Annotated in this window: 808 protein-coding genes, 9 tRNA genes, 3 rRNA genes, 1 other RNA gene, 10 pseudogenes and 4 riboswitches (2 of these 835 running past the window's edge); of the genes and pseudogenes, 389 read left to right on the top strand and 442 right to left on the bottom strand. The window is 70.9% G+C overall.

The features are described 5' to 3' along the window. The 4 genes from OG456_RS27970 to OG456_RS27955 form a co-directional block, all read left to right on the top strand. On the top strand, positions 1–688 hold the 3' portion of the coding sequence (locus OG456_RS27970) for a carbohydrate ABC transporter permease (protein WP_266565665.1). It extends 248 nt beyond the left edge of the window; 688 of the gene's 936 nt are visible here — the last part of the coding sequence; its start codon lies beyond the left edge, outside the window; the stop codon is at positions 686–688. Then, complete coding sequence (locus OG456_RS27965) at positions 685–1,515, top strand: carbohydrate ABC transporter permease (RefSeq protein WP_266565658.1); 831 nt, start codon at positions 685–687, stop codon at positions 1,513–1,515. The genes OG456_RS27970 and OG456_RS27965 overlap by 4 nt, the downstream gene beginning before the upstream one ends. Next, on the top strand, positions 1,512–2,501 hold the full coding sequence (locus tag OG456_RS27960; RefSeq protein ID WP_266565657.1) for a zinc-dependent alcohol dehydrogenase family protein: 990 nt from the start codon (positions 1,512–1,514) through the stop codon (positions 2,499–2,501). Before OG456_RS27965 ends, OG456_RS27960 begins: the two co-directional genes overlap by 4 nt. Positions 2,502–2,574: 73 nt before the next feature. Next, the gene (locus OG456_RS27955) at positions 2,575–3,798 is read left to right on the top strand and encodes a TerD family protein (RefSeq protein ID WP_266569459.1); all 1,224 of its coding nucleotides are present in this window, start codon (positions 2,575–2,577) and stop codon (positions 3,796–3,798) included. A 223-nt stretch (positions 3,799–4,021) separates the two neighbouring features. Here OG456_RS27955 and OG456_RS27950 read toward each other — a convergent pair whose 3' ends face one another. The 3 genes from OG456_RS27950 to OG456_RS27940 form a co-directional block, all read right to left on the bottom strand. Further along, positions 4,022–4,249 carry a CarD family transcriptional regulator gene (locus OG456_RS27950; RefSeq protein WP_266565655.1) on the bottom strand — a complete coding sequence of 76 codons (228 nt, stop codon included), beginning with the start codon at positions 4,247–4,249 and terminating at the stop codon, positions 4,022–4,024. 141 nt (positions 4,250–4,390) lie between these two features. After that, positions 4,391–5,410, bottom strand: a complete 1,020-nt coding sequence (locus OG456_RS27945) for a 1-aminocyclopropane-1-carboxylate deaminase (RefSeq protein WP_266565653.1) — start codon at positions 5,408–5,410, stop codon at positions 4,391–4,393. A gap of 77 nt (positions 5,411–5,487) precedes the next feature. After that, a complete protein-coding gene (locus OG456_RS27940; RefSeq protein ID WP_266565651.1) occupies positions 5,488–6,138 on the bottom strand; it encodes a GntR family transcriptional regulator in 651 nt (216 codons plus the stop codon). Between the two features lie 168 nt (positions 6,139–6,306). Between OG456_RS27940 and OG456_RS27935 the strand changes: the two genes are divergently transcribed. Further along, positions 6,307–7,203 (top strand): serine/threonine-protein kinase, encoded by an 897-nt coding sequence (locus OG456_RS27935; RefSeq protein WP_266565649.1) that lies wholly within the window; start codon positions 6,307–6,309, stop codon positions 7,201–7,203. A 66-nt stretch (positions 7,204–7,269) separates the two neighbouring features. Here the strand turns inward: OG456_RS27935 and OG456_RS27930 are convergent, their stop codons facing one another. Both OG456_RS27930 and OG456_RS27925 read right to left on the bottom strand, forming a co-directional pair. Then, a complete protein-coding gene (locus OG456_RS27930; RefSeq protein WP_266565647.1) occupies positions 7,270–8,742 on the bottom strand; it encodes an alkaline phosphatase PhoX in 1,473 nt (490 codons plus the stop codon). A gap of 231 nt (positions 8,743–8,973) precedes the next feature. Then, positions 8,974–10,416 carry a hypothetical protein gene (locus OG456_RS27925; RefSeq protein ID WP_266565645.1) on the bottom strand — a complete coding sequence of 481 codons (1,443 nt, stop codon included), beginning with the start codon at positions 10,414–10,416 and terminating at the stop codon, positions 8,974–8,976. A gap of 216 nt (positions 10,417–10,632) precedes the next feature. On the opposite strand from OG456_RS27925, the gene OG456_RS27920 reads away from it, so the two are divergent. Continuing rightward, positions 10,633–12,456: an endonuclease/exonuclease/phosphatase family protein gene (locus OG456_RS27920; protein ID WP_266565643.1), complete on the top strand. Its 1,824-nt coding sequence runs from the start codon at positions 10,633–10,635 to the stop codon at positions 12,454–12,456. A 52-nt stretch (positions 12,457–12,508) separates the two neighbouring features. Here OG456_RS27920 and OG456_RS27915 read toward each other — a convergent pair whose 3' ends face one another. Both OG456_RS27915 and OG456_RS27910 read right to left on the bottom strand, forming a co-directional pair. After that, positions 12,509–13,252: an SRPBCC domain-containing protein gene (locus OG456_RS27915; RefSeq protein WP_266565641.1), complete on the bottom strand. Its 744-nt coding sequence runs from the start codon at positions 13,250–13,252 to the stop codon at positions 12,509–12,511. Between the two features lie 21 nt (positions 13,253–13,273). Continuing rightward, positions 13,274–13,885, bottom strand: coding sequence for a winged helix-turn-helix domain-containing protein (locus OG456_RS27910; protein WP_266565639.1), 612 nt, complete (start codon positions 13,883–13,885; stop codon positions 13,274–13,276). A gap of 343 nt (positions 13,886–14,228) precedes the next feature. Here OG456_RS27910 and OG456_RS27905 point away from each other — a divergent pair, with 343 nt between their 5' ends. The 4 genes from OG456_RS27905 (at position 14,229) to OG456_RS27890 (ending at position 17,549) form a co-directional block, all read left to right on the top strand. Beyond that, positions 14,229–14,768 carry a hypothetical protein gene (locus OG456_RS27905; protein ID WP_266565637.1) on the top strand — a complete coding sequence of 180 codons (540 nt, stop codon included), beginning with the start codon at positions 14,229–14,231 and terminating at the stop codon, positions 14,766–14,768. 66 nt (positions 14,769–14,834) lie between these two features. Beyond that, positions 14,835–15,680 carry a DUF4097 family beta strand repeat-containing protein gene (locus tag OG456_RS27900; protein WP_266565635.1) on the top strand — a complete coding sequence of 282 codons (846 nt, stop codon included), beginning with the start codon at positions 14,835–14,837 and terminating at the stop codon, positions 15,678–15,680. 67 nt (positions 15,681–15,747) lie between these two features. Next, positions 15,748–16,758, top strand: a complete 1,011-nt coding sequence (locus OG456_RS27895) for an ATP-binding cassette domain-containing protein (protein ID WP_266565633.1) — start codon at positions 15,748–15,750, stop codon at positions 16,756–16,758. Further along, positions 16,755–17,549: an ABC transporter permease gene (locus OG456_RS27890; RefSeq protein WP_266565631.1), complete on the top strand. Its 795-nt coding sequence runs from the start codon at positions 16,755–16,757 to the stop codon at positions 17,547–17,549. The genes OG456_RS27895 and OG456_RS27890 overlap by 4 nt, the downstream gene beginning before the upstream one ends. A 77-nt stretch (positions 17,550–17,626) precedes the next feature. Here OG456_RS27890 and OG456_RS27885 read toward each other — a convergent pair whose 3' ends face one another. After that, positions 17,627–17,863 (bottom strand): hypothetical protein, encoded by a 237-nt coding sequence (locus OG456_RS27885; protein WP_266565629.1) that lies wholly within the window; start codon positions 17,861–17,863, stop codon positions 17,627–17,629. Positions 17,864–18,070: 207 nt separating this feature from the next. On the opposite strand from OG456_RS27885, the gene dapA reads away from it, so the two are divergent. Further along, on the top strand, positions 18,071–18,976 hold the full coding sequence (gene dapA, locus OG456_RS27880; RefSeq protein WP_266565627.1) for a 4-hydroxy-tetrahydrodipicolinate synthase: 906 nt from the start codon (positions 18,071–18,073) through the stop codon (positions 18,974–18,976). Here dapA and OG456_RS27875 read toward each other — a convergent pair. The 6 genes from OG456_RS27875 to OG456_RS27850 form a co-directional block, all read right to left on the bottom strand. Continuing rightward, on the bottom strand, positions 18,963–20,186 hold the full coding sequence (locus OG456_RS27875; RefSeq protein WP_266565625.1) for a WD40 repeat domain-containing protein: 1,224 nt from the start codon (positions 20,184–20,186) through the stop codon (positions 18,963–18,965). The two genes, dapA and OG456_RS27875, sit on opposite strands and share 14 nt — an antisense overlap. Next, a complete protein-coding gene (locus tag OG456_RS27870) occupies positions 20,183–20,794 on the bottom strand; it encodes a SigE family RNA polymerase sigma factor (RefSeq protein WP_266569458.1) in 612 nt (203 codons plus the stop codon). Before OG456_RS27870 ends, OG456_RS27875 begins: the two co-directional genes overlap by 4 nt. A 414-nt stretch (positions 20,795–21,208) precedes the next feature. Next, positions 21,209–21,499 (bottom strand): hypothetical protein, encoded by a 291-nt coding sequence (locus OG456_RS27865; protein WP_266565623.1) that lies wholly within the window; start codon positions 21,497–21,499, stop codon positions 21,209–21,211. A 594-nt stretch (positions 21,500–22,093) separates the two neighbouring features. Further along, positions 22,094–23,095, bottom strand: a complete 1,002-nt coding sequence (gene dapD, locus OG456_RS27860) for a 2,3,4,5-tetrahydropyridine-2,6-dicarboxylate N-succinyltransferase (RefSeq protein WP_266565621.1) — start codon at positions 23,093–23,095, stop codon at positions 22,094–22,096. A gap of 54 nt (positions 23,096–23,149) precedes the next feature. Beyond that, entirely contained in the window at positions 23,150–23,755 is a 606-nt protein-coding gene (locus OG456_RS27855; RefSeq protein ID WP_266565619.1) for a TetR/AcrR family transcriptional regulator, read from the bottom strand. Continuing rightward, positions 23,755–24,075, bottom strand: a complete 321-nt coding sequence (locus OG456_RS27850; protein WP_116502752.1) for a multidrug efflux SMR transporter — start codon at positions 24,073–24,075, stop codon at positions 23,755–23,757. Before OG456_RS27850 ends, OG456_RS27855 begins: the two co-directional genes overlap by 1 nt. 112 nt (positions 24,076–24,187) lie before the next feature. On the opposite strand from OG456_RS27850, the gene OG456_RS27845 reads away from it, so the two are divergent. Then, complete coding sequence (locus tag OG456_RS27845; RefSeq protein WP_266565616.1) at positions 24,188–25,267, top strand: oxidoreductase; 1,080 nt, start codon at positions 24,188–24,190, stop codon at positions 25,265–25,267. Between the two features lie 77 nt (positions 25,268–25,344). Here the strand turns inward: OG456_RS27845 and OG456_RS27840 are convergent, their stop codons facing one another. The 9 genes from OG456_RS27840 to OG456_RS27800 all read right to left on the bottom strand — a co-directional run bounded on the left by OG456_RS27840 (position 25,345) and on the right by OG456_RS27800 (position 33,487). Beyond that, positions 25,345–26,739, bottom strand: coding sequence for a hypothetical protein (locus tag OG456_RS27840; protein WP_266565614.1), 1,395 nt, complete (start codon positions 26,737–26,739; stop codon positions 25,345–25,347). A gap of 159 nt (positions 26,740–26,898) precedes the next feature. Beyond that, complete coding sequence (locus tag OG456_RS27835) at positions 26,899–27,231, bottom strand: metal-sulfur cluster assembly factor (RefSeq protein ID WP_100592412.1); 333 nt, start codon at positions 27,229–27,231, stop codon at positions 26,899–26,901. After that, on the bottom strand, positions 27,228–27,689 hold the full coding sequence (gene sufU, locus OG456_RS27830) for a Fe-S cluster assembly sulfur transfer protein SufU (protein ID WP_100592411.1): 462 nt from the start codon (positions 27,687–27,689) through the stop codon (positions 27,228–27,230). Before sufU ends, OG456_RS27835 begins: the two co-directional genes overlap by 4 nt. 16 nt (positions 27,690–27,705) lie before the next feature. Next, positions 27,706–28,962, bottom strand: coding sequence for a cysteine desulfurase (locus OG456_RS27825; protein ID WP_266565611.1), 1,257 nt, complete (start codon positions 28,960–28,962; stop codon positions 27,706–27,708). Next, complete coding sequence (gene sufC / locus OG456_RS27820; RefSeq protein WP_100592409.1) at positions 28,959–29,723, bottom strand: Fe-S cluster assembly ATPase SufC; 765 nt, start codon at positions 29,721–29,723, stop codon at positions 28,959–28,961. Before sufC ends, OG456_RS27825 begins: the two co-directional genes overlap by 4 nt. A 7-nt stretch (positions 29,724–29,730) precedes the next feature. Continuing rightward, positions 29,731–30,063 (bottom strand): non-heme iron oxygenase ferredoxin subunit, encoded by a 333-nt coding sequence (locus tag OG456_RS27815; RefSeq protein WP_266565609.1) that lies wholly within the window; start codon positions 30,061–30,063, stop codon positions 29,731–29,733. Then, positions 30,063–31,244 carry a Fe-S cluster assembly protein SufD gene (sufD, locus tag OG456_RS27810; RefSeq protein WP_266565607.1) on the bottom strand — a complete coding sequence of 394 codons (1,182 nt, stop codon included), beginning with the start codon at positions 31,242–31,244 and terminating at the stop codon, positions 30,063–30,065. Before sufD ends, OG456_RS27815 begins: the two co-directional genes overlap by 1 nt. A gap of 60 nt (positions 31,245–31,304) precedes the next feature. Beyond that, positions 31,305–32,729 carry a Fe-S cluster assembly protein SufB gene (sufB, locus tag OG456_RS27805; RefSeq protein ID WP_266565605.1) on the bottom strand — a complete coding sequence of 475 codons (1,425 nt, stop codon included), beginning with the start codon at positions 32,727–32,729 and terminating at the stop codon, positions 31,305–31,307. Beyond that, positions 32,726–33,487: a metalloregulator ArsR/SmtB family transcription factor gene (locus OG456_RS27800; protein ID WP_266565603.1), complete on the bottom strand. Its 762-nt coding sequence runs from the start codon at positions 33,485–33,487 to the stop codon at positions 32,726–32,728. The genes sufB and OG456_RS27800 overlap by 4 nt, the downstream gene beginning before the upstream one ends. Before the next feature lie 160 nt (positions 33,488–33,647). Between OG456_RS27800 and OG456_RS27795 the strand changes: the two genes are divergently transcribed. The 4 genes from OG456_RS27795 (at position 33,648) to OG456_RS27780 (ending at position 37,304) form a co-directional block, all read left to right on the top strand. Beyond that, a complete protein-coding gene (locus OG456_RS27795) occupies positions 33,648–34,448 on the top strand; it encodes an aminoglycoside N(3)-acetyltransferase (RefSeq protein ID WP_266565601.1) in 801 nt (266 codons plus the stop codon). Positions 34,449–34,503: 55 nt separating this feature from the next. Beyond that, positions 34,504–35,427: an ABC transporter ATP-binding protein gene (locus tag OG456_RS27790; RefSeq protein WP_266565599.1), complete on the top strand. Its 924-nt coding sequence runs from the start codon at positions 34,504–34,506 to the stop codon at positions 35,425–35,427. A 26-nt stretch (positions 35,428–35,453) separates the two neighbouring features. After that, the gene (locus OG456_RS27785) at positions 35,454–36,221 is read left to right on the top strand and encodes an ABC transporter permease (RefSeq protein ID WP_266565597.1); all 768 of its coding nucleotides are present in this window, start codon (positions 35,454–35,456) and stop codon (positions 36,219–36,221) included. 78 nt (positions 36,222–36,299) lie between these two features. Next, a complete protein-coding gene (locus OG456_RS27780; protein WP_266565595.1) occupies positions 36,300–37,304 on the top strand; it encodes a heme A synthase in 1,005 nt (334 codons plus the stop codon). 22 nt (positions 37,305–37,326) lie between these two features. On the opposite strand, the gene OG456_RS27775 is transcribed toward OG456_RS27780, so the two are convergent. From OG456_RS27775 to OG456_RS27765, 3 genes are all read right to left on the bottom strand, one after another. Beyond that, the gene (locus tag OG456_RS27775; RefSeq protein WP_266565593.1) at positions 37,327–38,457 is read right to left on the bottom strand and encodes an amidohydrolase family protein; all 1,131 of its coding nucleotides are present in this window, start codon (positions 38,455–38,457) and stop codon (positions 37,327–37,329) included. A 95-nt stretch (positions 38,458–38,552) separates the two neighbouring features. Further along, a complete protein-coding gene (locus OG456_RS27770; RefSeq protein WP_266565591.1) occupies positions 38,553–38,900 on the bottom strand; it encodes a hypothetical protein in 348 nt (115 codons plus the stop codon). Positions 38,901–38,995: 95 nt separating this feature from the next. After that, positions 38,996–39,949: a heme o synthase gene (locus OG456_RS27765; RefSeq protein WP_266565589.1), complete on the bottom strand. Its 954-nt coding sequence runs from the start codon at positions 39,947–39,949 to the stop codon at positions 38,996–38,998. 312 nt (positions 39,950–40,261) lie between these two features. Here OG456_RS27765 and tkt point away from each other — a divergent pair. The 5 genes and pseudogenes from tkt to pgl all read left to right on the top strand — a co-directional run bounded on the left by tkt (position 40,262) and on the right by pgl (position 46,884). Further along, positions 40,262–42,348: pseudogene (gene tkt / locus OG456_RS27760) on the top strand (transketolase). A 34-nt stretch (positions 42,349–42,382) separates the two neighbouring features. After that, positions 42,383–43,501, top strand: a complete 1,119-nt coding sequence (gene tal / locus OG456_RS27755; RefSeq protein WP_266565587.1) for a transaldolase — start codon at positions 42,383–42,385, stop codon at positions 43,499–43,501. 4 nt (positions 43,502–43,505) lie between these two features. Then, positions 43,506–45,038, top strand: a complete 1,533-nt coding sequence (gene zwf, locus OG456_RS27750; protein ID WP_266565585.1) for a glucose-6-phosphate dehydrogenase — start codon at positions 43,506–43,508, stop codon at positions 45,036–45,038. Beyond that, positions 45,035–46,105 carry a glucose-6-phosphate dehydrogenase assembly protein OpcA gene (gene opcA / locus OG456_RS27745; RefSeq protein ID WP_266565583.1) on the top strand — a complete coding sequence of 357 codons (1,071 nt, stop codon included), beginning with the start codon at positions 45,035–45,037 and terminating at the stop codon, positions 46,103–46,105. Before zwf ends, opcA begins: the two co-directional genes overlap by 4 nt. After that, the gene (gene pgl, locus OG456_RS27740; RefSeq protein WP_266565581.1) at positions 46,105–46,884 is read left to right on the top strand and encodes a 6-phosphogluconolactonase; all 780 of its coding nucleotides are present in this window, start codon (positions 46,105–46,107) and stop codon (positions 46,882–46,884) included. Before opcA ends, pgl begins: the two co-directional genes overlap by 1 nt. Positions 46,885–46,948: 64 nt before the next feature. On the opposite strand, the gene OG456_RS27735 is transcribed toward pgl, so the two are convergent. The 12 genes from OG456_RS27735 to uvrC all read right to left on the bottom strand — a co-directional run bounded on the left by OG456_RS27735 (position 46,949) and on the right by uvrC (position 61,914). Further along, positions 46,949–47,218, bottom strand: a complete 270-nt coding sequence (locus OG456_RS27735; protein WP_266569457.1) for a DUF2087 domain-containing protein — start codon at positions 47,216–47,218, stop codon at positions 46,949–46,951. Between the two features lie 297 nt (positions 47,219–47,515). Next, positions 47,516–49,168, bottom strand: a complete 1,653-nt coding sequence (gene pgi / locus OG456_RS27730; protein WP_266565579.1) for a glucose-6-phosphate isomerase — start codon at positions 49,166–49,168, stop codon at positions 47,516–47,518. A 156-nt stretch (positions 49,169–49,324) separates the two neighbouring features. After that, positions 49,325–49,660 (bottom strand): RNA polymerase-binding protein RbpA, encoded by a 336-nt coding sequence (locus OG456_RS27725; protein WP_003976875.1) that lies wholly within the window; start codon positions 49,658–49,660, stop codon positions 49,325–49,327. Between the two features lie 204 nt (positions 49,661–49,864). Then, complete coding sequence (gene secG / locus OG456_RS27720) at positions 49,865–50,095, bottom strand: preprotein translocase subunit SecG (protein WP_100592391.1); 231 nt, start codon at positions 50,093–50,095, stop codon at positions 49,865–49,867. A gap of 221 nt (positions 50,096–50,316) precedes the next feature. Beyond that, positions 50,317–51,093: a triose-phosphate isomerase gene (gene tpiA / locus OG456_RS27715; RefSeq protein WP_266565575.1), complete on the bottom strand. Its 777-nt coding sequence runs from the start codon at positions 51,091–51,093 to the stop codon at positions 50,317–50,319. Between the two features lie 5 nt (positions 51,094–51,098). Beyond that, positions 51,099–52,310: a phosphoglycerate kinase gene (gene pgk, locus OG456_RS27710; RefSeq protein WP_266565573.1), complete on the bottom strand. Its 1,212-nt coding sequence runs from the start codon at positions 52,308–52,310 to the stop codon at positions 51,099–51,101. Between the two features lie 107 nt (positions 52,311–52,417). After that, positions 52,418–53,428 (bottom strand): type I glyceraldehyde-3-phosphate dehydrogenase, encoded by a 1,011-nt coding sequence (gap, locus tag OG456_RS27705; protein WP_266565571.1) that lies wholly within the window; start codon positions 53,426–53,428, stop codon positions 52,418–52,420. A gap of 236 nt (positions 53,429–53,664) precedes the next feature. After that, on the bottom strand, positions 53,665–56,625 hold the full coding sequence (locus OG456_RS27700; RefSeq protein ID WP_266565569.1) for a M14 family metallopeptidase: 2,961 nt from the start codon (positions 56,623–56,625) through the stop codon (positions 53,665–53,667). 243 nt (positions 56,626–56,868) lie between these two features. Then, a complete protein-coding gene (gene whiA, locus OG456_RS27695) occupies positions 56,869–57,858 on the bottom strand; it encodes a DNA-binding protein WhiA (RefSeq protein WP_116502730.1) in 990 nt (329 codons plus the stop codon). After that, positions 57,849–58,886 (bottom strand): uridine diphosphate-N-acetylglucosamine-binding protein YvcK, encoded by a 1,038-nt coding sequence (gene yvcK, locus OG456_RS27690; RefSeq protein ID WP_266565566.1) that lies wholly within the window; start codon positions 58,884–58,886, stop codon positions 57,849–57,851. Before yvcK ends, whiA begins: the two co-directional genes overlap by 10 nt. Further along, complete coding sequence (gene rapZ, locus OG456_RS27685) at positions 58,883–59,878, bottom strand: RNase adapter RapZ (protein WP_266565564.1); 996 nt, start codon at positions 59,876–59,878, stop codon at positions 58,883–58,885. Before rapZ ends, yvcK begins: the two co-directional genes overlap by 4 nt. Beyond that, positions 59,875–61,914: an excinuclease ABC subunit UvrC gene (gene uvrC, locus OG456_RS27680; RefSeq protein WP_323136360.1), complete on the bottom strand. Its 2,040-nt coding sequence runs from the start codon at positions 61,912–61,914 to the stop codon at positions 59,875–59,877. The genes rapZ and uvrC overlap by 4 nt, the downstream gene beginning before the upstream one ends. A gap of 199 nt (positions 61,915–62,113) precedes the next feature. Here uvrC and OG456_RS27675 point away from each other — a divergent pair, with 199 nt between their 5' ends. After that, complete coding sequence (locus tag OG456_RS27675) at positions 62,114–63,064, top strand: hypothetical protein (RefSeq protein ID WP_266565562.1); 951 nt, start codon at positions 62,114–62,116, stop codon at positions 63,062–63,064. A 35-nt stretch (positions 63,065–63,099) separates the two neighbouring features. Here the strand turns inward: OG456_RS27675 and OG456_RS27670 are convergent, their stop codons facing one another. Further along, positions 63,100–63,525, bottom strand: coding sequence for a Rieske (2Fe-2S) protein (locus OG456_RS27670; RefSeq protein ID WP_266565560.1), 426 nt, complete (start codon positions 63,523–63,525; stop codon positions 63,100–63,102). A 307-nt stretch (positions 63,526–63,832) separates the two neighbouring features. Between OG456_RS27670 and OG456_RS27665 the strand changes: the two genes are divergently transcribed. Next, a complete protein-coding gene (locus OG456_RS27665; RefSeq protein WP_266565558.1) occupies positions 63,833–64,876 on the top strand; it encodes a LacI family DNA-binding transcriptional regulator in 1,044 nt (347 codons plus the stop codon). 72 nt (positions 64,877–64,948) lie between these two features. Here the strand turns inward: OG456_RS27665 and OG456_RS27660 are convergent, their stop codons facing one another. Continuing rightward, the gene (locus OG456_RS27660) at positions 64,949–66,340 is read right to left on the bottom strand and encodes a glycoside hydrolase family 32 protein (protein WP_266565556.1); all 1,392 of its coding nucleotides are present in this window, start codon (positions 66,338–66,340) and stop codon (positions 64,949–64,951) included. A 170-nt stretch (positions 66,341–66,510) separates the two neighbouring features. Here OG456_RS27660 and OG456_RS27655 point away from each other — a divergent pair, with 170 nt between their 5' ends. Together OG456_RS27655 and OG456_RS27650 are read left to right on the top strand one after the other, a co-directional pair. Beyond that, positions 66,511–68,184, top strand: coding sequence for an oligosaccharide MFS transporter (locus tag OG456_RS27655; protein ID WP_266565554.1), 1,674 nt, complete (start codon positions 66,511–66,513; stop codon positions 68,182–68,184). 82 nt (positions 68,185–68,266) lie between these two features. Beyond that, entirely contained in the window at positions 68,267–69,193 is a 927-nt protein-coding gene (locus OG456_RS27650) for a carbohydrate kinase (protein WP_266565552.1), read from the top strand. A gap of 220 nt (positions 69,194–69,413) precedes the next feature. Here the strand turns inward: OG456_RS27650 and uvrA are convergent, their stop codons facing one another. Then, positions 69,414–72,479 (bottom strand): excinuclease ABC subunit UvrA, encoded by a 3,066-nt coding sequence (uvrA, locus tag OG456_RS27645; protein WP_266565550.1) that lies wholly within the window; start codon positions 72,477–72,479, stop codon positions 69,414–69,416. A gap of 221 nt (positions 72,480–72,700) precedes the next feature. Between uvrA and OG456_RS27640 the strand changes: the two genes are divergently transcribed. After that, positions 72,701–73,390: a maleylpyruvate isomerase family mycothiol-dependent enzyme gene (locus tag OG456_RS27640; protein WP_266565548.1), complete on the top strand. Its 690-nt coding sequence runs from the start codon at positions 72,701–72,703 to the stop codon at positions 73,388–73,390. 9 nt (positions 73,391–73,399) lie between these two features. Further along, positions 73,400–74,056: an MBL fold metallo-hydrolase gene (locus OG456_RS27635; RefSeq protein ID WP_266565546.1), complete on the top strand. Its 657-nt coding sequence runs from the start codon at positions 73,400–73,402 to the stop codon at positions 74,054–74,056. A 57-nt stretch (positions 74,057–74,113) separates the two neighbouring features. On the opposite strand, the gene aroQ is transcribed toward OG456_RS27635, so the two are convergent. The 7 genes from aroQ to OG456_RS27600 all read right to left on the bottom strand — a co-directional run bounded on the left by aroQ (position 74,114) and on the right by OG456_RS27600 (position 83,025). Beyond that, on the bottom strand, positions 74,114–74,587 hold the full coding sequence (aroQ, locus tag OG456_RS27630; protein WP_266565544.1) for a type II 3-dehydroquinate dehydratase: 474 nt from the start codon (positions 74,585–74,587) through the stop codon (positions 74,114–74,116). An 85-nt stretch (positions 74,588–74,672) separates the two neighbouring features. After that, positions 74,673–75,773, bottom strand: coding sequence for a calcium:proton antiporter (locus tag OG456_RS27625; protein ID WP_266565543.1), 1,101 nt, complete (start codon positions 75,771–75,773; stop codon positions 74,673–74,675). A gap of 171 nt (positions 75,774–75,944) precedes the next feature. Then, positions 75,945–76,961: a TerC family protein gene (locus OG456_RS27620; protein ID WP_266565541.1), complete on the bottom strand. Its 1,017-nt coding sequence runs from the start codon at positions 76,959–76,961 to the stop codon at positions 75,945–75,947. A gap of 243 nt (positions 76,962–77,204) precedes the next feature. Then, on the bottom strand, positions 77,205–79,199 hold the full coding sequence (locus OG456_RS27615; RefSeq protein ID WP_266565539.1) for a TerD family protein: 1,995 nt from the start codon (positions 79,197–79,199) through the stop codon (positions 77,205–77,207). A gap of 48 nt (positions 79,200–79,247) precedes the next feature. Further along, positions 79,248–79,850: a TerD family protein gene (locus tag OG456_RS27610; RefSeq protein ID WP_227294093.1), complete on the bottom strand. Its 603-nt coding sequence runs from the start codon at positions 79,848–79,850 to the stop codon at positions 79,248–79,250. Between the two features lie 180 nt (positions 79,851–80,030). Next, positions 80,031–82,178 carry an excinuclease ABC subunit UvrB gene (gene uvrB, locus OG456_RS27605; protein ID WP_266565536.1) on the bottom strand — a complete coding sequence of 716 codons (2,148 nt, stop codon included), beginning with the start codon at positions 82,176–82,178 and terminating at the stop codon, positions 80,031–80,033. Between the two features lie 40 nt (positions 82,179–82,218). Then, the gene (locus OG456_RS27600) at positions 82,219–83,025 is read right to left on the bottom strand and encodes an MHYT domain-containing protein (RefSeq protein WP_266569456.1); all 807 of its coding nucleotides are present in this window, start codon (positions 83,023–83,025) and stop codon (positions 82,219–82,221) included. A gap of 267 nt (positions 83,026–83,292) precedes the next feature. Between OG456_RS27600 and OG456_RS27595 the strand changes: the two genes are divergently transcribed. The 3 genes from OG456_RS27595 (at position 83,293) to OG456_RS27585 (ending at position 86,484) form a co-directional block, all read left to right on the top strand. Continuing rightward, positions 83,293–84,168, top strand: a complete 876-nt coding sequence (locus OG456_RS27595; RefSeq protein WP_266565535.1) for a glycerophosphodiester phosphodiesterase family protein — start codon at positions 83,293–83,295, stop codon at positions 84,166–84,168. Positions 84,169–84,248: 80 nt separating this feature from the next. Continuing rightward, positions 84,249–84,848 carry a methylated-DNA--[protein]-cysteine S-methyltransferase gene (locus OG456_RS27590; RefSeq protein ID WP_266565534.1) on the top strand — a complete coding sequence of 200 codons (600 nt, stop codon included), beginning with the start codon at positions 84,249–84,251 and terminating at the stop codon, positions 84,846–84,848. Positions 84,849–85,272: 424 nt separating this feature from the next. Then, the gene (locus OG456_RS27585; RefSeq protein ID WP_266569455.1) at positions 85,273–86,484 is read left to right on the top strand and encodes an MFS transporter; all 1,212 of its coding nucleotides are present in this window, start codon (positions 85,273–85,275) and stop codon (positions 86,482–86,484) included. Positions 86,485–86,532: 48 nt separating this feature from the next. On the opposite strand, the gene OG456_RS27580 is transcribed toward OG456_RS27585, so the two are convergent. Further along, positions 86,533–86,898 carry a cupin domain-containing protein gene (locus OG456_RS27580; RefSeq protein WP_266565533.1) on the bottom strand — a complete coding sequence of 122 codons (366 nt, stop codon included), beginning with the start codon at positions 86,896–86,898 and terminating at the stop codon, positions 86,533–86,535. A 150-nt stretch (positions 86,899–87,048) separates the two neighbouring features. Between OG456_RS27580 and OG456_RS27575 the strand changes: the two genes are divergently transcribed. After that, positions 87,049–87,348, top strand: coding sequence for a GlsB/YeaQ/YmgE family stress response membrane protein (locus OG456_RS27575; protein WP_266565531.1), 300 nt, complete (start codon positions 87,049–87,051; stop codon positions 87,346–87,348). 45 nt (positions 87,349–87,393) lie between these two features. Here OG456_RS27575 and OG456_RS27570 read toward each other — a convergent pair whose 3' ends face one another. After that, positions 87,394–87,828 carry a VOC family protein gene (locus tag OG456_RS27570; RefSeq protein ID WP_266569454.1) on the bottom strand — a complete coding sequence of 145 codons (435 nt, stop codon included), beginning with the start codon at positions 87,826–87,828 and terminating at the stop codon, positions 87,394–87,396. A gap of 141 nt (positions 87,829–87,969) precedes the next feature. On the opposite strand from OG456_RS27570, the gene OG456_RS27565 reads away from it, so the two are divergent. Then, positions 87,970–88,875, top strand: a complete 906-nt coding sequence (locus OG456_RS27565; RefSeq protein WP_266565529.1) for a pseudouridine-5'-phosphate glycosidase — start codon at positions 87,970–87,972, stop codon at positions 88,873–88,875. Next, positions 88,872–89,843, top strand: coding sequence for a sugar kinase (locus tag OG456_RS27560; protein ID WP_323136359.1), 972 nt, complete (start codon positions 88,872–88,874; stop codon positions 89,841–89,843). The genes OG456_RS27565 and OG456_RS27560 overlap by 4 nt, the downstream gene beginning before the upstream one ends. 21 nt (positions 89,844–89,864) lie before the next feature. On the opposite strand, the gene OG456_RS27555 is transcribed toward OG456_RS27560, so the two are convergent. After that, a complete protein-coding gene (locus tag OG456_RS27555; RefSeq protein WP_266565528.1) occupies positions 89,865–90,662 on the bottom strand; it encodes a methyltransferase domain-containing protein in 798 nt (265 codons plus the stop codon). Positions 90,663–90,827: 165 nt separating this feature from the next. On the opposite strand from OG456_RS27555, the gene OG456_RS27550 reads away from it, so the two are divergent. Then, complete coding sequence (locus tag OG456_RS27550) at positions 90,828–91,973, top strand: magnesium and cobalt transport protein CorA (RefSeq protein ID WP_266565526.1); 1,146 nt, start codon at positions 90,828–90,830, stop codon at positions 91,971–91,973. Between the two features lie 206 nt (positions 91,974–92,179). Here the strand turns inward: OG456_RS27550 and OG456_RS27545 are convergent, their stop codons facing one another. Then, a complete protein-coding gene (locus OG456_RS27545) occupies positions 92,180–92,599 on the bottom strand; it encodes a CBS domain-containing protein (protein WP_266565524.1) in 420 nt (139 codons plus the stop codon). A gap of 129 nt (positions 92,600–92,728) precedes the next feature. Further along, a complete protein-coding gene (locus OG456_RS27540) occupies positions 92,729–93,379 on the bottom strand; it encodes a uridine kinase (RefSeq protein WP_266565522.1) in 651 nt (216 codons plus the stop codon). An 83-nt stretch (positions 93,380–93,462) separates the two neighbouring features. Between OG456_RS27540 and OG456_RS27535 the strand changes: the two genes are divergently transcribed. From OG456_RS27535 to OG456_RS27525, 3 genes are all read left to right on the top strand, one after another. Next, on the top strand, positions 93,463–94,185 hold the full coding sequence (locus tag OG456_RS27535; RefSeq protein ID WP_266565520.1) for a DUF2293 domain-containing protein: 723 nt from the start codon (positions 93,463–93,465) through the stop codon (positions 94,183–94,185). A gap of 97 nt (positions 94,186–94,282) precedes the next feature. After that, positions 94,283–94,762, top strand: a complete 480-nt coding sequence (locus OG456_RS27530; protein ID WP_266565519.1) for a DUF1772 domain-containing protein — start codon at positions 94,283–94,285, stop codon at positions 94,760–94,762. A gap of 92 nt (positions 94,763–94,854) precedes the next feature. Next, positions 94,855–96,345: a glutamate synthase subunit beta gene (locus OG456_RS27525; protein WP_266565517.1), complete on the top strand. Its 1,491-nt coding sequence runs from the start codon at positions 94,855–94,857 to the stop codon at positions 96,343–96,345. Positions 96,346–96,370: 25 nt separating this feature from the next. Here the strand turns inward: OG456_RS27525 and OG456_RS27520 are convergent, their stop codons facing one another. Continuing rightward, the gene (locus tag OG456_RS27520; protein WP_266565515.1) at positions 96,371–96,871 is read right to left on the bottom strand and encodes a carboxymuconolactone decarboxylase family protein; all 501 of its coding nucleotides are present in this window, start codon (positions 96,869–96,871) and stop codon (positions 96,371–96,373) included. 47 nt (positions 96,872–96,918) lie between these two features. On the opposite strand from OG456_RS27520, the gene OG456_RS27515 reads away from it, so the two are divergent. Continuing rightward, on the top strand, positions 96,919–98,340 hold the full coding sequence (locus OG456_RS27515; RefSeq protein WP_266565513.1) for a PLP-dependent aminotransferase family protein: 1,422 nt from the start codon (positions 96,919–96,921) through the stop codon (positions 98,338–98,340). Between the two features lie 64 nt (positions 98,341–98,404). On the opposite strand, the gene OG456_RS27510 is transcribed toward OG456_RS27515, so the two are convergent. After that, positions 98,405–98,677: a DUF397 domain-containing protein gene (locus OG456_RS27510; protein WP_227294109.1), complete on the bottom strand. Its 273-nt coding sequence runs from the start codon at positions 98,675–98,677 to the stop codon at positions 98,405–98,407. Beyond that, positions 98,678–99,547, bottom strand: coding sequence for a helix-turn-helix transcriptional regulator (locus OG456_RS27505; RefSeq protein WP_266565510.1), 870 nt, complete (start codon positions 99,545–99,547; stop codon positions 98,678–98,680). It lies immediately after the preceding gene. A 222-nt stretch (positions 99,548–99,769) separates the two neighbouring features. On the opposite strand from OG456_RS27505, the gene OG456_RS27500 reads away from it, so the two are divergent. Both OG456_RS27500 and OG456_RS27495 read left to right on the top strand, forming a co-directional pair. Beyond that, positions 99,770–100,537: an ATP-binding protein gene (locus OG456_RS27500; RefSeq protein WP_266569452.1), complete on the top strand. Its 768-nt coding sequence runs from the start codon at positions 99,770–99,772 to the stop codon at positions 100,535–100,537. Then, positions 100,525–100,977, top strand: coding sequence for a hypothetical protein (locus OG456_RS27495; RefSeq protein WP_266565508.1), 453 nt, complete (start codon positions 100,525–100,527; stop codon positions 100,975–100,977). The genes OG456_RS27500 and OG456_RS27495 overlap by 13 nt, the downstream gene beginning before the upstream one ends. Positions 100,978–100,996: 19 nt before the next feature. Here the strand turns inward: OG456_RS27495 and OG456_RS27490 are convergent, their stop codons facing one another. Together OG456_RS27490 and OG456_RS27485 are read right to left on the bottom strand one after the other, a co-directional pair. Beyond that, positions 100,997–101,176, bottom strand: a complete 180-nt coding sequence (locus tag OG456_RS27490; RefSeq protein ID WP_266565506.1) for a hypothetical protein — start codon at positions 101,174–101,176, stop codon at positions 100,997–100,999. A 172-nt stretch (positions 101,177–101,348) separates the two neighbouring features. After that, on the bottom strand, positions 101,349–102,032 hold the full coding sequence (locus tag OG456_RS27485) for a DUF899 domain-containing protein (protein WP_266565504.1): 684 nt from the start codon (positions 102,030–102,032) through the stop codon (positions 101,349–101,351). A gap of 212 nt (positions 102,033–102,244) precedes the next feature. On the opposite strand from OG456_RS27485, the gene OG456_RS27480 reads away from it, so the two are divergent. Both OG456_RS27480 and OG456_RS27475 read left to right on the top strand, forming a co-directional pair. Beyond that, entirely contained in the window at positions 102,245–103,447 is a 1,203-nt protein-coding gene (locus OG456_RS27480; protein WP_266565502.1) for an IS110 family transposase, read from the top strand. A gap of 221 nt (positions 103,448–103,668) precedes the next feature. Beyond that, positions 103,669–104,508 (top strand): serine protease, encoded by an 840-nt coding sequence (locus OG456_RS27475; RefSeq protein ID WP_266565500.1) that lies wholly within the window; start codon positions 103,669–103,671, stop codon positions 104,506–104,508. Positions 104,509–104,517: 9 nt separating this feature from the next. On the opposite strand, the gene OG456_RS27470 is transcribed toward OG456_RS27475, so the two are convergent. Further along, positions 104,518–106,383 (bottom strand): FUSC family protein, encoded by a 1,866-nt coding sequence (locus OG456_RS27470; RefSeq protein WP_266565498.1) that lies wholly within the window; start codon positions 106,381–106,383, stop codon positions 104,518–104,520. Between the two features lie 206 nt (positions 106,384–106,589). Here OG456_RS27470 and OG456_RS27465 point away from each other — a divergent pair, with 206 nt between their 5' ends. After that, on the top strand, positions 106,590–107,219 hold the full coding sequence (locus tag OG456_RS27465) for a 2'-5' RNA ligase family protein (RefSeq protein ID WP_266565496.1): 630 nt from the start codon (positions 106,590–106,592) through the stop codon (positions 107,217–107,219). On the opposite strand, the gene OG456_RS27460 is transcribed toward OG456_RS27465, so the two are convergent. Next, the gene (locus OG456_RS27460; protein WP_266565494.1) at positions 107,174–107,956 is read right to left on the bottom strand and encodes a nucleotidyltransferase family protein; all 783 of its coding nucleotides are present in this window, start codon (positions 107,954–107,956) and stop codon (positions 107,174–107,176) included. The two genes, OG456_RS27465 and OG456_RS27460, sit on opposite strands and share 46 nt — an antisense overlap. 141 nt (positions 107,957–108,097) lie before the next feature. Here OG456_RS27460 and OG456_RS27455 point away from each other — a divergent pair, with 141 nt between their 5' ends. Further along, entirely contained in the window at positions 108,098–108,529 is a 432-nt protein-coding gene (locus OG456_RS27455; RefSeq protein ID WP_266565492.1) for a (2Fe-2S) ferredoxin domain-containing protein, read from the top strand. Positions 108,530–108,559: 30 nt separating this feature from the next. On the opposite strand, the gene OG456_RS27450 is transcribed toward OG456_RS27455, so the two are convergent. The 3 genes from OG456_RS27450 to OG456_RS27445 form a co-directional block, all read right to left on the bottom strand. Beyond that, the gene (locus tag OG456_RS27450) at positions 108,560–110,092 is read right to left on the bottom strand and encodes a YfcC family protein (protein WP_266565490.1); all 1,533 of its coding nucleotides are present in this window, start codon (positions 110,090–110,092) and stop codon (positions 108,560–108,562) included. Further along, the gene (locus OG456_RS50540) at positions 110,089–110,223 is read right to left on the bottom strand and encodes a hypothetical protein (protein ID WP_323136358.1); all 135 of its coding nucleotides are present in this window, start codon (positions 110,221–110,223) and stop codon (positions 110,089–110,091) included. Before OG456_RS50540 ends, OG456_RS27450 begins: the two co-directional genes overlap by 4 nt. A gap of 93 nt (positions 110,224–110,316) precedes the next feature. After that, a complete protein-coding gene (locus OG456_RS27445; RefSeq protein WP_323136357.1) occupies positions 110,317–110,613 on the bottom strand; it encodes a hypothetical protein in 297 nt (98 codons plus the stop codon). A 131-nt stretch (positions 110,614–110,744) separates the two neighbouring features. On the opposite strand from OG456_RS27445, the gene OG456_RS27440 reads away from it, so the two are divergent. After that, positions 110,745–111,287: an RNA-binding S4 domain-containing protein gene (locus OG456_RS27440; RefSeq protein ID WP_266565488.1), complete on the top strand. Its 543-nt coding sequence runs from the start codon at positions 110,745–110,747 to the stop codon at positions 111,285–111,287. Positions 111,288–111,325: 38 nt separating this feature from the next. Here the strand turns inward: OG456_RS27440 and OG456_RS27435 are convergent, their stop codons facing one another. From OG456_RS27435 to OG456_RS27425, 3 genes are all read right to left on the bottom strand, one after another. Beyond that, positions 111,326–111,775: a DoxX family protein gene (locus OG456_RS27435; RefSeq protein ID WP_266565486.1), complete on the bottom strand. Its 450-nt coding sequence runs from the start codon at positions 111,773–111,775 to the stop codon at positions 111,326–111,328. Positions 111,776–111,872: 97 nt separating this feature from the next. Continuing rightward, a complete protein-coding gene (locus OG456_RS27430) occupies positions 111,873–112,550 on the bottom strand; it encodes a bifunctional 2-polyprenyl-6-hydroxyphenol methylase/3-demethylubiquinol 3-O-methyltransferase UbiG (protein WP_266565484.1) in 678 nt (225 codons plus the stop codon). Positions 112,551–112,558: 8 nt separating this feature from the next. Further along, the gene (locus tag OG456_RS27425) at positions 112,559–113,503 is read right to left on the bottom strand and encodes an acyltransferase domain-containing protein (RefSeq protein WP_266569451.1); all 945 of its coding nucleotides are present in this window, start codon (positions 113,501–113,503) and stop codon (positions 112,559–112,561) included. A gap of 248 nt (positions 113,504–113,751) precedes the next feature. Here OG456_RS27425 and OG456_RS27420 point away from each other — a divergent pair, with 248 nt between their 5' ends. Further along, on the top strand, positions 113,752–114,039 hold the full coding sequence (locus OG456_RS27420) for a DUF6343 family protein (protein WP_266565482.1): 288 nt from the start codon (positions 113,752–113,754) through the stop codon (positions 114,037–114,039). Between the two features lie 31 nt (positions 114,040–114,070). Here the strand turns inward: OG456_RS27420 and OG456_RS27415 are convergent, their stop codons facing one another. The 5 genes from OG456_RS27415 to OG456_RS27395 form a co-directional block, all read right to left on the bottom strand. Continuing rightward, on the bottom strand, positions 114,071–114,439 hold the full coding sequence (locus tag OG456_RS27415; protein ID WP_116502684.1) for a tetratricopeptide repeat protein: 369 nt from the start codon (positions 114,437–114,439) through the stop codon (positions 114,071–114,073). 102 nt (positions 114,440–114,541) lie between these two features. Further along, positions 114,542–114,925, bottom strand: coding sequence for a DUF3592 domain-containing protein (locus OG456_RS27410; protein ID WP_266565480.1), 384 nt, complete (start codon positions 114,923–114,925; stop codon positions 114,542–114,544). Positions 114,926–114,938: 13 nt separating this feature from the next. Next, a complete protein-coding gene (gene coaE / locus OG456_RS27405) occupies positions 114,939–115,541 on the bottom strand; it encodes a dephospho-CoA kinase (protein ID WP_266565478.1) in 603 nt (200 codons plus the stop codon). 41 nt (positions 115,542–115,582) lie between these two features. Then, positions 115,583–116,521 (bottom strand): PAC2 family protein, encoded by a 939-nt coding sequence (locus tag OG456_RS27400; RefSeq protein ID WP_266565476.1) that lies wholly within the window; start codon positions 116,519–116,521, stop codon positions 115,583–115,585. A gap of 99 nt (positions 116,522–116,620) precedes the next feature. Beyond that, positions 116,621–118,231 (bottom strand): FAD-dependent oxidoreductase, encoded by a 1,611-nt coding sequence (locus OG456_RS27395; RefSeq protein ID WP_266565474.1) that lies wholly within the window; start codon positions 118,229–118,231, stop codon positions 116,621–116,623. Between the two features lie 217 nt (positions 118,232–118,448). Between OG456_RS27395 and OG456_RS27390 the strand changes: the two genes are divergently transcribed. Further along, the gene (locus OG456_RS27390; RefSeq protein WP_266565472.1) at positions 118,449–119,414 is read left to right on the top strand and encodes a right-handed parallel beta-helix repeat-containing protein; all 966 of its coding nucleotides are present in this window, start codon (positions 118,449–118,451) and stop codon (positions 119,412–119,414) included. A 102-nt stretch (positions 119,415–119,516) separates the two neighbouring features. Here OG456_RS27390 and rpsA read toward each other — a convergent pair whose 3' ends face one another. After that, positions 119,517–121,025, bottom strand: a complete 1,509-nt coding sequence (rpsA, locus tag OG456_RS27385) for a 30S ribosomal protein S1 (protein ID WP_266565470.1) — start codon at positions 121,023–121,025, stop codon at positions 119,517–119,519. Positions 121,026–121,379: 354 nt separating this feature from the next. Here rpsA and OG456_RS27380 point away from each other — a divergent pair, with 354 nt between their 5' ends. After that, complete coding sequence (locus OG456_RS27380; RefSeq protein WP_266569450.1) at positions 121,380–122,192, top strand: class I SAM-dependent methyltransferase; 813 nt, start codon at positions 121,380–121,382, stop codon at positions 122,190–122,192. A gap of 67 nt (positions 122,193–122,259) precedes the next feature. Beyond that, the gene (hrpB, locus tag OG456_RS27375; protein ID WP_266565468.1) at positions 122,260–124,782 is read left to right on the top strand and encodes an ATP-dependent helicase HrpB; all 2,523 of its coding nucleotides are present in this window, start codon (positions 122,260–122,262) and stop codon (positions 124,780–124,782) included. Here the strand turns inward: hrpB and OG456_RS27370 are convergent. From OG456_RS27370 to OG456_RS27360, 3 genes are all read right to left on the bottom strand, one after another. Continuing rightward, positions 124,772–125,773 (bottom strand): DUF3068 domain-containing protein, encoded by a 1,002-nt coding sequence (locus OG456_RS27370; protein WP_266565466.1) that lies wholly within the window; start codon positions 125,771–125,773, stop codon positions 124,772–124,774. The genes hrpB and OG456_RS27370 overlap by 11 nt on opposite strands. Positions 125,774–125,794: 21 nt before the next feature. Beyond that, a complete protein-coding gene (locus OG456_RS27365) occupies positions 125,795–125,929 on the bottom strand; it encodes an SPW_0924 family protein (RefSeq protein ID WP_107489191.1) in 135 nt (44 codons plus the stop codon). A gap of 172 nt (positions 125,930–126,101) precedes the next feature. Next, on the bottom strand, positions 126,102–127,823 hold the full coding sequence (locus OG456_RS27360) for a lytic transglycosylase domain-containing protein (RefSeq protein WP_266565463.1): 1,722 nt from the start codon (positions 127,821–127,823) through the stop codon (positions 126,102–126,104). A gap of 215 nt (positions 127,824–128,038) precedes the next feature. Between OG456_RS27360 and OG456_RS27355 the strand changes: the two genes are divergently transcribed. Further along, entirely contained in the window at positions 128,039–128,914 is an 876-nt protein-coding gene (locus OG456_RS27355) for a DUF4184 family protein (RefSeq protein ID WP_266565461.1), read from the top strand. Between the two features lie 151 nt (positions 128,915–129,065). Here the strand turns inward: OG456_RS27355 and polA are convergent, their stop codons facing one another. Further along, positions 129,066–131,792: a DNA polymerase I gene (gene polA / locus OG456_RS27350; RefSeq protein ID WP_266565459.1), complete on the bottom strand. Its 2,727-nt coding sequence runs from the start codon at positions 131,790–131,792 to the stop codon at positions 129,066–129,068. A gap of 123 nt (positions 131,793–131,915) precedes the next feature. On the opposite strand from polA, the gene OG456_RS27345 reads away from it, so the two are divergent. The 7 genes from OG456_RS27345 (at position 131,916) to OG456_RS27315 (ending at position 141,912) form a co-directional block, all read left to right on the top strand. After that, on the top strand, positions 131,916–134,222 hold the full coding sequence (locus OG456_RS27345) for an FdhF/YdeP family oxidoreductase (protein ID WP_266565457.1): 2,307 nt from the start codon (positions 131,916–131,918) through the stop codon (positions 134,220–134,222). Between the two features lie 80 nt (positions 134,223–134,302). Then, positions 134,303–134,764, top strand: a complete 462-nt coding sequence (locus tag OG456_RS27340) for a PaaI family thioesterase (protein ID WP_266565455.1) — start codon at positions 134,303–134,305, stop codon at positions 134,762–134,764. Positions 134,765–136,239: 1,475 nt separating this feature from the next. Next, complete coding sequence (locus OG456_RS27335) at positions 136,240–137,436, top strand: branched-chain amino acid ABC transporter substrate-binding protein (protein ID WP_266565453.1); 1,197 nt, start codon at positions 136,240–136,242, stop codon at positions 137,434–137,436. A 192-nt stretch (positions 137,437–137,628) separates the two neighbouring features. Then, the gene (locus OG456_RS27330; protein WP_266565451.1) at positions 137,629–138,561 is read left to right on the top strand and encodes a branched-chain amino acid ABC transporter permease; all 933 of its coding nucleotides are present in this window, start codon (positions 137,629–137,631) and stop codon (positions 138,559–138,561) included. Between the two features lie 5 nt (positions 138,562–138,566). Next, complete coding sequence (locus tag OG456_RS27325; RefSeq protein WP_266569449.1) at positions 138,567–140,339, top strand: branched-chain amino acid ABC transporter permease; 1,773 nt, start codon at positions 138,567–138,569, stop codon at positions 140,337–140,339. 5 nt (positions 140,340–140,344) lie between these two features. Beyond that, the gene (locus OG456_RS27320; RefSeq protein WP_266565449.1) at positions 140,345–141,199 is read left to right on the top strand and encodes an ABC transporter ATP-binding protein; all 855 of its coding nucleotides are present in this window, start codon (positions 140,345–140,347) and stop codon (positions 141,197–141,199) included. Continuing rightward, positions 141,196–141,912 carry an ABC transporter ATP-binding protein gene (locus tag OG456_RS27315; RefSeq protein WP_266565447.1) on the top strand — a complete coding sequence of 239 codons (717 nt, stop codon included), beginning with the start codon at positions 141,196–141,198 and terminating at the stop codon, positions 141,910–141,912. The genes OG456_RS27320 and OG456_RS27315 overlap by 4 nt, the downstream gene beginning before the upstream one ends. A 77-nt stretch (positions 141,913–141,989) precedes the next feature. Here OG456_RS27315 and OG456_RS27310 read toward each other — a convergent pair whose 3' ends face one another. Beyond that, positions 141,990–142,646, bottom strand: coding sequence for an ANTAR domain-containing response regulator (locus OG456_RS27310; RefSeq protein WP_266565445.1), 657 nt, complete (start codon positions 142,644–142,646; stop codon positions 141,990–141,992). A gap of 101 nt (positions 142,647–142,747) precedes the next feature. On the opposite strand from OG456_RS27310, the gene OG456_RS27305 reads away from it, so the two are divergent. Beyond that, positions 142,748–142,820, top strand: a tRNA-Leu gene (locus OG456_RS27305). Positions 142,821–142,925: 105 nt separating this feature from the next. Further along, the gene (locus OG456_RS27300; RefSeq protein WP_266565443.1) at positions 142,926–143,687 is read left to right on the top strand and encodes a transcriptional regulator; all 762 of its coding nucleotides are present in this window, start codon (positions 142,926–142,928) and stop codon (positions 143,685–143,687) included. 3 nt (positions 143,688–143,690) lie between these two features. Here OG456_RS27300 and pyk read toward each other — a convergent pair whose 3' ends face one another. Beyond that, the gene (gene pyk, locus OG456_RS27295; protein WP_266565441.1) at positions 143,691–145,127 is read right to left on the bottom strand and encodes a pyruvate kinase; all 1,437 of its coding nucleotides are present in this window, start codon (positions 145,125–145,127) and stop codon (positions 143,691–143,693) included. 153 nt (positions 145,128–145,280) lie between these two features. Beyond that, positions 145,281–146,000, bottom strand: coding sequence for an SIMPL domain-containing protein (locus OG456_RS27290; protein ID WP_266565439.1), 720 nt, complete (start codon positions 145,998–146,000; stop codon positions 145,281–145,283). Positions 146,001–146,133: 133 nt separating this feature from the next. On the opposite strand from OG456_RS27290, the gene OG456_RS27285 reads away from it, so the two are divergent. Then, positions 146,134–147,933 carry a bifunctional UDP-sugar hydrolase/5'-nucleotidase gene (locus OG456_RS27285; protein WP_266569448.1) on the top strand — a complete coding sequence of 600 codons (1,800 nt, stop codon included), beginning with the start codon at positions 146,134–146,136 and terminating at the stop codon, positions 147,931–147,933. 17 nt (positions 147,934–147,950) lie between these two features. Here the strand turns inward: OG456_RS27285 and OG456_RS27280 are convergent, their stop codons facing one another. From OG456_RS27280 to OG456_RS27260, 5 genes are all read right to left on the bottom strand, one after another. Then, positions 147,951–149,387, bottom strand: coding sequence for a lysine N(6)-hydroxylase/L-ornithine N(5)-oxygenase family protein (locus OG456_RS27280; protein ID WP_266565437.1), 1,437 nt, complete (start codon positions 149,385–149,387; stop codon positions 147,951–147,953). Next, a complete protein-coding gene (locus tag OG456_RS27275) occupies positions 149,384–150,841 on the bottom strand; it encodes an aminotransferase class V-fold PLP-dependent enzyme (RefSeq protein WP_266565435.1) in 1,458 nt (485 codons plus the stop codon). Before OG456_RS27275 ends, OG456_RS27280 begins: the two co-directional genes overlap by 4 nt. 177 nt (positions 150,842–151,018) lie before the next feature. Further along, on the bottom strand, positions 151,019–153,538 hold the full coding sequence (gene pepN / locus OG456_RS27270; protein ID WP_266565433.1) for an aminopeptidase N: 2,520 nt from the start codon (positions 153,536–153,538) through the stop codon (positions 151,019–151,021). Positions 153,539–153,616: 78 nt separating this feature from the next. Beyond that, positions 153,617–153,961 carry a chorismate mutase gene (locus tag OG456_RS27265; protein WP_266565431.1) on the bottom strand — a complete coding sequence of 115 codons (345 nt, stop codon included), beginning with the start codon at positions 153,959–153,961 and terminating at the stop codon, positions 153,617–153,619. An 11-nt stretch (positions 153,962–153,972) separates the two neighbouring features. Continuing rightward, the gene (locus tag OG456_RS27260; RefSeq protein ID WP_266565429.1) at positions 153,973–154,884 is read right to left on the bottom strand and encodes an AraC family transcriptional regulator; all 912 of its coding nucleotides are present in this window, start codon (positions 154,882–154,884) and stop codon (positions 153,973–153,975) included. A 202-nt stretch (positions 154,885–155,086) separates the two neighbouring features. On the opposite strand from OG456_RS27260, the gene OG456_RS27255 reads away from it, so the two are divergent. The 3 genes from OG456_RS27255 to OG456_RS27245 all read left to right on the top strand — a co-directional run bounded on the left by OG456_RS27255 (position 155,087) and on the right by OG456_RS27245 (position 159,537). After that, positions 155,087–156,832, top strand: a complete 1,746-nt coding sequence (locus OG456_RS27255) for a beta-galactosidase (protein WP_266569447.1) — start codon at positions 155,087–155,089, stop codon at positions 156,830–156,832. A 285-nt stretch (positions 156,833–157,117) separates the two neighbouring features. Next, complete coding sequence (locus OG456_RS27250; protein ID WP_266565427.1) at positions 157,118–158,011, top strand: hypothetical protein; 894 nt, start codon at positions 157,118–157,120, stop codon at positions 158,009–158,011. A 47-nt stretch (positions 158,012–158,058) separates the two neighbouring features. Beyond that, complete coding sequence (locus tag OG456_RS27245) at positions 158,059–159,537, top strand: ankyrin repeat domain-containing protein (protein ID WP_266565425.1); 1,479 nt, start codon at positions 158,059–158,061, stop codon at positions 159,535–159,537. Here OG456_RS27245 and OG456_RS27240 read toward each other — a convergent pair. From OG456_RS27240 to hsaA, 5 genes are all read right to left on the bottom strand, one after another. Continuing rightward, positions 159,497–161,164, bottom strand: a complete 1,668-nt coding sequence (locus tag OG456_RS27240; RefSeq protein ID WP_266565423.1) for an FAD-dependent oxidoreductase — start codon at positions 161,162–161,164, stop codon at positions 159,497–159,499. The two genes, OG456_RS27245 and OG456_RS27240, sit on opposite strands and share 41 nt — an antisense overlap. Then, the gene (locus OG456_RS27235; protein WP_266565416.1) at positions 161,161–161,649 is read right to left on the bottom strand and encodes a flavin reductase family protein; all 489 of its coding nucleotides are present in this window, start codon (positions 161,647–161,649) and stop codon (positions 161,161–161,163) included. The genes OG456_RS27240 and OG456_RS27235 overlap by 4 nt, the downstream gene beginning before the upstream one ends. Further along, positions 161,637–162,533, bottom strand: a complete 897-nt coding sequence (locus OG456_RS27230; protein WP_266565414.1) for a VOC family protein — start codon at positions 162,531–162,533, stop codon at positions 161,637–161,639. Before OG456_RS27230 ends, OG456_RS27235 begins: the two co-directional genes overlap by 13 nt. A gap of 76 nt (positions 162,534–162,609) precedes the next feature. Further along, positions 162,610–163,491 (bottom strand): 4,5:9,10-diseco-3-hydroxy-5,9,17-trioxoandrosta-1(10),2-diene-4-oate hydrolase, encoded by an 882-nt coding sequence (gene hsaD / locus OG456_RS27225; protein WP_266565413.1) that lies wholly within the window; start codon positions 163,489–163,491, stop codon positions 162,610–162,612. After that, the gene (gene hsaA, locus OG456_RS27220) at positions 163,488–164,672 is read right to left on the bottom strand and encodes a 3-hydroxy-9,10-secoandrosta-1,3,5(10)-triene-9,17-dione monooxygenase oxygenase subunit (RefSeq protein WP_266565412.1); all 1,185 of its coding nucleotides are present in this window, start codon (positions 164,670–164,672) and stop codon (positions 163,488–163,490) included. The genes hsaD and hsaA overlap by 4 nt, the downstream gene beginning before the upstream one ends. A 214-nt stretch (positions 164,673–164,886) precedes the next feature. Between hsaA and OG456_RS27215 the strand changes: the two genes are divergently transcribed. Next, positions 164,887–165,594, top strand: a complete 708-nt coding sequence (locus OG456_RS27215) for an HAD family phosphatase (RefSeq protein WP_266565410.1) — start codon at positions 164,887–164,889, stop codon at positions 165,592–165,594. A 201-nt stretch (positions 165,595–165,795) separates the two neighbouring features. Then, complete coding sequence (locus tag OG456_RS27210; protein WP_266565408.1) at positions 165,796–166,665, top strand: IclR family transcriptional regulator; 870 nt, start codon at positions 165,796–165,798, stop codon at positions 166,663–166,665. Between the two features lie 88 nt (positions 166,666–166,753). Here the strand turns inward: OG456_RS27210 and OG456_RS27205 are convergent, their stop codons facing one another. The 8 genes from OG456_RS27205 to OG456_RS27170 all read right to left on the bottom strand — a co-directional run bounded on the left by OG456_RS27205 (position 166,754) and on the right by OG456_RS27170 (position 173,793). Next, positions 166,754–167,758 (bottom strand): ferredoxin--NADP reductase, encoded by a 1,005-nt coding sequence (locus OG456_RS27205; protein ID WP_266565406.1) that lies wholly within the window; start codon positions 167,756–167,758, stop codon positions 166,754–166,756. Then, positions 167,751–167,978, bottom strand: coding sequence for a hypothetical protein (locus tag OG456_RS27200; RefSeq protein WP_116502649.1), 228 nt, complete (start codon positions 167,976–167,978; stop codon positions 167,751–167,753). The genes OG456_RS27205 and OG456_RS27200 overlap by 8 nt, the downstream gene beginning before the upstream one ends. Beyond that, complete coding sequence (locus OG456_RS27195) at positions 167,978–169,123, bottom strand: Rieske 2Fe-2S domain-containing protein (protein ID WP_266565403.1); 1,146 nt, start codon at positions 169,121–169,123, stop codon at positions 167,978–167,980. Before OG456_RS27195 ends, OG456_RS27200 begins: the two co-directional genes overlap by 1 nt. 17 nt (positions 169,124–169,140) lie before the next feature. Next, positions 169,141–170,166 carry a 4-hydroxy-2-oxovalerate aldolase gene (gene dmpG / locus OG456_RS27190; RefSeq protein ID WP_266565401.1) on the bottom strand — a complete coding sequence of 342 codons (1,026 nt, stop codon included), beginning with the start codon at positions 170,164–170,166 and terminating at the stop codon, positions 169,141–169,143. Beyond that, the gene (locus tag OG456_RS27185) at positions 170,163–171,062 is read right to left on the bottom strand and encodes an acetaldehyde dehydrogenase (acetylating) (RefSeq protein ID WP_266565399.1); all 900 of its coding nucleotides are present in this window, start codon (positions 171,060–171,062) and stop codon (positions 170,163–170,165) included. Before OG456_RS27185 ends, dmpG begins: the two co-directional genes overlap by 4 nt. Positions 171,063–171,096: 34 nt before the next feature. Then, positions 171,097–171,879 (bottom strand): 2-keto-4-pentenoate hydratase, encoded by a 783-nt coding sequence (locus OG456_RS27180; RefSeq protein WP_266565393.1) that lies wholly within the window; start codon positions 171,877–171,879, stop codon positions 171,097–171,099. Between the two features lie 203 nt (positions 171,880–172,082). Next, positions 172,083–173,036 carry an SDR family oxidoreductase gene (locus OG456_RS27175; protein ID WP_266565391.1) on the bottom strand — a complete coding sequence of 318 codons (954 nt, stop codon included), beginning with the start codon at positions 173,034–173,036 and terminating at the stop codon, positions 172,083–172,085. 1 nt (position 173,037) lies between these two features. After that, a complete protein-coding gene (locus OG456_RS27170) occupies positions 173,038–173,793 on the bottom strand; it encodes an SDR family oxidoreductase (RefSeq protein WP_266565389.1) in 756 nt (251 codons plus the stop codon). A gap of 88 nt (positions 173,794–173,881) precedes the next feature. Here OG456_RS27170 and OG456_RS27165 point away from each other — a divergent pair, with 88 nt between their 5' ends. The 5 genes and pseudogenes from OG456_RS27165 to OG456_RS27145 all read left to right on the top strand — a co-directional run bounded on the left by OG456_RS27165 (position 173,882) and on the right by OG456_RS27145 (position 178,337). Next, positions 173,882–174,667 carry an enoyl-CoA hydratase family protein gene (locus OG456_RS27165; protein WP_266565387.1) on the top strand — a complete coding sequence of 262 codons (786 nt, stop codon included), beginning with the start codon at positions 173,882–173,884 and terminating at the stop codon, positions 174,665–174,667. After that, a pseudogene (locus OG456_RS27160) lies at positions 174,664–175,506 on the top strand (CoA transferase subunit A); the annotation flags it as partial. The gene OG456_RS27165 and the pseudogene OG456_RS27160, both read left to right, overlap by 4 nt. Positions 175,507–175,614: 108 nt before the next feature. Then, positions 175,615–176,328 (top strand): CoA-transferase subunit beta, encoded by a 714-nt coding sequence (locus OG456_RS27155; RefSeq protein ID WP_266569446.1) that lies wholly within the window; start codon positions 175,615–175,617, stop codon positions 176,326–176,328. Next, the gene (locus OG456_RS27150) at positions 176,325–177,389 is read left to right on the top strand and encodes a nitronate monooxygenase family protein (RefSeq protein ID WP_266565379.1); all 1,065 of its coding nucleotides are present in this window, start codon (positions 176,325–176,327) and stop codon (positions 177,387–177,389) included. Before OG456_RS27155 ends, OG456_RS27150 begins: the two co-directional genes overlap by 4 nt. Before the next feature lie 27 nt (positions 177,390–177,416). After that, positions 177,417–178,337 (top strand): tyrosine-protein phosphatase, encoded by a 921-nt coding sequence (locus OG456_RS27145; protein ID WP_266565377.1) that lies wholly within the window; start codon positions 177,417–177,419, stop codon positions 178,335–178,337. Between the two features lie 76 nt (positions 178,338–178,413). Here OG456_RS27145 and OG456_RS27140 read toward each other — a convergent pair whose 3' ends face one another. The 6 genes from OG456_RS27140 to OG456_RS27115 form a co-directional block, all read right to left on the bottom strand. Continuing rightward, positions 178,414–180,114: a DEAD/DEAH box helicase gene (locus OG456_RS27140; RefSeq protein WP_266565375.1), complete on the bottom strand. Its 1,701-nt coding sequence runs from the start codon at positions 180,112–180,114 to the stop codon at positions 178,414–178,416. A gap of 190 nt (positions 180,115–180,304) precedes the next feature. After that, entirely contained in the window at positions 180,305–180,508 is a 204-nt protein-coding gene (locus tag OG456_RS27135; RefSeq protein ID WP_042152846.1) for a cold-shock protein, read from the bottom strand. Between the two features lie 199 nt (positions 180,509–180,707). Further along, on the bottom strand, positions 180,708–181,865 hold the full coding sequence (locus OG456_RS27130; RefSeq protein ID WP_266565368.1) for an acetyl-CoA C-acetyltransferase: 1,158 nt from the start codon (positions 181,863–181,865) through the stop codon (positions 180,708–180,710). 13 nt (positions 181,866–181,878) lie between these two features. Further along, positions 181,879–182,499, bottom strand: a complete 621-nt coding sequence (locus OG456_RS27125; protein ID WP_266565366.1) for a TetR/AcrR family transcriptional regulator — start codon at positions 182,497–182,499, stop codon at positions 181,879–181,881. 36 nt (positions 182,500–182,535) lie between these two features. Next, positions 182,536–183,321, bottom strand: a complete 786-nt coding sequence (locus OG456_RS27120) for an SDR family oxidoreductase (RefSeq protein WP_266565364.1) — start codon at positions 183,319–183,321, stop codon at positions 182,536–182,538. Beyond that, positions 183,318–184,466 (bottom strand): acyl-CoA dehydrogenase family protein, encoded by a 1,149-nt coding sequence (locus OG456_RS27115; RefSeq protein WP_266565362.1) that lies wholly within the window; start codon positions 184,464–184,466, stop codon positions 183,318–183,320. Before OG456_RS27115 ends, OG456_RS27120 begins: the two co-directional genes overlap by 4 nt. 47 nt (positions 184,467–184,513) lie before the next feature. Between OG456_RS27115 and OG456_RS27110 the strand changes: the two genes are divergently transcribed. Genes OG456_RS27110 through OG456_RS27100 form a run of 3 tightly spaced genes read left to right on the top strand, consistent with a single transcriptional unit; the run spans position 184,514 to position 187,520 of the window. After that, on the top strand, positions 184,514–185,416 hold the full coding sequence (locus OG456_RS27110) for an enoyl-CoA hydratase (RefSeq protein ID WP_266565361.1): 903 nt from the start codon (positions 184,514–184,516) through the stop codon (positions 185,414–185,416). Next, a complete protein-coding gene (locus OG456_RS27105) occupies positions 185,416–186,558 on the top strand; it encodes an acyl-CoA dehydrogenase family protein (RefSeq protein WP_266565359.1) in 1,143 nt (380 codons plus the stop codon). Before OG456_RS27110 ends, OG456_RS27105 begins: the two co-directional genes overlap by 1 nt. Beyond that, positions 186,558–187,520, top strand: a complete 963-nt coding sequence (locus OG456_RS27100; RefSeq protein WP_266565357.1) for an acyl-CoA dehydrogenase family protein — start codon at positions 186,558–186,560, stop codon at positions 187,518–187,520. Before OG456_RS27105 ends, OG456_RS27100 begins: the two co-directional genes overlap by 1 nt. A gap of 416 nt (positions 187,521–187,936) precedes the next feature. On the opposite strand, the gene OG456_RS27095 is transcribed toward OG456_RS27100, so the two are convergent. The 3 genes from OG456_RS27095 to OG456_RS27085 are packed head-to-tail and all read right to left on the bottom strand — an operon-like array spanning position 187,937 to position 191,164. Beyond that, the gene (locus OG456_RS27095; protein WP_266565355.1) at positions 187,937–188,503 is read right to left on the bottom strand and encodes a HutD family protein; all 567 of its coding nucleotides are present in this window, start codon (positions 188,501–188,503) and stop codon (positions 187,937–187,939) included. A gap of 43 nt (positions 188,504–188,546) precedes the next feature. Further along, positions 188,547–189,584: an acyl-CoA dehydrogenase family protein gene (locus OG456_RS27090; RefSeq protein WP_266565353.1), complete on the bottom strand. Its 1,038-nt coding sequence runs from the start codon at positions 189,582–189,584 to the stop codon at positions 188,547–188,549. Next, the gene (locus OG456_RS27085) at positions 189,581–191,164 is read right to left on the bottom strand and encodes a FadD3 family acyl-CoA ligase (RefSeq protein WP_266565351.1); all 1,584 of its coding nucleotides are present in this window, start codon (positions 191,162–191,164) and stop codon (positions 189,581–189,583) included. The genes OG456_RS27090 and OG456_RS27085 overlap by 4 nt, the downstream gene beginning before the upstream one ends. Before the next feature lie 109 nt (positions 191,165–191,273). Between OG456_RS27085 and OG456_RS27080 the strand changes: the two genes are divergently transcribed. Continuing rightward, positions 191,274–191,825: a flavin reductase family protein gene (locus OG456_RS27080; protein WP_266565349.1), complete on the top strand. Its 552-nt coding sequence runs from the start codon at positions 191,274–191,276 to the stop codon at positions 191,823–191,825. Here the strand turns inward: OG456_RS27080 and OG456_RS27075 are convergent. After that, positions 191,750–192,355 carry a helix-turn-helix transcriptional regulator gene (locus OG456_RS27075; RefSeq protein ID WP_266565347.1) on the bottom strand — a complete coding sequence of 202 codons (606 nt, stop codon included), beginning with the start codon at positions 192,353–192,355 and terminating at the stop codon, positions 191,750–191,752. The two genes, OG456_RS27080 and OG456_RS27075, sit on opposite strands and share 76 nt — an antisense overlap. An 88-nt stretch (positions 192,356–192,443) precedes the next feature. Here OG456_RS27075 and OG456_RS27070 point away from each other — a divergent pair, with 88 nt between their 5' ends. From OG456_RS27070 to OG456_RS27045, 6 genes are all read left to right on the top strand, one after another. Then, positions 192,444–193,577, top strand: coding sequence for an LLM class flavin-dependent oxidoreductase (locus OG456_RS27070; protein ID WP_266565345.1), 1,134 nt, complete (start codon positions 192,444–192,446; stop codon positions 193,575–193,577). Beyond that, positions 193,574–194,302: a glucose 1-dehydrogenase gene (locus tag OG456_RS27065; protein ID WP_266565343.1), complete on the top strand. Its 729-nt coding sequence runs from the start codon at positions 193,574–193,576 to the stop codon at positions 194,300–194,302. The genes OG456_RS27070 and OG456_RS27065 overlap by 4 nt, the downstream gene beginning before the upstream one ends. Continuing rightward, on the top strand, positions 194,299–195,249 hold the full coding sequence (locus OG456_RS27060) for an alpha/beta hydrolase (RefSeq protein ID WP_266565341.1): 951 nt from the start codon (positions 194,299–194,301) through the stop codon (positions 195,247–195,249). Before OG456_RS27065 ends, OG456_RS27060 begins: the two co-directional genes overlap by 4 nt. A gap of 73 nt (positions 195,250–195,322) precedes the next feature. Further along, positions 195,323–196,237, top strand: a complete 915-nt coding sequence (locus OG456_RS27055) for a rhomboid family intramembrane serine protease (protein WP_266565340.1) — start codon at positions 195,323–195,325, stop codon at positions 196,235–196,237. A 69-nt stretch (positions 196,238–196,306) separates the two neighbouring features. After that, positions 196,307–197,212 carry a chitosanase gene (locus OG456_RS27050; RefSeq protein ID WP_266565338.1) on the top strand — a complete coding sequence of 302 codons (906 nt, stop codon included), beginning with the start codon at positions 196,307–196,309 and terminating at the stop codon, positions 197,210–197,212. Between the two features lie 63 nt (positions 197,213–197,275). Beyond that, on the top strand, positions 197,276–197,458 hold the full coding sequence (locus OG456_RS27045; protein ID WP_266565337.1) for a hypothetical protein: 183 nt from the start codon (positions 197,276–197,278) through the stop codon (positions 197,456–197,458). A 144-nt stretch (positions 197,459–197,602) separates the two neighbouring features. On the opposite strand, the gene OG456_RS27040 is transcribed toward OG456_RS27045, so the two are convergent. The 3 genes from OG456_RS27040 to OG456_RS27030 form a co-directional block, all read right to left on the bottom strand. Further along, complete coding sequence (locus OG456_RS27040) at positions 197,603–199,063, bottom strand: glutamate synthase subunit beta (protein WP_266565336.1); 1,461 nt, start codon at positions 199,061–199,063, stop codon at positions 197,603–197,605. Beyond that, positions 199,056–203,657 carry a glutamate synthase large subunit gene (gene gltB, locus OG456_RS27035; protein WP_266565334.1) on the bottom strand — a complete coding sequence of 1,534 codons (4,602 nt, stop codon included), beginning with the start codon at positions 203,655–203,657 and terminating at the stop codon, positions 199,056–199,058. The genes OG456_RS27040 and gltB overlap by 8 nt, the downstream gene beginning before the upstream one ends. 347 nt (positions 203,658–204,004) lie before the next feature. Beyond that, positions 204,005–204,736, bottom strand: a complete 732-nt coding sequence (locus tag OG456_RS27030; protein WP_266565332.1) for a VIT1/CCC1 transporter family protein — start codon at positions 204,734–204,736, stop codon at positions 204,005–204,007. A 272-nt stretch (positions 204,737–205,008) separates the two neighbouring features. Between OG456_RS27030 and OG456_RS27025 the strand changes: the two genes are divergently transcribed. The 7 genes from OG456_RS27025 to OG456_RS26995 all read left to right on the top strand — a co-directional run bounded on the left by OG456_RS27025 (position 205,009) and on the right by OG456_RS26995 (position 213,470). Next, the gene (locus OG456_RS27025) at positions 205,009–206,049 is read left to right on the top strand and encodes a LacI family DNA-binding transcriptional regulator (RefSeq protein ID WP_266565330.1); all 1,041 of its coding nucleotides are present in this window, start codon (positions 205,009–205,011) and stop codon (positions 206,047–206,049) included. Between the two features lie 34 nt (positions 206,050–206,083). Beyond that, positions 206,084–207,193 (top strand): ADP-ribosylglycohydrolase family protein, encoded by a 1,110-nt coding sequence (locus tag OG456_RS27020; protein WP_266565328.1) that lies wholly within the window; start codon positions 206,084–206,086, stop codon positions 207,191–207,193. 311 nt (positions 207,194–207,504) lie between these two features. Beyond that, entirely contained in the window at positions 207,505–208,710 is a 1,206-nt protein-coding gene (locus tag OG456_RS27015; protein ID WP_266565326.1) for an ADP-ribosylglycohydrolase family protein, read from the top strand. Beyond that, the gene (locus OG456_RS27010) at positions 208,710–209,939 is read left to right on the top strand and encodes an ADP-ribosylglycohydrolase family protein (protein WP_266565324.1); all 1,230 of its coding nucleotides are present in this window, start codon (positions 208,710–208,712) and stop codon (positions 209,937–209,939) included. The genes OG456_RS27015 and OG456_RS27010 overlap by 1 nt, the downstream gene beginning before the upstream one ends. Further along, on the top strand, positions 209,939–211,354 hold the full coding sequence (locus OG456_RS27005; protein ID WP_266565322.1) for an ADP-ribosylglycohydrolase family protein: 1,416 nt from the start codon (positions 209,939–209,941) through the stop codon (positions 211,352–211,354). Before OG456_RS27010 ends, OG456_RS27005 begins: the two co-directional genes overlap by 1 nt. After that, positions 211,351–212,637, top strand: coding sequence for a CaiB/BaiF CoA-transferase family protein (locus tag OG456_RS27000; protein WP_266565320.1), 1,287 nt, complete (start codon positions 211,351–211,353; stop codon positions 212,635–212,637). Before OG456_RS27005 ends, OG456_RS27000 begins: the two co-directional genes overlap by 4 nt. Further along, on the top strand, positions 212,634–213,470 hold the full coding sequence (locus OG456_RS26995) for a CoA ester lyase (protein WP_266565318.1): 837 nt from the start codon (positions 212,634–212,636) through the stop codon (positions 213,468–213,470). Before OG456_RS27000 ends, OG456_RS26995 begins: the two co-directional genes overlap by 4 nt. 74 nt (positions 213,471–213,544) lie before the next feature. Here the strand turns inward: OG456_RS26995 and lgt are convergent, their stop codons facing one another. The 11 genes from lgt to hisI form a co-directional block, all read right to left on the bottom strand. Next, on the bottom strand, positions 213,545–214,576 hold the full coding sequence (lgt, locus tag OG456_RS26990) for a prolipoprotein diacylglyceryl transferase (RefSeq protein WP_266565316.1): 1,032 nt from the start codon (positions 214,574–214,576) through the stop codon (positions 213,545–213,547). Positions 214,577–214,666: 90 nt separating this feature from the next. Beyond that, on the bottom strand, positions 214,667–215,446 hold the full coding sequence (locus OG456_RS26985; RefSeq protein WP_266565314.1) for a thioredoxin domain-containing protein: 780 nt from the start codon (positions 215,444–215,446) through the stop codon (positions 214,667–214,669). Between the two features lie 93 nt (positions 215,447–215,539). Further along, positions 215,540–216,355, bottom strand: coding sequence for a tryptophan synthase subunit alpha (gene trpA / locus OG456_RS26980; protein WP_266565312.1), 816 nt, complete (start codon positions 216,353–216,355; stop codon positions 215,540–215,542). Further along, the gene (gene trpB / locus OG456_RS26975) at positions 216,352–217,638 is read right to left on the bottom strand and encodes a tryptophan synthase subunit beta (protein ID WP_266565310.1); all 1,287 of its coding nucleotides are present in this window, start codon (positions 217,636–217,638) and stop codon (positions 216,352–216,354) included. The genes trpA and trpB overlap by 4 nt, the downstream gene beginning before the upstream one ends. A gap of 105 nt (positions 217,639–217,743) precedes the next feature. Beyond that, a complete protein-coding gene (trpM, locus tag OG456_RS51040) occupies positions 217,744–217,890 on the bottom strand; it encodes a tryptophan biosynthesis modulator TrpM (RefSeq protein WP_368082116.1) in 147 nt (48 codons plus the stop codon). An 8-nt stretch (positions 217,891–217,898) separates the two neighbouring features. Then, positions 217,899–218,708 carry an indole-3-glycerol phosphate synthase TrpC gene (gene trpC, locus OG456_RS26970; protein ID WP_266565308.1) on the bottom strand — a complete coding sequence of 270 codons (810 nt, stop codon included), beginning with the start codon at positions 218,706–218,708 and terminating at the stop codon, positions 217,899–217,901. 146 nt (positions 218,709–218,854) lie between these two features. Next, a complete protein-coding gene (locus tag OG456_RS26965; protein WP_266565306.1) occupies positions 218,855–219,301 on the bottom strand; it encodes a DUF2752 domain-containing protein in 447 nt (148 codons plus the stop codon). Positions 219,302–219,415: 114 nt separating this feature from the next. After that, entirely contained in the window at positions 219,416–219,658 is a 243-nt protein-coding gene (locus OG456_RS26960; protein ID WP_266565304.1) for an HGxxPAAW family protein, read from the bottom strand. Positions 219,659–219,798: 140 nt separating this feature from the next. Further along, positions 219,799–220,455 carry a TIGR02234 family membrane protein gene (locus OG456_RS26955; RefSeq protein ID WP_116502609.1) on the bottom strand — a complete coding sequence of 219 codons (657 nt, stop codon included), beginning with the start codon at positions 220,453–220,455 and terminating at the stop codon, positions 219,799–219,801. 22 nt (positions 220,456–220,477) lie between these two features. Next, the gene (locus OG456_RS26950; RefSeq protein WP_266565302.1) at positions 220,478–221,959 is read right to left on the bottom strand and encodes an anthranilate synthase component I; all 1,482 of its coding nucleotides are present in this window, start codon (positions 221,957–221,959) and stop codon (positions 220,478–220,480) included. A 75-nt stretch (positions 221,960–222,034) separates the two neighbouring features. Next, positions 222,035–222,409: a phosphoribosyl-AMP cyclohydrolase gene (gene hisI / locus OG456_RS26945; protein WP_266565300.1), complete on the bottom strand. Its 375-nt coding sequence runs from the start codon at positions 222,407–222,409 to the stop codon at positions 222,035–222,037. Between the two features lie 83 nt (positions 222,410–222,492). Here hisI and OG456_RS26940 point away from each other — a divergent pair, with 83 nt between their 5' ends. Continuing rightward, on the top strand, positions 222,493–223,128 hold the full coding sequence (locus OG456_RS26940) for a TIGR03085 family metal-binding protein (RefSeq protein ID WP_266565298.1): 636 nt from the start codon (positions 222,493–222,495) through the stop codon (positions 223,126–223,128). 7 nt (positions 223,129–223,135) lie between these two features. Here the strand turns inward: OG456_RS26940 and OG456_RS26935 are convergent, their stop codons facing one another. From OG456_RS26935 to hisD, 10 genes are all read right to left on the bottom strand, one after another. Further along, positions 223,136–224,383, bottom strand: a complete 1,248-nt coding sequence (locus OG456_RS26935; RefSeq protein WP_266565296.1) for an MFS transporter — start codon at positions 224,381–224,383, stop codon at positions 223,136–223,138. 14 nt (positions 224,384–224,397) lie between these two features. Then, positions 224,398–224,985 carry a transcriptional regulator gene (locus OG456_RS26930; RefSeq protein ID WP_266565294.1) on the bottom strand — a complete coding sequence of 196 codons (588 nt, stop codon included), beginning with the start codon at positions 224,983–224,985 and terminating at the stop codon, positions 224,398–224,400. 129 nt (positions 224,986–225,114) lie between these two features. Next, entirely contained in the window at positions 225,115–225,870 is a 756-nt protein-coding gene (gene hisF / locus OG456_RS26925) for an imidazole glycerol phosphate synthase subunit HisF (protein ID WP_100592253.1), read from the bottom strand. Next, a complete protein-coding gene (locus OG456_RS26920; RefSeq protein ID WP_266565290.1) occupies positions 225,867–226,268 on the bottom strand; it encodes a RidA family protein in 402 nt (133 codons plus the stop codon). The genes hisF and OG456_RS26920 overlap by 4 nt, the downstream gene beginning before the upstream one ends. After that, a complete protein-coding gene (gene priA / locus OG456_RS26915) occupies positions 226,265–226,996 on the bottom strand; it encodes a bifunctional 1-(5-phosphoribosyl)-5-((5-phosphoribosylamino)methylideneamino)imidazole-4-carboxamide isomerase/phosphoribosylanthranilate isomerase PriA (protein ID WP_266565288.1) in 732 nt (243 codons plus the stop codon). The genes OG456_RS26920 and priA overlap by 4 nt, the downstream gene beginning before the upstream one ends. After that, positions 226,996–227,658, bottom strand: a complete 663-nt coding sequence (hisH, locus tag OG456_RS26910; RefSeq protein ID WP_266565286.1) for an imidazole glycerol phosphate synthase subunit HisH — start codon at positions 227,656–227,658, stop codon at positions 226,996–226,998. Before hisH ends, priA begins: the two co-directional genes overlap by 1 nt. A gap of 20 nt (positions 227,659–227,678) precedes the next feature. Further along, a complete protein-coding gene (locus OG456_RS26905; protein ID WP_266565284.1) occupies positions 227,679–227,843 on the bottom strand; it encodes a hypothetical protein in 165 nt (54 codons plus the stop codon). Positions 227,844–227,846: 3 nt separating this feature from the next. After that, complete coding sequence (gene hisB, locus OG456_RS26900) at positions 227,847–228,440, bottom strand: imidazoleglycerol-phosphate dehydratase HisB (RefSeq protein WP_266565282.1); 594 nt, start codon at positions 228,438–228,440, stop codon at positions 227,847–227,849. After that, entirely contained in the window at positions 228,437–229,570 is a 1,134-nt protein-coding gene (locus OG456_RS26895; protein WP_266565280.1) for a histidinol-phosphate transaminase, read from the bottom strand. Before OG456_RS26895 ends, hisB begins: the two co-directional genes overlap by 4 nt. Next, complete coding sequence (gene hisD / locus OG456_RS26890; protein WP_266565278.1) at positions 229,549–230,868, bottom strand: histidinol dehydrogenase; 1,320 nt, start codon at positions 230,866–230,868, stop codon at positions 229,549–229,551. The genes OG456_RS26895 and hisD overlap by 22 nt, the downstream gene beginning before the upstream one ends. Positions 230,869–231,103: 235 nt before the next feature. Here hisD and OG456_RS26885 point away from each other — a divergent pair, with 235 nt between their 5' ends. The 4 genes from OG456_RS26885 to ybaK all read left to right on the top strand — a co-directional run bounded on the left by OG456_RS26885 (position 231,104) and on the right by ybaK (position 235,147). Next, positions 231,104–232,678 (top strand): oxidoreductase, encoded by a 1,575-nt coding sequence (locus tag OG456_RS26885; RefSeq protein ID WP_266565277.1) that lies wholly within the window; start codon positions 231,104–231,106, stop codon positions 232,676–232,678. Between the two features lie 142 nt (positions 232,679–232,820). Then, positions 232,821–233,816, top strand: coding sequence for a hypothetical protein (locus OG456_RS26880; protein WP_266569445.1), 996 nt, complete (start codon positions 232,821–232,823; stop codon positions 233,814–233,816). 11 nt (positions 233,817–233,827) lie between these two features. Then, the gene (locus OG456_RS26875; protein WP_266565275.1) at positions 233,828–234,610 is read left to right on the top strand and encodes an LON peptidase substrate-binding domain-containing protein; all 783 of its coding nucleotides are present in this window, start codon (positions 233,828–233,830) and stop codon (positions 234,608–234,610) included. A 36-nt stretch (positions 234,611–234,646) separates the two neighbouring features. Next, positions 234,647–235,147 (top strand): Cys-tRNA(Pro) deacylase, encoded by a 501-nt coding sequence (gene ybaK, locus OG456_RS26870; protein WP_266569444.1) that lies wholly within the window; start codon positions 234,647–234,649, stop codon positions 235,145–235,147. Between the two features lie 146 nt (positions 235,148–235,293). Here the strand turns inward: ybaK and OG456_RS26865 are convergent, their stop codons facing one another. From OG456_RS26865 to OG456_RS26850, 4 genes are all read right to left on the bottom strand, one after another. Continuing rightward, positions 235,294–235,944 (bottom strand): AAA family ATPase, encoded by a 651-nt coding sequence (locus OG456_RS26865; RefSeq protein WP_266565273.1) that lies wholly within the window; start codon positions 235,942–235,944, stop codon positions 235,294–235,296. Positions 235,945–235,978: 34 nt separating this feature from the next. Next, entirely contained in the window at positions 235,979–236,812 is an 834-nt protein-coding gene (locus tag OG456_RS26860) for an ABC transporter permease (RefSeq protein ID WP_266565271.1), read from the bottom strand. 51 nt (positions 236,813–236,863) lie between these two features. Then, positions 236,864–237,886 (bottom strand): ABC transporter ATP-binding protein, encoded by a 1,023-nt coding sequence (locus tag OG456_RS26855; RefSeq protein ID WP_266565269.1) that lies wholly within the window; start codon positions 237,884–237,886, stop codon positions 236,864–236,866. A 464-nt stretch (positions 237,887–238,350) separates the two neighbouring features. Further along, on the bottom strand, positions 238,351–239,673 hold the full coding sequence (locus tag OG456_RS26850) for an NYN domain-containing protein (protein WP_266565267.1): 1,323 nt from the start codon (positions 239,671–239,673) through the stop codon (positions 238,351–238,353). A 307-nt stretch (positions 239,674–239,980) separates the two neighbouring features. Here OG456_RS26850 and OG456_RS26845 point away from each other — a divergent pair, with 307 nt between their 5' ends. Continuing rightward, a complete protein-coding gene (locus OG456_RS26845; RefSeq protein ID WP_116502594.1) occupies positions 239,981–240,160 on the top strand; it encodes a hypothetical protein in 180 nt (59 codons plus the stop codon). Between the two features lie 115 nt (positions 240,161–240,275). Here OG456_RS26845 and dnaE read toward each other — a convergent pair whose 3' ends face one another. After that, complete coding sequence (gene dnaE, locus OG456_RS26840) at positions 240,276–243,815, bottom strand: DNA polymerase III subunit alpha (protein ID WP_266565264.1); 3,540 nt, start codon at positions 243,813–243,815, stop codon at positions 240,276–240,278. Positions 243,816–244,040: 225 nt separating this feature from the next. Here dnaE and OG456_RS26835 point away from each other — a divergent pair, with 225 nt between their 5' ends. The 5 genes from OG456_RS26835 (at position 244,041) to OG456_RS26815 (ending at position 250,149) form a co-directional block, all read left to right on the top strand. Beyond that, the gene (locus OG456_RS26835; protein WP_323136356.1) at positions 244,041–245,366 is read left to right on the top strand and encodes a DUF2252 domain-containing protein; all 1,326 of its coding nucleotides are present in this window, start codon (positions 244,041–244,043) and stop codon (positions 245,364–245,366) included. Positions 245,367–245,431: 65 nt separating this feature from the next. Further along, positions 245,432–246,139, top strand: a complete 708-nt coding sequence (locus OG456_RS26830; RefSeq protein ID WP_266565260.1) for a hypothetical protein — start codon at positions 245,432–245,434, stop codon at positions 246,137–246,139. Positions 246,140–246,201: 62 nt separating this feature from the next. Beyond that, on the top strand, positions 246,202–247,011 hold the full coding sequence (locus OG456_RS26825; protein WP_266565258.1) for a thioredoxin domain-containing protein: 810 nt from the start codon (positions 246,202–246,204) through the stop codon (positions 247,009–247,011). A 142-nt stretch (positions 247,012–247,153) separates the two neighbouring features. Continuing rightward, on the top strand, positions 247,154–248,833 hold the full coding sequence (locus OG456_RS26820) for an alkaline phosphatase (RefSeq protein ID WP_266569443.1): 1,680 nt from the start codon (positions 247,154–247,156) through the stop codon (positions 248,831–248,833). A gap of 317 nt (positions 248,834–249,150) precedes the next feature. Then, a complete protein-coding gene (locus tag OG456_RS26815; RefSeq protein ID WP_266565257.1) occupies positions 249,151–250,149 on the top strand; it encodes a zinc metalloprotease in 999 nt (332 codons plus the stop codon). 16 nt (positions 250,150–250,165) lie between these two features. Here the strand turns inward: OG456_RS26815 and OG456_RS26810 are convergent, their stop codons facing one another. The 6 genes from OG456_RS26810 to OG456_RS26785 all read right to left on the bottom strand — a co-directional run bounded on the left by OG456_RS26810 (position 250,166) and on the right by OG456_RS26785 (position 255,832). Beyond that, complete coding sequence (locus OG456_RS26810) at positions 250,166–250,735, bottom strand: dienelactone hydrolase family protein (protein WP_266565256.1); 570 nt, start codon at positions 250,733–250,735, stop codon at positions 250,166–250,168. Positions 250,736–250,787: 52 nt separating this feature from the next. Further along, on the bottom strand, positions 250,788–252,374 hold the full coding sequence (locus OG456_RS26805) for a Na+/H+ antiporter (protein WP_266565255.1): 1,587 nt from the start codon (positions 252,372–252,374) through the stop codon (positions 250,788–250,790). 277 nt (positions 252,375–252,651) lie between these two features. Then, positions 252,652–253,155: a GNAT family N-acetyltransferase gene (locus OG456_RS26800; protein ID WP_266565253.1), complete on the bottom strand. Its 504-nt coding sequence runs from the start codon at positions 253,153–253,155 to the stop codon at positions 252,652–252,654. Continuing rightward, positions 253,152–254,093, bottom strand: coding sequence for an RluA family pseudouridine synthase (locus tag OG456_RS26795; RefSeq protein WP_266565251.1), 942 nt, complete (start codon positions 254,091–254,093; stop codon positions 253,152–253,154). The genes OG456_RS26800 and OG456_RS26795 overlap by 4 nt, the downstream gene beginning before the upstream one ends. A 62-nt stretch (positions 254,094–254,155) precedes the next feature. Further along, on the bottom strand, positions 254,156–254,737 hold the full coding sequence (gene lspA / locus OG456_RS26790; RefSeq protein WP_266565249.1) for a signal peptidase II: 582 nt from the start codon (positions 254,735–254,737) through the stop codon (positions 254,156–254,158). 102 nt (positions 254,738–254,839) lie between these two features. Continuing rightward, the gene (locus OG456_RS26785; protein ID WP_266565247.1) at positions 254,840–255,832 is read right to left on the bottom strand and encodes a TraR/DksA C4-type zinc finger protein; all 993 of its coding nucleotides are present in this window, start codon (positions 255,830–255,832) and stop codon (positions 254,840–254,842) included. A 318-nt stretch (positions 255,833–256,150) separates the two neighbouring features. Between OG456_RS26785 and OG456_RS26780 the strand changes: the two genes are divergently transcribed. Beyond that, on the top strand, positions 256,151–256,342 hold the full coding sequence (locus OG456_RS26780; RefSeq protein WP_266565245.1) for a DUF1059 domain-containing protein: 192 nt from the start codon (positions 256,151–256,153) through the stop codon (positions 256,340–256,342). A gap of 382 nt (positions 256,343–256,724) precedes the next feature. Further along, the gene (gene ileS / locus OG456_RS26775) at positions 256,725–259,853 is read left to right on the top strand and encodes an isoleucine--tRNA ligase (RefSeq protein ID WP_266565243.1); all 3,129 of its coding nucleotides are present in this window, start codon (positions 256,725–256,727) and stop codon (positions 259,851–259,853) included. A gap of 291 nt (positions 259,854–260,144) precedes the next feature. Here ileS and OG456_RS26770 read toward each other — a convergent pair whose 3' ends face one another. The 16 genes from OG456_RS26770 to rsmH all read right to left on the bottom strand — a co-directional run bounded on the left by OG456_RS26770 (position 260,145) and on the right by rsmH (position 278,092). Next, positions 260,145–261,320, bottom strand: coding sequence for a DivIVA domain-containing protein (locus OG456_RS26770; protein WP_266565241.1), 1,176 nt, complete (start codon positions 261,318–261,320; stop codon positions 260,145–260,147). 46 nt (positions 261,321–261,366) lie between these two features. Continuing rightward, a complete protein-coding gene (locus OG456_RS26765) occupies positions 261,367–261,651 on the bottom strand; it encodes a YggT family protein (RefSeq protein ID WP_033318070.1) in 285 nt (94 codons plus the stop codon). A gap of 75 nt (positions 261,652–261,726) precedes the next feature. Then, positions 261,727–262,365 (bottom strand): cell division protein SepF, encoded by a 639-nt coding sequence (locus tag OG456_RS26760; RefSeq protein WP_227294226.1) that lies wholly within the window; start codon positions 262,363–262,365, stop codon positions 261,727–261,729. A gap of 127 nt (positions 262,366–262,492) precedes the next feature. Continuing rightward, positions 262,493–263,212, bottom strand: a complete 720-nt coding sequence (locus OG456_RS26755; RefSeq protein WP_266565234.1) for a YggS family pyridoxal phosphate-dependent enzyme — start codon at positions 263,210–263,212, stop codon at positions 262,493–262,495. 6 nt (positions 263,213–263,218) lie between these two features. After that, positions 263,219–263,950 (bottom strand): peptidoglycan editing factor PgeF, encoded by a 732-nt coding sequence (gene pgeF, locus OG456_RS26750; RefSeq protein ID WP_266565232.1) that lies wholly within the window; start codon positions 263,948–263,950, stop codon positions 263,219–263,221. A 35-nt stretch (positions 263,951–263,985) separates the two neighbouring features. Then, positions 263,986–265,197: a cell division protein FtsZ gene (gene ftsZ / locus OG456_RS26745; protein ID WP_266565230.1), complete on the bottom strand. Its 1,212-nt coding sequence runs from the start codon at positions 265,195–265,197 to the stop codon at positions 263,986–263,988. Positions 265,198–265,482: 285 nt separating this feature from the next. After that, positions 265,483–266,325: a cell division protein FtsQ/DivIB gene (locus OG456_RS26740; RefSeq protein WP_266565228.1), complete on the bottom strand. Its 843-nt coding sequence runs from the start codon at positions 266,323–266,325 to the stop codon at positions 265,483–265,485. 143 nt (positions 266,326–266,468) lie between these two features. Beyond that, on the bottom strand, positions 266,469–267,563 hold the full coding sequence (gene murG / locus OG456_RS26735; protein WP_266565226.1) for an undecaprenyldiphospho-muramoylpentapeptide beta-N-acetylglucosaminyltransferase: 1,095 nt from the start codon (positions 267,561–267,563) through the stop codon (positions 266,469–266,471). A gap of 6 nt (positions 267,564–267,569) precedes the next feature. Continuing rightward, positions 267,570–268,883 (bottom strand): putative lipid II flippase FtsW, encoded by a 1,314-nt coding sequence (gene ftsW, locus OG456_RS26730; protein ID WP_266565224.1) that lies wholly within the window; start codon positions 268,881–268,883, stop codon positions 267,570–267,572. 87 nt (positions 268,884–268,970) lie between these two features. Beyond that, a complete protein-coding gene (gene murD / locus OG456_RS26725) occupies positions 268,971–270,419 on the bottom strand; it encodes a UDP-N-acetylmuramoyl-L-alanine--D-glutamate ligase (RefSeq protein WP_266565222.1) in 1,449 nt (482 codons plus the stop codon). Further along, complete coding sequence (gene mraY / locus OG456_RS26720) at positions 270,401–271,474, bottom strand: phospho-N-acetylmuramoyl-pentapeptide-transferase (RefSeq protein WP_266565220.1); 1,074 nt, start codon at positions 271,472–271,474, stop codon at positions 270,401–270,403. Before mraY ends, murD begins: the two co-directional genes overlap by 19 nt. Beyond that, positions 271,471–272,898, bottom strand: coding sequence for a UDP-N-acetylmuramoyl-tripeptide--D-alanyl-D-alanine ligase (murF, locus tag OG456_RS26715; protein ID WP_266565218.1), 1,428 nt, complete (start codon positions 272,896–272,898; stop codon positions 271,471–271,473). The genes mraY and murF overlap by 4 nt, the downstream gene beginning before the upstream one ends. Before the next feature lie 4 nt (positions 272,899–272,902). Then, positions 272,903–274,567 carry a UDP-N-acetylmuramoyl-L-alanyl-D-glutamate--2,6-diaminopimelate ligase gene (locus OG456_RS26710; RefSeq protein WP_266565216.1) on the bottom strand — a complete coding sequence of 555 codons (1,665 nt, stop codon included), beginning with the start codon at positions 274,565–274,567 and terminating at the stop codon, positions 272,903–272,905. A 31-nt stretch (positions 274,568–274,598) separates the two neighbouring features. Beyond that, entirely contained in the window at positions 274,599–276,578 is a 1,980-nt protein-coding gene (locus tag OG456_RS26705) for a penicillin-binding protein 2 (protein WP_266565213.1), read from the bottom strand. 4 nt (positions 276,579–276,582) lie between these two features. Then, on the bottom strand, positions 276,583–277,107 hold the full coding sequence (locus tag OG456_RS26700) for a hypothetical protein (RefSeq protein WP_266565211.1): 525 nt from the start codon (positions 277,105–277,107) through the stop codon (positions 276,583–276,585). 25 nt (positions 277,108–277,132) lie between these two features. Then, a complete protein-coding gene (gene rsmH / locus OG456_RS26695; RefSeq protein WP_116502573.1) occupies positions 277,133–278,092 on the bottom strand; it encodes a 16S rRNA (cytosine(1402)-N(4))-methyltransferase RsmH in 960 nt (319 codons plus the stop codon). 254 nt (positions 278,093–278,346) lie between these two features. On the opposite strand from rsmH, the gene OG456_RS26690 reads away from it, so the two are divergent. From OG456_RS26690 to OG456_RS26675, 4 genes are all read left to right on the top strand, one after another. Beyond that, positions 278,347–278,958 (top strand): carbonic anhydrase, encoded by a 612-nt coding sequence (locus tag OG456_RS26690; RefSeq protein ID WP_266565209.1) that lies wholly within the window; start codon positions 278,347–278,349, stop codon positions 278,956–278,958. A gap of 218 nt (positions 278,959–279,176) precedes the next feature. After that, positions 279,177–280,196: a MoxR family ATPase gene (locus OG456_RS26685; protein ID WP_266565207.1), complete on the top strand. Its 1,020-nt coding sequence runs from the start codon at positions 279,177–279,179 to the stop codon at positions 280,194–280,196. Then, positions 280,196–281,545: a DUF58 domain-containing protein gene (locus OG456_RS26680; RefSeq protein ID WP_266565205.1), complete on the top strand. Its 1,350-nt coding sequence runs from the start codon at positions 280,196–280,198 to the stop codon at positions 281,543–281,545. The genes OG456_RS26685 and OG456_RS26680 overlap by 1 nt, the downstream gene beginning before the upstream one ends. A gap of 34 nt (positions 281,546–281,579) precedes the next feature. Beyond that, positions 281,580–283,988: a DUF3488 and transglutaminase-like domain-containing protein gene (locus OG456_RS26675; protein ID WP_266565203.1), complete on the top strand. Its 2,409-nt coding sequence runs from the start codon at positions 281,580–281,582 to the stop codon at positions 283,986–283,988. 206 nt (positions 283,989–284,194) lie between these two features. Here the strand turns inward: OG456_RS26675 and OG456_RS26670 are convergent, their stop codons facing one another. The 3 genes from OG456_RS26670 to OG456_RS26660 all read right to left on the bottom strand — a co-directional run bounded on the left by OG456_RS26670 (position 284,195) and on the right by OG456_RS26660 (position 286,342). Next, the gene (locus tag OG456_RS26670; protein WP_266565201.1) at positions 284,195–284,614 is read right to left on the bottom strand and encodes a DUF3040 domain-containing protein; all 420 of its coding nucleotides are present in this window, start codon (positions 284,612–284,614) and stop codon (positions 284,195–284,197) included. A 274-nt stretch (positions 284,615–284,888) separates the two neighbouring features. Continuing rightward, positions 284,889–285,659 carry a bifunctional 2-polyprenyl-6-hydroxyphenol methylase/3-demethylubiquinol 3-O-methyltransferase UbiG gene (locus OG456_RS26665; RefSeq protein ID WP_266565199.1) on the bottom strand — a complete coding sequence of 257 codons (771 nt, stop codon included), beginning with the start codon at positions 285,657–285,659 and terminating at the stop codon, positions 284,889–284,891. A gap of 128 nt (positions 285,660–285,787) precedes the next feature. After that, positions 285,788–286,342 carry an SAV_6107 family HEPN domain-containing protein gene (locus OG456_RS26660; protein WP_266565197.1) on the bottom strand — a complete coding sequence of 185 codons (555 nt, stop codon included), beginning with the start codon at positions 286,340–286,342 and terminating at the stop codon, positions 285,788–285,790. A gap of 159 nt (positions 286,343–286,501) precedes the next feature. Between OG456_RS26660 and OG456_RS26655 the strand changes: the two genes are divergently transcribed. The 5 genes from OG456_RS26655 to OG456_RS26635 all read left to right on the top strand — a co-directional run bounded on the left by OG456_RS26655 (position 286,502) and on the right by OG456_RS26635 (position 292,607). Next, positions 286,502–287,338: an ATP-binding cassette domain-containing protein gene (locus OG456_RS26655; RefSeq protein WP_266565195.1), complete on the top strand. Its 837-nt coding sequence runs from the start codon at positions 286,502–286,504 to the stop codon at positions 287,336–287,338. Next, entirely contained in the window at positions 287,310–289,394 is a 2,085-nt protein-coding gene (locus OG456_RS26650) for a YhgE/Pip domain-containing protein (RefSeq protein WP_266565193.1), read from the top strand. Before OG456_RS26655 ends, OG456_RS26650 begins: the two co-directional genes overlap by 29 nt. Before the next feature lie 35 nt (positions 289,395–289,429). Then, positions 289,430–290,038 carry a TetR/AcrR family transcriptional regulator gene (locus tag OG456_RS26645; protein WP_266565191.1) on the top strand — a complete coding sequence of 203 codons (609 nt, stop codon included), beginning with the start codon at positions 289,430–289,432 and terminating at the stop codon, positions 290,036–290,038. A gap of 394 nt (positions 290,039–290,432) precedes the next feature. Next, positions 290,433–291,047 carry a DUF4126 domain-containing protein gene (locus tag OG456_RS26640; protein ID WP_266565189.1) on the top strand — a complete coding sequence of 205 codons (615 nt, stop codon included), beginning with the start codon at positions 290,433–290,435 and terminating at the stop codon, positions 291,045–291,047. A gap of 60 nt (positions 291,048–291,107) precedes the next feature. Further along, the gene (locus OG456_RS26635; protein ID WP_266565187.1) at positions 291,108–292,607 is read left to right on the top strand and encodes an NAD(P)/FAD-dependent oxidoreductase; all 1,500 of its coding nucleotides are present in this window, start codon (positions 291,108–291,110) and stop codon (positions 292,605–292,607) included. A gap of 19 nt (positions 292,608–292,626) precedes the next feature. Here OG456_RS26635 and OG456_RS26630 read toward each other — a convergent pair whose 3' ends face one another. The 6 genes from OG456_RS26630 to OG456_RS26605 all read right to left on the bottom strand — a co-directional run bounded on the left by OG456_RS26630 (position 292,627) and on the right by OG456_RS26605 (position 297,386). Further along, positions 292,627–293,472 (bottom strand): hypothetical protein, encoded by an 846-nt coding sequence (locus OG456_RS26630; protein ID WP_266565185.1) that lies wholly within the window; start codon positions 293,470–293,472, stop codon positions 292,627–292,629. A 47-nt stretch (positions 293,473–293,519) separates the two neighbouring features. Beyond that, positions 293,520–294,440: a methylenetetrahydrofolate reductase [NAD(P)H] gene (metF, locus tag OG456_RS26625; RefSeq protein ID WP_266565183.1), complete on the bottom strand. Its 921-nt coding sequence runs from the start codon at positions 294,438–294,440 to the stop codon at positions 293,520–293,522. Positions 294,441–294,525: 85 nt separating this feature from the next. Then, the gene (gene thiE, locus OG456_RS26620; RefSeq protein WP_266569442.1) at positions 294,526–295,173 is read right to left on the bottom strand and encodes a thiamine phosphate synthase; all 648 of its coding nucleotides are present in this window, start codon (positions 295,171–295,173) and stop codon (positions 294,526–294,528) included. 78 nt (positions 295,174–295,251) lie between these two features. After that, entirely contained in the window at positions 295,252–295,617 is a 366-nt protein-coding gene (locus tag OG456_RS26615) for an Rv2175c family DNA-binding protein (protein WP_266565181.1), read from the bottom strand. 72 nt (positions 295,618–295,689) lie between these two features. Continuing rightward, a complete protein-coding gene (locus OG456_RS26610; RefSeq protein ID WP_266569441.1) occupies positions 295,690–296,853 on the bottom strand; it encodes an NAD(P)/FAD-dependent oxidoreductase in 1,164 nt (387 codons plus the stop codon). A 188-nt stretch (positions 296,854–297,041) separates the two neighbouring features. Next, a complete protein-coding gene (locus OG456_RS26605) occupies positions 297,042–297,386 on the bottom strand; it encodes a hypothetical protein (RefSeq protein ID WP_266565179.1) in 345 nt (114 codons plus the stop codon). A gap of 51 nt (positions 297,387–297,437) precedes the next feature. Then, positions 297,438–297,551: riboswitch (TPP riboswitch) on the top strand. On the opposite strand from OG456_RS26605, the gene thiO reads away from it, so the two are divergent. The 6 genes and pseudogenes from thiO to OG456_RS26575 all read left to right on the top strand — a co-directional run bounded on the left by thiO (position 297,549) and on the right by OG456_RS26575 (position 303,350). Beyond that, on the top strand, positions 297,549–298,733 hold the full coding sequence (gene thiO / locus OG456_RS26600) for a glycine oxidase ThiO (RefSeq protein ID WP_266565177.1): 1,185 nt from the start codon (positions 297,549–297,551) through the stop codon (positions 298,731–298,733). Its footprint overlaps the riboswitch before it by 3 nt. Further along, the gene (thiS, locus tag OG456_RS26595; protein WP_266565175.1) at positions 298,730–298,945 is read left to right on the top strand and encodes a sulfur carrier protein ThiS; all 216 of its coding nucleotides are present in this window, start codon (positions 298,730–298,732) and stop codon (positions 298,943–298,945) included. Before thiO ends, thiS begins: the two co-directional genes overlap by 4 nt. 4 nt (positions 298,946–298,949) lie before the next feature. Continuing rightward, positions 298,950–299,744, top strand: a complete 795-nt coding sequence (locus OG456_RS26590; RefSeq protein ID WP_116502554.1) for a thiazole synthase — start codon at positions 298,950–298,952, stop codon at positions 299,742–299,744. Positions 299,745–299,838: 94 nt separating this feature from the next. Next, the gene (pknB, locus tag OG456_RS26585) at positions 299,839–301,785 is read left to right on the top strand and encodes a Stk1 family PASTA domain-containing Ser/Thr kinase (RefSeq protein ID WP_266565171.1); all 1,947 of its coding nucleotides are present in this window, start codon (positions 299,839–299,841) and stop codon (positions 301,783–301,785) included. Between the two features lie 34 nt (positions 301,786–301,819). After that, a pseudogene (locus tag OG456_RS26580) lies at positions 301,820–302,694 on the top strand (deoxyribonuclease IV). A 98-nt stretch (positions 302,695–302,792) separates the two neighbouring features. After that, on the top strand, positions 302,793–303,350 hold the full coding sequence (locus tag OG456_RS26575) for a DUF4396 domain-containing protein (protein WP_266565169.1): 558 nt from the start codon (positions 302,793–302,795) through the stop codon (positions 303,348–303,350). Between the two features lie 31 nt (positions 303,351–303,381). Here OG456_RS26575 and OG456_RS26570 read toward each other — a convergent pair whose 3' ends face one another. After that, positions 303,382–304,014: a sulfite oxidase-like oxidoreductase gene (locus OG456_RS26570; RefSeq protein ID WP_227294259.1), complete on the bottom strand. Its 633-nt coding sequence runs from the start codon at positions 304,012–304,014 to the stop codon at positions 303,382–303,384. A gap of 163 nt (positions 304,015–304,177) precedes the next feature. On the opposite strand from OG456_RS26570, the gene bfr reads away from it, so the two are divergent. Then, positions 304,178–304,657 (top strand): bacterioferritin, encoded by a 480-nt coding sequence (gene bfr / locus OG456_RS26565; protein ID WP_116502549.1) that lies wholly within the window; start codon positions 304,178–304,180, stop codon positions 304,655–304,657. A 25-nt stretch (positions 304,658–304,682) separates the two neighbouring features. Here the strand turns inward: bfr and OG456_RS26560 are convergent, their stop codons facing one another. Then, positions 304,683–304,937: a bacterioferritin-associated ferredoxin gene (locus OG456_RS26560; RefSeq protein ID WP_266565163.1), complete on the bottom strand. Its 255-nt coding sequence runs from the start codon at positions 304,935–304,937 to the stop codon at positions 304,683–304,685. Positions 304,938–305,080: 143 nt separating this feature from the next. Then, complete coding sequence (locus tag OG456_RS26555; protein ID WP_266565162.1) at positions 305,081–306,433, bottom strand: class II 3-deoxy-7-phosphoheptulonate synthase; 1,353 nt, start codon at positions 306,431–306,433, stop codon at positions 305,081–305,083. Between the two features lie 70 nt (positions 306,434–306,503). On the opposite strand from OG456_RS26555, the gene OG456_RS50830 reads away from it, so the two are divergent. Continuing rightward, positions 306,504–306,590: a trp operon leader peptide gene (locus tag OG456_RS50830; protein WP_353963586.1), complete on the top strand. Its 87-nt coding sequence runs from the start codon at positions 306,504–306,506 to the stop codon at positions 306,588–306,590. 105 nt (positions 306,591–306,695) lie between these two features. Beyond that, positions 306,696–308,582 (top strand): anthranilate synthase family protein, encoded by a 1,887-nt coding sequence (locus OG456_RS26550; protein WP_266565160.1) that lies wholly within the window; start codon positions 306,696–306,698, stop codon positions 308,580–308,582. Here OG456_RS26550 and OG456_RS26545 read toward each other — a convergent pair. From OG456_RS26545 to OG456_RS26525, 5 genes are all read right to left on the bottom strand, one after another. After that, on the bottom strand, positions 308,528–309,532 hold the full coding sequence (locus tag OG456_RS26545; RefSeq protein ID WP_266565158.1) for a 2-hydroxyacid dehydrogenase: 1,005 nt from the start codon (positions 309,530–309,532) through the stop codon (positions 308,528–308,530). The two genes, OG456_RS26550 and OG456_RS26545, sit on opposite strands and share 55 nt — an antisense overlap. 134 nt (positions 309,533–309,666) lie before the next feature. Further along, the gene (locus OG456_RS26540) at positions 309,667–310,695 is read right to left on the bottom strand and encodes a 6-phosphofructokinase (protein WP_266565156.1); all 1,029 of its coding nucleotides are present in this window, start codon (positions 310,693–310,695) and stop codon (positions 309,667–309,669) included. 149 nt (positions 310,696–310,844) lie between these two features. Next, positions 310,845–311,540, bottom strand: coding sequence for a response regulator transcription factor (locus OG456_RS26535; RefSeq protein ID WP_266565154.1), 696 nt, complete (start codon positions 311,538–311,540; stop codon positions 310,845–310,847). Further along, a complete protein-coding gene (locus OG456_RS26530; RefSeq protein ID WP_266565152.1) occupies positions 311,537–312,766 on the bottom strand; it encodes a MacS family sensor histidine kinase in 1,230 nt (409 codons plus the stop codon). Before OG456_RS26530 ends, OG456_RS26535 begins: the two co-directional genes overlap by 4 nt. A gap of 57 nt (positions 312,767–312,823) precedes the next feature. Then, positions 312,824–313,603 (bottom strand): 1-acyl-sn-glycerol-3-phosphate acyltransferase, encoded by a 780-nt coding sequence (locus OG456_RS26525; RefSeq protein WP_266569440.1) that lies wholly within the window; start codon positions 313,601–313,603, stop codon positions 312,824–312,826. A gap of 165 nt (positions 313,604–313,768) precedes the next feature. On the opposite strand from OG456_RS26525, the gene OG456_RS26520 reads away from it, so the two are divergent. Continuing rightward, positions 313,769–314,548 (top strand): carboxylesterase, encoded by a 780-nt coding sequence (locus tag OG456_RS26520; RefSeq protein ID WP_266565150.1) that lies wholly within the window; start codon positions 313,769–313,771, stop codon positions 314,546–314,548. Beyond that, the gene (locus tag OG456_RS26515; RefSeq protein WP_266565148.1) at positions 314,541–315,233 is read left to right on the top strand and encodes a hypothetical protein; all 693 of its coding nucleotides are present in this window, start codon (positions 314,541–314,543) and stop codon (positions 315,231–315,233) included. The genes OG456_RS26520 and OG456_RS26515 overlap by 8 nt, the downstream gene beginning before the upstream one ends. A 6-nt stretch (positions 315,234–315,239) precedes the next feature. On the opposite strand, the gene OG456_RS26510 is transcribed toward OG456_RS26515, so the two are convergent. The 6 genes from OG456_RS26510 to OG456_RS26485 form a co-directional block, all read right to left on the bottom strand. Further along, complete coding sequence (locus OG456_RS26510; protein WP_266565146.1) at positions 315,240–315,998, bottom strand: endonuclease/exonuclease/phosphatase family protein; 759 nt, start codon at positions 315,996–315,998, stop codon at positions 315,240–315,242. Positions 315,999–316,073: 75 nt separating this feature from the next. Continuing rightward, a complete protein-coding gene (locus OG456_RS26505; RefSeq protein ID WP_100592179.1) occupies positions 316,074–317,027 on the bottom strand; it encodes an ROK family glucokinase in 954 nt (317 codons plus the stop codon). Positions 317,028–317,080: 53 nt separating this feature from the next. Further along, a complete protein-coding gene (locus OG456_RS26500) occupies positions 317,081–317,566 on the bottom strand; it encodes a DUF5304 domain-containing protein (RefSeq protein WP_266565143.1) in 486 nt (161 codons plus the stop codon). Positions 317,567–317,654: 88 nt separating this feature from the next. Next, complete coding sequence (locus tag OG456_RS26495; protein WP_266565141.1) at positions 317,655–318,821, bottom strand: ArsA family ATPase; 1,167 nt, start codon at positions 318,819–318,821, stop codon at positions 317,655–317,657. Between the two features lie 85 nt (positions 318,822–318,906). Beyond that, positions 318,907–319,341, bottom strand: coding sequence for an SRPBCC family protein (locus tag OG456_RS26490; RefSeq protein WP_266565140.1), 435 nt, complete (start codon positions 319,339–319,341; stop codon positions 318,907–318,909). A gap of 80 nt (positions 319,342–319,421) precedes the next feature. Beyond that, positions 319,422–320,183: a metallophosphoesterase gene (locus OG456_RS26485; protein ID WP_266565139.1), complete on the bottom strand. Its 762-nt coding sequence runs from the start codon at positions 320,181–320,183 to the stop codon at positions 319,422–319,424. A 309-nt stretch (positions 320,184–320,492) separates the two neighbouring features. On the opposite strand from OG456_RS26485, the gene OG456_RS26480 reads away from it, so the two are divergent. Beyond that, positions 320,493–322,289: a long-chain fatty acid--CoA ligase gene (locus OG456_RS26480; RefSeq protein ID WP_266565137.1), complete on the top strand. Its 1,797-nt coding sequence runs from the start codon at positions 320,493–320,495 to the stop codon at positions 322,287–322,289. 86 nt (positions 322,290–322,375) lie between these two features. Here OG456_RS26480 and OG456_RS26475 read toward each other — a convergent pair whose 3' ends face one another. Beyond that, complete coding sequence (locus OG456_RS26475) at positions 322,376–323,518, bottom strand: glycosyltransferase family 4 protein (protein WP_266565135.1); 1,143 nt, start codon at positions 323,516–323,518, stop codon at positions 322,376–322,378. Between the two features lie 78 nt (positions 323,519–323,596). Between OG456_RS26475 and OG456_RS26470 the strand changes: the two genes are divergently transcribed. Next, positions 323,597–324,835: a glycosyltransferase 87 family protein gene (locus OG456_RS26470; protein ID WP_266565133.1), complete on the top strand. Its 1,239-nt coding sequence runs from the start codon at positions 323,597–323,599 to the stop codon at positions 324,833–324,835. Positions 324,836–324,848: 13 nt separating this feature from the next. On the opposite strand, the gene OG456_RS26465 is transcribed toward OG456_RS26470, so the two are convergent. The 5 genes from OG456_RS26465 to OG456_RS26445 form a co-directional block, all read right to left on the bottom strand. Then, complete coding sequence (locus OG456_RS26465) at positions 324,849–326,057, bottom strand: hypothetical protein (protein ID WP_266565131.1); 1,209 nt, start codon at positions 326,055–326,057, stop codon at positions 324,849–324,851. A gap of 51 nt (positions 326,058–326,108) precedes the next feature. Further along, complete coding sequence (locus OG456_RS26460) at positions 326,109–327,167, bottom strand: NlpC/P60 family protein (protein WP_266565129.1); 1,059 nt, start codon at positions 327,165–327,167, stop codon at positions 326,109–326,111. Positions 327,168–327,383: 216 nt separating this feature from the next. After that, complete coding sequence (locus OG456_RS26455; RefSeq protein WP_266565127.1) at positions 327,384–328,415, bottom strand: C40 family peptidase; 1,032 nt, start codon at positions 328,413–328,415, stop codon at positions 327,384–327,386. A 316-nt stretch (positions 328,416–328,731) separates the two neighbouring features. Further along, positions 328,732–330,081 (bottom strand): NYN domain-containing protein, encoded by a 1,350-nt coding sequence (locus OG456_RS26450; RefSeq protein ID WP_266565125.1) that lies wholly within the window; start codon positions 330,079–330,081, stop codon positions 328,732–328,734. Positions 330,082–330,124: 43 nt separating this feature from the next. Further along, positions 330,125–330,364 carry a hypothetical protein gene (locus OG456_RS26445; RefSeq protein ID WP_100592168.1) on the bottom strand — a complete coding sequence of 80 codons (240 nt, stop codon included), beginning with the start codon at positions 330,362–330,364 and terminating at the stop codon, positions 330,125–330,127. Positions 330,365–330,508: 144 nt separating this feature from the next. On the opposite strand from OG456_RS26445, the gene OG456_RS26440 reads away from it, so the two are divergent. Both OG456_RS26440 and OG456_RS26435 read left to right on the top strand, forming a co-directional pair. Further along, positions 330,509–331,270 (top strand): rhomboid family intramembrane serine protease, encoded by a 762-nt coding sequence (locus tag OG456_RS26440; RefSeq protein ID WP_266565122.1) that lies wholly within the window; start codon positions 330,509–330,511, stop codon positions 331,268–331,270. Positions 331,271–331,315: 45 nt separating this feature from the next. Then, the gene (locus tag OG456_RS26435) at positions 331,316–331,597 is read left to right on the top strand and encodes an Lrp/AsnC family transcriptional regulator (RefSeq protein WP_100592167.1); all 282 of its coding nucleotides are present in this window, start codon (positions 331,316–331,318) and stop codon (positions 331,595–331,597) included. A gap of 69 nt (positions 331,598–331,666) precedes the next feature. Here OG456_RS26435 and OG456_RS26430 read toward each other — a convergent pair whose 3' ends face one another. The 6 genes from OG456_RS26430 to OG456_RS26405 all read right to left on the bottom strand — a co-directional run bounded on the left by OG456_RS26430 (position 331,667) and on the right by OG456_RS26405 (position 338,811). Next, positions 331,667–333,028, bottom strand: a complete 1,362-nt coding sequence (locus OG456_RS26430; protein ID WP_266565120.1) for an aminotransferase class V-fold PLP-dependent enzyme — start codon at positions 333,026–333,028, stop codon at positions 331,667–331,669. Positions 333,029–333,194: 166 nt separating this feature from the next. Beyond that, positions 333,195–333,311: riboswitch (SAM riboswitch) on the bottom strand. A 113-nt stretch (positions 333,312–333,424) separates the two neighbouring features. Beyond that, positions 333,425–334,489, bottom strand: coding sequence for an anthranilate phosphoribosyltransferase (gene trpD, locus OG456_RS26425; RefSeq protein ID WP_266565118.1), 1,065 nt, complete (start codon positions 334,487–334,489; stop codon positions 333,425–333,427). A gap of 128 nt (positions 334,490–334,617) precedes the next feature. Further along, complete coding sequence (locus OG456_RS26420; RefSeq protein WP_266565116.1) at positions 334,618–336,255, bottom strand: cytochrome bc complex cytochrome b subunit; 1,638 nt, start codon at positions 336,253–336,255, stop codon at positions 334,618–334,620. After that, complete coding sequence (locus OG456_RS26415; protein ID WP_266565114.1) at positions 336,252–337,310, bottom strand: Rieske 2Fe-2S domain-containing protein; 1,059 nt, start codon at positions 337,308–337,310, stop codon at positions 336,252–336,254. The genes OG456_RS26420 and OG456_RS26415 overlap by 4 nt, the downstream gene beginning before the upstream one ends. Then, entirely contained in the window at positions 337,307–338,116 is an 810-nt protein-coding gene (locus tag OG456_RS26410; RefSeq protein ID WP_266565112.1) for a c-type cytochrome, read from the bottom strand. The genes OG456_RS26415 and OG456_RS26410 overlap by 4 nt, the downstream gene beginning before the upstream one ends. A gap of 74 nt (positions 338,117–338,190) precedes the next feature. Further along, positions 338,191–338,811: a heme-copper oxidase subunit III gene (locus OG456_RS26405; protein ID WP_266565110.1), complete on the bottom strand. Its 621-nt coding sequence runs from the start codon at positions 338,809–338,811 to the stop codon at positions 338,191–338,193. A gap of 187 nt (positions 338,812–338,998) precedes the next feature. Here OG456_RS26405 and OG456_RS26400 point away from each other — a divergent pair, with 187 nt between their 5' ends. Then, positions 338,999–339,400 (top strand): hypothetical protein, encoded by a 402-nt coding sequence (locus OG456_RS26400; RefSeq protein ID WP_266565108.1) that lies wholly within the window; start codon positions 338,999–339,001, stop codon positions 339,398–339,400. Positions 339,401–339,480: 80 nt separating this feature from the next. On the opposite strand, the gene OG456_RS26395 is transcribed toward OG456_RS26400, so the two are convergent. From OG456_RS26395 to coxB, 4 genes are all read right to left on the bottom strand, one after another. Next, positions 339,481–340,740, bottom strand: a complete 1,260-nt coding sequence (locus OG456_RS26395; RefSeq protein ID WP_266565101.1) for an Ig-like domain-containing protein — start codon at positions 340,738–340,740, stop codon at positions 339,481–339,483. Positions 340,741–340,873: 133 nt separating this feature from the next. Beyond that, positions 340,874–341,272, bottom strand: a complete 399-nt coding sequence (locus OG456_RS26390) for a cytochrome c oxidase subunit 4 (protein WP_266565100.1) — start codon at positions 341,270–341,272, stop codon at positions 340,874–340,876. Then, positions 341,269–343,005 (bottom strand): cytochrome c oxidase subunit I, encoded by a 1,737-nt coding sequence (gene ctaD / locus OG456_RS26385; protein ID WP_266565098.1) that lies wholly within the window; start codon positions 343,003–343,005, stop codon positions 341,269–341,271. Before ctaD ends, OG456_RS26390 begins: the two co-directional genes overlap by 4 nt. After that, positions 343,002–343,961 (bottom strand): cytochrome c oxidase subunit II, encoded by a 960-nt coding sequence (coxB, locus tag OG456_RS26380; RefSeq protein WP_266565096.1) that lies wholly within the window; start codon positions 343,959–343,961, stop codon positions 343,002–343,004. Before coxB ends, ctaD begins: the two co-directional genes overlap by 4 nt. Before the next feature lie 340 nt (positions 343,962–344,301). Here coxB and OG456_RS26375 point away from each other — a divergent pair, with 340 nt between their 5' ends. Next, positions 344,302–345,690 (top strand): cysteine desulfurase/sulfurtransferase TusA family protein, encoded by a 1,389-nt coding sequence (locus OG456_RS26375; RefSeq protein ID WP_266565094.1) that lies wholly within the window; start codon positions 344,302–344,304, stop codon positions 345,688–345,690. A gap of 5 nt (positions 345,691–345,695) precedes the next feature. Here OG456_RS26375 and OG456_RS26370 read toward each other — a convergent pair whose 3' ends face one another. Further along, positions 345,696–346,670 (bottom strand): carbohydrate kinase family protein, encoded by a 975-nt coding sequence (locus OG456_RS26370; protein ID WP_266565092.1) that lies wholly within the window; start codon positions 346,668–346,670, stop codon positions 345,696–345,698. 133 nt (positions 346,671–346,803) lie between these two features. On the opposite strand from OG456_RS26370, the gene OG456_RS26365 reads away from it, so the two are divergent. Beyond that, on the top strand, positions 346,804–347,016 hold the full coding sequence (locus tag OG456_RS26365; RefSeq protein ID WP_266565090.1) for a hypothetical protein: 213 nt from the start codon (positions 346,804–346,806) through the stop codon (positions 347,014–347,016). 120 nt (positions 347,017–347,136) lie between these two features. Beyond that, positions 347,137–348,618, top strand: coding sequence for a hypothetical protein (locus tag OG456_RS26360; RefSeq protein ID WP_266565088.1), 1,482 nt, complete (start codon positions 347,137–347,139; stop codon positions 348,616–348,618). A gap of 75 nt (positions 348,619–348,693) precedes the next feature. On the opposite strand, the gene OG456_RS26355 is transcribed toward OG456_RS26360, so the two are convergent. After that, on the bottom strand, positions 348,694–349,050 hold the full coding sequence (locus tag OG456_RS26355; protein ID WP_100592151.1) for an iron-sulfur cluster assembly accessory protein: 357 nt from the start codon (positions 349,048–349,050) through the stop codon (positions 348,694–348,696). Positions 349,051–349,329: 279 nt separating this feature from the next. Here OG456_RS26355 and nadA point away from each other — a divergent pair, with 279 nt between their 5' ends. Further along, positions 349,330–350,532 (top strand): quinolinate synthase NadA, encoded by a 1,203-nt coding sequence (gene nadA, locus OG456_RS26350; protein WP_266565086.1) that lies wholly within the window; start codon positions 349,330–349,332, stop codon positions 350,530–350,532. A 79-nt stretch (positions 350,533–350,611) separates the two neighbouring features. On the opposite strand, the gene OG456_RS26345 is transcribed toward nadA, so the two are convergent. From OG456_RS26345 to OG456_RS26325, 5 genes are all read right to left on the bottom strand, one after another. Then, the gene (locus OG456_RS26345) at positions 350,612–353,767 is read right to left on the bottom strand and encodes an efflux RND transporter permease subunit (RefSeq protein ID WP_266569439.1); all 3,156 of its coding nucleotides are present in this window, start codon (positions 353,765–353,767) and stop codon (positions 350,612–350,614) included. Between the two features lie 186 nt (positions 353,768–353,953). Next, on the bottom strand, positions 353,954–354,652 hold the full coding sequence (locus OG456_RS26340) for a response regulator transcription factor (RefSeq protein ID WP_266565084.1): 699 nt from the start codon (positions 354,650–354,652) through the stop codon (positions 353,954–353,956). Further along, on the bottom strand, positions 354,649–355,839 hold the full coding sequence (locus OG456_RS26335; protein ID WP_266569438.1) for a sensor histidine kinase: 1,191 nt from the start codon (positions 355,837–355,839) through the stop codon (positions 354,649–354,651). Before OG456_RS26335 ends, OG456_RS26340 begins: the two co-directional genes overlap by 4 nt. Positions 355,840–355,969: 130 nt before the next feature. After that, the gene (locus tag OG456_RS26330; RefSeq protein WP_116502508.1) at positions 355,970–356,248 is read right to left on the bottom strand and encodes a hypothetical protein; all 279 of its coding nucleotides are present in this window, start codon (positions 356,246–356,248) and stop codon (positions 355,970–355,972) included. A 21-nt stretch (positions 356,249–356,269) separates the two neighbouring features. Beyond that, positions 356,270–357,064: a PspA/IM30 family protein gene (locus OG456_RS26325; protein ID WP_266565081.1), complete on the bottom strand. Its 795-nt coding sequence runs from the start codon at positions 357,062–357,064 to the stop codon at positions 356,270–356,272. A 272-nt stretch (positions 357,065–357,336) separates the two neighbouring features. Between OG456_RS26325 and OG456_RS26320 the strand changes: the two genes are divergently transcribed. The 3 genes from OG456_RS26320 (at position 357,337) to OG456_RS26310 (ending at position 359,978) form a co-directional block, all read left to right on the top strand. Next, complete coding sequence (locus tag OG456_RS26320) at positions 357,337–357,963, top strand: DUF3043 domain-containing protein (protein WP_266565079.1); 627 nt, start codon at positions 357,337–357,339, stop codon at positions 357,961–357,963. Positions 357,964–358,046: 83 nt separating this feature from the next. Beyond that, on the top strand, positions 358,047–358,754 hold the full coding sequence (locus OG456_RS26315) for a bifunctional 2-polyprenyl-6-hydroxyphenol methylase/3-demethylubiquinol 3-O-methyltransferase UbiG (RefSeq protein WP_266565077.1): 708 nt from the start codon (positions 358,047–358,049) through the stop codon (positions 358,752–358,754). A 180-nt stretch (positions 358,755–358,934) separates the two neighbouring features. Continuing rightward, positions 358,935–359,978 carry a S1C family serine protease gene (locus OG456_RS26310; protein ID WP_266569437.1) on the top strand — a complete coding sequence of 348 codons (1,044 nt, stop codon included), beginning with the start codon at positions 358,935–358,937 and terminating at the stop codon, positions 359,976–359,978. Positions 359,979–360,068: 90 nt separating this feature from the next. Here the strand turns inward: OG456_RS26310 and OG456_RS26305 are convergent, their stop codons facing one another. Next, on the bottom strand, positions 360,069–360,287 hold the full coding sequence (locus tag OG456_RS26305; protein ID WP_100592141.1) for a hypothetical protein: 219 nt from the start codon (positions 360,285–360,287) through the stop codon (positions 360,069–360,071). Between the two features lie 100 nt (positions 360,288–360,387). Between OG456_RS26305 and OG456_RS26300 the strand changes: the two genes are divergently transcribed. Continuing rightward, a complete protein-coding gene (locus tag OG456_RS26300) occupies positions 360,388–361,590 on the top strand; it encodes a bifunctional adenosylcobinamide kinase/adenosylcobinamide-phosphate guanylyltransferase (RefSeq protein ID WP_266565073.1) in 1,203 nt (400 codons plus the stop codon). 25 nt (positions 361,591–361,615) lie between these two features. Here OG456_RS26300 and OG456_RS26295 read toward each other — a convergent pair whose 3' ends face one another. Continuing rightward, positions 361,616–362,716, bottom strand: coding sequence for a class I SAM-dependent methyltransferase (locus tag OG456_RS26295; protein ID WP_266565071.1), 1,101 nt, complete (start codon positions 362,714–362,716; stop codon positions 361,616–361,618). Between the two features lie 183 nt (positions 362,717–362,899). On the opposite strand from OG456_RS26295, the gene cobT reads away from it, so the two are divergent. The 3 genes from cobT (at position 362,900) to OG456_RS26280 (ending at position 366,617) form a co-directional block, all read left to right on the top strand. Continuing rightward, a complete protein-coding gene (cobT, locus tag OG456_RS26290; RefSeq protein WP_266565069.1) occupies positions 362,900–364,021 on the top strand; it encodes a nicotinate-nucleotide--dimethylbenzimidazole phosphoribosyltransferase in 1,122 nt (373 codons plus the stop codon). A gap of 122 nt (positions 364,022–364,143) precedes the next feature. After that, positions 364,144–365,919 carry a phosphatidylglycerol lysyltransferase domain-containing protein gene (locus tag OG456_RS26285; RefSeq protein ID WP_266565067.1) on the top strand — a complete coding sequence of 592 codons (1,776 nt, stop codon included), beginning with the start codon at positions 364,144–364,146 and terminating at the stop codon, positions 365,917–365,919. Further along, positions 365,916–366,617 (top strand): hypothetical protein, encoded by a 702-nt coding sequence (locus OG456_RS26280; protein WP_266565065.1) that lies wholly within the window; start codon positions 365,916–365,918, stop codon positions 366,615–366,617. The genes OG456_RS26285 and OG456_RS26280 overlap by 4 nt, the downstream gene beginning before the upstream one ends. Here the strand turns inward: OG456_RS26280 and OG456_RS26275 are convergent. Continuing rightward, the gene (locus OG456_RS26275; protein ID WP_266565063.1) at positions 366,566–367,321 is read right to left on the bottom strand and encodes a hypothetical protein; all 756 of its coding nucleotides are present in this window, start codon (positions 367,319–367,321) and stop codon (positions 366,566–366,568) included. The two genes, OG456_RS26280 and OG456_RS26275, sit on opposite strands and share 52 nt — an antisense overlap. A 67-nt stretch (positions 367,322–367,388) precedes the next feature. On the opposite strand from OG456_RS26275, the gene OG456_RS26270 reads away from it, so the two are divergent. From OG456_RS26270 to OG456_RS26230, 9 genes are all read left to right on the top strand, one after another. After that, the gene (locus OG456_RS26270; protein WP_266565061.1) at positions 367,389–368,171 is read left to right on the top strand and encodes an adenosylcobinamide-GDP ribazoletransferase; all 783 of its coding nucleotides are present in this window, start codon (positions 367,389–367,391) and stop codon (positions 368,169–368,171) included. A 126-nt stretch (positions 368,172–368,297) separates the two neighbouring features. Beyond that, entirely contained in the window at positions 368,298–369,830 is a 1,533-nt protein-coding gene (locus OG456_RS26265; RefSeq protein WP_266565059.1) for a leucyl aminopeptidase, read from the top strand. Positions 369,831–370,113: 283 nt separating this feature from the next. Next, positions 370,114–371,502, top strand: coding sequence for a dihydrolipoyl dehydrogenase (lpdA, locus tag OG456_RS26260; protein WP_266565057.1), 1,389 nt, complete (start codon positions 370,114–370,116; stop codon positions 371,500–371,502). Positions 371,503–371,632: 130 nt separating this feature from the next. Then, positions 371,633–373,378 (top strand): 2-oxoglutarate dehydrogenase, E2 component, dihydrolipoamide succinyltransferase, encoded by a 1,746-nt coding sequence (gene sucB / locus OG456_RS26255; protein WP_266565055.1) that lies wholly within the window; start codon positions 371,633–371,635, stop codon positions 373,376–373,378. Between the two features lie 115 nt (positions 373,379–373,493). Next, positions 373,494–374,117 (top strand): GntR family transcriptional regulator, encoded by a 624-nt coding sequence (locus OG456_RS26250; protein ID WP_100592131.1) that lies wholly within the window; start codon positions 373,494–373,496, stop codon positions 374,115–374,117. A 282-nt stretch (positions 374,118–374,399) separates the two neighbouring features. Then, a complete protein-coding gene (aceE, locus tag OG456_RS26245; RefSeq protein ID WP_266565047.1) occupies positions 374,400–377,099 on the top strand; it encodes a pyruvate dehydrogenase (acetyl-transferring), homodimeric type in 2,700 nt (899 codons plus the stop codon). A gap of 100 nt (positions 377,100–377,199) precedes the next feature. Continuing rightward, positions 377,200–377,973: a VOC family protein gene (locus tag OG456_RS26240; RefSeq protein WP_266565045.1), complete on the top strand. Its 774-nt coding sequence runs from the start codon at positions 377,200–377,202 to the stop codon at positions 377,971–377,973. A gap of 19 nt (positions 377,974–377,992) precedes the next feature. After that, the gene (locus OG456_RS26235; protein ID WP_266565043.1) at positions 377,993–378,970 is read left to right on the top strand and encodes a YafY family protein; all 978 of its coding nucleotides are present in this window, start codon (positions 377,993–377,995) and stop codon (positions 378,968–378,970) included. Positions 378,971–379,073: 103 nt separating this feature from the next. Beyond that, positions 379,074–379,592, top strand: coding sequence for a DUF4240 domain-containing protein (locus OG456_RS26230; RefSeq protein ID WP_266569436.1), 519 nt, complete (start codon positions 379,074–379,076; stop codon positions 379,590–379,592). Between the two features lie 12 nt (positions 379,593–379,604). Here OG456_RS26230 and OG456_RS26225 read toward each other — a convergent pair whose 3' ends face one another. Then, positions 379,605–380,528 (bottom strand): TIGR01777 family oxidoreductase, encoded by a 924-nt coding sequence (locus OG456_RS26225; protein ID WP_266565041.1) that lies wholly within the window; start codon positions 380,526–380,528, stop codon positions 379,605–379,607. A gap of 63 nt (positions 380,529–380,591) precedes the next feature. Here OG456_RS26225 and OG456_RS26220 point away from each other — a divergent pair, with 63 nt between their 5' ends. Beyond that, positions 380,592–381,080, top strand: a complete 489-nt coding sequence (locus OG456_RS26220) for a GNAT family N-acetyltransferase (protein WP_266565039.1) — start codon at positions 380,592–380,594, stop codon at positions 381,078–381,080. 91 nt (positions 381,081–381,171) lie between these two features. After that, positions 381,172–382,278, top strand: a complete 1,107-nt coding sequence (locus OG456_RS26215) for a PP2C family protein-serine/threonine phosphatase (protein ID WP_266565037.1) — start codon at positions 381,172–381,174, stop codon at positions 382,276–382,278. A gap of 3 nt (positions 382,279–382,281) precedes the next feature. Here the strand turns inward: OG456_RS26215 and OG456_RS26210 are convergent, their stop codons facing one another. Further along, positions 382,282–382,953, bottom strand: coding sequence for a TetR/AcrR family transcriptional regulator (locus OG456_RS26210; protein WP_266565035.1), 672 nt, complete (start codon positions 382,951–382,953; stop codon positions 382,282–382,284). Positions 382,954–383,090: 137 nt separating this feature from the next. On the opposite strand from OG456_RS26210, the gene OG456_RS26205 reads away from it, so the two are divergent. The 4 genes from OG456_RS26205 (at position 383,091) to OG456_RS26190 (ending at position 388,871) form a co-directional block, all read left to right on the top strand. Further along, positions 383,091–383,894: an SDR family NAD(P)-dependent oxidoreductase gene (locus OG456_RS26205; RefSeq protein WP_266565033.1), complete on the top strand. Its 804-nt coding sequence runs from the start codon at positions 383,091–383,093 to the stop codon at positions 383,892–383,894. A gap of 100 nt (positions 383,895–383,994) precedes the next feature. After that, complete coding sequence (locus tag OG456_RS26200; protein ID WP_266565032.1) at positions 383,995–384,837, top strand: peptidoglycan recognition protein; 843 nt, start codon at positions 383,995–383,997, stop codon at positions 384,835–384,837. 260 nt (positions 384,838–385,097) lie between these two features. Then, the gene (locus tag OG456_RS26195; protein ID WP_266565031.1) at positions 385,098–386,444 is read left to right on the top strand and encodes an NAD(P)/FAD-dependent oxidoreductase; all 1,347 of its coding nucleotides are present in this window, start codon (positions 385,098–385,100) and stop codon (positions 386,442–386,444) included. A gap of 231 nt (positions 386,445–386,675) precedes the next feature. Continuing rightward, positions 386,676–388,871 (top strand): family 20 glycosylhydrolase, encoded by a 2,196-nt coding sequence (locus tag OG456_RS26190; protein ID WP_266565030.1) that lies wholly within the window; start codon positions 386,676–386,678, stop codon positions 388,869–388,871. Between the two features lie 24 nt (positions 388,872–388,895). Here OG456_RS26190 and OG456_RS26185 read toward each other — a convergent pair whose 3' ends face one another. Next, positions 388,896–390,383: a regulator gene (locus OG456_RS26185; protein WP_266565029.1), complete on the bottom strand. Its 1,488-nt coding sequence runs from the start codon at positions 390,381–390,383 to the stop codon at positions 388,896–388,898. 210 nt (positions 390,384–390,593) lie between these two features. On the opposite strand from OG456_RS26185, the gene lipB reads away from it, so the two are divergent. The 4 genes from lipB (at position 390,594) to OG456_RS26165 (ending at position 393,690) form a co-directional block, all read left to right on the top strand. Next, positions 390,594–391,424: a lipoyl(octanoyl) transferase LipB gene (lipB, locus tag OG456_RS26180; protein WP_266565027.1), complete on the top strand. Its 831-nt coding sequence runs from the start codon at positions 390,594–390,596 to the stop codon at positions 391,422–391,424. A gap of 106 nt (positions 391,425–391,530) precedes the next feature. After that, on the top strand, positions 391,531–392,496 hold the full coding sequence (locus tag OG456_RS26175; RefSeq protein ID WP_116502481.1) for a lipoyl synthase: 966 nt from the start codon (positions 391,531–391,533) through the stop codon (positions 392,494–392,496). Positions 392,497–392,754: 258 nt separating this feature from the next. Beyond that, a complete protein-coding gene (locus OG456_RS26170) occupies positions 392,755–392,958 on the top strand; it encodes a hypothetical protein (protein ID WP_266565025.1) in 204 nt (67 codons plus the stop codon). Positions 392,959–392,988: 30 nt separating this feature from the next. Beyond that, positions 392,989–393,690: a DUF4191 domain-containing protein gene (locus tag OG456_RS26165; RefSeq protein ID WP_266565023.1), complete on the top strand. Its 702-nt coding sequence runs from the start codon at positions 392,989–392,991 to the stop codon at positions 393,688–393,690. 118 nt (positions 393,691–393,808) lie between these two features. Here the strand turns inward: OG456_RS26165 and OG456_RS26160 are convergent, their stop codons facing one another. After that, on the bottom strand, positions 393,809–394,279 hold the full coding sequence (locus OG456_RS26160) for an RDD family protein (protein WP_266565021.1): 471 nt from the start codon (positions 394,277–394,279) through the stop codon (positions 393,809–393,811). 188 nt (positions 394,280–394,467) lie between these two features. Here OG456_RS26160 and glnA point away from each other — a divergent pair, with 188 nt between their 5' ends. Then, complete coding sequence (glnA, locus tag OG456_RS26155; protein ID WP_266565019.1) at positions 394,468–395,877, top strand: type I glutamate--ammonia ligase; 1,410 nt, start codon at positions 394,468–394,470, stop codon at positions 395,875–395,877. 660 nt (positions 395,878–396,537) lie between these two features. Here glnA and OG456_RS26150 read toward each other — a convergent pair. Together OG456_RS26150 and OG456_RS26145 are read right to left on the bottom strand one after the other, a co-directional pair. Beyond that, positions 396,538–396,741 carry a hypothetical protein gene (locus OG456_RS26150; RefSeq protein WP_266565017.1) on the bottom strand — a complete coding sequence of 68 codons (204 nt, stop codon included), beginning with the start codon at positions 396,739–396,741 and terminating at the stop codon, positions 396,538–396,540. 246 nt (positions 396,742–396,987) lie between these two features. After that, positions 396,988–398,103, bottom strand: a complete 1,116-nt coding sequence (locus OG456_RS26145; protein ID WP_266565015.1) for a PP2C family protein-serine/threonine phosphatase — start codon at positions 398,101–398,103, stop codon at positions 396,988–396,990. Positions 398,104–398,312: 209 nt separating this feature from the next. On the opposite strand from OG456_RS26145, the gene OG456_RS26140 reads away from it, so the two are divergent. The 4 genes and pseudogenes from OG456_RS26140 to OG456_RS26125 all read left to right on the top strand — a co-directional run bounded on the left by OG456_RS26140 (position 398,313) and on the right by OG456_RS26125 (position 401,280). Continuing rightward, positions 398,313–398,648: a DUF6233 domain-containing protein gene (locus OG456_RS26140; protein ID WP_266565013.1), complete on the top strand. Its 336-nt coding sequence runs from the start codon at positions 398,313–398,315 to the stop codon at positions 398,646–398,648. 115 nt (positions 398,649–398,763) lie between these two features. Continuing rightward, entirely contained in the window at positions 398,764–398,976 is a 213-nt protein-coding gene (locus OG456_RS26135; RefSeq protein ID WP_266565011.1) for a hypothetical protein, read from the top strand. A 194-nt stretch (positions 398,977–399,170) separates the two neighbouring features. Continuing rightward, positions 399,171–399,374, top strand: a pseudogene (locus tag OG456_RS26130) (transposase); the annotation flags it as partial. 1,381 nt (positions 399,375–400,755) lie between these two features. Next, a complete protein-coding gene (locus OG456_RS26125) occupies positions 400,756–401,280 on the top strand; it encodes a DUF1269 domain-containing protein (protein WP_266565009.1) in 525 nt (174 codons plus the stop codon). Positions 401,281–401,343: 63 nt separating this feature from the next. Here the strand turns inward: OG456_RS26125 and OG456_RS26120 are convergent, their stop codons facing one another. Both OG456_RS26120 and OG456_RS26115 read right to left on the bottom strand, forming a co-directional pair. Next, on the bottom strand, positions 401,344–402,684 hold the full coding sequence (locus tag OG456_RS26120; RefSeq protein WP_266565007.1) for a DUF2252 domain-containing protein: 1,341 nt from the start codon (positions 402,682–402,684) through the stop codon (positions 401,344–401,346). A gap of 37 nt (positions 402,685–402,721) precedes the next feature. Continuing rightward, the gene (locus OG456_RS26115; protein ID WP_323136355.1) at positions 402,722–403,207 is read right to left on the bottom strand and encodes a hypothetical protein; all 486 of its coding nucleotides are present in this window, start codon (positions 403,205–403,207) and stop codon (positions 402,722–402,724) included. 145 nt (positions 403,208–403,352) lie between these two features. Here OG456_RS26115 and OG456_RS26110 point away from each other — a divergent pair, with 145 nt between their 5' ends. After that, complete coding sequence (locus tag OG456_RS26110) at positions 403,353–404,549, top strand: winged helix DNA-binding domain-containing protein (RefSeq protein ID WP_266565005.1); 1,197 nt, start codon at positions 403,353–403,355, stop codon at positions 404,547–404,549. 59 nt (positions 404,550–404,608) lie between these two features. On the opposite strand, the gene OG456_RS26105 is transcribed toward OG456_RS26110, so the two are convergent. Beyond that, positions 404,609–404,863, bottom strand: a complete 255-nt coding sequence (locus tag OG456_RS26105) for a hypothetical protein (RefSeq protein WP_266569434.1) — start codon at positions 404,861–404,863, stop codon at positions 404,609–404,611. Between the two features lie 157 nt (positions 404,864–405,020). On the opposite strand from OG456_RS26105, the gene OG456_RS26100 reads away from it, so the two are divergent. The 8 genes from OG456_RS26100 to OG456_RS26065 all read left to right on the top strand — a co-directional run bounded on the left by OG456_RS26100 (position 405,021) and on the right by OG456_RS26065 (position 413,381). After that, the gene (locus OG456_RS26100) at positions 405,021–405,383 is read left to right on the top strand and encodes an arsenate reductase family protein (protein WP_266565003.1); all 363 of its coding nucleotides are present in this window, start codon (positions 405,021–405,023) and stop codon (positions 405,381–405,383) included. A gap of 144 nt (positions 405,384–405,527) precedes the next feature. Then, on the top strand, positions 405,528–406,256 hold the full coding sequence (locus tag OG456_RS26095) for a hypothetical protein (protein WP_266565001.1): 729 nt from the start codon (positions 405,528–405,530) through the stop codon (positions 406,254–406,256). Positions 406,257–406,482: 226 nt separating this feature from the next. Continuing rightward, positions 406,483–407,514, top strand: a complete 1,032-nt coding sequence (glnII, locus tag OG456_RS26090) for a glutamine synthetase (RefSeq protein WP_266564999.1) — start codon at positions 406,483–406,485, stop codon at positions 407,512–407,514. 387 nt (positions 407,515–407,901) lie between these two features. Then, positions 407,902–408,510, top strand: coding sequence for a winged helix-turn-helix domain-containing protein (locus OG456_RS26085; RefSeq protein ID WP_266564997.1), 609 nt, complete (start codon positions 407,902–407,904; stop codon positions 408,508–408,510). Between the two features lie 146 nt (positions 408,511–408,656). Then, positions 408,657–409,664 (top strand): NAD-dependent epimerase/dehydratase family protein, encoded by a 1,008-nt coding sequence (locus OG456_RS26080; RefSeq protein ID WP_266564995.1) that lies wholly within the window; start codon positions 408,657–408,659, stop codon positions 409,662–409,664. A 214-nt stretch (positions 409,665–409,878) separates the two neighbouring features. Beyond that, the gene (locus OG456_RS26075) at positions 409,879–411,168 is read left to right on the top strand and encodes a sensor domain-containing protein (RefSeq protein WP_266564993.1); all 1,290 of its coding nucleotides are present in this window, start codon (positions 409,879–409,881) and stop codon (positions 411,166–411,168) included. Then, a complete protein-coding gene (locus OG456_RS26070; protein ID WP_266564991.1) occupies positions 411,153–411,803 on the top strand; it encodes a response regulator transcription factor in 651 nt (216 codons plus the stop codon). Before OG456_RS26075 ends, OG456_RS26070 begins: the two co-directional genes overlap by 16 nt. A 66-nt stretch (positions 411,804–411,869) precedes the next feature. Beyond that, on the top strand, positions 411,870–413,381 hold the full coding sequence (locus tag OG456_RS26065) for a DUF1996 domain-containing protein (protein ID WP_266564989.1): 1,512 nt from the start codon (positions 411,870–411,872) through the stop codon (positions 413,379–413,381). 30 nt (positions 413,382–413,411) lie between these two features. Here OG456_RS26065 and OG456_RS26060 read toward each other — a convergent pair whose 3' ends face one another. Next, complete coding sequence (locus OG456_RS26060; RefSeq protein WP_266564988.1) at positions 413,412–413,873, bottom strand: hypothetical protein; 462 nt, start codon at positions 413,871–413,873, stop codon at positions 413,412–413,414. Positions 413,874–413,987: 114 nt separating this feature from the next. On the opposite strand from OG456_RS26060, the gene OG456_RS26055 reads away from it, so the two are divergent. From OG456_RS26055 to OG456_RS26020, 8 genes are all read left to right on the top strand, one after another. Then, complete coding sequence (locus OG456_RS26055) at positions 413,988–417,089, top strand: alpha-N-acetylglucosaminidase (RefSeq protein ID WP_266564987.1); 3,102 nt, start codon at positions 413,988–413,990, stop codon at positions 417,087–417,089. A gap of 76 nt (positions 417,090–417,165) precedes the next feature. Beyond that, on the top strand, positions 417,166–417,966 hold the full coding sequence (locus tag OG456_RS26050) for a tyrosine-protein phosphatase (protein WP_266564985.1): 801 nt from the start codon (positions 417,166–417,168) through the stop codon (positions 417,964–417,966). Between the two features lie 74 nt (positions 417,967–418,040). Further along, entirely contained in the window at positions 418,041–418,553 is a 513-nt protein-coding gene (locus OG456_RS26045) for a tetratricopeptide repeat protein (protein WP_266564983.1), read from the top strand. A gap of 55 nt (positions 418,554–418,608) precedes the next feature. Further along, positions 418,609–420,522: a hypothetical protein gene (locus OG456_RS26040; protein ID WP_266564981.1), complete on the top strand. Its 1,914-nt coding sequence runs from the start codon at positions 418,609–418,611 to the stop codon at positions 420,520–420,522. A 97-nt stretch (positions 420,523–420,619) separates the two neighbouring features. After that, positions 420,620–421,537, top strand: coding sequence for a metal-dependent hydrolase (locus OG456_RS26035; protein WP_266564979.1), 918 nt, complete (start codon positions 420,620–420,622; stop codon positions 421,535–421,537). Positions 421,538–421,539: 2 nt separating this feature from the next. After that, complete coding sequence (locus tag OG456_RS26030; protein ID WP_266564977.1) at positions 421,540–422,616, top strand: PDR/VanB family oxidoreductase; 1,077 nt, start codon at positions 421,540–421,542, stop codon at positions 422,614–422,616. A gap of 56 nt (positions 422,617–422,672) precedes the next feature. After that, complete coding sequence (locus OG456_RS26025) at positions 422,673–423,383, top strand: TetR/AcrR family transcriptional regulator (protein WP_266564975.1); 711 nt, start codon at positions 422,673–422,675, stop codon at positions 423,381–423,383. Between the two features lie 4 nt (positions 423,384–423,387). Next, complete coding sequence (locus OG456_RS26020; protein ID WP_266564973.1) at positions 423,388–423,906, top strand: GNAT family N-acetyltransferase; 519 nt, start codon at positions 423,388–423,390, stop codon at positions 423,904–423,906. 71 nt (positions 423,907–423,977) lie between these two features. Here OG456_RS26020 and pulA read toward each other — a convergent pair whose 3' ends face one another. The 6 genes from pulA to OG456_RS25990 form a co-directional block, all read right to left on the bottom strand. Further along, positions 423,978–429,311 carry a pullulanase-type alpha-1,6-glucosidase gene (gene pulA / locus OG456_RS26015; RefSeq protein ID WP_266564971.1) on the bottom strand — a complete coding sequence of 1,778 codons (5,334 nt, stop codon included), beginning with the start codon at positions 429,309–429,311 and terminating at the stop codon, positions 423,978–423,980. A 133-nt stretch (positions 429,312–429,444) separates the two neighbouring features. After that, on the bottom strand, positions 429,445–430,827 hold the full coding sequence (locus tag OG456_RS26010) for an alpha-amylase family protein (protein ID WP_266564969.1): 1,383 nt from the start codon (positions 430,825–430,827) through the stop codon (positions 429,445–429,447). Positions 430,828–430,937: 110 nt separating this feature from the next. Then, positions 430,938–432,641, bottom strand: coding sequence for a glycoside hydrolase family 13 protein (locus OG456_RS26005; RefSeq protein ID WP_266564967.1), 1,704 nt, complete (start codon positions 432,639–432,641; stop codon positions 430,938–430,940). A gap of 59 nt (positions 432,642–432,700) precedes the next feature. After that, on the bottom strand, positions 432,701–433,612 hold the full coding sequence (locus OG456_RS26000) for a sugar ABC transporter permease (protein ID WP_266564965.1): 912 nt from the start codon (positions 433,610–433,612) through the stop codon (positions 432,701–432,703). Between the two features lie 19 nt (positions 433,613–433,631). Continuing rightward, on the bottom strand, positions 433,632–434,630 hold the full coding sequence (locus OG456_RS25995; protein WP_266564963.1) for a carbohydrate ABC transporter permease: 999 nt from the start codon (positions 434,628–434,630) through the stop codon (positions 433,632–433,634). A 105-nt stretch (positions 434,631–434,735) separates the two neighbouring features. Further along, positions 434,736–436,010, bottom strand: a complete 1,275-nt coding sequence (locus OG456_RS25990; protein ID WP_266564961.1) for an extracellular solute-binding protein — start codon at positions 436,008–436,010, stop codon at positions 434,736–434,738. Positions 436,011–436,445: 435 nt separating this feature from the next. Between OG456_RS25990 and OG456_RS25985 the strand changes: the two genes are divergently transcribed. Both OG456_RS25985 and OG456_RS25980 read left to right on the top strand, forming a co-directional pair. Beyond that, the gene (locus OG456_RS25985) at positions 436,446–437,483 is read left to right on the top strand and encodes a LacI family DNA-binding transcriptional regulator (RefSeq protein WP_266564959.1); all 1,038 of its coding nucleotides are present in this window, start codon (positions 436,446–436,448) and stop codon (positions 437,481–437,483) included. 93 nt (positions 437,484–437,576) lie between these two features. Next, positions 437,577–438,440, top strand: coding sequence for a phosphatase PAP2 family protein (locus OG456_RS25980; protein WP_266564957.1), 864 nt, complete (start codon positions 437,577–437,579; stop codon positions 438,438–438,440). Here the strand turns inward: OG456_RS25980 and OG456_RS25975 are convergent. Beyond that, positions 438,421–439,998 carry an amidohydrolase gene (locus OG456_RS25975; protein WP_266564955.1) on the bottom strand — a complete coding sequence of 526 codons (1,578 nt, stop codon included), beginning with the start codon at positions 439,996–439,998 and terminating at the stop codon, positions 438,421–438,423. The genes OG456_RS25980 and OG456_RS25975 overlap by 20 nt on opposite strands. 55 nt (positions 439,999–440,053) lie before the next feature. After that, a complete protein-coding gene (locus tag OG456_RS25970) occupies positions 440,054–441,535 on the bottom strand; it encodes an APC family permease (RefSeq protein WP_266564953.1) in 1,482 nt (493 codons plus the stop codon). A gap of 147 nt (positions 441,536–441,682) precedes the next feature. Between OG456_RS25970 and OG456_RS25965 the strand changes: the two genes are divergently transcribed. Further along, on the top strand, positions 441,683–442,291 hold the full coding sequence (locus OG456_RS25965) for a TetR/AcrR family transcriptional regulator (protein ID WP_266564951.1): 609 nt from the start codon (positions 441,683–441,685) through the stop codon (positions 442,289–442,291). 10 nt (positions 442,292–442,301) lie between these two features. Here the strand turns inward: OG456_RS25965 and OG456_RS25960 are convergent, their stop codons facing one another. Beyond that, complete coding sequence (locus OG456_RS25960) at positions 442,302–445,295, bottom strand: bifunctional [glutamine synthetase] adenylyltransferase/[glutamine synthetase]-adenylyl-L-tyrosine phosphorylase (RefSeq protein ID WP_266564949.1); 2,994 nt, start codon at positions 445,293–445,295, stop codon at positions 442,302–442,304. A gap of 200 nt (positions 445,296–445,495) precedes the next feature. Here OG456_RS25960 and OG456_RS25955 point away from each other — a divergent pair, with 200 nt between their 5' ends. The 5 genes from OG456_RS25955 to OG456_RS25935 all read left to right on the top strand — a co-directional run bounded on the left by OG456_RS25955 (position 445,496) and on the right by OG456_RS25935 (position 449,845). Then, entirely contained in the window at positions 445,496–445,927 is a 432-nt protein-coding gene (locus tag OG456_RS25955; protein ID WP_266564947.1) for a VOC family protein, read from the top strand. Positions 445,928–446,027: 100 nt separating this feature from the next. After that, positions 446,028–446,915, top strand: coding sequence for an alkaline phosphatase family protein (locus OG456_RS25950; protein ID WP_266564945.1), 888 nt, complete (start codon positions 446,028–446,030; stop codon positions 446,913–446,915). 1 nt (position 446,916) lies between these two features. After that, on the top strand, positions 446,917–448,317 hold the full coding sequence (locus OG456_RS25945) for an MFS transporter (protein WP_266564943.1): 1,401 nt from the start codon (positions 446,917–446,919) through the stop codon (positions 448,315–448,317). Further along, on the top strand, positions 448,314–449,345 hold the full coding sequence (locus tag OG456_RS25940) for a TolB-like translocation protein (protein ID WP_266564941.1): 1,032 nt from the start codon (positions 448,314–448,316) through the stop codon (positions 449,343–449,345). The genes OG456_RS25945 and OG456_RS25940 overlap by 4 nt, the downstream gene beginning before the upstream one ends. 65 nt (positions 449,346–449,410) lie before the next feature. Then, positions 449,411–449,845, top strand: a complete 435-nt coding sequence (locus tag OG456_RS25935) for a VOC family protein (RefSeq protein WP_266564939.1) — start codon at positions 449,411–449,413, stop codon at positions 449,843–449,845. 6 nt (positions 449,846–449,851) lie between these two features. Here the strand turns inward: OG456_RS25935 and OG456_RS25930 are convergent, their stop codons facing one another. The 4 genes from OG456_RS25930 to OG456_RS25915 all read right to left on the bottom strand — a co-directional run bounded on the left by OG456_RS25930 (position 449,852) and on the right by OG456_RS25915 (position 453,901). Further along, a complete protein-coding gene (locus OG456_RS25930) occupies positions 449,852–450,043 on the bottom strand; it encodes a hypothetical protein (protein WP_100592578.1) in 192 nt (63 codons plus the stop codon). A gap of 65 nt (positions 450,044–450,108) precedes the next feature. After that, a complete protein-coding gene (locus OG456_RS25925) occupies positions 450,109–450,357 on the bottom strand; it encodes a hypothetical protein (protein WP_116502412.1) in 249 nt (82 codons plus the stop codon). A gap of 237 nt (positions 450,358–450,594) precedes the next feature. Next, positions 450,595–452,094 (bottom strand): glycosyltransferase family 39 protein, encoded by a 1,500-nt coding sequence (locus OG456_RS25920; RefSeq protein WP_266564936.1) that lies wholly within the window; start codon positions 452,092–452,094, stop codon positions 450,595–450,597. A gap of 445 nt (positions 452,095–452,539) precedes the next feature. Beyond that, positions 452,540–453,901 (bottom strand): glutamine synthetase family protein, encoded by a 1,362-nt coding sequence (locus OG456_RS25915; protein WP_116503685.1) that lies wholly within the window; start codon positions 453,899–453,901, stop codon positions 452,540–452,542. Between the two features lie 320 nt (positions 453,902–454,221). Between OG456_RS25915 and OG456_RS25910 the strand changes: the two genes are divergently transcribed. The 3 genes from OG456_RS25910 (at position 454,222) to OG456_RS25900 (ending at position 457,661) form a co-directional block, all read left to right on the top strand. Beyond that, a complete protein-coding gene (locus OG456_RS25910; RefSeq protein ID WP_266564933.1) occupies positions 454,222–454,884 on the top strand; it encodes a DUF3105 domain-containing protein in 663 nt (220 codons plus the stop codon). Further along, positions 454,881–455,498: a DUF305 domain-containing protein gene (locus OG456_RS25905; RefSeq protein WP_266564932.1), complete on the top strand. Its 618-nt coding sequence runs from the start codon at positions 454,881–454,883 to the stop codon at positions 455,496–455,498. The genes OG456_RS25910 and OG456_RS25905 overlap by 4 nt, the downstream gene beginning before the upstream one ends. Before the next feature lie 216 nt (positions 455,499–455,714). Beyond that, positions 455,715–457,661, top strand: a complete 1,947-nt coding sequence (locus OG456_RS25900; RefSeq protein ID WP_266564931.1) for a protease pro-enzyme activation domain-containing protein — start codon at positions 455,715–455,717, stop codon at positions 457,659–457,661. A 69-nt stretch (positions 457,662–457,730) separates the two neighbouring features. Here the strand turns inward: OG456_RS25900 and OG456_RS25895 are convergent, their stop codons facing one another. Together OG456_RS25895 and OG456_RS25890 are read right to left on the bottom strand one after the other, a co-directional pair. Next, entirely contained in the window at positions 457,731–459,728 is a 1,998-nt protein-coding gene (locus tag OG456_RS25895) for a carbohydrate binding domain-containing protein (RefSeq protein WP_266564930.1), read from the bottom strand. Positions 459,729–459,881: 153 nt separating this feature from the next. Continuing rightward, a complete protein-coding gene (locus tag OG456_RS25890) occupies positions 459,882–460,856 on the bottom strand; it encodes a hydroxyacid dehydrogenase (protein ID WP_266569433.1) in 975 nt (324 codons plus the stop codon). 345 nt (positions 460,857–461,201) lie between these two features. Between OG456_RS25890 and OG456_RS25885 the strand changes: the two genes are divergently transcribed. The 5 genes from OG456_RS25885 (at position 461,202) to OG456_RS25865 (ending at position 467,876) form a co-directional block, all read left to right on the top strand. After that, positions 461,202–462,056: a sugar ABC transporter permease gene (locus OG456_RS25885; RefSeq protein WP_266569432.1), complete on the top strand. Its 855-nt coding sequence runs from the start codon at positions 461,202–461,204 to the stop codon at positions 462,054–462,056. Then, positions 462,053–462,961, top strand: a complete 909-nt coding sequence (locus OG456_RS25880) for a carbohydrate ABC transporter permease (RefSeq protein WP_266564928.1) — start codon at positions 462,053–462,055, stop codon at positions 462,959–462,961. Before OG456_RS25885 ends, OG456_RS25880 begins: the two co-directional genes overlap by 4 nt. Positions 462,962–463,011: 50 nt before the next feature. After that, the gene (locus OG456_RS25875) at positions 463,012–464,649 is read left to right on the top strand and encodes a sugar ABC transporter substrate-binding protein (protein WP_266564927.1); all 1,638 of its coding nucleotides are present in this window, start codon (positions 463,012–463,014) and stop codon (positions 464,647–464,649) included. 73 nt (positions 464,650–464,722) lie between these two features. Continuing rightward, on the top strand, positions 464,723–465,769 hold the full coding sequence (locus OG456_RS25870) for a LacI family DNA-binding transcriptional regulator (RefSeq protein WP_116502401.1): 1,047 nt from the start codon (positions 464,723–464,725) through the stop codon (positions 465,767–465,769). Between the two features lie 349 nt (positions 465,770–466,118). Further along, positions 466,119–467,876: an NAD+ synthase gene (locus OG456_RS25865; RefSeq protein WP_266564926.1), complete on the top strand. Its 1,758-nt coding sequence runs from the start codon at positions 466,119–466,121 to the stop codon at positions 467,874–467,876. A gap of 60 nt (positions 467,877–467,936) precedes the next feature. On the opposite strand, the gene OG456_RS25860 is transcribed toward OG456_RS25865, so the two are convergent. The 4 genes from OG456_RS25860 to OG456_RS25845 form a co-directional block, all read right to left on the bottom strand. After that, entirely contained in the window at positions 467,937–469,193 is a 1,257-nt protein-coding gene (locus tag OG456_RS25860; RefSeq protein ID WP_266564925.1) for an MFS transporter, read from the bottom strand. 150 nt (positions 469,194–469,343) lie between these two features. Further along, positions 469,344–470,372, bottom strand: coding sequence for an endonuclease/exonuclease/phosphatase family protein (locus tag OG456_RS25855; RefSeq protein ID WP_266564924.1), 1,029 nt, complete (start codon positions 470,370–470,372; stop codon positions 469,344–469,346). Positions 470,373–470,548: 176 nt separating this feature from the next. Next, positions 470,549–471,151, bottom strand: coding sequence for a TetR/AcrR family transcriptional regulator (locus OG456_RS25850; RefSeq protein WP_323136354.1), 603 nt, complete (start codon positions 471,149–471,151; stop codon positions 470,549–470,551). Between the two features lie 84 nt (positions 471,152–471,235). Further along, positions 471,236–472,828 (bottom strand): MFS transporter, encoded by a 1,593-nt coding sequence (locus OG456_RS25845; RefSeq protein WP_266564921.1) that lies wholly within the window; start codon positions 472,826–472,828, stop codon positions 471,236–471,238. 206 nt (positions 472,829–473,034) lie between these two features. Between OG456_RS25845 and panB the strand changes: the two genes are divergently transcribed. The 3 genes from panB to OG456_RS25830 all read left to right on the top strand — a co-directional run bounded on the left by panB (position 473,035) and on the right by OG456_RS25830 (position 475,962). Continuing rightward, positions 473,035–473,901: a 3-methyl-2-oxobutanoate hydroxymethyltransferase gene (panB, locus tag OG456_RS25840; RefSeq protein ID WP_266564919.1), complete on the top strand. Its 867-nt coding sequence runs from the start codon at positions 473,035–473,037 to the stop codon at positions 473,899–473,901. Between the two features lie 199 nt (positions 473,902–474,100). Further along, positions 474,101–475,141 carry an ATP-binding cassette domain-containing protein gene (locus OG456_RS25835; protein WP_266564917.1) on the top strand — a complete coding sequence of 347 codons (1,041 nt, stop codon included), beginning with the start codon at positions 474,101–474,103 and terminating at the stop codon, positions 475,139–475,141. Beyond that, positions 475,138–475,962: an ABC transporter permease gene (locus OG456_RS25830; RefSeq protein ID WP_266564915.1), complete on the top strand. Its 825-nt coding sequence runs from the start codon at positions 475,138–475,140 to the stop codon at positions 475,960–475,962. Before OG456_RS25835 ends, OG456_RS25830 begins: the two co-directional genes overlap by 4 nt. Positions 475,963–475,982: 20 nt before the next feature. On the opposite strand, the gene OG456_RS25825 is transcribed toward OG456_RS25830, so the two are convergent. Further along, positions 475,983–479,339 carry a BTAD domain-containing putative transcriptional regulator gene (locus OG456_RS25825; protein WP_266564913.1) on the bottom strand — a complete coding sequence of 1,119 codons (3,357 nt, stop codon included), beginning with the start codon at positions 479,337–479,339 and terminating at the stop codon, positions 475,983–475,985. 248 nt (positions 479,340–479,587) lie between these two features. Here OG456_RS25825 and OG456_RS25820 point away from each other — a divergent pair, with 248 nt between their 5' ends. Continuing rightward, positions 479,588–480,388, top strand: coding sequence for a site-2 protease family protein (locus OG456_RS25820; RefSeq protein WP_266564911.1), 801 nt, complete (start codon positions 479,588–479,590; stop codon positions 480,386–480,388). On the opposite strand, the gene OG456_RS25815 is transcribed toward OG456_RS25820, so the two are convergent. The 3 genes from OG456_RS25815 to OG456_RS25805 form a co-directional block, all read right to left on the bottom strand. Further along, on the bottom strand, positions 480,378–480,575 hold the full coding sequence (locus tag OG456_RS25815) for a hypothetical protein (RefSeq protein WP_266564909.1): 198 nt from the start codon (positions 480,573–480,575) through the stop codon (positions 480,378–480,380). The genes OG456_RS25820 and OG456_RS25815 overlap by 11 nt on opposite strands. Positions 480,576–480,685: 110 nt before the next feature. After that, positions 480,686–481,390 (bottom strand): NADPH-dependent F420 reductase, encoded by a 705-nt coding sequence (gene npdG, locus OG456_RS25810; RefSeq protein WP_266564907.1) that lies wholly within the window; start codon positions 481,388–481,390, stop codon positions 480,686–480,688. A gap of 9 nt (positions 481,391–481,399) precedes the next feature. Further along, positions 481,400–482,482 carry an exo-alpha-sialidase gene (locus tag OG456_RS25805; RefSeq protein ID WP_266569431.1) on the bottom strand — a complete coding sequence of 361 codons (1,083 nt, stop codon included), beginning with the start codon at positions 482,480–482,482 and terminating at the stop codon, positions 481,400–481,402. 82 nt (positions 482,483–482,564) lie between these two features. Between OG456_RS25805 and OG456_RS25800 the strand changes: the two genes are divergently transcribed. After that, positions 482,565–483,167 (top strand): hypothetical protein, encoded by a 603-nt coding sequence (locus OG456_RS25800; protein WP_266564905.1) that lies wholly within the window; start codon positions 482,565–482,567, stop codon positions 483,165–483,167. A gap of 345 nt (positions 483,168–483,512) precedes the next feature. Here OG456_RS25800 and OG456_RS25795 read toward each other — a convergent pair whose 3' ends face one another. Then, positions 483,513–483,746, bottom strand: coding sequence for a hypothetical protein (locus OG456_RS25795; RefSeq protein ID WP_266564903.1), 234 nt, complete (start codon positions 483,744–483,746; stop codon positions 483,513–483,515). Between the two features lie 58 nt (positions 483,747–483,804). On the opposite strand from OG456_RS25795, the gene map reads away from it, so the two are divergent. Both map and OG456_RS25785 read left to right on the top strand, forming a co-directional pair. Further along, a complete protein-coding gene (map, locus tag OG456_RS25790) occupies positions 483,805–484,662 on the top strand; it encodes a type I methionyl aminopeptidase (protein WP_266564901.1) in 858 nt (285 codons plus the stop codon). A 146-nt stretch (positions 484,663–484,808) separates the two neighbouring features. Next, positions 484,809–485,459, top strand: a complete 651-nt coding sequence (locus tag OG456_RS25785; protein ID WP_266564899.1) for a heme oxygenase (biliverdin-producing) — start codon at positions 484,809–484,811, stop codon at positions 485,457–485,459. Here OG456_RS25785 and OG456_RS25780 read toward each other — a convergent pair whose 3' ends face one another. Then, the gene (locus OG456_RS25780; RefSeq protein WP_266564897.1) at positions 485,460–486,101 is read right to left on the bottom strand and encodes a PhzF family phenazine biosynthesis protein; all 642 of its coding nucleotides are present in this window, start codon (positions 486,099–486,101) and stop codon (positions 485,460–485,462) included. 205 nt (positions 486,102–486,306) lie between these two features. On the opposite strand from OG456_RS25780, the gene efeO reads away from it, so the two are divergent. The 4 genes from efeO to OG456_RS25760 all read left to right on the top strand — a co-directional run bounded on the left by efeO (position 486,307) and on the right by OG456_RS25760 (position 490,696). After that, entirely contained in the window at positions 486,307–487,461 is a 1,155-nt protein-coding gene (gene efeO / locus OG456_RS25775) for an iron uptake system protein EfeO (RefSeq protein WP_266564895.1), read from the top strand. A 30-nt stretch (positions 487,462–487,491) separates the two neighbouring features. Then, on the top strand, positions 487,492–488,775 hold the full coding sequence (gene efeB, locus OG456_RS25770) for an iron uptake transporter deferrochelatase/peroxidase subunit (RefSeq protein WP_266564894.1): 1,284 nt from the start codon (positions 487,492–487,494) through the stop codon (positions 488,773–488,775). A 7-nt stretch (positions 488,776–488,782) separates the two neighbouring features. Further along, on the top strand, positions 488,783–489,640 hold the full coding sequence (gene efeU / locus OG456_RS25765) for an iron uptake transporter permease EfeU (RefSeq protein ID WP_266564892.1): 858 nt from the start codon (positions 488,783–488,785) through the stop codon (positions 489,638–489,640). 69 nt (positions 489,641–489,709) lie between these two features. Then, positions 489,710–490,696: a hypothetical protein gene (locus OG456_RS25760; RefSeq protein ID WP_266564890.1), complete on the top strand. Its 987-nt coding sequence runs from the start codon at positions 489,710–489,712 to the stop codon at positions 490,694–490,696. 36 nt (positions 490,697–490,732) lie between these two features. Here OG456_RS25760 and OG456_RS25755 read toward each other — a convergent pair whose 3' ends face one another. Then, on the bottom strand, positions 490,733–491,458 hold the full coding sequence (locus OG456_RS25755) for a bifunctional DNA primase/polymerase (protein ID WP_266569430.1): 726 nt from the start codon (positions 491,456–491,458) through the stop codon (positions 490,733–490,735). A gap of 180 nt (positions 491,459–491,638) precedes the next feature. On the opposite strand from OG456_RS25755, the gene OG456_RS25750 reads away from it, so the two are divergent. Next, a complete protein-coding gene (locus OG456_RS25750) occupies positions 491,639–492,484 on the top strand; it encodes a glycerophosphodiester phosphodiesterase (RefSeq protein ID WP_266564888.1) in 846 nt (281 codons plus the stop codon). Here the strand turns inward: OG456_RS25750 and OG456_RS25745 are convergent. Further along, positions 492,471–493,097, bottom strand: a complete 627-nt coding sequence (locus OG456_RS25745) for a TetR/AcrR family transcriptional regulator (protein WP_266564886.1) — start codon at positions 493,095–493,097, stop codon at positions 492,471–492,473. The two genes, OG456_RS25750 and OG456_RS25745, sit on opposite strands and share 14 nt — an antisense overlap. A gap of 166 nt (positions 493,098–493,263) precedes the next feature. Between OG456_RS25745 and OG456_RS25740 the strand changes: the two genes are divergently transcribed. Both OG456_RS25740 and ddaH read left to right on the top strand, forming a co-directional pair. Then, a complete protein-coding gene (locus tag OG456_RS25740) occupies positions 493,264–493,446 on the top strand; it encodes a DUF6243 family protein (protein ID WP_116502378.1) in 183 nt (60 codons plus the stop codon). Positions 493,447–493,687: 241 nt separating this feature from the next. After that, complete coding sequence (gene ddaH / locus OG456_RS25735; protein ID WP_353963575.1) at positions 493,688–494,509, top strand: dimethylargininase; 822 nt, start codon at positions 493,688–493,690, stop codon at positions 494,507–494,509. A 114-nt stretch (positions 494,510–494,623) separates the two neighbouring features. Here the strand turns inward: ddaH and OG456_RS25730 are convergent, their stop codons facing one another. The 3 genes from OG456_RS25730 to OG456_RS25720 are packed head-to-tail and all read right to left on the bottom strand — an operon-like array spanning position 494,624 to position 498,109. Then, complete coding sequence (locus tag OG456_RS25730; RefSeq protein ID WP_266564881.1) at positions 494,624–495,640, bottom strand: small ribosomal subunit Rsm22 family protein; 1,017 nt, start codon at positions 495,638–495,640, stop codon at positions 494,624–494,626. Positions 495,641–495,671: 31 nt separating this feature from the next. After that, a complete protein-coding gene (locus OG456_RS25725) occupies positions 495,672–496,862 on the bottom strand; it encodes a serine hydrolase (protein WP_266564879.1) in 1,191 nt (396 codons plus the stop codon). Next, entirely contained in the window at positions 496,796–498,109 is a 1,314-nt protein-coding gene (locus OG456_RS25720; RefSeq protein ID WP_266564877.1) for a multidrug effflux MFS transporter, read from the bottom strand. Before OG456_RS25720 ends, OG456_RS25725 begins: the two co-directional genes overlap by 67 nt. A 124-nt stretch (positions 498,110–498,233) precedes the next feature. Here OG456_RS25720 and OG456_RS25715 point away from each other — a divergent pair, with 124 nt between their 5' ends. Then, positions 498,234–499,232, top strand: coding sequence for a Gfo/Idh/MocA family protein (locus tag OG456_RS25715; RefSeq protein ID WP_266569429.1), 999 nt, complete (start codon positions 498,234–498,236; stop codon positions 499,230–499,232). A gap of 201 nt (positions 499,233–499,433) precedes the next feature. On the opposite strand, the gene OG456_RS25710 is transcribed toward OG456_RS25715, so the two are convergent. After that, a complete protein-coding gene (locus tag OG456_RS25710; RefSeq protein WP_266564875.1) occupies positions 499,434–501,083 on the bottom strand; it encodes an alkaline phosphatase in 1,650 nt (549 codons plus the stop codon). A gap of 134 nt (positions 501,084–501,217) precedes the next feature. Here OG456_RS25710 and OG456_RS25705 point away from each other — a divergent pair, with 134 nt between their 5' ends. The 3 genes from OG456_RS25705 (at position 501,218) to OG456_RS25695 (ending at position 503,592) form a co-directional block, all read left to right on the top strand. Beyond that, a complete protein-coding gene (locus OG456_RS25705) occupies positions 501,218–502,009 on the top strand; it encodes an SDR family oxidoreductase (RefSeq protein WP_266564873.1) in 792 nt (263 codons plus the stop codon). Positions 502,010–502,114: 105 nt separating this feature from the next. Beyond that, complete coding sequence (locus OG456_RS25700; protein WP_266564871.1) at positions 502,115–502,576, top strand: lamin tail domain-containing protein; 462 nt, start codon at positions 502,115–502,117, stop codon at positions 502,574–502,576. Positions 502,577–502,695: 119 nt separating this feature from the next. Beyond that, on the top strand, positions 502,696–503,592 hold the full coding sequence (locus tag OG456_RS25695; protein ID WP_266564869.1) for a PhzF family phenazine biosynthesis protein: 897 nt from the start codon (positions 502,696–502,698) through the stop codon (positions 503,590–503,592). Between the two features lie 21 nt (positions 503,593–503,613). Here the strand turns inward: OG456_RS25695 and OG456_RS25690 are convergent, their stop codons facing one another. Further along, positions 503,614–503,937 (bottom strand): nuclear transport factor 2 family protein, encoded by a 324-nt coding sequence (locus tag OG456_RS25690; protein WP_266564867.1) that lies wholly within the window; start codon positions 503,935–503,937, stop codon positions 503,614–503,616. Positions 503,938–504,124: 187 nt separating this feature from the next. Between OG456_RS25690 and OG456_RS25685 the strand changes: the two genes are divergently transcribed. The 19 genes from OG456_RS25685 (at position 504,125) to OG456_RS25595 (ending at position 520,358) form a co-directional block, all read left to right on the top strand. Further along, positions 504,125–504,697 carry a DoxX family protein gene (locus OG456_RS25685; protein ID WP_266564865.1) on the top strand — a complete coding sequence of 191 codons (573 nt, stop codon included), beginning with the start codon at positions 504,125–504,127 and terminating at the stop codon, positions 504,695–504,697. A 23-nt stretch (positions 504,698–504,720) separates the two neighbouring features. Next, on the top strand, positions 504,721–505,086 hold the full coding sequence (locus tag OG456_RS25680) for a MazG-like family protein (protein ID WP_266564863.1): 366 nt from the start codon (positions 504,721–504,723) through the stop codon (positions 505,084–505,086). Continuing rightward, on the top strand, positions 505,083–505,256 hold the full coding sequence (locus OG456_RS25675; RefSeq protein ID WP_266564861.1) for a hypothetical protein: 174 nt from the start codon (positions 505,083–505,085) through the stop codon (positions 505,254–505,256). The genes OG456_RS25680 and OG456_RS25675 overlap by 4 nt, the downstream gene beginning before the upstream one ends. 112 nt (positions 505,257–505,368) lie before the next feature. Continuing rightward, positions 505,369–505,926, top strand: a complete 558-nt coding sequence (locus OG456_RS25670) for an MOSC domain-containing protein (RefSeq protein WP_266564859.1) — start codon at positions 505,369–505,371, stop codon at positions 505,924–505,926. Further along, entirely contained in the window at positions 505,926–506,516 is a 591-nt protein-coding gene (locus OG456_RS25665; protein ID WP_266564857.1) for a GrpB family protein, read from the top strand. Before OG456_RS25670 ends, OG456_RS25665 begins: the two co-directional genes overlap by 1 nt. 93 nt (positions 506,517–506,609) lie before the next feature. Beyond that, positions 506,610–507,503: a glycosyltransferase family 2 protein gene (locus tag OG456_RS25660; protein ID WP_266564855.1), complete on the top strand. Its 894-nt coding sequence runs from the start codon at positions 506,610–506,612 to the stop codon at positions 507,501–507,503. An 87-nt stretch (positions 507,504–507,590) separates the two neighbouring features. Next, complete coding sequence (locus tag OG456_RS25655; RefSeq protein WP_266564853.1) at positions 507,591–507,866, top strand: DUF1876 domain-containing protein; 276 nt, start codon at positions 507,591–507,593, stop codon at positions 507,864–507,866. 223 nt (positions 507,867–508,089) lie between these two features. Then, positions 508,090–509,103, top strand: a complete 1,014-nt coding sequence (locus OG456_RS25650; protein WP_266564851.1) for an RNA polymerase sigma factor — start codon at positions 508,090–508,092, stop codon at positions 509,101–509,103. A gap of 110 nt (positions 509,104–509,213) precedes the next feature. Beyond that, complete coding sequence (locus OG456_RS25645; protein ID WP_266564849.1) at positions 509,214–510,158, top strand: ABC transporter ATP-binding protein; 945 nt, start codon at positions 509,214–509,216, stop codon at positions 510,156–510,158. Next, positions 510,155–510,925, top strand: a complete 771-nt coding sequence (locus OG456_RS25640) for an ABC transporter permease (RefSeq protein WP_266564847.1) — start codon at positions 510,155–510,157, stop codon at positions 510,923–510,925. Before OG456_RS25645 ends, OG456_RS25640 begins: the two co-directional genes overlap by 4 nt. A gap of 3 nt (positions 510,926–510,928) precedes the next feature. Then, positions 510,929–511,732, top strand: a complete 804-nt coding sequence (locus tag OG456_RS25635) for an ABC transporter permease (RefSeq protein ID WP_266564845.1) — start codon at positions 510,929–510,931, stop codon at positions 511,730–511,732. Between the two features lie 5 nt (positions 511,733–511,737). Then, positions 511,738–512,973: an MCE family protein gene (locus tag OG456_RS25630; RefSeq protein ID WP_266564843.1), complete on the top strand. Its 1,236-nt coding sequence runs from the start codon at positions 511,738–511,740 to the stop codon at positions 512,971–512,973. Further along, the gene (locus tag OG456_RS25625; protein WP_266564841.1) at positions 512,970–514,007 is read left to right on the top strand and encodes an MCE family protein; all 1,038 of its coding nucleotides are present in this window, start codon (positions 512,970–512,972) and stop codon (positions 514,005–514,007) included. The genes OG456_RS25630 and OG456_RS25625 overlap by 4 nt, the downstream gene beginning before the upstream one ends. A 344-nt stretch (positions 514,008–514,351) precedes the next feature. Further along, positions 514,352–515,332: an MCE family protein gene (locus tag OG456_RS25620; RefSeq protein ID WP_266569428.1), complete on the top strand. Its 981-nt coding sequence runs from the start codon at positions 514,352–514,354 to the stop codon at positions 515,330–515,332. Beyond that, entirely contained in the window at positions 515,329–516,453 is a 1,125-nt protein-coding gene (locus OG456_RS25615; RefSeq protein WP_266564839.1) for an MCE family protein, read from the top strand. The genes OG456_RS25620 and OG456_RS25615 overlap by 4 nt, the downstream gene beginning before the upstream one ends. After that, a complete protein-coding gene (locus OG456_RS25610; RefSeq protein ID WP_266564837.1) occupies positions 516,450–517,730 on the top strand; it encodes an MCE family protein in 1,281 nt (426 codons plus the stop codon). The genes OG456_RS25615 and OG456_RS25610 overlap by 4 nt, the downstream gene beginning before the upstream one ends. Next, positions 517,727–519,004, top strand: a complete 1,278-nt coding sequence (locus OG456_RS25605) for an MCE family protein (protein WP_266564835.1) — start codon at positions 517,727–517,729, stop codon at positions 519,002–519,004. Before OG456_RS25610 ends, OG456_RS25605 begins: the two co-directional genes overlap by 4 nt. Beyond that, positions 519,001–519,504 (top strand): hypothetical protein, encoded by a 504-nt coding sequence (locus OG456_RS25600; RefSeq protein WP_266564833.1) that lies wholly within the window; start codon positions 519,001–519,003, stop codon positions 519,502–519,504. Before OG456_RS25605 ends, OG456_RS25600 begins: the two co-directional genes overlap by 4 nt. 59 nt (positions 519,505–519,563) lie before the next feature. Then, positions 519,564–520,358, top strand: coding sequence for a hypothetical protein (locus tag OG456_RS25595; protein ID WP_266564831.1), 795 nt, complete (start codon positions 519,564–519,566; stop codon positions 520,356–520,358). A 44-nt stretch (positions 520,359–520,402) separates the two neighbouring features. Here the strand turns inward: OG456_RS25595 and rnpB are convergent. Continuing rightward, an RNA gene (gene rnpB, locus OG456_RS25590) (RNase P RNA component class A) lies at positions 520,403–520,812 on the bottom strand. A 29-nt stretch (positions 520,813–520,841) separates the two neighbouring features. Next, positions 520,842–522,290: an RNB domain-containing ribonuclease gene (locus tag OG456_RS25585; RefSeq protein ID WP_266564829.1), complete on the bottom strand. Its 1,449-nt coding sequence runs from the start codon at positions 522,288–522,290 to the stop codon at positions 520,842–520,844. Positions 522,291–522,463: 173 nt separating this feature from the next. Between OG456_RS25585 and yaaA the strand changes: the two genes are divergently transcribed. Both yaaA and eda read left to right on the top strand, forming a co-directional pair. Next, positions 522,464–523,270, top strand: coding sequence for a peroxide stress protein YaaA (gene yaaA / locus OG456_RS25580; RefSeq protein WP_266569427.1), 807 nt, complete (start codon positions 522,464–522,466; stop codon positions 523,268–523,270). A gap of 75 nt (positions 523,271–523,345) precedes the next feature. Then, the gene (gene eda / locus OG456_RS25575) at positions 523,346–523,966 is read left to right on the top strand and encodes a bifunctional 4-hydroxy-2-oxoglutarate aldolase/2-dehydro-3-deoxy-phosphogluconate aldolase (protein ID WP_266564827.1); all 621 of its coding nucleotides are present in this window, start codon (positions 523,346–523,348) and stop codon (positions 523,964–523,966) included. Between the two features lie 24 nt (positions 523,967–523,990). Here the strand turns inward: eda and OG456_RS25570 are convergent, their stop codons facing one another. The 4 genes from OG456_RS25570 to OG456_RS25555 all read right to left on the bottom strand — a co-directional run bounded on the left by OG456_RS25570 (position 523,991) and on the right by OG456_RS25555 (position 528,005). Next, positions 523,991–525,232, bottom strand: coding sequence for a bifunctional RNase H/acid phosphatase (locus tag OG456_RS25570; protein ID WP_266564825.1), 1,242 nt, complete (start codon positions 525,230–525,232; stop codon positions 523,991–523,993). Positions 525,233–525,240: 8 nt separating this feature from the next. Further along, entirely contained in the window at positions 525,241–525,984 is a 744-nt protein-coding gene (locus OG456_RS25565; RefSeq protein ID WP_266569426.1) for a zinc ribbon domain-containing protein, read from the bottom strand. Next, the gene (locus OG456_RS25560; RefSeq protein ID WP_266564823.1) at positions 525,981–526,838 is read right to left on the bottom strand and encodes a Nif3-like dinuclear metal center hexameric protein; all 858 of its coding nucleotides are present in this window, start codon (positions 526,836–526,838) and stop codon (positions 525,981–525,983) included. Before OG456_RS25560 ends, OG456_RS25565 begins: the two co-directional genes overlap by 4 nt. Before the next feature lie 105 nt (positions 526,839–526,943). Continuing rightward, the gene (locus tag OG456_RS25555) at positions 526,944–528,005 is read right to left on the bottom strand and encodes an ABC transporter substrate-binding protein (protein WP_266564821.1); all 1,062 of its coding nucleotides are present in this window, start codon (positions 528,003–528,005) and stop codon (positions 526,944–526,946) included. Between the two features lie 693 nt (positions 528,006–528,698). Between OG456_RS25555 and OG456_RS25550 the strand changes: the two genes are divergently transcribed. After that, positions 528,699–529,865 (top strand): hypothetical protein, encoded by a 1,167-nt coding sequence (locus tag OG456_RS25550; RefSeq protein ID WP_266569425.1) that lies wholly within the window; start codon positions 528,699–528,701, stop codon positions 529,863–529,865. A gap of 45 nt (positions 529,866–529,910) precedes the next feature. After that, positions 529,911–530,069 carry a hypothetical protein gene (locus OG456_RS25545; protein WP_266564819.1) on the top strand — a complete coding sequence of 53 codons (159 nt, stop codon included), beginning with the start codon at positions 529,911–529,913 and terminating at the stop codon, positions 530,067–530,069. Positions 530,070–530,124: 55 nt separating this feature from the next. Here OG456_RS25545 and OG456_RS25540 read toward each other — a convergent pair whose 3' ends face one another. Genes OG456_RS25540 through OG456_RS25530 form a run of 3 tightly spaced genes read right to left on the bottom strand, consistent with a single transcriptional unit; the run spans position 530,125 to position 533,062 of the window. Beyond that, positions 530,125–531,075 (bottom strand): 3-oxoacyl-ACP reductase, encoded by a 951-nt coding sequence (locus OG456_RS25540; RefSeq protein ID WP_266564817.1) that lies wholly within the window; start codon positions 531,073–531,075, stop codon positions 530,125–530,127. A gap of 19 nt (positions 531,076–531,094) precedes the next feature. Then, the gene (locus tag OG456_RS25535) at positions 531,095–532,171 is read right to left on the bottom strand and encodes a Zn-dependent alcohol dehydrogenase (protein WP_266564815.1); all 1,077 of its coding nucleotides are present in this window, start codon (positions 532,169–532,171) and stop codon (positions 531,095–531,097) included. Between the two features lie 36 nt (positions 532,172–532,207). After that, on the bottom strand, positions 532,208–533,062 hold the full coding sequence (locus OG456_RS25530) for a MaoC/PaaZ C-terminal domain-containing protein (RefSeq protein WP_266564813.1): 855 nt from the start codon (positions 533,060–533,062) through the stop codon (positions 532,208–532,210). Positions 533,063–533,359: 297 nt separating this feature from the next. Here OG456_RS25530 and OG456_RS25525 point away from each other — a divergent pair, with 297 nt between their 5' ends. Genes OG456_RS25525 through OG456_RS25510 form a run of 4 tightly spaced genes read left to right on the top strand, consistent with a single transcriptional unit; the run spans position 533,360 to position 537,017 of the window. After that, complete coding sequence (locus OG456_RS25525; RefSeq protein ID WP_266564811.1) at positions 533,360–534,331, top strand: ABC transporter ATP-binding protein; 972 nt, start codon at positions 533,360–533,362, stop codon at positions 534,329–534,331. Beyond that, the gene (locus OG456_RS25520; protein WP_266564805.1) at positions 534,328–535,044 is read left to right on the top strand and encodes an ABC transporter permease; all 717 of its coding nucleotides are present in this window, start codon (positions 534,328–534,330) and stop codon (positions 535,042–535,044) included. The genes OG456_RS25525 and OG456_RS25520 overlap by 4 nt, the downstream gene beginning before the upstream one ends. A gap of 18 nt (positions 535,045–535,062) precedes the next feature. Next, complete coding sequence (locus tag OG456_RS25515) at positions 535,063–536,346, top strand: sensor histidine kinase (protein ID WP_266564803.1); 1,284 nt, start codon at positions 535,063–535,065, stop codon at positions 536,344–536,346. A 38-nt stretch (positions 536,347–536,384) separates the two neighbouring features. After that, entirely contained in the window at positions 536,385–537,017 is a 633-nt protein-coding gene (locus tag OG456_RS25510; protein WP_266569424.1) for a response regulator transcription factor, read from the top strand. A 15-nt stretch (positions 537,018–537,032) separates the two neighbouring features. Here OG456_RS25510 and OG456_RS25505 read toward each other — a convergent pair whose 3' ends face one another. The 8 genes from OG456_RS25505 to OG456_RS25470 all read right to left on the bottom strand — a co-directional run bounded on the left by OG456_RS25505 (position 537,033) and on the right by OG456_RS25470 (position 548,750). After that, the gene (locus OG456_RS25505) at positions 537,033–538,472 is read right to left on the bottom strand and encodes a DHA2 family efflux MFS transporter permease subunit (RefSeq protein ID WP_266564801.1); all 1,440 of its coding nucleotides are present in this window, start codon (positions 538,470–538,472) and stop codon (positions 537,033–537,035) included. 85 nt (positions 538,473–538,557) lie between these two features. Continuing rightward, complete coding sequence (locus OG456_RS25500) at positions 538,558–539,763, bottom strand: lipid-transfer protein (protein ID WP_266564799.1); 1,206 nt, start codon at positions 539,761–539,763, stop codon at positions 538,558–538,560. 95 nt (positions 539,764–539,858) lie between these two features. Continuing rightward, positions 539,859–541,040 carry an acyl-CoA dehydrogenase family protein gene (locus tag OG456_RS25495; RefSeq protein WP_266564797.1) on the bottom strand — a complete coding sequence of 394 codons (1,182 nt, stop codon included), beginning with the start codon at positions 541,038–541,040 and terminating at the stop codon, positions 539,859–539,861. 2 nt (positions 541,041–541,042) lie between these two features. After that, positions 541,043–542,251, bottom strand: a complete 1,209-nt coding sequence (locus OG456_RS25490) for a CaiB/BaiF CoA-transferase family protein (RefSeq protein ID WP_266564795.1) — start codon at positions 542,249–542,251, stop codon at positions 541,043–541,045. Then, positions 542,244–543,959, bottom strand: a complete 1,716-nt coding sequence (locus OG456_RS25485) for an acyl-CoA dehydrogenase family protein (protein WP_266564793.1) — start codon at positions 543,957–543,959, stop codon at positions 542,244–542,246. Before OG456_RS25485 ends, OG456_RS25490 begins: the two co-directional genes overlap by 8 nt. A 17-nt stretch (positions 543,960–543,976) precedes the next feature. After that, the gene (locus OG456_RS25480) at positions 543,977–545,317 is read right to left on the bottom strand and encodes an MFS transporter (RefSeq protein ID WP_266564791.1); all 1,341 of its coding nucleotides are present in this window, start codon (positions 545,315–545,317) and stop codon (positions 543,977–543,979) included. Between the two features lie 208 nt (positions 545,318–545,525). Continuing rightward, entirely contained in the window at positions 545,526–546,440 is a 915-nt protein-coding gene (locus OG456_RS25475; protein WP_266564789.1) for a LysR family transcriptional regulator, read from the bottom strand. A gap of 66 nt (positions 546,441–546,506) precedes the next feature. Next, positions 546,507–548,750, bottom strand: a complete 2,244-nt coding sequence (locus OG456_RS25470; RefSeq protein WP_266564787.1) for an acyl-CoA dehydrogenase — start codon at positions 548,748–548,750, stop codon at positions 546,507–546,509. 211 nt (positions 548,751–548,961) lie between these two features. Here OG456_RS25470 and OG456_RS25465 point away from each other — a divergent pair, with 211 nt between their 5' ends. Further along, complete coding sequence (locus tag OG456_RS25465; protein ID WP_266564785.1) at positions 548,962–550,719, top strand: MFS transporter; 1,758 nt, start codon at positions 548,962–548,964, stop codon at positions 550,717–550,719. On the opposite strand, the gene pepE is transcribed toward OG456_RS25465, so the two are convergent. Both pepE and OG456_RS25455 read right to left on the bottom strand, forming a co-directional pair. Further along, positions 550,682–551,410 carry a dipeptidase PepE gene (pepE, locus tag OG456_RS25460; RefSeq protein WP_116502342.1) on the bottom strand — a complete coding sequence of 243 codons (729 nt, stop codon included), beginning with the start codon at positions 551,408–551,410 and terminating at the stop codon, positions 550,682–550,684. The two genes, OG456_RS25465 and pepE, sit on opposite strands and share 38 nt — an antisense overlap. Positions 551,411–551,509: 99 nt before the next feature. Then, positions 551,510–552,331, bottom strand: a complete 822-nt coding sequence (locus tag OG456_RS25455) for an IclR family transcriptional regulator (protein WP_266564782.1) — start codon at positions 552,329–552,331, stop codon at positions 551,510–551,512. A gap of 149 nt (positions 552,332–552,480) precedes the next feature. On the opposite strand from OG456_RS25455, the gene OG456_RS25450 reads away from it, so the two are divergent. From OG456_RS25450 to OG456_RS25420, 7 genes are all read left to right on the top strand, one after another. Continuing rightward, a complete protein-coding gene (locus OG456_RS25450) occupies positions 552,481–553,446 on the top strand; it encodes a DUF1177 domain-containing protein (RefSeq protein ID WP_266564780.1) in 966 nt (321 codons plus the stop codon). Next, on the top strand, positions 553,443–554,816 hold the full coding sequence (locus OG456_RS25445) for a cytosine permease (protein WP_266564779.1): 1,374 nt from the start codon (positions 553,443–553,445) through the stop codon (positions 554,814–554,816). Before OG456_RS25450 ends, OG456_RS25445 begins: the two co-directional genes overlap by 4 nt. Then, complete coding sequence (locus tag OG456_RS25440) at positions 554,813–556,138, top strand: M20/M25/M40 family metallo-hydrolase (RefSeq protein ID WP_266564777.1); 1,326 nt, start codon at positions 554,813–554,815, stop codon at positions 556,136–556,138. The genes OG456_RS25445 and OG456_RS25440 overlap by 4 nt, the downstream gene beginning before the upstream one ends. Positions 556,139–556,260: 122 nt before the next feature. Next, on the top strand, positions 556,261–556,911 hold the full coding sequence (locus tag OG456_RS25435; RefSeq protein ID WP_266564775.1) for a class I SAM-dependent methyltransferase: 651 nt from the start codon (positions 556,261–556,263) through the stop codon (positions 556,909–556,911). Positions 556,912–556,935: 24 nt separating this feature from the next. Continuing rightward, on the top strand, positions 556,936–557,943 hold the full coding sequence (locus OG456_RS25430) for an N-acetylmuramoyl-L-alanine amidase (protein ID WP_266564773.1): 1,008 nt from the start codon (positions 556,936–556,938) through the stop codon (positions 557,941–557,943). A gap of 148 nt (positions 557,944–558,091) precedes the next feature. After that, a complete protein-coding gene (locus tag OG456_RS25425) occupies positions 558,092–558,934 on the top strand; it encodes a DUF5336 domain-containing protein (protein ID WP_266564771.1) in 843 nt (280 codons plus the stop codon). 112 nt (positions 558,935–559,046) lie between these two features. After that, positions 559,047–560,057, top strand: a complete 1,011-nt coding sequence (locus OG456_RS25420) for an LLM class F420-dependent oxidoreductase (RefSeq protein WP_266564769.1) — start codon at positions 559,047–559,049, stop codon at positions 560,055–560,057. A 51-nt stretch (positions 560,058–560,108) separates the two neighbouring features. On the opposite strand, the gene OG456_RS25415 is transcribed toward OG456_RS25420, so the two are convergent. After that, entirely contained in the window at positions 560,109–560,690 is a 582-nt protein-coding gene (locus OG456_RS25415) for a hypothetical protein (protein ID WP_266564767.1), read from the bottom strand. 119 nt (positions 560,691–560,809) lie between these two features. On the opposite strand from OG456_RS25415, the gene OG456_RS25410 reads away from it, so the two are divergent. Continuing rightward, entirely contained in the window at positions 560,810–561,106 is a 297-nt protein-coding gene (locus OG456_RS25410; protein WP_266564765.1) for a hypothetical protein, read from the top strand. On the opposite strand, the gene OG456_RS25405 is transcribed toward OG456_RS25410, so the two are convergent. The 3 genes from OG456_RS25405 to OG456_RS25395 are packed head-to-tail and all read right to left on the bottom strand — an operon-like array spanning position 561,100 to position 564,301. Continuing rightward, the gene (locus OG456_RS25405) at positions 561,100–562,185 is read right to left on the bottom strand and encodes a prenyltransferase (protein WP_266564763.1); all 1,086 of its coding nucleotides are present in this window, start codon (positions 562,183–562,185) and stop codon (positions 561,100–561,102) included. The genes OG456_RS25410 and OG456_RS25405 overlap by 7 nt on opposite strands. After that, positions 562,182–562,913, bottom strand: coding sequence for a class I SAM-dependent methyltransferase (locus OG456_RS25400; protein WP_266564762.1), 732 nt, complete (start codon positions 562,911–562,913; stop codon positions 562,182–562,184). The genes OG456_RS25405 and OG456_RS25400 overlap by 4 nt, the downstream gene beginning before the upstream one ends. Beyond that, on the bottom strand, positions 562,907–564,301 hold the full coding sequence (locus tag OG456_RS25395) for a glycosyltransferase family 4 protein (protein ID WP_266564761.1): 1,395 nt from the start codon (positions 564,299–564,301) through the stop codon (positions 562,907–562,909). The genes OG456_RS25400 and OG456_RS25395 overlap by 7 nt, the downstream gene beginning before the upstream one ends. Before the next feature lie 235 nt (positions 564,302–564,536). Here OG456_RS25395 and OG456_RS25390 point away from each other — a divergent pair, with 235 nt between their 5' ends. Next, positions 564,537–565,157 carry a TetR family transcriptional regulator gene (locus tag OG456_RS25390; protein WP_266564759.1) on the top strand — a complete coding sequence of 207 codons (621 nt, stop codon included), beginning with the start codon at positions 564,537–564,539 and terminating at the stop codon, positions 565,155–565,157. A 67-nt stretch (positions 565,158–565,224) separates the two neighbouring features. Beyond that, positions 565,225–565,401, bottom strand: a riboswitch (TPP riboswitch). A gap of 61 nt (positions 565,402–565,462) precedes the next feature. On the opposite strand, the gene OG456_RS25385 is transcribed toward OG456_RS25390, so the two are convergent. Next, positions 565,463–565,696: a ferredoxin gene (locus OG456_RS25385; protein WP_266564757.1), complete on the bottom strand. Its 234-nt coding sequence runs from the start codon at positions 565,694–565,696 to the stop codon at positions 565,463–565,465. Continuing rightward, a complete protein-coding gene (locus OG456_RS25380) occupies positions 565,696–567,177 on the bottom strand; it encodes an aldehyde dehydrogenase (protein ID WP_266564755.1) in 1,482 nt (493 codons plus the stop codon). Before OG456_RS25380 ends, OG456_RS25385 begins: the two co-directional genes overlap by 1 nt. 191 nt (positions 567,178–567,368) lie before the next feature. On the opposite strand from OG456_RS25380, the gene OG456_RS25375 reads away from it, so the two are divergent. From OG456_RS25375 to OG456_RS25335, 9 genes are all read left to right on the top strand, one after another. Then, the gene (locus tag OG456_RS25375) at positions 567,369–568,409 is read left to right on the top strand and encodes an MBL fold metallo-hydrolase (protein ID WP_266564753.1); all 1,041 of its coding nucleotides are present in this window, start codon (positions 567,369–567,371) and stop codon (positions 568,407–568,409) included. Positions 568,410–568,564: 155 nt separating this feature from the next. Then, on the top strand, positions 568,565–568,828 hold the full coding sequence (locus tag OG456_RS25370; RefSeq protein ID WP_227294445.1) for a hypothetical protein: 264 nt from the start codon (positions 568,565–568,567) through the stop codon (positions 568,826–568,828). 12 nt (positions 568,829–568,840) lie between these two features. Then, on the top strand, positions 568,841–570,037 hold the full coding sequence (locus OG456_RS25365; protein ID WP_266564749.1) for a flotillin family protein: 1,197 nt from the start codon (positions 568,841–568,843) through the stop codon (positions 570,035–570,037). A 135-nt stretch (positions 570,038–570,172) separates the two neighbouring features. Continuing rightward, positions 570,173–570,242, top strand: a riboswitch (cobalamin riboswitch). Between the two features lie 137 nt (positions 570,243–570,379). Further along, a complete protein-coding gene (locus tag OG456_RS25360; protein WP_266564747.1) occupies positions 570,380–571,585 on the top strand; it encodes a prenyltransferase/squalene oxidase repeat-containing protein in 1,206 nt (401 codons plus the stop codon). A 41-nt stretch (positions 571,586–571,626) separates the two neighbouring features. Then, complete coding sequence (locus tag OG456_RS25355; protein WP_266569423.1) at positions 571,627–572,268, top strand: SCO2322 family protein; 642 nt, start codon at positions 571,627–571,629, stop codon at positions 572,266–572,268. 22 nt (positions 572,269–572,290) lie between these two features. After that, positions 572,291–573,493 carry an energy-coupling factor transporter transmembrane component T gene (locus OG456_RS25350; protein WP_266564745.1) on the top strand — a complete coding sequence of 401 codons (1,203 nt, stop codon included), beginning with the start codon at positions 572,291–572,293 and terminating at the stop codon, positions 573,491–573,493. Further along, positions 573,490–575,178, top strand: coding sequence for an ABC transporter ATP-binding protein (locus OG456_RS25345; protein WP_266564743.1), 1,689 nt, complete (start codon positions 573,490–573,492; stop codon positions 575,176–575,178). The genes OG456_RS25350 and OG456_RS25345 overlap by 4 nt, the downstream gene beginning before the upstream one ends. Further along, entirely contained in the window at positions 575,175–576,020 is an 846-nt protein-coding gene (locus OG456_RS25340) for an ECF transporter S component (protein WP_266564741.1), read from the top strand. The genes OG456_RS25345 and OG456_RS25340 overlap by 4 nt, the downstream gene beginning before the upstream one ends. 340 nt (positions 576,021–576,360) lie before the next feature. Further along, positions 576,361–576,768: a transglycosylase SLT domain-containing protein gene (locus OG456_RS25335; RefSeq protein ID WP_266564739.1), complete on the top strand. Its 408-nt coding sequence runs from the start codon at positions 576,361–576,363 to the stop codon at positions 576,766–576,768. A 100-nt stretch (positions 576,769–576,868) separates the two neighbouring features. On the opposite strand, the gene OG456_RS25330 is transcribed toward OG456_RS25335, so the two are convergent. Continuing rightward, the gene (locus tag OG456_RS25330; protein ID WP_266564737.1) at positions 576,869–578,038 is read right to left on the bottom strand and encodes a steroid 3-ketoacyl-CoA thiolase; all 1,170 of its coding nucleotides are present in this window, start codon (positions 578,036–578,038) and stop codon (positions 576,869–576,871) included. A gap of 222 nt (positions 578,039–578,260) precedes the next feature. On the opposite strand from OG456_RS25330, the gene OG456_RS25325 reads away from it, so the two are divergent. Continuing rightward, complete coding sequence (locus OG456_RS25325) at positions 578,261–579,505, top strand: cytochrome P450 (protein ID WP_266564735.1); 1,245 nt, start codon at positions 578,261–578,263, stop codon at positions 579,503–579,505. A 241-nt stretch (positions 579,506–579,746) separates the two neighbouring features. Here the strand turns inward: OG456_RS25325 and OG456_RS25320 are convergent, their stop codons facing one another. Next, entirely contained in the window at positions 579,747–581,729 is a 1,983-nt protein-coding gene (locus tag OG456_RS25320) for a bifunctional glycosyltransferase 87/phosphatase PAP2 family protein (protein WP_266569422.1), read from the bottom strand. 435 nt (positions 581,730–582,164) lie between these two features. Between OG456_RS25320 and proP the strand changes: the two genes are divergently transcribed. The 3 genes from proP (at position 582,165) to OG456_RS25305 (ending at position 585,527) form a co-directional block, all read left to right on the top strand. Then, positions 582,165–583,586 (top strand): glycine betaine/L-proline transporter ProP, encoded by a 1,422-nt coding sequence (gene proP, locus OG456_RS25315; protein ID WP_266564733.1) that lies wholly within the window; start codon positions 582,165–582,167, stop codon positions 583,584–583,586. 109 nt (positions 583,587–583,695) lie between these two features. Beyond that, positions 583,696–584,805, top strand: a complete 1,110-nt coding sequence (locus OG456_RS25310) for a DUF2330 domain-containing protein (RefSeq protein WP_266564731.1) — start codon at positions 583,696–583,698, stop codon at positions 584,803–584,805. A gap of 41 nt (positions 584,806–584,846) precedes the next feature. Then, positions 584,847–585,527 (top strand): O-methyltransferase, encoded by a 681-nt coding sequence (locus OG456_RS25305; protein WP_266564729.1) that lies wholly within the window; start codon positions 584,847–584,849, stop codon positions 585,525–585,527. Positions 585,528–585,558: 31 nt separating this feature from the next. Here the strand turns inward: OG456_RS25305 and OG456_RS25300 are convergent, their stop codons facing one another. Then, positions 585,559–585,954, bottom strand: coding sequence for a hypothetical protein (locus tag OG456_RS25300; protein WP_266564727.1), 396 nt, complete (start codon positions 585,952–585,954; stop codon positions 585,559–585,561). A gap of 108 nt (positions 585,955–586,062) precedes the next feature. Here OG456_RS25300 and OG456_RS25295 point away from each other — a divergent pair, with 108 nt between their 5' ends. Both OG456_RS25295 and OG456_RS25290 read left to right on the top strand, forming a co-directional pair. Beyond that, the gene (locus tag OG456_RS25295; RefSeq protein ID WP_266564725.1) at positions 586,063–586,476 is read left to right on the top strand and encodes a DUF1992 domain-containing protein; all 414 of its coding nucleotides are present in this window, start codon (positions 586,063–586,065) and stop codon (positions 586,474–586,476) included. A 37-nt stretch (positions 586,477–586,513) separates the two neighbouring features. Further along, on the top strand, positions 586,514–586,828 hold the full coding sequence (locus OG456_RS25290) for an antibiotic biosynthesis monooxygenase (RefSeq protein ID WP_227294460.1): 315 nt from the start codon (positions 586,514–586,516) through the stop codon (positions 586,826–586,828). Positions 586,829–586,865: 37 nt separating this feature from the next. Here the strand turns inward: OG456_RS25290 and OG456_RS25285 are convergent, their stop codons facing one another. The 3 genes from OG456_RS25285 to OG456_RS25275 form a co-directional block, all read right to left on the bottom strand. Then, a complete protein-coding gene (locus tag OG456_RS25285; protein WP_266564700.1) occupies positions 586,866–587,648 on the bottom strand; it encodes an IS630 family transposase in 783 nt (260 codons plus the stop codon). Continuing rightward, positions 587,537–588,007, bottom strand: coding sequence for a helix-turn-helix domain-containing protein (locus OG456_RS25280; protein WP_266564698.1), 471 nt, complete (start codon positions 588,005–588,007; stop codon positions 587,537–587,539). Before OG456_RS25280 ends, OG456_RS25285 begins: the two co-directional genes overlap by 112 nt. Positions 588,008–588,098: 91 nt before the next feature. Next, entirely contained in the window at positions 588,099–588,605 is a 507-nt protein-coding gene (locus OG456_RS25275) for a DinB family protein (RefSeq protein ID WP_266569421.1), read from the bottom strand. A 173-nt stretch (positions 588,606–588,778) separates the two neighbouring features. Here OG456_RS25275 and OG456_RS25270 point away from each other — a divergent pair, with 173 nt between their 5' ends. After that, positions 588,779–589,285, top strand: a complete 507-nt coding sequence (locus tag OG456_RS25270) for a GNAT family N-acetyltransferase (protein WP_266564696.1) — start codon at positions 588,779–588,781, stop codon at positions 589,283–589,285. Positions 589,286–589,291: 6 nt separating this feature from the next. On the opposite strand, the gene OG456_RS25265 is transcribed toward OG456_RS25270, so the two are convergent. The 3 genes from OG456_RS25265 to OG456_RS25255 form a co-directional block, all read right to left on the bottom strand. After that, positions 589,292–591,262: an MDR family MFS transporter gene (locus OG456_RS25265; protein WP_266569420.1), complete on the bottom strand. Its 1,971-nt coding sequence runs from the start codon at positions 591,260–591,262 to the stop codon at positions 589,292–589,294. Between the two features lie 342 nt (positions 591,263–591,604). Then, on the bottom strand, positions 591,605–592,270 hold the full coding sequence (locus OG456_RS25260; RefSeq protein ID WP_266564694.1) for an HAD-IA family hydrolase: 666 nt from the start codon (positions 592,268–592,270) through the stop codon (positions 591,605–591,607). A gap of 140 nt (positions 592,271–592,410) precedes the next feature. After that, a complete protein-coding gene (locus tag OG456_RS25255) occupies positions 592,411–592,989 on the bottom strand; it encodes a TMEM165/GDT1 family protein (protein WP_266564692.1) in 579 nt (192 codons plus the stop codon). Positions 592,990–593,461: 472 nt separating this feature from the next. Here OG456_RS25255 and OG456_RS25250 point away from each other — a divergent pair, with 472 nt between their 5' ends. The 5 genes from OG456_RS25250 to OG456_RS25230 all read left to right on the top strand — a co-directional run bounded on the left by OG456_RS25250 (position 593,462) and on the right by OG456_RS25230 (position 599,538). Then, a complete protein-coding gene (locus tag OG456_RS25250) occupies positions 593,462–594,109 on the top strand; it encodes an HNH endonuclease family protein (protein ID WP_266564690.1) in 648 nt (215 codons plus the stop codon). A 96-nt stretch (positions 594,110–594,205) separates the two neighbouring features. Further along, positions 594,206–595,882, top strand: a complete 1,677-nt coding sequence (locus tag OG456_RS25245; RefSeq protein ID WP_266564688.1) for an alkaline phosphatase D family protein — start codon at positions 594,206–594,208, stop codon at positions 595,880–595,882. Between the two features lie 173 nt (positions 595,883–596,055). Next, positions 596,056–597,966, top strand: coding sequence for an FAD/NAD(P)-binding protein (locus OG456_RS25240; protein ID WP_266564686.1), 1,911 nt, complete (start codon positions 596,056–596,058; stop codon positions 597,964–597,966). Between the two features lie 58 nt (positions 597,967–598,024). Continuing rightward, positions 598,025–598,492, top strand: a complete 468-nt coding sequence (locus OG456_RS25235) for a DoxX family protein (RefSeq protein ID WP_266564684.1) — start codon at positions 598,025–598,027, stop codon at positions 598,490–598,492. 422 nt (positions 598,493–598,914) lie between these two features. Next, a complete protein-coding gene (locus tag OG456_RS25230; protein WP_266564683.1) occupies positions 598,915–599,538 on the top strand; it encodes a DedA family protein in 624 nt (207 codons plus the stop codon). 34 nt (positions 599,539–599,572) lie between these two features. Here OG456_RS25230 and OG456_RS25225 read toward each other — a convergent pair whose 3' ends face one another. Further along, the gene (locus OG456_RS25225; protein ID WP_266564681.1) at positions 599,573–599,815 is read right to left on the bottom strand and encodes a DUF2277 domain-containing protein; all 243 of its coding nucleotides are present in this window, start codon (positions 599,813–599,815) and stop codon (positions 599,573–599,575) included. Between the two features lie 130 nt (positions 599,816–599,945). On the opposite strand from OG456_RS25225, the gene OG456_RS25220 reads away from it, so the two are divergent. Further along, positions 599,946–600,290 (top strand): hypothetical protein, encoded by a 345-nt coding sequence (locus OG456_RS25220; RefSeq protein ID WP_266564679.1) that lies wholly within the window; start codon positions 599,946–599,948, stop codon positions 600,288–600,290. 83 nt (positions 600,291–600,373) lie between these two features. On the opposite strand, the gene OG456_RS25215 is transcribed toward OG456_RS25220, so the two are convergent. Further along, entirely contained in the window at positions 600,374–600,538 is a 165-nt protein-coding gene (locus OG456_RS25215) for a hypothetical protein (RefSeq protein WP_165914432.1), read from the bottom strand. Between the two features lie 217 nt (positions 600,539–600,755). Here OG456_RS25215 and OG456_RS25210 point away from each other — a divergent pair, with 217 nt between their 5' ends. Then, entirely contained in the window at positions 600,756–601,403 is a 648-nt protein-coding gene (locus OG456_RS25210; RefSeq protein ID WP_266564676.1) for a PASTA domain-containing protein, read from the top strand. A gap of 214 nt (positions 601,404–601,617) precedes the next feature. Beyond that, positions 601,618–601,947 carry an SCO4225 family membrane protein gene (locus OG456_RS25205; protein WP_266564674.1) on the top strand — a complete coding sequence of 110 codons (330 nt, stop codon included), beginning with the start codon at positions 601,618–601,620 and terminating at the stop codon, positions 601,945–601,947. Positions 601,948–602,694: 747 nt separating this feature from the next. Here OG456_RS25205 and OG456_RS25200 read toward each other — a convergent pair. From OG456_RS25200 to OG456_RS25190, 3 genes are all read right to left on the bottom strand, one after another. Further along, on the bottom strand, positions 602,695–602,970 hold the full coding sequence (locus OG456_RS25200) for a ribosomal protein L7/L12 (protein ID WP_266564672.1): 276 nt from the start codon (positions 602,968–602,970) through the stop codon (positions 602,695–602,697). 465 nt (positions 602,971–603,435) lie between these two features. Further along, the gene (locus OG456_RS25195) at positions 603,436–604,218 is read right to left on the bottom strand and encodes an IS630 family transposase (protein WP_266563810.1); all 783 of its coding nucleotides are present in this window, start codon (positions 604,216–604,218) and stop codon (positions 603,436–603,438) included. Continuing rightward, positions 604,107–604,577: a helix-turn-helix domain-containing protein gene (locus OG456_RS25190; protein WP_266563812.1), complete on the bottom strand. Its 471-nt coding sequence runs from the start codon at positions 604,575–604,577 to the stop codon at positions 604,107–604,109. The genes OG456_RS25195 and OG456_RS25190 overlap by 112 nt, the downstream gene beginning before the upstream one ends. Positions 604,578–604,760: 183 nt before the next feature. Here OG456_RS25190 and OG456_RS25185 point away from each other — a divergent pair, with 183 nt between their 5' ends. Together OG456_RS25185 and OG456_RS25180 are read left to right on the top strand one after the other, a co-directional pair. Further along, the gene (locus tag OG456_RS25185) at positions 604,761–605,894 is read left to right on the top strand and encodes an IS630 family transposase (RefSeq protein WP_266564670.1); all 1,134 of its coding nucleotides are present in this window, start codon (positions 604,761–604,763) and stop codon (positions 605,892–605,894) included. Between the two features lie 241 nt (positions 605,895–606,135). After that, positions 606,136–606,666: a tyrosine-type recombinase/integrase gene (locus OG456_RS25180; protein ID WP_266564668.1), complete on the top strand. Its 531-nt coding sequence runs from the start codon at positions 606,136–606,138 to the stop codon at positions 606,664–606,666. A 56-nt stretch (positions 606,667–606,722) separates the two neighbouring features. Here the strand turns inward: OG456_RS25180 and OG456_RS25175 are convergent. Continuing rightward, positions 606,723–606,797, bottom strand: a tRNA-Val gene (locus OG456_RS25175). A gap of 215 nt (positions 606,798–607,012) precedes the next feature. Here OG456_RS25175 and OG456_RS25170 point away from each other — a divergent pair. From OG456_RS25170 to OG456_RS25140, 7 genes are all read left to right on the top strand, one after another. Further along, entirely contained in the window at positions 607,013–608,353 is a 1,341-nt protein-coding gene (locus tag OG456_RS25170; RefSeq protein ID WP_266564666.1) for a hypothetical protein, read from the top strand. 182 nt (positions 608,354–608,535) lie between these two features. Continuing rightward, entirely contained in the window at positions 608,536–609,186 is a 651-nt protein-coding gene (locus OG456_RS25165) for a DUF4383 domain-containing protein (protein WP_266564664.1), read from the top strand. A 25-nt stretch (positions 609,187–609,211) separates the two neighbouring features. Then, positions 609,212–609,988: a FadR/GntR family transcriptional regulator gene (locus tag OG456_RS25160; RefSeq protein ID WP_266564662.1), complete on the top strand. Its 777-nt coding sequence runs from the start codon at positions 609,212–609,214 to the stop codon at positions 609,986–609,988. A 47-nt stretch (positions 609,989–610,035) separates the two neighbouring features. Further along, entirely contained in the window at positions 610,036–611,181 is a 1,146-nt protein-coding gene (gene dgoD / locus OG456_RS25155) for a galactonate dehydratase (RefSeq protein ID WP_266564660.1), read from the top strand. A gap of 78 nt (positions 611,182–611,259) precedes the next feature. Then, complete coding sequence (locus OG456_RS25150; protein WP_266564658.1) at positions 611,260–611,880, top strand: bifunctional 4-hydroxy-2-oxoglutarate aldolase/2-dehydro-3-deoxy-phosphogluconate aldolase; 621 nt, start codon at positions 611,260–611,262, stop codon at positions 611,878–611,880. Then, the gene (locus OG456_RS25145) at positions 611,877–612,905 is read left to right on the top strand and encodes a sugar kinase (protein WP_266564651.1); all 1,029 of its coding nucleotides are present in this window, start codon (positions 611,877–611,879) and stop codon (positions 612,903–612,905) included. Before OG456_RS25150 ends, OG456_RS25145 begins: the two co-directional genes overlap by 4 nt. A 32-nt stretch (positions 612,906–612,937) precedes the next feature. Continuing rightward, the gene (locus OG456_RS25140; protein WP_266564649.1) at positions 612,938–613,165 is read left to right on the top strand and encodes a zinc ribbon domain-containing protein; all 228 of its coding nucleotides are present in this window, start codon (positions 612,938–612,940) and stop codon (positions 613,163–613,165) included. Between the two features lie 77 nt (positions 613,166–613,242). Here the strand turns inward: OG456_RS25140 and OG456_RS25135 are convergent, their stop codons facing one another. The 3 genes from OG456_RS25135 to OG456_RS25125 all read right to left on the bottom strand — a co-directional run bounded on the left by OG456_RS25135 (position 613,243) and on the right by OG456_RS25125 (position 617,728). Then, positions 613,243–613,995: an HAD family hydrolase gene (locus OG456_RS25135; RefSeq protein ID WP_266569419.1), complete on the bottom strand. Its 753-nt coding sequence runs from the start codon at positions 613,993–613,995 to the stop codon at positions 613,243–613,245. Between the two features lie 77 nt (positions 613,996–614,072). Further along, positions 614,073–616,547 carry a phosphoribosyltransferase gene (locus OG456_RS25130; protein ID WP_266564647.1) on the bottom strand — a complete coding sequence of 825 codons (2,475 nt, stop codon included), beginning with the start codon at positions 616,545–616,547 and terminating at the stop codon, positions 614,073–614,075. A 14-nt stretch (positions 616,548–616,561) separates the two neighbouring features. Next, on the bottom strand, positions 616,562–617,728 hold the full coding sequence (locus tag OG456_RS25125) for an HpcH/HpaI aldolase/citrate lyase family protein (RefSeq protein WP_266564645.1): 1,167 nt from the start codon (positions 617,726–617,728) through the stop codon (positions 616,562–616,564). 187 nt (positions 617,729–617,915) lie between these two features. On the opposite strand from OG456_RS25125, the gene OG456_RS25120 reads away from it, so the two are divergent. Next, complete coding sequence (locus tag OG456_RS25120; RefSeq protein WP_266564643.1) at positions 617,916–618,848, top strand: TerD family protein; 933 nt, start codon at positions 617,916–617,918, stop codon at positions 618,846–618,848. Between the two features lie 98 nt (positions 618,849–618,946). Here OG456_RS25120 and OG456_RS25115 read toward each other — a convergent pair whose 3' ends face one another. The 6 genes from OG456_RS25115 to OG456_RS25090 all read right to left on the bottom strand — a co-directional run bounded on the left by OG456_RS25115 (position 618,947) and on the right by OG456_RS25090 (position 623,503). Then, positions 618,947–619,687, bottom strand: a complete 741-nt coding sequence (locus tag OG456_RS25115; protein ID WP_116502289.1) for a Tellurium resistance — start codon at positions 619,685–619,687, stop codon at positions 618,947–618,949. A 99-nt stretch (positions 619,688–619,786) separates the two neighbouring features. Then, complete coding sequence (locus OG456_RS25110; protein ID WP_266564640.1) at positions 619,787–620,935, bottom strand: DUF475 domain-containing protein; 1,149 nt, start codon at positions 620,933–620,935, stop codon at positions 619,787–619,789. Between the two features lie 73 nt (positions 620,936–621,008). Beyond that, on the bottom strand, positions 621,009–621,584 hold the full coding sequence (locus OG456_RS25105) for a TerD family protein (RefSeq protein WP_266564634.1): 576 nt from the start codon (positions 621,582–621,584) through the stop codon (positions 621,009–621,011). Positions 621,585–621,682: 98 nt separating this feature from the next. After that, positions 621,683–622,258, bottom strand: coding sequence for a TerD family protein (locus OG456_RS25100; RefSeq protein WP_100591939.1), 576 nt, complete (start codon positions 622,256–622,258; stop codon positions 621,683–621,685). Positions 622,259–622,438: 180 nt separating this feature from the next. Next, positions 622,439–622,897, bottom strand: coding sequence for a peroxiredoxin (locus OG456_RS25095; protein ID WP_100591938.1), 459 nt, complete (start codon positions 622,895–622,897; stop codon positions 622,439–622,441). A gap of 168 nt (positions 622,898–623,065) precedes the next feature. After that, the gene (locus OG456_RS25090; RefSeq protein ID WP_266564628.1) at positions 623,066–623,503 is read right to left on the bottom strand and encodes a DUF3052 domain-containing protein; all 438 of its coding nucleotides are present in this window, start codon (positions 623,501–623,503) and stop codon (positions 623,066–623,068) included. Between the two features lie 437 nt (positions 623,504–623,940). On the opposite strand from OG456_RS25090, the gene aceE (OG456_RS25085) reads away from it, so the two are divergent. Further along, on the top strand, positions 623,941–626,688 hold the full coding sequence (aceE, locus tag OG456_RS25085) for a pyruvate dehydrogenase (acetyl-transferring), homodimeric type (protein WP_266564626.1): 2,748 nt from the start codon (positions 623,941–623,943) through the stop codon (positions 626,686–626,688). 79 nt (positions 626,689–626,767) lie between these two features. On the opposite strand, the gene OG456_RS25080 is transcribed toward aceE (OG456_RS25085), so the two are convergent. The 3 genes and pseudogenes from OG456_RS25080 to OG456_RS25070 all read right to left on the bottom strand — a co-directional run bounded on the left by OG456_RS25080 (position 626,768) and on the right by OG456_RS25070 (position 630,338). After that, positions 626,768–627,163, bottom strand: a complete 396-nt coding sequence (locus tag OG456_RS25080; protein ID WP_266564624.1) for a peptidase inhibitor family I36 protein — start codon at positions 627,161–627,163, stop codon at positions 626,768–626,770. 147 nt (positions 627,164–627,310) lie between these two features. Continuing rightward, a pseudogene (locus tag OG456_RS25075) lies at positions 627,311–628,545 on the bottom strand (IS30 family transposase). Between the two features lie 182 nt (positions 628,546–628,727). Beyond that, positions 628,728–630,338 carry an MFS transporter gene (locus OG456_RS25070; RefSeq protein ID WP_266564622.1) on the bottom strand — a complete coding sequence of 537 codons (1,611 nt, stop codon included), beginning with the start codon at positions 630,336–630,338 and terminating at the stop codon, positions 628,728–628,730. A gap of 115 nt (positions 630,339–630,453) precedes the next feature. On the opposite strand from OG456_RS25070, the gene OG456_RS25065 reads away from it, so the two are divergent. The 7 genes from OG456_RS25065 (at position 630,454) to OG456_RS25035 (ending at position 638,170) form a co-directional block, all read left to right on the top strand. Beyond that, entirely contained in the window at positions 630,454–631,098 is a 645-nt protein-coding gene (locus tag OG456_RS25065) for a TetR family transcriptional regulator (RefSeq protein ID WP_266564620.1), read from the top strand. Between the two features lie 160 nt (positions 631,099–631,258). Next, entirely contained in the window at positions 631,259–632,476 is a 1,218-nt protein-coding gene (locus tag OG456_RS25060) for an alpha/beta hydrolase (protein WP_266564618.1), read from the top strand. 67 nt (positions 632,477–632,543) lie between these two features. Next, on the top strand, positions 632,544–633,401 hold the full coding sequence (locus OG456_RS25055) for a DUF4429 domain-containing protein (RefSeq protein ID WP_266564616.1): 858 nt from the start codon (positions 632,544–632,546) through the stop codon (positions 633,399–633,401). A 179-nt stretch (positions 633,402–633,580) separates the two neighbouring features. Next, positions 633,581–634,945, top strand: a complete 1,365-nt coding sequence (locus tag OG456_RS25050; protein ID WP_266564614.1) for a sensor histidine kinase — start codon at positions 633,581–633,583, stop codon at positions 634,943–634,945. Between the two features lie 16 nt (positions 634,946–634,961). After that, positions 634,962–635,639, top strand: coding sequence for a response regulator transcription factor (locus OG456_RS25045; protein ID WP_116502281.1), 678 nt, complete (start codon positions 634,962–634,964; stop codon positions 635,637–635,639). A gap of 186 nt (positions 635,640–635,825) precedes the next feature. Beyond that, positions 635,826–636,956, top strand: coding sequence for an alpha/beta hydrolase (locus tag OG456_RS25040; protein WP_266564612.1), 1,131 nt, complete (start codon positions 635,826–635,828; stop codon positions 636,954–636,956). Then, complete coding sequence (locus OG456_RS25035; protein ID WP_266564610.1) at positions 636,953–638,170, top strand: acyltransferase; 1,218 nt, start codon at positions 636,953–636,955, stop codon at positions 638,168–638,170. The genes OG456_RS25040 and OG456_RS25035 overlap by 4 nt, the downstream gene beginning before the upstream one ends. 69 nt (positions 638,171–638,239) lie before the next feature. Here OG456_RS25035 and OG456_RS25030 read toward each other — a convergent pair whose 3' ends face one another. Together OG456_RS25030 and OG456_RS25025 are read right to left on the bottom strand one after the other, a co-directional pair. After that, the gene (locus tag OG456_RS25030; RefSeq protein WP_266564608.1) at positions 638,240–639,286 is read right to left on the bottom strand and encodes an aldo/keto reductase; all 1,047 of its coding nucleotides are present in this window, start codon (positions 639,284–639,286) and stop codon (positions 638,240–638,242) included. Positions 639,287–639,291: 5 nt separating this feature from the next. Further along, complete coding sequence (locus tag OG456_RS25025) at positions 639,292–639,753, bottom strand: MerR family transcriptional regulator (protein WP_266564606.1); 462 nt, start codon at positions 639,751–639,753, stop codon at positions 639,292–639,294. 153 nt (positions 639,754–639,906) lie between these two features. Here OG456_RS25025 and OG456_RS25020 point away from each other — a divergent pair, with 153 nt between their 5' ends. After that, positions 639,907–640,716, top strand: coding sequence for a serine hydrolase (locus OG456_RS25020; protein WP_266564604.1), 810 nt, complete (start codon positions 639,907–639,909; stop codon positions 640,714–640,716). Positions 640,717–640,772: 56 nt separating this feature from the next. Here the strand turns inward: OG456_RS25020 and OG456_RS25015 are convergent, their stop codons facing one another. Further along, complete coding sequence (locus OG456_RS25015; protein ID WP_266569418.1) at positions 640,773–641,429, bottom strand: pirin family protein; 657 nt, start codon at positions 641,427–641,429, stop codon at positions 640,773–640,775. 97 nt (positions 641,430–641,526) lie between these two features. Here OG456_RS25015 and OG456_RS25010 point away from each other — a divergent pair, with 97 nt between their 5' ends. From OG456_RS25010 to OG456_RS24990, 5 genes are all read left to right on the top strand, one after another. After that, the gene (locus tag OG456_RS25010) at positions 641,527–642,741 is read left to right on the top strand and encodes a CdaR family transcriptional regulator (RefSeq protein ID WP_116502275.1); all 1,215 of its coding nucleotides are present in this window, start codon (positions 641,527–641,529) and stop codon (positions 642,739–642,741) included. Between the two features lie 89 nt (positions 642,742–642,830). Continuing rightward, positions 642,831–643,769: an ACP S-malonyltransferase gene (locus OG456_RS25005; protein WP_227300322.1), complete on the top strand. Its 939-nt coding sequence runs from the start codon at positions 642,831–642,833 to the stop codon at positions 643,767–643,769. A 17-nt stretch (positions 643,770–643,786) separates the two neighbouring features. Next, entirely contained in the window at positions 643,787–644,818 is a 1,032-nt protein-coding gene (locus OG456_RS25000; RefSeq protein WP_266564598.1) for a ketoacyl-ACP synthase III, read from the top strand. A 70-nt stretch (positions 644,819–644,888) separates the two neighbouring features. Beyond that, positions 644,889–645,137 carry an acyl carrier protein gene (locus OG456_RS24995; protein ID WP_100591921.1) on the top strand — a complete coding sequence of 83 codons (249 nt, stop codon included), beginning with the start codon at positions 644,889–644,891 and terminating at the stop codon, positions 645,135–645,137. A gap of 83 nt (positions 645,138–645,220) precedes the next feature. Beyond that, entirely contained in the window at positions 645,221–646,492 is a 1,272-nt protein-coding gene (locus OG456_RS24990) for a beta-ketoacyl synthase (protein WP_116502272.1), read from the top strand. 86 nt (positions 646,493–646,578) lie between these two features. On the opposite strand, the gene OG456_RS24985 is transcribed toward OG456_RS24990, so the two are convergent. Continuing rightward, positions 646,579–647,073 (bottom strand): DUF3145 domain-containing protein, encoded by a 495-nt coding sequence (locus OG456_RS24985; protein ID WP_227294500.1) that lies wholly within the window; start codon positions 647,071–647,073, stop codon positions 646,579–646,581. Between the two features lie 380 nt (positions 647,074–647,453). On the opposite strand from OG456_RS24985, the gene OG456_RS24980 reads away from it, so the two are divergent. After that, positions 647,454–648,374, top strand: a complete 921-nt coding sequence (locus OG456_RS24980) for an SGNH/GDSL hydrolase family protein (protein ID WP_266564593.1) — start codon at positions 647,454–647,456, stop codon at positions 648,372–648,374. Positions 648,375–648,404: 30 nt separating this feature from the next. Then, the gene (locus OG456_RS24975; RefSeq protein WP_266564591.1) at positions 648,405–649,397 is read left to right on the top strand and encodes an aldose epimerase family protein; all 993 of its coding nucleotides are present in this window, start codon (positions 648,405–648,407) and stop codon (positions 649,395–649,397) included. Between the two features lie 165 nt (positions 649,398–649,562). Here OG456_RS24975 and OG456_RS24970 read toward each other — a convergent pair whose 3' ends face one another. Then, positions 649,563–652,001: a glycoside hydrolase family 3 protein gene (locus tag OG456_RS24970; protein ID WP_266564589.1), complete on the bottom strand. Its 2,439-nt coding sequence runs from the start codon at positions 651,999–652,001 to the stop codon at positions 649,563–649,565. A gap of 94 nt (positions 652,002–652,095) precedes the next feature. Here OG456_RS24970 and OG456_RS24965 point away from each other — a divergent pair, with 94 nt between their 5' ends. Beyond that, complete coding sequence (locus tag OG456_RS24965; protein ID WP_266564587.1) at positions 652,096–652,722, top strand: TetR/AcrR family transcriptional regulator; 627 nt, start codon at positions 652,096–652,098, stop codon at positions 652,720–652,722. A gap of 19 nt (positions 652,723–652,741) precedes the next feature. Here the strand turns inward: OG456_RS24965 and OG456_RS24960 are convergent, their stop codons facing one another. From OG456_RS24960 to OG456_RS24940, 5 genes are all read right to left on the bottom strand, one after another. Then, positions 652,742–653,071 (bottom strand): YrdB family protein, encoded by a 330-nt coding sequence (locus OG456_RS24960; RefSeq protein ID WP_227294505.1) that lies wholly within the window; start codon positions 653,069–653,071, stop codon positions 652,742–652,744. Positions 653,072–653,090: 19 nt separating this feature from the next. After that, positions 653,091–653,900, bottom strand: a complete 810-nt coding sequence (locus OG456_RS24955) for an NAD(P)-dependent oxidoreductase (protein WP_266564583.1) — start codon at positions 653,898–653,900, stop codon at positions 653,091–653,093. A gap of 35 nt (positions 653,901–653,935) precedes the next feature. Then, positions 653,936–654,718 carry an EI24 domain-containing protein gene (locus tag OG456_RS24950; protein WP_266564581.1) on the bottom strand — a complete coding sequence of 261 codons (783 nt, stop codon included), beginning with the start codon at positions 654,716–654,718 and terminating at the stop codon, positions 653,936–653,938. A 68-nt stretch (positions 654,719–654,786) separates the two neighbouring features. After that, positions 654,787–655,209 (bottom strand): organic hydroperoxide resistance protein, encoded by a 423-nt coding sequence (locus OG456_RS24945; RefSeq protein ID WP_266564579.1) that lies wholly within the window; start codon positions 655,207–655,209, stop codon positions 654,787–654,789. Between the two features lie 73 nt (positions 655,210–655,282). Then, positions 655,283–656,314 carry an NADP-dependent oxidoreductase gene (locus OG456_RS24940; protein ID WP_266564577.1) on the bottom strand — a complete coding sequence of 344 codons (1,032 nt, stop codon included), beginning with the start codon at positions 656,312–656,314 and terminating at the stop codon, positions 655,283–655,285. 89 nt (positions 656,315–656,403) lie between these two features. Here OG456_RS24940 and OG456_RS24935 point away from each other — a divergent pair, with 89 nt between their 5' ends. After that, positions 656,404–656,892 carry a MarR family winged helix-turn-helix transcriptional regulator gene (locus OG456_RS24935; protein WP_266564575.1) on the top strand — a complete coding sequence of 163 codons (489 nt, stop codon included), beginning with the start codon at positions 656,404–656,406 and terminating at the stop codon, positions 656,890–656,892. An 82-nt stretch (positions 656,893–656,974) separates the two neighbouring features. Here the strand turns inward: OG456_RS24935 and OG456_RS24930 are convergent, their stop codons facing one another. After that, entirely contained in the window at positions 656,975–657,655 is a 681-nt protein-coding gene (locus tag OG456_RS24930) for a hypothetical protein (protein WP_266564573.1), read from the bottom strand. 226 nt (positions 657,656–657,881) lie between these two features. Between OG456_RS24930 and OG456_RS24925 the strand changes: the two genes are divergently transcribed. From OG456_RS24925 to OG456_RS24890, 8 genes are all read left to right on the top strand, one after another. Continuing rightward, a complete protein-coding gene (locus OG456_RS24925) occupies positions 657,882–659,048 on the top strand; it encodes a mandelate racemase/muconate lactonizing enzyme family protein (RefSeq protein ID WP_266569417.1) in 1,167 nt (388 codons plus the stop codon). Then, on the top strand, positions 659,045–660,049 hold the full coding sequence (locus OG456_RS24920) for a zinc-binding dehydrogenase (protein ID WP_266564571.1): 1,005 nt from the start codon (positions 659,045–659,047) through the stop codon (positions 660,047–660,049). The genes OG456_RS24925 and OG456_RS24920 overlap by 4 nt, the downstream gene beginning before the upstream one ends. A gap of 93 nt (positions 660,050–660,142) precedes the next feature. After that, positions 660,143–661,135 (top strand): hypothetical protein, encoded by a 993-nt coding sequence (locus OG456_RS24915; RefSeq protein ID WP_266564569.1) that lies wholly within the window; start codon positions 660,143–660,145, stop codon positions 661,133–661,135. 5 nt (positions 661,136–661,140) lie between these two features. After that, positions 661,141–662,250, top strand: coding sequence for a multiple monosaccharide ABC transporter substrate-binding protein (gene chvE, locus OG456_RS24910; RefSeq protein ID WP_266564568.1), 1,110 nt, complete (start codon positions 661,141–661,143; stop codon positions 662,248–662,250). A gap of 43 nt (positions 662,251–662,293) precedes the next feature. Further along, on the top strand, positions 662,294–663,835 hold the full coding sequence (mmsA, locus tag OG456_RS24905) for a multiple monosaccharide ABC transporter ATP-binding protein (protein WP_266564567.1): 1,542 nt from the start codon (positions 662,294–662,296) through the stop codon (positions 663,833–663,835). Between the two features lie 5 nt (positions 663,836–663,840). Further along, complete coding sequence (gene mmsB, locus OG456_RS24900) at positions 663,841–665,082, top strand: multiple monosaccharide ABC transporter permease (RefSeq protein ID WP_266564565.1); 1,242 nt, start codon at positions 663,841–663,843, stop codon at positions 665,080–665,082. A 58-nt stretch (positions 665,083–665,140) separates the two neighbouring features. Continuing rightward, a complete protein-coding gene (locus OG456_RS24895) occupies positions 665,141–666,301 on the top strand; it encodes an aldose epimerase family protein (RefSeq protein WP_266564563.1) in 1,161 nt (386 codons plus the stop codon). A gap of 108 nt (positions 666,302–666,409) precedes the next feature. Then, complete coding sequence (locus OG456_RS24890; RefSeq protein WP_266564561.1) at positions 666,410–669,355, top strand: beta-galactosidase; 2,946 nt, start codon at positions 666,410–666,412, stop codon at positions 669,353–669,355. Between the two features lie 73 nt (positions 669,356–669,428). Here the strand turns inward: OG456_RS24890 and OG456_RS24885 are convergent, their stop codons facing one another. From OG456_RS24885 to OG456_RS24875, 3 genes are all read right to left on the bottom strand, one after another. After that, entirely contained in the window at positions 669,429–670,937 is a 1,509-nt protein-coding gene (locus OG456_RS24885) for an alpha-N-arabinofuranosidase (RefSeq protein WP_266564559.1), read from the bottom strand. A 319-nt stretch (positions 670,938–671,256) separates the two neighbouring features. Beyond that, complete coding sequence (locus OG456_RS24880; RefSeq protein WP_266564557.1) at positions 671,257–672,105, bottom strand: SMP-30/gluconolactonase/LRE family protein; 849 nt, start codon at positions 672,103–672,105, stop codon at positions 671,257–671,259. Further along, positions 672,102–672,878, bottom strand: coding sequence for an IclR family transcriptional regulator (locus OG456_RS24875; protein WP_266564555.1), 777 nt, complete (start codon positions 672,876–672,878; stop codon positions 672,102–672,104). The genes OG456_RS24880 and OG456_RS24875 overlap by 4 nt, the downstream gene beginning before the upstream one ends. Positions 672,879–673,083: 205 nt before the next feature. Between OG456_RS24875 and OG456_RS24870 the strand changes: the two are divergent. Then, positions 673,084–673,191: pseudogene (locus OG456_RS24870) on the top strand (RNA polymerase subunit sigma-24); the annotation flags it as partial. Between the two features lie 8 nt (positions 673,192–673,199). Here the strand turns inward: OG456_RS24870 and OG456_RS24865 are convergent. Together OG456_RS24865 and OG456_RS24860 are read right to left on the bottom strand one after the other, a co-directional pair. Beyond that, complete coding sequence (locus OG456_RS24865) at positions 673,200–674,492, bottom strand: helix-turn-helix domain-containing protein (protein ID WP_266564553.1); 1,293 nt, start codon at positions 674,490–674,492, stop codon at positions 673,200–673,202. 3 nt (positions 674,493–674,495) lie between these two features. Continuing rightward, complete coding sequence (locus OG456_RS24860) at positions 674,496–674,648, bottom strand: hypothetical protein (RefSeq protein WP_165914430.1); 153 nt, start codon at positions 674,646–674,648, stop codon at positions 674,496–674,498. Between the two features lie 188 nt (positions 674,649–674,836). On the opposite strand from OG456_RS24860, the gene OG456_RS24855 reads away from it, so the two are divergent. The 9 genes from OG456_RS24855 (at position 674,837) to OG456_RS24815 (ending at position 685,956) form a co-directional block, all read left to right on the top strand. Then, positions 674,837–675,847: a DUF3068 domain-containing protein gene (locus OG456_RS24855; protein ID WP_266564550.1), complete on the top strand. Its 1,011-nt coding sequence runs from the start codon at positions 674,837–674,839 to the stop codon at positions 675,845–675,847. 271 nt (positions 675,848–676,118) lie between these two features. Then, positions 676,119–677,270: a glycosyltransferase family 4 protein gene (locus tag OG456_RS24850; RefSeq protein ID WP_266564548.1), complete on the top strand. Its 1,152-nt coding sequence runs from the start codon at positions 676,119–676,121 to the stop codon at positions 677,268–677,270. Beyond that, positions 677,267–678,016, top strand: a complete 750-nt coding sequence (locus tag OG456_RS24845) for a bifunctional 2-polyprenyl-6-hydroxyphenol methylase/3-demethylubiquinol 3-O-methyltransferase UbiG (RefSeq protein ID WP_266564546.1) — start codon at positions 677,267–677,269, stop codon at positions 678,014–678,016. Before OG456_RS24850 ends, OG456_RS24845 begins: the two co-directional genes overlap by 4 nt. Then, positions 678,013–682,140 (top strand): alpha-(1->3)-arabinofuranosyltransferase, encoded by a 4,128-nt coding sequence (locus OG456_RS24840; protein WP_266564544.1) that lies wholly within the window; start codon positions 678,013–678,015, stop codon positions 682,138–682,140. The genes OG456_RS24845 and OG456_RS24840 overlap by 4 nt, the downstream gene beginning before the upstream one ends. After that, positions 682,137–683,435, top strand: coding sequence for a condensation protein (locus OG456_RS24835; protein WP_266564542.1), 1,299 nt, complete (start codon positions 682,137–682,139; stop codon positions 683,433–683,435). The genes OG456_RS24840 and OG456_RS24835 overlap by 4 nt, the downstream gene beginning before the upstream one ends. After that, the gene (locus tag OG456_RS24830) at positions 683,432–684,163 is read left to right on the top strand and encodes a bifunctional 2-polyprenyl-6-hydroxyphenol methylase/3-demethylubiquinol 3-O-methyltransferase UbiG (protein WP_266564540.1); all 732 of its coding nucleotides are present in this window, start codon (positions 683,432–683,434) and stop codon (positions 684,161–684,163) included. Before OG456_RS24835 ends, OG456_RS24830 begins: the two co-directional genes overlap by 4 nt. A gap of 14 nt (positions 684,164–684,177) precedes the next feature. Further along, positions 684,178–685,107 carry a hypothetical protein gene (locus OG456_RS24825; RefSeq protein ID WP_266569416.1) on the top strand — a complete coding sequence of 310 codons (930 nt, stop codon included), beginning with the start codon at positions 684,178–684,180 and terminating at the stop codon, positions 685,105–685,107. After that, entirely contained in the window at positions 685,094–685,324 is a 231-nt protein-coding gene (locus OG456_RS24820; RefSeq protein ID WP_100591888.1) for a Trm112 family protein, read from the top strand. Before OG456_RS24825 ends, OG456_RS24820 begins: the two co-directional genes overlap by 14 nt. Before the next feature lie 32 nt (positions 685,325–685,356). Beyond that, a complete protein-coding gene (locus OG456_RS24815; protein ID WP_266564534.1) occupies positions 685,357–685,956 on the top strand; it encodes a hypothetical protein in 600 nt (199 codons plus the stop codon). Here the strand turns inward: OG456_RS24815 and OG456_RS24810 are convergent. Together OG456_RS24810 and OG456_RS24805 are read right to left on the bottom strand one after the other, a co-directional pair. After that, positions 685,946–686,848, bottom strand: a complete 903-nt coding sequence (locus tag OG456_RS24810; protein ID WP_266564532.1) for a RimK family alpha-L-glutamate ligase — start codon at positions 686,846–686,848, stop codon at positions 685,946–685,948. The two genes, OG456_RS24815 and OG456_RS24810, sit on opposite strands and share 11 nt — an antisense overlap. Before the next feature lie 72 nt (positions 686,849–686,920). After that, positions 686,921–687,631 (bottom strand): FadR/GntR family transcriptional regulator, encoded by a 711-nt coding sequence (locus tag OG456_RS24805; RefSeq protein ID WP_266564530.1) that lies wholly within the window; start codon positions 687,629–687,631, stop codon positions 686,921–686,923. A 168-nt stretch (positions 687,632–687,799) separates the two neighbouring features. On the opposite strand from OG456_RS24805, the gene OG456_RS24800 reads away from it, so the two are divergent. Further along, a complete protein-coding gene (locus tag OG456_RS24800; protein WP_266564528.1) occupies positions 687,800–689,257 on the top strand; it encodes an acyl-CoA synthetase in 1,458 nt (485 codons plus the stop codon). After that, positions 689,250–690,602: a carboxyl transferase domain-containing protein gene (locus OG456_RS24795; RefSeq protein ID WP_266564526.1), complete on the top strand. Its 1,353-nt coding sequence runs from the start codon at positions 689,250–689,252 to the stop codon at positions 690,600–690,602. Before OG456_RS24800 ends, OG456_RS24795 begins: the two co-directional genes overlap by 8 nt. A gap of 377 nt (positions 690,603–690,979) precedes the next feature. Here the strand turns inward: OG456_RS24795 and OG456_RS24790 are convergent, their stop codons facing one another. Both OG456_RS24790 and OG456_RS24785 read right to left on the bottom strand, forming a co-directional pair. After that, on the bottom strand, positions 690,980–691,852 hold the full coding sequence (locus tag OG456_RS24790; protein WP_266564524.1) for an LLM class flavin-dependent oxidoreductase: 873 nt from the start codon (positions 691,850–691,852) through the stop codon (positions 690,980–690,982). 473 nt (positions 691,853–692,325) lie between these two features. Next, positions 692,326–695,997 carry a S8 family serine peptidase gene (locus OG456_RS24785; RefSeq protein WP_266564522.1) on the bottom strand — a complete coding sequence of 1,224 codons (3,672 nt, stop codon included), beginning with the start codon at positions 695,995–695,997 and terminating at the stop codon, positions 692,326–692,328. A gap of 266 nt (positions 695,998–696,263) precedes the next feature. Here OG456_RS24785 and OG456_RS24780 point away from each other — a divergent pair, with 266 nt between their 5' ends. Further along, entirely contained in the window at positions 696,264–696,608 is a 345-nt protein-coding gene (locus tag OG456_RS24780; protein ID WP_266569415.1) for a CU044_2847 family protein, read from the top strand. A gap of 736 nt (positions 696,609–697,344) precedes the next feature. On the opposite strand, the gene OG456_RS24775 is transcribed toward OG456_RS24780, so the two are convergent. After that, complete coding sequence (locus tag OG456_RS24775; protein WP_266569414.1) at positions 697,345–698,622, bottom strand: MFS transporter; 1,278 nt, start codon at positions 698,620–698,622, stop codon at positions 697,345–697,347. Positions 698,623–698,828: 206 nt separating this feature from the next. Between OG456_RS24775 and OG456_RS24770 the strand changes: the two genes are divergently transcribed. After that, positions 698,829–699,866 carry a rod shape-determining protein gene (locus tag OG456_RS24770; RefSeq protein WP_266564520.1) on the top strand — a complete coding sequence of 346 codons (1,038 nt, stop codon included), beginning with the start codon at positions 698,829–698,831 and terminating at the stop codon, positions 699,864–699,866. On the opposite strand, the gene OG456_RS24765 is transcribed toward OG456_RS24770, so the two are convergent. From OG456_RS24765 to OG456_RS24750, 4 genes are all read right to left on the bottom strand, one after another. Further along, positions 699,847–700,173, bottom strand: a complete 327-nt coding sequence (locus OG456_RS24765; RefSeq protein ID WP_266564518.1) for a SpoIIE family protein phosphatase — start codon at positions 700,171–700,173, stop codon at positions 699,847–699,849. The two genes, OG456_RS24770 and OG456_RS24765, sit on opposite strands and share 20 nt — an antisense overlap. Before the next feature lie 82 nt (positions 700,174–700,255). After that, on the bottom strand, positions 700,256–700,468 hold the full coding sequence (locus tag OG456_RS24760) for a hypothetical protein (RefSeq protein ID WP_266564516.1): 213 nt from the start codon (positions 700,466–700,468) through the stop codon (positions 700,256–700,258). 667 nt (positions 700,469–701,135) lie between these two features. Next, complete coding sequence (locus OG456_RS24755) at positions 701,136–702,050, bottom strand: hypothetical protein (RefSeq protein ID WP_266564514.1); 915 nt, start codon at positions 702,048–702,050, stop codon at positions 701,136–701,138. Positions 702,051–702,668: 618 nt separating this feature from the next. Beyond that, on the bottom strand, positions 702,669–703,253 hold the full coding sequence (locus OG456_RS24750) for a hypothetical protein (RefSeq protein ID WP_266564512.1): 585 nt from the start codon (positions 703,251–703,253) through the stop codon (positions 702,669–702,671). Positions 703,254–704,699: 1,446 nt separating this feature from the next. Here OG456_RS24750 and OG456_RS24745 point away from each other — a divergent pair. Further along, positions 704,700–705,584, top strand: a pseudogene (locus OG456_RS24745) (IS5 family transposase). An 814-nt stretch (positions 705,585–706,398) separates the two neighbouring features. Here the strand turns inward: OG456_RS24745 and OG456_RS24740 are convergent. Continuing rightward, on the bottom strand, positions 706,399–706,944 hold the full coding sequence (locus OG456_RS24740; RefSeq protein ID WP_266564510.1) for a hypothetical protein: 546 nt from the start codon (positions 706,942–706,944) through the stop codon (positions 706,399–706,401). 133 nt (positions 706,945–707,077) lie between these two features. On the opposite strand from OG456_RS24740, the gene OG456_RS24735 reads away from it, so the two are divergent. Next, positions 707,078–707,350 (top strand): chaplin, encoded by a 273-nt coding sequence (locus OG456_RS24735; RefSeq protein WP_266564508.1) that lies wholly within the window; start codon positions 707,078–707,080, stop codon positions 707,348–707,350. Positions 707,351–707,649: 299 nt separating this feature from the next. On the opposite strand, the gene OG456_RS24730 is transcribed toward OG456_RS24735, so the two are convergent. The 5 genes from OG456_RS24730 to OG456_RS24710 form a co-directional block, all read right to left on the bottom strand. Then, positions 707,650–708,075, bottom strand: a complete 426-nt coding sequence (locus tag OG456_RS24730; RefSeq protein ID WP_266564506.1) for a tyrosine-type recombinase/integrase — start codon at positions 708,073–708,075, stop codon at positions 707,650–707,652. After that, positions 708,026–708,427: a hypothetical protein gene (locus OG456_RS24725; protein ID WP_266564504.1), complete on the bottom strand. Its 402-nt coding sequence runs from the start codon at positions 708,425–708,427 to the stop codon at positions 708,026–708,028. Before OG456_RS24725 ends, OG456_RS24730 begins: the two co-directional genes overlap by 50 nt. A 277-nt stretch (positions 708,428–708,704) precedes the next feature. Next, positions 708,705–708,778: transfer RNA gene (locus tag OG456_RS24720), tRNA-Ile, on the bottom strand. Between the two features lie 185 nt (positions 708,779–708,963). Next, positions 708,964–709,036: transfer RNA gene (locus tag OG456_RS24715), tRNA-Asn, on the bottom strand. A gap of 5 nt (positions 709,037–709,041) precedes the next feature. Then, a tRNA-Asn gene (locus tag OG456_RS24710) sits at positions 709,042–709,114 on the bottom strand. 136 nt (positions 709,115–709,250) lie between these two features. Between OG456_RS24710 and OG456_RS24705 the strand changes: the two genes are divergently transcribed. The 4 genes from OG456_RS24705 to OG456_RS24690 all read left to right on the top strand — a co-directional run bounded on the left by OG456_RS24705 (position 709,251) and on the right by OG456_RS24690 (position 714,881). Beyond that, on the top strand, positions 709,251–709,559 hold the full coding sequence (locus OG456_RS24705; protein WP_266564502.1) for a YtxH domain-containing protein: 309 nt from the start codon (positions 709,251–709,253) through the stop codon (positions 709,557–709,559). Positions 709,560–709,644: 85 nt separating this feature from the next. Then, positions 709,645–711,084: an FGGY family carbohydrate kinase gene (locus OG456_RS24700; RefSeq protein ID WP_266564500.1), complete on the top strand. Its 1,440-nt coding sequence runs from the start codon at positions 709,645–709,647 to the stop codon at positions 711,082–711,084. Positions 711,085–711,219: 135 nt separating this feature from the next. Further along, positions 711,220–712,953: an ABC transporter ATP-binding protein gene (locus OG456_RS24695; RefSeq protein ID WP_266564499.1), complete on the top strand. Its 1,734-nt coding sequence runs from the start codon at positions 711,220–711,222 to the stop codon at positions 712,951–712,953. After that, a complete protein-coding gene (locus OG456_RS24690) occupies positions 712,953–714,881 on the top strand; it encodes an ABC transporter ATP-binding protein (protein ID WP_266564497.1) in 1,929 nt (642 codons plus the stop codon). The genes OG456_RS24695 and OG456_RS24690 overlap by 1 nt, the downstream gene beginning before the upstream one ends. A gap of 145 nt (positions 714,882–715,026) precedes the next feature. On the opposite strand, the gene OG456_RS24685 is transcribed toward OG456_RS24690, so the two are convergent. From OG456_RS24685 to OG456_RS24665, 5 genes are all read right to left on the bottom strand, one after another. Beyond that, a complete protein-coding gene (locus tag OG456_RS24685) occupies positions 715,027–716,430 on the bottom strand; it encodes an RNA polymerase sigma factor (RefSeq protein WP_266564495.1) in 1,404 nt (467 codons plus the stop codon). Positions 716,431–716,594: 164 nt separating this feature from the next. Then, on the bottom strand, positions 716,595–718,493 hold the full coding sequence (gene dnaG, locus OG456_RS24680; protein ID WP_266564493.1) for a DNA primase: 1,899 nt from the start codon (positions 718,491–718,493) through the stop codon (positions 716,595–716,597). Positions 718,494–718,527: 34 nt separating this feature from the next. Further along, positions 718,528–719,802 carry an NAD(P)/FAD-dependent oxidoreductase gene (locus OG456_RS24675; RefSeq protein WP_266564491.1) on the bottom strand — a complete coding sequence of 425 codons (1,275 nt, stop codon included), beginning with the start codon at positions 719,800–719,802 and terminating at the stop codon, positions 718,528–718,530. 211 nt (positions 719,803–720,013) lie between these two features. Next, a complete protein-coding gene (locus OG456_RS24670; protein WP_266564489.1) occupies positions 720,014–721,402 on the bottom strand; it encodes a deoxyguanosinetriphosphate triphosphohydrolase in 1,389 nt (462 codons plus the stop codon). Positions 721,403–721,435: 33 nt separating this feature from the next. Next, the gene (locus tag OG456_RS24665; RefSeq protein ID WP_266564487.1) at positions 721,436–722,347 is read right to left on the bottom strand and encodes a sirohydrochlorin chelatase; all 912 of its coding nucleotides are present in this window, start codon (positions 722,345–722,347) and stop codon (positions 721,436–721,438) included. A gap of 240 nt (positions 722,348–722,587) precedes the next feature. Between OG456_RS24665 and OG456_RS24660 the strand changes: the two genes are divergently transcribed. The 3 genes from OG456_RS24660 (at position 722,588) to OG456_RS24650 (ending at position 726,345) form a co-directional block, all read left to right on the top strand. Further along, the gene (locus OG456_RS24660) at positions 722,588–723,202 is read left to right on the top strand and encodes a vancomycin high temperature exclusion protein (protein ID WP_266569413.1); all 615 of its coding nucleotides are present in this window, start codon (positions 722,588–722,590) and stop codon (positions 723,200–723,202) included. Between the two features lie 405 nt (positions 723,203–723,607). Continuing rightward, positions 723,608–725,713: a molybdopterin oxidoreductase family protein gene (locus OG456_RS24655; protein ID WP_266564485.1), complete on the top strand. Its 2,106-nt coding sequence runs from the start codon at positions 723,608–723,610 to the stop codon at positions 725,711–725,713. A 176-nt stretch (positions 725,714–725,889) separates the two neighbouring features. Continuing rightward, a complete protein-coding gene (locus tag OG456_RS24650) occupies positions 725,890–726,345 on the top strand; it encodes a DoxX family protein (protein WP_266569412.1) in 456 nt (151 codons plus the stop codon). A gap of 173 nt (positions 726,346–726,518) precedes the next feature. Here OG456_RS24650 and cutA read toward each other — a convergent pair whose 3' ends face one another. Beyond that, the gene (gene cutA / locus OG456_RS24645) at positions 726,519–726,845 is read right to left on the bottom strand and encodes a divalent-cation tolerance protein CutA (RefSeq protein ID WP_266564483.1); all 327 of its coding nucleotides are present in this window, start codon (positions 726,843–726,845) and stop codon (positions 726,519–726,521) included. Between the two features lie 165 nt (positions 726,846–727,010). On the opposite strand from cutA, the gene OG456_RS24640 reads away from it, so the two are divergent. Beyond that, entirely contained in the window at positions 727,011–728,651 is a 1,641-nt protein-coding gene (locus OG456_RS24640) for a M4 family metallopeptidase (protein WP_266564481.1), read from the top strand. Positions 728,652–728,716: 65 nt separating this feature from the next. Here the strand turns inward: OG456_RS24640 and OG456_RS24635 are convergent, their stop codons facing one another. After that, a complete protein-coding gene (locus OG456_RS24635) occupies positions 728,717–729,343 on the bottom strand; it encodes an NADPH-dependent FMN reductase (RefSeq protein WP_266564479.1) in 627 nt (208 codons plus the stop codon). 292 nt (positions 729,344–729,635) lie between these two features. On the opposite strand from OG456_RS24635, the gene OG456_RS24630 reads away from it, so the two are divergent. The 5 genes from OG456_RS24630 to nirD all read left to right on the top strand — a co-directional run bounded on the left by OG456_RS24630 (position 729,636) and on the right by nirD (position 735,158). Next, entirely contained in the window at positions 729,636–730,148 is a 513-nt protein-coding gene (locus OG456_RS24630) for a hypothetical protein (RefSeq protein ID WP_266564477.1), read from the top strand. Between the two features lie 136 nt (positions 730,149–730,284). After that, a complete protein-coding gene (locus OG456_RS24625) occupies positions 730,285–730,929 on the top strand; it encodes a class F sortase (protein WP_266564475.1) in 645 nt (214 codons plus the stop codon). Between the two features lie 98 nt (positions 730,930–731,027). Beyond that, positions 731,028–732,251 (top strand): NAD(P)/FAD-dependent oxidoreductase, encoded by a 1,224-nt coding sequence (locus OG456_RS24620; protein WP_266564473.1) that lies wholly within the window; start codon positions 731,028–731,030, stop codon positions 732,249–732,251. A gap of 10 nt (positions 732,252–732,261) precedes the next feature. After that, positions 732,262–734,799 carry a nitrite reductase large subunit NirB gene (nirB, locus tag OG456_RS24615; protein ID WP_266564471.1) on the top strand — a complete coding sequence of 846 codons (2,538 nt, stop codon included), beginning with the start codon at positions 732,262–732,264 and terminating at the stop codon, positions 734,797–734,799. Continuing rightward, positions 734,796–735,158 carry a nitrite reductase small subunit NirD gene (gene nirD / locus OG456_RS24610; protein WP_266564469.1) on the top strand — a complete coding sequence of 121 codons (363 nt, stop codon included), beginning with the start codon at positions 734,796–734,798 and terminating at the stop codon, positions 735,156–735,158. The genes nirB and nirD overlap by 4 nt, the downstream gene beginning before the upstream one ends. 91 nt (positions 735,159–735,249) lie before the next feature. On the opposite strand, the gene OG456_RS24605 is transcribed toward nirD, so the two are convergent. From OG456_RS24605 to OG456_RS24595, 3 genes are all read right to left on the bottom strand, one after another. After that, complete coding sequence (locus OG456_RS24605) at positions 735,250–736,089, bottom strand: carbohydrate ABC transporter permease (protein ID WP_266564467.1); 840 nt, start codon at positions 736,087–736,089, stop codon at positions 735,250–735,252. Continuing rightward, positions 736,086–736,955, bottom strand: coding sequence for a carbohydrate ABC transporter permease (locus OG456_RS24600; protein WP_266569411.1), 870 nt, complete (start codon positions 736,953–736,955; stop codon positions 736,086–736,088). Before OG456_RS24600 ends, OG456_RS24605 begins: the two co-directional genes overlap by 4 nt. 110 nt (positions 736,956–737,065) lie before the next feature. Then, complete coding sequence (locus OG456_RS24595) at positions 737,066–738,313, bottom strand: ABC transporter substrate-binding protein (protein WP_266564465.1); 1,248 nt, start codon at positions 738,311–738,313, stop codon at positions 737,066–737,068. Positions 738,314–738,533: 220 nt separating this feature from the next. On the opposite strand from OG456_RS24595, the gene OG456_RS24590 reads away from it, so the two are divergent. After that, entirely contained in the window at positions 738,534–739,091 is a 558-nt protein-coding gene (locus tag OG456_RS24590) for a hypothetical protein (RefSeq protein ID WP_266564463.1), read from the top strand. A gap of 45 nt (positions 739,092–739,136) precedes the next feature. On the opposite strand, the gene OG456_RS24585 is transcribed toward OG456_RS24590, so the two are convergent. From OG456_RS24585 to OG456_RS24570, 4 genes are all read right to left on the bottom strand, one after another. Continuing rightward, positions 739,137–740,051 carry an oxidoreductase gene (locus OG456_RS24585; protein WP_266564461.1) on the bottom strand — a complete coding sequence of 305 codons (915 nt, stop codon included), beginning with the start codon at positions 740,049–740,051 and terminating at the stop codon, positions 739,137–739,139. A gap of 108 nt (positions 740,052–740,159) precedes the next feature. Continuing rightward, positions 740,160–742,544: a discoidin domain-containing protein gene (locus tag OG456_RS24580; RefSeq protein ID WP_266564459.1), complete on the bottom strand. Its 2,385-nt coding sequence runs from the start codon at positions 742,542–742,544 to the stop codon at positions 740,160–740,162. Positions 742,545–742,745: 201 nt separating this feature from the next. Continuing rightward, positions 742,746–745,463, bottom strand: a complete 2,718-nt coding sequence (gene ppdK, locus OG456_RS24575) for a pyruvate, phosphate dikinase (RefSeq protein ID WP_266564457.1) — start codon at positions 745,461–745,463, stop codon at positions 742,746–742,748. Between the two features lie 394 nt (positions 745,464–745,857). Then, positions 745,858–747,102, bottom strand: a complete 1,245-nt coding sequence (locus OG456_RS24570) for an ROK family protein (protein WP_266564455.1) — start codon at positions 747,100–747,102, stop codon at positions 745,858–745,860. Positions 747,103–747,210: 108 nt separating this feature from the next. On the opposite strand from OG456_RS24570, the gene OG456_RS24565 reads away from it, so the two are divergent. Both OG456_RS24565 and OG456_RS24560 read left to right on the top strand, forming a co-directional pair. Then, positions 747,211–748,680, top strand: coding sequence for a hypothetical protein (locus OG456_RS24565; protein WP_266564453.1), 1,470 nt, complete (start codon positions 747,211–747,213; stop codon positions 748,678–748,680). Continuing rightward, on the top strand, positions 748,677–750,647 hold the full coding sequence (locus OG456_RS24560) for a glycogen debranching N-terminal domain-containing protein (RefSeq protein ID WP_266564451.1): 1,971 nt from the start codon (positions 748,677–748,679) through the stop codon (positions 750,645–750,647). The genes OG456_RS24565 and OG456_RS24560 overlap by 4 nt, the downstream gene beginning before the upstream one ends. Positions 750,648–750,706: 59 nt before the next feature. On the opposite strand, the gene dusB is transcribed toward OG456_RS24560, so the two are convergent. Next, a complete protein-coding gene (dusB, locus tag OG456_RS24555) occupies positions 750,707–751,837 on the bottom strand; it encodes a tRNA dihydrouridine synthase DusB (RefSeq protein ID WP_266564449.1) in 1,131 nt (376 codons plus the stop codon). A 102-nt stretch (positions 751,838–751,939) separates the two neighbouring features. On the opposite strand from dusB, the gene OG456_RS24550 reads away from it, so the two are divergent. Further along, the gene (locus tag OG456_RS24550; RefSeq protein ID WP_266564447.1) at positions 751,940–753,409 is read left to right on the top strand and encodes an MFS transporter; all 1,470 of its coding nucleotides are present in this window, start codon (positions 751,940–751,942) and stop codon (positions 753,407–753,409) included. A gap of 110 nt (positions 753,410–753,519) precedes the next feature. Here the strand turns inward: OG456_RS24550 and OG456_RS24545 are convergent, their stop codons facing one another. Then, positions 753,520–754,416 carry a helix-turn-helix transcriptional regulator gene (locus tag OG456_RS24545; RefSeq protein WP_266569410.1) on the bottom strand — a complete coding sequence of 299 codons (897 nt, stop codon included), beginning with the start codon at positions 754,414–754,416 and terminating at the stop codon, positions 753,520–753,522. 161 nt (positions 754,417–754,577) lie between these two features. Here OG456_RS24545 and OG456_RS24540 point away from each other — a divergent pair, with 161 nt between their 5' ends. The 3 genes from OG456_RS24540 (at position 754,578) to OG456_RS24530 (ending at position 757,825) form a co-directional block, all read left to right on the top strand. Continuing rightward, positions 754,578–756,020, top strand: coding sequence for an MFS transporter (locus tag OG456_RS24540; RefSeq protein ID WP_266564445.1), 1,443 nt, complete (start codon positions 754,578–754,580; stop codon positions 756,018–756,020). 155 nt (positions 756,021–756,175) lie between these two features. Next, a complete protein-coding gene (locus OG456_RS24535) occupies positions 756,176–757,210 on the top strand; it encodes an aldo/keto reductase (RefSeq protein ID WP_266564443.1) in 1,035 nt (344 codons plus the stop codon). 24 nt (positions 757,211–757,234) lie between these two features. Then, the gene (locus OG456_RS24530; protein ID WP_266564441.1) at positions 757,235–757,825 is read left to right on the top strand and encodes a TetR family transcriptional regulator; all 591 of its coding nucleotides are present in this window, start codon (positions 757,235–757,237) and stop codon (positions 757,823–757,825) included. 148 nt (positions 757,826–757,973) lie between these two features. On the opposite strand, the gene rrf is transcribed toward OG456_RS24530, so the two are convergent. From rrf to OG456_RS24505, 5 genes are all read right to left on the bottom strand, one after another. Beyond that, positions 757,974–758,090 (bottom strand): 5S ribosomal RNA (rrf, locus tag OG456_RS24525). A gap of 89 nt (positions 758,091–758,179) precedes the next feature. Further along, a 23S ribosomal RNA gene (locus OG456_RS24520) occupies positions 758,180–761,302 on the bottom strand. A gap of 312 nt (positions 761,303–761,614) precedes the next feature. Beyond that, positions 761,615–763,142 (bottom strand): 16S ribosomal RNA (locus OG456_RS24515). The 16S, 23S and 5S rRNA genes sit together here, the layout of an rRNA operon. Positions 763,143–763,802: 660 nt before the next feature. Then, positions 763,803–764,021, bottom strand: coding sequence for a hypothetical protein (locus tag OG456_RS24510; protein WP_100594289.1), 219 nt, complete (start codon positions 764,019–764,021; stop codon positions 763,803–763,805). 199 nt (positions 764,022–764,220) lie between these two features. After that, entirely contained in the window at positions 764,221–765,603 is a 1,383-nt protein-coding gene (locus tag OG456_RS24505; protein ID WP_266564439.1) for a glycine--tRNA ligase, read from the bottom strand. Positions 765,604–765,800: 197 nt separating this feature from the next. Between OG456_RS24505 and OG456_RS24500 the strand changes: the two genes are divergently transcribed. From OG456_RS24500 to OG456_RS24485, 4 genes are read left to right on the top strand one after another with little or no spacing between them, the layout of a single operon-like run. Next, a complete protein-coding gene (locus tag OG456_RS24500) occupies positions 765,801–766,757 on the top strand; it encodes a metal ABC transporter substrate-binding protein (RefSeq protein WP_266564437.1) in 957 nt (318 codons plus the stop codon). 17 nt (positions 766,758–766,774) lie between these two features. Then, positions 766,775–767,557, top strand: a complete 783-nt coding sequence (locus OG456_RS24495) for a metal ABC transporter ATP-binding protein (protein WP_266564435.1) — start codon at positions 766,775–766,777, stop codon at positions 767,555–767,557. A 1-nt stretch (position 767,558) separates the two neighbouring features. Beyond that, complete coding sequence (locus tag OG456_RS24490; RefSeq protein WP_266564433.1) at positions 767,559–768,455, top strand: metal ABC transporter permease; 897 nt, start codon at positions 767,559–767,561, stop codon at positions 768,453–768,455. A gap of 59 nt (positions 768,456–768,514) precedes the next feature. Further along, positions 768,515–768,916: a Fur family transcriptional regulator gene (locus tag OG456_RS24485; protein ID WP_266564431.1), complete on the top strand. Its 402-nt coding sequence runs from the start codon at positions 768,515–768,517 to the stop codon at positions 768,914–768,916. An 87-nt stretch (positions 768,917–769,003) separates the two neighbouring features. Here the strand turns inward: OG456_RS24485 and OG456_RS24480 are convergent, their stop codons facing one another. The 4 genes from OG456_RS24480 to OG456_RS24460 form a co-directional block, all read right to left on the bottom strand. After that, a complete protein-coding gene (locus OG456_RS24480) occupies positions 769,004–769,825 on the bottom strand; it encodes an isoprenyl transferase (RefSeq protein WP_266564429.1) in 822 nt (273 codons plus the stop codon). A 23-nt stretch (positions 769,826–769,848) separates the two neighbouring features. Next, complete coding sequence (gene recO / locus OG456_RS24475) at positions 769,849–770,598, bottom strand: DNA repair protein RecO (RefSeq protein WP_116513067.1); 750 nt, start codon at positions 770,596–770,598, stop codon at positions 769,849–769,851. 186 nt (positions 770,599–770,784) lie between these two features. Then, positions 770,785–771,000 carry a hypothetical protein gene (locus OG456_RS24465; protein WP_100594282.1) on the bottom strand — a complete coding sequence of 72 codons (216 nt, stop codon included), beginning with the start codon at positions 770,998–771,000 and terminating at the stop codon, positions 770,785–770,787. Positions 771,001–771,404: 404 nt separating this feature from the next. After that, complete coding sequence (locus OG456_RS24460) at positions 771,405–772,148, bottom strand: FadR/GntR family transcriptional regulator (RefSeq protein WP_266564424.1); 744 nt, start codon at positions 772,146–772,148, stop codon at positions 771,405–771,407. Between the two features lie 182 nt (positions 772,149–772,330). Between OG456_RS24460 and OG456_RS24455 the strand changes: the two genes are divergently transcribed. Genes OG456_RS24455 through OG456_RS24435 form a run of 5 tightly spaced genes read left to right on the top strand, consistent with a single transcriptional unit; the run spans position 772,331 to position 778,868 of the window. Then, entirely contained in the window at positions 772,331–773,953 is a 1,623-nt protein-coding gene (locus OG456_RS24455; RefSeq protein WP_266564422.1) for an ABC transporter substrate-binding protein, read from the top strand. Positions 773,954–773,983: 30 nt separating this feature from the next. Continuing rightward, positions 773,984–774,946 (top strand): ABC transporter permease, encoded by a 963-nt coding sequence (locus OG456_RS24450; protein ID WP_266564420.1) that lies wholly within the window; start codon positions 773,984–773,986, stop codon positions 774,944–774,946. Further along, positions 774,947–776,935 carry a dipeptide/oligopeptide/nickel ABC transporter permease/ATP-binding protein gene (locus OG456_RS24445; RefSeq protein ID WP_266564418.1) on the top strand — a complete coding sequence of 663 codons (1,989 nt, stop codon included), beginning with the start codon at positions 774,947–774,949 and terminating at the stop codon, positions 776,933–776,935. Then, on the top strand, positions 776,932–777,936 hold the full coding sequence (locus tag OG456_RS24440) for an ABC transporter ATP-binding protein (protein ID WP_266564416.1): 1,005 nt from the start codon (positions 776,932–776,934) through the stop codon (positions 777,934–777,936). Before OG456_RS24445 ends, OG456_RS24440 begins: the two co-directional genes overlap by 4 nt. Then, positions 777,933–778,868, top strand: a complete 936-nt coding sequence (locus tag OG456_RS24435) for a dihydrodipicolinate synthase family protein (RefSeq protein ID WP_266564414.1) — start codon at positions 777,933–777,935, stop codon at positions 778,866–778,868. Before OG456_RS24440 ends, OG456_RS24435 begins: the two co-directional genes overlap by 4 nt. A gap of 8 nt (positions 778,869–778,876) precedes the next feature. Here OG456_RS24435 and OG456_RS24430 read toward each other — a convergent pair whose 3' ends face one another. The 5 genes from OG456_RS24430 to leuA all read right to left on the bottom strand — a co-directional run bounded on the left by OG456_RS24430 (position 778,877) and on the right by leuA (position 785,729). Then, entirely contained in the window at positions 778,877–779,539 is a 663-nt protein-coding gene (locus tag OG456_RS24430) for a response regulator transcription factor (protein ID WP_266564412.1), read from the bottom strand. Positions 779,540–779,553: 14 nt separating this feature from the next. Next, the gene (locus tag OG456_RS24425) at positions 779,554–780,705 is read right to left on the bottom strand and encodes a sensor histidine kinase (protein ID WP_266569409.1); all 1,152 of its coding nucleotides are present in this window, start codon (positions 780,703–780,705) and stop codon (positions 779,554–779,556) included. 139 nt (positions 780,706–780,844) lie between these two features. Next, a complete protein-coding gene (locus OG456_RS24420) occupies positions 780,845–782,935 on the bottom strand; it encodes an MMPL family transporter (protein ID WP_266564410.1) in 2,091 nt (696 codons plus the stop codon). Positions 782,936–783,112: 177 nt separating this feature from the next. Further along, positions 783,113–783,772, bottom strand: a complete 660-nt coding sequence (locus tag OG456_RS24415) for a TerB family tellurite resistance protein (RefSeq protein ID WP_266569408.1) — start codon at positions 783,770–783,772, stop codon at positions 783,113–783,115. Between the two features lie 238 nt (positions 783,773–784,010). After that, a complete protein-coding gene (gene leuA, locus OG456_RS24410) occupies positions 784,011–785,729 on the bottom strand; it encodes a 2-isopropylmalate synthase (protein ID WP_266564408.1) in 1,719 nt (572 codons plus the stop codon). A 292-nt stretch (positions 785,730–786,021) separates the two neighbouring features. On the opposite strand from leuA, the gene OG456_RS24405 reads away from it, so the two are divergent. The 4 genes from OG456_RS24405 to OG456_RS24390 all read left to right on the top strand — a co-directional run bounded on the left by OG456_RS24405 (position 786,022) and on the right by OG456_RS24390 (position 790,083). Further along, a complete protein-coding gene (locus OG456_RS24405) occupies positions 786,022–787,095 on the top strand; it encodes a M4 family metallopeptidase (RefSeq protein WP_266564406.1) in 1,074 nt (357 codons plus the stop codon). A gap of 71 nt (positions 787,096–787,166) precedes the next feature. After that, a complete protein-coding gene (locus OG456_RS24400) occupies positions 787,167–787,433 on the top strand; it encodes a protealysin inhibitor emfourin (RefSeq protein ID WP_116513056.1) in 267 nt (88 codons plus the stop codon). Positions 787,434–787,498: 65 nt separating this feature from the next. After that, complete coding sequence (locus tag OG456_RS24395) at positions 787,499–788,839, top strand: GH1 family beta-glucosidase (protein ID WP_266564403.1); 1,341 nt, start codon at positions 787,499–787,501, stop codon at positions 788,837–788,839. Continuing rightward, the gene (locus OG456_RS24390) at positions 788,836–790,083 is read left to right on the top strand and encodes an MFS transporter (protein WP_266564401.1); all 1,248 of its coding nucleotides are present in this window, start codon (positions 788,836–788,838) and stop codon (positions 790,081–790,083) included. The genes OG456_RS24395 and OG456_RS24390 overlap by 4 nt, the downstream gene beginning before the upstream one ends. Positions 790,084–790,093: 10 nt before the next feature. Here the strand turns inward: OG456_RS24390 and OG456_RS24385 are convergent, their stop codons facing one another. Then, positions 790,094–790,948, bottom strand: a complete 855-nt coding sequence (locus OG456_RS24385; RefSeq protein ID WP_266564399.1) for an NAD(P)-dependent oxidoreductase — start codon at positions 790,946–790,948, stop codon at positions 790,094–790,096. A gap of 127 nt (positions 790,949–791,075) precedes the next feature. Here OG456_RS24385 and OG456_RS24380 point away from each other — a divergent pair, with 127 nt between their 5' ends. Beyond that, positions 791,076–791,915, top strand: a complete 840-nt coding sequence (locus OG456_RS24380; protein WP_266564397.1) for a helix-turn-helix transcriptional regulator — start codon at positions 791,076–791,078, stop codon at positions 791,913–791,915. A gap of 372 nt (positions 791,916–792,287) precedes the next feature. On the opposite strand, the gene era is transcribed toward OG456_RS24380, so the two are convergent. Then, positions 792,288–793,250: a GTPase Era gene (gene era / locus OG456_RS24375; RefSeq protein WP_199841793.1), complete on the bottom strand. Its 963-nt coding sequence runs from the start codon at positions 793,248–793,250 to the stop codon at positions 792,288–792,290. 168 nt (positions 793,251–793,418) lie between these two features. On the opposite strand from era, the gene OG456_RS24370 reads away from it, so the two are divergent. Both OG456_RS24370 and OG456_RS24365 read left to right on the top strand, forming a co-directional pair. Next, positions 793,419–794,741, top strand: a complete 1,323-nt coding sequence (locus OG456_RS24370) for an ammonium transporter (RefSeq protein ID WP_323136353.1) — start codon at positions 793,419–793,421, stop codon at positions 794,739–794,741. Further along, the gene (locus OG456_RS24365; RefSeq protein WP_266564392.1) at positions 794,738–795,076 is read left to right on the top strand and encodes a P-II family nitrogen regulator; all 339 of its coding nucleotides are present in this window, start codon (positions 794,738–794,740) and stop codon (positions 795,074–795,076) included. Before OG456_RS24370 ends, OG456_RS24365 begins: the two co-directional genes overlap by 4 nt. 25 nt (positions 795,077–795,101) lie before the next feature. Here the strand turns inward: OG456_RS24365 and OG456_RS24360 are convergent, their stop codons facing one another. The 7 genes and pseudogenes from OG456_RS24360 to OG456_RS24330 form a co-directional block, all read right to left on the bottom strand. Further along, complete coding sequence (locus OG456_RS24360) at positions 795,102–795,455, bottom strand: cytidine deaminase (RefSeq protein ID WP_266564390.1); 354 nt, start codon at positions 795,453–795,455, stop codon at positions 795,102–795,104. A gap of 28 nt (positions 795,456–795,483) precedes the next feature. After that, positions 795,484–795,588, bottom strand: a pseudogene (locus tag OG456_RS24355) (XRE family transcriptional regulator); the annotation flags it as partial. Beyond that, on the bottom strand, positions 795,588–795,941 hold the full coding sequence (locus OG456_RS24350; protein WP_266564388.1) for an MmcQ/YjbR family DNA-binding protein: 354 nt from the start codon (positions 795,939–795,941) through the stop codon (positions 795,588–795,590). The pseudogene OG456_RS24355 and the gene OG456_RS24350, both read right to left, overlap by 1 nt. Before the next feature lie 4 nt (positions 795,942–795,945). Further along, on the bottom strand, positions 795,946–797,229 hold the full coding sequence (locus tag OG456_RS24345; RefSeq protein WP_266564386.1) for a hemolysin family protein: 1,284 nt from the start codon (positions 797,227–797,229) through the stop codon (positions 795,946–795,948). Continuing rightward, on the bottom strand, positions 797,226–797,723 hold the full coding sequence (ybeY, locus tag OG456_RS24340) for an rRNA maturation RNase YbeY (RefSeq protein ID WP_266564384.1): 498 nt from the start codon (positions 797,721–797,723) through the stop codon (positions 797,226–797,228). Before ybeY ends, OG456_RS24345 begins: the two co-directional genes overlap by 4 nt. Positions 797,724–797,733: 10 nt before the next feature. Then, positions 797,734–798,771 carry a PhoH family protein gene (locus OG456_RS24335; protein WP_266564382.1) on the bottom strand — a complete coding sequence of 346 codons (1,038 nt, stop codon included), beginning with the start codon at positions 798,769–798,771 and terminating at the stop codon, positions 797,734–797,736. A gap of 118 nt (positions 798,772–798,889) precedes the next feature. Then, complete coding sequence (locus OG456_RS24330) at positions 798,890–799,981, bottom strand: carbohydrate kinase family protein (protein ID WP_266564380.1); 1,092 nt, start codon at positions 799,979–799,981, stop codon at positions 798,890–798,892. 351 nt (positions 799,982–800,332) lie between these two features. Between OG456_RS24330 and OG456_RS24325 the strand changes: the two genes are divergently transcribed. Next, the gene (locus OG456_RS24325) at positions 800,333–801,709 is read left to right on the top strand and encodes an MFS transporter (RefSeq protein ID WP_266564378.1); all 1,377 of its coding nucleotides are present in this window, start codon (positions 800,333–800,335) and stop codon (positions 801,707–801,709) included. On the opposite strand, the gene OG456_RS24320 is transcribed toward OG456_RS24325, so the two are convergent. From OG456_RS24320 to hrcA, 9 genes are all read right to left on the bottom strand, one after another. Then, positions 801,670–802,674 (bottom strand): adenosine deaminase, encoded by a 1,005-nt coding sequence (locus tag OG456_RS24320; RefSeq protein ID WP_266564376.1) that lies wholly within the window; start codon positions 802,672–802,674, stop codon positions 801,670–801,672. The two genes, OG456_RS24325 and OG456_RS24320, sit on opposite strands and share 40 nt — an antisense overlap. Before the next feature lie 21 nt (positions 802,675–802,695). Next, the gene (locus tag OG456_RS24315) at positions 802,696–803,604 is read right to left on the bottom strand and encodes a ribonuclease Z (protein ID WP_266564374.1); all 909 of its coding nucleotides are present in this window, start codon (positions 803,602–803,604) and stop codon (positions 802,696–802,698) included. Positions 803,605–803,624: 20 nt separating this feature from the next. Next, on the bottom strand, positions 803,625–803,978 hold the full coding sequence (locus OG456_RS24310) for a histidine triad nucleotide-binding protein (protein WP_266564372.1): 354 nt from the start codon (positions 803,976–803,978) through the stop codon (positions 803,625–803,627). Positions 803,979–804,055: 77 nt separating this feature from the next. Further along, a complete protein-coding gene (locus tag OG456_RS24305; protein ID WP_266564367.1) occupies positions 804,056–807,316 on the bottom strand; it encodes a S41 family peptidase in 3,261 nt (1,086 codons plus the stop codon). Positions 807,317–807,422: 106 nt separating this feature from the next. Beyond that, positions 807,423–807,815 carry a VOC family protein gene (locus OG456_RS24300; RefSeq protein WP_266564365.1) on the bottom strand — a complete coding sequence of 131 codons (393 nt, stop codon included), beginning with the start codon at positions 807,813–807,815 and terminating at the stop codon, positions 807,423–807,425. Between the two features lie 20 nt (positions 807,816–807,835). Continuing rightward, on the bottom strand, positions 807,836–808,579 hold the full coding sequence (locus OG456_RS24295; protein WP_266564363.1) for a 16S rRNA (uracil(1498)-N(3))-methyltransferase: 744 nt from the start codon (positions 808,577–808,579) through the stop codon (positions 807,836–807,838). After that, a complete protein-coding gene (locus OG456_RS24290; protein WP_266564356.1) occupies positions 808,576–809,649 on the bottom strand; it encodes a nitronate monooxygenase in 1,074 nt (357 codons plus the stop codon). Before OG456_RS24290 ends, OG456_RS24295 begins: the two co-directional genes overlap by 4 nt. 41 nt (positions 809,650–809,690) lie before the next feature. Further along, on the bottom strand, positions 809,691–810,827 hold the full coding sequence (gene dnaJ, locus OG456_RS24285) for a molecular chaperone DnaJ (protein ID WP_116513037.1): 1,137 nt from the start codon (positions 810,825–810,827) through the stop codon (positions 809,691–809,693). Further along, complete coding sequence (gene hrcA / locus OG456_RS24280; protein ID WP_266564353.1) at positions 810,828–811,844, bottom strand: heat-inducible transcriptional repressor HrcA; 1,017 nt, start codon at positions 811,842–811,844, stop codon at positions 810,828–810,830. 121 nt (positions 811,845–811,965) lie between these two features. Here hrcA and OG456_RS24275 point away from each other — a divergent pair, with 121 nt between their 5' ends. Together OG456_RS24275 and OG456_RS24270 are read left to right on the top strand one after the other, a co-directional pair. Then, positions 811,966–812,697 (top strand): MBL fold metallo-hydrolase, encoded by a 732-nt coding sequence (locus OG456_RS24275; RefSeq protein ID WP_266564351.1) that lies wholly within the window; start codon positions 811,966–811,968, stop codon positions 812,695–812,697. A 35-nt stretch (positions 812,698–812,732) separates the two neighbouring features. Further along, a complete protein-coding gene (locus OG456_RS24270; protein WP_266564349.1) occupies positions 812,733–813,548 on the top strand; it encodes a DUF3097 domain-containing protein in 816 nt (271 codons plus the stop codon). Positions 813,549–813,589: 41 nt separating this feature from the next. Here OG456_RS24270 and hemW read toward each other — a convergent pair whose 3' ends face one another. The 4 genes from hemW to lepA all read right to left on the bottom strand — a co-directional run bounded on the left by hemW (position 813,590) and on the right by lepA (position 821,555). Then, complete coding sequence (gene hemW, locus OG456_RS24265; RefSeq protein WP_266564347.1) at positions 813,590–814,822, bottom strand: radical SAM family heme chaperone HemW; 1,233 nt, start codon at positions 814,820–814,822, stop codon at positions 813,590–813,592. Between the two features lie 54 nt (positions 814,823–814,876). Next, positions 814,877–816,829, bottom strand: coding sequence for a SpoIIE family protein phosphatase (locus OG456_RS24260; protein WP_266564345.1), 1,953 nt, complete (start codon positions 816,827–816,829; stop codon positions 814,877–814,879). 715 nt (positions 816,830–817,544) lie between these two features. After that, positions 817,545–819,431 carry a long-chain fatty acid--CoA ligase gene (locus tag OG456_RS24250; protein ID WP_266564343.1) on the bottom strand — a complete coding sequence of 629 codons (1,887 nt, stop codon included), beginning with the start codon at positions 819,429–819,431 and terminating at the stop codon, positions 817,545–817,547. 264 nt (positions 819,432–819,695) lie between these two features. Beyond that, a complete protein-coding gene (gene lepA, locus OG456_RS24245) occupies positions 819,696–821,555 on the bottom strand; it encodes a translation elongation factor 4 (protein WP_266564341.1) in 1,860 nt (619 codons plus the stop codon). Positions 821,556–821,775: 220 nt separating this feature from the next. Here lepA and rpsT point away from each other — a divergent pair, with 220 nt between their 5' ends. Next, positions 821,776–822,042 carry a 30S ribosomal protein S20 gene (rpsT, locus tag OG456_RS24240; RefSeq protein WP_100594244.1) on the top strand — a complete coding sequence of 89 codons (267 nt, stop codon included), beginning with the start codon at positions 821,776–821,778 and terminating at the stop codon, positions 822,040–822,042. 240 nt (positions 822,043–822,282) lie between these two features. On the opposite strand, the gene holA is transcribed toward rpsT, so the two are convergent. Continuing rightward, positions 822,283–823,269: a DNA polymerase III subunit delta gene (gene holA, locus OG456_RS24235; RefSeq protein ID WP_266564339.1), complete on the bottom strand. Its 987-nt coding sequence runs from the start codon at positions 823,267–823,269 to the stop codon at positions 822,283–822,285. Positions 823,270–823,326: 57 nt separating this feature from the next. On the opposite strand from holA, the gene OG456_RS24230 reads away from it, so the two are divergent. Continuing rightward, positions 823,327–823,572: a hypothetical protein gene (locus OG456_RS24230; RefSeq protein ID WP_266564337.1), complete on the top strand. Its 246-nt coding sequence runs from the start codon at positions 823,327–823,329 to the stop codon at positions 823,570–823,572. A 70-nt stretch (positions 823,573–823,642) separates the two neighbouring features. On the opposite strand, the gene OG456_RS24225 is transcribed toward OG456_RS24230, so the two are convergent. From OG456_RS24225 to leuS, 6 genes are all read right to left on the bottom strand, one after another. Beyond that, positions 823,643–824,524, bottom strand: a complete 882-nt coding sequence (locus OG456_RS24225; protein ID WP_266564335.1) for a YceI family protein — start codon at positions 824,522–824,524, stop codon at positions 823,643–823,645. Between the two features lie 222 nt (positions 824,525–824,746). Then, positions 824,747–827,416 (bottom strand): ComEC/Rec2 family competence protein, encoded by a 2,670-nt coding sequence (locus OG456_RS24220; RefSeq protein ID WP_266564333.1) that lies wholly within the window; start codon positions 827,414–827,416, stop codon positions 824,747–824,749. After that, the gene (locus OG456_RS24215) at positions 827,413–828,573 is read right to left on the bottom strand and encodes a ComEA family DNA-binding protein (RefSeq protein ID WP_266564331.1); all 1,161 of its coding nucleotides are present in this window, start codon (positions 828,571–828,573) and stop codon (positions 827,413–827,415) included. Before OG456_RS24215 ends, OG456_RS24220 begins: the two co-directional genes overlap by 4 nt. 312 nt (positions 828,574–828,885) lie before the next feature. Then, a complete protein-coding gene (locus OG456_RS24210; protein WP_266564329.1) occupies positions 828,886–829,731 on the bottom strand; it encodes a DegV family protein in 846 nt (281 codons plus the stop codon). 63 nt (positions 829,732–829,794) lie between these two features. After that, the gene (locus tag OG456_RS24205) at positions 829,795–830,541 is read right to left on the bottom strand and encodes a hypothetical protein (protein WP_266564327.1); all 747 of its coding nucleotides are present in this window, start codon (positions 830,539–830,541) and stop codon (positions 829,795–829,797) included. A gap of 174 nt (positions 830,542–830,715) precedes the next feature. Beyond that, positions 830,716–833,610 carry a leucine--tRNA ligase gene (gene leuS / locus OG456_RS24200; RefSeq protein WP_266564325.1) on the bottom strand — a complete coding sequence of 965 codons (2,895 nt, stop codon included), beginning with the start codon at positions 833,608–833,610 and terminating at the stop codon, positions 830,716–830,718. 430 nt (positions 833,611–834,040) lie between these two features. On the opposite strand from leuS, the gene OG456_RS24195 reads away from it, so the two are divergent. Both OG456_RS24195 and OG456_RS24190 read left to right on the top strand, forming a co-directional pair. Then, positions 834,041–835,354, top strand: coding sequence for a cytochrome b/b6 domain-containing protein (locus tag OG456_RS24195; protein ID WP_266564323.1), 1,314 nt, complete (start codon positions 834,041–834,043; stop codon positions 835,352–835,354). After that, positions 835,351–836,940: an NADH-ubiquinone oxidoreductase-F iron-sulfur binding region domain-containing protein gene (locus OG456_RS24190; RefSeq protein WP_116513022.1), complete on the top strand. Its 1,590-nt coding sequence runs from the start codon at positions 835,351–835,353 to the stop codon at positions 836,938–836,940. The genes OG456_RS24195 and OG456_RS24190 overlap by 4 nt, the downstream gene beginning before the upstream one ends. A gap of 88 nt (positions 836,941–837,028) precedes the next feature. Here the strand turns inward: OG456_RS24190 and OG456_RS24185 are convergent. The 9 genes from OG456_RS24185 to OG456_RS24145 form a co-directional block, all read right to left on the bottom strand. After that, positions 837,029–837,101: transfer RNA gene (locus OG456_RS24185), tRNA-Ala, on the bottom strand. Between the two features lie 135 nt (positions 837,102–837,236). Continuing rightward, the gene (locus tag OG456_RS24180) at positions 837,237–837,470 is read right to left on the bottom strand and encodes a hypothetical protein (RefSeq protein ID WP_116513021.1); all 234 of its coding nucleotides are present in this window, start codon (positions 837,468–837,470) and stop codon (positions 837,237–837,239) included. 537 nt (positions 837,471–838,007) lie between these two features. Further along, positions 838,008–838,080 (bottom strand) — tRNA-Ala (locus OG456_RS24175). Between the two features lie 96 nt (positions 838,081–838,176). Next, positions 838,177–838,854, bottom strand: coding sequence for a histidine phosphatase family protein (locus tag OG456_RS24170; RefSeq protein WP_266564319.1), 678 nt, complete (start codon positions 838,852–838,854; stop codon positions 838,177–838,179). Then, positions 838,851–839,309 (bottom strand): ribosome silencing factor, encoded by a 459-nt coding sequence (gene rsfS / locus OG456_RS24165; protein WP_266564317.1) that lies wholly within the window; start codon positions 839,307–839,309, stop codon positions 838,851–838,853. The genes OG456_RS24170 and rsfS overlap by 4 nt, the downstream gene beginning before the upstream one ends. A 123-nt stretch (positions 839,310–839,432) precedes the next feature. Further along, complete coding sequence (locus OG456_RS24160; protein ID WP_266564315.1) at positions 839,433–841,115, bottom strand: LytR C-terminal domain-containing protein; 1,683 nt, start codon at positions 841,113–841,115, stop codon at positions 839,433–839,435. Positions 841,116–841,131: 16 nt separating this feature from the next. Then, the gene (gene nadD, locus OG456_RS24155; RefSeq protein ID WP_266564313.1) at positions 841,132–841,794 is read right to left on the bottom strand and encodes a nicotinate-nucleotide adenylyltransferase; all 663 of its coding nucleotides are present in this window, start codon (positions 841,792–841,794) and stop codon (positions 841,132–841,134) included. Between the two features lie 225 nt (positions 841,795–842,019). Continuing rightward, positions 842,020–842,184, bottom strand: coding sequence for a hypothetical protein (locus OG456_RS24150; protein ID WP_266564311.1), 165 nt, complete (start codon positions 842,182–842,184; stop codon positions 842,020–842,022). A 153-nt stretch (positions 842,185–842,337) separates the two neighbouring features. Continuing rightward, complete coding sequence (locus tag OG456_RS24145) at positions 842,338–842,502, bottom strand: hypothetical protein (protein ID WP_266564309.1); 165 nt, start codon at positions 842,500–842,502, stop codon at positions 842,338–842,340. Positions 842,503–842,609: 107 nt separating this feature from the next. Here OG456_RS24145 and OG456_RS24140 point away from each other — a divergent pair, with 107 nt between their 5' ends. Then, positions 842,610–843,698 (top strand): M48 family metallopeptidase, encoded by a 1,089-nt coding sequence (locus OG456_RS24140; RefSeq protein WP_266564307.1) that lies wholly within the window; start codon positions 842,610–842,612, stop codon positions 843,696–843,698. Between the two features lie 12 nt (positions 843,699–843,710). On the opposite strand, the gene OG456_RS24135 is transcribed toward OG456_RS24140, so the two are convergent. The 5 genes from OG456_RS24135 to proB form a co-directional block, all read right to left on the bottom strand. Beyond that, the gene (locus OG456_RS24135; protein ID WP_266564305.1) at positions 843,711–844,781 is read right to left on the bottom strand and encodes a hypothetical protein; all 1,071 of its coding nucleotides are present in this window, start codon (positions 844,779–844,781) and stop codon (positions 843,711–843,713) included. A 101-nt stretch (positions 844,782–844,882) separates the two neighbouring features. After that, on the bottom strand, positions 844,883–845,476 hold the full coding sequence (locus OG456_RS24130) for a hypothetical protein (protein WP_266564303.1): 594 nt from the start codon (positions 845,474–845,476) through the stop codon (positions 844,883–844,885). A gap of 78 nt (positions 845,477–845,554) precedes the next feature. Next, positions 845,555–846,838 carry a glutamate-5-semialdehyde dehydrogenase gene (locus OG456_RS24125; protein WP_227294634.1) on the bottom strand — a complete coding sequence of 428 codons (1,284 nt, stop codon included), beginning with the start codon at positions 846,836–846,838 and terminating at the stop codon, positions 845,555–845,557. Positions 846,839–846,900: 62 nt separating this feature from the next. Then, complete coding sequence (locus OG456_RS24120; RefSeq protein WP_266569406.1) at positions 846,901–847,338, bottom strand: hypothetical protein; 438 nt, start codon at positions 847,336–847,338, stop codon at positions 846,901–846,903. Positions 847,339–847,534: 196 nt separating this feature from the next. Continuing rightward, positions 847,535–848,641 (bottom strand): glutamate 5-kinase, encoded by a 1,107-nt coding sequence (proB, locus tag OG456_RS24115; RefSeq protein WP_266564299.1) that lies wholly within the window; start codon positions 848,639–848,641, stop codon positions 847,535–847,537. A 366-nt stretch (positions 848,642–849,007) separates the two neighbouring features. On the opposite strand from proB, the gene OG456_RS24110 reads away from it, so the two are divergent. Next, positions 849,008–851,092, top strand: a complete 2,085-nt coding sequence (locus OG456_RS24110) for a hypothetical protein (RefSeq protein ID WP_266564297.1) — start codon at positions 849,008–849,010, stop codon at positions 851,090–851,092. 117 nt (positions 851,093–851,209) lie between these two features. Here OG456_RS24110 and obgE read toward each other — a convergent pair whose 3' ends face one another. The 7 genes and pseudogenes from obgE to OG456_RS24075 all read right to left on the bottom strand — a co-directional run bounded on the left by obgE (position 851,210) and on the right by OG456_RS24075 (position 862,089). Then, positions 851,210–852,643, bottom strand: coding sequence for a GTPase ObgE (gene obgE / locus OG456_RS24105; protein ID WP_266564295.1), 1,434 nt, complete (start codon positions 852,641–852,643; stop codon positions 851,210–851,212). A 192-nt stretch (positions 852,644–852,835) separates the two neighbouring features. Then, positions 852,836–853,090 (bottom strand): 50S ribosomal protein L27, encoded by a 255-nt coding sequence (gene rpmA / locus OG456_RS24100; protein ID WP_266564293.1) that lies wholly within the window; start codon positions 853,088–853,090, stop codon positions 852,836–852,838. Positions 853,091–853,104: 14 nt separating this feature from the next. Beyond that, positions 853,105–853,425 carry a 50S ribosomal protein L21 gene (gene rplU, locus OG456_RS24095; RefSeq protein ID WP_116513007.1) on the bottom strand — a complete coding sequence of 107 codons (321 nt, stop codon included), beginning with the start codon at positions 853,423–853,425 and terminating at the stop codon, positions 853,105–853,107. 215 nt (positions 853,426–853,640) lie between these two features. Continuing rightward, positions 853,641–854,993 carry a phospholipase D-like domain-containing protein gene (locus OG456_RS24090; RefSeq protein WP_266564291.1) on the bottom strand — a complete coding sequence of 451 codons (1,353 nt, stop codon included), beginning with the start codon at positions 854,991–854,993 and terminating at the stop codon, positions 853,641–853,643. A 218-nt stretch (positions 854,994–855,211) separates the two neighbouring features. Continuing rightward, positions 855,212–859,124: pseudogene (locus tag OG456_RS24085) on the bottom strand (Rne/Rng family ribonuclease). A gap of 237 nt (positions 859,125–859,361) precedes the next feature. Next, complete coding sequence (locus OG456_RS24080) at positions 859,362–860,168, bottom strand: TIGR03936 family radical SAM-associated protein (RefSeq protein ID WP_266564289.1); 807 nt, start codon at positions 860,166–860,168, stop codon at positions 859,362–859,364. Between the two features lie 46 nt (positions 860,169–860,214). Then, a complete protein-coding gene (locus OG456_RS24075) occupies positions 860,215–862,089 on the bottom strand; it encodes a hypothetical protein (RefSeq protein WP_266564287.1) in 1,875 nt (624 codons plus the stop codon). 146 nt (positions 862,090–862,235) lie between these two features. Between OG456_RS24075 and OG456_RS24070 the strand changes: the two genes are divergently transcribed. Continuing rightward, entirely contained in the window at positions 862,236–865,367 is a 3,132-nt protein-coding gene (locus OG456_RS24070) for a phosphocholine-specific phospholipase C (RefSeq protein ID WP_266564285.1), read from the top strand. A gap of 62 nt (positions 865,368–865,429) precedes the next feature. Here the strand turns inward: OG456_RS24070 and OG456_RS24065 are convergent, their stop codons facing one another. The 10 genes from OG456_RS24065 to OG456_RS24020 all read right to left on the bottom strand — a co-directional run bounded on the left by OG456_RS24065 (position 865,430) and on the right by OG456_RS24020 (position 877,835). Beyond that, the gene (locus OG456_RS24065; RefSeq protein ID WP_266564283.1) at positions 865,430–867,361 is read right to left on the bottom strand and encodes a TIGR03960 family B12-binding radical SAM protein; all 1,932 of its coding nucleotides are present in this window, start codon (positions 867,359–867,361) and stop codon (positions 865,430–865,432) included. A 49-nt stretch (positions 867,362–867,410) separates the two neighbouring features. Further along, positions 867,411–868,907: a CYTH and CHAD domain-containing protein gene (locus OG456_RS24060; RefSeq protein ID WP_266564281.1), complete on the bottom strand. Its 1,497-nt coding sequence runs from the start codon at positions 868,905–868,907 to the stop codon at positions 867,411–867,413. 50 nt (positions 868,908–868,957) lie between these two features. Then, positions 868,958–870,154: a rod shape-determining protein RodA gene (gene rodA / locus OG456_RS24055; RefSeq protein WP_266564279.1), complete on the bottom strand. Its 1,197-nt coding sequence runs from the start codon at positions 870,152–870,154 to the stop codon at positions 868,958–868,960. Between the two features lie 4 nt (positions 870,155–870,158). Next, positions 870,159–872,339: a penicillin-binding protein 2 gene (mrdA, locus tag OG456_RS24050; RefSeq protein WP_266564277.1), complete on the bottom strand. Its 2,181-nt coding sequence runs from the start codon at positions 872,337–872,339 to the stop codon at positions 870,159–870,161. A 46-nt stretch (positions 872,340–872,385) separates the two neighbouring features. After that, positions 872,386–873,060: a rod shape-determining protein MreD gene (mreD, locus tag OG456_RS24045; RefSeq protein ID WP_266564275.1), complete on the bottom strand. Its 675-nt coding sequence runs from the start codon at positions 873,058–873,060 to the stop codon at positions 872,386–872,388. A gap of 12 nt (positions 873,061–873,072) precedes the next feature. Further along, positions 873,073–874,020, bottom strand: a complete 948-nt coding sequence (gene mreC, locus OG456_RS24040; protein WP_266564273.1) for a rod shape-determining protein MreC — start codon at positions 874,018–874,020, stop codon at positions 873,073–873,075. A 145-nt stretch (positions 874,021–874,165) separates the two neighbouring features. Next, a complete protein-coding gene (locus OG456_RS24035) occupies positions 874,166–875,185 on the bottom strand; it encodes a rod shape-determining protein (protein WP_059131610.1) in 1,020 nt (339 codons plus the stop codon). Between the two features lie 315 nt (positions 875,186–875,500). Then, the gene (gene ndk / locus OG456_RS24030; RefSeq protein ID WP_100594213.1) at positions 875,501–875,914 is read right to left on the bottom strand and encodes a nucleoside-diphosphate kinase; all 414 of its coding nucleotides are present in this window, start codon (positions 875,912–875,914) and stop codon (positions 875,501–875,503) included. A gap of 49 nt (positions 875,915–875,963) precedes the next feature. After that, entirely contained in the window at positions 875,964–876,317 is a 354-nt protein-coding gene (locus OG456_RS24025; RefSeq protein ID WP_116512996.1) for a DUF4233 domain-containing protein, read from the bottom strand. Between the two features lie 6 nt (positions 876,318–876,323). Beyond that, positions 876,324–877,835 carry a folylpolyglutamate synthase/dihydrofolate synthase family protein gene (locus OG456_RS24020; protein WP_266564265.1) on the bottom strand — a complete coding sequence of 504 codons (1,512 nt, stop codon included), beginning with the start codon at positions 877,833–877,835 and terminating at the stop codon, positions 876,324–876,326. Positions 877,836–877,968: 133 nt separating this feature from the next. On the opposite strand from OG456_RS24020, the gene OG456_RS24015 reads away from it, so the two are divergent. Together OG456_RS24015 and OG456_RS24010 are read left to right on the top strand one after the other, a co-directional pair. Continuing rightward, positions 877,969–878,967, top strand: coding sequence for a rod shape-determining protein (locus OG456_RS24015; protein ID WP_266569405.1), 999 nt, complete (start codon positions 877,969–877,971; stop codon positions 878,965–878,967). 117 nt (positions 878,968–879,084) lie between these two features. After that, positions 879,085–879,717, top strand: a complete 633-nt coding sequence (locus tag OG456_RS24010; protein WP_266564263.1) for a hypothetical protein — start codon at positions 879,085–879,087, stop codon at positions 879,715–879,717. Between the two features lie 131 nt (positions 879,718–879,848). Here OG456_RS24010 and OG456_RS24005 read toward each other — a convergent pair whose 3' ends face one another. Next, positions 879,849–882,479: a valine--tRNA ligase gene (locus OG456_RS24005; protein WP_266564261.1), complete on the bottom strand. Its 2,631-nt coding sequence runs from the start codon at positions 882,477–882,479 to the stop codon at positions 879,849–879,851. 185 nt (positions 882,480–882,664) lie between these two features. On the opposite strand from OG456_RS24005, the gene OG456_RS24000 reads away from it, so the two are divergent. Together OG456_RS24000 and OG456_RS23995 are read left to right on the top strand one after the other, a co-directional pair. Next, positions 882,665–883,636: a hypothetical protein gene (locus OG456_RS24000; RefSeq protein WP_266564259.1), complete on the top strand. Its 972-nt coding sequence runs from the start codon at positions 882,665–882,667 to the stop codon at positions 883,634–883,636. Positions 883,637–883,842: 206 nt separating this feature from the next. Continuing rightward, complete coding sequence (locus OG456_RS23995; RefSeq protein ID WP_266564257.1) at positions 883,843–884,295, top strand: hypothetical protein; 453 nt, start codon at positions 883,843–883,845, stop codon at positions 884,293–884,295. A 72-nt stretch (positions 884,296–884,367) separates the two neighbouring features. Here OG456_RS23995 and clpX read toward each other — a convergent pair whose 3' ends face one another. The 5 genes from clpX to OG456_RS23970 all read right to left on the bottom strand — a co-directional run bounded on the left by clpX (position 884,368) and on the right by OG456_RS23970 (position 889,031). After that, entirely contained in the window at positions 884,368–885,654 is a 1,287-nt protein-coding gene (gene clpX, locus OG456_RS23990) for an ATP-dependent Clp protease ATP-binding subunit ClpX (RefSeq protein WP_266564255.1), read from the bottom strand. Positions 885,655–885,809: 155 nt separating this feature from the next. Then, positions 885,810–886,469, bottom strand: a complete 660-nt coding sequence (locus OG456_RS23985; RefSeq protein ID WP_227294656.1) for an ATP-dependent Clp protease proteolytic subunit — start codon at positions 886,467–886,469, stop codon at positions 885,810–885,812. A gap of 53 nt (positions 886,470–886,522) precedes the next feature. After that, positions 886,523–887,131, bottom strand: a complete 609-nt coding sequence (locus tag OG456_RS23980; protein WP_266569404.1) for an ATP-dependent Clp protease proteolytic subunit — start codon at positions 887,129–887,131, stop codon at positions 886,523–886,525. Between the two features lie 284 nt (positions 887,132–887,415). Continuing rightward, positions 887,416–888,804: a trigger factor gene (tig, locus tag OG456_RS23975; RefSeq protein ID WP_266564251.1), complete on the bottom strand. Its 1,389-nt coding sequence runs from the start codon at positions 888,802–888,804 to the stop codon at positions 887,416–887,418. A 150-nt stretch (positions 888,805–888,954) separates the two neighbouring features. Further along, positions 888,955–889,031, bottom strand: a tRNA-Pro gene (locus OG456_RS23970). A gap of 141 nt (positions 889,032–889,172) precedes the next feature. Here OG456_RS23970 and OG456_RS23965 point away from each other — a divergent pair. Then, a tRNA-Gly gene (locus tag OG456_RS23965) sits at positions 889,173–889,243 on the top strand. Positions 889,244–889,321: 78 nt separating this feature from the next. Here the strand turns inward: OG456_RS23965 and OG456_RS23960 are convergent. Continuing rightward, on the bottom strand, positions 889,322–889,516 hold the full coding sequence (locus tag OG456_RS23960; protein ID WP_100594330.1) for a hypothetical protein: 195 nt from the start codon (positions 889,514–889,516) through the stop codon (positions 889,322–889,324). Between the two features lie 535 nt (positions 889,517–890,051). Between OG456_RS23960 and OG456_RS23955 the strand changes: the two genes are divergently transcribed. Then, positions 890,052–891,200: an acyltransferase family protein gene (locus OG456_RS23955; protein ID WP_266564248.1), complete on the top strand. Its 1,149-nt coding sequence runs from the start codon at positions 890,052–890,054 to the stop codon at positions 891,198–891,200. Here the strand turns inward: OG456_RS23955 and OG456_RS23950 are convergent. Further along, positions 891,190–891,657, bottom strand: a complete 468-nt coding sequence (locus tag OG456_RS23950) for an HD domain-containing protein (protein WP_266564246.1) — start codon at positions 891,655–891,657, stop codon at positions 891,190–891,192. The two genes, OG456_RS23955 and OG456_RS23950, sit on opposite strands and share 11 nt — an antisense overlap. Next, a complete protein-coding gene (locus OG456_RS50535) occupies positions 891,651–892,046 on the bottom strand; it encodes a hypothetical protein (RefSeq protein WP_323136352.1) in 396 nt (131 codons plus the stop codon). Before OG456_RS50535 ends, OG456_RS23950 begins: the two co-directional genes overlap by 7 nt. A gap of 511 nt (positions 892,047–892,557) precedes the next feature. Between OG456_RS50535 and OG456_RS23940 the strand changes: the two genes are divergently transcribed. Then, a complete protein-coding gene (locus OG456_RS23940) occupies positions 892,558–893,739 on the top strand; it encodes a cation:proton antiporter (protein WP_266564244.1) in 1,182 nt (393 codons plus the stop codon). Positions 893,740–893,971: 232 nt separating this feature from the next. Here the strand turns inward: OG456_RS23940 and OG456_RS23935 are convergent, their stop codons facing one another. Continuing rightward, entirely contained in the window at positions 893,972–895,120 is a 1,149-nt protein-coding gene (locus OG456_RS23935; RefSeq protein ID WP_266564238.1) for a PP2C family protein-serine/threonine phosphatase, read from the bottom strand. Between the two features lie 137 nt (positions 895,121–895,257). Here OG456_RS23935 and OG456_RS23930 point away from each other — a divergent pair, with 137 nt between their 5' ends. Next, positions 895,258–896,487 (top strand): GNAT family N-acetyltransferase, encoded by a 1,230-nt coding sequence (locus OG456_RS23930; protein ID WP_266564236.1) that lies wholly within the window; start codon positions 895,258–895,260, stop codon positions 896,485–896,487. Positions 896,488–896,509: 22 nt separating this feature from the next. Here the strand turns inward: OG456_RS23930 and OG456_RS23925 are convergent, their stop codons facing one another. Further along, positions 896,510–897,322 (bottom strand): Fpg/Nei family DNA glycosylase, encoded by an 813-nt coding sequence (locus OG456_RS23925; RefSeq protein ID WP_266564234.1) that lies wholly within the window; start codon positions 897,320–897,322, stop codon positions 896,510–896,512. A gap of 158 nt (positions 897,323–897,480) precedes the next feature. Beyond that, entirely contained in the window at positions 897,481–897,966 is a 486-nt protein-coding gene (locus tag OG456_RS23920) for a ribose-5-phosphate isomerase (protein ID WP_266564232.1), read from the bottom strand. A 174-nt stretch (positions 897,967–898,140) separates the two neighbouring features. Here OG456_RS23920 and OG456_RS23915 point away from each other — a divergent pair, with 174 nt between their 5' ends. Then, positions 898,141–899,604: an amino acid permease gene (locus OG456_RS23915; RefSeq protein WP_266564230.1), complete on the top strand. Its 1,464-nt coding sequence runs from the start codon at positions 898,141–898,143 to the stop codon at positions 899,602–899,604. Positions 899,605–899,682: 78 nt separating this feature from the next. Further along, the gene (locus OG456_RS23910; RefSeq protein ID WP_266564228.1) at positions 899,683–901,023 is read left to right on the top strand and encodes an FAD-binding oxidoreductase; all 1,341 of its coding nucleotides are present in this window, start codon (positions 899,683–899,685) and stop codon (positions 901,021–901,023) included. A gap of 18 nt (positions 901,024–901,041) precedes the next feature. Here the strand turns inward: OG456_RS23910 and OG456_RS23905 are convergent, their stop codons facing one another. Beyond that, positions 901,042–901,620, bottom strand: a complete 579-nt coding sequence (locus OG456_RS23905; protein WP_266564226.1) for a biotin transporter BioY — start codon at positions 901,618–901,620, stop codon at positions 901,042–901,044. A gap of 265 nt (positions 901,621–901,885) precedes the next feature. Between OG456_RS23905 and OG456_RS23900 the strand changes: the two genes are divergently transcribed. The 4 genes and pseudogenes from OG456_RS23900 (at position 901,886) to OG456_RS23885 (ending at position 905,902) form a co-directional block, all read left to right on the top strand. Beyond that, positions 901,886–903,274: an amino acid permease gene (locus tag OG456_RS23900; protein WP_266564224.1), complete on the top strand. Its 1,389-nt coding sequence runs from the start codon at positions 901,886–901,888 to the stop codon at positions 903,272–903,274. A 115-nt stretch (positions 903,275–903,389) separates the two neighbouring features. After that, complete coding sequence (locus tag OG456_RS23895) at positions 903,390–904,814, top strand: amino acid permease (protein WP_266564216.1); 1,425 nt, start codon at positions 903,390–903,392, stop codon at positions 904,812–904,814. Between the two features lie 367 nt (positions 904,815–905,181). Then, positions 905,182–905,560: pseudogene (locus tag OG456_RS23890) on the top strand (superoxide dismutase); the annotation flags it as partial. Positions 905,561–905,692: 132 nt separating this feature from the next. Beyond that, positions 905,693–905,902, top strand: a complete 210-nt coding sequence (locus OG456_RS23885; RefSeq protein WP_266564214.1) for a hypothetical protein — start codon at positions 905,693–905,695, stop codon at positions 905,900–905,902. Here the strand turns inward: OG456_RS23885 and OG456_RS23880 are convergent. Continuing rightward, complete coding sequence (locus OG456_RS23880) at positions 905,899–906,531, bottom strand: DsbA family protein (protein WP_266564212.1); 633 nt, start codon at positions 906,529–906,531, stop codon at positions 905,899–905,901. The genes OG456_RS23885 and OG456_RS23880 overlap by 4 nt on opposite strands. 153 nt (positions 906,532–906,684) lie before the next feature. Between OG456_RS23880 and pepN (OG456_RS23875) the strand changes: the two genes are divergently transcribed. Both pepN (OG456_RS23875) and OG456_RS23870 read left to right on the top strand, forming a co-directional pair. Continuing rightward, positions 906,685–909,267 (top strand): aminopeptidase N, encoded by a 2,583-nt coding sequence (pepN, locus tag OG456_RS23875; protein WP_266564210.1) that lies wholly within the window; start codon positions 906,685–906,687, stop codon positions 909,265–909,267. Positions 909,268–909,456: 189 nt separating this feature from the next. After that, entirely contained in the window at positions 909,457–910,548 is a 1,092-nt protein-coding gene (locus OG456_RS23870) for a hypothetical protein (protein ID WP_266564208.1), read from the top strand. 41 nt (positions 910,549–910,589) lie between these two features. Here OG456_RS23870 and OG456_RS23865 read toward each other — a convergent pair whose 3' ends face one another. The 3 genes from OG456_RS23865 to OG456_RS23855 all read right to left on the bottom strand — a co-directional run bounded on the left by OG456_RS23865 (position 910,590) and on the right by OG456_RS23855 (position 914,387). After that, positions 910,590–911,744, bottom strand: coding sequence for a serine hydrolase (locus OG456_RS23865; protein WP_266564207.1), 1,155 nt, complete (start codon positions 911,742–911,744; stop codon positions 910,590–910,592). A gap of 171 nt (positions 911,745–911,915) precedes the next feature. Continuing rightward, complete coding sequence (locus tag OG456_RS23860) at positions 911,916–913,718, bottom strand: TIGR03767 family metallophosphoesterase (protein WP_266564205.1); 1,803 nt, start codon at positions 913,716–913,718, stop codon at positions 911,916–911,918. A gap of 213 nt (positions 913,719–913,931) precedes the next feature. Further along, a complete protein-coding gene (locus OG456_RS23855) occupies positions 913,932–914,387 on the bottom strand; it encodes an NUDIX hydrolase (RefSeq protein WP_266564203.1) in 456 nt (151 codons plus the stop codon). A gap of 276 nt (positions 914,388–914,663) precedes the next feature. Here OG456_RS23855 and OG456_RS23850 point away from each other — a divergent pair, with 276 nt between their 5' ends. Beyond that, a complete protein-coding gene (locus OG456_RS23850) occupies positions 914,664–917,978 on the top strand; it encodes a S8 family serine peptidase (RefSeq protein ID WP_266564201.1) in 3,315 nt (1,104 codons plus the stop codon). A 105-nt stretch (positions 917,979–918,083) separates the two neighbouring features. On the opposite strand, the gene OG456_RS23845 is transcribed toward OG456_RS23850, so the two are convergent. Beyond that, positions 918,084–918,806: a hypothetical protein gene (locus OG456_RS23845; protein WP_266564199.1), complete on the bottom strand. Its 723-nt coding sequence runs from the start codon at positions 918,804–918,806 to the stop codon at positions 918,084–918,086. Between the two features lies 1 nt (position 918,807). Continuing rightward, a complete protein-coding gene (locus OG456_RS23840) occupies positions 918,808–919,329 on the bottom strand; it encodes a sigma-70 family RNA polymerase sigma factor (protein WP_266564197.1) in 522 nt (173 codons plus the stop codon). A 195-nt stretch (positions 919,330–919,524) separates the two neighbouring features. Between OG456_RS23840 and OG456_RS23835 the strand changes: the two genes are divergently transcribed. After that, a complete protein-coding gene (locus OG456_RS23835) occupies positions 919,525–920,541 on the top strand; it encodes an aspartate-semialdehyde dehydrogenase (protein ID WP_266564195.1) in 1,017 nt (338 codons plus the stop codon). 30 nt (positions 920,542–920,571) lie between these two features. On the opposite strand, the gene OG456_RS23830 is transcribed toward OG456_RS23835, so the two are convergent. Further along, a complete protein-coding gene (locus OG456_RS23830; RefSeq protein ID WP_266564193.1) occupies positions 920,572–921,087 on the bottom strand; it encodes a DUF1203 domain-containing protein in 516 nt (171 codons plus the stop codon). A gap of 124 nt (positions 921,088–921,211) precedes the next feature. Here OG456_RS23830 and pepN (OG456_RS23825) point away from each other — a divergent pair, with 124 nt between their 5' ends. Then, positions 921,212–922,746 carry the 5' portion of an aminopeptidase N gene (gene pepN, locus OG456_RS23825; RefSeq protein WP_266564191.1) on the top strand. The gene runs 1,045 nt beyond the window's last position, so the window shows 1,535 of its 2,580 coding nt (coding positions 1–1,535); the start codon lies at positions 921,212–921,214; its stop codon lies off the right edge, out of view.

The following is a 922,746-nucleotide window of genomic DNA, read 5'->3' as shown; positions in this document are numbered from 1 at the left end:
GCGCAAGTCCGTCCTGACGACGATCCTGCTGACCGCGACGGTCGTCATCGTGAGCCTGGTCGTCGGACTCGGCCTCGCACTGCTCCTCGACCGCAAGTTCCGCGGCCGCGGCCTCGTGCGCACGCTCCTCATCGCGCCGTTCCTGCTGGTTCCCGTCGCCGCCGCGCTGCTGTGGAAGCACGTCCTGTACAACCCCGAGTACGGGCTTCTCAACGGCCTGCTGCACTACGTCGGCGGCCCCCAGCCCGACTGGATCTCCAACACCCCGCTGCTCGCCGTCGAGACGGCCCTGGTGTGGCAGTGGACACCGTTCATGATGCTGATCCTGCTCGCGGGCCTCCAGTCGCGCTCCCCCGAACTCATCGAGGCGGCCCGGATGGACGGCGCGGGCAACTGGCAGGTCTTCCGGTATCTGACCCTGCCCCACCTGCGCCGCTACCTCGAACTGGGCGCCCTGCTCGGCTCGGTGTACATCGTGCAGAACTTCGACGCCGTCTTCACGATCACCTCGGGCGGCCTCGGCACCGCCAACCTGCCGTACACCGTCTACCAGAGCTTCTACCAGGCCCACGAGAACGGCCTCGCGTCGGCCGCCGGCGTCCTGGTCGTCATCGGCTCGATCATCATCGCGACGTTCGCGCTGCGCGTGGTGTCGTCGCTGTTCCGCGAGGAGGCGTCCCGCGCATGAATGTCCGTCCACCGCGTGTGAAAGGGCTCGGGCTCGTCGCCTGGCTCGCCGGCATCCTGTTCTTCCTGCCCATCGCCTGGATGGTGCTGACGTCCTTCCACTCGGAGGAGAGCGCCGCCACCAACCCGCCCTCGTTCGCGGCGTCCCTCACCCTCGACGGCTACCGCGACTTCTTCGGCACGGCGGGCGGCGCGAGCCCGTGGCCCGCGCTCGTCAACTCGACGGTGGCGTCGCTCGCCTCGACGCTGTTCGTACTGGTCCTGGCCCTGCCGGCCGCGTACGCGCTGTCGATCCGGCCCGTGAAGAAGTGGACCGACGTCCTGTTCTTCTTCCTGTCGACGAAGATGCTCCCCGTCGTGGCGGGCCTCCTGCCGATCTACCTGCTCGCCAAGAACACCGGGATGCTCGACAACATCTGGCTCCTGGTCATCCTCTACACGTCGATGAACCTGCCGATCGCGGTGTGGATGATGCAGTCGTTCCTCGCCGAGGTGCCGATCGCGGTCATCGAGGCCGCGCGGATCGACGGGGCGCGACTGCCGACCCTCCTCGCGCGCGTGGTGGCCCCCATCGCCATGCCGGGCATCGCCGCGACGGCGCTGATCTGCTTCATCTTCAGCTGGAACGAACTCCTCTTCGCGCGCGTGCTCAGCGGTGTCGTCGCGCAGACCGCGCCCGTCTTCCTGACCGGCTTCATCACGAGCCAGGGCCTGTTCCTGGCGAAGGTGTGCGCCGCGTCCCTCGTGATCTCCCTGCCGGTACTCGCCGCGGGATTCGCCGCCCAGGACAAACTGGTCCAGGGCCTGTCGTTGGGAGCTGTGAAATGAAGGCCGCCGTCATCGAGTCCGTCGGCAAGGCAGTGGTCACGGAGGTCCCCGACCCCACGCCAGGACCGCGCGACGTCGTCGTGGAGGTCGCGGCATGCGGGCTGTGCGGCACCGATCTGCACATCCTCCAGGGCGAGTTCGCGCCGACCCTGCCGGTGGTGCCCGGTCATGAGTTCGCGGGCGTGGTCGTCGGCCTCGGGCGTGACGTGCGCGAGGTGTCGGCCGGCGACCGCGTGGCCGTCGACCCTTCCCTCTACTGCTACGAGTGCCGCTACTGCCGTTCGGGCCACAACAACCTCTGCGAGCGGTGGGCCGCGATCGGCGTCACCACCGCGGGCGGCGCCGCCCGGTACGCCGTCGCGCCCGTGGCCAACTGCGTACGCCTCCCCGACCACGTCCGCACCGAGGACGCGGCCCTCATCGAGCCGCTGTCGTGCGCCGTACGCGGCTACGACGTGCTGAACTCGCGCCTCGGCTCCCATGTGCTGATCTACGGTTCCGGGACGATGGGCCTGATGATGCTGGAGCTCGCCAAGCGGACCGGCGCCGCGAGCGTCGACGTCGTGGACCTGAACGCGGACCGGCTCGCCACCGCCCGGAAGCTGGGCGTCTCGGGGTCCGGGGCGAACGCGGACGAGCTCGACCGTCCGCAGGGCTGGGACGTCGTCATCGACGCGACGGGCAACGCGGGCGCGATCCAGGACGGTCTTGAGCGGGTCGCGAAGGCGGGGACGTTCCTCCAGTTCGGCGTCGCGGACTACGCCGCGCGCGTGTCCATCGACCCGTACCGGATCTACAACCAGGAGATCACCATCACCGGCTCGATGGCCGTCCTGCACAGCTACGAGCGGGCCGCCGAGCTGTTCGCGGGCGGTGTCCTCGACCCGGACGTGTTCATCAGCGACCGGCTGCCCCTCGACGCGTATCCGCAGGCGCTCGACCAGTTCGCGTCCGGGGTGGGGCGCAAGATCGTGGTGGTGCCCTGAGCCATCGGTGGGAAGTCATCGGCAGGTAAGGGAACGGCAAAGCGGCACCGCTCGTTACCCCGGCATGACCGCTATGACCCCCGGCTCGAACATCCCGCTGTCCACCGCCCGCGTGGCGGTGGACGTCGCCGCCCCGGTGCGGCTCGACGTCTCGGGCCTGCTGCTCACCGCCGACGGCAAGGTGCGTTCCGACGACGACTTCATCTTCTACAACCAGCCCTCGGGCCCGGGCGTGACCTACCGCTCGGGCGGCGGCACGGCACCGGACGCGATCGTGGTGGACACGGCCGCCGTGCCGCCGGGCATCGAGAAGATCGTCGTCACCGCGAGCCCGGACGCGGCCGGCCAGACCTTCCAGGGCATCGAGCCCACGGCCACGATCAGGGGCGTCGACGACAGCTCCGTGCTCGCCACGTTCACGCCGCCGCAGCTCGGCACCGAGACGGCCCTCGTGATCGTCGAGATCTACCGGCGCAACGGCGCGTGGAAGGTGCGCGCGGTGGGCCAGGGCTATGCGAACGGCCTGGCGGGCATCGCCACGGACTTCGGCGTGAGCGTCGAGGAGCCCGCGGCCCCGGCCCCCGCGCCGGTGCAGCCCGCACAGCCCGTGCAGACCATGCCCGCGCCGACGACTCCCCCGATCGACCCGCGTGTGGCGCCGCCCGCGCCGGCCCCCGCGGTACCGGCCGCCGCGCCCGCGGCCCCCGCTCCGGGCGCCGGGAAGATCAATCTGGACAAGGGGCGCGTCAGCCTCCAGAAGAACCAGACAGTGTCCCTGGTCAAGGGCGGGCAGCCGCTGCTCTCGCAGGTCAAGATGGGTCTCGGCTGGGAGCCCGCGTTCCGCGGCAAGGACATCGACCTGGACGCGTCTGTCATCGCCTTCGGCCCCCAGCGCAACCACGTGGACAGCTGCTACTTCGGCAAGCTCTCGATCGTGAACGGCGCGATCAAGCACTCCGGCGACAACCTCACGGGCGAGGGCGGCGGGGACGACGAGGTGATCGTCGTCGACCTGGGCCGGCTCCCGCAGGACGTGACGGGCCTGGTGTTCACGGTGAACTCGTTCTCGGGCCAGAAGTTCACCGAGGTCGCCAAGGCGTACTGCCGCCTCATCGACGCGGCGACGGGCGAGGAGCTGGTCCGCTTCGACCTGACGAACGCGGAGGCGCAGACGGGCGTGATGATGGCGAAGCTGATCCGCCAGTTCTCCGGCGAGTGGGACATGACGGCCATGGGCGACTTCGTGAAGTCGCGGACGGTACGCGGCATGGTCAAGCCGGCGGCCCAGGCGCTCTGAGAAACGGCCTGCGGCACAGGCTCCCCGAGGACTGCAGTCCCTCGCTCATGCGAGCGAGGGGTTGCCGCCGGGATCCGGGGCGTCACGAGGGGTGACGGGCGGACACGGCAGAGGCGGTCGGCGGCACGGAAACCCATGCTGCCGACCGCCTCATGGCGTCAGCCTCCGAAGCCGTGGACACGACCCCCGAATCCAGGGCGCCGGTTCCGAAGCGTCGGATACGTCAGAGCTTGGACAGCTTGGAGAACGGGCTCAGGAAACGGCCCTGCTGCCCGGCGAAGTCGATGAGCACGGCTTCCTCTCCCTCGACTCCGATGATCCTGCCGAGGCCGTACTGATCATGGGAAACGCGGTCGCCCACGGCGAACTGCTCGACCGGCGGAGCGGGCTTTGCCGGAACGTTGAAGGGGCTGCCCGGAAGTTGGCGGCGCGTACTGGGGGGCCTTGTCATTCAACGAGTATGCGCCCCGCGCACCCGCGGACACCACGTCTACGTCCTCACACTTCGGTGACGATGTCCGTGAAACACCCCTCGCGACCTGCGCTCACCTGCGCATGAGCCCTCCGGAACGAGCTTTTGCAGCGACGCAGATCACTGGAACAAAGCGCTGTAGGCGTTCAGGGCCGGCTGGCCGCCGAGGTGGGCGTACAGGACGGTCGCGTCGGCGCCGATCTCGCCCCGGGCCACCAGGTCGATCATCCCGGCCATCGACTTTCCCTCGTACACGGGATCGGTCACCATGCCTTCGGTGCGGGCGGCCAGCCGCATCGCGTCGAGGGTGGCCTCGTCGGGGACCCCGTACGTCCCCGCGTGATAGCGCTCGTCGAGCTCGACGTCGTCCTCCGTCAGCTCCCTCCGTACGCCGATGAGCCGGGCCGTGCCCCGGGCGATCCGCAGGATCTGCTCGCGGGTGCGGTCCGGCTCGGCGGAGGCGTCGATACCGAGGATGCGGCGGGGTCGGCCGCCGGACTCGACGAGCGCCGCGCATCCCGCGATCATCCCCGCCTGGGTCGACCCGGTGACCGAGCAGACCACGACGGTGTCGAAGAAGACGCCCAACGCCTGTTCCTGTTCGGCGAGTTCGAAAGCCCACTGGGCGAACCCCAGGCCGCCGAGGCGGTGTTCGGAGCACCCGGCGGGGATCGCGTACGGGCGGCCGCCCGCCTCCTCCACCTCGCGGACCGCCTGCTCCCAGCTCTCCTTGACGCCGATGCCGAACCCGGCCCGCACCAGGCGCACCTCCGCGCCCGCGAGCCGGGAGATGAGAATGTTGCCGACCTTGTCGTAGACGGAGTCGGGCCACTCGACCCAACTCTCCTGCACGAGAACGCACTTGAGACCCGCGCGGGCCGCGACGGCGGCGACCTGGCGGGTGTGGTTGGACTGCACCCCGCCGATCGACACGAGCGTGTCGCAGCCCTGCGCGAGCGCGTCCGCGACCAGGTACTCCAGCTTGCGGGTCTTGTTCCCGCCGTACGCGATCCCTGAGTTGCAGTCCTCGCGCTTGGCCCAGAGGGCGGCCCCGCCGAGGTGCGCGGTGAGCCGGTCCAGCGGGTGCACGGGCGAGGGGCCGAAGAGCAGGGGGTAGCGCTCGTACGCGTCGATCGTCACGGGACCTCCCGGGGTCGGTTCGGGGTCGCGGGTGCGGGGACCCGCGTTGTCTACCGGCCGGCTTCTGTGCCGGCCGGCTACGCCTCCTCGTCGGCCAGTTCCTCCAGTACGCGCCAGATCTCCGTCGTGATCCGCACCGCGCCCGTCACGTCCCCCGCGGCACAGGCGTCGATGAGGCGGGCGTGCGGCTCGGCGGAGCCGCACGCGGCGCCCTGGCCGAAGCGGCGCCGTTCCAGACGACGGATGAGCGGCGTGTAACGGGCGACGGTGTCCGATGCGGCGCGGTTGCCCGAGACGCGGACCGGGACGCCGTGCAGCTCGTCGTCCGCGCGTAGGGCCGCGTCCACGTCACCGGCCGCGACGGCCGCGACGAACCGCCGGTTGGCCTCGCGCATCGCGTCGGTGTCGGCGCGGGTGAGGCGGGGCACGGCGGTGCGGACGGCGAGCTCGTGCATGGCGCGTACGACGGCGGCCGCGTCCCGGACGTCGGCCGCCACCAGGGGGGTGACCCTGGTGTGGCTCTGCGGCTTGGTCTCCAGGAGCCCCTCGTCCACGAGCCGTGAGAACGCCGCGCGGACGGGCGCTCGGGACAGGCCGAGGAGTTCGGCGAGATCCACGTCACGCACGACCGCGCCGGGCGCGAGGTCCCCGCCGACGATGGCGTCACGGATCGCGGTGCACGCCTGGTCTCTGAGGAGGGTGCGCTGCACCCGTCGGATGGCCGCCATGAACTGAAATGTTAGATACCAATGGCCTTCGCGGGAACCCCCCGGTGGCTGCCCGGCGTCGCAGTGATCGTCGGCGGCTCTCGGCGGCCCGGGTCTTCCGGGCGTCCCTGCCCGCCGGCGGCGAGCCGCGGTACCGCTGTTCGAAGCCGTACAGGAGGATGGCGTTCCATGGTGCGTCTCGCGGATTACCGCCTCGTCAGTCAGCTCGGCGACAGCGGCACAGGGGCCGCCCACCTGGCGCGCTCCCCCGCGGGCCAGGTCGTGGTGGTCAAGACGGTGCGGGAACCTCTCGCCGCCGAGCCGCTGTTCAGGGCGCGGTACCGGTGGGAGACGGAGGCGGCACGGGCCGTGCGGGGGCCCTTCACGGCGGCCGTGCTCGACGCCGATCCCGAGGCGGCGGTGCCCTGGCTCGCGGCCGAGTTCTGCGTGGGCCCCTCACTGTCCGAGGCGGTGGCGGCGCTCGGCCTCCCGGACCCGGGTGCTCTCGCCGCGATCGGCGCCTCGCTCGCCGGGGCGCTCACGGCGATCCACGCGACCGGGCTCGTGCACGGCGATCTCAAGCCGGCGAACGTCGTGGTGACGCCGGCCGGGCCCAAGGTCATCGACTTCGGTGTCGCGAAGGCGGCGGTGCCGGGCGGCGGGACGCCCGGCACCGGCGAACCGGCCGCCGAACCGGTCGGCTCCCCCGGCTTCATGGCGCCCGAGCAGATCACCCACGCCGTCCCGGCCGGCGCGTCCGCGGACGTGTTCGCGCTCGGCGCGCTGCTCGGCCTCTGCGCGACGGGCCGCAATCCGCACGGCGCGGGCAACGCCCCGCACGTCATCCACCGCACAGTGCACGAGCCGCCGGACCTCGTCGGCGTCCCGGACCAGGAGTGGGAGGCGTTCCTCGCCCGCTGCCTGGCCAAGTCCCCGTACGCCCGTCCGACGGTCCCCGAGGTCCTGGCGTGGTGCGTCGCGCGGGCGACCCCGTATCCCTGGTGGGAGCAGGAGGAGGTCGCGGCCCTCATCCACGTGCACGAGGAGTCGCTCGCGGAGCGGCTGTCGGCCCAGGAGCAGGACTGACCGGGGAACGACCGCGGCCGGCGCGCACCACAGGTGCGTGCGCGCCGGCCGGAGGGTGAGCCGCGCTCAGTTCGAGCGCTGGCGCTTCCAGGGTCCCGAGATGGCGAGCATGATGCCCGGGGTCTGGATGTTCGCGTAGAGGGTCCGGCCGTCGGGCGAGAACGTGACGCCGGTGAACTCGCTGTACTCCGGCTCCTGTTCGGTGCCGATGTTCAGCTCGTTGCGCGCGATCGGGTACGTGCGTCCGCTGTCGGTCGCGCCGAACAGGTGCTGGATGCCGTTGCCGTCCTCGGCGATGACGAGGCCGCCGTACGGGGAGACCGTGATGTTGTCCGGGCCGTCGAAGGCGCCGGCCCCCGACGCGTCAGCCGGGTCGGCGTTCACGCCGAGCAGGACCTTGAGCGTCAGGGTGCGGCGCTTGGGGTCGTAGAACCAGACCTGTCCGTCGTGCTGGACGGGGCTCTCCGCACGGGCGAACGAGGAGACGATGTACGTGCCGCCGTCGGCCCACCACATGCCTTCGAGCTTGCGGGCGCGGGTGACCTCGCCATCGGCGAACTGCTTGCGCACGGAGACCGTCTTGGCGTCGCGGTCGGACACGTCGATCCAGTCGACGCCGTAGACCGTGCCGATCTGCGTGGCGCGCGACAGGTCGTCGACGAAGCGGCCGCCGGAGTCGAAGCACTTGGTGGCCTGGAGGACGCCCGCGTCGTCGGCGAGCGTGCGCAGCTTGCCGCGGCCGTGCTGGAAGCCCTTCGGCGGGGTCCAGCGGTAGAGCAGGCCGTTGGGGCCGGACGCGTCCTCGGTGAGGTAGGCGTGGCCGCGCTTGGGGTCGATGACGACGGCCTCGTGCGCGTACCGGCCGAAGGCCTTGACCGGCTTGGGCTCGCGGTTCGCGCGGCGGTCCGCGGGGTCGACCTCGAAGACGTAGCCGTGGTCCTTGGTCATGCCGTTGGCGCCGGCCTTGTCCTCGGTCTCCTCGCAGGTCAGCCAGGTGTCCCAAGGGGTGCGCCCGCCCGCGCAGTTGGTGGCGGTGCCGGCGATGCCGACCCACTCGGCGACCTGTCCGTCGCGGCGGACCTCGACGACGGTGCAGCCACCGGCGGCGGCCGGGTCGTAGACGAGTCCCTCGGCGAGCGGCACCGGGTACTTCGCCTTGGTGCGGGCGCCGCCGATCTCGTGGTTGTTGACGAGCAGCGTGGCGCCGCGGGGACCGTCGAAGGTGGCGGTGCCGTCGTGGTTGGACGGGGTGGACTCCCCCGACTCCAGGGTCGTCTTCCCGGTGTACGTGATGACGCGGTACGAGAATCCGGCGGGCAGCGCGAGCAGGCCCTTCGGGTCGTCGACGAGCGGGCCGTAGCCGACACCGGGGTGGTGCGCGTCGTGGCCCTCGTGGCCCTCGGCCTGCGCGTCCTCGTAGTCCCCTTCGGCGGCCAGCGCACCGGGAGCGGTGGCGAGCGCGCCGACGGTGCCGGCCAGGGCGATGCCCGCGCCGGTGGCGGCGGAGCGTCTCGTGAAGTCCCTGCGGGTGAGCGACATGGTGTCTCCTGTGACCGGGTGGCTGTGGCGGTGGAGCGGGCGCTGATGCTGTTTCGGCCACACGGTCCCTGCCATGCCTGAACGGCGGCTGAACGCCGCACGACGCCGGCAGAGCGAACACGTTCACGGTCGTCGGCGGGCGGGACCGAGGGAGGGGTGGGACGGGGCGTACGCGAAAGGGGCGGGGCGCCCCCGCGCCCCGCCCCCTCCCTGTCCCGCCGTCGCTGTCCGCTACCCGCCCTGCGCGGAACGCGCCTTGAACGCCGCCTTACGGGCCTCCTTGGCCACCTTCTTGTCGGGGTGCAGACGTCCCATCGCCTCCAGGACGTCCGCCGTCGCCGGGTGGTCCACCTTCCACGCCGCCGCGAAGAACCCGCGGTGCTGCGCCGCGAGCCCCTCGACCAGGCCCTGGAGTTCGTCGGAGTTGCCCTCCAGGGCGAGCTGCGCGGCGATCGTGTCGACGGTGAGCCAGAAGATCAGGGACTCCGGCGGCGCGGGCACGTCGCCCGCCCCGTGCTCGGCGAGCCACACGCGCGCGAGGCCGCCCAGCTCCGCGTCGTCGAGCACCTCCCTGAGCGCCGGCTCCGCCTCGCCGCCCACGAGGGACAACGCCTGCTGGCAGCGCAGCCGCCGCAGCGGCGCCCCGGCGTCCGCGCCGCGCGCCGCGGCCAGCAACTCCCGTGCCGCGACGAGCGGTTGGCGTCGCGCGAGCCACTGCTCGATCTCGGCCTGCGCCGCGGCCTGCGGGAACGACGACGTGCCGTCGAACAGCGTGTCCGCGCCCTTGTCCGCGAGGTCGCCGACGACCGGCGCGTCGAGACCGGCGTCGATCATGCGCGCGCGGACGCCGTAGAGCCCGAGCGGGGTGAGCCGCACCATGCCGTACCGCGTGACGTCCGAGTCGTCGAAGGCGTCGGGCTCGGTGCCCCCCTCGCCCTCCTCGATCTCCGCCATCAGCGCCTCGTCGACCGGCTGGAACTCGACGAGCCCCACCGGGACGAGCAGCCGGAACTGGTCGTCCAGCTTCAGCATCGCGTCCGACACCTGCTCCAGGACGTCGTCCGTGGGCTCGTCCATGTCGTCGGGCACGATCATCGACGCGGCGAGGGCGGGCAGCGGGACCGGCTCGTCGCCCGCGCCGCCCTCGGTGACCGTCAGGAGGTAGAGGTTGCCGAGGACGCCCTCGAGGAACTCGGCCTCCGCCTCGGGGTCCCAGTCGAGCTGCGAGAAGTCGACCTCGCCGGTCTCCTCCAGGACGTCGACGAGGTCGTCGAGGTCCGGCACGCTCGCGTCGGCGAGCGCGGTGTCCAGGGCGCCGAGCCACAGGGCGAGGACGTCCTGCGGGCTGCCGGAGGCGACGACGGCGAGCTCCTCGCCCGCGGTGACGGTGCCCTCCTCCTCGTCCACGATCTCCACGAGCCCGGTGTCGACCGCGACCCGCCAGGCCTCGCTCGCGTCCGCGGCCCCGTCGGCGTCTGCGGCGAGCCCGAGTGCGAGCGCCGCGGCGGGCAGCTGTTCCTCGACGAGTTCGCCGCCCGCGCCGACCCGGGTCGTGGGTCCCGCCCAGCGGGCGAGCCGCACCGCGCGGGAGAGCAGCGGGGCGGCCAGGGCGGCGCGCGCGAGCTCCGCTTCGGAGTGCAGCCTCGCCGGCGGCAGGGGGGAGCTGTCTGACATCGCCTTGTTCTCCTCCGGACGTGTTGTGCGACCGCTCAGCCTAGACGGATTTGGCAGCATGCCGCCCGGTTCATGTACCCGTCAGGAACCGTACACCGCTGAAACCTTGACAACTCCCCTTGCTCCACAAGAGATTTACGCGCGTAGAAGAGCACGGAGCGACCCGCTCGCTCCGCCCTCGTCCCGGCGCATCACGCACGTCCCCGGAGGGACCCCTTGCCGAGCAAGAACTCGTCGCGCCTCGCCGCGCTGACCGTCGCCGCCGTCTGCTCCACCGTCTCCGCCGTCGTCCTCACCTCGCCCGCGCACGCGGCCGCGATACGCATCCATGACATCCAGGGCGCGACCCGGACGTCCCCGCTGGCCGGGAAACAGGTCACGGACGTGGCCGGTGTGGTCACGGGCGTCAGAACCTACGGCTCGTCAAAGGGCTTCTGGATCCAGGACACGGCGCCCGACGACGACCCCGCCACGAGCGAGGGCGTCTTCGTCTTCACCAGCTCGGCCCCGAAGGCCGCCGCCGGCGACGCGGTGACGGTCTCGGGCACGGTCTCGGAGTACGTCCCCGGCGGCGCCTCGTCGGGCAACCAGTCCGTCACGGAGATCACCAAGCCGACGGTCACGGTCGTCTCGTCGGGCAACGCGCTCCCGGCCGCCACGGTCATCGACGCGAAGTCCGTCCCCGCCGTGTACGCCCCGGCCGGCGACCCGGCGGCGAACGGCTCGGTCAACGCGCTGCCGCTGCGCCCCTCGGAGTACGCCCTGGACCTCTACGAGTCCCTGGAGGGCATGAACGTACGCGTCGGCTCCTCCCGTGTCGTGACCGCCTCCGACGCGTACGCCGAGCTGTGGGTGACGGTCAAGCCGCACGAGAACCCCACGCGCCGCGGCGGCACCGTCTACGGCTCGTACGAGTCCCAGAACACGGGCCGCCTCCAGATCCAGTCGCTCGGCACGGTCGCCGACTTCCCCGCGGCGAACGTCGGGGACACCCTGGCTGGACGGACCGAAGGCCCCCTGGACTACACCCAGTTCGGCGGCTACACGCTGGTCGCACGGGAGCTCGGCACCCTGGACAAGGGGGGCCTGGAGCGGGAGACGACGCGGCGGCAGAAGCGCGGCGAGCTGGCCGTGGCCACGTACAACGTCGAGAACCTGGACCCGGCCGACGGCACGTTCGCCGCGCACGCGGCCGCGATCGTCGACCACCTCCAGTCGCCCGACGTCGTGTCGCTGGAGGAGATCCAGGACAACAACGGCGCGAAGGACGACGGCACGGTCGCCGCGGACGTCACGGTGAACAAGCTGATCGACGCGATCGTCGCCGCCGGCGGCCCGAAGTACGACTGGCGCTCCGTCGACCCGGTCAACGACCAGGACGGCGGCGAGCCCGGCGGCAACATCCGCCAGGTGTTCCTCTTCAACCCCGAGCGCGTCTCGTTCACCGACCGCGCCGGCGGCGACTCCACGACCCCCGTGGGCGTCACCCGGACGCACGGCCGGGCGGCGCTGACCGCGTCCCCGGGCCGGATCGCCCCCGCCGACGAGGCGTGGAAGAACAGCCGCAAGCCGCTCGCGGGCGAGTTCGTCTTCCGCGGGAAGACCGTCTTCGTCATCGCCAACCACTTCGCGTCCAAGGGCGGCGACCAGGGCCTGACGGCGCAGTACCAACCGCCGGCGCGCAGCTCGGAGACCCAGCGCCACGCGCAGGCGGACGCGGTGAACGGCTTCGTGAAGGACATCCTCAAGGCGCAGAAGAACGCCGACGTCGTGACGCTCGGCGACATCAACGACTTCGAGTTCTCCGGCACGGCGCAGCGCCTGGAGGACGGCGGCGCCCTGTGGTCGGCGATCAAGTCCCTGCCGAGGAGCGAGCGTTACACGTACGACTACCAGGGCAACAGCCAGGTCCTCGACCAGATCCTGATCAGCCCGTCGATCCGGCACGACGACTTCGCGTACGACAGCGTGCACATCAACAGCGAGTTCAACGACCAGATCAGCGACCACGACCCGCAGGTGCTGCGATTCCGTCCGTAGCACCTGCGGGCCTGTCCGCAGCACCTGCGGGTTGTCCGGCGGGGCGGGGTCGTCAGGCGAAGACCCCGTCCAGCCAGCCGCGCCAGGCCGTCTCGTCCTGCGCGGCGTCGGCGTCCGGAGCGAAGTCGTGGACGACGATGCCGACGGGCGCGCCCCAGCGGCCGCGGCCGAAGAAGCGGTACATGGCGTCGTCGGTGCGCAGGCCGATGAAGTACGGGTTGCGGTAGTCGAGTACGGCTTCCAGGGTCTCGCCGCCGGGGCCCCGGACGCGCAGCTTGGCGCCCTCGGCGGCGTCGTCGGGCAGGCCGAGGGCGCGGCCGACGGCGGCGAGGGCCTCGGGGTTCGCGGACGCGGCGGGCCCGTCGAACATGGCGAAGGCGACGGGGCGGCCCGCGAAGTGCGTCAGGTACTGGCGCAGCGTGTGCAGGTAGAAGTCGGTGTGCTTGTCGGCGCCGTCGTAGTAGTCGTCCCAGTTGTCGACGAAGATCCCGCTGTGGACGTAGCGGACCCAGGCGCGGCTGCCTCCGTCGCGGGCCTCGATGACATGGTCCAGCTGGTTGAGGGTCTGGAACGGGGGCAGCGCTTCCGGGTTGTCCGAGCGGGCGGTGAGCCGGCGCTCCGGGTCCCAGGCGGTGATCGTGGCGCCATGGGGGCCGCGGCCGCCCTCCTTCGGCTCGTACTCCATCGGCCACAGCCAGCCGCCGGTGCCCGAGGTGAGCGCCTCCCAGACCTGTTCGGGGGTGGCGTCGACCTCGAACTCGCGGGCGATCTCGAATTCCCTGGGTTCGTTCGTCATGGCGGTAACTCCTTGGTGCGGTCAGTCTTCGAGGGGCGGTCGGGGCTGCGGATCCTTCACCGAGGGATGCACGGCGATCACCACGCGGTGGTCGCGGCCGCCCTCGGCGGATCCGTCGTGGTATTTGCGGACGAGCGCGCCGACCCCTTGGGTCAGTTCCTCGATGAAGGCGGCCCGGTCCGCGGCGGACGCGAACCTGACCTCGCCGTCGAGCGCGTAGGTGGCCAGGCGCTTCTTCGCCTTGGCGGCCCCGGTCAGCAGCGCCCCCACGTCCTGTACGAGACGTGCCGCGACGGCGAGCAGCCAGCGCGCGGAGAGCTGGTCGCGGGCCCTGTCCGGGTCGGGCCGCACGGCGCCGAGCGCGACCGGTGAGATCACGTACGAGGCGGCCGTGGCCCGCATCAGGCGCTCGGTGACATTGCCCTTGCGCCGCTCCCCCGCCAGCTCGACCAGGCCGTGCTTCTCCAGCGCCTTGAGGTGGTAGTTCACCTTCTGGCGCGGCAGGCCGACCTTGGGGGCGAGCATGGCGGCGGATGCGGGTCCGGCGGCCAGCTCCGCGAGCAGCCGGGCCCTGATCGGGTCGAGGGAGACCGCGGCTGCCGCCGGGTCCTCGATCACGGTGACGTCCAACATGACCCCACCGTCCCACCGAAAACTTTTTTTGTCCAGGCGACTCGATTGTTCGGCGAGTCGGGGAAACCAACCGAGGCAGGGGCCACTCGCCCGGACATGGACGGACCTCGACCCGATGGCACCACGTGGCGCCGCATGACACCTCGTGGTGCCACGTGGTGCCACATGGTGCCTCATGGTGCCATCAGAGGCGCCAGAGCGTGTGGGGCTCCACGTGGCACCTCTTTGACGCAACTCGGTGTCACCACGTTTTCGCAGGTCAGAGCCACTTGATCAACCCTGAAGCACATGAACGTCCCTTAGGCGCTTGCGCATGGCGCCAAAGTGGTGCCACTATGACGTCATGGACCTCACGCCGTATGTCGACAACCTCCGCCGCGAACTCGCGGTGGCCGCCGAAGCCGGCGGCGAAGAAGCCCGCGAGCTGGCCGAGCGGCTCACCGCTCCCCTGGAGTCGGCGACCCGCCTGACGATGCTCAACGTGCTCTCCGCCGCGATGGACGAGATCACCCGTGAACTCGCCCCCGGCTCGGTCGACGTACGGCTGCGCGGGCTCGACCCGGACTTCGTCGTCACGCGGCCGGCGGCCGACGAGGCGTACGAGGACAGGAGCGGGCCCGCCGAGCCGCTCAAGGCGCCGGCCCCGGCGCCCGCCGACGGAGACGAGGGCGGCACAGCCCGCGTCAATCTGCGCCTGCCCGCCCACCTCAAGACGCGCGCCGAGGAGGCCGCGAGCCGCGAGGGCCTGTCGGTCAACGCGTGGCTGGTACGAGCCGTGTCGGCCGCGGTCGACGGCGGCACCCCGTCACGTACACCGGGAAGCACCCAAGCCACCCGCACCACCCGCACCGTCGGACAGAGCTTCACGGGCTGGGTGCGCTGACCGCGCCTCCCGCCCGCCCGAATTCACCCGGAACTTCACCCTGAGACCCAAGAGGACGGGACAGCCATGCCTTCTTTCGACACGCCCCAGCCGATCTCGGTCATCGCCAACGTGGCCGCCGGTTCCATCCAGTTCTCCGCGAGCGACCGCCTCGACACGGTCGTCGAGATGCGGCCCCGCGACCCGAAGAAGGACAAGGACGTGCGGGTCGCCGAGCAGACCGAGGTCACCTACGCGAACGGCGTGCTGACCATCAGGACACCCAAGGGTCGCTATCTCGTCGGGCCCACCGGAAGTGTCGACGTGACGGTCGAGCTGCCCACCGGCTCCCGCATCGACACGACCGGTTCCTGGACCCAGGTGCTCGGCGAGGGCCGGCTAGGCGAGGTCCGCGTGAAGACGTCGTCGGGTGACGTCCGTCTGGACTCGACGGGCCCGCTCCAGCTGACCGCGTCGCACGGCTCGATCACCGTGGACCAGGTCGAGGGCCTGGCCGAGATCACCACCAGCTCCGGCAGCCTGCGCGTCGGTGTCGTGGACGGCCCGGCCGTCCTGAAGAACTCGCACGGCTCCACGAGCGTCGGCACCGCGATCGGCGATCTGCGGGTGAGCGGCGCCAACGGCGACATCGACATCCGCCGCGCCGAGAGCTCGGTCACCGCGACCACCGCCCACGGCACCCTGCGCGTGGGCGACGTGGCCCGTGGCACCGTCCAGCTCGAGACCTCCTACGGCGCCATCGACATCGGCATCCGTGAGGGCACGGCCGCCTGGCTCGACGCCGGCTCGGGCAACGGACAGGTGCGCAACACGCTCACCGCCTCCGACAGCCCGGAGGAGAGCGAGGAAACGGTCGAGGTCCGCGCCCGGACCAAGTTCGGCAACATCGACATCCGCCGCGCCCGGGCCTGACCCGCCCCAAGCCCCTTACGCCACCCGCCACTTCACCGCTCACCACGCCTTCGAACGGGAGGGCCCCATGCCTTCATCTGTCATGACCACGTCCAGGTCGGGCGACGGCCGGCAGCCGTCCGCCGCCGTCTCCACCGTCGGTCTGCGCAAGTCGTACGGCGACAAGACCGTCCTCGACGGGATCGACCTGCACATCCCGACCGGCACCGTGTTCGCCCTGCTCGGCCCGAACGGCGCCGGCAAGACCACGGCCGTGCAGATCCTGTCCACGCTCATCTCCGCCGACGGCGGTCAGGCCCAGGTCGCGGGCCACGACCTCGCCACGTCACCGGACGGCGTACGTGCCGCGATCGGGGTGACCGGCCAGTTCTCCGCCGTCGACGGCCTGATCACCGGCGAGGAGAACATGCTCCTCATGGCCGACCTGCACCACCTGCCCAAGCGCGAGGGGCGGCGCGTCGCCGCCGAGTTGCTGGAACGCTTCGATCTCACCGACGCCGCGAAGAAGCCCGCCTCCACCTACTCGGGCGGTATGAAGCGCCGCCTCGACATCGCCATGACGCTGGTCGGCAACCCCCGGATCATCTTCCTCGACGAGCCGACCACCGGTCTCGACCCCCGCGCCCGCCACAACATGTGGGGCATCATCCGCGAGCTGGTCTCCGACGGCGTCACCGTCTTCCTCACCACCCAGTACCTGGACGAGGCCGACGAGCTCGCCGACCGCATCGCCGTGCTCAACGACGGCAGGATCGCCGCCGAGGGCAGCGCCGAGGAACTCAAGCGGCTCATCCCCGGCGGACACATCCGGCTCCGGTTCACCGACCCGGACGTCTACCGGTCGGCCGCCCTCTCCCTGCGCGAGGCCCACCGGGACGACGAGGCCCTCGCGCTGCAGATCCCCAGCGACGGCAGCCAGCGCGAGCTGCGCTCCATCCTCGACTGGCTGGACTCGGTCGGCATCGAGGCGGACGAGTTGACCGTGCACACCCCCGACCTCGACGACGTGTTCTTCGCCCTGACCGGCGGCGCCGGCGTACCCACCCAGCCGAACCAGCCCAAGGAGGAAGCCCGATGAGCTCCCTGTCCCTCGCCGTGCGCGACTCGTCCACGATGCTGCGCCGCAACCTCCTGCACGCCCGGCGCTACCCCTCGATGACGCTGAATCTGCTGCTGACGCCCGTCGTGCTGCTGTTGCTCTTCGTCTACATCTTCGGCGACGTGATGAGCGCCGGCATCAGCGGTGGCGGCGCCGACCGCTCCGCGTACATCGCGTATCTCGTCCCGGGCATCCTGATGCTGACCATCGGCGGCACCACGATCGGCAGCGCGGTGTCCGTCTCCATGGACATGACCGAGGGCATCATCGCCCGCTTCCGCACCATGGCGATCCACCGCGGATCGGTGCTCATCGGGCACGTCGTCGGCAGTGTTCTGCAGTGCGTGATGAGCGTGGTGCTCGTCGGGGCCGTCGCCGTGGCGATCGGGTTCCGGTCCACGGATGCCACCGCCCTGGAGTGGATCCTGGCGGTCGGGCTGCTGGCGCTCGTCTCCCTGGCGCTCACCTGGATCGCGGTCGGCATGGGCCTGTCCAGCCCGAACGCCGAGGCGGCCAGCAACAACGCGATGCCGCTGATGGTTCTGCCGCTCCTGTCCAGCGCGTTCGTGCCGGTCCACGCGATGCCGGGCTGGTTCCAGCCGATCGCCGAGTACCAGCCGTTCACCCCGGCCATCGAGACCCTGCGCGGACTGCTGCTCGGCACCGAGATCGGCAACAACGGGTGGCTGGCCGTGGTCTGGTGCGTGGCACTGGCCGTGCTCGGCTACACCTGGTCGCGCTCGCTCTTCAACAACACCGGTAAGCACTGATCAACAGCACCACCGCTCATTGACACCGCACATGAGGGCGGGGCGTTCACTCACCGGCTGGGAGTGAGCGCCCCGCCCTACTGCTGTCCGCCGAGCCGCGCGGCACTGCGTTCCGCCTCGGCGAGGATCGCGTACCGGTCGGCCACGATCGCCTCCGCGTCGGCCACCGCCCGTTCGGCGGCGATGCGGCGCCCGGCCTGTGAGCTCGGGTCCGGCGCGGGGTGCTGGCGGCGCCGCCAGATGTCACACGCGGCGTAGATGCCACTCGCGCAGATCAGCAGCGGAGCGGCGAGGGCCAGGACGATGTCACGCACCACGGGATCCTTATACGTTTTATATGTCTACGCATACGTGCGACTTCTTCCTGATAACTCGGAATCCGGGCGCCCTTTCTGAAGGTCGCCCCTCGGCCAATATCCCGTCGAAACTCGGCCACGCACCCCGACCGATTAGCGAGGCTCGCCACTACCTCGTAGAAGAATTAAGTGGAGCTGCACGGTCGGGGCGCCGAGACTGCACATATGAGCCTCGCGAACTCCCCGCACCCGCCCTTCGGCCGCGCCCTGTGCGCCATGGTCACGCCGTTCGCCGACGACGGAGCCCTTGACCTGGACGGCGCGCAGCGCCTGGCGGCCCACCTGGTCGCCGAGGGCTGCGAGGGCCTCGTCCTGTCCGGCACCACCGGCGAGTCCCCCACGACGTCGGACGACGAGAAGGCCGCGCTCGTGCGCGCCGTGAAGGACGCGGTCGGGGAGCGGGTCCCCGTCGTCGCGGGCGTCGGCACCGCGGACACCCGGCACACCGTGGAGCTCGCGGCCGGGGCCGAAAAGGCGGGCGCGGACGGCCTGTTGGTCGTCAGCCCGTACTACAGCCGCCCGCCACAGGACGCCCTGGAGGCGCACTTCCGCGAGATCGCGGACGCGTCGGGACTGCCGGTGATGCTGTACGACATCCCGGGCCGCACCGGCACGCGCATCGAGCCGGCCACCCTGATCCGGCTCGCGTCCCACCCCCGGATCCTGGCCGTCAAGGACTGCGCGTACGACATGCTCGCCACGCAGAAGGTGCTCGGCGCGACCGGTCTCGCGTACTACGCGGGCTGCGAGGAGTTCGCGCTCCCGCTGTACGCGGTGGGCGGGGCGGGCTTCGTGTCGACGGTCGCGAACGTGGCGCCGCGTGCGCTGCGGGCCGTCCTGGACTCCTACGACGCGGGCGACACCCGGGAGGCGGCCCGGCGCCAGCAACTCGCCGCGCCACTCGTCGAGTTGATGATGGCGTCCGGGCTGCCGGGCACGGTCACCGCGAAGGCACTGCTCGGCGCGCTCGGCCTGCCCGGCGGCCCGGTCCGCGCACCACTGCGGCCCGCCGGCCACGAGGTGACCGACGGGCTGCTGACCGCGTACGAGAAGTTCGTCAGCGTGTCGTGAACTGCGGTGTCCAGCGGCCCGGGTAGTCGTCGGACGCCTTGCGGAAGTCGCTGAGCTGGACGACCTTGTCGCTGCCGATGGTGAGCAGGAGCAGCTGGTTGTGGAACTCGCCCTTGCCGCGGCACTTCTTGGGGTCGCAGCCCCAGGCGATGAGCCGCTTGTTGTCGGCCCAGGCGAGCAGCTGCTGCCCCGGCACCTTGGTGATCATCTTGCCGCTGAGCGGATCCGCGATCGCCGAGGCGATCTCGTCGCCCTGGCCGGCGAAGTCGCCCCCGACGAGCTTGCCGTCCGGCGAGAGGCCCGCCTCCGCCCACGTCACATGTTTCTCCACGGCGGGTGTGGCCACCTTGCGGCCGTTCAGGTCGTAGTAGATCCGGCCGGGGGCCGTCGGGATCTGCTCGTAGACGAGCTTGCCGTCGTGGCTGAACGCGAGGTCGGCGCGCGCGTTCGGCGACCAGCCCATCTCGTCCTTCCAGAAAGGCAGTTCGTGCCAGTCGGCCTTGCCGGAGTCGACGTCGACGACGGCGAACCCGGTCCGGCTGGCGACCGGCCCCGGCTGGTTCTTGCCGTTCACGTTCATCTTGTGCGACCAGTAGAGGTGGTCGGGGCTCTTGGAGTACGTCGTGGCGAGGAGCTTCCTGCCGTCCGGCGAGAACTTCACCCCGCCCACGCCCTTGTCGAGCTCGATCCACCGCTCCACCTTGCCGGTGATCAGGTCGAGCAGGCCGACGCGGTCCACGGGCAGCCGCTTCTCCAGGACGGCGGCCGTCCGCATGCCGGGCGCCACGTCGACCCACGACCACCGCGTGGTCCTGTCGTACTTGCCGGTCTTCTGGTTGAGCAGCCCGAAGGTGCGCCGCATCTCGGCGTCCCGGCCCGGCAGTTCGACCTTCTTGTACGTGGAGAACGCGGCCAGCGCCGTGTCCCCCGCCGCGATCAGGTCCCGCGGCGGCGACTGGTCGGGGTGCGCGATGATGTCGCTCTGGTTCATCCGGCTCGCGGGGCGCACGTCCTGGCCGCCCGAGTGCAGGACGGGCACGGCGACCGCCGTGGCCACGACCGCCGCCGTGGCTACCGCGGCTCCCGCGATGGTGCGGACCCGGCGCCGGTGCCGCACGGCGAGCACCCGGTCGGCGAAGCCGGACGGCACGGACGCGCTGTCGGCGGCCTGTTCGCGCAGTGCGTCGCGCAGCAGTTCATCGACGTTCACGGACGCACCTCCATGGGCGAGAAGTCACGGGACGGCAGCTCTTCGGCGTCGGCCCGACCGAGCGCGGCGAGTTCGGGCGCGAGGCTGCGCAGCTTGGCGAGCGAGCGATGCGTGGTCGAGCGCACGGTGCCCACCGAGCAGCCCAGGAGGCGGGCGACATCCGCCTCGGGCAGGTCCTCGAAGTAACGCAGGACGAGTACGGTGCGCTGCCGGGCGGTGAGCCTGGCGAGCGCGGTGCGCATCACGATGCGCAGGTCGGCGGCGTGGGAAGAGTCGACCCCTGTACGACTCTCCGGCGGCTCGGCGACGGTCAGTTCCCGTCCGCGCCACTTCAGGCGCCATCTGCTGATCTGCTGGCGGTAGAGGATCTTCCGTACGTAGGCCTCCGGTTCGTCGATCCGGTGCCAGCGTCCGGCCGCCTTGATCAGCGCGTTCTGGAGCAGGTCCTCGGCGGCGTGCCGGTCGCCCCCGCTGAGGAGCACCGCGGTCTTCAGGAGGGCGGACGACCTGCTCGCCACGAACTCGCGGAAGCTGTCCCAGCGATCCGCGCCTGTCTCACCCGCCGTCTGTCCGACATGCCCCGTTGGCGCTTCCCTGCCGGCATCCATCGTCACCTTCTCTTCCCCGTCGGGCGGCCCTGGTGCCCCCCGTGCTGTTCCTTGTGACGCGCGCGGCGGCCCCTCGCTATGCCTGCGTGCGCGAGAAATGCGCGGGAGTTGTGCGAGGCATGACGCGAGTGGCCCGCACCGGGAGCCGGTGCGGGCCACTTCGGTTGCGGGGTGCGTCAGTTGTGGCTGTTCTGACGTTGTAGCAGGTCAGAAACTCAGCCTTCCCCCTGGGCCGTCTCGGGGCCGTCGCGCGTCGCATCCTGGCCGCGGAACACGCGATCTACGGCGGCCCGGGTACGGGTCTCGCCCGACGGCATCAGGTGCGTGTGGGTACGGAGCGTGCAGGCCGGGTCATGGTGGCCGCAGGGCGAACGTTGTCTGATGCGGCACTGGTTCACCTCTCCCCGAGTTGGCTCAGTAGCCGCCGTAGCCGCCCACCACGATGATGGCTACGCCGCCGTAGCCGTACCCGTTGTCGTAGCCGTAGCCGTAGCCGCTGTCGTAGCCGTACCCGTAGCCGTACCCGTTGTCGTAGCCGTAGCAGTCATCCCACCAGCCGCACCGGTCGTAGGAGTGGCTGGCCGAGGAGGTCGCGTGGGCAGGGGCGGCCGCAGCCGCTCCCGCGGCACCAACAGCGGCGCCACCAGCCAGCATCACGCCGGCGGCGGCTACAGCGAAGGAACGCTTGACATGAGGTGCTCGCATGAGTCTCCACCTTTCCTTCCGCCACCGAAGATCGAAGGCGGGTGGCCACAGCGCATGGCAGGACATACGGTGCGGTTCGCAGAGGTCACAGCTCCGAGAGGGAGCACGTCTCGCGGCTCATCGGTTCCGGTCCTTCCGGAATCTCGCCGCCCGGGCGTGCCCCGGTTGCGACTCTCACAAGAATCACGTTAGTAGCACATACCCTCTCCAGCATCTTGAGTAGAAGTCTACTCAATTCCGCAGGTCAGCGGTCTGCTGTCAGGCCCCGAGCCATGACGCCCCCTGACGCCGCGTCCGCCTTCGACGGTGACGCCCCAGAGCCCGCACCACCCGCATGGAGTATGGGCAGAGAAGTGGAGAGACAAGGCGTTCAGCGGTCGCGAACGGCCCGAGTGTGCGCGGGTGGAGCGCGACAGGCAGTGGGTGGATCGAACTTACAAGGCAGGTGTCTTCGCAATGCACGAGCGCCCTCCCCGGCCGTCCTTGGGCCGTGGAAGGGCGCTCGTCGGTGACCGACGCCGACAACTGCCGACAGCTCGGCAGCAGGTCGGATCGTTGATCGATCAGGCGGCCGCAGATCACGGCCGCCGATGATCAGTTGTGGCTGTGCAGAACCTCGTTCAGGCCGCCCCACACCGCGTTGTTCGGGCGGGCCTCGACGGCGCCGGTGACCGAGTTGCGGCGGAAGAGGATGTTCGAGGCGCCGGACAGGTCACGGGCCTTGACGATCTCGCCGTCGGGCATCGTGACGCGCGTACCGGCGGTGACGTAGAGACCGGCCTCGACGACGCACTCGTCGCCGAGGGCGATGCCGACGCCCGCCTCCGCGCCGACGAGGCAGCGCTCGCCGATCGTGATGCGGACGTTGCCGCCGCCGGAGAGCGTGCCCATGGTGGAGGCGCCGCCGCCGATGTCGGAGCCGTTGCCGACGACGACACCAGCGGAGATGCGGCCCTCGACCATCGATGTGCCGAGCGTGCCGGCGTTGAAGTTGACGAAGCCCTCGTGCATGACGGTGGTGCCCTCGGCGAGGTGCGCGCCGAGGCGCACGCGGTCGGCGTCGGCGATGCGGACGCCCTTCGGCGCCACGTAGTCCGTCATGCGGGGGAACTTGTCGATGGACGTCACGGCGAGGTGCAGGCCCTCGGCGCGGGCGTTGAGGCGGACCTTCTCGACGTCGTCGACGGCGACCGGGCCGAGCGTGGTCCAGGCGACGTTGGCGAGGAGGCCGAAGACGCCGTCCAGGTTCTGCCCGTGCGGCTTGACCAGCCGGTGGGACAGCAGGTGGAGGCGCAGGTAGGCGTCGTGCGCGTCGAGCGGCTTGTCGTCGAGCGAGGCGATGACCGTGCGCACGGCGACGGTCTCCACACCGCGGCGGGCGTCGGTGCCGATGGCCTTCGCGGCGCCCTCGCCGAGCAGTTCGGCGGCGCGCTCGGCGGAGAGCCGCTCGGTGCCGGCCGGGCCGGGCTCGTCCTGGAGGGACGGGGCGGGGAACCAGGTGTCGAGGACGGTGCCGTCGGCGGTGAGCGTGGCGAGGCCTGCGGCGACGGCGCCGGTGGTGCGCTGAGCGGTGGTGCTGGCGGGAGAGTCAGACATGGGTGAAACCTAACCGGAGGTGCGCCGCGGGGGCGAACCGGTACGGCCGGTGTCTCAGGTGCCGGGCGCGTCGCCTTCGCCCGACCGGTCGGCCGCGGGACCCTCCGCCTGGCCACCCGGGGCTCCGTCGATGACCCGCGCGAGCATGTCGCGCGCGTACTCCTCCTCGTAGACAGCGTCCGTGAGCAGCACCTGGAGGCAGATTCCGTCCATCAGGGCGACCAGCGCGCGGGCCGTGACCGGGTCCGTGTGACGCGCGAGTTCTTCGGCGACGTCCTCGCCCCACTCGGCGGCGACGGGCCGCAGCGCGGGCCTGCGCAGGGCGGCGAGATACAGCTCGTACTCGAGCTCGACGCCGGTGCGCTCACCGGCGAGCCACTCGCCGAGGACCGCGGCGAGCCCGGCCGCGAGCCGGGCGCGCGGCGCCTCGAAGACGGCGCTGCCGGCCAGGGCCTTCGCGAACCCCTCATTGGCCTGGCGCAGCGCGGCGACCAGCAGTTCGTCGAGGGTCTTGAAGTGGTACGTCGTCGAGCCGAGCGGCACATCGGCCTCGGCGGCGACACTGCGGTGGCTGAGCCCGCCGATGCCCTTCTCGCCCACCACGCGGATCGCGGCGTCGATGATGCGCTGCCGCCGTTCGGGGTCGTAGCGCCGCGCCATCAGTGGGCGCCGCCCAGGTTGAGCAGCACCACGCCGCCGATGACCAGGGCGATGCCCGCGAGCCGGGCCGCGGTCATCGCCTCGCCGAGGAAGAGCATGCCTATCCCGGCGATGACGGCCGTGCCGACGCCGGCCCAGATCGCGTACGCGGTCCCGACCTGCACGGTCTTCAGTGTCTGGGCGAGCAGCGCGAACGCGATCAGATAGCCGGAGACGGTGATCAGGGAGGGCCAGAGCCTGCTGAATCCCTCGCTGTACTTCATGGCGGTGGTGGCGGCCACTTCCGCCGCGATGGCGCCGGAGAGCAGTACGTATCCCATGTGTACGAATGTACGCAACCTTGTGTACGGGCGTACATAGCGCGGTCGGGCTATCGTGTCGCGATCACTGTGGGGGGCCACAGGGACGAACTACTCCCGGGAGTGCGGCGAGATGACGGACATGTGGGGACAGGGGCCGGGTCAGGGACCCGGATACGGACCGGGCGGCTACGGCTGGGGCGGTGCGTGGACCCCGCCGCCGCCCCCGCCGCAGCCGGGCGTCATCCCGCTCGCCCCGCTCGGCGTCGACCGGATACTCGGCGGCGCCTTCACCACGATGCGCCGCCACGCGAAGCCGCTGTTCGGCACCGTCCTCATCGTGTACGCGGTGCTCGCCGCGCTCATGGCGGGCGCGCTGGCACTCGCCTACGCGGCCGTCTCCGACGACGTACAGGCGCTCCTGGACCGGCACACCGAGTTCGAGTGGAGCCACGCGCGGCCGGTGTTGACCGCGTTCGGCGTGGTGTGGGCCGTCGGCATGCTGGCGCTCACGGTCGGCACCGCGTTCATCCAGTCCGCGTGCACCGTGGTGCTGCGCGAGGCGGTGCTCGGCCGTCCCGCACGCTTCGGGGCGGTGTGGCGGCGCGCCTGGTCCCGCACCCCTTCGGTGCTCGGCGTGGGCCTCCTGATGGGCCTGATCGCGCTGATCCCGGCGGGCCTGGCTGTGGCGTTCTTCGTGTCGATCTTCGTCATGCTCATCACGCAGTCGGTCGCGCCGGTCGGCATGCTGTTCCTGCTCCTGGCGGTGACCGCGCCGCTCGTGGTCTGGGTCTACACCCTGTTCCTGTTCGGTCCGGCGGCCGCCACGCTCGAGGAGGCGGGACCGATCCAGGCGCTGCGCCGCTCGGCGCGCCTGGTGCGGGGCGCCTGGTGGCGCACGTTCGGCATCTCGCTGCTGGCCGGCGTGATCATGATGGTGGTGTCGCTCGCGGTGCGGGTGCCGCTCGAGGTCGCGATGCCCGACGCGACTCCGCAGGCGTACCGGCCGGGCCAGAGCGCGTCCGACGTGTTCGAGGCGATGCTGCCGAAGCTGGGCTTCCTCATGGCCCTGTCCATGATCGCCAACCTGCTTGTACAGCTGGTGAGTTCGGTGTTCCTGCCGCTGGTCACCGCGCTGCTCTACATCGACCAGCGCATCCGTAGGGAGGGCCTCGCCCACACGCTGGAGCTCGCGTCCCGGTCGGACGCCTAGCCTCGGGCGGCTTCGGACCCGCTGCCCTCGGGGCAGGGCGAGGACGGCCCACGTGCCGTCCTCGCCCTGCCCACCGACTAGTCGGTGACGCCGAACAAGGCGGCCCTGGACTTCTTCCACTCCGGGTGCGTGAGGTCCTTGGCCTCGGTGCCGTCGCCGTAGAGGTCGGCGGAGCCGTTGTCGGTCAGCAGCTGCGCGCGGGCGCCGGACTGGGTCAGGTCGGGCACGCTCACCACGGCCTCCCAGCCGCCGGCGTCGCTGGTCGGCAGGTCCATCCGCTTGACCGGCGCGTGCCCGGCCACGCCGTCCCACTGGTACAGGGCGTACGGGTCGGAGTTGTCGTCGGCGGCCCAGCTGCCGGCCACGATCAGGTACTGGTTCGCGGCGTTCTTACGGATGTCGCGCACGGAGAGCCCGCCCAGGTCCAGCTCGACGGGCGTCCCGAACTCGGGCTTCGTGCCGCTCGCCACGACCTTGTCGAAGTTGGTGACGGGCACGATGAGCGCCCGGCCCCCGTCCTTCGGCGGCACGAGCGGCGCGCGGAACCCGATGTACGCGGTACTGGTCGACCCGGGCGCGAATTCGAGGCCCTCGACGTTGAACCCGTCGATCTGCTTGGGCACCTGCCCGGCCTCGGTGCCGGCGGCGAACCCGTAGCGGTCCCCGTTCGCCTCGTCCCAGGCGACCAGGTCGTCCCGCAGCTTCTGGTACGCCTTGCCGTACGACAGCTGCGTCGCGGCCCCGCTGCCGCTCACGGTGGTCGTGAAGACCGTGTTCCGGGGCGACTTGTACTCGCCGTCCTTGTTGTTGCCGAGGGAGCCGGTCCAGTAGACGGTGTCGCCGACGCGCGTGGCGCCCTCGATGTCGACCTCCTTGGACACGCCGAGCTGTGAGCTGAAGTCCCAGGTCTTCACGGGCGCGCCGGAGACCGAACCGCTGTACAGGCGCAGGACGTTGGACTCGTCGTCGGCGACCAGGACGTAACCGCCGCCCGCGTCGACGGCGGCGGACGCGTCACTGGAACCGGTGAAGTAGCGGGTGTCGGGGCCCTGTTGCACGGCGGCCGAGGCGGCGTAGTGAAGCGTCTTGGTGGCGGTCTTGCCGTCCACGCCGGTCACCTTGAGAGTGAGGTCGGTGTAGCCCCGGCCCTGCGCGGCGACGGACACCTGCCGGGTGGCGCCCGACCCGGTGACGGTGACGTTCCCCGTGCCGGCGACGGACGACTTGGTGCTCGCGGACGCGGCCACGGTCAGCGCCGACGCGTCGGCACCGCTCTGGCCGACGGTGACGGTCACGACCGGGTCGCCCGTGGCGCCGACCGCCCCTGAGACGTACGCGGCGGAGAGTGCGATCGTCGGAGTCCCGTAACTCGCGGCGCCAGCCGGGCTGTTGAGGCCCGCGAGGGCCAGCGTGAGCACTCCGCCCGTGACGGCGACGGCTCTGCGGCGGAACGGGGAAAGGGAGTGCTGCATGAGGGCCTCTCATCGGGGCGGGTGTCGACGAGAACCTTCGGTCACCCGGGCCAACGACGGGCGTACGCCCCGCGTCCTGGGGGCGAACAGCACACAGCACGGCCCCCCGTGCCGGGAGCACAGGGGGCCGTACAGGTATGGCAGACCGGGGAGGACCGGTCAGACGTTGAAGCCGAGCGCGCGCAGCTGCTCGCGGCCCTCGTCGGTGATCTTGTCCGGACCCCACGGCGGCATCCAGACCCAGTTGATCCGGAGCTCGTTCACGATGCCGTCGGTGGCCGACTTCGCCTGGTCCTCGATGACGTCGGTCAGCGGGCAGGCCGCGGACGTCAGCGTCATGTCGATCGTGGCGATGTTCGCGTCGTCGATGTGGATGCCGTAGATCAGGCCGAGGTTGACGACGTCGATGCCCAGCTCGGGGTCGACGACGTCGTAGAGGGCCTCGCGGACCTCTTCCTCGGACGCCGGCTTGGTGGTCACAGTCTCGCTCATGCCGTCTTCCTCTCCGCGCCGTCCAGCGCCTGGGCCGTCGCGTCCTTCCACGCCATCCAGCTCAGGAGGGCGCACTTCACACGGGCCGGGTACTTGGAGACACCGGCGAACGCGACCGCGTCCTCCAGCACCTCCTCCATCGCGTCGTCGGGCTCGATCCTGCCCCGCGACTGCATCAGCTCCAGGAAGGTCTCCTGGATCTTCTGCGCCTCGGCCAGGTCCTTGCCGACGAGCAGCTCGTTCAGAACAGAGGCCGAAGCCTGGCTGATCGAGCAGCCCTGGCCCTCGTACGAGACGTCACTGATCGTCGAGCCGTCGTACTTCACGCGCAGCGTGATCTCGTCGCCGCACGTCGGATTGACGTGGTGCACCTCGGCGTCGCCATCTCGCAGACCGCGCCCGTGCGGGTGCTTGTAGTGGTCCAGGATGACGTCCTGGTACATCGAATCCAGCTTCACGTTCCCAGCCAGCCCCTCAGCCGAAGAAGTTCCGTACGTGCTCCAGGCCGTCGATCAGCGCGTCGATCTCGCCGGGCGTGGAGTACAGATAGAACGACGCTCGCGTGGTCGCAGGAATTCCGTAGCGCAGGCAGACGGGGCGGGCGCAGTGGTGACCCACGCGGACCGCGATGCCTTCCTCGTCCAGGACCTGACCCACGTCGTGCGGGTGGATGTCACCGAGCGTGAACGAGATCGCGGCGCCGCGGTCCTCGGCCGTGGTCGGACCGATGATCCGCAGGTCCGGGACCTCGAGCAGCCGCTTCACCGCGTACTCGGTGATCGCGTGCTCATGCTGGGCGATCTTGTCCATGCCGATCGAAGTCAGATAGTCCACGGCCGCGCCGAGGCCGACGGCCTGGGCGATCGGGGGGGTACCCGCCTCGAACTTGTGCGGCGCCGGCGCGTACGTCGACGAGTGCATGGAGACGGTCTCGATCATCTCGCCACCGCCCAGGAAGGGCGGCAGGTCCTCGAGGAGCTCCTGGCGTCCCCACAGGACGCCGATGCCCGTCGGGCCGCACATCTTGTGGCCGGTGAAGGCCACGAAGTCGGCCTGCAGCGCCTGCACGTCGAGCACCATGTGCGGGGCGGCCTGGGACGCGTCGATGAGGACGAGGGCGCCGACCTCCTGGGCGCGGCGCACTATGGCCTCGACCGGGTTGAGGGTGCCCAGGATGTTCGAGACGAGGACGAAGGAGACGATCTTCGTCTTCTCGGTGATGATCTCGTCGATGTTGGAGAGGTCGAGGCGGCCGTCGTCGGTCAGCCCGAACCACCGCAGCTTCGCGCCGGTGCGCTGCGAGAGCAGCTGCCACGGCACGATGTTGGAGTGGTGCTCCATCTCCGTGATGACGATCTCGGTCTCGTGGTCCACGCGGTAGGGCTCGTCGGCCCAGCCCAGCATGTTCGCCACGAGGTTGAGCGACTCGGAGGCGTTCTTGGTGAAGATGACCTCGTCGCGGCTCGGCGCGTTGATGAAGGCCGCGACCTTGTCACGCGCACCTTCGTACAGCGCCGTGGCCTCCTCGGCGAGCACGTGCACGCCCCGGTGGACGTTGGCGTTGTGCTGTTCGTAGTACTCACTGAGCGCGTCGATGACCTGGCGCGGCGTCTGCGAGGTCGCCGCGTTGTCCAGGTACACGAGCTTCTTGCCGTCGTGAAGTACCCGGTCGAGGATCGGGAAGTCCTTGCGGATCGCCTCGGTGTCGAGGAGGCCCGGCAGCTGTGTCACGCGGATGCGCCGCCCTTCGTGTATGCCTCGTAGCCCTCGGCCTCGAGCTTGTCGGCGAGCTCGGGGCCGCCGGACTCGACGATCCTGCCCTGCGAGAAGACGTGGACGAAGTCCGGCTTGATGTAGCGCAGGATGCGCGTGTAGTGCGTGATCAGCAGGGTGCCGACCTCGCCGGTCTCGCGGACGCGGTTGACGCCCTCGGAGACCTGGCGCAGCGCGTCGACGTCGAGGCCGGAGTCGGTCTCGTCGAGGATCGCGATCTTCGGCTTGAGGAGCTCCATCTGGAGGATCTCGTGGCGCTTCTTCTCACCGCCGGAGAAGCCCTCGTTCACGTTGCGCTCGGCGAAGGCAGGGTCCATCTGGAGCTGCTCCATCGCGGTCTTGACCTCCTTGACCCACGTGCGCAGCTTGGGGGCCTCGCCGCGGATCGCGGTGGCCGAGGTGCGCAGGAAGTTGGAGACCGAGACGCCGGGGACCTCGACCGGGTACTGCATGGCGAGGAACATGCCGGCGCGGGCGCGCTCGTCGACGGACATCTCGAGGACGTCCTCGCCGTCGAGGGTGACGGTGCCCTGGGTGATCGTGTACTTGGGGTGACCCGCGATGGAGTAGGCGAGGGTCGACTTGCCGGAGCCGTTCGGGCCCATGATGGCGTGCGTCTCGCCCTGCTTCACGGTCAGGTCGACGCCCTTGAGGATCTCCTTGGTGGAGTTGTCGGCCTCGACGGTGACGTGCAGGTCCTTGATTTCAAGCGTTGCCATGGGTGCCTCAGGACTCCTGGAAGAGGGAGACGAGCACGTCGTCCCCTTCGATCTTTACGGGGTAAACGGGGACGGGGCGCGTCGCGGGAAGGCCGGACGGCTTGCCGGTGCGGAGGTCGAACGCGGAGCCGTGCAGCCAGCACTCGATCTGGCAGTCCTCCACCTCGCCCTCGGAGAGCGACACGTTCGCGTGCGAGCAGATGTCGTTGATCGCGAACACCTCGCCCTCGGTGTAGACGACCGAGATCGGCGTGCCGTCGAGTTCCACCCGCTTCGGGGTGTCCTCCTCCAGCTCGCTCAATCCGCAGGCCCGGGTGAACCGGGCACGGTCGAAGGCCATCAGACGGAAGCCTCCAGCTCGGCCTCGATCTTGGCGAGCAGGCGCTCCTGGACGTCCGGCAGACCGATCTGCTGGACGAGCTCGGCGAAGAAGCCGCGGACCACGAGGCGGCGGGCATCGTCGGCCGAGATGCCGCGCGAGCGCAGGTAGAAGAGCTGCTCGTCGTCGAAGCGGCCGGTCGCCGAGGCGTGGCCCGCGCCGACGATCTCGCCGGTCTCGATCTCCAGGTTCGGGACCGAGTCCACGCGGGCGCCGTCGGTCAGTACGAGGTTGCGGTTCAGCTCGTACGTGTCCGTGCCCTCGGCGGTCGCCTCGATGAGGACGTCGCCGATCCATACGGCGTGCGCGTCCTGGCCCTGGAGCGCGCCCTTGTAGGCGACGTTCGACTTGCAGTGCGGGGCTGCGTGGTCGACGAGGAGGCGGTGCTCCTGGTGCTGGCCGGCGTCGGTGAAGTACAGGCCGAGCAGCTCGGCCTCGCCGCCGGGGCCCGCGTAGTTCACGCGCGGGTGCAGCCGGACCAGGTCACCGCCGAAGGTGACGACGACGGACTTGAAGGAGGCGTCGCGGCCGACGAGCGCGTTGTGCTGCGCGACGTGGACGGCCTTCTCGTCCCAGTCCTGGACGGAGACGACGGTCAGCTTGGCGCCGTCGCCCAGGATGTAGTCGACGTTGGCGGCGAGCACCGCGTCACCGGTGTGGTCGATGACCACGACGGCCTCGGCGAACGCGCCGAGCTCGATGACCTGGTGCGCGAAGGCGGTGCCGCCCTCGCCGTGCACGGCGATACGGATGGGCTCGGTGAGCACCGTCTCCTTGGGGACGGACACGACCGAGGCCTTCTCGAAGGACGAGAACGCCTGGGCGGCGACCCGGTCCACCGGCTTGCCGGCCTTGCCGACGCGGGCGTCGTCGCGCCCGACGGTCTCCTGGGTGACGCCCGCGGGGGCGGTCACCTCGACGCGCAGGCCACCCTGGGCGACCGCCGTCCCGTCGTGCAGGCCGCGCAGCCGCTCGAGCGGCGTGAACCGCCACTCCTCCTCACGGCCGTGCGGGACGGGGAAGTCCGCGACGTCGTAGGACGGGGGCGCGCTCATGCGCGTGGCGACGGTCGACTCTGCGGCCACCGCGATCGAGCCGGCGGTCGTGGACCCCGCCGCCGGGATGTTCTGAGCCTCAGCCATGGCTGTCGTAGTGCTCTCTTTCTCAGTTCAAGACGTGTGCTGACGGACGGGCTTGCGGCGTTAGCCGACGGCGCCTTCCATCTGCAGCTCGATCAGCCGGTTGAGCTCGAGGGCGTACTCCATCGGCAGCTCCTTCGCGATCGGCTCGACGAAGCCGCGCACGATCATCGCCATCGCCTCGAACTCCGTCATGCCGCGGCTCATCAGGTAGAAGAGCTGGTCGTCGGAGACCTTGGAGACCGTCGCCTCGTGGCCCATGGACACGTCGTCCTCGCGGACGTCGACGTACGGGTACGTGTCGGAGCGGGAGATGGTGTCGACGAGCAGCGCGTCGCACAGCACGTTCGACTTGGAGCCTGCGGCACCCTCACCGATCTCGACCAGACCGCGGTACGAGGTACGGCCGCCGCCACGGGCCACCGACTTCGACACGATGTTGGAGGAGGTGTTGGGCGCCATGTGGACCATCTTGGACCCGGCGTCCTGGTGCTGCCCCTCGCCGGCGAAGGCGATGGACAGGGTCTCGCCCTTGGCGTGCTCGCCCATCAGGTAGACGGCCGGGTACTTCATGGTGACCTTGGAGCCGATGTTGCCGTCGATCCACTCCATGGTCGCGCCCTCGTACGCCACGGCGCGCTTGGTGACCAGGTTGTAGACGTTGTTCGACCAGTTCTGGATGGTCGTGTAACGGCAGCGGGCGCCCTTCTTCACGATGATCTCGACCACCGCGGAGTGCAGGGAGTCCGACTGGTAGATCGGCGCCGTGCAGCCCTCGACGTAGTGGACGTAGGCGTCCTCGTCGACGATGATCAGCGTCCGCTCGAACTGGCCCATGTTCTCCGTGTTGATACGGAAGTAGGCCTGGAGCGGGATCTCGACGTGTACGCCCTTGGGGACGTAGATGAAGGATCCGCCGGACCACACGGCCGTGTTCAGCGACGCGAACTTGTTGTCGCCGACCGGGATGACCGTGCCGAAGTACTCCTTGAAGAGCTCCGGGTGCTCCTTCAGGGCCGTGTCGGTGTCCAGGAAGATGACGCCCTGCTCCTCCAGGTCCTCGCGGATCTGGTGGTAGACGACCTCGGACTCGTACTGGGCCGCGACACCGGCGACGAGGCGCTGCTTCTCCGCCTCGGGGATGCCGAGCTTGTCGTACGTGTTCTTGATGTCCTCGGGCAGGTCCTCCCAGGACTGGGCCTGCTTCTCGGTGGACCGCACGAAGTACTTGATGTTGTCGAAGTCGATGCCCGACAGGTCCGAGCCCCAGTTCGGCATGGGCTTCTTGCCGAAGAGGCGCAGGCCCTTGAGGCGGAGCTTGGTCATCCACTCCGGCTCGGACTTCTTGGCCGAGATGTCGCGGACGACGTCCTCGTTGATGCCGCGCTTGGCAGAGGCACCGGCGGCGTCCGAGTCGGCCCAGCCGTATTCGTACTTGCCCAGACCCTCGAGCTCGGGGTGGGCAGTCTCCTCGATGGGGAGCGTCATGCGGGGTTCCTCCCGGCGGTGCTTGCAGATGCGTTTGTGTCGTTTTTTGGGGCGGTGGTCTTGGGTGCGATCTTCGGAATGAAGGTCGTACACACCCCGTCGCCGTGGGCGATGGTGGCCAGCCGCTGCACATGTGTGCCGAGCAGCTGGGAGAAGATCTCGGTCTCCGCCTCGCACAGCTGCGGGAACTGCTCGGCGACGTGTGCGACCGGGCAGTGGTGCTGACACAGCTGCTCGCCGACCGGTGCGCTTCGCGCCGTAGCAGCGTACCCGTCGGCGCTCAGGGCCTTGGCTAGGGCTTCCGTGCGCTCCTCGGGGGCGGCGGACTCGACGGCCGCCCGGTACGCACCGGCCTGCTCGGCGATCCTGGCGCGGGCGAAGGCGATGACGGCCTCCTCCCCGCCCTCGCGCTGCGCGATCCAGCGCAGGGCGTCGGCGGCGAGCTTGTCGTAGGACTGGTCGAAGGCGTCCCGGCCGCAGTCCGTCAGGGCGAACACCTTGGCGGGACGGCCGCGCGTACGGGCTCCGTAGATCTTCTGTTCACGTGCTTCGACGACCTCGTCGGCGGCCAGCGCGTCCAGGTGGCGGCGAACGGCGGCCTGGGTGAGACCGAGGCGTCCGGCCAGATCGGCGACGGTGGACGGGCCGTGATCCAGGATGGAGCGGGCGACCCGGTTGCGCGTCGAGCGCTCACCGGTCGCGATCTCCTCCTGCGGGGCTCCCTGGGGAGCCTCCTGAGCCTCGCCAACGTATTTCACAACGCCATTGTTGCGTAATTCCTCAAGGCCTGACAAGCGGGGCCCGGAACGATCTCCGGTGCGCTGCATCACTTAGGCATACCTAAGGTGACCTGCGGAAACGATCTTTGATCGATCAATTCGGTGGCTCCGCCGCACCCCTGCGGGGAGACTGCGAGCCATGCCCGTACCCCCTCCCACCGGCCCACTTGTCACACGAAGCACCCTCATCGCCGACCTGCGCGCACTCGGCGTCCGGCCCGGCGATACCCTCCTCCTGCACTCCTCCCTCAGCGCGCTCGGCTGGGTCTGCGGAGGCGCCGTTTCCGTGGTCCAGGGACTGCTCCACACGCTCGGTCCGGACGGGACACTCACCGTCCCCACGCACACCGGCGGCAACTCCGACCCCGCCCAGTGGCGCAGGCCTCCGGTACCCCAGGAGTGGTGGGCCGGGATCCGCGCGTCGATGCCCGCGTACGACCCGGCCGTCACGCCCAGTGAGGGCATGGGCGTGATCGCGGAGACCGCGCGCCGCTGGCCCGGGGCCCTGCGCAGTGCGCACCCCCAGACGTCGTTCGCGGCAGTCGGCCCGCAGGCCGCCTCGATCACGCACGGTCACGCCACCGACTGTTCACTCGGCGAGGACAGTCCGCTGGCCCGCCTGGAGGAACGCGACGCGCGCGTGCTCCTCCTCGGCACGAGGTTCGCCACCTGTACGTCCTTCCATCTCGCCGAGTACCGGATCCCCTCCCCGAGGAGGACTGTGATGGGCCGCGCGGTCCTCACCCCCGACGGGGGCCGGCGCTGGGAGACGGTGACCGAGATCGACATCAGCGGGGACGGGTTCGACGAACTCGGCGCGGCGCTCGAACGCGACGGCGGGGTCGTACGAGGCCGGGTGGGCGCGGCCGACGCCCGGCTCTTCCCCGTGGCCGACGCGGTCGCGTACGCCCAGGGGTGGCTGGCGAGACACCGGTCCTGAACACCATGGGCCCCGCCCGCCGGGGACGCGCGACGCGTCCCTAGACTTGGCGCTCATGCGAAGCGAGCCCGTCGTCCGGATCCAGAGTCTGGTCAAGCGGTACGGAACCAAGACCGCGGTCGACGGCCTCGATCTGGAGGCCTCGGCCGGCATCACCGCCGTCCTCGGCCCCAACGGCGCCGGAAAGACCACCACGATCGAGACATGCGAGGGCTACCGCCGGCCCGACGCGGGAACGGTCCGGGTCCTCGGCCTCGACCCCGTCGCCCAGTCCGGCGAACTGCGCCCCCGCCTCGGCGTGATGCTCCAGTCCGGCGGCGTCTACTCCGGCGCCCGCGCGGACGAGATGCTGCGCCATGTGGCGAAACTGCACGCGCATCCCCTGGACGTGGACGCCCTCATCGAGCGCCTCGGCCTCGGCAGCTGCGGCCGCACCACCTACCGCAGGCTCTCCGGCGGTCAGCAGCAGCGCCTCGCGCTCGCCATGGCCGTCGTCGGCCGCCCCGAGCTCGTCTTCCTGGACGAGCCGACCGCCGGCCTCGACCCGCAGGCACGCCGCGCGACCTGGGATCTCGTACGGGATCTGCGGTCCGACGGCGTCTCCGTCATCCTCACCACGCACCACATGGACGAGGCGGAGGAACTCTCCGACGACGTCGCGATCATCGACGCGGGCCGGGTCATCGCGCAGGGCTCCCCGGAGCAGCTGTGCCGCGGCGGCGCGGAGAACACGCTCCGCTTCATCGGCCGCCCCGGCCTCGACGTGGCCTCCCTCCTCAAGGCCCTGCCCGCCGACTCCGCCGCGGCCGAGCTCACCTCGGGCTCGTACCGGGTGAGCGGCAAGATCGACCCGCAGCTCCTGGCGACGGTCACCTCCTGGTGCGCCCAGCACGGTGTGATGCCGGACCGAATCTCCGTCGAGCGCCACACCCTCGAAGACGTATTCCTGGAACTGACCGGACGGGAGCTGCGCGGATGAGCACGGCCCAGCAAGGAACCACGCGGGTGAGCGCCGGCACATACACACCGAACCCGGGGGCCGCCCCGCTCTCCCGCATGATCGCGGCGCAGGCGGCACTCGAGACGAAGATGCTGCTGCGCAACGGTGAGCAGCTGCTGCTCACCGTCATCATCCCCACCCTGCTGCTCGTCCTGTTCAGCGCGGTCGACATCGTCGACACGGGCGACGGGAAGGCCGTGGACTTCCTGGCCCCGGGCATCCTCGCGCTCGCCGTGATGTCGACCGCGTTCACCGGCCAGGCCATCGCGACGGGCTTCGAGCGCCGTTACGGCGTGCTCAAGCTGCTCGCGTCCTCGCCGCTGCCGCGCTGGGCCCTGATGACCGCGAAGACGCTGTCCGTGCTGGTCACCGAGGTCCTCCAGGTGATCCTCGTGACGGTGATCGCCTTCGCGCTCGGCTGGTCGCCGCACGGCAACCCGCTCGCGGTACTGCTCCTGCTCGTCCTCGGCACGGCCGCGTTCTCCGGGCTCGGTCTGCTGATGGCGGGCACGCTCAAGGCAGAGGCGACACTGGCCGCCGCGAACCTGGTCTTCCTGCTCCTGCTCGTCGGCGGCGGCGTCATCGTGCCGCTCGACAAGTTCCCGGACGCGGCCCAGTCCGTCCTCGGCCTGCTCCCGATCTCGGCGCTCTCCGACGGGCTGCGGGACGTCCTCCAGCACGGCGCGGCGATGCCGTGGGGCGACCTCGGGATCCTCGCGGTCTGGGCGGTCCTCGGCCTGGGCGCCGCGGCGCGCTTCTTCCGCTGGGAGTAACGCGTACGGCACGTGCGGCGCGTCACAATCGTCCCGGATCGGCCCCCTCGTGAAGGCATGCACAAGCGGCGTCCTACGATGGGCTCCGTGCCAAACGTGACCCCGGCCGACGCCGCCCAAGCCGTGCGCAACCCGCTCGCCTTCATCGCCGAACGCTGGACCCCCGCTCAGCGGACGGTCCGGCGCGCCGCGCTCTCCGCCGTCGTCATGACGGTGGTCATCGTGGTCACTGGCGGCGCGGTGCGCCTGACCGGCTCGGGCCTCGGCTGCCCGACGTGGCCCAAGTGCACCGACCAGTCCCTCACCGCGACGAGCGAGATGGGCTTCCACGGAGCCATCGAGTTCGGCAACCGCATGCTGACGTACGTCCTGTGCGCCGCGGTCGGCTGGGCGATCATCGCCGCCCGTTCACAGAAGCCGTGGCGGCGCGGCCTGACCCGGCTCGGCTGGACCCAGTTCTGGCTCGTCATGGGCAACGCCGTCCTCGGCGGCATCGTCGTCCTCGTCGGCCTCAACCCGTACACGGTCGCGGCCCACTTCCTGCTGTCCACCGCGCTGATCGCGGTCGCCACGGTGATGTGGCAGCGCACCCGTGAGGGTGACGCCGAGCCGCGTCCCCTCGTCGGCAAGGCGGTACAGCAGCTCGTCTGGATCCTGACGGCGGCCACGGTGGCGCTGATCATGGTCGGCACGGTGGTGACGGGCTCGGGCCCGCACGCCGGCGACTCCAGCGACGTGGCGCGCATGCCGCTCGACTGGGAGACGATCAGCAAGGCGCACGCGGTCCTGGCCTGGATCGTGGTGACGCTGGCGTTCGCCCTGTGGTTCGTCCTCAAGGCGGTCGATGCCCCGAAGGGCCCCCTGCACCGCACCCGCGACCTGTTCCTCGTGCTGCTCGCGCAGGGCGTCATCGGCTACGTCCAGTACTTCACCGACCTGCCCGAGGTCCTCGTCGGCCTGCACATGCTGGGCTCGGCCCTGGTGTGGATCGCGGTCCTGCGGGTCCTGCTGTCGCTGCGGGAGCGCCCGCTGGGCACGGCGGAGGTCCCGGCCCAGGCGGACCCGGCCCTCTCCCGCGTCTGAACCGAACAGCCCGTGGACCGGGTCAGCCGCCCCGCGCGGCGCCCGTGCCGCTGAGGCCGTAGACCCGGTCGGCCGTCACCGAGCCGATCATCCCGGCGACCCGCTGCGCGTCCGCGAGGGACCACGCGCCGTCCGCGACCCAGCCGCCGAGCACCCGCCCGAGCGCCTCGCGGAACAGCCGCGCCCCCACCACATGCAGCTCCGGCAGCCCGTGCGCGCCGCTGGAGAACAGCAGCTTGCCGAACGGCGCGAGTTCGAGGATCTCCGCGAGTACGGCCGCCGCACGCGCCCCGGTACGGGCGAGCGCCGGGCCGAGGTCCGCGTACACGTGCGGGAAGATTCCGGCGAGGTGCGCCGCATGGCGGTGGTACGGGTAGCCGTGCAGCAGGATCAGGTCCGTGCCGAGTCCCGCCGTGGCGCGGGCGAAGTCGGTGAGCAGGACCGGGTCGGTGCGGTCGAGGCGCAGGCCGGGTTCGCCGAGGCCCGCGTGGAGTTGCAGCGGCCGGCCCGAGGCCACCGCGATCCACAGAAGGTGGCGCAGGAGCACGGGGTCGGTGAGGGGTCCGCCGACGCGGCGGGCGGCGAGCCAGCGCCCCGCGGCTCCCCGTACTTCGCCGGGTCCCGGCGGCTGTGGCGCGAGCGCGAGGCCGTGCCGTACGCCCGCCACGGAGGTGAACGCGACGGCGTTCGCGGCGGCGGCGTGCACGGACTCGGCGAGGTTGGCGAGGAACGACTCGACGGTGCCCGAGGTGTCGGCGACCTGCTCGGCGAGGAGTTCGAGGCGGACGATCTCGTGCGCGTCCGCGTCGCCGGCCGAGGCCATCTCGCGGGGCCCGGTGAGGTCGCCCGGCAGTCCCGTGTCGACCAGGTACGTGGTGATGCCGCTGCCCCGCAGCAGTCTGCGACCCGACTCCATGACGCCCAGTTCGCGGCGGCGCGCGAGGTAGCGGGCGGGTGGGCAGTGCGGTTCGAGGCCGAGGAGCGGCGGACACCAGCGGCGTACGGCGAAGCCGGTCTGGGTGTCGAAGAAGGTGGTACCGGGGGCGGGCGGGCGGTCGCCCCGGCCGAGATGGGCCTCGAACGTGCCGAGGCCGAGTTCCGTGCGCAGTACCCCGTGGCAGTACTGGTCCACGAGGGATGGCGTGTCGATCATCCGGGCTCCCGTAGATGGACCGTGCTTCTACGGTCCTAACGGGTGAAACCTGCGTCAGGTGTTGGTCTCGTACACCTGACGCATTGGACGGCCGGCTACTTGTTGCTCGGGCCGCCGACCTGGATGCCCGCCATGCGGGTCCACTCGTACGGTCCGGTCTTCACCTTGGCGGCCATTTCGCCGTCGAAGTCCTCGCGGACGGTGATCCCGGCCTTCTCGACGGCCTTGCGGGCGATGGCGTCGGAAGGTGCCACGAGGTTGCCCCAGCCGCCGTCCTCGCCGACGAGCGCGATGCGCGTGCCGCGCTCCCCGAGGTACGCGAGCTGCCCCTCGGCGCCGCCGTGCTGCTTGGCGAACGTCCCGATCTCCCGGGCGAGCCGGGCGGCCCTGCGCTCGTCCTTCGCCGCCTGCTTCGGGTCGTCAACCGCTTGAGTGTCTGCCATGAACAGGATGCTACTGAGAGGTAGATCAACTGGCGACGGGCGGGGGGCGTGGCCTTGGCCACTCCCCCCGCCCGTCGGAAAGGTTCCTGGGTGGGTCAGCGCAGGAAGGGGTCCACCGCGACCGCCACGAAGAGGATCGAGACGTAGGTGATCGACCAGTGGAACAGGCGCATCTCCTTGAGCTTCGCGCCCGCCACCTCGGCCTTGGCGCGGTTCTGCAGCCCGTGCGCCTCCCACAGCCAGAACCCGCCGGCCAGCAGGGCGACCGCGGTGTAGAACCAGCCGGTGTAGCCGAGCGGCGTCAGGAGCAGGGAGACGGCGACCATCACCCAGCTGTAGATGACGATCTGCTTCGCGACCACCTTGTTGGAGGCGATGACGGGCAGCATCGGCACGCCGACGCGCGCGTAGTCGTCCTTGACCTTCATGGACAGCGGCCAGTAGTGCGGCGGCGTCCAGAAGAACATGACGAGGAAGAGGATGACCGGGGCCCACGACATCGAGTTCGTGACCGCGGACCAGCCGATGAGGACCGGCAGGCAGCCGGCGATGCCGCCCCAGACGATGTTCTGCGAGGTGCGGCGCTTCAGGATCATCGTGTAGACGACCACATAGAAGAGGAGCGCGCCGAGCGAGAGCCAGGCGGACAGCCAGTTGACGGTCAGCCCGAACAGCAGTGTGGAGATGACCGCGAGGGCGATGCCGAAGGCGAGACACTCCCGGGGGCTGACCATCCCGGTGACCAGTGGACGCTGCGATGTGCGCTCCATGAGCGCGTCGATGTCACGGTCGATGTACATGTTCAGCGCGTTGGCGCCACCCGCGGAGAGGTAGCCGCCGAGGCAGGTGAGGAACACCAGCTTCAGGTCGGGCACACCCTGCTGTGCGAGGAACATGACCGGAACCGTGGTGATCAGCAGCAGTTCGATGATCCGTGGCTTGGTCAGCGCCACGAATGCTTTGAACCGGGCCCCGAACGGCCGTTGGCTCGGGCTGATGCTCGTCCCGAGTTGCCCCGCAGGACGGGATTCGACGGCCGTCACGCACACCCCTGACAGAGACTCCCAGCAAGCCCCCGGATGTGAAGTCCCGGTAAAGGCTCGCGCGTACCACGCCACTGTAGACGTTGCCTATACCTCGCTCTTCGCGGGGGTGGGTTCGTGTTTCGGGGCACCCCAGATGAGCGGTCGCGCATTCACTTGTCGGGCGGCGCGGATGCCTGTCAGGAGGCGGATTCCGGCACGGCCCGGCAGTCTGGATTGAGTCGAAAAAATGCGCGTACTCGCAGGGGTAGGCTCGACAACAGCCGGTGAGCCCATCATCACCGGCATTCGACATGTGGAGAGGAGCCCTGACCCAGGGTGAGCACCAAGCCGACCACCACAGACCTCCAGTGGACCGAGTTGGACCAGCGGGCCGTTGACACCGCTCGTGTCCTGGCCGCGGACGCCGTACAGAAGGTCGGTAACGGCCATCCGGGTACGGCGATGAGCCTGGCACCGGCCGCGTACACCCTCTTTCAGAAGGTGATGCGGCACGACCCGGCGGACGCCGACTGGGTCGGGCGCGACCGGTTCGTGCTGTCCGCGGGACACTCGTCCCTGACCCTTTACATCCAGCTGTACCTGGCCGGTTTCGGTCTGCAGCTCGATGACCTGAAGGCGTTCCGTACCTGGGGCAGCAAGACCCCGGGTCACCCGGAGTACGGGCACACGACGGGCGTCGAGACGACGACCGGGCCGCTCGGCCAGGGTGTCGCCAACGCCGTGGGCATGGCGATGGCCGCCCGCTTCGAGCGCGGACTGTTCGACCCCGAGGCGGCCGCCGGCACCTCCCCGTTCGACCACCACATCTTCGCGATCGCCGGCGACGGCTGCCTCCAGGAGGGCATCTCCTCGGAGGCGTCCTCGATGGCCGGTCACCAGAAGCTCGGCAATCTCGTCCTGCTGTGGGACGACAACCACATCTCGATCGAGGGTGACACGGAGACCGCGGTCTCCGAGGACACCATGAAGCGGTACGAGGCCTACGGCTGGCACGTGCAGCGCGTGGAGCCGAAGGAGAACGGCGACCTCGACCCCGAGGCCCTGTTCGCCGCGATCGAGGCCGCGAAGGCCGAGACGGAGCGTCCGTCCTTCATCGCGATGCGCTCGATCATCGCCTGGCCCGCGCCGAACGCGCAGAACACCGAGGCCGCGCACGGCTCGGCGCTCGGCGACGACGAGGTCGCGGCCACCAAGCGCGTGCTCGGCTTCGACCCGGAGAAGTCGTTCGAGGTCGCCGACGAGGTCATCGCGCACACGCGTGAGGCCCTGGACCGCGGTCGCGAGGCGAAGGCCGAGTGGGAGAAGTCGTTCGCCGCCTGGCGCACGGCCAACCCGCAGCGTGCCGCCGAGTACGACCGCATCGAGGCGACCGACCTGCCCGAGGGCTGGGAGTCGCACCTGCCGACCTTCGAGACCGGCAAGGGTGTCGCGACCCGCGCCGCGTCCGGCAAGGTCCTCCAGGCGCTCGGCCCGGTCATCCCCGAGCTGTGGGGCGGCTCCGCCGACCTGGCGGGCTCGAACAACACGACGATCGACAAGACGTCGTCGTTCCTGCCGCGGACAACCCGCTGCCGGAGGCCGACCCGTACGGCCGCACGATCCACTTCGGCATCCGCGAGCACTCGATGGCCGCCGAGATGAACGGCATCGCGCTGCACGGCAACACCCGCATCTACGGCGGCACCTTCCTCGTGTTCTCCGACTACATGCGCAACTCGGTCCGCCTGTCGGCCCTGATGCACCTGCCGGTCACGTACGTGTGGACGCACGACTCGATCGGCCTGGGCGAGGACGGTCCGACGCACCAGCCGGTCGAGCACCTGGCGGCGCTGCGCGCGATCCCCGGTCTGAACGTCGTCCGCCCCGCGGACGCCAACGAGACCGTGATCGCCTGGCGCGAGATCCTCAAGCGGTACACGAAGGTGTTCGGCAAGGGCGCTCCGCACGGCCTCGTGCTGACCCGTCAGGGCGTGCCCACGTACGAGGCGAACGAGGACGCGGCCAAGGGTGGTTACGTCCTGCTCGACGCCGAGGGCGGCCGGCCGCAGGTGATCCTCATCGGTACCGGTTCCGAGGTGCAGCTCGCCGTCGAGGCGCGTGAGCAGCTTCAGGCCGCGGGGATCCCGACGCGGGTCGTGTCCATGCCGTCGGTGGAGTGGTTCGACGAGCAGGACCAGGGGTACAAGGACTCGGTCCTGCCGCCGTCGGTCAAGGCGCGCGTCGCGGTCGAGGCCGGTATCGGTCTGACGTGGCACCGCTTCGTCGGTGACGCCGGTCGGATTGTTTCGCTGGAGCACTTCGGTGCCTCCGCCGACGGCAAGGTCCTCTTCCGGGAGTTCGGCTTCACTGGTGACGCCGTGGCCGCGGCCGCCCGGGAATCCCTCGCCGCAGCCCAGCGCTGACGCTCATATACGACACGTAGGAGATGCATTTTCCATGACAGACGCACTGAAGCGCCTCTCCGAAGAGGGCGTCGCGATCTGGCTGGACGACCTGTCGCGCAAGCGGATCACCTCCGGCAACCTTGCCGAGCTGATCGACCAGCAGCACGTCGTGGGCGTCACGACCAACCCGTCGATCTTCCAGAAGGCGATCTCGCACGGTGACGGTTACGAGCAGCAGCTCGCCGACCTCGCCACCCGCAAGGTCACCGTCGACGAGGCCATCCGCATGATCACGACGGCGGACGTCCGTGACGCCGCCGATATCCTGCGTCCGGTCTTCGACGCGACCGAGGGCCAGGACGGCCGCGTGTCGATCGAGGTCGACCCGCGCCTGGCCCACAACACGGCGGCCACCGTCGCCGAGGCCAAGCAGCTGGCCTGGCTGGTGGACCGCCCCAACACGCTCATCAAGATCCCGGCGACGAAGGCGGGCCTGCCCGCGATCACCGAGGTCATCGGTAAGGGCATCAGCGTGAACGTGACGCTGATCTTCTCGCTGAAGCGCTACCGCGAGGTCATGGACGCGTACCTGGCGGGTCTGGAGAAGGCGAAGGCCGCGGGCCTGGACCTCTCCAAGATCTACTCGGTGGCGTCCTTCTTCGTCTCCCGCGTGGACTCGGAGATCGACAAGCGCCTGGACGCCCTCGGTACCGACGAGGCCAAGGCGCTCAAGGGCAAGGCCGCGCTGGCCAACGCCCGTCTCGCCTACGAGGCGTTCGAGGAGGTCTTCTCCTCCGACCGCTGGGCCGCGCTCGACAAGGCGCAGGCCAACAAGCAGCGCCCCCTGTGGGCGTCGACCGGCGTGAAGGACCCTGCGTACAAGGACACCCTGTACGTCGTGGACCTGGTCGCGCCCGGCACCGTCAACACCATGCCGGAGGCCACGCTCGACGCGACCGCCGACCATGGTGAGATCACCGGCAACACGATCGCCGGGACGTACGACCAGTCCCGCACGGTGATCGCGGCTATCGAGAAGCTCGGCATCTCGTACGACGACGTCGTGCAGGTGCTCGAGGACGAGGGCGTCGACAAGTTCGAGGCGTCCTGGAACGACCTGCTCAAGTCGACCGAGGCGGAGCTCCAGCGCCTCGCCCCTTCGGAGGGCTGAGATCTTGACCCCAGTTCATGGAGCGAACCCGCTCCGTGACGCCGCAGACCGACGGCTCCCGCGTATCGCGGGGCCGTCGGGTCTGGTCATCTTCGGTGTCACGGGCGATTTGTCCCGTAAAAAGCTGATGCCCGCCGTTTATGACCTCGCCAACCGGGGTCTGCTTCCGCCGGGCTTCTCACTGATCGGCTTCGCCCGACGCGAATGGGAGGACGAGGACTTCGCGCAGGAGGTGCACGACGCGGTCAAGGAACACGCGCGTACGCCCTTCCGCGAGGAGGTCTGGCAGCAGCTCGTCCAGGGCATGCGCTTCGTCCAGGGCAACTTCGACGACGACGACGCCTTCGAGCGCCTGAAGTCGACGATGCAGGAGCTCGACAAGGCGCAGGGGACGGGCGGCAACTTCGCCTTCTATCTCTCCGTTCCCCCCAAGTTCTTCCCGCAGGTCGTGCAGCAGCTGAAGAAGCACGGCCTCGCGGACGCGCCCGAGGGTTCGTGGCGCCGCGCGGTCATCGAGAAGCCGTTCGGCCACGACCTCGAGTCGGCCAAGGAACTGAACGCGATCGTGCACGAGGTGTTCGCCCCGGACCAGGTGTTCCGGATCGACCACTACCTCGGCAAGGAGACCGTCCAGAACATCCTGGCCCTGCGCTTCGCCAACACCCTCTTCGAGCCGATCTGGAACCGGTCGTACGTCGACCACGTGCAGATCACGATGGCCGAGGACATCGGCATCGGCGGCCGCGCCGGCTACTACGACGGCATCGGCGCCGCCCGCGACGTCATCCAGAACCACCTCCTCCAGCTCATGGCCCTCACCGCCATGGAGGAGCCCGCCTCCTTCGACGCGGACGCGCTCGTCGCCGAGAAGGCCAAGGTGCTCGGCGCGGTCCGGCTGCCCAAGGAGCTCGGCGAGCACACGGTCCGCGGCCAGTACGCGGCCGGGTGGCAGGGCGGCGAGAAGGCCGTCGGCTACCTCCAGGAAGACGGCATCGACCCCAAGTCGAAGACCGACACCTACGCGGCGATCAAGCTGGGGGTCGACAACCGCCGCTGGGCGGGCGTCCCCTTCTATCTGCGCACCGGCAAGCGCCTCGGCCGCCGCGTCACCGAGATCGCCGTCGTCTTCCAGCGCGCGCCCCACTCACCCTTCGACCACACGGCGACGGAGGAGCTCGGCCAGAACGCGATCGTCATCCGCGTCCAGCCGGACGAGGGCATCACGGTCCGCTTCGGCTCCAAGGTGCCCGGCACCTCCATGGAGATCCGGGACGTGTCGATGGACTTCGCGTACGGCGAGTCGTTCACGGAGTCGAGCCCGGAGGCGTACGAGCGGCTGATCCTGGACGTCCTGCTCGGCGACTCGAACCTCTTCCCGCGCACGGAGGAGGTCGAGCTGTCCTGGAACATCCTCGACCCGATCGAGAAGTACTGGGACAAGCACGGCAAGCCGGCCCAGTACCCCGCCGGCACGTGGGGGCCCGCCGAGGCGGACGAGATGCTCGCACGAGACGGACGGAGCTGGCGCCGGCCATGAAGATCGACCTCACGGACACCACGTCCAGCAAGATCAACAAGGCGCTCGTGCAGGGCCGCCGCTCCATCGGCACCCCCGCCGTCGGCATGGTGCTCACCCTCGTCATCGTGACCGACGAGGAGAACGCCTACGACGCGCTGAAGGCCGCCAACGAGGCGTCCCGCGAGCACCCCTCGCGGACCCTCGTGGTCATCAAGCGCGTCTCCCGTTCGCCGCGTGACCGCACGACGTCGAGGCTCGACGCCGAGGTGCGGGTCGGCGTGGAGGCGGGGACCGGGGAGACGGTCATCCTGCGGCTGTACGGCGAGGTCATCAACCACGCCCAGTCGGTCGTCCTGCCGCTGCTCCTGCCGGACGCCCCGGTCGTGGCCTGGTGGCCGGTGAACGCGCCGCTCGACCCGGCCAAGGACCCGCTGGGCGCGCTGGCCCAGCGCCGCGTGACGGACACGTACGCGGCGGAGCAGCCCAACGACGAGCTGGAGGCCCGCGCCGGCGCCTACACGCCCGGCGACACGGACCTGTCGTGGACCCGGATCACGCCGTGGCGCTCCATGCTCGCCGCCGCTCTCGACCAGGTGACCTGCAAGGTCAACTCGGTCGAGGTGGAGGGCGAGGAGTTCAACCCGAGCTGCGAACTGCTCGCCATGTGGCTCGCGGGCCGGCTCGACGTGCCGGTCAAGCGGTCGGTGTCGTCGGGCCCCGGCCTGACGGCCGTGCGTATGCAGACGGACTGCGGCGCCATCGTGCTCGATCGCCCGGACGGTTCGCTGGCCACACTGTCGATCGAGGGCCAGCCGGACCGCGCGGTGGCCCTCAAGCGCCGCGAGACGTCCGAGCTGATCGCGGAGGAGCTGCGCCGTCTCGACCCGGACGACACGTACGCGGCGGCGCTGAAGTTCGGCGTGGACCGGCTCGGCGACCGGGCGACGGCGACGGGTGGGCAGGAGCCCGCGGCCGACACGGCCGCACCGGCCACCGCTCCCGCTCCCGCGAAGAAGGCAGCGGCCAAGAAGGCGCCCGCCAAGTCCGCCGCCAAGAAGTCCGCCTCGAAGGCGGCCGCCAAGTGATGAGCACGGCACCCCAGTTGGTGGTGCACCGCGACAAGGAGCTGATGGCGCAGGCCGCCGCGGCCCGGCTCATCACGAAGATCGTGGACGCCCAGGCCGCCCGCGGCTACGCGTCCATCGTCCTGACGGGCGGGCGCAACGGCAACGGACTCCTGGCCGCCCTCTCGGCCGCCCCCGCCCGGGACGCGGTCGACTGGACGCGCCTCGATCTGTGGTGGGGCGACGAGCGGTTCCTGCCGGACGGCGACCCCGAGCGGAACTACACGCAGGCGCGCGAGGCGCTCCTCGACTCGGTGCCGCTGAACCCGGACCGGGTGCACCCGATGCCGGCTTCGGACGGCCCGTACGAGGTGGACGCCGCCGCGCAGGTGTACGCCGCCGAACTGGCCGCCGCGGCGGGGCCGGAGGACCACGGCCCGGTGCCGACGTTCGACGTCCTGATGCTGGGGGTCGGCCCGGACACGCATGTCGCGTCACTCTTCCCCGAGTTGCCGGCGGTCCGGGAGACCGAGCGCACCGTCGTCGGTGTGCACGGTGCGCCCAAGCCGCCGCCCACCCGCGTCTCGCTCACGCTCCCGGCGATCCGGGCCGCGCGCGAGGTGTGGCTGCTCGCGGCGGGCGAGGACAAGGCGGAGGCCGCGGCGATCGCGCTGTCCGGCGCGGGTGAGATCCAGGCGCCGGCCGCGGGCGCGTACGGCCGCTCGCGCACCCTGTGGCTGCTCGACTCGGCGGCTGCCTCGCAGCTTCCGCCCGAGCTGTATCCGCCGCACGTCGCCTGAGGCTCGCCACGCGAGACGACACGAACGCAGGGGCCCCGCACCGTAGTTGGCTGGTGTGGGGCCCCTACGCGTGCGCCCTGCGGTAGCTGCTGCCGTCGCGCTCACGTACGAGCAGCCCGTCACTCACGCAGTGCCTGCGCAGCGCCGAGGTGTCCTCGTGGACGGTGCGGAACGCGTCGTTGACCTCGCCCTCGGTGTAGGTGCGCTCGGTGTCGAAGAGCGTGTCCGTGAGGTGGACGAGGAGTTCGTGGCGCACGGTGGCACGGACCGGGATCGAGGTGAGGCGGCCGCGGGCGAAGAACCCCGTGAGGCGGCGCGGCACGGCGGGATGGATCTCCGCCGGGCGCTCGCGGCGGAACACGGAGGGGTCCGCCCGCAGCGTTCCGTCCGGCCGTCGCTCGACGAGCCCGGTGGAGACGAGTCGCCCCAGGTGCTTGCGGACGGCCGGGGAGTCCTCGTCACGCGGCTCCAGCTCGTCCAGCACGATCCGCGCGTAGAGCTTCAGTCGTTCGGGGTCGGCGAGCGCGGACATGAGCTGGTCCATGGGGTCCTCCCGGCAGGTGACGCGACCGGAGCAGTGTCACCCGCCGGGGGCGGCGGCGCACCCCAATTAGATGCGCCGCTCAGGCACTCAACGACCGCGCAGCTCGCGGTACTTGGCCACCAGCGCCTTGGTGGACGGGTCGAGTCCCGGCACGTCGGCGCCCTCGGTGAGGGCGGGCTCGATGCGCTTGGCGAGGACCTTGCCGAGTTCGACGCCCCACTGGTCGAAGGAGTCGATGTTCCAGACGGCGCCCTGGACGAACACCTTGTGCTCGTATAGGGCGATGAGCTGGCCGAGGACGAACGGCGTGAGCCGCTTCGCGAGGATCGTCGTCGTCGGGTGGTTGCCCTGGAACGTCTTGTGCGGCACGAGCTCCTCGGGCACGCCCTCGGCGCGGACCTCGGCCGGGGTCTTGCCGAAGGCGAGGGCCTGCGTCTGCGCGAAGAAGTTGGCCATCAACAGGTCGTGCTGTGCGACGAGTCCCGGCAGCAGGTCCGCCACGGGCTCGGCGAACCCGATGAAGTCCGCCGGGATCAACTTCGTTCCCTGGTGGATCAGTTGGTAGTAGGCGTGCTGCCCGTTGGTGCCGGGGGTGCCCCAGACGACGGGCCCCGTCTGCCAGTCGACCTCCGTGCCGTCCCGCGTGACGGACTTGCCGTTCGACTCCATGTCGAGCTGCTGGAGGTACGCCGTGAACTTGGACAGGTAGTGCGAGTACGGCAGGACCGCGTGCGACTGCGCGTCGTGGAAGTTGCCGTACCAGATACCCAACAGGCCCATCAGAAGAGGGACGTTGGACTCGGCGGGGGCGGTGCGGAAGTGCTCGTCGACGAGGTGGAACCCGTCGAGCATCTCCCGGAAGGCGTCCGGGCCGATCGCGATCATCAGCGAGAGGCCGATGGCCGAGTCGTACGAGTAGCGCCCGCCGACCCAGTCCCAGAACTCGAACATGTTGGCCGTGTCGATGCCGAAGTCGGACACCTTCTCGGCGTTCGTCGACAGGGCCACGAAGTGCTTGGCCACGGCATCCTGGCCGGCCCTCAGTCCGGTGAGGAGCCAATTGCGCGCGGAGGTCGCGTTGGTGATCGTCTCGATCGTCGTGAACGTCTTCGAGGCGATGATGAACAGCGTCTCGGCCGGATCGAGATCACGCACCGCCTCGTGCAGGTCCGCACCGTCCACGTTCGACACGAAACGGACCGTCAGGTCCCGGTCGGTGAAGGAGCGAAGCACCTCGTACGCCATCGCGGGGCCCAGATCCGAGCCGCCGATCCCGATGTTCACGACGTTCTTGATCCGCTGGCCGGTGTGGCCCGTCCACTCCCCCGAACGGACCTTGCCCGCGAAGACGGCCATCTTGTCCAGCACGGCATGCACCTGCGGGACGACATCGACACCGTCGACCTCGATCACCGCGTCACGCGGGGCCCGCAGCGCCGTGTGCAGCACGGCCCGGTCCTCCGTCGTATTGATCTTCTCGCCGCGGAACATGGCGTCCCGCAGCCCGAAGACGTCGGTCGCGGCGGCGAGCTCGCGCAGCAGGCGCAGCGTCTCGTCCGTGACGAGGTGCTTGGAGTAGTCGACGTGCAGGTCGCCGACCTGGAGCGCGTAGTCGGAGCCGCGCGCCGGATCGGCGGCGAACAGCTCTCGCAGCTGCACGTCTCCGAGTTCTTCCCGGTGCTTGGCGAGCGCCGTCCACTCGGGCATCTGATTGAGCCTGGTACGGCTTTCTGCGTTCATCTCGGACTTCAGCCTTCTCTCGTACCTGAGTACGTACCTTGCCCCGCTGCTTGACCAACCTAATTGATCAGGGCCCGGTATACGGCATCTGTCCGGACCGCTACGGCCGAACGAGTCCGGCCGGACACTTGTGTGTGTCCGGCCGGTGCTCAAGTCCTAGATCTCGCCCCGCAGTTTGGCGAGCGCCTCCGCGAGGATCGCCTCGCCGTCCGCGTCACTGCGCCGCTCGCGCACATACGCGAGATGCGTCTTGTAGGGCTCGGTGCGCGGCGGGTCCGGCGGGTTGTCCCGGTCCTGCCCGGCAGGGAAGCCGCAGCGCGGACAGTCCCAAGTCTCCGGCACCTGCGCGTCGGAGGCGAAGCTCGGCTGCGTCTCGTGCCCGTTGGAGCACCAGAAGGAGATGCGCAGACGCGGCGCGGACTCGCCGCGCTCGGCCTCGCCCATCGGCCCCGCCCCGACCCGACTTCCTCGGATCGCGTTGCCACTTGCCACGGTCGTAACTCCCTGCGTGATGGTGCCGCGGAGCTTGTCGGCGTCTCACTCCGCCGCGGGCGCCTCAGTCTACGTAAGGCCCAACGCGCGTCCAGTGATTGGAGTTACATCCCCGCCCCTAGACGCAAGCCCCATGATAGGCCGCGCCGGAGGGCGCGTACCGAACATGGGGCCTTATGTGCGCGATGTGCAGGTGTGACGGCGTCAGTTGTTGACCTTCATGAGCAGGCCGAGCACGACAATGCACGCGAACCACAGCAGACCGAGCACGATGGTGATGCGGTCCAGGTTGCGCTCGGCGACCGACGAGCCGCCGACGGACGACTGCATGCCGCCACCGAACATGTCGGAGAGACCGCCACCCTTTCCCTTGTGCATCAGCACAAGGAGCATCAGCAGCAGGCTGAAGACGATCAGGGCGATCGAGAACCCCATAACCACGGCTGGTCCCTACTTCCTGGCAATTCTCTCGGACTGAACTGATACGTACTGCGATGTATCCGTACTGCGACTTATACGTGCTGCGGGGGCCCGGTGGAAAGCCACCCGGCCCCCGCAAGGGTACGACGTAACGCCGCTACCGCATACTCACGGCCTGTTCGTTCGTCTCCGGGGCGCTCTGTGTCGGTGTCGAGACGCCGACGCGCCCCCGCGGCTCACTGGTCGCGGAACCGGATGATCTTGACGAACTCCTCGGCGTCGAGCGCCGCGCCGCCGACGAGGGCACCGTCGACGTCGGGCTTCGACATGATCTCCGCGACGTTCCCGGACTTCACCGAGCCGCCGTACTGGATGCGGACCTTGTCGGCCAGCTCCTGGGAGTACAGCTCGGCGAGCTTGCCGCGGATCGCCCCGCAGACCTCCTGGGCGTCGTCGGCGCCGCAGACCTTGCCGGTGCCGATCGCCCAGACCGGCTCGTACGCGATCACGACGGTCTCGGCCTGCTCGGCCGGGATGTCCTTGAGACCGCCCTCGACCTGCGACAGCGTGTGCCCGACGTGGTCGCCCGCCTCGCGGACGTGAAGCTCCTCGCCGACGCACAGGATCGGGGTCAGGCCGTGCCTGAAGGCGGCCTTCACCTTGGCGTTGCAGACCTCGTCGGTCTCGTCGTGGTACTGCCGGCGCTCGGAGTGGCCGACCGCCACGTACGTGCACTTGAGCTTGGCGAGCATCGGGCCCGAGATCTCACCGGTGTAGGCACCGGAGTCGTGGGCCGAGATGTCCTGGGCGCCGTACTTGATCTTGAGCTTGTCGCCGTCGACCAGGGTCTGTACGGAGCGCAGGTCGGTGAAGGGCGGCAGGACCGCGACCTCGACGGCGTCGTAGTCCTTGTCGGCCAGCGCGAAGGCGAGCTTCTGGACGTGGGCGATGGCCTCGAGGTGGTTGAGGTTCATCTTCCAGTTGCCCGCCATCAGCGGCGTGCGGGTGGTCATTGAGGTCAGTCCTCCAGTGCGGCAAGGCCGGGGAGCGTCTTGCCCTCAAGGTATTCGAGGGAGGCGCCGCCGCCGGTCGAGATGTGGCCGAATGCATTCTCGTCGAAGCCAAGGAGCCGGACGGCCGCGGCGGAGTCGCCACCGCCGACGACCGTGAAGGCCGGGGAGTCGAGGAGCGCCTGGGCGACCGCCTTGGTGCCCTCGGCGTAGTCGGGGTGCTCGAAGACGCCCATCGGGCCGTTCCAGAAGACGGTCCCTGCGTCGGCGAGCTTCGATGCGTACAGCTTGCGGGTCTCCGGACCGATGTCGAGACCCTCCTGGTCGGCCGGGATGGCGTCCGCGGCGACAGTGGTGGGGTTGGCCGGGGCCTTGGTCTTGAGGTCGGGGAAGTCCGGCGAGACCAGGACGTCCACGGGGAGCACCAGCTCGACGCCGTTGTCCTCGGCGCGCTTGATGTACTCCTTGACGGCCGGGATCTGGTCCTCCTGGAGGAGGGAGATACCGACCTCGTGGCCCTGGGCCTTGAGGAAGGTGTAGGCCATGCCGCCGCCGATGAGCAGGCGGTCGGCCTTGCCGAGCAGCTGGTCGATGACGGCGAGCTTGTCGGAGACCTTGGCCCCGCCGAGCGCGACGACGTACGGCCGCTTGACCTCGTCGGTGAGCTTCTTCAGGACGCCGACCTCGGTGGCGATGAGGTAGCCGGCGTAGTGCGGCAGGCGGGCCGGCAGGTCGTACACGGAGGCGTGCTTGCGGTGCACCGCGCCGAAGCCGTCGCCCACGTAGACATCGGCCAGGGCGGCCAGCCGGTCGGCGAACTCACCGCGCTCGGTGTCGTCCTTCGACGTCTCACCGGCGTTGAAGCGGAGGTTCTCGATGACGGCGACCTGGCCGGGCTCCAGACCGTCCACCGCGTCGTGGGCGGCGGGGCCGACGGTGTCCTGGGCGAACGCGACCGGCTTGCCGAGGAGCTCGGCGAGGCGCTCGGCGGCCGGCAGCAGCGAGAACGCCGGGTCCGGGGCTCCCTTGGGGCGGCCCAGGTGGGAGGCGACGATCACCTTGGCGCCCCCGTCGGCCAGGGCCTTGACGGTGGGCAGGACGGCGCGGATGCGGCCGTCGTCGGTGATCTTGCCGTCGGCGAGAGGCACGTTGAGGTCGGCGCGGACGAAGACCCGCTTGCCCTCGACCCCTTCGGCGAGAAGTTCGTCGATCGTCTTCATGGCTGGACTCCTGGACTTCTTGGGTGGGCTGACGCACAACAGGGCCCGGACGGCGCGGCGTTGCGCGGTCCGGACCCTGTGCTCACATCGAGATGCCGGCTCTGGATTTAGAGCTGGCCGCCGACGAAGACCGTGAGGTCGACGAGACGGTTGGAGTAGCCCCACTCGTTGTCGTACCAGCCGAGGATCTTCACCGAGTTACCTTCCTGAACCATGGTCAGGGAGGAGTCGAACGTGCAGGACGCCGGGTCGCCGACGATGTCGGAGGAGACGATCGGGTCCTCGGTGTAGGACAGGTAGCCCTTGAGGTCGCCGTCCTCGGACGCCTTCTTGAACGCGGCGTTGACCTCGTCCTTGGTGGTCTCGCGCGCCAGGGTGACGACCAGGTCGGTGGCGGAGCCGGTCGGGACCGGGACGCGCATCGCGATGCCGTCGAGCTTGCCCTTGAGCTGCGGGAGGACCAGGGCGGTCGCCTTGGCGGCACCGGTGGTGGTCGGAATGATGTTCTCGGCAGCGGCACGGGCGCGGCGCAGGTCCGAGTGCGGGAAGTCCAGGATGCGCTGGTCGTTCGTGTACGCGTGGACCGTGGTCATCAGGCCCTTGACGATGCCGAAGTTCTCGTCGAGAACCTTGGCCATCGGCGCCACGCAGTTCGTGGTGCAGGACGCGTTCGAGATGACGTGGTCCGTCGCCGGGTTGTACTGGTCCTGGTTGACGCCCATCACGATGGTGATGTCCTCGTCCTTGGCCGGAGCCGAGATGAGGACCTTCTTGGCGCCGCCGGCGATGTGCTTCTCGGCGTCGGCCTTCTTCGTGAAGATGCCGGTCGACTCGATGACGATGTCGACGCCCAGCTCGCCCCACGGGATGTCGGCGGGGTTGCGCTCGGAAAGGACCTTGATGGTGTGGCCGTCGACGGTGATCGTGTCGGCGGTGTGCGTCACCTCGGCCTTGAGGCGGCCGAGGATGGTGTCGTACTTCAGAAGGTGTGCGGTGGTCGCGGTGTCACCGAGGTCGTTGACAGCCACGATCTCGATGTCTGCACCCTGCTCAAGCAGCGCGCGGAAGTAGTTACGCCCGATGCGGCCAAAGCCGTTGATGCCTACGCGGATCGTCACGAACCGATCTCCTCGTTGGTACGCCGGTTTTAGACGCCGGCGAGTTGTATGGGATGTCCCCGACCGCCTCCGACCCTACCTCTCCGAAGCCCTCCGAGTGACATTGAGTGGACCCTTGTGCGGCCCGGCGGCCCGTACCGCCCAGTAGGGGCACGGACCGCCGGGATTCCCGCTCATCTGGCGCTTTTCGCGAAAAGTGAGCGGGCCGTTTTGTCCGGTTTTCGGCTTGGTGGTTTTCAGCTCTTCAGGGAGGCCAGCGCCTTCCCCACGAGCACGCTCCGCTCGGCCGCCGTGGCGACGTGTTCGAGACCGAATCCGAGGAGCACGGTGTCCTTGGTGCTGACGGCTCCGTATGTCTTGAACAGTTCACCCGCACGGGCCCAGTTCTTGGTGACGACGGGGCTGCCCGCGGGCGGGCCCGCGACCGTCCAGGCACCGAACGACGACTCGAAGCCCTCGGTCTCCTTCGCGGCGCCGCCGATGACGACGGACGCGTTGTCGGCGAGGACGCCGTGGCCGCCGCTGCCGGGGTCGGTGATGTAGCTGAGCGAGACCTCGACCGTCTTGCCCGCGTAGGCGCTCAGGTCGAAGGTGACCGGCTTCCAGCCGTCCGAGGCGCCCGTGAAGCTGTTCCAGGAGCCGGAGGTGCCGGTGGCCGTGCAGCCCGCGCTGCCGGGCGTCAGATAGCGCTTGAGCGCCGGGTGCTCCTTGATCAGGAATCCGGCCTCGCACTCGGCGGGGACGGCCTTCGTGGTGGCGCCGCCGGCCTCGGGCAGCGTCGTCCAGTCCTCGGCGCCCGCCGTGTGCGTCTCCAGCACCGCGTGGTCGTATCCGGGCTCGGTGTCCCACAGGAGCTGGAACTTCAGGGACGGCTTGTCGGCGGCGGAGACCCCGGTGAGGTCGATGGTGCGGGTCAGGCGCTTCCAGCCGTCGTCCGTGTGCACGGCGGCGGCCATGGAGCTGCCCTCGAACGGGCTGTACGGGTTGGGGGTGCCCGCGTACTCACCGGCGCCCGCGCTCGTGAATTGCGGGTAGTCGGCCTTGGACAGCACGTCGGAGGTGGCCTGGTAGGTCGCGGCGATGTTCAGCGGGTTGCCGGGAGCGTCGCCGAGGCCCGCGGCCGCGCCGGTGAGCACGCCGGATCCGGCGAACTTCGTGGCGCCGGGCGTCGACGTACGTGAGTACGCGCCCAGGTAGTACTGACTGAAGTCGTTCGTGGTCGTGTCGCCGATGGCGACGGAGCCGCCCGCCTGCTCACCGGCCTCGATCAGCTTGCCGCCCTCGTTGAGGTAGTCGCGCAGGGCGAGTTGGGTGGTGAGGCCGGGGCGGTCGGCGCCCGTGTAGTGGACGACGGTCCTGAAGTGGTCGAGTACCGCGAGTGCGTCCGGGGCGCCCTGGGTGGCGACGTTCCACACGAGCGGGGTTCGGCCGTTCGCCTTCAGCGCGTCCACGTAGGCCTTGGCCTGCTGGCCTGCGGCGTCGTTCTCGGCGACGACGAGGGTGTCGGCCCTGGGCCGCTCGGCCACGGTGTACGTGAAGTGCTCGCTGGAGGTGCGCTTCCCGGACTTGCCGCGTCCGGTGAACCAGACCTCGACCTTGTCGCCCGGGTCCGCGCCCTCGATCCTCGCGCGGTACGCGTCGAAGTGGAGGTTGTCGTCGCCGCCGTAGGTCTCGCCGCCCTTCCAGGCGTGCAGGTCCTCGTCGTGCGTACGGCCGCCGTCCACGCGGTAGTTGAGCTCCTTGTCGCGCACCGACTTGCGGGCGGTCACCGAGACCTCCTGATCGGCGCCGCGCGCGTACGAGGTGCTGAAGGCGGCAGGGGTGAAGTCGGGGGCGTCGAGGCCGACCGAGGAGGACGGCTGATCCGGGTGCGCCGCGGTCTCGGCCACGGAGAGCGCGAACGGAATGTTCTTGGCGAACTCCTGCTGGATCAGCTTCTCGTCGTCCGGGAAGGTGAAGACCGACTCGCAGTCCTCGGGGCGCCACTGGTCGTCCGGGTCCACGGCCGACGCGGTCTGGCACTCGCTCATCTCCGGCGTGAACATCCCGGTGCCGTTGACGTTGCCCGCGTGCCCGTCCGCCTCGCCGTTGGTGGTGTACAGCTCGGAGGAGACCTGCGGGTGGTAGCCGGGGATCGCGGAGTTCTCGGGGGTCCCGGCGAGCGCCTTGTAGAGCACGTCGTCCGGCGTCGGCGTGGCCACCTGCCAGCCCACTCCGTAGAGCAGCAGCTCGGCCGCGGAGTGGTAGTTGATGGCGTACCGGAAGCCGATGCGCTTCTCGAAGGCGTCGAGGGCCTTCGTCTCGGGCTCGGAGCCGGGGCTCGCGCCGCGGTAGGTCTCACTGGCGGGGCTCGGGGACGAACCCTCGTCGTCGTATCCCCACTTGTAGGCGAAGTTGCGGTTGAGGTCGACGCCGTCGCCCGTGGTGATCGCGCCGTCGCCGTTCACGTCCCGCATGTTCTTGCGCCACTGGCGGTCGCCGTCGGGGTTGAACGTCCAGTCGTACCCGTCGGGGTTCGCCGACAGGACGAACCACATCTCCGTGGAGTCGACGATCTTCTTGATGCGCTTGTCCTTGGAGTAGTTGTCCAAGTAGTAGTGCATCAGGCGGCGGGTCATCTCGGGGGTGATCCACTCGCGGGCGTGCTGGTTGGACATGTAGAGCACGGACGGCTTCGAGCCGTCCCTGGTCGTACGGGCGCCCTTGGTGAGCTTGACCGCGAGGATGTCCTTGCCCTGGACCGTCTTGCCGATGGAGACGACCTTGGTGAGGCCGGGGTGGGCCTGGCCCGTCCGGACGATCTCCTCCTGGAGATTGCCCTTGCCGCTGTAGGGGCGGAACACGCCGTCGCCCGCGGCCGCCACACGGGCGCGCGCCTTGGCGGAGAGCGTGTGCTCGGTGAGTTCGACGCCCTTCTTCTCCAGCTGCTTCGCCTGCTTGTCGGTGAGGTAGACCTCGACCTCGGCCTTCCCCTTCTCGGGGGCCTGTTCCCCGAGTTCGTGCCCGTCCTGCCCGGCCGCGAGGAGCAGGGGTACCTGCTCCTTCGTGACCTCGGCACGGAACACCTTGACCGGATCGGCGTCCGACCGGGGTGCACCGCCGCTCTGCGCCTGGGCGACGGGCGTCAGTCCCGCGCCTCCCAGTCCGCCCAGAATGAGTGCCGTGGTGGCGAGGATCGATCTCGCTCTTCGTCTCATGAGCCCCCCTTGCAGTTGTGTACCGCAGAAGCAGGTGAGTACCGCAGAAGCTGTGGTGTCCCGCAGAAGTCGCGGTGTACCGCAGAAGCGAACAGACGCCAGACTCATGACAGTTCATGGTCAAGTCAAGGGCGCGTCAAAGGGGTCCCTTCAGACCCCGGGTGGTCCCCATGCGCAGCGAAAACGCCGGTGCCCGTGCCCCGGCAGGGCACCGGCACCGGCGTGAGTCATTCCGCTCCGGGGTCAGCCGGCCAGATTGTCGGCCATCTCCTCGGTGATGTTCGACTCCGTGCCCGGGATGCCCATGTCCTGGGCCCGCTTGTCGGCCATCGCGAGCAGCCGGCGGATGCGGCCCGCGACGGCGTCCTTCGTCAGCGGCGGGTCGGCGAGCGCGCCCAGCTCCTCCAGGGAGGCCTGCTTGTGCTCCATGCGCAGCCGCCCGGCGGCCGCGAGGTGCTCCGGCACCTCGTCGGCGAGGATCTCCAGGGCGCGCTGCACGCGGGCCCCGGCGGCGACGGCGGCGCGCGCCGAGCGGCGCAGGTTCGCGTCGTCGAAGTTGGCCAGGCGGTTGGCGGTGGCGCGGACCTCGCGCCGCATCCGCCGCTCCTCCCAGGCGAGCACCGACTCGTGCGCCCCCATACGGGTGAGCAGGGCGCCGATGGCGTCCCCGTCCCGTACGACGACCCGGTCCACCCCGCGTACCTCACGGGCCTTGCCCGCGATCTGGAGCCGGCGTGCGGCGCCGACCAGGGCGAGCGCGGCCTCCGGGCCGGGGCAGGTCACCTCCAGGGAGGAGGAGCGGCCGGGCTCGGTGAGCGAGCCGTGCGCCAGGAACGCCCCGCGCCAGGCGGCCTCGGCATCGCAGGTGGCCCCCGAGACCACCTGCGGCGGGAGACCCCGGATCGGGCGGCCGCGGCCGTCGACAAGACCGGTCTGGCGGGCCAGCTGGTCACCGCCGGCCACGACCCGTACGACGAAGCGCGAGCCCCGGCGCAGCCCGCCGGGCGCCATCACGATCAGTTCCGAGCTGTGCCCGAAGATCTCGAGGATGTCCCGCTTCAGCCGTCGCGCCGCCATCGCGGTGTCCAGCTCCGCCTCGATCACGATGCGGCCGCTCACCAGGTGGAGCCCGCCCGCGAAGCGCAGGATGGCCGAGACCTCTGCCTTTCTGCAGCAGGTCCGGGTGACGGGAAGCCGGGAGATCTCATCCTTCACCGCTGCCGTCATCGCCATGGGCCGATCCTTCCATGCATCCGAAAAATACGGTCGTACGCGGCGGCCAACAGCTCCGGATCGTGCCTCGGAGTCCCGTCGGGCCTGGCCACAGGCGCCAGCTCGACCGCAGCGCCGAAGCCCTCCTTGGCGGCGTCGGTCAGGGACTCGCGATCGGGCACGGCGGCCTCGTCGGCCAGCACCACGTCCAGGGCGAGTTTAGGGGCGTGTCGTCCCAAAACCTCCAAATGACGCTGCGGTGAGAACCCCTCGGTTTCTCCGGGCTGCGGCGCGAGGTTCAGCGAGAGGACCCTGCGGGCCTTCGTCACCGTCAGCGCGTCGAGCAGCTCGGGCACCAGCAGGTGCGGGATGACGGAGGAGAACCAGGAGCCGGGGCCGAGCACCACCCAGTCGGCGTCGAGCACCGCGGCGACCGCCTCGGGGACGGCCGGCGGGTCGTGCGGCACGAGGTGCACGGACTGCACCTCGCCCGGGGTGAGGGCCACCGTGGCCTGGCCGCGCACCGTGTCGACGTCGTCGGGGCGGGCCGGGTCATGCCCCTTGACCAGGGCCTGGAGCTCCAGCGGGACCGCGGACATGGGCAGGACGCGCCCCTGCGCGCCGAGCAGCTTGCCGACCAGGTCGAGGGCCTGCACATGGTCGCCGAGCTGCTCCCACAGGGCGACGATCAGCAGATTGCCGACGGCGTGCTCGTGCAGGTCGCCCTGGGACTGGAAGCGGTGCTGGATGACGCGGGCCCAGGTCTGGCCCCAGTCGTCGTCGCCGCACAGGGCCGCGAGGGCCTTGCGCAGGTCGCCGGGCGGCAGGACGCCCAGCTCGTCACGGAGCCGGCCGCTGGAGCCGCCGTCGTCGGCGACGGTCACCACGGCGGTGAGATCGCCGGTGATGCGCCGCAGGGCCGCCAGGGACGCGGACAGGCCCATGCCGCCGCCGAGGGCGACGACCTTGGGCTGGGCGCCGCGCCGGCGGCCCGTGGGAGGAGTGACCCGGCGGAGCCTGCTGCCGAGCCGGAGTGTGCGACCGGTCATTCGCGGCCCATGTCCCGGTGGACGACCACGGTCTCCACGCCCTCGGCCGCGATGCGCGCGGCGAGCTTCTCCGACATGGCCACCGAGCGGTGCTTGCCTCCGGTGCAGCCGACCGCGATCGTCACGTACCGCTTGCCCTCGCGGCGGTATCCGGCCGCGATGAGCTGGAGCAGCTCGGTGTAGCGGTCGAGGAACTCCTTGGCACCGGGCTGGCCGAAGACGTAGCTCGCCACCTCTTCGTTCAGGCCGGTGAAGGGGCGCAGCTCGGGGACCCAGTGCGGGTTCGGCAGGAAGCGCATGTCGACGACCAGGTCGGCGTCGACGGGCAGGCCGTACTTGAAGCCGAACGACATGACCGTGGCCCGCAGCTCGGGCTCCTCGTCGCCGGCGAACTGGGCGTCCATCTTGGCGCGCAGTTCGTGCACGTTCAGGCTGGAGGTGTCGATGACCAGGTCGGCGTCGCCGCGCAGCTCGCGCAGGAGCTCGCGTTCGGCCGCGATGCCGTCGACGATGCGGCCGTCGCCCTGGAGGGGGTGCGGGCGGCGCACCGACTCGAAGCGGCGCACCAGGGCCTCGTCGGAGGACTCCAGGAACACGATGCGCCGGGTGACCTGTCGGGACTCCAGGTCGGCGAGGGACTGGTGGAGGTCGTCGAAGAACCGGCGGCCGCGTACGTCGACGACGACGGCGATCCGGGCGACGTTCCCCTGGGAGCGGGCGCCGAGCTCCACCATCGTGGGGATCAGCGCGGGCGGCAGGTTGTCGACGACGAACCAGCCGAGGTCCTCCAGACACTTGGCGGCCGTGGAACGCCCGGCGCCGGACATCCCGGAGATGATCACCAGCTCGGGGATGGCCGCATCGGACGCCCCGGCGGTCTCGCTCGTCGTACCCGTACTCACCTGTGCTCCGTCTGTCTCCGCGGCCTGGCCTGCCCGGTCATCGGGGGCCGGCTGTGGTGCTGCCTGTTCGCCCTGCTCGTTCTCGTTCATGGCTCCTGCCCCCGTCGTCCTTCCGAGGTGGCCGCGGCCGTGGCCGTGGGGTCCTCGTCTTCAATGATCTCTCCTGTGGCCGTGTTCACGGCCGGTGCGGCGGGCTCCGCGCGTGCGAAGGCCGCCACGATCGTCTCTGCCGTCTTGAGGCCTATGCCGGGAACCTCGCAGATCTGATCGATTGTGGCCGATCGCAGGCGCTTCACCGAACCGAAGTGCTTGATCAGGGCCTGCTTGCGCGCGTCCCCGAGGCCGGGCACCTCGTCGAGCGGCCCGGCCTTGAAGCGCTTGGCCCGCTTGGTGCGCTGGTACGTGATCGCGAAGCGGTGCGCCTCGTCACGTACGCGCTGCAGAAGGTAGAGCCCTTCGCTGGTGCGCGGCAGGATCACCGGGTCGTCCTCGTCGGGCACCCAGACCTCTTCGAGGCGCTTGGCCAGGCCGCACACCGCGATGTCGTCGATGCCCAGCTCGTCGAGCGCCCGCTTGGCCGCAGCCACCTGCGGCTGCCCGCCGTCGACGACGACCAGCTGGGGAGGGTACGCGAACCGCTTGGGGCGGCCGTCGTCCTCGGTGAGACGGGACTCGAGCGGACCGTCCTCGTCCGCCGGCTCGGCGTCGGACCACTCCCCCGACTTCTCCTGCGCCGCCAGATAGCGCTTGAACCGGCGCGTGAGCACCTCGTGCATGGAGCGGACGTCGTCCTGCCCCTCGAAGCCCTTGATCTGGAAGCGCCGGTACTCGCTCTTCCTGGCCAGGCCGTCCTCGAAGACGACCATGGAGGCCACGACGTCGTCGCCCTGGAGGTGGGAGATGTCGTAGCACTCGATGCGCAGCGGGGCGCTGTCCAGCTCGAGAGCCGCGGCGATCTCCTCGAGGGCGCGCGAGCGCGTGGTGAGGTCGGAGGCGCGCTTGGTCTTGTGGAGCGCGAGCGCCTGCTGCGCGTTCCTGTGGACCGTCTCCATGAGGGCCTTCTTGTCGCCGCGCTGCGGGATCCTCAGCGACACGTTCGACCCGCGGCGCGTGGTGAGCCACTCCTGTACGGGTTCCAGGGGCTCGGGCAGCGCGGGCACGAGGACCTCCTTGGGCACGGCGTCCCCGCGCTCCTCGCCGTACAGCTGCTGGAGCGCGTGCTCGACGAGGTCACCGCTGGTGACCGCCTCGACCTTGTCCGTGACCCAGCCACGCTGGCCGCGCACGCGCCCGCCCCGCACATGGAAGATCTGCACGGCGGCCTCCAGCTCGTCCTCGGCGAGGGCGATCAGGTCGGCGTCCGTGGCGTCGGCGAGGACGACGGCGCTCTTCTCCATCGCCTTGCGCAGGGCCTCTATGTCGTCACGCAGGCGCGCGGCGCGCTCGTACTCCATCTCCTCGGCGGCGTCCGTCATGTCCTTCTCGAGACGGCGGATGTACGTGCCGGTACGGCCGGCCATGAAGTCGCAGAAGTCCTCGGCCAGTTCGCGATGCTCCTCGGGCGAGACGCGGCCCACGCAGGGGGCCGAGCACTTGCCGATGTAGCCGAGGAGGCAGGGGCGGCCGGTGCGGGCGGCGTTCTTGAAGACGCCGGCGGAGCAGGTGCGGACCGGGAAGACGCGCAGCAGCAGGTCGACGGTGTCGCGGATGGCCCAGGCGTGCCCATAGGGACCGAAGTAGCGCACGCCCTTCTTCTTCTGGCCGCGCATGACCTGCACGCGCGGGAACTCCTCGTTCATCGTCACCGCGAGGTACGGATAGCTCTTGTCGTCGCGGTACTTGACGTTGAACCGGGGGTCGTACTCCTTGATCCAGGAGTACTCCAGCTGGAGTGCCTCGACCTCCGTGGACACCACGGTCCACTCCACGGACGCGGCCGTGGTGACCATCGTGCGGGTGCGGGGGTGCAGGTTCGCCAGGTCCTGGAAGTAGTTGGCCAGGCGGTGGCGCAGGCTTTTCGCCTTCCCGACGTAGATCACCCGGCGGTGCTCGTCACGGAACCTGTACACCCCTGGGGAGTCCGGGATCTGTCCCGGCTGGGGGCGGTAGCTGGAGGGGTCGGCCATGTCACACACCCTACTTGCGGCCACCGACAGTGAGGTTGCCCACGCGTTTCCCGGAGCGGTCCCGCCGCCCGCCGGACCAGACGGTTGCGCATCGAGTCTTGTCCGGTGCAGATCAACACGCTTCAATGCCGGGTGAATTGGGGGCCGCGCACGCCCCGGCCGCACGGCCAATGTGAGGATGCACGGGGGAGGGCCCTGGATGTCGTACGGCACACAGCACGCGGACACCGGCGCGCCCGCGCTGGAGACGGCCCTGCGTGCGGGGCCCTTCCATGTCGCCCTGCGGGCCGCGATCACCGCGCGCGGGCTGCCGCTGCACCGCGTGCAGCACCATCTGACCCGCCACGGTGTCACGGTCGGCGTCACCAGTCTGAGCTACTGGCAGCAGGGGGCCAGGCGCCCGCAGCGCACCGAGTCCCTCCGTGCCGTGCGCGCGCTGGAGGAGATCCTGGACCTGCCCGACGAGTCCCTGATCCGGCTCCTCGCCAAGGACGAGGAACACGCGGCCCGCCGGCGCCCCTCGACCCGCTCCTACCGCTCGCTCGTCGAGGCCTCGGGCGTCCTCGAACAGTTCCTCGCCGAGCTCGGTTCGTCCCCGGACGGCGGCCTGCACACGGTCGGCCATCACGAGCGGGTGCGGATCGGGGCGCGCCGCGAACTCCTCGGCCTCGACTCCCAGCACATCGTGCGCGCCCACCAGGACGGCGTGGACCGCTACGTGGCCGTCCACCGCGGAGACCCGGGATGCAGCACGGATCACGTCTCGGTGCGCGCCCTGGAGAACTGCCGCACGGGGCGGGTGCGGAGGCACCGGGGAACGGGCGTCGTCGTGGCGGAGCTGCTCTTCGACGCGCGGCTGCGGGCGGGCGACACGTTCCTCTTCCGCTACGGCTTCGAGGACGGCACGGCGGGCCCCGCGTCGGAGTACCTGCGCGGCTTCGGCTTCGCGGGCGGGCAGTACGCGCTCCAGGTCAGGTTCACCGAGGGCGTCCTGCCCGTGCGCTGTCACCGCTTCACCCAGCACTCGGCGGCGGCCCCGCGCGGCGGCCGTCAGGACCTGCCGCTCAGCGCGAGCCACCGCGCGGTCCACGTGGTGGAGCCACAGGTGCGGGCCGGGATCCTGGGGATCGGGTGGGACTGGGAGGGCTGATCTACGGGGTGGGGCCGATCGGGATCCAGGTCCGGTCAGGCCGCCGGGCCCGCGACGATCTTGCCGTTCTTCACCTCGACCGGCACCTTCGCCAGCGGCCGGGTCGCCGGGTCGTGCAGCACCTTGCCGTTCGTGGCGTCGAACTTGCTGCCGTGGCAGGAGCAGGTGAGCTCCGTGCCCTCCAGCATGCCGATGGGGCACCCCGCGTGCGTGCAGATGGTGCTGAACGCGGCGTACTTGTCGGCCGACAGACGGCTGACCACCACGTTCTCGTCCCGGTACAGCTTGACGCCGCCCACGGGCACCTCGTCGGCCTTGCCGAGGTCGACCGGTGCCGTCGCCGCCGACTCCGCGCGGCTCCCCGACCCGCCCGGCGAGCAGGCGGCGATCCCGAGCCCCGCGGTCCCGGCGAGGGCGGCACCCCGCAGCACGGTTCGGCGGGCGGGCGACGTGCCGGGCATGGGGACTCCAGGGGTCGGTCGGGGCGGGGCGCGGTGGACCGCTGCACGCCAAGGCGCACATCGGTGACAGATCCGACGATACCGGTGGGGCGGATGGCGCCTCGTGGGACCCTGGTGCCGGCCACACCCGTACGCTTCTGGGCCGCCCTTCTTCTGCACCACGACCCTCCTACTTCCGCGCCGTCCTGGCCGTCCTACTTCCGCGCCGTCCTGGCCGTCCTTCTTCCGCAGCATCCTGGCCGTCCCGCTTCTGCGGCATCCTGTACGGACGTCAGACGTCATCCGCCGCCCCGGGAGAGAGCACCGCGTGAACCGTCCCACCGCCCGCGACGTGGCCGAACTGGCCGGCGTCTCACGTGCCGCCGTGTCCTTCGTCTTCAGCGGCCGGGCGCAGGGCAACCTCTCCGCCGGGACCCAGGCGAGGATCAGGGCGGCGGCCGACGAGCTCGGCTACCGCCCGGACGAGGTCGCCCGTTCCCTGCGCACCCGCCGCAGCGCGGTCATCGGCATGCTCAGCGACGAGATCGCGACCAGCCCTTTCGCCGGGCGCATGGTGCTCGGCGCCATGGAGGCGGCACGCGCGCGTGGCCACCAGGTGCTGCTCCTGGAATCCCGCAAGGACCCCGCCCTGGAGGCCGAGGCCGTCGCCGAGCTGCGGGCCCGACGGGTCGACGGAATCGTCTACGCCGCGATGTCGATGCGCAGCACGAGCGTGCCGTCGACCCTGGCGCCCGAGCGGTGCGTGCTCGCCAACTGCGTGGCGCGCGAGCCCGGTTCGTACGCCTCGGTGGTCGCGGACGAGCGCGGGGGCGGCCGGTCGGCCGTCGACCTGCTGATCCGGGCGGGCCACCGCGACATCGCGCTGCTCGGTGGCGAGACGGACAACATCGCGGCGTCCGACCGGGCCCGCGGCTTCGGCGACGGGCTGCGCGCCGCCGGGCTGAAGGCCCGCCCCGAGTGGACGCTGCGGGTGGGCTGGCAGATCGACGAGGGCTACGCGGGCGCGCTGCGCGTCCTGGACACCGAGGATCCGGACGCGCGCCCCACGGGCATCGTCTGCGCCAACGACCGTGTGGCCACAGGCGTGTTGCTCGCCGCGGCGGGCCTCGGCATCTCCGTACCGGACGACCTGTCGGTGGTCGGCTACGACGACCAGGACCAGATGGCCGACCACCTCGTCCCGGCGCTCACGACGATCGCGCTGCCGCACCACGCGATGGGCGCGGCGGCGGTGGACCTGCTCCTGGACTCGGTGGCCGCGGACGAGGACGTCGACCCCGCGACCCAGCGCGTCCTGGAGTGCCCTGTGGTCGAGCGGGCGTCGGTGGTGGCGCCGGGGCGACGGGGGTGACGGAGGCCGTGGACAACTGAGCCCGCGGGATGACGGAGTCCTTTCGGGAACGGGTACGCAACCCCTCCGGGATCAGTCCGCGACCGCCCACGCTTCCACCGTCAACTCCCCTGCCCCCTGCGTGACTTCGGCTGACAGCAGCCCGGCCGGAGCCGGGTGGACCTTTTCCGTGAGCATCACCCGGTCGTCCCAGAACGCCTCGATCAGCGGTCCGTCCACGAACACCCGCAGCCGCCCGCCCGGCGACACCGCTCCCGTCGCCGCGGTCACCGTGTCCGAACGCCGGTACGGACGCGTGGCCGTCGCCGGAGCGCCGATCCTGTCGAGCGTGAGGGTGCCCCTGGTGGGGTTCACGCGCAGCGCCACGGCGGGACCGAGCCGCAGTTCGGCCTCGGTGTCCGGCTGCGTCACAGCGACATCGAGTACGACTTCGTACGCCTCCGGGAGCCCGTCGCCGACCTGGACCGGCGTGCCCCGCAGCGCCGCCAACTCCCGCGCGGGCGCCACCCGCAGCGAGCCGTCCGCGTGCAGCCCGAGCTCGCGCGGATACGACAGGCACCCGGCCCAGCCCGCCGCCACGGACTCGGCCTCCGTGCGCGACTCCCAGCTCCACCCCCACACGAGGGTGCGGTCTCCCTCGACCAGGGCGGTCGGGGCGTAGAAGTCGCGTCCGTGGTCGAGCACTCCCCCGGACCCCGCCTCCGCGACGAAGCGCAGGCCACCGTCCGCCGTGGGGCGCAGCTCGCCGGTCAGATAGCTGGTCGCGTACGTGATGTCGTCGATCCAGAGCGAGAGCAGAAGCACCCAGCGGCCGTCACCCGCGGGCAGCAGGGCCGGGCACTCCCAGGCGGCGGCCGGAGCGGCTCGGCGCGCGGCGACCGGGTCGGTCCCGTCGATCAGCGAGCCCGCGTACGTCCAGTCGGTCAGTGCGTCGACGCGGTAGAGCAGGACGTCGGGCAGACCCCCGCGGTGCCCCGCTCCCACGACGGCCCAGCGCTGCCCCTCGTGCGTGAAGACGTAGGGGTCGCGGAACGCGGTCAGGTCGAGGCCGGCCGGCGGGCCGGGGACGACGGGTTCGGGTTCCGCCTTGAACGTCGTGACGTCCGGGTCCGTGGCGCGGGCGAGCATGACGGAACCGATGCCGTCGTGGCGGTCCATGCCGGTGTAGACGGCGGTCGGCACCCCGTCGTCCACGACCGCGCAGCCCGACCAGACGCCCATCTCGTCCCGGGTTCCGGGGGTGGGCGTGAGCGCGATGCCGTGGTCGGTCCAGCGCACCAGGTCGGGGCTTGAGGCGTGGCCCCAGTGGATGTCGCCCCACACGGGCGCGCCGGGGTTGTGCTGGAAGAAGAGGTGGTAGCGGCCGTTGCTGAAGACCGGGCCGTTGGGGTCGTTGCACCACTGCCCCGCGGCGGGCCTGACGTGGTGGCGGGGCGCGTTGCGGTCAGCCATGTCGGCGGCCATGTCGTCGGCTCCCTGTTCGCTGAGTCCGGCTGATCGTCATGCCGCCGGAACCTTGATTTAACGAACCTAACACGTGATAGTTGCAGCCATCTAGCACGTGTTAGGTCTCTGCCGGAAGCTCGCGTTCCGGCATCATGAGTCAGCGCGACAGGCGCGAAGGAGCGCAGCAGATGACCGACCAGACGACGCCAGGACCCGGACCCGCCACGGCGGCCCACCCCGTATCCCCCGTCGCCCACACGGGAACCGGCGCCACGGTCCCCACGACCGCCACCATTGACGTCCCCGCCGCAGCTGTCCCCACAGCGGACGCCACTGACACCACGGTCCCCGGCACCACAGTCCCCACGGACGCCGCAGTCCCCTCGGACGCCGCAGTCCCCACGGACGCCGCATTTCTGGCGGGCACCGCCGCCACCCCGGGCGTCACCGGCGCCGCCGCCTCCGACGCAGCCGTTCCCGCGGCGGTCATCGCCACCCCGGGCGCACTGGGCACCCCGGGCGCCGCAGGCCCCGGCACCGGCCTCCCCACGGCCACCGCGCCCGCGTCGGCCTCCGCCCCCACCGCCGCAAGCCGCCGGCGTGTGAACTTCACGCTTGCCAGTGCCGCGCTCTTCATGTTCTTCGTGACCTGGTCACTGTCCTGGTCGCTGTTCTCGATCTGGCTCACCCAGGACATCGGCCTCTCGGCGGGCCGTAGTTCCCTCGTCATCAGTGCCAACGCCGTCGGCTGTCTGCTGACCATGCCCCTCTACGGCTACGTCCAGGACAAACTGGGTCTGCGCAAGAACCTTCTGTACTGGATCGGCGGCCTGATGCTGCTGGTCGGCCCCATGTACATCTATGTCTACGGGCCCCTGCTCAAGACCCACTTCGCGCTCGGCCTCGTCGCCGGCTCCGTCTATCTGGCCATGGCCTTCGCGGTCGCCGTCGCCACCCTGGAGAGCTACACCGAGCGGCTCGGTCGCTTTCACGGGTTCGAGTTCGGCCGGGCCCGCATGTTCGGCTCGCTGGGGTGGGCCGCCGCGACGTTCTTCGCCGGGCGACTGTTCAACATCGACCCCAAGCTCAACTTCTGGGCGGCGTCCGTCTCCGCCGCCGTCTTCGTCGCCCTCATCGCCGCGATCCGTGTCACGGACGGCCGCCGCACCGCCGCCGTGGACGCCGCCGCCTCATCGGTCTCGCTCGCCGACGCGCGTTCCCTGCTGCGCTATCCGGCGTTCTGGGGGCTGCTGCTCTTCGTGGTCGCGGTGACGGCGACGTACAACACGTACGACCAGATGTTCCCCTCGTACTTCTCGTCGCTCTTCAGCACCGAGGCCGAGGGCAACCAGATGTACAGCGACCTGAACTCCTTCCAGGTCTTCCTGGAGGCCGGTGGCATGGCCCTCGCGCCGTTCCTCGTCAACCGGCTCGGCCCGAAGCGGTCACTGCTCCTGTCCGGCTTCGTCATGGCCACCCGCATCGGCCTCTCCGGCCTGGTCACCGACCCCATGGCGATCTCGGCGGTCAAGCTGATGCACGCGGCCGAGCTGCCGATCATGCTGATCGCGATCTTCAAGTACATCAACCGGCACTTCGAGTCCCGCCTGTCGTCCTCGATCTACCTCGTCGGCTTCCAGCTCGCGGCGCAGCTCGGCGCGGCGATCATCTCCCCGTTGGCCGGCATCGGCTACGACAGTCTCGGCTTCGCGCCCACCTATCTGCTCATGGCGGCGATGGTCGCCGCGTTCACCGCCGTCTCCGTGGCCACGCTGCGTCCCGACGCGAAGGGTCTGCCCGAGTCGGTCCCGGACGTGCCCGCTTCCGGCCGGGGCACTGCGCCCGAGCCCGCGAGCCTCTAGCCTGTGCCTCGCCCCTGCACCTCCGATCCAGCGCACTGCCGCACTCCCGCACCGCTCCAGTTCAGCCCGAAAGGAACCACCCGTGATAGTCGTCGCCGGAGAGGCCCTGATCGACCTCGTGCCGCAGGGCGGGGCCGCCGATGACGGTGGCGACCTGCCCGCGCTCGCGCCCCGGCTCGGCGGCGGCCCCTTCAACACCGCGGTGGCCGTCGGCCGGCTCGGCTCCCCCGTGGCCTTCTGCTCACGGGTCTCCCGCGACGCGTTCGGCGAGGCACTGCTCGGCGGGCTCGCGCGGGCCGGCGTGGACGTGTCGTACGTCCAGCGGGGCGACGAACCGACGACGCTGGCCGTCGCGTCGATCGCCGCGGACGGCTCGGCCGGTTACTCGTTCTACGTCGAGGGCACGGCCGACCGGCTCTTCTCGGTGCCCGACCGGCTTCCGCCGGGCACGCGCGCGGTGTCGTTCGGCACGTGCTCGCTGGTCCTGGAGCCGGGTGCGAGCGCGTACGAGGAGCTGATGCGGTCGGCCTCGGCCCAGGGCGTGTTCACCGCGCTCGACCCGAACATCCGGGCCGGCCTCATCCCCGACCCGGACGCGTATCGGGCGCGCTTCAAGAGCTGGCTCCCCTCGACCGGCCTGCTCAAGCTGTCCGAGGAGGACGCGCTGTGGCTGGGCGGCACCCCGCAGGAGTGGCTCGCTTCGGGTCCCGCGGCCGTCGTGATCACGCGGGGCGGCGACGGCCTGACGGTCTTCACGCGGGGCGGCGCGCGGTACGACGTACCGGGTGAGCGCGTCGACCTCGTCGACACGATCGGCGCGGGCGACACCGTGAACGCGGCGCTGCTGCACGGTCTGGCCACGTGGGACGCGCTGTCCGTGGAGGCGGTGGCGGGCCTCGCCGAGGACGCGTGGCACCGGCTGCTGCGGTTCGCCGCGCGCGCCGCCGCGGTCACCTGCTCGCGGGCCGGCGCCGAGCCCCCGTACGCGTCCGAACTCCCGCCGCTGTAGCGACCGTTCACCTGCCCCGGTCAGCCGTGCACGCCCCCGCCGGTCACCCGTTGACCGCGCGCAGCGCCCCCGGTGTGCGGCCGTTGAGGCGGTCGAGGGCGGCCGCCGTGGCGCCGTCGGCAGGGAGCTGCGCTCGATCCTCGCGATGAACGCCCGGCGCCCCACAGGAACTCACCGTGGGGCGCCGGGCGTTTTTCGTGCGGTCGCGGACCGCCCGCGCTCAGTCCTTGCGGGCCCGCGTGGACTTGGTCGTGGTCTTCTTCGCCGCCGGCTTCTTCGCCGCGGCCTTCGTGACCGACTTCCGCGCCGCCGTGGTGCTGGCCGTGGCCACCTTCTTCGCCGGGGTCTTCGCCGTCGCCGAGACGGTCTTCTTCGCGGCTGTGGCCTTCTTCACCGCCGCCGTCTTCTTCGTACGCGCCGCGGGCACCGTCGCGTCGCTGAACCGGTCGGCGCCGAGGATGTCGCGCAGGAACTTGCCGGTGTGGCTGGACGGTTCGCCGGCAACCTCTTCGGGGGTGCCCTCGGCGACGACGAGACCACCGCCGTTACCGCCCTCGGGGCCCATGTCGACGACCCAGTCGGCGGTCTTGATGACGTCGAGGTTGTGCTCGATGACGATCACCGAGTTCCCCTTGTCGACAAGGCCCGACAGGACGGTGATGAGCTTGCTGATGTCCTCGAAGTGCAGACCGGTGGTCGGCTCGTCGAGGACGTAGACGGTGCGTCCCGTGGACCGCTTCTGCAGCTCGCTCGCCAGCTTCACGCGCTGGGCCTCGCCGCCGGAGAGGGTCGGCGCGGACTGGCCGAGCCGGACGTAACCGAGACCGACGTCGTTCAGCGTGCGCAGGTGGCGGGCGATGCCCGGGACCGCCTCGAAGAAGCCGAGCGCCTCCTCGATGGGCATGTCCAGGACCTCGGCGATGGACTTGCCCTTGTAGTGGACGTCCAGCGTCTCGCGGTTGTAGCGCGCTCCGTGGCAGACCTCGCACGGGACGTAGACGTCCGGCAGGAAGTTCATCTCGATCTTGATCGTGCCGTCGCCGGAGCAGTTCTCGCAGCGGCCGCCCTTGACGTTGAAGGAGAAGCGTCCCGGCAGGTAGCCGCGGACCTTCGCCTCGGTGGTCTCGGCGAACAGCTTGCGGACGTGGTCGAAGACTCCGGTGTACGTCGCCGGGTTCGAGCGCGGCGTGCGGCCGATCGGCGACTGGTCGACGTGCACGACCTTGTCGACGAGGTCGTCGCCCTCCACGCGCGTGTGCCGCCCGGGAACGTTCCGCGCCCCGTTCAGCTCGCGGGCGAGGTGCGTGTACAGGATGTCGTTGACCAGGGTCGACTTGCCGGAACCGGAGACACCGGTGACGGCGGTCAGGACGCCGAGCGGGAACGACACGTCGATGTCGCGCAGGTTGTTCTCACGGGCGCCGTGCACGGTCAGCCTGCGCGTCGGGTCCACGGGGCGCCGGATGTCCGGCAGCGGGATGGACCTCTTGCCCGAGAGGTACTGGCCGGTCATCGACTCGGCGTTGGCGAGCAGCTCCTTCAAGGGGCCGCTGTGGACGACGTTGCCGCCGTGCTCACCCGCGCCGGGGCCGATGTCGACGACCCAGTCGGCGACCTTGATGGTGTCCTCGTCGTGCTCGACGACGATGAGCGTGTTGCCCATGTCGCGCAGCCGTACGAGGGTCTCGATCAGGCGGTGGTTGTCGCGCTGGTGCAGGCCGATCGAGGGCTCGTCCAGGACGTAGAGCACGCCGACGAGGCCGGAGCCGATCTGCGTGGCGAGGCGGATGCGCTGGGCCTCGCCACCGGAGAGGGTGCCGGCCGCGCGGTTGAGCGAGAGATAGTCGAGGCCGACGTCGACGAGGAACCGCAGCCGCTCGTTGACCTCCTTGAGGACCCGCTCGGCGATCTTCTTGTCGCGTGCGTTGAGCTTCAGCTCGCCCAGGAAGTCCGCGCAGTCGCTGATGGACATCGCGGAGACCTCGGCGATCGACTTCTCCATCACCGTGACGGCGAGGACGATCGGCTTGAGGCGCGTGCCCTCACAGGTGGGGCAGGGCACCTCGCGCATGTAGCCCTCGAAGCGCTCGCGGCTGGAGTCGCTCTCGGCCTCGCTGTGGCGCCGCTTGACGAACGGGACGGCGCCTTCGAAGGGGGTCGTGTAGACCCGCTCGCGGCCGTACCGGTTGCGGTAGCGGACCTCGATCTGCGTCTTGTGGCCGTACAGGAGGGCCTTCTTGGCGCGCTGCGGCAGGCCCGCGAAGGGGATGTCGGTCCGGAATCCCAACGCGTCCGCGAGGGCGCCGATGAGGCGTCCGAAGTAGTCCTTGGTGTGCCCGTGCGACCAGGGGTGGATGGCGCCCTCGTCGAGGGACTTGTCCTCGTCCGGGATGATCAGCTCGGGGTCGACCTCCATGCGCGTGCCGATGCCGGTGCAGTCCGGGCAGGCGCCGAAGGGCGAGTTGAAGGAGAAGGAGCGGGGCTCCAGCTCTTCGAAGGACAGGTCGTCGTACGGACAGTACAGGTGCTCCGAGTACATGCGCTCGCGCTCGGGGTCGTCCTCGGGGAGGTCGACGAAGTCGAGCACGACCATGCCGCCGGAGAGGCCGAGCGCGGTCTCCACGGAGTCGGTCAGGCGGCGCTTGGCGGATTCCTTCACCGTGAGGCGGTCGACGACCACCTCGATGGTGTGCTTCTCCTGCTTCTTCAGGGTGGGCGGTTCCGACAGCTGGATCGTCTGCCCGTCGACCCGGGCGCGGCTGTACCCCTTGGTCTGGAGGTCGGCGAAGAGGTCGACGAACTCGCCCTTGCGCTCGCGCACGAGCGGCGAGAGCACCTGGAAGCGGCTGCCCTCGGGCAGGTCGAGGACCTTGTCGACGATGGCCTGCGGCGACTGGCGCGAGATGGGGCGGCCGCACTCGGGACAGTGCGGCTTGCCGATGCGCGCGAAGAGCAGGCGCAGGTAGTCGTAGACCTCGGTGATGGTGCCGACCGTGGAGCGCGGGTTGCGCGAGGTCGACTTCTGGTCGATCGAGACGGCCGGGGAGAGGCCCTCGATGAAGTCGACGTCCGGCTTGTCCATCTGGCCGAGGAACTGACGTGCGTACGAGGAGAGCGACTCGACGTACCGCCGCTGCCCCTCGGCGAAGATCGTGTCGAAGGCGAGCGACGACTTGCCGGACCCCGACAGACCCGTGAAGACGATGAGCGAGTCGCGCGGAAGGTCGAGCGAGACGTTACGGAGATTGTGCTCGCGCGCGCCACGGACGATGAGACGGTCGGCCACGCCGGTCCGCACCTTTCTTGAGAAGAGCAACAGGGGCGGGGCCCCTGTCTTTCGAGACTAGGGGGGCCACCGTCAGCGATGGACTGTTTTCCATGGTTGGTAACAAACCCGGACCACCAAGAATGCCCGATGCCGCTCCCGAGCTTATAGCACGTACATTCGATTTCCGGTCTCGGTCGGCCGCCTTCACCCGATCGAGTGGCGGCGCTATCGTCTGCGCCATGAGCGATCATGTGCGCGACCTGGCCTCTGTACGTGAAGCGACCGACCGGCTCCTCACCGCTGTCGGCACGCTGGACAACGCGGCTGTGGCCGAGTCGTCACGGCTTCCCGGCTGGACCCGGGGCCACGTCCTCGCCCACCTCGCCCGTAACGCGGACGCACTCGCGAACGTGCTCGCGGGCCGGCCCATGTACCCGAGCGCCGAGGCCCGCGACGCGGACATCGAGCGGGACGCGCCGCGCGACCTGCGCGAGCAGCTCGAGGACCTGCGGACCAGCGCCGCCGGATTCGAGGCCCGGGCCGAGGTCCCGGCCGACTGGGCGCGCACGGTCGAGCTGCGCAACGGCGTCAAGGACTCCGCCTCCCGGATCCCCTTCCGGCGCTGGGGCGAGGTCGACCTGCACCACGTCGACCTGGGGATCGGGTACGACCTGGAGGATCTGCCGGCGGAGTTCGTCGAGCGGGAGATCGACTTCCTGGCCGAGCGCTTCGCGGGGCACCCGGACATGCCGTCGACCGGCCTGAAGTCGGACGGTGGCCTGGTGTGGACGACGGGCGGCGGCGCCGGGACGGGTCCGGTCGGTGTCGCGGGCCCCGCGCCGGAGCTGCTCGGCTGGCTCTCCGGGCGGCGCGACGGCTCCGGGCTCACCGTCGAAGGCGGACGGCTGCCTGTCGTACCCCCGCTATAGGCTGAGTCCATGACGTACAGCGGAGCGGTGAAGGTCGGCGGCCCGGCGGATGTGCACGAGCTGCAGAACCTGATGATCTCCAAGGTCGCGGTCGGCGCGATGAACAACAACGCGTATCTGCTGCGCTGCCGCGCCACCGGCGAGCAGCTCCTCATCGACGCGGCCGCCGACGCGGAGACGCTGCTGACCCTGATCGGGGACGACGGCATCGCGTCCGTCGTCACGACGCATCAGCACGGGGACCACTGGCAGGCGCTCGCCAGGATCGTGGAGGTCACGAGCCCGCGTACGTACGCGGGCCGTTACGACGCGGAAGGCATCCCGGTCCCCACGGACGTGCTCGTCGAGGACGGGGACACGATCACCGTGGGTCGGGTCCCGCTGACCGCCCGGCACCTGGTCGGCCACACGCCCGGCTCGATCGCCCTCATCTACGACGACCCGCATGGCCACCCCCATGTCTTCACCGGGGACTGCCTCTTCCCGGGCGGCGTGGGGAACACGTGGAAGGACCCGAAGGCCTTCAGGAGCCTCATCGACGACGTCGAGTCGAAGATCTTCGGCCGGCTCCCCGACGAGACGTGGGTCTACCCCGGGCACGGGAACGACACGACGCTCGGCGCCGAGCGGCCGCATCTGCCGGAGTGGCGCGAGCGCGGCTGGTGAGTCAACGCCCGGCCGCGCCGGGCGTGTTCACTCCGCGGGCATGAGAGCCCGGCGGTACTAGACCGTGGCCACGCCGGGCTCGGCCAGGGCCGCCACCCGCTCCACCGCGAACGCGTATCCCTGGACCCCGCATCCGGCGATCACGCCGTCGGCCCTGAGGGACACGTAGGAGTGGTGCCTGAACTCCTCGCGCTGGTGGATGTTGGAGATGTGGACCTCGATGACGGGCAGGCCGTCGCACGCATTGAGGGCGTCCAGGATCGCCACCGACGTGTGCGAGTAGGCGGCCGGGTTGATCACGATGCCCACGTGGTTCTGGCGCGCCTCGTGGATCCAGTCCACCAGCTCGCCCTCGTGGTTGGACTGCCGGAAGTCGACGCTCCCGCCGTGCACGGCCGCGGCCTTGGCGCACAGGGCCTCGACGTCCGCGAGGGTGTCGGACCCGTAGATCTCCGGCTGCCGGCGGCCGAGGAGGTTCAGGTTCGGACCGTTCAGGACCATGATCGGGGCGTTGGCGAGGGTGCGGGGCACAGGGGACCTCCGTGCGTCGGGCGGCTGCTCTCCCACGGTCTATCACGAGGCGTCACGACGCTGCCCGGCCGTATCACCGTGACCGTCACGGCGTGACGGCAAGCTCCACGTACGCGGCGAACACCACGAGGTGAACTCCGCCCTGGAGCGGGGTGGCGCGGCCGGGGACGACGGTCAGCGTGCTCACCAGCATCGTCAGGACCAGCAGCACCATCTGCGTGGCACCGAGTCCGAGGACGAGGGGCCCCGACAGCCAGAACGACGCGATGGCGACGGCCGGGATGGTCAGTCCGATGCTGGCCATCGCGGAGCCGAGCGCGAGGTTGAGGCTCGTCTGGACGCGGTCACGGCGGGCCGCGCGCAGGGCCGCGATCGTCTCGGGCAGCAGGACGAGGAGCGCGATGATCACGCCGACGACGGATTGCGGCAGCCCGGCTGCTTCGACCCCCGACTCGATCGTCGGGGACACGCCTTTGGCGAGGCCGACGACGGCGACGAGGGCGAGTCCGAGGAAACCGAGGCTGATCAGGGCGGTGCGGGTGGTGGGCGCGCCCGCGTGGTCGTCGCCGTCGATGACGTTGCCCTGCTTGGTGATCGGCAGGAAGTAGTCGCGGTGCCGCACTGTCTGGGTCGCCACGAAGATCCCGTACAGGACGAGCGCGGCGGAGGACGCGAAGATCAGCTGCGACGTGGAGAACTCCGGGCCCGGCTTGCTCGTGGTGAACGTCGGCAGGACCAGGCAGAGCGTGGCCAGGGTGGCGACCGTGGCGAGCGCGCCGCCGGTGCCCTCGGACTGGAAGACGGCGACGCGGTGCCGGAACGCGGCGGCGAGCAGGCTCAGTCCGACGATGCCGTTGCAGGTGATCATGACAGCGGCGAAGACGGTGTCGCGGGCGAGCGTGGCGCCCTTCTCACCGCCGTCGACCATGAGGGTGACGATCAGCGCCACTTCGATGACGGTGACGGCGACGGCGAGTACGAGGGAGCCGAAGGGTTCGCCGACGCGGTGGGCCACCACCTCGGCGTGGTGGACGGCCGCGAGGACGGACGCGGCGAGCACGACGGAGACGACCGCCACGACGGCGCCCGGCAGCGAGCGGCCCCAGGTGAACACCAGCAGGACGACCGCGAGGACGGGGACGACGGCCGTCCATTGTGTGACCAGTCTCCGAGTCCCAGCGATCATGCCTTCGATGGTGCACCGACGGTGCGGGGGCCGCGACTTCGGGACGGGCGCGTGTGCGTGGGGCCGAACGGGAGAAGGAGCGCGCGGCCGGCGGCCGCGCGCTCCTTCTCTGTGCCGGGCTCCGAGCCGGGCCTCATGCCGGGCTCTCTGCCGATTTCCGTGCCGGACGGGTCAGGCCTTGATGCTGTCCTTGCGCGCGCCGTCGGTCGCGTCACCGTCCTGGTCGCCGTCGTCCCCGCCGTCGAGGCCCTGCTGCTGCGCCTGCTTCTTGGAGGCGATGAGGCTGGCGATGGTGGTGATCGCCAGGACGCCGCAGATGACGGCCAGGGAGACCGGGATGGAGATCTCCGGCACGTGCACCCCGGACTCGTGCAGCGCGTGCAGGACGAGCTTCACGCCGATGAAGCCGAGGATCACCGACAGGCCGTAGCTGAGGTAGACCAGCTTCCTGAGGAGTCCGCCGATGAGGAAGTACAGCTGGCGCAGACCCATCAGCGCGAACGCGTTGGCCGTGAAGACGATGTACGGGTCCTGGGTCAGGCCGAAGATCGCCGGGATCGAGTCCATCGCGAACAGCACGTCGGTCGTGCCGATCGCGAGCATGACGACCATGAGCGGCGTCAGGATCCGCTTGCCGTTGACCCGGATGAACAGCTTCGTGCCGTGGTACCGGTCGGCGACGCCGAACTTCTTCTCGATGGACTTGAGGAGGCGGTTCTCCTCGAACTCGTCTTCCTCGTCGTCCGACATCGCTTCCTGGATGAGCTTCCAGGCGGTGTAGATGAGGAACGCGCCGAAGATGTAGAAGACCCACGAGAAGTTGGCGATGACGGCGGCACCGGCCGCGATGAAGATGGCGCGCAGCACCAGGGCGATCAGCACACCGAACAGCAGGACGCGCTGCTGGAGCTGGGACGGCACCGAGAACTTCGCCATGATCAGGATGAAGACGAAGAGGTTGTCGACGCTCAGCGACTTCTCGGTGATGAAGCCGGCGAAGAACTCGCCCGAAGCCTGTGAGTTCCCCCAGATCAGCAGACCGACCCCGAAGAGGGCGGCCAGCACGATCCAGACGACCGTCCAGATTCCGGCTTCCTTGATCGATACGTCGTGGGGCTTGCGCCCGATGAAGAAGTCGACCGCGATCAGGGCGACCAGACCAAGAATGGTCAGCACCCAAAGGGTCATCGATACGTCCACTGCGCCTCCGGCGTCGTACGGCTACTGATCAGCGTCGTCGCTGCCGGAGGTCTCTTCCACCCGGGCGGCCTCAGCTCGCCTCGGGCCGGCGCCCCGGGACCGGTGTCGGTCCGTATTGACGGGAACGCCGCGTTCGGGAGTACTCCCCTCCGCTCGTCGGAGCCTACGGGAAACACCCATGAAACGTAAAGGGTTCGGTAAAGATAAGTTCAAAAGCAGTACTCAGGGGAGTCAGATGTCCTGCTCTCGTCGCGCTCTGGCGACCTCTTCGAGGACCTGCTCCAGGACCCGGCTGCCGGGCGGGACATTCGGCGGCTCGTACGTCCACGCATGCCCGACCCACGGGTCGGCGAGGTGGTCGTCGGGCACCGGAGTGAGCCTCAGCAGCGCCCTCCAGAGCGGGTCGAGGACCGGTCCGTACTCGGCGGCGTCCTCGCGGTCGGCGACCATCAGGAGGTGGACGCCGACGGCCGGGCCCTCGTCGGCGAGGTAGCGCAGCCGGGTCACCGCGCGGTCGTCGAAGCCGTGCGGGAAGTCGTTGACGATCAGCAGCTGCTCGGCGGTGTCCAGGTCGGGCGGCAGCGCGTCGGCCGCTCCACCGCGGACCGCCATCTGCACGAGGTCCACGCGCTGGGTGAGCCGGGCGAGCGCCTCGGAGACGCCGGACACCCCGGCGGCCGGCGGCGCGACGAGCACTCCGGCCCGCACGAGCGGGGCGAGCGCCCCCGCGGCCGAACCGGCCGGGTCGATGACATGCACGGCGAACTCGCCCGCCGGGTAGACCGCGAGGAGCCGCGCGGCGAGCTCGACGGCGCTCCGCAAGGCGCGGCGGCGCAGCTCGTCGGACTCGGTGAGCGCGTCCGCCCCGGAGCGGCCGCTGTCGATCCACATGCCGCGCTCCAGGGGCAGCCGCACGAGCATCGGGATGCGCAGGCCCACGCTGCGGGACTCGGGCAGCTGGAGGTCGCCCAGGCGCAGGGCCATCGGGATCTCCATGGGGCTGCGGTACGCGTGCCAGACCGGGTTGTCCCAGCCCGCGTAGGCCGGGGGCAGGGCGGGCTCGACGACGGCGGACTCGGCCGCCAGCTGGGCGAGGTCACGGTCGAGGACCTCCCTCGCCCGGTCGACGAGGTGTCCGTGCTTGGCCCGGGCGGCCTCGCGCGCGGCGTCCCCCTGGCCGCCGATCCGGCTGCGCGGGTCGGACAGTGCCTTGTCGAGCTCCTGCTCCATGCGGGAGTCCGCGAAGTCGACGGCGCTGCGGTACGCGGCGACGCAGCGGGCCAGGTCCTCGAACATGCCCCACACCTGGTTGTAGAGCCGCTCGTCCATGGACCAGCCGGTCGCGTCACCGGCGACAGGGACGGCGGGCTGCCCCGGCTCTCCGGGGGGCGCGGTGGGCGCGGGGGCGGGCGGTGCGGGGGCCTGTCGGCCGGGGTGCGTGTAGTTGACGGGGCCGGTCTGTCCTGAGGGACGGGCCGGCTGGGGCTCGTGCGCCGGACGGGGGTCCGGGGATGACTGGGGTTCGGCGGGTGACGGGGGCTGGGTGGAGCGGGGCGGACCGGCGGGCGGGTGCGTGCCCGGTGACGAGGCGTGGGAGGCCGCGCCCGTCGCGTCCGCCATGGCGCTCGACCCGGAGGCCGCCGTCCGGGGCGGAGGCGGCGCCACCGTACGCGCGAGCCCTCGCGCCACCGCTTCGCCGATCTCGCCCGCGAGAGCCCTCGCGTCGGGAAGCCCCTGGTCGCTCAGGAGTGCGCCGAGTCCGCCCGCGTACCCCTGACCCACCGCGCGTACCTTCCACGCGCCCTGGCGGCGGTACAGCTCCAGGGCTACGACGGCGGACTCGGCGTCGAGGTCGGTGATGGTGTAGCTGGCGACCTCGGAGCCGTCGAGTCCGGTGACGGCGACGAAGGGGGCCACGACGGCGCCGAAGCGGTCGGGGTCGCCGGGCCCGGTGGGCAGCGCGAGCAGCACGCTGACGCGGTGGGCGGCCTCGGGCACGGCGTCCAGATCGACGGCGAGGCGGTGGTCGGCCGCCGCCTGCCGGGGGACCTCGAGCCCCGGCAGCGCGGGGGCGCCGGGGTGCGCGACCCAGTCGCGGCCGAGGACCCTGCCCTCGTCGTCGCTGAGCGTCGCGCCCGCCACGACCGGCGCCCCCGCCGACACGCGGATCTCCAGACGGGTCTGGGTGAGGGGGTGGTTCTGCCCCCGGACCAGCTCGGCCGCCATCGCCTTCTCCCCCTCGTCCCGTCCGTCTTTTCCTGTGTTCCCGCTACCTCACAGGCCCGGCAGGATCGCCGGCATGAGGTCCTGGAACGTGCGGCCGTTGGCCGGCGAGCCCAGGGCGGTCATCTGCCAGCCGGCGCCCGCGCGATGCACCTTCGCCATGATCTGGGCGGTGTACTGGCCGCCGCCGTCGAGCGTGTAGCGGGCCAGCTCCTGGCCGTTGGTCTCGTCGACCAGGCGGCAGAACGCGTTCTGCACCTCCTGGAAGGTCTGGCCGGTGAAGGAGTTCACCGTGAAGACGATCTGGTCGATGTGGACCGGGACGCGCTGGAGGTCCACGAGGATCGCCTCGTCGTCGCCGCCCTGGCCGGCGCCCCCGACCAGGTTGTCACCGGTGTGGCGCACGGAGCCGTCGTCGCTGACGAGGTGGCGGAAGAAGACGACGTCCACCGGCTGCTTGTCCGCGAACAGGACCGCCGAGGCGTCGAGGTCGATCTCCCGCGTCCGGGACCCGAAGAGGCCGCGGCGGGGGGCGGCCTGCCAGCCGAGTCCCATCCGGACGGCCGTCAGGGTGCCCCCGTCCTGCTTCTGCAGGCTGATCGCCTGGCCCTTGCTCAGGTTGACACCAGGACCCTTGGAAAAGTTGGCCGTCACGCGTCCGTCCCCTCTCGAACTGTGCTCTTCACCGCCCGTCCGGGCGGTTGAGGGAAAACCCTACGCAGGGCCACGGACAACGCCGCACACAGGCAAGGACTTTGTGTCGGTGTTGCAACACACCGTGCGGCATGCCGGATCCGTCCGGCATGCCGTGGGGCGTGCGGTGCGCGGGGGGCGTCAGGCCAGCCCGGCCTCCTTCATCTGGCGCAGCTCCTTCTTCATCTCCGACACCTCGTCACGCAGCCGCGCGGCGATCTCGAACTGGAGATCCGCGGCGGCCGCCCGCATCCGGTCGGTCAACTCCTCGATCTGCTCGGCGAGTTCGGCCGCGGGACGATCGGTGGGGACCGTCTGTGCCGCCTTGCCCTTCGTGGCCTTGCCGCCGGTCTTCTTGGCGCCCGCCTTGGCGAGCGCGGGCACGGGCGCCTTGGCACCCTTGCCGTCCTTCGCGCCCTTGCGGTAGCCGGAGCCGAGGAGTTCCTCGGTGTCGACGTCCTCGCGCGCGATGGACGCGACGATGTCGTTGATCTTCTTGCGGAGCGGCTGGGGGTCGATCCCCTTTTCCTTGTTGTACGCGATCTGCTTCTCCCGGCGCCGATTGGTCTCGTCGATGGCCTTCTCCATCGCCGGGGTGATCTTGTCCGCGTACATATGGACCTGGCCCGACACGTTGCGCGCGGCGCGGCCGATGGTCTGGATCAGGGAGGTGCCGGAGCGCAGGAAACCCTCCTTGTCGGCGTCGAGGATCGCCACCAGGGAGACCTCGGGCAGGTCGAGGCCCTCACGGAGCAGGTTGATGCCGACGAGGACGTCGTACTCGCCCGCGCGCAGTTCGCGCAGCAGCTCGACGCGACGCAGCGTGTCGACGTCGCTGTGCAGGTAGCGCACCTGGATGCCGAGCTCCAGGAAGTACTCGGTGAGGTCCTCGGCCATCTTCTTGGTGAGCGTGGTGACGAGGACGCGCTCGTCCTTCTCGGTGCGCTTGCGGATCTCGTGCACCAGGTCGTCGATCTGGCCCTCGGTGGGCTTGACCACGACCTCGGGGTCGATGAGGCCCGTGGGGCGGATGATCTGCTCCACGAACCCGTCGCCCCGCGCGAGCTCGTACTTGCCCGGGGTGGCCGACAGGTACACGGTCTGGCCGATGCGCTCCTGAAACTCCTCCCACTTCAGGGGGCGGTTGTCCAGGGCGGACGGGAGCCGGAAGCCGTGGTCGACGAGGGTGCGCTTGCGGGAGGCGTCGCCCTCGTACATGGCTCCGATCTGCGGCACGGTGACATGCGACTCGTCGATGACGAGGAGGAAGTCGTCCGGGAAGTAGTCGAGCAGCGTGTTCGGCGGGGAGCCGGGCGAGCGGCCGTCGAAGTGCATCGAGTAGTTCTCCACGCCGGAGCAGGAGCCGATCTGACGGAGCATCTCGAGGTCGTACGTGGTGCGCATGCGCAGCCGCTGGGCCTCGAGCATCTTGCCCTGCTTCTCCAGCTCCGCGAGGCGCTCCCCGAGCTCCTTCTCGATGTCGTTCGCCGCGCGCTCCAGGCGCTCGGGGCCCGCCACGTAGTGCGTGGCCGGGAAGACGTACAGCGACTCGTCGTCGCTGATGACCTCGCCGGTGAGGGGGTGGAGGGTGGAGAGGGACTCGATCTCGTCGCCGAACATCTCGATGCGGACGGCGAGCTCCTCGTAGACCGGGAAGATCTCGATGGTGTCGCCGCGGACGCGGAACGTGCCACGGCTGAAGGCCACGTCGTTGCGCGTGTACTGGATGTCGACGAAGCGGCGCAGCAGATCGTCCCGGTCGATCTCGTCGCCGACCTTGAGCGACACCATGCGGTCGACGTACTCCTGCGGCGTGCCCAGGCCGTAGATGCACGAGACGGAGGCGACCACGACGACGTCACGCCGGGTGAGCAGCGAGTTCGTCGCGGAGTGGCGCAGGCGCTCCACCTCCTCGTTGATCGAGGAGTCCTTCTCGATGTAGGTGTCCGACTGCGGGACGTACGCCTCGGGCTGGTAGTAGTCGTAGTACGAGACGAAGTACTCGACCGCGTTGTTCGGCAGCAGCTCGCGGAACTCGTTGGCCAGCTGGGCGGCCAGCGTCTTGTTCGGCGCCATCACGAGGGTGGGGCGCTGGAGCTTCTCGATCATCCACGCGGTGGTGGCGGACTTACCTGTTCCGGTCGCACCGAGGAGGACGACATCCTTCTCACCTGCGGTGATGCGCCGCTCCAGGTCGGCGATGGCTGCCGGCTGGTCGCCGCTTGGCTGGTAGGGACTGACGACCTCGAAAGGCGCCACCGTGCGTTCGATCTTGGATACGGGCCGCATGGAATCCACCGTACGACCCCGCACTGACAACGGGGCCGGATCAGCCTGCCCGTCGCAGCGGGCGCACGGTCCGGCCCGCCCTGCTCGCGGCCTCGACGGCGTCCCGCCGGTCGGGCCTGCCCGTCATCATCATCGGGTCGAACACCACCACGACGCCGGCCAGGAGCAGGAAGCACAGGGGGCCGATCATCAGGGGCGCGAGGAGTTCGGCGGGGGTGTCACCGGCAGGGGTGCCGCCGCTTCCGTGCACGTGGACGCTGAGGGCGGCCATTCCGGTGTAGTGCATGCCGGTCACCGCGAGACCCATGACGAGGCTCGCGCCGACGCTCCAGGTGAATCCCCTGACCTGGACCGCGGCCCAGAGCGCGGCGGTGGCGGCGGCCATGGCGATCACTACAGAGACGCCGACGGTGAAGGTGTTGTACTGAAGCGTCCCATGTAGGCGCATACCGGCCATGCCGAGGTAGTGCATCGACGCGACGCCCAGACCGGTGACCGTGCCGCCGGTGAACAGGGCCGTTCCCGTCGCACCCCGGTAGCCGACGATGAAGATCCCGACCCCGACCATGACGATGGCGACGCCCAGGCTCGCGAACGTCGTCAGTTTGTCGTAGTGGATCGGGGTGCCCTGCACGCGGAAGCCCATCATCGCGATGAAGTGCATCGTCCAGATCCCGGACCCGATCGCCGCCGAGCCGAGCGCGAGCCAGCCGGGCCGCCAGGACTGGGTGACGAGCAGCGATCTGGTGGTGCAGCGCAGACCCAGCGCCCCGCCGAGGCAGGCCATGAAGAACGCCACCAGCGGCGTGACCAGTCCATAGCTGAATCCGTCGACCGTGCCCTGCATCCGCCACAGCCCTTCCGCCCTGATGTTCCTGATGCGTTCCGTATGCACCCCTGGCAGCGGCTGCCGGAGCGACCGCGATTGGAGCAGAGATTAAGGCTCCCGCAGGAACGTCTGACCGATTTTCCGGCAAAGCCTCACGACACCCGCCCGCGGGGTGCACGTCCTCCCACCACTCCGTTCAGTGTGTGGACATCCTTCACCTGTCTTCCGTTGGCAACCGACTGTCACCGTCGTCTCAGCCTTGACCCCTCGACGCGAGGAGTACACGTGTCCGCACGCGCAGCCACCGCGATCGCCACCCTGGTGGGATTCGTCGGCGTCCTGGCCCTCCCAACCGCCGCCGAGGCGGCCCCGCGGAACAACGCACCCGTGGTCGTCGCACACCGCGGCGCCTCCGGGTACGCACCCGAGAACACCCTGCAGGCCATCGACAAGGCGGACAAGCTCGGCTTCGACTGGGTCGAGAACGATGTCCAACGCACCAAGGACGGCCGGCTCGTCGTCATCCACGACACCAATCTGGCACGCACCACGAACGTGGAGCAGGTGTTCCCCGGCCGCGCTCCGTACAACGTCCGCGACTTCACCGCCGCGGAGATCGCCAAGCTCGACGCCGGCCGCTGGAAGGGCGCCAAGTTCAAGGGTGCCCGCGTCCCGACCCTCACCCAGTACCTGGACCGGGTCGACCACAACCACCAGAAACTCCTCATGGAGGTCAAGAACCCGGAACTCTACCCGGGCATCGAGAGGGACATCCTGCGCGTGCTCGGCAAGGAGGGCTGGCTCAACCGCGATCACGTCAGGAACCGCCTGGTGGTCCAGAGCTTCAGCGCCAACAGCGTACGGACCGTGCACGTGCTCCGCCCCGACATCACGACGGGCTTCCTCGGTACCCCCGCCGTGAGCGACCTGCCCCGGTACGCCCGGTTCGCCGACCGGATCCACCCCAGCTACGGGACGATCTCGAAGCGGTACGTCGCCTCGGCGCACGCCCTCAAGGGCCCGCACGGCAAGCGCCTCCAGCTCTTCACCTGGACCGTGAACGACGCGGCGACCGCGCGGCGCGTGGCCGGTCTCGGCGTGGACGGCATCATCAGCAACTTCCCGGATGTCGTGCGCAAGGCGGTGGGCGGCGGCCGGTAGAGCCGTCGGCGGGCCGGGGGGAGGCGAGGCCGGCGGACGGCGCGGGCCCGTTGTCAGTGGCTCCCCGTACGGTGGTCGGCATGAACGCCATTGGGCAGAAATCCACTGGGGACAGGGCCGCCGGGAGCAAGGCCGGGGACGGGGCCGGGCTCACGGTCGTCTGGGCCGTCGTCAGCACGGACATCGGCCCGCTGCTCCTCGCCGCGACGGACGCCGGCCTGGTGAATGTCGTCTTCCACGCCTCCCCCGCCGTGCGGGACCCGGCGGTCGAGCGGCTCGGTTCCCGCCTCGGGACCGAGCCGGTGGAGGCCCCGGACTCGCCGCTCCTGGCCGAGCCCATACGTCAGCTGAAGGCCTACTTCGCCGGTGAGCGGCGCGACTTCGAGCTCCCGCTCGACTGGTCGCTGATCTCCGGGTTCAACCGGCAGGTCCTTCGCGAGCTGGCGTCCGGCGTCCCGTTCGGCACGGTCGTCGGTTACGGCGATCTGGCGGGCCGCGTCGGGCAGCCGGGGGCGGCACAGGCGGTGGGCGTGGCCATGGGGGCCAATCCGCTGCCGGTCGTGGTGCCGTGCCACCGCGTCGTGGAGAGCGACGGCGGCATCGGCGGATTCGGCGGCGGCCTGGAGACGAAGCGGCAACTGCTCGCGCTGGAAGGGGTCCTTCCGCAGCCGCTGTTCTGAGACACGGGAGCGGCTGTTCCTAGGCGCGGGAGCGGCTGTTCCTAGGCGCGGGAGCGGCTGTTCCTAGGCGCGGGAGCGGCTGTTCCCGAGGCGCGGGAGCGGCTGTTCCCGAGGCGCAGGAGGGGCTGTTCCCGAGGCGAGGCACAGGAGGGGCTGTTCCGGAGGCACAGCAGCGGCTGTTCCTAGGCGCGGGAGCGGCCGTTCCCGAGGCACAGGAGCGGCTGTTCAGAGGCGCGGGCGCTGCTGTTCCCGTGGCACGGGAGCCACCGTTTTGAGCTCCGGGCGCCGGGCCGGCGCCGGGCCGCGCGGGGATGCCCGGTGTTCGCGGGTGGGTGCCGGCTGGCACACTGCGCCGGTGCTCATACCCGATTCCACCGCACGCCGCCGGCCTTCCGTCCCCGTGACGCCCGAGGACCTGGCCGGGCTGCGCCGCCGTGTCACCGCCGTGCTCGTCGCGAGCCAGATACTCGGCGGGCTCGGTGTCGCCACCGGCATCGCGCTCGCCGCCGTGCTCGCCAAGCAGGTCAGCGGGGACGAGGCACTGTCCGGGCTCGCACCGACCGCGACAGTCGCCGGGACTGCCCTCCTGTCCGTTCCGCTCGCCGCCCTGATGACGGCGCGAGGGCGGCGGCCCGGGCTCGTCCTCGCGTATCTGATCGGCGCCCTGGGAGCCGGGGTCGTCGTGCTGGCCGCCGCGGTGGGGAGCTTCCCGCTGCTGCTCGTCGGCATGGCCGGGTTCGGCGCCGCCTCGTCGGCCAATCTCCAGGCGCGGTTCGCCGCCGCCGATCTGGCCGAGCCGCAGCGCCGGGCGCGGGCGATCTCGAACGTCGTGTGGGCCACCACGATCGGCGCGGTGCTCGGGCCCAACATCGCGGCGCCCGCGGGCCGCAGCGTCTCCGGGCTCGGCATCCCCGCGGCGGCGGGGCCCTTCCTGTGGGCGGCCGGGGTCTTCCTCGTCTCGGCCGTCATGGTGCAGGTCCTGCTGCGTCCCGACCCGCTCCTGACCGCCCGCGCCCTGGCTCCCGAGGAGGAGAAGTCGGCCGGAGCGCGGTCGATCAGGGCGGGGTTCGCCGCGGTCGCCGCGTCGCCGCGTGCCCGGCTCGCCCTCGTGACCGTCGCCGTCTCGCACACCGCGATGGTGTCGATCATGTCGATGACGCCGGTCGACCTCGGCCGTCACGGTGCGAGCATCGACCTCATCGGCCTCGTCATCAGCGGACACATCGCGGGCATGTACGCGTTCTCGCCGGTGATGGGACGGCTGTCGGACCGGCTCGGGCGGCTCTCCGTGATCGGCCTCGCCGTGGGTCTGCTCGCCTGTGCGGCGCTGCTCGCGGGCACGGCGGGCGGCAGCCACGGGCAGACCGCCGCGGGCCTGTTCGTCCTGGGGCTCGGCTGGTCCGCGGGCCTCGTCTCCGGTTCGGCCCTGCTGACCGACTCGGTGCCGCAAGCCGCGCGCGCCGCCGCACAGGGCCTGTCCGACCTGACCATGAACACAGCGGCCGGCGTCGGCGGCGCGGCCGCGGGCCTGGTCGTCGCGACGGCGAGCTACGCCTGGCTCAACCTGGCCGCGGCCTGCCTCCTGCTGCCGCTCGCCGCGCTCACCCTCTTCGGCCGGCGGCCCACGACCAGGTGATCAGGGCGGGCGTGCCCCGGCCGGTGACCGCGGCCGACATGACGCCGGTCAGGGCAGCGTGATGTGGTACGCCTTCCGCAGGGTCTCGTGCACGGTCCACGTCGTACGGTCGCCCTCGCGCAGTACCGCCGCGTCGCCGGGGCCCACCTCCAGGGTCTGCCCGCCCTCGACCTCGACCGTGGCGCGGCCGGAGACGACCACGAACAGCTCGTTCGCCTCGGTGTCCGTGACCACGCCCGGCGTGATCTGCCAGATGCCCCGCAGTTGCTTGCCGTCGGCGGACTCCCAGAGCACCTTGCCCGTGACGACGGGGTCGCCCGAGACGATCTGCTCCGGATCGAGGGGCTCCGGTTCGAGTGCAACGTCCGGGATGTGTACGGCAAAAGAAGCAGTGGTCTGATCGTTCGTGGTCATGAACGGTCACTCTAGGCAGCGCGGACCTCTCTGTTCACTGGACGACCCGTACCTCGGTCGCGGCCCGGACTGGACGGCTCGTCAAGGGGAAGAGACCTGGAGACAACGTCCTGGGCGCCGCGTGCCCGGGTTCTAGGGAGTCGTGGGGACATGGAGATTTCCGGCGTCATCAGCGCGATCGTGATCGGCATCGTCATCGGTGTCCTGGGCCGGCTCGCTCTGCCGGGCCGTCAGCGCATCGGCATCCTGGCGACGGTCGTCGTCGGCATCGTGGCCGCGCTGCTCGGCTCGGCCATCGCCGCGGGCATCGGTGTCGCGGACACCAAGGGGATCGACTGGGTGGAGTGGCTGATCCAGATCGGCTTGGCCGCCCTGGGTGTGGCACTGCTCGACCGTGGCCGGACGGGCGGCCGGTCGCGGCGCCGCTCATGGGGCCGCGCACACCGCTGAACACCAACCCCCGCACGAGCAGGGCCCCGCACCAGTCATCGGGCCTCAGCCCTCTTCGTAATAGCGCGCTTCGAAGACGTTCCCGTCGGGGTCGCGGAAGTAGAAGCTGCGGACGGCCGGGCCGCGGGCGCCGTACGAGTGACGGCCGTGGTCCGAGACCGGCACCTCGCGCTCCTCGAGACGGGCACGCAGGCTGTCGTAGCCAGCTTCAGTGAGGGCGATGCACACATGGTTGACAGGGTGACCGGCGCTCTTGCCGCCGCCCGGCACCATGTTCATACGGGGCGCCGTCGTCAGCGGCGCGAGGTCGAGGATGGTCTCCTCGTTGACCCGCACCGAGGGGAACGAAACCGCGCCCTCCTTGAACTCGGCGACCCTGAGAGGTTCGAGGCCGACCGCCTGTTCGTAGAAGTGCGCCGCGGCCACCGGGTCGCTGACCCAGAGGACGACATGGTCGAGGCGTGCCGTGTTGTCCGTCATGCGCTCAGAGTTGTCCGTCATGCGCTCAGGCTGCTCGGCCTGCCGTCCCGCCGCAAGTGTTCACCGTCATACCGCGGGGGTTTGGGCGTGCGCGCCGCTCGCCATGGATGAGGGGAGACCCGACAGGCAGGAGGCAGGCGCGTGGTGCTGGTGTCCGATGAGGTGCGGGAAGCGGTGGCCGCGGGCAGGCCGGTCGTGGCCCTGGAGTCGACGATCATCGCGCACGGGCTGCCGCGCCCGCGCAATCTGCGGGTGGCGCTCGAACTCGAAGAGCTGGTGCGCGCCGAGGGCGCGGTGCCCGCGACGATCGCCGTTCTGGACGGACGGCCCCATGTCGGCCTGGACAAGGGCCAGTTGGAGCGGGTCGCGACGGAGGACGGCATCCGCAAGCTGAGCCACCGTGATCTGCCGCTCGCCGTGGCGACGGGGGCGAGCGGGGCGACGACCGTGTCGGCGACGGCGCTGCTCGCGGCGCGCGCGGGGGTGCGGGTGTTCGCGACGGGTGGGCTCGGCGGCGTGCACCGGCGGTGGACCGAGACGCAGGACGAGTCGGCGGACCTCGGGCTGCTCGCGCGGACGCGGATCACCGTGGTGTGCGCGGGCGTCAAGTCGATCCTGGACGTACCGGCGACCCTTCAGCGGCTGGAGACCCTGGGTGTGTCGGTGGCCGGGTACGGGACCGGCCGCTTCCCGGGCTTCTACCTCTCCGACTCGGGCCATCCGGTCGACTGGACGCTGGGCGATCCGGCCCAGGTGGCCGAGGTGATGCGGGCTCAGGACGCGCTGGGCGGGCCCGAGGCCGCGCTGATCGTGGCGAACCCGGTGCCCGAGGCGGAGCAGCTCGATCCCGCGCTCCACGCGCGCGTGCTCGACGATGCGCTGCGGGCGTGCGACGCGGAGGGCATCACGGGGCAGGCGGTCACGCCGTTCCTCCTGGACCACCTGGTTCGGCACACGGACGGCGCCTCGCTGGAGGCCAACCTCGCGGCGGTACGCGGCAACGTACGGCTCGCGGCGCGCATCGCGGCGGCCTGGGCGCGGGCGTGAGCGGAACCCTCCTGGTCGTCGGGGACGTCGTCACGGACATCGTGGCCCGGCACGACGCCCCGCTCGCGGCGGGCACGGACACGGCGGCGGAGATCCGTACGCTGCCGGGTGGCGCGGGGGCGAACGTGGCGTGCTGGGCGGCCTATTCGAGCTGTTCCGATGTGGCGTTGCTCGGGCGGGTCGGCGCCGACTCGGTGGCCTGGCACGAGGAGGCGCTCACGCGCGCGGGGGTGCGTCCCCTGCTCACCGTCGACCCCGAGGCGGCGACCGGCACGGTGATCTCACTGGTCGACACGGGAGCCGGCGCAGAGCGGACGTTCCTCACGGACAGCGGGGCCTCGCTGCGCCTCTCCCCCGCCGACTGGTCCACGGACCTGCTCGACGGGGTCGCGTGGCTGCATCTGTCCGGGTATCTCTTCTTCTCGGCCGAGGGGCGCGCCTTGGTCGCGGCGGCGCTGCGCTCGGCATGCGCGCGTGGGGTGCCGGTGAGTGTCGATCCCGCGTCGGCCGGCTTCCTCACAGGGCTGGGACCCGACCGGTTCCTGGCGCTCGCGGAGGGCGTGGAGGTCCTGCTGCCCAGCCGGGACGAGGCGGAGCTGCTGAGCGGTGCCGGGGGCGCGGAGGACGCGGCGGCGAAGCTCAGCGGACGGTTCCCGCTGGTCGTCGTCACGTCGGGGGCCGCGGGAGCGGTGGTGGCGCAGGGCGGGGCAGTACGCGCGCGCGTGCCGTCGGTGTCGGCGGTGGCGCGGGACTCCACCGGGGCGGGCGACGCGTTCACCGGCGCGTTCCTCGCCGCATGGCTGCGGGGCGTGGGGCCACCACAGGCGGCGACGGAGGGATGCCGCGCGGGGGCACTAGCGGTGGCGCGGGTGGGCGGCCGACCTCCGCCGCGCCGAGAGCTACCCGGCCCCGTAACCTCCGCGGGAGAAGACCCGGACCCCTCCTCCGAGAGCGACCCGGGCCCATGACCCCCGCCAAGGGCAGGAGCCTCAGGCCCGCTTCCGCCCCCACGCCGAGATCAGCGGTGCCGTCGCCAGGTCCATCGTGCCGGTCGCGACGTCGGCCAGGTGGCGGTCGATCTCCTCGTCCGTGGCGTGCCCCGCGCGGACCAGGGATTCGCGGATCTGCTGGAACGTGGCCGTCTCCAGGGCCCCGCACGCCTCGGACGCCAGCGGGAAGTACGCGTCGGCCTCCACCTGGTCCAGGCCGGCCTCCCGCAGCAGCCTCGGCAGCCTGCGGCCGTACGAGAGGTCGGCGCCGCGCTCCGCGAGCAGCTCGCGGAAGCCACGGCGCAGCCGGTTCGCCAGCTCCTCGGCGGGGCCGTGCTCGTCGGGGCAGGCCAGCGGCTGGAGTGCGGGGTCGGCGTCCTCGACGAGCAGCCGTCCGCCCGGCCGCAGCGCGCGCAGCATGGACTTCAACGCCCGCTCCCTGTCCGGCACATGGACCAGGACGAGCCGGGCGTGGACCAGGTCGAATCCCTCGGTGGGCGGCTCGTCGGCGGCCACGTCGTGACGGCGGACCTCGACGGGGGAACGGGCGGCGGACGTCTGCCACGTGGTGTCGATGTCGGTCGCGAGAACCTTCCCGGTGGTGCCGACCTTCTTGGCGAGCCAGGAGACCACGGAGGTGCCGCCCGCGCCGACCTCCCAGCAGCGCCAGCCGGGGCCGATGCCGAGCCGTTCGATGTGCCGGAACGTCGTGGGGTCGAAGAGGGTCGAGAAGGCGTCGAAGCGCCGGCCCGCCTCTTGCTGCCGGTTGTCCAGGAGATAGCCCTCGGGTCGCGTCATGCCGCGATCATCCCAGTTGTCCGGCCCGGTCCCGGGAAGCGGTTCCACGCGTTCCGAAGGGGAGCGTTCCGTTCCCCCAGGGGCCGTGGGCGTCGTCGCCATGAGCTGGCAGACTGGCCCGCCGAGTCACCGAAACACGACGTCAAGCCGCGCGAGGAGCCCCGCATGTCGATGGCAGGCAACCTGCGGAAGGTCGGAGATCTCCGGAAGGTGTCCGACCTGCGCAAGGTCGGAGGCCTGAGAAGAGTGGCGCGTCTGGCGCGGCGGCACCCCCGCGTCGACCTCAGCCACCCCTCCCGCTCGCCGCTGGGTTCGGCGGTCGTCAAGTGCGTGACGTACCGGGACGGGGTCCGCGAGCAGGCCGGGCGCGATCTGGTGGACGCGGTCGACCGGGTCCGCAAGTCCGACGACGGCTTCGTCTGGCTGGGGCTGCACGAGCCGACGGAGCTGGAGTTCGCGGACATCGCCGAGCTGTTCGACCTGCACCCGCTGGCCGTCGAGGACGCGGTGCACGCGCACCAGCGGCCGAAGGTCGAGCGGTACGGCCAGACGCTGTTCGCCGTGTTCAAGACCGTCTGTTACGTGGAGCACGCGGAGCTGACCGCGACCAGCGAGGTCGTCGACACCGGCGAGATCATGGTGTTCATCGGCAGGGACTTCGTGATCACCGTGCGGCACGGCAGGCACGGCTCGCTCGGCCCGGTGCGCGAGGGCCTGGAGGCGGACCCGGGGCAGCTCGCCAAGGGCCCGGCCGCCGTGCTGCACGCGATCGCCGACCACGTGGTGGACGACTATCTCACCGTGATCGACGCCGTCCAGTCGGACATCGACCAGGTCGAGACGGATGTGTTCACCGAGGACGGGGCGCGCGCCGACCCGGGCCGGATCTACCAGCTCAAGCGTGAGCTGCTCGAGCTGAAGCGGGCCGTGGTGCCGCTCGCCCGGCCGATAGAGGAGCTCGCGGGCCGCCCCTTCCAGGTGGTGGCGCCGGAGATACAGGCGTACTTCCGGGACGTCTCGGACCATCTGCTGAGGGCCGCCGAACAGATAGCGGCCTTCGACGAGTTGCTGAACTCGATCCTTCAGGCCCATCTCGCGCAGGTGACGGTCGCTCAGAACGAGGACATGCGCAAGATCACGGCCTGGGCCGCGGTCGTGGCCGTGCCGACGATGGGCTGCGGCGTGTACGGAATGAACTTCGACCACATGCCGGAGTTGCACTGGCAGTTCGGGTACCCGCTGTTCCTGGGCGTGATCGCGAGCATCTGTTTCGTCCTGCACCGCGCCTTCCGCCGCAACGGGTGGCTCTGAGCCCGCAGGACGGACGGCGGGCTGTTCTACGTGGCGGCAGGCCGTGCCCACGTGGTAGCAGGCCGTACCTACGTGGTGGCGAGCCGTACTACGTGGTGGCGGACCGTTCTACGTGGTAGCAGACCGTGCCTACCTGGCGGCAGGCCGCACCACGTGGTGGCGGGCCGCTCCTAGGGAAGCGGCCCGCCGGATCGTGCCCTCCAGGGTCAGCTCCTGGCGTAGACGCTCTCGACCCAGGCCGACATCTGGTCGTCGGACAGGTGCGCCGCGAGGTCGGCCTCGCTGATCATGCCGACGAGGCGCTTGTCCTCGATGACGGGGAGCCGGCGGATCTGGTGGCCCTGCATCTCCTGAAGGACCTCGTCGACGTCGGCGCCCGAGTCGATCCAGCGGGGCGTCCCCTGCGCGAGGTCACCCGCGGTGATCTTGGAGGGGTCGTGGCCCATCGCCACGCAGCCGACCACGATGTCGCGGTCCGTGAGAATCCCGCAGAGGCGTTCGTTCTCGTCGCTGATGGGCAGCGCGCCCACGTTCAGCTGCCGCATGAGCTGCGCTGCGCGGTCCAGGGTCTCGTGAGCGGGGATCCACTGCGCACCGCGGTGCATGATGTCTCCGGCGGTGGTCATGGGGTACCTCCCGGTGCCGGTGGCCGGCGCGGCACGGTGGCGCCGCAGGTCCCGGCGCCCTTCATTCTTCCTGCCCCGCCTTGGGCCCGCATCTGGGACCGGACCCGCACCGACAGGTGAGCGCGCCCGTCACGAGGGCAGCCCGCCCCAGGCCGGATGCCGGGGGTCGTCGGCCCGTACGACCACGTCCGCCGTGCCGGCCGGGTCCGTCTCGTTCTCGTAGCGCTCGAAGGCCGGCAGCGTCCACTGCTCGCCCTCGGGCGTACGCCGTCGCAGCGCGCCCGGCGACAGCTTCAGGTGCACGGTCAGGTCGAAGGGGAACCAGTGCCCCATGAGCAGCGGCCCGTGCAGCAACAGGACGCCGCCGGGCGGCAGTTCGACGTAGGCGCTGCGTGTCGCGCGGTCGGCCGACGGGTCCCACAGATCCGGCAGGACGCGTCCCGTGCCGCCGGGTTCAAGCGGCTCGAAGACCTCGCGACATAGCGCGGCCGTGTCGAACCAGCCGCTGTAGTACGCCTCCACGTCCTCGCGCCCGTACTCGAAGCGCAGCGAGGCGGGCCGCAAGAATCCGCCCGTGTCCACGGCGAGCGAGGGGCGTCCGCGCACCCGCAGCGCCTCCCCGACCAGCGCGGCGAGGTCACCGGGCCGGGCGGCCGGCGGGCCGTCGACGGCGATACGGGGCCACGGACTCCCGTCGCCCGGCTTGAGTTCGAGCAGCCGCTCGGCGAGGGCGTCGCCGAGCCGTTCCCAGGTGATCGCTTCGAGTCGCACGCGCCTCATGATGCCTCGCACGCCGGCCAGGATCCGAGGGGACCCGTACCCCCGCGACGCGTTCTCGCCCGCACGCGGGGAATGAACCGCGTATGACCGCCGAGGCCCGGCCCGACCGGGCTGCTCACCGCCGGACTCCCTCGCCGCACACCGGGCTCGGCGGGCCGGTCGTCGTGCAGCCGCTCAAGCGCCGGCAGTGCGCGGAGTGCCGCCGGGAACCGCTGGACCTGCTGACCCTGGAGGACGGGGCGCCGCGGTGCCTCGACTGCGCCGACCTCGGGCATCTCGTGTATCTGCCGCGTGGCGACTGGGCGCTCACCCGCCGTGCCAGGGAAGGCAGTTCACTGTCGGCGGTGGTCGTGCGCTTCCATCGGCGGCGCGGCCGTTACGAGCGCCAGGGCGTCCTCGTGGAGGAGGAGGCGCTGGCCCGCGCCGAGGAGCGGTGCCTTGCGGACGCGGACGCGCGGGCCAGGCGCCGGGCACGGGACGCGGCGCGCAGGGCGGCGCAGGACGCGACGTTCACGGCCGCGTTCGCGCGGGAGATCCTGCTGCTCTTCCCCGGCTGCCCGCCGGACCGGGCGGAGGCGATCGCGGCCCACGCGTCCCTGCGCGGCAGCGGCCGGGTGGGGCGCAGCGCGGCGGGCCGCGCCCTGTCGCGGGCCGCGGTGACGGCGGCGGTGCGGGCGGCGGTGCGGCACACGGAGACCGCGTACGACGCGTTGCTGATGAGCGGAGTCCGGCGGGGCGAGGCCAGGCGGAGAATCGAGGTACCGGTGGAGGCCGTCCTGGCTGCGTGGCGCGCGCGGGAATCGTGAGAAGGGTGTACGCCGCACGGTGGCGGCCGTCCCCTCCGTGCGGCAGGATCTTGACCGGACCGCGACGCCAACGGCATCGCCGGCAGGGGGAGTTGTGATGATCGAGGGACCGTACTTCGTGCTCACCGTCCTGGGCGCGCTCGCCTGCGGGGTGTCGGCGGGCGTCTTCATCGCGTTCTCGACCTTCGTGATGAAGGGGCTCGCGGCGCTGCCGCCCGCGCAGGGGATCGCGGCGATGCAGGCGATCAACGTGGCCGCGGTCGGTCCGGCGTTCATGGTGGTGTTCCTGGGAGCCGCGGCGCTGTGCGTGGTGCTCGCCGTCGTGACGTTCGTGCTCTGGCCGGAGCAGGGCACCGTGGCACTGCTGCTCGGCAGCGCGCTCCAGCTCGTCGGCGCGTTCGGGGTGACCGTCGCCGCGAACATCCCGCGCAACGACGCGCTCGCGAAGCTCGACCCCGAGGCGCCGGACAGCGCGGGACCGTGGCGTACGTACGTGTCCGGGTGGCTGATGTGGAACCACATCAGGGGTGGTGCGTCGCTGGCCGCAGCGATCTCGTTCATCCTCGCCCTGACCTGAGCCTTCGCGTCTGCCGCACCCCTGCCGGCGCCCCTGCACACCGAGGGAAACGGACGTATTGTGGCGAGAAGGACACGGCAAGGGAGACGGCCATGGCCGACCCCAAGGGCTTTCTCACCACCCCCCGGCAGGACTGGCCGCGCCGCCCTGTCCAGGAGCGGGTCCGTGACTGGGCCGAGGTGTACGTCCCCGGGGCGCTCCTGCCGATCATCGAGGCGCAGGCCGACCGCTGCATGGACTGTGGCGTCCCCTTCTGTCACGAAGCGTGTCCGCTCGGGAACCTGATCCCGGAGTGGAACGAACTCGTGTCGCGGGACGACTGGCGGGCGGCGAGCGACCGGCTGCACGCCACGAACAACTTTCCCGAGTTCACCGGGCGCCTGTGCCCCGCCCCGTGCGAGGCGGGCTGTGTCCTGGCGATCAACCAGCCGGCCGTGACCATCAAGAACGTGGAGGTCGCCATCGCCGACCGCGCCTGGCAGGACGGTCTCGCCCCGCCCAAGCCGCCCGACCGGCTGTCCGGTGCCACGGTCGCCGTGGTCGGCTCGGGCCCGGCGGGGCTCGCGGCCGCCCAGCAGCTCACCCGCGCGGGGCACACGGTCGCGGTCTTCGAGCGGGACGACCGCCCGGGCGGCCTGATGCGCTACGGCATCCCCGCTTTCAAGATGGAGAAGCGCCATCTGGACCGCAGGCTGGCGCAGTTGAGGGACGAGGGGGTGCGTTTTCGTACGTCGACGGAGGTCGGTCGCGACATCGGCGCGGCCGAGCTGCGGTCGCGCTATGACGCGGTGGTCCTCGCGGTCGGCGCCACAGCTTGGCGCGAACTGGACGTACCAGGGCGGGAGTTGACCGGGGTCGTGCAGGCGATGGAGTATCTGCCGCTGGCCAACCGCGTGTGCGAGGGCGACATCGACGCCTCCCCTCTGTCGGCCGCGGGCAAGCACGTCGTGATCGTCGGCGGCGGCGACACCGGCGCCGACTGCCTGGGCACGGCGGTGCGCGAGGGCGCCGCGTCCGTCACGCAGCTGGACATCTACGGGCAGCCGGGCGCCGAGCGCGACGAGCTGGCCGAGCCCTGGCCGACGTATCCGAAGATCTACCGGCTGTCCGCCGCCCACGAGGAGGCCGGCGAGCTGCGGACCGCGCCCGCGGCGGACGCCGACGCGCGCCTGTTCGCGGCGTCCACGCTGCGTTTCGAGGGGGACGAGTGGGGCCGGGTGAGGGCGCTGCATCTCGTCGAGGTCGACGAGGCGCGGCGGCCCCGGGAGGGCACGTCCCGGGAGCTGCCCGCCGATCTGGTGCTGCTCGCGCTCGGCTTCTCGGGGCCCGAGCGCGGCGCCGGCGGACCGGTCGGCCAGCTCGGTCTGGCCGTGGAGGGCCGCGGCACGCTCGCCCGCGACGCGCGGTTCACGACCTCGGTGCCCGGCGTGTTCGCGGCCGGGGACGCGGCCCGCGGCCAGTCGCTCATCGTGTGGGCGATCGCCGAGGGCCGCTCGGCCGCGGCCGCGGTCGACCACTGGCTGACCGGCTCCACGCGGCTGCCCGCGCCGATCGGGCCGTACGACCGTCCGATGATGGCCTGAGCCGCCGCCGGTCGGCGCTCGTCGTTCACTTGCGCTCGTCGGTACCCGCGACCTTGCCGGTCGACAGGGCGATCCGGTTCCAGGTGTTGATCGTGAGGATCAGGGACAGGACGTGCGCCAACTCCTGCTCGTCGAACTGGGCCGCGGCCTCCGCGTAGACGTCGTCGGACACGCCGCCGTCGGCGACGAGCGTGACGGCCTCGGTGAGTGCGAGTGCCGCGCACTCCCGGGCGCTGAAGAAGTGCCGAGCCTCGCGCCACACGGCCACCATGTGCAGCCGGTCCTCGCTCTCGCCGGCCCTGCGCGCGTCGTTGGTGTGCATGTGGAGGCAGTACGCGCAGCGGTTGAGGTGCGAGGCGCGGATCTGGATCAGCTCGACCAGGGCCGGGTCGAGGCCCTCGCGGGCGGCGGCGTCGAAGCCGATCAGGGAGCGGAAGACCTTCGGCGCGGCCTTCGCGAAGTCGATGCGGCCGGCCGGGTGGGCGTGGGAGTGGGTGTTCGCGGTGGTGATCGTGTTCGTCGTCATGACCATGAATCTACGGGCCGGATAGACCTCTTGTAGGGTGCATATCCATGGCAGATTCTTGGGTCAATTCCGCTGAGCGCATCGGCGCCGACCTGCATCTGGACCTGTCCGGTGCGGGCAGCCGCAGGGCCGCTCTCATGGGGGCGCTGCGTGACGCCGTGCGCTCGGGGCGGCTCGCTCCGGGCACCCGGCTGCCGCCCTACCGTTCGCTCGCCGCCGACCTGGGCGTCGCCCGCAACACGGTCGCCGACGCGTACGCGGAGCTCGTCGCCGAGGGCTGGCTGACCGCGCGCCAGGGCTCGGGAACGCGCGTCGCCGAGCGGGCGGGACCGCCCGCGCCCGGCCGCACCCCGAAGAAGGGCCCGGCCCGCACGCACGGGCCGCGCCACGACCTCCGCCAGGGCACAGCCGACGCGTCGTCCTTCCCCCGCGCGGAGTGGGCGGCCGCGTACCGGCGAGCGCTGCAGGCCGCCCCGAACGAGGCGTTCGGGCCGGGCGATCCGCAGGGCCGCGTCGAGCTGCGTGAGGCGCTCACGGAGTATCTGGCCCGCGCGCGCGGGGTACGGACGGAGCCGGACCGCATCGTGATCTGCTCCGGCTTCGCGCACGCCCTGCGTCTTCTGTTCGACGGCCGGGTGCTGCGCGGACCGCTCGCCGTGGAGTCGTACGGACTCGACTTCCACCGCGAGATCCTGACGGCCGCCGGCGTACGGACGTTGCCCCTGACGCTCGACGAACACGGCGCGCGCGTCGGGGAGTTGACGGCTGGAGCGAGCCGGGCGAGGGCCGCGCTGCTCACACCCGCGCACCAGTTCCCCACGGGTGGCCCCCTGCACGCCGAGCGGCGTACGGCGGTCGTCGACTGGGCACGCGCGCGTGGCGGGCTGATCGTGGAGGACGACTACGACGGCGAGTTCCGCTACGACCGCAGGCCCGTCGGCGCGGTGCAGGGCCTCGACCCCGAACGGGTGGTCTATGTCGGCTCGGTCAGCAAGAGCCTGTCCCCGGCGCTGCGGCTCGGCTGGATGGTGCTGCCGCAGGGGCTGGTGGGGGATGTCGTCGTGGCGAAGGGCGAGCGGGAGGCGTGGGCGAGCGTGCCGGACCAGCTGGCGCTCGCGGACTTCCTGGTCTCGGGGTCCTACGACCGGCATGTGCGGCGGATGCGGCAGCGGTACCGGGGGCGGCAGGACCGCCTGGTGGAGGCGCTCGCCGAGCGGGCGCCCGGGGTGGCGGTCACCGGGATCGCGGCGGGGCTGCACGCGGTGCTGCGACTGCCCCCGGGGACCGAGCGGTCCGTGGTCAAGGCCGCCGCGTGGGGCGGTGTCGCCCTCGACGGCCTCGCCGAGTTCCGCCACCCGGAGGCGACGATGCCGCACGCGGACGGCCTGGTGGTGGGCTACTCGACGCCGTCGGACCACGCCTACGGCGCCGCGCTGGACGCCCTGTGCGGGGTGCTGCCACCGGACTGAGACCCCGACAGCGGTTGCCGGGTCCGCCGGAAAGGCAGGTCCACGGCTCGCGCACCCCGTCCGCTCACGAGAGCAGGAAGTCCGCCGCCCCGGCCTTCGCGCCCTCGATGAACGCGGTGATCTCGCCCGGGGTGTAGATCAGGGCGGGGCCGTCCGGGTCGGCCGACTGGCGCATCGCGACCCGGCCGTCGGCCAGCTTCATCGCTTCCACGCAGTTGCCCCCGTTGCCGCCGCTCCAGGGCTTGTGCCAGCCCTCGGTGCCGAGGTCGCGGGCGGGCATCCCGTTGTAGATGACCTTCCCGTCGACACCTCGTATGCGGGCCTTGATCCGATCCATTCACAGCTCCTTGCGGAGATCCCGGAGGATGTCCTTTGTGCGATGTGCCGTCGCGGCGTGCGCCGCCATGCGGTCCATGACCTCGAGGTGGGTGGCCACCTCGGGGCGCGCGTCGAGATAGACCGCGCCGGTCAGGTACTCGCTGTAGACCATGTCCGGCAGTTCTGACATGGCAAATCGGAACAACACGAAGGGGCCGTACGTACCGGGGTGCGGGCCGGCGGCGAACTCGGCGATCTGCAGTGTCACGTTGGCCAGCTCCGTGGCCTCGAGGAGCCGGTCGATCTGGCCGCGCATCACGTCGGGGCCGCCGACCGGGCGCCGCAGCGCGGTCTCGTCCATGACCATCCACAGGCGCGGGGCGTCCTCGCGGGTGATCAGCTCCTGGCGCTGCATCCGGAGCGCGACATGCCGCTCGACGACGTCGGGGTCCTCCGCGAGGGCGCGGCCGACGGCTCCGGAGCGCAGCACGCCACGCGCGTAGTCCTCGGTCTGCAGGAGCCCGGGAACGAAGTGGGGCTCGTACGACCGGATGAGGCTGGCGGCGCCCTCCAGGCTCACGTACATCGAGAACCAGCCGGGCAGGATGTCGTGGAACCGCTGCCACCAGCCGGGCTTGTTGGCCTCTTCGGCGAGTATGACGAAGGCTTCCGCCTCTTCGTCGGTGACGCCGTAGGACTTCAGGAGGAGCTGGAGGTACGGGATCTTCAGGCCGACCTCGGCCATCTCCATGCGGCGGACCGTGGCGGGGGCGACGCGCAGGACTTTCGCGGCCTCCTCGCGCTTGAGCCCGGCGCGTTCGCGCAGGTCCTGGAGGCGCCGGCCGAGGACGACCTGGCCAACGGTGGGAGCGGACCGCGGTTCGCTCACGCCCCCTACCTCCCAGTCGTCCCTGTGGTCCTGTTGCGGTCGCGCGTGTGGTCGCGCTCCCAGAGGGAAGCCGGACTGCCCCGACGCCCGGTCAATCCGGGCAACTTCCCTGAAATCGTTGGCATTTTCGCCATGACGGGCGCCGTACGGCACATCGCCGTCAGCAGTGTGCCATGGCTCGGCACGCGAGCACACTGCACTCTGCACTTTTCAGAGTGGCTCTTGCCAAGTGTTCACGACGGGGAGATAGTGGCAAGCGTGATTCCGTCCGTGCCGTTAGGAACAGAAGTCGGCGAAGCTACGCTCGGTGACGAACCCGATGCGCGCTCCGGCGCCACGTCCGTGCGCCGCAGCAGCTTCGAACTGGCTCCCCACCCGGGTTCTGCCGCCCAGGCCCGGAAACTGACGCGCGCCCACCTCAGCGGCTGGGCAGTGTGCGACGACACCTGCGACGCGGCCGCCCTGGTGATCTCCGAACTGGTCACGAACGCGATCGTCCACACGGCGAGCAGCCGCATAGTGTGCGAGCTCCACGACATTGACGACCGGGTCCGGATAGCCGTGCGTGACGAGGGCTGGGCCCCCGGCGAGCCACATCCCGCCCGCCGTGTCGCGCCGGAGGAGGAGCACGGGCGCGGCCTGCTGCTCGTGGCGGCGGTGAGCACCGCGTGGGGCGCGCAGGAGACCGGCCCCGGACTTCTCGTGTGGGCCGAGCTCGCACGCGACGCGGACAGCGCGGAGGACTCGAACGCCACCCAGGGACACTCCCCCGTCGCGGGACCCCATGGGATACCCAGGCCGCACCACAGCGGTGAACCGCACACCGGCGGAGCACCTCACTCCCCCGACATGGGACCGGGCACCGAATCGGGCCCCGCCTTCGACACACAGCAGTTCGAGTCAGAGTTCGAGACGGGGAGCGGCACCGGCTTCGGCCCGTCCGCCGGCCCCGGTACGGGGACAGGGGCGGGAGCCGGATGGGTGTGGTGACGACGCGCACGAGGGATCTCGACTCGCTGGTCCGGTTCTCCCGGCAGCGGCAGATCCTGCGGACCGCCCCGCCCAGACTCACCGTCCCCGACGGCATGACCGCTCCGCTCGGCTGCGACGCCGTCGCGGTCCCCGAGGCCTGCGGGCGCGCCATGGTCGCGCGGCTGCCGCGCATGGGGTGCGTGTACGCCGACGGTGACCGCTGGTGGTGGATCGTTCCCTCGGACTCGGACGTCGCCCTGGACTGGCCAGCCCCGGCCAGTTACACGACCGGCGCGCTGGTGCCGGACGCGCGGCGCGCGCCCGGACTCATCCACCGGCCCGACGGCAGCGTCCCGTACACCCCGCCGATCCCGCTCTATCTCGCGCTGTGCCGGGTCACCGGCACGACGCCCGCCTGGTCCCGCCATATCGGCGCCGGCGCGGCCGACGCCGCCTGAACCGCGCGCTCCACCCGGATCAGCCCGCGACAGCCTTCGCGCGCGGCACGATCACCAGGAAGGCGTCCGTCGCGAGGTCCATGACGACCTCCGCGGGCTGACCCTCCAGACGCCGGTCGCGCGCGAACTCCTCGGCTGGCCATGACCCGCGCGGTCCCCCCGCGGGAAAGCGTTCAAGTACCACTCGTCCGTCGATCATCGTGCACCCCTGCCCCCGTCGTCGTACGTACGCTGCCGCGCGTTCTTACGGAGAAGAACGCCCGTGAGGCGCCCGAGGGCTCGCAACGTGACGACAATGACACCGAGTTGAGACGCGCGGCGCCGCTGCGGCGGACCGGAGGACCGTCTCGGCAGTCCGGCTTGCCGCCGCGTCAGTCCAGATACTCGTCGTGATAGCGGACGCGTGCGCCGCCCGCCGGGACCCCGAGCGCCGACGCCCGCCCCGCCGGCTCCTCCCACTCCTCCTGCCGGCCGAGCGCGGTCAGGTCGAGCAGGCTCGTGGTGGAGCCGATGCCGTCGAGGCCCCGGCCCGTCGTGGAGTACGTGTGGTAGACCCGGTCGCCGTCACGCAGGAAGCAGCTGAGGCCGGGCAGGTCACGGGGCCCTTCGTCCGCCACGAAGCCGAAGTCCTGGTTGAAGTCGCTCGTGGCCGACGAGTACCAGGGCACCGTCCAGCCCATGCGGGCCTTGAACGGCAGGAGTTTGGTGAACGGGGCGCGCGACACGGTCGCGAACTCCGTGCCCCTGGCGCGCAGATGGGAGAGGTGCCCGATCTGGTCGAGGAACGCGGAGCAGTTGGGGCAGCCCGCGTCCTGGTCCGGGCCGAACATGAAGTGGTAGACGATGAGCTGGGAGCGGCCCTCGAACAGGTCGAGGAGCTCCGCCTTGCCGTCGGGTCCCTCGAACACGTACAGCTTCTCGATCTCCACCATGGGCAGTTCGCGGCGCTGCGCGTTGAGCGCGTCGCGGGCGCGGGTCGCCGCCTTCTCCCTGGCGAGCAGCTCTTGGCGCGCGCCGAGCCACTCCTCGCGGGTGACGACGTTCGGCAGCCCCATGGATTCTCCGTAAGTTGTTAGGCGGCCCGGGAGGGCCGGGTGTGGCTTATGGGTTCTTGCCTTCAGTGGCTTCCAAGGAGTGGCCGCCCGGCTCTCCGGGGAGCCCTGGCTGCTGATTGAGATGTGCGCGCTTCGTGCGGTCGCTGATTACGGAGATGACAGCGGGGTGTTCCTCGGGCCGACGGCATGCCGAGCGGTGCGAGGAGGGGCAAGTGAACGAGCGGAAAGCCCGGGTCTGGGCTGGCGTCGACGCGGGCAAGGGCCACCACTGGGCAGCCGTGGTTGACGAGACCGGCGCCACGCTGTGGTCGAAGAAGATCGACAATGACGAGTCGGCGATCCTGACCGCGCTCGGCGAGATCCTCGCCCTGGCCGGCCAAGTGCACTGGGCAGTGGACATCTCCGGCACGTCCTCCGCGCTGCTGCTGGCTCTGCTGGCAGCCCACGACCAGCGGGCCGTCTACGTGCCCGGACGCACGGTCAACCGCATGTCCGGCGCCTACCGCGGTGAGGCGAAGACCGACGCCAGGGATGCCTACGTCATCGCCGAAACCGCCCGCCACCGAGGCGACTTCGCGGCGATCGACGTGCCCGCCCAGCTTGCCGCCGACCTCGCGCTGCTGACCGCGCACCGCACGGATCTGATGGCCGACCGGGTGCGGATGATCAACCGCCTGCGGGACGTGCTGACCGGCGTCTTCCCTGCTCTGGAGCGGGCGTTTGACTACTCCGCCCACAAGGGCGCCCTGGTGCTGCTGACCGGTTATCAGACCCCGGCGGCGATCCGCCGACGCGGCCGGGCAAGGCTGACGGCCTGGCTGGCCAACCGCAGTGTCCGCGGCGCCGACATGGTGGCCCGGGCCGCATTGGAAGCCGCGCAGGCCCAGCAGACCGTGCTGCCCGGCGAAGATGTCGCCGCGCAGATCGTCGCCGACCTGGCAGGGCAGATCCTGGCCCTGGACGACCGCGTGAAGCGGATCGACCGGCAGATCCGGGAGACGTTCCGCAGCCACCCGCACGCAGAGATCATCGAGTCCCTGCCCGGCATGGGCCCCATCCTCGGCGCCGAGTTCATCGTCGCCGCCGGTGACCTGTCGGCCTACGCCGACGCCGGCCATCTCGCCTCGGCGGCCGGGCTGGTGCCCGTCCCGCGTGACTCTGGCCGGCGCACCGGCAACCTGCACCGGCCCAAGCGCTACAGCCGCCGCCTGCGCAGAGTGTTCTACATGTCCGCGCAGTCCAGCATCGTCCGCGAAGGGCCGAACCGGGACTTCTACCTGAAGAAGCGCGGCGAGGGCTGCAAGCACGTTCAGGCCGTCATCGCCCTGGCCCGCCGACGAGCTGGCGTGCTCTGGGCATTGCTGCGTGACGGACGGATCTTCACCTCCGCCCCACCGGTCACACAGGCGGCTTGACTTCGTCATTGAGACTCCTCGGGTCGGTACTCCTCAGGTGGTTGACCGGGGGTCTTCGCGGAACTCATCGCTCGGCGGCGGAAAACTTTCGCACTCCTTCCGGGGGATCCGATGTGTTCGCTGAGCATGCACTGTTGTCCGCTGACGCCGACACCACCACAATGCACATGTCAAAACCGGTAGTTGTCGGTTTCAGCAATCAACGGGAGAGGACCCCCCACATGAACAAGCCTCTCGTCGGTGCGGTGTTCGGCCTGCTCCTCATAGGAGCAACAGCCGCGCCCGCCACGGCAGTCGGAGCCCAGCACGAGGTCAAGGCCAAGGCCAAGGCGGTCAGCTTCGCCGGGACGGTGGCGCTCAGCAACTGCTCCGGGTCGGTCGTCCGCGTGCCGGACTCACAGCCCACGGACCCGGCCCTGGTCATGTCCAACGGGCACTGCCTCGAGAGCGGTTTCCCCGGCCCGGGCGAGGTCGTCGTCGACCAGCCGTCGTCCCGCACCTTCAGCCTGCTCAACTCCGCGGGCAGCAAGGTCGCGACGCTGCGCGCGGACAAGATCGCGTACGGCACGATGACGGACACGGACGTCTCGCTCTACCAACTCACCAGCACCTACGAGCAGATCGAGAGCTCGTACGGCATCAAGGCCCTCGAACTGTCGGCCTCGCACCCCACGGCGGGCACGGCCATCACGGTCGTGTCCGGCTACTGGAAGAAGACCTACAGCTGCAACATCGACGGCTTCGCGTACCGCCTCAAGGAGGGCGAGTGGACCTGGAAGGACTCGGTCCGCTACACCTCGACGTGCAACACGATCGGCGGCACCTCGGGCTCCCCCGTCGTCGACCAGGCGTCCGGCAAGGTCGTCGCGGTCAACAACACGGGCAACGAGGACGGCGCCCGCTGCACGGACAACAACCCGTGCGAGGTCGACGAGAACGGCACCGTCACGGTCCGCAAGGGCATCAACTACGCGCAGGAGACGTACGGGATCGTGCCGTGCGTCGGGATCGGCAACAAGATCGACCTGAGCGCTGCGGGCTGCGAGCTCCCGAAGCCGTAACTCTCTTTCTCAGGCGGTGAGTTCCGCGAGCAGCGCGTCGATCCGTTCGGCGTGCTGCTCCGGGACGCGGCCCGTGTCGTCAAGGTGCACGGCGCAGGACGTGGTCGTGTCGACGAGGGCTTCGAGGGTGACGGCTACGTCCTCCGTGCCGGCCGTGTGCCGGGCGAGCGGGGGAAGTTCGGCGGCGGCGAGGTCGATCGCGGTGCGCGCCTCGGCGAGTGCGCGGTACGCCTCGCGGCGCAGCGTCCACCGTCCGGCGCGGTCGTCGGACCCGCTGAGCACATGGAGAACGTAGGCCTGCGCGGCCTCGCCGGCGGTGGTCAGGCGCATACGGACAGCACCGCCGCCACGGCCCGGCACAGGCAGCGGCAGGTGGCCCACGAAGAGCACGATCGCGCACGCGAGCAGCGTTTCCCCGATCCGGGCCAGGGCCATCTGTGGTTCTCCGCCCACCATCACGAGGGACAGCACGAAGACGGTCACGACGGCAGTCTGGGCGGCGAAGTGCCGTGTGCCCACGGGAATCAGCGCGCCGCCGAGCACCACGAGCGCGACGGGCCCGGCGGGGCCGGGCAGCAGTGCAGCGAGCCCCGCGAAGAGCGCCGCTCCGAACACCGTCCCGAACGCCCGGCACAGCACGCGCGAGGCGAGCGGCCCGAGGTCCGGCTTGACGAGGAAGACGGCGGTCGCGGGCAGCCAGTACCAGTGGGCGTTGTGGAGGAGCTGGGCGACGGCGGCACCGGCCCCGAAGCAGAGCGCCACCCGGATCCCGTACTCGCGCCCGGCGGGGCCGACGACTCTGCGCAGGGCGGTGACGGGGGTGCGGGGGCGGGTGTGCAGCGGCTGGTGCCCGGCGTCACGCGGCCGGCCGTCGAGGCCGGTGGCACTCACGGTGACAGGGACCTGGGCGCTACGGGTCCGGACACGTACGGGTCCGTCGAAGGCCACGGCCGCGTGCAGCAGTGCCTCGTCCAGCGCGCGCAGGGCCGCGTCGGAGCGGGCGGGTGCGGGCAGCGGGCCGCACGGCTGCGCGGTGCGGACGGCGTCGGCGAGGCGCCACAGGCCCTCCGACGCGCGGGCAGGGAGGGGGCTTCCCGCCCAGGCGAGGGCGGTGGCCGCCTCGCCGAGCGGCAGGGCGGCGGCGTACTGCGCATGGAGGCGGCGCTCTTCACGGGAGCCCGCGAACCGGCGCAGACGCGGTCCGGACAGGGCGTCCTGCGCGTGATCGAGCGCGGCGGTCAGAGCGGCGCGTTGTGCGGTGGCCCGGGGTGAGCCCGCCGCGTCGACGAGCCCGGCGACGGCCGCGTACACCTGGGCGACGGCTGCGCGTTCACCGTCGAAACGGTACGCACCTGCCGCACTCGGCGACGGCAGCACGCCGCGCAGCACGAGGAGCCAGCCTGCGCCCGCGAGGAACAGCAGGGCCCGCTGCCAGCCGGCCTCCGGCAGCGGCATGCCCGCACCGATCGCGACGGCGACGAGGAGTTGTGTTCCGCAGGCGGACGCGATCGGCCCGACGGCGCTGAGGGCGCCGCCCGCGAACCCGAGCAGCGCGAACACGCCGACCAGCGCGACGGAACCGGCATGCGCGCCGACCCACGTACCGAGGGCCAGTCCGCCCGCACCGACCAGGGCAGGGACCCCGATCCGGGGCACCGCGGCGCGACGGCTGCCGGGCCGGTCGTTGATTCCCGCGAACATGGCACCGAGCGCGGCGAGCACCCCGGCGGAGGGACGGCCTGCGAGCAGGGCCGCGACGAGGAGCGGCCCGGCGGCGAGTGCGCCGCGCACGACGGCGCTCCATGGGACGGGGCCGCGCTGGGCGCGCAATGCGTGGCCTAGCCAGGGCGGAAGGGGGTGGAGGATGGTGCGCACGGTGCTCCTGTCGGCGGGTCCGGGGCGGGGGTGTGCCGCGGGACGACGTCGGCCTGGGCTGATGCGTCAACGATAGGTGGCGTATCCGGAGGGAAAGGTACGTGCGCGTTTCCACGATGTGACGATGTGCGGGACTTCGTGCGGGAACTCCTCGGAACGGGCCCGGCGCAGGTCACCCGGGTGGCGCCATGGCAGGATTGCGCGCCGTGAGCAGCGAGGACGGCTGGCCGGACGTGCCCGGCGACACGGCCCTGACGATTCGGATCCCGGAGGCGGACGCCTTCGTGCGGGCGCCGTTCCCGGCCCACATCACGGTGCTGTACCCCTTTCTCCCCGCCGCGCGGATCATGCCGGAGGTCCACGCCGAGTTGTCGGCGCTGTTCGCGGACCGGGACCCGTTCGACCTGACGTTCGCGGAGTTCCGCCGCTACCCGGGTGTCCTCTATCTCCCGCCCGCCCCCGAGGACCCCGTCCACGCCCTCACGAAGTCCTTGCGGGAGCGCTGGCCGGAGGCGGTCCCCTACCGGGGCGTGTTCGGGCCGGAGGGTCTGGACCCCCACCTCACGCTCGCGAACGACGAGGGACCCGGGACGTACGAGGCGGCGTACGACGCGCTGGAGCGGGAACTGCGACCCATGCTGCCGGTGACGGCGCGCGTCGGGTCGGTGCACCTGATCGTGACGGACGGGCGGGTGTGGGAGGACAGGGCGGTGTACAAGTTGGGGCGCTCACCCGCGCAGCCTGCACCCCTGATCCCGCCCGCCCGGCCTGTACGGCCGGCGTCGCCCGCTCAGCTCCTGCGCGCGGAATCGACGGCGCTCTCCAGGAGGAGCTGAGTCCGGTCGACCACGTCGGCCAGGTCGCCCGATGCCCCTGCAAGCAGGCTGTGCACGCCCAGCAGCCCCGCGCGCTCCAGGAGCCGCTTCTCGTTGGTGACCCAGGCGCCGCGCGCGGCGAGTACGGCGTGGGCGGCCGACATTGCGGCCACGGCGACCGCTCCGTGCACCTCGGCCCTGCCGCCCCGGGGCGCGTTGTTGGCCTTGGCGTACTGGAGCGTGCCCAGGGCGCGTCCCCACCACATCTCGGGGGCCGCCTTCCGCAGCGCCGCGGGGTAGCCGTCAGGCCGGGGCGCCGAACCGCGCAGCACTTGGTTGACGGCGAGCTCGGCGACGACGAGGTAGGTCGGGATCCCGGCCAGATGGAACATCAGGGGCTCCCAGCGGACGCGCCCCCGCTCGGCCTCGGTCAACTCCCCTTCCACCACGTCGAGATCGCGGTAGTGGACGTCGACGCGCCGCCCGTCGACGGTCAGCCAGGCCCCGCCGTTGAAGACCCCGCCGCCCCACCCACCGATCGCGGAGACCTCCCCCTCCCACCCGACGCCCCGCAGGTCGTCCGGCTGGAAACCACCCCGGTAGTAGATCGCGAAGTCCCAGTCGCTGTCGGGGCGTTGAGTGCCCTGGGCCCGCGATCCGCCGAGCGCGACGGCGCGCACACCTGGTAGTGCGGCGAGCCGGTCGGCGACGTGGCCGAGGAAGACGCGATCGGTCATGACTTCGTGCGCGGCGGGCATGGGGCCACGCTATCGACGGTGCGCGAGGACAGGCGACTCCATTACGGGGCGCCCGGGGCACGTACTTGGGGGCGGACGCGTACATGACGGAGAATCGCTCGGTACGTAACGCGTTCTGTGCCCGCCCGGACAAGGAGTTCTGTGCCCGCTCGACCCGCCCGACCCACCCGTTCCGTGATCGGTGCCGCCCGCACCCGGCCCTGCACCCTCGTGGTGTGCAGGGGCTGCTGCTGCGGCAACACGGCGAAGTACCCCGGCTATGACCACGCGTGGCAGTTGGAGCGGCTGCGGGCCGCGGCCGCCGCGTCCGGTGGGGCGGTCGCGGTGCGGGTGACGGACTGTCTGGGCCCGTGCGACCAGGCGAACGTCATGGTGGTGCAGCCGTCGGGCGAGGGCCGGCGGCGGGGCGGACGCCCGGCGTGGGTGGGCTGGTCGATGGGCGACGACGCGACGGACGAGATCCTGCGCTGGGCCGAGGCGGGCGGCCCCGGGATCGCCGCGGCCCCGGCCGCCCTGGAGCTCCAGTTCATCGAGACCCCCGGTGAACGGACCCGCCGCCGCACGCGCCGCTGACGGCCGAAGGCCCGAAGGAACGCGTACCCGTCACGTCCACGCCGCCCCCGCCGCCACGAACCCGCAGATCAGCACGAACAGGATGGCCAGCAGCGGCCAGATGAAGCGCAGGTACTTGTCGTAGCCGACCTTGGCGAGAGCCACGCCGCCGATCGTCACGGCCGTGGTCGGCACCCACAGGTTCATCCAGCCGCTGGCGGCCTGCCACGCGGTGACGACGACCGCGCGCGAGACGCCCGCGAAGTCGGCGAGCGGCGCGAGGATCGGCATCGCGAGGGTGGCGTGGCCCGAGGTCGAGGGGATGAGGAAGGCGAGCGGCAGGTTCACGACGAAGACGATGATCGCGAAAATGCCGGACGAGGTGCCCTTCACGACGCCCTCGATGGAGTGCAGGACCGTGTCGGTGATCTTCGAGTTGTTCATGATCACGGTGACTCCGCGGGCGAGCAGGATGACGAGCGCGGGTGAGATGAAGTCGGCCGCGCCCTGGATGATCGTCGAGCCGAGTCTCTGCTCCCCCAGATGCGCCACGACGCCGACGAGCACGGCCGCGACGAGGAACAGTGCCGCCAACCGAGGGAATGACCAGCCGAGTTCGAAGCCGTACGGCGTCGCATCGGCCTTCCCGGTGAGGGCGCTCGACCACGGCACGACCGAGAAGATCATGAAGGCGAACACGAGGGCGGTGACGGTGAGGACCGCCTTGTGCAGGCCGGTCAGCTTCGGCACCTCGACCGCGTGGGCCTCGGCCTCCTCCTGGTCGCGGTCCCCGGGCAGGAACCCCGACAGGGACCGCTCGGGGTCCGTCTGTACGCGCTTCGCGTAGCGGATGACGTAGGTGACCGTGACGGCGGTCAGCACGATCCACATGAGGAAGCGCAGGATGATGCCGTCGCCGAGCGAGATGTCGGCGGCGGACGAGGCGACGCCGGTGGCGAACGGGTTGACCGTCGAGCACAGCACCCCGATCCCCGCGCCGAGGATGATCGCGCCGACGGCGGTCATGCGGTCGTAGCCGAGTGCGAGCATCAACGGCACGACCAGGCCGTAGAACCCGAGGGTCTCCTCGGCGAAGCCCTCGACGGTGCCGAGGACCGAGAAGACCACCATGACGCCCGCGATGAGCAGCGCGCCCCGGTCGCGCAGCCGGTGGGCGAGTCTTCCGATGCCGCGGTCGAGGGCCCCGGTCGCGAAGACGACGGTGATGAAGGCGCCGATGGCGAGCACGAAGAGGAAGACGCCCGCGCTGCCGTACAGGTCGCCGGTGTTGTCGGGGGCCACCAGGGACGTCTTGGTGTCCTGGATGCCGTAGAGGCCGTTGACCGGGGACAGGAACAGGTCGTCGAGGCGGTCGACCAAGGACTGCCCGGAGTCGACGCGGTGGTACGTGCCCTGGACGGGGGCGCCCGAGTCGTCGCGGTTGTACCGGCCCGAGGGGATGAGGAAGGCGAGCGCCCAGACGGCGATCGTGACGATCGCGAGGACGGTCAGGGCACTCGGGAAGGTGAACTTGCCTGTCGGCTGCGGCTGTTGGGGCGCCTCCGTGTCGGTGGGCGCACTCATGAGGCGGTTCCGGCGCGGAAGCCGGCGGCGTACTCGCGGACGAACGCGCACATCGCGACGACGGTACTGCGCAGCTCGGAGAAGACGGTCTCGACGCCGAGGGGCGGGCGGCCCTTGAAGGCCCGCAGCATGCTCAGGTGCGCGATGACGTTCGCCTTGTCGTCGGCGATGCCGCGCGCCCGCAGTCCGCCCTCGACGGGGGCCGGCTCGAAGGGCGGGGACGTTCAGAGCTTCTCGTCACCGGCGGGCCGGACGTCGTAGCGCGAGTGGAGCAGGACGGTCGGCGCGTCCGGCGTCGGCGGCGGGATCTCGCCGAAGACGACGGGGGCGGTGCCGGGCGGGTCGATCCGCTCGACGCGGTCGACACCGGCGTCCCCGAGCAGCCCGACCAGCAGGTCGTGCGCCTCCCGCACGGGTTCGGCCGGGAAGCCGGGGAAGGCGATGGACGGGATGGCGGCGAGCCGCTCCAGATCGGCGCGGAGTCCGTCCATCAGGCCGTCGACTTCGGCTTGCAGGTCCATGGCGTCCGCACCCCTCACTGTCCGTGACTGCCCTTGAAACACATGGCATTTTGTCCGGATTATCCGTCGGGGTGGCGTGTGGCGTCCGGGTGCCTCGCCGGATCGGGGCAATCCGGGACTAAGGTCGAGGCATGGCTTCGGATACTGCTTCGGACACCGCCTCGGATTCCGGTTCGGGTACTGGTTCGGGTACTGGTGCGGACACGGCTTCGAACGCGGCGGCTGCGGCGCGGGCGGCCGGTCCCGGCGCCGGTGAGAGCGTGCGGATCGACAGCTGGATCTGGTCCGTGCGGCTGGCCAAGACGCGCTCGGCGGGCGCGACGGCGTGCCGGGGCGGGCATGTGAAGGTCAACGGCGAGCGGGTGAAGGCCGCGTACAACCTGCGCGTGGGCGACGAGGTGCGGGTGCGGCAGGCCGGCGGGCACGAGCGGGTCGTGATCGTGAAGCGCCTGATCCGCAAGCGCGTGGGCGCCCCTGTCGCCGTCGAGTGCTACGTGGACAACAGCCCGCCGCCCCCGCCGCGCGCCGCCGTCGCCCCCGTGGCCATCCGCGACCGCGGCGCGGGCCGCCCGACGAAGCGGGACCGCAGGGACATGGACCGGCTGCGCGCGACGTTCGGCGCGGGCCCCGTACCCCCGGCGCAGGATCACGCGGACCGACGCGAAAAAGGCTGACCCCGTACGTCGACGGGGTCAGCCTCCGGCCGCGCGGATCACGCCCGGCGCTTGACGAGGCGGACCAGATCCGCGTTGCTCCGGCGCCGTGTCCACGCGAGAAGCGCCAGCGGGACGATCAGGATGAGCGGCGTCGCCGCGTTCTCCCCGTCGAAGTAGGACATCTGCACGACGAACGCCCCGGCCATCAGCGCACTCAGCGCGATCGGGGCGACCCCGGAGAGCACCGGCACCAACAGGGCGATTCCGCCCGCCAGTTCGAGGACGCCGATGATGTACATCGCCGCGCTCCCCCACCCCATCGTGTCGAACGACTCGACCGCCGACGGGTGCGCGATCAGCTTGGGCAGGGCGCTCGCGACGCCGTAGAACAGCGCGAGCAGCACCGTGAGCGTGCGCAGCGCGATGCGGGCGGCGCGGGCCCTGCCGACGGCCGGGGCGGCGGTGGCGGAAGCGGCGGTCGCGACGGGGGCGGTGGTCTCGGACATGGGGTGCTCCTCGGTGAGTCGGCGCCGGGCCTTGCTGTCCGGCTGTCACAGAGGTAGACGGCCGCACCCCAGGCAACTCATCGGTCGCCCGGCACCTTTATGCAGGCACTGCCCGCACCCACACCTGGTCGTCCGTGAGATACCGGTCGACCTTCAACCCGGCCTGGGCGAGGGCCTCTTCGAACTGCTCACGCGTCAGGGGCCGTGCCAGGAACGTGTGCGTCCAGGCCGCGTCGGGGAACTCGTACTCGGCACGCACCGAGTTCACCCCGTCCCCGACGGGCTCCGCGGACACGATGCGGACCGTGAAACCGCTCGGGTCCACACGCTCGCGCGGCAGGTTCGTGTGGTAGTCCGGGCCCTCGCGCTGGATCAGTACGCAGCCCCCGTCCGCCACATGGCGCCGGCACGTGTCGAGCATCCCCTGCCGCACCGCCACGTCCCCGGCGTGCACGAGGAACGACGCGAGCAGCACCACGTCGAACGTCCCTCCCGCGTCCAGCGCCTCGACCGGCGAGCAGATCGTCCGCGCCCCGCGCACGCGCTCCAGCATCTCGGCGGACTCGTCCACGGCCGTGACCGTGAAGCCGCGCTCGATGAGGGGGTGGGTCATCCGGCCGACGCCACTGCCCAGTTCGAGAATGCTCGCTCCCGCGGGCACGGCCGCGGCGATGATGTCGGGCTCTTCCCTTACGGGCAGGCGCGCGTACAGATCGACCGCGCAGCCGTCCGGCGTGATGGCGCCGGGTCCCGTCCCTCCGTATCCCTCACGCATCTCAAGGCTCATGCCCCTTCAACGAGCCGTCCCTGGGCGGCAGTTCCCGACCACGGCAACAGGAACCAGCCATGCCCTCCGTACCAGTGCCCGCCGCGCCGCAGATGGTCGCCGACGGCCCGCTCGACGCTCGTGCGGCGCGGCAGGTCCTCGACGGGGAGGGCGGGGTCGCCGAAGACGAACCCCACGGGGACTCCGTCGTCCGGCTCGGTGTTCTCCCACGCCGTGCGGAACCGCTCCTGGAAGCGCACCAGGTTGGAGTCCTTCGGCAGATGTTCCTTCAGCTGGGGGTCGAGGAGCCAGGAGTGGCACACGGCGATCTCGTAGCGCTCCTCGGGATAGTGCCGCGCGAAGAACTCCCCGGCCAGGGCCAGAGACCGGTCGCACGCCTGCGGGGACAGCGGGCCCCGGAAATCCGGGATATGGAGGCTGACGCACGGGTCGCCCGTCGTCAGCTGCAGACCGGCCGCGGCGACACCGTCGCCCGAGCGCCCGCCGAGCAGGGCCCGCTGGTACTGGAGCCGGCCCAGTTGGTAGAGCTCCCCATGGAAGTGCAGGCCGAGCCAGGAGACCGCGTGGATGCCGCAACTGCCGTACCGCCTGCGGTGGACGGCCATGTGTCGTCCGAGGTCGGCGAGGGTGCGCCGCGAGACGTCGTCCGGTACGCCGAGACCGCGGTGGTACGCGCGCGTGGCGGGCAGCGCGGCGACGTAGACGTACACGGAGAAGCAGCGTTCGAGGAGGTCCCCGCCGTCGGGCGGGGACGGGAAGTGGGGGCTTCCGCCGACCGTGCCCATGTCCCGGGTGACGGCGCCCACGGCCCGCTCCAGGAGATCGCGCACCCCGGGATCGTCGGCCGCCCGGGGGCGCAGCGCGACAAGTTCGTTGATGTCCTCGTGGGCGACCCCGAGGTCGAGGAGGACCTCGGGCAGGTCCTCCGCGTCGGGGATCAAGGCCTCCGCCCGCTCCTGCCCGTCGAGCGCCTCCACCCACCGTGCGAGCCGCTCACCGCTCTTCCGCCCGTCCAGCACGCGTCCTCCCCTCCGCCGGCCGAACGCCGGCGGCCGCACTCCACCGACCGGAAACCACCTCACCATTCCAGGGAACGGTGCGCCGCGCGAGAGTCCGGACGCACCCGACGCCTCCGCCCGTGAAGAGGCACCCTGGAAGGGGCACCTCTTCACGGGCGGAGGCGGTGAAGATGCGTACGGGCAGTGAACCGGTGACCGCGCGCAGTGCTCTGCGCGCCCGGCTGTGGCTCAGCATCTGGGGTCTGGCCTGGTCGATCTTCGGCACGGTCGCGTTCATCCTCACGGACCGCCCGTGGTGGGCGCTCGCGTGCGGGGTGCTGTGGCTGATCGTGACCGTCGACCTGTTCGTGATCACCCGCCACATCCGGCAGGGCCCGCACTACCAGCCGGGCCCCGACGTACCGCCCTATGATCCCCCGCACGTACCGCCCTACCATCCCCCGGACGACAAGCCCTAGACCGCCCTGAAACTCCCCAGGGGGCCTCGCCTCACGGAGCGTCGTCGAAAGCGGCCGCGGCCACGTAGTCCGGCTGCGGATCGAGCGCCGCGGCGAGCCGGAAGTGGCGCCTCGCCTGGTCCGGCCGCGCCGCACGCTGATAGGTGCGGGCGAGCGCGAAGTGTGCGAACGCGTTGTCCGGCTCGCGCTCCAGGACGATGGTGAACTCGAGCTCGGCCGCGCGCAGTTGGGCCGCGGCGAAGAACGCGCGGGCGCGCAGCAGCCGCGCCGCCGTGTTCTCGGGGTGGGCCGCGATGACCGGGTCGAGCAGTTTCACCGCACCTCGTGGGTCACGCGCCGCGAGCAGTTGCTCAGCGGCGCGGAAGTCGATGACGTGTGTCTCCGGGTTGGAGTGGGGCACAGCGGTCTCCCTCCTTCGTCATCCACGTCAACGGCGTGGACTGTCAGCCCTATTCCTCCCCCGTAACACCCTGACGTACGTACGTCCGACCGAGCCGAAGGCTCAGCGCCCCGTCACCGCGAGTACCGCGCCGAGCACGGCCAGCGCCACGCCCGCGGCCACGAACACCCAGTCGAGGGCGGGCCGCTCGCCGCCGATGAGCACGGTCTCGCGCGGGTCGTCGACGTCGTACGCGATACCGACCAGGCCGCCCGCCGGCAGCGGCAGGCGCCGGGTGGGCGGCGCGGGGGACGGCACCTCGACGACGCGGCCGTCGTGCGTCTCGAACTGCAGCAGGGGCCGCTCGGAACCCGCCTGCGGAGGTTTCACGAGTGCCTGGGTGACCCGTCCGGCCTCGCTGATCCGCCGGGTCCGCCGCAGCCCGTACGCCCCGGCGAGGATCGCCACCAGGCCGCCGAGGAAGGTGAACGCCGCCAGTACGACCACGCCCGTCCCCCTTCTAGGCCGCGGCCGCCCGCTGCGCGAGGTCCGCCCAGACGGCGCCGACCCGCCGGTGCAGCTCGTCGAGCGGTACGTCGTTGTCGATCACGATGTCGGCGATCTCCAGGCGCTTGTCGCGGGTGGCCTGGGCGGCCATGCGGGCGCGGGCGTCCTCCTCGCTCATGCGGCGCAGGCGCACGAGGCGGTCGAGCTGGGTCTCGGGGCTCGCGTCGACGACGACCACGACGTCGTACAGCGGCGCCAGGCCGTTCTCGGCGAGCAGCGGTACGTCGTGCACGACGACGGAGTCACCTGTGGCGGCGGCTTCGAGTTCGGCGGAGCGGGCGCCGACGAGCGGGTGCACGATCGAGTTGAGGACGGCGAGGCGGTCCGCGTCGGCGAAGACGATCGCGCCGAGCGCCGGCCGGTCCAGCGAGCCGTCCGGGGCGAGCACCTCGCTCCCGAACGCCTCGACGACCGCGGCGAGTCCGGGAGTTCCGGGCTCCACGACCTCTCGCGCGATGCGGTCGGCGTCGATCAATACGGCCCCGTGCTCCACGAGCAGCCGGGACACCTCGCTCTTGCCGGCGCCGATTCCGCCGGTCAGACCCACCTTCAGCATGCGGGCAGCTTAGGCGAGGGCCCCGTCGCTGACCACAGCCCCTATGCGTCGCCCTCGCGTTCGGCCAGGAACTTCTCGAACTCGAGGCCGATCTCGTCGGCGGACGGGATGTCGGTCGGTTCGGCCAGCATGTTCCCGCGGCTCTCGGCACCCGCCGCCGCGTCGTACTGGTGCTCAAGTCCCTGGACGAGCGAGACGAGTTCCTCGTCGCCCTCCTGGATCTGCCGGTCGATCTCCGTCTGCGTGCGGTGCGCCTCCGTGCGCAGCCCGTGCGCCACCGAGGGCAGCACCAGGCCGGTCGCCGCCGTGATGGCTTCGAGGACGGTCAACGCGGCGTCCGGGTACGGCGAGCGCGCGATGTAGTGCGGAACGTGCGCGGCGACACCGAGTACGTCGCGTCCGGCCTCCATGAGGCGGTACTCCACGAGGGACTCCGCGCTGCCGGGTACCTGCGCCTCGTCGAAGGGGCTGCGGTGGCCGGGGACGAGATCGGTCCGGTTGCCGTGCGGCGTGAGGCCGACGGGCCGTGTGTGCGGGACACCCATCGGGATTCCGTGGAAGTTGACCGCGAGGCGCACGCCGAGCCGCTCGACGATCTCCTTCACGGCGGCCGCGAAACGCTCCCACTCGACGTCGGGCTCGGGGCCCGAGAGCAGCAGGAAGGGCGCACCCGTGGCGTCCTGGACGAGCCGCACCTCAAGGGCGGGCACGTCGTAGTCCGTCCAGCGGTCGCGCCGGAAGGTGAGCAGCGGGCGGCGGGCCCGGTAGTCGACGAGCCGGTCGTGATCGAACCGCGCCACGACCTGGTGGGGCAGCGAGTCGAGGACCCGGTCCACGATCTGGTCGCCGGTCTCACCCGCGTCGATGTATCCGTCGAAGTGGTAGAGCATGACCAGTCCGGCCGACTCCTGGGCGAGCGCCATGTCCACCACGGCCAGGCCCTTCGGCTCCCATGCGTACAAACCCTGCGGATCAAGCACTGTGACCGCTCCTCCTCGTGTTCCTTAGGGGAACGCGCGGTAGGGCGCGGGCATTCCCTCCCGCGCCCCTCACAGACACCTCTTACCTGCCGTGTGTCCCTACGCGGCCAGCACGCGCGTGTGGAGCCTGGTGACTGCCCGGCGGGCTGAGGTGAACGCCCCGTGCTGCCATGCGTCGGTGTAGCTGAGCCAGTCCCCGGCGAAGTAGACGCGGCCTGTGGGTTCGTTGAGCGGCTTGTAGCGGGGGTCGTCGGGTCCGCCGGGGGTGTCGTGCCAGGCGGCTTCGAGGTGCGGGGTCTGGCGCCAGTGATGCGAGAAGGAGGAGGCGAGTTCGGTGCGGTACTTCTCGCCGTAGATCTTCACGCCGGCGGCCACGGCACGCTTCTCGCGCTCGCCCGGTGTGAGCTTCGCGTACGAGTCGGCGTCGCCGTCGTAGTTGTAGTAGCCGACGAGTACGCCGCGCTCGCCGTGGAAGCCGTAGGAGGGGTGCCAGATGTGGGTGACGTCGAGGTCGGTCTCGGTGATGCCGCCATAGATCTTGTGATCGAGCTCCCACCAGCGGGACCGGTACTCCAGGCCGATCTTGCCCGCGGACTGTGGGGTGATGGCCTCCAGTGCGGACTGCACGCCTGAGCCGAGGTTGTGCGGGATCTTCGCGAGGATGTTGGGCGGCAGCGCGCCGACGCAGTAGTCGGCCTCGACGGCCCTCGTCCTGCCACCCTGCGTGTAGGTGACGGTGACTCCGCCCGCCGTCTGAGTGATCCTGCTGACGACGGCTCCCGTACGCACCTTGTGCGCACCGATCGCGCGCGTCAGCGCCTTCGGTATCTGGTCCATGCCGCCCACGGGCTGGAACATCAGCATGGCCTGGTCGAAGCCGAACTCGAAGGAGAAGTACCGCCCGACGCCGCTGGCGAACACGTCCGACGCGGAGGGCACGTCGCCGAGCATCACTCCGGGTGTCCCGGTGGCGGCCGGGACGGTGCTGTAGCCGCGGCGCTCTCCGCCCTCGTAGGCGAGCTTGTCGCCGAGGTCCCCGAAATCCTTGAGGAACTCCATGAGGCGGTCCTGGTCCGAGGCGGTGAGTTCCTTGTCGAGGGCGCCCTTGTCGGTGGCCTTGGCGAGCAACTCCGATACGTAGCCGTACACATCGGCCTTGGCGGTGCGGTAGCGCACGGGCGCGGTCATGCCGGCGGACTCGTTGTAGAGATAGGCATCGGCGTTCGTGTTCGTGAACACCTCGACGGGGACACCGAGTTCGCGGCAGTAGTCGAGGGTGACCATCCACTGGGGCAGCCGCGCCGGCCCGGCGTTCAGGTACTGGCCCTGTGCGAAGCGCGCGGTCTGCCGGTTGCCGTACAGGTCGACGGTGCTGTCGCCGCCGCGCACCGTGAAGTTGCGGCCGCCGGTGCGCTCCCTTGCCTCCAGGACCGTACAGTCGTAGCCCGCCTTGCCGAGTTCGTACGCCGTCGCGAGTCCGGCGATGCCGCCGCCCACGACGACGACCTTGGCGGCGCCGCGGCCGGTGAGCGTGAAGTCGCCCGACTTCGGTGCGCTGTAGGCCTGTTCGCGGGAGGCGGCCTGCGCGGTGGGGGCGAGGCCGAGGGCTCCCATGGTGGCGAACATCGCGCCCGCACCACCGCTCACCCCGACGTTGCGCAGGAAGGCTCGGCGGCTCGAGCCCGCCTCCGGTCGCTGCTGTACTGCCATGCTGACGGCTCCCCTCACGATCTTGAGTGATCCGGGGATCCTTGCAACGGCCTGTTACGGCACAGGAGTTACTCGTGTATCTCCCACGTTTCCCTCCCCGCACACCCCCCTGGTCCAGACCTTGACGTAGCCACGTCAGACCCCTACGTTCATGTCTGCACCCAGAGTTCATGTACAAAAACATTCTTTGCACGAACCGACGGGAAGGCACCCCCCCATGGGCATCCGTTCCGCGCTCCTGCCCGCCCTCACCGCCTCCGCGGTCGTCGCCGGAGCCGCCACGGCCCTCGCGACGCCTGCCGCCGGAGCCGCTCAGGTCATCGAGGTCTCCACCACGGCCCAGCTCAAGTCGGCGCTCACGGCGGCCGCGCCCGGCGACACGATCCATCTCGCCGACGGCACGTACACGGGCAACTTCAAGACGTCGATCGCCGCGAGTTCCGGCTCGCGCATCACCCTGACCGGCTCCGCGAAGGCGGTCCTCAAGGCGGGCGGCGGTTACGGCCTGCATCTGAGCGGCGCCTCGTACTGGACGGTCCAGGGCATCACCGTCACCGGCGGCCAGAAGGGCATCATGATCGACTCGGCGAAGGGCGTCGTCGCCGACACGGTCACCGTCCACGGGCTGGACATGGAGGGTATCCACTTCCGCAACTCCAGCACGGACGGGACGATCAGGAACTCGCGGATCTACGACACCGGCAACGACGGCCGCGGCATGGGCGAGGGCGTCTACGTCGGCACGGCCGGCGGAACCTCCGACAAGAGCGACCGTATCCAGATCACCGGCAACACGATCGGCCCGGACGTCGGCGGCGAGAACGTCGACATCAAGGAGGGCACGACGGGCGCGCGGATCGTCGGCAACACGTTCGACGGCAGCGGCCTGACCGGGGCCAACTTCGACGACTCCTGGGTCGACGTGAAGGGCAATGACGTCCTGGTCGAGAACAACAAGGGCATCGCCACCACGAACAACGGCTACGAGACCCACACCCAGCAGTCCGGCTGGGGGTGCGGCACGGTCTTCCGCTCCAACACGTCGGATCTGCGCGGCGCGACCGGCGACAAGCAACTGGCGATCAACGTGACGAACGCCGGCGGAAGCTGCGGGACGACGGTGTACGCAAGCAACACGGTGACAGGCGGCAAGGGCCTGACGAACGTACCGGTCACCGAGTAGGAAACGTCGGCGGACGCGAACGTCGGCGGACACAGAGAAGCGGGCCCGCACCCAAAGGGTGCGAGCCCGCTCAACTACTTACCGAACCCCGGAGGGTTCAGATCAGCTCTGACCACCGGCCAGCTTCTCACGGAGCGCGGCGAGCGCCTCGTCCGAAGCAAGCGCGCCGGAGCTATCGTCCGACTCCGAGGAGTACGAACCGCCGCCGCCACCACCGGACGCAGCCGGGGCGCCGGCCGGAGCGGCAGCACCCTCGGCCTCGGCCTGGGCGTCGGCCTCGCGGGACTTGATGACCTGAGCCTGGTGCTGCTCGAAGCGCTGCTGCGCCTCGGCGTACTGGTTCTCCCACACCTCGCGCTGGCTCTCGAAGCCCTCGAGCCAGTCGTTGGTCTCGGGGTCGAAGCCCTCGGGGTAGATGTAGTTGCCCTGGTCGTCGTAAGACGCGGCCATGCCGTACAGGGTCGGGTCGAACTCGACCGTCGACGGGTCGGCACCGAAGGCCTCGTTGGCCTGCTTCAGCGAGAGGCTGATGCGGCGACGCTCGAGGTCGATGTCGATGACCTTGACGAAGATCTCGTCGTTGACCTGGACGACCTGCTCCGGGATCTCCACGTGGCGCTCGGCCAGCTCGGAGATGTGGACCAGACCCTCGATGCCCTCGTCCACGCGGACGAACGCACCGAACGGAACCAGCTTCGTGACCTTGCCGGGGACGACCTGGCCGATCTGGTGCGTACGGGCGAACTGCTGCCACGGGTCTTCCTGCGTCGCCTTCAGCGACAGGGAGACACGCTCGCGGTCCATGTCGACGTCGAGGACCTCGACGGTGACTTCCTGGCCGACCTCGACAACCTCGGACGGGTGGTCGATGTGCTTCCAGGACAGCTCGGAGACGTGCACGAGACCGTCGACGCCACCCAGGTCCACGAAGGCACCGAAGTTGACGATCGAGGAAACGACGCCGGAGCGGACCTGACCCTTCTGCAGGGTCGTGAGGAACGTCTGACGGACCTCGGACTGGGTCTGCTCGAGCCAGGCACGGCGGGACAGGACCACGTTGTTGCGGTTCTTGTCCAGCTCGATGATCTTGGCCTCGAGCTCCTTGCCCACGTAGGGCTGGAGGTCGCGGACGCGGCGCATCTCGACGAGGGAGGCCGGCAGGAAGCCACGGAGGCCGATGTCGAGGATGAGTCCACCCTTGACGACCTCGATGACGGTACCGGTGACGATGCCGTCTTCTTCCTTGATCTTCTCGATCGTGCCCCAGGCGCGCTCGTACTGCGCACGCTTCTTGGACAGGATGAGACGGCCTTCCTTGTCCTCCTTCTGGAGAACCAGGGCCTCGATCTCGTCGCCGACCTTGACGACCTCGTTCGGGTCGACATCGTGCTTGATCGAGAGCTCGCGGCTCGGGATCACGCCTTCGGTCTTGTAACCGATGTCGAGGAGAACCTCGTCCCGGTCTACCTTGACGATGACGCCATCGACGATGTCACCGTCGTTGAAGTACTTGATCGTCTCGTCGATCGCGGCGAGGAATGCGTCCTCGTCACCGATGTCGTTGACCGCAACCTGCGGAGTGGTGGCGGTGGTCTCGGTGCTGCTCGTCATGTGGGTAAGGGCTCCGGTACGGACATTGAAGTCGTAGGTACTGCTACGCCGGGAGCCCGTGATCGCACTGCAGAAGGCCGGACAGCTCAGGAAGCGCCACTCCCGAAGGGAGCGCCTCGATAACCGAGGGGACATACATACAGATGCGAGCGCAGCCTGCTATGTCTGAGGAGCGCAGGCTCGCAGCGCAACTTGTAGCATACGGGGGCAGCCGGACAGGGTCAATGCGCGAAGGCGCACACCCGGGGTGAAACGCCGCATACCCGGCACAAAACCTGTCGCACGAGGCCACATGGGCCGCTCGGCACTCCGCCGCGACGGGTTGAACGGAAGAGTACGACTAGGGAGCCCATCATCCAAGAGCCCGAACCGTCCGAGCCCGAAGCCACCCGGCGCGAAGCCGACGTCACGGAGAGTTCCCGTGCCAATCGTGGCTGGTGGGACCGGAACGCGGACGACTATCAGGTCGAGCACGGCACCTTCCTCGGGGACGACCGTTTCGTATGGGGGCCCGAGGGCCTCGACGAGGTGGAGGCCGAGTTGCTCGGCCCGCCGGAGGACCTGAAGGACAAGGTGATTCTGGAGATCGGCTCGGGCGCGGCGCAGTGCTCGCGCTGGCTCGCCGCGCAGGGCGCGCACCCCGTCGCCCTCGACCTCTCCCACCGGCAGCTCCAGCACGCCCTGCGTATCGACGGCGGCGCGGTGCCGCTCGTGGAGGCGGACGCGGGCGCGCTGCCGTTCGCGGACGGCTCGTTCGACCTGGCCTGCTCGGCGTACGGCGCGCTCCCCTTTGTCGCCGATCCCGTGCGGGTGCTCCGGGACGTGCACCGGGTGCTGCGGCCCGGCGGCCGGTTCGTGTTCTCGGTGACGCATCCGATCCGCTGGGCGTTCCCGGACGAGCCGGGTCCGGAGGGCCTGTCCGTAGCGGCCTCCTACTTCGACCGCACCCCTTACGTGGAGCAGGACGACGAGGGACGCGCCGTATACGTGGAGCACCACAGGACGGTGGGTGACCGGGTGCGTGACATCGTGGCCGGCGGTTTCCGCCTGGTGGATCTCGTCGAGCCGCAGTGGCCCGCGTGGAACACGCAGGAGTGGGGCGGCTGGTCCCCGCTGCGCGGAAACCTGATCCCCGGCACGGCGATCTTCGTCTGCGAGCGAAGCTAGAGGGGGACTCCCCCGGCCGAAGTCCCCCACCGTCCGGCCGGGGTGCACCCAGGGAGAGACTGAGCATGTGATCCGCAACGACGCTCTGGACCTGCCTGTACGCAGTGCGCTGCCCGGCCTGCGCGATGCCCTCGACGGGCCCGCGGCGCCGGGCAGCGCCGTTCTCGTGGCGCCACCGGGGACCGGCAAGACGACCTTGGTGCCGCTGGTGCTCGCCGGGCTCGTCGGTGACGGGCCCGCGCGGCGGGTCGTCGTCGCCGAGCCGCGGCGGATCGCGGCGCGGGCCGCGGCACGGCGGATGGCGTGGCTGCTGGGCGAGAAGGCCGGCGAGAGCGTCGGCTACACGGTGCGCGGGGAGCGGGTGATGGGGCGCCACGCGCGCGTGGAGGTCGTCACGACGGGTGTGCTCCTGCAACGGCTCCAGCGCGACCAGGAGCTGACCGGAGTGGATGTCGTGATGCTCGACGAGGTCCATGAGCGGCATCTGGACGCGGACACCGTAGCGGCGTTCCTGTGCGACGTGCGCGACGCGCTGCGGCCCGAGCTTCGGCTGGTGGCGGCGTCGGCGACGACGGACGCGCAGGGGTGGGCGCGGCTCCTCGGCGGGGCGCCCGTGGTCGAGGCCGAGGGAATCTCGTATCCCGTGGAGACGGCATGGGCGCCGCCCGCGCGTCCGGTGCGGCCGCCGCACGGGATGCGGGTGGACCCGGCGTTGCTCACGCACGTGGCGTCGGTGGTGCGGCGAGCGCTGCGCGAACACGGCGGGGATGTGCTGTGTTTCCTGCCGGGAGTCGGTGAGATCGCGCGCGTGGCCGGGCAGCTGGGCGGGCTGGGTGACGTGGACGTGCTTCAGGTCCACGGGCGGGCGCCCGCCGCGGTGCAGGACGCGGTGCTCTCGGCGGGCGCGCGGCGGAGGGTGGTGCTCGCCACGTCCGTCGCCGAGTCGTCGCTGACGGTGCCCGGTGTGCGGGTCGTCGTGGACTCGGGCCTTGCGCGGGAGCCCCGGGTGGACCACGCGCGCGGGCTGAGCGCCCTGACGACCGTACGGGCCTCGCAGGCGGCGGGGCGGCAGCGGGCGGGGCGTGCCGGTCGCGAGGCTCCCGGGGTGGTGTACCGGTGCTGGACGGAGGCGGAGGACGTGCGGCTGGCGCGGTTCCCGGCGCCGGAGATCAAGGTGGCGGATCTGACGGCGTTCGCGTTGCAGGCGGCGTGCTGGGGCGATCCGGACGCCTCGGGCCTCGCGCTCCTGGACGCGCCGCCGGCCGGGGCGATGGCGGCGGCCCGGTCCGTCCTGACGGCGATCGGGGCGGTCGAGGCGGACTCGGGCCGGGCCACGGAGCGCGGCGCCCGCCTCGCGGGCCTCGGCCTGCATCCGCGCCTGGCCCGCGCTCTCCTGGATGCGACCCCTGTGGTGGGTGCGCGCCGCGCGGCCGAGGTGGTCGCCCTCCTGAGCGAGGAGCCGCCCCGCGACTACGGCGACGACCTGGCCGCCGCGTGGCGCACCGCGCGCCGGGGCGCCGACGCGTACGCCGCGCGCTGGAAGACGGAGGTGCGGCGGCTCACGGGGGCGGCCGCCGGGCAGACCCCGGCGCGCGAGGACGCTCCCGGGGACCTGTCCGAGGACCGGGTCGCCGGAATCGTCGCCGCGCTCGCCTTTCCGGAGCGGGTGGGGCGTGGGAGCGACGGCGAGTATCTGATGGTGTCCGGGACGCGGGCCGCGCTCGCGGACGGGTCACGGCTGCGGGGCGCGCCGTGGATCGCCGTCGCGGTCGCCGACCGGCCCGTGGGCGCCGGGCACGCGCGCGTGCGGCTCGCCGCGGTCGTGGACGAGGAGGTCGCGCTGCGGGCCGCCGCTCCGCTGCGCACCGAGGGGGACGAAGTGGCGTGGGCCGACGGGGCGTTGGTGGCGCGGCACGTCGAGCGCCTCGGCGCGGTGGAACTCGCCGTGCGTCCCTTGAAGGAGGCCGCCCCCGCTCTCGTACGGGAGGCGCTGAAGGAGGGGCTGCGGCGGGAGGGGTTCGGGCTGCTGCGGTGGTCACGGGAGGCCGGGGAGCTGAGGGAGCGACTCGCGTTCCTGCACCGCACGCTGGGCGCGCCCTGGCCCGACGTGTCGGACGACGCGCTGCACGCGCGCGTGGACGAGTGGCTGGAGCCGGAGCTCGGCAAGGCGCGGCGCCGGTCCGATCTGGGCCGGATCGACGCGGGGCAGGCGCTGCGGCGGCTGCTTCCCTGGGCGAGCGGTGACGCGGCCCGCCTCGACGAGCTCGCCCCGGAGCGGCTGGAGGTGCCGAGCGGGTCCAGGATCCGGATCGACTACGCGAACCCCGAACAGCCCGTACTGGCCGTGAAGTTGCAGGAGATGTTCGGGCTGCACGAGTCGCCGCGTGTGGCCGGTGTGCCGGTCCTGGTGCATCTGCTGTCCCCCGCGGGGCGGCCCGCGGCCGTGACCGCGGATCTCGCCTCCTTCTGGCGCGAGGGGTACCGGGCGGTGCGCGCCGAGCTGCGCGGCCGGTACCCGAAGCATCCGTGGCCCGAGGATCCGGCGGGCGCGGTCCCGACGCGGCACACGAGCGCGCGGCTCAGGCGCTGACGGGTTGCGGCTCGTGCTCCGGGGCGGCCTCGGGCTCGCCCGGACGGCGGCTGCGGGCCTCCAGCCACAGGGAGAGCGCGAGCAGGAGCAGGCCGAGGATCAGGAAGCCCCACGGCAGGGTCGAGGTGAGCAGGACGACCAGGACGCGGTTGGACTTGACGAGGTCGACCGTCGACCTGATGTAGTCCTCGCGCATCTTCACGTGCCCGGCGAAGACCGTCACCTTGTCCCGGCCGCCCAGGAGCGTGCCGCCGCGGAGTTCGTTGTGCTGGATCTCCTCGCCGTAGACGGGAGCTCCGGTGACCGGCTCGACCCAGAACTTGCGGACCGTGGTGTACCAGCGGGTGGTGCCGGTCTTGGCGACGGACTCCGGTGTGATGCCCTTGACCGGCATCGTCTTGGGGAGGGGGACCTTCATCCACGGGATGGTCTGTTCGAAGTAGTAGACCTTCAGACCGCGGAACGTCCGGGTTCCCTTGTAGTGGATGGGCCGGGTGACTCGGGCCTGGGCGTCGTAGTACTCGTAGTCCCGCTTCTCGGTGAGGAAGGGCCACTTGAACTCGATGCCGTCGCGCCTGACCTTGTCGCCGTCGACGGTCTCGGCGTACTTGCCCGTGGGGTGGACGGGTGCCTGGCTGTGGGCGTCGAAGACGTAGCGCTCGGGGACCTGGGAGACCATCTTGCCGTCGGGTCCGACGATGTAGGAGAGGGAGTCCCAGACGACGACGTCGCGGCCCGCGCTCTTCTCGACCTGCTCGGAGGCCTCCACATTGCCCTTGAGCGTCTGGACGACGGTGACCTTGGGGACCTTCTTCGACTGCATCGAGCCGTAGTCGAGGAGGGTCGGGTTCTTGGCCTCCAGGACGGCGTTCTGGTACTGGCCGGCCGGGATCTTCGCGAGGCGCGGGAACGCGTACCAGCGCATCAGCGGGGACATCGCCGTGCAGAACACGGCGAGGGCGAGCAGGATCAGGCTGGCCTTGCGGCGCATCGCGGCGGCCTCCTCGGCGGGTCAGGGGTGCTTGGGGACGGTGGTCAGCAGCGGTTTGGGCGAGGTCTCGCCGGGCGGGGAGCCGATCGCCGAGATCGTGATGACGAGGGCGAGCGCCACGGCTAGACCGGTCGCGGCGGCGATCAGGGCACGCATGCAGCCTCCCGGCGGATCACCGGATCTGGAATCTGATAGGGCGTCAGGGCTGGGGCACCGTAGCAACGCGGGGCCGAGATGAGAACACGTTGCACAACAGCGCCGCCCCCTCGGCCGGTGAAGGCGAGGGGGCGGCGGGAGTGCTGCTGATACGGCTTGTGCCGTACGGGAGTTACGTCGCCGAGGGCGAGGCGGACGGGGTTGCCGTGGCGCCGGCCGCGGTGACCTTCAGCTCGATGGTGAGGGTCGCGCCGCCGGTGGTGTTGACGCGGAGCAGGAACGTGCCCGTGGCGTCGTCGGCGTAGATCCTCGGCAGCTGGAGGCGGCCGTCGCCGTCGGTCTTGAGTCCCTTGAGGGTGCGGATCGCCTTGCCGTCCGCGTCCTTGAAGTAGGGGCCCTTGTCGTTCTCGGTCGCGTCGTCCTTGGACTTGATCAGCGTGGCCGTGGTGGCGACCCCGTCGGCGGCGTCGCCCTTGTACGTGGCCCTGACCTGGACCGGGTCGGCGAACTGGCCGCCGGCCTCGCAGGTCAGTTCCGTGTCGCCGGTCCTGGTGAGGGCGTCGGCCTGGCGCGCGGAGACGGTCGCCGTGTAGTCGAGGCCGGGCAGCTTCCGGTCGACGACGGTGGCGCGGACGGTGAACTCGCCCGTGTCCTCGCCCGCACGCAGCGGCGGCGCGGTGGCCTTGCCGGTGCTGTCGGTGACGACGGTGACGCTCTTGAACCCGCCGCTGAAGGCCAGGTCCGTGTCGCCGACGACGGTGAGTTTCACCTTGACCGTACCGACGCCCTTGCCCGCGGCGTTCTCCGTGCGGACGGCGACCTGTTCGGCGAAGGCGTCACCGGCGGTCGCGTTGAGCGTGCCCGTACCGGCGTCCTCGATGTGCGCGACCGTCTCGGCGGGCGTGGGCGGTGTGGGGCTCGTGGAGCCACCGCCGCCCGGCTTCGACGGGTCGGTGCCCGGGGAGCCGCCGGGCTTGGTCGGCTTGGGCGGCTTGGAGGTGCTCGGGGACGGGCTGGTCGTGCCCGGGCTGCTCGGCGAGGGCGAGGGGCTGGGACTGGCGCCGCCGTCGCTGCGGTCGCCGGGCTGGACACCGGTGCCGTCCGGGACCTCGTGGGTGCCCTTGCGGTAGTACTCGAGCCACGTCAGGACCGTGTTGAGGTACTCCTGCGAGTGGTTGTAGCTCAGGATCGCCGCGTTCAGGCCGCCGCTCTGGGACAGGTCGCGGTCGCCGCGGCACAGGTAGTGGCCGGCGGCGAGGGCGGCGTCGTAGATGTTGTTGGGGTCCTTCTTGCCGTCGCCGTTACCGTCGCGGCCGGACCACTCCCAGGTCGACGGGATGAACTGCATGGGGCCGACGGCCCGGTCGTGCGTCGTGTCGCCGTCGTAGGCGCCGTTGTCCGTGTCGGTGATCCTCGCGAAGCCGTTGCCGTTGAGGACCGGGCCGAGGATCGGCTTGAGCGTGGTGCCGTTCGCGTCGACGTTGCCGCCGCGGGCCTGGCCCGACTCGACCTTGCCGATCGCGGCGAGGAGCTGCCAGGGGAGGTTGCAGCCCGGCTTGGTCGCGGCGAGCTCCGCCTCGGCCTTCTTGTACGCGTCGAGGACGGTGGCGGGGATACCTGCCTCGTGCGCGCCGGTACCCGTGCCGCCCGGGCTGCCGGGACCCGTACTGGGCGGCGCGGTGGGGCTGTTGAGGGGCGGCAGATCGGTGTAGTACGGGGAGTTGCCGGTCGCCGAGTCGCCGGGCGAGGGCGTCGCGTCGGCGGTGGACTGTCTGCCGTTCTGCGTGTCGGTGAGACCGGGCGCCTGCGACGCGGAGAGTGCCGCCACGGCGGCAGCCGCCACAGCGGTCGTCATCGCGGACCTGCGCAACCGCTTTCCGAATAGCGCCGCCATACCGTGAGCCCCTCCGATTGCCGACCGTTTCCGGGTCCGTCCACGCTCCCCGGCGTGGAGTGACCCAGGCGACACTACGACAACTTCCAGCACGCAGACACCCGTTCGTGCCCGATTTTTGCCGGTTGGCCATGTACGCGTTACCGCGGTGGCCACGGGCCATACTGAGCGACACCGCGTACGCACCGCATCAGGAACCCTCCGAGGGGGACCACTTGCCGTTCACGATCAGCCATGCCGCGGCCGTGCTGCCGGCCGTCCGCCGCGACGGCACCGGGCGCGGTGCGCTCGTGCCCTCGCTGCTGGTGGCTGGCTCGTTCTCGCCCGACGTGACGTACTTCGCGGCGAGTGCGGTGCCGGGGGCGATGGAGTTCGGGGACTTCACCCACTCCTTCCCGGGCGTCTTCACGATCGACGTGGCCGTCGCCGCGGTACTGGTCGGCCTGTGGCGCCTGCTGCGGGAACCGGTGATCGCGCTGCTGCCGGGGCGGGTGCGGGGGCGGGTCCTCGTGGTGGCGCGGGGTGCGGGCACCGGACGTCCCGCCGGCGCCTTCGCGTGGGAGCGGCGGCCGGTGGCCGCGGTGTGGTGGTGGTACGCGTCCGCCGTCCTGGGCGCGACGACGCACGTGGTGTGGGACGCGTTCACGCATCTCGACCGGTGGGGCATGCGCGTCTTCCCGGTCCTCGGCGAGAAGATCGCCGGCTCCCCGCTCTACTGGTACGCGCAGTACGGGGGTTCGGCGGTCGCGCTCGTCGTGATCGCGCTCTTCGTGGTATCGGCGGTGCGCCGTGTCCCCTCGGCGGCCGCCGCCGACGCCCGCGCCGCGCTGCCTCATCTCTCCGTGAGTGAGCGGTGGGTGGCGGTGCTCGTGATCGGCGGGTGCGTGGCGGTGGCCGCGGGGGTGCGGACGGTGCGCTGGTGGACGTACTGGGGCGCTGTCGCCAAGCCGTGGGAGATCATCCCGACCCTGTGCTTCGGCGGAGGTGCGGGCCTCGTACTCGGTCTGGTCGTGTACGCGCTTCTCGTGCGGGGGCGTCGAGGTCCGGCCAGTCGCGGGGTGGCGCCGACGCCGGTGAAACACCAACGGTGACACGACAACACTGAACGCGGTAAGGGGCGGAGCCCATTGGCTCCGCCCCTTACCTGAACTACGGCTTACCTGAACTACGGCCCGAACTGCGGCCTGAACTGCGGCCTGAACTGCGGCCCGAACTACGGCCCGAACTACGGCCCGTCGCAGGCTAGTGCGCCGCGGACTCCCAGTCCGGGCCCACGCCCACCGACACGTCCAGCGGCGCCCTCAGCTGCACGGCCCCTGCCATCTCGCGCCGGACCAGCTCCTCCGCCGCCGCGGCCTCGCCCGGGGCGATCTCCAGGACGATTTCGTCGTGGACCTGGAGCAGCAGCCGGGACTTGAGCTTCGCGTCCTTGAGCGCCTTGTCCACGTTCAGCATGGCGATCTTGACGATGTCGGCGGCCGTGCCCTGGATGGGCGCGTTGAGCGCCATACGCTCGGCCATCTCACGGCGCTGGCGGTTGTCGCTGTTGAGGTCCGGCAGATACCGGCGGCGGCCGAGCATCGTCTCGGTGTAGCCCGTGGCGCGCGCCTCGTCGACGACTCGGCGCAGATAGTCGCGCACGCCGCCGAACCGCTCGAAGTACGTGTCCATGAGGACCCGCGCCTCGCCGGGCTCGATGTTCAGCTGCCCGGACAGGCCGAACGCGGACAGGCCGTAGGCCAGCCCGTACGACATCGCCTTGATCTTGCGGCGCATCTCCGCGTCGACGGCGGACCGCTCGACGCCGAAGACCTGCGCGCCGACCGTGGTGTGCAGGTCCTCGCCGGAGGTGAACGCCTCGAGAAGGCCCTCGTCCTCGGAGAGGTGCGCCATGACGCGCAGCTCGATCTGGCTGTAGTCCGCGGTCATGAGCGACTCGAAGCCCTCACCGACGACGAAGCCGCGGCGGATGGCGCGGCCCTCGTCGGTGCGGACCGGGATGTTCTGCAGGTTCGGGTCGGTCGAGGAGAGCCGGCCCGTCGCGGCGACGGTCTGGTTGAACGTCGTGTGGATGCGGCCGTCCGCGGCGATCGTCTTGATGAGGCCCTCGACGGTGACGCGCAGCTTGGCCTGCTCGCGGTGGCGCAGCATGATCACGGGGAGTTCGTGGTCGGTCTGCGTGGCCAGCCAGGCGAGCGCGTCCGCGTCCGTCGTGTACCCGGTCTTCGTCTTCTTCGTCTTGGGGAGGTCGAGCTCGCCGAAGAAGACTTCCTGGAGCTGCTTGGGCGAGCCGAGGTTGAACTCGTGGCCCACGGAGGCGTGCGCCTCCTTCACGGCCTGCTGGACGGCGCCCGCGAACATCTGCTCCATGGCCTCCAGGTGGGCGCGGTCGGCGGCGATGCCGTGCCGCTCCATGCGCGCGAGGAGCGTGGACGTGGGCAGCTCGACGTCCTTGAGGAGATCGGCGGCGCCGACTTCCCGGAGCTTCCCGCCGAAGGCCTCGCCGAGGTCGAGGATCGCGCGGGCGTGCACCATGAGCGCGTCGGCCTCGGCCTGGTCGTCGTCCTCCGTACCGAAGGCGAGCTGTCCGTCGGCCGCCGCCGGGGCGAGCTCACGGCCCAGGTACTCCAGGGTCAGCGCGTCGAGCGCGAAGGAGCGGCGGCCGGGCTTGACCAGGTACGCGGCGAGCGCCGTGTCCATGGTGACGCCGTCCACGGTCCAGCCGTGCTCGGCGAAGACCCGCATGACGTTCTTCGCGTTGTGCAGGACCTTGGGCTTCGCGGGGTCGGCGAGCCATGTCGCGAACGCGTTCTCGTCGGCCTCGTCGAGCTGGGTGGGGTCGAACCAGGCGGCGGCTCCCCCGGCGCCGGCGAGCGCCACCTCGGTGACGGATCCCGCACCGAGCGCCCAGGTGTCGACCGTGGCGAGGCCCAGGGCGGCGTCGCCGTGCTCGGCGAGCCACGGGGCCACCTCGCCCGCGCCGAGCACCGAGCCGTCGACGTCGACGCCGGGCTCGGCGGGTGTCTGCTCGGCCTCCTCGGCGCCCGGGTCGACGGCGAGGAGCCGCTCGCGCAGCGACGGGTTACGGATCTCCAGGGTGTCCAGGACCATCGCGACGGCCGTGCGGTCGTACGCGGCGCGCTCCAGGTCTTCGACCGTCTTGGGGAGCTCGACGTCGCGCACCATCTCGGTGAGCCGGCGGTTCAGCTTGACGGCTTCGATGTGGTCGCGGAAATTCTGTCCGGCCTTGCCCTTGACCTCTTCGGCGCGCTCCACGAGCTCGGCGAACGAACCGAACTGGTTGATCCACTTCGCGGCGGTCTTCTCGCCGACGCCGGGGATGCCCGGCAGGTTGTCCGACGGGTCGCCGCGCAGGGCCGCGAAGTCGGGGTACTGGGCCGGCGTGAGCCCGTACTTCTCCTCGACCTTCTCCGGCGTGAACCGCGTCAGCTCGGAGACGCCCTTCGTCGGGTAGAGCACCGTGACGTGGTCGCTGACGAGCTGGAAGGAGTCCCGGTCTCCGGTGACGACCAGGACGTCGAACCCTGCGGCCTCGGCCTGGGTGGCGAGCGTGGCGATGATGTCGTCCGCCTCGAACCCGTCGACCGCGAAGCGCGGGGTGTGCATCGCGTCGAGGAGCTCGCCGATCAGCTCGACCTGCCCCTTGAACTCGTCCGGAGTCTTCGAACGATTCGCCTTGTACTCCGTGAACTCCTCGGAGCGCCACGTCTTGCGCGAGACGTCGAACGCCACCGCGAAGTGCGTGGGCGCCTCGTCGCGCAGCGTGTTCGCCAGCATCGAGGCGAAGCCGTAGATCGCGTTCGTCGGCTGTCCGGTCGCGGTCGTGAAGTTCTCCGCGGGCAGCGCGAAGAACGCGCGGTACGCCAGCGAATGCCCGTCCATGAGCATCAGCCGCGGCCGGCTGCCTGAGGTCTTCTTCTCGGTCTTCTTCGCTGCTGTCTCTGCCACGCCCCCGATCCTGCCACGCCCCACTGACAGTCCGGTCCGCCACGGGTCTCCGGCGAGGGCTGTCAGTCGTGCGTGCGAGGATCGGCGACGTACCTCACACGTGTCCTCGAAGGGGAACAGACGATGGCAACGAAGCCGCCCACGGGCGATCCGGTCCAGGACGCACCGCAGGTGGACGCGCCGCTGCGCGCCGCCGCCGGACTGCCCGCCGTCGCCCATTCCCTCAAGATCGCCCAGCAGCAGATGGGCGTGCGCCGCACCGCGCTCACCCTTCTCCGCGTCAATCAGAAAGACGGCTTCGACTGCCCGGGCTGCGCCTGGCCCGAGCCCGACCAGCGGCACAAGGCGGAGTTCTGCGAGAACGGCGCGAAGGCGGTCGCCGAGGAGGCCACCCTGCGCCGGGTCACGCCCGACTTCTTCGCCGCGCACCCGGTCGCCGACCTCGCGACCCGCTCCGGGTACTGGCTGGGCCAGCAGGGCCGCCTCACGCACCCCATGTATCTGGCGGACGGCGCCGAGCGCTACGAGCCGGTGTCCTGGGAGCGCGCCTTCGACATCATCGCCGAGGAGCTGACCGCCCTGGCCTCCCCCGACGAGGCCGTGTTCTACACCTCGGGCCGCACGAGCAACGAGGCGGCGTTCCTCTACCAGCTGTTCGCCCGCGAGTTCGGCACGAACAACCTGCCCGACTGCTCGAACATGTGCCATGAGTCGTCCGGTTCCGCGCTCACGGAGACCATCGGCATCGGCAAGGGCAGCGTCTCCCTGGAGGACCTCTACAAGTCCGACCTGATCATCGTGGCCGGGCAGAACCCGGGCACGAACCACCCGCGCATGCTCTCGGCCCTGGAGAAGGCGAAGGCGAACGGCGCGAGGATCATCACGATCAACCCGCTGCCCGAGGCCGGACTCGAACGCTTCAAGAATCCGCAGACCCCGCAGGGCATGTTCAAGGGCGCCACCCTGACCGACCTGTTCCTCCAGATCCGCCTCGGCGGGGACCAGGCCCTCTTCCGCCTCCTGAACAAGCTGATCCTGGAGACGGAAGGCGCCGTCGACGACGCCTTCATAGCGGAGCACACGCACGGCTACGAGGAGTTCACCGAGGCCGCCCGCGCCGCCGACTGGGACGCGACGCTGACGGCGACGGGCCTGCAGCGCGCCGAGATCGAGGAAGCCCTCGCCCTGGTGCTCGCCTCCGAGCGCACCGTCGTGTGCTGGGCGATGGGCCTCACCCAGCACAAGCATTCGGTGCCCACGATCCGCGAGGTCGTCAACTTCCTGCTCCTGCGCGGGAACATCGGCCGCCCCGGCGCGGGCGTGTGCCCGGTGCGCGGCCACTCCAACGTGCAGGGCGACCGCACCATGGGCGTCTTCGAACGCCCCGCGCCCGCCTTCCTGGACGCCCTGGAGAAGGAGTTCGGCTTCGCACCGCCCCGCGAGCACGGCTTCGACGTCGTACGGGCCATCGAGGCACTGCGCGACGGCGAGGCGAAGGTGTTCTTCGCGATGGGCGGCAACTTCGTGGCGGCCTCTCCCGACACTCACGTCACCGAGGCCGCGATGCGCCGCGCCGCCCTGACGGTGCACGTGTCGACGAAGCTCAACCGCTCCCACGCGGTCACCGGCGCGCGTGCCCTGATCCTGCCGACTCTCGGCCGCACCGAACGGGACCTCCAGGTCGGCCCCAACGGGAAAAGCACAGAGCAGTTCGTGACGGTCGAGGACTCCATGAGCATGGTCCACGCCTCCCGCGGCCGCCTCACGCCCGCGAGCAAGCACCTCCTGTCGGAGCCGGCCATCGTGGCCCGCCTCGCGCGCCGCGTCCTGGGCGAGGCGTCACGCACGCCCTGGGAGGAGTTCGAGCAGGACTACGCCACGGTCCGCGACCGCATCGCGAAAGTCATCCCGGGTTTCGAGGACTTCAACGCGCGCGTGACCGGTTCCGCCGGCCGCCCCGGCGGCTTCACGCTGCCGCACGGCCCACGCGACGAGCGGCGCTTCCCCACCACCACCGGCAAGGCGAACTTCACGGCGGCGCCCGTCGAGTACCCCAAGCTCCCCGAGGGCCGACTGCTGCTGCAGACCCTGCGCTCGCACGACCAGTACAACACCACGATCTACGGCCTCGACGACCGCTACCGCGGCATCAGGAACGGCCGCCGGGTCGTCCTCGTCAGCCCTCACGACGCTCAGGACCTGGGCCTCGCGGACGGCTCCTACGTCGACCTGGTCAGCGAGTGGACGGACGGTGTGGAGCGCCGCGCCCCCGGCTTCCGTGTCGTCCACTACCCGACGGCCCGGGGCTGCGCGGCCGCGTACTACCCGGAGACCAACGTCCTGATCCCGCTGGACGCCACCGCTGACACCAGCAACACCCCCACCAGCAAGTCCGTCGTCGTCCGCCTGGAACAATCGGCGACCGACTGAGCGTTCGCTCAGGCAGCCGACCAGGCAGAACAGCACCCCACAGCACGAACACCGACAGACGACGAACGGAGCCGGGCACCATGGGCGAGTACAGCAGCGTGAAGTTCCCGCAAGAGGTCATCGACGAGTACGCGGCGCTCGGCGTCGATCTGCCCGCCCTGTTCTCCGCAGGGGACCTCGGCACCCGCATGGGCGTCCAGATCAAGGAGGCGTCCCCCGAGCGCGTCGTCGGCACCATGCCCGTCGAGGGCAACACCCAGCCGTACGGCCTCCTGCACGGCGGCGCCTCCGCGGTCCTCGCCGAGACCCTCGGCTCCGTCGGCTCGATGCTCCACGGCGGCAGCTCCAAGATCGCCGTCGGCGTCGACCTGAACTGCACGCACCACCGCGGGGCCCGCTCCGGCCTCGTCACCGGCGTCGCCACCCCCGTACACCGCGGCCGCTCCACGGCCACGTACGAGATCGTGATCACCGACGAGCAGGACCGGCGGGTCTGCTCGGCCCGCCTGACCTGCCTCCTCAAGGACATGCCCAAGAGCTGAGGCCCCTCTCGTCCGCCGCAGGGCTCGTCCGTGACAGGGCTGGTCCGGTCCTGACCGGGGCTGGTCCGTCACAGGGCGCCACAACGATCACGACGCTTCACACCGCTGTTCCCGGCGCCGACGGCCACTGCCGCCCGCGCCGGGCAGCGCAGGCGTCACCCACGCGACGGAAGCGGAGCAGCTCGGCACACGGCCGCCGCCGACGCGAGTTCGGCCCACGCACCGACAGGCCTCACAATCCCACCGGACGCCACAGCGCGGACGTTCACCAAGGCACGGTCACCACTCAACTGCGCGATGACGAACGACAGTTGAGCCCGTCGCCCACATTGGCGGACCCTCCCCCTCCGCACTGGCGTGGAGCATGGCCGGTATCGGACCCGTCGAGCCGGAACCCCCTCCGGCGACGGCGCCCCGCACACCCACGCCCACACCCCCACCCACGCCGACATCCGGTGGGGCGGCTCCCCCAACTCCCTCCACCCTTACGAGCGTTGGGCGGCGCCTCCGTCACGCCTGCGCCGCACCCTGCAAGCCCTACTTGTCGCCGCGGCCATCGCGGGCGCCTAGGCGTACACCGCCCTCACCACGACCCCGGCGACGCCCGCCCCCACCCCCTGACCCTCAGGTCACCGTCCCGCTCTACGAGGGAAGCGGCCCGCCGGCCTCGCAGCACCCGCACACCGCCACCTTCCGCTTCACCATCTCCGTACGCGACCTCCACCCTGTGACCATCCGTCAAGTTCGGGCCGAACTACCGGGATTGTGTGCGCGCTTCATCCCCGCGCTGCCACTGACAGTGAAGGGCGGTGCCCCGAGACCCCTCACACTGTGCGCATCTCCGTATACAAGTGCGCCGCCCTGCCGCCCTGCTTCGCCCTGCCGCCGCTCGACCTCGACCTACCGAACCGTCAGGCACAGCAGCAGCACAGCTACCTCTTCGGCGGCGCCTATCCCCCGCGACCTCGCCGCCTCCCCGCACGACACCTGCGGACCGCGCAAAGGGCACTCCGGGCCGACCCCGGACCTCGAACCGATCTCACGCGGAAGTAACACTCGGTTACCTCTGTCGCAACAGAGCAATGCGGAGCGCGAGCCACCGCCCCCGAAGCGCCCGGCATCCGCCACCCCGGCGGCACACTCCCGCCCGTAAGGACCAAGATCACCCCAAGTTCCTTAGCGGAACAGCATGTTCTTCACATGTGAACATCTGCAGCCCACACCCAAAAGTCCCAATCGCCCCCACTGCACCCACCGACGAGCACCGCGTCATAACAAGAGCGTCACATCCTTCCCTCCTCAGCTCCCCACCCCACCCACCTGCGCTTATAGTCACGGCCAGTCACCGCGCCGCCGGGCGCGTCTGCTGCACGGCCCTGTACCACCCCAGTACGGCCCGGCGAGACACACGGCCCCCAACCACGGGAGCCGCGCCAGGGAGAGGATTGATCGTGCGACACCGTTCCTTGCTCATCATGACCAGCGTGCTCACCACCGGAGCACTCACGCTCACCGCCTGCGGATCGCGCGACGACAACAAGGGCAGCGACAGCAGCAAGAAGACCACCGTCATCATCGGCGTCGACGCCCCGCTCACCGGCCAGAACTCGGCCACCGGCCTCGGCATCCAGGGCGGCGTGCAGATCGCCGTGAACGACGCCAACAAGAACAACACCGTTCCCGGCGTGACCTTCAAGGTCCAGGCGCTCGACGACAAGGCGATCCCGGCCCAGGGCCAGTCCAACGCCACCCAGCTCGTCCAGAACGAGAAGGTCCTCGGCATCGTCGGCCCGCTGAACTCCGGTGTCGCCACCCAGATGCAGCAGGTCTTCGCCACCGCCAACCTGGTCGAGATCTCTCCGTCCAACACGGCCCCCGAGCTCACCCAGGGCAAGAACTGGCAGACCTCCAAGTCCCGCCCGTTCAAGACCTACTTCCGCACCGCCACCACCGACGCCCTGCAGGGCGGCTTCGCGGCCGACTACGCCTACAACACGCTGAAGAAGCGCAAGGTGTTCGTGGTCGACGACAAGCAGACCTACGGTGCCGGCCTCGCCAAGCTCTTCAAGGCCGGCTTCACCAAGGCCGGCGGCAAGGTCACGGGCCAGGACCACGTCAACACCGGCGACACGGACTTCTCCGCCCTCGTCACCAAGATCAAGAACTCCAAGGCCGACCTCGTCTACTACGGCGGCCAGTACGACGAGTCCGAGAAGCTCACCAAGCAGCTCAAGGACGGCGGAGCCAAGGTCCCGCTGTTCGGCGGTGACGGCATGTTCAGCGACACCTACATCCAGACCGCCGGCAAGACCTCCGAAGGCGACCTCGCCACCTCGGTCGGCCAGCCCGTCGACTCCCTGCCCTCCGCCGCCGACTTCATCAAGAAGTACAAGGCCTCCGGCCTCAAGGGCGACTACGGCACGTACGGCGGCTACTCCTACGACGCCGCCACCGCCATCATCAAGGCGATCGGCAACGTCGTGAAGGACGGCAAGGTCCCCTCCGACGCCCGCTCCAAGATCGTCGGCGAGGTCCAGAAGACCAAGTTCGACGGCATCGCGGGACCCGTCTCCTTCGACGAGTACGGCGACACCACCAACAAGCAGCTCACCGTGTACCAGGTCGTCGACGGCAAGTGGAAGGCCGTGAAGAGCGGCACGTTCAGCGGCTGATCAGCACCACCCCGGGCCACCAGGCGGTTCAGTCACCGAGGGTCACGGCCCGACCGAACCGCCGACCCGGTCGAAACCACCGGGACAGGCCCTCAGCACCACCTCTGGGCCGCGCGGCCATGACCACCCGTCACCGCGCGGCCCGCTTCATACGCCCTGCTCAACCTCTCCCCACCACATGGAGGCCATGCGGTGAACACCCTGCCGCAGCAGCTGGCCAACGGGCTGTTCCTCGGCTCGATGTACGGCCTGATCGCCATCGGCTACACGATGGTGTACGGCATCGTCCAGCTCATCAACTTCGCCCATGGCGAGATCTTCATGACCGGCGGCTTCGGCGCACTCACGGTCTACCTCTACGTTCTGCCCAACGGCACATCCATGTGGATAGCCCTCCCCGCGATGCTGATAGGCGGCGGAATCGTCTCCGTCCTCATCGCCGTCGGGGCCGAACGCTTCGCCTACCGACCACTGCGCGGAGCACCACGCCTCGCCCCGCTCATCACCGCCATCGGTCTGTCGCTCGCCCTCCAGCAGGTCGTCTTCAACTGGTACCCGGACGCCAAGAACGACCTCAAGTTCCCCCAGCTGCCCTTCGGACCCGTCCACATCGGCTCCGTCAGCATCCAGAGCGGCAGCGTCTTCGTCATCATCGCCGCCCCCCTCTGCATGGCGGCCCTCGCCCTGTTCGTCAGCCTCTCCCGCACCGGCCGCGCCATGCAGGCCACCGCGCAGGACCCTGACACCGCGCAGCTCATGGGCATCGACACCAACCGCATCATCGTCATCGCCTTCGCCATCGGCGGCTTCTTCGCCGCCGTCGCAGCCGTCTCCTACGGACTGCGCTACGGCACCGTCAAGTACGACATGGGCTTCCAGATGGGCCTCAAGGCCTTCACCGCGGCCGTCCTCGGCGGCATCGGCAACATCTACGGCGCCATGATCGGCGGCCTCGTCCTCGGCCTCGCCGAGACCATGGCCACCAGCTACATCGACGGCATCCCCGGCATGCAGCAGCTCGGTGGCGGCGGCTGGTCCGCAGTCTGGGCCTTCGTACTCCTCATCCTCGTACTGCTGTTCAGGCCACAAGGCCTCATCGGCGAACGCGTCGCGGACAGGGCGTGAGCACCATGGCAACCACCGACACCACCACCCCCCCGCGCGGCCTCGTCGCGCTCCCCGCGACCGCCGCACGCGCCCTCGTCGCCATCGGCGCCGTCGCCACCATCGCCAGCACCTTCATGTCCTGGACCTACACGTCCGACTTCCCCGGGGACCTCACCTACTACGGCTCCCCGGCCGGACTCCAGATCCTCGACCTCGTCGCCGGCGTCCTGACGCTGCTGTTCGCGCTCACCCTCTTCGGTGTCCGCGGCCTCGGCTGGCTCAACCCGGCGACGGCCATCCAGCCCGTCCTCCTCGCCGCCACGTCCGCGTTCGCCGTCAGCTGGTTCAGCGCCATCGCCATCGCCGTCGACCTCAAGGGCCTCGTCGCCCTCGACCCCGGCGCCTACATCGCCGCCGTCGGCTCCGCCATCGCCCTGGTCGGCGCCCTCGCGCTCCCCAAGCCCGGTGACACCTTCAAGGACTACGTCACCAAGCCCGACAACATCCCCCCGGCCGCGAAACTCCCCGCCTGGGGCCAACGCCTCGTCATCACCGCCGCCACCGCCCTCGCACTGATCGTCTTCGCCTACGGCGTCGGCGTCGACCCCGACGCGAGCGAAACGTTCCTGGGCTACATCCTCCTGGTCGTCTTCGGCACCTGGTCCCTGTTCACCGCAGGACTCTTCGACCGCTTCGCCCAGCTCAACGCCGGCCACAAGGGATTCGCCACCTCCATGGCCTTCCTCGCGGCAGCGCTCTTCCCCTTCGTCGAGAACAACGAGCACAACTCCAACCTCGGCGTGAACATCCTCGTCGTCGCCACCGTCGCCCTCGGCCTCAACATCGTCGTCGGCCTGACCGGACTCCTCGACCTCGGATACGTCGCCTTCCTCGGCGTCGGCGCCTACGCGGCCGCCCTCGTCTCCGGCTCCGAGTTCTCCCGCTTCTCCGGCGTCCAGTTCCCCTTCTGGGCCGCCATGCTCACCGGCATGCTCGCATCGCTGGTCTTCGGTGTCCTCATCGGCGCCCCCACCCTGCGCCTGCGCGGCGACTACCTCGCCATCGTGACCCTGGGCTTCGGAGAGATCTTCCGCATCACCGTCAACAACCTCGACGGCACCTCCGGCCCCAACCTCACCAACGGCCCCAACGGCATCTCCATGATCCCGGACCTCAACATCTTCGGGTTCAACTTCGGAAGCAACCACGACATCGGCGGATTCTCCCTCGGCCGCTTCGCGAACTACTTCCTGCTGATGCTGCTCATCACCGCGATCGTCGTCCTCGTCTTCACCCGCGCCGCGGACTCCCGCATCGGCCGCTCCTGGATCGCCATCCGCGAGGACGAGACCGCCGCCACCGCCATGGGCATCAACGGCTTCCGCGTCAAACTCATCGCCTTCGCACTCGGCGCCTCCCTCGCCGGCCTCGCCGGCACCGTCAGCGCCCACGTCGGCTACAGCGTCAACCCGGCCCCGTACCAGTTCGCCGGCTCCGTGCCCCCGAACTCCGCGTTCCTCCTCGCCGCCGTCGTCCTCGGCGGCATGGGCACCGTCAACGGACCCATCCTCGGCGCCACCCTGCTCTACATGCTCCCCGAGAAGCTCAGCTTCCTGAAGGAGTACCAGCTCCTCGCCTTCGGCGTCGCACTCGTCCTCCTCATGCGGTTCCGCCCCGAAGGCATCATCGCCAACCGCCGCCGCCAACTCGAGTTCCACGAGAGCGACGACACCGTCCACATCCCCGAACAAGGCCTACCCGACTCCACCGTCGGCGTCACCAAGGCAGGGGCGTAACCACCATGACCACCACCACAGCCCCCAGCCCCGTCCTCGAAGCCACCGGCGTCACCATGCGCTTCGGCGGCCTCACCGCCGTACGCAACGTCGACCTCACCGTCAACGCCGGAGAGATCGTCGGCCTCATCGGCCCCAACGGCGCGGGCAAGACCACCTTCTTCAACTGCCTCACCGGCCTCTACGTCCCCACCGAGGGCAAAGTCGCCTACAAAGGCACCGTGCTGCCCCCCAAGCCACACCTGGTCACCGACGCCGGCATCGCCCGCACCTTCCAGAACATCCGGCTCTTCGCCAACATGACCGTCCTGGAAAACGTCCTCGTCGGCCGCCACACCCGCACCAAGGAAGGCCTCTGGTCCGCCATCCTCCGCGGCCCCGGCTTCCGCAAGGCAGAAGCAGCTTCCCGCGAACGCGCCATGGAACTGCTGGAGTTCATCGGCCTCGCCCACAAGGCCGACCACCTCTCCCGCAACCTCCCCTACGGCGAACAGCGCAAGCTCGAAATCGCCCGCGCCATGGCCAGCGAACCCGGCCTGCTCCTCCTCGACGAACCCACCGCCGGCATGAACCCGCAGGAGACCCGCGCCACCGAAGACCTCGTCTTCGCCATCCGCGACCGCGGCATCGCCGTCCTCGTCATCGAGCACGACATGCGCTTCATCTTCAACCTCAGCGACCGCGTCGCCTGCCTCGTCCAGGGCGAAAAGCTCGTCGAAGGCACCTCCGAAGTCGTCCAGGGCGACGAACGCGTCATCGCCGCCTACCTCGGCGAACCCTTCGAAGGCGCCCCCGAAGACACCGCCGCAGCCGCAGTCGAAGCCGCGGAAGCACACGCCACGGAAGGAGACGACCAGTGAGCGCACTCCTCGAAGTAGAAGACCTCAGGGTCGCCTACGGCAAGATCGAAGCCGTCAAGGGAATCTCCTTCAGCGTCCAACAAGGCGAAGTCGTCACCCTCATCGGCACCAACGGCGCCGGCAAAACCACCACCCTGCGCACCCTGTCCGGGCTCCTCAAGCCCCTCAGCGGCAAAATCACCTTCGACGGGAAACCCCTCACCGGCGTCCCCGCACACAAGATCGTCGCGATGGGCCTCGCCCACTCCCCCGAAGGCCGACGCATCTTCCCCCGGCTCTCCATCGCCGAGAACCTCCAGCTCGGAGCGTTCCTCCGCAAGGACACCGCCGGCATCGAAAAAGACATCCAGCGTGCCTACGACCTCTTCCCCATCCTCGGGGAACGCCGCAAGCAAGCCGCGGGAACCCTCTCGGGCGGCGAGCAGCAAATGCTCGCCATGGGACGCGCCCTCATGTCCCAGCCCAAACTGCTCATGCTCGACGAACCCTCCATGGGCCTCTCCCCGATCATGATGCAGAAGATCATGGCCACGATCGTGGAACTCAAGTCCCAGGGCACGACCATCCTCCTGGTCGAGCAGAACGCCCAGGCCGCACTCTCCCTCGCGGACCACGGCCACGTCATGGAAGTCGGCACCGTCGTCCTCTCCGGAACCGGACAAGACCTCCTCCACGACGAATCCGTCCGCAAGGCCTACCTCGGCGAGGACTGAGCCCGCACGCAGTGATGGCTGAGGCCCGTACCCCTCCGGGGGCACGGGCCTCAGCCATACACGGCGCGGGGCGAACCTCAGCCCTTCGCCGACTTCTTCTCCTCGGCGTCCTGAATAACCGCCTCAGCAACCTGCTGCATCGACAGACGCCGATCCATCGACGTCTTCTGAATCCACCGGAACGCCGCCGGCTCCGACAGGCCGTACTCCGTCTGCAACACCGACTTCGCCCGGTCCACCAGCTTCCGCGTCTCCAGCCGCTGCGTCAGATCCGCGACCTCGTTCTCCAGCGTCCGCAGCTCCTGGAACCGCGACACCGCCATCTCGATGGCAGGAACGACATCACTCTTGCTGAACGGCTTCACCAGATACGCCATCGCACCCGCGTCCCGCGCCCGCTCCACCAGATCGCGCTGCGAGAACGCCGTCAGCATCAGCACCGGAGCGATCGACTCCTCCGCGATCTTCTCCGCCGCCGAGATGCCGTCCATCTTCGGCATCTTCACGTCGAGGATCACCAGATCGGGCTTGTGCTCACGAGCCAGCTCGACCGCCTGCTCACCGTCACCGGCCTCACCGACGACGGAGTAGCCCTCTTCCTCGAGCATCTCTTTGAGGTCGAGGCGGATCAGAGCCTCGTCCTCGGCGATGACGACACGGGTCGTCAGCGGCGGGACGTGCGACTTGTCGTCGTCGGACGCGTCTACGGGCTGGGGCGACTCGGGGGCGGTCACGATAGCTCCTAGTTCAGGGCAGGGGTACTGCTCCCAAGAGCGTACCTAGCTGCGGTAAGGTGGTGGCACAGCGGGTGACCGCTGACCTTCGTTTCGAAGGGGCCCCGGTAGCCCAGCGGTAGAGGCCATGGATTCAAAACCCATACAGCGTCGGTTCGAATCCGACTCGGGGCACTTTTCCTTGGATTGCAAGGTTGCCACATAAGGCGGATGCACACGTTCTCGTGAACATCCGCTTTTTGCTGCGTGGCGCAGCGGCGAGTCGCACAGAGTGGCCGCATGTACGGCATGAGTACACGCAAGCGAGCACTGGCTCTGGTCGCCCAGGGGCGCAGCCTGAACTCGGTGAGCAAGGAGACCGGGGTCTCCCGGGCCGCAATCCGCTCCTGGCAGGTCGACATCGAACCGCGCAAGCGCTCGGGTCTTCCCTGCCCCAGATGCGCCGACACCCCAGGACCGCCAGAAAACCAAGCGGCGTACTCCTACCTGTTGGGCCTCTATCTGGGCGATGGCTGCCTCAACGAACACCGGCGGGGCGTCCACTTCCTCCGCATCTTCATGGCCAATGCCTGGCCGGGTCTTATCGACGCCTGCGAAGCGGCCATGCGATCCGTCCGCCCGGACAACAGTGTGTGTCGCGTCAAGAAGCAGGGCTGCGTCGCAGTCACCACCTCCAGCAAACACTGGCCCTGCCTCTTCCCCCAGCACGGCCCCGGCAAGAAGCACGACCGGAAGATCGTGCTCGAACCCTGGCAGCAGGAGATAGTCGACGCTCATCCGTGGGAGTTCATCCGCGGGCTCATCCATTCCGATGGATGCCGGATCATCAATTGGACCGAGAAGGTCATCGCCGGCGAGCTCAAGCGCTACGAATATCCCCGGTACTTCTTCACCAACCTGTCGGGCGACATCATCACGCTCTTCACCGACACCCTGGACAGAGTGGGTGTTGATTGGCGGCAGGGGAACCATCGCAACATCTCCGTCGCCCGCAAAGCCTCAGTCGCCCTCATGGACACCCACATAGGCCCCAAATACTGACCCCTACTTCGGGCTGTCGTCCTCGCCGATGTGGTGGACGCGGACCAGGTTGGTGGAGCCGGAGACTCCGGGCGGGGAGCCGGCTGTGATGACGACGATGTCGCCCTTCCGGCAGCGGCCGTACTGGAGGAGGAGTTCGTCGACCTGGTCGACCATCGCGTCGGTGGAGTCGACGTGGGGGCCGAGGAAGGTCTCCACGCCCCAGGTGAGGTTGAGCTGGGAGCGGGTGGACGGGGTCGGGGTGAAGGCCAGGAGCGGGATGGGTGAGCGGTAGCGGGAGAGGCGGCGGACCGTGTCGCCGGACTGGGTGAAGGCCACCAGGAACTTCGCGCCGAGGAAGTCGCCCATTTCGGCTGCGGCGCGGGCGACGGCTCCGCCTTGGGTGCGGGGTTTGTTGCGGTCGGTGAGGGGCGGGAGCCCCTTGGCGAGGATGTCTTCCTCGGCCGCTTCGATGATGCGGCCCATGGTGCGGACCGTTTCGACGGGGTATTTGCCGACGCTGGTCTCGCCGGAGAGCATGACGGCGTCGGTGCCGTCGATGACGGCGTTGGCGACGTCGCTCGCCTCGGCGCGGGTGGGGCGCGAGTTGTCGATCATCGAGTCGAGCATCTGGGTCGCGACGATGACCGGCTTGGCGTTGCGCTTGGCGAGTTTGATGGCGCGCTTTTGGACGATGGGGACTTGTTCGAGTGGCATTTCGACGCCGAGGTCGCCGCGGGCGACCATGATTCCGTCGAAGGCGGCGACGATGTCGTCGATGTTGTCGACGGCCTGGGGCTTTTCGACCTTGGCGATGACGGGGAGGCGGCGGTCTTCCTCTTCCATGATGCGGTGGACGTCTTGGATGTCGCGTCCGCTGCGGACGAAGGAGAGGGCGATGACGTCGGCGCCGGTGCGCAGGGCCCAGCGGAGGTCTTCCTGGTCCTTGTCGCTGAGTGCGGGGACGGAGACGGCTACGCCGGGGAGGTTGAGGCCTTTGTGGTCGGAGACCATGCCGCCTTCGATGACGATGGTGTGGACGCGGGGGCCGTCGACACCGGTGACTTCGAGGGTGACTTTTCCGTCGTCGACGAGGATGCGTTCGCCGGTGGTGACGTCGGTGGCGAGGCCGTCGTAGGTGGTGCCGCAGGTGTGGCGGTCGCCTTGGATGTCGGGTTCGACGGTGATGGTGAATTCGTCGCCGCGTTCAAGGAGTACGGGGCCTTCGCGGAAGCGTCCGAGTCTGATCTTCGGGCCTTGAAGGTCGGCGAGGATTCCGACGCTGCGGCCGGTTTCGTCGGAGGCCTTTCGGACGTGGTGGTAGCGCTCCTCGTGTTCGGCGTAGGTGCCGTGGCTGAGGTTGAAGCGGGCTACGTCCATTCCGGCTTCGACGAGTGCCTTGATCTGCTCGTACGAGTCGGTGGCTGGGCCCAGGGTGCAGACGATCTTTGCTCGGCGCATGGTTCGAGCCTAGGGCTTACCGGTGGGTAGGGAATTGGTTGTGCGTGACTACCCAACCACCTTTGGATGAAGGGTTATTGACAAGTGTTGAATTGTGCATGGGGGTGCTCCGATGAGCATGTATTTCGGTTCCGTCGTTCGGGGGCGGGGCTTTTACAGCTCGGGCGGGTGCATGGTGAATCGGGCGTTGACGTTGGCGTAGACGGTTTGGCGCTGGGGTTCGAGGTCGAGGGGTGCGGGGGTGTCGTCGGGGCCGCCGGAGTAGGCGGCCATGCGCATGTGGGGGGCGCCGGGGACGGGTCCGTAGCGGTCGGGGTCCTCGGCTCCGGTGTCGGCGAGTTCGATGAGGGCGGCGAGGCGGGTGCCGAGGGCTTCGGCGTATTCGCGGGCGCGTTGGACTGCTTCGCGGACTGCTTGTTGGCGGGCGGTGCGGTGGACGGGTGAGTCGGGGCGCAGGGACCACCAGGGGCCGTCGATGCGGGTGAGGTCCTGGTCGGCGAGGCGAGTAGTGAGTTCGCCGAGTGCGGTGAAGTCGGTGAGTTCGGCGGTGATGAGGACCCGGCCGTGGTAAGCGCGGATGCGTTCGGTGCGGCCGTGGCGGGTGAGTTCGGGGGTGATGGAGAAGGCGCCGGTCTCGAGTTTTTCGATGGCTTCTCCGTAGCTTTTGATGAGGTCGAGGGTGGCGGTGTTGCGGCGGGTGAGGTCGGTGAGGGCTTCGCGGCGGTCGGTGCCGCGGGCGCTGACGGTGATGCCGATGCGGGCGAGGTCGGGGTCGGTTTCGATGCGGGCTTCGCCGCGGACGGCGATGCGGGGGGCTTGGGGGGTGCCGTAGGGGGTGGGTTGTCCGTCGGGGGTCGTTTCGTGGGGGGTCATGGGGGTCACTTTGGCAGCAGCGCGTCGGACAGTCATCGGATTGAAACCTCGTGGGTCTGTTGCGTGTTGGGTTGAGGGGCCAGAATCTACGCGCGTCGCAACTGTCGATGAGTGGTGCCGGAGGGGATCTGAGATGCCGTTGAATCGCCGGAAGTTTCTGGGCAAGTCCGCTGCTACGGGGGCGGCCGTGGCGTTGACCGGGGCGGTGTCGGCGCCGGCCGCGCAGGCGCACGGGGGGCGGTCGAGGGGGCAGAAGCGGTACTCGTTCACCGTCATGGGGACGACGGACCTGCATGGTCATGTCTTCAACTGGGACTACTTCAAGAACGCGGAGTACGCGGATCCGGCGGGTAACGCGATGGGGCTGTCGCGGATCTCGACGCTGGTGGAGGAGATCCGTGCGGAGCGGGGTCGGCACAACACGCTGCTGATCGACGCGGGTGACACGATCCAGGGGACGCCGCTGACGTACTACTTCGCGAAGGTGGATCCGATCACCGCGAAGGGTGGTCCGGTGCATCCGATGGCGCAGGCGATGAATTCGATCGGCTATGACGCGGTGGCGCTGGGGAACCACGAGTTCAACTACGGGATCGAGACGCTGCGTAAGTTCGAGTCGCAGTGTGACTTCCCGTTGCTGGGTGCGAATGCCGTGGACGCGAAGACGGAGAAGCCGGCGTTCCCCCCGTATTTCATGAAGCGGCTGCGCACGCCGCACGGCAGGGACGTGAAGGTGGCGGTGCTCGGGCTGACGAATCCGGGGATCGCGATCTGGGACAAGGCGTATGTGCAGGGGAAGTTGAAGTTCCCCGGTCTTGAGGAGCAGGCCGCGAAGTGGGTGCCGAAGCTGCGGTCGATGGGTGCGGACGTGGTGATCGTGTCGGCGCATTCGGGGGCTTCGGGTACGTCGTCGTACGGCGATCAGGTTCCGTATGTGGAGAACGCGGCGGCGAATGTGGCGCGGCTGGTGCCGGGGATCGACGCGATTCTCGTAGGGCATGCGCATGTGGAGATTCCGCAGCAGCTGGTGACGAACGAGAAGACGGGCAAGGCGGTCGTGCTGTCGGAGCCGCTGTGTTTCGCGGAGCGGCTGACGCTGTTCGACTTCGATCTGGTGTGGGAGAAGGGGCGTTGGTCGGTCGAGTCCGTCAAGGCGTCGCTGCGTGACTCCAGGACGGTGGCGGACGATCCGAAGATCACGAAGCTGCTGCAGGACGAGCATGCCGCGGTGGTGAAGTACGTGAATCAGGTGGTGGGCCGGGCGACGGTGGAGCTGACGACGGTCGACGCTCGGTACAAGGACGCGCCGATCATCGACCTGATCAACGCGGTGCAGGCGGATGTGGTGAAGAAGGCGCTGGCGTCGACGGAGTACGCGTCGCTGCCGGTCCTTTCGCAGGCTTCGCCATTCTCGCGTACGTCGTCGATTCCGGCGGGCGAGGTGACGATCCGGGATCTGTCGGGTCTGTACGTGTACGACAACACGCTGGTCGCGAAGCTGATGACGGGTGCGCAGGTGCGGGCGTACCTGGAGTTCTCGGCGGAGTATTTCGTGCAGACGGCGGCGGGCGCGGTCGTGGACGTGGACAAGCTGACGAACGCGAACAACCGTCCGGACTACAACTACGACTATGTGTCGGGGCTTTCTTACGACATCGACGTCGCGCAGGCGGCGGGTTCGCGGATCAAGAACCTGACGTATCAGGGTGCGGCGCTGGACGACGCGCAGAAGTTCGTGTTCGCGGTGAACAACTACCGGGCGAACGGTGGTGGGGCGTTCCCGCATGTGGCGTCGGCGCAGGAGCTGTGGTCGGAGTCGACGGAGATCCGTACGCGGATCGCCGAGTGGGTGACCGCGAAGGGCACCCTGGACCCGGCGGAGTTCGCTTCGGTGGACTGGCGGCTGACGCGGGACGGTACGCCTGTGTTCTAGGGCGTCTTGTTCGGACCCTAGTTCTTGAGCTCGACGAGATGTGATGTGCCGCGTTCTCCGGACCGGGTCCGGGGGGCGCGGTTTTCGTTGGGGGTGAGGCCGAAGGTGGTGAAGGCGGTGCGCTGCGGGAGGGGGTAGGGGTCTTTGCCCGTGAGGGTGTTGAGGATGGTGGCGCTGCGCCAGGCGGCGAGGCCGAGGTCGGGGGCGCCGACTCCGTGGCTGTGGCGTTCGGCGTTCTGTACGTAGATGTTGCTGCCGGTGTCGGTGACGGTGGGGTCGAGGACGAGGCGGAACTGTTCGTCGATGCGGGGGCGTTCGGCGTTGTCGCGGCTCAGGTGGGGGTCCATGCCGGTGAGGATCTGGTCGAGGGGGCGTTCGCGGTAGCCGGTGGCGAGGACGACGGCGTCGGTGGTGAGGCGGGAGCGGGTGTTCTGCCGGCGGTGTTCGAGGTGGAGTTCGACTTTGGTGGTGGCGACGCGGCCGGCGGTGCGGACGAAGACGCCGGGGGTGAGGGTGGCGTCGGGCCAGCCGCCGTGGAGGGTGCGCTGGTAGAGCTCGTCGTGGATGGCGGCGATGGTTTCGGCGTCGATGCCTTTGTGGAGCTGCCATTGGGCGGGGACGAGTCCGTCGCGTACGTCTTCGGGGAGGTGGTGGAAGTAGCGGGTGTAGTCGGGGGTGAAGTGTTCGAGGCCGAGCTTGGAGTACTCCATGGGGGCGAAGGCTTCGCTGCGGGCGAGCCAGTGGAGTTTTTCGCGGCCTTGGGGGCGGTTCTTGAGGAGGTCGAGGAAGATCTCGGCGCCGGACTGGCCTGATCCGATGACGGTGATGTGGTCGGCGGTGAGGAGTTCGGTGCGGTGGGTGAGGTAGTCGGCGGAGTGGATGACGGGGACGGTGGGGGCTTCGGCGAGGGGGCGCAGCGGTTCGGGGATGTAGGGGGCGGTGCCGATGCCGAGAACGACGTTCTTGGTGTAGGTGCGGCCGAGTGCTTCGGCTTCGCCTTCGGTGTCGAGTTGGGTGAAGTCGACTTCGAAGAGGCGGCGTTCGGGGTTCCAGCGGACGGTGTCGACCTGGTGGCCGAAGTGGAGTCCGGGGAGGTTTTCGCTGACCCAGCGGCAGTAGGCGTCGTATTCGGCGCGCTGGATGTGGAAGCGCTCGGCGAAGTAGAAGGGGAAGAGGCGTTCACGGGTTTTGAGGTAGTTGAGGAAGGTCCAGTGGCTTGCGGGGTCGGCGAGGGTGACGAGGTCGGCGAGGAAGGGGACTTGGAGGGTGGCGCCGTCGATGAGGAGGCCGGGGTGCCAGTGGAAGGCGGGGCGTTGTTCGTAGAAGGCGGTGTCGAGTTCGGTGAGGGGGTGGGCTAGGGCGGCGAGGGAGAGGTTGAAGGGGCCGATGCCGATGCCGACGAGGTCGCGGGGTGCTTCGGGGTGCGGGGGCCTGGGGGTGGGGGCGGTGGTCATCGGGCTGTGTTTCCTTCCACCAGTTTCAGCAGCTGGGCCAGGTCGCCCGGCTGGGTGTGCGGGTTGAGCAGGGTGGCTTTGAGCCAGAGCCGGCCGTCCATGCGGGCGCGGCCGAGTACGGCGCGGCCTTGGGTGAGGAGGGTGCGGCGGATGTGGGCGATGCGCTCGTCGGGGGCGCCGTGGGGGCGGAAGAGGACGGTGCTGAGGGTGGGGGTGTCATAGAGGTCGAAGCCGGGGTGGGCGTGGATGGTGGCGGCGAACTCCCGGGCCTGGTCGCAGACTTGGTCGACGAGGGTGCCGAGTCCGGTGCGGCCGAGGGCTTTGAGGGTGACGGCAATTTTGAGGATGTCGGGGCGTCGGGTGGTGCGCAGGGAGCGGCCGAGGAGGTCGGGCAGGCCGGCTTCGGTGTCGTCGTCGGCGTTGAGGTAGTCGGCGTGGTGGGTGAGGGGGGTGAGGTCGGCGGGGTCGCGTACGGCGAGGAGGCCGGCGGCGACGGGTTGCCAGCCGAGTTTGTGGAGGTCGAGGGTGACGGTGGCGGCGCGTTCGAGGCCGGTGAGCTGGGTGCGGCGGGTGGGGCTGAAGAGGAGCCCGGCGCCGTAGGAGGCGTCGATGTGGAGGCGGGCGCCGTGGTGTTCGCAGACGTCGGCGATCTCCGGGAGGGGGTCGATGAGGCCCGCGTCGGTGGTTCCGGCGGTGGCGGCGACGAGTTTGGGTCCGGGCAGGTCGGTGAGGGCTTCGTCGAGCGCTGCGGGGTCGAGGGTGCCGGTGGGGGCGGGCACGGTGACGGGGTCGGGGAGGCCGAGGAGCCAGGCGGCGCGGGGCAGGGAGTGGTGGGCGCCTGCGCCGGTGATGAGCTGGAGGGGGCCCTCTGAGGCGTGGCTTTCGCGGGCGAGGAGGAGGGCGAGCTGGTTGGCTTCGGTGCCGCCGGTGGTGACCAGTGCCTGCGGGTGGCCGGGCCGACCGGGCCTGTCCGACCGGCCGGACCGACCTGACTGACCGGACCGACCTGACTGACCGGGCTGACCTGTGTCGCCGTAGACCTCGTGGGCGAGTGCGTCGGTGACGAGGGTTTCGAGGGCGGACGCGGCGGGGGCCTGGTCCCAGGAGTCCATGGAGGGGTTGAGGGCGGACGCGGCGAGGTCGGCGGCGGCCGCGAGGGCGAGGGGTGGGCAGTGGAGGTGGGCCGCGCACAGGGGGTCGGCGGGGTCGGCGGCGCCTTCGGCGAGGGCCTGTACGAGGGTGCGCAGCGCGGTGTCGGGGCCGGTGCCGTGGTGGGGCAGGGGGTCGCCGGTGAGGTCGCGCAGGCGGGTGGTGACGGTGTGGGGGCCGCCGGCGGGGAGGGGGCCGCCTCGGGCGATGGCTCCGTCGTGGAGTGCGTCGAGGACGGTGTCGAGCAACGGCCGCAGGGCTTGTGAGCCTTGGGTGCCTCCGGCGAGGGGCGGCGGGTTGCTCATGGCGGTGTCCTTCGGGTGTGCGGGTGGGGCCTCCAGCCTGTCTGCGGTGGCGGTGGCGTGCCCGGTGATCACAACGATCGGAACCCGAAAGTGGTACTGCCGTACGGGGATTGGGTGGGGGCGGGGTGGTTGGTGGTACGGGGTCCGGTGCGGCCGGACCCCGTACCTGCCGGGCCCCTAGGACGCGGCGGTGGCTGTCCTGATCTTCAAGGCGCGGGCGAGGTCGTCGAGTTGGTCGGCGAGCCGGCGGCGCAGGGCGGGGATGGGGTCGTCGTCCGCGATGCAGCTTTCGCCGAGGGTGAGGGTGTGGGTGTCGATGGCGTGGGCGGGGAAGGCGTGGCGTCCTGCGGCGTCGGCGATGGCGGGGCCGCGGCGGTGGGCGACGGCCACGGCGTCGGGGAAGTAGCGGGCGACATAGGGGTGCAGGAGGTCGCTCTGTTCGGGCTGCCAGAAGCCCTGGGCGGTGGCGGTGAAGAGGTAGTTGGAGAGTTCGTCGGTGGTGAACATGGCGTCCCAGGCGGCGCGTTTGGCCTCGGGGTCGGGCAGGGCGGCGCGGCAGTGGGCGGCGCCCTGCCGGCCGGTGGCGCTGGGGTCCTGGGTGAGTTCGGCCTCGATGACCGCGTCGTCGACGGCGCCGAGTACGCAGAGGCGGCCGAGGATGCGCCAGCGCAGTTCGGGGTCGAGTTCGGGGCCGCCGGGGACGCTGCCGCTGTCGTACCAGTCGCGGATGGTGTCGGCGTGGGCGGCGCTGTCGATGAGGGTGCGCACGGCGGTGAGGCGCAGGCCCGGGTTGCTGCCGTCCTCGGTGCGGCGGATGAGGTCGGTGCACAGGTCGGTGAGGAGGGCGAGGGCGTCGGGGCGTTCGGTGGGGGTGGTGTAGCGGTCGGCGATCTGGGTGCGCGCGAAGGCGAGGACGCCCTGGACGTTGGCGAGTTCGCGTTCGCCGGGGAGGTGGGCGCGGGCGGCTTCGAGGTAGGTGAGGGGTTCGAGTTCGCCGTCGCGGACCATGTCGCGCAGGCAGTTCCACAGGACGGCGCGGGTGAGGGGGTCGGGGACGCGGGAGAGGGCGCGCAGGGCGGCTTCCTCGGAGTGGGGGTCGAGGCGGATCTTGGCGTAGGTGAGGTCCTGGTCGTTGGGCACGACGAGGGCGGGGCGGGGGCCGGGGAGGCTGTGTTCGCCGTCGGCAGGGATGGCTGGGATGGCTGGGATATCGATGTCCCTCAGTTCGCGGCGGACGAGGGTGGTGCCGTCGATGAGGTCGCGGTCGTAGACGCCGACGGTGACGCGGTGGGGGCGGCTGCCGTCGCGGGTGAGGGTGAGTGCCGTCTGTCCGGGGTGTTCGGTGACGGTGGCGGTGAGGGTGTCGACGCCGGTGGTGCGCAGCCAGGTGTCGGCCCAGGCGTGGACGTCGCGGTCGGTGTGGTGGGCGAGGGAGGCGATGAAGTCGGTGAGGGTGGCGTTGGCGAACTTGTGGCGCCGGAAGTGGGTGTTGATGCCGGCGAGGAAGTCCTTCTCGCCGAGCCAGGCGACGAGTTGGCGCAGTGCGGAGGCGCCCTTGGCGTAGGAGATGCCGTCGAAGTTGAGCAGGGCGGACGCGGTGTCGGGGACGGCCTCGGCGTCGGGGGCGACGGGGTGGGTGGAGGGGCGCTGGTCGGCGTCGTATCCCCAGGCCTTGCGGGCCACTCCGAAGTCGACCCAGGTGCCGGTGAAGCGGGTTGCTTCGGTGAGGGTCTGGTAGCCCATGTACTCGGCGAAGGACTCGTTGAGCCAGATGTCGTCCCACCATTGGAGGGTGACGAGGTCGCCGAACCACATGTGGGCCATCTCGTGGGCGATGACCATGGCGCGGGTCTGGCGTTCGGTGTCGGTGACGGCGGAGCGGTGGATGAACTCGTCGCGGAAGGTGACGAGTCCGGGGTTCTCCATGGCGCCGGCGTTGAATTCGGGGACGAACGCCTGGTCGTAGGAGTCGAAGGGGTAGGGCTCCTCGAACTTCTCGTGGTAGCGGTCGTAGCAGGCGCGGGTGATGTCGAGGATCTCCTCGGCGTCTGCGTCGAGGTAGGGGGCCAGGGAGCGGCGGCAGTGGATGCCGAAGGGCAGTCCGCGGTGTTCGGTGCGCACGGAGTGCCAGGGGCCCGCGGCGACGGCGACGAGGTAGGTGGACAGGAGGGGGGTGGTGGCCGCCCGCCATTTTCCGTCGCCGAGGTGTTCGGTGACGCCGTTGGCGAGGACGGTCCAGCCGTCGGGGGCGGTGACGGTGAGGTCGAAGACGGCCTTGAGGTCGGGCTGGTCGAAGGCGGCGAAGACGCGCTGGACGTCTTCCATGAACAGCTGCGTGTAGGCGTACGTCTCGCCGTCGGTGGGGTCGGTGAAGCGGTGCATGCCTTCGCCGGTGTGCGAGTAGGCCATGGCGGCTTCGACGCGCAGTTCGTGGGGGCCGGGGGTGAGGCCGGTGAGGGGGAGCCGGTTGTCGTCGAGTGCGGCGGGGTCCAGGGGGTGTCCGTCGAGGGTGACGGATCGCAGGTCGGCGGGCCTGACCTCGACGAAGGTGTCTCCGGCCGCGCGGGTGGTGAAGCCGATGACGGTGGTGGAGTCGAAGGTGTCGGCTCCGCGGGTGAGATCGAGGCCGATCGTGTACCGCTGGACGTCGATGAGCTGGGCTCGGGTCTGCGCTTCGTCGCGCGTCAGTACGGACATGGGGACATGCTGCCTGATGGGCGCGGGGCGGGACAGGGGCCGCCCGCCGCGCCGGGGGGTGGGGCTGTGGGCCTCGTATCAGGTGGTGGCTGTCCTCGTGACGCCCGCCTCGTCGGCGATCTGCTCGTGGTGGCGGATCACTTCGCTGATGATGAAGTTGAGGAGCTTCTCGGCGAAGGCGGGGTCGAGTTTGGCGCTCTCGGCGAGCTGGCGCAGGCGGGTGATCTGGTTGGCTTCGCGGGCGGGGTCGGCCGGGGGCAGGGCGTGTTCGGCCTTGAGGTGGCCGACCTGCTGGGTGCATTTGAAGCGTTCGGCGAGCATGTGGACGACGGCGGCGTCGATGTTGTCGATGCTGTCGCGCAGGCGGGCGAGTTCGGCGCGGACGGCGGGGTCCACGGCGTCGCGGGCGTTGCTGTTGGTCATGGGAGGAAACCCTACGTGGCGCGGGGGCGCTCGATCGTGGCGCCCGGGGAGCGCAGCATCGGGGGGTCGTCGGGGTCGGGGACGGTGTTCGACCAGCCGCCGGGGACGGTGCGGCCCTGTTGTTCGCGGAAGCGGACGGGTGCGGTGCCGACGCGGCGGGTGAACAGGCGGGAGAAGTAGGCGGGGTCGTCGTAGCCGACGCGGCGGGCGACGGCGGCGACGGGGAGTTCGGTGGCGGCGAGGAGTTCCTTGGCGCGGCCGAGGCGGATGCCGAGGAGGTAGTCCTTGGGGCTGCAGCCCGCGCCGCGGCGGACGGCGGTGCGCAGTTCGGCGGGGGTCATGCCGTGGCGGGCGGCGTGTTCGGCGACGGACAGGGGCTGGAAGGCGTCGCGGGCGAGGGACTGGAGGACGGGGTCGCCGTCGGGGGCCATGTCGGCGCGGGCGCGGCGCAGGGCGACGAGGAGTTCGTGGACGGCGGCGGCGGTCTCGACCTCGAGGAGGGGGTTGCCGCGGCGGGCGGCGCGGGCGATGCGGCCGACGGCTGTGCGGGCGTGGGCGGCGTCGGAGAGGGGGACGACGGGGCGCTCGGGTTCTATGTAGCCGAGTTCGGTGTAGGTGGTGGTGGCGGGGCCGGTGAAGTCGACGAAGCATTCGTCCCAGCCGGTGTCGAGGTCGGGCCCGTAGTGGTGGGGGATGCCGGGGGTGACCCAGATGAGGGCGGGTGCGGTGACGGTGGTGCGGCGGCCGTCGGGGGCCTGGTACCAGCCGCGTCCGGCGGTGATGACGACGGCGACGTGGTGGTCAAGGGTGCGGGGGCCGACGGTGGGCAGGGCGCCGTACTGGAGGCCGACGCCGAGGCAGACGAGGCCGAGGCGGTGGTGGGCCGGGCTGGGGGTGAAATACCGCATCCAGGTGTGGTACATCCGCTTGCGTCCCTTCCTGGGCGGGTGTGGTGCCGGTGGTGCGCGCGTTGCGTCCAAACAGGGCTGATCTTTGTCCATGGACCCTGCTGCCCGCCAGAGGTGATCGTGGCGGGCAGTAAGAGCCTGTCTTTGCACTGCGTGCCAGACGCCCCGCGCCCGCCCGGAGTGCGAAGACAGGCTCTCGGTGAACGAGAGGGACATGATGGCCGGGTTCAGAGTGGGCGAGGACGACTTCGAGGTCGACGGGCGGCCGGTGCGGCTCCTGTCGGGGGCGCTGCACTACTTCCGGGTGCACGAGGAGCAGTGGGGGCATCGTCTGGCCATGCTGCGGGCGATGGGCCTGAACTGTGTGGAGACGTACGTCCCGTGGAATCTGCACGAGCCGCGCCCCGGCGAGCTGCGTGACGTGGGGGCTCTGGGCCGGTTCCTGGACGCGGTGCGTGAGGCGGGGCTGTGGGCGATCGTGCGTCCGGGGCCCTATATCTGTGCCGAGTGGGAGAACGGCGGGCTGCCGCACTGGCTGACGGGTCCGCTGGGCTCGCGGGTGCGGACCAGGGACGGGGAGTTCCTGGCGGCGGTGGACCGCTGGTTCGCGGCGCTGCTCCCCCAGGTCGTGGAGCGGCAGTGCGACCGGGGCGGCCCGGTGATCATGGTGCAGGTGGAGAACGAGTACGGCTCGTACGGCTCGGACCAGGTGTATCTGGCCCATCTCGCGGACGGTCTGCGCGGGCTCGGGGTGACGGCGGCGCTGTTCACGTCGGACGGTCCGGACGACCACATGCTGACGGGCGGCTCGGTGCCGGGTGTCCTCGCGACGGCGAACTTCGGGTCGAACGCGCGGAAGGGTTTCGAGACGCTGCGCCGGCACCGGCCCAAGGGTCCGCTGATGTGCATGGAGTTCTGGTGCGGCTGGTTCGACCACTGGGGCGCGGACCATGTCGTGCGGGGCGCGGAGGAGGCGGCGGCGGCTCTGCGGGAGATCCTGGAGTGCGGGGCGTCGGTCAATCTGTACATGGCGCACGGCGGGACGAGTTTCGGGGGCTGGGCGGGGGCGAACCGGGCGGGTCAGTTGCACGAGGGGCGGCTTCAGCCCGATGTGACGTCGTACGACTACGACGCGCCGGTCGACGAACACGGGCGGCCGACGGAGAAGTTCTGGCGCTTCCGTGAGGTGTTCGCCAAGTACGCGGACGGGCCGCTGCCGGACGTGCCCGAGCAGCCGGCGGCGCTGGCCGACGCGGTGACTGCGGAGCTGACGTCGTACGTGCCGCTGGACGCGGTCCTGGACGGGCTCGGTGCGGCGGAGGGCGAGTACGCGGTGCCGCCGACCTTCGAGGAGCTCGATGTGGACCGGGGTCTGGTCCGCTACGGCGTGGACGTCCCGGGGCCGCGCAGGGCGTATCCGCTGCGGGCGGCGGGGCTGCGGGACCGTGCCGTGGTGTACGTGGACGGGGTGCGGGCCGGGGTGCTCACGGAGGACGAGCCGGTCCTTGCGGAGCCTGTCGCGGGGCCCGCCCGTGTCGAGCTGTGGGTGGAGTCGCTCGGCCGGGTCAACTACGGGCCGCGCACGGGTGAGTCGAAGGGCGTCACGGGCGGGGTGCTGCACGAGCGGCAGTATCTGCACGGGGTGCGGGCGCGGGCGCTGCGCCTGGACGCGTTCGACGACGCGGACGCGGTGCGTGGCCTTGCGCCGGTGGACGGCGGTGCGGGGGCCGCGGGCCTGTACCGCGGCGCGTTCGAGGTGAGCGGCGCGGGGGACGCGGAGCTCGAACTGCCGGGCTGGACACGGGGGTTCGTGTGGGTGAACGGCTTCAACCTGGGCCGTTACTGGTCGGTGGGGCCGCAGCACTCGCTGTACGTTCCGGGTCCCGTGCTGCGCGAGGGCCGTAACGAGGTGTGGGTGCTGGAGACGGAGGCGGCGGGTGAGCCGCGTGTGACGTTGTCGTAGGCGCCGCCGGGCAGACGTACGGGGCCGGTTCCGGATCACGGAACCGGCCCCTCTCTACGCGCGACGGGGTGCGGGCCGCTCTCCGTGGGAGCCGGCGGGCACGGTCCACGCTGCGCTCATGGTGGGGCGCGGTGATCACGATGCTGCGGGCGGGGCCTGCGGGCCCATGGACAAAAGGGGGAGAGGTCTTGGACTAATCGCGCCCGGTGGGCCTGTCGGATCCCGCCGTACAGTGGAGTTCCGGTGTCCGGGCGGTGGAGCCCGGCGGCCCCAGGGGGTGCGGGCGTGGCGAACGGCGGACCGGTGGAGCACGGCTTTCCGCATCTGGAGATGGTGCGGGCCGCGGTGACCGCGCTGTACAAGAGGCTCTCGTACGACACCGTGCACACGTTCGAGACGAGCGTCGCCCCGGTCGACGTGGCGTTCTGCGATCAGGACGACCTGTATCTGGGGGCGCAGCGGGTGGCGCGTGAGCTGGTGCGGCACTACCGGCTGCCGGATGCGCGGATGATCGTCAGTTTCCGCGAGATGACGCATGCGGCGAGTGTCGAGCTGGCGGCGGGTCCGGAGTACTTCATCGAGCTGAACGACCGGTTCCGTACGCACCGGCGGGACATCGGGGCGGCTCTCGCTCACGAGGTCATGCACGTCTATCTGCACCGGCTCGGTCTCGCGTTCCCGGGGACGCGGGACAACGAGATCCTCACGGACACGGCCACCACCTATCTGGGGGCGGGCTGGCTGCTGCTCGACGCGTACCGGGAGGACGCGGCGTCGTCGCAGAAGCTCGGCTATCTCACGCCGGAGGAGTTCGGCTACGTGCTGGCCAAGCGGTCGCTCGCGTTCGGTGAGGCGCCGGAGACGTGGTTCACCAGTGCGCAGGCCTACACCGCGTACACGAAGGGGCTGGCGCGGGCGCGGGCCGACGAGCAGCGGCCGCCGCTGACGGCGGCCGGGTGGGCGGGGCGGCGGCGGTACGCGAAGGACCGGCGTGAGGCGCGGGAGAGCGGGGTGGGCACGCCGGCGCCGGGCGGTGCGTACGCGTTCTCGACGGAGGGGTCCGCGCTGCGGGTGACGTTTCCGTGTCCGACGTGCCATCAGCGGATCAGGGTGCCGGTGCGGGGCCGGGTACGGGCGCGGTGCGCACTGTGCCACACCATGATGGACTGCGACACATAGCCTCAAAACGCTTTGCGTTCACCCCGGGTGAGGGGGATGGTCGACAAATGGACGAAGAGCAGAAGGCAGGCGCGAGTGGCCTGTTCGACGCGGTGTACGGCGGTGACGAGGACGCGGTGGTGCGGGCCCTGCGCGCGGGCGTCGCGGCGGACGAGCCGGACGACGAGGGCCGTACGGCGCTCTATCTGGCGTCGGTGAGCGACGAGCCGGGCATCGTACGGCTGCTGTTGTCGGCCGGGGCGGACCCGGACCGGCTGAGCAGTGGCACGGATCTGCCGTTGTGCGGGGCGGCGTGCGGCGGGCACACGGAGGTCGTGCGGGCGCTGCTCGCGGCGGACGCGCGGGTCGATCTGCGCGAGGAGTTCGGGTTCACGGCGATGGCGTGGGCGCTCCAGCGCGGGCACGAGCGGGTGGTGCGGGCGCTGCTCGACGGCGGCGCGGATCCGCAGTTGCCGGGTCCCGGTGGCGGTCTTCCGCTGGTCGCGGCGGCCCGGCGCGGGTCCACGGGGTGTGTGCGTGCGCTGCTCGAACACGGCGCGCAGGGGCGGACCGAGGCGCTTGCGGAGGCGCTGGCATGGTGCGGTGCGGATGTGGCGGCGGTGCTGCGTACGGGACTTGAGCAGCCGCAGAGCGAGGCGGTGACGCAGCGGTTCGTGGAGGACGGCGGGGTGACCGTGGTCGTGGAGCTGCTCGACGAGGAGGGGCGGCCGCGGTCGGGCAACGACATGCAGACGGGGCACGCGGCGATCGCCACGCTCCTGGAGGCGGACCTGGGTGTCGTCACACCGGCCGCCGAGCTGGCGGAGCGTGCGCTGCGCCGCGCCGACCCGGACGACGACGACTGGACCGAGGCGGTGGCCGTACTCCAAGCACGTGGCGACGAGGAGACGTTCCTCGCGGCGGCCGCGTGGTGTGCGAGCGGTGAGGCGCCGCGGCGGGCCTTCGGGGCGGACGTGCTCGGGCAGTTGGGGCCGCGGGGCCGGTACACGGCCAGGTCGCTCCCGCTGCTGCGTGCCCTGGCCCGCACGGCCCGCGACACCGCCGGTCCGCGCTCGGCCGTCGTCGCGCTCGGCCATCTCGGGGATCCGGCGGCGCTGCCGGAGATCCTGCTCCACGTGCGGCATCCGGAGCCGCGGGTGCGCCGCGCGGTGGCGCTCGCCCTGACGGGTCTCGTGCCGGCCGGTCACGGCGAGGGCGTCGCGGCGCTGGTCGCGCTGACCCGCGACGCGGACGGCGATGTGCGCAACTGGGCCGCGGCGGCGCTCGCCGCGGCCCCTGCGGACACGGCTCAGGTGCGCGACGCGCTGGCCGCGCTCCTCGAAGACCCGGTCCCGGACGCCGCGGCGGAGGCGGCCCGCGGCCTGGCGCTGCGCCACGATCCGCGGGCCGTCGAGGCGCTCGCGCGGATCCTCGCCTGCCAGGCGCCCGGCGGGTACGCGCACGACACGGCGCGGGACGCGATCCGCCATGTCTCCGACGCGCGGGTCAGGGCCCGTCTGGGCTGGACGGTCCCGCGATGTCGTTGACGGCTGCCCAGCTGAACGCCATGGCGGGCCCGATCGTGGCGCCGGGCCCTGGGTACGTCTCCCCCATGACGGCCGCCGAGCAGTTCCCGGAGGCGTAGAGCCCGGCGACGGGTGTGCCGTCCTCGCGCAGGACGCGGGCGTCCGCGTCCGTGACGAGGCCGCCCTTGGTGCCGATGTCGCCGGGGTGGACGGGGACAGCGTAGAAGGGGCCCTTGTCGAGGGGCGCGAGGTTGGGGTTCTGGAGGGTCGGGTCGCCGTAGTAGCGGTCGTAGACGCTGTCGCCGCGCGCGAAGTCCTCGTCTTTTCCGGTGGCGGCGAAGCCGTTGAACTTCCTTATGGTGGACGGGAGTTGGGGTGTCCCGATGATCCGGGCCAGTTCCTCCACGGTGGCGGCCTCCTTCAGGAAGCCGCTCTCGCGCCACCGCTTCGGGAAGGCCTGGCCGGGGAAGAGGCCCGCGAAGATGTAGCGGGCCTTGGAGCGGGCGTCGAGGATCAGCCAGGACGGGACGGTCGTCGCGTCGGGGCGGTCGGCGGCGTACATGCGGTCCACGAACTCGTGGTACGGCGCCGCCTCGTTGGCGTACCTCTCCCCCGCCTCGTTCACGATCACCATGCCGGGGATGCCCCGGTCGGCGACGAGGAAGAACGGCTTCTCGCCCGGCGGGCACAGGGAGGGGGCGCCCCACACCTTGTCGAGGAGGTCGGTGGCGGCGCCGAGTTCCTCGCCCAGGCGCAGGGCGTCGCCGACCTGCCCCTCGGAGGAGTGGGTCCACGCGGTGGACGTCGGCTGCGGCAGGTGCTTGTCGCGCAGGGCCTGGTCGTGGGAGAAGCCGCCGGAGGCGAGGACGACGCCGCCGCGGGCCCGTACGACGTGTTCGGTGCCGTCGCGCAGGACGCGGACGCCGGTGACGCGGTCGCCCTCCACGACGAGCCCGGTCAGCGGCGCCGACAGCCAAAGGTCTCCGCCGAGCCGCTCCAGGGAGAGCCGCATCCTCGCGATGAGCGCCTCACCGAGCGAGAGCAGCTTGCGCCCGCGCAGCGCCGCGCCCACGGCCCGCGCCCCCACCCGCAGCGACCTGCGCTTGCCGGCCCAGGTGCGGGCGACCATGTTGAGGAATCGGAAGTCGTACGACGTCATGGTCAGCCCGTATGTGGGCAGCCCCGCCCGGCGCAGGTCCCGGGCGAGCGGGCCGAGTTCCTTGAGGTCGACGACGCACGGCTCGGCCGAGCGGCCCTGCGCCATGCCGCCGAGCGCCTCCGGGAAGTAGTCGGAGTAGCCGGGCGTGTACATGAAGCGGACGGCGGTGCGGTCGTGGAACTCGCGCACCATGCGCGGCCCGTGCCGCAGATAGGCGTCCTTGCGGTCGCCCGGCACGCGGTCGCCGACGGTCGCGTCGAGGTAGGCGCGGGCCTTCTCGTACGTGTCGCCGAGGCCGGCCGCGTCGAGGTGGAAGTTGCCCGGTACCCAGATCGCGCCGCCGGACAGGGCGGTGGAGCCGCCGTAGTGGTCGGTCTTCTCGACGATCAGGGCGGTCAGGCCGCGCAGGCGGGCGGTGATCGCGGCGGCGAACCCGGCGGCGCCGGACCCGACGACCACCACGTCGTAGCCGATCTCGGCGTCACTCATGCGAACTCCCCGGTGGCGTAGGCGCTGCGGAAGTAGAGGAGGGGTCTGCCGCCGTCGCGTGCGGTCAGGCCGAGGACGCGGGCGGTGACGATCCAGTGGTCACCGGCCTCGTGGACGGCGTAGAGCTCGCAGTCGACGGTGGCGAGGGCGCCGGCCACGCGGACCGCGCCGCCTGGGGCCGGCTCCCACTGCACGTCGCGGAACTTGTCGGGGCCGCTGCGGCCGACGGCTGCGCACACGGCGCGCTGGTCGTCTGCGAGGATCGAGACGCCGAACCGGCCCGCGCGCCGCACCTTGGGCCAGCTCGTCGACGACTTGGCGACGCACAGCAGCACGAGCGGCGGTTCGAGGGAGAGCGAGGCGAAGGACTGGCAGGCGAGGCCCACCGGTTCGCCCGTGTCCTCGTCGAGGGCGGCGACGACCGTGACGCCGGACGCGAAGTGGCCCAGGACGTCGCGGAACGCTTCCGGGGTCAGCCGTTCCACCGGTGGCCCCAGAAGCTGTCGGAGGTGATCTCCTTCGTCACCCAGGTCGCTTTGTCGACGATGAGACCGTCCCAGCCGTACTCGACCTGGAAGCCGCCGGGGGCCTGCGCGTAGAACGACACCATGTGGTCGTTGGAGTGCCGGCCGAGGGTGGAGGCGATCGGGATGCCCGCCGCGTTCATGCGGTCCAGGCAGAAGCCGACGTCGTCGAGGCGCTCCAGCTCGACCATGAAGTGCACGATGCCGGGAGGCAGTTCACCCGGGTACAGGCCGAGGCTGTGGTGGCGGGCGTTGGGGCTGAGGAAGTTCATCCAGTAGAAGTCCTGGCCCGGCTTCCCCGTGGGCACGGCGACGGGCGGCAGCTTCATGCGGTCGCGGAGCTGGAAGCCGAGGAGGTTCTCGTAGAAGTCGAGGGTGGCTTCCATGTCGGGGGCCGGCATGACGACGTGGCCGAGGCCGAGGTGGTCGCCGGTGACGAAGCGGTTGCCGTAGGGCGCGGCGAGCGGCGTGTGGTCCTGGGCCTGGCCCCAGTAGATCTCCAGGGGGTTGCCGGCCGGGTCCTCGCAGTGGATGAGGCCCTGTACGCGGCGGTCGGCGAGGGTGGCGTCGTCGGCGTGCTTGACGGCGACTCCGGCCGCTTCGAGTTCGGCGGCGGCCTCGGCGAGCGCTCGCGCGTTCGCGACCTCGAAGCCGGCGGACAGAAGGCGGTCGTGTTCACCCGCCACGAAGGACAGGCGGCGGATTCGGTCGTCGATCCGGGCGTGCAGAACGGTGTCCGTCGAGTCGGCGCCCTCGGTCATCCCGAGGATGTCGATGACGTAGGTGCGCCACTCGGCGAGCTTCGCGGTCTCGATGCGGAGGAAGCCCAGAGAGCGGATGTCCATGGCTGCGGGCCTTTCGGTGGCTGGTGGGTGGTGCCTGGCGGCTGGTGACCAGTGGCTGGTGGCTGGTGGCTGGTGACTAGTGGCCGAAGAAGTCGATGGCGAGGCGGTTGAACTCGTCGAATCGCTCGGTCTGCGCCCAGTGGCCGCAGTGCGGGAAGACGTGCAGGCGCGCGTCCGGGATGGTCTTGAGGGCGACCAGGGCGCCGTCGAGCGGGTTGACGCGGTCCTCGCGGCCCCAGGTGAGGAGCGTGGGAGCGGTGATGCGGTGGGCCTCGCGCCACAGCATCGTGTCGGCGGGCCACTTGGCGAAGGACGCGGCCATGCGGTCGTTGCCGAGCTTGGCCTCGGGGTCGACGGCCTGCGCGTAGCGCTCCTCGACGAACGCGTCGGTGACGATCGAGGCGTCGTACGCGAGGGTGGTCAGGAAGTCGCGCATCATGGCGCGGGTCGGCTGGCCCGAGTCGTTGAACGCGAAGAGCTTCTTGATGCCTTCGGTCGGGTCGGGCGCGAACAGGTTGACGGAGATGCCGCCCGGCCCCATCAGGAGGAGCTTGCCGACCTTGTCCGGGTGGTCGAGGGCCATCCGGGTCGCGCTGCCGCCCCCCAGGGAGTTGCCGACGAAGTGCGCCTGAGGGATGGTCAGTTCGTCCATGAGGGCGGCGATGGCGTCGGCGGCGTAGGAGAAGAAGTCCTTGGTGAGCTCGGGCTTGTCGGAGGCGCCGTAGCAGGGCTGGTCGATCAGAAGGGTACGGAAGCGCCCCGCGAACACGGCCAGGTTGCGGCCGAAGTTGGACCAGCCGGAGGCGCCGGGGCCACCGCCGTGCAGCATGATCACGACGGGGGCGTCCGGGGCGTCGGGGCCCGCCTCGTGGTAGTGGAGGGTCAGGCCCGCGGCTTTGCCGGTCCGCGAAGTCCCCTCGTAGGTAAGGGAGTTCGCCGTATCGGTAGAGGTGCTCACAGCATCGTGTCCTGGATGTCGAGGCCGAGGGCGCTCTGGCCGGAGAGGAGGAGGGCGCGCTCGGGGTCGTTGGCGGCGTGGCCGCGGCCGGTGTGGACGTCGCGCCAGGCGCGCTGCACCGGGTTGGGGCCGGTGCGCATGGCGCCGCCGCCCGCGTTCTCCATGAGCAGGTCGACGGCGGCGACGGCGCGCTCGGTGGCGAGGACCTGGTCGCGGCGGGCGCGGGCGCGCAGCGGCATGGGGAGTTCCTCGCCGCGCTCCGCGCAGGCGTACAACTCGGCGATGTTGCGCTGGAGCTGAAGGCCCGCGGCGTCGATGTCGGAGGCGGCCCGGGCGATGCGGACCTGCGCGAAGGGGTCCTCGGCGACCTGCTCGCCGTAGGAGACGCGGAAGCGTTTGCGGGTTGCCTCGATGTACGCGTCGAGTGCGCCCTCGGCGATGCCGACGACGGGGGTGGAGATGGTGGTGGTGAAGACGGCGGCGTACGGGAGGCGGTAGAGCGGTTCCGGGTTGACCGCGTGGCCCGGCACGTTCAGGGCCGTGACGGGGCCGAAGCTGAGGGCGCGGTGCTCGGGCACGAACACGTCGTCGCACACGACGTTGTTGGAGCCGGTGCCGCGCAGGCCGACGGTGTCCCACACGTCGTCGATGCGGTACTCGGCGCGCGGCACGAGGAACGTCCGCATGTCGACGGGACGGCCGTCCGCGTCCATGACGAGGCCGCCGAGCAGCGCCCAGTCCGCGTGGTCGCAGCCGGAGGAGAAGCTCCAGGAGCCGCTGATGCGGAAGCCGCCGTCGACGGGTGTGACCTTGCCGGTCGGGGCGTACGAGGAGCAGATCCGGGTCGACGGGTCGGTGCCCCACACCTCTTCCTGGGCGCGCGGGTCGTAGAGCGCGACGTGCCAGGGGTGGACGCCGACGACGGACGCGACCCAGCCGGTGGAGCCGCAGGCTCGGGCGATCTCGCGGACGGCGGCGTAGAAGACGGCCGGGTCGGCGGCGAATCCGCCGTGGGCCCGGGGCTGGAGGAGCCGGAAGAAGCCGGTCTGCTCCAGGTCCTTGATCGACGTGTCGGGCACCTTGCGCAGCGCCTCCGCCTCGGCGGCGCGTTCGCGCAGCGCCGGCGCGAGGGCGCGGACCGCTTCGAGTACGGCGGCTGCGGTGGCCGGGGATTCGCTCATGCGAGGGCCCTCTCCTGGGTGCGGGTTCGAGTGGCTGGACCGTACGCCCGCCTCCCGCGGGCCGAGAACGGGTGGTTCCCGCTGAGCGGGAACCTCGGCGGGTTCCCCGGCTGTCGCCCGTGGGCTGTGTGGATGGCGTGCGCCGTTCACCGGCCTGTCATGCGGGGCGACCGTAATGAGAGGGTCGGCCTGTCCCTTCGGCTTCTGGAGCACTGTGAACACCCCTCGCGCCCACGTCGGCGCGCCCACCCGCGCGCTGCCCTTCGAACCCTCCGCCCTCCAGGCGGTGCTCTTCGACATGGACGGCACGCTCGTCGACACCGAGGACATGTGGCTCGAGGTCGTCGAGGCCGTGTCCGAGCGGCACGGCCGTCCCCTGGACGAGGAGGGCCGCGCCGCGGCGCTCGGACGCTCGGTCGAGGACACGGCGGACCTGCTGTACGAGTCCCTGGGCGCGACCCGCGAGGACCTCGCGGACGAACTGGGCCGGGGCTTCACCGCCCGGATCGCCGAGGGCGCGCCGCCACGGCCGGGCGCGCTCGGGCTGCTCGCCGCACTGCGCGCGGCCGGGGTCCCGACAGCCCTGGTGTCGGCGTCGCCGCGCGCGGTGGTGCGCCGGATCGCCGGGTCCCTCGACGGGCACGTCTTCGACGCGGTGTACGGGGCCGAGGACACGCCGCGCACGAAGCCGGCGCCGGACCCGTATCTCGCGGCGGCCGCGGCGCTCGGCGTGGAGCCCGCGCGGTGCGTCGCGGTGGAGGACACCCCGACGGGAGTGGCGTCGGCGGAGGCGGCGGGGTGCGCGGTCCTCGCGGTCCCGTCGGTGCGGCCGATCCCCGAGGCCCCGGGCCGCACGGTCGTCGCCGATCTCACGGGGGCGGATGTGGGGCTGCTGCGGTCCCTCGTGGCGGGGGCGGCGTGACGTCGACGGGCGTGCGGCAGCGGGCGGCGTGACGACGACAGGCATACCGAAGCGATCAACATGACGGCGAAAGGTATGCCGAACCGAAATACGTAGCTCCCGGCTCTTCCCCTGGGCCGAGGGCGCATGGCAAGGTCGGCGCGAGGTCGTCAACGCGCCCGCAATGTCGCGGATGCGCCCTGTTGTCCTGGGGGTTCAGCCATGCCCGAGCAGACCGGGATCGTCGGGGGCGCCGCGCCCTCGCTCCTGGAGAAGGCCGCGAAGGTGCTCGGCGCCTTCGACGGCGCACAGCCGCGTCTCTCCCTCACGGAGGTGATCCGGCGCTCCGGGATCCCCCGGTCCTCCGCCCACCGCATCCTCGACCAGCTGGTACGGCTCGGCTGGCTCGACCGGGAGGGCCGGGACTACCGGATGGGCATGGGGATGCTCGAACTGGGCGCGCTCGCCGCCCACCACAACCGGCTGCGCCGGACGGCGCTCCCCCGGCTGCACGCGCTGCACGAGTCGACCGGGCACCTGGTGCACCTGTACGTCCTCGACGGCGCCGAAGTGGTCTGCCTGGAACGGATCGGCGGCCTGCACGACACGTCGGTGCCCTCCCGCGTCGGCGGCCGCATGCCCGCGTACTGCACGGCCGCAGGCAAGGCGGTCCTCGCGTTCAGCGACCCGGCCACCGTCGAGGGCGTCCTCGCGCATGGGCTGCGCCCCCGCACGCCGCGCACCCTCACGCATCCGACCGCGCTGCGCTCCGCGCTCGCCGCGGCCCGCGACCGGGGCGTCGCCTTCGACCACGAGGAGAGCCACCGCGACGTCGTCTGCGTCGCGGCCCCGCTGCGCGGCGCGGGCCGGGCCGTCGCCGCGATCTCCCTGTCCGGCAAGGGGCTGACGGCCCAGCGCGACCTGGAACGCCTCGCGCCCGCCGTGCTCGCCTGCGCCCGCACGGTCTGGCTCGACCTGTACGGGCCCGGCCGCGCGACCCGCTCGGCGCCACCGCCGAGCTGCGCGCCGGGCGTCTCCGAGCAGGCGATGGACAACATGATGGGGTGGCTGCGGACGAGTGAGTGGATGTAGCGGGCGCGGGCGGGTCCGCTCCCGAGAGGGCCCGGCCCGCCTCATCCGCACGGGCCGGGCGCCTCAGGGGAGGCCCGGCCCGCGCGCCTCAGGAGTACGTGACCCCCACCGCGTCCGACACCGGCAGCGCCTGGCACGCGAGAACGTACCCCTCGTCGAGGTCCCGCTGGTCGAGGATCTCGTTGCGCGCCATCGTGACCTCCCCCTTGGTGACCCGGCAGCAGCACGCGCTGCACGCGCCCTCGCGGCACGAGAAGGGGGCGTCGACGCCGGCGGCGAGCAGGGCGTCGAGCATCGGCGTCCCGGCGGGCCACGCCACTTCCCGCTCCTCGCCGTCGAGTTCCACGTGCAGCCGGTGGTCGTCGCAGTCCGGCTCGGCCCCGTTCCGGCGCTCGGCCCGGTCCTCCCGCTCGGCGAACACGTCGTCGCCGAGCGAGAAGTACCGCTCCCTGCGCACGGACCGGCCGCCCACCGCCCGTAGCGCCTGCTCGGCCGCGTCCATCAGAGGCGCGGGCCCGCACAGATAGGCGTCGCGTCCCGCGTACGGGGCGAGGGGTGCGCGCAGGGCGGCGGCCGTGGGCAGGCCCTGGAGGGTTTCCAGCCAGTGCACGACGGCGAGCCGGCCCGCGAACTCGACTCCCAGGAGCCGGAGTTCCTCACGGAAGATGACCGACTCCTCGTCGCGGTTCGCATACAGGAGGGCGACCCGGCCGCGGCCCGCGACGAGCGCCGACTTGGCGATGGAGACGACCGGTGTGATGCCGCTGCCGCCCGCCACGAGCAGCACGTCCCCGTCGAGGTCGGATGGCGTGAACGTCCCCGCGGGCGGCAGGACCTCCAGCTCGTCGCCAGGTGCGACGCTCTCGCAGATCCAGCCCGACCCGACTCCCCCGGCGACTCTCTTCACGGTGACCTTCATGGGCTCGCCGGTGTGCGGGGAGCTGGCCAACGAATAGCAGCGGGCCCCGCCACCAGGCAGCCGTACGGTCATGAACTGACCGGACTTGTAAGGGAGTTGCGCGTCCAGGACGAGGGAGACCGCGTCGGCCGTCTCCCGTATCACCTGGGCGACCCGGACCCTCACGCTAGGCATCCGCGACCTCCAGGAGCCCGCTCGCGACCGCCACGTCGATGCTCGCTCGCAGCGGCGCGCAGCCCCGTACCCGAGCGCTCAGTTCACCGGCCGCGACGCGCTCCGCGATGATCGGGCAGACCGCGGCCGCCTCCTCGGTCCACTGGATCTGCGTGTGGGCGGCGCTGAACTTCTCGCACAGGACCTGGTTTCCGCAGACCCCGCACTGCACGGGCCGCATCAGTCGGCCTCCCGCCGGGCGAGGTTCTCCTCGACCTCCGCGCGCCAGGCGGCGGTCGCACGCTCGGTGTCGATCTCGAACTCGAAGCGCCGCACCATCTCGTCCTTGACGTCGCCGGTATCCACGTAGAACTGTTCGTACCAGCGGCGCAGTTGGTAGACGGGGCCGTCCTCCTCGGTGAGGAGCGGGTTGTCGATGCGGGTCTTGTTCCGCCAGATCTCGACGTCCTGCTCGAAGCCGACCGCGAGGCCCTCGGAGGTGAGCCGGGCGGCGTCGGCGGCCTGCTCGTCACTCATGCCGGGCAGCTTCCTGACGATCGCGCCGTACATGAGCATGAAGCTGTTCTCGTCGATCGGGTAATGGCAGTTGATGAGGACGGACTCCATCTCGACACCGCCCCCGACATCGCTCCACAGCTTGTCGATCATGTACGAGGGGCCGAAGTACGAGGCGTCGGAGCGCAGGCCGCCGCCGGTGGACAGCGTGCCGAGCTCGACGTCGCCGCGCGGCGTGGACTCCATGTACTGGGTGGCGACATGGCCGTCGAAGATGTTCTTGAAGTAGTTCGGGAACGCGTAGTGGACGTAGAAGAAGTGCGCCATGTCGACGACGTTGTCCACGATCTCTCGGCAGTTGGAGTTCTCGACGCGCAGCGCGCTCCAGGACCAGTCGGACCACTCGGGGCTGCCGATGCCCTCGATCTCCGGAATGGTGACGCCGGGCGGGGGCTCATTGCCCTCGGGGTCGTGCCACACGTAGAGCTGCCCGTTGCGTTCGAGGGTGGTCCAGGCGCGGGTCCTTGCGCGCGGCGGGACGCGGCGCGCGTACGGGATGCCGGCGCAGCGCCCGTCGCCCGCCCAGCGCCAGTCGTGGAACGGGCAGGCGACGGCGTCGCCCTTGACGGTGCCGTGGGCAAGATTGCCGCCCATGTGGGGGCAGTACGCGTTGAGGACGTGCAGGCGGCCGGGGCCTCCCGCCGCGGGCTCCCCGCGGAAGACTACGAGCTTCGTGCCGAACGCCTCGACCTCGTGCGGGCCGCCGTCGCGGAAGGCCGCGGCCAGGCCCAGGCAGTGCCAGCCGCGGGCGTAGCGGGCCGGCGGCGCGGCGGCCTCGATGACTCGGACCTCTTGGTGCTGTGCGGTCATGTCGCGTGTCCTGCCCTTCAGTCGCGTGCCGCGAGTTCGACGGCTATGTCGATGAGCTGGTCCTCCTGGCCGCCGACGAGGCGGCGTTCCCCGGCGCGCAGCAGGATCTCGGCACCGGAGACGCCGTAGCGCTCCGCCTGCCGGTAGGCGTGCTTGAGGAAGCTGGAGTAGACGCCGGCGTGCCCCATCAGGAGGGACATCCGGTCGAGCAGGCACTCGTCGTCCATGACGGGCCGCACGACGTCCTCGGCCGCGTCGATGATCTTCAGTACGTCGATGCCGGTGCGCAGGCCCATCTTGTGGCAGACGGCGGCGAACGCCTCGACCGGCGTGTTGCCCGCGCCCGCGCCGAGCCGCCGCGTCGAACCGTCGATCTGCAGCGCTCCGGCGCGCACGGCGGCCACGGAATTGCCGACGCCCAGGCCGAGGTTCTCGTGACCGTGGAAGCCGACCTGCGCGTCGTCGCCCAGTTCGGCGACGAGCGCGGACACCCGGTCGGTGACGTCGTCCATCACCAGGGCGCCGGCCGAGTCGACGACGTACACGCACTGGCAGCCGGCGTCGGCCATGATCCTGGCCTGGGCGGCGAGCCGCTCCGGCGTCGTGGAGTGCGCCATCATCAGGAATCCGACGGTTTCCAGGCCCATCTCCCGTGCCAGGCCGAAGTGCTGGACGGAGATGTCGGCCTCCGTGCAGTGCGTCGCGATGCGGCACACGCTCGCGCCGTTCGCGTGCGCGGCCCTGATGTCGTCCTTCACACCGAGACCGGGCAGCATCAGGAACGCGATGCGCGCCTGGCGCGCCGTGTCGACGGCGGCCCTGATGAGCTCCTGCTCGGGCGTCTTCGAGAACCCGTAGTTGAAGGACGAGCCGCCCAGGCCGTCGCCGTGCGTGACCTCGATGACGGGGACGCCCGCGCCGTCGAGGGCGCCGACGATGCGGCGCACGTCGTCGGCGGTGAACTGGTGCCGCTTCGCGTGCGAACCGTCGCGCAGCGAGGAGTCGGTGACGCGGATGTCGAGCGCCTCGGAGTACGGCTTCACTTGCGGATCCCCTTCGCGAGCTCCTCGCCGACCTTCGTCGCGGCGGCGGTCATGATGTCGAGGTTTCCTGCGTACGACGGCAGGAAGTCGCCCGCGCCCTCCACTTCCAGGAAGATCGCGACGCGCGCCATCCCGCCGTTCATGGGTGACGGGTCGTCGAACTGCGGTTCCGTGCGCAGCCGGTAGCCCGGCACGTAGGTCGCCACGCTCTCGGCGATCTCCTTCACGGAGAGGGTGATCGCGTCCCGGTCGGCGTCCTCGGGGATGGCGCAGAAGACGGTGTCGCGCATGATGACGGGCGGCTCGGCCGGGTTGAGGATGATGATCGCCTTGCCGCGCGCGGCGCCGCCGATCTCCTCGATGCCGCGGGACGTCGTCCGGGTGAACTCGTCGATGTTCGCGCGGGTGCCGGGCCCCGCGGACACCGAGGCGACGGAGGCCACGATCTCCGCGTACGCGACGGGCACGACGCGTGAGACCGCGTACACCATGGGGATGGTGGCCTGGCCGCCGCAGGTGATCATGTTGATGTTGGGCGCGTCGAGATGCGCGGTGAGGTTCGCGGGCGGGACCACGGCGGGGCCGACGGCGGCCGGGGTCAGGTCGATGGCCCTGATGCCGAGTTCGGCGTAGCGCGGGGCGTTGGCGCGGTGGACGTAGGCGCTCGTCGCCTCGAAGACGAGGTCGGGCAGCTCGTCCCGGGCGAGGAGGGGCTCGATGCCCTCGTGGCTCGCCTCGACCCCCAGCTTCCGCGCCCGCGCGAGGCCCGCGCTGTCGGGGTCCACACCGATCATCCAGCGCGGCTCGATGTACTGGGAGCGGTGGAGCTTGTGGAGGAGGTCGGTACCGATGTTCCCGGAGCCGACGATCGCGGCGGTGACCTTTTTCGCAGTCATATGTACCTCAGCAGAGTCAGCGGACCCGTCGGGGTCATCGGAACGAGAGCGATACGGCGCCGAGTCCGGTGAACTCGGCGGTGTAGGTGCGGCCCGCCTCGACGTCGACGGCGCGGGTGCAGGAGCCGGGCAGGATGACGTGCCCCTTGCGCAGGGGCACGCCGAAGCGGGCGACGGTGCGGGCCAGCCAGGCGACGGAGACCGCGGGATCGCCGAGGACGGCGTCACCGCGGCCCTGCGCGATCTCGTCGCCGTCGCGGGTGAGCCGGGCCTCGACGGCCTTCAGGTCGAGGCCGCGCGGGTCACGGCCCGCGCCGATGACATAACCGGCGGACGAGGCGTTGTCGGCGATCGTGTCGGCGATGGTGATGCGCCAGTCGGCGATCCGGCTGTCGATCAACTCCAGTGCGGGCACGACGCGTTCGGTCGCGGCGAGGACGTCGGCCGGCGTGCAGCCCTCGCCCGGCAGGTCGTCGCCGAGTACGAATCCGATCTCGACCTCGACGCGGGGCGCGCAGTAGCGGACGGTGTCCACGGGCTGGTCCTCGCGCAGCTCCATGTCGTCGAGGAGATGACCGTAGTCGGGCTCGTCGACGCCCATCATGCGCTGCATCACCGGCGACGACAGGCCCACCTTGTGCCCGGTGACCTGGGCCCCCAGGGCGGTCCTGTGCCGGATGTTGACCAGCTGGATCTCGTACGCGTCCTCGGTGCCGATGCCCTCGAACGCGCCGGCCAGGGGCGCCACGGGACTGCGGCCGAGCTCGGCGCGACGCAAGCGCGCGGCGGCCTCCTGCCGACTCCGGACGTCAAGCATCTCGGCTCCTTGGGGTGACGGTCTGACCCGCGGTGCGGTGCACCGCGGTGGGCCAGACGGTAGGTCGGAGCCGGGACGTGGAGGGAGGCCGGATTCCCGCTCAGCGGGAAGGTGACGGGGGTGACGGGGGGCGACGGGGCCGAGCGGGAAGGTGACGGGGCTGGTCCGTAGGGGCAGCCGGGGACACGCCCCTACGGGGGGCGTCACCCGCTCCCGTACACCGCCCCGGGCACCTCCGCCCTGCCGAGGAGTTCCCTCGCCGTCTCTCCCGCCTCGGCCGGGGTCCAGCGCGCCGCCTTGTCGGCGGTGGGGCCCGGGCGCCAGCCCTCCATGACCGTGATGCGGCCGGCCTCCGCCTCGAAGACGCGGCCGGTCACGCCGTCGCTCGCGGCGGAGCCGAGCCACACCACCACCGGCGACACGTTCTCCGGGGCCATCGCGTCGAAGCCGTCCTCGGGGGCGGCCATGGTGTCGGCGAACGTGCGCTCCGTCATGCGGGTGCGGGCCGCCGGCGCGACCGCGTTCACCTGTACCCCGTACCGCCCCATCTCCGCCGCGGCGACCAGGGTCAGGCCCACGATGCCGGCCTTCGCCGCGCTGTAGTTGCCCTGGCCCACCGAGCCGAGCAGACCCGCCCCCGACGACGTGTTCACGACCCGGGCCGAAGGTGTCCTGCCTGCCTTCGCCTCCGCGCGCCAGTGCGCCGCCGCGTGCTTCAGGGGCAGGAAGTGGCCCTTGAGATGCACCCGCATGACCGCGTCCCAGTCGTCCTCGTCGAGGTTGACCAGCATCCGGTCGCGCAGGAAGCCCGCGTTGTTGACCAGCGTGTCCAGGCGTCCGAACGTGTCGAGGGCCGTGGCGACGAGGGACGCCGCGCCGTCCGTGGTCGCGATGTCCCCGCCGTGGGCGACCGCCTCGCCGCCGAGGGCCCGTATCTCCTCCACCACTTGGGCCGCCGGACTGTCCGGCGCCGGGGCCCCGTCCAGGCCCACCCCCAGGTCGTTGACCACGACGCGCGCGCCCTCGGCGGCGAACGCCAGCGCGTGCGCGCGCCCCAGTCCGCGCCCGGCCCCCGTCACGATGACGACGCACCCCGCGCACAGCCCCGAACCAGTACCGGTATCCGCAGCCACAACCGCTCCCTTGTCGTTCGTCATGTCACGCCTCCTTGTTGACAGTCGCCGCGTCCAGGAACGCCGGACGCTCCCCGCCTCCGTGCACCAGGAGGCTCGCCCCCGTGATGTACGACGCGGCGCCCGAGGCGAGGAACACCGCCGCGTCCCCGATCTCCGACGGCTCTGCGAGGCGTCCGATCGGCACCGTGCGCCCCACCGCCGCCACGCCTTCCTCGTCCCCGTAGTGCAGATGGGACAACTCGGTGCGCACCATCCCGAGGACCAGCGTGTTCACCCGTATCTCGGGCGCCCACTCCACCGCCATCGAGCGCGCCAGGTTCTCCAGACCCGCCTTGGCCGCCCCGTACGCCGCCGTGCCCGGCGAGGGTCTCGCGCCGCTCACGCTGCCGATCATCACGACGGAGCCGCGCGTGCGCCGCAGTTGCTCGCGCGCGGCCAGCGACGCGGTCATCGGCGCCGTGAGATTGAGCTCGACCACGCGTGCGTGCCGCTCCGCGTCGGACTCCCCGAGCAGCCGGTACGGCGTACCTCCCGCGTTGTTCACCAGCACGTCCACCCGGTCGAGGCCCGCGAAGAAGCGCCGTACGGCCGGACCGTCCCGCAGGTCGACGGGTATGAACTCACAGCCGGGCAGCGGCTCTTCGGGCGGTCTGCGCGCGCACACCACCACGTCCGCCCCCGCCCGCACGAACGCCGCCGCGATCCCGGCCCCCACACCCCGGGTGCCCCCGGTGACGACCGCGACCTTCCCCCTCAGGGTCCTTGAGCTCAGATCCATGCCATCCACCCCAGGTCCATTCCGCTCGTCCCCATCGCCTGCTACCTTCCTACCAAACAAACGTTAGGTGGAAAGGTAGCTGAACGCCATGGGTGTCTCCACCTCCTCACCCGAAAAGGGGATCGCCGTCGTCACGGTGGACTTCCCTCCGGTCAACGCGCTGCCGGTGCGGGGCTGGTACGACCTGGCCGACGCCCTGCGCGCGGCGGGCCGCGACCCGGACGTGCGCTGTGTCGTCCTCGCCTCCGAGGGCCGGGGGTTCAACGCGGGCGTCGACATCAAGGAGATGCAGCGCGACACGGAGTCCGGCGGCCACGGCGCCCTCATCGGCGCGAACCGCGGCTGCTACGAGGCCTTCGCGGCCGTGTACGAGTGCGAGGTGCCGGTCGTCGCCGCGGTCAACGGCTTCTGCCTGGGCGGCGGCATCGGCCTCGTGGGCAACGCGGACGCGATCGTCGCCTCGGACGACGCCACGTTCGGCCTCCCCGAGCTCGACCGCGGAGCGCTCGGCGCCGCGACCCATCTCGCCAGACTCGTTCCGCAGCACCTGATGCGCGCCCTCTACTACACCTCGCGCACGGCGACGGCGCGGGAGCTGCACGCGCACGGTTCCGTCTGGAAGGTCGTGCCACGCGCCGAACTCCGGGCCGCCGCGCTGGACCTGGCTCGCGAGATCGCCCGCAAGGACGGCTCGCTCATCCGCCTCGCCAAGGCCGCGATCAACGGCATCGATCCCGTCGACGTACGCCGGAGCTACCGCTTCGAGCAGGGCTTCACCTTCGAGGCGAACCTGAGCGGCGTCGCGGACCGCATCCGCGACACGTTCGGCGCGGACACGGACACGGACACGGCAATCAAGGGGGAAGCCAAATGACGGACAAGACCATGACGCCCGAGGACGTCGTCGCCCGCCTCCGCAGCGGCATGACCATCGGCATCGGCGGCTGGGGCTCGCGCCGCAAGCCCATGGCCCTCGTACGAGCCCTGCTGCGCAGCGATGTCACGGACCTGACCGTCGTCGCGTACGGCGGCCCGGACGTCGGTCTGCTCGCCGCCGCCGGGAAGATCCGCAAGCTGGTCACCGCGTTCGTGACCCTCGACTCGATCCCGCTCGAACCGCACTTCCGCGAGGCCCGTCAGCGCGGCGCGTTCGAGCTGACGGAGGTCGACGAGGCGATGTTCATGTGGGGCCTGCACGCCGCGGCGAACCGGCTCCCCTTCATCCCGGTGCGGGCCGGCATCGGCTCGGACGTCATGCACGTCAACCCCGGTCTCAGGACGGTCGGTTCGCCGTACGAGGACGGGGAGACCCTGGTCGCGATGCCGGCGCTGCGGATGGACGCGGCACTCGTCCACATGAACCGCGCGGACCGGCACGGCAACGGCCAGTATCTGGGCCCCGACCCGTACTTCGACGACCTGTTCTGCGAGGCGGCCGACACGGCGTACGTGTCGTGCGAGGAGCTGGTGGAGGGGTTCGCGGACGCCGTTCCGCAGACCCTCCTCGTCAAGCGGCACGCGGTCACCGGCGTGGTAGAGACGCCGAACGGCGCGCACTTCACGTCGTGTGCCCCCGACTACGGCCGGGACGAGGCCTTCCAGAAGCTGTACGCGACCACGCCCTGGCCCGAGTTCGCCGAGCGCTTCCTGCCCGCGCGCGGCGACGAGAAGAGCTACCAGGAAGCCGTCCGGAGCTGGCACGCGGAGCAGGAGGAGCCCGCGGGGCCGGCCACAAGCGCGGCCACGCACACACCTGCACCCGCACCAGCGACGGCAACCACCCCAGGAACGACCGCCACGCCCACCCGCGCCGAATACTGCGTGATCGCCTGCGCCGACGCCTGGCGCGACAGCGGCGAGATCCTGGCCAGTCCGATGGGACTGATCCCGTCCGTCGGCGCCCGCCTCGCCAAGCGCACGTTCTCCCCCGATCTGCTCCTCACCGACGGCGAGGCGATGACCGTGGGTCTCGGCGGGGAGCCGGAGGGCTGGCTTCCGTACCGTCAGCACCTCACCATGGTCACCGGCGGCAGGCGTCACGTGATGATGGGCGCGAGCCAGATCGACCGGCACGGCAACCAGAACATCTCGTGCATCGGCGCCTGGGACCGCCCCGACCGCCAGCTCCTCGGCGTACGCGGGGCGCCGGTGAACACCCTCAACAATCCGGTGAGTTACTGGGTCCCGAAGCACTCCGCGCGCGTGTTCGTCGAGAAGGTCGACATGATCAGCGGGGTCGGGTACGACAGCGCCGCCGCGGCGGGACCGTCGGCGACGCGCTACCACCGCATCCCGCGCGTCGTGTCGAACCTCGGCGTCTTCGACTTCGAGACGCCGGACCGCTCGATGCGGCTCGCGTCCGTGCACCCCGGGGTCACCGTCGACGAGGTGATCGCGGCGACGGGCTTCCCGCTGGCCCTGCCGGACGGGGGCGAGGTGCCGCAGACGCGCCAGCCCACCCCTGAGGAGCTGCGGCTGATCCGCGAGGTCATCGACCCGAAGGGCCTGCGCGACCGCGAGGTCAGGGCCGTATGAGCGACGCGGCCCTCGAGACGGCGTTCACCAAGCTGGTCGGTGTCCGCCACCCGCTCATACAGACCGGCATGGGCTGGGTCGCGGGCCCGCGCCTCGTGTCGGCGTCGGCGAACGCCGGGGCGCTCGGCATCCTCGCCTCCGCCACCATGACCCTCGACCAGCTCAGGTCGGCGGTGCGCGAGGTGAAGTCCCGTACGGACGAACCCTTCGGGGTCAATCTGCGCGCGGACGCCGGTGACGCGCGGGACCGGGTGCGGGTGATCATCGACGAGGGGGTGCGGGTCGCCTCGTTCGCGCTCGCGCCGTCCCGTGACCTGATCGCCGAGCTGAAGGACGCGGGCGTCGTCGTCATCCCGTCCATCGGTGCCCGGCGGCACGCGGAGAAGGTCGCCGCGTGGGGCGCGGACGCCGTCATCGTGCAGGGCGGCGAGGGCGGCGGGCACACGGGGGACGTCGCGACGACGGTGCTGCTGCCGCAGGTCGTGGACGCCGTGGACATCCCCGTGATCGGCGCGGGCGGGTTCCACGACGGGCGCGGCCTGGTCGCCGCCCTCGCATACGGGGCGGCCGGCGTCGCCATGGGCACCCGCTTCCTGCTCACCTCCGACTCGACCGTCCCGGACGCGGTGAAGGCGAGATATCTGGCGGCCACGGTCAAGGACGTCACGGTGACGACCGCCGTGGACGGTCTGCCGCACCGCATGCTGCGGACGGATCTCGTCGACTCGCTGGAGCGGGCGGGGCGTACACGCGCGCTCGTGCAGGCCGTGCGGCGGGCCGCCGGGTTCAGGAAGCTGTCGGGCCTGAGCTGGCCGCAGATGGTCCGCGACGGACTGGCGATGAAACACGGCAAGGAACTGTCGTGGAGCCAGGTCCTGCTCGCCGCGAACACCCCCATGCTCCTCAGGGCGTCCATGGTCGAGGGCCGCACCGACCTCGGCGTCATGGCATCGGGCCAGGTCGCGGGGGTGATCGAGGACCTCCCGACCTGCGAGGAGCTCGTCGCCCGCGTGATGTCCGAGGCCCGGCACGTGCTCGGCACCCTGCCTACCCCAGGGTGATCCCGCTTCCCGCAAGGGAGTTCAGCGATGCCACGCACGCCACGCACCGTTTCGAGACGCGCCCTCGTCGGCGCCGCGCTCACCACCCTGACGGCCGCGGCCGTCGCGCCCGGTGCCGCCGCGGCCGGACGGCGTCCGTACCAGGACCCGCCGATCCGGCACATCCCGCTCCAGGGCGCGGTCAACGTCCGCGACGTGGGCGGCTACCGGGCCCTCGGCGGCGGTCGCGTCCGCCACGGACTCGTCTACCGCTCCGACGCCCTGGCCAAGCTCACCGACGCCGACGTCACCACGCTCGCGGGCCTCGGTCTGCGCCGCGTGGTCGACTACCGGGTGCCGGTGGAGATCCAGTACGACGGCGCGGACCGCCTCCCCGCCGGGCTCACCGCGGAGTCGCGGCCGGTCTCCGACAACGGTCTGTATGCGCAGATGATGGCCGCGATCGGTTCCAGGGACCCCGCGCGGCAGGAGGAGATGCTCGGTGGCGGCCGGGCGGCCGCGTTCATGCGGAGCGTGTATCCGCGGTTCGTGTCGGACGCCGACAACCGCGCGCGGTTCGCGGCCACCCTGCGCGACGCCGCGTACGGCACCGGGGGCCGGGGCGCGCTCCTGTACCACTGCACATCCGGGAAGGACCGCACGGGCTGGACGACGTACGTCCTCCTGCTGCTGCTCGGCGTCCCCGAACGGACCGCCGTGGACGACTACTTGGCGTCGAACGCGTTCCGTGCCGCATACGACGCGAAGGTGCGCGACGGGTTGAAGCAGTCCGGCATGATGCTCGACCCGGACCTGCTGATCCCGCTCCAGGAGGTTCGTACGGAGTATCTGTCGGCGGCCGTCGACCAGGCGCGGGCGGACTACGGCAGCCTGGGCCGGTACGTCTCGCGGGGGCTCGGCCTCGACGGGCACACGGTCACGGCCCTGCGTCACCGGCTCCTCGACTGACGCGAACGCGAAGCGGGGCGGTGGGGCGAGGCTGTTCACCTCGTCCCACCGCCCCGCCGTTCAGCTGGAGTACCGCTTACGCGGCCGCGCCGCGCCCGGCGTCACGCGGACCGCGTCGCGCCCGGCCGCCGCGCCCGCCGGCGCTCTGACCTGCGCCGCCCTGCCCGGGACCGCCCTGGGAGCGGCCACCCTGGCCCCGGCCACCTGCGCCCTGGGAGCGGCCGCCCTGGACGGCCTGGCCGCGCCCGCCGCCCTGGCCGCCGCCTTCGCCGCGCCCGGCCTGCGCGCGCCCGCCCTGGGCGCGCCCTGCCTGGCCGGCGCCCTGGCCGCGTCCGCTGCCGCCACGGCTGCGCCGCGGCTTGCGGGCACCGGAGGCCGCCGGAGCGGCCGGCTCCGGGACCTCGATGACGGCGGGGACGCCCGAGGGCTCGCGCGCGCCGGTGATGCGGACGAGCTCTTCGTCGGTGGACTTGACCTGGGTGGTCTGCGGGCGGATGCCCGCGTCCCGCATGAGGCGCGTGACGTCGCGCTTCTGCTCGGGCAGGACCAGCGTGACGACGCTGCCGGACTCGCCGGCGCGGGCGGTGCGGCCGCCGCGGTGCAGGTAGTCCTTGTGCTCGGTCGGCGGGTCGACGTTCACGACGAGGCCGAGGTCGTCGACGTGTATGCCGCGGGCGGCGACGTTCGTGGCGACGAGGGCCGTGACCCGGCCGTCCTTGAACTGCTCCAGGGTGCGGTTGCGCTGCGGCTGCGAGCGTCCGCCGTGCAGCGGCGCCGCGAGGACACCGCTGGCGAGGAGCCGCTTGGCGAGCCGGTCGGCGGACCGCTTGGTGTCGACGAAGAGGATCACGCGGCCTTCGCGGGCGGCGATGCGCGCGGTGACTGCCTTCTTGTCGGTCTCGTCGAGCACGTGGAGGACGTGGTGCTCCATCGTGGTGACGGCGCCCGCCGACGGGTCCACGGAGTGGACGACCGGGTCGGTGAGGAACTGCCGGACGAGCCGGTCGACGTTCCGGTCGAGCGTCGCCGAGAACAGCATGGTCTGGCCGCCCGGTGCGACCTGCTTGAGGAGCGCCGTGACCTGCGGCATGAAGCCCATGTCGGCCATCTGGTCGGCCTCGTCGAGGACGGTGATCCGCACCTCGGACAGGTCGCAGTCGCCGCGCTCGATGAGGTCCTTGAGGCGGCCGGGCGTCGCCACGACGACGTCCGCGCCGCGGCGCAGGGAGGACGCCTGACGGGAGATCGACATGCCGCCGACGACGGTGGTCAGACGGAGCCTGACAGCGCCCGCGTGCGGCGTGAGAGCGTCGGTGACCTGCTGGGCGAGCTCGCGGGTCGGCACCAGGACGAGGGCCAGCGGCATGCGCGGCTCCGCCTTGAGGCCGGCGGTGCGGGCGAGCATCGGCAGGCCGAACGCGAGGGTCTTGCCGGAGCCGGTGCGGCCGCGGCCGAGGAGGTCGCGTCCCGCGAGGGAGTTGGGGAGGGTGGCGCCCTGAATGGGGAACGGCTCGGTGACGCCCTGCTCGGTGAGCGTCTTCAGAAGGCCGGCCGGCATGTCGAGCTCGGCGAACGTCGCGGCCGCGGGCAGCGCGGGCGTCGTGTTCTCCGGCATCGTGAATTCCTGCGGCGGCGTGGGCCTGCGCTCGGGAACGCGGCCCTTTCCGCCGGGCCTTCCGCCTCGGGCGCTCCTTCCGGCGTTTCCGGTGCCCGCGTTTCCTGAAGCGGATGCGGACCGGTTGCGGGTCGGGCGGGGCGGACGTGCGGGGTTAGCCATGCGGGCATGCCTTCCTGGGCCTGGGCGGCCGGGAGCCGGTGGCCATCGACGCGTCTGCGAGCCGCCGGCCTGGTGTGGCCATCGACGCATCTGCGAGCCGCCGGCCTGGGGACAGCACGGGCCGGGGCCCGCACCTTCGCGGTGCGGACCCCGGCCGTGGGGTGCGTGATCCTTGGGATCAAGCGGTGTTTCAGGCGGGGAGGATGTTCTCCGCCTGGGGGCCCTTCTGGCCCTGCGTGACGTCGAACGTCACCTTCTGGCCCTCCTGGAGCTCACGGAAGCCCTGGGTGGCGATGTTCGAGTAGTGGGCGAAGACGTCGGCGCCGCCGCCGTCCTGCTCGATGAAGCCGAAGCCCTTTTCCGAGTTGAACCACTTCACGGTTCCGGTGGCCATAACAATCTCCTTTACTGGGGCGGTACGGAAATCCGAGTCCTTCGAATCTCCAGTCGCACCATTGAGCCCCATCCGGAGTTGGCCCGGAGGACCGGCCGGAAAACAATAATGCGCCTGAGGAACATTCCCGTCAGGCGCACATAAAGTCTATGGGTACCAAAACTGCAACGTCATCGACCTTAGCACGACCGTCACGGGACTAGAGACGCTCGATGATCGTGACGTTCGCCTGGCCTCCTCCCTCGCACATCGTCTGCAGTCCGTAGCGTCCGCCCGTGCGCTCCAGCTCGTGCAGCAGCGTCGTCATCAGTTTCACGCCGGTCGCGCCGAGGGGGTGCCCGAGGGCGATCGCTCCCCCGTTCACGTTCACCCTCTCCGGGTCCGTGCCCGTCTCCTTGAGCCAGGCGAGGACCACGGGGGCGAAGGCCTCGTTGATCTCGACGAGGTCGATGTCGTCCATGGACAGGCCGGTCTTCTTCAGCGCGTACGCCGTCGCGGGGATCGGCGCGGAGAGCATGCGGATGGGGTCCTCGCCGCGTACGGAGAGATGGTGGACGCGGGCGCGCGGGGTGAGGCCGTGCTCGCGTACGGCGCGCTCCGAGGCGAGGAGCATCGCGGCGGCTCCGTCGGAGACCTGCGAGGAGCAGGCCGCGGTGATCGTGCCGCCCTCGACGACGGGCTTGAGGCCCGCCATCTTCTCCAGGGTGGTGTCGCGGCGGGGGCCCTCGTCCACGGTGACATCTCCGTAGGCGGTGGTCTCGCGGGCGAAGCGGCCCTCGTCGATGGCCCGGATCGCCCGCTCGTGGGAGCGCAGGGCCCACTCCTCCTGGTCACGGCGGGTGATGCCCCACTTGCGGGCGATGAGCTCGGCGCCGTGGAACTGGTTCACCGGCTGGTCGCCGTAGCGGGCGCGCCAGCCCACGCTGCCCGCGTACGGGCCGTCCGTGAGGCCGAGGGGTTCGGCGGCCTGGCGGGAGGCGTAGGCGATGGGGATCTGCGTCATGTTCTGGGTGCCGCCGGCGACGACGAGGTCCTGGGTGCCGGACAGGACGCCCTGCGCCGCGAAGTGCACGGCCTGCTGTGACGAACCGCACTGGCGGTCGATGGTCACGCCGGGGACCTCCTCGGGGAGGCCGGCGGTGAGCCAGGCCGTCCGCGCGATGTCACCGGCCTGCGGGCCCACCGTGTCGAGGCAGCCGAAGACGACGTCCTCGACGGCGGCGGGGTCGATCCCGGAGCGGGCCACGAGCTCCTTGAGGACGTGCGCCCCGAGGTCGGCGGGGTGGGCGGCGGCGAGGCCTCCCTTGCGCCGTCCGACGGGGGTGCGGACCGCTTCGACTATGTAGGCCTCGGCCATGACGGGTTTCCCTTCAGGGTTGGGTGACGCGTACGGCGATGCCGTCCAGGACCATCGAGAGGTACTGGCGGGCGATCTCCTCGGGGCTGTGCTGTCCGCCGGGGCGGTACCAGGACGCGGCGACCCAGACGGTGTCGCGGACGAACCGGTAGGTGAGCCGGATGTCGAGGTCGGCGCGGAACACCTCGGCGGCGACGCCGCGCTCCAGGGTGGAGAGCCACGCCTTCTCGAACTTGCGCTGGGAGTCCGCGAGGAACTCGAAGCGCTCCTGGACGGCGAGGTGCTTGGACTCCTTCTGGTAGATGGCGACGGCGGCGCGGTGCCGGTCGATCTCGCGGAAGGACTCGGTGACGAGGGCCTCCAGGGTTTCCCTGGGGCCGAGCCGGGAGTCGAGGACGGAGTCGTATCCGTGCCACAGCTCGTCGAGGAAGGTCCGCAGGATCTCTTCGAGCATCGACTCCTTGGAGTCGAAGTGGTAGTAGAGGCTGCCCGCGAGCATGCCCGCGTGGTCGGCGATCTTGCGGACGGTGGTGGCGTTGTACCCCTGGGCGGCGAAGACCTCGGCCGCGGTGTCGAGGAGTTCGCGGCGGCGCTCGGGCGAGGCGGTCACCTGGGGCTTCTTCTTGGTAGGCACGCGTCCATTGTCGTCCTCACCGGCGCGGCGCCGGCGCTACGCATGCTGGCTGCTGACGGAGACGACCTCGCCCGTCATGTACGAGGAGTAGCCGGACGCCAGGAACACGATCACGTTGGCGATCTCCCAGGGCTCGGCGTACCGGCCGAAGGCCTCCTTCTCGGTGAGTTCGGTGAGGAGTTCGGCGGAGGTGACCTTCACGAGGTGGGGGTGCATGGCGAGGCTGGGCGAGACCGCGTTGACCCGGACTCCGTACTCGGCGGCCTCGATCGCGGCGCACCGGGTGAGGGCCATGACGCCCGCCTTGGCGGCGGCGTAGTGGGCCTGTCCGGCCTGGGCGCGCCAGCCGACGACGGACGCGTTGTTCACGACGACGCCGTGGCGGCCGGTGTCGCGGAAGGCGCGCAGGGCGGCCCTGGTGCACCGGAACGTGCCGTTCAGGGTGACGTCGAGGACGCGGGACCACTGATCGTCCGTCATGTCGACGAGGTCCGAAGTGCCGCCGAGACCGGCGTTGTTGACCACGATGTCGAGGCCGCCGTGTGCCTCGGCGGCCAGTGCGAACAGGGCCGCGACCTGTTCCTCGTCGGTGACGTCGCAGGGCAGTGAGGCGACGTTCGCCGCGCCGAACTCGTCGGCGAGCGCCTGTTCGCTCTCCTTGAGCCTGCGGGCGTGCGCGTCACTGATGAGGACGCGGGCGCCCTCTTCGAGGAACTTGCGTGCCGTCGCGCCGCCGATCCCGGCTCCGGCGGCTGCGGTGATGACGGCCGTGCGGCCCTTCAGCAGGCCGTGGCCGGGCACGTACTCGGGCTTCGCGCTCATACCCGCGCCTCCTTGGGCAGGCCGAGCAGGCGCTCGGCGACGATGTTCTTCTGGATCTCGTCGGATCCGGCGTAGATGGTGTCGGCGCGGGAGAAGAGGAACAGCCGCTGCCAGTCGTCGAGTTCGTAGGGTTCACCGGCGGCGATCGTGGACGCGGCGCCGCACACGTCCATGGCGAGCTCACCGAGACCGCGGTGCCAGGCCGCCCAGTGGAGCTTGCCGACGGAGGGGTCGACGCCGCGCCGGGCGGAGGCCGCCATGGCCTCCAGGTCGATCCAGGCCTGGACGAGGCGGTCGCGGATCAGAGGGTCGGCGATCGCGCCGTTCTTCCTGGCCAGCTCCGCGAGTGCGTCCCATTCGCGGCGGAATCCGACCTGCTGGCCGAGGGTGGAGACGCCGCGCTCGAAGCCGAGGGTGGCCATCGCGATCCGCCAGCCGTCGCCGGGCTCGCCGACTACGTGGGACGCGTCGGTGCGGGCGCCGTCGAAGAACACCTCGTTGAACTCGCTGGTGCCGGTGAGCTGCACGATGGGGCGTACGTCGACACGGCCGCCCGGCTGATCCAGGGGCACGAGGAGATAGGACAGGCCCGCGTGCCGCCGCGAGCCGGGTTCGGTGCGGGCGACGACGAAGCACCACTGCGCCTCATGGGCGAGCGAGGTCCAGATCTTCTGACCGTCGACGACCCACTGCGAACCGTCGGGTGACAGGGCGCCTCTCGTGCGGACGTTCGCCAGGTCCGAGCCCGCGTCCGGCTCGCTGTAGCCCTGACACCACAGCTCCTCGACGGCGACGATCGGCGGCAGGAAGCGCTTCTTCTGCTCCTGTGTGCCGAAGGCGATGAGCGTCGGCCCGAGGAGCTGCTCCCCGATGTGGTTGACCCGGGCGGGCGCGTCCGCGAGCGCGTACTCCTCGTGGAACGCGATCTGCTCGTCGAGGCTCGCGCCGCGGCCGCCGTGCTCGACGGGCCAGCCGACGCAGGTCCACCCGTGCGCCGCCATGTGCCGCTCCCAGGCGAGCCGTCCTTCGAACGCCTCGTGCTCACGGCCCGGCCCGCCGCGGCCCCTCAACTCGGCGAACTCCCCTACGAGATGGTCCGCGAGCCAGGCCCGGATCTCGGCGCGAAACTCCTCGACGCTGCTCATGGACGTACGTTAACCTACCAAACACTTGTTAGGGAAGGATGTTTCCGATGCCCGCAGCCCACGACAGTCCTGAACCCGCCCCGCACGAGGGTCCCGAGCCCGCCCCGCACAAGGGTCCTGCGCCTGTCCTGTACGAGCGCCGCGGCCCGGTCGCGTACGTGACGATGAACCGTCCGCGGTACCGCAACGCGCAGAACTCGGCGATGACCTACGCCCTGGACGCCGCCTTCTACCGCGCGGCCGACGACCCCGACGTCAAGGTCGTCGTCCTGGCCGGCGCGGGTGACCACTTCTCCGCGGGGCACGACATCGGCACCCCGGAGCGGGACGCGCATCTGCCCTTCGAGCGGCGGGCCGGGCTCTGGTGGGACCACTCGGACAAGCAGGGCGCCGAGTCGCGGTTCGCCCGCGAGTCGGAGGTGTATCTCGGCATGTGCCGGCGCTGGCGCGAGCTGCCGAAGCCGGTGATCGCCTCGGTCCACGGGGCGTGCGTCGCGGGCGGGCTGATGCTCGCATGGGTCTGCGACCTGATCGTGGCCTCCGACGACGCGTTCTTCGCGGATCCCGTCGTGCGCATGGGGATCCCCGGCGTCGAGTACTTCGCGCACCCCTGGGTGATGCCGCCGCGCGTCGCCAAGGAGTTCCTGTTCACCGGCGACCGGATGAGCGCCCGCCGGGCCTACGAGGTGGGGATGGTCAACCGCGTCGTACCGCGCGGCGAACTGGCCGCGACGACCGACGAGCTGGCGCTGCGCGTCGCCGAGATGCCGCGGCTCGGACTCGCCCTCACCAAGCGGGCGGTGAACCAGGCGGAGGACCTTCAGGGCCTGCACGCGGGCATGGACTCCGTGTTCGGCCTGCACCATCTCGCCCACGCGCACAACGCGGAGACGGCGAAGGACTCCCTCGGCGGCATGGACGTACGCGCGATGAAGGAGGCGAACGCCTGATGGACCTCGACTTCACGCCCGCCGAGGACGCGTTCCGCACCGAGGCACGTGAGTGGCTTGCCGCGCAGGTCCCGGGCGAGCCGCTGCCGTCCCTGGAGACCGAGGAGGGGTTTGCCGCGCACCGCGCGTGGGAGGCCGAGCTCCACGCCGGCCGCTGGTCGGTGGTGTCCTGGCCCGAGGAGTACGGGGGACGGGGAGCCGACATCTTTACGTGGCTGCTCTTCGAGGAGGAGTACTACGCCGCGGGCGCCCCGGGGCGTGTTTCGCAGAACGGCATCAACCTGCTCGCACCGACCCTCTTCGACCACGGCACCCCCGAGCAGCGGGCCCGGGTGCTGCCGTCCATGGCGAGCGGCGAGACGATCTGGGCGCAGGCCTGGTCCGAGCCCGAGGCCGGTTCCGACCTGGCGTCCCTCAAGTCCAAGGCCGCGCGCACCGAGGGGGGCTGGCTGCTCTCCGGGCAGAAGACCTGGTCTTCGCGGGCCGCGTTCGCCGACCGGGCCTTCGGGATCTTCCGTACGGACCCTGACGCGCCCAAGCCCCATCAGGGCCTGACCTACCTCATGTTCGACCTGCGGGCGCCCGGGGTGACCGTGCGGCCCATCGGGCGGCTCGACGGGAAGCCCGCGTTCGCCGAGCTGTTCCTCGACCGTGTCTTCGTGCCCGACGCGGACGTCATCGGTGAGCCGGGCAACGGGTGGCGGATCGCGATGTCCACCACGGGGAACGAGCGGGGGCTCACGCTGCGCTCCCCCGGGCGCTTCCTCGCTTCCGCCGACCGGCTCGTGCGGCTGTGGCGCGAGTGCGGGGAGGACCCGGGCACGCGCGATCGCGTCGCGGATGCGGTGATCGGGGCGCGTGCGTACCAGCTGTTCACGTACGCCAACGCGTCGCGGTTCGCGGCCGGCCAGACGATCGGCGCCGAGTCCAGCCTGAACAAGGTGTTCTGGTCGGAGTACGACATCGCTCTGCACGAGACCGCGCTCGACCTTCTCGGCGCGGGCGGGGAGTTGGTCGACGACGGGGGGTGGGGCGAGGGGTACGTCTTCTCGCTTGCCGGGCCCATTTATGCGGGGACCAACGAGATCCAGCGCGACATCATCGCCGAGCGGCTGCTCGGCCTGCCGAAGGGACGGCGCTGATGAGGTTCCTCCTCGACGCGGAGCAGGCCGAGTTCGGGCGCACGCTCGATCGGCTTCTGGGCGCCGCGGATACGCCCACGGTGATCCGGGCCTGGTCGTCCGGCGACCATGGGCCCGGGCGGGCTTTGTGGGAGCGGCTGGGCGAGACGGGGGTCTTCGCGCTCGGCGTTCCGGAGGCGTTCGACGGGGCCGGGTTCCTTCCGGTCGAACTGGCCCTCTCCTACGTGGAGTTGGGGCGGCACGGGGTGCCTGGGCCTGTGGTGGAGACTGCTGCCGTTGCTCGACTGTTGGGCTGCCTGCCTGAGGTCGCCAAGGAATGGCTTCCCCAGATCGCCTCCGGGGACGCGGTCGTTTCCTTGGGTGTGGACTCCTCGTACGTCCTTGACGCGGATTCCGCCGACGCCGTCTTCGTCGTCAGCGGTGACGAGCTACGGCTCGCCTCCGGCGGCCACGGGCCCCTGCTGCCGTCCGCCGATCCTGCGCGCCGGCTCTACGCGCCTGCGGAGGGCGGGACGCTGCTCGCGCGCGGGCCGGACGTGCGGGACGCGGCGGCGCGGGCCGTCGACCTGGCCTCGTTCCTCACCGCCGCGCAGTCGCTCGGCGTGGGGCTCTCCCTGCTGCACCGGACCGTCGAATACGTCACGCAGCGCACCCAGTTCGGCGTCCCCATCGGCTCCTTCCAGGCCGTGAAGCACCGGCTCGCGGACGCGCTCACGGGGCTGGAGTTCGCGCGGCCTCTGGTGTTCGGGGCGGCGCTCTCGCTTGCGCCCGGGGACATCGCGGCGGCGAAGGTGGCTACGGGCGAGGCGTCTTACGCGGCGGCGCGGGCTGCGCTCCAGCTCCATGGGGCGATCGGGTACACGCAGGAGCTGGACCTGTCGCTGTGGCTGCGCAAGGCCCGACCGCTGCGGGACGCTTGGGGGACGCCTGCGGCTTGCCGGGCTCGGGTGCTGGGGGGCTGACGCGCTCCGGTTCCGGGTTCGCCGTGGTTCGGCACGCCTCGCGGCCTTGGTCGTGGGGCGTCTCGCCGTTTGGAGTGCGGCGCCGCTCTTGGAGCGTCTCGCCGTTTGGGGGTGCGGCGCCGCTCTTGGAGCGTCTCGCCGTTTGGGGGTGCGGGGACGCGGCGGGATGTACGTGCTCGCCGTTCTATGGGTTCTGGGCACCAGAGGGTTGCGTCCCGAGCGCTCCCTGGGGTGGCTCCGCGCGCACATCCCGCCACGTCCCCTCCCGTCGGGGGCGGCTCCCGGCCGGTGGGGGTCTGGGGTTCATCTCGCGGCGGCCGTCTCGTACGCCGGGTGTGACGAAGTGGCTCCGCGCGCACATCCTGCCAGGGTGGGGGTCTGGGTTTCGTGTCGCGGTGGGCGTCTCGTATGCCGGGTCAGGGGAACGTGACTACTGCGGTACGGCCTCTGGCGTGCAGGGCGGCCGTACCGGTGGTGGAGTCCATCAGGGCTGCGTCGTAGTGGTCCAGCGTCACGTCGGCGATGTCGGCGCCCTGTTCGTCGAGGGCTACCACCAGGGCCTTGCCGGTGATGGTGAGGCGGCCTCGGACCACTGCCACCGACGGGGGCGTGCCCGCTCCCCTGCGCCACATGACGTTGAAGTTCACCACCGGGCCGTCGATGAGGCGGCAGTCGGTCGGGACGTCTCCGCGGAAGTCCTGTGGCACGTAGCGCTCGTCCACGGTTCTGCGTTCGCCGCCGAGCGTCAGTTCCATGCCGGCGCCCTCGACCATCGTCAGGGTCCGGTCGACTTCGGGGAACGCCGAGAACGGGCCGTCGTTCTCGACGTCCGCGAGGCTCACCCGCCACACGAAGTCGTCCGTCCCCGCGTCCGGTGGTGACGCCGCGATATTGCGGGTGACCCCGCCGCCGTTCTTCCAGGGCGCAGCCGTCCGTTCCGCCGCGGGCAGCAGCCGTACGCCGTTGTCAGTGATCCCGGGCATTGGGCGGCTCCGATCGTGCTGTCGTGTGGCGGGAGTTCCGAGGCTACGCCACTGAGGTCAGGCCCAGCCTGTCGGCGAGCCGTCGGCGGTGCGCCGACGGGGTGCCGAAAAGGTGGCCGCCCGAGTGGGCCCGCTTCAGATGGCGGTGGGCCTCGTGTTCCCAGGTGATGCCTATGCCTCCGTGCAGCTGGATCATCTCGCCGGCCACTTGCTTGTATGCCTGGGAACAGGCGGCTTCTGCCGCTGCCGCCAGGTGGGGTGCGGCGTCGGAGTGCGCGGCCGCCAGTGCCAGCGAGCGTGCCGCCTCCAGTTGGACGTGCAGGTCGGCTATCCGGTGCTTGACCGCCTGGAACGAGCCGATGGGCCGCCCGAACTGCACTCGGTCCTTGGCGTACTGGATGGTGTCCGCGAGTGCCCGGGTCGCGGCGCCTGTCTGTTCGGCCGCCAGCGCTGTGCAGGCGAGGTCCCGCACTCGGGACAGGACACGTTCGCCGTCGGCTGCGAGGATCTTGGCCGGGGACCCGTCGAAGATGACTCGGGCCTGGGGGCGGGTCTGGTCCATGGTGGGCAGGGGCGTGAACTCGGTTTCGGGAAGCTCGACTTGGAACAGGCCGAGTCCGTCTTCACCTCGGGCCAGGACCAGCAGGGTGTCCGGGCGCCCTGGGCCCGTCAGGACGTGCTCCTTCACTCCGGTCAGCCGGCCCGCTCGGACCCGGGCGTTCATCGCCTCCGGCTCCCAGCTTCCGTCCTCCGCCCAGGCCAGCGCTCCCACCGCGGTGCCGTCGGCGAGTTCGGGGAGCAGCTCCGCGCAGGCCCGCGTGTTACCGGACGCGAGTAGCGCCTGTGTGGCCAGGACTGTGGAGGCCAGGTACGGGACCGGGCTGAGCCTCCGGCCCAGTTCCTCCATGACCACGTACGTCTCCACCGTGCCGCCGCCGTACCCCCCGTACTCCTCCGGCACCCCGAGGCCCGCCGCGCCGACCGCCTCGGTGAGCGGGCCCCACGCGGCCGCACCCTCGTGCCGGGTCAGCACCGCCCGTACGGCCGAGCGCAGTTCGTCCTGCTCCCTGGTGAAATTCATCCCCGGTCTCCTCTTGCCTTGCTGCGCAGCGCGCCTTTCAGGAGCTTGCCGCCCGCGTTGCGCGGCAGCTCGCGGACGGTCACGAAGCGGCGCGGCACCTTGAAGTTGGCCAAGCGCTCGCGCGTCCATGCGGTGAGCTGCTGTGCGTCCACGGGTCCGGATACGACGATGAAGGCGACACCAACCTCGCCCAGCCGTTCGTCCGGGGCGCCGACCACGGCCGCGTCGACTATCAGTTCGTGGCCCAGGAGGGTGTTCTCGACCTCGGCCGGGTATGCGTTGAACCCGCCCACGACGTACATGTCCTTGAGCCGGTCCGTGATGGTGAGGAAGCCGCGGTCGTCGAGCGTGCCGATGTCGCCCGTGCGGAGCCAGCCGTCCTGGGGAACTGCCTCATGGGTTGCTGTTTCGTCGTCCAGATAGCCGCGCATCACGTGGTAGCCGCGCACCTGCACCTCGCCCGGTTCACCTGCGGGCAGTTCGTCGCCCAGCGGTGAGGCGATCCGGATCTCGATGCCGGGCAGCGCGCGGCCCACCGTGTGCGCGACCGTCCACGCGTCGGCGTCGGTGGGGCAGACGGAGACGACGCCGCCCGACTCGGTGAGTCCGTACGCCGTGAACACGTCGGGGGCGCCGAGTTCCGTGCGGATCAGTTCGACCAGTTCGGTCGGGACGGCGGCGGCGCCGGTTCCGGCGAGCCGCAGCGCTCCGAGGTCCGCTTCGCTCCGGTGGGGGTGGTGGATCAGGCCGTGGAACACCGTCGGCGGGCCCATCAGGCAGGAGACGCGTTCGGTGGCGATGCGCTCCAGGACGCGGTCGGCGTCGTAGACCTCCTCGGGCAGCATCGTGACGCCGCGCAGCAGGCAGGCGATGATGCCCGCCTTGTAGCCGAAGGTGTGGAAGAACGGGTTCAGCAGGAGGTAGCGGTCGCCGGTTCTCAGGGTGACCTGGTGCGACCACTCCTCGTAGAGGCGGACCGTCTGTCCGTGGGTCGTCATCACGCCCTTGGGGCGGCCCGTGGTGCCGGAGGTGTAGAGGATGTCGCTGAGGTCGTCGGGGCCCACGGCGGCGGCGCGGGCCAGGCGTTCGGTGTCGGTGACTCCTTCGCCCGCCTTCAGGTACGTCTCCCATGCGAGAGCGTCGTCGTGCGCGTCGCCGCGGAGGACGACCACGGAGCGCAGGGCGCCCAGGTCCTCGCCGCTCGCGCGGAGTGTGTGGACGTAGTCGGTGCCGAGGAAGCCGCGTTCCGTGAAGAGGAGTTCGGCGCCGCTGCGGCGGATGATGTCGGTGGCCTCGGCCGCCTTGTAGCGCGTGTTGACCGGGACGAGGACCGCCCCGGCGCCGACCGCGCCCAGTGCGGCGAGGATCCACTGACGGCTGTTGGCGGCCCAGATCGCGACGCGGGTGCCGGGGCGTATGCCGTGCGCGACGGCGGCGCGCGAGGCCGCGGCGATCTCGTCGCGCAGCCGGCTGAAGCTCCAGCGGACCTCGCCGTCGGCGAGTGCCTCCCGGTCGCCGTACGCGGCGGCGGCGTACTCGGGGAGCTGGGCGAGCGTACGCGGTGGGGTGGTGCTGGTCACGAACCCTCCCTGTGATCAGGGGTACTTGACGTGCGAGCGTGGCCGGTATCCAATCACAAGTGTTTCGGTTAGGCATATACCTAGTAGGCACATTCCTTGGAGGCCTCGCATGCCGATCCCCACCCACCCCGCCACCTCGGCCGAGGACCTGAAGTCCGCCCTCGCCGGTTTCTGTACGGGCGTCGCGGTCATCACCGCACTCGACGGAGACGGCCGGCCCACAGGCATGGCCGTGCAGTCGTTCTCGTCGGTCTCGCTCGACCCGCCCCTGGTCTGCTTCTGCCCGGCGCACACCTCGACGACCTGGCCACGGATCAGGACGGCCGGCCGGTTCGCCGTCAACGTCCTCGCCGAGGACCAGAGCGAGCTGTGCCGGCGCTTCGCGGTGACGGGCGGCGACAAGTTCGCCGGCACGCCCTGGCGGCCGGGCGGCAACGGCGCACCCCTGCTCGACGGAGCGCTCGCCACGATCGAGTGCGAACTCGCCGACGTGCTCGACGGCGGCGACCACGCCATCGCGCTCGGCCGGGTCACCTCACTGACCACGCACCGCGACGCGGGGCCGCTGCTCTACTTCCGGCGCACCTACGGGCGCTTGCCGCGCTCCAGCTCCTCGATGTCCGCGAGCATGGCGTCGGCGAGGTCGCGCTCGGACGCGTAGTACCGCTCGGCCCACTTGAGCGTGAGCGTGGGGTACGTCCAGGCCTCGTTGGCCTTCGCGCCCTCCACGTCCTCCTCCGCGCGCACCCGCATCGTCTCGGCGAACTCCCGGTGCCGCGCGAGCACTTCACGCATCTGCTCACCTTCGAGCAGGTGCCCGAGCCAGAGCCGCAGCATGGGCCCGTGCTTGAGGACGGGCGGGTCGACGGGCGCCTCGCGCGCCCAGGTCCGCACGGCCTCCATGCCCTCGTCGGTGATCCGGTAGACCCGCTTGTCGCGGGTGCCGGTCTCCTGCGCGACCATCCGCGAGGTCGCGTAACCGGCCTTCTCCAAGCGCTTGAGCTCGCTGTAGATCTGGCTGAACGACGGGCTCCAGTAGAAGAAGCGCAGGGACCAGTCGGACCACTTCTTCAGGTCGTAGCCGGACAGCTCCTCACCGAAGGAGAGCAGTCCGAGCACCGCCCAGCTGGTCGCCGGGAGTGCGGGGCGCTCCGCGCCGGCCGCGTCGTCTACCGCCTTCTTCTTCACCACGCACGCAGTCTACGTAGCCCCTTCCCTCGCCATGCGTATGCCTGCTAGAAGTATTCCTATTAGAAACACATCACTCGGGAGGATCCCCGTGAAGTTCTCCATGATCTTCGAGGCCCAGCTCGCCGACCCGACGCCGGAGAACGAGCGCCAGGTTTTCAAGGACTGCGTCGAACAGGCCGTGTTCGCCGAGGAGATGGGCTTCGACCGCATCTGGGCGGTCGAGCACCACTCCCTCACCCAGTACGCGCACATGAGCGCGTCCGAGATCTTCCTGACCTGGGTCGCGGCCAGGACGTCCCGGATCCGCATCGGGCACGGCGTCGTCACGATGCCCTTCGGCTACCAGCACCCCGTCCGCGTCGCCGAGCGGGCCGCGATGCTCGACTCACTGACCGGCGGCCGCGTCGACATCGGCGCGGGCCGCGGCGCGACGAAGCAGGAGATGCGGATGTACGGGGTCCGCCCCGAGGACACGTATCCGCAGATGGAGGAGGCCCTGCGGATCTTCTCCTCGGCCTGGCGCGAGGAGCAGTTCGAGTGGCACGGCTCGATCGACATCGGACCCGGCGCGATCCTGCCGCGCCCGGTGCAGAACCCGCACCCGCCGCTCTTCATGGCCTGCTCCAAGCACGACACGCTCAAGCTCGCGGCCGAACTCGGCATCGGGGCCCTGGTGATGGGCTTCGCCGGCGCCGACGACGTCCGCACGATGCGGAAGGTCTACGACGAGGCCATCGCGACCCGCACCGGCGAGCGCTTCGTGTCCACCGAGGTCAACGACCACCTCTCGGCGCTCTGCCCGACGATCGTCCTCGACGACGCGGACCTCGCCCTGCGCCTCGGCACGCGCGGCCAGCGCTTCTTCGCCGAGTCGATCGCGCACTGGTACGGGAACGCGCCCGCACCCACTTCCTACGCGGAGTCCGAGGACACGGCCGACCACGTGGCCGCGATGGCCAAGGACCGCGAGGAGCTCGTCGCCAAGCTGCACGAGGCGAACATCCCGGCCCGCCCGGTCGACACCGGCACCTACAACGCCGAACACGCCTACGGCTCCGCGGACACCGCGATCTCGTACGTCGAGCAACTGCGCGAGATCGGCGTGGACGAGGTGATGTGCCTGATCCAGATGGGCACGGTCCCGCAGGAGGCGTGCATGGAGACCATCCGCCAGTGGGGCGAGAAGGTCATCCCGCACTTCCGGGCACTGGAGGCGAAGTGACGGTCTCACTGGACGGCAAGGTCGTTGTCATCACGGGCGCGGGGCGCGGGCAGGGCGCGGCGGAGGCCGCTCTCGCCGCGGCGGCCGGCGCGCGGGTCGTCGTCACGGACGTGCGGGAGGAGGAGGGGATCGAGGTCGCCAAGTCGCTCGGTGAGCAAGGGCTGTTCGTGCGGCACGACGTGTCGGACCCGGACAGCTGGGGCGAGGTCGTCGATGCCACGCTCGGCGCCTTCGGACGCATCGACGCGCTGGTCAACAACGCGGCACTGTGGCGCACCGCCCCGGTCGAGCGGGAGACCCTGGAGAACTTCGAGCAGCTGATCCGGGTCAATCTCCTCGGCCCGTTCCTCGGCATCCAGGCCGTGGTGCCCGCGATGAGGGAGGCGGGCGGCGGATCGGTCGTCAACGTCTCCTCGACGGCGGGTCTCATCGGCATCCCGGGCCACGCCGCCTACGGCTCCACGAAGTTCGGCCTTCGCGGCCTGACCCGGTCATCGGCGCTCGACCTGGCGGGGTACGGGATCCGCGTCAACTCGGTGCACCCGGGCGCCATCGACACCCCGATGATCTCCGGGGTCTCCGGCAAGGACTGGTCGCATCTGCCGCTGGGCCGGATGGGCCGCCCCGAAGAGGTCGGTGAGCTGGTCCTGTTCCTGGCGTCGGACGCCTCCTCGTACATCACCGGCACGGAGTTCACGGTGGACGGGGGGTCGACGGCGGGATGACGGCGCACGACCCCCTCACCCCGCAGGCGCGCACCCTGTGCGACGCCATGTCGGCCACGTTCCCCGACCCGGCCGACGGACCCCTCGACGCGGGCGCCCTGCGGGCCGCCGCGCGGGCGGGGCTCGGGAAGCCGGCCGTGCCGATGCGGTCGGTGACCGAGCGCCGGGTGTCCGCGCCGGGTCTCGACGCCCCCGTGCCCGTACGGATCTACGAACCCGAGTCCGACGGCCCGCGCCCGCTCGTGGTGTTCCTGCACGGCGGCGGGTGGGTGCTCTGCGACCTCGACACACACGACGGGCTCTGCCGCCGACTCGCCGCGCTGTCCGGTGCGTCGGTGGTCTCCGTCGACTACCGGCGGGCCCCCGAGCACCCCTTCCCGGCCGCCTCCCTCGACGCGTACGCCGTGGCGCGGTGGGCCGCCGCGCACGCGCGGGAACTGGGGTGCGCCCCGGACCGGCTGTTCGTCGCCGGGGACTCCAGTGGCGGCAACCTGGCCGCCGCCGTCGCACAGCGGGCCCAGGGCGATCCCGAGGGGCCGGCGATCGCGGGCCAGTTGCTGCTGTACCCGGTGCTCGACCACCGGCTCGGCGGCGAGTCGCCGGTGGCGTTCGAACGGGGGTTCTTCCACACGACGGCTCATATGCGCTGGTACTGGGAGCAGTACCTCGGCGCCAACAGCGATCCCGCCGCCGCCTCGCCCGGGCTGGCACCCGACCTCGACGGGCTGCCGCCCGCCCTCGTGCTCCTCGCGGACTGCGACCCGCTGCGCGACGAGGGTCTCGCCTACGCACGGCGGCTCGCGCGGGCCGGGGTGCGGGCGGAGGTGGCGCTGTATCCGGGGGTGTTCCACGGGTTCCTGGGCGCGGCCGGGTTCCTGCCCGAGGCGGACGCGGCGCTCGCGCGGGCCACCGCCTGGCTGACCCGCACCCCGGGCACCGGCACCTGACGGCGTTCGCTATTTTGTTCGCCGCCGTCCCCACCGGCTCTGTCCCCCTCCCCGAACCTCAGAGGAGCCGGCCGTGGAAGCCGAGTCCCAGCCCGCCACGACCCCCGCGGTCACCACCTGCTACCGCCATCCCAAGGTGGAGACCTACGTCGGCTGCACCCGCTGCGAGCGGCCCATCTGCCCCGACTGCATGCGGTCGGCGGCCGTCGGCCACCACTGCCCCGACTGCGTGAAGGAGGGCGTCCGCTCGGTCCGCCAGGCCCGCACGGTCTTCGGCGGGCGGGTGTCGGCCGTCCCGCTCGTCACGTACGTCCTGATGGGCCTGAACATCGTGGCCTACCTCGCCGAGCTGGTGCGCCCGGCCGTCGTGGACCGGTTCGGGATGCTGGGCGCGGGGCTCGTCGGCCCTGACGGCGGGCATTACGTGTACCAGGACGGGTTCCCGGCCGACTTCCACGCGGAGGGGGTGGTGGCGGGCGAGTGGTACCGGATGATCACCGGCGCGTTCCTCCACATGCCGGCCACCGAGGGCGTCTTCGGGATCCTGCACATCCTGTTCAACATGTACTCGCTGTGGAACCTCGGCCGCGTCGTCGAGACACAGCTGGGACGCGTCCGCTACCTCGCCGTCTATCTCCTGTCCGCGTTCGGCAGCTCCGTGCTCGTCTACCTGATCGCCCCGGGCACCCTCACGGTCGGCGCGTCGGGCGCGATCTTCGGGCTCGGCGCCGCGTACTACGTGATGGCGCGGCGCCTGGGCGCGGACATGAGCGGCGTCAACCGATTCATGGCGTACTTCCTGCTGTGGATGCTGATCTCGGCCGGATTCGCCTCCTGGCAGGGCCACTTGGGCGGCCTGCTCACGGGCGGCGCGGCGACCCTCGCCCTCGCGTACGCGCCCCACGCCCGCCGCACCCTGGTACAGAGCTCGGCGTGCGCGGGATTGTTCGTACTCCTCATGGCGCTGACGTTCCTCAAGCGGCCCTAGAACGACGAGCTGTCACTTCGCCCACTCCCTCTCCCGCTCCCCCTGCGTCCGCCACGTAATCTGAGCCCCATGAAACGCGCAGGCTGCATACTCCTGGCCGCGGCTCCGGTCGCCACGGTCGCGGTGTTCCTCTTCACGCCGGGGCACGCCGACGGCAAGGGCGGCTCGCACGGCTCGTCCACGTCGCGCCCGTCCGCCGAGGACGCCGCGGCCGCCAAGGCCGCCGCGGAGAAGCAGGCCGACGACGACGCCATCGCCGACCTGCCGCCCGGCCTCGCCGCGCCCGCGAAGAAGGACCTCGCCCAGCAGATCGTGGCGAGTGCGGAGAACTCGACGCTCGACTGGCGCGGCCAGTACGGCTACATCGAGGACATCAAGGACGGGCAGGGCTACACGGCCGGGATCATCGGCTTCTGCACCGGCACGCACGACCTGCTCACCCTCGTCGAGCGGTACACGAAGGCCCACCCGGACAACGGCCTCGCCCACTATCTGCCCGCCCTGCGCAAGGTCGACGGCACGGACTCCCACGAGGGCCTCGACCCCGGCTTCACCGCCGCGTGGAAGAAGGAGGCGTCCGACCCGGCCTTCCGCGCCGCCCAGAACTCCGAGCGCGACCGCGTCTACTTCGACCCGGCCGTCCGCCTCGCCAAGCTCGACGGCCTGGGCACGCTCGGCCAGTTCATCTACTACGACGCGATGGTCCTGCACGGCCCCGGCACCGGGCCGAGCGGCTTCTACGGCCTGCGCGAGAAGGCCATGCGGGAGGCGGACACCCCGGCGCAGGGCGGCAAGGAGAAGGCGTACCTCGACATCTTCCTCGACGTGCGCCGCACGGCGATGAAGGCGAAGAAGCCGGACCGCGACACCACCCGCATCGACACGGCCCAGCGCCAGTTCCTCTACGACGGCAACCTGACCCTGAAGACACCGCTGGAGTGGAAGGTGTACGGGGAGACGTACCGGGTGCCGTAACCGCCGAAGCGGTAGGGCCACGGCACAGACGCATGTGACGCCCACTCAAGTCTCAGTCTCCACATGCCGGGAACTGGCACCACCTGCTCCAAGGACACCGCCTTCGACTACGCGTACGACGCCGGCGGCCGGGTCGTCGAGACCCGCGACGGCATCCTCAACTCCCGTATCCCGTACGGCGATGCGGAGCCGGACCGCACCAGCACGGTCACCTACACCGACCCCCTCGGGCACGCCACTCAGTGAGTGACCGGCGCGACCGAGGGCGGACGCACCGCGACGCCCGCCCAGGCGTCCGGTCGGGGACAGGTCGGGCGAGCGTCGCGCTCAGTTCCGTACGCCGTTGTACGGGACGTCTTTTGAGGGGCCGTCAGGCCGCCGTCGCGTCGGTCAGACGGTCAGGGAGCGGTCCGTCGGGCGGATCGGGGCCGGCAGTTCGCTGACTCCGGTCAGGAAGCGGTCGACCCCGCGGGCGGCCGAGCGGCCCTCCGCGATGGCCCACACGATGAGTGACTGGCCGCGGCCCGCGTCACCGGCGACGAAGACGCCGGGGACGTTGGTCTGGAACTCGTCGTCGCGTGCCACGTTGCCGCGCGCGTCGAGGTCCAGGGCGAACTGGGAGACGAGGCCGTTGTCCTGGTCCGTGCCCGTGAAGCCCATCGCGAGCGTGACCAGCTGGGCGGGGATCCTGCGCTCCGTGCCCGGCTTCTGCGTCAGCTTGCCGTCGATGAACTCCACCTCGACGAGGTGCAGGTACTGGACGTTGCCGTCCTCGTCGCCCTCGAAGTGGGTGGTCGACACGGAGTAGACCCGCTCGCCGCCCTCCTCGTGCGCGGACGTCACCTTGTAGAGCATGGGGAACGTCGGCCAGGGCTGGCCCGCGCTGCGGTCCTCGCCCGGACGCGGCATGATCTCCAGCTGCGTGACCGAGGCCGCGCCCTGGCGATGGGCGGTGCCCACGCAGTCCGCGCCGGTGTCGCCGCCGCCGATGACGACGACGTGCTTGCCCTCGGCGGAGACGGGCGTGGTGACGTAGTCGCCCTCCTGGACCTTGTTGGCCAGGGGCAGGTACTCCATCGCCTGGTAGACGCCCTTGAGCTCACGTCCCGGGACCGGCAGGTCACGGGCGGTCGTGGCGCCGGCGGCGATGACCACGGCGTCGTAGCGCTTGCGCAGCTTCGCGGCGTCTATGTCGCGGCCGATCTCCACGCCCGTACGGAACTTGGTGCCCTCCGCGCGCATCTGCTCGATGCGGCGGTTGATGTGGCGCTTCTCCATCTTGAACTCGGGGATGCCGTAGCGGAGCAGGCCGCCGATGCGGTCGGCGCGCTCGTAGACGGCGACCGTGTGGCCGGCCCGCGTCAGCTGCTGGGCGGCGGCGAGGCCCGCCGGGCCCGAGCCGATGACGGCGACGGTCTTGCCGGAGAGGCGCTCCGGGGCCTGGGGCGCGACGTCGCCGCGGTCCCACGCCTGGTCGATGATCGAGACCTCGACGTTCTTGATGGTGACGGCCGGCTGGTTGATGCCGAGCACGCACGCCGACTCACAGGGCGCCGGGCAGAGGCGGCCGGTGAACTCCGGGAAGTTGTTGGTGGCGTGCAGCCGCTCCTGCGCCGCCGACCAGTCCTCGCGGTACGCGTAGTCGTTCCACTCCGGGATCAGGTTCCCGAGCGGGCAGCCGTTGTGACAGAACGGGATGCCGCAGTCCATGCAGCGGCCGGCCTGCTTGCTGATGATGGGGAGCAGGGAGCCGGGAACGTAGACCTCGTTCCAGTCCCGCACACGCTCGCCGACCGGACGGGTCTTGGCGACCTCGCGGCCATGGTTGAGAAAGCCCTTGGGATCAGCCATTGGTCGCCGCCTCCATCATCTTCTCGGTGGTCTCGGACTCGGAGAGTCCGGCTCGCTCGGCGGCGTCCTTGGCGGCGAGCACTGCCTTGTACGTGCTGGGGATGATCTTGCTGAAGCGGTCCACCGCCACCGTCCACTCCGCGAGGAGCTTCTCGGCGACCGTCGAGCCGGTCTCCTCGGCATGGCGCCGCACGACGTCGTGCAGCCACTGCTTGTCACTGTCGTCCAGGGCCTCGACTGCCGTCTGGGACGAGGCATTCACGTTGTCGAGGTCCAGGTCGACGACGTACGCGATGCCACCGGACATGCCGGCCGCGAAGTTGCGTCCGGTCTCGCCGAGGACGACCGCGCGGCCACCGGTCATGTACTCGCAGCCGTGGTCGCCCACGCCCTCCGAGACGACCGTCGCGCCCGAGTTGCGGACGCAGAAGCGCTCGCCGGTGCGGCCGCGCAGGAACAGTTCGCCGCCCGTGGCGCCGTACGCGATCGTGTTGCCCGCGATCGTCGAGTACTCGGCGAGGTGGTCGGCGCCGCGGTCGGGGCGGACCACGATGCGGCCGCCGGACAGGCCCTTGCCGACGTAGTCGTTGGCGTCGCCCTCCAGTCGCAGGGTCACACCGCGCGGCACGAACGCGCCGAACGACTGGCCCGCGGAGCCGGTGAAGGTGATGTCGATGGTGTCGTCGGGCAGGCCCGCGCCACCGAACTTCTTCGTCACCTCGTGGCCGAGCATGGTGCCGACCGTGCGGTTGATGTTGCGGATCGCGACCTGGGCGCGGACCGGCTGGGCGTCGGCCTGCGCGTTCGCGGCGAGCGCGTCGGCGGCCAGCTTGATCAGCTCGTTGTCCAGGGCCTTCTCCAGGCCGTGGTCCTGAGTGATCACCTGGTGGCGCACGGCGCCCTCGGGCAGCTCGGGGACGTAGAAGAGGGGCTCGAGGTCGAGGCCCTGGGCCTTCCAGTGGTCCACGGCCCGCTCGGTGTCGAGGAGTTCGGCGTGGCCGACGGCCTCCTCGATGGTGCGGAAGCCGAGCTCGGCGAGGATCTCGCGGACCTCTTCGGCGATGAACTCGAAGAAGTTCACGACGAATTCGGCCTTGCCGGAGAACCGCTCGCGCAGGACGGGGTTCTGCGTGGCGATGCCGACCGGGCAGGTGTCCAGGTGGCAGACGCGCATCATGACGCAGCCGGAGACGACGAGCGGCGCGGTCGCGAAACCGAACTCCTCGGCGCCGAGCAGCGCGGCGATGACGACGTCGCGGCCGGTCTTGAGCTGGCCGTCGGTCTGGACGACGATGCGGTCGCGCAGACCGTTGAGCAGCAGGGTCTGCTGGGTCTCGGCGAGACCGAGCTCCCAGGGACCGCCGGCGTGCTTGAGGGACGTGAGCGGCGAGGCGCCCGTACCGCCGTCGTGGCCGGAGATGAGCACCACGTCGGCGTGCGCCTTGGAGACACCCGCGGCGACCGTGCCGACGCCGACCTCGGAGACCAGCTTCACGTGAATCCGCGCCTGCGGGTTCGCGTTCTTCAGGTCGTGGATCAGCTGCGCCAGGTCCTCGATGGAGTAGATGTCGTGGTGCGGCGGCGGCGAGATGAGCCCGACGCCCGGCGTCGAGTGACGCGTCTTGGCGACCCACGGGTAGACCTTGTGACCGGGCAGCTGGCCGCCCTCGCCGGGCTTGGCGCCCTGCGCCATCTTGATCTGGATGTCGTCCGCGTTGACCAGGTACTCGCTCGTGACACCGAAGCGGCCGGAGGCGACCTGCTTGATGCTGGAGCGGCGCGCCGGGTCGTACAGCCGGTCCGCGTCCTCGCCGCCCTCACCGGTGTTGGACTTGGCGCCCAGCTGGTTCATGGCGATGGCGAGGGTCTCGTGCGCCTCCTTGGAGATGGAGCCGTACGACATGGCGCCCGTGGAGAACCGCTTGACGATCTCGCTGACCGGCTCGACCTCGTCGATGGAGATCGCTTCACGGCCGCTCCTGAAGCCGAAGAGGCCGCGCAGCGTCATCAGACGCTCCGACTGCTCGTTCACGCGACCCGTGTACTTCTTGAAGATGTCGTAGCGGCGGCCCCGCGTCGCGTGCTGGAGGCGGAAGACCGTCTCCGGGTCGAACAGGTGCGGCTCGCCCTCGCGGCGCCACTGGTACTCGCCGCCGATGTCGAGGGCGCGGTGCGCGGGCGCGATGCCGCTCGCCGGGTACGCCTTCGCGTGGCGGGCGGCGACCTCCTTGGCGATGACGTCGAGACCGGCGCCGCCGATCTTCGTCGCCGTGCCGTTGAAGTACTTCTCGACGAAGGCCTCGTCGAGGCCGACGGCCTCGAAGACCTGGGCGCCGCGGTAGGAGGCGACGGTCGAGATGCCCATCTTGGACATGACCTTGAGGACGCCCTTGCCGAGCGCGTAGATCAGGTTGCGGATGGCCTGCTCGGCCCCACCCTCGTCGGCCTGCAGGAACGTGCCGGCGCGGACCAGGTCCTCGACGGACTCCATCGCCAGGTACGGGTTGACGGCCGCGGCGCCGAAGCCGATGAGGAGGGCCACGTGGTGGACCTCGCGCACGTCGCCCGCCTCGACGAGCAGGCCCACCTCGGTGCGCTGCTTCGTGCGGATGAGGTGGTGGTGGACGGCCGCGGTGAGCAGCAGCGACGGGATCGGCGCGTGCTCGGCGTCGGAGTGCCGGTCGGAGAGCACGATCAGGCGGGCGCCGGCCTCTATGGCGGCGTCGGCCTCGGCGCAGATCTCCTCGATGCGGGCGGCGAGCGCGTCGCCGCCGCCGGAGACCCGGTACAGGCCGGACAGGGTCGCGGCCTTCATGCCGGGCATGTCGCCGTCGGCGTTGATGTGGATGAGCTTGGCCAGCTCGTCGTTGTCGATCACCGGGAAGGGCAGGGTGACCGAACGGCAGGAGGCCGCGCTCGGCTCGAGCAGGTTGCCCTGCGGGCCGAGGGTGGAGCGCAGCGAGGTGACGAGCTCCTCGCGGATGGCGTCCAGCGGCGGGTTCGTGACCTGCGCGAACAGCTGGGTGAAGTAGTCGAAGATCAGCCGCGGGCGGGCGGAGAGCGCCGCGATCGGCGAGTCCGTGCCCATGGAGCCGAGCGGCTCGCCGCCGGTCTTGGCCATCGGTGTGAGGATGACGCGCAGCTCTTCCTCGGTGTAGCCGAAGGTCTGCTGGCGGCGGGTGACCGAGGCGTGGGTGTGGACGATGTGCTCGCGCTCGGGGAGGTCCTCGAGCTCGATCTCGCCGGCCTCGAGCCATTCGGCGTACGGCTTGTCGGCGGCCAGGCCGGCCTTGATCTCGTCGTCCTCGATGATGCGGTGCTCGGCGGTGTCGACGAGGAACATCTTGCCGGGCTGGAGGCGGCCCTTGCGGACGACCTTCGCGGGGTCGATGTCGAGGACGCCGACCTCGGAGCCGAGGACGACGAGGCCCTCGTCGGTGACCCAGTAACGGCCGGGGCGCAGACCGTTGCGGTCGAGAACCGCACCCACCTGCGTACCGTCGGTGAAGGTCACGCACGCCGGGCCGTCCCAGGGCTCCATCATCGCGGAGTGGAACTGGTAGAAGGCGCGGCGGTCGGCCGCCATGGAGGCGTGGTTCTCCCAGGCCTCCGGGATCATCATCAGGACGCTGTGCGGCAGGGAGCGGCCGCCGAGGTGCAGCAGTTCGAGCACCTCGTCGAAGGACGCGGAGTCCGAGGCGTCGGGCGTACAGACGGGGAAGATCCGCGACAGGTCCTCGGCGCCGAACAGGTCGGAGGCGAGCTGCGACTCGCGCGCCTTCATCCAGTTCCGGTTGCCCTTGACCGTGTTGATCTCACCGTTGTGCGCGACGAAGCGGTACGGGTGCGCGAGCGGCCAGCTCGGGAAGGTGTTCGTGGAGAACCGCGAGTGGACGAGCGCGATCGCAGATGCGAATCGGCGGTCCGACAGGTCGGGGAAGAAGGGCTCGAGCTGGCCGGTGGTCAGCATGCCCTTGTAGACGATGGTGCGGGCGGAGAGCGACGGGAAGTACACGCCGGCCTCGCGCTCGGCGCGCTTGCGCAGGACGAAGGCCTTGCGGTCGAGCGCGATGTCCTTGGCGGTGCCGTCGGCGTCCGAGACGAAGATCTGGCGGAAGGCCGGCATCGTCGAGCGGGCGGTGGCGCCGAGGAGCTGCGGGGCGACCGGCACCTCGCGCCAGCCGAGGACGGTGAGGCCCTCCGCGGCGGCGATCGTCTCGATCTGTGAGACGGCGGCGGCGTTGTCGGCCTCGTCGACGGGCAGGAAGGCGATGCCGACCGCGTACGCGCCGGCGTCGGGCAGATCGAAAGAGACCGCGGCACGCAGGAAGGCGTCCGGGACCTGGGACAGGATGCCCGCTCCGTCACCCGAGTCGGGCTCGGAACCGGTGGCACCTCGGTGCTCCAGGTTGCGCAGAACCGTGAGCGCCTGTTCGACCAGCGCATGGCTCGCCTCGCCGGTGAGGGTGGCCACGAAGCCGACGCCACAGGCGTCGTGCTCGTTGCGGGGGTCGTACATGCCCTGGGCGGCAGGGCGAGCATCCATGAACGGCTGGTTCATGGAGTGCTGGGACGGCTGGCGCGGCGTGCGCATCGGCTCTCCCGTCGTCGATTTTCGTGGCATATGACATCTGCCGAGGGACGACGTTGGCCCTCTGCTGGGGGTGCAAATTTCGTACAAGTTACATGATGGATCGGTTCTCGGGAACCGGACACTACGTTCCAACATGCGGACACCGCGGTGGCGGTGGCGGTGCCACTCCCGGTGACGGAACAGCGGCGTAATAGGGGACCTTCACGGGCAGATCGATGTCCGCGGGTCCATGAGCGAGGCGGGCGTCGTTGCCCGCAGCGCTTACGGCTCATGCCCCGCCGTTAAGCAATCGAAACCGCCGAGTAACGGCTACTTATGCAGAGATCCGTATAGCCATCACTGGGACGTCATCCTACGGCCGTACCGAACAGGTTGCCCAGGAGATACGTCACACCCGCCGCGGCGCCACCGAGAGCCAGCTGGCGCACGCCGCTGAACCACCAGGACCGCGCCGTCACCTTGGCCACGATCGCCCCACAGGCGAAGAGGCCGACGAGCGCGAGCAGGACCGCCGGCCACAGGGCGCTCGCACCGAGCAGATAGGGCAGCAACGGAAGCAGGGCGCCGAGCGCGAAGGACCCGAAGGAGGAGACGGCGGCGACGGTCGGCGACGGCAGGTCGCCGGGGTCGATACCCAGCTCCTCGCGCGCGTGGATCTCGAGGGCCTGCTCGGGGTCCTTCGACAGCTGGCGCGCGACTTCCCGGGCGAGGTCGGGCTCCACGCCACGCGACATGTAGAGGTCGGCGAGCTCCCGCTCCTCGTCCGCCGGGTGCTTCTTCAACTCCCGTCGCTCGACGTCGAGTTCGGCCTCGACCAGCTCACGCTGGGAGGCGACGGAGGTGTACTCGCCGGCGGCCATGGAGAAGGCGCCGGCGGCAAGGCCGGAGAGCCCGGTGATGATGATCGTCTGCTGCGACACGGCGCCGCCCGCGACACCGGTCATCAGGGCCAGGTTCGAGACGAGTCCGTCCATCGCGCCGAACACCGCGGGTCGCAGCCAGCCACCGTTGACGTCACGGTGCGTGTGGTTGTCGCGGTGCGCGTCGTGCAGCGTCGCCTCGGTCTCGATGATGGCCATGTCGCCCAGTGCTCCTCTCGTACGGAGCCCAGCCGCGCAGCGTTCCCGCGGGCCCGGACTCCCCCCTCAACAGAGTCGAAAGTACGCACGGATTCGGGCCCCCGCCAGCAAGGAAGGCCGTACTTACCAGGGCTTTCGACCGCTTTGCCCACCCGCTCGAACGGCCCTCACCGTCACCCGAGAGATGGATCACATGATCTGAGCGTTGACGGACGGGGGAAACATCGCCGCAACACCTGTAAACGTTTCCAACTGCGGTGAGGAGCTGTCCCATGTCTCCGGTGCCGGGCGGCGGCCAGCCGACGATCGTGTCGATCGCGCGGCAGGCCGGGGTCTCCATCGCCTCGGTCTCCCGTGTCCTCAACGGCCTGGGCGCGCGGCGGGAGACCGTCGAGCGGGTGGAGCGCGCCGCGTCGGAACTCGGCTACGTACCCAACGCCGTGGCCCGCTCCCTCAAGGACGGCAGGACCCGGCAGCTCACCTTCGCGCTGCCCGACATCGGCAACCCGGCCTACCTGGCGATGGTCCGCGCCGTCCAGGGCGTCACCAAAACGGCGGGCTACCGCCTGCTCCTGCACTCCACGGACGCGGTCGTCGACGACGAACTCGCCGTCCTGCGCAGCCTCGGCGACCGCACCAGCGACGGCCTGATCATCTGCCCCATCCGCATCACCGACGACCACATCGACGCGCTGACCTGCGCGGCGGGCCCCGTCGTGGTCATGGGATCCCTGCCGTCCGGGGTTCCCGTGGACAGTGTCCGCGCCGACTCGGTGACGGGCGCGGCCCTCGCCGTACGCCATCTGCACGACACCGGCTGCCGCCGCATCGCGTTCATCAACGGCCCCTCCGACACGGTCCCCGGCCGCAACCGCGAGGAGGGCTACCGCGCGGCTCTCGCCGAGTGCGGACTCGTGTACGACGACGCGCTGGTCGTCGAGACCGGCTTCGGCATCGAGGCGGGCGCCCGGGCCGCCGGAGAACTGCTCGGCCGGCGCCCCGACGCCGTGTTCTGCGCCAACGACCAGCTGGCGCTCGGCGCGGCCCGCGCACTGCACGCGCGGGGCCTGCGCATACCGCAGGACGTGGCGGTCGCGGGGATGGACGACAGCGTGCTCGCCCGATCCGTGTGGCCCCCGCTGACCAGCGTCGACCTGGGCTCGACAGAACGCGGGCGGCGCGCGGCCGAACTCCTGGTGGAACGCCTGGACGGCACGGCCCCGATCCCCCGCGGCACCACGGCCACGGCCCCACCGCGCCTGGTGGTCCGCGCATCCACAGCACCGCCGACCGAGAACACGAGGTCCACATGAGTGCCCACCGCACCTCGCAGAGCCCGAACACGCCATGAGCGTCGGCGTCGACCCCGACCCGTCGCCGGGCGCGGAAGGTCCCCGAAGGCTCGGCACGGTCCCGCACCCCCAGCCGCCGGCGGCGATCTCCCTGCGGGACCGTGCCCGGGGAGCCCTGCTCGGCCTCGCGGTGGGCGACGCGCTCGGCGCGCCCGCCGAGAACATGAAGCCGTCGCAGATCCGCGAACGATGGGGCCGTATCGAGGGGTTCGTCTCGCCGGACCCGGCGGGCACGGACGACACCGAGTACGCGATCTTCTCGGGCCTGCTGCTCGCGGACCACGGTTCGGCGCTCACCGTGGGACATGTCGAGGCGGCCTGGCACACATGGATCGCCGACCGCGACGAGGGCCCGTTCCGGGGCGCGGGCTTCAGCGAGAGAGGAACCCTGGAAAACCTGCGCCGGGGCCTTGCGGCACCCATCTCGGCGCAGCACCGCCATGCGTGGAGCGACGGACTCGCCATGCGGGCGGCCCCGTTCGGGGTGTACGCGGCGGGGCGCCCGGCGGAGGCGGCACGTCTCGTGGCGGTGGACGGCTCGGTGTCGCACGACGGGGAGGGCATCCTCGGAGGCAGGGCGGTGGCGGCCGGGGTCGCGGCGGCGATGGTGAGCCACAACCCGGACACGGTGGTCCAGGCAGCCCTGTCCGCGATCCCCGAGGACTCGTGGACAGCGCGCTCGCTGCACCGCGCGGTGGCGGCGGCCCGCAGTGCCCGCCGCGACCCCGACGGCACCCAGCTCTCCATGGAACGAGAGGTACGCCGGGCCGTGGTGATCGGCGGCTACCCCTGGCCGGACCTGGCCCCCGAGGCGGTGGGCCTGGCCTTCGGCGCGTTCGCCGCGGCCCGGGGCGAGTTCAGGGAGTCGGTCCTGATGGCCGTGAACATGGGCCGCGACGCGGACACGACGGCCGCGGTGGCGGGTGCCCTGGCCGGCGCACTACGCGGCGAACGAACGATCCCCGCCGACTGGGCGACGACGATCGGCCCGGTCCGGGGCAGCTGCCTCCCATCCATGACGGGCCGTCACATCCTGGACATCGCCGACACCTTGACCCCCACACCACCCCTCCCGTCCGACCCGCCAGTGGGGGCCACACCGTGACCCCCACCCCCCAACACACACCCACCCACCCCGCAGCCCACACAGAGCGGCCAACCCACCACCCCGCACCCACCCACGTACACGGGTCGAGGGCCCCGCCCCAAGGCAGCCGCACCCGCGACCGAACGGAAGGGGCCGGGCCGGTATGTCCGCCCGGAGCCGGCACACACAACTGACGCGTAAGAAGTCCGACGCCGAACCATCCAAGCGAGGACGGACATACCGGCCCGGCCCCGCACCCACGACGGACGCGAGCCTCCAGCCGAAAACAAGCCCGCGCCTGACAGCCCGCACCGGAGAGGCCCCACAACATGACGCCCCCCACGGTCACACCCGAAACGAAACCCCGGTCCACAGCAACCCCCACCACCCCCCGCCGGATCGAGGGCCTCCTACTCGGCATCGCCGCAGGCGACGCCGCAGGCTGGCCCTCAGGCCGACACCGCGCAGCCCGCCTCCCCGACTGGACCCGCCGACTGACCCGAGAACTGGACACGTTCGCGGAGCAGAACTCGACGACGACGCTCCCCGTGCCGATCGCGCTCAACCAGCCCCCGGAACCCCTGCGCCTGGGCCCGTCGGACGACGCGGAATGGGCGGCGTTCACGGCGGCCTCGGTCCTGAACGCCACCGAGGCGAGAGCCCGGAGCGCGAACACGAACCTCCCCCTGGACAGCCAGGTACGCAAGGCACTCACGCTCGCCTGGAACACCCTCGCCGCCGAGGTGGCCGAGGCAACGGCCCGCGCGGACGAGATCGAGTCGGCGCGCATGCCGATGCGGGCACGCATCTCCGTCAGAGCGGGCCTGGGCAACCTGGCGGCTGGCCTGAGCCCCCCGGCCACAGGACACGACAACCCGCACTACTTCGACGACGCGGCCTGCGTACGCGCGGCCGTCCTGGCCGTGGTCCACCCGGGCGCCCCCGAACCCGCTGCGGAACTGGCGGAGTTCGACGCCCGGTACACCCAGGACGGCGACGGGGTGCACGGCGCCAGAGCCATGGCGGCGGCCGTGGCGACAGCGCTGGGCGGCGCTCCGGTGGACGCCTGCGTGGACGCCGCGCTGGCCCAGCTCCCCGAGGGAACCGAGATCCGCCGCAACGCGCTGCACGCGGTGGACCTGGCGCGAAGGGCGGCCGCGGCCCGACCCGGCCTGCCGGGAAACGCGTTCGCGCTGGTCCCGGTTCTGGAGCACGAGATCGTCGACCACGTCTACAGCTACGGCATCGCGGCGGCGGAAACGGTCCCGGTGGCCCTGGCCGTGGCGACCGCGGCCGGCGGCGACGTGACGGAGGCGGTACCCACGGCGGCGTGCCTCTCGCGGGTGGCGGACTCGGCCCCGGCACTGGCGGGCGCGCTGACCGGAGCGATCGGCGGAGCCGACACGCTCCCGGCGAGCTGGCGGGACGCCTGCCGCAGGCTCGCGGGCTGCGCACTGCCGCGCCTGGCAGGAACGGACCTCGTGGACATCGCAGCAGACCTGACCAGGGCAGCAACCACACCGAAAGGCGCCTGATGACCAGCCCCACAACGGCCACCCCCACCCCCACCCCCACCCCGAAGCGAACCCCGCCCCCGAACTCACCCCCCACCCCCCGTTCCCTGGAGGACCGCACCACCGGAACTCTCTTGGGCGCCGCGGTGGGCGACGCGCTGGGCGGCCCGGTGGAGGGCTGGACGCCGGAGGCGATCGCGGAGCGCCACGGCGGCCGGGTGCGCGGCATCGTGGAGCCGTTCCACAAGGACGACTGGCGTACGGCGCGCCCGATCGCCCCGTACCACAAGGGCGACGGTCACGTCACCGACGACACCTTGATGACGCACGCGCTGATCAGGGTCTACGAGAACGTACGGGACCACCTGGACGCGTACGCGGTCGCAGACCACCTCGTCCCCGACCTGATCACCAACACCCGCTGGATCCCGGAGCTGGAGGCGGAGGCGCTCCCCCTCCAGCGGATCTTCCTGGCCGAGAAGTGGATCGTGGCGCGCATCCACTACGGCCATGTGGACCCGCGCGAGGCGGGCGTGGGCAACATCGTCAACTGCGGCGCGGCGATGTACATGGCTCCGGTCGGAGCGGTGAACGCGGGCAACCCCGGCAGGGCGTACGAGGAGGCCCTGGACGTCGCGGGCGCGCACCAGTCGTCGTACGGCAGGGAGGCGGCGGGCGTCTTCGCGGCCGCGGTCGCCGCGGCGTTCAGGCCGGATGCGACGCCGGAGTCGGTGGTCGAGGAGGCGCTGGCTCTCGCGAAGGACGGCACGAGGTCGGCGATCGAAGCGGTATGCGAAGTGGCGCGTGACCACACGGACTTCGAGGACGCGCTGGGACCGCTGCGGGAGGCGGTCACGCCGTTCGACACGGTCGGTCCGGAGTACCGCACGCCGTCACTCGGGGCGCGCCGCCCGTCCCGGCTGCACGCGATCGAGGAGCTGCCGATCGCACTCGGGATGCTCCTGGTCGGCCGAGGCGACTTCCGGCAGACGGTCCTCGGTTCGGTCAACTACGGCCGGGACTGCGACTCGATCGCGACGATGAGCGGTGCGATCGTGGGTGCGCTGTACGGGGAGTCGGCGGTGCCGCAGGAGTGGAGCGGGGAGGTGGCCCGCGCGAGCAGACTCGACCTGCACACGCCGGCGGCCTCACTGGCCCGGGTCACGCGCGAGGTCTTCGCCAAGGACATGACCCGCCGCCGGTCCCACGAGGCAGCGTTCGCCGAACTCACCGCGACGGCGGGGTCGTGATGCTGCGCCTCACCTGGGTCCAGCCCGAGGACCTGCTCGGCCACGAACTGCGCCAGGCGGCACAGGACGGCCGGGACGCAAGCGGCGTGGAGCGCCGCTGGCGCGAGGCGGGCGGGCTCCCGCCCCCCGAGCGCGCGGGAGCGTCACCGCCACCCCAGGACCCAAGGCTACGAGCGCTGGCGAACGCGCTCCTGGACGAACTGGCCTCAACACAGAGCCCCCTGAGGGCACTTGAACCGACCTCCTTGCCGGAGATCAAGCGGCTCACTCCCCGACCGGCCCGTCCGGGGCTTGAGGACAGGGAACGCGGGGGCCTGGGGGCGGCGCCCGCAGAAGTCCCGGGGACGAAGAGCCTGCACGCATCGTGGCTGGGCAGAGCGGTCGGCTGCCTCCTGGGCAAACCCGTGGAGAAACTCCCTCTGCACGGCATCCGGGCCCTCGCGAAGTCCACGTCCAACTGGCCCCTGAGCACCTGGTTCACGCGCCGGAACCTCCCGCAGGACGTGGCGGAGCGCTACCCCTGGAACCGCCGCTCCCGCTCCACCTCCCTCGCCGAGAACATCGACGGCATGCCGGAGGACGACGACCTCAACTACCCGCTCCTCGGCCTGCTCCTGCTCCGGCGCCACGGCACCGGTTTCACCACGGCGGACGTGGGACGGCTGTGGCTCGACGAGTTGCCGGCGGGGCGCACGTTCACCGCGGAGCGCATCGCGTACCGCAATCTCCTGGACGGCATCGAGCCCCCGGACACGGCCGTGCGTCACAACCCGTTCCGGGAGTGGATCGGCGCTCAGATCCGCGCGGACGTGTTCGGCTGGACGAACCCCGGCGACCCCGTCCGGGCGGCCGAACTGGCCCACACGGACGCGACGTTGACGCACACGGCGAACGGCGTCTACGGAGAGATGTTCGTAGCGGCGGCCATCGCCCACGCATCGGCGCCCTCAGGCACGGCCCCCACCATCCACACCACCCTCAGCGCCGGCCTCTCCGTGATCCCACCCGACTCGCGCTACGCCCGGGCAATCCGCTTCGGCATCGAGACGGCCCGCGCCGAACCCACCGGCACCCCCGCCGGCTTCGCGTGTGTGGTCGACACGCTCCACGCCCGCTACGCCCACGACCACCACTGGGTGCACGTCCTGCCCAACGCGGCGCTCCTCGCCGCAGCGCTCACCCACGCCGACGGCGACTTCACGGGGTCCATCTGCCGTGCGGTGTCGGGTGGCTGGGACACCGACTCGAACGGCGCGACGGCCGGTTCGATCGCCGGCCTCCTCGCCGGCTCCCCCGACGCGATCGACGACCGCTGGACCACCCCGCTCAAGAACCGTCTGGCGACCTCGGTCGCCGACTTCGACGGGATCGGCTTCGACGAACTGGCCAGGCTCACTCAGGAGGCCCGCACATGAATTCCGATCACGACCAGCACACCGCCACGCCCACGCCCGACACACCCACACCCACACTCACATCCACGCCCACACCGAACGCCCCCACCCCCCAGCACCCCGCCCCCCTGCAGGGCCTGCGCGTCCTCGACCTGGCCACCCTCTTCGCCGGCCCGCTCGCCGCGACCATGCTGGGTGACTTCGGCGCCGACGTGATCAAGGTCGAGCATCCCCGTAAACCGGACCCGTCCCGGGGCCACGGCCCGTCGAAGGACGGCGTCGGGCTGTGGTGGAAGCTCCTCGGCCGCAACAAGCGGAACATCACGCTCGATCTCTCCACACCGGGCGGGCGCGAGATCCTCCTCAAGCTGGTCGCGGACGCGGACGTACTGATCGAGAACTTCCGTCCCGGCACCCTGGAGAAGTGGAACCTCGGCTGGGAGGAGCTGAACGCCGCCAACCCGCGCCTGGTACTCACCCGCGTCACCGCCTTCGGCCAGTTCGGACCGTACTCGCGGCGCCCCGGATTCGGCACGCTCGCCGAGGCGATGAGCGGCTTCGCGGCGCTCACGGGCGAGCCCGACGGCCCCCCGACACTCCCGCCCTTCGGCCTCGCGGACTCGATCGCCGCCCTCTCCACGTCGTACGCGGTGATGGCCGCGCTCCAGGGCCGGGAGCGGACGGGGCGGGGCCAGGTCGTCGACATGGCGATCATCGAGCCGATGCTGACGGTCCTGGGCCCGCAGCCCATCTGGTACGACCAGCTCGGCTACGTACAGCCGCGCACCGGGAACCGGTCCACGAACAACGCCCCGCGCAACACGTACCGCACGAGCGACGACAAGTGGGTGGCGATCTCCACGTCCGCCCAGTCGATCGCCGAGCGCGTGATGCGCCTGGTCGGCCGCCCCGAGCTGATCGACGAGCCGTGGTTCGAGACGGGGTCGGGCCGCGCGGGCCACGCCGACGAACTCGACACCGCGGTCGGCTCCTGGATCGCGCGGCACTCGCGGGACGACGTCCTCGCGGCCTTCGAGAAGGCGGAGGCCGCCATCGCCCCCGTCTTCGACATCCGCGACGTGATGGAGGACGAGCAGTACCAGGCGCTCGGCTCGATCACCGAGGTACCCGACCCCGAGCTGGGCACGGTCAGGATGCAGAACGTGCTGTTCCGCCTCTCCGAGACCCCCGGCGCGATCAAGTGGGCCGGCCGCCCCCACGGCGCCGACACGGACGAGATCCTTACGGGCCTCGGTCTTTCCCCCTCGGAGATCACCACCCTCCGCGAGGCGGGCGCGCTGTGACCGCCCAGTCCTACGAGACGTTCCTGACCTGGCTCTACGCCCCGGGCGACCGGCCGGAGGTCGTGGCGAAGGCACTCGACTCGGGCGCCGACGTGGTCCTGATCGACCTGGAGGACGCGGTCGCACCCGACCGCAAGACGTACGCCCTCGACGCGACCGCCGAGCTGCTCGCCGAGAAGCACCCGGTGCCGGTGCATGTGAGGGTCAACGCACTGGACTCACCGCGCGCCGAGTCCGAGGTCAGACGGCTCACCCCGCTCCCGGGCCTCGGTGCCCTGCGCCTCCCGAAGGTCCACGGCCCCGCCGACCTGGACCGTGTCTCGGACTGGGCGGTCGAGGTGCCACCCCTGTACGCCCTGCTCGAGTCGGCGCTCGGCGTCGAGCACGCGTACGAGATCGCGCGGCATCCCGGCGTACGGGGCGTCGCGCTGGGCGAGGCGGATCTGCGGGCGGAGCTCGGCGTGACGAACGGCGAGGGTCTGGCGTGGCCACGCGGGCGGGCGGTCGTCGCCGCGCGCGCCGCGGCGCTGCCCCCGCCGCCACAGTCCGTCTACCCGGACGTCCGCGACACGGTGGGCCTGGCCCGCTCCTGCTCGCATGGCCGGGCGCTCGGCTTCTTCGGCCGTATGGCGATCCACCCCCGCCAGCTCCCCGTCATCGAGGCGGCGTTCCTGCCGACAGCGGCGGAGGTCGACGCGGCGACGGAGGTCGTCGGCGCCGCCGCCACGAAGGCGGGGGCCCTGGCACTGCCCGACGGCCGCTTCGTCGACGCGGCGATCGTGTCGGACGCGCGCCGGGTCCTTGCGCTGGCGTCACGCCGTCGCGGGGGCTGACCGGGACAGCGCGACGGGGGCGCCGGATCGATTCGATCCGGCGCCCCCGTCGACGTATGGGTGGTGAGGCTCAGCTAGCTCTTCCCGGCCTTCGTGGCCCCTGCCTCACCGTTGGCCTCGTCCTTGCCGGCGGCCTCGTCCTTGCCGGCAGGTTCGTCCTTGCCGGCAGGTTCGTCCTCGGCCGCCTCGGCATCGTCAGCCGCTGCCTTGTCCTCCGCCTTGGCCTCCGCCTTGTCGCGGGGATCGGCGTCGTCTCCCTCGGCCTTGGCCGTGTCCGTGTCCTCGTCACCGGCGCCCGGCTCCACGACCGCTTCGCGGCCGGGGCGGATCTTCGCCGAGATCACGATGTAGATCACCGCGAGCAGGAAGACACCCATCGCGGTCCAGTCGTTGAGCCGCAGGCCGAGGATGTGGTGGGCGTCGTCGACGCGCATGTACTCGATCCAGAAGCGGCCCACGCAGTACGCGGCGACGTAGAGCGCGAAGGCCCGCCCGTGGCCGAGCTTGAAACGGCGGTCCGCCCAGATCACGAGCAGCGCGACACCGATGCACCACAGGGACTCGTACAGGAAGGTCGGGTGGTACGTGCCCGGCACGCGCCCGTCCGCCGACGACGTGATCTTCAGGGCCCACGGCAGGTCGGTGGGCCTGCCGTACAGCTCCTGGTTGAACCAGTTGCCCCAGCGGCCGATGGCCTGCGCGATGGCGATGCCGGGCGCGATGGCGTCGGCGTAGGCGGGGAGCGGGATGCCGCGCCTGCGGCACCCGATCCACGCGCCCACGGCGCCGAGCGCGATGGCACCCCAGATCCCGAGGCCGCCCTCCCAGATCTTGAAGGCGTCCACCCAGTCACGGCCCTCGCTGAAGTACAGCTCGTAGTCCGTGATCACGTGGTAGAGCCGGCCGCCGACGAGGCCGAACGGCACGGCCCAGACCGCGATGTCGGCAACGGTGCCGGATCGCCCGCCGCGGGCGATCCAGCGCTTGTTGCCGAGCCAGACGGCCACGAAGACGCCGATGATGATGCAGAACGCGTAGCCGCGCAGCGGAATGGGTCCGAGATAGACCACTCCGTGAGCCGGGCTGGGGATGAAGGCAAGAGTCATGGCAATGTCGACGCTACCGTGCCAGGCCGTGGCGGCGGCAACCAGCCCGGCTACGGGTCCATAACGAGACCCTCGCGTCTGCGGCCCCTCCTACGGCTTGTCGGCCGCCTGCACCATCTGCTTCAGCTTCGCGGGGGTCAGCGGGTTGGCCTGGTCACCGAACACGTTCTTCCCGTTCAGGAGCACCGTCGGCGTGCCCTGGAAGCCGCCGTCCTGGAACGCCTGGTTCGACTTCTTGACCCAGCTGTCGTGGCTGCCGCCGTCGACACACTTCCTGAAGTCCGGCGTCACGAGGCCGCCGACCTTGCCGGCCAGCCCGATCAGCTTGCCGTTGTCGGCGAAGGCGTCGTCGGTCTCCGGGGGCTGGTTCTCGTAGAGGACGTCGTGGAACGGGGTGAACTTCCCGGCGTCCTGGGCACACGCCGCCGCGTTCGCCGCGCGCAGGGAGCCGCTGCCGCCCATGTTCTTGTCGATGAGCGTGGCCAGGTGGTACTCGACCTTGAGCTGTCCGGAGTTTGTCAGCTCATGGATCGTCGTGCGGTAGGCGTCCTCGAAGGCCTTGCACGCGGGACAGCGGAAGTCCTCCCACACCGTGAGTGTCGACTTCGCACTGTCCTTGCCGACCGGGATCGCGAGGCTGTCCTTGCCTACCGCGCCCTGCGGGGCGACGACGGTTCCCGAGGCGTCACTCTTGTCGTCACCGGAATTCGCCGCGATCACGCCGATCACGGCGGCCAGTGCGAGGACGCCCACGACGGCGCCCCCCACGATCACGCCCCTGCGGCGCCTGTCCTTGGCTCTCTGCTTCTCGCGCTCCTCCGCCAGCCGGTCTCGGGCGGTGCGCTTTCCCTCACGGTTCTTCTCGCTCACACCCGCCAAACGAACCGGGGAGGCACGAGCGTGCCTCCCCGGTCCCAGGTCCACCCATACGGGTTACGACACGATGGGTGACGACGTCCTGGGTCACGCCTTGACGCGCACCCCGTCCGCGAGGTCCGCCGCGAGAGCCCGCACGGCGGCGAGTCCGGCGGCTGTGTCGTTTGCGTCGAGCATCAGCTTCACGAACGCCGAGCCGACGATGACCCCGTCGGCGAACCCGGCGACCTCGGCCGCCTGCTTCGCGTTCGAGACGCCGAGGCCGACGCAGACCGGCAGGTCGGTGGTCGCCTTGGTGCGGCGCACGAGGTCCTGGGCCTGGTTGCCGACGGACTCGCGGGTGCCGGTGACGCCCATCAGGGAGGCGGCGTACACGAAGCCGGAGCCCGCGGCGGTGATCGTCGCGAGGCGCTCGTCCTTGCTGCTGGGGGCGACGACGAAGACGGTCCCGAGGCCGTGCTTGTCCGCGTGCTCCCTCCAGGTCGCCGACTCCTGGACGGGCAGGTCGGGCAGGATGCAGCCCGCGCCGCCCGCCTCCGCGAGCTCGGCGGTGAACCGCTCGATGCCGTAGCGGTCGATGGGGTTCCAGTACGTCATGACGAGGACCGGCTTGCCGGTCGCCGCGTGGGCCTCGCGGACCGTGCGCATGACGTCGGCGATCCGGACGCCGCCGCGCAGCGCGATGTCGTCCGCGGTCTGGATGACGGGTCCGTCGAGGACGGGGTCGCTGTGCGGCAGCCCGACCTCCACGACGTCGGCGCCGCCGTCGAAGACGGCCTTGATCGCCTCGATGCCGCCGTCCACGGTCGGGAACCCGGCCGGGAGGTAGGCGATGAGGGCGGAGCGGCCCTCGGCACGCGCGGCCGCGAGGGTGTCGTTCAACAGCTGGATGTTGCCGCTCACTTGGCGTCTCCCTGGATCTCCGCGCCGGTCCCGGCCGCGTCCGCCGCGACGGCGGCGTCGGTGTCGTACAGGCCGAAGTAGCGGGCGGCCGTGTCCATGTCCTTGTCGCCGCGCCCGGACAGGTTGACGATCATCAGCCCGTCCTTGCCGAGCTCCTTGCCGACCTCGATGGCTCCGGCGAGCGCGTGGGCGCTCTCGATGGCCGGGATGATGCCCTCGGTGCGCGACAGCAGGCGCAGGGCCTGCATGGCGGCGTCGTCGGTGACCGCGCGGTACTCGCCGCGGCCGCTGTCCTTGAGGAAGGCGTGCTCGGGGCCGATGCCCGGATAGTCGAGGCCCGCCGAGATCGAGTACGGCTCGGTGATCTGGCCCTCGTCGTCCTGAAGGACGTACGACCGTGAGCCGTGCAGGATGCCGGGCTCGCCCGCGGTCAGTGTCGCGGCGTGCTCGCCGGTCTCGAGGCCGTGGCCGGCCGGCTCGCAGCCGATGAGCCGCACGCCGGCGTCGGGGATGAAGGCGTGGAAGAGGCCGATGGCGTTCGAGCCGCCGCCGACGCAGGCCACGGCCGCGTCGGGCAGGCGTCCGGCGCGCTCCAGGATCTGGCGACGGGCCTCGACGCCGATGACGCGGTGGAAGTCGCGGACCATCGCCGGGAAGGGGTGGGGTCCCGCGACGGTCCCGAAGAGGTAGTGCGTGCGGTCGACGTTGGCGACCCAGTCGCGGAACGCCTCGTTGATGGCGTCCTTGAGGGTGCGGCTGCCGGACTTCACGGCGACGACCTCGGCGCCGAGCATCCGCATGCGCGCCACGTTGAGCGCCTGGCGCTCGGTGTCGATCTCGCCCATGTAGATGGTGCACTCGAGGCCGAAGAGGGCGCAGGCGGTGGCGGTGGCCACGCCGTGCTGGCCGGCGCCGGTCTCGGCGATGACGCGGGTCTTGCCCATGCGCTTGGTGAGGAGCGCCTGGCCGAGCACATTGTTGATCTTGTGCGAGCCGGTGTGGTTGAGGTCCTCGCGCTTGAGGAACATCCGGACGCCACCGGCGTGCTCGGCGAACCGGGGCACCTCGGTGAGGGAGCTGGGCCGTCCCGTGTAGTTGACGAGCAGGTCGTCGAGCTCGGCGGCGAAGGCCGGGTCGTTCTTGGCCTTGTCGTACTCGACGGCGACCTCGTCGACGGCGGCGACGAGCGCCTCCGGGATGAACTTGCCGCCGAAGGCGCCGAAGTACCCCTCGCTGGTGGGGACTTGACCCTCGGGGTCGGGAATGAAGAAGTTGCTGGGCATGCGAAACCTCATGGTGTGAGCGGTGTGGACACTACGCGCCGTGGAGGCAGGGTTACATGTCGGCAGCGGGCCGCATGCAGCCGCCCGCGCCGTTCCCCGCGCCCCTTATGAGGCGCAGCACCATCGCATCCCGTTGACCTGACCCGGCTCGTCACCGATGACGTAACGCACCCGGCGCCCGTGCACACGCCGCGCCGGCGCCCGGCAGCCGCGGGGGCGGCAGCCGGGTGCGAGGCGGGCGGCGATGGCCATCGGGGAGGTCAGCTCCTGCCGTGGCGCAGGGCGGGGTGGGCGCCCGCGGCGACCAGGTCGGAGACCGCGGTGCGCGGGTCGCGGCCGGTCACCAGGGACTCGCCCACGAGGACGGCGTCGGCGCCCGCGTTGGCGTACGCGATGAGGTCGTGCGGGCCGCGCACGCCCGACTCGGCGATCTTGACGATGTGGTCGGGGATCTCCGGGGCGACCTGCTGGAACGTGTCGCGGTCGACCTTGAGCGTCTTGAGGTTGCGCGCGTTCACGCCGATGATGCGGGCGCCCGCGTCCACGGCGCGCTCGACCTCGTCCTCGTCGTGCACCTCGACGATCGGCGTGAGCCCGATGGACTCCGCGCGCTCGATGAGCGACTCGAGGGCGGGCTGGTCCAGGGCGGCCACGATCAGCAGCGCGAGGTCGGCGCCGTACGCCCTGGCCTCCCACAGCTGGTACGAGGTGACGATGAAGTCCTTGCGCAGGATCGGGATGTCGACCTTGGCGCGCACGGCCTCCAGGTCGGCGAGCGAACCGCCGAACCGGCGCTGCTCGGTCAGTACGGAGATGACGGCGGCACCGCCCGCCTCGTAGTCGGCGGCGAGGGCGGCCGGGTCGGCGATCGCGGCGAGCGCGCCCTTGGACGGGCTGGAACGCTTGACCTCGCAGATCACCTTGACGCCGTCGCCGCGCAGGGCGGCCACCCCGTCCTTGGCGGCGCGTGCCTTGGCCGCGCGCTCCTTGAGCTCGTCGAGGCTGACGTGCGCCTGCCGCTCCGCGAGGTCGGCACGGACTCCGTCGATGATCTCGTCGAGCACACTCACGCGAGCGGCCCCCTTCCTGACGGTGGAGCGGTGGAAGCTGATTGCCCCGAAGAGCAATCCACTAGTCACAGCGATGATATCCGGAGGAGGGCGAAGGCTCCGCATCCGGTTGACGCCGGTCCCACTACCTGGACAAATACTGTTGATCAAGGATGGAGCCAGCCACCTGGAGGCAGGTTCCGGACAACCGTGAAGACAAGCACCACGGCGCCCACGGCCCACAGGTGGGGACGTCCGAGGTCGATCCGTACCGGCAGTCCCCGTGCCACCCGTACGGCCCATACGACCCACAGGACGGCGAAGAGGGCGTAGCCCGCCACGGCGAGCGCGTTGTCCCCCAGGGCGGCCGTGAGGTCGCCGTGGACGAGCGCGTGGGCGCTGCGCAGACCGCCGCAGCCGGGGCAGTAGATCCCCGTGTAATGGAGCAGCGGGCAGGCGGGGTAGTGGCCCGGCTCGTTCGGGTCGACGGACCCGACGTACGCGAAGCCCACCCCGACCGCGGCGAGGACGCCGGCGGGGACGGCCAGCCGCCGCAGCGAACCGGCGGCGCCGCTGGTCAGGGTGGCCGCGGAGGTGTCCGTTTCGGCGTTCACCCGTGAATTGTGCAACGGGCCCGCCGGGTCCGCCCGTCGGCGCGCAGCGCGCGGAAAACGTGAGAGGCGGCCCGGCACCTGGTGCCGGGCCGCCTCTCACGACGTGGGTGAGGCTCAGGCCTCCGCGGCGACGGCCTCGGGCGAGATCGCCGGCAGCGACTGCGGCTTCGGCTTGCCGAGACCCGCGGCGCTCATGGCGCCACCGACGACCGCGGCGATGGCGAGCAGGGCCATGCCCGCCCAGAAGCCGACGGGGTTGGCCATCACCATGAAGGCGCCCGCGACGCAGAAACCGATGAAGGCGATGATGACACCGGTCCAGGCGGCCGGGGTGTGTCCGTGGCTGCTGTCCGCCATGGTTGCTCCTCGTTGCTCAATGCGTGGCTGATGCGTGGCCCCGTGCCCCGCGCGTGGCACCGCGCTGGGTGGTGAGCCGGACGCTCGTGCCCATTGTCCCGCACTCGCGGGCATGGGCGGCACTCGGGGTCCGGGCCCCGCTATGCCTCGTGTGTGGGGTCCTCGCCCCGGTCGAGGGCCTTCCACAGCTCCTCGGGGCGCTCCGGGTCGACGGGACGGGCCGCCTTGCGGGGCCGCGGGGTGCCGTCACGCTCGTAGCGGCCGCCCATCGACGGCCAGGAGCGGCCGTAGCGCAGGGCGAGCAGGCCGGCCAGGAGGATGAGGGCGCCGCCCGCGGCACCGACGTACGGCCATACGGTGTGGCCGAGGGAGCCGATGGTGGCCGCGGTGTTGCCGGAGACCTCGGCGGCCTTCTCGTCCAGGGCCGCGCTGTCGCCGGCGCCGAGGACGGCGGCGACGACGGCGCCCGCGCCGCTGAGCGCGAGGAGCCCGGCGACGAGCGTGCGTCCGGCGCGGCGGACCGCGAAGACGGCGACGAGGGCCGCGAGCCCCACTATGGCGAGGGCCGCGGGCACTCCGGTGACGTCACTGCCCTTGGCGGCGAGCGGGAAGCTGCCGCCGGGCACGGTCGCGGACCCGGAGGCCCACTCCTGCCGCGAGGAGAGCAGGGCCACCGCCGCGCCGACGGCGCCGAACAGGAGCGCGGCGGCGAGGCTGCGGCGGCCGTTGCGCGCGGCGGCCGTCTCCGGGGAGGCGGTCCCGGCTTCGGTTCGGGGGGATGGCACTGCGGAAGTCACCTCACCACTATCCCCCACGTCGTCAGGCGTCGTGCATCCGGTTGGCCGTGTGCACGGCGCGCAGCACCGCCGCCGCCTTGTTGCGGCACTCGGTGTCTTCGGCGACGGGATCGGAGTCGGCGACGATACCGGCTCCGGCCTGCACATATGCGGTGTTGTCGCGCAGGAGCGCGGTGCGGATGGCGATGGCCGTGTCGGAGTCCCCGGCGAAGTCGAGATATCCGACACATCCGCCGTACAGACCGCGCCGGGAGGGTTCGAGCTCGTCGATGATCTGCATCGCGCGCGGCTTGGGCGCGCCCGAGAGGGTGCCCGCGGGGAAGCAGGCGGTGAGGACGTCGAAGGCGGTGGTGCCCGGGGCGACCCGGCCGGTGACGGTCGACACGATGTGCATGACGTGCGAGTAGCGCTCGACGGACATGAAGTCGACGACCTCGACGGAGCCCGGTTCGCAGACGCGGCCGAGGTCGTTGCGGCCGAGGTCGACGAGCATCAGGTGCTCGGCGCGCTCCTTGGGGTCGGCGAGGAGCTCGTCGGCGAGCGCCTGGTCCGCCTGGGGGGTATCGCCGCGATGCCTGGTCCCGGCGATGGGGTGCACCATGGCGCGCCCGTCCTCGACCTTGACGAGGGCCTCCGGCGACGAGCCGACCACGTCGAACCCGTCGAAGCGGAACAGGTACATGTACGGCGACGGGTTGGTGGCGCGCAGGACCCGGTAGACGTCGAGCGCGCTGGCCGTGCACGGCGTCTCGAAGCGCTGCGAGGGTACGACCTGGAAGGCCTCGCCCGCCCGGATGCGCTCCTTGATGTCCTCGACGGCCTCCTGGTAGTCCGTTCCGCCCCACAGAGCGGTGAACTCCGGGAGTTCGGAGGGCGGGAGCGCGGCGGGGGCCTGGACGACGGGCCGGGAGAGGTCGGCCTCCATCGCGTCGAGGCGGGCCACGGCGTCCGCGTAGGCCTCGTCGACGCCGGTGTCGAGGTCGTTGTGGTTGATCGCGTTGGCGATCAGCAGGACCGAGCCGTCCCAGTGGTCGAGGACGGCGAGGTCACTGGTGAGCAGCATCGTCAGCTCGGGGAGCTTCAGGTCGTCGCGCTCGCCGGGGCCGATCTTCTCCAGGCGGCGCACGATGTCGTAGCCGAGGTAGCCGACCATGCCACCGGTGAACGGGGGCAGGCCCTCGTAGCGGGGGGTGTGGAGGGTCTCGACGGTGGCGCGCAGGGCGGCGAGCGGGTCGCCGTGGGTGGGGACGCCGACGGGCGGGGTGCCGAGCCAGTGCGCCTGGCCGTCGCGGGTGGTGAGGGTGCCGGCCGAGCGGACGCCGACGAAGGAGTAGCGGGACCAGGAGCGGCCGTTCTCCGCGGATTCCAGGAGGAACGTGCCGGGGCGTTCACCGGCCAGCTTGCGGTACAGACCGACGGGGGTGTCGCCGTCCGCGAGGAGCTTGCGGCTGACGGGGATCACTCGGCGGTCGGTCGCGAGCTTGCGGAAGGTCTCGAGATCCATAGGAAGAGCTTAGGGCGTGTCCGGATACGTCCGGTGCGCCGCCCGGTCCGTGGAACGGGCGGCGCGGCGGTGGTCTCAGGCGCCGGTGCCGGTCACCGTCAGCTCGCCCGCGTCGAAGCAGGTGCGGTCGCCGGTGTGGCAGGCCGCGCCGACCTGGTCGACCTTCACCAGGAGGGTGTCCGCGTCGCAGTCGAGGGCGACCGACTTCACGTGCTGGAAGTGGCCGGAGGTGTCGCCCTTGACCCAGTACTCCTGGCGGCTGCGGGACCAGTACGTGCAGCGGCCCGTCGTCAGCGTGCGGTGCAGCGCCTCGTCGTTCATCCAGCCGAGCATGAGCACCTCGCCGGTGTCGTACTGCTGGGCGATCGCGGGGACCAGGCCGTCGGCGCTGCGCTTGAGGCGGGCGGCGACGGCGGGGTCGAGGCTGCTGGGCGGGGGCGTGCTGGTCATGGGGACCATTGTGCCGCGCCCCGCGCGCCGTTTCGGGCGGGCGTCCACTGGGCGGACCGGTCGGACGGTCGTACGCTGGCCATATGTCGACCCATGCAAAGCGTGAACGACTTCTCCTCGCCGACCTGTTGGAGGCCTCGGGCCCCGACGCCCCGACCCTGTGCGAGGGCTGGACCGCCCGTGATCTCGCGGCCCATGTGGTGGTGCGCGAGCGCCGCGCGGACGCCGCGGGCGGGATCCTGATCAAGCAGCTGGCGCAGCGTCTGGAGCGGGTGCAGGCCGAGTTCGCCGAGAAGCCCTACGGCGAGCTGATCCAGCTGATCAGGACGGGCCCGCCGCGCTTCTCGCCGTTCTCCCTCAAGCAGATCGACGAGGCGTCGAACGCGGTCGAGTTCTACGTCCACACGGAGGACGTGCGCCGCGCGCAGCCGGACTGGACGCCGCGCGAGCTCGACCCGGTCTTCGCGGACGTGCTGTGGTCGCGCCTCGAGCGGATGGCCCGCGTGATCGGCCGCAAGTCGCCGGTCGGCCTGGTCCTGCGCCGCCCGGACGGCCGGACGGCGGTGGCGCACAAGGGCACGCCCGTGGTGACGGTGACCGGTGAGCCCGCCGAGCTGCTGATGTTCGCGTTCGGCCGGCAGGACGCGGCGCGGGTGGAGAAGGAAGGCGAGAAGGACGCGATCGGGAAGCTGCACGAGGCGAAGCAGCTCGGAATCTGATGCGGGTTCAGGCCGGGAGTTCGGCGCGGCGCAGAGGCGTGCGGCACAGGCCGTAGACGCCGGCGAGGGCGCAGATGGCGGCGCTGGCCACGAAGACGGGTCCGGTGCCCCACAGGCCGACGGCCGCGCCGGTCAGCGGCATGGTGAGCGGGACGAGGCCGAGGCTGGACAGGCTCGTGACGGCGGTGACCCGGCCGATGTAGGCCGGGTCCGCGTGGGTCTGCGTGAGCGCTCCGCACAGGGTGCCGCTGAGACCGGCGAGCAGCCCGATGACCAGCGCGACGGCGACCGCGGCGACGAGGTGCGGTACGAAGGCGAGCGCGCCGATGGCGACGGAGCCGCCGCCCATGGTCGCGGCGAGGACCAAGCCCGCGCGCGGCACCCGGCCGCGGACTGCGAGGAGCAGCGAGGCGGCGCCCGCGCCGACGCCGAACCCGGCGAGCACCGAGCCCATCCCTGAGGCGCCCCAGCCGCGCTGGTCGGCGAGGAGGGTCAGGCCGACGTTCAGGGGGCCGACGAAGCCGAGGTCGCTGAGGGCGATGACGACAATCAGCGGGGCGAGGACGCTGTGGCGGCGGATGTAGCGCAGGCCGTCCGCGAGGCCGTTCCTCGCCGGGGCGCCGCTCTTGCCGTTGACGTCGGGCAGGTCCCGGATGCGCAGGGACATCAGGAGCGGCAGCGAGATCGCGAACAGCAGTCCGGCCGCGCCGAACGCCGCCGCGGGGCCGCCGAGTGCGACGCCGAGACCGCCTAGGGGTGCGCCCACGACGTTGGCGAGGCGGACCGCGAGTCCGCGCATGCCCTGGACCCGGGCGAGCTGGTCGCGTCCGGTGACGCGGGCGGGCAGTGCGCCGACGGCCGGCAGGAAGAGGGCGTCGACGATGCCGAAGACCAGGCCGAGGAAGGTGAGCGGCCACAGGCCCGGTTGGGTCGCGAGGAAGAGCCCGGCGACGCCGAGGACCGCGGCGCTGCGCACGGCGTCGCCGGCTATGACGATGCGGCGCGGCCCGAGCCGGTCGGCGATCACTCCCCCGCCGAGCATCAGCAGGGCCCGGGGTGCCGCGCTCACCGCCATGACGAGCCCGGCCTGCGAGGGGCTGCCCGACTGGACGGCCGCCCAGGACAGGGCGACGTAGTAGATGTTGTCGCCGATCATCGAGGCGCCGTAGGCGCCGAGCCAGCGCAGCACGTTGCCGTCGCGGTGGGCGGGCTTCTCGGGGGCGGGGGTGCCGGTGAGGGGCGCGGTCACGGTCATGGGAGGTGGTCCTCTCAGGCGCGGAACGGGAAGCCGTACATGTGCAGCGCGACGCTCTCGCGCCCTTCGGTGTCACCCGCGGCCTGTGCGGCGCGGCCCTGCTCGTCGTACTTCCTGATGACGGCGAGCAACTCGCCTGTCAGCTCGGTCAGTTCGGCCGCCGTCAGTGGCATCAGGGCTTCGGAGTCCGAGGACGCGGCGCGCCACTCGGGGGCCCAGGTGGAGCGCTCGTCGAGGTAGCGGCGGTAGAGCTCGCTGCGCTGTTCGTAGAAGAGCCGGGTGGCCGCCCGGTGCGCCGCGGCCTTCTCGGGGGCGTCGCCGAAGTCCGCCTCGTGGATGCTGACGCCGTCGGACGCGGGCTGCCACCAGCGCTCGCGGCCGTCGCGCTGCGCCCCGGGCGCCTCTTCGATGAGCCCGGCGTCCGCGAGCTTGCGCAGGTGGTAGCTGACCAGCGAGACAGCGCCGTCGACCCGCTCGGCCAGCTGCGACGCGGTCGCGGTGCGGGCGACGACCAGGGCGCGGTACAGCTGCGAGCGCAGCGGGTGGGCGAGCGCCTTGAGGGTGCCGAGGTCGGTGATGCGGCGGGTCCGTTCGTCGGTCATGGCATGAGCCTAGATACGAAAGAAATATTGCGCAATAGAAATTGCGCAACTGATCCTGTGCATCGGGCCGAGAAAAAGGCCCCGGCCACCCTGAGGGCGACCGGGGCCTGAGAGCGTGCGCTCCCGGCGTCAGCGGACGGGGTGACCCGCCTCGCGCAGCGTCTCCTTGACCTCGCCGATCCGCAGATCACCGAAGTGGAAGACGGACGCGGCCAGCACCGCGTCGGCGCCCGCCGCGATCGCGGGCGGGAAGTGCTCCAGGCGTCCCGCGCCGCCGGACGCGATCACGGGCACCGTGACGTGCTTGCGGACGGCCGCGATCATCTCGATGTCGTAGCCGTCCTTCGTCCCGTCGGCGTCCATCGAGTTGAGCAGGATCTCGCCCGCGCCGAGCTCGGCGGCCTCGTGCGCCCACTCGACGGCGTCGATCCCGGCGGACTTGCGGCCACCGTGCGTCGTCACCTCGAACGTGCCGGACGGCGTGCGGCGCGCGTCGACCGACAGGACGAGCACCTGGCGGCCGAACCGCTCGGCGATCTCGCGGATCAGCTCCGGGCGGGCGATGGCGGCCGTGTTCACGCCCACCTTGTCCGCGCCGGCCCGCAGCAGCTTGTCCACGTCGTCCGCCGTGCGGACGCCGCCGCCGACGGTGAGCGGGATGAAGACCTGTTCGGCGGTGCGGCGCACCACGTCGTAGGTCGTCTCGCGGTTGCCGGAGGACGCCGTGATGTCGAGGAACGTCAGCTCGTCGGCGCCCTCGGCGTCGTACACCTTCGCCATCTCGACGGGGTCGCCCGCGTCGCGCAGGTTCTGGAAGTTGACGCCCTTGACGACCCGGCCGTTGTCCACGTCCAGGCAGGGGATGACCCGTACGGCCAGCGTCATGACGGTGTGTCTCCTCGGTACGCCTCCACCTCGACCTCGACGACCAGGCTCGGGTCGATGAAGCCGGAGACGATGATCATGGATGCGGCGGGGCGGACGGCGTCGAACAGCTCCTTGTGGGCCCGGCCCACGTCGTCCACATCCCGCGCATGGGTGATGTACATACGGGTGCGCACCACATGCTCGCTCCCGAGCCCGAGGGTCTTGAGAGCGTCGAACGCGGCCTGGAACGCGTTGAGCGTCTGCTCGTACGGCGTTCCCGCGTCGATGACGCCGTTGACCACGGACGTACAACCGGACACCAGGACAAGGCCGTTGGGCAGTTCGACCGCGCGCGAGTAGCCCACGGCCTCCTCCCACGGCCCGTCCGACTTGACCCTGCGTACGCCGTCGCTCATGACGACGCCACCGCGGCGAGGGCCTCTTCCAGGGTGAAGGCCTTCGCGTACAGCGCCTTGCCGACGATCGAGCCCTCGACGCCCAGCGGGACGAGCTCGGAGATGGCGCGCAGGTCGTCGAGCGACGAGACGCCGCCGGAGGCGACGACGGGCCGGTCGGTCACGGCGCACACGTTGCGCAGGAGCTCCAGGTTCGGGCCCTGCAGCGTGCCGTCCTTGGCGATGTCGGTGACGACGTAGCGGGCGCAACCCTCGGAGTCGAGGCGCGCGAGCGTCTCGTAGAGGTCGCCGCCGTCGCGGGTCCAGCCGCGGCCGCGCAGCGTGGTGCCGCGCACGTCGAGGCCCACCGCGATCTTGTCGCCGTGCTCGGCGATGACCTTGGCGACCCACTCGGGGGTCTCCAGGGCGGCGGTGCCGAGGTTGACGCGGGTGCAGCCGGTGGCGAGCGCGGCGGCGAGCGTGTCGTCGTCGCGGATGCCGCCGGACAGCTCCACCTTGATGTCCATGGCTCGCGCGACCTCGGCGATCAGGGCGCGGTTGTCGCCCGTGCCGAACGCGGCGTCCAGGTCCACGAGGTGCAGCCACTCGGCGCCCGAGCGCTGCCACGCGAGGGCGGCCTCGAGCGGGGAACCGTAGGAGGTCTCGGTGCCGGACTCGCCGTGCACGAGACGTACGGCCTGGCCGTCGCGGACGTCGACGGCGGGGAGGAGTTCGAGCGTGCGGGACATCAGAGGGTTCCGATCCAATTCGTGAGGAGCTGGGCGCCGGCGTCGCCGGACTTCTCGGGGTGGAACTGTGTCGCCCACAGTGCGCCGTTCTCGACGGCGGCGATGAACGGCTCGCCGTGCGTGGACCAGGTGACCTTCGGCGGGCGCATGTGGACGTTGCCGACCTCGAAGTCCCACTGCTGCACGGCGTAGGAGTGCACGAAGTAGAAGCGGGCGTCGCTGTCGAGACCGGCGAAGAGCTCGGTGTCCTGCGGCGGGCGGACCGTGTTCCAGCCCATGTGCGGGACGATCTCGGCCTTGAGGGGCTCCACCGTGCCCGGCCACTCGTCGAGGCCCTCGGCCTCGACGCCGTGCTCGATGCCGCGCGCGAAGAGGATCTGCATGCCGACACAGATGCCCATCACGGGGCGGCCGCCGGCCAGGCGGCGGTCGATGATCCAGTCGCCTCGCGCTTCCTTGAGCCCCTTCATGCAGGCGGCGAAGGCGCCGACACCGGGGACGAGGAGACCGTCGGCGTTGAGTGCGGTGTCGAAGTCGCGGGTGATCTCGACGTCCGCGCCCGCGCGGGCCAGGGCACGCTCGGCGGATCGGACGTTGCCGAACCCGTAGTCGAAGACGACGACCTTCTTGCCGGCTGTGCCGGCGGGCTTGGCTGAAGTCATGGCTGGCTGCTCCCTGCCCCTCAGTTCCAGTAGTCGAGCCGCAGGACACCGGCGACCAGACACATGGCCGCGGCGACGGACAGCAGCGCGATCAGGCTCTTGGGCAAGCCCTGCTTGACGAAGGAGATGACGCCGCCGATCAGGAAGAGACCGACGAGGATGAGGACGGTGTTGAGGCCGTTCATGGGTTAGAGGGCGCCCTTCGTGGACGGAAGGATGCCCGCGGCACGCGGGTCGTGCTCGGACGCGTAACGCAGCGCGCGGGCCAGCGCCTTGAACTGGCACTCCACGATGTGGTGCGCGTTGCGCCCGTACGGGACGTGGACGTGCAGCGCGATCTGGGCCTGCGCGACGAACGACTCCAGGATGTGCCGGGTCATCGTCGTGTCGTAGGAGCCGATCATGGGGGCCATGTTCTCGGGCTCGGTGTGCACCAGGTAGGGGCGGCCGGAGAGGTCGACCGTGACCTGGGCGAGCGACTCGTCCAGCGGGACGGTGCAGTTGCCGAAGCGGTAGATGCCGACCTTGTCGCCGAGCGCCTGCTTGAAGGCGGCGCCGAGCGCGAGGGCGGTGTCCTCGATGGTGTGGTGCGTGTCGATGTGCAGGTCGCCCTCGGTCTTGACCGTGAGGTCGAAGAGGCCGTGGCGGCCGAGCTGGTCGAGCATGTGGTCGTAGAAGCCCACGCCCGTGGAGACTTCGACCTTGCCGGTGCCGTCGAGGTCGATCTCGACCAGGACCGAGGTCTCCTTGGTGGTGCGCTCCACCCTGCCTACGCGACTCATGCGTTCCGCTCCTTCTTGATTGCGCGTACCGCATCGAGGAACGCGTCGTTCTCGTCAGGGGTGCCCGTGGAGACACGCAGCCACCCGGGTACGCCGTTGTCCCGGACCAGGACGCCCCGGTCGAGGATCTTCTGCCACACCGCGTGCGCGGCGCCTTCGCCTTCGAATCGGCCGAACTGCACGAAGTTGGCGTCCGAGTCGGTCACTTCGTAGCCGGCCGCCCGCAACTCGGTCACCAGGCGGTCACGTTCGTCCTTCAGCTGTTCGACGTAGCCGAGGAGCGTGTCGGTGTGCTCCAGGGCGGCGAGGGCCGTGGCCTGGGTGACGGCCGACAGGTGGTACGGCAGGCGCACCAGCTGGACGGCGTCGACGACGGCGGAGGCGGCGGCCAGGTAGCCGAGGCGCAGGCCCGCCGCGCCGAACGCCTTCGACATCGTGCGCGAGATGACGAGGTTTTGCCGTCCTTCGAGCAGCGGGAGAAGGGACTTCCCGTGGCTGAACTCGATGTAGGCCTCGTCGACGACGACCATGGACGGCTTGGCGGCCTGCGCGGCCTCGTACAGGGCGAGGACCGTCTCGGGCGGGACCGCGCTGCCCGTGGGGTTGTTGGGCGTCGTGATGAAGACGACGTCCGGGCGGTTCTCGGCGATGGCCTTCACGGACGCTTCCACGTCGATGGTGAAGTCCGCGCTGCGCGGTCCGGAGATCCAGCCGGTGCCGGTGCCGCGCGCGATGAGGGCGTGCATCGAGTACGAGGGCTCGAAGCCGATGGCGCTGCGGCCGGGGCCGCCGAAGGTCTGCAGGAGCTGCTGGATGACCTCGTTCGAGCCGTTGGCGGCCCAGACGTTCTCGATGCCGACGTGGTGGCCGCCGGTGCGCGTGAGATAGCCGGCGAGCTCGGTGCGCAGCTGGACCGCGTCCCGGTCGGGGTAGCGGTTGAGGTCGCGGGCGGCCTCGCGTACGCGCTCCGCGATCCGCTCGACGAGCGGATCGGGCAGCGGGTAGGGGTTCTCGTTCGTGTTCAGGCGTACGGGTACGTCGAGCTGGGGGGCACCGTACGGGGACTTGCCGCGCAGCTCGTCCCGCACGGGCAGATCGTCGATACCGGTCACTGGCCGGGAACCTTCCATTCGAACCTTGCCTTGATCGCCGCGCCGTGCGCGGGCAGGTCCTCCGCCTCGGCGAGCGTGACCACGTGGTGGGCTACGTCGGCGAGGGCGTCGCGCGTGTAGTCAACGATGTGGATGCCGCGCAGGAAGGACTGGACGGACAGACCGGACGAGTGGCAGGCGCAGCCGCCGGTGGGCAGCACGTGGTTGGAGCCCGCGGCGTAGTCGCCGAGGGAGACCGGCGCCCAGGGGCCGACGAAGATCGCGCCGGCGTTCTTCACGCGCTGGGCGACCGCGGCGGCGTCGGCGGTCTGGATCTCCAGGTGCTCGGCGCCGTACGCGTCGACGACGCGCAGGCCCTCCTCTACCCCGTCGACCAGGACGATCGCGGACTGCCGGCCGCGAAGGGCGGGGACGATCCGGTCGTCGATGTGCTTGGTGGCCGCGACCTGCGGCTCCAGCTCCTTCTCGACGGCGTCCGCGAGCTCCGCCGAGTCGGTGACGAGGACGGCGGCGGCGAGCGGGTCGTGCTCGGCCTGGCTGATCAGGTCGGACGCGACGTGCGCCGGGTCGGCGGTGGCGTCCGCGAGGACCGCGATCTCGGTCGGGCCCGCCTCGGCGTCGATGCCGATGAGGCCGGTGAAGTAGCGCTTGGCCGCGGCGACCCAGATGTTTCCGGGGCCGGTGACCATGTTCGCCGGGGCGCAGGACTCGGTGCCGTACGCGAACATCGCGACGGCCGTGGCGCCGCCCGCGGCGTACACCTCGTCGACGCCGAGCAGCGCGCACGCGGCCAGGATCGTCGGGTGCGGGAGGCCACCGAACTCGGCCTGGGCCGGCGAGGCGAGGGCGATCGACTCGACCCCGGCCTCCTGCGCGGGCACCACGTTCATGATCACGGAGGACGGGTAGACCGAGCGGCCGCCCGGCGCGTACAGGCCGACGCGCTCGACGGGCACCCACTTCTCGGTGACCGAGCCGCCGGGGACGACCTGCGTGGTGTGGGTGGTGCGGCGCTGCTCGCGGTGGACGATGCGGGCCCGGCGGATCGACTCCTCCAGGGCCGCGCGGACGGCGGGGTCCAGTTGCTCCAGGGCTTCCTGGAGGGCCTTGGCGGGAACCCGTACGGATTCCAGCTTCACCCCGTCGAACTGCTCCGCGTAGTCGATCAGTGCCGCGTCGCCACGATGATGCACGGCCTCGCAGATCGGGCGCACCTTCTCGAGGGCGGCCTGAACGTCGAAGTCGGCTCGGGGCAGCAGGTCGCGCAGTGCGGGGCCCTTCGGGAGGGCGTCGCCGCGCAGATCGATTCGGGCCATCGGCAGAAATTGCAGCACGTGCTCAATTCTCGCAGACGCCGCATCAGCGCCCGACGTCCGTATCAATGGCTGATACGGATCTCCGTGCAAGACCGGACGAAGACCTTCACCAGTAGCGTTCAGGCCGTCACTCAGCGGGCATGAACAGTTGTACTAAACCCGCGAGTAGCGGAGCCGTACCGGGACGTACGGGGCTCCGTGGGGATCCGGGGGCTTACGGGGAGGAAGGCAAGTCGTGGTCGACGGTACGGGCATCGGTGACCCGCCGGACGGTCTCACGGGTACCGAGATCGGCATGTGGCAGGCCTTCCGCAACGGCAGTGTCTACGACCTGAGCTCGGGCGATCCGGACGTGGACGACCCGCACGGCGGACAGGCCTGGGGGCCCGGCCGCAGCGTGCGGGCGCGCATCGTGGCCTGGCTGCTGCTCGACGGGCCGCCCGCGCTGTCCGGGCGTGTCGCGTCGCTCAAGCTCAAGGGCGTACAGATCACCGACGCGCTCGACGTCTCGGGCGGCGGCGTCGTGCCGTACGTCGAGCTGACGCGGTGCCGCTTCGAGAAGGAGATCCTGGTTCCCGAGGCCCGGTTCACCACCCTGCGCCTGGTCGACTGCTCGATCCCCCGCCTGGAGGGCGCCCGCGTCCACACGGAGGGCGATCTGCATCTGCCGCGCTGCCGCTTCCACAGCGGTGTACGCCTCACCGACGCGCACATCGGCACGGACCTGCTGCTCAACCAGGCCGTCGTGTACCGCGACCGGCGCGGCAAGTCGATCATGGCGGACGGCATGTCCGTCGGACAGGACCTCCAGGCCGAGATGCTGGAGACGCACGGGGAGCTCAGCCTGCGCGGTGCCCAGATCGGCGTCTCACTCAGCCTGCGCGGCAGCCGGCTCTCCAACGCGTACGGGAGCCGCGCGCTCAACGCGCCGCAGCTCACGGTCGAGCGCTCCCTCTACCTGACCCCCGCCGGCGTCGGCAATCCGCTCCAGACCAGCGGCACGACACCGGCCCGCGGCACCCGTGTGCAGCGCTTCGAGTGCCAGGGCGGGGTGCGGCTCGACGACGGCCGGTTCGGCGACGCCGTCGACCTCGACCAGGCGCGCTTCCACCTGGAGAACGACCAGGAGGTGTCGCTGCGCCGCATCCAGACGCCCGAGCTGCGCTTCCTGTGCGAGCGGCCGCAGCGCGGGCGGATCGTCCTGTCCGGCGCGAAGGTCGTCAACCTGATCGACAGGGCGGCGAGCTGGCCGGGCCCCGGCGGTCTGCGCGTGGGCGGCTTCACGTACGAGAACCTCATCCCCTCCGGCCCGTTCCCGCTGTCGCGGCGCCTCGAGTGGCTGTCGGCCGCGACACCGGAGTACAGCCCGGAGCCGTACGAGAAGCTCGCGACCGTGCTGCGCAACAGCGGCGAGGACGCCGACGCGCGGGAGGTGCTGCTCGCCAAGCAGCGCCGCCGCCGCGAGACGCTGCCGCCGGCCGCGAAGATCTGGGGGTACATCCAGGACTGGACGGTCGCCTACGGGTACCGGCCCGGGCGGGCCGCGGTGTGGATGGCCGTGCTGTGGGCGGCGAGCACGCTGGCCTTCTCCCACGCGTCACATCCGGCCATCAAACCGGGTGAGGCACCGCACTGGAGTCCGGCCCTGTTCTCGCTCGATCTCATCCTGCCGGTCATCGACCTGGGTCAGGACGGCTACTGGCAGCTCCAGGGCGGCTGGCAGTGGGCCGCGACCGCGCTGATCCTGCTCGGCTGGATCCTCGCCACGACGGTCGCCGCGGGGGCCACCCGGCTGCTCCGCAGAAACTGACCGGGCACCCTCGCATTTTTTGCCGGACCGCGGGCAACCATGGGTGCATTTCAGCCGTCATCCCAGCGCAACCATCAACCGAGCGACGGGGAGCGGGGTCCACACCTTGGCACTGCTGCGCGCCCTCATCCGCACCGCGCGGATGGTCCGCCACACCTCGGGTCTCGCGGCCGGGCTGCCCGCCGACGACGACGTCCTCCTGGACGTCCCCGATGAACGCCTCGCGCCCGCGCTCGTCGCCGCGGGCCGGGGCGAGTACGAGGCGGCCGCCAAGCTGCTCGCCGCCACCCGCGAGGCCGGCGAGTGGGAGAACCGGGACCGCTACGTCACCCGGCTCGCCGCCTTCGCCAGATCCCGCGGCGAATGGTTCGACGACTGGCGCTTCGCGGCGCCCCACGACCCGGACGCCCTCCTCGTCAAGGCCGAGCTCGAGGTCGCGCGCGGCTGGGAGTCCCCCGCCCGCGCCGAGCTGCTGCGCGAGGTGACGCCGCTGATCACCGCCGCCGCCGAGGGCGACCCCGGCGACCCGGTGCCCTGGCGGGTCGCCCTCGACCACGCGCGCGGCACGAACGCCTCGCACACCGTCTTCGAGAGGCTCTGGGCCGAGGCCATAAGGCGCTCCCCTCACCACTACGGCTGCCATGTGTCGGCGCTCCAGTACCTGTCGGCCGCCTGGTACGGCTCGCATCGCGAGTGTTTCGACTTCGCCGAGCGCGCGGCCCAGGACGCCCTGCCGGGGTCCCTGGTGCAGGCGCTGCCGGTGCGGGCCGCGTTCGCGTACCTGACGAGCGCGGAGGGCCCGGGACCGGCCGCGAAGGTGCCCCGCGAGCGCCTGGACGAGGCCGCCGACCTGGCGATCGCCCTGTCCCACGAGTACGCCGCCGACGACCCCTGGCCCGCCGAGGTCCGCAACCTCCTCATCTACGTCCTGGTCCGCCTGGAACGCTGGTCCGACGCCCTGGAGCAACTGCGCCTGACCGGCCCGTACGCGTCGTCGTTCCCCTGGGACCGGATCTCGGACGACCCGCTCGGGCAGTTCCTGGAACTGCGTGACGGCGTACGGATCGAGGTGGCCGCGGCCCGTCCGCTCGGCGGTCGCGGGACCGGTCGCGGATCCCGCACCTCCGGCTCCCATTAGGCTTGACCGTCGTGACCACCGTCCGGCTTCCGCTCTTTCCGCTCAACTCGGTGCTGTTCCCGGGACTCGTGCTCCCGCTGAACGTGTTCGAGGAGCGCTATCGCGCCATGATGCGCGACCTGCTGAAGACCTCCTCCGGGGGTTCCGAGGCCTCCGGCGACCCCGGCGGCTCCGACGAGCCGCGCCGGTTCGCCGTCGTGGCGATCCGCGACGGCCACGAGGTCGCGCCCAGCGCCCCCGGCATGCCGGACCAGGCGGCGAAGACCGCCGCCGAGGCGGGCCCCGCGGCCGGCTTCGGCGACGACCCGATCAAGGCCCTGCACGGCGTGGGCTGCATCGCGGACGCCGCGACGATCCGGGAGCGCGCCGACGGCAGCTTCGAGGTGCTCGCCACCGGCACGACCCGCGTGAAGGTCCACTCGGTCGACGCGTCGGGTGCCTATCTGACCGCCGAGGTCGAGGAGCTGCCCGAGGAGTCCGGCGACGAGGCGGGCGCCCTCGCCGAAGGGGTGCTGCGCGCCTTCCGCTCCTACCAGAAGCGGCTCGCGGGCGCCCGTGAGCGCTCCCTGGCGACAGGCGCCGACCTGCCGGACGACCCGTCCGTCGTGTCGTACCTGGTGGCCGCGGCGGCCGTCCTCGACGTGCCGACCAAGCAGCGCCTCCTCCAGGCCCCGGACACGGCGTCGCGCCTGCGCGACGAACTGAAACTCCTTCGCGCCGAGACGGCGATCATCCGTAATCTGCCGTCCTTGCCGGCCGGCGACCTGACCCGGCAGGCGACCAGCCTCAACTGACGCGGCCGGTCCCGACTGACGTAAGGCATGAGGACGTTGGCGAAGAAGTCCAAGAAGCAGCAGTCCGGGGGAACGCCCGCGACCGTGGCGCTCACCGCCGCGGGTACGCCCTTCACGACGCACGCGTACGAGCACGACCCCGCCCATCCCTCGTACGGGGACGAGGCGGCGGCGGCGATGGGCGTCTCCCCCGACCGGGTGTTCAAGACGCTCGTCGCCGACGTGGACGGCGAGCTGACCGTCGCCGTCGTGCCCGTGGCGGGCCAGCTCGACCTGAAGGCCCTGGCGACGGCCGTCGGCGGAAAACGGGCCGCGATGGCCGATCCGGCGGCGGCGGAGCGCACCACGGGCTATGTGCGGGGCGGCATATCCCCGCTGGGCCAGCGCAAGAAGCTGCGTACGGTCCTGGACGACTCGGCGCGGGCGCACGACACGATCTGCGTCTCGGCGGGCCGCCGCGGCCTGGAGGTGGAGCTGGCCCCCACGGACCTGGCGACGCTCACGTCAGCGGTGCTGGCTCCCATCGGCCGCACCTGACCCCGACCGGAATCGCCGCCACCTCTCGACGCACGACATGTCCTCGGCTAAGTACCGAGGACATGTCGAAGAGGACGCGCAAGCGGAAGTGGCGGATCAGGAAGCACAAGGCCAATCACGGGCGCAGGCCCGCCTGAGAGCTGCCTTCAGGGCGCCGGAGGGGTGTCCTGCGGGTAGTGGGTGTCGAAGTACGGGTCGGGATCGCGGGGCCCGAACAGGCCGGTCAGGCCGAGGTGGACGATCATCGCGGCGAGCGGCCAGGCGAGGAGCGCGCCCTTCGCCTTGAGTTCGAGCGGCGCGTCGAACGTGACGCCCTTGCCGACCTCCTTGGCGTGGGCCGCCACGTCCTGCGTGGGGCCGAGCCAGATCCCGAACCGCCAGGCGAGGAGCCCGCCGAGAAGTCCGCCGACGGCCAGGGCGACGACGAGCGGTACGCCGCCTCGCTTGCGCCAGAGGAACACGGCGACGGCGCTGACGACGCCGAACGCGAGGCCCAGCAGCGTGAACGTTCCGTCGACGCCGACGGCCTGCTCACCCTCGGTGTCCTTGAGGTAGACGGCCTGGGCGTCCGCGATGAGCGGCACCTGCGGCGCGAGCCACATCCACAGCGCGCCCAGAAGCAGCCCGCACACGGCCAGCGCGACCGTGACGACGGCGGCCTCCCGCAACTCGGTCCTCATCCCTGGCCCGTCCTCCTGGTGCTCGTGAGCGTGAGACGGCACAGCACCCGCGGGCCCGGAGGCCTGCCAGGGGTCGTGCGGGGGTTGCTGGGGTCGTGGCGTCAGCGGTGCGGTCACACTGCCATCGTGCCAGGCCTCTGCGACACGCGCGTCACCGGACGGCCGCCCGGCGGTACGCCCAGGTGGCGAGGGCCAGCGAGGCGACGCCGACACCCGCGCAGACACCCAGATCGAGGAGCACGACGCCCCAGTCCGGATGCGCCCCGAAGGTGCGGGCGAAGGCCTCGACGCCGTACGTCGACGGCAGCAGATCGCGCGCGTACTGGATGACGTCCGGCATGCGGTCGGCCGGCAGGACGCCGAGCAGGAGCGCCGCGGACATGCCCAACTGGCCGAGCAGTGTGGCCAGTTCGGGCCGCGGGGCGAGCAGCCCGAGCGCGGCGCCGAGCCCGGAGAGCGCGGCACCGGCGAGCGGGATGACGGCGGCGAGCACCCACAGGTGCGCGAGCGGAAGCTGGAACATGACACAGCCGACGACGGCGGTGACCACGGTCCCGGGCACGGTGAAGGAGGCGTACGCGCCGGCGGCGCCCAGCACCACGGCGGCGGGCGGCACGGGCAGCGTCGCATAGTGATCGAGCCCGCCGGCGGCCCGCAACTGCCCGAAATACTGCGCGAGCAGATTAAGAGCAACAAACGCGACAACCAGAACACTCGCCCCGGCGACAACAGCCTGCGCCTCCCGGCCTCCGTCCACCACGCCCCGCATCAGAATCATGATGCCGACGGACTGGAAGGTGGCGACGAAGAGCAGCGGGATCCTGGCGACACGCGCCCGCGAGAGCTGCGCGCGGTACACGGCGGCGAGGGACGGCAGCAGCCGCGCCCTCGGGGCGAGCTCGCCGACGGCGTCACCCTCGGCGCTCAGCCCGCTCGCGCCCGCCCGGGCGCCGCCCTGAAGGACCTCAGCGGGTACGACACTCACGGTGCGCGACTCCTGTCGTGACTGTTCCGTCGGGTACGGGGGCCGCCGCGTTCACGACTTCACCAACCCCTTGGCCTCGCCGCCGAGCGCCAGGTACACATCTTCCAGGCTCGGCGTGGTCAGGGAGAAATCGTCTAGGGCGGCGAACGCCGGGCCGCCGGTGACGGCGGCGACGGCGGCCCGCGCCTCGTCCGGCCCGAGCCGCAGCGACCAGCGGCGCCCCGACTCGACGGCGGAGGCGCGCAGCGCGGCGACGGCGGGCACGTCCAGGGGCGCCCGCTCCCGCCACACGAGCTCGACGCGCACCTCGCCGGCGACCTTCTCCTTCAGGCCGGCCGGGGTGTCGCAGGCGATCACGCGCCCGCGGTCGAGCACGGCGACGCGATCGAGCACGGTCTCGGCCTCGATGACGTTATGGGTGACCAGCACAACGGTGGCGCCGCTCTCGGCCCGCCGCCGGTCGACAGCGGCCCAGACGGCACGACGGGCGACAGGATCCATCCCCGTGGTCGGCTCATCAAGCACCAACAACGGCCGCTCCCCCACGAGAGCAGCGGCAAAGCAGGCAAGCCGCCGCTGCCCGCCGGAAAGCTTCTTCAGGGGCCGCGACGCAATCGCCCCGAGCCCCAGCTCCTCCACCACGGCGTCCCGCTCGGCCCGGGCCGTACGCAGATCGAGCCCCCGCAGCCGCCCGGTGGTCTCGGCGGCGAGCGACACGGTCAACTCGTCCAGAGCGCTCGACTCCTGCCCCAGATAGGCCAGAATCCGCGAGGCCCGCTCCGGATAGCGCACGATGTCGTGCCCAAGAATCCCGACGCTCCCGCTGTCGGGCCGCATCAGCCCGGTCAGCTGCCGTACGAGGGTGGACTTACCGGCGCCGTTGGGCCCGAGCAGCCCGAAGATCTCCCCGCGCCGGATCTCGAGGGACACCCCGTCGGTGGCCCGGATCGCAGCGCTCCCGGGCGCTCCGCGACGCCCGCGGGTGGCGGGATACGTCCGCACGAGATCCCGCACGACGCACACCACATCCCCCCGTCGCCCCGTGGGGGCCGCCTGTGCCGTGCGCGTACTCACGAAGGACGAGAGTACGGGGTCGAACCCTCCGGACGACGCCCGGGTAGGGACATGCCACCGAAAACGGGCCGCGCCCACCCCACCCACGTAAACGAGCTGAGGCCCCCACCCCCAAACGAGCCGCACCCACGACCAAACGAAAGGGGCCGACCGGCATGTCCGCCCGGAGCCAGCACGCTGCCGCACACACGACCAAACAGAAGGGGCCGGGCCGGTATGTCCGCCCGGAGCCGGCACACACAACTGACGCGCACGAAATCCAACGCCGAACCATCCAAGCGAGGACGGACATACCGGACCGGCCCCGCACCCGCGACGGACGCGAGCCACAAGCCGAAATCAAGCCCGCACCCGCCAAGGGACACCCGGCACCCGCACCCGCACCCGCACCCGCACCCGCACCCGCCAAGACCACCACCCCGGAGTAAGACCACCACCCCGGAGCAAGACCATCCCGCCCCCGACTACTCCGCGGTCACCCGCTCCGCAGCGCTCCGCACATCGACCTCGCGCCAGAACCCGGCCCGAATCGCATACCGATCGTGCTCGTCGATCTGATCGTCCTTGTGGGCGAGCAGCCCGAACCGCGCGGCATACCGCAGCAGCTCCCCGTCGATACGATGCGGCACCCGCGGATACATGGTGGACAGCTTCTGCAGCTGAACCTGGTCCCCCAGCCGCTCCATCCACCGCCGGGCGAACACCTGCCCCACCTCGAAGGGGTCACCCCCGACGGTGGTGATGTCCTCCTCGCGGTCGGCCCACCGCTGCTCCGCGGTGGTCAGCTGGGCCAGCGTCGGCAGGGACGCCGCATCCGCCGACTCCCCCACGACCCCGGGCCGCTCCACCCACCCCTTGTCGGACGACCACCGCAAGGTGGCGTTGGCGGGGTGCTGCCCGGGATGAACATGAGGATGCACCCCAAGCCCAGGAGCGGCGCCGGGCCCGCGCAGGGCGGCAAGGTCCTTGGGCGTGGGGACGCCCTTCCCCGCGCCACCCCGCTCGTCCTCGGTCCCCCCACCGTCACCCTCGCGCGCGGCCACCCCGTGATCGACACCGTCACCGACCGGGGCACCCCCCTGCCCGGCGCCGCCGGGGGCGCCACCGCCCCCCGGCACATCGGAGAGATCCGCGGAGTGCCCCGCAGCGGAGGCAAGCGCCGACTCAGGGAGCGGCGCGGACAGAATCGCCGCGATCTCCGGCCGCGGAACGGGCTGCGGCGCACAGATCCCGCCGACTTCCTTGGCCCGCACGGCCTTGGTGATCCAGGCCCGGTCGAGCACGCGCCGCTCATCCGCCTCGGCGACGAGGTCCTCGGACTGGTTGTAGTCGCCGTCGGCGGCCTGCACGGCCCACAGGTGCACGGCGACCCCGTGCTCCTTCGCCGCCATCATGCCGGGCAGCAGATCGCCGTCACCGGTGACGAGCACGATGTCGGAGCAGGCGCGGTTACGGGCGAGTTCGGTCAGCTCGGCGTGCATCGCCGCGTCGACCCCCTTCTGCGCCCAGCGCCCGTCGCTACGGGTGAGCGCACCGAGTCGCACGGTCACGCGGGGCATCACGCGGAGCCGGCGGTGCTCGGGCTGGGGCACCCTGTCCGGCGCCCCGTCGAACCAGTAGATCCGCAGAAGTGGCCGCTCGGTGTCGGATTCGGCGCGCTCACGCAGCCCTTGGATGAGGGCGACATGATCGACGGTGATCCGGGACCGGGACGGCTCTCCCGCGAGGAGACTCGCGGCGGCCCCGAGCAGGTAACCGGCGTCCACCAGGACGATGCAACGGTCCACTCGATCCACCCTCTTTCGCTGAATTACCGGCGTCCGGAGGTCCCACGGTGTCGACGATCGCGGGTTCGCCTCGGGTTTCCTTCGAGTCTGCCCGACCACACGGGGGTTAACGGCCCGAACTCGATCTTCGGCGTGGCGGATCGGACGAATTCCCGAAACGGCCCGCTCACAGAACTCCCGTCGCGCTCCGAACAACGCTCTGACAGCGCTTATTACGCACGGTAATTCTCTGAAATGCGTGCCTCGTCAGCATATGTGAATCTGAATCCGGCCCTGGCCCCTAGACCCCCCGCAGGAGGCAGTCACCATGGCCAAGAACAAGAACCGCAAGCAGGGCGACCAGCGCAGCCGCGCCTCCGCCTCCGAGCAGGCTTCCGAGCAGGCCAAGTCGGCCGGTATGGAAGCGCAGTCGGAGATGCAGTCGCAGGCTCAGGGCACGCCCGCGGATGTTGCCCGTAAGCACCAGCGCCGCTTCGGCCACAACTGACGCCTTCCGTAAGGCAAGTGGCCCTTTGGTCACACAGTGAGGGGCTCTCCCGGAGGAATCCGGGAGCGCCCCTCACTCACGTAATGACCAGAGCCTCAGGGCCTCTCGGCCCGTGTCAGCCCGCCAGGCAGGACGGCCCGAGCAGCACCTTCAGGTCGCCGAAGAGCGCGGGGTCGGGCTGCACTCGGTGCCGGTCGAGCCGCAGCACCGTTGTCTTACGGGCGCCTTGAAGCTTGATCCGCACCTCGCTGTTGCCCTTGTGGTGGCTGAGGATCTCGCCGAGCCTGCTGACCATCGGCGGGGTCACCTTCATCGTGGGGATGGTGATCGTCACGGGCGCGTTGGTCCCGGCGTTCGACAGGTCGGGGACCATGAGTTCCATCGCGACGAGGCGCGGCACGTCCTCACGCTTGTCGAGGCGGCCCTTGACGAACACGACGGCGTCCTCGACGAGTTGGGTCGACACCAGCTGATACGTCGCCGGGAAGAACATGCACTCGATGGAGCCGGCCAGGTCCTCGACGGTCGCGATGGCCCAGGCGTTGCCCTGCTTGGTCATCTTGCGCTGGAGGCCCGAGATGATGCCGCCGATGGTGACGATCGAGCCGTCCGAGTAGTCGCCGCCGGTGAGCTGCCCGATGCCGGCGTCGGCCTTGTCGGACAGCACGTGTTCGAGGCCGAACAGCGGGTGGTCGGAGACGTAGAGACCGAGCATCTCGCGCTCCTGGGCGAGGAGATAGGTCTTCTCCCACTCGTCCTCGGAGAATTCGACGTCGAGCCCGAAGCCCGGCTCGCTGCTGTCCTCCTCGCCCATGCCGCCGAAGAGGTCGAACTGGCCCTCGGCCTCCTTGCGCTTGACCTGCACGACGTTGTCGATCATCGGCTCGTACTGTGCGGTGAGGCCCTTGCGGGTGTGCCCCATCGTGTCGAACGCGCCTGCCTTGATCAGCGATTCCGTGGTGCGCTTGTTGCAGGCGGCGGCCTCGACCTTGTCGAGATAGTCGGGGAAGGAGGCGTATTTCCCCTTCGCCTTGCGGCTGCGGATGATCGACTCGACCACGTTCGTACCGACGTTACGGACGGCGGAGAGGCCGAAGAGAATCACGTCGTCGCCCTGGGCGGCGAAGTTGTGTTCCGACTCGTTCACATTCGGCGGGAGAACCTTGATGCCCATGCGCCGGCATTCGTTCAGATAGACCGCGGACTTGTCCTTGTCGTCCTTCACCGACGTGAGCAGCGCGGCCATGTACTCGGCCGGGTAGTTCGCCTTGAGGTAGGCGGTCCAGTAGGTGACGAGGCCGTACGCGGAGGAGTGCGCCTTGTTGAACGCGTAGCCGGCGAACGGCACCAGGACGTCCCACAGGGCCTGGATCGCCGCGTCGGAGAAGCCCTTCTTCTTGGCTCCTCCCTGGAAGAGGACGAAGTTCTTCTCCAGCTCCTCGGGCTTCTTCTTGCCCATCACGCGGCGCAGGATGTCGGCCTCGCCGAGCGAGTAGCCGGCGATGATCTGGGCGGCCTTCTGCACCTGCTCCTGGTACACGATGAGGCCGTAGGTGAGACCCAGGGTCTCCTTCAGCGGCTCTTCGAGCTCCGGGTGGATCGGGGTGATCTCCTGGCGCCCGTTCTTGCGCTCCGCGTAGTTCGTGTGCGAGTTCATTCCCATCGGGCCCGGCCGGTACAGGGCCGAGACGGCGGAAATGTCCTCGAAGTTGTCGGGCTGCATCTGGCGCAGCAGCGAACGCATCGGGCCGCCGTCGAACTGGAACACCCCGAGCGTGTCGCCGCGGCAGAGCATCTCGTACGTCTTGGGGTCGTCCAGCGGCAGGGAGAGCATCTCCAGGTCGATGCCCTTGTTGGCCTTCACCATCTTGACGGCGTCGTCCATGATCGTGAGGTTGCGCAGGCCGAGGAAGTCCATCTTCAGCAGGCCGAGCGACTCGCACTGCGGGTAGTCCCACTGCGTGATGGTCACGCCGTCCGAGTGCCGGACCCAGATCGGGGCGTGGTCGACGATGGGCTCGCTGGACATGATGACGCCGGCGGCGTGCACGCCCATCTGACGGACCAGGCCCTCGACGCCCTTGGCGGTGTCGATGACCTTCTTGACGTCCGGCTCGTTCTCGTACATCCCCCGGATCTCGCCCGCCTCGCTGTAGCGCGGGTGGGCGGGGTCGGTGATGCCCGACAGGTCGATGCCCTTGCCGAGGACGTCGGCGGGCATCGCCTTGGTGAGGCGGTCGCCCATCGCGTACGGGTAGCCGAGGACGCGCGCGGAGTCCTTGATCGCGTTCTTGGCCTTGATCTTTCCGTAGGTGCCGATCATGGCGACCTTGTCGGCGCCGTACTTCTCGGTCACGTACCTGATCACTTCGACGCGCCTGCGCTCGTCGAAGTCGATGTCGACATCGGGCATGGAGACGCGCTCGGGGTTCAGGAACCGCTCGAAGATCAGGCCGTGCGTGATCGGGTCGAGGTCGGTGATGCCCATGGCGTACGCGACGATCGAACCGGCCGCGGAGCCTCGGCCGGGGCCGACCGCGATGCCGTTGTTCTTCGCCCACATGATGAAGTCGGCGACGACCAGGAAGTACCCCGGGAACCCCATCTGGATGATGATGTCCATCTCGTACTCGGCCTGCTTCTGCCGGTCCTCGGGGACACCGCCCGGGTAGCGGCGCTCCATGCCGACCCGGACCTCCTCCTGGAACCAGGTGACCTCGGTGAAGCCCTCCGGGATGTCGAACTTCGGCATGAGGTCGCGCTTCTCGAACATGCCCGTGGTGTCGATCTGCTCGGCGACCAGGAGCGTGTTGGCGCAGCCCTCCTGCCAGGCGTCCGAGGAGTCGACGGCGTACATCTCGTCGGTCGTCTTGAGGTAGTAGCCCGTGCCGTCGAAGCGGAAGCGGTCCGGGTCCGAGAGGTTCTTGCCGGTCTGGATGCACAGCAGGGCGTCGTGCGCGGTCGCCTCGTGCGCGTACGTGTAGTGCGAGTCGTTCGTCACCAGGGGCGGGATGCCGAGCTTCTTGCCGACCCGCAGCAGGTCGTCGCGCACCCGGCGCTCGATGTCGATGCCGTGGTCCATCAGCTCCAGGAAGTACCGGTCCTTGCCGAAGATGTCCTGGTACTCCGCCGCCGCCTTGACCGCCTCGTCGAACTGCCCGAGGCGCAGGCGCGTCTGGAGCTCACCGGAAGGGCAGCCGGTCGAGGCGATGAGCCCTTCCGACCACTGGGAGATCGTCTCCTTGTCCATACGCGGCCACTTCTGCAGCCAGCCCTCGGCGTACGCGTCCGAGGACAGCTTGAAGAGGTTGTGCAGGCCCGTGCTGTTCGACGCCCAGATCGTCTTGTGGGTGTAACCACCCGAACCGGACACGTCGTCCCGCTTCTGGTGCGGCTGGCCCCACTGGACCTTGCGCTTGTTGCGCCGGGACTCGGGGGCGACGTACGCCTCGATCCCGATGATCGGGACGACCCCGGACTTCTTCGCCGTGTGGAAGAAGTCGTACGCCCCGTGGAGGTTGCCGTGGTCGGACATGGCGATGTGCGTCATGCCCATTTCATTGCAGGCGTTGAACATGTCCTTGAGCCGCGCGGCACCGTCCAGCAGCGAGTACTGGGTGTGGACGTGCAGGTGCGTGAACGGCGGCTTTGACACGGCTTCGGCCTCCAACGGAAAACGGAAAGATACGGACCGGCGACAGGCTGCGGGCAGTCGGGCGGACAGCTTGGAAGTCTACGGGTGGCCACTGACAACCGTCGGGCACTCGGGGGTACGGTCGGGCGTTGGACAGAGCAGGACAGCTGTCCCCCATGGCACGATCCACGGTCACCGTCCGCCGTCACCCCCGACGGCACAGCCCGCACCAGGAGGCACCCCGCGATGTCGGTCCCGCAGCCCACCGCTGAGCAGCGCGGCGAGCAGATCCTCACCGTCTTCGACACCGCGTTCGGCGAGCTCCTGGCCGCCGACCCGGCGGCGTTCCGGGTCAAGTTCCGGAAGATGGCCTCGTCCGCGTTCGCGTTCTACCGCGGCACCGCGTGCCTGTTCTACGCGGACCTGGAGCGCGAGCGGCACGGCGGCCCGTACCTGGACGACCGGACGGGCCGGGTGTGGATCCACGGCGATCTGCACGCGGAGAACTTCGGCACGTACATGGACTCCACGGGCCGCCTGATCTTCAATGTGAACGACTTCGACGAGGCGTACGTCGGCCCCTTCACCTGGGACCTCAAGCGCTTCGCCGCCTCCGCGGCGCTGATCGGCTACTCCAAGGCGCTCGGTGACGAGCAGATCACCGAGCTGGTGCGCACGTACGCGGGCGCGTACCGCGAGCGGATCCACGCGCTCGCGACGGGCGCCAAGAGCGACGAGGTGCCGCCCTTCACCCTGGACACCGCCGAGGGCCCGCTCCTGGACGCGCTGCGCGACGCCCGCTCCCTGACCCGCTTCGGACTGCTCGACTCGATGACGGAGATCCGTGACTTCGAGCGCCGCTTCGCGCCCGACGGCGGCTCCATCGAGCTCGACGCGGCCACGCGCTACAAGGTCCTCGCGGCCTTCGACGGGTACCTGGAGACGCTCCCCGAGTCGTCCCTGACCCGTCCGGACTCGTACCGCGTGAAGGACGTCGTGGGGCGGCGCGGCATCGGCATCGGCTCCGCGGGCCTGCCCTCGTACAACATCCTTCTGGAGGGCAACAGCGACGCCCTGGAGAACGATGTCGTGATCTACCTCAAGCAGGCGCAGACCCCGGCCGTGTCGCGGCACATCACGGACGCGGCGATCCGGGACTACTTCGAGCACGAGGGCCACCGCACGGTCATCTCGCAGCGCGCTCTCCAGGCGCACGCGGACCCGTGGCTGGGGTGGACCGAGCTGGACGGCTCGGGGCAGCTGGTCGCCGAGGTCTCGCCGTACGCGGTGGATCTCGACTGGTCGGACATCGACGACCTGGAGGAGATCGCCGCCGTCGTCGCCGACCTCGGCCGGGCCACGGCAACGATGCACGCGGCGGCCGACGACCTGTCCGGGCAGTCCCTGGTGCCGTTCTCCACGGAGCGGGCCATCGACGCGGCGATCGCGGCGGACGAGGACGGCTTCGCGGGTCTGCTGGTCGACTTCGCGCACGACTACGGGGCACGCGCGCGTGCGGACCACCAGATCTTCGTGGACCTCTTCCGCAACGGCCGGATCCCGGGCCTGTAGGCCACAGGGGCCGACAACGCACCCGTAACGCACAGCGACCCTTTAGGGGTCCCTTACAGGAACGCATGGCACACTCCTCCGCGATGGACGACATATCCGGGACCCAGCTCAGAGCCGTGCGCGCGGCGCTCTTCACGGCGCTCGTCGTGACGCTCTCCGCCGCGTCGCACGTCCTGCTGTCCCGGGTCCCCCTGCCGGTGGTGACGGTGGCGGCCACGGCCTTCGCCGTCTTCGTCCTCGCGTACGCGCTGGCGGGGAGTGAGCGGAGCTTCGGCCGGATCGCGGCCCTGCTCGTGCCGCTGGAGCTGGCCGCCGACACGGTGTTCACCACGGGCCAGCACGTCTGTTACGGCGCGGCGGGCGGGCCCGTCACCGGGCCGCTGCGCGCGGTCGGCCTCGACGTCCTGTGCGGCGGCAGCGTCGGCACGCCGCTGGCCCGCATGACCGGTGGCAACTCCGACAAGGCGGCCGCGCTCCTCGCGCACACCGACCCGGCCGCCGCCTGGCTGCTCCTCGGCGTGCATGTCGCCGTGGGCCTCCTCGCCGCCGCCTGGCTGCGCCGCGGCGAGCAGGCGCTGGCCCAGCTGCTGCGCGCGGTCGCCGGATTCACGTTCCGCCCGCTGCTCATCGCCTTCGCCGCGGTGCGGGCCCACCTGGAGCCCGTACGCCGCCTGCCGCGGCGCCCTGCGCGCCGGGTGCGGGCCGCGCGTACGCAGCTGTGGGCGCACTCCGTGGGACGGCGCGGACCGCCGTGCGTGGCTCTGGCCGCCTGAGGCCACGAGCCCAGCACAGCAGTCCCCCTGAAGACTTCGCAGAACCCACACGGAGAACGATCATGAGCCAGAGGAACAGCCAGGCCGCGAAGACTGCCGCCCGCGAGCGGCTTCGCGTCGAGCGCGAGCGGCAGGCCAAGAAGGACAAGGCGAAGCGGCAGGTGAAGGTCGCCGGTGCCATCGTCGCCGTCCTGGCGATCGCCGGCGGCATCGGCTTCGCCGTGATGCAGGCCAACAAGCCCGGCTACTGGGAGGCCGCGAAGGACGACAAGCTGGTCGCGCCCGCGAACACGTCGGGCAAGAACGGGACCACGGTCGTCATCGGCAAGGACAGCGCGAAGAAGACCCTCGCGATGTACGAGGACCCGCGCTGCCCGATCTGCGCCACCTTCGAGCAGACCGTCGGCTCGAACGTCGACAAGGACGTCGAGGCCGGCAAGTACAAGATCCAGTACATCGGCGCGACCTTCATCGACAACAGCGACAACGGCGAGGGCTCCAAGAACGCCCTCAGCGCCCTGGGCGCCGCGCTGAACGTCAGCCCGGAGGCGTTCCTCCAGTACAAGACCGCGCTGTACTCGAAGGCGAACCACCCCGAGGAGACGGACGACAAGTTCAAGAAGGACGCCTACCTGATCAAGGTGGCGAACACCGTCGACGCCCTCAAGAACAACAAGGCGTTCCAGAAGGACGTCCAGGACGGCACCTACGACAAGTGGGCGCTGACCATGTCGAAGAAGTTCGACGACAGCGACGTCAAGGGCACGCCGACCCTCAAGATGGACGGCAAGACGCTCACCGGGCCCGACGGGAACGCCCCGATGAACGTGGCCGACTACACGACCGCGATCGACAAGGCCCTCAAGGCCTGACGGTCCTGCCGGCTGATTGCTCTGCCCGCTGATTGCTCTGCCGGCTGACGCGCCGTCGAAGTGTGGGCGAACTCTTCGGAGTTCGCCCACACTTTGCTTTTACTGGTCAGTAATGTGATCGCTCGTGACCAGTCGACTCAACATAGACAGACCTCTCGGCACCGCAGCCGGGACGGCCGATTCCCTTGCCCCGCGCCGCCGTTCGGTCGTGAAGGCCGCCGCCGCCACGGCCGGCGCCGCGGCCCTCGCCCCGCTCGCCACCGCGCACGCCGCGCACGCGGCCGACGGGCCCGCCTTCCTGCACGGCGTCGCGTCGGGCGACCCGCTGCCCGACGGCGTCCTCCTGTGGACGCGCGTGACGCCCACTCCCGATGCCGTGCCCGGCTCCGGAAAGGGCCCCGACACGGACGTCCGCTGGGAGATCGCCCAGGACAAGGACTTCCGCCAGGTCGTCGCCCACGGCACCACCACGGCCCGGGCGTCCGCCGACCACACCGTCAAGGCCGACGTAAGGGGCCTGCTCCCTGCGAGCGTCTATTACTTCCGCTTCTCCGTAGAAGGCACTCAGAGCGCCGTCTCCCCCGTGGGCCGTACGCGCACGGCGCCCGCGCTCGACGCGCAGGCCGCGGGCGTCCGGTTCGGCGTGGTCTCGTGCTCCAACTGGGAGGCCGGCTACTTCTCGGCGTACCGCCACCTCGCCGCCCGCACGGACCTGGACGCGGTGCTCCATCTCGGCGACTACATCTACGAGTACAAGACCGGCGAGTACCCCGAGGCCAAGTACGTCGTACGGCAGCACGAGCCGCGGCACGAGATCCTCACGCTCGCCGACTACCGCGTGCGCCACGGCCTGCACAAGACCGACGCCGACGTGATGGCCGTGCACGCCGCGCACCCGCTGATCGCCATCTGGGACGACCACGAGTTCGCCAACGACGCCTGGTCGGGCGGCGCCGAGAACCACACGCCCGGCACCGAGGGCGACTGGGCGGCGCGTCAGCAGGCCGCCAAGCAGGCCTACTTCGAGTGGATGCCGGTGCGCCCGTCCACCGCGGGCACGGTCTACCGCCGCCTGCGCTTCGGCAAGCTGGCCGATCTGCATCTGCTCGACCTGCGCTCGTTCCGCTCGCAGCAGTCGACCGTCGGCAACGGCGACGTGGACTCCCCCGAGCGCTCCATCACCGGCCGCGCCCAGCTCGACTGGCTGAAGGCGGGCCTGGCCGCGTCCGACGCCTCGTGGAAGCTCGTCGGCACCTCGGTGATGATCTCGCCGGTCGCCTTCGGCTCGCTGCCGGCCCATCTGCTGGAGCCGCTCGCCGAGTTGCTCGGCCTGCCGACCGGCGGCCTCGCAATCAACGTCGACCAGTGGGACGGCTACACGCACGACCGCAAGGAGCTGATCGGGCACCTGCGGGACAAGGCGATCCGCAACACGGTCTTCCTCACCGGCGACATCCACATGGCCTGGGCGAACGATGTGCCGGTGACGGCCGGAACGTATCCGCTCTCCCCGTCCGCGGCCACGGAGTTCGTCGTCACGTCGGTGACCTCCGACAACCTCGACGACATCCTGCACGTGGCTCCGAACACCATCTCGACGGTGGCGGAGGGCGCCATCAAGGCGGCCAACCGCCATGTGAAGTGGCTGGACATGGACGCGCACGGCTACGGCGTCCTCGACGTCACCGCCGAGCGCTCGCAGATGGACTACTACGTCGTCTCCGACCGCAGGGATCCGGCGGCGACGACCTCCTGGGCCCGCTCCTACCGCACGCTCAGCGGCACGCAGAAGGTCGAGCGGGTGAACGCGCCGGTTCTCTGACCCGGACATCGGGTGACTGGCAAGGGGCCAATTCCGGCCACTCGTCGGCGCGTTAAGAACAGATCACAGCACTACGGCGGGTGGTGCTGTCCGTGGATCGAATGCGGACACACCACCCGTCGCGGTAACCGCTCCCGTTACGTACGGATCTCAAACTCCGGACGCCACACGAAAATTTCTCCCCGTTGCCCCGAATTGCCGGAGGAAGAGCGGTAATTGATTGGGCCAGAACATCGCTCTTCAAGGGATGACATGGCCACGTAATCTCCCCGCGGCGGCGAGGAAGTTCCTCCCCCACCCGTCCGCGAGGAGTCCGCATGACCACGCTTGCCCGAATATCTCCGCTGATGCGCCGTCGGCTGATCGGCACCGCGCTGGTGGCCGGAACCCTGGCCATCGCCCCGCTGTCCGCCCCGTCGGGCAGTGCCGCGACCGCCAAGGCGTCGGCCTCCGCGCAGAAGTGCGCCGACAGTGGCAACGCCGTGGCACGCGAGAAGAAGCCCACCGGCGCCGACCACGCGCAGGAGCCGAACGAGGTCAGCGCGGCCAAGGCCAAGTCCATGGACGCGGACATGCAGCGCAGACTCGACAGGATGCGCGCCGACGGAACACTCTCCAGAGGCCTCGCCGCCGCGTCGACCACGATCCCGGTCTACGTCCACGTCATCCACGACGGCGCGACCGGCAATCTCACGTCGACCGACATCGCCAAGCAGATCGACGTCCTGAACGCGGCCTACAGCGGCCAGGGCACCGGCAACAACGACTCGGGCTTCCAGTTCACCCTGGCCGGCACCGACTACACGGACAACGCCGCCTGGTACAACGGCATCACGCCGGGCTCCGCCGCCGAGAAGTCCATGAAGTCCACGCTCCGCAAGGGCGGCGCGAACGCGCTCAACTTCTACACGGCCAACCTCGGCCAGGACCTGCTCGGCTGGGCGACCTTCCCGTCCTCGTACAAGTCGAACCCGTCCGACGACGGTGTGGTCATCCTCGACACCTCGCTCCCGGGCGGCTCGGCCACCAACTACAACGAGGGCGACACCGGCACCCACGAGATCGGCCACTGGATGGGGCTGTACCACACGTTCCAGGGCGGCTGTAACGGCAACGGTGACTACGTATCCGACACCCCGGCCGAGAAGAGCGCCGCGTTCCAGTGCCCGACCGGGCGCGACACCTGCACCAACAAGACGGGTGTCGACCCGATCCACAACTTCATGGACTACACGTACGACTCCTGCATGTACCAGTTCACCGCGGGCCAGGTGCAGCGGATGAAGGACAGCTGGACGGCGTACCGCGCGGGCTAGCGGACCGCGGTACGGCCTAGAGCGAATCGAGGAAGCCGAGCGCCACCCGCCAGGTGGCCTCGGCCGCCTCCGCGTCGTAGTCCGGCAGTTCGGGGTCCGTGTAGAGGTGGCCGGCGCCCGCGTACCGGTAGACCTCCACGTCGGCGCCGGTCCGGCCCATCTGGAGGTACCAGGCGCTGAGCCAGTCGTCGGTCTCGAACGGGTCGGGCTCGGCGACGTGCAGCTGGACGGGCAGTTCGTCCACGGAGGCGTTCTCGGCGATGTCCGAGGTGCCGTGCAGGAGCAGCAGGCCGCGCGCCTTTTCGTCGCCGAGGGCCAGGGTCTGCGCGATCGAGGCGCCGAGGGAGAAGCCGGCGTAGACGAGCCCGCGCTCGGAGTAAGGGGCGGCGGCGAGGATGGCGCGCTTGAGCAGCTCGTCCTTGCCGATCTCCTCGTTGAAGGCCATGCCGTCCTCGACGGTGTCGAAGGTGCGGCCCTCGAAGAGGTCCGGGGTCCACACCTCGTGTCCGGCGGCCCGCAGCCGGTCGGCCGCGTCACGGACGGCGGGACGCAGGCCGTACGTCGAGTGGAAAAGCATGATGTTCATGTGGCCCATGGTGCCATCCGGGGGCGCTCGTGACCGTCAGCGGCCGCGCTCCTCAGCGCAGGCTGCGCACGTCGAGGTGGCTCAGTACGCGGTCCACGATCTCGGGGTCGGCGCCCGGCTCGCTGCGCGCCGCGAGCACCTCGTGGCGGGCGGCGGAGAGCATCTCGTTCTGGATGCGGCGCACGCGCTTGATTCTTGCGACGCGCTTGGCGTGCGCCTCCTTGCGTTCCTCGCTGCCCAGTTCGGGGTCGATGCGCAGTCCGATGTCGTAGGCCCTGCGCGCCATCTGGTCGGAGAGGTCGTCGGGCAGCTCCTCGACCTCCTCGATCTCCTTCAGCCGCCGCTTGGCGGCCCTGGCCGCGCGGAGCGCGAGCTGCTGCTCGAACTCCTTCTCGGCCTCGGCGTCCGCCTTGACCCCCAGCTTCTTCACCAGCCAGGGCAGGCTCAGCCCCTGGAGCACGAGGGTGCCCATGATGACGCCGAACGCGATGAAGACGATCTCGTCACGGTCGGGGAACGGTGAGTTGTCGTCCATGGTGAACGGGATGGCGAGGGCCAGGGCGACGGATGCGACCCCGCGCATGCCCGCCCACCACATGATCACCGTCTCGCGCCAGGAGATCGGGATGTCCTCGTCGAGGTCCCGCCGTACATGCAGACGCCGCGTCAGCCAGGTCGCCGGAAGCAGCCACAGCAGGCGTACGAAAACGACGACCGCCACGACGGTGCCGGCCCAGCCGAGCATCTCGCCCCAGCGGCCGGCCGCGGTCCTGATCGCGTTGTGCAGTTCGAGGCCGATGAGGCCGAAGGCGACGCCGGTGACGAGTGTGTCGACGATGTCCCAGAAGGCGCGGCCGGTCAGCCGGGTCATGACGTCGTCCGCGTCGACGGCGTACTCGGCGAGGAACAGCGCCGTGACGAGTACGGCGAGCACGCCGGAGCCGTGCAGTTCCTCGGCCAGCACGTACGAGGCGTACGGCATCAGGAGCGTCAGGCCGATCTGGAGCGTGGAGTCGTCGAGGAAGTCCATCAGCTTGTTGGCGGTCCAGCCGATCACGAGCCCGACGACGAGCGCGACGACGGCGGACAGGAGGAGCGAGACGACGGCCTCCGGCCAGGAGAAGCTGCCGCTCACCACCGCGGCGATGGCCACGTGGTAGAGCACGATCGCGGTCACGTCGTTGAACAGGCCCTCGCCCTCCAGGGTCGACACCAGGCGGCGGGGCAGGCCGAGTTGGCCGGCCACGGCGGTCGCGGCGACGGGGTCGGGCGGCGCGACGAGAGCGCCGAGCACGACCGCCGCGGCGATCGGGAGGCCCGGCACGATGGCGCTGGCGACGAACGCGACGGCAGCCGTGGTGACGAAGACCAGGGCCACGGCAAGCAGGAAGATCGGTCTCTTGTTCGCGGTGAACTGACGCCATGACGTGCGCTTCACAGCCGCGTAGAGCAGAGGAGGCAGCAGGATCGGGAGGATCAGGTCGGGCGGGACCTCGACGTTCGGCACGACCGGCAGGAGCGCCAGACCGATGCCGAGCAGTGTCACCAGGACGGGCGCGGGCAGCCCGAGCCGGTCTCCGAGTGGCACGCTCAGCACGGCCCCGAGCAAGAGCACGAACAGCAGGGCCAACTGATCCACGGTGCGCACCCCGGCGAGTAGCGGCGGTCAAGCCATCGGACGATCAAGTCCCCAGCGTGCCACGCACATCGCTCTGTGGTGATTTGTGGCGCGGGTCGGCGCCGTGGAGACGCGGGTCCGCCCAGCTGAGACGCGAGTCGGCCGTTGAGACCGGCCACGCTCCGCGCGCGGCCCCAGGGAGTCGACGCGACGGGGGTCCCCCTGCCCGAGCGAAGCCGAGAGCTTGGGGGAGTGCGCACCAGACCCCGCGAGCCCAGCATGATCCAAGCGAAAGGGCCTAGACCTGCGGCTGACCCAGCGCCTTCCGCATCGCCCGGTGCGGAATCCCCGCGTCGGGGAACTCCGGACCGTACACGGCATAGCCGAGGCGCTCGTAGAACCCCAGCGCATGCGTCTGCGCGTGCAGGTCCACGGCGACGAGCCCACGCTCCGCCGCGGCGTCCTCGATGGCCCGCACGAGGGCCGCGCCCACGCCGAGCCCGCGCGCGGCCTTCGCCACCGCGAGCCGCCCGAGCGCACCGACCCCGGCGTCCCCGCCGTTCTTCGCCACGGCCGCGGCGCCGGTCAGCAGCCGCCCCGTGCCGAGCGGCTCACCGTCGGCGCGCAGCGCCAGCACGTGCACCGTGCCGGCCCCGCTGTCGTGCTCGTCGTACTCGAGCTCCTGAGGAACCCGCTGCTCGACGACGAAGACCTCCTGGCGCACCGCGAAGCAGGCCTTGCGGTCGGCGTCGCTGTCGGCGACCCGCACCACATATGAGGAAGAGGGCTGCGGCACGGTCACGAGCTCTCCGCCCGGACGCGGTCCAGGGCGGTCTGCAGGTCCTCGGGGTACTTGCTGGAGAACTCCACCCACTCGCCGTCGGCCGGGTGCTCGAAGCCGAGCCGCACGGCGTGCAGCCACTGGCGGGTGAGGCCGAGCCGCTTGGCGAGCGTCGGGTCGGCGCCGTACGTCAGGTCGCCGACGCAGGGGTGCCGGTGGGCCGACATGTGCACGCGGATCTGGTGCGTACGCCCCGTCTCCAGCTTGATGTCGAGGAGGCTGGCGGAGCGGAACGCCTCGATGAGGTCGTAGTGCGTGACGGAGGGCTTGCCCTCGGCTGTCACGGCCCACTTGTAGTCGTGGTTCGGGTGGCGCCCGATGGGGGCGTCGATCGTGCCGCTCATCGGGTCCGGGTGCCCCTGGACCAGCGAGTGGTAGCGCTTGTCGACGACGCGCTCCTTGAACTGCCGCTTCAGCGTCGTGTACGCGCGCTCCGACTTGGCGACGACCATGAGGCCGGAGGTGCCGACGTCGAGCCGGTGGACGATGCCCTGGCGCTCGGCGGCGCCGGACGTGGAGATCCGGTACCCGGCTGCGGCGAGGCCGCCGATCACGGTCGTCCCGGTCCAGCCGGGGCTGGGGTGCGCGGCGACGCCCACCGGCTTCATGATCACGACGATGTCGTCGTCGTCATGGACGATCTCCATGCCCTCGACGGGCTCGGCGACGATCTGCACCGCGGCGGGCGCCTGCGGCATCTCCACCTCGAGCCAGGCCCCGCCGTGCACGCGCTCGGACTTGCCGACCACAGAGCCGTCGACCGCGACCTTCCCCGCCGCGGCGAGCTCGGCGGCCTTGGTGCGGGAGAAGCCGAACATGCGGGAGATGGCGGCGTCTACGCGCTCGCCCTCCAGGCCGTCGGGCACGGGCAGGGTTCGGATCTCGGGAAACGTGCTCACCCATTGAGTATGCAGGAGCCCGCCGACACTCCGGACCGCGCGAGGGGAAAGCCCCTGGTCCCTCAGTCCTTGTGGACGGTTCCGTCCGGGTCGAGCCCCCGGAACGAGAGGAGCACGATCAGGATGCCGCCGCACACGATCGCCGAGTCGGCGAGGTTGAACACGGCGAAGTCCTTCGGCGCGATGAAGTCGACCACGGCCCCTTCGAAGACGCCGGGCGAACGGAAGATCCGGTCGGTGAGATTGCCGAGCGCCCCGCCGAGCAGCAGCCCCAGGGCGATCGCCCAGGGCAGGCTGTAGAGCTTGCGGGCGAGCCGGGCGATCACGACGATCACGGCCGCGGCGATCACGGTGAAGATGATCGTGAATGCCTCACCGATGCCGAACGCGGCGCCCGCGTTCCTGATCGCCTCGAGCCGCAGCCAGTCACCGAGGAGCTTGATCGGCTCGTGGTGCTCCAGCCTCGCGACCACGATCATCTTGCTGACCAGGTCGAGGGCGTACGCGAGGGCGGCCACCGCGAACAGCACGGCGATCTTCCGCTTGCCCTTGGGCCGCTCCTGGGCCTCCCCGCCGTTGTCCGGCCCGTCTGCCCCCGCATCCGGGGTGTCCGGAGTACCGATGACGCGCTCCGCCTCTGCCACGTGAGTCCCTCAACCTAGGTACCTGACTGAGGACGAGAGTACGGCACACACGTACGCCCTCAGCAGCCCAGGAGCGACTCCATGACGCCGCGCGCAGCGGGGTCAGTAACGGCGCTCCTGCTTCTGCTTGCACTCGACGCACAGGGTCGCCCGCGGGAAGGCCTGCATCCGCGCCTTGCCGATGGGGTTCCCGCAGTTCTCGCAGATCCCGTACGTCCCCGCGTCGAGCCGCTCCAGGGCGCGCTCGGTCTGCTGGAGCATCTCCCTGGCGTTCGCGGCCAGCGACAACTCGTGCTCCCGCGTGATGTTCTTCGTGCCGGTGTCCGCCTCGTCGTCGCCGGCGCCGTCCCCGGAGTCCCGCATGAGCCCGACGAGGGACTTCTCCGACGACTCGATCTCGCTGTTCAGGCGCAGCGCCTCGCTCTGGAGCTCCGCCCGCGCCTCCTCGACCTCCGCCGGGGTCCACGGGTCCTCGCCCGGCCGTACCGCGAGCTCGCCCGGCTTCGCGGCCGCGATCCTCGCCTTCGGCACCGCGCGGGACTTCTTCGCCGTGGCCGTGCCAGGGGTCTTCTTCGCAACCACAGTCGTGGCTCCCGTCGTCTCCGCGGCCGACGCCGCGCCATCGGCCGCGGACGCGACCGCCTTCTTCTCCGCGGTCTTGTGGCCGGTGGCCTTCTTGACCGCGCTCTTCCTGGCGCCCGTTCTCCCGGCCGCGCCCTTCTCGGCGGCGACACTCTCCGCTTCCGCGGAGACCCGCGGGGACGCCGCAGTCGCGGCGGCCTTCGCAGCCTTCCTCGACTTGGCGGTCTTGGTGTTGTTGGTGGCCTTGGTTACGGGCTCGGCGGCCGTCTTCGCGGCCGTCGCCGTCTTCTTTGCGGCCGCGGTCTTCGTACCCGCGCCCTTCGTAGTGGTCTTCGTGGCCGCCGCGCCCTTCTTGGCGGCCGTCTCCGTCGCGGTGCTCTTCTTCCCGGCGGCCGGCTTCTTCGCGGCCGGAGCCGCCTCGGCCGCCGCCGTCGAGGGCACCGCCTCCTCGGCCGCGGCCTTCACGCCGACGGATGCCTCACGCACCCCCGCCGGACTCTTTTTCGCCACCATGGCCGCGGCCCCTTCACATTTTGTGATCTTGCTCGCGAATCGTGCTGGGACGATAAATCGACTTCTGACCCGCGGCAACGGGGCACACCGCCCGATGCGCCCGCCCCGCACGTCCCGCGCGGCAGACTTGCAAGCGTTGTGCCCAGCTCCCCGCCGGGTAATCCGCCGGGGAGCCCGGCCCGAGGATCCGCCGCGCCCCATGTCGCCATTCGGGTCAGCCCACGCGGCCGTGACCAGCCCGGCGAAAGCCCCTGACGAGCCCGCCTCGCAGGGCTCCGGAGGAATAAACTGGAGCGGAAGCGGAGAAGGTGCATCATCATGCGCAAAGTAGTCGACTGTCGTGACATGCCGAGCGAGACGAACTGCACGCTCGCCATCACGGGCGAGGAGGACGAAGTGGTCCGCGCCGCGGCCGAGCACGCCGTGTCCGTCCACGGCCACACCGACACCCCCGAGCTGCGGAACATGATCCGCAGCGGACTCAAGGACGAGACCCCTCAGCACGTCTGACACCTGCCTCCCCGGGTACTCCGTCGCCCGCCCGAAAACCGGTCGGCCGCGTACGCCCGCGCCCCGTACACTGGGCGGAGCGAGAAGCGTGGATGGGGCCGAGTAGCGGCGTACGCAGCCATGAGCGACCTGGGGACGGTGGAAGCCCGGGGGCGAGCGCGACGCGAAGATCACCCCGGAGCCGCCGGAGGAAAGCCCCGCTCGCGGGGCGAGTAGAACCGGCATCGCGACCCCAATGAGGGGGCTCACCGGAGCATCCAGCGCCCCGGAGGGCCAAGGAGGGTGGTACCGCGGGAGCGCGCCGCACACGGCGTACGTCACAGACGAAGCTCTCGTCCCTCCGACGGAGACGGAAGAAACAGTGTCCGCCGGAGGAAGATCGATGACGTACCGCCAGGTGCCCGCCCAGGTCGACCTGCCCGCCCTCGAGCACGCCGTGCTCGATTTCTGGCGCGAGCAGAAGATCTTTGCCAAGAGCTTGGAGCAGTCCGAGGGACGCCCCGAGTGGGTGTTCTACGAGGGCCCGCCCACCGCCAACGGCATGCCGGGCGCCCACCACATCGAGGCCCGCGTCTTCAAGGACGTCTTCCCGCGCTTTCGCACCATGCGCGGCTACCACGTGGCCCGCAAGGCCGGCTGGGACTGCCACGGTCTGCCCGTGGAGCTGGCGGTCGAGACGGAGCTCGGCTTCAACGGCAAGAAGGACATCGAGGCGTTCGGCATCGCCGAGTTCAACGCCATGTGCCGCGAGTCCGTGACCCGGCACACCGACGCCTTCACCGACCTGACGACCCGCATGGGTTACTGGGTCGACCTCGACGACGCGTACCGCACCATGGACCCCGAGTACATCGAGTCCGTCTGGTGGTCGCTCAAGGAGATCTTCAACAAGGGCCTGCTGACCCAGGACCACCGCGTCGCCCCCTGGTGCCCCCGCTGCGGCACGGGGCTCTCGGACCACGAGCTGGCGCAGGGCTACGAGACGGTCGTCGACCCCTCCGTCTACGTCCGTTTCCCGCTCACCTCCGGTCCGCTGGCCGGCGAGGCCTCGCTCCTCGTCTGGACGACGACCCCCTGGACGCTCGTCTCGAACACGGCGGTCGCCGCGCACCCCGACGTCCGTTACGTCGTCGCGACGGACGGCAACGAGAAGGTCGTCGTCGCCGAGCCCCTCGTCGAGAAGGCGCTCGGCGAGGGCTGGGAGAAGACCGGCGAGTCCTTCACCGGCGCCGAGATGGAGCGCTGGAAGTACCAACGTCCGTTCGAGCTCGTGGAGTTCCCGGCCGAGGCCCACTACGTGGTCAACGCCGACTACGTCACGACCGAGGACGGCACCGGTCTCGTCCACCAGTCCCCCGCATTCGGCGAGGACGACCTCAAGGTCTGCAAGGCGTACGGCCTGCCGGTGGTGAACCCGGTCCGTCCCGACGGCACCTTCGAGGAGGACGTCCCGCTCGTGGGCGGTGTCTTCTTCAAGAAGGCGGACGAAAAGCTCACCGAGGACCTCAAGGACCGCGGCCTGCTCTTCCTGCACGTCCCGTACGAGCACAGCTACCCGCACTGCTGGCGCTGCCACACGGCGCTGCTCTACTACGCGCAGCCGTCCTGGTACATCCGCACCACGGAGATCAAGGACCGCCTCCTCCAGGAGAACGAGAAGACCAACTGGTTCCCGGAGAACGTGAAGCACGGCCGCTTCGGCGACTGGCTGAACAACAACATCGACTGGGCTCTCTCCCGCAGCCGCTACTGGGGCACCCCGCTCCCGCTGTGGCGCTGTGAGGACGACCACCTCACCTGCGTCGGCTCGCTGGCCGAGCTCAGCGAGCTGACCGGCACCGACCTGGCGAACCTGGACCCGCACCGCCCGTTCATCGACGAGGTCACCTTCGCGTGCCCCCAGTGCGAGAAGACGGCCACGCGCGTGCCCGAGGTCATCGACGCCTGGTACGACTCGGGTTCGATGCCGTTCGCGCAGTGGGGCTACCCGTACAAGAACAAGGAGCTCTTCGAGAGCCGGTACCCGGCGCAGTTCATCTCGGAGGCCATCGACCAGACCCGCGGGTGGTTCTACACCCTCATGGCGGTCGGCACGCTCGTCTTCGACAAGTCGTCCTACGAGAACGTCGTGTGCCTCGGCCACATCCTCGCCGAGGACGGCCGCAAGATGTCCAAGCACCTGGGGAACACCCTCCAGCCGATCCCGCTGATGGACCAGCACGGCGCGGACGCGGTGCGCTGGTTCATGGCCGCCGGCGGCTCCCCGTGGTCCGCGCGCCGCGTCGGCCACGGCACGATCCAGGAAGTGGTCCGCAAGACCCTCCTGACGTACTGGAACACGGTCGCCTTCCAGGCCCTGTACGCCCGTACGTCGGACTGGTCACCCAGCGAGGCCGACCCGGCCCCCGCCGACCGCACCCTGCTCGACCGCTGGCTGCTCTCCGAACTGCACGCACTCACCGACCAGGTGACGCAGTCCCTGGAGGCGTACGACACCCAGCGCGCCGGCAAGCTGCTCTCCTCGTTCGTCGACGACCTGTCGAACTGGTACGTGCGCCGCTCGCGCCGCCGCTTCTGGCAGGGCGACAAGGCGGCCCTGCGCACCCTGCACGAGGTCATCGAGACGGTCACGCGTCTGATGGCGCCGCTGACTCCGTTCATCACGGAGCGGGTCTGGCAGGACCTGGTGGTTCCCGTCACGCCGGGCGCCCCCGAGTCGGTCCACCTGTCCACGTGGCCGGAGGCGGACCTCTCCGCCGTCGACCCGGACCTGTCGCGGCAGATGGTCCTCGTCCGGCGCCTCGTCGAGCTGGGCCGCGCCACGCGCGCGGAGTCGGGCGTCAAGACGCGTCAGCCGCTCTCCCGCGCGCTGGTCGCGGCCGCGGGCTTCGAGACGCTCAACCCGGAGCTGCACGCGCAGATCACCGAGGAGCTCAACGTCTCCTCGCTGGCGTCGCTCTCCGAGGTCGGCGGCTCCCTGGTCGACACGACCGCCAAGGCGAACTTCCGCGCCCTGGGCAAGCGGTTCGGCAAGGGCGTCCAGGCGGTCGCGAAGGCGGTCGCCGAGGCGGACGCCGCCGCGCTCTCGCTCGGCCTGCGCGAAGGCACGGCGTCGGTCGAGGTGGACGGCGAGACGATCACGCTGGCGCCCGACGAGGTCATCATCACGGAGACCCCGCGCGAGGGCTGGTCCGTCGCCTCGGACTCCGGCGCAACGGTCGCGCTCGACCTGGAGATCACGGAGGAGCTGCGTCAGGCGGGCCTGGCCCGTGACGCGATCCGCCTGATCCAGGAGGCCCGTAAGAACAGCGGCCTGGACGTCGCGGACCGGATCGCCCTGCGGTGGACGTCCACGGAGCCCGCGGTCGTCACGGCCCTGTCCGAGCACGCCACGCTGATCGCGGACGAGGTCCTCGCCACGGACTTCGCCCAGGGCGAGGCCGACGACACCTACGGCGAGACGTTCACGGACGAGCCTCTCGCCCTCGCGTTCCGCCTCCACAAGGCGTAACCCACGACCGAAGGCCCGGTCCCGCCAAAGATCTTGGCGGGACCGGGCCTTCGGCGTTTCGTACTCACGCACAGATGAACGTTTCTGCACCGCCGCCCAGGCAGCATCCGCGCCTGGCCCAGGGCGGTGTCCACGCCTGGCTCACAGCGGTGTCCGCACCTGGAGCGCAGCGGTGTCCGCCTCTGGCCCACGGCGACCTCTGCGCCCTGACCACGGCAAAGGGCCGGGCCCCCGGAAATCCGGGGGCCCGGCCCTTGAACGCTGCCGACGCCTAAGGCGTGGTCACGCCCGTCAGTTGTCGTCCTCGTCGATGAGGAAACCGCGCATCGGCGACGGAGCCTGCTGCATCGGCGCGGGACCCTGGGGCCGCACCGGCGCCATCGGCTGCGTCATAGCGGGCGACATCTGCTGCTGGCCGCCGTAGGACGGACCAGCCGGAGGCTGGTTGCCGCCCATGGTCTGGTTGCCACCGTAGGACGGGGCACCCGCACCGGCCGACGCCATGGAAGGCGCGGGCGACGGCGGCAGCGACGCGGTCGCCGGCGTCCGCGGGGGAGCCAGCGAGTCGTCGGCCTGGGTCTCCAGCTGACGCAGCTGCGACTCGAGGTAGGACTTCAGACGCGTGCGGTACTCGCGCTCGAAGCCACGCAGGTCCTCGACCTTGCGCTCCAGCGTGGCGCGGGCGGACTCGAGGGAGCCCATCGCGACGCGGTGCTTCTCCTGCGCGTCCCGCTCCAGGGCGTCGGCCTTGGCACGGGCGTCACGCTCGAGACCCTCGGCGCGGCTGCGGGCCTCGCCGACGATCTTGTTGGCCTCGGAACGGGCCTCCGCGATCGCCTGGTCGGCGGTCTGCTGCGCAAGGGAGAGGACACGAGCGGCGCTGTCGCCACCGGGGCCCTGACCAGGCTGCGGCATCTGCGGACCGTGACCGCCCATGGGGCCACCCATGGGACCGCCCATCGGGCCGCCCATCTGCTGCTGCATCTGGCCCTGGCCCATCTGGCCCTGACCGAGCTGGTTCTGGCCGGGGTGACCCTGGCCCATCGGACCCTGGCCCATCGGGCCGGGACCCTGCGGACCGGGACCCTGCGGACCATGTCCACCGGGGCCTGCGGGCAGCTGCGGCGCACCGCTGGGCAGCTGGGGCGGGCCGCCCATGGGGCCACCCATCTGCTGCTGCGGCTGCACCGGCTGCGGGCCCGATATTGCGGCGGGCACCGGCGCACCGGGACCGCGCTGGTCCTGCGGTTCCGGAGGCTTGCGCATCCCGCCCTGCTGCTGGTTCTGCGCAGCGGCGCGGGTGGCTGCGGCGAGCTTCGCGCGCAGGTCCTCGTTCTCTCGGAGAAGGCGAGTCAGTTCGCCTTCGACCTCGTCGAGGAAGGCATCGACCTCGTCCTCGTCATAGCCTTCTCGGAGGCGGACGGTCGTGAACTGCTTGTTCCGCACGTCCTCGGGGGTCAACGGCATCTCTTCACCTCAACGTAGTCGTCGGCATTCGGCAAGACCGTATCGTTCACAGCCGGCTCACGACGGAGATCAGGATGTAGACGATGATCATCAGTACGAAGAAGGACAGGTCGAGCGCCACGCCCCCGAGACGCAGCGGCGGAATGAACCGCCGCAGAAGCTTGAGCGGTGGATCAGTGACAGTGTAGGTGGCCTCAAGTACGACCACCATCGCCTTGCCGGGTTGCCACGAGCGGGCGAACTGGAAGACGTAGTCCATGACCAGCCGGAAGATCAGCACGATGAGGAAACACATCAGCGCGATGTAGACAACATCCAAAACCACGCTCATGTCCGCGGTTCCCTCTCCCCTGTGTCTCGTGCCTCGTGGCTAGTTACTGCACCGGCACTTCACCGGTGCTGCGTCTCAGCTCTGGTTGAAGAACCCGCCCTCTGCGATGCGGGCCTTGTCCTCTGCCGTGACATCGACGTTAGCAGGCGACAACAGGAACACCTTCTGCGTCACCCGCTCAATGCTGCCGTGCAGACCGAAGACGAGACCGGCCGCAAAGTCGACAAGTCGCTTCGCGTCAGTGTCGTCCATCTCCGTCAGATTCATGATCACCGGAGTGCCCTCACGGAAGTGTTCCCCGATGGTACGGGCCTCGTTGTACGTCCGGGGGTGCAGCGTCGTGATGCGATAGGGCTCCCGCTCTGACACAACCTTGGGCATGATCACCGGTGCGTTCTTCTCCAGGCTCTGGCGTTCAGGTGTGATGGATGCCACGGGGGCGATTCGCGCCGGACGTCCGGATTCCGCGGGCAACGGAACCGGTTCGCGCTGAGCGGGAGGCTGCACCACTCGTACCGATTCGTCCCGTTGGGACTGGTGTGGCTGATGAGTGTTGTGCGACTGATGCGACGGTTCGTGACGCCTGCGGTCCCGCTCGGGTTCGGGGTCCAGCTCAGGCTCGAAGTCGTCGTCGGGGTCGAACCCCCGGCCGTCGTACCCATCGTCCTCCACGAGGCCGAGGTAGACCGCCATCTTGCGCATCGCGCCGGCCATTGCTCTGAGTCCTCCGCTCTGTGGTGGATCGGCTGACGTCAACCAAAGTGCCTGCGATCCACGCGATCTCCCCGCCCATCAGCGAGAATGACCATATTTTCTGCTGTGGTCCGACTTCTTGGCGACGTTACCCGAGCCTGGGTCGGACTCCGAGTACCGCCGTACCGACGCGCACATGTGTCGCTCCGGCCGCCACGGCCTGTTCGAGGTCCGCACTCATCCCTGCTGACACCATGTTCGCAGCCGGATGAGCCCGGCGCAGGTCAGTCGACAAATCCATCAGCCGCTCGAACGCCGCCTGTTGGCGGTCCGCGTACGGACCGGTGAGCGGTGCGACCGTCATCAGACCGTCAAGGCGCAGACCGGGCGAGTCCGCCACAATTGCCGCCAACTCCTCGATTCCGCCCGGCCCTACGCCGCCGCGCTCGCCCCGCCCGTTCTCCCCGGCGTCGAGCGCGACCTGGATCAGACAGCCGAGTTCACGCTCCGCGCGCACGGCCGCCGTCGACAGTGACGTGACGAGCTTCGACCGGTCGACGGACTGCACGACGTCGGCATAACCGACCACGGAGCGAACCTTGTTGGTCTGCAGCTGCCCGACAAAGTGCCACCGGAGCGGCAGATCCGCACATTCCGCGGCCTTGGGTGCCGCGTCCTGGTCGCGGTTCTCGGCGACATCGCGCACACCGAGTTCCGACAAGATCCGCACATCGCTCGCGGGGTACGTCTTGGTGACCACGATCAGGGTCACTTCCTCGCGCTCACGGCCTGCGGCGGCGCACGCCGAAGCGATGCGTTCCTCCACCTGTGCCAGATTTGCTGCGAGTTGAGCCTTACGGTCCGTCATGTCCCATCAGTCCAGCCAGACATAGCCAGCGAGCCGACCGGTGGTGCGGTCGCGGCGGTACGAGAAGTGGTCGTGCGACTCCAGGGTGCACACCGGCGACTGCTGCCGGTCACGCACCCCGAGCCGCTCCAACTGGGCATGCACTCCGGCGGTCACATCGACGGCAGGGGTGCCCCAGCTGGTTTCGGCGTACGCCGCGGGTTCCACGGCGGCCACCTCGGCGCGCATCCCGTCCGGGACTTCGTAGCACTTCCCGCAGACGGCGGGGCCGGTGCGGGCCACGATGCGGGCGGGTTCGGCGCCGAGCCCCACCATCGCCTCGACCGCTGCGGGGACGACTCCGGCGACCATGCCGGGGCGTCCGGCGTGAGCGGCGGCGGCGATTCCCGCGACGGGGTCGGCGAGCAGGACCGGTGTGCAGTCCGCGGTGAGCACCGCGAGAGCGAGTCCGCGCCGTGCGGTGACGATCGCGTCGACGGACGGGATGTCGGCGGCCGGACCCCAGGGTCCGTCGACCACCGCGACGTCCGGGCCGTGCACCTGGTTCATCCAGACCACGTGCGCCGGGTCGAGGCCGAGCGACCGCGCCGCGCTGCCGCGGTTGGCGTGGACTGCGGCCGGGTCGTCACCGACCGCACCGCCGAGGTTGAACTCCTCGTACGGAGCGGCGCTCACCCCGCCCCACCGGTCGGTGAAGGCGAAGTGGGCGCCGCTCACGTGGTCGCGCTGTCCTATCACTTCAGGAGGTCACTTCTGCAGGTCACTTGTGCCGGTCACTTCAGGAAGTCCGGCACGTCCAGCTCTTCGACCTGGCTGTCCTGGTAGGGACGGGCCGGCGGAACCTGCGGCGAGGCGACCGGGGCGGACTGCATCTCGTTCGCCGGGGTGGCCTCGACGGGCTCCGGAACCTTCGGTTCGTCGCGCGGGGTGACGCTGCCGAGGCTGCCGAAGGACGGACGGGCCTCGGTGGCTCGCGGCGCCGGCTCCTCGCGCTTGGCGGACGCGCCGCCGATCACGTTGTCCCGCTTGGACGGCGGCTGCCCGCCGTCGAAGCCGGCCGCGATGACGGTGACCCGCACCTCGTCACCCAGGGCGTCGTCGATGACGGCACCGAAGATGATGTTGGCCTCGGGGTGCGCGGCCTCACTGACCAGCTGCGCCGCCTCGTTGATCTCGAAGAGACCGAGGTCGGAGCCGCCGGAGATGGAGAGCAGCACGCCGCGTGCGCCGTCGATGGAGGCCTCGAGGAGCGGCGAGGAGATCGCCATCTCCGCGGCGGCCACCGCGCGGTCGTCGCCGCGGGCCGAGCCGATGCCCATGAGCGCCGAACCGGCCTCGGACATGACCGACTTGACGTCGGCGAAGTCGAGGTTGATCAGGCCGGGCGTGGTGATCAGGTCGGTGATGCCCTGGACACCGGACAGGAGGACCTGGTCGGCCGACTTGAAGGCGTCGAGGACGGAGACCTGCCGGTCCGAGATGGACAGGAGACGGTCGTTGGGGATGACGATGAGGGTGTCGACCTCTTCGCGGAGCTCGGCGATGCCGTCCTCCGCCTGGTTCGCGCGGCGCCGGCCCTCGAAGGTGAACGGCCGGGTGACCACACCGATCGTCAGGGCGCCCAGCGAGCGTGCGATGTTGGCGACGACAGGTGCGCCGCCGGTGCCGGTGCCACCGCCTTCGCCGGCGGTGACGAAGACCATGTCGGCCCCCTTGAGGACCTCCTCGATCTCCTCGCGGTGATCCTCGGCCGCCTTGCGTCCGACGGCCGGATTGGCTCCGGCGCCGAGTCCGCGGGTGAGTTCACGGCCGACGTCGAGCTTGACGTCCGCGTCGCTCATCAACAGGGCTTGCGCGTCGGTGTTGATGGCGATGAACTCGACGCCCTTGAGACCGACCTCGATCATCCGGTTGATGGCATTGACACCACCGCCGCCGACACCGATGACTTTGATGACTGCGAGGTAGTTCTGCGGTGCTGCCACGTCGAAGGCCTCTCGCCTCGAGTTACGTGTCGCCGCCTCGCATTGGTACGTTGCGACGACTGATGCCGAATTGGGGCGGCCCGGACTACTTGCCTGCCGACCCGAACCCTAACGCTGAAGTTTAGGGTTACCAGTGTGTCTGTTCCCTGGACTCTTCCGAACAGGACACTAAGTCGACAAGTGGCGCACGTTCAACGAACACGCCGAACCTCCCGTTTTTCTTTTCACCCTATGTGATCAGCCGTAGCAGTGCCCAACCAGGGTGCTGGCCTGCGCTGATGTGCGTCAACTCCCCGATGACGCAGGGGCGGTGGGGACACTTACGTCGAAGTGCCGCGCCTTCGGGGCGGCTTTCATGAGGGCGGTGAGGGTGGTCGCCTTGGTGTCGCCCTTCTCACCACTTCCCCATACGACGGTGCGCCCGCCGCTCAGATCCAGGGACACATCGTCGTACGAACGGACCCTGACCGCACGGGTGTCACGGGCCACGGCCGGGGGCAGATCGCCCGCGACGCGGACCGCCTCGCGCACCAGACGGTCGGGGCCGAAGCGGCGAAGGCTAGCGGCGGCGCCCGCCTGATCCGGCGTCAATTCCAGTCGCGGAACGCCGCGGGGGGCCTTCTGTACGGTCGCGAAACGGACACCCTTGGCATCAATTTCGACGAACTTGCCCGCGTTGGAACCACCTTCGCGATTTTCGCCGTTTTTACCGTTTGCGCCGCTTTTGGCAATCAGGACCGGCTCGCGTTCGGTCACTTTCAATCCAATTCCGTGCGGCCAGGAACGCACGACATCGACCGAGTCGATCCGGGGCAATTTCCGGCGAAGACGGTCCTCAATGTCGCCCGTGTCGACGGAAATCAGCGGGGCGCCGACCGGAACGGCGGCGGCCGCCCGCACTTGAGCGGGCGTCAGAACCCCGGTCCCCGAGGTCGCGACGCGCTCCACCCTCAGCCACTGGGAGCCGTACAGGATCCAGATGGTGGCAGCGCCGAGCAGGAGCGCGACGCCGGTCACGATCAGGACGCGCGGGCGCGGCAGGCGCGGGCTGCGGCCACGCGGAGGCCGGGGCGGGCCGGACTTCGGCTTGTGCCGCTCACCGCGGTCCGCGGTCGTCGGTCCGGCCACGCGCACGCTCCCCTTCTCCTGGCTCCGTTCGCCTCCGGGGCGCCTCAGCCGGCGTCGAGAGCCCGACCGTGCTCAGCCCTTCGGACCTCCGCGCGCTCGACCTCTCAACACCGGCGCGCCCCTTCGGCTCACTCGCCGTTGTGTTATTGGCGATGACGCGAGGCGATCGCCTCGCGCACCATGCCGACGAGCAGCTCGTCGGCGTCCCGGCGGCCGAACTCGGAGGCGGCGCGGGACATCTCGTACAGCCGGTGCGGGTCGCCGAGCACGGGCAGGACGTTGCCCATGATCCACTCGGGCGTCAGCTCCGCGTCGTCGACCAGCAGTCCGCCGCCGGCCTTGACCACCGGCTGGGCGTTGAGCCGCTGTTCACCGTTGCCGATGGGCAGCGGAACGTAGGCGGCGGGGAGCCCGACGGCGGAGAGTTCGGCGACGGTCATCGCGCCCGCGCGGCAGAGCATCATGTCGGCCGCGGCGTACGCGAGGTCCATCCGGTCCACGTACGGTACCGGGATGTACGGGGGCATCCCCGGCATCTGCTGGACGTGCGGCAGTTCGTTCTTGGGGCCGACGACGTGCAGGATCTGGATGCCGGACTGCTGGAGCAGCGGAGCGACCCGCTGGACGACCTCGTTGAGGCGGCGTGCGCCCTGGGAACCGCCGGAGACGAGCAGCGTCGGAAGGTTCGGGTCGAGGCCGAAGGCGGCGCGCGCCTCGGGCCGTACGCGCGCCCGGTCGAGGGTGGCGATGGTGCGGCGCAGCGGGATGCCGACGTAACGGGCGCCGCGCAGCTTGCTGTCGGGCGTGGAGACCGCGACGCCTGCGGCGTAGCGCGAACCGATCTTGTTGGCGAGTCCGGGGCGGGCGTTGGCCTCGTGGACGACGATCGGCACACCGAGGCGCTTGGCCGCGAGGTAACCGGGCAGGGCGACATAACCGCCGAAGCCGACGACACAGTCCGCCTTGGTGCGCTCCAGGATCTGCTCGGCCGCCTTGATGGTGCCGCGCAGCCGGCCCGGGACGGTGATCAGTTCAGGGGTTGGCTTGCGCGGCAGCGGTACGGCGGGGATCAGCGCGAGTTCGTATCCGCGCTCGGGTACGAGCCGCGTCTCGAGCCCCTTCTCCGTACCGAGGGCCGTGATGCCCACGGTCGGGTCCTGCCTGCGCAGGGCGTCCGCGAGGGCGAGCGCGGGCTCGATGTGGCCGGCGGTCCCCCCGCCGGCGAGTACGACATGCACCGAAATTCACCGCTCTCCGGACGTACGCGCCGTGGCGCGCCGTCGCATCGTGTTCCATCTCATCCGAGGCTGCCGCATGGCCAGGGCCGCCCGCGCCGCGGGTTCGTCCCGCGCGAACGCGATCAGAAGTCCTACGGCGAACATGGTCGGCAGCAACGCTGACCCCCCGTACGAGAACAGCGGGAGCGGGACACCGGCGATCGGCAGGAGACCGAGCACCGCACCGAGGTTGACCACGGCCTGGGCCGTGATCCAGGTGGTCACGCCACCCGCGGCGTACCTCACGAAGGGGTCCTCCGTGCGTCCGGCCACGCGGATACCCGCATAGCCTAGAGCCGCGTACAGGGCGAGCACCGACAGCGTCCCCGCAAGGCCCAGTTCCTCACCGGTGATGGCGAAGATGAAGTCGGTGTGCGCTTCGGGGAGTTGGCCCCATTTTTCCACACTCGCCCCGAGTCCGGATCCGAAGAATCCGCCCGAGGCGAGGGCATAGATGCCGTGCAGTCCCTGCCAGCAGATGTCGTCCGGGCCCGCGTCGGTGGAACCGAGGCAGGACAGGCGCGCCATGCGGTTGGGGCTGGTCTTGATGAGGAAGGCGCCGATGGCGGCCGCGACGGAGAGCACGCCGACGAACAGGCGGGTGGGCGCCCCGGCCAGCCAGAGCAGTCCGAAGAGGATGGCGGTGAGCAGGATCGCCGTGCCCATGTCGCCGCCGAGCATGATCAGTCCGAGGAGCAGGAAGGCCACCGGGACGAGCGGCACCAGCATGTGTTTCCACTGGGACAGCAGCCGCTTGTCGTGCTTGCGCGCCATGAGGTCGGCGCCCCACAGGACGAGGGCCAGCTTCCCGAACTCGCTGGGCTGGAGCATGAAGGGGCCGCCCAGCGAGATCCAGTTCTGGTTGCCCCCGATGGAGACTCCTATCCCCGGCACCTGCACGAGGACCATCAGGAAGACACTGCCGGCGAGCAGCGGGTAGGCCAGTGCGCGGTGCAGCTTCACCGGCATCCGCATGGCCGCGAACAGGAGGGCCCCGCCGATCGCCGCCGCGAGGAACTGCTTGCGGAAGTAGTACGAACTGGGCAGCCCGTTCTGCAGCGCCGTGATCATCGAGGCCGAGTAGACCATCACCAGGCCGAGCACGGTGATCAGGAGGCTGGAGCCGAGGATGAGGTAGTACGCGGTGAGAGGGCGGTCCCAGGCGCGGCGGGCCTGGGTGTAGAGGCGTCGTACGGGGCTGACGCGGGCCGGCCTGGCCGGTTTCTTCGGGGGACGCGCCGCCGGGGGCCGCCGGGCCGCCCGCGCGCTGCTGCCGGGCATCAGCGCACCCCACCGCTGTACGACGATGACGCTGCCACGATCCCCTCCCGAGGGTGCCCGGCGTCACCGGGCACCCGAAGGCCCCCGTCAGACGCTCGTGGAGCCGAGTTCGCGGACCGCTTCCGCGAACGCGTCGCCACGCTTGTTGTAGTTGGTGAACATGTCCATCGACGCACAGGCCGGGGCCATCAGCACGGTGTCCCCCGGCCGGGCGAGCCGCGCGGCCTCCTGGACCGCCTGCGACATCGCACCAGTGTCGGTCCGGTCGAGGTCGACCACCGGGACTTCAGGGGCGTGTCGCGCGAGGGCTTCCCGGATCAGCGCGCGGTCCTGGCCGAACAGGACGACCCCGCGAAGGCGCTTGGCCGACTTGGTGACGAGCTCGTCGAAGGACGCGCCCTTGGCGAGCCCGCCGGCGATCCACACGATCGACTCGTAGGCGGCCAAGGAGGCTTCCGCGGCATGGGTGTTGGTCGCCTTGGAGTCGTCGACATACGCGACTGCGTCGACGTCGGCGACGTGCGCGATGCGGTGCGCGTCGGGTGTGAAGGCGCGCAGTCCGTCGCGTACGGCGGCGGGCTCGACGCCGAAGGCGCGCGCGAGGGCGGCGGCGGCGAGGGCGTTGGCGATGTTGTGCGGGGCGGGCGGGTCGATGTCCGCGACCTCGGCGAGCTCCTGGGCGTTCTTGTGCCGGTTGTCGACGAAGGCCCGGTCGACCAGGATGCCGTCCACGACGCCCAGTTGGGAGGGGCCGGGCGTGCCGAGGGTGAAGCCGATCGCGCGGCAGCCCTCCTCGACGTCGGCCTCACGGACCAGGTCCTCGGTCGACGGCTTGTCGGTGGCATCGACGTTGTAGACGCAGGCGACCTGATTGCCCTCGTAGATACGGCCCTTGTCGGCGGCGTACGCCTCCATGGAGCCGTGCCAGTCGAGGTGGTCGGGCGCGAGGTTGAGGACCGCCGCGGAGTGCGCGCGCAGCGAGGGCGCCCAGTGCAGCTGGTACGAGGAGAGCTCGACGGCGAACACGTCGTACGCGTCGTCGCCTTCGAGTACGACGTCGATGATCGGCGTACCGATGTTGCCGACGGCCGCCGTGCGCAGGCCCGCCGCCTCCAGGATCGACGCGAGCATCTGCGTGGTGGTGGTCTTGCCGTTGGTGCCCGTGATGGCGAGCCAGGGGGCGGCGCCGGGTCCGCGCAGGCGCCAGGCGATCTCCACGTCCCCGACGACGTCCACGCCCGCCTCGGCCGCCGCCGCGAAGAGCGGGGACGAGGGCTTCCAGCCCGGTGACGTGACGACGAGTTCGGTGCCGTCGGGGAGCGTCTCGGCGTCCCCGAGCTGGGCGGCGACGCCGAGCTGCGCGAGTTCGGCCGCCGTGGCGCGGTGCGTCTCGCTGTCGCCGCCGTCCACGACCGTGACCGACGCGCCGAGGCCGGCCAGGGCGCGGGCGGCGCTGATGCCGCTCACGCCGAGACCGGCGACGGTGACTCGCTTGTTCTGCCAGTCGGACGCAGTGGTCACTTGTCGGCTGCCCATCCCGCGTAGAAGAGGCCGAGTCCGACGATCACGCACATGCCCTGGATGATCCAGAAGCGGACCACCACAAGGACTTCGGACCAGCCCTTGAGTTCGAAGTGGTGTTGCAGTGGCGCCATGCGGAAGACGCGCTTGCCGGTGAGCCGGAAGGAGCCGACCTGGATGACCACGGACATGGTGATCAGGACGAACAGGCCGCCGAGCAGGGCGAGCAGGAACTCCGTGCGGGAGCAGATGGCCAGACCCGCGAGGGCGCCGCCGAGCGCGAGGGAGCCGGTGTCACCCATGAAGATCTTCGCGGGCGAGGTGTTCCACCACAGGAAGCCGAAGCAGGCGCCCATCAGGGCCGATGCGACGACCGCCAGGTCGAGTGGGTCTCTGACCTCGAAACAGGCGGCGGGGTTGGTGAGGGTCTGCGCGTTGGCGCAGGACTCCTGGAACTGCCAGACACCGATGAAGGTGTACGCGCCGAAGACCATCACGGAGGCGCCGGTGGCGAGGCCGTCGAGGCCGTCCGTGAGGTTCACGCCGTTCGACATCGCGAGGATCATGAACAGCGCCCAGACCACGAACAGGACCGGGCCGATCGTCCAGCCGAAGTCCTGCACGAAGGAGAGCTTCGTGGAGGCAGGGGTGTTGCCGCGGTTGTCGGCGAACTGGAGCGAGAGCACCGCGAAGGCGATACCGACGGTCAGCTGTCCGGCCATCTTCGCCTTGGCCCGCAGGCCGAGCGAGCGGCGCTTGACGATCTTGATGTAGTCGTCGAGGAAGCCGACCAGCCCCATGCCGCCCATCAGGCCGAGCACCAGCAGGCCCGACAGGGTCGGCGCGGCGCCGGTGATGACCTTGCTCATGAAGTACGCGATGAACGTCGCCAGGATGAAGGCGATACCACCCATCGTCGGAGTACCGCGCTTGGCGTGGTGCTCGCGCGGGCCGTCGTCACGGATGTACTGGCCATAGCCCTTGCGCGCAAGGAGCTTGATCAGCAGGGGCGTCCCGATCAGGGTCAGGAAGAGCCCGATCACACCCGCGAAGAGGATCTGCTTCATCATCGGGCAGCAACCTCGCCCACGTTGTCGCCGTCGACGGCGAGCAGCGCCTGCGCGACGCTCTCCAGGCCCACCGACCTGGAGGCCTTCACGAGCACGACGTCACCCGGGCGCAGCTCGCTGCGCAACAGGTCGACAGCCGCCTGTGCGTCGGACACGTGCACCGACTCCTCACCCCACGAACCCTCGTTATAGGCGCCCAGTTGCAGCCAGGACGCTTCCCTGCCCCCGACTGCCACGAGCTTGCTGACGTTGAGCCGGACGGCAAGCCGTCCGACCGCGTCGTGCTCGGCCAGCGCCTCGTCCCCGAGCTCGGCCATCTGACCGAGCACCGCCCATGTACGGCCCCCCTCTGCCCGCCGGGACTTGCCCATCGCTGCGAGCGCTCGCAGAGCGGCTCGCATGGACTCGGGGTTCGCGTTGTAGGCGTCGTTGACGACTGTCACGCCGTCCGGGCGCTCGGTGACCTCCATACGCCAGCGGGACAGTGTGCCCGCCTCGGAGAGCGCGAGGGCGATCTCCTCCACGGACATGCCAAGGTCATGGGCGACGGCGGCCGCGGCGAGCGCGTTCGACACGTGGTGCTCACCGTACAGGCGCAAGGTCACGTCGCTGCACCCGGAGGGTGTGCGAAGGCTGAAGGAAGGCTGTCCGTTCTCCGTGAGCCGGACATTCTCGGCGCGTACGTCGGCATCGGCGCCCTCTCCGAAGAGCAGCACCCTCGCCTTGGTGCGGGAGGCCATCGCGCGGACGAGGGGGTCGTCGGCGTTGAGGATCGCGGTGCCGTCGGCCGGCAGGCTCTCGACCAGCTCGCCCTTGGCCTCGGCGATCTGCTCGCGGCCGCCGAACTCGCCGATGTGCGCCGTGCCGACGTTGAGGACGACGCCGATCCTCGGCGGGGTCAGGCCGGTGAGGTAGCGGATGTGGCCCTTGCCGCGCGCGCCCATCTCCAGGACGAGGTAGCGGGTGTCGTCGGTGGCGCTCAGCGCGGTCAGCGGCAGGCCGATCTCGTTGTTGAACGAGCCCGGTGTGAAGACCGTGGGCGCCTTGCGGCGCAGGACCTGGGCGATCAGGTCCTTGGTGCTGGTCTTGCCGGCGGAGCCGGTGAGCGCGACGAGGGTGGCGCCGAGCCGTTCGACGACGGTGCGCGCCAGCGCGCCGAGGGCGGCCTGTACATCGTCGACAACGATGGCGGGCACCCCTACCGGGCGCGAGGCGAGTACGGCGGCGGCTCCGGCGTCCACCACGGCGGCCGCGTAGTCGTGGCCGTCGACGCGCTCGCCGGCGAAGGCGGCGAACAGGCTGCCGTCCGTGACCTTCCGGGAGTCGATGACGACCGGTCCGGTCACCCGGACCGACGGATCCGGTATGTCGTACGTCTGCCCGCCGACGGCTGTAGCGATCTCGGCGAGGGAGAGGGCGATCACAACTTCATCCCTGGGTTTGCTGGATAGCTTCGCGAAGCACCAGGCGGTCGTCGAAGGGACGCACCACCCCGGCGATGTCCTGGCCCTGCTCGTGGCCCTTGCCCGCGACGAGGACGGTGTCGCCCGGCTGTGCGCGGGCGACCACGGCGGCGATGGCCGCCGCCCTGTCCTCGAAGACCTGGACCTCGGCGCGCTCGTGGGCAGGCACCTCGGCGGCGCCCGCGAGCATCGTGGCGAGGATCGCGAGGGGGTCCTCGGAGCGGGGGTTGTCCGATGTCAGTACGGCGGTGTCGGCGAGCCGGGCGGCGGCGGCGCCCATCGGCATCCGCTTGGTGGTGTCACGGTCGCCGCCGCAGCCGAGCACGATGTGGAGCTTGTTCTCGGTCACCTTGCGCAGCGCGCGCAGCACGGACTCGACGGCGTCGGTCTTGTGCGCGTAGTCGACGACGGCGAGGTAGGGCTGGCCCGCGTCGACGCGCTCCAGGCGGCCGGGAACGCCCGGCACGGCGGCGACGCCGTCCGCGGCCTGCTGCGGGTCGATGCCCGCGACGGCGAGCGCGACGATCGCGGCGAGCGCGTTGGCCACGTTGAACGGCCCGGCCAGCGGGGACTTGGCGGTGATCCGCTCGCCCTTGGGGCCGACGGCCACGAAGGTGGAGTCGAACGGGCCGACCTCGACGTCCTCGGCGTGCCAGTCGGCGTCCGGGTGGCCCTCGGCGGAGAAGGTCACGACGGGCACCTCGGACTCGTCGATGAGCCGGCGGCCGTACTCGTCGTCGTAGTTCACGACGCCCTGTTTGCTGCGTGCGCGGGTGAACAGCTGCGCCTTGGCCCGGAAGTAGTCCTCCATGTCGGAGTGGAACTCCATGTGTTCCGGGCTGAGGTTGTTGAAGACCGCCACGTCGAAGACGCAGCCGTCGACCCGGCCGAGCACGAGGGCGTGGCTGGAGACCTCCATCGCGACCGCGTCCACACCGCGCTCGCGCATCACCGCGAACAGCGCCTGGAGGTCGGTGGCTTCGGGGGTGGTGCGCTCCGACTTGATGCGCTCGTCGCCGATGCGCATCTCGACGGTGCCGATGAGCCCGGTGCTGTGCATCGTGCGCAGCCCGCCCTCGATGAGGTAGGCCGTCGTGGTCTTGCCGGACGTGCCCGTGATGCCGATCTGGAGCAGATCGCGGCCGGGGTGGCCGTAGATCGTGGCCGCCAGCTCTCCCATCCGGCCGCGCGGGTTCTCCACGACGAGGGCCGGCAGACCGGCCGCCGCGACGCGTTCGGCGCCCGACGGGTCGGTGAGGGCGGCGACGGCGCCGAGGCTCGCGGCCTGGGCGGCGAAGTCGGCGCCGTGGAAACGGGCGCCGGGCAGGGCCGCGTAGATGTCGCCGGGGCGCACGGCGCGCGAGTCGTGCGTGATGCCGGTGCTCCCCGTCGACGCCGCGGGCTCTTGGGGCGCGGGGACACCCAACTGATCTGCGAGATCGGCAAGTCGTGTCGCGGTGACCTGCACCGGTCGCGGCGGTCCCGGATATGTCACGGGAACGCCCTTCTGGGTGTCTTGGGACTGATCAGCGTGTGGCACGGCGGTGAGCGTACCGGGCTCACCCCCCATGGAGCGAAGCGAGGGGTGTGGCGCGGGCTGGTTCCCGGGGTCCGGGGTGATCGTTGTCACGGGCTGTACCTGGTCACTCTCGGGGCTCGGATCAGGGCTGGTAGCTGACGGGCAGCCGGGCGGGCTCGGCGCCGGTGGGCGGCACCTGGAGCGTCTTGAGGGCGAACTCCATGACCTGCTTGTAGATGGGGCCGCAGATCTGGCCGCCGAAGTAGCCGCCCTTGGTGGCGTTCTGGATCGCGCAGTAGACGGTGACGCGGGGCTTGTCGGCGGGGGCGAAACCGGCGAACGACGACGTGTACCCCTTATACCTGCCGGTGGCCGGATCGACTCGGTTGGCGGTGCCGGTCTTGCCGGCGACGCGGTAGCCGGGGATGCGCGCCTTGGCGCCGGTGCCCTCCTCGTCGTCCACGACGGACTCGAGCATCTGCGCGACCGTCTTGGCCGTCTTCGCGCTGACGACCCGGTTCTGCTTGGGCCTCGGGGCCGGGGTGAACCTGCCGTCGGGTCCCTTGGTGCCGCGTACGAGGGTGGGCTCCACGCGTACGCCGCCGTTGGCGATGGTCGAGTAGACGGAGGCGGCTTGCATCGCGTTGATGGAGAAACCCTGGCCGAAAGGGATCGTGTACTGCTGCGAGGTCGACCACTTGTCGGCGGGGGCCAGGATGCCCGGGGTCTCGCCCGGGAAGTCGAGCCCGGTGGGACGGCCGATGCCGAACTTGCGCAGGTACGACGAGAGCACCTGGTTGGCCTGGGGCTGGGTCTTGCCGAGCTGGCCCGCCGCCAGGATGGTGCCGATGTTGCTGGACTTGGCGAGCACGCCGTTCAGCGTGAGATGCCAGGTGGGGTGGTCGATGTCGTCCTGGAAGAGCCGGTCGCCGCGGTGCAGCCGGTTGGGCACCGTGACATGCGTGTCGGGGGTGGCCGCGTTCTCCTCCAGGACGGCGGCCATCGACATGACCTTCGCGGTGGAGCCGGGCTCGTACGCGTCCTGGAGCGCCGCGTTGCCCATGGCGGTGGAGTTGGCCTGCGAGAGGTCGTTGGGGTCAAAGCCGGGCGCGTTGGCCATCGCCAGGACCTCGCCGGTCCTGGTGTCCTGCACCATCACGTAGCCGCGGTCCGCCCCGGACTTCTTCACCTGGTCGGTGATGGCCTTCTGCGCGGCCCACTGGATGTCGCGGTCGATGGTGAGCTCGATCTCCGAACCGGGCACGGCGGGCTGCTCGTTGCTGCCGGCCGTGGGTACCTGACGGCCGCCGGACTGGGCGTACTTGATCTTGCCGGGCTTGCCCGCCAGATCCTTGTTCAGCTGCTGCTCGATACCGCCGCCGCCCTTGCCGTCGGCGTTGACCCAGCCCAGTATCCCGGCGGCCAGATCGCCGTTCGGGTACACGCGCTTGCTGCTGGGGTCGGCGAAGACTCCGGCGATGACGCTCGCCGTCTTCTCCCGGTCCGCCTTCTCGGAGAGCGTGCTCTTGAGGTCCTTGATCTGCTTCCAGACCTGGGGGGTCTGGCGGCGGGCCAGCAGGACGTAGCGCGTCCTGGGGGTCCGCAGCTTCTTCGCGACCACGTCGGCGTCCACGCCGAGGATCGGGGCGAGGAGCGCCGCGGCCTGCTCGGGCGCGTCCCGCGGCACCACCGGGGCCGTGGAGTTCTTGGCGGCCGCGGTGTCCGCCGGCCGGAACATCGTGGGGTCGGCCGTGATGTCGTACGCGTCCACGCTGGTGGCGAGCGCGACCCCGCTGCGGTCCGTGATCCCGCCGCGCTCGGCCGCGAGGACGTGCTCGACGTACCGGTGCTGTTCGGCCTTGGCCGCGTAGGCGCTGGCGTCGACGGCCTGTACCTGGAGCAGGCGTACGACGAAGGCGATGAGAACGAGGGTGAGGCCGAGGCTGACCATGCGCAGCCGGGGGCGCGGGCTGCCGAGGCGCAGTGCGGCGGGTGCCTTGACGGGGGCGGGACGCGGGCGCCTGGCGCCGGGGTTCGGACGCCGGGAGGCGGCGGGGCGGCCGTTCCTCGCGGGCCTCGCGGGGGCTGGGACCCGGCGACGCGGGGGCTCCCTGTCGGTCATTCCGTCACCTGCCGGAGGTCGAGGGCGCGGGTTTCACCTGCGAGGACGTGGGATTCGGCGTGGCCTTGGAGGTCGCGGACGGGGTCGGCGCGGGGCTCGGAGTCGTGCCCGCGACCTGGGGCGGGGGCGGCGCGGGCAGCCACAGTGTGGAGGGGGCGGCGGCCGCGCCGGGGACGCCGCGCACGGTGCCGTCTGGGTTGAGGAAGGCCGGGTCGCCGCCGGGGACCATGCCGAGCTCGCGGGCGCGGCGCTGCAGGGCGTCGGGGGCCGCGTAGGCGTCGACGTCGCGCTGGAGCGCCTGCTCGTCGTCGGTGAGGTCGGTCGTCTGCTTCTTGAGGTCGTTCAGCCTGAACGACCCCTCGTTGAGCGCCGAGTTCAGCATCAGGAGCGTGATCAGCCCGCCGCCGAGCAGCAGCACGACGAGGAGCACGAACGGTGTGCGGGCCGCCCGGCCGGCGCCCGCGGATCCCGAGGGCAGCAGCCGCGCCAGTCGCGCGGCCCTCCCCCGCAGTTCGCGCCTGGGACTCATCGACCCCTCCTCGCGCGCCCGGAACTCACCCGGCGACCTCCTCGCGGATGCGCTGCGCACCCCGCAGCCGCGCCGGGGCCGCCCGGCGGTTCTCGGCGACCTCTTCCTCCGTAGGGAGTTCGGCGCCGCGCGTGAGCAGCTTGAGCCGTGGCTGGTAGCGCTCGGGGACGACCGGGAGTCCGGGCGGCGCGGTCGTCGCGGCGCCGGCCGCGAACACCTGCTTCACGAGCCGGTCCTCGAGCGAGTGGTACGACAGGACGGCGATACGTCCCCCGACGGCAAGCGCCTGCACGGCGGCCGGAATGGCCCGCTCCAGGACGCTGAGCTCGCCGTTCACCTCGATGCGCAGGGCTTGGAAGGTGCGCTTGGCGGGGTTGCCGCCGGTGCGCTTGGCGGCCTGCGGCAGCGCGTCGCGGATCAGCTCCACGAGCCGGGCGCTGTTGCTGAACGGCTCCTTCTCGCGCTCACGCACGACCGCCGAGACGATCCGCTTGGCCTGCTTCTCCTCGCCGTACGCGCGCAGGATCCGCACCAGTTCGCCCGGGGGGTACGTGTTGAGGACCTCGGCGGCGCTCATTCCGGTCGTCTGGTCCATGCGCATGTCGAGCGGCGCGTCCTGCGCGTAGGCGAAGCCGCGGTCGGCCTCGTCGAGCTGCATGGAGGAGACGCCCAGGTCGAAGAGGACGCCCTGCACGCGCGGGATGCCGAGCCGGTCGAGGACCTCGGGAAGCTCGTCGTAGACGGCGTGCACGAGGGTGGCGCGGTCACCGAACGGGGCGAGGCGCTCACCGGAGAGGCGCAGGGCCTCCTTGTCGCGGTCGAGACCGACGAGGCGGCAGGAGGGGAACGTGGAGAGAAGGGCTTCGCTGTGTCCGCCGAGGCCGAGCGTGCAGTCGACGACCACCGCACCCGGCTCGGCGAGGGCCGGGGCCAACAGGTCCAGGCAGCGCTGGAGCATCACCGGGACATGTCGGGTCTGGCTCAAGGGGCCCTCTCAGTTCCGGCGCGGCGCCCACGCACCGCCGGGGTGCCCGTCGCGCACGTGGTGAAGAGTCCGGTGGAGTGCCGGGATCTTCGGTGTTTCCTGGGGTTTCCGCGTCACTTTAGTCCACGGTGTCGCCCGGTCAATCAACCGGCCTGCGCGCCGCGCGCCGCCCCTTCGCGATGCCACCGACCAGGAGAAATCACCCGTACGGGCGAGCCGAAGCGCCCCTGTGGGTTACCTCACAACAAGCCGCGATGGCGTTCTTTGTCCGCTCTCACAGCGGGCTTGTCCCAGGAGTGACCATTACCGTCATAGCTATGACGACTTCCGCATCCCTCCCTGCTGAGTCCGAAAGCGCCATACCTGCCGACGGCACCGTGACCGACCGCCTCGTCGAGGCGAACCAGCGCTACGCCGAGGCGTTCACCGACCCAGGTATGGACGCCCGTCCCGTTCTGCAGGTGGCCGTGGTGGCCTGCATGGACGCGCGGCTCGACCTGCACGCCGCCCTGGGCCTGGAGCTGGGCGACTGCCACACCATCCGCAACGCGGGCGGCGTCGTCACCGACGACGTCATCCGCTCGCTGACCATCAGCCAGCGGGCGCTCGGCACCCGCAGCGTGGTGCTGATCCACCACTCGGGCTGCGGTCTGGAAGGCCTCTCCGAGGACTTCCGGCACGACCTGGAGATGGAGGTCGGCCAGCGCCCGACCTGGGCCGTCGAAGGGTTCCGCGATGTCGACCAGGACGTGCGCCAGTCCATCCAGAAGGTGCGCACCTCGCCCTTCCTGCTGCACACCGACGACGTACGCGGCTTTGTCTTCGACGTGAAGTCGGGGCGGCTGCGGGAGATCCGGCCCAACTGAGCCACGGACTCGACCACGCTCTCAAAAGGTCGTAAGCCCCGACATATCGCTGCCAGTTATCCACAGTCGAGTGACACGAACCGGTAACGGCAACAAGAATGCGGTGAGGCACCTCGCGCGAGAAGACGGAACTGCTCGCGCGTGGTGTCCGTGTTTCGGGGTGGGCCGGGCCGCAGCATCGAGCGTCGGCCCGGAAAGTACGGGCCGAGGAGGGCCGGGTGACGACCTATGACGATCGAGCGAGCCTCACTGATCTGACCACCACTGTGGAGCGAGTCCGCAGGTCGGTGGAGGGCGTGATCGAGGGCAAGCCGGAGGTCGTACGGCTTTCGCTGACGGTGCTCCTGGCCGAGGGGCACCTGCTCATCGAGGATGTACCGGGCGTCGGCAAGACCATGCTTGCGAAGGCGCTCGCCAAGTCCATCGACTGCTCGGTGCGTCGTATCCAGTTCACGCCCGACCTGCTGCCGTCGGACATCACCGGTGTCTCCATCTGGGACCAGCAGCGCCGGGACTTCGAGTTCAAGCCGGGCGCGATCTTCGCGCAGATCGTGATCGGCGACGAGATCAACCGCGCGTCCCCGAAGACGCAGTCGGCGCTCCTGGAGTCCATGGAGGAGCGCCAGGTCACCATCGACGGGCAGACGTACGAGCTGCCCAGCCCCTTCATGGTGGTGGCCACGCAGAACCCGGTCGAGATGGAGGGCACGTACCCGCTGCCCGAGGCGCAGCGCGACCGCTTCATGGCCCGGGTGTCGATCGGCTACCCGAGCCCGGAGGCCGAGCTGCAGATGCTCGACATCCACGGCGGGGCCTCCCCTCTGGACGACCTCCAGCCGGTGGCGCACGCGCACGACATCGTGAAACTCGTCGACGCCGTCCGCTCGGTCCACGTGGCCGACTCGGTGCGGCGCTACGCGGTCGACCTGGTCGCCGCCACACGCAGCCACCCCGACCTGAGACTCGGCGCCTCGCCGCGCGCCACGCTGCATCTGCTGCGGGCGGCGAAGGCATCCGCGGCGCTGAGCGGGCGTGAGTACGCGCTGCCCGACGACGTGCAGTCGCTCGCCGTGCAGGTCCTCGCGCACCGCCTGCTGCCCACGGCGCAGGCCCAGTTGAACCGGCGCACGTCCGAGCAGGTGGTCCTGGAGATCCTCCAGCACACGTCGGTCCCGGCCGCCTCGGGCCACGGGTCCCCGCTGTACGGCCAGCAGCCGCCCGGCGCCCGGAGGCTGTGATGGCCGAGGGGGGAGGCTTCGGGGGTGACGACGACGAGGGCGGCCTTCGGGTCGCGCTCTCGGGGCTGACCACCCGTGGACGTTCGTTCCTGGCCGCCGGGGTGGCGGCGGCGGTCTGCGCGTACGCCCTGGGACAGAGCGATCTGCTCCGGGTCGGACTGCTGCTCGCCGTGCTGCCGCTGGTCTGCGCGTTCGTGCTCTACCGCACGCGCTACCGGGTCGCGGGCAGCCGGCGGCTGTCCCCCGCGCGCGTGCCCGCGGGCAGCGAGGCCCGCGTCCATCTCCGCATGGACAACGTCTCGCGGCTGCCCACGGGCCTGCTGATGCTCCAGGACCGGGTGCCGTACGTGCTCGGGCCGCGTCCCCGCTTCGTCCTGGACCGGGTGGAGGCGGGCGGCCGCCGCGAGGTGTCGTACCGCGTGCGCTCGGACCTGCGCGGCCGCTATCCGCTCGGCCCGCTCCAGCTGCGCCTGACGGACCCGTTCGGCCTGTGCGAGCTGTCCCGGTCCTTCTCCACGTACGACACCCTCACGGTCATCCCGCGCGTGGAGCCACTGCCCGCGGTGCGGCTGACCGGCGAGGCCAAGGGGTACGGCGACGGGCGGAACCGCTCGCTGGCCCTGGCGGGCGAGGACGACGTGATCCCGCGCGGATACCGCTACGGGGACGACCTGCGCCGTGTGCACTGGCGCTCGACCGCGCGCTACGGCGAGCTGATGGTGCGCCGCGAGGAGCAGCCGCAGCGGGCCCGCTGCACGGTGCTCCTCGACACCCGGCGCCTCGCCTTCCAGGGCGCGGGCCCCGACTCGGCCTTCGAGTGGGCGGTGTCGGGCACGGCGTCGACGCTGTTCCACATGCTCGAACGAGGCTTCTCCGTACGCCTGTTGACCGATACGGGCAATTCGGTGCCGGGCGAGGGGTCCGACGGGTTCGCCGGCGCCAGCCAGGAGTCGGCGGACGCGGCCGGACTGATGATGGACACGCTCGCCGTCGTCGACCACTCGGACGGCTCGGGTCTCTCGCGCGCGTACGACGTGCTGCGCGGGGGGAACGAGGGGCTGCTGGTGGCCTTCTTCGGCGATCTCGACGAGGAGCAGACCGCGGTCGCCGCCAGGATGCGGCAGCGCAGCGGCGGCGCCGTCGCCTTCGTGCTCGACAGCGAGACCTGGACGCGCGGCGCCCCTTCGGAGCGCTGCGAGGAACGGCTGCGGCTGCTGCGCGAGGCGGGCTGGTCGGCCCTCGCGGTCCCGCCCGGCACCTCCCTGATCGACCTGTGGCGCGACGCCGACCGGCACCGGGCGTCCACCGGCGCGGAGAGCGGACCGGCGGTGACGGGGTGGGGTTCTTGATCATGCGTGATGTCACCGGGGGAAAGGCGCGGTCATGAGTGGAGGCGCTCGGCTGACGCTGTGTGCGACGGCGGCCACTTTCATGGCGGCTTGTGCGCTGCTCCCGCTGGTCGATCTGGCGACCTGGATCTTCCAGGCCGCGTTCCTGCTGGTCGTCCAGGCCGGGGTGGGGGCACTGACCCGGCGCGTGCCTCTCGCGCGGCCGCTCACGGTGGCCGTGCAGGCGCTCGTGACGCTGATGCTGCTCACCCTGCTGTTCGCGAACGCGCAGGCGATCGGCGGGGTGCTGCCGGGCCCGGAGGCCTTCCGTCACTTCGGGGAGCTGCTCCAGGCGGGCGGCGAGGACGTGGGTCGGTTCGCGATCCCCGCGCCGCTGTCCGACGGGATCCGGCTGATGCTGGTGGGCGGCGTCCTGGTGATCGGCCTCGCGGTGGACGCGCTCGCGGTGACGTTCCGCAGCGCGGCGCCCGCCGGGCTGCCGCTGCTCGCCCTGTACTCGGTCGCTGCGGGCCTCTCCCACGGCTCCGCCGACTGGCTGTGGTTCCTGCTCGCGGCCGGCGGCTATCTGATGCTGCTCCTCGCCGAGGGCCGGGACCGGCTCTCGCAGTGGGGGCGCGTCTTCGGCGGTACGGCCCGCTCACCGGGCCGTGCGGCCGAGAGCACGGCCGATGCCGTGGCCCCGATCCGCACGGGCCGCCGCATCGGCGCGTTCGCGCTCGGCATCGCCCTGGTGGTGCCGCTCGCCCTGCCCGCACTCGAGGGCGGCCTGCTCGGCCCGACGGGTACGGGCGCGGGCGTGGGCTCCGGAGGCGGCGGCACCATCTCCGCCGTCAACCCCCTGGTCTCCCTCCAGAACAGCCTGAACCAGCCCGAGGACCGGGAGGTGATGTCGTACCGCACGAACTCGAAGGACACCCAGGACCTCTATCTGCGGATCGTCTCCCTCGACGAGTTCGACGGGACGACCTGGCGGCCCGCCAAGCGCAGCATCATCGACGTGCCCTCGCCGTTCCCGAGCCCCCGCGGCCTCGGCGCGGACGTCCGCAGGACGGAGATCCGCACGAACATCGCGGCGGCCGGCTGGTACGCCCAGGACTGGCTGCCGCTCCCCTACCCGGCGACGAAGGTCGACATCTCGGGACGCTGGCGGTACGAGCCGGTGGGCCGGACCCTCGTGGGCGACCACAACCAGACCACGCGCGGCAAGAAGTACGGCGTCGAGAGCCTGATCGTCCAGCCGACGGCGGAGCAGCTGGCGAACGCTCCCGAGGCGCCGAGCGAGCTGCGGCGGGAGTTCACCAAGGTGCCGTCGTCGCTGCCGGCGATCGTCGAGAAGACGGCGCTGCGGGTCACCGAGGGCGCGGCGAACGACTACCAGCGGGCCGTGAAACTCCAGGACTACTTCGCCGTGAGCGGCGGCTTCACGTACAACACGGACGTCCAGGCCGGCAGCGGCTCCTCGGCCATCGCCCGTTTCCTGAAGGACAAGGAGGGCTTCTGCGTCCACTTCTCGTTCTCGATGGCCGCGATGGCCAGGACGCTGGGGATCCCGGCGCGGGTGGCGGTGGGCTTCACACCGGGCTCTCCGCAGGCGGACGGCCGGATGTCGGTCGGTCTGCGGGACGCGCACGCGTGGCCGGAGCTGTACTTCGAGGGCGTGGGCTGGACGCGCTTCGAGCCGACGCCGAACCGCGGCACGGCGCCCGAGTACACACGTGACGACACCCCGGCGGGCAACCCGAGCAACCCGGCGGCGCCCAGCGAGGCCGCCTCGTCCCAGCCGTCGGCCGGTCAGCCTTCCGCGTCGGACAACTGCCCGGCGGCCGAGCGGAAGCTGGAAGGCTGCTCCAACACGGCGCCCGCGGTGATCGGCGCGTCCGGCGGCGACGGCCCGCCCTTCGGCACGATCGCCCTCGTCGCGCTGGGCGTGCTGTTGGTGGTGCTCGTGCCTCTGTCGCCGATGCTGTGGCGGCGGCGGGTACGGGCCGTGCGGCTCGGCTCGTCCGGCCGCACGGACGGGGACGCGGCGGCCCGCACCCTCGCGGCGTGGCTGGAAGTGACCGATACGGCGTGGGACCACGGCATCGCACCGGACGAGTCACAGACACCACGGAAGGCGGCAGCGCGGATCGTCCGCGTCGGAGAGCTCGATCAGGTGGCTGCGGACTCCGTGCATCGGGTGGCGGCCGCGGTGGAGCAGGTGCTCTACGCGCCGAGGCCGCAGCCGACGGCGGGTCTCGGGGACGACGTGCGCCGCCTTGAGCAGGGCCTGCACGCCAAGGCGAGCCGCTCGGCCCGGCTGCGGGCGACGCTCGCACCGCGCTCGACCGTTCGAGTGGCGTGGAGCCTTTCACAGCGCTGGGCGGAGCTCGGCTCCCGCTGGACGGCCCGGAAGTCGACGCTTCTGCGGCGGGCGCGGCGGCCTTCCGGCCAGGAGGGCTGACAAGAGGGGGTGCGGGGCGGCGCCCCTCGCGCGCAAGCGGCAACCCGGCGTGCGGATTGGCCCGGCCGACCCGCGCATTTGCCGGCACGCGGATACACCGGCGAGCGGATACGCCTGAGGGGTGACCACCCGTGAGTGGTCACCCCTCAGCTGCATCTGTTCCCTGAAGGACTTCTGATCCCGTGAGGACCTCGTCCGGCGAGGGCTCAGCGGCCGCCCTGGCCGCCCTGTTCGTCTCGGCGCCGCTGCCAGCGCTTCTCGATCCGGTCCATCATCGACCGGTGCTTCTTGCCCTGTCGCCGTGCGGCCGGCGGCGCTCCTGGCGCTGCTCCGGCAGCCGGCTGTTCACCGGGCTTGGGCGCTTTGCGCCATGCAGTCATGGCAAGGACCGCGCAGCCCAGCATGACGAGGAACCCCACCACGCTGATCCAGATCTGCTTTGCGACCATTCCGGCCATGAGGAGCGCGATACCCACCAGGAATCCGGCGACTGCCTGGTAGACCCGACGTCGGGTGTACGTACGCAGCCCGCTTCCCTCAAGCGCTGTCGCGAACTTGGGATCTTCGGCGTACAGCGCTCGCTCCATCTGCTCGAGCATTCGCTGCTCGTGCTCCGAGAGCGGCACGGAGTCCTCCTCATCGTGCAGTCGCCGGGGCGACCGGGGGTCCCCTTCAGGATAGGCAGGGAATCGCCCCCGTGAAACCCGCCCCTCTACGCCAACTTCGCCAACCAGGACCACCACGCCGCTCCGGCTCGCTGAGGCGTTAATGCCCCGGCGGCCGTCCCGTCATGCCGGACCGTCTCCCTCGATCATACGGCGCCCGGCGCGGAAGCGGGGGGCCTGTGGCGTACTCCATCCGCCGCTGCGCCCCTGATCAGCGGCGCGTCACCGGGGGCACTCAGGCCTCCGGGGTTCCCTGCTTCTCGCCGAGGACGTGCAGCTGCGTGGCGACGGAGTGGAAGGCGGGCAGCTCGGCGGCCGTGGCCTCCAGCTTGAGGAGCTCCTGGAGGGCGCTCGGTTCGGTGTCCACGAGGACGCCCGGCACGAGGTCGGCGAAGATCCGTACGCCGTGCACCGCGCCGACCTCGACGCCCGCGGATCCGACGAGCCGGGTGAGCTGCTCGGCGCTGAAGCGGCGCGGCACTGGGTCGCCGTCGCCCCAGCGGCCCGCCGGGTCGCCGAGGGCCTGCCTGGCCTCCTTGAAGTGCCCGGCGAGCGCGCGTGCGAGCACGGCGCCGCCGAGGCCCGCGGCGAGCAGGCTGAGGACGCCGGAGGAGCGCAGGGCGCCCACCGCGTTGCGTACGCCCTCGGCGGGGTCGTCGACGTACTCCAGGACGCCGTGGCACAGGACCGCGTCGTATCCGTCGCGCTCGACCACGTCGAAGAGACCGGAGACGTCGCCCTGCACCCCGCGCACGCGGTCGGCCACGCCGGCCTCGGCCGCGCGGCGCTCGAGCGCGAAGAGCGCGTTCGGGCTGGGGTCGACGACGGTGACGCGGTGGCCGAGGCCTGCCACGGGCACCGCGAAGTTACCGCTGCCGCCTCCGGTGTCGAGCACGTCGAGCGACTCGCGCCCCGTGGCCTTGACGCGACGGTCGAGGGCGTCCTTGAGAACGTCCCAGACCACGGCGGTACGGAGAGAAGCGCGGGGGCGCATCGGGTCCGACACGACAGGTGACTCCTCGGCGCGGCTCCGGCTCATGGGCTGCGGAGCGATGGGGGTTCCTCCCCCACCGGCACGGCGATGGGTGGAGGGTTCGGGCGCCTCCACCCTATTGCCTCGTGAGAGCTGTCCGGTCACCCCACGTCGGGCACCTCCCGGCCTGCCGCCGGGGCCTCGTCCTGCGCCCTGGGCCGGGGCAGTGAGGGCTGGAGCAGCAGCATCCTCTCGACGAGGCGCAGGAACATCTCGACGTCGCGGAGCAGGTCGTCCGCGTCGCGGGTGCCGGCCGCCCCCTGGATGCCCGCTTCGGCGCGCGCCCTGCGGGTGGCGCCGGAGGCGAACAGGGCGCTCCACTCGGTCAGTTCGGGTGCGATCTCGGGGAGCACTTCCCAGGCGCTCCGTATCCGGGCACGGCGTCGTGGCGTGGGTTCGGGGCGGCCGCGGGCGGCGAGTACGGCGGCGGCGGTGCGCAGGGCGGCGAGGTGGGCCGTGGCGTACCGCTCGTTGGGCGTCTCGAGGAGGGCCGCCTCGTCGAGTCCCGTGCGCGCCTGGGCGAGCAGGTCGAGTGCGGCGGGAGGGGCTGTCGCCCGGCGGAGTACGGGGTGGACGTCGGCGGCGGGTCCGGTCAGCGAGGGTGCAGGGCCGGTGGCGCGGGGCCGGCGTGCGGCTGCTGCTGAATGTCCAGCCATGACGAACCTCCTGTCGTCTGTGTGACGGCTCAGTGGCCGTATGTGCCCATCGTGGAGTACGCCACTGACAATCGGCCCTGACCTGCGTCTTTGCTTCGAGCGACAGTTCGGGCTAACTTTTGCACTGACCAGTCAGTTCAAAAAATGGGGGGCCCGGCCATGGACGGTCCGAACGCGGTCGCCGTCAGCGCCGAGGGGTTCGGGCTCAAGGGCCCGCGCGGCTGGGCGTTCCGCGGTGTGGACATCGACGCGGAGCCCGGGGCGCTCGTCGCCGTCGAGGGGCCGTCCGGGTCGGGCCGCACCTGCCTGCTGCTCGCCCTCACCGGACGCATGCGGCCCACCGAGGGCACCGCGTCCGTCGGCCCCTTCCGGCTGCCCAAGCAGTTGTCCTCCGTCCGCCGTATCAGCGCTCTCGCCCATGTGCCCGGGGTCACCGACCTCGATCCCGCGCTGACGGTCGAGGAGCATCTGCGCGAACGGGCGCTGCTCCAGCGGCGGTTCGACGGTTCCCTGCGGGCCCTGCTGCGGCCCCGGGCCGAGCGGGCGGCCGCATCGCGGCTGCGGATCGACACCGCGCTGGCCGCCGCGGGCCTCGACCGGGAGTCCCTGCCGAAGGGCACTCGTACCGCCGTGCGCGACCTGGAGCGGATCGAGGCACTCCGGCTGTCCGTGGCCCTCGCACTGATCGGGCGGCCGCGGCTGCTCGGCGTCGACGACGCCGACCTGAAGCTCTCGGACGCCGAACGGGCGGAGGTCTGGGACCTGTTGAGGTCCGTCGCCGAGTCCGGCACGACGGTCGTGGCGGTGTGCAGCGAGGCGCCGACGGACGCGGTCGTCGTATCGACGGCCCCCGCCGAGAAGGCCGCGCACACCGAGAACGGCGAGAACGCCGCGAACGCCGAGCACACTGCGAAGGCCGGGAAGGCCGCGCAGGACGAGACCGACAAGAACAAGAAGGAGACGGCGGATGCGCTCGCCGAAGCTGGCCGCGCTTGAGCTCAGGCGCTTCGGCAGGGGGAAGCTGCCGCGCGCCGCGCTCGCCGCGCTCCTGTTGCTGCCCCTGCTGTACGGCGCCCTGTACCTGTGGTCGTTCTGGGACCCGTACGGGCGTCTCGACAAGATTCCCGTCGCGCTCGTCAACGACGACAAGGGCGCGCGGGCCGCGGGTCAGAAGATCGTGGCGGGCGACGACATCACCGAGGGGCTGCACGACAGCAAGACCTTCGAGTGGCACGAGGTGAGTGCGGCGCAGGCCCGCAAGGGCGTCGAGGACGGGACGTACTACCTGTCGCTGACGATGCCCGCCGACTTCAGCGAGCGCATCGCGTCCAGTTCCGGGGACACCCCGGAGACCGGCGCCCTTCAGGTGCGGACGAACGACGCCAACAACTACATCGTCGGGCAGATCTCGCGGACGGTGTTCTCCGAGGTGCGTTCGGCGGCGTCCACCAACGCGTCGCGCTCCTTCCTCGACCGGATCTTCATCTCCTTCTCCGACATCCACGACGCGACCAAGAAGGCCGCGAAGGGAGCAGACCGGCTCAAGGGCGGTATCGGCCAGGCGAAGAAGGGGTCCAAGGACCTGGCGGACGGCCTGAAGGACGCCAAGAAGGGCAGCGGTGACCTGGCCGGCGGGATCAAGAAGCTGAACAAGGGCGCGGGGGATCTGGAGTCCGGCTCGAAGCAGGTCTCCGACGGCACCCAGCTCCTCGCCGACAAGGTCAACGGCGTCGCCGGGCAGGTGCGGCCGTTCCTGAAGGACAACAAGAAGGCGATCGGCGACACCGCCCGGCTCGTCGCCGACTCCGCGAAGGGCATCCGGCACAACCTCGACGTCCTGGTGAAGACGGCGCCGACGGCCGCCAAGGGCGCGCACGCGGGAGCCGACGTCCTGGACGGGGTCTACAAGGCGCGCTGCGAGACGCTGCCGCTGCCCGACCCGGCCTGCCCCGATCTCAAGAAGGCCAAGGTGGCCGCGGCCGACGTGGCGAAGGTCGGCGACGACCTGAACGTCCTGATCGAGGACGACCACGGCGACCTGGACACCCTCGACCGCCATCTCGCCACGCTCCAGCGGCAGTCCGAGGCGCTGGCCGAGCACGCCCCGACGCTCGACCAGGACGTGGCCACCGCCGTCTCGAAGATCAACGCGCTCAACAAGGGAGCGGGGCAGGTCGCCGAGGGCGCCAAGCAGCTGCACACCGGGCTCGGCACAGCGAAGACGGGCTCGGCGGACCTCGACACGGGCGTCGGCAAGCTGAAGACGGGCGCGAGCGATCTCAACGGCGGCATGTTCAAGCTGGCCGACGGCTCCGGAGAGCTGGCCGGCGGGCTGCACGACGGGGTGAAGCAGATCCCCGACTACGACAAGAAGGGCCGCGACCGGCGCACCGGTGTCATGTCCGACCCGGTCCAGCTCGCCTCTCAGTCCCTGCACAAGGCGCCCAACTACGGCACCGGATTCGCCCCGTACTTCATCCCGCTGTCCCTGTGGGTCGGCGCGATGGTGGCCTACATGCTGATCCAGCCGCTCAACCGGCGCGCACTCGCCGCGGGCGCCTCCGCCTGGCGGATCGCGCTGGCGGGCTGGTTGCCCGTGGCCGTGCTCGGGGTGCTCCAGGTGGGCGCACTGATGTCCGTGCTGCACTGGGCGCTGGGGCTCCAGATGGTCAGGGCGGCCGGAACGGTCGGATTCCTGTTCCTCGTCACGGCGTGCTTCGCCGCGATCGTGCAGTGGCTGAACGCCCGCTTCGGAGCGGCGGGGCGGATCCTCGTACTCGCCTTCCTGATGCTCCAGTTGACGTCGGCGGGCGGCACGTATCCCGTGCAGACGAGCCCCGGCTTCTTCAACGCGATCCACCCCTTCCTGCCGATGACCTACGTCGTCGAGGCGCTGCGGAGACTGATCTCCGGCGGCGGCCTCGGACCCGTGTGGCAGGCGTGTGCCGTGCTCGCCGCGTTCACGGCCGGCGCGCTGGCCCTGACCGCGCTCAGCGCCCGCAGCAAGCAGGTGTGGACACTCGACCGGCTGCACCCCGAACTCAGCCTGTGAGCGCGCCCGCACCGTCGCCTGTGAGAATCAGGGGTATGGAAAGCAGCACACGGCGCCAGGCCACCCGGCAGAAGCTGTACGAGGCCGCGGTCACGCTCATCGCGGAGCAGGGGTTCTCGGCCACCACGGTCGACGAGATCGCCGAGCGCGCCGGGGTCGCGAAAGGCACGGTCTACTACAACTTCGCCAGCAAGTCGGTCCTCTTCGAGGAGTTGCTCCGGCACGGGGTCGGGCTTCTCACCGCCTCACTGCGGGAGGCGGTGGAGAAGACGGCCGCGAGCGGCGGCAGCAAGATCGACGCCCTCGACGCGATGATCCGGGCCGGCCTCGTGTTCATCGACCGCTATCCGGCCTTCACCCAGCTCTACGTGGCCGAGCTGTGGCGCACGAACCGCGCCTGGCAGTCCACGCTCGCGGTGGTCCGGCAGGAGGCCGTCGCCGTCGTGGAGGACGTGCTGCGGGACGCGGTCGAGGGCGGTGAGCTGAGCGAGGAGATCGACATCCCGCTGACGGCGGCCGCGCTGGTCGGCATGGTCCTCGTGGCCGCCCTGGACTGGCAGGCCTTCCAGCCGGAGCGCTCCCTGGACGACGTCCACGCGGCGCTGTCACGGCTGCTCCAGGGGCGCGTGACCGGCGGCCGCTGACCGCCCCGGGCGCAACGCCGGTGACCGCCCCCGGTCGCAAAGCGGAGACAACAGAGCGCCGGTCCGGCGTGGCCCGAACTCTCAGGCCTCACCGGACCGGCGCGTCCCCCGTGGTCCCCCGTGTCCCCGTGCTCCCCCGCGGGCCCGCCGGTCGTACGGGCCCCCGTACCTCGCCCCCGCCGTGGCGGGAGGAGAGGCCAAGGGGGCGAAGCGCTGTTCCGCCGCCCCGTGTCGGCGGTACCGGCGCCGCGCCCCCTTCCGTGTCTCCACTCTCCCGTCCGCGCAGGTCGGACCCCATCCGCGCAGCTACTCATCTCACGCACTAGGTACGGATACTCAGGCCTGGGCGCTCAGGCCCAGAAAGCGGACTTCGCGACTGGTTACGATCTCGTCCGTGTCCGTACTCCCCCTGGTCTTCACCAGCGGCTGGGCGAGCGGGATCAACGCGTACGCGGTGGTTCTCCTCCTCGGCGTCTTCGGCGCGACCGGGCTGAGCGACGAAGTCCCCGAGTCGCTCCAGCGCACCGACGTGCTCATCGCCGCCGGGGTGCTGTTCCTGTGCGAGGCCGTCGCCGACAAGATCCCTTACGTGGACTCGCTCTGGGACACCGCACACACGGTGATCCGACCGGTGTCGGGCGCCGTCGTCGGCGCTCTGCTCGCGGGCCAGAGCGGGTCACTGCCCGACCTGGCCGCGGGCGCGGTCGGCGGGTCGACGGCGCTGGCCAGCCACGCCGTGAAGGCCGGGACCCGGATGGCGATCAACACCTCGCCCGAGCCGTTCAGCAACATCGCGGTGAGCTCGGCCGAGGACCTCGGGGTCGCCGGAATCATCACGTTCGCCATGTTCCATCCCGAAGCGGCCGCGATCATCGCCGCCGTCCTGCTCTTCCTCGGGCTGCTCATGCTGTACTTCCTGATCTCGCGGATCCGGCGCTTCCTGCGGCGCCGGGCGCAGCGGCGCGAGGAGAGGCGCATCGCCCACCGGACCGGGGCGCCGCCGGGCTGATCCTGCCCCCCGGCCGGGCTGTCGACGGGGGTGTCGGCGGGGGCGGATAAAGTCGCCGTCATGGCACGGATTGCGGTGATCGGCGCCGGGATGGGCGCGATGGCGGCCGCTGCCCGGCTGGCCGTGGCAGGCCACCGGGTGGCGGTGTACGAGCGCGCGTCGACGTACGGCGGGGCGCTCGGCGGCTTCGCTCGGGACGGCTTCTCGTTCGACACGGGCCCGGGACTGCTCCAACTGCCCGCGGTCTACCGGGACTTGTTCATCAAGACGGGCAAGCAACCGCTGGAGGACGCGGTCGAGCTGACCCAGGTGGAGCCCGCCGTGCGGCATGTCTTCGCGGACGGCACGGCGGTGGACCTGCCGAACGCACGCCGCGCGGGCATCGCCGACGCCCTGGACGCGGCGCTCGGCGAGGGCTCGGGCGCACACTGGTCGGCGTTCATGAACCGGGCGCGCGAGGCCTGGGACCGCACCCGGCGCCCGCTCCTCGAAGAGCCCCTGTGGCCGAACTGGCGGATCCTCGCGGACCGCGAGCCGTACCCCGCGGTGGTCCGCCGCCGGATGCTGCGCAAGGACCTGTCGGCGACGACACTCCGCGGGGTCGCCGCCCTCGAGCTGGGCGGGGACCCGCGACTCGTCGCGCTCCTGGAGCAGTACGCGCTCGCGTCCGGCCTCGATCCGCGTACGGCCCCGGCGAGCGCGGCCGTGCTGCCGTACATGGAGCAGACCTTCGGCACCTGGGCGGTGCGCGGCGGGATGCGGGAGTTGGCCCGGGCCGTGTACGAGCGCTGTCTTCAGCGAAAGGTCGCGTTCGAGTTCGACGCGCAGGTGGCGCGGATCGTGGAGAAGGACGGCCGGGTGGCGGGCGTGGAACTGGCCGAAGGCCGGGTCGTGGAGGCCGACTTCGTGGTCGCCGGTGTGGCGCCCGGCGTCCTGGACGAGCTGCTGCCGGGGCGGGCGCTCAGGGCCGAGGACTCGGTGGCGCCGCAGTCGGCGCTGCCGAGCAGGCTGACGGTGTTCCTGGCACTGCGCGGCGCGCGTCCCGGCGACGCCCCGCACCGGACGGTCGTGCACGCCGCGGACCGGGAAGCCGAGCTGGCCTCACTCTTCGGCGAAGGCACGGCGGTGGCGGAGCGGCCCACGGTCACGGTGCTTCGTCCCGACGACGCCTCGGTGGTGCCGGACGCGGACCATGAGGCGGTGACCCTGGTGGTCACGGTGGCGCGCGGTGCGCGCGTGACGGACGCGGACATGGAGCGGGTCATGGGCGCGGCCGGGCAGGCGGTCCCAGGGCTGCGCGACCGTCTGCTGTGGCACGAGGTCCGTACCCCGTCGGATGTCGCCGACGCGACGGGCGCGGACGGCGGTTCGGTGCCCGCACCGGCCCTGGCCGCCGCCTCCGGCCGGCTCCTGCACCCGTCGAACAGCACCCTCGTTCCGGGCCTGTTCGCCGTCGGCGGCTGGTCGCACCCGGGCGGCGGGCTGCCGCACGCGGGGATGTCGGGCGCGCTGGCGGCCGGGCTGATCGTGGAGGGCCCGGACTTCCGGGGTTCGCAGTGACAGGCGGCGCCCGCCGGGTTCAGTAGCGGTACTGCTGCTGCTCGTTGTAGCCGGAGCCGCCGTCGTAACCGCCCTGGCCGTTCTGCTCGTACGGGTAGGGCTGCTCCGGGGGCAGTTCGCCGCCGTACTGCTGGTGCTGGTCGTCGCCGGTGCGCTGCTGGGGCACCCAGACCCCGCCGGGCGGCGTCTCCATGCCGTAGCCGCCCGCCGCGTACGGGTCGCCGTACTGCTGTCCCGTGCCGTACGCGTCGTCGTACTGGGGCTGCGCCGGGTAGGTCTGCGTCCCGATGTACGGGTCGGAGTAGGCGGCGTACTGCTGCTGGCCGTTGTCGTAGCCGTACTGCTGCTGGTCGTAACCCGCGTACGCGTCGTAGGCGTAGCCCTGCGCGGCGGAGTCCGTCTGTGCGGCTGCCGGGGTGTAGACGCCGTACTGGCCTGTGTCGTCGGGCATCGGCTGCGGCGCGTAGACCGACGTCACCTCGGCCGCGGACTCGGGTTCCTGGGCGCCGGGGGCGTCCGGGGCGGCGGACTCGTACTCGAGGTCGGAGACCTCGAGGGTCGGGTCCTGGTGGACGGGCTCCTTGATCTTGCGCCGCTTGCTCGCGCCGGGGTTCCCGCCGAGCGCCCAGCCCGTGGAGAATCCCCTGCGGAACGACAGCGTCACGTACGTCTGGCCGACGGCGAACGTGATGGCGCCGATCCCGATGACGATCACCGACGGGATCAGCACACCGAGGACGACGCCCACGAACCCGACGAAGGCGAGCAGCCGGTAGCGCAGCCGCGCCTTGTACTGGAGCAGCACCTCACCGAGCAGCCACAACGCGACGATTCCGAACGCGATGTAGAGGACCGTCCAGCCCATGTACGCCCCTCTCGTACGGCCGCCGCCCCTGGTGGAATACGGCCGGGTCAGGCCCGCTGGTCGTGCAGGCCCAGATTCTCGTAGATCTCCAGTGTCGCCGTGGAGTTGTTGAGCGTGATGAAGTGCAGACCCGGAACGCCCTCGTCCAGCAGCTTCGCGCAGAACTCCGTCGCGAACTCGATGCCAATGGAGCGTACAGCCGCCGGATCGTCTTTGGCTGTGAGGATGCGCTCTTTCAGGGCGGGCGGGAACGTGGCGTTGCTGAGCTGCGGCAGCCGCTCCAGCATGCGCACGCTCGTGACCGGCATGATCTCCGGGATGACGGGGGTGTCGCAACCCGCCGCCGCGACCCGGTCGCGCAGCCGCAGGTATTCCTCCGGGTAGAAGAACATCTGGGTGATCGCGTAGTCCGCGCCCGCCCGGCACTTGTCCACGAAGTGGCGCACGTCGGAGTCCCAGTCCTCGGAACGCGGGTGCATCGCAGGGAAGGCCGCGACGCCGACGCAGAAGTCGCCCGACTCCTTGATGAGCCGGACCAGTTCGGCGGCGTAGGTCAGACCCTCGGGGTGCGCGACCCAGTCGGCCATGGGGTCGCCGGGCGGGTCTCCGCGCACGGCGAGGATGTTCCTGATGCCGGCGTCCGCGTACTGGCCGATGATGTTGCGCAGCTCGGCCACGGAGTGGTCGACGGCCGTGAGGTGGGCGACCGGGGTCAGGGTCGTGTCGCCGACGATCTGCTCCGTCTCGCGGACCGTGCCGGCGCGGGTGGAACCGCCGGCCCCGTACGTCACGGAGACGAAGTCCGGCGCGACGGCCTCGACCCGGCGCAGCGCGTTCCAGAGGTTCCGCTCACCCTTCGGGGTCTTCGGCGCCGAGAACTCGAACGAGAAGGTCGTCTTGCCGGTCGCGAGCATGTCACGCACGGTGCGTGCGCGATCAGTCCTGGTGGAAGCGGTGCCAAGGGCCATATGGGCAGGTTAGCCACGGGAGCGCCCCGTCACTAATCCCCGTCCACCCTGCGGACACACGTCTTGGCGGAACGCGTCCGGGCGGTCAGGCCGTACGCAGCCGCTTCGCGAAGTCGGCCGCCGCCGCGCCCGGGTCGTCCGCCTCGGTGATGGCACGGACGACGACGACGCGCCGGGCGCCCGCTTCGAGCACCTCGTCCAGGTTTCCCGCGTCGATGCCGCCGATCGCGAACCAGGGGCGGTCCGTACCGAGCGAGGCCGTGTAACGCACCAGGTCGAGGCCGGGCGCGTACCGCCCGGGCTTGGTGGGGGTCGGCCAGCAGGGGCCGGTGCAGAAGTAGTCCACGCCGTCCTGGACGGCGGCCGCGGCGGCCTCCGTGTCGGCGTGCGTGGAACGGCCGATCAGGACGTCCCCGCCGAGGACGGCGCGGGCGGCCGCGACCGGCAGGTCGCCCTGGCCCAGGTGCAGGACGTCGGCGCCGGCGGCGTGGGCGACGTCCGCCCGGTCGTTGACCGCGAACAGCTTGCCGTGGCGGGCGGCGGCGTCGGCGAGGACGGCCAGGTGCTCCAGCTCCTCGCCCGCCTCCATGCCCTTGTCGCGCAGCTGCACGATGTCCACGCCGTTCGCCAGGACGGCGTCGAGGAACTCGGGGAGGTCGCCCTGGCGCTTGCGGGCGTCCGTGCACAGGTACAGGCGTGCGTCGGCGAGCTGGGCGCGCTGCGTGGCGGCCATGGCCATGGGTGAGTCCCCCCGTGGTCGGTGGCGTGCGGGCCGCGGTGGGCGCGGCCCGCACGCCGGACGGTTGTCAGGTCAGACGGCGAGCGCCTGGGCGCGGCGCTTCACCTCCGTGCCACGATTCTCGCTCAGCGCCTGCGCGGGCGTTCCCGGCAGGCTCGGGTCGGGAGTGAAGAGCCACTCCAGCATCTCTGCGTCGTTGTAGCCGTCGTCCCTGAGCAGGGTCAGGGTCCCGGTGAGGCCCTTGACGACCTTGTCGCCGTCGATGAAGGCTGCGGGCACGTGCAGCGCCCTGTTCTCACCGCGGCGTACGGCGATCACCTGGCCTTCCTTCACCAGCTGCCGCACACGCGTCACCTCCACGCCGAACTGCTCGGCGATGTCGGGGAGGGTGAGCCACTCGGGGACGAGAGCATCGATCTTTGCGTCAATCTCGGTCACAGGACAAGCGTGCCATCCCGGACTGACAGTGGGAAACGCGGCCGCGCAAAAGGGCCCCTCCGCACGGGGCGTTTACCCGACGGCGGCCTTCAGGGGACGGGTCGGGTCGCTGATGACCTGCGGGTCCAGCGGGACGCCCGACTCGATGAGCTTGCGCCCCTGTGCCAGGTCGCGCGGGCGGCCCACGGCGAGGACGCCGACGAGACGGCTCTCGCGCAGCCAGCACACGCTCCAGGACGCGCCCTGCGGGTCACCGCGCCACACGGTGGTGTCGGCGGCCGCGTGATGTCCGGCGTACTGCACGAAACGGCCGAACTGCTCCGACCAGAAGTACGGCACGGGGTCGTACGTCGCCGGGCTCTCGCCGATGATGTTGGCGGCGACCGTACGGGGGCCCTGGAGCGCGTTGTCCCAGTGGTGGACCATCAGGCGCTCGCCGTACCGGCCCGAAGGGAAGGACGAGCAGTCACCGACCGCGTACACATCGGGTTCGGAGGTGCGCAGGCGGTCGTCCGCCACGACCTCGCGGTGGGCGCCGAGCGTGATGCCGGAGCCGGTGAGCCAGCCGGTGGCGGGGCGGGCCCCGATGCCGACGACCACGGCTCCGGCGGGCACCCGGGTGCCGTCGTCGAGGAGGACGGCACCGGGTTCGACGTGCTCCACGCGCGCGTGGGTGCGCAGTTCTGCCCCGGCGTCCGCGTACCAGGCGGCCATGGGGGCGGCGACCTCCTCGGGCAGCGCCCCGGCGAGCGGTCGCTCGGCCGCCTCGACGACGGTGACCGCGCATCCGGCCTCGCGGGCCGCGGTGGCGAACTCGGCGCCGATCCAGCCCGCGCCGACGACGACGATGTCGCGCTGCGCGGCGAGGACGGGGCGCAGGCGTTCGGCGTCGTCGAGCGTGCGCAGCAGATGGACGCCGGGGATGTCCTCCGTGCCGGGCAGCCTGATGGGTTCGGCGCCGGTCGCGAGGACGAGGACGTCGTAGCGGGCGGGTCCGGTGGCGGTGTCGAGGGTGTGCTCGGCGGGGCGTACGCCGGTGACCTCGCGGCCCAGTTCGAGCGTGATGTCGAGTGCTTCGAAGTCGACGTCGAAGGCGGACCCCTCGGCCTTGCCGAGCAGGACGGCCTTGGACAGCGGGGGCCGGTCGTACGGCTGGTGGGGTTCCGCGCCGATCAGCGTGACGGCGCCGGTGAAGCCCTGTTCGCGCAGGGCCACGGCGGTCTGGACCCCCGCCATCCCGGCGCCGACGATGACGACGTGCCGCCCTGCCTGGGGCACCGGTGCCTGGTTCTGGGTCTGCTCGCTCACCGGATCACCATATGCACCTGACGTTCAGTCAGTCAGCGGGCCGCGTCACTCCGGTCCCGTGACGTCTTCCACACCGGCCGCCGGTTTGACCGCCGCGGCCGCCCGCGCCGGCTCCGTCAGGCGCCGGGGACCTCTTCGACGACGCTCGTCCCGCTGCCCGCCTGCGACTCCCACTCCCACGTCTCGTCCAGCCGCACCCGGCCGTCGGGAAGGTCCACGACGAGCGAGACACAGTGCCCGGAGGAGGTCGTCGCGTCCGTCTTCAGCTGTACGTACCTGAAGTCGATCCGGTCGCCCTCACGGGTGCCCACGAGGTGGCCGCGCACCACGTCCCCGCCCGCGTACTCGGCCCAGATCCGGCCGTCCTCCTCGTGGTAGGTGAACCGCGTCCGCGTACCCACCTGACCTGGAGCCTGGTCGGCGACCGGGGCGAGGACGAGTCCGTCGAGCGAGCGTGCCATGCGGGCGGGCTCCCTTACTGAGGGTCGCGGGGACGGTTTAGGGTGGCCACCGTAAAGCATCGCGGGAGCCCGGACGTACCGGGCTGAGAGGGAGGCTGGGACGGCCTCCGACCGTACGAACCTGATCCGGGTCATGCCGGCGAAGGGAGGGGCTGGACGCCCATGTCGCGTACTTCAGAAGGCTCCGACGTCCTGGTCGTGGGCGGCGGGATCATCGGTCTCGTCACCGCGTGGCGGGCCGCGCAGCGCGGGCTGCGCACCGCGGTCGTGGACCCCGAACCGGGCGGCGGGGCCGCTCAGGTGGCGGCCGGGATGCTCGCCGCCGTCACCGAACTGCACTACGGAGAGACCGAACAGACCCTCCTCGGCCTCAACGTGGAGTCCGCGCGCCGCTATCCGGCGTTCGCGGCCGAGCTCTCCGAGGCCACCGGGCTCGACCTCGGCTACCGCGCGTGCGGCACCCTCGCCGTCGCGCTCGACTCGGACGACCGCGCGCACCTTCGGGAACTGCACGCCCTCCAGCACAAGTCGGGCCTGGACTCGGAGTGGCTGTCGGGCCGTGAGTGCCGGCGCCTCGAACCGATGCTGGCCCCGTCCGTGCGGGGCGGCCTGCGCGTCGACGGTGACCATCAGATCGACCCACGACGCCTCGCGACGGCCCTTGTCGCGGCCTGCGAGCTGGCCGGGGTGCGGTTCCACCGGCAGTGGGCCGAGCGGCTGACAGTCGCCCGGGAGGGCGCGCGCGGCGTGGTCCTCGCGGACGGCACCGGGCTCGACGCGGACCAGGTCGTCCTCGCCGGCGGCAGCCTCAGCGGCAGGCTCGCCGGGGTCCCCGACGACGTGCTGCCGCCGGTGCGCCCGGTGAAGGGGCAGGTGCTGCGCCTGACCGTGCCGAAGGTGTACGCGCCGTTCCTGAGCCGCACCGTGCGCGCCGTCGTGCGCGGCGGCAACCTCTACCTGGTGCCCCGGGTCAACGGCGAGCTCGTCGTCGGGGCCACCAGCGAGGAGCTCGGCTGGGACACGACGGTCACCGCCGGCGGCGTCTACGAACTGCTGCGCGACGCCCACGAGCTGGTGCCCGGCATCACGGAGCTGCCGCTCACGGAGACCCGCGCGGGCCTGCGCCCCTGCTCCCCCGACAACGCCCCGATCCTCGGCCCGACCGCACTGCCGGGCCTGCTGCTCGCCACCGGCCACTACCGCAACGGCGTGCTGCTCACGCCGGTCACCGGCGACTCCATGGCCCACGTGCTCGCCACCGGCGCACTCCCCGAAGTGGCCCGCCCCTTCACCCCGCGGCGCTTCGACGCCGTCCCCGCACCCGTCTCTGTGGAGCAGTCCGTATGACCGTGTCCGTCACCCACGTATCCGTGAACGGCGAGGGCCGCCAGGTCGCCCCGGGCACCACGCTCGACGTCCTCGTCTCTGCACTGACCAGCGCGCCGTCCGGTGTCGCCGCCGCACTCAACGAAACCGTCGTCCCGCGCACCCAGTGGGCCGTCACCGCGCTCACGGACGGGGACCGCGTCGAGGTCCTCACCGCGGTCCAGGGAGGCTGAACCCATGGCTGACGACTCCTTGGTCATCGGCGGTACGTCCTTCTCGTCCCGGCTGATCATGGGCACGGGCGGGGCGCCCAGCCTCGACGTCCTGGAACGTTCCCTCGTCGCGTCCGGCACGGAGCTGACGACCGTCGCGATGCGGCGCGTGGACGCGAGCGTGCAGGGCTCCGTGCTCTCCGTCCTGGAGAAGCTGGGGATCCAGGTGCTGCCGAACACGGCGGGCTGTTTCACCGCCGGTGAGGCCGTCCTGACCGCCCGCCTCGCGCGCGAGGCGCTCGGCACGGATCTGGTCAAGCTGGAGGTCATCGCGGACGAGCGCACCCTGCTGCCCGACCCGATCGAGCTCCTGGACGCGGCGGAGATCCTCGTCGACGACGGCTTCACCGTGCTGCCGTACACGAACGACGACCCGGTGCTCGCGCGGAAGCTGGAGGACGTGGGCTGTGCCGCGGTCATGCCGCTCGGCTCCCCCATCGGCTCCGGGCTCGGCATCCGCAACCCGCACAACTTCCAGCTGATCACCGAGCACGCGCGCGTGCCGGTGATCCTGGACGCGGGCGCCGGGACGGCGTCCGACGCGGCGCTCGCGATGGAGCTGGGGTGCGCCGGTGTGATGCTCGCCTCAGCGGTCACCCGCGCGCAGGAGCCGACCCTGATGGCGGAGGGCATGCGGCACGCGGTCGAGGCGGGGCGGCTGGCGTTCCGGGCGGGCCGTATCCCCCGCAGGCACTTCGCCGAGGCCTCGTCGCCCGTGTCCGGGATGGCCAGGCTCGACCCGGAGCGGCCCGCGTTCTGAGGGCCGTACGGCACGGTCACAGCTCTGCTGCAGTACGGCCGCTCGCGGACGACTGCGGAGCCGGGTGTCGGCGGCGGCTCGTACACTCACCTGCGTGGACACGACCCTTCAGGACCCTCTCGTCGGGCAGGTGCTCGACGGCCGGTACCGCGTCGACGCACGCATCGCGGTCGGCGGGATGGCCACGGTCTACAGGGCCGTGGACACCCGCCTCGACCGGGTGCTCGCGCTCAAGGTGATGCACCCGGCCCTCGCCGCCGACGTCTCGTTCGTCGAGCGCTTCATCCGCGAGGCCAAGTCCGTCGCCCGGCTCTCCCACCCGAACGTGGTCGGGGTCTTCGACCAGGGCGCGGACGGCCAGTACGTCTATCTGGCGATGGAGTACGTCGCGGGCTGCACCCTGCGGGACGTCCTGAGGGACCGCGGGGCACTGCGGCCGCGCGCCGCGCTCGACATCCTGGAGCCGGTCCTCGCCGCGCTCGGCGCCGCGCACCGCGCGGGGTTCGTGCACCGCGACATGAAGCCGGAGAACGTCCTCATAGGGGACGACGGCCGCGTGAAGGTGGCGGACTTCGGCCTCGTACGGGCTGTGGACACCGTCACGAACACCACGGGCGCCGTCCTCGGAACCGTCTCCTACCTCGCCCCCGAGCAGATCGAGTCGGGCACCGCGGACCCCCGCGTCGACGTGTACGCGTGCGGGGTGGTGCTCTACGAGATGCTCACGGGCTCCAAGCCGCACTCGGGCGACTCCCCTGCCCAGGTCCTCTACCAGCACCTGAACGAGAACGTGCCGCCCCCCTCCGCGTCCGTTCCCGGCCTGCCCCCGGAGCTGGACGCGCTCGTCGCCTCGGCGACCGCGCGCACGCCCGACCTCAGGCCGTACGACGCGGTGGCGCTGCTCGCCCAGGCCAGGGCGGCCAGGGCCGCCCTCACGGACGCGCAGCTCGACACGGTGCCGCCGGCCGCACGCCCCGAGGACCTCGGGGACCGTGACATCTCCGACGACCGTACGAGCGTGATCCCGCGGGCGCTGCGGACCAGGGGCGTGCAGCTCCCGCTGCCCGCCGACGACCAGGACCCGCAGGCGGAGCTCAACCGCACGAGCCGCTTCGAGACGCCGCCCCCGCCGCCCGCCCCTTCCCGGAGGCGTCGTCCGCGGCGCGGTGTGCTCGCGGCCGTCGCGGCCGTGCTGCTCGCCCTCGGCCTCGGCGCGGGCGTCTGGTACATCAACTCGGGCCAGTTCACGAAGGTCCCGCCGCTGCTCGCCAAGACGCAGACACAGGCCAAGGAGCGTCTGGACCAGGCCGGTCTCGACCTCGGGCACGTCAAGCGCTCGTACAGCGACACCGTGAAGCGCGGCACCGTGATCGCCAGCGACCCCAAGGTGGGCGCCCGCATCCGGGACAACGGGGCGGTGGATCTGACGCTGTCCCTGGGCCCGGAGACCGTGAAGGTCCCCGACCTCCAGGGCACGCCCCTCGGCAAGGCCGAGCGCCGGCTGAAGGACGCGGGCCTGGAGGCCGGCATGGTCACCAAGGAGTTCGACGAGAACGTCCCCAAGGGGGCGGTGATCGCCACGGATCCGGAGTCCGGCACCACGCGCAAGACCGGCTCGGCCATCGCGCTCGTGGTCAGCAGGGGCGGTCCGGTGGACGTCCCGGACGTGACGGGCGAGTCCGAGGAGGACGCCATCGCTGATCTACAGGACGTGGGCCTGAAGGCCGAGATCGCCACGGAGCGCGCGTTCTCGGACGAGGACAAGGGCAGCGTCGCCCGGCAGTCCCCCGTGGAGGGCAAGCGGCTCGGCGAGGGGGACACGGTCACCCTGACGATCTCCAAGGGCCCGGTCATGGTCGAGGTCCCCGACGTCGTGGGCATGAGCGTCGACGACGCCCACCAGAAGCTCGAGGCCCGCGGCTTCGGTGTCGAGGACGACCGTGGTCTGCTCGGTATTTTCGGTGACACCGTGAAGAAGCAGTCCGTCGCGGGCGGTGACAAGGCCCCGAAGGGGTCGACGATCACCATCCAGATCCGCTGACGGAACGGCCACGCGCGCGTGCCACCCTTGACGGGTGAGCAGCACCGACACCGCATCCCGTAACCCGGTCGGCGGCCATGTCCCCGTCGCCGGCGGCCTGGCCTCCGTAGGGCTTTCGTACGCGCGCGAGCTCGGCGCCGAGACCGTCCAGGTCTTCGTCGCCAACCCGCGCGGCTGGGCGACGCCGCCCGGCAATCCGAAACAGGACGAGGCGTTCCGCGCGGCCTGCGCCGCCGAGGACATCCCGGCGTACGTCCACGCGCCCTACCTGATCAACTTCGGCTCGCACACCGAGGCGACCGTGGAGAAGTCCGTCGAGTCGCTGCGGCACTCGCTGCGCCGGGCCCGGGAGATAGGCGCGCTCGGCGTCGTCGTGCACACGGGTTCGGCGACCGGCGGCCGTGGGCGTGAGGTGGCGCTCGCGCAGGTGCGTGAGCGGATGCTGCCGCTCCTCGACGAGCTGACCCATGACGACGACCCGTACCTCCTCCTGGAGTCGACGGCGGGCCAGGGCTCTTCGCTGTGCTCGCGGACCTGGGACTTCGGGCCGTACTTCGACGCGCTGGACGCGCATCCGAAGCTGGGTGTCTGCCTGGACACGTGCCACATCTTCGCGGCGGGCCACGACCTGACGGGCCCCGCCGGCATGAACCAGACCCTGGACCTGCTGGTGGACACCGTGGGCGAGGGCCGCCTCAAGCTGATCCACGCCAACGACTCCAGGACGTCGCCGGGGCGCACAAGGACCGCCACGAGAACATCGGCGCCGGCCACATCGGCGCCGAGCCGTTCCGCGCGCTGATGGCCCACCCGGCGACCGAGAACGTGCCGCTGATCATCGAGACACCCGGCGGCAAGGTGGGCCACGCGACGGACGTGGCCCGTCTGAAGGAGCTGCGGAAGGGCTAGGAGGGCTGGGAGGGCTGGGAGATCACTTGAGGAATACCCCCAGGGGGTATACGGTTCTTGTCGGCGACAGGAACCGCTCTCTGACGTTGGGGGAACTCATGAAGCACGAGACGCACGCCGGACACGCGCACCACGACCAGCACGACCAACTCGACCAGCACACAGATCACGAGCAGCACGAGCACTCCGGCCACACTCACGCCGGGCACGGCCTCGGCGAGGTCAGCTGGTCCATGGCCGCGCAGGCGACCCTCCACTGCCTCACGGGATGCGCCATCGGCGAGGTCCTCGGCATGGTGGTCGGCACGGCGTTCGGCTGGGGCAACATGCCGACGATGATCCTGGCGATCGTGCTCGCGTTCTTCTTCGGCTACTCGCTCACGCTGCGCAGCGTCCTGAAGGCCGGCGTCGACTTCAGGACCGCGTTCCGGGTCGCGCTCGCCGCGGACACCCTGTCCATCGCCGTCATGGAGCTGATCGACAACGGCGTGATCGCGCTGTGGCCGAGCGCGATGGACGCCCACCTGTCGGACGGCCTGTTCTGGGGCGCGCTCGCGGCCTCACTGGCCATCGCCTTCGTGGTGACCACGCCGGTCAACAAGTGGATGATCGGCCGCGGCAAGGGCCACGCGGTGGTGCACCAGTACCACCACTGACGGCCGGAACTCGGCACAGGAGAGCCAGGACTCAGAGCTCGGGGCCGTCCCCGGGCTCTTCCTGGTACGAGTAGCGCTGCTCCCGCCAGGGGTCGCCGACGTTGTGATAGCCGCGCTCCTCCCAGAAGCCGCGGCGGTCGGCCGTCATGTACTCGATGCCGCGGACCCACTTCGGGCCCTTCCAGGCGTACAGATGGGGCACGACGAGGCGGAGCGGGAAGCCGTGTTCCGCGGTGAGGAGTTCGCCGTCCTTGTGGGTGGCGAAGATCGTGCGGTCGGCGGCGAAGTCCTCGAGGCGGAGATTCGCGCTGAACCCGTACTCGGCCCAGACCATCACATGGGTGACGGCGGGCGCGGGCGGCGCCAGCTCGAGAATCGTCGCGGCGGGCACGCCGCCCCACTCCGCGCCGAGCATGCTGAACTTCGTGACGCAGTGCAGATCGGCCACGACCGTGCCGTACGGCAGGGCGGAGAACTCCTCGTGGGTCCAGCAGCGCTTGTCCCCGTCGGCGGTGGCGCCGAAGACCCTGAACTCCCAGCGTTCGGGGCGGAACTTGGGAACCGGGCCGTAGTGGGTGACCGGCCAGCCCCGCTGGAGACGCTGTCCCGGTGGAAGCTCCGACTGCACTGCTCCCCCAGACTCGCGACCCACCGGCTGACCCATGCCTCCATCCTGACAGACCCCGGGCAGTGGCCGTGACCAGCGAGAGCCCGGCCCTCCGAAAAGGGCAACTCCTACTAAGCGTGCACTTACTGGACGGTTTTCGGTGCCGATGCGAGGATGCGCGAAAATCTGCCGAGTCCACCACGTGGAAGGAGCCTCTGCGATGCAGGGCGACCCCGAGGTCATCGAATTCCTCAACGAGCAGCTCACGGGCGAGCTGACGGCCATCAACCAGTACTGGCTCCACTACCGGATCCAGGACAACAACGGTTGGACCAAGCTCGCGAAGTACACCCGCGCAGAGTCCATCGACGAGATGAAGCACGCGGACCGGCTGACCGAACGGATTCTCTTCCTTGACGCCCTGCCGAACTACCAGCGGCTCTTCCACGTACGGGTCGGGCAGACCGTCACGGAGATGTTCCAGGCCGACCGTCAGGTCGAGGTCGAGGCGATCGACCGCCTCAAGCGCGGCATCGACGTCATGCGGGCCAAGGGCGATGTGACATCGGCGCGGATCTTCGAGGACATCCTGGAGGACGAGGAGCACCACATCGACTACCTCGACACCCAGCTGGAGCTGATCGAGAGTCTCGGTGAGGCGCTGTACCTGGCCCAGCAGATCGAGCAGCCGGACAGCTAGCCGCCGCACTTACCCGGGCGGAGCCTCAGGCGGCGTCCGGAAGGTCCACGAGGGCGTTCGGGTCGGCCGTCAGGACGGGCCGTCCCTGCTCGACCAGCTCGCGGCGCGGACAGCTCCCACGGCCGAGCAGCGCCTGAATGCGGCGTACGCACGAGCCGCAGTCCGTGCCGGCCTTGCAGGCCGACGCTATCTGGCGGGGGGTGCACGCACCGCCGTCCGCATGCTTCTTGACCTGGTCCTCGGTCACACCGAAGCAGTTGCAGACGTACACGCGGTTCACCTCCCAGCGATCAGGACCGGTTCCTTGCTCCCGCCCCAATGAACGGTGAGGCTAACCTAACCTTACCCGCCGGGCAGGGAGCACAAAAGTGCCGTGGGGCGCGGATCGATGTGATCCGCGCCCCACGGCGATGCACTGAAGGATCACTGGTCGCGGTACATCTCCGCCACCAGGAACGCCAGGTCGAGAGACTGGCTGCGGTTCAGGCGCGGGTCGCAGGCCGTCTCGTAGCGCTGGTGCAGATCGTCGACGAAGATCTCGTCGCCGCCGCCCACGCACTCGGTGACGTCGTCACCGGTGAGCTCGACGTGGATGCCGCCCGGGTGGGTCCCGAGGCCCTTGTGGACCTCGAAGAAGCCCTTGACCTCGTCGAGCACGTCGTCGAAGCGGCGGGTCTTGTGGCCCGAGGCCGCCTCGTACGTGTTGCCGTGCATCGGGTCGGTGATCCATGCGACGGTCGCGCCGGAGGCGGTGACCTTCTCGACCAGCTCCGGGAGCTTGTCGCGGACCTTGTCGGCGCCCATGCGGACGATGAACGTCAGGCGGCCGGGCTCGCGGTCGGGGTCGAGGCGCTCGATGTACTGCAGCGCGTCCTCGGCCGTCGTCGTCGGGCCGAGCTTGATGCCGATCGGGTTGCGGATCTTCGAGGCGAACTCGATGTGCGCGCCGTCGAGCTGACGGGTGCGCTCACCGATCCACACCATGTGGCCCGACACGTCGTACAGGTTGCCCGTACGCGAGTCCACGCGGGTCAGCGCCGACTCGTAGTCGAGGAGCAGCGCCTCGTGGGAGGCGTAGAACTCGACCGTCTGGAACTCGGCCGGGTCGGTGCCGCAGGCACGCATGAAGTTCAGCGCGTTGTCGATCTCGCGGGCGAGCTGCTCGTAGCGCTGGCCGGACGGGGACGACTTCACGAAGTCCTGGTTCCAGGCGTGCACCTGGCGCAGGTCGGCGTAGCCGCCGGTGGTGAAGGCGCGCACCAGGTTGAGCGTGGAGGCGGACGCGTTGTACATCCGCTTCAGGCGCTCGGGGTCCGGGATGCGGGCCTTCTCGTTGAAGGCGAAGCCGTTGACCGAGTCGCCGCGGTACGTCGGCAGGGTCACGCCGTCGCGGGTCTCGGTGCCCTTGGAGCGCGGCTTGGAGTACTGCCCCGCGATACGGCCCACCTTCACGACGGGCACGGAGGCCGCGTACGTGAGGACGGCGCCCATCTGGAGCAGCGTCTTGAGCTTGTTGCGGATGTGGTCGGCCGACACGGCGTCGAAGGCCTCGGCGCAGTCGCCGCCCTGGAGGAGGAACGCCTCTCCCTTGGCGACGGCAGCCAGTCGGGCGCGCAGCTGGTCGCACTCGCCCGCGAAGACGAGCGGCGGATACGACTCGAGCTCCGCGATCACATCGCGCAGAGCCTCGGCATCGGGGTACTCGGGCTGCTGCGCCGCGGGCAGGTCTCGCCAGGTGTTGCCAGCGCTTGCGCTGGTCTTAGCGTTCACGGTCACATCCTCAACATTACGGGGTCGGGTGAGCGGTCCAGCCGACCGCTCACCCTTTGAGACGCGTCGTCCACAGATGAGCTGCCCATCGGGTAAGGTGCCGCTCATGTTCGCGCACACGACCCGTAACTGGTGGTGGACCGCTCACCGAGCGGCCCACTGACTGCGCGTACAGCGAAGCGAAGGCCGCCCGAGGGCGGCCTTCAGTGTTTTCCGGGACCTGGCCGTTCCTCTCCGCAACCGGAGTCCGGAAGAGGAATCACACGCCATGGATCTGTCCGACCTGCTGCACGACGACCGTCCCTTCGCCCTGTTGCGCCGCCGCGCACCCGGCCACGACCACGACATCGTGGAACTCCTGGTCGGCCCGGTGAACACCTACGAGCGACTCGCCGACATCCCGGAGGGCCTCGCCCTCGTGCCGTTCCGGCAGATCAGGGAGCGCGGCTTCGACGTCCGCGACGACGGCACCCCGCTCGCGGTGCTGACGCCCGACCAGACGTACGAGCTGCCGCTGGCCGACGTCCTCGCGCAACTGCCGGCCCATGACGTCCGCGTGTCGGACGGGGGCTTCGACGTGGACGACACCGCGTACGCGGACATCGTGCAGCGGGTCCTGCGCGAGGAGATCGGGCAGGGCGAGGGCGCGAACTTCGTGATCCGGCGGACGTATGAAGGCGCGATCCGCGGGTTCGGTCGGGCGGACGCGCTCGCGCTGTTCCGGCGGCTGCTCGCCGGGGAGCGGGGCGCGTACTGGACGTTCGTCGTGCACACCGGCGAGAGGACCCTGGTCGGGGCGAGCCCTGAGGTGCATGTGCGGATGTCCGGCGGCACGGTCGTCATGAACCCGATCAGCGGCACGTACCGCTACCCGGCCGAGGGCCCGACGCCCGAGCACCTGCTGGATTTCCTCGCCGACGGCAAGGAGATCGAGGAGCTGTCGATGGTCGTCGACGAGGAGCTCAAGATGATGTGCACCGTCGGCGACATGGGCGGGGTCGTGATCGGCCCGCGCCTGAAGGAGATGGCCCATCTCGCGCACACGGAGTACGAGCTCAGGGGGCGGTCCTCGCTGGACGTGCGCGAGGTGCTGAAGGAGACCATGTTCGCGGCGACCGTCACGGGGTCGCCGGTGCAGAACGCCTGCCGGGTGATCGAGCGGCACGAAGTGGGTGGGCGCGGCTATTACGCGGGCGCGCTCGCGCTGGTCGGGCGGGACGCGGGCGGGGCGCAGACCCTGGACTCCCCGATCCTGATCCGTACGGCCGACATCGACGCGGGCGGGAAGCTGCGGGTGCCGGTCGGGGCGACCCTGGTGCGCGGCTCCGACCCGGCGAGCGAGGTCCAGGAGACGCACGCGAAGGCGGCCGGGGTGCTGGCCGCGCTGGGGGTGCGGCCCGGGCGGCCGCGCGGCGAGGGCGTGCGGCCCGCGCTCGCCGACGATCCGCGGGTGCAGGCGGCGCTCGACGGGCGGCGGGCCGCGCTGGCGCCGTTCTGGCTGCGGATGCAGGACAGGGCGGCGGCCCTGGAGGGGCACGCGCTCGTGGTGGACGCCGAGGACACGTTCACGGCGATGCTGGCGCATCTGCTGCGGTCGTCGGGCCTCACGGTCTCCGTGCGGCGCTACGACGAGCCGGGGCTGCGGGACGCCGTGCTCGCCCACGAGGGCCCCGTCGTCCTGGGCCCGGGACCTGGCAACCCCTCCGACGAGACGGACCCGAAGATGCGTTTCCTGCGCGCGCTGACCGCCGAGGTACTGCGCGATCACCGGCACGGCGTGCTCGGCGTGTGCCTCGGCCATGAGCTGATCGCGGCCGAGCTGGGGCTTGAGATCGTCCGCAAGGAGGTGCCGTACCAGGGCGCGCAGACGGACGTCGATCTGTTCGGGCGGGCCGAGACCGTCGGGTTCTACAACAGCTTCGTGGCGCGCTGCGACGACGACGCGGCGATGGAGCTGGCCGCCCACGGCGTCGAGGTGAGCCGGGACGCGGCGAGCGGCGAGGTGCACGCGCTGCGCGGGCCGGGCTTCGGCGCGGTTCAGTTCCACCCGGAGTCGGTGCTGTCGCTGCGCGGGGCGGACGTCGTGCGGGAGCTGCTGGGTCAGCTCTTGGGCGCGGAGGGCACGAGGACGTTCTCGGAGCGCCGGCCCGCCTGATAGTCGAGGACGTTGGCCACCGTGGTCTCGATGATCTGGCTCACCGCGTCCACGGTGTAGTACGCCTGGTGGGACGTGACCAGGACGTTCGGGAAGGTGACGAGGCGGGCCAGGGTGTCATCCTCGACGACGTCGAGCGACTTGTCGAGGAAGAAGAGCCCGGCCTCGGCCTCGTACACGTCGAGGCCGACGCCCGTGAAGCGGCCCTCGCGCAGCTCGGAGACGAGCGCCTTGGTGTCGATGAGGCCGCCACGGCTGGAGTTCACCAGAATCGCGTCGTCCTTCATGGTGCGCAGGGCGGCGCTGCCGACGATGTGCTCGGTGGCGGGGAGCAGGGGTACGTGCAGGCTGATCAGATCGGCCTCGGTGAAGAGGCGCTCCTTGTCGACGTATTTCATGCCGAGTTCTACGCAGGCCGGGTTCTCGGCGATGTCCCAGCCGAGGAGCTTCATGCCGAAGCCGTGGGCGATCCGGGTGAACGCCTCGCCGATCTTGCCGGTGCCGAGGACGCCTACGGTGCGGCCGCGCAGGTCGCGGCCCATCAGCCCGTCGAGCCTGAAGTCGAAGTCGCGGGTGCGGTTGGAGGCGCGGACGATGCGGCGGTTGACGGCCATCGCGAGGGTCCAGGCGAACTCGGCCACGGCGTACGGCGAGTAGTACGAGACGCGGGCGACGGTCAGGCCGAGGCGCTCGGCGACCTCGAGGTCGATGTTGTTGAAGCCCGTGGAGCGCTGGGCGATCAGGTGCGTGCCGCCGGCGGCGAGGGTCTGCAGGACGCGGTTGTTCAGGGTGGCGTTGACGCTGGTGGAGATGATCTCGTAGCCGGCCGCGATGGGGGCCGTGTCCTCGTTGAGGAAGACGTCCAGGCAGCGGACCTCGTGATGGCCCGCGAACGCCTTCTCCATGAGGGGCTTCTCGTCGGACTGCACGCCGAATGCGAGGATCTCCACGACTGCTCCCGTTTCTTCCGTATCGCGTCGTGTGTGCCGGTTACGGCGAATATACGGGCCGGGCAACCCCGTGACACCCGGGGGTGGGAGGACCTCGCCTCGCCCCACCCCCGGCGCCACCCCGGCCTCGCGCCTCAGCCGAAGAAGACCCCGACCTCCTCGTACAGCGCGGGATCGACCGTCTTCAGCCGGGCGGTCGCCTCGGCGATCGGCACCCGGACGATGTCCGTGCCGCGCAGCGCGACCATCTTCCCGAAGTCGCGGTCGCGCACGGCCTCGATGGCGTGCAGCCCGAAGCGGGTGGCGAGCCAGCGGTCGAATGCACTGGGGGTGCCACCGCGCTGGATGTGGCCGAGGACCGTGGTCCTGGCCTCCTTGCCGGTGCGCCGCTCGACCTCCTTGGCCAGCCATTCGCCGACTCCGGAGAGACGGACGTGTCCGAAGGAGTCGAGCGTCCCGTCCTTGAGGACCATCTGCCCGTCCTTGGGCATGGCACCCTCGGCGATGACGACGATCGGCGCGTACGAGGCCTTGAAGCGAGAGGTGACCCAGGCACAGACCTGGTCGACGTCGAAGCGCTGCTCGGGGATGAGGATGACGTTGGCCCCGCCCGCGAGACCCGAGTGGAGCGCGATCCAGCCCGCGTGGCGGCCCATGACCTCGCAGACCAGGACCCGCATATGGGACTCGGCGGTGGTGTGCAGCCGGTCGATGGCCTCGGTCGCGATGCCGACGGCCGTGTCGAAGCCGAAGGTGTAGTCGGTGGCGGACAGGTCGTTGTCGATGGTCTTCGGCACGCCGACGACGGGCACGCCGTACTCGTCGGTGAGGCGGGCGGCGACGCCGAGGGTGTCCTCGCCGCCGATCGCGATGAGCGCTTCGACCTCCTCCTTGGCGAGGGTCTCCTTGATGCGGCGGATGCCGTTCTCGACCTTGAGGGGGTTGGTGCGCGAGGAACCGAGGATGGTGCCGCCACGGGGCAGGATGCCGCGCACGGCCGGGATGTCGAGCTGTACGGTGTCGCCTTCGAGCGGCCCGCGCCAGCCGTCCCGGAAGCCGACGAAGTCATAGCCGTACTCCTGCACGCCCTTGCGGACGATGCCCCGGATGACGGCATTGAGCCCGGGGCAGTCGCCGCCTCCGGTCAGTACTCCGACCCGCATGGAAATGTCCCTTCGCCACAGCACTGTGAGCTGACACGGGTCACGCTAATAGTGATCCACGTCACTTCGGCAGCACGTGAAGGGTGAATTCCGTTGAAGAGTGTGGGAGTTGACCTTTGTATGGTGATCCTTCAGGCGGCCCGGGGCCGTTACGCGTCGTCGAGGCCGCGCTCGATGGCGTACCGGACGAGCTCCACGCGGTTGTGCAGCTGGAGCTTGCCCAGGGTGTTCTGCACGTGGTTCTGCACGGTGCGGTGCGAGATGACGAGCCGCTCGGCGATCTGTTTGTAGCTCAGGCCCTTGGCGACCAGGCGCAGGACCTCGGTCTCGCGCTCGGTGAGCTGCGGGGCCTTGGGCTCGCCGGCGCCCGCTGCGGGCGCGGGTTCGGAGGCCAGGCGCCGGTACTCGCCGAGGACGAGGCCCGCGAGCCCCGGGGTGAAGACAGGGTCGCCGGCCGCCGTGCGGCGCACCGCGTCGGTCAGCTCCTCGGTCGAAGCCGACTTGAGCAGGTAACCGGTGGCGCCGGACTTCACCGCCTCCAGGACGTCGGCGTGCTCCCCGCTCGCCGACAGGACCAGGACGCGCAGGGCGGGGTCGGCGCCGACGAGTTCCTTGCAGACCTGCACGCCGGGCTTCTTCGGCAGGTTCAGGTCGAGTACGAGGACGTCGGGCGTGGCGGCGCCGGCCCGGCGCACCGCCTGCTCGCCGTCGCCCGCGGTGGCCACCACGTCGAAACCCGCCTCGGCGAGGTCCCTCGCGACGGCGTCGCGCCACATCGGGTGGTCGTCGACCACCATGACCCTGATCGCGCCTGCGGCGGCGCCCTCCCGCTGCTGCTCGGTCATCTTCCCGATCCCGCCTTCCCCCGTGAAATCTTCGGAACTCTCAGTTCGACCTCGGTGCCCTGTCCCGGCACCGAGATCAGCTCGGCCGTGCCGCCGATGTCCCGCAGCCGGCCGCGGATGGACTGGGCGACACCGAGCCGCCCCTCCCCCTCGGCCTGCGCGAGACGTCCTTCCGGGATGCCGGGTCCGTCGTCCCGCACCGTCACGATCACGGCGTCGGGCTCGTCCTCGACGAGGATCCAGGACCGGGCGTCCGCCCCCGCGTGCCTGCGCACATTGTCCAGGGCGGCACTGACAGCCGCCGCCAGTTCCTTCGCCGCGACCGGCGGCAGGAACACCGGGGCGCCCGGCTCGGCGAAGCTCACCCGCGCCCCGGCGTGCGGCGCGAGCAGCGACCTCAGATCGCAGGGCGTCGACGTGCCGGGGAGGTCGTCCGGCTCTTCCACGGACCGCACGAGGGCGCCCTGCGAGGCGTCCTCGGAGGCACGCGAGGCGGGCACGAGACCGCCGGCGACCAGAGTGCGCAGGGCGACCTCCTGCTCGCCGGCCATCCTGCCGAGCTCGGCGGCCTCGCCCCCCAGCGCGGTGCCGCGGCGCATCACCATGGCGAGAACCTGGAGCACGCCGTCGTGGATGTCGCGGGCGAGCCGCTCCCGCTCACGGGTGGCCGCCTCGATCTCCAGGGCCCGGGCGAGGGTGCGCTCGGAGGCGCGGGCCACCTCAACGACGTAGCCGATGGCGATCGACGCGATGCACACGAGCAGGACGTTGTGGAGGGTGTCGCGGCTGAAGGCGCCGCGCTGCACCACGTTCGCGACGCCGACGAGCAGCGAGGCGAACGCGGCCCACCGCCAGCCGCCCTTGACCGCGTACGCGAGGACCGCGCCGGCCGTCCAGATCGACGGCAGGGTCGGGCCGCCGGCCACGATCCGGCTGTGCTCGACGGCGACCGGCGTGAGCAGGATGCCGGCGAGCGCAACGATCAGGTCGGCGGTGAGGAAGCGCTTGGTGCAGCTCGCGGCGTTCGCGACGCGCGGCAGCGTGGCCAGGGTCCACACGACCAGGACCACGAAATAGCCGATCGCCACCCAGGGGCGATCGAACCTGTCCTGCGCGGTGACGAACAGGCCGATCGCGTACAGCATCGTCAGCAGCCGGTACGCCGTCAGCGCGCGCCACAGCGGCTGCTCGACGGACATCCTCATCACGCGTTCGCGCCCGGCCACGCACCCACCCCCCGAACTGCGGCTCCCGGAACGTCCGCTCCCAGAACGACGACGCGGCTAGGAAGCCGGTCGTTCCACGCCGCCGCCCTTGTTCTCCTTGGCTTCCTTCTCGGCCATGGCTTCCCTCTCCGCCTTGGCTTCCTTCTCCGCCTTGGCCTCGGCCTTCGCCGCGTCCGCGATCTGCCGCTTGGCGGCCGTCGCGTACATGTCGACGTACTCCTGGCCGGAGAGCTTCATGATTTCGTACATGACCTCGTCGGTCAGGGCCCGCAGCACGAACCGGTCGTGCTCCATGCCCTGGTAGCGGCCGAAGTCGAGGGGCTTGCCGATGCGGATGCCGGGGCGCATCAGCTTGGGCATGACCTTGCCGGGGGGCTGGATCTTCTCGGTGTCGATCATCGCGACCGGGAGGACGGGCGCGCCGGTGGCGAGCGCCACGCGCGCGAGGCCGCCGGGCTTGCCGCGGTACAGGCGGCCGTCGGGCGAGCGGGTGCCCTCCGGGTAGATGCCGAAGAGCTCGCCGCGCTCCAGTACCTCTATGCCGCTCTTGATGGCGGCCTCGCCCGCGCCGCGCGAACCGGAGCGGTCGACGGGGAGCTGGCCGACGCCCTTGAAGAACGCGGCCGTGAGCTTGCCCTTCACCCCGGGCGTCGTGAAGTACTCGGCCTTCGCGATGAAGGTGACCTTGCGGTCGAGCACCGCCGGCAGGAAGAAGGAGTCCGAGAAGGACAGGTGGTTGCTGGCCAGGATGGCGGGACCCTCGGCGGGAATGTTCTCGAGGCCCTCCACCCAGGGCCTGAAGCCGAGCTTCAGCGGCCCCCCGATGGCCACCTTCATTGCGCCGTAGATCAACCCACTGCCTTCCTTCGTCTGTGGATCAGACCTTAACCCGCGCCGCAGCTCCGAGGCCCGACGACCCTGGTCGGTGTCAGCACGGTCGCGTACGGTGAAGTACGCCCCGCAGTCCTGGGCGATCCCCCTCTCATGAACAGGAGACCGAAGGTGCCGGTCATTCCTGGAGCCGAGCCGTACCGCCACGAGGGCGGAGAGGTCGGCGTCCTCCTCTGTCACGGTTTCACCGGTTCCCCGCAGTCGCTGCGCCCCTGGGCGGAGTACCTCGCCGAGCGCGGGCTCACCGTGTCGCTCCCCCTGCTGCCCGGTCACGGCACGCGCTGGGAGGACATGCAGGTCACCGGCTGGCAGGACTGGTACGCGGAGGTGGACCGCGCCCTGCGCGAGCTGCTGGACCGGTGCTCCCAGGTCTTCGTCTTCGGTCTGTCGATGGGCGCCGCCCTCGCGCTGCGGCTCGCGGCGAAGCACGGGGACGAGGTGGCGGGCCTGGTCCTGGTGAACCCGGGGAACAAGGTGCACGGCCTCGCCGCGCGCGCCCTCCCGGTGGCCCGGCATCTCGTGCGCTCGACGAAGGGGATCGCCAGCGACATCGCGAAGGAGGGCTCGTCGGAGATCGGGTACGACCGGGTGCCGCTGCACGCCGCGCACTCCCTGCGGAACTTCTTCCGCATCGTCGACCGTGAACTGCCGCAGGTGACACAGCCGTTGGTGGTCCTGCACAGCACCCAGGACCATGTGGTGCCGCCCGTCGACTCGGCCCGCGTCCTCAGCCGGATCTCGTCCACGGACGTCGAGGAGATCCTGCTGGAACAGAGCTACCACGTCGCGACGTTGGACCATGACGCGGGCCGGATCTTCGAAGAGAGCTATGCGTTCATCGGCCGGCTCGCCCCCAGTATCGGTAAGGAAGGGACGGCCACCGGTGGCTGAGCAGGACCGACGTGAGCCCGCCGGCGACGAGAGCCGCGAGCCGGAGGACGCGTCCGCCGAGCCGGCGGCGTCGGGCACGGCGCTGCCCGGTCCGGCGCAGCTCGGCAAGGAGCAGCAGCCCGGCGCAGACGCGGCCGCAGCCGCCGGGGGCGCCGGCGAGCCCGTGGACGAGGACGCCGCCTGGGCCGCCATCGTCGCCGGGTACGGCCAGGAGCCGCCGGACCCGCCGGGCGCCAGGCCGTTCAGGTCGATCGAGGACCTGGCCCTGCCCGACCTGGATACGGACGGCTCCGAGACGAACGGTTCGGGGACGAACAGCTCGGAACCGGGCTCCGGCAAGCCCGCGATGCCGCTCGGCTCGTCGATCTCCTTCGCACCCGGCGTCGGCGGCCCCCGCGACCACCGGCCGGCCGAGCCGTCGGACAGCGACGCCGACGACGAGGGCCACTTCGTGCCCCCGGAGCCCCCGCCGCTGCCCGAGGCGGACGTCACCGCCAAGTTCGCCTGGCTCGCCGTGATCGGCGGCCCGGTCCTGATGCTGCTGGCCGTGCTGCTCGGCTGGCAGATGACGTGGTGGCTCACGACCGTCTGCGTCGGTGGCTTCCTCGGCGGCTTCGGCACGCTCGTGATGCGTATGCAGGGCGACGATGACGACGACGATCCGGGGCGCGGCGCGGTCGTCTGACCCGTGTCAGTCCCGGGCGGCGGGAACCCTGAGGGCGGCCAGGACCGGCAGATGGTCCGTGGCCGCCCTCAGGTCGTCCTCGCTCACCCCCGGCATGCCCACCGGGACCCCGCAGCCGAGGACCTCGACGCCCCGTGTCGCGAGGATCGCGTCGATGCGCTGATGCGGGTCGGCCGGTGTCGAGGTGTACTCGCCGAGCCACGGCTTCGTGGCCCAGGCGTCCTGGAGAGCCTCTGCGAGGCGCCGGAACGTGCGGCCGCCGGGGCGTTCGTTGAGGTCACCGCCCGCGACGGCGTGCTCGACGCCGAGCGCCGCGAGCCGGTCGAGGAGCATCCCGCCCTGCGCGTACCGCTCGTCCTTCTGCAGGCTCAGATGGCAGCTCAGTACGCCGATCCTGGCGCCGCCGAAGCGGACGACGGCGGTCGCGAAGCCGCGCCGGTGCAGTCCGGGGGTGAGGGGCAGCAGGACGTCCTCGGTGCGTTCGACGGTGGCGCGCAGGGAGCAGAGCAGCGCCGGGCCCGCCGCGCTCGCGCCGCCCGAGAGGATCACCAGGTCCGAGGCGGCCGCGAGCCGGGCGAGCTTCTTGCGCCAGCGGAAGAAGCGGGGCGCCTCCTGGATCAGGACCAGGTCGGGGTCGCAGGCCGCGATGACGCGGGCGAGCGCGGCGGTGTCGTCACGCATCGAGCGGATGTTGTAGCTGAGCACCCGGACGACGGCCGAACCGTCGGGTTCGGTGCGGGAGTTGGGGAGTGATCCGGTGACCATGACGATCAAGATACGACGAACGCCCGCCGTTTCTCCGGGGAAACGGCGGGCGTTCGGTGGCTGAGGCAGCCGGTGTCACATGATCGGGTCGGGCTCCCGCGCCAGGTCCGCCGCCCCGACCATGCCCGCCTTGTTGCCGAGCTGGGCCGCGATGACGTCCGCCACAGGGCGCCAGTTGCCGCCGACCAGCCAGCGCTTGTAGGACTTGCGGATCGGGTCGAGGACGAGCTCGCCCTCGTCCGAGAGTCCGCCGCCGACGATGAACGCGGACGGGTCGAACAGCGAGGCCAGGTCGGCGAGACCCGCGCCGGCCCAGCGGGCCAGCTCGCGGTACGAGTCGACGGCCACGGCGTCACCCTGGCGGGCGGCCATGGAGATGTGCTTGCCCTCGATACCGTCCGGGGTGCCGTCGCCCAGGGAGAGCAGGAACTCCGCGTTCTCCGGGGTCGCGTTGGCACGCTGCTTGGCGTAACGGACGAGCGCGCGGCCGGAGGCGTACTGCTCCCAGCAGCCCTGGCTGCCGCAGCCGCACAGCAGGCCGTCCGGGACCATGCGGATGTGGCCGAACTCGGCGGCCACGCCGAAGTGGCCGCGGCGCAGCTTGTTGCCGATGATGATGCCCCCGCCGAGGCCGGTGCCGAGCGTGATGCAGATGACGTTCCGGTGGCCCTTGCCCGCGCCGAACTTGTATTCGCCCCAGGCGGCCGCGTTCGCGTCGTTCTCGACGACGACCGGCAGGCCGACCCGCTTCTCGACCTCTTCCTTCAACGGCTCCTGGCGCCAGTCGATATTGGGCGCGAAGTAGACCGTGGAGCGCTGGCGGTTGACGTATCCGGCGGCGCCGATGCCCACGCCGACGATCTCGTGTCCTGCCCGTGCGCCCTCGACGGCCGAGGCGATCGCGTCAACGATGGCCTCGGACGTGCTGGGAGTCGGCACCTTGAACGTCGAGAGGATGTTGCCTTCCTCGTCGACCACGCCGGCCGCGATCTTTGTGCCGCCGATGTCGACGCCGATGGTGAGTCCCATGAATCCCTCAGTTCGGTCGAGCCCCGCTACGGCCCACCGTACCCGAGCGGACTTCAGTCGAGGTCGATGTGTTCACCTTTTGAAGGCCCCTCGGGGCCCTCGTCACGGGGGTCCGTGTCGTCCTCGGCGGCCCGTCCGGCCTGGGCGCCCGACGAGCGCTGGGTCCAGCGCTGCTCCTGGCGCTCGACGGCGGAGCGGTAGGCGGCGAGCAGCTCGTTACCCGCGGCCGCGAGGTGGTCGAAGACCTCGGGGTTGCGCTCGACGACCGGCTCGACGGCCGCCTTCGCCTGCTTGACGACCTGGCTGACGACCTGCTGCGCGGTGCCCTGCGCGACCGCGCCGAGAAGGGGCGTCTGGAGCCCCGACAGCTTCTCGGCGACGGCGTCGACGAGCTTGCGCAGCTCCTCGGCGGCCGAGCCGGGCGGGGGCCCGTACTCGGCACGGCGGCGGGCCTTCTCCTCCGCGAGGTCCTCGGCGCACGCCTGCTCCCAGGCGTCGGCGTCGGCCTCGGGTGCGGGCTGCTCGGTGGCGTCGCTCATGGCGGCTGACTCCTGCGAGAACGTATATGGGTGGGTGCGTACCAGGAGGGTGCGTACCTTCGACGTTACCCGAACGGCGGTAGTCCGTTCACCGTCCCCGCGGCCACAGGCCGGGGTCGGGGGTGAACCTGATGCGCAGGACGCCGTCGCGCAGGCCGGCGCCTGCGACGGTGCAGCGGCGCAGCGCCGACGGCAGGGAGACGATGCGGCGGAGGGGTCCGGCGGTGACGACGAGTTCGTCGCCGCGCCGCACCAGCCCGAGGTCCTCGCGGACGGTGCCGGGCAGCGGCAGGTGCCACACGAGGACGCCCTCGTCGGCGATGCGGTCCTCGACGGGCCAGGCGGTCGCGGCCGGCGCGGGCGGGACCGGCGGTGCGCCGAGCGCGGCCAGGTCGTCGGCGCCGCGCGGGTCACGGCCCAGGTGGGGCAGCTCATGCACGTCGTACGTGCCCTGCCAGGTGGCGACGACCTTGCGCTGGCGGGCGGCGGCGTCGGTGAGCCAGGGGTCGGTGGAGCCGTCGGGGAGCACACGGGAGGCGAGCAGCGCGTCGGCGCGCAGGCCGTGCAGGGCGAGGGCGGTGGTCGTGGTGAGCAGGGCGGCGGCCGCTGCGGGCGTGGGTTCGGCGACGAGGCGCACGGTGGTGTGCGGGTCCTCGATGACGGCCTGGGCGGCGGCGAGTTCGGTGTCCCAGCGGTCCGCCGTCTCGTACAGCCACTCCGCGGGCATGGGAACGCCGGCGAGGCGGCCGAGGAGGGGGCGCAGGGCGCGGGCGGCCTGGCGTTCCGGGGGGAGCAGGCGGCGCAGGTAGCGGCGCAGCTGTTCCGGCAGGGCGAGCAGGGCGAGGGCCTGCGGCGCCGGGGGAAGGTCGACGACGACGAGGTCGTAGGGACCGTGGGCGCTGTCGCGCAGGGCGCGGAGCAGGGCGAGCTCGTTGCTGCCGGGCAGCGGGGTGAGTTCCTCGGCGTCGAGTCGGGTGGCGCCCAGGAGGTCGAGGGCGGACGCTGCTTTTTCCTGGAGGCCGGCGAGGTCCTCGCGGAAGCGGTCCGCCGGGGCGAGACGTATCGCGGTGAGACCGGGTTCGACGGACGTCGGCGCCGCGCCCGTAGGGGTGGCGAGGGCGGCGCCGAGGGTGTCCGTGGGGTCCGCCGAGAGCACGAGGGTGCGGGCTCCGCGGCGGGCGGCGGTGAGGGCCGTGGCCGCGGCGGCGGTGGTCCGGCCGGAGCCGCCGGGGCCGGTTACCAGAACGGTGCGCATGGGGTGTGAGGCTACCTGGGGCGCAGGTGGCCCCCGGCAGGCCGCCGGACGGAGCCGGCGGGCCGCCGGACGGGGCTGCCGGAAGCTACTTCGTCTCCACGCGCTTCTTCAGGCCGGCGAGGGCGCGGTCGATGATGACCTTCTCGGCCTTGCGCTTGATCATGCCGAGCATGGGGATCTTGACGTCGACCGTGAGGCGGTAGGTGACCTCGGTGCCCGTGCCGGACGACTTGAGGAGGTACGTGCCGTCGAGGGAGCGCAGCATCTGGGACTTGACCAGGGTCCAGGAGACCTCGTTGTCCCCGGTCCAGGTGTAGGCCAGGGTCTGGTCGTCCTTGATCGCTCCGGCGTCCATGACGAGTCGCACCTGCTCGGCGCGGCCCGCGCCGTCCGTGGCGAGGACCTCGGCCTCCTTCACCTCTCCCGTCCAGTCGGGGTAGCGGGCGAAGTCGGCGATCACCCCCATGACATCGGCCGGTGCCGCCTCGATCGTGATGCTCGAGCTGGTGTGTTCCGCCATCGCGGTGGCTCCTCCAGATGCGGTCCGCTGAGGGGTGGTGTGTATCGCGTGAAGGCTACCGCGCACCGGCGGCGGCGCTGTCACCACTCCAGGGCCCAGGGCCTGCCCGAACCCGCGAAGTGGCCGACATTGACGCACTCCGTCGCCCCGATCCGCATGCGCCGGGTGAGCGGCTGGTGGACGTGGCCGAACAGGGAGTACCGGGGGCGGGTGCGCCGGATCGCCTCCAGGAGGGCGCGGCTGCCGCGCTCGAAGCGGCGCGCGACGGTGTCGTAGACGAGTTCGGGGACGTCCGGCGGGATGTGGGTGCACAGCACGTCGACCTCCCCGACGGCCTCGATCTTGGCGGCGTACTCCTCGTCGCTGATCTCGTACGGGGTGCGCATGGCGCTGCGCAGTCCGCCGCCGACGAAGCCGAAGACGAGGCCGCCGATCTCGACGCGCTCGCCGTCGAGGACGGTGGTGCCGGGTCCGGCGTACTCGGACCACAGGTGCGGGATGTCGACGTTGCCGTAGGTGGCGTACGTCGGCGTGGGGAACGCCGCGAAGAGCTCGGCGTACTGCTTGCGCACCGCCGTCTCGATGGCGGTCCCGCGATCGATCCCGGCCCACAGCCCGGCGCCGAACGTACGTGCCTCCTCGAAGCGGCGGGCGGTGCGCAGCTCGACGATGCGGTGCGCGTTCTCCACACCGAACAGGTCCGGGAAGATGCCACGCGAATGATCTGCGTAGTCGAGGAAGAGCACCAGGTCACCGAGGCAGACGAGGGCGTCCGCCCCGTCTCCCGCCCGGGCGAGGTCTGTGGAGTTTCCGTGCACATCGCTGACCACATGTACGCGCATGCGATCACCCTAGAACTGTGTGGGAATCGTGGGTAGAGGGGGCCGGACCTGCGGTTACTTCCTATTCGCCGATTCGGTGGACTAGGGTCGGCGGAGCAGTTACACGGCGTGTGACGCAGCGAACATCTGGCCTGGACCCCCTACCGGAAAAGCAGTACCGGTGGGTAACGTCCGGGCAGTCCAGTAGTGCTCAGCATTTCAACCACTGGGGCTACCACTGCTTCAGCAGCTGAGCACCTGCCCGATCTTGGACCGCATCGTCGACTCACACAATGCCGTGGCGCCGGTGCCCTATGAGGAGCAGCAGTCTTGCGCGAGTTCAGCCTTCCGGCCCTGTACGAGGTCCCTGCGGACGGCAATCTGACCGACATCGTCCGCAGAAACGCCGCGCAGCACCCCGACGTCGCCGTCATCGCCCGCAAGGTGAACGGCAGCTGGCAGGACGTCACTGCCACCACCTTCCTCGCGGAGGTGCGGTCCGCCGCCAAGGGCCTGATCGCCTCCGGCGTGCAGCCGGGCGACCGGGTCGGCCTGATGTCCCGTACCCGTTACGAGTGGACGCTCCTCGACTTCGCGATCTGGAGCGCCGGCGCGATCACCGTCCCGGTGTACGAGACCAGCTCCGCCGAGCAGATCCAGTGGATTCTCGGCGACTCCGGCGCCGTGGCCTGCGTGGTCGAGAGCGCCGCGCACGAGGCCACCGTCGAGTCCGTGCGCGACGGGCTCCCCGGGCTCACCCACATCTGGCAGATCGACGCCGGCGGTGTCCAGGAGCTGGACCGTGCGGGCGCCGATGTCTCCGACGTGACCGTCGACGAGCGCAGCGCGGTCGCGAAGGCCGACGACCCGGCGACGATCGTCTACACCTCGGGCACCACGGGCCGCCCCAAGGGCTGTGTCCTCACGCACCGCAGCTTCTTCGCCGAGTGCGGGAACGTGGTCGAGCGCCTCAAGCCCCTCTTCCGTACGGGCGAGTGCTCGGTGCTGCTCTTCCTGCCCGTCGCGCACGTCTTCGGCCGCCTGGTCGAGGTCGCCTCGCTGATGGCCCCGATCAAGCTGGGCCACGCCCCCGACATCAAGCACCTCACCGATGAACTGGCCGCGTTCCGGCCGACGTTGATCCTGGGTGTGCCGCGCGTCTTCGAGAAGGTCTACAACTCGGCACGCGCCAAGGCGCAGGCCGACGGCAAGGGCAAGATCTTCGACAAGGCGGCCGACACGGCCATCGAGTACAGCCGCGCCCTGGACACCCCCAAGGGCCCGTCCATCGGTCTGAAGCTGAAGTACAAGACGTTCGACAAGCTCGTCTACTCCAAGCTGCGCGCCGTCCTCGGCGGCCGCGGCGAGTACGCGATCTCAGGCGGCGCCCCGCTCGGCGAGCGCCTCGGCCACTTCTTCCGCGGCATCGGCTTCACGGTCCTCGAGGGCTACGGCCTGACCGAGTCCTGCGCCGCCACCGCCTTCAACCCGTGGGACCGGCAGAAGATCGGCACGGTCGGCCAGCCGCTGCCGGGTTCCGTGGTCCGGATCGCCGACGACGGCGAGGTGCTGCTGCACGGCGAGCACCTGTTCTCGGGCTACTGGAACAACGAGGCCGCGACCGAGGAGGCGCTGGCCGACGGCTGGTTCCACACGGGCGACATCGGCACGCTCGACGAGGACGGCTACCTCCGGATCACCGGCCGCAAGAAGGAGATCATCGTGACGGCGGGCGGCAAGAACGTCGCCCCGGCCGTCATCGAGGACCGCATCCGTGCGCACGCCCTGGTCGCCGAGTGCATGGTCGTCGGCGACGGGCGCCCCTTCGTCGGCGCACTCGTCACGGTCGACGACGAGTTCCTCGGTCGCTGGGCCGCCGAACACGGCAAGCCGGCCGACTCGACCGCGGTGTCCCTCCGGGACGACGCGGACCTCCTCGCGGCGATCCAGACGGCCGTGGACGACGGCAACGCGGCGGTCTCCAAGGCGGAGTCGGTGCGCAAGTTCCGTATCCTGCCGACCCAGTTCACGGAGGAGTCGGGCCACCTGACGCCGTCCCTGAAGCTGAAGCGGAACGTGGTGGCGAAGGACTACGCCGACGAGATCGAAGCGATCTACCGGGGCTGAGCCCTGCGGGGGCTCCGCCCCCGCGTCCCTTGTCCTCGAACGCCGGACGGGCTGGATGGATCATCCAGCCCGTCCGGCGTTCGGCGTCACAACAGCCCGCGCAGGCGCTCAGCCAGCAGATCCCACCGCCAGCGCTCCTCGACCCACTCGCGCCCCCGCTCCCCCATGCGACGCCGCAACTCCCCGTCGCCGAGGAGCGTGATGATCCGGTCCGCGGAGTCCTCCGCGTCGCCGCCCCTCACGACCCAGCCCGTCTCCCCGTCGAGCACCGCGTCCGGCGCGCCGCCGGAGTCGCCCGCGACGACCGGCAGGCCCGTCGCCGACGCCTCCAGGTAGACGATGCCGAGACCCTCGACGTCGAGGCCCCCGCGCCGGGTCCGGCACGGCATGGCGAACACGTCGCCCGCCCCGTAGTGCGCGGGCAGCTCCGACCACGGCACGGCCCCCGTGAAGCGCACCGAGTCGGTGACGCCCGTCTCCGCGGCGAGCCGCCGCAGCTCCTTCTCGTACGGGCCGCCGCCCACGACGAGCAGCACCGCGTCCGGGACGGCCGCCAGGATCCGCGGCATCGCGAGGATCAGGGTGTCCTGCCCCTTGCGCGGCACAAGCCGCGAGACGCACACGACGACGGGCCGGTCGGTCAGTCCGAGCCGCTCGCGCACCAGGTCGCCGCCGGAGCCGGGGTGGAACGTCTTCTCGTCCACCCCCGGCGGCAGCTGCACCATCCGGCCCGCCGCGGCGGGCGTCAGCGCGGCGGCGATCCGCGACCGCGTGTACTCGCCGAGATACGTGATCGTGTCCGTCGACTCGCCGATGCGGCGCAGCAGTTGGCGCGACGCGGGCAGTTGCGCCCAGCCGGCCTCGTGCCCGTGCGTGGTGGCCACCAGGCGCCGGGCGCCGGCCTTGCGCAGCGCCGGAGCCATCAGGCCGAGCGGGGCGGCCGCGCCGAACCACACCGACGTGCAGCCGTGCTCCTTGAGCAGGCCCACCGCGCGCCGGGTGACGCGGGGCGTCGGCAGCAGCATCGTCGTACGGTCGCGCACGACGGTGAAGGGCTGTTCGGCGTCGAAGGCGGCGGTCGCCTCGACGCCCTCCCGGGTGCGCTTCCAGGTGGAGGCGTAGACGACGAGCTGCTCGGGGTCCAGGCGGAGCGCCATGTTGTGCAGGAACGCCTGGATGCCACCGGGCCTGGGCGGGAAGTCGTTGGTCACGATCAGGGTCTTGTGCATCGCCGCCGACAGTACCTAACGCACCGGTGGGCCGTGCTTCATGGCCCCTGCACAGCTCTGCCCGGCATCATGGCCCGAATGATGCCGAGAATCCCGGTCCCCGCGGTGCTGGTGTGGGCCGCGACCAGGGCGCTGCTCCTCCTGTGCGTCATGAAGGTGATCACGGTCCCGGGTCCCGACGTGACGAGCGACGTCTCCGTCATCTACCGCAACTGGTACGGGATCCTGCGCACGGGCACGTTCCCGCTGGACGACGTCACCTGGCAGTACCCGCCGGCCGCCGCGGGCGCGATCCTCTCCCCCGCCCTCCTGCCGTTCCTGTCCTACGCCACCGCGTTCTTCCTGCTCGCTCTCCTCGCCGACGCGCTCACCTTCGGGCTCCTCGTGTACGCGGGCGGGCGGCCCGGCAGGTCGTGGCGCGGGGCGTGGGTGTGGGTCGCGGGCGTGCCGCTGCTCGGTCCGACCGCGTACGCCCGTTACGACGTCATGGTCACGGCGGTCGCGGTGGCCGCGCTGCTGGCCGGGGCCCGGCATCCGCGCGTCATGGGGGTGCTCACGGGGCTCGGCGCGCTGCTGAAGGTGTGGCCCCTGCTCCTGCTGCTCGGGACCCGCCGCGGCCGCGTCACGCGGGTCTCCTGGGGCAGCGCGGCCCTCACGGCCGGCGCCCTGGTCGTCGCCTTCGCGGCGGCGATGCCGGGCGCGCTCGGCTTCCTCACCTCCCAGCGCGACCGCGGCACGGAGGTCGAGTCGCTCGGCGCGCTGGTGTTCCACGTGGCGCGGCAGTTCGGCTGGCCGGGCTCCGTCGGGCTGAACTACGGCTCGATGGAGTTCCTCGGCCCCTACGTGAACGTCGTGAGCGTGGTCGCGCAGGTGCTGACGATGCTCGCGTTCGCCTGGCTCCTGATGTGGCGGCTGAGGGCGCGGGCCTGGGCGCCGGGGACGCTCGCGGACGCGGCGTTCGTCGCGGTGCTGCTGTTCACGACGACGAGCCGGGTGATCAGCCCCCAGTACATGCTGTGGCTGACCGGTCTGGCCGCGGTGTCGACCGTGTTCTCCGCGAGCCGGATGACACCGCCGGCCTGCCTGGTCGTGGCGGCGTCCCTCGTGACGTTCCTGGAGTTCCCCCTCGGCTTTGGACACGTCGTGTACGGCGACGGACTCGGCCTCGCCCTGATCCTCGTACGCAACGGTCTGCTGGTCGCCGCCTCCCTCACCGCCGCCCGGCGCCTGTGGCGGCAGACGGTCACGGAGCCGCGGACGCGCGCACAGGCGCCGCTTCCCCGGGCGGCCCGCGACGAGACCCTGCTCACGTCATGACCCCGCCGGCCGGTCAGCCGAGCCGGGCCCGCAGATAATCCCGCCAGTCCGCCGTGAACTTCTCCTCCGTCGTCCCGAGCACGCTCGTCATCGCCTCCTCGACCGCCCCTGCCCGCCGCTTGTGCTTCCCCACGGCGCGGTAGAAGTCGTTCAGCTTCGCCTCGCCCCAGCGGTCTGCGATCATCCGGCAGGCCAGCCACCCGCCCTCATACGCCTGCGCGAGCCGCCCTGCGTCGCCGGAGAACCCGAAGTCCGGGTCGGTGGGGAGCGCGGCCGGCAGCCGGCCGAGCCGCACCGCGCGCTGCAGTTCCGGCGCGGCCTGCCCCGCGGAGCGGCCGGTACCGCGGTAGCCGACCCAGTCCGCGTACCCCTCGGACAGCCACAGCGGAGTCGCGCCCGACGTCGCCGCGCGGGTGGCGACGTGGGTGGTCTCGTGCGTGAGGACGACCTGCTTGCCGAAGGAGCCGAGCACGCCGTAGGCGTCCGGGTTCACGATGATCCGGTCGGCCGGCGTCCGCCCCGGCGCCCCCGCCTCGCCGGTCGTCACGGCGGCGATCCCCCGGTACCCGGCGGCGGGGGCCCCGAGCAGCGCCCCCATGCCGTCGAGGGACTTCGGGACGAGGACCACGACCCGCTGGGCCCAGCCGGTTCCCCAGGCGTCGCTCACGGCGGGCACGGCCTCGTCGGCGAGGTCCGCGTAGTCGCTCAGCGCGCCGTGGGACCTGCCGACACCGAGAACGAGACTGTGCGCGCCCCGCTCGACGACGACCCTGCCCTGTTCCCAGAGCTGCTCGCCGGCGTTCGAGGAGGGCCGGTCGGAGGTCACGTACCAGCGGCCCTCCCGCAGTTCGAGCCCGAGGGAGCGCTCGGAGACGACGGGGGCGCTGTCGTAGCCCTTGATCCGGTAGCGCAGTTCCGCCCCGGCCGTGGCATGGCTGCCGGAGCGCTCCAGGCGCGTGAGCCGGTACGTCCAGGAGGTCAGCGGGACGTCGGTGAGGTTCGCCGGGACCGCGGCGTCCGCGCTGCCGGTGGCCCGGTACGCGGCCGGATCCCGGGCGAGGACGGCGTCGGCCCTGCGGTCGAGGGTGTGCTGCACATCGCCCCGCGCGGTGTCCTGCGCCGCTCCCCCGCCGCAGCCGACGAGCCCGGCGAGCAGGGCGGCCACGGACAGCAGGGCGACGCACGCCCCCGCTCCACCCGCACCACGCCCACGACCAGCCATCCTCCCGATCGTACGGCGCCTGCCGCGCCGGGCCCCGCCTGCCTCGACCGCTCAGACCCGTGTCACGGACGACACGGGCATCATGCCCACCGGGTCGTAGCGCACGGGCGCGCCGGGGTAGGGGGCGTGGATGACCTGGCCGTTGCCCACGTACATCCCGATGTGGCTGGCGTCCGAGCGGTAGGCGACGAGATCGCCGGGCCGCGCCTCGGACAGCGGCACCTGTCGCCCCGCGTACCGCTGGGCCTGCGAGGTGCGCGGCAGGCCCACGCCCGCCTGCGCGTACGACCACTGCATGAGGCCCGAACAGTCGAATCCGGAGGGCCCGTTGGCGCCCCACACGTACGGCTTGCCGACCGCGGACATGGCGGCGGAGACCGCCGCGGCGGCCCGGCCGGACGACGGCACGCCCGCGCCCGACAGGTCGGGGACTCCGTCGCGCACGCCACCGCGCGAGGCGCGCTCGTAGGCCTCACGCTGCGAGGCGGGCAGGGAGTTGAGCAGACGGCGGGCCTTGGCGAGCTTGTCCTCGACGGTCCGCTTGTGCCGGGCGACGGCCTTGCGGGAGCGCTCCAGGTCGACGAGTTTGAGGGTGGCCTCGGCGCGTTCCTGGGACAGGTCGCGCTGCGCCCGCTGCAGTTCGGTGAGTTCGCCGGCCTGGCGGGCGGTGATGCGGTTGAGGACCGACGCCTTGTCGAGATAGCCGTCGGGGTCCGAGGACAGGAGCAGGGTGAGAGCGGGGTCGATGCCGCCCGAGCGGTACTGGGCGCCGGCGAGCGAACCGAGTGCGCCGCGCATGGTGTTGATGCGCTCCTGCCCGCGGGCGACGCTGCCTTGAAGGTCCGCCAGTTCGTCGCGGAGCTTGTCGGCGCGCTCGTCGGCCTTGTTGAACGCCTCGGTGGCCTGCTCGGCCTGCTCGAAGAGGCGGTCGACCTCGGCCCGGGTGCCGGACGGGCGGTCCTGTGGCGCGGCGCCCGCGGGGGCGGCGGTGAGCCCGGCGGCGGTGGCCGCCACGGCCGACACTGCGGACACGGCCGACAGGAGGCCGACAGTGGAGCCGCGCGCGCTCCGGTCGAGGCCGGACTGTGCGGGACGGCGATGAGACCCCACGAGTAGCCGCTCCCCTTCCGCTGACGAACGACCCCCGGCCGGAGAACCCGGTCGGGGGAATGCGGGGCGACAGTAGTCGCGAGGGGCGGGCGCGGCCAACGACCGCTGTGGGCGGAAAACGCGACGCCCCGCCTCTGACGCAGGTCATGGGCGGGGCGTGGAGTAAGCGGGTGATGCCGGAATTCGCCCGAACGGGCGCGTTTTCGGGCGCCGCTGTCAGCCTCCGATACGGACGCCGAACATGAAGGAACCGACGGTGCTCATCGACTCGTAGCGGACGACGGCGCCGGGGTGCGGGGCGTGCAGCACCTGGCCGTTGCCGGCGTAGAGGCCCACGTGCGCGAGGTTGTTGAAGAAGACCAGGTCGCCGGGCTTGAGCTGGCTCATGCCGATCTTCGGGCCGTCGTTCTGCTGCGTGTACGTGGTCCGGGTTATGCCCGTCCCGGCCTGCGCGTAGGACCACTGGGTGAGCCCGGAGCAGTCGTAGGAGTTGGGGCCGGTGCCGCCGGAGACGTACGGCTTGCCGAGCTGCGTGGTGGCGGCGCTCAGGGCGGCGGCGCCGCGCTTGGAGGCCGGGACCTCGTTGCCGAGGTCGACGCGGGCGCCGGCGGAGCGGCTCGCGCGGGCGTCGTCGGCGGCCATCTTCTGCCGCTCGGCGGCGGTGAGGGTGTTGAGGAGCTTCTGCGCGGCGCTGAGCTTGCTCTGGACCTGCTGCTTCTTCTTGCCGAGTTCCGTGCGGGTGTCGGCGAGGTCCTTGAGCTTGTCGGCGGCCTCCTGGCGCTCCTGCGCCAGCGAACGCTGCTTCTCCTGGATCTTCTTCAGGCCCTCGACCTGCTGACCGCTGAGCTGGTCGAGCGTGGAGGCCTTGTCCAGGAAGTCGTCCGGGTCGGCGGAGAGGAAGAGCTGGACGGAGGGGTCGATGCCGCCGGAGCGGTACTGCGCGCTGGCCATCGAACCGAGGCCGGAGCGGAGCTCGTTGAGGTCCTCCTGGCCGCGGGCGACCTTGTCCTGGAGGTCGCCGATCTCCTTCTCGAGCTTCTTCTGCTTCTCCTTGGCCCCGTTGTACTTGTCGGTGGCCTTCTCCGCCTCTTCGTAGAGCTTGTCGACCTTGGCCTTGACCTCGCTCTTGGTCGGCTTCGGCGCGGCCTGTGCCGCCTGCGACGTGAGGGCCACGGCAGCGGCGGCGGTTGCGGTGAGCACGGTCACACGGGTGCGGCTCGGCTGCTTGGGTCGACGGTGGGACGCCACGAAGGCGAGCTCCTTCTTCCTCCAGCCGCCTACCGACACGCCGGTGGGCGGTGACCCTCTGCCGTCACTCCCGATGAGCGATCACCCGAGCGGAGGTTCGAGGCCAGACCTTAGTGACCTTCCTGTGATCAGTTCAAATCCTGACGGGAAAAAAGTGGTCACCGAGCGCATTCTTTGCACTCAACTCACGTGCGGTAATGCTCGTTTGACACTACGTTGCGTAAACGATCCGCCAATTCGGGCATCAGGCCCATAGGTTACGTATGAGACCTACGTTGCCTATGCGGCGAAGGGTCGGAACCTGCGCGGCCGTCGGTCAGCCGCGCGAGAGACGCTTCAGGAGCATCACGGAGGCGACGGGACGGGCGCCCGACTTGGCCACCCCGTCGGCCACCTCGCGGTCCGTGGAGACGACCACCACGGGCCGCCCGGAGGGTTCGGCGCGCACCAGCTGACGGATCAGTTCGTCGGCGGTCACACCCGCCTTCGAGAAGAGCACACGCACCCCGCGCGGCGGCGCGAGCAGTACGGGCGCGGCGAGTTCGGCCCCGTCGAAGACACAGGTGACCTCGGCGCCGGTCTGCGCGGCGAGCTGGGAGAGCGAGCCGAGCAGCCTCAGCCGCTGCTTCTCCAGCGGCATCGTCGGATAGCCGGTCTTGGTGACGTTGTAGCCGTCGACCACGAGATGGGCCTGCGGCAGGGCGAGCAGCTGGTCCAGGATGGCGGGGTCGTGCTCGGACAGGGCGCGGGCCGCGATGTCCTTGGGCGACATCCGCCCGGGTTCGACGGCGTCCACGGTCTCGGCGGGGCGCACGGACACGGGCGGCAGCGCCAGCTCACGGCGCAGCCCCTGGGCGGACTCCAGGACGGTGTCGAGCAGCAGCCGTACGCGCATGTCCTCGACGCTGCGACCCTCGCGCGCCGCCTTGCGGGAGGCCTCGAGCGCCGCCTCCGTCTCACCCAGCCGGGCCTTGAGGCGCCGCGTCTCGCTGTCGGCGGCGGACAGCTGCGCGTGCGTCTCGGCCCGTACGGCATCGGTCTCGCCGTGGACCTTGCGCAGGGCCGCCTCGCCGCGCTTGACGTCACTGAGCGCGCTGCGCAGCTTGCGGTGGAGGGACTCGGCCTCCTTCTTCGCCGACTCCAGCTCCGTGCGCAGTCGTTCGGTCTCGGACCTGGTCTGCTCACGGGCGGCCGCGACCTCCGTGCGCAGCCGCTCCAGCTCGGCCTTCGTCTCCTCGTCGGCGCGCTCGGCGTCGGCCCGCACGGCCTCCTCCCCGGCGGCCGCGACGAGCTTCACCCAGCCCGTGGGCCGCAGCACATAGGCCGCGGCGGCCACGTCGAGGGGGTCGGCGGCGGGCGGCGGCGCCCCGGAGTCCAGGGCACCGGCGAGCTCCGGCTGGGCCTCCCTGAGACGTTCGCCGATGCGCTGGCGGAAGAGCGTGTCACTCTCCACGGCGGCGGCCATCGCATTGCCGGCGAACTTGGCGCGCCGGGTCGGGGTGAAGCGCGCATACTGCCGCAACTGGGGCGGCAGTTCGGCGACCGTCAGCCCGCCGAAGCCGTCCGAGACGATCTGCACGACCCGGCGCCGCACACCCTCGGGCAACGGCCGGTCGAGCACCTCAGCGGTGCCGTCCCCGGCCTCCCCGCCTTCGCTCTCCACCATCCGTCACCCCAATGTCCGTAATTTTGGGGGGTTCCGCTCCGTCTCAGGAGCCGGCACCCGGCCTGTCCACGAGTTCGACCTGATCCACCGCGTTGCACCAGCGGCAGCGGACCGACTCGATGGTCTCACTGACCACCTCGCGCTCCTCGACCTTCGGGTCACCGGCGAGGTCGAGGTGCACGTATTCGACGACCTTCGACGAGCGGGTCACGTCGAAACGCGTGAGGTTGCCGCAGAGAGTGCAGCGCCAACGGGTCTCGGCGGTCGGCAGGGGAACCGTCATCGGGGCTGTCGCCTTCTTTCGGGGTCGTACGTTTTCCGTGGTGCGTGGTGTCCGTAACCCTACGGCCTGACGGGGACCCCCCGCGCGGGCGTCCACAGTGGGGAATCCCGGCAGGCCGTCTGGGCAGGTGTGCACCGTTACGTCATGATCTGGCACATGATCGACAATTGGGGTGCGGCGGCGGGCAGGACGGTCAGGTCGACTGTCAGGAACCAGCCGGCACCCGTGACGTACGGGCTGATCGTGCTGTGCTGCGTGGCCTTCCTGCTGTCCCCGGCGTCCGGGTTCAACCCCGTCTACGGCACCGGCGACCGGCTGCTCGCCGCGCAGAGCGACTACTTCGCCCGCTGGGGCGTGATCCCCGCCCAGCTGCTCACCGGCTCCCCACGCGCCGCGCTCACCACCGTCACGGCCCTCTTCGTCCACGGCAGCTGGCTGCACCTGCTCGGCAACATGCTCTTCCTGTACGTCTTCGGCGCGATGGTCGAAGAACGTATGGGCCACCTCCAGTTCGCGCTCTTCTACGTGCTCTCCGGCTGCGTGGCGCTGCTCGGCTACGCGATCGCGCACGCGGGGTCCGAGCAGACCCTGGTGGGCGCCTCAGGGGCGATCTCCGCGGTGCTCGGGGCGTTCCTGTATCTCTTCCCCCGGGCGCGCGTGACGAGCCTGTTCCCGTTCCTGTTCTTCCTGCCGCTGCGGTTTCCCGCGTGGGTGGTGCTGCCGTTCTGGGTGGCGCTCCAATGGGCAGCGGCGGGGCAGAGCAATCAGGGGCCCGGGGTGGCGTACCTGGCGCACCTGGTCGGGTTCTCCGTCGGATTCCTCTACGCGTGGGTGCGCTACAGAGGAAGAGGAAGGGTGCGTGAAGCGCTTCTGCGCAGGGGCGGGGGCGGGAGACGGGAGGGCTAGAGTGAAAGCAGCCCCAGCCACGGCCACCGAGGGAGACAGCCAGCCGTGATCACCGCGATCGTGCTCATCAAGACCAGCGTGGACCGGATCCCCGAGATCGCCGAGTCGATCGCCGCCCTCGACAGCGTCAGCGAGGTCTTCTCCGTGACCGGTACGTACGACCTGATCGCCATGGTGCGCGTCGCGCGCCACGACGACCTGGCGGACGTCATCCCCGGCAAGATCAGCAAGATCCCGGGCGTGGAGGCGACGGACACGCACGTCGCGTTCCGCACGTACTCGCAGCACGACCTGGAGGCGGCGTTCGCGATCGGGCTCGACTCCTGATCCCGTCCGCCTGACGACCGAAGGCCGCCCCGAGGGGCGGCCTTCGTCATGTCCGGCGCGGTACGCGGATCACACCGCGGGGACGCAACGCCCGTCCTCCGTGCGGTAGTTCCAGCGCGCGCCGTCGCGGACCAGCTCGGTGACGGCGCGGACGAAGCGCTCGACGTGCTCGTCCGGGGTGCCGGCGCCGAAGCTGACACGGATCGCGTTGAGGGACTTCTCGCCGGGCGCGGCCTCGGGCGCCCCGCACTCCCCCTGCGACTGCGGGTCGCTGCCCAGCAGGGTGCGCACGAGCGGGTGGGCGCAGAAGAGGCCGTCGCGCACCCCGATGCCGTACTCGGCGGAGAGCGCGGCCGCGAAGTGCGAGCTGTTCCAGCCGTCGACGACGAAGGAGATGACGCCGACGCGCGGGGCGTCGTCGCCGAACAGCGAGAGCACCTTCACCTCGGGCACGGCGGCGAGCCCGTCACGGACCTTGCCGATCAGGTGCTGCTCACGGGCGACGAGCGAGTCGAAGCCCGCCTCGGTGAGGGCCTTGCAGGCGGAGGCGATGGAGTAGACGCCGATGACGTTCGGCGAACCGGCCTCGTGGCGGGCCGCGCTGTCGTGCCACTCGACGTCCACACCGCCGTCGGCGCGACGCGCGACCTTGCGGGAGGCACCGCCGCCTGCGAGGTACGGCTCGGAGGCCTGGAGCCAGTCGGCGCGGCCGGCGAGGACGCCGGAGCCGAAGGGCGCGTACAGCTTGTGCCCGGAGAAGGCGACCCAGTCGACGTCGAGGTCCTGGATGTCGACGGGGTGGTGCGGGGCGAGCTGCGCGGCGTCGAGGACGATACGGGCGCCATGGGCGTGGGCCGCGGCGGCGAGCTCACGGACGGGCCACAGCTCGCCGGTGACGTTCGAGGCACCCGTGACGCACACCAGGGCGGGCCCGTACGGGTCGCGGTCGGCGAGGGCGCTCTCCAGGGTCTGGACGGCCTCGCCGGGCGTGCGCGGCGCGTTCAGGTAGGTCACGCGGGCGTCGCGCCACGGCAGGAGCGAGGCGTGATGCTCGGTCTCGAAGACGAAGACCTCGCAGTCGGCGGGGAGCACGGCGGCGAGCAGGTTGAGCGAGTCGGTGGTCGAGCGGGTGAAGATCACCTGGTCGTCCGCGCGGCAGCCGAGGAACTCGGCGACGGTCACGCGGGAGTTCTCGAAGAGGTCGGTCGACAGCTGCGACAGGTACCCGGCGCCGCGGTGGACGCTGCCGTAGTACGGCGCGTAGGCCGCCACGTCGTCCCAGACCCGCTGGAGCGCCGGGGCGCTCGCCGCGTAGTCGAGGGCCGCGTAGGTGACCTCGCCCCCGGTGACGAGCGGAACGGTGACATCCCGTCCGAGAACCGGCAGAGGGGTACAAAGCGACTGGTCGGCGGCAGCAGTGGAGACAGACATGGCGAACTCCCGTGAGAGACAAGCGAATTGACCACGCCGGAGCCGATGGCTCGACGGCGCAGCCGAAAAGGAAAAGGGGTGTGCGGAGGTGGGGCGGAGATGCCCTATCGCATTCGCTTGCTCACGAGACTGCTCCCTTGAGGACCAGGACCCCAGGGTGTGCAGGGGTCCGCGCTTGCAGAGCACCTTGCTGTGCACTGCCTGGTCTTCACCCGGGGCACCCCGCCACGGACGGAGGGTTGCCGGACAGCGAGCCGGGGCCTAATCGCTGTCACTCATGACCTGCCGAGAAGTATGCCAGCTGATCGCTTCATCGCAACAGCGTGTCCGCATCCCGGACGGAGCGTGGTGGGGAGGCACCGGCCGGCGCCTCCCCACCATCCATGCCCTACGCGCTCACGCGTTGCTGGCCGCCACCCAGCGCTCCAGCGTCCGCTTCGCCGAGCCCGAGTCGATCGACTCGGCGGCGCGGGCCATGCCGGCCCGGATCTGGTCGGTCAGGGGGCCGTCGCCGGGTGTGAGAGCGACGAGCGCCGCCGCCGAGTTGAGGAGGACCGCGTCCCGTACCGGGCCCCTCTCGCCGTCCAGGAGGCGGCGGGCGACCTCCGCGTTGTACGACGCGTCGGCGCCCCGCAGCGCGGACACCGGCACCAGCTCGAGGCCGACGTCCCGCGGGTCGAAGGCCTCCTCTCGCACGGCGCCGTCCCGGACCACCCAGATCCGCGAGGTCGCCGTCGTCGTCAGCTCGTCCAGACCGTCGTCGCCGCGGAACACGAGCGACGAGTGACCGCGCTCGGCGAAGACACCGGCCACGATGGGCGCCATCCGCGCGTCGGCGACCCCGACGGCCTGCGCCCGCACCTTGGCCGGGTTGGTCAGCGGACCGAGGAAGTTGAACGTCGTGCGGATGCCCAGCTGGCCGCGCGCCGCCGCCACGTGCCGCAGTGCCGGGTGGAACTTCACGGCGAAGCAGAACGTGATCCCCGCCTCCTCCGCGACCTCGACCACCCGCTTCGGGGTCAGCTCCAGGTTCACGCCGAGCTTCTCCAGGACGTCCGAGGCGCCGGACGCCGACGAGGCGGCGCGGTTGCCGTGCTTGACGACCTTGGCGCCCGTGCCCGCGATGACGACGGCCGACATCGTGGAGATGTTGACCGTCTTGGCGCCGTCGCCGCCCGTGCCGACGATGTCGACCGTGTCGCCCGGGACCTCGATCACATTCGCGTGCTCGTACATGGCCCGTACGAGGCCGGAGATCTCCTCGACGGTCTCACCCTTGGCGCGCATGGCCACCGCGAAGCCCGCGATCTGCGCGTCCGTGGCCTCGCCCCGCATGATGCGGTCCATGGCCCAGGCGGTGTCGTCGGCGCTCTGGTCGCGCCCTTCGAGGAGGCCGTTCAGGATCTGGGGCCAGGAACGGCCCGCCGCGGTATTGCCTCCTGCGGGGGTCACAGCATTCATCTGCCGCTCCTGGTTTTTCGTGTGTATGGGAACAAGGCCACCCTATCCAGCCCGGAGAGCGGCAAAGAGCCCCGTCCAGTGCCTGGACGGGGCTCTCACCGTGGCGACCGTGCGGTCAGTTCAGGTGATCAGTGGTGGCCGTGGCCGCTGGTGATCTCCTTGTACTCCTCGACAGTCGGCTTGGGGATCTGGCTCTCCTCGCCGTACATCCCCTCGGAGAGCTTGGCCCGCAGCTTCTCCGTACCGGACACCTTGCGCTCCACACCGTTCTCGTCGACCGTCGGGCCGATCTCGAGCGGCGCGTACTGCTCGTGCGCAGTGAGGGTGTGCAGGGCGTCGGACCCGAGCGGCTCGTGGACCTCGATGAACTCACCGTGCGGCAGGCGCTTGATGAGACCGGACTCGCGTCCGTGCAGCACCTTGTCCTTGTCGCGGCGCTGGAGGCCGAGGCAGATCCGCTTGGTGGCGACGAAGACCAGCACGGGCACGATGAAGAACCCGATGCGCACGAACCAGGTGATCGCGTTGATCGACAGGTGGAAGTGCGTGGCCCAGAGGTCGTTACCGCCACCGACGAGCAGGACGAAGTACCAGCTGATCCAGGCGGCACCGAACGCGGTCCGGGTCGGGACGTTGCGCGGGCGGTCCAGGATGTGGTGCTCGCGCTTGTCGCCGGTGACCCAGGACTCGATGAACGGGTAGACCGCGATGGCCACCAGGACCAGCGGGAAGATGATCAGCGGGATGAACACACCCAGGACGAGCGTGTGACCCCAGAGGTTGATCTCCCAGCCCGGCATGAAGCGGATCAGGCCTTCGGAGAAGCCCATGTACCAGTCGGGCTGGGCGCCGGTGGAGACCTGGTCGATCCGGTACGGGCCGATGGCCCAGATCGGGTTGATCGACGCGATCGCGGCGACGGCCGCGATGACACCGAAGACCAGGAAGAAGAAGCCACCCGCCTTGGCCATGTAGACCGGCAGCAGCGGCATGCCGACGACGTTGTTGTTCGTCTTTCCGGGGCCCGCGAACTGCGTGTGCTTGTGGTAGAAGACCAAGATCAGGTGGCCGACCACCAGGCCGAGCATGATGCCCGGCAGCAGCAGGATGTGGACCGAGTAGAACCGCGCGACGAAGTCGCCGCCCGGGAACTCGCCGCCGAAGAGGAAGAACGACAGGTACGTGCCGACGATCGGCACGGACAGGACCGCGCCCTCCATGAAGCGGACACCGGTGCCGGAGAGCAGGTCGTCCGGGAGCGAGTAACCGGTGAAACCGGTGAACATGCCGAGGACGAACAGCAGGAAGCCGAACAGCCAGTTGACCTCACGGGGCTTGCGGAACGCACCCGTGAAGAACACGCGCATCATGTGCACGAACATGCCGGCGAGGAAGATCAGCGCCGCCCAGTGGTGGATCTGCCGGATCAGCAGACCACCGCGCACATCGAAGGAGATGTGCATGGTCGAGTTGAACGCCTCGGACATCAGCTGTCCCTGCAGCGGGACGTAGCTGCCGTGGTACTCCACCTCGTTCATCGACGGGTGGAAGAACAGCGTCAGGTACACACCCGTGAGGATGATGATGATGAAGCTGTAGAGGCAGATCTCACCGAGCATGAAGGACCAGTGGTCCGGGAAGATCTTGCGCATGTTGGCCTTGGCCAGGGAGTAGATCCCGAGCCGGCCGTCCGCCCAGTCGGCCACCCGCTCACCGGCGGGCGCCTTCTCGCGCGAGGACGCGTCGTTGGTCGTCGTAGTGCTCATCCGCGCTCCCAGAAAGCAGGACCGACGGGCTCTGCGAAGTCGCCGAGCGCCTGCAGGTAACCCTCGCCGTTCACGCCGATACGCAGCTGCGGGAGCGCGTGGCCGGCGGGACCGAAGATGACGCGGGCGCCGTCGGAGAGGTCGAAGGTGGACTGGTGACAGGGGCAGAGCACGTGGTGCGTCTGCTGCTCGTACAGGGAGATCGGGCAACCCACGTGGGTGCAGACCTTCGAGTACGCGACGACGCCCTCGTGAGCCCACTCGAGCTCTTGCTTGTCCTTGATGTTCTCCGGCTGGATCCGGACCAGCATCAGGGCGGCCTTGCCCATGACCTGCTGGAAGTCCTCGTCCGTCTCCTCCACGCCCTCGGGCTTGGCGAAGGTGAGCGAGCCGACCACGATGTCCGAAGGACGCAGCGGCTCGTTCGTGTTCATGTTGACGAGGAGCTTGCCCTTCTTCCACGCGGTGTGCCGGAGCTTGTCCTCCGGCAGCGGACCGAGGTCACGGAGAAGGACGATGCCGGAGAGCGGGACCATCGCGACCGCGCCGAAGAGCGTGTTGCGGATCAGCTTGCGCCGGCCGAACTGCGACTCCTTGGCGCCCTGCTTGAAGTCCGCCAGGACCTTCGCCTTGACCTCGGGCTCGGCCGAGATCGCGTGACGGTCGTCGGCGACCTCCACGTCGGACATCAGGGTGCGGGCCCAGTGGACCGCGCCCGCGCCGATGCAGAACAGGGCCACGCCGAGCGTCATACCGAGCGCGAAGTTCAGCGCGCTGATGTGCCCGATCGGCCAGATGTAGACGCTCTGGTCGGCCTTGATCGTCACGAACGAGGCGATGAAGGCGACCGTGGCGAGCATCGAGAGCGTGAACAGGAAGGCGATCACACGCTCGGAGCGCTTGGCGGCCCGCTCGTCGATGTCCTGGACCCGGTGCTCGTGGGGCGGCAGCCCCGGATCGGCGAAGGGGTCGTCCTTCACCGCGACCGAGCCGTGCGGCTGGTCGGCGTCCTGCGCGCTGGGCAGGTTCTCTTCTGGAATCTCTTGGCTACTCATGACTTCTTGGCCTTTGCGGTCCGAGCGGCGACCCAGACGGCGACGGCGATCAGCGCGCCGAGACCGAAGATCCAGGCGAACAGGCCTTCACTGACGGGGCCGAGCCCGCCCAGGCTCAGACCACCGGGGCTCTCGGTCTCGTCGCCGTTGACCGCGTTGATGTACGCGATGATGTCCCTCTTGTTCTTCCCCGGCATCGTGGTGTCGGGGAAGGACGGCATGTTCTGCGGGCCCGTCTGCATGGCCTCGTAGATGTGCTTCGGGCTCACGCCCTCCAGGCTCGGCGCGAACTTGCCGTGTGTCAGCGCGCCGCCCTCACCGGTGAAGTTGTGGCACTGCGCGCAGTTGGTACGGAACAGCTCGCCACCGTTGGCGATGTCCGCACCCTCCGGGCTGACCTGGTTCTTCGTCGGGACGGTCGGACCGGCACCGAGCGACGCGACGTACGCCGCGAGCTGGTCGATCTCGGCCTGCGAGTAGATGACCTTCTTCTTCGGGATCTGCGCGCCGGGCTGCTGCGCAGGCATGCGCCCGGTGCCGACCTGGAAGTCGACGGCCGCGGCGCCCACGCCCGTCAGCGGCGGACCGTCAGAGCTGCCCTGACCGCCGGTGCCGTGGCAGCTGGCGCAGCCGACGGCGTAGAGCTTCTTGCCCTCGTCGATGGCGAGGGACTGGGCGGTTTCGTCGGCCTGCGCCTTGCTCGCGGGTGCGAACGCGGCGTACAGCCCCCCGGTGGCCGCCAGCGCGAGGAGTAGGACGACGACCGCCGCCAGCGGATGGCGTCGTCGTGCGGAGAGCTTTTTCACGGATTACCCCGGTGTCAGGATCTTCTGCGTCGGTGCTTGCTGGACGAGTCGGTACGTCGTGAACGACGTACCAACTACTTGATCAAGTAGATCGTGGCGAAAAGGCCGATCCAGACGACATCGACGAAGTGCCAGTAATAGGACACGACGATGGCTGCGGTCGCCTGCTCATGGGTGAACTTCCTGGCCGCGTATGTACGGCCCAGGACGAACAGGAAGGCGATGAGGCCGCCTGTCACGTGCAGTCCATGGAAGCCAGTCGTCAGGTAGAACACCGAGCCGTACGGGTCGGAGGACAGCGAGAGACCGTCCTTCTTGACCAGCTCGGTGTACTCGAAGATCTGACCGCCGATGAAGATCGCACCCATGATGAAGGTGACGATGAACCATGCCCTGAGCTTCTTCACATCCCCGCGCTCGGCGGCGAACACGCCGAGCTGACAGGTCAGTGAGGAGAGCACCAGGATCGTGGTGTTCGTCGCTGAGAACGGAACGTTCAGCGACTCGGCCATTTCCTTCCAGTGATCTGGTCCGGTCACCGATCGCAGGGTGAAGTACATCGCGAAGAGGGCCGCGAAGAACATCAGCTCGGAACTCAGCCAGATGATGGTTCCGACGCTGGTGAGGTTCGGCCGATTGACCGACGGGTGCGCGTGCCCGGTTTCTACTGTCGTTGCTGTCGCCACGACCGACATTATGTCGGTCGCTTATCTCGCGCTCACTCCGGGGGGTGCCGTTCGGAGTGTCTGTGGGGTGTGTCCAGCCCGTATGGCCCATCAGGGCGGTGTCCGAACCGGTGTTGACGGGGTGTCGGGAGGAGTAGGCTCCGCGCAACGCTTCCCCACCTTGATGAGTCAAAGACGCCGAAGTCTCGGAGGAACGATGCAGTCGACCGCGACGGTCCTGGTCTACAGCGACAACGCAAGCACCCGCGAACAGGTCCGCCTCGCGACCGGGCGCAGGCCCGCCGCCGACGCCCCCGAGATCGAGTTCGTCGAGTGCGCCACGCTCCCGGCGGTCCTCAAGGAACTGGACCGCGGCGGCATCGACGTCTGCGTCCTGGACGGCGAGGCCGTTCCCGCGGGCGGCATGGGCGTCTGCCGGCAGATCAAGGACGAGATCTTCCACTGCCCGCCGGTGCTGCTCCTGATGGGCCGCCCGCAGGATGCCTGGCTGGCCACCTGGAGCCGCGCCGAGGCCGCTGTGACGCTGCCGGTCGACCCGGTGGAGTTCGCGGGCGCACTGGCCGCTCTGCTGCGCTCGCGGAGCGCCGTGGAGGCGTAGGGCGCTCCGGCACGCCGACGAGGCGACCCGCAGCGCTGCCGCGGGTCGCCCCTTGCGTGTGTGGTCCGGAGTCAGAAGTCTCACACCTCGGGGCTCAGCCGGGCAGTCTGGACGCCGCTCTGGCCGCTGTCGGTCGCGACCGCCTGTATGGCGCTGCCCTTCTCCCAGTTCTTCCAGCTGAGGTTCCAGTCGCCGAAGCCGTTGCCGAACGGGTCCATCTGGGCGCCGTTGCTGTTGATGACCTTCACGATGTCGCCGATGCGGACGGTGTTGAAGAACCACTCGGCGTTGCTGGTGCTCATGCCGGTGCAGCCGTGGCTGACGTTGGCGTACCCCTGCGAGCCCGCGGACCAGGGCGCGGCGTGCACGTATTCGCCGCTCCAGGTCACCCGGGTCGCGAAGTACACGGGCATGTCGTACGAGTCCGACGAGCCCTCGGCGATGCCGATGCTGGTGCTGCGCATCTGTACGAAGCGTTCCTTGCCGAGCACCACCTTGACCCCGTTGCGGGTCTCGAAGCCGGGCTTGCCGGTGGTGACGGGGATGGTGTTGATCACTCGGCCGTTGCGGTAGACGGTCATCGAGTGGGAGCCGGCGTCGGTCACGGCCTCTATTCGGTCGCCGATGGTGAGGCGAAGGGGCTTGGAGGCGCCGCCCCAGAGGCCGTCGCCGACCTTTATGCCATTGAGGGTGCTGTGCGCCTCCACGGTGGCGCCTGCGGGCCAGTACTCCTCGGGGCGGTAGTGCAGCGTCTTGTCGTCCACCCAGGTCCAGGAGCCCGCCACGGCGGGCTCCGAGTCGACCTTCAGGGCCCTCTCAACGACGGCCCGTGCGGCCTTGTCCTTGACGGCGGCGCTGAGTACGGCGGTGACGGGCTGTCCGACGCCGTACTTTCCGGCCTCGGGGCCGAAGGTGACCTTCAGGGACTTGTTCTTGCCCGGGTGGCCCGTGTCGAAGGTGAGGACCTTGCGGCCCGGCGCCCCGTCTTCGTCCTCGGTGCTCACGTTCACCGTGTAGTGGGCGTCGGCGGCCAGCGGGGCGGTGCTGTGCCACCTGCTGCCGTCGGCGGACAGTTCGCCCGCGACATAGCGGCCTATGGAATCGGTGGCAGTGACATCGGTGATGCGTGCTTCGTCGCCCTCCGAGGTGATCTCTATGGGCTTGTTCGGGTCGGCCTTCTTGTTCCCGGACTCCCCGGCGAAGCTGATCTCGCTCGCCGCGTCGTACGGCTTGGCGGAGAGCGGGTGACTGGAGCTGCCGCAGGCCGTGACGCTCGCACCGAGTGCGGTCACCAGCAGAGTGCAGCCCATTACCGTGCGAATTCTCGGTGAGTGGTTCATGACCAACACGGTATGAACCCTGGCCGTTCGTGGCGCGTCGATTGGGCCGTCCGAGGCACGGCCGGTGCGGGGCACGGGAAAGGGCCCGGACACTCCGTCAGGAATGTCCGGGCCCTTCGGCGTCGGCCGGGCCCTACTGGGTCCGGTTCTCGCCGCGGTAGTACTCGAAGACCCAGCCCCACAGGCCGATCAGGATGATCGGGGCCGAGAAGTACATCAGCCACCAGCCGAAGACGACGCCCATGAAACCGAGCGCACCACCGATGGCCAGGGCGAGCGGCTGCCAGCTGTGCGGGCTGAAGAAGCCCACCTCACCGGCGTCGTCCGCGACATCGGCCTCCTTGTTGTCCTGCGCACCGGTGTCGAGCCGCCGGGCCGTGAAGGCCAGGTAGTAGCCGACCATGATGCACAGGCCGAAGGCCAGGAAGAGCGCCGTGGTTCCGGCGGGCTCCTTCGACCACACGCCGTAGACGATCGCCGTGGCGAGCACGAAGACGCTCAGCCAGATGAACATCTTGCCTTGGACCTTCACTTGCCGGCCTCCTTGCCACCGGAGAGAGCGTTGCCCCCGTGGCCGCCGTTCTGGAGCTGGTCCATCGCGGCGATCTCCGGGTGGTGCAGGTCGAACGCCGGCGATTCACTGCGAATGCGCGGCAGGGTGAGGAAGTTGTGCCGCGGCGGCGGGCAGGACGTCGCCCATTCGAGCGAACGGCCGTAGCCCCACGGGTCGTCGACCTCGACCTTCTTGCCGTACTTGGCGGTCTTCCACACGTTGTAGAGGAACGGCAGGATCGACAGACCGAGCAGGAACGAGGAGATCGTCGAGATCGTGTTCAGCGCGGTGAAGCCGTCGGCCGCGAGGTAGTCCGCGTAACGACGCGGCATGCCCTCGACGCCCAGCCAGTGCTGCACCAGGAACGTGCCGTGGAAGCCGATGAACAGCGTCCAGAACGTGATCTTGCCGAGCCGCTCGTCGAGCATCTTGCCCGTGAACTTCGGCCACCAGAAGTGGAATCCGGCGAACATCGCGAAGACCACGGTGCCGAAGACGACGTAGTGGAAGTGCGCGACGACGAAGTACGAGTCCGAGACGTGGAAGTCCAGCGGCGGGGCCGCCAGGATGACGCCGGTCAGACCACCGAAGACGAAGGTGATCAGGAAGCCGATCGTCCAGAGCATCGGTGTCTCGAAGGACAGTGAGCCCTTCCACATCGTGCCGATCCAGTTGAAGAACTTCACGCCGGTCGGTACGGCGATGAGGAACGTCATGAAGGAGAAGAACGGCAACAGCACGCCGCCGGTGACGTACATGTGGTGCGCCCACACGGTCACGGACAGACCCGCGATCGCGATGGTCGCGCCGATCAGGCCCGAGTAGCCGAACATCGGCTTCCTCGAGAACACCGGGATCACTTCGGAAATGATTCCGAAGAATGGCAACGCGATGATGTACACCTCTGGGTGTCCGAAGAACCAGAAGAGGTGTTGCCAGAGCAACGCTCCGCCGTTGGTCGCGTCGAACACATGGGCGCCGAATTTTCGGTCCGCCTCCAGGGCGAACAGTGCGGCCGCCAGGACCGGGAAGGCGAGCAGGACCAGGACGGCGGTCAGCAGCACGTTCCACACGAAGATCGGCATGCGGAACATCGTCATGCCGGGAGCGCGCATGCAGATGATCGTGGTGATGAAGTTGACCGCGCCGAGGATCGTGCCGAAGCCGGAGAAGGCCAGACCCATGATCCACATGTCGGCGCCGATGCCCGGGCTGCGGACTGCGTCCGACAGCGGGGAGTAGGCGAACCAGCCGAAGTCGGCCGCACCCTGCGGGGTGAGGAAACCGCCGACGGCGATGGTCGAGCCGAACAGGTAGAGCCAGTAGGCGAACATGTTCAGCCGCGGGAACGCCACGTCGGGCGCGCCGATCTGCAGCGGCATGATCCAGTTCGTGAAACCGGCGAACAGCGGCGTCGCGAACATCAGCAGCATGATCGTGCCGTGCATCGTGAACGCCTGGTTGAACTGCTCGTTCGACATGATCTGGTTGCCGGGACGAGCGAGTTCGGCGCGCATGAAGAGCGCCATGAGTCCGCCGATGCAGAAGAACGCGAACGACGTGACCAGGTAGAGCGTGCCGATCGTCTTGTGGTCAGTGGTGGTCAGCCACTTGACGACGACATTCCCCGGCTGCTTGCGCCTGACCGGCAGCTCGTTCTCGTACGAGTCTTCAGCTGCGGCGGCACCCTGAGGTTCGTTGAGGATGCTCACAGGTTGTTCGTCTCCCGGTTCTTCTCGTGGCTCGTCTGCGCGATGCCGGACGGGATGTAACCGGTCTGCCCCTTCTTCGCGAGGTCCTTGAGGTGCTGCTGGTAGCGCTCAGGAGAGACGACCTTCACGTTGAACAGCATGCGCGAGTGGTCGACGCCGCAGAGCTCGGCGCACTTGCCCAGGAAGGTGCCCTCCCGGTTGGGAGTCACCTCGAAGGCGTTGGTGTGGCCCGGAATGACGTCCTGCTTCATCAGGAACGGCACCACCCAGAAGTCATGGATGACGTCGCGCGAGGTGAGGACGAACCGGACCTTCTCGCCCTTGGGGAGCCAGAGGGTGGGGCCGGGGTTCTTCGTCTGCGGGTTCCTCGATGCCGGCGTACCGGCCTCGTAGACGCCGCCGGCGTTCGCCGGGAAGTCCTCGATGAAGCGGTCCGGAATGCCGGCCAGTTCCTTCGAGGTCTTCGCGTCACCCGTGGAGCCGGGCACGTTCTCGACGTAGTTGAAGCCCCAGCTCCACTGATAGCCGACCACGTTGATGGTGTGGGCCGGCTTGTCCGCGAGGCTGAGGAGCTTCGTCTCGTCTCGCGCCGTGAAGTAGAAGAGGACCGAGACGATGATGAGCGGTACAACCGTGTACAGCGCCTCTAGCGGCATGTTGTACCGCGTCTGCGTAGGTACCTCGATCTTGGTGCGGCTGCGCCGGTGGAAGAAGATGCTCCACAGGATCAGGCCCCAGACAAGGACACCCGTGGCGAGCGCTGCCGCCCACGAGCCCTGCCAGAGGGAGAGGATCCTGGGACCTTCTTCCGTAACCGGGGTCGGCATACCAAGACGAGGAAAGTCCTTGTATGTGCAACCAGTAGCGGTTACCAGGATCAGGCCCGCAGTCAGCACCTGCGGCAGCTTCCGCCGCATCGGGCGCCGCGACGAGCGGTCGGAGCCGTTGGGACTCACGTAGCGCCTTCCCGAGAGTCTCGCCCGCGCTGGTTGGCTACGGCCGTCTCGCTGGTCGCTCGCCGCCCTGGCACACGGGCAGGGGTTTGGATGTTTATGCGGACCAAACCCTACTGGACGCTAATTGGGGTCGCGCGGGGAGGGTGCCTAACGCGCCGCGGGTCACTCAGAAGGGGTGGAACTTGCTGTTCCGGGGGGATCTGACGGGGGATCGGGGGGATGTCCGGTGGGCGCGGGGCGAGCGGTCCGACGGCGGGGCGCGCTCCGGGCGGTGGGCGTCGTGCCGTCCTCCGCGTCCCTGGCCCGACGCCGTGCTCACCCGGGGCTTTACCGTTGCGGTGTGTCCTACTTCGACGCTGCATCCTCCGCTCCCCTGCACCCCGTGGCCCGGCAGGCGCTGCTCGCCTCGCTGGACGAGGGGTGGGCCGACCCCGCCCGGCTCTACCGCGAGGGGAGGCGGGCCCGGCTGCTGCTGGACGCGGCCCGTGAGGCCGCCGCGGACGCCGTGGGCTGCCGCCCGGACGAGCTCGTTTTCACCCCTTCGGGGACGCGGGCCGTGCATGTGGGAATCTCCGGCGCGCTCGCGGGACGTCGGCGCGTCGGCCGGCATCTGGTGGTTTCCGCGGTCGAGCACTCCTCGGTACTCCATTCGGCTGCCGCGCTGGAGGCGGACGGCGGGTCGGTGACCGAGGTGGGCGTCAACCGGGCCGGTTCCGTCTCCCCCGGCGCGTACGCCGACGCGCTGAGGGAGGACACGGCGCTCGCCTGTCTCCAGTCCGCCAACCACGAGGTGGGGACGGTGCAGCCGGTGGCCGAGGTCGCCGCGGCGTGCCGGGCCGCCGGGGTGCCGCTGCTCGTGGACGCGGCGCAGTCGCTCGCGTGGGGGCCGGTCGAGGGCGACTGGTCGCTGCTCGCGGGCAGCGCGCACAAGTGGGGTGGCCCGGCGGGCGTAGGACTGCTCGTCGTGCGCAAGGGGGTGCGGTTCGCGACCCAAGGCCCGGCCGACGAGCGGGAGTCGGGGCGGGCGGCCGGGTTCGAGAACATTCCGGCCGTCGTGGCGGCGGCGGCCTCACTGCGGGCGGTGCGGGCCGAGGCCGCCGAGGAGGACGCGCGGCTGCGGGAGTTGACGGAGCGGATCCGGGCCCGGGTGCCGGGGCTCGTGCCCGATGTCGAGGTGGTGGGCGACCCGGTGCGGCGGCTGCCGCACGTGGTGACCTTCTCCTGTCTCTATGTCGACGGAGAGACTCTGCTGCACGAGCTGGACCGGGCCGGTTTTTCTGTTTCGTCCGGATCTTCGTGCACGAGCAGCACGCTGACCCCGAGCCATGTCCTCAAGGCGATGGGGGTGCTGAGCGAGGGGAACGTACGGGTGTCGCTGCCGCTCGGGACGGCCGGGGACGACGTCGAGCGGTTCCTCGGAGTGCTGCCGGGGACGGTGGCGTCGGTACGGGAGCGACTGGGGGCGACGGCCGTGACCGCGCCCGCCCCCGCGCCGGCGAGTGCGCCCTCCCTCGTGGTCGACGCGCTCGGCAAGCGGTGCCCGATCCCCGTCATCGAGCTGGCGAAGGTGATCGGGGACGTGCCGGTGGGCGGGACCGTGACCGTGCTCGCCGACGACGAGGCGGCGCGGCTCGACATCCCCGCGTGGTGCGAGATGCGGAGCCAGGAGTACGTCGGGGAGGAGCCGGCGGAGCACGGTGCCGCCTATGTGGTCCGCCGGCTCTCCTGACGGGACTACTTCAGGTACTCCTTGACCTCGGCCGCGGCCTCGTGGCCGTACGCCTTGGTGAAGCGGTCCATGAAGTGGCCGCGGCGCAGCTGGTACTCCTGCGTGCCGAGGGTCTCGATGACCAGCGTGGCGAGCATGCAGCCGACCTGGGCGGCGCGCTCATGGCCGACGCCCCAGGCCAGGCCGGACAGGAAGCCCGCGCGGAACGCGTCGCCGACGCCGGTCGGGTCGACCTTGGCCTCCTCCTCGGCGCAGCCGACCTCGATCGGGTCCTCGCCGACGGTCTCGATGCGGACGCCGCGCGAGCCGAGGGTCGTGACGCGGTGGCCGACCTTGCCGAGGATCTCCTCGTCGGTCCAGCCGGTCTTGCTCTCGATGAGGCCCTTCTCGTACTCGTTCGAGAAGAGGTACGTCGCGCCGTCCAGGAGCGTGCGGATCTCGTCGCCGTTCATCCGGGCGATCTGCTGCGAGAAGTCCGCGGCGAACGGGATGGAGCGCGAGCGGCACTCCTCCGTGTGGCGGAGCATGCCCTCTGGGTCGTCCGCGCCGATCAGCACCAGGTCGAGGCCGCCGACGCGCTCGGCGACGGCCTGCAGCTCGATGAGGCGGGCCTCGCTCATGGCGCCCGTGTAGAAGGAGCCGATCTGGTTGTGGTCGGCGTCCGTGGTGCAGACGAAGCGGGCCGTGTGCAGGACCTCGGAGATGCGGACGGAGTCGGTGTCCACGCCGTGCCGGTCGAGCCAGGCGCGGTACTCGTCGAAGTCGGAGCCCGCGGCGCCGACCAGGATCGGGTCCGTGCCGAGCTGCCCCATGCCGAACGCGATGTTCGCGCCGACACCGCCCCGGCGGACGTCGAGGTTGTCGACGAGGAAGGAGAGGGAGACCGTGTGCAGCTGATCCGCGACCAGCTGGTCGGCGAAGCGGCCGGGGAAGGTCATGAGGTGGTCGGTGGCGATGGAGCCGGTGACTGCGATACGCACGGCGTGGTCACGTCTTCCTGAGCGGAGGGGGTTGACGCTTTACGCTACCGGGTCGCGTCCGTCCGACTGAAGTGGCAAAACTACCCGATAGTAGGTCTTTCTTCGCGAGGCGGAACCTGCATAGCGTTCCTCTATGACGAACCTCAAGGTCCGCACCGCGTCCGCACCGCTCGACCTCGAAGGCGGCCTCGCCTCCCTGCGCGGCGACTGCGCCCGAATGGCCCCGCACTGGACGGCCCCCGCCAAGGACAAGCAGACTCCCGCCACCCCCTCCCTCCCCCACGGCGTCGTCGTGCCCTCCAAGTCCGCGCGGCTCATCGACTCGATGTCCGAATACGGGGACTAGAGAGGCGCCCGCGCGGGCCCTGGGGAGCGAGGAGGGAACCGCACGCTCCCCCGCTGCGTCCCATCGCTGTCCCCCGTATAGGGGATACGGCGTACGACGCGGCAGCTAAGGAGCGATGCGGTGAGCACCGAGCAGACGCAGGATCGACACCGGGGGCGGTCCCCGCTGGCCGTCGCCTCGGTCGCGGCAGCGGTACTCCTCGTCGGTGGCGGTGGCGCGTATTTCGCGGCGGCCTCGGCCGACGGCGACGGCCGCGGCGGGACTCCGGCGGCCGGCGACGGCTCCGCTCCCCCGCCGCTGCCCCTGGACGGCTACCGGAAGGGCGGCACGGGCTCCACCTCGGGAATCGCGCCGGGCGAGCCCGACCCGAACGGCACCCGTTACCGGGCCGACGGCAAGCTCCCCACGGGCCCCGGCGACGCCCCCGTCTACCGGAGCGAGGGCAAGGTGACCGCGGCCGATGTCGCCGCGCTCGCCAGGACGCTCGACGCGCAGGGCGCCCCACGCCTGGAGAACGGCGCCTGGAAGGTGGGCCCGGCGAAGGACGGCTCGGGCCCCTCACTCCAGGTGACCGAGCGGGCCCCCGGCGCCTGGACGTACGCGCGCTACGCACCGTCCGCGGGCCACAAGTGCGCGAGCCCCACCCAGTGCACCGAGGCGCCGGGGAACGGCAGCACCAAGGACGCCGTGAGCGAGGACGCCGCGAAGAAGGCGGCCGCTCCGGTGCTCAAGGCGCTCGGCCAGGACGACGCGAAGCTCGACGCGCGCCAACTGATGGGCGCGGTACGGGTGGTGAACGCGGAACCCCGCGTGGGCGACCTGCCCACGTACGGCTGGACCACGGGCGTCCAGGTCGGCTCGGACGGTCAAGTGGTCGGCGGCAGCGGTCAGTTGAAGAAGCCGGTCAAGGGCGACACGTACCCCGTGATCAGCGCGCAGAGGACGCTCGATCTGCTCAACTCCGCGGCTGTCGGGGCCGGTCGCGTCGGTATCGGCGGCTGCGCGAGCCCGGTGCCGGTGAAGCAGCGGGACGAGGCGCCGTGCAAGGCGCCGACGAAGCTGCCCGCGGCGGCGCCCGTCCATGTCACCGGGGCCACGTTCGGGCTCGCGGTGCAGTTCACGCAGGGGCGGCAGATCCTCGTACCGTCGTGGCTGTTCCAGGTGAAGCCGCAGGGCGGGCAGGCGGCGTTCACGGTGACGCATCCCGCGGTGGACCCGAAGTTCCTGACGTCGCCGCACGCGCCGGGGCCGGCCGACAAGCCGAGCCCGCGGCCGAGCGTCAGGCCCGGTGCCCCGGGGACCGACACCCGCGACGTGCGCCCCGACGGCTACACGGTGGACGGGCGGACGCTGACGGCGCACTTCACGGGCGGCGTGTGCAGCACCTACACGGCCACCGCGACGGAGGAGGACGGCAAGGTCGCCCTGAAGGTCACGGAGACGCGGAAGAAGGGCACGGTCTGCATCGCGATGGCGAAGTTCTACACGCTGCCGGTGACGCTGGACGAGCCGCTCGACGGCCGGAAGGTCGTGGACTCCCAGGACAAGGCGGTGCCGCACACGGACGGCAAGCAGGGGCAGGAGCCCGCGCCGCAGAGCTGACCCCGTGACGAAACACGAAGCGGCGGTTCCCCCTCGAGCAGGGAACCGCCGCTTCGTGTATGTGCGGGCTCAGACTCAGCTGAACGAGTCGCCGCAGGCGCAGGAGCCCGTGGCGTTCGGGTTGTCGATCGTGAAGCCCTGCTTCTCGATGGTGTCGACGAAGTCGACGGAGGCGCCGCCCAGGTACGGGGCGCTCATGCGGTCGGTGACGACCTTGACGCCACCGAAGTCCTTCACGACGTCCCCGTCGAGGGAGCGCTCGTCGAAGAAGAGCTGGTAACGCAGGCCGGAGCAGCCTCCGGGCTGTACGGCGACGCGCAGCGCCAGGTCGTCGCGCCCTTCCTGGTCAAGGAGGGCCTTGACCTTGGCCGCGGCGGCGTCGGACAGGAGGATGCCGTCGCTCACGGTGGTGGTCTCGTCCGATACGGACATCTGCTTCTCTCCAGGGTTGTACGGAGACTGCTTGCCGACGTTCCAACCGGCGGGGCCGCGGATTCATTCCGGCCCTGGCGCTCGTGTTTCGCCTCTCGGCGAGTTCGGCTTCCTTGCCCTTTCATGCTCGCACACCCCGCGCGCGGGGGGCACGGGCCGGTCCGCGCGGATTGCGTCACATCGACACGATGGCCATCGTCATTCTGACGTGAAGCAGTTATGATAGATAGCGTCATTTCGACGAGAAGCCTCGCCGCACGAATGTCATAACAAGAAAGGGTGCGTGACGTGACCACGGCCCAGACCCCAGTTGACCTGGACGTTCAGCCGACTCCGCTGGCTCTCCTGCTGCTCGGCCGCGAGGCCGACCCGCGGAGCGAGCGCGGTGTGGAGTGCCCTGGAGACCTGCCCTCCCCGTCCGACCCGGACCTGGTGGAGCGCGCCCGCGCGGCCAAGGAGAAGCTCGGGGACAAGGTCTTCGTTCTCGGCCACCACTACCAGCGCGACGAGGTCATCCAGTTCGCGGACGTCACCGGCGACTCCTTCAAGCTCGCCCGCGACGCGGCCGCCCGGCCGGAGGCCGAGTACATCGTCTTCTGCGGTGTGCACTTCATGGCCGAGTCCGCCGACATCCTCACCGGCGACGACCAGAAGGTGGTCCTGCCCGACCTGGCCGCCGGGTGCTCCATGGCCGACATGGCCACCGCCGAGCAGGTCGCCGAGTGCTGGGACGTGCTGACCGAGGCCGGCATCGCCGAGCAGGTCGTGCCCGTCTCGTACATGAACTCCTCTGCGGACATCAAGGCGTTCACCGGCAAGCACGGCGGCACGATCTGTACCTCGTCGAACGCGAAGAGGGCCCTTGACTGGGCCTTCGAGCAGGGCGAGCCCAATTCAACAAAGGTGCTCTTCCTGCCGGACCAGCACCTCGGGCGCAACACCGCCGTGCGGGACATGGGGATGTCCCTGGAGGACTGCGTCCTGTACAACCCGCACAAGCCGAACGGCGGCCTGACCGCCGAGGAGCTGCGGAACGCGAAGATGATCCTGTGGCGCGGGCACTGCTCGGTGCACGGGCGCTTCTCGATCGACTCGGTCAACGACGTCCGCGAGCGGATCCCCGGCGTACGGGTCCTGGTGCACCCCGAGTGCAAGCACGAGGTCGTCGCCGCGGCGGACGAGGTCGGCTCGACGGAGTACATCATCAAGGCCCTCGACGCGGCCCCGGCCGGGTCGAAGTGGGCGATCGGCACCGAGCTCAACCTGGTGCGGCGCCTCGCCAACGCGCACCCCGACAAGGAGATCGTCTTCCTCGACAAGACGGTCTGCTTCTGCTCGACGATGAACCGCATCGACCTGCCGCACCTGGTGTGGACCCTGGAGTCCCTGGCCGAGGGCAACCTGGTCAACCGGATCGAGGTCGACCGCGAGACCGAGCAGTTCGCGAAGCAGGCGCTGGAGCGGATGCTGGCGCTGCCGTAGGCGCGAAAGCCGCGCAATGCCCGGAGCCCGGGTCCCACACGAAGGTGGGACCCGGGCTCCGGGCTTTGCGCCGAAAGGGTCAGACGCCCGCCGGCTCCGGCTCGCCGGACTCGGACTCCGAGGCCCGCGCGGCCTCCGGCCCGGCCGTCACCCCGGCCTTCTTCGCCCGCTTCGCCTCGCGCTTCTTGCGGCGCCGCTCCTTGCGGAGCTCCAGCATCGCGTAGAGCGTCGGGACGAGGAGGAGCGTCAGGAGCGTCGACGTGATCAGACCGCCGATCACCACCACCGCGAGCGGCTGGGCGATGAAACCGCCCTCACCGGTGACGCCGAGCGCCATCGGGAGCAGGGCGAAGATCGTCGCCAGGGCCGTCATGAGGATCGGGCGCAGACGGTGGCGGCCGCCCTCGATGACCGCCTCGATCGTGCCGTAGCCCTCCTTGCGGTACTGGTTGATCAGGTCGATCAGGACGATCGCGTTGGTGACCACGATGCCGATGAGCATCAGCATGCCGATCATCGCCGGGACACCCATCGGGGTGCCGGTGGCGATGAGCAGGCCGATCGCACCGGTCGCCGCGAACGGGATCGAGACCAGCAGGATCAGCGGCTGCGCCAGCGAGCGGAACGTGGCGACCAGGAGCATGAACACGATCGCGATCGCGGCCAGCATCGCGAGGCCGAGGTTCTTGAACGCGTCGTCCTGGTCGGACGTGACGCCGCCGATCGTGGCCTTCGCGCCCGCGGGCAGCTTCAGGGCCTTGATCTTCGTCTGGAGGTCGGCGCTGACCGCGCCGGTGTTGTCACCGGTCGGCCTGGCCGTGATCGTCGCGGCCCGGGCCCCGTCGATCCGGGTCATGGAGACCGGCCCGTCGACCAGCTTCACCGTGGCGATGTCGCCGAGCTTCAGACCGCGGGGGCCCATCGGGAGCTTCTTGAGCTCGTCCATGGTCGTGGCGGGCTTCGCCGACTTCACGACGACGTCGCGCTCGGTGTCGTCGAGGATCGCCTTGCCGCTGGTCGTACCGCGCACGGCCTGGCCGACGGCCGCGCCGAGCGTGGTGTCGTTGAACCCGGCGGCCGCGGCCTTGGAGTTGGCCTTGACCGAGATGCGCGGGACCGACTGCGACAGGTCGCTGGTGACGTCCGTGACGCCGTCGAGCTCGGCGACCTCGTGGCGGACCTCGTCGGCCGCCTTGCGCAGGACCTGGCCGTCGGCCGCCTTCACCACGACGCTCAGATCCTGGCTGCCGAAGCCGTCACCGGCCGCGATGGTGGTCCGGCCGATCCCGGAGAGCTCGCCGAGACCCTTCTCGATGCGATGCTGGGTCTTCTCGTACGACGCCTTGTCCTTCAGCGTCACCTGGTACGAGGCCTGGTTGGTGTCGGTGCCGCCGCCGAAGGCCGCCATGAAGCCGGACGAGCCGATGGTGACCTGGTAGTCCTTGACCGAGTCGACGCCTTCGAGCAGCTTCTCGACCTTCTTCGCCGCGGCGTCGGTCGCCGCCAGGCTGGTGCCCGGCTTCAGCTCCTGCTTGATGGACAGGACTTCCTGCTCGCCCTGGTCGAAGAAGTTCGTCTTCAGCATGGGGGCCATGCCGAACGTGCCGACCAGGACCACGACCGCGATGAGGACGCTGGTGAGGCGGCGACGGGTCGCGAAGCGCAGGACGGGGACGTAGATCCGCTGGAGCCAGGACCGCGCCTCCTTCTCCTCCGCCTTGCGGCGCGCCTCCTCCGGGTCGACGCCCTCGATCGCCTTGGGCGGGCGCAGGAACCAGTACGACAGGACCGGGACGACGGTGAGCGAGACGATCAGCGAGGCCAGCAGGGCCGCCGTGACCGTCAGCGAGAACGAGCCGAACAGCTCGCCGACCATGCCGCCCACCAGGCCGATGGGCAGGAAGACGGCGACGGTGGTCAGGGTGGACGACGTGACGGCGCCCGCGACCTCGCGGACCGCCTTGAGGATCGCCTCCTGGCGCTCCTCGCCGTAGCCGAGGTGCCGCTTGATGTTCTCCAGGACGACGATGGAGTCGTCCACGACGCGGCCGATCGCGATGGTCAGCGCGCCGAGCGTGAGCATGTTGAGCGAGAGGTCGCGGGTCCACAGAACGATCAGGGCCAGGACGACCGAGAGCGGGATCGAGACCGCGGTGACCAGGGTCGAGCGGATCGACGCCAGGAACACCAGGATGACGAGGACGGCGAAGAGGAGACCGAGCGCGCCCTCCGTCGTCAGGCCGTCGATGGACTTGGAGACCGCGGGGCCCTGGTCGCTGACGACCGTGAGCTTCGCGCCGGTGCCGAGGTCCTTGCGCAGGCCGGGGAGCTTGTCCTTGACCGCGTCGGAGATGGCGACCGCGCTGCCGTCGTGGTCCATGGTGACCATGACCGCGAGGCTGGGCTTGCCGTCCGTGCGGGTGATCGAGTCGGCCTTCGCGGGCCGCTGCGCGACCTCGGCGACGTCACCGAGGCGTACGGGCTTCCTGACGCCCTCGCCGGTGACCATCAGGTCCTCGATCTGCTTCAGGGAGGTGAAGCCGCCGCCGACCTGGACGGTGCGGTTGCTGCCGCCCTCGTCGAAGGAGCCGGCGGGCAGGGTCGCGCCGCCCGCCTGGAGGGACTGACCGAGCGCGGTCTGGCTGATCCCGGCCGCGGCGAGCTTCTTGTCGTCGGGGGTGACGGTGACCTGGAGGTCACGCACACCGTCGACGGTGACCTGGCCGACGCCGTCGACGTCCTTGAGGGACGGGACGACGGTCTTGTCGAGCTGGTCGGCGAGCGCCTGCTGGTCCTTGTCGGACGTGACGGCGAGGACGACGGTCGGCATGTCGTCCGTGGAGCCCGCGATGACCTGCGGGTCGACGTCGTCGGGGAGCTGGGCGCGGGCCCGGTTCACGGCCTGCTGGACGTCGGCGACGAGCTGCTTGGAGCCGTTGCCGTAGTCGAACTGGGCCATGATCACGGCGTTGCCCTCGCTCGCCGTGGAGGTGATACCGGTGATGCCGTCGACCGCGTCGATGGTCGACTCGAGCGGCTCGATGACCTGCTTCTCGACCACGTCGGGAGACGCGCCCTGGTACGGGGCCAGGACGGACACCATGGGCAGTTCGATGGAGGGCAGCAGCTGCTGCTTGAGCTGGGGGATCGCGATGGCGCCGAAGACGATCGCGATGATCGACATCAGCCCGATCAGGGCCCGTTGAGCGAGGCTGAATCTCGACAGCCAGGACATGGTGTGGGTCTCTCTCTGTGGCAAGCGCGGCAGGAGGAGGCCCCGGGCGTCCGGGGGACGCGGGTGCGTCCGAAGACACGTGCGGGGCCCCCTACACCCTCAGTCATGCGCGACGGCGGATCCGTAGCTCCCAGGTCCCGTTCTTATGCGCCGCATACTGCGCCCGTAGTACGCGGAGACCCCGGCTCACTCCACCCTTGGACGGACCAGGCCCGATTCGTAGGCGATTACTACGAGTTGGGCACGGTCCCGCGCACCGAGCTTGGCCATGGCGCGGTTCACATGGGTCTTGACCGTGAGCGGGCTGACCTGGAGGCGCTCCGCGATCTCGTCGTTCGAGTGGCCGCCGGCGACCTGGACGAGCACCTCGCGCTCGCGGGTGGTCAGCGCGGCGAGGCGTTCGCCGTGGGCACCGCCGGGGCGCGCGCCTTCCTCCCAGTCGCCGTACCCCTCGCCCTGGGCGAGGAACTTGGCGATCAGGCCCTTGGTCGCGACCGGCGACAGGAGAGCCTCGCCCGCGGCGGCGATCCGCACGGCGCCGAGGAGCTCCTCGGGTTCGGCGCCCTTGCCGAGGAAGCCGGAGGCGCCCGCGCGCAGCGACTGGACGACGTACTCGTCGACCTCGAACGTCGTGAGCATCACGACGCGTACGTGGGCCAGTTCGGGGTCGGCGCTGATCAGGCGGGTCGCGGCGAGTCCGTCGGTGCCGGGCATCCGGATGTCCATCAGGACGACGTCGGCCTTCTCCGACTTGGCGAGGCTGACCGCCTCCGCGCCGTTCGAGGCCTCGCCCACGACGAGCATGTCGGGTTCGGAGTCCACGAGGACGCGGAAGGCGCTGCGCAGCAGGGCCTGGTCGTCGGCGAGCAGTACCCGGATGGTCATCCAGCGTCCCCCGTGTCCGTGGCGAGGCCCGCGGTGGCGTGGGCCTGGACGGGCAGGATCGCATGGACGCGGAACCCGCCCCCGTAGCGCGGTCCCGCCGAGCAGCTGCCGCCGATCGCGGCGACGCGCTCGCGCATGCCGAGGAGGCCGTGGCCACCGCTGTCGGGCGAGGGCTGCTCGGTGCCGGGCCCGTTGTCGAGGATCGTGACCTCGATGTTCGGGCCTACGCGCACGACGCTGACCTCGGCCTTGGCCTCGGCGCCCGCGTGCTTCTGCACATTGGTCAGGGCCTCCTGGATGATGCGGTAGGCGGCCAGGTCGACGGCGGCCTGCAGGCCGGTGGCCCGGTCGGCGCAGGCGACCTCGACGGGCAGGCCGGCGTTGCGGAACGTGCCGACGAGGTCTTCGAGGCGGTCGAGTCCCGGTGCCGGCTCGGTGGGCGCCTCGGGGTCGCCGGACTGCCTCAACAGGCCCACGGTGGCGCGGAGTTCGTTGAGCGCGGAGCGGCTCGCCTCGCGCACGTGCGACAGGGCCTCCTTGGCCTGGTCGGGGCGCTTGTCCATGACGTGCGAGGCGACGCCCGCCTGGACGTTGACCAGGGCGATGTGGTGCGCGACGACGTCGTGAAGGTCACGGGCGATGCGCAGACGCTCCTCGGCGACCCGGCGCCGGGCCTCCTCCTCCCGTGTGCGCTCGGCACGCTCGGCCCGCTCGCGGATCGCGTCGACGAACGCGCGCCGGCTGCGCACGGCGTCCCCGGCCGCGGCGGCCATGCCGGTCCAGGCGAAGACGCCGAGGTTCTCCTGCGAGTACCAGGGCAGGGGGCCGGCCAGCATGGCGGCGCCGGAGAGGACGGCCATGGTGGCGAGGCCGACGCGCCACGTGGTGGGACGGTCGGTGGTGGCGGCGACGGTGTAGAGCGCGACGACGGCGCTCATCGCGACGGGCGCGCGGGGGTCGCCGGTGACGAGTTCCGCCAGAGTGACGGCGGAGGTGGCCGCGAGGACCGCCATGGGGGCGCGGCGGCGCAGGACGAGGGCGGCCGCGCCGAGCACCATGAGGACGACGCTGAGGACCTGGGGACTGCGGGTGCCCCAGGTGGGAGTGCCGTCGCGGCCGCCGTTCGGATCGGCGAAGGAGGCGGCGATCATGCAGAGCAGCACCGCCGCCGCGAGGGCCGCGTCCATGGCCCGGGGGTGAGTCCTGGCCCAGCGTACGAAGGGGGTCACCGGCGTCACGGTATCGCCCCCTCGTCCGTGCGCGGCAGGCCCGTCCATCAGCGGTACGCGCGACGGGCCACGTACCGCGGGCAGCGGCTCAGCCAGGGATCAGACCGTCGTCGCTGAGCATCTCCCGGACCTCTTCCAGGGTCGCGTCCGGGGACGGAAGAATGAGTTCCGAAGGTTCGAGTGACGCGTCGGGCAGCGGGGTGCCGACGGAGCGCACCGTTTCGAGCAGGGCGTTGAGCGTGCGGCGGAAACCGGGACCGTCCCCGTTCTCCATCTCGGCCAGGAGCTCGTTGTCGAGCTTGTTGAGCTCGGTGAAGTGGCTGTCGGCCAGCTCCACCTGCCCCTCCCCCATGATCCGTACGATCATGACGCCCTCCTCGGCGTGGGACTACTGCTTGTCGAAGCGCGGGGTGTCCTGCGGCGTCTGCGTCGGAGACTGCTGGCCCTGACCGCCCTCGATGGCCTGCTGCGAGGAGGAGCCGCCCGACAGTTCGGCCTTCATCCGCTGGAGTTCCAGCTCTACATCCGTACCACCGGAGAGGCGGTCCAGCTCGCTCTGGATGTCGTCCTTGGCGAGGCCGGACTGGTCGTCGAGGGCGCCGGAGGCAAGCAGCTCGTCGATCGCGCCGGCCCGGGCCTGGAGCTGCGCCGTCTTGTCCTCGGCACGCTGGATGGCCATGCCCACGTCGCCCATCTCCTCGGAGATGCCGGAGAAGGCCTCTCCGATCCGGGTCTGTGCCTGGGCCGCGGTGTACGTCGCCTTGATCGTCTCCTTCTTCGTACGGAAGGCGTCGACCTTGGCCTGGAGGCGCTGCGCCGCGAGGGTGAGCTTCTCCTCCTCGCCCTGGAGGGTCTGGTGCTGCGTCTCCAGGTCGGTGACCTGCTGCTGAAGGGCTGCCCGGCGCGAGAGCGCCTCGCGGGCCAGGTCCTCGCGGCCGAGCGCGAGCGCCTTGCGGCCCTGGTCCTCCAGCTTGGACGACTGGGACTGGAGCTGGTTGAGCTGCAACTCCAGGCGCTTGCGCGAGGTCGCCACGTCGGCGACGCCGCGGCGCACCTTCTGGAGCAGCTCCAGCTGCTTCTGGTACGAGTAATCGAGGGTCTCGCGCGGGTCCTCGGCCCGGTCAAGGGCCTTGTTCGCCTTCGCGCGGAAGATCATCCCCATACGCTTCATGACACCGCTCATGGGCTTCGCGCGCCCCCTTCTGACAGATCCAGCAGACGTCCAGCACCAGCACTGCGACAGAACCCACAGTACGGGTCCTGCCTCTATTACCGCACTGTTCAGGTGCGGATGCGCTCATCCCCAAGGACGACTGCGTCCGGTCCCGCTCCGGCGCAGGGAGTAGGTGTCCCCCCGGGGTGGCCGGATCTACGAGCACGCGGTGCAGCTGCCGGGAACGCTCAGCAACACTGACGCAGGGTGTTGCCGGATCGTTCCCCACTCGCCTCTGGTCCATGCGCCCGCACCACGTACCCTTGGGCTTTGTGTTCCGTAGCCGATCCAAGGACGAGAAGGCCCCGGCCGCCAAGGCACCGGTGACCAACTCCACGCAGCCCCGTGACCCGCAGGCCCCCAAGGGCCGCCCTACGCCCAAGCGCAGCCAGGCCCAGACCCAGCGCCGCAGTGTGGCCAATACGCCGACGACCCGCAAGGAGGCGTCGAAGCGGCAGCGCGACGAGCGCCGCACCGCGATGGAGAGGCAGCGCCAGGCGCTCGCCAGCGGTGACGAGCGTTATCTTCCCGCCCGCGACAAGGGTCCGGTGCGAAAGTTCGCGCGCGACTTCGTCGACTCGCGCTTCTGCATCGCCGAGTTCTTCCTGCCCCTGGCCGTGATCATCCTCGTGATGACCATGGTCCGGATCTCGAGTCTCCAGAACATCGCGCTGCTGCTCTGGCTGATCGTGATCGTGCTGATCGTGCTCGACTCGGTCGTGACGGCGTTCCGCCTGAAGAAGCGTCTGGCCGAGAAGTTCCCGAACGAGCCGAAGAAGGGCGCCGTCGCGTACGCCCTGATGCGCACGCTCCAGATGCGCCGGCTCCGTCTGCCCAAGCCCCAGGTCAAGCGCGGGGAGCGGCCCTGAGCACGGAGGCCTTCTCCGGCGGCGCCGCGGCGTCCTGGCTCGGCAAGCTGAGCGGTCTGCGCAATTCCGTACGCCAGGAGCTCGTGGCCCGGCAGCTCGATGAGCAGCTGGCCGCGCGCTACCCCGTCGGGCAGCGGCTGCGGATCCTCGACGTCGGCATGGGCCAGGGCACGCAGGCCCTGCGCCTCGCGCGTGCCGGACATCAGGTGACCGGGGTCGAGCAGGATCCCGGGATGGTCGCCGCAGCGAGGGCCGCGCTCGCCGAGGAGCCCGAGGGCATCCGCGGCCGGGTGCGCCTCGTGGAGGGTGACGGCCGTGAGACCGGGGTGCACTTCCTGCCCGGCAGCTTCGACGTGGTCCTGTGCCACGGGGTCCTGATGTACGTCGAGGACCCCGACGCGCTGCTCGCGGGCCTGGCGCGGATGCTGGCCCCCGGCGGCCTGCTCTCGCTCCTCGTGCGCAACGGTGACGCGCTCGCCATGCGGCCCGGCCTCGCCGGGGACTGGCAGGCGGCGCTCGGCTCCTTCGACACGCTCTCGTACCGCAACCGGCTCGGGCTCGACGTGCGGGCCGACCGGCTCGACGCACTGACCGCGACGCTGGCCGGGATCGGGGCCCCGCTGCACGCCTGGTACGGCGTGCGGGTCTTCACGGACACGGCGGGGGACGACGCGCCCGTGCCGCCGCCCGGCGAGTTCCACACGCTGCTCGCGGCGGAGGAGCGGGCGGGCCGCACGGAGCCGTACCGCCGGGTGGCGGCCCTGCTGCACCTGTGCGGCGTGCGGGGCTGAGGGCCCCGGCGCGCCCCCTGTTCGGCGGTCCACCACAGGCAGGAACAACCGGACGACGGCGACAATCCGGGCATGGATGATTTCCGTGACCGTTCCCGCCCCCGCTCTCTTTCCGGATCCCGTACGCGTACCCGTGCCACTCGCAGCGGGCGTGGCCGCGTTCCGCGGTTCGCGCTGCCGCTGACCGCCGTCGTCTGCTCGGTGGCCCTGGCAGGCGGCTGCTCCGGCTCCGACTCCTCCGGCCCGTCCGGCCCGTCGACGAAGCCGTCCGGCACCACGGAGCAGGCCGCGGCCGTCTCCGGCAACGCTCTGCAGGCCGACTACCAGAAGGTGATCAGGGACGTCCTGCCGTCGGTCGTCCAGATCCAGGGCTCGGCCGAGCAAGGCTCCGGGATCGTCTACGACGACAAGGGGCACATCGTCACCAACGCGCACGTGGTCGGCAACGAGAAGACGTTCAAGGTGACCACGTCCAACAGCGAGACCGAGCTGACCGCGACGCTCGTCTACGCCTACCCCGACCAGGACCTCGCCGTCGTCAAGCTGGACAAGGTGCCCGAGGGGCTCAAGCCCGCGAAGTTCGCGAACTCGTCCAAGGTCGAGGTCGGCCAGATCACCCTGGCGATGGGCTCGCCGCTCGGCCTGTCCTCCAGCGTCACGCAGGGCATCGTCTCGGCGACCGGGCGGACCGTCAGCGAGAACCCCGCGGGCGGCGGGACCGGCGCCACCATCGGGAACATGGTGCAGACGTCCGCGGCGATCAACCCGGGCAACAGCGGCGGCGCCCTCGTCAATCTCGACGGGCAGGTCGTCGGCATCCCGACGCTCGCCGCGACAGACCCCAACATGGGCGGCGGCGCGGCACCCGGCATCGGGTTCGCGATCCCCTCGTCCATGGTCAAGACGGTCGCCGGCCAGGTCGTCAAGAAGGGCAAGGTCACGGACTCGGGGCGGGCCGCGCTCGGCATCACGAGCCGTACGGTGCTCGGCAGCTCCTACCAGCCGGACGGGGTCGCCGTCGTGGACGTCAACGACGGCGGGGCCGCGCAGAAAGCCGGGATCCAGTCCGGGGACATCATCACCCAGATCAACGGCACAGACGTCCCCACGATGGTGGCGCTCGCGGAGCAACTCGCCGCCCTCAAGCCCGGCGACAAGGTCTCGGTCGCGTACACGAGAAACGGGGCCGAGAACACGGTCGAGGTCACGCTCGGCGAGATCTAGGACGGACGTATCGGGAGACAGCGGAGGACAGAAGGGCGGCGACCCGTGCGGGTCGCCGCCCTTCCTGGCATTCCGTCCAGACCTACAGACCTACGCCGGCGCGTCCTCGGCGTGCAGTCCCATCGGACCGTAGATCACCGCGTCGTCCTCGAAGAGGGTGACCTGGTCGGCGCCGCCTTCGGCGAGGGCCTTCCAGTACTCGCCGATCCACGACTCCGCGTCGCCCTGAGTCGTGAACTCCTCGGGCTGCACCGCCGGCTGGACCTCCGTCCCGTCCGACTTCTCGAACCTCCACGTCCACGCCGCCATGTCAGCCTCCAGAGAGTCAACGGACCAGCTCACGGTCTGAGTACTGCCCGGAAGCCTATCCGGGCGCGCGCCACTCGCGGTGGCGCGGGAGGATCTTCCCGTGGAACTCACTCTGCTCGGCACCGGCGCACCCACCGGACTGCCCCGCCCGGACTGCCCCTGCGCGGCCTGCGCCACCGCCCTCGGGCCGGGTGGCGCGCGTGCCGCGACCGCGCTCCTCATCGACGGCACGCTGCTGCTCGACCTGACGCCGGGGGCGGCGTTCGCCGCCGCCCGTTCGGGGCACAGTCTCAGCGGCGTACGGCAGGTGCTGCTCTCGCATCCGCACGACGGGCCGCCCGTCGAGGTGCCGGCGGGGCTCGTGTCGCCGGTCAGGGTGCCGGACGGGAGCGAGCTGGCGCTGCTGACCGGGCACCGGGTGCGGGCCCTGCCGACGGACTCGCCGGGGACGGGCTACGAGGTGACCGGGCCGGACGGCGAGCGGCTGCTGTATCTGCCGCCGGGCGCGGCGCCCGCGGGCTTCGCGGAGGCCGAGCGGCCGTACGAGATGGTGCTCGCCGACATCGTGGACCGCCCGGACGCGGCGGCCAGGCTGCGGGCCGTGGGGGCGATCGGCGCGACCACCGATGTGCTCGCGGTCCACATCGACCACGACGTGCCGCCGGGTCCGGAGCTGACGCGCCGTCTGGCGGCGGCGGGCGCACGGGCCGTGCCGGACGGGACGACGCTCGTGGTGGGGGCGTACGAGGACGTGCCGGACGTGCCGCGCAGGACGCTGGTCCTCGGTGGGGCGAGGTCCGGGAAGTCGGTCGAGGCCGAGCGGCGCCTCGAGGCGTTCCCGGGCGTGCTGTACGTGGCGACGGGCGGCACGCGGGGCGGGGACACCGAGTGGTCGCAGCGGGTGGCGCTGCATCGCGAGCGGCGCCCCGGCTCCTGGAACACGGCGGAGACCTGCGACCTCGTGCCGCTCCTCGCGCAGGACGGCCCCCCGCTGCTCATCGACTGCCTGTCCCTGTGGCTGACGTACGCCATGGACGAGGTGCGGGCCTGGGACGACGCGGAGTGGGCGGGCGGCGGGGAGCGGGCGCTGCGCGAGAAGGTCGCGGCGCTGACGGAGGCCGTGCGCAGCACCCCGCGCACGGTCGTCGCCGTGTCGAACGAGGTGGGTTCCGGGATCGTCCCGGCCACCGCGTCGGGCCGCCGCTACCGGGACGAACTGGGGCGCCTGAACACGGCGTTCGCCGCCGAGTGCGAGCAGGTGCTGCTCGTGGTGGCCGGGCAGGCGCTCGTGCTGCGCGGCTGACGCGGGGACGATCGGCGGGGTTCGGTCAGGGCCGCGGGTCCCGGCCGGGCCCTGACGTGTTCTTGCGGGCCACGACCCGGTAGGCGTTGGAGAAGCGGGTGCGGCCCGCGAGCGGGGCGAGCAGCTGGTCCGCCGCGTAGGCCGCGGCGACGAGGGGCACGACGGCGTACGTGAGGGCCGTGCGCAGCCTGCGCTGGAGCGGGGTGGGGGCCTTGCTGCGCCAAGGAGCGTCGGCGCTCGGCAGCCAGTGGCCGAGGAACAGGGCGAGGCCGGCGGTGAGGTCGAGCGGGACGTGCGCCTCGCGGCGGTCGGTCGCGACGACGGTGTAGCCGAGGCGCTCCAGCTCGCGGCTGAGGTTGTCCATCGGGATGAGGTGCAGGTGCTGGGGCTGGAAGTACGACACCCACCACTTGCCGAGCAGCTTCGCGTAGCGGCTCTCGGGGTCGGGGACCTCGACGAGGAGGTGGCCGCCGGGGCGCAGGACGGTGCGGGCGGCCTTGAGTTCCTCGCGCGGGTCGGTGGCGTGCTCCAGGTAGTGGAACATGCTCAGCGCGTCGTAGCGTCCCGCGAGCGCGGGGGCGAGTTCGGTGAGGGTGCCGCGGTGGGCCTCCTCGACGCGGCCGGCCCTGCGGCCCTCCTCGACGGCGGCCGAGGCGTCGAGCCCGTCGAAGGCGGTGTACGGGTGGACCTCCTTGGCGGCCGCCGGGAAGTGGCCCTGCCCGGTGGCGACGTCCAGCCAGCTCTCCGGCTCGATGAGGGCCAGCAGGGTGCGGGCGGCGGCGCGGTGGCGCCGGGCGGAGCGCCTCGCGGAGTGCTGGGCGTTCAGGAGCCGGGCGGAGTGGCCGGCGTCGAGCCCGTCGTAGAAGTCCCGGTAGTAGAAGGCCAGGCCCTCGGGGGTCAGGCGCGGGTTCTGGAAGGAGTGCGAGCAGGCGCGGCACTGGTCGACGACGAAGCTGCCGGGCTTGTGCTGGAGGAGGTCGGTGGTCCGCAGCCGGGTGCGCAGGCGGCCGGAGCCGCACCAGGGACAGTCGGTCCTGCGCGGCTCGTGGAACCGGTCGGTGCCCTGGGCGAGTTCGGTGAGATAGGCGGGCCGCCGCTCGGCGACGGCCTCGGTCGTGGGGGTCATCACGAACTCCTGCGGGACGGTCCGAGGGGCGCCACACCACCCTGGGGCGACACGACAATCCGGGGCATCCAGGAACGTAAAGGATCACGGAGAGACCCGCAATGACGCTGCGGATCCGATGCATCGCATGGCGTAACACCACGTCATGCGCCACGTCGGGGAACGGCCGGTACTGTTCGGCGAATGAGCTCGCTGAATCTCGACGACTTCACCGATCTGATCGAGCGTCCCGACGGCGGGACGCGCCGCGACGCCGAGGAACGCCGTGCCCGCTTCGCGGTGCCGCCCGGCGCGCTCGGCCGCCTCGACGAGCTGGGCGAGTGGCTGTCGGCCGCTCAGGCCGCTGTGCCGGTCAAGCCGCTGGAGCGGCCGCGCGTGGTGCTGTTCGCGGGTGACCACGGGGTCGCGGAACTCGGCGTGTCGGCGCGGCCCGCGGGAAGTGCCGCGGCGCTGGTGCGCCAGGCCGTCGAGGGCGGGAGCGCGTCGGCGATCCTCGCGCGGCGCCTGGGTGTTCCGGTACGGGTCGTCGACATGTCACTGGACTGCGAGCCCGACGAACTGCCCGCCGGAGTCGTACGGCACCGGGTGCGCAGGTCGTCCGGGCGCATCGACATCGAGGACGCGCTGACGCCCGAGGAGGCGGAGGCCGCGTTCCGCGCGGGCATGACCGTCGCCGACGAGGAGGCGGACTCCGGCACGGATCTGGTGGTCCTCGGGGATCTCAGCGTGGGCGGGACCACTGCGGCCGCGACGCTGATCGCTGCGCTGTGCGGGACGGACGCGTCCGTGGTGACCGGGCGCGGCGGCTCGCCGATCGACGACCTGGCATGGATGCGCAAGTGCGCGGCCGTGCGGGACGCCCTGCGGCGGGCCAGGCCCGTGCTCGGCGACCAGCTGGCGCTGCTCGGCGCGGTGGGCGGCGCGGACCTCGCCGCCGCGACCGGGTTCCTGCTGCAGAGCGCGGTGCGGCGTACGCCCGTGATCCTGGACGGCGTCGTGTCTGCGGCGTGCGCGCTCGTCGGGCAGCGGATCGCGTTCCGGGCGCCGGACTGGTGGCTGGCGGGCCAGTCGAGCGGGGAGCCCGCGCAGGCGAAGGCGCTGGACCGGATGGCGATGGAGCCGCTGCTCGACCAGGGCGTGACGGTGGGCGAGGGAGCCGGGGCGCTGCTCGCGCTGCCGCTGGTACAGGCCGCCGCGGCGCTGGCGGCGGAGCTGCCGGAGGCCCCGCAGGCCGCCGAGGAGTCGCCGGCCACCGAGGAGCCGGAGACCGCAGGGGAGCCGGAGACCGCCGACGCGACCGAATAGGGCACCGGGCACGCCTTTTTGACGGCGGGTCGCGGCGGGTTCGGTCCCGCCGCGACCCGCCGTTTCGCACCCCGGCGATGCTCGCCCCGTATCGCCTCGAATGCCCCATATGCTCCCTGCTTATGGCAGATGAACACACGAGCGCTCCACCCGCGCGCCCCGCCCACGCCTGCACCCCCACCACGAAACGGGCGGCCGCCTTCCTCGTCTGGTACCTGCGCATCGTCACGTTCATCAACTTCCTGAGCGCGGTCTGGGTCTCCCTCGGTCAGGACCTGCAACGGCACAACACCGACAACTACTTCACCCCGTACCTGCTGACGGCCGGCTTCGCGTCCGGGGTCTTCACCTGGTTCCTGGCGATCACGATGCGCCGCCGCAAGCGTGCCGCGTGGATCCTCAACCTCGTGCTCAGCGGACTCTTCCTGCTCCTGTTCATCGTCGTGATGTTCTTCCCCGAGGTGCGCCGCTACGCGCAGAACTGGATCTCGCTCGTCCTGACCGCCGCGTTCGTCGTCGCGCTGCTGGTCGGGCGGCGGGAGTTCTACGCGAAGGGGGACCGCTCGAACGCGAAGCTCGCGGCCGCGGTCGGGATCGGCGGACTCCTCGTGACGTCCCTGTTCGCGACGTTCCTCGTGACCGTCACCAACCAGGCGCACGACGGGCACCACTCGACGTTCCTCGAGCGCTGGCGCTACGGCACCCTGCGCCTCATCTCGGTCGCCACCGACGAGTCCCGCTACCCCGGCATCACGTCGCCGAACTGGGTCAACGTCGCCATCAACATCCTGAGCACCCTCCTCCTGCTCGCCGTCGCGTACGCCGCGTTCCGCTCCCGCAAGGCCGTCGACCCCATCACCCCCGACGACGAGACCAAGCTGCGTGCACTGCTCGACAAGGAGGGCGACCGGGACTCGCTCGGCTACTTCGCGCTGCGCCGCGAGAAGAGCGTCGTGTGGTCGCCGACGGGCAAGGCGGCCGTCGCGTACCGCGTCGTCGGCGGGGTCTCGCTCGCATCGGGCGATCCGATCGGCGACCCCGAGGCCTGGCCCGGCGCGATCGCCCCCTGGCTCATGGAGGCGCGCGAACACGGCTGGATCCCGGCCGTGATGGGCGCGAGCGAGGAGGCGGGCACCATCTACGCCCGGCACGGCCTCGACGCCCTCGAACTCGGCGACGAAGCCATCGTCGAGATCCCTGAGTTCACCCTGGAGGGCCGCGCCATGCGCACCGTCCGCCAGGCCTACAACCGGGTCAAGCGCGCGGGTCACGAGGTGCGGATCCGGCGCCACGAGGACATCCCCGCCGACGAGATGACGTACTTGCTCCAGCGTGCCGACGACTGGCGCGACGGGGCCACCGAGCGCGGCTTCTCGATGGCGCTCGGGCGGCTCGGCGACCCGGCGGACGGACGCTGCGTGATGCTCGAATGCACCGACGGGAAAGGCGAGTTGAAGGCCGTGCTCTCGTTCGTCCCGTGGGGACCGGAGGGGCTCTCGCTCGACCTGATGCGGCGCGACAGGGACTCCGAGAACGGGCTGATGGAGTTCATGGTGATCGAACTGCTCCAGCGTGCCGGAGAGATCGGGATCACGCAGGTGTCGCTGAACTTCGCGATGTTCCGGTCCGTCTTCGAACGTGGCTCGCGGCTCGGCGCGGGCCCGGTGCTGCGCCTGTGGCGCTCGCTGCTCAGCTTCTTCTCACGGTGGTGGCAGATCGAATCCCTCTACCGGGCCAACGCGAAGTACCGGCCCATCTGGGAACCCCGCTTCCTGCTCTTCGAGAAGAGCGCCGACCTGCCGCGGATCGGCCTCGCCTCCGCACGCGCCGAGGGCTTCCTGGAGGCGCCGGGCCTGCCGAACTGGATGCACCGCAGACATCTGGAGTCACACCCGTGAGATCCCCGGCCGCCCTGGCCCGCGCCGAGTGGGGCCCGCTGTGGTCGGCGGTGCACAGGGGGCTCGTCGCCAAGAGGTGGCGGGTAACGCCGATGACGCTCGGCGCGGTCTGCCTCACGGCCCTGTTCCAGTACGTGCAGAACCATTTCTGGGGCTATCGGTTCGTGCAGGACGTCGGCTCCGTCCGGGCCGGGGACCCGTTGTGGCTGTCCCTGCTGCGCACTCCGCTGTCCCTCTTCGTGCCGGCGCTCGACCTGCCCGTGTGGGGCGCGCTCACACAGGTCCTGATCGTGTTCGGCATCGCGGAGGTCTGCCTCGGCTGGAGGGGCACGCTCGCCATCGGATACGTCGCCACCCTCATCGGCACCCTCTACGCCCGCCTCGGCATCGCCCTCGGCCCCGACGGCCCGCTCGGCCTGCCCGCGTCGGACGCGCACATCGTCGACAACGGCCCCTCGGCGGCGGTCGTCGGCCTCGCCGTGTACGTGTGCTGGCGCCATCGCGCCCGGTGGACGGCGGGCGCGGTGGTCGCCCTCATGGTGATCGAGGCGGCCATGAAGCCGAACCTCGCGGGCAAGGAGCACTTGGCGGCGATGGCCGCCATCGCCCTGGTCGTCGTGGCACGGTGGGCCTTCGGCACCGCGCGTCACCGGGACGCCGAGCGCTCCCGGTCGGGTGTGCCGCCGATCAGGTCCTGAAAGCCCCGGCTCAGCTTCGACCAGCGCCGGTCGTGCCGGTAGGCGCGCAGCCGCGATCTGGCCCTGGCCTTGGGGCGCCGCCGGTACCAGCGCTTGGCCCACGCCGATCCGGGCCGCGCGAGCCTGATGGCCCCGAACAGCGCGACGAACGGCACGAGTACGCCGACGATCGCGAGCCGGGGCTTCCCCTTGAACATGGCCAGCACGACGAACAGGAGGTTGATCAGGACCGTGAGGATCGCGGTACCGCGCCCCTGCTCCTCCTGGCCCGTCACATCGTTCACGCCGAGCGGCGAGAAGCCGCTGAGGACGAGCAGCCCGAGCGCCGCCGCGAGGACCACCACCTCCACGCTCTGCCGACCCTGTTCGGTCCAGTACACGTCGGCGAGGTGCAGGATCAGCGCGAACTCGTCGAGGACCAGGCCCGCGCCGATCCCGAAGATCACCGCGCAGATCGAGGCGCCGAAACCGTGCCGCCCGCTGCCGACCGCGCCGAAGCCGCCGATGACGGTGAGGATCACGCCCGGCACCACGTGATGGATGTGCATGCCGCCCGGCGTGACGTTGCGGAACGGCCCGCGCCCGGCGCGGATGAGGCGCGTGACCGTACGGGTCGCCGCGAAGGTCAGCAGGAACGCGGCGAGGGCGAGCAGCAGCGGCAGCTTCCCCGGCTCGACGATGTTCCGGTACCACCAGTCACCCATGCGGCCATCCTGCCGCCGGGGCACAGGCGCCGCCCGCTGTGCTGGACCCCCCCGGTAGCCTGCCGGGATGCCCGCAACCCCGGCCGACGGCCTCCGCTTCGCCTTCGGCACCCTCACCGTGCTCCCGGTCAAGGTCACCCGATGGGACCGCGAGGCGGCCCGCGCCGGAATGCTCTGCGCCCCCGTCGCCGGGCTCGTCGTGGGCCTGGCCGCCGCCGCCCTCGGCGGGATCCTGACGCTGCTCGGCGCCGGACCGCTGCTCGCGGCCGTGGCGAGCGTGAGCGTCCCGGCCGCGCTGACCCGGGGACTGCACCTGGACGGGCTCGCCGACACCGCCGACGGCCTCGGCAGCGGCAAGCCGGCCGAGGACGCGCTGCGCATCATGAAGCAGTCGGACATCGGCCCCTTCGGCGTCATCACCCTCGTGCTCGCGCTCCTCGCCCAGGTCGCCGCGCTCACCGAGCTGTACGCGGACTCGTGGGCCCGCGGCGCGCTCGCCGCCGTCGTCTCGGCCCTCACCGCCCGGCTCGCGCTCACCCTGGCCTCGCGCGCCGGTGTCCCGCCGGCCCGGCCCGAGGGCCTGGGCGCGGCCGTCGCCGGAACGGTCCCGGTGCGCGGGGCGCTGCTCGCCGCCGCCGTGACCGTGTGCGCCGCCGGTGCCGCGGGCGCCGTCACCGGCTCGGCGTACGGCGCCGTGCACGGCGCGGCGGCCACCGCACTGGCCTGCTGCGCGGCCGAACTCCTGCTGCGCCACTGCGTGCGCCGCTTCGGCGGAGTGACCGGTGACGTCTTCGGCGGCATCGCCGAGACCGCCGCCACCGCGGCCCTCGTCGTCCTCACCTTCGGCTGACACGGCCGCGGTCGCATACCGCGAAGCGCACCCTCGCGCACACGGGCGTAGGCTCCCCAAGGGGCCATACACCCCACGGCCCGTCAGAACTCGTTCAGACACCATGAAAGTAGGGACCTCACCACCGTGACTGCTCTGACTCTCAGCACCGCCGCCGCGTCCGGCCTGCGTGCCGACGCGATTGTCGTCGGTGTGGCGAAGGGTGCTGCATCCAAGTCCGGAGGGCTCGTCGTCGCCCCCGGCGCGGAGGCCGTGGACAAGGCCTACGACGGCAAGCTCGCCGCCGTCCTGGAGACTCTCGGCGCCTCCGGCGGTGAGGGTGAGGTGACGAAGCTCCCCGCCCCCTCCGGCTTCAAGGCCCCGGTCGTCCTGGCCGTCGGCCTCGGCCCGGTGCCGGAGAAGGACGAGACGTACGACGCGGAGGCCCTGCGCCGCGCCGCCGGTGCGGCCGCCCGCACGCTGGCCGGTGCGAAGAAGGCCGCGTTCGCCCTGCCCGTCGAGGACTCGGGTGACGCGGGCGCGATCGCGGAGGGCGCCCTGCTCGGCGCGTACTCCTTCGACGCCTACAAGGAGTCGGCCCAGGACGGCAAGAACGGCAAGGCGCCGCTCGCCGAGATCGCCCTGCTCGGTGCCAAGCCCCGCGACAAGGCGTTCAAGGCCGCCGTGGAGCGCGCCATCGCCGTGACCGAGGAGCTCAACCGCGCCCGCGACCTCGTCAACACCCCGCCGAACGACCTGACCCCCGAGGCCTTCGCCGCCGTCGCCTCGGCCGCGGCCAAGGAGCACGGCATCAAGGTGCAGGTCCTCGACGAGAAGGCGCTCGTCAAGGGCGGCTTCGGCGGCATCCTCGGCGTCGGCGCCGGCTCGGAGGCCCCGCCGCGCCTGGTGAAGCTCTCCTACACGTCGTCCAAGGCGGACAAGCACCTCGCCTTCGTCGGCAAGGGCATCACGTACGACTCGGGCGGCATCTCCCTCAAGCCGGCCGGGCACAACGAGACGATGAAGTGCGACATGGCCGGCGCCGCCGCCGTGTTCGCCGCCGTCGTCGCCGCCGCGCGTCTGGGCCTCAAGGTGAACGTCACCGGCTGGCTGGCGCTCGCCGAGAACATGCCGTCGGGCTCGGCCACCCGCCCGGGTGACGTCCTTCGCATGTACTCCGGCAAGACCGTCGAGGTCCTGAACACGGACGCCGAGGGCCGCCTGGTCCTGGCCGACGCCATCGCCAAGGCCTCCGAGGAGACCCCCGACGCGATCGTCGACGTCGCCACGCTGACCGGCGCGATGATGCTGGCGCTCGGCAACCGGACGTTCGGCATCATGGCGAACGACGACGCTTTCCGTACGTCGATCCACGAGGTCGCCGAGGAGGTCGGCGAGCCGTCCTGGCCGATGCCGCTCCCCTCCGACCTGCGCAAGGGCATGGACTCCGCCACCGCCGACATCGCCAACATGGGCGAGCGCATGGGCGGCGGCCTGGTGGCCGGCCTCTTCCTCCAGGAGTTCGTCGGCGAGGGCATCACGTGGGCCCACCTCGACATCGCGGGCCCGGCCTTCAACGAGGGCGGCGCGTCCGGCTACACGCCCAAGGGCGGCACCGGTTCCGCGGTCCGTACGCTGGTGCGCCTCGCGGAGCGCACGGCCGACGGTGACCTCGGCTGACGCGTAAGGCACGGCTCGACAGCCCCCGGGTGCGACGGCACCCGGGGGCTGTTCGCTGTCGACGAAATCCGCAGCCTCCCGGACCCCCTCACCCGGGTTTCAGGTGTAACGGCCGTCTCACCCCCGGGCCCGGCGTCCCGTCCGCCTCCGACAAGTGCGAAGATGGGTCCTCGGCAGGACAGGGCCCCCACCACAGGGCCGAAGCATAAAAAAGCGGCCGGACACCAGCCGCCGCCCGGTCACTGCAGACCGGCGTACGGCGCACATGCATGGAGGACGTGACGTGGCGAACGACGCCAGCACCGTTTTCGACCTAGTGATCCTCGGCGGTGGCAGTGGCGGTTACGCCGCGGCCCTGCGCGGAGCGCAGCTGGGCCTGGACGTCGCCCTGATCGAGAAGAACAAGCTCGGCGGCACCTGCCTGCACAACGGTTGCATCCCGACGAAGGCCCTGCTGCACGCCGGTGAGATCGCCGACCAGGCGCGCGAGGCGGACCAGTTCGGTGTCAAGGCCTCCTTCGAGGGCATCGACATCGCGGGCGTCCACAAGTACAAGGACGACGTGATCTCCGGCCTGTACAAGGGCCTGCAGGGTCTCGTCGCCTCCCGCAAGGTGACGTACATCGAGGGCGAGGGCCGCCTGTCGTCCCCGACCTCCGTGGACGTGAACGGCCAGCGCGTCCAGGGCCGCCACGTGCTCCTCGCGACCGGCTCCGTGCCGAAGTCGCTGCCGGGCCTGGAGATCGACGGCAACCGCATCATCTCCTCGGACCACGCGCTGACGCTGAACCGCGTCCCGCAGTCCGCGATCATCCTCGGCGGCGGCGTCATCGGCGTCGAGTTCGCCTCCGCGTGGAAGTCCTTCGGCACCGACGTCACCGTCGTCGAGGGCCTCAAGCACCTCGTGCCCGTCGAGGACGAGAACAGCTCCAAGCTCCTGGAGCGCGCGTTCCGCAAGCGCGGCATCAAGTTCAACCTCGGCACCTTCTTCGAGAAGGCCGAGTACACGCAGGACGGCGTCCGCGTGACCCTCGCCGACGGCAAGACCTTCGAGGCCGAGGTCCTCCTGGTCGCCATCGGCCGCGGCCCGGTCTCGGCCGGTCTCGGTTACGAGGAGCAGGGCGTCGCGATGGACCGCGGTTACGTCCTGGTCGACGAGTACATGCAGACCAACGTGCCGACCGTCTCCGCCGTCGGTGACCTCGTCCCGACGCTCCAGCTCGCGCACGTCGGCTTCGCCGAGGGCATCCTGGTGGCGGAGCGTCTGGCCGGTCTCAAGACCGTCCCGATCGACTACGACGGCGTGCCGAAGGTGACGTACTGCCACCCCGAGGTCGCCTCCGTCGGCATCACCGAGGCCAAGGCCAAGGAGATCTACGGTGCGGACAAGGTCGTCGCTCTGAAGTACAACCTCGCGGGCAACGGCAAGTCCAAGATCCTCAAGACCGCGGGCGAGATCAAGCTCGTCCAGGTCAAGGACGGCGCCGTGGTCGGCGTCCACATGGTCGGCGACCGTATGGGCGAGCAGGTCGGCGAAGCCCAGCTGATCTACAACTGGGAAGCGCTGCCCGCCGAGGTCGCCCAGCTCATCCACGCCCACCCGACGCAGAACGAGGCACTCGGAGAGGCCCACCTGGCCCTCGCGGGCAAGCCGCTGCACTCGCACGACTAGGTCAGGCCGCAGGCTGGACCCAGTCGTCCCTGTCGTCCCCTGGGCGCGACGACCGACCACAGACTTCCGCACTCCCCCAAGCTCTCAACCGCTCGAGCAGGGGAGACCCCACTAAGGAGCAACAGAAACCATGTCGGTTTCCGTATCCCTTCCGGCGCTCGGTGAGAGTGTCACCGAGGGCACCGTCACCCGCTGGCTGAAGGCCGAGGGCGAACGCGTCGAGGTCGACGAGCCGCTGCTCGAGGTCTCGACCGACAAGGTCGACACCGAGATTCCCTCGCCCGCCGCCGGCATCCTGGCCTCCATCAAGGTCGCCGAGGACGAGACCGTCGAGGTCGGCGCCGAGCTCGCCGTCATCGACGACGGCACGGGCGCGCCCGCCGCCGCCCCGGCTCCCGCCGCTGCCGAGGCCCCGGCCCCGGCCGCCGCTCCGGCTCCCGTCGCCGAGGCCCCCGCGGCCCCGGCCGCCGCCCCGGCCGCTCCGGCCGCCCCCGCCGGTGCCGCTTCCGGCACCGACGTCGTGCTGCCCGCTCTCGGCGAGTCCGTCACCGAGGGCACCGTCACCCGCTGGCTGAAGGAGGTCGGCGAGGAGGTCGCGGAGGACGAGCCCCTGCTCGAGGTCTCCACGGACAAGGTCGACACCGAGATCCCCTCCCCCGTCGCCGGCGTTCTCCTGGAGATCTCCGTCGCCGAGGACGAGACCGCCGAGGTCGGCGCCAAGCTGGCCGTCATCGGTGCTCCCGGTGCCGCTCCGGCCGCCGCCGCGCCCGCTGCCCCGGCTGCTCCGGCCGCCGCCCCGGCCCCGGCCCCGGCCCCGGCCCCGGCTGCCCCCGCGGCTCCGGCTGCTCCGGCCCCGGCCCCGGTCGCCGCTCCGGCCCCGGTCGCCCCCGCGGCTCCGGCCGCCCCGGCTCCGGTCGCCGCCCCGGCCTCCGCCGCGGTCTCCGGTGACGACGGCGCGTACGTGACCCCGCTGGTCCGCAAGCTCGCGTCGGAGAACGGCGTGGACCTGGGCACCGTCAAGGGCACCGGCGTCGGTGGACGTATCCGCAAGCAGGACGTCATCGCGGCCGCCGAGGCCGCGAAGGCCGCCCCGGCGCCTGCCGCCGCCGCTGCTCCGGCCGCCGCGAAGGCCCCGGCCCTGGAGGTCTCCCCCCTCCGCGGCCAGACGGTCAAGATGACCCGCATGCGCAAGGTCATCGGCGACAACATGATGAAGGCGCTGCACTCGCAGGCCCAGCTGACCTCGGTCGTCGAGGTCGACATCACCAAGCTGATGAAGCTGCGCGCCAAGGCGAAGGACGCGTTCGCGGCACGTGAGGGCGTCAAGCTCTCCCCGATGCCGTTCTTCGTCAAGGCCGCCGCCCAGGCGCTGAAGGCCCACCCGGTCGTCAACGCCCGGATCAACGACGACGAAGGCACCATCACGTACTTCGACTCGGAGAACATCGGCATCGCCGTTGACGCCGAGAAGGGTCTGATGACGCCGGTCATCAAGGGCGCGGGCGACCTGAACATCGCCGGGATCTCGAAGAAGACCGCCGAGCTGGCCGGCAAGGCCCGCGGTGGCGGCCTCACGCCGGACGACATGTCCGGCGCGACCTTCACGATCTCCAACACGGGCTCGCGCGGTGCGCTCTTCGACACCGTCATCGTGCCGCCGAACCAGGCCGCGATCCTGGGCATCGGCGCCACGGTGAAGCGTCCGGTCGTCATCAACCACCCGGACCTCGGCGAGACCATCGCCGTCCGGGACATGACGTACCTGTCGCTCTCCTACGACCACCGTCTGGTGGACGGCGCGGACGCCGCCCGCTACCTGACCACGGTCAAGGCGATCCTGGAGGCCGGCGAGTTCGAGGTCGAGCTCGGCCTGTAACTCTCGTCTCATCAGCGCGTACGCCCCCGTCCGGAGGTCTTCCGGACGGGGGCGCCGCCGTATTGTCTAGAGGTCAACGCACCTTGGGGTCTCTGCCCCCTCTGGAGGAGCCATCATGACCGCGCCCGTCGTCCACTCGCTGCGCGAACAGATCCGCGAGCACATCGTCGAGGGGATCGTCAGCGGGCGCTGGAAGCCGGGTGAGCGCATCGTGGAGCGCCGCATCGCGACGGAGCTCGAGGTCAGCCAGACGCCCGTGCGGGAGGCCCTGCGGGAGCTGGAGAGCCTGCGTCTGATCGAGTCCGCCCCCAACAAGGGCGTCCGGGTGCGGAATCTGACGGCCGCCGACCTGGAGGAGAGCTACCCGGTCAGGGCCGGCCTGGAGGCCATCGCGGCGGAGCTGGCGGCCGGGAAGCTGGCCGAGGACTGCTCGGCCCTCGAACCCCATGTGGCGGCCCTCTACCGCGCCGACCAGGAGGCCGACGGGACGGGCCAGGTGCGGCACACGGTCGCCTTCCACCGCGAGCTGGTGCGTGCCGCGGGGAACTCCGTGCTCCTGCACACCTGGGAGGGCCTCGGCATCGAGGTGTTCACGGCCCTGTCCATCCGGTGGCTGGGCACCGTCCAGCAGTCGTACGCGGAGGAGCACGAGGCGCTCGTGGCCGCGTTCCGGCGCCGGGATCCCGCGATCGCGGAGCTGGTGAAGGCGCACGTGCTCGGCTGCGCCCCGCGCGCCTGAGCCACACCCCGCTCAGACGTCGTCGCGTCCCCCTCCCACCTGCGAATATCCGGCGTTCCGCCTTCGAAATCAAGGCACCCGGTGCCCCCTTCAATGGCACCGGATGCCCACTTTCTCCGTCTGAGGAAGTTTTCTCCTTCCACCCTTTGATCGATCATCGATCAGGGGGTTACAGTCACCGACGGGTCTCCACCAGAGACCCACGCCCTGTCCTGCCAAAGACCTAGGGCACCCCACCCTTTCCGCTAAGGGAACCCCCCTCCGACTCAGGAAGGCGGCGCAATGACCGACCCCTCCGCAATCCAGCCGAGCGAGCTCGACCAGCTCCCGGACCGCGACCCCGAGGAGACCGCCGAATGGCAGGCCTCCCTGGACGCCGTTACCAAGGCGGCCGGGCCGCACCGTGCCGCGTACCTGATGCGCCGCACGCTGGAGCGCGCCGAGGGCTCAGGCCTGGCGCTGCCGAAGCTCCTCGAGACCGACTACGTCAACACCATCCCGACCGCCGCGGAGCCGGCGATCGAGGGTGACGAGGCGCTGGAACTGAAGATCGCCGCGTGGAACCGCTGGAACGCGGCCGCGATGGTGACCCGTGGCTCCAAGTACGGCGTCGGCGGCCACATCGCCACGTTCGCCTCGGCGGCCTGGCTCTACGAGACCGGCTTCAACCACTTCTTCAAGGGGAAGGAGGGCGACGGCTCCGGTGACCAGCTGTACATCCAGGGCCACGCCTCCCCCGGCATCTACGCCCGCGCCTTCCTCGACGGCCGCCTGAGCGAGCAGCAGCTCGACCACTTCCGCCAGGAGTCCGGCGGCGACGGCCTGCCGTCGTATCCGCACCCGCGGCGCCTGCCCTGGCTGTGGGAGTTCCCGACCGTCTCCATGGGCCTCGGCCCGCTGTCGGCGATCTACCAGGCGCGGTTCAACCGCTACCTCACCAACCGCAAGATCAAGGACGTCTCCGCCTCGCACGTGTGGGCGTTCCTCGGTGACGGCGAGATGGACGAGCCCGAGGCCACCGCGGCCCTGGCGCTCGCCTCGCGTGAGGGTCTGGACAACCTGACCTTCGTCATCAACTGCAACCTGCAGCGCCTCGACGGCCCGGTCCGCGCCAACTTCCGCGTGGTCCAGGAGCTGGAGGCGCAGTTCCGCGGCGCCGGCTGGAACGTCATCAAGACGCTCTGGGGCTCCGCCTGGGACGAGCTGTTCCAGCTCGACACGACCGGCGCGCTCGTTCGCCGGCTGCGCGAGGTGCCGGACGCCCAGTTCCAGACGTACGCGACCCGCGACGCCGCGTACATCCGCGAGCACTTCTTCGGCTCCGAGCCCGCGCTCGTCGAGCTGGGCCGGCTGCTCACGGACGACAAGATCGCCGAGTGCTTCAAGGTCTCGCGCGGCGGCCACGAGCCCCGCAAGGTGTACGCGGCCTACCGTGCGGCCCTGTCGCACGAGGGCGCGCCGACCGTGATCCTGGTCCAGACGGTCAAGGGCTTCACGCTGGGCAAGGGCTTCGAGTCCAAGAACGCCAACCACCAGATGAAGAAGCTGACGGTGGACGAGTTCAAGGACATGCGTGACCTCCTTGAACTGCCCATCTCCGACAGCCAGTTCGTCGACGGCCAGGTCCCCTACGGCCACCCGGGCGCCGACTCCCCCGAGGTCCGCTACCTCCAGGAGCGCCGCGCGGCCCTCGGCGGCCCCGCCCCGGCCCGCCGCACGCACGCGATCGCCCCGCTGCCGGCCCCGGCCGACAAGGCGTTCGCGTCCTTCGACAAGGGCTCCGGCTCGCAGTCGGTCGCGACGACCATGGCGTTCGTACGCCTGGTCAAGGACCTCGTACGCGACAAGGAGACCGGCAAGCGCTGGGTGCCGATCGTCCCGGACGAGGCGCGCACCTTCGGCATGGAGTCGCTGTTCCCCTCGCTCGGCATCTACTCCCCCAAGGGACAGACGTACGAGCCGGTCGACCGCGACCAGCTGATGTACTACAAGGAAGCCACGGACGGCCAGATCCTCAACGAGGGCATCACCGAGGCCGGCTCCATGGCGGACTTCATCGCCGCGTCCTCCGCGTACGCCACGCACGGCGAGGCGATGATCCCCTTCTACATCTTCTACTCGATGTTCGGCTGGCAGCGCACGGCCGACCAGATGTGGCAGCTCGGCGACCAGCTGGGCCGTGGCTTCCTGGTCGGTGCCACCGCGGGCCGTACGACGCTGACGGGTGAGGGTCTCCAGCACGCGGACGGTCACTCGCCGGTCATCGCGGCGACCAACCCGGCCGCGCTGTCCTACGACCCGGCGTTCGCCTACGAGATCGGCGCGATCGTCAAGGACGGTCTGCGCCGCATGTACGGCGAGGCGGCCCCGGGCGAGGACCAGAACGTCTTCTACTACCTGACGGTCTACAACGAGCCGATGCCGCAGCCGGCCAAGCCCGCGGGCGTGGACGAGGGCATCCTCAAGGGCCTGTACCGCTTCAACACCGCCGAGTCGGCCGGGGTGAACGTCGCGGCCGCCAACGCCCCCCGCATCCAGCTGCTCGGCTCGGGCACGGCGATCCACTGGACCCTCGAGGCGCAGAAGCTGCTCGCCGAGGAGTGGGGTGTCGCCGCCGACGTGTGGTCCGCGACCTCCTGGACCGAGCTGCGCCGCGACGCCCTGGAGGCGGACGAGGCGATCCTGCGCGGCGAGGAGCGCACTCCGTACATCCGTAAGGCGCTCGACGGCGCCCCGGGCCCGGTCCTCGCGGTCTCCGACTACATGCGCCAGGTCCCCGACCAGATCGCGCAGTGGGTCGAGCAGGACTACACCTCGCTCGGTGCGGACGGCTTCGGTCTCTCCGACACCCGTGAGGCGGCCCGCCGCCACTTCGGCATCGACGCGCAGTCGATCGTCGTCGCGGCCCTGGCCCAGCTCGCCCGCCGCGGCGAGGTCAAGGCCTCGGCCGTGAAGGAGGCGCGCGAGCGCTACGGCCTGTAGTCCCTTGTCATGCGTGCCCCGTCCCGATTGCCGGGGCGGGGCACGCGTGCGTGAATGAGGAGGAGTCCAGGGGGGTGCCGTCCAGGGGAGACACACGTCCATGAAGATCTCCAAAACCCCGTCAGCGCCCTGCTGGGCGGACCTCTCCACGCCCGACACCGACGCGGCCCGGCTCTTCTACCAGGGGCTGCTCGGCTGGCGCAGCGAGGTGGTGTCCGACCCCCAGTCGCAGGCCTACGGCCTCTTCAGGTCCGGTGACGAGCTGGTCGCGGGCATCGGCCCGACCAGGAGCCCGAAGGAACCGTCGGCATGGCTGCCGTACTACCAGTCGGCCGGGGTCGACGCGGTCATCGCGCGCGTGAAGGGCAACGGCGGCACGGTGGTCACGGGCCCGGAGACCATCGCTGAGGACGGCGTCTTCGCGGTCTGCCAGGACCCGTCGGGGGCCGCGTTCGGCCTGTGGCAGCCGATCACGAACACGGGCTTCGGCGTCGTGAACGCGCCGGGGAGTTTCTGCTGGTTCGAGCTCCTGACCCGCGATCCGGACGGATCCAAGGACTTCTACCAGTCCGTACTGGGCTGGGGCGCGAAGCGGCACCCGTACGGGGGCGGCGGCACGTACACCGAGTGGAGCGTCGACACCGAGCCCTTCGGCGGCATGCTCGACACGGCGTCGGGCTCGTTTCCCGAGGGTCTGCCGGCGCACTGGATGGTGTACGTCGCCGTCGAGGACACCGACGCGACGGCGGCCCGCTGCAAGGAGCTCGGCGGGCAGACCCTGGTGCACCCGACGACGATCGAGCCGGGCCGGTTCGCGGTGCTCGCCGATCCGCAGGGCGCCTCGTTCGCGGTCATCACGTACACCCCGCGCTGAGGGCCCGCATCATGGGCGTATGCGTGCTGCCCGCCTGATCAAGATGGTGTTGTTGCTCCAGTCCCGGCCGTCGATGACGGCGGGTGAGCTGGCGCGCGAACTGGAGGTCTCGGAGCGGACGGTGACCCGGGACGCGCAGGCGCTGTCCGAGGCGGGCGTGCCCGTGTACGCGGACCGGGGCAGGGCGGGTGGGTACCGGCTGATCGGCGGCTACCGGACGCGGCTGACCGGTCTGGCGCGCGGCGAGGCGGAGGCCCTGTTCCTGTCCGGGGTGCCGGGCGCGCTGCGCGAGATGGGCCTCGAGGACGCGGCGTCGGCCGCACGGCTGAAGGTGTCGGCGGCGCTGCTGCCCTCGCTGCGGGACGCCTCGCGCACGGCGGCGCAGCGGTTCCATCTGGACGCGCCCGGCTGGTTCAGGGAGCCGCGGACGCCCGAGCTGCTGCCCGCGGTGGCGGACGCGGTGTGGGACGACAGGGTGGTGCGCGCCCGCTACCGCCGTGACGAGGCCGGGGCCGAGGTCGAGCGGGAGCTGGAGCCGTACGGGCTCGTCCTGAAGGCGGGTGTCTGGTATCTGTGCGCCCGCGTCGCGGGCGCAGGGACCCACCGGGTGTACCGGATCGACCGGTTCACCGGCGTCGAGGCGGGCGAGGAACGCTTCGTACGGGACGAGGAGTTCGACCTGCCGGGGTTCTGGGAGGAGCGGGCCGAGCAGTTCGCGCGGTCCATCCTGCGCGCGGAGGTCGTCCTGCGGCTGTCCCCCGTGGGGCTGCGGCAGCTTCCGCACGTGACCGAGCCGGTGTCCGTGCGTGCGGCGCGGGAGTCGGCCGGCGAGCCCGACGAGGAGGGGTGGGTGACGGTGACTCTGCCGGTCGAATCGGAGGACGTCGCGTACGGCCAGCTGTTCGCGCTCGGGCCCGAGGCGGAGGTCCTCGCTCCCGCTGGACTGCGCGAGCGTTTCGCCGACGCGGCGCGGCGGACGGCGGACCGCTACCGGTGAGCCGCCGGGCGCCGTGCCCTCGGCATGTGCGCGCATAACGAACTGGCGCAGCTCCGGAACTCGGCGTGCGTCCCCGACCCCCAAGGCAGATGCTTGTCCCGTGATGGACGAGACGGAGTTCTGGGAGATCGTGGACAGCACCCGCGAGGCCGCCGAGGGCGACCCCGAGGACCATGCCGAGCTGCTCGTCGACCGGCTGCTCCGGGCCGACCCCGACGCGGTGCTCGACTTCGCCCGTCACTTCGAGTCCCGCTACCACCGCGCCTACCGCTGGGATCTGTGGGGCGCCGCGTGGGTGCTGCTCGGCGGGGCGAGCGACGACGCGTTCGACTACTTCCGCTGCTGGCTGATCGGCCAGGGCCGGGAGGTCTTCGAGGGCGCGCTGCACGAGCCGGACGCGCTCGCCGATCTGCTGGGCGAATTCGACGAGGAGATCGACGGTGACGGCGAGGAGCTCGGCTACGCGGCGGACGAGGCGTACGAGGAGCTGACCGGCGCGGTGGCGCCCGATCTCGGCATCCCGGCCGCGCCGGCGGAGCCGGAGGGCACACCGGTCGACTTCGAGAACGCGGCGGAGCTGGAGCGGCTGTACCCGAAGCTCTCGGAGCGTTTCGGGTCGTAGGCGCCGGGGGGGTCACCGCCTGGCTGCCCGGATCGTCTCCTCGATGCCGGGGAACACGAACGTGAAGCCTGATTCCAGGAGCCGGGTCGGAACGGCCCGCGTGCTGCCGAGGACGTCGCCCGCCATCTCGCCGAGGACCAGGCGCAGGGCGGGGGCGGGCGCCGTGAACAGGGTGGGGCGGTGCAGCACGCGCCCCATCGCGGCGGTCAGCTCGCCGTTCGTGACGGGGTGCGGGGCGGTGAGGTTCACGGGGCCCGACAGCTCGTCCGTGGCGAGGATGTGGCGCAGGGCCGCGATCTCGTCGTGCAGCGCGATGTACGACCAGTACTGGCGGCCGTCGCCCATACGTCCGCCGAGCCCGGCCAGGAACAGCGGGAAGAGCCGCGCCCAGGCCCCGCCGCCGCGGGACACGACGAGCCCGGACCGCGCGAACACGGTGCGGATTCCGGCCTCTTGGGCGGGCGCCGCGGCCTCCTCCCACTCCACGCACAGCTGTGGCAGGAACCCGTCCCCGGGCGGCGCGCTCTCGTCGACGGCGCGCGTGCCGGTGTCGCCGTAGTAGCCGACGGCGCTGCCGTTGACGAAGACGCGGGGAGGCTGTTCGAGCGTGGCGACGGCCTCGGCGAGCGTCGCGGTGCCGAGGACCCGGCTGTCGCGGAGCTTCTTCTTGTACGCGTCGGTCCAGCGGTGGTCGCCCACGCCCGCGGCGGCGAAGTTGAGGACCGCGTCGCATCCGGAGAGCCCGGCCGCGTCGACGGACCCCCGCTCCGGGTCCCAGCGGACCTCGTCCGGGGCCGCCGGCTCCCTGCGGACCAGGCGGACGACGTCGTGCCCGTCGGCGCGCAGGGACCGGGTCAGGGCGGAGCCGATGAGGCCGGAGGCGCCGGCGACGGCGAACCGGGAGCGTCGTACGGGTGCGGAATCGCTCTGGGTCATGGGTCCATCCTGCCGCGTAAAACGCCCGGCGGCCGGTCGTGGGCCGGTCGTACAGTGGCGCCCATGTCACAGCCGCACATACGTCTCGCCCGCCCCGACGACGAGGACGGGCTCGCCCTGCTCGACCGTGCCGTCTGGTCGACGCTGCACTCCGTCCAGCCGCAGCCGCAGCCGCCTCACGACCCGTTCTTCTCGGAGCGGTTCGGGCCGCGGGACCATCTGGTCGCGGAGCTCGACGGGCGGCTCGCCGGTTACGTACGCATCGCCTATCCCACGTCGCTCGCCGCCAACACCCATGTCCGGCAGATCCAGGGCCTCGCGGTCTCCGCAAAGGCGCGGGGCGCCGGGGTGGGCCGGGCGCTGGTCCGCGCGGCGGTGGAGCACGCCCGCAAGGCCGGCGCGCGCCGCATGACGCTGCGGGTGCTCGGGCACAACGGCCCCGCGCGGGCGCTGTACGAGTCCGAGGGGTTCGTGGTCGAGGGCGTCCTGCCGGAGGAGTTCCTGCTCGACGGGAAGTACGTGGACGACGTTCTCATGGGCCAGGCCCTGTGAGCGGTGCCCGGCGGTTCTGACGGACCCGCCCGGGGTGCGGTGACGGCCCTCCCGTAGGAGCGTGAAAGGGTCCATGGGAAGGAGCCCGCCGATGACCGGGGCGTTGTCGCGTCGCCGGGACGGCGAGGAGCGGGCCTGGCTGCGTGGGGCACCGCCGCCGCGCTGGGTGCGAGCCCTGCCGGTCGCGCTGCTCGTCGGCCTGTGCACGGCTCAGCTGGTCACCGACGAGAAGCTGGACCTCGGCTTCCTGCTGGGGGCGATCCCGCCGCTGGCCGCCCTCACGTACGGGCCCGCCGCCACGGCGCTGCTCGGTGGCATCGTGATCATCCTGCTGAACGTGCCCCTCATGAACCTCGGGCGCCCCGGCAACAGCGATGTGCTCACGGTCTCCTTCGTGGCGCTGCTCAGCGTGCTGATCGGCTGGGTCCGCAGCCGGCGCGACGACCAGCTCGTCACTGTGCGCACGGTCGCGGAGGCGGCCCAGTTCGCCGTGCTTCCGCCGCTGCGCGACCGGGTCGGGACGGTGCGCTGCGCGGGCCTGTACCGGGCGGCAGAGCGGGGGACCCTTGTCGGCGGCGACCTGTTCGACGTGCGCAGGAGTCCGGCCGGGGTGCGGGCCGTGATCGGCGATGTGCAGGGCCACGGGCTGTCCGCGGTGGGCACGGTGGCGGGGCTGCTCGGCGCGTTCCGTGAGGCGGTGCTCGACCAGGCGGACCTGGAGGGGGTCGCGGCGCGCCTCGACCGCAGGCTTGTGGTCGACTCGGCCGAGGAGGAGCACGCCGAGCTGTTCGCGACCGCGCTGTTGCTCGAGTTCCCCGACGACTCCCCCGTGGTTCGTGCCATTTCGTGCGGCCATCCGCGGCCGCTGCTCCTGCGCGGGCAGGAGGTCATCGAACTGCCGGTGGCGTCCGGGGCGCCTCTCGGGCTGGGGATCGCGGGCCTCGCCCCGCCGGAGCAGCTCACGGTGCGGCTGCGGCCGGGTGACCGGCTGCTCGGTCTGACGGACGGGCTGATCGAGGCGCGGGACGCGTCCGGCGCCTTCTATCCGCTGGCGGAGCGTCTGATCCGGTTCAGCGCGGACGATCCGGCGGAGCTGACGGACGCGCTGTGGCTGGACGTGGTGCGGTTCGCGGGGACGGTACGGGACGATCTGACGCTGCTCGTGTTCGCGCCGGAGATCGACCCGTCGGACGACTGACGGTCACGGGCGGCCGGCGCCCTGACCGCCCCCCAACAGGCTGATCCCGCCCGTCAGTTCGCGCAGGCAGCGGAGCGCGAGGACCGCCGGTGAGCCGGTCGCGCCCGTCGCGGGTACGTCGGTGGCGGCCCAGGCCTCCAGGGCGATCCGGATGGCGTCGGTGGCCGCGGCGGCGGCGAGCCGTACGTCGAGGGGGTCCGCCCGCTCGCCCGCGAGCCGCGCGAGGACCGGCACGAGGCGCTCCTCCGACTCCTGGTTGACCCGGTACCAGACGGCACGCAGCGCGGCGTCGTCCTGGGCCGCGCGCAGCAGTCCCCTGGTCGTCTCCAGCTGTTCGGGGCCGTGGTCGCCCGGGGCGGAGAGCGTGGCGGTGACGGCCGTCTCCAGGGTGAGCCGCAGGTCGGCGCCGGGCTCGGCGTCCGCGAGGAGGGCGCGCCAGGCGTCGCCGCCCGCGGCGAGGAGCGGGCCGACCGCGTCCTGCTTGCCCCGGAAGTAGCGGTAGAAGGTGCGCAGCGCGACGCCCGCGCGGTGGGCGATGTCCTCGGCCGTCGTGCCGTCGGGGCCGTGCTCGGCAAAGAGTTCGGCGGCGGCGCGGGCGATGTCCAGCTGGGTGGCGGCCTTGCGCCGCTCGGTCAGGGAGGGCTGCGGACTGCGCTGATCGTTCGTGGGGCTCACCGGGAAAGCCTATGCGTCCGCGAACAAGCCTGCACGTTCTGACGTGATGGCAAAACGTGCCATCCAGGCGTACGGTGGACAGCGAATCCGGCGATCCCGGTGACGCGGATCGTGAAGAGAATGAAGTGGAGCAGCACATGAGCCCGAACCTGAACCGCTACGAAGGCCGTCGCGTACTCGTCACCGGCGGTGGCTCCGGCATCGGCCAGGCCACCGTGCTGCGGGTCCTCGCCGAGGGCGCCCGCGCGGTCGCCGCCGACGTCAGCGAGGCGGGCCTGAAGGACACCGTCGAGAAGGCGACCGCAGCGGGCACCGCGGACCGGCTGACCACGGTCGTCGTGAACGTCGCGGACGAGGCGTCCGTGCGCGCGGGTGTCGCCGCCGCCGTCGAGGCGCTCGGCGGCCTGGACGTGCTGGTCAACGCGGCCGGCATCCTGCGCTCCTCGCACACCCACGAGACGTCCCTCGCCGACTTCAACCAGGTGCTGCAGATCAACCTGGCCGGTACGTTCCTGATGATCCGCGAGTCGGTCCCCGCGCTCCTCGCGGGTGACGGCTCCGCCGTCATCAACTTCAGCTCGACGTCGGCGACGTTCGCCCACCCGTACATGGCGGCGTACGCGGCGAGCAAGGGCGGCATACAGTCCATGACGCACGCCCTGGCGAGCGAGTACAGCAAGCAGGGCATCCGGTTCACGGCCGTGCAGCCCGGATCCATCTCCTCCGGCATGACCGACGGCTCCGGCGCCAGCCGGCAGAGCAGCGGCCCCGGTCTGCCCGAGGACGCCGACATGAGTCTGTTCATGAAGCTGGCGCCGGCCATCGGCCAGGGCTTCGCCGGGCCGGAGAGCGTGGCGTCCGTCGTCGCGATGCTCGGCTCGGACGACGGCAAGTTCATCACCGGCACCGAGGTCAGGATCGACGGCGGTACGCACTTCTGACCTGCGGCGGAGGCGGGTCCGACCTGCGGCGGGGCCCGCGATCACTCGTATGGCGCGTCGTGCGGGGCGGGCCCCGGGCGCGCGGCGGAGAGTGTCACGTATGCGCGTCTTCCGCATGACGTTGTGCTGCGCACCGGCGGCCACGGTCTTCGGCCTGCTGCTGATGTGTGCCGTGACCGTCGGACCCGGGGACGGCGGTTCAGCGGCGAAGCCGGGCGGGGCGGCAGGCCTCACCCCCGCCGACCGGGCCGCGCCGGCGCTGCCGCCGGCCGCCGTACCGGTGCGCCGGCCGCCGGTACTGTCGCTGGCCGCCGTACCGGCCAACCGTCCGCACACCGCCGCGCTGCCCCGGATCGTGCCGCGAGCCGACTGGCTGGCGGATGCCGCCTTCCGCAGGCCGCCCGCCCGGTACGCCGACCGCGTCACGGCGATCTTCATCCACCACACGGACTCGCCGAACGACTACGACTGCGCCGACACGCCCCGCATCATCCGCTCTCTGTACATGGGCCAGGCGGGCAGCCGGAACTGGGACGACATCGGCTACAACTTCCTCGTCGACAGGTGCGGCACGATCTACGAGGGCCGGGCGGGCGGCGTCGACAAGGCGGTCGTGGGGGCGCACGCCCAGGGCTTCAACAAGGGCACGGCGGGCATCGCCGCCATCGGCACCTTCATCGCGGGCACTCCGGTGCCGCCTTCCATGGCGAAGTCCATCGCGGCGCTCTCCGCCTGGAAGCTGGGCCTCGCGAACGTCGACCCGCGCTCCCGCGTCCGCCTCACCTCGACGAACAGCCTCAGCCGGTTCCCCAAGGGCAGGACGGCCGAGTTCAACGCCATCGCCGCGCACCGGGACGAGTACGAGACGTACTGCCCGGGCCAGGCCCTGATGGCCGCGCTCCCGGAGATCAGGCAGCGGGCGGCGGCGCTCCAGGGGCGGTAGGGCTTCGTTCGGATCAGGCCGGGCTCGCGTCCGGCGGCCCCGGGCGCCCCCCGTGCGACCGTGCCCGGGCTACGCGCGACTCCCTCGGCCGCGGCCCGGACCTACCCTCGACGGACTCGGGTACAGCCCGGGTGTTCGGAGCCGTACGCGGGTCCGCCGGAGGGTAGGACGCCTTCGGGGCCCGCCTTCGTGCGCCGGCCGGACGGCCCGGGGTACGAGCGACGGCTCTCACCAGCCGCACAACCGCCAGGGAGGCGCACGTGCCTGAGCCCGCACAGCACGCGGACGTCGTCATCGTGGGAGCCGGGGTCGCGGGACTCCTGGCCGCCCACCGCCTGACCAGGGCGGGCGTCCCCACCCTGGTCCTGGAGGCCGGCCCCTGTGTGGGCGGCCGCATGTCCACCGAGAAGGTCGACGGGTTCCGCCTGGACCGGATCGGCCGGCTCCTGTGCACCTCGTACCCCGAACTGCGCCGCAACCCGGGCCTGGACGCCCTCGTCCTGCGTTCCTTCTCGCCCGGTGTGCTGGTGCACAGCGACGGCCGCCGCCATCGCGCCGGGGAGCTCCCGGCCCCACGGCGCGCAAAGGGCGCACTCACAACGGCGCGCGCCCTCGCGAGCGCCCCCAGGGTGCCCCGCCCCCGCACCGCCAGGAGCCCGCGCCCCACTGCTCCGCTCGGCAGCCCCCTCGACCACGCCCGGCTCGCCAGGGCCCTGGCCCGCCTTGCCGCGACACCCGTCCCCCGGCTCCTCGCGCGCCCCGAACTCCCGGCCTCCGACGCGCTGATCGGCCGCGGACTGCCCACCCGTACCCTCGACGGCTTTGTGCGCCCCCTCCTGTCGGCGCTCCTGTGCGACCCGGACCTGACCTCGTCGAGCCGGTGCGCGGATCTCGCCCTGCACGCCTACGCGCGCGGCCGGCTCTGCGTCCCCGAGGGCGGCGCCGACGCGCTGCCCGAGCTGCTCGCCGCCGGGCTCCCGCCGGGCACGGTCCGCACCGGCGTGCGCGTCAGCGCCATCTCCGCGAACTCGGTGACGACCGAGGAACACGGTGAACTCCGGTGCCGTTCCACGCTGTTGGCGACCGGGGCGCGCGCCGCGGCCGGGCTGCTCCCGGGACTGCGCGTGCCGGGCTTCCACCCCGTCACGGTCGTCCACCACGCGGTCCCCGAGCCACCGCTCGCCGACCCGGCGCTGCTCCTCGACGCAGACCGGCTGGGCCCCGTCGCGTACACCGCGGTGATCAGCCAGGTCGACCCGACCCGTGCCCCGGCCGGCCGCGCGCTCGTCTCCTCGACGGTCCTCGGCCCACCGCCGCCCGAGCGCGAGCTGCGGGCCCAACTGGCCGCCCTCTACAGCACGTCGACCTCCGACTGGGAGACCCTCGCGGTCCACCACGACCCGGAGGCGGTGCCCGCGATGCCGGCCCCGCACGACCTGCACCGCCCGGTGCGGCTCCTCGACGGGCTCTACGTGTGCGGCGACCACCGCGGCACGAGCACGGTGCAGGGCGCCCTCCACTCGGGCCGTCGGGCGGCGCACGCGATCCTCACGGACCTGGGCGTCCAACTGACCCCGACGGCAGGCGGGTTGCCTGCGGCCGCCTGACCGATACCCTCACCACACATCCGACCTCTAAAGGTCCCGCTTACGCGCCCGTCTCCGTGGCACATTCCGGAGGCGGGCGCCCTCATTCCCTCACGCGCACTCTTGCCTCCACTGCAACTCCCCTTTACGGTGCCCACGTCCGCACCCTTGTCCCTGGAGGCCGCAGTGCGAAGAACGGCGTCAGCCCTGCTGTTCGTCCTAGCCCTTGTCACCGGATTCATCGGAGCTGTAGTGCCGTCGTCCGCATCCCAGCCCAAGGAGCAGACCCCCGAACTGCCCGCCGGGCAGCCCTCCGTGGTCCCCCGCCCCACCGACTGGACCTCGCTCGGCGGCACGGTCGCCCTCACGCCCCGCACCCGCGTCCTGGTCGACCCGCGCGCCCGCGCCGAGACCTCCGAGCCGTCCGGCCGCGCCGAGTTCCCCGGCCCGGCCCGCCAGAGCGTGCAGCAGCTCGCCGCCCAGCTGCGCACGGAGCTCGGGCAGGTCTCCGGCGTCGAGCCGCGCGTCGCGAGCGACGTGGCCCACGCCGAGCCCGGCGACGTGGCCCACGCCGGGCCCGGCGACATCGTCCTCGGCCTCGCCGACGACCGGGAACTCGGCGCGGAGGGGTACCGGTTCGACAGTTCGGACGGCGCCGTCCGCATCCGGGCCGCCTCCACGCACGGCCTCTTCTACGGCACCCGCACGCTCCTCCAGCTCCTGCGCTCCACGGACGACGAGCACCGCACACTCCCCCGGGCCCGCGCCACCGACGTCCCCACACAGGCGATCCGCATGGTCCACCTCGACGCGGGCCGCAAGTACTGGAAGATCCCGTACCTGGAGAACCTGATCCGCAGGATGGGCGACCAGAAGCTGAACACGCTCATGCTGCACCTCTCCGAGTCGGAGGGCTTCCGCCTGTACAGCCCGAAGTTCCCGGGCCTCGCGGACCCCGCCCACAGCTACAGCCGCGCCGACATCGAGCACCTCAAGTCCTTCGCGGCCCGCCACCACGTACAGCTGATGCCGGGCCTGGAGATCCCCGGCCACGCGACGGCGATCAGCGACGCGTTCGGCATCGGCTTCGGCTCCGGTACGAACCCCTGCACGGCCGCGCACACGCACTCGCACCTCACGCCCGACTGGATCATCGACATGACCAGCGAGAAGGCGGTGGCCAAGACGAAGCAGATCGTCGACGAGTTCGCCGGCTGGTTCGACGCGCCGCTGTTCTCGATCGGCGGCGAGGAGGTGCCGGGCCAGCTCGCCAACTGCCCGCGCGTACAGGACTACTTGGCCGCCTCCCCCGATGTGTCGACGCTCGGCGACCTCCTCAACCGGTACATCAACACCCTGGACGACGTGATCGCCTCGCACGGCAAGCGCACCGCCGTCTACAACGGCTCGGAGCACCTGGCCGCGCCCCAGCAGACCGTCCACGGCCCGGTCGTCTTCATCACCTGGGAGGGCACGGGCGCCGAGCCCGCCGTGCCGGGCCACGACGAGATCGCCATCGGCCCGTTCTACGACACCCCGAACAACTACCACCACCTGTACCCGAACGAGCCCTGGATGTACGACAGCTGGACCGTCAGCACGGCGCCCGACATGCTCGGCTCCGGCCTGACCAACTGGGCCGACTACAACTTCTGGGCCGACGACGCGTACTTCGAGCAGTCGATGGCCGGCGCCCGGGCGATCCTCGCGGACCGCGCCTGGAACGGCACGGCGACCCCGGACACCCTGGCCGACTTCCGGGCCCGCGCGGCCCGTATCGGCGACCCGCCCGGCATCACCGCGACGCCGGTGAAGCCCCGGGTGAACGACGGCCGGCCGAGCCATCACTGGACCTTCGACACAGCCGCGTACCCGAAGGGCTGGACGTACGCGGGCAGCCCCGGCAACACGATCTTCGCCGAGGACACGGCGGGTGACCTGCCGGGCACGTCGTACATCATCAACAACCCGGCGCCGGTCGACGACGGCGTGCGCGGGCAGGCGTGGCGCTTCGACTCGGACCGGGACGGTGTCGGCTTCGGCGGCCTGGACGTGGCCGAGCCGTGGACGGTGTCGGTGCGGGTCCGCCCCACGGCCCGCACCGCGGACCAGGTACTGCTCAGCTCGAAGGCGGGCGCGCTCAAGCTCATGCAGTACGGCACGGGCAAGGTCGGCTTCACCCGGTACGGCTCGGCCGACCTCAGCTTCGACTACACGCTGCCGCTCGACCGCTGGACCCGGCTGACGTGGGTGGCGACACCCGGCCACACCACGCTCTACGCCGACGGGAAGCGGGTCGGCACGGTCGCCGCGTCGATCCCCCTGCCCCTGCGCTCGATCGGTACGGAGAAGGTGAGCCTGCGCGGCGACCTCGACGAACTCACCACCTGGGACGAGCCGTTGACGGCCGACCAGGTCGCCGGCCTGTCCGGGCGGGACACCCAGTAGTACGCGCCGGACCCCGCCGTCCCGTCAGTGGCTGAGGGCGGCGATGCGGTCCCGGTATCCGCGTACCGGGGCCGCGTCGCGGTAGGGCTCCAGACGCCGCTCGAACTCCCGCACGTACTCGTGCGCCCGCACGGAGCGCATCTCGGAGGCGGCCTGCGCGGCCTCGGCGCCGAGGGTGCACGCCTGGTCCAGCTCGCCGAGGCCGAGCCGCGCGGAGGCGAGCACCACCCTGCAGAACAGCCGGCTGCGCGCGAAGCCGGGCGCCCGCAGCTGGAGCGAGCGCTCCGCGTGCTGGGCGGCCGCGCGGTACTGCTGGAGATCCCGGTGGCAGTGCCCGAACTCGTCGGCCAGCTGCGCCTCGTCGAAGAACCGCGCCCAGTGCGGCACGTCGTCCCCGGTCCGCACCGCCTCCAGGGCCCGCTCGGCCCGCACCAGCGACGCCGTGCACGCGCGCACCTCGCCGAGCACGCCGTGCCCGCGCGCCTCGGCCGCGTGCAGGAGCGCCTGTACCGCGGGCGGCGCAGAGGACCCCACGCCCTGCTGGGCGACCCGCGCCAGCTGGACGGCCTCGCGCCCGTGACCGAGATAGACGGCCTGGCGGCTCATCGTGACCAGGACGTACGACCCGTACGTCCGGTCCCCCGCCGCCTGCGAGAGCCGCAGCGCCTGCACGAAGTACCGCTGCGCGAGCCCGTGCGCGGCGATGTCGTACGAGGTCCAGCCCGCGAGCCGGGTCAGATCGGCGGTGGCCGCGAAGAGCCGCCGGCCGGTCTGCTCCCCGTACGTGCCCCGCAGCATCGGTTCGGCCTCGTGCTCCAGGTAGCGCACGAGCGCCTGGCGGGCATGGCCGCCGCCGTACGCCTGGTCGAGGGAGCGGAAGAGTTCGCCGACGGAGCGCAGGGCCGCGATGTCGCCCGCCGTGACCCGCTGACCGGGCCCGCGCTCGGCTTGGACGCGCTGCCGGGGCAAGGGGGGCGGCCCCTGAGAGGGCCCGGACGGAGGTTTGGCCGAAGAGCGTCCCTGGGCGGGGATCCGTGCGCCGCCGGGACCGTGGTCCCCGTGGGCGACCCGGTCGTCGGCCCGCCCGATCAGCCAGTCCCGGCTGGGCACGACGAGCCCCGCCGGGGTGAACGCGATCTTGCGGAGCTCCGCATGGCTGCCCGAGTCCTTGCGCCACAGGCCGCTGACGATGTCGACGGCCTCCTCGGGCGAGGCGGCGAACTCCAGACCCGCGTAGACCGGCGAGCAGGCGTCGAGCCCCAGGTCCTGGGCGGAGAGCCGGCGGCCCAGGCGCCGGGTGAACACCTCGGCGATCAGTGCGGGTGTGGTGCCGCGGGGCTGCTGGCCGCGCAGCCAGCGCGTCACGGATGTCTTGTCGTAGCGCAGGTCGAGACCGTGCTCCAGGCCGAGCTGGTCGACTCGGCGGGCCAGTCCGGCGTTGGAGAACCCCGCCTCCGCGATGAGCGCGGCTAGCTGGCGGTTGGGCGTGCGCTGCGGAGGTCGTTCCGTCATCAGCTGTGCGGTCTCCTGCCTTCCGGGCCTTTGCTGCAGCCCACATGGAACGGCGCGAATTTAGCGGCCGTCACAGGCCCCATCGCGACCTTCGGCATCCCTTCATCCGATCGTGTGACGATTGCCCGAAGAACTGACGAGAAGAGTCGGCCCGTACAGTGGCTGGGGGCGCGATATGTGCACGCTGAAGGTTCTAGGGAGGCACTGACCGTGAATGAGTTGCGGTTCGTCCGCTTGGGTTTCGGAGCGGACTCGGTCGACTACCAGGAGGCCTGGGACGAGCAGCGCCGTGTGCACGCCGCCCGCTTCGCGGACGAGGTCCCCGACACCTGCCTGCTTCTGGAACACCCGCCGGTCTACACCGCGGGCCGCCGTACCGCGCCCGAGGAGCGTCCGCTGGACGGCACTCCCGTCGTGGACGTGGACCGGGGCGGCAAGATCACCTGGCACGGCCCGGGCCAGCTCGTCGGCTACCCGATCCAGAAGCTGCCGCGCCCCGTCGACGTGGTCGCGCACCTGCGCCGCCTGGAAGACGCGATGATCGCGGTCTGCGCCGAGTTCGGCGTGGAGACCTCCCGCGTCGAGGGCCGGGCGGGCGTGTGGGTGCTCGGAGATGCCAAGGACGCGACCGAGGAGCGCCCGAAGCTCGGCGGCCTGTCCCTGGACTTCGACCCCCGGGTGAACGACTCCGAGTTCGACCCCCGTCTCAACGGCCCGGAGTACGCGCCGTCGAACGCCGGCCAGCGCCGTGAGGACCGCAAGATCTGCGCCATGGGCATCCGCGTCGCCAAGGGCGTCACGATGCACGGCTTCGCGCTGAACGTGAATCCGGACACCTCGAACTTCGACAAGATCATCCCGTGCGGCATCCGCGACGCGGGCGTCACCTCGCTCTCGTACGAACTGGGCCGCGAGGTCACGATCGACGAGGTGCTGCCGGTCGTGGAGCGCCACCTGCGCGACGTCCTGGAGAACGCGGCGCTCGCCCCGCGCGTCGTCGAGAAGGCGCCCGAGAGGGAGCCCGACAAGGCGACCGCCTGAGCGGGAATGCACCCCGAAGGCCAGAGGTTGGCCACACGTAAGGCCCATCAAGACCACGGGCGTACCCTGAGGTACGCCGAAGAATCAAAGCTGTAGGGAGCCGGTCGTGTCCGCAGTCGCACCCGACGGACGCAAGATGCTGCGCCTGGAGGTCCGCAACAGCCAGACCCCCATCGAGCGCAAGCCCGAGTGGATCAAGACCCGGGCGAAAATGGGTCCCGAGTACACGAAGATGCAGAGCCTCGTGAAGAGCGAGGGTCTGCACACGGTCTGCCAGGAGGCGGGCTGTCCGAACATCTACGAGTGCTGGGAAGACCGCGAGGCCACCTTCCTCATCGGCGGCGACCAGTGCACGCGGCGCTGCGACTTCTGCCAGATCGACACGGGCAAGCCCGAGGCGCTGGACCGTGACGAGCCCCGCCGCGTCGGCGAGTCCGTCGTCACGATGGACCTGAACTACGCCACGATCACGGGCGTCGCGCGCGACGACCTGGAGGACGGCGGCGCCTGGCTGTACGCGGAGACCGTGCGCCAGATCCACGCGATGACGGCGGAGCGCGCCGAGGGCTACACCAAGGTCGAGCTGCTCATCCCCGACTTCAACGCCGACCCCGACCAGCTGGCCGAGGTCTTCTCGTCCCGCCCCGAGGTTCTCGGGCACAACGTCGAGACGGTGCCGCGCATCTTCAAGCGGATCCGCCCCGGCTTCCGGTACGAGCGCTCCCTCGAGGTCATCACGAAGGCCCGCGAGGCCGGCCTGGTCACCAAGTCCAACCTGATCCTCGGCATGGGCGAGGAGCGCGCCGAGGTCAGCGAGGCGCTGCGCCAGCTGCACGAGGCGGGCACCGAGCTCATCACCATCACCCAGTACCTGCGCCCGACGCCGCGCCACCACCCCGTCGAGCGCTGGGTGAAGCCGGCCGAGTTCGTGGAGCTGAAGGAGGAGGCCGAGCAGATCGGCTTCTCCGGCGTCATGTCGGGCCCCCTGGTCCGCTCCTCGTACCGCGCCGGACGTCTCTACCAGATGGCGGTCGAGAAGCGCGGCTCGTACGTGGCCTCGCAGGCGGTCTGATCCACTCGCACCCGCACGGCCCGCCAGCCGTGTGAATTCACGCACAAGCAGCTACCGGCCAGTAATGGCCGAGAGAACGCGGCCCTGACAGTCCCCGCAGATGGGGGGCACCGTCAGGGCCGCGTCATCGTTTGGCCCTCCCCCATCAAGGCTTCATGGGCGTTTGACCCTTCGGTCATGCCCTGGTAACACCAAACAGTGACGCTGTACTCACGCCACGTACCCACCGTCAGAGCCGCTCCCGAGGGGGACCTCCCAATGCAGGCCGCGCCCGTACGCGCCACCGCCATCCCGACCTTCACCGACGCACTGCGCGCGGTCGAGTCGCTGCTCATGAGCAGCGGTCAGCGCACCGCGCGCCGCAACGCCTGGACCTCCGTACTCGAGGACCGCCGCCGCGCCAAGGACCGGATGGAGGCGCAGCGGGTGCTCGAGAAGGCTGTGGCCGCCCGCACGTCGTAGGCACTTGCCCGGACACGTAGACTTCAAGGCATGGCGAGGAAGGAAACCGCAGCGGACGCTGCGAACCCCGGGCGACTCAAGCAGATCGCTCTGACCTTTAAGATGACCCGCAAGGCCGATCCGATGATCGTCCTTGTACTCGCGGGTGTGGGAATCGTCACCTTTGGTGTGTTCCTCGCGATCGGTTTCTTGATCGGTCACCCGGTATATCTCGGAATTCTCGGCTTCCTGCTCGCCTTCCTCGCGATGGCGATCGTCTTCGGACGCCGTGCCGAGCGAGCAGCCTTCGGGCAGATGGAGGGCCAGCCCGGCGCGGCTGCCGCGGTACTCGACAACATCGGCCGTGGCTGGACCACGACCCCGGCCGTGGCGATGAACCGCAGCCAGGACGTCGTCCACCGGGCGGTCGGCAAGGCCGGCATCGTCCTGGTCGCCGAGGGCAACCCGAACCGGGTGAAGACGCTGCTGGCGGCCGAGAAGCGGAAGATGGCCCGCATCGTCTCCGACGTGCCGGTAAATGACATCCTCGTCGGCAACGGCGAGGGCCAGGTGCCGCTCAAGAAGCTCCGCACGACCATGCTCAAGCTCCCCCGCGTTCTCACGGGCCCGCAGGTCACGACGACCAACGACCGCCTCCGGGCGATGGGCGACCTGATGAGCAACATGCCGCTCCCCAAGGGCCCGATGCCCAAGGGCATGCGGATGCCGCGCGGTGGCGGCAAGGCTCGCTGACCCTCCTACTACGACGATGAGGCCCCGGAACCGATCGGTTCCGGGGCCTCATCGTCGTAGTAGGTCGGAGTCGTAGCAGCTCGCAGGAGAGCGTCCTGGCGCGGGCCGGTGTCAGGTGTCAGGCGCGGACCTGGACCGCGCGGGCCAGGCGGTCGTGCAGGCCGCGGCCGTCACGGTCCCAGATCAGCGCGGGGACGGCGACGCACAGGAGCACCGTGCGGACCAGGACGCGGCCCACGCCGAGGCGGCCGGAGCCGTCCTGCGCGACGACGCGCAGACCCATGATCCGCTTGCCCGGCGTGAAGCCGACCGTGCCGACGGTGAGCAGGCCGAGGACGAAGAAGATCCCGAGGGCCCAGTTCCCCGTCGCCTGGTCGTAGCCGTGCGTGAGGAGCCCGTATGCGATCAGCATGCACAGGGCCCAGTCGATGACGAGGGCGGCGATACGCCTGCCGGGGCGGGCGATGGAGCCCGGCCCCTGCTCGGGCAGCCCCAGCTGCTCACCGCGGTACCCGAACTCGACACCCGCGTCCTCCGCGGCCGCGCGCGGCCCGGAGAGCCACGATCCGATTGCTTGCCTGTTGTCCACCCGTCCACGGTACTGCGCTCGGCCACCCGGCCCGCTCCGGCCCCCGGCCCGGTTAACTTCGGCGAAACAAATGGGTCATGCTTGAGAAATCCCCCGTCCCTATGGTCGGGTCCCAGCGTGTGCCACCGCACTGGCCGCACCACCGAGCTGCAACCCCGCCCCTCCCGGGTGGGAGTAGGAGGAGTTGGATGTTCCAGAACGCCGATGACGCCAAGAAGTTCATCGCGGACGAGGACGTCAAGTTCGTCGACGTCCGGTTCTGCGACCTGCCGGGTGTGATGCAGCACTTCACGGTGCCGGCCGCGGCGTTCGACCCCACCGAGGAGCTGGCCTTCGACGGATCCTCGATCCGTGGCTTCCAGGCCATCCACGAGTCCGACATGGCGCTCCGCGCCGACCTGACCACCGCGCGCATCGACCCCTTCCGCCGCGACAAGACGGTCAACATCAACTTCTTCATCCACGACCCGATCACGGGCGAGCAGTACTCCCGTGACCCGCGCAACGTCGCGAAGAAGGCCGAGGCGTACCTGGCCTCGACGGGCATCGCCGACACCGCGTACTTCGGCCCCGAGGCAGAGTTCTACGTCTTCGACTCGGTCCGCTTCGAGACCTCGGCGAACCGCTCGATCTACGAGATCGACTCCGAGGCCGGCGCCTGGAACACGGGTTCGGAAGAGAACAACCGCGGCTACAAGGTCCGCTACAAGGGCGGTTACTTCCCGACCCCGCCGGTCGACCACTTCGCCGACCTGCGCGCGGAGATCTCCCTCGAGCTGGACAAGAACGGCCTCCAGGTCGAGCGCCAGCACCACGAGGTCGGCACCGCCGGCCAGGCGGAGATCAACTACAAGTTCAACACGCTGCTCGCCGCGGCCGACGACCTGATGCTCTTCAAGTACATCGTGAAGAACGTCGCCTGGCGCAACAACAAGACCGCGACCTTCATGCCGAAGCCGATCTTCGGTGACAACGGCTCGGGCATGCACGTCCACCAGTCCCTGTGGGCCAACGGCGACCCGCTGTTCTACGACGAGCAGGGCTACGCCGGCCTCTCGGACATGGCGCGCTACTACATCGGCGGCATCCTGAAGCACGCCCCGTCGCTGCTCGCCTTCACGAACCCGACGGTGAACTCGTACCACCGCCTGGTCCCGGGATTCGAGGCGCCGGTCAACATGGTCTACTCGCAGCGCAACCGCTCCGCCGCGATGCGCATCCCGATCACGGGTTCGAACCCGAAGGCCAAGCGCGTCGAGTTCCGCGCGCCGGACCCGTCCTCGAACCCGTACCTCGCCTTCTCGGCCCTCCTGATGGCCGGCCTCGACGGCGTGAAGAACAAGATCGAGCCGGCCGAGCCGATCGACAAGGACCTGTACGAGCTGGCTCCCGAGGAGCACGCGAACGTCCAGCAGGTCCCGACCTCGCTCCCCGCGGTCCTCGACGCCCTCGAGGCGGACCACGAGTACCTTCTGGCCGGCGGTGTCTTCACCCCCGACCTGATCGAGACGTGGATCGACTACAAGCGCACGAACGAGATCGCCCCGATCCAGCTCCGCCCGCACCCGCACGAGTTCGAGCTGTACTTCGACATCTAAGAACGCCACAGGTCAGAGCGGGTTTCCGCTCTCCTGGGCCGTCTGTGGGCCGTCGGCCGTGCTTTTCCGCTCTCTGGAAGGCACGGCCGACGGCCTTTTCCGTGGGTGCCGCTCAGCTTGTCGTTTGTCCAGTTCGACGCGGTTTCGTGCCGACCTTGTGGTGGGTGGGACGACTGAACGCCTCGCAGAGGCAGACAAGGCGGTGGCGCCGGTCGCGCCTGTGGCACCGGTCGCACCGGCGGCACCCGGCGTGCCGGGCGTGCCCATCCCCGTCGCACCGGTCGCGCCCGTGTCGCCCTTCGGGCCCGTCGCGCCCGTGGGGCCAGTGGCTCCCGTGGCTCCTTGCGCGCAGTCGTCCTTGCCGCCGCGCCAGGAGCGGTCAAGGTTGTGCTTCGGCTTGTTGTGCTTCGCCCCGCCCTGGCGCTCGTCGCCGCCGCCCGCGCGGCTGGACATTACCCATGCCCTGCGCTGCGGCCGCGACCGGACTGGCTACGCCGGCCGCCACGACCAGAGCCAGCGAAGTCACCATGCCGGCCCTCTTGAATCTCTCTCGCGCCAACGGCCCGAGAAGGGAAGTTGTCCTGAACTCAGGACTCATCACGTGCTCCTCGCCCCAACAGTTCGGGTGAAATCCCGAACCCCGGTGCGAGACGGATTGGGCTAGTCCGGCCACGCCCTGAGTTCGATCCATGTGCCATCTGCCACCTGCTCGGCCAGCGTGATGCGGGCGCCCGGCATGCTGCCATAGCTGCCGATCCATGACCGGAACTTCCGCTCCCCGGTCTCGCGGATGGACCACGCGCCCTGCATGACGACAGCGCCCCCAGCCGTGAGGGTGACTCGGTATCGCTCCAGGTCGGCCATGACCTGCACTCTGTCATGCCCCCTGCGGTGGGTCGGCGAGGATCCGCACGGTGACGCCGGCCTCCTCGACTGCGTCCCGCAGTACCGCGAGCGGCACGGTCGGGCGGCCACTCGATGGAAGCCGCAAGCGGCAGAAGGTTGAAGGCCACACCCGACGCCCCTGGGTGGGCCAACCATACGAAGGGCTCGCCCGGTTCCGTGGAAGAACGTTGGGAAGTTTGAGTGGTGCAAGAGGGGGTCGGATGATCAGGCCCGGGGCGTGGCGGGGCGTTGTATGGCGATTATGGCGGCGTCGTCGTTCAGGTGTCCGCCGACGTGGTGCAGCAGGTCGCGCCGGAGGCGGTCGAGGAAGGCGTCGGGGTCGCTGTCGGTCCAGCCTGTGATGCGCTCGGCGAGCGGGTAGAAGGTGCCGGTGGAGTCGCGGGCCTCGGTGACGCCGTCCGTGTACAGCAGGAGAAGGTCTTTCGGCTCGAACGGGAAGCTGTCGACGCGGTAGCGCGGATGCGACAGTTCGCCGAGGCCCAAGGGGGGTGCGGGAATGCGGGTGTCCATGGTCGTCGGCCGGCCGTCACGGAGGACGATCGGAGGCGGGTGGCCGCAGGAGATCATCTGGACCCGGCCGCCGCGGTCGGGGATGTCCAGGATGGTGGCGGTGATGAAGGTTTCTCCGTAGTGGCTCGTTTCGCCCGGCTCCATCAGGTCCCAGCACACGCTTCGGTCGAGGTAGGAGACCAGCTCGCCCAGGCTCGCCTGGCGGTGGGCCGCGCCGCGGAACGCTCCGAGCAGCAGGGCTGCGTCATTGACCGCGGTCAGCCCCTTTCCCCGCACGTCGCCGATCATCAGCCGAGTGCCGGGGATGGTACGTGCAGCCGCGTACAGGTCCCCGCCGATCCGGGCCTCGGCCTCCGCGGCGAGATAGAGGGAGGCGGCCCGCAGCGGTCCGAGCTTTTTGGGCAGTGGCGGCAGGACCACACGCTGGGCGGTCTCGGACACGTACCGAACTTGCGCCAGCTCTTTTGCGCGACGCTCCCGCAGTACAGAGAAGATCACGAGGCTCGCGCCCACCAGCATCAGGGCGATGATCTGTGCCTGGTGGTTGGCCGAGAGCATCCCGTCAGGATCGCGCAGCGCCCCGATGGTCGCCTGCGCGATCACCGCCAGTGCAGCGACCAGGCCCACCGTCCAGGGCCCGCCGAACAACGGCGTGATCGCCGGTGCCGCGACGAGCAGCGGACCCAGATGAATGTCGGGCGGAGCAAGAAGGTCGATCACGGACACCGCAACAATCCACGCGATCGGGATGGCGATCAACGCCCGACCCGCTCGCACCGGCCGTCGAAGTCCTTCGAGGCGCTGCGGCATGACTCCTGTCTACACCGCCCTTGCTCGGCTCGCACCGGTGGAGACGGGCAGTGCGGTCGCCTGCCCCCGGCCCTGACTGCCAGGAACTCTTGCCACTCAAACTGCAATGGCACGACCGTCAAACTTCGATGGCAAGGATCAACGTTCGATGGCACGGGACACTCCTGCCCTGCGATGAGGGCGGCGACCGCCGACGTAGTATCGAACACATGAACGATAGCTCGACCCCGCGACTCGACATGCTGCGCTTCGCCCGCCGCATCGCCGTGCAGCAGGTCGAGCAGATCGACAGGTGGATCGCCGCTGAGGAGCGCCGCGAGACCGAGCGGCGCCACGGCGAGCAGGCCCGGCCGCCGGCCCCGGACTGGCTCATCGAGACGGGCCTCGGCCGACGCGACCCCGTGTACGTGCACGTCGGCGGCTGCCACATGGCAGGCAAACGCTCCCGCGGGGTCGACCGCGATCAGGCCCTCCGCGGAATGACCGAGGGCGTGGCCGCCTGCCCGCACTGCCGGCCGGACACCGAGCTCGGCGTTCTGGACTGATGGAGCCCGCCCGGCTGGAAGAGGGGGAGAACTCCGGGCGGGGCTCTCTGTGATCCTCGCGCGACCGGGCGTGTTGCCGCATGCGTGGCTCGGCCATTCGGGTGACCATGAAGCTATGGCGGTAGCGCCGATCATCGTGCACCCGCCGTCTCGCACGGGCGGCCGGCGGGTGACCGTGCGCGGCCAGATCCTCGGCCTCGCGCACAGTGACCGTGATGTGGTCGAGTTCCTGCGGCGGGCGGGTATCCCGGCGGCGGATGATCTCCTCGACGAGCCGGCGTGGGTGATGTGGCGGGGCGGGCGGGCGCACCACTACGAGGCCGCGTGACGGCCGTCAGCGCCCTGTCACCGACGTCGTTTCGAGTTGTAGACGTTCCAAGCGACGGACCCGAGGATCGCGAAGACACCTCCCAAGACGAGACCGATCTGTCGTCGGGACACGCTCGTTGTCCCGCACCGATCACAGGCCGTTGACGCCGCCACGCTTCCCGCTGTCCTCCACCGAGGGCGAGTCCCACGCTAGCCAACCGCCGACGGCGTGGAGCCCTCGGTGGCCGACCACCCGCATTCAAGAAGGAGATCTACCGCGACCGTAACGTGGTCGAACGATGCTTCGCCCGCCTCAAGCAGTTCCGCGCGATCGCCACCCGCTTCGGCAAACTCGCCGACCGCTACCGGGCCGGAGTCGTCCTGGCCTCCCTGATCCTCCGGCTCCGCGAACCAGCCCGACGATCACATAGCGTCTCCCAGTTGCCGTTGCTCGACTTGCTCGACTGCTCGGCGAACGGCAGCGCGGAGCTCCTCGTCGGGTTCGTTCCGCCTGCGTACGGCATTGAGGGAAACATGCGCTGCCACCCGCACATCGGGATCCGGGTCGGAGAGTGCGGCCGTAGCCGCGAGGAATAGTTCTAGGGCCTCAACAGGTGCCCCCGCGCACAGCAGCGCCAGGCCAACCAGCGCCTGGTCGAACTCTGCGGTGTCGTAGCGGGTAGCCGCGGCGAGCCGCTTGAGCGCCTCGCTCAACGCCGTGCGGGGGCTGACCTCGTCGCCCCATGTGGGGCGGTGTCCTCGTCCATCCGGCCATCCTGCCAGCAACCGAAAACCCAATTCCCAAAGCTGAACAGCAGCCGGCCTGGCCACCGCGAGCGACCTGCTGGGCTTTCAGGCTGCGGACAACGTGGCTCCGCGAGCCAGCCGGTGATCATTTGTCAGACACGGCCCAGTCCCCGCGGGACGTGTCTTCCCCTTCTTCGTCATATCCCAGAATTTCGCGCCCCGTTCGCGGCTGGCACTCTCTCCACGAGTCGGCGCAGAAGGCGAAGGCGAAGGCGTTCCGAGGAAAGCTGTCCGGCTACCGGCGCGGTAGAACTTTCCCTACTTCATCAAGCACCCGGCTGCGCTCCGCTCCGCCGGGCGGACTTCCCGGCTGCGCCGACGCCCGCCCACATAGGGATAGGGCCAGGGCCAAGAGTCGAGCACCCGAGGTTCGCGGCCCACGGCCAAGGACGATGCCTCCGGCGGGGGATCGGCCGGCACCGGGATGGATGGGGCGCCGTTCCCGGCCGCGGGCACATCGTGGCGATGGGTTGAGCAGCGTCGCAGTAGGTCGCTGACTGAGCCTGCGGAGCAACTTGCTTGCGAACCAAGAGGAGGCCTGTCCATCCAGCCAGCGTCACAAGGCCGCCTGCCAACAGCCACAAACCGCCGGCCAACACTCCGAAGGCAGTACAGGAGACGCCAGCCATAGTTACAGCCGCAGCGGCCGACTCTGTCCGCAGTTGACGACCTGGACGCCTGCTCGCCGAGGGCCTGACAACCTGACGGCCGAGGACCCTGGGCCGTCCAAGGGGGCCCACGGTGACCAACAACGGCCAATGATGACCGCTCCCCCGCTGGTCAGAGCAGCACGACGGTCTCGTGTCCAAGGTGGCGAGACTGCAGCATCAGTTCTTCGACATCTAGGAAGCACGGCCGGGTTCCCCGGGCGCGTTTCTGAGCGGTATGGCCCCCGTCGCCTCCTCCCGGAGGGGCGGGGGCTTCGTTCTGCGGGACGCCCTAAACGCTCATAAACTCGGGCGAAGTTGCACAGACTTCCGAGGAGTGCCGTATGAGCAATCTGTTCGTCGTCGCCTACAACGACCTCGCCACGGCCAATCAGGTGCGCGAGAAAATGCTCGAGCTGGCCAAGCAGCACCTCGTCGAGCTAGAGGACATCGTGGTCGTCGAGCGGCGCGAGGACGGGAAGATCAAGCTGCACCAGGCCGTGAACTACACGGCGACGGGTGCGGCCGGCGGGGCGCTGTGGGGCGGTGTCATCGGGCTGCTCTTCCTGGTGCCGCTGCTCGGTGCGGCCGTCGGCGCCGCCGCCGGGGCGGCCGGTGGTGCCGCGACCGACACTGGCATCAACGACGACTTCATGAAGGACCTGAGCCAGAACCTGCAGCCCGGCGCCGCCGCGCTGTTCGTCCTGGTGAAGCAGGCCTCCCCGGACAAGGTCATCCCCGAGATCGCGACGTACGGCGGTCACCTCGTCCAGACCTCGCTGAGCAACGAGGAGGAGGAGCATCTGCGGGCGGCCCTGGAAGCGGCCCGGGGTGACGCATCAGCGCAGGAGGCCCCGAACGGGGTCTGAGACATCCGTACGGTCCTGTGGGTACGGCCGTTCCCGGTGACGGGGGCGGCCGTACCGGCGTACTCAGACGCCCGGTGCCACCGTGATCAGGCCCTCCGACGCCGCCCTGCGCAGGGCCGTGTGGTCGGCGGCGTTCTGGTCGGTGTAGCGCAGCGCGAAGTCGGCCACGGCCCGGTCGAAGGTGTCGGCGCGGCCGAGGTAGCCGGAGATGGCGATGCGGTCGCCGGAGCGGGCGTGGGCGCGGGCCAGGGTGTTGCCGCACAGTTCGGCGTAGAAGCGCAGTTCGTCCGGGCCCAGGCCGGCGACATCGGCGGAGCCCTTCATGTCGCGCAGCTGACGCCAGTAGAAGGCGCGGCCCTGCGGGCCGGTCATCCAGCCGAGGAAAATGTCACCGGTGGCCTGGAGCAGGCGCTGGCCGGCGACGACGCGGTGGCCCGGGTGGACGTAGGGGCCGTGCGGCAGGTGTTCCTCGATGACGGACCGGGTGGCCTCCTTGATCTGGAGGAACAGGGGGTCGTCGGCGTCGCGCCCTTCGAGCAGCACGATGAAGCAGCGGGTGCCGACGCTGCCGACGCCGACGACCTTGCGGGCGGCATCGACGAAGTGGTAGCGGTCGAGGAGGCGGCGGCGTTCCTCGGCGAGGGTGGAGCGGTAGTCGCCGAACAGTTTGCGCACCGTGGCCCTGTCGGGGGTGCTCGCCGGTTCGAGGAGCGGCGGGTCGTTGATGATGCGGCGGCGCCCGTCGACGACCTCGGTGAGTTTGCCGAGCGCGTGGAGGCTGGTGCGGCGGGTGGCGTGGGCGAGGGTCGCCTGGACGCGGCGGCGGTTGCGGCCGGAGCGGATGAGGGGAAGCAACTGGTGCGCGTCGACGTGCTCGTACCAGACGGCGAGTTCGCCCATCCCGGCCAGCCGGCGCATCGTCGTGCGGTACGCGGCCGTGCCGGCGCGGGCCGACCTGAGGGCCTGGGCGTCGCTGTGCCCGTTGTCGCGGGCTGCGACGGCCACGCTCGCGGCCAGCCGTTTCACGTCCCATTCGAAGGGGCCCGGGCTGGTCTCGTCGAAGTCGTTGACGTCGAAGAGCAGGGACCGTTCCGGGGACGCGAACAGGCCGAAGTTCAACAGGTGGGCGTCGCCGCAGAGTTGGACCGTGAGGCCGGTGGCGCGCTGGGTGGCCAGGTCGCCGGCCATGACGGCGGCGGCGCCGCGCAGGAACGCGAACGGGGAGGCCGCCATCCGTCCGTACCGGATGGGCAGCAGTTCCGCGACGCGGTCGGCCGCCTGCCGTTCCAGTACGACGATGGGGTCGGCGCGGTCGGCGGCGGGGATCCACGCACCGTGCGAGGAGCGTGAGGCGCGCTTGCGGGCCGCCCTGCCCAGCTCGGCCCTGGCCTGGGGAGTGGTCATGCCGCACCGTCCGCGTGGCCTGCGGAGCCGGTCACGGCTAGTGCCGCAGCGCTCGGCCGACGTCCGCTTTCACGTCGCCGGTGAGGTTGCGGTTGCTGCGGGCCGTCGCCTTCTTGGACTTGCCCTTGTCCACGTCGTCGACCGTGACCACGACCGTGTCGAGAAGATTGCCGCTGCTGTCGCGGAAGTTGACCTGTACCGCGTACGAGGCCTGGGACCCGGAGCTGTTGGTGGCGGTGACGGGGACCGTCAGCCGGTCGCCGTCCTTCGTCACGTCGCCCAGCGCGATGTCGCCCTTGGCGTTCACGCCGCCCTTGATACGGTCCAGCTCTTCCTGGGCCTTCGCCGTGGCCGACGCGACGACGTCACCGCCCCGGGACGCCGCGGACGACGCGGCGGACGCGGCTTTGGACACCGCGCCGGAGGGGCTGGAGTCGTTGTCCGAGCACCCGGCCACTACGAGCAGCACCGCCGCCACGAGCAGTCCGGCTGCCGCTCCCCGTATGCCACGTCCCGACATCATGCCTCCCGCTGCCAGTTCCGCTCACCCGTCATCTCAGTCAAGGCGGCCGGGGCCCGGGCGTCATGCCGGGTACGGCAAACAGGTGAATGCGCCCGGGCCCGGGCAGGATGGGGGCACGGTCGGCGAACAGTCCTGGGAGGACCTCGTGAGTGGTGGGCGGCGGCACATCGGGGCGCCGGAGCGGCGGGCCAGGCTCGCGGCCGGGCAGCGGCTCGCGCCGGCCGCGCGGGCGGGGTCCGCCGAGGAGGTCGCCGGGTCGCTCGTGGCGCTGCACGGCACGGACCCCGCCACCGTGTACCTGGCGGTGGGGGCGCGCCTCAGGGACCCGTCGAAGACGGTCGCCGATGTCGAGCGCGCCCTGTATACGGAGCGCTCCCTGGTGCGCATGCACGGCATGCGGCACACGGTGTTCGTGTTCCCCGCCGCGCTCACGGCCGTGGTGCACGCGTCGACGGGTGTGGCGGTCGCCGCGCGGGAGCGCGCCTCCTTCGTCAAGCATCTGGAGGCGGGCAGCGAGCACGACGCGGCATGGCTCGCGGACGTCGAGGCGGGCACCCTGGCGGCGATCGGGGCGCGCGGCGAGGCCACCGCGGCCGAACTCGCCCAGGACGAACCCCGGTTGCGTACGCAGCTGCTGTACGCGCCGGGCAAGAAGTACGAGGCGTGGCAGTCGATCTCGACGCGGCTGCTGCGCGTGCTCGGCATGGAAGGGCGCGTCGTGCGCGGGCGGCCCCGCGGGTCGTGGACGTCCAGCCAGTTCAGGTGGGCGCTCACGCCCGCGCATCCCGAACTCCCCGCGGCCGAGGCCCAGTCGGAACTCCTTCGGCACTGGCTCGGCTCGTGCGGTCCGGCCACGGAAGCCGACCTCAAGTGGTGGACGGGGTGGAAGGTCAGCGACGTACGCAGGGCGCTCGCCGCCGCCGGGGCGGTCGAGGTGGAGCTGGACGAGGGGGCCGGGTTCGTGCTCCCCGACGCCGTCGAGCCGGTCACCACCGACGCCGAGCCGTGGGCGGCCCTGCTCCCGGGGCTCGACCCGAGCGCGATGGGCTGGCAGCAGCGCGACTGGTATCTGCCGCCGGAGCTGCGGGCGCCGCTCTTCGACGGGGCGGGCAACATCGGGCCCACCGTGTGGTGGGACGGGCGGATCGCCGGCGGATGGGCTCAGGGCAAGGACGGCGTCATCCGGTGGCGGCTGCTCGCGGATGTGGGCCGGGAGGCCGCGGCCGCCGTCGGGGCGGAGGCCGCGCGGCTCCAGGAGTGGGTGGGCGAGGCGCGGGTCACTCCCCGCTTCCGTACGCCTCTGGAGAAGGAGCTGGCGGGACCGGCGCCGGCGAAGAAGTGAGAACTGCCGTGCGCCGCCCGCCCGTCGAAAGACACACGGGCGGGCGGCGCACCTGGCCGTCAGCGGCTGTAGCGCATCAACGCGCGCACCATGTGGCAGGTGATGTCCGACGGCGGATGGATGCCGACGCGCTCCGCCGTGCTCCGTATCGTCCGGTTGTGGGCCTGGTTCGGAAGGTAGACGCCCGCGTCGAGCAGGGCGATCGCGAGGCGCATGGCCTTGAGGCGGCGGTTGTGCGTGATGTACCAGTCACGCGGCCGTCCCGCGGGCAGGGCCTTCTTTTCGAGTGGCTTGCCGGGCAGGTCGATCAGCATCGGTGCGGCAGCGGGCACAGACATCCTCCTGTCGCGGGAGGGAGACCTTCCGAGGCCCTCCGCGGCCCCGGACGCTCCCTCGAACACTGCTTCTATTCTACTGCCGGGCACTGACAATAGCCGCTGGCCACAAGGCCTTTCCCGTACCTTTGGCCCCATGGAAATCTGGATCAACCCCGCCTGTTCGAAGTGCCGCAGCGCGCTCTCCCTGCTCGACGCGGAAGGCGCCGAATACACGGTGCGGCGCTACCTGGAGGACGTGCCGTCCGAGGACGACATCCGCGCCGTTCTGGAGCGGCTCGGGCTCGAGCCGTGGGACATCACGCGGACGCAGGAGGCCGACGCGAAGGAGCTCGGCCTGAAGGACTGGGCGCGGGACGCGGGTTCGCGCGACCGGTGGATCGCGGCGCTCTCCGCGCACCCGAAGCTCATCCAGCGGCCGATCATCACGGCGGAGGACGGTACGGCCGTGGTGGCGCGCAGCGAGGACGCGGTCCGGGACGCGCTCGGACGCCACTGAGCCGCGACGGGCTCGCCTCATGCACCCAACTCTCGTGTGACGTACGTTACTTGAGCTCCCCTGGGGTCAGTTGAGTTCCGCCCTCCAGTTTCCCGTACGTAACGGTGCGCGCACCGACGTTCGTAACGACGACAGGAGGCGGACATGTCCCGCAGGAGAAGGATGGGCCCCCGGAAGAAGGCCGCGCTCGCGGTGAGCGCGGCCCTCGTCGCCGGAGGCGCGGCGTTCGCGCTCGCCAGTACGGGCAATGCGGCGCCGGTCGCGCAGAACGCCCAGGTCTGCCAGGGACTGGAGACCGCGATCGCCAACAACCAGAAGTTCATCGACGGGCAGCGGGCCGCCCCGGACGCGCAGTCCGAGGCCCGCATCGCCAACCGTGAAGCGGTCATCGCCGAGATCCGGCGCAAGGAGGCGGCGTCCGGCTGCGAGGCCGGGGACGGAGCCGGGGCCGGAGCGCAGGCCGGATCCGGTGCTGATGACGCGGCGGGGGCCGGAGCGCAGGCCGGGGACGGTGCTGATGACGCGGCCGGCGGCACGGAGACCGTGACGGCCGCACCGCCGGACACGGTCACCGCCGAGCCCGACCCCACTGACGCCGCCGGTGGCGCCGGAGGGGACGCCGCCGGTGAGCAGGTCTGTGCCGGTTCGACCGTGACGCTGTCCGGTGAGGGCGGCGCGCCCGCCGCGTCCAGCGGGCAGTTCCCGGCCGGCACGAAGCTCAAGGTCACCAACCTGGACAACGGCAAGTCCACGTCCGTCGAGGTCACCTCCGTCTCCGGGAGCTGCGTCCTGCTGAACAACTCGGCGTTCGAGCAGGTCCGCGAACCGGGCAAATTCCTCATCCGCAACGCACGTATAGAGAAGGTGGGCTGACCCCACAGGCCTGCGGCCCCGGCCCGCGCGCGTGCCCCCATGACGTGCGCGGGCCGGGGCCGCCCTTCGAAACGTGACTCCGGCCACAAAGGGGCCCGGGTAACACGGGGTTCACATACGGGCAACGGACGGGAAATCGCCTGTTGACAGTCTGCGGAGCAGCACACCGAGGCGCCGCACCCGCACATGACTGCGCCGTACAGACCCACCCGAAGGATGTGGCCCCGTGACGTTCAAGGCTGAGTACATCTGGATCGACGGCACCCAGCCGACGGCCAAGCTCCGCTCGAAGACGAAGGTAATCGCGGGTTCCGCGCCGGCGCTCGAAGAGCTGCCGATCTGGGGCTTCGACGGTTCGAGCACCAGCCAGGCCAAGGGTCACGCCTCCGACCGCGTACTGCGCCCCGTCGCCTCCTACCCGGACCCGATCCGCGGCGGCGACGACATCCTCGTCCTGTGCGAGGTCCTGAACATCGACATGACGCCGCACGAGTCCAACACGCGTGCCGCGCTCGCCGAGGTCGCGGAGCAGTTCGCCGCGCAGGAGTCGATCTTCGGCATCGAGCAGGAGTACACGTTCTTCGAGGGCGAGCGCCCGCTCGGCTTCCCCGTGGGCGGCTTCCCGGCCGCGCAGGGCGGCTACTACTGCGGCGTCGGCGCGGACGAGATCTTCGGCCGCGACGTCGTCGAGGCGCACCTGGACAACTGCCTCAAGGCGGGTCTCGGGATCTCCGGCATCAACGCCGAGGTCATGCCCGGCCAGTGGGAGTTCCAGGTCGGCCCGCTCGCCCCGCTCGAGGTCTCCGACCAGCTGTGGGTGGCCCGCTGGCTGCTGTACCGCACCGCCGAGGACTTCAACATCTCCGCGACCCTCGACCCGAAGCCGGTCAAGGGCGACTGGAACGGCGCGGGCGCGCACACCAACTTCTCCACGAAGGCGATGCGCGAGGGCTACGACGCGATCATCACCGCGTGCGAGTCGCTCGGCGAGGGCTCGAAGCCGATGGACCACGTCAAGAACTACGGCGCGGGCATCGACGACCGTCTGACGGGTCTGCACGAGACCGCCCCGTGGAACGAGTACAGCTACGGCGTCTCCGACCGCGGCGCCTCGGTCCGCATCCCGTGGCAGGTCGAGAAGGACGGCAAGGGCTACATCGAGGACCGTCGTCCGAACGCGAACGTCGACCCGTACGTCGTGACGCGCCTGATCGTCGACACCTGCTGCAGCGCTCTGGAGAAGGCCGGCCAGGTCTGATCCCCGGCTCCTGTTTCCCGAAGGGCGCCCACCGGTCCGGTGGGCGCCCTTCGCGCTGCCCGTCCGGAGAGCCGCGCGGAACGTCAAGTTCACGCCAAGGTGCCGTCCGACCGGTGAGAGGGGGGTCCTGCCCCGCGAACCCGTCTGCTTCAATGGGGGCATGGCCAGCTTCCAGAACACCGCGACGGGTCGCCACGACCTCGAGCCCTTCTGGCCTTCCCGTCAGCACCACGACTTCGACCGGGTGTGTTGCCGCGCGGAGAACGCGCAGGCCCTCTAAAGCCGACTCACCCCGGCGTTCGGCCCGCGCGCACGACGTAGGTCCTTCTGCGACCTCGCAGTTCTCGACGATCTCGATGACTCCTCGCGCGAAAGAGTTGACCACTCATGGCGAACACCCCTTCCTTCTCCACCGCTTCCTCCATGACCGCCGCCCCCTCCCCCGCTGTCTCCGGCCGCCACCGGCTGCGCGCCGTCGACCGGGACGAGGTGGTCGACGTCGCGGACTTCCTGCCGCCGGGCGCGACCTGGCTGCCCGCTCCCCCGCACACCCTGCCCACGCTCCCCGGCCGGCCGCCGATGATCGGCTACCTGGTGCTCGTACCCGCGGACCAGCAGCCTCTGCTCCCGGTGCCCGACGCGCCCGGTCCCCGGCCCGAAGCCGCGTCGCAGAACACCGGCACCGACGCCGGAACCGGCACCGACGCCCTCGTCGGCATCGACGGCGTGCAGCGCACCGCGTGGGTCGACGGGCGCCAACTCGACCTGACGTACCTGGAGTTCGAGCTGCTCGCGCACCTCGTCGCGCACCCGCACCGGGTGCACACCCGCGACCAGCTCGTGACCACGGTGTGGGGCTACGGGCACGTGGGCGACGGACGGACGGTCGACGTCCATGTCGCGCGGCTGCGGCGCAAGCTCGGGGCCGAGCACCGTCAGGTGATCCAGACGGTGCGGCGGGTGGGGTACAAGTACGCCCCGCCGGCGACGCGGTGACCGACGGACGGTGACCGACGGGCGGGGTGCCGCCCTCCGGCCTCCCCCGGCCTCCCCCGGCCTCCCCCGGCCTCCCCCGGCCGATTCGTTCTCCCACGAGCAGAAACCGATCCCCTGACGCACCGCGAGCGGGCAGAGTCACCGGCATGAGACTTCTGGTACTCGGCGGTTCGGAATTCGTGGGGCGCGCCGTGGTGGAGGCCGCGGTCGCCCGGTCCTGGGACGTGACGGTGTTCCATCGCGGGCGGCACGCGGCGCCTGAAGGGGTGCGGTCCCTGCACGGGGACCGCACCCTGGCAGACACGGACGGCGGGCTCGCCGCGCTCGCGCGCAGCGACGGCGAGTGGGACGTCGTCGTCGACACCTGGGCCGCCGCGCCCCGTGCGGTCCGCGACTCCGCCCGGCTGCTCGCGGGGCGTGCGGGCCGCTACGTATACGTGTCCAGCTCGTCCGTGTACGAGTGGGCGCCCCCGCCCGGCTACACCGAGGACGCCCCGGTCGTCACCGGTGCCTCGCCCGACGCGGAGCAGACGGACTACGCGCGGGACAAGCGGGGCGGTGAGCTCGCAGCGGTCGACGCGTTCGGCGCGGACCGCTCCCTGCTGGTGCGGTGCGGTCTGATCCTCGGCCCCTACGAGAACATCGGCCGGCTCCCGTGGTGGCTGGCCCGGATGGCGCGGGGCGGCCCCGTGCTCGCCCCCGGCCCCCGCGAACTGCCGCTCCAGTACATCGACGTGCGCGACCTCGCCACCTGGGTCCTCGACGCGGCGCAGGCCGGACTGAGCGGCCCGTACACCCTGATCAGCCCCTCCGGGCACACCACCATGGGAGGGCTGCTCGACGCCTGCGCCCGGGTCACCGGGGGTGACGCCGACCTGCGCTGGACCGACCCCGAGGTGATCACCGCGGCCGGGATCGAGCCGTGGATGCAGCTGCCGGTGTGGGTGCCTCCGGGCAGCGACATGCATGCCGCGCTGCACAGCGGTGACGTGGCGAAGGCGATCGCGGCGGGGCTGCGGTGCCGACCCGTCGAGGAGACCGTCGCCGACACCTGGGCCTGGCTGGAGTCCATAGGCGGGACGGCACCCCAGCGCCCGGACCGCCCGGTGCTCGGCCTCGACCCGGCGACGGAGGCCAAGGTGCTGGCGACCTGAGGCCTGGGGGCCGGGGCCTGGGGCCTGGGGCCTGGGGCCTGGGGGCCGGGGCTTGGAGACCTGAGGCCTGGAGGCCGGGGCCTGGAGGCCGGGGCCTGGGGGTTCTTGGGGTGGTGCCAGGTACACCCCCGGACGGGTGCCCGGCCCCATGCCCCGTACGGCCCCGGCCGGGGAGACTGGGGGCGTACGGACCGGGCGGTGGACGGAGAGCGGGATGGACGCGTCGGGCAAGGGCCGCGGGCGGGCGCGCCGCGCACTGGTCGCGGGGGCGCGCGGCCTCGTGCTGGCAGTGGTGGGGTTGGCCGGGTCGCTCACCCTCTTCGTCCTGTCCGTCCTCTCGATCGTGTTCATCGTCCTGGGCGTCGGTGTGCTCACCACTCCGGCCGTGCTCTCCCTGGTCAGGTCCTGGGCGAACTGGCGGCGCGTCGTCGCCGCCGAGTGGTACGGGATCCGCATCCCGGCGGCGTACCGGCCCTTCCCCGCCGACGTGCGGACCGGGGTCGTGGGGCCGGCGGAGCGGTGCCGGCTGATGCTCGGGGACCCGGCGACCTGGCGCGACCTGCTGTGGCTCCTGGTCGACATGACGGCCGGTTTCGTGACCGCGCTCCTGCCGGCCGCGCTCATCGTCTATCCACTGGAGGGGTACGCCCTCGCCGCCGGTCTGTGGCGCGTCTTCACGGACGGCACGCACGTCGGCTGGTGGTACGGGTTCGTGCCCATCAGCGGTCAGGGCTCCGCGTTCCAGGCCGCCGCTCTCGCCACCGCGCTTCTCGTGGCCGGCTACTTCCTGGCCCCGGCCCTGCTGCGGGTCCACTTCCTCCTCGCCCGCGCGGTCCTCACGCCCGAGTCGGGTGAACTGGCCGCCCGTGTCCAGGTGTTGACGCAGACGCGGCGCGACGCGGTCGACACCTCGGCCGCGGAGCTGCGCCGCATCGAGCGCGACCTGCACGACGGAGCGCAGGCCCGCCTGGTCGCCATGGGCATGGACCTCGGCACGATCGAGGCACTGGTCGAGAAGAACCCGCAGAAGGCCAAGGAGCTGCTCGCGCAGGCCCGCAAGTCCTCGGCCGAAGCCCTCACCGAGCTGCGTGACCTGGTCCGCGGCATCCATCCGCCGGTCCTCGCCGAGCGCGGCCTCGGCGACGCGGTGAAGGCGCTCGCCCTGCGGCTGCCGGTCACCACCGACGTCGACGTGGACCTGCCGGGCCGCGCCGAGGCGCCCGTCGAGTCGGCGGCGTACTTCGCCGTCAGCGAGGTCCTCACGAACGCCGTCAAGCACTCGGGGGCCGACCGCGTCTGGGTCGACGTGCACCACACCGGCGCGACGGGCATGCTGCGGATCGCCGTCACCGACAACGGGAAGGGCGGCGCGAGCGTCGGGGCCGGGTCGGGACTGAGCGGGATCGAGCGCCGGCTCGGTACATTCGACGGCATCCTCGCCGTCAGCTCCCCCGCGGGCGGTCCGACCATGGTGACGATGGAGATTCCTTGCGCGTTGTCCTAGCCGAAGATCTCTTCCTGCTCCGCGACGGCCTGGTGCGGATGCTGGAGGCGTACGACTTCGACGTCGTCGCGGCCGTCGAGAGCGGGCCCGAACTGACGAAGGCCCTGGCCGAGTTGGAGCCCGACGTCGCCGTGGTCGACGTACGGCTGCCGCCCTCGCACACGGACGAAGGGCTGCAGTGCGCGCTCGCCGCGCGGCGGGCGCGGCCCGGGCTGCCGGTCCTCGTCCTGTCGCAGCACGTGGAGCAGCTGTACGCGCGCGAGTTGCTCGCCGACGGGAACGGCGGGATCGGCTATCTGCTGAAGGACCGGGTGTTCGACGCGGACCAGTTCGTCGACGCGGTGCGCCGGGTCGCCGCGGGCGGGACCGCGATGGACCCCCAGGTGATCCAGCAGCTTCTTTCGCGGCGGGCCGCACAGGCGCCGCTCGGCGGTCTGACACCGCGCGAAATGGAGGTTCTGGAACTCATGGCGCAGGGCCGGTCGAATGCGGCCATCGCGGGCCAACTCGTCGTCACGGAACGGGCGATCGCGAAACACACCTCCAATATCTTTCTGAAGCTGGGACTTCCGGTGTCGGACGACGACAACCGGCGCGTTCTCGCCGTCATCGCCTATCTGGATCAGGGCCGTTGAGAATCCGGCGGGAAATCACCGGCGCTCTCTTTGAACAAGGAGCCCTCGTGTTGCGTACGTAGCCCCATGGGACGCACATCACGAAAACGGCGCTCGTCACTCGCGACGCGCATGACGGTCGCGTCGGCCGCACTGCTCCTGGGTGGAGGAGGGCTGGTCGCGGTGAACGTCTACGCGTCCGCCCACGAGGAGAACCCGGCGCAGCGCGGCGACGGAGCGCAGCAGCAACAGCAACAGGTCGCCACGATCGACTGCCCCGACGTGGGCAACGGGCTGTCCGACGTACCGGACGCCGCGCGGTCGGAGGTCGACGGCGAACTGGCCACGATGGACAGCCAGATCACCGAGTCGTACCAGCGCCTCGCGGCCTCGCGGGACGCGGCGGCACGGGACCCCGACTTCGTGCAGAACAGCATTCTGCAGCCGTTGAAGGAGCGGCGTTCGACCCTCATCGACCGGATCGGCCTGGAGATCAGCCGGGCGGGCGGTACGGCGCCCGAGGGCATGAAGGACCTCGCGGCCTGCACGGCCAGGTCGGCCGGCACCGACGGCAGCCCCCCGGCGGGCTCGGCCGCTCCGTCCGCCCCCGCGGACGGAGGCCAGGAGGACGGCGGTCAGCAAGGGGACGGCGGTCAGCAGGGTGACGGCCAGGGCGACGGCCAGCAGGGTGACGGCGGTCAGCAGAACGGCAACGGCCCCGACGCCTCCGACTTCGTCGACATCAACTCCGTCCAGCCCAACGTCAAGGCGCCGCGCAACCAGCGCGCCGCCTCCCGGGGCACGTTCACCACGAAATGCGGGCGCAACGAGAACGGCAAGTTCAATCCCGACAACGTCATCGTGGCGCCCGGCGTGAGCAATGGTGCGCACCATATGCACGACTACGTGGGAAACCAGGCGAACGACGCTTTCGCCAGTGACGACGATCTTGCGAATGGCGACACGAGCTGCCGCAATCAGGGTGACAAGTCGACCTATTACTGGCCTGTTCTGCGCCTCCAGAACGGAAAGGACGAGAACGACGCTCAGGCCGACGGCGGCGGCAAGGACCAGAATGTCGGCGAGATCCAGACCCCTGCCTCGGTCACGCTGAAGTTCGTCGGAAATCCGGCCGGCAAGGTCGTCGCCATGCCGCGGTTCCTGCGCATCATCACCGGTGACGCCAAGGCCTTCACCAACGGCGACGCGAACGCGAACGCGTCCTGGAGCTGCACCGGCTTCGAGGACCGCCAGCTGAAGGACAAGTACCCGATCTGTCCCGAAGGCAGCAAGGTCGTGCGGTCGTTCAAGTTCCAGAGCTGCTGGGACGGGCGCAACACCGACAGCGCCAACCACCGTACGCACGTCGCCTTCGCCGACCCCGGCAGCGGGGCCTGCCCGCAGGGCTTCCAGGCGATCCCGCAGCTGCAGCAGCGCATCGTGTACGACGTCCCGCCCGGCCCCGGCTTCGCCGTCGACTCGTTCCCCGAGCAGCTGCACAAGCCCGTGACCGACCACGGCGACTTCATCAACGTCTTCGACGACGGCCTGATGAAGCGCGTCGCGAGCTGCATCAACCGGGGTCAGCGCTGTACCTGACGCCCTGACCCCCCGTCGACTGCTGCGCGGTCAGCTCGCGCGGTGACCGTAGTGCCCGGAGTGCCCGTCCTCCTCTTGACCCCCGCCACCATTACTCCCCGAGTGGTGCGAGGAGGACTTCTCCACGGTCCCGCCGAGCCGACCGCGCAGCGCTGTGACCGCCTTGTCGCCGCCGACCGCGATCCAGCGGCGGCCGATCAGATACGTGCCGCCGTAGTCGTCGGCCTGGTCGAGCCACTCGGCCTGGCCGCGGTCGGTGGCGAAGGTCGCGAGGATGTAGCGGTCGGCGCCGTCGCCGCAGGTGGCCTGGCGCAGCTCGTCGGCGTCCGTCTGGATGTCGGGCCTGCATTTCGCCCTGGCCGCGAGCTGTTCCAGGCTGCCGGTCGCGGTCTTCGGCATGGTGTCACCGTGCGATCCGCAGCCGGTCAGGACCGCCAGCGAGACCATCGCTCCCGTCACCCATATGCGCCGCATGCGTCGCGTCATTCCCATCGTTTCCTTCCGTCCCGTGCGGCGACACGAACTCGCCAGCTCCGTACACACCGTTGAGCGAGGGGGATCACAGGGTTACCGTGCGCCGCATCATCCGACGCAGGGGGCACACCTATGACCGCACCGTCGCGACGTTCCGTCCTCGGCACCGCCGGCGCCATCGGCCTGGGAGCCGCCGCGGGGTTCCCCGTCACGGCTCACGCCGCCGAGGGCCCTGCCTTCGATACGGCTCCCGCACGCTCCGCACTCAACAGACTGCTCCCCGGGCACGCGGACCAGTTCAGCCTCGGACTCCTCTCCCCGCAGGGCGGCGACCGGTTCCGGGTCACCGGCACCCGGGGAAAGATCGCGGTGTCCGGTACGACACCGGCCGTGCTGCTCACGGGAGTTCACTGGTATCTCAAGTACGTCTGCGGAGCGCACATCACGTGGAACGGCAGCCAGCTCGACCTGCCGAAGACGCTGCCGGCGCCCCCGCGCCCGCTGGAGAGATCCACCGCGCTCCCCCACCGGTTCGCGCTCAACGACACGAACGACGGCTACACCGCGCCGTACGCCGACTGGCCGTACTGGGAGCGGATGATCGACGTGCTCGCGCTGCACGGCTGCAACGAGGTCCTCGTCATCGCGGGCACGGAGGCCGTGTACGAGCGCGTCCTGAAGGACTTCGGGTACAGCGACGCGGAGTCGCGCGCCTGGCTGCCGGCGCCCACGCACCAGCCGTGGTGGCTCCTGCAGAACCTGTCGGGGTACGGCGGACCGCTCTCGCCCGAACTCATCGCGAAGCGCGTGGAGCTGGGCCGGAAGATCACCGGCAGGCTGCGCGAGCTCGGCATGGCGCCCGTGTTCCCCGGCTACTACGGGCATGTCCCCCACGGCTTCGTGGAACGCAACGGCGGCGACGCGCACGTCGTGCCGCAGGGCACCTGGCACGGCTTCGACCGGCCCGACTGGCTCGACCCGCGCACCCGGTCCTTCGCCGACGTGGCCGCCTCGTTCTACGGGCATCAGCGGGACCTGTTCGGCGTGGCCGGGCACTTCAAGATGGACCTGCTGCACGAGGGCGGCACCGCCGGTGACGTGCCCGTGCCGGACGCGGCGCGGGGCGTGGAGAAGGCCCTCCAGAAGGCGCACCCGGGAGCCACGTGGGTGATTCTCGGCTGGGAGGCCAACCCGCTGCCCGCGCTGATCGACGCGATCGACAAGAAGCGCATGCTGATCGTCGACGGCGTCTCCGACCGCTTCACGACCGTCACCGACCGCGAGAAGGACTGGGGCGGCGCTCCGTACGCGTTCGGCACGATCCCGAACTTCGGCGGGCGGACCACCATCGGCGCCCGCGCCCACATCTGGAACGAGAAGTTCTTCGCGTGGCGCGACAAGGCGGGCAGCGCGCTCACCGGCACGGCCTTCATGCCGGAGGGCACCGACCGCGACCCGGCGGCCTTCGAGCTGTTCTCCGAACTCGCGTGGACCGGGAGCAAGATGGACCGGGCGGCCTGGTTCTCCGGGTACGCCGACTTCCGCTACGGCGGCCGGGACGCGCACGCGCGGACCGCCTGGCGCGCCCTGCACGACACCGCGTACCAGCACAACGCGGTGGAGCGCAGCGACGCGCACGACTCGCTGTTCTGCGCCCGGCCCGACCTGGCCGCGAACCGGGCCGCCGAGTACGCGCCCCGCGCCCTCACCTACGATCCGGGGCGCTTCGACGCGGCCCTGAGCGGGCTTCTCGGCGTGGCCGGCGGGCTGCGGAGCTCCGCCGCGTACAAGTACGACCTGGTGGACGTGGCGCGGCAGGCGCTCGCGCACCGCTCGCGGCAGCTCCTGCCGCAGCTGCGGGCCGCCTACGCGCGAAAGGACCGGGACGCGTTCCGGGCCCTGGCGACGCTGTGGCTGAAGCTGATGCGGCTGTCCGACGACGTGACCGGGACGCATCCGGCGTTCCTGCTCGGGCCGTGGATCGACGACGCGCGGCGGCTCGCGACGAGCGACGGCGAGCGCGTCGAGTTCGAGCGCACGGCCAAGGTGCTCATCACGGTGTGGGGCGACCGCGCCACCTCCGATCCGGGGAACCTGCACGAGTACGCCAACCGCGAGTGGCACGGCCTGATGTCCGACTTCTACGTGCCGCGCTGGCAGAAGTGGCTGGACGCCCTGGAGGACGCGCTGGCCACCGGGTCGGCGCCCGCGGCCGTCGACTGGTTCGCGTTCGAGGAGCGGTGGACCCTGGAGCGCAAGGACTATCCGCTGCGGCCCATCGGGGACGCGTACAAGACGGCCGCGCGCGTGCGTGACGTGCTCGCGCGGGCGCCCTACCAGGGCTCGCTGACCGTCACCGCCCAGCCGGCCGCCTTCCCGCCCGGCGGGCACGCGCGTGTGGAGGCCGCTTTCCGCAACGTCAACGGGCTGCGGGCGACCGGCCGCGTGGACTTCACCCTGTCGGGCGTCGACGCCGCGCCCGAGGGCCCCACGTCCCTGCCGAGCGTCGCGCCCGCGGGCACGGGCAGGGTCCGCTGGCAGGCGAGCGCCCCCGGCACGCCCCTGGACCGGCCGCTGCGTCCCCTGCCGTACGAGCTCTCCGTGCGGTACGGGCCGCAGGGCGAGGACCGGGTGACGTCGGTCCACGCGGGCACGCTCTTCGAGGCCGGGCCGCTCGGCGACGCCTGGCGGACCGTCACCAACAACGCCGCCGTCTTCGGGCGGTTGGGCGACCGGTACGCGATCGACGGGGCCGGCGCCGACCTGTGGAAGGGGACCACGGAGTTCGGCTCGGCGTACCGCGAGGGCGGCTTCGCCGACGGGTCGTCGGTACAGGTGAAGGTGACCGCGCAGGCCGCCACGGGCGCGTGGGCGCGGGCGGGCCTCATCGTCCGCGACTCCCTGGCGACGCCGGGCTCCCCGGGGTTCCTGAACCTGTCCGTGACGCCGTCCAACGGGGTCGTGCTGTCGTACGACACGAACGGGGACGGCACGCTCGACACGTACCGGCGCATCACCGGGATCAAGGCGCCTGTGACGCTGAGGCTGACGCGGTACGGCGGCTCGTACACGGGTGAGTGCTCGACGGACGACGGGGTGACCTGGCGGACCGTGGCGAGCGTGGCGGTGCCGGGGGCGTCGGCGACACAGGACGTGGGGCTCTTCATGACGGCGACGAACGGGGGCGGCGGGGCGCGCGGCACCGTGGAGTTCGACGGCTGGCGGCTCGGGTAGGGCTTGGCGCTGGGTCAGAATGGGCGGGACAAAAGCCGTGTATCCGGTCACGGCTGCGACCTCTGGAGTCCCGCCCATGCCCGCGATCCCCTCCACCACCGTCGCCAACCTCCGTGACCTCGGCGGGATCCCGCTGCCCGGCGGCCGCGCCGTACGCCCGGGCCTCGCCCTGCGGGCCGGGCAGCTCGACCGGCTCGACCCCGCCGCCGATCCGGCGTTCTCCGCGCTCGGCATCCGCACGATCGTGGACTTCCGCACGAACGCCGAGCGCGCCTCCTACCCGGACCACGTCCCCGAAGGCGTCCATGTCCTGGTCGCGGACGCGCTCGCCGACAAGATCGCCCAGACGGGAGCCGCGCCCGCCGTCGCGCAGCTCAAGCAGGTCCTGTCCGACCCGGCACTCGCCGACGAGAAGCTCGGCGGCGGGCGCGCCGAGGCGCTCTTCGCCGACACCTACCGCGCCCTCGTCTCGACGAAGTCCGCGCAGGCCGCCTACCGCACGCTCCTGACCGAACTGGCCGACCCCGACACGGGCCCGCTGCTCTTCCACTGCACCGCGGGCAAGGACCGCACCGGCTGGGCCACGACGGTCGTCCTGACGCTCCTCGGCGCGGACGCGGCGGCCCTGGAGGCGGAGTACCTGTCGGTCAACTCGGCGGTACGGGAGGCCTTCGCGCCGCTCGTCGAGGGGTTCACCGCGCAGGGCGGCGACCCGGAGATCGCACTCGCGCTGATCGGCGTACGGGCGTCGTACCTGCATGCCGCGCAGGACGAGGTGGTGGCGCGGTACGGGGACTTCGAGAGGTACGTGCGCGAAGGGCTCGGGGTGCCGGACGAGGCGGTGGAGCGGATCCGGCAGCGGCTGACGGCCGGGTGAAGCGGGGCGCGGGTGGCTCGGGATCTCGGAGAAACCCCGGTGCCGCGTGGGCGCATCCGTGCCATGGTGACCCGATGAGCAGCGAAGACTGGGAAGCGCGCCTGGCCGCGACATGGGCAAGCATCGACGGCTACGACGAGTCCACCGCGGGCGACTTCCGCGCCGCCATCGACGACCTCGTCGCCGAGCTGCCGGACGGCAGCCCGATCGGCCCGTTCGAGCGCGGCAGCGCCTTCGACTCGACCGGCCACTCGGACCGGGCCGTGCCGCTGTACCAGGAGGCCCTGAAACTCGGCCTGTCCGGCTACCGGGGCCGCCGCGCGAAGATCCAGCTCTCCAGTTCCCTGCGCAACATCGGCCGGCCGGAGGACGGTGTGGCGCTTCTCACCCCCGAACTCGACGCGCCCTCCGACGAGTTGGACGACGCCGTGCGCGCCACGCTGGCGTTGTGCCTGTCCGGCCTGGGCCGGGACCGCGAGGGCCTGTCGCTCGTGCTCGGCGCGCTGGCGCCCCATCTGCCCCGATACCAGAGGTCGATGGCGAATTACGCCCGCCTGCTGGTCGAACCGGAGCCGGAGCCGGGGTGACACCGTGAAGTGACCATCCGACGATTCGCTCGTTCAGCTGAACGTGCAGTCGAAGGTGCAGTCACAGGATGTCGTCCCCCGTCCCGGTCCGGTCGTCGACGTGGAGCAGGCCGAGGCCGCTCTCGTCGAGCACTACCCGCGGCTCGTCCGGCTCGCCTATCTGGTGCTCCCGCCCAGCCTCGGCCGCAACCGCCGGGTGCTCACGGCGCACTCCCTGACCCAGCGCGCCCTGCCGCGCGCGCGTACCTCGGCCGACGCCGCGGCCGTCCCGGCGCCCCGCACCGCCGAGGGGCGCAACGGCGATCCGGGCTACGGCTTCGTACGGCTCAGGGTCCTGCGCACCGCCCTCGACGCGGGCCGCCCGCTGCGGCGCAGGGCCTGGCCGCGGCGCTCGCAGCTGCCGCCGCTGCTCCCCCAGGTGTGGGGCCTGCGGCTCTTCCCGCGCTCGGGCGGTGCCGACGAACTGGCCCTGGACCAGGGGCTGTCCGCGCTCAGCGGCCCCGGCCGCGCCGCCTTCGTCCTGCGCGGTCTCGAACGGCTCGACGACAGGGCCGTACGGAACATGCTGGAAGCGGCCGGCGCCGAGGACCCGGACGCGGCGCTCGCCGAGGCGGACGGCGTGGCCTTGCCCGCGGGCAAGGACGCGCTCGCCCTGCTGGAGTCGACCGAGTTCGACCCGTGTTCGCTCCAGGCCAGGCCGCCGGACCTCATGCGGCGCAGGCAGCACGTGAAGGCCGTGATCGCGGCCGCCGCGGCGACGCTGGTGTGCGGGGCGCTGCTCGGCCTGCCGGGCGGCGGCTGGGCACCGGACGGGGCCGCGGCGCCCGCGTACGCGCAGAACCCGGCGGGCCTGGCCGCCCTGGATCCCGGCAGGTTGACGAGGGTCCCGGCCACGGCGTGGCAGACGTCGGCCCGCACGGACTTCTCCGTCTGGCCCGCGCGCGGCTCCCTGACCGGCGACCGGCCGCTGCTGCGGCGCGCTCTCGCGGTCTGGGCCCGGCCCGGGGGCTCCGTCCAGGTCTCCGCGACACCGGGCACCCAGGCCGGCGCCCCGCCCGGACCCCCTCAGCTGCTGTACGCGGGCGAGGTCGACCAGGCGCGGATCGTGCTCTTCTACGACGGGCTGCGCATCGTGCGGTACGCGGAGCCGAAGGACGGCACGAGCGGCGCCGCGCTCGACTTCGCGCGGGCGGACGGCGCCACGGGCCCGGAGGCGGGCGCCCTGGTCGTGGACCGGGCCGACGGCAACGTGCGCTATCTGACGGCGCCCTGGGTGCGCGGCGCCGCCGTGCGGAACCTGCTGAAACCGTCGGCGGCACCGATGCCGCTCGGCCGCGCCCCCGACGGCGTGACGGCCCCGTTCGCCAGCCCGGCGCTCGCCCGCGACTGCAGGTCCTGGAACGCTCTCGCGCTGCGGGACGACGCGGGCACGCGGCTCTCGACCGACCTCGGCGAGCTCGTGCCCGCGCATCTCACCGCGGGACGCCCCGGCGCGCCGCGCGAGGCGGTCGCTGCCGACTGGCAGCACTCGGCGTGCTCCCTCACCTCCGTACGCTCGCACGGCGTGCGCACCGTCAACTTTTGGGCGTACGCGCGCCAGCAGCTCCCCGAGGGCAGCGGCGCGGCGGACTGGGCGTGCGCGCGGGCCGACACCTGGCGGGGCGGCGGGGCGCGGACGCTGGCCCTGTTCACGGCGCCCGGCGGGACGACGGCGGCGGTCGCCGCGAAGTCGGAGGGGACCCCGGCCTGCGGCAGCCGGGACCCGCTGGTCCTCGCGGGCGTGCTGTGGAAGTCGCGGGGCGGCACCTGGTACGTGGTGGCCGCCGCGAGCAGGCAGGTCACGTCGATCGCGTCGTCGGGCGGCGCCCGCGCCACGGACAACGTCCTGGCCGCGCGGACCCGGCAGGGAGCCAGGACGAAGCTGACCGGCCGCACGGCGACGGGCCGCGAGGTGGGCGCCCTGCGCTGAACGCGCGGCGCCCCGGGTCACCCCTTGCTGACACGTCCGTAAAGAAAAGGGTGCACGAGGGCTGTACCCGTCCCCTACCCGTCAGTACATTGACGCCATGTCTAATACGCAGAGCCGGGCACCGCGGCCCGTCGCTGACGAGCGCGTCGCGCTCAAGGCACGCAGGGTCTCCTTCTCCTGGGACAGGACACCGCTGCACTGGATACCGGACGACCCGTTCACCACGCACACGATCAACGTGCTGCATCTCCTGCTGCCCGCCGGAGAGCGGTGGTTCGTGCACGTCTACAAGCAGGTCCTGCCGTACATCCGCGACGACCGGCTCCGCGAGGACGTGATCGGGTTCATCGGCCAGGAGGCCATGCACTCGCAGGCCCACGACGAGGTGCTGCCGCACCTCAAGGAGCAGGGGCTCGACCCGACCCCGTACACCGCTCAGGTCGACTGGTTCTTCGAGAAGCTGCTCGGTGACCGGACGCTGCCGCCGGGGCGGGCGCGCGAGTGGTGGCTGATGGAGCGGGTCGCGCTCATCGCCGCGATCGAGCACTACACGGCGTTCCTCGGCGACTGGGTGCTCAACGCGGACGAGCTGGACCGCAAGGGCGCGGACCCCACGATGCTGGACCTGCTGCGCTGGCACGGCGCGGAGGAGGTCGAGCACCGCTCGGTCGCCTTCGAGCTGTTCGAGCACGTCGACGGCGGCTACCGGCGCCGGGTGCGGACCTGGGCGCTCGCGTTCTCGGCGCTGATGTTCCTGTGGCAGCGCGGGGCGCGCTTCTTCATGGAGAACGACCCGACGGTGCTCGACGGCAAGGCGTCGTTCAAGGAGTTCTACCGGGGCGGGAAGCGGGGCGTCCTGCCCTCGACGGGCGCCATGGTGAAGTCCATCCCGCGCTACCTCAGCCGCTCCTACCACCCCTCCCAAGAGGGCAGCACCGCGCAGGCGGTCGCCTATCTGGCCGGCTCCCCCGCCGCGACGGCGGCGGAAGCCCGGACCCCGAACGGAGCCGTCTGACCATGCCCCGCCTCCGCACCCCACGGCTGCGTACCGTCCTGCTCGTCACCGGCTCCGCCCTGCTCGCGCGCCGCGCCCTGCGCCGCCGCATCCAGGCGTCCCCGCTGTGGCCGATGCCCGCCCTTGAGGAGCCCGTCTCGGGGCGTCCGCGCGCGCGTGCCCTGCGGCTCCTCGTCACCCGGCACGAGTCCGTCGCCGACGGTGTCGTCCAACTGCGCCTGGAGGGCCAGGACCTGCCCGCCTGGGAGCCGGGCGCGCATCTCGACCTCGTCCTGCCGTCGGGGCTGATCCGGCAGTACTCGCTGTGCGGCGACCCCGAGGACACCTCTTCGTACACCGTCGCGACGCGGCTCATCGCGGACGGCAGGGGCGGTTCGCGCGAGGTGCACGAGCAGCTCCAGGAGGGGTCGGAGATCGAGGTGCGCGGGCCGCGCAACCGCTTCCCCCTCGCCGCCGGCGCCCCGTCGTACGTGTTCGTCGCGGGCGGCATCGGCATCACGCCGATCCTGCCGATGCTGCGGGCCCTCGAAGCCCGGGGCGCCGACTGGCGGCTGCTGTACGCGGGCCGAACGCGCGCGTCGATGCCGTTCCTGGAGGAAGCGGAGAAGCTCGGCGGCGAGCGGGGCCGGGTGAGCGTCGTCGCCGAGGACGAGGGCGGGCGCCCCGATCTCGCCGGCCTGCTCGCGGACTCGGCGCCGGACACCGCGGTCTACTGCTGCGGGCCCGAGGGTCTGATGGAGGCGGTGGCCGCGGCGCTTCCGGGCCACTGCGAGCTGCATCTGGAACGGTTCGCGCCGCACACGTCGGCCGACGGGAACGGCCCGTTCGAGGTCGAACTGCGCCGCAGCGGCCGTACCGTCCCCGTACCTGCGGGCACTTCGGTGCTCGCGGCGGTGCGCGCCGAGGTGCCGAACGTGTCGTACTCCTGTGAGCAGGGGTTCTGCGGGACGTGCCAACAGCGGGTCCTGGAGGGCGAGGTCGACCACAGGGACGAGCTGCTCACGGACTCGGAGCGTGACGACTCGATGCTGATCTGTGTCTCCCGGGCGCGCGGTGAGCGCCTCGTGCTCGACCTGTGACCGGCTCGCGCGGACGTGCTCCGCACGAGGCCGGAATCGCTCGGTAGGGTGTTCGTATGACAACCGGGGTGCGCCGCAGGATGGGAGTCGAGGAGCGGCGGCAGCAGTTGATCGGGGTCGCACTCGAACTGTTCAGCCACCGCTCCCCCGACGACGTCTCCATCGACGAGATAGCCGCGGCCGCGGGCATTTCCCGGCCGCTGGTCTACCACTACTTCCCGGGCAAACTCAGCCTGTACGAGGCGGCGTTGAGGCGCGCGGCGGACGATCTCGCGCAGCGCTTCGAGGAGCCGCACGACGGTCCGCTCGGGGCCCGGCTCATCCGGGTCATGGGGCGGTTCTTCGACTTCGTGGACGAGCACGGGCCCGGCTTCTCGGCCCTGATGCGGGGCGGCCCCGCCGTCGGCTCGTCGACGACGAACGCGCTCATCGACTCGGTCCGGCAGGCCGCGTACGTCCAGATCCTCATGCACCTCGGCGTCACCGACCCGCCACCCCGCCTCGAACTGGTGGTGCGGTCGTGGATCTCGCTCGCCGAGTCCACGGCGCTGATCTGGCTGGACGGGCGGCGCATCCCGCGCCGCGAGCTGGAGGCGCAGCTCGTGCACGACTTCGCGGCGCTCGCCGCGGTGAGCGCCGCGTACGACGAGGAGATGGCGGGTCTGCTGCGCCACATCCTGGCCGACGAGCCGGCCGACGGGACGTTCGGCGACCTCATCGGGCGCCTTGTCGCCCTCGCGCCCGCTCCCGCCCCTTCGGGATCATGACTCCATGACGCCACGACTCACGTTCCGCGGGGCATCCGACGGACCCGAAGACCTCACCGCGCTCGTCGCCCTGTACGACGGTGCGGCGCGCTGGATGGTGGAGCAGGGCATCGACCAGTGGCAGCCCGGCGAGAAGACCGAGGACCACTTCCGCCTCCGGATCAAGGAGGGCGAGGTGTGGTTCGCCGACGACGCGCAGGGCGCCGGGGTCGGCGCGTACGAGCTGTGGTGGGACGACGAGCCCGCGTGGGGTGTCCGGCCGCCCGAGGCCGGCTATGTGCACCGCCTCATGGTGCGGCGCGGCGCCCCGGCCGGTACCGGACGCGCGCTGCTCGCACACGCCGAGGAGCGGGTCGCCGCCGCGGGCCGCGCCCTGTGCCGCCTGGACTGTGTGTCGACGAACCCCCGGCTGCGGGCCTACTACGAGCGCGCGGGCTACGCGGTCGTGGGCGAGCAGCCGTTCAAGTCGGGCGCGGGTGGCAGCAAGTACGCGGTGACGCTCATGGAGAAGCGGGTCGGCTGACGCGGACGCGGACGCCCGGCACGGCGGGGTCTGTCACCCCTGCCGTGCCGGGCGTCCGGCTTTCCTTCCGGTCAGCGCGTGAACACCGCCACCGTGCGCGCCGGGACCTTGAACGTTCCCGAACCGGCGTCGTACGAGGCGGACTTCACCACGGGATCGGCGCCCGCCACCTGCACCGGGTGCAGCCGGTACGACGTGCCCGCGGCCGCGCCGACGCGCTGTTCCTGTGTCTTCGGCGTGGCGTTGAAGACGACGACGAGGTCACCGAGTCGCATGGTGATCACCCCGGGCGTCTCCTCCTTGCCGGAGAGCGGGAAGGACAGCTTCTCCTGCACCTGCCCGGCCGTTGCGAGGCCGAACGTCGGCTCCGTGGTGCGGATCTTCAGCAGGTCCCGGTACGCGGCGGACGTCCCTTCGATGTCCGCGCACTTCGCGGCGGGCACCGAGGTCAGCAGGGGTGTGGCGTAGGGCCACTTGTCCTTGTTGTCGGCGGCCGGCGGGAGTCCGCGCCCGAAGCCGTTGCCGTCGCGGCAGTCCCAGTGGATGGCGTTGAACCAGTCACCGCTGTCGAAGGAGTTGCGGTCGAGGGACTTGGAGCGCAGCAGGTCGGTGCCGGCCTGGGAGAGCGCGGGACCCTGCGAGAGCGCGGCTGTCGCGAGGGCGAGGACCTGCATGCGCGAGCGGTCCGCGGGGGTGGTGGAGGCGGGCAGTTTGTAGGTGAGCGCGTCGTAGAGCGACTCGTTGTCGTGGGCGTCGGCGTAGGCGAGGGCGTCGCCCGGCGCGTCGGCGTATCCGGCGGGTGCGCCGTTGTAGTCGACGTCCGCACCCTTGACCGTGCGGCCGTCGCTGCCGGTGAAGGTGTAGGCGGCGAGGTTCCCCGTCAGGCCGACCTTGATCAGGTCCTGGTAGTGCAGGAGGCGGGCCTTCTGCTCGGCCTCGGTGCCGTTCGCCTTCGAGGAGTTGGGGTCGGTGTAGAGGCCGGAGGCGAAGCCCTGGACGCCGGGGTCGGCGTCGAAGGGGCTGCCACCGCGCACGGCGTCGCGGGCCCGGTCGGAGAAGGTGGCGATGCCGGTGCCCGCCATGTTCTTCTGCGTGGCCTGCACGAAGCGGGCGTCGTCGGCGACCTCGCCGAAGTTCCAGCCCTCCCCGTAGAGGATGATCTTCTTCCCGTCGACGCCGTCCTTCTCGACGGTGAGCGCGTCGAGGGCCTTCCTGACGGCGAGGATGTTGGCCTTGGGGTGGTGTCCCATCAGGTCGAAGCGGAAGCCGTCGACCTTGTACTCCTTGGCCCAGGTGACGATCGAGTCGACGACGAGCTTGCCCATCATCGCGTTCTCGGGGGCGGTGTTCGCGCAGCACGTGGAGGTGGCGACGGAGCCGTCGGCCAGGAGGCGCTGGTAGTAGCCGGGCACGATGCGGTCGAGCACGGACGTCTTGGCCTGGCCGCTCGCGGCGGTGTGGTTGTAGACGACGTCCATGACGACGCGCAGCCCGTCCGCGTTCAGGGACCCGACCATCTTGCGGAACTCGACGGTGCGTGCGGTGCCGTCCGGGTCACTGGCGTAGGAGCCTTCGGGGACGGTGTAGTGGTACGGGTCGTAGCCCCAGTTGTAGGCGTCCTTGGCCGCGCTCTTGCCGACGCACTCCTGCTGCTGCTCCGAGGCCGCCCCGTACGTGGTCAAGTCACAGTCCGGGGTGACCTGTTCGGACTTCTTCTCGGGGATCGTGGCGATGTCGAACGCGGGCAGGAGGTGCACGTACGACGTGCCGGCCTTCGCGAGTTCGCGCAGGTGCCGGCTGCCCTTGCTGTCCTTGTCGGCGAAGGCGAGGTAGGTGCCGGGGTGCTTGGCCGTGCGGTCCTCGACGGAGAAGTCGCGGATGTGGAGTTCCTGGATCTGCGCGTCGCGCAGCGGCACGGCCTTCGGCTTCTTCAGCGCCGACCAGCCGGACGGGGCGAGGTTCTTCGCGTCGAGGTCGACGACGAGGCTGCGCTCCGAGTCGGCGGTGAGGGCGGTGGAGTACGGGTCGGTGACCTTGTTCGTGACGATCTTCTGGACGCTGGGCGCCCAGACCTTCACGGCGTAGCGGTACTGCTTGCCCTGCCAGGAGCGCGGGCCCTTCACGGACCAGACGCCGGTCGCGCCGTCGCGGCGCATGGCGACGGTGCGTCCGTCGAGGTCGAGGGCGACGGACTGGGCAGTGGGCGCCCAGACGGACAGGGTCACTGCATCCTTGGTGAAGACGGGTCCGAGTGACGCCTCGGCGGCCTTCTGCGCGTACAGATCGTCGAGAACTCCCGCTGTCTGTGCGCCCGTCGCGGTGACGAGCGCGCCGTTGGCGATACGGCGGGTGAGGATCAGCTGGCTCTTCAGGGCGTCGCCGACCCGGTCGCGGTCACGGGGGTCGACGGCGTAGGCGTCGTACTTCTTCAGCTGCGGGAAGCGGGCGAGCTGGGCGTCGGTGAGCCCGCCTGCCGCCTTGTTCAGGCGCAGCCACTGCCCTTCGCTGCTCAGCGCTCCGTCCTTGACGGTGATGCCGCCGTCTCGGGCGTAGACGAGCTGGGCGGACAGGGCCGCCGTGCCGTCCGACGGCAGGGCGACCGTGTCGCGGTCGATCCACTGCGCCTCGGACTTCGTGAGGTCGAGGTCGGGCGCTCCGCCGGTCTGCGGCAGGACGGGGCGGGGCTGTCCGGCGAGGAGCCAGACCTCGTTGCCGTTGGCGGCGAGGTCGAGGGACTGGTCGGTGGGCAGATCCTTCTCGTCGCCCTTGTGCAGGATGTAGCTCAGTGACGTCGCGCCGTCGGCGAGCGGCACCTCGAAGGTGACGCCGTACGCGTCCGGCTTCCCGGAGTTCACGGGTTCGAGCGGCCTGGACCAGTCGGTGGGGTTCTTGGCGCCGGTCCAGGTGTGCAGTCCCCAGCCGTCGTAGTCGCCGTCGGCGCGGTGGTAGTGCAGGACGGCCTTGGTCTTGTCCTGCGGCGGGTAGGTGCCGTCGGGGGCGGTCGTGGCCTGGCCGTCCTTGCCCTGCTCGACCCAGACCTCGCCGGTCGCGCCGAGGTCGACGGTGCGCTGGGGCCCGTCGGCAGCGCCGTTCTTCTCGACGGTGTACGTGAGGCTGCCGGAGCCGGCATCGTCGGCGAGCTTCACCCAGGCGAAGGCGCCGTACGCGTCACGGCCGGTGAAGTCCCCTGTTCCGGACGACGACTTGAGCTGCCAGCCGTCATAGTCGCCGCCGGTCCGCTTGTAGTGCACGACGGCGTAGGCGCGGTCGACGGCGCTGGGCTTCGCGGGCTCGGGCGCCTGCCCCGCCGTCGTCGCGGCGAGGTCACTGGCGGTGCGTCCGGCGCGGTCGACCACAACTGCCTTGTACCGCAGAGGTGTTCCGGATGCCACCGCGTCGGGGATGTGCTGGGTGATCCGGTACGGCGCGTGGTCGACGGAGCCGAGGGTGTGCCAGGCGCCGTTGCCGGTCTGGGCGGCGAAGACGACGCGGTCCAGCTGTCCGCCGTCGGTGTCGGCCTGGAGGGTCACGGTGCCGGTGGCCCCGGCGGCGGGGGCGTGGAGGGTGACCGAGGGCTTGGCGGCGGGGGCGGGCAGGGGCTTGGCGGCCTGGTAGACGACGGCGGAACCGGCCGGCACGGTGACGGTGACGTTCTTGTCGGAGCCGCTGGTCACGGGCTTGTCGGTGCCGTAGAGACCGTCGAAGCGGGTGCCGGACGAGCCGGTCGCGAAGGTGGCGTCCTTGGCCTCGGCGGCGTTGTTGAGCGCCACGACGTACTCGGTGCCGGTCTTCGCGTCCGTGCGCGAGAACGCGTACACGGAGCCCTTGGCATAGCGCTCGGTCTGGACGCCGTCGGCCAGGGCCGGGTTGTCCTTGCGGAGCTTTCCGAGAGCGGCGATCTCCTTGTAGAGCGGCGCGCTCGTGTCGTAGGAGTCCTCGGCGTGGGTGCGGTTGGTGCCCAGTTCGTCGTCGTCGAGGTAGTCGTCGACCTTGGAGGCGAACATGGTCTGCCGTGCGTCCTTGTCGCCGCCGGAGCCGGTGAAGCCCTGCTCGTCGCCGTAGTAGACGACGGGGTTGCCGCGCGACAGGAACATCACGGCGTTGGCGAGCTTGTCGCGCCGCACGAGTTCGGCGTCGGACGCCTTCGCGTCGTCGGCCTTGAGGAAGGACCCGATGCGGCCCATGTCGTGGTTGCCGAGGAACGTGACCTGCTCGTACGCGTTCGCCTTGCCGGAGGCGTACTTGTAGTCGTCGGCGAAGACCTTGGCGAGCCGGTCGGCGGAGGCGCCCTGGGAGGCGTAGGCGCGGGCCGCGTCCTGGAAGGGGAAGTCGAGGGTCGCGTCGAGGCGGCCGCGGGTGACGTACGGGGACGTGACGTCGGTGTCGGCGGAGTACACCTCGCCGAACATGAAGAAGTCGGGCCTGCCGTGCTTCTTCGCGTACGCGTCGAGGGCGGTGGCCCACTGGGTCCAGAAGTCCAGGTCGACGTGTTTGACGGTGTCGATGCGGAACCCGTCTATGTCGAAGTCCCGCACCCACCGCTCGTAGATCTTCTCCATGCCGGAGACGACCTCGGGCCGCTCGGTCCACAGGTCGTCGAGCCCGCCGAAGTCGCCGTACTCGGCGCTCTCCCCGGCGAAGGTGGAGTCGCCCCGGTTGTGGTACATCGCGGGGTCGTTGAGCCAGGCGGGCACCTTCTGCCCGGTGTTCTTCGGGGTGTACGGGAACGAGTCGGCGTCGACCTTGCGCACGCCGTCCCGGTCGTCGAAGGGGCGGCCCTGGGTGTCGAGGTAGGGGTAGGCGCCCTTGGGGCGGTAGCCGTACTCCTTCTCGGCGTAGTCGACGGTGTCGGCGGTGTGGTTGGTGATGACGTCGAAGAAGACCTTCATGCCCTTGGCGTGCGCGCGGGCGATCAGCTTCGTGAGGTCCGCGTTGGTGCCGAAGTGCGGGTCGACCTGCGTGAAGTCGGTGATCCAGTAGCCGTGGTACCCGGCGGAGGCGTCCTTGCCCTCGCCCTGGACGGGCCGGTTCTTGAAGATCGGGGCGAGCCAGATGGAGGTGGTGCCGAGGCCCTTGATGTAGTCGAGCCGCTCGGTCAGGCCCTTGAGGTCGCCGCCCTGGTAGAAGCCCTTGTCCGTGGGGTCGTAGCCGGTGGCCGAGCGTGAACCGGTCAGCCCGCCGCGGTCGTTGGAGGTGTCGCCGTTCGCGAAGCGGTCCGGCATGACGAAGTAGAACTGCTCGCGCGTGAGGTCGTGCCGCGCGGGCGCGGCGGCGAGCCGGGCGTCGGACGGGGGCGCGGGCGGCTTCTGGGCGGCCGCCGCCAGGGGCAGGGCCGGGGCCAGGGCCGCGCACAGGGCGACGGCGAGGACGGCCGCTGTTCTTCGCGGCAGGGCGGGGCGTATCACGGGTACTCCTCGACGGGAGGGCGGCGGGAGGGACACAGGGGTGCGCGGACAGGGCCGCCCGGCGCGAGCGGGGAGGACGCGCCGGGCAGCCGGAACGGGGGTTACCGGGAAAGGGGCGGGGTCGGGATCCGGGTCAGCAGCCGGACTTGCCGGCGTACAGGGCGAGGGCCGTGTTCGACCCGAGCGTCGCCGTGAACTGGCCCGAACTGTTCACGCTCACCGCCTTGTTGCTCTGCACATCGCAGTACGTGCCCGCGGCGAGCGACGTCTGGTAGGTGCGGGTGAGCGCGGAGGACTCGTGGTTGATCGCGACGTAGCCCTTGCCGCCGCGGCCGAAGGCGATCGCGTCGGCGCCGTCGTCCCACCAGTCGGTGACGGACTGGCCGCGGGTGGCGTTGCGGAAGGCGACCATGGACTGGATCTCGGGCCAGGCGTGCTGGCACTTCCAGCCGTCCTGCCAGCAGGCGTTCACCGTGCCGCCGTTGGGCGGTCCGGCGTCCTTGTCGGTCCATTCGTAGCCGGAGTTGATGTCCGGTGATCCGTAGGGCCAGGCCAGCATGAAGACGTTCGCCAGGGTGTAGTCGGCGCCGTCCTTGTAGTTGAGGGTGTCGCCGCCGCGCTCGGTGTCGTGGTTGTCGACGAAGACGGCGGACTGCCCGGAGGCCATGTAGCCCCAGCCCTCGCCGTAGTTCTTGAGGTAGGCGAGGTTCTCGTTCTGGAAGACGCGCTTGAGGTCGCGGGCGTAGCGGAACTCCTGGACGTCGCCGGTGCCGAGGTACTCGCCGGGCGAGACCGCCTCACCGGCGCCGTAGATCGCTTCCTGCTTCCAGTAGGCGTTCGGGTTGCTGAGCCGCGACTTGATGTTGGCGAGGTCGGCGGCCGCGATGTGCTTGGCGGCGTCGATCCGGAACCCGTCGACGCCGAGCGAGAGGAGGTCGTTCATGTACGTGGCGATGCGGCCGCGCACGTACTCCTCGCCGGTGTCGAGGTCGGCGAGGCCGACGAGCTCGCACTCCTGGACGTTGAAGCGGTCCTGGTAGTTGCTGATCTGCGCGGTGCAGTTGTCCATGTCGGCGGCCGAGTAGGTGCCGGGGTAGTCGTACTTGGAGTACGCGGAGCCGCCGGTACCGGTGCCCGATCCGGCCGCCATGTGGTTGATCACGGTGTCGGCGACGACCTTGACGCCGGCCGCGTGACAGGTGTCGACCATGTTCTTGAAGGCCGTACGGTCCCCGAGCCGGCCCGCGATCTTGTAGCTGACGGGCTGGTACGAGGTCCACCACTGGGGGCCCTGGATGTGCTCCTGGGGCGGCGAGACCTGGACGTATCCGTAGCCCGCGGGGCCGAGCCGGGCGGTGCACTCCTTCGCCACCGAGTCGAACCGCCACTCGAAGAGGACGGCGGTGACGTCCTTGGCGCCGGGCGGGGCCGCCTGGGCCGTCCCGGCGGATCCGGCGGCCCCTATGAGGGTGCCGGCCGCGAGGGCGAGCGCGGCCGCCCGCGATCTGATAGCCATGTTTCCTCCTGCACGTCGGTGTGCTGATGAGGTGTCCCTGCCAATCGCAGGGGGCTGTGGGGGGATGCCCTCCCCGGCCGCGCGGGTGCCGGGGAGAGCGGTTCAGAACGTCAGACGGTCCACCACACGGTCGTGTCGGCGGGAACGACCGCGTGACCGTCACCGTGCTCGATGTCGTCGGCGGCCGAGCTGGCCAGCAGGACCCGGCCCGACACGGTCACACGCACCGCGGCGCCCGTCGTGTTCGCGACGCACACGAACGCCTCGCCGCCGCCGCGCGGCTCCCGCCGGAACGCGAGCACGCCCTCGGGCGCCGCCAGCCACTCGACGGAGTCACCCGCCCCGAGCGCCGGGTGCGCGCGCCGCACGGCCAGCGCCGAGCGGTACATCTCCAGGGTCGAGCCGGGCACCCCGGTCTGCGCCTCCACGCTCAGCGCGCCCCAGCCCGCGGGCTGCGGCAGCCACGAGCCGCCCGCCCCGAAGCCGTACGAGGGCCCGTCGACGGTCCACGGGATCGGCACCCGGCATCCGTCGCGGAAGCCGTCCTGCCCGGCCGCGCGGAAGAACGACGGGTCCTGGCGCACCTCGTCGGGCAGGTCGACGACGTCGGGCAGGCCGAGCTCCTCGCCCTGGTAGACGTACGCGGAGCCGGGCAGCGCCAGCATGAGCAGGGTCGCGGCGCGGGCGCGGCGCAGGCCGAGCGCCGGCTCCGCGGCGACGCGCTGCTGGGTGCCGAGGCCGGGCGGGTTGGCGTAGCGCGTGGTGTGCCGGGTGACGTCGTGGTTGGACAGGACCCAGGTGGCGGGGGCGCCGACGGGACGCATCGAGTCGAGCGAGCGGTCGATGATGTCGCGCAGCTCGGTCGCGTCCCAATAGGAGGACAGGTACTGGAAGTTGAAGGCCTGGTGCAGCTCGTCGGGGCGCACGTAGTGCGCGGTGCGCTCCACGGTGGGCGTCCACGCCTCGGCGACGAAGATGCGCTCGCCGGCGTACTCGTCGAGGATCAGCCGCCAGGCGCGGTAGATGTCGTGCACGCCGTCCTGGTCGAAGAACGGCATGACGTCATTGCCGAGCAGCTTCAGCTGCTCGTGCGCGCCGAGGTCGGGCAGGCCGTCGGCCTTGACGAGGCCGTGCGCGACGTCGATGCGGAAGCCGTCGACGCCCATGTCGAGCCAGAACCGCAGGATGGAGCGGAACTCGTCGCCGACGGCGGGGTGTTCCCAGTTGAGGTCGGGCTGCTCGGGTGCGAAGAGGTGGAGGTACCACTCGCCGTCGGCGACGCGCGTCCAGGCGGGGCCGCCGAAGATGGACTCCCAGTCGTTGGGCGGCAGTTCACCGTTCGCGCCCTTGCCGGCCCGGAAGTGGTAGCGCTCGCGCAGCGGCGATCCGGGTCCTTCGGCGAGGGCCCGCTTGAACCATTCGTGCTGGTCTGACGAGTGGTTGGGCACGAGGTCGACGATGACGCGCAGGTCAAGTCCGTGCGCGTCGCGGATCACGGCGTCCGCGTCGAGGAGGGAGCCGAACATCGGGTCCACGGCACGGTAGTCGGCGACGTCGTAGCCGGCGTCCGCCTGCGGGGACGCGTAGAACGGGCTGAGCCACACCGCGTCCACGCCGAGGTCTCTGAGGTGCGGGAGCCGGGCGCGGATGCCTTCGAGGTCACCCATGCCGTCGGCGTTGCTGTCGGCGAAGCTGCGCGGGTAGACCTGGTAGATCACCGCGTCGCGCCACCAGCCGGTGGACGCCTGCGCGGGAACGGAGGTCGAGGCGGAGGCCGCGCCGGCCTGCGCCGTGTCGGCAGTGTGCTGACTCATGGTGTCCTTGCTGCGTCAGGGGTTTGCGTGCGTGCGGGGGTCGGGCGGAGCGGCCGGGCTCAGCCCTTGGTGCCGCCCGCCGTGAGGCCGGTGACCAGGTTCCTCTGGACAAGGTAGAAGAACGCGGACACCGGAATGGCGATCAACACCGCGGTCGCCGCCATGTAGTTCCACTGCGCGTCGTGCTCGCTGACGAAGCTGCGCAGGCCCACGGCGAAGGTGTATTTCTCGTCGTCGAGCATGAACGTGGAGGCGAAGGCGACCTCGCCGAAGGCGGTGATGAAGCTGTAGAACGCGGCCACCGCGAGGCCCGGCTTGGCCAGCGGGACGATGAGGCGGGCGAAGGTGCCGAAGGGCGAGAGCCCGTCGATGCGGCCGGCCTCGTCGATCTCGTACGGGATGGTGTCGAAGTAGCCCTTGAGGAGCCACGCGCAGTACGGCACCGCGGTCGAGCAGTACACGAGGATGAGCCCGCCGTACGTGTCGATCAGGCCGAGGTCGCCGAGGATCTCGTACATCGGCACGATCAGGACGGCGATCGGGAACGCCTGCGTGAGCAGCAGCACCCACATCAGCTTGCGGTGGCCGGGGAAGCGCATGCGCGAGACGGCGTAGCCGGTGGTGGCGGCGAACAGGACGCCGACGACCGTCGTGCCCAGGGACACGATCAGCGTGGACTCGAGCCACTTGAAGAAGTTGGTGTGCTCCAGGACGAACGAGTAGTTCGAGAGGGTCGCCTTGTCGAGGATGCGCCCGGGGTGGAGGTAGTCGTCCTTGTCCGGGCCGAGCGACAGATAGACCAGCCAGGCGATCGGGAACAGGGCTATCAGGCTCGCGACGCTCAGCACGCCGTGCGACAGGAACGTCGCGAGGCGGCTGCGTTCGCCGCGCCGGCGCGCCCGGCGCGGGCGGACGGCTTCGGTGACCGGCTGCGCGCCGGTCGCCGGGGTGTCGACGGTCGTGGTGCTCATGGAGGCGGCTCCTGCGGCGTCAGGCGAGCTGCTCATTGCGGTTCAGCCAGCGGTAGTAGAAGGAGGTGAAGACGGCGAGGAGCGACAGGAGCAGCACGCCGTACGCGGCGGACTGGGCGTAGTCGCGCGGCTGCTGGCCGAAGCCCAGGTAGTAGGCCCAGGTGACGAGGATCTGGGCGTCGGGCGCGGTGTTGCCGAACAGCAGGAAGATGACGTTGAACTGGTTGAACGTCCAGATGACGCCGAGCAGTACGACGGTGGAGCTGACCGACCTGAGGCCGGGCAGTGTGACGTTCCAGAAGCGCTGCCAGGGGCTCGCGCCGTCCATCTCCGCGGCCTCGTAGAGGACCGGGTCGATCGACTGGAGGCCGCCGAGCAGCGACACCATCATGAACGGCACCCCGCACCAGGTGTTGACCAGGATGGCGGCCGAGCGCTGGAAGAAGGTGTCCTCCAGCCACTGCGGCTGCGGCAGGTGCAGCGAGCCGAGCACGGAGTTGATGATCCCGGAGTCGGACAGCATGATCCGCCACGAGAACACGGTGACGAACGTCGGTACGGCCCACGGCAGGATGAGCAGCAGCCGGTAGAAGGTGCGCCCGCGCATCTTCTGGTTGAGGAGCATCGCGAGGCCGAGCCCGATGACGTAGTGCAGGGCGACGCAGAGCGCCGTCCACACGATCGTCCAGATGAAGTGCGACCAGAAGCGGTCGTAGGAGGTCGGGCCCCACAGGATGTCGGCGTAGTTGCCGAACCCGATGAACTGGTACGTGGCGTCGATGTGGTTGACGCCGATCGTGCGCGCCGAGTTGAGGCTGTCGGCGTCGGTGAGCGTCAGGTAGAAGCCCCGTACCAGGGGATAGATCACGAGGACCCCGAGCACGACGACGACCGGCGCGATCATCGCGTACGCGTACCAGTGCTTCTGGTACGAGCGCCGCAGGCGCTTGAGCGGGCCGGGGCGCGGCGCGCGGCCGCCGCGCGTCTTGGCGGCCGTGCTGTCGACGGCGACTGTCATGGTTCGGCACCTTCTGGGGATCGGCTGCTCACTGCGTGCGGCGCGGCGCCGCCGGTTCCGCCCGCCCCCTCGCGGGCGGAACCGGCGGCAGCCGTCAAAGAGGGGTCACTTGCTGAAGTCGGGGACCAGCTTCGCGAACGAGGTCCGCGCGTTGCCGATGCCCTTGTCCAGGGACTCCTTGCCGGTGGCGACCTTGGGCCACTCGGTGTCGAGCGGGGCCCACAGCGAGCTGTACTCGGGCAGTTCGGGGCGCGGCTGGGCGGCGGTGAGGACCTTCTGGAAGCCGGCGATGCCCGGGTCGGTGACGACCTTCGTGGTGTACGCGTCCTCGCGCGTGGGCAGCGTCGAGTTCTTGAGGGCGATCTGCTCCTGCGTGGCCGCGGAGGTCATCCACTTCACGAACTTGAGCGAGGCCTCCTGGTGGGCCTTGTCCGAGCCGGCGTAGACCGCGAGGTTGTGGCCGCCGGTCGGGGCGCCCGCCTTGCCGGTGGAGCCGGCCGGGACGGTCGCGATCCCCAGGTTCTCCTTGTCCTTGAACGCGGAGCCCTTGTAGAAGTTGGTGATCTCCCACGGGCCCTGGATGATCGCGGCGACCTTGCCGTTCACGAACGCGTCCTGGATGTGGGCGTACGCGTCGGCGGTGGCGTCGGCCTTGTGCAGGCCCTTGCCGTCGAAGAGACCCTGCCAGGCCGTGAGGCCCTTCTTGGCCTCGGGCGAACCGATGGTGATCTTCTTCGCGGAGGCGTCGACGGTGTCGCTGCCCTCGCCGTACAGGAACGGCATCGAGTAGTAGCCCTGCGTGGAGCCCCAGTAGCCGTCGATGCCCGTCTTCGACTTGATCTTGGCGGCGTCGGCCTTCAGGTCGGCCCAGTTGGCGGGCGGCAGGTCGATGCCGGCCTTCTTGAAGAGGTCCTTGTTGTAGACGAGGGCCAGGGTGTCGGTGACCAGCGGCGCGCCGTAGGTCTTGCCCTCGAACTGGGCCTGCTTGATCAGGCTCGGCTGGAACTTGTCCTTCTCGGCGAGGGCCTCGGTGCCGTCGAGCGGCAGGAGGTAGCTCTTCTTCGCGAAGGCCGGCGTCCAGCCGACCTCGGCGCGCAGCACGTCGGGGGCACCCTTGGAGCCCGCGGCGGTGTCGAACTTGTTCTGCGCCTGGTCGAAGGGGACGTTGACGTACTTGACCTTGATGCCGGAGTTCGCCTTCTCGAACTCCTTGACCAGGGCCTTGTACGTCGGTGCCTCGTTGGTGGCGTTCGACGTGTCCCACCACGTGATGGTGACGGGCCCCGAGGCCTTGTCGCTGCCGCTGTCGCTTCCGCCGCAGGCCGTCGCCGCGAGGGCGAGGGACGCCACCAGCGCGGTGGCCGCTATGCCACGCCGCATGAGATCTCCTAGAGGGTGAAAGCCCGAAGTGGTGGGAGACGGTCCCGTCCGTACCCCTTGCCGACTCGCCGACCGCACCGTTGCCGCCGCCGGGCGACGTGAACGTAACAGCGTTGCAAGCACGGCGAAAGACCTTGCAGAAAAATATTGCAAGAAGATCCAGTCGGTTATCGGTCCGTGACCTGCGCTCCGGGGCGTGCGGGCGCGCCGACCGGTCTGACAGGCCACGGATGCCTTGTGCAAGAATCTGCAAGCTCTTGCTACACCGGGCCGGCGCGGGGATCATCGGAACCCCATGGGCCCCACGCGAGCCACATGCCAGTCAGACGAGGGAGCGCCATGACGCAGCAGTCCGCAGCGGGCCGTTCAACTGCCCGCACGCGGCGACCGGTTGACGGTGGGCAGTCCGACGCGCGACCGGTACAGTCCCATCCCGTGACCGCGCGACTGGCCGACATCGCAGCGCAGGCGGGGGTCAGCGAGGCGACGGTCAGCCGGGTGCTCAACGGCAAGCCGGGGGTGGCCGCTGCCACCCGCCAGTCCGTGCTTGCCGCGCTCGACGTCCTCGGCTACGAGCGGCCCGTGCGGCTGCGCCAGCGCTCCGCCGGACTGGTCGGCCTGATCACGCCGGAGCTGGAGAACCCCATATTCCCGGCGCTCGCCCAGGTCATCGGCCAGGCCCTGACCCGCCAGGGCTACACCCCGGTCCTGGCCACGCAGACCCCCGGCGGCTCCACCGAGGACGAGCTCACGGAGATGCTCGTCGACCGAGGCGTCTCCGGCATCATCTTCGTCTCCGGGCTGCACGCCGACACCTCGGCGGACATGCAGCGCTACGAGCAGCTGCGCGCGCAGGGTGTGCCGTTCGTGCTGGTCGACGGCTTCTCGCCGAAGGTGCAGGCACCTTTCATCTCGCCCGACGACCGGGCCGCGATGCAGCTCGCCGTCACCCACCTCGTCTCGCTGGGCCACACGCGGATCGGGCTCGCCCTGGGCCCGAAGCGGTTCGTGCCGGTCCAGCGGAAGATCGAGGGCTTCGTACGCACGATGCAGGACCTCCTGCCCCTGTCCCCGGCGGAGATCGAGCGCGATCTGGTGCAGCACTCGCTGTACACGCTGGAGGGCGGCCAGGCCGCGGCCACGGCGCTCATCGACCGGGACTGCACGGCGATCGTGTGCGCCAGCGACATGATGGCCCTCGGTGCCATACGGGCGGCGCGGCAGCGAGGCCTCGACGTCCCGTCCGACGTCTCGGTGGTCGGCTTCGACGACTCCCCGCTGATCGCCTTCACGGACCCACCCCTGACCACGGTGCGCAAGCCGGTCCCGGCGATGGGCCAGGCGGCCGTCCGCACGCTCCTGGAGGAGATCGGCGGGACGCCCGCGCCGCACAGCGAATTCGTCTTCATGCCCGAACTGGTGGTCCGCGGTTCAACCGCTTCGGCCCCAGGGGACCGTCTGCCGCGCCCCTAGGTAACCCGTCCTCCGCAGGACGTAGAGCGTGCGTGGATGACCCACCCGGGGGATGATCGAGCGAGGGGTCGGTATCTGGCAGACTCTGTCTCTATGGGTGAATCGACCGTGACGACACTGGAAGGCCAACAGGGGCCCACCACATCACCCATGGCGGATGACCGCCGCGATGGGCGGGGACCCCTCGGCCGTATACGCGCACCGCGTCGCCCCAGGCTCTGGTTCGAGATCCTGCTGATCGCGGTGAGCTACTGGACGTACTCCCTGATCCGCAACGCCGTTCCGGAGCAGCGGTCGCAGGCTCTGAGGAACGCCGACTGGATCTGGCGCATGGAGCACCATCTCTCCATCGCCGTCGAGCAGAGCGTCAACCACGCCGTGAATTCGGTGACATGGCTCATCGTCGGCATGAACTACTACTACGCGACACTGCACTTCATCGTCACGCTCGGTGTGCTCGTCTGGCTGTTCCGCTGCCATCCGGGCCGCTACGCGGCGGCCCGGACGGCGCTCTTCGCGACGACGGCGGTCGCCCTGGTCGGCTACTACCTGTACCCGCTCGCCCCGCCCCGCCTGATGAACGGCGGCCACTTCGTCGACACGGTCGCGGTTCACCACACCTGGGGCTCGATGGCGTCCGGCGACCTGAAACACATGTCGAACCAGTACGCGGCGATGCCGTCCATGCACATCGGCTGGTCCCTGTGGTGCGGCCTGACGATCTTCGCCCTGGCCTCGGTGCCGTGGGTGAGGGTCCTCGGACTCCTGTACCCGGCGCTGACCCTGGTCGTCATCGTCTCGACCGCGAACCACTTCTGGCTGGACGCGGTGGGCGGCATGGCGTGCCTCGCGTTCGGCTTCACGGTGGCGCGGCTCTGGTACGGGGCGCTGCCCTACACCATGCCGCGCCTCGTGCCGGCGCCCGCTGCGTCCGGGGTCAGGCCCCCCGGTACGTGACGTGACCGCCGACCGCCGTCAGGCGGACCGGCGCCTCGGCCACCTCGTCGGCCGGGGCTTCGACCGGGTCGACACCGAACGCCGTGAGGTCGGCCCGCAGACCGGGGACGATACGCCCGCCGTCCTCGCCGGCGGCCAGCGCCGCGTGTGACGTGCAGCCCTCCAGCGCCATGAGCCCCGTGAGCCCCTGCGCCGGCCCGGCGGCGCCCTCGGGGACCCGGGCCATGGACAGGACCCGGCGCACGTCGTAGTGCGCGATCGGCCAGTCCGAGCCCAGCGCGAGCACGGCGCCCGCGTCCCGCAGGTCCCTGATGCGCCAGGCGCGCGAGGCCCGGTCCGTGCCGAGGCGCTTCGACCACTCGTCGCCGTGGTCGCCGCGGGTGTACGCGGTGTGCGGCGGCTGCATCGAAGCGGCGACGCCCAGCGCGGCGAACCGCGGGATCGTGTCGTCGGGGACCGTCTCGATGTGCTCGATCCGGTGCACGCCCCGGCCGCTCTCGCCCAGGGACTCGACGGTGTCCAGGACGTGCCGGACGGCCGCGTCCCCGATCGCGTGGGTCGCGGTGCCGACGCCCGCCGCGTGCAGGTACCGCACCGCGTCCGCGTACGCCTTCGGGTCCGGCCAGAACGCGTCGGTGCCCTGGCCGTGGCAGTCCGCGTGCTCCAGCCACGCGGTGCCGCCCTCGACGGTGCCGTCCATGAAGAACTTGACCCCGCCGACCCGCCAGTGCCGCCCGGCCTCGCGCTGGACGGCGATCAGCTCGTCCAGGCCGGTCTGGTCGACGCCCGGCATGCACCAGGGCGCGAGCCGCAGCCGCAGCGGCAGCACGGCCTCCTCCTCGACCGAGGCGAGCAGCTGCGGGACGTCACCGTGGCCGAGGTCCATGACGTGCGCGCCGGTCAGGCCCGTGGCGGCCATGTCGGACAGCAGCGCGAGCAGTCCGGCGCGGCGCTCGGCGAACGACGGCCGCGGCATGACGGCGAGCATCAGGTCCATCGCGGCGTGCTCGACGAGGTGCCCGGTCGGGCGGCCGTCCGCGTCGCACACGATCTCGGCGCGCTGGACGAACTCGCGCGGCCCGGTGATCCCGGCCGCCGCGAGCGCGGCCCCGCCGGCCAGCGCGGAGTGCCCGTCGTAGAGGCGGACGAAGGCGGGCGCGCCGTCGAGGACGTCCTCGATCAGGGCCCGGTCGACGGCGCGGCCGCCGAACGCGTTGTGGTCGAGCCCCCAGGCGACGACCCAGCCGTCGACGCGGGGCGCCGAGCGCAGGGCCGCCCGCAGCTCGTCCAGGTTCCGCACGCCGGACAGATCCGTCCCGGTCGCCATCTCCAGGCCCCACACCGGGTGGCTGTGCGCGTCCACCAGGCCGGGCACGAGGGTCGCGCCCGTGAGGTCGACGCGTTCGGTGCCTGGTCCGTTCCAGTCGCGTACGACGTCCTCGGTGGCTCCCACGGCGGCGATCAGACCGTCGCGGACGGCCACGGCGGTCGCCTCGGGGAGCGCGGGGTCGAGGGTGCGGACGCGGGCGCCGGTGAGGAGGAGGTCGGCTGCGGGCATGGGGGTGAACTCCGTTCGGGGTGGGGCTGCGTTCCGTAGGGGCGGGCTCTGCGGGCTACGCGTCGGCGGACGGTTCCGCCGCGAAGCGCTCGTACACGTCGGGCCTGGTGCGGCGCAGGCGCCGGGCGAGGGCGATGCCGAGGACGAAGACGGCGGGGGCCACGGCCATGAGGATCATGTTGACCAGGGAGGACGCACCCGTGAAGAGGTCGAGGTGGGTGCAGACCAGCACGATGGCGATGCTGAGGAGCACCGTCGCCGCGATCGGCGCGACGACCGTGCGCAGCACGCCCTCTTCGTGGGTGATGCGGCGGAAGTAGAACGGCACGGCGATCGCGGCGAGCAGCTGGAGCGCCATCAGGCCGATCATGCCGGGGGTGTTCACCCACAGGAGCAGCTGCGCGTACGGGTCGGCGCCCGCGGCCCAGAAGGCGAGGACGACGGCCGCGCCGAGCACGGTCTGCGCGACGCCCGCGAGGTACGGGGAGCGGTGCTTGGCATGGACCGTGCCGAACATCTTCGGCAGGACGCCCTCCTCAGCGAGCGCGAGCCCGTAGCGGTTGATCGCGTTGTGGAAGGCGAGGAGCGAGGCGAGGACGCTGGTCACGATCAGGATGTGCATCAGGTCCGCCGCCCAGCCGCCCACGAAGGTGGTGATGGCGGAGAAGAACAGGCCTGCCGGGTCGCTGCCCGCCGCCTGGACGACGTGGGCGTCGCCGAAGGCCTGGATGACGGTCCAGACGATGAACGCGTAGAACACGCCGAGGAAGGCGACCGCGATGTAGGTCGCGCGGCGCACCGTGCGGCCGGGGTCGCGGGCCTCGCGGCGGTAGATGACGGTCGACTCGAAGCCGGTGAACGCGGCGAAGGCGAAGGCCAGTACGGCGGCGGTGCCGGGGACGAGCACGTTGCCCGGCGCGAAGGACGCGGCGGACAGGCCGTGCGCGCCACCCTTGAGGAGCACGCCGCCCGCGAGCAGGACGAGGATGCCGGTCTCGGCGCAGAGCAGGACGCCTAGGAGTTTGGCCCCGAAGTCGATGGACCGGAAGCCGCCGTACCAGATGAGCACGAGTCCCGCGAGGGACACGGGCAGCCAGGGGATGTCGATGCCGAAGAGGGCGTGCAGGGTGTCCTGCGTGGCGGTGCCGAGCAGGCCGTAGACGCCGATCTCCATGCCGTTGTAGCCGACCATGGCCAGCAGCGCGGCGCCGATGCCGACGGAGCGGCCGAGGCCGCGCGTGATGTACGCGTAGAAGGCGCCGGCGCTGCGGACGTGGCGGCTCATCGTGGTGAAGCCGACGGCGAAGACGGCGAGCGTCAGGCCGGCGAGGAGGTAGCCGACGGGGGCGCCGATGCCGCCGAGCGCGATGGCGAACGGGGCGACGCCCGCCATGACGGTGAGCGGGGCGGCGGCGGAGACGACGAAGAAGGCGATGTCGGCGGTGCCGAGGGTGCCGGCGCGCAGGGTGGGCTCCGCGGCGGTCGCGGTCGCGCTGTCCTGCGTCTGCGTCTGCGTCTGCGGTGAGGTTACGGGCATGGGGAGGGAAGCCCTTCTGGCGGCGGGGGACGGGGGTCCCGGAGGCGTCGTCCCGGTGGCCGGGAAGCGAAACCTAAAGGCTTTCGGTTTCGGCAATGTAGCCTCCCTTTTGGCATTCGGGAAGACCTCAGATTCGGAGAGCGCGCGATGGGACGGCCGAGCAAGCCACTGCTGGACAGGGAGCGGATCACCACGGCCGCGCTCGAACTCGTCGACGCGAAAGGCGACTTCAGCGTTCCGCGGATCGCCGCAAAGCTCGGGGTCCAGACGGGATCCGTGTATCACCATGTGGACGGCCGGGACGGGATCGTGGAGTTGCTGCGCGAGCGGGTCGCCGCCGCGATCGACCCCGCGACGCTCGCCCGCGACGAGCGGCCGTGGGCCGAGGCCCTCGCGGACTGGGCCCGCTCCTACCGGGCCGCCTTCGCCGCCCACCCCAAGGCGATCCCGCTGCTGACGACGTCACCCGTGCGGGCCCCGCGCGTCCTCGACCAGTACGAGCTCGCGGCCGGGCTCCTGCTGGACGCCGGGTTCGCCCTGCCGGACGTGATGCCGGTGATCATCGGCCTGGAGAACGTCGTACTCGGCTCCGCCCTGGACATGGCGGCGCCGGAGGCGATGTGGGAACTGGCCGACGAGACCGCGACGCCGCGGCTGGCGGCGGCCCTGGCCGCGATGGGCGCGGGCCGCGCCGACGCGGCGTTCGAACTGGCGCTGACCGGGTTCCTCGCCCACGTGTCCACGCTGCGGAGGTGACCCGCGGGGGCTACGCCCCGTAGAAGCGCTCCTCCATCACCGCGCGCGCCCGGCGCGTCATGCGGCGGTAGTCCTCCAGCATGTCGCCGACGTGGCCGGGGTCGTAGCCCAAGTACCGTCCCACGGCCGCGAGCTCACGCCCGTCGGACGGGAACGTGTCGCCCGGGCGGCCGCGCACCAGCATGACCGCGCCGCGCACGCGGGACGCGAGGACCCACGCCTCGTCGAGGATCGCCGCCTCCTCGCCCGGGATCAGCTCCGCCGCGCACGCCGCGGCGAGCGCCTCCCGGGTGCGGGTCGTGCGCAGCCCCGGCTCCACCCACCCGTGCTGGAGCTGGAGGAGCTGGACCGTCCACTCGACGTCGGAGAGCCCGCCGCGGCCCAGCTTCGTGTGCAGCGTCGGGTCCGCGCCGCGCGGCAGCCGCTCGGACTCCATACGCGCCTTGAGCCGCCGGATCTCGCGCACGGCGTCCTCGCCGAGCCCTTCGGCCGGGAACCGCAGCGGGTCGACGAGGTCGATGAAGCGCCGCCCCAGGTCCAGGTCGCCCGCGACCGGTTCGGCCCGCAGGAGCGCCTGCGACTCCCACACCAGGGACCACCGCCGGTAGTACGCCTCGTAGGACTTGAGGGTGCGCACGACCGGCCCCGACTTGCCCTCGGGCCGCAGGTCCGCGTCGATGAGGAGCGGCGGATCCCCGCTCGGCAGGGCGAGCAGCCGCCGCATCTCGGACACGACGCGGTTCGCGGCCTTCGCCGCCTCCTGGTCGTCGACGCCCTCGCGCGGCTCGTGCACGAACAACACGTCGGCGTCCGACCCGTAGCCGAGCTCGTGCCCGCCGAACCGCCCCATGGCGATGACGGCGAACCGGGTGGGCAGCTCGTCCCCCCACCCCTCGCGCACGACGGCCCGCAGCGTCCCGGCGAGGGTCGCGGCCGTGATGTCGGAGACCGCGCCGCCGACCCGGTCCACCAGGGCGCCCTGGTCGGCCTCGGCGGGCGTGTCCTCGGTGCCGTACGAGGCGATGATGTCGGCGGCCGACGTACGGAACAGCTCACGTCGCCGCACCCCGCGGGCCGCGGCGACGGCCTGCTCGGCGCCGTCCGCGCGCCCGACCGCGGCCAGCACCTCCTGCTCCAGCTGGGCGTGCCCGCGCGGTTCGAGGCCCCGCTGGTCGCCGAGCAGGGCGACGGCCTCCGGCGCGCGCATCAGCAGATCGGGCGCGAGCCGGCCGGCCGAGAGCACGCGTGCGAGGTTCTCCGCGGCCGCGCCCTCGTCCCGCAGCAGGCGCAGGTACCAGGGCGTCTTGCCCAGCGCGTCGGACACCTTGCGGAAGTTGAGCAGCCCGGCGTCCGGGTCGGCGGAGTCGGCGAACCAGCCGAGGAGCACCGGGAGCAGCGTCCGCTGGATGGCCGCCTTGCGGGTCACGCCGGACGCCAGCGCCTCCAGGTGCCTCAGCGCGGCACTGGGGTCGTGGTAGCCGAGGGCGACGAGCCGTTCGCGTGCCGCCTCGGTGCTCAACCTGGTCTCACCGGAGGCGAGTTGGGCCACGGCGTCGAGCAGCGGACGGTAGAAGAGCTTCTCGTGCAGGCGCCGCACGACCGAGGTGTGGCGGCGCCAGGCCCGGTGGAGTTCGGTGATCGGCTCGGTCCGCATGCCCATGGAGCGCCCGGTGCGCCGCAGGTCCGCGTCGCCCTCGGGGACGAGGTGTGTACGCCTCAGCCTGTAGAGCTGGATGCGGTGTTCGAGGGTGCGCAGGAAGCGGTAGGCGTCGTCGAGCTGGACGGCGTCGACCCGCCCCACGTACCCGCCGTCGGCGAGGGCGGCCAGCGCGTCCAGGGTGGTGCCGCTGCGCAGCGAGAGGTCGGCCCTGCCGTGCACCAACTGCAGGAGCTGGACGGCGAATTCGACGTCCCGGAGCCCGCCGGGACCCAGTTTCAGCTCCCGGTCGACCTCACCTGCGGGGATGTTCTCGACGACGCGCTTGCGCATCTTCTGCACGTCGGGCACGAAGTTCTCGCGCTCGGCGGCCTGCCAGACGAGGGGCGAGAGCGTCCTGACGTACGCGTCGCCGAGTTCGGGGTCGCCGGCGACGGGCCGCGCCTTGAGCAGCGCCTGGAACTCCCAGGTCTTGGCCCACCGCTGGTAGTAGGCGAGATGCGAGGAGAGCGTCCGCACGAGGGGACCGTTGCGCCCCTCGGGGCGCAGATTGGCGTCGACGGGCCAGATCGTGCCTTCGACGGTCGTGTCGGAGCAGATCCGCATCATGTGCGAGGCGAGCCGCGTCGCGGCCTGGATCGCCTTGCCCTCGTCGGCGCCCTCGACGGCCTCGCCGACGAAGATGACGTCCACGTCGGAGACGTAGTTGAGTTCGTGGCCGCCGCACTTGCCCATCGCGATGACCGCGAGCCGGCACAGCGCGGCGTCCCCCGGCGCGTCCGCCTGCGCCATGGCGAGGGCCGCGCGCAGGGTGGCCGTGGCCAGGTCGGCGAGTTCGGCGGCGGTCTGGGCGATGTCGGTCGTCCCGCACACGTCACGGGCGGCGATCGACAGGAGGCAGCGCCGGTAGGCGACCCGCAGGGAGTTCGGGTCGACGGCGTCCGCGAGGCCCCGCTCGAACTCCGCCACACCGGGGTGCAGGTCGGACGGCTCGTAGGTGACGAGGGCCTGCCAGTCCAGCGGGTGCCGGGCCAGATGGTCGGCGAGCGCCTCGGACGCGCCGAGGACACCGAGGAGCCGGTCGCGCAGGGGCTTGGCCGTGATGAGCGTGTCGAGGAGCTCCCGGCGCTCGGGGTCGCCGGCCTGCGCCTCGACGAGCCGGACGAGCCCGAGGAGGGCCAGATCGGGGTCGGCGGTGGCGCCGAGGGCGTCGAGGAGCAGCGGGTCGGAGCGCACGGCGGAGAGGCCCGGCACGTCGAGGAGCCGCTCGGCGGCGGAGGGATCCGTGAAACCGTGCCGCAGCAGCCGCGTGAACGTACTGCTCCTGCGCCCTTGCGGCACCGACATCGCACGGCCTCCTGTTCGATCACGCACTGGTCCAGAGCCTAAGGCTTCGCCGGTGAGTTCCGCCCGCGTGCGGGGTCTGCCCTTTGACGGGAGCATCGGGAGACACGGTACGGCCGGACGGGCGCCGGTGCTTCGCGCAGCCGGAGCACACTCATGTCTGAGAACGCAGTCGAAAACCGCAGCCGGAAAAGGGAGCACCCATGGACTGGACCCTCGAAGTGGTCGTCGTGCCCGTCTCGGACGTCGACCGGGCGAAGGACTTCTACGCGAACGGGCTCGGCTTCAAGGTCGACGTGGACCAGGTCGTCACGGACGGCGTCCGGATCGTGCAGCTGACGCCGCCGGGGTCGCGCTGCTCGATCGCCCTGGAGCAGGGTCTGCCGGTCGCGCCGGGGCAGCAGGCGATGCGGCCGGGGTCGCTGACCGGCATCCAGATGTGCGTGACGGACATCGACGCGGCGCGGGCCGAGCTGCTGGAGCGGGGCGTGGACGTGAGCCCGGTGCAGCACGTGGGGGCCAAGGGCTGGGAGGACGGGCCCGGCGACGTCTGGAACTCGTTCATGTTCTTCGCGGACCCGGACGGCAACGGCTGGACGGTGCAGCAGGCGCCGGCCCCGCTCTCGGAGCGCTGAGGGTTCACCCGCCCTTCACATGTGCGTGGGACAGGGGCATCTTGGCGTGTGCATGCTCTAGCCGCACCGCCGCCGTCTCTCCCCCCACCGGAGGTCTCACGTGCTTGGCAGATCACTGTTCCGACGCGGCCGCACCGCGGCGCTCGCGTCGGCCTTCGCCCTGACCGCCGTCGCGGTCGCGCTGTGGTCCGGCGTGGGCGGCTCGTCCGCGCAGGCCGCGGCGGGCGTCCCCACCCCGGACCACACCGTGGTCGTGGTCTTCGAGAACCACGCCTACAACCAGGTGATCGGCTCCTCCAGCGCCCCGTACATCAACAGCCTCAAGACGAACGGCGCCGGCCTCTCGGCCTCGTACGCGCTGACGCACCCGAGCCAGCCGAACTACTTCGCGCTGTTCTCGGGCGCCACCCAGGGCATCACGGACGACAGCTGCTACACGCCCGGCTTCTCCTCGCAGCCCAACCTGGCCTCCGAGCTGATCGCCGCCGGCAAGACCTGGGGCAGCTACAACGAGGGCCTGCCGAGCCAGGGTTCGACCACCTGCTCGTCCGGCGACTACGCCCGCAAGCACAACCCGTGGTTCGGGTTCAGCAACGTCCCCACCTCCACGGCGAAGACGTTCGCGCAGTTCCCCTCGGACTACTCGACGCTCCCCCAGGTCTCCTTCGTGGTCCCCGACCTGTGCAGCGACATGCACGACTGCTCGGTGTCGACCGGTGACACCTGGCTGGAGAACAACCTCTCCGCCTACGCGACCTGGGCGAAGACGCACAACAGCCTCCTCGTCGTCACCTTCGACGAGGACAACCGCCTGGCCGGCAACAAGATCCCGACGGTCCTCTACGGCCAGCAGGTCACCCCGGGCGCCACCTCGGCGACCACCTACAACCACTACGACGTCCTGCGCACGATCGAGGACATGCACGGCCTCCCGCACGCGGGCAACGCGGCGTCGGGCAAGGACATCACGGGCATCTGGACGTCCTGACATGTACGTAGCGGACAGCCGCGCCGCGGCGTCCGCGGAACCCGCCGCCCGGCCACCGGCCGGGCGGCGCGGCACCGCGATCGCCCCCACGGTCCTGGCCCTCGGCTCGGTCAGCCTGATCACCGACGTCTCGTCCGAGATGGTCACGGCCGTCCTGCCGCTCTACCTCGTCGCGGGACTCGGCCTCTCCCCCCTCGGCTTCGGTCTCCTGGACGGCGTCTACAACGGCTTCTCGGCGCTGGTGCGCCTCGTCGGCGGCCACTTCGCGGACCGCGGAGGCGGCCGCCACAAGACCGTCGCCCTGTTCGGCTACGGGCTGTCGGCGCTCTGCAAGCCCCTGCTCCTGCTGGCCGCCACGCTCCCCACGATCGGCATGGTCCTGGCGGCCGACCGCACCGGGAAGGGCCTGCGCACGGCTCCGCGGGACGCCCTGATCTCCCTGAGCAGCACCCCGGCCACCCGCGGCAGGGCCTTCGGCGTGCACCGGGCGATGGACACGACGGGCGCCCTCCTCGGCCCCCTCGCCGCCTTCCTGATCCTGCGTGCGACGACGGACGGCTACGACGCGGTCTTCACCGTCAGCTTCTGCGTCGCGGCACTGGGCGTACTGGTCCTGCTGCTCTTCGTCCCCCGCCGGCACGAAGCCGAGCGGGTGACCGCCGAGGACAGCCGCCCCGCACCCGCGCAGGAGACCGCCGAGGTCAGCCACCCCGCACCCGCGCAGGAGACCGCCGAGGTCAGCCACCCCGCACCCGCGCAGGAGACCGCCGAGGTCAGCCACCCCGCACCCGCGCGCCCCACCCTCAGGTCCGCGCTCGCTCTCCTGCGCCGCCGCGAAGTGCGCCGCACCACCGTCTGCGCCCTGCTCCTCGGCCTCGCCACGGTCAGCGACTCCTTCATCTACCTGCTCCTCCAGCGCCGCCTCGGCGTCCCCGACCAGTGGTTCGCGCTGCTCCCCCTGGGCACGGCGGCCGCGTTCCTGCTCCTGGCGGCGCCCCTGGGCCGGCTCGCGGACCGCCTCGGCAGCTGGCGCGTGTTCCTCGCCGGCCACGCCGCGCTCCTTGCCGCGTACGGCCTGCTGCTCTCGCCGTGGCACGGCTCCGCCCTGCCGTACGCGGTCCTGGCGCTGCACGGCTGCTTCTACGCGGCGACGGACGGCGTCCTGATGGCGGCGGCCTCCACCGCCATCCCCCAGGAGCTGCGCTCGTCGGGGCTCGCCGTCGTCCAGACCGGCCAGGCGCTGGCGCGCTTCGTCTGCTCGATCGGCTTCGGGGCCGCCTGGACGGCGTGGGGCGACCGCACGGCTCTGGGCGCGGCCACGGTCGCGCTGGCGGCGGGCGCGGCGGTGGCGTACGCCTTCCGGCCCACAGCCCCCACCCCCGCGGAGGTAGTACCCGCATGACGACACGTAACAGGCTGCTCGTCCTCGTCGCCACGGTCATCGCCCTGGCGGCCGTCGCGACCGCCTCGGTCTGGCACGCTGCGGCGCGCGCCGACCGCAGGAACGAGGCGCACGCGGGCGGCCCGATGGTCACGGCGGGCCGGGTGACCCTGCCGGCCGGGGCCACCGGGGCTCCCCGCCACCTCGTCTTCCGCAACATGGCGTGGGGTCCCCACCGGGACGAGCTCACCACGGTCCCGGCGGGCCGACCGGACGCGCCCCGCACCGCGTCGGGTGTCAAGTGCCTGCGTTTCTACGCCGCTTCGGGCACGGCCGTCTGCCTGCGGGCCGAACGGGGCGCGATGCAGGACACGTACACGGCGCGCGTCCTGGACGCGCGGCTCAGGGAGAAGGCCCACTACGCGCTGCCGGGCATCCCGTCCCGCGCCCGCGTCTCGCCGGGCGGGCGGTACGCGGCGTGGACGGTGTTCGTGGGCGGCGACAGTTACGCGGGCACGAACTTCTCGACGCGGGCGGCGATCGTGGACACCCGCACGGGCCACCTCACGCCGACGCTGGAGGACTTCCGGGTCGTCAAGGACGGCCGGACCTACCGCGCGGCGGACATCAACTTCTGGGGCATCACGTTCGCGGCGGACGACCGCCACTTCTACGCGACGCTCGCGACGCACGGGAAGACCTACCTCGTACGGGGCGATCTGCGCACCCGCACGCTGACCACCGTCCACCAGAACGTCGAGTGCCCGTCCCTCTCCCCCGACGGCACCCGCATCGCGTACAAGAAACGCGTGAAGGGCCTTTCGGCGGACGCCCCTTGGCGGCTGTACGTACTCGACCTGCGCACGCTCCACGAGACGCCCCTGGCGGAGACGCGCAGCGTGGACGACCAGGCGGTCTGGAGCGACGCGCACACGCTCACGTACGCGCTGCCGGGCGACTACGGCGCGGACCTCTACACCGTCCCGGCAGACGGCACAGGCGCTCCGCACCGCCTCACGAAGGCCGCGGTGTCACCGGCGTACCTGTGACGGGCCGCGATCCGGAACCGCGCATGCAGGTGGCAGACGGGCCCGCGAACCGCGAGGCTGGGGCGATGGACATGACCCTGGAAGTGATTCAGCTGCCCGTCTCGGGCCTGGACCGGGCGAAGGACTTCTACACGAACAAGGTCGGTTTCAGCGCGGACGTGGACCGCGAGGTGATGCCGGGCGTCCGGATCGTCCAGCTCACCCCGCCCGGATCCGGCTGTTCGGTGACGCTCGCCGAGGGCGTCCCGAACCCCACGGGCACCCCGCAGCCGGGCACGTACCACGGCCTGCAACTCGTGGTCGCGGACATCAAGGCGGCCCACGCGGAGCTGACGGCGCGTGGCCTCGACGTGTCGGAGCCCCAGCAGTACGCCCCGGACGACGGCGGCACGTTCATGTACTTCACCGACCCGGACGGCAGCGGCTGGGCGATCCAGGAGTACCGCAAGCGCGCCACGCAGCCGCTGCACGAGCTACTGAGCGAACAGCACCAGGGCTGACCCGGCTCATGGCTCCGGGATCAGCCGCACCACCGTCACGACCAGGATCGACCCGGACACGTAGTACCGGACGATGACGCCGCGCACGGTCGCCTCCCTGCGGTCCGCCCATCTGCCGATGGGGAGGGACCCGTGCCCGTACGGGTCGACGCCGAGGGTGCGTTCCAGCTCCGCCCTGAACGGCACGGGTCCCGCCATCTTCGCGAGGGTGTCGTCGGCGGGCGGCGCGTACGAGATGCGGTGGCGACGGCGATGACGGTGACTCACGCGGCTCCGGCCCTCTCCGCTTCCTCGCGGGCGAGCCGGTCCATGATGGCGTCGGCGGCCGGGTCGGGCACGGCCTCCAGCATCCAGTGCCGCATCACGGCGTGGATCTCGTGCACCCCGGCCGCGTTGATCTCCCGGTCGAACTCGTCGCGCCGGTGCTCCGGCAGGGCGTCGCGGATGGCGGGGATGCTGTTGGGCACCTCGACCTCGACCCCGTCGACGAGGGTCTTGAGCGGCTCGGCCATGACGCGCTCCCTTCTCGCTTCCCGACCACGGTAGCGACCGGCGGAACGCCAAAGGGGCGGGACGCGCCACGCGCCCCGCCCCTCCAAGTGCCTTACAGCACCGGCAGGTTCCTTGTGGGTCGACGGCGGACGGGAGGGAAGCTGGGGAGGGTGGTGGGTGGACGGGCCGGCTCAAAGGCCGCTTCGCATCTTGGGGCGACCACCCGTCGGACAGCCCCGCCTCATGAAAGCGGGCGGCTAGCTGGTGCGGACCAGCAGGGACACCGTGAGGCCGGTGGGGCGCGCTTCTCCGGACACCTTGTAGTGGGCCTGCAGCGCCGCCGCCTGGGTGAGGGGCAGCCCTTGCAGCGGATCCGGCGCGTTCCCCTCCACCACCACCCAGATCCGCTTCTCGCCCCGCAGGCACCGGGCCGGCTCGGGGCACTCGGTCGCCGCCAGGTCGTCGCGCCGGATCGGTGACTCGGAGAGGAAGACGTCGCGCAGCTTCAGGTCGCGGGGAAGGTAGTAGCTGACGCCCAGCGAGAGTGCCTCCTCCTGGACCCGGTTGTAGACGATCGCGTCGCCGGAGGCGTAGCCCTGCTGGATGGTTCGTGCGGCCGCGGCGAAGTCGGGGCCGCCCGACCAGTAGTGCGCGAGCGGCTCGCGCATGGATTTCTGGTCCGAGAGCGTGAGCAGGGTGAGGACAGCGAGGACCGCCGCGATCACCCGCCGGGACCGTGCCCCGGCGGCAAGCCCGGCCCCGGCCAGCATCGCGAGCGCCGGCAGGGTGAACAGCATGTAGCGGAAGTAGAAGTACGAGATGTGTCCGTGGGACACCGCCCAGATCACCAGGACGGGCGCGACGGCCGACACGGTGCAGAAGACGACGGCGTCGCGGCGTGCCTGGCAGGCGACGAGGGCCAGCAGGAGCACCGTCCCCGCGCACAGGCCGGAGTAGAACAGCTGGGACCAGATGTCGATCAGGCTCCACGCCCCCGGCTTGGTGATCCACCAGATCTGCCGTGCGGTCTGCGCCCTGCCCAGCACCACGACCGGGACCAGCCAGACGACGCCGCCCAGGACCGCGCAGCCGAAGCCGAGCCAGGTCCGGCGCTCGCGCCGGGCCCGCATGGCCACCAGGACCAGATGCCCGATCAGGCACGTCAACGCGATCAAGTGGAACAGTCCGACGGCCGTCAGGGCGAGCGCGTAACCCGCCCATCGCCACGGGTTGCCGGGACGGTCCAGGGCCCTCAGCAGCAGCAGCGCGGACAGGATCACGGCCAGCATCACCAGGGCATAGGGGCGGGCCTCGTGGGCGAAGCGGCTCACACCCGGGATCAGGGCGAACAGCAGACCGGCGGTCAGTCCCGCGCGGTGACCGAACAGCCGCCGCCCGACCAGCGCGACACAGCAGGCGGCACCGGTCATGGCCAGCGCCGAGGGCATGCGCAGGGCGAGGGCCGAGTCACCGAAGACGCTCGTCCAGGCGTGCAGGATCAGGTAGTACGTGCCCAGCACCCCGTCCACCCGCTGCACCGTGGCCAGCACCTGGCCGACGCTGCGGCCGGACATGTCCCAGCTCGTCAACTCGTCGCGGCCGAGCAGCGGTTCGCCGATCCGGTACATCGCCAGGACGAGCGTGACCATCGCCGGACACCACCACAGACGGACCGCCGTCGCCTTCGGGTCGCCGTGCTGTGCTGCGCGGGCCGGATCGTCGTCCGTGCGCGGAGCGGTAGGGGAGAGAGTTGCCATGGCGAAAGCCATAGCGGCGCGGCGGCGCCGGCGTCCTCCGTGACCCGCCTGTTGTGGGCGGCTTTCCCCTGTTCGGCTCTGGGCTGTTACGGAACCGGGCCCACGGGGGAGACCGTCCCCTGCCGGTTCTCACGGCGGGGCTCTCGGCGTCAGCCAGTGAGTGAGTGAGTGAGTGAGTGAGTGACCGTACTCAGGACGGCCAGGAGTTCGCGGCCCGGTGGCCCCGGCGGCCTCACCGGCGGCTTCCTCGAACCCGACCGCTCCTTCCCATGGCCCCACAGTGAACGGCTCCCTGTTCCTCCCGTGCCGCTGGCGTGACCGGGGCCCGATCCGGCGCCCCACGGCCCACAGACGGCCCAGCCCCCCGGCGCACGCGATGGGGCCGCCGGTCACAGACCGACGGCCCCGGAGGCTCGACGCGGCGTGAAACCGCCCTGACCAGCCCTTACAGCACCGGCAGGTTCTTCCGCAGTTCGAACGCGGTGACCTCGGAGCGGTACTCCTCCCACTCCTGCTTCTTGTTGCGCAGGAAGAAGTCGTACACGTGCTCGCCCAGTGTCTCGGCGACGAGTTCGCTGCGCTCCATGAGGGCGATGGCCTCGCCGAGGTTCTGCGGCAGCGGCTCGATGCCCATGGCGCGGCGCTCGGCGTCGGACAGGGCCCACACGTCGTCGTCGGCACCCGGCGGGAGCTCGTAACCCTCCTCGATGCCCTTGAGTCCGGCGGCGAGCAGCACGGCGTACGTCAGGTACGGGTTCGCGCCCGAGTCGATGGAGCGGACCTCGACGCGGGCGGAGCCGGTCTTGCCGGGCTTGTACATCGGGACTCGGATCAGGGCCGAGCGGTTGTTGTGACCCCAGCAGATGTACGAGGGGGCCTCGCCGCCGGCGCCGGCGGTGCGGCCGCCGCCGCCCCAGATGCGCTTGTAGGAGTTGACCCACTGGTTGGTGACGGCGGAGATCTCGGCGGCGTGCTTGAGCAGGCCGGCGATGAAGGAGCGGCCGACCTTGGACAGCTGGTACTCGGAGCCGGACTCATAGAACGCGTTGCGGTCGCCCTCGAAGAGGGAGAGGTGCGTGTGCATGCCGGAGCCGGGGTGGTCGGAGAACGGCTTCGGCATGAAGGTCGCCTGCACGCCCTGCTCCAGCGCCACCTGCTTCATGACGAGCCGGAACGTCATGATGTTGTCGGCCGTGGAGAGCGCGTCGGCGTACCGCAGGTCGATCTCCTGCTGGCCCGGGGCGCCCTCGTGGTGGCTGAACTCGACCGAGATGCCCATGGATTCGAGCATGGTGATCGCCTGGCGGCGGAAGTCCATGCCTACGTTCTGCGGGGTGTGGTCGAAGTAGCCGGAGTTGTCGGCCGGGGTGGGGCGTGAGCCGTCGAGCGGCTTGTCCTTGAGGAGGAAGAACTCGATCTCGGGGTGCGTGTAGAAGGTGAAGCCCAGGTCCGAGGTCTTGGCCAGGGCCCGCTTCAGCACGTAGCGCGGGTCCGCGAACGACGGGGAGCCGTCGGGCATCAGGATGTCGCAGAACATCCGCGCGGTGCCGGGCGCCTCGGCGCGCCAGGGCAGCACCTGGAAGGTCGACGGATCGGGCTTGGCGATCATGTCGGACTCGTACACACGGGCGAAGCCCTCGATCGCGGAGCCGTCGAAGCCGATGCCCTCGTCGAAGGCCTGCTCCAGCTCCGCCGGGGCCACGGCCACCGACTTCAGGAAGCCGAGGACGTCCGTGAACCACAGGCGGACGAACCGGATATCCCGCTCCTCGAGCGTCCGGAGCACGAATTCCTGCTGCTTGTCCATCTTCCGATTCCACCCATCCTTGCTGGTCAGGCCGCCTGCGTCCGCGCCCTGCGGGACACCGTCGGCAGGCTCCTGAGCATCCCACCACATCACCGTTTCATGCGCGTTGCCGACCATGATCGACTGGCTGACCCGGGCCCGAACATCGTGCGAACGGCAGATGTATACGACTCTGTGCCCATAGTGCCTGCTGGGGCCCCTCGTCCCATAGTCCCTGCCGCCCGGAGCACCGGCTACACGGCATGGCAACGGCCCCCCGCTCCCCACTACGATCAGCGGACCCGTTCAGCCGTCCCGTCCCTTTCCCAGAAGGACTCACCATGGGTTCCGCCAAGAACACCGGCTCCGCGACGCGCAAGGCCCGGATAGAGGAGATGCGCCGCGCCGACCGCTCCCGCGAGCGTCTGCGCCGTGTCCTCGTGATCGTGGTCAGCGCCGTCGTCGTCGTGTGCCTCGCCGGATTCGGGGCGTGGGCCCTCATGAAGGGTGACGACGCGAAGGGCGGGACGGACGCGAAGCCGGCGGCCGGGTCGTTCAGGACCGGCTCGGACGGTGTGAAGACCTGGTCGGGGAAGCTGGCCCGCAATCACGTCGCGAAGAAGGTGACGTACCCGATGACGCCGCCGGTGGGCGGGGACCACAATCAGGTCTGGATGAACTGCAACGGCGACGTCTACAAGAAGCCGATCCCGAACGAGAACGCGGTGCACGCCCTGGAGCACGGCGCGGTCTGGGTGACGTACACCGACAAGGCCGACCCGGGCGACGTGCAGAAGCTCGCGGCGAAGGTCCGCCGGACGCCGTACTCGCTGATGAGCCCGGACCAGGACCAGAAGGACCCGATCATGCTGAGCGCCTGGGGTCACCAGCGGACCGTGAAGAGCGCCACCGACCCGGACGTGGCCTCGTTCTTCTCGACGTTCGTCCAGGGCAAGCAGACCCCTGAGCCGGGTGCCGCCTGCACCAACGGCCTGTCCCAGTGAGGCGCGCGGCCTGGATCGCGCCGGCCGTGGCGGCGGTGCTCGTCGCGGGCGGGGCGGTCACGTACGCGGTCGCCGACGGGGACGGCGGCGGTTCGTCGGCCGTTCGGGTGCCGGGCGCCGAGTCCGCCGACGCCGGGTTCGCGCGGGACATGGCGGTCCACCACCAGCAGGCCGTCGAGATGTCGTACATCGTGCGCGACCGCACCGATGACGAGGAGGTGCGCCGCCTCGCCTACGACATCGCGCAGACGCAGGCCAACCAGCGGGGCATGCTGCTCGGCTGGCTCGACCTGTGGGGGCTGCCGAAGGTGTCGGCGAAGCCGCCGATGTCCTGGATGGGCATGGGTGACATGCCGCCGGGACAGGACGGCGCGCTGATGCCGGGCATGGCCACGAACACACAGCTCGACGAGCTCCGCAAGGCGAACGGCAAGCGGGCCGAGGTGCTGTACCTCCAGCTGATGACCGCGCACCACAAGGGCGGCGTCCATATGGCCGAGGGGTGCGTCGAGCGCTGCGGGGTCGGGGTGGAGAAGCGGCTCGCGGCGGGCATGGTCGCCTCGCAGAAGTCGGAAATCGACCTGATGGCGGGGATGTTGAAGGACCGGTCGTAGGCAGGGGGAACCCCAGGGGAACCTCAGGGGGACCCCCACTCCGGTCACGTACCGCCCCAAATCGCCCTCGGATGGCGTTCCTTGGGCTCTTCTTGGCGCTTCCATTCCCCTTGCATGAACGGTTCGGCGCAACAGTGATCAGTTGCGTGCGCAGGTCGACCCGGTGCACGCGCATCACAGTCGCCACACGCGACGAACCACATCGCAGGGGGTTGTATGAGATCCACCCGTGCCGCGGCCCGCGCCGGGCTCAGCCTGGCAGCGACACTGCCACTGCTCGCCGGCGCGCTCGCCATCGCAGCACCCGTCGCCCAGGCCGACCCGAACCCGAGCGCCCGCGACGCACTGACCGGCACCAAGCCGCTGTGGGCAACGGCCAAGGCCGACCAGGGTGCCGCGTCGAACAGCTCCACCGTGCACGCCCGCGTCTACCTCGCGGGGCGTGACGCGGCGGGCCTCGCGGCGTACGCGAAGGCCGTGTCCGACCCGCAGTCGGCGTCGTACGGCAAGTACCTCAGCGCCAAGCAGGCCCAGGCCCGCTTCGGCGCGACCAAGGCCCAGATAGCCGAGGTCACGAAGTGGCTCGAGTCCTCGGGCCTCACCGTGACCGACGTCAGCAAGCACTACATCTCCGTCTCGGGCGAAGTCGCCGCCGCCGAGAGGGCGTTCGGCGCCCAGCTGCACAACTACGCCAAGGGCAAGCACACCTACCGCGCGCCCGCGGCCGCCGCGACGGTGCCCGCGTCCCTGAACGGCGCGGTCCTCACCGTGACCGGCCTGGACAGCGCGCCGCACAAGGCGGACCACGACGAGACGCTGCCGCCGCCGGACGCCGTGTTCCACAACGCCGGCCCCTTCTCGTCGTACTACGGCTCGAAGACGGCGAGCACCGCGCCCTCCGCCTACGGCCAGAAGGCCCCGTACGCGGTGAAGGGCTACACCGGCAAGCAGCTGCGGGCCGCCTACGGCGCCGGCACGAAGACCGGCAAGGGGGTCCGCGTCGCCATCACCGACGCGTACGCCTCGCCGACCATCGCGAAGGACGCGGCCACCTACGCCAAGCGCAACGGTGACGCGGCCTACCGCAGCGGCCAGTTGAAGCAGGTCCTGCCCGCGGACTACACCAAGACCGAGGAGTGCGGGGCGTCCGGCTGGTACGGCGAGGAGACCCTCGACGTCGAGGCCGTGCACGCCGTGGCTCCCGCGGCCGACATCACCTACGTCGGCGCCGCGTCCTGCTACGACGACGCGCTGCTCGACTCGCTCGGCAAGATCGTCGACGGCCACCTCGCCGACATCGTGTCGAACTCGTGGGGCGACATCGAGGCCAACCAGACCCCCGACCTCGCCGCCGCGTACGACCAGATCTTCCAGTACGGCGCGATCGAGGGCATCGGCTTCTACTTCTCGTCCGGCGACAACGGCGACGAGGTGGCGCACACCGGCACGAAGCAGGTCGACGTGCCCGCCAACTCGGCGTGGGTGACGTCGGTCGGCGGTACGTCGCTGGCCGTCGGCAAGGGCGACAAGTACCAGTTCGAGACCGGCTGGGGCACGCTCAAGGCCAACCTGTCGGCCGACGGCAAGAGCTGGGTCGCCTTCCCCGGGGCGTACACCTCGGGTGCGGGCGGCGGCACCAGCAAGACGGTGAAGCAGCCGTTCTACCAGAGCGGTGTCGTACCGAACTCGCTGGCACGCGCCAACGGCGGCTCGCAGAAGATGCGTACGGTGCCGGACATCTCCGCGGTGGCCGACCCGAACACCGGCTTCCTCGTCGGCCAGTCGCAGACGTTCCCCGACGGCTCGCTCAAGTACGACGAGTACCGCATCGGCGGCACGTCGCTGGCGGCGCCCGTCATCGCGGGTGTGCAGGCGCTGGTCCAGGAGGCCCGCGGCGGGCACGCGCTCGGCTTCGCCAACCCGGCGATCTACGACCGCTCCGGTTCGAAGATCTACCACGACGTGACGGACAGGCCGAACGGCCATGACCTCGCGGTCGTCCGTGTCGACTACGCGAACGGGTTCGACGCGGCCGACGGCCTGCTGACCTCCCTGCGCAGCCTCGGCAAGGACAGCTCGCTCAAGGCCGTCCGCGGCTACGACGACGTGACGGGTGTCGGCTCGCCGGCACCGGGCTATGTGACGTCCTTCGGCCGTCGCTGACCCGAGAAGAGCGGCGCCCGTCCCGGAACATCCCCGGGACGGGCGCCGCCCTCAATTCCTCTCCATTCCCTACTGCTTGACGATCCTCAGGTCGTCGCACCAGCCGCTGCCCTTACCGGTGCGGGTGTAGCAGTAGAGGGTCGCCGAGGTATTGGTGGCGCCCGTGGTGAAGGTGATGCTGCCGGTGCGCCAGCCGAACGCGCTGAAGGCCGGAATCCGGGTCTCGGACCCGCCGAAGTTCTTCACTCCCACGGCGAGTTGGGTGTCGTACGCGTCGACGCGCCCCCAGCCGGAGAGCGTGTACGTGGTGTTCGGCGCGACGGTGATCTTCTGCTCGGCCGTGCTCGGGGTTCCTGAGACACGCAGGCTGGAGCCGCCCCCGTGCGGATTCGCGGTGTCGGCCGCGACGGCCCCCGAGGGCACCCAGGGCGAGACGCCCGTCTCGAAGCCGGGGTCGGCCACCAGGTTGGTCCCGCCCGAACAGGCGGCGTCGTCGAACGCGGAGGCCTGGTGGGCGCCGATGTCGGGACGGCAGGCGACGGGCGCGGGAGCGCCGAAGTAGTCCTTGCCGCCGGAGCCGGTGGTGACCTGCCCGGCGCCGCGCGCCGGGGATCCGGCCTTCAACGCGTACCCGGCGGGATCGGCGGAGCCCGGGTCGGCGAGGAGCGGGTCGGCGGTCACCTTGCCGGGGTCGGCGGGCTCGGACGCCGGGTGGTTGCCGTACATGACGTTGTTGCGCCAGGTGTGCTCGGCGGGCTTGCCGCCGTAACCGCCGGTGCCGAGGTTGTAGAAGATGTTGTTGCTCCACAGCGTGGTGGACGCGCCACCACTGCTCTCCACGACCGACGTGGTGGAACCGGCCCCCATGTAGAAGGTGTTGTCGAGGATCTGGGCGGCCGCGTCGCCGACGGCGTACAGGATGCGCGAGCCGTCGTTGACGGAGAGGTTGTAACGCGCGACCGTGCCCGCCGTGTCGGCGCCGCCTCCGCAGGCCCCGCACAGCAGCAGGAAGCCGCCCTCGTTGTCGTGGCTGTAGTTGTACTGGAAGAGGGCGCCGCGCGTGCCGAAGTCGGCGTCGAAGGCCATGCCGTCGTTCATGCCCGCCTTGCGGCGCACATGGTGGACCTCGTTGTACTGGAAGACGGTCCCGTCACTGTTGATGGTCCACAGGCCCGCGTTGTTGCCGGCCGAGCGCATCCAGATGTCGTAGGCCTCGTTGTGCTCGGCCAGCGCGTCCCGGGTCACGCGGACGACCATGCCGTCGCCGCCGATGTCGTGGATCTTGTTGCCGCGGAACACGACCCGCGTGCTCGCCGTCCACGCGGGACCACTGGTGCAGCCGTAGATGGCGCGGCAGGCCCAGCTGGACTGCGTGGTCAGGCCCTCGCGGTCGACCTTGTAGATCTCGCTGTTCTCGACGAGTACGTCGTCGAAGCGGGTCGGCGTCACCGTGCCGGAGACTCGGAACTGGATGCCGTTGCTGCTCTTGGTGTCGCCGCCGTTGACGTCGTGGACGTAGACGTCGTCGAGGACGTAGTGGGTGCCGGTGCCGTGGTCGGCGAGCTCGACGAGGATGCCGTTGCGCTCGGCGTCCGTGGCGCCCTTGTTGGTGACCTCCAGACCACGGATCTCCCACTGCTCGACGTTGAGCAGATGGACGGCGGCGTAGACCGTGCCCCCGCCCTCGATCGAGGGCCGAGCGCCGCCGGAGCCGTAGGGGGCGACCCTGACGGGGGCGGCCGCGGAGCCCGATCCGGTGGGCTTGAGCTGGCCGCGGCAGGTGGCTCCGCGCTTGAAGTAGAGCCGGTCGCCGGGCCCGTAGGTGACGGCGTTGGCCGCGGCGAGGCTGTTGTAGGGCGCGGCGAGGCTGCCGTCGCCGTTCGCGGCGGCGGAACAGTCCACGTAGTAGGGGGTGCTCGCGGACTGTGAGGGGTGGGGCGGATGGCCGGGGTGCGCGGACCCGGCGGCCTGGGCTCCCGGCGGGGAGACGAGGGCGGATGCGGCGAGCGCGAGACCGGCCGCGAGCGTGGTGCAGGCTCTTCGGAGCCGGGATGTAACCGGTGCCATTCTTACTCCTGGGAATAGGAGAGGAGTCCGGCAAGTACCGTGCCCAGCAAGGCGGTTGAGGTCAATGGGTCAGACGGGAAACGGTTACATTCACTAGCCGCACCCCCACCCCCGACGCCCCCGACGCCCCTCGGACGAGCCAAGCCCGCCCCCTCAGGCGAGCCGGGCGAGATCCTCCCGCCGAAGCCGCCCCAGCAGTTCCTCACCGCGCGCGAACCGCTCGGCCTCCTCCACGGCGTACAGCCCCAGCCGGCGCACCTCACTGCCCTGCGCGCCCGCCATGTGCGGGGTGACCAGGACGTTGGGAAGGGTGAGCAACGGGTGCCCCGGGGGCAGCGGTTCGGGGTCGGTGACATCGAGAAACGCGTCAAGCCGGCCGGCGGCGCACTCACGGGCCAGCGCCTCGGTGTCGACGAGCGAGCCCCGGGCCGTGTTCACGACGACACCCCCGTCCGGCACGAGCTTCAGCATCTCCTCCCCCAACAACCCACGCGTCTCCGGCAGTTGGGGCGCGTGCACGCTGACGATGGAGCTGCGCCGGCACAGTTCGGGCAGGCTGACGAGTTCGGCACCGAGGGCGGCGGCGTCGGCCTCGGTGACGTACGGATCGGTGAGCAGGATCCGGTACCCGGCGTCCGAGGCGCGGAGCCCGGCGATGACGCGGCGGCCGATGCGGGAGGCGCCGATGATCCCGACGACGCGGCCGTCGGCACCTTCGCGCCCGGTGAAGCCGGGCCAGCCGCCGGAGTAGCGGGCGGCGACGGGCAACGCCTTCTTCGCGGCGAAGGTGATCGCGGCGAGCGTGAAGGCGACGACGGGACCCGCGTTGGCGTCGGCGGCGGAGGACACGGTGATGCCGGGCCGGTCCCACAGGGCGTCCGAGACGACGGGTTTGACCGATCCGGCGGCGTGCACGACGGCGCGGAGCCGGGGCGCGTGCGCCAGGACGTCCGAGGTGAGCTGAGGGCAGCCCCAGCCGGTGACCAGCAGCTCGACCCCGGAGAGGGCCGCTCGGGCCTCGGGGGTGCCGAGCGGCCCGGTCAGCGGCACGGGCGCGAGGTCGGCGCACCGCCCGAGCCGTTGCCGCAGGTCCGACGGGATGACCCGGTCGAGCACCTCGGCGTCCATGGCCAGTGCCGCGATCGGTCGGTGTGCTGCCACGCGCTACCACCCTCCAGCTGCAGATCTCTAGTAACCGGTTACCTCAGGATGTCAGGAGGCTAGGCCCAACGCTGAGAGATGGTCAAGAGATCTCGGAGACAAGGGGGTTGACCCGGCGTAGTAACCGTTTTAGATTCCCGCTCACCTTGTTCCAACAACGGAGGGGTTTCCGTGCCCACGGTGGCGAAGGACAGGCCCGAGACCGAGGCGGTGAAGCCCCCCGGCACCCCGGGCAGCGGGTCAAAGGCGCACAAACCCAGGCAGGACAGCTTCTGGAAACGGTTTCGGAGCAGCCGCACCTTCCTGCTGCTCATGCTCCCGGGCCTGGCCTACTTCCTGCTGTTCCACTACGGCGCCTTCGTCGGCAACGTCGTGGCGTTCAAGGAGTACGTCCCGTTCGACGGCCTCTGGGCCAGCCCGTGGGTGGGCTGGGAGAACTTCACCCGGATGTTCGGCGACGCCGACTTCTGGCACGCGACGTGGAACACCTTCTACATAGCGGTGCTCCAGCTGACGTTCTTCTTCCCCGTCCCCCTGGCCATCGCCCTGCTCCTGCACAGCCTGACGTCGGACTTCCTGCGCCGCTTCGTGCAGTCCGTCGTCTACCTGCCGCACTTCCTGTCCTGGGTCATCGTCGTCGCGCTTTTCCAGCAAGTCCTGTCCGACACAGGCTTGTTGAACTCGTTCCTGGGCGACTCGGGGATCCACACGGTCGACATCATCGGCAACCCGGACGCGTACCGTCCGCTGGTGGTCGCCGAGGTGGTCTGGAAGGACGCCGGCTGGGGCACGATCATCTTCCTCGCGGCGCTGATGCAGGTCGACGAGCAGCAGTACGAGGCGGCGGCGATCGACGGCGCGGGCCCCTGGCGCCGCTTCTGGCACGTGACGCTGCCGTCCATCCGCCCGATCATCGTGCTGCTCCTGATCATGCGGCTCGGCGACATCCTGTCGGTCGGCTTCGAACAGATGCTGCTCCAGCGCCAGTCGGTGGGCCCCGAGGTGGGCGAGGTCCTGGACACGTTCGTCTTCTGGCAGGGAATCGTCGGCGGCGACACCGGATACGCGGCAGCGGCGGGCCTGTTCAAGGGCCTCGTGGGCGCGGTGCTCGTCTTCACCGCGAACCGGGTGGCGCACAAGCTGGGTGAGCAGGGGATCTACAGATGACCACAGCCATGAACACCAAGAACCCCACGCGCCCGGCCTGGAAGGAAAATCCGAAACCAGTCACCCAAGCAGCCAAAGCGGTAGCGATAGCAGTCGTCCTGGCCCTGGTCCTGATCCCGTTCCTGGTGATCATCTCCACGTCACTGGCCTCGAACAGGGAAGTAGTGGCCAACGGCGGCTGGGTCCTGTGGCCCACGGACCCGACGCTGCGCGCGTACCGCAACATCCTCAGCGGCGGCATCGTCACCAAGGCCTTGGGCGTCAGCATCGGCGTAACCCTGACAGGCACCCTGGCCTCCCTGGCCTGCACCTCCTTCCTGGCCTACGCACTCAGCCGCCCAGGAGTCCTGGGCGGCAAACCGATCCTCCTGATCATCCTCTTCACCTTCCTCTTCCCCCCGGGCATGATCCCGGCGTTCCTCCTGGTCAAGGGCCTGGGACTGCAGAACATGTACGCGGCCCTCATCGCCCCCGTCCTGATCAACGTCTTCAACCTGGTCGTCCTGCGAGGCTTCTTCCAGGGAATACCGGAAGAGCTGTACGAGGCGGCGCGCCTGGACGGTGCGGGCGACTGGACGGTGTTCTGGCGGATCGTGCTCCCGCTGTCCAAGGCGGCCCTCGCGGTGGTCGGCCTGTTCTACGCGGTGAGCTACTGGAACGCCTGGTTCAACGCCTCGATCTACCTGGAGTCCGACCACTGGCCGCTCTCCCAGGTCCTGCGCACCTATGTGATCGGCGGCGCGCAGATCAGCGACACGGGTCTCAGTGAGGCCGGCATGGTCTCGGCCCCGCAGACGACGCAGATGGCGGTCCTGGTGATCGCCACCGTCCCGATCCTCCTCGTCTACCCGTTCCTCCAGAAGTACTTCACCAAGGGCGTGCTCACCGGCGCCGTCAAAAGCTAGCCAGCTGCCCACCTTTCCCGAAGGGGTCCACTCACGTGTCCGGTTCCTCGATGTCGCGTCGCACCCTGCTGCGCTCCATAGCCGTCGGCGGCGCCGCCCTGGCCGCCCCGTCCTTCCTCACCGCCTGTTCCACCGACTCGGGCGGCGGCGCCTCGGTCTCCAACGCGGGCAAGAAGGCGGCCGCGTGGCCGACGTACACCCCCGCCACCGGCGCGAAGCCGGACCTGGCGGCCACCGCGGAGGGCGTCCAGGCGGGCTACACCACGTACCCCGCGAAGCTGGTCAAGGCCGTCGCCGAGAAGCCCGGTACGGGCAAGGAGAAGATCAAGGTCCTCTCCATCACGTACGGCACCCCGCCGAAGCCGGCGGCGCAGAACAAGCTGTGGGCGGCGATCAACGAAGCACTCGGCGTGGACGTCGAGTTCACCGTGGTCCCGGACGCGGACTTCCGCACCAAGATGGCGACGCTGTTCGCGGGCGACGACCTGCCGGACATCATCAACATCGGCGGCGGCTACGTCCTGCCGCGCGAGGCGCAGTTCGTGAAGTCCCGCTGCGAGGACCTCACCGAGTACCTGTCGGGCGACGCGGTGAAGGACTACCCGAACCTGGCGGGCATCCCGACGTACGCCTGGCAGGGCATGGGCCGGATCTCGGGCCGGATCTTCGGAGTCCCGGTGGAGCGCCCGAAGCCGCAGGACACGATGTACTTCAACGGCCAGGCGTTCGCAAAGGCGGGCTACAAGCCGGGCATGTCGGCGGAGGACTTCGCCGCAATGGCAAAGGAAACAACAACGCGCAAAACCTGGGCCCTGGGAGCATCCTCCACCGCCTACTTCGGCTACAAAACACACGCCACGTGGCACGGGGCGCCGAACCAGTGGCGCATCAAGGACAACAAGGCGACGTTCTTCGCGAGCACGGACGAGTTCAAGACCACGCTCGAGTTCATGTCGAACCTGCGCAAGGCCGGCGTGTACTACCCGGAAGCAACATCCGTCTCGCAGGTGGACCTGAAGACACAGTTCTGGAACGGCACGGTCCTCTCGATGACCGACGGCTTCCTCTCGTACCCGGGCTCGGCACAAGGCATCAAGAACGCCTTCGACCTGGACGCGCTGGTCCCCTACACCCCCGAGGGCACCACACCCGGTTACCAGCAGTCGCAGGGCATCTTCGGCTACACGGTGATCAAGAAGGCATCGAAGGACCGCGTCAAGCTGATGCTGCGGATCCTCGACTACCTGGCCTCACCCTTCGGGACCGAGGAGTACGAGCTGGTGCACTTCGGCCTGGAGGGAACCCACTTCAAGCGGGACAAGGACAACAACCCGATCGCGACACCGCTCGGCCTCCTCGAGTCCAAGGTGAACCTGCCGTTCGTGTACCTGAGCGACGCACCCCAGGTCCTGTACGCGCCGGGCTACGGGGACATCGTCGAACGCCTCCACGCGTGGCAGCAGAAGGTGATCCCGATGATGGTGCCGAACGACCGCTGGGGCCTGCAGTCGGACACGTACAACAAGCAGGGCGCGACGCTCGACCAGATCATCAGCGACGGCGTGACGGCCACGGTCACTGGCCGCCGGAAGGTCTCCGACTGGGACGCCGTGTACAAGAAGTGGCTGAACCAGGGCGGACAGCAGGCACTGGAGGAATTCGCCAAGGAGTACGAGGCGGCGCACTGACCGTACGGCATCGTCCATGATGGTCCGGGGCGGCATCGCCCGCCCCGGACGGGCAAGTTGAGGAGACACAACTGTGGGTGAGCGGGTCACCATCCGTGATGTGGCCGCGCGTGCGGGCGTCTCGGTCGCGACTGTTTCGCGGGTCCTGGCGGGCAACTACCCGACATCGGCGGCCTCGCGCGCCAAGGTCCAAAGAGCGGTCAAGGACCTGGACTACGTGGTCAACGCGCACGCCCGGGCCCTCGCCGGCGCCGGACGCAAGACGATCGCGGTCCTGATGTTCGACGTGGTCAGCTCGTTCTACGCGGCCGTGGCGCAGGGCGTGGAGATGGAAGCGGCCCAGCACAACAGACTCACCCTGGTCTGCTCGACGGGCGGCGACCCGGCCCGCGAGCTGGCCCTGGTCCAGATGATGCGCGAGCAGGCGGCAGAGGCCGTGGTCCTGGTCGGCGGGGTCATCGAGGACGACGAGTACCGCGAGCGGATGGCCCACTACGCGGAGGCACTCGCGGCGGCGGGCTCGCGCCTGGTCCTGTGCGGCAGACCGGCCCCGGCACCCGACGTCCCCGCACTGGTCGTGGAGTACGACAACGGAGCGGGCGCACACGCGATCACCAGCCACCTGCTGGGCGCAGGCCACCGAAAGATCGCGATGATCGGCTACCAGCCGGGCAACACCACGGGCGAGGACCGCGTGACGGGCTATCTCAGGGCCCTGGACGACCACGGGGTCCCCCGCTCGGACGCGATCCTGCACGGCATCGGCTTCGGTCAGCACCACGGCTACGAGGCGATGCGGGACCTGCTCGACAAGTGCAACGGCAAGCCGGACTTCACGGCGGTCTTCGCGGGCGACGACCGCGTGGCGGCAGCGGCGATCCGCGCACTGGCGGAGGCGGGCCTACGGGTCCCCGAGGACATCTCGGTGGTCGGCTACAACGACGACCCGGTGGCAGCAGACATCACCCCCGGCCTCACCACGGTGCACATCCCGGCAGCGGAAATGGGCCGCACGGCCGTAAGACTGGCCCTGACAGGCACGTCTCGCCCGGGCCAGCAACGCCACCTCCTGGGCACACACATAGTGATCAGAGACAGCGTCCGCCCCCACCACCACTGAGCGCGCCGTACGGACAAGGCCCGGCGCCGGGTAAGGGACAGCCCACCGAACGACCGCCCGCGCACGAGACGCGGCCCGGAAGACAGCGAGTCCCACCGGCGATCAGCCGCGTACGAGACGGGAGGGGACGCGGGGGCATGTGCGCGCGGAGCCACCAGCACCACGTACAGGCAATCAACTAGCTGGCGGCAGCCCGTAGGACAGCGAGCACGTACATGCCCCCGCGGCCCCGCACCCGACGACACAACGGCCACCGACAACCCGCACCCAAGAACGCACACCCACCCACCACCCGTCCACTCCACAGATCAAGACGACATCGCGTCAGTCAGACGATTAAACTGACCCCGTGCCTCAACTACGTCTCGCACTGAACCAGATCGACTCGACCGTCGGAGATCTCGCCGGGAACGCCGAGGCGATCATCCGCTGGACCAAGCACTCCGCCGAACAGGGAGCGCACCTGGTCGCGTTCCCCGAGATGGTCCTGACCGGCTACCCGGTGGAGGACCTCGCCCTGCGCGAGTCCTTCGTCGAGGCATCCCGCCGGGAACTGACCGCGCTGGCCGAGCGCCTGGCCGCCGAGGGCCACGGCGACCTGCCCGTGGTCGTCGGCTATCTGGACCGCTCGGAGAAGGCGCAGCCGAAGTACGGCCAGCCCGCCGGCGCCCCCCGGAACGCCGCCGCCGTCCTCCACGACGGCCGCGTAGCCCTGACGTTCGCCAAGCACCACCTCCCGAACTACGGCGTCTTCGACGAGTTCCGCTACTTCGTGCCGGGCGACACGATGCCCGTGATCCGCGTACGCGGAATCGACGTGGCGCTCGCCATCTGCGAGGACCTCTGGCAGGACGGCGGCCGCGTCCCGGCCACGCGCTCCGCCGGCGCCGGCCTCCTGATCTCGATCAACGCGTCGCCGTACGAGCAGAAGAAGGACGACACACGCCTGGACCTGGTGCGCAAGCGCGCCCAGGAGGCGGGCTGCACGCTGGCGTACGTCGCCACGATCGGCGGCCAGGACGAGCTCGTCTTCGACGGCGACTCGATCGTGGTGGACGCGGCGGGCGAAGTGGTGGCCAGGGCACCCCAGTTCGCGGAGGGTTGTGTGGTCCTGGACCTGGACCTCCCGGCGGCCGAGCCGGACGCCCCGACGGGGACGGTCGACGACGGCCTGCGCATCGACCACCTGACGATCTCCGAGGACCACGTCCCGGCGTACGAGCCGGAGCTGACCGGCGGCTACGCGGACCGCCTGGACGACGACGAGGAGGTCTACTCGGCACTGGTCGTGGGCCTGCGCGCCTACGCCGCGAAGAACGGTTTCCGCTCGGTGCTGATCGGCCTGTCGGGCGGCATCGACTCGGCGCTGACGGCGGCGATCGCGTGCGACGCGCTGGGCGCGCAGAACGTGTACGGCATCGCGATGCCGTCGAAGTACTCGTCGGACCACTCCAAGGGCGACGCGGCGGAGCTGGCCGACCGTACGGGCCTCAACTTCCGTACGGTCCCGATCGAGCCGATGTTCGACGCGTACATGGGGTCGCTGGGCCTGACGGGCCTCGCGGAGGAGAACCTCCAGTCAAGGCTGCGCGGCACGATGCTGATGGCGGTCTCCAACCAGGAGGGCCACATCGTGCTCGCGCCGGGCAACAAGTCCGAGCTGGCGGTGGGCTATTCGACCCTGTACGGCGACTCGGTGGGCGCATACGGCCCGATCAAGGACGTGTACAAGACGTCGGTCTTCCGGCTGGCCGAGTGGCGCAACCGGGCGGCGGCGGAGCGCGGCCAGACTCCCCCGATCCCGGAGAACTCGATCACGAAGCCGCCGAGCGCGGAGCTGCGCCCGGACCAGGTGGACACGGACTCGCTGCCGGACTATCCGGTGCTGGACGCGATCCTGGCGATGTACGTGGACCGGGACAAGGGCGCGGACGCGATCGTGGCTGCCGGGTTCGACGCCGACCTGGTGACGAAGACGCTGCGGATGGTGGACACGGCGGAGTACAAGCGGCGCCAGTACCCGCCGGGCACGAAGATCTCCGCGAAGGGCTTCGGCAAGGACCGCCGCCTGCCGATCACGAACAGGTGGCGGGAGTCGGCGCAGTAGTCACCGCGCCCAACCCCAACCCCCAAAGCCCGGCAACAACCCCGGAGCCCACCCGTCACGTCACCGACGACGAGTGGGCTCTCCCGCGTCCGAAGCCGAAACGGCGTCGGGCAGATGCGAGGCCACGAGGAGCCCACGCCCCGTCGTGGCGGAAGCGGCAACGGCCCGGGAGCGACGCAGGTCGACCCCGTAGGCAACTCCGGCGACCCCGATCCCGAGGACGGCGAGCGCGGCCCCGGCGACCGCGGGGGACGTGAGCCCGAACCCGGCGGCGAGGGCGAGCCCGCCGATCCAGGCGCCGCCGGCGTTGGCGAGGTTGAAGGCGGCCTGGTTGGCGGAGGACGCGAGGGAGGGCGCGGCGGAGGCCTTCTCCATGACCATGAGCTGGAGCGGCGACCCGGTGACGAAGGCGGCCGTACCGAGCAGCACCACAGCGACCGAGGCGCTCCACTCGGCACGCATCAGCACAGGGAACAGCGCCAGCACCACACCGAGCGAGACAAGCCCACCGAACAGAGTCCCGCGCAGGGACCGGTCGGCGAGCCGTCCGCCGAGCAGGTTCCCGGCGGTGGCGCCGACGCCGAACAGGGCGAGCAGCAGCGTGACACTGGCCTCCGCGAACCCGGCGGCGCCGGTGAGCATCGGCGTCACATAGCTGTACGCGGCGAAGAGCGCGCCGAACCCGGCGACGGTGGTGGCGAGGGAGAGCCACACGGGCAGGGAGCCGAGCGCCTTGAGCTCACCGCGCAGCCCGCCGGTCTCGCCGTGGCCGTGGTCGGCGGGAACGAGCAGCAGGAGTGCGGCTATCGCGGCGAGCCCGATGGCGCTGACGGCGAGGAACGTGGCGCGCCAGCCGAGCTGCTGGCCCATGAGCGTGGCGATGGGGACGCCGATGACGTTGGCGACGGTGAGCCCGAGGAACATCAGGGACACGGACCGGGCCTTGCGCTCGGGCGCGACGAGCGAGGTGGCGACGACGGCGCCGACGCCGAAGAAGGCGCCGTGCGGCAGCCCGCTGACGAAGCGCGCGGCCATCAGGAGGTGGTAGTCGGGCGCGGCGGCGGACACGGCGTTGCCGGCGACGAAGAGCACCATGAGCGCGACGAGGACGCGCCGGCGGGGCATGCGCGCGGTGAGGGCGGCGAGGAGCGGGGCGCCGATGACGACGCCGAGGGCGTACGCGGAGACGAGGTGACCGGCGGAGGGGATGGAGATGTGCAGATCGTCGGCGACGTTGGGCAGGAGGCCCATCATCACGAACTCGGTGGTGCCGATGCCGAAGGCGCCCACGGCGAGGGCGAGCAGGGCCAGGGGCATGAAGAAGAGACCTTCCACGGGAAGACGAGCGGGAGACACGAGAATCCGTAAGTTTACGTGCGGAACAAACTCTCCCGTGCCAAGTATTCCGTGAGGTGAGGCCCCGGTTTCCATCGAGTCAACAACGGGTGTGGAGTGCGAACCCGGAGGTCAGGACCGGGTGAGATCGACCTTCGCCGCGATCGGCAGATGGTCGCTGCCGGTCTCGGGCAGGGTCCACGACGTGACCGGCTCCACACCCTTGACCATGATCTGGTCGATACGGGCCATGGGGAACGACGCGGGCCAGCTGAACCCGAAGCCACTGCCGGCGGCACCCTGCGTGGAGCGCATCTGCGACGTCACGCCGTTCAGCGCGCGGTCGTTCATCGTGCCGTTGAGGTCGCCGAGCAGGATGACCTTGCCGAGCGTCTCGTCGGCGATGGCCTCACCGAGCGCGTCGGCGGAGGTGTCGCGCTGGCTGGCGGTGAACCCGGCGTGCAGCTTGACCCGGACCGACGGCAGGTGCGCGACGAACACGGCGACGTCACCCTGGGGCGTGGCGACCGTGGTGCGCATGGCGCGCGTCCAGCCGAGCTGGATGTCGACGGGCCGCGTCGCGCTCAGCGGGTACTTGCTCCACAGGCCGACGGTGCCGGCGACGGAGTGGTACGGGTACGTCTGCGCGAGCGCCTTCTCGTAGACGGGGACGGCGTCGGACGTCAGCTCCTCCAAGGCGACGACCTGCGCCCCGGAGGCGGCGATCGTGTCGGCGGTGCCGGTCGGGTCGGGGTTCTCCGCGTTGACGTTGTGTGTGGCGACGGTGAGGTCGCCGCCGCTCGCGGTCTTGTCGGTGAGGAGCCCGCCGAAGAGGTTGAGCCAGACGATGCCCGGGACCAGTACCGCGATCAGGGCCGTCGCGGACTTCCGCACGACGGCCAGGACGAGCAGGACCGGCACGAACACGCCGAGCCAGGGAAGGAAGGTCTCGGTGAGGGAGCCCAGGTTTCCGAGGGTGTTGGGGATCTGGGCGTGGAAGAGCATCACGAGCGCGACCAGAACGGCCAGCACCGCGAGGCCCGCCCCGCGGCGCCAGATCCCCCGGTCGCGCCACCCGCCGGTCAGGCGGCGCAGCGGGTCTCTGGAAGGCTGGTGCCCCGAGCCGCCGCCACCCGTTTGCGTCCTGAACCCCTGCGCCATACCGTCGTCGCCTCACTGCCCTGCCGTGCACACCGACCTCGCCCTGAAACCCTAGGGGATGATCGGCGCCGTCCTCGCCGTCCACGACGGCCGTACGGGCACGAGGACGAAAGCATGGGCGCCCGGGGTTCCGGATCAGCGGTGCGCACGGGGCCTCTGTGACGAAACGCGCATATTCAGTCCGGTGGGCGCAATCCGGCGAGCGCGCAGTCGACGATCCGCTCCGAGAGGTCGTCGGCGAGCGGCGCGTCGGGCCGGATCATCGTGCGCAGCAGCATCGGCCCGACGATGAAGTCGTTGGCGAGCTCTATGTCGACGTCGGCACGCAGCTCACCGTTCTCGACGCCGCGCCGCAGCACGTCGAACATGACGCGGCGGCGCGGCTCGATCACAGTGGCGTGGTACGCGTCCCAGAGCTTCGGCAGGCTCTTCATCTGCGCGAAGACGTTGTGCAGCAGGGCCGAGGAACGGAGGGACACGCCGCGTCTGCGCAGGTGCTCCAGGAGGCTGATCAGGTCGTCGCGCATGGAGATGCCCGGCAGTTCGGGCTCGGGCTCCTCCATGATGCGCAGGACCTCGACGAAGAGCTCCTCCTTGCCGGACCAGCGCCGGTAGATGGTCGCCTTGCCGACTCCGGCGGTGCGGGCGATCCGCTCGATGGACAGCTCCGTGAGCGGGACACCGTCCTCGATCAGCTTGAGGACGCCCTCGACGATGGCCCGCTCGACGGCCTCGCTGCGCGGGCGCCCCCGCACCGCGCGCCCCGCATCCACGTCCACGACCACTCCGCCTCTCCGCCTTCCCGCCGCCCGGTGTAGCGGCGATTGTCTCAGCAGGTCACCGACCTGCCCGGACAGGTGCCGTCAGCGACTCACCCTGACGGTCTCCTCGGTGCTCTCCTCGGCCGCCGTCCCCGGCGGGCGTCCCGGCAGGAACAGGACGGTGACGACGGCGCTGACGAGCGCGATCCCGGCCCCGCACAGGGCGGTCACGTGCATGGCGTGCAGGAAGGAGTCGTTGGCCGCGCCGACCAGCGCGTCGCCGCGCGGGCCGAGCTTCGCCGCGATGCCGAGGGTGGCCTCGATGGACTCGCCGGCCGTGTGCCGCAGTCCGGCGGGCAGCAGGCCGAGCTTGTCCTCGATGCCGCTGCGGTACGCGGTGGACAGCACGGAACCGAGTACGGCGATACCCAGGGCGCCGCCGACCTGCCGGAACGTGTTGCTGAGCGCGGACGCGGAGCCCGCCTTCTCGCGCGGCAGGGCCTGCATGATGACGACGCTGGTGGGGGTCATGACGTGTGCCATGCCCGTACCCATGAGGAAGAAGATGACTTCCAGGATCCAGATGGGCGTGCCCGCGTCGAGGATCGTGAACGCGGCGAGCATCGCGGCGAGGATCACCAGGCCGCCGGTCGTCGTGGCGCGCACTCCGAAGCGGTCGACGACGAGCCGGGCGCGCGGCGCGAAGATCAGCTGGGCGGCGGCGAGCGGCAGCATCAGGAGGCCGGTCTGCAGCGGCGAGTAGCCGCGCACGCTCTGGGTGTAGAAGACCGAGAAGAAGGTGACGCCCATCAGCGCGAAGAAGACGAGCGCGATGGCGGCGATGGCCGCGGAGAACACCTTGTTCTTGAAGTACGTGATGTCGATGGACGGGTGGTCGCTGCGCTTCTCGTACAGGACGAAGCCGACGAGGACGACGAGTCCGGCCACGCTGGTCAGGAGGACCGCGGGGTCCGTGAAGTCGGCGAGCTGGCCGCCCTTGATGATGCCGTAGACGAGCAGCACGAGTCCGACGACGGAGAGGGCGACGCCCACCAGGTCGATACGGCCGGGGTTGGGGTCGCGGGAGTCCGGCACGAGGGCCAGCATCAGGACGACCGCGATGATCACGATCGGCACGTTGACCAGGAAGACCGAGCCCCACCAGAAGTGGTCGAGGAGCAGGCCGCCGGTGATGGGGCCGATGGCGATGGCGATGCCGACGCCGCCCGCCCAGATGCCGATGGCCTTGGGCTGCTCGTCGCGCTCGAAGACGTTCATGAGGACGGCGAGCGTCGCGGGCATCACGAAGGCCGCGCCGATGCCCATGATCGCCCGGAAGATGATGAGCTGGAGCGGCGAGCCGGACTCGGCGGCGAGGGCGGAGCCGAGGCCGAAGACGACGAGGCCGAAGACCAGCACCTTCTTGCGCCCGAGCCGGTCGCCGAGCAGACCCGCGGTGAAGAGCAGTCCGGCGAAGACCAGCGTGTAGGCGTTGATCGCCCACTCCAGCTCGCCCTGCGTGGCGCCGAGGCCCGTGGGGGCCGGGGTCGAGATCGTCTTGATCGCGACGTTCAGGATGGAGTTGTCGAGCACGACGATCAGCAGGCTGAGCATCAGCACGCCTAGGATCGCCCATCGGCGGCGGTGCACAGCCTCCGGTATGCGCGGCGGTGCGGGAACGGCAGGAGTGGTCATAAGGCTCAGCCTAAGCGCATTTCGATACGAGACCGTCTCGTATTGGAAGTCCTTAGGAAGACTTTACGAACCCGGCGGGCGACCCGCTCGCGGGGTGACCCACCCGGTACCCACCCCTCTAGCCATTCCTCGGCACGCGGTGCCACCATGGAGGGGATCCGGGGACGCCGTAAGGGTGCCTCGAGACAACAGAAGGAGCCGTTGCGATGACGCAGCTCTCGGCTGCCCAGAACACCCCCGACAGCAGCAGCAAGGCGCTGTACGGGGGCAAGAGCAACCGGCGCATCACGGTGCGCGACATCACGCTCGCCAAGGAACGCGGCGAGAAGTGGCCCATGCTCACGGCGTACGACGCGATGACCGCGTCCGTCTTCGACGAGGCCGGCATCCCGGTCATGCTCGTCGGCGACTCCGCCGGCAATTGTCACCTCGGGTACGAGACCACCGTGCCCGTCACCCTCGACGAGATGACGATGCTCTCGGCCGCCGTCGTACGGGGCACCAAGCGCGCCCTCATCGTCGGTGACCTCCCCTTCGGCTCGTACCAGGAGGGCCCCGTACAGGCCCTGCGGTCCGCGACGCGCCTGGTCAAGGAGGCCGGGGTCGGCGCCGTGAAGCTGGAGGGCGGCGAACGCTCGCTGGCCCAGACCGAGCTGCTCGTGCAGTCCGGCATCCCGGTCATGTCCCACCTGGGTCTCACCCCGCAGTCCGTGAACACGATGGGGTACCGCGTCCAGGGCCGCGGCGACGAGGACGCGCACCGGCTGCTGCGTGACGCCAAGGCCGCGCAGGACGCCGGCGCGTTCGCCGTCGTCCTCGAACTGGTCCCGGCCGAGCTGGCCGCCGAGGTCACCCGGTCCCTGCAGATCCCGACCGTCGGCATCGGGGCGGGCGCCGAGTGCGACGCCCAGGTCCTCGTCTGGACCGACATGCTCGGCCTCACCGGCGGCAAGATGCCGCGCTTCGTGAAGCAGTACGCGGATCTGCGCGGCGTCATGGGCGAGGCCGCGAAGGCCTTCGCGCAGGACGTGGTCGGCGGAACGTTCCCCCAGGAGGAGCACTCGGTCCACTGACCCGGACCACCTGAACCACAGTGGCACCACAGCAGCTCGTCGATCTTCCCCCGTCGGCGGGCTGCTGCCGTTCCGCCGCCCATCCGTACTGCCCGTGCCGCCCCGTACCGCCCGTCTGTGGCCGTTCTGTAGGTGCCGTACAAGGGGCTGTCGGCCGCCTGTCGGTGGATTGTCGGTGGCACCTGGCACCTTGTACGTCATGACGCGAATCGACAAGAAGCCCCCGCACAGTGGTGACGGCGGCCGCACGGCCTCCGTCACCGTGCGGGGCCTGGTCAAGCACTACGGCGAGACCAAGGCGCTGGACGGCGTGGACCTGGACGTGCACGAAGGCACGGTCATGGGTGTGCTCGGTCCGAACGGCGCGGGCAAGACCACCCTCGTCCGCTGCCTGTCCACCCTCATCACCCCCGACTCGGGCACTGCGTTCGTCGCCGGGTACGACGTGGCGAAGCAGCCCCGGCAGCTGCGCCGCGTGATAGGCCTCACCGGCCAGTACGCCGCGGTCGACGAGAAGCTCTCCGGCCGCGAGAACCTGTACATGATCGGCCGCCTCCTCGACCTGTCCCGCAAGGAGTCCCGCTCCCGCGCCGACGCGCTCCTGGAGCGGTTCTCCCTCACCGACGCCGCCACGCGCCCGGCGAAGACGTACTCCGGCGGTATGCGCCGCAGGCTCGACCTCGCCGCGTCGATGATCGGCAGCCCGGCCGTCCTCTACCTGGACGAGCCGACGACCGGCCTCGACCCCCGCACGCGCAACGAGGTGTGGAGCGAGGTCAAGCGCATGGTCGGCGACGGCGTCACCGTGCTCCTCACCACCCAGTACATGGAGGAGGCCGAGCAGCTCGCCGACGAGCTGACGGTCATCGACCGCGGCAAGGTCATCGCGGGCGGCGCCATCGACGACCTCAAGGCGAAGGTCGGCGGCCGCACCCTGCGCATCCGCCCGGCCGACCCGCTGGAGCTGCGCCCGCTGGCCGCCGCCCTCGACGACATGGGCCTCACCGGGCTCGCCACGTCGACGGTGGACGCCGAGGCCGGCGCCGTCCTGGTCCCGATCCTCAGCGACGAGCAGCTCACCGCCGTGGTCGGCGCGGTCACCGCGCGCGGCATCACGATCGGCTCGATCGCCACCGAACTGCCCAGTCTGGACGAGGTGTTCCTGTCCATCACCGGCCAGAAGGCCAGTGCCCCGCAGGACGACACCCGCACCTCCGAGCTCGAAGGGGCCGCCGTATGAGCGCCGCCACGCTGACGCCTCCCCTGAATCTCGAGGCCGACTCGCGCATCTCCCTGCGCTCCCACATCCGTCACACCGGCGCGCTGGTCCGCCGCAATCTGCTGTGGATCCGCCAGGACCCCGAGTCGATGTTCGACGCGGTCCTGATGCCGATCGTCTTCACGCTCCTGTTCGTGTACGTCTTTGGCGGCTCCATCGGCCAGGCGCTCGGCGGCGGCCAGGACCAGTACGTGCAGTACGTGGTCCCGGGCATGATGGCGATGATGAGCATGAACATCGCCATGGCGGTGGGCACGGGGTTCAACCAGGACTTCCAGAACGGCATCATGGACCGTTTCCGGACCCTGCCGATCGGGCAGGGCTCGGTCCTCTTCGCCAAGATCGTGGTGGAGCTGATGCGGCTCCTCATCGCGACGACGATCATGATGATCGTCGGCATCCTGGTGGGCTTCGACATCACGAACTGGCCCGGCCTGTTCGCCGCCGTGGGCCTCACCGCCCTCTTCGGCACGTCCATCATGTGGATCTTCCTGGTCCTCGGCGTCGTGATGAAGAGCGCCCAGGCCGTGCAGGGCATGGGCTTCCTGGTCCTGATGCCGCTGCAGTTCGGTTCGTCGATCTTCGCGCCGACGCAGTCGATGCCGGGCTGGCTCCAGGCCTTCACCGACTACAACCCGCTCTCCTCGCTCGCGGACTCCGCGCGCGGCCTGATGGTGGGCGGCCCGGTCACGCACGACGTGTGGGTGACGGTGATCTGGTCCGCGGTCCTCACGCTCGTGATGGCCCCGATCGCGATCCACAAGTTCCGTACGAAGAACTGACGTTCAGTCGGATCAAAAGATCAACCGCGATCGCGTCCCAGCAGGGCGGCGGCCTCGTCGAGAGACAGGTCGCCGCCCTCGGCGTACGCGGCCTCGTACGCATGGTCGCCGATGACCTCACGGATCGCGGACTCGGCGGACGCGCGGGCGTCACGCTCCAGGTAGGACCGCACATGCCGGGACGGAAGCTGTCCGTCGGCGGCGCCCATGAGGCGGGCGGCGTCGCGCGCGTCGACCGTGTCGCCGCTCAGGTTCAGGGAGCGGGCGGCGGTGACCAGGTGCATGGCGGGCATGTGCGGGGCGATCACCAGGGACAGCGGGTCGGTCGACAGCTCCAGGGCCTCGGTGACGCCGGCGAGGGCCTCCTCCGCGAGGCCGTCCTCCGAGTCGAGCCAGGCGTTCATCCCGACGATGAAGCCCCGGAAGACGACGAAGTTCATCGCCTTGAACTCGTCCTGGAGCAGCCGCAGTTGCTCACGCGCCTCGGCGACTCGGCCAGTGGCGCCGTACCGCCCGGACAGGAACATGCGGGCGGCGGGCCAGGCCTCGTTCGCATGACGCTTGCCGGGGTCGAGGATGCCGAGCAGCAGCTGCTCGCCGCGTTCGCCGTCACCGTCCTCGATGAGGGCCTGCCCGAGCCGCGCGTTCAGGATCGCCACCTGCGCCTGCGCGCCGAGGCGTTCGGCGCCCTCGATGGCGGCCGTGTAGTCCTCGGCCGCCGCGGCGTACGCGCCGCTGCGCTCATGGGCCTCGCCGCGCGCGGACAGCGCCTCGGCGACGCCCCACCGGTCGCCGAGCCGGGTGAACAGTTCGAGGGCCTCGTCCGCGTCCCGGACGGCGTCGCCCGCCCAGTCGCTGCGGTTGGCGAGGATGTTGGCCCGCAGCTGGAGCGTGAGGGCGAGCTCCCAGGTGTAGCCGAGTTCGCGGCAGGTCCGCACGGTGACGTCGGCGAGGTTCCACAGCGCCTCCATGTCGCCGCTCATCATCACCGCGTAGAACCAGAGGTTGCCCGGCGAGCGGCAGGTCTGCGGGAGGCCCGGACTGTACGCCTGGGCGATGGCGCGCAGCTTCGCGCCGCCCTCCTCCGTCTGCCAGGTCTCCATCTCCATGTCCATGTAGGCGAGGCGGAGCAGATGCACCCCGCGCCGCGCCTCCACTAGGAGTTCGGGGCCGAGCGGCGGCGGGACGTCGGTGCAGCGCTCGTGGAGCGGGGGCGCGGGGGCGGCGGGCGGGGTGAACGGGTCGGGGCCGAGCCCGGTGGCCTCCCGCGACCAGTTGCGGGCGTCGAGGCGCAGGTCGCGCATCTGCCAGAACCAGGCCAGCGAGAGCACCAGGGAGAGCGTCTCCTGCTCGTCCCGGGCGGCGACGGCGTGCCGCAGGGCGGTGCGCAGGTTCTCGTATTCGCGTTCCAGGCGGGCGATGGCGGCGAGCTGGCCGTGGCCGCGCAGCTGCGGGTCGGTGGTGCGGGCCAGTTCGCGGTAGTACGTGAGGTGGGCGCGCTCGGCGCCGGCCCGGTCACCGGCCTCGTCCAGGCGGTCGCCGGCGTATTCGGCGACGGTCTCCAGGAGCCGGTAGCGCATGGCGCCGGCCTGGTCGCGGGTGTCGTCCGCGGCGTGCGCGTCGTCCGCCTCGCCTTCCCTCTCAGGCTCGTCGCCGCCCCAAGGGGCCGCCACGACAAGGGACTTGTCCACGAGTGAGCCGATCGCGTCGAGGGCGCCGGGGCCGCACACCGCCTCTGCGGCCGCGAGGTCGCAGCCGCCGCTGAAGACCGACAGCCGGCCCAGGACGGTCCGCTCCTCCTCGCCGAGGAGGTCCCAGGACCAGTCGACGACGGCCCGCAGCGTCTGCTGGCGGGGCAGGACGGTGCGGGCACCCGAGGTGAGCAGGCGGAAGCGGTCGTCGAGGCGGTCGGCGATCTGGCGGGGCGTGAGCATCCGCAGCCGGGCGGCGGCGAGTTCGATGGCGAGGGGCAGTCCGTCGAGACGCCGGCAGATCTCTGCCGCGGCCCGCTCGTCGTCCCCGACCCGGAACCCGGGCCGCACGGCGGCGCCCCGCTCGCCGAACAGGCGCAGGGCGAACGGCTCCGGCAGCGGCTCCACCGGGTGCAGCAACTCGCCCGGTACGCCGAGGGGTTCGCGGCTCGTCGCGAGGACCGTCACGCCGGGGCACTGGCTGAGCAGCTGCTCGACGAGGTGGGCGGCGGCCTCGATCACGTGCTCGCAGTTGTCGAGGATCAGCAGCATGCGGCGGTGCGCGCAGTGCTCGGCCAGGCGTACGAGGGGGTCCTCGCCGTGCCGGTCGGACGCGGCCCGCAGTTCCTCGGCGCCGGCGCCGCGCAGCACGGTCTCGCGGGCCCCGAGCGCCGTGACGACGGCCTCCGGGACGGCGTCCGGGTCCTCGACGGGCGCGAGCTCGGCCAGCCACACGCCGTCCGGCAGATCCATGCCCTCGGCGGCCTCCTGGGACAGCCGGGTCTTCCCGGCGCCGCCGGGGCCGAGCAGCGTCACGAGCCGCACGCGTCCGAGGTCCTCACGGATGGCCCCGATGTCCCCGGTGCGCCCCACGAACGAGGTGAGCCGGGCGCGGAGGTTGCCGGTGGGGGCGGGTGCTCTCACGGGGGCGGACGGGCCGGGGACATGCGGGGAGGGGGCGGCGGGGTGCGGGGCGAGGAGGCCGGCGTGCAGGGCGCGCAGTTCCGGGCCAGGGTCGGTTCCCAGCCGCTCCGCGAGCTCGACGCGTACCCCCTCGTAGGCCGCGAGCGCCTCGGCGGTGCGGCCCGCGTCGCGCAGGGCGCGCAGCCGCAGCGCCTGGAGCGGCTCGTCGAGCGGATGCGCGTCGCACAGCGCGGTCAGTTCGGGCAGGGCGGTCTCGGCCCTGCCCAGCGCGAGTGACGCGGCGAGCCGGGTGCGCCGGGCGTCGAGGTGGAGGGCCTCCCAGCGGGCGGCGTCCGCCGAGCGGTCCGGCAGATCGGCCAGCGCGGGGCCGCGCCACAGGGCGAGCGCGTCGTCGAGCAAGGCCGCGGCCTTGCCCGGGTCTCCGTCGGCCAGCGCCCGTACCCCGTCCCTCACGAGCCGGTCGAAGCGGAACAGGTCGATGTCCTCGGAGGCGGCGGCCAGCCGGTAGCCGCCGTCGAGCGAGTGCACCGCGTCGGCGCCGATCGCCCTGCGCAGCCGGCCCACGAGCGCCTGGAGCGCGCCGGTCGCGTCGGCGGGCGGTTCGGCGCCCCACACCTCGTCGGCGAGCAGCTGCGGCGGGACGGTACGGCCGGGGCGCAGCGCGAGCACGGTCAGCAGGGCGCGCAGCCGCGCCCCGCCGACGGGGACGGCCGTGCCGTCGTCGCGGAGTGCCTGTGTGGAGCCGAGGATGCGGTAGCGCACTGGCCCATTGTCCCCAAACGGGCCGCCGGACCGCGCCCGGGTTTCGGCGGGAGGGCGATCCGGGGCGTGGAGCATGGGTCTCGGCGGCCGGCAGACACCCGTCAGGGCGGGGCAGTGGGCACGTTTTCGCCGGTTTCGCGGAACCCGGGGCCTGCCCCAGCACGTTCCCCCCACACCGCACCACCGATACGGTCAGCCCGTCGACCCCGCACCGCACCAGGCCGCACGCACCCCGGGAGCCATCCTCCATGACCACCGCCGCCACCCGTCGCAGCGATCGCAGGATCAGCCCCGTCTTCCTCGGCATCGCCGCCGTCACCGCCGTCGCCGGCTGGGCCGTGTGGACGGACTTCGCCGCGCAGCCCGGCATCGCCGTCTTCCTATTCGTGACGGGCGCCTGGATCGTCTCGCTCTGTCTGCACGAGTACGCCCACGCGCGCACGGCCCTGCACAGCGGCGACATCTCCATCGGCGCGAAGGGTTATCTGACCCTGAACCCGCTCAAGTACACACACGCGCTGCTCAGCATCGTGCTGCCCGTCATCTTCGTGATCATGGGTGGGATCGGTCTGCCCGGCGGCGCCGTCTTCATCGAGCGGGGCCGGATCCGGGGCCGCTGGCGGCACAGCCTCATCTCGGCGGCGGGCCCGCTGACGAACGTCCTGTTCGCCGTCGTGTGCACGGCGCCGTTCTGGCTGGACGCGCTGAGCGGGGTGCCGGACACGTTCCGCTACGCGCTCGGCTTCCTCGCCCTGCTCCAGGTGACCGCGGCGATCCTGAACTTCCTGCCGGTCCCCGGCCTGGACGGCTACGGCGTCATCGAGCCCTGGCTGTCCCACAGCTTCCGGCGGCAGGTGGAGCCGTTCGCCCCGTTCGGGCTGCTCGCCGTCTTCGGCATCCTGTGGATCCCGGGGGTGAACGAGGTGTTCTTCGAGGCGATCCACGCGATTCTGCGCTCCCTCGGTGTCACCGAGTGGGACACCTACTGGGGGCAGGAGTTCTATCGCTTCTGGCAGGGGACCCCTGACATCCCCGTCGTCACGCAGTAGGCGCGACCGCCGCCTCCGCCTGCTTCTCCGCCTTGGCCCGGCGCACGTAGTACCAGGTCATGTTCGAGGTGAGGCCCGCGAGCAGCACCCAGACGATGCCGAGCAGACTGCCCTGCACGAAGGCGACCACGGCGGCGACCACCGAGAGGACGCAGACGACTAGGGCGTACAGAGCGAGGCGGGGCATGGGGGTCGGCTCCTGTCGGACGGAGAGGTCGTACGCCGACCAGTGTCCCCCATGCCCCTTCCGCTGCTGCACGTCGGCTCCGCGTCCGGCCGTACCGCGGTGGCCGCGCTCTACACGTCGGTGATCCGCAGCCCCGCGTGGGCCTTGTAGCGGCGGTTCACCGAGATCAGGTTCGCGACCAGCGACTCCACCTGGTGCGCGTTGCGCAGCCGGCCCGCGAAGACTCCCCGCATACCCGGAATGCGGCCCGCCAGCGCCTGGACGATCTCCGTGTCCGCCCGCTCCTCGCCCAGCACCATCACGTCCGTGTCGATCTCGTCGATCGCCTCGTCCTGGAGGAGCACGGCCGACAGGTGGTGGAACGCCGCCGTCACCCTCGAATCCGGCAGCAGCGCCGCGGCCTGCTCCGCCGCGCTCCCCTCCTCCGGCTTCAGCGCGTACGCGCCCTTCTTGTCGAAGCCCAGCGGGTTGACGCAGTCGACCACGAGCTTGCCCGCGAGGTCCTCGCGCAGCGATTCCAGCGTCTTGCCGTGGCCCTCCCACGGCACCGCCACGATCACGATGTCGCTGCGGCGCGCACACTCCGCGTTGTCCGCGCCCTCGACGCCCAGGCCCAGCTCGCCCGCCGCCGCCTCGGCGCGCTCCGCCGCGCGGGATCCGATGATCACCTTCTGGCCCGCCCGGGCCAGCCGGTACGCGAGCCCGCGGCCCTGGTCGCCCGTGCCGCCCAGCACGCCGACCACCAGGCCAGATACGTCGGGGAGGTCCCAGGGGTCCTTCGCGGGCGCCTTCTGCACACTGTCGGTAGAGGTCATACCGTGACCTTACTCAGACGTACGGGCCAGTAGCGCGGCGACCGGGATCCGTCTGAACGTGATCGTCTCGTACGCGCCGAAGTCTCCCGTCTCGTAGAGGAGTCCGACCGTCGAGGCATCGATCCGTACGAGGTCGCAGTACGCGGCGGGCAGGCCGTCCACCGTGTGGGCCACTCGCCAGGTGACGCCCTCGTCCTCGCTCGCCCGCACGCTCATCAGTGCCCTGGACCCGGGGTCCGCCGGGCCGGCGAACAGCAGCGCCTCCCCCAGCCTCAGCAGGCTCCCCTCCACCACCGGGCCCACGAGGCCAGCCTGCGGCCGGAACGCCCCGACCAGGCTCTCGCCGCCGTCCTCCGATGTCGCGTCCGCCCTCGTGCCCGGCGCCGGCGAGTCGTTGCGGGCGTTGAAGTACAGCCGCCCGTCGGGCAGTTCGGCCGCCGTCGTCTCGTTCACGTTCACACAGCCGTCCGGGTGGTCGTCCACGTAGCCGAGCCGCCAGGTCCTTCCCCTGTCGTCGCTCAGCAGGCAGTGGCCTCCGTCGTACTTTCCCTCCGTGCCGGTGTCGTCTCCGGCGGGCGGGAGCGAGTGGTTGGCCGGCACCACCACGCGTCCGCTCCGTGTCTGGATCGCGTGGCCCGGGCCCGTGGCGTACCAGCGCCAGGACCTGTCTTTCGCCTGCGCCGTGATCTCCCTGGGTGCGGGCCAGGTCAGCCCCTCGTCGTCGCTGTGCTGCACCCAGATCCGGCGCCCGTCCTCGGGCTCCACCTCGCCTCGTCTGATCGCCGCTTCCGTGGCCTGCGCCGCGTTCCGTACGTGGACGATCAGGACCCGTCCCGTGTCCAGGACCACCGGCGCCGGGTTTCCCGCCAGGTCGTCGCCGTTCGCCGCCACCACCTGGAGCGGGTCCCAGCTGCGGCCGCCGTCCATGGATCTCTTCAGGACCACGTCGATGTTCCCGTAGTCCCGACTCGACCCCACTCGTCCCTCGCAGAACGCGAGCAGCACGCCGGAGTGTGTCGTGACAGCCGCGGGGATCCGGAAACTCGCGTATCCCTCGCGCCCCGCGCGGAAGGGAACAGACGTCTCAGTCAGCACCCTCCATCCCTCCCCGCCCAGAGGGAATTCCCGGTGAACTCGGCCTGACGAGTGGACTGTTGCGGCAGTATGCGCAGGCATGGACGCCGTACGGGTCGCACTGCTGCGGGAAGTACTCGCCGGAACCGAGTGGCTGGGCGCCGCGCGCCGCTTCGCCGGCGCGCTGCGGAGCTCCGTCGTGCCGCATGGGGGTGGGCTGCTCCTCGTCGGCACGCCCGAGTACGAGCCGTGGCATCTCGCGGCGCATCTTGTGGACGAGGCCGCTTGGACCGGCATGCCCGAGCTGTCGCCCACGCTCGTGCGGCACCGGGCCGGTGTGGGGGATCCGGCCCATCTTGCGGTGGGGCTCGGGCGCATCGAGGCGGCCCGGCGGGGCGAGACCCTGCTCGTCGTGGCGCCTGGGGCGCCCGGTGAGGACTTGCTGGAGCGGGTGCATGACGCTCGGCGGGCCGGGGCCACGGTTCTGACGATCGACTCGGGTGACCGTGATCTGCATGCCATGGCTCATGAGGCGCTCACGCCCGGTCCTGATCTCGACCTCGATACGGCGCAGCATCTGGTCAGCGCGGCGGCCGGTGAGAATCCCGTCGGGGGGACGGCCCGGGGGCCTCGTCGGCGCTTCCGCGATCGGCTGTCCCGTCTGGCGGATCATCTGACCTCACCGCCGCCTGCGGGGTGGTAGGGGGCTCGCTCGAAGGGTGGGCGGGGGTGGGTGTGCGTTCTTGGGTGCGGGTTGTCGGTGGCCGTTGTGTTGTCGGGTGCGGGGCCGCGGGGGCATGTACGTGCTCGCTGTTCTACGGGTGCACGTCAGCTGGCTGATCACCTGTACGTGGTGCTGGTGGCTCCGCGCGCACATGCCCCCACGTCCCCTCCCGTCTCGTCGGCGGCCACCTGCCCGGCGGGACTCCGTGCCCCCACGGCTTGTCTCGTCGGCGGCTCAGCCGCCGGTGGGACTGCGTGCCCCCACGGCATGTCTCGTCGGCGGCTCAGCCGCCGGTGGGGCGCCCGGTGCGGTCAGAGGGTGGCCTCAGGTCTTGTCGTCCTCGTCCTTGGCCGTGGCGTCGTGCCACTTGGGGTCGGTCTCCCATTCGAGGTTTCGTTCACGCGCCGTCTCCATCGCGTGCTCCGCCTCGGCGCGCGTCGCGTACGGGCCGAAACGGTCCTTGTTGGGGCACTCGGGCCCCTCCTCGACCTTCTGGTGCTCCAGGCAGTAGTACCACTCGCCGGGCTTCCCGACGGTCCGCTTCTTGAACAGGGCCATCTGCGGCTCCTCTCGCCATGACCATGGTCCCCCACGGCCGCTCGATACACTCGCTGGCATGTCTGGCCAGTCGCTGCTCGTACCAGGGGAGCTCTCTCCCACTCGTTCCGTACCCGGAAACATCCGGCGTCCCGAGTACGTGGGCAAGCCCGCGCCGACGCCGTACAAGGGGCCGGAGATCCAGACCCCGGAGACGGTCGAGGCCATGCGCCTCGCCGGCCGGATCGCCGCGCGGGCCATGGAGGAGGCCGCCAAGGCCATCGCGCCCGGTGTGACCACGGACGAGCTCGACCGCATCGCGCACGACTACATGTGCGACCACGGCGCGTACCCCTCGACCCTCGGCTACCGCAACTTCCCGAAGTCGCTGTGCACCTCCGTCAACGAGGTCATCTGTCACGGGATCCCCGACTCGACCGTCCTCAAGGACGGCGACATCGTCAACCTCGATGTCACCGCGTATATCGGCGGCGTCCACGGCGACAACAACGCGACCTATCTGGTCGGTGATGTCGACGAGGAGTCCCGGCTTCTCGTCGAGCGGACCCGAGAGTCCCTCAAGCGCGCCATCAACGCCGTCCGGCCCGGCCGTCAGATCAACATCATCGGCCGCGTCATCGAGTCGTACGCCAAGCGCTTCGGCTACGGAGTCGTGCGGGACTTCACCGGGCACGGGATCAACTCGTCGTTCCACTCCGGCCTGATCATTCCGCACTACGACAGCCCGCACGCCACGACCGTCATCCAGCCCGGGATGACCTTCACCATCGAGCCCATGCTCACGCTCGGCACCCACGAGTACGACATGTGGGACGACGGGTGGACCGTTGTCACCAAGGACCGCAAGCGGACCGCCCAGTTCGAGCACACACTTGTTGTCACCGATTCCGGTGCGGACATCCTCACTCTGCCCTGACGAGGATTCGTCCACAGGCCCGTCCCTCTCATGAGGGGCGGGCCTTTTGTGTTGCCACGGCGAGCGATCGGGGTAGCGTTTTTACCGACAGGGCGTCGGGAACCTGGCAAGTTAGGCAAGCCTAAGTTCAGCGATCTGGAGGCCTCATGGGTACGCCGTTCTCCACCCTGATCCGCACCGCCTCTCACGAGCAGCACACAGAGGCCGAGAGCACCACGTTCATGAGCGACCTTCTCGGCGGAGCCCTCGGCGTCGACGCCTACGCCCGGTACACCGAGCAACTCTGGTTCGTCTACGGGGCCTTGGAGGAGGCGGCTGAGGGGCTGGAGGGGTCCGCCGTCGCCGGTCCGTTCATACAGGCCGAGCTGTTCCGGGTTCCCGCCATCGAGCGGGATCTGACCCATCTCCGGGGGGCCGGGTGGCGCGACGGCGTTTCCGCGCTGCCGGCCACGCAGGCCTACGCCTCCCGCGTCGCCGAGTGCGCCCGGGACTGGCCCGGGGGCTACGTCGCCCATCACTACACCCGGTACCTGGGGGATCTGTCCGGCGGCCAGATCATTCGCGCCAAGGCCGAGAAGAACTGGGGCTTCGCCCGCAAGGGTGATGGCGTGCGGTTCTACGTGTTCGACGGGGTTCCCAACCCTGCCGCCTTCAAGCGGAGTTATCGCGTTCTGCTCGACGGGGTTCGTGTCGATGAGCTCGAGAAGCTGCGCATCGTGGCCGAGTGCAAGCGGGCGTTCGCCCTCAACACCGCCGTCTTCAGGGCTCTTGGCGAGGAGTTCAGCAGCGCCGCCTGATCAGGTCAGGCGGACTCTGCCGCCTACTTCGATCAGGCCTTCCGGCTGGGGGGCCGTGAGGATTTGGGAGCCTTTGCCCTGTGTGATGTTCAGGGCTCTGCGCAGATGTGCCGTGAGCAGGAGTGCCGCCGCTCCCGTCGCCTCGTCCTCTTCGATTCCGTCGTTCCTGCCCGGGAACCCTCGGGCCCTCACCCTTCCTGCCGCCGCGTCCTCCCACGCCCAGGCGTAGATCCACTCGCCCGGCGGGGGGACTTGGAGTTCCTCCACCTCTGACGCCGAGCCGTACTCGCGCAGCGTCCGGGGCGGCGCCCACTCCGGTCGCGCCTCGATCCAGGTGAACTCGCCGTCCAGTCGCGTGCCCACCTCTCCGGCGGGCGTGACCAGTTCGGGTACATCCAGGAGCCAGGCGGTGCCGACGCAGGGATGTCCGGCGAAGGGCAGGCGCGTGGTCGGCGTGTAGATGTCGATGACGCCGCGCTCCGGGTCGTCCACGAACACCGTCTCGCTGAAGCCGAGCTTCGCCGCCAGGGCCTGCCGCTCGCCCTCGTCGGGGACGTCGCTTCCCTCCCGTACGACTCCGAGCTCATTGCCGTGGTCGCCATGGGGTCCGCAGAAGACTCGGAGCACGTCGTAGTCCGTCACCGGGACAGTCAATCATTCGGCGGGAGGTCGTGGGTTTTTGCCTTTCTTTTGCTAATTCTCGGGTCGCCCATGGGTCGCTTGTGTCCGGGGCGCGATCGGCGCTTTTTGTGAGAGCTGAATCACTGGACCCCCGGGTAGCACTGAGGTAAGCCTCGGTTAAGTTAGGTTCGCCTCACTCACTGTGCCTCACCGTCTTGGAGCCCGCATGCGAGCCGTCCGACTCACTGTTGTCACCGCCGCCGCCACCGCGGCGACCCTGGCCGCCGTCACGGGCTGCACCCAGAAGAGCGACGCCAAGGCCGGTGGCGACCGCGTCGTCGAGGTCACCGCCACGGACGACAAGTGCGATGTCTCCAAGACCGAGTTCCCGGCCGGCCATGTCGAGCTGTCCATAGAGAACAAGGGCTCCAAGGTCACCGAGGTCTACGTCCTGTTCCCGGACGACCGGATCGTCAGCGAGCGCGAGAACATCGGCCCCGGCACCAAGCAGAAGCTCACCGCCGAGGTGAAGGCCGGCTCGTACGAGATCGCCTGCAAGCCCGGCATGAAGGGCGACGGCATCCGGCAGAAGGTGACCGTCACCGGCGGCAAGGCCGTCAAGCGGGACGCCCGTCTGGACAAGGCCGTCGCCGCCTACCGGACGTACGCGCAGGAGCAGGCCGACGAGACGCTGCCCAAGGTCACGACGTTCACGGATGCCGTGCGCAAGGGCGACCTGAAGGCCGCGCAGGCCGCGTACGCCCCGTCCCGTATCGGCTGGGAGCGCACCGAGCCCGTCGCCGAGTCCTTCGGTGACATCGACCCGAAGGTCGACGTCCGCGCGGACGGCCTGGAGGAGGGGCAGGACCCGAAGACGGACTGGACCGGCTGGCACCGCCTGGAGAAGGCGCTGTGGCAGGACAAGAAGATCGGCTCGCGGGAGAAGGAGCTGGCGACGCAGCTCGACAAGGACCTCAAGGACTGGCAGACCCGCGTCGGCAAGGCGGACATCACGCCGACCTCCATGGCCAACGGCGCCAAGGAGCTCCTCGACGAGGTCGCCACCGGCAAGGTCACGGGCGAGGAGGAGCGCTACTCGCACACCGACCTCGTCGACTTCAAGGCCAACGTCGAGGGTGCCGAGAAGGCGTACGACCTGCTCAAGCCCGTCGCCGCGGAGAACGACGCCGCGCTGACGAAGGAGCTCGACAAGCAGTTCGGCGCCCTGGACTCGCTGCTCGACAAGTACCGCAAGGACAAGACCTCCTACGAGTTCACCTCCTACGACAAGGTCGGCAAGGCGGACCGCAAGGAGCTCTCGGACGCGGTGAACGCGCTCGCGGAGCCGCTGTCCAAGCTCGCCGCCGCGGTCGTCAAGTAGCCCTCCGGGTACTCAGGTAAGGGGTCAGGAATGACGGACACCACCACCGATGTCTCGGTCGGGTCGGACAACTCCCGTACGCCGTCGCGTCGTTCGCTGCTCGCGGTGGGCGGTGCCGGGCTCGCGCTCGGTGCCGCCGCCGCGGGGGGCGCCGTCGCCGTGACGCGGACCGGCGACGATCCGCAGCCGGTCGCCGACTCGGGCGGCGCCGTGCCGTTCCACGGCGCGCACCAGGCCGGAATCGCCACCGCCGTGCAGGATCGTCTGCACTTCGCGTCGTTCGACGTGAAGACCGACGACCGCGACGAGTTCGTGCAGCTCCTGAAGGACTGGACGAAGGCCGCGTCCCGCATGACGGAGGGGCACGCGGTCGGCGAGGGAGCGTACGGCGGGCTGCCCGAGGCGCCGCCGGACGACACCGGCGAGGCGCTCGGCCTCAAGCCGAACCGGCTCACGCTCACCATCGGCTTCGGCCCGTCCCTGTTCGAGAAGTTCGGGCTTGCGGACCGGCGGCCGGAGGCTCTCGTCGACCTGCCCAAGTTTCCCGGCGACAATCTCGACAAGGCCCGCAGTGACGGCGACCTGTGCATCCAGGCCTGCGCGGACGATCCGCAGATCGCCGTGCACGCCATCCGCAACCTCGCCAGGATCGGCTTCGGCAAGGTCGCCATCCGCTGGTCCCAGCTCGGCTTCGGCAAGACGTCGTCGACGACTCCGGACGCGCAGACCCCGCGCAATCTGATGGGCTTCAAGGACGGCACCCGCAACATCGCCGGCACCGAGACGGCCCGCCTGGACCAGCACGTGTGGGTCGGCGCCAAGGACACGGACGCCAACTCGGCCTGGATGAGCGGGGGTTCGTACCTCGTCGCGCGGCGCATCCGGATGAACATCGAGACGTGGGACCGTACGTCGCTCCAGGAGCAGGAGGACGTCTTCGGCCGCGACAAGGGCGAGGGCGCCCCAGTCGGCAAGGCCAAGGAGCGCGACGAGCCGTTCCTGAAGGCGATGAAGCCGGACGCGCACGTGCGGCTCGCGCACCCCGACTCCAACGCGGGGGCGACCATCCTGCGCCGCGGCTACTCCTTCACCGACGGCACGGACGGCCTCGGCCGTCTGGAGGCCGGCCTGTTCTTCCTGGCCTACCAGAAGGACGTGCGCGAGGGGTTCATCCGGGTGCAGCGCAACCTGTCGCGCAGCGACGCGCTCAACGAGTACATCCAGCACGTGGGTTCGGCCGTCTTCGCCGTCCCGCCGGGCGTCCGGGACTCCGGCGACTGGTGGGGCCGGGCGCTGTTCTCCAAGGAGGCATGAGGTCACGATGTTCGGCAACTATCTGATCGGTCTGCGCGAGGGACTCGAGGCCAGCCTCGTCGTCTGCATCCTCATCGCGTATCTGGTGAAGACGGACCGGCGTGACGCGCTGCGTCCCATCTGGATCGGCATCGCCATCGCCGTCGCCGTGGCGCTCGGCTTCGGTTTCGCGCTGACCTTCGGCTCGCAGGAGCTGACGTTCGAGGCGCAGGAGGCGCTCGGCGGTTCGCTGTCGATCGTCGCCGTGGGCCTGGTGACGTGGATGGTCTTCTGGATGCGGCGCACGGCGCGGCATCTGAAGTCGGAGCTGCACGGCAAGCTGGACGCGGCGCTCCAGATGGGTACGGCCGCGCTGGTCGCGACCGCGTTCCTGGCGGTGGGCCGCGAGGGTCTTGAGACCGCCCTGTTCGTATGGGCGTCGGTGCGCGCGTCGAACGACGGCACGCACGGTCCGCTGATCGGTGTTCTGCTGGGTCTGCTGACGGCGGTCGTCCTCGGCTGGCTGTTCTACCGGGGCGCCCTGCGGATCAACCTGGCGAAGTTCTTCACGTGGACCGGCGGCATGCTGGTGATCGTGGCGGCGGGCGTCCTCGCGTACGGCGTGCACGACCTTCAGGAGGCGCAGTTCCTGGGGGGTCTGTCCAGCAAGGCGTTCGACATCAGCGGGACGATTCCGCCGGACAGCTGGTACGGCACGCTCCTCAAGGGCGTGTTCAACTTCCAGCCCGATCCGACGGTCCTCCAAGTCGTCGTCTGGCTGCTGTACTTGATCACGACGCTCGCGGTGTTCCTCGCGCCCGCCGGTTTCCTGTCCCGGAAGCCGAAGTCCGAGGCGCAGTCCCCTCGTGAGTCCGCCAAAGCCTGATCCGGACGCTCGCGCCGCTCCCCTCCCCGATAGGGTTCGGGCCCGGGAAGGGGAAGGTGAAGAGAACCGATGAGCAAGCTCCTCCGCAGGCCTCGTGGTCTCAGGAAGCCGGTTACGGCGGTGGCCCTCGCGACCGCCGTGGCGGTGACGGCGAGCGGGTGTGTGACGGTGCACGGGGAGCGGGAGGTCCTCCCGGCGGCCACGAAGGCCGAGGCCGCCCGCGCCCTGAAGGATTTCACCACCGCGTACAACAAGGCCGACAAGGCGTACGACGGGTCGCTCGACGAGGACCATGTGACGGGCGCGCTCGGCGCGATCGACGCCGCCAAGCTGAAGGCCGGTCACACCAATCACCCCGACGGCAACACCAACCACTCGGATCTGGAGCTGTCGGACGCCGAGTTCACCATCCCCAAGAAGGCGGGCTGGCCCCGCTGGTTCGTCGCGAACACGAAGGCCAACCGGGGCGGCGACTTCCGGTGGATGCTGGTCTTCACCCGCGACGATGTGAACCGGCCCTGGCAGGTGGCGTATCTGACGCTCATGTCGCCCGGTGACGTCCCCGAGTTCAAGAAGGACAAGGACGGCTGGGCGCAGCCCGTGACGGCGGACGCCGCGGGGCTCGCGGTGGCGCCGCAGGACATGAGCCGCAAGTACGCGACGTATCTGAAGGACGGCGGGGACGGTTTCGCGCCGGGCCGGCACACGTCACAGTGGCGGACCACGCGGGAGAAGAACGCGAGCCGTCCGGGTCTCGCCCGGCAGTATGTCGACGAGCCGATGACGTCGGGCGACTACGCGCCGTTGGGTCTGCGGACCGCGGACGGCGGGGCGATGGTGTTCTTCGCGACGCACCACTACGAGAAGCAGACGGCGTCCAAGGGCCTGAGCATCACGGTCGACAACGAGAACGTGACGGCCCTGATGACCGGCGACGTCAAGCAGTCGCTGACGCTGGAGCGCGTCTCGAACCAGGTCGCCGTCGACCCGGCCAAGGGCGGCGACGTCGAGATACTGACGCGGCTCGAGGGTCTGACGGGCGCGAAGGGCAGCTAGCCCTGGGGGCTCTCCGCGAGCTCCGGCCCTCGCCCGTCAGCCGCGCGAGGGCCAGGCTGCCGTGAAGTCCTTCTCCTCGCCCACGTAGCGTGCGCAGGCGTCCGTGAGGGCTTCGAGCAGGGTGAGCGGGTCCGGCAGCGGGTGTTCGAGGCCGCGCAGCCAGTCGACGGTCAGGTCACCGGGGAGCCGGGCGGGCGGCACGGGGACGTACGAGCCGCGGCAGTGCCAGCGCAGGCCGGGGTGCTCGTCCATCGTCTCGGGGTGGCAGTCCAGCTCGCAGGGCCACCACTCGTCCTCGTCCTCGGGGGTGCCGCGGGTGGCGGTGAAGAAAAGCATGCGGTCGCCGCCCGACTCGGCGACGGGGCCGACGTCGATGCCCGCCGCGAGGAGGCGTTCGAGGGCTTCGCGGCCCGCCTCCAGGGGGACGTCAAGGACGTCGTGGACCATGCCGGTCGCGGTGATGAAGTTGGCCTGCGGCTGGTGCCTGGCCCAGCGCTCGATCTGGCCGCGGTCCGTCGTGGACTGCGTCTGCCAGGCGAACGAGACGGGGTGCCTGCCGGGTGTGGGACAGCCGATGCGGCTGCACGAACACCGGTAGTCGGTGGGGTACGCGGCGGGTGCGAGCGGCAGTCCCGCGTCGGCCGCGGCCAGGAGCAGCGCCTCGCGGCCGTCATCGCCCTCGGTCTCCTTCGGGCGCCTGGCGCGCAGCCACTGGGAGATCCTGCCCTGTCCGCCGGACCGGCGGCCGTACTCCGCGCCCATCAATCCCCTCACCTCGCCGTAGTACCGAGAAGCATGTCCCATGGTCGCACCATCCTGCGCCGCGGGTGGCCACAGTCCACATCCGGGGTACCCGGGGCGGTGCCGAGCGATACGACAAGCGGAAGATAGGCGGGTGTCATTAGCGGGTTTACGGTGATTTGCTCACCTACCGTGGTCGGCATGGTCACACGGATTGCGCTGACGGGCCTCGGCGGGCTCCTGGCTCTCGCCCCACTGACCCTCTCCCCCCTCGAGTGGGACTCCGGCCCCCTGACCGTCGACAGCCTCCACGGCATCGTCTACACGGCGCACCGCGGCGGCGCCCTGGAAGTCCCGGAGAACAGCATGTCGGGCCTGACGGCCGCCTACGCGCGCGGTACCGCGCAGGTCCTCGACTTCGACACCCGGATGCTGCGCGACGGCACGATCGTGGTCATGCACGACCCGACCCTGGACCGCACGACGTACACCTCGGGCCCGGTGGACAGACTCGACTCGCGGCAGTGGGCGCGCGTGCGGATGCGCCCGAGGGCCTCGCTGCCCGGCCGCTGGCGCGCCGAGCCGCTGCCGACGGCCGACGAGGTCCTCGACCGCTTGGGCGGGCGCATCGTGCTGACACTGGAGGCGAAGGACCCGCGCAGCCTGGACGGGCTCGCCGCGATGATCCGACGCCGGGGCCTGGTCCGGTCGGTGTTCGTGAACTCCAACGACCCCGCCGTCGCCCTGCGCGCCCACGACATGGGCCTCACGTCGCAGCTGTGGCGCTCGAAGAGCCAGATGCGCACGGACCGCCCGGCGCGCTGGGCCCGGTTCGTCGACCTGCTCGACGTGGACTACCAGGCGCGCGACGCCGATCTCGTACGCGCCGCGCGGTCCGGGATCCCGCGGGTGTGGGCGCACACGGTGAACTCGCCTCGGCAGCGGGACCGGGTACTGCGGCTCGGCTGCAACGGCGTGATCTCGGACGCGCCGGGCCTGCTGGCCCGCACCCCGTCGGACGTGCGGGCGCGGGTCAGCGCGGGCTGAGCCCGTAGAGGGCGTACTCGACGAGGGCGTCGGCGTAGGCGTGGTCCAGGGGGCCCGTGCCCTGGAGCCAGCGCTGGGCGAGCGGCGCGGAGAACAGGTCGCGGGCGATGTACGGGTCGACGTCGGCGCGGATCTGGCCGGCGTCCTGCGCGGCGCGCAGCCGTCGTACGTACAGCTCGAGGGCGGGCATGAGGAGGCGGCCGACGAACTCCTCGCCGAAGGCCGGGTTGGCGACTCCCTCGGCGGCGAGGGCGCGGGCCGGGGCGTCGTAGCGGGGGTCGAGCAGCTCGTCGACGGTGGCGCGCAGGACCGCCTTGAGATCGGCCTCGATGTCGCCGGTGTCCGGGATGCCGTCCGCCTCCGCCCAGTCGCCCGCTCCGGCCGCCTCCGCGGCCTGGACGCCGAGGTCGATGAAGGCCTCCATGAGGACCTCCGCCTTGGAGGACCACCAGCGGTAGATCGTCTGCTTCCCCACGCCCGCGCGGGCGGCGATGCCCTCGATGGTCGTCTTGGGGTAGCCGATCTCGCCGACGAGGGCGAGGGCGGCGTCGTAGATCGCGCGGCGTGAGCGCTCGCTGCGGCGGTTGGAGTCGGGAGCGGTCTTCTGAGCCATAGCTCGAATGTATCAGCGAGCGAGGCGAGACGTGCCGTCTCAACTCTCTTGACAAGACGATTCGTCTCGCCGACAGTGGACGTCGCTGGCGAGACGCCTCGTCTCGCTCCGGGTGGTTCAACTCCCGCCCGGGACAGCACCATTCGAAGGTCGAAGGGGGACCACGATGAGCCGAGGTGGATCCGGGAACATGCTGGGCGTCGGCGGCACCCGCAGCAATCTCTCCCGCAAGACCCTGCGCGGCGGCGGCCGCGGCGGCCGGGTCGGCGGCGGTCTCGACCCGCAGGCGCAGAAGCGGGAGCTGCTGCGCAGGCTCCGGGAGGAACGCACAGCGGGCGAGGGTTCGTGACGCCGTCGTGAGAGCGGGGCCCCGGCGGGTGGCGGGTCGGCGGGTGGCGGGTCGGTGGGTGGCGGGCGGGGCGGGTGGCGGGGTCGGCGGGTTGTGTGCCGGTGGCCGCGGGCCGGTGGGTTGCCGGCCTGCGACATGCGGGCCGGTGACTCAGAGGGACCACCCGTTCGGTGCACAGCGGTAAGGGCTCCTCGCACCGCACCATGGGCGCATCTGCCACTGCGGTCGTGAGGAGCCCTCATTGCCTGGTCGCCGCGCCACACCCCGGCATTACCTGATGTGCCCACCGGCACACTTCGAAGTCACGTACTCGATCAACCCCTGGATGGACCCCGCCAAGCCGGTCGACGTCCCGCTCGCGCTCGCGCAGTGGGAGGACCTGCGGGACCGCTACCGCTCGCTCGGTCACCGCGTCGACGAGCTCGAACCCCTCCCCGGCCTGCCCGACATGGTCTTCGCGGCGAACGGCACGACCGTCCTCGACGGACGGGTGCTCGGGGCCCGCTTCGCCCATCCCCAGCGCACCGCCGAGGCCGCGGCGCACCTGGACTGGTTCCGGGAGCGCGGCTACGCGACGGTCCACGAGCCCGTCCACATCAACGAGGGCGAGGGCGACTTCGCGGTCACCGCCTCGTACGTCCTGGCCGGCCGGGGCTTCCGCTCCAGTCCGCTCTCGCACGCCGAGGCGCAGGAGTTCTTCGGCCACCCGGTCATCGGCCTCGACCTGGTCGACCCGCGCTACTACCACCTGGACACCGCGCTCGCCGTCCTCGACGACGGGGCGGACGAGGTCATGTACTACCCGGACGCGTTCTCACCGGGCAGCCGGGCCGTACTCGAACGCCTCTTCCCCGACGCGCTGATCGCCACGGGGCCGGACGCTGCGGCGTTCGGCCTGAACGCGGTCTCGGACGGGCTGCACGTACTGCTGCCGCAGGCTACCGTCGGCCTGTTCGAGCCGCTGCGGGCCCGCGGGTTCGAGCCCGTCGGGATGGATCTCTCGGAGCTGCTCAAGGGGGGCGGCAGCGTGAAGTGCTGCACGTCGGAGCTTCGCGGCGAGTAGCTGCGCGGCCCGGAACCCGGGGCCGGAAGGCCTGAGCCGGTTCGCCGGGTGCGGGGGTCTTTGGCTGTTCGCGCCCGCGCGGCGAAGACGCGAGCAGTCACAGCCCCGCGCCCCCTAAGGGGCCGGAGGCCAGGCGTCGCCCCAGTCGGCGTCGCGGGCCGCCCGGTACAGCGGCCCGTGCCGCTTCGTCACCGTCTCGCGGCCCAGCGCGCCCTCCGCCTCGCACAGGTCCAGGAGTGCCTGGCCCTTGCGGATCTGGGGGCGGCGGGTGATCCGGGCCGCGGGGCGCTCGGGCGCGAACCGGGTCGCGGCCACGTAGCTGAACTTCTCGTCCTCGTACGCGAGGGAGCCGCCCTTGACCTGGCGGTGCAGCGACGACCTGCTGACCCGGGCCGAGAAGTGGCACCAGTCGGTGCCGGGCTCGATGGGGCAGGCCGCGCTGTGGGGACAGGGCGCGGCGATGTGGAATCCGGCGTCGGTCAGGCGGCGGCGTGCCTCGATGATCCGCTCGTAGCCGTCGGGGGTGCCGGGCTCGACGACGACCACGGCCCCGTCGGGGCTCGCGGCGGCGGCCGCGGCGTCGACCACGGCGCGGCGGTCGTCGGCGGTCAGCTCCTTGAGGACGTACGACACCGTCACGAGATCGGCGCTCTCGATGGTGAGCGCCGCTCCGATACGTGAGCGCTGCCATCGCACGGAGGCCAACCGGTCGCAGGAACCGGCCAGTTCACGCCCGAGGGCGAGCGCGGGCTCGGCCCAGTCGAGGACGGTGACATCGCGCTCGCCCGCCCAGGTGTCGGCGACGGCCCAGACCGCGGCGCCCGTCCCGCCGCCCACGTCCACCTGGCTCCCGGGCGCCCAGCCCTCCGGCGCCGCGTCGGCGAGCGCGCCGAGCGCCGAGCGGACCGCCTCGAAGGTGGCCGGCATCCGGTACGCGGCGTAGGCGGCGACGTCGGCACGGTCCCGCAGGATCGGCGCGTCCGTCGGGGTGGTCCCCCGGTAGCTCGCGATCAGCCGTTCGACGGCGCGCGCCGCCTGCGTGGGCGGCAGCCCGTCGAGCAGCCCCGCGAGGGCCGCGCGCAGGGTGTCGGCCGGTGAGGCCGGCGAGTAAGAGGAGAGAGGGGCGTTCACCCCGTGATTCTACGGTCGTCCCGGGGGCTGCCTACGCGCCCGCGGCCCGCGCGAGACGCGTCGCCGCCGAGGCGCGCGGCCCGTTCTGCGGGGGCCTGCGGCGCGGGTGGACCGTGTTCGCGAGGAGGATCAGGAACGTGTCCGTGACGCGGTCGAGGACGAGCGACGTGCCGGTGAAGCCGCAGTGTCCGGCCGCGCCGCGGCCCGCGAGCTCGCCCATGAACCAGGGCTGGTCGAGCTGGAAGCCGAGGCCGGGGGCCGTGAGCATCAGCTCGACGTAGTCGGGGCCGAGGATGCGGGCGGTGCCGTACGAGCCGCCGTTCAGCAGGGTGCGGCACAGGACGGCGAGGTCGTACGCCGTGGAGAAGAGGCCCGCGTGACCGGCGACGCCGCCGAGTGCCCAGGCGTTCTCGTCGTGGACGATGCCGCGCAGGAGGCCACGGTCGGCCTTGGCCCAGGGGCGGCGCTGGTCCTCGGTGGCGGCGGCGCCGGGGTGCGGGCCGAAGCCGGTCGCGGTCATGCCGAGAGGCCGGGTGATGCCGTCGCGCACGAGGACGTCGAGGCGGCGGTTGGTGAGGCGCTCCAGGACGTGCTGGAGCAGCAGCATGTTGAGGTCGGAGTAGAGGTACGCGCCGGGTGGGGAGGACGGGGCCTCGGTGCGCAGGGCCGTCAGGCGCGCCGCGTCGTCCGGGCAGTCGTACAGCGGGAGTTCGGGGCGCAGGCCCGAGGTGTGGGTGAGGAGCTGGCGGATCGTGATGTCGTGCTCGGCGGCGGCGGTGAACTCGGGGACGTAGGCGCCCACTCGCGCGTCGATGCCGAGGGTGCCGCGTTCCAGCTGCTGCACGGCGGCGACGGTGGTGAAGAGCTTGGTGAGGGAGGCGAGGTCGAAGGCCGTGTCGGGGCGCATGGGGACGCGGGACGCGGGCGGGAGCTCGACGCCCCGGTCGGCCGTCTCGTCGTAGGCGAGGTACCGCATCCCCCAGCCCGCCGCCTCGTGCGCGGCGACGACCGGGCCGCGGCCCGCGAGGACGACGGCGCCCGCGCACCAGGGGCGCGCCCCGCGGGGCAGTTCGCGCACATCCTGGACGAGGCGGCGCAGCTCGTCGTGGTCGAGCCCGGCGCGTTCGGGGGTGCCGGGGCGCAGTCGTGGGGTACTCAGTGCTCCGCCTCCCGCGTCGGCCCGGTCCCGCGCCGCCAGGGGCGGCACAGTCCCATGAAGCATGCGATGGCCGCCAGGGCGCAGGCCAGCTGGACCACGGCCATCGGGACGGCGGTGTCCTCGCCCGCGATGCCGACGAGCGGTGAGGCGATCGCGCCGACCAGGAAGGAGGACGTGCCGAGGAGCGCGGACGCGGAGCCCGCGGCGTGCGGGGTGCGCATCAGGGCGAGGGCGTTGGTGTTGGGCATGGCGAGGCCCATCGCGGACATGAGGACGAACAGTCCGGCCGCGATCGGTACGAGTCCCACGTCGCCGAAGACGCCGGTCGCCATGAGCAGGAGCGCGGCGGAGGCGAGCGCGATGACGCAGAGGCCGACGGCGAGCGCCTTGTCGAGGCTGACGCGGCCGACGAGGAGCTTGCCGTTGATCTGGCCCACGGCGATCAGGCCGACCGAGTTGATGCCGAACAGGAGGCTGAAGGTCTGGGGCGAGGCGCCGTAGATCTCCTGGACCACGAACGGCGAGGCGCTGATGTAGGCGAACAGCGCGGCGAACGCGAAGCCGCCCGCGACCATGTAGCCGGTGAAGACGCGGTCGGCGAGGAGGCCGCGCATGGTGCGCAGCGCCTCGGCGGTGCCTCCGCCGTGCCGCCGTTCGGGGGCGAGCGTCTCGGGCAGGCCCTTCCAGACGAGGGCGGTCAGCGCGATGCCGACGACGGTGAGGACGACGAAGATGCCGCGCCAGTCCGTGATCCGCAGGACCTGGCCGCCGATGAGGGGCGCGACGATCGGGGCGACGCCGGAGATCAGCATGAGGGTGGAGAAGAAGCGCGCCATCTCGACACCGTCGTACAGGTCGCGCACGACCGCCCGCGCGATCACGATGCCGGCGGCCCCGGCGAGGCCCTGCATCAGACGGAAGCCGATGAGGAGCGGGGCCGTGGGGGCGAGGGCGCAGACCGCGGTGGCGGCGATGTAGACGAGGAGGCCGATGAGGAGGGGGCGCCTGCGGCCCCACTTGTCGCTCATCGGGCCGACGGCGAGCTGTCCGAGCGCCATGCCGGTGAGGCACGCCGTGAGGGTGAGCTGGGCGGTGGCGGCCGAGGTGTGCAGCGCGCCGGTGACCTCCGGCAGTGCCGGGAGGTACATGTCCATGGACAGCGGGGGTACGGCGGTGAGTCCGCCGAGTACGAGGGTGACCAGGAAGCCGGTGCGGCGGCGGGCGGTGAGCGTGGGGCCCGCGACGGGTGGCGCCTCGGGTATGCGCTGCGCTTCGCGCGCGGACGCTTGCTGGCGGCCGTGATCCGGCATGCGGTTCCCCTCCCGGTCGTTCATTCGATTACCTATGCTCTCAGCTCAGGTGCATTGGTTGAGACCACATTTCGTGACGTGCCGGCAAGGGCAGTGGCCGGAACCTGGCAGGGGGCCTTCAGTGGTGGAACGTGAGCGCGTGCGGTGGGGCGTCCTGGCGACCGGGGGCATCGCCGCGTCCTTCACGGCGAACCTTCTCGACATGCCGGACGCGGAGGTCGTCGCCGTGGCGTCCCGCTCCGACGCCTCGGCGAAGGCGTTCGCGGAGCGGTTCGGGATCCCGCGGGCGTACGGGGACTGGTCCTCGCTCGCCGAGGACGAGGACGTCGACGTCGTGTACGTCGCGACCCCGCACTCCGCGCACCGCGTGGCCGCCGGGCTGTGCCTGGAGGCGGGCCGGGCGGTCCTGTGCGAGAAGACGTTCACGCTGAACTCGCGCGAGGCGGAGGAGCTGGTGACGCTCGCCCGCAGCCGTGGCCTCTTCCTGATGGAGGCCATGTGGATGTACTGCCATCCGCTGATCAGGAGACTGAAGGCGCTGGTCGACGACGGTGCGATCGGTGAAGTCCGCACGGTGCAGGCCGACTTCGGGCTCGCGGGGCCCTTCCCTCCGGCGCACCGGCTGCGGGATCCCGCGCAGGGCGGGGGCGCGCTGCTCGATCTGGGCGTGTACCCGGTGTCGTTCGCTCACCTGATCCTCGGGGAGCCCTCGGAGGTGACCGCGAGAGCGGCGCTCTCGGACGAGGGCGTCGATCTCCGTACGGGAATGCTGCTCTCGTGGGAGAGCGGTGCTCACGCGCTGCTCAACTGCTCGATCGACGCGGGCACTCCGGTCACCGCGTCGATCACCGGATCCAAGGGCCGTATCGATATTCCGCACGGCTTCTTCTACCCGGACCGGTTCGTGCTGCACCGCGACGGGCGGGAGCCGCAGGAGTTCACGGCGGAGGCGGAGGACGGGCCGCGCGACAGCCTCCGGCATGAGGCGGGCGAGGTGATGCACCGGGTGCGGGCCGGCGATACGGAGTCGCCGCTCGTGCCGCTGGCGGGGTCGCTCGCCGTGATGCGCACGTTGGACTCCGTCCGGGAGCGGATCGGGGTGCGGTATCCGTCGGAGCGGTGACGGTTTCGTCGCCGGGTGACGCGCGGTGGGGACTTGTCGCGCAGTTCCCCGCGCCCCTGAAGACAGATGTCCGCGCCCCCGAGAAGGCGCTCCCCCGCGCGCGCCGTCCCCCGAGAAGGCGCTCCCCCGCGCGCGCCGTCCCGCGGAAGGGACTCCCCCGCGCCCCCGAAAGAATCAGGGGCGCGGGGTGGCCGGCCCCCGTTATGCCGGGCGCAGGCCCTGCTTGCCCACTGCCGTCACGAAAGACGCCGCCGTGGCGATCGGGGCTCCCGGCGTCGTCACCGCCGGGACCGTTTTGAAGTCGGCGCGGGCCTCGTGCTCGCCGAGCGCGACCGTCACGTAGCCGCGGCGTCCGTTGTAGAACTTCAGGTGCGGGTTGGCCTGGGTGTACGTGCCCCAGTTCGCCGGCTTGTCCGCGCCGTCCTTGCCGCTGCTGATGGACGTGGCGACGATCTCCGTGCCGAGGGTCTTCGACGACGGGTCGTCGAAGTTGTCCTTGATGTCGAAGGCGTAGCCGACGTGGACGTCGCCGGTGAGCACCATCAGGTTGTCGACGCCGGCGGCCCTGGCCCCGGCGAGGACCCTCTGGCGCGAGGCACGGTAGCCGTCCCACGCGTCCATGGACACCTTCGCGGCCGCGTTCAGGTCGAGCTTGCGCTGCGAGAAGGTGACCTGCTGCGGGACGACGTTCCACAGGGCGTGCGAGCGGCGCCAGCCGTCGATCAGCCACCGCTCCTGTGTGGCGCCGGTGATGGTGCGCGCCGGGTCGTCCGACTCGGGCCCGGGGATGTGGGAGCCGTCGCCGTACGCCTGGTTGGAGCGGTACTGGCGGGTGTCGAGGATGTCGAACTGGGCCAGCTTGCCCCAGGTCAGGCGCCGGTACATCTGGGCGTCGGGGCCCTGCGGAAGCTGCGGGCGGCGCAGGGGCTGGTTCTCCCAGTAGGCGCGGTACGCGGAGGCGCGGCGGAGCAGGAACTCGGCGGGCGGGCCGTCCTGTTCGTCGATGTCGTCCGCGTAGTTGTTCTCGGTCTCGTGGTCGTCCCAGGTGACGACGAAGGGGTGCGCGGCGTGCGCGGCCCGCAGGTCCGGGTCGGACTTGTAGAGCGCGTACCGCAGCCGGTAGTCCTCCAGCGTCACGGTCTCGCGGTTGAAGTGGGCGGGCAGTACGTCGCCGCCCGTGTAGCCGCGGACGCCGCCCGCGGAGTTCACGGCGTACTCGTAGAGGTAGTCGCCGAGGTGGAAGACGACGTCCACGGAGGGGTCGGCGGCGAGGTGCTTGTAGGCCGTGAAGTAGCCGTCGTGGTAGGCCTGGCAGGAGACCGCGGCGAGGGTGAGGGCCGAGGTGCGGGCGTGGGCGGAGGGCGCCGTGCGCGTCCGGCCGGTCCCGCTGACCCACTTGCCGGTGCGGAAGCGGTAGTAGTAGACGCCGCCCGGCGCGAGGTGGTCGACCTCGACGTGGACGGAGTGGTTGAACTCGGGGTGCGCGGTGGCCGTGCCGCGTCTGACGACGCGCCGGAAGCGCTCGTCGTGCGCGAGCTCCCACTCGACGGAAACGCGCTGGGCGGGCAGTCCGCCGTCCGCCTCGTACGGGGACGGGGCCAGGCGCGTCCACAGCAGGACGGAGGCGGGCAGCGGGTCGCCGGAGGCCACGCCGAGCGTGAACGGGTCGGCGGTGATCTTCCGCGCGTCGAACTCGGCGGCACTCGCGGTGCCCGCGGCCGGCAGGTTCGTGGCGAAGGCGAGCGCGGCGGCGGCGCCCGTGACGGTGAGGAAGCGACGGCGGCCCAAGTGGCCCGCCGCGGCGCGCAGTTCGGGCGAGTGCTGGCTCGGATGGCGTCCTTCGGCTGTCATGTGGCCCTCCCCTGACGGTTGTTGTCAGAGGAAATTGGAGTGCCGGGGGACGACCGTGACCTGTCATGCGCACGGCCGCCACATGGCGGATGAGTGATCTCCGCGTAACCCCTTCTGCCGTACGCTCCGGGGCCATGAACGCTCAGAACAACGCCCCGGAACCGCACGAACCGACCGCCGTACCGACCGCCGTGGTGACCGGCGCGGGCTCCGGCATCGGCCGGGCCGTCGCCGTCGAACTGCTCCGCGCGGGCTGGCAGGTGGCGCTCGCGGGCCGCCGCACCGAGACCCTCGACGCGACGGCGGCCCTCGCGCCCGAGGCCGCGGCCAGGTCGCTCTCCGTACGGACCGACGTCTCGAACCCCGAGGACGTGGCAGCACTCTTCTCCGCCGTACGCGACCGGTTCGGCCGCCTCGACCTGCTCTTCAACAACGCGGGCACGTTCGGGCCCGCGTCCCCGGTCGAGGACCTGGAGTACGACGCCTGGCGCCATGTCGTCGACACGAACCTCAACGGCGCGTTCCTGTGCGCGCAGGCGGCGTTCCGGCAGATGAAGGAGCAGGACCCGCAGGGCGGCCGGATCATCAACAACGGCTCCATCTCGGCCCACACGCCGCGGCCGCGCTCGACCGCGTACACGACGACGAAGCACGCGCTGACCGGGCTGACGAAGTCGCTGTCCCTGGACGGGCGTCCGTACCGGATCGCGTGCGGCCAGATCGACATCGGCAACGCGGCGACCGACATGACGGAGCGCATGCGGACCGGGATCCTCCAGGCGAACGGAACGCTGGCGCCGGAGCCGGTGATGGATGTCGCGGATGTGGCGCGCACGGTGCGGCACATGGCCGAGCTGCCCCTGGAGGCGAACGTGCAGTTCGCGACGGTCCTGGCGACCAACATGCCGTACATCGGCCGCGGTTGAGGAATTAATCTCCACAAGCGGAATGGGACCTACCGGCCTAATTCAGGGCAGCGCGGCCCGTATGCTCAGGACCTCTCCACGAGAACTTCACATTCGGAGCACACCTTGCGCATACGTTCCACGGCCTCGGCCGCCCTGGCGGCCGGCGTCCTGTCGGTCTCCCTGCTCGCCGCGTCCCCGGCTTCCGCGGCCGCCCACCAGGGCGGTCTGCACCTGGGCTACATCCAGTACGACAGCCCCGGCAGCGACAACCGGTCGAACTCGTCGCTGAACGCGGAGTGGGTGAACATCCACAACAACACCCGCTCAGCGATCCAGCTCAAGGGCTACAAGCTCAAGGACAACACCGGCTACACGTACACGTTCGGCAGCTACAACATCGGCGCCGGCAAGACCGTCAAGGTCCGCACCGGCAAGGGCACCAACGCCTCCGGCGTGCGCTACTGGGGCCGCGGCTCGTACGTCTGGAACAACACCGGCGACAAGGCCCGCCTCATCAAGCCGAGCGGCACCCAGCTCGACTCCTGCTCATGGGGTGACGGGCCCGGCGGGATCAGCTGCCACTGAGCCACTTCCGAGGGGGAAGGCGGGCAGCCGTTCCGCGGCCCGGGGGCAGGGGGACCTGCCGACGGGACCGCAGGAGAACCCGGGCCGCGCTGCGGCTGCCCGCGCTACGCTCCCCCGTCATGAACACCAACTCCGACGTGCTGCGCTACACCGCCTTCACCACGGACCCCGCGGGCGGCAACCCCGCCGGTGTCGTGCTCGACGCGCGTGCGCTCGACGACGAGGAGATGCTCGCCGCCGCGGCGCGGCTCGGATACAGCGAGACGGCGTTCCTGACACCGGCGCCCGGCGGCACCCCCGCGTCCGACGGCACCCCGGCGCCCGGCGGCGCGCAGCGCTCGTACACCGTCCGCTACTTCAGCCCCAAGGCCGAGGTCCCGTTCTGCGGGCACGCCACCGTGGCGACGGCCGTGGCGCTCGGCGAGATCCACGGCCCCGGCGACTACCTCTTCGCCACGCAGGCCGGCGAGGTGCCGGTGACGGTCGCCCAGGGCGCCGACGGCACCCCGCGCGCGACGCTCACGAGCGTCGAGCCGCACATCACCGACGTGGCGCCCGAAGACCTGACCGAGGCGCTCGACGCGCTCGGCTGGCCCGCCACCGACCTCGACCCGGCGTTCCCGCCGCGCATCGCGTACGCGGGCGCCCGCCACCTCGTCCTCGCGGCCGCCACCCGCGCGCGGCTCGCGGACCTCTCCTACGACTTCGCGCGCCTCGAGGCCCTGATGCACCGCCTCGGCCTCACCACGGTCCAACTGGTGTGGCGCGCCTCGGAGTTCGTCTTCCACGCCCGTGACCCGTTCCCGGTCGGCGGCGTCGTGGAGGATCCGGCGACGGGCGCCGCCGCGGCCGCGTTCGGCGCGTACGCGCGCGCACTCGGACTCGTCCCCTCCGAGGCGGTCCTCACTCTCCATCAGGGCGAGGACATGGGCCGCCCGGGCGAGCTGACGGTGACACTGCGCGAGGGCGACCCTCGGGTCCGGGTGAGCGGCGCGGCGGTACGGATTCCCGGCTGACCGGGAGTGCCGACCGGGGAGTTACGCCTGGCCGGTCTCGAAGCGGGTCACCTTGCCGCCCGCCACGACGAACTGCCACTTCGTCCGCATCTCGCCCCAGGCGTCGTTGCGGTAGAGGGCGGTCAGGGCCAGGCCGTGCGCGTACTCCTTCTCGATCTCCATGTGCCCGTGGGAGTCGAAGATCTCGCGGCCGGTCCACTCCTCGATGTCCCGGTCGGACCCGTCGTCGGACATGGTCGCGCCGGGCGCGAGGGCGGCCCGGAAGGCCTCCCGGTCGTGGGCGTTCACCGCGGTGACGAAGGCCCGGACGGCCGGGTCGCTGAGCTTGGTTGTCTGGATGGGCATTACGCCGTCTCCTGCCTCTCCTTCCGGCGCTACGGTGCCGGACCTTCCGGTCGTTCGTCGCCGGGGCGGGAGCCCGGCCGCACGGGGTCCGGGCCCCCGGCCCAGACTCACACCGCGGCCCGGGACCCGCCACCCGAACGGGCCCGCTTACCGGGTGCCGCGGCCCCGCCTGCCGGACCGTAGGACCATGACCTGTCACAAGACCTGTGTGGACCGCAAAGACCTGGGACTGCTCGTGCTGCGCGTGGGCACGGGCGGTGTGCTCGCCGCGCACGGAGCCCAGAAACTGCTCGGCTGGTTCGGCGGCGGGGGCCTGCACGGCACGACCGCCGCGATGGAGGCCATGGGCTACGCCCCGCCGAAGGCGAGCGCCCTGGCCGCCGGCGCCGGCGAGGCGGGCGGCGGCGTCCTGCTCGCCCTCGGCCTCGCCACGCCTGTCGGCGGGGCCGCCGCGGCGGGCACGATGGCCGGCGCCGCCGCGGTGCACGCGCCCAACGGCTTCTTCGCCATGGGCGGCGGCTACGAGTACCCGGCCTTCCTCGGCTTCGTCGCCGCGGGCCTCGCTGTGACGGGCGCGGGCCGCTACTCCCTCGACCACGCACTCGGCCACGCGTTGGACCGGCACTGGATGGTCCCGGCCGCGCTCGTCGGCAGCGCCGCGGCGGCGCTCGCGGTCGTGGCGTCGCGCAACAAGCGGGTGCGCGGGCCGGGTCCGCAGCCGGGTCCGGAGGAGGTTTCCCTGGACGCCACGGACGAGTAGCCCGTCCGTGGCAGGCTGCGGGTATGTCCGACACCACGCGGCCCAGCGCCCGGCACGACCTCGCCCCGCCCACGTACGACAGCGTGTGGGAGACCGTCGACGGGCTGCATGCCTGGCTCGAATCGCACAACCGCCGCAGCGCGGACGAGGCCCTTCTGCTGCGGATGCTGAAGCTGTCGGAGGAGGTCGGCGAGGTCGCCCAGGCGGTCATCGGCGCGACGGGCCAGAACCCGCGCAAGGGCGAGAGCCACTCCTGGCAGGACGTCGAGTCGGAACTCTGCGACGTCGTGGTGACGGCCCTGGTCGCCCTGCGCACGCTCACCCCTCGGGCCCCCGAAGTGCTGGCGGCGCATCTGCGCCGGGTGGCCGAGAGGTCGCTCACCGCGTGACCGTCCGGCTGAACGGCAGCTTCGTCGCCGGCCGGACCACCACGTCACAGGAGCTCGTCGCGCCGTACGCCGACGCGCTGCCCCGGCTGTCGCGCGCGACGACCGTCGTCGACACGACGGAGCGGGCGCCGGGTGACGTGGCGGCGCAGATCGCGGAGCACACGGGCTGAAGCCCCTCGGGTCCGGCGGGGTTAGGCTCGGCGTGGATCACGGTCCGGACGGCCGGGATCACGGATCAGGCGGCCGGTGCAGGGATCACCGGCGCGGAAACGGGGGCCCGGCATGGGCAGGTTCGACGGCGGCGAGGTCATCGCGGTCAGCAGCAACGAGACGTACTCCTTCACGAAGCCGAACCGGGAGAGCATCACGCTGCTCGCCGGGCTCGGTGTCGAGGGCGACGTGCACGCGGGCGTCACGGTCAAGCACCGCTCCCGCGTCGCGAAGGACCCGACGCAGCCGAACCTGCGGCAGGTCCACCTGATGCACGAGGAACTGTTCGCCGAGGTCGCTGAGCAGGGCCACGACGTCGCTCCCGGCGACCTCGGGGAGAACGTCACGACGACCGGCATCGACCTCCTCGCACTGCCCGCGGGCACGCTCCTGCATCTGGGCGAGGGCGGCGCCGTCGTCGAGGTCACGGGCCTGCGCAACCCCTGCCTGCAGATCGACCACTTCCAGGACGGGCTGCTCAAGCGGGTCGTCGGGCGCGACGAGAACGGGGCGGTCGTCCGCAAGGGCGGGATCATGAGCGTGGTGCGGACCGGCGGCGTGGTGCGCCCCGGCGACGCGATCCGCGTGGTCCTGCCGGCCGAGCCGCACGTCGCGCTGGAAGCCGTCTGATGATGCCCGAGCCGGAGATCCCCGTCGTCGCCCCGTACGACGCGGCCTGGCCGGAGCGGGGCCGCGCGCTGTGCGCCGAACTCGGCGCGGCGCTCGGCCCGCTGGCCCTGCGGACGGAACACATCGGCAGCACGTCGATCCCCGGAATGGCGGCCAAGCCCGTCTACGACCTCCAGGTGAGCGTCGCCGACCTCGACGAGGCGGAGGCCGCCTTCGCGGGCCCCCTCGCGGACCTGGGCTTCCGGCTCTCCCCCTACCGCCGGGACCACGTACCGGCGGGCCGGGACGACGTACCGACCCTCTGGGCCAAGCGCTTCTGGTCCCGGCGCGGCACACCCGCCGAGCCGGTCAACCTGCACGTACGCCTCGCCGGCTCCCCCAACGAACGCCTGGCCCTGCTCTTCCGCGACTGGTTCCGCACCCACCCGGAGGCGGTCACGGCCTACACCCACTTCAAGTACGCCCTCGCCTCCCGCGTCTCCGACACCGGCACCTACGCCGACGTGAAGGACCCGGTGGTCGACCTGGTGGTGACGGTCGCGGAACCCTGGGCGGCCGAGACGGGGTGGACGGCGGAACCCGGCACCTGATCCCAACTCCCCCTGGCTGCCCGGTGACTTCCCGGTGAACGGATACGATCGCGGGCACCGCACCGGGATGTCCGAGGAAATGGGGAGTCGGCCGTGGAGCAACCGCCGCGTCTGGGCGTCGCGATCGTGACGATGGGCAACAGGCCCAGGGAGGTGGACGCCCTCCTGACGGCGGTGGCGAAGCAGGACGTGCCGCCGACGCGGGTCGTCCTCGTCGGCAACGGCTCGCCGCTGCCCGACTTCACCGGCTCCGGCCTGCCCTTCACCGTCACGACCGTCGAACTCGACGACAACCTTGGCTGCCCCGGCGGCCGCAACGTCGCCCTGGCGTGGCTGCGCGACTTCGGCGACGTGGACGTGGCGGTCGAGCTCGACGACGACGGACTCCTCGTCGACGCGGACGTCTTCCGTACCGTCCGCGACCTGTACGCCGGCGACCCGCGCCTCGGCATCGTCGGCTTCCGCATCGCGGACGAGCACGGCGAGACGCAGCGCCGCCACGTGCCGCGGCTGCGCGCGAAGGACCCGATGCGGGGCGGTGAGGTGACGGCGTTCCTCGGCGGCGGCCACGCGTTCTCGATGCGGATGCTCGCCGAGACCGGCGACTGGCCCGCCGACTTCTTCTTCACGCACGAGGAGACCGACCTCGCCTGGCGCGCCCTCGACGCCGGCTGGAAGGTCGTCTACGAGCCGTCGCTCCTGCTCCAGCACCCCAAGACCTCGCCCGCCCGGCACGCCGTCTACCACCGCATGACGGCCCGCAACCGCGTCTGGCTGGCCCGGCGCCGGCTCCCCCTCCCCCTGATCCCGCTCTACCTCGGCACCTGGACCCTCCTCACGCTCGCCCGCACCCGGTCCGCCGGAGGTCTGCGCGCGTGGGCGGGCGGCTTCGTGGAGGGCGTGCGCACGCCGTGCGGGGGCCGGCGGCCGATGCGCTGGCGCACCGCGTGGCGCATGACGCGGCTCGGGCGGCCGCCGGTGATCTGAGCCGGTTCGCAGGCGGCGGGGCGGGACGTGGTGCGTCGGGAGCCCGACAGGCGCACCCTGGTAATAGCAGTCCCGGAGGTGATCACGATGTCGGCACAGACCGCTGTCGGATGGCATGTCGAGCTGGAATTCGAGGAAGACACACACCGCACGCGTGCCGCCGCGCTCGTCCGGCTCCCCGACGGGAGCGAGGTACGGGCCCATGGCTACGCGAGCCGCCACCCCTCCGACGCGAACCAGCCGCGGGTCGGCGAGGAGGTCGCGGGAGCGAGGGCGCTCAACGAGCTGGCGATGAAGATGCTGACGAAGGCGCACGACGAGATCGACGAGGCGTCGGGGCGTACGTCGCACGCGTTGCGCTGAGGGATCCGGGGAGCTGGGGTTCCGGAGGCCCAGGGGTCGCGCCAGCGCGTCCTCCGTCACCGCGCGGTTCCACACGGTGACGGAGAGGCTCGGGCCGAACCACTGACCTGCAACGGTGTGGACTCGATGGGCTCCTCCCCCTCCACAACTGCGGATACTGGGCGGTAATGTCGCCACCCGCCGGACGGCACGAGAACCGGCGGGCGAGTGCGAAGGGGCTCTCATGGCGACGGACATGCCCGCACAGACGCGAGCGGCCGACGAACGTTGGCAGCACATGTGGAGCCACCGCGAGCAACTGCTCAAGGTGGCCCGGCGCAGGTCGATGAGCCTGGAGGACGCCGAGGACGCGGTGCACGAGGCGATGCTGCGCGCCGCGGAGCGCCCTGATCTGGACGACGAGCGCCTCGGCGCCTGGCTGACGACCGTGACCATGCGGCTGTGCGTCGACCGGTACCGCCAGGTCAACCGCGAGGCCGAGGTGCACCGCAGCCCCACGCTCGCCGTGCCGGGCCCGGTGCCCGTCGAGGAAGCGGTGTGCGACCGGGACGAGGCCAGGTGGCTGGCCGTACGCAGCGGGGAGCTGCCCGCGCGCCAGGCCGAGGCACTCCGGCTGAAGTCCGAGGACCTCGATGTCGGCCAGGTCGCCGTACGCATGGGGCTGAGCTATCGCACCGTCGAGTCGCTGCTCGCCCGAGCTCGGCGCACCCTTCGCAACTCCCTGGCCGGAACGCTGGGCCTGGCTCTGTTCCTGTGGGGGCGCGGCAAGCTGCGTGCGGGCGGGCACGCGCAGGCCGTGGCGGTGACGTCGACGGCCGCGACGCTGGCGGTGGCGGGGTTCGTGCTGCCGTACGTACACGACGGTGCCGGGCCCGGCGGCGCGGCTTCCCGGTCCTCCGTCTCCCAGACGGACCGGGGGGCCACGGAGACCGTCCGGCCGGACGGCGTCGGCCGGCCGGTCACCCCGGACGACAGGCGTGATCCGCCGGCCGCCTCGCCGTCTCCGACGGCGACGCCTACGGTGTCACCCCGCGAGCACGACCGGTCGCTGCTGCCGCTGTCGGCGCCGTCCCTGCCGGACGCCTCGCTGGCACCGGTGCCGTCCGTCCCCCGTGTCCCACAAGTCCCCCAAGTCCCCGCTGTCCCCGACGTGTCAGACCTGCCGCGCGTCCCCGCGCTCCCCCATGCACCCGCCGCCACGTCCGCGGTCCCGACCCCGACGACCGCACTCCCGTAGAACCGTCGTCGCAGGACCCCCGAAAAAATCCGCCCCCGCCGCGACGGACGCCCCGCCCCTCCCCGTAGAGCAGATGTCGGGGGAGCTCCGCGGGTCGAAGGGTGGACCGGATGGGTGTCGAGATCTGTGTGGAAGGGCTGACCAAGTCCTTCGGTCACCAGGTCATCTGGCAGGACGTGTCGCTGACGCTGCCCGCCGGGGAGGTCTCGGTCATGCTCGGTCCCTCGGGCACGGGCAAGTCGGTGTTCCTCAAGACGCTCGTCGGGCTGCTGAAGCCTGAGCGGGGCTCTGTGAAGATCGCGGGCCGGGACGTCACGAAGCTGCGCGAGCACGACCTCTACGAGGTGCGGAAGCTGTTCGGCGTGCTGTTCCAGGACGGCGCGCTGTTCGGGTCGATGAGTCTGTACGACAACATCGCCTTCCCGCTGCGTGAGCACACCCGCAAGTCCGAGAGCCAGATCCGGCGGATCGTGCTGGAGAAGATGGACATGGTCGGCCTGATCGGCTCGGAGGAGAAGCTGCCCGGCGAGATCTCCGGCGGGATGCGCAAACGGGCCGGTCTCGCGCGGGCGTTGGTCCTCGATCCGGAGATCATCCTGTTCGACGAGCCGGACTCGGGCCTCGACCCGGTGCGTGTCGCGTACCTGAACCAGCTCATCGTCGACCTCAACGCGCAGATCAACGCCACCTTCCTGATCGTCACGCACGACATCGCCTCGGCCCGCCAGGTGCCCGACAACATCGGCCTGTTGTTCCGGCGCGAACTGGTCATGTTCGGGCCCCGCGAGAAGCTGCTCACCAGCGACGAGCCCGTCGTACGGCAGTTCCTGAACGGCCGCATGGAGGGCCCCATCGGGATGGCCGAGGAGAAGGACGCCGCCCAGGTGGAGCAGGAGCTGGCCCGGCTCGGCGCCGTGGACCGCAAGGCCCGCCACGTCGGCAACGACATGACGCCTCGCCTGCTGCCGGGCCCCGGCATCACCCGCCCGCCCCGCTGGGAGGCGATCGCGCGGCGCGAGGCCGAGCTGCACCGCAAGGAGGCGGCCGACGCATGAACCTCTCACCGACCGGCGCGCTCCGGCAGTCGGGGAACCTCTTCGCGATGGCGCTGGATGTCGTCCGGACCGTTCCCCGACGTCCTTTCCAGGCGAGGGAGTTCATCCAGCAGGCGTGGTTCGTCGCGAGCGTCACGATCCTGCCGACGGCGCTGGTGTCCATCCCGTTCGGCGCGGTCATCGCGCTGCAGATCGGCAGCCTGACCCGGCAGCTCGGCGCCCAGTCCTTCTCCGGGGCCGCCTCGGTCCTCGCCGTCCTGCGGGAGGCCTCGCCGATCGTCACCGCGCTGCTGATCGCGGGCGCCGGCGGCACGGCGATCTGCGCGGACCTCGGGGCGCGGAAGATCCGTGAGGAGATCGACGCGATGCAGGTCCTCGGCATCGACCCCATCCACCGCCTTGTCGTCCCCCGCGTGCTGGCCTCGATGCTGGTGGCGGTGCTGCTCAACGGTCTGGTGTCGGTGGTCGGCGTCGCGGGCGGCTACTTCTTCAACGTCGTGCTGCAGAACGGCACTCCGGGCGCCTACCTCGCCTCCTTCACCACGCTCGCCCAGCTTTCCGACCTGTGGGCAGCGGAGATCAAGGCGCTGGTCTTCGGCGCGATCGCCGCGATCGTCGCCTCGTACAAGGGACTGAGCGCGAAGGGCGGCCCGAAGGGTGTGGGCGACGCGGTGAACCAGTCGGTGGTGATCACCTTCATGTTGCTGTTCGTGACGAACTTCGTGATGACCGCCGTGTACTTCCAGATCGTTCCGCAGAGGGGCTGAGGCATGGTGTTGCTGAAGAGTCTGGAGGAGCTGGGCAGTCAACTCTCCTTCTACGGCCGTTCGTTGGCGTGGACGGGCCGTACGCTGCGCCGCTACAAGAAGGAGATCCTGCGGCTGCTCGCCGAGGTGAGCTTCGGGCGCGGAGCCCTCGCCGTCGTGGGCGGCACGGTCGGCGTGATCGCCTTTCTGTCGTTCTTCACGGGCACGGAGGTGGGCCTGCAGGGGTACGCCGCGCTGAACCAGCTCGGCACGTCCAACTTCGTGGCGTTCCTGTCGGCGTACTTCAACACCCGGGAGATCGCCCCGCTGGTGGCCGGGCTCGCGCTGTCCGCGACGGTCGGCGCCGGGTTCACCGCCCAGCTCGGCGCGATGCGGATCAGCGAGGAGACGGACGCCCTCGAAGTCATGGGCGTGCCCTCGCTGCCGTTCCTGGTGACCACCCGGATGATCGCCGGTTTCGTCGCGGTGATCCCGCTGTACGTCGTCGGGCTGCTGTCCTCGTACTTCGCGGCCCGCACCATCACCACCGGCTACTACGGGCAGTCGGCGGGCACGTATGACCACTACTTCCAGCAGTACCTGCCGCCGGTCGACGTGCTGTGGTCCTTCGGGAAGGTGCTGGTCTTCGCCGTCCTGATCATCCTGGTGCACTGCTTCTACGGCTACTACGCGAGCGGCGGCCCGGCGGGCGTCGGCGTCGCCGTGGGCCGCGCCGTGCGTACCTCGATCGTCGCGATCAACGTCCTCGACTTCTTCCTGTCGCTCGCGATCTGGGGCGCCAACACCACTGTGCGGATTGCCGGGTGAGCCGTATGAGAGTGCTGAGACTGCGGTTGTACGGCGTCGTGTTCCTCGCCGTGCTCGCGCTGCTGCTGTCCCTGTCCGTCGCCGCGTACCAGCAGGTGTTCACCTCGGTCGTACGGATCACGCTGGAGGCCGACAGCCTCGGCAACCAGCTCGATCCGCGCGCCGACGTCAAGCTGCGCGGGCTGCTGGTCGGTGAGGTGCGCGCGGTGCGCGCGGACGGGACGAAGGCGACGCTCGACCTCGCGCTGAAGCCGGAGTACGTCGCGTCCATCCCGTCCGACGTGCACGCGCGACTGCTGCCCAAGACGCTGTTCGGCGAGAAGTACGTCGACCTGGTCGCGCCCGCGCGGCCCTGGGCCCGGCCCATCCGTGCCGGGGATGTCATCACCCAGGACCGCACGCGCGTCGGCATCGAGCTCCAGCAGCTGATGAACGACCTGCTGCCGCTGCTGCGGACCGTGCGGCCCGGCAAGCTCAACGCCACGCTCTCCGCGTTCGCCACCGCCCTCGAAGGGCGCGGCGACCGGATCGGCGACAACCTCACGCGGGTGGAGGACTATCTGCACCGGCTCAATCCCCATCTTCCTTCCCTCACCGAGGACTTCGCCCGGCTGGCCGACGTCGCCGAGGTGTACGGCGACGCGGCACCCGACCTGATGGGCATCCTGCGCAACACCGTGACCACCAGCCGCACCATCGTCGAGGAGCGGGACCGGCTCGCGGCCGCCCTCACCACGACGGCCACCGCCGCGGGCACCGCGGACGGCTTCCTCGATGCGAACGGCGACCGGCTGATCACCCTGGGCCGGGTCTCCCGCCCCACGCTCGGGGTCTTCGCCCGCTACTCCCCCGAGTACCCCTGCCTCCTCGCCGGCCTGGTGCGCGAGGAGCAGGCCTCCGAACAGGCCTTCAAGGGCGGAAAGATGCACATCACGCTCGAAGTCGTCCGCCAGCAGGGCGCGTACGAGCCCGGCGAGTATCCCCGCTACGCCGACAGGTCCGGGCGCAACTGCCGTGACCTGCCCCATCCTCCGGTGCCCGCACCCGGGGTCCACCTCGACGACGGTTCGAAGAAGGGGAGTCCATCCGGGCCGGCCGACGTGTCCGCCACCCGGGCCGAGCAGCGTGCCGTCGGCTCGCTCGTGGCGCCGGTCCTGGGCGTGCCCGCCGACGAGGTGCCGCCGGTCGCGACCCTGTTGTTCGGGCCGATGGCGCGCGGGACGGCGGTGAGCGTCGCATGAGGAAGTCGGGAGCCAGGCAGGCCGCCGCGCCGCTGATCAAGTTCAGCCTCTTCGCGCTGGTGACGATGGTGGCGACGGCCCTGCTCGCCGCCACCATCGTCAACATCTCCTTCACCCCCGAGCACACGTACCGTGCCGTGTTCAGCGACGTCACAGGCCTGGAGAAGGGCGACGACATCCGGGTGGCCGGCGTACGGGTCGGCGAGGTCGAGGACATCCGGATCAAGGACAGGACGCTGGCAGAGGTCACCTTCACCGTCGGCGCGGACCGCCCGCTGCTGCACAGCACGGGCGCGGTCGTCCGCTACCGGAACCTTGTCGGACAGCGTTACGTCGCCCTGACCGAGGGCGCGGGAGGCGCCACCCGGCTGAGGCCCGGCGCGACGATCCCGCTGTCGCGCACGCAGCCCGCGCTGGACCTCAACACGCTGCTGAACGGCTTCAAGCCGCTGTTCGCCGCGCTCAGTCCCGATGACGTCAACCAGCTCGCCACCGAGATCATCCGGACCCTCCAGGGTGAGGGCGGCACTGTCAACAGCCTGCTCATGCACACGGCTTCGCTCACCACGACCCTGGCCGGCCGCGACAAGCTGATCGGCTCGGTGATCGACAACCTCAACACCGTGCTTGGGACGCTCGACAAGCGCGGCGCCCGCTTCTCCGGGCTGCTCAAGCAGCTGCGGCGCCTTGTCTCGGGACTTTCCGCCGACCGCAAGCCCATCGGGCAGTCGCTCGTGAGCATCGGCGACCTGACGGACGCCACCTCGGGGCTGCTCAAGGACGCGCGTCCGCCCCTGAAAGACGACATCGCCGAGCTGACCGGTCTCACCGGAACGCTGAACAAGAACGAGAACACCGTGGAGGGCGTCCTGAAGCGGCTGCCGAACAAACTCAACGCGCTGACGGGGACGGCGTCCTACGGCTCGTGGTTCAACTTCTACCTCTGCGACTTCGACGGCCGGATCGTGCTGCCGAAGACGAAGCAGGTGCTCGATCCCCGGCTGCACGTGGCGAGGGCGAGGTGCGGCGCGTGACCCGCAAGAACCGCCCGGAGCCGCTGGTCAAGGTCCGCATCGACCCGCCCAGACTCCCGAAGATACGGGTGCTGCCGCACCGGGCACCCCGCCCGCCCCGCCCGGAGCCGCTGGTCAAGGTCCGCATCGACCCGCCCAGACTCCCGAAAATACGGCTGCTGCCGCACCGGGCACCCCGCCCGCCCCGCCCGGAGCCGCTGGTCAAGGTCCGCATCGACCCGCCCAGACTCCCGAAAATACGGCTGCTGCCGCACCGGGCACCCCGCCCGCCCCGCCCGGAGCCGCTGGTCAAGGTCCGCATCGACCCGCCCAGACTCCCCCGCATACGAATACGCCGCCCGCGCCTGATCCCGTTCCGCGAGCGCAGCCCCGTCGTCATCGGAGCCGTCGGCCTCACCACCCTCGCGCTGCTGGCCGTCGCCGCGTTCAACGCGGACAGCCTGCCGCTGATCGGCGACGGTGAGACGTACAGCGCGGCCTTCTCGGAGGCGGGCGGCCTCAAGCCCGGCGACGAGGTACGGATCGCCGGCGTCAAGGTCGGCAAGGTCAAGGACGTCGATCTCGACGGTGATCACGTGAAGGTCACCTTCAAGATCAAGGGCGATCCCGGGTTCGGCAGCGGGACCGGCGCCTCGATCCGGGTCAAGACGATCCTCGGCGCGAAGTACCTCGCGCTGCACCCCAAGGGGCCGGGACAGTTGAAGCCCGGCAGTGAGATCCCGCTGAAGCGGACCGTCCCGGCGTACGACGTCGTGCAGGCGTTCAGCGATCTCACGACCACGACGGAGAAGGTCGACACCGACCGCCTCGCGACTGCCCTCGACACCCTCTCCAGCACCTTCAAGGACTCGCCCGCCGAGGTGCGCGCGTCCATCAAGGGCCTGTCGAGGATCTCCCGGACGGTCGCCTCGCGCGACAAGGCGCTGGGCGAACTCCTGGACCACGCGAACGGTGTCACGGGCGTCCTGGCCCAGCACTCGAAGGACTTCTCCGCGCTGGTCAAGGACGGCGACAAGCTGTTCAAGGAGATCAGCAAGCGGCGCAAGGCGATCCACGAACTGCTGAAGAGCTCCGTCGCGCTCGGTATCGAGCTCTCCGGCCTGGTCGACGACAACGCCGAGGAGATCGGGCCCGCGCTCAGGGGCCTGAACCGTGTGGTGCGGATGCTCGAACGGAATCAGGCGAGCCTCGACCGGAGCGTCAAGCTGCTCGCTCCCTACGTACGGGTCTTCGGCAACACTCTCGGCAACGGCCGCTGGTTCGACAGCTACGTCCAGAACCTGGTCGCCGCGCCTGTGGTGCCGCGCACGGGAGGCACCCGGTGAACAACCTCAGGAAGCGCGTGGCCGTGGTCACCGCACTCGCCCTCGTCGCCGCGCTCACGTACGTCGTATGGCCGCGCCCCGGGTCCGTGCACGTCACCGCGTACTTCCCGCGCACCGTCGGTATCTACCCCGGCTCGGATGTCCGTGTCCTCGGCGTCCGGATCGGCAGGGTCGACAAGATCACGCCGGAGGGCGACCGGGTGCGGGTGGAGCTCCGTTACGAGGAGGGCCGGAAGATTCCGGCGGACGCGCAGGCGGCGATCATCAACTCGTCGGTGGTCAGCGACCGTTATGTGCAGCTGCTGCCCGTGTACCGCAAGGGCGCGGTGCTACGGGACGGTGACGTCATCCCCGAGACGCGGACGGCGGTGCCGGTCGAACTGGACCGCGTCTTCGACAGCCTGCACACGACGGCCGACGCGCTCGGTCCCCAGGGCGCCAACAAGGACGGCTCGCTGTCGCGGCTGCTCGGGGTGAGCGCGGACAACCTCGACGGCCAGGGCGAGAACCTCCACCGGACGGTCGACGACCTCTCGCAGGCCGTCACCACGCTGTCCGACGGCCGCTCGGACCTCTTCGGCACGGTACGGAACCTGCAGGTGTTCACGGCGGCGCTGGCCGCCGACGACAAGAGCGTGCGCTCGTTCAACACCAGCCTCTCCGAGGTGGCCGGGCAGCTCGCGGGCGAGCGCGAGGATCTCGCGGCGGCGCTCAAGAACCTGGGCACCGCGCTCGGCGACGTGTCGGACTTCGTGAAGAAGAACAAGAAGTCGCTGACCTCGGACGTGAAGGGCCTGAGCAAGGTGACCCGGGTGCTCGTCACCCAACGGGCCGCGCTGGAGGAGCTGTTGGAGGTGGCCCCCACGGGTCTGTCGAACCTGAACAACGCCTACAACCCGTCCTCGGGCACTCTCGACACCCGCAACAACGCGCAGCAGGCCCAGGACCCGGCCTCGCTGCTGTGCTCCGTACTGAGGACGACCGGCGACGAAGGCGGCAAGAACCCGGACTGCAAGGAGCTGAAAAAGCTCTTCGACTCCCTGCCGAAGGTGCCCAAGGGCCCTGCCGTGACGGGAACGGTCGACCGGACGCTCGGCGGAATCCTGGGGGCGAGCGCATGAGCGCACTGCGACGCAAAGTCGGGGCGGTCGCATGGGCCGCGGTCGGTTCCCTGCTGCTGTCCGGCTGCGAGTTCAACGGCTGGTACGACGTCCAGCTGCCCGGCGGAGCCGCCTCCGACGGTCACGCCTACCACGTCACCGTCGAGTTCCGTGACGTCCTCGATCTGGTGCCGCAGTCGGCGGTGAAGGTCGACAACGTCACCGTGGGCGCGGTCGAGAAGGTGGAGCTGGACGGCTGGCACGCGCGCGTACGGCTGCGGGTCGCCGACTCGGTGAAGCTGCCCGCCAACGCGCTCGCCGAGCTGCGGCAGACGAGCATCCTCGGCGAGAAGTACGTCGCGCTGACCGCCCCGCCCGGCAAGGAACGGGTGGGCCGGCTCGGCGACGGCGACCGCATTCCGCTGTCCCGCAGCGGCCGCAACCCGGAGATCGAGGAGGTGCTGTCCGCGCTGTCCGCGCTCCTCAACGGCGGCGGGGTGGCCCAGCTCAAGACGATCACCGTGGAGCTGAACAAGGCCCTGGACGGCCGGGAGAACCGGGTCAGATCACTGCTCAAGGAGCTGAACACGTTCATCGGCGGTCTGGACGACCAGCGCCGTGACATCGTGCGCGCCCTCAAGGCCGTGGACCGGCTCGCGGGGCGGCTCGGGAAGGAGAAGAAGACGATCGCCCGGGCCGTCGTCGCGATGCCGCCCGCCCTGAAGGTCCTCGCCGACCAGCGGCGCGATCTGACGACGATGCTCACCGCCCTGTCGAAGCTGGGCAAGACGGGCACCAAGGTGGTCAACGCCTCGCACGACGACACGGTCGCGAACCTCGGACAGCTGCGGCCGATCCTGCGGCAGCTGAACAAGGCGGGCGACGACCTGCCCAACTCCCTGGAGCTGCTGACCACTTACCCGTTCCCCCGCAACGCGGTGGACGCCGTCAAGGGTGACTACGTCAACCTCCACCTCACCGCCGATCTCGACCTGAGAGACCTCTACGGCAATGTGACGGGCGGCTCCGGCAAGCCCGGTAAGGGGCACGGCGGTTCCCGGGATCCCAAGACCCCCGAACTGCCCGGTCTGCCGGATGTCCCCGATCTCCCGGACCTGCCGAGCGCCCCGGCCCCCACGCCCCTGCCGAGCTCACCGGGTCTGCCGTCGGCCCCGCCGGGCGGCGGCGGTCCGCTGTGCCCGCCGGTGTGCACCAGCAGCTACACCACCCCGGGCGAGCTGCCCGAGGGGATCGATCTCGCGCTCGCCGAGCTGATGCTGAAGGGGGTTCAGCCGTGATCACACGCACGGTCAAGGCGCAGTTGCTCGCCTTCGCCACCGTCACCGCCGTAGGGGTGTCGTACGTCGGCGCCGAGTACACCGGCCTGGTGGACGGCGTCCTGGGCCGCGGCTACACCGTGCGGGCGGACTTCGCCGACTCCGGGGGCATCTTCGCCGGCGCCGAGGTCACCTACCGCGGGGTGCCGGTGGGCCGCGTCGGCTCGCTGCGGCTGACCGGCTCCGACGGGGTCTCGGTGGCCCTCGACATCAAGGACGGCGCGCCGCGCATCCCCGCGGACACCCTCGCCGTGGTCGCGAACCGGTCGGCGGTGGGCGAGCAGTACGTGGATCTGCAGCCGCGTACGTCGCATGGTCCGTATCTCCTCGCGGGCAGCTCCATCCCGCGCGGCAGCACGCGCGTGCCGCTGCCCACCACGGACCTCGTCCTCAGTCTGGACCGGCTGGTGAACTCGGTCGGCAAGGACGATCTGCGGGTCACCGTCGACGAGTTGGACAAGGCGTTCTCCGGCACCGGGCCGAACCTGAGCCGCCTGGTGGACTCGGGCAACGCGCTCGTGGGCTCGGCCTCCGAGTCACTCCCCCAGACGATCTCGCTGATCGAGGACTCGCGAAAAGTCCTCAAGACTCAGGCCGACCAGGGCTCGTCCATCAAGTCGTTCGCGCACGATCTGGCATTGCTCAGCGCGCAGTTGAAGTCGAGCGACGGGGATCTGCGCAAGCTGATCGGCAACGCGACACCGGCCGCGCAGGAGGTCAACTCCCTGCTGAAGGCCACCGGGCCACGCCTTTCGGTGCTCCTTGCCAATCTGATCAGCGGCGGCCAGGTCACGCTGGCCCGCCTCCCCGGCGTGGAGCAGTCCCTGGTCACCTTCCCCGCCCTGGTCGCGGGCAGCTACACGGTCGTCCCGGGCGACGGCACCACCCACTTCGGCCTGGTGGTGAACGCCGACGACCCGCCGCCCTGCACCCAGGGCTACGGGACGACGCGGCGCGACCCCTCGGACACCAGCAAGCGCGAGGCGAACACCGACGCGCACTGCACCGCCCCGCGTGGAAGCAAGACGTCGGTGCGGGGCGCGCAGAACGCCCCCGGCGCGCAGGCCGCTTCGGGCGGCGCGAACCAGTCGGCGTATGTCACGCCGTACGACCCGGAGACCGGCACCGCGACCGGCCCGGACGGCCGGCCCGTCGAGATCGGCTCGACGGGCGGCCAGCAGAGCGTGTTCGGAAAGGAGTCGTGGCAATGGCTGCTCGTAGGACCGATGGCATGAGCGGGGCCGTGAGAAACGCCCTGTCGGGCAGGGCGTGGCCGGTGGCGCTCGCCGTGGCGACCATCCTCACGACGGCGCTGACGATCTGGCTGGGCCTCGCGCTCCACGACCGGCACGAGACGGAGCAGCGGCGCCAGGACCTCCTGGCCGCGGCCCGCCAGTCGGCGCTGAACTTCACGTCGCTCGACTACCGGCACTACGACCGGGACAGCGCGAACGTCCTCGCGGGCGCCACCGGCGACTTCAGGAAGCAGTTCGCCGCGCAGACCCAGCAGTTGACCAAGCTCGTCGCCGAGAACAAGTCCGTGTCCGAGGGGCAGGTCCTCGAAGCGGGCATCGTCCGCTCCGACGAGCGCTCGGCCCGCGTCCTGGTGGTCGCCGACAGCAAGGTGACCAACACCGCGGCGCCCAAGGGCGAGGCGCGCACGTATCGACTGCAGCTCGACCTGGTGCGGCACGAAGGCCGCTGGCTGACGTCCGACGTCGAGTTCGTCGGCTGACCGAACCGCCTCTCCACCCGCACCACCTCTCCACCCGTACCACCCTGAGGAGCAACACCGTGGCGAAGACGACCACCCGAAGCCGCGGCACCGGTTCCGGTTCCGGACCCCGGCGCAATTTGACCGCGGCCGCTCGCGCGGCGGCCAGGCGCGCGGAGCGCGGCCACGGCGAGCCGGGCCCCGCGGCCACCGACGAGGAGGCCACGGGGCCGGGCGCGGCACGGGACGCCGGACGCACCCTGCTCGTCGAGCCCCCGCAGGAGAGCGGCTGGGACGATCCGCCCGAGCCCTCGCCCGAGTCCCTCGCCGAGCGGAAGGAGGACGAGCCCGGCTCCGGTACGCGGACGCGACGCGGCCGCCGCCGCCTGCTCACCACCGTCCTCGGCGCCCTGCTCGTGGCGGCCCTGGTCGCGGCCGGCGTGCTCGGGTGGCGGTACCACGAGACATCCCGGGCCGACCAGGCGCGAGGACAGGCGCTCACGGCCGCGCGCCAGGCGGCCCCGATCGTCCTGTCGTACGACTACCGGCACCTGGACCGCGACTTCGCAGCGGCGCGCACCCGCCTCACCGGCCACTTCCGCGACGAATACGGCAAGACCACGGCGAGGGTGGTCGGCCCGACGGCCAGGAAGTACCACGGGGTGGTGAAGGCGACGGTGACTCAGCCGGCCGGCGGCACCCCGGCAGCGTCCGTGGTCTCGGCGACGCCGGGCCGGGCGGTGATCCTGTTGTTCGTCAACCAGGTCACCAAAAGCACCCAGGTCCAGGGCTCCCGCGTGGACCTGAACCGCGTACGGATGACGCTGACGCGTACGGGCGGGGGCTGGAAGGTGAGTGGGGTCGACGCGCTCTGATGTGCGGGGATCTCCCGGGCACGGACCTCCCGGGTACGGAACGGCAGACGAGTCGGGCTGTACGCCGGGTTTTGTCGCCCGGTCGCCTCGCGGCGGCCGGGGAGACGGCCATCCATCTAGGACCGGCGTTGCCGCCGGCCTCGTGCGGTCTACCCGCGGACTCGGGCGGGCAGCCCTCGAACGTCCGCGCAGAGCGCGTTTCACGGCGCTCCTTTTGACCTTGCTCCAGGTGGGGTTTACCTAGCCGCCTGAGTCACCTCAGGCGCTGGTGGTCTCTTACACCACCGTTTCACCCTTACCGAGGGCCTTGCGGTCCCCGGCGGTCTGTTTTCTGTGGCACTGTCCCGCGGGTCACCCCGGGTGGCCGTTAGCCACCACCTTGCCCTGTGGAGCCCGGACGTTCCTCGGGAGAATCCTCGTAAAGAGGCCCTCACGCGGCCGTCCGCCCGGCTCGTCTGCCGTGCCGACCATGCTACCCGGCGCTCAGGCCGGGGCGAACTGAACCTTCGCCGCCCCCGGGTCGGCCTGCGTCAGCCGTACCCGCAGCCGCTCCCCCAGCGGCAGCGGACCCGTACCGCCCTCGATGCGGGCGACGATCGCGGGGTCGGTCAACTGGACGGTGCCGACGGCCGGTTCGTCGTCCTTCACGTCGACGACGCACGCCTCGAAGATGTCGCCGATCCGGTCCTTGAGGAGCGCCGCCTCGACGATGTCGACGCAGCCGCGCTCGACGGCGTTGGCCCGGCGGGTACCGTCCGCCATCTCCTTCGGCAGGCCGGGCAGCGCGGCGAGTACCCACTCGGGGGGCGGGGCGCCCGCGCAGGCGGCCAGGCACAGTTCGGAGGCGTAGCGGTCGGCGAGGCGGCGCAGCGGGGCCGTGCAGTGGGCGTAGGGCGCGGCGACCGCGGCGTGGACGGTGAGGTCGGGGAGTGTGCCGCCGCTGAACACGGTGTAGCCGGCGCCGCGCAGGAGCGTCGTGCACTCCTGGAGGAAGGCGGCGTGGCGCGGCTTCCTCGGGTCGAGGGAGCGGATGAGCTGGGCGTACGGGACGTGGTGCGGCCAGTCGATGCGCAGGGCGCGGGCCGTGCGGCGCAGGCGGCCGACGGCGCCGTCGGGGGCGGCGGGCAGGGTGCGCAGGATGCCGGTGCCGGCGGCGAGCATGAGGTCGGCGGCGGCCATGCCGGTGAGCAGGGAGATCTGGGCGTTCCAGCCGTCGGCGGGCAGCGGGGCACGGTAGCCGAGCTCGTAGCGGCCGTCGTGTTCGGTGATCTCCTGTTCCGGGACGTTGAGGGAGATGCCGCCGCGCTCGGTCTCCAGCTGTTCGCGCAGGCGGCCGATGTCGCGCAGGAGCGCTACGGGTTCCTCGGCGGTGCCGTCGTCGATGGCCCGCTGCACGCCCTCGTAGTCCAGCTTGGCGCGGCTGCGGACGGTGGCGCGGGCCACGTCGGTGGCGACGGTGCGCCCCTCGGCGTCGAGGTCGAGGGTCCACAGGACGGCGGGGCAGGTCTGGTCGGGGAGCAGGCTGGCGGCGCCCTCGCTGAGCACGGTGGGGTGCAGCGGGACCTTTTCGTCGGGGAAGTAGAGCGTGGTGACGCGGCGGTGGGCCTCGGTGTCGAGGGGGCCGCCGGGCGTGACGTACGCGGCGACGTCGGCGATGGCGTAGCGGACCCGGTAGCCGCCGTCGCGGCGCGAGAGGTGCATGGCCTGGTCGAGGTCGACGGAGGTCGGCGGGTCGATCGTGAAGAAGGGGATGTCGGTGGCGTCCTTGCCGCCCGGTTCCGGCGGGTGCGGGGCCGCCGCGGCCCGTTCCGCCTCGGCGAGGGCGTCGGCCGGAAAGGCCCCGGGGACGTCCAGGGTCGTACGCAGTTCACGCAGTGCGGCACGCAGCGGGGCCTCGGCTGCGCCGGTCACACGGAGATGACGGCGGGGCATGCACCGAGCGTAGGACGGGGCGGGGACGTCGGCACCCCGTGACCGCGGCCCTCAGGACTGCGGCGCCCTCGGGATCCGCGGCGCCCCGTGTTCCCCGGCACCCCCTTCTCTTCCGTACGCTTTCGATGGGGCCGCACCCCCTGATCCGCATCACCGTCCCGAGGAGTCCGATCGTGCTCGTGCTGCTGCCGCCGTCCGAAGGCAAGGCCTCGTCGGGCCGCGGCGCCCCGCTGAAGCCTGAGTCGCTGTCCCTGGCGGGGCTCGCCGGGGCGCGGCAGGCCGTGCTCGACGAGTTGGTCGAGCTGTGTGCCGCCGACGAGGACAAGGCGCGCGAGGTGCTCGGTCTCAGCGAGGGGCTGCGCGGCGAGATCGCGAAGAACGTGGAGCTGCGCACCGCGGGCGCGCGCCCGGCCGGTGAGATCTACACGGGGGTCCTCTACGACGCGCTCGGTCTCGCCACCCTGGACGCGGCGGCGAAGCGCCGGGCGACGCGTTCGCTGCTGGTGTTCTCGGGCCTGTGGGGCGCGGTGCGGGTGAGCGACCGGATTCCGTCGTACCGCTGCTCGATGGGTGTGAAGCTGCCGGGGCTCGGGGCGCTCGGCGCGCACTGGCGCGGGCCGATGGCCGAGGTTCTTCCGGAGGCGGCCGGGGACGGGCTCGTGCTCGACCTGAGGTCGTCCGCGTACACGAGTGCGTGGAAGCCGAAGGGGGAGGTCGCGGGGCGTACCGCGACGGTGCGGGTGCTGCACGCGCAGACGGATCCGGTGACCGGTGCGGAGAAGCGTTCGGTCGTGTCGCACTTCAACAAGGCGACGAAGGGCCGGATCGTGCGCACGCTCCTGGAGACCGGCACCACGCCCGCGGGCCCGGCCGAGCTGGTCGAGGCGCTGCGGGATCTCGGTCATGTGGTGGAGGCGCAGCCGCCCGCGAAGGCGGGGACGACGTGGGCGCTCGACGTCGTGGTGACCGAGATCCACTGAGCACCACTCCTCAGCGCATTGCAGCATGCGCAACGCCCTTTGCGCATGCTGCGCAGCGCGGGGCAGGATGGCCCCATGACTGATTCCTCCGTGCTCGATCTCGCCCCTGTCGTACCCGTCGTCGTCGTGGAGGACGTCGCCGACGCCGTGCCGCTCGCGCGGGCGCTCGTCGCGGGTGGTCTGCGGGCGATCGAGGTGACGCTGCGGACACCGGCCGCTCTGGACGCGATCCGCGCCGTCGCGGACGAGGTGCCGGACGCCGTCGTCGGCGCGGGCACGGTCATCTCACCGCAGAACGTCGCCGACTCCGTCGCGGCCGGAGCGCGCTTCCTGGTCAGCCCCGGCTGGACCGACACGCTGCTCGACGCGATGAAGAAGTCCGGCGTGCCGTTCCTGCCGGGCGTCTCCACGACGTCGGAGGTCGTGGCGCTCCTGGAGCGTGGGGTGAGCGAGATGAAGTTCTTCCCCGCGGAGGCCGCGGGCGGTGTGCCGTACCTGAAGTCGCTGGCCGGTCCGCTGCCGCAGGCGCGGTTCTGCCCGACCGGCGGTGTGTCCCTCGGCTCGGCACCCTCGTACCTGGCGCTCAAGAACGTCGGCTGTGTGGGCGGCAGTTGGATGCTTCCCGCGGACGCGGTCGCGGCGAAGGACTGGGCGCGGATCGAGATGCTGGCCCGCGAGGCGGCCGGCCTCAAGTAACGCGGACCTCATGCGGCGCGGACGTCAGCGCAGGTGCGCCGTCTCGTTGAGCAGGCGCACGCTCGCGTTGCCGTCCCCGTAGTACGCGACCGCCGAGAGTGACGCCGCCGAGAGTTCCATCCGGAACAGTGACTCAGGCGGCGCGCCGAGCGCGAGCCGTACGAGCGTCTTGATCGGCGTGACGTGCGTGACCAGGAGGACCGTGCGTCCCGCGTACTGTCCGACGAGCCGGTCCCGCGTCGCGGCGACCCGGCGGGCGACCGCCGCGAAGCTCTCGCCGCCCCCGGTCGGTTCGGCCTTCGACGAGGCCAGCCAGGCGTTCATGTCGTCCGGGAAGCGCTCGCGGACCTCCCCGAAGGTCATGCCCTCCCACGCACCGAAGTCCGTCTCGCGCAGGCCCTCCTCGATGTGGACGTCGAGCCCGAGGCGGGCGGCGACCGTCCGCGCCGTCTCCTGGCACCGCTTGAGCGGCGACGAGACGATCGCCTGGACGGTGCCGCGCGCGGCGAGCGCTGCGGCGACCCGCTCGGCCTGCGCGCGTCCCGCCGCGGACAGCTCGGGGTCGGCGCCGCCGGAGCCGGAGAACCGCTTCTCGGGCGTGAGCGCGGTCTCGCCGTGCCGCAGGAGCACGAAGGTGGCGGGCGCCCCGAGATCGGGCGCCGCCGACCAGCCCTGGGACGCGGTGCTCGCCACGTTCCCCGCGGCCCGCGCGTCCGCGTTCCCCCGCGCTCCCGCGAGCGCGGCCCGCGCCTTCGCCGCCCCGGCCGCCGCGTCCCCGGGCGGGGCCCCGCGGTCCGGCTGGGGTCGCGACGTGTCCAGCTCGGCGGTCGAGCGCGAGGCCTCCCACTGCTTGCCCCGCTTGCCCGCGTCCATCGCCTCGTTGGCGAGCCGGTCCGCGTGCTTGTTCCGCTCGCGCGGGATCCACTCGTACGTCACCTGCGACGCCGGCAGCACGGCCGCCGCCTCGGCGGCGAGGGGCCGCATGTCGGGGTGCTTGATCTTCCAGCGGCCCGACATCTGCTCGACGACGAGCTTGGAGTCCATCCGGACGTGCACCGACGCCTGCGGGTCGAGGGCGTGCGCGGCGCGCAGGCCGGCCACGAGTCCCCGGTACTCGGCGACGTTGTTCGTGGCGACGCCGATGTACTCGGCGGCCTCCGCGAGGGTCTCCCCCGTCGCCGCGTCGATGACGACCGAGCCGTAGCCCGCGGGCCCCGGGTTGCCCCGGGAACCGCCGTCGGCCTCGACGATGAACTCCCGCACCACGAAGGCTCCTACAGGCCGGACTCGGACGTGCGCACCAGGATCCGGTGGCAGTTCTCGCAGCGCACCACGGAGTCGGGCGCCGCGGCCCGCACCTCGTTCAGCTCGGTGATGTTCAGCTCCAGCTGGCAGCCCTCGCAGCGGCGCTGGTAGAGGCGGGCCGCACCGACGCCGCCCTCCTTGATGCGCAGCTTGTCGTAGAGCTTCAGCAGGTCGTCGGGGACGGAGCCGGCGACGATCCCGCGCTCCTTCGTGGCCGTGGCCGCCTCGCCGTCGATCTCCTCGAAGGCGGCGTCGCGGCGGGCCGTCGCGTCGTCGATCTTTGCCTGGACGGAGGCGACCCGGCCGGTGAGCTCCTCGAAGCGCTCCTGCGCGGACTCGCGGCGCTCCATGACCTCGAGGACGACGTCCTCCAGGTCACCCTGGCGCTTGGCGAGCGAGGCGATCTCGCGCTGGAGGTTCTCCAGGTCCTTGGGGGACGTGACGGCGCCGGAGTCCAGGCGCTGCTGGTCACGGGCGGCGCGCTGGCGGACCTGGTCGACGTCCTGCTCGGCCTTGGTCTGCTCGCGGGCGCAGTCGCTCTCCTCGGTCTGCGCGGCGACGTGCAGGTCGCGCAGCTGTGTGAGGTCCTTGTTCAGCGACTCGATCTCGGCGTGCTCGGGCAGCGACTTGCGCTTGTGCGCGAGCTGCGACAGTCGTACGTCCAGGGCCTGGACGTCGAGAAGTCGGATCTGGTCGGCGGGCGCGGCGTTCAGTTGGGGGCTCCAGTTGGGATCGGTGTGGCGTTGGACGCCGCGTGGGCGGTCCAGGGGTCGGTGACCGTCTTCGAGACGTGGACGCGAAGTCCCCATCCGTTGCGGTCGGAGATCTCGTCGAGCTGGGCTGCGGCCAGCTCGCACCAGGGCTGCTCGGTGGCCCAGTGGGCGGCGTCGAGCAGCGCCAGCGGGCTCTGTTCGCGCGCCTCGGAGGCGGGGTGGTGGCGCAGGTCCGCGGTCAGGAAGGCGTCGACGCCCGCGGCGCGCACGTCGGCGAAGAGGCTGTCGCCGGAGCCGCCGCTGACGGCGATCGTGCGGATCGTCGCGTCCAGGTCGCCCGAGACGCGGATGCCCTGCGCGGTGGCGGGCAGCCGGTCGGCGGCAAGTCCGACCAGTTCGCGCAGAGTGACGGGGGGCTCGACTTCGCAGATCCGGCCGAGTCCGCGGCGGCCCGCGGGGTCGGTCGGGTCCGGTACGAGGGGGCCGGTGACGCGGAGGTCGAGGGCGCCCGCGAGCGCGTCGGAGACGCCCGGATCGGCACGGTCGGCGTTGGTGTGCGCGACGTGCAGCGCGACGTCGTTCTTGATCAGGGTGTGGACGACGCGGCCCTTGAAGGTGGTGGCGGCGACGGTCGTCGTGCCCCGCAGATAGAGCGGGTGGTGCGTGACCAGGAGGTCCGCGCCCAGCTTCACCGCCTCGTCGACGGTCTCCTGGACGGGGTCCACCGCGAACAGGACCCGGGAGACCTCGGCGTCGGGGTCGCCGACGACCGTGCCGACCGCGTCCCACGACTCGGCCCGCTCGGGGGGCCACAGCTTCTCGAGCGCGGCGATGACTTCAGACAGACGGGGCACGGTGAAAGGCTACCTTCCCTCCATGCCCCGTCGGCCCTGGCTCACATACGGCCGCGGCCGGGCGCGGTACGGGCTCACGTACCGCTACCGGGCACCGACAGTCGGCTACTTGACGAGGTAGCCGTGCAGGTCGTCGAGGACCAGGTTCGCGGCCGTGACGCCGAGCCCCAGGTACCAGGTCTCGTCCGGGACGTCCTTGGCCTGTCCGCTCTTCACCGCGCCGAGCTTCTTCCACAGCGGGTTGCCCTCGGCGGTGGCGCGGTCCGTCTTCTTCGCGTCGCCGTAGACACCGGTGAAGATCCAGTCGGCGTCGGCCTGGTCGATCTTCTCCGGACTGACCTCCGTGGCGAGGTCCACGACCTGCTGGTTCTTGGGGCGCGGGATGCCGGCGTCGTCGAGGATCGTGCCGATGAAGGACGCCTTCGCGTAGAGGCGGATCATGCCGGGCATGTAGCGCAGCATCGTGACCGTGGGCTTCTTCTCGCCGATGTCGTCGCCGAGCTTCTTCGCCTTCTTCTCGTACGCGGCGAGGTTCGCCTTGGCCTCGGCGGTCTTGTCGAGGGCGGACGCGTTGAGGAGGTAGTTCTCCTTCCACGTGAAGCCGGGGCGGATGGAGAAGACCGTCGGGGCGATCTTGGAGAGCTGCGGGTAGAGCTTGGCGGCGCGCAGCTCGCTGCCGAGGATCAGGTCGGGGTGGAGGTTGGCGATCGCCTCGAGGTTGAGGGAGTTGATCGTGCCGACGTCCTTGGGGGTGCCCGCCGTCTTCTTCAGGTAGGACGGGACGCCGTCGTCGCCCTCGGTGGGGGCGTAGCCGACGGGCTTGACGCCGAGGGACGCGACGTTGTCGAGCTCGCCGACGTCGAGGACGACGACCCGCTTGGGCTGCGCCTTTATCTCGGTCTTGCCCATGGCGTGCTCGATGGTGCGCGGGAACTGGCCGGCCTTGGCGGTCGTGCCCATCTTCGCGGTCTGCGAGGCCGCCTTGGCGAAGTCCTCGCCGCCCTGGGCGACGGCCTTGGAGCCGCTGCCGTTGTCGGACTTGCCGGAGCCGGCGGACGCGCCGGAGTCCGAGTCGCCGGACCCGCAGGCCGCGAGCGACAGGGCGGCGGCCACGGCGAGGGCTACGACGGCGGTGCCGCGGGTGCGCGGACTTGTTCGCAGGGCCATGGGTGTTCCAGCTCCGAACTTCGTGGCGTCAGGCCGCCTCAGATGTGGTTAGGCAAACCTAACATCAGGCACTTCCGGACGTGCCAGCACATCTGACCCACCCCTTTCAGGCAGATACGGACATGGCCACCCTTTGGTGTGAAGCCTGAGCGGCGAGTGCCACGGCAGCGCGTGCGAAAACTAGCTTCGGCTCGGACGAACCGGAGGTGAGTGATCCCCATGACGGCCTTGGCGATCGAGCCCACGACGGAGCTGGAGAGCGGACCGGGCCCGGCGCGCGGACCGGCCCCGGACAGCGGAAACGACCCGGAGAACGGACAGGACCCGGACCCGGAGCCGGGCGGGGCCCCGGACCGGGCGGACGGGCGGGCGCCGGAGAACGAGCGCGCCACGGAGTGCGGAGGGGCGCCGGGGAGCGAGCGCGCCACCGAGTACGGGCGAGCGCCGGAGAGTCGGCCCGCCACGGAGTACGGGCCGGCCCGGGACGCCGGCCCCCGGCCGGACGGCACCCCAGGACCGGTGACCCTTCAAGCCCCGGACGGCACCGCAGGACCGGAGTACGCGCACGCCCCGGACACCGGCCCGGCCCCGGCGCAGCTCTCGGGCCCCGGCCAGGCCCCGGTGAGCCCGCAGCCCCCTGGCCCCGGCCAGGCCCCGGTGAGCCCGCAGCCCCCCAGCCCCGGTCCAGCCCCTTTGAGCGCGCGGACCCCTGCCCCCGGCCAAGCCCCGGCGAGTGTCCCCGAGCCCGCTCGCCCCGCCCCTCGCCCCGCCTGTGTCATCAGCGCCGACGGGGCGTACGCCGCGCGGCTCGCGTCCGACGGCACGTCCTGGTTTCCGGAGCGGTGGACCCTGGACGGGCCCGAGCCGTACGCGGTGCCGTTGCCGGGGAACCAGCCGGAGGAGCCCGGGACCGAGGTCGTCCCGATGGGCGACGGGCGCGTCCTCATCCGGCGCGTGGTGGACGGCCGTCACTCCTTCTCGCTGCTGTATCCGACGGGCCCGCGAACGGGCGAGGTGCCTCTCGGGGCGGTGAGCGGTGGGGAGTTGACGCTGCTTCCGCCGTCACCGGGCGGCAGCTGCGCGTACGCCATCGCCGTGGGCGAGCGGTCGACAGGTGTGTGGATGGTGGCGGGCGGGGCGTTCGGGCCCGAGTTCCTGGCCGAGGTCCCGGGGCGCTGTTCGGGCGGGGTGTGGCTGGACCGCGCGGGCCGGATGCTGGCGCTCGACCGGTCCCTCGACGGGGGTCCCGTCAAGACGGTCGCGGTGGACCTGGGGCGGGGCGGCGAGGTCACGCCGCTGCTCCAGATCGCGGAGTCGAGCGCGGACCGGCTGGTGCTCGCCGATCCGGACAGCGGGCTGCTCCTGATCCGCTCGGACGCGCCGTCGCCCGGCCATGAGCGCCTCGGCTGGGGCGTGCTGGGCTCGACGCTGCCGGTGCGCTTCCCGGAGTGTCTGCGCCTGACCGACTGCGCGGTGACGCCGTTCGCAATCCAGCCGGGTCAGACGCTGATGCCGGAGAGCTGTGCGGTGGCGCTGCGGATCGACGGCGCCGCGGGCACCTGGCTGGGCCTGTGGCGGCCCGCCGAGCGCCAGATGCATCAACTCGCCGCCCCGCAGGGCTGGCTGACGGGCGCGGGCCTGTGGACGCGCGACGGTGAGCTGCACCTCCCGTACGCCACCGAGTCGGTGCCCTGTGGGATCGCGCGCACGTCGGTGCCGGAACCCGTCGAGGATCTGGCTCCGCAGACGGTGCCCGAGCCGCCCTCGGCGGCCCGTCCCGTCCCGCTCCAGCAGGCTCCTCTGGCCGGTCTGATGCGACGCGCGGCAACCGCCGGGACACGGGCGGCACCCGCCGGTTAGACTCGCCCGGCTGTTTGAAGGATCTTGTTACGGGGTGAGTTTTCGATGGCCGAGACGATGAACGCGGAGATGACCACGGCGGAGTCCAGGGAGGCGGCGGACCGGTCCGCCGGTCCCGGCCGGCACCGTGGTGGTGTGTCCTCGCGCGACGAGAACGCGGCGCCGCACGGCCGGCACCGCAGGGATCAGTCCGAACAGGGCTGAACGGCATGACGGAGGGGCCCGGAACCGTATGGTTCCGGGCCCCTTCGCCATGGGGTCAGGCGTGTTTGAGGCCGAGCACCTCGGCCGCGGCGAACGTCTCGTTCGGCGGCCGGTCCGCGTAGTGCGGGGTGAGCAGTGCGTCCAGCTCCTCGTAACTGAACGCGTCCTTCGAGGTGTCGAACTTGGCGGAGACCTTGGGACGTTCGACGACAGCGACCATGCCGCCGTGCACGACGAGCAGCTGGCCGTTGACGTTCCCGGCGGCCGGGGACGCGAGGTAGCCGACGAGCGGGGCGACGTGTTCGGGGGCCAGCGGGTCGAGCTCACCGGCTCCGGGCTCCGCGAAGCCCGCGAAGACGTCCTCGGTCATACGGGTGCGGGCGCGGGGGCAGATGACGTTGGAGGTGACGCCGTACTTGCCGAGGGCGAGGGCCGTGGAGGTCGTCAGGCCGACGATGCCGCCCTTCGCCGCCGCGTAGTTGGGCTGCCCGGCCGAGCCGGCGAGGAACGCCTCGGACGAGGTGTTGACGATGCGGCCGTAGACCGGTGTGCCCGCCGCCTTGGAGCGTGCGCGCCAGTGCACGGACGCGAAGTGGGTCGTGTTGAAGTGGCCCTTGAGGTGGACGCGGATGACCGTGTCCCACTCGTCCTCACTCATCGAGAAGATCATGCGGTCGCGCAGGATGCCCGCGTTGTTGACGAGGATGTCGAGCTTTCCGTACGTGTCGACGGCCAACTGGACGAGTGCGCGGGCCTGTTCGTGGTCGGCGACGTCGCCGAGGTGGGCGACGGCCTGCCCGCCCGCGGCCCGGATCTCGGCGGCGACCTCCTCGGCCGGGGTGGCGTCGGCGCCGCCGGATCCGTCGCGGCCCGGCTGTCCGAAGTCGTTGACGACGACGCTCGCGCCGAGCCGGGCGAGTTCGAGCGCCTCCGCCCGGCCGAGGCCGCGGCCCGCGCCGGTGACGATCGCGGACAGGCCCTGAAGCGGCAGTGACTCTGAAGCCATCGGGGATCGGGGTCCTCTCTCAGATTTCGATGCAGGTGCGCAGCGCGGTGCCCGACCGCATCTGGTCGAGGGCTTCGTTGATCTCGGCGAGCTGCACGCGGTGCGTGATGAGGCTCTCCAGGTCGATGCGACCGGCCCGCCACAGGGCGATGGCCCGCTCGTAGGACGTCAGGACGTCACCGCCGCCGTACATGGAAGGCAGGATCTTCTTCTCGTCGAAGAACAGCTCGAACATGTTGAGCTGGAGGAAGTCGTCCAGGGCGCCCGCGCCGACGATGCACAGGGTGCCGCCGCGCCGCGTCGTCTCATAGGCGGTGCGGGCCGTGGCGGACTTGCCGACGACCTCGAAGACGTAGTCGAAGCCCTCGCCCGCGGTGATGCGCTGCTTGGCGTCGCCGAGGGCGTCGGGTGCGACGGCCTCGGTGGCGCCGAACCTGAGGGCGGCCTCGCGGCGTGAGGCGACGGGGTCGACGGCGACGATCTGCGCGGCACCCTTGAGCCGGGCGCCCTGGATCGCGGAGATCCCGACGCCGCCGCAGCCGATGACGGCGACGGACGAACCGGCCGCCACGTCCGCGGTGTTGATGGCGGCGCCGAGCCCGGTGGTGACGCCGCAGCCGATGAGGGCCGCGATGTCGAAGGGCACGTCGTCGGGGATGGGCACGGCGCAGCCCGCGTCGACGACGACCTCCTCGGTGAAGGTGCCGGTGCCGGCGAAGCCGAAGACGTCACCGCCGGGGCGCTTGAAGTTGGGGGTGCCGGCGTTCATGAACCCGGCGAGGCAGAGCTGGGTCTGGCCGCGTTTGCACGCCGGACAGGCCCCGCAGGCCGGGAGCCAGCAGACGAGGACGCGGTCGCCGGGCTTGACGTTCGTGACGCCGTCGCCGACGTCGAGGATCTCGCCGGCGCCCTCGTGGCCGGGGATGAAGGGGGCGGGCTGCGGCAGCACGCCGTTCATCGCGGACACGTCGGAGTGGCACAGTCCGGTGGCCCTGACCCGGATCTTCACCTTGCCGGGGCCGAAGCCCACCGCCTCGACGTCGTCGAGTACCTCGAGTTTGTCCTGGCCTATCTCGTGCAGTACGGCTGCGCGCATGGCGTGCGGCTCCTCTCCCGAAGGGTCCCGATGGGGTCAGGCGTGTTCGACGATGGTGTCGGCGAGTACGGGCGCCTCGTCCCGCTCGACGGCGGTGACGGTGACCTGGATCCGGCCCTCGGAGCGCCACATCCGGATCCGCAGCGTCTCGCCCGGGAAGACGACTCCGGTGAACCGCGTCGCGTAGGACCGCACGCGGGACACGTCGCCGTCGAGCAGCGTGTCGACGACGGCCTTGAGCGTCATGCCGTACGAGCACAGGCCGTGCAGGATGGGCCTGTCGAAGCCGGCGAGTTTGGCGAACTCCGGGTCGGCGTGCAGGGGGTTCCAGTCGCCGGAGAGCCGGTACAGGAGTGCCTGGTCCTCGCGGACGGGGCGGTCGACGGTGCGGTCGGGTTCGCCGGCGGGTGCTTCGAGGCGGGTGGTGGGTCCGCGGTCGCCGCCGAAGCCGCCCTCGCCGCGGACGAAGATCTGCGCGTCGCTGGTCCACAGGGGGCCGTCCGCGTCGGCCACCTCGGTGCGCAGGACGAGGATGGCGGCCTTGCCCTTGTCGTAGACGGCGGCGACGCGTGACGTGGAGGTCGCGCTTCCCCTGACGGGGATGGGCCGGTGCAGTGCGACGGTCTGCCCGCCGTGCAGGACGTGGGCGAGGTTGACGTCGATGCCGGGGGCGGAGAGGCCGCCGACGACTCCCATTCCGGCGCCGGCGACGGTGGCGAAGCTGGGCAGGACGTGCAGCCGGGACTCGAGGGTGTAGCGCAGCTCGTCGGGGTCGGTGGCGGGGGTGCCCGCGCCGAGGCCGAGGTGGTAGAGCTGGATGTCCTTGTGGTCCCAGGTGATCTCGGCGGACCGGGGTTCGGCGGCTACGGCCTTGGCGGCGTCGATCGGCATCAGACAGAGACTCCTTGTGCGGGAAAGACCTCGGTGCGGCCGTCCGCACCGTCGGTCGCACCGAGGTCGTTGCTGGGCCGGAGGAACTCTGGTGGAACGCCACGCGCCCGTTCTAGAACGCGTTCCAGTCCGGCGATCCCATGTATAGCCAAGACCACGGCAGTTGTGAAGACTCCTGACGACATGTCAGATCTGGTGCGCGGGCGGCCGGGGAAGGGCGGCCGTGACATTTGTACTGCCCGGCTCCGTACAACCGGCATCTGCCGCGCCGGGCTCCCGGCCCGTAGCGTCCCTGCCATGACGAAGACAGACGGGACACCGGTGGCCGTGTCCTTCACGGGGGCGGTCAAGACATTCGGCGCGGTGCGCGCCGTCGACGGGGTCGATCTGGAGATCCGGCGCGGCGAGACCGTCGCCCTGCTCGGCCGCAACGGCGCGGGCAAGTCCTCCACGATCGCCCTCCTGCTCGGCCTGGACACCCCGGACGAGGGCACGGTCTCCCTCTTCGGCGGCACGCCGGAGCAGGCGGTGCGTGCCGGTCAGGTCGGCGCGATGCTCCAGGAGGGCCGCGCGGTCCCCAGGGTCACGGTCCGTGAGCTGGTCTCCTTCGTGGCGGGCCGCTATCCGGCGCCGATGCCCGTCGCCGACGCGCTCGCGCTGGCCGGCATCGAGGAGCTCGCGCAGCGGCGCGTCGACAAGCTGTCCGGCGGCCAGACCCAGCGGGTCCGGTTCGCCGTGGCCCTCGCCGGGAACCCGGCCCTGCTCGTGCTCGACGAGCCGACGGCCGCCCTCGACGTGGAGGCGCGGCACGCGTTCTGGACGTCGATGCGGGCCTACGCGCGGCGCGGCCACACGGTGCTCTTCTCCACGCACTACCTGGAGGAGGCCGACGCCCACGCCGACCGGATCGTGGTCATCGACCACGGCAGGGTCGTCGCGATGGGCTCCGGCGAGGAGCTGAAGCGGGCCGCGGGCGGCAGCCTCGTCTCCTTCGACCTGGCCGGGCGCGGCACGGAGGGCCTGTCGCTGCTGCCCGGGGTGACGGCCGTGGAGGTCCGGGGGGACCGGGCCAGGCTGCGTACGGACGACTCGGACGCGACGGTGATCGCGCTGGCCGGACTGAACGCGATCCGGGGTCTTGAGGTCGCCCCGGCCTCGCTCGACGACGCGTTCATGGCGCTGACCAGCGGTTCGGACAGCCGTCCTGGCAGCCGTTCCGACGACCGCACCGGCAGCGGTTCCGACACGGATCTGGAGACAGTTCGATGATCGACTACCTGAGGCTCGAAGTGCGCAGGACCCTGCGCGACACCATGTTCGTGATCTTCGGTGTCGGGATGCCGGTGATGATGTACCTGCTGTTCACCAACCTCGGCGAGAACGACCCCGAGTGGAAGACGATCTCCATGGTCGGCATGGCCGCGTACGGCGCGGTGGGCTCGGCCCTCAGCACCGGCGGCGGGGTCGCCGAGGACAAGACGATCGGATGGCTGCGACAGCTGCGGGTCACCCCGATGACGCCGCGCCAGGTGGTTGCGGGCCGGGCCCTGACGGGGTCCGTGACGGTGTTGCCGTCGATCGCGGCGGTGCTCGTCGCGGGCGGCCTGGTCAATGGAGTACGGCTGGACGTGTGGCAGTGGGCCGCCGTCGCGCTGCTGCTGTGGCTCGGCTCGATCCCCTTCACCCTGCTCGGTCTCGGCAACGGCTACCGGCTGACCGCGCAGACCACGGGTGTCGCGAACATGGTGTGCAATCTGGGGCTCTCCGTCCTCGGCGGCCTGTGGTTCCCGATCGCGCTCTTCCCCGGGTGGCTGCAGTCCGTGTCGTCGTACACGCCGACGAACCGGTTCGCGCAGCTCGGTACAGCCGTGGCCGACGGGCACGCGCCGTCGGCCGCCGCGGTCACGGTGCTCGCCGCCTGGCTGCTGGCCTTCGGTTCGTACGCTGTGGTGTCGTACCGCAGGGCCGCGCGGACCATCTGAACGGGGAGCCGGGGAACCATGTCCTTCAAGCGCCGAGTCACCTGCCGGATGGTCGAGCTGCGGGACGCCCGCCAGGAGTGGAAGGCTGACCGGGACGTGTGGAAGGCCGAGTGGCGGGCCCGGGAGAGGGGCGCGAAGGACAGCGGGGCGGCCGCGGAGGGCGGGCCCATGGGTCCGCCGCCGAACGGATTCGCGCTGCTGCCCTGGCTCCTGATGGGGCTCGGCGCCTTCTCGAACCTCCTCCAGGGCAAGACGGCCAACCCCTGGATCGGCGGCATCGGCCTGTTCGTCTTCAACAGCCTCTACATCTCGGTCGTGTTCCAAGCCTTCGACAAGAGGCGGCGCGAGGCCCGCTACACGCTCCTGGCGCTGATCGCGATGGGCCTGCTCACCTGCGGGCTCGCCATCGCCTACGGCGGCAGCTGGCTGATGTTCTTCCCGCTGCTCGGCCTCGCGGCGGGCGCGGTCGTGCGGGGGCGCCGCCTCGGCCAGGTCGCCCTCGGCCTGAGCGCGCTCGCCGGCACCATCGGCGGCCTCAAGGAGGGCTGGGACGCGCTCAACATCGCGTACGGCACGTTCCTGTCCACGATGGTGACCGCCGCGATCCTCTCCCTGGCCGAGGCGGTACGTGAACTGCGCGCCGCCCGCGAGGAGTTGGCGCACCGCGCGGTGGAGCAGGAGCGGCTGCGGTTCTCCCGCGACCTGCACGACCTGCTCGGGCACACGCTGTCCGTGATCGTGGTGAAGTCGGAGGCGGCCCGCCGGCTCGCCCACCGCGACCTCGACGCGGCGCTCACGCAGGTGTCGGACATCGAGTCCGTCGGCCGGCAGGCGCTGACCGAGATCCGCGAGGCGGTCACCGGCTACCGCGAGGGCAGTCTCACCACCGAGCTCGACCGCGCCCGCTCGGCGCTCACGGCGGCGGGGATCGAGCCCGTCGTACGCCAGTCGGGCCCCCCGCTCGCCGCGCAGACGGAGGCGCTGCTCGGCTGGGTGGTGCGGGAGGCGGTCACGAACGCGGTGCGCCACAGCGGGGCGACGCGCTGCGAGATCTCCGTGGACGGCACCCCGGAGCGCGTGCGGCTCAGGGTCCACGACAACGGGCGCGGCGCCGCGGCCGAGCCGCCGGAGCCGGGCATCGGCGGTACGGGCCTGCGGGGCCTGACCGAGCGGCTCGGCGCGGCGGGCGGCTCCCTGGAGGCGGGCCCGGCCGCGCGCGGCTTCACGGTGACGGCCGAACTCCCGGTCCTGCCGGGCGAAGTGGAGCCGGACGCGATGCTGGAGCCGGAACGCGCGGGGTGACGGCGCGACGGGCGCTCTACCCTGGGCCCGTGAACGAGATGCCCCGGGATCACCGGCCCGCGAAGTCCGTACGAGTGCTCCTCGCCGAGGACCAGGGCATGATGCGGGGCGCTCTCGCGCTGCTGCTCGGCCTGGAGGCGGACATCGAGGTCGTCGCGCAGGTCGCGAGGGGTGACGCGATCGTCGACAGGGCACTGGAGACGCGGCCCGATGTGGCGCTGCTCGACATCGAACTGCCGGGCCGCAGCGGCCTGGACGCGGCGGCCGACCTGCGTGAGCAGTGCCCGGACTGCCGGGTCCTGATCCTGACGACGTTCGGCAGGCCGGGCTATCTGCGCCGGGCGATGGAGGCGGGCGCGGCCGGATTCCTGGTCAAGGACGGTCCGGTGGAGGATCTCGCGGAGGCGGTCCGGCGGGTCCTGCGCGGCGAGACGGTCATCGACCCGGCGCTCGCGGCGGCCGCGCTGAGCGCGGGCCCGAACCCGCTGACGACCCGCGAGTGCGACGTCCTGAAGGCGTCCGCGGACGGGGCCACGGTCTCCGACATCGCGGGCAAGCTGCATCTGTCGGAGTCGACGGTGCGCAACTATCTGTCCTCGGCCATCGGCAAGACAGGGACCCGTAACCGCATGGAGGCGATGCGGGAGGCGCGGCAGCAGGGGTGGCTGTGACGGCCTCCCGGTCCCTCAACCCGCCGCCTGCCGGGTCTCCTTCGCGCGCGGCATCCACGTCACCAGCAGGACCACCGCCACAAGCAGGATCCCCGCACCCCACCGGAACGCGGCCGCGTAACCGTCGGTGAGGTCCTCGGCCCCGGTTCCCCCGCCGGAGCGGCCGGCCGCCACGGTCGACAGGATCGCGAGCCCCAGCGAACCGCCCAGCGTCCGCGAGGTGTTGACGAGTCCGGACACCAGCCCGGCATCCCCCGGCGCGGCCCCCGATGTGGCGAGCGAGGCCAGGGGCGTCATCGCGAGTCCGGCGCCCGCCATCATCACCATGCCCGGCAGCATGATCCCGGCGACGTAACCGCCGTGCGCACTCATCGTCGACTGCCAGGTGAACCCGGCGGTCGTGACGAGTACGCCGGACACCGCGACGGCCCGTGCGCCCGCGCGGCGCATCAGGCGCGGGGCGATCTTGGATCCGGCGACGACGGCGAGCGAGCTGGGCACGAGGGCGAGGCCGGCCTCGATCGGGGTGTAGCCGAGGACGTTCTGCGCGTACAGGGTCATGAAGAACCACATCGCGAAGCTGCCCATGCCGCACACGAACATCGCCGCGTTGGCCGCCGCGACCGCGCGGACCCGGAACAGGCCGAGCGGCATCAGCGGCAGCCGCGTGCGCGCCTCGACGGCAAGGAAGGTCACGATCAGCGCCAGGGCGACGCCGAGCGGCACCAGGGTCGCGGCGGCGCCCCAGCCCTCGGCCTCGGTCTGCACGACGCCGTAGGCGAGGGTCGCGGTGCCCGCCGTGACGAGGACGGCGCCCGGCAGGTCGAGGCGCCGCTCGCCGCCCGCCTTCGACTCCTGGATCCAGCGGGCGGCGGCCGCGAACACCAGGGCGCCCAGAGGGACGTTGATCAGCAGCACCCAGCGCCAGTCGAGGCCCTCGGTGAGTACGCCGCCGACGAGGCCGCCGGCCGCGCCGCCGCCCGCCCCGACGGCGGTCCAGGTCGCGATGGCCCGGGCGCGGGCGGCGCCCTCCGGGACGGCGGACGTCAGGATGGTGAGCGTCGACGGCGCGAGGACCGCCGCGCCGAGCCCCTGGACGGCGCGGGCGGCGAGGAGCTGCCAGCCTTCCTGCGCGAGCCCGCCCGCGAGGGAGGCGAGCGTGAAGAGCCCGAGCCCCACGAGGAACATCCGCTTGCGCCCGAACAGGTCGCCGGCCCGCCCTCCGAGCAGCATGAACCCGGCGAACGCGATCGAGTAGGCGTTGACCACCCATTGCAGCCCGGTGGCGCTGAGCCCCAGGTCCGCTCGCATGGACGGCAGGGCGACGTTGACGACGGAGACGTCGAGGACGACGAGGAACTGTCCGGCGCAGGCGGCGGCCACGACGAGCCAGGTGGGCGGCGCGGCCTTGCGGGCTATCGCGGTGTCGATGGGGGCTTCAAGCATGAGTGTCATGGTCTCAGGCCGCTGTCGGTCCGTACATCAGGATTTCGGCGCACCCGGCGCTGGTCCGCGGGGACTAGGACCCCGTCCCCATGGCCTAGGACCTGCGCAGCATCGTCACCACGGCGGCGCCGCCCAGTCCGATGTTGTGGGCGAGTCCGACGCGGGCGCCCGGGACCTGTCGCGCACCGGCTTCGCCCCTCAACTGCCAGGTGAGTTCCGCCGCTTGGGCGATGCCGGTGGCGCCGAGCGGGTGGCCCTTGGAGATGAGGCCGCCCGACGGGTTCACGACCCAGCGTCCGCCGTACGTCGTCGCGCCCTCCTCGACGAGCTTCCCGGAGGCTCCCGGCGCGCACATGCCGAGCGCTTCGTAGGCGAGGAGTTCATTGACGGAGAAGCAGTCGTGCAGCTCGACCACGTCGACGTCCTCGATGCCGAGCCCGGACGCCTCGTAGACGCGGGTGGCGGCGGCGCGTGACATGGGCTGTCCGACGACGTCGATGCAGGAGCCGGAGGCGAAGGACTCCCCCGTGTCGGTCGTCATGGCCTGCGCGGCGATCTCGACGGCCTTGTCACCCAGGTCGTGGAGTTCGACGAACCGCTCGGACACGACGACGGCCGCCGCCGCGCCGTCCGAGGTGGGTGAGCACTGGAGCTTGGTGAGCGGCGCGTGGATGGTCTTCGCGGCGAGGACCTCGTCGACGGTGTACGGGTCCTGGAACTGGGCGTACGGGTTGTTCACGGAGTGCCGGTGGTTCTTGGCCCCCACGGCGGCGAGCTGGGCCTCGGTCGTGCCGTACTTCTCCATGTGCTCGCGGGCCGCGTCGCCGAAGATCTGGGCGGTGGGCGGGGACATCTCGAAGCCGTGCTTCGCGGCCATGATGCCGTAGTGCCGGGCGACCGGTGACGTCTTGCCGAATCCATCAGCGGCTCCGCCGTCGGCTCCCCCGCCGAGCGCGCCGCGCTGCATCTTCTCGAAGCCGAGTGCCAGCACGCAGTCGTTGATGCCGCCCTCGACGAACTGCCGGGCGAGCATCAGCGCGCTCGCTCCCGTCGCGCAGTTGTTGTTGACGTTGTAGACGGGGACGCCGGTCAGGCCGAGTTCGTAGACCGCGCGCTGCCCGGCGGTCGAAGCCTGGAAGCAGTAGCCGACGGGGACCTGCTCCACGTCCTCGTAGGAGACGCCGGCGTCGTCGAGGGCCTTGGTCCCGGCCTCTTTCACCATGTCCCAGTACTGCCAGTCGCGGCTCTCGGGCTTCTCGAACCTGGTCATCCCGACGCCGACTATGTACGCCTTGCCCATGGAAACGGCCTCCTGCCAGTATCTGACGAGTCGTCAGATACTGGCAGGAGCGGGCCGCCGAGGGAAGGGCTTCCCCGGCTTCCGGGACGTCGGGCCTAGCGGAAGGCCGCGTGACCCGTGAGCGCCTGGCCGAGGGCGAGGATGTGCATCTCGGTCGTGCCCTCGTACGTGAGCACGGACTCCAGGTTGTTGGCGTGGCGGATCACCGGGTACTCCAGCGAGATGCCGTTGGCGCCGAGGATCGTGCGGGCGGTGCGGCAGATCTGGATGGCCTCACGGACGTTGTTCAGCTTGCCGAAACTGATCTGCGCCGGATGGACACCGGCGGGCGAGTCCTTCAGGTCGGCCAGGCGCAGCGCCGTCAGCGTCGCCTTGTGCAGTTCGAGCGCCATGTCGACCAGCTTCTGCTGCGTGAGCTGGAACGCGGCGATCGGCTTGCCGAACTGCTCGCGCTGGCCCGCGTAGTCGGCGGCCGCCTGCCAGGCCGAGCGCGCGGCGCCGGTGACGCCCCACACGATCCCGTAGCGCGCCTCGTTCAGGCAGGTCAGCGGCGCGCCCACGCCCCGCGCCTCGGGCAGCCGGGCGGACGCGGGCAGGCGCACGCCGTCGAGGACCAGCTCGCTGGTCACGCTCGCCCGCAGCGACATCTTGTGCTTGATCAGCGGCGCCGAGAAGCCGGGGGCGTCGGTCGGCACGACGAAGCCGCGCACGCCGTCCTCGGTCTGCGCCCACACGACGGCGACGGCCGCGACCGAGCCGTTCGTGATCCACATCTTGCGGCCGTCGAGGATCCAGTCGTCGCCGTCACGCCGGGCGCGCGTCGTCATGGACGCCGGGTCGGAGCCGTGGTCGGGCTCGGTCAGACCGAAGCAGCCGATGGCCTCGCCCGCCGCCATGCGCGGCAGCCACTCCTGCTTCTGCTCCCCGGAGCCGAAGCGGTGGATCGCGAACATGGCCAGCGAACCCTGCACGGACACGAAGGAGCGCAGACCGGAGTCCGTCGCCTCCAGCTCGCGGCACGCGATGCCGTACGCGCGGGCCGACATGTCGGCGCACCCGTAGCCCTCCAGGTGCATGCCGAGCAGGCCCATCTTGCCGAATTCGCGGGCGAGTTCGGGCAGAACTGGCAGCTCCCCGCTCTCGAACCAGTCGGCGATGTGCGGCTCGACCTTGTCGTCGAGGTACTGGCGGACCGTGTCGCGCACGGCCCGCTCCTCGTCGGTGAGGAGCGCTTCGAGGTTCAGCGGGTCGACGGGGTCGAGGGCGGCGAACGGCATGATCAGGCTCCTTGAGGGTGGTCGAGCAGGCGGTCGATGGCGGACTCGTCGTAGCCGAGTTCGGTGAGTATGTCCCGGCTGTGCAGGCCGAGGGTGGGCGGGGCGCTGCGCACCGCGGGGCGCTCACCGCGGAAGGTGACGGGAAACGCGACCTGCTGGAGCGGGCCCACCTCGGGGTGGTCGACCTTCTGCACCATGCCGAGCGCCTCGGTCTGCGGGCAGTCGTAGACCTCGTCGAGGGTGCGGATCGGCGCGACGGGGACGCCGCGCGGCTTCAGCAGGGCGCACCAGTTGGCCACGGTGTCGTCGAAGAGGACGGACTCCAGCTTGGCGTTGAGGGCCGTGCGGTGCGTGACGCGGGCGCGGTTGGTGGCGAAGCGCGGGTCGTCGGCCCATTCCGGGTGGCCGAGCGCCTCGCTCAGCTTGCGGAACAGGCCGTCGCTGCCGACGGCGATCACGAAGTGCCCGTCGGACGCCGGGTAGGCCTGGTACGGGACGAGGCTCGGGTGGCCGGAGCCGAGGCGGGTGGGGCGCTCCCCGGTGGCGAAGTAGCCGGTCGCCCAGTTGATGTGCAGGGCGAGCTGGGACTCGTACAGGGAGGTGGTGACGTACTGGCCGTGGCCCGTGCGCTCGCGTTCGACGAGTGCCGCGTTGACGCCGATGAGGCCGAAGAGGGCAGCGCCCAGGTCACCCATCGCGTAACCGGCCTTCACGGGCGGCCCGTCGGGTTCGCCGGTCAGGGACATCAGGCCGGCCGACGCCTGGGCGACCATGTCGTAGCCGGGCTCGTCGCGCAGCGGGCCCGTGTCGCCGAACGCGGAGATGTGCAGGATGACCAACCGCGGGTAGCGCTCGCTGAGTTCGCGGTAGTCGAAGGCGCGGGCGAGCGAGCTGCCGGGGCGGAAGTTCTCCACCATCACGTCCGCGTCGGCGAGCATCCGGTGGACGGCCTCCTGCCCCTCGGGGGACTTGAGGTCGAGGGTGACGGAGCGCTTGTTGCGGTTGGCGGCCAGGTAGTAGGTCGCGTCCGGGCCGTTGAAGGGCGGGCCCCAGGCGCGCGTCGGGTCACCGCCGTCGGGGTGCTCGACCTTGATGACGTCGGCACCGAGGTCGGCGAGCGACATGGTGACGTAGGGCCCGGCGAGGATCTTGGACAGGTCCACGACCTTCATACCGGCCAGCGGTGCGGCGGGGCGGGGCTGCTCAGGCATGTGCGGCGGGCTCCTTCACAGTGTTCTCCTTCGCCGAGGTCTCCTGCGCCGGGGTCTCCTGCGCCGGGGTGGGCGCGACCCGTCCACCCTCGGCCAGTTCGGCCAGGTGGTCCAGTGCGGCGCGAGGCGGGGTGTCCGGGTCGTCGAGGAGAGCGGTGCAGGTGCGGGCGACGAGGAGGGCGCGGCCGTTGCCGGTGGTCTCCGTCTCGTGGGCGGCCTGGTCGTACAGGAGGGTCTCCATGACGGCGCGCGTGAGCTCGTCGGCGTACCGACCGATCCTCATCTCCTGTTCGTCGGCGGGGAGTTCGAGGAGGGCGTCACCCTTCTTGCGCAGCAGCTCCCAGCGGCCCCGCGTCTCGGCGCGGTCACCGTACGTGTCGGCGAGGGTGCGGTGAGCCCCCTGGCGGCGCATGCAGCGCAGCACGTCGAGCGCGATGACGTTCGAGGAGCCCTCCCAGATGGAGCCGAGGTGGGCGTCGCGCACGAGCCGGGGGTTGACCCAGTCCTCGATGTAGCCGTTGCCGCCGCGGATCTCCATGGCCTCGCCGGTGACGGTCCGGGCGCGCTTGCACAGGGTGTGCTTGGCGAGCGGGGTGAGGACGCGGACGAGCTCGCGGGCCACCCCTTCTTCACCACGGGCGGCCTCTTCGTCGGCGGCCGTCAGGCGGGCGGCCGCCTCCAGGACGAGCGCGAGCGCCCCCTCCGTGTCGATGATCATCGGCAGGAGCGTGGTCCGCATCAGCGGCTGCTCGAAGAGCGGCTTGCCGAAGACGTGGCGTACGCGGGTGTGGTCGACGGACTCACGGACGGCGCGGCGCATCAGGGCGGTGGCGCGCATGGCGTTGGACAGCCGGGAGACGTTGAGCATCTCGGCCATCTGCCGGAATCCGTGGGTGAGTTGGCCGACCGAGGTCGCGTACGCCTCTTCGAGGGTGACCTCGCCGCTCGCGATGGACTTCGAGCCGAGCTTGTCCTTGAGCCGGTCGATGCGGATCGCGTTGCGGGTGCCGTCGGGGCGCAGGCGCGGGACGAGGAACATGCCGAGGCCACGGGTGCCCTCGCCCTGGCCGGGGACGCGGGCGAGGGTGAGGATCACGTCGGCGCCCGGGTTGGACGCGAACCATTTCTTGCCGGTCAGCGTCCAGTGCGTGCCCTGGTCGCAGGCGACGGTCTCCGTCAGGCCGACGTCAGTGCCGCCCTGCTTCTCCGTCATGAACATCGCGCCGGTGGCCCGCAGTCCGGGGTCGGTGGAGGAGAGCGCGGCGATCTCGGCCGCGTACCGCTCGGGGTCGAACAGGCGCAGGATCCGGGCGGCCGAGTCCGTCATCGACAGGGGGCAGGCCATGCCGAACTCGGACTGCACATAGAGGTAGGACAGGGCGTACTTGACGGTGTGCGGAACCTTGGACGGCCAGCCGTGGACGCCGGGCCTGTGCGACATCGCGGCGAGCCCGAACTCCTCGTAGGCGATGGCGGCGGCGCGGTCGTGGGCCGGGTGGTACTCGATCTCGTCGACGCGTTCGCCGCCCGGGGCGTACTGGACGAGGCGGGGCGGGTTGGCGTCGGCGAGTGCGGCCTGCCGGTCGAGGTCGCCGGCCGCGAGCGCGCCCAGTTCGGTCAGGAGGGGCTCGACGCGGGCGCGGTCGTCGGCGGACAGGACACGGTCGAGGAAGGGGCGCAGCGCGGGGTCGCGGTCGGCGTAGTTCATCGGGGGATCACTCCGGGTCAGGCGTGGGAGGCGGTGCGGGTGGTGACGGCGGCCGGCTCCGGCGCGGCGGCGGTACGGGCGAGCAGCGGCAGGACACCGACGAGGGTCACGAGGGTGTAGCCGAGGCCGAGCGCGACGACGGGCCAGATCGAGCCGGTGGCGTTGAGCAGGTACTGGGAGACGATCGGCGCGGTCCCGGCGAACAGCGTCGTGCAGAGCTGGTACGAGAGGGACATGCCCGTGTAGCGGACCTCGACGGGGAAGACCCGCGCGAGGATGCCGGCGAGCGCCGCGTAGTACATGGCGTGCGGGAAGGTGGCGAGGGCCATGCCGAGGACGGCCAGCCAGAAGTTTCCGGTCCCGACGAGGACGAACATCAGCGGCAGCACGACGAATTCGGGCAGCAGCATCCACAACACGGCTTTGCGTACGGGCCACTTGCTCGCGAGGACGGCACCGAAGGGCTGCACGACGACCTGCACGACCAGCGCGAGCGAGATGACGGTCAGGAACGACGTGCGGTCGAAGCCGAGGTCAGAGGTGGCCCAGGACAGGGCGAACGTCGTCTTGACGTACGTGATCGCGACACCGGCCGTACCGGCGAGCACACCGAGCAGGACCAGCATCGGCGAGCGGGTCAGGACGTCCTTGATCGGCAGCTTGGACGTCTGCTTGCGCTCCAGGGCCGCGGCCATCTCGGGAGTCTCGGCGAGCCGCAGGCGGATGAACAGGCCGACGGCGACGAGCACGGCGGAGAAGAGGAACGGGACGCGCCAGCCCCAGGACTCGAAGGCGGCGTCCGGGAGCTGGGCGATGCCGAGGAAGGCGAGCGTGGCGAGGAGGTTGCCGACGGGCGAGCCCTGCTGGGCGAACGCCCCGTACAGGAACTTGCGCTGGGGCGGGGCGTACTCGGTGGCGATGAGGACGGCGCCGCCCCACTCGCCGCCCATCGCGACGCCCTGGACCATGCGCAGCAGCACGAGGAGGACGGGCGCGGCGGCGCCGATCTGGGCGTAGCCCGGGAGCAGCCCGACGCAGAAGGTGGCGGCGCCCATCATGGTGAGCGTGGTGACGAGGGCCTTCTTGCGGCCGTAGCGGTCGCCGAAGTGGCCGAAGATCAGGCCGCCGAGGGGGCGGGCCAGGAAGCCGACCCAGAAGGTGGCGAAGGCGGCGAGGGTGCCTACGGCCGGCGAGGCCTCGGCGAAGAAGATCTTGCCGAGGACCAGAGCGGATGCGGAGCCGTAGATGTAGAAGTCGAACCACTCGATGGTGGTCCCGACGAAGGCGGTGACACCGGCGCGGCGGGCGTCACGGGCCTGGGTTGCGCTGACCCCGGGGACTGGGGCGTCGTGCTGCATGACGAGCGTCCTCTCGTAGCGGCATCCCGCTGGGGAGGGGACGGGCCGGAGGGGGCGGGGCCATGGAGCGGCCGGGGCACGTCCACGCTCCACGCCCGGCGCTCATCGCTCCGTCGCGAGACGTGGATCACTCTGCACCCGCCCATTAGGATGTGTCCAAGACCAATACCGGGCTCCAGTCAGACGTCATCCGTCAAGATGCGAGGCGTCACGCGGCGGCGTCGGGTGCGTCCGGGGGCGTCGGCAGGACTTCCTCCGCCACGCGCAGGACCGCCTGGAGCGGTGCCGAACGGTTTCCGGTGCGCCAGCCGAGGGCGATGGGGAGCACCGGCACGTCGTCCCCGACCAGCGGCCGGAACACGACGTGTTCCAGATGGATGGCGCGCGCGGACGCCACGACGACCGCGAGCCCGACGCCCGCGCCGACGAGGGCGAGCATGTTGTACGAGTCCGGCGCCTCCTGCGCGATCCGCGGCGCGAACCCGGCGTCGTGGCAGGCCTGCACCATGGCCTCGCGCACGGCCGAGCCACGGGCGACGGGGAACGTCACGAACGGCTCGTGCGCCAGCTCGGCGAAGTGGACCTCGTCCTGCCGGGCGAGCGGATGACTGTCGGGCAGCGCGAGGACGAGGCGCTCCATCCGCACGACGCGCGCGGTGATCCCGCGCCGCACCGGGAGCGCCACGAACCCCACGTCGAGGGACCCGTCCGCGATCCTCCCGAGCGCCTCGCCGGTGTAGGTCTGACCCTCCAACACCAGCTCGATACCGGGTAGTTCGGAGTTGACGGCGCGGGTGAGCAGCGGCAGCGCGGAGTAGCTGCTGGCCCCGGCGAACCCGACGGTGACCCGCCCCACCTCCCCGAGGTGCGCGGCCTGCACGGTCCTGCGCACCGCCGAGGCCTCGGCGAGCAGATGCCGGGCGGGCCCGAGCAGCGCGTACCCGGCGGCGGTGAGCCGCACGGTCCGGGTGGTCCGGTCGAACAGCTTGACGCCCAGATCCCGCTCGAGCAGCTTGATCTGCTGGCTGAGCGGCGACTGCGCGATGTGCAGCCGCTCGGCGGCCCGCCCGAAGTGCAGTTCCTCGGCGACGGCGACGAATCCTGAGAGGTGTCTGAGCTCCACGCGGCGACGATACGGCCCATGGGCGGCCCGGACGCCGGCGAGCCCGGACCCGCGCCAGCCCGCTCCTCAGTCGCGAGGCAGCCCCAGGATCCGTTCCGCCACCACGTTCAGCTGCACCTGCGTCGTGCCGCCGGCGATCGTCAGGCAACGCGACATCAGGAACCCGTGCAGGGCCCGCTCCCCCGGCCCCTCCCTCAGAGCGCCTTCGGGGCCGAGCAGCTCCAGCGCGAGTTCGGCGACCTTCTGCTGGTGCGGCGTCTGCACCAGTTTTCGTACGGACGCCCCGGGGCCGGGCTCCGCGCCGGCCACCTGTCGCATCGTCGTGCGCAGTCCGATGCAGGCCAGGGCGTGCGCCTCGGTGGCAAGCGCGCCGATCCGCGCCCGGTACGCGCCGTCGAGTGTTCCGGCGCGGGCGATCAGTGCCTCCAGGCCCGTGTCGAAGGTCAGCTGGTCGGCCATGTGCACCCGTTCGTTGCCGAGCGTGTTCCGGGCGACGCGCCAGCCGTCGTCCACCTGCCCCACCACGGCGTCCTCGGGGAGGAGCACGTCGTCGAAGTACACCTCGTTGAAGAGCGAGTCCCCGGTGATCTCCTTCAGGGGCCGTACGTCGATGCCCTCGGTCCGCTTCATGTCGACGACGAAATAGGTGAGCCCCTTGTGCTTGGGGGCGTCCGGGTCGGTGCGGGCGAGCAGGATCCCGTGGTCGGCCCACTGGGCGGCGCTCGTCCACACCTTCTGCCCGTTGACGCGCCAGCGCCCGTCCTCGGTGCGCTCGGCCTTCGTCCGCAGCGAGGCCAGGTCGGAGCCGGCGCCGGGTTCGGAGAACAGCTGGCACCACAGGACGTCGCCGCGCAGGGTGGGCAGGAGGTAGCGGTCCCGCTGCTCCGGGGTGCCGTAGGCGAGCAGCGAGGGGACGACCCAGGTCCCGATGCCGAGGTCGCTGACGCGGACGCCCGCGGCGGCGAGCTCCTGCTGTACGGCGAGCTGCTGGACGGGGCCCGCGCCGAGGCCGTACGGCTCGGGCAGGTGCGGCGCCGCGTACCCGGTGGGTGCGAGGGCGCGGCGGGCGGCGCCCGGGTCGAGGCCGCCCATCCCCTCGACGGCCTCGCGGGCCCGCGCCCGGAACGCCTCCGCCTCCGCCGGCAGCTCCAGGCGCAGCTCGCGCCGCGCCCCGCCCTCCGCGATCCGCACCGCCCGCAGCCGGTGCGCGTCCCGCGCGCCGAGCAGCTGCCGCGCGACGACGGCCCGCCGCAGATACAGATGCGCGTCGTGCTCCCAGGTGAACCCGATCCCGCCGAGGACCTGCACACAGTCCTTGGCGCAGGAGTACGCGGCGTCGAGCGCGGCCCCGACGGCGAGAGCCACGGCCAGCTCACGTGCCGTGCCCCCGTCCGCCCCCTCGACGGAACGCGGCGCCTCGGCGCCGGCCGAGCCTTCCTCCCTCTCCGCGCCGATCCGGCTCTCGCCCGCCGCCCGCGCCGCGTCCCACACCAGCGCCCGCGCCTGCTCGACCCGGACGAGCATGTCCGCGCACAGGTGCTTGATGCCCTGGAACTGCCCGATCGGCCGGCCGAACTGCTCCCGGACCTTCGCGTACTGCGCCGCCGTGTGCAGCGCCCACGCCGCGACGCCGCACGCGTCGGCCGCGAGGACGACGGAGGCCAGGTCACGGACGGTGGCCGTGTCGACGGCGAGGATCCGGGCGCCCGGCACCAGGGCGCCCCGGGCGGTGATCTCCGCGGTGGGGCGGGTGGGGTCGGCGCTCTCGTGGACGCGGACACCGATTCCGGCGGTGCCCGTGTCGACGGCGACCCACACGGTCCCGGTCGCGGACTCGGCGGCCAGGAGGAGCAGGTCGGCGTCACCCCCGGACAGGACGGGCGGCGCCAGCCCGTCGAGGACGAGCCCGTCGGACACGCTGACGGCGGTCAGCGTTCCCGTACCGAGGGCGACGGCGCCGATGCGGTCGCCGGACGCGAGGGACGCGGCGAGGCCTGAGGCCCCCGCGTGGCGCAGGACCAGCGAGGCGGCGGCGTTGGCCGCGAAGGGGCCGGGCAGCGCGGCCCGTCCCGCCTCTTCGAGGACGACCGCGAGGTCGACGAGGTCGCCGCCGCCTCCGCCGTACTCCTCAGGGAGATGGAGGCCGAGCAGCCCCTGTCCGGCGAGTCCGTCCCAGTGGGCGGGGCGGCCCGCGGGGGCCGCGGGGGCGTCGAGCAGTTTGCGCACTTCCTCGGGCGGTACGGCGCGTGCGAGCCAGCCGCGCACGGCGTCCGCCAGCTCCTCTTGCTCCTGCGTGATCGCGATGCCCATGCGGCGCACGGTAGAACACGTTCCAATCTGACGGAAGGCCAGACGGCGAGCGAGACGTGTAATCAAAAGGTAAAGACCTTCAAGACTTCCCCTTGTACGACGCCCGTCGGAATAGTCGCCCCAGGTAACGGGTTCAGCTTGCACGTACCCGACGCGCGAAACCCGCCGCCCGCGCGACGCCTGAACTCTCTGCCTCCGGAGGCACTACGTAATGACGCAGACGACCCAACGGCCGACCGCGCAACGCGGGATACGCGGAGTCGTCCCCGTACTCGCCTTCGCCGGTATCACCGTCGCGGTGATGCAGACGCTTCTCGTTCCGGTCATCAAGGACCTCCCGGTCCTGCTCGGCACCGCCCCCTCCAACGCGACCTGGGTCCTGACCTCGACCCTCCTCGCGGGCGCCGTCGCCACCCCGATCATGGGCCGCCTCGGCGACCTCTACGGCAAGCGCCGGATGCTGCTCACCAGCCTCGCGGTCATGGTCGTCGGCTCGCTCGTCGCGGGCTTCACCAGCGATCTCATCGTGATGATCGTGGGCCGCGCCCTCCAGGGCTTCGCCATGGGCGCCATCCCCCTCGGCATCGGCCTGATGCGCGACGAGCTGCCGCGCGAGAAGCTCGGGTCCGCGATGGCCCTGATGAGCTCCTCCATCGGCGTCGGCGGCGGACTCGCGCTCCCGCTGGCGGCCCTCGTGGCCCAGCACGCCGACTGGCACGCCCTCTTCTTCGGCGCGGCGGGCCTCGGCGTCGTCGCGATCCTGCTCACCCTCTTCTTCGTCCCGGAGAGCTCGGTCAAGGCCGAGGGCAGCTTCGACGTCCTCGGCGCGATCGGCCTGTCCGCCGGACTCGTCCTCTTCCTGCTGCCGATCACCAAGGGCAGTGACTGGGGCTGGACCGACCCGATGACGCTCGGCCTGTTCGGCGCGGCCTTCGTCGTGCTCGTGCTGTGGGGCGTGATGGAGCTGAAGCTCAAGGCCCCGCTCGTGGACCTGCGCACCACGGCCCGGCGCGAGGTGCTCCTCACCAACCTCGCCTCGATCATGGTCGGTGTCGCGTTCTACGCGATCTCGCTCGTCCTGCCGCAGCTCCTCCAGCTGCCGAAGGCGACCGGCTACGGCCTCGGCCAGTCGATGGTCGTCGCGGGCCTGTGCGTGGCGCCGCTCGGCCTCACGATGATGTTCACGGCCCCCGTGTACGCGCGCCTCTCGGCGAAGTACGGCCCGAAGATCACCCTGATCCTCGGCATGCTGATCATCGCGATCGGCTACGGCGCCGGCCTCGGCCTGATGAGCGCCGCCTGGCAGACCATCGTCATCTCGGTGGTCGTGGGCGCCGGCATCGGCCTCGCGTACTCCTCGCTGCCCGCCCTGATCATCGGCGCCGTCGACGCGTCCGAGACGGGTGCGGCCAACGGTCTCAACACCCTGATGCGGTCCATCGGCACCTCGGTGTCGAGCGCCGTGATCGGCATGGTCCTCGCCAACACGGCGAACCACGTCGGCGGCGCGGCCGTGCCCACCATGCACGGCTTCCGCATCTCGTTCCTGATCGCCACCGGCGCGGTCGCCATGGGCGTCCTGCTCGCCGTCTTCCTGCCGAAGCAGCGCCAGGCGACCAAGCCGCAGCTGCGCGCCAGCAGCGAGGAGGACGCGGCGCTGGAGCGCGCCGAGGAGGTCCTCGGAGGCTTCCGCGGCCAGGTGCTCGACGCGGCGGGCCTGCCGGTCCACCGTGCCAAGGTCACGCTGATCGACCGGCGCGGCCGCCAGGCGGGCGCCGCGCTCACCGACCACGAGGGCCGTTACGCCCTGGAGGTCCCGGACGGCGGCTCGTACGTGCTGGCCGCCACCGCCACCGGGCACGCGCCGCGCGCCTCCGCGGCGACGCACCACGGCGAGGACCGGCCGGTCGACGTCGACCTGGCCCTGGAGCTCATCGCGCAGGAGAGTCGAACCGCGGCTCGCAGCTGAGCAGTTCGGAGACATCGGAGCCGACCGGCAGCTCCTTCGGGGACGCGTCGCGGGTGAAGAGGCGGGCAGCACGCTCGCCCTGAACCGCGGCGCGTTCGCCGTTCACCCGCAGCCAGGACCCCTCACGCAGGCCGAGCACCGGTACGTCGTTCTCCTCGAGGAACTCGGTGAGGCGCTCCTCGCGGGTCTCGCCCTTGTGCGTGGAGGCCGGGTCCGGGTCCAGGTAGTGCGGGTTGATCTGGAAGGGGACGAGGCCGAGCGCCTCGAACGACGGGGGCTGCACGATCGGCATGTCGTTGCTCGTGCGCAGGCTGGGCGCCGCCATGTTCGTGCCGGCGCTCGCGCCCATGTAGGGCAGGCCGCCGCCGACCGCCTTGATCAGGGCGTCACGCAGGCCGGTGCGGTAGAGCGCGCTCAGCAGCCGGAAGGAGTTGCCGCCTCCGATGAACACGGCGTCGGCGGCGGCGAGTTCGGCCACCGGGTCGTCGCCCTCGTGCACACCGCGCACACCGATCCCGGCGCCTTCGAGCGCGCCCCGCACCCGGTCCGTGTACGTGTCGTGGTCCGCGAGGGCGTACGGCACGAACGCGAGCCGGGCCTTCGGGGGCAGGAAGCCGGTGACGGTGTCCAGTGCGTGTGCGAGGTAACCGCGGCCGTACTGGGTGGAGTTGGAGAGCAGCAGCAGGTTCAAGGGAGTAACTCCTCAGGGGTGGTTCGGCACTTCGGGGCTGGGGACAGAGCTGGACGGCCTCAGGACTGGAGGGCTTCAGCCCTGGAGGACTTCAGGACTTCAGGACTGCGGGGCGCGCGGCTTGCGCGTGCGCTGCGGGGGATGGGTGAGCCGCTTCTCCAGCAGGCTCGCCGCCTTGCGCAGGGCGTCGAGCCGGCCCTCGGGGCCGTCGGCGAAGCGCTCCTTGGCAGCGCCGAGGCTGAGGCTGCCGTAGGGCTCGCGGCCCAGGAAGACCGGCACGGCGACCGTCGCGATCCCGGCGTCGTACTCGCCGACCGTCCAGGCGTAACCCTGGGCGCGCACCTGCACCAGCTCCCGCTCCAGCTCGTCCGGGTCGGTGACCGTGCGGTCGGTGAAGCGGGCCATGGGGCGGCCGCGGAACAGCCGGTGGCGCTGCTCGTCGGGCAGGAACGCGTAGAACGACTTACTGGTGGCTCCGGCGTGCGCCGGATACAGCTCGCCGACCAGCGGGTAGTAGCGCAGCGGCCCCGACTCGCCCTCGACGGCCGCGACGCAGCGCATGTGGAAGCTGTCCGGCAGACAGAACAGGACGGTGTCGCCGGTCGCCCGGCCCAGCTCCTCGAGGACGGGCGCGGCAAGCAGTTCGAGTGAGCCCGAGCGCTCCCACATCCGGCCGAGCCGCAGCACGGCGGGGCCCATCCGGTAGCGGCGCGTCGCCGGGTCGGAGACCAGGAAGCCGCGTCCGGCGAGCGTGGACAGGAGCCGCTGCGCCACCGAGGTGTCCCAGCCGAACTCCGCCGCGATCTCGGTCACGCCCCAGTCCGGCCGTGTCCGCTCGAAGGCGAGCAGCACGAGCAGGGCCCGGTCGACCGTCTGCAGCGCGCCCGTGGGCGTCCTGCGGTCCAGCGGGATCTCACTCATCGCCACACCTCTCAAGATCCGCGCATCTCAGCATTCAGACCTTAATTGCAGATAACGGGAAACAGTTGCCGACAACGCTAACTGATCCCGAGTCTGCTGTCAGCACCACCCGACCTGGAGTGAGTGTCGGGAGCGAGAGAGGCCGCCCAATGCTGAAGTACGTCCTTGACATCGTCGAACTCCTCGACGACCCGAACGCCGACGGCAAACGCGCCGTGGAGTACCTCGACTCGGTCGCGGGCCCGCAGGGCTCCGGCGCCCAGGTCACCACCGTCACCGGCGAGCGCGGCTCGACCGACTTCGTACTGGTTCGGATCCCGGGCAGCACGGGACGTACGAGCGGCGGTTCAGCCCGCACGCTCGGCGTGGTCGGCCGCCTCGGCGGCGTCGGCGCCCGGCCCGGGATGACGGGCCTGGTCTCCGACGCGGACGGCGCCGCCGCCGCGCTCGCCACCGCGGCCAAGCTGCTCGACATGCGCCGCAAGGGCGATGTGCTGCCGGGTGACGTCATCGTCGCCACGCACATCTGCCCGGACGCGCCGACCGCGCCGCACAACCCGGTCCCCTTCATGGACTCCCCGGTCGACATCGCCACGATGAACCGGCACGAGGTCACCGGCGAGATGGAGGCCGTGCTCTCCATCGACACCACCAAGGGCAACCGGATCATCAACCACAAGGGCCTGGCCCTGTCCCCCACGGTCAAGGAGGGGTGGGTGCTGCGGGTCAGCGAGGCGCTCGGCGAGCTGCTCGCGGTCGTCACGGGTGAGCCCTTGGTCACATACCCGGTGACCACCCAGGACATCACGCCGTACGGTAACGGTGCACATCACATCAATTCGATCCTCCAGCCGGCCACGGCGACCCCCGCTCCGGTCGTCGGCCTCGCGGTCACCTCGGCCGCCGCGGTCCCCGGCTGCCAGACCGGCGCGAGCCATGAGACCGACATCGCCAGTGCCGCACGCTTCGCCGTCGAGACGGCCAAGGCGTACGGGGGCGGCCGCCTCGACTTCCACGACGAGGCGGAGTTCGACAACCTCCTGAGCCGCTACGGCTCCCTGTCCCACCTTCAGACGCTCGGCCGTGAGAGCCGTGAGAGCCGTGAGTCCTCATGACCGCCACCACAGCAGAGACGCCGGGCAAGAACCTGGGCAGCGACGACTACTCGCTCTCCCGCGTCCCGCGCGACCAGCGCCTCGGCTTCTGGACGATGCTGCTCCAGTGGCTCGCCCAGTCGGGATCCATCTCGCAGTTCACGCTGGGCGCCACCATCGGCGTCGGCATGACCTTCGGGAACGCGTTCCTCGCCTTCACGCTCGGCGCGGTCATCCTCGAAGTGGTGATCTTCGCGATCGGCCTGGCCGGCATGCGTGAGGGCCTCGCGACCCCGATGCTGACCCGCTGGATCGGCTTCGGCCGCAACGGCTCCGCGCTGGTCAGCTTCGTCATCGCCGTCAGCCTCGTCGGCTGGTTCGGCGTGCAGAACACGATCTTCGGCAACAGCGTGTCCGCGCTCGTCGGCGGCCCGTCGTGGGTGTGGTGCGTGGCCGCGGGCCTCGCTATCACGGTTCTGGTCATCTTCGGCTTCCGCTACATGGCGCTCTTCGCGAAGATCGTCACGCCGCTGTTCTTCGCCCTGGTCGCCTGGTCGGTCACGAACGCCCTGATGGACCACTCCATCGGCGACCTGATCAGCTCGCCGGCGCCGGGGCAGACGATCCCGCTCGCCGTCGCGGCCACCGCCATCGCGGGCGGCTACATGACCGGCGCGATCGTCTCCCCCGAGATGACCCGCTACAACCGCAAGGGCTCGCACGTCTTCCTGCAGAGCGCCTCGTCGATGATCCTCTCCGAGTACATCGTCGGCCTCACGGGCGTGCTGCTCGGCCACCTGGTGAAGTCCAGCGAGGTGTCGCACATCGTGCTCTCCACCTCGGGCGCCTTCGGTGTGATCGTGGTCCTGATGTCCACCGCGAAGATCAACGACTGGAACCTGTACGGCTCCTCGCTCGGCGTCGTCAACTTCTTCCAGGTCGTCTTCGGCAAGCGCCTGCACCGCGGCGCCGTCACCGTCGCGCTCGGCCTCGCGGGCACCCTGCTCTCGGCCGTCGGCATCATGACCCACTTCACCGAGTTCCTGTCCGTGCTCGGCGTCGCCATCCCGCCCATCGGCGGCATCATCGTGGCCGAGTACTGGGTCGTACGGCGCATGCGCAAGCCGCTCGACGAGACCCGCGAGGCCGGGACACTGCCCGCGTCGTCGCCGACCTGGGTGCCCTTGTCGATCGTGATCTGGATCGCCGCGTTCTGCGTCGGCAAGTACGTGACCGTCGGCATCCCGGCGCTCAACTCGCTCGCCACCGCCTTCGTCCTGTACTCCGTCCTCGGCCTCCTCGGCCTCGTGCGGCCGTACGGCACCTCCACCCTGGACAACGAGGACACCGTCCCCGCCGCCCCCGAAGCGACCCCCGTGGGAGCGGCATGAACACCCCCAGCGCCCTGACCCCCGCGTCCGAAGAGGCCCAGGCCGAGGTCGTCGGACTGTGCGCGGAGCTGATCCGCTTCGACACGTCCAACCCGACGAGCGACGAGCGCGCCTGCGCCGACTGGGTCGTGGCCCGCCTCGCCGAGGCCGGCATCGACTCGACCCTCGTCGAGAGCGCGCCGGGCCGGGCGAACGTCATCGCCCGTATCCCCGGCGCGGACGGCACCCGCGGTGCCCTCCTCGTGCACGGCCACCTCGACGTCGTGCCCGCCGACGCCGCCGAGTGGCAGGTGCCGCCCTTCTCCGGCGAGATCCGCGACGGCTACCTGTGGGGCCGCGGCGCGATCGACATGAAGGACACGGTGGCCGTGATGCTGGCCACCGCCCGCCACTTCGCCCGCACCGGCACCCGCCCCTCGCGGGAGATCGTCCTCGCGTTCCTCGCCGACGAGGAGGCGGGCGGCAAGTTCGGCGCGCACTGGCTCGTCGAGCACCACCCGGAGCTCTTCGCGGGCGTCACCGAGGCGATCGGCGAGGGCGGCGGATTCTCGTACGCGCTCGACGACACACAGCGCATCTACCCGATCGAGAACGCCCAGCGCGGCATGGCCTGGATGGAGCTCACGGCGACGGGCCGGGCCGGCCACGGCTCGTCCCCCAACGACGAGAACGCGGTCACCGACCTCTCCGAGTCCCTCACCCGCATCGGCCGCCACACGTTCCCGATCCGCCTCATCGAGCCCGTACGGGCGCTGCTGGCCGAGGCCGCCGAACTCAAGGGCGTGAAGATCGACTTCGAGGCCGACGACCTCGCCGCCGAACTCGCCAAGCTGGGACCGGTCGCCGACTTCATGCAGGTGGTACTCCGCAACTCCGCGAACCCCACCATGTTCACCGCCGGCTACCAGACGAACGTCATCCCCGGTAGGGCCACCGCCCGCGTCGACGGCCGCTTCCTGCCCGGCCACGAGCAGGAACTAGTCGACACCATCGACGAGTTGCTCCTGCCGTCCGTGCGGCGCGAGTGGGTCAACCACGACATCGCCATGGAGACGACATTCGACGGCCCGCTCGTCGACGCCATGTGCGAGGCCGTGCGCGCCGAGGACCCCGACGGCCACCCGGTCCCGTACTGCAACCCGGGCGGCACCGACGCCAAGGCCTTCACCAAGCTGGACATCCGCTGCTTCGGCTTCAAGGGCCTCAAGCTGCCGCACGACCTGGACTACGGCCGCCTCTTCCACGGCGTCGACGAGCGCGTCCCGCTGGAGGGCCTGCGGTTCGGCGTCCGCGTCATGACCCGCCTCTGGCAGAGCTGCTGACCCGCGGCTCCCCCGATCGCCCCTGACCCGGGCTCACCCCCCGTACGCCCCCGCCGCACCCAGCGACGGGGGCGTACGGCAGCATGGGCGGCCTTGTACACATGCCTAGGACAGGGGAACCCATGAGCGCGGCGCCCAAGCCGGAGATCCTCGCCGCCTTCGAGGCCGCCAAGGGGTTCATGCCTCTCGGTGAAGGGCTGGCGCTCTACGCGGCCGCCGCCGAGGCCGCCGCGCTCGGGCTCCCGCTCCTGGAGGTCGGCACGTACTGCGGGCGCTCCACGATCCTGCTCGCCGACGCGGCCCGCCAGGCCGGGGTGAGCGCGCTCACCGTGGACCACCACCGCGGCAGCGAGGAGCAGCAGCCGGGCTGGGACTACCACGACCCGGAGACCGTCGACCCGGTCGTCGGCCGCATGGACACCCTCCCCACGTTCCGGCGCACGCTGCACGCGGCCGGCCTGGAGGACCACGTCATCGCCCTGGTGGGCCGCTCCCCGCAGGTCGCCGCCGTCTGGGGCGGCCCGCTCGGCCTCGTCTTCATCGACGGCGGCCACACCGACGAGCACGCCACCGCCGACTACGAGGGCTGGGCCCCGCACCTCGCGGAGGGCGGCCTCCTCCTCATCCACGACGTGTTCCCGGTCAAGATCGACGAGTGGACGGGCCAGGCCCCGTACCGCGTCTACCTCAGGGCCCTGGAATCCGGCGCGTTCACCGAGGTCTCGGCGACGGAATCCCTGCGCGTCCTGCGCCGAACGGGCACCGGGATCTGAAGAAGGACCGTTAGGCTCACCCATGTGTCATACGTAGGTCCGGACAGCGACGGTTTCTTCGACGGCGACGGCCCCCGGCGGCCGCGCCGGTTCAGCGGCGGTCCGCTGACCGTGGCGCTCGCCGCGCTCGTGCCCACGGCTCTCGCCGGGTGGCTGATCTGGCAGGTGGTGGGCGGCCCGGGCGAGAACGAGCCCGCGAAGACGCTGCCCGCCGCGAGCCAGTCGTCGACGGCGGGGGCGGACACGACGTCCCCCTCCCCCTCGAAGTCCGACGACGGCAAGAAGGGCGACGCGTCGCCGAGCGCCGCCCCGTCGAAGTCGAAGCCGCCCGCCTCCTCCTCGAAGTCCGCCGGGTCCGGCCCCCTCAAGGGCAAGGTCGTCGTCATCGACCCGGGTCACAATCCGGGCAACTTCCAGCACGCCGCGGAGATCAACCGGCTCGTCGACATCGGAACGAACCGCAAGGAATGCGATACGACGGGCACGTCGACCAACGCCGGTTACACCGAGGCCCAGTTCACCCTCGACGTCTCGCGCCGGCTGCGCACCCTGCTCCAACAACAGGGCGCCACCGTCGAGTTGACCCAGAACGGCGACCGCTCCTGGGGTCCGTGCGTGGACGAGCGCGCCCGGATCGGCAACAAGGCGCACGCGGACGCGGTGATCTCCGTGCACGCCGACGGCTCCGCGGCGGGCAACCGCGGCTTCCATGTGATCCTTCCCGCATCCGTGAACTCCGGTTCCGCCGACACCACGGCGATCGCGGGCCCCTCGCGCGACCTCGGCGAACGCGTCGCGGGCAACTTCCTGCGCGCCACGGGCTCGGCCCCCTCGAACTACATCGGCGGCGGCACCGGCCTCGACGTGCGCAAGGACCTGGGAGGCCTCAACCTCTCCACCCAGCCGAAGGTGTTCATCGAGTGCGGCAACATGCGCGACGCGAAGGACGCGGCCCTGCTGACGAGCGGCGCGTGGCGGCAGAAGGCGGCGCAGGGGATGTCTGACGGAATCGTGAGTTTCCTGCACGGGTAGTTCTCACCCTGCGGATCGCGGCAGACACCCCCACCACGCGGACGATAGTGTCTCCCTACGATGGGGCCACCCCCGCGCTTCGCACGGCACAGCAGCGACAGCGACGCCTCCGCCGACGACCGGACGACTGACGAAGGACCGACCTGAAGTGAATATCCGCTCCCTCACTCGAGGCGACGGCGTGGTGATCGGAGCAGCGGTGTTGCTGTTCATCGCCTCGTTCCTCGACATCTATTCGATCGACGGGATCTCCAGCAGCGCAGACTTCCCGAACGCGTGGGGGAGCGCACCGCTCCTGTTCAGCGTCTTCCTCGCGGGCATCTTCGCCGCGGTGCTGATCGTCGTCGCCCGGGGGCTGCCCACCGTGCCGAAGGTCGCCGGTCTCGACCTCGGCCAGTTCGGCATCGCGCTCGCCGTCTTCTCGGCGTGGAGCGCGCTCGGGAACATCTTCGACCCGGCCGGTGGCTTCAACAACTCCGGCACCGGGTCGGACAACGGATTCAGCGCCGGCACCGGCGCCATCCTCGGCCTGATCGCCGCTCTCGTGCTCGCGGGTGCCGCTGTCGCCACGCCGCTCGTGCCCGCCCTGAAGGGTGCCCTCATCGGCGCCCCGCGGCCGCAGGCCCCGCAGCCGTACGGCGCGCAGCCTGCCGGTGGCTACGGCTACCCGGGTGCTCAGCAGCCGGGCCAGCCCTACGGCGCCCAGCCGGGTCAGCCCGGTCAGCCCTATGGTGCCGCCGCCCAGCCGCAGCAGGCGGCGCCCGCGCCGCAGGCCGCGCAGGCCCCGGTCGGCGACTTCTCGCCGTTCTGGTTCGCGGTGCCGGTGCCGCGTCCGCTGTACGCCGAGGACGGCTCCCCGACGCCGATCGCCGAGCTGGCGCCCGGCACGTGGTACCTGGCCGTCGAGCAGCGCGGCCCCGGCCTGGTGGCCCAGACGCAGGACGGCCGTCGCGGCGTCCTCCAGGACACGACGGGAATCCAGCGCGGCTGACGTCGCCCGGCCTTTCCGTCACGGCCCCTCACCCGTCTTCCGGGTGGGGGGCCGTTGTCGTACAGTCGCCCCCGTACCACTGACTGACACTGCGTCAGAAATGGGAGCGGCCATGCGACTCGGACTCGCGCTCGGCTACTGGGGCCGCGGCCCCGATCCGCGCCACCTCGAACTCGCCCAGGAGGCCGAGCGGTTGGGGTACGACTCGGTGTGGACCGCCGAGTCCTGGGGCAGCGACGCGTTCACGCCGCTGACCTGGATCGCGGCGCACACCTCGCGCATCCGCCTGGGTACGGCGATCGCGCAGATGGCGGCCCGCTCCCCCACGACGACGGCGATGCACGCGCTCACCCTCGACCATCTGTCCGGCGGCCGCATGATGCTGGGGCTCGGCCTGTCGGGGCCGCAGGTCGTGGAGGGCTGGTACGGGCGCCCGTTCCCGAGGTCGCCGCTCACGGCGACCCGCGAGTACGTCGACGTGGTGCGGCAGGTCCTGCGGCGCGAGGGCCCGGTCGAGACGGACGGCCGCTTCCACGCGCACCCGTATCGCGGCGAGGACGCCACCGGCCTCGGCAAGCCGCTGAAGCCGATCACGCATCCCCTGCGCGCCGACCTGCCGATCCTGCTCGGCGCCGAGGGCCCGAAGAACATCACGCAGACGACCCGCATCGCGGACGGCTGGCTCCCGCTGTACTGGTCGCCGACGCGCACGGACGCGTACGAGGCCTCCCTCGCCGACCTCCCCGAGGACTTCGTGATCGCGCCCATGGCCCGCGTCACGGTCTGCGACGACGTCGCGGAAGGGCTGCTGCCGGTGAAGGCGATGCTGGGCTTCTACATCGGCGGCATGGGCCACGCGAAGCGCAACTTCCACGCGGACCTGATGGCGCGCATGGGGTACGCGGACGAGGCCCGCCGGGTCCAGGAACTCTTCCTCGCGGGACGGCGCGAGGAGGCCGTGCTGGCCGTGCCCGACGCGTTCGCCGACGAGATCTCGCTGATCGGCCCGCGCGGGCGCATCGCCGAACGGCTGGAGCTGTGGCGCAAGGGCGCGGTCACCGATCTGCTCGTCCTGGCCCCGGACCCGCACACACTGCGGGTCCTGGCCGACCTCAACTCCTAGCGCCAAAGGCCCAGTTGGCGGGGCGTTCAAAGACAGTCCCAAAGACAGGAACTACGACCCCGAGGCCAGTTCCTTGGCCGAAGGCACCTTGTCCTTCACCTCGGCACCCGCGCTCTTGCCCGCGTCCTTCACCGAGTTGATGACGTCGTCGAAGGAGTTGACGACGGAGTCCGTGCCGTCGCCCTTGCGCAGCTTGGACGGCAGGTCCTTCAGCTTGTCGATGCCCGCCGTGAGCGGCGCGACGGCCTTGGAGAGCAGCGGGTCGCCCTTCGCGTTCTTCACGGCCGCCTTCAGCCTGTTGTACGCGAACGCGCCCGCGACACCGGCCTTGACGAGGGCGACCTTGCGCCCACTGGCGCCCTTCTTGAACTTGCCCTTGCGATACGGCTTGATGATCCACTGGTAGGTCGCGCCGGCCGCGAGCCCCGCGTTGGCGACAAAGCGCGTCTTGGCGAACTTCTGCTTCTCGGCGGAGGTGGTGGCGGTCGGCTCCGCCACCGCCGCGGCCACGGTGCTGCCCGACTTCTTGGCCTTGGTGTCGTTGCCGCCGCACGCCGTCCCGCCCACGAGGAGCGCGGAGCTGACGGTGAGCGCCACGACAGCGCGGCGTACGGACAGGGTGGAACCGGTCACGACAAACCTCCAGGGCACGGTGCTTCCGCTCCCTGGCAGCGTCCCCCGGCCCCTAGCACTGCGCGACCCGGGCGAGCCCGTACGGGTTTCACCCGCTGCGGAGCGGTAACCAGTGCTTCATGTCTCCCAGCCAAGCAACGCGAGGCACCAACCAAGCCGCGACGATCGTCATGGTCGTCGCAGACATCCTGGCCGCCATTCTCGGCCTGTGGATCCTGATGTACCTGCTGGAAGCCAACCGTGGCAACGATCTCGTGCAGTTCATCCACGACGCGGCCCTCTGGCTCGCCGGCTGGTCGCACGACCTGTTCACGTTCGACGACGAATGGGCGCGGGTGGTCGCCGGCTACGGCCTGGCGGCGCTGGTGTACCTGTTCGTCGGGCACTTCGTCGCCGGCCGGCTGCGCCGCTACTGAGCGGGGCTCTCCTCGCAGCAGTCCGGTTCGAAGCCCGCCGGGAGGCGGCCGCCGAACACCGAGCAGGTGGCCTCGTCGCCGCCGAGCGCGGCGACGGCGAGCAGCACGGAGCCGGCCGTCCACGCGGTCAGTTCCCTCGGCCAGACAGCCCGGTCGTCGAAGACGTAGCCGGTCCAGTACAGGCCCGACTCCGGGTCGCGCAGGTGCTGGATCGACTGGAGGATCTCCAGAGCGCGGTCGGACTCGCCCACCGCCCACAGGGCGAGGGCGAGTTCGGCGCTCTCGCCCCCGGTGACCCACGGGTTGGGGACGACGCAGCGCACGCCGAGTCCGGGGACGACGAAGCGGTCCCAGGACGCCTGGATGCGCTCCTGGGCCTCTGAGCCGGTGAGGGCGCCGCCGAGGACGGGGTAGTACCAGTCCATCGAGTAGCGGTCCTTGTCGAGGAACCGCTCGGGGTGGCGGCGGATCGCGTGCCGCAGGCTGCCGGCCGCCAACTCCCAGTCGGGCTGGGGCTCTTCGCGCTGTTCGGCGATCGCGAGGGCGCACCGCAGCGCGTGGTGCACGGACGAACTGCCGGTCAGGAGCGCCTCGTCGACGGGTGTCCCGTCCGGCTCGCGCTTCCAGCCGATCTGCCCGCCCGGCTGCTGGAGCCGCAGCACGAACTCCATGGCCGCGTACACGGTGGGCCATATCCGGTCGAGGAAGGCGTCGTCGCCGGTGGAGAGGTAGTGGTGCCAGGCGCCCACGGCGACGTAGGCGACGAAGTTGGTCTCGCGGCCGTGGTCGGTGATGTCACCGGCGTCCCCGTCGGCGTAGGCCGCGTACCAGGAGCCGTCCTCGTTCTGATGGCGGGCGAGCCAGGAGTAGGCGCGTTCGGCGGCGTCGTGCTCGCCGGCCGCGTCGAGGGCCATGGCGGCCTCGGTGTGGTCCCACGGGTCGAGGTGGTGGCCACGGAACCAGGGTATGGCGCCGTCCTCGCGCTGCACGGCGAGGAGCCCGCGGACGGTCGCAGCGGCCTGCTCGGCGGTCAGTACGCCGGGCAGGACGAGGTGTTCGGTCTTCTCCGGGCTCGTCACGCCTCGGCCTTGGGCAGGTGCGGCTTGGTGGCGTAGGCGACGAAGCTCTTGCCGACGACCGGGTTGAGCAGCTGCTCGGTGACGCGGGTGAGCGCCGGCTTCTTCATGATGTCCCAGACCAGGAGCTTGTGGTACGCCCGCACGGGCAGCGCCTTGTCGTTGTCGACGCCGAAGGCGCACTTGAGCCACCAGTACGGCGAGTGCAGGGCGTGCGCGTGATGGGTGCCGTACGGCTTGAGGCCCGCCTCGCGCATCTTGGCGAGGAGTTCGTCCGCCTTGTAGATGCGGATGTGGCCGCCCTCGACCTCGTGGTAGGCGTCGCTGAGGGTCCAGCAGACCTTCTCGGGGCCGTAGCGGGGCACGGTCACGGCGATACGGCCGCCCGGCTTGAGGACGCGGACCATCTCGGCGAGCACGCCCTTGTCGTCGGGGATGTGCTCCATCACCTCGGAGATGATCACGACGTCGAACGAGGCGTCCGGAAAGGGGAGGTTGAGGGCGTCGCCCTCCATGGCGGTGGCCGTGGCGCCCGCGGGGGCTTCACCGGCCTCCTTCATCGCGGCGAACCACTTGGCGACCTCGCGGATCTCCTCGCCGTTCTGGTCGAGGGCCACCACCTGGGCCCCGCGCCGGTAGCACTCGAACGCGTGCCGCCCGGCTCCGCAGCCGAGGTCGAGGACGCGGTCGCCTGCGGCGAGCGGGAAGCGGGTGAAGTCGACGGTCAGCACGTGGCCCTGCTTTCGCGGTCGGATCCTGCACGTTCGAGGGGGGTGGTGGCCGCGGCGCCGGTGGTCCGGGCCGCCGGGCGGGCGATGGACTCGCGGTAGAGCTCGGCGGTGCCGAGCGCGGCGCGGGCCCAGGTGAAGTTCCTCAGTACGCGTTGGCGTCCGGCGGCGCCGAGCCGCGCCCGCAGCCGCGGGTCGTCCAGGAGTCTGCCGAGCGCGGCGGCCAGCGCGCCCGCGTCGCCGGTGGGCACCGCGAGGCAGGTCTCGCCGTCGGGCCCGGCGACCTCGGGGATCGCTCCGCCGGTGGTGGCGACCAGGGGTGTGCCGGTGGCCATGGCCTCCGCGGCGGGCAGCGAGAAGCCCTCGTACAGGGAGGGCACGCAGGCGACCTCCGCCGACCGCACGAGGTCGACGAGTTCGGCGTCGGTGATGCCCTTGACGAAGGAGACGGCGCCTTCGAGGCCGTATTTCTCGATGGCCGCGGCGACGGGCCCGTCCTCGGCGCGCTTGCCGACGACGACGAGGTGGGCGGCCGGGTTCTCGGTGCGGACCTTGGCGAGGGCCTCGACGAGGAAGACGAGCCCCTTGAGGGGGACGTCGGCGCTGGACGTCGTCACGATGCGGCCGGGCACCTCGGCGACCGAGGGGTCCGGCGAGAAGAGGTCGGTGTCGGCACCGATGTGCACGACGCGGATCCGGTCCTGGCGTACGCCGAGGTGGTCGACGATCTCCTGGCGCGAGGTCCCGGAGACGGTGAGCACGGACGGCAGGCGGCGGGCGACGCGCTTCTGCATCCGCGTGAACGCGTACCAGCGGCGTACGGAGGCGCGCCGCTTCCAGTCGGGCGCCGCGTCGATCTCCAGCTGCCGGTCGACGGTGATGGGGTGGTGGATCGTGGTGACGAGGGGGGCGCCGAGCGCGGCGGGCCCGCCCAACAGGCCGTAGCCCAGCGTCTGGTTGTCGTGCACGATGTCGAACTCGCCGCGCCGCGCCCGCAGATGGCGCCGGGCGCGCAGCGAGAACGTGAGGGGTTCGGGGAAGCCGCCGGTCCACATGGTGCCGACCTCCAGCGCGTCCACCCAGTCGCGGTACTCGTCGCGCTTGGGGGTGCGGAACGGGTCGGGGCTGCGGTACAGGTCGAGGCTGGGCAGCTCGGTGAGCCTGAGCCCCTTCAGGTCCTCGCCCTCGTCGAGGACGGGGTAGGGCTGGGAGCCTATGACCTCGACCTGGTGCCCGAGCCGGGCGAGTTCGCGGGACAGATGGCGTACGTAGACGCCCTGTCCGCCGCAGAACGGGTTCCCCTTGTACGTAAGGAGAGCGATACGCAACGGACGGTCACCGTCGGCGGAGGACCCGGCCCGGGGGCTCGCCTCCATGGCCTCAGCGGTCACTCGTGGCCCCCTTCTCGCGGCACGTTCACGCGAGACTACGCGTGGGCGGTAATCTAGAACAAGTTTCAGAGTTGCCGGCCCCTTGATCCTTCAAGGAGCACAGAATCTACCGGCAGGTAGCCTCGCTGCAACGCTCGGATCAGGTGATTCGCGCCACGACGCGCCCCGGCTCCCCTGCCATGATGAGCCTCTCGAAAGCACCGGATTACGGCTTGACAGCCACGGAACGGGACACATGACAGCGGAAGCGAAGACAGCACATCCGGCGTCGCCGCCCCTCACCGAGCGCCAGGAGGCGCGCCGCCGCCGCATCCTGCACGCGAGCGCCCAGCTGGCCAGCCGGGGCGGCTTCGACGCCGTGCAGATGCGCGAGGTCGCCGAGTCCTCGCAGGTCGCTCTCGGCACGCTGTACCGGTACTTCCCGTCCAAGGTGCATCTCCTCGTGGCCACGATGCAGGACCAGCTCCAGCACATGCACGCGACGGTCCGCAAGCGCCCGCCCTCGTCCGACCTGCCCTCGGAGCGGGTCGCGGAGACCCTGATGCGGGCCTTCCGCGCACTCCAGCGCGAGCCGCACCTCGCCGACGCGATGGTGCGCGCCCTCACCTTCGCCGACCGGAGCGTGAGCCCCGAGGTCGACCAGGTCTCGCGGCAGACGACGGCGATCATCCTGGACGCGATGGAGCTGGACGACCCGACCCCGCAGCAACTCTCCGCGGTCCGCGTCATCGAGCACACCTGGCACTCGGCGCTCATCACCTGGCTGTCGGGGCGCGCGTCGATCGCACAGGTGAAGATAGACATCGAGACGGTGTGCCGGCTGATCGACCTCACGACGCCGGACGGCCAGAAGTAGCCGGCAGCGCGGAGTATCTGTGCCCCGGGGCGCGAGCGGCACCGGGGCACAGAAGAGAGCACGCGAAAGACCTACGAGACGGGTTCCCTGCGCCGGCATGGTCCGGATCAGGTGTTAGGGGTCGCCTTCCGGCTCTGCTACTGCCTTCCGGCCTCTCAGCCCTACCGTCGACGTCGGCCACGGCGGATGCCGTTTGCATCACGCCACAGTCGGCTACTCCGGTCGGACTCCCTCACTCGCCTCATAGGCCAATACCAGGATAGACCGCCTGTGTCGTGATGCAACCCACCAAAGGGGATTTTTCTTCAGTCTTCTGGCGGGAAAACCGGCTCCCCGCTGCCCAGCAGCGTGATCATGACGGCTTCCACGGGGCAGCCCTCCGCCGCCGCCAGGATCTTCTCGTTGGCGTCGGCCTCCGCCTCGAGGGGCCGGGACTGCATGCCGGAGTCGAGACGGAAGGCGTCCGGAGCGTGGTGGATGCACTGGGCCGAGCCGATACAGACACCCCGGTCGACCTCCACGTGCCAGCGGTCCCCCATCACGCCTCCCAGCCGGCCGGCAGGTGGATCATCTTGTGCTCCAGGTAGGCGCTGTACCCCTCGGGCCCGAACTCCCTGCCGAGACCGGAGTTCTTGTAACCGCCGAACGGGCCGAGCATGTCGAGACTGAAGGTGTTCACGCTGTACGTGCCGGTGCGCACCTGCCGCGCGACGTCGATGCCGTGCGCGACGTCGGCCGTCCACACGCTGCCGCTGAGCCCGTAGTCGGAGTCGTTGGCGATCTTCAGCGCCTCGGCCTCGTCGCCGTACGGGAGGAGGCAGATGACCGGGCCGAAGATCTCCTCGCGGGCGATGCGCATCGAGTTGTCGACGTCACCGAAGAGGGTCGGCTCCACGTACCAGCCGCGGTCGAGCCCGGGGGGACGGCCGCCGCCGGTGAGGATCTTGGCGCCTTCCTCCTGGCCGATGCGGATGTAGTCGAGGGAGCGGCGCTGCTGGCGCTCGGCGACCAGCGGGCCGACCTGGGTCGCCGGGTCGAGCGGGTCACCGACGACGAGCGCGGCCGCCGCCTCCGTGAGGGCTCCGGCGAACTCGTCGTAGCGCGAGCGGGGCAGGAGGATGCGGGTCTGGGCGACGCAGGCCTGGCCGTTGTTCATCCAGGCGGACTGGACGAGGCCGGGGACGGTCGTCGCGAGGTCCGTGTCCGGCAGGACGACGGCCGCGGACTTGCCGCCGAGTTCGAGGGTGACGTGGGTGAGGTTGCGCGAGGCGACCTCCATGACGCGCCGGCCCGCGGCCACGGATCCGGTGAAGGAGACCTTGTCGACGCCGGGGTGCCCGACGAGGTACTCGCTGACCTCGCGGTCCGCGGGAAGGATGGAGAGGACCCCGTCCGGCAGCCCCGCCTCCTTCGCGATCTCGCCGAGCAGATACGCGTCGAGCGGCGATTCCGGCGACGGCTTGAGGACGACGGTGCAGCCGGCGAGCAGCGCGGGCGCCAGCTTGGCCGCGGCCACGAACTGCGGGACGTTCCAAGGGACCACGGCCGCCACGACGCCGACCGGCTCGCGCCGCACCAGGATCTTCCCGAGCGCGCCGTCGCGCGTCTCCTCGTAACGGAAGTTCTTCGCGACGGTGATCGCGGAGTCCCACACCATCATCGCCCCGAGGGCCTGCGCGAGGACGCTCCATGAGTACGGGGAGCCGTTCTCCGAGGAGATGAGGCGGGCGATCTCCTCGTGCCGTACGGCGATCGCGTCCTTGATCCGGGTGACGACCGCGATCCGCTCGTCGAGCGGGAGCCGCGGCCAGGGGCCCTCGTCGAACGCCCTGCGGGCGGCGGCGACCGCGCGGTCGACATCGGCGGGCGCGGCGTGCGGCACGCGCCCGAAGACCTCGCCGGTGTGCGGGGAGATCACCTCGATGACATCCGTGCCGGACGGCTGCGTCAACTCCCCGCCGATGTAGAGCTGTCCGTGCTCCACGAACTCGTGCTCAAGCCGTTCCTCATGCCCGGCCATGACCGACCGCCTCTCGCGGGAAGTTTTCTGACACTGCATCAGAACCTACGGAAACTGATACCAGTTCCAGTTCCAGGAGTCCACGGATCGGCACGGCGACCGTCACCCAACAAGTCGACCCGGGCGACCATTGGAACAAGTTCTATTACAGTGGCGGGAGTTCGAGGTCGTCGTACGAGAGGTGGGGCCCGATGACGCAGGTGACCGACCACGGTGGAGGCGTCCGGTCCCTTCGGGTGCCCATCCCCGACAACCCGCTCGGCTTCACCCTCGTCCACCTCCTCGACACCGACGGCGGGCCCGTCCTCATCGACACGGGCTGGGACGACCCCGAGTCGTGGGACGCGCTCACCGAGGGCCTCGCCGCCTGCGGCACGAGCGTCGGCGAGGTGACGGGAGTCCTGATCACCCATCACCACCCCGACCATCACGGTCTGTCGGCCAAGGTGCGCGAGGCGTCCGGCGCCTGGATCGCCATGCACGAGGCGGACGTCTCCGTCGTGCGCCGCACCCGCGAGAACCCGCCGGAGCGCTGGTACGCGTTCATGGCCGCCAAGCTCGCCGCGGCCGGCGCCCCCGAGGAGCACATGGCGCCGCTGATCGCCGCCCGCGACTCGGGCAGGGCCCGCAGCCTCCCGGGCCTCGCCCCCGCGCTCCCCGACCGCACCATCACCCCCGGCGACCTGCTCGACCTGCCGGGCCGCCGCCTGCGCGCGATCTGGACGCCCGGCCACACCCCGGGCCATGTCTGCCTGCACCTGGAGGAGGACCACCCCGCCGGACTCGCGGGCAACGGCCGCCTCTTCTCCGGCGACCACCTGCTCCCCGGGATCACCCCGCACATCGGCCTCTACGAGGACCCGGACGACGCCACGGTCACGGATCCGCTCGGCGACTACCTGGACTCGCTGGAGCGCGTCGGCCGCCTGGCCCCCGCCGAGGTGCTCCCGGCCCACCAGCACACATTCACCGACGCCCCCGCCCGCGTACGGGAGCTGCTCGACCACCACGAGGAGCGCCTCACCGGCCTGCTCACCCTGCTCGCCCCCGCCCCGCTCACCCCCTGGCAGCTCGCCGAGCGGATGGAGTGGAACCGGCCCTGGGAACAGATCCCCTACGGCTCGCGCACCATCGCGGTCTCGGAGGCCGAGGCGCACCTGCGCCGGCTGGTGAAACTGGGCCGCGCGGAGGCCGTCGCCGGGAGCGACCCGGTAACTTATGCGCCGGTCTGACCTACGCACTTGACCTGAACTTTACCGGCGTTGCGCGATCTTTACCGGGTGTGCGAAACAGCCTGCCCGGCGGGCCTTCCGCCGCATGGTCCGCGGGTGGCAACAGGCGTAATGTCTGGCATCTCAGAACTGGACCGACGAGGGGGCGGCCACCGATGGCGCCGGACGAGGCCGTGGTCGGCTGTACGGGGAAGCTGGTCATCGCCACGCGCGGAGCCGAGGGCCCGGGCGAGGTACTGGTGCGGGTGCGGGGCGGCAGCGAGACGTTCCTCGCGTGGTCCGACGAACCCCTGGAGCGCGGGGCGACGGTCCTGGTGATCGAATCCCGCGGCACCCGCCAGGTCGTCGTCATGGCCTGGAGCGATCCGTCGCTCGACGAATGGGCCGACGGCTCCGGCGACACGGGGGACGCCCGCTAAGGAGACTGAAGGATGTTCGGATATCGCGTTCCCGCTCCCGATGAGGCGATGCTGATCTCGGGTGGCAGGCGGGGACTTGGGGGAGCGCCGTTCCGGGTCGTGACGGGCCACGGAAAATTCGTCCTGCCCATCTTCCGCAAGACCCGCTTCCTGTCCTTGGCCATGTCCGAGGCCGAGGTCGTCGAGAAGTGCGTGACCCGGCAGGGCATCGCCCTGACCGTGCGCGCCGTCATCGCGTTCAAGGTCGGCAACGACACGGAGTCCATCGTCAACGCCGGCCAGCGGTTCCTGTCCGACCAGGATCAGATGTCGGTCCTGACCGGCCGGATCTTCGCCGGTCACCTGCGCTCCATCATCGGCTCGATGACGGTCGAGGAGATCGTCACGGAGCGGCAGAAGCTCGCCGCCGAGGTGCTCGACACCTCGAAGGCCGAGATGGCGAAGATCGGGCTGATCGTGGACTCGCTCCAGATCCAGTCCATCGACGACGGCAACACCGGCTACATCGACGCGATGTCCGCCCCGCACAAGGCGGCCATCCAGCGGCAGGCCCAGATCGCGCAGGCACAGGCCACCCAGGCCTCGACCCAGGCGCAGCAGGAGGCCCAGCGCAACCAGGCCGAGTACGCGCGGCAGACCGCCGTCGTCCAGGCCGAGTACAAGGCCGAGGTGGACCGCGCGCAGGCGGCGGCCGCCCAGGCGGGGCCGCTGGCCCAGGCGCACGCCGAGCAGGAGGTCCTCGCGGCGCGCACCGAACTGGCCGAGCGGGCCGCCGAACTGCGCCAGCAGCAGCTGGTGGCCGAGGTCGTGAAGCCCGCGGAGGCGGACGCCGAGCGGATCCGCGTGATGGCCATCGCCGAGGCCGAGCGGATGAAGATCCAGGCCGCCGCGGCGGCCTCGTACGACCGGGTCGCGCTCGACCGGATGCTGATCGACCAGCTGCCGCAGATCGTGAAGGAGGCGGCCGGCGGCCTCAAGGGCGCCAACGTGAACGTGCTCAACGGCGCGGACGGCCTCGGTGAGATCGCGGCCGGACTCGTCGGCCAGGGTCTGACCATCCTGGACTCGGTCCGCCGCAACCTGGGCACACCGGACGGCGACGCCAAGAAGAGCGGTGGCGAGAGGGAGATCCAGCGGTACCTGGGGGCGGCGTCGAGCCCGGTGGACGGCCGCGACGGCGGCGACGACGGGCCGGTCGACATCCGCTGAGCCCTGTCGCCGCCGGCAGGCGCACTCGTCCCGGAGGGCCGGGGCAGGCTTCGGTCCGCCCCGGCCCTTCGGGCGCCCCGGGGGACGCCACCTACGGGCCGGTACAGTGGGCGGGTCGTCATCATGCGCGCACGGGGGGAAGCCGGTGCGAATCCGGCGCTGACCCCGCAACCGTGAACCACGTAGGTGGTGAGCCGGACTGCCCCGTGCGGCGCGTGACCGGCTCGTGTCATCGGCCCCCGCCGGTGGCCGGCACCGTCGAGGCATACGGAGCCGGAGCCGCCCGGTGCCCGCGTGTGCCGTGCCGCCCGGCTCCCCGCAGGGAGAGGCACCCGCCCCACCATGAACATTCGCCGCAGCGCCGCGCTCGTGGCGGCCACCGCCGTCATCGGCATGGCCACCGCCCCGGCCGCCCTCGCGGACGGCTCCGCGCCCTCCGCGTCCCCTTCGGTGGCGATCCCCTCCGGGCTCTACGGGAAGGCCGACCCGACGTACGACGGTGTCTGGCGGCAGTCGCTCTCGCTGCTCGCCCAGCACACGACCGGTGTGAAGCCCGCGGCGAAGGCCGTGGACTGGCTGACCGGGCAGCAGTGCGCGAACGGCGGGTTCGCCGCGTTCCGCGCCGACACGGGCAAGGCGTGCGACGCCAAGACGCCTCTCGACTCCAACAGCACGGGCGCCGCGGTGCAGGCGCTCGCCGCGCTCGGCGGGCACGACGCCGAGGTCGGCAAGGCCGTGAAGTGGCTGGAGTCGGTGCGGGGCGACGACGGCGGCTGGGGCTACAACCCGGGCGGCGCGAGTGACGCGAACTCCACGTCCGTGGTGATCGGCGCGCTCGCCGCGGCCGGCGAGAAGGTGACGTCGGCGCAGACCGCGCTCGTCAAGCTGTCCATCCCGTGCGGCAAGGACGGCGGGGGCGCGTTCGCGTACCAGCCGGACAAGAAGGGGAAGCTCGCGGCCAATGCGGACGCGACGGCGGCCGGTGTGCTCGGCGGCCTCGGCAAGGGCCTCGCCGCAGACGGCGCGAAGCAGGCCGGGACCCCGTCCTGCGAGGGCTCGGGCACCCCCGACGCGGCGCAGGCCGCGCAGAACGGCTCCGCCTACCTGACCGAGGCGCTGGCCAAGGACCACCACCTCATGTCGTCGATGCCGGGCGCCAAGGACCAGCCGGACTACGGCAACACGGCCGACGCGGTCACCGCGCTCTCGGCCGCGGGCCACGGCGACCAGGCCGCCCCCGCGCTGAGCTGGCTGGAGAAGAACGCCACGCAGTGGGCCGCGCAGAGCGGTCCCGCCGCCTACGCCCAGCTCGTCCTCGCCTCGCACGCGGCCGGCGCCGACCCCCGTGACTTCGGCGGCACCGACCTCGTGAAGGCCCTGAACGCGACCGGTCCCGCGCCCTCCTCCACGAAGGCCGCGGCCGACAAGAAGAAGGACGAGAAGAAGGACGACGGCGGCATCAGCGTCTGGTACGTCGTCGCCGTCGCGGCCGTCGCCGGCATCGGCATCGGCTTCCTGTTCAGCGGCCGCAAGAAGCAGCAGCTGTGACCACGTGCCGGCGCCGCGGTCCGGCCGTCACCGTCCTCGGACTGCTGGGCGTGCTGTGCGCGCTCCTTGCGGGGGCGGGCCAGGCGCAGGCCACCGGCTATCGCTACTGGTCGTTCTGGGACCGCGACGGCTCCGCGTGGGTGTACGCCTCGCAGGGCCCGTCGACGGCCCGTCCGTCGGACGGTGACGTACAGGGGTTCCGGTTCTCCGTGAGCGAGGACTCGCAGGACTCGGCGAAGCCGCGCGGGGCCGCGTCCTTCGACTCCATCTGCGCGGCTACGCCGGCGCGGGGCGGCGAGAAGCGGGTCGCGCTCGTCATCGACTTCGGCACGGCGCAGGACGCGCCGTCCGGTGAGGCGCCGCCGAAGCCGCGTACGGCGTGCGCGCGCGTCTCGGACGACGCGACCAGCGCGGAGGCCCTCGCCGCCGTCGCCAAGCCGCTGCGCTACAACAACCAGGCGCTGCTGTGCTCCATCGCCGGCTACCCGAAGACGGGCTGCGGCGAGCAGGTGTCTTCCTCGAAGGGCAGCGCGTCCAAGGGCACCGAGTCCAAGGACACCGGGAAGGACAGCGCGCCGGCCCCCGACGACGGTGGCCCCTCCGTCGGCCTGATCGCGGGCGGCACCGCCGTCGTCGTGCTCGGCGCGGCCGCGGTCTGGCAGGCCCGCCGCCGGCGCGGCTGACGGACACGGACACGACGACACGATGAGCAGCACCGGCGCAGGTTCACCGCCCCCCGCCCCGCGTCCGCGCCTCGCGCGTGACCCGGGGGCGGGGCCGTCCGCGCGCCGTCGTCCCTTCGCCGCGCCCCGGGCCCACCGCTCGAACGCGCTGCATCCCGGCGCCTGGTGGCTCTGGGCGCTGGGGCTCGGCACGGCGGCGTCGCGGACGACGAATCCTCTGCTGCTCGCGCTGCTCATCGGGGTGGCCGGGTATGTGGTGGCCGCGCGGCGCACGTCGGCGCCGTGGGCGCGCTCGTACGGGGCGTTCGTGAAGCTGGGGCTCGCGGTGATCGGGATCCGGCTGCTGTTCGCGGTGTTCCTCGGGTCGCCGATCCCCGGCACGCACCTGCTCGTCACGCTGCCCGAGGTGCCGCTGCCCGAATGGGCGCAGGGGGTGCGGATCGGCGGCCGGGTCACGGTCGAGGGCCTGGTGTTCGCGCTGTACGACGGCCTGAAGCTGGCCGCGCTGCTGATCTGTGTGGGCGCGGCGAACGCCCTCGCGAGCCCGGCCCGCCTCCTCAAGTCCCTGCCGGGCGCGCTGTACGAGGCCGGGGTCGCCGTCGTCGTCGCGATGACGTTCGCGCCGAACCTGATCGCCGACGTACGGCGGCTGCGGGCCGCGCGCCGGCTGCGCGGCCGGCCCGACAAGGGGCTGCGGGGCCTGGCGCAGGTCGGTCTGCCGGTCCTCGAGGGCGCCCTTGAGCGGTCGGTGGCGCTGGCCGCCGCGATGGACGCGCGCGGGTACGGGCGTACGGCCGAGGTCCCGGCCGCCGTGCGCCGGGTCACCGCGGTGCTGACACTGGGCGGTCTGGTCGGGGTGTGCGCCGGTACGTACGGGCTGCTGACCGCGGACGGCGCGCGGTACGGGCTGCCCGTGCTGCTCGCCGGGGTGGCGGCCGCGCTCGGCGGGCTCTGGCTCGGCGGGCGCCGCTCCGTCCGCACCCGGTACCGGCCCGACGCGTGGGGCGTGCGGGCGTGGCTCGTCGCCGCGTCGGGGGCGGCCGTCGCCGCCGTGATGATCCGGGCCGGTTCCTACGATCCCTCGGCGCTGACGCCCGGCGTCGTGCCGCTGGCCGCGCCGACGCTGCCGCTGTGGCCCGCGGCCGGGGTGCTGCTCGGGCTGATTCCCGCGTTCGTGGCGCCCGCGCCGCCGCTCGCCGCAACACCCTCGAAGGAGGCTTCATGATCCGGTTCGAGGACGTCTCGGTGACGTACGACGGGGCCGCGACACCCACGGTCCGCAACATCGGACTCGACGTACCCGAGGGCGAGTTGGTGCTGCTCGTGGGGCCGTCCGGCGTCGGCAAGTCGACGCTGCTCGGCGCGGTGAGCGGCCTCGTGCCGCACTTCACCGGGGGCACGCTGAGCGGGCGCGTCACGGTCGCGGGGCGCGACACCCGTACGCACAAACCGCGCGAACTCGCCGACGTGGTGGGCACGGTGGGGCAGGACCCGCTCTCCCACTTCGTCACCGACACGGTCGAGGACGAGCTCGCGTACGGCATGGAGTCGCTCGGACTCGCGCCCGACGTGATGCGGCGCCGCGTCGAGGAGACCCTCGACCTGCTGGGCCTCGCCGACCTGCGCGAGCGTCCCATCGCGACGCTGTCCGGCGGGCAGCAGCAGCGCGTCGCCATCGGCTCCGTACTCACCCCGCACCCGCGGGTCCTGGTCCTCGACGAGCCGACGTCCGCGCTCGACCCGGCCGCCGCGGAGGAGGTCCTCGCGGTGCTGCAGCGCCTCGTGCACGACCTCGGCACGACGGTCCTGATGGCCGAGCACCGGCTTGAGCGGGTCGTGCAGTACGCGGACCAGGTCGCGCTCCTCGCGGGGCCCGGCGCACCCCTGCTGCTCGGCGCCCCCGCCGAGATCATGGCCGTGTCGCCGGTGTTCCCGCCGGTCGTGGACCTGGGCCGCCTCGCCGGCTGGTCACCGCTGCCGCTGACGGTGCGGGACGCGCGGCGCGGGTCCGGGGAGTTGCGGCAGCGCCTGGCGGGGCACGAGCCGCGCGAGCCTCATGAGCAGTCGCAGGCCGCCGTCTCCCCCGCCTCCCGCCGGTCGCGCCTGCGTTCCGGCAGGCAGCCCGAGGTGCCCGCCGTCGCCGAGGTCGCGGGGCTCGCGGTGCGGCGGGGGCGTGTCGAGGCGTTGCGTCACGTCGACCTCTCGGTCGGACCTGGTGAGATCGTCGCCCTGATGGGCCGCAACGGCGCCGGGAAGTCCACCCTCCTGTCCACCCTGGTCGGCCTGGTCCGCCCGTCGTCCGGCACGGCCCTGGTGGGCGGCGCGGTCCCGCACCGCACGGGCCCGCGCGAGCTGATCCGCCGCGTCGGCCTGGTCCCGCAGGAACCGCGTGACCTCCTGTACGCGGACACGGTGGCCGCCGAGTGCGCCGCCGCCGACCACGACGCGGGCGCGGATCCGGGCACCTGCCGTGAACTGGTCTCGCGGCTCCTGCCCGGCATCGCGGACGACACCCACCCCCGAGACCTCTCGGAGGGCCAGCGCCTCACCCTCGCCCTGGCGATCGTGCTGACGGCCCGCCCCCCGCTGCTCCTGCTCGACGAGCCGACGCGCGGCCTCGACTACGCGGCGAAGGCCCGCCTGGTCACGGTCCTGCGCGGCCTCGCGGCCGACGGGCACGCCGTCGTCCTGGCCACGCACGACGTGGAACTGGCCGCCGAGCTGTCCCACCGCGTCGCCGTCCTCGCCGACGGCGAGATCGTGGCGAACGGGCCCACCCCCGAGGTGGTCGTGGCCTCCCCCGCCTTCTCCCCCCAGGTCGCCAAGGTGCTGGCCCCGGGCAAGTGGCTCACGGTGGCGCAGGTCCGCGAGGCCCTCGAGTCCGCGGGCCCGGCGGAGGACGGGGCATGAAGACCGCACCCGAGACCGGGCGCCCCGACCGCCAGGCCCGCGCCGTGCGCCTCGGCCCCCGCTCCGTGGTGGCTCTGCTCCTCGTCAGCGCCATAGGGGTGGCCGCCTTCGGGTGGCCGCTGCTCGCGGGCCCTTCGTCGCAGGTCAGCGCGCATGCGCAGGACGCTCCCTGGCTGTTCGCGGGGCTGCTCGTCCTGCTGGTGGGCGTGGTGGCGGCCGCCGTGTCCGAGGGCGGGGTCGGGCCCAAGGCGGTGGCGATGCTCGGGGTCCTTGCCGCGACGGGCGCGGCGCTGCGGCCGATCGGGGCGGGGACCGCCGGGATCGAGCCGATGTTCTTCCTGATGGTGCTGAGCGGGCGCGTCCTCGGGCCCGGTTTCGGGTTCGTGCTGGGGTCCGTGACCATGTTCGCGTCCGCGCTGCTCACCGGCGGGGTCGGTCCGTGGATGCCGTTCCAGATGCTGTCGATGGGCTGGTTCACGATGGGCGCGGGCCTGCTCCCCGGCCCGGACCGGCTGCGCGGCCGCGCCGAGGTGCTGATGCTGGCGGCGTACGGGTTCCTGGCCGCGTTCGCGTACGGCACCGTCATGAACCTGGCCGGCTGGCCGTTCCTGGACTCGCTGTCGTCGAGCGTCGCCTTCCAGGCGGGCGCCCCGCTGCACGAGAACCTGGTCCGCTTCCTCGCCTACTGCCTGGCCACGTCGCTGGGCTGGGACCTGGGCCGGGCGGCTCTGACCGTCGTCCTCACCGTCACCGTCGGCCCGGCGCTCCTGAGGGCGCTGCGGCGGGCCACGCGCCGGGCCGCGTTCGAGGCCCCCGTCACATTCGAGGGCACCGAGCCGTAGGGCTTCACGCGCGCTGCGTCACCGTGACGTGCCCGCGCCGTGAAGCACCCCACATGACCCAGGTCACCTACGAGGTGTGGTCGTAGACGCGATCGCTTGACGCGTCCCCACCAAAACACCCTCTGACCTGGCCAATGAGAGCCAGGTCACATGAGGGATATTTCCCCCATATTCGACCTCAACTAGTAAAAGGGATGATTGCGGCGAGGGTCCGAGCCTGTTTCTCTGGAGGAGTCGCAAGGCGCCGACGGCCCCTGCCAGGGCCCCGGCGCCTCTGTACGCCGCAAGTACGCCGCAGGGCGTGCGAAGCGGCCCCTGCCCCCCACGGAAGGTTCACGCTTTGTCCGTCACCATCCTCCGCCGCATCGCCGCTCCGAAGAAGGCCCTCGCCGGTGTCGCCCTGGCCGCCGCCACCGCCGGCATGGTCATGGCCGCCGCCCCGGCGTCGAACGCCGCCGCCACCTCTTCGCCGAAGACGATCGCCCAGCAGAAGATGAGCGCCGCACAGTTCGCGTGCTTCGACAAGATCGTGTCCCACGAGAGCGGCTGGAACCCCCACGCGACGAACGCGTCGTCCGGCGCCTACCGCCTGGTCCAGGCCCTGCCCGCCAACAAGATGGCCTCGGCCGGCGGCGACTGGAAGTCGAACCCAGAGACCCAGATCAAGTGGGGCCTCAACTACATGAACGAGCGCTACGGCAGCCCCTGTGGCGCCTGGACCCACTGGCAGTCCGCCGGCTCGTACTGAGCCCGGCCGGCCCACGGCTGACCCGAGAAGGCGGCACCCTCCCCCCGTGGGAGGGTGCCGCCTTCGTCGTGCGTTCCGGCCCGCCCGGCGCGGGCCCCCGCTACAGCCGCTGGATGATCGTGCCCGTCGCCACCGCACCGCCCGCGCACATCGTGATGAGCGCGAACTCCTTGTCCTGGCGCTCCAGTTCGTGCAGGGCGGTGGTGATGAGCCGGGCGCCGGTGGCGCCGACGGGGTGACCGAGGGCGATGGCCCCGCCGTTCACGTTGACCTTCTCGAGGTCCTGCTCGAAGACCTGCGCCCAGCTGAGCACGACGGACGCGAACGCCTCGTTGATCTCGACGAGGTCGATGTCCTTGAGTGACATGCCCGCCTTGCCGAGCACGGCGCGCGTGGCGTCGACCGGCCCGTCCAGATGGAAGTGCGGGTCGGCGCCGACGAGCGCCTGGGCGACGATCCGGGCGCGCGGCTTGAGCTTCAGGGCGCGTGCCATCCGCTTGGACGCCCACATGATCGCCGAGGCGCCGTCGGATATCTGCGAGGAGTTCCCCGCGGTGTGCACGGCGGTCGGCATGACCGGCTTGAGCCCGCCGAGCCCCTCCATGGTCGTGTCGCGCAGGCCCTCGTCCCGGTCCACGAGCCGCCACATACCCTGCCCGGCGGCCTGCTCGTCCTCGTTCGTGGGCACCTGCACGGCGAACGTCTCGCGTTTGAAGCGCTCCTCGGCCCAGGCCGTCGCGGCGCGCTCCTGCGAGATGAGACCGAGCGAGTCGACGTTCTCGCGGGACAGTCCGCGGTGGCGCGCGATGCGCTCGGCGGCCTCGAACTGGTTGGGCAGGTCGACGTTCCACTCCTCGGGGAACGGCTTGCCGGGACCGTGCTTGGAGCCGGAGCCGAGCGGCACCCGCGACATCGCCTCGACCCCGCAGCTGATGCCGATGTCGATGACACCGGCGGCGATCATGTTGGCGGTCATGTGCGCGGCCTGCTGCGAGGAGCCGCACTGACAGTCGACGGTCGTCGCCGCCGTCTCGTAGGGCAGGCCCATGGTGAGCCAGGCCGTGCGCGCCGGATTCATGGACTGTTCGCCCGCGTGGGTCACCGTGCCGCCCACGATCTGCTCGACGCAGTCGGCGTGAATGCCGGTCCTGCCGAGCAGTTCCCGGTACGTCTCGCCGAGGAGATACGCGGGATGAAGATTGGCGAGCGCGCCTCCGCGCTTGCCGATGGGCGTACGTACGGCTTCGACGATGACGGGTTCCGCGGCCATGAGCTCGTCCTCTCCACACATTCCCGGACCGAACCAGAAGACGTAAGAACTAGAACGCGTACCAGTTCTCCGTGCAGTCTCGACGGTGCTACTCCCGGTACGCAAGGGTCGTGCACGTACCGCGCGCGCAATCGGGCGTACCACGGGTCTTGCCACTTGTAGAACCCGTTACTACGGTGCCGACAAGCTGACGCCCCGTCAGACCGTCACCGGGAGTTGCCCATGCCGTGCCCAGCGCTGCCCGAAGGGTTCGACTTCACCGACCCCGACCTTCTCCAGCACCGCGTCCCCTTCCCCGAGTTCGCCCAGCTCCGGCAGACGGAACCGGTCCGGTGGATCGCCCAGCCGACCGGCATCTCCGGCTTCGCAGACTCGGGCTACTGGGCCGTGACCCGGCACGCGGACGTCAAGTACGTCTCCACGCGCCCGGAGCTCTTCTCCTCGAACCTCAACACCGCCGTCATCCGCTTCAACGAGTCGATCAGCCGCGACCAGATCGAGGTCCAGAAGCTGATCATGCTCAACATGGACCCGCCGGAGCACACCCGGGTCCGGCAGATCGTCCAGCGCGGCTTCACGCCCCGCGCCATCCGCTCGCTCGAGGACGCCCTGCGCAACCGTGCGGGCTCCATCGTCGAGACGGCGCTCGCGAACGCCGCGCCCGACGGCTCCTTCGACTTCGTCACCAACGTCGCCGTCGAACTCCCGCTCCAGGCCATCGCCGAGCTGATCGGCGTCCCCCAGGACGACCGCACCAAGATCTTCGACTGGTCCAACAAGATGGCCGCGTACGACGACCCGGAGTACGCGATCACCGAGGAGGTCGGCGCCGAGGCGGCCATGGAGATCGTCAGCTACGCGATGAACCTGGCCGCCGCCCGCAAGGAGTGCCCGGCCAAGGACATCGTGAGCCAGCTGGTGGCGGCCGAGGACGAGGGGAACCTCTCCTCGGACGAGTTCGGCTTCTTCGTGATCCTGCTCGCCGTGGCCGGCAACGAGACGACGCGCAACGCCATCACCCACGGCATGCATGCCTTCCTGACCCACCCCGACCAGTGGGAGCTGTTCAAGCGGGAGCGCCCGGAGACGACGGCGGAGGAGATCGTCCGCTGGGCGACCCCCGTGGTCTCCTTCCAGCGCACCGCGACCCAGGACACCGAGCTCGGCGGCGCGCAGATCAAGAAGGGCGACCGCGTCGGCATCTTCTACTCGTCGGCCAACCACGACCCCGAAGTCTTCGACCGCCCCGACGAGTTCGACATCACCCGCGACCCGAACCCGCACCTCGGATTCGGCGGCGGAGGCCCGCACTTCTGCCTCGGCAAGTCGCTGGCCACGCTCGAGATCAACCTCATCTTCAACGCCGTGGCCGACGCCATGCCCGACCTTCGCCTGACCGGTGACCCGCGCAGGCTCCGCTCGGCCTGGCTCAACGGCGTCAAGGAACTCCAGGTCAGCACCGGCTGACCGCGGGCGACCGCACGCCGTCCCAGGGAGGCAGGGGCCATCTCCCTACGCCACGCCCCTGCCTCCCTGCACACCTGCACACCTGCACCGCGCTGCTTCACGCCCGGCTCCGGGCACTCGCACGGCGAGGGGCTCGGTGACGGGGAAGGCGAGGGGGACCCGCCCGGGTCGGGCGACGGGGACGTCGTGTCCGTGGGTCAGTCCGTGGGCGGTCGCCGACGTGGTCGGCCGTCCCCCGGCCTCAGGACCGGTTGTGTTCGGCCGGCAGCCGCGCGTGGTCGGGCTCGGCCTTCGGCTGCTCGGGGACGGTCCCGCCGGCGAGGCGGGCGCGCGGGCCGCTCAGCAGGTAGGTGAGTCCGAAGCCCACGCCGACGACCGTCGCGCCGCCCACGGCGTCGAGCACCCAGTGGTTACCGGTCGCGATGATCGCGGAGATGGTGAACAGGGGATGCAGCAGCGCGATTGCCTTCATCCACCACTTGGGGGCGAGGATCGCGATGACGAGCCCGCACCACAGGGACCAGCCGAAGTGCAGTGAGGGCATGGCCGCGTACTGGTTGGTGAGCGCGGTCAGTGTGCCGTAGTCCGGCTTGGAGAAGTCCTGGACGCCGTGCACCGTGTCGATGAACCCGAGCGAGGGCATCAGACGCGGCGGCGCCAGCGGGTAGAACCAGAAACCGATCAGGGCGAGCACCGTGGCGAAGCCGAGCGCCGAGCGGGCCCAGCGGTACTGGGCGGGCCTGCGGACGTAGAGGATGGCGAGGACGCTCAGCGGCACGATGAAGTGGAACGACTCGTAGTAGAAGTTGAAGAACGACTTGAGCCACGGGACCTGCGCCACCGCGTGGTTGACCCAGTGCTCGATGTCGATGTGAAAAAACTTCTCCAGGGAGTGGACCTGCGTGCCGTGCGCCTCGGCGGTGGCCCGGCCCCCGGAGTTCGTACCGCCCGTCGCGGCGAGCCTCACCTGCTGGTACGCGTAGTAGCCGACGCGGATCAGCAGCAGTTCGAGCAGCAGGTTCGGGCGGGTCAGGACCCGGCGCCAGAACGGCATGAGCGGGACCCGGGACCAGCGCGCCGGGACAGGCGTCGCGTACTCGGTGGGAATGGGCGCCCGGTACTCGGGCGCGGTGCGGGACAGGAACGGGACGAGCGTGGCCGCGGCGACCGCGGCGATCAGCACGACGTTGTCGCGCAGCGGATCCGCGAGCGTCATGTTCGGCAGCAGCATCCTCGCGGGGAGCGTCATCACGAGGATGACCGCGACCGGCCACACGTACCGGTCGGACGCCTTCCTGCCGACGCGGCCGACCACGGCGAGCAGCACCCACAGGAGCTGGTGCTGCCAGGTCGTCGGTGACACGGCGACGGCGACGCAGCCGGTGAGGGCGACGGCGAGCAGGAGCTGTCCGTCCTGCGCGTAGCGCACCGCGCGCCGCAGTCCGAGCACCGTGACGGCGGAGCCCAGGACGAGGAAGAGCCCGATCTCCAGGGGGCCCTCCAGACCGAAGCGCAGGAGCGCGCCGTGCAGCGACTGGTTGGCGAGCCCGGCGGGGCTCGAGCCGAGTCCCGCTCCCGCGACGTGGTGCACCCAGTATGTCCACGAGTCGTGCGGCATCGCGGCCCACGCGAGGAGCGTGCACGCCGCGAACGTGACGCCCGAGGACACGGCGGCGCGACGTCGCCCGGTGAACCACAGGAGCGGCGCGAAGAGGAGGACGGTCGGCTGGAGGGCGGCGCCGATGCCGATGAGCAGACCCGAGCTCTTCTCGCCGCGGGCGGCGAAGCAGCCGAGCAGGACGAGAAGGACCGGGATGATGCTGGTCTGGCCGAGATGGAGCGTGTTGCGCACCGGCAGCGACAGCATCAGGAGGCTGATCGCGACGGGGGCGGCGAGCAGCGAGGTGCGCCGGGTGACGGGCTTGGGCAGGGCGCGGGCGGCGACGAGACCGAGGACGACGACGAGGCCGAGCGTGCCGAAGGTCCAGGCCCAGCCGAGCGCCTGTTCGGCGCCCCGGGCCAGAGGCTTCAGCACCAGTCCCCCGAACGGGGTACCGGTGAACCGGTCGGCGTCGTAGAGGGAGCCCGTCACGTGGAGGACACCTTCAGGACCGATCCAGGTCTCCAGGTCCGTGAGCCGCTCACCGCTGGGGGTGCTCAGGACGGCCACGACCTGCCGCACCGCGAGCACCGCGGCGATCAGCCAGAGGCCCGCCCGGACCATGCCCAACCGCGCTGTCGCGGCCCCCGCCACCAAGGCTTTGCCCGGTCCATGCTCCACGTTTGCCACGCGCCGTCGGCCCTCCCGCCATGCGTACTGTCCCAAGAGGCTCGCACTACCCCCGGGGTGAGACGCAGGCAACCCCTGCTTCACCTGCCTGTCCACCGGCATTTGACCGGATGACGATGATGCGGGGTCTGCGTGGTTGCGGTCGAGGGGCGCGACATAGGTCACAGATTTGTCCGTTTGCGCCGCGCCGGGGCCGGGGCGTCATGCCTGGCCGGACCCGCTTTTCCCACGCTGTGCAACGAAGTGCACACTACCCGTGATGACCGCGGATCCCCCTATGGTCGATTTCTGGCCGCCCCGCCGTGGGCGGCTTCGTCCGTCCCCACGCGGACGTGTCCTTGTCCCCGTTGAAAGCAGGCGAGCAGACCCTTGTCGAGTGTCCTAACCGTCGCATCCAGGACCACCGCCCCCGCGAAGGGCGCCTCCCCCGACGTCACCGTCACCGATCCAGCGCTGGTCAAGCGCGCGGTCAAGGCGGCGGCGCTCGGCAATGCGATGGAGTGGTTCGACTTCGGCGTCTACAGCTACATCGCCGTCACCCTCGGCAAGGTCTTCTTCCCGTCGGGCAACCCCACCGCCCAGCTCCTGTCGACGTTCGGCGCCTTCGCCGCGGCGTTCCTCGTCCGTCCGATCGGCGGCATGGTCTTCGGACCGCTCGGCGACCGCGTCGGCCGGCAGAAGGTCCTCGCCGTCACCATGATCATGATGGCGGCGGGCACGTTCGCGATCGGCCTGATCCCGTCGTACGCGACCATCGGCGTCTGGGCGCCGATCCTGCTGCTCCTGGCCCGTCTGGTGCAGGGCTTCTCGACCGGCGGCGAGTACGGCGGCGCGTCCACCTTCATCGCCGAGTACGCGCCCGACAAGAAGCGCGGCTTCTTCGGCAGCTGGCTGGAATTCGGCACCCTCGCCGGATACATCGGCGGCGCGGGCCTCGTCACCCTGATGACGGCACTGCTCTCCTCGGACGACCTGCTCTCCTGGGGCTGGCGCATCCCGTTCCTGATCGCGGGCCCGATGGGCATCATCGGCCTCTATCTGCGGATGCGGCTCGAAGAGACCCCGGCGTTCGCGGCCGAGCTGAAGAACGCGCACGAGTCGGAGAAGGCCCGGCCCAAGGTGAAGGTGCGCGACATGATCGCCGGACAGTGGAAGGCGCTGCTCCTGTGCGTCGGCCTGGTCCTGGTCTTCAACGTCACCGACTACATGCTGCTGTCCTACATGCCGAGCTACCTCACCAGTGAGCTCCACTACGACGAGACGCACGGCCTCCTCGTGATCCTCGGCGTGATGGCGCTGATGATGATCGTCCAGCCGTTCGCGGGCGCGCTCTCCGACCGTGTCGGCCGCCGCCCGGTGATCGCCGCGGGCTGCGTCGGCTTCCTCGCGCTGTCCGTCCCGGCCCTGCTCCTCATCCGTGACGGCTCCCTGTGGGCGATCGCCCTCGGCATGGGCGCGCTCGGCCTGCTCCTGGTCTGCTTCACCTCGGCGATGCCGTCCGCGCTGCCCGCGCTCTTCCCGACCCGGGTGCGCTACGGCTCCCTGTCGATCGGCTTCAACGTCTCCGTCTCGCTCTTCGGCGGCACGACCCCGCTGGTCGTCACCGCCCTCATCGGGGCGACCGGGAACATGATGATGCCCGCGTACTATATGATGGCCGCGGCCGTCATCGGCGGTATCGCGGTGTGGTTCATGACCGAGTCGGCGCGCCGCCCGCTGCCGGGCTCGCTGCCCGCGGTCGAGCCCGGCGACCTGCCGCGGACCGCGACGGCAACGGCAACGGCCGCGTAACACCAGGAACCGCGCTCCCCCGCGCCTCGTCTGCTCCTTCGCCGCACACGGCACGGACACACAGGGCGCGACATCGGGGGCCGGCATGAGAACCGCACAACCACTGACCATGAGGGCCAGGGCGCTGCTGACCGCCCTGGCCCTCATGGCGTTCCAGGTCGCCGCGCTCGTCTCACCCGCGTACGCGTGCGGATGCGGGGCGATGGTGCCGCACGCGGGCACGGACCTCACCGTGTACGACGAGACGTCCGCGGTGCGCTGGGACGGGCGCAGCGAGCAGATCGTGATGAGCCTGTCGGTGAGCGGCAACGTGCGCGACGCCGCCTGGATCATGCCCGTGCCGCACCGCGCGTCCGTCGAGCCCGGCGACCCGGGGCTCTTCTCGCAGCTGAGCGAGGTGACGGCGCCCGTCGAGCGGACCCGGCACCACTTCTGGCCCGGCGCCGACGACTGGCCCTTCGACGGCGGGAACGGCGACGGCGCCTCGGCCGGTGCCCCCGCACCCGGCGGCCCGGTCGAGGTGGTGGGCCGCGAGCACCTCGGACCGTTCGACGTCGCCCGCCTCACCGCGACCGACCCCGACGCACTCGCCGACTGGCTCGACAAGAACGGCTTCCAGCTCCCCGACCGCCTCGGCACCGCCCTGCGCCCGTACGTCGACAAGGGCTGGGAGTACGTGGCGATCCGCCTCGCGCCCGCCGACGGCGACAGCGTGCTCGGCGGCGCCCTCGACCCGCTCCACCTCACCTTCGCCAGCGACCGCCTCGTCTACCCGATGCGGCTGTCGAAGCTCGCCCGCACCGAACAGCATCTGCGCCTGTACGTGCTCGCCGCCCACCGCATGGAGCCGCGCTCCACGATCGGCGGCGGCACACCGCAGGTCACGTACGCGGGCCGGGTCCCGGCGAAGTCCGGCGGACCGCTGCCCGAATTCGCGAGCGGCGAGCGGTACTTGACCGCGCTCACCCAGGATTTCCCACAGCCGTCGCGCATCTACGACGACCACGAACTGCGGCGCACCGCGAGCGACGCCACGCACCGCACCGTCGTGTGGGACGACGAACTCCTCACCGCCGGCGGCGTCCCGGTGTGGCTGCTCACCGTTCCGCTGCCCCTGGCCCTGCTCCTGACGGCGGCCGCCGTCCTGTGGTTCCGCCGGCGCTCCCGCCGGCCGGTGCCGCCCCCGCCGCCCGTGCACGCCCCGCCGCCGTTGGGCTGAATCCCACCCGGGCCGCCGCCGCGCGAGCCCATGATGGGGCCATGGCTGAGCACGCATCCGAAGACCAGTGGACCGCCGTCGACGACTACCTGACCGGCCTCCTCGCCCCCGGCGACGAGGCCCTGACCGCGGCCCTCGCGGACAGCGAGGCGGCGGGCCTCCCGCCCATCGCCGTCGCCCCGAACCAGGGCAAGTTCCTCCACCTGATCGCACAGATCCAGGGCGCCCGCCGCGTCCTGGAGATCGGCACACTCGGCGGGTACAGCACGATCTGGCTGGCCCGGGCCCTCCCCGCCGACGGCGTCCTCGTCACCCTCGAGTACGACCCCCGGCACGCCGAGGTGGCCCGCGGCAACCTCGCCCGCGCCGGCCTCGACAAGATCGCCGAGGTGCGGGTCGGCCCCGCCCTCGACTCGCTGCCCGGCGTCGCGGCCGACCACCCCGACCCCTTCGACCTCGTCTTCATCGACGCCGACAAGGCCAACAACCCGCACTACGTCGAGTGGGCGCTGCGCCTGACCCGCCCCGGCAGCGTGATCATCGTCGACAACGTGGTGCGCGGCGGCCGCGTGACGGACGACTCCGACGCGTCCCCCGACATCCGCGGCACCCGCGCCGCGCTCCAGATGATCGCCGACCACCCGAAGCTGGACGGGACGGCGGTCCAGACGGTGGGCGCCAAGGGCCACGACGGCTTCGCGCTGGCCCGCGTGCTCCCGTAGCGCCCGTTCCCGGCGACTGCCTGATGGGCCGTCACAGCTCGTGGTAGAAGCCCACGTTCACGCTGCGGGGCTCATTGCGGTCCAGGACCACGACCTCGCCGGACGCGCCCGGCGCGAGAGCCGCGGCCCCTCCGTACACGAGCGGCTGCGGCTCCCCGCCGGTCAGCGTGAGACGCACCTCGGACGAGGGCTCGTCGTGCGAGCCGCGCAGCCAGAAGACGGACCAGACGCCGTCCTGTCCGCACCGGAATTCGAGATGGACGCGCGAGACGAACAGCCAGTCGTCGGGCGTCGCCAGCCGGCACACGTTCCGGTCGCGCCCCACGCGCAGCACGGCTCCCGGCTCACTCGGCGCGTCGGCCATCAGCATCCCGGCCGTCGCACCCGAGTCCGCCCCCGCGACGGAGGCCATGGTCAGCTCCAGCACCCGCACAGCTCCTTCGGTCCTTGGCGGGCCCTTCGGCACCGGGTCCCCCGACGCCGCATCCTAAGTTGTCCCCTCCCTGCGCGGGATGCCCTCTGGGACAATGGCTCCATGACCGAACGCAAGCCACCCGACGTCAGCTTCGAGTCATGGGTCGACAAGCAGATCCGCGACGCGGAGCGTGCAGGAGACTTCTCCCACCTCGCCGGAGCCGGCAAGCCGCTGCCGGGCACGGCCGACACGACGTACGACGAGAACTGGTGGATCAAGCAGAAGATGGCCCGTGAGGGCTTCTCCGTGCTGCCCCCTTCACTCGCCCTGCGCAAGGAGGCCGAGGACGCGCTCGCCGAGGCGGCGCAGGCCCCTTCCGAACGGATCGTCCGCAAAATCGTCACGGACATCAACGTCAAGATCCGCGACATGATGTTCAAGCCCCCGCCGGGCCCGCCCCTCGGCCTGAAGCCGTACGACGTCGAGGAGATCGTCCGCGACTGGCACGAGCGACGCGGGACGCCGGGGACCTGACGCCGATCTCACGCGGTGGTGAGCGAGGATGGGCGCCATGAGCATCGTGAAGATCAATGTCCTGACCGTCCCGGCCGAACAGCGCGAGATCCTGGAGAAGCGCTTCGCCTCGCGCGCGGGCGCGGTGGAGAACTCGGACGGCTTCGAGTGGTTCGAGCTGCTGCGCCCGATCGAGGGCACGGACGACTACCTGGTGTACACGCGGTGGCGTGACGAGGCGTCGTTCACCGCGTGGATGGAGGGCTCCATGAAGGAGGCCCACCAGGGCGGCGCGGACCGCCCGAAGCCTGCGGCCAGCGGGTCCTCGGTGTGGTCGTTCGAGGTCGTGCAGCAGGCTTCTCCCAAGTCGTAGTGGAGTAGTGGAGTGGTGGGCTAGTAGACCGTCGTAGCTAATTTTTGGGATAAAGGTGACGTAGTTTGGTGCGTGCGTCGTGGGTGGTGAACTGCCAGTTCACTTGGCGTTGGTCGGTGTTGGTGGCGTTCTGCCAGGCTGTGAGTTCGGTGTTGAGGATGTCGAGGTCGTTGATCCGGCGGTCGAGGCATTGGCGGGTCAGCGCGGAGAGTTCGATCTCGGCGATGTTGAGCCATGACCCGTGTTTGGGCGTGTGGTGGATCTCGAGGCGTTGGGCCAGCGCGAAGGCCTCTTCTGGTTCGAAGGCCTCGTACAGTGAGGCGATGGTGTGGGTGTTGAGGTTGTCCATCACCAGCACCACGGCCTCGGCGTCGGGGTAATCCACGCTCAGCAGCTGTTTGATCTGGCCGGCCCAGTCGATCCGGGTCCGCTGGGACAGTGCCTGAACTCGACGCCACCCGCGCAGGGGTTCGACCCACACGAAGATTGAGCACGTGCCGCAGCGGATGTACTCGCTGTCCTGGCAGGTGTCGTGGCCAGGGCGGGCCGGGAGCGGGGCGCGGGCATGGTCGAGGAGCTGGTAGGGCTTCTCGTCCATGCACACCACCGGACGTGCCGGGTCATAGGGCCGGGCATAGATGGCCAGCACGTCTTCCATCCGGGCCGCGAACTGCGCGTTCGCCTTCGGTGGGATGGTCCAGCACTTCTTCAGATGAGGACGCAGTTCCGTTTTTTTAAGACCCGCCCGATGGTGGAGTGATCCAGATCGGGGATGTCCTCGACCAGCGCGACATGCTTCTCCAGCAGCCGCAGCGACCACCGGGTATAGCCCTGGGGTGGCTGTGAGCATGCCATCGCGATCAGCCGGGCTTCGACCTCACCGGTCACCGGCGAGGGTACCGGCGGCAGCTCGCGCTTCTTCCGGGCGATCGTGGCGTGAACATCGCCACCGGTCTCGGCGAACCGCTTGGCCACCAGCCGCAGTGTCTCGCCCGAGACTCCGGCCCGGGCCGCGACCGCGTCCTGCGAGCCGATCGCGCCTGCAGAGGTGTCGAGCGCGAGCAGCACCCGCGCCCTTCTGATCACCGAGGCTGGATGGATACCCGTCGTGGTTACCCGAACCAGCTCTTCACGATCAGCCGCGGTCAGCACCACCGGCCTCTTCTTCTGCGAACCCATCACCCCAACTCCCGTCCGGCAGAAGGGAAGCAACATCTGCCGGACCCCACCATCCCAACCAAACAACCCAGAACTAAGCAACGACACGCTACTAGAGGCGATCCGCCTCGGTGTCCTCGGTGAGCACCAACCAGCGCCGCCCGTCGATGAGTTCGCGGGCGGCGTCCAGGTGCCCTGCGTGGCAGGCGGTCTCCGTGATGACGTGCAGCAGGACGTCCCGGTGGCTGTGCAGGTGCGGCGGCCCGAAGAGGTGGTGCGGCCACCAGGCCAGGGGCGCGTCCGCGGGCGTGGCGGCGATGATCCCGTCCGCGCGGTCCGTCTCGCGGCGGTACCGCTCCAGGACCTCGGACGCCGGCAGGTCCGGGTCGGCCTGCCAGGCGTCCTCAATGGCGTCGAGGCTGCCGATGACGGCCTGATCACCCGTCAGAACCGCCTGGAACCAGAAGCGTTCGACGTCGAGCGCCAGGTGCTGGACCAGTCCCAGACACGTCCAGCCGGACGGCAGGACGGGCCGCCGCAGCGCGTCGGGGCCGAGTCCTTCGATGATGCCCAGGATGTGGCGGCGCTGCCCGCGCAGGGCGTCGAGCAGCGCCCTGATCTCGCCGGTCTCGGGGCTGGTTCCGGCACCGGTCTCGGCACCGGTCTCGTCGGGAACGGATACGTCGGTCACGGGTACGTCGGTCACAGGTACCGAGGATGTCCGAACCCCGGGTTCCTGTACAGGTCGAAACCACTTGCGCCCGACGCCGCCCCTTCGCCGACAATGCCCCCATGACTTCGCCGTGGACCGTCACCCCTGAGCCGTTCGACTCCGCCGTCGCCGCGGAGCTGTGGCGCGCGTACTACACGGAGGTCAGCGACCGCTGGTACCTGCTGCACGAGGGGCGCACCACCGACCCCGACGAGCTGGAGCGCGAGGTCGCCGCCGACACGGGTGCCTATCTCGCTGCGCCGGGCGGGGTGTTGCTGGTCGCGCGGTACCGGGGCGAGCCCGCCGGGACCGCGGGCGTGCGGATGATCGACGCCTCGACCGGCGAGCTGAAGCGCGTCTTCGTACGGCCCGAAATGCGCGGGAAGGGCGGCGGCTCCGTGCTGCTCGCGCAGGTGGAGAGCGCCGCGCGGGATCTCGGCGCCGAGCGGGTCCTCCTCGACACCCGGGGCGACCTGGTGGAGGCCCGGATGCTGTACGCGCGGCACGGCTACCAGGAGACGGCGCCGCACAACGACGAGGAGTACGCCGAGCACTGGTTCACCAAGAAGCTCGTGCGGGACGCGTAAGCAGCGTCAGGCGCCGGCCGCCAGTCCGTCGTGCGGGCGCTCCGCGTCGGACCCGCACAGCTCCGCGTTGAGCTCCTCCACGAGTTTCGCCAGGTCCGTCGGCCGGTCCGGGCCCCACCAGTCGCCCAGCAGTTCGGCGAGCGACTCCTCGCGGGACGCGGACAGCCGGGCGGCGACCTCGCGGCCCTCGTCGGTGAGGACGAGGTCGAGGCCCACGCGCGTGGCGAGGCGCCGCCCCTCCACCTCCCTGGACGCCGCGATGATCACGGGCAGCGGTACGGCACTGTGTTCGGCGAGCGCCGACGGCTCCGCCCACCCGTAGCGCTTCATGCGCAGCAGGAGCCAGCTCGAGGCGGGCAGCAGGTCGTAGCCGGCCCGTTCGGTGATCTTCTCGTAGATCTCGCGGCGCCCCTCCCGGGTGCCGAGCACCGACAGGGCCCGCGCCACCTCGTCGCGCGATGAGCGCTGTACGGGGTTGCTGGCCAGGGTCTCCGTCCCGTCCGGCGCTGTGACCGAGCCGCGCAGCTTGTCCTCGCGCAGGAACCAGGACAGTACGAAGGCGACGAGGGCGACCGGGGCGGCGTAGAGGAAGACGTCCGTGATGGACGACGCGAAGGCGTGCAGGACCGGTCCGCGTGCGACGGGCGGCAGCTGGCTGATGCCTCTCGGGTCCGACTGGAGCGCGTTCACATCGACGCCTGGAGGCAGGCTGCGGCCGGCGAGGGCGTCCGTGAGTTTGTCGCCGAGGCGGCTCGCGAAGATCGTGCCGAAGATCGCGACACCGAAGGAGGCGCCGATGGAGCGGAAGAACGTCGCGCCGGAGGTGGCGACGCCCAGGTCCTCGTACGAGACGGCGTTCTGCACTATCAGGACGAGGACCTGCATGACGAGTCCGAGGCCCAGGCCGAAGACGAAGAAGTAGGCGCTCATCTCGCCGGTCGAGCTGTTCTCGTCGAGCTGATGCAGGAGAAGCAGGCCGAGGGCGGTGACGCCGGTGCCGACGATGGGGAAGACCTTCCAGCGGCCGGTACGGCTGACGATCTGGCCGGACGCCGTCGAGGAGAGCAGCAGTCCGATGACCATCGGCAGCATGTGCACGCCCGACATCGTCGGCGAGACGCCCTGGACGACCTGGAGGAACGTCGGCAGATACGTCATCGCGCCGAACATGGCGAAGCCGACGACGAAGCTGATCACCGCGGAGAGCGTGAACGTACGGATGCGGAACAGCTTCAGCGGCAGGACCGGTTCGGCGGCCCGCCGCTCCACCTGGACAAACACGACGGCGAGGACGACGCCGAGTAGCGCGAGACCGATGATCTGCGCCGAGCCCCAGTCCCAGGTCGTCCCGCCGAGCGAGGCGACGAGGACCAGGCAGGTCGCCACGGAGGCGATCAGGAACGTGCCGAGGTAGTCGATCGTGTGCTTGGCGGAGCGTACGGGGATGTGGAGCGTGGTCGCGATGACGGCGAGCGCGACGACGCCGATCGGCAGGTTGATGTAGAAGACCCAGCGCCAGCTGAGGTGTTCGGTGAACAGCCCGCCGAGCAGCGGGCCCAGCACGCTCGTCGCGCCGAAGACCGCGCCGAACAGCCCCTGGTACCTGCCCCGGTCACGCGGCGGCACGATGTCGCCGACGATCGCCATGGACAGGACCATCAGGCCGCCGCCGCCCACTCCCTGGAGTGCGCGGAAGCCGATCAGCTGCGGCATGTTCTGCGCCATGCCGCACAGCGCCGAGCTGATCAGGAAGATCACGATGGCGATCTGGAAGAGCTTCTTGCGGCCGTACTGGTCGCCGAGCTTGCCCCACAGGGGCGTGGCGGCCGTCGAGGCCAGCAGGTACGCGGTCACGACCCAGGACAGGTGTTCAAGGCCGCCGAGGTCGCTCACGATGGTCGGCAGCGCCGTCGAGACGATCGTCTGGTCGAGCGCCGCGAGGAGCATGCCGAGCAGCAGCGCACCGATCGAGACCATCACGCTGCGGGGCGCGTGGCCGCCTCCGATGGTGGAGCCGGTGCGGTCAACGCCTGGGCCTGCCGTCAGGTCCGTACGGGGAAGGCCCCCGCTAGCGTCCTGGGTCATGGACACCTCCTGAGACACCACGCCGGACACGGCCGGCGGGGGCTCTGCCATCTACCAGAATGGTGGGTGCGTCCCGGTTTGGCCTGTTGAGGCCGGGGGCTCAGGAGGGATACGGCGGCACGGGCGCGGCGGACGGTGCGGCACAGGCCCGGCGGACGGTGTCAGGCTCGCCGGTTCAGGGCTGCGGGACTCGCCGATACAGGGGTCGAGGGCTCACCTGTACAGGGGTGCGGGTCAGCCGATGTGCAGCAGGATCTCGCCGGCGGCGCCCGCTTCGACCCGTACCTGCGTCAGGTCGTCCACGACCACCGTGGGGCCGTGCGCGCCCGCGCGGGGGCCGACGCCGACGACGCGCATCCCGGCGGCGCGGCCGGCCGCGATCCCGGCCCCCGAGTCCTCGAAGACGACGCAGTCCGCGGGGTCGACACCGAGCTCGGCGGCGCCCTTGAGGAACCCCTCGGGGTCAGGCTTGCTGGCGCCGACGCTCTCGGCGGTGATGCGCAGGTCCGGCTGGGTGAGGCCGGCGGCGGCCATGCGGCGGGTGGACAGGGCCACGTCGGCCGAGGTCACCAGGGCGTGCGCGAGGCCGCCGTCACGCAGGGAGGCCATGAATGCGGCGGCGCCCGGCACGGGGACGACGCCGTCGATGTCGGCGGTCTCCTCGGCGAGCATGCGCGCGTTCTCGGCGTGGTTCTCGGCCATGGGGCGGTCGGGCAGGAGGAGCGCCATGGACGCGTAGCCCTGGCGGCCGTGGACGACCTTCATGACCTCGACGGCGTCGAGCCCGTGGCGGGCCGCCCAGCGCTGCCAGCAGCGTTCGACCACCGCGTCGGAGTTGACCAGCGTGCCGTCCATGTCGAGCAGAAGGGCGCGGGCGGACAGAACAGTGGTGGCCGTCATCGGCGGGGTCCTCCAGGCGTAGGAACAAGGTGACCCCGCCCACCGGTCAGGGTGAGTGGGCGGGAGCCACTTTGTTCCTCAACTGTACAAAACAGGATGGCGACTACGCCAGCGGCCCTGGTCAGGGCCGAATCCACGGCTTACGCCACCGCTTCATAGAGGCTCCAGACGCCCATGCCGAGCATCAGGATCGCGGCGACCTTCGTGATGAGCGCCAGCGGCACCCGCTTCATCAGGGCCTTGCCGCCGACGATACCGAGGCCCCCGACGGCCCACAGAGCGAGGACGGCGCCGAGGCCGACGGAGAGCGGGTCGTCGTAGCGGGCGGCGAGGTTCGCGGTCATGATCTGCGTCAGATCACCGAACTCCGCGACCAGGATGAGCATGAAGCCCGCGCCGGAGACCTTCCAGAAGCTCTGGTCCCCGGGCTTGCGGACCTCTTCCTCCTCCTCATCCTTCTTCATCAGGAGGACGGCCGCGCCGCCGAGGAACAGCACACCGGTCAGGGCGTGCACGAGCTGCTGCGGCAGCAGGGTCAGGACGCTGCCCGCCGCGACGGCGAGCGCGACATGGACGGCGAAGGCGGCGGCGACACCGGCGAAGACGTACGAGGCGCGGTAGCGGGTCCCGAGGACGAGTCCGGCGAGCGCGGTCTTGTCGGGGAGTTCGGCCAGGAAGACGATGCCGAAGACAACCGCCATCACGCTGATGCTGATCAAGATTCCTCAATCGGTCGGGCTGCCCCGCCGAGAGTTACGTAAGTCCTGTACGACACCTCGGCACGGCAGCGCTCAGGTGCGGACACGGGTGTGCACGCAGGTGAATCACTGCTTTGCCGAAGGTCTCGCTGGCCGGACCGGGTCTACGGGTCCTGCCTCCGGGCGCCGGCTCAGAACGAGCTGAGCAGTATGTCGACGGTCCGGCGAAGAGCTACTCCCCTTCTGCGCCGCCCATCGTACGCGAACGGCTGAGCGAATCGACATGACCCGCGTCACGCCCGGAGACGCCACCCCGGTACCACCGGCCCGCACCCGAAGTCCCGCCCGCTCCACCAGAAGTCACGTCCGCCCCCTTGATGTGTACGCGTCGTTGACGCGACCCTGTCACTCGGCGCACACCTCCCGGAAACCCCGGGGCGCCACCATGGCCGGGCCCGCTCGGCCAACTTCCCCCCACTTCAAGGGAGTTCACATGCGCATGTTCTACGCGCGTCGACGCGCCGCCGCACTCGGCGCCGTCACCGCCGTCGTCTCCGCCCTCACTCTGCTGAACGGCCCGGCCGCGCAGGCCGCTCCCCCCACCCCGGTCAGCGGGGCCACCGCCCGCACGTACCTCTCCGAGCTCACGGTCAAGGCCGAGGGCTCCTCCGACGGCTACAGCCGCGACCTCTTCCCGCACTGGATCACCCAGTCCGGCGCCTGCAACACCCGCGAGGTCGTCCTCAAGCGCGACGGCACGAACGTCTCGCAGGACTCCAGCTGCGCGGCCACGTCCGGCAGTTGGTACTCGGAGTACGACGGCGCGACCTGGAGCGCGGCGGCCGACGTCGACATCGACCACATCGTCCCGCTCTCCGAGGCCTGGAAGTCCGGCGCCAACGCCTGGACGACCGCCCAGCGCCAGGGCTTCGCCAACGACCTGACGCGGCCCCAGCTCATCGCCGTCACGGACAACGTCAACCAGTCCAAGGGCGACCAGGACCCGGCCAAGTGGATGCCGTCGCGCGCCGCGTACAAGTGCACCTATGTCCGCATGTGGGTGCAGGTGAAGCACTACTACAACCTCACGGTGGACTCCGCCGAGAAGAGCGCGCTGACGTCGTACCTCAGCGGCTGCTGAACTCTCGTGCCGCGGATCTGAATCCCGGCCTGCCGGAACCTCCCCGCCGGCCTCCGTCGTTCCGTACCCTACGGGGCGACTGAGGAGGCTGATCACGTGGCACGGCTGCGACTTGGACCGCTGCTGAGATACGTGGACGAGTCGTCGGCGACCGTCTGGGTCGAGGCGAGCCGTCCGTGCACCGCCGAAGTGCGCTGCGCGGACGGCTCGTCAGGCCGTGCCCGCACGTTCCAGATCTGCGGCCACCACTACGCGCTGGTCCCGGTGACGGGCCTCACACCGGACAGCGCGACGGCCTACGAGGTGCTGCTCGACGGCGCCCCGGTCTGGCCGCTCGCCGACTCGCCCTTTCCACCGAGCACGATCCGCACGCCCGCGTACGACGACGCGGCCCGCCCCGTCCGTATCGCGTTCGGCTCGTGCCGGTGGGCCGCGGCGCCCGCCGACGGCCACGATCCCGTCGGCCCCGACGCCCTGGACACGCTGGCCACCGAGCTCGCCTCCGCACCTGATGCCGAGCGCCCCGACGTCCTGCTCCTGCTCGGCGACCAGGTCTACGCGGACGAGACCTCACCGGCCACCCGCCGCTACCTCGCCGCCCGCCGCGACCTGCGCGACGCCCCGGGCAATCAGGTCGCGGACTACGAGGAGTACACCCGGCTCTACTACGAGTCCTGGCTCGACCCCGATGTGCGCTGGCTGCTGTCCACGGTCCCCAGCTGCATGATCTTCGACGACCACGACGTCATAGACGACTGGAACACCAGCGCCTCCTGGCTCGCGGAGATACGGGCCACCGACTGGTGGAACGAGCGGATTCTCGGCGGCCTCATGTCGTACTGGGTCCATCAGCACCTGGGCAATCTGGCGCCCGCCGAACTGGCCGCCGACCCCGTGTACGCGGCGGTGCGCGCGGACCCCGACGGGACGGACACACTCAGGGAGTTCGCCGCCCGCGCCGACACCGACGCGACCTCCGTCCGCTGGAGCTACCGGCGCGACTTCGGCCGCGTACGGCTCCTCATGGTCGACACGCGGGCCGCCCGCGTCCTGGCCGAGACGGACCGGTCGATGCTCGACCCGTCGGAGGCGGCGTGGCTGCGGGAGCAGGCGCTGGAGGGGACGGGGGCGCCGTCGGACGGCACCTCAGGGGCGTACGACCACCTCCTGATCGGGACCTCGCTGCCCTGGCTGCTGCCGCATCTCGTGCACGACGCCGAGAGGTGGAACGCCGCGCTGTGCCGGGGTGAGCGCGGTGCGCGCTGGGCCCGGTTCGGCGAAAAGCTGCGCAGGCGGGCCGACTTGGAGCACTGGGCCGCGTTCCCCGCGTCGTTCGACGCGCTGACGGCGCTGATCGCCGAGGCGGGCGGCGGCGAGGGCGCACCGGCGACGGTGTGCGTACTCTCCGGCGACGTCCACCACGCGTACGTAGCCGAACCCTCCTGGCCCGACGGCGCGGCGGCCCCGGCCGCGCGCGTCCTCCAGCTGACCTGCTCACCGGTGCACAACTCGATCCCCGGCACGATAAAGGTCGGATTCCGCTTCGGCTGGAGCCGCTTCGGCCGCTCTCTCGGACGGCGCTTCGCCCGACACGGCCGCCTCGCCGCTCCCCCGGTCTCCTGGCGCAAGACGGGCGGGCCCTGGTTCGGCAACCAGCTGATGACACTGACCCTGCGCGGGCGCACGGCACGCCTCCGCCTCCAGCAGGCGCAGGCGGCGCCGGGCGGACAGGCCGGACTGCAGGAGGCGGCGGACGCCGTGCTGAGTGAATGACCGTACTGAGTGAATGACGTGAATGACCGTGCGTGACCAGGGCTGTCGCCCACGGGGCCGCCCGGTGAAGATACGGCGTACACCCGGACTCCGCTCTTCCCTTGACAGGGCGACCCGGCATGATGAGCGGACGTTCCGCTTCCAGCAGCCCCACATGCCCCTGGAGTCCCTCTTTGTCCGCAGTGTGCTCGGCGCCGGCCGCAGCGATAGTCGGCGCGGGCCCGCGCGGGACCAGCGTCCTCGAACGACTCTGTGCCTCCGCCGGCGAGCTCCTGCCGCCCGGCGCCCGCCTCACCGTCCACGTCGTCGATCCGGCGCCGCCGGGAGCCGGCAGCGTCTGGCGGACCTCGCAGGCGCCCGAACTCCTGATGAACACCGTCGCCTCACAGGTCACGTTGTTCACCGACGACAGCGTGGACTGCTCGGGCCCGATACGCCGGGGGCCGAGCCTGCACGAGTGGGCCCAGCGCCAGGGCCTCGCCCTCGGCCCCGACGACTACCCGACCCGCGCCCTCTACGGCCGGTACCTGGAGTGGGTGTTCGCCGAAACCGTGGGCTGCGCACCCGACGCCGTACGCGTCGAGGTCCATCGCGCGCGAGCCGTGCGTCTCGACGACGCGGACGACGGCCGCCAGACCCTCGTACTCGACAACGGGCGTGAACTGACCGGCCTGTCCGCCGTCGTCCTCGCCCAGGGCCATCTGCCCACCGCCGCGAGCCCCGCCCAGACGCGTCTCACCGAGTACGCGCGGCAGCACGGCCTGCGCCACATCCAGCCCGCGAACCCGGCCGACCTGGACCTCTCCCCCCTCTCCCCGGGCGAACCCGTCCTGCTGAGGGGCCTCGGCCTCAACTTCTTCGACCACATGGCGCTGCTCACCGAGGGCCGCGGCGGACGTTACCGCCGCACATCGTCGGGGGAGTTGCGGTACAAGCCCTCGGGCCGCGAGCCGCGCCTGTACGCCGGTTCGCGCCGCGGCATCCCGTACCAGGCGCGCGGCGACAACGCCAAGGGCCCGTACGGGCGCCACGAACCCGCCGTCCTCACCCCCGAGGTCATCGCCCGCTTCCGCGAGCGCGCGGACTCCGGGGACGCGCCGGACTTCCTGGGCGAGATCTGGCCACTCGTCGCGAAGGAGGTGGAGACCGTCTATTACGAGACCCTGCTGCGACGCGCGGGAGCGGGGGACACCGGTTTCCGCGAAGGCTTCCTCGCCGCGCCGCACCAGAGCTCCGAAGAGGCCGACGTCCTGTACGAGTTCGGGATTCCGGAGGTTCTCCGCTGGTCCTGGGACCATGTCTCCCGGCCGCACGCGGAGCTCTCGTTCGGCTCGCCCGACGAGTGGCGGACCTGGCTCCTGGCCCATCTGCGCGAGGACGCGGCGCACGCCGCGCTCGGCAACGCGGACGGTCCCGTGAAGGCCGCCCTGGACGTGCTGCGCGACCTGCGCAACGAACTGCGCCAGGCCGTCGACCACGGCGGGATCGGCGGCGCGTCGCGCCGCGACCACCTCGACCGCTGGTACACCCCGCTCAACGCCTTCCTGTCGATCGGCCCGCCCCGGCGGCGCATCGAGGAGATGAGCGCGCTCATCGAGTCCGGCCTCCTGACCGTGGTCGGGCCGCGCCTGGACGTGCGGGCCGAGGACGGCGCGTTCGTCGCGCACTCGCCCGATGTTCCCGGGTCATCCGTGAGAGCCACCACACTCGTCGAGGCGCGACTGCCGGAGACGGACGTGGCGCGCACCGGCGACCAACTGCTCGCCGGGCTCCTGAAGACGGGCCACGTCCGGCCGCACACGCTCGACGGTTACGCGACGGGCGGGGTGGACGTCACACCACGCCCGTACCGCCTGATCGACCGTCAAGGCAGGCCGCACGCACGGCGGTTCGCGGTCGGCGTGCCCACGGAGGGGGTGCACTGGGTGACCGCGGCGGGGGCCCGGCCGGGGGTCGACTCGGTGACCCTTTCGGACGCGGACGCGGTCGCGCGAGCGGCTCTGCGGACGGCTTCCGGGGAGCGTGCGGAACCGGGCACGGAGCAGCTCTCGCGGCCAAATGTTGAACTTGCAAGCGTTGATTAGGGTCCCCTAACCTGTGGCCTCCATCGGTTCGTCCCCAACCGACACAAGGAGTCCCCCCATGACTGGACGTCTCAACAACGCCCAGCCTTACGCCCTCGGCCTGTTCCGCATCGTCGTGGGCCTGCTCTTCGCCTGCCACGGCGCCGCCTCGCTCTTCGGCGTCTTCGGCGGAGCGATGGGCGGCGGCACCGTCCCCGCCGGCACCTGGCCCGGCTGGTACGCGGCCGTCATCCAGCTCGTCGGCGGCACCCTCGTCGCCCTCGGCCTCGGCACCCGCGCCGCGGCCTTCATAGCCTCCGGCTCAATGGCCTACGCGTACTTCAAGGTCCACCAGCCGGAGGCCCTGTGGCCGCTCCAGAACGGCGGCGAACCGTCCGCGATGTTCTGCTGGGCCATGCTGCTCCTGGTCTTCACCGGCTCCGGCGCGCTCGGCCTCGACCGGCTCTTCACCGCCCGCGGCGAGAGCAAGGCGGAGCGCCCGGCCGCCTCGGTGTCCGCCGCGGAGCGGGAGCCCGCCGCGGCTTGATGGGGTGACTGCTTGATGGGGGGTACCGGTGCGCGCCGCGTGCCGGTACCCCCTGCCCTCGGTCCCGCTGCCCGCCGTCCCGCTGCCCGCCGTCCCGTTGCCTGGCGCGAGCACGGCCGCCGCCACGGCTCCCTCCACGATTCCTGCCACCATCGGCCGCTCCTCCAGCTTTCGCCCGTCAGCCGCCCCGGGCCGGCTCTCCCGTCCCGTCGTTCGCACGGGGATACCGGGGCGTACCGCCCGTGCGACGCGGCACCCGGGTGAACGTGACCTGGAGAACACCTGAGCCCCTGGTGGCCCTCCAGCCACAACCGAGGCGTACGCTGTACAGCTGTCATCAGCCGCCCCTGCCGCTCCCCGCGACACCGCGGCGTCAGTCGCCGACCGGGGAATTCACGAACACGGATCACGGGGAGTCGCGGGTGCTGGAGAGTGTGGGGTCGCTGACGGGCGGTCCGTGGATCTACGCGGTGGTGGCCCTCTCGGTACTGCTCGACGTGTTCCTGCCCGTCCTGCCGAGCGGCGTCCTGATCATCACCGCGGCCACCGCCACGGCGGCCGGCACGGGGGCGGCGGCCGGGCAGGTGACGCACGAGGTGCCGTCCATCCTGGCGCTGACCCTCTCGGCGGCCACGGCGTCGGTACTGGGTGACCTGGTCGCGTACCGCATCGCCTGGCGCGGCGGCGAACGCCTCGACCGTGCGATCGCCCGATCCCGCCGCCTGACCAGCGCGCAGGAACGTCTCGGCGGGGCGCTGGCGCGCTCCAGCGGCGGCATCCTCGTGGTCATCGCCCGCTTCGCCCCGGCGGGCCGCTCGATCGTCTCGTTCGCGGCGGGCACGGCTCATCGCCGGGTCCGCGAGTTCCTGCCGTGGTCCGCCCTCGCGGGCGTGGCCTGGGCGGGCTACAGCGTGGCCCTCGGCTACTTCGGCGGCCAGTGGCTCGGCGCGAGCTGGCTGGCCACGGGGGTGTCACTGCTCGCGCTGTTCGCGGCGGGGGCGGGGGCGGCGTTCCTCATGCGGCGACCGGCGGAACGGGCGAGCTGACCCATCCAGGCCCAGGCCGGGACCCGGCCCGCCCCTAGGCTGCGGACTCCGGGGCCAACTGGCGCCCCTGGCCACGGATTTCGAGCCCGTCGAGCAGCTCGGCGGTCGCCTGGGCGACGACCTCCACGGCCCGGTCGAACACCTCCTTGTTGTGCGCGGCGGGCGCCCGAAAGCCGGACACCTTGCGCACGTACTGCAGGGCTGCGGCCCGGATCTCCTCCTCGGTGGCCTCTTCGGGGAGGACGGGCGGGCGAAGGGTCTTGATGCTGCGGCACATGCCTCCAGTCTCGCGCGCATCCCCGCCCTCGCGCACGCCTTCGGAAAGAACGTACGTTCGAAACACACGTACGAATGAACACGGCCCTCATCGCTCGCCTCAAGAAATCGAACAGGCGTAGCATTGCCGCGTGGCAGCGACCTATGACTTCCCGAGTGACCTCCTGGCGGGCCAGGAGGAGCTGCACCAGGTCAGGGCGGAGCTCCTGACCCTCCTGAAGCGGCTTCCCTGGTCGGTGGACCCTCTCGACGGGTTCAGCGACGACCACGGCTGGCGCAAGCGCGAGCGCCCCGCATCCCCCGGCTGGACCCCGGACGAACAGGCCGAAGTCGAAAAGCTCCGCCAGCGGGAGCGCGAGCTGGCGGTCTTCGTGACGTGCCACCGCTACTGGAAGGACGTATCGGGCCCGGAGACGGTGGACGCCCGCATGCGCCTCAAGCGGGCCCACGAGACGGACATCCCCACCCCGGAGTAACCGAACCCGGCCGACCCCCTCAGGCGGAGCAGCGCTCAAGCGGAGCAGCGCTCAAGCGGGGCAGCGCTCAAGCGGGGCGACGGTCAAGCGGCCTCACGCATGGCGGCGGCCCATTCGACCACGAGCGCCTCGTACTCAACCCGTTCCTCCGCGCTCAACCGCCCCCCGGCGCGCAGCCAAAGGGCACGTATCTGCTCGTTCACCTCGGCGGCAGGCCGCACGGTCGCGGGTTCGGAAGTCGTGGCCATAACGTGAAGCCTACGTCCACGCCCGTGAAGGCCGCGTGAAACCCCCGCAGAGTGACGGAAGTTACGACGTCAGGCGCACCGCCCGCCGACAACACACCCACCCCACACGGACATTCCACCCTCCCCCGGGCCCATATAACGGAAGACTCCTTCACGTTCCCTTCACATGACGCATAATGCCCTTTCTGCACACGCACCATCCCAGGGGGACTACGACATGGGCACGCGCACGACCGTCGCCGCACTCGCCGGCACCGCACTTCTCGCACTCACGGGCTGCGGAGCCACAACGGTCAGTGACAAACCGGCAGCACCTCGGACCACGCCCGGAACGCCCACCCCGGCCACCCCGGCCACCCCGGCCACTCCGAGCAAGGCCACCGCCGCCGAGACGGCAAACCTGCCGAGCATGACCGGCAAGGGCCTCCAGTACGCGCAGGACCAGGCGCAGGCCGCGGGTTTCTACGGACTCACGTCCCACGACGCCCTCGGCCGGGGCCGCATGCAGGCGTTCGACCGCAACTGGAAGGTGTGCTCGCAGACCCCGGCGGCCGGGAAGCACGCCACGGACACCAGAATCGACTTCGCCACGGTCAAGCTGGAGGAGGAATGCCCGTCGAAGGACGCGGGCACGCCGCAGGCGGCCGGGGCCACGATGCCCGACTTCAAGGGCAAGTCGGTGAAGGCGGCCCGCGAGGCCCTCGACAGCGCCTACAGCATCACGGTGAACGACGCGACCGGACAGAACCGCATCGTGTTCATGGAGTCCAACTGGCGGATCTGCACCCAGAACCCGACGCCGGGCACCAAACTCGACGGCCGGCCGGTGAAGTTCAACGCCGTGAAGTTCAACGAGCCCTGCTGACACGGACCCCGGCCGCCGGGGTCCGCTCAGTCCAGGCGGTAGGAGCATCCGCCCTTGTCCGTACGGGAGTTCCTCGTACCACGGACGGACGAGTCATCTACCTCCCTGACGGTGCATCTACTGGCGCCGAGGCGAGTCGAATTGAGTACGGATACTCACGCCGGAGTCATGGTCCGCCAGGAGCATGGGGAGCATCACACCTCCGGGGGAATCGATGAATGCTCGTACTCTGTCGCGTCTGACCTTCGCCAATGCCGCTTCTGCTGTCTATCTGGGGCTCGTCGGCGCGTCCGTCGTGTTCGAGGTGGCTGCCGCGCTGCTCGCGGATCCCGGAATCGTCGGGATATGGCCCTTCCTTCTCACCGCCCCTACTTCCTTGCTGGCGGCAGGGGTCGTCGGGGCGGTTTGGGGTGTGGAGGCGCCCATCTGGTACCTGGTCAGCGGCGTCGTCATCAGCGCTCTGGTCCAGTCGTTCGCCCTGGGAGCGCTCCTGGAGGCTCTGCGCGGTCGTCGCCGAGGGCTCACCCGTCCGAGCCACGGCTGAACTGTTCCGTTCCCTGCCCGGCAGGTTGCTCCTGGCGCACACGCGGTCTGCCGCTGGTGGCGCTCTTTGCCCGGCGCGCTGCGATGCATGCGGGCAAGGGCAGGACGTCACCCGCGAGTACAAGGTGATGCTTCCGGCGGGGGGATCGGTCGGCAGGGGATGGAGGGGGCGCGTTGCCGGCAAGGGGCCCGTCGAGGCGTGCCTTGCGAGGCGGCTCGACCGTGAGGGACCGTGGGCGTCGCCTCAGCCCTATATGGCACGGCCTTGACACGGCTCCGCCCCCCGCTGCTAGTCGGCCTCGTTCGTGTCGGTCCTTGGCATCACCTCTGTCCCAACTCGGCTCCGCCGTCGGCACAGTTGCCGCAGCGCCAGGCCGGCCAGGCTTACGAATGCACCGCTCCGGACGTTGATGGACAGATCGCGGATCAGGGGCCACATGAAGACATGGGTGCGCTAGAGGGCCGGACCGCGCACCGCGCTCCTTGTATGCCGAGGTCAGAAGTGTGAAACGACGACGCTGGATCAGCCCCGGCCCGAAGCAGACACCAGCGAGAACGGCGACCATGCGCCATACATGCTGGGCTCGGAGCTTCGATGCTCTCCCGACTCGCGACAACTCTGGTGGGAGCCGCACACGTGGGACACTGCAACGCCCCCGCGCGTGCAGTCCTGCCCTCTCTCCCTCCCCCTCCGAGAGAGAACCGGGGTGTGCGGCGGAACCCCGCTGTTCTTGACTGCTCGCTCTAGCTAGGCCATGCGATCGACCGCGTCCTTAGCCTCCTTCAGACCAGCCCCCGTGATCTCGCGGTAGACCTTGATTGCCTGGATCTTCTTCCCGTTCCGCAGGTGTGTGGCAACCTGCTCCAGTTCCGGGTCGACTTCGCAGAGGCCCAGGTGATCGAGGATCAGATCGATCTTGTGCTCAACTCGGCTGATTCTGCGATCGGTTCGCTTTATCCGGCTTTCGATGCCTCCTATGGAGACCAGCACGACAAGAGTGGCGCCAACACCCAGTATTTCCATGGTTCGCGATCCTAGGCCCACTCCGAGGAAGATCGCGTATGCGCCTGGTGGCTGACTTGGCAAGACGCCGACGTGCGTGATCACAGGCGGCTCGCCGGTCTTCCTCGTGGCTCCCCGTGGCGTGCCCTCCGATCGGGCATGCGAGGTGAGCGTGCGTCGCCTCAGTAGCCGAAGAACCAAGTTCAATGAGCAAGCACGGAGCATAGAACCAAGATGCCCCTGCCGACCGGATACGCGATGTGGCTCCGGGTGCCAGGTCTGTCGGCCGTGGCGACATGCATGGTGCCGAGACTGCGGGCCAGGCTGCGCGTCTCTGTCGACCGCATGCCGTTGGAAGCGTTGTGCTTCAGGGCGGCACCACGGCCCGTGCCGGCGATACGACCCGGGGGGCGAAGGCGTCGGCAGTGTCGAAACCGCGGTCGACCTGCAGGACTCCGGTCAACCACTGCTAGTAGACCGTCGTAGCTAATTTTTGGGATAAAGGTGACGTAGTTTGGTGCGTGCGTCGTGGGTGGTGAACTGCCAGTTCACTTGGCGTTGGTCGGTGTTGGTGGCGTTCTGCCAGGCTGTGAGTTCGGTGTTGAGGATGTCGAGGTCGTTGATCCGGCGGTCGAGGCATTGGCGGGTCAGCGCGGAGAGTTCGATCTCGGCGATGTTGAGCCATGACCCGTGTTTGGGCGTGTGGTGGATCTCGAGGCGTTGGGCCAGCGCGAAGGCCTCTTCTGGTTCGAAGGCCTCGTACAGTGAGGCGATGGTGTGGGTGTTGAGGTTGTCCATCACCAGCACCACGGCCTCGGCGTCGGGGTAATCCACGCTCAGCAGCTGTTTGATCTGGCCGGCCCAGTCGATCCGGGTCCGCTGGGACAGTGCCTGAACTCGACGCCACCCGCGCAGGGGTTCGACCCACACGAAGATTGAGCACGTGCCGCAGCGGATGTACTCGCTGTCCTGGCAGGTGTCGTGGCCAGGGCGGGCCGGGAGCGGGGCGCGGGCATGGTCGAGGAGCTGGTAGGGCTTCTCGTCCATGCACACGACCGGACGTGCTGGGTCATAGGGCCGGGCATAGATGGCCAGTACGTCTTCCATCCGGGCCGCGAACTGCGCGTTTGCCTTCGGTGGGATGGTCCAGCACTTCTTCAGATGAGGACGCAGTTTCGTTTTTTTAAGACCCGCCCGATGGTGGAGTGATCCAGGTTCGGGATGTCCTCGACCAGCGCGACATGCTTCTCCAGCAGCCGCAGGGACCACCGGGTATAGCCCTGGGGTGGCTGTGAGCATGCCATCGCGATCAGCCGGGCTTCGACCTCACCGGTCACCGGCGAGGGTACCGGCGGCAGCTCGCGCTTCTTCCGGGCGATCGTGGCGTGAACATCGCCACCGGTCTCGGCGAACCGCTTGGCCACCAGCCGCAGTGTCTCGCCCGAGACTCCGGCCCGGGCCGCGACCGCGTCCTGCGAGCCGATCGCGCCTGCAGAGGTGTCGAGCGCGAGCAGCACCCGCGCCCTTCTGATCACCGAGGCTGGATGGATACCCGTCGTGGTTACCCGAACCAGCTCTTCACGATCAGCCGCGGTCAGCACCACCGGCCTCTTCTTCTGCGAACCCATCACCCCAACTCCCGTCCGGCAGAAGGGAAGCAACATCTGCCGGACCCCACCATCCCAACCAAACAACCCAGAACTAAGCAACGACACGCTACTAGTGCCGCCTCAGGCAACGTTTGCCCTGTTGTGATGTGACGCGCCGTCCGGGTGCTGTGGTCGACGGCGCGTGGGCGTCATTCTGTCCGGATGGCGGAACGAGTGCGTGTCCGAGAGATCGATGACGATGAGGGGCGACGGCTGCTGCGGATTGTCCGCAGAGGCACCGGGTCGGTGGTGACCTGGCGGCGGGCCCAGATGGTGCTGCTCTCCGCGCAGGGCATGCCGGTGGCCAGAATCGCCGAGGTGTCGTTCACCAGCGACGACCGGGTCCGGGACGTGATCCACAACTTCAACGCCGACGGCTTCGACTCTCTGTATCCGAAGTACTCCGGTGGCCGGCCGAAGACGTTCACGCTGCCGGAGCGCCGTGAGATCAAGAAGATCGCGAAGTCCAAGCCCACCGAGCATGACCTGCCGTTCTCGACCTGGAGCCTGTCCAAGCTGGCGGACTTCCTGGTCGCCGAGGGGGTGGTCGACGACATCAGCCACGAGGGCCTGCGCATCCTGCTCCGCGAGGAGGGAGTCTCCTTTCAACGCCTGAAGAGCTGGAAGACCTCTCGCGATCCGGACTACGCGGCCAAGAAAGCGCGGGTCGAGCACCTGTACGCGATCGCCGACGGCGAGGTCATACCCGAGGACGGCGAACCCGAAGTCATCTTCTGCATGGACGAGTTCGGGCCGCTCAACCTGATGCCCCACCCGGGCCGGCAGTGGGCCGAGCGCGGCGGCAAGCACAAGGACCCAGATCGCGAACCGCGCCGACGGCGGCGAGCGACCTACAACCGTTACGGCGGGGTGCGGCACCTGTTCGCCGCTCTGGATCTGTCCAAGGACAAGCTTTACGGCCACATCAAACCGGTCAAGCGGCGCACCCAGTTCCTGGAGTTCTGCCGCTACCTGCGCAGCCTCTACCCGGCCGACGTCAGGATCGCGATCGTGGCCGACAACTTCTCCCCGCACCTGACGACGAAAAGGTGTCAACGGGTCGGCATCTGGGCTGCCGCGAACAACGTCGAGATCGCCTACACACCGACCAACAGCTCCTGGCTCAACCGCATCGAGGCCCAGTTCACGGCCCTGCGCTACTTCACCCTGGACGGCACGGACCACGCCGACCACAAGGAACAGGGCAGCATGATCCGCCGCTACATCATCTGGCGAAACCGCCATGCCGACGACCAGCACCTCCAAGCCGTCGTCGACAGGGCAAACGTTGCCTGATGCGGCACTAGGTGTCCTGGTCGGCAACGCTTCAAGATCCCGTCCACGCCTCGTCCAGAGACCTCGACATACGGTCGCTCCGGGCGGCACACGCCTGCACATACGCGAAGACCCCGGCCTCAGCGTTCCGTTCCGGAGGTGTACCGCCTGGTCGACGCTGTTCCGCCCCACTGCCGGGCGCTGATCCTCCTCGCGGCGTTCTGCGCGCTCCGCTTCGGCGAGCTGGCGGCCCTGCAGCACCGTGACATCGACCTGGGGAGGCCCGTACCGTCTCGTCCGCCGCGCCTGCGCCAAGACGCCCACCGACGGCCTCACCGTCAAGGCTCCAAAGAGCGCGGCCGGTGTCCGTACCGTCGCCTTTCCGGCCTCCCTCGCCGAGGAGTTGGCGAACCACCTGGCCGAGTACGCCGATGCCGGCCGAACCGGGCTCGTCTTCGTCGGAGCCCGCGGTGGTGTCCTGCGCCGGAACGACTTCCGGCGGATCTGGCTCCGCGCGCTCGCCGCGACCGGCCTGGACGACGTCCACTTTCACGACCTCCGGCATACCGGCAACACCCTCGCCGCGACGGGCGGCGCCTCCACGCGCGAGTTGATGCACCGCATGGGGCACTCGTCCGTACGGGCAGCGCTGATCTATCAGCACCTCGTCAACGGTCGTGACCACGCGATCGCCGACTACGTGGACGGCCAGATCAGGAAGGTGAAGCGGCCGCCGCACAGCCCATCTGGCACGTCAGTGGCACGGCGCCGAAGAGCGGCCGAGAACGACTAAGGCCCAGGTCCCCGGATTCGCACCGGTTGACCTGGGCCTTACTCATGTCCCGAGACTGGTGGGCGCGGACGGTTTCGAACCGCCGACATCTGCCTTGTAAGGGCAGCGCTCTACCGCTGAGCTACGCGCCCGGGATGATTCGACAGCCTACCTTGCCCGTGGTGGTACCCCGCAAACCCGTATCGTCCGGCAAAGTCCCCGGGCCCGGAGCGAACTATCCGGCCCGTGTGTTCGTCATTAACCGGTGGGAGAATGACAGCGGGCAGGGCGGATGAGTGCACGGGCGAGGGCAGCACGGGAGAGGGTAGTGACGGCGACACCACCGATGCGGCCGTATGCGTCGTCCATGCGACCGCGCGCCGCGCTTCGCGATCTGCTCGGGCTCGTCCTGCTTCCGCTGCCGCTCATCGCCGTAGCCGTCGCTGCGGCGCCGGCCGCGTTCGCCGGGGGCGGTACCCGGCGCTGGTTCGGGCGTGGGGAGGGCCAGCGGGCGGAGGCGCAGGCCGCCAAGGACGCCGCCGCGGCCGCGTTCTACGAACTCGACACAGCCCAGCGCGATCTGCGGATCTCCATCGAGACCATCACGGCCGTCGACGACTCGCCCGCCGCGCGCCGCACCGTTTCCGACTTCGAGGCTCTCGGCCGGCGGATCGACGAGGCCAGCCTGCAGTACATCACCGCCGTGGACGCGCACGACCTCGACCGGGACGACCTGGAGGCGTCGGTCGCTTCGCGGGCGCGCGCCGAGCTGAGCCGGGCCAAGGACGAGCTGACCAAGGTGAAGCTCGACCTCGACCGGTTCTCGCAGGGCCTCGGGCCGTTGCTCGGGAAGGCCGAGACGCAGCTGGCGCGGCTGGCGCCCGCCGTCGAGCGGGCGCGGCAGGCGCTCCTCGCGGCGAGCAACTCCCTGGACGCCGTGCGCGGCGCCGGGCTCAAGGCCGACGATCTCGCCGCCCGTCTCGCGGCCCTCGGGCCCGAGCTCACCCGGCTCAACCAGGGCGCGGGCCAGCATGGCGTGCCGGAGACCCTGGAGCGCGCCGAGCGGGTCGCCCGGGATGCCGAGGCCGTGCGGGCCGAGGCCCAGCGGCTGCCGGAGCGCGCCTCCGAGATCGACCGCCGCCTCGTGTCGCTGCGGACGCGCGCGCAGGCCCTGACCACGCGGGCCGGGCAGGTCGAGCCCATCCTGAGCGAGCTGCGCAGACGGTTCACGGCCCCCTGCTGGCAGGACCTCCAGCATGTGCCGGAGCGCGCTGCGGAGAACGTACGGCAGGCGGAGCTGAAGCTCGGCGAGGCGCGGGCGGCGCGGGACGAGCAGCGCTGGCCGGACGCGACGTCGCGCCTTTCGACGGTCCGGGCCCTGCTGAACACGACGGACGAGGACGTGTCCGCCGCGTCCGACCGGCTGCAGCGGCTGAACGCCGTGGCGAAGGACCCGCAGCAGGAGATCGACCGGACCCGGTTCGCCATCCGGGACGCGCAGCGGCTCGCCATGTCGGGGCGCAGCACGCCCGAGCCGCGGCACGCCCGCCCCCTCGACGACTCCGTGGGCCGCCTCGACCGCGCCGTCGCCGCCCTCGAAGGGCGCCACCCCGATTACTGGCACTTCCTCACGGAGACGGAGGCCGTCCGGCAGACGGTCGCCCGAGTCGTCGCCCAGATCAGGGAGGAGCGGGGGGCCCACTCCTGAGCCGCGCCCTCTTGAACCGCGCCCTCCTGAGCCGCACCCTCTTTTGAACCGCGCCCTCCCGAATCGCCCGAGCTGAGCCTACTCCTGAGGTGCCCGCCCCTACCTGGCCCCCGAGCCGTCCCTGTTGCCGCCCTCGGGGCTACGGGCGGACCCTTGAGGTAGGTATGTGCAGGGAGTCGATCATGGCCACGCATGCGTCCGAAGTCCGCCCAGCCCGGTTCCGGCACCAGCGCGTCGTCCTCGACGATCATCTGCCCGTCGACCACGGGCTCAGCAAGGTCTACCGGATGGGCGCGGGCCTGATGGGGCTCCTGCTGGTCGCCTTCGGCATTCTGGGGCTCATCGATCACATCGGATTCTTCGACACCGGCGGCGACAAGGTCGCCGGCCTGAACACCAACGGTGCCCTAAGCGTCCTGTCGATCTGCGTCGGTCTGATCCTTTTCGCGGGCATGGTCATCGGACGGAACGTCGCCTCGACGATCAACATGACCTTCGGCATCCTGTTCATCCTCAGCGGCTTCGTGAACCTCGCCCTTCTCCAGACCGACTTCAACTTCCTCGCGTTCCAGATCCAGAACGTGCTGTTCAGCTTCGTGGTCGGCGTGATGCTCATGTCCTTCGGGATGTACGGGCGCGTCAGCGGAACGCTGCCGCACGACAACCCGTACTGGCGTGCCCGTCACCCGGAAGCCGCCGCACGCGAGGACCGCGCACGCGCCGCCCAACGGCCGCATCCCACCCCCGAGGCCGCCGCAGCCCGGATCGGCGGCGCCACTGAGACCACCAAAATCCCTGACGGCCCTGGACCGCCGAGAATAATTGATAAATAACCCGCTCACGTGCGAGGCTGCCCCCATGACGCGCAAGGACAGGGGCAGCCCACGCACGGACAGCCCGAGCCGGGACGGCGCGCCGGGGGTCTCGTACACCGGACGCGGCGTCCACCGGATCGCCGTGGAGTCGCTCGCTCGGCGGATCTTCGACGGGACGTACGCGGAGGGGGATCTCCTCGATCTGCCTGGGCTCATGGCCGAGTTGGACGTCAGCCAGACCGTGCTGCGCGAGGCGATCAAGGTGCTGACCACCAAAGGCCTGCTGGACGCCCGGCAGAAGCGGGGGACCTTCGTACGCCCGCGCGACGACTGGAACCTCCTCGACAGCGACGTACTGCGCTGGACGATCGACTCCGGCGCGCCCGGCGCCTTCTTCACCGACCTCCTCGAGCTCCGCCGCGCCGTCGAGCCCGCCGCGGCCGCGCTCGCCGCGCTGCACCGCACGGACGCGGATCTCGCCGCCCTCGACGCCGCACTGAGCGCGATGGCCGCCGCCGAGCAGACGCCCGTCATGACCGACACCGTCATGACCGAAGGCGACCCCGTTCTCGCCGTGCGCGCCGACGCCTCCTTCCACACGGCGCTCCTCACCGCCTCCGGCAACCCCTTCTTCGCGCAGATGCGGCGCGTCATCATCCCGGCCCTGGTCGTACGGGACCGGCTCGTGCACGCCGGACGGCACGAGCACCCGCTGCCCGCCCACGCCCGGGTCGCCGAACGCGTGCGCGCACGGGACCAGGACGGCGCTTTCGCCGCGATGCTCGACGTGATCGAACTGTCCCGGCGCGGACATCCCTGACACCGGCCCCGCCCCCACCTCCGTACCGCCCCGAGAGGAACCCGTACGTGAAGATCGCCCGCATCGAGACCTTCCTCGCCCCGCCCCGCTGGATGTTCGTCCGCGTGGAGACCGACGAAGGGGTCGTGGGCTGGGGTGAGCCAGTCGTCGAGGGGCGCGCGGAGCCGGTGCGGGCCGCCGTCGAGGTGCTCGCCGAACATCTGGTCGGCCAGGACCCGCTGCGCATCGAGGACCACTGGCAGGTCATGACCAAGGGCGGCTTCTACCGCGGCGGGCCGGTCCTGTCGTCCGCCGTCGCCGGGCTCGACCAGGCGCTGTGGGACATCAAGGGCAAGACGTACGGGCAGCCGGTGCACCAATTGCTCGGCGGGCCGGTGCGCGAGCGGATCCGCACCTACGCCTGGGTGGGCGGTGACGAGCCGAGCGAGGTCAGGGACGCGGTGAGCGCCCAGGTCGAGGCAGGGTTCACGGCGGTGAAGATGAACGCCAGCGGGCGCATGACGCCGCTCGCCACGCGCGAGGAGGTCCGCGCGTGCCTGTTGCGCGCGGAGACGGCACGTGAAGTCCTCGGCGACGAAAGGGACTTCGCGCTCGACTTCCACGGCCGCGTCTCCCCCGCGAACGCCCGCCGGCTGCTCCCGCTGCTCGCCGAGTACGCGCCCCTGTTCGTCGAGGAGCCCGTCCTCTCCGAACACATGCACGCCGTCCCCGACCTGGTGAACGCCTCCAACATCCCGATCGCGCTCGGCGAACGGCTCTTCACCCGACGGGAGTTCCTCGCCCCGCTCCAGGCCGGAGTCGCCGTGGTGCAGCCCGACATCTCGCACGCGGGCGGCATCTCCGAACTGCGCCGCATCGCCGCGCTCGCCGAGATGTACGGGGCCCACATCGCGCCGCACTGCCCGCTCGGCCCCGTGGCCCTCGCCGCGAGCCTCCAAGTCGCCTTCACCACACCGAACTTCCTGATTCAGGAGCAGTCGATCGGCATCCACTACAACAAGGACGCCGAACTCCTCGACTACGTCGCCGACCGCGAGCCGTTCCGCTTCGTCGGGGGCTCGCTGCTGCGCACCGAGCGGCCCGGCCTCGGGGTGGACGTCGACGAGGCGGCCGTACGCGCCGCCGACGCCAAGGGTCACGCCTGGCGCAACCCCGTGTGGCGGTACGAGGACGGCTCGTTCGCCGAGTGGTGACCCGAGCCGAGTGTCTAAGCTTTATAGAACGCCCCTAAATGCCCCGAAACGCCCCTTGAGGAACCGAGGACGAGCACCATGGACTTCACTACCGCACTGCGCACCGAGCGCCTCGTGGCGATCGTCCGGGGAAGCGATCCCGACGCGTCGTTCCGTACGGTCATGGCCCTGGCCGAGGCCGGAATCCCGCTGGTGGAGGTCTCGCTCAGCGGCCGTGACGCCCTCACGGTGATCCGCAGGGCGCGGGACGAGCTCGGCGACGACGTCTGGCTGGGCGCGGGCACGGTCCTGACCGCCGAGGACGCCCGCGAAGCGGCCGCGGCCGGGGCGAACCTCATCGTGACGCCAGGGCTCGGCCCCGGGGTCGACGAGTCCCTGCGGCAGGGCCTGCCCGTGCTCGCCGGGGTGCTCACCCCGACCGACGTCATCGCGGCCGAGGCGGCCGGGACGACGGCCCTGAAGATCTTCCCGGCGTCGGCGATGGGCGGCCCGTCGTATCTGAAAGCGCTGCGGGGGCCCTTCCCCCGAACGCCGTTCGTACCGGTGGGCGGGGTCGACGCGACGGCGGCGACCGCCTATCTGGAGATCGGTGCCATCGCGGTCGGGGTCGGCTCGCCGCTCATCGGCGACGCGGCGGACGGTGGGGACCTGGGTCACCTGCGCATGCGGGCGGCCGAGTTCAAAGCGGTGTGCGGATGACGGCGCCGGGACCGACTTCGGGGTCGAGCCCCTTCCCGGCCGTCTCCCCCGTCGCCTCCCCCCTCACGTCCCCCGCCGCCTCCCCCGTAGACGTGCTCACCTTCGGCGAGACCATGGTCGCGCTGCGCGGCCACGGGCCGTTCAAGCTGGGCGGCTCGATGGACCTGTCCGTCGCGGGCGCCGAGTCGAACGTCGCCATCGGGCTGACCCGGCTCGGCCACAGCGTCCGCTGGGCGGGCGCGGTCGGCGCCGACGAGGCGGGCGAACTGGTCCTGCGCACGTTGCGCGCCGAGGGCGTCGACACGTCGTGCGTCACCCGTGACACCGGCGCCCCCACGGGCCTGATCCTGTTCGAGCCGCGGCTGCCCGAGGTGACGCGGGTCCAGTACTACCGTGCGGGCTCGGCGGGTTCGCGGCTCGACGTCGACCGCGTCGAGCGGGCCTTCGCGGCCGGTCCGCCGCCCCGCGTCCTGCATCTGACGGGGATCACGCCCGCGCTCGGCACCTCCGCGCGCGACGCGTGCCGACGCGCCCTGCGGCTCGCTCGCGAACACGGTGTTCCGGTCAGCCTGGACGCCAACTATCGCTCTCAGCTGTGGAGTTCGGAGGAGGCCGCCGCCGAACTGCGCGACTGGATCCCTTACGTGGACGTCCTCATCGCCTCCGACGACGAGCTGCCGCTGTGCGCGCCGCCCGGGCCGGACGCGGTCAAGGCCCTGCTCGATCTCGGGGTGCGCGAGGTCGTCGTCAAGCTCGGCGCCGACGGGGCGGTCGCCCACTCGGCCGACGGTGAGCTACGTGTCCCGGCCCGGCCTGTGCGCGCGGTGGACGCCGTCGGGGCCGGTGACGCCTTCGTCGCCGGCTATCTCTCCGCGCTCCTCGACGGCGAGGACATCGCCGCGCGCCTCGACCGCGCCGTGACGACGGGCGCCTTCGCGGTCGCGCAGCCGGGCGACTGGGAGGGCGCCCCCACGCGGGCGGAACTCGGGCTGCTCGGGGCGGGCCAGGGGACCGTCGTGCGCTGACGTCCGCCGGGCGCGGCCGCTAACCTGTGCCCATGCCACGCTACGAGTACCGCTGCCGGACCTGCGGCGACACGTTCGAACTGAGCCGCCCCATGGCCGAGTCCTCGGCCCCCGCGGACTGCCCCGCGGGCCACGACGACACGGTGAAGCTGCTGTCGACGGTCGCCGTGGGCGGCACCGCGTCGGGCTCCGCCCCGGCCCGCCCCACAGGCGGCGGGGGCGGAGGCGGGGGCTGCTGCGGCGGGGGCTGCTGCGGGTGACCTCCGGCAGAGGCAGGTAGGTGCACGGAGGGTGAGCTCAGGGGGCCTCACCCGTACGTACGGCGTGCGGGTGGCCCCTACGGGGACGTGCGGGGGTTCCGGACCTCCCCGATCAGCTCCCGCAGGATCGTCTCGCCCGCCGCGACGCCCCGGTCCTCCAGGGCCGTGACGTGCGGCGCCGTCCACCCCGCGTCCGCCAGCTCGCCGTGGCCGGGGCGCCAGGCGCGGTCGGCCGCGAGGAGCAGGTCGGCGTCGAGCAGGGAGTCGCCGGCCGCCAGCATCAGGTCCGCGCCCGAGCGGCGGGCCACCTCACGCATGGCCGCACTCTTGGTGAGCGGCTTCGGGACTGCGTAGATCTTGCGGCCCTGGAGGGAGACCGTCCAGCCGCGTCTCTCCGCCCACACGGCGAGTTCCTTGACCCAGCCCTCCGGGAGCAGGGACCGCTCGACCACGAGATACGCGAAGAGGTCCTCGGCGACGCGTTCCTTCAGGAGCCACGCCGGGTCGGCCGTCCGCACCAGATGCGCCCGCACCTCGTCCAGCGGCGCGCACTCGGCGGCGAGCCGCTCGTCCACAGAGGCACGCCAGTCCGGGTCGGACACCCCGTCCACCAGCAGGTGCCCGCCGTTGGCGCAGATCGCGAACCGCGGTGCGGGACCCGGGAGGTGGATGCGTCCGTACTGCTCGCGGGTGCGGGTCGTGGTCGGGACGAAGAGTGCGGCGCGGCCGAGTTCACCGAGCAGCGCGGCCGCGTCCTCGGTGACGTAGGAGAGGGGCTTGCCCTCGTAGACCTCGACGCACAGCAGTCGCGGTGCCTGGGCGTCGGGCATGGTCAGGCCGAGGGCTGCGGCGGAGTAGATCAGGGTGCGGTCGAGATCGCTGGCGACCAGGGTGACGGGCGTCGCGCTCACTTCGCGCCCACCGCCTTGCCGTCCGCGCCGGTGGCGCCCCGCGTGTACTTCGGGTGGATCAACCCGACGCAGGTGTAAGGGAGTTCGGCGACCTCCTCGACGGGCACCCCGCGCTGCTCGGCCAGCAGGCGTACGTGGTCGAGGTCCGCGCCGGCGCCCGTGCGGGCGAGTATCTTCCACGGGACGCGGCGCAGCAGCACGCGGGTCGTCTCGCCGACGCCGGGCTTCACGAGGTTCACGTCGTGGATCTCGTACTCCTCGCTGATCCGCTCGACGGCCGCCCAGCCCTCCCAGGTGGGCGCGCGGTCGGCGGAGAGCATCTCCTTGACCTGGGCGTCCACGGCGTCGGCGACCTCGTCGAAGCGGGCCTCGATCGTGTCGAGGAAGTGCGTGGAGACGTCCGCCTCGGCGAGCTCGCGGTAGAACTTTCCGCCGTGGAAGTCGTTCGGCCCGACGAGATCGGCACGCAGCACCGTACGCGATATCAGGCCGGAGACCGTCGAGTTGAGGCACGCGGACGGGATGAGGAAGTCCTCACGGGTGCCGTAGGTGCGCACGCAGGAACCGGGGTCGGCGAGCACCGCGATCTCCGGGTCGAATCCGGGGAACCCCTCGAGCGCTTCCGCCAGTTCGCGGGTGATCGCGCCCTTGCCGGTCCAGCCGTCGACGAAGACGACGTCGGCCGGGTCGTGGTGGGCGGCGAGCCAGCGCAGCGCGTTCGCGTCGATGCCGCGGCCGCGCACGATCGAGACGGCGTAGTGCGGCAGGTCGAGGCCGCGCCGCGCCTGCGCCCATCGGCGCATCAGCACGCCGACGGGCGTCCCGGCGCGGGCGAGCGAGACCAGCACGGGGCGCGGGGACCGCTCCGCGAGCACGGTCTCGGTCACGACGCCGACGGCCTGCGCGATCCGCGCGGCGGAGACCTCCAGGGCGGACTGGAACAGCGCCTGGTACTCGGCGCTCGGCTGGTACTCGACGGGCAGCGACTCGGCGTAGTGCGCGCCACCGCCCTGTATCGCCTCCTCGCGCTCCTCGGTCGGGGCCTCCAGGTCGACGTCCGAGAGGTCCTGGAGCAGCCAGCCGACCTCGTCGGGCGCGTACGAGGAGAAGGCGGGGCCGCGGAGGGGCTCGGGGAGCGTGGGGGACACGAGGGGCCTTTCGGGGACGGCCTTTACGGAGGCACCCCTCTCGGGGACGTACGAGGGCACGACGGCGAGCAGCACGCGCGGGGCGTGCTCGGCGAGGCACGCCAACAGGCCGTCTGGGGCGTGCAGTTGAGGCGTGTCAGCGATGGAGTCGACGACGGCGACGATCGCGTCGAAGTCACCGCCCGCGACGTTGTACGCGTAGCGCTCGCCCGGCCCGTCGGCCGGGTCGTCGTGGGCCGGGAAGACGAGGCGGGTGCGGATCGCGTAGCCGGGGTCGTCGACGGCGAGGACCGGTGAACGCGTCGTGGTCGAGTAGCGCACCTGCGCCTGCGTGCCCTTCTCGATCTCGCGGGCCAGGGCGAGCGGCGCGTACATCAGCTCCTCGAAGCCGAGGACGAGTATGCGGCGGGCGTCCCCCAGGGGCGCGGCGAGGCGGGCGGCCATGGCGGGCAGCGCCGCGTCGAGCGCCGCACGGTGCTCCGGCGTAAAGCCGTGCCGGCCCCCGTCGGGCACCGACTCGGGCCAGTCGAGGTCCACACGCGTCACGCTGCCGGGCTCGGCGCACCGCTCGGTGCGCGCCGTCGGGGCCTCGCCGAGGGACTCGTGGCGGGCGACCAGGGCCTGGCCCTTGGCGAGGACGTCGTCGGGGAGCTTGACGGTGCCGGAGGCGGACGCGACCAGGTCGACACGGGCGCCGATCTCACAGGCGAAGTCGGCCAGACGGTCCCGGTCGTCGGGCGAGCGCATGTCGACGAGGGCGACGATGACGTAGTGCTCGCGCGGGTAGCGCTCGTGCAGGGCGCGGATCGTGTTCAGGACCGTATTGCCCGTGGAGAACTCGTCGTCGACGAGGACGAGCGCCCCGTCGCCCGAGAGGAGGCGGGGGTCCTCGGGCAGCAGCAGATGCGAGGTGGCGTGCGAGTGGGACTCCTCGAAGCCGCCCGCGCGCGCCACCCCGTCGACGGGGCGCCGCGTCGAGTGCAGATAGGGCGCGAGGCCCAGGCCGTCGGCCACGGAGTGCCCGAGGCCCGTCGCCGTCTCGGCGTATCCGAGCACGACGGCCCGCCGCGCCGCGTCGTCTCCGAGCAGCTCGCGCACCCGCAGACCGAGGTCGTATCCGGCGCGCCAGACCACGTCCGGCGACTGCGGCACATGCTTGCCCAGGACGTTCGACACGAGCAGATGGGCCCGTTTGGGATTGCGGCGCAGGGCAAGGCCCAGCAGCCCGGATATCTCCTCGTCACCGACGAGCTCGACTCCGAGCCGCTGTGCGACCCATGTCCCTGACCAGACCACTTCGCCCCTTTTCGTTGCTTTCATCATGACGCGCGCGCTCGTCACGCGGGCAGGCCGGCGTTGAGCAGCTCCACGAAGCCGACGTCCTCATGGGCGACGCCGAAGGCCTCCGCCCGCTGGAGAGTCCGCTCGGCCCAGGCCCGGTGCGGCTTCACTTCATTCATCTTGTTCGTGTACGCGGATCTGAGGACACCGCCACCGCCCCGCTCGGGCCGCAGGATGTCCTGGGCGTCTCCGTACTCCTCGTGACTGACCACGGACAGCGCGTGCACGGGCATCACATGCGAGGGATGGATGCAGGTCTTGCCGAGCAGGCCGTTGGCCCGGTCCAGCTCGATCTCGCGCAGGAGGCCGTCCATGTCATGCTCGATGAGCGCCTGGCGCAGCTCGACGGCCCGGCTCTCCAGGAAGGGACTGCGGCGCAGTTGCGGCTTGAACATCCGCTCCTGATGCCGGAAGTACTCCCAGACAGGGCCGGTCACGGTGAAGCCGGTGCCGTCGGCGCGGCCGAGCAGATTGACCACGTCCCCGATCACGGAGGCCACGATCTGGACGTCGTACGCGGTCATGTCCGGCGGCCGGCGCAGCCCGTACGCGGAGCAGAAGTCGGTCACGCCGAGGCGCAGGGCCAGGACGCGGTCGCGGTACTTGTCGACAGTGCGGGCGATCCCGGCGAGGGTGTCACCCCGGGTCTCCAGATGCAGGAGTTCGGGCGACTCCAGGACGGGCATCGCGAAGAGGCGCCGCCCGGTGGCCGCCTCCGCGGCGGAGAGCGCCTCCAGGAACGGCACGCCCCGCTCCTCGGTGAATTTCGGCAGTACGAATCCGGACAGCAGCCGCACGGCGGGGCCGAGGCGGCGCACGAGGTCGGCGATCTGCCCGGCGGCACGGACGCGGATGAACAGCAGCGGAGGCCGCGCGTCCGGCCGGGCCGCGAGGTCGGTGAACTGCCTGACCAGATTCTCCTCGGCGTCCGCCACCTCGGCGTCGTCGATCGAGTCCTCCAGGCACAGCACCATCGAGACGACGCCCCGGGCCGCCTGCTTGAGGACGTCATCGGCGAGACGCGGCCGCGTGGCCGGGCTGTAGAGCGTGGCACCGAGGGCCGCCGCGAGCATGCGGGGCGACGAGTCCGCGGTGAAGTCACCGGGCTCCCGGTAGAACAGGCGCTGTCGCACCTCAGGGGCGATATGCCCGAAATGACGCATGAGACTCCCCCGTCGTGCCGCTCAGGCCCGAATTTAAGTGGCCGGTAATAGTACGTAGGGACCCATGTCAAGGGTTCCCACCGGGCATGAAATTCAGGTAACCCACCCATGTCGAGTATGTCGCTCGGCCCCGCCATCTCGGGCCCCCGCGTTGTCCTGGCCAGGACAGGGAAGGCAGGATGACCGCATGACGCACGCGATGCTGAAGGGGTCGAACGTCCCTCTCGAAGCCACGGCGGTCCGCGCCGTGCTGCGCTGGACCAGCGGCCAGGGCGTGCCCGACGTCGACGCCTCGGCCCTGCTCCTCGGGCCTGACGGTCGCGTACGGTCCGACGAGGACTTCGTCTTCTACAACCAGCCCCGGCACCCCTCGGGCAAGGTCTGGCGGCTCGGCAAGAAGCGCGTCACCGACGGACTCACCGACACGATCCAGTCGGACCTGGCCGGCCTCGGCCCCGAGGTCGGCCGCGTCCTCCTCGTGGCCTCGGCGGACGACGTCCCCTTCGACCGCGTACCCGCCCTGCGGATCCTCCTGTACGACGCCGCGGCCGCCGAGGGCGAGCCCCTCGCCCACTTCGACGTGAAGCCGGAGACGGGCGCCGAGACTGCCCTGATCTGCGGCGAGCTGTACCGGCGCGGCGAGGGCTGGAAGTTCCGGGCCCTGGGCGAGGGCTACTCGAACGGCCTGGTCGGTCTGGCCACGGACTTCGGCATCTCGGTGGACGAGTCGGAGCCGGCGACGGATCTTCCGTCGTCCCCGCCGGGCCCGATGCCGGCCGCCGAACCGTCGTTCCCGCCCCCGGCCCCCGACACCTCGTTCACGGGATCGGGATCGGGGTCGGGGTCGGGGTCGGAGTCAGGTTGGGGATCCGGGTCGGGTTCGGGTTACGGGTATCCGCCGGCGCCGCAGCCCCTCGCCGCGCCGCTCCCCCAGACCGCGCCCCAGCCCGCCTCTCAGCCGTCGTACGGGTATCCGCCGGCGGCGCCCACGCAGCCCGCGCCGCTCGCCATTCCGGTGCCGACGACGCAGCCCGCGTACGGCTATCCGCAGCCGGTACAGCCGCTGCCCGACCCGAACTTCGCCCTGCCGCCGCAGGGCCCGCAGTTCATCTCCCGCTGAGACCGCGACCGGCCCCGGGTGACTCGGGGCCGGACCGGGCCAGACGGAAGCCGGACAGGGGCCGGAGAGGGCGGCGTGGCAGAGGGCCCGCGTCGGGCCTAGCGCTCCCCGACCTTGGACTTGTATCCCCGGCCCCACTGAAGTCCCCACCCGTACAGCCGGTCCAGCTCGGCCTGGAACCCGTACACGAACTTCACCTCGCGTCGCACGATCAGCTCGCCCTTGACGTTCTCGATCGTGACGACGGCGCAGGAGCGGGCCTGTGGGGCGCGTTCGTCGAGGCTGATCTCGACGCGTGGTCCGTTGCTCGGGTAGAGCGTGACGTGGGCGTGCGTACGGTCGAACGCCGGTGTCTGGTCGTAGATGTAGACGAAGACAAGCAGTCGCTTGATGGACTCGCGGTGATCGAGATTGACGTAGATCGTCTCACCCGACGCCGAGCCGAACCGGTCGTCCCCGCTGAGCTTCACGTACGGCGGCGCATTGAGCGCGCCGAAGAAGCTGCCGAGCGGCTGCACCACGCCCTTCTCCCCGTCGGTCAGTTCGTAGAGACAGCCGAGGTCGAGGTCCACATTGACCATGCTCTGCGTATGAGCCTGCACCACATCGGGCTTGAACAGCTTGAAGGGGTGCCGCAGCAGGCTCTCGCGCTCGGGGCCGCCGATGTCCGAGGTCCGCATCCGCCAGGACAGGTTGATGCGCAGATTTCCGGTGGCCGCCCCCTGTTTCGTGAGCGAGACAACCGGGTGCCGCTTGGTGAGTTCGATGGAGTTCGATGCGGCGCTGCCCGACTCGAACTCCGCCGCACGCCCCCGCCACAGTCCGTCCCAGAAGGACATTTCGCCCCCAAGTGCCCATGTTTCATGGTCCAGTTACGCCGACGGGGCGGCCGGTGAGGAGTTCTCCTCGCAGACCGCCCCGCTCACAGCGTTCCAGGATCAGAGCCCGGACGAAACCTCAGCCTTCTCGCCCGGGTCCGTCGCTTTTCCCTCTGCGGCCGCGAGCTTCTTGTTGCGGCGCACGGATGAGAAGAACGACCAGGCGATCAGCACGACGCCGACGAGGCCGGTGATGACCTCGTTGATCTCGTACTGGATCGTGACCAGGAGGATCACGGCAAGGGCGCCGATCGCGTAGTGCGCGCCGTGCTCCAGGTACACGTAGTCGTCCAGGGTGCCCTGGCGGACCAGGTAGACCGTGAGCGAACGGACGTACATGGCGCCGATACCGAGGCCGAGCGCCATCAGCACGATGTCGTTGGTGATGGCGAAGGCGCCGATGACACCGTCGAAGGAGAACGACGCGTCCAGGACCTCGAGGTACAGGAACATGAAGAACGCGGCCTTGCCCGCCAGGACGACGGCCGTGGGCTTCTTTCCGGACCGCTTGGCCTCCTCCTCAGCCTCGTGCTCGCGCTCCTCCTCTTCCTCGAGACGGTTCTCGAAGAAGCCCGAGAGGCCACCGACGATCAAGTAGGTGATCAGGCCGGCGACGCCGGAGAGCAGAACGGTCGCCGCCTTGTCGACGTGCACACCACCGTGCTGGTGGGCTTGCGTCGCGACGGTCACCGAAGCGATCAGCAGCGCGATCAGGGCGACGCAGACCGAGAGCATGTCGACCTTGCCGAGCTTGGCCAGCGGCCGCTCGATCCAGCGCAGCCACTGGATGTCGCGCTCCTCGAAGACAAAGTCGAGGAAGATCATCAGCAGGAACATGCCTCCGAAGGAGGCGATGGAGGGATGCGCGTCCGTGACCAGCTGCTGGTAACGGTCGGGCTGGTTGAACGCGAGGTCCACCGCCTCGATGGGACCGAGCTTCGCGCTGATCGCGACGATGACGACGGGGAAGACCAGCCGCATACCGAAGACGGCGATCAGCACACCGACCGTGAGGAAGATCTTCTGCCAGAAGGCACTCATCTTCTTCAGGATTCCGGCGTTGACCACCGCGTTGTCGAAGGACAGCGAGATCTCGAGGACGGCAAGGATCGCGACGACCCCGAATGCTGTCCATCCGTCGTAGAACACCGCCGCGACCAAGCCGAGCGCAGTAATTGCGAACGACCAGCCGAAGGTTTTCAAAACCACTGGCTACCCCATCAAGTGAGTACGGGTCTCCCCCGCGCCGGTAGGACGGGGCTCCCCCGCTCCGCGCACGGCTTTACGAAACATTGACCCCGAAGTCTAGAGCGATGCCGCGGAGGCCCGACGCGTACCCCTGTCCGACGGCGCGGAACTTCCATTCGCCGCCGTACCGGTACACCTCGCCGAAGATCATCGCGGTCTCCGTGGACGCGTCCTCGCTCAGGTCGTAACGGGCGAGTTCCTGACCGTCCGCCTGGTTGACCACGCGGATGAACGCGTTGCTGACCTGGCCGAACGTCTGTCCTCGGTTGTCCGCGTCATGGATCGAGACCGGAAAGACGATCTTGTCGCAGAACCCCGGCACCTTGGACAGGTCGATCAGGATCGACTCGTCGTCGCCCTCACCCTCGCCGGTCAGGTTGTCACCGGTGTGCTCGACGGAGCCGTCCGGGCTGGTGAGCTGGTTGTAGAAGATGAACCACTCGTCGCCGAGCACCCGGCCGTCCTTGCACAGCAGCGCGCTGGCGTCGAGGTCGAAGTCGGCTCCGGTGGTGGAACGCGCGTCCCAGCCGAGTCCGATCAGCACCTGCGTGAGGTTCGGTGCGGCCTTGGAGAGGGAGACATTGCCCCCCTTGGCGAGCGTGACGCCCATGATCGTGGTCCTCCCCGGTGTGATGTCGCTTGAGTTGTCGAGCGCGTCCGGCGCCGCACTCGCGTGCGGCGCCGGACGGTCATGCGGTCGTGCTCGGCTCAGACGTTGACGCCGAAGTCCTGCGCGATGCCGCGCAGACCCGAGGCGTAGCCCTGGCCGATGGCGCGGAACTTCCACTCCGCGCCGTTCCTGTACAGCTCGCCGAAGACCATGGCGGTCTCCGTCGAGGCGTCCTCGGAGAGGTCGTACCGGGCGATTTCCGCGCCGCCCGCCTGGTTCACGACGCGGATGAACGCGTTGCGCACCTGACCGAACGACTGCTGGCGGTTCTCGGCGTCGTAGATCGAGACCGGGAACACGATCTTGTCCACATCGGCCGGGACGCCGGCGAGGTTGACCTTGAGCTGCTCGTCGTCACCCTCGCCTTCACCCGTGGTGTTGTCGCCGGTGTGCTCGACCGAGCCGTCCGGGCTCTTCAGGTTGTTGAAGAACACGAAGTTGGCGTCACTGCTGACCTTGCCCTCCGTGTTCGTCAGGATGGCGCTGGCGTCAAGGTCGAAGTCCGTACCGGTGGTGGTACGGACGTCCCACCCGAGACCGATGATGACCGCGGTCAGGCCAGGAGCCTCCTTGGTCAGCGATACGTTGCCGCCCTTGCTGAGGCTGACTCCCACGAGTCCTCCCAATGGTGTCGGGGGCGGGGAGCCCCGTCGTGCGTTGGTATCGGATCAACGTCTGGATCCTAGTGACCGGTTCCCGGCAGCCACAGGCTCCGCACCCGAAGAATCCCAGGGTGTCACCCCCGGGACATCCCCGAGAGATGCGCGACGCACACCCCTGCGCCCCCGGAGGGGTCAGAGCGTGTCGATCGCCTTGACGTATTCGTTGAGGTCGCGGGCGTCCGGCAGGCCGTTGACGACGGTCCAGCGGACCACGCCCTCCTTGTCGATGATGAAGGTGCCGCGCACCGCGCAGCCCTTCTCCTCGTCGAAGACGCCGTACGCGCGCGAGGCCTCGCCGTGCGGCCAGAAGTCCGACAGGAGCGGGTACTCGAGGCCCTCCTGCTCGGCGAAGACGCGCAGGCTGAACGGCGAGTCGTTCGATACGGCGAGCAGCTGGACGTCGTCGTTGACGAACTTCGGCAGCTCGTCGCGCAGGGCGCACAGCTCACCGGTGCAGACGCCGGTGAAGGCGAACGGGTAGAAGAGCAGCACCACGTTCTTCTCACCCCGGAAGTCCGAGAGCCGCACGGTCTCGCCATGCTGCGTCTTGAGCTCGAAATCCGGAGCCTTCGTGCCGACCTCGATCGTCATGGTCAAGATTTCCTTCCGTGGAGCCGTTCGGGTGAGGCCCAGCCTAGGCGCCGAGGGCGGTGCTCCCGCGTGGGGCCCCGCGTGTCGCCGGACAAGCGTGCGGCCCCCGTCGACGCGTCATGGCGTCGGCGGGGGCCGCACGGAGTGTCTGCTGGGGTCTTTCGTCGGCTAGCGCTTCTTGGCGGCCGCCTTCGGCGTGACGAGGCGGCTGCCCGCCCAGTCCTTGCCCGCGTTGATGCTCTTGGTCTGCGAGAGACCCGCGGTCTGCGCGGCTTCGTTGATGTCGCTCGGCTCGACATAGCCGTCGCGGCCGGTCTTCGGGGTCAGCAGCCAGACAGGGGCACCGTCGTCGACCAGCTGGCTGGCGTCTACCAACGCGTCCGTCAGATCGCCGTCGTCCTCGCGGAACCACAGCACCACCGCGTCAGCGACGTCGTCGTAGTCCTCGTCGACGAGCTCGCTGCCGATGACTTCCTCAATGGACTCGCGGAGCTCCTGGTCGGCGTCGTCGTCGAAGCCGATCTCCTGGACCACCTGCTCGGGCTGGAAACCCAGCCTCGCGGCAGGGTTGGTCCGCTCCTCCGCGTGGTCCGCGGTCGCGCTCACGGTTTGCCTCCTGATCATGTTTACGAAGTTGTCTGCGGCTTCGCGCGTGCGCGAAGCGTTGGCGGTAGTCCACACGGGCGGGACGGATCGCGCAAGTACCCGGCCCCCGAGACCGCCGAAACGGTGACGTTCCAGGCGGTGTCACCGCATCTTCAGTCAAGGATCCCCGCAGGCCGGTGATGTATGCCACACCGTTCTGCCGGATTTGCCCACCCTGTGGATGACCGTCGTCCACCTCGGCCGAACGGCCTCACGAAACTGGTGAACCACATGAGCGTATCGTTGCGATTTGGCCGCACCCGTCCGGGGAACCCCGGGGAATCACCCCGATTACCCCGCGGTAGAGATGACGATTGTGCCCCCGAGGTACACGATGGGGAGCGGCGCAGCCGCATTGCATCCCAATTGCACATCTCGACCGACAGTGAAGGAACAGCGTGGTTTCCGGATCCGATCGCAATCCGATCATCATTGGCGGCCTCCCCAGCCAGGTCCCGGACTTCGATCCCGAAGAGACCCGGGAATGGCTCGACTCCCTCGACGCCGCCGTAGACGAGCGCGGGCGCGAGCGGGCCCGCTACCTGATGCTGCGGCTGATCGAGCGCGCCCGCGAGAAGCGTGTGGCCGTGCCCGAGATGCGCAGCACGGACTACATCAACACGATCGCGACCAAGGACGAGCCCTTCTTCCCCGGCAACGAGGAGATCGAGCGCAAGATCCTGAACGCGACCCGCTGGAACGCCGCGGTGATGGTCTCCCGCGCCCAGCGCCCCGGCATCGGGGTGGGTGGCCACATCGCCACCTTCGCCTCCTCCGCCTCGCTGTACGACGTGGGCTTCAACCACTTCTTCCGCGGCAAGGACGACGGCAAGGGCGGCGACCAGATCTTCTTCCAGGGCCATGCGTCGCCGGGCATCTACGCCCGCGCGTATCTCCTGGACCGCCTCACCGAGGGCCAGCTCGACTCCTTCCGCCAGGAGAAGTCGAAGGCTCCGTACGGCCTGTCGTCGTACCCGCACCCCCGGCTGATGCCGGACTTCTGGGAGTTCCCCACCGTCTCCATGGGTCTCGGCCCGCTGGGCGCGATCTTCCAGGCGCGGATGAACCGCTACATGCAGGCCCGTGACATCGCCGACACCTCCGCGTCGCACGTCTGGGCGTTCCTGGGCGACGGCGAGATGGACGAGCCCGAGTCGCTCGGCCAGCTGTCGATCGCGGCCCGTGAGGGCCTCGACAACCTGACCTTCGTCGTGAACTGCAACCTGCAGCGCCTCGACGGCCCGGTGCGCGGCAACGGCAAGATCATCCAGGAGCTGGAATCGCAGTTCCGCGGCGCCGGCTGGAACGTCATCAAGCTGGTCTGGGACCGCAGTTGGGACCCGCTGCTCGCGCAGGACCGCGACGGCGTCCTGGTGAACAAGCTGAACACCACACCCGACGGCCAGTTCCAGACGTATGCCACCGAGCCCGGCTCGTACATCCGCGACCACTTCTTCGGTGACGACCACCGGCTGCGCGCGATGGTCGAGAACATGACCGACGACCAGATCCTGCACCTGGGGCGCGGCGGGCACGACCACAAGAAGATCTTCGCGGCCTTCCAGGCGGCCAAGCAGCACAAGGGCCAGCCGACGGTCATCCTCGCGCAGACGGTCAAGGGCTGGACCCTCGGCCCCAACTTCGAGGGCCGCAACGCGACCCACCAGATGAAGAAGCTGACGGTCGACGACCTCAAGGGTTTCCGCGACCGTCTGCACCTGCCGATCACCGACAAGCAGCTCGAGGACGGTGCCCCGCCGTACTACCACCCGGGCCGCGAATCGGAGGAGATCCAGTACATGCACGACCGCCGGCACGGGCTCGGCGGCTATGTGCCGACCCGCGTCGTGCGGTCCAAGCCGCTGACACTCCCCGACGACAAGGCGTACGCGAGTGTGAAGAAGGGATCCGGCCAGCAGTCGATCGCCACCACCATGGCATTCGTCCGGCTGCTCAAGGACCTCATGCGGGACAAGGAGATCGGCCGCCGCTTCGTGCTGATCGCGCCGGACGAGTACCGCACGTTCGGCATGGACTCGTTCTTCCCGAGCGCGAAGATCTACAACCCGCTCGGCCAGCAGTACGAGTCCGTGGACCGCGAGCTGCTGCTCGCGTACAAGGAGTCGCCGACGGGCCAGATGCTGCACGACGGCATCTCCGAAGCGGGCTGCACGGCCTCGCTGATCGCCGCGGGATCGGCGTACGCGACGCATGGTGAGCCGCTGATCCCGGTCTATGTCTTCTACTCGATGTTCGGTTTCCAGCGCACCGGCGACCAGTTCTGGCAGATGGCCGACCAGCTGGCGCGCGGTTTCGTGCTGGGTGCGACCGCCGGCCGGACGACCCTGACCGGCGAGGGTCTGCAGCACGCGGACGGCCACTCGCAGTTGCTCGCCTCGACCAACCCGGCCTGTGTCGCCTACGACCCGGCCTTCGGCTTCGAGATCGCGCACATCGTGCAGGACGGTCTGCAGCGGATGTACGGCGCCACCGCCGAGCACCCGCACGGCGAGGACATCTTCTATTACCTCACCGTCTACAACGAGCCGCTGCAGCACCCGGCCGAGCCCGCCGATGTCGACGTGGAGGGCATCCTCAAGGGCATCCACCGCTTCAGCCCGGGTACTTCGGGCGCCATCCCGGCGCAGATCCTCGCCTCGGGTGTCGCGGTGCCGTGGGCCCTGGAGGCGCAGCAGATCCTCGCCGCGGAGTGGAACGTCAAGGCGGACGTCTGGTCGGCGACCTCCTGGAACGAACTGCGCCGCGAGGCCGTCGAGGTGGAGCGGCACAATCTGCTGCACCCCGACGAGGATCAGCGCGTCCCCTATGTCACGCAGAAGCTGTCCGGCTCGGAGGGCCCGTTCGTCGCGGTGTCCGACTGGATGCGGTCCGTGCCCGACCAGATCTCCCGCTGGGTGCCGGGCACGTACCAGTCGCTCGGCGCGGACGGCTTCGGCTTCGCGGACACGCGCGGCGCGGCCCGACGCTTCTTCCACATCGACGCCCAGTCGATCGTGGTGGGTGTGCTCACGGAGCTGGCCCGGGAGGGCAAGGTCGACCGCTCGGTCCTGAAGCAGGCGATCGACCGCTACCAGCTTCTCGACGTCACGGCGGCCGACCCCGGCCCTGCGGGCGGCGACGCGTAGGGACCTGATCCCGACTGTCGTAGAGGTTCGAGGTGCGGTGCGGCCACAGGGGCCGCACCGCACCTCGCCTTCTTTCATCTCAGCGCTCCCAGACCTTGAACGCTCGTACCCGGTAAGGAGATTGGGGCGCCCATGTGCCGCTGCCGGGATAGGTCTGGAACTCCCCCGTCTCGGCGCACTCGGCGGACTGGTAGGCCGTGACCGGCCGTCCGGTGCGATTGGCGAGAGCCTGCGCGCTGCCCCCCTCCGGCAGTGCGACGCAGCTCTCGATGTCGATCCCGGACAGCTCGTACGACTGCCGGTGCCCCTTGAACTCCGGCTTCTCCCACAGGCACAGCTCCCCCGCCGCGCAATCCCCCGATGTCGGCGGGGCGGCGGCGCCCGCATGAACCGGTGTCAGCAGGACGGCCGCCAGCGCGGCCGCGGCCGTCATCGAAAGCGTCGTACCCGTCGCGGCGCGCATCCTCGTACCCATATCGATCAACCCCCGTGTCGTGCCGGTCACTTGTCTGCACTCTGAACCGGTGGGCGATCGGACGGGAAGAGCTGACGGATCAGATCACTCGGATAAGCGAAATGCCCCCAGGATTTGGCGAATTCCAGGGTTCGTTGCAACACGTGATCACTGACGTGTGGTGGCGAGCAGTTTAGACAGACGCTCGGCTGGGGTTTCCCAGCCGAGCGTTTTGCGTGGGCGGCTGTTGAGTTCGGCAGCGGCTGCGTTCAGGTCCTCGCAGCTGTAGCGGGACAGGTCGGTGCCCTTGGGAAGTACTGCCTCAGCAGGCCGTTCGTGTTCTCGTTGGAGCCGCGCTGCCAGGGGCTGCCGGGATTGCAAAAGTAGACTGGCATGTTCGCGGCGGTGGAGAAGAGGTGGTGCGCCGCCATCTCGGTGCCCTGATCCCAGGTCAGTGACCGCCGCAGGTGAGGCGGAAGTTCGCTGATGGTGGCGGTGAGAGCCTGGTGGAAGTGCTCTGCCCGGTGGCCGTTGGGCAGGTGCACCAACATGGTGAAGCGGGTGGTCCGCTCGACGAGCGTGCCGATGGCGGAGCCGTGGTTCGCTCCGACGATGCAGTCGCCTTCCCAATGGCCCGGAACGGCGCGGTCGGCGGCCTCGGCAGGCCGGTCGCTGATCATCACCATGGGAGTGGTGAACCTGGGCTGGCGCTTGTGCGCCTGGCGGTGGGGACGCCGGCGGGCCCGGCCTGTCCGCAGGGCCTTGGTGAGTTCCCGGCGGAGTTCTCCTCGACCTTGGACGTAGAGGGCCTGGTAGATCGTCTCGTGCGTCACGCGCATCTCCGGGTCGTCGGGGAAGTCCCGGCGGAGCTGGTGGGCTATCTGCTCAGGGCTCCAGCGCCGTTCCAGACGCTCCTGGATGTAGTCCCGCAGCCTGGAGCACCGGCCGATCTTCCCGGGTTTGGGCCTGGGGCGGCGTGCATCGGCACGAGACTGGGCCGCATAAGGCCGGTAGGTCCACTGGGTGCCCCGCCAAAGCGCGCCGTTGCGGCGTACTTCCCGGCTGACGGTGGATGGACTGCGTCCCAGCTCGGCGGCAATCGTGCGGATGGACGCCTTCTCCCGCAGCCGGTCGGCGATGTAGATGCGTTCGTGCTGACCGAGGTATCGACCGGACGAAGCGGAAACGGCCGCCCGCTGCGCGTGAACGGGCGGCTCGATCCTGCCGCTGTTGAACAGGCGACCGTTGCGCCACCCGCGAGCGGTCCGCGGGTGGACGCCTACACGCTGGGACGCCTCGTTGTTGCCGTAGCCCTGTTGCACAAGGCGGAAGTATTCCTCCCGCTCAGCGTGGAGCTTCTTGCGCCCTTGTGGCGCCCGGACCTTCCGAACTTCGAACTCCATCGCATCCCCTGAGCTGGGGTGTTGCGACGACCACTAGAACGGAAGTTTCCCTGAGGGCACTTCGGGGTGCGTGCGGCGGTGCTTCGGGGGTGGCCCAGGGGTTTCCCCCGAGGGGCGGTTTTCCCGATGAGTGCCGCCCTCCGACGAGGGCGTTCTCCGAGAGGCGCTTCCCCCGGTGCGCGCTAGATGTGTGCGGCCCCCGCGCCCGCCTCCGCGTTCGCCCCACGCTTGGTCAGCAGCGCGACGAAGATCGCCACGACGGCGACGCCCGCGGCGACCAGGCAGGCCAGGCTCATGCCGGAGATGAAGGTGTCGTGCGCGACCGAGGTGATCTTCTCGGCGAGCGCCGCCGGGGTGCCCTTCGGGAGCGGGCCCACGCCGACCTGGACCGCCTCGGACGCCTGGTCCAGCTGGGCGGGCGTGAGCGGCGGAAGCTTGGCGTCTGTCCAGTTGCCCGCGAGGTCGTTGTCCACCTTCGAGGCCATCACGGCGCCGAGCACGGCGGTGCCGAGGCTTCCGCCGATCTGCATGGCGGCCTGCTGGAGGCCGCCCGCGACGCCGGAGAGCTCCATCGGGGCGTTGCCCACGATGACCTCGGTGGCGCCCACCATGACGGGAGCGAGGCCCAGGCCGAGGAGGGCGAACCACAGCGACATCGCGCCGCTGCCCGTGCCCGACTCCAGCGTGGACATGCCGTACATGGCGACGGCGGTGAGCAGCATGCCGCCCGCGAGCGGGATACGCGGTCCCACCTTCGTGATCATCGCACCCGCCAGCGGCGAGCCCACGATCATCATTCCGGTCAGGGGCAGGAGGTGCAGACCGGAGTCGACAGGGCTCATGCCGTGCACGTTCTGCAGGTAGAAGGTGACGAAAAAGAGCCCGCCCATGAAGGCGATGGCCATGAGCACCATCAGGACCACACCGGCCGACAGCGGCACCGACCGGAACAGAGCCAACGGGATCAGCGGCTCCTTGACGCGCGTCTCCCAGATCGCGAAGAGCGCGAAGCACAGCACGGAGGCCGCCAGGAACGTCCAGGTCAGGCCGTCGCCCCAGCCCCATGTCGGGGCCTTGATGAGCGCCCAGACCAGGCAGAACATCGCGCCGGAGAGCAGCACGATGCCGAGGATGTCGAAGGATCGCGGCGCGTTCTCGGCGCGGTGGTCCTTGAGGATCAGGAGCCCGAGGACGAGAGCGATGACGCCGACGGGGACGTTGATGAAGAAGACGGACTGCCAGCTGACGTGCTGGACGAGCAGCCCACCGAGGATCGGGCCGCCCGCGGTCGAGGCGCCGATCACCATGCCCCAGATGCCGATCGCCATGTTCAGCTTCTCGGCAGGGAAGGTGGCCCGCAGAAGGCCGAGCGCGGCCGGCATGAGGAGCGCGCCGAACAGGCCCTGGAACACCCGGAAGGTGACCACCAGGGCGATGCTGTCCGACAGGCCGATGGCCCCCGAGGCCGCGGCGAATCCGATCACGCCGATGAGGAAGGTCTGCCGGTGACCGAACCGGTCGCCGAGCTTGCCCGCGGTGATCAGCGTGACCGCGAGGGCGAGGAAGTAGCCGTTGGTGATCCACTGGACGTCGGCGAAGCTCGCACCGAGGTCCTTCTGGATGGCCGGGTTGGCGATGGCCACGATGGTGCCGTCGAGGGCGACCATCATCACGCCGATCGCGACGGAGAACAGCGTCAGCCAGGGGTGGCCGCGAAGCCTCTTGGCCGGGGCCGGAACGGACACGGGCTCCGGAGCCTTGTCCGCCTTGTCGACGGTGGTCTGACTAGTCATGCGTTCGAGGCTAATGACAGCGACTGACAGTTGACAAACCAATTCACAAGTCGGTAACTGTCCCGTTGCTCACAGGTAAGCTGAGCTGGGCAAACAGACGTAAAGAGGGGCGCGAGTGAAGACGCAGGAAGCGCATTCAGGACTACGGGAACGCAAGAAGCAGCGCACCCGCGACGCCCTGCTGCGCTCCGCGCTGGAACTCTTCACCACAAAGGGGTACGACCGCACGACGGTTGACGAAATCGCCGAGGCCGTCGACGTCTCGCAGCGCACCTTCTTCCGGTACTTCACCAGCAAGGAGGAGACCGCATTCGCGGTCCAGGACATGGTGGAGTCCCGTTTCGTCACCCTCCTGCGCGAACGCCCCGCGGCCGACAGCCCGTTCGAGGCCCTGCGCGGTGCCGTGCTCGACGCCTGGGACACCCTCGGCGAGCCCATCGAGGAAGTCGTTCCGGTCGAACTCCACATGCGTACCTACCAGATGATCGAATCCACCCCCTCTCTGATCGCCGTCCACCTGCGCCGCTCCACGGAGCTGGAGGAGGAGATCGCGCGGGTGATCGCCGAGCGCGAGGGCCTCGACGTGGAGGCGGATCTGCGCCCCCGCGTGACGGTGGCCGCGTTCAGTGGGGTGATGCGCATGGCCGGGCGACTGTGGGGCGCCGGTGAGGACATCAGCGTCGAGTCGATCCGCGAGGTCACGGAGTCATATCTCGACCAGTTGGGGCCGGTGTTGGCGGGGAAGTGGCGCACAGAGTGACCGACCGTGCACTCCCGTGCGCGAGGGGCGCAATCGGTACCTACAGAGCGTGATGACACCACCTAAGGTGGGACCGTTTCGCCCGAATTGCCCTACCGGAAACGTGATCTGCCTCACCGATTTCGCAGGTTGGTCCGCGGTTCTCCTAGGGTGTCCCGCAGTGACTTCCTTCGACTCAACCCCGCAACTCAGCGTCTGGCGCGCACTGCTCGCTCTGGCCGTCGTGTTCGTCATGCTGGCGACCACCGGCTGGACCGCCGTGCGCCACAAGGGCGTCACCTCGCCGGTCAACGCAGCCATCACGGCGTGGGAACACGGCCACCTCAACGGGCGCGCCCTGCCGGACCCGGACGGCCCGCCCGCCCGCCTAGCGCAGTTCTTCGCCTCACTCACGAGCCAGCAGCGCACCCGGCTCATCACCCACTACCCGCTCGCCGTCGGCAACATGAACGGCGCGCCGGTGGAACTGCGCTACCGCGCCAACCGCGTCGCCCTCGACCAGGCACGCAAGGTGGCCCGGAAGAGCACGCACGACAACCGGCTCTCCACCGCGGGACAGCACGACGCCGCCCAGCGCATGGACCGGTACGCGTCGCTGATGCGCCCCGACCGCAAGATCCTCGCCTTCGATCCCCTGGGCACCGGCCGCGTCGCCGAGGTCTTCGGGGACCTCGACAAGGCCCAGCGCGTCTCGGTCGTGGTCCCCGGAGTCGACACCAACCTCCTCACGTTCCAGCGGACCGTCCGCAAGTACTCGGCGCCCGTCGGCATGGCTCGCTCCCTGTACAAGGCGGAGCGCGCCGCCGGACCCGGCACACGGACCGCTGTGATCGCCTGGGCCGACTACACGACGCCCGCGGGTCTCGGCGTGGACGCGGCCACCGCGATGCGCGCGGAGGAGGGCGCCACCCGGCTCAACGCCCTGGTGCGCGCCCTGCCGGGCCGCACCCCGGTGGCCCTGTACTGCCACAGTTACGGCTCCGTGGTGTGCGGTGTCGCCGCACACAAGCTGCCCTCCCGGGTGAGCGACATAGCGGTGGCCGGCAGCCCCGGCATGCGGGCCGGGAAGGCCTCGAAACTGGGTACCCACGCGCACGTGTGGGCGATGCGGGACAGCGACGACTGGATCCAGGACGTGCCGTACCTGGAGGTCGGCGGGATCGGCCACGGCGCCGACCCCGTCTCCCGGGGATTCGGCGCCCGGGTCCTGTCAGCAGCCGGCGCACATGGGCACACCGGCTATTTCGAGCCCGGTACGGAGAGTCTCAGCAACTTCGCCGACATCGGCGTCGGTTCGTACCGCACCCTGCGGTGTGCGAGCGGGCATGACACCTGTCGTGACGGATCTTCCGGCGCCGCGTCTGCCGGACGCGCGTAGAAATCGGTGAAACAGGGGCACGACGCAACAGGGGACGGAGGTGCGCGTGCCGCATACGATGAGCCGCATGGGTGATGTGCTGGCCGGATTTCATGCCGCCTGGGAGTTCGCGTCCGACTCCGTGCTCATCCGCTTCGAACGGGGAATCCGCACGCCGAAGCTGCTGAATGCACTCGGTGAGCGCCGCATCCCCTATGAGGCGATCGCGGCGGTGACGCTCACTCCCGGCAAGCGCGGGACCGTCGTCCTGCGCGTCGTGCCGAGACCGGGAGCCGATCCGCTGATGGACGCGGCCGCGGGACAGCTCAAGGAGGGGTGCGACCCCTACCGGCTCGTCCTGCCCGCCGAGCGCGCGACACTCGCCGAGTACTACGCGGACGAGCTGCGCGGCGTGCTGACCCTGAACGACAGCGCACCAGCGGGCCGCTATCTGGTGGCGGCACCCGAGGCGCCGCTGCACTTCAAGGCCTACGACGGCAAGGCCTCCTTCGACGGCAGGTCCGTGGCTTTCCGATGGTTCTGGACCGGGGCGTCGTCCGCGAAGTGGAAGGCCGGCGACAAGAGCTTTCCCGTCTCGGATCTGAGCGGCGTCGAATGGCGCTCGCCCGAGGTCTTCGAGGGCCATCTGCGACTTTTGCGCCGCGACACGTCCGAGCAGCCCGCCCAGGCCGACCAGGACCCGGCCGCCGTGATCTTCGGTCTCGGGTACGGGCCCGTGCACGAGTCGCTGCCCTTCGCCGCGTCCATCCTCGCCGCGGTACGGGCCGGGGGCTCGGCCGTGCCCGCGGCCGGCGCCTCCCCTGCCCGGCGTGACCCTGCGGACATCGCCGACCGCATCCGTCACCTGGGCGAGCTGCACCAGGCCGGCCTCGTCACCGACGCCGAGTTCTCGACGAAGAAGGCCGAGCTGCTGGCGGAGCTGTAGGGCGGCCTCGGGACGCGATCCTGGCATGGGGTGCGGCTCCGGGTGCGGCCGGGCGCAGGTGGCCTCGTCGAGGTTGGGCGTCCGTCGACGGGCCCCTCATGTCATACCTGGGTACGGGGTCCGGTGAGCTCCTCGGTATGACGGCGCCGCGGGTGGTTGTTGCCTACGCTGAGCAGGCCATGAGCACCACATCGACTGCACCTGACCAGGAGCCCCGCCCGCCGGACGGCAAGGCCGCGCCGCCGGGGGGCCTGCGTCGCGTGCTCGCCACCGTCCTCGGCGGGCTGCGGGCGGCCGGGGCATCGCTCGCCGCTCCCGCGGGACCGGCCGAGCCTCTGTTCGGCCGGTCGTCGAGGCGTTGGGTGCGGCTGGTCCCCTATGTGATCGCGTTGGGTTTCGTCGCCACACTGATCCCGGTCACCACCGAGGTCCTGTCGAACGACTACGGGGTCCCCGGTGGTCTCGCCGGCGCCCTGGCGGTCGCACAGGCCGCTCCCCTGGTGCTCGCCGTCAGTCGGCCGCTGCTCGCGTGGGGCATCGTGATCGTCGCGGACATCGTCGGGGCGATCGTCATCCAGGGTTCGGCCTCCCATCACGCCGCGCCCTGGACCCCCATGGTCATCGTGGGATATCTGGCTCTGTGCTTCGTCCTGTCCCTGCGGGAGGGCAGACGCACGGTCCTTGGGGTCTGGCTGGTCACGGTGGTGTCCGGACTCGTCCTCGACATGTTCCGTCCCTCGGACAGCCAGGCCACGAGCGTGCTGATGATCGTGCTGAGCGGTGGGGTGCTGCTGTTCGGGGCGTTGCTGCGCGAGCGCGGGGAAGCGCAGCGCAGACTCGTCGAGCAGGAGACGATCAACGAGGCCGAGCGTTCCCGGCGCACCCTCCTTGAGGAACGTGCGCGTATCGCGCGGGAGTTGCACGACGTGGTGGCTCATCACATGTCGGTGATCACAGTGCAGGCGGACTCCGCTCCGTACCGGCTCCAGGGTCTGACGCCCGAGGCGTGCGAGGAGTTCGGCTCGATAGCGGCGGGTGCCAGGGAGTCGCTCGGTGAGATGCGGCGGCTTCTCGCGGTGCTGCGCAGCGAGGACGCCTCGGGTGGTGAGCGTGCGCCCCAGCCGGGTCTCGGCCGGCTTCAGCAACTGGTGGAGGCCACGGTACGGGGCGGCGTCCCGGCGGAGTTGTCGATGCCCGAGCTGACCCTGGTCGGGGAGCTGACCGATGTACCGCCCGCGGTGGACCTCTCGGCATACCGCATCGTGCAGGAGGCCCTGGCCAATGTCGTGCGGCATGCTCCCGGTGCCCGTACGCAGATCTCCGTCTCCAAGGATGAGGACGCCCTGCTGGTGATCGTGGTCAACGGCCCGGCGGGCGAGCACGCGTCGCCCGTGGAGACGACCGGCACGGGACACGGTCTCATCGGGATGCACGAGCGCGTACGGTTGGTCGGCGGCACACTCGACGTGGGCCCGCTGCCCGGGGGAGGCTTCCGCGTCGCGGCCCGACTCCCGCTGGCCGAGTCCGACTCCCCCTCGTCGTAAAGGAATTCGGCACCGCATGACCATCCGCGTGATCATTGTCGACGACCAGGCCATGGTGCGAGCGGGGTTCGCCGCGCTGCTGGCCGCGCAGAGCGACATCGACGTCGTGGGCGAGGCTCCGGACGGCAAGCAGGGTGTCGAGGTCAGCCGGACCACACATCCCGATGTCGTCCTCATGGACGTGCGGATGCCCGAGATGGACGGGATCGCCGCGACCCGCGCGCTCCTCGACCCTCCACCGGGCGTGATCCACCGCCCCAAGGTCCTGATGCTCACCACGTTCGACGTGGACGACTACGTGTACGAGGCCCTGCGCGCCGGCGCTTCGGGTTTCCTCCTCAAGGACGCCCCGCCGGCCGATCTCATCGCGGCGGTGCGTGTGGTGGCCGCCGGAGAGGCGCTGCTCGCCCCGACGGTCACGCGCCGGCTCATCGAGGACATCGCGAGGCAGCGCCCGTCCGGCCGCAGGGACCGTTCGCCGGAGCTGAACTGTCTGACACCACGCGAGACCGAGGTCCTCGAACTCATCGCCCGGGGCCTGTCCAACCAGGAGATCGCGGAGAAGCTGGTGCTCGCGGAGCAGACCGTGAAAACTCATATCGGCCGCGTGCTGGCGAAGTTGGGGTTGCGAGACCGGGCGCAGGCCGTGATTTTCGCCTACGAGACCGGCCTCGTCACGCCCGGCGACCAATAGGCCCAGGCTCCGGTATCACCCACCGCGCCCAGGCCAGCGCGGGTCTTCAGCGCGCACCCCCTACCTGAGTAGCACCTTCGAATACCCGGGTATCACACGAGAGTTGGCTCCCCGGTGTGACGTGGAGCCGGACGTCGTCTCCCTACCTTCCCCTCGTCACGCCACCGGACGGAGGGGAGACGGGCGATGCGCCTGCGCTCATGGAAACAACGCGGCCGTAGGACACTGGTCGCCGCCGCGCTCACGACAACTGTCGTGGCGGGCACGACGGGCTGGGCCGTCGGCAGCGAGCAGAGCCCCCTCACCGGGCCGCCGCCCGGCGCGGCATCGTGGCGTGCGGACCATGCGCTCGGTGTTGGGCTGCCCGATCCGGCGACCGCGAAGCCGGCCCAGGTGGCGGCGTTCTTCCGCGGGTTGGACGACGCCGAGCGACAGGAGCTGGTCGAGCGGCATCCGACCGTGGTCGGTAATCTGGACGGCGCTCCGGCGGACCTTCGCTACGAGGCCAACACCCGTGCGCTGAAAGCCGAGCGCGACCGAGTCCGGGCGCGTGCGACGGACGCGTCGCTCACGTCGCAGGACGACACGCAGGCTCGCTTCCTCGTCACGCGATACACCGAACTCCTTGAGCACGGGCGACAGATACTGGCCTTCGACCCGCGAGGTCGCGGCCAAGTGGCCGAGGTATTCGGGGATTTGACGGTCGCCGATCATGTTTCCGTCGTCGTGCCCGGCTCGGACATCGACCTGAGCTCGTTCGACCGTGCCAAGGATCCGTACGGCACCCCGGCGGGGATGGCCCGCTCGCTTTACGAGGCGTCGGGCGGCCAGACTGCGGTCGTCGCGTGGGTGGGCTACACGACGCCTGTCGGCCTGGGACCCGACGCCGTCACCGGCCGGCTCGCCGAGGCGGGCGCGCCGAGGCTGACCCGCTTCGTCCAGGGCCTGACGGCCTCGGGCGCACCGCGTCCCGCACTGTTCTGCCACAGCTACGGATCGGTGGTCTGCGGGCTCTCCGCCGCCCGGCTGCCCGCGTCCGACCTCGTGGTGCTCGGCTCTCCGGGTCTGCGCGCGGACACGGTGGCCGATCTGCGCACCAAGGCCCGCGTCTGGGCCGCGCGGGACGACAGTGACTGGATCGGCCGCGTGCCGAACGTCGAGCTGTTCGGCCTGGGCCACGGCACCGACCCCACCGACCCTTCCTTCGGCGCCCGCCGCATTCCGGCCCACCACGCCGAGGGCCACACCGGCTACTTCGCGCCCGGCACGGACTCGCTGCGCGCCTTCACCCGCATCGCCACCGGAGCCACGTCATGAGTATCGCGACCCTGCGCAGGACCGCGTCCGCCATCGACGCGAAGACACCGGCTCACCGGGACCGGGCGATGGACGGACTGCGCGCGCTCGCGCTGCTCGCCGTGCCCATGGGCCACTGGCTCCTCGGCGGCTTCTCCCTCGACGGTGAGGGCGCGCTGCACAACGCGAGCCCGCTGTCCTCCTTCGGATTCCTCGCCCCGATCAGCTGGATGCTGCAGATGCTCGGCATCTTCTTCCTGGTGGGGGGCTACGCATCCGTTCTGTCGTACCGGCGGACGCTGGACGCGGGCGGGTCGACGAGCGCCTGGCTGCGTGGCCGGCTGGCCCGCCTGGGCCGCCCGGTCCTCGGGGTGACGGCGGTATGCGCCGCGCTGATCCCCGCGTTGTACGCGCTCGGGGTGCCGGAGAAGACCCTCCACACAGGATCGACGCTGGTCATACAGCCACTGTGGTTCGTGGGCGTCTACACGGTGATCACCGTGCTCACGCCGTACTGCGTACGCGCCGCCCGAAAACTGGGGGCGTGGGCGGCGGCACCGCTGCTCGGGTCCGTAGCCGTGATCGACTTCCTGCGCTACGGGCCGTACGCGGACGCCATGCCGTCCTGGCTGAGCCTGCTCAATCTGCTCCCGGGTTGGATGTTTGCCTACCAACTGGGTGTCTGCTGGGGCGAGAAGAGGATCGGCAGGCGTGGCGCGTGGGCTCTGCTGATCGGCGGCGCTGGCCTGTTCGCGACGCTGCTCCTCGCGTTCCACTACCCGGATTCGATGGTGGGCGTGCCGGGCGAGGCACGGACGAACTCCCATCCGCCGTCCTTGCTGGTACTCGCACTGGCGGCCGCGCAGAGCGGTGCGGCGATGCTCCTGCGGGACCGGATCGGCAGGCTGCTGCGGCGGCCCGCGCTGTGGGCACCGGTCGTCGTCATCAACCTCTCGGCGATGACGATCCTTTGCTGGCATCAGACGGCGCTGCTGACAGCGGCGATACCCGGTTCCTTCGCCGGCGCGATACCGGGGCTGACGACGAGTCCGGACTCGCTGGGCTGGATAGCGGCGAGGGTCACGTGGCTTCCGGTCTTCGCGGGGCTGCTCGTGCTGATCGGCAGGTACACGCGGGGCTTCGATGCTCCCTGGAAGCGGGCGACTCATGTGCGGCGCGCGCTGGCCGGGCTGCTGGCAGCGGGGTTCGCCGTGTTCGCCCTGGGGCTCGCGTGAGGTGCCGGCAGGTCGCCGCCGGGGCAGGAGATGCCCCCGGCGACGGACCGGGCAGGTGGCTCCGGGGTGTTACTCGCGCCCCGCCGAGGTGAAGGTCATGTCGGCGTAGCGGTTGCCCGCGACCTGGGAGGCGATGGGGGCGACCAGGGCGAGTTCGTCGTCGGTGAGGGTGATGCGGGTGGCCGCTGCGTTCTCCTCGATGCGGCTGCGCTTGCGGGTGCCGGGGATCGGGACGACGGGGAGTCCGAAGGCCTGCGACTGCTGCTGCACCCAGGCCAGGGCGATCTGGCCGAGGGAGGCGCCATGGGCCTCGGCAACCTGGCGCACCGGCTCGAGCAGAGCCGCGTTGGCGGCGGCGTTGTCGCCGGTGAAGCGGGGCTGCTGGCGGCGGAAGTCGTCCGGATCGAGCTCCTTGTCGGCGCTGACGAAGGACCCGGTGAGGAAGCCCCGCCCGAGCGGCGAGTACGGCACGAGGGCCACGCCCAGTTCGGCGGCGGTCGGCACGACCTCCTGCTCGATGTCGCGGCTGAACAGCGACCACTCGGACTGGAGGGCGGCGATCGGGTGGACTGCCTGGGCGGCGCGCAGTTCGCCGCCGGTGACCTCGCTGAGGCCGAGGTGCTTGACCTTGCCGGCGGCGACGAGTTCGGCCATCACGCCGACGGTCTCCTCGATGGGCACGTTCACATCGCGGCGGTGCATGTAGTAGAGGTCGATGGTGTCGACGCCGAGACGCTGGAGGCTGGCGTCGATGCAGGCGCGGATGTACGCGGGATCGTTGTTGATGATGCGCTTCGTGGGGTCGCTCGGGTCCACGCCCAGGGCGAACTTGGTGGCCAGGACCACCTCGTCACGGTGCGCCTTGAGGAAGGGAGCAAGGAACTTCTCGTTCTCGCCGGCGGCATAGGCGTCGGCGGTGTCGTACAAGGTGACGCCGAGTTCCAGGCCCCGCTCCAGGGTGGCCCGCGCCTCGTCGGCGTCCGTCGGACCGTAGGCCCAGCTCATGCCCATGCAGCCGAGGCCCTGCACGCCCACCAAGGGCCCGTTGTTTCCCAACTCCACAGTGGAAATCCGCTGCGGCTCCCCCGTGTGCTGCGTCTGCTCCGTGCTGCTCATGCGGTTCAGGCCCTCTCCGACGCCCGCCGGGCGCCCGCATAGAAGTCAATCTTGAAATCGAGTACGGACAAGGTGTCCTGGAGTTCGGCGATCCGGGACAGCACGTCCCTGCGCGTCGATTCGAGAAGCTCGCGGCGCTCCTCGAACGTGTCCTCACCGACCCGCACGAGTTCGGCGTAGCGCACCATGTGTGCCACCGGCATCCCGGTCAGCCGCAGTTTCCCGACGAAGGCGAGCCAGTCGAGATCGCGGTTGCTGTAGCGGCGCTGACCCGTGTGCGAGCGGTCGATGTGGGGCATGAGCCCGATTCGCTCGTACCAGCGCAGTGTGTGGGCGGTCAGTCCGGTGACGGCCACGACCTCGCTGATCGTGTAGTGGTCCTGGCCGTCCGGGCGCGGGTGAGCGGTGGGGCCCGATGCGCAGACGTCGGCCTTGCTGGGTGCGGGGGTGGTCTCCATCACCGTCATGCCCCCACGCTAGAACGTTGAAGTGCACTCCAAGCAAGCACATCGGGGAGGAATTCCGGACGGCGTCCGCCGATGCGATGCGGCCCGCGCGACGGTTCGGCCCGCCCGTGGGCGTAGGAGGGTGTCCTCGCGGGGCCCGTTAGGCTCGTGGTCATGCAGAGCCTTGCGATGATCGAGAACTGGCCGGTACCGACCGCCGCCGCAGCCGTCGTCCGCGCGGACGGCACGGTCCTAGGGGCGCACGGCCCGACGGCCCATCGTTTCCCGCTGGCCTCGGTCACCAAGCCGCTCGCCGCCTACGCGGCGCTCGTCGCCTACGAAGAGGGCGCGATCGAGTTCGACGACCCAGCCGGACCCGAGGGTTCCACGGTGCGCCACCTCCTCGCGCACACCTCCGGTCTCGCCTTCGACGAACACCGGGCGACGTCGGCGCCCGGCACACGGCGGCTGTACTCGAATGCGGGGTTCGAGGTGCTCGGGGACCACATCGCGAAGGCGACGGAGATCCCGTTCGCGGAGTATCTCCACCAAGCGGTTCTCGAACCCCTGGGGATGAGCTCGACCACCCTGGAGGGCTCGCCCGCCAAGGACGGGGTGTCGACGGTGGACGACCTGGCACGGTTCGCCGCCGAGGTGCAGGCTCCCCGGCTGCTCGATCCCCGCACCGTCGCCGAGGCGATGACCGTGCAGTACCCGGGCCTCAAGGGCGTACTGCCGGGGTACGGGCACCAGAACCCGAACGACTGGGGGCTCGGGTTCGAGATCAGGGACTCCAAGTCGCCGCACTGGACGGGCAGTTCGTCGTCGCCGCGGACGTTCGGGCACTTCGGCCAGTCGGGCACGTTCCTGTGGGTCGACCCCGACGCGGGTGTCGCGTGTGTGGCGCTGACCGATCGGGCCTTCGGGCCGTGGGCCGCCGAGGTGTGGCCTCCCTTCACGGACGCGGTGCTCGCCGAGGTGTGAGGGCTCGGGCGTGAGGATCACGCCTGAGGGGCACGCGGCCGTTCGCAAGGGAGACCTCAGCGGGCGGCCATCTCCCACAGCAGCAGTTCCGCCGGTCCTGACGCCACGGCCTCGAGACCGGATTCCCCGGCGATCCTGACCGAGTCGCCCGGACCCAACTCCTCGCCACCGAGCACCACTTCTCCGTGAACGACATGGACGTACACCTGGGCCGCGTCCGGGACGGCGGCTCGCTCCCCCGGTCCGAGGCGGCGCACATGCAGCAGGGAGCCGGCCTCGGGCACGTCGTAGGGCGTGGAGTCGGCGATGCCGTGCACGACCTCGTAGACCGGATCGCCACCCGGCTCCAGAGGGGCGAGCCACATCTGGACGAAGACGAGCGGGTCGGGGCCGTCGTTGCGCTCGACATGGCGCACTCCGCCGCCCGCACTGAGGCGCTGCACATCGCCGGGTGCGACCGCGGACTCGTGCCCCGTCGAATCGCGGTGGGTGAGCCGGCCCGAGACGACCCAGGTAACGATCTCGGTGTGGCTGTGCGGATGCTCGTCGAAGCCCGCGCCCGGCGCGAGGCGCTCCTCGTTGCAGGCCAGGATCGATCCGAAGCGCAGGTTGTCGGGGTCGTAGTGGGGCCCGAAGGAAAAGGCGTGGAACGACTCGATTCCGGTGTCCGGCTCACCGCCGGGGTACCGGTCGCCGGAGCGACGTACATCCATCACGCCGTACACGGTAGACCCCCGGACGGGGACGTCCGCGCGGCCACCTTGCACCCTCCACTCCGCTGAGCCGTCCCGATAAGGCAGTCTTGTCCCCGTGCCCGAACCCTCAGCGAACGAAGCCCCGGACCATCGCGACCGCCGTGCGAACCCCCACCCGCACTCCGCGACCCTGAAGCGCCTGGAGAAGTCGTCCGGGAGCCTCGCCGCGCAGGCCATCACGCGCATGGACGAGACGCTGCCGTGGTACCGGGCGATGCCACCGGAGAACCGCTCCTGGATCGGGCTGGTCGCGCAGGCCGGTATCGCGGCCTTCACCGAGTGGTTCCGGCACCCGGACGCTCCACAGGCGATCTCGACCGACGTGTTCGGCACCGCGCCGCGCGAGCTGACCCGGGCCATCACGCTGCGCCAGACCGTGGAGATGGTCCGCACGACCATCGAGGTCATGGAGTCCGCGATCGACGAGGTGGCGGCGCCCGGCGACGAGTCGATCCTGCGTGAGGCACTGCTCGTCTACGCACGGGAGATCGCCTTCGCGACCGCCCAGGTCTACGCGCAGGCGGCTGAGGCGCGAGGCGCGTGGGACGCCCGCCTGGAGTCCCTGGTGGTCAACGCGGTTCTCTCGGGCGAGGCCGACGAGGGTGCCGTCAGCAGGGCCGCGGCGCTCGGGTGGAACTCGCCGGAGCACGTGTGCGTGGTGCTCGGCACCGCTCCCGAAGGGGACAGCGAGCTGACGGTCGAGGCGATCCGGCGGGCCGCCCGGCATGCCAAGCTCCAGGTCCTGACCGGGGTACTCGGGGACCGTCTCGTCGTCATCGCGGGCGGCAACAACAATCCGCTCCAGGTCGCGAAGTCGCTGATCGGCCCGTACGCGGCGGGTCCTGTGGTGGCCGGCCCCGTGGTGCCGGACCTGCTCGCCGCCACCAGGTCGGCGCAGGCCGCGGCCGCCGGGCTCAAGGCGTGCGGGGCGTGGCAGGACGCTCCGCGCCCCGTTCTGGCGGATGATCTCCTTCCGGAGCGGGCGATCGCGAGCGACCCTGCCGCGCGCGAGCAGTTGGTGGAGGAGATCTACAGACCGCTCGAGGAGGCCGGCTCGGCTCTTCTGGAGACGCTCAGCGTCTATCTGGAACAGGCGAGCAGCCTCGAAGGAGCGGCCCGGATGCTCTTCGTCCACCCGAACACCGTCCGCTACCGGCTCCGACGTGTGACAGACGTCACCGGCTGGTCACCCTCCGATGTCAGGTCGGCGTTCACGCTGCGGATCGCGCTGATCCTGGGGCGCCTGGCCGACGCAGATCCTCAGTCATAGCCTTTTGTCGGGGGCCTACAATTCCCCCTTCGGTTCTTCGTCCCTGTCCCCACGGGCGGCCGTGGCCGTCCACAAGAGAGAGTGTGAGAGTGCTCGTACTCGTCGCTCCCGGCCAAGGCGCTCAGACGCCCGGCTTCCTGACTCCCTGGCTCGACCTCCCCGGTGCCGCAGACCGCGTCGCCGCGTGGTCGGACGCCATCGGGCTCGACCTTGCCCACTACGGCACGCAGGCCGACGCGGACGCGATCCGTGACACGGCCGTCGCTCAGCCTCTGCTCGTCGCGGCCGGACTCCTGTCGGCCGCCGCACTCGGCGACATCGCTCCTGACGCCGTAGCGGGCCACAGCGTCGGCGAGATCACCGCGGCGGCCTTCGCCGGGGTTCTCGACGACACCGCCGCCCTCCAGCTCGTGCGCAAGCGCGGCCTGGCCATGGCCGATGCGGCCGCCGTGACCAAGACCGGTATGTCCGCCCTCCTCGGCGGCGACCCGGAGGTCACCGTCGCGCACCTGGAGAAGCTGGGTCTGACCCCGGCGAACGTGAACGGCGCGGGCCAGATCGTGGCCGCGGGCACCCTTGAGGAACTCGCCGCGCTCGAGGCCGACAAGCCCGAGGGCGTACGCCGGGTCGTGCCGCTGACGGTGGCCGGCGCGTTCCACACCCGCCACATGGCTCCCGCGGTGGCGAAGCTGGAAGAGGCCGCCCAGGCCCTGACGCCCGCCGACCCCACGGTCGCGTACGTGTCGAACAAGGACGGCCGGACGGTCGCCACCGGTGCCGAGGTCGTCTCGCGTCTGGTCGGCCAGGTGGCCAACCCGGTCCGCTGGGACCTGTGCATGGAGACCTTCAAGGAGCTCGGCGTGACCGCGCTCGTCGAGGTGTGCCCGGGTGGCACCCTCACCGGTCTCGCCAAGCGCGCCCTGCCAGGTGTGAAGACCCTGGCCCTCAAGACCCCCGACGACCTCGACGCAGCCCGCGCCCTGATCGCCGAGCACTCCTCCGCCGCGGCGGACACGCAGACGGCCTGACAAGGAGCCCCGAGAGCATGTCGAAGATCAAGCCCAGTCAGGGCGCCCCGTACGCGCGCATCATGGGCGTCGGCGGTTACCGGCCGACGCGGGTCGTGCCGAACGAGGTGATCCTCGAGACGATCGACTCGTCCGACGAGTGGATCCGCTCCCGTTCGGGCATCGCGACGCGCCACTGGGCCTCCGACTCGGAGACCGTGGCCGCGATGTCGATCGAGGCCTCCGGCAAGGCCATCGCGGACGCCGGGATCAGCGCGGAGCAGATCGGCGCCGTGGTCGTGTCGACCGTGTCGCACTTCAAGCAGACCCCGGCGATCGCCACCGAGATCGCGGACAAGCTCGGCACCGCCAAGGCGGCCGCGTTCGACATCTCCGCCGGGTGCGCGGGCTTCGGCTACGGCCTGACCCTCGCCAAGGGCATGGTCGTCGAGGGCAGCGCCGAGTACGTGCTGGTGATCGGCGTGGAGCGGCTGAGCGACCTGACCGACCTGGAGGACCGCGCGACGGCCTTCCTGTTCGGTGACGGCGCCGGCGCCGTCGTCGTGGGCCCCTCGCAGGAGCCGCACATCGGCCCCACCGTCTGGGGTTCCGAGGGCGACAAGTCCGAGACGATCAAGCAGACCGTGCCGTGGGACGAGTTCCGCGTCGGTGATGTGTCGAAGCTGCCGCTCGACAGCAAGGGCGACATCAAGTTCCCTGCGATCACGCAGGAGGGCCAGGCGGTGTTCCGCTGGGCCGTGTTCGAGATGGCGAAGGTCGCCCAGCAGGCGCTGGACGCGGCCGGGATCAGCGCGGACGACCTGGACGTCTTCATTCCGCACCAGGCAAACATGCGGATCATCGACTCGATGGTGAAGACTCTGAAACTGCCGGAGCATGTCACGGTCGCCCGTGACATCGAGACCACCGGCAACACCTCGGCCGCCTCGATTCCGCTCGCGATGGAGCGGCTTCTGGCGACCGGGAAGGCGAAGAGCGGCGACACCGCCCTCGTCATCGGCTTCGGGGCGGGTCTCGTCTACGCCGCCACGGTCGTTACCCTCCCCTAGGCAGACCGTCCGGATCACTCCGGGCGGAAACGCCGCCACACCCTCTGGATACATAAGAAGGAGCGCCAACATGGCCGCCACTCAGGAAGAGATCGTCGCCGGTCTCGCGGAGATCGTGAACGAGATCGCCGGCATCCCGGTCGAGGACGTCCAGCTGGACAAGTCCTTCACCGACGACCTGGACGTCGACTCGCTGTCCATGGTCGAGGTCGTCGTCGCCGCCGAAGAGCGCTTCGACGTCAAGATCCCGGACGACGACGTCAAGAACCTCAAGACCGTCGGTGACGCCACCGACTACATCGTCAAGCACCAGGCCTGATCAACAGCTCGCCTAGTGCTGCCGCTCCGCCACCCGGCGGTGGCGCCGCTGAATCCCTCGCATCCGTTGGAGAAAGAATTCCTGTGAGCCCGACCAATCGCACCGTGGTCGTCACCGGTATCGGCGCAACCACACCGCTGGGTGGCGACGCGACGTCCACCTGGGAGGGTCTGGTCGCCGGTCGTTCCGGTGTCCGTCCCCTCGAACAGGAGTGGGCCGCCGACCAGGCGGTCCGCATCGCGGCGCAGATCGCCGTGGAACCGAGCGAGATCATCCCGCGCCCGCAGGCCCGTCGCCTGGACCGCTCGGCGCAGTTCGCGCTGATCGCGGCCAAGGAGGCCTGGGCCGACGCCGGTTACACCGACAAGGCCGGTGAGGACCCCGCCGTCGCCCCCGACCGGCTCGGCGCGGTCATCGCCTCCGGCATCGGCGGCGTGACGACGCTCCTCGACCAGTACGACGTGCTGAAGGAGAAGGGCGTACGCCGCGTCTCCCCGCACACCGTCCCGATGCTCATGCCGAACGGCCCCTCGGCCAACGTCGGCCTGGCCGTGAACGCCCGCGCGGGTGTGCACACCCCGGTCTCCGCCTGCGCGTCCGGCGCCGAGGCCATCGGCTACGCGATCGAGATGATCCGCACGGGCCGTGCGGACGTCGTGGTCGCCGGTGGCACCGAGGCCGCCATCCACCCGCTGCCCATCGCCGCCTTCGGCAACATGATGGCGATGTCCAAGAACAACGACGACCCGCAGGGCGCCTCGCGTCCCTACGACGTCGGCCGGGACGGCTTCGTCCTCGGCGAGGGCGCCGGTGTCCTGGTCCTGGAGTCCGCCGAGCACGCCGCCAAGCGCGGTGCCCGCGTCTACGCGGAGGCGGTCGGCCAGGGCATCTCCGCCGACAGCCACGACATCGTCCAGCCGGAGCCGGGCGGCCGTGGCATCTCGCAAGCCCTGCAGAACCTGCTCGACAACACCGACCTGGACCCGGCCGAGATCGTGCACGTGAACGCGCACGCGACCTCGACGCCGGCCGGAGACGTGGCCGAGCTCAAGGCGCTGCGCAAGGTCTTCGGCGACGACACCGACCACATGGCGGTCTCCGCCACCAAGTCGATGACGGGCCACCTCCTCGGCGGCGCCGGCGGTATCGAGTCGGTCGCGTCGGTGCTCGCCCTGTACCACCGGGTGGCTCCGCCGACGATCAACGTCGAGAACCTCGACCCGGAGGCGGAGGCTGCCGCCGACATCGTCCGCGGTGAGGCTCGCAAGCTGCCCGTCGAGGGCCGCATCGCCGCGCTGAACGACTCGTTCGGCTTCGGCGGACACAACGTCGTGCTGGCGTTCCGCTCGGTCTGACCCCCGCGTACACGTACGTAGCCGAAGGGCCCCCACCGTGATGGTGGGGGCCCTTCGGCACCTGCGAACCACTACATCCGAGCGCCTCACACCACCTGGTGCAGCCACCGCACCGGGGCGCCCTCGCCCGCGTAGCGGAAGGATTCCAGTTCGTCGTCCCAGGGCTTGCCGAGGAGCTTGGCGAGTTCGGCCTCCAGGTCCGTCTCGCCGCTCTTGGAGCGGGCGAGCGCGGCGCGCAGCCGGTCCTCCGGGATGAGGATGTCGCCGTGGATGCCGGTGACGGCGTGGAAGATGCCCAGTTCGGGGGTGGCGCTGTAGCGCTCGCCCTCGGCCGTCGCGCAGGGTTCCGCCGTCACCTCGAAGCGCAGGAGCTGCCAGCCGCGCAGCGCGGACGCCAGTTTGGAGGCGGTGCCCGCCTCACCGCGCCAGGAGAACTCGGATCTCCACGTTCCCGGCGCCGCCGGCTGGCGGATCCAGTCGAGGTTGATGCGCGCGCCGAGCACGCCCGCGACTGCCCATTCGACGTGCGGGCACAGCGCGCGCGGTGCGGAGTGCACGTACAGAACTCCACGTGTCGTCACCGGGACCTCCAGTGTGGGACGAGGTTCGCCTTCCCCGGCGGCCTCGCGCCCGTGCCGAGCAGTTTTCCCCAAAGACCAGTTGAACCAGGGGAACCAGGAAAAAAGGGACAGATGTGACGTGATGTAATTTAGCGGAAGCTGTGCTGTGGGGCCTCACCGGGGCGGCCGACCGCCCCGTCGCTGCTGTGACAGCAGTGGCCGGGCCGCCACGGGGCGAGGCTACCGTGTGGCGGCGCAAGGAGTGTGACGTACCGTCGGTCCCGGTGCCTCCAAACGCCGACGTTTCACCCGCGGGGACTCAACCGCGGCGGGGTGCACGGTGTCACGTTCGACGACCGGGGCACCGACAGCGGCCAGAAGCGGGGAGAGAGGACAACGGGATGCGGATCCGAAGCCACCGGTCGGCTGCCGTCCAGGCCGCCGTCGCCGGTGTGACAGCGGTTCTGCTCGGCGCCGCGGGCCTCGCCGCGTGCGACGCGATCGGCGGCAACTCCCCGGGACCGAAGGGCAGTACGGCCGGTACGAAGCCGTCCCCGAAGCCCACCCCCACGTGGGACACGAGCCCGCGCTCCATTGCCGCCGTGGGCGACTCCATCACGCGGGGCTTCGACGCCTGCTCGGTCCTCACGGACTGCCCGGAGGTGTCGTGGGCGACCGGTTCCGACACCGGGGTGCGCAGTCTCGCGGTCCGGCTCCTGGGGAAGGACCGAGCGGCCACGCACAGTTGGAACTACGCGCGCACCGGCGCCCGGATGGCTGACCTTCCCGCGCAGATGGAGCAGGCGGCCGCGGTGTCGCCGGGCCTGGTGACGGTGATGGCGGGGGCCAACGACGCGTGCCGGCCGACACCCGCCTCGATGACGCCGGTCGACACGTTCCGCTCCGACTTCGAGGACGCGATGCGCACGCTGCGGCGCGAGGTGCCCAAGGCGCAGGTGTACGTGTCGAGCGTGCCGGACCTCAAGCGCCTGTGGTCGGCGGGCCGGACGAACCCGCTGGGCAAGCAGGTGTGGAAGCTCGGCATCTGTTCGTCGATGCTGGCCGATCCGGACGACCTCGCCCCGGCGGCGACACGGCGCCGGGCGTCGGTGCAGGACCGGGTGATGGCGTACAACGAGGTGCTCCAGGACGTGTGCGCGAAGGACCGGCGGTGCCGGTACGACGGCGGGGCGGTCTTCGACTACCGGTTCGACGGGCGGCAGCTCAGCCACTGGGACTGGTTCCACCCCAGCAAGGACGGCCAGTCGCGGCTCGCGGCGATGGCGTACCGCCGGGTGACGGCGAAGGAGCCGATCACCTGAGCCGTGGGCTCCCGGCGTAGGGTCTCGATCATGCGCAGCGAACTCTTCGGCACGCTCCCCGACGGCACGCCCGTCCACCGCTGGACCCTCGAACGCGACGGGGTGCGGGTGCGCGTCCTGACGTACGGCGGGATCGTGCAGTCGGCGGAGGTTCCCGACCGGGCCGGTGCCACGGCGGATGTGGCACTCGGGTTTCCCTCACTGGACGAGTACCTCGCCCATCCGGGTCCTTTCCTCGGCGCGCTGGTCGGCCGGTACGCGAACCGGATCGCGGACGGCCGTTTCCCGCTCGACGGCCGGATCTACCACCTGGCGCAGAACAACGGGACGAACGCGCTGCACGGCGGCGAGCGCGGCTTCGACAAGCGCGTGTGGGACGCGGACCCGCTGGAGCACGGTGTGCGCCTGCACCGGGTGAGTCCGCACGGCGAGGAGGGCTTCCCGGGGCGCATGGAGGTCTCGGCGACGTACACGCTCGACGAGGGCGGGGCGCTGCGGATCGCGTACGAGGCGGTGACCGACGCGCCGACCGTCGTGAACCTGACGAACCACTCGTACTGGAATCTGGGCGGCGCGGGCTCGGGTGACGCGGCGGGCGTGCACGAGGTGCGGATCGCGGCCTCGCGGTTCACCGCGGCGGACGCGAATCTGATCCCGACCGGGGAGTTCACCGAGGTGGCGGGGACGGCCTTCGACTTCCGGGAGCCGCGGAAGCCGGGGCTCGGCCACGACCGCAACTACGTGCTCGACAAGGGGGTCACCGAGGCGCCGGTGGAAGTCGCCGAACTGCACGACCCGGCGTCGGGGCGGACGCTGGCCGTCGCGACGACCGAGCCGGGGCTCCAGCTGTACACAGCCGACCACTTCGACGAGACGCTGCCGTTCGCGCCCGGCGCCGGGATCGCCCTGGAGACCCAGCACTTCCCGGACTCCCCCAACCGGCCCCGGTTCCCGTCGACGGAGCTGAGGCCGGGTCAGGTGTTCCGGTCGGAGACGGTGTACGGGTTCGGCACCCGCGCCTGAACCACAGGAGCCTGAACCGCCGGAGCGGGAGCCGGAAGCGAAAGCAGAAGGCAAACCGGAACCCGTACCCCCACCGGCCCTGGCACCCACACAAGCACCCGGGCACCCGCACCCGTACCCGTCCCGGCCGGGGCCCCGCACCCGCCCCGACCCCGGCGGATCCGCTCAGACCTTGATTCTCGCGCTCACCCGGCGGTCCGCGACCGAGCGGCCCGCCTCGACCTCGTACGCACCCGGCTGGTGGGCCCACGCGTCGGCGTTCTCGTCCCAGATCTCGAAGGCCCGGCGCGGCAGCGGGACGGCGACCTCGACGCTCTCGCCGGGAGCCGCCTCGACGCCCGCGAAGCCGGCCAGCCAACGGGCCGGGCGGGCGGGGTCGGCCTGTTCGGGAGCCAGATAGACCTGGACCACCTCGCGACCGGACCGCTCGCCGGAGTTGCGCACCCGGACCACGGCCGTCGCACCCCCGTCCCGCACCTCGATCGCCTCGTACGTCCATTCGGTGTAGCCGAGGCCGTGGCCGAAGGCGTACGACGGGGTGGCGCCCGACCGCTCCCAGGCGCGGTAGCCGATGAACACGCCCTCGGTGTAGGCCAGCCGGCCGTCGGTGGGGGCGACCTCGGTGACGGGTGCGTCATCGAACGTGCCCCAGGTGGTGGGCAGCCGGCCGCCGGGCTCCTCGGCGCCGGTGAGGACGTCGGCGAGGGCGTCGCCGCCCTCCTGGCCGGGGAACCAGCTCAGGAGCACGGCCGCGACGTCCTCGCGCCACGGGAGTTCCACCGGGGAGCCGGAGTTCACGACCACGACGGTGTTCGGGTTGGCGGCGGCGACGGCGCGCACGAGGTCGTCCTGGCGGCCCGGCAGGCGCAGGTCCTTGCGGTCGAAGCCCTCGGACTCGACGCGTTCGGTGGTGGCCACCACGACGACCGCGGTGTCGGCGGAGCGCGCGGCCTCGACGGCCTCGGCGATCAGCTCTTCGGGGTCGCGCTGCGGCTCGCGGTGGACCAGCGAGAACGCGATGGCCTGGAGCGGGGCGCCCTCGGGCTTGAAGACGACGTAGCGCAGGGATACGTCGACGGGTTCGCCGGAGACGAGGTCGACGTCCCCGCGGCCGACGGGGCTGCCGAAGAACGCCGCGAACGGGTCGGCGGCGGAGGCGAGCGGCTGCTCCCCGTCGAAGAGGACCTGTCCGGCGACGGTGAGGGTGAAGCCGCCGATGCCCTGGGTGCCGAAGGTGTGCGGCCCGGAGACGCGCGGGGTGAAGGTGCCGGTGAACTCGACGGTGTGCAGGGCGTCGTGGGTGACTCCGTCGGGCAGGTCGGCGCCGATCCACTGGACGCGGCCGCCGGGCACGGAGGCGGTGCCGATGACGTCGCCGGCGGCGTCCAGGCAGCGGGCGCGCAGCTCGAACCCGGCGCCCGCGGCGGCGAGTTCCTCGTTCGGGTCGGCGCCGATCGCGTAGGTGAGCGTGCCCTCGGGGAGCGCGGCGGTCAGTCCGTCGAGCGGGGAGACGACGTGGGCGGGGAAGACGGTGGCGGAGCCGCCGCCGAGGACGCGGGCGTCGCGTGCGGCGGCGCCGATGAGGGCGATACTGCCGCCCGAACGCAGCGGAAGCGCACCGGAGTTGCGTACGAGGACGAAGGCGCGGCGGGCGATCTCGCGGGCGAGTGCCTCGCCGTCGATCTCGGCGGGGGTCTCGGTGACCACGGGCTCGGCGCCTTCGAGGATGCCGACGCGGGCGGCGAGACGCAGCACGTTGCGCACGGCCTCGTCGACGGTGGACTCCTCGACCTCTCCGGCACGGACGGCGGCGGCGAGCGCGGGCCCGTACACCGTCTCCGGGCCGGGCATGGCCACGTCCAGGCCGCCCATGATGTCGCCGGTGGTGGAGCGGGCGGCCATCCAGTCGGAGACGTTGAAGCCGTCGAAGCCCCATTCGCCGCGGAGCACCTCGTTCACGAGGTAGCGGTGTTCGGTCATCGTCGTGCCGTTGACCGTGTTGTAGGCGGTCATGATGCCCCAGGGGTGCGCGTTCTCGACGATCGCCTCGAAGGGGGCGAGGTAGAGCTCGCGCAGGGCGCGGGCGCTGACCACGTTGTCCACGGTGAAGCGGTCGGTCTCGGCGTCGTTGGCGACGAAGTGCTTGACGGTGGTGCCGACTCCGCCGGACTGCACGCCGCGTACGTAGCCGGTGCCGATCGCGCCGGTCAGGTACGGGTCCTCGCTGTACGCCTCGAAGTGCCGGCCTCCGACGGGCGTGCGGTGCAGGTTGACGGTCGGGGCGAGCAGCACGTGCACGCCCTTGCGCCGGGCCTCCTGGGCGAGCAACCGCCCTGCCCTGCAGGCGAGTTCAGGGTCCCAGGTGGCGGCGAGCGCGGTCGGTGACGGAAGGGCGATCGAGGGGTCGTCGGCGGTCCAGCGGATGCCGCGGACGCCGATCGGGCCGTCCGACATCACGAGGGACGCGAGGCCGATGCCGGGCACGGCGGGCAGGGACCACATGTCCTGCCCGGCGAGGAGGCCCGCCTTGGTGTCGAGGTCGAGCTTGCCGAGTGCGGCCTCGACGACCGCCTCGCGTACCTGGTCCTGCTGGTTGTCCGCCACGACGGCGCCTCCTCGTTGAAGTCCGGCCCTTGTCCGTCATCCTGCACCCGTTACCTGTAGATCAGTAGGTTTCGTCATCTTGCCGTTATGAACGATGTCGTACGGTGACGGCATGGGTACGAGAACCGCCAGGAGCGAGGAACGGCGCGCGGAGATCCTCCGTGCCGCCCTGGAGGTGATCGCCGAGCGCGGGTACCGCGGCGCGACACTGGGGGCGGTGGCCGAGCGCGTCGGGCTGACGCAGCAGGGACTGCTGCACTACTTCCGCACCAAGGAGTCGCTGCTCGTCGCGGTCCTGGAGGAGCGCGACCAGTGGGACGCGGTGCCGGACGGCCGGTGGCGCCTCGACCTGCTCGCCTCGCTGGTCGAGTACAACGCGATGCGTCCCGGCATCGTGCAGACGTTCTCCGCGCTGCTCGGCGAGAGCGTCACGGAGGACCACCCGGCGCGGCCCTACTTCACACAGCGGTACGGGAACGTGCGGGAGAGCATGGCCGCCGTGCTGCGCACCGAGTACGGGGAGCGGCTGCCCGGCGGCCTCACACCCGAGCGGGCGGCGCCGCTGCTCGTGGCGGTGATGGACGGGCTGCAGTACCAGTGGCTGCTGGACCCCGAGTCGGTGGACATGCCGGGCGCGTTCCGCGACTTCCTGGCACTCATCGAAGGCGACCCGGGCGACAGGGGCGACCCGGGCGACGCGGGGGACGCAGCCCCCGGGTGAACTCCCGTGTGCGCGGCGGCTACTGGCGCCAGACGACCGCGAGCGTCTTGCTCACCGCGCACACCAGGACGTAGGCGATGGCCCAGCCGACGGCCCCGGCCAGCAGGAGGGCGGCCGCGCCCGCCCCGAACCACACCAGCTCGAAGGCGACCCGGCCCGCGCCCCGCGTCTTGTACGACGCCTTCTGGGACCCGAACAGCGCCCACAGCGTGATCATCACGGCGATGACCCCGAGGCCGAGCAGCCAGGCGAGCGGGGCCGAGACGTCACGGGTGAACCCCCAGCGCCCGACAGCCCCGAGTGCCGCCAGTTCGATCAGGAAGAGCACACCCAGGTTCGCCGTCTTCATGGGCGCAGTATGACAAGGCCTACCGCTCGCGGATACGGGTGACGGCCCGCGCGATGTCCTCATGGGTGAGGGACGGGTCCGCCGCGGCCTCCTTGAAGTGACCCAACACGGCTTCCATCGCGGGGAGTTCGGTGGTCCCGGTGGCCAGGGCGATGTCCTTGACGGCGAGGTCCGAGCCGAAGTGCACGCCCTCGGCGAAGGCGCGGGCGACGGCTGCGCCGAGGGGGCCCGCGGCGAGGGCGCCCTTCGCGACGTCCTCGGGCAGTCCGAGCGCGTCCGCGAGCGCCATGGCCTCGGCGACCAGGCCGACGCCGCCGATGACGGCGGTGTTGACGACGAGTTTGAGCGCGGCGCCGGAGCCGGGCGCGCCCGTGCGGGTGACCGTACCGAGGTGGGCTAGTACGCCTTCGATCCGGTCCGCGTCGCCGCCCGCGAGGATGCCGAGTTCGCCCGACTCGGCCTTGTCGGTGCTGCCCATGACCGGGGCGTCGACGAGGGTCACCCCGTCACCGAGGCGGGCCGCCAGCTGCCGTACGGCCTCGGGACCGATGGTCGACATCTCCGCCCAGTAGGTGCCGGGCCGCAGCTCGGGCGCGATGGCGTCGGCGACCTCGGACACGGCGTCCGGGGTGGCGAGCATGGTGATGACCACATCCGCGTCGCGCACGGCGTCGGCGGGGCTGTCGGCGAGCACTGCGCCCCGTTCGACGAGCGGGGCGGCTTTCGCCGGGGTGCGGTTCCAGACGGTCAGCGGGTGTCCGGCGTCGAGGAGATGGCGGGCCATGGGCGCGCCCATGTGACCGAGGCCGAGGAAGGCGATCTTTTCCATGCTCCGACGCTAGCCCGCGTCCGCGGCCCCCGGCGTCAGTGCGTGGCCGGCTCCCCGGACTCGGGGGCCGGCTCCGGGGTCGTCTCGCCGAGCAGGTCCCGGGCCATCAGGGTCGCGCCCGCCACCGCTCCCGGCATCAGGAACACCGCGACGACCGGCACCAGGAACGCGACCGCGAGCGGCGTGCCGAAGCCCCAGGCGAGGCCTTTGCGGGAGCGCAACAGGGCGAGGCGCTCGCGGAGTTCGACGCTGCGGCGCTGGAGCGCGACCGCGGCGAGTTCCTCCGTGAGGAAGAAGCCGGTGACGAGGAAGCCGATCACCGGGACGACACTCTGGCCGACGAACGGGACGAACCCGAGGGCGAAGAGCAGGATGCCCCAGAGCGCGGCGCGCACAAGGACCCGCAGGCTGTCGCGGGCGGAGACCCACAGTTCACGCCAGAGCGGGAGGCCCGACTCGGGGGCGTGGCCGCCCTCGGCGAGGTCCACCTTCTCCGACAGGGACTCGTAGAAGGGCTGGCCGATCAGGAGGGTGACGGCGGTGAAGGCGATCACGGCGAGCAGCAGGACGAGGGCGAAGAGCACGGCGGTCAGGAAGCCGCGGAACAGGCCGGCCCACGGCGACGTCCAGTCGTCGGCGAAGGGGGTCGCCCAGGTGACGAAGTCGTCGCCCCACAGGGCGAGGCAGATCAGCGCGGCCGCGTACAGGACGAGGGTGATCAGGCCGGGCAGGAGCCCCATGCCGAACTGCTTGCCGTGCTGGGAGACCCAGCGCTGGCCCTTCATCAAGTAGCCGAAGCCCGCCCCGAGATCACGCATGGGCACCACCCTATGGGACCGGCCCGCACCCCTTGCGCGGGGTGCGGGCCGGGGCCGGGTCGCATCGGTCACACGGAGAGCGTGACCGTGATGTTGCCGCGGGTGGCCTTGGAGTACGGGCACACCTGGTGGGCCTTCTCGACCAGGGACTTGGCGGTGGCCTCGTCCACGTTCGGGATCTTGGCGGAGATCTCGACGATGAGGCCGAAGCCCTCGTCGTTCTTGCCGATGCCCACGTGCGCGGTGACGGTCGAGCCGGAGATGTCGGCGTTCTCCTGGCGGGCGACCACGGCGAGCGCGCCCTGGAAGCAGGCGCTGTAGCCGGCGGCGAACAGCTGCTCCGGGTTGGTGCCGGCGCCGCTGCCGCCCTGCTCCTTGGGCGGGTTCACGACGACGTCGAGCTTGCCGTCGTCCGTGGAGACGCGGCCGTCACGGCCGTTCTCCGCGGTGGCCACGGCGGTGTAGACGACGTCCGACTGCTGGATGGGCATCCCGTACTCCCTCATTCGATCCGGTAGGCGGAAAGAGATTACCGAATCCCGGAAGGAACGAGCGTGACCGGGGTCACTCACCCAGCTTGACGACCATCTTTCCGATGTTGTCGCCGCGCAGAACCCCGAGGAACGCCTCCAGGTTGTTCTCGATGCCCTCGACGACCGTCTCGCGGTACTTGAGCTCGCCGGAGCGGATCCAGGCGCCGACCTGCTGCACGAACTGCGGCTGGAGGTCGTAGTGGTCGCCGACGAGGAAGCCCTCGATGCGGCCGCGGGTCTGGATCAGGCGGGACAGGTTGCGCGGGCCGGGGGCGGCCTCGGTGTTGTTGTAGACCGAGATCGCGCCGCAGATCGCGATGCGCCCGTCCCGGTTGAGCTGGCCGATCGCCGCTTCGAGGTGGTCGCCGCCGACGTTGTCGAAGTAGACGTCGATGCCGTCGGGGGCCGCCTGCTTGAGCTGCTCGAAGACGGAGCCGTCCTTGTAGTTGAACGCCGCGTCGAAGCCGTACTCCTCGATGAGCAGCTTGACCTTCTCGGCCGAGCCCGCCGAGCCGACGACGCGGCCGGCGCCGAGGAGCTTGGCGATCTGGCCGACCTGGCTGCCGACGGCACCGGCCGCGCCGGAGACGAAGACCGTGTCGCCCTCCTTGAAGGAGAGGGTGCGCAGGAGACCCGCGTACGCGGTCAGGCCCGTCATGCCGAGAACACCGAGGTACGCCGACAGGGGCGCGGCCTCCGGGTCGACCTTCACGGCCTGCTTGGCGTCGAACGTGGCGTACTCGCGCCAGCCGTTGAAGTGCAGCACGTGGTCACCGACGGCCACGCCCTCGTCGTTCGAGGCGACGACCACGCCGACCGCGCCGCCCTGCATCGCCTTGCCGAGCTCGTACGGGGCGACGTACGACTTGGCGGCGCTCATACGGCCGCGCATGTACGGGTCCACGGACACGTACAGGTTCTTGACGAGCACCTGGCCGGGGCCGGGCTGGGCGATCTCCACCTCGGCGAGCTGGAAGTCCTCGGGCTTGGGCCAGCCGACCGGGCGGCTGGTCAGGTGCCACTCGCGGCTGGTGGCGGGGATCTGGGGGGTGTCGACAGACATGGCGGGGCGCCTCCTGATTGCTTCACTTACTGAAACAACCATGCTCCTCGATATTTCATAGTGTCAAGTAAATGGGTACTCTGGAGTACATGGCCGCAAGCAGCTCCGCCCCAAAACCCGTGACGGGCGACCCCGTGACAACCGATCCCGCGACAGCCGACCCGGTGACCGCCGACCTGGTCGAGCTGATCGGCACGCTGGTCTCACGTCACTACAAGGAGTACGAGCAGGCCGCCGGGGGTCAGGGGCTCACCACGGCGCAGGCGCGGGTCCTCGACCTGCTCTCCCGCGAGCCGATGCCCATGCGGCGCATAGCCCAGCAGGTGAACTGCGAGCCGTCGAACATCACCGGGCTCATCGACCGCCTCGAAGGGCGCGGCCTCGTCGAGCGCCGCCCCGACCCGGCCGACCGGCGCGTGAAACTGGCCGCGCCGACGGAAGAGGGCGTGCGGATGGCGCGCGGCGTGCAGGGGAACCTGGGCTTCGCTCGCGGAGCCATCGCCTCGCTGACCGGCGAGGAGCGGGACTCACTGCGCAGGCTCCTCGCCAAGATGATGGACGCCGACACCACGGCCTGACGCCGGCCGTGGCTTCCGGCGACAAGCCGTGGCTTCCGCCAGGGAGCCGTCCGGCGCGGTTCCGGCCGCAAGGCGCAACCCCTTAGGTGCACCACCACAGGAAGCGGTCGCACGTCTTCGTCGGGGTGGGCTGCGGCGGGGGTGGTGTCGTGGTGGGCCCGGGGGCGGGCGTGCCGGGGCCGGCCGGGGCGTCCGGGGTCGGGGTGGCGGCGGGCACCGAGGTGGCACGCCCCCCGGTCCCCTCCTTCGTCTCCCCCGCCTTCTCGTCCTTGTCGTCCTTCGCGTCCTTGGACTCCGACGCGGACGGGGAGGGGGACGCCGAGGCGCTCGACGCCTGCGGGTCCGCCTCGGCCGCTGCGGCGCCGGTCGGGGTGGCGGCCGCCGAGGACGCGGCGGCCTCGGCCTCCTGGTCGGCGGCCTCCTCGGCCGACGTGGACGAGCCCCGCCCGTCGCCGTCCGCCGACGACTCGGTGCCGAGTTCCGCGAAGCTGAGGCCGCCCGCGGCGAGCGCGAGCCCCGCGGCGGCGATCACTATCTTGTTGCGCCGGCGCCGGTGGGCCCTGCGGGCGCCGCGCTCACGGCGTTCCCTGCGGGAGCGGCGGGTGTGCGTGGGTTCGTCGGCGTGAGAGGCGCCGGCGTTCTCGGCCGACTCCTGCGCCGCGAGCGCCTCCGCGTGCTCGCGGCAGGCTTCGGCGGGCGTGCCGCACCCAGGGCAGGCGAGGGCGCCGTTGAGGTGCCTTCGGCACGGGTGGCAGTAATCCATGACGCATGGAGGCTAGGCGCCGCGCCGGTAACGGAAAAAGCCGGTGCTGTGAATGTTCTGTGCGGAACCGCGTGTTCTGAAGAATTGACCCTCCATACGGCTTCTGTGCACGACGCGGCGGACAACGCGCTGCGCGAACCATTGACACCCCGCACGCACCTCCTTACTGTCACGCCAGGATTTCGAACGCATGACGAAATATCGAACGTCGCAGGGGGCAACTGCCGTGCGCATCACGGGAATCAGCACGCATGTGGTCGGGACGCCTTGGCGCAACCTGACCTACGTCCAGGTGCACACCGACGAGGGGATCACAGGGGTCGGCGAGACCCGGATGCTGGGTCACACCGACGCGCTCATCGGCTACCTGAAGGAGGCTCAGGCCAACCACATCGTCGGCTCGGACCCCTTCGCGACCGAGGATCTCGTACGGCGCATGAAGTACGGGGACTACGGGCGGGCCGGGGAGATCGTGATGTCCGGCATCGCGGTCGTCGAGATGGCCTGCTGGGACATCAAGGGCAAGGCGCTCGGCGTCCCGGTGTGGCAGTTGCTCGGCGGCAAGGTGACGGACCGGGTCAAGGCGTACGCGAACGGCTGGTACACCACCGAGCGCACCCCCGAGGCGTACCACAAGGCGGCGCGGGCGGTGATGGAGCGCGGGTACAAGGCGCTGAAGATCGACCCCTTCGGGACCGGGCACTACGAGCTCGACCACGAACAGAGCCTGTACGCCGTGTCGTTGATCGAGGCGGTGCGCGACGCGATCGGGCCCGACGCCGAGCTGATGCTGGAGATGCACGGCCGGTTCTCGCCGGCGACCGCGATCCGGCTGGCGCGCGATCTCGCCCCCTTCAAGCCCGCGTGGCTGGAGGAGCCGGTGCCGCCGGAGAACCTCAAGGCGCTGGAGAAGGTGGCCGCGAGGGTGGACATCCCGGTCGCCACGGGTGAGCGGATCCACGACCGGATCGAGTTCCGCGAGCTGTTCGAGAGCCAGGCCGCGGACATCATCCAGCCGGACGTCGGCCACATCGGCGGCATCTGGGAGACGCGGAAGCTGGCGGCGACGGCGGAGTCCCACTACGTGCTGGTCGCGCCGCACAACGTGGGCGGTCCCGTCCTGACCGCGGCGTCGCTCCAGGTCGGCTTCGCCACACCGAACTTCAAGGTCCTTGAGCACTTCAACGACTTCGCGGACGCGGACATCAAGAAGGTCGTGAAGGGCGCGCCGCAGGTCGACCCGGAGACCGGGTGCTTCGAGCTGTCGCACGAGCCGGGCCTCGGGGTCGAGCTCGATGTCGACGCGGCGGCCGAATTCCCGCAGCAGCAGGCGCGGTTCGACCTGTGGGCCGAGGGCTGGGAGAAGCGAGCGCCGAAGGGCGGCGAGCAGTGAACTCCGCCGTCGTCATTGACGCGCCGGGCGAGCACCGGATCGTCCCGCGCGAGCCGGTGCCGCCCGCGGCGGGTGAGGCGCTGGTCCGCGTCCACGCCGTGGGCATCTGCGGCAGCGACCGCGAGGTCCACCAGGGCAACCGGCCCGAGGGGTACGTGCGGTACCCGCTCACGCCGGGGCACGAGTGGTCCGGCACCGTCGAGGCCGTCGGGCCGGGCGCGCCCCAGTCGCTCGTGGGCAGGAAGGTCGTCGGCGAGGGTTTCCGCAACTGCCAGGTGTGCGACCGGTGCCATGCCGGCGAGAGCACGCTGTGCACGGCGGGGTACGAGGAGACCGGGTTCACGCAGCCCGGCGCCATGGCCACCACGCTGACCCTGCCGGCCCGTCTCCTGCACGTCCTGCCGGACGACGCCGATCTGACGGCGGCCGCGCTGCTCGAACCCGCGGCCTGCGTCGCCGCGGCCGCGCTCAAGGCGGACGCGCGGCCGGGCGAGCGTGTCGCCGTCGTCGGCGCGGGCACCCTCGGCATGTTCGCCGTGCAGTTCCTCGCGGCGAACTCCCCCGCCGAGCTCCTCGCCGTCGACACCCGCCCCGAACGGGCCGCCCTGGCAAAGAAGTTCGGCGCGACGGACTTCCGTACGCCCGGCCAGGAGCTGCCCGGCGACTTCGATGTGGTGATCGAGACCGCCGGGTCCGCGGACTCGGCCCGTACCGCGGCGTCGCTGCTGCGGCGCGGGGGGCGGCTCGTCCTCACCGGGCTCCCGGCGTCCGGCGCGGCGGGGCTCGATCCGACCGCACTCGTCGTGCGGCAGCTGGAGGTGCGGACCGTGTTCGGGGCGCCGTCGGCCGCCTGGGCGCACGCCGTGCGGGTCTTCGGCGCGGGGCTCCTGGATCCGCTGCCGCTGGTGACGCACGAGCTGCCGCTGGATCAATTCCCGTACGCCATCGAGCTGGTGGGATCCGGCGACCCCAAGGTGGGCAAGGTCCTGCTGCTCCCCTAGCTCCTGCCGCCCGGCACGTTCCGGACGTACCCGCGCCCACCGATCCGAACTTCGTTCGAAATACCGAACAACACCGAACGTGAAGGACTGCCCGTGACCGACTCCTCCTCTCCCCGCCGTCCCGGCGAACCCGCCCTCGCGGCCCTGGGCCTGTCCGCCCCCGCCACCGCCGACGCCGACACCTCCCCGCACGCCTTCCCCGACGGCGGCACCTGGCGCACCGAGATCCCCTCCGTCGAGGGGCCCGAGGCGCTGGCCGTCGTCCTCAAGGAGTCCTCGCGCCTCGACGTGCCGATCCACCGGATCAGCCAGGGCAGCGGCGTGTGGATGCTCTCCGACACCGAGATCGTCGAGATGGCCGAGGCGACCGCCGAACGGGACATCGAGCTGTGCCTGTTCACCGGACCGCGCGGCACTTGGGACACGGGCGCCTCGGTGCGTACCGACTCGCACGGCGCGGGCCTGCGCGCCCGCGGTCACGACGCCGTCGCCGGATGCGTGGAAGACGCCGTCCGGGCCACCGAGCTGGGCGTGAAGTGCCTGCTCGTGGCCGACGAGGGCGTGCTGTGGACGCTGCACCGGGCACGCGAGCAAGGTGTGATCCCCCGGGACACCACGCTCAAGGTCTCCGCGCTCATCGGGCCGGTCAACCCGGCCTCCTACGCCGTCTTCGAGCGGCTCGGCGCCGACTCGCTCAACGTGCCGAGCGACCTCACCCTGGCCCACCTCACCGAGATCCGCCGGGTCTCCGCCGCGCCCATGGACCTGTACGTCGAGGCGCCCGACGACCTCGGCGGCTATGTGCGGATGTACGAGATCGCGGAGCTGATCCGCCGCGGAGCGCCGCTGTACCTGAAGTTCGGTCTCGCGAAGGCGCCCGGCATCTACCCGTACGGCGGCCACCTGCGCGATCTCACCCTGGACACCGCCCGTGAGCGCGTGCGCCGTGGCCGGCTCGCCCTCGACCTGCTGGCCCGGCACGGCGCGGACGGCGGCATGTCGCCGCTCGGCTCCCGGCTGCCGGGCACCCTCGACCGTTTCCCCCTGACCGTACCGGCTCCCCACGACGCGACCGACAAGGACTGATGACCATGCGCAACCGCAGAAGTGCAGTGACCGCAGTAGCGGGAGCCGCCGCTCTCGCCCTCACCCTGACCGCCTGCGGGCAGAGCAGTGAGGGCGGCAGCAAGGAATCGAAGGACAAGAAGGAGATGACCGTCGGCATCGCCATGCCGACCAAGTCGTCCGAGCGCTGGATAGCCGACGGCAAGAACATGGTCACCACGCTGCACAACGCCGGCTACAAGACGACCCTCCAGTACGGCGAGGACGACGTCGACCAGCAGGTCCAGCAGCTCGAAGGCATGATCACGCAGGGCGTGGACGCGCTGGTCATCGCCGCGATCAACGGCGACGCGCTCTCCAACGTCCTGAAGGAGGCCCATGACGCGCACATCCCCGTCATCTCCTACGACCGCCTCCTGCTCAACTCCCCCTACGTCGACTACTACGCCTCCTTCGACAACGAGAAGGTCGGCCGGCTCCAGGGCACGTACATCACCGAGAAGCTGGGTCTGAAGGACGGCTCCAAGAAGGGGCCTTTCAACATCGAGCTGTTCGCGGGCTCGAACGACGACAACAACACCAAGTACTTCTTCAACGGTGCGATGAAGGTGCTCCAGCCCTACATCGACAAGAAGCAGCTCGTGGTCAGGTCCGGCCAGACGGCGCTCAACAAGGTCACGACGCTGCGCTGGGACGGCGGCACCGCGCAGAAGCGCATGGACGACCTGCTCACCTCGTCGTACTCCTCGGCCAAGGTGGACGCCGTCCTCTCCCCGTACGACGGCATCTCGATCGGCATCCTGTCCGCGCTCAAGTCCGACGACTACGGCTCCGCGAGCAAGCCGCTGCCCGTCGTCACCGGGCAGGACGCCGAGGTCGCCTCGGTCAAGTCGATCGTCGCGGGCCAGCAGACCCAGACCGTCTACAAGGACACCCGGCAGCTGGCCAAGGTCGCTTCCAGCATGGTCGACGCGGTGCTGAAGGGGAAGAAGCCGCAGGTCAACGACACCACGTCGTACAACAACGGCAAGAAGGTCGTGCCGTCCTATCTGCTCCAGCCGGTGAGCGTCGACAAGAGCAACTACCAGAAGGAACTCATCGACACCGGCTACATCAAGGCGAGCGACCTCAAGTAGTCCGCCCACACCACCGGTTCACACGGAGCAGAAAGGCACGACCATGGCGGGACCCGTCCTGGAAATGCGCTCGATCGTCAAGACCTTTCCCGGCGTCAAGGCGCTCGCGGACGTCTCTCTGAGCGTGCGCGCGGGCGAGGTCCACGCCGTCTGCGGGGAGAACGGCGCCGGGAAGTCGACGCTGATGAAGGTGCTCAGCGGCGTCCACCCGCACGGCAGTTACGAGGGGGAGATCCTCTTCGAGGGCGAGCCGTGCCGGTTCAAGGACATCGGGGCGAGCGAGAAGCGCGGCATCGTGATCATCCACCAGGAGCTCGCCCTGGTGCCGTACCTCTCGCTCGCCGAGAACATCTTCCTTGGCAACGAGCACGCCACGCGGGGCGTGATCAGCTGGGGCGAGACCCTCAAGCACGCCACGGACCTGCTGCGGCGGGTCGGTCTGAACGAGCACCCGCAGACCCGCGTCGCCGACATCGGCGTCGGGAAGCAGCAGCTGGTCGAGATCGCCAAGGCCCTGTCGAAGGAGGTGAAGCTGCTCATCCTCGACGAGCCGACGGCCGCGCTCAACGACGAGGACAGCGGCAAACTCCTCGATCTGATCCTGGAGTTGAAGGGCCAGGGCATCACCTCGATCATCATCTCGCACAAGCTCAACGAGATCGCCCGGGTCGCGGACTCCGTGACGGTCATCCGCGACGGGCACTCGATCGAGACGCTCGACGTGAAGGCCGCGGAGACGACCGAGGAGCGGATCATCCGCGCCATGGTCGGCCGCGACCTCGACCACCGCTTCCCCGAGCGCACCCCGCACCCGCAGGACCTCGCCGCGGCGCCGGCGCTCGAGATCCGCGACTGGACCGTCTTCCACCCCATCGACCAGCAGCGCAAGGTCGTCGACTCGGTGTCCCTGAACGTGCGCCGCGGGGAGATCGTCGGTATCGCGGGGCTGATGGGCGCGGGCCGCACGGAACTCGCGATGAGCGTGTTCGGGCGGGCCTACGGGAAGTACGCGGGCGGCAGTGTCCTCAAGGACGGCACCGAGATCCGCACCCGCACCGTCCCCGAGGCGGTCGGGCACGGCATCGCGTACGTCACCGAGGACCGCAAGCACTACGGCCTCAACCTCATCGACTCCATCAACCGCAACATCTCGCTGAGCGCGCTGCGCAAGGTCGCCCGGCGCGGGGTCGTCGACGAGCACGAGGAGCGGAAGGTCTCCGAGGGCTTCCGCAAGTCCATGAACATCAAGGCGCCCAACGTCTCCGAACCCGTGGGCCGGCTCTCCGGCGGCAACCAGCAGAAGGTCGTCCTCAGCAAGTGGATCTTCGCGGGGCCCGATGTGCTGATCCTCGACGAGCCGACCCGCGGCATCGACGTGGGAGCGAAGTACGAGATCTACACGGTGATCGACCAACTGGCCGCCGAGGGCAAGGCCGTTGTCTTCATCTCCTCCGAACTGCCCGAGCTGCTCGGCATGTGCGACCGGATCTACACGATGTCGGCCGGACGGCTCACCGGTGAGGTCCCGCGAGCGGAGGCCACCCAGGAAGTGCTGATGCGGCACATGACCAAGGACAAGAGGTAGGACCGATGAGTACGAACCTGAAGGCCGAGTCGCCGGCCGGCGCCGCGGCACAGAAGGGCTCCGGGGACGAAGGCGGCCTCGGCGGGCTGATCATCGACGGCATGCGCCGCAACATGCGGCAGTACGGAATGCTCTTCGCCCTCGGCCTGATCGTGATCCTCTTCGAGGTGTGGACCGGCGGCGACCTGCTGCTGCCGCGCAACGTCTCGAACCTGGTGCTGCAGAACAGCTACATCCTGATCCTGGCGATCGGCATGATGATCGTCATCATCGCGGGCCACATCGACCTGTCGGTCGGCTCCATCACGGCGTTCACGGGCGCGCTCGCCGCGGTGCTCATGGTCACGCACCACTGGTCGTGGCCGGTCGCCGCGATCGCGGTCCTCGTCGTCGGCGCGCTCGCGGGCGCCATGCAGGGCTTCTTCATCGCCTATCTCGGCATACCGTCGTTCATCGTGACCCTGGCGGGCATGCTGCTCTTCCGCGGTCTGACGGAGATCTTCCTCAAGGGGCAGACGCTCGGCCCGTTCCCCGAAGGGCTGCAGAAGGTCGCCAACGGCTTCCTGCCCGAGGTCGGCCCCGACACCAACTACCACAACCTCACCATGCTCCTCGGCCTGGGACTCATCGCCCTGGTCGTGTGGCAGGAGGTGCGCGACCGCAAGCGCCAGCAGGAGTACGCGCTCGACGTGCTGCCCGCGAAGCTGTTCGCGCTGAAGCTCACCGCGCTGGTCGCCGCCGTCCTCGTCTTCACCCTGCTGCTCGCCAGCTACAAGGGCGCGCCCGTGGTGCTGATCGTCCTGGCCGTCCTCCTCGTCGCCTTCGGCTACGTGATGCGCAACGCGGTGATCGGCCGCCATGTGTACGCGATCGGCGGCAACCTGCCGGCGGCGAAGCTCTCCGGCGTCCGGGACAAGAAGGTCACCTTCGCGGTCTTCCTCAACATGGGGATGCTGGCGGCGCTCGCGGGCCTGGTCTTCGCGGCCCGCTTCAACGCCGCGTCGCCGAAGGCGGGCGTCAACTTCGAACTCGAGGCGATCGCCGCCTCGTTCATCGGCGGCGCGTCGATGAGCGGCGGCGTCGGCACGGTGCTCGGCGCGATCATCGGCGGCACCGTCCTCGGCGTCCTGAACAACGGCATGAACCTCGTCGGCGTCGGCACCGACTGGCAGCAGGTCATCAAGGGCCTGGTGCTGCTCGCAGCGGTCGGCTTCGACGTGTGGAACAAGCGCAAGGTCGGTTCGTAAGTCAGCTCGGCCCCGCCGGCCCAAGCCCGGCGGGGCCCACCCTTTGAGGGAGCCGCACATGGAACTGAGTAGACGCACTCTCCTCGCATCGGCCGCCGCCGCCGGTGCGGCAGCCACCGCGCTGGGCGGAACAGCCCACGCCTCAGCCTCCGCCTCGGGAAGCAGGAGGCCCGTGAAGGAGCTCTTCGGCAAGCTCGCCGACGGCACGAGGATCTACCGCTGGTCCCTGGAGAACGGCGGCACCCGCCTGAAGGTCCTCTCCTACGGCGGCATCATCCAGTCCCTGGAGATACCGGACCGCCACGGCCGGTACGTGAACGTGTCCCTCGGCTACGACACCATCGAGGACTACGTCGCCGGGACCACGTTCTTCGGTTCCACGATCGGCCGCTACGGCAACCGCATCGCGAACGGCCGGTTCACCCTCGACGGCACGACGTACCAGCTCTCCGTGAACGACGGGGCCAACTCCCTGCACGGCGGGGCGAAGGGCTTCAACACGCGGGTGTGGGACGTGGAGGACTTCACCTCCGGCTCCGACGTCGGCCTGAGGCTGCACTACACGTCGGTCGACGGCGAGATGGGCTACCCGGGCACGCTCAAGGTGACGGTCACCTACACCCTCGGGGCGAGCGGCGACTGGCGCATCGACTACGAGGCGACGACGAACAAGGCGACCGTCGTGAACCTGACGAACCACACGTACTACAACCTCGCGGGCGAGGGCAGCGGCGGCATCTACGACCACGAACTCACCCTCGCCGCCTCCCGTTACACGCCCACCGACTCGGGACTCATCCCGACCGGTGAGCGGGCGAAGGTCGCGGGCACCCCGTTCGACTTCCGCTCCGCGAAGCCGATCGGCCGCGACATCCGCACCGCGCACCCGCAGCTGGTCACAGCCAAGGGCTTCGACCACAACTGGGTCCTCGACAAGGGAATCACGGCGCGGCCCGTGCACTTCGCGACGCTGCGCGACCCGTCCTCCGGCCGCACTCTGGAGATCGCCACGGATCAGCCGGGCGTCCAGTTCTACTCGGGCAACTTCCTCGACGGCACGCTCACCGGCCCCTCCGGGCGCACCTACCGGCAGGGCGACGGCCTGTGCCTGGAGACGCAGCACTTCCCGGACTCGCCGAACCATCCGACGTTCCCGTCGACGGTGCTGCGCCCGGGCGAGACGTACCGGACGACGACGGTGCACTCGTTCGGCGCCTGACCACCCCCCGCCCACATCCCCCGGCCCCGCCCGTGACAACCACGGGCGAGGCCGGGTGTCTTTCCTCCCCCTTCGCACTTACCTCACCGAGCCCTATGGAGACGTCAGTTGCCACTCAGCAGACGTACGTTCACGGCGCTCACCGCCACGACCGCGGCCAGCCTCGCCCTGCCGCTGCCGACGGCGGGCGCAGCCACTCCCGACGATGCGACCACCCCCGTCCCCGCGCCCGAGGCCGACGGGCGGACGCACACCGTCGCCTTCGACAAGTACTCGCTGCTCGTGGACGGCAGCCGGGTCGTCCTGTGGTCGGGCGAGGTACACCCGTTCCGGCTGCCGAGCCCGTCGCTGTGGCGTGACGTGCTGCAGAAGCTGCGCGCGCACGGCTACAACGCCATCAGCATCTACGTCGCGTGGAACTTCCACTCCCCGGCCCCCGGCGTCTACGACTTCACGGGCGTGCGCGACCTCGGCCGCTTCCTGGAGACGGCAGCCGAGGAGGGTCTCTACGTCATCGCGCGCCCCGGCCCTTACATCAACGCGGAGGTCGACGCGGGCGGATTCCCCGGCTGGCTGACGGCCACCAAGGGCACGGCCCGTACCTCCGATCCCACCTATCTGGGTTACGTGGACGAGTACTTGACGGCCGTGAACGAGATCATCGCCCGTTACCAGTACACGCGTGGCAAGGGCACGGTCGTCCTCTACGAGCTGGAGAACGAGTACGCCTCGAACGTGACCAGCCCGGCCGGCAAGGACTACATGGCGCACCTGTACGCGAAGGTCCGCGCCGACGGCATCGACGTCCCGCTGTTCCACAACGACAAGGGCCGCAACGGCTACTGGACTCCGGGCTCGTTCAGCACGGGTGACGAGTCCGGCCGCTACCTCTACGGATTCGACGGCTACCCGTCGCCGTCGGGCAACCCGCCGGACTGGGGTTACTTCGGCGTGGGCGGCGCCAAGGGCGGGTCGACGGCGAGCCCCGACACCCCTGGCCTGATGGCCGAGTTCGGGGGCGGCTGGTTCGACCCGTGGGGCGGCGCCGTGTTCGCCGGCAAGGGATACGAGGAGTCGCGGCGCACCCGCGACGCGGCGTACGAGCGGCGCTTCTACCTCACCAACCTCGCCAACGGCATCAAGATCCACAACGTCTACATGACGTTCGGCGGCACCAGCTGGGGCTGGCTCCCCGCGCCGGTCGTCTACACGTCGTACGACTACGGGGCGGCCCTCGACGAAGCGCGCAATGTCACGTCCAAGCTGACGCCCATGCACCAGATCGGCCAACTGCTCCGTTCCGTGCCGGACCTGGCGAAGCTGGACCGGGCGCAGGACACGGCGGCCGCCGACCCGGCCCTGAAGGTCTACCACCTGACGAATCCCGACACGGGCGCGCACGTCTACGTCCTGCGCAACGACACGTCGGCGTCGATCACCTCGACGCTGCCACTGGGCTCGGCGAGCGCGGAGGTCACGGTCGGCGCGAAGGACGCGAAGCTCGTCCTGGCCGAGGCCGCTCTCGGGAAGTCGCAGCTGGCGTACTCGACGGTCCAGCCGATGATCCAGCTGAGCGCGGGGCGCCGGGACGTCGCGGTGTTCGCGGGCCGGCCGGGAGAGCCGGCCGAGGCGGCCTTCGCGTACGAGGAGGAGCCGGACGTCACGGTCCTCGACGGGCCGGCAACCACGACGTACGAGGACGGAGTCCTGCGCGTCTCCACCCACCTGGGCGGCCTGGTGCGGGTAGTGGTGGGCGGCACGCTCCTCGTCCTGTTCGCGGACGACGAGACGTCCGCCCGGCTGTGGCGCTACGACACCCCTTCGGGCCCGGTCCTCGTCCGCGGTCCCGCACTGCTGCGCCGGGCCGAACTCCACGGAGCCACTCTCCACTTGACGGGCGACACGATCGAGGAAGCCGACCTGGAGGTGTGGGCACCGCGTGGCGTGCAGCTGATCACCTGGAACAACGGCCCGGTCCATATGCGCACCACTCCTTCCGGAAGCTTCGCTGCCGGGCGAGCGCTCCCGGGCGTCCCGGAGGTGCGGCTGCCCGCGCTCACCGGCTGGCGGCGACGGCCCGAGAACCCGGAGTCGGAGCAGGACTTCGACGACGCGGACTGGACCGTCGCCGACAAGGCGACGTCGTACTCGACGACGCCCGTGCCCGCGGGCCGGCCCGTCCTGTTCGCCGACGACTACGGCTTCCACTACGGCGACGTCTGGTACCGGGGTTCGTTCGACGACGCGAGCGGCGCCGAGTCGGTGAACCTGGCGTACTCCACCGGCACCCAGGGCCTGCTGATGGCGTGGCTCGACGGCCGCCCCCTCGGCACGCACCGGATGCCGGTACCGACGTCGGCCCAGTCCACCCAGGGCACGTGGACGGCGACGGCGGCCTTCGCCCTGCCCGCCGACCTGCGCACCGCCGGCGGCCATGTCCTGTCGGTCCTCGTCCGCCGCATGCAGCACGACGAGGACGGCGGCGCCCGGGACTCGCACAAGTCGGCGCGCGGCCTGACCGGGGTGGCCTTCACGGGCGCGGATCCGGCCGTGGCCTGGCGTATCCAGGGCGCTTCGGGCACGGACCCGGTGCGCGGCCCGCTCAACACGGGCGGCCTGTACGGGGAGCGGCACGGCTGGCACCTGCCGGGGCTCGATCCCGAGGCGGACGGCGGCTGGGAGCGGGCCGCGTTCCCGGTCGACGGCCCGGCACGCCAAGGAGTCTCCTGGTACCGCACCACGTTCCGGCTGGCCGTCGACCACGACGTGGACGCCTCGATCGGCCTCACGTTCACGGACGACGCGGCCCACGCCTACCGCGTCCAGCTCTACGTCAACGGCTGGAACATGGGCCAGTACATCAACGACGTGGGCCCCCAGCACACGTTCGCCGTCCCGAACGGCATCCTGCGCACCCGCGGCGCCAACACCCTCGCCCTGGCCGTCCTCGCCGACGGCACGACCCCGGCGGGCCCGGGAGACGTACAGCTGAAGCTCCTCGGGAGCGCGGCGGGCGGGGTGGAAGTGCGGGCGGTTCCGTCGCCCGGCGTGTGACCACCCCCGAGTGGCATAGAGCGGGCCGGAGGGCGGCATCCCCTCCGGCCCGCTCAGTGGCCGACGCCGTGGATCAGCCGAGCCGGATCACATTCCACGACAGCGGCTCAAGGGTCGCTTTGAGCGTGCCGTCCTCAAGCCTCGCGCCCGTACCCGCGTGCGGCGCGACGCGCTCCGGCTCGGCGAGGGTGTTGCGGGCGTCCGGGTCGGCGTCGGCGAGCACCGAGTGTTCGACGACCTCACCCAACTCCATTCCATGGAGGGTCACTTCGAGCGGCAGGGACTCCGTCTGGCTGCGGTTGACCGCGAAGAGGGTGACCGTGCCGTCTTCCGCGCGAACCGCCGTCGCGTGCAGCAGGTCCGCGGTGCCGTGGCGCTTCGTGTCGTACGTCGGCCCGGACACGCGGACGTCCAGGACCTCGCCCCTCCCGTACCTGGCGGCCTGGGCGAACGGGAAGAACGTCGTCTGGCGCCAGGCCGCGCCGCCGGGCTCGGTCATGATCGGGGCGATGACGTTGACGAGTTGGGCCAGGCAGGCCACCGTGACGCGGTCCGCGTGGCGGAGCAGGGCGACCAGGAGCGAACCGAAGACGACCGCGTCGGTGACCGAGTAGACGTCCTCCAGGAGGCGGGGGGCCTCCGGCCAGTCGAGCGCCGAGACCTCGGCGTCCGTGCGCGACATGTACCAGACGTTCCACTCGTCGAAGGAGAGGTTGATCTTCTTCTTCGACTTGAGGCGCGCGCCCACGTGGTCGCACGTCGCGACGACGTTCTCGATGAACGACTCCATGTCCACCGCCGACGCGAGGAAGGAGTCCCGGTCGCCGTCGTGCTCCTCGTAGTACGCGTGGAGCGAGATGTAGTCGACCAGGTCGTAGGTCTCCTGAAGGACCTTCGCCTCCCACTCGGCGAACGTGTCCATGCCCTGGCCCGAACTGCCGCAGGCGACCAGCTCGACGTCCTTGTCGATCTGGCGCATCGCGCGCGCCGTCTCGGCGGCGAGCCGCCCGTACTCCTCGGCCGTCTTGTGGCCGGTCTGCCACGGCCCGTCCATCTCATTGCCCAGGCACCAGAGCCTGATGCCGAAGGGGTCCTTGTCGCCGTGGGCGATGCGGCGGTCCGACAGCTCCGTGCCCGCCGGGTGATTGGCGTACTCCTGGAGTTCGATGGCCTCCGCGACGCCGCGCGTGCCGAGGTTCACCGCCATCATCGGCTCGGCCTGCGGGCCGACCTTCCTCAGGAACGCGATGTACTCGGACAGGCCGAAGCGGTTCGACTCCGTCGTGCGCCAGGCCAGGTCGAGGCGGCGCGGGCGCTCCTCGGCGGGGCCGACCGAGTCCTCCCACTTGTAGCCGGAGACGAAGTTGCCACCGGGATAGCGGATGGCGGTGACGCCGAGCTCGCGGACCAGTTCCAGGACGTCCTGGCGCAGGCCCGCCTCATCTGCGGTGGGGTGGTCCGGCTCGAAGATGCCGGTGTAGACACAGCGGCCCAGGTGCTCCACGAAGGAGCCGAAGAGCCGGGGGTCGACCGTGCCGACCGTGAAGGCGGGGTCGAGGGCGAAGCGTGCGGTGCGGGTCATGTCTCCCTCAGGGTTCGGGATTACGTACATTGATCGATTCAGCGGACGCTCGGCCGGCCGTCCCTGCCCCAGCTCAGCTCGCCGAGGCCGAGCCCACGTACGTCGGCTTGCGCCATCGTGGGGAGCAGGGCGGGGAGGGCTCCGGCCCCTACGGCCGCCAGGGGCCTGCTCGCTGCTGTTCGATATATCGAATGATGCTCGTAACTTCGAACGGGACCGTAGGTTCGGGACGCGGCGGCGTCAATGGGTTGAGCAACAGAAGGGTGCGGGACCCCCACCGGCGTGGGGGTCCCGCACCCTTCGGGGCATTCGTCCGGGCTCAGCCCTCGAACGCGGGCTGGGCCAGGCCACGGCCCATGCCGCGCAGGACGAGCAGCGAACCGGCGTACGGGGACGGGGCGTCGAGGCCGACGCGCGCCGACGTGACGTACAGGTCGGTGAGGTCCGCGCCGCCGAAGGCGCACGCGGTAGGGCGCCGCACGGGCAGCTCCACGACACGGTCGAGCGCGCCGGACGGGGTGTAGCGGCGCAGCGCCGAGCCGTCCCAGAGGGCGACCCAGACACAGCCGTCGGCGTCGACGGTCAGCCCGTCGGGATACCCGGCACCCTCCTCGACGATCGCGAACTCCCGTCGCCGCACGGCCTGTTGGCCTTCCACGTCAAAGACGTCGATGCGCCGCGTCGGGGTGTCGACGTAGTACATGAGGGTGCCGTCGGGGCTCCAGCCGGTGCCGTTGCTGACCGTGACATCGCCGAGGATCTCGGTCGAGGTCCCGTCGGCGGCGAACCGCATGAGGTTGCCGCCGCCCGGCGTCTCGTCGTACGTCATGCTGCCCGCCCAGAGCGAGCCGTCGGGGGCGATCGCCGCGTCGTTGCCGCGCCGCCCGGGCACGGGGTCGCGGTGCAGCCAGCGGAAGTCCTTGCCGCCGGGACCGTACAGGCCGACGCCGTCGCGGAGGTTCACGACGACCCCCGCCCCGCCGGCCCGCGGCTTGGCCGCGCCCACGTGCTGCTCGGTGGCCATGACCGTGCGGCGCCCGGTCGCGGGGTCGTAGGTGTGGACCCGGCTGCCGAGGATGTCGACCCAGATCAGCCGGCCGGCCTCCGCGTCCCAGGTGGGGCCCTCCCCGAGCGTGACCTCCGCGCGGACGGCCACCTCCGGCCTCATCGGCCGGCCCCCCGGTACCCGAGCCGCTCGGACAGGTCGGCGGCGCCCTTCACGGCGAGCTGCGCCAGCTCGTCCTCGCGCGGCGCGCTCCACCGGATCATCGGCACCGACACGGAGAGCGCGGCCACGACCCGTCCCGAGCGGTCGCGCACGGGGGCGGCGACACAGCTGACGTCCGGGTTGGACTCGCGGCTCTCGACGGCGACGCCGCGCTCGCGGATGCCGGCGAGGGCCTCGCGCAGGGCGGCGGGTTCGGTGATGCTGTTGGGCGTCATCGCCACGAGGTCCGCCGAGTCGGGGACACGGGCGGCGAGTTCGGGCCCGGGCAGCGAGGCGAGGAGCATCTTGCCCACGGAGGTGCAGTGCGCGGGCAGGCGGCGCCCCGCGGCGGAGACCATCCGCACGGCGTGGGTGCTGTCGACCTTCGCGATGTAGATGACGTCGGTCCCCTCGAGGATCGCCACGTGCACGGTCTCGTCGCAGGTCTCGGCGACCTCGCGGGCGACCTGCTGGCCCTCGGCGGCGAGGTCGAGCTGCTCCGCGTACCGGCTGCCGAGCTGGTACGGGCGCACACCGAGGCGGTAGCGGCCGGGCTCGCCCGGCACCGTCACGATGTAGGAGCGCGCGGCCAGCGTCGTGACCAGCTCGTGCACGGTGGTGCGGGGCAGCTGGAGCTTGCGGACGATGTCCGGGGCGGACAGGGTGCCGTCCCCGTCCAGGAACAGCTCGAGTATGTCGAGAGCCCGGGTCACGGCGGGTACGAGACGCCCCACGGCCGGCCCCCTCTCTATGTTCGAAATTTCAACAGTCGGTCGGTATCACGAACGTAGGCTACTCACAGCCGCGTTGGGCGGGCAATGACCCGGAGGCGCCTGCGTGCACCAGGTCGCCGCTTTGTGACGGCACTCACACGCCCCGTCCGCGTGTCACAGCCGAGGGGCCCTGATCGCCTCAGGGGCATGACGGACGGGGCACGGGCTTTCCGCCGTGATCAGCCCCGACAAGCCCGGGCACCTGGGCCCGGTGTCGGACCCGTGGGCGGTCGACCGCGAGGTGCGGCGGTCCCGCCGGCAGCCGAAGGGCTGACGCGCCGGTCACGGCCCGCCGTGCAGATCCCTCAACCGCCGTGCCCTCAGCACCAGTTCGAGCTCGAAGCGGCGGTCCGGGTCGTCGATCTCGTCGCCCCACAGCTCGCGGATCTGGCGCAGCCGGTAGCGGACGGTCTGCGGGTGGACGCCGAGCCGGGCGGCCACCTCGGGTGCGCCGCCGCGCGTCTCCAGCCAGGCGAGGAGGGTGTCGGCCATGCGGCGGGCGTGGGTGGGGCCGCAGTGGGCGAGGGGCGCGAGCGCACGGCGCGACAGGTCGTCGATGAGTTCCTCGGGCTGGAGCAGCACGAGGGCCTGGGTGTGTTCGGTGCAGTGGAGCACCTCGCCCGCCGGGAGCAGCCCGCGCTCCACGAGCCGGACCGCGGCCTCGGCCCAGCGCAGGGACTTCGCCGCGTCGGGCAGCGGCACGGGCGGGCCGATCGCGCCGGACCAGCCGGCCATGGCGCGGCGCAGGAGTTCGGGGCGGCCCGCCGCGTCGGGGTCGGGCACGACCATGCGGGGCTGCTCGGTCTCCATGTCGAGGAGCACGCCCTGTCCGACGGCGGGCGCGACGGCCTCGCGCGCGGGGCGCAGGAGGACTCCGACGGCGACCCGGCCGGGCAGGGGCCAGCCGATCCGCGCGGCCCGTTCGGCGAGGGCCCGCGCGGGGTCGGGCGGGGCGGCGGCGCCGCGTTCGGGGTGGTCGGGATGCTCGGTCCGCTCGGTGAGCAGCAGGTCGATGAGTTTGCGCTGGAGGCGCAGGCGTTCGCCGGCCTGCCGGGCGGCGGCCTCGGCGTAGCCGCGTACGGACTGGTCGACGAGTCCGTCGAGGTACTCGAAGCCCGACTCGGCGAGTTCGTACATGGCGGGTGGCGGGATGAGGGCCCGCTGGCCGAGTTCGGCGAGGCGGCGCCAGGCCAGGCGTACACCGAGCCGGTACATGGCCTGGAGGGAGTCGAGGCTGCGGCCGTGCAGGCTCTGGCCGCGGCCGAACTCCTGGAAGACGGCCGGATGGGAGCGCGGACGGTCCTCCGCGTCGGCGAGCTGGAGCTGCACGAAGCCCTCGATGGCTCTGCGGATGCCGACGAGCGCCATGGGCTCGCCGGACTCGTCGAGCACGAGGGGTAAGTGGGGGTATTCGCGGCGGATCTCCCGAAGGATGTCCTCCGCGAGGGCGGGCGCCTCGGCCATGGCGAGCCCGGCGAACCGTTTCACCTGGAGCCGGGGCACATCGCGCCAGGCCGAACGCTCGGGCCGCACGGCGCTGTGGGCGGCAGGGCCGCCGGACGGAACAGGGGGCACCCCTCAGCGCTCCCGGCCGGCCGTCTCGTACGTCACGAGCGGCACGTTCGGCTGGTCCGGGGTGGCGTTCAGAAGGGCGACGACGCCCAGGGAGGCGCCGAGGGCGAGCACGGCACCTGCCGCGACGGTCAGGGCGGCGGCGAGCAGTCGGTTCATCGCAGGGTCAGCCTCTCGTTCTGGAGGTCGAATCCCCACCCCTGCGCAGCGCGTGCCGGGCCCCGTTCCGGCAAGTGCCCAGTCTCTGCAATGCATTGACACTCCGTCAAGGGTGCGCCTACGGTTCCCGGCCCAAAGCCGCGTTGCGCCCGCACCAGACCTCCCTCCCCCACCCCCAGGAGTGCCGGATGCGTCGAACAGTCTCACCTTTCTCCCTGCTCATGCTGGGTCTCGGCGCGTTCCTGCTCGCCCTGGCCCCGCTGCTCGCGTGGTACGTCGAGCCGCGCGCCGAACGCACCCCCGTCGACGTCGACACGACGACCGTGTTCACCGGAACCGGAAGCTACTTCGACACCGGCGCGGTGAGGACCGTGCACGGCAGGAGGATCACCGTCACGCGCCAGGTGCGCGGCGATGTGGCCGCGTCCGAGAAGAGCGGCCGGGCGGTGTGGGACGTGTCCACGTCCGTCGACACCGACGCGTCGCTGCCCGCGGCGGACCCCCACGACGCGCTCCAGTGGACCCTGGAGCGCTGGGTCACCGACCGCAGGACCAACGCGCCGGTGCACTGCTGCGGTGAGCAGCCGTCCTTCGAGGGCGAGGCCTACCTCAAGTTCCCCTTCGACGTGCACAAGCGCGCCTACCGCTGGTGGGACAACACGCTCGGCGCGACGGTCACGCTCGCCTACCGGGGCACGAAGAGGATCCAGGGCTACGAGGGCTACCGCTTCACCGGCACCGTCCCCGCCACGAAGACCGGGTCACGTCTGGTGCCCGGGACGATCGTGGGACAGCCGAAGCGGAATCAGGTGCTGGCCGAGGAGTGGTACGCGAACCACGGCATCGAACTGGTCGCCGATCCGAAGACGGGCCGGATCGTCTACGCGGCGATCGGCCCGCGCAAGACGCTGCGCGCCCCCGGTTCGGCGAAGGACGCGGTGGTGCTCCTGGACAGCGAGCGCATCGCGTTCACCCCGGCCACGCAGCGGCAGCAGATCGCCCTCGCCGACGACGACAGCGGCCGGCTCCACCTCCTGGGTACGACGCTCCCGCTCGGGGCGGGCGCGGCCGGCCTGCTGCTCGCGGCACTGGGTGCCGTGTTCGTCGTACGGGGCAGGGGCGGACGGGGCGGTACGGACGGGAGCGGACCGTCGAATCCCGATTCGTCCCCAACAGTGCTGGAACCCTCCACGATGTGATGAGACGTCAGCTCCGGAAAGCTGAGAATTTGTCACCTCGGTGAGTAGCCGCATCGAACAGCTCGGCGAAAACTGTCCCACCCCACCCCCCGCACAGTTCATGCACGGCCCCCGCACAGCCCCGGCACAGCTCCTTCGTGACAGCCGCCCCGGCACCCCGTTCCGCAGCCTGAACCAGTCCCCGCAACGGCGTCCGCAAAGGCGTCGTCCCCGAACGCTCCGCGCAAGTCCCCCCACACAGTTCCGCACCCCGAGACGAGTTGGAGCACCCATGCCCCAGCACGTGCCCACCCCCCTGCGCACGCCCCACCCGGGCGACGCACGTCCCCACCCGGCGCTTCCCCCACCGCCGCGCCGGATCGTCTTCCTCGCCCACCGCGACCTCGGCAACCCGGCCGCGGGCGGCTCCGAACTCCTCGTCGACCGACTGGCCGACGGGCTGACCCGCCTGGGCCACGAGGTGACGCTGCTGTGCGGCGGGCCCGCCGCGTTCCGCGACTACCGCGTCGTGTCGGCCGGCGGTGACCTAGGCCACTACCTGCGGGCACGCTCCGCGTTCGCCCGCCAGGTCGGCGACTGCGACCTGCTCGTGGAGGTGTGCAACGGCATGCCGTATCTGGCGCCGCTGTGGCACCGCGGCCCGACGCTGCGCCTGGTCAACCACGTCCACACCGATCTGTGGCGCATGCGCTTCGGCGGGCCGCTCGCGCCGGCCGCACGGCTCGGGCGACGACTGGAGCACTGGGCGCTGTCCGGCGCCGAGCGCCGCGGTCTGCTGGTGGCCGTCTCGCCGTCGACGGCCACCGCGCTGCGGGCACTCGGCGTCGAACGCGAACGCATCCGCGTCGTCCACAACGGCGTCGAGGAGCCGGGCCCGCGCGCGGACCGCTCCCGTGAGCCGCTCTTCCTCGCCATGGGCCGGCTCGTCGAGTACAAGCGGATCGATCTGCTGCTGCGCCTGTGGGAGCGGGTGCGGCCGGTCACCGGCGGCCGGCTCCTCATCGTCGGCGACGGACCCGAGCGGGACCGGCTCGAACAACTCGCGGGCCCCGGAGTCGAGTTCAGGGGTCATGTCTCCGAGGCCGAGAAGAACAGGCTGCTGTGCGAGGCGTGGCTGCTGCTGCACCCCTCCGCCGTGGAGGGGTGGGGCCTGGTCGTCACGGAGGCCGCCGCGCGCGGGACCCCGGCGATCGGTTTCGACGTGCCAGGGCTGCGCGACTCCGTCGAGGACGGCGTCACGGGTCTTCTCGCACGCGGCGAGTCGTCGTTCGCGGCGGCCTGGTGCGCGCTGGCCCTGTCCGGACAGCGGCGCCGGCTGATGGGCAAGGCCGCCGAGGAGCGCGCCGCGACCTTCCGCTGGGCGCACACGGTCCGGCAGTTCAGAGCCGTGGCCGCCGAGGCGGTGAGGAGCCCCGCGCCATGACGCACTCGACACGGACGTCCCCGCCCGACCCGTCGCTTCGCCGCTCGCTCGCCCTGTTCCGCGCGTTCCTGCGCGAACAGCAGGACCCCGAAGCCTGCTACTCCCTGCTGGCCCGCGACGCCGCCGACCAGGTCGAGGCGGTCTGCGGGGGCGTCGCGGGGAAGGTCGTCGTCGATGTGGGCGGCGGGTCCGGCTACTTCACGCGGGAGTTCCGGCGGCGCGGCGCGCACGGCTTCCTCTTCGAACCCGACGCGCAGGAGCTGGGCGCGCGGCCGGCCGCGCCCGCTGTCGTGGCGGACGGCTATCTGCTGCCACTCGCGGAGGGCGCTGCCGATGTCACGTTCTCCTCGAACGTCCTGGAGCACGTGGACGACCCGCAGACGTTCCTCAGCGAGCTGGTCCGGGTGACGCGGCCCGGCGGGATCGTCTATCTCTCGTTCACCAACTGGCTCTCCCCGTGGGGCGGTCACGAGTGGGCCCCCTGGCACTACCTGGGCGCCGACCGGGCCCGCGCCCGCTACCAGCGGCGTACGGGCAGGCCGCCCAAGCACACGCTCGGCGAGAACCTCTTCGCGCATCACATCGGCCCGACGCTGCGCCAGGTCAGGGCCCGTGACGACATCACCGTCGTCTCCGCGCGCTCCCGCTACTGGCCGTTCCTCGCGGCGACCGTCGCGAAGGTGCCGGGGGTGCGCGAGTTCGCCACCTGGAACCTCCTCCTCATCCTCCGGCGGTGTTCTCCATGACGAGCACGGTCCAGGCGCCGCCCCCGGCGGCGGCCCGCCCCGCCCCCTCCCGGCCAGGACACGGGCGGGGGCCCCGCTCACGGCGCTGGCTGCTGGCCTTCTGGGCGACGCTGTTCGTGCTGTTCGTGGCGGTGTCGCCCGGACGCATGACGTTCGACACGAAGCTGGGTGTCGCGCTCGACCCGTGGAAGTTCCTCACCGACCTGGGCGACCTGTGGCACGACCGGGCGGGCTTCGGCGGGATCTTCGACCAGTACGTCGGCTACTCGTTCCCGATGCTGCCGTACTACGGGCTCGCGCGGCTGACGCATCTGCCGGTGTGGCTGGCCGAGCGGCTGTGGCTGTCGATCATCGTGCCGGTGGCGTTCTGGGGTGCCCTGCGCCTCGCGGAGCGCCTGCGGATCGGCAGCCCGCGGACCCGACTGCTCGGCGCGGTGGCCTACGCGCTGTGGCCGGCGTTCACGATCGTCGTCGGCTCGACGTCGGCGGCCGCCCTGCCGGGCGCGTTCCTGCCGTGGGTGCTGCTGCCGCTCACGAACGACCGCACGAGCGCGCGCGTCGCGGCGACGCGCTCGGCGCTCCTCATCCCGTTCATGGGCGGGGTGAACGCGGCGGCCACTCTCGCCTCCCTCCTCCCGGTGGGCCTCTACCTCCTCTCCCGCCCGGCGGGCCCGCGCCGCCGCAAGCTGATCGCGTGGTGGACCCCGTCGGTGATCCTCGCGACGGCCTGGTGGATCCTGCCGCTGCTCCTCCTGGGCGTGTACGGCGAGAACTTCCTTCCGTACGTGGAGACTTCACAGACCACGACCGGCACCATGTCGGCCGCCGAGTCCCTGCGCGGCGCCGGGAACTGGGTGGCGTACCTGCACTTCGGCGAGGCCTGGCTGCCCGCGGGCTGGACGGTCGCGACGGCGGCCGTGACCGTCGTCGGGTCGGCGCTCGCGGCGGCCTTCGGGCTCGCGGGGCTCGCCCGCCGCGATCTGCCGGAGCGCCGCTGGCTCGTCCTGACGGTCCTCACGGTCGCGCTGATCACCCTCGCGGGCTACGGCGGCGCCCTCGGCGCACCCTTCCACTCCACGGTGCAGTCCTGGCTGAACGGCGGCCTGGTCCCGTTCCGCAACATCTACAAGTTCCAGACCGGCCTCGGGCTCGCCCTGGCCTTCGGGCTGATGCATGTGACGGCGGTCGCGACCGAGCCGCGCGGTGCCCGCCCCCTGCGCCTCCGCCGGTACGCGCCCCTCCTGGCGGCGGTGCTGATCCTGCCGGGTCTCGCCTGGCCGTACCTCAACGGCTCGATCCTGCAACCGGGTTCGTTCCGCTCCCTGCCCGCGTACTGGGACACGACGGCGCACTGGCTGAAAAAGAACTCGCCCGACTCGCGCGCCCTCGTCGTGCCCGCCACCGCGCACGGCATCTACACCTGGGGCTCCCCCATCGACCAGCCCCTCGACGTCCTCGCCGACTCGCGCTGGGCGCAGCGCGACTACGTCCCCTTCGGCACGCCCGGCAACCGCCGGGCCCTCGACGCCGTCGAGCAGGCTCTGACCACAGGCGGTGAAGTCCCCGGTCTCCAGGACTACTTGAGCCGGGCGGGCCTCCATTTCGTCGTCGTGCGCAACGACCTCGACCCCGACCAGCTGGGCTACGTACCGACCGCGACCGTCAAGCGCACCCTGGAGGAGTCCGGGTACCGGCGCATCACCGGATTCGGGCCCATCACGACCGGCGGGCGCATCGCCGAGGGCACCCCGCTCCAGGTCGAGGGGCTGTATCCGCGCCAGCGGGCGGTGGAGATCTACGCACCCGGCTCCGCTCGGCGCCCGGGCCAGGCGGCCCTGCTGCCGGTCTCCGGCACGGCGGAGGTCAGCGGGGGCCCCGAGTCGCTCCTGCCGCTGTCCGCCGACCCGGCGATGCGCGGCAGGCCCACCGTCCTGGCGGGCGACAACCACCCGGGCATCGGTACGCCCGCGCTGCGCACGGCCGGTGACGGCCTTCGCCGCGCCGACACCCGCTTCGGTCTGGTCGGCTCCAACACCTCGTACACGTACACGCCGACCGAGCGGAACTCCCCGGACAGCACGCAGGACGCGGGGGCGAAGCCGCGGCAGATCCTGCCGGGCGACGGGATCCGTCATCAGACGACCGCCGTGCTGCGCGGCGCCGCGCAGGTCACGGCGTCGTCGAGCGGGAACTGGCTGTTCCACCTGCCGCAGTACGACCCGGTGAACGCGTTCGACGGGAACCCGGACACGGCGTGGGCGGAGGGCACACCGGGCACGCCCGACGGGCAGTGGCTGCGGATCGCGTTCTCCTCGAAGACGCCCGTGCCCGGCACGCTCCAGATAACTCCCCTGCCGCAGGAGGGTGTCAGGGCCGCGCCGACCCGGATCCGCGTACAGACGGAATCCGGCTCGGCCACCTCGCCCCTTCAGCCGAACGGCAAGCGTCAGACCGTCAGGGCACCGGCGGGCAACAGCAGTTGGCTGCGGATCACGATCCTGGGCGCGCAGGCGCGGCACACGGGTCTCGCGGGCGCGGGCTTCTCGGACGTCGATATCCCGGGCGTCCAGGTGACCCGGCTGCTTCGGCTGCCTCAGGACTCCACGGACGCGCAGCAGTTCAGCTTCCACGCGACCGCCGAGGAGCCGAACCTCGGGCGCCGGTTCACGACCGCCGAAGGCGGCGCGTACACCCTCAAGGCGAGCGCGCGGCCCGCTCCGGGCGACGCGTTCGACAAGCTCCTCTACGAGGTGGCGCCCGATCAGCGCCGCCGGATCACGGCCACCGCGGACTCCACGTCCGCGCTCGGCGGGGACCTGTCGGCGCGCAATCTCACGGACGGCGACCTGACCACGGCGTGGATCGCGGGCGACCGGCCCACCATCCATCTGCGCTGGCCGGACGAGCAGCCGGTGGGAGAAGTCGTACTCGCCGCCGCCGGCGGCCTCTCCACCCGCCCCGAGAAGATCGAGATCAGCTCGCCGGACGGGGCGGCCGTGGCGGGCGTCGACGAGAACGGCGTGGCCCGCTTCGATCCGATCACCACGGACCGCCTGGACATCACCGTTACCGCGACGGCGCCCCTCACCGTCCACAACCCGGTGGCGGACGCCGATCTGCAACTGCCGGTCGGCCTGACGGAGGCGTACCTCCCGGCGCTCGACCGGTACCGCACGCCGCAGCCGTCGCCCACCCGCACGTTCAGCCTGCCCTGCGGCACGGGACCGGACGTCACGGTCGACGGCACACGCCACCGGACCGGCGCGAAGGGAACGGTCAGGGACCTCGTGGAGCGTCGCCCCATCGCCGTCACCCTGTGCGGGCAGGCCCCTGCGTCGCTGGCGCTCCCCGCCGGCCCCCACACCCTGGAGACACCGCAGAACAAGGGCCCCCTCCGCCTCACCGACGCCACCCTCACCCGCACCGACGCACCCTCCACCACCCCGCCCGCCGGCCGCGCCCTGCGCGTCCGCGACTGGCTCGGCGACCGCAGGGAGGTGACCGTCGGTTCCGGCCCCGCCACCTATCTGACGACGTACGAGAACGTCAACGACGGCTGGAAGGCGACCCTCGACGGCAAGGAACTGACCCCGTTGCGCCTGGACGGCTGGCAGCAGGGCTTCCTCGTCCCCCAGGGCGCGGGCGGCACCGTGAAGCTGAGCTACGAACCGGCGCGGACGTACGAGGCGGGGCTGTTCGGCGGGGCCGCGGGCGTGCTCGCGCTGGCCGGGATCGCCCTCTTCCGGCGGCGCGCCGCGACCACAGAGGTGACGCCGCCCGCCCCGCCGCCCGGGCTGCCGCTCGGCACGGTGGCGCTCACCCTGGTCGGCGCGGTGATCGCGGGTCCGCTCGCGCTGCTCGTCCCGGCGCTCGCGCTCGTGGCGTGGCGGCGGCACGCGCTCCTCGTCCCGATCGCGTTCCTGGCGATGGTGGGCGCGGGCATCGCCGCCGCGGTGGGAGCCGGGGAGCCGCCCCGGTCGTCCGCGGGCGCCTTCGGCCCTGCGGCCCAACTCCTCGCACTGGTGGCCCTGTTCGCGGCGCTGGCGACCACTCACAGGCCGGCGAGGACCCCGGCCGACCCGTCGCGGCCGCCCGGCGGCCCCTCGCAGGAAGGATCGGCATGAGCGTGCCGGCCCCCGTCGCGCCGCGGCGCGTCCCGTTTCCCCTGGTCGACGAGGTCGCCCGGCACTGTCTCCAGGACGAGGAGCCGGAGACCGTCCACATCGAGGTCCACCTGCCGGGCGCCCCGGACCCCGCCCGGCTGACGGCCGCCTTCGCCGAGGCGCTGCGCCGCCATCCGCGCATCCTGATGCGGGAGGCGGCGGGCCCCTGGTACCGGCGGCGCTACGAGTGGGAGCTGACCCGCGGCCCCGATGTGGACGTGGTCACCTTCCCGCCGCCGGGACCGGACGCGCTCAAGGACGCCCGGACGCGCGCGCTGACACACGCCCCGCCGCTGACCGCGTCGCCGCCGGTCCGTCTGGAGGTGGTGCGGGAGCGGGAGGACGGTGCCGCGGTCCTCTTCCTCACCATCAACCACACCGCTCTGGACGGCCCGGCCTGTCTGCGCGTCCTCGCGACGGCGGCCGAGATCTACGGGGGCCACGACGACGCCCCTGGCGCGCCTCCGCCACACCGGGCGCCGCCCGGGGCGCCGGGGCCCGCCCTGCGCGGGCCCTCGCCGTGGACCCCGCCCGCCCGCGTCGCCCCCGGCACCCCCGACACCTCACCCGCACTCGCGCCCGGCAACGGTCTCCTGGTCGCGGACCTGCCCGTGCCGCACCGGCCCGCCGGCGCCCCGTACACCGTCAACGACCAGCTCATGGCCGCCACCGCCCTGATGATCACGCACTGGAACAGGGAGCACGGCGCGCGCCCGCGCCCCCTGCGCATCACGATGCCGGTGGACGACCGGCCCCGGGGCGCGGAGATGCCCATCGGCAACGGCACCCGTCTCGTCGACGTCACCTTCGAACCACAGGAGTTGACGGCCACCGGCATTCCGCTCCTGCTGCACCGCACCTCGGTCCGCACCCGCGCGCTCAAGGCCCTCGACCGGCCTCAGCTCGGTCACGGCGCCGCCCTCCTCACCGCTCCGCTCGCCCCGGTCGCCTGGCGCGCCGCGGTCACCCGCGGGCTGCGCAGGGCCGCCGCACCCTGGACGTCGACCACGCTGCTCAGCAACATCGGCCGCGTCCCCTACCCGCTCGACTTCGCTGACGCGGGCCGCGCCCACGCCGTCTGGTTCTCGGCACCCGCGCGCATGCCGCGCGGCCTGACCGTGACGACCGCGTCCACGGCCGGCCGGCTGCACCTCGCCCTGCGCTGGTCACGCACCCTTCTCGGACCGGGCGACGGCGACCGGCTGCGGGACCTGTTCGAGCACTACCTGCACGCGACGCAGGAGGCGACGCCATGACCACCACGTCCGCCCCGCCCGGGCTGCGGGACTTCTACGAGGACCCGGCAACCCCGGTCGCCTCCGGCGAACAGCGCTCCCACCGCCAGGCCCGCGCACTCGCCGCCGCGCTCGGCCGCCCCGCGCCCTTCCCTGCCACGGTCGTCGACATCGGCTGCGGCGACGGACAGGCAGCGGCCACCGCGGCGCCGCTCCTCGCGGGCCACCGCATCGTCGGCGTCGACTGGTCGCAGGACGCCCTCAAGCGGGCCAGGGCCCGCATCCCGGACGTGGTGCGCGGTGAACTCACCGCGAGCGGGCTGCCGTTCGGGGCGGGATCCGCCGACGCCGTCCTGTTCAGCGAGGTGATCGAGCACCTCGTCGACCCCGATGCCGCGCTCGACGAGATCCGCCGGATCCTGCGCCCGGGCGGCCATCTCATGCTGTCCACGCCGAACCTCGCCGCCTGGTACAACCGGGCGCTGCTGCTCGCCGGAGTGCAGCCCGTCTTCTCCGAGGTCAGCCTGCGCGGGGTGCACGGCCGCCCGGGCAGCGAGGTCGTGGGCCATCTGCGGCTGTACACGGCCCGCGCGCTGCGCTCGTTCGTCGCCTCGGCGGGCTTCGACGTCGTACGGGTCACGGGCGCGCCCTTCCACGGGGTGCCGCGCCCGCTGCGCCCCCTGGACCGGCTCGCCTGCGCGGCGCCGTCCCTCTCCTCGATCCTCCTGCTGCACGCCAGGAAGACGTGAGCGGGATGACCGCGATGTGGTGGGGCGTCGGCGCGGCGCTGCTCGCGAACGTCCTCTACAGCACCGGGTTCGTCCTGGAGAAGCGGGCACTCGCCGCGCTGCCGCAGGTCAGTGTGCGCCGCCCGGCCCACCTGGTGCGCCTCGTCGCCGGCAGTCCCCTGTGGCTCGGCGGCTCCCTGGCACTGGCCGCCGGGTTCGGGGCACAGCTCGCGGTCTACAGAACGCTTCCCATCGCCGCCGCGCAGGCCATCTTCGTCTCCGGCCTCGTCCTCCTGCTGCTCCTGTCCTCGGCGCTCCTCGGGGAACGCACGACGGGCCGGGAGCGGTACGCGATCGGAGCGATCCTCGCCGCGCTCCTCATGGTCGTACTGTCCCTGCGCCAGGGCAGTGACACGGTCAGCAAGGGCGCACCCGCCATGCTGATCCTCGGGGTGTGCGTGCCGACGCTCGCGGCGGGGCTCCTCCTGTACGGCCTCGCCGAACGCAGGACGCGCCGCCGGCACCGCCTCCCGACGACCGGCGTCGAGTACGGGGTCGCGGTGGGCCTGCTCTACGGCGTGAGCTCCCTGGCCATCAAGGGGGTGGCCGGGTATCTGACCACGGACCGGCTCGGCGCGGCCGCGCTGCACCTGCTGACCTCGCCCTACCCCTATCTCCTGCTGTGCACGGGCGGGTTCGGGCTCGTCATGTCGCAGGCGGCGCTCCAGCGGTGCCGGGCCTCCCTGATCGTGCCGGTGTGCTCGACGGTGACGTGCCTGTTCACGGCCGTGCTCGGCACGCTCGCGTTCGGCGAGTCACTGCCGCGCGAGCCGGTGCCCCTGGCGCTGCGCCTGACCGGCACGGCCCTCGCCGTGTCCGTCCTGCTCCTCATTCCGAAGCACGACGACCAGCCGCCCCCACCACCCTCGCCCGCCAAGGAGTTGGCCCACCGTGAAGCCCGATGACCCGCTGCTGAGGATCCTGGCCTGCCCGCTCGACAAGGGCCCGCTGCACCTCCTCCCGCCCGAGGAGGACGCCCTCCTGTCGGGCGAGGCGCTCTACAACCCCCGGCTGCGGCGCCGCTACCCGATCGTCGACGGCATCCCCCAGCTCCTGCCCTCGTCGGGCGAGCAGGTCCCGGAGGACGAGCACGAGCGGCTGCTCGATCGGATGTCGCCCTGACGGCGCGGCCGCCGTGCGCGACCATGGACCGTATGTCAGCGCGACGCGGGCCCGCCCCCACCGGTGAGCCCTTCACGATCACCGACTTCCAGCTGGTCCTGCTGCGCCGCATGGCGGACCACAACCCGGAGCTGGTGGAGGACGCGCGCCGGGAACTGGGCGCGTCGGTGGCGCAGATGCGGGAGGCGAACCGCCGCTACCAGGCCAGGCGCCATGTGAGGGGCCCTCTCACCACGCGGTCCCTGTACCGCTCGCTCCTCGGCGCCCCCGAACGGACCGTCACCCGGCAGATCGGGGACCTGACCTGCGAGGCCCTCCAATGGCGAGTGCCGCTCTGGCCCGGTCTGCTCTTCGAGGCGCTGGCCGGACCCAACGGCGCGGTGTGGAACGAGTGGCTGGTCCGGGCCCCCGGCGCGCCCGCGCCCACGCTCCGCACCCTCGACGACCTCGTCCCCTGGTCCTGCACCGTGGACGAGGTGTCCGAGGCGTTCCCGCCGGCCCGGCCACTGGAGGGCTCGGCGCCCACGCGCTGGGGCCTCGCCTTCGCGGCGCCGGACGCGGAGGGGACACTTCGGGACGTCAGGACGGAGTTCACCTACGGGCTGCTCCAGCGCTGGACGCTCACCGGCTGACGCCGGCGGCCACCTCGATGATCGCGTCGGCCACGACCGGCAGGGAACCGGGGTGGACCGTCCCGAGGAACAGGTTGGGTTCGACGAGCTCCAGCTCCATGACGCACGGCTTCCCGTCGTTCCCGTCGACCAGGTCGACGCGCGCGTAGAGCAGCTCGGGCGCGCCCGGCACGGCGGCCAGCGCCCGCTCTGCCACGTCGAGTTCGGCGGCCGTGGGCTCCCAGGGCTCCAGCGCCGGGTGGGGCGTCTTGTGCGCGTCGTAGGCCACACCCTCGGCGAGGACGGCGCCCTTGCGGATGGCGTGGAGGAAGCGTCCGCCGCAAAAAACGACGGCGCGCTCGCCGGTGACGTCGATGTCCGTGACGTACGGCTGCACCATCGCTGTGCGGCCTTCGGCGTGCATGCGGGCCAGGTGGCGCAGGGCGGTGTCGCGCTCGGCCGGCCGGTAGCGGGCGGCGAGCCGGGCGCCCGCACCGGCGGTCGGCTTGATCACGTACTGGCGGTCGGCGGGCAGCTCGGGGGTGTCGCCCGGCGCGAGGTAACGGGTGGGGACGACGGGTACCCCGCGTCCGGCCAGCTCGCCCAGGTACCGCTTGTCGGTGTTCCAGCGCACGACGTCCGCCGGGTTGGCGAGCCGGGTGAGCGCCCCGCACCGCTCGGCCCACGCGACGAACTCGACGGTGCGCCAGCTGTAGTCCCAGGTGGAGCGGATGACGGCGAGGTCGAACGAGGCCCAGTCGACCTCGGGGCCGTCCCAGAACACGGTCTCGGCCTCGGCGCCCCGCTCACTCAGCGCCTTCACGAGCAGCGGCAGGTCCCCGTCGATCTCGATGCCGGGCCGGCTGGTGACCAGAGCGATCCGGCTCGTGCTGCCGTTGGGGGCGTCTGCCACGGGAACTCCATGCGTCGGTGCGGTCGTACGAATAGCGCTCCGCAGGCTAACAACCCCCGTGGCAGGTACCGGCTACTCGCCCTCGTCCGGGTCCCAGTCCAGGAGCCGCACCTTCGCGACGGTCCGTACATGCCGCCGCATCGCCGTCGCGGCCTGTGCGGGGCGGCCCGTCTCGATCGCTTCGAGGATCGCCCGGTGCTGGGCGAGGGAGCGGGCGGGGCGGCGCGGCTGGCGCAGGGACTCGGTGCGGGACTCGGTGACCTGGTCGGCGATGGACCGCATGAACTCGGCGAGGAGCGCGCTGTGGGCGGCCGCGGTGACGGCCGCGTGGAAGAGCCGGTCGCCCTCGACGCCGTGGCCGCCCTCCTCGATGTCGGCGGCCATGCGGTCGAGCGCCGTGTGCAGGGCGGTGAGGTCCTCGTCGGTGCGGCGTTCGGCGGCCAGCTCGGCGAGCTTGGTCTCCAGCGCCTCGCGGGCCTCCAGGACGTCGGGCAGCCGGCGCCTGCGTTCCACCATGCGCTCGACGGGCTCCGCGTCGAGGCTGTCGCGCATGAGGTACGTGCCGCCGCCGTGCCGGGCCTCCACCAGGCCCTGGACCTCCAGGACGACGATGGCCTGCTTCACGGAGGCGCGGCTCACGCCGAGGCGGGCGGCCAGGTCGCGCTCGGGCGGGAGGCGGTCACCGGCGCGCAGGCCGCCCTCGGCCACGTAGGCGCGCAGCCGGTCGAGGACCTGCTCGTACAGGCGCGGCCTGGCCGTCATCGGCCGCAGTGCGTCGGTCATGGGGCCCTCCTCCCTGGGGTTCCGCAGCGTAACAGCGGACCGAAGAAATGGCCCAGTGGCTGAACCAATCTTCCGGCGCATCCTTGACGTACGAGGGACGGCACCCCCACATTGGTTCAGCCACTTGGCCACTGCCGTCACAGTCGACCGCCGCTAGGAGCGCCACCCGTGTCCCTGCTCTTCCCCGCCCTGGCCCACGACCCCGACCGCCCCGCCCTGCGCTTCGGCGACCGCTCCCTCACCTACGGGGAGCTGGCCTCGGCGGCCGGAGCCCTGGCCGCACGCCTCGACGGCGCGAGCCGGGCCGCCGTGTGGGCGACGCCCACCCTGGAGACCGCCGTCGGCGTCGTCGCGGCACTGCTCGCGGGCGTGCCCGCGGTGCCGCTCAACCCGAAGTCCGGCAGCGGCGAGCTGGCGCACATCGTGGCCGACAGCGCCCCGGACGTCGTGCTCGCCGCTCCGGGGACCGAACTCCCGGACGCGCTCGGCGACTTGACGTTCGTCGGCACGGACATCGACACGACCGCCGCGTCGGGCCCGGCCCGCGAGTGGCCCGAGCCGGACGAGTCGGCGCCTGCGTTCGTCGTCTACACCTCCGGCACGACCGGCCCGCCCAAGGGCGCGGTCCTGCCGCGCCGCGCGGTCACCTCGACCCTGGACGCGCTCCAGGACGCGTGGGAGTGGACCGCCGACGACGTCCTGGTGCACGGCCTGCCGCTGTTCCACGTGCACGGCCTGATCCTGGGCATCCTCGGCCCGCTGCGCCGCGGCGGATCGGTGCGCCACCTGGGCCGGTTCAGCACGGAGGGTGTGGCGCGCGAGCTGGGCAGCGGGGCGACCATGCTGTTCGGGGTGCCGACGATGTACCACCGCATCGCCGAGGCACTGCCCGCCGAGCCGGAGCTGGTGAAGGCCCTGTCCGGGGCGCGGCTCCTGGTGTCCGGTTCCGCGGCGCTGCCCGTGCACGACCACGAGCGGATCGCCGCCGCGACGGGCCGCCGCGTCATCGAGCGGTACGGAATGACGGAGACCCTGATGAACACGAGCGTGCGGGCGGACGGCGAGGCGCGGGCGGGCACGGTCGGCGTGCCGCTGCCGGGCGTCTCGGTGCGGCTCGTGGAGGAGGACGGCGTCACGGAGATCCCGGCCGGCGACCCGGAGGCGGTCGGCGAGATCCAGGTCAGGGGCCCGAACCTCTTCACCGAGTATCTGAACCGTCCCGACGCGACGGCCGGCGCGTTCGCCGAAGGCGGCTGGTTCCGCACCGGCGACATGGCGGTCCGCGACCCGGACGGCTACGTCCGCATCGTGGGCCGCAAGGCCACCGACCTCATCAAGAGCGGCGGCTACAAGATCGGCGCGGGCGAGATCGAGAACGCGCTCCTGGAGCACCCCGGGGTGAGCGAGGCCGCCGTCACCGGCGAGCCCGACGACGACCTCGGCGAGCGCATCGTGGCCTGGATCGTCCCGGCCGACGCCGAACACCCCCCGGCCGCCGACGCGTTGGCCTCCCATGTCGCCGACCGTCTCGCCCCGCACAAGCGCCCGCGCGTGGTGCGCTATCTGGAGGCGCTGCCCCGCAACGACATGGGCAAGATCATGAAGCGGGCGCTCCCCCGTGGCTGACACCGTGCGACTCTCCGCCCGCGAGGCCCTCGCCGCCGTCACCGACCCCGGCACCTTCACCGAACTGCCCGCCCCCCACGGCACGTACGCGCCCGACGGGCCGCTCTCCTGGGACGGCTACGACGCGGCGCGGGCACGGGCCACCGCCCGCACCGGCGAGGCCGAGTCCGTGGTGTGCGGGACGGCGTCGGTCGGCGGGACCAGGGCCGTACTGGTCTCCTTCGAGTTCGGCTTCCTCGGCGGCTCGCTCGGCGAGCGCACCGGCGACCGCATAGAGGCCGCATACTCCTTCGCCCGCGCGCACCGGCTCCCCGTCGTGCCCCTGGTCGCGACGGGCGGCAGCCGGATGCAGGAGGGCATGCGGGCGCTGGTCCAGCTCCAGCGCGTGGCACGGCAGTCGGCGCTCACGCGGGAGGCCGGCCTGGCGCAGGTGGCGGTCCTGCGCGACCCGACGACGGGCGGCGGCTGGGCGACGCTCGGCGCGGGCGCCGACGTGATCCTGGCGCTCGAGTCGGCACAGGTGGGCTTCGCGGGCTCGCGGGTGAGGCCCGCGGACGCGGACCCGGCGGCGTACTCGGCACGCGGCCAGTTCGCGGCCGGCGCCGTCGACGCGGTGGTGCGCCATGACGACCTGGCCGGAACCCTCGCCGGGTGGCTGCGGCTGCTCACGCGCCCGTCCGGCGACCCCGCCCCGGTCCCGTACGCGCTCGGCCGCGGCGATCTGCCCGCCACGGGCCGCGACGCCGTCCGCCACGCCCGGGCCGGCGAACGGCCGCGCGCGGACGCCTACCTGGACGCCTACTTCACGTCCCGGGTCACGGTCGCCGGCGACCGCTGCGGCGGCACCGACGACGGCGTGCTGTGCGGTTTCGGGGAGAGCGCGCGGGACGGCAGGACGGTCGCGTACGCCGCACAGCTCGGTACGGCGACCCGGCCGGCCGGCTACCGGACGGCGGCGCGCCTGGTGCGGCTCGCCGGGCGGCTCGGCGTGCCCGTGCTGACGCTGGTGGACACGCCGGGCGCGGCCAACGACGCGGAGGCGGAGCGGTCCGGGGCGGGCGCCGCCATCGCGGACCTGTTCACGGCGCTCGCCGCGTCGCCGGTCCCGGTCACGACGCTAGTCGTGGGCGAGGGCGGCTCGGGCGGAGCGCTCGCGCTTGCCGCACCGGAGAACACGTGGGCGACGCCGGACAGCTACTTCTCCGTCATCGCGCCCGAACTCGCCGCCGCGATCCTCAAGCGCGACCCGGACGAGGCGGACGCGACGGCCGACCAACTCCGTCTCAGGCCACAGGACTTGGTGGATCTCGGCGTGGTGCGCGGCATCGCGGGGACGGCGCCGTGAGCAACTCCGCACGACCTGACGAGGCATCGCGAACCCTCGCCAATACGAACAGGGGAGCAGTTGTTCCCTGGAACAGGTGATCGTGCCGCGAGGAATTGCATGAGGCGTCGGCGACCAACGATGCTTACGGTGCGCAAGCAACGGGCTGCAGACCATAATTGCCACCCGGTCCATGTCCCATACGTGGCCGGGAAGTTGGTCCCACACATGCAACACCGCTAGGAGAACGCACCACCATGAACCTGATCACCGACATCCTCGCCGGCCTCGTCCACTTCGTCGGCTGGCTCGTCTGAGCCGGAGCGCACAGGTCACGCGGAGTCAACCGCGTCGGCGCCGTCTCCCCCGGTCCCACGGGGAGGCGGCGCCGCCGCGCGTCACGCCCCGCACACCGCGGCCGCGTCCATGAGGGCACGCAGCCGCGGAAGGATCTCGCCGGCGACGCGGGCCGGCTCGCCGGGCCCCGTACAGCCGTAGAGGACGAACTCGTCGATGCCGAGCTGCCGGTAGTCGAACAGCCGCCGCGCCACCTCGTCGTACGTACCGACGACCGCGTCCCCCGCCGGTCCGCTCCTGCCGTCGTCCGGGATCCGGTCCGCCGCGTCCCACGCCTCGGACGCCTCGGCGCGGCCCACCAGACGCAGGCGGAGCCCGTACCGCAGGCGCGGATTGCGGTCCCGCGAGCGGGCCACGCGCTCCGCGACGACCGCCGGCGGCGCGCTCCGCACCAGCCGCACATCGGCCCGCCGGGCCGCGATGCCGTCGGCGGCCGGGGACTCACCCCCGAAGTAGAGCGGCACCGGATGCTCGACGGCCGGGTCGCTCAACCGCGTGCCCTCGACCTGCACATGCTCGCCCTGGAAGTCGATGCGCCTGCCGTCGAGCAGGTCGCGGACGACTGCCATCACCTCGTCGGTGCGTCCGTAGCGCTGGTCGTGGGTCAGCCCGGCGCCGTGCGCGCCGATGTCGAGCCTGAGGCGGCCGCCCGCGAACCGGCGGAACGCGTCGGCCTGTTGGGCGATGACGGTGGGTCCCGCGCTGCCGGTGGGCAGCGCGACGAGGAAGCCGATCCGCTCGGTGCGACGACAGAGCCCGGACGCGAGCGCCCACGGGTCGGGACCGCCGGCCGGCGTCGAGAGCGAGTCGAACCCGGCCCGCTCCGCGGCCAGGGCCGTGGGGGCCAGCGAATCGATGTCGGCCGGCCGCCGGGCCGGCAGGTACCAGTGCAGCAGAGGGTGGTTCTCGGGCATGACGACACCTCGGGAATCGCGCGGGGGCGTGGACTACTGCGGGAACGGACGCGGGACCGCCGGAGCGGCTCGAAGGACACGGGACGCTGGCGGGCCGGGCGAGGGGATGCCTCCCCGGAGCGCCTCAGGAAAGGGCGTCGGTGCCGGAAGCGGCCGGACAGAGCATCGTCGACACACGCAGAAGATCCACGTGGCGGCGCGAGACGAGCACGCGCGAGACGAGTACCGGAGCCATGCACGCATCCTGTCCGCGGCCACGGCGCCCCCACAAGGGCGTTCCCGCATGGCGGACAGTGACGTATCACTGGGTGGACACCTTGGGTGCCGAGACGCACGCGAAGGCCCGGCGCGGCTGGCTGCCGCGCCGGGCCTTCGGCCAGACATCAGTGCAGGTCAGACATCCGTACAGGTCAGGCATGACATCCGTACAGGTCAGTACACCCGCACAGGTCAGAACGTCCTTACCGGAAGGGCTACTTGACCCCCACCGCCCGGACGATCTCCTGGGTGACCTTGCCACCCCGGTCGTCGCTCGCCGAAGCGCGCAGCGACACGTACTCCGCGTCGCCCGGCACCTTCAGCGTGCCCTTCCAGGACGCGCCGTGCCCGTCGAGCGCGACCTTCGTCCAGGTCTTGCCGTCGTCGTACGACACCTCCAGGGTGCCGCCGCCGATCTTCCCGGTGTCCGGGGCGCCCTTGACGTACTCGGAGCTGATCCCGACGGGGATTCGGTGTCCGCCGCGCACATTGCCCGCGAGGTCGGTGTCGACGTCGAAGCCGAGGTTGAGCAGCGGCAGGAACGTCCACTGGTCGGACGAGGTCGCGGCGGACTTGAACGTCCACTCGGAGTGACCCTTCGTGGACAGCTTCCAGCGCGCGGGGTCGAGCGTCGTGTCGGTGACGACCTTGTAGGTGTGCTCGGCCGGGTCGGCGTCCCACACGTACACCCCGGAGCTCTTCTTGCGGTCCGCGAGCACCCCGTCGACGTACACCTCGGAGTTCTGCGTCATGGAGTCGTCGCTCCACACGTCGCCGAAGCCGGTGTGGTCGGGACCGGAGTCGCCCCAGCCGGGCACGTTGAACTGGAGGGTGTTACCGGAGCGCTGCTGGCCCCAGCCGAGCCCGGTGCCGAGCCACGGGTGCCAGACCGGCTTGAACCAGTCGAGCTCGGAGCGCTGGCCGCCCTTGTACGTGACCAGGCCGCCGCGCTGCTCCAGGTCGGTCGGGCCCGTCTGGACGGACTCGTGCCACTTCTGGCCGGTGCCGGTGGAGACGTAGTCGGTGCGCTCGGCCGGGTAGTCGATCGCCTGCAGGAAGCCGATGCCGATGCGGAAGGTGTCGGTGATCGAGTAGCGGAACTCGCCGCCTTCCTGGGGCTTCACCGCGTGGAACTTCGCGTCCAGGACGGCCAGTTCGGACGTGCGGGGCCGGTAGGTCAGGTCGCCGCTCGGGACGGCTCCCTTGTGCTCGTCGGTGAGGTCGTACACCCAGGGCGTGTTGCGGGTGCCGGTCATCGTGACGCTGCGGCCCGCCTTCGCGTCCGCGGCGAGCTTCGCGCCGTCCGCGGCGTCGACCGTGGCGATCTGGAACGGCCGGTCGCCGTCGTCCGTGCCGAACCAGGCGTTGAGCCGGCCCGCGGCGTCGTCGGTCACGAACAGCGCCTTGGCGCCCGCGTCCTGCGCGGCCTGGGCGAGCTCGGCCGGGGAGAGCGCGTCGGTGCGCCGTACGAGGACGGCCTTGCCGCGCACGTTCTTGCCCGCGTAGTCGGCGGGCGCGCCGGCGCCCGCGTCCACGATGGCGAGCCTGCTGCGGCCCTCGGTCAGGGTGCCGCCGGGCTGGACGACGGCCTCACGGAGGCCGTCCACCTGGAGCATGGGCTTTCCGAGGCGCCACACGGTGCGGTACTCGAAGGACCCGTCGGTGACCTTGCGGGTGGGTGCCGCGAAGATGCTGTCGTACTTCACGGGCACCTGGACCGCGCTCATGTAGTCGGCGCCGCCCGCCTTCCGGTCGGCCTCCATGAGGAGGTGGCGGGTCTCGGTGGTCCGGCCGACGTCGGCCTTGACCTCCTTCAACTGCCGCCCGTCGAGGGTGATCTCCCGGTCCCGGTCGAGCTTGATCGTCGGGTCGGCGAGGTAGCCGATTCCGAGGGAGTCCTTGCCGTGGCTGCCGTGCACGTCGAGGTAGGACTCGACGTAGTACGAGCCGGGCTTCAGGCGCAGCTGGAGCGTGCCGGAGTCACCCACCGTGGCGGGGAACGGATCGGTGTTGCCGACGAGCTGCTGCACGCCGAGATACGCGGCCGTCGGGGCGCCGTCCCGGTCCTTCACATGGACGGTGAGCGTGTACCGCTCCTCCTCCTTGACCATGCCGAACGCGGTGTGCGCGACGGGCTTCCCGGCCACCGACGCGACGATCCGCCCGCTGGTGTTCCCGACGGCGGCCTTGACGCCGTCGCCGGTCACGGTCGTGGAGGCGGTGCCTTGCGCGGGCACGGTCAGCTTGCTGTCGGCGAGCGAGACGACGCCGTCGGGCGCGCCCTCCGCGGCCAGCGTCAGCTCCACTGCGCTGTCGGAGGAGTTGCTGTAGGTGACCGTCTTCGTGACCGGCTTGTTGCTGTCGTACGGCCACTTGTAGTAGCCGAGGTCGGCGCTGCCGGTCGCGGTGACGTCCGCGGTCACGGCATCGGGCACGCTGACGCGCCCCGAGCCCAGGTCGTAGGCGGAGTCGGCGAGCTCCTTGGACGTCGACATCAGCCCGTCCTTGAGCTGCGCGCCCGTCCAGTCGGGATGCTTCTGCGCGAGCAGGGCCGCGACGCCGGCGACGTGCGGCGTCGCCATCGACGTACCGCTCATGGTGGTGTACGGGCCGCTGCCGGGGACCAGCGAGGAGCGGGCGGCGAGGATGTCGACGCCGGGCGCGGACAGGTCGGGCTTGAGCCCGTTGTCCCCGAAGCGGGGGCCCTTGCTGGTGAAGTAGGCGGCCTGGTCGGAGGAGTCGACGGCGCCGACGGTGAGGGCGGAGTCGGCGGCGCCGGGCGAGCCGATGGAACCGGGGGCGCCGGCGTTGCCCGCGGCGATGACGAAGAGGGCGCCGGTCTCCTGGGACAGCGAGTTCACGGCGGCGGCCATCGGGTCGGTGCCGTCGCTGGCCTCGGACGAACCGAGGCTCATCGAGACGACCTTGGCGTGGATGTCCTTGGCGGCCCACTCCATACCGGCGATGATCTGCGACTCGCTGCCCGAGCCCTCGTTGCTGAGGACCTTGCCGACAGCGAGGGTCGCGTCGGGGGCGACGCCCTTCTCCTTGCCGTCGGAGGCGGCGCCGCTGCCGCCCACGGTCGAGGTGACGTGGGTGCCGTGGCCGTTGCGGTCCGCGACCTCCTGGCCCTCGATGAAGGACTTGGACTCGGTGACGCGGGACGCGAGGTCGGCGTGCGTGGCGTCGTAGCCGGTGTCGAGGACGGCGACCTTGACGCCCTTGCCGGTGAGCCCGGCCTCCCAGGCCTTCGGGGTGCCGATCTGCTCGTTGCTCTCGGCCATGTCGGCCTTGACGCGGCCGTCGAGCCAGATCTTGCCGATGCCGTCGGCGAAGTCCTTGCCCTCGGGGGCGGTCACGGCGTTCCAGAACGTGCGGCCCTTGCCGGCGTCCACGGCGGCGCCGCCGATGCTGGGGAGAGCGCGGGTCCGGTCGGCGCCCTTCGGAGTGCGCGCCGCGGAGCGGGCACTCTTCCCGCTGTACGACACGATGAGCGGGGTCGCGTCGGCCTTGGCGTCGGACAGGCCCTGGCGTATCAGCTCACTCACGTCGAAGAGCCGGGCGTCCAGCGTCCCGGCCGCCAGGTAAGGGCGCGCCTCGTCGGGCACGACGGTGATCCTGCCGTCGTTCACCTGGGTCCTGACGGCGCCGGTCGCGCCCTTCGCGCGGTCGACGGTGACGGCCTTCTTGTTGCCGCCGAGGTCGGTGACGGTCACCTTGTCGCCGGTCACCAGGGTCACTGTGTGAGCGGCGAGGGCGGCGGGCGTGGTGGCGTGGGCCGCCGGGGTGGCTGTGTCACCGGCGACGGCCTGCCCGCCCGGAAGCAGCGCTAGCGCGAGCCCGGCCGACAGCAGTGCCGCGCCCCGTCTCGCTGGTCCTCTGGTCATCGTTGCCTCTCTTCGTAAGCCTCGGGTCGGGGTGTTACCCGAGCACTGCGAAGAGTGTGAAGTGCCCACTGTTACAGCGACATTGACGGGACCTGGCGGGAAGCTGCCCTGGCGCCTTCCCGCCAGGGAGCGATACGGACGCGATCCGGCCGCGATCCGGCCGCCATCCCGACGCCGGCGTCGAGGTGCGGCTGACAGCCCCAACACCCCTCGGCCACAATGGTGTTAGGCGGGTGCCACACGTTTCGACCGGTTTCACGGGCGGCATGGACGGTTTGATGGAGTACGAGACCGAGGGCGGCGCGCCCGTCGTCTTCGAGGCGTCCGACGAGACGGGATCCTGGGTACGGCTCGTCGCGCGCGGAGGCCTTCCCACGGCACAGGCGGTCGGCACGTTCGAGTCCGCGCTCGACGGGGCCCGCTCGGCGGCCGAGTCGGCGCTGCGGGTCTTTCGCGAGCGGCCGCTCAAGCCGGACGGTGTGGAGATCGAGTTCGGTGTGAAGAGGTCCGCCGAGGCGGGCGCGGTGATCGCCAAGGGCACGGCGGAGGGCCATCTGGTGGTGAAGCTCAGCTGGTCGGCGACGGACCGCGCGGCCACGGACGGTGCGTGAACAGCGCGCGCGGGCACGCCAGGATCGAGTGCGGGCGCCAGATCGGGGCCGGCTTCGTGGTGACCGGCCGCAAGGTCGTGACCTGCGCCCACGTGATCGCGGACAGCGGCGCCGCGCCGGTCACGGTCACGTTCCCGCACGAGGCGGGCGCGGTCGCCGTACCGGCGCGGGTCGTGTCGCACGGCGGCTGGGCCGGCCGCCCCACCGACCTCCCCCCGCCCTGCGCACGGCCCGGCCCACACGCGACCCGGACCCCCCGATCCGCACGCTCAACTCCACCGGCCGCCCGGTGTCCGTCGTCAGCGACGTGTCACCGCACGTCGTCTCGGCCCACCTCCAAAACCGTGCCCTCGCCGTCCGCGCGGGCGTCCACGGCCCGCCGATCCGTTGCCTGCCCAGGAACCTCGAGCCCGACCTGCTCACTCATCCACCCGGGCGTGATTCCCCCGGCCCACTCCGGCTTCTCACTCTCACTCCCGGCCGGCATCTTGTCGGCCCCGGGCCCGAGCAGGTAGGAGACCCCACCCCCAAAGCCCCGCGGACGACCAGCACGAGACCCGCCACCCCAACGACGATCCGCCGCCGACGCCGCTGGGCCGCCGCGCCGTCGCCGGGAACGCCCGCGGGCCCCGGGAAGCCCTAGATGTCACGCACGCTTGGCGGCCCTTTCCGTCATGTCACTCGTACGGTCCCGCTGCTGCTCGCGCGCCGGGAACCGGGGACGCCCCGAGCGTCCTCACGCCGTCGGCTTCCTGGCGTCGTAGTTCAGGAACTTGCGCCATTTCAGGGCGAGGAGCAGGACCGCCACCACGCAGGCCGTACCGCCGCCCGTGATCGCCACCGTGGGGGACGCGAGGTCGGCCGTCGAGCCTGCGACGAAGTCGCCGAGGCGGGGGCCGCCCGCCACGACCACGATGAAGACGCCCTGGAGGCGGCCGCGCATCTCGTCGGGGGCCGCGACCTGGAGCATCGTACCGCGGAAGACCATCGAGACCGTGTCCGCGCAGCCGGCGAGCGCGAGGAAGAAGAGGCCGAGCCAGAGGTTTCTGGTGAGGCCGAAGACGGCAATGGCGAGGCCCCACCCGCACACGGCGATCACGATCGCCAGGCCGTGCCGGTGCACGCGGCCGAGCCAGCCGGAGAACACCCCGCCCAGCAGCGCGCCCACCGCGGGAGCGGCGACCAGCAGGCCGGTGGTCCGGGCGTCACCGCCGTACCAGAGCAGCGCGACGGCCGGGTACAGCGCCCGCGGATACGCGAGGACCATCGCGCACATGTCCGAGAAAAAGGTCATCCGGAGGTTGGGCCGCCCGGCCAGGAACCGCAGGCCGTCCACCACGGAGGCCCGCTTGCGCCGCTCTCCCTCCGGCCCGTCCGGCAGCATCGCCGGCAGCCGCCACATCGCGTACAGAGCCGCCGAGAAGGCGACCGCGTCGATCAGGTACGCCGTCTGGTAGCCCCACAGGCCGACCACGACTCCGCCCAGCATGGGGCCGATGAGGGTGCCGGCCGTGGTCGTCATGGAGCCGAGCGCGTTCGCCGCCGGCAGGTGTTCCGGCGGCAGCAGGCGCGGGATCATCGACGTGCGCGCCGGGGAGTTGAGCGCCCCGCACACCGCCTGGAGGGACACGACCGCGTAGAGCAGCCACACCCGGTGATAGCCGGCGAGCGCCGCGACGGCCAGTGCCACGGACAGCGCGCACGAGCCGGACGCGCTGTACAGGCCGAGCTTGCGCCGGTCCATCGTGTCCGCGATGGCACCCCCGTAGAGGCCGAAGACGACCAGCGGGACCAGCGAGAACAGACCGACGAGGCCTACGGAGAAGCTGGAGCGCGTGATGTCGTACACCTGGAGGGACACCGCGAGCGCGGTCATCGCCTGGCCCGTCCAGGACACCGTGTTGCCGACCCACAGGCGCCGGTAGTCGACGGAGATACGCAGCGGGGTGAGATCGGCGAGAATCCGGCGGCGACCACCCGGCGCGGGCGCCTTCACCGGTGCGGGGGCGGGTATCGCGGGGGTCTCGGAAGCGTCTGCCTGGTCCGGCGAGGAGGGGGTGCAGGTCACACGGGATGCTAACAACGCCCGGCAAGATCACCCGTCCGGCGGAACCCCGCCCGGCTCATTCCAGCGCGCGCCCGGAGCCGCCCCGCCGCAGGATTCCAGAAGGGACGTTATTTGACGACCCGTCACGGTCTGCGCTCTCGGGAGGATCTGCCATGACCGTCAGTCTGGAGCAGTTGCGCCGCTGCCATCTCGCCGTCGACCTGGGGGCCGCGCGGACCCGGGTGTTCGTGAAGGGCGCGGGCCTCGTCGTCGACGAGCCGAGCGCCGCCGCCGTCAACACCCGCACCGGCGCCCTGATCGCGGTCGGTGAGCTCGCCGAGAGGATGACCGGCCGCACCCCCGACTACATCCGTGTCATGCGCCCCGTCTCCGGCGGCACCGTCGTCGACATCGACATGGCCCAGCGCATGCTGCGCCACCTCATCGGCGAGAAGCTGCGCCGCACGCTGCGCCGCAAGCCGCGGCTGCGCGCCGCCGCCTGCACCCCGCACGACGCCGACCCGCTCGCGCAGCGCGCCGCCGTCGAGACCCTGGTCGGACTCGGCGCGCGCCGCGTCGAACTCGTCGACACCCTCATCGCCGCCGCCGTCGGCTGCGGCCTGCCCGTCGAGCGCCCCGAAGCCACGATGATCATCGTGTGCGGGGCGGCCACGACGCAGATCGCCGTCCTCTCCCTGGGCTCGATCGTGACCGCCGAGCGCCTCCCGGTCGGCGGCGACGCCATCGACCACGCGGTGGTCCAGCACCTGCGCCAGCACCACGAACTGATGCTCCCGTCCCAGTCCGTACGTCCCTTGCAGCTCGCCCTCAGCGGCAACGGCCTCACCCCGCACGGCCCGGAGTCGACGGAGATCCACGGCCGGGACGTGGCGACGGGCCTGCCCCGCTCGGTGCACGTCGACACGGCGGCCGTGCGCCACGCCATCCACACCCCGCTGACCGCCGTCCTCGACGGCATCGGCAAGGTCCTGCGGGACTGCCCGCCCGACCTGGTGGCCGACGTCGCGGACCGCGGCATCATGATGGTCGGCGGCAGCGCGCTGCTGCCCGGTTTCGACCAGATGCTGCGCGACGCCACGGGAGTGCCGATCCATATCGCCGAACGCCCGGACATCTGCGCGGTCCTCGGCCTCGGCGCGATGCTGGAGGGCAAGGTCCAGCCCCTCACCCTCACCCCGGTGGCCGGCTGATTCCGGCGACCGGGTTCGACGCGGCGCGGGGACGTCTTTGATGTTGCGTGTCGCGGGCCTCGGTCACGCCGTCCGTGCACAGCAGGAGTTGATCCCCCGGCGCGAAGTCGACCCGACGCGGGCGAGCCGGTTCACCGCCGTGCGCACCGAGCCCCAGGGCCGGTGCGCGGGCGGGCGAGCTCGGGCAGTCCACGGATGCGCCGCGACGCACGAATATCGGGGCCGGCCCGTGGCCACAGTCGAGGAGGACCACCGACCGTTCCGCGGGTCGTGCCGGGCATAGATCACCAAAGAGTCCGAGCCCCACGCACAGGACCGGCACCGCACTCGCGGAGAGTCATGACGGAGGAGACCGGGAGACTCGCCTGCCCTTGGCGAGTCCACGATGTTCATAGTGCCGCGTAGTGGTGGGCTCGCCCTCCCCGCCACTTCACCCATGCCTCGTCATCGAGGAGAGCGCTGTGAACCGTCACGCCGGCCTGGCAGAGGAATGCGACGAGGTCGGCATCACTCCGGGCGATCCCGGCGACGTGCCCCTGGATGGCTACCCGCCGGCCCCCGGTGGGGGTGGGCGGGTGCACGACGATCGGAGTGGAGTCCATACGGCGAACGGTGCTACGGACCGGCCGATCCCGCGCGCGTGGGCTCCGGTGGGAACGTTGCGCCGTTCGCGTGACTGGACACATCAACAGTCACGCGAGGCCGCGCCGCGACCGGTGCCGGGGAACGGACTGTCCGGGGCATGGCTGACTGCGGCGGTGTCCGGCCGTCCCGGTCGCACACCCCCATGCGCCTTGCCCACCAAGCGGGTTCGCCTACGGATACAGCTCCCGGGACCGCCTCATCACCTGGCGGCTCGCCAGGCCGCTTCCACCGCTCGGTTCAGCCGGGCCGAGCCCCTGTGTGTGACGGATGCAAGGGCTCGCCGGGCACTTCCGCTCAGCCGATCGGCTGACCGCGTCACCTCGATGCGCGGGTGCTGCCGGTTCAGCGGCGAGGCAGCCAGGGGCGGGTGAGGTGATCCGCTCGGCCTCCGGGGCCTGATCCGACGATGGCCCTCGGTAGCCGGCAGGACGCGAATTTGTATGTGTTCCTCGGTCGGAGCACATGTTCAGCCGAAGGCCGCCTCCATGTACGCCGGCCGGTTACCGAACCGAGTGATCAAGTCCGACCTGCCGTTCGACGGCGGACGTTGAAGATCAAGCTTAGGAGAGGGCAGCCATCCGTCCGGCCCCGCACGATTGGTGGTGCGGGGCCGGACACACACCGTTATGAACGGCTGAATCGTCGCAGTGGCCCCGCAGGGCCGGACAGTTTCGAGAGAAGCGCCTGAGACGTTTCCGTGAGGCGGTTTTCGTCACGCCTTCCCAAGTCCGAACTTCGCGAGGTGTCGAACGGCAGGGCGGGCTGCCAATGCTGTTCCAGGCGCCCTGTCGAACCCTGCTCGCAGATCCCGGGCTGAAACGCAGACGGGCGACGAGCGAACTCCCCCGTCGAAGCCTGATCCTGCGATGCCAACTGATTCGCCACGAGGTAGATGAGCGTGGCGACGGCGTCCTGATCCACGACCACTGTACGACCACAGCCCACCGGCGCCGCGGGTGCCGAACTCCTTGAATGCTTTCCCGGCGCGATCGGAACGGCCTGCTCTTTCCGCCCGACCTCGCCGGCCAGGGGAACACCGGATGCCCTCACCCTTGAGGGAATGGGGCGAATTCCGAGAGAGTCCCTGCGTTCTTCGATGTAGTCGAACTGTTGGCAGAATCCAGGCAGTTGAGACGCGTTCTTCTCGAATCTCTCGGCGATCTGCTCTCTGCCGCGCAGGAGTTCGCGATGCATTTCCCCGTACGCACTGCCCAGCTTGATGGAGTCCTCGCCGCGATCACTCAGGCCGCTCACGTAGGGGGCGGCAATGGCCAGCGCCGCCAGGCCCGACAGCCCGGAGATGAGGACCTGCGCCGTGAGCATCGAGGACTCGGCGACCAGAGGCCAGGCCAGAAGGCCGGTGAGGAGACTGACGCCTCCTGCGGCGACGCCGTAGAGGCGCTCCTTACGCACCAGGCGGACGGCTTCGCGCGGCATCCTTCTTGCCCAGTACTCGGTGCTTTCGATGGTCTCTTCAAGTCTTTGCGAGAGTGCTGCGGCGGCCGGAGTCTTCGATTTCCTGAGCGAGCTGTGCGGCATTTTCAGGCATCCCTCGAGTCCAAAGCGGCGGATTCGGCGTCACGGATCGACGGAGCAAGGCGGTCCGTGGCCTGGTGAACGCTCAGCCCGTGCACGGCTGCAGTCCCACCCACTGCGGTGTTCGGCTGGTCGGCCATGGCGCCTTTTCGTATACCCCCGTCCGTATACGGAATGTGCACCATGACCGACGGCAGCCGACGTGACTTTGACAGTTAACTTTCCGAAGATCCGAACGTAAGTGTGGGCGTACAGCTCACCCGCGCTTACGACTTCCTGAAGACTCTGCACGTTTCCGGCGAACGAGTCGGCATGGAAAGGTGCGAAGCCCTTCAGGGGGCCGGACCCCTGTGAGGCATCCCGATTCGGAAGGCTCGATCGAGGCCCTTTGTCAGGCCTCGATCGAGCCGGAAGAACTGGACATACCTCGGCGCGCCTTCGACGAAGCGCGACATGCCCATGGGAGCGCCCGAAATCACCTTCATGCGGGCACGGACGTAAGGCCATCCGTGCAAGCATTAAGCCATCTCGGGCGCGGCGTGCCCGGCTGGGTTAAACTTTCGTTGACCGCCCCGGCCCGATTCCGACGGGCCGGGGCCTCAACTATTCCGGCGGCAGGTACTACCACTTGCCGCCGTCGTCGCCGCCGCCGTAGCCGCCGCCGCCGTAGCCGCCGCCGCCGTAGCCGCCGCCGCCGTGGCCGCCGCGGAACTCGTGGACTACACGGAAGCTGCCTACGACGCCGTGCTTGACGAAGACGCCACCACGGACCCGGTGGGGAGAGACGCTGTTGCTGGTGCTCCACGGTCCGACCGTGGCCACGGGAGCCCCGTTGTCGCAGGTCGCACCGCGGAAGACCTCAACCGTCTTCCAGCTGTCGTTGCGGACGTTGAAGCTGTTCGCACCCAGGCCGCTGACCACGGTGATGCAGCCGTCCGAGCCGGCCGAGTAGGACCGCTCGTTGATCTGGATCCGACCCTCGTACCTGTAGTGGTCGTTGCCCTTGTTGTAGTCGTTGTCCTTCTCCTTGCCCTGGCCGGAGTCGCCACCGAGGGGCGCCGCCGCGGGAGCAGCCGCCTGACGAACGGCCGGAGCAGCAGCCGGGGCCGCCTCCGTGCCGGCAGCAGCGGCGTAGTTGATGCCGGTGGCAGCAAGGGCTGCAGCACCCGCGATGGCGGCGGTGACAGCAATGGAACGCTTGCTCATGTCAGTTTCTTCCTTCTCGGAGAGATCGGCCGGACAGCCGCTCTATGAAGAAGATACAGAAATCACACCATTCGTCACTTATCAGACGGGCTGAAAATGCGAGAAATAAGCCGTGTGGCCGTATGGCCGCAAAGACGCCAGTCGGCAGCGGCATCCGCATTGGCTCCCAATTGCCAACATTTGTAGGGCAGTTGACGCCTCGTAAGCCCCACCCGGCGACCCGCTGACAGCTGCTCAAAATTTCTGATGCCGTGTCGCAGTCTCCGCGTGGCGCGCCGTCGCTCGCGGCTCCTGCCGGTCGGGGCGAGGCTCGCCGACGCCACAGAGACCGCGCTTGAGGGCGGCAGCCTCGTCCCAGACCTTCAGTTCGACGACACGCGAAGCCGGCACCTGGCCCCCGCACCGTCGCCGTGGTCACCGGCGTTGCCACCGTCGCCGCCCGAGATCCTCAGGACGTCCGGAGCGTCCCGGACATGCCGGGCGCCTTCGACGGCCAGGGCCATCACCACGTAGACCGACCCTGTTCGCGACACGCCGTCCCCGATGCCGACGTTGACGGTGCCCTTCTCCCCAGGTGAGGGAGAACGCCGCCTCACCCGATCCGCCGCTCTTCGGACACCCGCTGTGGCGCGCGAAGCCCCGTCCGGGCAGGCGCAGCACTCGACGGCGAACCCGCTGCGGGGCGACCGCCGGGAAGCCGCGGCGAAGCAGGGCAGCCGACGCGTGGGCCGACGGGACCGACAGCGCGGAAGGAACTGAACGAACTGAAGGAGCGAGAAGGGGGGAGGAAGGGGCGGATCGGTCAGATCACCGAGTGCACACCAGCCCGGCGCGCCCTTGAACACACCCTTGAACACACCCTCCCCAACAGTGACGGGGCGGCGGCCCGCCCAAGGCCTCAAGCCCTAGCCCTCTCCCCCTGAGGCGCCGGAGGCCATCGTCATTGATGACCCGCTCGACCGGCTCGGAGGCCTCCCCCGAGCCGGGTGACGGAGGTTGCACCCAACGGCTTGATCGCCGGCCGCTCGGGCCGGCAGCGGGTGACTGACGGCCCACCTGACGGGTCATCATGTCCGCCGAACGACGGACGCTCCGTTGTGTCGCAGGTCAAAACGTTCCTGCATCGGAAACCCTGGGTGGGGCGGGTGGAACTCGAACCCACATCAGTGATGCACCTCAGCACCCCACATCGGCACCCACGAGAGGGATCGTGACGGGACCGTCCTCCTGGCGCTCCAGAACAACCCGCCGAATCCGGCTACGCTGCGTGACGACGGAGAGCGGCGGCTCGGCGATGCGGTCACGAGCACCCCATCTGACACCCGTTGCGGCCGAACCAAGTCGCAGCCCGCCCCCACGAAGGGCGTCCGGCCTGGACCCACGGCATGACCGCCACCGACCCGGCCTAGGCGGTTTTCGTTCAGATCATCTGATCGTTGGTCCGGTGTGTTGACTGATGCCCAGTGGGCACGGATCGAGCTGTTGCTCCCGTACCGGACACCGAAGCGTGGTGGCCGGTGGCGTGACCACCGGGAGGCAATCGACGCGATCGCCTTCAAGTTCCGGACCGGGGTTCAGTGGGTTCACCTGCCGGAGAGGTGCGGCAACTGTCAAGGGGCTGCAACCGGTTGCGAATGTGTGCCGTGGACACCTGGGAGCGGGTCTTCACTGCGCCGATGGCTCAGGCCGACGTCGACGGGGACCTCGACTGGGCCGTCTCGGTGGACCCGACGATCGTGCGCGCTCACCAGTATTCGGCCGGGGCCCACAAAAAAAGGGCCCCGGTCGACGAACCCGACGCCCACGCCATCGGCCGATCCCGCGCCGGACCGACCACGAAGATCCACCTCGCCGCCGGCGGCCGCTGCGACCACTGGCATTCGTTCTCACCGCCGGACAGGCTGGCGATGCACCCGTCCCTACCGACGTCATTCGCCGCCTACGCGTGCCCCGGCAGCAGGGGCGGCCCCGCACAAGACCGGACATCATCTTGGCCAACAAGGCATACTTTCCCGCGCGATCCGCGATCACCTGCGCAAACGCGGCATCCAGACGGTGATCCCGGTACCGGCGGATCAGCGTGGCCACAGACTGCGTCGCGGCAGCCATGGCGCAGGCCACCTGCCTTCGACCGCGAGGCGTACAAGCAGCGCAACACCGTCGAACGGTGTATCAACCGGCTCGGGCAATGACGCGGCATCGCCACCCGCCATGAGAACAGCCACGATCTACCCGGCCGGGCTCCACATTGCAGGCGTCCTCCTCTGGTCCGCGAGGTGCGGTGGTGCTGCGCTCAACCGGAGATGCCGCTCATCCTGGCGGCAGCTTTGACTGAGTCACCGGTCCGGATGGGCTGGTCCACTTCAAAGTCATGGCCGGTCAGGCCACTCTCTCTTCCTCAACGATGCGAGCGATGAGACAGGCCAAGTCCATTACGGGCCAACGCTGCTGACCCCGAGTGGTGGTACGTCACCTCGAAGTTGGCCGTGTCCCCGCATCAGTCGAGCTGCACGCGCCCCGGCGGCCCCACCGTCTCAAGGATCGGGCTGTACAGGTACTGCTCGGACTCGACAGATCCGATCTCCCGCGAGACTCGGTCCAGGATGCCATCCCGGTCAGCACTGCTCGTCGGTAAGTCGGAGCTGGGGAAGGTCCGCATCGGGATCGAAGCCGGCGTTGAGGTGGTCAAGCGTCTGCTGAAGCGTCAGTCCCGGCTGGACTCGCACGAACGTGATGTCGTAGGGCGCCGAGTGAACCTACGAAACTTCCGACTCAGCGGCGACAGCATCGGCTCAGCCTCAGAGCGCACTCTCCAACGAGCATGTCACCGAAGAGGTGATCCAGACGAAACTGCCCAGTCGGGTCTGCGAGGGGAGATCCGACTCCGGGCAGGCAGAGTTCCGGGACCGCCCACGAGCCCATCTCGAGTCAGTGCCGCGAACCGGCACTGCCTCGACGCGTCTTCGATGAAGCGCGGCGCGGCCCGGGGAGCGCCCGAAATGACCTTCATGCGGGCACGGGGCGCGAGGCGAACCGTGCAAGCATTAAGCCATTTCGGGCGCGGCGTGCCCGGCTGGGTTAAGCTAGTTGACTGCCCCGGCCCGATTCCGACGGGCCGGGGCTTCAACTATTCCGGCGGCAGGTACTACCACTTGCCGCCGTCGTCGCCGCCACCGTAGCCGCCGCCGTAGCCGCCGCCATGGCCGCCGCGGAACTCGTGGACTACACGGAAGCTGCCCACAACACCGTTCTTGACGAACACGCCACCACGGACCCGGTGGGTCTGGACGCTGGTGCTGCTGCTCCACGGTCCGACCGTGGCCACGGGAGCCCCGTTGTCGCAGGTCGCACCGCGGAAGACCTCAACCGTCTTCCAGCTGTCGTTGCGGACGTTGAAGCTGCGCGAGCCCAGACCGCTCACCACGGTGATGCAGCCATCCGTCTCGGCCGAGTAGGACCGCTCGTTGAACTGGATCCGACCCTTGTAGTAGTGGTGGTTGTTGTTGCCCTTCTCCTTGCCCTGGCCGGAGTCGCCACCGAGGGGCGCCGCCGCGGGAGCAGCCGCCTGACGAACAGCCGGAGCAGCCGGAGCCGCCTCCGTGCCGGCAGCAGCGGCGTAGTTGATGCCGGTGGCGGCAAGAGCTGCAGCGCCCGCGATGGCGGCGGTGACAGCAATGGAACGCTTGCTCATGTCAGTTTCTTCCTTCCGGAGAGATCGGCCGGACAGCCGCTCTGTGAAAGAAGATACAGAAATCACACCATTCGTCACTTATCGGACGTGCTGAAAATCCGAAAATTAAGCCGTGTAGCCGTATCCGGCAGAGATGCCCGTCGACTACGACGTGCTCTTTGACTCTCAATTGCCGTCATTTACAGAGCAGTTGACGCCTCGTGAGCCCTGCCCGGCGATTCGCCGTCAGCTGCTCAAAATTTCCGATGCCGTGTCGCAGGTTCCGCGTGGCGCGCCGTTGCCCACGGCCCTGACCGGTCGGGGCGAGGCTCGCCGACGTCATGTCGACTGCGGCAATACCGTCAACGTCATCGGCCTGCTCGACCCGGCCTTCGGCAACAGCTGCTCCAACGGATCGGGCAACTGAGGCGACCGCCCCTCGAACAGGGGCCTCATGGGCCAGCACGGCTCCATGAACCACGGTGGCGACAGGGGCTACAGCGACGACATGGGCATGTGAAGGTAGCCCTCTGCTCCCCCACGAGATCCACGAGCTCGTCACGGGCAGAGACGTCATCCGTGTTGTCCTCACTCAAGCCCTCCATGGCCTCGAACAGTCAGACCCTTTTGAGGCCATGGAGGCATGCCCACGTCCCTGTCATAGGCGAGGGTTCGTCGTGAAATGCAACTACCCCTTGTGGTCAGTCCCGTTCTGAAGCACATCCGTCAGGCTGCCTCGGAGAGTTCACGCGGTACGACAGCAGCACCAATCGCCCACTGGACAGCTGCGACCACCTCGTCATCCGAGGCTTCCAGCAGGTGTCCGTACCGGTCGACGGTCGTGGCAATCGACTCGCGCCCGAGACGCGTCCGAATGACGGGCAGCGGAACCCTGCCGGCGATCAGCCAGGACGCGTGAGCATGGCGGAGTTCGTGAGTTCTTGGACGCTTCGTCAGACCGGCGGCGTCGGCAGCGCCCAAGGCAGGCTTCCACCGGTGGGCGTGGACGACGCCTGAGTGCCACGCCCCGCCCTCCGGTGCAGTGAGGACCAGGTCCGTGGGCTGCTTGCCCTTGCACAGGCGCTGGAAGAGCTCGACCTGCTCAGGTGTGAGGACCAGAGTCCAGCGGGACTTCTTGGTCTTGGGGCACACCGAGGAAGGTCCCGCCCTCGCCACGTCGTTTCCAAGCGCGCTGCACACGGGGAGCGGGCCGCTTCGAGACGAAGGTGAAGTCCCGCGGTTGCAGCGCGGTCACTTCACCCCACCTCAGGCCAGTGCTCACAAGGGCAACGATGATGTCGACCGCGTCGACGCGCACCCGCGCTTTCAGCAGCGCGTACTCCTCGGGCTCCAGGAAGCCCTCGTCGTCCTCGGTGTCGCTGGCTTTGGGCAGTCGGGTGTGCGCGCACGGATTGGAGTCACTCAGGGCCGGAACAGCATCAGCAGCCGACTGCACGATGCTGTGGAGCAGGCCATGCAGGTTGGCGATCGTCCCTTGCCCCACCCCGGGGACCACGGCCGTCCGCGACCATTGACGAGGCGGCGAAAGCGCTCCGCCTGCGTCTCATCGTCGAACGTCTCGCGGCACCAGTCGCCCGTCCGGGAGCCGCCACTACGCCGAACGACTGTGTACGAGGGGTCTCCGGTCTTCCTGGGGTTCGTCTTGATCGAAGCCATGGAGGAGAGCGCACGGCTCCACGGTGTGGCGTTCGCGTGGCGAACACCCCATCACGCTAGCGTGAGATGTGGCGTTTCCTCTGGCCACATCGTTTTTGCTGAGGTGGGGCGGGTGGGACTCGAACCCACGGCCGACGGATTATGAGTCCGCTGCTCTAACCGGCTGAGCTACCGCCCCGTTTCGGCGTGGCGCGTACATGTGTGCGCGCCGTCTGCCGCAGCATAGCCGCTCATACGATCTCCTGCTCCGGATGGTCGGCCTTGCTCGGGGTAGAGGACTCCCCATGCCCTCCTACGGTTCCACCTGGCGAAGAAGACGACACGAAAAGACCCCCGGGGCTTCCCGGGGGTCTTGTTCGTCAGCTCTCCCGACTGGACTCGAACCAGTAACCTGCCGGTTAACAGCCGGCTGCTCTGCCAATTGAGCTACAGGAGATCGAGCTCCCCCGACTGGACTCGAACCAGTAACCTGCCGATTAACAGTCGGCTGCTCTGCCAATTGAGCTACAGGGGAATGTCTCGTGCACCGAACGCACCTACCTTGGCACTCGCCAGGGGGCGTGCGCTCGCTGCGACACATACATTAGCGCAAGCAGGGGGGTGCTCCGCCAATCGGTTCCCCCGCTGATCACAAGGGAAGGGTGGCAGCCATGCGCTACCGGCTCACATTCATCGCCGGTCTGGCCCTGGGGTACGTGCTCGGGACCCGGGCCGGACGCGAGCGGTACGAGAAGCTGAAGAAGTCCGCGCGCGAGTTCGCGCAGAACCCCGCCGTCCGGAACACGGCGGAGTCGGCGGCCCAGCAGACGCGTCAGATCGCGGGCAAGGCGCTGCACTCGGTGAGCGAGAAGGTCGAGAGCCGGGTCCCCGATTCGGTGGCCGGGCGGGTGCGCTCGCTGCGGGAGCGCGGCCAGGGCGGCGACGGCTTCGAGGACGACTGGGGCACCAGCAACACCTGAGCCCCACGGCCCTGGCTAATGCGGGTCTTTGGCCCGGCCCCGGCCCGCGGGGCGGGGCCGCCGCGGAGTGCGGCAGAATTCAGTCATGGGGATAGTCGCCGGGCTGGACAGTTCGCCCGATTTCACTCGGATCGTAGTCTGTGACGCGGACTCCGGTGCCGTGCTCAAGCAGGGCTATGCCCCGCACCCGCTCGAATCCGGCGAGGGCGGTGGCCGTCCCTCCGATGTCGATCCACAGGCGTGGCTCCTCTCGCTCGGCGAGGCCGCGGGCGGCGGGCTGCTCGAAGGCGTGCAGGCCATCGGGGTCTCCGCGCAGCAGAACGCGCTGGTGCCGCTCGACTCGCAGGGCAACACCGTGCGGCCCGCGATGCCCGGGGGCGACAAGCGGACGCAGGCCGCGGCCGCGGATCTCATCGACCGGCTCGGCGGGCGTGAGGAGTGGGCGCAGGCCGTCGGGTGTGTGCCGCAGGCCGCGCATCCGGTGACGAAGCTGCGGTGGCTGGCGAGGAACGAGCCGGAGGCCGCACAGCGGGTCGCGCTCGCGCTCCAGGCCCACGACTGGCTGGTGTGGCAGCTCCTCGGCCGGCCCTCGCGGCGGACCACCGACCGGGGCGGGGCCTCGGGCACCGGGTACTGGTCGGCGGCGAGCGGCTCGTACCGTCCCGACCTGGTCGAGCTGGCGCTCGGGCACCAGGCGATGCTGCCGGAGGTGCTCGGACCGGGGGACGCGGCGGGCACCACTCCGGAGGGGCTGATCATCTCGGCCGGTACGGGCGAGACGATGGCCGCGGCGTTCGGGCTCGGGGTGCGCCAGGGCGACGCCGTGGTGTCGCTCGGCGCCTCGGGTTCGGTCATGGCGGTGCACCACGAGGCGCTGGTCGATCCGTCCGGGATGATCACCTCGCTCGCCGACGCGACCGGCATGCATCTGCCCGTCGTCCATACGCTCAATGCGGTGCGGGCCCTTCGCGGTACAGCCGACATGCTCGGGCTCTCCGGGATCGAGGAGCTGTCCGACCTGGCGATGAAGTCGACTCCCGGGTCGCACGGCCTGGTCATGCTGCCGTATCTGGAGGGCGAGAAGACGCCGAATCTGCCGCACACCGCGGGCACCCTGAGCGGGCTGCGGCGGGAGTCGATGAAGCCGGAGCATCTCGCGCGGGCCGCGTTCGAGGGCATGCTGTGCGGGCTCGGGGACGCCATGGACGTACTGCGCGCGCGGGGGGTCGAGGTGCGGCGGATCTTCCTGCTCGGGGCGGCGGCCGAGCTGCCGGCGGTGCAGGCCGCGGCGCCGATGCTGTTCGGGACGCAGGTCGTGGTGCCGCAGCCCGCGGACTACGCGGCGCTCGGTGCGGCGCGGCAGGCCGCGTGGGCGCTGAACGGGCAGCTGCCGCAGTGGCAGGGCGCGGCGGCACAGGTTCTGGAGCCGGGCGAGGAGCTGCCCGTCGGGCAGGCGGTGCGTCAGCAGTTCACCGCCGTACGGGAGCAGACGCACCCCGGAGCCTTCGATTCCGTGGTGGCGTGACCGTTTCGTCCCGCTCCAGGTGGGTTTCTTGGCGGGCTCTTGGCTAAATCGGTTGAGGTAACGCGGGTGGAGTGTCGGACGATGAGGGTCGTGCATCACTGACCCCTCATGACGGCCGACTTCGAGAGACCGAGCGTGCTCATACGACTCCTGCGGACCTACCTCGCTCCGTACAAGAAACCCATCGGCGTGCTGGTGCTGCTGCAGTTCCTGCAGACCTGCGCCTCGCTCTATCTGCCCACCCTCAACGCGGACATCATTGACAACGGTGTCGTGAAGGGGGACACGGGCTACATCCTGACGTTCGGCGCCATCATGATCGCGATCACCGTGGTCCAGATGGTCTGCAACATCGGCGCCGTGTTCTACGGCGCCCGCACCGCGTCCGCGCTCGGACGGGACGTCCGGGCCTCTGTGTTCGACCGCGTGCAGTCCTTCTCGGCGCGCGAGATGGGCCAGTTCGGGGCGCCGTCCCTGATCACCCGCACGACGAACGACGTGCAGCAGGTCCAGATGCTCACGCTCATGACGTTCACGCTGATGGTGTCGGCGCCGATCATGTGCGTCGGCGGCATCGTCATGGCGCTGGGCCAGGACGTGCCCCTGTCGGGCGTGCTGCTCGCCGTGGTCCCGGTCCTCGGGATCAGCGTCAGCCTGATCGTGCGCCGCCTGCGGCCGCTGTTCCGCACCATGCAGGTGCGGCTCGACACGGTGAACCGGGTGCTGCGCGAGCAGATCACCGGTAACCGCGTCATCCGCGCCTTCGTGCGCGACGGCTACGAGAAGGAGCGCTTCCGCGAGGCCAACGCCGATCTGACCGAGGTCTCCCTCGGCACCGGCAAGCTCCTCGCGCTGATGTTCCCGATCGTCATGACCGTGGTGAACATCTCATCGATCGCCGTCGTCTGGTTCGGCGCGCACCGCATCGACAGCGGCGGCATGCAGATCGGCGCGCTCACCGCGTTCCTCGCCTATCTGATGCAGATCGTGATGAGCGTCATGATGGCCACCTTCATGTTCATGATGGTGCCGCGCGCCGAGGTCTGCGCCGAGCGCATCCAGGAGGTCCTTTCCACCGAGTCCAGCGTCGTGCCGCCGTCCTCGCCGGTGCGGGAGCTGCGCAGCCACGGCCACCTGGAGATCCGGGACGCGGGCTTCCGCTACCCGGGCGCCGAGGAGCCCGTGCTCAAGGCCATCCAGGTCACCGCGCGCCCCGGCGAGACGACCGCCGTCATCGGCTCGACCGGCAGCGGCAAGTCCACCCTTCTCGGCCTGGTGCCGCGCCTGTTCGACGTGACCGACGGCGAGGTCCTGGTGAACGGCGTCGACGTGCGCACCATCGACCCTGCGCTGCTCGCCAGGACCGTCGGGCTCGTGCCGCAGAAGCCGTACCTCTTCGCGGGGACGGTCGCGACGAATCTGCGGTACGGCAATCCGGACGCGACCGACGAAGAGCTGTGGAACGCCCTGGAGGTGGCGCAGGCCAAGGACTTCGTGAAGAAGCTGGAGAACGGGCTCGACTCCCCGATCTCGCAGGGCGGCACCAATGTGTCCGGCGGTCAGCGCCAGCGGCTCGCGATCGCGCGGACGCTGGTGCAGCGGCCCGAGATCTATCTCTTCGACGACTCGTTCTCCGCGCTCGACTACGCGACGGACGCCGCACTGCGGGCCGCGCTGGGTCACGAGACCTCCGAGGCGACCGTGGTGATCGTGGCCCAGCGGGTCTCCACCATCCGCGACGCGGACCGCATCGTGGTCCTCGACGAGGGCCATGTCGTGGGCACGGGCACCCATCACGAGCTGATGGACGGCAATGAGACGTACCGGGAGATCGTTCTCTCCCAGCTGACGGAAGCGGAGGCGGCCTGATGGCGGGGCCAGGCGGGCGGATGATGGCCGGGGGCAGCCCCGACCAGCGTTCGATGGACTTCAAGGGCTCGGGCAAGCGGCTCATCAGGCAGTTCAAGCCCGAGAAGACGACGATGTACGCGATGGTCGCGTGTGTCGTCCTGAGTGTGGGCCTGTCGGTGCTGGGCCCGAAGATCCTGGGCCGGGCGACCGACCTGGTCTTCGCGGGCATCATCGGGCGTCAGATGCCCGCCGGGAGCAGCAAGGCGCAGGTCATCGAGGGGATGCGGGCCAAGGGTGACTCCGGGGTCGCCGACATGCTCTCGGGGATCGACTTCACGCCCGGCCAGGGCATCGACTTCGGGACCGTGGGCTCCGTGCTCGGGATCGCCCTGTGTACGTTCCTGGGGGCCGGTCTGCTGATGGCCGTGGCGACGCGGCTGTCCAACCGGGCGCTCAACAGGACCGTCTTCCGGATGCGCGAGGACATCCAGGCGAAGATGTCGCGGCTTCCGCTGTCGTACTTCGACAAGCGGCAGCGCGGTGAGGTCCTCAGCCGCGCCACGAACGACATCGACAACATCGGGCAGACGCTCCAGCAGACGATGGGCCAGCTCATCAACTCGCTGCTCACCATCATCGGCGTGCTGGTGATGATGTTCTGGATCTCGCCGCTGCTCGCGCTGGTGGCACTGGTGACGGTGCCGCTGTCGTTCCTGATCGCGACGCGGGTCGGCAAGCGGTCGCAGCCGCAGTTCGTGCAGCAGTGGAAGACCACCGGCAAGCTGAACGCGCACATCGAGGAGATGTACACCGGCCACAACCTGGTGAAGGTCTTCGGGCGTCAGGAGGAGTCGGCGAAGGCGTTCGCCGAGCAGAACGACGCGCTCTACGAGGCCGGGTTCAAGGCGCAGTTCAACAGCGGGATGATGCAGCCGCTGATGTTCTTCGTGTCGAACCTGAACTATGTGCTGGTCGCCGTGGTGGGTGGCCTGCGGGTCGCCTCGGGTTCACTGTCGATCGGTGACGTCCAGGCGTTCATCCAGTACTCGCGGCAGTTCTCCATGCCGCTGACGCAGGTCGCCTCGATGGCGAACCTGGTGCAGTCGGGCGTCGCCTCGGCCGAGCGGATCTTCGAACTGCTCGACGCGGACGAGCAGGAGGCCGACCCGGTGCCGGGCGAGAAGCCCGATCTGCTGCGCGGGCTCGTCGAGTTCGAGAACGTGTCCTTCCGCTACGAGCAGGACAAGCCGCTCATCGAGGACCTGTCCCTCGCCGTGGAGCCGGGGCACACCGTCGCCATCGTCGGCCCGACGGGCGCCGGCAAGACGACGCTGGTCAACCTGCTGCTCCGCTTCTACGAGGTCACCGGCGGGCGCATCACCCTCGACGGGGTCGACGTGGCGAAGATGTCGCGCGACGAACTCCGTTCCGGGATCGGCATGGTGCTCCAGGACACGTGGCTGTTCGGCGGCACGATCGCGGACAACATCGCGTACGGCGCGGCCAAGGACGTCACCCGGGAGCAGATCGAGGAGGCGGCGCGGGCCGCCCACGCGGACCGGTTCGTCCGAACGCTGCCCGAGGGCTACGACACCGTGATCGACGACGAGGGTTCGGGGGTCAGCGCCGGTGAGAAGCAGCTCATCACCATCGCACGCGCGTTCCTTTCGGACCCGGTGATACTCGTCCTCGACGAGGCGACGAGCTCCGTCGACACCCGTACCGAGGTGCTCATCCAGAAGGCGATGGCGCGGCTCGCCCACGGGCGGACCAGCTTCGTCATCGCTCACCGGCTGTCCACGATCCGCGACGCCGACACCATCCTGGTGATGGAGAACGGGGACATCGTGGAGCAGGGCACCCACGATGCGCTGCGCGCCGCGGGTGGGGCGTACGAGCGGCTGTACGAGGCTCAGTTCGCGCAGGCCGTGGTGGAGGTGGAGTAGGCGCCACGAGGGTTCGCGGGGAGCTGTGCGTGCGGGTCGTTCGTGGCTGAGTGCGCAGTTCCCCGCGCCCCTGACCGTTCTCTCTGCGGGTCGTGGGGGTTGAGCGCGCCGTTCCCCGCGCCCCTTACGGGGCGCTGCCCCCGCGTCAGTCCAAGTAGCCCCTCAACTGGTCCGCGAACGCGTGGTCCCTGAGTTTGTTCAGGGTCTTGGACTCGATCTGGCGGATGCGTTCTCGGGTCACCCCGAATATGCGGCCGATCTCCTCCAGTGTGCGGGGGCGGCCGTCCGCCAGGCCGTAGCGGAGCTGGACCACCTTGCGTTCGCGTTCGCCGAGGGTGGAGAGGACCGCCTCCAGGTGTTCGCGCAGGAGGAGGAACGCGGCCGACTCGACGGGGGACGCCGCGTCGCCGTCCTCGATCAGGTCGCCCAGCGCGACGTCGTCCTCCTCGCCCACGGGCGCGTGCAGCGACACCGGTTCCTGGGCCAGGCGCAGGACTTCGCTGACCCGCTCGGGCGGCAGCTCGAGGTGGGCGGCGACCTCTTCGGGCGTGGGTTCGTAGCCGCGTTCCTGGAGCATGCGGCGCTGGACGCGCACGACCCGGTTGATCAGCTCGACCACGTGCACCGGGACGCGGATCGTGCGGGCCTGGTCGGCGAGGGCGCGTGACATGGCCTGCCGGATCCACCAGGTCGCGTACGTCGAGAACTTGTAGCCGCGGGCGTAGTCGAACTTCTCGACCGCCCTGATCAGGCCGAGGTTTCCCTCCTGGACCAGGTCCAGCATGGTCAGGCCGCGGCCCACGTAGCGCTTGGCGACCGAGACGACGAGGCGCAGGTTGGCCTCGATGAGGCGGCGCTTGGCCATCCGGCCCATCACGACGAGTTTGTCGAGGTCGATGGCGAGCTGGGAGTCCGGGTCCGGGGTGCCCGTCAGCTTCTCCTCGGCGAAGAGACCGGCCTCGACCCTGCGGGCCAGGTCGACCTCCTCCGCGGCCGTGAGCAGCGGGATCCGTCCGATCTCGCGCAGGTACTGGCGGAACAGGTCCGAGGAAGGGCCGCCGGTGTCGGTGCGGCCGCGTGAGGGCGGGGGCTCGGGAGTCTCGGCGTCCACGGTGTCGAGGAGGAGGGCGACGGGCGGGCGGGGGCCGGCTTCCCGCGGATCCGGTTCCGGCTCCGACTCCGCCTCCGCCTCCGGCTCGGGCAGTTCGGCCGTATCGGCCGGTTGCGGGGTGTCGGCGGGATCGCCGGGCGGGTCGGAGTCCGGATGGTTCTCCGGTCCCCGCTGCTGGGGGACGGCCGGGAGTGCCTCCGCGTCCGTGTCCGGCGCGGGGGTGCCCTGGGCGCTCTGACGCGCGGCACCGGTCTGGCTGAGGGTCTGGGTCTGCACGGGGGCGACCTCCAAGGTGATCGCTGCTGAGGCGTGCGGCAGGGGTACACCGGGATCGGCGACGGCGGCCACACCGCTGTCCGTCCCGTACGCGTTAGGCGGAACCGCGGGGGTGTCGGACCCGTTGTCGGGGTTCCGGCCGCGCTCCGAGGACTCAGGCACCGGGACCCAGTGTGCTGTACGACACAACGCCGCCACGAGGGGCGTGCGGTGACTTTTTGAGTCCGGTGCGTGACCGCTCGGTTACCGTGCACGACGCCTGCCCCTGCGGGGCGCGACAAAACCGGCCGGGCGGACCTCTTCCCGGGCCGTCGGGAGCGCAGCGGTCAGAGCGCCTGCGCGCCGAGGTCCTGCAGTGCCCTGTCGTAGCGCTGGAGGACCATCAGCTCCTCCTGGACGGCGGACAGGCGCGCCGGGTCGCTGTGCGTGCCCAGACGGGTCAGGGAACCCTGTACGTCCCGGATGCGCCGGTCGACGGCGCGGCGACGCACGGCGACGAGCTGCTGGCCCGCGTAGACCTCGTCGACGGATCTGCGCAGGATGGCCTCGACGGCGAGCTCGGTGACCATGGCGCGCACCGCGTCGTCGGGGGCCGCCTCCCGTACCCGTACGAGATAGGCCTGCGGGTCCTGGGTACCGAGGTCGGCGCCGCCCGCCTCGATGATCGCCTCGCGCACCGCGGCGTACGGGGCGGCGGTGAACTCGTCCACTCCGTACGCGTCGAAGGCCGGGGAGACCAACTCGGGCCGCTGCAGGGCGAGTTTGAGCAGCTCGCGCTCGGTGGCGTACACGGGGTTGCGCAGGGTGAGGGCCGGGCCCGCGGCGGACGCGCGGGTCGCCGCGGCCTCGTAGGGCTGCTGCGTGCGGGCCGGGGCGGGGCCGCGGCCGCCTCGGTCACGGGCCCAGCGGGCGAGCTGCGAGACGCGCTTGACGACGAACTGGGTGTCGAGGATGCCGAGCATGCCGGCGAGCTGGACGGCGACCTCGTGCTGCGCGCCGCTGTTCTTGATCCGGGCGACGACGGGGGCTGCCTCGTCGAGCGCGGCGGCGCGGCCTGCGGGGGTCTCCAGGTCGTAGCGGGAGACGATGTGGCGCAGGGCGAACTCGAAGAGGGGGGTGCGGGGTTCGACCAGGTCGGCGACCGCCTCGTCGCCCTTGGCCAGGCGCAGGTCGCAGGGGTCCATGCCGTCGGGGGCGACGGCGATGTACGTCTCGGCGGCGAACTTCTGGTCGTCCTCGAAGGCGCGCAGGGCGGCCTTCTGGCCCGCCGAGTCGCCGTCGAAGGTGAAGATCACGCGGGCGCTGCCGTTGTCCATGAGGAGGCGGCGAAGGATCTTGATGTGATCGCCGCCGAAGGCGGTGCCGCAGGTCGCGATGGCGGTCGTGATGCCGGCCAGGTGGCAGGCCATGACGTCCGTGTAGCCCTCGACGACGACCGCGCGGCTCGACTTCGCGATCTCCTTCTTGGCGAGGTCGATGCCGTAGAGGACCTGGGACTTCCGGTAGATCGGCGTCTCGGGCGTGTTCAGGTACTTCGGACCGTTGTCGTCCTCGCGCAGGCGGCGGGCGCCGAAGCCGACGACCTCGCCGCCGATGTCGCGGATCGGCCACATGAGGCGGCCGCGGAAGCGGTCGATGGGCCCGCGGCGGCCCTCCTGGGAGATCCCGGAGGTGATGAGCTCCTTGTCGGTGAAGCCCTTGCCGCGCAGGAAGCGCGTGAGGTGGTCCCAGCCGGCCGGGCTGTAGCCGACGCCGAAGTGCGCGGCGGCGGCCTGGTCGAAGCCGCGCTCGGCGAGGAACTTGCGGCCGATCTCCGCCTCGGCGCTCTCCAGCTGGTCCATGTAGAACTGGGCGGCCACCTTGTGCGCCTCGACCAGGCGGATGCGCTCACCGCGCTGGTGCGAGGGGTTGTAGCCGCCCTCCTCGTACCGCAGGGTGATGCCCGCCTGGCCGGCGAGGCGCTCGACGACCTCGGAGAAGGAGAGATGGTCGACCTTCATCACGAACGTGATGGTGTCGCCGCCCTCCTGGCAGCCGAAGCAATGGAAGAGGCCCTTGCTGGGGCTGACCTGGAAGGACGGCGACTTCTCGTCGTGGAAGGGGCACAGGCCCTTCAGGTTGCCGCCGCCCGCGTTGCGCAGTTGCAGGTACTCGGACACCACGGCGTCGATCGGGACCGCGTCCCGGACCGCCTTCACGTCCTCGTCATTGATCCTGCCTGCCACGCAAGGATTCTACGGCGACCCGCCGACACTCACGTCACCCGTCCTCCCCCTCGAGGAGCGCCGTGAGCGCGACGGACGGATCCGACAGGCGCTCCGCCCCGGGCTTGGCCCCCGTGCGGATGAGGGCCTGGATGGTTTCCGTGACGTCCCACACGTTCACGTTCATCCCGGCGAGCACCCGCCCGTCCTTGAGCCAGAACGCGATGAACTGGCGCTTGCCCGCGTCCCCGCGGATGACGACCTGGTCGTACGAGCCCGGGGGCGCCCAGCCCGAGTACTCGAGGCCGACGTCGTACTGGTCGGAGAAAAAGTACGGCACACGGTCGTACGTCACCTCCTGGCCCAGCATGGCGCGGGCGGCGGCCGGGCCGCCGTTGAGCGCGTTGGCCCAGTGCTCGACGCGCAGCCGGGTCCCGAAGAGGGGGTGCTGCACGGCCGCCACGTCACCGGCCGCGTAGATGTCCGGGTCGGAGGTGCGCAGCGAGGCGTCCACGGCGATGCCGCCGCCGTGCGACCGGTCGGCGAGTTCGATCCCGGCGGACTCGGCGAGCGAGGTGCGCGGGGCGGCGCCGATCGCGGCGAGCACGTCGTGGGCCGGATGCTCGTCGCCGTCGTCGGTGAGGGCGGCGAGGACCATGCCGTCCTGGCCGGTGATGGCGGTGAGGCGGGTCCCGAAGTGGAAGCGGACGCCGTGCTCGGCGTGCAGGTCGGCGAAGATCTGGCCGATCTCCGGGCCGAGGACCGCGTGCAGCGGGGTCGCCTCGGGCTCGACGACGGTGACCTCGGCGCCGTACTCGCGGGCCGCCGCGGCGACTTCCAGGCCGATCCAGCCCGCGCCCGCGATCACGATGTGGCCGTTGTCCCGGCCGAGGGAGGCGAGGACGCCCTTGAGGCGCTCCGCGTGGGCGAGGCGGCGCAGGTGGTGCACGCCGGCGAGCTCGGTGCCCGGGATGTCCATGCGGCGCGGCTCCGCGCCGGTGACCAGGAGCAGCTTGTCGTAGTGGACGACCGTGCCGTCGCCCAGCCGGACGTTCTTCACGGCCGGGTCGACCGCGACGACGGTCTGGCCGAGGTGCAGCTCGATGTCGTTCTGTGCGTACCAGGCCGGTTCGTGGACGAAGACGCTGTCCCGTTCCTCCTTGCCCTGGAGATAGCCCTTGGACAGGGGTGGGCGTTCGTACGGATGATCTCCCTCGTCCCCGATGAGGATCACTCTGCCGTTGAAGCCCTCGGAGCGCAGCGTCTCGGCCGCTTTCGCTCCGGCGAGCCCGCCTCCGACAATGACGAACGTCTGATCCGCGTCGACCACGTGATGCCTCCTCTTTGCCATGGCGCCATATGCGAGCGTCCCGCACGGAGCGTGATGCGGGAAGGGGGCATGGCCCGAACAGGGCATATTTTCGTCACGCCCAGTGGTCGATGGCCGGTTCCGCGACGAGGACGACGACCGTGCGCAGTTGCGCGCCCCGCACGAACCCCGCTTCGCGGCGCGGCACGGTGCGCGCGCTGGGGCGACTCCCTCAGGAACGGGGCGCTGTGAGGCGCGCGTGCAGTTCGCGGGCCGAGGCGTCCGTGAGGGAGGCGATCTGGTCGACGATCACGCGCTTGCGGGCACGGTCGTCGCGCGCCGTGTCGAACAGGGCGCGGAACTGCGGGTCGAGACCGTCGGGCGCGCGGCGGGTGAGCGCCTCGGCGAGCTCCGCCACGACGATGCGCTGGTCGGCGCGGAGCCGCTCCTGCTGCGGGCGCTGCATCACGTACCGGTCGGCGACCGCCTTGAGGACCGCGCATTCGTACCGGGCCTCGCGCGGCACCACCAGTTCGGCCTCGTAGCGCGTGAGGCGGCCCGTGCCGTGGCGGGCGCGGGTGGCGCCCTCCGCGGCGAGGCAGAAGCGGCCGATGAGCTGGCTCGTCGCGTCCTTGAGGCGGGCCTGGGCGATGGCCGTGCCGTCGTACCCGTGCGGCCACCACTCCTGGTCGAGGAGCCGGTCGAGCGCCGCCGCGAGCTCTTCGGAGTCCGTGTCCGCCGGTACGTACCGGCCGATCGCGACCGCGTAGATGTCACGGCGCTCGGGCTCCGCGTACAGCATGTTCGGGTCGAGGTGGCCGGCGTGCAGCCCGTCCTCCAGGTCGTGCACCGAGTACGCGACATCGTCCGACCAGTCCATGACCTGTGCCTCGAAGCAGGTCCTGCGCTCGGGTGACTCCTTGCGGATCCAGTCGAACACCGGGCGGTCGTCCTCGTACACACCGAACTTGGGCGAGGCCGCGTCGGTGGGGTGGCCGCCGCGGGGCCACGGGTACTTCGTCGCGGCGTCGAGTGCGGCGCGCGTGAGGTTCAGTCCCACGCTGACCAACTCGTCCATGTCGGCGCTGTGGACGAAGCGCTTGGGTTCGATACGCGTCAGCAGGCGCAGCGACTGAGCGTTCCCCTCGAAGCCGCCGCAGTCCTGCGCCACCTCGTTCAGCGCCTGTTCGCCGTTGTGCCCGAAGGGCGGGTGGCCCATGTCGTGCGAGAGGCAGGCCGTCTCGACGAGGTCCGGGTCGCAGCCGAGTGCCGCGCCGAGCTCCCGGCCCACCTGCGCGCATTCCAGGGAGTGCGTCAGCCGGGTGCGGGGGCTCGCGTCCCAGGCTCGGTTCATCGTGCCCGGGGTGACGACCTGGGTCTTGCCCGCGAGGCGGCGCAGTGCCGAGGAGTGCAGGACACGGGCACGGTCGCGCTGGAAGGCGGTACGGCCGGGGCGTTTGTCGGGCTCGGGAGCCCAGCGCTCCACCGAGGCGGCGTCATAGCCTGACGCGTCGATGGCGTGGGTCGGGGCGGTCGGCGCAGTCGGGGCGGTCGGGGCGGTCGCGTTCTTCGATGCGGGTGTTTCGCGTTTCGCTGCGGGTGTCTCGTGCGTGCCTTCCATGGACTGACAGTAAGGGCATGCGGTGACAAACGGTCAGGCCGACGTGAGTTGCCGCTGTGCCGGGGCGGCCGCCGTGGAGGCGACGGTCCCGTCGTAGCGGTGGAGGAGGAGGCGGGCCATCGCCGTGTGCGCGCCGAGCGGGGCGGCGGCTATCCAGGGGGCGGCCTGCGCGCACTGGGTGGCGAAGCGGCCCGGCGCCGTGAAGTACGCGGCGACGGCGGCGCGGTGCCTTCCTCTGACGGCGAGGGCGCGCAGCGCGGCCGGGACGGTGGGGGCGGCGGCACTCGCGTAGGCGGGCACGACCGGGACGCCCAGCCGCTCGGCCAGGAGCGCGGCCGTTCTGGCCGTGTCGACGGCCGAGTCGGGGTCACGGGAGCCCGCCGCCGCGAGGACCACACCGCTGGTCCTGCGCGTGCGGGCGTCGGGGCGCGGGTCCCAGCCCGCCTCCACCAGACGGGCGTACAGCGTCTCCACCAGGAGCGGGTGGGGGCCCAGCGGCGGGGCGACGCGGGCCGTCAGGTGCGGGGCCGTGGCCAGGGCTGCCGGGATGTCCTGCTTGACGTGGTAGCCGCGCGACAGGAGCAGCGGGGCGAGGACGGCCCGGCCGGGGGCGAGGCCCGCGAGGGTGTCGGTCAGGAGCGGTTCGTTCAGCTCGATGTGGCCGAGGTGGACGGGGAGTCCCGGGCGTTCCTCGCGCACCTTGTCGAGCAGGGCGTGGACCGTGGCGAGCGCCCTCGGGTCGCGGCTGCCGTGCGCCACGACGACCAGGGCGGGCGGGGCGGGCGGGGTGGGCGATGCCTGCGGGGGTGTGCGGCGGCTGCCGTCGCGCCGGACGTGGCTGAGCTGGGTGCCGAGCTGGCTGGTGATCCTGGTCATGAGTTGCGCCGTACTGTCGAGGTGGGCCGTGCCGGTGAGCTCGTCGCGCTGAGGTTTCGACGCCGTCATGAATTGATCCTGCCCGGGGGAGGTTGCGGCGTCATTGCGGGGCGGTGACGCGTCGCTTCCCCGGGGCTCACCGGGTGTTCGGGCGGATGTGAGGTGGTCGGGGTCCCCAATTGCCGTGTGAACCGGCCGGCGGAAACGTGCGTCCAGTCGTGCGACGACGTTTTCGAGCAGGGGTGGACAGTGGTGCGGATCCGGTTGCCGCGTACGCGGCGGGGGTGGCGGCGGTTCGTACAGGGCGCGATGGCCGTGTGTGTGCTGGCGCTGCTGCCGGCGACCTGGCTGTTCGTCGTGACCGGGGACCGGCTGCGTACGGTCGGCGATGCGCCGCGCACCGATGTCGCCGTGGTGTTCGGGGCCGGGCTGTGGGAGGGCGAGCCGTCGCCCTATCTCGCGCACCGGCTCGACGCGGCGGCCCGGCTCTACCGCGACGGGCGGATCCGGGTGGTTCTCGTGACCGGCGACAACAGCCGCGAGGACTACGACGAGCCCGACGCGATGCGCGCCTATCTGACCCGGCACGGGGTGCCCGGCAAGGCTGTCGTCAGCGACTACGCCGGGTTCGACACCTGGGACTCGTGCGTGCGGGCCAAGAAGATCTTCGGGGTCGACCGGGCCGTGCTGATCAGCCAGGGCTTCCATATCCGGCGCGCGGTCGCCCTGTGCGAGGCCGCGGGCGTCTCGTCGTACGGCGTCGGTGTCGACGACCGGCACGACGTGACCTGGTATTACGGCGGGGCCCGTGAGGTGTTCGCGGCCGGTAAGGCCGTGGTCGATTCCGTGTTCCGGCCCGATCCCCGGTTTCTGGGCCACCGGGAGCCTGGGGTTCGGGAGGCTCTGAAGGTGCGGCGTCGCTGAGCGTCCCTCTGGGGGTGCGGGGTCGCTGAGCGTCCCTCTGGGGGTGCGGGGTCGCTGAGCGTCCCTCTGGGGGTGCGGGGTCGCTGAGCGCCTCGTGTGTGGTGGGGCGGGGCCACGGGGGTGTGTCCGTCCTCGCCATCGTGGCGCCTCCGTCTTGTGCCCCTTGACCGGCGCCTGCACCTCCGTGCTCCGGGCGGACACACCCCCGCGTCCCCTCGCGACGGATTCGCGGCTGATCCGCCGTTGTTCTGACCGAGCCGCCGGTACGGGTGTCCCCCTCGCGGCGGTTTTGCGGCTCATCCGCCGTTGTTCTCACCGGGCCGCCGGTGGCGCTATGAGGGCGTCGTGTCTTGCGCGTAATCGGGCGTGGGCTGTCGCGTAACAGCGTGCGCGCAAGGTGGGCCCATGCTCACTGTCACGCCCACCCACTGCCCCTACTGCTCCCTCCAGTGCGGGATGAATCTCGTCCCGACTGCCTCTGGTGTTGTCAGGGTCGAGGAGCGCGCCGGGTTTCCCGTCAACCGGGGCGCCCTGTGCGGCAAGGGACGAACGGCCACTGCCGTGCTGGCCCCCGGCGTGCGGCTGACCGGGCCGCTGGTGCGCAGGGGCGGCGCGCTGGAGCCGGCCTCGTGGGACGAGGCGCTCCGCCTGGTCGCCGAGGGGCTGTCCCGTACGCGTTCGGCTCATGGCCCGGACGCGTGCGGGGTCTTCGGCGGGGGCGGGCTCACCAACGAGAAGGCGTACGGGCTCGGGAAGTTCGCCCGGGTCGTGCTCGGGACCTCCCAGATCGACTACAACGGTCGGTTCTGCATGTCGTCCGCCGCGGCGGGGCAGCTCGCCGCGTTCGGGCTCGACCGCGGACTGCCGTTCCCCCTGGAGGACATTCCGCGTACGGGATGTGTGGTCCTCGTCGGGTCGAACATGGCCGAGACCATGCCCCCCGCGGTCCGCTATCTGAACGAACTGCGGGAGAACGGCGGCACGCTGGTCGTCATCGACCCCCGCCGCACACGCACCGCCGAGCTCGCCGACCTCCATCTCGCGCCCCGCCCCGGGACCGATCTCGCCCTGGCCCTCGGGATGCTGCATCTGGTGGTGACCGAGGGGCGGGTCGACGAGGAGTTCGTGCGCGCCCGGACGCGGGGGTGGGAGGACGCGCGGGCCGCCGTGATGGCGCACTGGCCCGAGTACGTGGAGCGCGTGACCGGCGTCGCCGTGCCTCAACTGCGCGAGGCCGTACGGATGTTCTGCGAGCCCGAGTCCGCCATGGTCCTCACCGCGCGTGGGCCCGAGCAGCAGTCCAAGGGCACCGACACCGTGGGCGCCTGGATCAACCTGTGCCTCGCGACCGGGCGCGCCGGGCGGCCCCTTTCCGGGTACGGGTGCCTGACCGGGCAGGGCAACGGGCAGGGCGGGCGCGAGCACGGGCAGAAGGCCGACCAGCTGCCCGGGTACCGCAAGCTGACCGACCCGGCGGCGCGTGCCCATGTGGCCGGTGTGTGGGGCGTGGACCCCGACTCCCTTCCCGGCCCCGGCCGTTCCGCGTACGAGCTGCTCGACGCGCTGGGGCGGGACGTACGGGCTCTGCTGGTCATGGGGTCGAATCCGGTGGTGTCGGCTCCTCGTGCCGCCCATGTGGAGGGCAGGCTGCGGTCGCTCGACTTTCTGGCCGTGGCCGACGTGGTGCTTTCCGAGACCGCCGCTCTTGCCGATGTGGTGCTTCCCGTGACCCAGTGGGCCGAGGAGACAGGGACGGTGACCAGTCTGGAGGGGCGCGTGCTGCTGCGGCGTCGCGCCGTCACGCCTCCGGACGGGGTGCGGAGCGATCTGGAGGTGCTGCGTGAGCTGTCCGGGCGGCTGGGGGTGGAGAAGGGGTTCCCGGCCGATCCGGAGGAGGTCTTCGAGGAGCTGCGGCGGGCCTCGGAGGGGGGAGCCGCTGATTACGCGGGAATCTCCTATCGGCGGCTCGTCGAGGAGGACGGGGTGTTCTGGCCCTGTCCGGGTGAGGAACATCCCGGGACGCCCCGGCTCTTTCTGGAACGGTTCGCCACCGAGGACGGGCGGGCCCGGTTCGTCGCCGTCTCGCATCGTGCGGCCGCCGAGGAACCGGACGCCGAGTTCCCGGTCCATCTGACGACGGGGCGCGTCGTGTCGCAGTACCAGTCGGGTGCGCAGACCCGGCGCGTGGCCGAGCTGAACGCCGCTGCGCCCGGCCCCTTCGTTGAGCTGCATCCGCGGCTCGCCGCGCGGATCGGGGTGGCGGAGGGGGAGCCGGTCGCCGTCGTCTCCCGGCGCGGGCGGGCCGAGGCGCCCGCCCGGATCACCGCGGGCATCCGGCCCGACACGGTGTTCATGCCGTTCCACTGGCCAGGCGCCGGGCGCGCCAATAACCTGACCAACCCCGCGCTCGATCCGACGTCCCGGATGCCGGAGTTCAAGGTGTGCGCGGTACGGGTCGAGGCGGCCCGCACCGGCTCCGGTGACCGCCCGGCCGATGTGGTTCAAGTTTGAAACATGGCGGTCGGGCGGTTAGCTTGGGGTTGTAGCTTGAAAGTTCAAGCATGTCGATTTCCGAGTCAGGAGACCCCCACGTGACCTCTCTCGCGAACCAGCTCGGTCCGCTCCGCGCGCCCGGCACCCCCACCCCTGCCGCGCCCGCCCACGCCTATGACCTCGGTCTTCTCGTACTGCGCCTCGCCCTCGGCCTGACCATGGCCGCGCACGGCACGCAGAAGCTCTTCGGCTGGTTCGGCGGGGGCGGGATCGACGGCACCGGGCAGTTCTTCGCCGCCTCCGGCTACCCGTCGCCGAAGTCGTTCGCCGCCGTCGCCGGGCTCAGCGAGACCCTCGGCGGGCTCGGCCTCGTGCTCGGCCTGCTCACCCCGCTGGCCGCCGCGGCCGTGACCGGCACCCTGGTCAACGCCATCGCCGTGAAGTGGGGCGGCGGATTCTTCGCGCCGCAGGGCATCGAGTACGAGCTCTTGATCGCACTCGGCGCGGTGGCGCTCGCGCTGACCGGCCCCGGCCGCATCGCCGTCGACCGCTTCCTCCCGGGGCTTCGGTCCCACCGCCTCGGATACGGCGTCGGTGCCGTGGCGCTCGGTGTGGTGGTGGCGGGGATCACTCTGCTGCTGCGTAAGTGAGGCCGTGAATCGGTGAAGCGCGGCCGTGAATCGGTGAGTTGGTGAGCCGGTTGGCCCGTTGGCCGGTTGGCCGGTTGGCCCGTTGGCCCACCGGCCCGTTGATTGTGAGCCGGTGAGTCATGGTGGCCCGGGTGCTGACGCGCTCGGGCCGTCGGGCTTTCCGGCTCATGCCGTCAGGCCCCGCCCGTCTCCCCCTCGATCCACGCGAGGTACGCGGCGCTCCCCCGGACCACCGGTGTCGCGATGATCTCCGGGGTGTCGTAGTCGTGTGCCTCCAACAGCCATGACTCCAGGGCCTCGTAGCCGTCGGTCGTGGTCTTGAGGAGCACCTGCCATTCCTGGGCGGTCTCCGTGTTGCCCTGCCAGCGGTAGACCGACGTGACCGCGCCCGCGATCTGGGCGCAGGCCGCCAGACGCGCTTCGACCGCTCCCGCGGCCAGGGCGCGGGCCTTGACCTCGTCGTCGGTCGTGGTGAGGACCGTCAGGGCCAGTGCCTTCATGTCCGTTCCTTTCACGGGCCGTGCGCTCCTCATTCTGCACGTGAACACCTATTCACAGCTCCACCACGGGGGCGCTATGGACATGACATGTCATGGACCCTTAAATCTGAGGCGACATCAGTGTGACCCCCCTCAGCGCGCCCGCGCGCCGTCACTAGGAGCCCGATGAGACCTGCCCGGACCACATCGCGACTCACCACCGCCGGCATAGCCACGGCGGCCGCCACCCTGCTGGCCGCCGCCCTCGCCCCCACCGCGGGCGCCGACACCGCCCCGCCCACCCGGGCCGACGCCGTCCGGAACGCCGCGGCCGCGCTGCACGCGGTGGCCGGGGACCTCGGGCTCACCTCGGCTCAGGACACCTCCGTGCGGGACGTCGTCGTCGACCCGGACGGCACCCAGCACGTGCGCTACAACCGCACTTTCCGCAAGCTCCCCGTTCTCGGCGGCGACTTCGTCGTCCACCTGAACCGCGACGGCGGCTACCGCTCGGCGAACCGCGCGGTCCGCGGCGACCTCGCCGTGCCGAGCGTGACGCCGGCGCTCCCCGCCCCGAAGGCCGCCGACCTCGCCTCCGCCGCGCTGCGCGCCGCCAACCCGGGCGAGCTCCTGCGCAAGGTCGTCGCCAAGCCCGCGCTCGTCGTGGACGCGCTGCACGGCGCGCCGAAGCTGGCCTGGCGCACCGACGCCGCCGGCAAGGACTCGCTCGGCAACCCGGTCGCCCGCGTCGTCCTCACCGACGCCACCACCGGCAGGCAGATCGACGCCTGGGACAGTATCGAGACCGCGACCGGCGACGGGAAGTCCCTCTACGCGGGCACGGTGCCGCTGGAGACGACCCAGTCCGGGTCGACGTACCAGCTCAAGGACGCGACGCGGGGCGGCACCTACTCGGGTGACGCGCAGAACAAGACCGACGGCTGCATCCTGACCATCTGCTGGAGCCGCGCGCCCGCGGTGGTGTTCACCGACACCGACAACCACTGGGGCACCGGCGCGAACACCGACCGTTCGTCGGCCGCCGTGGACGCCCAGTACGGGACCGACACGACGTGGGACTACTACAAGAACGTCCACGGCCGTAACGGCATCGGCGGCGACGGCAAGGGCTCGTACAACCGCGTCCACTACGGCAGCAACTACAACAACGCCTTCTGGGACGACACCTGCTTCTGCATGACGTACGGCGACGGTGACGGCTCGACGTTCGGGCCGCTCGTGGCACTCGACGTCGCCGGGCACGAGATGTCGCACGGTGTCACGTCGAAGACGGCGGGGCTCACCTACTCGGGCGAGTCCGGCGGCCTGAACGAGGCGACGTCCGACATCTTCGGCACGCTCGTCGAGTTCTACGCGAACAACGCGTCCGACCCGGGCGACTGGCTCATCGGCGAGAAGATCGTGAAGCCCGGCTTCGGTCAGCCGGCGCTGCGCTTCATGGACAAGCCCAGCAAGGACGGCAACTCCGCGGACTGCTGGAGCTCGTCGGTCGGCAACCTCGACGTGCACTACTCGTCCGGGGTCGCCAACCACTTCGCGTACCTGCTCGCCGAGGGCAGTGGGCCGAAGGTCATTGGCGGCGTCCAGCACAACAGCACGACGTGCAACGGCTCGACGCTGAGCGGCATCGGCAAGGACAAGCTCGGCAAGATCTGGTACCGGGCCCTGACCGTCTACATGACGTCCTCGACGAACTACGCGGGCGCCCGCACGGCGACGCTCAGCGCGGCGAAGGACCTGTACGGGGCCGGCAGCGCGGAGTACGCCGCCGTGGCCGCGACCTGGTCGGCCGTGTCCGTGGGCTGACATCGCACCTGCGTGAGCGAGGGTCCCCGCCGCCGACGGCCGCGGGGACCTTCGTCCGTCCGGACTCAACTTCCGTACGGGCGCACCTCCTTCGCCTCCCGCAGCGCCTTCGCCCACCACGCCAGCTGGTCGAGCATCGACTTCGCCGCGGCGGCCGGCGCCTCCGGGTCGCGGTGGGCGCCGGACGCGTCGAAGTGGCTGCCCGCGTTGGCGAAGGAGACGGTGTCCCTGACCGTGACGGCGTGCAGCTCGGCGAAGACGGTGCGCAGGTGCTCGACCGCGCGCAGGCCGCCGGAGATCCCGCCGTAGGAGACGAAGCCGACGGGCTTGGCCTGCCATTCGGCGTGGTGCCAGTCGATGACGTTCTTGAGGGACGCCGGGTAGGAGTGGTTGTACTCGGGCGTGAGGACGACGAAGGCGTCGGCCGCGGCCAGCTTCGGGGTGACCTTGGCCAGCTCGGCCCGCACCTCGGCGGACGGGTCGTAGGAGAGCGCGGTGGGCAGGTCGGTGGCGGCTGCGTCGATCACGTCGACGGCGAAGTCGGCGCGCTCCCCGAGCAGGGACATGAGCCATTCGGCGACGACGGGGCCGAAGCGGCCCTCGCGGTTGCTGCCGATGACGACGGCGACCCGGACGGGGGCCTCGGTGGGGGCGGAAACGGGGGCGGCGGACGGTGCGGCTGTGGTGTTCATGGGGGCAAGCCTCGTACCTAAAGTTTGGTTGAGGTCAAGCGGGCGCCACGTGGGTCCGGTCACCCGTTCACCGGCGCCGGCCCTCCCTGTGGGTTCTTTTCTTCGACACGGCGATGACCTGCTGGAATGTTCCTGCCGGGCTGTCAGATGACGTCCTTTCACCTGTTTTCTGATGGTGCATCAGGAGGCGTTCCGGGGCGAGTGCCACTTACCTCGGTAGGGCAGGGGCGTGACCGACGCAGCGGCACTTGGGGGTGCCGCGGGCCGTGCCCCCTCGGAGGAGCACGACACGATGCGCACATCCCGCCTGCTGAACGCTGCCGCGCTCGCCGCGGCCGCCGCGGCACTGACCGCCGCGCCCGCGTACGCCGGCTCGGGCGGCCTCGAGGTGTACCCGGCGAACGCCACAGCGGGCGCCACGGTCACCGTCAACACCACCGCGTGCGGTGCGGCCCGCACCGCCGCCGGGGACGCGAGCGCGGTCGGCGCGGGCACCTTCGTGCTCGCCCCGGGCACGCACGCGAAGGACGCCGAGGGACGGTTCCAGGTGCCTCCGTCGGCGCAGCCCGGAACGTACGAGATCGTCGCGAAGTGCTCCGGCGGCGGGCAGGTGACCGGCGATCTGATCGTCGCGCTCACCTCCTCCTCGGACCAGGTCCCTCCGAAGGGCCATGTGAAGACGGGGGTCGGCGGCGCACTCGGCACCGACCCCGCGAAGACCGCGGCGGGAGTGGCAGCGCTTGCCGTCGCCGCCGCGGGCGGTACCTGGCTCCTGCATCGCCGGGCGAGAGGCGAAGGGATCTGACGGGCGCCGGACGGACGACCTCCGCTGTCCCTCCGGCTCCCTGGTACCGCTTGTCCTCTCCTCCCCCGGCCGCGCACCCCCCTCACGCGGCCGGGGGAGGAAGGCGACCCCCACCCGCTTCGACCTGGAGAAGCCGATGCCGCAGGCGCCCCGCCGAAGAGTCCGTAGCGGACTCATAGCCGCGGTCACCGCTCTCGCCCTGTGCCTGGGCGCCTGGCTGCTGCACCAGGGCACCGAGACGCACGGACCGCCGCAGCCGTCCGCCGCGCAGGCCGCGTCCGCGCACCCCGGCACCGGCCACGAGCCGCCCGGCGCGGCCCCCCTCTCCTCCTCGCCGCCCGACCGCATCCGCATCCCCTCGATCCGGGTGGACGCGCCGCTCATGGGACTCGGCCTGACCCCGCAGGGCAGCCTGGACGTCCCGCCGCCGCAGGAGAAGAACCTGGCCGGCTGGTACGAGGCAGGGACCGCGCCCGGCGTCCGCGGCACGGCGGTCGTGGCCGGCCACGTCGACAACGCCGACGGCCCCGCCGTCTTCTACGACCTGGGCGCCCTCACCAAGGGCCGCACCATCGAGGTCGACCGCCGCGACGGCTCCGTCGCCGTCTTCACCGTCGACGCCGTCGAGGTCTACGACGCCAGCGCCTTCCCCGACAAGAAGGTGTACGGCGCCGCGGACCGGCCCGAGCTGCGCGTCATCACCTGCGGCGGCGGCTACTCGAAGCAGACCGGCTACCGGGGCAATGTCGTGGTGTTCGCGCATCTGACCGGCAGCCGCTGAGCCCTCACACCGACGCCCCTCGCGCGCTGAGCGCAGCGTTCCCCGTGGGAAACGGGAGGGATGCGGCCGGGTAACACCGGCCCCGCAGGCTGCTGTGCATGACCTATTCGACGGACACCGGACGCGTGGTGGTGATCGGTACCGGCCTCGCCGGTACGCGGCTCGCCCGGCGCCTGGGCTCGGCCGCCGTACTCATCGGCGAGGAGGCGCACGCCCCGTACAACAGGGTGCTGCTCGCCGAGGTCCTCGCGGGCAGCTACGGCGCCGACGTCATCGCGCTGCCCCGCCACACCGGCACCCACCTGCGGACCCGAGCCGTCCGCGTCGACCGCGCCGAGCGCGTGGTGCGCTGCGAGGACGGCTCCGACGTCCCGTACGACACCCTCGTGCTCGCCACCGGGTCGAACCCGGTCCTGCCGCCGCTGCGCGGCCTGTTCGCGCCGGGCGCGGCGGAGCTTCCCGGCGGGGTGCACGCCTTCCGCACCATGGACGACTGCCTGGCCCTGTCGCGGGCGGTGGCTCCCGGTGTGCGCGCCGTCGTCGTCGGCGGCGGGCTCCTCGGGGTGTCCGCGGCCCGTGCGCTCGCCCTTCGCGGCGCCCAGGTGGTGCTGACACAGCAGTCCGAGCGCCTGATGGAGCGGCAGCTCGACCCCCGGTCCTCGCACCTGGTTCACGAGCACCTCACCGCGCTCGGCGTGGAGGTGCACACGCAGTGCCGGGTACGGGGCGTGGGCGTCGCCGACGGGGCGGTCCGCCGCGTCGAGCTCGCCGACGGCTATGTCCTCGGCACGGATCTGACGGTCCTCGCGTGCGGGGTGCGCCCCCGGACCGGTCTCGCGGCGGCGGCCGGACTCGACGTGCGCGAGGGGATCGTCGTCGACGACGAGCTGCGCACGTCGGACCCCCGCGTCCGCGCGATCGGGGACTGCGCCCAGCACGCGGGCCGCGTCTACGGGCTCGCGACCCCGGCCGTCGAACAGGCCGACGCGCTCGCCGAGAACCTGCTGTCCGGGCGGCTGCGCCCCTACGCGGGCACCCGCACCCTCACCCGGCTGACCCTGCCGCACGAGGCCGGGCCGCTCGACCTCGCGGCGTTCGGCGAGCCCGAGGCGCTGCCCGGTGACGACGTCGTGCAGCTCGCGGACGCCACCCGCGGCACGTACCGCAAGGTCGTCGTCCGCGGTGACCGGCTCGTCGGCGGGGTCCTGGTCGGCGAGCTGGGCACGGTCGGGGCGCTCGCCCGGGCCTGGGAGGCCGACGACCCGCTGCCCGACGACGGCGCACCCCTGCTCCACCTGCTCACTCACGACGGAGGCCTCTGAGATGCCCACCATGCCCACACTCGTACTCGTCGGCCACGGCATGGTCGGCCAGCGCTTCCTGGAGGCCCTGGCCGAGCGCGATCTCACGGACACGCACCGCGTCGTCGTGCTGTGCGAGGAGCCGCGCCCCGCCTACGACCGGGTCCAGCTCACCTCGTACTTCTCGGGCCGCACCCCGGACGAACTCTCGCTCACGGACGCCGGGTTCATCGCCCGGCACGGCATCGAGCTGCACCTCGGGGACCCGGCCGAGCACATCGACCGTGCGACGCGGACGGTCATGGCGCGCTCGGGTCTCCAGGTCACGTACGACACCCTCGTCCTCGCGACCGGCTCCTACCCGTTCGTGCCGCCCGTGCCCGGCAAGGAGGCGACGGGCTGTTTCGTGTACCGCACGATCGAGGACCTGCTCGCGATCGAGGAGTACGCGAAGCGGCGCGCCACGACCGGCGCGGTGGTGGGCGGCGGGCTGCTCGGCCTGGAGGCGGCCGGCGCCCTGCGCGGCCTCGGCCTCGACACGCACGTCGTGGAGTTCGCGCCGCGTCTGATGCCGGTGCAGGTCGACGAGGGCGGCGGCGCGGCCCTCCTGCGCACCATCACGGGCATGGGCCTGAGCGTCCACACGGGCGTCGGCACGCAGGAGATCCTGACCGGCGGCGCGGACGGCGCGGTGCGCGGCATGAAGCTGTCGGACGGCTCGGAGCTGGCCACGGACCTGGTGGTGTTCTCGGCGGGCGTTCGGCCGCGCGACCAGCTCGCCCGCGACATGGGCCTCACGGTCGGCGAGCGCGGCGGCATCACCGTCGACGAGCGGTGCCGCACCAGCGACCCGGCCGTCTACGCGATCGGTGAGTGCGCGCAGGCCGTGGACGGCCGTGTGTACGGCCTCGTCGCGCCGGGCTACGAGATGGCCCAGACGGTGGCCGCCTCGATCGCCTCGCAGGACGGGCAGTTCACCGGTGCCGATCTGTCGACGAAGCTGAAGCTGCTCGGCGTGGACGTGGCGTCGTTCGGCGACGCGCACGGCGCGGCCGACGGCTGCCTCGACGTCGTCTACTCGGACTCGCGCTCGGGCACGTACAAGAAGCTCGTCGTGGGCCCGGAGGGGGAGCTGCTCGGCGGGATCCTGGTCGGGGACGCGGAGGCGTACGGGACGCTGCGCGCGCTGACCGGTTCGGTGCCGCCCGTGGCGCCCGAGCAGCTGGTGCTGCCCGCCGGCGCGGGGGCGCCGGTGGCGCTCGGCCCGGAGGCGCTGCCAGGCGACGCGGTGATCTGCTCCTGCCACAACGTCACCAAGGAGGCGATCCAGGCGCACGCCACGCTGCCCGAGGTGAAGAAGTGCACCAAGGCCGGAACGGGCTGTGGCAGTTGCGTGAAGCTGATCGGCCAGCTCCTCCCGCAGAGCGGCGACAAGGGCCTGTGCGGCTGCTTCCCGCACACCCGCGCCGAGCTGTACGAGATCGTCCGGGTCAAGCGGATCGCGTCCTACGCGGAGCTGCTCGACGCGCACGGGCGGGACGGGGCGCGCGGCGGCGAGGGCTGTGAGGTGTGCAAGCCGGCCGTCGGCTCGATCATCGCCTCGCTCGCCCCGACGATCGGCGCCGGGGGCCATGTCCTCGACGGCGAGCAGGCGGCGCTCCAGGACACGAACGACCACTTCCTCGCCAACCTCCAGAAGAACGGCTCCTATTCGGTCGTGCCCCGCATCCCCGGCGGCGAGGTCACCCCGGAGAAGCTGATCGTGATCGGCGAGGTGGCGCGCGACTTCGGCCTCTACACAAAGATCACCGGGGGGCAGCGGATCGACCTGTTCGGCGCGCGGGTCGAGGAACTGCCGCTGATCTGGGCGCGGTTGGTGGACGCCGGTTTCGAGTCGGGCCACGCGTACGGCAAGGCGCTGCGGACGGTGAAGTCGTGCGTGGGTCAGACGTGGTGCCGCTACGGCGTCCAGGACTCGGTGCGTATGGCGATCGACCTGGAGCTGCGCTACCGGGGTCTGCGGGCACCGCACAAGCTGAAGTCGGCCGTGTCGGGCTGCGGGCGCGAGTGCGCGGAGGCCCAGTCGAAGGACTTCGGGGTGATCGCCACGGCCAACGGCTGGAACCTGTACGTGGGCGGCAACGGCGGCGCGACCCCGCGCCACGCGGACCTCCTCGCGCAGGACCTGTCCGACGCCGAGCTGATCCGGCTGATCGACCGGTTCCTGATGTTCTACATCCGCACGGCCGACCGCCTGGAGCGTACGGCGGGCTGGCTGGAGCGGATCGAGGGCGGCCTCGATCACGTTCGGGACGTCGTCGTGCACGACTCCCTCGGCCTCTGCGACGAGCTGGAGGCCCTGATGGCCGACCACGTCGCGCACTACCGCGACGAGTGGGCCGACACCATCAACGACCCGGAGCGCCTGGAGCGCTTCGTGTCCTTCGTGAACGCGCCCGACGCGCCGGACCCGCTGGTGCGGTTCGTCCCGGAGCGCGACCAGATCAAGCCCGACCTGCCCCTGCTGTCCATCGGCTCCCGCCCCCTGGAAGGATCGGTGACGTCATGACCGTCGCTCCCGAGAAGACCGCCGTGATGGTGCAACTCCACCTGGAGGACGCCTGGTTCACGGTCTGCGAACTGGCCCGGCTGACCCCGGGCCGCGGGGTCGCGGCGCTGCTCCCCGACGGCCGGCAGGCCGCCGTGTTCCTGGACCGCACGGGCCGCCTCTACGCGGTCGGCAACCGTGACCCGTTCACGGGCGCCGCGGTCCTCTCGCGCGGCCTGATCGGCTCGGCCGAGGGCCGCCCGTTCGTCGCGTCGCCGCTGCTCAAGCAGCGCTTCGACCTGGAGAGCGGCGCATGCCTCGACGACGAGGCGTACGCGGTCGCCACGTACGCCGTGCAGACCACGCCGAGCAACGCCTGACCCACGCCGGAGCATCACCCGAGCATTCCTTGACCGACCGTTCCGCTTACGCCGGTCCCGGCGGCACAGCCCGTGAAGAGACGGGGGTGGGTCAGTCGTCGAGGCCCGAGCGCTCCACCCCCGCCACGATCCACCGCTGGAAGAACAGGAACACCACGAGCAGCGGCACGATCGACACGGCCGCCGCGATGAACAGCTCGTGGAGCCGCACCACTTGGGACGTGGTGAAGGACGAGAGCGCCACCTGGACGGTCCATGCGTCGCGGTCCTGGCCGATGACCAGGGGCCACAGGAAGGAGTTCCACGCGCCGATGAAGACGATCGTGCCGACGGCCGCGAAGACGGGCCGGGAGTTGGGCACGACCACCCGCCAGTACGTACGCCAGTGGCCGAGCCCGTCGACGCGCGCCGCGTCCTCCAGCTCCCCGGGAAATCCCAGGAAGTACTGGCGGAAGACGAAACAGGCGAACGCGGAGAACAGGGTCGGGACGATCAGTCCGCGCAGTGTCGAGATCCAGCCCAGTGACGAGACGAGCACGAAGCTGGGCACGAAGGTGACCGCGGCCGGGACCATCAGGGTGCCGAGGATCGCGTAGAAGACCTTGTTCGCGTGCCGGTACGGGATGCGGGCCAGGCCGTAGCCGGCGAGCGAGGCGAGGAGGAGGGTGCCGAGCGTCGTCGCGACGGCGATGAGCACGGAGTTGAGCAGGGAACGGGCGTAGGGGACGGACGTGTCGCCGAAGAGTTCCCTCACGTTCCCCCAGTGCAGCGAGGACGGGAGGAACGTCCACTCGGGCGAGGTGATGTCGCTCTCGGCGGCGAGCCCGTTGCGTACAAGCAGATAGAACGGGATCAGGAACAGGAGCGCGAGCGCGATCAGCAGGGCGAGGCGCAGGGCGCGGCCCGCCCTGACCCGGGAGTCGTCCCTCACTGCGCCTCCTTCCGGCCCAGGCCGAACCACTTGGCCTGCCCCACCGTCACCACCGCGATGATCAGGGCGAGCAGCACCGCGCCCGCGCTGCCGAGCCCGAGGTTCTGCCCCTGGCCGAGCGCCGTGTAGTAGAGGTAGACGAGCGGGGGCCTGGCGTACGGCGGATAGCCGCGGGCGTCCGAGAGCAGGTTGTAGAACTCGTCGAAGGCCTGGAAGGCGTTGATGACGAGGAGCAGGACGACCGCCACGGAGGTGGCCCGCAGCTGCGGGAACGTGATGTGCCGGAAGACCTGCCAGCCGGGGCGCGCCCCGTCGACGGCAGCCGCCTCATAGAGGGTGGGGCTGATGCGCTGGAGCCCCGCGAGGAACAGCACCATGTAGAAGCCGGCCTGGAGCCAGAGCCGTACGGTGACGATGACGGCCCAGTACCAGGGCGGGTCGGTCGTCGACAGCCAGGCGATCTGGTCGCCGCCGAACCAGCCGAGGACGGTGTTGGCGAGCCCGAACCGCACCCCGTTGAAGAGCGACATCTTCCAGATCAGCGCGGCCACCACGTAGGAACAGGCGGCGGGCAGGAAGAAGACCGAGCGGAAGAACGCCTGGGCGCGGCGCTGGCGGTTCACCATGAGAGCGAGGGCGAGCGACAGCGCGTAGGTGGCGGGCACGATGAAGAGCGAGAAGACGAGGAACGTCCACAGGCTTTCGGTGAACGCCTCGTTCTTCAGCATCGCCGTGTAGTTGCCGAGACCGACGAAGTCGCTCGGGGTGACGGTGTTGTGGGCGTCGAAGAAGCTGAGGTAGACGCTCCAGCCGAGCGGGATGTACGTGAAGACGCCGAGGCCGAGGAGGAAGGGCCCGACGAAGATCCAGAACCAGAGGGTCCGGTTCTGGGCGCCGGCCCACTTCCGTGCCGTGCCGCCCTGCCGGCGGCCTCTCTGCCGAGGGATCGCCTGGCGGCGGCCCTCTTGCCGCAGGCTCACTTCTTCTTCACGCGGTCGAGTTCGGCCGACACCTTCCGCACGACCTTCCTCAGCTCGCTGTCCGGGCTCGCGCCGTCCTTGATGATGCGGCTCAGGGCATCCTGGTAGGCGGTCTGGCTCGCGGGGGTCCAGCGCAGAGGCTGGGCGCAACCGTGGTCGGTCGTGAAGCGGACCGCGTCGGCCGCCGCGCCCTTCCTGAGTTTCCCGGCCTTCTTCGCCAGCGAGATACGGGCCGGGATGTGGAAGCCGTACGAGAGGGCGAAGTCCTCCTGGTGGTCGGTGCGGTCGATCCACAGCCACTTGAGGTAGTCCTTCGCGGCCTGCTGGTGCTTGCCCCGGGTGGAGACCGCCGCGCCGTACGCGCCGACCGGCACCGACGGCTCGCCCGCGCCGTCCTTCGGGAAGGGCAGCACGCCGAAGTCGTCGCCGAGTTCCTTCTGCACGGTGGGCAGCGCCCACAGGCCCGACCACTGCATGGCGGTCAGGCCCTGGACGAACGCCGACGGGTCGGACCAGTCGGAGGGCGCGCCCAGGAGCAGTGACTTGTCGGCGTACAGCTGGTGGATCTTGCCGAGGGCGCGGGCGGCGGCCGGGTCGTCGAAGCCGACCTTGCCGTCCTCGGTGACGAGTTCAAGGCCGGCCGCGTACAGGGGCGTGCCGCCGAGGACGCCGGCGCCTCCGTCGTTGCCGAGGAAGAGGCCCTTGGTCTTCTTCGAGGTGAGCTTCTTCGCGACGTCCACGAGCTCGTCGAGCGTCTTCGGCGGCTCGACGCCCGCGTCGGCGAGCAGGCTCTTGCGGTAGTAGAGCATCTGCATGTCGATGACCTGCGGGATCGCCCAGATCCTGCCGTCGTACGTCTTCGGGGCGAGGACCGCCGGGTTGAAGTCGTCCTTGACCCCCTCGAACAGGCCGGTGAGGTCGGCGATCTGCTTGCCCTGGATCTGGTCGAGGGTGGGCCCGTTGACCTCGAAGACGTCGGGGCCCGAGTCGGTGAGGAGGGCGGCGGCGGTCTGCTCGTCGTAGTTGCCGGGCCGCCACTGGACGGTGACGTGCGCCTTGTCGTACGCGGCGGCGTACTTCTTCACGGCCTGCTCGGTGCCCTGCTCGCCGTACTGGTGGTACCACTGCGAAAGCTCCGGCCCGCCGCCCGAGCCTCCGTCGTCCCGGCCGGTGTGGGAGCCGCACGCGGTGAGCAGCCCCAGCGCGGCGCCGGTCCCGAGCAGTCCCCTGCGGCTGATGGTCATTGATCGTCCCCCTGCTTTCGCTGCTCTTGAACGCCGGCTTCTTTCGGCGTACACGGATTCCGACGGCCCAACGATCAACCATGCGCCGGGATTACGACAGAGGGACTACAGCCGTATGTCGGCCCCTCCCGTCAGCACGGCGTCAACGTGCGCGGCGGGCGGATCAGCGACGCGTCAAGAGTGCTGACCCGGGGCGCCGCACGGGCTTACGGTGCGCTGCATGGGACGCGATACGAGGGCGGGATCCCGTGGTCGGGCGGCGGCGCCGGCTTCGCGGGACACGGTGGTGCGGGACCGGCGGTGGGCCACCGATCTGCGGGCGGCGGTGTTCTGCGCGCTCACGCTGTTCTGCCTGATCCTGGTGATCGACACGGCCAACGGCACGCTGAGCGCGGCGCGGGCCGGGCTGTGGGCGGGGCTCTCGGTGCTGCTGCACGCCGTGCTGCATCCGCCGCTGGTCAGCGCGGGTCCCGGCTGGCTCGCCGTGCGTGGCGTCTGGGGTACACGGCGGGTCTGCACGGACCTGCTGACGTCGGTGCGCCACAGCGACGGGGTGACGCCGCGGCTCGTGCTGCGCGACGCGCTCGGCGGCCGTGTGGAGCTGGACCCGAAGGTGCTCACCGACAACCCCGTCCTGTGGCACCGCCTGGAGACGGGCACGCGCCGGGCCCGCGCGAACGGACTGCTCCGCTGCGGCACCCCGGTCATCGACCGCCTCGCGGCCCGCATCGACGGCGACGCAGCCCGCGCGGTCTTCGACGCCTCCGAACTCGACTAGCCGGCCGGCCGGTCCGGCGGCTTGAAACACCCCCTGGAACGTCTTCTAGAACGTCACGCCCGTCAGCTGTTCCGACGCCGCCCACAGCCGCTCCCCCGCCGCGTCGTCGAGGGTCCGCCGGGCCCGCCACGACGTCGCGGGCGCCCCGCGCCACATCATCAGGGACGGGCCGGTGAACGAGTCCGGGAGCACCCCGGGAGCCGTCGCCGCGTACAGCGTGGGCAGCGCGCCGGCCTCGGCGGACTGGGCGATGACCCGGTTGCCCAGCTCGATGACCCGCTCGACGGCCTTGCGGCCTTCCATGCGCACGCCCTGCGTCGCGAGGTTCGTGGAGGCGTACCCGGGGTGCGCGGACGCCGCGACGACGTCGGACCCGCGTGCCGCCAGCTTGCGCGCCAGCTCGTGGATGAACAGCAGGTTCGCCGTCTTGGAGCGGCCGTACGCGATCCAGCGCCGGTAGCGGCGCTCGCTGTTGAGGTCCGCGATGTCGACGTCGGCGAGGGCGTGGAAGCCGCTGGAGACGCTGACGACGCGGGCGCCGGGTGTGTCGAGGAGCCGGGGCAGGAGGAGGCCGGTCAGTGCGAAGTGGCCGAGGTGGTTGACGCCGAACTGCGTCTCGAAGCCGTCGGCGGTCCGCCCCTGGGGCAGCGCCATCACGCCCGCGTTGTTGATCAGCAGGTCGAGCCGCTCACCACTGCCGTGGGATCCGGCGAACTTCCGCACGGACGACAGGTCACCCAGGTCGAGCTGCTCGAACCCGGCCTGCGCGCCCGGCACTTCGGAGCGCAGCCGCTCCAGCGCGGCCGTGCCCCGCGCCTCGCTGCGGCAGGCGAGGACGACGCGGGCGCCCTTGCGGGCCAGCTCACGTGCCGTGATGTAGCCGATGCCGCTGTTGGCGCCGGTGACCACGGCCGTGCGGCCGCTCTGGTCGGGGATGTCGCTCGCGTTCCAGCCGGTCATGGCTGTGCTCCCTGGACGAGGGGGTACGGGGGTGCCCGACTGTACTTACCGGCCAGTAGATGTGGAACCCCACACCCCCGTTTCCCCCGTACCCCTTCGCCTCTGTGCTCAGCCCCGCACTTCGAACCGGTAGAGCGAGTACCCGTACGTCGTCTGCCGCTTCACGCCCAGCATCCGTACGCGCCGCGCCTCCACGGCGTCGAGGTCGACCGTGTCCACCCCGGCCGTGGTACGGCCGCGGCGCGCGGCGACGGTGCTCCAGGACGAGCCCGCGGCGTCGGCGGAGACCTGGAGGTCGTAGTCCCGTCCGGCGGCCGTCTCCCAGTCGAGGACGATCCGCCGCACGGTCCGCGTCCGTTCCAGGTCGACCTCGATCCACTCGCCGTCCGTGTACTTCGACGCCCAACGGGTGCCCGGGTCACCATCGGTGGCGTTGGGCGCGGTGAGCGTGGCCGTCTCGGCGGACGACGCGGTGGTGGGGCGGCCGAGCGCCAGATCGGGGATGTCGTACACCTGGAGGCTCCACAGCGAGTACCTCGTGCTCGCGTGCTCCCGGCCGCGCAGGCGTACATGGCGGGCGGTGGTCGCCGGGAAGCCGAGTTCGTCCCAGCCCGCACGGTCGCGGCCGGTGCGCTCGGCGACGGTGCGCCATGCGACGCCGTCGTCGGAGACCTCGACGGCGTACGCGGTGCCGTGATCCTGCCCCCATTCGACCCGCACACGCTGTACGGGCCGGCTCTGCCCGAGGTCGACGGCCAGCCAGGGAGCCCGCTCGCGGCCGCTGGTCCACCGGGTGACCGGGCTGCCGTCGGTGGCGTACGCGGGGCGGGATCCCGCGGCCGTGGAGGAGGCGGTGGCCGGCGCGTCCAGGGAGATCTGGTCGGGTTCGGCGAGCGTGGGCGTGAGGGTGGTGAGCCCGGGTCCGGCGATCCCGCGCCGCAGCTCGGCGGTGAAGTCCCGGTAGCTCAGGCCCGCTCCGGACCCGCTCCACATCTTCTGAGCGAGCGTCCCGAAGGTCTTCTCGACCAGACCGTGGACGGCCTGCTGGGTGTACGTGGCGTGCACGAGGTCGTTCCACACGGCGGACATGGCGCCGCGCAGCTTCGGGTCGTGCGGCTGGAGGCTCTGATCGCCGGGGAAGACGTGCGGGGCCCAGCTCTCGTACAGATAGGGGCCGTCGAGTCCGAGCGGGTGGTAGTAGGTGGCGAACGGGACGATGTAGAGGAGCCCGTCGTTCGTGTTGACGATCTCGTAGCCGTCGGCCGTGGCCGCCTTGGGGCCGTACCAGCCGTTGTTCCAGCTGTGGATGGTGACGTCGCGGTCGTAGCCGGACGTGCCGGAGGGCGCCATCTCGGTGAGGCTGCCCCAGGCGCGGGGGTGTTTGCCGAGGGTGCGCAGGTGGGCGGCCATGGCGTTGAAGTAGCCGCGGTACTGCTCCTCCGGGCCGGTGTACTCGTCGGCGCCGTAGTGGACCTCGGGGCTGCGGAACCAGGGCGCGAACTCGTCGAAGACCTTCTTCATGAAGGCCGTCGTCTCCGGTTCGGCGAGGTCGAGGTGATCGGAGTTGCCGCCCTTCAGGCCGAGTTCGGGGCGGAAGCGTACGAAGGACCGGGCGTGTGCGGGCGCGTCGATCTCGGGGGTGAGCTGGACGGCGTGGGCGGCCGCGGTGTCCTCGAAGGAGTCCCAGTCCTCCCGCGAGTACGAGCCGTCGGATGCGGCGAGCCCGGCCCATTCGGGCTTGTCGCTGCGCAGCCGGAACGCGTCGTAGGCCTTGGACCAGTCGCCGCCGGCCGGGCTGATCTCGTTGTCGTTCAGATGCAGTTGCAGGTCGTTGAGCTTGAACCAGCCCATCAGGCGCAGCTGGTCGCGGACGAAGCCCGGGGTGAAGTAGCGGCGGCCCGCGTCCAGCATGAAGCCGCGCAGCCGGTAGTCGGGCCAGTCGTGGGCGATGCCGGTGGGCAGTTCGCGGCGCCCGTCGGAGCGCAGGAGGATCTGCAGGACCGAGCGGGTGCCGTAGTAGAGGCCGGTGCGGGTGGGTGCGGTGACCGTGACGGCGGATGCCGTGACGGTGAGGGTGTAGCCCTCCTCGGCGTACCGGTCGCCGCCCGGCGCGTGCCGGTCGGCCGGGTCGAGGACGAGCCGCAGGCCGCCCCGCACTCCGTGGCCGGCACGGGGCGCGCCGGGCCTGATGCCCGTGACCTCTTCGATCTCGTCGGCGAACTGCCGGGCAAGCGTGAGGAGCTCACCCGGTTCGGCGGTCTGCACGACGATCGGTGCGCCTGCTTCGAGGCGGTACCGTCCCGTGGATCCGGCCCAGGCCTGGAGGGCGGGGATGACGACGGGGCGCTCGTTGACCGCGCTCCTGCCTGCGGCCCGCGCGGCGGCGGGCCCGAGCCCGATCGGCAGGGCGGTGGCTGCCGAGGTCACCGCGAGGGCAGTGACGAACGAGCGGCGTGACAGACGCGGTGAAGTCGTACCGTTACTCGGAGACATGAAGTGGACTACACCACTTGCCTCCTGGGCCTCACAAGGGAACGGACATCACAGAACCCCCAAGAGCGCCCGCCCCCGCGCACGAAAGGGCGGCACCCCCCGCACAAGGGGTACCGCCCTCTCCTTCGGTGCACCGGAGCCGCTGCCTTTCGTGAGGGTCGGGCACCCAGACAACGGCTCCGGAGTCTTGCGGACCGGTTCCTACCGGTGGTCGCTGCCCGTCGACGTCGACGCGGCGCGGCCGGCCTCGAGGCGGGCGACCGGGATACGGAACGGCGAGCAGGAGACGTAGTCCAGGCCTACCTCGTGGAAGAAGTGGACCGACTCCGGGTCACCGCCGTGCTCGCCGCAGACGCCGAGCTTGAGGTCGGGCCGCGTGGCGCGGCCGGCCTCCACGGCGTTGCGTACGAGGCTGCCGACGCCGTCCTTGTCGATGGTCTCGAACGGCGAGACCCCGAAGATGCCCTTCTCCAGGTACGCCGTGAAGAACGAGGCCTCCACGTCGTCGCGGGAGAAGCCCCAGACGGTCTGCGTCAGGTCGTTCGTGCCGAAGGAGAAGAACTCCGCGGCCTCGGCGATCTGTCCGGCCGTCAGCGCGGCGCGCGGCAGCTCGATCATCGTGCCGAGCGCCAGCTTCAGCTCGACGCCGGTCTGCTCCTGGACCTCGGCGATGACCTGCTCGGCCTCCTCGCGGACGATCTCCAGCTCCTGGACGGTGCCGACGAGCGGAATCATGATCTCGGCGCGCGGGTCGCCCTTGGCGTTCTTGCGCTCCGCGGCAGCCTCGGCGATGGCCCGTACCTGCATGGCGAACAGGCCCGGGATGACGAGGCCGAGACGGACACCGCGCAGGCCCAGCATCGGGTTCTGCTCGTGCAGGCGGTGCACGGCCTGCAGGAGGCGCAGGTCGTTCTCGTTGGAGTCCTGACGGGACTCGGCGAGCGCGACGCGCACCGACAGCTCGGTGATGTCGGGCAGGAACTCGTGCAGCGGCGGGTCGAGCAGGCGCACCGTCACCGGGAGCCCGTCCATCGCCTCGAACAGCTCGACGAAGTCCTTCTTCTGGAGCGGAAGGAGCTCCTTGAGGGCCTCCTCGCGCTCCGTGTCCGTGTCGGCGAGGATCAGGTGCTCGACCATCTCGCGGCGCTCACCGAGGAACATGTGCTCGGTGCGGCACAGGCCGATGCCCTGCGCGCCGAAGCGGCGGGCGCGCAGCGCGTCCTCGGCGTTGTCCGCGTTGGCACGCACCCGCAGCCGGCGGACGCGGTCCGCGTACGCCATGATCCGGTGCACGGCGCCGACGAGCTCGTCGGCGTCGTCGGCGCCGGCGTGCATGCGGCCCTCGAAGTACTCGACGACCGGGGACGGGACGACCGGCACCTCACCGAGGTAGACCTTGCCGGTGGAGCCGTCGATGGAGACGACGTCGCCCTCCTCGATGACCTGCCCGCCGACCGTCATCCGGCGGCGCTTGGTGTCGACCTCGAGGTCCTCGGCGCCGCAGACACAGGTCTTGCCCATGCCGCGGGCGACGACGGCGGCGTGCGACGTCTTGCCGCCGCGCGAGGTGAGGATGCCCTCGGCGGCGATCATGCCGTCGAGGTCGTCGGGGTTGGTCTCACGGCGGATCAGGATGACCTTCTCGCCCGAACGCGACCACTTGACGGCGGTGTACGAGTCGAAGACGGCCTTGCCGACCGCGGCGCCCGGCGAGGCGGCGATGCCGCGGCCGATCTTCTCGACCTTCGCGTTCTCGTCGAAGCGCGGGAACATCAGCTGCGCGAGCTGGGCGCCCGTGACGCGCTGGAGCGCCTCGGCCTCGTCGATGAGGCCCTGGTCGACGAGCTGCGTCGCGATGCGGAAGGCGGCACCGGCGGTGCGCTTGCCGACGCGGGTCTGCAGCATCCACAGCTGGCCGCGCTCGATCGTGAACTCGATGTCGCAGAGATCCCTGTAGTGGGTCTCGAGCGTCTCCATGATCTGCATGAGCTGGTCGTACGACTTCTTGTCGATCGACTCGAGCTCGGCGAGCGGCACGGTGTTGCGGATACCCGCGACGACGTCCTCGCCCTGCGCGTTCTGGAGGTAGTCGCCGTACACGCCCTGGTGGCCGGAGGCGGGGTCGCGGGTGAAGGCGACGCCGGTGCCGGAGTCGGGGCCGAGGTTGCCGAAGACCATGGAACAGATGTTGACCGCGGTGCCGAGGTTGCCGGGGATGCGCTCCTGGCGGCGGTAGAGCTTGGCGCGGTCGGTGTTCCAGGAGTCGAAGACCGCGTGGATGGCGAGGTCCATCTGCTCGCGCGGGTCCTGCGGGAAGTCCCGGCCGGCCTCGGTCTTCACGATCTTCTTGAAGCGGGTGACCAGCTTCTTGAGGTCGGAGGCGTCGAGGTCGGTGTCGACCGTGACCTTCTTGGCGGCCTTGGCCTTGTCGAGGGCGTCCTCGAAGAGCTCTCCGTCGACGTCCAGGACGGTCTTGCCGAACATCTGGATGAGGCGCCGGTACGAGTCCCAGGCGAACCGCTCGTCGCCGGACTGCTTGACCAGGCCGAGGACGGACTTGTCGGAGAGTCCGATGTTGAGGACGGTGTCCATCATGCCGGGCATGGAGAACTTCGCGCCCGAACGGACCGACACCAGAAGGGGGTTGTCGGCCTGGCCGAGCTTCTTGCCCATCTTCTGCTCAAGGGCGTCGAGGTGCGCACTCACCTCGTCACGCAGTGCCACCGGCTCATCGCCACTGTCGAGGTAGACCTTGCAGGCCTCCGTGGTGATGACGAACCCGGGGGGAACCGGCAGACCGAGATTGGTCATCTCGGCGAGGTTCGCGCCCTTCCCGCCCAGGAGGTCCTTGAGGTCCTTGTTTCCCTCGGTGAAGTCGTAAACGAACTTCACTACGTGGGGATCTTTGTTTTCCGACACGGGTCTCGACTCCTCGATGACTCGGTGGCTGCCCTGACGGCGAGGAACATACCCATATCGAAGGCATCTGGGTACGTCCACTTGTGCGTCATACGGCCGTAACCACCCGTCCGCCGCTAGATCGAAAGTAACTCATAGACAGCGACACTCGAAGGCTTGTCTTCACTTCTTGAACACACAACCCCCGTAGACCCCGGATATCGCTCAGGTGAGCACGGACAACACTCATGTGAGTTCAAGTCGTAAATGATCGAGCGGTGGCACTCAGTGCCATGCCTTAGAAATGTACAACCGGCCTCAACATGCTCATCTGAGCGCTACCCCTATCAGGGGTGGCGAGAATCACGCCGTTTCCGGACCCTTCGATGTCAGCATCCGGACGGAAAGCGGGCGTTCACAGGCCGAGCGCCGCGAGCCGTTCCTCCGCCCGGTCCGGCGCGTAGAGGTGCTCCACGACGAGCGCACCCGCCCCGACCAGGGCAGACCGCTCACCGAGGCGCGCGGTGACCACGTCCAGATGAGCGGTGGAGCGCGGCAGGGCCCGCTGGTAGAGCAGTTCGCGTACGCCCGTGAGGAAGGGGGTTCCGGCCAGATCCCCCGCGATCATCAGGACCCCCGGGTTGAGCAGCGTCACCACCGTCGCCAGAACCTCGCCCACGCTGCGTCCGGCCTCCCGTGCCAGGCGCACCGCTTCGGGGTGCCCCTCGGCGAGCAGCTCCCGCACATCCGATCCCGACTCCGCCGGCACCCCGGCCTCCGTGAGCCGCCGCGCGAGGGCGCGCCCGCTGGCCACCGCGGCCAGGCACCCGTACGAGCCGCACCGGCACAGCGTGCCCGCGCCCTCGGGCACCCGGATATGCCCTATGTCGCCCGCTCCCCCGTCTATGCCCCGGTAGATCTGGCCGCCGACGACGACGCCCGCGCCGATGCCGGTGGACACCTTGACGAGGGCGAAGGCCGCGCAGTCCGGGTGACCGGTGCGCTGCTCGCCGTAGGCCATCAGATTGGCGTCGTTGTCGACGAGAACCGGGACGCCGGCCGCGTCGCCCGAGCCGCCCCCGCCGCCCGTCTGCTCGGCGAAGGCGCGGCCCAGGCGGCCCCTGATGTCGTAGCCGTCCCAGCCCGGCATGATCGGCGGCTGCACGACGCGGCCCGTGGCGGTGTCGACGGGACCCGGCACCCCGAGCCCGATGCCGCACACGGCGTCCGCGCTCCGGCCCGCCTCCTTCAGAAGACCGGCGAACCAGCCGCCGAGCGCGCCGAGCACCCGCTCCGGCCCCTCGTCGACGGAGAGGGTGCCGGAGCGCTCGGCGAGCAGCTCGCCGGTGAGGGTGAGGACGGCGGCGCGCGCGTGCCGGGTGTCGAGGGAGACAGCGAGGACGACCGCGTGGGCGTCGTCGAACTCCAGGCGCAGGGACGGCCGCCCGCCCGTCGGCGACCCTGCGGGACCGCCCGCGCCCTCACGCAGCCAGCCCGCCCGGAAGAGCCGGTCGAGGCGCTGGCCGACGGTGGCCCGGGAGAGCCCGGTGGCCTCCTGGAGCGCGCCGCGCGTGATCGCCCGGCCGCTGCGCACGAGGTGCAGCAGGTCCCCGGCGCTCGCCTGGCTCCGCGGCCGCTCTCTCGTCCGGTCCCCGGCCATTCGCACCCCTTGCGTTCGTCAACTGCGCGTTACATATTGGGTTTTGCTGGTTAAGTAGACGTAACTCTATGCTGGATACGGCTTAACTGACAGACCGTGGGAGTTCGTGTGGACCGCACAACCCGGCGGACCGGTGCGGCTCCGCGCCGCGCCTCCGATGCCGCCGCCGCTCCCCCGCGCGAGCGGGCCGCGCTGCGCGATCGGGCCGCGCGGGTCCTGGAGACGAACTGGACGGGCACGTCCACGGTCCCCTCCCGCACCCTCTATCCGCACCAGTGGTCATGGGACTCCGCGTTCGTCGCCATCGGATCACGCCATGTGTCGCCGCTGCGCGCCCAGTTGGAGCTGGAGACGCTGTTCGCCGCCCAGTGGGGCGACGGCCGGGTGCCGCACATCGTGTTCAACCCCTCCGTCCCTCTCGACGCCTACTTTCCCAGCCCCGACTTCTGGCGCTCCTCCGTTTCGGGCCGGGCGGCCGGTGCGCCGCGCGCCGTGCAGACCTCCGGCATCGTGCAGCCGCCGGTGCACGCGCTGGCCGCGTGGCTCGTGCACCGCGCCGACCCCGGGCTGTCCCGGTCCCGCTCGTTCCTGGCCCGCATCCATCCGAAGCTCGCGGCCTGGCACCGCTATCTCCTGCACCGCAGGGACCTGGGCGGCGGCGGCCTCGCCTCAGTGATCCACCCTTGGGAGCAGGGCATGGACAACAGCCCCTGCTGGGACGCCCCGCTGAGCCGGATCGCCCCGGCCCCCGCGCGCGCGTTCCGCCGCGCCGACCTGGAGCACGGCGCGCCCGACGACCGGCCCACCGACCTCGACTACGGCCGGTACGTACGCCTCGCGACGGACTACCGGGACGGCCAATACACCGACGGACAGAGCGAGTTCGCCGTCGAGGACCCCGCCTTCAACGCCCTCCTGATCGCCTCCGAGCACGCCCTCGCCCGCATCGCCTGCGAACTCGGCGCCACAGGCACGGCCCGCCACGCCCGCGCCGAACGCCTCACGGCAGCGCTGGTCGAGCGCCTGTGGGACCCGGCGACAGGCATGTTCTTCTGCCGCGACCTGCGCGTGACCGACAGCCACCACACACCCCGCGCACCAGGACACGACACGTCCCGGACGGCCACCCGGCAGATGTCACCCCCGGCCCTGATCCCGGAGTACGGCGTCTCGGGCCTGATCCCGCTCATCCTGCCGACGCTCCCCCGGCACGTGACCGCCGGCCTGCTGCGCACCGCCCGCAGCCCCCGCTTCGGCCTCGGCACAGCGGTGCGGCTCGTGCCGAGCTACGACCTGACGGGACCGGCCTTCGACCCGCACCGCTACTGGCGCGGACCGGCCTGGTTCAACACGAACTGGCTGATCGAGCGCGGCCTGCGCCTCCACGGCGAGCACGCGGAGGCCGAGCGCCTGCGCACCACGCTGCTCGGCACCGCACTCGACACGGCCTTCGCCGAATACGTGGATCCGTACACGGGACGCGGCTGCGGCGCGCGCGGCTTCGCCTGGAGCGCCGCGCTCGCCCTGGATCTGCTGCAGGAGCCGCGGGAGCGGCACGAGGGAGGGACCTGGGGATGACGGACCGACAGCATCAACTGCTCGTGCGGGGCGCCACGTTCGCGGCGATCGGCCCGAGCGGTGACATCAGCGGCGTACGCGGATCCGGCTCGCCCGACGGCCTGTTCGTGCGCGACGGCCGGCACCTCAGCCGTTGGCAGCTCACCGCGGACGGCGCCGCGCCCGAGGTACTCACACCCGCCGGACCGCCGGGCGGGGACACGGCCGGGCGGAACGGCACCGGCGAGGGCGTGGCGCGCTGTGTGCTCGTGCCGCGCGGCGGCCGCCTGGAGCCGCCCGCGTACACCCTGTTCCGCGAACAGGCCGTGGCGGACAGCGCGTTCGTCGAAACCCTGCGGGTCGTCTCCAACCGCGCGGCGCCGACGACGGTACGGCTCGCGCTGACCGTCGACGCCGACTTCACCGACCAGTTCGAGCTGCGCGCCGACCACCGCACCTACACGAAGACCGGCGCCGTCCGCTCCCGGTCGGCGCTGGAGGACGGCGTCCGGTTCGGCTACCGGCGGGGCGAGTGGCGCTCGTCGACCACGGTGACCGCGGAACCCGCGCCCGACGCCGTCGAGGAGACCGGCACCGGCGCCCGCCGCCTCGTCTGGGCCCTCGAACTGGCCGGGCACGGCACGGCCGACCTGAGCCTGCGCGTCGCGGCCCGCCCGCACGGCGCCCCCGGCATCCCGGTCCCCGCGTCCCCCGCCGACGCGGCGGCCGAACTCGCCGCGCGCACCGAGGAGTTCACGCGGGACATCACACTGCCCGCCGCCTGGCCCGCTCTCGCCGCTGCGTGCACGAGGGGCCTGGCCGACCTGGCCGTGCTCCAGGTGCCGGCCACCGGCCCGGACGGCGAGCGGCTGAGCGTGCCGGGTGCGGGCGTCCCCTGGTTCCTCACACTTCTCGGCCGCGACGCGCTCCTGACCTCCCTGTTCGCCCTCCCGTACCGGCCGGACCTGGCCGCCGCGACGCTCCCGGTGCTCGCCGCGACGCAGGCCACCGAGTCCACGGAGGACGCCGTCGCCCAGCCCGGCAAGATCGTCCACGAGGTGCGGCACGGCGAGCTCGCGCACTTCGGACAGGTCCCGTTCGCCCGCTACTACGGCTCGGTCGACGCGACGCCCCTGTTCCTCGTCCTGCTCGGCGCGTACACGGACCGGACCGGCGACGTGGCGACGGCCCGCCGCCTCGAACCGCACGCGCGGGCCGCCGTCAGCTGGATGCTCGACCACGGCGGCCTCACCTCGCGCGGCTACCTCGTCTACCGCGCCGACCGCGGCGGCCTCGCCAACCAGAACTGGAAGGACTCACCGGGCGCCATCTGTTCGGCCGACGGCAGCCGCCCCACGGGACCCGTGACGGCGGCGGGCGCCCAGGGCTACGCGTACGACGCCCTGCGCCGCACCGCCGCGCTCGCCCGCACGGCCTGGGACGACCCGGTGTACGCGGACCTCCTGGAGCAGGCGGCGACCGATCTGCGGGACCGTTTCCAGCGGGATTTCTGGATGGCGGACCGCGCGTTCCCGGCGCTCGCCCTGGACGGCGACGGGCGGCACGTCGACGCGCTGGCGTCCGACGCGGGCCACCTCCTGTGGTCCGGCCTGCTCGACAAGGAGTACGGGGAGGTGGTCGGCCGGCGTCTCCTGGAGCCCGACTTCTTCTCCGGCTGGGGGGTGCGCACGCTCGCTGCCGGTCAGGCCGCGTACCACCCGCTCTCCTACCACCGGGGTTCGGTGTGGCCGCACGACAACGCCCTGATCGCGCTCGGGCTCGCCCGCTACGGGCTGCACGACGAGGCACGGACGGTGGCGCACGCGCTGGTGGAGGCGGCCGCGGCCTCGGGCCACCGGCTGCCCGAGGTGCTCGCCGGGTACGCGCGGGAGGCGCACCCGGCGCCCGTCCCCTACCCGCACGCGTGCGAGCGCGAGTCACGCTCGGCGGCGGCGCCGCTCGCCCTGCTCACGGCGGTCGGGGGATGACGAGGGTCGGGGGATGACGACTCTCGGGGTGATGACGACGGCCCGGGTACGCGTCAGGCTCAGCCGCCGGACGTGTCCAGCTCGGCGTCCTCGCTGATGCCCGCGCAGTCCCACGGGTCCTTCAGCCAGCCGTCCGGCAGAACCACCCGGTTGTTGCCGGACGTACGGCCGCGAGGCCCGTCCGCGCCCACGGGCCACGCCTGGTCGAGGTCCAGCTCGTCGAGACCCGCGCGCAGCTCGGCGAGCGACGACGTGACGGCGAGCCGCTTGCGCATCTCGGAGCCGACCGAGAAGCCCTTCAGGTACCAGGCCACGTGCTTACGGAAGTCGATGACACCGCGCGCCTCGTCGCCGATCCACTCGCCCAGCAGCCCCGCGTGCCGCACCATCGCCTCGGCGACCTTGCGCAGGTCGGGCGCGGCGGGCGCGCCCGTACCCTCGAAGGCGGCGACGAGATCCCCGAACAGCCACGGCCGGCCCAGGCAGCCACGCCCGACCACGACACCGTCGCAGCCGGTCTCGCGCATCATCCGCACCGCGTCGTCGGCGCACCAGATGTCGCCGTTGCCGAGGACGGGGATCTCCGGGACGTGGTCCTTCAGACGGGCGATGGCGTCCCAGTCGGCGGTACCGCCGTAGTGCTGTGCCGCGGTGCGCCCGTGCAGGGCGATCGCCGTGACGCCCTCCTCGACGGCGATCCGGCCCGCGTCGAGGAACGTGATGTGGTCGTCGTCGATGCCCTTGCGCATCTTCATCGTGACCGGCAGGTCCCCGGCCCCGCTGACGGCCTCCTTCAGGATGGCCCGCAGCAGATTCCGCTTGTACGGGAGCGCGGAGCCGCCGCCCTTGCGCGTCACCTTCGGGACCGGGCAGCCGAAGTTCAGGTCGATGTGATCCGCGAGATCCTCTTCGACGATCATCCGAACGGCCTTGCCGACCGTCGCCGGATCGACGCCGTACAGCTGGATCGACCGGGGCTGCTCGCTCGCGTCGAAACGGATGAGCTGCATGGTCTTCTCGTTGCGTTCGACCAGCGCCCGCGTCGTGATCATCTCGCTCACGAAGAGGCCCTTGCCGCCGGAATACTCCCGGCACAGGGTGCGGAAGGGCGCGTTCGTGATCCCGGCCATGGGCGCGAGGACCACAGGCGGCTGCACGAGGTGCGGACCGATGGTGAGCTGCTGGGACATCGGGCGGGCTCTCCGAAAACGTGGGGCGGCGGGCAGGGGCGGCTCTCCATTGTCCCCCACCTGGCGGGCGGCCCCGCCCGCGGTCGGGCTACCGTCGATTTCATGCCCCCTCCACTGACCCACCGCCGGCGGATGCTCGTCCTCGCGATCTGCTGCATGAGCCTGCTGATCGTCAGCCTCGACAACACCGTCCTGAACGTCGCGCTGCCGAGCATGCAGAAGGAGTTCGGCGCGAGCGTCTCCGGGATGCAGTGGACCATCGACGCGTACACGCTGGTCCTCGCCTCGCTCCTGATGCTGGCGGGCTCGACGGCCGACCGGATCGGACGCCGCCGGATATTCAAAGCCGGCCTGGTGATCTTCACCGTGGGCTCGGTGCTGTGCTCCGTGGCGCCGAATCTGGAGTCCCTCATCGCGTTCCGCATGGTCCAGGCGGTGGGCGGCTCGATGCTCAACCCCGTCGCCATGTCGATCATCACCAACACGTTCACCGAGCCCCGCGAACGCGCCCGGGCCATCGGCGTCTGGGGCGGCGTCGTCGGCATCTCCATGGCCGCCGGCCCCATCGTGGGCGGCGTCCTCGTCGACTCGGTCGGCTGGCGTTCCATCTTCTGGATCAACCTGCCGGTGGGCCTCGCCGCCCTCCTGCTGACCATGCGCTACGTCCCCGAGTCCCGCGCCCCCAAGCCGCGCCGCCCCGACCCGGTCGGCCAGCTCCTCGTCATGACGCTCCTCGGCTCCCTCACCTACGCGATCATCGAGGCCCCCGCCGCGGGCTTGACGTCCCCGGTCATCGTGACGTTCGCGTTGCTCGCCCTCGCGGCCCTCGTCGGCCTGATCGCCTACGAGCCACGCCGCGCCGAACCCCTCATCGACCTGCGCTTCTTCCGCTCGGCACCCTTCAGCGGCGCCACGGTGATCGCGATCAGCGCGTTCGCCTCACTCGGCGGCTTCCTGTTCCTTTCGACGCTCTACCTGCAGAACGTACGCGGCCTCAACGCCCTCGACGCCGGCCTGTGGATGTTGCCGATGGCGGCCATGACTCTGGTGTGCGCCCCGGTCTCCGGCCGTATCGTCGGCAGCCGCGGCCCCAGGATCCCGCTGCTCGTCGCGGGCATCGCGATGACGGCGAGCGGCGTCCTGTTCGCCGCGTTCGAGGCGGAGACGTCGAACGTGACCCGCTTCATCGGCTACGTCCTCTTCGGCCTCGGCTTCGGCTTCGTCAACGCCCCCATCACCAACACCGCCGTCTCGGGCATGCCCCGCGCGCAGGCCGGCGTCGCCGCCGCGGTCGCCTCCACCAGCCGGCAGATCGGCCAGACCCTCGGCGTCGCCGTCATCGGCGCGGTCCTCGCGTCGGGCATCGCGTCGGGCGTCGGCACGTCCTCGTACGCGACCACGTTCGTCGACGCGAGCCGCGGCGGCTGGTGGATCATCGTGGGCTGTGGCGTCGCCGTACTCCTGGTCGGCCTCCTCACCAGCGGCCGCTGGGCACGCTCCACCGCCCAGCGCACCGCCCGCTGCCTGGAAGAGCCGGAAATTCAGGAGGCCACGGCCTGCGCCAGCACCTGAAGAGACCGACGCCGGCCCACGCGGCCTGAAGGATCCCCGTGGGCCGCGGCGCCACCGCACTCCTGGTCGGCCTCCTCACCGACCGTCCGGCACCGGAACAGCCGGGCTATTCAGGAGGCCACGGCCGGCGCCAGTTCCTGAAGCCGGTCGAGCCGCTCCCGCGACTCCTCGTCGGCGGGCGTGTAGGTCACCAGACGGGCCCCCTGGTCCGGGCCGAGCCACAGATCGGTGTGGACCAGGGACAGCGGCCCGACGTGCGCGTTGCGGAAGTACTTCGTCTTGCTGCGCGTGCCCACCACCTCGTGCAGCTGCCACGCCTCACGGAACTCCGGCGACTCGTCCTCGAGCCGCTTGAGCAGCAACTCCCAGGCGGGCTCGCCCAGATGACCGGCCATCGACCCGCGGAACTTGGCCGCCATCAGCCGGATCGTGTCCTCCAGGAACACGAACGACTTCCGCCACTGCTCGTTCGTGCAGATCAGCACCATGCAGTTGCGGTCCTCGGGCGCCACCGTGTCCAGGTCGCACAGCAGCCGCCCGTACGTGCGGTTGTACGCGAGGATGTCGTACCGGCTGTTCTGGATGCACGCGGGCAGCGGCTCCAGCTTCTCCAGCATCAGCCGCAGCGCCGGCGTGACCGTCTGACAGCTCGACGCGGGCGACGGATCGACGGCCCCCGCGAGCTGGAACAGATGCGCGCGCTCACTCACATCGAGGAGCAGCGTGCGGGCCAGCGCGTCCAGGACCTGCACCGACACCTGAATGTCCCGCGCCTGCTCAAGCCACGTGTACCAGGTGACCCCGACCGCGGACAGCTGCGCGATCTCCTCACGCCGCAGCCCGGGGGTACGCCGACGCCGGCCCCGCGGCAGCCCGACCTGCTCGGGGGGGATGCGGGCGCGACGGCTGCGCAGAAAGTCGGCGAGCTCATGCCGCCGGATCTCGGACTCCCGCTTGGGCGACTCGCGCGGGGACCCACCGGCCTGCCCCTGCGCCTGCCCCTGCATCTGTGCGTGTGCCTGTGCCTGAGCCGCAGTCGTCTTCGTCGTCCGCGCCATCGTGGTCATGCCTCCAGCCTGCCGCGCCACGGAGCCTGTTGCCAGGTAGTCCTTCTACCAGGATAAGAACACTCTGGTACCAGTCTGAGCGCAGGACGACGCTGGTACCCATGACCGGAACCGGGACCCGTTCCCTCACTGTCGCCACCACCACCCGCACCGCCACGGCCCCACCGGCACTCGGCGGACTCGGGCTCTTCACCGTGCTGGTCGGCGCGGCGCTCCCCCTCATCGACTTCTTCATCGTCAACGTCGCCCTGCCCACCATCGGCCACGACCTGGCCGCGGGCGAGGCACTCCTCGAACTCGTCGTCGCGGGCTACGGACTCGCGTACGCCGTCCTGCTCGTCCTCGGCGGACGGCTCGGCGACCTCTTCGGCCGGCGCAGGCTGTTCCTCGGCGGCATGATCGCCTTCGGCCTGACCTCACTGGCCTGCGGCCTCGCCCCCGACGCCTGGACCCTCGTGGCCGCGCGCGTCGCGCAGGGCGCCGCATCGGCCGCGATGCTCCCGCAGGTCCTCGCCACCATCCAGTCGACGACGACTGGCCGGCGCCGGGCGAAGGCCATGGGCCTGTACGGGGCCACGGCGGGCCTGTCCATGGTCGTCGGCCAGATCCTGGGCGGCGTCCTCGTCGCAGCGGACGTCTTCGGGACCGGGTGGCGGTCGGTGTTCCTGGTCAACGTGCCCGTCGTACTGGTCGGCCTCTTCCTGGCAGCCCGCGCCGTCCCCGAAACCCGCTCCCCGCACCCCGAACCGGTCGACGGCCCCGGAACGGTGCTCCTCGCCGCGTCCCTGCTCACGCTCCTCGCACCCCTGACCGAGGGCAGGGCAGCCGGCTGGCCCCTGTGGACATGGATCTCACTCGCGGTCTTCCCCTTCATCGCGTACGCCTTCTACCAGGTGGAACGCCGGGCAGACCGGCACGGACGCACCCCACTGGTCCCGCCCAGCCTCTTCGCCCTCGTCTCACTGCGCCGCGGTCTGATCATGATCGTGCCGTTCTCCATCGGATTCAGTGGCTTCATGTTCGTGATCGCGGTGGCGCTCCAGCAGGGCGAACACCTCGGCCCCGTACCGGCGGGCCTGTCCCTCGCGCCGATGGCCGCGGTCTTCTTCGCCGTCTCCCTCGCGGGCCCGCGCCTCATCGCCCGGTACGGCACCCGGATCGTCACCGCGGGCGGCATCATCCAGGGCGTCGGCGTGGCCCTCATCGCCCTCGCGGCCTGGCGGACCTGGCCCGACCTGGGCATCCTCGAACTGATGCCGGGCGCCGCACTCGCGGGCGCGGGCCAGGCACTCCAACTCCCCATACTCTTCCGGCTCATCCTGTCCGAGGTACCGGCGACGCGGGCAGGAGTGGGCAGCGGCGTCATGATCACCACACAGCAGTCGGCCCTGGCCCTCGGCGTAGCCACACTCGGCTCCCTCTTCCTCACCCTGACTCCGAGCCTGGGCATGCGAGACGCACTGGTGACAACCCTGCTGGTGCAACTGGCGGGCATAGCCCTGACGACAGCACTGAGCTTGAGACTGCCACGAACGGTGAGCTGAGCCCGGGGCTGGCCTGGGGCTGACCGGCACTCGCTCCCACCCCGCGCATGGCAGATGACAGATGACAGATATTGAAATCTGTCATCTGTCATGCCATCGTGGATAGGGAGACTACAGAACCATCGAACTGGCGGCACCGTTCTAAGGAGCGCCTGATGTCCCCCACCACTCCCACCTCCCCCACCCTCCACCCCCGCCCTCTAGGCTCCACCGGTCCCGAGGTCTCCGCCATCGGGCTCGGCTGCATGGGGATGTCCGCGCTCTACGGGGAGGCCGACCGGGGCGAGTCCATCGCCACCATCCACGCGGCCCTCGCCGCCGGCATCACCCTGCTCGACACCGGGGACTTCTACGCGATGGGGCACAACGAGATGCTCATCGGGGAGGCCCTGCGCACCGCCCCCGCCACGCACCGCGAGAAGGCGCTGACCAGCGTGAAGTTCGGCGCTCTGCGAGACCCGGACGGCGGCTGGTCCAGCTACGACGGCCGGCCTGCCGCAGTGAAGAACTTCGCCGCATACTCGCTGCAGCGCCTGGGCGTCGACCACATCGACGTATACCGGATCGCCCGCGTCGACCCCGCCGTACCGATCGAGGAGACCGTCGGCGCCATCGCCGAGCTCGTCGAGAAGGGACACGTCAGGCACATCGGCCTGAGCGAGGTCGGCGCCGACACGATCCGGCGGGCCGCCGCCACCGCCCCCATCTCCGATCTGCAGATCGAGTACTCGCTGATCTCCCGCGGTATCGAGGAGGCGATCCTGCCGGTCACCCGCGAGCTCGGCATCGGCATCACGGCGTACGGGGTCCTGTCGCGCGGCCTGATCTCCGGGCACTTCGGCCGGGACCGCAAGCTCGCCGAGAACGACTTCCGCGGAATGAGCCCGCGCTTCCAGGGCGAGAACCTCCAGCACAACCTCGACCTCGTGGAGTCGCTGCGCAAGATCGCCGAACAGAAGGGTGCCAGCGTCGCGCAGGTCGCCATCGCCTGGGTGCTCAGCCGCGGCGAGGACATCGTGCCCCTGGTCGGCGCCCGTCGCAGGGACCGGCTGACGGAGGCGCTCGGCGCTCTCGACATCAACCTGGACTCGGCGGACCTAGCCGCGATCGAGGAGGCCATCCCGGCCGGTGCCGCCGCGGGTGACCGTTATCCCGAGGCACAGATGACACACCTCGACAGCGAGCGCTGATCACCGCCCGGTACGGTCGGCATCATGGCAACCGAGACCCTGACCACCGAGCGCATCCTCGAGGCGACCGAGGAGGTACTGCGCCGGCATGGTCCCGCCAAGGCGAACGTCGTCGACGTGGCCCGCGCGCTCGGCGTCAGTCACGGCAGCGTCTACCGGCATTTCGGTACGAAGGCACAGTTGCGCGAGGCGGTCACGAAGCGCTGGCTCGACCGCACCACGAACGAACTGCAACTGCTCATGACAGACGGCTCACTGACGGCCCCCGCCATGTTGCGCCAATGGCTCGCGACGCTGTTCGCGGCCAAGCGCCGCAAGGCGGGCGACGATCCGCAGCTCTTCGCCACGTACCAGGTACTGATCAGTGAGAACAGCCGGGTGGTCGAACTCCACGTCGGTGAGCTGATCATGCAGCTCGACCACATCATTCAAGACGGCATCACCAAGGGGCAGTTCAGCCTTCCGCACCCCGACCCCGCTCTGACGGCCCGCGCGGTATTCGACGCGACCAACCGTTTCCACGATCCGGCGTACGCGGGTGAGTGGCAGAAGGCCGGCATCGACGAGGAATTCAGGGCCCTCACGGATCTCGTCCTCCGCGGCCTGAACTCCTGACCGTATCCCCCGCACGATTTTCGGCCGAACCCTGAATAGGGGTCCGGCCGGAAAAGCGCACCCAAGGGACCGGCCCGGGGCCGGCGTACAACGCAGAAAACCCCCGTAACAGGATTCTCATCCGTTACGGGGGTTTTCTTCAAAAATAGTTCGGCGGCGTCCTACTCTCCCACAGGGTCCCCCCTGCAGTACCATCGGCGCTGTGAGGCTTAGCTTCCGGGTTCGGAATGTAACCGGGCGTTTCCCTCACGCTATGACCACCGAAACACTATGAAACTGTCAACCGCATTACGCTCTGTGACAAACGTGGGGTTGTTCGTGGTTTCAGAACCAACACAGTGGACGCGAGCAACTGAGGACAAGCCCTCGGCCTATTAGTACCAGTCACCTCCACCCGTTACCGGGCTTCCAGATCTGGCCTATCAACCCAGTCGTCTACTGGGAGCCTTAACCCCTCAAGGGGGTGGGAATACTCATCTCGAAGCAGGCTTCCCGCTTAGATGCTTTCAGCGGTTATCCTTTCCGAACGTAGCCAACCAGCCATGCCCTTGGCAGGACAACTGGCACACCAGAGGTTCGTCCGTCCCGGTCCTCTCGTACTAGGGACAGCCCTTCTCAATATTCCTGCGCGCGCAGCGGATAGGGACCGAACTGTCTCACGACGTTCTAAACCCAGCTCGCGTACCGCTTTAATGGGCGAACAGCCCAACCCTTGGGACCGACTCCAGCCCCAGGATGCGACGAGCCGACATCGAGGTGCCAAACCATCCCGTCGATATGGACTCTTGGGGAAGATCAGCCTGTTATCCCCGGGGTACCTTTTATCCGTTGAGCGACGGCGCTTCCACAAGCCACCGCCGGATCACTAGTCCCGACTTTCGTCCCTGCTCGACCCGTCGGTCTCACAGTCAAGCTCCCTTGTGCACTTACACTCAACACCTGATTACCAACCAGGCTGAGGGAACCTTTGGGCGCCTCCGTTACTCTTTAGGAGGCAACCGCCCCAGTTAAACTACCCATCAGACACTGTCCCTGATCCGGATCACGGACCCAGGTTAGACATCCAGCACGACCAGAGTGGTATTTCAACGACGACTCCCCCTGAACTGGCGTCCAGAGTTCAAAGTCTCCCACCTATCCTACACAAGCCGAACCGAACACCAATATCAAACTGTAGTAAAGGTCCCGGGGTCTTTCCGTCCTGCTGCGCGAAACGAGCATCTTTACTCGTAGTGCAATTTCACCGGGCCTATGGTTGAGACAGTCGAGAAGTCGTTACGCCATTCGTGCAGGTCGGAACTTACCCGACAAGGAATTTCGCTACCTTAGGATGGTTATAGTTACCACCGCCGTTTACTGGCGCTTAAGTTCTCAGCTTCGCACACCCGAAAGTGCACTAACCGGTCCCCTTAACGTTCCAGCACCGGGCAGGCGTCAGTCCGTATACATCGCCTTACGGCTTCGCACGGACCTGTGTTTTTAGTAAACAGTCGCTTCTCGCTGGTCTCTGCGGCCACCCCCAGCTCGAGGAGCAAGTCCTCTCACCAGTGATGGCCCCCCTTCTCCCGAAGTTACGGGGGCATTTTGCCGAGTTCCTTAACCATAGTTCACCCGAACGCCTCGGTATTCTCTACCTGACCACCTGAGTCGGTTTAGGGTACGGGCCGCCATGAAACTCGCTAGAGGCTTTTCTCGACAGCATAGGATCATCCACTTCACCACAATCGGCTCGGCATCAGGTCTCAGGCACAAGCTGTCCGGATTTACCTGGACAGCGCCCTACACCCTTACCCCGGGACAACCACCGCCCGGGCTGGACTACCTTCCTGCGTCACCCCATCACTCACCTACTACAAGTCTGGTCCGTCGGCTCCACCACTTTCCTTTCCCCGAAGGGTCCGGAACGGCTTCACGGACTTAGCATCGCCTGATTCAATGTTTGACGCTTCACAGCGGGTACCGGAATATCAACCGGTTATCCATCGACTACGCCTGTCGGCCTCGCCTTAGGTCCCGACTTACCCTGGGCAGATCAGCTTGACCCAGGAACCCTTAGTCAATCGGCGCACACGTTTCTCACGTGTGTATCGCTACTCATGCCTGCATTCTCACTCGTGAACCGTCCACAACTCGCTTCCGCGGCTGCTTCACCCGGCACACGACGCTCCCCTACCCATCACGATCCCCGTTGGGGGTATATATCGCAATGACACGACTTCGGCGGTACGCTTGAGCCCCGCTACATTGTCGGCGCGGAATCACTAGACCAGTGAGCTATTACGCACTCTTTCAAGGGTGGCTGCTTCTAAGCCAACCTCCTGGTTGTCTGTGCGACTCCACATCCTTTCCCACTTAGCGTACGCTTAGGGGCCTTAGTCGATGCTCTGGGCTGTTTCCCTCTCGACCATGGAGCTTATCCCCCACAGTCTCACTGCCGTGCTCTCACTTACCGGCATTCGGAGTTTGGCTAAGGTCAGTAACCCGGTAGGGCCCATCGCCTATCCAGTGCTCTACCTCCGGCAAGAAACACACGACGCTGCACCTAAATGCATTTCGGGGAGAACCAGCTATCACGGAGTTTGATTGGCCTTTCACCCCTAACCACAGGTCATCCCCCAGGTTTTCAACCCTGGTGGGTTCGGTCCTCCACGAAGTCTTACCTCCGCTTCAACCTGCCCATGGCTAGATCACTCCGCTTCGGGTCTTGAGCGCGCTACTGAATCGCCCTATTCGGACTCGCTTTCGCTACGGCTTCCCCACACGGGTTAACCTCGCAACGCACCGCAAACTCGCAGGCTCATTCTTCAAAAGGCACGCAGTCACGACGCAAGGAACAAGTTCCTTGCGCGACGCTCCCACGGCTTGTAGGCACACGGTTTCAGGTACTATTTCACTCCGCTCCCGCGGTACTTTTCACCATTCCCTCACGGTACTATCCGCTATCGGTCACCAGGGAATATTTAGGCTTAGCGGGTGGTCCCGCCAGATTCACACGGGATTTCTCGGGCCCCGTGCTACTTGGGTGTCTCTCAAACGAGCCGCTGATGTTTCGACTACGGGGGTCTTACCCTCTACGCCGGACCTTTCGCATGTCCTTCGCCTACATCAACGGTTTCTGACTCGTCTCACAGCCGGCAGACCGTGAAAGAGAGATCCCACAACCCCACATGCGCAACCCCTGCCGGGTATCACACGCATATGGTTTGGCCTCATCCAGTTTCGCTCGCCACTACTCCCGGAATCACGGTTGTTTTCTCTTCCTGCGGGTACTGAGATGTTTCACTTCCCCGCGTTCCCTCCACATACCCTATGTGTTCAGGTATGGGTGACAGCCCATGACGACTGCCGGGTTTCCCCATTCGGAAACCCCCGGATCAAAGCCTGGTTGACGGCTCCCCGGGGACTATCGTGGCCTCCCACGTCCTTCATCGGTTCCTGGTGCCAAGGCATCCACCGTGCGCCCTTAAAAACTTGGCCACAGATGCTCGCGTCCACTGTGCAGTTCTCAAACAACGACCAACCACCCATCACCCCGAACCAACAGATTCGAGTGCACTGGGGCCGGCACTGAAGGCGACCAATCGGCCGTACCTTCAGACACCCAACAGCGTGCCCGACCCAGTCAGTTGATGTGATTCGCGTTCCACGCCGAAGCAGTACTGGCAAACCCATCTAACTCACTGTGCCGAATAGTCAACGTTCCACCCTTGAGCAACCACCGTCGGACATTTGCCGACGAAATGGCTCTTGGACCACCAGGTGAAACCCGGCAGCCAAAGTGCTCCTTAGAAAGGAGGTGATCCAGCCGCACCTTCCGGTACGGCTACCTTGTTACGACTTCGTCCCAATCGCCAGTCCCACCTTCGACAGCTCCCTCCCCACAAGGGGGTTGGGCCACCGGCTTCGGGTGTTACCGACTTTCGTGACGTGACGGGCGGTGTGTACAAGGCCCGGGAACGTATTCACCGCAGCAATGCTGATCTGCGATTACTAGCAACTCCGACTTCATGGGGTCGAGTTGCAGACCCCAATCCGAACTGAGACAGGCTTTTTGAGATTCGCTCCGCCTCACGGCATCGCAGCTCATTGTACCTGCCATTGTAGCACGTGTGCAGCCCAAGACATAAGGGGCATGATGACTTGACGTCGTCCCCACCTTCCTCCGAGTTGACCCCGGCAGTCTCCTGTGAGTCCCCATCACCCCGAAGGGCATGCTGGCAACACAGAACAAGGGTTGCGCTCGTTGCGGGACTTAACCCAACATCTCACGACACGAGCTGACGACAGCCATGCACCACCTGTATACCGACCACAAGGGGGGCACCATCTCTGATGCTTTCCGGTATATGTCAAGCCTTGGTAAGGTTCTTCGCGTTGCGTCGAATTAAGCCACATGCTCCGCTGCTTGTGCGGGCCCCCGTCAATTCCTTTGAGTTTTAGCCTTGCGGCCGTACTCCCCAGGCGGGGAACTTAATGCGTTAGCTGCGGCACCGACGACGTGGAATGTCGCCAACACCTAGTTCCCACCGTTTACGGCGTGGACTACCAGGGTATCTAATCCTGTTCGCTCCCCACGCTTTCGCTCCTCAGCGTCAGTAATGGCCCAGAGATCCGCCTTCGCCACCGGTGTTCCTCCTGATATCTGCGCATTTCACCGCTACACCAGGAATTCCGATCTCCCCTACCACACTCTAGCCTGCCCGTATCGACTGCAGACCCGGGGTTAAGCCCCGGGCTTTCACAACCGACGTGACAAGCCGCCTACGAGCTCTTTACGCCCAATAATTCCGGACAACGCTTGCGCCCTACGTATTACCGCGGCTGCTGGCACGTAGTTAGCCGGCGCTTCTTCTGCAGGTACCGTCACTTTCGCTTCTTCCCTGCTGAAAGAGGTTTACAACCCGAAGGCCGTCATCCCTCACGCGGCGTCGCTGCATCAGGCTTTCGCCCATTGTGCAATATTCCCCACTGCTGCCTCCCGTAGGAGTCTGGGCCGTGTCTCAGTCCCAGTGTGGCCGGTCGCCCTCTCAGGCCGGCTACCCGTCGTCGCCTTGGTGAGCTTCTACCTCACCAACAAGCTGATAGGCCGCGGGCTCATCCTGCACCGCCGGAGCTTTCAACCCCCTCCCATGCGAGAGGGGGTGTCATCCGGTATTAGACCCCGTTTCCAGGGCTTGTCCCAGAGTGCAGGGCAGATTGCCCACGTGTTACTCACCCGTTCGCCACTAATCCACCCCGAAGGGCTTCATCGTTCGACTTGCATGTGTTAAGCACGCCGCCAGCGTTCGTCCTGAGCCAGGATCAAACTCTCCGTGAATGTTTCCGGGATATCCCGGTGAACACCACGAGAGCGGAACCGTCGGGAGGAATAATCCCTACGATTCACTGCGTCCTCGCTAGTGCGCCTCACCCCGGTGTGGGAGTGAGGACTTTTTCAAAGGAACCTCCAACCCACAAAGTGGGCCGGGGTTGTCAATCTGGCGTTGACTTTTGGCACGCTGTTGAGTTCTCAAGGAACGGACGCTTCCTTTGTACTCACCCGAGAGACTCTCTCAGGCTTTCCTCCGGGCAGTTTCCCTTCGGTCTTGCGTTTCCGACTCTATCAGACTCTTTCGTGTCCGATTTCCTCGGTGCCTTTCAGGTTTCCGCTCCGGCCTTTCGGCTTTTCGCGTTTCCCTTTCCGGCGGTTCCGACTCTATCAGATCCTTTCGGGCCTGATTCCCAGTCAGTGGGTTTGTCTTCGCGGCTGTTGGGCCGTTCCGACGTCCCAAACTTTAGCGGATTCCCCCGGCGGCGCCTAATCGGGCCATCGAGTCCACCGCGAATTGAATTCGGGCGTGCCGAATTCACTCCCGGTGGGAGATCGTGCTGCTTGTTTGGGTGCCGCTTGAGCGGCGGAGGTGCTGTCGCGGGGCCGACTGGCCGGGTGACAACTCGGAGGACTCTAGAGATCTCCGGGCCCCGTGTCAACTCGGCCCTACTGGGGCCCCTGGGCCGACGGGTCCACCGTCGCCTGGTGCTCCTGGGCGAGGTGCTCCTCGGCCTTGAGCCAGGGCAGGAACTGGGCGGGTTTTCGCCAGCCGCAGGTGTCGCATCTGATGGTGCGGCGCGGGCCCGAGCGCTGTACCCGCACCGTGTGCTCCCGGCCGTGCTGGTCCCAGCGGCTGACCTTGCTCGTGGTGGTGTTCGGCAGCATGACGCCTCCTCCGCGGCCCCTGTGGGCGTGCGTTCCGCAAGGAGTGTGCAGCAAGAGCAATATCAACAGGGGGGTTTCTGTGGTGCGTTGTGCGTCTCGCCGGCGTCCGCGGGGCCGCCCGGGAACGGCGGAAGCGGCCCAGGAGCGCGATGTGCACGCTCCTGGGCCGCTTCTGTGGTGCCTGGTCCCCGAGGGGTGATCAGCAGCCGACGAGGCGCGTAGCCAGGTAGCCCTCGATCTGGTCGAGGGAGACACGCTCCTGCTTCATGGTGTCGCGCTCGCGAACCGTGACGGCGTTGTCGTCGAGGGTGTCGAAGTCGACGGTGACGCAGTACGGCGTACCGATCTCGTCCTGACGGCGGTAGCGGCGGCCGATGGCGCCCGCGTCGTCGAAGTCGATGTTCCAGTTCTGGCGCAGCGCGGTGGCGAGTCCCTTGGCCTTCGGGGACAGCTCCGGGTTGCGGGACAGGGGCAGGACCGCGACCTTGACCGGGGCGAGGCGGTGGTCGAAGCGCATGACGGTGCGCTTCTCCATCTTGCCCTTGGCGTTGGGCGCCTCGTCCTCGACGTAGGCGTCGAGCATGAAGGCGAGCATGGAGCGGCCGACACCGGCGGCGGGCTCGATGACGTACGGGGTGTAACGCTCGCCGGCTTCCTGGTCGAAGTAGGAGAGGTCCTGGCCCGAGGCCTTGGAGTGCGCGGAGAGGTCGTAGTCCGTGCGGTTGGCGACGCCCTCGAGCTCGCCCCACTCGTTTCCGCCGAAGCGGAAGCGGTACTCGATGTCAGCGGTGCGCTTGGAGTAGTGGGAGAGCTTCTCCGCCGGGTGCTCGAACCAGCGCATGTTCTCCTCGCGCATGCCGAGGCCGGTGTACCAGTTCCAGCGCTGCTCCATCCAGTACTCCTGCCACTTCTCGTCCTCGCCCGGCTTGACGAAGAATTCCATCTCCATCTGCTCGAACTCGCGGGTGCGGAAGATGAAGTTGCCGGGCGTGATCTCGTTGCGGAAGCTCTTGCCCATCTGGGCGATGCCGAAGGGCGGCTTGCGGCGCGAGGTCTGCTGGACGCTGGCGAAGTTGGTGAAGATGCCCTGGGCGGTCTCGGGGCGCAGGTAGGCGATGGAGCCGCTGTCCTGTGTGGGGCCGAGGTGCGTGGAGAGCAGGCCCGAGAACTGCTTGGGCTCGGTGAAGGTGCCCTTGTTGCCGCAGTTGGGGCAGTTGAGGTCGGCGAGGCCGTTCTCCGGCAGCTTGCCGTGCTTGGCCTCGTACGCCTCCTCCAGGTGGTCCGCGCGGTACCGCTTGTGACAGGAGGTGCACTCGGTGAGCGGGTCGCTGAACGTGGCGACGTGACCGGAGGCCTGCCAGACCTCGGTCGCCAGGATCACCGACGAGTCGATACCGACGATGTCCTCGCGCGAGGTGACCATGTAGCGCCACCACTGGCGCTTGAGGTTCTCCTTCAGCTCGACGCCCAGCGGTCCGTAATCCCAGGCGGCCTTCTGGCCGCCGTAGATCTCGCTGCACGGGTAGACGAAGCCACGGCGCTTGCTGAGGCTGACGATGGTGTCGATCTTGTCGGCGGCCACGGTGCTCTCTTCATTACGACGACGACGAAGCTGCTGCTTCAGAGCGAATGCGAATGCTTCAGGTTACCGGCGGCGTAGGGCTCCGGATCAAATCGGTTGGGGGTCCGGAGCCCGGGCTGGGGTGGGATGCCCGTTTCGGTGTGATCGCGCCGACAGCTTGTTGACAATCGTTTCCAGATTTGTTGAAAATGACTGTCATGAACGTACGACGCCTCATACCCACCGCCGCCGTCGCCTCCGTCACCGTGCTCGGCATCACGGCCCTGTCGGCCTGCTCCGCCTCCTCGGGTGACGGCAGGAACAGCGACGGCAAGCTCGCGGTGGTGGCGTCGTTCTATCCGATGCAGTACCTCGCGGAGCAGATCGGCGGGGACCACGTGGCCGTCACCAATCTGACCAAGCCCGGCCAGGAGCCGCACGACCTGGAGATCAGCGCGAAGCAGACCGCGCAGCTCCAGGACGCGGGTGTCGCCCTCTATCTCAAGGGCCTCCAGCCGGCCGTCGACGACGCGATACAGCAGTCCGGGATCAAGACCAAGGTCGATGCCGCCTCCCTGACGCACCTGGAGAAGCACGGCACCGAGGTCGGCGGGCACGCCGAGGAGCACGACCACGAGCACGGCGGCGAGGGCGGCCGGGATCCGCACATCTGGCTGGACCCGGTGAAGTACGCCGAGGTCGCCGAGGGCGTGGGCAAGGCCTTCGAGAAGGCCGACCCGGATCACGCGGCGGCGTACAAGAAGAACACCGCGGCGCTGGTCGGCAAGCTCGACGGGGTGAACACGCGGTTCGAGGACGGGCTGAAGAACACCGATTCGAAGGTGTTCATCACGACCCACGCGGCCTTCGGCTATCTCGCCGAGAGGTACGGGCTCACCGAGGAGGCCATCAGTGGCCTCGATCCGGAGAGCGAGCCCAGCGCGGCGCGTGTGAAGGACCTCCAGAACATGGCGAAGGCCGACGGGGCGACCACGGTCTTCTACGAGACCCTCGTCAGCGACAGGACGGCGAAGACCGTCGCGGGCGACGCGGGCCTCAAGACCGATGTGCTCGACCCGCTCGAGGGCATCACCGACATGTCCAAGGGCGACGACTACATCCAGGTCATGGAGTCGAACCTGAAGGCCCTGCAGACGGCGCTCGGCGCCAAGTGAGCACGGAGGACAGCGGCATGGACGCATCGGTGAAGGCCGGCGAGCCCGTCATAGCCCTGCGCAGCGTGACGGCCGAGCTCGGCTCGCGTCCCGTGCTGCGCGGCATCGACCTGACCGTGCGCCGCGGTGAGGTCGTGGCCCTGCTCGGCGCCAACGGTTCGGGCAAGTCGACGGCCGTGCGCACCGTGATCGGCCAGGTGCCCGTAAGCGGAGGCGAGGTCGAGATCTTCGGTACGCCGCGTCGGCGGTTCCGGGACTGGGCGCGGGTCGGTTACGTGCCGCAGCGGACGACGGCCGCGGGCGGGGTGCCGGCCACGGTCACCGAGGTCGTGTCCTCGGGGCGGCTGTCCCGGGCGCGCTTCGGTCTGCTGCGCAAGGTGGACCGTGAGGCGGTGCGCCGGGCGCTGGACCTGGTCGGGATGGCCGACCGTGCCAAGGACTCGGTGGACGCGCTCTCCGGCGGCCAGCACCAGCGTGTCCTCATCGCGCGCGCCCTCGCCTCCGAGCCCGAGCTGCTGATCATGGACGAGCCGATGGCGGGCGTCGACCTGGCGAGCCAGGAGATCCTCGCGAAGACACTACGGGCGCAGGTCGAGGCCGGCGCGTCCGTGCTGCTCGTCCTGCACGAGCTGGGCCCGCTGGAGCCGCTGATCGACCGTGCGGTCGTGCTGCGCGACGGCTGCGTCCTGCACGACGGGCCGCCGCCGGAAGCGGTCGGCCAGCACGCGCTGCCGGGCCACGACCACGTCCACCCGCACACCTCGGATCTCACCCCCGTACGCACAGGACTGCTGAGCTGACATGGAATTCCTCGACTCCGCCTTCATGCAGCGGGCCCTGCTCGCCGCGGTCCTGGTGGGCATCACCGCCCCCGCGATCGGCATCTATCTCGTCCAGCGCCGGCAGGCCCTGATGGGTGACGGCATCGGCCATGTCGCGATGACGGGCGTCGGCCTCGGCTTCCTGCTCTCCACGTCGCCCGTGTGGATGGCGATGGCCGTCTCCGTGGTCGGCGTGGTGATCATGGAACTGATCCGCTGGTACGGGAAGACGCGCGGCGACATCGCGCTCGCGATGCTCTTCTACGGAGGTATGGCGGGCGGCGTGATGCTGATCAACCTCGCCCCCGGCGGTTCCACGGCGAACCTGCAGAGTTATCTCTTCGGCTCGCTGTCGACCGTCTCGCAGAGCGACCTCGTGTCGATCTGTGTCCTCGCCGGGTTCGTCGCCGTGGTCACGATCGGTCTGCGCCGGCAGCTGTTCGCGGTCAGCCAGGACGAGGAGTTCGCCCGGGTGACCGGCCTGCCGGTGCGCGTCCTGAACCTGCTCGTCGCGGTGACCGCGGCGGCGACCGTCACCGTCGCGATGCGCGTCGTGGGTCTGCTCCTGGTGTCCGCGCTGATGGTGGTCCCGGTGGCGGCCGCGCAGCAGCTCACGCGGAGCTTCGCGGCGACGTTCGCGATCGCCGTGGCCATCGGCGTCACCACGACGCTGGGCGGCACGATCACCAATTACTACGTCGAGATCCCGCCCGGCGCGACGATCGTGCTGCTGACCATCGCGGCGTTCATCGTCTTCAGCCTGATCGCCACTCCGCTGGCCAGGCGCAGGGCGCGGGCGGCGGCGAGCGCGGCCGGTGACCCGGCGGAGTGCGCGATTCCAGGCCGGATCCCCGGTCAGGCCAAGGCCGAGGTCTGACCCGGGCCCCGTGCGGCCTGGCACAATGGGCCGCCGGCAGTAAATCCGAGGAGGCAACAGTGGGAGCCCCGGTTCGAGGCAGGTCGACCCGCCAGCGTGCGGCCGTGGCGGCGGCGCTCGACGAGGTGGACGAGTTCCGCAGTGCCCAGGAGCTCCACGACGTCCTCAAGCACAAGGGTGACTCGGTGGGTCTGACGACCGTCTACCGCACCCTGCAGTCCCTCGCCGACGCGGGCGAGGTCGATGTCCTGCGCACGTCGGACGGCGAGGCCGTCTACCGGCGCTGCTCCAGCGGCGAGCACCACCATCACCTGGTGTGCCGGGTGTGCGGCAAGGCGGTCGAGGTCGAGGGCCCGGCCGTGGAGAAGTGGGCCGAGGCGATCGCCGCGGAGCACGGGTATGTGAACGTGGCGCACACGGTGGAGATCTTCGGTACGTGCGAGGAGTGCTCCGCGGGCTGAGCGGTTCCGCCGCCGCGGAGGGCTGAGCGCCGTTCTTCTTTCGCGTGCTGAGGGGGGTACTTCCGAGTACCCCCCTCAGCCGTTTGATCAGCTGTTGGCGATCTGTTCCTCGTTCGGGATCGCTCCGCCGAAGCGGCGGTCCCGGGAGGCGTACTCGAGGCAGGCGCGCCACAGGTCACGGCGGTCGAAGTCGGGCCACAAGACGTCCTGGAAGACCATTTCGGCGTAAGCGCTCTGCCACAGCAGGTAGTTGGAGGTGCGCTGCTCGCCGCTGGGGCGCAGGAACAGGTCGACGTCCGGCATGTCCGGGTAGTAGAGGTACTTCGCGAAGGTCTTCTCGCTGACCTTCGACGGGTCGAGGCGGCCCGCCTTCACGTCCTCGGCGATGGCCTGCGCGGCGTCGGCGATCTCGGCGCGGCCGCCGTAGTTCATGCAGAAGTAGAGGGTCAGCTGGTCGTTGCCCTTGGTCTGCTCCTGGGAGATCTCCAGCTCCTGGGCGACCGACTTCCACAGCTTGGGCATGCGGCCCACCCAGCGCACCCGTACGCCCAGCTCGTCGAGCTGGTCGCGGGTCTTGCGGATGAAGTCACGGTTGAAGTTCATGAGGAAGCGGACCTCGTCGGGTGAGCGCTTCCAGTTCTCCGTGGAGAAGGCGTAGAGCGAGATCGCGCCGACGCCCATCTCGATCGCGCCCTGGAGGACGTCCATGACCCGCTCGGCGCCGACCTTGTGGCCCTCTGTGCGCGGCAGCCCCCGCTCCTTCGCCCACCGGCCGTTGCCGTCCATCACGATGGCGACGTGCTTCGGCACCAGCTCGCCGGGGATCTTCGGCGGCCGCGCGCCCGTCGGGTGCGGTTCGGGCGTCTTGTACTCAGGGCGGGACCGTCCGAGGATTCCGCGACGTGCCATGTGGGCTCTCCCCTAGCTCAGTTCTAGCTTTTCTCTACGTAACGCAGCGAGCGCAGTCCGCGCTCCAGGTGCCAGTGCAGATACGCCGACACCAGTCCGCTGCCCTCTCTCACGAAGCGTGCCTCGCACGCGTCCGCCGTCTCCCAGTCGCCGGTCAGCAGCGCGCCGAGGAGGACGAGGGCCTGCGGTGAGGGTACGACGCTGCCCGGTACCCGGCAGTCGACGCAAACCGAGCCGCCCGCGCCGACGGAGAAGAACCGGTTGGGGCCCGGGAGGCCGCACTTCGCGCAGTCGCCGAAACTCGGGGCGTAGCCGTTCACGGCGAGGGAGCGCAGCAGGAAGGCGTCGAGGACGAGGTGGGGTTCGTGCTCGCCTCTGGAGAGGGTCCGCAGTCCGCCCACCAGAAGCAGGTACTGCTGGACGGCCGGCTCGCCCTCGTGGTCGGTGAAACGCTCGGCGGTCTCCAGCATGGCGGTGCCGGCGGTGTAGCGGGCGTAGTCGCTGACGATGCCGCCGCCGTAGGGGGCGATGGTCTCGCTCTGGGTGCACAGGGGCAGCCCGCGCCCGATCAGCTCGCTGCCCCGCGCGAAGAACTGCACGTCGACGTGCGAGAAGGGTTCGAGCCTGGCGCCGAACTTGGACTTGGTGCGCCGCACACCGCGCGCCACGGCACGCACGCGCCCGTGATTGCGGGTGAGGAGCGTGATGATGCGGTCCGCTTCGCCCAGCTTCTGGGTGCGCAGCACGATGCCGTCGTCGCGGAACAGGCTCACCGCGCACCCCCACGGACTTCCGGCCGGGGGCACGGGGGTCGCCCCCCGGGAGAAAACAGCATGATGCGGTCCGCTTCACCCAGCTTCTGGGTGCGCAGCACGATGCCGTCGTCGCGGAACAGGCTCATGGGCCCATTCTCGCCTACGCCGGAGGGGTGAAGTCGGGGGACCTGTGAAGGGGTGGGGTCAGGGGACCTCGCCGCGGCTCCTGGCGTTCGCATACGCGGTTGCCGCCCGCAGCCGCTCGGAGGTCGTCGCCACCCGCACCGTGTCCGGGGCGCAGTCCCATTCGCGGCCGCCTCCGAAGGGCCGGAGCTGAACGTACGGACCCTCGTGCCCCATGACGCGGCCCACCTGTCCGGTGCTGATGTCGACGGCGTAAGAACCGATTGGCGGCTTCATCGGCGTTGGCTCCTGTCCATACGTTCCGTGCGTTTCCCGGCGGGCGGCGGCGTCAACCGAAACAACGGCCCCATTCCACGAGCAGACACGGGACGTGGCGCTGAATCGTCGGCGGTGTGACACGAGGGGCAATTCCCGACCACCGCTGCGGGTATTCACCCAGCTCTTCCCGCGGCTGGGACCGCGTGCCCGGACCGCCGTTCCGCCCACGTCAGGTGGCTCCCCGCCACCGTCGGATTTCACGCTTCCCGCACCGCCGGGTACGCGTGCCAATTAGAGTGGGAAGGACCTCTGGGCTCTATGTAGCGAGGGCGAATTCGAACATCCCATTCGGAACGGGGATGCTCGATGCTGTTTGAATCGGGGGGAACGTGCGCGCGTAACTCCACAGAAATCCAGCGCGCTCACTCGACGCCTCTCGTCTCCTGTTCCGCGCGCGCCTCGATGCCCCGGAAGTGATGTGCCATGGCCCGCTGCGCGCCTGCGGCGTCCTGGGCGCGCAGGGCCGTGACGATGTCGCGGTGGCGGCTGACGGTGACGTCGGGGTCGGGGTCGCTGGACCAGGAGCGCGCGCCGGCGACGCGGTCGAAGACGTTCCAGAACGCGCCGAGGAGCTGCGGGATCAGCTCGTTGCCCAGCGAGCGGTAGAGGGTTTCGTGGAAGTCCCTGTCGAGGTCGGCGAAGGGCTCGTCGGCCTGGCCCGCGGCGGCCATCTTCCGGACGATGCCGTCGAGCCGGTCGAGGATCTCCGGCGGGAGCGGGGCAGCGGCGACCCTGCGGATCAGGCCTTCCTCGAGGATCTCGCGGACTTGGAGGATCTCGGCGAGGGCGTGCGCGTCGGAGGCGGGCCGCAGCAGGGTGCGGAAGGTGAGGCCGTCGGCGAGCGGGGTGAGGGAGGCCTGGCCGACGTAGGTGCCGTAGCCGTGTCTGATCTCGACGATGTCGAGTGCCTGGAGGGCCTTGAGGGACTCGCGTACGGAGTTTCTGCTGACGCCGAGCGACTCCATCAACTCGGCCTCGGTGGGCAGCAGCGCGCCGGGCCGCAGCCCTCTGTCCAGGATGAGCTGTGTGACCGCGCGCTGTACCTGCTGGCTGACGCGGCGGTGCCGTATCGCCGGGTTCCTGGGCTCCTCAGACATGCGCCGCATCGTAGGCGCAGCAGACGTCCCACGTCCCATGTCGGGATCAAACTTCTTCTCGCCCGGCGCCCGGAGCGCTCCGGGCTTCTCTGCGCGATCTCTTGACCGGCCCTCGCGGCGCTCTTATGGTCACGTCGCTACCAAGACGTAGGACGTTGGATCTCCCGCGCATCTCCCTCTCTGGAGGCACCATGAGCGACCACGAGCCGACCGGCCGCCGATCCTTCCTCAAGTACACCGGCGCCCTCGGCGCGGCCGCTGCCATCTCCACCTCCCTGTCGGCCTGTTCGTCCGGGCCTAAGTCCACCAACGACACGGGCGGCGGCAAGGGCGGCGGATCCTCGCTGACCGCCGTCATCGGGTACGGCAACGACGGAAGCTGGGACCCGACGCAGACCGCGTCGGCCTTCGCCATGGCCGGTAACCAGCACATCTACGAGGGCCTCCTCGACACCGACCCGATCACGCGCGAGCCCTACGCGGCGCTGGCCACGAAGGTGCCGACGGATGCCGAACTGGCCACCACTTCCTGGAAGTTCACCCTGCGCGAGGGTGCCAAGTGGCACGACGGGAAGCCCGTCACGGCGGACGACGTGGTGTTCGTCTTCGACCGGATCCTCGACCCGGGCACGCAGTCGCTCGCCAAGGGCTTCTTCGAGAGCTGGCTCAAGGAGGTCAGGAAGACGGGTGACGACTCGGTCGAGCTCGTCCTCAAGTTCCCGTTCCCGGACGGTGCCGCGCGGCTGACCCTCGCCAAGATCATGCCGAAGCACGTGTTCTCGAAGCCGGGCGCGTGGGACGACGCGACCAAGGGCAAGGCGGTCGGCTCGGGCCCGTACAGGCAGACCTCGCACCAGCCGAAGACGAACACCACCTTCGAAGCGTTCGCGGACTACAACGGGCCGCGCAAGGCGTCGTTCAAGAAGATGAACTGGCTGACCATCGTGGACGCGGCGCCCCGCGTCGCGAAGATCTCCGGTGGCAGCGCGGACGCGCAGATCGCGGACAACATCCCGTACGCGAACATCGCGCAGCTGAAGAAGGGCGGCCTCACCGTCGAGGGCGGGGCCGGGATGAACAACCTCTTCCTGATGTTCAACACCGCGCACAAGCCGTTCGACGACGTGCGGGTGCGTCAGGCCCTGCACTACGCCATCGACAAGCAGAAGATGATCGAGGTGGCGCTCAAGGGGCACGGGAAGGGCGCGAGTTCGTTCCTGAACGAGGGCAACCCCGACCACCGGCCGGCGAAGACGGTGTACGACTACGACCCGGACAAGGCGAAGAAGCTCCTCAAGGACGCCGGGGTCAGCGGGCTCTCGGTCTCCCTGATGTCCGTCAACGTGTCGTGGATCATGGACTGTCTGCCGACGATCAAGGCGTCGTGGGACGCGATCGGCGTGAAGACCACGCTCGACCCGCAGGAGACCACGGCCGTCTTCACGAAGATGGACCAGAAGAAGGACTACCAGATCGTGGCGGCCGCCTCGAACCCCAACCAGTTCGGGCTCGACGCCGACCTGATCATGCATTACAACTACGGCCCGTCGAACCTGTGGATGGGCTACGCGCGCTGGGCGGGCAGCTCCGACGCCAAGCACCTCTTCAAGCTGATGGACCAGGCCACGCGCGAGCCGGACCCGGCGAAGAAGAAGTCGATGATCCAGGAGTACATCGACCTCGTCGCCGAGCAGGCCGTGCTCTACCCGGTCGTGCACAACGAGCTGATGACGGGCTGGGACCCGAAGAAGATCACCGGTGTGCAGGCGCAGCCCTACCCCGGGATCAACGTGCTCAAGGCCAAGCCCGCGTAACGCGGCTTTCTCGCAAGGGAGTTCGTTCCCGTGGTCGTGATCGCCAGAATCCTGGCCCGCCGCCTGGTCCTGCTCGTACCGCTGCTGCTCGGCATCGTCCTGTTCGTGTTTCTCGTGATGCGGTTCTCGGACAGCGATCCGGCGTCGGCGTTCTTCCAGGGCGCCAATCCGACGCCGCAGCAGCTGCACGCCTTCCGTGAGCGCAACGGGCTGCTCGATCCGCTGCCCGTGCGGTACTTCCACTTCGTGGGCGATCTCGTCCGGGGCGACATGGGCGTCAGCGCCCTGACCCGGCAGCCGGTGGTCGACCAGGTGGCCACCGCGCTGCCGCTGACGCTGCAACTGACGTTCCTCGGCCTCGCGGTCGCGGTCGTCGTGTCCCTGGTGCTCGGTGTCACGGCGGCCATCCACCGCGACCGGCTCCTCGACCAGATCATCCGCGTCGTGTCGCTGACGGGCGTGGCGGCGCCCGGGTTCTGGCTGGCGCTGCTGATGATCCAGTATCTGGCGGTCGGGCAGGGCTGGTTCCCGACCGGCGGCTACATCAACCCGGCGGACTCCTTCACGGGCTGGCTCACGTGCATGACGCTCCCGGCGCTCTCGCTGTCCCTGCCCGTCGCGGCGCAGCTGACGCGCATCGTGCGTACGGCGGTGGTCGAGGAGCTGGACAAGGACTACGTCCGTACGGCGATCGGCAGCGGGCTGCCGCCGGTCGTGGTGGTGGGGCGCAACGTGCTGCGCAACGCCCTGATCAACCCGCTGACCGTGCTCGGACTGCGGGTCGGCTATCTGCTGGGCGGGGCGGTGGTCACGGAGACGATCTTCTCGCTGCCGGGGATGGGGAAGCTGATGATCGACGCGGTGAAGAACGGTGACCCGGCGGTGGTCCAGGGGGTCGTCCTGACGACGGCCGTCGGGTTCGTCGTCGTCAACCTCGCCATCGACATCCTGTATCTGATGGTCAACCCGCGACTCAGGGGGGCGCAGAGCTAGATGGTCACCTCCCGTAAAGCGCTCACCGAGGCGCTGTCCCGGCCGGGCATCCGGCTGCGCTCCCTGCGCCGGCTGCCCGTCCTGTCCCGGATCGCGGTCGCCGTCGTCGCGGTCGTCGTCCTCATGGCGCTGTTCGCGCCGCTGCTCGCACCCCACGACCCGCTCGACCAGCAGTCGCAGACCGACGGCACCGGGCACCCGTCGGGCAGTCACTGGATGGGCCAGGACAGCCTGGGCCGCGACATCCTCAGCCGGCTGATGTACGGGGCGCGCTGGTCGCTGGCCATCGGGCTCGGCGCGACGCTGCTCGCGCTGGTGGTGGGCGCGGTGCTCGGCGCGATCGCGGCGACGTCGCGCAAGTCGGTCGACGAGACGCTGATGCGCTGCCTCGACGTCGTGATGGCGTTCCCCGGGATCGCTCTCGCGGCCGTCCTCGTCGCCGTGTTCGGCGGCGGCATCCCCGTACTCATCTGCGCGATCGCGTTCCTGTTCACTCCGCCCGTCGCCCGTGTCGTACGGGCCAACGTGCTCGACCAGTACGGCGAGGACTACGTGACGGCCGAGCGGGTCATCGGGGCGCGCACGCCGCACATCGTGCTGCGGCACGTCGCGGTCAACTGCGCGGCGCCCGTCCTCGTGTTCTGCACGGTGCAGGTCGCGGAGGCCATCGTCTTCGAGGCGTCGCTGTCGTTCATCGGGGCGGGGGTCCGGCCGCCCGACCCGTCGTGGGGCAGTGTCATCGCGGACGGCAAGAACATGGTGCTGATCGGGGGCTGGTGGGCGACCGTCTTCCCCGGCCTGCTGATGCTGCTCACGGTGCTCGCGCTCAACATCCTGTCCGAGGGCGTGTCCGACGCGTGGGCCGCGCCCGCCGCGCGTGACGTGTCCGGCGCGGAGGCGGACCGACTCGAAGCGCCGAAGCCCGGCAGCGGCACGGTCCTCGAACTGCCCGGCCTCACCGAGGCCGCCACCCGGCTGAGGTCCCGCGCCCGGCCCCTGCCCGAGGGCGACCCCGTCCTCCAGGTCACCGATCTCGCGATCGGCTTCGACGCGCGGCACGGTGGCGTGGACATCGTCGACGGCATCACCTTCGACGTGCGGCCCGGTGAAGTTCTCGGCCTGGTCGGCGAGTCGGGGTGCGGCAAGTCGCTGACCGCGCTGACCGTGATGGGGCTCGAACCCAAGGGCGCGCGGATCCGCGGCCGGGTCACCTTCGACGGCCAGGAGCTGATCGGCCGCTCGATGGGCGCCAGGCGCCGGCTCCTCGGCCACGACATGGCGATGATCTACCAGGACGCCCTGTCGTCCCTGAACCCGGCGATGACCGTGCGCTCCCAGCTCAAGCAGGTCGTGCGCCGCGGTGGCCGGCGCACCCCGGCCGAGCTGCTCTCCCTCGTCGGCCTCGACCCCGAGCGGACCCTGCGCAGCTATCCGCACGAGCTGTCGGGCGGCCAGCGCCAGCGTGTCCTGATCGCGATGGCCCTGTCGCGCAGCCCGAAGCTGATCGTCGCCGACGAGCCGACGACCGCGCTCGACGTGACCGTGCAGGCGCAGGTCATCGAGTTGCTGCTGCGGCTGCGCGAGGAGCTGGGCTTCGCGCTGATCCTCGTCTCGCACGACCTGGCGCTCGTCGCCGACGTCACGGACCGGGTGGTCGTGATGTACGGCGGGCAGATCGTGGAGACGGGCGTGACGGCGGACCTCGTCGAGGCGCCCACCCACCACTACACGCGCGGGCTGCTCGGCTCGGTCCTCTCGCTGGAGACGGCGGCGGACCGGCTGACGCAGATCAGGGGCGTCGTGCCGTCGCCGGCCGACTTCCCGGCGGGCTGCCGGTTCGCCGACCGGTGCCCGATGGCGAGCGAGGTGTGCCGGACGACGGCGCCCGACCTGCTCGGCGGCCGACGGCACGCGTCGGCCTGTCACCATCCGGCGGTGGTCCCGCCGCCCACGGTTCCGGCTCCCCGGGGAAGCGAGGCTCTGAAGTGACGGATCCCGTGGTCGAGTTGAGGGATGCCCATGTGGTGCACCGGGCCCGCTCCGGCGGCCTGTTCGCCCGCGACCGGGTGTACGCCCTCACCGGCGCCGACCTGTCCGTGGCGCCCGGCGAGACGGTCGGCGTGGTCGGCGAGTCGGGCTGCGGCAAGTCGACGCTCGCCAAGGTCCTCGTGGGGGTCCAGCGCCCGACATCCGGCACGGTGGTCGTGGACGGCCACGACCTGTGGACCATGAAGCCGGGCGAGCGGCGCGCCACCGTCGGCGAGGGTGTCGGCATGATCTTCCAGGATCCGTCGACGGCCCTGAACCGGCGCCTGACCGTCCGCCAGATCCTGCGCGACCCCCTCGACGTCCACCGCTGCGGCGCACCCGCCGCGCGTGAGGAACGCGTACGGGAGCTGATGTCCCTGGTCGGACTGCCGGGCGCGCTCGCAGGGGCGCTGCCCGGGCAGTTGTCGGGCGGGCAGCGCCAGCGCGTGGCGATCGCCCGCGCCCTCGCCCTCGAACCCGCGCTGGTCGTGGCGGACGAGCCGACGAGCGCGCTCGACGTGTCGGTGCGGGCGCAGATCCTGAATCTGCTGCTCGACCTGAAGGAGCGCCTCGGCCTCGCCCTCGTGTTCGTCTCGCACGACATCCAGACGGTGCGGCGCATGAGCGACCGCGTGATCACGATGTATCTGGGCCGGATCGTGGAGGAGTCGCCGTCCGACGACGTGCTCGACCGGGCCCGGCACCCGTACACCCGTGCGCTGTTCTCGGCGACGCCCGGGCTGCTCGACCCGATCGACCCGATCCCGCTGGTCGGCCCGGTACCGTCGGCGACGCATCCGCCGAGCGGCTGCCCGTTCCGTACGCGGTGCTGGAAGGCCGACGCGGTGTGCGCGGAGGCGATGCCGGAGTTCGAGCCGGGCGGTGAGGGGCATCGGTTCCGCTGTCACCATCCCGTGCGCGAGGGGCAGTCCACGCACGAACTCGTCCAGGAGGTCTCATGACGCTACGCTCCCCGCTGACCGGAGTCGTCCCGCCCGTCTGCACGCCCCTGACCCCGGACAGCGAGGTGGACGTCGGTTCCCTCGTACGTCTTGTCGACCACCTCGTCGCGGGTGGTGTCGACGGGCTCTTCGTGCTCGGCTCCTCCAGCGAGGCGGCCTTCCTGCCCGACCGGCACCGCAAAGTGGTCGTCGACACCGTCGTGGGTCATGTCGCCGGTCAGCTGCCCGTCCTGGCCGGGGCGATCGACATGGCGACCCTGCGCGTCCTCGACCACGCCCGTACGGCGGCGGAGGCCGGCGTGGACGCGATCGTCGCCACGGCACCCTTCTACACGCGCACCCACCCGGCCGAGATCGCCCGCCACTTCCGGCTCCTGGCCCAGCGGTGCGGCCTGCCGGTGTTCGCCTACGACCTGCCGGTGTCGGTGCACTCCAAGCTGGGCGCCGACCTCGTCCTCGACCTGGCCGCCGACGGGACGCTCGCCGGCCTGAAGGACTCCAGCGGTGACGAGGGCGGGTTCCGCGAGGTCGTCGTCGGCGCGCGCACCCGCGCCGACATCACGGGGTTCAGCGTCCTGACCGGGGCCGAGCTGACCGTGGACTCGGCGCTCGCGATGGGCGCGGACGGGGTGGTGCCGGGCCTCGGGAACGTCGATCCGGCCGGATATGCGCGGCTGTACGCGTACGGCCGGGCCGGTGACCGGGAGCGGGCGCGGGTCGAGCAGGAGCGGCTGTGTGCGCTGTTCCGGATGGTGCGGGTGGGGGATCCGGCGCGGATGGGCGGTAGTTCGTCCGCGCTCGGGGCGTTCAAGGCGGCCCTGTATCTGCGGGGCGTGATCGACTGCCCGCTGACCGCGGATCCGCAGATCCCGCTGTCCGCGGAGGAGATCGAACGGGTGGGGAAGTTCCTCGCGGCGGCGGGACTGCTGTAGCGGAGCGGTCAGGCGCCACCCGGCTCGATCAGGCCCGACTCGTAGGCCACGATCACGAGTTGGGCCCTGTCGCGCGCGCCCAGCTTGCCCATGATGCGGCTCACGTGCGTCTTCGCCGTGAGGGGACTGAGGCCGAGGACCTCGGCGGCCTCCGTGTTGGTGAGGCCGCGCGCCACGAGGGTCAGGACCTGGCGCTCGCGGTCGGTGAGCGCGGCGAGACCGGGCGGGACGGGCCCGGGTTCGGCCGGGGCGCGCAGGACGCGGGCGATCAGTCGGGCCGTGGGGCCGGGCGACAGCAGGGACTCGCCGGCGGCCACGGTGCGGATGGCGTCGAGGAGTTCGGCCGGCTTGGTGTCCTTGACGAGGAACCCGGACGCGCCCGCCCGCAGTGCCTCGACGACGTGTTCGTCGGTGTCGTACGTCGTCAGCATCAGGACCTTGACGCCCGCGAGGTCCTCGTCGGCGGCGAGCAGGCGGGTCGCCTCGATGCCGTCGAGGTCGGGCATGCGGATGTCCATGACGATCAGGTCGGCACGGCGCGTGCGGGCCTGTTCGACGGCCTCGCGGCCGGTACCGGCCTGGCCGACGACCTCCATGTCGGGCGCCGACTCGACGAGCATCGCGAACGCGGCCCGTACGAGGGTCTGGTCGTCGGCGAGGAGTACGCGCACGGGCTGGGCCCCGGTCAGTGTGGCACCCCGGTCGGCAGGACCGCCGCGACTTCGAATCCGCCCTGGGCGCGCGGCCCGGCGTCGAGGGTGCCGCCCACACTGCGGGCCCGCTCGCGCATGCCGAGCAGGCCGAAGCCCGCGGGCCGGTCGGGCTCGGGCGAGGAAGAGGACGGTGACGAGGGCGGTGGTGTGCCGTCGTCGGCGACGCGCAGGTGGAGGGCGTCGCCCAGGCTGCGGATGCCGACGCGGACGGTGAGTCCGGAGCCGCCGTGCCGGACGGCGTTCGTGAGGGCTTCCTGGACGATGCGGTAGGCCGCGGCGCCCACGGCGGGCGGCGCTTCCACGTTCTCGACGGACAGGTCGACGGTGGCTCCGGCGGTGCGGGCGGCCTCGGCGAGGTCGGGCAGCCCGTCGAGCCCGGGGAGCGGGCCGCGGCTGTCGTCGGGGCCGGCGCGCAGCACTTCGAGGGTGGCACGCAGTTCGCCGCGGGCGGTACGGCAGGTCTCGGCGATGTCGTCGAGCGCCTTGGCGACGGCGGCGCGGTCCAGGCGGTCCGGGTCGGCGTGCAGGACGTGGGCGGCCACCGACGTCTGGACACCGACGAGGGTGATGCTGTGGGCGAGCAGGTCGTGCAGGTCGCGGGCGACGCGCAGCCGTTCCTCCGCGACCCGGCGCCGCGCCTCCTCCTCGCGGGTGCGTTCGGCTCGCTCGGCGCGCTCCACGACCGAGGCGACGTACTGGCGGTGGACGCGGACGATGACGCCGACCAGCAGGAACGCAACGATCCAGCCGGAGATCCGCAGCGCCTCCGTGCCCTCGGTCATGCCCTCGCCGAACTTGACGCCGAGCATGATGCCGAGGACGCCGGCGCCGAGGAACAGGGTGCGCAGGGGACGCCCTGTGGAGGCGACCGTGTAGAGGGCGGTCATGGAGACGGCCATCGGCGCCGTGTGGTTGTAGTCGAGCGCGTGGTACGGCGCTACGCAGGCGACGAGGCCGAGGAACGCCCGCACCGGCGCCCGGCGCCTGAACGCCGACGGGATGTGCGCGGCCATGAGCAGGGCCCAGCCGAGCGCGTCCGGGTGTCGGCCGTTGCCGCTCGTCGTCAGGGCGATCACGACGGCGGCGACCGCCGCGGCGGCGGCCAGGAGAGCGTCCTCACGCAGGGTCCGGGCGGCGCTGACGCCGCGCCGGCCGAGGCCCGGGACCAGGATGTGTTTGACGTCCACCGGTTCATCTTCCGTCAGGAGGGCGCGGAGGACGCCCCTCCGGGGCGAGAGGGGCGCCGTACGGTCCGCGGGGCGGTCAGGGTGTGGGCGCGAGGGTGCGCTCCGGTTCCTCCGCCGGTGGCTGGGGCTGCGGCTTCCTGGACAGCGGCCCGGGCCACCACACCTTACGGCCGAGGGCCATGCTCGCCGATGTCACCAGATACGTACGGACGAGGAACGTGTCCAGGAGCACGCCGACCGCGATGACGAAGCCCATCTCGACGAGCGACACCAGCGGCATGTTGGTGAGGACCGAGAAGGTCGCGGCGAGGACGAGTCCCGCCGAGGCGATCACCCCTCCCGTGGTGCGCAGCGCGGTCAGCGCGGCGGCTCCGGGTTCGGCGCCCGCGAGGGACTCCTCGCGCATGCGGTGCATGAGGAAGATGCCGTAGTCGACGCCTAGCGCGACGAGGAACACGAAGGTCAGCAGGCCGAGTCCGGGGTCGGTGCCCTGGAAGCCGAACAGCGGCCCGAAGACGAGCCCGGCGATGCCGAGCGAGGCGCCCCACACGGCGACGACCGCGCCGAGCAGGATCAGCGGCGCCACGACGCTGCGCAGCAGCACGACGAGGATCAGCAGGACGGCTGCCAGGACGATCGGCACGACGACCTTGCGGTCACGGGAGTTGGTGTCCTTCAGGTCGAGCTGCTGGGCGCTCTGTCCGCCGACGTACGAGCCCTTGCCGTCGAGCCGGTCGCGCAGGGTCTCGATGGTGGTGGTCTCGCCCGTGGACTGGGGCGGGGCGGAGGCGGTGACGGAGATCTCCGTCCAGCCGTGTCCGCCGCGCACGCGCTCGGCGGCGGCGACCCCGGGCACGTCGCGCGCGGTGGCGAGCGTCTCGCCGGCGCGGCCCGTCGGGGTGATCACGCTGATGGGCTGGGTGCCGCGCTCGGGGTAGGCGGCGGCGAGGGTCTGCATCGCGACGACGGAGTCCGGCTTGTCGGTGAAGGTGTCCTCCTGCTTGAGGCTGCCGGGCAGACTGAACACGCCGAGCGCGAGCGCCCCGAGGAGCAGGGCTCCGGAGGCGAGGACGGTCAGCGGCCTGCGCCCGGCCGAGCTGCCCATCGCCGCGAACAGGGACCTGCGGGCCTTGGGTGTGGAGCCGTACGCCGGGACGAGCGGCCAGAACACGCGCCTTCCGAGCAGGACGAGGACGGCGGGCAGCAGCGTCAGCATGGCGACGAGCGCGCACAGGACGCCCACGGCGCCGAGCGGTCCCATGCCGCGGCTGCTGTTGAGGTCGGCGGCGAGCAGGCAGAACAGGCCGACGGCGACGGTTCCCGACGAGGCGAGGACGGCGGGCCCGCAGCCGCGCAGGGCGGCCCGCATCGCGTCGTGGGGCCGCTCGGTGCGGCGCAGTTCCTCGCGGTAGCGGGAGACGAGGAGCAGTGCGTAGTCGGTGCCCGCGCCGAAGACGAGGATCGTCATCACGCCGGAGCTCTGGCCGCTGACGGTGGTGCCGAACGCCTGGTGGAGCCCGTAGGCGACGCCCATCGACAGGAAGTCGGCGATGCCCGCGACGACGAGCGGCACGAGCCACAGGAAGGGGCTGCGGTAGATGAGGATGAGCAGGATCGCGACGACGGCGACGGTCGTGTAGAGCAGGGGTCCGTCGAGCGAGCCGTAGACCTCGCTCGCGTCGGTGGCGAGCGCTCCTGCTCCGCCGGTGTCGACGCTCAGGCCGCCGGTGTCGTGGGCGATGTCGCGCACGTCGTTGACGAAGGCGTCGCGGGCCTTCTCGTCGTGTCCCGGGGTGGTGCTGGCGACCGGGTACATGAGGGTGGCGCCGTCGCGGGACGGTACGCCCTTCGGGACTGCGGTGAGGTCGAAGGTCCGGTCGACGTGGGCGACCTGGGCGGCGGCCGTGGTGCGGTCGGCGGTGGTGAGTCCGCCGTCGCGGTGGTAGACGAGGACGAGTTCGGTGCTCTCGCCGCCCGGCAGTTCGTCCTGGATCTTCGCCACCTGCGTGGAGTCGGCACTCGCCGGCAGATAGTCGACGGCCCGGTCGTGCTGGACGTCGCTCAGCTTGCCGGCGAACGGCCCGGCGATCGCGAGGACGACGATCCACAGGCCGAGCAGCGTCCAGGGCACGGCTGCCCGGCGCCTCTTTGTCGGTACGCCCCCCATCGGTGGGCCTCCCTCACATCACGGTGTCCGGTGTCGCCGTCCGGTCGGACAGGACGTCTCCAGACTCCCGTCGGGGAGGCCTCGGTTCGTCGGGCGTGAGGGCGAGGTGCGGGGTACTGCCGGGGGTGCGTGCGGCGGCTCGCTACTCCCTGGGGAGTACGGGCCCGCCGTACGGCGTCACGACGGGGTGCGGGCCGCTTCCAGGAGCTGGGACACCTCGTCGGTGCACATGGTGAGGGCGGCGCCCGCGGTGCTGAGTACGTCGCGTTCGGCGGGCGTGTAGGGCCCGTCGGCGAGCGCGATTCTGGCGCCCTGGAGGAGGATCGACTCGCGTCCGGCGGGGGCGAGGTGCGGGGCGAGCGGGTCGAGGGCCTCGTGGAGTTCGATGGCGAGTCCGGCGCCGGGCCCGCAGTGCTCGGAGACGCGGCCCGCGTCGGTGAGCAAGGCCTCGACGAGCGCGGCGAGTTGGACGTCCGTGCAGTCGTCGAACCCGGCGCCGCGCAGCGTCGCGACGGCGGTCTCGAGGGCCGTACGGGAGGAGACTCCGCCCGCGGAGAGGACCGCGAGGACGACGGTGTGGACGGCGTCGCGGAGCATCGCGGAGAAGCGGTGTGTGGTGGGGTGGTCGAGGACGTCGGCGGCGAACCGGTCCTCGCAGGCGGCGCATTCGACGACGGGGCCGGTGGCGCCGCGCGGGACGAGCGGGATACCGAGGAGCACGAAGCGGCGACGGCCCGTGCGGCGAAGGTAGTTGCGGTCACCGCCACAGCCGGGACAGAAGAACTCCCCGTCGCCGACGGTGGTCCACGCGGTGCGGACGCCGATGAGACGCGACAGGGGACGCGCCGCTGGAAGCGATGCTTGACCAGCAAGCCCGTTACGGTCGGTTCGTCCCCAAATCGGCAGCACGTCGCACACCTCCGTCGACCCCCAGGCCACATCGCCTGGTTGGGCGTGATGTTAGCCACATTGTTGATACGGCGTCATCACCTTGTACGGGACCGTGGCCGGTATACGACGCGGCCCCGCCCGCCACGAGGGCGGACGGGGCCGGTGAAGGTGCCGGTGACCTGGGTCAGCGTGCGGAGCGGTTGACCGCGGAGACCACGGCCTTCAGCGACGCGCGTGTCGTATTCGCGTCGATGCCGATGCCCCACAGGACCTTGTCGCCGATCGCGCACTCGATGTACGAGGCGGCCTGCGCGGAGGCGCCCTCGCTCATCGTGTGCTCCTGGTAGTCCAGCAGGCGGGCGTCGATGCCGACGGCCTGCAGGGCGTCGAAGAACGCCGAGATCGGGCCGTTGCCCGTACCGGTCAGGACGGCGGCCTCGCCGTCGACGTCGGCCGAGACGGTCAGCGTGTCGACGCCGTCCGTGTCGGTCGTGCTCTGCCCGGCCTTGACCTGGATGCGGCCCCACGGGTTCTCGGCGTTGGGCAGGTACTCGTCCTGGAAGACCGACCAGATCTCCTTCGGCGTGACCTCGCCGCCCTCGGCGTCCGTCTTCGCCTGGATGATCTTCGAGAACTCGATCTGCATGCGGCGCGGCAGGTCCAGCTTGTGGTCGTTCTTCAGGACGTACGCGATACCGCCCTTGCCGGACTGCGAGTTGACGCGGATGACGGCCTCGTAGGAGCGGCCGACGTCCTTCGGGTCGATGGGCAGGTACGGGACCGCCCACTCGATGTCGTCGACGGACTTGCCGGCGGCCTCGGCCCGCGCGTCCATCGCCTCGAAGCCCTTCTTGATGGCGTCCTGGTGGGAGCCGGAGAAGGACGTGTAGACCAGGTCGCCCGCGTAGGGGTGGCGCGGGTGGACCTCCATCTGGTTGCAGTACTCGGCGGTGCGGCGGATCTCGTCGATGTCGGAGAAGTCGATCTGCGGGTCGACACCCTGCGAGAACAGGTTCATGCCCAGCGTGACCAGGTCGACGTTGCCGGTGCGCTCGCCCTGGCCGAACAGGCAGCCCTCGATGCGGTCGGCGCCGGCCATCAGGGCCAGCTCGGCGGCGGCGACGGCCGTGCCGCGGTCGTTGTGCGGGTGCACGGACAGGCAGACGTACTCGCGGTTCGACAGGTTGCGGTGCATCCACTCGAAGCGGTCCGCGTGCGTGGACGGCGTCGAACGCTCCACGGTGGCGGGCAGGTTGAGGATGATCTCGCGGCCGGGACCCGGCTTGTAGACCTCCATGACCGCCTCGCAGACCTCCAGCGCGAAGTCCAGCTCGGTGTCGGTGAAGATCTCCGGGCTGTACTGGTAGCCGAAGGTCGTCTCGGGGCCGAGGATCTTCTCCGCGTAGTCGATGACGTGCTGCGTGCCGTCGATCGCGATCTGCTTGATCTGCTCCTTGGAGCCGCGGAAGACGATCTCGCGGAAGGTCGGCGCCGTCGCGTTGTACAGGTGCACCGTCGCGCGCTTGGCGCCCTTCAGGGACTGGACCGTGCGCTCGATGAGCTCCTCGCGCGCCTGCGTCAGCACGGAGATCGTCACGTCGTCCGGGATCGCGCCCTCTTCGATGATCGACCGTACGAACGCGAAGTCGGTCTCGCCGGAGGCGGGGAAGCCGACCTCGATCTCCTTGTAGCCCATGCGGACCAGGAGGTCGAACATCTCGCGCTTGCGGGCCGGGGACATCGGGTCGATCAGCGCCTGGTTGCCGTCGCGCAGGTCGGTGGAGAGCCAGCGGGGGGCGGCGGTGACACGCTTGCCGGGCCACGTGCGGTCGGGGATGTCGACCTGCTCGTACTGTCCGTACTTGTGGACCGGCATGGAAGTGGGGCGCTGGAAGTTCGGCATGTGCGGGGGCTCCTCGGGTGTGTCCGGAAGGACGGCCGACGGTCTAAGCGCAACACCGAACTCCGCGGGGAGGGGGTCGGCCTCGACTACAGGCCCTCGCCGCGGCAGCTAAGGAGAAGCAGCCCGTAACGCATGATGCGTCGCAGCCTAGCCCAGCTGAGGGAGGGACGCGGGTGTGTATCAGTATGCGGGATCGGCGTCAGGTAACGGGCAAGAGGTGATCAATCCCTCTATTTCATTAATCCTGGCTGCAGGTAGTGACAGTGAGGTCACGCAGTGCCACATTGCCGCCATGACCGCGAACCGTACGGGCTTCGAGCCCGTCTTCTGCACCATCGTGCCGCCCCACATCCTCGACAAGGCCGCCCGGTCCGGCGACCCCGCGCTCTCGGCACCGGCCCGCCGCACCCTGGAACGCGACGCCCTGGAGCGCACGCGCCGCCGCCTGACCACCGTGATCGGCGCCCCCTCGGCGGCCGCGCCCGCGGGCGCCGTCGAGCACGAGCCGCACCGCACGGTCTTCGACGCGGGCCACCGCACCGAGCTGCCGGGCACGAAGGTCCGCGGCGAGGGCGACGAGACCGGGAAGGACGCGACCGTCAACCGCGCGTACGCGGGGCTCGGCGCGACCTTCGAGCTGTACAGGGAGAAGTTCGCCCGCGACTCCATCGACGGCAGCGGTCTGCCGCTGAACGCGTCCGTGCACTTCGACAACGACTACAACAACGCGTTCTGGAACGGCGAGCAGATGGTGTTCGGCGACGGGGACGGCGAGATCTTCCTCGACTTCACCATCCCGGTCGACGTGATCGGCCACGAGCTGACGCACGGCGTCACCCAGTACACGGCGAACCTCGCCTACTTCGGGCAACCGGGCGCCCTGAACGAGTCGGTGTCGGACGTCTTCGGCTCCCTGATCAAGCAGTACTCGCTCGGCCAGAGCGCCGCCGACGCCGACTGGCTGATCGGCGCGGGCCTCCTCGCGCCGCGCGTCACGGGCAAGGCGCTGCGCTCCATGAAGGCACCCGGCACGGCGTACGACGACGACGTGCTCGGCAAGGACCCGCAGCCCGCCGACATGGACCACTTCGTGCGGACGAGCAGCGACAACGGCGGCGTGCACATCAACTCCGGCATCCCGAACCACGCCTTCTACCTGCTCGCCGTGGCGCTCGGCGGCAACGCGTGGGAGCGGGCCGGGCAGATCTGGTACGACGTCCTGACCGGGGGCGAGCTGACGCAGGACGCGTCCTTCGCGGACTTCGCGAAGCTGACGGTGAAGGCGGCGCGCACCCGCTTCAAGGACGGCGAGGAGCTGGAGTCCGTCCAGAAGGCCTGGTCGCAGGTCGGCGTACCGACGGAGTAGGGCCGGCTCAGGCACGGAACTCGGCGGCCGCCCGGCTGGGCAGCGGGCGGCCGCTGGAGTAGACAGGTCCCATGCGTATTCAGGTCATCCGTACCGGAGGATTCGCCGGGATCGAGCGGCGGGCCGAGGTCGACACCTCGGGCCGTGCCGACGCCCACGAGTGGCACGCCCTGGCCGAGCGGGCGCTGGCCGCGGGCCGGGGCACGCCGCCGGTGGGGGTGCCGGACGGGTTCAGCTACACGATCACGGTGGACGGGAAGACCGTGTACTGCGCGGACCCGCGGCTCACGGACGAGCAGCGGGGGCTGATCTCGCGGGTCCTGAAGGAAGGGGCGTAGCCGCCTTTCGGGGGTGTAACGACCTTTTCCTGCAAGGGCGTTGACTTCCGTTACCGCCGGTACGCATGATCGCGCGCATGGCAGCGAGCGAACCGGTACCTCAGTTCCCGCACGACTTCCTGTGGGGCGTGTCCACCTCGGCCCACCAGATCGAGGGCGCCACCGACGCGCGCGTCCCCTCGGTGTGGGACGCGTTCACGGCACAGCCGGGGCGGGTGAAGGACGGCTCGACGGCCGCCGTCGCCTGCGACCACTACCACCGCTACGGCGAGGACGTGGCGCTGATCGCCGGCCTCGGGGTCGGGGCGTACCGCTTCTCCGTCTCCTGGCCGCGGGTCATGTCGCCGGGCGGCCTCGACTTCTACGACCGGCTCGTCGACGCGCTGTGCGCGGCGGGCGTACAGCCCGTGCCGACGCTCTTCCACTGGGACACCCCGCTGTCCGTGGAGGAGGCGGGCGGCTGGCTGAAGCGGGACACGGCGTCACTCTTCGCGGACTACGCGGCCGAGGTCGCGGACCGTATCGGCGACCGCGTACAGAAGTGGATCACTCTCAACGAGCCCGCCGAGCACACCCTCCTCGGCCACGCGCTCGGCCAGCACGCGCCCGGCAGGCAGCTCCTGTTCGACGCGCTGCCGGTGGCCCACCACCAGCTCCTCGCCCATGGCCTCGCCGTACGGGCGCTGCGCGCGGCCGGCGCCACGGACATCGGGATCGCGAACTCGCACGGCCCGACCTGGCCCGCCTCCGACGACCCCGCCGACCGTGAGGCCGCGGACTTCTACGACGTACTCCTCAACCGGCTCTTCGCCGACCCGCTGCTCCTCGGCGCCTACCCGGAGGGCATCGGCGACCTGATGCCGGGCGATGTGGACGCCGATCTGTTGGTGATCGCGGAGCCCGTCGACTGGTACGGGATCAACTTCTACCAGCCGACCAAGGTGGGCGCGCCGCTCACCTCCGGCGAGGCGACGGAGTTCTCCGGCCTCACCCTGCCACCCGAACTTCCCTTCTCCCCGAGGGAGATCGAGGGATACCCCGTCACGGACTTCGGCTGGCCGGTGGTCCCCGAAGCGCTCACCGAGCTCCTCCTCGCCTTCCGCGACCGCTACGGCGACCGGCTCCCGCCCCTCGTCATCACCGAGAACGGCTGCAGTTACGAGGGTGTGGACGACCAGGAGCGGATCACGTACCTGGACGGCCATCTGCGGGCCCTGCACCGCGCTCTGGAGGCGGGGGTCGACGTGCGCGGCTACTTCGTGTGGTCGCTGATGGACAACTTCGAGTGGGCGGAGGGCTACGCGCGCCGCTTCGGCCTCGTCCACGTCGACTACACGACCCTGGAGCGCACGCCGAAGGCCTCGTACCACTGGCTGCGGGACGTGCTGCGGGCGCAGCGCGCATGACGGCCGCCGTCGCGGCGCTCGACGAGCCCGTCGAGCGGGTCGGGCGCGGCTGGACGGCCGCGCTGTCGCTGGCCAACGGGGCGATCTGGGTCGGCTGGTACGGGCCCCTGCAGATCCTGCTCGCCCTCCAGGCCGAGGACTTCGCACCCGGCACCGGCATGTCCAAGGAGACGCTGCTCGCGTGGGTGACCGGGGTGGGCGCCGTGGTGTCGCTCGCCGCCAACCCGTTCTTCGGCGCGCTCTCGGACCGTACGGTGTCGCGGTTCGGACGGCGTACGCCGTGGATCGTGGCGGGCGCGGGCGGCGGCGCGTGTGCGCTGCTCCTGCTGGCGGGGGCCGGGTCCGTGTGGACGATGGCGGCCGGCTGGTGCCTGGTGCAGCTGACGCTGAACGCGGCGTTCTCGGCGGTGACGGCGGCCGTGCCCGACCGGGTGCCGCGGCTCCAGCGCGGCGCGGTGGGCGGCTGGCTGGGGGCCGCGCAGATCCTGGGCGTGGTCGTCGGCACGGGGCTCGCGACCGTCGTGGGCGGGGTCGGCGCCGGGTACACGGCGTGCGCGGTGTTCGCCCTGGTGGGCGTCCTGCCGTACGTGCTGCGCCATCCGGACCTGCGGCTCGCCCCGGCGGACCGGCCGCCGTGGGCCTGGCGGACCTTCCTGGCCGGGTTCTGGCTGAGCCCCCGCCGCCACCCCGACCTCGGGTGGGCCTGGCTGACCCGCTTCCTGATCAACCTCAGCAACGCGCTGGTGCTCCTGTACCTCCTCTACTACCTGCGCGACCGCCTCCACTACGGCGACCCCGACCGGGGCGTACTGATCCTGACGGCGGTCAACGGCGTGACCCTGCTGTGCACCGTCGTCGTGGCCGGGGTCGCCTCGGACCGGGTGGGGCGCCGCAAGCCCTTCGTGATCTGGTCGGGCGTCCTGATGGCGGTGGCGACGGCCGCGCTGTCCGGCTGGCAGACCTGGCCCGGCGCGATCGTCGCGGCCGCGGTCCTCGGCGTCGGCTTCGGCGTCTTCACCTCGGTCGACTTCGCGCTGATGACGGACGTCCTGCCCAAGGCCATGGACCGAGGCAAGGACCTGGGCGTCATCAACGTCGCCAACTCCCTGCCCCAGGTCGCCGCGCCCGCGCTCGCCGCGCCGATCGTCACGTACCTCGGCGGCTACCGCGTCCTGTACCTGGTCGCGGCGGTGATCGGGCTCGCGGGGGCGCTCCTGGTGCGCCGGATCCGGTCGGTGGCCTGACGGGCGGGCGCTACAGCGCGCCGGCGTCCAGCGCCGTCCACACGGACGGGAAGAACGGGCGGAAGCCCAGTTCGCGGCGGATGCGGGCCGTCGACATGACGGCGGCCCAGGGGTCCGGGTCCACCTTGTCGTACGCCTCCGGCGGCACCGGCACGCCGTTCAGCTGGAGCACGTCGACCAAGGTGACGGGGGCGTCGTCCGCGATGTTGTAGACGCCGTGCGCGCCCGGCGCGTACAGCAGCCGTTGCAGCCCCTGGGCGACGTCCGCGTGGTGGCCCATGTGCAGGCGCTGCATGGCCGGCCAGTTCGACGCCATCTGCGTCACGTCGGCCAGGTGCGAGTCCCCGTCTCCGTACACGAAGGGCAGCCGGGCGATGCGGAGGTCGTCGAGGCCGTCCATGGCCCGCAGTGCGCGCTCCGCCTCCCACTTCGACTCGGGGTAGGCGCCCCACAGGTGGCCGCCCGGCACCGTCTCGTCATCCTCGACCAGCGGCCTGCCGCGCCCGCTGCCGTACACCAGACCCGTGCTGACCTGCACGAACCGCCGCACGCCCGAGGCCACGGAGGCACGGGCCAGCTCGATGGCGGCGTCCCTGTTGACCGCCCGCGCCTCCTCGTCGGGCACTCCGCGGAAGGCCGCGGCGACGTTCACCACGGCGTCCGCCCCGGCCGTCGCCTTGCCGAGCACGTCCGCGTCCCGCAGGTCGCCGACCACCACGTCCGCGCCCAGTGCGGCGAACCGCTCGCCGCGTACCGCGTCCCGTACGAGCACCCGCACCTGGTCGCCCGGCGCCGTGCTCTGCAGCAGTCGCGGCACGAACCGCTGCCCGACCTTGCCCGTCGCACCTGTCACCAGTGTCAGCATGGCTGCCTCCTCGTGTTCGTCGCCATGTCCTGAGCCTGCGCGCTCGGCGGGCCGGGCGGGAGAGACGCGGTTATCCGGGGACTGGCGCTCCCTGGTTACGGGGACGGTTCCGAGCGATCCTGAAGAGGTGAACCGAGCCGAACTCGCCGACTTCCTGCGCCGCTCCCGCGCCCGCCTGGTGCCCTCCGACGTGGGCCTGACCGCGGGCCCGCGGCGCCGCACGCCGGGGCTGCGCCGCGAGGAGGTTGCGCAGCTTGCCGGGATGTCCACGGACTACTACACGCGCCTGGAGCAGCGCCGCGGCTCCCATCCGTCGCGGCAGATGCTGACGGCGCTGGCCCGTGCGCTGCGGCTCAGCGACGCCGAGCGCGACCATCTGTTCCATCTGGCGGGCGAGGAGCCGCCCCGTCCTGGCCGTTCCTCCGGGCATGTGCGGCCGGGACTGCTGCTGATTCTGGACCGGCTGCACGATCTGCCGGCGTCGGTGATCAGCGACTGGGGCGAGATGCTCGCCCAGAACACGATGTCGGTGGCCCTGACCGGCGACCACACCGGCAGGAACGTGATCCGCGACTGGTTCACGAACCCGGCGACCCGGCCCATGTTCCCGCCCGAGAACCACGAGGCGCATGCCCGCGCCCACGTGGCGAGCCTGCGGAAGGTCGCCGCGGCCCGCCCGGACGACCCGGGCCCGGCCGCCCTCGTGGCCGAACTGCGCGCCGGATCACGGGAGTTCGAGGAGCTGTGGCAGTCCCACGACGTCGTGGTGCGCCGCCCCTCACCGAAGCGCTTCCTGCACCCCGTGGTCGGCGCCCTCGACCTCGACTGCGAGGTACTGCTCAGCGACGGCCACGACCAGCAGCTCGTCGTGCACTCGGCACGACCGGGCACGGAGGCGTACGAACGCCTGGAGCTACTGAGGGTCGTGGGCCTCCAGGACCTGACCCCGAGCACGTACGAAAGCTAGCGCCTGCAGAACCTAGAACCCCAGCTCGCGCAGCCGGCGCGGATCCCGCCTCAAAACCCCAGCTCACGCAGCCGGCGCGGATCCCGCCTCAGAACCCCAGCTTGCGCAACTGCCTCGGGTCGCGCTGCCAGTCCTTCGCGACCTTCACGTGCAGATCCAGACCGCATCAATATGCGGCTACCGCCGCGTGGCAGGCATGCCGAGAAGCGCCACGACCCACCCGCCCCGCCTCAGAACCCCAGCTTGCGCAACTGCCTCGGGTCGCGCTGCCAGTCCTTCGCGACCTTCACGTGCAGATCCAGACCGCATCAATATGCGGCTACCGCCGCGTGGCAGGCATGCCGAGAAGCGCCACGACCCACCCGCCCCGCCTCAGAACCCCAGCTTGCGCAGCTGCCTCGGGTCGCGCTGCCAGTCCTTCGCGACCTTCACGTGCAGGTCCAGGAAGACGGGGGTGCCGAGGAGTGCCTCGATCTGCTTGCGGGACTTGATGCCCACGTCCTTGAGGCGCTTGCCCTTCGGGCCGATGATGATGCCCTTCTGGCTGGGGCGCTCGATGTAGACGAAGGCGTGGATGTCGAGGAGCGGCCTGTCCGCCGGGCGGTCCTCGCGCGGCAGCATCTCCTCGACGACGACGGCGATGGAGTGCGGCAGCTCGTCACGCACACCCTCCAGCGCGGCCTCGCGGATCAGCTCCGCCACCATGACCTGCTCGGGCTCGTCCGTGAGGTCGCCCTCCGGGTAGAGCGCCGGGCCCTCCGGCAGCAGCGGGACGAGCAGGTCGGCGAGCAGGCCGACCTGCTTGTCGCCGACGGCCGAGACGGGCACGATCTCCGCCCACTCGAAGCCGAGCTCCTTGCCGAGCTGGTCGATGGCGATGAGCTGCTCGGCGAGCTGCTTGCTGTCGACCAGGTCGGTCTTGGTGACGATCGCGACCTTCGGCGTCTTCTTGATGGAGGCGAGCTCCTTGGCGATGAAGCGGTCGCCGGGGCCGAGCTTCTCGTTCGCGGGCAGGCAGAAGCCGATGACGTCGACCTCGGCCCACGTCGTGCGCACGACGTCGTTGAGCCGCTGGCCCAGCAGCGTGCGCGGCTTGTGCAGGCCCGGGGTGTCGACCAGGATCAGCTGGGCGTCGGGCCGGTGCACGATGCCGCGCACCGTGTGCCGCGTGGTCTGCGGCTGGTCCGCGGTGATCGCGACCTTCTTGCCGACCAGAGCATTCGTGAGGGTGGACTTGCCCGCGTTGGGGCGGCCGACGAAGCAGGCGAAGCCGGCCCGGTGGGAGGCTTCCCCGGACGGCTCGGATGACTGGGTACGAACGCTCATGGCGCCCATTGTCCCTGATCCACCGCGTCCTGCCGCACCCGCGGGGCAAGCCGGTCCGCCGTGAGGCCCCGGAAACCCCCGCGCAACACGAAACACGGCGGAAACGCGCGGGTCAGCGAACGGAAACGCGCGACGGTGAGGCTCGTCGTCCGCCCCCCACGCCCGAGGAGACCCCCCGTGCAGACCGAGAACGCGCCGCTGGCCGCCGCCGCCGGCCTCGACACCGGCGACACCGCGTGGCTGCTGGCCGCGACCGCGCTCGTCCTCCTGATGACGCCGGGCCTGGCCCTCTTCTACGGCGGCATGGTCCGCACGAAGAGCGTCCTGAACATGCTGTTGATGTCGTTCGTGTCGATCGCGCTGGTCACCGTCGTCTGGCTGGTCGCCGGCTACTCGCTCGCGTTCGGCGACGACGCGTTCGCGGGCCTCATCGGCGGTCTGGAGCACGCGGGCATGGCGGGCATCGGCCCGCACAGCCTGACCGGCACGGTCCCCACGTTCCTGTTCTCCACCTTCCAGCTGACCTTCGCGTTCCTGACGGCCGCGCTGATCAGCGGCGCGGTCGCGGACCGCACGAAGTTCGCGGCCTGGCTGGTGTTCGTACCGGTGTGGACGCTGCTCGTATACGTTCCCGTGGCGCACTGGGTGTGGGGTCCCGGCGGCTGGATCTCGCAGTCGCTCGGCGGGCTCGACTTCGCGGGCGGCCTCGTCGTGGAGATCGCCTCGGGCGCGTCCGGTCTGGCCCTGTGCCTGGTCCTGGGCCCGCGTCTCGGCTTCAGGAAGGAGGCGATGCGCCCGCACAACCTGCCGATGGTGATGACGGGCGCGGGTCTGCTCTGGTTCGGCTGGCTCGGCTTCAACGGCGGCTCGGCGCTCGCCGCGAACGGCCTGGCGGCCGCCTCCGTCCTCAACACGCTGATCGCGGGCTGCACAGGGCTGCTCGGCTGGCTCTTCGTGGAGCACAAGCGCGACGGTCACCCCACGACGTTCGGCGCGGCGTCCGGCGCCGTCGCCGGCCTGGTCGCGATCACCCCGGCGTGCGGCGTGGTCGGCGTGCTGGGCGCCTGCGTGGTGGGTCTGGTGGCGGGCGTCGTCTGCTCGTACGCCGTCGCGTGGAAGTTCCGCTTCGACTACGACGACTCGCTGGACGTCGTCGGGGTGCACTTCGTCGGCGGTGTCGTCGGCACCCTGCTGATCGGCCTGTTCGCGACGGCCACGATGACCGGCGGCAAGGAGGGCCTGTTCTACGGGGGCGGGTTCGGGCAGCTCGGCAGGCAGGCGGTCGCCGTGCTCACCGTCGCGGCGTACACGTTCCTGGTGACGTACGGAATCGGCAGGGCGATCGACCGGGCGATGGGCTTCCGGGCCTCCGCCGAGGAGGAGCTGACGGGCCTCGACCAGACGGTGCACGCGGAGACCGCCTACGATCACGGCGTCCACGCCGGACACACCGCCCCGCACACCGCCCACTCCGCCCCGCCGAAGGAGCCCTCCGCATGAAGCTCGTGACCGCGATCGTCAAGCCGTTCCGCCTGGACGAGGTGAAGACCGCGCTCCAGGAGCTCGGCGTGCAGGGCCTGACCGTCACGGAGGCGAGCGGGTACGGGCGCCAGCGCGGCCACACCGAGGTCTACCGCGGGGCGGAGTACCGGATCGACCTCGTCCCCAAGATCCGGATCGAGGTCGTCGTCGAGGACGCGGACCTCGAACCGGTCATCGACGCGATCGTGCGCGCGGCGCAGACCGGGAAGATCGGTGACGGCAAGGTGTGGGCGGTCCCGGTGGAGACCGTCGTCCGCGTACGGACGGGCGAGCGGGGGCCGGACGCGGTGTAGCCGTTCCGGCCCAGGGCCGGCTGCCTCAGCCGGCGGCCACGGCCCCGTGCACCACGCCGTCGGGCCCCGCGAGGAACACCGGCGTACCCGCGCCCCCAAGATCCCGTACCGCCGCCAGGTCCTCCCCGTCGACCTCCGGACCGTCGGAGACGACGGCGGCGGCCTCCAGCGACTGCGCCCCCGAAGCGACGGCCATCGCGACGGCGGTCCGCAGCGCGGAAAGCTTCAGGGAGTCCAGCGAGACGGTCCCCGCCACGTACGTGCGCCCCGTCTCGTCCCGCACGGCGGCCCCCTCAGGCACACCGTTGCGGGCGCGGGCGCTGCGCGCCAGCGTGACGATCTTGCGGTCCTCGGCGGTGAGGTCGTTGCTCTCAGTCATGGGGTGAGCATAAGGAACGCCGCGACGCTCACCCGGCAACGGGGTACCCGGCCCCACGCCGCCCCTCGGGCGTCGCCGGCCACGTCGGCTCGGCGGCCGAGCCGGCCTCCGGCAGCGGCGGGTGCAGGATGATCAGCCACGGTCGAGTCTGAGGCGCTCGGCCCTCGGCAGGCCGGCCACCACGAGGTCGTACGAGTCCTCCACGAGCTCGCGGACCATCCTGTCCGGGAGTTCGCCGACGGTCACCGTGTTCCAGTGCCGCTTGTTCATGTGCCAGCCGGGCGCGACCGCGTCGTGCTCGGCGCGCAGGCGCACCGCGTCCTCGGGGTCGCACTTGAGGTTGACGGTGAGGGGCCGCGCGTCCAGGTTCGTCAGGGCGAAGAGCTTGCCCAGGACCTTGAAGACGGACGTGTCGGGGTTGAACGGGAACTCCTCGACGGCCGCGTTGAACGACAGACACAAGGCGCGCAGCTCCTGCGGCGTCACGACGTCACTTCCCCTCTTCGCCCACCGGCTCCACGAGCACGGTCACGATCTTGTTGCGCCGGCCCGCGGCGGCCTCCGCGGTGAGCCGCAGCCTTCGCCCGTCCGGCAGTTCGACGACGGACGAGGCCTCCGCGATCGGCACGCGGCCGAGCGCCTTGGCGAGGAGCCCGCCGACGGTCTCCACGTCCTCGTCGTCGTACTCCTCGATGCCGTACAGCTCGCCGAGGTCGCCGATGTCGAGGCGGGCGGTCACGCGGAAGCGCTCGTCGCCGAGGTCCTGCACGGGCGGGAGTTCCCGGTCGTACTCGTCGGTGATCTCGCCGACGATCTCCTCGAGGATGTCCTCGATGGTGACGATGCCCGCGGTGCCGCCGTACTCGTCGATCACGACGGCGACGTGGTTGCGCAGCTGCTGCATCTCGCGCAGGAGGTCGCCCGCGTTCTTCGTGTCGGGCACGAACGTGGCGGGCCGCATCGCGGTCGAGACGAGCTCGCTCTCGGCGTCCCGGCTGATGTGCGTCTTGCGGGCCAGGTCCTTCAGATACACGATGCCGACGACGTCGTCCTCGCTCTCGCCGGTGACCGGGATGCGGGAGAACCCGGACCGCAGCGCCAGCGTGAGCGCCTGCCGGATCGTCTTGTACCGCTCGATGGCGACCAAGTCGGTGCGGGGGACCATGACTTCGCGGACCAGGGTGTCCCCCAGCTCGAAGACGGAGTGCACCATGCGGCGCTCCTCGTCCTCGATGAGGGACTCCTTCTCGGCGAGGTCGACCATGGCGCGCAGCTCCGCCTCGGAGGCGAAGGGCCCGTGCCGGAACCCCTTTCCGGGGGTCAAGGCGTTGCCGATGAGGATGAGCAGCGGCGGGATGGGCCCCATGATCCGGGCCAGCGGCAGCAGCACGTACGCGGCGGCCGTCGCCGTGTTCAGCGGGTGCTGGCGCCCGATGGTGCGGGGCGAGACGCCGACGGCCACGTACGAGACGAGCACCATCACGCCGATGGCGACGGCCAGCGCCTCCCAGGTCGCGTCGAACTCCTGGAGACAGGCGTACGTGACCAGCGAGGCGGCGGCCATCTCGCAGGCGACCCTGACCAGCAGGGCCACGTTCAGATAGCGGGTCGGGTCGGCGGCCACCTGGGCGAGCCGGTCGCTGCCGCGCCGCCCGGACCGGACGGCCTCCTCGGCGCGAAAGCTGGAGGTGCGGGCGATGCCCGCCTCGGCACAGGCCGCCAGCCAGGCGACCACGACGAGGGCGACGGCGCCCGCGACGAGCGAAGGACTCATGACACGGTGGGCGCGGGGGACGGACCGGTCAGGCCCTTGTCACCCCGCCACCCGTCCACGATGGCCGCCTGAAGCCCGAACATCTCGGCCTTCTCGTCGGGCTCCTCGTGGTCGTAACCGAGCAGGTGCAGCACCCCGTGCACGGTGAGCAGCTGGAGCTCCTCGTCCATGGAGTGCTGCGTGTCGGCGTCCTCGCCCTGCTTCTTGGCGACCTCCGGGCACAGCACGATGTCGCCGAGCAGGCCCTGCGGGGGCTCCTCGTCGTCCTTCGACGGCGGCCGCAGCTCGTCCATCGGGAACGACATGACATCCGTGGGCCCCGGCAGGTCCATCCACTGCATGTGCAGCTGCTCCATGGCGTCGGCGTCCACGACGATCACCGAGAGCTCGGAGAGCGGGTGGATGCGCATCCGCGCGAGCGCGTAGCGGGCGATGTCGAGGATCGCCTGCTCGTCGACCTCGGTTCCGGACTCGTTGTTGACGTCGATCGACATGCGGTGCTTGCTACTTCCCTCTGCCGCGGCCCTGGTGCGAGCCGTTCTCGGTGCCGTGCTGGCTGTCGTACTTCTCGTACGCGTCGACGATACGGCCGACGAGCTTGTGCCGGACGACATCCTGGGACGTGAGCCGAGAGAAGTGGACGTCGTCGAGACCCTCCAGGATGTCCTGGACCTGCCGCAGGCCGCTCTTCGTGCCGCTCGGCAGGTCGACCTGCGTCACGTCACCCGTCACCACGACCTTCGAGTCGAAGCCGAGCCGGGTGAGGAACATCTTCATCTGCTCGGCGCTCGTGTTCTGCGCCTCGTCCAGGATGATGAAGGCGTCGTTCAGCGTGCGGCCTCGCATGTAGGCCAGCGGCGCCACCTCGATCGTGCCCGCGGCCATCAGGCGCGGGATGGAGTCGGGGTCGAGCATGTCGTGCAGCGCGTCGTACAGGGGGCGCAGATAGGGGTCGATCTTCTCGTAGAGCGTGCCCGGCAGGAATCCGAGCCGCTCCCCCGCCTCCACGGCAGGCCGCGTCAGGATGATGCGGTTGACCTGCTTGGACTGCAGGGCCTGCACGGCCTTGGCCATCGCGAGATAGGTCTTGCCCGTACCGGCGGGGCCGATCCCGAAGACGATGGTGTGCTTGTCGATGGCGTCGACGTAGCGCTTCTGGTTGAGGGTCTTCGGACGGATGGTCCGGCCCCGTGACGAGAGAATGTTCTGAGTGAGAACCTCGGCCGGGGTCTCCTGGCCGTCACCCTCCCCGTTCTCGCTCGCCTTGAGCATGGCGATCGAGCGTTCCACTGCGTCCTCCGTCATCGGCTGTCCGGTGCGGAGCACCAGCATCATCTCGTCGAACACGCGCTGGATGAGGGCGACTTCCTTCGCGTCGCCCGCAGCGCTGATCTCATTGCCCCGGACATGGATGTCGGCCGCCGGGAAGGCCTTCTCGATCACGCGAAGGAGCGCGTCGCCGGATCCGAGGACGGTCACCATGGGGTGGTTCGCCGGGACCGTGAATTGCGCTCGCGCCTGAGCGGTGGGTGTCTGAGTCATGGGCCGGCACTGAAGGCCTGCTCATCCTCCTCGTGCGGGGGCTCGCGCCGCGTCGACAGCCTTGCACTGCCCAGGGTACGACGGTGCACCGACAACGCCGTAGGCCTTTTCCGCGGGCCTAGACGGACCGCCCGAAGCCGATCGTCGGCACCGCACGCCGCAGGGGCCACGGCCGGCTCACCTCGGGCAGCAGCGCCTCCAGGAAGGCGTACCGGCGCAGGGCCGTGGGCTCCTGGTCGTCGTACGCCTGCACATGCCGCCACCAGGCGGCTATTTCCGACCAGCCGGGCGCGGACAGTGATCCGCCGAACTCCTGCACCGACAGGGCGGCGGTCAGTCCGGCGAAGGCGAGCCGGTCGGCCAGCGGCCACCCCGCGAGGGTCCCGGTCACGAACCCGGCGACGAACACGTCACCGGCCCCGGTGGGGTCGAGGGCGGCGACCTCGATGGCGGGCACGGAGGCGGTCTCCCCGCTCCGGGCGTCCACGGCGTAGGCGCCCTCTGCACCCAGGGTGACCACGGCCAGCGGCACGTGTTCGGCCAGGGCGTGCGCGGCGGCCCGGGGGCAGGACGTACGGGTGTAGCGCATGGCTTCCTCGGCGTTCGGCAGGAAGGCCTCGCAGCGCGGCAGGTCGTCGAGGGAGCTCAGGTCCCAGCTGCCCGTGTCGTCCCATCCCACGTCACCGAAGATCCGCGTCCCGCGTCCCGCGGCCGTGGCGATCCAGGGCTCGCTCACCCCGGGGGCCAGCGACGCGACGGCGGCCCTTGCCTGCGGCGGGCACTCGGGGGCGGCCTCCTCCGGCGGCGGCTCGTGACCGTGGCTGACCATGGTCCGCTCGCCCTCGTACGCCATGGAGACGGTGACGGGCGAGTGCCAGCCGGCGACGGTCCGCGACGACGCCAGGTCGATGCCCTCGCCCTGCTCCAGGCTGTCCCAGCAGTACTCGCCGTAGTGGTCGTCCCCGAAGGCGGCGGCCAGCGACGTCCGCAGCCCGAGCCGCGCGAGGGCGGTGGCCATGTTGGCGACGCCACCGGGGCTGGACCCCATGCCGCGCGCCCAGGACTCGGTCCCCCGCACGGGGGCGCTGTCCAGCCCCGTGAAGATGATGTCGAGGAAGACGGTCCCCGTCAGATAGACGTCGCAGGGCGGATCGGCGGGGGTGCGCAGCCGAGCGAGCGGATCCACATGCGCCGGGTCGTTGGAGTTCACGGTGGGCTCCCCAGAGTGGTGAGGGTCCGCACAGTGTGCCTGATACCCCCCGGACAACGCGCGTAGCACGGCGTACGGAACGGGTGCCGGTGCCCCCGGAACGGTGCCGCGGCCACGGCCCCGGCACCCCGGAAAAACAGACTCGACTACCCCTGCTCCTACCCTCCAAACAGAACGTGGCCCAGATCACACCGGCCCGGCTGTTTTCACCCTCCCCGCGCTTGATACAAATTGGCCGCGCCCCCTCGTATCGCGAGCCCCGGCGCACCCCCCAAATCCCCTTGCCTGTTCAGGCATCCCCGTAATTCCGCATGCCCTGATCCCCGTACACCGCCACGCCTTGGAACGCCCGTGTCCCGCCGCACTCCCCGGCCCCTTGTCGCTCTCTTCACGGCCGGTTATCTGGCCCCGTATCTGCTGCCCACCGTCGTGGGCCGCCTCGGCGACAGCCTCCATCTCCCCCCGGCGCAGGCGGGCCTCATCGGCAGTGCGCTGCTGATGAGTTCGGCCGCGGCGGGCTTCACCTTCGCCGGCCGCGTCGACCGCATGGGCCCCCGCACCCTCGCGAGAGCAGGCCTGCTGCTCGCCGCGCTGGGATACAGCGCGGCCGCGGCGACGTCCTTCGTACCGCTGGTGGTCATCGGCGCGATGGCCGGAGGCTTCGGCTCGGGCACGGCGACGACGGTCGCCGCGACGGGAATCGCAGGGCAGCGCGACCCGCACCGGGCGTCGACGCTGGGACTGCTCAGCGTCTCGGCTCTGGCGGGCGCGCTGTATCTGACGATGCCGCATCTGGGCACCGGTCACGCGCTGCCGTTCGCGGCGATCGCGCTGACGGCGCTGGCGACGTGGCCGGCGACCTCCGGCCTGGAGAGCGGCACCGCCCAACTCCCCACCCCGGCCGGGCAGCCCAGGCCAGCCGGCCCTCTCCCCTTCCGCCGCTCGGGCCTGGTCCTTGCCGCGGCGATGCTCTGCTGGTCGATGGCGCAGAACTCCCTGTGGGGCGTCAGCAGCCGCATCGGCACGGACCAGGCGGGCCTGACGGAGATCACCGTCGGCGCGGTCTTCGCGGTGGCGCTCGGCACGGCGCTCGTGGGCGTGCTCGGCGCGGGGGCGCTCGGGTCCCGGCTCGGCCGCGCCGCCCCGATCGGCGCGGGCACGGCACTGATCGCGTGCTGCATCGTGGTGAGCGCCCGCGCGGACGACCTCACGTCGTTCGCGACCGGTGAGATCGCGTGGAACACGCTGTACCCGGTCGTCCTGTCGTATCTGATCGGCCTGGCCGCGTCCCTGGACCCGCGCGGCCGCTGGGCGGTCCTCGTCGGCTCGGCGGCCTCGCTCGGCACGGCCTGCGGGCCGCTCACCGGCAGCGTCCTCTCGCAGACGGCGGGCTACCCGGCGATGGGCACGACGCTCGCCGTGGCGCTGCTCGTCCTCGCGCTGCCGCTCACGGCGGTGGCGCTGCACACGGGCGGCAGCCCGCTGCTGCGGCCCGGCACGGTCCGCAGGAGGGGCGGCGCCCCCGCCGCCCTGGTGGCCGGTGTGACGGGCGCCCCGGCGGGCGCGGTCCCGCAGATGGGCGCGCCGGAGCAGCCGGTCGTGGAGATCACGGTGAGCACGCCCCAACCGGCCCCGACGCAGGAGGAGTTCTCCACGGCGGGACCGCGGGGCGGTTCGGCGGGGCTCGGTCAGTCGTCGAACGCGAACGCGTCGACCTCGGCGAGGTAGCGCGAGCGCAGCTCCTCGTCGTCGTCGAGGAACGACGCGACGAACGAGTTGCGGGCGAGCTCGCGCAGCCGCTCGTGGTCGAGCGCGAGCGCCTCGTGGACCGCGTGGAAGGTGTCTCCGACGTACCCGCCGAAGTAGGACGGGTCGTCGGAGTTCACCGTGCAGAGCAGGCCGGCGTCCATCATCCGCGGCAGCGGGTGGTCCTCCAGTACGTCGATGGCGCGCAGCCGCACGTTCGACAGCGGACACAGCGTCAGGGGCACCCGGTCCCGCACGAGCCGCTCGACGAGCGCCGGGTCCTCGACGCAGCGGAGGCCGTGGTCGATGCGCTCGACGCCGAGCACGTCGAGCGCCTCCCATACGTACGAGGGGTCGCCCTCCTCGCCCGCGTGGGCGACCTTGCGCAGGCCGAGCGCGCCCGCGGCCTCGTACACCTCGCGGAACTTGGAGGCGGGGTTGCCGACCTCGGCGGAGTCGAGGCCGACGCCCACGATCCGGTCGAGGTAGGGCTTCGCGGACTCCAGGGTCTGCATCGCCGACTCGGCGGACTGGTCGCGCAGGAAGCACATGATGAGCCGGGTGGAGACGCCGTGGCGCTCCACGCTCTTCGACAGGGCGGCGCTCAGGCCCTCGACGACGGTCCCGATCGGCACGCCGCGGGCGGTGTGGGCCTGCGGGTCGAAGAAGATCTCGGCGTGCCGCACGCCCTGCTCGGCGGCGCGCGCGAGATAGGCGTCGGCGAGCTGCTCGAAGTCCTCCTCGGTGCGCAGGACCGCCATCAGGCCGTAGTACAGGTCGAGGAAGGACTGCAGGTCTTCGAAGAGGTAGGCCTTGCGGAGGGCCTCGGTGTCGGGGAACGGCAGGTCGACGCCGTTGCGGGCCGCGAGCTCGAAGGCGAGCTCGGGTTCGAGCGTGCCTTCGATGTGCAGGTGGAGTTCGGCTTTGGGGAGCGAAGCGAGGGACATCAGAGCATGGTACGCCCGGTATTAGATGCGTTTGGGCACCTGGATCCGGTCCAGGTCGCGTGCCACCGTCAGCTCTCCGGTGAAGCCGGCGGCGCGGGCCTGGCGCTCGAACTCTTCGGGGTCGGAGTAGCGCTGACTGAAGTGCGTGAGCACGAGATGCCGCACCCCGCCCTCGGCCGCGACGCGCGCGGCCTGCCCGGCGGTCAAGTGGCCGTGGTCGGACGCCAGTTGGTGGTCGCCGTCGAGGAAGGTCGACTCGATGACGAGCAGGTCGCACCCCTCGGCGAGCTCGCTCACCCCGTCACAGAGCCGGGTGTCCATGACGAACGCGAACCGCTGCCCGCGGCGCACCTCGCTCACGTCGTCGAGGGTGACGCCGCGCAGGGACCCGTCGCGCTGGAGGATCCCCACGTCGGGCCCGGAGATGCCGTGTTCGGCGAGCAGTTTGGGCAGCATGCGGCGCCCGTCGGGCTCCACGAGGCGGTAGCCGTAGGACTCGACGGGGTGGGAGAGGCGCCGCGCGTCCAGCGTGTACGACGGCGTCTCGGCGAGGACGCCGCCCTCGCCGCCCACCGGCTCCTCGGCGAGCGCGACGCTCTCGCGGTACGCGGTGGCGTACCGCAGCCGGTCGAAGAAACGCTGCCCGGAGCGCGGGTAGTGCGCGGTGACGGGGTGCGGCACCCGGTCGAGGTTGATGCGCTGGATGACCCCCGCGAGGCCGAGGGAGTGGTCGCCGTGGAAGTGGGTCACGCACAGCCGGTTGAGGTCGTGCGCGGCGACGCCGGCCCGCAGCATCTGGCGCTGCGTGCCCTCGCCGGGATCGAAGAGGATGCCCTCCCCATCCCAGCGCAGCAGGTAGCCGTTGTGGTTGCGGTGCCTCGTCGGCACCTGGCTCGCGGTGCCGAGCACCACCAATTCCCGTACGGACATGGCGCGTTGTCCGGCGCCCGCTAGCCGGGGGGCCACTGGAGGCCGCGGCCCCCGAGGACATGGGCGTGGGCGTGGAAGACGGTCTGGCCCGCACCGCTGCCGGTGTTGAACACGACGCGGTAGCTGTCGAGCTTCTCCCCGGCGGCGACCTCTGCCGTCTCCCGCAGCATGTCGGCGGCGATCTGCGGCTGGGCGGCGGCGAGGGTCGCGGCGTCGCGGTGGTGGACGCGGGGGATGACGAGGACGTGGGTCGGCGCCTGCGGGTTGATGTCCCGGAAGGCGACGGTGGTCTCGGTCTCCCGTACCAGCGTGGCCGGGACCTCCCCCGCGACGATCTTGCAGAACAGGCAGTCGGCCTGCGGCTCTCCGGCCACGATCACGTCTCCTCACACCGTCCGGTCAGTACGCCGGGAATGCTATCCGGCCCACCGCCACCCGCGACGCCTGCCTCCTACGACAGGCCCTGCGCGCGCCCGCGCGGCTCCGGGAGTTCGGGTGCCGTCCGCGCCGGGTTCTCGGCGAGCGCCGCCAGCGCGATGCGCACGGCCTCGTCGAGCTGCGGGTCGCGCCCGGCCGCGTGGTCCTGCGGGGCGGCGACCACTTCCACGTCGGGGTCGACGCCGTGGTTCTCCAGCCCCCACTCGTAACCGTCCAGCCAGGTCGCGTACTTCGGCTGGGTCACCAACGTGCCGTCGACGAGCCGGTAGCGGCTGTCGATGCCGATGACGCCGCCCCAGGTGCGTACACCGACCACGGGGCCGATCCCGAGCGCCTTGATCGCCGCGTTGACGATGTCGCCGTCGGAGCCGGAGAACTCGTTGGCGACGGCCACCACGGGGCCGCGGGGCGCGTCCATCGGGTAGCTGAAGGGGCGGGAGCCGCGCGGCAGGTCCCAGCCGACGACCCTGCGGGCCAGCTTCTCGACGACGAGCTGCGACGTGTGTCCGCCGCGGTTCTCACGCACGTCGACGATGAGTCCGTCGCGCGCCACCTCGACCCGCAGGTCGCGGTGGATCTGGGCCCAGCCGGGGGCCTGCATGTCGGGCACATGCAGATAGCCGAGGCGGCCGCCCGTCTGCTCGTGGACGTGGGCGCGGCGGTCGACGACCCAGGCGTGGTAGCGCAACGGCTCCTCGTCGGCGACGGGGACGACGACCGCGTGGCGCGGGTCGCCACCGCCGGCCGGGGAGACGGTCAGCTCGACGGGCTTGCCCGCCGTCCCGACGAGAAGCGGTCCCGGACCGGTGACGGGGTCGACGGGGCGTCCGGCCACCGCGATGATCGCGTCACCCGCGCGCACGGCCACCCCGGGCGCGGCGAGCGGCGCGTGGGCGCGCGGGTCGGACGTCTCGGTGGGCAGGACGCGGTCGATCCGCCAACTTCCGTCCTCGTGGCGGGAGATGTCCGCGCCGAGGAGACCTTGCCGCCGGTCGCCGCCGCTCCAGCCGCCGCTCGGTGTGACGTAGGCGTGGGAGGTGCCGAGTTCGCCCTGGACCTCCCACAGGAGGTCGACGAGGTCGTCGTGGGTGGCGACGCGGTCGAGGACGGGCCGGTAGCGCTCCAGGACGCCGTCCCAGTCGACGCCGTCCATGTCCGCGCGCCAGAAGTTGTCCCGCATGAGGCGGCCCGCCTCGTCGTACATCTGCCGCCACTCGGCGACAGGGTCGACGTCCTGGCGGACCCGGCTCAGGTCGACGGTGATGTTGGTGTCGCTGTCGTCGTCGGAGGAGGCGCGCCGGTCGCTCGGCACGACCTTCAGCTTGCCGTCGGTCCACAGCAGGACGCGCTTGCCGTCGCCGCTGACGGCCAGGTGGTCGGCGTCGGAGGCGAGGTGCTCGATGCGCTGCTGGGCGAGGTCGTAGCGTTCGAGCTCGCTCTTGGGGTCGGGGTCGTCGGGGGTGGCCCGGGACGCGCCGAGTACGCCCTGGAGCGGGTGCCGCAGCCACAGGACGCCGTCCTTGGCGGCCCGCAGGGTCGTGTAGCGGGCCGCCTCGACGGGGAACGCGACGATGCGGTCGGCGAGCCCTTCGAGGTCGATACGGGTGGTGGGGGTGCCTTCGCTGTCGGGGGTCTCGGCGGCGGGGCTGTCCGGGGTGTCGAAGGGGCGGCCGTGGCGCTGCGGGCCGAACGGGGACGGCGTCGCCGCGGCGAGCGTGATCAGGTGGGGCCGCGAGCCCCCGACGAACGCGAGGTCGAAGACGTGCTCGTCGTAGACCGGGTCGAAGGAGCGCGCGGAGAGGAACGCGAGGTGTTTGCCGTCGAGGGTGAACGCGGGCGCGTAGTCCCGGAACCGCAGCGGTGTCGCCTCCGTCACCGACAGGTCGGCGGTGTTGGCGAGCTTGAGGTGGCGCAGGGGCGAGGGGCCGGGGTGCGACCAGGCGAGCCAGGCCGAGTCCGGCGAGAAGACGAGACCCGTCACGTCGCCGTCCTCGCTGCGGTCGACCTCCCTGACCTCGCCGCTCTCGCGCTCGACGAGCAGCACACGCCCGTCGTGCGAGGCGACGGCGGCCCGGCTGCCGTCGGGCGCCATCGCGAGGTTCAGTACGCGGCCGAGCTGCCCGGCGGCGAGCCTGCGCGGGGTGGCGCCGGGCGCGATGCCGGTGGCGGGCGCGAACTCCAGGGCGTCGTCGCCCTCGGCGTCCGTCACCCACACCACGTGTTCCTCGCCCTCGACGCGGAAGGTGCGCGGAAGGCGGGCCCGTACGCCGGGTCGGGCGGCCAGCGCGCGGGCGGGCCCGGAGCGGTGGGTGACCCAGTGGACCGCGCCGCGCACCGCGACGGCGCTGCCGCGCGCGGTGTGGTCCGGTGCCGCCGCGCCGAACCAGCGGGCGGCGCTGACGGGGTGGGGCTGAAGGTCGACGCGCTGCCCGCCGAGGCGGACGTCCAGGCGGCGCGGCGCGGCGTCCTCCGCGCCGGCCGCGCTGTCGAGGGCGTCCACGATCCACAGTTCACCGGCCGCCGCGTACACGACGCGTGTGCCGTCGCTCGACGCGTGCCGGGCGTAGAAGCCGTCGAGCGGCGTGTGCCGGCGCAGTGAACTGCCGTCCGCGAGAGACGAGTACAGGGCGCCGACGCCTTCGTGGTCGGACAGGAAGGCGACCCGGTCGCCCACCCACATCGGGTACTCGATGTTCCCGTCGAGCTCCTCGTGGAGGCGGACGAACTCGCCGTCGCCCGCACGGTCGATCCACAGCTTTCCCGCGGTGCCGCCCCGGTAGCGCTTCCACCAGGCGGCCTCGCGGCCCATCGGCGCGGACAGCAGGACGACCTGCCCGCCGGGCCCGCTCACGACGTCGCCCACGGGCCCGTACGGGAGCGTGATGGCGGGTCCGCCGTCGAGGGGTACGGCCCTCGCCCAGCTGCGGCGCAGGGACGCCTGGCCCTGGGTACTGAGCGCGAGGACCTGCCCGTCGGGGGTCCAGCCGCGCACCGTCGTCCTCGAACTGCCCCAGTACGTAAGGCGTTTCGAGGGTCCGCCGTCGACCGGGGCGATGTGCACCTCGGGCGCGCCGTCGCGGGTGGACGTCCAGGCGACGGTGGTGCCGTCGGGCGAGATCCGGGGGTGGCTGACGGGGACGTTGTCGGCGCTGACGCGCCAGGCGCGCCCGCCGTCGAGAGGGGCGACCCAGACGTCGTCCTCGGCGGTGAAGGCGGCCAACTCGCCGTGCAGATGCGGGAACCGGAGATATCCAGAGTGCGCTGTCCGTGTCACCCGATCACCCTAGGCACGCGCACCGTGCCCGGTCAGGGCTTTCGTCACTTGCCCGCGGCAATACGGCTTGTTTCGGCGCCCTGCGGGACCGAAGATCGCTGCGCGCTCAGCCGCCCATCAGCAGCCACTCCTGGAGTTCCACGATGTTGCCCTCGGGGTCCTTGAGGTGTGCGACCCGCATCCGGTCGGTCATCGGAGCGGGCCCGTGGAGAATCTCGGCGCCGCGCGCGACGATCTGCTCGCAGTACTCGTCCAGGTCGTCGACCCGCAGCACGACGAGGGAGCGGTACCCGTCCGGGGCGCCACTCAGATCGCCGAGCACCTGCGCCATCATCGCCCGGTCCTCGAGCGCGATGCCCGCGGAGCCCGCCGCGGGGCTGAACTTCTCGTACGGGCCGTCCTGAGCGCCCGACTGCGGCTTGAGGCCGAGCACGTCCGCGTAGAAGTGGTAACAGGCACGGAAGTCGGTGACGAGGAGTCTGACCTGGGCGAGTTCCACGCGTTCCCCTCGGGGGTTGATCAGGACCAGCGGCCGGTGCGGCCGAGGAGCAGCGCCGTCGCGGCGGTCCCCGCGGTCGACGTACGCAGAACGCTACGCCCGAGCCGGTACGGACGCGCGCCCGCCTCGGCGAACGCGGCGAGCTCGTCGGGCGAGACGCCGCCCTCCGGTCCGACCACGAGGACGATGTCCCCGGCCGTGGGCAGCTCGGCGGTGGCGAGGGCGCCGCTGTCGCAGTCGCGGTCCTCGTGCAGGACGGCCGCGAAGTCCGCCCCGGCGAGAAGCGCCGCCACCTGCTTGGTCGTCGCGGCGTCCGCGACGTCCGGGAAGCGCACCCGGCGGGACTGCTTGCCCGCCTCGCGCGCGGTGGCCCGCCACTTGCCGAGCGCCTTGGCGCCCCGGTCGCCCTTCCACTGCGTGATGCAGCGGGCGGCCTGCCACGGCACGATCGCGTCGACACCGGTCTCCGTCATGGTCTCGACGGCGAGTTCGCCCCGGTCGCCCTTGGGCAGGGCCTGGACGACGGTGATCCTGGGCGCCTGCGCGGGCTCCTCCTGGACGGGGCCCGCCGTGACGACGAGCCGGTCCTTGCCCTCGGCGGCCTCCACGACCGCCTCGGTCCAGCGCCCGCGCCCGTCGGTCAGGACGACGTCCTCACCGGCCCGCAGCCGCTTCACGGATACCGCGTGCCGCCCCTCGGCCCCGTCGAGCACGAACGTTTTGGCGGACGGCACCTCGTCGACGACGAACACCGGCGCCGTCATGCGGCACCCCGCGCGCCCAACGCGTCCTTCGCCTCGGCGAGTTCGGCCGCGAGCACCTCGACGAGCTGGCCGGCGGGCAGCTCACGGGCGAGCCGGTGACCCTGCCCCGCCCACAGCGCCATCCCCTGCGGGTCCCCCGCCTTGGCGGCGGCCTTGCGCAGAGTCGACGTCATGTGGTGGATCTGCGGATAGGCGGCGGGCGCGTACGGGCCGTGCTCGCGCATGAACCGGTTCACGAGGCCGCGCGCCGGGCGTCCGGAGAACGCCCGGGTCAGCTCGGTCCGCACGAACAGCGGGTTGGTCATGGCCTGCTTGTGCAGCAGGTTGGCGCCGGACTCGGGGCAGACCAGGAAGGCGGTGCCGAACTGTCCGGCGTCGGCGCCCGCGGCGAGCACGGCGGCGAGCTGCCCGCCGCGCATGAGGCCGCCGGTGGCGATGATCGGGATCTGCACGGCCTCACGGACCTGGGTGATCAGCGCGATGAGTCCGATGCCGGAGCCGTCCGCCTCCGGGTTGTCCCGGTGGGTGCCCTGGTGGCCGCCCGCCTCGATGCCCTGGACGCACACCGCGTCGGCGCCGGCCCACTGGGCGGCCTGCGCCTCCTCCGGGGTGGTCACGGTGACGCCGGTGAGGGTGCCGACGCGGGCGAGGGAATCGAGGACGTCGCGGCCCGGGCAGCCGAACGTGAAGGTGACGACCGGTACCGGGTCGTCGAGGAGGATCGCGAGCTTCGCGTCGAAGCCGTCGTCGCGGCCGCCGTCCGGGTCGCCGAGCTGCGTCTCGTACCAGGCGGCCTCACCGGCGAGCTGGCTGCCGTAGACGGCGACGGCCGCGGGGTCCGCGTACTCGGGCTGCGGCATGAAGAGATTCACGCCGAACGGCTGGTTGGTCAGCCCCCGTACCTGCTTGATCTCCTGGTACATCCCGTCGGCGGTCTTGTACCCGGCGGCGAGGAATCCGAGCCCGCCGGCCTCCGACACGGCGGCGGCGAGCTGCGGACAGGAGGCACCGCCCGCCATGGGTGCCTGCACGATCGGATAGTGACAGAGATCGGTCAGCGTGGGGGACATGACCGCATCGTGCCACGTCCCCCGGACAAGTCCGAATCCGCCTACCGGCCGTTGAACGCGTCCTTGAGCCGCGAGAACAGCCCCTGCTGACCGGGCTGGAACTGCCCCGTGGGACGTTCCTCGCCGCGCAGCTTCGACAGCTCCCGCAGCACCCGCTCCTGCTCGGCGTCCAGCTTCGTCGGCGTCAGGACCTCGACGTGCACGATGAGGTCGCCACGGCCGCCGCCACGCAGGTGTGTGATGCCGCGCCCGTGCAGCGGGACCGACTGACCGGACTGCGTGCCCGGCCGGATGTCGATCTCCTCCAGGCCGTCGAGCGTCTCGAGCGGCACCTTGGTGCCGAGCGCCGCGGCCGTCATCGGGATGGTGACGGTGCAGTGCAGATCGTCGCCGCGCCGCTGGAAGACGGGGTGCGGCAGCTCGTGGATCTCGACGTACAGGTCACCGGCGGGGCCGCCGCCGGGGCCGACCTCGCCCTCGCCCGCGAGCTGGATCCGCGTGCCGTTGTCGACACCGGCCGGGATCTTCACGGTGAGCGTGCGCCGCGAGCGGATGCGGCCGTCGCCGGCGCACTCCGGGCACGGCGTCGGCACGACCGTGCCGAAGCCCTGGCACTGCGGACACGGCCGCGAGGTCATGACCTGGCCAAGGAAGGACCGCGTGACCTGGGACACCTCGCCGCGGCCGCGGCACATGTCACAGGTCTGCGCGGACGTGCCGGGCGCGGCACCCTCGCCGCTGCAGGTCGTACAGACGATGGCCGTGTCGACCTGGATGTCCTTGGTGGTCCCGAAGGCGGCCTCGTCCAGCTCGATCTCGAGCCGGATCATGGCGTCCTGGCCGCGGCGCGTGCGCGACCGGGGACCACGCTGGGACGCCGTTCCGAAGAACGCGTCCATGATGTCCGAGAAGTTCCCGAAGCCACCGGCGCCGAAGCCTCCGGCCCCGCCTCCGCCCGCCTGCGAGAGGGGGTCGCCGCCGAGGTCGTAGACCTGCTTCTTCTGCGGGTCCGACAACACCTCGTAGGCGGCGTTGATCTCCTTGAACCGCTCCTGTGTCTTCGGGTCCGGATTCACGTCCGGGTGAAGCTCACGGGCCAGCCTGCGGAAGGCCTTCTTGATCTCGTCCTGGGAGGCGTCGCGGCGCACGCCGAGTACGGCGTAGTAGTCCGTGGCCACTTACGACTCCGCCAGGATCTGTCCGACGTAACGTGCCACTGCGCGTACTGCTCCCATCGTTCCCGGATAGTCCATGCGGGTCGGTCCGACCACGCCGAGCTTGGCGACTGCCTCGCTGCCCGAACCGTAGCCGACCGAGACCACAGAGGTTGAGCTGAGTCCCTCATGGGCGTTCTCATGACCGATCCGTACGGCCATGCCCGAATCGTTGACCTCACCAAGGAGCTTGAGGAGCACGACCTGCTCCTCCAGTGCCTCCAGCACGGGCCGGATGGTGAGGGGAAAGTCATGTCCGAAGCGGGTGAGATTGGCGGTGCCGCCGATCATCAGCCGCTCCTCGGTCTCTTCGACGAGCGTCTCCAGCAAAGTGGAGAGCACCGTCGCGACCGTGCCGCGGTCCTCCGCGTCGAAGGACTCCGGCAGGTCCTGCACCAGCTGCGGCACGTCCGCGAAGCGGCGTCCCGCGACCCTGCTGTTGAGCCGGGCCCTCAGATCGGCGAGAGAGGTCTCGCCGAACGGCGCCGGGCAGTCGATCATCCGCTGCTCGACCCGCCCCGTGTCCGTGATCAGTACGAGCATCAGGCGGGCGGCGGCGAGCGAGAGCAGTTCCACGTGGCGCACGGTGGACCGCGTCAGGGACGGGTACTGCACCACGGCGACCTGCCGCGTCAGCTGCGCGAGCAGCCGCACGGTCCGGCCGACGACGTCGTCGAGGTCGACGGCGCCGTCGAGGAAGTTCTGGATGGCGCGGCGCTCGGGCCCCGTCATCGGCTTGACCGCCGTCAGCTTGTCCACGAACAGGCGGTAGCCCTTGTCGGTCGGGATCCGCCCGGCGCTCGTGTGGGGCTGGGCGATGAAGCCCTCCTCCTCGAGCGCCGCCATGTCGTTGCGCACCGTCGCCGGTGAGACGCCGAGGCTGTGCCGCTCGGTGAGCGCCTTGGAGCCGACCGGCTCCTCGGTCCCCACGTAGTCCTGGACGATGGCGCGCAGCACTTCGAGCCTGCGTTCACTGAGCATTCGCGCGCACCTCCAGCTGTGTCGTCCGCGGCTGGCACTCGGTGCGGCCGAGTGCCAATGGTCTCCGAGTCAGTGTACGGCCGGTGGGTACGGGCCCGGCAAGGGCGCTAGCGTCGGGCCCATGGACGACCTGGACTGGAATGCGGTGGGCTGGGAGGAGCTGTCCGCTCGGGCGGGGCGGGTCCGGCTGCCGGGCTGGGACTGCACGACGGGCCTTGTGGTGGGCGACGGGGCGGCGTTGCTCGTCGACACGGGTTCATCACTTCGTGAGGGTGCGGCGCTGCGGGCGGACACCCGGCGCCTCATGGGCCCGCACGCGCGCGTGACGCATATCGCGCTGACGCACCCCCATTTCGACCACGTTCTCGGCACGGCGGCGTTCGCCGGTGTCGAGGTGTACGGCGCCGCGGGCATCGACACGGTGTTCACACGGGGCCGCGACGAGCTGCGGGCGTCCGCGGTGGCGCACGGCGTGCCGCACGAGGAGGCGGCCGAGGCCGCTGACGTGCTCGTCGTGCCCCACCACCGGGTGTGCGGGGAGTGGACGCTCGATCTGGGCGGCGGGCTCCGGGTGCTGCTCGCGAACATGGGCCCGGCGCACAGCGGGCACGACCTGGCGGTCCTGGTACCGGGCACGCCCGAGGTCGTCTTCTGCGGCGATCTGGTCGAGGAGTCGGGTGAGCCGCAGGCGGGCCGTGACGCGGTGCCGAGCCGCTGGCCGGCCGCCCTGGACCGGCTGCTGGAACTGGGCGGTGAAGATGCCGTGTACGTCCCCGGGCACGGAGCCGCGGTGAATGCGGAGTTTGTCCGTGCGCAGCGTGCCGCGCTGGCGGCGCGTTTCGGCGTGTCGTGACCCGCGGACCGCACCTTCTTCCTATCGTCGTTCGAATGCGCCAGTACTCCCCCGACTTCACCCCGCCGTGGAAGAAGCAGCAGGCCGCCCCCGAGGTGGCGGCGGACGTCGATCTCGTGGTCGAGGAGGTCACGACCGGGTTCTGCGGGGCGGTCATCCGCTGCGAGAAGACGGCCCAGGGCCCGACGGTGACCCTGGAGGACCGCTTCGGCAAGCACCGGGTGTTCCCCATGGAGCCGCGCGGCTTCCTACTCGAGGGCCGGGTCGTCACCCTCGTACGTCCTGTGTCCGCCGCGCCCGTACGTCCCGCACGCACGGCCTCCGGGTCGGTCGCGGTGCCCGGGGCGCGGGCCCGGGTCGCGCGGGCCGGGCGCATCTATGTGGAGGGCCGGCACGACGCGGAGCTGGTGGAGCGGGTCTGGGGCGACGACCTGCGCATCGAGGGCGTGGTCGTGGAGTACCTGGAGGGCGTCGACGACCTGCCCGCGATCGTCGCCGAATTCGCCCCCGGGCCCGACGCGCGGCTCGGCGTCCTCGTCGACCATCTGGTGCCCGGCTCGAAGGAGTCACGCATCGCGGCGCAGGTCACCGGCGAGCACGCGCTGGTCGTCGGCCACCCCTACATCGACGTGTGGGAGGCCGTGAAGCCGTCGGCCGTGGGCATCCGGGCGTGGCCCCGGGTACCGCGCGGCCAGGACTGGAAGACGGGCGTGTGCCGGGCGCTCGGCTGGCCGGAGAACACCGGCGCAGCCTGGCAGCACATCCTGTCGCGGGTACACAGCTACCGCGATCTGGAGCCCGAACTCCTGGGCAGGGTCGAGGAGTTGATCGATTTCGTGACGCTGCCCTGACGCTTCCCCGACAGCGACGCCGCCCTGACGGCCGATCGGGCTCAGTCGACGAGGTCGCGGACGACCGCGTCGGCGAGGAGGCGGCCGCGCAGGGTGAGGACGGCGCGCCCGGACTCGTACGGGGCCGCTTCGAGCAGGCCGTCGGACAGGGCCCGGCCCGCGGCGGCGCGGCCCGCCGGCTTCAGCAGCGACAGGGGGCAGCCCTCGAGCAGGCGCAGTTCCAGCAGGATGCGCTCGACGCGCCGGTCCTCGTCCGACAGGAGTTCGCGCCCCGCGCCGGGCGAGCGCCCCTCCGCGAGGCGCCCGGCGTAGGCACCCGGGTGCTTCACGTTCCACCAGCGCACCCCGCCGACGTGGCTGTGCGCGCCGGGACCCGCGCCCCACCAGTCGGCGCCGCGCCAGTACAGCTCGTTGTGCAGGCAGCGCCCGGCGTCCGTGGTGGCCCAGTTCGACACCTCGTACCAGTCGAAGCCCGCCCCGCCGAGGACCTCGTCCGCGATCAGGTAGCGGTCCGCGTGGACGTCGTCGTCCGTCATCGGGACCTCGCCGCGGCGGATGCGCCGGGCGAGCTGGGTGCCCTCCTCGACGATCAGCGCGTACGCCGACACATGGTCGGGCCCGACGCCGATGGCCGCCTCCAGCGAGGCCCGCCAGTCGTCGTCGCTCTCGCCGGGGGTGCCGTAGATCAGGTCGAGGTTGACGTGGTCGAAGCCCGCGGCGCGCGCCTCGGCGACGCAGGCCTCGGGGCGGCCGGGGGTGTGGGTGCGGTCGAGGATCTTCAGGACGTGCTGCTTGGCGCTCTGCATGCCGAAGGAGATCCGGTTGAAGCCGCCTTCGCGGAGGGTCTCCAGATAGGCGGGGCCGACGGACTCGGGGTTGGCCTCCGTCGTCACCTCGGCGTCGGGCGCGAGCCCGAACTCGTCGCGGATCGCCCCGAGCATCCGTACGAGGTCGTCGGCCGCGAGGAGCGTCGGGGTACCGCCGCCGACGAAGACGGTGCGCACCTGGCGCGGGTCGTCGCCGAGGACCTTGCGGGCGAGGCGAACCTCGTCGACAAGGGTGTCCGCGTAGTTGTCGCGGGAGGCGAGCACACCGCCGGAGCCGCGCAGCTCGGTCGCGGTGTACGTGTTGAAGTCGCAGTAGCCGCAGCGCGTGGCGCAGTACGGGACGTGCAGATAGAACCCGAGGGGCCGCTCGGCCGCCCCGGCCAGGGCGGAGGCGGGCAGCGCGCCGTCGTCGGGGACGGGCTCACCGTCGGGAAGTGCGGAAGGCATGGACCTATTGTCCCGCAGCCGTGAGGTTGTCCCGCCGGTCGCTGCTCCGGGGGGTCAGCGGGCCTGGAGGACCAGGAGGGCGAGGTCGTCGTCCGGCGGGCTCTCCGAGAACTCGTGGACCAGGCGTCTGATCCGTTCGGCGAGCAGGGGCGCGGTGAGGCCCGTGCAGCCGGCGAGGGCGTGGGAGAGGCCGTCGCCGTCGTCGAACTGGCGGTGCCCGTCCCTGCGCTCCGTCACCCCGTCCGTGACGCACAGGAGGGTGTCGCCGTCGTGGAGTACGAGGCTCTCGCTGGTGTAGCCCGGGTCGTCGACGACGCCGAGGAGCACCTGGGGCTCGGCGGCGGACCCGACCAGGCCGTCGGGCCTCAGCAGGAGCGGCAGCGGGTGTCCGGCGGAGGCCAGGGTGCAGCGCATCCCTTCCTCGGTGGGCACCAGCTCTCCATAGAGCAGGGAGAGGAAGCGGGGGGCGCCCTCGGGTGTGAGGCCCTGGCCGTCCGCGGCGGCGAGCGCGCGGGCCGCGGCGTCGGCCGCCTCCGTGGCGTCGTCGAGGAGGAGCCGGTTGAGGCGGTCGAGGACCTCGGCGACCTGGTACCCCTCGCGGGCGAGCAGCCGCAGCCAGGGCCGGGCGAGACCGATGACGACGGCCGCCTCCGGGCCCTTGCCCTGGACGTCGCCGAGCGCGAAGCACCAGCGGCCGTCACCGGCGGGGAACACGTCGTAGAAGTCGCCGCCCGGGCCGCCCGCGTCGCGCGGCTCGTAGACGAGCGCGGACTCGATGCCGGGGATCTGGGCGACGGCGGAGGGCAGCAGTCCGCGCTGGAGGATGCGGCTGATGGTGGCCTGGCGGGCATAGCGGCGGGCGGCGCTGACGGCGAGGGCGACGCGGCGGGCGAAGTCCTCGACGAGGCCGGTGACCTCGTCGGGGAAGCGGGTCAGGCCGGCCCGTCCGATGAGGAGGGTGCCCACCGCGCGGCCGCCCGCGCTGAGGCGGTAGGCGAGCGCGGCGCCGGCCGGGTCGCCGCCCAGGGACTCGAAGGGCCACGGCACGGGGACGGCCGCGCTGCGCGCCGCGTCGGTGGGCTGTGGCGGGTCCTTCTCCAGGATCTTGTGGAGCTCCTCCATGCGGTTCTCGCTGGTGTGCCAGACGCGGGCGAGGCGGGGCGTGGCGAGAGCGCCGGTGCCGCGGCCGGCCCGGTCGGCGGCGCCCCGGTCCGGCCTGCCGTCCTCGTCGTCGAGCCAGACGGCGCACCAGTCGGCCAGGCGCGGCACCAGCATCTGTCCGGCGAGTGAGGCGACCTGGTCCTCGTCGAGCTGTCCCGCCAGCAGGTCGGACGCCTCGGCGAGGAAGGAGAGCGCGCCGCGGTTGACCCAGTCCTGGTCGTGCGGGAAGCGGCGCGGCGTGGGAGCCAGTATGTCGGCGGCGCGCAGCCCGCGCTGAAAGGTTCTTGCGCCGGGGAAGGCCACGGGGTCACCGCCCCGCGGCTCGGCTCCGTCGACGGGGAGGCGTGCCCAGACGGTCTTGGTGCCGGGCTGGTACGTGATGCCCCAGGCGTCGGAGAGGGAGGCCACGAGGCGCAGTCCGCGCCCGCACTCGGGGGTGTCGGGGCCCATGTCGGTGCGGTCGCTGCGGACGGCGCGAGCGGGGTGGTGGTCGGAGACCTCGATGACGAGGGCGGCGGGCGCGCTCACGCCGTCCAGGTCGTCGGGGTGGCCGGTTTCGAGACGGCACAGCAGCTCGACATTGGTGCCGGCGTGGACGACGGCGTTCGTGACGAGTTCGCTGAGTACGACCACGGCGTCGTCGGTGAGCCGGTCGCCGCCGCCGGCCGTGGCGGTCAGGCCGAACTCGGCCCAGTCGGCGAGAGCGCCCCGTACGAAGCGGCGGGCGGCCGCGGGGGCCAGCGGGTTTCCGGGCAGCGAGGTCCGCACGGCGGCCGGTGCTCCCGGCGGACGGGAGGGCTCGTCGGTGGCGTAGGTGGTCTCCCGTTGCAGCGGAATGGACCCCACGGTGCGGCTCCTGAGCAGTTCGGGCATAGACGCCTCAGGCGACACGGACAGAGTGACAGACTGGCCCCGTCCATAAGCACCGAGTTACCGAAGTGGGCCACCATGAGCGCGAACAGTGCTACGTGTGCTCCGGATCCGGGCCGGATCGAGGCCACCATCGAGGCCACCGAACCGCGTGCGCTGCGCGCCGCGATGACGTCGGCGCGGGACGGCGATTTCACCAAGGCCCGGAGGCCAGGGAGGGCCTGGCGGCCGAACTCGGCGCGATGTTCCACCAGATCATGAACCGCAGCCGGCACTGCAACGCCGAACTGACGCGTGTGCGGCGGGAGATCGTGCGGCACGGGCGACTCGACGAGCGGGTCGAGGCGAGCCCGGGGCAGGGCTCGTGGGCGTCGCGGGTGAACGAGGTGAACGATGTGACACGGTCATGGGCGCTCTGGTGGCACCGGCGGCGAACGCGACGCCCTGCCGGACGCCGCCGAACTGCGCCGCCAGGTGACACAGATGGAGGAGCTGTTACGGGAGATGCGCCGCGGCCGCACACCGTAGTGGCGGACCGCGACGCATCCCTCAAGCGGTGACGCGGGGCGTCACTTCTCGCGCGAGCCCGCGTACATCTCGTCGATCAGGTGCCCGGCTGCATCCACACGGGGGCCGACCCCCGCACCCCCAGCCGCACAACCACCGCCCTACGCCTCACGCCTCCTACGCCTCACGCCTCGCGCGAGCCCGCGTACATCTCGTCGATCAGGTGCCCGTACTCGCGCTCGACGACCGGCCGCTTCAGCTTCAGGCTCGGGGTCAGCTCGCCGTGCTCGATGTCGAGGTCGCGCGGCAGGAGCTTGAACTTCTTGATGGTCTGCCACTTCTGGAGGCCCTGGTTGAGCTCCTTGACGTAGCCCTCGACCAGTTCGACCGTGACGGGGGCCGCGACCACATCGGCGTACGACTTGCCCTCCAGCCCGTTGTCCTTGGCCCACTCCAGGATGGACGGCTCGTCGAGGGCGATGAGCGCCGTGCAGAAGTTCCGGTCGGCGCCGTGCACCAGGATGTTCGAGACGTACGGGCACACGGCCTTGAACTGGCCCTCGACCTCGGCGGGCGCGACGTACTTGCCGCCCGAGGTCTTGATCAGGTCCTTCTTGCGGTCGGTGATCTTGAGGTAGCCGTCGGGCGACAGCTCGCCGATGTCGCCGGTGTGGAACCAGCCGTCGGACTCCAGGACCTCGGCCGTCTTCTCGGGCAGCCCGTGGTAGCCCTGCATGACGCCGGGGCCGCGCAACAGGATCTCGCCGTCGTCCGCAATCCGCACCTCCGTGCCGGGCACCGGCTTGCCGACCGTACCGGTGCGGTACGCCTCGCCGGGGTTGACGAAGGACGCGGCGGAGGTCTCCGTGAGGCCGTAGCCCTCCAGGATGTGCACACCCGCGCCGGCGAAGAAGTAGCCGATCTCGGGGGCGAGCGCGGCGGAGCCGGAGACGCAGGCGCGCAGCCGGCCGCCGAACGCCTCACGCAGCTTGGAGTAGACGAGCGCGTCGGCGACCTTGTGCTTCGCACCGAGTCCGAACGGCACCGAGGCCGAACCGGTCCTGCGGAAGCTGTCCTGGCTGGCCTTCGCGTACTCGCGCGCGACCTCGGCGGCCCACTGGAAGATCTTGTACTTGGCGCCGCCGCCCGCGCGCGCCTTGGCCGCGACCCCGTTGTAGACCTTCTCGAAGATGCGCGGCACCGCGGCCATGTACGTCGGCTGCACGATGGGCAGGTTCTCGATGATCTTGTCCACGCGGCCGTCGACGGCGGTGACGTGCCCGACCTCGATCTGCCCGGAGGTGAGGACCTTGCCGAAGACGTGTGCGAGGGGCAGCCACAGGTACTGCACGTCGTCCGGGCCGACCAGGCCGGTCGCGGAGATGGCCTTCGCCATGTACGACCAGTTGTCCTGCGGGAGACGCACACCCTTGGGGCGGCCGGTGGTGCCGGAGGTGTAGATCAGCGTCGCGAGCTGGTCCGCGGTGATCGCGCCGACCTTCTCCTTGATCAGGTGCGGGTGCTTCTCCAGGTAGGCGGCGCCGCGCTTCTCCAGGTCGGCGAGCGTGAGCAGCCAGCCCTCGGGGTCCGCGGCGTCCGGCTCGACCCCGGCCTCGTCGATGACGACGACATGGGCGAGGTCCCGCAGCTCGGCCCGGCGCTCACGGGCCTTGGCCAGCTGCGCCGCGTCCTCGGCGATCAGGACCTTGCTGTCCGAGTCCGCGAGGATGAACGCCGACTCCTCGGCGTTGGTCTGCGGGTACACGGTGGTCGTCGCGGCGCCCGCGCACAGGATGCCGAGGTCGGCCAGGATCCACTCGACCCGCGTGGAGGAGGCGAGCGCGACCCGCTCCTCCGGCTGCACGCCCAGCTCGATCAGGCCGGCCGCGATGGCGTAGACCCGCGTCGAGGCCTGCGCCCAGCTCAGCGACTTCCACTCGTCGGGGCCCTCACCGGCGGCTGGTACCGGGTAGCGGTAGGCCTCCGTATCCGGCGTGGCCGCCACGCGCTCCAGGAAGAGGGCCGCCACGGACGGCGGACGGTTCTCGATCAGGGTCTGTGTGTCGCTCACGACGTCCTCCGGGGGCCCGCGGCAGCGCGGCGAGACTGGGCGCGGCTGGCTGTTGGCGGCTGTTGTTTAACTGGCGAGTAACTACCGAGCAGTGATCAGAGTAGAGCGCGGTCGCCCGGTACGTAAGGGGCCGCAGCCTGTCACTTCTTGTCGACAGCCGCTGTACACACGGCCCCCACAAAAGGCGCGCACAACCATGCCGGGAAATCAAGAGGCCCGCCGCACTGACGCGCGACGGGCCCCCGGACAACTGCGCCGACCGGCCTACTTCTTCTTCGTGCCGCTGTCGTCGCTGGAGAGCACGGCGATGAAGGCTTCCTGCGGCACCTCGACGGAGCCGACCATCTTCATGCGCTTCTTGCCCTCCTTCTGCTTCTCGAGCAGCTTGCGCTTACGGGAGATGTCACCGCCGTAGCACTTGGCGAGGACGTCCTTGCGGATCGCGCGGATCGTCTCGCGGGCGATGACCCGGGAGCCGATGGCGGCCTGGATGGGCACCTCGAAGGCCTGCCGCGGGATGAGCTCGCGCAGCTTGGCGACCAGCCGCACACCGTACGCGTACGCCGCGTCCTTGTGCGTGACCGCGGAGAAGGCGTCGACCTTGTCGCCGTGCAGCAGGATGTCGACCTTGACCAGGCTGGAGTCCTGCTCGCCGGTGGGCTCGTAGTCCAGGGACGCGTAGCCGCGCGTCTTGGACTTCAGCTGGTCGAAGAAGTCGAAGACGATCTCCGCGAGCGGCAGCGTGTAGCGGATCTCGACGCGGTCCTCGGAGAGGTAGTCCATGCCGAGCAGCGTGCCGCGGCGGGTCTGGCAGAGCTCCATGATCGAGCCGATGAACTCGCTGGGGGCGAGGATCGTGGCGCGCACGACCGGCTCGAAGACCTTGTCGATCTTGCCTTCGGGGAACTCGCTCGGATTGGTGACCGTGTGCTCGCTGCCGTCCTCCATGGCCACGCGGTAGACCACGTTGGGCGCGGTGGCGATGAGGTCGAGCCCGAACTCGCGCTCCAGGCGCTCACGGATCACGTCGAGGTGCAGCAGGCCGAGGAAGCCGACGCGGAAGCCGAAGCCGAGGGCGGCCGAGGTCTCCGGCTCGTAGACGAGCGCGGCGTCGTTGAGCTGCAGCTTGTCGAGGGCCTCGCGCAGATCCGGGTACTCCGAGCCGTCCAGCGGATAGAGGCCCGAGAAGACCATCGGCTTCGGGTCCTTGTAGCCGCCGAGCGCGACGGTGGCGCCGTTGTGCAGGGAGGTGATCGTGTCACCGACCTTGGACTGACGGACGTCCTTCACGCCGGTGATGATGTAGCCCACCTCACCGACGCCGATGCCGTCGGCCGGGGTCATCTCCGGCGAGGAGACACCGATCTCGAGCAGCTCGTGCGTGGCGCCGGTGGACATCATCCGGATGCGCTCGCGCTTGTTGAGCTGGCCGTCGACGACTCGTACGTAGGTGACGACGCCGCGGTAGGAGTCGTAGACCGAGTCGAAGATCATCGCGCGGGCGGGTGCGTCGGCGACGCCGACCGGGGCCGGGATCTCGGCGACGACCTTGTCGAGCAGTGCCTCGACGCCCATGCCGGTCTTCGCGGAGACCTTCAGCACGTCGTCCGGGTCGCAGCCGATGAGGTTCGCGAGCTCCTCGGAGAACTTCTCGGGCTGGGCGGCCGGCAGGTCGATCTTGTTGAGGACCGGGATGATCTTGAGGTCGTTCTCCATCGCCAGATAGAGGTTGGCGAGAGTCTGCGCCTCGATGCCCTGGGCCGCGTCGACCAGCAGGACCGTGCCCTCACAGGCCGCGAGGGACCGTGAGACCTCGTACGTGAAGTCCACGTGCCCCGGGGTGTCGATCATGTTGAGGATGTGAGTGCTGCCCGGGTCCTCGCTCGGGGCCCAGGGCAGACGCACCGCCTGGGACTTGATCGTGATGCCGCGCTCGCGCTCGATGTCCATCCGGTCGAGGTACTGAGCACGCATCTGCCGCTGATCGACCACACCGGTCAGCTGGAGCATCCGGTCGGCGAGCGTGGACTTGCCGTGGTCGATGTGCGCGATGATGCAGAAATTGCGGATCAGAGCCGGGGCGGTACGGCTCGGCTCGGGCACATTGTTAGGGGTCGCGGGCACGCAGGGTCCTGTCTCTTGAGGCGCCTGTCGCCTCGGGTCGGATCGATACGTAGGTTCCATGGTCCCACGGACGCGGGACTGCGCCCGGTTTGGGCCGCTCGGAGCACGGCTGGTAACGTTGACAGCTGTGTCTCCTGCCCTCTCAGCACGAGGCACCTCAAGAGAAATCACCGGCACGTGGGCGTGAGCTCGCGTACCTGAACCTGAAAAGGCTCATTTCGTGGCGAACATCAAGTCCCAGATCAAGCGGATCAAGACCAACGAGAAGGCTCGTCAGCGCAACAAGGCTGTCAAGTCCTCCCTCAAGACCGCGATCCGCAAGGCCCGCGAGGCCGTTGCCGCGGGTGACACCCAGAAGGCCGAGGAGCTCACGCGCGAGGCTTCGCGCAAGCTCGACAAGGCCGTCTCCAAGGGCGTCATCCACAAGAACCAGGCCGCCAACAAGAAGTCGGCGCTTGCTTCCAAGGCTTCTTCCCTCAAGGGCTGAGTACCCAGCTCCCTCACGGGACGGGCACTCCTTTGATGTGATCGCCGGACGGACCCGAGCGGGCCCTCTCTCTCCGCTCCCGGCCGGCACCCCGGATCTGCACGCGACTGCGTTCGCCACGCGGGTGCGGATCCATCGAGCTTGAACCTGAAACCCCGCACAGTCGACCTTCCCCAGGACGGCCGGGCGGGGTTTTGGCGTTCAGGCGGATACGTGTCCCAGGACCCGTGATCGGATGGCTCAGCCGCGGCGGGAGCGGGCGGCCCTTGCGATGGTGACCACGGCCTTCTCCAGGGCGTACTCGGGATCGTCCCCGCCGCCCTTGACGCCCGCGTCGGCCTCGGCGACGGCCCGCAGAGCGACGGCCACGCCGTCCGGCGTCCAGCCGCGCATCTGCTGACGCACCCGGTCGATCTTCCACGGCGGCATCCCCAGCTCGCGGGCGAGATCAGCCGGCCGGCCGCCGCGCGCCGACGACAGCTTGCCGATCGCGCGGACGCCCTGGGCGAGCGCGCTGGTGATCAGCACGGGCGCCACCCCCGTCGACAACGACCATCGCAGCGCCTCGAGCGCCTCCGCGGCGCGGCCCTCGACGGCCCGGTCGGCGACGGTGAAGCTGGAGGCCTCCGCCCGGCCCGTGTAGTACCGCGCGACGACCGCCTCGTCGATCGTGCCCTCGACGTCCGCGCTGAGCTGCGTCACGGCGGACGCCAGCTCCCGCAGGTCACTGCCGATCGAGTCGACCAGGGCCTGGCACGCCTCCGGCGTCGCGGAACGGCCGATCACCCGGAACTCGCTGCGCACGAACGCCAACCGGTCCGCCGGCTTGGTCATCTTGGGGCAGGCGACCTCGCGGGCCCCCGCCTTGCGGGCCGCGTCGAGCAGCCCCTTGCCCTTGGCGCCGCCTGCGTGCAGCAGCACCAGCGTGATCTCCTCGGCGGGAGCCGTGAAGTAGCCCTTCACGTCCTTGATCGTGTCGGCCGAGAGATCCTGCGCATTGCGTACGACCACGACCTTGCGCTCGGCGAAAAGCGACGGGCTGGTCAGCTCGGCGAGCGTGCCGGGCTGGAGCTGGTCGGACGTGAGGTCACGCACGTCGGTGTCCGCGTCGGCGGCGCGGGCGGCCGCCACCACCTGCTGCACGGCACGGTCGAGCAGCAGGTCCTCCTGCCCCACGGCGAGGGTGACAGGGGCGAGCACGTCGTCTGTTGCAGTCTTCCTGGCCATCGCGGTCAAGCATCCCACGCGGCACTGACAACCCCCGCCGTGCCGGAGAATGGCCGGGTGACCGATGCACGACATGTACTGGTGCTGCCCGACCGCGACGCCGCGGAGGAGGTGGCCGAGGAGCTTCCCGACCGGTTCGGCGTCACCGAGGAGCCCCAGCTCGTACGGGACGCGCTGGCCGGCGAGGACGACGCCGAGGACGCCCAGTGGCTCGTGGTGATCGAGGACCCCACCGGCCGTCTCGACACCGCCTCACTCGACGAATTCGCCGCGGAGCACGACGGCTGGCTCGAAGCGCCTTAGCCGCGGGGGCCGGGGCTGCGGGCTGGGGCTTGCGGGGGCCGAGGTCGCCCTGTCCGGGGCTGCGGGGGCGTCAGCTCTTGGGGACGATCTGGATGTCGAGCTCGATCGTCACGCTGGAGCCGATCGCCGCGATCCCGCGGGCCAGCATCGTCTGCCAGTTGACGGTGAAGTCGTCGCGGTGCAGCTCCGTGGTGGCGCGGCAGGCCGCACGGGTCTCCCCCTCCATGCCGTTGCCCAGACCCAGGTACTCCGCGTCGAGCGTGACCGTACGCGTCACACCGTGCAGGGAGAGAGCACCCGTGATCGCCCAGCGGCTGCCGCCCTTGTGCACGAACCGCTCGCTGTAGAACTCGAACGTCGGGAAGTGGTCCACGTCGAGGAAGTCGGCCGACCTGAGGTGGTCGTCGCGCATCTTCACGTTCGTGTCGATGGACGACGCGTCGATGACCACGTGCATCGCGGACTGCTCGACCCGCTCGGCGATGCGCAGCGCGCCCGCGAACGTGTTGAACCGGCCGTGGATCCGGGCCAGTCCGATGTGGCGCGCCGTGAACCCGACCGACGAGTGCATCGGCTCGATCTCCCAGTCCCCGGCGTCGGGCAGGGCGGGCGGCTGGGCGACCTGGAGCATGACGTCACCGAGAGAGGAGTGCGTGCTGTCGCCGACCGAGGCGCTCCCCCGGTACGGCGTGTAGCCCTCGGCCGTGACCGCGAGCCGGTAGTCACCGGCGGGCACGGCCGCGACGAACGAGCCGAACGGGTCGGCCCCGCCACTCACGACCGTGCGCCCCATGGCGTCGCTCACCGCGAACTCGGCGCCGCGCACGGGCTCGTTGACGGGGTCGAGCACCCGGCAGCTGACGAACCCCGCACCGGGCGGCACGCTCACCCCCGCGAGCGGACTTGTTCGTTGAGCCCGGTTCGTACGGTTTCCCAGCCAGCGGCCGAACATGTGCGAGACACCCCAGTGAAGCTTGACACCACCATCAACGAAGATGCATTCGACCACCGTTGTGGCATTCGAGGCAACACGGGCCCACATCGCGGGAATGCCAGGGACTGTTACCCCCTGCACAGAGATGCCTGACTTGGTCATTCCACTTACTGTTTCGCCAACTCGGAGGTATTTCTACCAACCGGTAACAGTGCGTCCGGCTCGGGCGCGTGGCGCCCGTCATGACCCGACCGCCACGACACCGAGCCCCTCGCCCTCCCGCTCCCCCTTCCCCTCCCCGGAACGGGCCGCTGCCCCGGATCCGTCCTGCCCGGATCTGGCCTTCCCGGATCCGTCCCGCCCGGACCCGGTGACCGCCAACGCCCCGTCCCGGTCCGTCCGGAGGACCGCCGCTCCCCCGGCCCGCAACTCCGCGACCGTACGCGCCGACGGGTGTCCATACTGGTTGTTCTCGCCGCAAGAGATCAGAGCAAGCCGGGGCGCGACCCGGCGCAGGAATACCGGATCCTGGTAGGCCGAGCCGTGGTGGGCGACCTTGAGAACGTCCACGGCCGGCAGGGCCGCCGCCGCGGGGGATCTCAACAGGGCGCGCTGCGCCGGTGGTTCGAGGTCGCCCATGAGCAACAGGGTGAGGCCCGCGGTGCGGACCAGCAGCGTGACGCTCGCGTCGTTCGGGCCGTCCGGGTCCGGGGCGGGTCGCGGCGGCGGCCACAGTACCTGCCATGCGAGCCGGCCCGTCCGCCGCTGCTCCCCCGCGGCGGCCCGGGTCATCGTGATGTGCCGCGCCTCCGCCAACCCCCTGACAAAACGCACCTGTTCAGGCGGCTCGTCGAACCCCGTCGTCTCGATCGCCCCCACCTCGCGCCCCCGCAGCACCCCGGGCAGACCCGCGACGTGATCCGCGTGGAAGTGGGTCAGCAGGACGAGCGGGACCCGGGTGATCCCGAGCGAGCGCAGACAGCGGTCGACCAGCACCGGATCCGGCCCCGCGTCGACCACCACCCCGGCCCCCGCGCCCGCCGCGAGCACCAGCGCGTCGCCCTGCCCCACATCGCACATCACCATCCGCCACCCCGGCGGGGGCCACCCCGTGATCACCCGGGTCAAGGGCCTCGGCTGCGTGATCACGAGAACCAGGAGCAGCACACATACCCCCATGGCCCACGCAGACTTGAGCACCTGACGGCCCACGAGGACCACGCACAGAGTGACGACGGCGAGCAGCAGCCCGCCACTCGGGCCACCGGGCCAGTCCACGCCTCCGCCGGGCAGTGCGGCCCCCGCGCGTGCGATTTCCGCGATCCATCCGGCGGGCCAGCTCGCGCACCAGGCAAAGGCCTTCGCGACCGGCATCGCCAGCGGCGCGGCGGCCAGCGCGGCGAACCCCAGCACCGTCGCCGGCGCGACCGCGAACTCCGCGAGCAGATTGCAGGGCACCGCCACCAGACTCACCCGTGAGGCGATGACCGCGACCACCGGCGCGCACACTGCCTGCGCCGCGCCGGCCGCGGCGAGGGCCTCCGCCAGTCGCGGCGGACACCTGCGCCGTCGCAGTGCCGCACTCCAGCGCGGTGCCAGGGTCAGCAGCGCACCCGTGGCCAGGACGGACAGCAGAAACCCGTAACTCCGGGCCAGCCAGGGGTCGTACAGCACCAGCAGCAGTACGACGGTGGCCAGGGCCGGGATCAGGGACCTGCGTCGCCCGGTGCCGATGGCAAGCAGTGCGACGGACCCGCAGGCCGCCGCCCTGAGCACGCTCGGCTCCGGTCTGCACACGATGACGAAGCCGAGCGTGAGCGCGCCGCCGAGCACGGCCGTTGCCCGAAGCGGGATCCCCAGCCTCGGCGCGAGGCCACGGCGCTCGGACCGGTGCGCGGTGCCGGGCGGGCCGATGAGCAGAGCGAGCAGGATCGTGAAGTTCGCCCCGCTGACCGCCATCAAGTGCACCAGGTCAGTGGCCTCGAACGCCTCGTGCAGCTCGGGCGGGACACGTGAGGTGTCCCCGACGACCAGCCCGGGAAGCAACGCGCGCGCATCCCCCGGGAGCCCCTCGGTCGCCTCCCGCAGCCCACCCCTCAGCTTCCCCGCGAACCGCTGAGCCGTGGAGGGCGCGCCGACGACCCGCAGGCTCTCGTCCCGCCCGATGCGGAGCAGGGCCGCGACCCGGCCTCCGCCGGCCGACGCGGGTGCCAGCCCTCCGTGTGCGACCAGCCGCGTACTGGGCAGGAGCGACAGCCACGGCGTCCTCCCCGCGGCGGCGCGGTCCACGTCGACGAGGACCAGGACCGGTGTACGCACCCGCGTCCCGGCACCGCCCGAGGACCCGCCCTGCGCGCCGACTTTCAGCACATCGGCGGCGATGACGACGGAGGAGGGAGCCGGGTGGTCCCCCTTCACGCGGGGGCGCGTCAGCCGCGGGTCGGCCGTCACCTCCAACCCGACCGTCACCCGGGCGAATTGCCGGGCAAGCCCGGGAACGGGCCCGCGTGTCAGATCCGCGCCGTGCAAGGCGGCCGAGGCCGCGGACGCGGCAACGCACAGCAGCACGGCGGCCACGGACATACGGGGCCAGAGCGAGAACACTCTGCGGGGAGGGCGGGGTGGTGGTGACCGTAATTCCGGGGGCGTGGGCTGTAGTGGCGGACGGTGTGGCTCCATCCTTTCATGCCGCCCCCGCGTCGCTCCTCCCAGTAACAACGCTCCGGCCACCGCCGCGCAGGTCAGCGCCAGAGCCGTCACCCGGACCGCCGGAGCATCCAGGGTCACCGCTGCCGTGGCCCATGCCGCGAGTGCCGGAGGGACGAGACGGAGGTCTGCCGGACCCTCCTGCCGAGGGTTCGAGTCGCCCAAGGAAGAGTCCGAGCCCGGTGCGACTCCCTTGTTCCTCATGGCCGTACGAGATTCTGGAGGTCGGAGAAGCGACGGTCGCCGATGCCGTTGACCTCGCGCAGCTCGTCGACGGAACGGAACCCTCCGTGCTCGGTGCGGTAGTCGATGATGTGCTGGGCCAGCACGGGGCCGACGCCCGGCAATGTGTCGAGTTGCTCTGCGGTAGCGGTGTTGAGCCCGATCGGCCCCGCAGCCGCGGCCCCGGTTCCGGGCCCGGTCCCGGCAGAACCCGCCGCACCCGCAGAACCCCCCGAACCGATCCCTCCCGGGGCCGCCGGTACGCCCACGACCACCTGCTCGCCGTCCGCCAGCAGTCGTGCCCGGTTGATTCCCGTGGGGTCCACGCCCGGGCGGATCCCTCCGGCGGCGCGCAACGCGTCGGCGACCCTGGATCCGGCCGGCAGCCGATGGATCCCGGGACTCCGCACCTTCCCGCTGACGTCCACGACGATCCCCGCCCCCGACGCCCCGGCCGCCCCATTCGTACTGCCCGCAGCCGACACCCCGGCCGGGGCGGGTACCGACGGCCCGGTGCCCGGCTCCTGACCGGCGGCGGACGAACCCGCCGCCTCCTCGGGCGCCGTCGATCGGACCACCTCGGGCACGCTCACCGGCTGAGCCCGTCCGGTCCAGAAGTGGTGCACGGCGAAGCCCGCCGCCGCGACCAGGACCACGACCAGAGCGATCACGCTCCGCCGCTCCAGCCCGCACCGCGTCTGCATCCACAGCGGCAGCCGCTCCCTCACGGCAAGCCCAGCCCGCTCCCGCCACGAGGCCGTATCCCTCCCCGCCTCGCCCGCCGGACCGTCCCACTCCTCCCTGAACTCCCCCGGTGCCGCCCCCACCCCGGCCCCGCCCTCGTCGGCATCGGCATCGGCATCGGCATCGGCCCGAGCCCACCGCGGCGGACGTGATGAGACTGTCCCGGCCCACGGTGGAAGAGGCGGACGCACCGGCGGCACCCACTCGGCCGGATCAGGCGGACTCGGCACACCCGGCCGACCGGGCGGACCGGGCGGACCGGGCGGACCGGGCGAGAGGCTCGGGGCACCAGACAAACCCGATAAGCCCGGCGGCCCGCCCCGCCCCTCGGCGAACAACGCCTCCGCCCGCAACCTCAACGCCTCGGCCGACGCCTGCCGATAGTGCCGCCGCACCCGCCTACGCCGCTGCCACGTCCCCGACGCCGCCCCCGACGCCACATCCCCCGCGGCCGCGTCCGGCGCCTCTGAACGTACCGATGTCTCTGAACGTACAGATGTCCCTGAAAGTGCTGATCCAAGTGCCATGCCACGAACGCTAGGCACTCCGCCGAAGCCGCGGTGATCTTGCTCAATTCCCGGGGACAACCCGGCAGTTGTGGATAACTCCGTCACCCACAAGCGCAGCCCAGGTCACGGACCACGCCCCCGGCTCAGAGCACCGCACCGCACCAGGCACCGCACCAGGCACTGCACCGGCACTGCGCCTCACCGAGGCGAAACAACCGCCCCCAGCAACCCCGGCCCCGTGTGCGCCCCGATCACCGCGCCGACCTCGCTGACATGAAGGTCCATGAGCCCCGGCACCCGCTCCCGCAGCCGGTCCGCGAACGTCGCCGCCCTGTCCGGCGCGGCGAGATGGTGCACCGCGATGTCGACCTCGCTCGTTCCCGCGCGCTCGGCGACGATCTCCTGGAGCCGGGCGATCGCCTTCGACGACGTGCGCACTTTTTCCAGCAGTTCGATACGACCGCCTTCGAGCTGCAACAGCGGTTTCACGGCGAGCGCCGAGCCGAGCAGGGCCTGGGCTGCGCCGATACGGCCACCGCGGCGGAGGTAGTCCAGGGTGTCGACGTAGAAGTACGCGGACGTGGCGGCGGCCCGCTTCTCCGCCGCGGTCACGGCCTCGTCGACCGTGCCGCCGCCGTGGGCCACCTCGGCGGCGGTGAGCGCGCAGAATCCGAGGGCCATCGCGACCATGCCGGTGTCCACGACTCTGACCGGCACCGGCGCCTCGCGCGCGGCGAGTACCGCGGCGTCGTAGGTGCCGGAGAGTTCGGACGACAGATGGAGCGAGACGACGCTGGTGGCGCCCTCTTCGGCCAGCTTGCGATAGGTGGCGGCGAAGATCTCGGGGCTGGGCCGGGACGTGGTCACCGGCCGGCGCTTCTGCAGGGCTTCGGCGAGTGAGCGGGTGGAGATCTCGGCGCCCTCTTCGAGGGCCCGGTCGCCAAGGACCACGGTCAGGGGGACCGCGATGATGCCGTGGCGCTCCATCGTCCGCTGCGGCAGGTAGGCCGTTGAATCCGTGACGATCGCGACATGGCGGGACATGAGCTGGAGATTACCTGCCCGGGCCGGTGGACGGCAGCCCGGCCCCGGTGGCCCGGTCACACGTCAAGTCGTGCTCTCCGGGCGGGCTTTCTTCTGCCAAGGATAGGCCGGGCGCGGGTCGGTGGGTGAGAGCGCGGGCCGGTCGGGCGCCTCGGCCTGTCCGCCCTGCGGAGTCCCTGGCCAGGTCTGATGCGCGGCAGGGCGCTCCGGGGCCGATGCCTCGGGCCACGAGTGCGGCGTCTGCGCGGGCTCGGGCGACGGTTCGGTCGTCCAGTGCCGCAGTGCGCCCGCCTCGATGTCGATCTGGGCGCTCAGGGATTCCAGGTCGTCATCGGCGATCCGGTGGGCACGGTCCCTGGCCGCCCGGCGCAGGGAGTCGGCCGACGCGGTGATCTGCTCCGTCCGCTTGCGCAGGTCGGGCAGGAGCTCGGCGAGATGCGCCCTGTCCGGCTCGGTCTCAAGACGCTTGAGGTCGTCGTCCAGCTCGTGCCCGTGCACGCTGAGCCTGCCGAAGAGGTCCAGCGACTCCTTGAGCGAGGCGTCCTCGGCCACGCGCGCGTGGAGCGCGTCCTGCGTGGACCTCATCGACGTACGCAGCTTGAGCCGCAGTTGCGCGAGCTCGCCGGCCGCGCCCGGCTGCACGAAGGTCCGCGCCTTGAGCGTCGTGTCCTCGACGGACCGGCGGGCCTGCGCGACCGTGCGGTCCACTCCCCGCTTGGCGGCGCCGACGGCCTTCACCGTCACGTACGCGCCCAGGGCCAGGAACAGTACGAACATGAGCGCCACGATCGCGATCACGGCCTCTCCCATGACGCTCCTCCCGACAAGGTCGGCGGTCCGTCCGCCTCTTCCACCGTAAACGGAAAAGGCAGGCCGGAGGTTCCAGCGGAACCCCCAACCTGCCCGTAGGGAACAACCCTGATCCGGCTGAACGAAGTGGTCGCCCAGCACCGGCCACCGCTCACGCGAGGCCGATGTCCCCGCTCACGCGGGAACGATGTTCACCAGCTTCGGTGCCCGCACGATGACCTTGCGGATGCCCGCGCCGTCCAGCGCGGCGACGACGCGCTCGTCGGCCAGGGCCACCTTCTCCAGCTCCTCGTCGGAGATCGACGGGGACACCTCCAGGCGCGCCTTGACCTTGCCCTTGATCTGCACGACGCAGGTCACGGACTCGTCCACGACGTACGCGGGGTCGGCGACGGGGAAGTCCTGGTGGACGACGGAGTCGGTGTGGCCCAGCTTGCGCCACAGCTCCTCCGCGATGTGCGGGGCCAGCGGCGCGACCAGCAGCACCAGGCGCTCGGCCACGCTGCGTGACAGCGGGCCGCCGACCTTGGTCAGGTGGTTGTTCAGCTCGGTGACCTTGGCGATGGCGGTGTTGAACCGCATGCCCTCCAGGTCCTGGCGGACGCCGTCGATCGCCTTGTGCAGGGCACGCAGCGTGGTCCCGTCGATGGCGGAGTCCTCGGTGTCGACGACGGTGACCTCGCCGCTCGCCTCGTCGACGATGTTGCGCCACAGGCGCTGCAGCAGACGGAACTGGCCCACCACGGCGCGCGTGTCCCACGGCCGCGAGACGTCCAGGGGGCCCATCGCCATCTCGTACAGGCGCAGGGTGTCCGCGCCGTACTCGGCGCAGATCTCGTCCGGCGTGACGGCGTTCTTCAGGGACTTGCCCATCTTGCCCAGCAGACGGGAGACCTTCTCGCCCTCGTAGTAGTACGCGCCGTCGCGCTCCTCGACCTCGGCGGCGGGCACCGCGATACCACGGCTGTCGCGGTACACGTAGGCCTGGATCATGCCCTGGTTGTACAGCTTGTGGAACGGCTCGGCCGACGAGACGTGGCCCAGGTCGAACAGCACCTTCGACCAGAAGCGGGCGTACAGCAGGTGCAGGACGGCGTGTTCGGCGCCGCCCACATACAGGTCGACGCCACCGGTCGGCTGACCCTCACGGGGGCCCATCCAGTACTGCTCGATGGCCGGGTCGACCAGCTTCTCGCTGTTGTGCGGGTCCAGGTAGCGCAGCTCGTACCAGCACGAACCCGCCCAGTTGGGCATGGTGTTGGTCTCGCGGCGGTACTTCTTGGGTCCGTCGCCCAGGTCCAGCGTGACGTGGACCCAGTCGCCGTTGCGGGACAGCGGGGTCTCGGGCTGGGTGTCGGCGTCGTCCGGGTCGAACGTGCGGGGGCTGTAGTCGTCGACCTCCGGCAGCTCCAGCGGCAGCATCGACTCGGGCAGCGAGTGGGCGACGCCGTCCTCGTCGTAGACGATCGGGAAGGGCTCGCCCCAGTAACGCTGGCGGCTGAACAGCCAGTCGCGCAGGCGGAAGTTGACGGTGCCTCGGCCGATGCCGGTGCGCTCCAGCCACTCCGTCATACGCGCCTTGGCGTCGGTGACGCCCAGGCCGTCGATGGAGATGTCATCGCTCGCGGAGTTGACCAGCCGCGCCTCGTGGGAGGCGAACGCGTCGTCCCACGTGGAGGTGTCGGTGCCGCGGTCGTCCGAGGGCTCCACCACGCAGCGCATGGGCAGCTCGAAGGCACGCGCGAACGCGAAGTCGCGGGTGTCGTGGGCGGGGACGGCCATGATCGCGCCGGTGCCGTAACCCATCAGGACGTAGTCGGCGATGAAGACGGGGACCCGCTCGCCGCTGACCGGGTTGGTCGCGTACGCGCCGGTGAAGACGCCGGTCTTGTCCTTGGCCTCGGCCTGGCGCTCGACGTCGGACTTCGAGGCGGCCTGCTTGCGGTAGGCGGCGACGGCCTCGGCGGGCGTCGCGTGGCCGCCCGTCCAGACGTCGTGCGTGCCCTCGGGCCAGGCGGCGGGGACGATCCGGTCCACCAGGTCGTGCTCGGGCGCCAGGACCATGTACGTGGCGCCGAACAGGGTGTCCTGACGGGTCGTGAAGACGGTGATGGCGTCGTCGCCGACGGGGAAGTCGACGCGGGCGCCCTCGGAGCGGCCGATCCAGTTCCGCTGCTGCAGCTTGATCGCCTCGGGCCAGTCCAGGGCGTCCAGGTCGTCCAGCAGGCGGTCCGCGTAGGCGGTGATGCGCATGTTCCACTGGCGCAGCTTGGCCTTGAAGACGGGGTAGTTGCCGCGCTCGGAGCGGCCGTCGGCGGTGACCTCCTCGTTGGCCAGGACGGTGCCCAGGCCGGGGCACCAGTTGACGGGCGCCTCGGAGGCGTATGCCAGCCGGTACTCGCTCAGTACGTCGGCCCGCTCGGCGGCGTTCAGCTCGTGCCACGCGCGCGTGGAGTCCGGTACGGCGCGTTCACCGCTCTCGAACTGCGCGATCAGCTGGTCGATCGGACGGGCCTTCTTCGCCTCGTCGTCGTACCAGGAGTTGAAGATCTGGACGAAGATCCACTGGGTCCACTTGTAGTACTCGGGGTCGATCGTGGCGAACGACCGGCGCTTGTCGTGGCCCAGGCCCAGCCGGCGCAGCTGGGACTTCATGTTGACCATGTTGGCTTCGGTGGACGTGCGCGGGTGGGTGCCCGTCTGCACGGCGTACTGCTCGGCGGGCAGGCCGAAGGCGTCGAAGCCCAGCGTGTGCAGGACGTTGTGCCCGTTCATGCGCTGGAAGCGCGCGAAGACGTCCGTGGCGATGTAGCCCAGCGGGTGGCCGACGTGCAGGCCCGCACCCGAGGGGTACGGGAACATGTCCATGACGAACTTCTTCGGCTTGGCGGCCAGCGCCCTGTCCGCCTCGGTGTCGCCCGCCAGGTCACCGCTCGGGTTCGGCGCCTCGTACGTGCCGTCGGCGTCCCAGAAGTCCTGCCAGCGTGCCTCGATGTCGGCGGCCATCGCCGCCGTGTAGCGGTGCGGCGCGGCCACCTCGGAAGCGGCAGCGGAATTCGTCTCGCTCATGATCCTCAAAGCTCCATCGATCGTCTCTGCTTACGGAACTGACCGCGCTGGCCAAACAAAAATGCCCCTCGCACAGGAGGGGGCGCCGCGCCGATTCCGATCCGCGATTCGTCAGCGGTCGGGACTGATCAGCGCGGCTCGCTAAGCAGAAGGCGTACGGCACGCATGGCGTCAGGGTACCGCAGGGCCCACACGGGCCGCGACGAGCTTACCGGGGAGGGCCTCGGGACGGCCGCGCAAGAGCCGGAGGAGGCCTTCGGAAGGTGCACGGGCCAAGGGTTACCCCGCGTACCGACCCCTATCGGGGCAACACAAAGTCCACACCTCCGATAGATAACAACGAGATAACTCAAACCTCGTACTGGCTGGTATGGGTCGACCTAGAGTGCGGCAGCGGGACCACTTTGCCGAACCATTCGGAGTCGCCCCCATGAACCCTCCACTGAACTCCCCGTTGAACTCCCCGACGAACGGGCAGCCGCTGAATCCGTTCCCCCAGCCTCGAAATACCCGGCGCCCCCGGCGCAGGATCCGCCCGTCCCCCGCACCCAGCCGGACGGCACGAGGAGCCCTGTGCGCGGCGGCGCTGCTGCTGATACCCCTCGTGGTCCTCGTCGGGAGCGACGCCTTCCGCGCCGCGCTCGACTTCACCACCGGGGTGCTGTCCCTGGTCTCCCTGACGGCGTCCGTCGTCTGGGGCCTGGTCGCCTCCGACCGGCTGTTCCTGACCTCGCGCCAGCGCCTGCTCTCCCAGGGCGTGCACCGGGCCACGGCGGTCGCCTCGATCGGCTTCCTGCTGCTGCACGTCACGGTCAAGCTGGCCCTCGACCATGTGTCCGTGGTCGGCGCGCTGATCCCCTTCGGGCTCGGCGTGACCGGCAGCGCGGGCCTGATCGGCCTCGGCTCGCTCGCCGGGCTCCTGATGGTCACCACCGGCGTCACCGGCGCGCTGCGCAAGGCCTTCGCCTCCCCGGCCCAGATCGCCTCCCGCTGGCGCGCCCTGCACATGCTGGCCTACCCCGCCTGGTGCTCGGCGCTGATCCACGGCCTGTACGCGGGCCGGCAGCCGAAGACCTACGTAGTGGTCCTGTACTGCCTGTGCCTGGTCGCTGTGGGCGGTGCGGTCGCCCTGCGCGCGGCACCGGGACCGGTCAAGCGCAAAGTCGCCGCCCGCGTCCTGGCGCTCCTCGACAGTGACGGCAGGACACAGGGCACCCGTCGCAGGGACGTCACCGAATCCCCGCTGCCCGGCGGCGCCGGCCGCCCCGCACCGTCCGGCCCCCGCTTCGACGTGAACCGCGAGCCCCCGCCGCGGCCGCGCGACAACCCGCTCCAGATGCCGTCCCCCGGCATGCCACCGCTGTTCGAGGCTCCGGCGCGCCCCGCGTTCGAGCCGCGCCCCGCCACCGCGGGAATCGGCTTCTCGGCCGCCTACCGTGCGGTCTCGACCCCGGGGGACCCGCTCTTCGGCGACCCGCCCCCCGGGGAGCCGCTGACCCTCCTGGACCTCCAGCCCACCGAGGCCCTCCCGTTCGTCGACCCCGAGCCCCCCGAGCGCTGGCCGGCCCCGTCCCCGCCGCCCCCCGCTCCGGCACCCCCCTCGGCGTACGACCCCACTCTCGACACCCCTTACGGCGGCATCCCGAGCTTCGAGGAAGAGTCCGCCACCGAAACGCTGCCCGGCCCGTTCCAGGCCCCCGCCGCGGGTGAGCCCTGGAACACGCCGCCCGGAGGCATTCAGTGAACACCGCGCTGCCCGACGTCCCCGAAGTCCGCGTCGTCGGTCTCCCCCAGCTCACCTCGGGCTTCGACCTGGTCGAGCGACTCGACCTCGACATGCATCTGAAAGTGCACGGCCCGCTCGAACCGATGGGCGGTGAGCAACTGGCCGCGCTGGCCGGGCAGATATCGCTGCGCGGCCGCGGCGGCGCGGGGTTCCCCTTCGCCAAGAAGCTGCGCGCCGTCGCCCAGTCCGCGATACGCCGCGGGGTGCGCCCCGTCGTCGTGGTCAACGGCAGCGAGGACGAACCCGCCTGCCGCAAGGACACGGTGCTGATCAACCGCGCCCCGCATCTCATCCTCGACGGCGCGCTCCTGGTCGCCGAGGCGCTCGGCGCCCGCACCCTCGTGGTGGGCGTGACCCGCGACTCCACCGAGGCGTCCATGCAGGCCGCGCTCCTCGAAAGGGGCCTGTCCAACCGCCGTGGCGCCCCGCTACGCGCGCGCGTCCAGCGCAACCCCGTACGCATGGTCACCGGGGAGTCCTCCGCGCTGATCCGCTCGGCGGACGGCGGACCCCCGGTGCCTCCGGGCCGCAAGGTGCGCGCCTCCGACTCCGGGGTGGGCGGCGCGCCCACCCTGCTGTCGAACGCCGAGACCTTCGCCCAGCTCGCCGTCGCGGCCCGCACCGGGCCCGAGCGCTACTGCCGCACGGGCCTGCGCGACGAGCCCGGCACGATCCTGCTGACCCTCTCCGGAGCCGTCGCCCGCCCGATGGTCCTCGAAGTCCCGGCGGGGGTGCCCCTGCGGTACGTGCTCCAGCTCGCGGGCGCCCCGCCGATGCCCCAGGGCGTGCTCACGGGCGGCTATCACGGCAAGTGGCTCGACGCCTTCGCGGCGCAGGAGGCGGTGGTCTCCCGCGCCTCCCTGGAGGCCGCCGGTGGCGCGCTCGGCGCGGGCGCGATCCTGCCGATCGGCCCGGACACCTGCCCACTCGGCGAGGCGCTGCGGGTGGCGCAGTGGCTGGCCTCGGAGAGCGCGGGCCAGTGCGGGCCCTGTTATCTGGGTCTGCCGGCGGCGGCGCGCGGCCTGGAGGACGTGCTGAACGGCGGCGGCCCCACCGCCCTCGAAGCCCTCCAGCAGGTCACCAGGGCGGTGAAGCGGCGCGGCGCGTGCAAGCACCCGGACGGCTCGGCGGCGTTCCTGGAGTCGACGATCTCGGCGTTCACGGACGATCTGGCCGCGCACGTCCTGGGCGGCGGCTGCGGGCGCCCGGTGCAGGGCGTACTGCCCCTGCACACGGAGGCGCCGCAGGGCGAGTCCCCCAGCGGCCGGCGGCTCGCGGTGGACTGGACGCTGTGCGAGGGCCACGGCCTGTGCGCGGACATCGTGCCGGAGCTGATCCAGCTGGGCCCCGACGGCTATCCCTCAGTGGCGGAGGCCCCGGTGGCGCGCTATTCGGAGGCGCGGGCCGTACGGGCCGTACGCCGGTGCCCCGCGCTGGCGCTGCGTATCGAGGAGGACCCGGCGGCGGTTCCGGCCCGCCCGGCCCTGCCGCCCGCGCTCCCGCCGGGCCGGGGGCGCAGAGCGCTGGGCAGCGGGCGCGGCTGACCCCGTGAGCGCGCCCCGCGGGGCTGCGTGACCGCATACGAAAGCGGGCCACCCTGTTCGGGTGGCCCGTCTTCATGTCCAACTACTGTGGAGCTAAGGAGAATTGAACTCCTGACCTCCTGCATGCCATGCAGGCGCTCTACCAACTGAGCTATAGCCCCTTGCGGCCACGCGGCGGAGCCGCATGTTCACCGTGTCGCCCGGTTTCCCCGGCGGCGACGCCAACATTACCGGGCACCCGGAGCATCACCAAATCGTTTCCGCCTTGGTCCGATTTGCCCGAATTTACGCCACCCTCAGGCCGTGGCGAACGAATAGAACCGCTTGAGCGTGCAGTGCTCGTCGAGCAGCCGGCCGTAGATCGGCTCACCCTCCAGCTCCCGATATGTCTCGATCGGATCGCCCTTTATGATCAGCGCCCGCGCGCACTCCTCGCACCAGTACTGGTAGTCGGGGTTGACCGGCTCCATGTCCCTGACGATGGGCGTGCCGCTGCCGCACCAGTCGCACGTCCTCCTGTGTGCACCCATCGATCAGCTCCAGCTGTGGCCGCAGGCCGTGCACACGTACGAGATCCCGCCGTTGTCGCCGAGCATCTGCGCGACGTGGAGGGAGCCGCAGGACGGACAGTCGGGGAAAGAGGAAGAAAGGGAAGAAGAGGGAGAGGGGGAAGGGAAAGTCATGTGCTGCCCGCAATGGGCCGCTTCGGCCGGTCTCACTGTCACGCCGAGGGGGCGGTCGGCCGCCTCGGTGATGCGCGCGGGCATCGCGTTCTCCCTCCCGTCGGGCCGTCTTCGTCGGTCGGACGCGGCCCTCTACCGGCCGTCCGATTCTGCCACGGCCGGAGCGTCACGGTCAGCGACGCATGAGTACCGGTCCGGACACGGCGCCGAGTTCGCCCGCTCCGGCCAGCACTTACGCACACACCCACACACGAGGACCACATCCGCAGACCTGTACGCCCCTGGGACACCAAGCGCCTCAAGGAAGTTGGAAAAAGTGTGCCGGGTAACAAAAAATCCCGCCCTTACCCGGACGGGATCTTTGTGAAGCGGACGCTTCGACTGTGGAGCTAAGGAGAATTGAACTCCTGACCTCCTGCATGCCATGCAGGCGCTCTACCAACTGAGCTATAGCCCCTTGCGTTCTCCCCGCTCTGCGCGGCTGCGAACAAGAAGAACTTTAGCCTGCGACCTGCCGGAAAGTGAAATCCGGCCGTCCGGCCCCGTCAGGGGCTCAGTCGTCGTCGCCGAGCACCGGCTCCGGGAGCGTGCCCGCGTTGTGCTCGAGCAGCCGCCAGCCGCGTGCCCCCTGGCCGAGGACGGACCAGCAGCAGTTGGAGAGACCGCCGAGACCTTCCCAGTGGTGGGACTCGAGACCGAGGAGGCGCCCGATGGTGGTGCGGATCGTGCCGCCGTGGCTGACCACGACGAGCGTGCCGTCCTGCCGCAGCTTCTCCGCGTGGCTGAGCACGATGGGGGCGGCCCGGTCGGCGACCTCCGTCTCGAGCTCGCCGCCACCGCGGCGCACCGGCTCGCCGCGCTTCCACGCGGCGTACTGGTCGCCGTAACGGCCGATGATCTCGTCGTGCGTGAGGCCCTGCCACTCTCCGGCGTAGGTCTCGCGCAGGCCCTCGTCGTGCGTGACGTCGAGGCCCGTGAGCGCGGCCAGCTCGGCGGCCGTGGCGGCGGCCCTGCTGAGGTCGGACGCGACGATGGCGTCCGGCTTCAGCGAGGCGAGCAGCCGGGCGGCCCGGCGGGCCTGGGCGACGCCGGTCTCGGTCAGGCCGATGTCCGTGGAGCCCTGGAAGCGGCGCTCCAGGTTCCAGGCGGTCTGGCCGTGCCGCCACAGGATGACGCGCCGTCCGCGGGCCGGTCCCCCGGCCGCTCCGGCGCCGGCCCCCGCGGCGGTCAACGCAGCTCTCCGCCCAGCTCGCGAAGCTCCTCGGCCTCCTCCGCGGCCTGCGTCCGCTGGGCGTGCTCCGCCGCCTTGCCACGGGTGGCCTTGGCGTCCTCGGGAAGCTCCAGCTCGGGGCAGTCCTTCCACAGGCGCTCGAGGGCGTAGAAGACGCGCTCCTCGCTGTGCTGGACGTGGACGACGATGTCGACGTAGTCGAGGAGGATCCAGCGGGCGTCGCGGTCGCCCTCGCGGCGGACCGGCTTGGCGCCGAGCTCCTTGTTCAGGCGCTCCTCGATCTCGTCGACGATCGACTTGACCTGGCGGTCGTTGGGCGCGGAGGCCAGCAGGAAGGCGTCGGTGATCGACAGCACATCGCTGACGTCGTACGCGATGATGTCGTGCGCGAGCTTGTCGGCAGCCGCCTGTGCGGCGGTGGTGATGAGCTCGAGGGAACGGTCAGTGGCGGTCACTACAAGGCTTTCCGTCGGCGGGCAGTAATCCCCTGAAGGGATACCCCAAGGGTCTCACGGACCGCCGACGGCCCTTACTGGATTCTCCTGGCCCCGGGAGCGCGCCCCCGGGGCCGGGCTCGCCTACTGTCCGCCCGTGTAGTTCTGGCCGAGGACCACGGACACGTCCGCGTTCGCCACGGTCTTCCCCTTGCGCACCGCGCTCGTCGGCAGGCCCAGGGTCTTGGCGACCTCGACGGCGTCCTGCTTGCGGTCGGCGTCCTTGTACGTGACCTGCGACGCGGCCTGGGCCGTGGTGCCCGTCCCGGCGTCGACGAAGGTGTAACCGCCGTTCACGAGCGAGACCCTGGCCTTCTCCGTGCGGGCCTTGACGCCGGTGGCGTTCTTGATGCCGACGCGTACGGAGGCGTCCTTGCCCGGGTTCTTGACGGTGCCTCCGAGGACGTCCTTGACGACGCTGTCGGTGGCCTGCTCGGACAGGGTGCCGTCCTGCTGCACGGGCAGGAGCGCGGTCTTGTAGTCGCCGCCCTTGGCCCGGTCGGCGAGCTTGGCGAGGAACGCGCCGAGGTCCTTCTCGCCCAGCGACGGGTCGAGGATCTGGGCGAGGGACTGGACGGTGACGGTGGCGGCGTGGGGGTCGGACGACAGCTTGCGCAGTACGCCCTGCATGACCTGGCCGAACCGCATGAGCTGCGCGGTCTCGGACTCGCCGGGCGCGCGGTAGGTGGCGTACGCGACGGCCATGGGGCCGCTCAGCGTCTGCTGCTTGCCCTTCTTGACCAGCGGGGACGTCGCCTTCTTCCCGGACTTGGCGGCCGGGTCGGGGACGTCGGCGTTCGTGTCGATGTCGATGTTGCCGACGAGTTCGACGAGGTTGTTGAGGTACGGGGTGTCCAGCCGCCACGTGCCCTCGACGTCCGTGCCGAGGACGGTGTCGATGGCGTCGCGCGTGCCGGAGGAACCGTCGCCGCCGACGGACTTGCCGAGCGTCGTCGCGCTGCCCTCGTCGTCCGTCAGGGCAAGGGAGTTGGGGAGCAGGACGGTGGTGCCCTGCTTGGTGGTGGTGTTGTTGACGAGCAGCGCCGTGGAGGTGCCGCCGCCCTTGGTGTTGTGCAGATGGACGACGATCACGTCGCGGTTCTGCGGGCCCGCCGTGTCTGCGGCGCCCTTGCCGGAGTCGGCGGAGCCGAAGCCGGGCAGCTTGCCCGCGTACCAGAGGTAGCCGACGCCGCCGGTCACGCAGAGCACGAGGACGACGACGAGGGCGACGACCCGGCTGCGGCCGCGGCGGCGGGCCTCCTCGCGGCGCTCGGTGCGCGACTCGGTGAACTTCAGCCAGTCGATGACGTCTTCGGAGTTCTCGTCCGGCTCCTCGACGAAGGAGAACTGCTCGGTGCGGTACTCGGGCGCCCCGTCGCGCTCGCGCGCCGCGGGCTCGGTCCGGGGAGCGGCCTGCGCCGGGATGTGGGCGGTCGCGGTCTGCTCCTCGACGCGCTGCTGCTGCCCCGTTCCCGCGACAGCCCCGTAGGGGTCGTAGGAAGGGGGCGGCCCCTGCTGCGCGGGCGCACCCGCCCCGTAGGGGTCGTACGTGTCGTACGAGGGCACCGGCGGCTGCTGACCGGTGGCGTACGGGTCGTAGCCGTAGCCCTGGGGCGCTTGCGGATACTCGTACTGCGCAGGCTGCTGGGGCACCTGCCGGTACACGGGCTGCCCGTACTCGTCGTAGCCGACGAGCTCGTACTGGTCGGACGTGTTGGACGCGTCCCCCGAGTAACTGCCCGAGTAACCGTCGTATCGGTCGTTCACCGGTGCCCCTCTCGGCTCACTCGCCGCGGTACAGCTCGCGCTTGTCGATGTAGCGCACCACACCGTCCGGGACCATGTACCAGACGGGGGCACCCTTGGCGACCCTCGCACGGCAGTCCGTGGACGAGATGGCGAGGGCCGGAACCTCGACGAGCGAGACACCGCCTTCCGGCAGACCGGGGTCGGTCAGCGGGTGGCCCGGCCGGGTGACCCCGATGAAGTGCGCCAGGGAGAACAGTTCTTCCGTGTACCGCCAGGTGAGGATCTGCCCCAGGGCGTCGGCGCCGGTGATGAAGAAGAGGTCCGAGTCCGGATTGAGCGCGCGCAGATCGCGCAGTGTGTCCGTGGTGTACGTCGGCCCGCCGCGGTCGATGTCGATACGGCTCACCGAGAACTGCGGGTTCTCGGCGGTCGCGATGACCGTCATCAGGTAGCGGTCCTCGGCCGGAGTGACCGTGCGGTCCGTCTTCTGCCAGGGCTGCCCGGTGGGTACGAACACGACCTCGTCGAGGTGGAACTGCGCGGCGACCTCGCTGGCCGCCACCAGGTGTCCGTGGTGGATCGGGTCAAAGGTTCCGCCCATGACGCCGAGACGCCGCTTGGCGGTGCTGATCCGGGCCCGGTCCGGGCCGCCGGCCGGGCCGTTGACCGGACTTGTCACCATGTCGTGCTGTCCCATTCCGAATTCCCTCCCCGTGCGCCGGACAGGGTAATAGATGGAGCTTGCGCCTTCGGCAACGGTCAGGGCTTGGCCGTCATGAGGCTCTTCCCGAGCCGAGTGAGAAGCCGCTCCCCAAAAGGAGTGGCGGAGTCACGCGTGCAGAGCCTACTGGGCAGCACGAACAGCGCCGTCTGTGGGGACGAAGCCCCGGGGCTTCATCCCCACAGACGGCGCTTTTGCACGTCAGCGGTCCCGGTTGAAGCGGGTGACGATCCACAGCAGCAGCAGCAGGAGGAACAGGGCTCCGCCGCCGGTGAGGTAGGGGCTGAGGCTCGGGTGGTTGCCGCCGTCCTCGCCGCCCTCGGCGGCGAGAGTGGCCAGCTGGGCAGCGGTGCTGTGGAGGCTCATCGTCAGCAGGACCTATCCGGGTGAGACGGGATGGGGAGTCGGGCTCTGGGTGGTGACATGAGGTCTGGATAAAGACTTCCCGCTCATCGTATGCGGGGGTGTCCTCGGCGATCACGCCGACTCTGCCGTATGCGTGTCCGCCCCGCGGCCGCGTCAGTCGTCGCGCTTGTACCCCCGCAGCAGGAACCAGCCCAGGAACACGCTGCCGAGGAAGCCCACGACGATCACGGTGCGCAGCAGATTGCCGGCACCCTGCTGGTCGGAGGCGGCGGCGTTGACCACCTGGGTGAGCCAGGCGGCGTCGGGTGTGTGCTCCATGGCGTTTCGCTCCTTCGGTGTGCTGCCCCGCCACGGTATCTCCGCCTACTGTGGAGACCTCCTCGGGGGCACAACCGAACATGACGGCACACGAACATGGGGGACGCATGCCCGACGTCAACGACGGCAACGACGACCAGCGCGAGCACGTACCGAGCAGGCAGCGCCGGCGCTTCGAGGGGATCTCCTCGCGGGCGTACGAGCACCCGGCGGACCGGTCGGCCCTGGTGGCACTGCGCAAGCTCAGCGGTTTCGACACGGTGTTCAAGGCGCTCAGCGGTCTGCTGCCCGAGCGCAGCCTGCGCCTGCTGTTCCTGTCGGACTCGGTCCGGGTCTCCGACGAGCAGTTCGCGCACCTCAACGACATGCTGCGGGACGCCTGTTACATCCTGGACCTGGAGAAGGTCCCGCCGATGTACGTCAACCAGGACCCCCAGCCGAACGCGATGTGCATCGGCCTGGACGAGCCGATCATCGTCGTGACGACCGGCCTGGTGGAGCTGCTCGACGAAGAGGAGATGCGGGCGGTCGTCGGCCACGAGGTGGGCCACGCGCTGTCCGGCCACTCGGTCTACCGGACGATACTGCTGTTCCTGACCAGCCTGGCGCTCCGCGTCGCGTGGATCCCGCTCGGCAACTTCGCGATCATGGCGATCGTCACGGCGCTGCGCGAGTGGTTCCGCAAGTCGGAGCTGTCGGCGGACCGCGCGGGCCTGCTGGTCGGCCAGGACCTCAACGCGTCGATGCGCGGTCTGATGAAGATCGCGGGCGGCAACCATCTGCACGAGATGAACGTGGACGCGTTCCTCAAGCAGGCCGAGGAGTACGAGGCCGGGGGCGACCTGCGTGACTCCGTGCTCAAGATCCTCAACGTGATGCCGCGCACGCACCCCTTCACCACGGTCCGCGCGGCCGAGCTGAAGAAGTGGGCCGCGACCCGCGACTACCAGCGCATCATGGACGGCCACTACCCGCGCCGCACCGAGGACAAGGACACCTCGGTCACCGACTCGTTCCGCCAGTCGGCCTCGCACTACGCGGAGAACGTGCGCAGCTCCAAGGACCCGCTGATGAAGCTGGTCACGGACATCGCGGGCGGCGCGGGCGACCTGGGCGGCAAGCTGCGCGGCAGGTTCGGCGGCGGCAACGGCGGTGCGAACACGGGCAACCACGGGACGCCGGAGGACGGCGCGTAGCTCCCGCGGGGCTCAGAGCGAAGGCTGGGCGCCCGGCGCGAGGGCACCGCACAGCGAGGTGGTGCCGCCCGTGGCGAACGGGTCGGTGCCGGCCGGGCCGCCCTCCTTCGGTGTCTGCCCCGCGAGCAGCGGGTGCAGATGCGCGGCCGAGTCGACGGAGCAGGACAGCGGCCCGGCCTGCACATAGCTCACGAGCATCTCGGCCTGGTGCATGCGCAGGTCGTCCCGGTCGAAGCGGAAGTGCAGCTCGCGGCGGACGGTGAACAGGGACGCCTTCGCGTCGGAGCCGGCACCCGCCGGGCGCAGCGCGTAGACGAAGGTGTGGTCGGAGACGACCTCGAGGGTGTCCGCGTCGGACTCCGTGGCGCGCAGGGTGCCCTGGACGCGGATCCCGGTGTCGGCGAGCTCGGCCTGCTTCGGGTCGAAGCGGACGAGCCAGCCGGTGGCCTCGTGCCGTCCGTCGGCGGCGGGCCGGTCGAAGCTCCGGTCGAACTGGTCGAGCTGCTGCGGGTCGAGCAGGATCCGCACGGGCCGCACGGCCTTCCCGGTGAGCACGTCGGGGTCGAGCGAGGACTCGACGAGATAGTCCTTGGCGGTGGTCAGGGCGGCGTAGACCTGGCTCTCGGAGAAGTGCGCGGTGTGCTGCTCCGGAGGCAGATTGATGCCCTCGGCGGCCGTCCTGAACTCGGCGGCGGGACTGTGCGCGTAGAGCTCGGACACCGAGACCGTGCCGGGCACCCGGCCCTGCGGCGAGAGCGGGATGACGGTCATCCGCAGCGGTTCGGGCCGGCGGGCGGTGACGCCCTGGTAGGGGTTGCGTACACCCATGTAGATCGCGGTGCCGAACGCGATGACGATCAGGATGACGAGGATGACGGCCTGCCGGGTGAAGCCGCGGCGCAGTCCGGGGCGCCGGCGTACGGCGGGCGCGTGGTCGGTGATGCGCTCCTGCGCGGAGAACTCCTGGAGCCGGGCAGCGCGGATGAACGACTCGTCGAAGACGACGGATCGGTACTCGTCCTCGCCACCACCGCCGGGAGCGCTCTCGGGGGTCCCCTCGGGTGGGTCTCCTGGCTCGCCCATACCTTCAGGGTAGGTCTGTGGGGGGTCCGGTAAACGCCCTGGTACGCGACAACTTCCGACAGGGTCTCAACCCTGTGCTGACGGGGTGTACCCGTGCGTGGTCAGGGGATCCGCGGGGTGGCGGGGACCGGTGACTGGGAGTAGTCGGCGGAGGCGCTGGGGGCGGACGGGAAGCCCTTCTCCAGCTCGGTCGTCGCGGGCGGCGGGACCCGGTCCTGGCGCCCGCCCGACGAGGCGCCGCGGTATACGGCAGTGAAGGCGAGCGCGACCATGCCGATGCCCATGACGAGGGCGAGCAGCCAGGCGACGGGGCGGCGCCAGCGCACCTTCGCGGCGTACGCGCCGGGGCGCGGGTAGCCGTCCTCGTCGACATCGGGGTCGTAGAGGTCGTCGGCGTCAAGGCCGTGGCCGTAGCCGCCTCGCGGGTCGGGGCCGTACCCGTCGTCGTAGAGGTCGTCGTCGACCGCGGAGCCACGCGTGCGGGCCCTTCGCGCCTCGGCTTCCTGGGCCTCGGCGCGCGCCTGCGCCGCGGCGAGCAGCCGCTCGACCGCGGTCGGTTCATGGACCTCGGCGGCCTGCACGAAGTCCTCGTCGAAGACCACGGAGGCGAACTCTTCGTCCGCACCCCCGCGGTCGCGGTCGTCGTCGGGCTCCCAGCCGTCAGGGAACGGCGTGCCCCCCACGTCCTCCGGCACGCGTCCAGAGTAGACCTGGGGGGTCGTTTTGGGCAGTCGGTGCGGGAATTCCCTTTGTCGCCGTCCGCATGCCCACGGCTACCGGATGTGGCCGTCGCCCGTGACGATGTACTTGGTGCTCGTCAGCTCCGGAAGGCCCATGGGGCCCCGGGCGTGGAGCTTCTGGGTGGAGATGCCGATCTCGGCGCCGAAGCCGAACTGGCCGCCGTCCGTGAAGCGCGTCGAGGCGTTCACGGCGACCGTCGTGGAGTCGACCAGTTGGGTGAAGCGGCGGGCCGCCTGCTGCGAGGTGGTGACGATCGCCTCGGTGTGGCCGGACGACCAGAGGCGGATGTGCTCCACGGCGGCGTCCAGCGAGTGCACGACGGCGGCCGCGATGTCGTACGAGAGGTACTCGGTCTCCCAGTCCTCGGGGGTCGCCTCGACGACGGTGGCCTTGGAGCCCTCGGCGTACGCCAGGACGCGCTCGTCGGCGTGCACGGTGACGCCGGCCTCGGCGAGGGCCGCGAGGGCGCGGGGCACGAAGGCGTCGGCGATGTCCTGGTGGACGAGGAGGGTCTCGGCGGCGTTGCAGACGCTGGGGCGCTGCGCCTTGGAGTTGATCAGGATGTCGACGGCCATGTCGAGGTCGGCGTGGGCGTCGACGTAGACGTGGCAGTTGCCGGTGCCGGTCTCGATGACGGGGACGATCGAGTTCTCGACGACGTTCTTGATGAGGGAGGCGCCGCCGCGCGGGATGAGGACGTCGACCAGGCCGCGCGCCCGCATCAGCTCGGTGACGGAGTCGCGGCCCTCGCCGGGCACGAGCTGGATGGCGTCGGCGGGCAGCCCGGAGCCGCCGACGGCGTCGCGCAGCACCCGCACGAGGGCGGTGTTGGACTCGTACGCGGACGAACTGCCGCGCAGGAGAACGGCGTTGCCCGACTTGAGGCAGAGGGCGGCGGCGTCCACGGTCACGTTCGGGCGGGCCTCGTAGATGATGCCGACGACGCCGAGCGGGACGCGGACCTGGCGCAGGTCGATGCCGTTCGGGAGGGTGTTGCCGCGGACGACGGTGCCGACCGGGTCGGGCAGGGCGACGACGTCGCGCACGTCGGCGGCGATGGCGCGGACCCGCTCGGGCGTGAGCGTGAGGCGGTCGATGATCGACTCGCTGGTGCCGGCCTCGCGGGCGCGGGCGATGTCCTTGGCGTTCGCCTCGACGATCTCGGCAGTGCGCACTTCGAGAGCGTCGGCGATCGCGGCGAGGGCATCGTCCTTCGCGGCCCGCGGCAGCGGGGCGATCACACCGGCCGCGGACCGGGCGCGGTAGGCGGCCTGGGTGACGGGGGTCATCGAGTCGTACGGCGAGAGCGAGGTCATATCGGCAGGGTAATGGGCGCGCAGGGGCCGTCCGGCGACTGTTCCGAACCCTGAGATGTGACCTAAAACGGGTGTACGCCGACCGGGGTGGCCGGCAGGGGCCCGTATCCCTCGGCGATGCGCTGGTGGTACGTGTCACGGTCGATGACCTCGAGGCCGACGATCTCCCACGGCGGGAGCTGGGAACTCTGGCGGTGCTCGCCCCACAGGCGCAGCGCCACGGCGGCCGCGTCGTGCAGGTCGCGGGCCTCTTCCCAGTAGCGGATCTCGGCGTGGTCGACGGCGTACCGGCTCGTCAGCAGAAAGGGGTGGTCGTGCGCCAGTTGTTCGAGTCCCCGCCGCACCTCCGCGAGGGGCGCGTCGGCGCCGGAGACGCTGAGAGTGACATGCCAGAGGCGGGGGCCTTCCTCCGTCACGGCGCTCTCCCCCTGCCCGCTGCCCTGGTACGACTCCCCGGCCGCGACGCTGGTCAGTGCCCGCTCCGCCGACCCTCGGGACATCGCCCCCGGGCGCGCTCGTCTCACGACGGCCTCCTTTGCGCAATGGTCGTGCGGAACTTCCTGAAACAAAGTTGAGCAGGCCAAGCCCCGTCGTGGGGCGGTTTTGGGGAAGGTCCCCCGCCGGAGGCCCGGCTTTCGGCCGTTTACACGGTTTACAACCGGAGCGGACGCCGGATCTTCACATATCGCCGGGGGGTCAGGCACGCAGCAGCACGAGGTCGTCCCGGTGGACGACCTCACGCTCGTAGGCGGGTCCCAGCTCGCGGGCCAGCTCGCGGGTGGAGCGGCCGATGAGCTGCGGGATCTCCTTGGCGTCGAAGTTCACCAGGCCGCGCGCGACCGCGCGCCCCGTGGTGTCGCGCAGCTCGACGGGGTCACCCGCGTTGAACTCGCCCTCGACGGCCGCGATGCCCGCGGGAAGGAGCGACTTGCGGCCCTCCACGACAGCCTTCACCGCCCCGTCGTCGAGCGTGAGCGCGCCCTGCGGCGTGGAGGCGTGCTGGAGCCACAGGAGGCGGTCGGCGCTGCGCCGGCCCGTGCGGTGGAAGTACGTGCCGGTGTCGCGGGCGGCGAGCGCGTCGGCCGCGTGCACCGCGCTGGTGAGGACCACGGGGATGCCCGCGGCCGCGGCGATCCCGGCCGCCTCGACCTTGGTCACCATGCCGCCGGTGCCCACGCCCGCCTTCCCCGCACTGCCGATCTTGACGTGCGCGATGTCGGCGGGGCCGCGGACCTCGGAGATCCGCGAGCTGCCGGGCTTGGCGGGGTCGCCGTCGTAGAGGCCGTCGACGTCGGAGAGGAGGACGAGGAGGTCGGCGTGGACGAGGTGGGCGACCAGGGCGGCGAGCCGGTCGTTGTCGCCGAAGCGGATCTCGTCCGTGGCCACGGTGTCGTTCTCGTTCACGACGGGCAGGGCGCCCATCGCGAGGAGCTGGTCGAGGGTGCGCGACGCGTTGCGGTGGTGGGCGCGGCGGGCCATGTCGTCGCTGGTGAGCAGAACCTGGCCGACGCGGACGCCGTAGCGCGCGAAGGAGGCGGTGTAGCGGGCCACCAGGAGACCCTGGCCGACGCTCGCGGCCGCCTGCTGGCGGGCGAGGTCCTTGGGGCGCCGGCGCAGGCCGAGCGGCGCGAGCCCGGCGGCGATGGCGCCGGACGAGACGAGCACGATCTCCTTCGCACCGCCGTTGCGGACCTTGGTGAGCACGTCGACGAGGGCGTCGACCCGGTCGGCGTCGAGGCCGCCCTCGGCGGTGGTGAGCGAGGAGGATCCGATCTTGACCACGATCCTGCGGGCTTCCGCCACGCCCTGCCTCATGTCCTGCCCTGCCGCTGACACGTGCGTTCCCCATCGGTGCTGACCGGCCGCGGGCCTCGTCCCGGCCACGGCCCAGGTCCTGCAATCTACGTGAGCGACACGGCGCGGCGCCTCCGGGTTCCGAGGGGCGGACGGCAGGCTCACGCGAAAGGAATTCCACCGGAGGCGGCGAAAGGAATCGCTGCCCAGAGATCGTGGGGCCTTTGCCCCTTTATCCGGTGATTGCTGTCACGAAGGATTGCTAGCGAGGGCGCGAAAGTCATACGGTCAGTGGTCGGCCTTCGTCGAAGAATGCCGCACCCCCCGTAAATCTTTCCCCCTCCACCCGACCCCCCCTGCCAGGAGCCCCGCCCAGTGCCCTCCGCCGGCCTTGCCCCCCGCCGCGTCGTGCAGCTCTCCGCGCTCTTCGCGATGTTCGCGCTCTACACGGCCCAGCTCGTCAGCGCGCTGATCCCGTACGTCCCGGTGTTCGTCGCCGCGAGCGCCGCAGGTCTCGCGCTCGACACGTATCTCCAGTACAAGCAGCCCGGCCTGCTCTCCCTCCTCGGCAAGATCCGCTTCGATGTCACCGTCCGGCAGCTGCTGCGCGACATGCTGATCCTGGTCGGCCTCCTGCGCATCGACGGCATCGAGCCGCTGGCCGAACAGTCCCCCCTCACCATCGCGCTGCTCGCCTTCTACGCCCTGCACTTCGTGTGCCAGGCAGTGGCCGTGCTGGTGCGGCGCACGCGCGCGCTGCCCATCGTGACGCGGAACATCGACGCGTCCGAGCTGCGGCTCTCCGCGGCCCCGCCGCGCATCCTGGCCCGCCGCCAGGGCCACCGCCTGCTCACCTTCGCCGCCCCCGGTACCGTCGGCCTGCTGATCACCGCGGCCACCACCGACGCGCTCTGGGGCGGCATCGGCCTCGCCGTCTCGATCGTGCTGCTCGGCGGCGGCACGGTCCACCTCGCGACCTGGCTGCTCCCGAAGAAGCGCGCCCTGAGCGAGCAGAAGGTCATGGCCTGGCTCGACCGGTGGCTGGCCGACTACAAGCCCACCGTCGCGATGTACTTCTCGGGCGGCACGTCGTCCGCGTACCAGGCCAACATGTGGCTCTCCACGCTCTCCGAGGTCGACGGCAAGCCGCTGATCGTGCTGCGCGAGCGGTTCATGGTCCAGAAGATCGACGCGACCGACGTGCCGATCATCTGCTTCCCCAAGGTCGCCACGATGTTCTCCCTGGAGAACTCGACGCTGAAGATGGTGCTGCACCCGGCGAACGCCGCGAAGACCTCCCAGGTCCTGCGCATCCCGACGATCAAGCACGCCTTCATCAACCACGGCGAGAGCGACAAGCTGTCCTCCTGCAACCCGTACGCGAAGGCGTACGACGAGGTGTGGGTGGCCGGGCCCGCGGCCCGCGAGCGCTACCAGCTCGCCGACATCGGCGTCGAGGACAAGGACGTCGTGGAGGTGGGCCGCCCGCAGCTCTCGCCCATCAAGCGCGCCACCGGCGCGTCCCGGGGCACGTACACGACGGTCCTTTACGCCCCTACCTGGGAGGGCTGGGACGGCAACCCGGGCAACACGTCGGTACTGCTCGCCGGCGAGAACATCGTCAAGCACCTGCTCGCCGACGACTCCGTACGCCTCCTCTACAAGCCGCACCCGATGACCGGTTCGGTCGACCCGCGCGCGGGCGTCGCGAACGAGCGCATCAAGGCGATGGTCCGCGAGGCGGCCGCGAAGCGCTCCGGCGCCCGGCCCGGCCCCGAGGCCGCTGCCGAGCTGGTCCGCCGCGCGGCGGAGCTGGACAGGCTGACGTCGACCGCGTTCCGCGCCAGCGCGGACGAGATGGAGCGCATGATGCTCCAGGGCGCGCCCGACGGGGACCGGCAGTCTGCCGTCGCCGAGGCGACCGCCGCGTGGGAGGCCGCTTACTGGGCGTCCTTCCCGGAGTGGGAGCACCTGGTCATCACGGACGCCCGCCCGGCGATCTTCACCTGCTTCAACGAGGCCGACGTCCTCATCAGCGATGTCTCCTCGGTCGTCTCGGACTGGCTGACGAGCGAGAAGCCGTACGCCGTCGCGAACACCTCGGGCATGTCCGAGAGTGATTTCCGCGCCGGATTCCCGACGGTGAGCGCGGCGACGATCCTGACGCCCGCGGCAACGGAGGTACCCGCCCTTCTCGCGGCCGTACGCACCCCGGAGACGGATTCCCATGCGGAGGCCCGCGCGGAGCTCAAGGAGCACCTCCTGGGCCCCTCCGACCCGCCGTCCCTGGACCGCTTCAACGACGCGGTGCGCGCGCTGTGCGACCGGGCCGACGAGCGCCGCGTCCGCATGGCGTCCCGCCTCGCGGCGGAGATCCCCGGCCAGCGCGACACGGACGGGGACGAGTTCGCCGAGGCCCTGGATTCCGACTCGGAGTCCGGCGACACGGTCACGGCGTAGCGCTCGGCGCGCGGGCTGAACACTGAAGCTCCGCGCGCAGGCTGAACATGAAGAAGGCCCCCGGGAGAATCTCCCGGGGGCCTTCTTCATGAGCTGGGCGGGAACGCCCGACTACGCCTAGAACGGCTTGAACTCGTCGTACTCCTGCTCCGCGTCGTCGCGCTCCGTCTTGTCGCGGCGGCGCTGGGCCGCGGGGCGCGGCTCCTCGAAGCGGTGGTCCTCGCCTCGGCGGCCGAGCATCTCGGCGCCTGCCATGACCGTGGGCTCCCAGTCGAAGACGACCGCGTTGTCCTCGGGGCCGATGGCCACGCCGTCGCCCGTGACCGCGCCGGCCTTCAGGAGGGCGTCCTCGACGCCGAGGCGGTTGAGACGGTCGGCGAGGTAGCCGACGGCCTCGTCGTTGTTGAAGTCGGTCTGGCGCACCCAGCGCTCCGGCTTCTCGCCGCGCACGCGGAAGAGGCCGTCCTCCTCCTGCGCGACCGTGAAGCCCGAGTCGTCGACCGCCTTCGGCCGGATGACGATGCGGGTCGCCTCCTCCTTGGGCTTGGCGGCGCGCGCCGCGGCGACCATCTCGGCGAGGGCGAAGGACAGCTCCTTGAGGCCCTTGTGGGCCACGGCCGACACCTCGAAGACGCGGTAGCCGCGGGCCTCCAGGTCCGGGCGGACCAGGTCCGCGAGGTCCTGGCCGTCCGGTACGTCGATCTTGTTGAGGACGACGAGGCGCGGGCGCTTGTCGAGGCCGCCGTACTGCTTGAGCTCCTCCTCGATGATGTCGAGGTCGGAGACCGGGTCACGGTCCGATTCGAGGGTGGCCGTGTCGAGTACGTGGACCAGGACCGAGCAGCGCTCGACGTGGCGCAGGAACTCCAGGCCGAGGCCCTTGCCCTGGCTGGCGCCCGGGATGAGGCCCGGCACGTCGGCGATGGTGTAGACGGTCTCGCCCGCCGTCACGACGCCGAGGTTCGGGACGAGCGTCGTGAACGGGTAGTCGGCGATCTTCGGCTTGGCGGCCGACAGGACCGAGATGAGGGACGACTTTCCGGCGCTCGGGTAGCCGACGAGCGCGATGTCCGCGACCGTCTTGAGCTCGAGGACGATGTCCTGGAGGTCACCGGGCACACCGAGGAGCGCGAAGCCGGGGGCCTTGCGGCGGGCCGAGGCCAGCGCCGCGTTGCCGAGGCCGCCGCGGCCGCCCTGGGCGGCGACGTACGTCGTGCCCTGGCCGACGAGGTCGGCCAGCACGTTGCCCGCCTTGTCGAGGATGACGGTGCCGTCCGGCACGGGCAGGACGAGGTCCTGGCCGTCCTTGCCGGAGCGGTTCCCGCCCTCGCCGGGCTTGCCGTTCGTGGCCTTGCGGTGGGGTGAGTGGTGGTAGTCGAGGAGCGTCGTCACCGCCTGGTCGACGACCAGGATGACGTCGCCGCCACGGCCGCCGTTGCCGCCGTCCGGGCCGCCGAGCGGCTTGAACTTCTCACGGTGAACGGAGGCACAGCCGTGGCCTCCGTTACCCGCGGCGACATGCAGTTCGACGCGGTCCACGAAGGTGGTCATGGTTCAGTGCCTCCTGGGGGTTCCCCCGGCACGAGGCCGGAGGAGTACGAAATGTCTTTGCTCGTCGTTCATTGGAAACACACGAAGGGCGGACCTGCTTCCCGATCCGGAAGCCGAAGCTTCTGGCCGGGCAAGCAAGGTCCGCCCTCGCGAAAACGCTCTACGGAGCCTGAGTCCTAGGAACTAGGGGTTTCAGGCGACCGGAACGATGTTCACGACCTTGCGGCCGCGGTGCGTACCGAACTCCACCGCACCGGCGCTCAGCGCGAACAGGGTGTCGTCGCCACCGCGACCGACGCCCGTGCCCGGGTGGAAGTGGGTGCCGCGCTGGCGGACCAGGATCTCACCGGCGTTGACGGTCTGACCGCCGAAGCGCTTCACACCGAGCCGCTGAGCATTGGAATCGCGCCCGTTCCGAGTGGACGATGCGCCCTTCTTGTGTGCCATCTTGTCTCAGTCCCTTACTTCGCAGCCGCGGGGATGCCGGTGATCTTGATCGCCGTGTACTGCTGACGGTGACCCTGACGACGGCGGTAGCCGGTCTTGTTCTTGTACCGAAGGATGTCGATCTTGGCACCCTTGTGGTGGTCCACGACCTCGGCCTGCACCTTGATGCCGGCCAGCACCCACGGGTCGCTGGTCACAGCGTCGCCGTCGACAACGAGCAGCGTAGAGAGCTCTACGGTGTCGCCAACCTTGGCGGTGGAAATCTTGTCAACCTCAACGATGTCGTCGACAGCAACCTTGTGCTGGCGACCACCGCTGCGCACGATGGCGTACACGCGGATCTCACTCTCGCTCGGAACGAAACCCCTGAAGCCAGCCGCTCACACGCGCCCGAAGGCCCGTGATGTTCCGGATTGGACGAGCGGCCTCCCCCGGCGGACCGGGAGGTGAGGTGCTCAGGGGTGCGGCGCTCAACAGACGCCGACGGTCAAGGTTACGGGTCACCCGCCGAAAGGGTCAAACCAGCCCCCTTCCGCCGGGTGCGCGCGGGCTACGCGGGCGGCTTCTCACCGTCCTGCGGCAGCGGCTTCACGCCCTTGCACAGGTCCGTGGCGTCGGCCGTGCCGGGCCAGGTGACGTTCCACACCCGGTTGAAGTGGTCGCGGTAGGCGTCGTGCACGGAGTCGTCGTCGACCTTGACGATCGCCTCGTCGTTCTCGCGCAGCGCGGGGCCCGTGTAGTTCTGCGACCCGGTGAAGGTGATCTTGTTGCGCTTGCCGTCGTACATCCCGTCCACCAGCAGGTACTTCGAGTGGATGATGTACGGCGTCGTGAGCTTCTTGCCGGGGTTCAGCGGGTCCCGGTCGTCGTTGAAGCAGCGCAGCGAGGGCCCGCCGGTGGCGTGCAGCGCCTCCCACGTCCCCTTGGGGCCGCCCAGGCTCTTGGCGCTGTCGGTCTCCGCGTACATGAGGCTGACGGTGCAGCCCTGCTTCTTCAGCGAGACCAGCTTGTCGGCGATCTGCTTGCGGGTGACCTTGAAGATCGCGGCCCGGATGACGGTATTCTTCGCGGCGCCGGTCACCGGGTCCTTGTAGGAGCAGGCGACGTTGTTGAGGACGGAGTACATCGTGTCGGACTCGTTGACCGTGCCGGCCCGCGGGAAGAAATACGCCTTGTACAGGCCGTTGCTGACGGTGCGGTAGTCCCACGTCGACCAGCTCTTGCCGGTCATGTCCGTGAAGTAGTCCGAGTACGCCTCGTACATCACGCCGTTGTTCGGCAGCATCAGCGCGTCGTTGTAGAACCTCGTGTGCGCCGACGGCGTCGAGTTCGACGTGGTCTGTACGACGACGTTCGTGGCGCCCTCGACCGCGGAGAACAGCCAGAACTTGTTGTGCATGATCGACTGGCCGTACTTGGGATCGCCCAGGCAGGACTTGTGCGCCGGGCAGAGCGTCACGAAGGACGAGCTCGTCCTGGTGGTGCCCAGGGCCGTTTTCAACTGGGTGTACGACGTGTTGGTGGGGCGGTCGCTGACGCTGGACTCGTCGAGCAGCATCTGCACGTTCACGCCGCGGTTCTTGGCCGCGACGAGCGCGTCGACGACCGACTGCTCCCACACGTGGTAGACCGCGACCTTGATCACCGAACCGGGCAGCGCCGCGTTCGTCAGCTGGATCAGCCTGGTGCGGATCGCGTACTGCTGGTCCGTGGTGCCGTGCGGGTCGTTGAATATCGGCCCCTCGGTCCACGTCGGGGTGTCCGCGGCGGCGGTCCCCACGGACGTGGTGGCCTGGATCCCGGCCGCCGAGAAGACCGTGGCGATGGCCACGGCCTGTCTGGCGCCCTTGACCGGCTTCACGGCACGGTGACGGCCCGTGCCTCTCAGGCGCGCGTGCGCCATTGCTACCCCTCCCCATTTTCACGGGCCGCGTGTTCTCCCCAACGCGCGGTCGCGTGATCGTTCATGTTCACTCGTGCGACTCCATGAGTTTTACAGGTAGTTGACCGGTCTCCAAGAGCAGGGTGCGGTCCAGTCGAAATACGTGAACTGTGACACGCCGACGCCCCCGAGCCGCGTGGTGCGGCTCGGGGGCGTCGGATCCGGATCTACCGCGTTGCTCAGGCCTCGTCGGCCGCGGCGGAGACGGACGGCTGAGCCTGCTGCTCGGCCGCCACGGTCTTCTTCGCGGTCGCCTTCTTGGCCGCGGTCTTCGTCGCCGCCTTCTTGGCCGTCGTCTTCTTCGCGGCCGTCTTCTTGGCCGCGGTCTTCTTGGTGGCGGCCTTCTTCGCCGTCGCCTTCTTGGCCGTCTTACGGGCCGTCTTCTTGGCGGCGGGCGCCTGCTCGGCGGCCTCGGGCTCGGCCTGCTCCGGCTCGGCCTGCGCCTCCGTGGCCGACGAGACGACCACGACGGCCGTCTCCTCGGACGCGGTGGGCGCGGTGGCCTTGCGGACGGCGCGGCGACGCGGGCGGGCCGGAGCCGCGCTCTCGACGGGCGCCTCGGCCTTCTCCTCGGCCACAGCGGCCTTGGGCTCCTCGGCGACGACGGGCTCCGGCTCGGGCTTGGCGGGCGCCGTGACGGTCACCTCGGCCTCGGCGGCGGCCTTCGGCGAACCGGCAGGAGCCGTCGCCTTACGGGTCGCCCGACGGCGCGTACGCCCCTTGGGAGCGGCGTCCTCGACCGGGGCGGGCTCCGCCACGACCGGCTCGGCCACGACGGGCTCCGCCTCGATCTGCGGGGCCTCAGCCTTGGGAGCCTCGACCTGCGGGGCCTCCACCTTGGCGGCCTCCTTCGGGGCTGCCTCGCCCTTGGGCGCGCCGGCCGGAGCCGACGCCCTGCGGGTCGCACGACGGCGCGAACGGCCACCACGGGCCGCGGCCTCCGCCTCGGCGGGGCTGCTGTACAGCTCCTCGTCGGGCACGAACTCGGGCTCGGCCAGTGCGACCGGGGCCGCGACCTCGGCGGCGACCTCTGCCTCGGTCTCCACCTCCGTCTCCAGCGCCGCCTGCTCGTGGTCGTGCTCGAGCGTGGGCTCCGCGCCGTTGCCGCCACGGCCGCGCTTCTTGCGCTTGCCGCCACCAGCGGACGTGGGCTGCTCCATGTGGACGATGACACCGCGCCCGTTGCAGTGGACGCAGGTCTCGGAGAAGGACTCCAGGAGGCCCTGGCCCACGCGCTTACGGGTCATCTGGACCAGGCCCAGCGAGGTGACCTCGGCCACCTGGTGCTTGGTCCGGTCACGGCCCAGGCACTCGAGGAGCCGGCGCAGGACCAGGTCCCTGTTGGACTCCAGGACCATGTCGATGAAGTCGATGACGACGATGCCGCCGAGGTCACGCAGGCGCAGCTGGCGCACGATCTCCTCGGCCGCTTCGAGGTTGTTCCTCGTCACGGTCTCTTCGAGGTTGCCGCCCTGGCCGGTGAACTTGCCGGTGTTGACGTCGACGACGATCATCGCCTCGGTCTTGTCGATCACCAGCGAGCCGCCGCTGGGAAGCCAGACCTTGCGGTCGAGCGCCTTGGCGAGCTGCTCGTCGATCCGGTACGTCGCGAAGACGTCGACCTCGGAGGTCCACCTCGAGAGGCGGTCGGCCAGGTCGGGCGCCACGTGGTTGACGTATCCGTGGATGGTGTCCCACGCCTCGTCACCGCTGACGATGACCTTGGAGAAGTCCTCGTTGAAGATGTCGCGCACGACGCGGACGGTCATGTCCGGCTCGCCGTACAGCAGGCTCGGCGAGCTCGTCGAGATCTGCTTCGACTTCTTCTGGATCTCCTCCCACTGGGCCTGCAGACGCTCGACGTCGCGGCTCAGCTCCTCCTCGCTCGCGCCCTCGGCGGCGGTGCGCACGATGACGCCCGCGTCCTCGGGGACGATCTTCTTGAGGATGGTCTTCAGACGCGCGCGCTCGGTGTCGGGCAGCTTGCGGCTGATGCCGGTCATCGACCCCTCGGGGACGTAGACCAGGTAGCGGCCGGGCAGCGAGACCTGGCTGGTCAGGCGGGCGCCCTTGTGGCCGATCGGGTCCTTGGTGACCTGCACGAGGACGGACTGGCCGGACTTGAGGGCGGTCTCGATGCGGCGCGGCCCGTTGGCCATGCCGAGCGCCTCGAAGTTGACCTCACCGGCGTAGAGCACGGCGTTGCGGCCCTTGCCGATGTCGATGAAGGCGGCCTCCATGGACGGCAGCACGTTCTGGACCTTGCCCAGGTACACGTTGCCGACGTACGAGGTCGACTGCTCCTTGTTGACGTAGTGCTCGACGAGGATGTCGTCCTCGAGCACGCCGATCTGGGTGCGCTCGCCGTGCTGGCGGACGACCATGACCCGCTCGACGGCCTCGCGGCGGGCCAGGAACTCGGCCTCGGTGATGATCGGCACACGACGGCGGCCCTGCTCGCGGCCCTCACGGCGGCGCTGCTTCTTCGCCTCGAGACGCGTCGAGCCCTTGATGGACTGCACCTCGTCGGCGCCGGTGCCCCGCTCCTCCTGCTTACGGGGCTCGCGGACCTTCACGACCGTGCGCTCGGGGTCGCTGTCGCCCGGCTCGCCATCGGTGGAGGCGTCACCCGCGCGGCGACGACGACGACGGCGGCGACGGCTGCTGCTGGAGCCGGACGGGCCGGACTCCTCACGCTCGTCGGCCTCGTCGGCGTCATCGCTCTCGTCGGTGTGCTCGGCCTCTTCGTCGGTGTGCTCGGCCTCTTCGTCGCTCTGCTCGTCGGACTCGGCGTCCGCGGAGTCACCGCGACGGCGACGGCGGCCACCACGGCGCCGGCGGCGCGTGGGGCGATCGCCCTGCTCGTCGTGGTCCTCGTGGTCCTGGTCGCCCTCGGCCTCCTCGGCCTCGGCAGGCTCCTCGACGGCGGCGGGCCGCTGCGGCTCGGCGGCCGGTGCGGCGGGCTGCTCCTCGGCGGCACGGCCACGGCGGCGACGACGGCGCGGCGTCTCCTCCGCGACCACATCGGCCACGGTCACGGCCTCGACGGGAGCCTCGGCCTCGACCGGCTCCTCCTCCACCGCGGCCTCGGCGGCGGCCGCCGCGGCGGCGGCGCGCTCCGGGGTCTGGAACATCGGCTCGGCGAAGACCGGCGCCTGGAAGACGGCGACGGACGGCCGCGCGGGACGGCGCGAGCCCTTCGTGCCCTTGGTCTCGTCGGCGGCGGGCTCGGCGGCGGCGCGCGAGGCTGCCTTCTTGGCGGCGCGCTGCGCGGGCTCGGAGAAGCCGACCGCGGCCTTGCGGGTGGCGCGGCGGCGGGGGCGGCGGCCGCCTTCGGCGTCCTCGTCGGACGCGGCGGCGGGGGCGGCGGTCTTGGGAGCCTCGGTCTCAGGGGCCTCGGACTTCTTGGGAGCCTCCGACTTCGGGGTCTCCGTCGCGGCGGGCTCGGCGGCGGCCACGGGCTCCGTCTGCTCGGGTGCGCCGGCGGGGGCGGTGGAGCGGCGGGTGGCGCGGCGGCGGGTACGCCCGGCGGGCGCGGCCTCCGGCTCGGCGGCAGGCTCCTCCGCGGCCACGGCGGGCGCGGCGACGGGCTCGGTCACTGCGGGGGCCTCGGCCTGCTCGGGGGTAGCGGCGGGGGCGGAGACGCGGCGCGTGGCGCGGCGGCGGGTACGCCCGGTGGGCGCGGCCTCCGGCTCGGCGGCAGGCTCCTCCGCGGCGACGGCGGGCGCGGCGGCGGCAGCGGGCTCGGCCTCGGCGCTCTCTGCTGCGTCGGGAGTCTTGGGTGCGCCGGCGGGCGCGGAGGCGCGGCGGGTGGCACGCCGGCCGCGGGCGCCCGGCGGGTGCGGCGTCCTGCGCGGGGGCCTCGGCGGCGGCCGCGTCTGCCTCGGTCTCTTCGGCCTCGTCGGCCTCGTCGGCGACGGGGGCGGCGGCGGCCTTCACGGCCGGGGCGGTGTCGGCGGCGGCACCCGTGGGCGGGCCCGCGGGGCGCGAAGCCGCACGGCGCCGACGGCGCGGCGGCAGGGTGTCGCTGGGGCTGTTGTTGTCGGTTCCCACGGACGACGACGTCTCAGTGGGTTCGGTCGGCTCGAGCATGCGGGTGGATCTCCCGTCAGGCTCCCGGGCGCCGCGCCTGGTCCGGTGACGTCCGCGGCTCGCGCATTCATGCGCGGTGCCGCCGTCCGGGGCGCGGGCGCCGCACGGGAGCTCTCTGTCTGTTCTCGCCGGTTCCGTACGCCATGTGTGCGTACGGCCTGGCGAAAGTCCTTGGGTTCGTGCGCTGCCCGACCCAGGTGGCTCCCGAGTACGAGGGCGGCGCTTCGACGACCGTCCTTACGCGGAACCTGGCACCGGCGCCGTCGCGGCGGCAGCTGCGGCGCTCCCCCCGCTTGCGGGAGGTGCGGCCTCGACTGCCTCGCGGTCGGGCGCGAGCGGGTCGGTCACCGTGCCGGTCTCTTCATCGAAAAGCCCCTGCGCCAGCCTGGTCACCGCTGCGGGGACCGGCGGCGCCAGGTCGGCCACAGCTCGGAGACCGGACAGAACGTCGTCGGGTCGAACGGCAGGCGTCACGTGCCGAACAACCAGGCGCAGTATCGCACAGGCCTTGTCGGTCGGCCTATCAGCCGGGGCGTCGTTCGCCTGCGGGGCCTCGGCGGCCTCGAGACTCACGACGGCTTCGCGGGCGTCGAACGTCCGCATCCCGTTCTTTGTCCTTCGCTGGACCTCGACGGCCTCCGCCGCGACGAACGCGTCCGCGGCGGCCTTGGCCTCAGCGGCGTCGACGCCGTCGAGCCGCAGCTCCCAGACGGATGCGGTGAGCCTGTCGGCGAGGCCCGAGGTGCGGGACTCGACGGCCTCGATGATGTCGAGCCCCGTGGGGAGCGACTCGTCGAGGAGCTCGCGCAGCGTGTCCGGGTCGCGCGCTTCGGTGAGCGCGATCTCCAGATACTCGGCTTCGCTGCCCGTGCCGGTGGGTGCGGCATTGGCGTACGACACCTTCGGGTGCGGCGTGAACCCCGCCGAGTACGCCATGGGTACCTCGGCGCGGCGCAGCGCACGCTCGAAGGCGCGCTGGAAGTCACGGTGGCTGGTGAACCGGAGGCGGCCGCGCTTGGTGTAGCGCAGTCGGATGCGCTGCACCGCGGGTGCGGGCGGCGGGCCTTCGGGCTGTCGCTTGCCCAGTGTTCTAGTCCTTCGTGAGAGCGGTCGTACTGCTACCTAGAGTACGTGCCTGCGGCGGGTCAGGTTCCCGCCGGTCCCTGACCAGCGGTTCGGGCTCCGCCCGTTTTGCTCCGAAGAGCGCCCGGCGGACGTCGGCCCTGGCCTGGCGCACGCTCTCGCGTGCCGCCGCGAGGGCCTGGCGCGCGGTGCGCCCCGCGTCCTTGACCGCCTGGGCCGTGGGCCGCCATACGGAGTCCCGTACGAGGTGTCCCAGCGGGGCGCACACGTTGCGGTACGCCCAGCGCACCGGGTCCACGAAGATCCACCGCAGGAGTCGGCCGAGGAACCGTCCGACGGCCCGCGACATGTGTCCGGCGACGCGCCACGCGTGCCCGAGCGCCTCGCCGGTCTCCCGCACGAGGACGACGACCGCCCGCCCGACGGGCACGAGTACCCAGCGCCAGAGGGCGACGGCGGGCACGACGAAGATCCACCGTACGAGGGTGACGGCGACGGTCCAGAACCCACGCCCGAACCACGCGGCGCCGGCCCACACCGCACGCGCGAGCCACGCGAGCCCTGACCACACGCCCCGTCCGAGCGCCAGGCCCGCGCCCAGCGCTCGGACGGCAAGAGCGAGTTGAACCCCAACCAGCTTGAAAAGAAAGGCAGTTGCGCGTCCGGCGGGTGCGAGTACGCGGGTGTGGAGCCAGACCCAGGGCCAGACGAAGAGGGCCTTGGCGAGCCAGATGACGGCGGTCGCCGTGCCGCGCGCGAGGAGAGCGATGCCACGACCGAGCGGGGTCAGGGCGTGTGCGTAAAGCCACACCGCGGGGACGACGACGAGGGCGCGCAGCAGTGCGGCGAGGCCTGCCCCCAGGGCGCGGCCCGCCGCCGCGAAGCCCCGCGCCAGCCAGGCGATCCCGCCGCCGAGAGGCATGAGCACGCGCGCGTACAGCCACACCCACGGCCGGACGAAGAGCGCCCGCAGCAGCCACACGCCGCCCAAGCGCAGGCCGCGCCCGGCCGCGGCGAGCCCGGCCCAGACGGCGGAGGCGAGGCGCGCGACGCCCCGGCCCACGGAGGCCAGACCCGCCCCGACCCCCCGCGCAAGCCACGCGATCCCGCGCCCCACCGCGACAACCCCGCCCCACATGACGGATGCCACGCGCGCGACGCCCCGGCCCACGGAGGCCAGACCCGCCCCGACCCCCCGCGCAAGCCACGCGATCCCGCGCCCCACCGCGACAACCCCGCCCCAGACGGCAGAGGCGAGACGCGCGATCCCTCGGCCCACACACGCCAGACCCGCCCACACCCCCCGCGAAAGCCACGCGATCCCGCGCCCGGCCGGTGTCATCACCCGGAGGTACCACCAGGCGACCGAGGCGACGACGCCCTTCCACCACACCCACAGCGCGACGTCCCGCACCCCGCGGCCGACCGGCGCGAGGACGTAGCGCCACAGCGCGACCCACGGCCGGACGAAGAGCGCTTTGCCGGTCCATGCCAGCGCGACGGCGACCCCCCGGCCGACCGGAACCAGCACGCGCCTCCACAACGCGACCCACGGCCACACGAACAGCGCCCCGCCGAGCCACGTCAGCGCGGAGCCCACGCCCCGCGCCGCCGGAGCCAGTACGCGGACCCCAAACCACACCCACGGCACCACGAACACCGCGCGCAGCAGCTGTCCGGTCCCGCGGGCCAGGGGCACCAGGCCGCGACGCCACACGGCACGACCGCCGGCGGTGACGGCGTCCCAGGTCAGACGGATCGGTACGACGAGGACCAGGACGACGATGCGCACCGGGATGCGGATCGCGGCCACGAGGCAGCCCTCGGGCGGCCGTTCGGCGGCAACGGGCTCCGCGGGCGTCGGGTGCTTCTCCCCGTCCATGCCTTCTCAGACGCCGGAGCGCGGCATACGGATCCGCGTCATGGGAACTTCACGCACACCTCTGGCCACGGCCACTTCTGTCTCGTATTCATAACGGGTCTGGGCCAAACAGGCCGCTTGCAGAAGGACGTTGGAGGACACCCCCGATGAGCACGAGCTCACCGCACCCCGAGCACAGACCCGAACTCTCCCGCCGCACCCTCATCGGCGGCGCCGCGGCCGCCGGAGTGCTGGCCGCGCTGCCACTGAGCCTGCGCACCGCGCTCGCCGCGCCGGGCAGGCCCGGCAAGCTGGAGGACATCCAGCACGTCGTGGTGTTCATGCAGGAGAACCGGTCGTTCGACCACTACTTCGGCACGATGCAGGGGATACGGGGGTTCGGTGACCGCGCCGCCGTACGCGGGATCAACGGCCGGCCCGTGTTCCACCAGCCCGACCCGTCGCGCGCCGAGGGCTGGCTCGCGCCGTTCGCGATGAACGCCGCGCACACCAGCGCCTACCAGCAGGGCGCCGCCGCCTTCGGGTTCGGCGACTCGATGAACGCCCGCAACGACGGTATGGCCGACGGCTACGTCACCCGACGCGGCAGCGGCTGGCTCGGCCAGGGCTACTACGAGCCCGCCGACATGCCCTTCTACAGCGCGCTCGCCTCGGTCTTCACCATCTGCGACCACTACTACTGCTCGACCGAGACCAGCACCAACCCCAACCGCGAGCACCTGATGACCGGCACCAGCGGCGGCACGGTGCGCGACATCGCCGTCGTCGACAACCAGGAGCCCGGCTTCGAGTGGACGACCTACGCCGAGCGCCTCGAAGCGGAGGGCGTCAGCTGGAAGACGTACCAGGCGCAGGAGAACTTCGACGACAACGCGCTCGCCTGGTTCCACACCTTCCGCGCCGCCAAGCCCGGTGAGTCGCTGTACGAGCGCGGCATGAAGAAGGTCGGCAACCCCGCGCAGACGAACGACCCGTGGGCGATGGGTGACGCGCTGGTCGCCGCGTTCGCCGAGGACGTGAAGAACGACACGCTGCCGCAGGTCTCCTGGCTCGTCGCGCCGGCCGCCCTGTCCGAGCACGCCAGCTACGCGCCGCCGCACGGCGAGGATCTGACGGCACGTCTGCTGTCCGCGCTCGCCGACAACCCCGAGGTCTTCGCCAAGACCGCGTTCATCCTGAACTACGACGAACACGGCGGCTTCTACGACCACCTGGTCGCGCCCGTGCCGCCGGTCGCCGAGGACCGCGGCCGGTCGACCGTGACGCCCGACGGCGAGGTCGTGGTGCGGGTCAGCAAGGGCAGCTCGACCTTCTACCGGCCGGTCAACCAGCGGGGCCAGTACCGCGTGAAGGGCGCCGACGGGTCGCTGACCTGGTCCGACACGCTGCCCGCCGGTGAGACGAAGGCCGCGGGGCCCTTCCCCCTCGGGCTCGGCATGCGCGTACCGATGATCGTGGTGTCGCCGTGGACGCGCGGCGGCGCCGTGGCGTCGACGGTGTGCGACCACACGTCCGTCATCCAGTTCCTGGAGAAGCGCTTCGGGGTGCGCGAGCCCAACATCAGCCCCTGGCGCCGTGAGATCACCGGCGACCTGACCGACGTCTTCGACTTCTCCGGCAAGAACCCGTCGTGGCCCACGCTGCCCGACACCAGCGGCAACCGCCAGAAGGTCACCGACACCGGCAAGCTGCCCGCGCCCACCGTGCCCAAGCCGCAGCTCCTGCCCGCGCAGCAGCGCGGCAGCCGCACCGCCCGCCCCACCCCGTACGACCTGCGGGTCACGCCCCGCGTGCGCGGCGGCAAAATCACCCTGGACCTCGCCAACCACGGCCGCCAGGGCGCCGTCCTCGCGGTGTACCCCGAGCCCGGCATCGCGCCCAAGCACTACACACTGAGCCCCAAGTCGAAGCTGTCCGACGTGTGGAGCCCCGGCGACAACGGCTACGACCTGCGCGTCCACGGGCCGAACGGCGTCCTGTGGCATCTGCGCGGCGACGCGGCGGGCACGTACGAGGCGCACCTGGACCTCGCCGACGACGGCCGCGGCGCCGACGTCGAGCTGACCAACCACGCCCGCTTCGCCCGCACGTTCCTCATAGGCGACCTCGCCTACGGCGGCGGCACCCGCGAGTTCCGCGTCGGCGCGGGCGCACACCGCACCGTCCGGATCCGCGTGCCGCGCGAGGGCTGGTACGACGTGGCCGTCACCGTCCGCGACGAGCCCGGCTTCCTGCGCCGGTACGCGGGCCGGGTCCCCGGCACGCTCGAAGGCGTCACCGACCCCGCGATGGGGCTGCCCGACGCGCTAGGCGTCACGGTGTCCCTGGAGGCGGCGTCGACCACGATCGACGAGGCGATCCTGGTCCCCGGCAAGGCCGCCCGCGTCCGCGCACGGTTCGACGCGACGAGCGCCGTGTCCGCGATCGAGGCGCACCCGGTGGTGCCCAAGGGCTGGGCGGTGAAGGCGGTTTCGGCGCCGCCGGCCTCGCTCGCGGCGGGCGCGTCGGCGACCGCCGAGTGGGAGGTACAGGTCCCCGGCGAGCTGTCGGGCACGGTCGCGTACCGGCTCCTGGTGACGGCGCGGGCCCGCTCCGGCGAGCGGTTCGTCCTGGCCGACGGCGAGGTCTCGGCGCGTACCGCCCCGTCCATGGCGGGCCATCTGCTCGGCGAGGACTTCGAGTCGGTGGCGGACGCGCTCCAGCCGGTGTCGGGTGTCGTCGGCTGGACCGCGACAGCTCCCAAGGGCTGGTCCGTGGTGAACGCGGCCGCCATGCCGCAGGGCACCGCCCGCCTCCAGGGCTGGACGTTCCACACCAAGCGGGCCTGGTCACCGGCGGGCCAGGACCGGGGCGGCTTCGGCCGCGCGCTCGGCGTCGTCGCGGTCGCCGACCCGGACGACTGGGACGACACCGGCTCGCCGTCCGCGAAGGGCACGTTCGACTCGACGCTGGTCTCCCCCGCGGTCCCGGTCCCGTCCGGCACGTCGAAGCTGTACGTGGCCTTCGACTCGCACTACCGCCAGGAGGCCCCGCAGAAGGCCGCAGTCACGGCGGTCTTCGACACGGGCGAGGAGACCCGCCTCCTCTATTACAGCTCCGACGCGACGGGCAACGACAATGCCGGCCACGACGCCGAAAACACCTTCGTGGCAAAGGAGTTGACGGTCCCGGCGAACGCGAAGAGCGTCACGCTCAAGTTCCGCATGTACGACGCGGGCAACAACTGGTACTGGGCGATCGACCACGTCCGCGTGGACAACAAGCCGATCACGGCCTGACACGACTGAGGGACCGGGACGCCATGACGGCATCCCGGCCCCTAACTCCCGTCGTTCGTGCGCTACTTGACGACCGTCAGCGGCAGCAGCTTCTTGCCCGTCGGGCCGACCTGGATGTGCGTGTCCATCTGCGGACACACCCCGCAGTCGAAGCACGGCGTCCAGCGGCAGTCCTCGACCTCGGTCTCGTCGAGCGAGTCCTGCCAGTCCTCCCAGAGCCAGTCCTTGTCGAGACCGGAGTCCAGGTGGTCCCAGGGCAGGACCTCCTCGTACGTGCGCTCGCGCGTCGTGTACCAGTCGACGTCGACACCGAACTCGGGCAGCGTCTTCTCGGCGCAGGCCATCCAGCGGTCGTAGCTGAAGTGTTCGCGCCAGCCGTCGAAGCGGCCGCCGTCCTCGTAGACCGCGCGGATGACGGAGCCGATGCGGCGGTCACCGCGGGAGAGCAGGCCCTCGACGATGCCGGGCTTGCCGTCGTGGTAGCGGAAGCCGATGGAGCGGCCGTACTTCTTGTCGCCGCGGATCTTGTCGCGGAGCTTCTCCAGACGGGCGTCCGTACCGGCGGCCGACAGCTGCGGGGCCCACTGGAACGGCGTGTGCGGCTTGGGCACGAAGCCGCCGATGGAGACCGTGCAGCGGATGTCGTTGCCCGCGACCTCACGGCCCTTGGCGATGACGTTCGCCGCCATCTCCGCGATCTGCAGGACGTCCTCGTCGGTCTCCGTCGGCAGGCCGACCATGAAGTACAGCTTCACCTGGCGCCAGCCGTTGCCGTACGCCGTGGCGACGGTCCGGATGAGGTCCTCTTCCGAGACCATCTTGTTGATGACCTTGCGCATGCGCTCGGAGCCGCCCTCGGGGGCGAAGGTCAGGCCGGAGCGGCGGCCGTTGCGCGTGAGCTCGTTGGCCAGGTCGACGTTGAACGCGTCCACACGGGTGGACGGCAGCGACAGGCCGATCTTGTCCTCGGTGTAACGGTCGGCGAGGCCCTTCGCGATGTCACCGATCTCGGAGTGGTCGGCGGAGGACAGCGAGAGCAGGCCGACCTCCTCGAACCCGGTCGCCTTGAGACCCTTCTCGACCATGTCGCCGATGCCGGTGATGCTTCGCTCCCGCACGGGGCGCGTGATCATGCCGGCCTGGCAGAAACGGCAGCCGCGGGTGCAGCCGCGGAAGATCTCGACGGACATCCGCTCGTGGACGGTCTCGGCGAGCGGGACGAGGGGCTGCTTCGGGTACGGCCACTCGTCGAGGTCCATGACGGTGTGCTTGCTGACGCGCCACGGCACGCCGGACCTGTTCGGCACGACGCGGCCGATGCGGCCGTCCGGCAGGTACTCGACGTCGTAGAACCCGGGGACGTAGACACCGCCCGTCTTCGCGAGGCGGAACAGCACCTCCTCGCGACCGCCGGGGCACCCCTCGGCCTTCCAGGCGCGGATGATCTCCGTCATGTCGAGGACGGCCTGCTCGCCGTCACCGATGACGGCGCAGTCGATGAACTCGGCGATCGGCTCGGGATTGAAGGCCGCGTGGCCGCCCGCGAGGACGATCGGGTCGTCGATCGTACGGTCCTTGGCCGCCAGCGGGATACCGGCGAGGTCCAGGGCAGTGAGCATGTTCGTGTAGCCGAGCTCTGTGGAGAAGGAGAGCCCGAACACGTCGAACGCCTTGAGCGGCCGGTGCGAGTCCACGGTGAACTGCGGCACCTTGTGCTCGCGCATCAGCGCTTCCATGTCCGGCCAGACGCTGTACGTGCGCTCGGCGAGAACGCCCTCGCGCTCGTTCAGCACCTCGTAGAGGATCATGACGCCCTGGTTCGGGAGCCCGACCTCGTAGGCGTCCGGGTACATCAGCGCCCAGCGGACGTCGGAGCTCTCCCACGGCTTGACGGTGGAATTGAGCTCACCGCCCACGTACTGGATCGGCTTCTGCACATGCGGGAGCAAAGCTTCGAGCTGTGGAAAAACCGACTCTGCGGCTTCGGCAGGCATACCCGGGACCTTCGTGAGCTGACAAGGATGACTGTCAAGCGTAACGCGGTCAGGAGACAGTCTTCGCCCACAGCGGCGGCAGCTCCGCCTCGGCCCGCTCGGCGAGCGCCTCCTCGCGCCCGTACAGCAGCCCGTATGTGAAGGAGCTCTCCCCCGCCGCGTGGGCCTGCGCCGCCAGGTCGAGCAGCGCCTCGCGCGCCATCACGCTGTCCTGGTGCTCGCCCAGCAGGGACTGGAGCGCCTTGGCGTGCTTGCCGACATTCTTCGCCCGGCCGCCGAGCGCGGGCCTGGCGACCTCGGCCGCGTACCGGCTGCGCTTGGCGGCCTTGCGGGCGTCGTGCATGGCGCGGTCGCGCGTCGGGCCGGGATCCGTGTCGAGCGCCTCCTCGACACGTCCCGCGAGCCGCTTGTAATCCCGGCGCACGGCCTTGGCCAGGGCGTTCTTCGGCTGCTTGGCCCGCAGCGGGGGCGCGTCGACAAGTGCGTCGAGGGCGGCGAGGAGCGCGAGGTAGCGCTTGCCGTCGAGTACGGCGATCAGATGGTGGCGCGATCCGCGGTGCCGGGCCCGTGACCAGTCCCGCAGCCGGGCCCGGACGGGGCCCGTGGGCATCTCGCGCGGCAGTTCGTCGAGGGCCGCGGTCAGCCGCTCGGTCAGGACCTCCTGGTCGCGGTCGACTCCGAGCTCACCGGCGAGCCACTTCAGCTCGTCGCCGATGGGGTCGGTCACGTCCCGGTCGAGGACCTTGCGGTACGAGCGCAGGGCGCTGCGCAAGCGGCGGGTGGCGACGCGCATCTGGTGCACCGAATCGGGCAGGTCGCGGCGGACGGCGGGGTCGAGGTCGACGATCGCGTCGCGCTGGGCCCTGAGGTAGACGAGGACGTGGTCTGCGGGGGTCTCGGGGGCGTCGGCGGGCCGGGGCGGGCGCGGGCCGATGCCGGTCTCCGTGAGCGCCCGCGCGAGCTTCGACGTGGAGGCCGAGCGGCTCGCGCCCGCCTTGCGGAGCTTCTTCTCGACCTTGCCGAGGAACGCCGGGTCGCCGCCGTCCGCCAGCTCGACCTCGATCTCGGTCCAGGCGGCGGCGCCTGCCCCGCCGGTGAGCCGCTCGGCCCGTACACCGTCGACGCTGACCTCGGCGAGGAGCGCGCCGTCGGCGCCGGTGAGATCGCGGACGTCACGCGAGGAGCGCAGCCTCATCACGGGTACGAGATCGGCCTCGCGCACCCGGGAGCGCACGAGGCCGGTGAGGTCGCGGGGCACGTCGTCGGAGAGCGGGGCCCGGATCTCGTCCCGTACGCCCTCGGCGAGGGAGACAGGGAGCTTGAGGTGCCAGCCCGCGTCGGCGCCGCCGGTGCGCCGCCGCAGGGTGATCGCGGCGGCCGCGAGGCGCTGGTCGGCGGTGTCGTAGTAGACGGCGTCGAGGTCGACGACGCCTTTGTCGATGACGGCCGAGACTCCGGCGACATGGCTCAGATCCGGCAGCCCGAAGCCTTCGTCGGCCACCGGCGCCTCGTACTTCCGCTCGATCTCGCGCTTCGTCTCCGCCATGAACCGAATTTAGTCTCGAATCCGGCTTATGGGCAGACCCCCAGGGAGCCTTAAGCGGACATGGGCCTCTGGACACGGATCGACTGGAGGAGCCCGATCGCCACCCACACGGCGAACATGGACGATCCTCCGTACGACACGAACGGCAGGGGCAGGCCCGCCACCGGCATGATGCCGAGCGTCATGCCGATGTTCTCGAAGGCCTGGAAGGCGAACCAGGCGATGATCCCGGCGGCGACGATCGTGCCGTAGAGCTCGGTCGTCTCGCGGGCGATGCGGCAGGCGCGCCACAGGACGACGCCGAGCAGGAGCAGGATCAGCCCGGCCCCGGCGAAGCCGAGTTCCTCGCCGGCGACGGTGAAGACGAAGTCGGTCTGCTGCTCGGGGACGAACTGGCCGGTGGTCTGGGAGCCATGGAAGAGGCCGGTGCCGGTCAGGCCGCCCGAGCCGATCGCGATGCGGGCCTGGTTGGTGTTGTAGCCGACTCCGGCGGGGTCGAGCGCCGGGTTGGCGAAGGCGGCGAAGCGGTTGATCTGGTACTCGTCGAGGATGTGCAGCCGCCAGACGGAGATCGCGCCGAGCACACCCGCGCCGAGCAGGCCGAACACCCATCGGTTGGAGGCGCCGGAGGCGAGCAGCACACCGAGCACGATGATGACCGCGACCATGATCGTGCCGAGGTCGGGCATGAGCAGCACGACGAGCATCGGGACGGTAGCGAGGCCCAGCGCCTGCAGTACCGTGCGGTGGTCGGGGTGCTGCTTGTCGCCCGCGTCGACCCGTGAGGCCAGCAGCATCGCCATGCCCAGGATGATCGTGATCTTGGCGAACTCGGCGGGCTGGAGCGACACTCCGCCCGCGGACAGCCAGTTGCGCTGTCCGTTGATCGTGTCGCCGAGCGGGGTCAGCACCAGCAGCATCAGGAAGACCGAGGCGCCGTAGAGGATCGGCACGGCCGTGCGCAGGGTGCGGTGGCCGAGCCAGATCGTGCCGATCATCAGGGCCAGGCCGATGCCGGTGTTCATGAGGTGCCGGATCAGGAAGTAGTACGGATCGCCCTGGTTGATCACGGTGCGGTTGCGGGTCGCCGAGTAGACGAGCGCCGAGCCGATGAGGGACAGGGCGAGCGCCGACAGGAGGATCGGCCAGTCGAGGCGGCGTATCACCGAGTCCCTGGCCATGAGCCGGGACAGGGTGGAGCGCTCGGGTCCGTACCCGGAGACGGAGAAACCGTTGGTACCGGCCATGGTGTCAGTGCCGCCTTCCGGTCACCGGGGTGCCGAGGACCGCCGCCAGTTGCTCCGTGGGGGACGGGCTCGGGTCGGCGGGCTCGTAGGGCTTGATGGTCGGCGCGTCGATCGAACCGTCCGGCTGGATCTTCGGCAGGTTCTTCTCCGGCGAGGGCAGCAGGGCCTTCTTCTTGTCGATCGTGCCGTCGGCGGAGACGCCGTACAGCGCGTTGTAGATCTTGCGGACGGCCTCACCGGAGGCTCCGGAGCCCGTACCGGCCTGGGAGATCGTCATGATGACCGAGTAGTCCTTGGAGTACGTGGCCAGCCATGACGTGGTCTGCTTGCCGTAGACCTCGGCGGTGCCGGTCTTGGCGTGCAGCGGGATCTTGTCCTGGGGCCAGCCGCCGAACTTCCAGGCGGCGGTACCGCGGGTGACGACGCCGGCGAGGGCGGCGTCCATGCCCTTGTGGGTCGCGTTGGTGATCGGGAGCTTGGCCTTGACCTGGGGCTTGATCTTCCTGACCGTCTTGCCGTCGCCGCTGATGATCGCCTTGCCGATGGTCGGGACGTACTCGGTGCCGCCGTTGGCGAGGGCCCCGTAGATCATGGCCTGCTGGATCGGCGTGACGAGGGTGTCGCCCTGGCCGATGGAGTAGTTGATCGAGTCGCCCTCGCGCATCTTGTTGCCCTCGAGGCAGTTCTCGTAGGCGATCTTCTCGACGTAGCTGCCGTCCTTCTTGCCGGTCCTGCACCAGCTGTCCTTGTTGGCCTTCCAGAAGTCTTTCTTCCACCGGCGGTCGGGGACGCGGCCCGTGACCTCGTTGGGAAGGTCGATGCCGGTGGTCTTGCCGAGGCCGAACTGGTGGGCGGCCTTGTAGAAGTAGTCCTTGGGGGTCCCCTTCGGGTTGATGCCGCCGTCCTTCTTCCATTCCCGGTCGGCGAGGCCGTAGAAGACGGTGTCACAGGAGACTTCCAGCGCGCGGCCGAGAGAGATGGGGCCGAAGCTCTCCCCCTCGAAGTTCTTGAAAACCTGGCCGCCGACCGAGTAGGAGCTGGTGCAGGGGTAGCCGCCGTCCCACTTGTAGCCGGCTTCGGCCGCGGCGGCCGTGGAGACCACCTTGAACGTCGAACCGGGCGCGGACTGACCCTGAATGGCCCTGTTGAGCAGCGGGTAGTCGGAGCCCTTGCCGGTGAGCTGCTTGTAGTCCTTGGCGGAGATGCCGCCGACCCAGACGTTCGGGTCGTACGACGGTGCGGACGCCATGGAGACGATCCGGCCGGTCTTGGCCTCCATGACGACGACCGCGCCGGAGTCGGCCTTGTATTTCTCGCCGGTGATCTTGTCGAACTGCTGGCGGGCCGCCTTCATCGCCTCGTTCAGCTCGTACTCGGCGACGCCCTGCACGCGCGAGTCGATCGAGGTGACGACGCTCGCCCCGGTCTCGGCCTTGTCGCTGTTCGCGCGCCCGATGACGCGGCCGAGGTTGTCGACCTCGTAGCGGGTGACGCCGGCCTTGCCGCGCAACTCCTTGTCGTAGGTGCGCTCCAGGCCGGAACGGCCGACCTGGTCGGAGCGTAGGTACGGCGACGAGGTGTCCTTGGCCTTCTCGATCTCGGCGTCGGTGACGGGCGAGAGGTAGCCGAGGACCTGCGCGGTGTTGGAGTCGCCCGGCCCGGCGTAACGGCGTACGGCCTCGGGTTCGGCGGTGATGCCGGGGAAGTCCTCGGAGCGCTCGCGGATCTGGAGGGCCTGCTTGGGCGTGGCCTCGTCCGTGATCGGGATGGGCTGGTAGGGCGAGCCGTTCCAGCAGGGCTGCGGCGTCTTGGCGTCGCAGAGGCGGACCTTCTCCGTGACGTCCCCGGTCTTCATCCCGAGGACGCCGGCGAGCTTGGCGAGAACGGCCTTGCCGTCGTCGGGCATCTTCATCAGGTCCGTGCGGGACGCGGAGACGACCAGGCGGGTCTCGTTGTCGGCGAGCGGCACGCCGCGGGCGTCGAGGATCGAGCCGCGCACGGCGGGGCTGACGACCTGCTGGACGTGGTTGCCGGAGGCCTCCTTGGCGTACTCGGCGCCGTTGCGGATCTGGAGGTACCAGAGGCGGCCGCCGAGGGTGAGCAGGAGGGACAGGACCAGGATCTGGAGGATGACGAGTCGGATCTGGACGCGTGGAGTCCGCCCGGTCTCGGGAATGTTGGTCATGCTGCCTCCCCCTCTCAGTGCGTGTACACGGTGATGTGCGCGGCGCTCACAGGCGCTTGACCCCCTTGATGCGGCCGGCCCGCGCGCTGCGCGCCTTGGCGGCCTTCAGGCGGAGTCCGCCGCGCTGGTTGCCGATGCGCAGGCCGGTGCCGGAGGAGAGCCAGCCGGCGGTGACGTCGGTGGCCTTGCCGGCGCCGGGCGAGGAATCGGCGAGCGGATCGTTGTCGGCGCGTCTGGCCAGGGCGATGATGAACGGCACGGTGAACGGCGCGAGGAGCAGATCGTAGAGCGCTGCCGTGAACAGCAGGCTGCCGATGCCCACATGGCGGGCTGCGGTGTCGCCGACGAGGGCGCCGACACCCGCGTAGAGCAGGGTCGAGCCGATGGCCGCGGCGACGACCACGACCATCGGGCCGAAGGCGGACCTGAGCTGGCCGTTGTCCGGCTTGGCGAGGCCGACGAGGTAGCCGACGACGCACAGCACGAGGGCGTAGCGCCCGGCGGCGTGGTCGGCCGGCGGCGCCAGGTCGGCGAGCAGACCCGCGCCGAACCCGATGAACGCGCCGCCGACATGGCCGTACACGAGGGCGAGGCCGACGACGGTCAGGAGCACGAGGTCCGGCACGGCGCCGGGCAGTTGGAGTCGGGCGAGTACGCACACCTGGACGACCAGGGCGACGATCACCAGGGTGGTGGAGAGCAGCAACCGGTTGAAGCGCATGGGATCCAGCTCCTACTGCTCGGCGTTGCCGTTGGCGTCGGCCGGGGGCCCGGACGGCGTGGCCGTGACGGTGACGGTGGGCGTCGGCTTGGGCTTGGCCGGCTTGGACGGCAGCACCTCGTCGCGCGGATCGGTGCGCGGAGCCTGTACGACCACGCCCACGACGTCGAGCTTGGTAAATCCGACGTACGGCTTCACATAGATCGTCCGGGTCAGGTCGCCGCCGGACGGATCGACGCGCACCACCTGTCCCACGGGCACGCCGGGCACGAACGGCTTGTCGGCCTGGGACCCGAACGTCACCAGACGGTCGCCCTTCTTGACCTTGGCCTTGCCGTTGAGGAGCTGCACGCGCAGCGGCCGGTCGCCCTGTCCGGAGGCGAAGCCGAGCTCGTCGGTGCGCTCCATGCGGGTACCGACGGTGAAGTCGGGGTCGTTGGCGAGCAGGACGGTCGCGGTGTTGGGTCCTACGGTGGTCACGCGCCCCACGAGCCCGTCCCCGTTCAGAACGGTCATGTCGCGCTTGAGGCCGTCGTTGGCGCCGGAGTCGATGGTGACGGTCCAGGAGAACCCCTGGGCTGCTCCTATGGCGATGACCTGGGCCCCCTTGATGCCGTACTGTCCCGCGCCCGCCGTCTTCAGCATGGAGTCGAGCTGGCGGATCTTGCTTCGGTTGCGGTCGTCGCTGCCGAGCTTCGCCTTCAAGGCGGCGTTCTCGCGCTCCAGTTCGCTGACGCGGTTGTGCCGCTCACCGGAGTCCTTGACGGCAGCTATGGCGTTGCCGATCGGGTCGACTGCGCTGGAGACGCCGTTCTCCACGGGGCCGAAGACCGTGGCGGCGGCCCGGCGGGCACCGTCGACCGGCGAGTCCTCCCCACCGCGGATGTCCACCGTGATCAGTGCGAACGCGATGGCGATCAGCAGCACCAGGAGCAGCCGGCTCTCTCGTGTGTCCCTCACGTGCGGCGGCCGTGCCTTCCTCAATCGGATTCTGCGGAAACCCTGAGGTACCGCAGGTTATGGGGAATTCTTACGCCTTGCCTATATATCAACGATCCGCCGTACGAAGTGGCAGGCACTCGTACGGCGGACGTCTCGCGTCAGGTCATCTGCGCGGCTGGGCGTCCAGCACCTGCTGGAGCGCCTCGAACTCCTCGACGCACTTGCCGGAGCCGAGCGCCACGCTGTCGAGGGGGTCCTCGGCGATGTGGATCGGCATGCCCGTCTCACGGCGCAGCCGCTCGTCGAGGCCGCGCAGCAGGGCGCCGCCGCCGGTGAGCACGATGCCCCGGTCCATGACGTCGCCCGACAGCTCCGGCGGGCACTTGTCCAGGGTCGTCTTGACGGCGTCGACGATCGCGTTGACCGGTTCCTCGATCGCCTTGCGCACCTCGGCGGCCGAGATGACGACGGTCTTCGGGAGTCCGGACACAAGGTCGCGCCCACGGATTTCGGTGTGTTCGTCGGAGTCGAGGTCGTACGCGGAGCCAATCGTGATCTTGATCTGCTCGGCAGTCCGCTCACCAAGAAGCAGCGAGTACTCCTTCTTGATGTGCTGGATGATCGCGTTGTCCAGCTCGTCCCCGGCGACCCGGATGGACTGTGCTGTGACGATTCCGCCGAGCGAGATCACCGCGACCTCGGTGGTGCCGCCGCCGATGTCGACCACCATGTTGCCCGTGGCCTCGTGGACCGGGAGGCCGGAGCCGATGGCCGCGGCCATGGGCTCCTCGATGATGTGCACCTGGCGGGCACCGGCCTGCGAGGAGGCCTCGATGACCGCGCGGCGCTCGACACCGGTGATGCCGGAGGGCACGCACACCACGACACGGGGGCGAGCGAGGTAGCGCCGCTTGTGGATCTTCAGGATGAAGTAGCGGAGCATGCGCTCGGTGATCTCGAAGTCGGCGATCACGCCGTCCTTCAGCGGTCGCACGGCGACGATGTTGCCCGGCGTACGGCCGATCATCTTCTTGGCTTCGGCGCCGACAGCGAGGATGCCGCCGGTGTTGGTGTTGATCGCGACGACGGACGGCTCGTTGAGTACGATCCCGCGACCCCTGACGTACACCAGCGTGTTGGCGGTCCCGAGGTCGACAGCCATGTCACGGCCGATGAACGACATTGAGTTCCCCATCAGGATTCGTCTGGCCTTCCCAAGTGGAGCGTTTGATGGCTTGTTAGGTAGGCGAGGTGGGTGCGAGTGGCGTGGAGGCTTACATCGTAGTCTCGCCTGCACGAACACGGCGCGAGGGTCTTCGCCATTGTCAGCAGATGAATCCCCGCTCCGCTAATGGGGACGTGCCGACGGAGTGTCGCGTTCCCCCAACGGGGGCGCATATGCCAAAAGGCGGCCGAATTTCTCCGGCCGCCCCTGTTCAGCGGCGCTCCCCGACTGACGGAGCGTCAGAAAAAGAACTTTCCGGTCTCACGGACCGGACTACACCTGCCCGGGGAAGAAGATCTTCAGCTCGCGCTCGGCCGACTCCTCCGAGTCCGATGCGTGGATCAGGTTCTCGCGGACGATGGTGCCGAAGTCGCCACGGATGGAGCCCGGAGCGGCGGCGATCGGGTCGGTCGGGCCGGCCAGCTGACGCACACCCTCGATGACCCGCTCGCCCTCGACGACGAGAGCCACCACGGGCCCGGACGCCATGAAGGCGACCAGCGGCTCGTAGAAGGGCTTGCCCTTGTGCTCGCCGTAGTGCTGCTCCAGGGTGTCCTGGTCCAGGTTCCGCAGTTCCAGCGCGCTGATCGTCCAGCCGGCCTTGCGCTCGATCCGGCCGATGATCTCGCCGACGAGACCGCGGCGGACGGCGTCGGGCTTGAGAAGGACAAGAGTGCGCTGACTCATGGTGCGGCTCCAAAATCTTCGTGGGATGTCCGCACGATACCGGGCACGGCTACGCGGTGTTACCTCCGGCCTCGGCCTGGGCGGCCCACCTGGCCTTGGCCTCGTCGATCCGGCGGCCGAAGTGGACGGAGGCCCACCAGAGCCCGGCGAAGCAGAGACCCAGGATGAACATCATCGGCACGACGAACCCGCTGGCGACGAGCGCCGCTTGAAGCACCCACCCCAGCTCGATGCCGCCGCGCCGCCCGAGCGCCCCGCACAGCAGCACGGACAGCAGCATGGCGACACCGCACACGCCCCACACGACCCCGCCCGAGAGGTCGGGGTCCTTCATGGCGACGAGTCCGGCGAAGCCGATGACGAAGAACTCACCGATCAGGGTCGATGAACACAGCACGCGCACAGCGGATCAGCCCTTCCCCAACAGCAGCCGGGCCTCGCCGACAGTGATCACGGACCCGGTGACGAGCACACCGCCGCCGGAGAACTCGCCCTCTTCCTCGGCCAGCGTGATGGCGGCCTCGAGAGCGTCGTCGAGGCGGGGCTCGACCTGCACGCGCTCGTCCCCGAAGACCTCGACCGCGATGGCGGCGAGCTCGTCCGCGTCCATCGCGCGATGGCTGGAGTTCTGCGTGACGACGACCTCGGCGAAGATCGGCTCGAAGGCCTCGAGCACCCCGCGCACGTTCTTGTCGCCGCTCGCTCCCACGACTCCCACCAGCCGACTGAAGTCGAAGACCTCACTGATGGCCTCGGCGGTGACGCGGGCACCGGCCGGGTTGTGCGCGGCGTCGAGCACCACGGTCGGCGAACGCCTCACGACCTCGAGCCGGCCGGGCGACGTGGCGCCGGCGAAGGCCTGGCGGACGGTGTCCACATCGAGCAGCCGGGCCTGCTCGGACCCGATCCCGAAGAAGGCCTCGACCGCGGCCAGCGCGACAGCCGCGTTGGCCGCCTGGTGGGCGCCGTGCAGCGGGAGGAAGATCCCGTCGTACTCGCCGCCGAGCCCGCGCAGGGTCAGCAACTGCCCGCCCACGGCGACCTGCCGGGAGACGACGCCGAACTCGAGCCCTTCCCGGGCCACGGTGGCGTCCACGTCGACAGCCTTCTTCAGGAGCACCTGAGCGGCGTCGACGGGCTGCTGCGCCATGATCACCGTGGCGCCCTGCTTGATGATTCCGGCCTTCTCCTGGGCGATCTCGCCAGGGGTGGAACCCAGCCGGTCCGTGTGGTCCAGATCGATGGGAGTCACGACGGCCACCGAAGCGTCGATCACATTGGTGGCGTCCCAGCTGCCGCCCATTCCGACCTCGACGACGGCGGCATCGACGGGCGCGTCGGCGAAGGCGGCGTACGCCATCCCCGTGAGCACCTCGAAAAAGGAAAGCCGGAATTCCTCTTTCTGGTCGACCATCTCCACATACGGGGCAATGTCCCGATAGGTCTCGATGAACCGCTCGTAGTCGATCGGCGCGCCGTCGAGACTGATGCGCTCGGTGATCGACTGGACGTGAGGCGAGGTATAACGCCCGGTGCGCAGCTCGAAAGCGCCGAGAAGGGTCTCGATCATGCGGGCCGTGGACGTCTTGCCGTTCGTCCCCGTGATGTGGATCGAGGGATAGGCGCGCTGCGGGTCACCGAGCACGTCCATCAGAGCGGCGATACGCGAGACGGACGGCTCCAGCTTGGTCTCGCCCCACCGCCCCGCGAGCTCGGTCTCGACCTCTCGCAGGGCCTCGGCCACCTGGGGATCCTGCGGCCGCCCGGGCACACCGTCCCCCTGCGGAGCACCCCCCTGCGTCCGGAGGGTACGGCTGCCGGCCTCGATCAGTGCCAGATCGGGGTCACGCTCGGTCTCGGCGTCCACGATGTCGTCGAAGCCGTCGGATTCGCCGCTGTCACGCGGGGGGAGCTCACTCACACAAGCCAGTCTACGGAGAACCACCGACACGGCCCGGCCCGCACCCCACCCGGCAAGTCAGGGACTTTCGGCCCGTCCGTTTCGGGACCTTGGTCCATCCGGACCGCGGCATCACACTGCAAACTTGGCGATCATGGACATAGGCATCGATCTCGGCACCGCCAACACACTTCTCTACGTACGCGGCAAGGGGATCGTGCTCAATGAGCCGTCTGTGGTGGCGCTGAAACAGAACAGGACGACCGTCGCCGTCGGCACGGAAGCCAAGGCGACGCTCGGCCGCACCCCGGGCTCCATCACCGCGATCCGCCCCCTCCGCAATGGTGTGATCAGCGACTACGAGGCGGCGGAGGAGATGCTCCGTCACTTCGTGCGCAAGGCGGTCCCGGGCCGCCGCCCCAGGACCCGCATGGTCATCTGCGTCCCGAGCGGGGTCACTCCGGTGGAGCGCCGGGCGATCGTCCACGCGGCACAACGAGCCGGAGCCCGGGCGGTCCACGTCATAGAGGAACCCATGGCCGCGGCGATGGGCGCGGGCCTCCCGGTGGCCGAGGCGCGCGGCTCGATGGTCGTGGACATAGGCGGCGGCACCACCGAGGTGGCGGTGATCTCGCTGGGCGGCATCGTCACCGCCCGGTCCCTGCGCGTCGGAGGCGACCGCATGGACGAGGCGATCACGGACCACGTGCGCAAGGAACACGGCCTGCTGATCGGCGAACGCACCGCGGAGGCGGTCAAACTGGCCATCGGCTCAGCGGCCCCGGCCCAGGAACTCTCCGAAACGGGCACCTTCACGGTGCGAGGCCGTCAACGGCTGGCCGGCCTCCCCCACACCGCGACCCTCACCACCCGAGAGATCCGGGAAGCCCTCAACTCCCCCGTCGAAGCGATCGTCTCGGCGCTCAGGGCGACCCTCGAGGAGTGCCCGCCGGAGCTCTCCGGCGACGTCATGGAGCACGGCATCGTGCTGACGGGCGGCGGCGCGCTGCTTCCGGGCCTGGACGTGCGCATGACGGAGGCGACAGGCATCCCCGTCTTCCCCGCAGAGGCCCCGCTGGACAGCGTGGCGCTGGGCTGCGGCAAGTGCGTTGAGGACTTCGACTCGCTCCAGCGCCTGCTGAAGGCCGCGTAAGTGGCCTGATCCCAAGGGTGCGTGGGGGCCGGAAAGGGCTGACCCGAACCGGGGATGCCGGGAGAGCCCCCGGCGCGGTGCGCCCCCGGCCCCGTACGGAGAAGGTCCAATCGGACCATGTGGTACGCACACAACCCCGGCCGCCGCGCACGCCAATTCCTGGGCGACGGCGCCGCCCTGCTGTGGATTGCGCTGTGGGCAGCGGTGGCGCTGGCCGCGCACCGGCTGGCACAGCTGGCGTCCCAGCCGGCCCAGCACCGCCCTCGTATCCCGCTCCTCGGCAGCTCGGTGGACGGAGCGCTGCGGGGCGTGGCCCACGCGGGCGACAGGATCGTGAGCGCGGCACCGGCCCCGCAGGGCCCGGCGGCCGCACAGGCCCTCGCGGTCCTGGGTGCGGTGGCGCTCTTCGTGATCCCGGTGGGCCTGATGCTCACGGTGTGGCTGCCCCGCCGCATTCGCTGGACGCGTCAGGCGGCGGCAGCGCAGGAGCTGGCGGGGACGGAGGACGGCCGTGAACTACTGGCGCTGAGGGCGCTGTTGCGCCCGCTGGACGAACTGGCGGCGACGGCGGAACTGCTCCCGGCCGCGCCCCACGAGACGCCGGACCCGGACCTGGATCTGGACCCGGACCTGGACGTCCCCCCGGGCCCTGGCCCGGGCTCGCTGGCGAAGGGCTGGCGAGAAGCGGACCCGGTGGTGCTGGACGCCTTGGCGGACGCGGAGCTGCAACGCCTGGGGCTACGAACGTAGAGCCCCCGCCACCCGGAGAAACGCGAAGGCCCCCCGGAGCCATGAGGATCCGGGGGGCCTTCACCGCACTTCACGCACTTCACGCACTTCACGGACGACGGACGCGTCGCACCTCGAAGGCGTCAGCCACGTCAGGCCTGAGGCAACCGCTCCAACTGCTGCTGAATGCGGGCGATGTCCTCGTCCGCCTTGGCGAGGCGCCCACGGATCTTGTCGACGACGGCGTCCGGCGCCTTGGCGAGGAACGCCTCGTTGCCGAGCTTGCCCGTGGCCTGGGCCTTCTCCTTCTCGGCGGCGGCCAGATCCTTGGCGAGCCGCTTGCGCTCGGCCGCCACATCGATCGTGCCGGACAGGTCGAGCGCGACCTGCGCGCCGCCGACCGACAGAGTGGCGGTCGCCGAGAAGGCGTCACCCTCGGGCTGCAGCCGCAGAAGCTGCCGGATGGCGGCCTCGTGCGAAGCGAGCGTGGTGCCGTCGAGGTCGAGCCGGGCCGGAACGCGCTGACCGGGCTGCAGGCCCTGGTCGGAACGGAAGCGCCGGACCTCGGTGATGACCTGCTGAAGCGTCTCGATCTCGCGCTCGGCGGCGTCGTCACGGAAGCGGCTGTCCTTCGGCCACTCGGCGGTCACGAGCGTCTCGCCACCCGTCAGCGTCGTCCAGAGCGTCTCGGTGACGAACGGGACGATCGGGTGCAGCAGACGCAGCGTCACATCGAGGACCTCGCCCAGGACGCGGCCCGAGACCTTCGCCTGCTCGCCGCCCTCGAAGAACGTCGTCTTCGACAGCTCGACGTACCAGTCGAAGACCTCGTCCCACGCGAAGTGGTAGAGGGCGTCGGAGAGCTTGGCGAACTGGAAGTCGTCGTAGAAGGCGTCGACTTCGGCGACGGTCTTGTTGAGCCGCGACAGGATCCAGCGGTCCGTCGCGGTCATCGCCTCGGGCGCCGGCAGCGGTCCCTCGACGGTCGCGCCGTTCATCAGCGCGAAGCGCGTCGCGTTCCAGATCTTGTTGGCGAAGTTACGGGAGGCCTTGACCCAGTCCTCGCCGATCGGCACATCGGCACCGGGGTTGGCGCCGGTGGCCAGGGTGAAGCGAACGGCGTCGGATCCGTACGCGTCCATCCAGTCGAGCGGGTCGACGGCGTTCGGATTCGACTTCGACATCTTCTTGCCGAACTCGTCGCGGACGAGACCGGTGAGGGCGACGGTCTTGAAGGGGACCTGGTCCTCCATGGCGTACAGGCCGAACATCATCATCCGGACGACCCAGAAGAAGATGATGTCGTGGCCGGTCACCAGGACGTCGGTCGAGTAGAACTTCTCGAGGTCCGGGGTCTTCTCCGGCCAGCCGAGCGTGGAGAACGGCCACAGGCCGGACGAGAACCAGGTGTCGAGGACGTCCTCGTCCTGGGTCCAGCCCTCGGCCTCCGTGCCGGGGATCGGGTCGTCGGGGCCGACGCACACGACCTCGCCGTTCGGCCCGTACCAGACGGGGATCCGGTGGCCCCACCACAACTGGCGTGAGATGCACCAGTCGTTGAGGTTGTCGACCCAGTCGAAGTACCGCTTCTCCATGTCCTTCGGGTGGAGCGCGACGCGCCCGTCACGGACCGCGTCACCGGCGGCCTGGGCGAGCGTGTCGACCTTGACCCACCACTGGAGGGACAGGCGCGGCTCGACGGTGGTCTTGCAGCGCGAGCAGTGGCCGACGGAGTGGACGTACGGACGCTTCTCGGCGACGACACGGCCCTGTTCGCGCAGGGCGGCGACGATCGCGGAGCGCGCCTCGAAGCGGTCGAGACCCTGGAAGGGACCGTGCACGGTGATGACACCGCGCTCGTCCATGATCGTCATGGACTCCAGGTCGTGCCGCTGGCCGATCGCGAAGTCGTTCGGGTCGTGGGCGGGCGTCACCTTGACGGCGCCGGTGCCGAACTCGGGGTCGACGTGCGTGTCGGCGACGACCGGGATGGTCCGGTCGGTGAGCGGCAGCTTGATGCGCTTGCCGATCAGGTGCGCGTACCGCTCGTCGTCGGGGTGCACCGCGACGGCGGTGTCACCGAGCATGGTCTCGACGCGGGTCGTGGCGACGACCACCGTCTCGTCGCCCTCGCCGTACTTGAGCGAGACGAGCTCGCCGTCGTCGTCCTGGTAGTCGACCTCGATGTCCGAGATCGCCGTCAGACAGCGCGGGCACCAGTTGATGATGCGCTCGGCGCGGTAGATGAGCCCGTCGTCGTACAGGTTCTTGAAGATGGTCTGGACGGCCTTCGACAGGCCCTCGTCCATCGTGAAGCGCTCACGCGACCAGTCGAGGCCCGCGCCGAGGCGGCGCAGCTGGCCGAGGATCCGGCCGCCGTACTCGTCCTTCCACTGCCACACGCGGTCGGTGAACGCCTCGCGGCCCAGGTCCTGGCGGGACTTGCCCTCCTCGGCGAGCTGCTGCTCGACCTTGTTCTGGGTCGCGATGCCGGCGTGGTCCATGCCGGGCAGCCACAGCGTCTCGTAGCCCTGCATGCGCTTGCGGCGCGTGAGGGCGTCCATGAGCGTGACCTGGAAGGCGTGGCCCAGGTGGAGCGCGCCCGTGACGTTCGGCGGGGGGATGACGATCGTGTACGGCTCCTTCTCGCTGTTCGCGTCAGCGGTGAAGTAACCCCGGTCTACCCAGCGCTCGTACAGCGCCCCCTCTACCTCGGCCGGCGCGTACTGGGTCGGCAGTTCGGTGGTGGGCGCTGGATTCTGCTGCTGAGTGTTCTCGGTCACGGGCCCAGTTTAGGGGCGCGGCAGGGGTGCCCCGAAACCGGATTCCCGTGCGACGCGGCGGCCGCCCCGGCCGTCTGGCACAACCTTTCAACAACATGGCACCGATCCGCCCCCGGGATCCCCACACACGGTCACCTTCCGCCAGGATGTTCGGAACGCATAAGCATCGGGAGGGAACCCCAGAAATGAGCTACAACCAGCCGGGCCCGTACGGCGGGCAGCAGCCTCAGCAGCCCGGACCCTACGGCCAGCCGCAGCCGGGCCCCTACGGGCAGCAGCCCCCGGCCGCGCCCCAGCCCGGCTACGGCTACCCGCAGCAGGCCCCGCAGGGCGTGCCGCCGCAGCAGCCCCCGTACGGCCAGCCGCAGCAGCCGTACGGCCAGCCTGGCGGCTACAGCCAGCCCCAGCAGCCGGGCCCCTACGGCCAGCAGCCCCAGGCCCCCTACGGGCAGGTCCCTCCGCCCCCCGGCCCGCCCCAGGGTGGCAAGAAGAAGACGGGCCTGATCATCGGCGCGGTGGCCGTGGTCGCGGCGATCGGCGTGGGCGCGTACTTCGTGTTCGGCGGCGGCTCGTCCGTGGCGGACGACGGCCCGCACAAGCTGACGACGCCGGCAACGGTGCTCGGGGAGTACAAGAAGTCGGCGAGCGGCGACGACTCCAGCATGAGCGACAAGGACGTCAAGGACGCCGAGAAGAACGGCGTCAAGAACGCCCAGGGCGTCGGCGCGGACTACCAGGCCGGCGACACCAAGACGAACCCGCTCGCGGTCAAGTACCTGAAGTTCATAGGCGTCTACGGCGAGATCTCCGACCCGGAGAAGGTCGTGGACGGCATGTTCGCCGAAATGAAGAAGAAGTCTTCGACGGACAACTCCGACACCGGAAAGCTGGTCGGCACTCCGCAGAGCTTCGACTCCGACGGCGCGGTGATGAAGTGCCAGGAAACGAAGATCAAGAACGACACGCCCAGCAGCGGCGAGACCTCCTCCGCTCCCAAGGAGATGTCGATGCCGGTCTGCATCTGGGGTGACCACAGCACCCTCGGCATCGTCATCCCCGTCGACCTGGCGACGGCCATGACGGGCAAGAACGCGGATCTGCAGAGCGCCGCCGACACGTCGACCAAGCTCCGCGGCGAGGTCCGCGTCAAGTCCTGACGGCACCGGCAGTTGAGCATGCGGGGCTCCCGGCCGACAGGTTGGGAGCCCTATGTCGTACCCGAAGTCGGCGCAACGCCGACCCGCGAGTCATGCAACACCTCACACTCAACCGAAAGTCTGCGCAGACGCCATTCTCGCCATGCATGATCACTCAGGGTAATCCCCCTCTGTTGGCCAGCTCTCTGGCCAGGTGAAAGGTGAGCATGCGACACAGATACAGATACTCGGCGCTCCTCTGCTCAGCCGTCGCCCTCGTCGCCATTCCCTTGGCGGCAAGTCCGGCAGCCGCCGCCGAAGCCTCCAGCTCGTGCGGCGTGACGCATCCCGTCCTTGGCCCGATCGTCATCACCGGGGAAGCGCTGGGTGGGTGGAACTGGGCGAGCGCCAACGCGTTGACGTCTGTGCACCTGGAGGCCAAGGACACGAAGGCGGACGGTGCGCATCCCGCAGTCCGCTTGGTGACCCAGAGAAGGGGCGAGGACATTCACTACTGGTCCTGGCACCACAACACGAAGGGCTCCGACACGACGGACTCCTGGGATACCAGCGCCTCTGACACGGCAGGTATCACGACGGCGTGGATCCAGGGCGGCCTCTTCGACGGCTCGACGCGTCTCTCGCTCTGCACCGGAGCGAAGAAGGTCAATCCGGACTGATCACGGATCTGCATAGACGCGCGGTGCCCGGCACACATTCGTGCCGGGCACCGCGCGTGAACGTTCGGACCGCTACGCCGACTTCTGTTCGCCGCTGCCCGAGCCGCGGGCGTCGCGGGGGATCAGCGTCGGGTTCACGTTCGAGTGGACGGCCTCTGCCGTGATGACGACGCGGGCCACGTCCTTGCGGGAGGGGACCTCGTACATCACGGACTGGAGGACTTCCTCCATGATCGCGCGCAGGCCGCGCGCGCCGGTGCGGCGCAGGATGGCCTGGTCGGCGATGGCCTCCAGGGCCTCGCGCTCGAAGTCCAGCTCCACGCCGTCGAGTTCGAAGAGGCGCTGGTACTGCTTCACCAGGGCGTTGCGCGGCTCCAGGAGGATCTGGAGGAGCGCCTCGCGGTCCAGGTTGTGGACCGAGGTGATGACGGGGAGACGGCCGATGAACTCGGGGATCATCCCGAACTTCACCAGGTCCTCCGGCATGACCTCCTGGAACTGGTCCTTCTCCTCCAGCTCGCGCTTGGAGTGGATCGTCGCGCCGAAGCCGATGCCCTTGGCACCCGCCCGCGACTCGATGATCTTCTCCAGGCCGGCGAACGCGCCGCCCACGATGAACAGCACGTTCGTCGTGTCGATCTGGATGAACTCCTGATGGGGGTGCTTGCGGCCGCCCTGGGGCGGGACGGAAGCCGTGGTCCCCTCGAGGATCTTGAGCAGGGCCTGCTGGACGCCCTCACCGGACACATCGCGCGTGATCGACGGGTTCTCGCTCTTGCGGGCGACCTTGTCGATCTCGTCGATGTAGATGATCCCGGTCTCGGCCTTCTTGACGTCGTAGTCAGCCGCCTGGATCAGCTTCAGGAGGATGTTCTCGACGTCCTCGCCCACATAGCCGGCCTCCGTGAGCGCCGTCGCGTCGGCGATGGCGAACGGAACGTTCAGCATGCGGGCCAGAGTCTGGGCCAGGAGCGTCTTGCCCGAGCCCGTGGGGCCCAGGAGCAGGATGTTGGACTTCGACAGCTCGATCGCGTCGTCGCGTCCCTGGGCTCCGCCGTTCTCACCGGCCTGAACCCGCTTGTAATGGTTGTACACAGCGACCGAGAGGGCTTTCTTCGCGGCCTCCTGGCCGACGACATAGCCTTCGAGGAACTCGTAGATCTCGCGAGGCTTGGGAAGTTCTTCCCAGCGGACCTCGCTCGTCTCCGCGAGCTCTTCCTCGATGATCTCGTTGCAGAGGTCGATGCACTCGTCGCAGATGTACACACCGGGGCCTGCGATGAGCTTCTTGACCTGCTTCTGGCTCTTTCCGCAGAACGAGCACTTGAGCAGATCGCCGCCGTCACCGATGCGTGCCACGAGGTGCTTCCCCTTCGCCTGGGAGACGCTCGCGTAAGCGACTCCTGGTGCCTGTATCCGACGGTACCTTGCCGGGCCCCCCGTTCGGGCCCCCCTTGGCACGGTTCAGTTCAACGTGAAGCGTGCCAAGGAGCGGCAGACGATACAGCGCTGCGTCACGCGGCCGCGGAGTTGTTCATCTTCCGGGTGGAGATGATCTGGTCGATCAGGCCGTACGCCAGGGCGTCCTCGGCCGTCAGGATCTTGTCGCGCTCGATGTCGTCGCGGATCTTCTCGATCGGCGTCGTGGAGTGCTTGGCCAGCATCTCCTCGAGCTGCTCACGCATCCGGAGGATCTCGTTCGCGGCGATCTCCAGGTCGGAGAGCTGCTCACGGCCGGTGCCGCCGGAAGGCTGGTGGATCAGGACGCGGGCGTTCGGCAGCGCCATGCGCTTGCCCGGCGTACCGGCCGCGAGGAGCACGGCGGCCGCGGAGGACGCCTGGCCCATGCAGACCGTCTGGATGTCCGGCTTCACGAACTGCATCGTGTCGTAGATGGCCGTGAGCGCCGTGAAGGAGCCGCCGGGGCTGTTGATGTAGATGGAGATGTCGCGGTCCGGGTCCATCGACTCCAGGCACAGGAGCTGCGCCATGACGTCGTTGGCGGACGCGTCGTCGATCTGCACGCCGAGGAAGATCACACGCTCCTCGAAGAGCTTCGCGTACGGGTCGTACTCACGCACGCCCTGCGAGGTGCGCTCGACGAAGCGCGGGATCACGTAGCGGTTGTCGACCTGCGGGCCGGTGTACAGACCGCTGCCGGGGATGTTGTTCATGGTCGGTGTTCCGTCCTGGTGAGGTGGGCTTGGATGACCGCGCGACCGGGGTTTCAGGCCCCGGTGCCGCCGCCGCCCGGAACACCCGTAGCGGCACTGATGATCTCGTCGATGAGGCCGTATGCCTTGGCCTCGTCGGCGGTGTACCAGCGGTCGCGGTCACCGTCACGGATGATCGTCTCGACGGTCTGCCCGGAGTGCCGGGCGGTGATCTCCGCCATGCGCTTCTTGGTGCGCAGCAGGTACTCGGCCTGGATCTTGACGTCCGAAGCCGTACCGCCGATGCCGGCGGAGCCCTGGTGCATCAGAATGTCCGTGTTCGGCAGCGCGAAGCGCTTGCCCGGGGTACCGCCGGTCAGCAGGAACTGACCCATGGAGGCGGCCATGCCCATGCCGATGGTGACGACGTCGTTCTGGATGTACTGCATGGTGTCGTAGACCGCCATGCCGGCCGTCACCGAGCCGCCGGGGCTGTTGATGTAGAGGTAGATGTCCTTGTCCTGGTCGGCAGCGGCCAGGAGGAGCATCTGGGCAGTGATCTTGTTGGCGATCTCGTCGTCGACCTGCTGGCCTAGGAAGATGATGCGGTCGTTGAGCAGTCGGCTGTAGACCTGGTCGCCGAGGCCACCACCGAGGGACGGCTCACCGGCGGCGGAAGGCATCAGATTCGTCACGTATCCACCTGCTCGTCTCTGACGGCAACGCGCCGTCTCGCGTCTTATCCGGAGGGCCGGGGCCCCGCACCTGCACACCGCCGTTCGGCGGCGGCTGCGGGGACTCATCTGCCCTCGTATTCATGGACCCTAACGCGCGGGTCCCTTCGGTGAATCCCGCAAGGGGAACTGTTCGCTGTGAGCGCATGTTGCGCCCCGCCCCACAGGTACGACTGGGCCCCGGGACGATGCCGTCCCGGGGCCCAGCTACGCAGAAGAGATCAGACCGGGGCTCAGGCCTCGTTCTTGTCCTCGGCCTCGGCGGAGGCGTCCGCCTCGACGGTCTCGCCGGCGGCAGCCGACTCGTCCTCGTCGTCCTCGAGGTCGACGATCTCGCCGTTCGTGTCCTTGACCGTGGCGGCCTCGACGACGACCGCGAGGGCCTTGCCGCGGGCGACCTCGCCGACCAGCATCGGGACCTGGCCGCCTTCGACGACGGCCTGGGCGAACTGGTCGGGGGACATGCCGGAGGACTGCGCGCGCCGCATGAGGTGCTCGGTGAGCTCCTCCTGGTTGACGTTCAGCTTCTCCTTGTTGACGAGCTCGTCGAGGACGAACTGCGTCTTGATGCCCTTGACGGCCTGCTCGGCGGTCTCGGCGTCGAACTCCTCGACCGTCTTGCCCTGGATCTCGAGGTACTTCTCGAGGTCGAGGCCCATCTGGCCGAGCTGGTGGTGCTCGAGGTTGTGCTTGCGGGTCTTGACCTCGTCCTCGAGCAGCTTCTCGGGAACGGGGACCTCGACCAGCTCGAGCAGCTTCTCCAGGACGCGCTCCTGGGCCTGCGTGGCCTGGTCGTACTGCTTCATGTTCTCGAGGCGCTTGCGGCTGTCGGCCTTCAGCTCGTCGAGGGTGTCGAACTCGGAGGCGAGCTGCGCGAACTCGTCGTCCAGGGACGGCAGTTCACGAGCGGCGACCTGGGTGACCTTGACGGTGACCTCGGCCTCCTTGCCCTCGGCGGAGCCGCCCTTGAGCTCGGAGGTGAAGGTGGCCTCGCCACCGGCCTCCAGGCCCTTCACGGCCTCGTCGATGCCCTCGAGGAGCTCGCCCGAGCCGATCGTGTACGAGACGCCGGACGCAACGCCGTCCTCGAGCACCTCGCCGTCGACCTTGGCCTCGAGGTCGATCGTGACGACGTCGCCGTCCTCGGCGGCACGCTCGACCGGGGAGGTGGAGGCGAAGCGCTCGCGGAGCTGCTCCACCGACTTGTCCACATCCTCGTCGCTGACCTCGATGGCGTCGACCTCGACCTCGATGCCGGAGTAGTCCGGAATCTCGATCTCGGGACGGATGTCGACCTCGGCGGTGAAGTTCAGCGTCTCGCCGTCCTTCAGCTCCGTGATGTCGACCTCGGGCTGGCCCAGCACGTTGAGCTCGGCCTCGTTGACCGCTTCGGTGTAGAACTTCGGAAGCGCGTCGTTGACGGCCTCCTCAAGCACGGCGCCGCGGCCGAACCGCTGGTCGATGACGCGGGCAGGGATCTTGCCCTTGCGGAAGCCCTTCACCGTGACCTGCTGGTTGATCTTCTTGTACGCCGCGTCGAGGCTGTCCTTGAGCTCCTCGAAGGGCACCTCGATGCTGAGCCGAACCCGGGTCGGGTTCAGGGTCTCCACGGCGCTCTTCACGGTTCGGTCTCCTTGGGGGCTGACTTCTGGGTTCCTGCCCGGTTAAGAGACACACGGGCACGCAGCTTGCATAGTAACGGCAAGCCGGAGCCGACCCACAACGCGATCTTGAGGAGGCGTCTACCGCTTGAGACGCTGCTGTTGCGACGCTGGTCGGGGTGGCGGGATTTGAACCCACGGCCTTCCGCTCCCAAAGCGGACGCGCTACCAAGCTGCGCCACACCCCGTCGGTGCGACACGTAGGGTACATGCACGCGGCCGGTGCGGCTCCCGCATTGCGAGCAGAGTGAATGCGGTGTGCGACGAGGGGGTCCGACCCGCTACGATGCTTCCCGTTGCCGCGGTCACCGACCTGCGGCGCAAGCTGTGCGGGCGTAGCTCAATGGTAGAGCCCTAGTCTTCCAAACTAGCTACGCGGGTTCGATTCCCGTCGCCCGCTCTTGTGGCCCCGGGCCCGGTTCTCACGAATCGGGCCCGGGGTTTTTTCACGCCCTGGGCCGGACGGTCTCCCGAGCCGTCAGAACTGGATCGAGTTGATCGTGTCCGCTATCGAGTTCAGGAACCTCTGGATGTCGTCGGCCATTCCGGTCGAGGCCAGGAAGAACCCGAACAGGACCGCCACGACGGCAGGCCCGGCCTTGATCGACCCTCCCCGGATCAGCACCACGAGAATGATCGCCAACAGCAGTACGACTGACAGCGAAATGGCCACACTGATCACACCCTAGGTCGGTCCGCACTCCCGGCCCGGGGGGTACGACCCCGCACACCCCCGCCAGAACCATCGTGCCACCAACACGGCCCCCGTATGCGGCGGGTGACGCATCGTCGGCCACTCCCGTGCGGCGGCGCGCCGGCCGCGCACCCTTGGGGCACATGATCGGCGCGTGTCCCCCGGGCAATTTCGCGGGTTCCCGTGGCCGGTAATTCGGCCTGATCGTTTCCATGCACACACAGCATGTCCACATCGTGGGCACGCGGGATCACGCATGCGCTGTTCGCCGCGAATTCGAATTGTCGCGGGGGCCACATCCAGGGTGGTCGAGTCCGGCCGATATGCACTATTTAATCAGGATGAGAGTGGTCATAACGGACTCATATGGATGCCTCCCGAAGTCCGTTCAGAAGACCTGCGAAAACTTCGTCATCGCTATGCCGACTTCTCCGAATCGGGGGTACTCGCGCGGTAAGGAGGATTTGACGTGAGGGTTTTACGAAATACCGCGGGCGCCGCTAGGGTGCCTCAGATGTTCCGCGCTGCCCCCACCCGAGCCCCGCTCCCTGCGGCACAGACGGCCCCCGCCCATCAGCCACCGAATACGGCAGCCGCTCCCCCCACACCGGCCGCCAAGCCCGCGAAACAGCGGGACGCGTTCTTCGACAACGCCAAGTACCTGGCCATCGTGCTGGTCGCGATGGGCCACTCCTGGGAACCGCTGACGGATCACAGCCGCGTCGCCGAGGCGCTCTACATGACCGTCTACACGTTCCACATGCCGGCGTTCATCGTGATCTCCGGCTACTTCTCCCGCAGCTTCGACATGCGGCCCGACCGGCTCCGGCGGCTCATCACCGGGGTCGCGGTGCCGTACGTGATCTTCGAGATCGCGTACACCTTCTTCAAGCGCTGGGCGGACAACGACCCGACGCAGCCGTTCAGCCTGCTCGACCCCTGGTACCTGACCTGGTTCCTGGTCGCCCTGTTCATCTGGCGGCTCACCACCCCGCTGTGGAAGATCGTCCGCTGGCCGGTGCCGCTCGCCGTCGCCATCGCCGTACTCGCCTCCGTCTCCCCCGACATCGGCGACGACCTCGACCTCCAGCGCGTACTGCAGTTCCTCCCCTTCTTCGTGCTCGGCCTGTTCCTGAAGCCCGAGCACTTCCAGCTGGTGCGCCGGCGCGAGGTGCGGATCCTGTCCGTGCCGATCTTCGCGGCGGCGCTGGTGCTGGCCTACTGGGCCGCTCCGCGGATGACGTCGGCGTGGTTCTATCACCGCGACAGCGCGCAGGAGCTGGGCGCGCCGTGGTGGGCCGGTGCCGTGATGACGTTCGCGCTCTTCGGCTGCTCGGTCGTCCTCACCGCATGCTTCTTCGCCTGGGTGCCGCGGCGGAAGGTGTGGTTCACCGTGCTGGGCGCGGGGACGCTGTACGGCTACCTGCTGCACGGGTTCATCGCGAAGGGCTCGCGGTTCTGGGGCTGGTTCGACGACTACGCCTGGCTGCACACGCCGCTGGGCGAGGTGTTCGTGACGGTCGTCGCGGCCTCCCTGATCACGGCCTTGTGCACTCCCCCGGTCCAGCGGATGTTCCGGTTCGCGATGGAGCCGAAGATGGAGTGGGCGTTCAAGAAGGACGCGGCACAGCTGGCGCGGGACCGCGGGCAGGTCAAGGCCTAGGGTCTTTCCTCTGGGCCTGGGTACCCAGGCCCAGCAGGGCCCGCATCCCCGCGTACTTCTTCGTCAGGCGGTCTCTGGTCGCTGCGTCCAGGACCGCCAGACGGGCGGGGTTCGCGTTGTGGGCCAGATCCGACTCCTTCACCAGCAACGCGCCCGGAGTGGCCAGAATTCGTTGCGCGTAGGCCTCTTGAGGCTCTCCGGAGCGCTTGGTGAGGGCGAGGACGACGCCCTTCGTGCGGTCCGTGAGGTCCGCCGCGGCCAGCCACTGCGGTGAGAGCGCGTCGTCCTCGATCGCGTCGTGCAGCCAGGCCGCCGCGATCTGCTCGTCGTCGCCGCCCCGGGCGCGTACACCTTCGGCGACCGCCTCCAGGTGTTCCGCGTAGGGGCGTCCGGCCTTGTCCGTCTGGGTGGCGTGGGCCCTGCGTGCCAGGGCCTCCACCTCGGCGAGGGTCAGCATGCGGCCGACCCTACGGCCTGCGCAGGGCCTCCCGGGCCGGGAGCGCGGTCGCGGCCGCGCCGAGGACCAGGACGGACCCGGCGAAGGAGTTTGCGCACGAGCGGCGGGATGTACGGGGACTGCCCTGTCAGGCCGTTCATCATCGTCACCAGCGGGGCGACGGCAGTACGCGTGCCGAGCCCGATGCCGGCGAGGACGACTTCGCCGGGGTGCGGGGCGCGGCCCGCGGTGAGCTTCTCGCCGGTGAATGCGGTGGGGCCCCAGTGGGCGGTGACCGGCTTCCCGTTCCGCTGTACGGGGAAGGTGGGGTCGGCGACGGCGGTGCGCGCGCCCGGGGCCGAAGCGGCCTTCGCCACCAGGGAGTTGTCGAGGAAGGCGCGGTCGGGCACCTGGACGGAGTCGTCCTCGCGGTCCTCGCCGGAGCCGGTGACGAAGCGGGCGCACTGGTCGGCGACGACGGGCGCGCTGGTCGGCGACGGCGGCGCCCGCGACGGGGGTCCCCCCTGCTCGACTGGAGCCGAGAGCCAGGGGCGGCTCGGGCGGGACGGAGGCGCGTACGCCGGTCTCCTGGAGAATGCCGCAGGCCGAGACGATCATCGCGGCCGTCATCCGGGCGACGAAAGTGCCGACGAAGGCCGCGGGCTTGAGACGGACGGCGGCGCGGGCGAGGCCGCCGGGGACCATCAGGCGGCCACTCCCGCGCAGGCGGGGGCCGTCAGAGTCGTCATGCGGGCCGCTGGCGAAACAGGGGCCGGGAGAACCCCACCCGCGTCTCCAGAAAATGGTTTGGTAAGCTAACTATTGACGCGCTCTTGACCTTCTCTTGACCTGAGCCACTCATTCGACCAAGCCAAGAACGGAAGGAACGGACCCATCGGACATGCAGACACCCTGATAGCCATGGGCGGCGCCTTTCTCGCCGCCGCCGTACTCGCCCGCCTCGGCGGGCGCATCGGGCTCCCCACCATCCCCCTGTTCATCCTGGCCGGGATCCTCCTCGGCCCCCACACCCCCGGCATCGTGCTGGTCGCCGACCCGCACGACCTGGAGATGCTCTCCGCGCTCGGCCTGGTCCTGCTGCTCTTCTACCTGGGCCTCGAGTTCCATCTGGACGACCTCAAGACCGGCGGCCGGAAGATGGCCGTCGCCGGAGGGACGTACCTCGCGCTGAACGTCGGCGCGGGCCTCGGCTTCGGATTCGCCCTCGGCTGGGGCACCTCCGAGGCTCTGGTCCTCGCCGGGGTCCTCGGCATCTCCTCGTCGGCGATCGTCACGAAGGTGCTGGTCGACACCGGCCGCCTCGGCAATCCGGAGACCAAGCCGATCCTCGGGATCATCGTCGTCGAGGACATCTTCCTGGCCCTCTACCTGGCCGCGCTCCAGCCGATCCTGTCCGGCGCGGACAGCCTGGCGTCGGCGGTCATGGACGGCGGCAAGGCCTTCGGCTTCCTCCTGCTGCTCGCCCTCGCGGCGCGCTTCGGCACCCGCATCGTGGGCCGTCTCTTCCACACCAAGGACGACGAGCTCCTCGTCATCTCCTTCCTCGGCGCGGCCGTGTTCGTCGCCGGGGTCTCCGAGTGGTTCGGCGTCGCGGACGCGATCGGCGCGTTCATGGTCGGCCTGATGCTCGGCTCCACCACCTCGGGCGAGCGCATCCGCAAGCTGGTGCACCCCCTGCGGGACGCGTTCGGGGCGATCTTCTTCTTCGCGTTCGGCCTCTCCATCGACCCGGGCGACCTGCCGACGGTGCTGTGGCCGGTGCTGGCCGCTGTCGCGGTGACGCTGGTGATGAACGTGCTCGCGGGACTCGGTGCGGCGCGCGTGTACGGGTTCGGGCCCGGCCCCGCCGCGAACATCTCCACGACGCTGCTCGCCCGGGGCGAGTTCGCCCTGATCCTCGCCACGATGGCGGCGGGCGCGGGCCTGGACGAGCGGCTGTCGCCGTTCATCGCGGGCTACGTGCTCCTGCTCGCGGTCCTCGGGCCGATGGCGGCGGGCCGCGCGGAGTGGCTTGCGCGGGTCCTTCCAGGAGGGCTGGGGGACGGGGCGCCCGTCGAGGAGCGGGTCGGGGTGGGCGTGTGACGGCTACACGCCGTGGGGGCTGATCCTTCGCTCCCGGGTGCGGGGCCCGTCGTGGCCGCGCAGTTCCCCGCTCCCTTGAAGGCATGCGGCTTCGCCGCAGCCTTTTCAAGCCCGCACGAAGTGCGCATCGCAGGGGCGCGGGGAACCGCGCGACCAGCCACAGAAGATCCGCACCCGGCGACGAACCGGCACCCGGCAGAAGAGAACCCGTGTCCCGCGCCCCCGCGGAGCGTCACGCGTCCCGGCAGACCAGCAGCAGCGCGCGGTCGTCGTTGACGTCCTTGGCCACCGCCTCGATCAGGTGCCAGGCCGCGCCGTGGAACCCGCCCGACACGTATCGGTCCGCTTCGCCGGTGAGGCGGTCGATGCCCTCGGTGATGTCGCGGTCGGACGTCTCCACCAGGCCGTCCGTGAAGAGCATCAGGACGTCGCCGGGGCGCAGGGAGCCCTTGGTGGAGTCGAACTGGGCGCCGTCGTAGACGCCGAGGAGCGGACCCTCGGCCGCCTTCTCCTCCCAGCGGCCGCTGCCCGCGCTGAGCTGGAGGCCCGGCGGGTGGCCCGCCGAGAAGAGTTCGTAGTCGCCCGACTCCAGGTCGAGGACGAGGTGGATGGACGTGGCGAAGCCCTCGTCCCAGTCCTGGCGGAGCAGATAACCGTTGGCGGCCGGCAGGAAGGCGTGCGGCGGCAGGGAGCCGAGGAGTCCGCCGAAGGCTCCGGACAGGAGCAGCGCCCTCGACCCCGCGTCCATGCCCTTGCCCGACACGTCGGTGAGGACCGCCTCCAGCGTGCGGCCGCCGTTCGTACGGGCGGCGACGACGAAGTCGCCGGAGAAGGACTGGCCGCCGGCCGGGCGCAGCGCCATCTCGCGGTGCCAGCCCTTGGGCAGCTGCGGCAACTTGCTCTGTACGCGGATGCGTTCACGCAGGTCGAACAGCATCGTGCCGCCGCGCCGCCAGGGCACGCCGACCCGGCTGCGGAACTGGGCTATGAGCAGGCCGAAGAAACCGCACGCGGCCACGACCAGGACGGTGCCGGGGGTGACCCGGGCGGCGCCCTCCGAGTACGGGCCGAGGCTGACCGACTCCACGATGAGCGCCGCGGCGGCCGCCGCGTACAGGCCGAGGAGGCTGGCCGGGCGCAGCAGCAGTCCGCCCGCCACGATCGGCAGGACGAGCGCCGTCGGGGAGCACCAGACCGGGTTGAGGAGGGTGCCGCAGGCGATGACCGGGACCATGAGGAGCAGGCCCACCATCGCGATCCAGTCGGAACCGTCGCCGCGGAAGTAGTCGACACCCGATTTGCGCATGCCGATGCGGGCCCGGTGCAGTCTCATCTTCATCCGGGCCGGAAACGTCTCGGCTTGCGCGCGTCGTCCTGCCATTGCTCGTGGACCTTATCCATCGGGTCAAGGGCTTCGCACGGGAGGTCCCACTTGTCCCCCTTCCAGGCAGCTCCGGCGCCTTCCGCGGGCGGGGAAATTCCCTCGCTTCGTCCACGGTGTCCTGGTAGGGATGGCTCATGACGACGGACGTACGGGTGCTGCGCCAGGACGACTGGCACGAGTGGTACGCGAAGTTGGAGCTGGCCTTCGGAGGAGTTCCCGAAGCGCCCGAGGAACGCGCGCTGTGGGACGACCTCACCGAGTTCGACCGGTCCATCGGCGTGTGGGACGGCGACCGGTGCGTGGGGACGGCGGGGGCGTTCACGTTCCGGGTGACGGTGCCGGGCGGGGCCCAGGTCCCGGCGGCGGGCGTCACGATGGTGTCCGTCGCGGCGACGGACCGCCGGCGCGGGGTCCTGACGTCGATGATGCGGCGCCAGCTCGACGACGTACGGTCCTGGGGCGAGCCGCTCGCCCTGCTCACCGCGTCCGAGCCCGCGATCTACGGACGCTTCGGGTACGGGATCGCGACGCGGCAGGCGAGCGTGGAGATCGACTCGACGCGGGTGCGGATCAACGCTCCGGCGGGGACGGACGACGTACGGCTGCGGTTCGCCGACGTCGCCGAGGCCGCCGCCGCGTGCGAGGCCGTGTACGTGCGGACGATCGGCACCCGGCCCGGCATGCTCGCCCGCAGGCCCGGCTGGGAGCGGCTGCCGCTGCTCGACCCGCCGTCGGAGCGCGAGGGCGCGTCGCCGATGCAGTGCGTGCTGGCCGAGCGGGACGGCGAGACGGTCGGCTACGTCCGCTTCCACAACAAGCCCGAGTGGGACGCGGCCGGGCCCAAGGGCCGGATCACGCTGCGGCACATCGACGCGCTCGACCCGGCGGCGTACGCGGCGCTGTGGCGCTTCCTCCTGGACATCGACCTGACGTCGACCGTCCAGGCGCGCAACCGGCCGGTCGACGATCCGCTGTTCTCCCTCGCCAGCGACATCCGGCGGTGCCAGGTCCGGCTGCGGGACTCGATGCACGTACGGCTCGTGGACCTCGGAGCCGCGCTGGAGGCCCGCACGTATCAGGCGCCGGTCGACGTCGTCCTGGACGTGACGGACGAGTTCTGTCCGTGGAACGCGGGGCGGTGGCGGCTGACCGGGGACGCGAAGGGGGCGTCCTGCAAGCGCACGGACGACGAGGCGGATCTTGCCCTGTCCGTACGGGAGTTGGCGGCGGCCTACCTCGGTGACACGTCGCTTTCGGCGCTGGCGGCGGCCGGACGGGTGGGAGAGCTTCGTCCTGGTTCGGTCGACGAGGCGGCGCTCGCGTTCGGGTCGACCGTGGCGCCCTGGCTGCCGCACGGGTTCTGACGCGGCGGGTGACGGGGGCCGGTCAGCGTGGGGGCTGGCACCTCGGGCACCAGAAGAGGTTGCGGGCCGCGAGGGACGCCGTGCGGATCTCCGTGCCGCACAGGTGGCAGGGCATCGTCGCCCGCCGGTAGACGTACACCTCGCCGCCGTGGTCGTCGACGCGCGGCGGGCGGCCCATCGCCTCGGGGGTGTGCTCGGGGCGGACGGTGTCGATGCGGTTGTGGCGGACGCCCTCACGCATCAGCGCCACCAGGTCCGTCCAGATCGCCGTCCACTCGTCGGGCGTGAGGTCCTTGCCCGGGGTGTACGGGTCGACGCCGTGCCGGAAGAGGACCTCGGCGCGGTAGACGTTGCCGACGCCCCCGATGATCTTCTGGTCCATGAGCAGCGCGGCGACGGTGGTGCGGCTGCGGGAGATACGGCGCCAGGCGCGGTCCGGGTCGTCGCCGTTCCTGAGCGGGTCGGGGCCGAGGCGGTCGTGTATCGCCTGCTTCTCGGCGTCCGTGATCAGGGCGCAGGTCGTGGGGCCGCGCAGGTCGGAGTAGTGCGTGTCGCTCAGCAGCCGCAGGCGGACGGTGTCCGTGGGCGGCGGGGCGGGGGTCTCTCCGAGGGCGTACTTGCCGAAGAGGCCCAGGTGGATGTGGATCCAGCCGGTTTCCGCGAAGCCCAGGAAGAGGTGTTTGCCGTGGGCGTCCACTCCGTCGAGGACCAGGCCGTCCACGAGGGCGGCGCTGTCGGAGAACTTGCCCTGCGGGCTGCGGACGCCTACCGGGCGGCCCGCGAAGCGCTCCGCGTGGTCCTGGGCCAGGCGGTGGATGGTGTGGCCCTCTGGCACGGGTCTCTGTCTCCTGGGGTTGGTGGGGGCGGGCGTGGGGGATTTCCTCCCCCGGCCCGCCCCTTCCCGAAAGTCCTGGGGCCCCGCCCCGGACCCCGCTCCTCAATCTCCCCCAGACTCCGTCCGGGGGCCCCAAGGGGCTGGATCGAGGGGCTGAATCAGTCCTGCGGGTGGTGGGCCGGGATCGGGGGGAGGTCGCCCGTCTCCTCGTAGCGCGACAGCATGTCGATGCGTCGCGTGTGACGCTCCTCGCCCGAGTACGGGGTGGAGAGGAAGATCTCGACGAACTTCGTCGCCTCTTCCTGCGTGTGCATGCGGCCGCCGATGGAGACCACGTTCGCGTCGTTGTGCTCACGGCCCAGCGCAGCGGTCTGCTCGCTCCAGGCCAGGGCCGCACGGACGCCCTTCACCTTGTTCGCGGCGATCTGCTCGCCGTTGCCGGAGCCGCCGATCACGATGCCGAGGGCGTCCGGGTCCGCCGCCGTGCGCTCCGCGGCGCGGAGGCAGAACGGAGGGTAGTCGTCCTGGGCGTCATAGATGTGGGGCCCGCAGTCGACGGGCTCGTGGCCGTGGGCCTTGAGCCATTCGACGAGGTGGTTCTTGAGTTCGTAGCCGGCATGATCCGAGCCGAGGTACACGCGCATGGGTCCGAGTGTGGCACGTCCCACCCGGGCACGGCGCGGTCGGGTCGTTGTCGCCGTTCGTTTACGCGCAAACGTCTCGGAGTCGAAAATCACGATACGGAGTCAGGTCTTCCGTCCGGTACGTCCCTGGGTTTGAATGCGTGGGCTCGTGACCCGAGACTTAAGGATTCGTCCATGACCTCGCAACCCTCCCTTGCGAAGGCCGACCAGGCGCCCCACAATCCTGGAGATTCACAGCCCGACAACGGCCAGACCGGAAATAACGGTCCCGACGGGCTGAAGGCCGGACTCAAGAACCGGCACCTGTCGATGATCGCCATCGGCGGTGTGATCGGTGCCGGCCTCTTCGTCGGCTCCGGCTCGGGCATCGCCAAGGCCGGACCCGCCATCCTCATCTCGTACGCCCTCGTCGGCCTCATGGTCGTCATGGTGATGCGGATGCTCGGCGAGATGGCTGCCGCACGGCCCTCGTCCGGCTCCTTCTCCGCCTACGCCGACCAGGCGCTCGGCCGCTGGGCCGGTTTCTCCATCGGCTGGCTGTACTGGTTCTTCTGGGTCGTCGTGCTCGCGGTCGAGGCCACCGCCGGTGCCGTGATCCTCAACGGCTGGATACCGGCCGTGCCGCAGTGGGGCTGGGCCCTGATCGTGATGGTCGTCCTGACCGCGACGAACCTGGCCTCGGTCGCCTCGTACGGCGAGTTCGAGTTCTGGTTCGCCGGGATCAAGGTCGTCGCGATCGGCGCGTTCGTGATCATCGGCCTGCTCGCCGTGTTCGGTGTGCTGCCGGGTTCGGACAACCCGGGTGCAGGGTTCTCGCACCTGACGGACGCGGGCGGGTTCATGCCCCACGGCGCCGGGTCGATCCTCACCGGCGTCCTGATGGTCGTCTTCTCCTTCATGGGCAGCGAGATCGTCACGCTGGCCGCCGGCGAGTCCGAGGACCCGCAGCGTGCCGTCACCAAGGCCACGAACAGCGTGATCTGGCGTATCGGCGTCTTCTACCTCGGCTCGATCTTCGTCGTCCTGACGCTGCTGCCGTGGAACGACAAGTCGATCGCCAAGGACGGCTCGTACGTCGCGGCCCTGAACTCGATCGGCATCCCCCACGCCGGTCAGGTCATGAACGTCATCGTGCTGACGGCCGTGCTGTCCTGCCTGAACTCCGGGCTCTACACCGCTTCCCGCATGGCGTTCTCGCTCGGCCAGCGCGGTGACGCGCCCAAGGCGTTCGCCAAGACGAGCAAGAACGGTGTGCCGCAGGCCGCGATCCTCGGATCCGTCGTCTTCGGCTTCGTCGCCGTCTGGTTCAACTACCAGTGGCCGGACACCGTCTTCAACTTCCTGCTGAACTCCTCCGGCGCCGTCGCCCTCTTCGTCTGGCTCGTCATCTGCTTCACGCAGCTGAAGATGCGCGGAATGATCCTGCGCGAGCAGCCCGAGAAGCTCGTCGTGAAGATGTGGCTCTTCCCCTATCTGACGTGGGCCACGATCGCGATGATCTCGTTCGTGCTCGTCTACATGCTCACCGACGACGCGGGCCGCGAGCAGGTCGTCCTGTCGCTGCTCGTGGCGGCCCTGGTGGTCGGGTTCGCGCTGGTGCGTGAGCAGGTGCAGAAGCGGAAGAAGGTCTCCGCCTGACCCGTCCGGGCATTCCCGGAAAGGTCTCAGCGGAAAAGCTGACGGCGGGTGTCAGGTAATGCGGGCAGAGTCTGCCGCATGAACTCCGACGACATCCGTACACAGCAGCTCGTCCTGCGGCCCGGCGACGCCGGGTACGACGAGGAACTGGCCGGCTTCCAGACCGGTTTCGCCCAGCGGCCCGACGTCATCTACGCGGCAGCCTCCGCCGATGACGTCGAGGCCGCTGTCGCGTACGCGGCCGGTGCCGGCCTGCCCGTCGGTGTGCAGGCCACCGGGCACGGGCTGCCCGGAGACTCCGAGGGCGGGGTGCTGATCTCCACGCGGCGCATGGACGAGGTCGTGGTGGACGCGGCGGCGCGCACGGTGCGGGTCTTTGCAGGGACCCGCTGGGGCCAGGTCGTAGAGGCGGCCGCCTCGCACGGGCTCGCCCCGCTGAACGGCTCGGCGCCGGGCGTGGGCGCGGTCTCGTACACGCTGGGCGGCGGACTCGGCATCCTGGCGCGGGAGTTCGGTTACGCGGCCGATCACGTCCGGTCGGTCGACGTCGTCACGGCGGACGCACGCCGCCGCACCGTCTGTGCCGATACCGAGCCGGAGCTCTTCCGCGGCCTGCTCGGCGGCGGCGCGAATCTGGGCGTCGTCACGGGCCTGGAGATCGCTCTGGTGCCGGTGGCGCGGCTGTTCGGGGGCTCGCTCGCCTACGACGGCGCGAAGGCCGACGCGGGGGCCGTGCTGCGGGCGTACACGGACTGGGCGCGGACTGGGCCGGACGCGCTGACGTCGTCCCTCTCGGCCCTCGTCTACCCGGACATCCCCGCGCTCCCGCCGCACCTGCGCGGCCGGTACGTGATCTCCGTACGCGTCGCCTTCACCGGGAGCTCGGACGAGGGCGAGCGGCTCGTGGCACCCCTGCGGGCGGCGCTCGGACCGGCCCTGACGGACAGCCTGCGCGAGATGCCGTACGCCGAGAGCCACACCATCCACAGCGACCCGGACTTCCCGCACGCCTACTACGGGGACAGCGCGGTGCTGCGCGAGCCGGCCGTGGAGGGCGTGTCCGGCCTCCTCGCGCTGTGCGGGCCGGACGCCTCTTCCATGCACGTCGTGCAGGTCAACCACCTGGGCGGGGCCCTGTCGAGGCCCGCCGCGAACTCCGTGCCGTACCGGGAGGCGGGGTGGCTGGTGCGGATCCTGTCGCCGCTGGACGGGACGGACCGTGAGGCCGTCCGCGCTCATCACGCCCTCGCGTTCAAGCAGGTCGAGGAGCAGCGGATGGGCCGCTCCCTGAACTTCGCGTTCGGCGGCGGCGACCGCACGGAGGGGCTGTACGACGCGCGGACGCGGAAGAGGCTCGCCGATGTGAAGGCCGCGTACGACCCGGCGAACCTCTTCCGGAGGAACTACAACGTGCGCTGAGCGCCCGTGGAGCGAGACCTACTTGTTGGCGAACTTCCAGGCGGTGGGCAGCACGCCCATCGCCAGGGCCGCCTTCACGGCGTCGCCGATGAGGAACGGGGTGAGGCCCGCGGCGACCGCCTGCGTGAAGGTCATGCCGGTGGCGGCGGCGAGGTAGGGCACGCCGACCGCGTAGATGATCGCGGAGCCGAGGACCATCGTGCCCGCGGTGCGCAGGACGGAACGGTCGCCGCCGCGCCGGGCGAGCGCGCCCACGACGGTGGAGGCGAGCAGCATGCCGATGACGTAGCCGAAGGAGGCGCCGCTCGCACCGGAGGTGCCCTGCGCGAACCACGGCATGCCGGCCATGCCGACGAGCGCGTACACGGCGAGGGAGAGGAAGCCGCGGCGGGCGCCGAGCGCGGTACCGACGAGGAGCGCGGCGAAGGTCTGCCCGGTGACCGGGACCGGGGAGCCCGGCACGGGCACGGCGATCTGAGCCGCGATGCCGGTGAGGGCGGCGCCGCCGAGCACGAGCGCGATGTCGCGGGTGCGCGAGGCGGGCAGCAGGTCGGCCAGGACCTTGCCGGGGCGGGTGGAGACGGCAGCCGTACTCATCGGGACTCCGCGGGGGTGAGGGCAGGTTGGGACACCGTGACGCTATCCCAGGGGCAGATCCCCGATCACGGTCACTGCTCGACAAAGGGTGACGGCGGGTGTTGGTGGGCTCTTCACAAAGGGCGCCACTCATGCGCGACTTGGCGTGATGCTCATCACTGGGGCCAGAGCCGAAACAGCCCGTTTTGCGCCCGGAGCCGGCCGCCGGGGAGACTGTAGGTTCCTGCCAAACCCGCGCGACCCCCGAAAGCAGTCTGAACCTCCCATGCACGACCAGCTCTCGTCCGAACCCGAACCGCTCGGAGGCGGACTCAAGCAGCGGCATCTGACGATGCTGGGCCTCGGCGGTGTCATCGGGGCGGGGCTCTTCGTCGGCTCGGGCGCCGGTATCGCGGTCGCGGGGCCCGGCATCGTCGTCTCGTACCTGATCGCGGGCACGCTCGCGATGTGCGTGATGCGGATGCTCGGCGAGATGTCGGCCGCGATGCCGGCGTCGGGTTCGTTCTCCGTGCACGCGGAGCGGGCGCTCGGCCGCTGGGCCGGGTTCAGCGTCGGCTGGCTCTACTGGTTCCTGCTCGTCGTCGTCCTCGCCGTGGAGGCGACGGGCGCGGCGCAGATCGCGAACGGCTGGGCGCCGGGCGTGCCCCAGTGGGCGTGGGTGCTGGTGTTCATGCTGGTCTTCACCGGGGCGAACCTGGCGGCCGTGAAGAACTTCGGCGAGTTCGAGTTCTGGTTCGCCGCCCTGAAGGTGTTCGCGATCGTCGCGTTCCTGATCCTCGGCACGCTCGCGGTCTTCGGGCTGCTGCCGACTGCGTCTCATTCTTTTGGGGACCCGGTCGGCTTCACGAACCTCACCGGGCAGGGCGGCTTCCTGCCGCACGGCTGGCAGGGCGTCATCTCCGGTGTGCTCGCCGTCGTGTTCGCGTTCGGCGGCCTGGAGGTCGTGACGATCGCGGCCGCCGAGTCCGACGACCCGGTGCGCGCGGTCTCTCGGGCCGTGCGCAGCGCGGTCTTCCGCATCCTCTTCTTCTACGTCGGCTCGATGCTGGTCATCGTGACGGTGCTGCCGTGGACGGCGCAGAAGGCGGGCATCAGCCCGTACGTCACGGTCCTCGACGCGATCGGGGTGCCGTCCGCGGGCCAGATCATGAACATCGTGGTGTTCGTGGCGCTCCTCTCGGCGCTCAACGCGAACCTCTACGGCTCGTCGCGCATGGTGTTCTCGCTGGCCGAGCGCGGTGAGGCGCCCCGCGCGCTGCTGAAGGTGAGCCGCGGGGGCGTGCCGCGCCGGGCGGTGCTCGCGTCGGTCGCGTTCGGCTTCGTCTCGGTGCTGCTCAATCTGGAGTGGCCGGAATCCGTCTTCCTCTACATGCTCAACTCGGTCGGCGCGGTGCTGCTGTTCGTATGGGCGCTGATCGCGGCGTCGCAGCTGCGGCTGCGGCGGCTCGTCGAACGGGAGGCGCCCGAGCGGCTCGTGCTGCGGATGTGGGGCTTCCCCTGGCTGACGTGGGTGACGCTCGCCGCGATGGCGGCCGTCATCGGGCTGATGCTGACCGACTCCACGGCCCGTCCGCAGCTGTTGTGGTCGACCGGCGCGACCGCGCTCGTCGTGGCCGTCGCGGGAGTGCGGGAGCTGCGCGCGCGGCGTGCCTGAACTTTCACGATGTGTGAGCGTCGTGTCCGTATACCGGTCAGCTGTTCCCTGTACGCGGTGCCGCTGCTCAGACTGTGGGCCTTTCCCCGTCTCAGCTAATGAACAGGGCACATCCATGTCTCGGACGTCCGCGCAGTCGCCGGTCGACGCGCAGCCGATCGATCAGTCGCCGGCCGAGCCGTCGCTGTCGCGCGGTCTCAAGCAGCGCCATCTCTCCATGATCGCGCTCGGCGGTGTGATCGGCGCCGGCCTCTTCGTGGGCTCCGGAACCGCCATCGCGGCCGCCGGCCCGTCGATCATCCTCGCCTACGCGATCTCGGGCGCACTCGTGATGCTCGTGATGCGCATGCTCGGCGAGATGGCCGCCGCGTATCCCGCCTCCGGCTCGTTCTCCGTGCACGCGGAGCGGGGCATCGGCCCGTGGGCCGGGTTCACGGCAGGCTGGTCGTTCTGGTTCCTGCTCTGCGTGGCCGTGGGCCTGGAGGGCATCGGCGCGGCGGGCATCGTGCACGGGTGGCTGCCGGGCGTGCCCGAGTGGGCGCTGGTCGCGCTGTTCATGCTGCTGTTCACCGGCACGAACCTCGCGGCAGTGAAGAACTTCGGCGAGTTCGAGTTCTGGTTCGCGACGCTCAAGGTCGGCGCGATCGTGCTCTTCCTCGTCATCGGCGTGCTGGCGATCCTCGGCGTCCTGCCCGACGTCTCCGCGCCCGGCATGGACAACCTCACGGGCCACGGCGGCTTCATGCCCAACGGCACGGAGGGGCTGATCGTCGGCCTGCTCGCCTCGGTCTTCGCGTACGGCGGTCTGGAGACCGTCACGATCGCCGCGGCCGAGTCCGAGCACCCGGTGCAGGGCGTCGCGAAGGCGGTCCGTACGGCGATGTGGCGCATCGCGCTCTTCTACGTCGGCTCCATGGCCGTCGTCGTGGTCCTGCTGCCGTGGACGGCGAAGGAGATCCCGACCAAGGGCCCGTACGTCGCCACGCTCGACCACCTGGGCATCCCCGGCGCCGGCCAGATCATGAACGTCGTGGTCCTCATCGCCCTGCTGTCCGCCATGAACGCCAACATCTACGGCGCCTCCCGCATGGCCGGCTCGCTGGTCGCCCGCGGCATGGGCCCGAAGGTCATCGGCAAGGTCACCGGAGGCGTGCCGCGCGTCGCGGTGGTGCTCTCCGCCGTCTTCGGCTTCATCTGCGTCCTGCTCAGCTACTGGCGCCCGGACGACGTCTTCGCCTGGCTGCTCAACACCATCGGCGCGATCATCCTCGTCGTCTGGTTCTTCATCGCCTTCTCGCAGCTGATCCTGCGCCGCAAGCTGGAGCGCGAGGCCCCCGAGAAGCTCGTCGTGAAGATGTGGGCGTACCCGTATCTCACGGTCCTGGCGCTCGTCGCGATGGTCGTCATCTTCGTCCTGATGGCCCGCGAGCACGACACGCGCGTGCAGTTGTACTACACGGGCGGCCTGACCGTCGTGCTCGCGATCGTCGGCTACGTACGCCAGAAGGCGGCGGAGTCGCGGGCGGCGGCCGACGCGTAACTCGCTCCCCGCTCACCGAAGGACCCCCGGGCCAGCGCAACTGGCCCGGGGGTCCTTCGCGTTGCGCCACACACTCCTGCTGCTAGCCTGCACTTGCACATCAGTTGCAATAAGCTCTGCAGTACGCAGCCGGAGGGCTCGGACATGGCCAATTACACGCGATCCTCGAACCTGTGCACCTCAACTCACACTCACGAGTGAGCTTGTCGCGACTCACCGCCGCCAGGGGAATCACGCCGCTACTTTGGCAAAAGCGGGTCACCGACCCGCTCGGCGGCCAGGAGGGTCGTCGCTGGACGGACTTGAGCGCCGTCAAACTCACCGGAGCGATCCAGGCGAGAGTCTCGGGCTTCTGGGCCAGAGAAAACTCCGATGGCACAACATGTCCGGTAACGGAGGCACCGAGCCGGAGGACCGTCAGGTTCGTCGGCTCTTTCGCCTGCCACTGGACCGCCAAAGAGAAGTCCCCCGCGACGACGCAGGGCTCCGGCTGGGGCGTCCTCGCGTACGAGCCGGTGAGCGGGCGCCTCGTCGTCGAGCAGATCTACGACCACCAGGACAACGTCGGCCAGGGCTCGGTCCCGATCCTGGTCTTCGACGCGTGGGAGCACGCGTTCTATCTCCAGTACAGGAACCAGAAGGCCGACTTCATCGAGGCCATGTGGCGCGTCGTCGACTGGCAGGACGTCGCCAAGCGGCACGCGGCCGCGAAGGACCGGGCGTTCAACCTGCTGGTCGCCCCCTGAGCTCCTGAAGCGTCCCGCCTCGTGATCGTCTTCTCAACCTTCGCGACGGCGGGCGGAAAGACGGAAGACCCCCGCGAGGACATGACTCGCGGGGGTCTTCCGATCTGCGGGCTTCCGGGGCACCGTGGGCCCATGACGGACCCCTCCAAGCGCTGCCGCAACTGCGACGACGAGCTTCAGCTCTTCCGCCGGCTCAAGCCCGAGGAGCTCAAGTACGTCACTCCCCTGGCCAAGAAGGGCGAGGCGAACAACTTCCGGCGCTGCGCGAACGGCACGTGCCGCAGGGTCCAGCACCACTTCAGGTACTGGGAGGGCTTCACCCTGCCCGAGACGTTCGCCTAGTCGAAGACCGGCCCCTGCGTGCGCGTGCGCTTGATCTCGTAGAAGCCGGGGACCGAGGCGACCAGGAGCGTGCCGTCCCAGAGCCTCGCGGCCTCCTCGCCCTTGGGGGCCGGGGTGACGACGGGGCCGAAGAACGCGATCTGCTCGCCGTCCGCGCCGGGTACGGCGATGACGGGCGTGCCGACGTCCTGGCCGACCTTGTCGATGCCCTCCTTGTGGGAGGCGCGCAGCTCGGCCTCGTACTTCGTGCCGTCCCAGTGGTCGAGGAGGGAGGCGGGCAGGCCGACCTCGTCGAGGGCTGCGGCGACGGCTTCCTTCGTGGGGCCCTCGCCGCCGTTGTGGATGCGCGTGCCGAGCGCGGTGTAGAGGTCGCCGAGCACCTCGGGGCCGTGCTCCTCCTGCGCGGCGATGACGACGCGGACCGGGCCCCAGGCCTTCGTCTCGAGGAGCTCGCGGTACTCGTCGGGCAGGTCGTCGAGCTTGTCCTCGTTCAGGACGGCGAGGCTCATCAGGTGCCAGCTGACCTTGATGTCGCGGACCTTCTCCACTTCGAGGACCCACCGTGAGGTCATCCAGGCCCAGGGGCACAGGGGGTCGAACCAGAAGTCGACGGGGGTCTTCTCGGACATGGTTCTCCTCATGTAATCCGTGGCGTTGACTCTCCTCGCCAACGTCCCGCACTGGCGTCCCATTCCCGGCTGTCCGCAGTCAGGAGCACATGGCAGGATCGGTCCTGTTCGCACCACAAGTGCAGCCAGACGAGTCACAAGGGAGTGCCGCCCGTGCCCGGAGAGAATCTTTCCCGCGACGAGGCCCGCGAGCGGGCGGGCCTGCTGTCCGTCGACGGGTACGAGGTCCAGCTCGATCTGCGCTCCGCGGTCGGCGGGACCGAGGGCGAGGGGCCCAGGACGTTCCGCTCGGTGACCACGATCCGGTTCCGGGCCACCGAGCCCGGCGCCGCCACCTTCGTGGACCTGATCGCGCCGTCCGTGAACGCGGTGACGCTGAACGGCGAGGACCTCGACACGGCGGCCGTCTTCGACGGGTCCCGGATCGCGCTCGACGGCCTGGCCGCGGAGAACGAGCTGGTGGTCGACGCCCAGTGCGCCTACAGCCGCACCGGCGAGGGCATGCACCGCTTCGTCGACCCCGAGGACGGCGAGGTCTATCTCTACACGCAGTACGAGCCCGCCGACTCGCGGCGCGTCTACGCGAACTTCGAGCAGCCCGACCTCAAGGCGCCCTACCGCTTCAGCGTGCAGGCCCCCGACGGCTGGACGGTCTGGTCGAACGGGGTGGGGGAACTCGTCGACGGTGTCTGGAAGTTCGCCGAGACGAAGCCGATCTCGACGTACATCACGGCGATCGTCGCGGGCCCGTACCACTATGTGACGGACTCCTACGAGCGCGTCTTCGAGGACGGTACGAAGCTGGAGATCCCGCTCGGCGCGATGTGCCGCAAGGGGCTCGCGAAGCACTTCGACGCGGACGACCTGTTCCTGGTGACGAAGCAGGGGCTCGACTTCTTCCACGACCACTTCGACTACCCGTACCCCTTCGGGAAGTACGACCAGGCGTTCGTGCCGGAGTACAACCTCGGCGCGATGGAGAACCCGGGCTGTGTCACGTTCCGCGAGGAGTTCATCTTCCGCGGCAAGGTGACGCAGGCGTCGTACGAGCGGCGCGCGAACGTCATCCTGCACGAGATGGCGCACATGTGGTTCGGCGACCTCGTGACCATGCAGTGGTGGGACGACCTGTGGCTCAAGGAGTCCTTCGCGGACTTCATGGGGACGTTCTCGATGGTCGAGGCGACGCGCTTCACCAACGGCTGGATCACCTTCGCCAACAACCGCAAGGCGTGGGCGTACCGTGCCGACCAGCTGCCCTCCACGCACCCGGTCACGGCCGACATCCGCGACCTGGAGGACGCCAAGCTCAACTTCGACGGGATCACGTACGCGAAGGGCGCGAGCGTTCTGAAGCAGCTCGTCGCCTACGTGGGGCGCGAGGCGTTCCTCGAAGGGGCCCGGCGCTACTTCAAGCGGAACGCGTACGGGAACACGCAGCTCGGCGATCTGCTGTCCGTCCTGGAGGAGACCAGCGGCCGCGACATGGCCACCTGGTCGCGCGCGTGGCTGCAGACGGCGGGCGTCAACTCCCTCACCCCGCAGGTGACGTCGAGCGCCGACGGGCACATCACCGAGCTGGCCGTCGTCCAGGAGGCCGCCGAGTCCCACCCCACCCTGCGGCCGCACCGCGTCGCCGTGGGCCTGTACCGGCGCGACGGCGCGGGCGGGGCGCTCGTGCGCTACGCGCGTGCCGAGGTCGACGTGGACGGGGCGCGGACCGTGGTGGACGAGCTGGCCGGCGCCGAGGCGCCCGAGCTGGTCCTCGTCAACGACGACGACCTCACGTACTGCAAGATCCGCTTCGACGAGAACTCGCTGGCCACCCTCCGCGAGCACCTCGGCGACATCACGGACCCGCTGGCGCGCGCCCTGTGCTGGTCGGCGCTGTGGAGCCTGACGCGGGACGGGCTCATGCCCGCGCGTGACTTCATCGGCCTCGTGCTGCGGTTCGCCGGGCGCGAGAGCGACATCGGCGTCCTGCAGATGCTGCACACCTGGGCGAACTCGGCGGTCACGCACTACGCGGCGCCCGAGTGGCGCGCGGAGGGCAGCCGGCAGCTCGCCGAGGGCGCGCTGCGGGAGCTGCGGTTCGCCGAGCCGGCCAGCCAGAACCAGCTGACGTGGGCGCGGTTCTTCGCCTCCGTCGCCTCCGCCGAGGCCGACCTCCAGTTGCTGCGCGGCCTGCTCGAAGGCACCGCGAAGATCGACGGGCTCGATGTCGACCAGGAGCTGCGCTGGTCGTTCGTGAACGCGCTCGCCTCCACGGGCGAGGCCGACGAGTCGGTGATCGACGCGGAGCTGGCGCGTGACGACACCGCGTCGGGCAAGCGGCACCAGGTGCGCTGCCTCGCGGCGCGCCCGTCCGCAGCGGTGAAGGCGCAGGCCTGGGCGCAGGTCGTCGAGTCGGACGCGCTGTCGAACGCGCTGGTCGAGGCGACGATCGCGGGCTTCCAGCAGCCGGCGCAGCGCGAGCTGACCGCGCCGTACGCGGAGCGGTACTTCGCGGCGATCGAGCGCGTCTGGGCGGAGCGGTCCATCCAGATCGGCATGGACGTGGTGAAGGGCCTGTTCCCCTCGCTCCAGGACTCGCAGGGCACGCTCGACGCGACCGACGCGTGGCTGGCGGCGCACGAGGACTCGGCGCCCGCGCTGCGCCGTCTCGTCCTCGAGGCGCGGGACGACCTGGCCCGTGCCCTGCGCGCGCAGGCGTGCGACGCGGCAGCCGGGATGTAGCCCCGGGAGGCGCAACAGGGCTGCTACGGCCGGGAGTTACCGAACGCGGGCACTTCCGGCCGTAACCCGTCGCCCCGCCTGCCCTTCTCGGCAGTCGAACGCCCTTACTTTAGGGCAGGCTTGTCCCTTTTTGTCGACGAGCGTGTAACAGCGGTTAGAGGCAAGGCCGGCGCCGGGAATGGCCAGGTCATGAACCACAACACCCCGCTGTCCCCCCGCCCCCTCCAGCACCTCGACGGCTGCCGGCAGCGCGTCCTGAGCGCCGCCCAGCTCAAGGCGCACGGGGTCAACTCCGCGGCCCTGAACGAGCAGTGCCGCCCGGGCGGCCCCTGGCAGCAGCTCCTGCCCGGCGTGTACCTGCTCCACCCCGGCAAGCCCACCGCCGACGAACGACTGCACGCGGTCCTCCTGTACGCGGGCCGTCCCCAGACCCGTACCGCTGTCGCCGTGCCCACGCAGACCACCCCCGACGAGCCGCACCCCCCGCAGGCCGCGCCCCAGACCCCGTACGCCAACGCGATGGTCACGGGTCTTGCGGCACTGGCCCTGCACCACTTCGTGTCCGTTCCGCCACTGCTCTCCCTCGACCGGATCGACGTCATGGTGCCGCGCACACGGCGGCTGCGCTCGACCGGTCTCGCCCGGCTCGTGCGCAGTCACGGGATGCCCACGCCGCAGCGGATCGCGGGGGTGCCGGTGGCGCCGGTGCCGCGCGCCCTCGCGGACGCCGTCGCCCAGCTCGACGACGCGGGCGCGGTGCGGCGCCTGCTCACCGAGGCCGTCCGCTGCGGTCACTGCGAACCCGCCGCCGTGGTGCGGGAGTTGAACCAGGCCAGGCTCCTCTCCCGCCCGCACGTCATCGACGCCGTGGACTCGCTGGTCGCCGAGGGGCGCGCCATCGCCGAGGACCGGCTGTACGAGATGGTGCGCGAGTACGGCCTGCCCGACCCGCTGTGGAACGTGGACCTGCGCATGCCCGGCGGGCCGCACCTCGGCGGTGTCGACGCGTACTGGCCCGACCAGGCCGTCGCCGTGGAGCTGGACACGCGGGCGCCCCTGCAGGAGCTGCGCGCGGAACTCCAGGAGGAGAGCGACGGCCTGGAGTGGTCCGAGTACGCCCGCAAGCGCGAGCACCTGGAGCGCCTCGGGATCACCGTCGTCCACCTCACGCCGCGCAAGCTGCGCGAGTCCCTCGAACAGCAGGCGACGGTCGTACGGACCGCGCTGATGGCGTCCGTGGACCGGGAACCGGCGGCGTACGTGATGGTGCTGCCGCGCTGACACAGCCGTGTCCCGGCCTCTCAACTCACGGACCGCATCGGCTACTTCGGGCAGTACTCGGCCTGGATCACGGCCTGGCTGTCGCCCGTCCAGTCGCCGTTGAAGTTGAACGCGAGGCTGTGGCGGCCGTCGGACGTGGTCACGGCGTCGGAGCTGGAGCCGTGGATGCCGCCGCTGTGACCCCAGATGACCGTGCCGCAGCTCAGTTCCTGCCGCATCAGGGCGAGGCCGTAGCCGACCTCGGGCTCGCCCTTCTCCGTGGGCACGGGGACGGTCTTCTTCATCTCGGCGAGCTGCGCGGCGGGCAGCAGCCGGCCGCCGAGGAGCACCGTGTAGAAGCGGTTCAGGTCTGCCGAGTCGGAGACCATCTCGCCGGCCGACGAGGCTAGGGACGGGTTGAGCTCGGTGACGTCGTACGTCTTCTGGTCCGGGTCGTCGGGGAACTTGGAGTAGGCGCGGCCCGCCGGGCGCGGCACGGTGACGGTGGTGCCGGGCAGGCTGGTGGCGCGCAGGTGGAGGGGCTCGATGACGCGGCGGCGGATCTCGTCGGCGTAGGAGTGTCCGGTGACCTTCTTCACGACCATGCCGGCCAGCACGTAGTTGGTGTTGGAGTAGTTCCAGGACGTGCCGGGCGCGAAGTCGGGCTTGTGGGCCATGGCGACCGACACGAGCTTGCCGGGTGCCCAGGTGTCGTAGCGGTGCTTCAGGAAGCCGTCGCGCCCGAAGACGGTCTGCTGGAAGTCCTTGTCCGCCGTGTAGTTGTAGATCCCGCTGGTGTGGTTGAGGAGCTGGCGGACGGTGATCTTCCGGCCGTCGTGGCCGTGTCCGGTGACGACGCCGGGCAGCCAGTGGTCGACGGTGTCGTCCAGGCTCATCCTGCCCTCGGCCTCCAGCTGGAGGAGGACGGTCGCGACGAACGTCTTGGTGATGCTGCCGACGCGATAGCGGTCCCGGTCGCCGCGCGGGGCGTTCGCCCGCAGGTCGCCGAGGCCCGAAGTGCCCTTCCAGGTGCCGTACTTGTCCGTTGCCTGACTCGTCACACCGGGCACGCCCGCCGCGACTGCGGCGTCCATGGCCTGCTGCGTCGCCCGGTGTCCGTCCTTGGCCGGCGCGTCGGCGAGAGCGGGGGTCGCGAGCGCCCCCGCCGTCACCGACACCACTACGGCCACACCCACCAGGCCGGTACGCACTGACATCCCGTGTCTCCTTCGCCGACGTTCGACAGCTGTGTGCTGCGGTCGACCTGGGGGACTCAGGGGTCACGGGAAGGGGTTGAGGGCCAAGATCGGGTTGGGCGGGATCAAGCCGTTCTGAGGCCTTGCGTCTCGGGCCTTCCGTCTCGGGCCTTGCGTCCCAGGCCTTGTGTCTCAGGCCTTGCGCAGGACGAGTTCCGTGTTGCGGTCGCCGGGGGTGCCGGAGAGGGTGGCGCGGGATCCCGGGGCGTTGAAGGAGAGTTCGCGGTAGAGGGCTGCGAGGCCGGTCTGGGTGAGGTCCGTGAAGTCGGTGCGGTGCGGGGCGGCGGACTCGATGAGCGTGGTGAACAGGGAGACCGTGCCGTCGTGGTTGTCGGTGATCTCGATGACACGGGCCAGCTGCGGGAAGTCGACGTGGGACGCGGTCGAGATCTCCCAGAAGGAGCGGCCTTCGGGGCCCGCGTGCGGGGTGATGTCGTTCTTGTGGCTGTGGCCGTTGACCCAGGCCAGGACGTTGCCGTGGCGGCCGAGGAGCGCGAGGAGCTCGTCGCCGCCGTGCCGGGCCTCACGGGGGTGGTGCGGGTCCTGGCGGAGGTTGCGCATGGTCTTGCTGGTGTGGTGGCTGAAGACGAGGACGTGGGAGTCCCCGTTCTTCTCGTTGTCCCTGAGCGTGCGCTCCAGCCAGTTGAGCTGGGCCGTGCCGATGGAGCCCTCGTAGTGGCCGCCTGGGTCCGTCGTGTCGAGGCTGATGCCGAGGATGTCGTCCGAGACGCGGAAGGCGTAGTACTGGGTGCCGGCGTCGATGTTGGCCTGTGTGTAGCCGTGGCCGTGCGGGCCCGGGCCCGTGTGCGCGGGGTCGAGGTGCGCCTTGAGGTACTCGGCCGGGGTGAAGGGGGCGCGGGACTCGTCCGGGGTGACCGAACGCATGTGGCGGGCCTGGGACTTGAGGAGGTCCTTGAAGGCCTGGCCCTTGGGGTCGCCGCCCTTCTTGACGTTGTCCCAGATCGCCTTGCCGGCGGAGTCCGGCAGCTCCATCAGCTTCCGCCCGCCCACCGCGAAGTCGGCGAAGAAGGAGTCGCCGGGCGCGTAGCAGCCACCGGGCAGCGCGTCGTGGTTGCCGACGGTCGAGTACCAGGGCAGGTTGAGCCCCGGGCTGCGCAGCTCACCGATCGCGGCGTCCAGGAAGCCGTGGATGCGGGGGAAGCCGAGCTGCTTGTCGGCGTCGCGCAGGGCGGCGTCCGGGTGCCAGTACAGCTTGAGGCCGCTGTCCTGCACGCCTTCGTAGCGGCGCGGGTCGCCGGTGTTCGGTGTGATGCGCCCGCCGCTCATCGCCTTCAGGAACCAGTCCAGTTCCGACTTGGCGTTGTTGTCGGTGTTGTCGCCGGTCGTCATGACGAAGTGCAGGGGTGACGCAGTGACGGGCGCCCCGCGCAGGGCGTTGACCCGCTCCACGAGGGAGACCGCTCCGGCGACCGAGAGGGACTCCTGGGGACGCCAGGCGCTGGCGGTCTGGGAGCGCAGGTACTCGTAGCGCAGGGGGTGCTGTACGTCGACCAGGTGCAGGTCGGTGAACTGGACGAATGCGGCGAGCGCGGTGCGCCGGCCTTCGCGCCCCGACTTGGCGGACGCGAGGTCGCCGCGGACGACGCGCTGCCAGGCGGGGCCGTCGCCGAGGCGCCGGTAGCCCGCGCCGGCCGGGGCGGCGGCGACGGATCCGAGGGTGGTGCCGCGCGTGTAGGGCGCGAGCGGGGCGGCGGGGGCCCGGCGGGAGACGGCCGCCGGGACGGGGCCTGCGGGCGCGGGACCCGCGGCGGCGCTGCTCGTGCCGGGGCCGAGTGCGTAGCCGATCCCGGCCGTCAGGGAGACGGCTCCGGACGCGGCGAGGAAGGTGCGGCGGTCGAGCGCCGAGGCGATGGAGGCGGCCTTGGCGGCGGTGGCGGATGCAGCGGTGTCGGCGACAGAGCGTATGCGCGGCATGGCGCGGTCTCCCCGAGTGCGAACGCGTCGGCAGTGGTCGCGGGGCGCTCGCCGTGGCAGAACTACCCGCTCGTACTGGATCGTTGACACCGGGGATGACCTGCGCGTTAACGAGGCCGCAACGGGCAGCGCCGATCACGCCACGTGGATCACCGGCCACCCTGCGCGGTCACGTACGCCTCGTGTGCCGTAGAGGAGCCGGTCACTCCGTGTTCACATTTCGGGGAAGAGGTGGCCCGACGTGGGCCTGTCGCGCCACAGTTCGAGGCCCGCGTCGACGAGTTCGACGCGGGCGAGGCGGGGCACGTCGTCGAGGGTGTGCCAGGCGGCCATGTCGGTGGAGCCGTTCACCTCGTGGCGCAGTTCGCCGCCGGTGACGCGGCCCTCGTAGACGAGGCGCAGTCCGTGGAAGTCGGCGACGGCGCCCAGTTTGCGCGGGTAGCGGCGCAGGACGGAGTGGACGCCGAGCAGGGTGACGGGCTCGACCGCGTAGCCGGTCTCCTCGTCGAGTTCGCGGATCACGGTGTCGTACGGGTCCTCGCCGTGGTCCATGCCGCCTCCCGGCAGCGTCCAGCGTCTGGTGCCGTCGCCGGCCACCCAGCGGGCGAGCAGCACCTGCCCGTCCCGTACGCAGACTGCGTAGGCCGCGACCCTCAGTTCCCTGTGCACACGGTGACGTTATGCGGTCCGCGGCGGGTCGGGGTGATGAACGTGCGGGTCGGTGACGCGGCGGGCGGGACTCCTCGCGGGGCGCGTGCGCCGTGCCCCGCGGTGCGCGTTTCCCCGTATGCGCCACTTTGTCCGCGATGACGTATGGCGGAAGTACGCCATGACCTGATCACGTCACGGGCAACTCTCCCCAAACAGGCGTCACTTACGTAAAGCTGACCGGTCATCCGGCACCGAATTCCGGACCCTTTCCGACCTTTACGTACAGGGATGCTGATGACCCTCGATCCCCAGCGCGCACCGATATCCGGAGCGAGACGGGCGGCCCGGCTCGCGGCCGCCGCCGGCCTCGTCGCAGCGCTCACCGCAGCCGGGCCGATACCCCTGGCCTACTCCGCGGGCGCGGACACCACCCCGTCCACCGACGCACCCGTCAAGTCGGCCGGTGACAAGCTCGGTTCGTCCGACGCCCAGCTCCTCGACCAGGCCGAGGCGTCCGGCGCGAAGAACGTGACCATGATGGTCGCGACCACGCCCGGCTCGACCGAGCAGGTCGCGCACCAGCTCGACGCCGTCAAGGGCGGCTCCGTCGGCCGGACCTACGACAAGCTCGGCTACGTCCGCGCCACCGTGCCGACCGCCAAGGCGGACGCCGCGATCAAGGCGGCCGAGAAGCTCTCCTCCGTGCAAGGCATCGACCTGCGCCACGAGATCGAGCTCGACGACCCGACGCCGGCCGGCGACACCGCAAAGGGCTCGAAGGGCGCCTCCGGCTCGTACGCCGCGCCCGGCAGGAGCACCCCGGCGAAGAACCCGTACAACCCGTCCTTCGAGACGGGCGCCGTCGACTTCGTGAAGGACAACCCGAAGGCCGACGGCCGCGGCGTCACGATCGGCATCCTCGACTCCGGTGTGGACCTCAGTCACCCGGCGCTCCAGAAGACCACCACCGGCGAGCGCAAGATCGTCGACTGGGTCACCTCGACCGACCCGATCGTCGACGGCGACGCCACCTGGCGCGCGATGGTCACCTCCGTGACCGGCCCGACGTTCACCTACGGCGGGCGCACCTTCAAGGCCGCCGCCGGCTCGTACCAGGTCTCGACGTTCAAGGAGTCCGCCACCACCGGCGGCGACGCCAAGGGCGACCTGAACCGCGACGGCGACACCACCGACTCCTGGGCCGTCCTCTACGACGCCAAGGCCGGCACCGTCACCGTCGACCTGAACGACAACGGTGACTTCACCGACGACACCCCGATGAAGCCGTACAAGGACGGCTACCAGATCGGGTACTTCGGCAAGGACAACCCGGCGACCGACGTCGTCGAGCGCATCCCGTTCGTCGTGGAGATCCGCAAGGACGTCCCGATGGACCCGTACGGCGGCGACTGGGTCGGCAAGAAGGCCGACTTCGTCAACATCGGCGTCATCGAGTCCGAGCACGGCACGCACGTCGCGGGCATCACCTCCGCCAACGGCCTGTTCGGCGGGAAGATGAGCGGTGCCGCGCCCGGCGCGAAGATCGTCTCCTCGCGCGCCTGCACCTGGTCCGGCGGCTGCACCAACGTCGCGCTCACCGAGGGCATGCTGGACCTCGTCACCAAGCGCGGCGTCGACATCGTCAACATGTCGATCGGCGGCCTGCCCGCCCTCAACGACGGCAACAACGCGCGCGCGCTGCTCTACAAGCGCCTCATCGACACCTACGGCGTCCAGCTCGTGATCTCCGCGGGCAACTCCGGCCCCGGCGCCAACACCATCGGCGACCCCGGCCTCGCCGACAAGGTCATCTCCGTCGGCGCGTCCATCTCCAAGGAGACCTGGGCCGCCAACTACGGCTCCGGCGTGACGAAGCGCTACGCCATGATGCCGTTCTCGTCGCGCGGCCCGCGTGAGGACGGCGGCTTCACGCCGACCATCACCGCGCCCGGCGCCGCGATCAACACGACGCAGACCTGGCTGCCGGGCTCCCCGGTCGCCGAGGCGGGCTACTCCCTGCCGGCCGGCTACTCGATGCTCCAGGGCACCTCGATGGCGTCCCCGCAGGCCGCGGGCGCCTCAGCCCTGCTGCTCTCCGCCGCCAAGCAGAAGCACATCGCGCTCACCCCGGCGAAGCTGCGGACGGCGCTCACCTCGACCGCGAAGCACATCAGCGGCGAGCAGGCGTACGCCGAGGGCTCCGGCCTGATCGACATCGTCGACGCGTGGAAGTCCATCAAGCGCGGCGCGGACGCCCACACCTACACGGTCAAGGCCCCGGTCGACACCGCGATCGACTACGCGCTCCTGGACCCGGGCTTCGGCACCGGCATCTACGACCGTGAGGGCGGCCTCAAGGCCGGCCAGAAGAAGACCTACGACGTCACCGTCACACGTACGTCGGGCCCGGACCGTGCGGTCCGCCACGAGCTGTCCCTCAAGAACAACTCGGGCTCCACGTTCCGCATCGTCGGCGACGACACCGTCTCGCTGCCGCTGAACAAGCCGGTCACCGTCAAGGTGCAGGCCGCGCCGAAGAGCGCCGGTCTGCGCAGCGCCATCCTGGAGGTGGACGACCCGCGCACCGAGGGCGTCGACCAGCAGGTCATGGCGACCGTCGTCGTCGCGACGCCGCTCGCGAAGCCGTCGTACACGTTCTCGGACTCCGGCTCCGTGCAGCGCAACAGCACGAAGTCGTACTTCCTGACGGTCCCCGAGGGCGCGAAGTCCCTCGAGGTCGCGATGAGCGGTCTGAAGGACAAGAGCCAGACCCGCTTCATCTCGATCCACCCGTACGGCGTCCCCGTCGACGACACGTCGACGCCGAGCTGCTACCCGAACTACAACCCGGCCAACACCTGCCGCCCCGACCTGCGCTCGTACGCGGACCCGCAGGCCGGCGTCTGGGAGATCGAGGTCGAGGCGCGCCGCACGTCGCCGCAGCTCGACAACCCGTACAAGCTGGACGTCGCCGTGCTCGGCGCGGCCTTCGACCCGGCCGTGCAGACCGTCCCCGAGGCCAAGGTCGGCACGCCGGCCAACGTCTCCTGGAAGGTGACGAACAAGTTCGCCGCGCTCGACGGCAAGCTGAAGGGCGGTCCGCTCGGCTCGTCCAAGACGGCGCGTCCGTCCCTCAAGGAGGGTGAGACGCAGACCTCCACGGTCGTCGTCCCCGCGGGCGCCGAGCGTCTGGACGTCGCCATCGGCGGCGTCTCCGACAACGCCGCCGACCTGGACCTGACGGTCTACGACCAGAACGGCAACCAGGTCGGCCAGTCCGCCGACGGCGACTCCGAGGAGGCCGTCAGCATCAGCAAGCCGGCCGCCGGCACGTACACGGTCGAGGTCGTGGGCTACTCCGTCCCGTCCGGTTCGACGGAGTACGACTACCGCGACGTGTTCTTCTCCCCGACGCTCGGCCAGGTCAAGGTCGACGAGGCGAAGTCCGTGAAGCTCGGCAACGGTGACTCGACCCAGGTCACCGCCGAGGTCGTCGCCGCGGCGGCCGCGCCGGAGGGCCGCGAGTTCTTCGGCGAGGTGCAGCTCCTGAACGGGCGCGGCACGGTCGCCGGGCTCGGCAGCGTGAAGATCGAGAAGGTCACGCCGTAACGGTGACCCGGTAGTCCGGTAACGGCGGGGGCGGGCGTCCTGAGGGGCGCCCGCCCTCTGCCGTTCCCTCCGCCGTTCCCTTTGCCGTCCCGTCGGTACGAGCCGTCACGCGCCGGGGCCGGGGGCCTTCGGGCACTTCAGGGCGCGGGAGCCGGGCAGCGCGTTGACGACCATGTCGCGCAGGGACGCGCGGTCCGCGGCCTTCGTGGCCCAGTTGTCCGGGTACTCCTCGCCCTTGGGAATGCTGATCAGCGTGCGGTCGCCCGGCTTCAGGCGCGGGTCGACGTCGTGATCCATCCGGAAGGTGACCTTCTCCGGTCCCTTCGCGGGCTTGTAGTAGCGGGTCGCGGTCAGCGTGATCGTGTCGCGTTCCGCGCCGGGCACGGGCTCGACCCGGACGACGGTGCCCTCGACGATGAGCCGCGAGCACGCCACGAAGCCCTCCGGCGTCACCTCCGCGCCCTGCTTCCCGCTGTCCGCGGCCCCGCGGTGGTCCGCCGCGGACTTGCTGTCGGCGCCGTCGCCGGGCGCGCCGGCGACGCCCAGCCACACGAGCCCGCCGAGCATCGCGGCCGCGCACGCGGCGGCGAGTGCCCGGAAGGCGACCGCGAGAGGCCTGCGGCGGGGCCTCAGCGCGACCAGCGGCGCCGGGCGCGGCCCGGCCCGTGCGGCGAGCGCGTCCCCGATCCCCCGCACCTGCTCCGCGAGCAGCGCGACATCGGCCTGCGCCGCCGCGTGCGCGGCCACCACCTCGGGGTCGGCCGCGTCCTCCTGGGGCAGCGGCTCCCCGGTGAGCGCCGGCATCAGCGCGCGGTCCTCGTACTCCATGTCACACCACCTCCCCTTCGCGCAGCCGCGCCCGCAGCATCCGTACCGCCGTGTGCAGCCTGCTCTTGACCGTGCCCTCCGGGATGCCCAGCTCCTCGGCTATCGCCCGTACCGGGAGATCCGCGTAGAAGCGCAGCACGACGACCTGGCGCTGGGTGTCCGGCAGCTCGTCCAGGCCCTGCGCCACCGCCAGCGACAGGACGCGCGACTCGGCGCCGTCCTGCGCGGGCTGTTCCTGGCGCAGCGAGGCGAGGCGCTCGCCGAGCCGTTCCTGGCGGCGGCGTGCCCTGTGCCAGTCCATCGCCAGGTTCGAGGCGACGACGGCGGCCCACGCCGACACGTCGCGCGGTGCCTCGTCGCCCCGCGCGGCCCGTTCGAGGAGCCGCAGCCGCACCTGCTGCACGCCGTCCTGAAGGTCGCCGTGCGGTACCCCGCCCAGCGACAGGACGGCCCGCACCCGGTCCTCCTGTGCGGCATCCAGCGGATCGGCCACCTCCGCGCGGCGCGTTCTTCTGCGCAGCAATGCCCCTCCCCTCCCCCTGGCTCTCCCGCGTTTCCCCTAGGACGCCGGGACCGGGCGAAACGTTCGCACCGTGAGACAGGCATGAATGTGGCGTCCCGCACCTCGGACAATGGATTGGACAAGGCGGCCGGGGACAGACGCATCATGGAGCGGCACCCCCGCTGTTCTGTTCGTGTACGTACGGAGGAAAACCCTGTGAAGGTCGGAATCGTCGGAGCCACCGGTCAGGTCGGCACGGTCGTGCGCAAGATCCTCGTCGAGCGGGACTTCCCGGTCGACGAGCTGCGCCTGTTCGCCTCGGCCCGCTCGGCCGGGACGGTCATCGACGGTGTGACGGTGGAGGACGCCTCGACGGCCGACTACACGGGCCTCGACATCGTCATCTTCTCCGCAGGTGGCAGCACCTCCAAGGCGCTCGCCGAGAAGGTCGCGGCCCAGGGCGCGGTCGTGATCGACAACTCGTCGGCCTGGCGCAAGGACCCCGAGGTCCCGCTGGTCGTCTCCGAGGTCAACCCCCACGCGATCGCGAACCGCCCCAAGGGCATCATCGCCAACCCGAACTGCACGACGATGGCCGCGATGCCGGTCCTGCGTCCGCTGCACGAGGAGGCCGGCCTCGAAGCGCTGGTCGTCGCCACCTACCAGGCGGTCTCCGGCTCCGGCCTCGCGGGCGTCGCCGAGCTGCACGGCCAGGCGCAGAAGGTCGTCGCCGAGGCGGACAAGCTCACGCACGACGGCTCCGCCGTCGAGTTCCCCGAGCCCCAGGTCTACAAGCGCCCCATCGCCTTCAACGTGCTGCCGCTGGCCGGCGCCATCGTCGACGACGGTCTGAACGAGACGGACGAGGAGCAGAAGCTCCGCAACGAGTCCCGCAAGATCCTCGAGATCCCGGGCCTCAAGGTCTCCGGCACCTGTGTGCGCGTGCCGGTCTTCTCGGGCCACTCGCTCCAGATCAACGCCCGCTTCGCCCGTCCGCTCTCCGTCGAGCGCGCCACCGAGATCCTGTCCGGCGCCCCCGGCGTCGAGCTCTCCGACATCCCGACGCCGCTCCAGGCCGCGGGCCAGGACGCCTCGTACGTGGGCCGCATCCGCGGTGACGAGACCGTGGAGCACGGTCTGTCGCTGTTCGTCTCGAACGACAACCTCCGCAAGGGCGCCGCGCTGAACGCGGTACAGATCGCGGAGCTGGTGGCGGCCGAGCTCAAGGGCTGACGCCCGCCCCCTTCCGGACGCGCGGCCGTTCTAGGACTGCGGCCTGCGCACCTCGAACTGGAAGCAGCCGTACTCCAGGGCCCGCACGTGGACGAGCGCCACGTGCGGGTCGCCGAACGCCTCGGCGAACGCCGCGTCGAAGCCGGCCGTCGCGTCCTCGGGGATCTCCAGGAGGCGCCCGCCGACGATGTGCCCCTCGGCGTCGTAGCGGCGCACGGTGCGCAGGGCGCCGGGCCGGTCGAAGGGGTAGCCGCCGGCGTCCGCCGCCGGTCCACGGCAGTCGTCGGCGTGGATGAAGACCGGGCCCTGCTCGTCGTACGCGCCCGGGTGCGCGCCCGTGGCCTCGCTCCAGCGCCGCAGCGGCGCGTACGAGACGAGCGCGATCCGCTCGCCGGGCTCGACGGAGCGCAGACAGCAGCGCAGCGGGGACCCGACGGCCGCGTCGTCGGTGGCGGTGAACGCGACGCAGGGGCGGCCCGCGTCGTCGGTGTCCCGCAGCTCCTTGAGAGCGGCCGGTGCGATGGGCTGTGCGATGTACGTGGTCATGCACTCCAGGCTCGTCCCGCGCGCGGGGGTTCACCGGCGGAAAACGGACATCGCGCTCTCCGCTTCCCTCGTGGAAGGATGACCGGAACGTCACAAACGTAGACCGGAACTAGGAGATGACCGCGTGCCTGGCACCAATCTGACCCGTGAAGAGGCGCAGCAGCGGGCGAAACTGCTCGATGTCGAGTCGTACGAGATCGATCTTGACCTCTCGGGAGCGCAGGAGGGCGGCACCTACCGGTCCGTGACCAGCGTGCGGTTCGAGAGCGCCGAGGCGGGCGCTCACACGTTCATCGACCTGGTCGCCCCGGCGGTCCACGAGGTCGTCCTGAACGGGCATTCGCTCGATGTCGCCGCCGTGTTCCGCGACTCGCGGATCGAGCTCAAGCACCTGGCGGCGGGGCCGAACGAGCTGCGGGTCGTCGCCGACTGCGCGTACACCAACACGGGTGAGGGTCTGCACCGCTTCGTCGACCCCGTCGACCAGCAGGCCTATCTGTACACGCAGTTCGAGGTGCCGGACGCGCGCCGCGTCTTCGCCTCCTTCGAGCAGCCGGACCTGAAGGCCACCTTCCAGTTCACCGTGAAGGCGCCGACGGGCTGGACGGTCATCTCCAACTCCCCGTCCCCGGAGCCCAAGGGCCCCGATGGGACTGTCTGGCACTTCGAGCCGACGCCGCGCATCTCCACGTACATCACGGCCCTCATCGTCGGCCCGTACCACTCGGTGCACTCCTCGTACGAGGGCGCGGACGGGCAGTCCGTGCCGCTCGGCATCTACTGCCGGCCCTCGCTCGCCGAGTTCCTCGACGCGGACGCGATCTTCGAGGTCACGCGGCAGGGCTTCGACTGGTTCCAGGAGAAGTTCGACTACGCGTACCCGTTCGCCAAGTACGACCAGCTCTTCGTGCCGGAGTTCAACGCGGGCGCGATGGAGAACGCGGGCGCGGTCACCATCCGCGACCAGTACGTGTTCCGCTCGAAGGTGACGGACGCGGCGTACGAGGTGCGCGCGGAGACGATCCTGCACGAGCTGGCCCACATGTGGTTCGGCGACCTCGTGACGATGGAGTGGTGGAACGACCTCTGGCTGAACGAGTCGTTCGCCACGTACACGTCGATCGCCTGCCAGGCGTACTCGCCGAACAGCCGCTGGCCGCACTCGTGGACGACGTTCGCCAACTCCATGAAGACATGGGCGTACCGGCAGGACCAGCTGCCCTCCACGCACCCGATCATGGCCGAGATCCGCGACCTCGACGACGTCCTCGTCAACTTCGACGGCATCACGTACGCCAAGGGCGCCAGCGTCCTCAAGCAGCTCGTCGCGTACGTCGGCATGGACGAGTTCTTCCAGGGCGTTCAGGCGTACTTCAAGCGCCACGCGTACGGGAACACGCGCCTGTCCGACCTGCTCGGCGCGCTGGAGGAGACCAGCGGGCGCGACCTGACCGCGTGGGCGAAGGCCTGGCTCCAGACGGCCGGCATCAACATCCTGCGCCCGCGGATCGAGACGGACGCGAACGGCGTCATCACGTCCTTCGCCATCCAGCAGGAGGCGCCCGCGCTCCCCGCCGGCGCCAAGGGCGAGCCGACGCTGCGCCCGCACCGCATCGCGATCGGCCTCTACGACCTCGACGACGACAGCGGCAAGCTGAT

This window comes from Streptomyces sp. NBC_01446, assembly GCF_026340095.1.
Lineage (GTDB): Bacteria > Actinomycetota > Actinomycetes > Streptomycetales > Streptomycetaceae > Streptomyces > Streptomyces aureus.
The sequence above is the reverse complement of the archived record's forward strand: the minus strand, read 5'-3'. Positions and strand labels throughout refer to the sequence as shown.

Bases quoted from the DNA above. Each gene is read 5' to 3' on its own strand.
- OG456_RS27965 (WP_266565658.1), top strand. From the start codon at position 685: ATGAATGTCCGTCCACCGCGTGTGAAAGGGCTCGGGCTCGTCGCCTGG.
- OG456_RS27960 (WP_266565657.1), top strand. From the start codon at position 1,512: ATGAAGGCCGCCGTCATCGAGTCCGTCGGCAAGGCAGTGGTCACGGAG.
- OG456_RS27955 (WP_266569459.1), top strand. From the start codon at position 2,575: ATGACCCCCGGCTCGAACATCCCGCTGTCCACCGCCCGCGTGGCGGTG.
- OG456_RS27950 (WP_266565655.1), bottom strand. From the start codon at position 4,249: ATGACAAGGCCCCCCAGTACGCGCCGCCAACTTCCGGGCAGCCCCTTC.
- OG456_RS27940 (WP_266565651.1), bottom strand. From the start codon at position 6,138: ATGGCGGCCATCCGACGGGTGCAGCGCACCCTCCTCAGAGACCAGGCG.
- OG456_RS27935 (WP_266565649.1), top strand. From the start codon at position 6,307: ATGGTGCGTCTCGCGGATTACCGCCTCGTCAGTCAGCTCGGCGACAGC.
- OG456_RS27930 (WP_266565647.1), bottom strand. From the start codon at position 8,742: ATGTCGCTCACCCGCAGGGACTTCACGAGACGCTCCGCCGCCACCGGC.
- OG456_RS27925 (WP_266565645.1), bottom strand. From the start codon at position 10,416: ATGTCAGACAGCTCCCCCCTGCCGCCGGCGAGGCTGCACTCCGAAGCG.
- OG456_RS27915 (WP_266565641.1), bottom strand. From the start codon at position 13,252: ATGACGAACGAACCCAGGGAATTCGAGATCGCCCGCGAGTTCGAGGTC.
- OG456_RS27910 (WP_266565639.1), bottom strand. From the start codon at position 13,885: ATGTTGGACGTCACCGTGATCGAGGACCCGGCGGCAGCCGCGGTCTCC.
- OG456_RS27905 (WP_266565637.1), top strand. From the start codon at position 14,229: ATGGACCTCACGCCGTATGTCGACAACCTCCGCCGCGAACTCGCGGTG.
- OG456_RS27900 (WP_266565635.1), top strand. From the start codon at position 14,835: ATGCCTTCTTTCGACACGCCCCAGCCGATCTCGGTCATCGCCAACGTG.
- OG456_RS27895 (WP_266565633.1), top strand. From the start codon at position 15,748: ATGCCTTCATCTGTCATGACCACGTCCAGGTCGGGCGACGGCCGGCAG.
- OG456_RS27890 (WP_266565631.1), top strand. From the start codon at position 16,755: ATGAGCTCCCTGTCCCTCGCCGTGCGCGACTCGTCCACGATGCTGCGC.
- dapA (WP_266565627.1), top strand. From the start codon at position 18,071: ATGAGCCTCGCGAACTCCCCGCACCCGCCCTTCGGCCGCGCCCTGTGC.
- OG456_RS27870 (WP_266569458.1), bottom strand. From the start codon at position 20,794: ATGGATGCCGGCAGGGAAGCGCCAACGGGGCATGTCGGACAGACGGCG.
- OG456_RS27865 (WP_266565623.1), bottom strand. From the start codon at position 21,499: ATGCGAGCACCTCATGTCAAGCGTTCCTTCGCTGTAGCCGCCGCCGGC.
- dapD (WP_266565621.1), bottom strand. From the start codon at position 23,095: ATGTCTGACTCTCCCGCCAGCACCACCGCTCAGCGCACCACCGGCGCC.
- OG456_RS27855 (WP_266565619.1), bottom strand. From the start codon at position 23,755: ATGGCGCGGCGCTACGACCCCGAACGGCGGCAGCGCATCATCGACGCC.
- OG456_RS27850 (WP_116502752.1), bottom strand. From the start codon at position 24,075: ATGGGATACGTACTGCTCTCCGGCGCCATCGCGGCGGAAGTGGCCGCC.
- OG456_RS27845 (WP_266565616.1), top strand. From the start codon at position 24,188: ATGACGGACATGTGGGGACAGGGGCCGGGTCAGGGACCCGGATACGGA.
- OG456_RS27840 (WP_266565614.1), bottom strand. From the start codon at position 26,739: ATGCAGCACTCCCTTTCCCCGTTCCGCCGCAGAGCCGTCGCCGTCACG.
- OG456_RS27835 (WP_100592412.1), bottom strand. From the start codon at position 27,231: ATGAGCGAGACTGTGACCACCAAGCCGGCGTCCGAGGAAGAGGTCCGC.
- sufC (WP_100592409.1), bottom strand. From the start codon at position 29,723: ATGGCAACGCTTGAAATCAAGGACCTGCACGTCACCGTCGAGGCCGAC.
- OG456_RS27815 (WP_266565609.1), bottom strand. From the start codon at position 30,063: ATGGCCTTCGACCGTGCCCGGTTCACCCGGGCCTGCGGATTGAGCGAG.
- sufD (WP_266565607.1), bottom strand. From the start codon at position 31,244: ATGGCTGAGGCTCAGAACATCCCGGCGGCGGGGTCCACGACCGCCGGC.
- sufB (WP_266565605.1), bottom strand. From the start codon at position 32,729: ATGACGCTCCCCATCGAGGAGACTGCCCACCCCGAGCTCGAGGGTCTG.
- OG456_RS27795 (WP_266565601.1), top strand. From the start codon at position 33,648: ATGCCCGTACCCCCTCCCACCGGCCCACTTGTCACACGAAGCACCCTC.
- OG456_RS27790 (WP_266565599.1), top strand. From the start codon at position 34,504: ATGCGAAGCGAGCCCGTCGTCCGGATCCAGAGTCTGGTCAAGCGGTAC.
- OG456_RS27780 (WP_266565595.1), top strand. From the start codon at position 36,300: ATGGGCTCCGTGCCAAACGTGACCCCGGCCGACGCCGCCCAAGCCGTG.
- OG456_RS27775 (WP_266565593.1), bottom strand. From the start codon at position 38,457: ATGATCGACACGCCATCCCTCGTGGACCAGTACTGCCACGGGGTACTG.
- OG456_RS27770 (WP_266565591.1), bottom strand. From the start codon at position 38,900: ATGGCAGACACTCAAGCGGTTGACGACCCGAAGCAGGCGGCGAAGGAC.
- tal (WP_266565587.1), top strand. From the start codon at position 42,383: ATGACAGACGCACTGAAGCGCCTCTCCGAAGAGGGCGTCGCGATCTGG.
- opcA (WP_266565583.1), top strand. From the start codon at position 45,035: ATGAAGATCGACCTCACGGACACCACGTCCAGCAAGATCAACAAGGCG.
- pgl (WP_266565581.1), top strand. From the start codon at position 46,105: ATGAGCACGGCACCCCAGTTGGTGGTGCACCGCGACAAGGAGCTGATG.
- pgi (WP_266565579.1), bottom strand. From the start codon at position 49,168: ATGAACGCAGAAAGCCGTACCAGGCTCAATCAGATGCCCGAGTGGACG.
- secG (WP_100592391.1), bottom strand. From the start codon at position 50,095: ATGGGGTTCTCGATCGCCCTGATCGTCTTCAGCCTGCTGCTGATGCTC.
- tpiA (WP_266565575.1), bottom strand. From the start codon at position 51,093: ATGACCACCCGCACGCCGCTGATGGCGGGCAACTGGAAGATGAACCTC.
- pgk (WP_266565573.1), bottom strand. From the start codon at position 52,310: ATGAAGACGATCGACGAACTTCTCGCCGAAGGGGTCGAGGGCAAGCGG.
- OG456_RS27700 (WP_266565569.1), bottom strand. From the start codon at position 56,625: ATGAGACGAAGAGCGAGATCGATCCTCGCCACCACGGCACTCATTCTG.
- whiA (WP_116502730.1), bottom strand. From the start codon at position 57,858: ATGGCGATGACGGCAGCGGTGAAGGATGAGATCTCCCGGCTTCCCGTC.
- yvcK (WP_266565566.1), bottom strand. From the start codon at position 58,886: ATGACCGGTCGCACACTCCGGCTCGGCAGCAGGCTCCGCCGGGTCACT.
- rapZ (WP_266565564.1), bottom strand. From the start codon at position 59,878: ATGAACGAGAACGAGCAGGGCGAACAGGCAGCACCACAGCCGGCCCCC.
- uvrC (WP_323136360.1), bottom strand. From the start codon at position 61,914: ATGGCCGACCCCTCCAGCTACCGCCCCCAGCCGGGACAGATCCCGGAC.
- OG456_RS27675 (WP_266565562.1), top strand. From the start codon at position 62,114: ATGTCGTACGGCACACAGCACGCGGACACCGGCGCGCCCGCGCTGGAG.
- OG456_RS27670 (WP_266565560.1), bottom strand. From the start codon at position 63,525: ATGCCCGGCACGTCGCCCGCCCGCCGAACCGTGCTGCGGGGTGCCGCC.
- OG456_RS27660 (WP_266565556.1), bottom strand. From the start codon at position 66,340: ATGGCCGCCGACATGGCTGACCGCAACGCGCCCCGCCACCACGTCAGG.
- OG456_RS27655 (WP_266565554.1), top strand. From the start codon at position 66,511: ATGACCGACCAGACGACGCCAGGACCCGGACCCGCCACGGCGGCCCAC.
- OG456_RS27640 (WP_266565548.1), top strand. From the start codon at position 72,701: ATGAGCGATCATGTGCGCGACCTGGCCTCTGTACGTGAAGCGACCGAC.
- OG456_RS27635 (WP_266565546.1), top strand. From the start codon at position 73,400: ATGACGTACAGCGGAGCGGTGAAGGTCGGCGGCCCGGCGGATGTGCAC.
- OG456_RS27625 (WP_266565543.1), bottom strand. From the start codon at position 75,773: ATGATCGCTGGGACTCGGAGACTGGTCACACAATGGACGGCCGTCGTC.
- OG456_RS27620 (WP_266565541.1), bottom strand. From the start codon at position 76,961: ATGACCCTTTGGGTGCTGACCATTCTTGGTCTGGTCGCCCTGATCGCG.
- OG456_RS27615 (WP_266565539.1), bottom strand. From the start codon at position 79,199: ATGGCGGCCGAGCTGGTCCGGGGGCAGAACCACCCCCTCACCCAGACC.
- uvrB (WP_266565536.1), bottom strand. From the start codon at position 82,178: ATGCGGCCCGTATCCAAGATCGAACGCACGGTGGCGCCTTTCGAGGTC.
- OG456_RS27600 (WP_266569456.1), bottom strand. From the start codon at position 83,025: ATGCAGGGCACGGTCGACGGATTCAGCTATGGACTGGTCACGCCGCTG.
- OG456_RS27590 (WP_266565534.1), top strand. From the start codon at position 84,249: ATGAACGCCATTGGGCAGAAATCCACTGGGGACAGGGCCGCCGGGAGC.
- OG456_RS27580 (WP_266565533.1), bottom strand. From the start codon at position 86,898: ATGACCACGAACGATCAGACCACTGCTTCTTTTGCCGTACACATCCCG.
- OG456_RS27575 (WP_266565531.1), top strand. From the start codon at position 87,049: ATGGAGATTTCCGGCGTCATCAGCGCGATCGTGATCGGCATCGTCATC.
- OG456_RS27570 (WP_266569454.1), bottom strand. From the start codon at position 87,828: ATGACGGACAACACGGCACGCCTCGACCATGTCGTCCTCTGGGTCAGC.
- OG456_RS27555 (WP_266565528.1), bottom strand. From the start codon at position 90,662: ATGACGCGACCCGAGGGCTATCTCCTGGACAACCGGCAGCAAGAGGCG.
- OG456_RS27550 (WP_266565526.1), top strand. From the start codon at position 90,828: ATGTCGATGGCAGGCAACCTGCGGAAGGTCGGAGATCTCCGGAAGGTG.
- OG456_RS27545 (WP_266565524.1), bottom strand. From the start codon at position 92,599: ATGACCACCGCCGGAGACATCATGCACCGCGGTGCGCAGTGGATCCCC.
- OG456_RS27540 (WP_266565522.1), bottom strand. From the start codon at position 93,379: ATGAGGCGCGTGCGACTCGAAGCGATCACCTGGGAACGGCTCGGCGAC.
- OG456_RS27535 (WP_266565520.1), top strand. From the start codon at position 93,463: ATGACCGCCGAGGCCCGGCCCGACCGGGCTGCTCACCGCCGGACTCCC.
- OG456_RS27530 (WP_266565519.1), top strand. From the start codon at position 94,283: ATGATCGAGGGACCGTACTTCGTGCTCACCGTCCTGGGCGCGCTCGCC.
- OG456_RS27525 (WP_266565517.1), top strand. From the start codon at position 94,855: ATGGCCGACCCCAAGGGCTTTCTCACCACCCCCCGGCAGGACTGGCCG.
- OG456_RS27520 (WP_266565515.1), bottom strand. From the start codon at position 96,871: ATGACGACGAACACGATCACCACCGCGAACACCCACTCCCACGCCCAC.
- OG456_RS27515 (WP_266565513.1), top strand. From the start codon at position 96,919: ATGGCAGATTCTTGGGTCAATTCCGCTGAGCGCATCGGCGCCGACCTG.
- OG456_RS27510 (WP_227294109.1), bottom strand. From the start codon at position 98,677: ATGGATCGGATCAAGGCCCGCATACGAGGTGTCGACGGGAAGGTCATC.
- OG456_RS27495 (WP_266565508.1), top strand. From the start codon at position 100,525: ATGGGTGTGGTGACGACGCGCACGAGGGATCTCGACTCGCTGGTCCGG.
- OG456_RS27490 (WP_266565506.1), bottom strand. From the start codon at position 101,176: ATGATCGACGGACGAGTGGTACTTGAACGCTTTCCCGCGGGGGGACCG.
- OG456_RS27485 (WP_266565504.1), bottom strand. From the start codon at position 102,032: ATGGGGCTGCCGAACGTCGTCACCCGCGAGGAGTGGCTCGGCGCGCGC.
- OG456_RS27475 (WP_266565500.1), top strand. From the start codon at position 103,669: ATGAACAAGCCTCTCGTCGGTGCGGTGTTCGGCCTGCTCCTCATAGGA.
- OG456_RS27460 (WP_266565494.1), bottom strand. From the start codon at position 107,956: ATGCCCGCCGCGCACGAAGTCATGACCGATCGCGTCTTCCTCGGCCAC.
- OG456_RS27450 (WP_266565490.1), bottom strand. From the start codon at position 110,092: ATGAGTGCGCCCACCGACACGGAGGCGCCCCAACAGCCGCAGCCGACA.
- OG456_RS50540 (WP_323136358.1), bottom strand. From the start codon at position 110,223: ATGCTGCGGGCCTTCAAGGGCCGCCCGCCCCTCGGCGTCGAGACCGTC.
- OG456_RS27445 (WP_323136357.1), bottom strand. From the start codon at position 110,613: ATGGACCTGCAAGCCGAAGTCGACGGCCTGATGGACGGACTCCGCGCC.
- OG456_RS27440 (WP_266565488.1), top strand. From the start codon at position 110,745: ATGGCTTCGGATACTGCTTCGGACACCGCCTCGGATTCCGGTTCGGGT.
- OG456_RS27435 (WP_266565486.1), bottom strand. From the start codon at position 111,775: ATGTCCGAGACCACCGCCCCCGTCGCGACCGCCGCTTCCGCCACCGCC.
- OG456_RS27430 (WP_266565484.1), bottom strand. From the start codon at position 112,550: ATGCGTGAGGGATACGGAGGGACGGGACCCGGCGCCATCACGCCGGAC.
- OG456_RS27420 (WP_266565482.1), top strand. From the start codon at position 113,752: ATGCGTACGGGCAGTGAACCGGTGACCGCGCGCAGTGCTCTGCGCGCC.
- coaE (WP_266565478.1), bottom strand. From the start codon at position 115,541: ATGCTGAAGGTGGGTCTGACCGGCGGAATCGGCGCCGGCAAGAGCGAG.
- OG456_RS27395 (WP_266565474.1), bottom strand. From the start codon at position 118,231: ATGGCAGTACAGCAGCGACCGGAGGCGGGCTCGAGCCGCCGAGCCTTC.
- OG456_RS27390 (WP_266565472.1), top strand. From the start codon at position 118,449: ATGGGCATCCGTTCCGCGCTCCTGCCCGCCCTCACCGCCTCCGCGGTC.
- rpsA (WP_266565470.1), bottom strand. From the start codon at position 121,025: ATGACGAGCAGCACCGAGACCACCGCCACCACTCCGCAGGTTGCGGTC.
- OG456_RS27370 (WP_266565466.1), bottom strand. From the start codon at position 125,773: ATGCGCCGCAAGGCCAGCCTGATCCTGCTCGCCCTCGCCGTGTTCTGC.
- OG456_RS27365 (WP_107489191.1), bottom strand. From the start codon at position 125,929: ATGCGTGCCCTGATCGCCGCCGCGACCGGTCTAGCCGTGGCGCTCGCC.
- OG456_RS27360 (WP_266565463.1), bottom strand. From the start codon at position 127,823: ATGGCGGCGCTATTCGGAAAGCGGTTGCGCAGGTCCGCGATGACGACC.
- OG456_RS27345 (WP_266565457.1), top strand. From the start codon at position 131,916: ATGGCAACGAAGCCGCCCACGGGCGATCCGGTCCAGGACGCACCGCAG.
- OG456_RS27340 (WP_266565455.1), top strand. From the start codon at position 134,303: ATGGGCGAGTACAGCAGCGTGAAGTTCCCGCAAGAGGTCATCGACGAG.
- OG456_RS27335 (WP_266565453.1), top strand. From the start codon at position 136,240: ATGACCAGCGTGCTCACCACCGGAGCACTCACGCTCACCGCCTGCGGA.
- OG456_RS27325 (WP_266569449.1), top strand. From the start codon at position 138,567: ATGGCAACCACCGACACCACCACCCCCCCGCGCGGCCTCGTCGCGCTC.
- OG456_RS27320 (WP_266565449.1), top strand. From the start codon at position 140,345: ATGACCACCACCACAGCCCCCAGCCCCGTCCTCGAAGCCACCGGCGTC.
- OG456_RS27300 (WP_266565443.1), top strand. From the start codon at position 142,926: ATGTACGGCATGAGTACACGCAAGCGAGCACTGGCTCTGGTCGCCCAG.
- pyk (WP_266565441.1), bottom strand. From the start codon at position 145,127: ATGCGCCGAGCAAAGATCGTCTGCACCCTGGGCCCAGCCACCGACTCG.
- OG456_RS27290 (WP_266565439.1), bottom strand. From the start codon at position 146,000: ATGACCCCCCACGAAACGACCCCCGACGGACAACCCACCCCCTACGGC.
- OG456_RS27285 (WP_266569448.1), top strand. From the start codon at position 146,134: ATGCCGTTGAATCGCCGGAAGTTTCTGGGCAAGTCCGCTGCTACGGGG.
- OG456_RS27280 (WP_266565437.1), bottom strand. From the start codon at position 149,387: ATGACCACCGCCCCCACCCCCAGGCCCCCGCACCCCGAAGCACCCCGC.
- OG456_RS27275 (WP_266565435.1), bottom strand. From the start codon at position 150,841: ATGAGCAACCCGCCGCCCCTCGCCGGAGGCACCCAAGGCTCACAAGCC.
- pepN (WP_266565433.1), bottom strand. From the start codon at position 153,538: ATGTCCGTACTGACGCGCGACGAAGCGCAGACCCGAGCCCAGCTCATC.
- OG456_RS27265 (WP_266565431.1), bottom strand. From the start codon at position 153,961: ATGACCAACAGCAACGCCCGCGACGCCGTGGACCCCGCCGTCCGCGCC.
- OG456_RS27260 (WP_266565429.1), bottom strand. From the start codon at position 154,884: ATGTACCACACCTGGATGCGGTATTTCACCCCCAGCCCGGCCCACCAC.
- OG456_RS27255 (WP_266569447.1), top strand. From the start codon at position 155,087: ATGGCCGGGTTCAGAGTGGGCGAGGACGACTTCGAGGTCGACGGGCGG.
- OG456_RS27245 (WP_266565425.1), top strand. From the start codon at position 158,059: ATGGACGAAGAGCAGAAGGCAGGCGCGAGTGGCCTGTTCGACGCGGTG.
- OG456_RS27240 (WP_266565423.1), bottom strand. From the start codon at position 161,164: ATGAGTGACGCCGAGATCGGCTACGACGTGGTGGTCGTCGGGTCCGGC.
- OG456_RS27230 (WP_266565414.1), bottom strand. From the start codon at position 162,533: ATGGACATCCGCTCTCTGGGCTTCCTCCGCATCGAGACCGCGAAGCTC.
- hsaA (WP_266565412.1), bottom strand. From the start codon at position 164,672: ATGAGCGAATCCCCGGCCACCGCAGCCGCCGTACTCGAAGCGGTCCGC.
- OG456_RS27210 (WP_266565408.1), top strand. From the start codon at position 165,796: ATGCCCGAGCAGACCGGGATCGTCGGGGGCGCCGCGCCCTCGCTCCTG.
- OG456_RS27205 (WP_266565406.1), bottom strand. From the start codon at position 167,758: ATGCCTAGCGTGAGGGTCCGGGTCGCCCAGGTGATACGGGAGACGGCC.
- OG456_RS27200 (WP_116502649.1), bottom strand. From the start codon at position 167,978: ATGCGGCCCGTGCAGTGCGGGGTCTGCGGAAACCAGGTCCTGTGCGAG.
- OG456_RS27195 (WP_266565403.1), bottom strand. From the start codon at position 169,123: ATGACCGCACAGCACCAAGAGGTCCGAGTCATCGAGGCCGCCGCGCCG.
- OG456_RS27185 (WP_266565399.1), bottom strand. From the start codon at position 171,062: ATGACTGCGAAAAAGGTCACCGCCGCGATCGTCGGCTCCGGGAACATC.
- OG456_RS27180 (WP_266565393.1), bottom strand. From the start codon at position 171,879: ATGCTTGACGTCCGGAGTCGGCAGGAGGCCGCCGCGCGCTTGCGTCGC.
- OG456_RS27175 (WP_266565391.1), bottom strand. From the start codon at position 173,036: ATGACGAACGACAAGGGAGCGGTTGTGGCTGCGGATACCGGTACTGGT.
- OG456_RS27170 (WP_266565389.1), bottom strand. From the start codon at position 173,793: ATGGATCTGAGCTCAAGGACCCTGAGGGGGAAGGTCGCGGTCGTCACC.
- OG456_RS27165 (WP_266565387.1), top strand. From the start codon at position 173,882: ATGGGTGTCTCCACCTCCTCACCCGAAAAGGGGATCGCCGTCGTCACG.
- OG456_RS27150 (WP_266565379.1), top strand. From the start codon at position 176,325: ATGAGCGACGCGGCCCTCGAGACGGCGTTCACCAAGCTGGTCGGTGTC.
- OG456_RS27145 (WP_266565377.1), top strand. From the start codon at position 177,417: ATGCCACGCACGCCACGCACCGTTTCGAGACGCGCCCTCGTCGGCGCC.
- OG456_RS27140 (WP_266565375.1), bottom strand. From the start codon at position 180,114: ATGGCTAACCCCGCACGTCCGCCCCGCCCGACCCGCAACCGGTCCGCA.
- OG456_RS27135 (WP_042152846.1), bottom strand. From the start codon at position 180,508: ATGGCCACCGGAACCGTGAAGTGGTTCAACTCGGAAAAGGGCTTCGGC.
- OG456_RS27130 (WP_266565368.1), bottom strand. From the start codon at position 181,865: ATGGCCGAGGCCTACATAGTCGAAGCGGTCCGCACCCCCGTCGGACGG.
- OG456_RS27120 (WP_266565364.1), bottom strand. From the start codon at position 183,321: ATGAGCGCGAAGCCCGAGTACGTGCCCGGCCACGGCCTGCTGAAGGGC.
- OG456_RS27115 (WP_266565362.1), bottom strand. From the start codon at position 184,466: ATGAGCAGCGTCGAGGAGTTTCGCGCCGAGATCCGGGCCTGGCTCGCG.
- OG456_RS27110 (WP_266565361.1), top strand. From the start codon at position 184,514: ATGCCCGCAGCCCACGACAGTCCTGAACCCGCCCCGCACGAGGGTCCC.
- OG456_RS27105 (WP_266565359.1), top strand. From the start codon at position 185,416: ATGGACCTCGACTTCACGCCCGCCGAGGACGCGTTCCGCACCGAGGCA.
- OG456_RS27100 (WP_266565357.1), top strand. From the start codon at position 186,558: ATGAGGTTCCTCCTCGACGCGGAGCAGGCCGAGTTCGGGCGCACGCTC.
- OG456_RS27095 (WP_266565355.1), bottom strand. From the start codon at position 188,503: ATGCCCGGGATCACTGACAACGGCGTACGGCTGCTGCCCGCGGCGGAA.
- OG456_RS27090 (WP_266565353.1), bottom strand. From the start codon at position 189,584: ATGAATTTCACCAGGGAGCAGGACGAACTGCGCTCGGCCGTACGGGCG.
- OG456_RS27080 (WP_266565349.1), top strand. From the start codon at position 191,274: ATGCCGATCCCCACCCACCCCGCCACCTCGGCCGAGGACCTGAAGTCC.
- OG456_RS27060 (WP_266565341.1), top strand. From the start codon at position 194,299: ATGACGGCGCACGACCCCCTCACCCCGCAGGCGCGCACCCTGTGCGAC.
- OG456_RS27050 (WP_266565338.1), top strand. From the start codon at position 196,307: ATGAAACGCGCAGGCTGCATACTCCTGGCCGCGGCTCCGGTCGCCACG.
- OG456_RS27045 (WP_266565337.1), top strand. From the start codon at position 197,276: ATGCCGGGAACTGGCACCACCTGCTCCAAGGACACCGCCTTCGACTAC.
- OG456_RS27040 (WP_266565336.1), bottom strand. From the start codon at position 199,063: ATGGCTGATCCCAAGGGCTTTCTCAACCATGGCCGCGAGGTCGCCAAG.
- gltB (WP_266565334.1), bottom strand. From the start codon at position 203,657: ATGCGCACGCCGCGCCAGCCGTCCCAGCACTCCATGAACCAGCCGTTC.
- OG456_RS27030 (WP_266565332.1), bottom strand. From the start codon at position 204,736: ATGGCCATCATCGAGACCGAGGCGACGCTGCACGACGCGCACCGCGAC.
- OG456_RS27025 (WP_266565330.1), top strand. From the start codon at position 205,009: ATGTCTCCGGTGCCGGGCGGCGGCCAGCCGACGATCGTGTCGATCGCG.
- OG456_RS27020 (WP_266565328.1), top strand. From the start codon at position 206,084: ATGAGCGTCGGCGTCGACCCCGACCCGTCGCCGGGCGCGGAAGGTCCC.
- OG456_RS27015 (WP_266565326.1), top strand. From the start codon at position 207,505: ATGACGCCCCCCACGGTCACACCCGAAACGAAACCCCGGTCCACAGCA.
- OG456_RS27010 (WP_266565324.1), top strand. From the start codon at position 208,710: ATGACCAGCCCCACAACGGCCACCCCCACCCCCACCCCCACCCCGAAG.
- OG456_RS27005 (WP_266565322.1), top strand. From the start codon at position 209,939: ATGCTGCGCCTCACCTGGGTCCAGCCCGAGGACCTGCTCGGCCACGAA.
- OG456_RS27000 (WP_266565320.1), top strand. From the start codon at position 211,351: ATGAATTCCGATCACGACCAGCACACCGCCACGCCCACGCCCGACACA.
- lgt (WP_266565316.1), bottom strand. From the start codon at position 214,576: ATGACTCTTGCCTTCATCCCCAGCCCGGCTCACGGAGTGGTCTATCTC.
- trpB (WP_266565310.1), bottom strand. From the start codon at position 217,638: ATGCCCAGCAACTTCTTCATTCCCGACCCCGAGGGTCAAGTCCCCACC.
- trpM (WP_368082116.1), bottom strand. From the start codon at position 217,890: ATGGCCATCGCCGCCCGCCTCGCACCCGGCTGCCGCCCCCGCGGCTGC.
- OG456_RS26960 (WP_266565304.1), bottom strand. From the start codon at position 219,658: ATGGCGGACAGCAGCCACGGACACACCCCGGCCGCCTGGACCGGTGTC.
- OG456_RS26950 (WP_266565302.1), bottom strand. From the start codon at position 221,959: ATGGATCTCGAGACCTTCCGCAAGCTCGCGACCGACCGCCGAGTGATC.
- hisI (WP_266565300.1), bottom strand. From the start codon at position 222,409: ATGACCAGCACGCCCCCGCCCAGCAGCCTCGACCCCGCCGTCGCCGCC.
- OG456_RS26940 (WP_266565298.1), top strand. From the start codon at position 222,493: ATGTCGACCCATGCAAAGCGTGAACGACTTCTCCTCGCCGACCTGTTG.
- OG456_RS26935 (WP_266565296.1), bottom strand. From the start codon at position 224,383: ATGACCGTGACCGCGCCCCTCACCGGCACCCCCGCCCCCGAGAAGCCC.
- OG456_RS26930 (WP_266565294.1), bottom strand. From the start codon at position 224,985: ATGACCGACGAACGGACCCGCCGCATCACCGACCTCGGCACCCTCAAG.
- hisF (WP_100592253.1), bottom strand. From the start codon at position 225,870: ATGACGCTGGCCGTACGGGTCATCCCCTGCCTGGACGTGGACAACGGC.
- OG456_RS26920 (WP_266565290.1), bottom strand. From the start codon at position 226,268: ATGAGCGACGGCGTACGCAGGGTCAAGTCGGACGGGCCGTGGGAGGAG.
- priA (WP_266565288.1), bottom strand. From the start codon at position 226,996: ATGTCCCGCACGCTCGAACTCCTCCCCGCCGTCGACGTCCGCGACGGC.
- hisH (WP_266565286.1), bottom strand. From the start codon at position 227,658: ATGACTTCAGCCAAGCCCGCCGGCACAGCCGGCAAGAAGGTCGTCGTC.
- OG456_RS26905 (WP_266565284.1), bottom strand. From the start codon at position 227,843: ATGAACGGCCTCAACACCGTCCTCATCCTCGTCGGTCTCTTCCTGATC.
- hisB (WP_266565282.1), bottom strand. From the start codon at position 228,440: ATGAGTCGCGTAGGCAGGGTGGAGCGCACCACCAAGGAGACCTCGGTC.
- OG456_RS26895 (WP_266565280.1), bottom strand. From the start codon at position 229,570: ATGGAAGGTTCCCGGCCAGTGACCGGTATCGACGATCTGCCCGTGCGG.
- hisD (WP_266565278.1), bottom strand. From the start codon at position 230,868: ATGGCCCGAATCGATCTGCGCGGCGACGCCCTCCCGAAGGGCCCCGCA.
- OG456_RS26880 (WP_266569445.1), top strand. From the start codon at position 232,821: ATGGTCCGCCACACCTCGGGTCTCGCGGCCGGGCTGCCCGCCGACGAC.
- OG456_RS26845 (WP_116502594.1), top strand. From the start codon at position 239,981: ATGGCCAAGAACAAGAACCGCAAGCAGGGCGACCAGCGCAGCCGCGCC.
- OG456_RS26835 (WP_323136356.1), top strand. From the start codon at position 244,041: ATGTCGGTCCCGCAGCCCACCGCTGAGCAGCGCGGCGAGCAGATCCTC.
- OG456_RS26830 (WP_266565260.1), top strand. From the start codon at position 245,432: ATGGCACACTCCTCCGCGATGGACGACATATCCGGGACCCAGCTCAGA.
- OG456_RS26825 (WP_266565258.1), top strand. From the start codon at position 246,202: ATGAGCCAGAGGAACAGCCAGGCCGCGAAGACTGCCGCCCGCGAGCGG.
- OG456_RS26815 (WP_266565257.1), top strand. From the start codon at position 249,151: ATGACCACGCTTGCCCGAATATCTCCGCTGATGCGCCGTCGGCTGATC.
- OG456_RS26810 (WP_266565256.1), bottom strand. From the start codon at position 250,735: ATGAACATCATGCTTTTCCACTCGACGTACGGCCTGCGTCCCGCCGTC.
- OG456_RS26785 (WP_266565247.1), bottom strand. From the start codon at position 255,832: ATGGTGGCGAAAAAGAGTCCGGCGGGGGTGCGTGAGGCATCCGTCGGC.
- OG456_RS26780 (WP_266565245.1), top strand. From the start codon at position 256,151: ATGCGCAAAGTAGTCGACTGTCGTGACATGCCGAGCGAGACGAACTGC.
- ileS (WP_266565243.1), top strand. From the start codon at position 256,725: ATGACGTACCGCCAGGTGCCCGCCCAGGTCGACCTGCCCGCCCTCGAG.
- OG456_RS26770 (WP_266565241.1), bottom strand. From the start codon at position 261,320: ATGCCGTTGACCCCCGAGGACGTGCGGAACAAGCAGTTCACGACCGTC.
- OG456_RS26765 (WP_033318070.1), bottom strand. From the start codon at position 261,651: ATGAGCGTGGTTTTGGATGTTGTCTACATCGCGCTGATGTGTTTCCTC.
- OG456_RS26760 (WP_227294226.1), bottom strand. From the start codon at position 262,365: ATGGCCGGCGCGATGCGCAAGATGGCGGTCTACCTCGGCCTCGTGGAG.
- OG456_RS26755 (WP_266565234.1), bottom strand. From the start codon at position 263,212: ATGACGGACCGTAAGGCTCAACTCGCAGCAAATCTGGCACAGGTGGAG.
- ftsW (WP_266565224.1), bottom strand. From the start codon at position 268,883: ATGCCCGGCAGCAGCGCGCGGGCGGCCCGGCGGCCCCCGGCGGCGCGT.
- murD (WP_266565222.1), bottom strand. From the start codon at position 270,419: ATGGGCAGCCGACAAGTGACCACTGCGTCCGACTGGCAGAACAAGCGA.
- mraY (WP_266565220.1), bottom strand. From the start codon at position 271,474: ATGATGAAGCAGATCCTCTTCGCGGGTGTGATCGGGCTCTTCCTGACC.
- OG456_RS26705 (WP_266565213.1), bottom strand. From the start codon at position 276,578: ATGACCGACAGGGAGCCCCCGCGTCGCCGGGTCCCAGCCCCCGCGAGG.
- OG456_RS26700 (WP_266565211.1), bottom strand. From the start codon at position 277,107: ATGAGTCCCAGGCGCGAACTGCGGGGGAGGGCCGCGCGACTGGCGCGG.
- OG456_RS26690 (WP_266565209.1), top strand. From the start codon at position 278,347: ATGGCGTTCTTTGTCCGCTCTCACAGCGGGCTTGTCCCAGGAGTGACC.
- OG456_RS26680 (WP_266565205.1), top strand. From the start codon at position 280,196: ATGGCCGAGGGGGGAGGCTTCGGGGGTGACGACGACGAGGGCGGCCTT.
- OG456_RS26675 (WP_266565203.1), top strand. From the start codon at position 281,580: ATGAGTGGAGGCGCTCGGCTGACGCTGTGTGCGACGGCGGCCACTTTC.
- OG456_RS26660 (WP_266565197.1), bottom strand. From the start codon at position 286,342: ATGGCTGGACATTCAGCAGCAGCCGCACGCCGGCCCCGCGCCACCGGC.
- OG456_RS26655 (WP_266565195.1), top strand. From the start codon at position 286,502: ATGGACGGTCCGAACGCGGTCGCCGTCAGCGCCGAGGGGTTCGGGCTC.
- OG456_RS26650 (WP_266565193.1), top strand. From the start codon at position 287,310: ATGCGCTCGCCGAAGCTGGCCGCGCTTGAGCTCAGGCGCTTCGGCAGG.
- OG456_RS26645 (WP_266565191.1), top strand. From the start codon at position 289,430: ATGGAAAGCAGCACACGGCGCCAGGCCACCCGGCAGAAGCTGTACGAG.
- OG456_RS26635 (WP_266565187.1), top strand. From the start codon at position 291,108: ATGGCACGGATTGCGGTGATCGGCGCCGGGATGGGCGCGATGGCGGCC.
- OG456_RS26630 (WP_266565185.1), bottom strand. From the start codon at position 293,472: ATGGGCTGGACGGTCCTCTACATCGCGTTCGGAATCGTCGCGTTGTGG.
- metF (WP_266565183.1), bottom strand. From the start codon at position 294,440: ATGGCCCTTGGCACCGCTTCCACCAGGACTGATCGCGCACGCACCGTG.
- thiE (WP_266569442.1), bottom strand. From the start codon at position 295,173: ATGGCCGCCACGCAGCGCGCCCAGCTCGCCGACGCACGCCTGTACCTG.
- OG456_RS26610 (WP_266569441.1), bottom strand. From the start codon at position 296,853: ATGGCGGGGGTCCAGACCGCCGTGGCCCTGCGCGAACAGGGCTTCACC.
- OG456_RS26605 (WP_266565179.1), bottom strand. From the start codon at position 297,386: ATGGCACGCTCGCTCGACGGACTCGTCCTCGCCCCGGTCGCCGACCAG.
- thiO (WP_266565177.1), top strand. From the start codon at position 297,549: ATGTCGCGTACTTCAGAAGGCTCCGACGTCCTGGTCGTGGGCGGCGGG.
- thiS (WP_266565175.1), top strand. From the start codon at position 298,730: ATGACCGTGTCCGTCACCCACGTATCCGTGAACGGCGAGGGCCGCCAG.
- OG456_RS26590 (WP_116502554.1), top strand. From the start codon at position 298,950: ATGGCTGACGACTCCTTGGTCATCGGCGGTACGTCCTTCTCGTCCCGG.
- OG456_RS26575 (WP_266565169.1), top strand. From the start codon at position 302,793: ATGAAGCACGAGACGCACGCCGGACACGCGCACCACGACCAGCACGAC.
- OG456_RS26570 (WP_227294259.1), bottom strand. From the start codon at position 304,014: ATGGGTCAGCCGGTGGGTCGCGAGTCTGGGGGAGCAGTGCAGTCGGAG.
- bfr (WP_116502549.1), top strand. From the start codon at position 304,178: ATGCAGGGCGACCCCGAGGTCATCGAATTCCTCAACGAGCAGCTCACG.
- OG456_RS50830 (WP_353963586.1), top strand. From the start codon at position 306,504: ATGAGCTGCCCATCGGGTAAGGTGCCGCTCATGTTCGCGCACACGACC.
- OG456_RS26550 (WP_266565160.1), top strand. From the start codon at position 306,696: ATGGATCTGTCCGACCTGCTGCACGACGACCGTCCCTTCGCCCTGTTG.
- OG456_RS26540 (WP_266565156.1), bottom strand. From the start codon at position 310,695: ATGCGGGTCGGAGTACTGACCGGAGGCGGCGACTGCCCCGGGCTCAAT.
- OG456_RS26535 (WP_266565154.1), bottom strand. From the start codon at position 311,540: ATGACCGAGCAGCAGCGGGAGGGCGCCGCCGCAGGCGCGATCAGGGTC.
- OG456_RS26525 (WP_266569440.1), bottom strand. From the start codon at position 313,603: ATGAAGGTGGCCATCGGGGGGCCGCTGAAGCTCGGCTTCAGGCCCTGG.
- OG456_RS26510 (WP_266565146.1), bottom strand. From the start codon at position 315,998: ATGGTCACCGGATCACTCCCCAACTCCCGCACCGAACCCGACGGTTCG.
- OG456_RS26505 (WP_100592179.1), bottom strand. From the start codon at position 317,027: ATGGGACTCACCATCGGCGTCGACATCGGCGGCACAAAGATCGCGGCC.
- OG456_RS26500 (WP_266565143.1), bottom strand. From the start codon at position 317,566: ATGAGCGACGCCACCGAGCAGCCCGCACCCGAGGCCGACGCCGACGCC.
- OG456_RS26495 (WP_266565141.1), bottom strand. From the start codon at position 318,821: ATGCGCACCGTTCTGGTAACCGGCCCCGGCGGCTCCGGCCGGACCACC.
- OG456_RS26490 (WP_266565140.1), bottom strand. From the start codon at position 319,341: ATGGCGGAACACACCAGCTCGAGCATCACGATCGAGGCGGCACCGGCC.
- OG456_RS26485 (WP_266565139.1), bottom strand. From the start codon at position 320,183: ATGCGCGTACATGTGGTCAGCGATGTGCACGGAAACTCCACAGACCTC.
- OG456_RS26475 (WP_266565135.1), bottom strand. From the start codon at position 323,518: ATGCACAAGACCCTGATCGTGACCAACGACTTCCCGCCCAGGCCCGGT.
- OG456_RS26470 (WP_266565133.1), top strand. From the start codon at position 323,597: ATGATGCCGAGAATCCCGGTCCCCGCGGTGCTGGTGTGGGCCGCGACC.
- OG456_RS26465 (WP_266565131.1), bottom strand. From the start codon at position 326,057: ATGGCTGGTCGTGGGCGTGGTGCGGGTGGAGCGGGGGCGTGCGTCGCC.
- OG456_RS26450 (WP_266565125.1), bottom strand. From the start codon at position 330,081: ATGGTGGAGAGCGAAGGCGGGGAGGCCGGGGACGGCACCGCTGAGGTG.
- OG456_RS26445 (WP_100592168.1), bottom strand. From the start codon at position 330,364: ATGACGGTTCCCCTGCCGACCGCCGAGACCCGTTGGCGCTGCACTCTC.
- OG456_RS26440 (WP_266565122.1), top strand. From the start codon at position 330,509: ATGATCTGGCACATGATCGACAATTGGGGTGCGGCGGCGGGCAGGACG.
- OG456_RS26430 (WP_266565120.1), bottom strand. From the start codon at position 333,028: ATGTCTGTCTCCACTGCTGCCGCCGACCAGTCGCTTTGTACCCCTCTG.
- trpD (WP_266565118.1), bottom strand. From the start codon at position 334,489: ATGAATGCTGTGACCCCCGCAGGAGGCAATACCGCGGCGGGCCGTTCC.
- OG456_RS26420 (WP_266565116.1), bottom strand. From the start codon at position 336,255: ATGAGCACTACGACGACCAACGACGCGTCCTCGCGCGAGAAGGCGCCC.
- OG456_RS26415 (WP_266565114.1), bottom strand. From the start codon at position 337,310: ATGAGTAGCCAAGAGATTCCAGAAGAGAACCTGCCCAGCGCGCAGGAC.
- OG456_RS26405 (WP_266565110.1), bottom strand. From the start codon at position 338,811: ATGTCGGTCGTGGCGACAGCAACGACAGTAGAAACCGGGCACGCGCAC.
- OG456_RS26400 (WP_266565108.1), top strand. From the start codon at position 338,999: ATGCAGTCGACCGCGACGGTCCTGGTCTACAGCGACAACGCAAGCACC.
- OG456_RS26395 (WP_266565101.1), bottom strand. From the start codon at position 340,740: ATGAACCACTCACCGAGAATTCGCACGGTAATGGGCTGCACTCTGCTG.
- OG456_RS26365 (WP_266565090.1), top strand. From the start codon at position 346,804: ATGACGAACCTCAAGGTCCGCACCGCGTCCGCACCGCTCGACCTCGAA.
- OG456_RS26355 (WP_100592151.1), bottom strand. From the start codon at position 349,050: ATGTCCGTATCGGACGAGACCACCACCGTGAGCGACGGCATCCTCCTG.
- OG456_RS26345 (WP_266569439.1), bottom strand. From the start codon at position 353,767: ATGTCCTGGCTGTCGAGATTCAGCCTCGCTCAACGGGCCCTGATCGGG.
- OG456_RS26340 (WP_266565084.1), bottom strand. From the start codon at position 354,652: ATGACCATCCGGGTACTGCTCGCCGACGACCAGGCCCTGCTGCGCAGC.
- OG456_RS26335 (WP_266569438.1), bottom strand. From the start codon at position 355,839: ATGGACGCGGCCCTCGCGGCGGCGGTGCTGCTCTGCATGATCGCCGCC.
- OG456_RS26330 (WP_116502508.1), bottom strand. From the start codon at position 356,248: ATGATCGTACGGATCATGGGGGAGGGGCAGGTGGAGCTGGCCGACAGC.
- OG456_RS26325 (WP_266565081.1), bottom strand. From the start codon at position 357,064: ATGAGCGGTGTCATGAAGCGTATGGGGATGATCTTCCGCGCGAAGGCG.
- OG456_RS26320 (WP_266565079.1), top strand. From the start codon at position 357,337: ATGCGCCCGCACCACGTACCCTTGGGCTTTGTGTTCCGTAGCCGATCC.
- OG456_RS26305 (WP_100592141.1), bottom strand. From the start codon at position 360,287: ATGGCGGCGTGGACGTGGAGGTTCGAGAAGTCGGACGGGACGGAGGTC.
- OG456_RS26295 (WP_266565071.1), bottom strand. From the start codon at position 362,716: ATGACCCCCACGACCGAGGCCGTCGCCGAGCGGCGGCCCGCCTATCTC.
- cobT (WP_266565069.1), top strand. From the start codon at position 362,900: ATGAGCTCGCTGAATCTCGACGACTTCACCGATCTGATCGAGCGTCCC.
- OG456_RS26285 (WP_266565067.1), top strand. From the start codon at position 364,144: ATGGCAGATGAACACACGAGCGCTCCACCCGCGCGCCCCGCCCACGCC.
- OG456_RS26275 (WP_266565063.1), bottom strand. From the start codon at position 367,321: ATGGGTGACTGGTGGTACCGGAACATCGTCGAGCCGGGGAAGCTGCCG.
- OG456_RS26270 (WP_266565061.1), top strand. From the start codon at position 367,389: ATGCCCGCAACCCCGGCCGACGGCCTCCGCTTCGCCTTCGGCACCCTC.
- sucB (WP_266565055.1), top strand. From the start codon at position 371,633: ATGTCGGTTTCCGTATCCCTTCCGGCGCTCGGTGAGAGTGTCACCGAG.
- OG456_RS26250 (WP_100592131.1), top strand. From the start codon at position 373,494: ATGACCGCGCCCGTCGTCCACTCGCTGCGCGAACAGATCCGCGAGCAC.
- aceE (WP_266565047.1), top strand. From the start codon at position 374,400: ATGACCGACCCCTCCGCAATCCAGCCGAGCGAGCTCGACCAGCTCCCG.
- OG456_RS26240 (WP_266565045.1), top strand. From the start codon at position 377,200: ATGAAGATCTCCAAAACCCCGTCAGCGCCCTGCTGGGCGGACCTCTCC.
- OG456_RS26235 (WP_266565043.1), top strand. From the start codon at position 377,993: ATGCGTGCTGCCCGCCTGATCAAGATGGTGTTGTTGCTCCAGTCCCGG.
- OG456_RS26230 (WP_266569436.1), top strand. From the start codon at position 379,074: ATGGACGAGACGGAGTTCTGGGAGATCGTGGACAGCACCCGCGAGGCC.
- OG456_RS26225 (WP_266565041.1), bottom strand. From the start codon at position 380,528: ATGACCCAGAGCGATTCCGCACCCGTACGACGCTCCCGGTTCGCCGTC.
- OG456_RS26220 (WP_266565039.1), top strand. From the start codon at position 380,592: ATGTCACAGCCGCACATACGTCTCGCCCGCCCCGACGACGAGGACGGG.
- OG456_RS26215 (WP_266565037.1), top strand. From the start codon at position 381,172: ATGACCGGGGCGTTGTCGCGTCGCCGGGACGGCGAGGAGCGGGCCTGG.
- OG456_RS26205 (WP_266565033.1), top strand. From the start codon at position 383,091: ATGAGCCCGAACCTGAACCGCTACGAAGGCCGTCGCGTACTCGTCACC.
- OG456_RS26200 (WP_266565032.1), top strand. From the start codon at position 383,995: ATGCGCGTCTTCCGCATGACGTTGTGCTGCGCACCGGCGGCCACGGTC.
- OG456_RS26185 (WP_266565029.1), bottom strand. From the start codon at position 390,383: ATGACGGAACGACCTCCGCAGCGCACGCCCAACCGCCAGCTAGCCGCG.
- OG456_RS26170 (WP_266565025.1), top strand. From the start codon at position 392,755: ATGCAGGCCGCGCCCGTACGCGCCACCGCCATCCCGACCTTCACCGAC.
- OG456_RS26165 (WP_266565023.1), top strand. From the start codon at position 392,989: ATGGCGAGGAAGGAAACCGCAGCGGACGCTGCGAACCCCGGGCGACTC.
- glnA (WP_266565019.1), top strand. From the start codon at position 394,468: ATGTTCCAGAACGCCGATGACGCCAAGAAGTTCATCGCGGACGAGGAC.
- OG456_RS26150 (WP_266565017.1), bottom strand. From the start codon at position 396,741: ATGGCCGACCTGGAGCGATACCGAGTCACCCTCACGGCTGGGGGCGCT.
- OG456_RS26145 (WP_266565015.1), bottom strand. From the start codon at position 398,103: ATGCCGCAGCGCCTCGAAGGACTTCGACGGCCGGTGCGAGCGGGTCGG.
- OG456_RS26140 (WP_266565013.1), top strand. From the start codon at position 398,313: ATGAACGATAGCTCGACCCCGCGACTCGACATGCTGCGCTTCGCCCGC.
- OG456_RS26135 (WP_266565011.1), top strand. From the start codon at position 398,764: ATGGCGGTAGCGCCGATCATCGTGCACCCGCCGTCTCGCACGGGCGGC.
- OG456_RS26125 (WP_266565009.1), top strand. From the start codon at position 400,756: ATGAGCAATCTGTTCGTCGTCGCCTACAACGACCTCGCCACGGCCAAT.
- OG456_RS26120 (WP_266565007.1), bottom strand. From the start codon at position 402,684: ATGACCACTCCCCAGGCCAGGGCCGAGCTGGGCAGGGCGGCCCGCAAG.
- OG456_RS26115 (WP_323136355.1), bottom strand. From the start codon at position 403,207: ATGATGTCGGGACGTGGCATACGGGGAGCGGCAGCCGGACTGCTCGTG.
- OG456_RS26105 (WP_266569434.1), bottom strand. From the start codon at position 404,863: ATGCTGATCGACCTGCCCGGCAAGCCACTCGAAAAGAAGGCCCTGCCC.
- OG456_RS26100 (WP_266565003.1), top strand. From the start codon at position 405,021: ATGGAAATCTGGATCAACCCCGCCTGTTCGAAGTGCCGCAGCGCGCTC.
- OG456_RS26095 (WP_266565001.1), top strand. From the start codon at position 405,528: ATGTCCCGCAGGAGAAGGATGGGCCCCCGGAAGAAGGCCGCGCTCGCG.
- OG456_RS26085 (WP_266564997.1), top strand. From the start codon at position 407,902: ATGGCGAACACCCCTTCCTTCTCCACCGCTTCCTCCATGACCGCCGCC.
- OG456_RS26080 (WP_266564995.1), top strand. From the start codon at position 408,657: ATGAGACTTCTGGTACTCGGCGGTTCGGAATTCGTGGGGCGCGCCGTG.
- OG456_RS26075 (WP_266564993.1), top strand. From the start codon at position 409,879: ATGGACGCGTCGGGCAAGGGCCGCGGGCGGGCGCGCCGCGCACTGGTC.
- OG456_RS26065 (WP_266564989.1), top strand. From the start codon at position 411,870: ATGGGACGCACATCACGAAAACGGCGCTCGTCACTCGCGACGCGCATG.
- OG456_RS26060 (WP_266564988.1), bottom strand. From the start codon at position 413,873: ATGGGAATGACGCGACGCATGCGGCGCATATGGGTGACGGGAGCGATG.
- OG456_RS26055 (WP_266564987.1), top strand. From the start codon at position 413,988: ATGACCGCACCGTCGCGACGTTCCGTCCTCGGCACCGCCGGCGCCATC.
- OG456_RS26050 (WP_266564985.1), top strand. From the start codon at position 417,166: ATGCCCGCGATCCCCTCCACCACCGTCGCCAACCTCCGTGACCTCGGC.
- OG456_RS26045 (WP_266564983.1), top strand. From the start codon at position 418,041: ATGAGCAGCGAAGACTGGGAAGCGCGCCTGGCCGCGACATGGGCAAGC.
- OG456_RS26035 (WP_266564979.1), top strand. From the start codon at position 420,620: ATGTCTAATACGCAGAGCCGGGCACCGCGGCCCGTCGCTGACGAGCGC.
- OG456_RS26030 (WP_266564977.1), top strand. From the start codon at position 421,540: ATGCCCCGCCTCCGCACCCCACGGCTGCGTACCGTCCTGCTCGTCACC.
- OG456_RS26025 (WP_266564975.1), top strand. From the start codon at position 422,673: ATGACAACCGGGGTGCGCCGCAGGATGGGAGTCGAGGAGCGGCGGCAG.
- OG456_RS26020 (WP_266564973.1), top strand. From the start codon at position 423,388: ATGACGCCACGACTCACGTTCCGCGGGGCATCCGACGGACCCGAAGAC.
- OG456_RS26010 (WP_266564969.1), bottom strand. From the start codon at position 430,827: ATGGCTATCAGATCGCGGGCGGCCGCGCTCGCCCTCGCGGCCGGCACC.
- OG456_RS26005 (WP_266564967.1), bottom strand. From the start codon at position 432,641: ATGAGTCAGCACACTGCCGACACGGCGCAGGCCGGCGCGGCCTCCGCC.
- OG456_RS26000 (WP_266564965.1), bottom strand. From the start codon at position 433,612: ATGAGCACCACGACCGTCGACACCCCGGCGACCGGCGCGCAGCCGGTC.
- OG456_RS25995 (WP_266564963.1), bottom strand. From the start codon at position 434,630: ATGACAGTCGCCGTCGACAGCACGGCCGCCAAGACGCGCGGCGGCCGC.
- OG456_RS25990 (WP_266564961.1), bottom strand. From the start codon at position 436,010: ATGCGGCGTGGCATAGCGGCCACCGCGCTGGTGGCGTCCCTCGCCCTC.
- OG456_RS25980 (WP_266564957.1), top strand. From the start codon at position 437,577: ATGGGTGAATCGACCGTGACGACACTGGAAGGCCAACAGGGGCCCACC.
- OG456_RS25975 (WP_266564955.1), bottom strand. From the start codon at position 439,998: ATGCCCGCAGCCGACCTCCTCCTCACCGGCGCCCGCGTCCGCACCCTC.
- OG456_RS25970 (WP_266564953.1), bottom strand. From the start codon at position 441,535: ATGCCCGTAACCTCACCGCAGACGCAGACGCAGACGCAGGACAGCGCG.
- OG456_RS25965 (WP_266564951.1), top strand. From the start codon at position 441,683: ATGGGACGGCCGAGCAAGCCACTGCTGGACAGGGAGCGGATCACCACG.
- OG456_RS25960 (WP_266564949.1), bottom strand. From the start codon at position 445,295: ATGTCGGTGCCGCAAGGGCGCAGGAGCAGTACGTTCACGCGGCTGCTG.
- OG456_RS25955 (WP_266564947.1), top strand. From the start codon at position 445,496: ATGGACTGGACCCTCGAAGTGGTCGTCGTGCCCGTCTCGGACGTCGAC.
- OG456_RS25945 (WP_266564943.1), top strand. From the start codon at position 446,917: ATGTACGTAGCGGACAGCCGCGCCGCGGCGTCCGCGGAACCCGCCGCC.
- OG456_RS25940 (WP_266564941.1), top strand. From the start codon at position 448,314: ATGACGACACGTAACAGGCTGCTCGTCCTCGTCGCCACGGTCATCGCC.
- OG456_RS25935 (WP_266564939.1), top strand. From the start codon at position 449,411: ATGGACATGACCCTGGAAGTGATTCAGCTGCCCGTCTCGGGCCTGGAC.
- OG456_RS25930 (WP_100592578.1), bottom strand. From the start codon at position 450,043: ATGGCGGGACCCGTGCCGTTCAGGGCGGAGCTGGAACGCACCCTCGGC.
- OG456_RS25925 (WP_116502412.1), bottom strand. From the start codon at position 450,357: ATGGCCGAGCCGCTCAAGACCCTCGTCGACGGGGTCGAGGTCGAGGTG.
- OG456_RS25920 (WP_266564936.1), bottom strand. From the start codon at position 452,094: ATGGCAACTCTCTCCCCTACCGCTCCGCGCACGGACGACGATCCGGCC.
- OG456_RS25915 (WP_116503685.1), bottom strand. From the start codon at position 453,901: ATGGACAAGCAGCAGGAATTCGTGCTCCGGACGCTCGAGGAGCGGGAT.
- OG456_RS25910 (WP_266564933.1), top strand. From the start codon at position 454,222: ATGGGTTCCGCCAAGAACACCGGCTCCGCGACGCGCAAGGCCCGGATA.
- OG456_RS25900 (WP_266564931.1), top strand. From the start codon at position 455,715: ATGAGATCCACCCGTGCCGCGGCCCGCGCCGGGCTCAGCCTGGCAGCG.
- OG456_RS25895 (WP_266564930.1), bottom strand. From the start codon at position 459,728: ATGGCACCGGTTACATCCCGGCTCCGAAGAGCCTGCACCACGCTCGCG.
- OG456_RS25890 (WP_266569433.1), bottom strand. From the start codon at position 460,856: ATGGACGCCGAGGTGCTCGACCGGGTCATCCCGTCGGACCTGCGGCAA.
- OG456_RS25885 (WP_266569432.1), top strand. From the start codon at position 461,202: ATGCTCCCGGGCCTGGCCTACTTCCTGCTGTTCCACTACGGCGCCTTC.
- OG456_RS25880 (WP_266564928.1), top strand. From the start codon at position 462,053: ATGACCACAGCCATGAACACCAAGAACCCCACGCGCCCGGCCTGGAAG.
- OG456_RS25875 (WP_266564927.1), top strand. From the start codon at position 463,012: ATGTCGCGTCGCACCCTGCTGCGCTCCATAGCCGTCGGCGGCGCCGCC.
- OG456_RS25860 (WP_266564925.1), bottom strand. From the start codon at position 469,193: ATGCCCCTGGCCCTGCTCGCCCTCGCCGTGGGCGCCTTCGGCATCGGC.
- OG456_RS25855 (WP_266564924.1), bottom strand. From the start codon at position 470,372: ATGGCGCAGGGGTTCAGGACGCAAACGGGTGGCGGCGGCTCGGGGCAC.
- OG456_RS25845 (WP_266564921.1), bottom strand. From the start codon at position 472,828: ATGACCACTCCTGCCGTTCCCGCACCGCCGCGCATACCGGAGGCTGTG.
- panB (WP_266564919.1), top strand. From the start codon at position 473,035: ATGACGCAGCTCTCGGCTGCCCAGAACACCCCCGACAGCAGCAGCAAG.
- OG456_RS25835 (WP_266564917.1), top strand. From the start codon at position 474,101: ATGACGCGAATCGACAAGAAGCCCCCGCACAGTGGTGACGGCGGCCGC.
- OG456_RS25830 (WP_266564915.1), top strand. From the start codon at position 475,138: ATGAGCGCCGCCACGCTGACGCCTCCCCTGAATCTCGAGGCCGACTCG.
- OG456_RS25820 (WP_266564911.1), top strand. From the start codon at position 479,588: ATGACCACCGCCGCCACCCGTCGCAGCGATCGCAGGATCAGCCCCGTC.
- OG456_RS25815 (WP_266564909.1), bottom strand. From the start codon at position 480,575: ATGCCCCGCCTCGCTCTGTACGCCCTAGTCGTCTGCGTCCTCTCGGTG.
- npdG (WP_266564907.1), bottom strand. From the start codon at position 481,390: ATGACCTCTACCGACAGTGTGCAGAAGGCGCCCGCGAAGGACCCCTGG.
- OG456_RS25800 (WP_266564905.1), top strand. From the start codon at position 482,565: ATGGACGCCGTACGGGTCGCACTGCTGCGGGAAGTACTCGCCGGAACC.
- OG456_RS25795 (WP_266564903.1), bottom strand. From the start codon at position 483,746: ATGGCCCTGTTCAAGAAGCGGACCGTCGGGAAGCCCGGCGAGTGGTAC.
- map (WP_266564901.1), top strand. From the start codon at position 483,805: ATGTCTGGCCAGTCGCTGCTCGTACCAGGGGAGCTCTCTCCCACTCGT.
- OG456_RS25785 (WP_266564899.1), top strand. From the start codon at position 484,809: ATGGGTACGCCGTTCTCCACCCTGATCCGCACCGCCTCTCACGAGCAG.
- efeO (WP_266564895.1), top strand. From the start codon at position 486,307: ATGCGAGCCGTCCGACTCACTGTTGTCACCGCCGCCGCCACCGCGGCG.
- efeB (WP_266564894.1), top strand. From the start codon at position 487,492: ATGACGGACACCACCACCGATGTCTCGGTCGGGTCGGACAACTCCCGT.
- efeU (WP_266564892.1), top strand. From the start codon at position 488,783: ATGTTCGGCAACTATCTGATCGGTCTGCGCGAGGGACTCGAGGCCAGC.
- OG456_RS25760 (WP_266564890.1), top strand. From the start codon at position 489,710: ATGAGCAAGCTCCTCCGCAGGCCTCGTGGTCTCAGGAAGCCGGTTACG.
- OG456_RS25755 (WP_266569430.1), bottom strand. From the start codon at position 491,458: ATGGGCGCGGAGTACGGCCGCCGGTCCGGCGGACAGGGCAGGATCTCC.
- OG456_RS25750 (WP_266564888.1), top strand. From the start codon at position 491,639: ATGGTCACACGGATTGCGCTGACGGGCCTCGGCGGGCTCCTGGCTCTC.
- OG456_RS25745 (WP_266564886.1), bottom strand. From the start codon at position 493,097: ATGGCTCAGAAGACCGCTCCCGACTCCAACCGCCGCAGCGAGCGCTCA.
- OG456_RS25740 (WP_116502378.1), top strand. From the start codon at position 493,264: ATGAGCCGAGGTGGATCCGGGAACATGCTGGGCGTCGGCGGCACCCGC.
- OG456_RS25725 (WP_266564879.1), bottom strand. From the start codon at position 496,862: ATGCTTCATGGGACTGTGCCGCCCCTGGCGGCGCGGGACCGGGCCGAC.
- OG456_RS25720 (WP_266564877.1), bottom strand. From the start codon at position 498,109: ATGCCGGATCACGGCCGCCAGCAAGCGTCCGCGCGCGAAGCGCAGCGC.
- OG456_RS25710 (WP_266564875.1), bottom strand. From the start codon at position 501,083: ATGACAGCCGAAGGACGCCATCCGAGCCAGCACTCGCCCGAACTGCGC.
- OG456_RS25705 (WP_266564873.1), top strand. From the start codon at position 501,218: ATGAACGCTCAGAACAACGCCCCGGAACCGCACGAACCGACCGCCGTA.
- OG456_RS25695 (WP_266564869.1), top strand. From the start codon at position 502,696: ATGAACACCAACTCCGACGTGCTGCGCTACACCGCCTTCACCACGGAC.
- OG456_RS25690 (WP_266564867.1), bottom strand. From the start codon at position 503,937: ATGCCCATCCAGACAACCAAGCTCAGCGACCCGGCCGTCCGGGCCTTC.
- OG456_RS25685 (WP_266564865.1), top strand. From the start codon at position 504,125: ATGACCTGTCACAAGACCTGTGTGGACCGCAAAGACCTGGGACTGCTC.
- OG456_RS25680 (WP_266564863.1), top strand. From the start codon at position 504,721: ATGTCCGACACCACGCGGCCCAGCGCCCGGCACGACCTCGCCCCGCCC.
- OG456_RS25670 (WP_266564859.1), top strand. From the start codon at position 505,369: ATGGGCAGGTTCGACGGCGGCGAGGTCATCGCGGTCAGCAGCAACGAG.
- OG456_RS25665 (WP_266564857.1), top strand. From the start codon at position 505,926: ATGATGCCCGAGCCGGAGATCCCCGTCGTCGCCCCGTACGACGCGGCC.
- OG456_RS25655 (WP_266564853.1), top strand. From the start codon at position 507,591: ATGTCGGCACAGACCGCTGTCGGATGGCATGTCGAGCTGGAATTCGAG.
- OG456_RS25650 (WP_266564851.1), top strand. From the start codon at position 508,090: ATGGCGACGGACATGCCCGCACAGACGCGAGCGGCCGACGAACGTTGG.
- OG456_RS25645 (WP_266564849.1), top strand. From the start codon at position 509,214: ATGGGTGTCGAGATCTGTGTGGAAGGGCTGACCAAGTCCTTCGGTCAC.
- OG456_RS25640 (WP_266564847.1), top strand. From the start codon at position 510,155: ATGAACCTCTCACCGACCGGCGCGCTCCGGCAGTCGGGGAACCTCTTC.
- OG456_RS25635 (WP_266564845.1), top strand. From the start codon at position 510,929: ATGGTGTTGCTGAAGAGTCTGGAGGAGCTGGGCAGTCAACTCTCCTTC.
- OG456_RS25630 (WP_266564843.1), top strand. From the start codon at position 511,738: ATGAGAGTGCTGAGACTGCGGTTGTACGGCGTCGTGTTCCTCGCCGTG.
- OG456_RS25625 (WP_266564841.1), top strand. From the start codon at position 512,970: ATGAGGAAGTCGGGAGCCAGGCAGGCCGCCGCGCCGCTGATCAAGTTC.
- OG456_RS25610 (WP_266564837.1), top strand. From the start codon at position 516,450: ATGAGCGCACTGCGACGCAAAGTCGGGGCGGTCGCATGGGCCGCGGTC.
- OG456_RS25600 (WP_266564833.1), top strand. From the start codon at position 519,001: ATGAGCGGGGCCGTGAGAAACGCCCTGTCGGGCAGGGCGTGGCCGGTG.
- OG456_RS25585 (WP_266564829.1), bottom strand. From the start codon at position 522,290: ATGCCCCGCCGTCATCTCCGTGTGACCGGCGCAGCCGAGGCCCCGCTG.
- eda (WP_266564827.1), top strand. From the start codon at position 523,346: ATGACTGATTCCTCCGTGCTCGATCTCGCCCCTGTCGTACCCGTCGTC.
- OG456_RS25555 (WP_266564821.1), bottom strand. From the start codon at position 528,005: ATGGCCCTGCGAACAAGTCCGCGCACCCGCGGCACCGCCGTCGTAGCC.
- OG456_RS25545 (WP_266564819.1), top strand. From the start codon at position 529,911: ATGGCCGAGACGATGAACGCGGAGATGACCACGGCGGAGTCCAGGGAG.
- OG456_RS25540 (WP_266564817.1), bottom strand. From the start codon at position 531,075: ATGGCTTCAGAGTCACTGCCGCTTCAGGGCCTGTCCGCGATCGTCACC.
- OG456_RS25535 (WP_266564815.1), bottom strand. From the start codon at position 532,171: ATGCGCGCAGCCGTACTGCACGAGATAGGCCAGGACAAACTCGAGGTA.
- OG456_RS25530 (WP_266564813.1), bottom strand. From the start codon at position 533,062: ATGCCGATCGACGCCGCCAAGGCCGTAGCCGCCGAACCCCGGTCCGCC.
- OG456_RS25525 (WP_266564811.1), top strand. From the start codon at position 533,360: ATGACGAAGACAGACGGGACACCGGTGGCCGTGTCCTTCACGGGGGCG.
- OG456_RS25520 (WP_266564805.1), top strand. From the start codon at position 534,328: ATGATCGACTACCTGAGGCTCGAAGTGCGCAGGACCCTGCGCGACACC.
- OG456_RS25515 (WP_266564803.1), top strand. From the start codon at position 535,063: ATGTCCTTCAAGCGCCGAGTCACCTGCCGGATGGTCGAGCTGCGGGAC.
- OG456_RS25510 (WP_266569424.1), top strand. From the start codon at position 536,385: ATGCCCCGGGATCACCGGCCCGCGAAGTCCGTACGAGTGCTCCTCGCC.
- OG456_RS25505 (WP_266564801.1), bottom strand. From the start codon at position 538,472: ATGACACTCATGCTTGAAGCCCCCATCGACACCGCGATAGCCCGCAAG.
- OG456_RS25500 (WP_266564799.1), bottom strand. From the start codon at position 539,763: ATGGGCAAGGCGTACATAGTCGGCGTCGGGATGACCAGGTTCGAGAAG.
- OG456_RS25495 (WP_266564797.1), bottom strand. From the start codon at position 541,040: ATGCCGTTCGCCGCCCTCGACCCCGTCGACCCGCTGAACCTCGAAGCG.
- OG456_RS25490 (WP_266564795.1), bottom strand. From the start codon at position 542,251: ATGCCTGAGCAGCCCCGCCCCGCCGCACCGCTGGCCGGTATGAAGGTC.
- OG456_RS25485 (WP_266564793.1), bottom strand. From the start codon at position 543,959: ATGAACTACGCCGACCGCGACCCCGCGCTGCGCCCCTTCCTCGACCGT.
- OG456_RS25480 (WP_266564791.1), bottom strand. From the start codon at position 545,317: ATGCAGCACGACGCCCCAGTCCCCGGGGTCAGCGCAACCCAGGCCCGT.
- OG456_RS25470 (WP_266564787.1), bottom strand. From the start codon at position 548,750: ATGGGCATCGCGATCACGCAGGAGCAAGAGGAGCTGGCGGACGCCGTG.
- OG456_RS25465 (WP_266564785.1), top strand. From the start codon at position 548,962: ATGACGCAGACGACCCAACGGCCGACCGCGCAACGCGGGATACGCGGA.
- OG456_RS25455 (WP_266564782.1), bottom strand. From the start codon at position 552,331: ATGAGTGAGATCCCGCTGGACCGCAGGACGCCCACGGGCGCGCTGCAG.
- OG456_RS25450 (WP_266564780.1), top strand. From the start codon at position 552,481: ATGCTGAAGTACGTCCTTGACATCGTCGAACTCCTCGACGACCCGAAC.
- OG456_RS25445 (WP_266564779.1), top strand. From the start codon at position 553,443: ATGACCGCCACCACAGCAGAGACGCCGGGCAAGAACCTGGGCAGCGAC.
- OG456_RS25440 (WP_266564777.1), top strand. From the start codon at position 554,813: ATGAACACCCCCAGCGCCCTGACCCCCGCGTCCGAAGAGGCCCAGGCC.
- OG456_RS25435 (WP_266564775.1), top strand. From the start codon at position 556,261: ATGAGCGCGGCGCCCAAGCCGGAGATCCTCGCCGCCTTCGAGGCCGCC.
- OG456_RS25420 (WP_266564769.1), top strand. From the start codon at position 559,047: ATGCGACTCGGACTCGCGCTCGGCTACTGGGGCCGCGGCCCCGATCCG.
- OG456_RS25410 (WP_266564765.1), top strand. From the start codon at position 560,810: ATGTCTCCCAGCCAAGCAACGCGAGGCACCAACCAAGCCGCGACGATC.
- OG456_RS25390 (WP_266564759.1), top strand. From the start codon at position 564,537: ATGACAGCGGAAGCGAAGACAGCACATCCGGCGTCGCCGCCCCTCACC.
- OG456_RS25385 (WP_266564757.1), bottom strand. From the start codon at position 565,696: ATGGGGGACCGCTGGCACGTGGAGGTCGACCGGGGTGTCTGTATCGGC.
- OG456_RS25380 (WP_266564755.1), bottom strand. From the start codon at position 567,177: ATGGCCGGGCATGAGGAACGGCTTGAGCACGAGTTCGTGGAGCACGGA.
- OG456_RS25375 (WP_266564753.1), top strand. From the start codon at position 567,369: ATGACGCAGGTGACCGACCACGGTGGAGGCGTCCGGTCCCTTCGGGTG.
- OG456_RS25370 (WP_227294445.1), top strand. From the start codon at position 568,565: ATGGCGCCGGACGAGGCCGTGGTCGGCTGTACGGGGAAGCTGGTCATC.
- OG456_RS25365 (WP_266564749.1), top strand. From the start codon at position 568,841: ATGTTCGGATATCGCGTTCCCGCTCCCGATGAGGCGATGCTGATCTCG.
- OG456_RS25360 (WP_266564747.1), top strand. From the start codon at position 570,380: ATGAACATTCGCCGCAGCGCCGCGCTCGTGGCGGCCACCGCCGTCATC.
- OG456_RS25350 (WP_266564745.1), top strand. From the start codon at position 572,291: ATGAGCAGCACCGGCGCAGGTTCACCGCCCCCCGCCCCGCGTCCGCGC.
- OG456_RS25345 (WP_266564743.1), top strand. From the start codon at position 573,490: ATGATCCGGTTCGAGGACGTCTCGGTGACGTACGACGGGGCCGCGACA.
- OG456_RS25340 (WP_266564741.1), top strand. From the start codon at position 575,175: ATGAAGACCGCACCCGAGACCGGGCGCCCCGACCGCCAGGCCCGCGCC.
- OG456_RS25330 (WP_266564737.1), bottom strand. From the start codon at position 578,038: ATGGCCGCGGAACCCGTCATCGTCGAAGCCGTACGTACGCCCATCGGC.
- OG456_RS25325 (WP_266564735.1), top strand. From the start codon at position 578,261: ATGCCGTGCCCAGCGCTGCCCGAAGGGTTCGACTTCACCGACCCCGAC.
- OG456_RS25320 (WP_266569422.1), bottom strand. From the start codon at position 581,729: ATGGTCCGGGCGGGCCTCTGGCTGATCGCCGCGGTGCTCGCGGTGCGG.
- OG456_RS25310 (WP_266564731.1), top strand. From the start codon at position 583,696: ATGAGGGCCAGGGCGCTGCTGACCGCCCTGGCCCTCATGGCGTTCCAG.
- OG456_RS25305 (WP_266564729.1), top strand. From the start codon at position 584,847: ATGGCTGAGCACGCATCCGAAGACCAGTGGACCGCCGTCGACGACTAC.
- OG456_RS25295 (WP_266564725.1), top strand. From the start codon at position 586,063: ATGACCGAACGCAAGCCACCCGACGTCAGCTTCGAGTCATGGGTCGAC.
- OG456_RS25290 (WP_227294460.1), top strand. From the start codon at position 586,514: ATGAGCATCGTGAAGATCAATGTCCTGACCGTCCCGGCCGAACAGCGC.
- OG456_RS25280 (WP_266564698.1), bottom strand. From the start codon at position 588,007: ATGGGTTCGCAGAAGAAGAGGCCGGTGGTGCTGACCGCGGCTGATCGT.
- OG456_RS25270 (WP_266564696.1), top strand. From the start codon at position 588,779: ATGACTTCGCCGTGGACCGTCACCCCTGAGCCGTTCGACTCCGCCGTC.
- OG456_RS25265 (WP_266569420.1), bottom strand. From the start codon at position 591,262: ATGGTCTCGATCGGTGCGCTGCTGCTCGGCATGCTCCTCGCGGCGCTC.
- OG456_RS25260 (WP_266564694.1), bottom strand. From the start codon at position 592,270: ATGACGGCCACCACTGTTCTGTCCGCCCGCGCCCTTCTGCTCGACATG.
- OG456_RS25250 (WP_266564690.1), top strand. From the start codon at position 593,462: ATGCGCATGTTCTACGCGCGTCGACGCGCCGCCGCACTCGGCGCCGTC.
- OG456_RS25235 (WP_266564684.1), top strand. From the start codon at position 598,025: ATGACTGGACGTCTCAACAACGCCCAGCCTTACGCCCTCGGCCTGTTC.
- OG456_RS25225 (WP_266564681.1), bottom strand. From the start codon at position 599,815: ATGTGCCGCAGCATCAAGACCCTTCGCCCGCCCGTCCTCCCCGAAGAG.
- OG456_RS25215 (WP_165914432.1), bottom strand. From the start codon at position 600,538: ATGGCCACGACTTCCGAACCCGCGACCGTGCGGCCTGCCGCCGAGGTG.
- OG456_RS25210 (WP_266564676.1), top strand. From the start codon at position 600,756: ATGGGCACGCGCACGACCGTCGCCGCACTCGCCGGCACCGCACTTCTC.
- OG456_RS25205 (WP_266564674.1), top strand. From the start codon at position 601,618: ATGAATGCTCGTACTCTGTCGCGTCTGACCTTCGCCAATGCCGCTTCT.
- OG456_RS25200 (WP_266564672.1), bottom strand. From the start codon at position 602,970: ATGGAAATACTGGGTGTTGGCGCCACTCTTGTCGTGCTGGTCTCCATA.
- OG456_RS25190 (WP_266563812.1), bottom strand. From the start codon at position 604,577: ATGGGTTCGCAGAAGAAGAGGCCGGTGGTGCTGACCGCGGCTGATCGT.
- OG456_RS25185 (WP_266564670.1), top strand. From the start codon at position 604,761: ATGGCGGAACGAGTGCGTGTCCGAGAGATCGATGACGATGAGGGGCGA.
- OG456_RS25170 (WP_266564666.1), top strand. From the start codon at position 607,013: ATGCGACCGCGCGCCGCGCTTCGCGATCTGCTCGGGCTCGTCCTGCTT.
- OG456_RS25165 (WP_266564664.1), top strand. From the start codon at position 608,536: ATGGCCACGCATGCGTCCGAAGTCCGCCCAGCCCGGTTCCGGCACCAG.
- OG456_RS25160 (WP_266564662.1), top strand. From the start codon at position 609,212: ATGACGCGCAAGGACAGGGGCAGCCCACGCACGGACAGCCCGAGCCGG.
- OG456_RS25150 (WP_266564658.1), top strand. From the start codon at position 611,260: ATGGACTTCACTACCGCACTGCGCACCGAGCGCCTCGTGGCGATCGTC.
- OG456_RS25145 (WP_266564651.1), top strand. From the start codon at position 611,877: ATGACGGCGCCGGGACCGACTTCGGGGTCGAGCCCCTTCCCGGCCGTC.
- OG456_RS25140 (WP_266564649.1), top strand. From the start codon at position 612,938: ATGCCACGCTACGAGTACCGCTGCCGGACCTGCGGCGACACGTTCGAA.
- OG456_RS25135 (WP_266569419.1), bottom strand. From the start codon at position 613,995: ATGCCCGACGCCCAGGCACCGCGACTGCTGTGCGTCGAGGTCTACGAG.
- OG456_RS25130 (WP_266564647.1), bottom strand. From the start codon at position 616,547: ATGATGAAAGCAACGAAAAGGGGCGAAGTGGTCTGGTCAGGGACATGG.
- OG456_RS25125 (WP_266564645.1), bottom strand. From the start codon at position 617,728: ATGCGTCATTTCGGGCATATCGCCCCTGAGGTGCGACAGCGCCTGTTC.
- OG456_RS25120 (WP_266564643.1), top strand. From the start codon at position 617,916: ATGACGCACGCGATGCTGAAGGGGTCGAACGTCCCTCTCGAAGCCACG.
- OG456_RS25115 (WP_116502289.1), bottom strand. From the start codon at position 619,687: ATGTCCTTCTGGGACGGACTGTGGCGGGGGCGTGCGGCGGAGTTCGAG.
- OG456_RS25105 (WP_266564634.1), bottom strand. From the start codon at position 621,584: ATGGGCGTCACGCTCGCCAAGGGGGGCAATGTCTCCCTCTCCAAGGCC.
- OG456_RS25095 (WP_100591938.1), bottom strand. From the start codon at position 622,897: ATGACGATCGAGGTCGGCACGAAGGCTCCGGATTTCGAGCTCAAGACG.
- OG456_RS25080 (WP_266564624.1), bottom strand. From the start codon at position 627,163: ATGGGTACGAGGATGCGCGCCGCGACGGGTACGACGCTTTCGATGACG.
- OG456_RS25070 (WP_266564622.1), bottom strand. From the start codon at position 630,338: ATGACTAGTCAGACCACCGTCGACAAGGCGGACAAGGCTCCGGAGCCC.
- OG456_RS25055 (WP_266564616.1), top strand. From the start codon at position 632,544: ATGGGTGATGTGCTGGCCGGATTTCATGCCGCCTGGGAGTTCGCGTCC.
- OG456_RS25050 (WP_266564614.1), top strand. From the start codon at position 633,581: ATGAGCACCACATCGACTGCACCTGACCAGGAGCCCCGCCCGCCGGAC.
- OG456_RS25045 (WP_116502281.1), top strand. From the start codon at position 634,962: ATGACCATCCGCGTGATCATTGTCGACGACCAGGCCATGGTGCGAGCG.
- OG456_RS25040 (WP_266564612.1), top strand. From the start codon at position 635,826: ATGCGCCTGCGCTCATGGAAACAACGCGGCCGTAGGACACTGGTCGCC.
- OG456_RS25035 (WP_266564610.1), top strand. From the start codon at position 636,953: ATGAGTATCGCGACCCTGCGCAGGACCGCGTCCGCCATCGACGCGAAG.
- OG456_RS25030 (WP_266564608.1), bottom strand. From the start codon at position 639,286: ATGAGCAGCACGGAGCAGACGCAGCACACGGGGGAGCCGCAGCGGATT.
- OG456_RS25025 (WP_266564606.1), bottom strand. From the start codon at position 639,753: ATGACGGTGATGGAGACCACCCCCGCACCCAGCAAGGCCGACGTCTGC.
- OG456_RS25020 (WP_266564604.1), top strand. From the start codon at position 639,907: ATGCAGAGCCTTGCGATGATCGAGAACTGGCCGGTACCGACCGCCGCC.
- OG456_RS25015 (WP_266569418.1), bottom strand. From the start codon at position 641,429: ATGGATGTACGTCGCTCCGGCGACCGGTACCCCGGCGGTGAGCCGGAC.
- OG456_RS25000 (WP_266564598.1), top strand. From the start codon at position 643,787: ATGTCGAAGATCAAGCCCAGTCAGGGCGCCCCGTACGCGCGCATCATG.
- OG456_RS24995 (WP_100591921.1), top strand. From the start codon at position 644,889: ATGGCCGCCACTCAGGAAGAGATCGTCGCCGGTCTCGCGGAGATCGTG.
- OG456_RS24980 (WP_266564593.1), top strand. From the start codon at position 647,454: ATGCGGATCCGAAGCCACCGGTCGGCTGCCGTCCAGGCCGCCGTCGCC.
- OG456_RS24975 (WP_266564591.1), top strand. From the start codon at position 648,405: ATGCGCAGCGAACTCTTCGGCACGCTCCCCGACGGCACGCCCGTCCAC.
- OG456_RS24965 (WP_266564587.1), top strand. From the start codon at position 652,096: ATGTCGTACGGTGACGGCATGGGTACGAGAACCGCCAGGAGCGAGGAA.
- OG456_RS24960 (WP_227294505.1), bottom strand. From the start codon at position 653,071: ATGAAGACGGCGAACCTGGGTGTGCTCTTCCTGATCGAACTGGCGGCA.
- OG456_RS24955 (WP_266564583.1), bottom strand. From the start codon at position 653,900: ATGGAAAAGATCGCCTTCCTCGGCCTCGGTCACATGGGCGCGCCCATG.
- OG456_RS24950 (WP_266564581.1), bottom strand. From the start codon at position 654,718: ATGCGTGATCTCGGGGCGGGCTTCGGCTACTTGATGAAGGGCCAGCGC.
- OG456_RS24945 (WP_266564579.1), bottom strand. From the start codon at position 655,209: ATGCCCATCCAGCAGTCGGACGTCGTCTACACCGCCGTGGCCACCGCG.
- OG456_RS24940 (WP_266564577.1), bottom strand. From the start codon at position 656,314: ATGTCTGTCGACACCCCCCAGATCCCCGCCACCAGCCGCGAGTGGCAC.
- OG456_RS24935 (WP_266564575.1), top strand. From the start codon at position 656,404: ATGGCCGCAAGCAGCTCCGCCCCAAAACCCGTGACGGGCGACCCCGTG.
- OG456_RS24930 (WP_266564573.1), bottom strand. From the start codon at position 657,655: ATGGATTACTGCCACCCGTGCCGAAGGCACCTCAACGGCGCCCTCGCC.
- chvE (WP_266564568.1), top strand. From the start codon at position 661,141: ATGCGCAACCGCAGAAGTGCAGTGACCGCAGTAGCGGGAGCCGCCGCT.
- mmsA (WP_266564567.1), top strand. From the start codon at position 662,294: ATGGCGGGACCCGTCCTGGAAATGCGCTCGATCGTCAAGACCTTTCCC.
- mmsB (WP_266564565.1), top strand. From the start codon at position 663,841: ATGAGTACGAACCTGAAGGCCGAGTCGCCGGCCGGCGCCGCGGCACAG.
- OG456_RS24895 (WP_266564563.1), top strand. From the start codon at position 665,141: ATGGAACTGAGTAGACGCACTCTCCTCGCATCGGCCGCCGCCGCCGGT.
- OG456_RS24885 (WP_266564559.1), bottom strand. From the start codon at position 670,937: ATGACCCGCACCGCACGCTTCGCCCTCGACCCCGCCTTCACGGTCGGC.
- OG456_RS24880 (WP_266564557.1), bottom strand. From the start codon at position 672,105: ATGAGGCCGGAGGTGGCCGTCCGCGCGGAGGTCACGCTCGGGGAGGGC.
- OG456_RS24860 (WP_165914430.1), bottom strand. From the start codon at position 674,648: ATGAACCGACTGCTCGCCGCCGCCCTGACCGTCGCGGCAGGTGCCGTG.
- OG456_RS24855 (WP_266564550.1), top strand. From the start codon at position 674,837: ATGCGTCGAACAGTCTCACCTTTCTCCCTGCTCATGCTGGGTCTCGGC.
- OG456_RS24850 (WP_266564548.1), top strand. From the start codon at position 676,119: ATGCCCCAGCACGTGCCCACCCCCCTGCGCACGCCCCACCCGGGCGAC.
- OG456_RS24845 (WP_266564546.1), top strand. From the start codon at position 677,267: ATGACGCACTCGACACGGACGTCCCCGCCCGACCCGTCGCTTCGCCGC.
- OG456_RS24840 (WP_266564544.1), top strand. From the start codon at position 678,013: ATGACGAGCACGGTCCAGGCGCCGCCCCCGGCGGCGGCCCGCCCCGCC.
- OG456_RS24835 (WP_266564542.1), top strand. From the start codon at position 682,137: ATGAGCGTGCCGGCCCCCGTCGCGCCGCGGCGCGTCCCGTTTCCCCTG.
- OG456_RS24830 (WP_266564540.1), top strand. From the start codon at position 683,432: ATGACCACCACGTCCGCCCCGCCCGGGCTGCGGGACTTCTACGAGGAC.
- OG456_RS24825 (WP_266569416.1), top strand. From the start codon at position 684,178: ATGTGGTGGGGCGTCGGCGCGGCGCTGCTCGCGAACGTCCTCTACAGC.
- OG456_RS24815 (WP_266564534.1), top strand. From the start codon at position 685,357: ATGTCAGCGCGACGCGGGCCCGCCCCCACCGGTGAGCCCTTCACGATC.
- OG456_RS24805 (WP_266564530.1), bottom strand. From the start codon at position 687,631: ATGACCGACGCACTGCGGCCGATGACGGCCAGGCCGCGCCTGTACGAG.
- OG456_RS24790 (WP_266564524.1), bottom strand. From the start codon at position 691,852: ATGCCCGAGAACCACCCTCTGCTGCACTGGTACCTGCCGGCCCGGCGG.
- OG456_RS24785 (WP_266564522.1), bottom strand. From the start codon at position 695,997: ATGACCAGAGGACCAGCGAGACGGGGCGCGGCACTGCTGTCGGCCGGG.
- OG456_RS24780 (WP_266569415.1), top strand. From the start codon at position 696,264: ATGGACGGTTTGATGGAGTACGAGACCGAGGGCGGCGCGCCCGTCGTC.
- OG456_RS24770 (WP_266564520.1), top strand. From the start codon at position 698,829: ATGACCGTCAGTCTGGAGCAGTTGCGCCGCTGCCATCTCGCCGTCGAC.
- OG456_RS24760 (WP_266564516.1), bottom strand. From the start codon at position 700,468: ATGGACTCCACTCCGATCGTCGTGCACCCGCCCACCCCCACCGGGGGC.
- OG456_RS24755 (WP_266564514.1), bottom strand. From the start codon at position 702,050: ATGCCGCACAGCTCGCTCAGGAAATCGAAGACTCCGGCCGCCGCAGCA.
- OG456_RS24750 (WP_266564512.1), bottom strand. From the start codon at position 703,253: ATGAGCAAGCGTTCCATTGCTGTCACCGCCGCCATCGCGGGTGCTGCA.
- OG456_RS24740 (WP_266564510.1), bottom strand. From the start codon at position 706,944: ATGAGCAAGCGTTCCATTGCTGTCACCGCCGCCATCGCGGGCGCTGCA.
- OG456_RS24735 (WP_266564508.1), top strand. From the start codon at position 707,078: ATGCCCGTCGACTACGACGTGCTCTTTGACTCTCAATTGCCGTCATTT.
- OG456_RS24705 (WP_266564502.1), top strand. From the start codon at position 709,251: ATGCGCTACCGGCTCACATTCATCGCCGGTCTGGCCCTGGGGTACGTG.
- OG456_RS24700 (WP_266564500.1), top strand. From the start codon at position 709,645: ATGGGGATAGTCGCCGGGCTGGACAGTTCGCCCGATTTCACTCGGATC.
- OG456_RS24690 (WP_266564497.1), top strand. From the start codon at position 712,953: ATGGCGGGGCCAGGCGGGCGGATGATGGCCGGGGGCAGCCCCGACCAG.
- OG456_RS24670 (WP_266564489.1), bottom strand. From the start codon at position 721,402: ATGGAAGGCACGCACGAGACACCCGCAGCGAAACGCGAAACACCCGCA.
- OG456_RS24665 (WP_266564487.1), bottom strand. From the start codon at position 722,347: ATGACGGCGTCGAAACCTCAGCGCGACGAGCTCACCGGCACGGCCCAC.
- OG456_RS24660 (WP_266569413.1), top strand. From the start codon at position 722,588: ATGGCCGTGTGTGTGCTGGCGCTGCTGCCGGCGACCTGGCTGTTCGTC.
- OG456_RS24655 (WP_266564485.1), top strand. From the start codon at position 723,608: ATGCTCACTGTCACGCCCACCCACTGCCCCTACTGCTCCCTCCAGTGC.
- cutA (WP_266564483.1), bottom strand. From the start codon at position 726,845: ATGAAGGCACTGGCCCTGACGGTCCTCACCACGACCGACGACGAGGTC.
- OG456_RS24640 (WP_266564481.1), top strand. From the start codon at position 727,011: ATGAGACCTGCCCGGACCACATCGCGACTCACCACCGCCGGCATAGCC.
- OG456_RS24635 (WP_266564479.1), bottom strand. From the start codon at position 729,343: ATGAACACCACAGCCGCACCGTCCGCCGCCCCCGTTTCCGCCCCCACC.
- OG456_RS24630 (WP_266564477.1), top strand. From the start codon at position 729,636: ATGCGCACATCCCGCCTGCTGAACGCTGCCGCGCTCGCCGCGGCCGCC.
- OG456_RS24625 (WP_266564475.1), top strand. From the start codon at position 730,285: ATGCCGCAGGCGCCCCGCCGAAGAGTCCGTAGCGGACTCATAGCCGCG.
- OG456_RS24620 (WP_266564473.1), top strand. From the start codon at position 731,028: ATGACCTATTCGACGGACACCGGACGCGTGGTGGTGATCGGTACCGGC.
- nirB (WP_266564471.1), top strand. From the start codon at position 732,262: ATGCCCACACTCGTACTCGTCGGCCACGGCATGGTCGGCCAGCGCTTC.
- nirD (WP_266564469.1), top strand. From the start codon at position 734,796: ATGACCGTCGCTCCCGAGAAGACCGCCGTGATGGTGCAACTCCACCTG.
- OG456_RS24595 (WP_266564465.1), bottom strand. From the start codon at position 738,313: ATGACCATCAGCCGCAGGGGACTGCTCGGGACCGGCGCCGCGCTGGGG.
- OG456_RS24590 (WP_266564463.1), top strand. From the start codon at position 738,534: ATGGGACGCGATACGAGGGCGGGATCCCGTGGTCGGGCGGCGGCGCCG.
- OG456_RS24585 (WP_266564461.1), bottom strand. From the start codon at position 740,051: ATGACCGGCTGGAACGCGAGCGACATCCCCGACCAGAGCGGCCGCACG.
- OG456_RS24580 (WP_266564459.1), bottom strand. From the start codon at position 742,544: ATGTCTCCGAGTAACGGTACGACTTCACCGCGTCTGTCACGCCGCTCG.
- OG456_RS24570 (WP_266564455.1), bottom strand. From the start codon at position 747,102: ATGGCCGGGGACCGGACGAGAGAGCGGCCGCGGAGCCAGGCGAGCGCC.
- OG456_RS24560 (WP_266564451.1), top strand. From the start codon at position 748,677: ATGACGGACCGACAGCATCAACTGCTCGTGCGGGGCGCCACGTTCGCG.
- dusB (WP_266564449.1), bottom strand. From the start codon at position 751,837: ATGTCCCAGCAGCTCACCATCGGTCCGCACCTCGTGCAGCCGCCTGTG.
- OG456_RS24550 (WP_266564447.1), top strand. From the start codon at position 751,940: ATGCCCCCTCCACTGACCCACCGCCGGCGGATGCTCGTCCTCGCGATC.
- OG456_RS24545 (WP_266569410.1), bottom strand. From the start codon at position 754,416: ATGCAGGGGCAGGCGCAGGGGCAGGCCGGTGGGTCCCCGCGCGAGTCG.
- OG456_RS24540 (WP_266564445.1), top strand. From the start codon at position 754,578: ATGACCGGAACCGGGACCCGTTCCCTCACTGTCGCCACCACCACCCGC.
- OG456_RS24535 (WP_266564443.1), top strand. From the start codon at position 756,176: ATGTCCCCCACCACTCCCACCTCCCCCACCCTCCACCCCCGCCCTCTA.
- OG456_RS24530 (WP_266564441.1), top strand. From the start codon at position 757,235: ATGGCAACCGAGACCCTGACCACCGAGCGCATCCTCGAGGCGACCGAG.
- OG456_RS24510 (WP_100594289.1), bottom strand. From the start codon at position 764,021: ATGCTGCCGAACACCACCACGAGCAAGGTCAGCCGCTGGGACCAGCAC.
- OG456_RS24500 (WP_266564437.1), top strand. From the start codon at position 765,801: ATGAACGTACGACGCCTCATACCCACCGCCGCCGTCGCCTCCGTCACC.
- OG456_RS24495 (WP_266564435.1), top strand. From the start codon at position 766,775: ATGGACGCATCGGTGAAGGCCGGCGAGCCCGTCATAGCCCTGCGCAGC.
- OG456_RS24490 (WP_266564433.1), top strand. From the start codon at position 767,559: ATGGAATTCCTCGACTCCGCCTTCATGCAGCGGGCCCTGCTCGCCGCG.
- OG456_RS24480 (WP_266564429.1), bottom strand. From the start codon at position 769,825: ATGGCACGTCGCGGAATCCTCGGACGGTCCCGCCCTGAGTACAAGACG.
- OG456_RS24465 (WP_100594282.1), bottom strand. From the start codon at position 771,000: ATGAAGCCGCCAATCGGTTCTTACGCCGTCGACATCAGCACCGGACAG.
- OG456_RS24460 (WP_266564424.1), bottom strand. From the start codon at position 772,148: ATGCGGCGCATGTCTGAGGAGCCCAGGAACCCGGCGATACGGCACCGC.
- OG456_RS24455 (WP_266564422.1), top strand. From the start codon at position 772,331: ATGAGCGACCACGAGCCGACCGGCCGCCGATCCTTCCTCAAGTACACC.
- OG456_RS24445 (WP_266564418.1), top strand. From the start codon at position 774,947: ATGGTCACCTCCCGTAAAGCGCTCACCGAGGCGCTGTCCCGGCCGGGC.
- OG456_RS24435 (WP_266564414.1), top strand. From the start codon at position 777,933: ATGACGCTACGCTCCCCGCTGACCGGAGTCGTCCCGCCCGTCTGCACG.
- OG456_RS24420 (WP_266564410.1), bottom strand. From the start codon at position 782,935: ATGGGGGGCGTACCGACAAAGAGGCGCCGGGCAGCCGTGCCCTGGACG.
- leuA (WP_266564408.1), bottom strand. From the start codon at position 785,729: ATGCCGAACTTCCAGCGCCCCACTTCCATGCCGGTCCACAAGTACGGA.
- OG456_RS24405 (WP_266564406.1), top strand. From the start codon at position 786,022: ATGACCGCGAACCGTACGGGCTTCGAGCCCGTCTTCTGCACCATCGTG.
- OG456_RS24400 (WP_116513056.1), top strand. From the start codon at position 787,167: ATGCGTATTCAGGTCATCCGTACCGGAGGATTCGCCGGGATCGAGCGG.
- OG456_RS24395 (WP_266564403.1), top strand. From the start codon at position 787,499: ATGATCGCGCGCATGGCAGCGAGCGAACCGGTACCTCAGTTCCCGCAC.
- OG456_RS24390 (WP_266564401.1), top strand. From the start codon at position 788,836: ATGACGGCCGCCGTCGCGGCGCTCGACGAGCCCGTCGAGCGGGTCGGG.
- OG456_RS24385 (WP_266564399.1), bottom strand. From the start codon at position 790,948: ATGCTGACACTGGTGACAGGTGCGACGGGCAAGGTCGGGCAGCGGTTC.
- era (WP_199841793.1), bottom strand. From the start codon at position 793,250: ATGGGCGCCATGAGCGTTCGTACCCAGTCATCCGAGCCGTCCGGGGAA.
- OG456_RS24365 (WP_266564392.1), top strand. From the start codon at position 794,738: ATGAAGCTCGTGACCGCGATCGTCAAGCCGTTCCGCCTGGACGAGGTG.
- OG456_RS24360 (WP_266564390.1), bottom strand. From the start codon at position 795,455: ATGACTGAGAGCAACGACCTCACCGCCGAGGACCGCAAGATCGTCACG.
- OG456_RS24345 (WP_266564386.1), bottom strand. From the start codon at position 797,229: ATGAGTCCTTCGCTCGTCGCGGGCGCCGTCGCCCTCGTCGTGGTCGCC.
- ybeY (WP_266564384.1), bottom strand. From the start codon at position 797,723: ATGTCGATCGACGTCAACAACGAGTCCGGAACCGAGGTCGACGAGCAG.
- OG456_RS24335 (WP_266564382.1), bottom strand. From the start codon at position 798,771: ATGACTCAGACACCCACCGCTCAGGCGCGAGCGCAATTCACGGTCCCG.
- OG456_RS24320 (WP_266564376.1), bottom strand. From the start codon at position 802,674: ATGTCCCTCGCTTCGCTCCCCAAAGCCGAACTCCACCTGCACATCGAA.
- OG456_RS24315 (WP_266564374.1), bottom strand. From the start codon at position 803,604: ATGTCCGTACGGGAATTGGTGGTGCTCGGCACCGCGAGCCAGGTGCCG.
- OG456_RS24295 (WP_266564363.1), bottom strand. From the start codon at position 808,579: ATGACGGCGCCGGTGTTCGTCGTCGACGAGGTGCCGTCCGCCAAAACG.
- OG456_RS24290 (WP_266564356.1), bottom strand. From the start codon at position 809,649: ATGTCCCCCACGCTGACCGATCTCTGTCACTATCCGATCGTGCAGGCA.
- hrcA (WP_266564353.1), bottom strand. From the start codon at position 811,844: ATGCTCAGTGAACGCAGGCTCGAAGTGCTGCGCGCCATCGTCCAGGAC.
- OG456_RS24275 (WP_266564351.1), top strand. From the start codon at position 811,966: ATGGACGACCTGGACTGGAATGCGGTGGGCTGGGAGGAGCTGTCCGCT.
- OG456_RS24270 (WP_266564349.1), top strand. From the start codon at position 812,733: ATGCGCCAGTACTCCCCCGACTTCACCCCGCCGTGGAAGAAGCAGCAG.
- hemW (WP_266564347.1), bottom strand. From the start codon at position 814,822: ATGCCTTCCGCACTTCCCGACGGTGAGCCCGTCCCCGACGACGGCGCG.
- holA (WP_266564339.1), bottom strand. From the start codon at position 823,269: ATGGCCAGGAAGACTGCAACAGACGACGTGCTCGCCCCTGTCACCCTC.
- OG456_RS24225 (WP_266564335.1), bottom strand. From the start codon at position 824,524: ATGTTCGGCCGCTGGCTGGGAAACCGTACGAACCGGGCTCAACGAACA.
- OG456_RS24220 (WP_266564333.1), bottom strand. From the start codon at position 827,416: ATGAGGAACAAGGGAGTCGCACCGGGCTCGGACTCTTCCTTGGGCGAC.
- OG456_RS24210 (WP_266564329.1), bottom strand. From the start codon at position 829,731: ATGTCCCGCCATGTCGCGATCGTCACGGATTCAACGGCCTACCTGCCG.
- OG456_RS24205 (WP_266564327.1), bottom strand. From the start codon at position 830,541: ATGGGAGAGGCCGTGATCGCGATCGTGGCGCTCATGTTCGTACTGTTC.
- leuS (WP_266564325.1), bottom strand. From the start codon at position 833,610: ATGAGCGAGACGAATTCCGCTGCCGCTTCCGAGGTGGCCGCGCCGCAC.
- OG456_RS24195 (WP_266564323.1), top strand. From the start codon at position 834,041: ATGAACCCTCCACTGAACTCCCCGTTGAACTCCCCGACGAACGGGCAG.
- OG456_RS24180 (WP_116513021.1), bottom strand. From the start codon at position 837,470: ATGGGTGCACACAGGAGGACGTGCGACTGGTGCGGCAGCGGCACGCCC.
- nadD (WP_266564313.1), bottom strand. From the start codon at position 841,794: ATGGGACAGCACGACATGGTGACAAGTCCGGTCAACGGCCCGGCCGGC.
- OG456_RS24150 (WP_266564311.1), bottom strand. From the start codon at position 842,184: ATGAGCCTCCACAGCACCGCTGCCCAGCTGGCCACTCTCGCCGCCGAG.
- OG456_RS24145 (WP_266564309.1), bottom strand. From the start codon at position 842,502: ATGGAGCACACACCCGACGCCGCCTGGCTCACCCAGGTGGTCAACGCC.
- OG456_RS24140 (WP_266564307.1), top strand. From the start codon at position 842,610: ATGCCCGACGTCAACGACGGCAACGACGACCAGCGCGAGCACGTACCG.
- OG456_RS24135 (WP_266564305.1), bottom strand. From the start codon at position 844,781: ATGGGCGAGCCAGGAGACCCACCCGAGGGGACCCCCGAGAGCGCTCCC.
- OG456_RS24125 (WP_227294634.1), bottom strand. From the start codon at position 846,838: ATGACCTCGCTCTCGCCGTACGACTCGATGACCCCCGTCACCCAGGCC.
- OG456_RS24120 (WP_266569406.1), bottom strand. From the start codon at position 847,338: ATGTCCCGAGGGTCGGCGGAGCGGGCACTGACCAGCGTCGCGGCCGGG.
- obgE (WP_266564295.1), bottom strand. From the start codon at position 852,643: ATGACCACCTTCGTGGACCGCGTCGAACTGCATGTCGCCGCGGGTAAC.
- rpmA (WP_266564293.1), bottom strand. From the start codon at position 853,090: ATGGCACACAAGAAGGGCGCATCGTCCACTCGGAACGGGCGCGATTCC.
- OG456_RS24090 (WP_266564291.1), bottom strand. From the start codon at position 854,993: ATGGCGCACGCGCGCCTGAGAGGCACGGGCCGTCACCGTGCCGTGAAG.
- OG456_RS24075 (WP_266564287.1), bottom strand. From the start codon at position 862,089: ATGGACGGGGAGAAGCACCCGACGCCCGCGGAGCCCGTTGCCGCCGAA.
- OG456_RS24070 (WP_266564285.1), top strand. From the start codon at position 862,236: ATGAGCACGAGCTCACCGCACCCCGAGCACAGACCCGAACTCTCCCGC.
- OG456_RS24065 (WP_266564283.1), bottom strand. From the start codon at position 867,361: ATGCCTGCCGAAGCCGCAGAGTCGGTTTTTCCACAGCTCGAAGCTTTG.
- OG456_RS24060 (WP_266564281.1), bottom strand. From the start codon at position 868,907: ATGGCGGAGACGAAGCGCGAGATCGAGCGGAAGTACGAGGCGCCGGTG.
- rodA (WP_266564279.1), bottom strand. From the start codon at position 870,154: ATGGCCGGTACCAACGGTTTCTCCGTCTCCGGGTACGGACCCGAGCGC.
- mrdA (WP_266564277.1), bottom strand. From the start codon at position 872,339: ATGACCAACATTCCCGAGACCGGGCGGACTCCACGCGTCCAGATCCGA.
- mreD (WP_266564275.1), bottom strand. From the start codon at position 873,060: ATGCGCTTCAACCGGTTGCTGCTCTCCACCACCCTGGTGATCGTCGCC.
- OG456_RS24035 (WP_059131610.1), bottom strand. From the start codon at position 875,185: ATGTCGTTCATCGGCCGTGACATGGCTGTCGACCTCGGGACCGCCAAC.
- ndk (WP_100594213.1), bottom strand. From the start codon at position 875,914: ATGAGTCAGCGCACTCTTGTCCTTCTCAAGCCCGACGCCGTCCGCCGC.
- OG456_RS24015 (WP_266569405.1), top strand. From the start codon at position 877,969: ATGGACATAGGCATCGATCTCGGCACCGCCAACACACTTCTCTACGTA.
- OG456_RS24010 (WP_266564263.1), top strand. From the start codon at position 879,085: ATGTGGTACGCACACAACCCCGGCCGCCGCGCACGCCAATTCCTGGGC.
- OG456_RS24000 (WP_266564259.1), top strand. From the start codon at position 882,665: ATGAGCTACAACCAGCCGGGCCCGTACGGCGGGCAGCAGCCTCAGCAG.
- OG456_RS23995 (WP_266564257.1), top strand. From the start codon at position 883,843: ATGCGACACAGATACAGATACTCGGCGCTCCTCTGCTCAGCCGTCGCC.
- OG456_RS23985 (WP_227294656.1), bottom strand. From the start codon at position 886,469: ATGAACAACATCCCCGGCAGCGGTCTGTACACCGGCCCGCAGGTCGAC.
- OG456_RS23980 (WP_266569404.1), bottom strand. From the start codon at position 887,131: ATGCCTTCCGCCGCCGGTGAGCCGTCCCTCGGTGGTGGCCTCGGCGAC.
- OG456_RS23955 (WP_266564248.1), top strand. From the start codon at position 890,052: ATGTTCCGCGCTGCCCCCACCCGAGCCCCGCTCCCTGCGGCACAGACG.
- OG456_RS23950 (WP_266564246.1), bottom strand. From the start codon at position 891,657: ATGCTGACCCTCGCCGAGGTGGAGGCCCTGGCACGCAGGGCCCACGCC.
- OG456_RS23940 (WP_266564244.1), top strand. From the start codon at position 892,558: ATGGGCGGCGCCTTTCTCGCCGCCGCCGTACTCGCCCGCCTCGGCGGG.
- OG456_RS23935 (WP_266564238.1), bottom strand. From the start codon at position 895,120: ATGGCAGGACGACGCGCGCAAGCCGAGACGTTTCCGGCCCGGATGAAG.
- OG456_RS23930 (WP_266564236.1), top strand. From the start codon at position 895,258: ATGACGACGGACGTACGGGTGCTGCGCCAGGACGACTGGCACGAGTGG.
- OG456_RS23920 (WP_266564232.1), bottom strand. From the start codon at position 897,966: ATGCGCGTGTACCTCGGCTCGGATCATGCCGGCTACGAACTCAAGAAC.
- OG456_RS23915 (WP_266564230.1), top strand. From the start codon at position 898,141: ATGACCTCGCAACCCTCCCTTGCGAAGGCCGACCAGGCGCCCCACAAT.
- OG456_RS23910 (WP_266564228.1), top strand. From the start codon at position 899,683: ATGAACTCCGACGACATCCGTACACAGCAGCTCGTCCTGCGGCCCGGC.
- OG456_RS23905 (WP_266564226.1), bottom strand. From the start codon at position 901,620: ATGAGTACGGCTGCCGTCTCCACCCGCCCCGGCAAGGTCCTGGCCGAC.
- OG456_RS23900 (WP_266564224.1), top strand. From the start codon at position 901,886: ATGCACGACCAGCTCTCGTCCGAACCCGAACCGCTCGGAGGCGGACTC.
- OG456_RS23895 (WP_266564216.1), top strand. From the start codon at position 903,390: ATGTCTCGGACGTCCGCGCAGTCGCCGGTCGACGCGCAGCCGATCGAT.
- OG456_RS23885 (WP_266564214.1), top strand. From the start codon at position 905,693: ATGACGGACCCCTCCAAGCGCTGCCGCAACTGCGACGACGAGCTTCAG.
- OG456_RS23880 (WP_266564212.1), bottom strand. From the start codon at position 906,531: ATGTCCGAGAAGACCCCCGTCGACTTCTGGTTCGACCCCCTGTGCCCC.
- OG456_RS23870 (WP_266564208.1), top strand. From the start codon at position 909,457: ATGAACCACAACACCCCGCTGTCCCCCCGCCCCCTCCAGCACCTCGAC.
- OG456_RS23865 (WP_266564207.1), bottom strand. From the start codon at position 911,744: ATGTCAGTGCGTACCGGCCTGGTGGGTGTGGCCGTAGTGGTGTCGGTG.
- OG456_RS23860 (WP_266564205.1), bottom strand. From the start codon at position 913,718: ATGCCGCGCATACGCTCTGTCGCCGACACCGCTGCATCCGCCACCGCC.
- OG456_RS23850 (WP_266564201.1), top strand. From the start codon at position 914,664: ATGACCCTCGATCCCCAGCGCGCACCGATATCCGGAGCGAGACGGGCG.
- OG456_RS23845 (WP_266564199.1), bottom strand. From the start codon at position 918,806: ATGGAGTACGAGGACCGCGCGCTGATGCCGGCGCTCACCGGGGAGCCG.
- OG456_RS23830 (WP_266564193.1), bottom strand. From the start codon at position 921,087: ATGACCACGTACATCGCACAGCCCATCGCACCGGCCGCTCTCAAGGAG.